We start from the raw sequence: 922746 nt of genomic DNA on the forward strand, positions 1-922746 counted from the left end.
CGGTGAGCTGGCGCTGCGCCCAGCCCCCCATGCACGGCTTGGGGTGGCGGGAGTAGTAGTCGGGCAGCACGTGCACGACCTCCATCGACCCGGCCAGCCGCGCCCGGGCGGCGGAGACGACCTCCTCGGCCCGGTCGAGCTGCGCAGCCGTCGGCAGCAGCGACGACCGGTTGCGCCACGCCCAGCCGTAGTACTGGGTGTTGGCGAGCTCCACCCGGTCGGCGCCGAGGCGCTCCACGAGGTCGACGATCGCGCCGACCCGGTCGATGTTGCCGCGGTGCAGGACCACGTTGACCGTGAGCGGCCAGCCCAGCTCGCGCACCAGCGCGCACGCCTCCAGCTTCCGCTCGAACGACCGGATCCCGGCGATCCGGTCGGAGGTGGCGGGCTCGTCGGCCTGCACGCTGACCTGTACGTGGTCCAGGCCCGCCGCGCGCAGCGCCTCGGCCCGCGGGCGGGACAGGCCCATCGCGCTGGTCACCAGGTTGGTGTACATGCCCAGCTCGGCGGCGGTGCGGACCAGCTCGGGCAGGTCCCGGCGCAGCAGCGGCTCCCCGCCGGACAGGTGGCACTGCAGCACGCCCATGGCCGCGGCCTCGCCGAACACGCGCTGCCAGTCGGCGGTGGACAGCTCGTCGTCGTAGCGGGACAGCTCGATCGGGTTCGAACAGTAGGCGCACGCCAGCGGGCAGCGGTAGGTGAGCTCGGCGAGCAGCCCGAACGGGCGCGGGTCGCTCATCCGAGCGCCACCAGGTTCCGGTCGACGAGCCGGGCCAGGTAGTGCCGCACCTGCTCCCCGACGACCAGCTCGTCGGCCTCGTCGAAGTCCGCGACCAGCGCGGCGACGATGTCGTCGACGGTGCGCTCGCCGTCGCACAGGCGCAGCACCGCGTGCCCGGTCCGGTTCAGCACGACGACGGTCTCCGGCCCGAGCAGCACCCAGCCGTCGGTCGGGCGGTCCGGGCGCATCCGCACGTGCCGGCCCAGCCGGGGCCGGGAGCCCCCGGTCACCGTGGCCGCGCGGGCGGCCCGCTCGCCGCGCCGCGGTGCCGGCACCCGCGCCGCACCGGCGGCCGTCGACCCGTCACGCGTAGGCATGGTCGATCGCATCCATGATCGCCCACAGCACGTCGCACTTGAACGACAGCGCGGCCTCGGCGGCGTCCTGCTCGGCGGGCGTGCGGCAGTGCGCGACGACGACCTCCAGCGCGTGCTCGGAGTCCCGCGGGGCCTGGACCAGGCGGTTGCGGAAGTACTGCAGCCCGTCCGGGTCGATCCAGGTGTAGTACTTCTCGAACGCCGCCAGCCGCTCGGCCATCAGGTCCGGGGCGAACAGCTCGGTCAGCGACGACGCGACCGCCTCGACCCACGGCCTCGTGCGGGCGAAGCCGACGTAGGCGTCGACGGCGAACCGCACCCCGGGCCGGACGTGCCGGTGGTCGAGGATCTCCGACCGGCTCAGCCCGCACGCCTCGCCGAGCCGCAGCCACGCCTCGATACCCCCCTGTCCGGAGTTCCCGCTGCCCGGTTCCCGGCCGTCGTGGACCCCATCATGGTCAGTGATCCGGCGGATCCACCGCCGACGGACCCCGACGTCGGGGCAGTTCGACAGGATCGCCGCGTCCTTGACCGGGATGGCCTCCTGGTAGGCGAACCGGTTCGCGACCCATCCGCGGATCTGGTCGGGGGTCAGGGTGCCGTCGTTCATGCGGACGTGGAACGGGTGCGCCGAGTGGTACTGCGTGGCGTGCGCCCGCAGGCGTCGCACCAGCGCGGTGTCCGGAGCGGTCATGTCAGACCTCCAGTTCCAGTCCGTCGAACCCGACGACGACCCCGGCGGCGGTGACCGCGGCGCGTTCGGCGGAGTCCTCCAGCAGGACGGGGTTGGTGTTGTTGACGTGCACGTAGACGATCCGGGGCACACCGAGGGCGGTGAGCACCTCCAGGCTGCCACCACGGCCGCCGATGTGCAGGTGTCCCATGTCGTGCGCGGTCTTCGCGGCCAGCCCGAGCCGCACCAGCTCGTCGTCGTGCCAGGTCGTGCCGTCGACGAGCAGCAGGTCCGCGCCGTCGATCTCGTCCTGCACCGCGGGGGTCAGCTCCTGGACACCGGGCAGGTACACGGCGTACCGGCCGGACGCGGTGTCGGTGAACCGGTACCCGACGACGCGCCCGGGCAGGCCCTCGGCGGTACCGATGCCCGCTCCGCCTGCGCTGCGCGGGGACGCGAACCGGTCGTGCTTGCCGGTCGGCGCGTCGAACGCGCGGTAGGCCAGGCCGCCGAGGTCGTGGTCGGAGCCGGGGACGACCTCGGTCCAGGTCACCGGGCAGAACCGCTCCAGGGTGCCCAGCAGCCCGGACCCCTCGCGCAGGGTCCGCTCGGTCGCCGCGGTGGCGTGGAGCGACACCCCGCGGCCCTCGCGCAGCAGCACCAGCCCGAGGGTGTGGTCGATCTCGGCGTCGGTGAGCAGCACCCCCTGCAGCGGGGTCGTCCGGTCGCCGGTGGGGTGCAGCGCGGGCGTGTCGGCGAGCTGGGTGCGGATGTCGGGGGAGGCGTTGACCAGCCACCACCGCCTGCCGTCGGGGGAGACGGCGATCGAGGACTGGGTGCGCGGCGTCGCCGGCCGTGAGCCGTCGCGCACCGCCCGGCAGCCCGGACAGCCGCAGTTCCACTGCGGGAACCCGCCACCCGCCGCCGAGCCGAGGACCCGGATCCTCATGGCACCCCCTTGTTCCACGGCGACGGCCGGGGGCGCGCCGTTCGCGCACCCCCGGCCGTCGGCCGTCTCACGCCTCGGTACGGGCGATGTACATCGTCACCTCGGGCGCGCAGCCGATCTCCTCGAACTCCGGCGCCTCCCACTCGGTGGTCGACTCCATGCGATCACCTCCCTCCTCACGACGTCCGGGTTCCCGGGAACGGCGGGTCCTACTGCTCGGGCAGCGCGAAGCAGAACAACGCGTCACCCGCGGCCGCGCCGAGCAGACCCGGCAGGAACCCCTCGACCCAGCCGCCCCACCCGGTCGGCACGGCGACGAACTGCCTGCCGTCGACCTCGAAGGTGGTCGGGCTGGAGTGGTGCCCGCTCCCGCACTGGAACGACCAGAGCTTCTCCCCGGTCGAGGCGTCGAGCGCGACGAACTCACCGGTCGGGGTGCCCTGGAAGACCAGGCCGCCCGCGGTGGTCAGCGTCGACGCGCACATCGGGTACTCGTTGTTCCAGCGCCACTTCTCCTCGCCGGTGAGCGGGTCGATGGCGGCGACGAACCCGTAGAAGTCCTCGATGTCGACGGCGACGCCGGCGCCCCAGTAGGGGATGGACTCCTTGAACTCGCGGCGGCGCCGGGTGGCGGTCGCCCCGACCTCCTGGACGGGCACGTACATCAACCCGGTCTGCGGGTTGTAGGACATGTGCGTCCATTCCTTGCCGCCCGCCGGGCCCGGCCAGAAGTGCACCGGGACGCCCTCCTCGTCGGGGTAGATCTTCGGCGTCACCGTGCCGTCCGGCGTGATCTCGCCCCAGGTGATCCGGTCGACGAACGGGAACACGCGCACGAGCTCGCCGTTGGTCCGGTCGAGCACGAAGAAGTAGCCGTTCTTGTCCGCGTGGGCGAGCAGCTTGCGCCCGTCCGGTGCGTCGAACAGGACGTTCTCCATCGTGGAGTCGTAGTCCCACAGGTCGTGCGGGGTGAACTGGTAGTGCCACCGGATCTCGCCGGTGTTGACGTCCACCGCGATCGTCGAGTCGGTGTAGAGGTTGTCGCCCGGCCGGACGCCGCCGTCGAAGTCCGGCGCGGGGTTCCCGGTGCCCTGGAACAGCAGCTCCAGCTCCGGGTCGTAGGTGGGTGTCACCCAGCAGTTCCCGCCGCCGCGCTGCCAGGCCTCGCCGTCGTCGGGCCAGGTCTCCGAGCCGGGCTCGCCCGGCTTCGGGACGGTGTAGCAGCGCCAGCGCCGCTCACCGGTGTGCGCGTCGAACGCGTCGAGGTGTCCGCGGACGCCGAACTCCCCGCCGGCGCTCCCGACGATCACCAGGTCCTTGACGATCAGCGGCGCGACGGAGCCGCTCTCCCCGGCGCGGACGTCACCGTTGACGGTGTCCCACACGACCTTCCCGGTCGTCGCGTCGAGCGCGACGATGTGCGCGTTGAGGGTGTACAGGTAGACCTTGCCGTGCCCGACGGCGAGACCGCGGTTGACGTTGCCGCAGCACAGGGACACGTCGTAGGGCGAGGCGTGCTTGTAGCGCCACAGCTCCTCGCCGGTCCTCGCGTCGATCGCCCAGGCGCGGCCGTCCGGGCCCGAGACGTACATGACGCCCTCGACGACGATCGGTGATGCCTCGAACGAGTAGGTCGACGCACCGGACTGCATGCCGACGGCCCCGGCCTGGAAGACCCAGGCGGGGGACAACCGGCGGACGGAGTCCCTGTCGATCTGGTCGAGCTCGCTGTAGCGCTGGCCGTCGTAGGTGCCGTAGTAGGTCAGCCAGTTCTGCGGCTCGGAGCGCGCGCCGCGGATGCGGTCGTAGTCCACGGTGGAGGTGGCCGGGGCCTCGCCCCGGACGTTGGTGAGCTGCACGTGCGGGATCGCTTCGCCCGCGTCGACGTAGTCGGTCATCTCGGGATCCTTCCTACGGTCGCGGCTGCGGGGGACGGTCGAGCTTGGCGTGGTCGGGTACCTCGCCCCCGATGACGATCGAGCCGGTGAGACCGCGGCCCTCGTCGTTGCCGCTCGCGGAGCCGTAGTAGTACGTTCCCGGCCCGTCGAGGTTGATCTTCGCGGTGCCCTTGGAGTGGTTCACCAGCCAGATGAACTTCGGGTCACCGTTGCTGGGCAGCACCGCGCAGTGGGTGTTCTTGTCGTCGTTGATCAGGGTCAGCTCGATGTCACCGCCGTGAGGGAGGATGAGGATCCCGGGCTCGTAGCAGATCTCGTCCTCGGGGATCCGGATCGTCGCCCGGAGGACGCCGTCGGGTCCCTCCTCGGCGTACCCGATGGTCCCGCTGCCGAGCAGCCGGCCGAGCGCCAGCCGGTTCTGCCGGCCGAGGCCCGCGGCCTCCAGCTGTTCGGCGCGTTCGTTGTCGGTGGTCGTCATTGACACTTTCCTCCCGAGCGCAATTCGTCGGCGGGTACGTGATCACTTTCACACTGCGCGGTGGTAAGCGTCAACCCCGCGCGCGCACCCGATTCCGCGCCGACGATCATGAATGCTCGGGTCGATGTGCGAAACGATCTCCCGCAACGGCCGGTGCTCGGCGCGGACGATCTTCCAGCAGGTCAGATCCGCCTGCGTGGTGTCATATCGTCGACTCGTCGGCGATTCTCCGGGGACGTCCGGAGTATTCGTCCGTGTCGTTCGAGGGGGTTTTCGGAAACGGTGGTAAATCGCGGGCGGCGGCTCCGGGAATCGCGTCGCCAGAGGTCGGTGACATCGGTGCAGTGCCCGCACCTTGGCGGGGGCGAGGTGTCCGTCCCCGTCGTGACGTGCGACGTCGCATCCCGGGCGGCGCCGCGGGCTCCGGTGTGGACACCTGCTCGCCTCGCCCGCGGAACCGTCCGCGTCCATTCCGCGCAGGTCGGGCCGCGGGCCCGGAGGAATGAAACACGTGTTTCTCGAAAGGGGGTGTCACCAGAACTTGATGCCCGCCGCCTTGAGGCGGCGGCGGTGCTGCTTCACCGCGAGCGCGATCGCGTCGGGTGTGATGAGCCCGCCCCAGACCTTCGCCGCGGTCTCGCCCTGCTCGAGCAGCGCGTCGGCCTCCTCACCGCCCAGCTCGGCGCTCTGCACGACCCGCGAGCCGAAGCCGATGTGCCAGCGCTCGTCGCGCAGGACCAGCTCGGTCCCGCGGCGCACGCCCGGCAGCGGGACGAACAGCCGGTCCAGGGCCTGGAGCATCGCGTGCTGGCCGGCCAGCAGCACCACGCCCTCGATGACCATGTGGTAGAGCCCGACCGCCCCGGTCAGCCCGGTGTGGTCGTCGGCGAGCCGGCGGGCGGTCGACGGCAGCCGGTGCTCGAACAGGTCGACGAGCTCCGAGCTCACCTCGCGTCGCAGCACGTCCAGCCGGTCGGCCGGGGTGCCGCCGGGGACCCCCAGCACCTGCGCGGCGACCAGGTCGAAGAACCGGGCGTGCCGCGCCTCGTCACGGGCCTGGGCGCGGAACGCGGCCTGCATGGTGTCGTCGAGCGCCGCGGCCTGGTACGAGCCGAGCTGCCCGGCCACCGAGGCCTCGGCGACGGCGAACCCGGCGACCAGCCCGCGCACGGTCGCCGCCTCGTCCGGCGCGAGCCGGGTCCAGGCGTCGCGGTCCGGGCCCAGGTCGAGGTCGGTCTCGTCCCACTGCAGCGACTCGGCCAGCTGGACGAAGTGGTCGTATCCGGCGATCATGACCATGGTCTCGGTGTCCTCACCCCGGGAACTGTTCTCCCGGCTCCAACGGGCGGAAGTCCGACTTGGCGGCGCCGCAGATCGGGCACATCCAGTCGTCGGGGATGTCCTCGAAGGGGGTGCCCGGCTCGACGCCGCCGTCCGGGTCGCCCTCCTCCGGGTCGTAGACGAAGCCGCACGGCTCGCAGATCCACAGGGACCGCGTGGCCCGGCCGGACATCGTCATGCTGCTCCCCACGGCGTCGTCGCCCACGCCCGCCGGCCGCCCGTGACCGGGCCCGGCGGAGGTGATCCCCGAGGCCCAGGGAGCCACAGTGTGAGCGGGGTCGCAAGCGGGCCCGGAGCCCTCCCGTGGGGACCGGCGACGGCCGCGCATCCGGTCGTGGCCGGACGCACGGCGCTCTCAGCTGCGACGACGCGGTGCCCGGAGATCAGGTCCGGCCGGCGCCGGTGATCGTCGGAATCGGTGAAACACGTGTTCGCGCTCAGGCGCCGAGCGCGTCCCGGATGAACCCGACCTGCAGGAGCAGCAGGTTCTCGGCGACGACCTCCTGCGGCGTCATGTGGGTGACCCCGGACAGCGGCAGCACCTGGTGGGCACGCCCGGCCGCGAGCAGCGCCGAGGACAGCCGCAGGGTGTGCGCGGCGACGACGTTGTCGTCGGCGAGACCGTGCACGACCATCAGCGGACGGTGCGGCCGCTCCGGGGTCGGCGGCGTCGCGGCGTCGTCGATGATCGACGAGCGGGTGTACGGCTCGCCGCCCGGCATCCCGAGGTAGCGCTCGGTGTAATGGGTGTCGTAGAGCGTCCAGTCGGTGACCGGGGCCCCGGCGATGCCGGCGTGGAAGACGTCGGGACGCCGCAGCACCGCGAGCGCGGACAGGTACCCGCCGAACGACCAGCCGCGGATCCCGACCCGGCCCAGGTCGAGGTCGGGATAGGCCGCCGCGGCGGCGTGCAACGCCGCGACCTGGTCCTCCAGCACCGGGCCCGCCAGGTCGCCGTGGATCGCGCGCTCGAACTCCGGGCCGCGCCCGGGGGAGCCACGACCGTCGGTGACCAGCACGGCGAAGCCCTGCTCGGCGAACCAACGGCTGGTCAGGTGCGCGTTGCGGGCCTGCAGCACCCGCTGGGAGTGCGGGCCGCCGTAGGGGTCGAGCAGCACCGGCAGCGGAGTGCCCGGCACGTGGCCCGACGGCAGGAACACCGCGGTGCGCAGCTCCCGCTCACCGAAGGAGTGCAGCACCGGGGCCGGGTCGAACCCGGGGTCGACGGCGTGCCCGGCGACCGGGTGCTCCGCCCCGCCGGCGGTGACGAGCACCGCGTGCGGCGCCGTCGCGAGGTCCTGGGAGACGCGGACGGTGGTGCCCCCCCCCGCCGCGGCGACGGCGTGCACCCCGGTCGTCGGCGTCACCGCGACCGGCTCGGACCCCGGGGTCACCGAGTAGACGGCCACCGAGGTCGGCTCCGTCGAGGCCCGGAACAGGACGGTCTCGCCGTCGATGCCGACGACCCCACGCACCTGCAGCTCCGGGCCGGTCAGGTACGTGTCGCCGACGACGAGCCGACGCGCCCCGCCGGAGTCCTCGGCCCGCACCAGCGCCCCGGACGCGGTGCGCGCCGGGACACCCGGAACGTTCTCCACCCACACCGGGTCGGTCTGGGAGTGCAGCGTCGTGGTCCGACCGGTCGCGGGGTCCACGGCCAGGGTGCGGACCTCCCGCTGGTCGCGCGGCTGGACCGACAGCAGCGGCCCGTGGGTGTCCCAGTCCGCTGTGGCGAGGTACTCGTAGGTCTCGTCGTCCCAGGTCACGGTGGTGCGGGTGCCGTCCAGCGCGACGACGACCAGCCCCACGCGGGCGTTCGGGGTGCCGGCGGCGGGGTAGCGGACCGTGGTCGGGACGCGGTCGGGGTGCGCCGGGTCGGCGATGTGCCAGCGGGCGACCGGGGACTCGTCCACCCGGGCGACGAGCAGCGCGTCGCCGTCGGGGGACCACCAGAACCCGCGGTGGCGGTCCATCTCCTCGGCCGCGGCGAAGTCGGGCAGACCCCAGGAGACGTCGTCGCCGTCGGGGGTGAGCAGGGCGGTCGTCGTGCCGGTCGTGAGGTCGTGCAGGTGCAGGGCGCGGTCGGCGACGAAGGCGACCCGGGCGCCGTTCGGGTCGATCCGCGGGTCCACCACGGCCTCGATCCCGCCGACGTCGAGTGGCCGCACGTCCGGCTCCCCGGTCAGGGCGACGGTGAACGGCCGCCCGGACAGCGCGAACACGGCCCGGGTGACCGCGGCGTCGGTGGTGTACCCGACGACGCCGCCCGCCTGCTCCCGGACCCGCTCGCGGCGGGCCCGCTCGGCGGCGGGCAGGTCCTCCTCGCCCGGCAGCCCGGGCACCGACGCCGGGTCCACGAGCAGCCGCTCGGCACCGGTCGCGGCGTCGACCGACCACAGGCAGGTGACCGGGTCGGTGCCGGACCGGCTGCGCAGGAACACCGCCCGCGACCCGTCCCGGGCGACGGTGAACCCGCGGGGGACCCCGAGGGTGAAGCGGCGGGTGCGGGCGTGCAGGCGGGGGAACGAGTCGGCCACGGAGCCGACGCTATCTCCCCGGCGTCACCGCGTGCGGGACGGCCGCTTCCCGGACACGCGCCCGCCCGCCTCCTCGCAGCCGCGGGCGGCGAGCCGGTCGGCACGCTCGTTCTCCGGGTGCCCCGCGTGGCCCTTCACCCAGAACCAGGTGACGTCGTGCCGGCGGACGGCGGCGTCGAGCTCGCGCCACAGGTCGTCGTTCTTGACCGGCTCGCCGGCCGCGGTCCGCCAGCCGCGGGCCTGCCAGCGCGGCAGCCACTGGGTGATGCCGTTGCGCACGTAGGTGCTGTCGGTGTGCAGGTGGACGACGCTGCGCCGGGTCAGCGCGTCCAGCGCGCGGATCGGGGCGGTGAGCTCCATCCGGTTGTTCGTCGTGCGCTCCGGCTCGCCGCCGTACAGATCACGCTCGTGGCTGCCGTACCGCAGCACCGCGCCCCACCCGCCCGGCCCCGGGTTCGGGACACAGGCACCGTCGGTGAAGATCTCGACGACAACGGGCGGGTCGGCGGCGCTCACGGTCGGTGACGGTAGCGGGCGGGTCAGTAGAGCCGGTACGCCGCCCGGGCCGCGGCGAACCCGGCGCCGGTGCGGGCGTCGCGGCACTCGACGCCGGTCCGCGAGCTGACGCAGGTGACGTCGCCCTGGGTGAGGTGGGTGCCGTAGTCGAGCACCGCCGCGCCGGACGTGACGGGTGCCCCTCCGCACTCGGTGCGGGCGCCCGCCGGTCCGCCGGTGACCAGCGCGGCGTCCGGACAGTCACCCGCCGACCAGGTGCGGGCGGTGACGTCGCAGCGGACGGCGCCGTCCCCGGCGCCGCCGGTGATCCGGCAGGAGATGTTGCCGGTCGGGGAGGTGAACGACGCCGGCGACCCGAACGCGGCCGGGTCGGCCGCGGTGGTGCCCGCGACCAGCTCCGCCGGGGCCGCCACCGGTGCGGGACCCGAGCCGGCGCCCTGCGGCGCGCCGGGGTCGCCGGTGCGCCCGGAGCCGACGTAGGCGGCGACGACCACCGCCGCGGCCAGCACGAGCGTCGCGGCCACGGCGATCGCCGCGGTCCGGTGCCCGACGGCGTCGCGCAGCCCGCCGTCGGGCAGCCGGGCCGCGGACAGCCGGTCGCGCAGGGCGTCCCACCGTCCGGCCGGGGTCCCGGACGCGGCGTGGCCGGGCGGGTACACGACCGGCACGGGCGCGGCGGCGCGCGACCCGGCCTGGACCGGCCCGCTCTGGACCGGGCCGCCCTGGACCGGCACCGCCCAGGGCGCGGTCGGGAACGGGGCGCGGCCGGGCCCCGGAACCGGACCTGTGGTCCACGGAGCCTGCGCGCCCACGGCCGGCCCGGTCCGCTGCGCCGGGACCCCGCCCACCGGCCGCTGCTCGGCCGGGACGGCGGGCCAGGGCAGCGGCGGGGTCCGCGGGCCCGGCCGGTTCCGGGCGTCGACCGGTCCGGTCAGCTCGGTGGGCTCCGGCGCGGGTTCCCGCTGCGTCCCGGTCCAGCCCCCGGCGCGCGGGGCGGGGACGGGACCGGGTGTGACCGGCCCGGTCGTGGGTGCGGCGGTACCGGGGGCCGGGAGGCCGTCGGCGGGCGCGGCGCCGGTCAGCAGCGTCGTCGGATGCCCGTTGCGGCGGCCGTCCGGGCGCGCGGGGGTGCGGTCGTCGGCGTGGGGAGCGCTCATCGGTCCGGGACGCTAAGCGGGCCGACCATCCCCGGACAGCGGCCGTTCGGGGCAGTCACGGCGGCCGGTCGCCCCGTCTCGGTGACCGTCCGTGCACCGCCACCGTGGGTCGTGCCGCTCCCGGCGGTCCTGCCGGACGCCGCCCGTCCTGTACCGGTCACCGCACGACGGCGTTGCAATGTGCAATGGTGAGCAAGGCCAACGACGGTGAGGGGGCAGCGATGACGGAGGCCCGGCCCGGGGCGGCCACGAGCGGACCCGCGGCGGTGCTGGAGTCGCTGCCGCTGTCGGGATGGCACCGACGGCTCGTCGTCCTGGTGGGGATCGGGTCGTTCTTCGACCTGTACGAGGTGTTCCTCGGTGGCGTGCTGGCCCCGATCCTGGCCCGCGAGTGGGCACTCGGCTCGGCCGGCAAGGCGGCGGTGGTGTCGTCGGGCTTCCTCGGGATGTTCGTCGGCGCGGTCCTGCTGTCGATCGCGGCCGACCGGTTCGGCAGGCGCACCGTGTTCCTGCTGAACCTGCTCACCTACTCGCTGTTCTCCGTGGCGGCGGCGTTCTCGCCGAACCTGGAGACCTTCCTCGTCCTGCGCTTCCTCGCGGGCCTCGGGCTGGGCGCCGAGCTGGTGCTCGTCGACACCTACCTGGCCGAGTTCCTGCCCCGGCGGGTACGCGGCCGCTGGACGGCGTGGGCGTACACCGTCGGCTTCCTCGGGGTGCCGGTGGCCGCGCTGCTCGGCGGCCGGCTCGTCGCGGCGCAGTCGATCGCGGGCGTCGACGGCTGGCGCTGGCTGCTCGTCGCCGGGGGCCTGGGCGCGTTCTTCGTACTGATGCTGCGCCGCGTGCTGCCCGAGTCCCCGCGCTGGCTGGTCGCCCACGGGCGGCGCGAGGAGGCCGCCGCCGTTGCGGCGGACGTGGCCCGGCGGGCCGGCGCCCCGGTCGAGGGGGAGGTGTCCACGGCCGACTCGGGGGGGCCGCGGGCCGGCTCGACCGTCGCGGTGCTGCGGATCGCCTTCAGCGGGGTCTACCGCACCCGCACGGTGATGCTCCTGATCTTCCAGGTGCTCCAGACCGTCGCCTACTACGGTTTCGGCACGCTCGCGCCGCTGGTCCTGGTGGCCAAGGGCTTCGACGTCACCGAGTCCCTCGGCTACGCCGCGCTGAGCTTCGCCGGGTACCCGCTGGGCTCGCTCGCCTCGGTCCCGCTGGTCGAACGGTTCGAGCGGAAGTGGCTGATCATCGCCTCGGCGCTGGCGATCGGAGTGCTCGGCATCGTGTTCGCGGCCGGGTCGACACCGCTGGTGATCGTCGGCTCCGGGTTCGCGCTGACCGCGGTGAGCAACGTGTTCTCCAACGCGTTCCACATCTACCAGGCCGAGATCTTCCCGACGACGATCCGCTCCACCGCGGGCGGGATCGCCTACTCGCTGTCCCGTGCGACGTCGGCGTTCCTCCCGTTCGTCGCCGTCCCGCTGCTGGCCACGGCCGGGCCGGTCGCGGTGTTCGGTGGCGCCGCGGGGCTCATCGTGCTGCTCTGTCTCGATGTCGGCCTGCTCGGTCCGCGCTCCACCGGGCTCGCGCTGGAGGAACTGGGCTGAGGGGGCATCCTGGCGGCGTGAGCCAGGCCCTGTACGAGATCACCGTCAACGCGCTGCTCGACCGCGACCGCCCGCTCACCCGCGCCGACTGGGACGCCGCCGTCGCCCGGGTGGGCGGGCACCGCGTGCCGCAGCTGCTCGCCGAGCTCACCGACGCCGGGCTGGTCGGCGCGGACCTGCTGCCCGAGGTCGTCGCCGCGGCGTGGGCGTCGGCCGACCGGCCGCTGGACCGGCTCCCGGCGGCGCGCTGGCGGGAGCTGTTCGACGACGCCGGGCTGGCCGCACCGGCCGTCACGGATGGGTCGTCGTCCCCTTGAGGATCTTGTCGACGGCGTTGCGCGGCCCGTGCAGCGCCAGCCCGACCAGGTCGAGCTCCTCGGCCCGGGCCACCGCGACCACGGCACGGTTGTCGTGGTCGTTGCCGGTGCCGAACATCGCGGAGGTGAACACCGCCACCGGCAGTCCGCGGCCGACCGCCCGGGCCCGGCAGGCCGCGAGCGTCGTCGCGTCCCCGGCGCGCACGAGCACCGGCAGACCGAGGGTCGGCAGGTAGGCGGTGCCGTCGGCGTCGGCGTAGGGCTCGCCGATCAGCTCGGGGACACCGGCGGCGACACCGGCGGCGAGGAAGGCGGTCACGTTCGCGACCTGCCAGCCGAGCAGGTCGTCACGCAGCACGACGGCGATCTTGGTGGCGGGGCGATCGGAGGAGACGGGGAGCAGGGCGGTGTCGGTCACGCCGTCGATCCTCGGGCGGCAGGACCCCTGCACTCTTGTACGTTCCGCACATGTCCGGAACCGGTTCGCGGGCGGCGGGCGAGGCCGTCACCGCCTGGCGGCCGCAGCGCGTGCCGGGCATCACGGAGGTGCTGCACGCGCGCTTCGTCCGGCACCGGTACCCGCTGCACGCGCACTCCACGTGGACGGTCCTGATCGTCGACGACGGCGCCGTGCGCTACGACCTGGACCGGCGACCGCACGGGACCGAGGAGGCCCCGATGACGCTGCTGCCGCCGCTGGTCGCGCACGACGGACGCGCGGCGGGCGGCTCCGGTTTCCGCAAGCGGGTCCTCTACCTCGACCCCGCCGCCCTCGACCCGGGGGCGTCCGGGACGGACGGGCTGGTCGGCCCCGCGGTCGACCGGCCGGGGGTGGCCGACCCCCTCCTGCGCCGCAGGCTCGACGAGCTGCACCGCGCGCTGGCGGTGCCGGGGGAGGAGCTGCACGCCGAGAGCCGCCTCGCACTCGTCGCCGAACGTCTCGCCCGGCACCTGGACCCGACCGCCGGGCCCGGCCCGGCGCCGCCGACGGACCTGGCCGGCCGGCTGCGGGACCTGCTCGACTCCCGGCTCGTCGACGGTGTGACCCTCGCCGAGGCCGGGCGCCTGTTGCACGCCCACCCCGGCCACCTGGTCCGCACCTTCTCGCGCCGCTTCGGGCTCCCGCCGCACCGCTACCTCGACGCCCGCCGCGTCGAGCGGGCGCGGTCGCTGCTGCTGGACGGGACGCCGCCGGCCGCGGCCGCCGCGGCGGTGGGGTTCCACGACCAGGCCCACCTGCACCGCCGGTTCGTGCGGCTGGTCGGTGTCACGCCCGGCCGCTACGCCCGCAGCGGCCCGGCGTGACGCCGAGGGTCACCAGCCCCGTGACCGCCACTCGGGGATGCTCGGCCGCTCCGCCCCGAGCGTCGAGTCGTCACCGTGGCCCGGGTAGAACCAGGTGTCGTCGTCGAGCCGGTCGAACACCCGCTCCTCGAGGTCACTGATCAGCTGCGCGTTGTCCTCCGCCGACCAGGTCTTGCCCGGCCCACCCGGGAACAGGCTGTCCCCGGTGAACAGGTGCGGCCGGTCCTCCCCGCGGTAGAGCAGCGCCACCGAGCCCGGCGTGTGCCCGCGCAGGTGGATGACCTCCAGCTCGATCTCACCGAAGGCGATCGTGTCGCCGTGCTCGACGAACTCGTCCATCGGGGCGGGGAGCTCCGGCGCGTCCAGCGGGTGGGCGATCAGCCGCGGCTCGAACATGCCCGCGATCGCGCCCAGCGCCTGCCAGTGGTCGGCGTGGCGGTGGGTGGTGACCAGGTGGCGCAGGTCCGGGCGCTCGTCCGCGGCGCCGATGAGGTCGGCGATGCGGGTCGGCTCGGCCGCCGCGTCGATCAGCAGCGCCTCGTTGCTCTGCTTGCACACGAGCAGGTAGGCGTTGTTGTCCATCTCGCCGACCGAGATCTTGCTGATGCTCAGCCGCTCCAGGTCGCGGCGGATGGCCGCGCCGCCCGGCTCGGTGTGACCGGTGTAGTTCTCCAGGACGTCCACGAGCGGGAGGGTAGCGGCCCGTCCCGACATCCCGCGGTGGGGAGAACCCGCCGGTCGCACGCACGGGGCCGCTGACGGATCGAACAGGCGTGCGAGTACCGTGCGCGGTGGACCGACCGGCGCGTACCGAGGTGCATCCACCGCGCCGGACCACCGCCGGGCCCCGCTCACCGGGTTCCTGTCGGGGGTCGCACCTAGCATCGACGGCGGACGAGGGGACGAACCTCACCGGCCACGGGTGCCCGGTCCGGGAATGTCCGTCAGCCCGCGGGCGTCACAACCGGGTCCGACCCGGACGGCACCGCCACCCCAGGAGGCGCGCAACGTGAGCGACCACAGCACCGACCGCCGCGACGCCGGCACCGCCCTGTCCCCGGGCGCGTCGCCGGTCCCGGAGGGGCCGAAGCTGGTCGTGCGCGGTGCGCGCGAGCACAACCTGCAGGGCATCGACATCGACCTGCCCCGCGACAGCATGATCGTCTTCACCGGGCTGTCCGGGTCCGGCAAGTCCAGCCTCGCGTTCGACACGATCTTCGCCGAGGGGCAGCGGCGCTACGTCGAGTCCCTCTCGGCGTACGCGCGCCAGTTCCTCGGGCAGATGGACAAGCCCGACGTGGACTTCATCGAGGGCCTGTCCCCGGCGGTCTCGATCGACCAGAAGTCGACCAACCGCAACCCGCGCTCGACGGTCGGCACGATCACCGAGATCCACGACTACCTGCGGCTGCTCTACGCGCGCGCCGGCATCCCGCACTGCCCGACCTGCGGCGAGCGGATCGAGAAGCAGACCCCGCAGCAGATCGTCGACCAGGTGCTGGAGATGGAGCAGGGCAGCCGCTTCCAGGTGCTCGCGCCGGTCGTGCGGACCCGTAAGGGCGAGTTCGTCGACCTGTTCGGGAACCTGCAGGCCCAGGGCTACTCCCGCGTCCTCGTCGACGGCACGGTCCACCCGCTGTCGGACCCGCCGAAGCTGAAGAAGCAGGAGAAGCACGACATCGCCGTCGTCGTCGACCGGCTCTCGGTGAAGGCGACGGCCAAGCAGCGGCTCACCGACTCGGTGGAGACCGCGCTGCGGCTGGCCGACGGCCTGGTCGTGCTGGACTTCGTGGACCTGCCCGACGACGACCCGCAGCGCGAGCGCCGCTTCTCCGAGAAGATGGCCTGCCCGAACGGGCACACCCTCGCCGTCGACGACCTCGAGCCCCGCACCTTCTCCTTCAACTCGCCCTACGGCGCCTGCCCGGCCTGCTCCGGCATCGGCATCAAGAAGGAGGTCGACCCGGAGCTGGTCGTCCCCGACCCGGACCTGTCCCTCGGCGACGGCGCCATCGCGCCCTGGTCGTCCGGACACAACGCGGACTACTTCGGCCGGCTGCTGTCCGGCCTGGCCACCGCGGTCGGGTTCCGGATGGACACCCCCTGGCGCAAGCTCCCCGCCGCCGCGCAGAAGGCGGTCCTGCACGGCAGCGACGACCAGGTCCACGTGCGCTACCGCAACCGCTACGGCCGCGAGCGCTCGTACTACGCCAACTTCGAGGGCGTGATGCCGTTCCTCGAGCGTCGCCTGGAGCAGACCGAGTCCGAGTCGCAGCGGGAGCGCTACGAGGGCTACATGCGCGACATCCCCTGCCCGGCGTGCAACGGCGCCCGGCTGCGTCCCGAGGTGCTGTCGGTGACCCTGCCGCACCGCGACCTGGGGGAGCGGTCGATCGCGCAGGTGTCGAACATGTCGGTGGCCGAGTGCTCACAGTTCCTGAACGGCATGGTGCTCGACGACCGGCAGGCGATGATCGCCGGTGCGGTGCTCAAGGAGGTGCAGGCCCGGCTGGGCTTCCTGCTCGACGTCGGGCTGGACTACCTGTCGCTGGACCGTGCCGCGGGCACGCTGTCCGGTGGCGAGGCGCAGCGGATCCGGCTGGCCACCCAGATCGGCTCCGGCCTGGTCGGGGTCCTCTACGTGCTCGACGAGCCGTCGATCGGGCTGCACCAGCGCGACAACCGGCGGCTGATCGACACGTTGACCCGGCTCAAGGAGCTGGGGAACACGCTGATCGTCGTCGAGCACGACGAGGACACCATCCGCGCCTCGGACTGGGCGGTGGACATCGGCCCCGGCGCCGGCGAGCACGGCGGCCGCGTCGTGCACTCGGGCACCATCGCCGACCTGGAGTCGCACGACACCTCGCTGACCGGCGCCTACCTGTCCGGGCGCAAGTCGATCCCGCTGCCCGAGCGCCGGGTGCTCGACCACGACCGCAGGCTGACCATCGTCGGCGCGCGGGAGCACAACCTGCGCGGCATCGACGTCGACATCCCGCTCGGTGGCCTGGTGTCGATCACCGGGGTCTCCGGGTCCGGCAAGTCGACGCTGATCAACGACATCCTCGCCACGGTGCTGGCGAACCGGCTCAACGGCGCCCGCCAGGTCCCCGGCAGGCACACCCGGATCAACGGCGTCGACGAGCTCGACAAGCTCGTCCGGGTCGACCAGTCGCCGATCGGGCGGACCCCGCGGTCCAACCCGGCGACCTACACCGGCGTGTGGGACAAGGTCCGCAAGCTGTTCGCCGCGACCACCGAGGCGAAGGTCCGCGGCTACGCCGAGGGCCGCTTCTCCTTCAACGTCAAGGGTGGCCGCTGCGAGGCGTGCACCGGCGACGGCACGATCAAGATCGAGATGAACTTCCTGCCGGACGTCTACGTGCCGTGCGAGGTCTGCAAGGGGGCCCGGTACAACCGGGAGACCCTGGAGGTCCACTACAAGGGCAAGACCGTCGCCGACGTCCTGGACATGCCGATCGAGGAGGCCGCCGAGTTCTTCGAGCCGATCACCTCGATCGCCCGCTACCTGCGGACCCTGGTCGACGTCGGCCTCGGCTACGTCCGGCTCGGGCAGCCCGCGCCGACGCTGTCCGGCGGTGAGGCCCAGCGGGTCAAGCTCGCCAGCGAGCTGCAGAAGCGCAGCAACGGCCGCACCGTCTACATCCTCGACGAGCCGACCACCGGCCTGCACTTCGAGGACATCCGCAAGCTCCTCGCCGTCATCCAGGGGCTGGCGGACAAGGGCAACACGGTGATCGTGATCGAGCACAACCTCGACGTCATCAAGACCTCGGACTGGGTCATCGACATGGGCCCGGAGGGCGGCTCGGGCGGTGGCACCGTGGTGGCGCAGGGGACACCGGAGCAGATCGCGGCGCACCCCGACAGCCACACCGGCCGGTTCCTGCGTGATCTGGTCACCCCGGACCACACCCCGGTCACACCGGCCCGGCGGCGGGCCGCGTCGTCGAAGGGCAGTGGAAGCGGCACGGGGACCGCGGCCGCGGGCCGGTCGACGACCGCACGGCGAAGTCGGGCCAAGGCGGCCAGCGCGGGCTGAGCCCCGCCCCGGGCCGGGGTCCGCGCAGGTCCCGGTCCGACCCCGCGTTCCCGGCGCACCGGCGGCCTGTTACCCTCGGGAATGCGACCACCCGGGATCGCGTTGTCACGTGTGTTCCGGGCGTCAAGTGGAGCCCCGCTCCCACCCGTGCCGTGATCGTGACGGTGTCCGGGTCCATGGTCCGGCTTCACGGCAGAATTCTGTCGCGGGCCGATCAACGGGTCTTCGCTTGTCGTCGCCGGCGCAGCAGGTAGTAGCGACACAGCGAGTCACTCAGGAGACCCCATCAGCACAGAGCCCCGCATCAACGACCGCATCCGCGTGCCCGAGGTCCGCCTCGTGGGCCCGAACGGCGAGCAGGTCGGGATCGTGCGCATCGAGGACGCCCTCAAGCTGGCCCAGGACGCCGACCTCGACCTCGTCGAGGTCGCCGGCCAGGCCCGCCCGCCGGTCTGCAAGCTCATGGACTACGGAAAGTTCAAGTACGAGAGCGCGCAGAAGGCCCGGGAGTCCCGGCGCAACCAGCAGCTCACCGTGATCAAGGAGCAGAAGCTCCGGCCGAAGATCGACAAGCACGACTACGAGACGAAGCGCGGTCACGTCATCCGCTTCCTCGAAGGCGGCAACAAGGTCAAGGTCACGATCATGTTCCGTGGTCGCGAGCAGTCGCGTCCCGAGCTGGGCTACCGCCTGCTCCAGCGCCTGGCCGAGGACATCGGTGACATGGCCGTCGTCGAGGCCGCTCCGAAACAGGACGGCCGCAACATGACGATGGTGCTGGCACCGACGAAGAAGCCGGTCTCGCGCAAGACGACGGCCGCAGCCAGCTCCGACGCCCCGGCAGACGCCGAGGCGTGAGGTCCCACTCCCGTGTCCGGCCGCCGCCGGGCACGGGAGGGACACGCAGTACCCGCACCGACCCCCGGAACCTCGGGGGCCGACATCGAACGGATACGTCATGCCGAAGAACAAGACGCACAAGGGGACCGCGAAGCGCGTCCGCATCACCGGTGGCGGCAAGCTCATGCGCCAGCAGGCCGGGCTGCGGCACCGTCTCGAGGTCAAGTCGCGCAAGGAGAAGCGTGACCTGTCGGGCACCGTCGAGCTCGCCAAGGCCGATGTGAAGCGCGTCAAGAAGCTGCTCGGTCACTGACCTTCCGCCCCTTTCACGAACCCCGGCACGCCGCACCCCCACCGCGGTAGTGCCGGAGAAGCCCCAGGAGATACCCCATGGCACGCGTGAAGCGCTCCGTGAACGCCCAGAAGAAGCGCCGCACCACGCTCGAGTCGGCCGCCGGCTACCGCGGGCAGCGCTCGCGGCTGTACCGCAAGGCCAAGGAGCAGATGCTCCACTCGATGAACTACGCCTACCGGGACCGTCGCGCGCGCAAGGGCGACTTCCGGCAGCTGTGGATCACCCGCATCAACGCCGCGGCCCGCGCGAACGACATGACCTACAACCGGTTCATCCAGGGCCTCAAGGCCGCCGGTGTCGAGGTCGACCGCAAGAACCTCGCCGAGATCGCCGTGAGCGACCCGGCCGCCTTCGCCGCGCTCGTCGCGGTGGCGAAGGAGAACCTGCCGGTCGGCACCGAGCAGGGCTCCGCGGCCTGAGGTGACCCGGGGCGACATCGAGTCGCGCAGCGCCGGTGAGCGCTCCGCGGACTCCACGCCCGGCACCGAACGCACCCCCCGCGTCGCAGCGGCACGCAAGCTGCTGCGACGCGCGGGGCGCGATCGGGCCGGGCGTTTCCTCGTCGAGGGGGCCCAGGCCGTCCGTGAGGCCCTCGACGCCGTCACGGTGCACGAGCTGTTCGTCACCGCCGTCGCCGCCGCGCGCCACCCCGAGCTGGTCGAGGCCGCGGAGCGCTCCGGCGCCCGGGTGTCCCCGGTGACCGAGAAGGCCGCCGCGGCCCTGTCGGAGACGGTCACCCCGCAGGGGCTCGTCGCCGTCTGCGACCTGCTCGACGTGCCGGTGTCCGCCGCGCTGGCCGGGGTCCCCGGCTTCGTCACCGTCTGCGACGGCATCTCCGACCCCGGCAACGTCGGCACCGTGGTCCGGGTCGCCGACGCAGCCGGCTGCGACGCGGTCCTCCTCGCCGGGGACACCGTCGACCCGCACAACGGGAAGGCCGTCCGGGCCTCCACCGGCAGCGTGTTCCACCTGCCGCTGGCCCGCGACCGGGACGCCCCCGCCGTCGTCGAGATGTGCCGGGCGGCCGGGCTGACCACACTCGTCGCCGACGGGCACGGCGAGGTCGACCTGCACGACCCCGCCGTCACCCCGACCCTCGCCGGGCCGGTCGCCTGGATCCTCGGCAGTGAGGCGCACGGCCCGTCGGCCGAGGTGCACGACGCCGCCGACCACCGGGTCCGCGTCCCGATCCACGGCCGGGCCGAGTCGCTGAACCTCGCCACCGCCGCGGCGATCTGCCTGTACGCGACGGTCGCGGCCCGTGCGGGCGTCGCCCCGCAGCTGCCCCCGGCGCGCGGCTGAAACCCGCTCGCGGCCGCCCTCTACGATCGTGGGCACCATGAGTGAGAACGACACGGCGAGCCCTCTCGACCCGGACGTACTGAAGGCCGCGGTGGAGGCCGCCCGCACGGCGTTCGACGAGGCGGGCGACCTCGACGCGCTGGCCGCGGTGAAGCCCGCGCACCTCGGGGACCGCGCCCCGATCCCGATGGCGCGCCGGTCGCTGGGACAGCTGCCCGGTCCCGAGCGCGCCGACGCCGGCAAGCGGGTCAACGCCGCCCGCGTGGAGGCCCAGGCCGCGTTCGACGCGCGCCGCGAGGTCCTGCTCGCCGAGCGCGACGCCCGGGTGCTGGCCGAGGAGACCGTCGACGTCACCCTGCCCTGGGACCGTTGCCCGCGCGGCGCGCGCCACCCCATCACCCAGCTGTCCGAGCGGATCGCCGACATCTTCGTCGGGATGGGCTGGGAGGTCGCCGAGGGCCCCGAGGTCGAGGCGTCTTGGCTGAACTTCGACGCGCTCAACTTCGGCAAGGACCACCCGGCCCGCACCATGCAGGACACCTTCTACCTGGGTGACCCCGAGCGCGGGCAGGACTCGGGCACGGTGCTGCGCACGCACACCTCGCCGGTCCAGGTCCGGTCGCTGCTGGAGCGCGAGCTGCCGGTCTACGTCGCCTGCCCGGGCCGGACCTTCCGCACCGACGAGCTCGACGCCACCCACACCCCGGTGTTCCACCAGGTCGAGGGCCTCGCCGTCGACCGCGGGCTGACCATGGCCCACCTCAAGGGGACGCTCGACGCGTTCGCCCGCGCGGTGTTCGGCCCCGAGGCCGGGACCCGCATGCGACCGTCGTACTTCCCGTTCACCGAGCCCTCGGCCGAGGTGGACCTGTGGTTCCCGCAGAAGAAGGGCGGCCCCGGCTGGGTCGAGTGGGGCGGCTGCGGCATGGTCAACCCGAACGTCCTGCGCGCCTGCGGCGTCGACACCGAGGTGTACTCCGGGTTCGCCTTCGGCATGGGCATCGAGCGGACCCTCATGTTCCGCAACGGCATCCCGGACATGCGGGACATGGTCGAGGGCGACGTCCGCTTCTCGACCGCGTTCGGCGTCTGACCCGGCCCACCCCGCTTCCACACGAGGAGTTCTGAGCAGTGCGAGTGTCCGCGTCCTGGCTCGCCCGGCACATCGACCCGGCGGCGCTGCCCGCCGGGCCCGAGGCGATCGGCGACGCCTTCGTCCGGGTCGGGCTGGAGGTCGAGGACATCCACCCGGCCCCCGCGATCACCGGGCCGGTGACCGTCGCCCGCGTGCAGGAGATCGAGGAGCTCACCGAGTTCAAGAAGCCGATCCGGTACTGCCGGGTGGGCTTCGGAACCCAGGGCGACGGCACCGAACGTCACCGGTACGTCGTCTGCGGTGCGCGCAACTTCGCCGTCGGCGACCTCGTCGTCGTCACCGAGCCGGGTGCCGTGCTCCCCGGCGACTTCGCGATCGCCCAGCGCACGACCTACGGCAAGGTCTCCGACGGCATGATCGCCTCGGCGAAGGAGCTCGGCCTCGGCGCCGACACCGGCGGCATCCTCGTGCTCCCGCCCGGCACTGCCGAGCCCGGCGACGACGCGCTGGAGGGCCTCGGGCTCACCGAGCCCGTCGTCGAGCTCGCCGTCACCCCGGACCGGGGCTACTGCTTCGCCGTCCGCGGCCTCGCCCGCGAGCTCGCGACCTCGCTCGACGCCGACTACACCGACCCGGTCACCAGGGTCGCCGTCCCGGACACCACCGGCGACGCCTGGCCGGTCCGGCTCGCCGACACCGACGCCTGCCCGCGGTTCGTCGCGCGGCGGGTCGACGGCGTCGACCCGGCCGCGCCCAGTCCGTGGTGGATGCAGCGCGCGCTGCTCTCGGCCGGGATGCGCCCGATCTCGCTGGTCGTCGACGTCACCAACTACGTGATGCTCGACCTCGGCCAGCCGCTGCACGCCTACGACGCGTCCCGGCTGAGCGGCGCCATCGAGGTCCGCCGCGCGACGACGGGGGAGAAGCTGCAGACCCTCGACGGCCAGACCCGCGCCCTGGACCCCGACGACCTGCTCATCACCGACGACTCCGGCCCGATCGGGCTCGCCGGCGTGATGGGCGGGGCGTCCACCGAGATCCCCGCGCCGGAGGACCTCGCCGACGGCGCCCGGGTCGACGTCCTGCTGGAGGCCGCGCACTTCTCGCCGCCGGTGATCGCGCGCGCCGCACGCCGGCACAAGCTGCCCAGCGAGGCGTCCAAGCGGTTCGAGCGGGTCGTGGACCCGGCGCTCCCGCCGGTCGCGGCCGAGCGTGCCGCGCAGCTGCTCGTCGAGCTCGGCGGCGGCACCCTCGCCGACGGGCGCACCGACGAAGGCGGGGTCCCCGCCGTCGCGAGCGTGCGGATGCCGCTGTCGATGCCCGACCGCGTCGCCGGGGTCGAGTACCCGCGCGGGTCCACCGTGCGGCGCCTGACCCAGGTCGGCTGCGCGATCTCCCTGGACACCGGCGCCGGCGGGGAGGGTGTCGTCGTCGCGACCCCGCCGACCTGGCGCCCGGACCTCACCATGGCCGCCGACCTGGTGGAGGAGGTGCTGCGGCTGGAGGGCTACGACGCCATCCCGTCGGTGCTGCCCGCCGCCCCGGCAGGGCGTGGCCTGACCGCCGCCCAGCAGCGCCGCCGCGCGGTGTCCCGGGCCCTCGCCGAGGCGGGCCACGTCGAGGTGCTGCCGTTCCCGTTCGTCTCCGACGCCGTCTGGGACGACCTGGGCCTGGCTGCCGACGACGAGCGCCGCCGCACCGTCGCCGTCACCAACCCGCTCGACGCCGAGCGGTCCCGGCTCGCGACGACCCTGCTCCCCGGCCTGCTCGACATGCTGGTGCGCAACCGTTCCCGCGGCGCCGAGGACCTCGCGCTGTACGCGATCGCGCAGGTCGTGCAGCCGGGGGAGACCACCCCCGCGATGCCCGACCCGGCCGTGACCGGCCGTCCCTCCGACGAGGAGTACGCCGCCCTGCGCGCCGCGCTGCCCGACCAGCCCGTGCACGTCGGGATCGTCCTCGCCGGGAACCGTGAGCCGCGCGGCTGGTGGGGCCCGGGCCGTCCGGCGTCCTGGTCCGACGCCGTCGAGGCGGCCCGGCTGACCGGCGCCGCCGCCGGGGTGGAGCTGCGGCCGCGCCGCGCCGAGCGGGCACCGTGGCACCCCGGCCGGTGCGCCGAGCTCGTCCTGGTCGACGCGGCCGGGACCGACACCGTCGTCGGGTACGCCGGTGAGCTGCACCCCAAGGTCGTCGAGGCGCTGGGGCTGCCGGCCCGCACCGCCGCGGCCGAGATCGACCTCGACGCGATCCCGCTGCGGGAGAACCTGCCGGTGCCGCGGGTGTCGGCGTTCCCGCCGGTCGCGGTGGACGTCGCGCTGGTCGCCGACGAGTCGGTCCCGGCGGCGGACCTCGCCGACGCGCTCACCGCGGGCGCGGGGGAGCTGCTGGAGTCGGTGCGGCTGTTCGACGTCTACACCGGTGACCAGGTCGGACAGGGGCGCCGTTCGCTGGCGTTCTCGCTGCGCCTGCGCGCCTCGGACCGCACGCTGACCAGCGAGGAGGCGAACGCCGCCCGCGACGCGGCGGTCGCCGAGGCCACGGCCCGGCACGGGGCCGCGCTGCGCTGAGTCCGGGCCCGCAGCGGTCCGTGCCGCGCCGGCCCCGGCCGGCTCAGCGCGGGACCGCCGCGGCCGCGGCCACCGCCGCGGCCCGCCACTGGTCCCGGGACGGGGTCCGCCCCGCAACCGCCACCGTCACGAGGTACCGGGCGGTGGGCAGCTGCAGGGTCGGCCCGGCGACGGTGTCGAGCACCGTCGCCGAGGTCCCCGCCGGCAGCCCGGTCACCGCGCTGCCGTGCCGCGCGGCGGCCACGTAGCCGGCAGGGGTGCTCCGGTTGGTCGTGTAGGCGTTCACCGACACCGTCACGCCGTCGGCGAGCGCGAAACAGGCCCGGGTGCGGGTGCCGTCGGTGCGGGTGACCACGGCGTTCGTCGCCGGCGCGACCGGTGGGCCGCCCAGCAACCCGGTCAGCGTCGCACGGTCGAGCAGGCACTCGTCGGCCACCACGTCGGAGGTCAGCGGGGCCGGTGCGGCCGGCGCGGCGGCCCGCGTGGGAGCGGCGCGCGCCGCGTCCGGTGCGGGCCGGGCCCGGCCGTCCGGGACACGGGACGCACCGTCCCCGACCGGCACCGGCGGCACCGTGCGGGCCGTGCCGTCCCCGCCGTCCCCGCCGTCCCCGCCGTCGGGGAGACCGGACGAGGGCGGAACCGGGACGGGCGGGACCGTCGTCGTCGGACGGCCGTCGGTGGTCGGGGCGGCGAGCGGCCCGTTCGACAGCGGCCCCGGCACCGTGAACGACGTCGGCGGCCGCCGCGTGGGCTCCACCGGAGCCGCCGCGGTCGAGGGCAGCGCTGGCCCCTGTCCGGTGGGCCACGGCGTCCCGGCCACGGTCGAGGCGCACCCGCCGAGCAGCCCCGCGAGCACCGCCGTGACCACCGCGGTGACCGCCGCCGTCGGGGTCGCCGACCGTCCCCGGGCAGGCGTTCCCGCGCCCGGTCCCACCCCGCGTGTCACCCGTCGCCGCACCCGCGGGAAACTAGGCGCCGGACGTGCCCGCCGGGCCCGGTTCCGCCCCGCCCGGTCGCGATCGCGAATCCCGATTGCATGGCTTTGCGTGGCCGTGCATACTCATCCACGTGGTACGCATCGCAGTGGCGGGAGCCAGTGGCTACGCCGGGGGAGAGCTCCTCCGGCTGCTGCTCGCACATCCCGAGGTGGAGATCGGCGCCCTCACGGCCGGCGGGAACGCGGGCACGCGTCTGGGCGAGCACCAGCCGCACCTGGCCCCGCTCGCGGACCGCGTCCTGGGCGAGAGCACGGCGGAGAACCTCGCCGGACACGACGCGGTGTTCCTGGCCCTGCCGCACGGCAAGTCCGCCGAGCTGGCGGCGCAGCTGGGGCCGGACACCCTCGTCGTGGACTGCGGGGCGGACCACCGCCTGACCGACCCGGCCGCCTGGGACCGGTGGTACGGCGGCGAGCACGCCGGGCACTGGCCCTACGGGCTGCCCGAGCTGCCCGGCGCCCGGGCGTCGCTGACCGGCACCAGGCGCGTCGCGGTGCCCGGCTGCTACCCGACCGGGACCAGCCTCGCGCTGGTCCCCGCGCTGGTCGCCGGCCTGGTCGCCCCCGAGGTCGTGATCACCGCGGTCACCGGCACCTCCGGTGCGGGCAAGTCGCTCAAGCCGCACCTGCTGGGCGCGGAGGTCATGGGGTCGCTGTCGGCGTACGGCGTCGGCGGTGTGCACCGGCACACCCCCGAGATCGCGCAGAACCTGTCCGCCGCGCTCGGCTCGCCCGTCTCGGTCAGCTTCACCCCGGTGCTCGCGCCGCTGCCGCGCGGCATCCTCGCCTCCTGCTCGGCCCTGCTGGCCGACCCGGCGACCGATGCGGCCGCGGTCCGGTCGGTCTACGAGAAGGCCTACGCCGACGAGCCGTTCGTGCACCTGCTGCCGGAGGGCCAGTGGCCCACCACGGCGCAGACCCTGGGCTCCAACAACGTCGCGCTGCAGGTCACCGTCGACGCCGACGCGGGCCGCCTCGTCGTCGTCTCGGCGATCGACAACCTGACCAAGGGCACCGCGGGCGGCGCCGTCCAGTGCATGAACCTGGCCCTCGGTCTGCCCGAGACCACCGGCCTGCCGACGACGGGAGTGGCGCCGTGAGCGTGACCGCAGCGAAGGGCTTCCGGGCCGCCGGGATCGCCGCCGGGATCAAGAAGTCCGGGCGGGCCGACCTGGCGCTCGTGGTGAACGACGGCCCGCGCACCGAGGCCGCCGGGGTCTTCACCCGCAACAAGGTCAAGGCCGCTCCCGTCCTGTGGTCGCAGCAGGTGCTGACCACCGGCTCGCTGCGCGCGGTGGTCCTCAACTCCGGCGGGGCGAACGCCTGCACCGGGGCCGAGGGCTTCCAGACGGCGCACGCCACCGCGGAGCAGGCCGCCGAGGTACTCGGCTGCGGTGCGATCGACGTCGCCGTGTGCTCCACCGGCCTCATCGGCGAGCAGCTCCCGCGGGAGACCCTGCTCGCCGGGGTCCGGACGGCCGCCGGGGAGCTGGCGTCGGGGCCCGAGGCCGGGTCCGCCGTCGCCGGCGCGATCATGACGACCGACACCGTCCCGAAGGAGTCCGTCGTCACCGATCCGGCCGGCTGGACCGTCGGGGGCACGACCAAGGGCGCCGGGATGATCGCCCCGTCGATGGCGACAATGCTCAGCGTGCTCACCACCGACGCGGTGCTCGACCGGGCGACGCTCGACGCCGCGCTGCGCGAGGCCGTCCGCTACAGCTTCGACCGGCTCGACGTCGACGGCTCGATGTCCACCAACGACACCGTGCTGGTGCTGGCCTCCGGCGCGTCCGGCGTCGAGGCCGACCCGGCGGTGTTCACCGCCGCGCTCACCCGCGTGTGCCGTGACCTCGCCGAGCAGATGCAGGCCGACGCCGAGGGCGTCACCAAGCGCATCACCGTGCGGGTCACCGGCGCCGCCTCCGAGGACGACGCGGTGACCGTCGCCCGCACGATCGCCCGCGACTCCCTGGTGAAGACCGCGATGTTCGGATCCGACCCCAACTGGGGCCGGGTCGCGGCCGCCGCCGGGTACGCCGACGCCGAGCTCGACCCCGAGCACCTCGACGTCACGATCAACGGCGTGCTGCTGTGCAAGGGCGCGGCCGTGGCCGGGGACCGGGCCGACTGCGACCTGTCCGGGAAGGACGTCCTGATCGAGGTCGGGCTGGGTCTGTCCGGCGGGGCCGAGGGACACACCGCGGAGATCAGGACCACCGACCTGTCACACGCCTACGTGGAGGAGAACAGTGCCTACTCCTCCTGAGCCGGTCGCCCCGGACGCGCTGCCCCAGCCGCAGATCGCGCGGTCCCCGGAGACCCCGGCCCGACTGAAGCGGGCGGGGGAGAAGGCGGGCGTGCTCGCCGAGGCGCTGCCCTGGCTGCAGCGGTTCCACGGCCGGATCGTCGTCGTCAAGTACGGCGGGAACGCCATGATCGACGAGGAGCTGAAGCAGGCCTTCGCCCGGGACATGGTGTTCCTGCGGCTCGCCGGCATCCACCCGGTCGTCGTGCACGGCGGCGGGCCACAGATCTCGGCCATGCTGAAGCGGCTCGGCATGCCCGGCGAGTTCCGCGGAGGCCTGCGCGTCACCACCCCGGAGACGATGGAGATCGTCCGGATGGTGCTGTTCGGCCAGGTCGGGCGCGAGCTCGTCGGGCTGATCAACGTCCACGGCCCGTTCGCCGTCGGGTTGTCCGGGGAGGACGCAGGACTGTTCACCGCCGAGAAGCGCACCGCGCTCGTCGGCGGCGAGCCCGTCGACATCGGCCTGGTCGGCGACGTCACGAAGGTCAACCCGGACGCGGTGCTGGACATCATCGCCGCGGGCCGCATCCCGGTCGTCGCGGGGGTCGCGCCGGACGCCGACGGCCAGGTCCACAACATCAACGCCGACAGCGCCGCCGCGGCGCTGGCCGGTGCGCTGGACGCCGCGAAGCTCGTGGTGCTCACCGACGTCGAGGGTCTCTACGCGAACTACCCCGACCCGGAGTCGATCATCACCTCGTTGACGGCGGACCAGCTGGAGCCGATGCTGCCCCGCCTGGAGAGCGGCATGGCCCCGAAGATGGAGGCCTGCCTGCGCGCCGTGCGCTCGGGCGTCGGACAGGCCCATGTGATCGACGGGCGGGTGCCGCACTCGGTCCTGCTCGAGGTGTTCACGCACGAGGGCGTCGGCACGATGGTGCTGCCGGACGCCCCCGGTGCCACGGCTGGGGGAACGACATGAACACGCACGCGCAGCGGTGGCAGGCCGCCCTGATGAACAACTACGGGATCCCGCCGCTGACCCTGGTCCGCGGCGAGGGCGCCCGGGTGTGGGACGCCGAGGGTCGCGCCTACCTGGACCTGTATGCGGGGCTCGCGGTCAACGCGCTCGGGCATGCGCACCCGGCCGTCGTCGAGGCGGTGTCCGAGCAGGTCCGCACCCTCGGCCACACCTCGAACTTCTTCATCACCGAGCCCGCGCTGCAGCTCGCCGAGCGGCTGCAGGCACTGCTCGGCCGCGACGACGCCCGCACCCTGCTCTGCAACTCCGGCACCGAGGCCAACGAGGCCGCCTTCAAGATCGCCCGCCGGACGGGCAGGCCGGAGATCATCGCCTGTGAGGGCGCGTTCCACGGCCGCACGATGGGCGCGCTCGCGCTGACCGGGCAGCCCGCCAAGCGGGCCCCGTTCGAGCCGATGCCCGCCGGGGTGAGGCACATCCCGTTCGGTGACGTCGCCGCAATCGACGCCGCGGTGACCGAGCGGACCGCCGCGGTGGTCCTGGAGCCGATCCTCGGCGAGGCCGGCGTGATCGTGCCTCCCGAGGGGTACCTGGCGCAGGCCCGGCGGATCACCGCCGAGCGCGGCGCGCTGCTCGTCCTCGACGAGGTGCAGACCGGCATCGGCCGCACCGGGTACTGGTTCGCCCACCAGGCGCACGGCGTCCTCCCGGACGTGGTCACCCTGGCCAAGGGCCTCGGTGGCGGCCTCCCGATCGGTGCCTGCATCGGGCTCGGCGCCGCCGCAGCCCTGCTCGAGCCCGGGCAGCACGGCACCACCTTCGGCGGCAACCCGGTGACCTGCGCCGCGGCGCTCGCCGTGCTCGACACGGTCGCGGCCGAGGGTCTGCTCGGCCACGTCGACCGGCTCGGCAAGGAGATCCGCAGCCGGATCGACGGTCTCGGCCACCCCCTCGTGGGCGACGTGTCCGGCGCCGGCCTGCACATCGGCATCGGCCTCACCGCGCCGGTCGCCGCGCAGGCCGCCGCGGCCGCCCGCGACGCCGGGTTCCTGATCAACAACGCCACCCCGGACCGGCTGCGGCTGGCCCCGGCCCTGACCCTGACCGACGACGAGGCCGAGGAGTTCCTGACGGCCTTCCCGGCGTTCCTCGACGCCGCCGCGGCCCAGCACGAGGGGCAGGGGAGCTGATGGTCCGCCACCTGCTGCGGGACGACGACCTGACCCCGGCCGAGCAGGCCGATGTCCTCGATCTCGCCGACCGGCTCAAGGTCGACCCCTTCGCCGAGAGCCCGCTGGCCGGCCCGCGTGCGGTGGGGGTCGTGTTCGACAAGTCCTCCACCCGCACCCGGGTGTCGTTCGAGGCCGGGATCACCCAGCTCGGTGGCACCGCGATCATCCTCGACGGCACGACCAGCCAGCTCGGGCGCGGCGAGACGATCTCCGACACCGCCCGGGTGCTGTCGCGCTACCTCGACGCGATCGTGTGGCGCACCAGCGGCCAGGAACGGATCGAGGAGATGGCCGCCGCGGCGACCGTGCCGGTGGTCAACGCGCTGACCGACACGTTCCACCCGTGCCAGATCCTGGCGGACCTGCAGACCGTGCGGGAGCGCTTCGGCCGCCTCGCCGGGCTCACCCTGACCTACCTCGGCGACGGCGCGAACAACATCGCCCACTCGCTGCTGCTCGGCGGGGCCACCGCCGGGCTGCACGTGCGGATCGCCGCGCCCGCCGGGTTCACCCCCGACGACGACGTGCTCCGCGACGCGAAGGCCCGGGCCGAGCAGACCGGCGGTTCGGTCGCACTCGTCGCGGACCCGGTGGCCGCCGTGGCGGGGGCCCAGGTCGTCGTCACCGACACCTGGACCTCGATGGGCCAGGAGGACGACGGCCTGGACCGGGTCGCGCCGTTCCGGCCGTACCAGGTCAACGCCGCCCTGCTGGAGCACGCCGCGCCGGACGCGATCGTGCTGCACTGCCTGCCGGCCCACCGCGGCGACGAGATCACCGACGAGGTCCTCGACGGCCCGGCCAGCGCCGTCTGGGACGAGGCCGAGAACCGGCTGCACGCGCAGAAGGCGCTGCTCGCCTGGCTCCTGCGGCATGGGTGAGACCGACCGCGACCGGAGGAACCCGGTCAACCGGGCCCGACGGCAGGCCGCCGTCATCGACGTGATCTGGAACCACCAGCTGAGCAGCCAGGTCGAGATCATCGGACTGCTCCACGAGCGGCACGGCATCGAGACGACCCAGGCCACGCTGTCGCGGGACCTCGACGAGCTCGGTGCGGTGAAGCTGCGCGGCGCCGACGGCGGGCAGCCGGTCTACCGCATCCCCGAGGACGGCAGCCCCGTGCGCGGCGTCGAGGGCGGCACCGGCCGGGTGGCCCGGTTGCTGGGGGAGCTGCTCGTGTCCGCCGACGCGAGTGGGAACCTGGCCGTCCTGCGTACCCCGCCGGGCGCGGCGCACTACCTCGCGAGCGCGCTCGACCGGGCCGCACTGCACGACGTCGTCGGCACCATCGCCGGGGACGACACGGTCATCGTCGTCGCCCGTGAGCCCCTCACCGGGGCGGAGCTGGCCGAGCGGCTGCAGGACCTGTCCCGGAGGGCCCACGCGGCCACCGGGGCGCACGACGAACGAGAAGGAGACCCGACATGACCGACGCGGACCCCCGACGGGGCGCGGTCGCCGGTGGCGGAGCGCTGTGGGGTGGCCGGTTCGCGTCCGGTCCGGCCGATGCGCTCGCGGCGCTGTCGAAGTCCACCCACTTCGACTGGGCACTGGCCCCCTACGACATCCGCGGCTCGAAGGCGCACGCCCGGGTCCTGCACCGCGCCGGTCTGCTGACCGACGAGGAGCTGTCGGGGATGCACAAGGCACTCGACGAGCTCGCCGCCGATGTCGCCTCCGGGGCGTTCGGCCCCGACCCGGGCGACGAGGACGTGCACACCGCACTCGAGCGCGGCCTGATCGAGCGGGCGGGTGCCGACCTGGGCGGGAAGCTGCGGGCCGGTCGCTCGCGCAACGACCAGGTCGCCACCCAGTTCCGGATGTGGCTGCGCGACGCCGTGCGGCGGGTCGGTTCCGGTGTGCTCGACGTCGTCGACGCACTCGTCGACCAGGCGCAGGCGCACCCCGACGCCCCGATGCCCGGCCGCACGCACCTGCAGCACGCGCAGCCGGTGCTGCTCGGCCACCAGCTCGCCGCGCACGCCCAGGCCCTGCTGCGCGACGTCGACCGGCTGGCCGACTGGGACCGGCGCAGCGCCTGGTCGCCGTACGGCTCCGGCGCGCTCGCCGGTTCCTCGCTCGGGCTCGACCCGGAGGCCGTCGCCGCCGAGCTCGGCTTCACCGGGTCCTCGGCCAACTCGATCGACGGGACCGCCGCGCGCGACTTCGCGGCCGAGGCCGCGTTCGTCCTCGCGATGATCGGCGTCGACCTGTCGCGGCTGTCGGAGGAGGTCATCCTCTGGGCGACGGCCGAGTTCGGCTACGTCACCCTCGACGACGCGTTCTCCACCGGCAGCTCGATCATGCCGCAGAAGAAGAACCCCGACGTGGCCGAGCTGGCACGTGGGAAGTCCGGCCGGCTGGTCGGCAACCTCGCCGGGCTCATGACCACCCTCAAGGGGCTCCCGCTGGCCTACAACCGGGATCTGCAGGAGGACAAGGAGCCGCTGTTCGACTCGGTCGCGCAGCTGGAGCTCCTGCTCCCCGCGGTCGCCGGGATGGTGGCCACCCTGACCTTCCACACCGAGCGGCTCGCCGAGCTGGCCCCGGCCGGGTTCACCCTGGCCACCGACGTCGCCGAGTGGCTCGTCCGGCAGGGCGTGCCGTTCCGGGTGGCCCACGAGGCCGCGGGCGGCTGCGTCCGCGCCGCCGAGGCCCGCGGCGTCGGACTGGAGGACCTGACCGACGCCGAGCTGGCCGCCGTGCACCCGGCACTGGACCCGAGTGTGCGCGAGGTACTGACCGTGGAAGGCTCCATCGCGTCGCGGAACGCCCGCGGTGGGACGGCCGGCGACCGGGTCGCCGAGCAGCTCACCGACCTGCGTACCGCGGTCGGAGCAGCGCGAGAGTTCACCGGAGGAACCGCATGACCGACCCTGCCGCAGCCTACGAGGAGCTCAAGGCCGCCGGCCTGAAGCTCGACCTGACGCGGGGCAAGCCGTCCGCGCAGCAGCTGGACCTGTCCCACGAGCTGCTCGGCCTGCCGGGCGCGGGACAGTTCCGCGCGGCCGACGGCACCGACATCCGCAACTACGGCGGCGGCCAGGGTCTGCCCGAGCTGCGCGAGATCTTCGCGCCGTCGCTCCAGGTCCCGGTCGGGCAGCTGGTGGCGGCCAACAACTCCAGCCTCGAGCTCATGCACGACACCCTCGTGCACGCGCTGCTGACCGCGCTGCCCGGCGCCCCGACCCGCTGGGTCGACGCCGGCCGCGTGGCGTTCATCGCCCCGGTCCCCGGTTACGACCGGCACTACGGCGTGTGCGAGCGCCTGGGGATCGACGTGGTCACCGTCGGCATGACCGCCGACGGCCCCGACATGGACGAGGTCGAGCGGCTCGTCGCCGAGGACCCGTCGATCAAGGGCATCTGGTGCGTGCCGAAGTACTCGAACCCCGACGGCGTCGTCTACTCCGACGAGGTCGTGCGCCGGTTGGCCACCATGCCGACCGCCGCCCCGGACTTCCGGATCATGTGGGACAACGCCTACGCGGTGCACCACCTGACCACCGAGGAGATCGAGATCGCCGACGTCCTCGCGCTCGCGGCCGAGGCGGGCAACCCGGACCGGCCGTTCGTCTTCGGGTCCACCTCGAAGATCACCCTCGCCGGTGCGGGCGTCGCGTTCTTCGGTGCCTCGCAGGCGAACGTCGACTGGTGGCTGAAGCTGGCGTCGAAGAAGACGATCGGCCCGGACAAGGTCAACCACCTCCGTCATGCGCTGTTCCTCAAGGACGCCGCCGGGCTGCGTGCGCACATGGCCGCGCACCGCGAGCTGATCGCCCCGAAGTTCGCCGCGGTCGATCGTCTGCTGACCGAGGCGTTCGCCGACGTCGACGGCGTGACCTGGACGAAGCCGAAGGGCGGCTACTTCGTGAGCCTGACCGTCCCGGACGGCCTCGCCTCGGAGGTCGTGCGCCTGGCCAAGGAGGCGGGCATCGTCCTGACCCCGGCCGGTGCGACGCACCCCTACGGCAAGGACCCGCAGGACGCGACCATCCGTCTCGCCCCGACCCTGCCCCCGCTCGACGAGGTCGAGAAGGCCATGGCCGGTGTCGTGACCTGCGTGCAGCTGGCGCTCGCGCGCCGCTGATGGCGGACGACGACCACACGGCGGGGCCCGGCCGGGACGACCGGCCGGGCCCCGCCGGTCTGCTGGACCGTTCGGTGCTGGCCGTCGACGTCCTGCCCGCCGCGCGACGCCTGCTCGGCTGCGTCCTCGATGCCGACACCCCCGACGGCACGGTCGCGGTGCGGCTGGTCGAGGTGGAGGCCTACCGGGGCCGCGATGACCCCGCGTCGCACTGCTACCGCGGCCGGACCCCGCGCAACGCGGTGATGTTCGGCCCGCCCGGCCACCTGTACGTCTACTTCGTCTACGGCATGCACTTCTGCGCGAACGTGTCGTGCCTGCCCGACGGCGAGCCGGGCGCTGTCCTGCTGCGCGCCGGCGAGCTGCTCACCGACCCGGGGGTGGCCCGCCAGCGCCGGCCCACCGCCCGCCGCGACGCCGACCTGGCCCGCGGACCCGCACGGCTGGCCGCGCTCCTCGGGCTGCGTCGCGAGGACGACGGGACCGACGTCACCGACCCGGCCTCCCGGGTACGGCTGCGAATGGGGCCCCCGCTCGGTCCGGAGATCGTCCGGTCCGGACCCCGGGTGGGCGTCGCCGCGGCGGTCGAGCTGCCGTGGCGGTACTGGGTCGACGGCTCGCCCGCGGTCAGCCCGTACCGGGCCGGGACGCGCCGTCGTCGCAGCGCCTGAGGAACCCGCGTGCACGCGCCGCGGCGGCCCGACCAAGATGGGCACCGTGGGTACCGACATCCTCGACGACCTGGAGTGGCGCGGCCTGATCGCGCAGAGCACCGACCGCGACGCGCTCGCGAAGGAGCTCGCCGCCGGCGACCCGGTGTCGATCTATGCCGGGTTCGACCCGACCGCGTCCAGCCTGCACGCCGGGCACCTGATCCCGATGCTGACGCTGCGCCGGTTCCAGGAGGCCGGCCACCGGCCGGTGATCCTCGCGGGCGGCGCGACCGGCATGATCGGCGATCCGCGTGACGTGGGGGAGCGGACGCTCAACGACGCCGCGACCGTGGCCGACTGGACGAACCTGATCCGCGGACAGCTGGAGCGCTTCGTCTCCTTCGACGGCGGACCGACCGGCGCCACCGCCGTCAACAACCTGGACTGGACCGGGCAGCAGACGGTCCTGGAGTTCCTGCGCGACCTCGGCAAGCACTTCCCGGTCAGCACGATGATCTCGCGGGACACGGTGAAGCGTCGCCTCGCCGGCGACGGGATGTCCTACACCGAGTTCAGCTACCTGCTGCTGCAGGCCCAGGACTACCTGCACCTCTACCGCGAGCTCGGGGTGCGGCTGCAGATCGGCGGGTCCGACCAGTGGGGCAACATCGTCGGCGGTGTCGACCTCATCCGTCGGGTGACCGGTGACCACGTCCACGCGCTGACCCTGCGGCTGGTCACCGACTCCGAGGGCCGCAAGTTCGGCAAGTCCACCGGGGGCGGCAACGTCTGGCTCGACCCGGACCGCACCTCGCCGTACGCCTGGTACCAGTACTTCGTGAACGTCGCCGACGCCGACGCGATCACCTACCTGAAGCTCTTCACCTTCCTCGACCGCGCCGAGATCGAGGCGCTGGAGACCGAGCTGGCCGAGAAGCCGCACCTGCGCGGCGCGCAACGGCGTCTCGCCGCCGAGCTGACGACGTTGGTGCACGGCGAGGAGCAGACGAGGCAGGTGACGACCGCGAGCCAGGCCCTGTTCGGCCGGGCGGAGCTCACCGACCTGGACGCGGCCACCCTCGGCGCCGCGCTCGCCGAGGTGCCGACGGCCGACGCCGGCCCGGCCGACACGATCGTCGACCTGCTCGTCGCCACCGGCCTGACCGACAGCAAGGGCGCCGCGCGTCGTGCGGTGAAGGAGGGCGGCGCGTACGTCAACAACGTCAAGATCGTCGACGAGGAGTGGGTGCCGGGTGCCGGTGACGTCCTCGACGGCGGCTGGCTGGTGGTGCGCCGGGGGAAGCGCAACCTGGCCGGTGTGCGGGTCCGAGCGGCCTGATCGGCCGTTGACCTGCAAGAACACCGGAAGGGGACCCCCCTGTTCAACGGCTCCGGAGCATCCTGTAACTTTCTCGATGTCGCCAGGACGGGACGGACGAGAGCGAGACCGGCCGACAGGCCAGGGACGCGGATCCGGACCGGAGGCGACGGCCCAGGAACTCCACTTCGGTGTAGATCCGGCCGCCCGGAGTGAGGCTTAACGCCGCTCTCCGGTACACGTAGTATAAGAGAGTTGCCTCCTCGCGGGGCCGACTCTGACGCCCCGGGGCGACGGCCATCAGGCCCGGTCCCCGAGCGCGGGTGTCTTTTGAGAACTCAACAGTGTGTCGAGCTATATTGAATCGGTTTGGCGTTTTGTGCCAGATTGTTTGTTTGGTTGCAGCATTCGATCCCGTCGGGTGTTGTGGCCAGTGTTTGTTTGTCAGGGTTTTGTTGGAGAGTTTGATCCTGGCTCAGGACGAACGCTGGCGGCGTGCTTAACACATGCAAGTCGAGCGGTAAGGCCCTTTCGGGGGTACACGAGCGGCGAACGGGTGAGTAACACGTGGGTGACCTGCCCTCCACTCTGGGATAAGCCTGGGAAACTGGGTCTAATACCGGATAGGACCACTGGCTGCATGGTTGGTGGTGGAAAGTTTTTTTCGGTGGGGGATGGGCCCGCGGCCTATCAGCTTGTTGGTGGGGTGATGGCCTACCAAGGCGGTGACGGGTAGCCGGCCTGAGAGGGCGACCGGCCACACTGGGACTGAGACACGGCCCAGACTCCTACGGGAGGCAGCAGTGGGGAATATTGCGCAATGGGCGGAAGCCTGACGCAGCGACGCCGCGTGGGGGATGACGGCCTTCGGGTTGTAAACCTCTTTCGCCAGGGACGAAGAGTGATTGACGGTACCTGGAGAAGAAGCACCGGCCAACTACGTGCCAGCAGCCGCGGTAACACGTAGGGTGCGAGCGTTGTCCGGAATTATTGGGCGTAAAGAGCTCGTAGGCGGTGTGTCGCGTCGGCCGTGAAAACTTGGGGCTTAACTCTGAGCGTGCGGTCGATACGGGCATCACTTGAGTTCGGCAGGGGAGACTGGAATTCCTGGTGTAGCGGTGAAATGCGCAGATATCAGGAGGAACACCGGTGGCGAAGGCGGGTCTCTGGGCCGATACTGACGCTGAGGAGCGAAAGCGTGGGGAGCGAACAGGATTAGATACCCTGGTAGTCCACGCCGTAAACGTTGGGCGCTAGGTGTGGGGACCATTCCACGGTTTCTGTGCCGCAGCTAACGCATTAAGCGCCCCGCCTGGGGAGTACGGCCGCAAGGCTAAAACTCAAAGGAATTGACGGGGGCCCGCACAAGCGGCGGAGCATGTGGATTAATTCGATGCAACGCGAAGAACCTTACCTGGGTTTGACATGCACCAGACATCCCTAGAGATAGGGCTTCCCTTGTGGTTGGTGTGCAGGTGGTGCATGGCTGTCGTCAGCTCGTGTCGTGAGATGTTGGGTTAAGTCCCGCAACGAGCGCAACCCTTGTTCCATGTTGCCAGCACGTTATGGTGGGGACTCATGGGAGACTGCCGGGGTCAACTCGGAGGAAGGTGGGGATGACGTCAAGTCATCATGCCCCTTATGTCCAGGGCTTCACACATGCTACAATGGCTCATACAGAGGGCTGCGAGACCGTGAGGTGGAGCGAATCCCTTAAAGTGAGTCTCAGTTCGGATCGGGGTCTGCAACTCGACCCCGTGAAGTTGGAGTCGCTAGTAATCGCAGATCAGCAACGCTGCGGTGAATACGTTCCCGGGCCTTGTACACACCGCCCGTCACGTCACGAAAGTTGGTAACACCCGAAGCTGGCGGCCCAACCCTTGTGGAGGGAGCTGTCGAAGGTGGGACTGGCGATTGGGACGAAGTCGTAACAAGGTAGCCGTACCGGAAGGTGCGGCTGGATCACCTCCTTTCTAAGGAGTCCCATCATGTGATGGGGCATCACATGGCTCTGCAGGGTTTTGCTCTGTGGGTTTCTGTGGTTCCTTCATTGAATCGCATCATCAGCTCCGTCTGTGGGTTGGGTGCGTTGGGTGGAACGCAGTTCGTTGGACCGGTTTGGCTTGGCACACTGTTGGGTCCTGAGGAGACACCTGGTGAACGGGTTGTTTTCTTTGGCCGCTCTGGTCGGGGGCTTCCTAACGCCTGCTTGTGGTGGGTGGTGGTTGTTCTTGGTTGGGTGTGGTTGTGGGTTGAGTGTTGCATAGTGGATGCGAGCATCTTGTTGTGGTCAAGTTGTTAAGAGCACATGGTGGATGCCTGGGCATCAGGAGCCGATGAAGGACGTGGGAGGCCGCGATAGGCCTCGGGGAGCTGTCAACCGAGCTGTGATCCGAGGGTGTCCGAATGGGGAAACCCAGCGCCCGTCATGGGGCGTTACCCGTACCTGAATTCATAGGGTGCGTGGAGGGAACGTGGGGAAGTGAAACATCTCAGTACCCACAGGAAGAGAAAACAATAGTGATTCCGTGAGTAGTGGCGAGCGAAAGCGGATGAGGCTAAACCGTGTCCGTGTCAAGCCGGCAGGCGTTGCGGGTGCGGGGTTGTGAGGCGTGTCGTTCATCTTCTGCCGAGGGTGGGACAGCATGAACCGGTGTTAGCGGAACGATTCTGGGATGGTCGGCCGTAGTGGGTGATAGCCCCGTACGCGAAAATGTTTGGTTCTGTTGTGGGCATTGTTCTCGAGTAGCAGCGAGCCCGTGAAATTCGCTGTGAATCTGGCGGGACCACCCGTCAAGCCTAAATACTACCTGGTGACCGATAGCGGACAAGTACCGTGAGGGAAAGGTGAAAAGTACCCCGGGAGGGGAGTGAAATAGTACCTGAAACCGTGTGCTTACAAGCCGTCAGAGCCTTGCGGGGTGATGGCGTGCCTTTTGAAGAATGAGCCTGCGAGTTATGCTTCGTGGCGAGGTTAACCTGTGTGGGGTAGCCGTAGCGAAAGCGAGTCCGAATAGGGCGGTTGAGTCGCGGGGTGTAGACCCGAAGCGGAGTGATCTACCCATGGCCAGGGTGAAGCGTCGGTAAGACGTCGTGGAGGCCCGAACCCACCAGGGTTGAAAACCTGGGGGATGAGCTGTGGGTAGGGGTGAAAGGCCAATCAAACTTCGTGATAGCTGGTTCTCCCCGAAATGCATTTAGGTGCAGCGTCGTGTGTTTCTCGCCGGAGGTAGAGCACTGGATGGCCTAGGGGGCCGACAAGCTTACCGAAGTCAGCCAAACTCCGAATGCCGGTGAGTGAGAGCGCGGCAGTGAGACTGCGGGGGATAAGCTTCGTGGTCGAGAGGGAAACAGCCCAGATCACCGGCTAAGGCCCCTAAGCGTGCGCTAAGTGGGAAAGGATGTGGGATCGCCCGGACAACCAGGAGGTTGGCTTAGAAGCAGCCACCCTTGAAAGAGTGCGTAATAGCTCACTGGTCAAGTGGTCCTGCGCCGACAATGTAGCGGGGCTCAAGCGCACCGCCGAAGCCGTGGCAATGACATCTTTGTGGTGTTGTTGGGTAGGGGAGCGTCCTGCGTCTGGTGAAGCCCGGGAGTGATTTACGGGTGGAGGGTGTGGGAGTGAGAATGCAGGCATGAGTAGCGAATGCAGAGTGAGAATCTCTGCCGCCGGATGACCAAGGGTTCCTGGGCCAGGTTGTTCCGCCCAGGGTGAGCCGGGACCTAAGGCGAGGCCGTCAGGCGTAGTCGATGGACAACGGGTTGATATTCCCGTGCTCGTGATAGTGCGTCCATGCCGAGGCTGGTGATGCTAACCATCCGAACCCACCTTCGCTCCTTCGGGAGTGTTGTTTGTGGGGGAGCGTGGGATCCGATCTGGTAGTAGGCAAGTGATGGGGTGACGCAGGAGGGTAGCTCCGCCACGCGGTGGTTGTCGTGGTGTAAGCCTGTAGCCTGATCTCCTAGGTAAATCCGGGGGGTCGTGAAGGGTGAGAGGTGATGCGTAGCCGATTGAGGCGAAGAGGGTGATCCCATGCTGTCGAGAAAAGCCTCTAGCGAGTGCTGTTGCGGCCCGTACCCCAAACCGACACAGGTGGTCAGGTAGAGAATACCGAGGCGATCGAGCGAACTGTGGTTAAGGAATTCGGCAAAATACCTCCGTAACTTCGGGAGAAGGAGGGCCGGTTGTCTTGATGCCCCGTGCGGGCTAGGGATGGCCGGTCGCAGAGACCAGGCCCAAGCGACTGTTTACTAAAAACACAGGTCCGTGCGAAGTCGCAAGACGATGTATACGGACTGACGCCTGCCCGGTGCTGGAACGTTAAGAGGACCTGTTAGTCCCCTTGTGGGGCGAAGCGGAGAATTTAAGCGCCAGTAAACGGCGGTGGTAACTATAACCATCCTAAGGTAGCGAAATTCCTTGTCGGGTAAGTTCCGACCTGCACGAATGGCGTAACGACTTGGGCGCTGTCTCGACCACAGACTCGGCGAAATTGCACTACGAGTAAAGATGCTCGTTACGCGCGGCAGGACGGAAAGACCCCGGGACCTTTACTATAGCTTGGTATTGGTGCTCGGTTCGGCTTGTGTAGGATAGGTGGGAGACTGTGAAGCTATCACGCCAGTGGTGGTGGAGTCGTTGTTGAAATACCACTCTGGTCGAATTGGGTGTCTTAACCTCGGGCCATGATCTGGTTCAGGGACAGTGCCTGGTGCGTAGTTTAACTGGGGCGGTTGCCTCCCAAAGAGTAACGGAGGCGCCCAAAGGTTCCCTCAGCCTGGTTGGCAATCAGGTGTTGAGTGTAAGTGCACAAGGGAGCTTGACTGTGAGACTGACGGGTCGAGCAGGGACGAAAGTCGGGACTAGTGATCCGGCACCACCTTGTGGAAGGGGTGTCGCTCAACGGATAAAAGGTACCCCGGGGATAACAGGCTGATCTTGCCCAAGAGTCCATATCGACGGCATGGTTTGGCACCTCGATGTCGGCTCGTCGCATCCTGGGGCTGGAGTAGGTCCCAAGGGTTGGGCTGTTCGCCCATTAAAGCGGTACGCGAGCTGGGTTTAGAACGTCGTGAGACAGTTCGGTCCCTATCCGCCGCGCGCGTTGGAGACTTGAGGAAGGCTGTCCCTAGTACGAGAGGACCGGGACGGACGAACCTCTGGTGTGCCAGTTGTCCCGCCAGGGGCACGGCTGGTTGGCTATGTTCGGGAGGGATAACCGCTGAAGGCATCTAAGCGGGAAGCCTGTTCCAAGATGAGGTCTCCCACCACCTTTGAGTGGGTAAGGCTCCCAGGAGATGACTGGGTTGATAGGCCGGAGATGGAAGCCCTGTGAGGGGTGGAGTTGACCGGTACTAATAGGCCGAGGGCTTGCCACAACGAGTTGTTCGCATCCACTGTGTGACCCTGAGCCCACAACCCTGTGCGGGTTGTGTGTTCGTAGGTCCCCCCATGTTTGTGTGGGGGTTTGTTGAATAGTGTTGTCGGTGGTCATTGCGGTAGGGGAACGCCCGGTCCCATTCCGAACCCGGTAGCTAAGCCTTCCAGCGCCGATGGTACTGCACTCGCCAGGGTGTGGGAGAGTAGGTCGCCGCCGACATTCAACCTCTGAAAGGGGAGTCCGCAACGGTGTAGAAACCGCTGTGGGCTCCCCTTTTTTCGTATGTCTGCAACCGTGTCCGCCTCGCTGCGCGGAGCGGTTCGCCCAGTGCGGTCGCTGACCGCGGAAGTGACGGTGTTCGTTTGTACCCTGACCACGTGACGGACGGGGAACGTCCCGGCAACGGCCGGGCAGGCGAGGGGCGCGGCTCGCGCAGCGGGTCGGGATGGTCGCGCGGCGATGACCAGCGGGGACGGCGCCGTGACGGCGACGACCGCCCGCGTCGCGACGACCGGGCCGGCCGCAGCAGCGGCGACCGTGTGCGGGACGACCGAGGGCGTCCGGGCGACCGTCGTACCGAGGGACGCTCCTGGTCCGACCGGGGCGGACGCGACACCGATCGGGGCGGACGTGACACCGGCCGGCGTGACGGCGGCTTCCGCGGCGACAACCGGGACCGGCCGCGGCGCGACGACGACCGTCGTCCCGCCCGCGACGACGATCGTCGGTCCGGTGGCGGCGACCGCCGTGACTCGTTCCGGGGTGGACGCGACGACCGCGCCGGTCGTCCGGGCTCCGGCCGCGACGACCGTGGTGGCCGCTCGTTCTCGGGCGGCGACGACCGTGGCAGCCGCTCGTTCCGCGGCGACCGCGGGGGACGACCCACGGGTGACCGCGACGATCGTGGTGGCCGCTCCTACCAGGGACGTGACGACCGACGGCCCGCCCGCGACCGCGACGACCGTGGCGGCCGCCCGTACCGCGACGACCGAGGTGGTCGCCCGGCCGGGGACCGTGACGACCGTGGTGGCCGCTCCTTCGGCGGGCGGGACGACCGCGGTACGCGCTCCTTCCGGGACCGCGACGACCGGGGGCCCCGTCCGCAGCGCGACGACGACCGAGGCGGCCGTTCGTTCCGCGACCGCGAGGACCGGCCCACCCGTCCGTCCCGCGACCGTGACGATCGTGCCGGCCGCTCCTTCGGCGGTCGCGACGACCGTGCCCCCCGTGGCCGTGACGACCGCGGCGGGGACCGGCGCAGCACCTTCCGCGACCGCGATGAGCGTGGCGGCCGTCCCGCAGGCGGCCGTGACGACCGTGGCCCCTACCGGGAGCGTGACGACCGCGCCCCTCGCGGTCGTGACGACCGCGGCGAGGGCCGGCGCAGCACTTTCCGCGACCGCGACGACCGCGGGCCCCGGGAGGAGCGGCCGTACCGCGCCCGCGAGGAACGACCGTCGCAGGGCCGCCAGGTCGAGGGGTCCACGGCCCTGGAGCCCCAGGACGTCGTGCAGACCGACCCGGCTCCGTCGTCGGCCCCGGCCGGTGACACCTCTGTCGTGACCCCGTCGTCGGCCGGTACACCGGTCCACGACGGTCGCGAGCCTGCCTCGCCGACCGGCGCCACCTCCGACGCCGTCACCTCCGACGCCACCGCAGCGGGTACCGGCACCCCGGGACCGGACACCTCGTCCGCAGCGGCGGACGGCGCCCCGGCCGGCCGCGACGAGCGCATCGACGACGTGGGCGGCACGGGCACCGTCGCACCCGACAGCCCCCGGACCGACAGCGACCGGGCCGACAGTGACCGGGCGACTGACACCCGCGGGACCGACTCCCGCGATGCGGGGGCCGACGCCGTCGACCGTGCCGGGACCGACCCGGTCGCAGCGGGCACGACAGGCGTCGCCGACGGGCCCCGCGCGGACCGTGCGGAGCGTCCCGCAGGGCGCGATGAGCGTCGTCCGCTCCGTGACCGTGACCGTGACGACCGTGGCCCGCGCCGGGAACGCGACGACCGCGGGCCGCGTGGCGGCCGGGACGACCGTGGACCGCGGGCCGGCCGGGACGACCGCAGGCGCGACGACCGGGGTCGGAACGACCGCGGCCGCAACGAGCGCGGCCGTGATGACCGTGGCCGCGACGACCGTCCGCGCCGGGCGATCCCGGAGTCGGCCGAGCGGACCTTCGTCGCCGAGCCGGACCTGCCGGACTCGGTGTCGGCCGCCGAGCTCGACCCGAGTGTGCGCCGGGACCTGCGCGGGCTCCAGAAGGAGACCGCCGAGGTCGTGGCGCGGCACCTCGTCGCAGCGGGTCTGCTCGTCGACGAGGACCCCGTGCAGGCCCTCGAGCACGTGCGCTACGCACGCCGCCGGGCATCGCGGATCGCCGTCGTCCGCGAGGCCGCCGGCATCGTCGCCTACCACGCGGGGGAGTGGAACGAGGCCCTCGGCGAGTTCCGCGCGGCCCGCCGGATGGGCGGCGGACCGGGACACGTGCACGTCATGGCCGACATCGAGCGCGCCCTCGGACGTCCCGAGCGAGCCCTCGACCTGGCCCGCAGCCCCGAGGCCCGCGACCTCGGCCACGAGGAGCGCATCGAGCTGCTCATCGTCGCCGCGGGGGCCCGGCGCGACCTCGGTGAGGCCGACGCCGCCGTCGTCGGGCTCCAGGTCCCCGAGCTCGACGCGGCGCGCCGCGACCCGTGGAGCGCCCGGCTGTTCTACGCCTACGCCGACAACCTGCTCGCCGCCGGCCGTGAGTCCGAGGCCGTGCAGTGGTTCGTGCACGCCCACGACGCCGACGCGCACCGGGAGACCGACGCGGCCGCGCGGATCGCCGAGCTGACCGGCGACGAGCTCGAGGGCGCCGACGACGAGCTCACCGTCGGCTGGGAGGACGTGCCCCCGGCCGCCGACGACCACCGCACCGAGACCGGCACTGACGCAGGCGGTGCCACGAGCACCGCACGCGCCGATGCCGCGTCCGCCGACAGCTCCGACAGCGCCGAGACCGAGGCCCCGGTGGTCGACGGAACCGACGAGGACGGGACCGACGAGAACGGGACCGTCGGGGCTGGGACCGTCGGGGACGGCACCCGCGAGGAGCGGACCGGCCAGGACGGGACGGACGACGTCCGCGGGGACGCCGAGGCCGACACCGTCGCCGGTCAGGTGACGGCCGGTGGGACCACGTCGGGCGCAGTGGACGGGGACGGCCCGTCCGACCCCGAGAGCCCGGCGGGCGCCGGCAGCGCGGCCCCGGAGGTCGGGACCGGACGGGACGACACCGCGCCGGACCCGACCGCACCCGTCACCGACCAGGACACGGTTCGGGACCAGGACCAGCGCCGGGACCCCGGGGCCGGCGACCGGTGACCGACGACCTGCTGTCCCGCCACGACGTCCTCCTGGCCGATCTCGACGGCACCCTGTACCGGGGCCCCGAGGTCGTCCCGGGGGCCGTCGAGGCGGTGCTCGGGGCGGCCGACCGCGGCGTGCCCACGGTCTACGTCACCAACAACGCCTCCCGCAGCCCCGCCGACGTCGCCGCGCACCTCGCCGAGCTCGGGTTCCCGGCGCGCGTCGAGGACGTCCGCACCAGCTCGCAGGCCGCGGCCGCGATGCTGGCCGAGCAGCTCCCGCCGGGCGCGCGGGTCCTGGTCGTCGGCACCTCGGCGCTGGCCGACGAGGTTCGCGCCCGCGGACTCGCCGTCGTCGACGCCGCCGACGGCGCGGACGCCGTCGTCCAGGGGCACTCGCCCGACACCGGATGGCGGATCCTGGCCGAGGCGGTCGTCGCCGTCCGGGCCGGGGCGCTGTGGATCGCCTCCAACGTCGACCCCACCCTGCCCACCGAGCGGGGTGCACTGCCGGGCAACGGCTCGATGGTGCAGGTCGTGCGGACGGCGACCGGCGCGCAGCCGCAGGTGGCGGGCAAGCCCGCCGCCCGGCTGCTCCGCGAGGGGGCCGGTGACGCGCGGGCCCCGCTCGTCATCGGGGACCGGCTCGACACCGACATCGAGGGCGCCAACGCCATGGGAGCCCCGTCGCTGATGGTCCTGACCGGGGTCAGCGGCGCCGCGGACCTGCTCGCCGCCGCCGCGGAGCTGCGCCCCACCCACATCGGGGCCGACCTCGCCGCGCTCACCCGTGCACCGGACGAGCTGGCCCCCGGTCCGCGACCCGGGTGGCACATCGCCGTCGACGGCGGCACGCTCGTGCTCTCCGGCGACGGGGACGGTCCCGAACCCGCGGTGGACGCGCTGCGTGCGCTCTGCGCGGTGGCCTGGGAGCACGGCGTCCAGGACGTCCGCCCCGACGGTGCGGCCGCCGCCGCGGCGCTGGCCGACCTCGGTCTGGCGGAGCCGCCAGGGCGGTGACGCCGCGTCCCCGCCGCTGTCGGGACCGTCGGCTACCGTGGCGTCAGAACCCCGTCCCCGGAGACCATCCATGAGCGTTCCCGCACCCGGACCCCGTCCGGGCGACCCGCGGCCCGAGCAGGACCGCCCGGTCGCGGCCCTGCGTGCCGAGGTCGACGCGGCCGTCGCGGCGCTCGACGCGCTGGACGACCGTCCGGTCGCCGAGCACCCGGCCGCGTTCGAGCGGGTGCACGCCGCGCTCGGCCGCGCGCTGAGCGCCGGCTCGGAACGGGAGTGACGATGGGACCCACCCGTTCCCGGCTCGACGCCGAGCTCGTCCGCCGCAAGCTCGCCCGCTCCCGCGGCCAGGCCGCCGAGCTGATCGCCGCCGGCCGGGTCGTCGTCAACGGCATGCCGGCGGCGAAGCCCGCCACCGTGGTGGACCGGGACGCACCCGTCCTCGTCCGCCCGGACGACGCCGGCGAGCCCGACTGGGCCTCCCGCGGCGCCAAGAAGCTGCTCGGGGCCCTCGACGCGTTCACCGGCGTCGATCCGGCCGGGCGCCGCTGCCTCGACGCCGGCGCCTCCACCGGCGGCTTCACCGACGTGCTGCTCACCCGCGGGGCGGCGGAGGTCGTCGCCGTCGACGTCGGGTACGGCCAGCTGGTGTGGCGTCTCCAGTCCGACGAGCGCGTCCACGTGCACGACCGCACCAACGTCCGGGCCCTCGAACCGGCGCAGATCGGCGGACCGGTCGACCTGACCGTCGCCGACCTGTCGTTCATCTCGCTGCGCACCGTGCTGCCGGCACTCGCCGCCTGCACCGCGCCCGGAGGCGACCTGCTGCCCATGGTGAAACCCCAGTTCGAGGTCGGGAAGGACCGGCTCGGGTCCGGCGGGGTCGTGCGCGACCCGGGTCTGCGCACCGAAGCGCTGCACGGGGTCGCGACCGCCGCCGCGGCGGCCGGGCTGCAGGTCCTCGGCGCGACCGCGAGCCCGCTGCCCGGCCCGTCGGGCAACGTCGAGTACTTCCTGCACCTGCGCCGGCCCGCCGACGGGCCGGCCGGCGTCGCCCCCGCGCAGCCCGAGCTCGCACCGATGCTGGCGGCCGCGGTCGCGGACGGCCCCGCATGAGGGACGTCCTGCTGGTCCTGCACACCGGGCGGCCCACCAACCGCAAGACCGCGCTGCACGTGATGAGCGAGCTCGGGCGGCTCGGCCTGCGCACCCGGGTGCTCGCCGACGAGTGGGCCGAGCTCGCCGCGGACCCCGACGTCCCCGCGGGCTACGAGCCCGTCCCGGTCCCCGGGAGCCCCGAGTGCGCCCGCGGTGCCGAGGCGGTCCTGGTCCTCGGCGGCGACGGCACCCTGCTGCGCGCCGCCGACCTCGCCCGCCACGCCGGCGTGCCGCTGCTGGGCGTCAACCTCGGCCACGTCGGCTTCCTCGCCGAGGCCGAGGAGGACACCCTGCCCGAGGCGCTGCAGAAGCTCGCCGACGGCGACTACGAGGTGGAGGAACGCACCACCCTCGAGGCCGTCGTCACCGCCGCCGGGCAGGTCCTCGGCCGGGCCTGGGCGCTGAACGAGGCCGTCGTCGAGAAGACCACCCGCGGCCGCATCCTCGAGGTCGTCCTCGAGGTGGACGGCCGCCCGGTGTCCTCCTTCGGCTGCGACGGGGTGCTCTGCTCGACCCCGACCGGCTCCACCGCCTACGCCTTCTCCGCGGGCGGCCCGCTGATCTGGCCGCAGGTGCAGGCACTGCTGGTGGTCCCCAGCAACGCACACGCCCTGTTCGCCCGGCCGATGGTGATCGCGCCGGAGAGCACCGTCGCCATCGAGGTGTCCGCCGACGGCCCGTCCGCCGTGCTGGACTGCGACGGTCGCCGCACCGTCGCCGTGCCGCCCGGGGCCCGGGTGGAGCTGCGCCGCGCGTCGGAGCCGGTGCGCATGGTGCGCCTGGCCGCGCAGCCCTTCGCCGACCGGCTCGTCCGCAAGTTCGACCTGCCCGTCCGGGGCTGGCGCGGGGCCCGGAACCCACCACCGGATTCGAACGCCTGATCGACCGTTCGGCGCACGGGAACATCCGTTCGGTGTCGGCTGCGTGTCGGGGCTCGAACGCTGTCGGTGTTCGAACGTATGGTCCCACGCATGTTGTCCGAGATGCGGATCCAGGGCCTCGGCGTGATCGACGACGCGACCTTGGAGCTCGACCCGGGCCTGACCGTGCTGACCGGCGAGACCGGCGCCGGGAAGACCATGGTCGTGACCGGGCTGAACCTCCTCGGCGGTGGCCGTGCGGAGTCCTCGCGGGTGTCGGCCGGGGCGAAGCGGGCCGTCGTCGAAGGCCGGTTCGCGGCTTCGCCGGGTGCCCTGGAGCTGGCCGAGGAGGTGGGCGCCGAGGCCGACGAGGACGGGTCGCTGATCGCCGCCCGCACCGTGTCGGCCGACGGGCGCTCCCGTGCCCACCTGGGCGGGCGGTCGGTGCCGAACGGGGTGCTGGGCAGGCTCGCCGAGACCCAGCTCGCCGTGCACGGGCAGAACGACCAGCTGCGGCTGCTGCGCGGCTCCGACCAGCGTGCCCTGCTCGACCGCTTCGCCGGGGATCCGGTCGCGGTCCCGCTGGCCGCCTACCGGGCGGTCCGCACCGAGTGGCTCCAGGTGGTCACCGAGCTCGCGGAGCGGCGGGACAACGCGCGCCGGCTCGCGCAGGAGGCGGACCTGCTGCGGCACGGGCTCGCCGAGATCGAGGCCGTCGACCCACAGCCCGGGGAGGACCGCGAGCTCGTCGGACAGGCCCGCCGGATGGCCGAGGCAGACGACCTGCGGGCCACCGCGGAGAGCGCACATCTCGCGCTGTCCGGGACGGACGACGGCGAGGCCCCCGGTGCCGTCGGGCTCGCCGGGCAGGCCAAGGGGCTCGTCGAGGGCAGTGGCGACCCCGCGCTCGAGGAGCTCGGGCCGCGTCTGACCGAGGCCGTCGCGGTGCTCGCCGACGTCGCGGCCGAGCTGTCCGGCTACCTCGACCGGCTCGACGCCGACCCCGAGCTGCTGTCCCGCGTCCTGACCCGGCAGGCGGAGCTCAAGGCGCTCACCCGCAAGTACGCCGCGGACACCGACGGCGTGCTCGCCTGGGCGGCCACCGCCCGCGAACGGCTGTCCGGGCTCGACACCTCCGACGAGGCGCTGGCCGAGCTGTCGGCCCGCCGTGACGCACTCGCCGGTGAGCTGGCCGGGCACGCCGCCGCGGTCACCGCGGCGCGTACCGCCGCTGCGTCCCGGCTGGCCGAGGCCACCACGGCCGAGCTCGCCGGTCTCGCCATGAAGGACGCGACGCTGCAGGTCGGTGTGCAGCCGCGGCCCGCCGCCGACACCGGGCCGGTGCTCGAGGTCGGCGGGCGGCGCTGTCAGGCCGGGTCGAGCGGTGTCGACGAGGTCGAGATCCGGCTCGTCCCGCACGCCGGCGCGGTGGCCCAGCCCCTGCACAAGGGGGCCTCCGGCGGTGAGCTGTCCCGCGTCATGCTGGCCCTGGAGGTCGCGCTCGCCGGAGCCGACCCGGTGCCGACCATGGTGTTCGACGAGGTCGATGCCGGCGTCGGCGGCCGGGCCGCGGTGGAGATCGGCCGCCGGCTCGCGCAGCTCGCCTCGCGGCACCAGGTCATCGTCGTGACGCACCTGCCGCAGGTCGCGGCGTACGCCGACCGGCACCTCGTGGTGCAGAAGGCGTCGGGGGCGGGGGTCACCCGCTCCAGCGTGCGGCGGCTCACCGACGAGGAGCGCACCGGGGAGCTGGCACGGATGCTGGCCGGAATGGACGACACCGACACCGGCCGCGCGCACGCCGAGGAGCTGCTCAGCGCCGCGACCGCGCACCGCGAGGCCGACCGCGCGGCGGCACGCCCCGCGGATCTCGCCGAGGCCCGGTCGCGGCGCGCGCAGTCCCGGCGCGGCCGGCCCCCGCGGGACGCGGAGACCGAGCTCTCCACTGCGCAGGCGGAGGGGACGGTTCCCGGTCCGCGCGGCAGCGATTCCTGCGGCACCGATTCCTGCGGCACCGACACCCGGGGAACCGGCTCGGACGGCGCGGCGACCCGTCCTGCGGCGTCGCCGCGGCGTCGCCGGGTCGCCCGGGCCGGCTGAGCGGCCGGGCGAACGATCGGGCCGAGCTGATCGGCAGGGCCGGACGGTCGAGCAGACCGACCGGGCCGGACGGCCAGGGTGAGCTGCCGGGCCGGGTCGCCAGTGTGAGCCGGCGGGCGGTGTGTGGTCGCTGTGGGTGAGCAGGCTGCTGCTCCGATTGCCGTCGACCGGCGGCGCGGGGAATGCTCCGGGCCAGTGACGTCACAGTCTCACGCGGCGTGCCTCCGTGGTCACGGGCGCCCCACCTGTCACAGTGCGCGACATGAAGCTGTCCGGCCTGCTGCACCGTTCCCGACCGGAGCTGCCGGGCCTGACCGGCCCGGCACGCGCCGACCGCCGCATCGAGTCGCTCCTCCGGCGCCTGCGGCCCGGCGACATCGCCGTGATCGACCAGGTCGACCTGGACCGGGCGACCGCGGATGCGCTCGTCGCCGCCCGGGTCGCCGCCGTCGTCAACGCCGCGCCGTCGATCTCCGGCCGGTTCCCGAACCTCGGCCCGCAGGTGCTCGTCGAGGCGGGTGTCCCGCTCGTCGACGACTGTGGTCCCGACACCCTCCGCGCCGTCAAGGACGGCATCCGGGTGCGGCTGCACGACGGCGTCCTCTACTCCGGCGAGCAGCCGCTGTGCGAGGGCCGCGAGCAGACCGAGGACACCGTCGCCGACGCCCTGGACGAGGCCAAGCAGGGCCTGACCCACCAGCTCGAGGCGTTCGCCGCGAACACCATCGAGTTCATGCGTCGGGAGCGTTCGCTGCTGCTCGACGGGCACGGCGTCCCCGAGGTCGACGTCGCCCTCGACGGACGGCCGGTGCTCGTCGTCGCCGCCGGGTTCGAGCACCTCGCCGTGCTCAAGCAGCTCAAGGCCTACATCAAGGAGTACCGACCGGTGCTCATCGGCGTCGGGGCCGGGGCGGACGCGCTGCTCAACGCGCGCCATCGCCCCGACCTCATCGTCGCCGACCCCTCCGAGGTGTCGAACCAGGCGCTGACCAGCGGTGCCGACGTCGTCGTCCCGGCCTTCCCCGACGGGCACGCCCCGGGTCTGCACCGCGTGCAGGACCTGGGCGCCAGCGCCGTCACCTTCCCGTCGATGGCCAACCCCGAGGACCTGGCGCTGCTGCTGGCCCACCACCGCGGCGCCTCGATGATCGTCACGGTCGGGCTGTCCGCGTCGATGGGGGAGTTCCTCGACCGCGGACGCTCCGGCAGCAACGCCTCCACCTTCCTGACCCGGCTCCAGGCCGGGGGCAGTGTCGTCGACGGCGCGATGATCGCGCAGATGTACCGGAGCCGGACCTCGTTCGCGCCGCTGCTGCTGCTCGTCGCGGCCGCCGTGGTCGCGGTCGTCGTCGCGGTGCTCGTGTCCGGCGGCGGTCCGGCGGTGCTGGAGTGGCTGCGCGGGGTGCTGGAGAGCGTGCGGGCCCTGGTCGCCGGATGGTTCCCGGCGTGATCTCGCGGCGCCACCACCGCATCGCCCTGGTCGCGGTGTTCGTGCTGGCCCTCGCGGCCGGGTTCGCCCTCGCCGTCGTCGGGCTGCCGCAGCGCATCGCCGACGTCGCGGCCTCGGGGGCGGACACGGGAGAGATCGCCCGGCTGAGCGCCGAACGCGACGCCCTGGCCGCGCAGCTGCACGCCAGCGACGAGTTCGCCGGCCGCGTCGGACCGGACCTGGTGCGCGGGAAGCTCACCGGGGTGCCGGTGACCGTCGTCTCGCTCGGTGCCGACCCGGCCGACACGCGCGCGGTCGCCGAGCTCGTCGTCACCGCGGGGGGCAGCGTCGCGGGGGAGGTCGTGCTCACCCCGGCCGTCACCGACCCGGCCCGCGCCGATCAGCTGCGCGACCTGTCCGCGCGGCTGCTGCCGTCGGGGGCGCAGCTCCCCACCGCCACCGACGCCGGTGCGCTCGCCGGGGGCCTGCTCGGCTCCGCGCTGCTGACACCGCCCGACGGCCCCGCACCCGCCCCGGACGCGGCCGGCACGGTCCTCGCCGGGCTCGCCGGCGGCGGCTTCGCCGAGGCCCCGCAGGGCAGCCCCGCGGCCGGGAGACTCGCCGTCGTCGTGACCGGGGCGGCGTACTCCGGGGTGGACGCCGACGCCTCGGCAGGCACCGCCGCGGCACTGGCCGCCGAGCTCGACCGTCGGGGTGCGGGAGCCGTGCTGGCCGGGCGGGACGCCGCGGAGGGCTCGGCCGTCGCCGCCGCCCGGGCGGCCGGGGCCGGGCCGGGGGGCCGGCTCGCCACCGTCGACGGCGTCGGCACCGGGGCCGGGCGGGTCGCGACCGTGCTCGCACTCGCCGAACGACAGGCAGGAGGCACCGGCCGCTACGGTTCCGGGGCCGGAACGGCGGGGCCGGTTCCCGCCGCCCCTTGACCGATCGGTAGGCTGAAGCTCCGTGCAGACTCGCGCCACCCGTCATCTCTTCGTCACCGGTGGGGTCGCGTCCTCGCTGGGTAAGGGCCTGACCGCCTCCAGTCTCGGTCAGTTGCTCACCGCGCGCGGGCTTCGCGTCACCATGCAGAAGCTCGATCCGTACCTCAACGTCGATCCCGGGACGATGAACCCGTTCCAGCACGGCGAGGTGTTCGTCACCGAGGACGGCGCCGAGACCGACCTCGACGTCGGCCACTACGAGCGGTTCCTGGACCGCGACCTCGCCGGGCGGGCCAACGTGACCACCGGCCAGGTCTACTCCGAGGTCATCGCCAAGGAGCGCCGCGGCGAGTACCTCGGCGACACCGTCCAGGTCATCCCGCACATCACCAACGAGATCAAGGACCGCGTCCTCGCGATGGCCGAGCCCGACGCCGAGGGCGTGGCCCCCGACGTGGTCATCACCGAGGTCGGCGGCACCATCGGCGACATCGAGTCGCTGCCGTTCGTCGAGGCCGCCCGGCAGGTCCGCCACGAGGTCGGCCGGGACAACTGCTTCTTCCTGCACGTGTCGCTGGTGCCGTACCTGGCGCCGTCGGGCGAGCTGAAGACCAAGCCGACCCAGCACTCCGTCGCGGCGCTGCGCAACATCGGCATCCAGCCCGACGCGGTGGTCCTGCGTGCCGACCGGGACATCCCCGAGGGCATGAAGCGCAAGATCTCGCTGATGTGCGACATCGAGCTCGACGGCGTCGCCGCGTGCCCGGACGCCCCGTCGATCTACGACATCCCGAAGGTGCTGCACGGTGAGGGCCTCGACGCCTACGTCGTGCGCCGGCTCGGGCTGCCCTTCCGCGACGTGGACTGGACCGTGTGGGGCGACCTGCTCGACCGCGTCCACCACCCGCGGGAGACCGCGACGATCGCGCTGGTCGGCAAGTACGTGGACCTGCCCGACGCCTACCTCTCGGTCACCGAGGCGCTGCGGGCCGGGGGCTTCGCCCACCATGCCAAGGTCGCCGTCCGCTGGGTGCCCTCGGACTCGTGCGAGACCCCGGCCGGCGCGGCCGAGGCGCTCGACGGCGTCGACGGGGTGCTCATCCCCGGCGGCTTCGGCATCCGCGGCATCGAGGGCAAGCTCGGCGCGATCACCCACGCCCGCACCCGGCGCATCCCCACCCTGGGCCTGTGCCTGGGCCTGCAGTGCATGGTCATCGAGACCGCGCGCACCGTCGCCGGCCTGGAGGGTGCCAGCTCGACCGAGTTCGACCCGGAGACCGCGCACCCGGTCATCTCGACGATGGCGACCCAGCGCGACGTCGTCGCGGGCGAGCGGGACATGGGCGGCACCATGCGCCTGGGCGCCTACCCGGCGGTGTTGCAGCCCGGCTCGGTCGCGGCGAAGGCCTACGGGACGCGCGAGATCTCCGAGCGGCACCGGCACCGCTTCGAGGTCAACAACGCCTACCGGCAGCAGCTCACCGAGGCGGGCCTGGTGTTCGGGACCTCCCCGGACGGCACGTTGGTGGAGTTCGTGGAGCTGCCGTCGTCGCAGCACCCGTTCTTCGTCGGGACCCAGGCGCACCCGGAGCTCAAGAGCCGCCCGACCCGGCCGCACCCGCTGTTCGCGGCGTTCGTGAAGGCGGCGCTGCGCTACCGGGCCGAGGACCGGCTGCCGGTGCACCTGCCCGGCCGGGACAACGCCGACGCCGACGACGCCGAGACGGCCGAGGGCGACGACGTCGCCGTCGGCGCGGGCGGCAACGGCGTGGCCCCGGCCGAGAGCACCCCCGTCCGCTGACCCCGACCGGACCGGGCCGCCGTCGGTGCTGCGGTCCGGTTCCAGTGGTCGGGTGCCCTGCCGTCGGGCGCGGGGCGCGGCCCGTACGGCCCGCGCGCCCGCACGGGCGGGGCCCGGCGACTACTGTCCGACGGGTGATCGAACTGCGCACCCGCCGGGCGGTGGCCCGGTGACCCGCCCCGGTGAGCACGACTTCCCGGTCCGCTCGGCCACCGACATCTACTCCGGTCGTGTCATGGCGCTGCGGTCCGACCGCGTCGTCATGCCCGGCGGCCGGGTCGCGACCCGCGAGATCCTGGAGCACCCGGGCGCGGTCGCCGTCGTCGCGGTGGACGAGTCCGGGCGGGTCCGGATGCTGCACCAGTACCGCCACGCCGTCCGGCGACGGCTGTGGGAGCTCCCCGCCGGCCTGCTCGACGTGGCGGGGGAGGACCCCGCGGTCACCGCCGACCGGGAGCTGACCGAGGAGGCCGGGCTGTCGGCGCGCGACTGGTCGGTGCTGCTCGACGTCGTGCCCTCGCCCGGGTTCTCCGACGAGTCGGTCCGCATCTTCCTGGCGCGCGACCTCGTCGAGAAGCCCCGCCCCGACCTGGGCGACGACGAGGAGGCCGACCTGGAGCTGCGCTGGATCCCGATCGCCGAGGCGCTCGGGATGGTGTTCTCCGGGGAGATCGTGAACGCGGTGTCCTGCGCCGGGCTGCTCGCGGCCCGCGCGGTCCTGGCCGGGGAGTTCGACCCGCGGCCGGTCGACGCCGAGTGGGTCGACCGGCCGTTCCGCTTCGCCCGCCGCGCCGACGAGTGACCGCCCCCGCCACGGGGTGCCGCATCCTCCGGCCGTAGCCGCGTTCAGCTGTGGAACAGCACGCTGCGGCACGCCAGGTGCAGGGCGAGGCGCTCGTCCGGGTCGGCGAGGTCGACGCCGAGCACGTGCCGTACCCGTTCGATCCGGGTCGCGACGGTGTTGCGGTGCACCCCGAGCACCGCCGCGGTCTCGGTCAGCGACGACTCCGCGTCCAGGTAGGCGGTCAGCGTCGTCAGCAGGTCCCCGGGCCTGCCCTGCAGGGGTTCCAGCATCGACCTGGCGGCGGGCAGGAACGTGTCGGTGCGGGTCCAGGCCAGCAGCAGCGCCCCCAGGCCGAGCCGGTCGACGTGGACGAACCGGCCGCTGGTCGTGCGTTCGGCCGCGAGCCGTGCCGCGTCCCCGGCCTCGCCGAGGGTCCGGGCCAGCCCGCGCGCCCCGCGGTGCACCCGTCCCACCCCGGTCGAGGTCGGCAGGGACTCCCGCAACAGCCACTGGGTCCGCCGCGCGGTCGTCGCGTGCTGCTGCAGCTCGCCGGCGACGGGCTCGTGGTCGAACGTCGTCCAGGCGTTCCACCCCGGCCCCTGTTCGACGACGACCGCCCGCAGCCGCGCCGTCTCCACCGCCCGCAGCACCTGCTCCCGGGCCGCGACGACGTCCACCGAGGACGGCACGTCGATCCGCAGGCCCGCGTGCCAGCCGTCGAGCGACCAGCCCGCGTCGAGCGCCCGGCGTCGCAGCCCGGCGGGGAGCGGGTCCCCGGCCTGCAGGATCTCGGCGAGCAGCGCCGTGCGCAGCCGCGCGTCGCGCTCCACGGTGAGCCGCTGCTCGGCGAGCCGCTGACGGACCGAGTTCGCGGCGACGGCCAGCGCCGCCCGCAGCGCCGCGGTCTCGGCGGGCACCCCCTCCGGCTCGGTGACGGCCAGGCGGCCGTCCGGCTGGCCCGGACCGAACGCCACCTCCAGCAGCGCCGACCCGGCGGCAGGCGGCGGGGGCGCGGGGCCCGCCGGATCCGCGCCCGCGACGACCGAGCCTCCCGGGTCGAGCAGCCACACCGGCCGCCGCCAGGTCCGGGCCAGGTCCGCGACGAGGTCGTCGACGCCGCCGTGCGGGACCCCGCACACCGCCGCCGTCCGACCGACGAGTGCCGCGACCACCTGGTCGGGCTCCTGCAGCAGCCGGGTCGCGGTCAGCGCGGCGGCCAGCGCGTCCGGTGTGCCGAGCACCGGCAGCCCCATCCGCCCGGCGAGCAGCCGGCTCGCCGGGTGCAACGGTGCGTCCCCGGCGAGCAGCACCGCGACGGCCCCGGCCGCGACGGCGCGGCGCAACAGCACGTCCAGGTGCCAGTCCTCGCGCGGCGCGGACACCGCGACCGTCAGCAACGCCGCCCGCACCTCACCCGGGTCGGCGTGCAGATCGGCGACGGTGACCACCCGCTCGACCGTGGCACCGTCCGGGACGGGACCGCCCAGCGAGCGCACCGCGGCCCAGTCGGGGTGGGCGAGCAGCCCGGACAGACCCAGCCCGCCGGTCACCATCCCGCCCCCGTCCTGGGTCGCGCGGCTGCCGCCCCGCCGCGGGCCGTGGGCGGCCCGAGCCCGAACGCCTGCGGACCGACGTGGACCGCGGCATCCGGGCGGGCCGCCCACCACGGCGGCGCGGGCAGCACCAGGACCAGCACGTCGTCGCCGGAGCGGACGGCGTCGGCGGCGATCGGCGCGGCCGAGCGACGGTCCAGCAGCACGATCACCTCCGGCGACGCGGCCACCGTCTCGCCGTCGGCGAGCACGAGCAGGTACTCGTTCTCCGCCTCGATCCGCAGGACACCCGTGCCCGGTGCGTCGACGGTGACCGCGGCCCGGCCGAACCGGCCGACGGGGGAGCGGCGCACGTCCACCACCCGGCCGCCGCCGAGCGGGTGTCCGCCGAGCGCGTCCGCGACGCGGGCGGGCGCCGGGGTGTCACCCAGCCCGGCGTGCGCGCGACCCAGCCCCAGCGCGCGGCCCAGCGTGCCCAGGCAGGCGTCGCCGAGCGCGGCCGAGGCCGGTGCGGGCGCCATCACCGTCCCGGCCCAGCCGCCCGCCTGGGCGACGAACGCCCGCACGGTCAGCTCGGTCGACACCGCGTCCCCGCCGTCGACGACGACGGTCTGCCCGGCCGGCTCGGCCAGCGCCATCGGCGTCACCGCGCCCCCGGCGACGACCCGGGTCAGCTGGTCGACCCGGGGCAGCGCGCGCCCCATCAGGTCGGCGTCGACCAGCGGCAGCCCCAGCTGGTGGGCCAGCGGCAGCGGCAGCACGCCGTTCAGCCCGGCCGCCTCGAACGGCATGACCGCGGCCGGGGTGACCCCGGTCCAGCGGACCAGAGCGCGCACGGCCGCGGGCAGCTCGTCGCCCGAGGGCAGCTTCTCGCCCAGCACCCGGGTGCCGCCGAGCATCCCGACCGGCACGACCGGGGCGTCGCCGAGCTCCGCCGGGGAGTGCAGCCGGACCGGGCCCGCCGCCAGCACCGACCGCAGCACGTGGGCGTACACCCTGGCGTCGCCGCCCCCGCCGGAGCCCAGCAGCAGCACCCCGGTGACGAGGGCGTCGACGTCTCCCGCGGTCACCTCCACGCCGGGGATGCTGCCAGGTCAGACCCGGTCCGCGGCGCCCGCTCCCCGCGGGACCGCGGTCTCCAGCGGCACGAACGGCACGTCCAGCCCGAAGCAGGCCGGCCCGAACACCGCGAGGGCCTCCGGCGTGCGCATCATGTCCGGCGTCGAGATCCCCACCACGACGACGCGCTGGCCGTAGCGCAGCGCCTCGGTGGTGATCGGCTCCCCGGACTCGGCCTCCAGCACGCAGATGAGGTCCGGGACGACCGCGACGGTGGTGTCGTCGACGGTGGCGACCAGGGTCTCGTTCTGGAAGACCGTGCGGAGCTCCGAGCCGCCGTCGAACGCGGTGAACCGGGCGGTGCCGCGGGCGAACCCGTCGACGGTGCGCCGCTCGACGTCGGTGACCTTGCCGGCGAACAGCACCCGCAGGTGCCGGTAGAGCGTCGGCGCGAGCGTGTCGGCGATCGCCGCGACCGGGTCCCCGAGCTGCTCGCGCGCCTCCCGGATCGCCCGGCCCAGCCGCAGCGCCAGGGTGAGGGTGTGCGGGATCGCGGTGCGGCGCACGTCGGCGCCGGACATCGGGTACTCCGCGATCAGCGCGGACCCGCCCATCCGGATGGCGGCGCCCCGCGCGAGGTGCTCCATGCGGTGGTTGTCGGTGCCGGTGTCGATGAGCACCGACTCGCCGTGGTCCCCGGCGACGACCATCGGGGACCCGGGCACGCCGTACACCCCGAAGGTCTCCATCTGCAGCTCCGGAAACGCCCGGCCCATGCCGTCGCCGTCGATCACCGGCAGCCCGGTCCGGGCCGCGACGAGCAGCGGGATCATCGAGTTGATGCCGCCGCACTCCATCGGGATGGTCGCGTCCGCGGTGCGCCCGAGGTGCTGCTCCAGGCGGCGCAGGGCGAGCACCGGCTCGTCGCCGCGCGGGATCTTCTCGATCATCACCGTGGGCGCGCCCATCATTGCCGTCGCGATGACGAACATCTCCTCCGGCAGGTCGGCCGGATCGGCCGGGTCGAGCACGGTGACCGGCCCGTGCTCGCGCATCGCCTGCTCCACCATGAGCCGCCCGATGTAGGGGTCCCCGCCGCCGCCGGTCCCGAGCAGCGCGGCGCCGCGGGCGAGGTCGGGCAGGTCGTCGGGGGTCAGGGTCCAGCTCATACCGGCGCTCCGTCCGTCACGGTGTCGTGGACCCGCACGGGGTCGGTGTTGCCTGCGACCCGTACCGGGTCGGTGTCGTAGCCGAAGTACCGCGGTCCGACGACGGCGATCGCCTCCGGGGTGTGCCAGCGGGGGTCCGCGGGGGCGGCGAGCACGCTGACCCGGTGCCCGAAGCGCAGCCCCTCGGTGGTCACCGGCTCCCCGGTCGCGGTGTCCAGCACCATGATCAGGTCCGGGGTGGTGACGACCGTCGCGCCGTCGACCTCGGCGATCAGGTGCTCGTTCTGGAAGTGCAGGACGCACCCACCGGACAGCGTCGCCGTCCCGCGGGCGAACCCGGTGGTGGTGCGCCGCTGCACGTCGACGACCTTCCCGGTGTGCACCACGCGTCCGCCGATCTCGGCGGCGGCCGCGGCGACCGGGTCGGTGAGCCCGGCCCGGGCCCCGGCGATGGCACGCCCGATGCGCACGCAGAGCCCGAGGGTGCCGCGGATCATCGTCTCCCGTGCCCGGGCCCCGGTCATCGGGTAGTTCGAGATGATCGCGGTGCAGCCCATGGTGATCGTCATGGAGCGGGCGAGGTCCTCGGCCCACTTCGCGGTGGGGCAGTCCAGGACGCCGGTGTTGCCCTGCTCGTCGGTGATCGACATCGGGGTGGCGGGGACGCCGGCGATGCCGGGCAGCACCATCTGCAGCTCGGGGAACGCCCGGCCCATGCCGTCGCCGTCGACCAGCGGCAGCCCGAGCATCGCCGCACCGGCCACCGGGATCGTGGAGTTGATGCCGCCGGCCTCGATGCACGCGACGTGGGTGGGGGTGACCCCCAGGTGCCCGGCGAGCGCGGTGACCGCGCGGCCGATCTCGTCGTAGGCGGGCAGCTTCTCCACGCTCACCGTCGGCGCCCCCATCTGCGCGACGACGAACACGGCGGCGTCGTCGGGCAGGTCGGCGGGGTCGACGAGCGGCACCGGCCCGTGCTCGCGCAGCGCCCGCTGGGCCAGCAGCCGTCCCAGGTAGGGGTCACCACCGCCGCCGGTCCCCAGCAGCGCGGCACCGCGGGCGAGCGCGGGCAGGTCCTCGACGGTCAGCACGCCGGTCACCGGGTCACCCTCCGCTCCAGACGCAGGTCGCCGACCGCCTTGGCGCGGATGCGGGTCGCGTTGCCGGGCAGGTAGGGGATGGGGACCTCGTCGAAGTCGACGAGCGCGACGGAGCCGGGGTCGGCGCCGGAGGCGACCGCACGGTCGACCGCCTCCTGCTTGGCGGCGTCGACGACGGCGTCGCGGCGTCCCGGCTCGATCGCGTACACCCGGTCGACCTCCCCACCGACCTGCGCGATCGCCGCGCCGATCGCGTTGGCGACGGCGAAGTTCTCCGGGCGGTGCACCGCGCCCAGCCCGGGGAAGGCGTCGGGCAGCAGCACCGAGCCGCCGCCGACGGCGACCACCGGCAGCGGGTCGGCGGAGATCCGCATCCGGTCCACGACGTCGGCGACGTCGGTGGCGATCCGGTCCAGCGCCGCGGTCACCAGCTCCCGGGACAGCCCGGCGACCAGGGAGCGGTCGCCGATGTCGGCCCGGCCCGCCGCGACGGCGATGTCGGTCGCGGTCAGGGTGTCGCCGCCGAACACCAGCGCCCGCTCGGTGAGCCGGTAGCCGACCGAGTCCGGGCCGACGGTGGGCCCCTCGGACCGTCCGGGCTCGCCGGTGCGGACCAGGGAGCCGCCGCCGATGCCGACGCTGAGCACGTCGGGCATCCGGAAGTTGGTGCGCACCCCGGCCACGCTGACCTCGACGGCGGCCTCCCGCGGGAAGCCGGCGGTCAGCACACCGACGTCGGAGGTGGTGCCGCCGACGTCGACGACCGCGCAGGTGCCCAGCCCGGACAGCACGGCGGCACCGCGCATCGAGTTGGTCGGACCCGAGGCGAACGTCGCCACCGGGTAGCGACGGGTGTAGCCGACGTCCATCAGTGTGCCGTCGTTCTGCGACAGGTACAGCGGCGCCGTGATGCCCTGGCCCTGCACCGCCCCGGCGAGCGCGTCGACGATGTGCGCGGCGAGCTCGCGCAGCGCGGCGTTGACGATCGTCGCGTTCTCCCGCTCCAGCAGCCCGACCCGACCGATCTCGTGGGACAGCGAGATCGGGACGTCCTGGCCCAGCTCCTCGGCGATGATCTCCGCCGCGGCCAGCTCGCACTCGCTGGTCACCGGGGAGAACACCGAGGAGATCGCGACCGAACGGACGCCGTGCGCGGCCATGTCCGCGGCGTGGCGACGCAGTTCGTCCGGGTCGAGCGGGGAGATCCGGCGGCCGTCGAACTCGTGGCCGCCGTGGGCGAGGTAGCCGCGCCCGGCGATCGCGTCGACCAGCCGCTGCGGCCAGTCGACCATCGGCGGCAGCGCCGCGGTGGCGGGCAGGCCCAGGCGCAGCGCCGCGGTGGGGGCGAGGCGGCGGGCCTCGACCAGGGCGTTGACGAAGTGCGTCGTCCCGATCATCACGGCGTCGACGTCGGTGGGGGAGAACGGGTGGTCGGCCTGCAGGCCGGTGAGCGCGCCGACGATGCCGGAGGTGACGTCGTCGGTGGTCGCGGACTTGACGGCGGCCAGTACCCGGACTCCGCCGGCCGGGGCGTCGTCGAGCAGGACGGCGTCGGTGTTGGTGCCGCCGACGTCGATGCCGATGCGCATGGAGTGCTCCTTCGGTGGTGCCGCGCCGCCCGCCCGCGGGATCGCGGACGGGCGGCGCGGAGTGCGGGTCAGGACGTGACGGCGGGGGCCGGGACCACGTCCGGCCGTTCGGTGCGGCTGACGCCGATCCCGCGGAGCAGCCCGAGCCGCCCGGCGACGACGTAGAGCACGAAGGCCGCCACGATCGAGTTCACGCTGGGCAGCCCGGCGTCGACGAGACCGCCGAGCAGGGCCGAGGCGGCCCAGATGACCAGCGTCGCCGGCACCCAGGTCGGTGAGGTGGCGGGCAGCGCACCGGTGGTCCGCGCGGCCTCCAGGTCACCGCGCCAGCGCTTCACCACGAAGTACTCGGCGACCATGATCCCGGCGATCGGCGGGAACACCACGCCCAGCACCGACAGGAACCCGGTGAACAGGTCGAGGATGCCGCCCGCGGCCAGCAGCGAGCCGACGACGCCGAGCGCGAGGGTGACCATCGGGCGGCTGACGGTGCGTCCCAGGACGCTGCCGGCGAAGTTCACCACGCCCAGCCCGGCCGAGTAGAGGTTCCAGTCGTTGATCTTGAGGGTGCCGAGGATGATGATCAGCGTGCCGACCCAGCCGACCGACGACGTGACGATGGTGATGATGTCGTCGGACCGGATGGCGTGTGCGAGCAGCACACCGGACATGCCGATCACGTACTCGCCGAGGGTGAACCCGACGACGGTCTGCTTGACCACGTCGGCGGAGGTCCGGTTGAACCGGGTCATGTCCGGGGTGATGATCGCCCCGACGATGAAGCCGCCCGCGACCAGCGTCGTGCCCTCGACCAGCGAGATCGACGGCCCCGGCGGCGGGCTCACCATGAGCGCGCCGACGTCGTGGCCGAGCAGGGCGCTGCCGATCGACCAGCCGACCAGCACCAGGAAGGCCGGCACCGTCACGTAGGCGACCCACTGCATCGAGCCGAAGCCCCACAGCACGATCATGGTGACGACCAGGCCGAACACCAGCGACCACGCCCAGACCGGCAGCACGCCGACCAGCGAGACCAGGCCCTCGGCCGAGACCCCGGACTGGACGCCGAACCAGCCGACGAGGCTCACCCCGATCGCGACACCGATCAGTGCGCTGCCGCCGTGACCGAAGCCGGTCCAGCGGGCCAGCAGCGAGGTGTTCAGGCCCTCCTTGCAGCCGATGATCCCGACGCCGATCGAGACCAGCTCCAGGATCACCGCGCCGAGGGTGAAGGCGAGGAAGGCGTCCCAGAACCCCATCCCGAACCCGAGTGTCGAGCCGAGCAGGAACTGGCTCAGGGCCGACACCTGCCCGAACCGCTGTACCGCCACGCTCCACCACGAGTACCGGGCGTGCTCCGGAACCCTGCTCAGGGCGTAGTCGTCCGTACCGACCCCACCGCTCATCTCGGTCTCCTCTCGGCTGGTCGGGAGAACGGTAGGTGCAGGTCAGGGCCGGGTCACGGGGCGATGTGCCCGGTCCGGGGCGGCCGACTGTGCAGATCGCCCTTCCCGGCCGCCGAGCGGCGGGCGTCCTAGGGTCGGTGCATGCGTTTCGGACTCTTCGTGCCCCAGGGCTGGCGCCTCGACCTCGTCGGCATCGACCCCACCGCGCAGTGGGACGTGATGCGCGGCCTCGCCGAGCACGCCGACCGCGGCGACGTCTGGGAGTCGGTCTGGGTCTACGACCACTTCCACACCGTCCCCGCGCCCACCGACGAAGCCTGCCACGAGGCGTGGAGCCTGATGGCCGCCTTCGCCGCGACGACCGAGCGGGTGCGGCTCGGCCAGATGTGCACCTGCATGGCCTACCGCAACCCCGCCTACCTGGCGAAGGTCGCCGCCACCACCGATGTCATCTCGAAGGGCCGCGTCGAGATGGGCATCGGCGCCGGCTGGTACGAGCACGAGTGGCGCGCCTACGGCTACGGCTTCCCCCGGCCCGGTGAACGGCTCGGCATGCTCGAGGAGGGCGTGCAGATCTTCACCCAGGCCTGGCGCGACGGCCGGGCCACCCTGAACGGCACGCACTACACCGTCGACGACGCCATCGTCGCGCCCCGCCCGCTCCAGGAGGGCGGCATCCCGCTCTGGATCGCCGGCGGCGGGGAGAAGGTCACCCTGCGGATCGCCGCGCAGTACGCGCAGTACACCAACTTCGACGGCACCTTCGACGGCTTCCGGCACAAGTCGGCGCTGCTCGCCGACCACTGCCGCGACCTCGGCACCGACTACGACGCCATCGTCCGCTCGGCCAACTACAACGTCGCGATCGGGCACACCGAGGACGAGGTGGAGGAGCGGCTCGCCCGGCTCGTCGCCCGGCTGGAGCCGATCGTCGGCGCGGAGAAGGCCCAGGGCGCGCTGGGTGCGTTCCGCGGGATGCCGGGCGTCGGGACCCCGGAGCAGATCGTGGAGAAGCTCTCCGCACTGGCGGCCGTCGGCATGAGCTACGGCATCTTCTACTTCCCCGAGGCCGCCTACGACCGGTCGGGCATCGAGCTGTTCGAGCGCGAGGTCGTCCCGGCCCTGCGGGACTGACCGGTGCCGACCGCGCGACGGGTGGCCGAGGACTACCTCGACCACCTGGCCGTCGAACGGGGACGGGCGCAGAACACCCTGCGCTCCTACCGGCTCGACCTGGGGCGCTACCTCGACCACCTCGACCACCTGGGACGCACGGAGCTGACCCAGGTGGCCGAGGCCGACGTCGCCGCGTTCGTCGCGGCCCTGCGCACGGGGGAGCGTCCGCTGGCCGCGTCGTCGGCGGCGCGGGCGCTGGCCGCGGTCCGCGGGCTGCACCGGTTCGCGCTGCACGAGGGGCTGACCCCGACCGACGTCGCGGCCGGGGTGACGCCGCCCGCCCTGGGCTCGCGGCTGCCGTCGGCGCTGTCGGTCGACCAGGTCGACCAGCTGCTCGCCGGCTGCGTCTCCGACGGCCCGGTCGGACTGCGCGACCGCGCCCTGCTGGAGCTGCTGTACTCCACCGGTGCCCGGATCTCCGAGGTCGTCGGCGCCGACCTCGACGACCTCGACCCGGACGCGCGGACGATCCTGCTGCACGGCAAGGGGAACAAGCAGCGGATCGTGCCGGTCGGTCGTCCCGCGCTCGCCGCGGTCGACGCCTACCGGGTCCGCGCCCGCCCCGCCCTCGCGGCACGGGGCACGGGCAGCCCGGCGCTGCTGCTCAACGCCCGCGGCAACCGGCTGTCGCGCCAGAGCGCCTGGCACGTCCTGCGGGCCGCCGCCGAGGCGTCCGGGCTGCCCGGCGACGTCGTCGCCACCGTCTCCCCGCACACGCTGCGGCACTGCTTCGCCACCCACCTGCTCTCCGGCGGCGCCGACGTCCGGGTCGTGCAGGAGCTGCTCGGGCACGCGAGCGTCGCCACGACGCAGATCTACACCCACGTCACCGTCGACACGCTGCGCGAGGTCTACGCCACCGCGCACCCCCGCGCCCGGGGGTGACCACGGACCCCGGGGCGGCGGGCCGCGGGGGAGGACGAACGACTACGTTCCGGGCCCATGCGGTACGGAACGTGGGTGACGGCGGTCGTGGCGGGACTCCTCCTGGCCGGGTGCGGTGGTGTCGCCGCCGGGCCGGAGCAGCAGCAGACGGTGAACGAGCCCGTCGACGGGCCGGTCACCCGCCTCGAGGTCGACTCCGACGCCGGGGACGTGCGCCTCGTCGCGGGGGAGAGGCCTGCGGTCGAGCAGGACCTGCGGTGGACCGGCGACGCCCGCCCGCAGGTCGAGCAGAAGGTCGAGGGCGGCGTCCTGCGGATCACCGCCCGCTGCCCGGACCAGGTCGGCGACCGCTGCCAGGCGAGGCTCGTGGTGACCGCGCCCGCCGCGTCGTCGGCGCTGGTCGACCTGCGCGCGGGCGGCATCGAGGTCCGGGGGCTGACCGGGGCGCTGGACCTGACCTCGTCGGCGGGCGGGGTCGACGCCACCGGCGTCGGACCGGGCGACGTGCGGGCGAAGTCCAGCGCCGGCTCGGTCGAGCTGACCTTCGCCGCGGCGGCCGCGGACGTGACCGCGGAGTCCAGCGCCGGCGGCGTCGAGGTCCGGGTCCCGGTCGGCCCGGCCTACGAGGTGACCGCCGAGACCTCCGCCGGGTCGACCGAGGTCGGTGTCCCCGACCAGCCCGGTGCCGACCACCGGATCACCGCGAAGAGCAGCGCGGGAGGCGTGTCGGTCCTGCCCGCGGGCTGAGGCGCGACACGCCGGGGCGCACCGTCGGCCGGACGGCGCCCGCCCGCGGGTAGGGTGACCGGAAATCCATACCGCGACGTGGCCCGACAGGGACGTCGCCGCACGTGGGGGCATCTCCTGCAGTGCGGTCTCAGGCCCTGACCGGGACCCGAGACCCGGCACGGTACCCGCGACGAGACCGGAGACCGCATGAACCCGACGCGGCCGGAGGCCCAGGGCAGGTTCGACGACCCGAGCGACGAGCCGGCGCCGGATCACGGGCGAGGCACCCAGACCACCAGCGCGCGCGCTCCCGAGCCCGCACCGCTGTCGGTGCACGGGCCGGCCCGCGTGATCGCGGTGGCGAACCAGAAGGGCGGCGTCGGGAAGACGACGTCGACCATCAACCTCGGGGCCGCGCTCGCCGAGTACGGCCGCAGGGTCCTGCTCGTCGACTTCGACCCGCAGGGCGCGCTGTCGGTGGGGCTCGGCGTGCAGCCCCACCAGCTCGAGTCCACCGTCTACAACCTGTTGATGGAGCGCGGCGTCGAGGCCGACGAGGTGCTCCAGGACACCGGTGTGGCGAACCTCGACCTGCTGCCGTCGAACATCGACCTGTCGGCGGCCGAGGTCCAGCTCGTCACCGAGGTCGGCCGGGAGCAGGCACTCGGCCGCGCCCTCAAGCGGTTCCTGCCCGACTACGACATCGTCCTCATCGACTGCCAGCCGTCGCTGGGCCTGCTCACGATCAACGCGCTCGCCTGCGCCGACGAGGTCCTCATCCCGCTGGCCTGCGAGTTCTTCTCGCTGCGCGGCGTCGCGCTGCTGATGGACACCATCGACAAGGTGACCGAGCGGCTCAACCCGGACCTGCGCCTGCTCGGCGTGCTCCCGACGATGTTCGACACCCGCACGCTGCACACCCGCGAGGTCCACGACCGCGTGGTGGAGGCGTTCGGGGAGAAGGTGTTCGACGCCGTCATCAACCGGACGATCAAGTTCCCGGAGACCACGGTCGCCGGGGAGCCGATCACGACGTGGGCGCCCACGTCGTACGCCGCGGAGGCCTACCGGATGCTCGCGCGCGAGGTCATCGCCCGGTGACGCTGCTCGCCGACGGCGCCCCCGAGGGGCTCGACGACGGGGACGTGGCGGCGCCGCGGACCCGGCGCTTCACCGTCCGGCTGTACAACTTCGAGGGCCCGTTCGACCTGCTGCTGCAGCTGATCGGCAAGTACGAGCTCGACCTCACCGAGATGGCCCTGCACAAGGTCACCGACGACTTCATCGCCCATCTCACCGATCTCGGCGACGACGCCGACCTCGACGAGATCACCGAGTTCCTGGTCGTCGCGGCGACCCTGCTCGACCTCAAGGCCGCGCGGCTCGTGCCCGGCGCCGAGGTCGACGACGAGGACGACCTCGCCCTGCTCGAGGCCCGTGACCTGCTGTTCGCCCGGCTGCTGCAGTACCGCGCCTACAAGGAGGCCGCGGCGCTGTTCGTCGAGCTGGAGAACGGCGCGATGCGCCGCTTCCCGCGCTCGGTCGCGATCGAGGACCGCTACGCCGACCTGCTGCCCGAGGTGCTGCTCGGCGTCGACGCGCAGGCCTTCGCCGAGCTCGCCGCCGCGGTGTTCCGGCCCCGCCCGCCGGACGAGGTCGGCGTCGACCACCTGCACGCGGTGCACGTGTCGGTGCCCGAGCACGCGGCGATCCTGCGGGAACGCCTCGCGCTCGTCGGCACGGCCACCTTCGCCGACCTGACCGCCGACTGCGTCGCGACGCTGGAGGTCATCGCCCGGTTCATGGCGCTGCTGGAGCTGTACCGGGAGCGCTCGGTCGCCCTGGAGCAGCCGGAGGCGTTCGCCGACCTGACGGTCACCTGGACCGCGGACCGCGACGACGACCCGGTCGCCTACGCCGCCGCGCTGGAGGACGAGGCCGCCGCCGCCGAGGAGGCGGTGCGGGCCCGCGACCGGCGCCGCAGGAAGAAGAACCGCGCCGAGCCGGACGCGGACCCGGCCGACCCGGTCGCGTCCGGCTCCGATGCCGCCGCGGACCCCGAGGCTCCCGGTCCCGAGGACCCGGATCGGGAGGACCTCGATCCGGAGGACACCGATCCGGAGGACACCGACCTCGCCGGTCACGGCTCCGACCAGGACCCGGCGGACGTGCTCCACCCCGAACCCGACGACGAGAGGACCGGAACCACCGGTGACTGAGCCGGACGACCGGCCGGGCTCCGACGACCCGGAGGACCCGTCCGAGCTGCTGCGCCTGATCGGTCGCACGGTGCCGCGCAGCCCGCACGCCAGTGCGTCGCCGCAGGTGGCTCCGGGCGCGGAGGGGCGAGCCGCCCCGGAGGCCGAGGGCCCGCCCGCCGCGGCCGACGACGGCGCGACCGCCGATGCCGAGTTCGCCCGCACCGCGGGGACCGCTGACGACGTGGATCCGTCGGCCGATGCCGGGCATGGGGCGGCCGACCCAGCCGGCACCGAACCACACACCTCGGAGAAGCCCGAGCCCTCCACCGCCACCCCCGACACGTCGGCAGACCATCGAGCGTCGCGGAACGGTGCTCGCGACGACGCATTCGTAACGCTCGCCGCCGGGCCGAGCAACGTGGCCGGACCGGGGAACGACGCCCGGCCGGACGACGCAGCAGGGCCGGAGAACGCAGCAGGGCCGGAGGGGACGGACGGCCTGAAGGCCCACGGAACCGAGGACTCCCGAGCGGAGGAACCCGGAACCCAGGACGAGCCGGAACCCGAGAACGATCAGGACCCCGAGTTCCACGAGCTCGCCGACGACACCGAGCTCGAGCACGCCCTGGAGGCGCTGCTGCTCGTCGTCGACGCCCCCGTCGACGAGGCGTCGCTGGCCACGGCGCTGCACCAGACGCCGTCGCGGATCCGGCAGACGCTGCACCGGATGTCGCTGGCCTACACCGCCGACCGGCGCGGCATCGACCTGCGACGGGCGGGGGAGGGGTGGCGGTTCTACACCCGCGACCGCTACGCCCCCTACGTCGAGAAGATGCTGATGGACGGCCAGCGCGCCCGGCTGACCCGGGCCGCGCTGGAGACCCTCGCCGTCGTCGCGTACCGCCAGCCGGTCACGCGTGCCCGGGTCTCCGCGGTCCGGGGCGTCAACTGCGACGGCGTGCTCCGCACCCTTCTCACCCGGGGGCTGGTGGAGGAGGCGGGCACCGAGGAGCACACCGGGGGGACGCTGTTCCGGACCACCGAGCTGTTCCTCGAACGGCTCGGGATATCCTCGGTGGCCGAGCTGCCCCCGCTGGCACCGCTGCTCCCCGACATCGACGCGATCGACGACCTGGACAGCTGACCCCGGTCCGGGAACGTCGACACCGGACCCGGCGCGCGCCGCCTGTCGGCGCCGCGGCCGAGCACGCCGGGTACCGTCGGTACCTGGCCGGTCCGGCGCCCTGCCGACGACCACCCGGCCCCACCGATTCCGGCCCTGACATCTCTGGACGAGGCAACAAGTCATCATGAGCAACACACACGACCCCGACGGCGTCCGGCTCCAGAAGGTGCTGGCCCGCGCGGGCGTCGCCTCCCGGCGCGCGGCGGAGGACCTCATCGCGCAGGGACGCGTGCAGGTCGACGGCGAGACCGTCCGCGAGCAGGGCCGCCGGATCGACCCGGAGACCGCGGTCGTCCACGTCGACGGCGCCCGGGTCACCCTGCGTGACGACCAGGTCTACCTGGCGCTGAACAAGCCGTACGGGCTGCACTCCACGATGTCCGACGACCTGGGCCGGCCGTGCATCGGTGACCTGCTCGCCGACCGCGTCGAGATCATGAACACCGCGCAGCGGCTGTTCCACGTCGGCCGGCTCGACGCCGAGACCGAGGGACTGCTGCTGCTCACCAACGACGGCGAGCTCGGCCACCGGCTGATGCACCCGTCCTACGAGGTGCCCAAGACCTACCTCGCCGAGATCGAGGGCAAGATCGCCCGGGACCTCGGGCGACGGCTGCGCGACGGCATCGAGCTGGAGGACGGCATCGCCCGCGTCGACGCGTTCAAGCTCGTCGACGCCGTCCCCGGCCGCGCCACGGTGCAGCTGGTCCTGCACGAGGGCCGCAAGCACATCGTGCGGCGGATGCTCGCCGAGGTCGGTCACCCGGTGCTCCGGCTGGTGCGGACCCACGTCGGGACGGTCGCGCTGGGCAACCAGCGGCCCGGCAAGCTCCGTCCCCTCGACCGTGTCGAGGTGGGTTCCCTGTACAAGGCGGTCGGTCTCTGATGGCCGTGCGGGCCCTGCGGGGCGCGACCCAGGTCGACGCCGACGACCGGCAGCAGATCCTCGACCGCTCCGCCGAGCTGGTCACCGCGGTGCTGGAGCGCAACGAGCTGGTCTCCGACGACATCATCTCGATCTGGTTCACCGCCACGCCGGACCTCACTGCCGAGTTCCCGGCGTACGCGGCACGGCTGCTCGGGCTCACCGACGTGCCGCTGATGTGCGCCACCGAGATGTCGGTGCCCGGCGCGCTGCCGCGGGTGCTGCGGCTGCTCGCCCACGTCGACACCCCGAAGCCGCGCTCGGCGATGCGTCACGTCTACCTGCACGGGGCCCGGGCGCTGCGCACCGATCTACCGCAGTAGGACACCCCGCCCCGTCGTGGCGGGGGCCGACCGGCGACAATGCCGGACGCAGCACACTCGAACACGGTGGGGGAACAAGGTGGCCTTGCGGGGCGTCGTCGCGATGGACGGTCCGTCCGGGACGGGCAAGTCGACCGTCTCCCGGCGGCTGGCGCAGGCCTGCTCTGCGGCCTATCTGGACACCGGGGCGATGTACCGCGCCGCGACCCTGGCCGCGCTGCGCGCCGGGCTGCGGGAGGGCGCGGCGGAGGACGAGATCGCCCGCGCCGCCGTCGGGGCCCGCCTGGAGTCGGGCACCGACCCGGACGCGCCGACGATCACCCTGGACGGCGAGGACGTCTCCGTCCCGATCCGCGGCCCGGAGGTGACCGGGTTCGTCTCGGCCGTCTCGGCGGTGCCGCAGGTCCGCGCCGAGATGGTCGCCCGTCAGCACGCCCTGATCCGGGCGGCCGTCGAGAGCGGGGGCGGGATGGTCGTCGAGGGCCGCGACATCGGTACCGTGGTGGTGCCGGACGCGCCGCTCAAGGTCTACCTGACGGCGTCGCCGGAGGTCCGCGCGGCGCGGCGCGGGCGGCAGGACGAGAAGGCGGGCCGCAAGGCCGACCTGCACGTCACCCTCGCCGACGTCGAACGCCGGGACCGGCTCGACTCGTCGCGGCGGGTGTCCCCGCTCTACGCGGCGGCGGACGCGCTGGTGCTCGACACCGACCACCTGTCGGCGGACGCGGTGCTGGCGAAGCTGCGCGAGCTCGTCGCCGCGCGGGGGCTGGACGGGTGAGCCGGGCGCGTGCGCTGCCGGAGCACGCTCTCGGGTGGCTGCACGACCTCGGCCGCTGGATCGGCACGTGGGTGTGGGTGCCGTTCTTCCGGGTGCGGATCCGGCACCGGGAGCGGATCCCGGCGACCGGCCCGGTGGTGCTCGTCGCGAACCACACCGCGTTCGTCGACGGACCGCTGCTGTTCGGCATGTTCGGGCGCCGCGTGGTGTTCCTGGTGAAGGCGGAGATGTTCTCCGGGATCGTGGGGACGTTGCTGCGGTGGCTGGGGCAGGTGCCGGTGCGGCGTGACGTCGTCGACCGGAGGCCGCTGACGACCCTGCTGGAGGTCCTGCGCGACGGCGGCATGGTGGCCGTCTTCCCGGAGGGGACCCGCGGCACCGGCGAGCTCGGCGGCGAGATCGGCAGGGCCCGGCAGGGCGCGGCCTGGCTGGCCCGTTCGGCATCGGCGCCGCTGCTCCCGGTGGCGGTGCGCGGCACGCACCGCCCGGCGGGTGCGCCCCGCCGCTTCCGCCCCCGGGTGGACGTGCTGGTCGGTGACCCGCTGCCGGCGCCGACGGCGCCGGGACGGGACGGCCTGGCCGCCGCGACCGCCCAGGTCACGGAGGCCCTGCGGACACTGGTCCGCGAACTGGACAACGAACACAGGCAAGTGACACGGCCCGACGCGGCCGGGGACGTGAGAGAGCAGTGAGCGAGAACAGCGAACGCGGAACGAGCCTCGGCGCGGCGTACGACGCCGGCGTCGGGATCGGTGACGCGGCCGACCGGGCCGAGATGGACCGGCTCGGGCTGGACCCGGCCGAGTTCGTCGCGGTCGACGCCGACGGTGTGGTCACCGCCGGGATCGACCCCGACGAGGTCCTGGCGACCCCGACCCTGGCCGTCGTCGGCCGTCCGAACGTCGGCAAGTCCACCCTGGTCAACCGGATGCTCGGTCGTCGCGAGGCGGTCGTGCAGGACGTGCCGGGGGTGACCCGTGACCGCGTCGTCTACGACGCGCTGTGGAACGGCCGCCGGTTCAAGCTGATGGACACCGGGGGCTGGGAGCCCGACGCGGACGGCCTGCAGGGCTTCGTCGCCCGCCAGGCCGAGACCGCGATGCGCATCGCCGACGCGGTACTGCTCGTCGTCGACGCCACGGTCGGTGCGACCGCGACCGACCAGGCCGTGGCGCGGGTCCTGCGGCGCGCCGACGTCCCGGTGATGCTGTGCGCCACCAAGGTCGACGACGACCGGCTCACCTCCGACACCGCCGACCTGTGGCGGCTCGGGCTCGGCGAGCCGCACCCGGTGTCGGGCCTGCACGGCCGCGGCTCCGGTGACCTCCTCGACGCCATCCTGGAGATCCTCCCCGAGACCCCGCGCGACGACTTCGGCGCGTCCGGGGGCGGTCCGCGCCGGGTGGCGCTGGTCGGCAAGCCGAACGTCGGCAAGTCCAGCCTGCTGAACAAGCTGGCGGGCGAGGAGCGGTCGGTCGTCCACGACGTCGCGGGCACCACCGTCGACCCGGTCGACTCCCTGGTCGAGCTCGACGGCCAGGTGTTCCGCTTCGTCGACACCGCCGGCCTGCGCAAGCGGGTCAAGATGGCCTCGGGCATGGAGTACTACGCCTCGCTGCGGACGAGCTCGGCGATCGAGTCGGCCGAGGTCGCCCTGGTGCTGATCGACGCCTCCGAGCCGATCGCCGAGCAGGACCAGCGGGTCCTGACGATGGTGGTGGAGTCCGGGCGCGCCCTGGTCATCCTGTTCAACAAGTGGGACAAGGTCGACGAGGAGCGCCGCCACCAGCTGACCCGCGAGCTGGAGCGCGACCTGATCAGCGTGCGCTGGGCGGAGCGGGTCAACGTGTCCGCGCTGACCGGCCGGTCGACCCAGCGGATCGCGCCCGCGCTGAACCGCGCGCTGGCGTCCTGGGACACCCGGGTGCCGACCGGGCGGCTCAACCAGTGGCTCAACGACCTCGTCGCCGCGACCCCGCCGCCGGTCCGCGGCGGCAAGCAGCCGAAGATCATGTTCGCGACGCAGTCGCAGACCCGCCCGCCGACGTTCGTGCTGTTCACCAGCGGGTTCCTCGAGGCGGGCTACCGGCGCTTCATCGAGCGGCGGCTGCGCGAGGAGTTCGGGTTCGGTGGCACGCCGATCCGCGTCTCGGTCCGGGTCCGCGAGAAGCGCGCCCGGAAGAAGTGATGCGGGCCCTGCGCGGCCGTCCCGGCGCGCGGACCTGGGAGCTCGGCCGGATCGACACCCCGGTCCCCGGTCCGGGGGAGCTGCTCGTGCGGGTCCGGGCGGCCGGGGTGAACCGGGCCGACCTGCTCGCGCTGGGCGGTGGCTACCCCGCCCCGCACGCCGACGACGACGGCTCCTTCACCGCAGGCATGGAGCTCGCGGGTGAGGCCGTCGCCGCCGGTCCGGGCGTCACCGGCGCCCCGGGCCGCGGGCCGGGGGACCGGGTGTTCGCGTCCGCCCCGGCCGCGTTCGCCGAGTACGTCGTCGTCGACGCCCGCCGCGCCCTGCCCGTCCCGTCCGGGCTGAGCTGGACCGAGGCCGCCGCGCTGCCGGTCGCGCTGGAGACCGCGCACGACGCGCTGGTCACCCAGGCCGGATTCGGCGCCGAGGGCGGCGCCGTCCTGGTGCTCGGGGGCAGCACCGGGGTCGGGCAGGTCGCGATCCGGCTGGCCGCGGCGCTGGGGGCCTCGCCGGTCCTCGCGACGACGACCTCGCCCGCCAAGCGATCCGCGCTCGTCGACGCGGGGGGCGATCCCGCTCGTCGGGATCGATGCGCTGGGTGATCTCGACGGGCCCGTCGACGTCGTGCTGGACCTCGTCGGCGGCGACCACCTGGCGGCCGCCCTGTCCGCCGTGCGGATCGGCGGGACGATCGTGCAGATCGGCCGGCTCGCCGGGCCGTCGGCGACGCTGGACCTGAACACCCTGTCCTTCCGCAGGCTGCGCCTGATCGGCACGACCTTCAGCGTCCGTGGCGCCGACGAGCGTGCCGCCGTCGCCACCGCGCTGACACCGGTCCTCGGCCTCGTCGGCGACGGGCGGGTGCGTGCCACCGTCGACCGCGTCGTGGCCCTCGACGACGCCCCGGACGTCGTCGCGCACCTGCGGTCCGGCAGGGCCGTCGGCAAGGTCGTGATCGAGGTGTCCGGCTCGTGACGCCACGCCCGCCCCCACCGGCGCCGCCCCGATGTGACGGTGTCGAGTTGACGGTGCAGAGGTGACGGTGCCGGAGTGACGGCCGTCGCACGGCTCCGGCGGGCGGGTGCTGCCTGCGAGCCCTCGATCCTGCTCGCTCGGCGCACCGTCACCACGGGCCCCCTGGAACGGTGACGACACGGTCACTATCGTGGCCGGACGTGAGGGAGACACCGGCCGAGGTCTTCCACGGCCGGGTCGCGGAGCTGGACCTGCTCGCCGAGGCGCTGCGCGACGCCGTCGCCGGCGGCGCCTCGGCCGTGCTCCTCGGCGGCGACGCCGGGGTCGGCAAGACCCGGCTGGTGTCGGAGTTCGGCCGGACCGCGACGAGCGGTGGCGCGGTCGTGCTGTCCGGCCGCGCGCTGGACATCGCCGACGCCCCGCCGTTCTGGCCGGTCGTGTCCGCCCTGCGCGAGCAGTCCCGCAGCCGCGGCGCGCTGGGCCGGGAGTGCGCCGCCGCGCTGTCCCGGCTGGACCGCGCCGACGGACCGGCCGGGCGGGTCGAGATGCTGGGGGAGCTGGCCGCCGTCGTCGAGCGGGCGGCCCGCCGGGCACCGGTGGTGCTCGTCGTCGACGACCTGCACCGCGCCGACCGCTCCACCCGCGACCTGTTCGCCTACCTGCTGGCGGCGCTGTCGTCGTCGCCGGTGCTGTTGGTCGGCACCTATCGCGACGACCCGGCGGGCGGTGTCCCGGTCGACCTCCTCGGGCTCACCGGGGAGCTGCGCCGGCACCGTGGGGTGCGCTTCGCCCGGGTGGAGCCGCTGCCCCGGCACGAGCTGGCCGAGCTGGTCGCGCGGTGGGCACCCGAGCGGCACGACGTCGAGGACCTGGTGTGGCGGCACTCCGGTGGGAACGTGTTCCTGGCCCGCGAGACCGTCCGCGCCGTGCTCGACGGGGACCCGCACGGCGTGCCGCAGACCGTCCGCGAGCTGGTGCGGGCCGGCGCCGCCGGGCTGTCGGCGGCGGCGACGGCGGTCGTGCGGGCCGTCGCGGCCGGGGTCGGGGAGGTCGAGCACGCGTTGCTGGCCGCCGTCGTCGACGTCGACGGGGCGGAGCTGGCCGCCGCCGTGCGGGAGGCTGCCGACGCCGGGTTCGTCGTCGTCGCCGGTGCCGACGGCTACACGCTGCGGCACGGTCTGATGACCGAGGTCGTCTCCGCGGACCTGCTCCCCGCCGAGCGGGTCGAGCTGCACGGCCGCTACGCCACCGCGCTGCACGGCGGCCACCGCGTCCCCGGGTCGGCGGCCCGTCTCGCGCACCACTGGCAGCTCGCCGGGCGCCCGGACGAGGCGCTGGAGGCGACCCTCGACGCCGCGCAGGAGGCGGAACGGCTGCGCGGCTACGCCGAGGCGCACCGGCACTGGCTGCGCGCGGCCACGTTGCCGGTCCCCGCCGCCGTCCGCGACCGCAGCCGCTACCTGGAACGGGCGGCGGCCGCCGCGGCCCTGGCGGGCGACCACGGCTCGGCCGTGGCGCTGCTGGCCGAACGGCTCGGCGAACCCGACGCGCCCAGCGGCACCGAGCAGGCGGTGCTGCGGTCCCGGCTCGGCCGCTACCTCGGTGCGGCGGGTCAGCTGACCGAGGCCGAGGGGGCCCACCGGCGCGCCGTCGCCACCCTGCCCGCCGACGACGACCCGGACGACACCGCCGTCGCCGCCCGCGCCGAGGTCCTCGCCGGGTACGCGGCCGCGCTCCTCGACCGGGCCGACTACGCCGGTGCCCGCACCGTCGCCGAGGAGGCGCTGGTCGCGGCGCGCCGGGTGGGGGAGCCGCGGGCACTGGCATCGGTGCTGGCGACGCTCGGGTTCGGTGCCGCGCACTCCCGCGACGGCACCGCCGGGCTCGACGCGCTGACCGAGGCGGTTGCCGTCGCCGAGGCCGGCGGCGACCCGGAGACGCTGGGGGAGTGCCTGGCCCGGCGCGCGGAGCTGCTGACCGGCCCGCTCAACGCCCTCGACGGCGGCGTCGCCGCGGCCCGGGCGGGCGCCGAGCGGATGGCCGGGCTGGGGCTGGGGCGGACCGCGTCGGTGTCGCTGCGGGTGGTGGCGGCGAACGGGCTGTTCCGCGCCGGAGCCTGGGACGAGGCCGAGCAGGAGGTGGCGACGGCGTGGGCGGCCGCCCCGTCCGGTGCGCAGATGTTGGAGCTGCGCCTGGCTCGCGCCCGGCTCCGGATGGGTCGTGGCGACCTCGACGGCTCCGACGTCGACCTGACCGCGGCCGAGCTCGTCGCCGGGTCGACGGGGCTGCCCAAGCAGCGGCTGCCGCTGCTGATCCTGCGCGCCGGGCTGGAGATGTGGCGGGGCAACCCGGAGCTGGCGTTCGCCCACGTCGGGAAGGGGCTCGACGTCGTCGAGTCCGGCATCGACGACGTCTTCGCGGTGGCGCCGCTGCTCTGGCACGGCGCCCGCGCGCACGCCCAGGCCGTCCTCGCCGGACGACCCCCCGACGCCAGTGGGCTGCGGCGGCTGCGCCGCCACCGCCGGGACCTCGTCGAGCGCGGGGAGCGTTCGGCCCCGGCGCTGCGCGGGGTGATCGCGAGCTACGAGGCCATGTGCTCCGCCGAGGACGCCCGGACCACCCCGGGTGCCGACCCGGACACCTGGCGGGGTGTCGCCGACCTGCTCGACGGCCTCGGCCAGCCCTACCCGGGTTCCTACGCCCGGCTGCGCAGCGCCGAGGCGCTGCTGTCGGGCCGACGCACCGAGGACGGCGCCGCGGACCTGCGCCGTGCCGCCGATCTCGCCGCGGGACTGCGGGCCGGTCCGCTGCTGACCGAGATCGCCGAGGTCGCCCACCGGGCCCGGATCGAGGTGCCCGCACTCGCCGCGGTCGGCGCGGTCGGTCATGCCCCGGTCGCCGTGGACGGCCCGCTGGCCCGGCTCACCGACCGGGAACGTGAGGTGCTGGAGGTCCTCGCCGACGGCGCCACCAACAAGCAGATCGCGGCCCGGCTGTTCATCACCCCGAAGACGGTCGGTGCCCACCTCGCCTCGGTATTCGCCAAGCTCGACGTCACCAACCGCACCAGCGCGGCGGCCGTCCTGCGTGAGCACCGCGCCGACATCTAGGTCATTCGCCCTATACCGTCGCCACGCCCGCTCGACCAAGGTGATCACCGGACCGAGCGACGCGGAGGAACCGATGACGGCCACCATCGACACGCCCTCCGACGAGGGCGCCGCCGCGGCGGGCCGGGCGCGCGTCGCGGAACTGCTCGCCACCCCACCCGAGACGATCGACGGCGTCATCGCGCACCAGGAACGCCTCCAGGAGATCCTCGAGAGCGAGTACGGCCCCGGCGACGGCGTCGCCTCGTTCAACCGGCTGTACCTGCGCATCACCCGCGGGATCCGCGACCAGCTCGACGACGACCTGTTCGCCGACCGGGACTTCCTGGTCCGGCTCGACGTGGAGTTCGCCCGCCGCTACTTCCGGGCGCTGCACGCCGAGGCGACCGGCGGGACCCCGCCGCGGTCCTGGGGGGTGCTGCTGGAGCGCCGTCGGCACGAGCGGATCTCCCCGGTGGAGTACGCGGTCGTCGGGGTGAACGCACACGTCAACTTCGACCTGGCACCCGCGGTCGTGCGGACCTGCACCGTCCTCGGGCGCAGCGCCCCCGGTCCCGCCGAGCGAGCCGACTACCGGGCCGTGAACGACGTGTTCTCCCTGCACATGGTCCGCCTGCTCGACGATTTCGACCAGACGGCCCCCGGTGAGATCTCGCTGACCGAGCAGCTGCTGGGCTGCGTCGCCGACGTGCCGGTGGTGCTGGCCCGCGACGTCGCCTGGCGGCAGGCGCTCGAGCTGTGGGAGCTCCGCTCCCGGCCGATGGAGTACGAGAACGAGGTCGCGGCGCTCGACCGCCGGACCGCGCTCCTGGGGCGTGGCCTGCTCACGCTGGGAGCCCTGACGTGACACCCGCCCGAGTGGGGGGCGGGCGGGTGTCACACCCTCGGTCGGCGGCGGCCCCGCCGCTCGACAGCGTGCTGATCATCGACGACCACGAGCTCGTCGGGTCGTCGCTGGCGCTGGCGCTGCGCGCAGAGGGTGAACCGGCGTCGTTCCGGCCCGCGCACTCCCACGTCGACGTGCACCGCGCCGTCGCGGGGGTCGAGCCCGGGTTGCTGGTCCTCGACCTGGACCTCGGTCGCGACGCCGACGGCCGCCGGATCGACACCGTCCCGCTCGTCCCGGGGCTGCGTGCCCAGGGCTGGCGGGTCCTCGTGCTCTCGGGGAGCTCCAACCCCATCCGGATCGGCGCCGCCCTGCACCACGGCGGCTTCACCTGGGTGTCGAAGACGGCCTCGATGCCGGCGCTGGTCGTCGCGATCCGCGAGGCCCGCGCCGGCCGTTCGCTGCTGCACGCCACCCATCGCGACGAACTCGTGCAGCGCTACGTCGAGTGGGACCGCCGCCAGCGGGCCGTCCGCGGACGCATCGCAACCCTGACCCGCCGCGAGCGGGAGGTCCTCGAACTGCTCGCCGCTGGCATGCGGGCGCACGCCATCGCCGAGCACTTCGTCGTGTCGCTCCCGACGGTCCGCACGCAGGTCAGGGCCGTGCTCGCGAAGCTCGACGTCGGCTCGCAGCTGGAGGCGGTCGCCCTCGTGCGCAGCGTCGACGCCACGGACGACACCCCTGGTGGGGGCCTGCCGTGGATGCGGTAAAGTTCCACGTGCCCCGCGAGGGGTGGCCGGGACGTGGCGCAGCTTGGTAGCGCACTTGACTGGGGGTCAAGGGGTCGCAGGTTCAAATCCTGTCGTCCCGACAGGCCGGAGGCCGGTATCCGAGAGCATCGGGTACCGGCCTTTACTCGTGTGACCAGCGGATTCGTGGCTTTGTCGTGGTCCCCGGATAGTCCCCGCGGCTGGTGGGCCCGAGTCCTCGGGCGGTCCCGCGAACCGCCGAGTGACTAACTGAGTGACTATGCGCGGGAGGTCGGTCCGCCATGATCGTCGCTGTTGAGGGACCCAGTGCGGCGGGGAAGTCGACGTGGTGTGCGCGGTTCGGGAAGGGCCGGGTGGTCCCGGAGTACACCCCGACGGGGCGCGAGCCCGACGGTGTGGATCGGGAAGCCCAAGCGGCCTACTGGGTCGGGGTGAACGCGGATCGATGGGCGGCGGCCAGGTCGATCGACGCGGACGGTGGTGTCGCGGTGTGTGACAGTGACCCGCTGAAGCTGCATTACAGCTGGTGTTTGGCGCGGATCGGAGCAGGCCCGATCGACCGGTGGGAGCACGAGTTGCGCGCGGTGCGCCGGGCGTTGGAGACCGGTCGGCTGGGGTTCGCCGATCTCGTGCTGGTGTCTGTTCCCGATCTGGCGACGTTGCGGTCGCGGAAGGTCGGTGACCGGACGAGGTCGCGGCGTAGCTTCGAGCTGCACGCGCGGCTACGTGAGCCGTTGCGGGAGTGGTACCGGGCCGTGGATGGACTGGAGCCGGGGCGTGTGTGGTGGGAGCTGCCGGGTTCGGGCGTGCCGATGGGCATCGAGCCCCGACGGAACCGGTCGGACCCCGCGTTGCTCGATGCCCTTGTCGACTCACTTCCCGCGATTGCGACTGCGTGAGCCGATGAGCTAGCGATCGACGACCGGGAAGATGTCGTCCATCGCGGTTGCGCCCTGCTCCAGGACGGGCCGGAGCTGCTGCCGGTACACGGCCTCGGTGATGGCCGTCCCGCTGTGCCCGACCAGCCGTGAGATGTGCTCCAGTGGCATCCCGGAGTCCGAGAGCAGCGAGACGAAGCTGTGCCGCATCTCCCGGGGTGTCCACTCGGCCGCGTTCAGGCCGGCGGCGGCTGCGACCTTGCGAAACGATCGGCGGACGTTGTGCGCGTCCATCTCTGATCCGGTTCGGGTGGCGAAGACCAGCGAGTCGGGCGCGCTGTCAGCTCCGGGTCGGTTCGCGTGGTCACGGAGCACGGTGACGCAGCGCTGCGGCATCCCGAGGCGGCGGCGGGACCTCCGCGTCTTGGTGTCCCCACCGATCCGCACCGACCTGACGACGGAGATCGATGGCGGGAGCGGGGGAGTCGCGTTCGGAGCCCCGTCGAGGTCCACGTCTCCCCAGCGCAGTGCACGCAGTTCCTCGGTCCGGGCCCCGGTGAGGAGCGAGAGGACGATGTACGCCCGCAACGGACTGGCGTCGGCGGCCTGGAGGAGCGCGGTCGCCTGTTCCAGGGTGAGGGACTTGGAGGGGCGGCCCGTGCGACCGGCCGGGGGAGTGCAGATCGAGACGACGTTGCGCTTCACTTTGTCCCGGGCCATTGCGTGGGTTACCGCGCGGTTGAGCAGCGAGTGCATGAGCCGCACTGTCCGGGTGCTGACCGTGGGTGCCTCTGCCCGCATCCACCGGTCGACGTCGTCGGCGGTCAGGTCGCGCAGTCGTCTTGCTCCGAGCTGGCTGACGGTGTGGGTCTCGGCGATCGTCCGGTAGTTCGACACCGTCGACGGTGCGCGGCCCGACAGCCCGAAGGCCAACCAGTCGTGCACTGCTTCGCGGACCGTGTAGCTCCCGGGAGCGACCGTGGTGCCGTCCTCGTGGTCGCGCAGGATCTCGCGCAGCTTGGCCTTGGCCGCGGTCTTGGTGGTCCTGCTGGCCTTGCGGGTGATCCGTTTGCCCCGGCCGTCGAACCCGAGTGTGGCGGTGGCGATCCAGCGTTGGCGGGACTCGTCCCAGTGCAGTCCGCCCTCTCCGCGGCTCCTGCGGTTGGTCATGACGCGGCCCGGTAGTCGTCGGTGTCGGCGGCTTCGCGCTCCAGGAGGGCGATGTGCTCGGCGATGGCGGACGCGGGGATGAGCCGGGTGCGCCCGACGCGGACAGACCGGAGGCGGCCACTGCGGAGCTGCTCGTAGATCACGCTGCGGCTCAGGGAGAGAACGGCCATCGCGTCGGTGACGCGGTGCAGTTCCTTGCCGGTCATGACGTCCTCCCGTGCTCGGTGCGAGGAGTGCTGCGGGTGCGGCGTTGTACCCGTCGCCGTTCGGCGATGCCGAGGGCGATCTCCCGCTCGGCGTTGTCGCGGTGCCCGATGTGCATGACCTGCCAGTCGTTGACCACCAGCACCGAGCCCGGCTCCGTGCGGGTGTCGAGGGCGGCCAAGGTCTCCCCGAGCCGGTAGGTGCGTCGATCCCCGCGGATCGCGCCGAAGATCGTGGAGTAGGCGCGGGACTTGGTGAGGAAGTGGCCGCGGAACCCGAGCATGTGTGCCCATCGGCGCAGGTTCAGCCCCTCGTACTCCTCGCGCCCACCGAGCTCCCACGTGGTTTCGATCAGCCGCCGGTGGTGCGCTGTGATGTCGAGGTGACGGACATGGGCGATGTCGCGGATGGGCCGGTCGGTGGCTTCGGACTTGCCGGGGTGCCCTTGGTGGCGTACTTGGCGACGTAGGCGGCCAGGGCTGAATCGGTGATCTCGCCGTCGTCGTTCTCCAGCAACGCCGCGGTGGTGGAGGTGATGGGGCGGACGTCGACCTGCGAGCCCCACGCGAGTGCCAGCGGGGCGCCGTCGGGCCGGTCGACGGCGAGCGAGACGCCGCGTGCAGCGTCCCGGATGGCGGCGTTGAGCCCGTCGGCGGTGAGGCCGGCGGGTGGGGTGGTCCAGGGCCCGTCGGGGCCGTCGAGGCGGACGACGGTCGGCAACGACGAGGCGTCACGGGCCGACTCGGCGGTTCCGGGTGGTGGGGAGATGGTCATCGGCGAACCTCCGTCACGGTGTGTGCGCATGGCCGAGCACTGTCGGCGACGGGCTCGGGGTGGTCCAATGCCGGTTGGCGCCGCCGTGATGCATGGCGCTCATCAGCGTGTCCGAGGCGGCCACGTCACCGGAAGGTGCGTGTGACGGCGACGGTGACCTGCGGGGCGCCGCCGAGGAGCCCCAGCTGCCGGTCCGCGAGTCGACGGCGGGCATCGACTACAGTCGCCTTCGGACTTGCTGGATCGGGGACGGGTGATGACGCGCATGGCTGCTTCGGGCTCGCGCAGCCGGGGCGTGTCACCGCAGGAGTACGACGAGCTGGCCCGTGACGCGGTCCGCCAGGTCGTCCCGAGCGCAGACCTGGAGGCCATGGCGTTCGGGTTCGGCCTCGTCCGGGTGGCCAATCGGTTCCAGCAGGACGTCGAGGCCCACATCATGCGTCCCGCCGGCCTGACCTACGCCGCGTTCCGGGTGATGTTCTGCATCCGGATCGTGGGGCCGGTGCCGCCCAAGGAGATCGCCCGGCACTCCAACGTGTCCCAGGCGACGATCTCCAGCGTGGTCAACACCCTCGAACGCCGCAAGCTGGTCACCCGCACGCCGTCCACCGACGACGGACGCGGGGTCATCGTCGGGCTCACACACATCGGCGAGACGACGGTGACGCAGCTCCTGCACGGGATCAACGAGCGGGAGAGCCGATGGCTCGCGGCGCTTCCCGCGGACGAGCGTAGCCGGCTCGTGAGGACCCTGCGGAGCCTCCTCCACCGCGAGCTCTGACACGTCCTGTCCGGGACCTTCCGTCCGGGGGCCCGAGGCCTGCGGGCGGTGTCCGGCGGAAGCGTCCTGACGTGCGGATCCGGCGTCTGAGACACAGCTGTGCGGACGGAACGACTGCCTTCTCCGGGTGACCCGCTCCGGCGGCAGCCGACCCTTGACGACGTTCCGGGTGCCGCGTAGGGTCCCGCAACAACTTAGAGATCTAAGTACTTCTCTCACTCGGCCAACGTCGACCGAAAGGGCTGTGCGATGACGACGACCCAAGGGCGTGCTATCGCGGGCCTGTCCGCCGCGGCCCGCGCCGATCTGGTTGCCCTGCTCGGTGCGGATGCGGTGCTGGACGAGGAGACCTCGGGTCGCGAGTACGGCGACCCGTTCACGTTCGCCGGGTGGCACGATCGTCGGATCTCGGCGACGGTGCTCCCCGAGACGGTCGCAGACGTCCAAGGAGTCCTCCGGCTCGCGGGCCGTCACGGATTCCCGCTGTGGGTGGTCTCCCAAGGGCGCAACAACGCGTACGGCGGCTCGGCGCCGCGAGTGCCGGGGTCGGTCCTCGTGAGCCTGCGTCGGATGAACCGGGTGCTCGAGGTCGACGAGGAGCACGCGGTGGCCCGCGTCGAGCCCGGCGTCCGCTTCTTCGACCTGTACGACCACCTGCGGGCGGGCGGGCACCGGCTCTGGTCGTCCGCCCCGGACCTCGGGTGGGGCAGCGTCGTCGGGAACGCGCTCGAGCACGGCGTCGGGTACACGGTCCACGGTGACCACGCCGCGCGGCTGTGCGGCCTCGAGGTCGTGCTTCCGGACGGCGAGGTCGTCCGGACCGGGATGGGTGCGATGGAGGGCAACGGGACCTGGAACCTGCACCCGCGCGGCTTCGGTCCCACGTTCGACGGCCTGTTCGGGCAGTCGAACCTGGGGATCGTGACGAAGGCCGGCGTGTGGATGATGCCCGAGCCGGAACACTATTTCTCCGGGAGCATTCGGGTGCCGCGCCGCGAGGACCTGCCTGCGCTCGTGGACGCCGTGCGTCCGCTGCTCCTGTCCGGAGTCGTGCAGAACCCGCCCGCCATCGGGCATCCGGCGTTCATCGCCGGGCTCGTACCGGGGGCACCCTCTCGTAGCGAGGTGCACTCGGGCCCGGGACCGATCCCCGAGGCCGCCGTCGCGGCGTTGGCCGACCGGCTGGACGTCGGTCGCTGGACAATGCGGTTCGCGCTGTACGGGACCGAACCGATCGTCGCCGCGCGACTCGACGCGGTCCGGGCAGCGGTCGCCGCCATCGACGGCGCACGGATCGACGGCACGTCGTTCGCGGGGCACGAGGTGCACGACCTCGCTCGCGACCAGAACGACCAGGTGCAGGCAGGCATCCCCAGCCTGGATCTGATGAAGGCCCTGGACTGGTACAGCGGTCCGGCGGGTGGGCATCTCGACTTCTCCGTGGTGGCCCCCCTGCGCGGCAACGAGATCACCCGCCTGCACGACCTGCTCGACGGGCTGATGGACGGCTCCGGCTTGGACTTCGACAACGCGTTGATCCTCGGCCGCAGGTACGCGATCAACGTCATGCAGCTGTACTTCCACCCCGAGGACGAGGCCACGGTCTCCCGCGTCTGGGAGCTCTACCCGCGGCTGGTCCGCGCAGCCGCAGCAGAGGGGTTCGCCCTCTACCGCGCGCACCTGGACTTCATGGATGTCGGGGCGGAGCAGTTCGACGCCCACGATCACGCCCAGCTCCGCTTCAACGAACGGCTCAAGGACGCACTGGACCCCACCGGAGTCCTGGCGCCCGGCAAGCAAGGGGTCTGGCCGGCGGCCTACCGGGCCGGCTGACCCGCGCGCTGCGCACGGACTGTGCGCACCTGCTCTGCCGCGGGTTCCTTCTTCCGCGTTCCGTCCGAACCCCTGTCTCGATGAGGAGACGCCGTGAACATTCCCATACGCGCCCGGCGATGGCCGGTGATCGCCGCCGTCGCCACGGTCGCGTTGGCGCTCGCCGCCTGCGGCGCCGGCTCGACGAACGCCCCGTCCGCCTCTGGATCGGGGGCCGCGAACACCGGACCGGCGTCTTCCTGCGGGGAGGGGACCGGGCAGCAGGCGACCGGAGAGCCCATCAAGCTCGGGGCCGTCGTCACGAACACCCCCGGGCTCAGCTTCACCGACGCCACGGGCATGGTGAAGGCCTACTTCGACTGCGTCAACGACAACGGCGGCATCCACGGCCGTCCGATCGAGTACGTAGCCAAGGAGGATGCCCTCGACCCGCAGCTCACGGCGTCGCAGGCCACGAACCTGCTCGACAGCGAGAAGGTCGTGGGGCTCGTCGGCTCGATGAGCGTGCTGGACTGCACCGTCAACGCCAAGACGTATGCGGACCGCGGTCTGCGGGTCATCAACCTGGGGAGCAGCCTCGAGTGCTTCGACACCCCCGCGATGGCCCCCGTCAACGACGGGCCGAGCTTCAGCGCGCTGTCGACGGCGAAGTACCTGCTCGACTCCGGGGCGAGGAAGCTCGTCATCTTCACGAGCAACACCCCCGGGTCGGACGCGATCAACGAGTCGATCACGCTGCTGGGCCGGCAGGCGGGTGTGCCGGTCGAGGCCTGGCTGGAGAACGTCCCCGTGAACGACGCCAACGCGCTCGCGCTGCGCGCCGTCCAGGCGGCAGGAGAAGGCGGCGGAGTCGTCGTCAACTTCAACCCCGGTGAGGCCATCAAGGTCTTCAGGGCGGCTCAGCAGCAGGGTCTGATCGACCGGGTCAAGTGGGGCTGCCCCGCCGGTTGCAACGACGCGTCGTTCGCCAAGCAGCTCGGCGGTGCCTGGGACGGCAAGGTGGGGATCGACGCCGAGATGAACACCGTCGGCTCCGGCGGGCCGGACGACCAGCTCTACCGCAGCGTCCAGGCGAAGTACGGGGCGAACACAGCGGTCGGCAACTTCGGTCAGCTCGGCTTCACCGCCGCGCGGATCGCGACCCAGGCGCTGCTGAAGATCCCGGCCGGTGGCGACTACACGGTCTCCACCGTGTCGGCGGCCTTCCAGGGCCTCACCGACTACACGTCCGACCTCTACTGCACGCAGTGGTACTTCGGCACCCAGGACTTCCACGCGGCCAACAACTCCACCCGGATCGTCGCCCCCCGGAACGATGGCTTCGAGCAGGTCCGAGGCTGCCAGGAGATCCCCGCCCTGCCGAACAACAACTTCGCCGAGATCCGCTCGTACGAGAAGACGCTCGGGATCGGCTAGGGCTGACCATGACTCAATTCCTTCCCTTCCTGGTCCTCGGAGTGTCGCTGGGCAGCGTGTTCGCGCTGTCCGGCGTGGGGATCGTCGTCCTGTACCGAGCCACCGGTGTGCTGTTCCTCGCCGGGGGTGCGGTCGGAGCGGTCGGCACCCTCTGCGCATGGAGCCTGGTCAACGGGGCCGGCGTCCCGGTGGGGGTCGCGGCGGTGGTCGCGGTCGCCATCGGCGTCGGCGTGACCCTCGCCTACGGCATCCTGGTCGGGCCCCGGCTGGCCGACCGCGAGCCCGTGGTGAAGTCGACGGCGACGCTCGGGCTCCTGCTGGCTCTGCTCGGCACGATGTCGACCGTCTGGGGAGCGGACACCTACGACCTCACCTTGCCGAGTACGGAGTGGGGCCTGCCGCTGGGACAGGCCTACGTCAACGGGACCCAGCTCATCGGCCTGGTCCTCAGCCTGCTCGCGACCGTCGGGGTGTCGTGGTTCCTGCGCCGGACGAGGACGGGGACGGCGATGCGTTCCCTCGCGGAGGACCGGCAGACCACGGCGATGCTCGGCGTCGACGTGGGCAGGCTGGAGATGCTCGCCTGGGCCGGATCCGGGTTGATCTTCGGGGTCAGCGGCCTGCTGCTGTCGAACCTGGTCGGGCTCGACATCACCGGCCTGACCTTCCTCGTGGTGTCCGGGTTGGCCGCGGCTCTGCTCGGCGGCCTCGCGTCGCTGCCCGCGACCCTCGCAGGCGGGATCGCGATCGGCGTCCTGCAGTCCCTGCTCACGCCGATCTCGGCGGTGTCGTCCTACCGGGCGCTGACGCCGTTCGTCGTGGCGGTCGTCGTCGTCCTCGTCGTGGCGGGCCGCAGGCCTTCCACGGCCCGGGTTTGAGGGAGGCTGGAATGCACAGGACGACCGAGAAGCTCTGGCGCGTCCTCGGCGTGCCGCTCGCCGTGGCGGTGGCTGCGGCCCTGGTGCTACCGCCCGTCGTCGGGACCTACTGGCTCCAGGTCTTCACCGCCGCGGTCGTGTACTCCGTCGTGGCACTGGGGCTGGGAATCCTCCAAGGCCGGGTGGGCCTCATCTCCATGGGGCAGATCGCCATCCTCGCGATCGGCGGATGGACCGCGTTGCGCCTCGAGCAGGCGTTCGGACTGCCCTTACCTCTCCTGCTCCTGGCGGTCGGGCTGGTGACGGCGGTCGTGGGGGTGCTCATCGGCCTGCCCGCGCTGCGCCTGTCCGGTCTGCACCTGGCGCTGGTGACGCTCATGCTCGCCGCCGCGCTCGCCATCGTGCTGACGAACGCCGGCTTCCCCAACGGTGGCGGCGGGCTGCTCGGGCACGACCCGTTGCTGCCCGGAAACGTGGCCCTTCCGAGACCGAGCTGGGCGACGACCGACGAGGCGTACTTCCGGCTCACCGTGCTCGTCTGCGCCCTCCTGTTCGCCCTGGCGTTGGCCCACCTGCGCGGCCGTCCGGGGCGGGCGTGGGCCGCGATCCGGCAGAGCGAGTTCGCGGCGAGGTCGGCCGGGATCAACGTGACGTTGTACAAGCTCGTGGCCTTCGCCCTGGCCTGTTTCATGACCGGGGTGGCAGGCGGTCTGCTCGCCGGGAGCAGCGGCGGGCTCAGCGTCTACCAGTTCGCCCCGCAGGAGTCGATCTCCCTGCTGGCCGTCGTGCTCATGGCAGGCATGGGATCTCCGTGGGGAGCGGTGCTCGCGGGCGTCCTCATGAAGGTGATGCCGGCCGTGACCGACCTGTTCGGGGTGAGCAGCAGCCTGCTCCTCGTGCTCTTCGGGCTCGGGCTCGTGCAGACCCTCGTCACGTCACCCGGCGGGATCGTGGGGCAGCTCGGGTCCGACCTGGGCCGGCTCGGTCGCAGGCTGCGCCCCCGCCCTGCCGGTGCCCCCGCGCCGGTCGCGCCGGGAACCCCGTTCGACACACCGCCGCCGGTCCGCAGCCCCGACGACGGGCACCCCGCCGCGGGCGCGGCACCGTCCTTCACCTCGGCCCGGCGGGAGGGGCGATGATCCTCATCGAGGACCTCACAGTCCGGTTCGGTGGCGTGGTGTCCCTGGACGGGGTCCGGGCGGAGCTGCCCGTGGGCACCGTCGGGCTGATCGGCCCCAACGGCGCTGGCAAGACCACGCTGCTCAACGTGCTCTCCGGGTTCGTCCGGCCCGCGGCCGGACGGGTCGTCGCGTTCGGCGAGGATCTCTCCGGCATGCCGGCTCACCGGAGGGCCCGCTGGGGCGTGCGCCGCACCTTCCAGACCGAGCAGGCGATCGGGGCGCTGTCGGTCGCGGAGAACGTCGCCATGGTCCACGAGCACTGCGGCAGCGGACGGCGCGACCGGCGGGCCGCGGTGGATCGGGCGCTGGAGTTCACCGGCCTCGCCGGGCAGCGCGAGCGCCCGGTCGCCGGGCTCTCGGCGGCCGACCGCCGGTGCGTCGAGCTCGCGCGCGCGGTGGTCGGACGGCCACGGATCATCCTGCTCGACGAGCCGGCGGCCGGCCTGCCCGAGGCCGAGACCGAGCGGATGCGTGACGCCATCCGGGAGATCCCCGAGCAGTTCGGGGCGTTGACCATCCTCGTCGACCACGACATGGCCCTCGTGTCGGCGTGCTGCGAACGTGCCGTCGTCCTCGACTTCGGCCGCGTCATCGCGTCGGGCCCCACTGCGGAGGTCCTCCAGGACGACCACGTCCGGCGGGCCTACCTCGGGACCGAGGAGGTCGCATGAGCCCAACCGACGAGACACCGAGTACCGGTGGTCTGAGGCTGCGAGGTCTGCGGGTCGCGCGCGGAGGGCGGGAGGTCCTCCACGGCGTCGACCTCGACGTGCCTGCGGGTGAGGTGACGGCGCTGCTCGGCGCGAACGGCGCGGGCAAGTCGAGTCTGGTCCTCGCCGTCGGTGGCCTCGTCCCCGTCACGTCGGGGGAGGTGAGCCTCGGCGACAGCCCGATCACGGGCCTGCGACCGGAGCGGATCCGGCGGCGCGGGGTGGCCGTCGTCCCCGAAGGCCGGCGGCTGCTGAGGACGCTCACTGTCGGCGAGAATCTCGAGGTCGCCACGAACAGCGTCCCCAAGAAGGCGGCCAAGGACCGCATCGAGCATGCCCTGGAGCTGTTCCCCGAGCTGCGTGAGCGGTGGACCCAGGTGACGTCCACCCTCTCGGGCGGCCAGCAGCAGATGGTGGTGCTCGCCCAGGCGCTCGCCGGGCGTCCCGAGGTCCTCGTCGTCGACGAGCTCTCGCTCGGACTCGCGCCAGTGGTGGTGCGCAGACTCGCACCCGTGTTGTCGACGGTGGCCGAGGCGGGGACGGCGGTGCTGCTCATCGAGCAGTTCGCGCACGTGGCCCTCGCGGTGTCCGCGACCGCACACGTGCTGTCCGGCGGACGCATCGTCGCGAGCGCCGCCTCGCGAACCTGGCAGAACGACCCCGAGGCCCTGAGCGCCGCCTACGCACTCGGGCCTGCGGCGGGCACCGCCCCCACGGAGAGGCAGAGCGTATGAACACCCGGACCGACGACCCGTCGACGCAGACCCGACCCGGCGGCCTCGACGTCGCCGTCGAACGCTTCGCCGCCGTCGTGGGGGAGGAGCACGTCACGACCGACCCGTCGCAGGTCGCTCAGTTCCGCGACCCGTACGCGCACCCCGCCTGGGTCGAGCACGAGCCGGCCGCGGTCGTGTCGCCTGCGAGCACCGAGGAGGTCCAGGAGGTCGTCCGGATCGCCGCCGAGACGGGCGTGCACCTGTGGCCGATCTCCCAGGGCAGGAACAACGGCTACGGCGGGCCCGCCCCGCGGCTGGGCGGCGGCGTCGTCGTCAACCTGCGCCGGATGAACCGCATCCTCCAGCTCGACGAGGAGCTCGCCTTCGCCGTCGTCCAGCCCGGCGTCCGATTCTTCGACCTCTTCGAAGAGATCCGGCGTCGGCGGCTGCCGCTGTGGCCCTCCATCCCGGACCTGGGCTGGGGCAGCATCGTCGGCAACACCCTCGACCACGGCATCGGCTTCACCCCGCTCGGCGACCACCAGGCGCGGCAGTGCGGCATGGAGGTCGTGCTGGCGGACGGCTCGGTGATGCGCACGGGCCTCGGCGCCATGACGACGGCCCGCACCGGAGCACTGCGCAAGTACAGCTACGGGCCGTCCGCGGACGGCATCTTCATGCAGTCGAACTACGGCATCGTCACCGAGATGGGCTGCTGGCTGGTCCCGCAGCCGGAGGTCTACGTCGCGGCCGACGTCGTCGTGGAACGGGACGAGGACCTGGCCGCGCTCATCGACGCGGTCCGGCCGCTGCTCCTCGACGGCACGATCCCCAACCACCCGATCGTCTACAACACGGCGCTCGTCGCGGGGGCGCTCAGCGACGTCCCCCGCAGCCACTGGCAGCAGGACCCGGGACCGCTCACCGAGGAGACGATGCTCCGGATGCGGGCCGAGACCGGGTGTGGAGCCTGGTTGATGAGGTTCGCGCTCTACGGACCGGCGGCGGTCGTCGATGCTCAGCAGGCGCTGTGCGAGCAGGCGCTGGCCCGGGTGCCGTCGGCGCGGACGAGCCTGCGGCGCATGGACGGTGCCACTGCGGTCGACGAGCTGCTGGACCGGGCTCGGTCGGACACCTCGCCCGCCGGCCCCGCGGGTGCCGTCGCGCGACTGCGCCACCAGTCGGACTCGACCCAGGCCGGCGTGCCGTCACTGGATCTGCTGGAGCACCTCAGCTGGGACGAGCGGGGTTCGGGTGGCCATCTCGACTACTCGCCGGTGGCGCCGCTCGACGGGCACTCGGGGCGGGCCCTCTGCGACTTCCTGGACGGAGCGTGCCGAGATCTCGGCGTCGACTTCGCCGTGTCGCTCATGCTCACTCCGCGAGTCATGATCGCGGTCGTGTCGCTGTGGTTCGCCCCGGCGGACGAGGTCGGCACCCGGGAGGCCTACGCGACGGTGCGTTCGCTCGTGCAGCGCGGCGCCGAGCAGGGGTACGGCGCGTACCGGACGCACCTGGAGCACATGGACGACGTCGCAGCGACGTACGACTGGAATGACCACGCAGGGCTGCGTCTCGCCGAGCGGCTCAAGGACGTGCTCGACCCGCAGGGCATCCTCGCGCCGGGCAAGCAGGGGATTTGGCCGGGGTCGATGCGTGACCCGGCCGATCGGCCGCTGCGACCGCTGGGAACGCACGTCGAGCCCGGGACGGTGAGCTGAGATGACCGGACCTCTGGCCGACAAGGTGGCACTCGTCACCGGCGCCTCCGGCGGCATCGGCCGGGCGAGCGCCGTCGCTCTCGGGGCGGCGGCGGCCACCGTCGTCGTGACCGACGTCGCGGCTCGTGCCGACGACGCGGAGAAGACCGTCACGCTCGTCCAGGAGGCGGGCGGTGGCGCCTGGTTCGAGCCGCTCGACGTCACCGACGAGGCGGCCTGGGAACGGACGGTCCGGGACGTCGTCGCCCGGGCGGGGCGGCTCGACCTGGCACACAACAACGCCGGTGTCGGCTACGCGGCCGCCCTGGTGGACACCGGCCTCGAGGACTTCCGCCGCGTCGTCGACATCAACCTCACCGGGGTCTTCCTCGGCCTGAAGCACCAGATCCCGGTCATGCTCGCCGCTGGCGGCGGGAGCATCGTCAACACCGCCTCCCTCGCCGGGCTCAAGGGCCTGGAACGCGGCAGCGCCTACTCGGCGAGCAAGCACGCGGTGGTCGGTCTGACCCGTAGCGCAGCCCTGGAGCTGGCCGACAGCGGGATCCGGGTCAACGCGGTCTGCCCCGCCGCCACGGAGACCGCGATGACGGCGGAGCTCCCGGCGGACCTGCGGGCCGCGATCGTCGCGCCGCAGCTGATGAAGCGCTTCGCCGCGCCGAGCGAGATCGGTGCGGCGGTCGCATGGCTGCTGTCCGACGAGGCGTCGTTCCTCACCGGGGTCGCCTTCCCGGTCGACGGCGGGGCGACAGCGGGATGACATCACCACGCGCCCTCGGATCTCCGGTCGCGGACCGGCCGGTCGTACCGGACGAGCTGGACGGCCTGGTCGTGCTCGTCACCGGCGGCTCCCGGGGCATCGGCGCGGCCGTGGCAGGCGCCGTGCTCGCCGGCGGAGGCAGCGTCTGCCTCACCGGGCGGGACGCGGGGACGCTCCGCGAGACGGCGGACCGGCTCGGCGGTGGCGACCGGGTGCTGACCGCGCCCGGAGACGCCGCCGACCCCGGCCATCGCGAGCATGCGGTCGACCGGCTGGTGGCCCGGTTCGGCCGGCTCGACGCGGTCGTCAACAACGCCGCGGCGGCCGGGCCCCCGACCCTCCTCGTCGACTCCCGGGCGGAGGACCTGCGGCAGGCGTTCGAGACGAACGTCGTCGCGGCGTGGGACTGGGTCCGGCTCGCGTGGGAGGCGTGGATGGGCGCGCACGGAGGCCGGGTCGTCAACATCTCCTCCGTCGCCGGGCTGCACCCCGAAGCGGGGATCGGGGCCTACGCGGTGAGCAAGGCCGCCCTCCAGCAGCTCACCCGAGCGATGGCCCTGGAGCTGGCTCCCGGCGTCCGGGTCAACGCCGTCGCCCCGGGGCTCGTCCGCACCGATGCCACCCGCCCGCTCTGGGAGGGCCGCGAGACCGAGGTCGCCGCGGCCTACCCGCTCCACCGGATCGGCAGACCGGACGACATCGCCGACGTCGTCCGGTTCCTCCTGGGTCCCGCGGCGTCCTGGATGACCGGCCAGACGCTGGCCGTGGACGGCGGGCACACCGTCCACCCGACCCCCGCCGGCAACTGGCTGCAGACCTGACCGAGCCGTCCGCGACAGGAGCTCCATGACAGACACCACGACCACCTCCGCGACCGCCGAGCAGGTGGCGGACCGCGGCGGCGCACGCCCGGACCTCACCGCGGCACGACGGGCCACTCCCGCCTCCGTGCCGGTGGGAAGGCGATCCTCGACGCTCAGGTCGCAGAAGGGGTCTCGCTGGTCTTCGGGATGCCCGGCTGGCACGTCCTGCCGATCTACGACGCGATCCTTGACGAGCCCGCGATCAGCAGCGTTCTCGTGCGGCACGAGCACCAGGCTGCGGCGATGGCGGCGGTGCACGTGCAGCTCACCGGTCGGCCCGCCGTCGTCCTCGTCACCGCGGGGCTGGGGGTGACGAACACAGTGACCGCCGTCGCGGGGGCGTGGGTCGGGCCGCTGCCGCTGGTCGTGCTGGGCGGGCGGGCGTCCACGGTCGCCGCCCACCGCGGGGCCAGCCAGGAGATTTCCACCGACGACGTCTTCGCACTGATCACCACATGGTCCGTTCGGGTCGACCGCGCCGAACCGGTGCTGGACAGCCGGGGGCCGTTCCCGGGCCGAACGCCGACTACGTGCAGGTCGACATCGAGCCCTCCGAGATCGGTCGCAGCGTCCGGGCGGACGTCGTCCTCGTCGGGGATGTGGGCACCGTGGTGGAGCAGCTGCTCGGCGAGCTGTCGTCCGGATCGGCCGCGGTGCGGCGGGACGTCCCGCGCGGCGCCGCGCGGCGGGCCCGACTCGCCGTCGACCTCGCCGAGGTCGAGGCGGACGTCGCTCAGCCGGCGCGTTCCCCGCACCGCCCCCTGCATCCGGTCCGGGGCATCAGGCCCGCGACGGAGGTGCTCGGTCCCGACACCGCCCTGGACCGTGCCGCCGCGGCGAACCGGCACGGGATCCCCGGTCGTCGACGTGGCCGTCGCCCGCGAGCGCTTGCCGCAGACGCGCGAGCAGGCCCCATGTCCATCGCCTGCAGACCTGACCCGGACCACGAGGAGAACCCATGTGCGCATCCCACCGCCCCGTCGAGAGTCCGGCCGCCGAGGGCCCTCCGGCGGTCGAACCCGGGCCTCCCGACGGGCCACCGGCGACGGCGCTCGATCACGTCGGGCTGTCCGTCCGCGACCTCGACGCGGCGCTGTCGTTCTACCGTGATGCCTTCGGGCTCGTCGAGGAGTTCCGGTTCACCGTCGACGGCGCGAGGATGACGGCCGTGGTGCTGCGCAGCGAGGACGGCTGGGCGGTGGAGTTGCTGCACCGGTCGGACTCCGTCGACCCGGTGGTCCGGTACGCCCGACCCGACGAGGCGGTCCGCAACCGCGGCTACGGCCACCTGTGCGTCAGGGTCCAGGATCTGGAGACGGTCTTCGAGCGTCTCCTGGCCGCCGGGGCCACGGTCATCGTGCCGCCCGGGCCCGCGCCGCACCCCGCTGTCCGCTACTCCTATATGGCGGACCCGGAGGGCAACCTGCTCGAACTCGTCCATTTCGGTGCCGGGGCAGACCTGGCGGCGCCGGCATGAACGGCTGGTTCGACGGGCGCGCGGGCATCGTCACCGGTGCCGCCGGTGGGATCGGCAGGGCGAGCGCCCTCGCCTTCGCCCGGCGTGGTGGTGCGGTCCTCGTGACCGACCTCGAGGCCACCGCGGAGGAGGGAGAGCACACCGTCGACCTCATCCGCGCCGAGGGCGGCACGGCGGAGTTCGTGGCGGGTGACGTGACGAGTGCCAAGGACCAGGAGAACCTCGTCGCCGAGTGTGTCCGTCGGTTCGGTCGGCTCGACTTCGCCCACAACAACGCGGGCATCGAGCACCAGGCGTCGTTGACCGACATGGAGGAGGCCGACTTCGACCGGGTCCTCGCGGTGAACCTCAAGGGTGTCTGGCTCGGGATGAAGTACCAGCTGCGGCACATGCTCGCCGCCGGGTCCGGTGCCGTCGTCAACACGTCCTCCCTGGCCGGGCTCGTCTCGCCGCCGCTGCTCGGTGCGTACGTCGCGAGCAAGCACGCGGTGGTCGGCCTGACCAAGACCGCCGCCGTCGAGTGCGCCGAGGCCGGGATCCGGGTCAACGCGGTCTGTCCCGCGTCCATCCGGACGCCGCTGATGGACGTCCTCCCCCCGGACCAGCTCGAGCTGTGGGTCGGCCGGATGGCCATCCACCGGCTCGGAGAGCCGTCCGAGGTGGCCGCGGCGGCCACCTGGCTCTGCTCGGACGAGGCCGGCTTCGTCACCGGTGTCGCGCTGCCCGTCGACGGAGGGGCGACGGCCAAGTGAAGGACGACGCCGGGCGGCCCACCCACCCCGAACGACCCACACCCTAGGAGGCCCCGTGTCCCTCGCCCTGTCCGAGCAACCCGCGCCGAAGCTCGACGTCCTGGCCGTCCCGCGAGAGGCGGACCGGCTCCTCGGGGTCGTCACCGACGAGCGTCAGCGCGCCATCCTGGAGAACTTCCGGCGGCACGCCATGCTCGAGGTGACAGGCCGCTGGCCCGAGATCCTCGTGCCCGAGCTCACCTGCTCGCACCCGGTCTACCGGGTGGCCGAGGGCACGAGGACCGAGGTCTTCGACGGGTACGACGCCGTCGCAGGCTTCTACCGCGGGATGACCGACGTCGGACTCAATCTCATCATGCCCCTCGTGGAGCGGATGGCCGTGGCCGACTGGGGGCTCGCCTTCGAGTCCGAGCTCGCCCACGTCGTCCCCGGCGCCGCGCTGCCCCTGCTCGGCGTCGTCGTCGACGGTGCCGACCCGGCTGCGACCTACGTCCTCACCGAACGGGTGGCCAACATCTGGCCGTACGACGCCGACGCGAAGCTGTTGGGGGAGAACGTGTTCATCGACGTCGCGTCGCGCAACCTCTACCTCGTGCAGCCCGGCGACATCATCACGGCCGACGACGCGCGGCAGGCACTGGAGCCGCTGCTGGACGCGGCACGCACCAGCTGACGTCGCACACATCGATCTCGAGCACAGGAGAAACGGTCATGAGTCTGTTGGATCCGGCGATCTGGTCGGAACGGGTCTTCTCGGTGGGGGGCTGGGTACCGGGCAGCGGTGGCGCGGCGGACGTCGTCGAGCCGGCGACGGGGAACGTCCTGGGGCGCCTGGGGGTGGCGACGCAGGAAGACGTGACCAAGGCGGCCGCCGCCGCGGCACAGGCGCAGCGGGACTGGGCGGCGACGTCGTACGAGGAGCGTGCTGCGGTCCTGCGGCGGGCGGGACAGCTGTGGCTGGACCACGCGGCGGACATCGAGTCGTGGATCGTCCGCGAGGCGGGCTCGATCCCGTCGAAGGCCGCGATGGAGACGCACGTCGCGAGCCAGGAGTGCTTCGAGGCGGCGGCGTTGCCGTCCTTGCCCTCGGGGTCGGTGCTGCCGAGTGCGGAGCCGCGGTGGAGCTTGGCGCGCCGGCGGCCTGCTGGGGTGGTGTCGGTGATCGCGCCGTTCAACTTCCCGTTGATCCTCTCGATCCGTTCGGTGGCACCGGCATTGGCGTTGGGGAACGCGGTGCTGCTGAAGCCGGACCCGCGGACCGCGGTGTGCGGTGGCGTGGCCCTGGTGCGGGTGTTCGAGGAGGCCGGGCTGCCGCAGGGCCTGCTGCACCTGCTGCCGGGCGACGGGTCGATCGGTGAGGCGGTGGTCACCGCCCCCGAGGTGCGCGTGATCTCCTTCACCGGCTCCACCCGGGCCGGGCGGATCGTCGGCAGGCTCGCCGGGGAGCATCTCAAGCGGGCGCACCTGGAACTCGGCGGGAACAACGCGCTCGTCGTCCTGCCCGGGGCCGATCTGGCGAAGGCGGCGTCGGCGGGGGCGTTCGGGTCGTTCCTGCATCAGGGGCAGATCTGCATGACGACCGGTCGCCATCTGGTGCACACCAGCGTCTACGACGGCTACGTCGAGGCGCTTGCCGAGAAGGCGCGGCAGCTGCCGGTGGGTGACCCGGCGACCGGCCAGGTCGCACTCGGTCCGCTGATCGATGCCGGCCAGCGTGACCGGGTGGACGGTCTCGTGCAGGACACGGTGCGGGCCGGTGGTCGGCTCGCGGCGGGCGGGACCTTCGACGGGTTGTTCTACGCGCCGACGGTGCTGGCGGACGTGACGCCGGACATGCCCGCGTACGCCCAGGAGGTCTTCGGCCCCGTGGCGCCCGTGGTCGCGTTCGACACCGTGGAGGAGGCGGTCCGGCTGGCGTCGGACAGCGAGTACGGATTGTCGTTGGGGATCCTGGGGGATGTGGGATCGGCGATGCAGGTCGCGGACGCGGTGCCGTCCGGGATCGTGCACATCAACGAGCAGACCGTCGCGGACGAGGCGAACGTACCGTTCGGGGGTGTCGCCGCGTCCGGCACCGGCTCCCGGTTCGGTGGCCCGGAGGCCAACCTGGAGGCGTTCACCGAGACGCAGTGGCTGACGGTGCGGGGCAGCATCGCCCCGTACCCGTTCTGACCGGAACCTGCAGGTGGCGGCGGTGGGACGTCGGTGAAGAACCGACAGGTGCCTCGCCGAGCAGGCGGATCGCGGTCGTCGGGACGACAGGTGCCTCGCCCGCAGGCGAGGCACCTGTCGGGTGACCGGAGCACGAGGATCCCGACGACCGCGGTACCGGTCCCGGCCGACAGCTCAGACGCTGGTACTCGTCGACCCGCCTGGCGCCGGCCGTGGCCCCCGCATGCCGGACAGAGCGGCCTTCAGTCGGCCGCTCATCGGGGACTCCGGGTGGGGCTCGCCGAACGCGGCGAGGATCGGTGCGGGCTCGACCGGGTCGGGCGCCCATCGGCTCTGCACGGTGATCAGCGTGCGCAGTGTCCGCCGCAGGGTCCGGGCCACGAGCGGCCGTGGGGCTGTGAGCCCGTGGACGGCGATCAGCTCCGGGGTGGCGATGGACAGCACGAGAGCACGACCGAACCCGTGCAAGGGGCGCGGGAACCAGCGGTCGGAGAACTGCTGCAGCAGCGCCTCTGCGGCGACGTTGCTCTCCGGAGCGGTGGAGTAGTCCTTGCGCTCGAACTCGGCCAGGAATGCGAGCATCCCGTCGAAGTCCGCCGGGACCGGGACGCCAGGGTCCGAACCGATGCGGAACAGTCCGGCGATCTGCGACCAGTGCCGGTGGGCGGCCCGCTGCTCCGTGGCGCTGAAGCCGGGTAGGCCGAGCCGCCGCATGACCCGGTGCGGCTCGGCGGCGAGGACGCAGATGGTGTACGTGTACTGGCGTACGTCCAAGATCGCCTCGGGGTACTTCCCCGCCCATGCGTCATGCTGTCGGTTGACCCGTTCGACGGACTCACGCACGCGCGGGTCGTGCGCACCCTCGCCGAGGTACCAGGTCCACACCTCGCGCATGGTGCCCTCTATCCGACGCTGCTGGTGCAGGACGACCTTGCCCTTGCCGCCGCGGACGAGTGTGCGTGCGCCGCTGCCCGGCCCGACGAGCCGCAGGAAGCCCTGACAGACCGCCATGTTGAGGATCATCGGGTTGGTCCGGTAGGCGTTGCCCAGCTGCCAGATGCGGGCGCTGTCGACGTCCGGGTCGAGCGTCTCGATCTCGGCGTCGATCCACTTGCGCGGCTTCTCCCTGGACGCTCTGCCGGCCATGTGTTCTCCTCGGGTTGCTGATCGTGCGTGGTGATCTCGTCGGACGTCGGCGCTGGATCGCCTCGTTCTCCCGGCACACTTCGAGTCCCTGGGCTCCATGTCGACCCGGGATCCGCCGTGCCCGTCTCGGTGACCACGACCGGCCCGCAGGCTCCGGTCCCGAGCGGCACCACATCAGCCACCTGGCACTCCCTCGCCGTTCGCCGTTGTCCGATCGCGGGGTCGGGCCGAGCGCGCCGACCCATCCATCGTCGATGTGTGACGGGCGGCACTCAATGGTGTGGTGCACAGTATCCCCTGACAGGTCAGTGCATACTGCACCGCCGGCGGGTAGCGTGACGCCATGCATGGCGCCGGTCTATCGGGCGACTCCGAAGAGTTGCTCCGTGCTGTCTGCAAGGAGATCTTGGCCGACCCCGCCCTCTTGCGCCCGATCCAGGACGCACTCCTCAAGGCCATCCGTCCCCGCTTCGGATCGGACCCCTCCATCGCCGACGCGATCGGTGAGGCGACCCGGGCCCACACCCACCATTGGGCCCGCTCGATGCACGAGGACCCGCGGGGGGACGTGGAGCCCTACCTGACGAGCCAGATCATCGGCATCGCGCGTGACGGCTACCGCTGGGGTGAGGAGGACACCTTCCGCATCTCTCACCACGCCGCTCAACAGGAGATGTTGTCCGTCTTGATGCGGATCGCCTTCTCTCTGTGCGATGACTCCGCCGTATTGGAACCCGCTCTCGACCGGGCGTCGCGCTCACTGTCGCTCTGGACCGACCGCACGGTCACGGCCCTGAGCAGGGTTCTGGAGCAGGAGCGCGCAGCCCTGTCCGGTGACGAGCACGTCAGACGCCTCGAGCTGGTCAATCTCATCCTGGGTGGAGCGCCGGTACCGGTGACCGGTGTCGACCAGAGTCTCGGCTACCCACTCACCGCCAGACACCTGGGGGTGATCCTCTGGGCACCACCACAGCTAGCCGATCGCGCGGCACTCGTGCAGGTGGCGAGCGAGATCGGGCGCATCATGGAGTGCCGGAGCCGGCTGCTCGTGCACGCCAGCGCATCCTCACTGTGGCTGTGGCTGACGCCCGGGAACCCGGTCTCGGTCGGGGCGCTCGACACCGCACTGGCCCCGCATCGCGACATCCGGGTGGCGATCGGATCGTCGGAGTCGGGAGTGGACGGGTTCCGTCGCACCCACGATCGCGCGGTGGAGACCCAACGGCTGGTACAGGGCACCAACGCACACCGGATCGCCTGCTACGACGACGTCGCCGCCGTCTTGTTGCTGGCCCGAGATGAAGCCCGGTTACGCGAGTTCGTCCACGCGACCCTGGGCCCGTTGACCTCAGGGCCCCAGGACCTCCGTGACACTCTGCGAACTTTCATCCATCAGCGGTACAACGCGTCCCGGACGGCAGAGCTGCTGTTCACCCACCGCAACACCATCCTCCAACGCGTTCGCCGCGCCGAAGACCGCCTGCCCGTCACCCTGGACCGGCACGGCACGAACGTCGGCATCGCCCTGGACGCCATGCACTGGCTGAACCTCCAGGACGAGTAGGAGCAGGGTCGGAGAGGGCATCGTCGGGTCAACCCTCTCGGACGGGGTCGGTGCCGTCCCAGCCCACGGAGGCCAGGTGGATGTCGGTGTAGACGCGCTCCTGGGCCTCGTTCATCTCGACGATCTCGACCATGCCGGGCAGGATGTCCGTGGTGTCGACGTAGGCGACGCGGGCGCCGGTAGGCAGCGTGTCGGTGAAGACGACCTCGGCACCGGCGCGGCGGTGCCCGGTCACGGCGGCGTCGAAGTCGTGCACGCCGATCGCGATGTGGTGGAAGCCGTGGCCGCGGCCCTGACCCTCGATGACGTCGCGGTAGACCGAGGGCCCGTCGTCGTGCTGTCGGACGAGTTCGATCATCGTGTGGCCGTTGAACGCGCGGGCGAGGGTGAGGGTGGGAGCGGTCGGCAGGTCGCGGTACCGCGCTCCGGGCGGGGTGAACGGACCGCGGACGAACCAGGGCCCGATCCCGACGCGCTCGGTCCAGGCCTTCATCGCGGTATCGATGTCGGGCACGGTGTAGGCGACCTGGATCATGCCGCCGACCGGCTGTCCGAAGTCGAACCTGGTCACGAGGCGTCCTGCTGCTGCGGGTAGGTGTTCGCGTAGTGCTCGCGGGTCTGGGCCAGGCGCACGCGGGCCACCCGCACGTCGAGCACGGCGGGCCGCCCCGCCTCGTTGGCCTTCAACGCCCGCTCGAGCGCTGCCTCGACCTCGTCCGGATCGTCGACGCGTTCGCCATGGCAACCGCAGGCCTCGGCGAGGGCGGCGAAGTCGGGTTGGTACGCGAACTCGGTGTCGATGATCCGGCCGTCGAAGACGTACTGTTGGATGTCGCGGATCGACCCCAGCGCCTCGTCGTTGAGCACCACCCACGTGACCGCCAGCCGATTGGCCGTGGCGACCGGGAGCACGGTGTTCACCATCTGGAACGAGCCGTCGCCGGTGAAGCACAGCGCCGGGCTGTCCGGGCGGGCCAGTTTCGCGACGGGTATCGCGGCCGTCACGAAGCCCATGCCGTAGAAGCTGGACGGCACGATCGTGGTCCGGGGGCCGAACACCCGGAAGTGAGGGAACGCGCCGCCGATGTGTTGGGCGAGCACGCCGACGTCGACGCCCAGGGTGGTGTCGCGGGGGAAGACCTCGCGGGCGGCGCGGATGACCCGGACCGGATGGATCGGCCGCTCCGTGGACGCGGCCATGGCCTCCGCCCCGGCGTCGAGCTCCGCGACCGCCGCTGCGATCTCCGCGATGCGGGCGTGCTCGCCCTCGGCCGGACCGAGCTCGTCGGCCAACTGCTGCAACACGGTCCGCGCGTCGCCGACCACCCCGATGCGCGCGGGGACGCTGCGGCTCAGTTCGAGCGGGTCGACGTCGACCTGGATGTAGGTCGCGTCGGGGGCCGGGACCGCGCCCGGCTGCCAGTTCGTCTCCATCTCCTCGAAGCGGGTGCCGATGCCGAGCACCACGTCGGCCTCGGCCAGCAACCGTTTGGCCAGCGGGTTGCGGTGTGCTCCCAGGCCGCCCGCGGCGAGCGGGTGGTCCTCGGGGAGGCTGCCGCGCCCGGCAAGGCTGGTCAGCACCGGCGCGGCCAGCCGCTCGGCCACCGCTCGAAGTTGCTCGGCCGCACCGGAGGCGATCACACCGCCGCCGGCGACGAGCAACGGCGAGCGGGCGTCGCGCAGGGCCTCGGCCGCGCGGCGGACGACCGCGGGGTCGGCGGCGATCCGGGCGGCCGGGCCGGCGGGGAGGTAGGGCTGGGCGGGGACCTGCTGGGACAGGACGTCCCGAGGGATGTCCACCAACACGGGTCCAGGCTTGCCGCCGCGTGCGGCGGCGACGGCCTGCCGCACCGCGGTCACCAGCAGGTCGGCTCGGTCGACCCGGACCGCGGACTTGGTCGCCGGGGTGAACATCACGTGGGTGTCGATCTCCTGGCTGGCCCCCCGGTACACGGTGGCGCTCGCGCCTCGGCCGCCGAGCACGAGCATGGGGATCGCGCCGATGTGGGCCTCGGCGACCGCGGTGAGCACGTTCGTGACTCCGGGCCCGGCGGTCACGACGACCGCGGCCAGTTCGCCGGTGAGCTGGAACCAGCCGGCCGCCATCGCCGCGGCCTGGTGCTCGTGGGTGACCAGGGTGGTGCGGATCTGCGGGGTGTCGTAGAGGGCGTCGTAGATGCCGAGGACGTGCCCGCCCGGCATCCCGAAGACCTGGGTCACCCCCTCCGCGACGAGCGTGTCGACGATCGCGCGTCCGGCGGTCACGGTGTCGGTCATCAGGGATTCCTCTCCGTCGGACGGGTCTCGTTCTGGGCGGAGCCGAGGACCGGGTCCATGCTGTTCTCGTCGGGATCGTCGCCGACGAGGATCTGCTCGGTGCGGGTACGCAGGGCGTCGGCATAGCGATCGGGGTCGCTGAGGACCCAGAACCGGTCGTGGCGCACCGCCTCGAGCATCTGCTCCGCGACGACGTCCGGGGGCAGCCGGGCGGGGTCGTCGTCGGCGATCCGGCCGCTGGCGCTGACGGCCGGTGCGTCGCCCAGGGCGGCGGGGGCGTTGCGGCGGGCGGTGCTGATGTTGGTCCGGACCAGGCCGGGACAGACGAGCGAGACGCCCACGCGGGATCCGGCGGCCCGCAGCTCGCGGTGCAGCGCCTCGGTCAACCCGACCACGGCGTGCTTGCCTGCGCTGTAGTGCGCGCTGCCGGGGCCGGTGAGCAGCCCGGCCATCGACGCGGTGTTGACGAGGTGACCGTCGTCGGCGGCGACGAGATCGGGCACGAACGCCTCGATCCCGTGGATCACGCCCCACAGATTGACCCGCAGGGACCACTCCCAGTCGCCGTGGCGCAGCTCCCAGCTGCGCCCGGAGAAGGCGACGCCGGCGTTGTTGACCACCAGCCACGGGGGTCCGAACGCCTCCCGCGCCCTGCGGGCCAAGGCCTGCACCTCCTCGATGTCACCGACATCGGTCCGCACACCGAGGACATTCGCCCCCTGGGCGGCGAGCTCGTCGGTGGCGCGGTCGAGAGCACGCGGCTCGACGTCGGCCAGCACGACCTGCATACCCTCGCGCGCTGCCTCGCGGGCCAGGGCGAAGCCGATCCCGCTGGCGGCCCCGGTGATCACGGCCGTGCGGCCGTCGAGGCTCCTCATCGGGCGTTCTCCTCCTGCGGTCGTGCGTCGTCGCGGGCCGCGGCCGCCCGCATGGCCTCGGTTTCGGTCTCCACATGGAGCAGTACGGCGGTATCGGGGACGGCCCAGAACCGCCCTTCCCGGACCGCGGTGAGCGCGGCGTCGGCGACGGCGTCGGCGTCCTGCCCCTCGCTGTTCATCCGAGCGTAGAACTCCGCCCGGGTGGCCGGGTGGCTCGGCTCCAACCCGCCCGCGGGCGGTGGACCCAGCCTGGCCGACGGCCAGGCGCGGCCGGACTCGTTCATCCGGGTGCGGGTCATGCCCGGACACAGGACCGTCACACCCACCGGCGAACCGGCCAGTTCCAGGTCGCGGCGCAACGACTGGGACAGTCCGATGACGGCGTGTTTCGCGGCGGAGTAGGGCGCCATGCCGGGCGTGCCCACCAGGCCTGCCACCGAGGACGTGTTCAGCACGTGTCCGTGCCCCTGCTCGACCAGGCGCGGCACGAACGCCCTTACCCCGTGCACGACTCCCCACAGGTCGACGTCGATCACCCATCGCCACACCGAGTCCGGGATCTCCCATGCCACTCCGCCGGGCCCCACGCCGGCGTTGTTGCAGACCAGGGCGACTGCGCCGAACCGCTCCCAGCTGCGCTCGGCGAGTGCCTCGACCGAGGCCGGATCGGTGACGTCGGTGAGTACCGTGAGCACGGTCGCGCCCGTGTCGGTGAGCTGGCGGGCCGCCTCGTCCAACCCGGCCGGGTCGACGTCGGCCAGCACGATCGGCATCCCGTCGGCCGCGCATCGGGCGGCGAGGGCGTACCCGATGCCCCCGGCTGCGCCGGTCACCACGGCGGCGCCGTCGATCCGGCTCATTTCTCCGTACCCGTGACGGCGGGGGTCCGGCTCGTGGCGGTGTCGTCGAAGGCGAGGTCGCGTCGCGCGGTCTCCCGGGTGAGCAGGAGGGCGACGACGGTGATCGCGGCGGTGGCCGCGACGTAGATCGCGACCGGGACGGCGCTGTCGTAAGCCGCGAACAGGGCCACGGCGATGATCGGGGCGAGGCTGCCACCGAAGATCGACGCGAACTGCACACCGATCGAGGCACCGCTGTAGCGCACCGACGTGCCGAACAGCTCGCTGAAGAGCGCACCTTGCGGGCCGAGCATGCCGCCGTGACAGATCAGGGCGACGGCCACAGCCAGGGTCAGCAGCACCGGAGAGCCGAGGTCGATGAGCGGAAAGACGGCGAAGACCCAGATCCCGACACCGACGGCCCCGCCGATGTAGAGCGGACGACGGCCGAACCGGTCCGACAGCGCCCCCCACGTCGGAACCGCGATCATGTGGCATACCGAGGCGGTCATCACGGCGTAGAGGGCGACCTGCCGGGACAGGCCTTGCTGGGTGGCGTAGGTCAGGATGAAGACGGTGAAGATGTAGCCGGAGGTGTTCTCGCACAGCCGCGCGCCCATCACCAGCAGCACCTCACGCCAGTAGTGGCGCAGGACCTCGAACAGCGGCGCCTTGCGCGGCGCGCCCTCCGCCTGCCGGGCGGCCTGCGCCTCCTTGAACATCGGTGACTCGTCGAGGGAGAGGCGGATCCACAGTCCGACGACCAGCAGCAGCCCCGACAGCAGGAACGGAACCCGCCAGCCCCAGCCCAGGAACGCGTCGTCGCTCAGGACCGCGCCGAGGACCACGAGGACGGCGATCGAGAGGGCCTGGCCCGCCGGGAGTCCGACGTTCGGCCACGAGCTCCAGAAGCCACGTCGTCGGGTGTCGCCGCGCTCCGACACCATCAACACCGCGCCGCCCCACTCGCCGCCGACGGCGAAGCCCTGCAGCAGCCGGCAGACGACCAGCAGGATCGGCGCGGCCACACCGATCTGCGCGTACGTGGGCAGCAGGCCGACCGCGACGGTGGCGGCGCCCATCAGCACGAGGCTCAGCACCAGCATCTTCTTGCGGCCGACGAGGTCGCCGAAATGCCCGAACACCACCGCGCCGACCGGACGCGCCACGAAGCCGACGGCGAAGGTCGACAGCGACAGCAAGGTGCCGACGACTGGGTCGAAGTCCGGGTAGAAGAGCTTGTTGAAGACCAGGGCCGCGACCGAGCCGAAGAGGAAGAAGTCGTACCACTCGATCGTCGTTCCGACCAGGCTCGCCGTGACGATCTTGACCATCCCCGGTTGCGCCCGGCCGGCCGACGAGGTCGAGGCACCGCTGCTTGAGCTCATGGGTTTCCCATCGTCGTTGAGGGGTGAAGGCGGGTACAACGTGGCGCGGTGCGAGGGACATCGGGTCCTGCTCGACCGAACCGAGCTGTTCGCCGCTCAGAGATTGTCAAATATCGATCTATCTCCGATGATGGCGAAGTGTGGACACCGACCGGGAACCGTGTCAACCCCTTGAGTGGCCGTGGATGATGTCGCGATGGCCGTCGACCCGACCACGATCTCCCGCGCCGAACACGTGCAGCTGGCCGTTGCCGCCGCCCGTGAGCAGGTCCCCGAGGTGGACGAGGAGGCCATGCGGGTGGGCCTCAACCTCGTCGGGGCCTCCAACAGCCTCATCTCCGAGGCAGAGTCCCTGATCTTCCGGGCGGAGAAGCTGAGCTGGCCCAGCTTCCGCGTACTGTTCATCGTCTGGATGTACGGTGAGATCGAGGCCCGCAGCATCGCCCGCATCGCAGGCGTGACCCGCCAGACGGTGTCCAGTGTGTTGTCCACTGTGGAGCGCTACGGCTACGTTCAGCGCGAGAAGGCCAACGGACAGGACCGTCGGCTGATCCGGGTCCGCCTCACCGAGACCGGCCGCGAGGCCGTCCGCCACGCCTTCGCCCTGCACAACGAGGTCGAGGCCCGCCTGTTCGCGCGCCTCACAGCTGACGAACAACGGCAGCTGGCCTCCCTGCTCGGCAAGCTCATCGACACTACTGACGGTGTCGACGACCGCACGAGCCCTTCCCTCTGAATCCCCTGTTGCGAGGTAAACCCATGACGTCGACGGGCACGATCGACACCACCACGACCCTCTTCCACTGGGCCGACGGTCAGAAGGTCTACGGGGAGTCGGGCCGGTTCTCCGACGTCACCAACCCCGCGACCGGTGCGGTGACCGCGTCCCTGCCGCTGGCGTCGGAGCAGGAGGCGGCCGAGGTGATCGCCGCCGCGAAGGCCGCGTTCCCCGGCTGGCGGGACACCTCCCTGGCCCGACGGACCCGGATCCTGTTCGCGTTCCGGCAGCTGCTCGACGAGCGCGCCGGGGAGCTGGCGGCGATCATCACCGCCGAGCACGGCAAGGTCCTCTCCGACGCCGCCGGGGAGGTCGCTCGGGGCCAGGAGGTCGTGGAGTTCGCCTGCGGGGCACCGCACCTGCTGAAGGGGTCGGCCACGCAGAACGCCTCGACCGGGGTGGACGTGGCCTCGATCCGGCAGCCGCTGGGCGTCGTGGGCATCGTCTCGCCGTTCAACTTCCCGGCCATGGTGCCGATGTGGTTCTTCCCGATCGCGATCGCCGCGGGCAACACCGTGGTGCTCAAGCCCTCGGAGAAGGTGCCCAGCGCGGCGCTGTGGATCGCTGAACTGTGGAAGGAGGCCGGGCTGCCCGACGGCGTGTTCAACGTCCTCAACGGCGACAAGACCGCAGTCGACGCCCTGCTGACCAGTCCGGACGTGAAGTCGATCTCGTTCGTGGGGTCGACCCCGATCGCGCGCTACGTGTACGAGACCGGCACCGCGCACGGCAAGCGGGTCCAGGCCCTGGGCGGGGCGAAGAACCACATGGTGGTCCTTCCCGACGCCGACCTCGACCTGGCCGCCGACCAGGCGATCAACGCCGGGTTCGGCTCGGCGGGTGAGCGCTGCATGGCGATCTCCGCACTGGTCGCGGTCGGCGACATCGCCGACGAGCTGGTCGCCAAGATCAAGGTCCGAGCGGTCGCCCTGCGGACCGGCGACGGGACCCGGGGCTGCGACATGGGACCGCTGGTGACCAGAGCGGCGCAGGAACGGGTGTCGGGCTACATCGACGCCGGACAGGCCGAGGGCGCGACCGTGGTGGTCGACGGGCGGGCGGGCTCCTACGACGCCGAAGGTGCGGGGTTCTTCGTCGGGCCGACCCTGTTCGACGACGTGACGCCCGACATGTCGATCTACACCGACGAGATCTTCGGCCCCGTGCTGTCGGTGGTGCGGGTCGACACCTTCGACGAGGCCGTCGAGCTGGTCAACGCGAACCCGTACGGCAACGGCACTGCGATCTTCACCCACGACGGCGGCGCGGCACGGCGGTTCCAGACCGAGATCGAGGTCGGGATGGTCGGGGTGAACGTGCCGGTGCCGGTCCCGATGGCCTACTACTCCTTCGGCGGCTGGAAGAGCTCGCTGTTCGGCGACACCCACGCCCACGGCACCGACGGCTTTCACTTCTTCACCCGCGGCAAGGTCGTCACCACCCGCTGGCTCGACCCGGCCGCGCGGGAACAGCACGCCGGCATCAACCTCGGTTTCCCCCAGAACGCCTGACCGTCGCCGAGCAGGGTGGCTCACGGCCTGCTCGTGGTGGCGACGCGCCGGTCAGCGCGCACGGGTGGCCATCCAGCGGAGATCGGAGGCGGTCGGCATCCCGGGCCGGCACAGTGCCTCGTGCAGCGCGTTCGTCGCGTCCAGGAGTAGGGCGACCATGTAGCCCCCCCCCGTGCACGGATCTCGGCGAGCGACTGGCGGAGGCGGCCAGGATCGGGAACCGCGGCGACGGGCGGGTCTTCACACGTTCGCGCGAGGTATGCGTCGCCGAACGGGTCGGGCTGGTGCGCGAGCAGCGCCAGCCCGACCCCGTCGACGTGCCTCGGCTGCCGGCTACCGATTCGTGCGGCGCGGACCAGGCGAGCGGGCCAATGCCGAGTTGAGGAACTGGCGAGTCCTGAGGAGGATCCGCTCCAGTGAACACCGCGCACAACCTCATGGCGCAGTTCAGATCCTCATCATCGCCAGTACATGACCAGGTTGGCAAACGCTCGGTTCGACCCGCGGCAGGGGTCGGCCCGCCGGTCGGGCTGGACAGTCGCAGCCGCGCGCCGGAGAGGGCGACGCGCTCCGCGAGCCCGATCAGCCCGGTCACAGCGGTCGAGGTCGGCGTCGACGCGTCAGGGAAGCTCGACGGTGATCTCGCCGTCGGCGACCCTCGACACACAGAGGCAGATGTCGCGGCCAGCGGACTTCTGCCGCGGGCTGAGGAACACATCCCGGTGGTCGATGGCTCCTGATCCCACGGCGAGAACCGGGACGACGCACAGCCCGCACTCGCCCCGCAGACAGTCGGACATCACCTCGGCGCCTGCTGCCTCCAGAGCCTGCACGGCCGTGCTCCCCGGTGACACCTCGACATCGAGGCCCAGCCGTGGGACACGGACGATGAACGGTGTGGTCGGCAGGTTGCCGCTGTTCCCGAACGTCTCGAAGCGCAGGCGGGCGGGTGGGCGGCCGCTGGTGCTCCACGCGTGCTGGACGGCGGCGAGCATGCCCGAGGGGCCACAGACGTAGAGCTCGGTGTCGGGGCTGACGCCGTCGACGAGCGCAGCAACGTCCAGCGGTCCGTCCTCGTCGTCCACCACGGTCCGCAGCCTGGCGGCATGGTCGGCCTCGAGGTCGGGGAGGAACGCCATCGACGCGCGGGACCGCCCCGCGTAGACCAGTTCGTAGTCGGCGCCCCACGCCGCCAGCGCGTGCGCCATGCTGAGCAGGGGAGTGATACCGATGCCGCCGGCGAGCAACAGGTACCGCTCCCGGCCGGGAGTAAGAGGTCGCGCGGATTGATGGATGATCATGGGCGGCGGTGTGGTCGGCTGTCCCAGCGGTGCGTGGTCCAGGCCTGCCGGATCAGGCTACGGAGTGTGATGATGGTGTCGGCGAGGTCGAAGAACGCGTCGACGACGGTTTCGCGGCGTTCGTAGCAGCGCTGCAGCCGGTTGAAGCTGTTGTGCCAGGCGTTGGTGCGCTCGATGTGCCAGCGTTGGGTGGCCTGGATCGGTGCTTTCTCGCCCTTGCGCGCGATCTCGCTGTGCAGGCCCCGTTCGGTGAGTGTGTCGCGGGTCTTACCGGAGTCATAGCCGGCGTCGAGGTGCACGGTGATGTCGTCGGGCAGCGGGCCGAGAGCGTCGAGGTGGTCGAGAGTGGGGCCCAGTAGCGGGGAGTCGTGGCGGTGTGCCCCGGCCAGGACCCGGCCCAGTGGGATGCCATGGCCCTCGACGAGCACCGATCGCTTCATGCCCTGTTTACGCCGGTCAACCGGTGACGGTCCGGCGACCTCACCGCCGCCGGGGGCCTTGGTGATGGCGCCGTCGACGGCAACGTCGTCAAGCAACAGGCCGACGATGCGGTCGTAGGCGTCCAGGGCGATCCGGCGTAGCTGGGCGAAGACCCCGAGCCGGATCCACTCGTCACGGCGATCGCGGATGGTGGTCGCCGAGCAGGTGCTGTCGGAGACGCCCTGATACGGGCAGCCGAACCGCAGCACCTGCAGGAGCTTGTCGAACACGACCCGATCCGCGATCCGGCGGCGGTGACAGCCCCACGGATGAGTGGGATCGAACTCGACCCGGGGCGGCAGCAGCGCGGCGAACTGGTCCCACAACGGCTCGGTCAACCATGATGGCAGGGCGGGCACGCGGCCTCCAGACGATCACGAAGAGTCAACAACTTCATGATCGACAGGCCCGTGCCCGCCCCTCACCATCGACACCCGGCCGCGACCCAGCTGTGATCAATCCGCGCGACCTCTAAGTTCGAAGTCCTGGACGGGCTGCGACACCGTCACCGTGTCGCCCGCCTCCAGCGTGTGCATGAACGCGGAGCCACCCCTGCTGCGCGGATCGAGACGTACCGCGATCCCGCAGCCACCGGACTGCCTGCCGTGCTCGACCACCGAGTAGGAGCGGACGAGCTGCCCCCCGTCCCTCGTCGGGACGAGCACGTCGACGTGTGAGCCGGGCGGGGCGGGGCGGCTCCGGGGAATGTCCAGCAGGATGTGCCGGACGCCATCGGCCACCGTCGTCGAGGAGGCGACGACCGCGCGCTCCCACCGCGGGGCCACACGGTGTGCCATCAGCTCGTCCCGTCGGAGCGGGCGCCCACCAGCTCCGCCTCGGCCTCAACGAGCCGGCCGATCATGCGTCGGACCCACATGCTGCCGGCGTCGATGTTGAGGTTGTAGAAGTCGTAGCCGGGGTGGGCGTCGACGGCGACCTGCTGGGCGTTGAGCATCACCTCGTCCTCCCCGAAGATCCGGTGGACCGCTGCCCGATGGGCACGGGTGAGAACGACGTCGTCGAGGGCGTGGTTGCGCATCCGGAACCAGAAGTAGTGCGCGGTCCGGTCCGTCTCCGGGGTGACGGTGTTGAGCACGTAACCGCGCACGCCCTGGTCGTAGTTCCCGTCCGGGGCGCCGGAGCCGGCCTTCGCCACCCCCACGTCGATCGTGATGGTCGACGGTGCCTGCCACCGGATGACCTGCCATCGGTCGACGGGGCCGTCGTAGTCGGGAAAGCGCAGTCGCATCTCCTCCGCCCAGGCGGGGGGAGGCGTGATCCCCAGCATCCACCGGGTGACGGTGACGCTGTCGTCGGTGTGGCTCACGGTGAACGGTGTCTCGGCGACGGCGGCGTTCCCGATGCTGGAGCCATGGATGAAGCTCTCGTGGGTGAGGTCCATGAGGTTGTCCAGGATCAGTCGGTAGTCGCACTCCATTGCGAGCAGTTCGCCGTCGCCGGCCCAGCGAGGGTCGTCCGCCCAGTGGAGGTCCGGGACCGTGCCGGGATCTGCCAGCGCCGGATCACCGAGCCAGACCCAGATGAGCCGGTCCCGCTCCACCACCGGGAACGAGGTCACGGACGCGCTGGGGTTGATCGTCTCCTGGGAGGGCATGAAGGTGCATCGACCGCGCGGGTCGTAGGCGATGCCGTGGTATCCGCAGACGAGGTCGTCACCGCGCAGGGAGCCGAGCGACAGCGGGACCAGCCGATGCCAGCAGGCGTCCGCCAGGGCGACCGGCGCGCCCGCTTCGGTGCGGTAGAGGACGACCGGGCGTCCCCCCATCGTGCGTGACAGCGGGGTCCGATCCACTTCGCGACCCATGGCCGCGGCATACCAGGCGTTCGAGGGAACACTGTCTCCTCCTTCGTCGTCGGACGAGATGACTGCGGGCCGAGGCAGGCTGGACGCAGCTGTTCGTGAGGCTCCCGATGCCTTCGACATCGGTTCCCACCACCTGCGAGGAGGATCGGCAGCGGTGAACGCGTCGACGACGGAGCCGCTGTGCGCGCGACCTCGGCGTCAGGTGGTCGTGGCCGCGTCCAGCCGGAGGTAGCCCCGCAGGATGTCGTCGGGCTTGCGTTCCCGCGTGCCGCCCGGGATGAGCCGCAGATCGGGGAACTCCGACGTGAGGAGCTCGCCGGCGACCGCGGCCTCCAGTCGGGCGAGGGGAGCGCCGATACAGAAGTGTGGGCCCACCCCGAGCGACAGATGCTGGTTGTCCGGACGGTCGAGGTCGAACTCGTCGGGCCGGGAGAACCGGCGTTCATCGTGGTTGGCCGAGGCCAGGACGATCCGGACGAGGTCCCCGGCCGGGAGTGTCCGGCCCGCGATCTCGGCATCCCCGGCGAGCCTCCTCAGGGTGGACACGATCGGTGCCTCGAGCCGCAGGGTCTCCTCCACCCACGCCGGGACCAGCCCGGAATCGGCTCGAACCCGGTCCGCGACCTCGGGGTGCGAGTCGAGTACGACCGCCATGTGGCAGAGCAGGTTGGTGGTCGTCTCGTTGCCCGCGACGAGGAAATGGAGGAGGTTGCCCCGGACCTCCTCGGGGGTCATGCCTCCGGACTCCCGGTCCCGGGAGACGAGGAGCGAGATGAAGTCGTCCTGCGGCGCCGCCCGCCGTTGGTCGATGAGCTCGTCGAGCAACGCGGCCAGCCCGGACACCTCGACGAGCATGCCGAACCGCTCGGGGTCGGACAGACGCGGTTCGAAGATGAGCGCGAGCCGATCGGCCAGCACACGGACGGTCTCGCGATCGGACACGGGGATTCCGATGTAGTCGGCGATGACCAGGCTCGGCAGCAGGTTCGCGAAGTCGTGCGCCCAGTCGAAGTCGCCCTTCTCCCGGCACATGGTGAGCAGTTCGCGGCAGATGCGTTCCACCGCGTCCCTGCCGGAACGGATCTTGCGAGGGGAGAACGTGAGGCCGGAGAGCCGACGCATCCGCGTGTGGTCGCCTCCGTCCTTCATCATCATGATCTGCGAGAAGCTCTCGATGACGTAGGCCTGCCGGTCGTCCGCCGGGTCGTGCCGACTCGTCGGGGCGTCCCAGAACGTGTTGCGGGTGAAGAGCTTCGGGCTGCGAAGACAGAGGTTCGCGTCCTCGTAGCGGGTCACCAGCCAGCTGTTCATGGGTTCGTAGAACATGACCGGCGTCCGGTCACGTACCTGCCGGTAGAGCGGGTACGGATCGTCGTGAAACTCCTCGTTGCGCTGGTCCAGCACCATCGTCATCGCTCGTCCTCCCATGGTGTTCCGCAGCAGAGGGTCGGGCAGACGTGTGGGGTCAGCGACCCGTTGGCCCGGGGTCGTCGGCCCGGCGGACGGGCAGATGCTCGGGGACGTCCCGCTCGTAGCTGGTGATCAGGTCCTCGGGATCGAAGGTCGTCCTGCTGGGCGGTGCCCGCGAAACCCACGGTGGCCACACGGCGGGTCTGGTGGGCGAGGCCGATGTCGACTCGGAAGGACACCGCGACTCCTCTCTCCGGCGCTGGAGGGTGGTCCGGACGACCCGAGGGGGCTGATCCGCCGTGCCCCTGTGTCCTGGCCGCAGCTATCTTGACTCCCATTCAAGAGAAGTGCAAGGGGTTGCGGGGGCAAGGTGCGGTCATGCGCAGCAGGTGGCGCCGGGTCTCGTCGTCGATCCCGTCGAGCTGGCAGATGCCCGCCTCGAGGCCGTGGGACCACAAAGAGTTGCTGCATGCCGTGGCTGGCCTCGGGCGGGGAGGCTCACCGAGCGTGTTGGCGGGGAGGGCCGTGGGTCTCGCGTCAGTGCCCGCTGGAGGTGGGTGACCGCGCGGCGGACCTCGATCGGTGGGGGACGGTTGTTGGGCAGCTCGACTCAGGCCGCGGTCAGGACGTGCACCACCGCCGAGCGCGGGCAGCTCGGCAGCTCGTGCAGCGTGCCCGTGAGCTCGGCGGCCTGCTGATAGCCGCGCATCTGGTCTTCCAGCAGCCCATCGCGCGCCACCGGTGCCGGACCGCGCTGGTCCGCTCGCTCGGCCGGCGGCCGCGGCGGTGGGTGATGGTCGCGCGGGTGACCTCGACGCTGCGGCGCCACCTCGACGCCCGTCCCGCTGAGAGCGGTCTGAGACCGGCTCCCTGCCGGGTCCGGATCCCGCCCCACGGGTGGCGGCGCACAGTCGCCGGAGCCGACCGCCGGAGCCGGCCACGTGGTGCCGGCTCCGGCTTACGGTCCTCCGGTCTGCTGACTCAGGAACGGATGAAGTCCAGGAGGTCTGCGTTGATCGTGGCAGCCTCGGTGGTGGGCATGCCGTGGGGGAAACCGGAGTAGGTCTTGAGGGTGCCGTGGGGCAGGAGCTCGGCCGACAGCGGGCCGGAGTCGGCGTAGGGGACGATCTGGTCGTCGTCGCCGTGCATGACCAGAGTGGGCACGGTGATCTTCTTGAGGTCGTCGGTGAAGTCGGTCTGGGAGAAGGCGACGATGCCCTCGTAGTGAGCCTTGGCGCCGCCCATCATGCCCTGCCGCCACCAGTTCTGGATGAGCGCTTCCGACGGCTCGACGCCGGGCCGGTTGAAGCCGTAGAACGGTCCGGCCGGCAGGGACCGGTAGAACTCCGAGCGGTTGGCCGCAAGCTGGGCCTGCAGGTCGTCGAACACGCTGCGGGGCAGGCCGCCCGGGTTCGCCTCGGTCTGCACCATCAGCGGCGGAACCGCCGAGATGATCGCCGCTTTCGCGACCCGGGACTCGCCGTGGCGGGCGAGGTAGCGGACGACCTCACCACCTCCGGTGGAGTGCCCGACGTGCACAGCGTCGTGCAGGTCCAGCTGTGAGGTCAGTGCGGCCAGGTCGTCGGCGTAGTGATCCATGTCGTGGCCGTCACTGACCTGGGCGGAACGGCCGTGGCCGCGCCGGTCGTGGGCGATGACCCGGTAGCCGTGCTGGAGGAAGAACAGCATCTGGGCGTCCCAGTCGTCGGCCGAGAGCGGCCAGCCGTGGCTGAAGACGATGGGCTGACCGGTGCCCCAGTCCTTGTAGAAGATCTCCGTACCGTCGTTCGTGGTGAGCGTGGGCATCGGGGTGTCTCCGTTCGTAGATGGGGGGTCTCCCCGCCGGGGTCGCCGGGGCTTCGGTCACCCCGCGTTCGACAACGCGAATATTGCAGAAGCCGTCGGCGAGCAGGGCCCGTCAGATGACTGGATTCGTGACGGTCGCCCGACGGCCTGATGCGGAGCGCCGCAACGGAAGTAGGGGCGCGGTCTCCGCGATGAGGCCGGCCCGCACGAGCTGCCTGCGCTCGGCGGCGTGCCCCGACCACCGTGCCCGCCGCCCCGCTGGACGAGGTCCACGCGGTCGGGGACGATCACCGCGATGAGCCGCCCGTCGTTCGTGCAGCGTCTGGGCCTGGCTGCGCCGATCGTGCAGGCCCCGATCGGGAGTGCCTGCACACCGGAGCTGGTGGCGGCGGTGGGCGAGGCGGGCGGCCTGGGTGTGCTGGCCGGGTCCTGGCTGTCCGCCGCGCAGCTGGTGCGGGCGATCGCACGAGTACGTGAGCTGTCGGACCGGCCGTTCGGGGTCAACCTCGTGCTGGCCCAGGCGCCCGCCGACCACGTGCGGATCTGCGTCGCCGAGGGGGTCCCCGTGCTGTCGACCTCGTGGGGAGACCCCGCGCCGGTCGCGGCGGCGCTGTGCGGCAGCGGGATGGTCCACGTGCACATGGTCGGGGCGGTCGAGGACGCCGTCCGGGCCGCCGCGGCCGGCGTCGACGCCGTCGTCGCGCAGGGGTGGGAGGCGGGCGGGCACGTCCTGGGGACGGTCTCCACGCTGGCCCTGGTGCCCGCGGTGGTCGACGCGGTGGACGTGCCGGTCCTCGCCGCCGGCGGGATCGCCGACGCCCGCGGGGTGGCCGCGGTGTCGGCCCTCGGCGCGGACGCGGCGTGGGTCGGGACGCGGTTCCTGGCGGCCCGCGAGGCGGACGTCCACCCCGAGTACCGCGCGCGGCTCGCCGCCGCGGGCCCGTCGGACACGGTGCTCGGTGAGGTGTTCACCGGTGGCTGGCCCGATGCGCCGCACCGCGCACTGCGCAACAGCAGCACCGCCCGCACCGACCTGTCGCCGGAGGTCGTCGCCGTCGACGCCGGCGGACGCCCGGTCCGGCGCTACGACGACGTGATCCCCACGGCCGGGGTCCGTGGTGAGATCGAGGCGCTCGCGCACTATGCGGGCCAGGGCGTCGGTCTCGTCCCCGGGGTCAGCCCGGCCGCGGCGATCGTGGCCGCGCTCCGGCCGGCGCCGGCGCGGCCCGACGACCGGGGCCGCGGATCATCCTGAGCAGCGGTGCCGTCATGAACGTCGTCACGACGGCGACGAGGACCAGGACGGTGAACACGGTCGGGCCGATCAGCCCGAGGTCCAGCCCGACGGTCAGCACCACGATCTCGGTGACGCCCCGCGCGTTCATCAGCACGCCGAGCGTCGCGGCGTCCCGCCGCTCGTCGCCGAGCAGGCGCGCGGTCAGGCCGACCCCACCGATCTTGCCCACGACGGCCACGACCAGCACGGCCACGAACACGAGCGCGTCGAGCGGGGTCAGCGTGTCCACGCGGGTCGAGAGCCCGACCACGACGAAGAAGACCGGGAGCAGGACGGCGGTGACGGCCGGGTCGAGCCGGGCGCGCACGTGCTCCCGCCAGAGATCGGACCTCGGCATCGCCACACCGGCGAGGAAGGCCCCGAAGATGGCGTGGATCCCCACCTGCTCGGCCGCCCACGCCGAGAGGAGGGCGACGACGACCGGGACCCACAGCGGCGGCGTCCCCCAGCGCGCCAGCAGCGGCCGGACCCCCGACAGCAGCACCAGCACGAGCACGACGGCGCCGCCGGCCGTCAGCAGGAAGGGCCCGACGCCGTCGGCCTCGGTCACCGTCGCCGCCACGGCCACGAGCACCCAGGCCACGACGTCGTTGGCGGCGGCCGCGACCAGCGCCGTGGCCCCGATCCGGGTGCCCGTCAAGCCGGTCTCCCGCAGCAGCCGGGCCAGCACGGGCAGCGCGGTCACCGAGACCGCGGCCCCGACGAACAGCACGAACGCGACCAGCGGCGAGCCCTCGCCGTATGCCGGGTACAGCCCGATGGCCAGCGCGCCGGCGAGGACCAGCGGGACGACGACGGACGCGGCGGCGACACCGCCCACCCGGACCGGTTCGAGCCGATCGCCACCCGGGGCGGTCTCCATGCCGACGAGCAGCAGGAACAGGACCAGACCGAGCTGGGCGACGACGCGCAGTGCCCCGATGACCGGCTCGGGGAACAGCTGCGCGACGACCTCCGGCAGTACGAGGCCCAGCGCGCTCGGGCCCAGCGCGATCCCGGCGAGCAGCTCGCCCACCACCCGGGGTTGGCCGATCCGTCCGACGAGCCAACCGGCGACGTTGCAGGCCAGCAGCACGATCCCGATGGCGAGCAGGGTCCGGACCGCGACCTCGCTCCCCGTCACGCGGCGGCCCCCCGGGTCAGCGGGGCCGCGGGCTGGAGCGGGTGACGAGGATGCCCAGCACGATCAGGACCCCGCCCACCAGGGTGTTCCAGCCGAACGGCTCGCCGAGCAGCACCACCCCGATGACGGTGGACCAGATGGGGGTCACGTAGGTGACGGTCGAGGCGATCGTCGCTCCGGCGGCTCGGATGACCTGCAGGTTGAGCAGGAAGGCGTAGCCCGTCCCGAGCGCTCCGAGGACGACCAGCCCGATCGAGGCGACGGGCCCCGGCAGCGTGGGAGCCGTCCCGGTGACCGCCGCGACCAGCGCCAGCTCGACGGTCGCCGCCCCGATCTGAGCGGCGGAGAGCGCGACCGCCGACTCCGTCCGGCCGGAGAAGAACCGGCGGGTGTAGGCGAACCCGGCGCCGTAGCAGGCCGTCGCGGCGAGACAGGCCAGCGTGCCGGTGAGCGTGCCGCCCGCCAGCCCCCGCCACACCGCCAGCAGGCACAGCACCCCGACGAAGCCGAGCAGCAGTCCCTGCACCCGGCGCAGCGTCATCCGCTCGCCCCGCACGAGGGCCAGCACGAAGACCAGCGTCATCAGCGGGGTGGTCGCGTTGATCACCCCGGCGAGCAGGGAGCTGACGTGTTGCTCGCCGAACGCGAAGAGCGCGAACGGCGCCGCATTGAGCAGTGCCGCCACCACCGCGGCGTGACCCCACGTCGACCGGGACCGGGGCAGCCGCTCGCGGCGCAGGGCACACACCGCCAGCAACGCCAACGCGCCGAACAGGCACCTCCACAGCGCCACCCAGATCGGCGCGACGCCGTCGTCCACGGCCAGCTTGATCAGCGCGAAGCTGGATCCCCAGATCGCGGAGAGCAGGATGAAGCCCGGCAGCCAGCGGGTCACCGCCCGGGTCCCGTCGGGTCGCTCGGTCGTCCGGTCCGTGGTGCTCATGGGTGTCTCGTCCTTCCCCGTTCGCGAGAGGTCTGGCGTGGAGTCTCGCGATCGGGTAAGCATGAGTCCAACAAGTGATGATCAGTCTGTCATGAGGATCGTTCATGTCCGTCGCTCTTCCCCAGCTGCGTGCCCTGGTCGCCGTCGTCGACACGGGCGGCTTCGGCGCGGCCGCGCATCGGCTCGGCGTCAGCCAGTCGGCCGTGTCGCACGCCATCGCCGCCCTGGAGCGGGCGGCCGGCCGCCCGGTCGTGGCGCGTGGTGTCCCGATCACCCCGACACTGCTCGGCCGCAGACTGGTGGAGCACGCCAGGATCGCGGTCGCGGAGGCGGCGGCCGCGGAGGAGCTGCTCCGGGATCCCGCCGAGAACCCGTCCGGTGCGGTCACCCTCGCCGCGCCGCCGACCGCGTGCCACGCCGTGCTCCCCGGCCTGCTCGCGGGATGGTCGGCCGAGTACCCGGAGCTGCGCATCGTGCTGCTGGAGGGCGAGGACGACGAGGTCGTCGGCTGGCTGGAGGACGGCACGGTGGACCTCGCGATCGTGGTGGACCCGGACTTCGGGACGACCGAGGCGCTGCCGGTCGCGGCCGACGGGTTCCAGGTCGTGCTGCGTACCGACCACCCCCTGGCGGGGGAGCGGTCCGTGGACGTGGCGGACCTGGCGGACGATCCGCTGCTGCTGTCCACCGGGGGGTGCGAGCGGCAGATCCGCGAGCTGTACCGGCAGGCGGGCTGCGCGTTCACCCCCACCCACCGCGTCCGCCAGCTGAGCACCCTGTTCTCCATGGTGCGGGCCGGGATCGGGGTCTCGCTCGTGCCCGGCCTCGCCGCGGGGATGGAGGGTGCGGGCCTCGTGCTGGTGCCCGTGGCCCAGCACCTGCGCCGCGAGCTCGTGCTCACCGGCCCCGCCCGCAGGCCGTGGCGTCCGGGAGTGGCGCAGATGATCGACGCCGTCCGCGCCCGGCGGGCCGCCTGAGCCCTCACAGCTGCTCGATCAGCGCCCGGACCGCGTCGCGGACCTCGTCGGGGCGTTCCTCCTGGGGGAAGTCCCCGCACCCGGGCAGCTCGACGAGCCGGGCGTGCGGCAGTAGCTCGGCGAACCGTCGGCCCGTCGACGGCGGGACCAGCCGATCGGCGGCGCCGAAGACCAGCGTCGTCGGCAGCGTCGCGCCGCGCAGCGGACCGGCCAGCACGTCGAAGTCCTCGCCGTAGCTCAGCCGCACGCCGAGGCCGAACCGCGCCATCGGCGCGCCCCGCCCGCGGAGCTGTCGGTGGTAGTGGGCCACGGCCGTGGGCTCCGGGACGAAACCGGGCCCGTGCGTCGCCGCCCACCGGGCGGCGAACGGCCCGTACGGGAACGCCCGGGCCAGCAGCGGCCCCAGCAGCGGAGCGCCGAGAGCGCGGAAGAGCCCCAGGTTCGCCGCCCCCTCACCGAGGGCTCCGGCCGCCATCACCACCATCCCCGCGAGCCGGCCGGGATGGCGGGCCGCCGCCCACGCTGTCAGCGAGCCGCCCATCTGACTGCCCACCAGCACCGGGTCCCGCAGCTCCAGCGCGTCCAGCAGCCCGACGAGCAGGTCGGCGGCGGAGTCCGCGGTCCAGTCGGTCCGACCGGGCACGGGCGAGCCCCCGCAGGCGGGCAGGTCGACGAGCACGGTCCGGTACCGCTCGGCCAGGCCGGGGGCCACGTGCCGCCAGGTCGTCGAGTCGGTGAGGAAACCGTGGACCAGGACGACCGGCCGCCCGCCGGGCGGGCCCGACTCGGTGACGTGCAGGGTGGCCCCGTCGAGCTCCACCAGCCGCCCGCCGGCCTGGTCGGCGGCCGTCACGACCGCCCGCCGAAGGCCTCGACGAGCAGGGCGTTGAACGCCTCGGGTGCCTCGACCGGAGGCAGGTGCGCGGCGGCCAGCAGCTCACGGCGCGATCCCGGCACGAGGTCGGCGAGCCGCTCGGTGAGCACCGGCGGGAACAGGATGTCCTCCCGGCCGCCGACGACGAGCGTCGGCACGCCCGTCAGCCCGGCGAGCAACGTCGTCCCGTCGTGCTCGAGTGCGCCGCCGTAGATGCTGCGCAGGCTCGCGGCGTCGTACTGGTCGAACATCGCCCGCCGCAGGGCGCGCTCGCGGCGGCGCAGGGTCTCGGCGCCCGCCTCGGAGAACAGGAAGGCCTTCAGCACCTCCCAGAACCCGCCGACGTCGTCCCGCTCGAGGAACCCGTTGAGCATTCCGAGCAGCAGCCGCGTCGGCCCGTGTGACGCGCCGAACGTGGCGACCAGCCCGAGGCCGCTGAGGCGCTCGGCGTGCTTGGCCGCGACGTGCTGCGCGACCAGCCCGCCGTGCGAGAGGCCCACCACCGTGGCGGCGGGCACGCCCAGCGCGTCCAGGACCCGGGCCAGGTCGTCCGCATGGGCGGCGTTGTCCGGGAACCCGGTGGTCGACGGGGAGTCGCCGAAGCCGCGCATGTCGTAGGTGATCACGGTGAAGTGCTCGCGCAGCGTCGGAACCTGGCGCATCCAGCTCCCGGACAAGGTGGTGAGCAGCACCAGCGGCGGTCCCGCACCCACCGTCCGGCAGCGGATGCCGCCGCCGGGCACCGCGATGGTGTCCACCGTGGACCCGTCCGCCATCCCTGCTCCTCTCGTCATCGGACGGCGACCCACGTGGCGGCCCGTCCGTGGATCTCGTCGATCGCGTGCCTGCGGGGTTTGGTCGTCTCGGTCAGGCAGCCCTCCTCCACCGTCGGCATGCGGTCGACCACGGCGTAGCTGCGGACCCGTTCCCAGCCCGGCACCGCCGCGTTGACGGCGGCGAGGAGCTCGCCGACCGGCGGCCGCGCGGGGTCCGGGTGCGGGAAGAAGAGCAGGGCGCCCAGCCGCCCGTCCGGCCGCAGCCCGACCTGGCAGAGCCCCGCGCCGGTCGCCGCCGCCACGGCCTCCTCGATCGGCCGGACGAACACCTTCTCGCCGCTGCCGAGCGCGACGAAGTCCCGGGTCCGGCCGAGCACGGTGAGCAGGCCCCGCCCGTCGAACGACCCGGCGTCGGCGGTGGGCTCGTAGCGCTCGGGGTCCCACGACCGCCGTTCGACCCGACCGTCGACGAGCCGGCCGTAGAGGAAGGGGGTGGGTGTCCGGACGAGGATCTCCCGCGTCGTGACGTCGAGCCGGACCCGGCCCCAGGGGATCGGGCGCCCGACCGTGCCCGGCTCGCGGGTCTCGGGGGTGTTGAGCCCGATCATGCCCAGCTCGGTGGTCCCGTAGACCTCGTAGAGCGGGATCCCGGCGTCGAGCAGCTCGGCCATCAGGGCGGGCGGTGTCGGCGCGCTCCCGACGAACACCGAACGCACCGAGTCCCCGAGCATCGCCGCGACCGCGGCGGCGGGTGCCGGGGTGCCGGCCGCGGCGGCCCGGGCGCGGAGGTGCTCGAGCACCCGGGGGACGGTGACGTGCAGCGTCGGGTGGTGCCGCGCGGTGTCCGCGACGAACCGCGCGGGGTCCGACAGCACGAAGTCCAGACCCGTTCGCAGGCCCCAGTAGAGCATCATCCGCTGCGGCAGGTGGGACAGCGGCAGGTAGAGCAGGAGCCGGTCCCGGTCGTCGATGCCGTAGATCTCGGCGAACCGGTCCATCGTGAACAGCAGCGGGTCGGCGTGCACCGCGAACAGCTTCGGTTCCGACAGCGTGCCACTCGTCGAGACGACGGTGAACGGTCCGGTCCGGCGGTGGGCGGGGCGGAACCCCTCGTGCGCCCCCGCGGCCACGATGTCGCCGACCGCGACCGCCCCCGCGCCGTCGCCGGACCCCGGCGGACCGAGGAACAGCACCGTCAGGCCCGCCTCCGCGAACGCCGGGACCGCCTCCCGGCGGTCGGTGAGCACCAGCGCGCACCGGCTCTCGACGGCGGCCGACACGGCCCGCGGCACGGGCGCGGTCGAGTACAGCGCGACGGACAGCGCACCGACGATCGTGCAGGCCAGGTCGGCGAGCACCCACTCGATGCCGGTGCCGCCGTGGATCGCGACACGGCTCCCCGGACCGACCCCCGCGGCGCGCAGCGTCTCGGCGAGCACTCCGGCGTCGGCTCGGCACCGGGCGAAGGTGGCCTCCTGCGGCCCGGACGGACCGTGGAAGAACAGCCGGGGGCCCGTCCGGTCCGCCATGCCGTCGACGATCTCGGCGAGGGGGCACGGCGGCTCGGGCCCGAGTACCGCCGGGGCGGTGCCCGGGTCGGAGGTGACGTCGGTGTCGGTGGTCATGGCTACGCCGTGGTCATGGCGTCGGTGAACAGCTGTCCGTAGGCGCGCAGCGTGTACGACCAGGCCGTGACCATCAGCTGGTACCGCTCCGGGGTCGTCGCGGCCCGGTCGAAGGCCTTGCGGACCAGCTCGATGTGCTCCTGGTCCTCCTCGGAGTGCACCTTGAGGAAGTTCAGCGCGGTCCGCGCGAACGGGTAGCCCGCCATCGCCTCGGTGACCTTGGGTCCGAGCGAGGCGCCGAGCCCCTCCGTCGCCGCCGCGAACCCGATGAGCGCCGCCGGGTCCTTCATCGACACCAGCCAGTGGTTCTGGCCGACCATCGTCCAGGTCCCGAGCCCGGGCAGCCCGGACAGGTAGGTGTCGGTGTCGTAGCCCAGCCTGCGCAGGTCCTGCACGCACAGCCGGTCGTGGTGGCGCTCCTCGATCGCGAGGTTGAGGAACCAGTCCTGCAGCCATCCCTCGGCGGCGCGGGAGGCGGCGGCGGAGAGGAAGTACGGGGTCTGCTGGACGAGGTGGTAGGTCTCGCGCAGGTAGGCCGCGTACACCCCCTCGGTCAGCTCGCCGCGCAGGATCAGGTCGATGAAGGGATGCTCGACGACGTCGGACCTCAGCACGTCCGAGGTCTCGGCCAGCGCCTTCTCGTAGTTGCCGGTGGTCATGTCTCAGCTCTCCAGGATTCCGATCTTGCCCATCACGTCGTCGAACCGCAGGCGGGTGCGGTCGATGTAGTCGGCCGAGACGAACCCGGCGTCGATGGCCCAGCCGATCGACTGCTTCAGCCGGCCCTCCAGGTAGCCCTCGAGGTGCTCGCGGTACCACTTGCAGTGCTCCACGGCCCGCTTCTGCGCCTCCGGGTTCTCCGCCAGCACCCGCTGGGCGACGGTGATGCCGAAGGCGACGTGGCGCCGTTCCTCGCGTTCGATCCGGTCGAACTGGTGGAAGTAGCGCGATCCGCTGCGGCCGAGCTGGTAGAGCTCCTCCATCGCGAGGACGCCCTCGGCGTAGAGGTTGAGTCCGATCAGGACCTCGACCTCGTCGTCGCTGTAGAACAGCTTCGCGAACCGCTCGCCGATGTCGTCGATGCGGTACGGCTCGTGGTCGAAGCCGTGCCACGGCTGGCCGAGGATCTCGACGCCCTCCCGGAACAGCCGGGCGTGCACGACCTCGTCCGCCGCGTGTTTGATCAGGTAGTTCTTCTCCTGCAGGCTGTTGCGACGCGGCAGCCACCGGGCACAGAGATCGATGATCTCCAGCTCGGAGTAGTAGAAGTTGACGTAGACGGTGAGGATCAGGTCCCAGGCGTCCCGCCCGTAGGTGTCGATGATCTCCTGCTTGAGGGTCGTCGACGAGTCGGATGCCGTGGTCGTGTCGAGAGTCGTCGGGTGTCCTCCTGGGCAGTGGACTGCGGGGTGGGCGGGCTGGACCCGAACACGTCCTCGACCCCGATCTCGAGGGCCTTGAGGAACCGGCTCGTGAGGTTGTACATGCCGACGGCCAGCACGATGTTGACGATCTCGGCTTCGGAGAACCGGGCCCGCAGCCGCGCCCGCAGGTCCTCGGTGACGCCGTCGGGATCGCGGGTCAGGGCGTCCGCCACCTCCAGGACGAGTGCCTCGCCGTCGTCGAAGACCTCGGCGACCGCGATCGCGTCCCCGATCGCCCCGATCTGCATCTCGCCGATGCCCGCCCGCCGGGCGGAGGCGCTCATGTGGGCGATGCAGTAGGTGCACTCCTGGGTCGTCGCGGTGCCCAACGCGGCCAGCGCCCGCAGGCGGGGACCGATCGTCGGCGAGCGGTAGACCTCGGCCCACAGCGGGACGAAGGCGGACGTCAGGTCCGGACAGTGGGCGAGGGCGCGCAGGATGTTGGGGACGAAGCCGTACTCGGCGCGGACCGCCTCGAACAGCGGGGCCAGGCCCTCGGGGAGGTCCGCGTCCGGCAGCAGCCCCACCATCGGGCCGGTCCCGGTGCCGGCCTCGGTGCCGGTGCTCACGAGACCGGCACCAGCAGGCCGTAGCTGACCGCCTCGTGGACCAGGCTCTGGGCCTGTTCGCGGGCCTGGCCGCCGTCGGCGACGAGCCGCTCGACGAGGTCGAGGCTGTTGGTCCTGCCGTCGGCGAGGTCCAGCAGCGACTCCAGAGCGGCGGTGTAGGGGACGGTCACACCCGACGGCCCCGCGATCGCCTGCGCGGCCCGCAGGTGGGCCCCGTCGACCGCGAGGTCCGAGGAGATCGTGACCTCGTCGGACCGGCGCACCGGCTGGGTGGGATCGACGCCGATGCCCGTGGACTTGCCGTCGAAGATGTTCTCGATGGTGCTGCGCAGCTGGTCGGGCACGTCGAGCTGCTCCAGGTAGCGGCTGTACCAGGACCGGTGCGCGAAGGCTCCCGCGATGAGCGAGACGAAGGCCTTCTCCGGGTCGATGTCCGGCACGTCGAACTGGCTGCGGGCGTGCCAGAAGTAGGACTCCTTGCTCCCGCCGTGGCCGCCGTAGAGGAAGTAGACCTGCGCCCGCAGCCGGGCGAACTCCTTGCGGTAGGCCTGCTCGTAGAACCCCAGGACCTCCTCCCGCGGCAGCTCGGGCTTGTCCAGCGCGGTGTTGACCGTCACCGCCGCGAGGAAGCCGCTGAGCATCGCGAGATGGACGCCGGTGGAGAACAGCGGGTCGATGAAGCAGGCGGCGTCACCGACCGCGATGTAACCGTCCCCGCTGAACCGGTCGTAGATGTAGGACCAGTCCCGCGCCACGTGGATCTCGTCGGCGCGCTCGGCGCCCGCGAGCCGGGCGGCCAGCTCGGGGGTCCGGGCGAGGCACTGGGCGTAGTAGGCCTCCATGCCCTCCTCGCGGTGGCGGGCCAGCACCCCGGAGTCGACGACCATGCCCACGCTGGTGATCCCGTCGCGGAGCGGGATGAACCACCACCAGCCGTCGTCGAAGGTGGGCAGGAAGGTGTTCCCGGCGTCGAGGCCGGGCGGGCGCTCGGCGTCCTTCCAGTACGTCCACACCGCGAGGTTCTTCAGGTACGGGTCCCACTGCTGTTCGTGCAGGCGCCTGGTCACCGTGCCGCCCTGGCCCGAGGCGTCGACGATCCAGCGGGCCCGGGCCCGGGTCACGACGCCGTCCGGGCCCCGGAAGTCCACCGTGCCGCCCTGGCCGTCCAGGGCGAAGTCGACGACCTTGTGCTGCTCGCGGACCTCCACCCCGTGCTCCGCCGCGTTGTCCAGCAGCATCTTGTCGAAGGGGCCGCGTTCCACCTGGTAGCCGTAGTCGTACGGCATGGCGAGGGCGTCCTTGAAGTACACCGTCCAGGGTTCGCGGTTCTCGCCCCAGACCCACTCCACGCCGTGCTTCTTGATGTAGCCCTCGTCCTCGAGCCGGTCCAGCACGCCGATCCGCTGCAGCAGGTCCGCGGTTCCGGACAGCAATGACTCGCCGATGTGGTAACGCGGGAAGGAAGCGGCTTCGAGAGTGAGGACGGACTTTCCGAAATCGGCCAGGAGAGTCGCCGCCATCGCACCTCCCGGGCCCCCACCAATCACAATCACGTCGTACTCGAGAAGATGTCCGTCAGCCATGGGTCAGCTCGTTTCCGGTAGGAGTGGAAGCGGTCAGGCGGCGTAGACGTCGACGACCTCGTCGTAGCCCATCAGGTAGCGGTAGAACGGGGCGTCGGACCGGAAGGACCGCGAGAAGAGCTCGCCGACCTGCAGCAGCAGCGCCACCGAGCGGTCGGGTTCGTCCAGCTCGGTGTCGACGAACTCGAGGCCGGTCTCGGTGAACCCCATCGACAGCAGCGTGCGCATCGGCGTGGTGGGGGTGTTCAGGAACAGGTCCGCCACGATGTGGCTCACCCCCTGCTGGATGCAGTGGTGCAGGCAGCCCTTGACCAGCGCGGCGAGCACTCCGAACGGCATCTCCGGGTAGCGCCGCCTGCGGAACTCCGGAAGCACCATGAGCCGCTGGACCTCGACGAGCCTGCGGTCGCCGTCGCCGCGCAGCTTCTCGATCCCGACGAACTGCTCGACCGGCAGCCGCTCGGGGGAGTCCGCCACCACCCGCATGGTGCCCACGGGCTCGCCGGCCGCCCTGGCGAGGAGATAGGTCGAGTGCGGGTGGTAGCGGTCGTCGATCAGGGCCGGTGCGTCCGCGGCCAGCCAGCCGCACTCGGTGCCGTAGACCGCCCGCCAGAGCAGGTCGACGTCGCGCAGTTCCTCCTCGGTCCGGGCGAACCCGACGCGGAACGGGGAATCAGTCGCAATGCACCGTTCCCTGAATTGCAGATCCATCGCCGGCCCCCTGTTGTAGGTGTCCTGTACGGGCCTTCACGCTAACGATCCCGAGGTGCTCCGGTCAATAATCTCAACCGTGTTATTCGCGGGCCCTGAGAAAGGATTTCTGCGACGCTATGCGATCAGTTCTTCGTCGCAGAAATCCCTTTTCGGTACGGCGCTTCCGGCGAGCAGCAGAACCGCGCGCAGGCGCTCCCAGCCGACCTCGCGGGCGGGCCGGTGCAGGCACACGTCGGGCCGACCCGACCACCGGGCCCGGGTGGCGGGCGAGCGGCGCAGCTCGGCCTGCCCGCGTGGGTCCGCGACCACGTGCACGACCGTCCGCCCGGTGCCGCCGGTGCGGCCCCTCGGGTCCAGGACCCGGCGGAGCAGATCGTGCACCGAGTCCGTCTCGACCGGTCGTGGAGGTGCGCCGCCCGCCCCCGCGGACAGGACGACGGCCTCGCCCGCCCGCCCCGAGCACCTGCCGAGCACGGTCAGCGACCGCGCCTCCAGCACGGGTACGACGGCGAGGCCGAAGGCCCCGGAACGAAGGGGACGATCCCGTGCTCGTGCCAGGTCCGGGCGACGGTGGCGCCGCTGATGCCGAGCCGGGACGCGACCCCGCGGCAGGTCCATCGTCTGCCGACCGCGGGGGGCTCCAGCAGCGTCGTGCGCACCACGGCGTCGGCGTCGACGGTCCGCGGCCGCCCGGGCCGGGACGAGTCCCGGAGTCCGGCCGGCCCCTCGGCGAGGTACCTGTTCCGCCACGTCGCCACCGTGGGTCTGCTGGTGCCCAGCCGCTCGGCGACCGCCGTCACCGAGAGACCCTCGGCGCTGAGCAGCACGATCCGGGCGCGCAGCGCCGTCGGGGACGAGCCCTCCGCCAGCCGGAGCAGCTGCGCGCGGTCCGGCGCGGTGAGGGTCAGCGCGCGGCCACCGCTCATCTCACGCCGTCCCGGCGCGCGTCTGGGCGGCGGCGAGCAGCGTCTCGGCGTCCGCGTCCCGGGCCTCGTAGGCGCCCGCGGGATCCATCGAGAGCAGGGAGCGGTCGCGCATCAGCCAGCGGCCGTCGACCATCGAGTCCACCACCGCGTGGCCGCTGCCGCCGTAGACCAGCGCGGACTCCAGGGACTGCATGCAGGCCGGCCCGCGGTGCAGGGCTGCGGTCGCGACCGTGACGAGGTCGGCCGGGGCGCCCGCGGTCAGGGTGCCCGCCCCGCCGCCGGTCCCGAGGGCGCGGTGCCCGGCGACCGTCGCCATCTCGAGCAGGGTCCGCGCGGGCAGCGCGTCCGGGACCCGGCTGACGAACGAGGCCAACCGCCCCATGGCCCGCATCTCCGCGAACATGTCGTAGCTCCCGTTGTCACAGACGTTGTCGGTGCCCAACGCGACCGTCACCCCGTGTTCGAGTGCCCGTCGAGCAGGTGGCGGGGCGGCGCCGCTGGCCATGCACACGTTCGGCGCGAGGACCAGCGCGACGTCGGTGCCGGCGAGGAGCGGGAGGTCCTCGGGCAGCACCGTGCAGCCGTGCGCCAGCAGCAACCGTCGTTCGAGCAGGCCGAGCTCGGCCATCCGGCGCAGCGCCGTCGTGCCGTGGTGCTCGAGGCACCACGCGTCCTCCTCCCCGCTGGTCGCGAAGTGCGCGTGCAGTCCGGTGTCGTGCGCGTCGGCGAGCGCCATCTCGGCGACGATCGCCTCCTCGGTGTTGTCGACGAAGAAGGCGTGCGGACCGACCCAGCCGCGGACCAGCGTTCCCGCGCCCGCGGTGGAGTCGAGGAACTCGGCACAGGCCTGCAGCTCGCGCGCGCGGGCCGCATCGTCCCCGAGCTCGACGATCCCGTAGGCCACCGCGGCACGCAGGCCGCTGCGGACGACGGTCGGCACGATCTCCTCGGCGAACAGGTACTGGTCGGCGAACGCCGTGGTGCCCGAGGCGATCATCTCGGAGCACGAGACGGCCACGGCGGCGGGCAGCGCGGTCGGCCGCAGACCGGCCTCCAGGGACCGGACGCTGGCCAACCAGCCCTGCTTGGTCAGCAGCGACCAGCCCTGTGCCACCCCCTTCATCAGCGACATCGGCGTGTGGGTGTGGGCGTTGACCAGGCCCGGCATCAGGATCCGGCCGTCCAGCCGGACGGTGTCGGCCCCGGTCGGTGGCCCCGCGGTCCCGACGGGGTCGACGCCGGTGATCGTGCCGCCGTCGAGCCGGACCACCCCGGGGCTCAGCACCCGGTCGGGCAGCAGGACGTGGTCGGCGACGAGGGTCGTCCTCCCCGCCGCCGTCGTCACGGCCGCCCCCCGGCCTCGGCGCCCGCCATCAGCCCGCCGACCCGCTCGCGGTCCACCTCGGCCCGCGGGTACGGGCCGAGCAGCCGCCCGTCGTACAGGACGGCCACCCGGTCGGAGAGGTCGAGCACCTCGTCGAGCTCCGTCGAGACGAGCAGGGTGGCCAGGCCGCGGTCGCGTTCGGCGCGCAACGCCCGGTGCACGAACTCGATGCTCCCGACGTCCAGCCCGCGGGTGGGTTGGTTCGCCACGAGGAGGGCGGGGTCCCCGGAGAGCTCGCGGCCGATCACGATCTTCTGCAGGTTGCCGCCGGACAGCGTGGCGACGGGACCGCGGGGCGGCACCCCGCGCACGTCGAAGCGGGTGACGACGTCTCGCGCGGCCCGGTCGACGGCCGTCCTGCGCAGGACCCCGTGCCGGGACAGGGGCGGCCGCCGGAAGGCCGTGGAGATCACGTTCTCGGCCAGGTCGGCTCCCCGGTTGAGCCCGGCGGTCATCCGGTCCTCGGGGATGTGCGCCACGCCGGCCCGTCGGGCCGCGCGGACCGAGGCGTCGCAGAGCCGGGTGCCGCCGACCTCGATGACGCCCTGGTCGACCGCGCGGATGCCGGTGACGGCGTGGACGAGGTCGTTCTGGCCGTTGCCGCTCACCCCGGCGACGCCGACGATCTCGCCCGACCGCACGGTCAGGTCGACCCCGCGGAGCCCGACGTCGCCGGACGCGTCGGCACGGCACCCGACACCCCGCAGTTCGAGCACGACGGTGCCCGCGTGCTCCGTCCGCCGCGCCGGGACCGGGGCGATCTCCCGGCCGATCATCATCCGGGTGACGGTGCGGCGGTCCGCCGCGGCGCGGTCCAGGGTCCCGACCAGCCTGCCGCGGCGCATCACCGCGATGCGGTCGGCCACGGCGAAGACCTCCGGCAGCTTGTGGCTGATGAACAGCACGGCGCGCCCGGTGGCGGCGAGCCGCCGGATCACCCCGGCGAGGTCGCGGGCCTCGGCGGGGGTGAGCATCGCCGTGGGCTCGTCCAGGATCACGACCCGCGCGTCGGCGGCGAGGGTCCGCAGGATCTCCACCCGCTGCTGCAGCCCGATCGGCAGACCGCCGACCTGCCGCCGGGGGTCGACCGGCATGCCGAGCTCGGCGGCCAGCCGCGCGACCTCGCGGTCGGCCGCCCGGCGGTCGACCAGGCCCCGCCTGCGCGGCTCGCGCCCGAGCAGCACGTTCTCGGCCACGGTGAACGAGGGCACCAGCGCGAAGTGCTGCTGGACCATGCCGATGCCGAGCGCGATGGCGTCCTGGGGCGTGCGGATCACCGCCTCGCGGCCCGCCACGAGCACGCGGCCGGAGTCGGGCCGATGCAGGCCGAACACCATGCTGGTGAGGGTGGTCTTCCCCGTGCCGTTCTCACCGACCAGCGCGAGCACCTCGCCGGCCCGCAGGTCGAGGGACACGTCGTCGACCGCCAGCACCCCGCTGGAGGCGAAGTACTTGGTCAGCCCCTCCACTCGCAGCAGCGGCGCGGCCGTCACGCCGCCACCCCGAGGGACCTGCACTGCGGCGTGGTCGGCGCTCCGAGGGCGTCGCACACCGCGATCGAGCCGTCGAGGATGCGCGCCTTGTAGTCCGCGACGGCGGCCCGGACCTGCGGGAGCTTCGCCGTCAGGTCGGCGGGGCCGGTGCGGGCGAACGTGGTCGAGCCGTCGTCCCAGGACAGGCCGGTCGCTCCCTGGGCGAGCCCGACCGCGGTGAACCCGGACCGGAACGTTCCGTTCTTCGCGGCCTCGATCAGCAGCTCGGTCGTGCGGTCGACCCGCTTGAGCACCGAGGTGATGACCGTGCCGGGCGCGTCGTCGTCCTGGTTGCCGTCCACCCCGATCGCGAAGGTGCCGGTCTCCTGCGCTGCCTGGATCACACCGGTGCCGGACAGGCCGGCGACACCGTAGACGATGTCGGCGCCGCGCTGGATCTGGTCGAGCGCGGCCTCCTTGCCCAGGGCCGGGTCGGAGAACCGCCCGCCGAGGTAGGAGTTGACGACGGTGCAGCCGGGGCAGGCGGCGAGCACGCCCTGTTTGTAGCCGTAGAAGAACTGGTTGAGGCCGGGGGCGTCGATGCCCAGCACCGCGCCGACCGTCCGCGTCCGGGTCAGGCTGCCTGCGACGACTCCGGCGAGGAAGCTGCCCTCGTGCACGTTGACCGTGTAGGCCGCGACGTTGGCGGGCAGCTCGTCCATGTTGACGTCGCTGGGGGCGCCGAACCGCTGGTCGGGGTTGTCGTCGGCGACCGCGCGCAGCGAGTCGGGGTCCAGCCCGAGCGCCAGGACGAGATCGGGGCGCGCGGTGACGGCGCTGCGCAGCGCGGACTCCTGCCGGGAGGTCGACTCGGCCTCGATGACCTGCCCGGTGACCCCCATCGACTGCTCCGCGGCGTCGAGCCCGCGGACGGCGGCGTCGATGTAGGAGTTGTCGCCCTGGGCTCCCGGCGTGATCAGGGAGACGGTGAAGGCGTCCGGGTCGGCCTGCTCGGACCCACCGCCACCCGACGGGGAACCGCACCCGGCGAGCAGCACCAGTGCGGCGGTGAGCGAGCCGGTCAGGGCGACGCCCCTCCTACGGTTCGCTGACGGTGTCGTGCGGGGCATCGCGTCCTCCGGTGGTGGTGGGGGTGGGAGTCGTGGGGCCCGGGCCCGGGCCCGGGTCCGTGCGGGTGCGGTTGCGGCTGCGGTGGAACAACGCCCGGATCCGGTCGCGCCGCCCGGCGTGCAGACCGACCGCCACCAGCGCCACCAGCGCGGCGACCTGGGGGAGGAACTGCACGAGGTTGGGCGGGACGGAGGTGGAGGTCTGCAGCCGGACGGACACCGCGTCGGCGAGACCGAAGAGGAAGGCCGCGGGGAGCAGCCCGCGCGCGCTGTTGAGCGCCAACAACGCGGCGGTCACGGCGATCCAGCCGCGCCCGTCGGTCATGTTGCGGGTGAACAGCCCGAGGTTGCCGACCGAGAGGAACGCCCCCGCGATCCCGCAGAGCGCGCCGGCCACGCACAGCGTCACGAGCTGAACCCGGTGGACCGGAATGCCGGCGCCCGACGCGGCGGCGGGGGACTCCCCGGTGGCGAGCAGGTGTCTGCCCGGCCGGGTCCGGAAGAGCAGGGCATAGCCGAGCACCGCCGCCCAGGACAGGTAGACCAGGCCGTTGTAGCCGGAGAGCAGCCCACCGAGGACGGGGATGTCGGCGACCACCGGGATCCGGATCGGGGGCAGTGGGCTGACATCGGGCCGCCAGCCGCCGGCGTCGCCGAGGAACGCCCTGGTCGCGAACACGGTCGCCTGCAGGGCCAGCAGGTTGAACCCGATCGCGAACACCACGAGGTCCCCGCCGACCCGGTCCAGCGCGGAGAGCGCCGCGCCGATCATCGCCCCGACGAGTGCGGCCGCGACGACCCCGACCGGACCGCTGCCGCTGCCCGCCGCCACCAGCAGCCCGGCGAAGCAGCCGGTCAGCATCGTCCCCTCGACGGCGAGGTTGAGCAGCCCGACGCGGTTGCACAGCGCCGACGCGACGGCGGCCAGCAGGATCGGAGTGCTCAGTCGCACCGCGCTGGCCACGAGGTCCACCGTGAAGAAGCCGTCCACCGGTCAGCGTCCGCTCGGGTCGGGGGCGGCGACCGGCGCCGCGTCCGCGGACGGTCGGGTCGGGGGAGCAGTCCCGTCCGTGGTGCGTCTGCGGTGTTCCTGCCAGCGCCGCAGCACCGGCGGCCGCAGCGCGACGAGGACGATCATCACCGCGAACACGGTCCCGCCGAGCTCGCTGGGGATCCCGAGCTGCACCTGGAGCCCGTTCACCGCGCCGGTGGAGATCCCGGCGAAGGCGAATGCCGCCACGAGGGCCCCCACCGGCGAGAGCCCGCCGAGGAGGGCGGCGGTGAGACCGTTGAATCCGGTGCCGTCGGCGAACCCGTCGACCACCCGGTAGTTGACACCCAGCACCTGGACCGCTCCGGCCAGCCCCGCGATCCCGCCGCTGACCAGCATGGCGCGCACCGCGGCCGGCCCGGCCGCCATCCCGGAGTGCAGGCCGAAGGCGGGTGCCTCCCCGGTCATTCGCTGCTCGTAGCCCCAGGTCGTGCGGAAGAGCAGGAACCAGACCGCGACCGTGGCCGTCACGACCACGACGACGCCGACCCCGACCTTGGAGGCGGTGTCGAACACCGGCAGCTGGGCCGAGCGCTCGATCCGCGGGGTGAAGGGCTGGGACGAGCGGTCGGCACGCATCGGGAAGCTGATGAGGTACGAGACCAGCAGGATCGCGATGTTGTTGAAGATGATCGAGCAGATCAGCTCGTTGACCCCGAACCGCACCTTCAGCAGCGCGGGGACCAGCGCCCAGAGCGCGCCCGCGAGTACGGCGGCGAGGATCGCGCCGAGCAGGTGCGTCACCCCGGGCAGCGGGAGGGCGTAGCCGACCCAGCCCGCCGCGACCCCGCCGACCGCGTACTGCCCCTCCTGGCCGATGCTGAACATCCCACTGCGCAGCACGACCACCCCCGCGAGCGCGCAGAGCCCGAGCGGCGGCAGCAGGGCGAGGGTGTTGAGGAGGTCGCAGCGGTCCGGACGACACGAGAAGCCCGCGTCGAGAACGGTGGCCGCCGCGGCCAGCGGATCGGCGCCGCCGATCCGGATCAGCAGCGCTCCGACCAGCAGGCCGAGCAGCGCGGCGCCGAGCGAGACGACCACGGCCCGGACGCGGGGATCGGACAGCGTCAGAGGGGACGAGATGGCGGCCTCCCGGAGCTCGGTCACGGCGGCCGACGATAGCGTCGTCTGTGAATCTATAACGTCGTACTGTTAGTTGTTCACGATCTCGCAATACCGAGAGCGATCGGCAAAGTCGTGTTCACAGACTTATCCCCCGATCGTGACCACCTAAGGCTGGCCTGGTCGCAGCCCGTCATCGGGGTGCCGCCGAGCAGGGCGGCGCGCCACTGTGAGGCTCGGACCAAGATGTGATCTGATGACATCGTGATGACGGTCCTGCCGCAGAGGTGCCTGCGATGAGCCGCACCGCGACCCGTCGCGCCGAGCTGTTGCGGCGCGTCCGCGCGGCGGGCGAGCTCGGCTTCACCGAGCTCGCGGAGCAGCTGGCGGTCTCCGAGATGACGGTGCGCCGCGACGCCCACGCACTCGAGAGCGACGGGCTGCTGCGGCGCGTGCACGGCGGAGTGATCGTGAACCCGGACCAGGGCGGGGTCGACCGCCTCTTCTCCGCCGGGGACCGGGACCTCCACCTCGCCCGGACTGCGATCGCGGCGGCGGGGGCCACCCTCGTCGGCGAGGGGGAGGCGGTCGCCCTGGGTGCCGGGACCGCCGTCGTCGAGCTCGCGCGGGTCCTGGTCGGACGGGACGATCTCACCGTCGTCACCTCCGGCCTGGCGGCGATGACCGTCCTCGCCGGGACGGCGGGCCCCCACGTCCTCGCGACCGGCGGGCTCGTCGAGCCCGGGCGGCTGGGGCTGGTCGGCGACCGGGCCGAGGCCGGGTACGACGGGGTGAACTGCGACATCGCGTTCCTGTCGGTGGACGGCATCGGCGGGATCGGCAGTGCGGTGCTCACCAGCAGCTCGGAGGACGAAGCCCGGGTGGCCGCCGCGGCCGTCCGGTCGGCACGCAGGCGCGTCGTCCTCGCGGACCGGACCACGCTCGGTCGGACCGAGCTGTACACGGTCGTCCCGCTGACCGCGGTGGACGTGCTGGTCACCGACGCCGAGCCGGACAGCCCCCTCCTGGAGCCGGTCCGGGCGGCGGGGGTCGAGGTCCTCGTCGCGGGCGGTGTCCCCGCGAGCCCGGGTGCGTCGTGACCGCCCCGGTGGCCGATCGGCGGGCCCGCATCCGCGTCCTGCTCGCGCGTGACGGCGAGGTCCGCTTCGACGCCCTCGCGCGCGAGTTCGGCGTCTCCGAGATGACCGTCCGCCGCGACATCGACCAGTTGGAGGCGGAGGGGGTCGCCCGGCGGGTGCGGCACGGGGCCATCGACGTCACGGGCCGGTCGTCGGAGCCCCGCTTCTCGCGCCGCGCCGGGGTCGAGACGCCCGCGAAGGCGGCCATCGCCGCGGCGGTGGCCGAGCTGCTGCCCGTCTCGGGCGGGCTGATCCTCGACTCGGGCACCACGGTGCTCGAGGTGGCCCGACGGATGTCCGGACTCCGGTCGGACCTGACCGTCATCACCCCCAGCGTGCTCGTGGCGACGCACCTGGCGGACAGCGGGGCGCGGGTCGTGCTCACCGCGGGGTCCGTGCGGCCGGAGGAGCTCTCCGTCGTCGGACCGGAGGCCGTGGCGTCCTTCGAGGGGCTGCACTGCGAGATGGCGGTCCTCGGCGTCGCCGGACTCGACATCGAGCGCGGCCTCACCGACTACAGCCTGGAGGAGGCCCGCGTGAAGGCCGCGGCGGTCCGGGCGTCGCGTCGGGTCGTCGCCGCCGTCGACCGGACGAAGCTGGGGCGGGTGTTCTTCGCCGCCGTCGCCCCGGTGAGCGCGGTGGACGTGCTGGTCACCGACGCCGAGCCGGAGCACCCGGTCCTGCGGGCGCTGCGGGACCGGGGGACGCAGATCGTGACGGTGGACGCCCGGGGGGTGCCCGGGTGAGTGGCGGCCTCCTGCTCGGGCTGGACATCGGGACGACCGCGACCAAGGGTGTGCTGCTGGACCTCGACCGGGGCGTCGTCGCGCAGTGGCGGCTGCCCGTGGAGCTGCACTCGCCGCAGATCGGGCACGCCGAGGTCGAGGCAGGGGACTGGTGGGCGAACGTGTGCCGGGTGCCCGCGGCGCTGCTGGCCTCGGCGGGAGTCGACGCCGGCGCGGTCGCGGGCGTGGCGGTGACCGGGATGGTGCCCGCCGTGATCCCCGTGGGCCGGGGCGGGGAGCCGCTGACCCGCGCGATGCTGCAGAACGACGCCCGGGCGTCGGTCGAGATCCGCGAGCTGGCGGCGGAGCTGGCCGGGATCGACCTCGTCGCGCGCACCGGATCCCCGCTGTCACAGCAGTCCGTCGCGCCGACCCTGCGCTGGCTGGCCCGGCACCGGCCGCAGGTGCGCGCGGGGACGGCCACCCTGGCCGGGTCCTACGACTGGATCGCCCGCAGGCTCGGCGCCGAGCCGCACCTCGAACGCAACTGGGCGCTGGAGAGCGGTCTGTTCGACCTCGACGGCACCCCGTGTGCGCCGGTGCTGGCGGCGGCGGACCTCGATCCGGCCCTCCTACCCCCGGTCGTCGAGCCGGGCAGGGTGGTCGGCGCGGTGTCCGCGTCCGCCGCGAGCGAGACGGGCCTGCGGGTGGGCACCCCGATCGTGGTCGGTGGGGCGGACCACGTGCTCTCGGCGGTGGCGAGCGGGCTGCGCAGCCCGGGGGACTGGACGGTCAAGCTCGGCGGCGGCGGGGACATCCTGGCCGTGGCGGACTTCCCGCTCGTCGACCGCAGGCTCTATCTCGACGCGCACCCGGTCCCGGGACTCTGGCTGCCGAACGGCTGCATGGCCACCAGCGGCAGCCTGGTCCGCTGGCTCGGCGCGCTGACCGGCACCGACGACCTGGCGGCGCTCGGCGCGGAGGCAGCGGACAGACGCCCCGGCGAGGTCCTCTGCCTGCCCTACTTCCTCGGCGAGAAGTCGCCGTGGCACGACACCGACCTGCGCGGCGCGTTCGTGGGCCTGGACCTCTCGCACGACCGCGCGAGCCTCTACCGGGCGGTGCTCGAGGCCGTGGCGTTCGGCTTCCGCCACCACGTCGAGATCCTCACCGACTGCGGCATCGCGCTGGCCGCGGCGCCCGTGGTGACCAACGGCGGCGCGGGATCGGCGCTGTGGAAGCAGATCCACGCCGACGTGCTGGACCGGCCGGTCGTGGCCCTGCGCGGGCATCCCGGCGGCGCGCTCGGCGCGGCGCAGGCCGCCGCCGTCGGGGTCGGTCTGGTATCGGGCTGGGCGGAGATGCCGCTGCACGTGCGACCGGAGGCCCCCGTCCTGCCCGACCCGACCTCGGCCGCCCGGCTGGCCGAGGCCTACCGGACCTGGCGTGCGCTCGGCGAGGTCCTCACCCCGATCTCGCACCGGCTGGCGCGGTCCTGACACCCCGAATCCGGACGACTCGGACCCGAACCCGACCTCAGGCGGCCCGGCGCCCGCGCACCGCGGCGACGAACTCCGCCGCCCGGCGCGGGTCGACGCGGTTCCAGGTGTGGCGGTCCACCTTGAGCGAGGACCCGACGATGCAGCCGTCCACGATCTCCAGCATCTCGGCGATGGACTCCGCCCGCGCCCCGGTGTTGAGCAGCACCGGCACCTCGGTCGGGACGGCGGCCCGGACCTCGCGCAGCACCCCGGTGTCGGGCGCCGCGCCCGCGCGGGGACCGGACACCAGGATCGCGTCCGGCAGACTGGACACCGCGACGCTGGCGGCGACCTCCGCGGGTCCGCGGCGCCCGATCGGCGAGGCGAACTCCGGGGTGATGTTCATCAGCACCGCCAGGTCGTCACCACCGAGCCTGCGACGCTCCCGCAGGGTCCGGGCGGCGTCGGTGGTCCACAGGCCCATGTCGGACTCCCACACACCGGTCACGACCTCGCGCATGAACGCGGCGTCGGTCGCCACGGCCGCGGCGAGCGCGGTCCGGGCGTCCCAGAGGAAGTCGACGCCGAACGGGATCGAGTCCGGCCGGCACTCGGTCACGACCCGGGCCATCAGCGCGGCCGACTCCGGGCCGGGTGCCAGCTCGTAGGGGCGGTCGTTCTCGTTGCAGAACAGCACCGCGTCGAACCCCGCCTGCACCAGCACCTCGACGTCGGCCCGCAGCGCCTCGACGACGCCGCGCAGGCCCGCCCGGGCGTCGTACAGCGGGGTGCCGGGTAGGGCCGGGACGTGGGCCATGGCGATCAGCGGCGTGTGCACACCGGAGAAGACGGTGTGGAACCTGGTCATGGGACTCCCTTCACTGCGCCGGGACCGGTTCCCGGGCGGACATGAGGACGCGGCCGCCGACCACGACGTCGGTCACGTCGCCCGCGCGTTCCTGGAAGACCATGGCCGCCGCGGGATCGGTCCGCGGCCGCCAGTGCTCGCCGGAGGTGTCCACGACGACGACGTCCGCCGCGGCGCCGACCCGGAGCACCCCGAGGTCCGGGCGCCCGATCGCGACCGCGCCCTCGCAGGTCGCCATGCGCAGCACCGTCTCCGCGTCGACCCGCCGGCCGGTGGTGCCCGCCACGCGGTCGAACATCAGGGCGTGCCGCATCTCCAGGACCATGTCGGCCGTGCCGTTCAACGAGCCGTTGTCCAGGCCGAGCCCGACCGGCAGGCCCGCCTCCCGGACCCGGCCGAGCGCGCTGGTCGACCCGCCGCCGAGCATCGTCGAGCTCGGGCAGTGCGCCGCGCCCGCGCCTGCTCGGGCGAGCCGGGCCAGCTCGGCGGGTTCGGCGTGGGTGAGGTGGGCGCCGAGCACACGGCCTGCCGGGTTCGCGCCCAGGACGCGGTCGACGGCGCCCCGGGCTCCGTCGGGGGAGGCGCTCAGATGGGTGGTGACCCACCCGCCCGAGTGCTCGGCCAGGGACGCCAGCCCGCGCAGGAGCCCGTCGGAGGCCATCTCCGGGAGCTCCGCGCACGGCCACACCGTGACGCCCTCCCCGTCGGCCTCCATGGCGTGGGCGGTGAACGCGAGGGCGGTGTCGGTGGAGGTGGTCAGGCCGTCCGGGCGGACGCGGGCATCGGCCGCGGCGATCCGGGCCAGGTCCGCCGCCCAGGCCGCGGGGAGCCGGTCACCCGTCATCGGGGCCAGGACCCAGCGGAGCCCGGATGCCCTGGCGACCTCGACGGTGGCGGCGAGGCACTCCCGGCTGCGCGCCGAGCCGGCGTCGCCCACCCCCCAGCAGTCCACGACGGTCGTGACCCCGGCGCGGAGCAGGCCCGCCGCGGTCCGCCGGGCCGCCTCGGCCGCTCGCTCGGGGCCGTGGCCGAGCACCTCGGCGTAGTGGACACCGAAGAGCCAGTCCGGGAACGCGCGCGCCCGGGCGGCCGATCCGGGCAGCAGGGCGTCCATGGAGTGCTGGTGGGCGCTCACGAAGCCCGGCCGGACGTACCCGCCCCGCGCGTCGACCCGCCGGGCCCCGGGTGCGGGGGGTGCGGCCCCCTCGGCGAGGGCGACGATCCGGTCCCCGGCGATCCCGAGCCAACCCCGCACCAGGCGGTCGCCGTCCATCGTGACCAGGACGCCGTTCTCCACGACGAGCGTCGGTGCGCTCATACCGGGGGTGCCGTCCGCAGGCCGTCGACGTGCGCGGCGATCCGGTCGGTCAGGTCGTAGAACCGGCGGCTGCGGAGCAGCGTGAGGTCGCGGTCGGGCGGCAGGTCGGTGTCCAGGACGGCGACGACCCTGCCCGGTCGCGGCGAGAGCACGACGACCCGGTCGGCGAGGAACGCCGCCTCCGTGACCGAGTGCGTGACCAGCACCGTCGTGACAGCCGCCCCCGTGACCACCGTCCGCAGCTCGGCGTTCATCCGCTGGCGGGTGATGTCGTCCAGGGCGCCGAACGGCTCGTCGAGCAGCAGGAGATCGGGCGTCGCGACCAGCGCGCGGGCGAGTGCGACACGCTGGCGCATGCCGCCGGAGAGCTGGGCGGGCCTGGCGTGGGCGAACCCCGCCAGCCCGACCCGCTCCACGAGGTCGGTGACGCGGTCGTCGTTCCGGGCGGCCCCGGCGAGCTGGAGGGGGAGCCGGATGTTCTCCGCGACCGTGCGCCACGGCAGCAGCGCCGGGTCCTGCAGGGCCACCCCGATGCGGTGGGCCCGGCGGAGGTCCCCCGGCGGCCGGCCCTCGATCCGTACCGTGCCGGAACCGGGTTCCTCCAGCCCGGCGAGGAGCGCGAGGAGCGTGGACTTCCCACAGCCGGAGGGGCCGAGCAGCGCCGTCACCGAGCCGGCGGGCAGGTCGAGGTCGACGCCGTCGAGAGCGACGAGTCCGTCGGGGTAGCGCAGCCCGACCCCGTCGAGCCGGATGCCGGACCCGCCCGGCTCCGGACCGGACCCGCCCGGCTCCGGACCGGACCCGCCCGGCTCCGGGCTCGGCTCCGTGCGTGGGGTCCGGGACCGCCGCGTCGCCGCGGGGCGCACGGCCCCGAGAAGTCGCGCCACCCGGCTCTCGACGGCGGCGATCGCCGCGTAGAGGGCGAGCGAGCAGGCGGTCACCACGACCACCGCCGACCACAGCAGGCCCAGGTCGAACGAGGTGAGCGTCAGCAGCATGAGATGGCCCAGCCCGTCGCCGGTGACCAGCCACTCCGCCAGCAGCGCTCCGGTCAGGGCGAGCGGGGCGGCCATCCGCAGCGCGGCGAACAGAGTGGGCAGGGCGTGCACGAACCGGATCCGGACCAGGACGGCCGCGGGGGACCCGCCGAAGGCGCGTCCGACGTCGACCATGGTCGCCGGGGTGCTGCGCATCGCCACGGCCGTGCCGGTCAGCACCGGGAAGAACGTGACGATCGCCGTCACGGCCGCGACGGCGACCGGGCCGCGCCCCAGCACGAGCGCGATGAGCGGGGCCATCGCCACCAGGGGCACCGAGCGCAGCGCCATCGCAGGCGGGAGGAGGACCTGCCCCACGGCCGGGAGCAGCACGAACGCCGCCGCGGCGGTGAGCGCCGCGGTCGCGCCGACGACCAGTCCCAGGAGGGCGTGCCAGAGCGTCGTGCCGGTCGCCGCGACGAGGGAGGCGCGCGTGCCCTCCGGGTCCGTGACCAGGTAACGCAGCACGTCGAGCGGCCCGCGGGCCAGGAAGGGATCCAGCCGCAGCACGAGGAGCAGGAGCTCCCACAGCACCGCCAGGACCAGGACCGAGCCCAGCCCGGCGACGACCGCGGTGAGCGGTCCCCGCCGCCCGCCGGGCAGCCCCGGCACACCGGCCTCCCGGTGCGGTGCCCACGGCACCAGGACGCGGCCCAGGAGCCCGACCGCCGCGTAGGCCGCCCCGGCGGTGGCGGCCGCGACCGCGCCCAGCGCCCAGGTTCGCTCGACGGCGAGGCTCTGCTGTGCGGCGACCAGCGCCACCCCGAGTCCGCTCTCGGCTCCCAGGTACTCGCCGATCACGGCGCCGAGCACCGCCGACGGAGCGGCGACCCGCATCCCGGCCAGCAGGTCCGGCAGCGCTGCCCGCCAGCGCACGTGGCCCAGGAGCCGGACCTCGCCCGCGCCGAACGCCCGCGCGGTGCGGACCAACGTGGGGGTGGTCGCTCGAAGGCCGCTCTCCGCCCCCACCACGGTGGGGAAGAAGACCGCCAGCGCGGCGAGCACGACCTGCGGTGTGCGGCCGCCGACGGTGGCCGCCAGCAGCGGCCCGACCGCCACCAGCGGCAGGCAGTAGGTCACCAGCGCGATCTGCAGGACCGTGCCACCCGCGCGTGGCACGACCGCGACGAGAGCCCCCGAGGCGAGGGCGAGCACGGTGCCCCATCCCCAGCCCTCGGCGGCCGCGCGCGCCGTCGGCCAGAGGTTGCGCAGGTAGAAGGCGGGCCCGTCCTCGACGACCACCCCGACCACCGCGGACGGTGGCGGCAGCACCGCGGCCCCGAGCGCTCGGGCGAGCACCTCCCAGGCCGCGACCAGCGCGAGGCCTGCGAGCAGCGGACCCGCCGCGCGCAGGGTCATGCGGCGGTCCGCAGGGCGGGATCGGCGGCGTAGACCTCGTCGAGCACGGACATGTCGAAGAGCTGGTCGGCCGCGATGGCGATCCCGCCGCGGCGCAGCGACTCGATCGACCGGTCCCGGAGCTCGTCGCTGATGGTGAACAGCCCGTTCGCCCGGGTGTCCTCGGTGAGGATCAGGGTCGCGTGGTCGTCCAGCGCCCGGCGTTGCTCCGTGCGGTCGAGGCCGAGGTCGCGGCCGTACTCGTCGACGGTCAGGGTGGTCGCGGCGTCGCGGTCCCGCAGCGCGTCCTGCCAGCCCTGGATCTCGGCGCGGACGGCGGCCGCGACCGCGGCCCGGTCCGTGGTGAGCGAGTCCCGGCGCGCCACGATGATGTCCGAGACCAGCGGGAACCCGTGGTCGGCCAGCAGCATGGTGGTGACGTCGTAGCCGCGGACCCGCAGCGAGTTCGGTTCGTTCGCGTAGAAGGAGAACCACCCGTCGACCTCCCCCGCGGCCAGCGGCTGGGGGTCGAACTGGGCGGGCACCGTGGGGACCTGAGCCGGGTCGATGCCGTTGACCTGCAAGAACGCCCGCCAGGTGGTCTCGTTGGTGGCCTGCAGGCCGATCCGGCGGCCGATCAGGTCGCGGGGTTCCCGGATGGGGGCCGAGGAGAGGCTCATGATGCAGAGCGGGTTGGTCTGGCGCACCGCGCCGAGGGCGACCAACGGGGCGCCCTGCAGGATCGCGGGCCCGGTGACGTCGCAGCCGGACAGGGTGAGCAGCGCCCGTCCCGACACCACCACGGTGTTCGGCGAGACGTTCGGCCCGCCGGGGACCAGATCGACGGCGTCGAAGCCGCCCGCCGCGAAGTGTCCGCCGCGGTCTGCCATGTACTCGCCCGCGAACTGCACGTTGCGGATCCAGCCGAGCTGGTAGACCAGCGTGCCGAAGGAGCCACCCGTCGGCGCCGGCGGTGCCGAGCACGCCGTCGCCGCGGCGAGGGTGGCCGCCGCACCGAGGAAGGAGCGCCGGGTCAGGGTGTTCATCTTCGAAACCGTAGATGTGAAGAAATCACACATCAACGCGAAGGATGTTACAAGACAACGTCTTACCGCACGGAAACACGCGATCCGGGTCCGCTGACTACCGTCTCTCACATGCGCCACCCCACCCTCCCCGCGGCGTTCGAGGCGCGGATCGGGACGCTCCCCGTCCGGCTGCCGGTCGTCGAGGTCGCCCCCGACCTCGCGGTGGCCCTGTTCATGACGATCGACCACGGTGTCGAGCTGATCGCGGGGGCCTGCCGCGAGCTCGCCGACCGGGTGCGCGGCCTCGCCCCCGACGTCGTCGCCGGTCCGGCGACGCTCGGCATCCCGGTGGCCATCGAGACCAGCCGGGCCCTGGGCCTGGACGACTACGTGATCCTGCAGAAGACCCCGAAGGCCCATCTCGGGGACGCGCTCGCGGTCGAGGCGGAGTCGATCACCACGGCCGCGCGGCAGCGGCTGCTGCTGGACCGTCGCCGGGTCGGGGCGCTCGCGGGGCGGCGCGTCCTGCTGGTGGACGACGTGGTGTCCACCGGAGGGTCGCTCGCCGCCGCACTGACCCTGCTCGACCGGGCCGGGGCGGACGTCGTCGGGGTCGGCGCGCTGCTGGGCGAGGGCACCGGCTGGCGCGCCCGGCTCGGGCCCCGTGCCGACCTGGTGCACACCCTCGGGACGATCCCGCTGTTCCGCCGGGACACCGACGGCTCCTGGTGCGAGGACCCGTCGTGACTGCCGCCCGGGCCCGCACCGAGCCCGCCCTCAACGGCCATCTGCTCGTCTCCGACGCCGACCACTTCCGGGTCGACTTCGAGATCAACCCCTACATGTCCACCCACGACCAGCCCGATCGGCTCGCGGCCCGCGCCGAACACGCCGGGATCGTCCGCGCCCACCGCGCCTCGGGCCGCCGGGTCGAGTGGCTCCCGTCGGCGCCGGACTGCCCGGACATGGTCTTCACCGCGAACGCCGGACTGGCGTGCGGCGGGCAGGTCGTGCTGGCGCGGCTGCCGGGCCCGCGCCGACCCGAGACCCCGCACCACCGGGCGTGGTTCGAGAGTCGCGGCTACGCCGTCGTCGACGCGCCGTACGACTTCAGTGGCCAGGGCGACGCGCTGCCGTGCGGACCGCTGTTGCTGGCGGGCTCGGGACATCGCACCGATGCGCGGATGCACCCCTTCCTCGCCGACCGGCTCGGGTACGAGGTCGTGAGTCTGCGGACGGTCGGCCCGCTCTGGTACGACCTGGACCTCGCGCTGGGCGTGGTCGCGCCCGACCTGCTGCTCTGGTGCCCCGAGGCCTTCGAGCCCGGCAGCCGGGCCCGGATCCGCGACCTGGGCCCGGAGCTGGTCGAGGTCGCCGAGTGCGACGCGCGCAGGTTCGCGCTCAACCTCGTCAGCGACGGGCGGACCGTCACCATGACCGATCGGGCTCCGCGGGTCGCCGCGGAGCTGCGCGACCGTGGGCTGACGGTCGTCGAGCTCCCGACCACCCAGCTCGCGAAAGGGGGCGGGGGAGTGCGCTGCACCGCACTGACGCTGCACCCCGCTCCGTAGGGGGTGTCCGGGGGATCCGGCCGGCCCGCGAGGTCCCGGGCGGCGGGCACCGGGTGTTCGGCGATCCCGACGGCGCCCGCACCACTGCTGTGAATCGACGTCCGGTTACGTACGATGACAGAGGTGTCGAACAGTAACCAGGAGCCGGCGTTCGACGAGGCCGGTCGACCTCGCCCCACCGGCGGGCACGACGCCGTCCACCACGTCTGTCCGTTGAACGAGGTGCTGGACCGGGTCAGTGGGAAGTGGGCGATCGGTGTGCTCACGCTCATCGGTGCGGAGGAGGTCGCGCGGTTCACCGAGCTCGAGCGGGGCATCCCGGGGATCAGCAGGCGGATGCTCACGTTGACGTTGCGGAATCTGGAGCGGGACGGGTTGCTGACCCGCACGGTGTACGCGACGGTGCCGCCCAGGACGGAGTATCGGTTGACCGAGGCGGCTCGGGAGCTCGCGCGGACGCTGTCGCTGCTCACCGACTGGGCCAAGCGGCACCAGACGCACGTCCAGGTGTCCCGCCTCGACTACGACGGGGCCCACTGACCTCTCACGGGTGAGTCGCCTCGAACCGCCTCAGCATGCGGTCGGCGTCGGCCCGTCGGCCGGTGAGGACCTCGAACCCGTCCGCCGCCTGCAGCACGACCATCGGCCCACCCCCCAGCACGCGGCAGCCTGCCCGCTCGGCCCCGATCAGCAGGGCGGTGCGGCGTGGCCGGTAGACGATGTCACTGACCCACAGACCTGGGTGGAGCGCAGAAGTGGGCACCGGATGTCCCTCGTGGCCGGTCATGCCGACCGGCGAGGCGTTCACGATCCCGGTGGCGTCGGTGAGCAGAGCGGGCAGGTCGTCGGGCCGACCCGTGCGTACGGTCCGGTCCCGGTGTCGTCGTCGGAGCGTCGCTGCGAGCGCCGACGCCCGGTCGTGGTCGATGTCGACCACCCAGAGGTGTGCGACGCCGATCGAGAGCAGCGCGTGGGCGACCGCCGAGCCCGCCCCACCGGCACCGACCAGCACGACGGAACGCAGGTCGTCGTCGGTCAGTCCCCCTGGCAGACAGGTACGGAGGCTCCGCGCGTACCCGGACCAGTCCGTGTTGTGACCGATCGCGTGTCCCTGGTCGAAGACGACGGTGTTGACCGCGCCGATGGCGGCCGCGTCGGGGGTGATCGCGTCGAGGAGGGGGATGATCGTCTGCTTGGCCGGGTGGGTGACGGTCACCCCCTGCCAGCCCGCGGCCCGGACCTCCCGCAGGACACCGCCCAGGACCTCGACACCGTGACCGAGTTCGTCGAGATCGAGGAGGGCGAACGCCGCCCGGATGCCGTGGGCGGCGGCCTCGGTCTCGTGCAGCAGGGGTGAGGCGGACGTCGTGATGCCGGACCCGATCAGTCCGGCCCGGTAGGTGGTGGATGGGCTCCCCAGGAGCTCGGGGTCGAGCACGGTCGTGGTCATCGCGACGGACCGGCCACGGCGGAGCGGATGCGGTCGCCCTCGCCGAGCGCGGCGACGATGCGGCCGAGACTGCCCAGCTTGTCCTCGCCGTCGGTCAGGTTGGAGGTCAGCATGAGCTCGTCCGCCCCGGTGGTCTCAGCCAGTGCGTGCAGGCGTCGTCGCACCGTCGCCGGCGAACCGACGGCCTGCTCGTCGAGCAGTCGGGCGGCGTCGTCGAGCTGGTCGGTCGTCCAGGGCAGGGCGGCCGCCACGTCGGGAGCGGGGAACGGGCTCCGAGGGCCGAGCCCGGCGACACCGAGCGCGGGTGCGAGCGCAGGGGCGACGAGCCACCGGGCGTGGGCGTCGTCCTCGCCGCAGACGGTGTGGACGGTGAGCATGGCGTGCGGGACGGAGCGGGTGGGCCCCGGACGGAAGTTGCTCCGGTAGGTCTCCAGCGCCCGGACGGCGTCGGTGGGGCCGAAGAAGTGGTGTGCGAAGGCGTACGGGAGACCCCGCTCGGCGGCGACGAGTGCGCTGGCGACGCTCGAGCCCACGAGCCAGACCTCGGCTGGGGCGCTCGCGTGCGGCAGGGCCGATCCGAGCGGGTCGGTCAGATGGCCGCCGAGCTGGTCGAGCTGCGCGTCGAGGGAGACCGTGGTGCCGCCGCCCCGCCCGACACCGAGATCGATCCTGTCGGGGTACAGGGCTGCGAGGACCCCGAACGCCTCGGCGACGGCCCGTGGCTGCCGCCCGGAGAGCAGGACGGCTCCGGAACCGATGCGCAGGGTGCGGGTCCGTGCGGCGATGGCGGCGATGAGTACCTCGGGGGTGGAGCTCGCGATGCCGGGCATGCCGTGGTGCTCGGCGACCCAGAACCGGGTGAAGCCGAGCCGGTCGGCGCGGCGGGCGAGGTCGACGGTGGTGGCGAGTGCCCGTTCCGGGGACTGACCCTCACCGACCGGGGCGAGGTCGAGCAGGGACAGAGGAATCATCGGGGGCCTCCGGAGCGGACGCCCGCCGGGCCGGGGAGGGCGCCGACGGCGACCGTGAGTTCGGAGACCTGGACGGCCTGGGCGCGGACCTCGGCGTCGGTGACACTGCGACGGCGGTCGTGCAGGCGCTGGGCCTGTTCGACGGCCTCGTCGGCCCGTCGTATCGCGGCGGCGGTGGCGGCGGTCGTGCCGTAGGTCGTGCGGGCGGCGAGGGCGATGTCGAGCAGGACGAGGTCGAGGGTGGGGGCCAGCAGCCCGTTGTAGGGGCGGGGCTCGAACCGCTTGTCCACGTGCCCCAGGGCACCGGTCCAGGGGATGTCCGCGCCGCTGACCTCGATGCGGGCGCCGTCGTGACCCGGGACGCTGATCCCCGGGTGGGAGGTGTAGGCGAGAGCGCTGATCGGTGTCGCCACGTCGGAGCGGGCGCCCTGCAGAATGGTGATCGTCGAGACGTCGGCGCCCACGGCGGGTGCGATGCGGCCGTCGAAGAGCATGGCCTCGCCGTCGTCGACGACGGTGAGCTCCGCGGCGCAGGGGTCGGACGCGCCGCAGTAGAACCACCTGCTCCGGGTGGAGACCTCACCGATGTGGTCGATCTTCTCGTCGGTGCCGATGAACTCGGCGATCCAGTACCAGACGTAGTGGCGTCCGAGCAGCTCGGCGATGGTGGGGTCGACGCGGGCGATCTCACGGACGACCCGGTGCGCGACGCGCCACGGTTGCTCCGCGCCGCCGTGGCGGGCAGGACCGAGCAGGGTGGTCAGGCCGTTGTCGGCGAGTGCGGCCACGGCGTGCCGGCGACGAGCGGCTCCGTCGGTGTCGGGCAGGTCCTCGGCGAAGGAGCGGGCGACCTCCTCCCACCAGGCGGCATCATCGGCTGTGTCGGGCACGGGTGCACTCCTCAGGGGTGGGACGGCGTCGTCACCGGCCGGTGGCGACGGGGATCGGGGACCGCATCGAGCAACGCCCTGGTGTAGGCGTCCTGCGGGTCGGACAGGACCGTGGCGGCAGGCCCGTGCTCGACGAGACGGCCGGTGCGCATGACGGCGACGTCGTGGGCGATCTCGCGCGTGACGGCGAGATCGTGGGTGATGAACAGGTAGCCGATGCCCCGGTCACGCTGCAGCCCGGAGAGCAGATCGAGGATGCGTGCCTGGACGGACACGTCGAGTGCCGAGACCGGTTCGTCGAGGACGACGAGCTCGGGGTCGAGGGCGAGGGCCCGCGCGACGGCCACCCGCTGGCGCTGACCGCCGGAGAGCTCCGCGGCCCGCCGGTGGAGGGCGTCGGCGGGGAGGTGCACGACGTCGGCGAGCTCGGCCGCACGTCGTCGACGATCGGCGGAGCTGCCGATGCGGTGCGCGTGCAACGGGTCCGCGATGATCGCCTCGACGGTCAGGCGCGGGTTCAGCGCCGTGAACGGGTTCTGCTGCACGAGCTGGACCCGGCGGCGCAGCGCGCGCAGCTCGGGCCCACGGGTGGTGGTGACGTCGAGACCGTCGAGGGTGATCCGGCCGGTGTCGGCGTCGACCAGCCGCAGCACCAGCCGTCCGACGGTCGTCTTCCCGGAACCGGACTCGCCGACCAGCGCGAGGGTGCGCCCGCGGGAGACGGTGAGGTCCAGTGCCTCGACCGCGGGTCGCTCGGCCGCCCGGCCGGTGCGGGACGGGTAGGTCTTGCCGACCCCGTCGAGCACCAGGAGCGGCGGCTCGTCGGCGTCGCGACCGACACGCTCGCTCACGCCGTCGCGCCGCGGTGCGGCGGCGGCCAGCTCGCGGGTGTAGGGGTGGCGCGGAGCGTCGAACACCTGGGCGGGATGGCCGGACTCGACGAGCTCTCCGGCCCGCATCACCAGCACCCGGTCCGCGCGCTCGGCGGCGACCGCGAGGTCGTGGGTGACGAGCAGCAGGCTGGTGCCGCTCTGCGCGGTCAGGGCCGCGAGATGGTCGAGGATCTGCTTCTGGACCGTCACGTCCAGCGCGCTGGTGGGCTCGTCGGCCACGATCAGCGCCGGGCCCCCGGCCAGCGCGGCCGCGATGAGGACCCGCTGGCGCATCCCCCCGGACAGCTCGTGCGGGTACCGGTGCGCGACCCGGTCCGGATCGAGTCCGGCACGGGCGAGCGCCTCGCGGGCGAGGGCCGCGGCTGCTCGCCCCGTGGCGAGACCGTGGATCTCCAGGACCTCGGCGACCTGCCGTCCGACCCGCATGACGGGATCGAGCGACGCGCCGGGGTCCTGGGGGACGAGGGCCACGGTGCGGCCCCGCAGCCGGCGCAGCTCACGGTCGTCCGCCGCGGCGAGGTCGGTGCCGCGAACCACGACCCGTCCGGCGGTGACCGCCGCCCCCGGGGGCAGCAGTCCGAGCGCGGCGTGGGCCAGGGTGGACTTGCCCGAGCCGGACTCGCCCACGAGCGCGACCGTCTCACCCGGGTCGACGTGGAAGGACACGCCGCGCACGGCCTCGACGGACCCGTAGCGGACCGCGAGACCCTCGACCGTCAGCACCGGGTTCATCGCGGTCTCCGTCCGACGAGCAGCGACAGCCGGTTCGCGGCCAGCACGGTGGCCACGATCGCCAGGCCGGGAAAGGTGGTGAGCCACCACGCCGTGCGGAGGGAGTCGCGACCGGCGGCGACCATGGCCCCCCACTCCGGGGCGGGGGCTGGGCGCCGTAACCGAGGAAGCCGAGCGCGGACACGGACAGGATGGCGGCGGCGAGCTCGAGGGCGGCGAGGGCGAGCAGTGGGGTGACGGCGTTGGGGAGGACGTGGCGCAGGGTGAGCCGCAGCGGCCGGTTCCCGCTGACCTGCGCGGCCTCGATGTAGGGGGAGGTCCGTACCTTGAGGACCTCCGACCGCAGGACCCGGGCGATGCCCGCGATGCTGCCGAGCGAGACGGCGAACGCGACCGCGGCGGTACCCACGCCGAGCACGGTGATCAGCGCGAGCGACAGCAGGATCCCCGGCACGGCGAACAGGACGTCCACCACCCGCATGACGACGATGTCGACGGCCCCGCCCGCCAGCCCGGCCAGCAGCCCCAGCGCGGAGCCGAACAGCACGCCCATCGCCACCGCGAGCACCGCCGTGCGCATCGTGAGCCCGGTGCCGTGCACCACGCGGGTGTAGAGGTCCCGCCCCACCGCGTCGGTGCCCAGCCAGTGCTCGGCCGAGGGAGGTTTGGACCGTTCCCGATCTTGTAGACACCGGTCGTAGACTGCCGCTGATCGCAGCGGAGGGGATCGCGTGGCGACACGCCGCCATTTCACCCAGGAGTATAAGGACCAGGCCGTCAGTCTTGTCCTCGATTCCGGCCGAACAATCGCCGAGGTAGCGAAGAGTATCGGCGTCCACGAGATGACGTTAGGCAAGTGGGTGAAGAAAGCACGCGAATCCGGGCAGGTCCCGGACACGGACCTGTCCGAACCGGAGCGGGCCGAGCTGGAACGGCTCCGCAAGGAGAACACGACCCTGCGAATGGAGCGGGACTTCGCAAAAAAAGTAGCGACCTGGTTCGCGAAAGAACAGCCGTGAAATACGCGGCGATCGCGGACTGGGCAACCGAGGGCGAGTATCCGGTCACGTTCATGTGCGCCCAGCTCGGCGTGGCCCGACAGGGCTACTACCGGTGGCTCAAGACCGGACCCAGCCAGCGGGAACGCACCGACGCCGAGCTCACCGACACGATCCGAGAGATCCACCACGACCTGCGCGGTGACCCCGGCGTGCGCCGGGTGTGGGCCGAGCTGGTCGCTCGCGGCCACCGGACCGCCCGCAAGCGGGTCTGGCGGCTCATGCGCGCCGCCGGCCTGCAAGGCCGCCACCCTCACACCTGGCGCAAGACGACCGTCGCAGGTCTACGCCCGATCGACGCCCCGGACCTGATCGGGCGTGACTTCACCGCCGAGGCTCCCGACACCCGCTGGTGCGGCGACATCACCTACATCCAGACGGTCGACGGCTGGGCCTACCTCGCCACCGTGATCGACCTGCACTCCCGCAAGGTCGTCGGCTACGCCGTGGCCGACCACCTGCGCACCAACCTGATCATCGAGGCCCTCGCCGCCGCCCTGCTCACCCGCCGCCCACCAGCCGGAGTGATCATGCACAGCGACCGCGGGACGCAATACACGAGCCGGGAGTTCACCGACTTCTGCGCCGCCAACAATGTGGCCCGATCGATGGGCCGACGCGCCACCTGCTTCGACAACGCCGTCGCCGAGTCGTTCTTCGCCAGCTACAAGAAAGAACTCATCCACACCCGGCCATGGAACGACGTCACCGAGGTCCGACAGCAGACATTCGCGTGGATCGAGAGCTACTACAACCGTCGCAGACGGCACTCCACCCTCGGATACTTGACACCCACCGAATACGAGCTAGGATTCAGGAAAATAACCGACTTGGCAGCCTAAACCGGCGTCAAAGAAATCGGGAACACTCCAGTTCCAGCTTCAGCGCCGGCACTCCGGCGAGTGGGTCCCCCGCCGCGAGCAGGTGCGGGACGAACACCGCGACCGCGACCGCGACCGCGAGCAGCCATCCGCAGGCGAGGACCAGGCCCATCGGAGGCCGGCGACGACGTCGTCCTCCGGCCGGTCGCTGCGGTGCCGTGACGGGAGGATCCTCGAGGGCGAGCGTCATGCCGCACCTCCCGGAACCGAACGGGCCGGCCGCCGGCCGGCGACCCGGATCCGGGGGTCGAGGACCGGGTAGAGCAGGTCGACCACCAACCCGGTCAGCACGAACACGATCGCGGCGAGGACGACGACGCCCTGCACCACCGCCACGTCCTGCTGCTCGACGGCCTGTGCCACGACCCGGCCCAGACCGGGCCGGGAGAACACGGTCTCCACGACCACCGCCCCCGACAGCAGCCCACCGACGATCAGCCCGGTCATGGTCACGGTCGGCAGAGCGGCGTTGCGCAGGGCGTGCCGCAGCAGGACCCGCCCGGTTCCGGCGCCGCGGGCGCGGATGGTGTGGATGTAGGGCTCGGCCAGCGTGGCGTCGAGGCTGCGGGTCAGCAGCTGGGCGATCGTGGCGCCGGTCGGGACGGCCAGCGCCACCGCCGGCAGCACCAGCGAGGCGGGGCCCTGCGCACCGAACGCGGGGAACAGCGGTATGCCGAAGGCGAACCACTGGATGAGCAGCAGCCCGAACCAGAAGGCCGGAACCGCGACCCCGAGGGGCGGTAGCACGCCGAGCAGCTGGGCGAGCCACCGCCGACCCGTCCCGACGGTCACCAGCGCCAGCACGGTCCCGCCGACGACGGCGACCGTCAGCCCGGCGGCCGTCAGCTGCAGTGTCGAGAGCAGGGCCTCGCCGACCACGTCGAGCACCGGACGGTTGCTGACGATCGAGTGCCCCCAGTCCCCGACGGCCGCGGCGCCCAGGCGGGTCGCGTACTGGACGACGAGTGGACGGTCGAACCCGTACTCGTGGCGCAGACCGTCGAGCTGGGCTGGGGTGAGGAACCCGACGCCCGTGCCCGCCATCAGGGTCACCGGGTCCCCGGGCAGCACGTAGAGCACCGCGAAGGTGATGGTGTAGGCGGCCCAGACCACCAGCAGGGCCTGCCCGAGGCGGCCCAGGACGTAGCGAGTCAAACGGAGCGCTCCCAGTTCGTGACCGTCAGGGGATCACCGGCTCCCGCGCGGGCGGGAGCCGGTGATCGCTCAGGTGGGGTCCTTCCAGGCGCCGACCAGCAGGTCGGGCCGCGAGTCCGCGCCGAGCACCACGCCGTGCACACCCCTGGTGGTGGCGACGATCCCGGTGTTCTCGTAGACCGGGACCTGGTAGTACTGCTCGGCGATCCGCTTCTGCACGTCCGCGAGCACCCCGAAGCGGACGGCCTGGTCGACGGAGGCGAGCTGGCGGGTCAGCAGGCCGTCGAGGGTCGGGTCCTTCACCTTGTAGAAGTTGGTGCCGCTCGCGGAGTACACGGTGCGCAGGATGTCCGGGTCCGACGCGCCGCCGGCGATCCACGCCGCGTCGAACGCGCCGCTCTGCCAGGCGGCCAGGAAGTCCGGCGCCGCCCCACCCGAGAGCACGAGCTCGACGCCCGCGGCGCGGAGCTGCTGCTGCAGCACCTCGACCGCGCTCTGGGTCTGGCCCGAGGTGTTCATGTAGATCAGCTTCAGGGACAGCCGGTTCCCGTCCTTCGCCCGGATGCCGTCCGGGCCGGTAACCCACCCGGCGGAGTCCAGGTCGCGCCCGGCCGCGGCCGCGTCGAACCCGAACCACGAGCTCTGGTCGGACCACCCGGGGGTCGCCGCGGACAGGATGCTGGTGCCCACTGCGAACTCGTCGGTCACCGCGGTGTCGCGGATCTGCCCGGCGTCCACGGCGTGGGCGATGCCCCGCCGCACGGCGAGGTCACCCGTCGCGGGCCGGGACACGTTGAAGTAGAGGCCGTTGACGTAGCCCGGCGTGGAGCGGCTCACCACGGTGCCCGCCCCTTCCAGCTCGCCCACCGCCGTCGGGTCGACACCGTTGATCACATCGACCGAGCCGGAGGTCAGGCTGCCCGACCGGACCGTCGACTCGGGCACGACCGTGAAGTCGATCGCGTCCAGGTGCGCTGCCCCGGTGGTGGCGAATCCGGCGGGTGCCCACGCGTAGTCGGGCCGCCGCACCAGGGTGGTGGAGACGTCCTTGGTGTAGTTCTGCAGGACGAACGGACCCGAACCGACCACGCCCTTGCCGGTCGCGCGCTCGTCGTAGGGGATCCTCGTCGTCGCCTGCGACACGATGCCGAGCATCACGCCCGCCGTGTTGGCGGGGAACGCGGCGTTCGGTGTGGAGAACCGGACCGTCACGGTGTCGGCGTCGACCGCGTCGGTGGTCCGGTAGCCGCTGAAGAAGCTTGCCGTGCCGGGACTCTTCGCCTTGTTCGCGACCAGGTCGTCGAAGGTCGCCTTGACGTCGTTCGCGGTGACCTTGCTCCCGTCGGAGAACGTGGCGTCGTCACGCAGCTCGAAGGTGAACGCCGTCGCGTCGGCGTTGCTCGACCAGCTCTTCGCCAGCCACGGTTCGAGCTTCTTGCTGTTCGGGTCGAGGTACAACAACGAGTCGAACAACTGCCGGGTGACCGTCCACGAGTCGTTGCCGGCATTGTTCCCGGACGGGTTGAACGACAGCGGATCGGTGCTCAGGGCGTAGGTGAGCCTGCCGCCATTGACCGGTTCGCCGGTCGGGGGCGTCCCGCTCGCCGACGGGCCGGTCGAGCAGGCGCTGAGCAGAACGGCGATGGCTGCCAGGGCGGCGCCCGCGCCGAGTGTGGCGCGTCGAATGGACACGGTCGGTGGTCTCCTCGTGCGGGAAAGGGTGCCGGCGGCCCAGTCGAGAACTCGGCTCGGCGGGACGAGGGGCTGGATTTGCGCCGACGCTACGTGAGCGGACGGCGACGAAACCCCTGTCCGGGCCCCTACCGACCCCTATCGACATTGTCCGGTCACATTCCCTGGTGTTCCGCGATCCGGGATTGTCGTCGTCGGGCGGCCACGGATGGGGGACGGGCCGTTATCGTGTCCTCGCGCGCCCGGGAGCACGGCCGCGACGACGGCCGACGAGAGGACCGACGCGATGTCGACCCACGCGCGATGTGCCGGCACCGGGACCACCGGCCCGAGTGCCGTCCGTCCCGGACCGTCATCGGGTACATCGGAGTTCGCGTCGGGAGTGTCGGATGCAGTTCAACGTCCTGGGGTCGATCGAACTACGCTCCGCCGGTAGAGCGCTCGCACTCGGTGGGGTCCACCAGCGGGCGACGCTGGGCTACCTGCTGCTGAACGCGAACCGCACGGTGGCGACGAGCCGCCTGGTCGATGCGCTGTGGGGCGAGGACCCGCCGCCGACGGCCCGCAAGATGCTGCAGAACGCGGTGTCGGGGCTGCGCCAGCGGATCGCCGAGGCCGCGAGTGGCGCGGTGGAGGTGGAGCTGGTCACCCGGGCGCCGGGGTACCTGCTGCGGGTGCCGGAGACCCGGGTCGACATGCTGCGGTTCCAGGCGCTGACCGAGTGGGGGCGGACCCGGCTGGCCGTGGGCGACTGGGCGGGAGCCGCGCAGGCACTGCGGGACGGGCTGGGCCTGTGGCGCGGTCCCGCGTTCGCCGACCTCGCCGAGACGGGCATGGACTGGCCGGAGCTCGCCGCCCTGGAGAAGGCCCGGCTGTCGGCCTTCGAGGACCGTGTGGAGGCCGAGCTCGCCCTCGGTCGGCACCAGGAGATCCTGCACGAGCTCGAAGCCGCCCGTGATGCCGAGCCCGCTCGTGAGCGGCTGTGCGGCCAGCTGATGCTGGCGCTCTACCGCTCGGGTCGCCAGACCGACGCCCTCGACGTGTTCCGTCGGGCCCGCAGCGCGCTGCGGACCGAGTACGGGCTGGACCCCGGTCCCGAGCTGCAGGAGCTGGAGCGGGCGATCCTGCACCACGACGAGGTGCTCACCCCGGTTGCGGCGCCCGGGGACACTCCGGCCCCGGCCGAACCGGCCACGCCTGCTGGTGCGCCCGAGACGGGTGCCGGTCCCGGGACGGTGTACGAGCGCAAGTGGGTCAGCGTGTTGCTGGTGCGGGCGGAGCCCGTGGACCGGGACGACGACCCCGAGGCGGTGGCCGAGCGCGCACGCGAACTGCGGGCGGTGCTGGAGGCGGAGGTGGGCATCTTCGGCGGGACCCTGCACAGTCGGCTGGGCACGACCTGGCAGGCGGTCTTCGGTCTGCGCCGCACCCACGAGGACGACGCCGAGCGGGCGATCCGCGCGGCCTGCTCGATCAGGCGCCGGCTCGACGGCAGCGCCGGACCCGTGGGACCTCGCGCGCGTGCCGGGTTCGCCGTCGCGACCGGCGAGGCGCTCGTGACCGCCCGGGCAGCGGGCGACGCGGAGGTTACCGGCGAGGTGGTCGACGGCTGCCTGCAGCAGCTCGCCGACCTGGGCCCGGGTGAGGTGCGGGTCTGTGCTGCAAGCCGGCTGGCCAGCCGGGGCGCGGTCGCCTACGCCCCGGACGGTCAGGTCCTCGGGGTACGACCGGAGCACGAGAACGCCACGTTCAGCGGACCGTTCGTCGGGCGCACCGCCGAGACGGCGATGCTGACACAGCTGGTCGGGGAGGTCGTCCGGGCCCGGCTGCCGCAGTCGGTGATGCTGTTCGGCGAGCCGGGCGTCGGGAAGAGCCGTGTGGTCCGCGAGTTCCGCACCCTGGTGGCGGGACGGGCACAGGTCGTCACGGGCCGGACACCGCGGTTCGGGTGGAACGCGCCGGTCACGCCACTCGCCGGCGTCGTGAAGGAATGCTGCGGTATCTCGGCCGCCGACGACGGCCCGACCGGGCTCCGCAAGCTCACCCGCGCCGTGCACGGCCTCGCCGACGACGCCCGCACGGCCGAGTGGATGGTGTCGGGCCTGCGCCCGCTCGTCGAGCTGTGCGAGAGCACCCGCGCCCCCGTCGAGGTCGAGCAGGTGGCGGCGGCCTGGATCCGCTTCATCGAGGAGTTCGCGCGGCGCAGGCCGCTGGTCGTCGTCATCGAGGACCTGCAGACCGCGGACGCGGCGCTGCTCGACCTCGTCGAGGGGCTCGACCGCAGGCTCGGCCCGGTGCCGTTGCTCGTGCTGGCCACCGCGCGACCGGAGCTGGTCCGCCGGCGCCCGGGCTGGGGTGGCGGCACCACAGCCACCACGGTCCGGACCGTGGGACCGCTGTCCGACGACGAGATCCGAGAGCTGGTCGGGCTGCTGGACCGCCGCCTGCGCGAGGAGGCAGCGCCCGGAGGGACGGGCGGGTCGCCGCTGGTCTGCGGAGCCCAGCTCGTCGACCGGGTCGGCGGCAACCCCTTGTTCGCCAGCGAGTACGTCCTGATGCTGCGGTCCGACATCGGGGGCCGGGCTCCGGTGATCCCCACGCTCACGATCCCGTCCGCGGACGGCGGGGAGCCCGGTGAGCCGGGGACCGGGCGGATCCGGATCCCGCATGCCGTCCACACCATCCTGGCGGCGCGCCTGGACACGCTCCCGCAGCGGGAGAAGTCCGTGCTGCAGGACGCCGCGGTCATCGGTACCGAGGTGTGGGTCGGGCCGCTCCGCGAGATGAGCGGCGCCGACGAGCAGGAGGTCGCCGCCGTCCTCGACCGGTTGGAGCGGCACGGCCTGCTGATGCGCAGCGGACGGCGCCCCGACACCGGAGAGCTGGTGTACGCCTTCCGGCACCCCCTGCTGCGGCACGTGGTCGTGTCCCAGCTGCGTCGCCGGGACCGCCTCGAGCGGCGGACCCGGTGGGCGACGGCTCGTGGCCGCGCGTACGCAGGGGCCGAGACTCCCGTCCCGACGCGAGGTCGGCTCTCGGGGTGAACCCGGACCACGGCGGGCGATGACGGGACAGTTCCCGCCCAGTGGGTGCCCTCGGTGACGATCGGGGCGCGGGTCAGCCGATGGTGGCGAGGGCAGCGGCGTCCTGCGACGTCCGGCGTGTCACGACCCGCAACCCGGAGTGACGTGAAGGAGTCGTGGTCGTGGTCGGACGGGATGTGGTGGACCGCCGGATCGGGGAGCTGCTGGGCGGCGAGCCGTGTGGTGGATGCGCGCTCCTGGTCGAGGGGCCGGTCGGCGTCGGACGGACCGCGGTGCTGCGGGCGATCGCCGACCGTGCCGCGCAGCGCGGCCATGCCGTGCTGTCGGCGACCGGCTCGCGCGCCGAGCGGACCGTGCCGCTCGGGTTCGCCCGGCAGCTGGCCCCCCGCCGGTCACCGGACCCGGTGACGCCCGAGGACCGGGTGCTCCGGTTCGCGTCGCTGGCCGGGGACGTCGTCGAGCAGGCGGGGGGAGCCGACTCGCGGCTGATGCTCGTGCTCGACGACCTCCAGCTCGCCGACCCCGAGTCGCTGGAGTTCGTCCTGTTCCTCCTCCGGCGGATACCCGCACGCCAGGTCGTGCTGGTCGCCGCGTTGCAGACCCCGGTCCCCGCCGCGGCGGACTCCGTGGCCTTCGTCGCGGAGCTGTCCCGGACGTTGCGGGTCGAGCGCCTGCGCGTCGACCGCTTCTCCCCGGACGAGGTGCGGGAGCACCTGGCCGCGCGCCTGGGCGCGGAGCGGGCGGCGGAGCTGGCCGGGCGCGCGGTCGCGCTGTCGGGCGGCAGTCCGCTGCTGCTCGACGCGCTGGTCGAGGACCACGTGCGAGGGGCCGCCCCGGCGTTGGAGGGGTACGCCCGGGCGGTCGCCGGCGGGGTCCATCGCGGTGGACCCGTGGTGACCGAGGTGGCAGCCGCGCTGGCCGTCCTCGGACACTTCTGCTCGGCCCCGTCCGACTCGGTCACGGAGATCGCGCGGGTCGCCCAGGTCGGCCGGGAGGCCGCGGAGGTGGCCCTGCAGACCCTCGCGCAGGCGGGGCTGCCCGCCGAGCCGCGGTTCCCGGACGCCGCGGTGCGCGACGCCGTGCTCGACCGCGTCGACCCGGCGCGCCGGGCCGACATGCACCTCGCGGCCGCGGGTGTGGCGCACGAGTCCGGCCGGCCCGCCACGGTGGTCGTCGACCACCTCCTGGCGGCGGCGGACCGGTGCCGACCGGGCGCTCCGTGGGCGGTCGACGCGCTCGTCGAGGCGGCCGACCGGGCGGTGCTCGACGACGAGCCCGAACAGGCGGCCCGGTGCCTGCAGGTGGCCCGGCACCACGGCGCGGCGGAGCGGGCGGCGTCGCTCGCGGCCCGGCTCGCCGCGGTGCTGTGGCGGGTCCGTCCGCTCGCGGCGCTGCCCCCGCTCGACGAGGCGCTGCGCCGGGGCGTCGGCGACCACGACGCCGCGGAGGCCGTGCGGCAGCTGGCGTGGCACGGCCGCATGGCGGAGGCCACCGCGCTCCTGGCGGACCTGGCGCGGCGCGCCGAACTGGACACGCCGACGCTGTCGGCGTTGGAGACGTGGGCGCGCCACCGCGCCCCCGGGGCGATCGCGGTGCCGAGGCAGCCGTGGACGGGCCGGGCCCGGGAGACCCGGGTGCGGCCGGAGACCGACCCGTGGCTGCAGTCCGCGGCCCTGCTCGCCGACGCCCTCGAGCACGGGACTCCCGGTCACGTCGTGACACACGCCGAGATCGTGCTGCGCGACGTGCGGCACGGCCGGGGGAGCACCTGGTCCGAGGAGGCGATGGTGCTCGCTCTCGAGGTGCTGGCCCGGGCCGGCCGGGCGGCCGACGCGCTGGCTCGCGGGGAGCAGCTGCTGGCCGAGGGCCAGCCGGTGACGGGGCAGGCGAGGACCGCGGCGGTGCTGGCCGCGATCGCCCTCGAGCAGGGCGACCTCGCCGCGGCCACGCGGTGGGCCGCCGACGCCCTGCGCGTCCTGCCGGTGGCCGCGTGGGGGATCGAGGTCGGGGCGCCGCTCGGCGTGCTGGTGGATGCACTCGTCGGGACCGGGCGGCTCGACGAGGCCGCCAGGTGGTTGGTGAGCACGGTTCCGGCGGCGATGGACGTGGGGCTCGCGGGGTTGCGCTACCGCCTCGGCCGGGCCCGGTTCCGGATGGCGACGGGGCACCCCGCGGCGGCCTTGGCGGACTTCACCGAGTGCGGGGCGATGCTCACCCGCTGGGGCCGTGACGTCGCCGGCGAGTCGGTCGCGTGGCGCCTCGGTACCGCGACGGCCCGGCTGCAGCTGGGGGAGGCCGCCGAGGCGCGCCGGATCGCCCACGAGCTGGTGTCGACCCGGGATCCACGGACCCGCGCGTCCGCGTTGCGGGTACTCGCCGCGGCGAGCGCGGCGGAGCGTCGGATCGGCATGCTCACCGAGGCCCTGGAGCTGTTCGAGTCGGTGGGCGACATCGTCGGGCAGGCCTTCGTCCTGTCGGACCTGAGCGAGGCCTACCGCGCGGCGGAGGAGATCCGCACCGCACGGCTGACGTCGCGGCGTGCCCTGCATCTGGCCCGGGTCGCCAGCGTCGCCCCGCTCGTGCGGGAGCTGGAGCACGTCAGCGGGGCCGACCAGAGCGACACCGACGGTCCCGGGACCGTGGCCTCCGCCCTCTCGGACTCCGAGCGGCGGGTGGCGGGTCTGGCCGTGCGGGGCTACTCGAACCGCGAGATCGGGGCGCGCCTGTTCATCACGCCCAGCACGGTCGAGCAGCATCTGACCCGGGTCTACCGCAAGCTCGGCGTGCGCCGACGTCGCGACCTCCCGCCGGACCTGTGGGCCGAGGTCAACCGGGCGAGCTGACCGGCCCGGTCCCGGCGGGGAGCGGGGAGGACGGCATGGCCCGCAGGGCCCGGGTCACCACGTCGCCCGGGACGTCCGGCACCAGCTCGGGTCCGGCGGGCCCGTCGAGCACGAACGTCAGGCCGTGCGCGACCGCCTTCTTGTCCGAGCGCATGAGGGTGACGAGTCTGTCGACGCCGACCCCGTCCGGCAGCGTGGTCGGCAGCCCGTAGTGCGCCACGACCTCCCGGTGCTCGGCGGCCCGCGCCGCGTCGATGCGGCCGAGCTCGTGTGCCAGCACCCCGGCGAACACCGTGCCGACCGCGACCGCCTCGCCGTGGCGGAGCCGGAACCCGGTCGCCACCTCCAACGCATGGCCGAGGGTGTGCCCGTAGTTGAGGACGTGACGGCGCCCCGCGTCCCGCTCGTCGCTCGCGACGACGGCGGCCTTCATCGCCACGCTCGTCGCGATCTGCTCTGCCAACGGTCGCCCGCGCAGGTCGCCGGTGCCGATGAAGTGGGCCCGGGCGATCTCGCCGAGCCCGTTGGTGTGCTCGCGGGCGGGAAGGGTGCGCAGGTAGTCGGTGTCGCACAGCACCGCGGCGGGCTGCCAGTAGGCGCCGACGAGGTTCTTGCCCTCGGGCAGGTTCACCGCGGTCTTGCCACCCACGCTCGCGTCGACCTGCGCCAGCAGCGACGTGGGCAGGTGGATCACGGGGACGCCCCGGTGGTACAGCGCGGCGGCGAGCCCGACGACGTCGGTCGTGGTGCCGCCGCCGCAGGACACCACCGCGCCGGCCCGCGTGAGCCCGGCCGCGGCGAACTCCCGGCACAGGGACTCCACCTGGCCGAGGGTCTTGTCGCGCTCCCCGTCGGTCAGCGTGACCTCGACCGCCGGCACTCCGGGCGGCGGCACGGCCCCGGCGGGCCGGGCCGAGACGACCACGACCCGGTCGGCGCCGAGCCCGGACACGATGCGGGGCAGGAGATGCCGGACCCCGGATCCGATGTGGACGTCGTAGGAGCGGGCACCGAGGTCCACCCGCACCCGGTGCGCGTCGTCGCGGCTCACCGTGCGCCCGCCTCCGGCTCTGGAGCGGGGACCAGGTCGAGCAGTGCCCGGGCGGCGAGCCGGTAGCCGGTCGCGCCGAGCCCGACGATCACCCCGGCCGCCAGCGCGGACAGGATCGACTCGTGGCGGAAGGCCTCCCGGGCCCAGACGTTGGACAGATGGACCTCGACCCATGGCCGCGGGTAGGCGGCGAGGGCGTCGCGCAGGCTCCAGCCGTGAATCATCAGGGCCCCGGGGTTCACGATCGCACCCACCGTGTCGTACCTGTCCTGCACCGCGCGGACCAGCTCACCCTCACCGTCGAGCTGTACCGACTCCACTGTCCAGCCTCGGCCGGCGACCTCGGCCGCCACGTGCTCGGCGATCTGGTCCAGCGTCGTCGTCCCGTAGATCTCCGGCTGTCTCGTCCCCAGCGTTCCCAGATTGGGCCCGTTCAACAGAAATAGCGATGGCACGGTTCTCCTTGCGGATGGTGTCGTAATGCACGAACAATTCTAGGAGAATCTTCCGGGGTTGGCGGCCGAGGCGCTGAAATAGGGGTTCCTAGGGGGCGTTAGGGGCGGTGACGTCCCGATTTACCAGGGTTACTCTCGAATGGTCCCGGCAGGTGTCGGGCAGTTTCCCGCGATGTCGCGCATTCCACCGTCAGAGAGAAGTGATGCGTCATGGCCGACCACCTGCAGCCCGCGCCGGAGCTCCCGGCGTGGCCTCAGTACTCCGATTCCGAACGGACCGGTCTGATCCGGGCACTGGAACAGGGGCAGTGGTGGCGGATCGGGGGCAGCGAGGTCGACTCCTTCGAGCAGGAGTTCGCGCAGTACCACGGATCCGAGCACGCGCTCGCCGTGACCAACGGCACCCACGCCCTCGAGCTCGCCCTCGAGGTCCTCGGCGTCGGGCCGGGCACCGAGGTGGTGGTCCCCGCGTTCACGTTCATCTCGTCGTCCCAGGCGGCCCAGCGGCTCGGCGCCACGGCGGTCCCGGTCGACGTGGACCCGCAGACCCTCAACATCGACCCGGACGCGGCCGCCGCCGCCATCACGCCGCGGACCCGGGCGATCATGCCCGTGCACATGGCAGGCCTGGTCGCCGACATCGACGCCCTGAACAAGATCGCCGCGGACAGCGGGGTGTCGATCGTGCAGGACGCGGCGCACGCCCACGGCGCCCGCTGGCGGGGGAAGCGGATCGGTGAGCTCGGTTCGGTGGCGGCGTTCAGCTTCCAGAACGGCAAGCTGATGACCGCGGGCGAGGGCGGAGCCGTCCTGTTCCCCGACGCCGGGCTGTACGAGGAGGGCTTCGTCCGGCACAGCTGCGGGCGGCCGCGGACCGATCGCGGCTACTTCCACCGCACCTCCGGGTCCAACTTCCGGCTCAACGAGTTCTCGGCGAGCGTGCTGCGGGCCCAGCTGGAGCGGCTCGACGGCCAGATCGAGACCAGGGAGCAGCGGTGGCCGCTCCTGCGCTCACTGCTCGCCGAGATCCCGGGGGTCGTGCCTCAGGCCGACGACGAGCGCGCCGACCGGAACCCGCACTACATGGCGCTGTTCCGGCTGCCGGGCATCGGCGAGGAGCGCCGCAACCTGCTCGTCGACCAGCTGGTGGCGCGCGGCCTGCCGGCCTTCGTCGCGTTCCGCGCCGTCTACCGCACCGCCGCGTTCTGGGAGACCGGCGCCCCGGACGAGAGCGTGGACGACCTCGCACGCCGCTGCCCGAACTCGGAGGAGATCACCGCCGACACCGTCTGGCTGCACCACCGGACCCTGCTCGCCCCGGAGGCCGACATCGAACGGGTCGCCGCGATCATCGCCGAGACGGTGGCGGCACTGTGAGCGCAGCCGTCCGGGTCGCCGTAGTCGGTGCCGGGTGGGCGGCGCGGTCCATCTGGTTGCCCAGGCTCGCCTCGCTCCCCGGCTACGTCGTCACCGCCCTGGTCGACGCGGATCCCCGGGCGTCGGCGGCCGCTGCGGACCTGGCCCCCGCCGCGGCCCGGTACACCGGCGCCGACCAGCTCGATCCCGCCGCGATCGACCTCGCTGTCGTGGCGGTGCCCAACCACGCCCACGCCGCCGTCGCGAGCGGTCTGCTGCGGCGCGGGATCGCCGTCTTCGTGGAGAAGCCCGTCTGCCTGGACGCTGCGCAGGCCGCCGAGCTGGCCGAGGCCGAGCGGGTGGGCGGGGCGGTGCTGCTCGCCGGCAGCGCCGCCCGCTACCGGGCCGACGTCCGCGCCCTGGTGGATGCCGCGGCCACGGTGGGCGAGCTGCGCCACGTCGACCTCTCGTGGGTCCGTGCGCGGGGTGTCCCGGACGCGGGCGGCTGGTTCACCGACCGTCGGACGGCAGGCGGCGGCGCGCTCCTCGACCTGGGATGGCACCTCCTCGACGCCGCGACCCCCGTACTGGGACGGCTGGAGGTCGAGCACGTCGCGGCCGCGGTGTCCGGCGACTTCGTCAACGATCCCACCCGGCGGGCGGGATGGCGCCCCGACACCGACACCCGCGAGCGGGCCCACGGTGACGTCGAGGACACCGTGCGCGCCTTCCTCGTCACCCGGTCCGGCGTGTCCGTGTCCCTGCGCGCGAGCTGGGCCTCGCACGAGGTGCGGGACACGACGGTGCTGACCGTCGAGGGGAGCCGGGCCGTCGTGCGGCTGCGGGCGACCTTCGGCTTCAGCCCCCATCGCGAGGGCGGATCGACCCTCACCACCACACGTGCCGGGGTGACCACCGAGCTCGACCCGGTCGACGAGCCGATCGGGAGCGAGTACGACCGCCAGCTCGTCGAGCTGCCGGCGCTGCTGCGCGACCCGAGCAGCCGCGGGGTGGCCATCGCGGAGGCCGAACGGGCCGTCGCCCTGATCGACCGGATCTACACCTCGGCCCGGGCCACCGAGCCGACCACGCTGGGAACGGGGAGCCGACCATGACGGTGCACACCGAGTCGTCGCACGTCCTCACGGTCGTCGGACCGACCACCCCCGCCGACGCCGTCGTCTTCGACCTCGACGGAGTCCTGGTGGACAGCTTCGACGTGATGCGCGAAGCGTTCGGCATCGCCTACGCCGAGGTCGTCGGACCGGGAGAGGCTCCGTTCGCCGAGTACAACCGGCATCTCGGCCGGTTCTTCCCCGACATCATGCGGATCATGGGGCTCCCCCTGGAGATGGAGGAGCCCTTCGTACGGGAGAGCTACCGCCTCGCGGACCGCGTGTCGCTGTTCCCCGGGGTCGCCGAGCTGCTGGCCGAGCTGGACGCCCGGGACGTGCCGCTCGCGGTCGCGACCGGCAAGGCGGGGGTCCGTGCCCGGTCCCTGCTCGACGGGCTGGGGGTGCTCGGCAGGTTCCGCCACGTGATCGGGTCGGACGAGATCAGCCGGCCGAAGCCCGCCCCGGACATCGTGCTCCGCGCGCTCGACCTGCTCGACGTCGCGCCGGAGCGGGCCGTGATGGTCGGTGACGCCGTCACCGACCTGCGCAGCGCACGCGGGGCGCGGGTCCGCTCGGTCGCCGCGCTCTGGGGCACGACCGAGGAAGCGGCGCTGCGGGCCGAGGGGCCGGACGTGGTCGCCACGGTCCCGACCGACGTGTTGGCGCTCGTCCGAGCCGCCTGAGCCCGACACCGCAGAGACGAGCCGCCGCGGCGGCCGGAGAGAACGAGGACCATGCGAAGCGATCTGATCCGCCCGCTGCCGGAGACCCTGCTGGCGCACGCGGCGGAGTCCGGCACCACCGTCGCTTTCCGGGACGCGCGCCGCGCGGTCACCTACGCCGAGCTCGAGGCCCGCACGGCGCGGCTCGCCGGGCACCTGGCGTCGGGCGGGGTGGGCCGCGGTGACCGGGTGGCGATCCTGCTGGGCAACGCGGTCGAGGTGATCGAGGGCTACCTCGCCGCGACCCGGGCGGCTGCAGTGGGTGTCCCGCTGAACCCGCAGGTCAGCGCGAGCGAGCTCGACCACCTGCTCGGTGACAGCGGAGCGCGGGTCGTCGTGACCGACCGGGCGCGGGCAGCCCTCGTGCGCCGCATCGCAGCGCGCGACGTCCGGGTCCTGGTGACGGGGGAGGGGCGGCTCCCCGACGGCACGGAGTCCTTCGAGGCGCTCGCCCGGACCGCGCCCGCGGTGTCCGCCCGCGACGACCTCGACCTCGACGAGCCGGCGTGGATGCTCTACACCTCCGGGACGACCGGGCTGCCGAAGGGCGTGCTCTCGACCCAGCGCAACGCCCTCTGGTCCGTCGCGTCCTGCTACGTGCCGATCCCCGGGCTCTCGGCCGAGGACCGGGTGCTCTGGCCACTGCCGCTGTTCCACAGCCTGTCCCACATCGCGGGCTTCCTCGCCGTGGTCTCGGTGGGGGCCACCTCCCGCATCCTGGACGGGTTCGCCGCCGACGAGGTCCTCGCCGCTCTGCGGGAGGACCGAACCACCTTCCTGGCCGGCGTCCCGACCGTCTACCACCACCTGGTCGCGGCGGCTCGCGACACCGGCTTCACCGCTCCGGACCTGCGCATCGGGCTCGTCGGCGGCGCCGTGACCACCGCCGCTCTGCGGGCCGACGTCGAGGAGATCTTCGGCGTGCCGCTGCTCGACGCCTACGGCAGCACCGAGACCTGCGGCTCCATCGCCATGGTCCGGCCGGACGGACCACGGGTCGACGGCTCGTGCGGGCAGCCGGTGCCCGGGCTGGAGGTCCGGCTGGTCGACACGACGACGGGTGCGGACACCGCGACCGGCGCGGAGGGCGAGGTGTGGGTGCGCGGGCCCAGCGTCGCGGTGGGGTACCACCGCCGGCCCGAGGAGACCGCAGCGGCGTTCGGCGGCGGGTGGTACCGCACCGGCGACCTGGCCACACAGGACGGAGCCGGGTTCCTGACGGTCACCGGCCGGATCAAGGAGCTGATCATCCGGGGTGGGGAGAACATCCACCCCGTCGAGGTCGAGACCGTGCTGCGGCGCGGTGCCGGTGTCCGGGACGTGGCCGTCGGCGGCCGCCCGCACCCCGTGCTGGGCGAGGTCCCCGTCGCCTACGTGGTGCCAGGGCCGGACGGTCGCGACGGCCTCGACCCGGGCGCCCTCCTCGCGGCCTGCCGCACCGAGCTGTCGCCGTTCAAGGTGCCCGAGGAGATCCGACTGATCGCCGAGATCCCGCGCACCGCGTCGGGGAAGGTGACCCGCCACCTGCTCCTCGAGCGGCCCTCCCGGCTGGTCGCGACCGGTGCGAGCCACCACGAGCACCTCCTGCGCGTCGAGGACGGGCGCCTGGTCCGCGTGCCCTCCGGCGACACCGGCCCGGCGGCCGGGATCGCCGATCCCGTGCTGGTCACGGGCGCGGACTCGGCCGTGGCCGCGGCGGTCGCCACCCACCTCGTCGGTGCGCACGGGGTGCGCGAGGTCGTGCTGCTCAGCGACTGGGGCCAGGCCGACGGCGCCGGGCCGCTCGCCGAGGAGCTGCGCCGCCAGGGCGCCCGGGTCGTCGTCGTGGCCGGCTCGCCGAATGACCCCGAGCTGGTGCGCGTCGCCGTCGGCGCCGCGGGCGGTCGGTTCGGCACCGTCGTCCAGACACACCCGACCGCCGACCCGGGACGGGTCGCGGCGGTCCTGGTGGACGTCGCGGCCTCGGCACCGGAGACGACCCTCGTGGTCCTGACCGCGCTGGCCCCCGGTGACGGCTACGGCACCGCAGGGGCCGCTCGCGCCCTGTCCGAGTGGGCGGCGGCCCGGCGTGGTGGCGGACTCCCCACCACGGTGCTCGCGGTGGGGCCGACGGCTCTCGCCCCCACCGTCCTCGACACCCTTCCCGACACGACACCCGACTCCACGACACCCGGCCTCGATGCGACCGTGCCGCTGGCGCCGGCGGAGCTGCTGTCGGCCTTCGATGCCGCCCTCGACCAACCCCCCGGCGACTCGGTGATCCTGCGGCTCGACGAGCGCGCGGCGGCGGAGGTGCCCACACTGCGCCATCTCGTCGTCGAGCAGACGGGCCCGGGTTCGGGTGAGGGCCGGGCCCGGCTCGACGGGCTCACCGCGGCCGAACGGCGCCGGACGCTGGTCGGGGCCGTGCGCTCGGCCGCGGCCGAGCTCCTCGGCGTGCGCGACCCCGCCGACCTGCGCCCCGACCGGCCGTTCCGGGAACTCGGCCTGAGCTCGCTCGCCGCGGTCCGGCTGCGGACCGTCCTGGCCGCGCACTTCGGTGTCACCCTGTCCGCGACGGCGGCCTTCGACCACCCGACCCCGGACGCACTCGCCGACCACCTCGACGAGGTGCTGCGCGGCGGTCGCACCTCCTCCGTGGCGATCCGGGAGCGGACGGCCGCGCCCGGCGAGCCCATCGCGATCGTGGCCGCGAGCTGCCGTCTGCCCGGTGGTGTGACCTCGCCCGAGGACCTCTGGCGGCTCGTCGCGGAGGAACGCGACGCGATCGGCGACTTCCCGCTCGACCGGGGCTGGGACGTCGAGGGCCTCTACGACCCCGAGCCCGGCCGCCCCGGGCGCACCTCGGTCCGACGCGGCGGGTTCCTCTACGACGTCGCCGACTTCGACGCGGACCTCTTCGGCATCTCCCCGCGCGAGGCCGCCGCGGCCGACCCCCAGCAGCGGTTGCTCCTGGAGCTGGCCTGGGAGGCCTTCGAACGCGCGGGGGTGGACCCGCGGTCGCTGCGTGGTGCCGACGTCGGCACCTTCACCGGCGTCATGCACCACGATTACGCGAGCCGCCACGACCAGGTCCCCGACGAGGTGGCGGGCTACCTCGGGATCGGGACGGCGGGCAGCGTCGCCTCGGGGCGGATCGCCTACACGCTGGGGCTGGAGGGCCCCGCGATCACGGTGGACACCGCGTGCTCGTCGTCGCTGGTCGCGTTGCACCTGGCGGTGCAGTCGCTGCGCAGCGGCGAGAGCACGCTCGCCCTGGCGGGCGGGGCGGCCGTGATGGCGACCCCGGGTGTCTTCCTGGAGTTCTCCCGGCAGCGCGCGCTCGCCCCGGACGGACGGTGCAAGGCCTTCGCCGACACCGCGGACGGGACGGGCTGGTCCGAGGGGGCCGGGCTGCTGCTGCTCGAGCGGCTGTCCGACGCGCGCAGGCTGGGCCATCCGGTGCTGGCCGTGGTGCGCGGCACCGCGGTCAACCAGGACGGCGCGTCGAACGGGCTGACCGCGCCGAGCGGCCCGTCGCAGGAGCGGGTGATCCGTGCGGCCTGGGCCGACGCCGGTCTCTCCGGGGCCGACGTCGACCTCGTGGAGGCCCACGGGACGGGGACGACGCTCGGCGACCCGATCGAGGCCCAGGCACTGCTGGCCACCTACGGCCGGGAGCGGACGGCGGACCGGCCGCTGCACCTCGGCTCGCTGAAGTCGAACATCGGGCACACCCAGGCGGCCGCGGGCGTCGCCGGGATCATCAAGGTGATCGGGGCGCTGCACGCGGGGACGCTGCCCCGCACCCTCCACGTCGACCGGCCGTCCGCACAGGTGGACTGGACGAGTGGAGCCGTCGAGCTGCTCACCGAGGCTCGGCGGTGGACCGCGGCGACCGGGCCCCGGCGCGCCGCGGTGTCGTCGTTCGGGGTCAGCGGGACGAACGCGCACGTGATCGTCGAGGAGGCGCTCGACCCTGCGGTGGTGTCCGCGCCGCGGGTGGCACCCGCCGCCGTCCCCTGGATCGTCACCGGGCGGGGCGACGCGGCTCGGGTGGCGTTCGCGTCCCGGCTGCGGGCCGCGCTGGACACCGAGGACGCGGCCGGGAAGGAGCACACGCTCGCCGACGTCGGGTGGTCGCTGGCCACCGCGCGCGCGACGCTGGACCATCGCGGGGTCGTGGTCGCCTCCACCACGGGGGAGGCGCTGGCCGGGCTCGACGAGCTCGCCTCGGGCGCGCCCGCCGCGGTGGTCACCGGGGTCGCGGACGTCGCGGGCCGGACCGTGTTCGTGTTCCCCGGGCAGGGTGCGCAGTGGGTGGGGATGGGCGCGGAGCTGGCCGAGTCCTCCCCGGTGTTCGCCGAGGCCGTCGACGAGGTCGCGGCCGCGCTGGCGCCGCTCGTCGACTGGGACCTGTGGGCGGTCCTGCGGTCCGAGCCGGGCGCACCGTCGCTGGAGCGGGTGGACGTGCTGCAGCCGGCGTCCTTCGCGGTGGGGGTCGGCCTGGCCCGGCTCTGGGGAGAGTTCGGGATCGTGCCGGACGCCGTCGTCGGGCACTCCCAGGGTGAGGTCGTCGCCGCGCACGTGGCCGGGGTGCTCGGCCTGGCCGACGCCGTGGAGGTCGTGGTCGCGCGCAGCCGTGCGATCGCCTCGGGGCCGGCGGGTCACGGGGGGATGCTCGCCGTCTCGCTCGCCGAGGACGAGGCGGTGGCCCGGGCGAGGGGCCGCGTCGAGCTCGCCGCGGTCAACGGACCCTCCGCGGTCGTGCTCGCGGGAGAGCGGACCGCCGTCGCGGACCTGGCCGCCGAGCTGGAGGCCGACGGTGTCCGGGCCCGGGTGATCCCGGTGGACTACGCGTCGCACACCGCGGCGGTCGACCCGACCCGGCCGGAGATCCTCACCGCGCTGGCCGGCATCCGGCCCGGCCGGGCCCGGATCCCGTTCTGGTCCACCGTGGAGGACGGGTGGGTCTCCGGCGAGGAGCTCGACGCCGGCTACTGGTTCCGCAACCTCCGCAGGCCGGTCCGCTTCGGTGCGGCCGTGGACGGGCTGGTGGGCGCCGGGTTCGCCGCGTTCGTCGAGGTGAGCCCGCACCCCGTGCTGACCTACCCGATCGAGGCGGGCCTGGAGCGCCTCGACGTCGCCCGCGCCGTCGTCACCGGCACCCTGCGCCGCGACGACGGCGGCCTCGGCCGGTTCCTGCGATCGGCGGCGGCGCTGTTCGTGCGGGGGCTGCCGGTCGACTGGGCGCCGGTCTTCGCGGGGACGGGTGCGGTGCGCGTCGACCTGCCCACCTACCCGTTCCAGCGGGAGCGGTTCTGGCTCGGGTCGACGGCGCCCGCCGGGGTGGCGGCGGCCGGGATCGAGGCGGCGGACCACCCGCTGCTCGACGCCGTGGTCCCCCTCGCGGGCCGCGACGCGAGCCTCGCCGTCTCGCGGCTCTCCGTCCGGGACCATCCCTGGCTCGCCGACCACGTGGTCGACGGCGCGGTCCTGCTGCCCGGCACGGCGCTGCTCGACGCGGTGGCCGCGCTCGCCGACCGGCTCGGCGCACCCGTGGTCGAGGAGCTCACGGTCTCCGCACCGATCGTCGTCCCCGCCGCGGGGGCGATCGACCTGCAGGTCGAGGTCGGCCCGGAGGAGGGTGGACGGCGCGCGGTGGCCGTGCACGTGCGGGCGCGACCGGAGGAGCCGTGGGCCGAGCACGCCACCGGCACCCTCCTGGCCGACACACCCGCGCCGCGCGCGGAGACGACCGCCTGGCCGCCGGCGGGGGAGCCGGTCGATGTCGCCGGGCTCTACGAGCGGCTGACCGTCGACTACGGGCCGGCCTTCCACGCGGTGCGCGCCGTGTGGCGCGACGACGAGCGGGTGCACGCCGAGATCACCCTGCCCGACGAGGTCGACGCCGCGGGCTACGGCCTCCACCCGGCGCTCCTCGACGCCGCCCTGCACCCGGTGCCGGTGACCGACCTGCTCGACGCCGGCCAGGGCGCGCGGCTGGCCTTCTCCTGGGCGGGCGTCCGCCGGTACGCCACGGGAGACCGGACACTGCACGTCACCCTCGTGCCCGCCGGGCCGGATGCGATCTCGCTCCGTGCGACCGACCCGTCCGGCGCCCCGGTGCTGGAGGTCGACCGGCTCGTCCTGCGGCCGGTCCCGGCGGTACGCGACGACTCGCTGTTCGAGATCGCCTGGGTGGCGGCCCCCGGCGGTGACGATCCCGGCGAGCTGCGGCTCATGGCCCCGGACGAGGACCCGGCGGGCCCGGGGACCCCGGTCCTGGTGCCGGGGACCGGCCCGGTCGGGCCGAGCGTGCCGGAACGGGCGCGTGCCGCGGGGCTCGGTGCACTGACGGCGCTGGCGAGGTGGCTGGGCGACGAGTCCGTGACCGACGTCGTGGTCGCCGTGCAGGCCGGTGACCCGGCGGGGGACGTCGTCGCCGGGCTCGTGCGCTCCGCGCAGTCCGAGCACCCCGGCCGGATCCGCCTGCTGGAGCTGGACCGGGTCGACGAGGCGGGCGTCCGGACCGGCCTCGCCGTCGACGGCGACGAACCGCGGGTCGCCGTCCGGGACGGGACCGCCCTCGTGCCGCGCCTGCGCCGGGTGCAGGTGCCGGACGCCCGTCCGGCCGGCCTCGCGGGCGGCGCGGTGCTGGTGACCGGGGCGACCGGCGGGCTGGGTCGGCTGGTCGCCCGGCACCTGGTGACCGCACACGGGGTGTCCGAGCTGGTCCTCGTGACCCGCTCCGGAGTGCCGGACGCACAGCGCGAGGAGCTGGTCCGCGCCGGTGCCTCGGTGCACGTGGTGACCGGCGACGCGGCGGACCGCGCGGTCCTCTCGGAGGCCCTGGAGCTCGTCGGGGACCGGCTCGTCGGCGTGGTGCACGCTGCGGGGGTCGTCTCCGACGGTGTCCTCGCCGCTCTCGACGCGCAGCGGTGGGACCGGGTCGTGCGCACGAAGGCGGACGCGGCCTGGCACCTGCACGAGCTGACCGCCGGTCGGGACCTGGCGGCGTTCGTCCTGTTCTCGTCGGCGGCGTCGACCTTCGGCGGGGCGGGACAGGCCAACTACGCGGCGGGCAACGCGTTCCTGGAGAGCCTCGCGGCCAGGCGCCGCGCCGCCGGGCAGCCCGCGACCGCGCTCGCCTGGGGTCTGTGGGAGCAGCAGGCGGGGATGGGCGGCCGGCTCGCCGAGGCCGATCTCGCCCGGATGGCCCGGGTCGGCACCGTGGCGCTGTCCGACGAGGAGGGTCTCGCGCTGTTCGACCGGGCCCTGGCAGGTGACGCGCCCACACTGGTGCCGATCCGGCTCGACCTGGCCGCGGTGCGCGCCTCCGGCGAGGTGCCCGCGCTCCTGCGCGAGCTGGTCCCCCGCCGGGCGACCGTGCCGAGGACGGAAGGCCTGGCCGGACGCATCGCCGGTCTCCCCGAGAAGGAGCGGGCCGCCGCCGTCCTCGACGAGGTCCGGACCCACGTCGCGGACGTCCTCGGCCACGGTGCGGCGACGGCGGTCGACGCCGCGCGCGCGTTCAAGGACCTCGGGTTCGACTCGCTCACCGGGGTGGAGCTGCGCAACCGGCTCACCGCGAGCACGGGCGTGCGGCTCCCGGCCACCGTGGTGTTCGACCATCCGACCCCGGAGGCGCTGGCCGCGCACCTGCTGACCGAGCTCGTCGGCCTGCGACGTGGCGTGCCCACCGCGCCGACGCGTCGCGTTGCGACCCCGGACGACGACGCGGTCGCGATCGTCGCCGCGGGCTGCCGGTTCCCCGGCGGCATCACCTCCCCCGACGCGCTCTGGCGGTTCGTCGAGGCCGGGGGCGACGCCATCGGTCCCTTCCCCACCGACCGCGGCTGGGACCTGGACGCGGTGTTCGCGGCCGATCCCGACCGCGCGGGCACGACGTACGTCCGAGCGGGCGGCTTCCTCGACGACGTCGCCGGGTTCGACGCCGAGTTCTTCGGCATCAACCCGCGCGAGGCACTGGCGATGGACCCGCAGCAGCGGCTGCTGCTGGAGGTGTCCTGGGAGGCCCTGGAGCGGGCGGGCATCGACCCGGCCGGGCTGCGCGGCAGCCCCACCGGCGTGTTCGTCGGCACCCACGGTCAGGACTACGGCACGGGTGACCAGCGCGGCGCGGGGGCCGACGAGGGCTACCTGGTGACCGGCAACGCGGGCAGCGTGCTGTCCGGCCGGATCGCCTACGCGCTCGGCCTGGAGGGGCCTGCTCTCACCGTCGACACGGCCTGCTCGTCGTCGCTGGTGGCGCTGCACCTGGCCACCCGCGCGCTGGCCGCGGGCGAGGTGTCGCTGGCGCTGGCGGGCGGGGTGTCGATCATGTCGACGCCCGACGGCATCGTCGGGTTCTCCCGGCAGCGCGGGCTGGCCGAGGACGGGCGCTGCAAGGCGTTCGCCGAGGGTGCCGACGGCTTCGGGATGGCCGAGGGAGTGGGGGTGCTGCTGCTCGAGCGGCTCTCCGACGCACGCAGGCTCGGCCATCCCGTGCTGGCGGTGGTGCGCGGCAGCGCGGTGAACCAGGACGGCGCGTCGAACGGGCTGACGGCCCCGAACGGACCGTCCCAGGAGCGGGTCATCCGGGCCGCCTGGGCGGACGCCGGCCTGGCCGCGGCGGACGTCGACGTCGTCGAGGCGCACGGGACCGGCACCGCGCTCGGCGACCCGATCGAGGCCCAGGCGCTGCTCGCCACCTACGGCCGGGACCGTGCGGACGCGGCACCGCTGCTGATCGGGTCGGTCAAGTCGAACATCGGCCACACCCAGGCCGCCGCCGGTGTCGCGGGCGTCATCAAGATCGTCGAGTCGCTGCGGCACGGCCGGTTGCCCGCGACCGCGCACGTCGACCGGCCGTCGTCGCACGTGGACTGGACGAGCGGAGCCGCGGAGCTGCTGACCGCGCCACGGGAGTGGGCCGCGGGGGAGCGGACGCGGCGGGCGGGGGTGTCGGCCTTCGGGGTCAGCGGCACCAACGCGCACGTGATCCTGGAGGAGCCGCCGGCCCCCGAGAAGCCCGAGGCTCCCGAGCCGGTCGAGGAGCGGCCCGCCGCGACGCCGGTGCCCTGGCTGGTGTCGGGGCGGACCGAGCAGGCGCTGGCCGCGCAGCAGGCGCGGCTCGCGGACCTCATCGAGGAGCGTCCCGACCTCGCCCCCGCGGACGTCGCGCTGTCGCTGGGCCTGCGGTCGGCGTTCCGCCACCGCGCGGTGGTCCTGGCGGCCACCCGCGAGGACGGGGTCGCCGGGCTGCGGTCGGGCGCCGAGGTCCTCACCGGGGAGGCCGACGTGACGGGCAAGCGGGTGTTCGTCTTCCCCGGCCAGGGCACGCAGTGGGTGGGTATGGGTGTGGAGCTCGCCGCGGCGTCGCCGGTGTTCGCCGCGGCACTGGACGAGGTGGCCGAGGCGCTCGCCCGGTACGTGGACTGGGACCTGTGGGCGGTGCTGCGCTCCGAGCCGGGAGCGCCGTCGCTGGACCGGGTCGACGTGGTGCAGCCGGCGTCGTTCGCCGTCGGGATCGCCCTCGCGGGGCTCTGGCGTTCGCTCGGGGTGGAGCCCGACGCCGTCGTCGGGCACTCGCAGGGCGAGGTCGCCGCCGCGTACGTGGCCGGGGCGCTCACCCTGGACGACGCCGTGCGGGTCGTGGCGCTGCGCAGCCGGGTCATCTCGCAGCGGCTCGCCGGCCGCGGCGGCATGGTCTCCGTCGGTCTCCCCGCCGCCGACGCGGCCGAGCGGCTGCGGGCCTGGCCCGAGCTCGAGACCGCCGCGGTCAACGGCCCGGGCTCCGTCGTGGTGGCAGGTCCTCCGCAGGCCCTGGACGAGGTGGTCGCGGTGCTCGACGCCGACGGCGTCCGGGTTCGCCGGATCCAGGTCGACTACGCCTCGCACACCTCGGCGGTCGAGGCGGTCGAGGCCGACCTCGCCGCGGTACTGGCCGGGCTCGCCCCCCGGGCGGGCTCGGTGCCGATCTGGTCCGGCGTGGACGGTGGCTGGGTCTCCGGCGAGGCCCTCGACGCGGCCTACTGGTACCGCAACCTGCGCAGCCCGGTCCGCTTCGGGGAGGCCGTCGCCGGGCTGGTCGAGGCAGGGCACCGGGCGTTCGTCGAGGTCAGCGCCCACCCGGTGCTCACCTTCGACGTCGCCCAGGAGCTCGACCGCCACGACCAGCCGACGGTGGTGACCGGCACCCTGCGGCGCGACGACGGCGGTCCGGCGCGGTTCCTCGCTGCCACCGCGGCGCTCGCGGTCCGCGGGATCGGCGTCGACTGGTCCCCCCTGATCGAGGGCGCCCGGCCCGTCGCACTCCCCACCTATGCGTTCCAGCACCAGAGGTTCTGGCTGGACGCGGTGCCCGGCGGTGTCGGTGACGTGCGCACCGCCGGCCTCGACCCCGTGGAGCACCCCCTGCTCGGCGCGGTCGTCGCTCTGCCAGGGGCGGGCGGTGCGGTGGCGACCGGTCGGGTCTCGCTCGCGACCCACCCGTGGCTGGCCGACCACGCGGTCACCGGCACGGTCCTCGTGCCCGGTGCCGCGATCCTGGAGCTCGTCGCGCGGGTCGCCGACGAGGCCGGCCTGGCCGCCGTCGACGAGCTGGTGGTGGAGGCCCCACTGCTGCTGCCGGAACGCGGCGCCCTGCAGCTGCGGGTGACCGTGACGGCGGACGGCGGGATCGAGCTGCACGCCCGGACCGAGGACACCGGGCCCGACGGCGAATGGACGCGCCACGCCCGCGGCCGGGCGGTCACGGAGCCGTCCCCGGCGCCGGCGGACCAGGGCACGGTGCCCACGCAGTGGCCGCCCGGCGACGCCGAGCCCGTCGAGCTGGACGAGTTCTACCCGCGGCAGGCGCAGGCAGGGCTGGACTACGGGCCGGCGTTCCGGGGCCTGCGGGCGGCGTGGCGGCGCGGCACCGAGGTGTTCGCCGAGGTCGCGCTCCCGCCGGAGCTGCGGGGCAGCTCCTTCGGGTTGCACCCGGCGCTGTTCGACGCCGCCCTCCAGTCGGCGAACCTGGGGGCCGCTCCCCAGGCCGGACCCGACGAGGTGCTGCTGCCCTTCGCATGGCACGGGTTCGCGCTGCGGCGGACCGGCGCGACCACGCTGCGGGTGTACGCCGCACCGAGCGCCGACGGCGTGCAGGTGAGTGTCGCGGACCCGACGGGCGCACCCGTGGCGTCGTTGCGGTCGCTGGTCCTGCGACCCGCGCCGCGGGCCGGCCTGACACCGCGGGCCGGGGCGCTGTACCGCACCGAGTGGGTGCCCGTCACGGCGTCCGGCGGTGGTGACACGCCGCCCGTGCTGGACCTGAGGCCGGGCGCGGTCGGGACCGTCCTGGACCGGGTGCGGGCACTCACCGAGTCCGCCCTCGCCGGTGTCCAGACCCACCTCGCCTCCGCCACGGCGAAGCCCCTGGTCGTCCTGACCGGTGGCAGCGACGACCCCGCGGCCGCGGCCGTCTGGGGACTCGTCCGGTCCGCGCAGACCGAGCACCCCGGACGGTTGGTCCTCGTCGACACCGACCAGCCGGAACCGCCCCTGACCACCCTGGTCGGGGCGGGTGAGCCCCAGCTGCGCCTCCGCGACGGGCAGCTCGCGGCGCCCAGGCTCGTCCCGGTGCCGTCCGCGCCCGCCACCCGGGGGTTCGGCGCGGGCACCGTGCTCGTCACCGGAGGCACCGGAACCCTGGGCGGCCTGGTCGCCCGGCACCTGGTCACCGACCACGGGGTGCGACGGCTGCTGCTCACGAGCCGCAGCGGGCCCGGTGCGCCCGGCGCTCGGGAGCTCCGGGCGGAGCTCGTGGCGCTGGGTGCGGAGGTGTCCGTCGTCGCCGCCGATGTCGGGGACCGGGCACAGGTCGCCGCGCTGCTCGATGCCGCGCCGGATCTGACGGGTGTGGTGCACACCGCGGGAGTGCTCGACGACGGTGTGGTCGAGAGCCTCACCCCGGCTCGGCTCGACACCGTGCTCCGTGCCAAGGCGGACGCCGCATGGCACCTGCACGAGCTGACCGAGGGTCGGGACCTCGCCGCCTTCGTGCTCTTCTCCTCCGGGGCGGGCACCTTCGGCAGCGCGGGCCAGGCGAACTACGCGGCCGCCAACGGCTTCCTCGACGGGCTCGCCCGACGGCGGGCGGCCGCCGGGCTCCCCGCCCTCTCGCTGGCGTGGGGGTTCTGGGAGCAGGCCAGCGCGCTCACCGGCGAGCTCGGCGACGCCGGGCGGGCCAGGTTGGCGCGCGGCGGCGAGGCCGGGCTGTCGAACGGGGAAGGCCTCGCCCTCCTGGACGCCGGCCTGGTCGCGGGGGAGCCCGCCCTGGTCGCCACGGCGCTGGACCTCGGCGCGGTCCGGCGGCTCCCGGACGTCCCGCCCCTGCTGCGGGGGCTCGTCCGAGCCCCACGACCGACCCGCCACGCGGCACCGGACGGCGGTGACACCCCGGTGGACCTGCGGACCCGGCTCGCGGACCTGGAGCCCGCGGCCAGGGAGCGCGCCGTGCTGGACCTCGTCCGTGGCCTGGCCGCGGACGTGCTGGGCCACGACGGGCCGGCGGCGGTGCGGCCCGGCCGGGCCTTCACCGAGATCGGCATCGACTCGCTCACGGCCGTGGAGCTGCGCAACCGGATCGCCACGGCCACCGGCGAACGCCTTCCGGCCACGGCGGCGTTCGACCACCCGAACCCGGCCGCCCTCGCCGCCGTGCTCCGGGAGCGCCTCGGGGCCGACACAGGATCCGAGGCAGGGGCCGACGCGGGGCCGGACGCGGTGCCCGCCCCGCCGCCGGACCCGGCCCTCGCCGAGCTCGACCGGCTGGAACGGGCGCTGGCAGCGGCCGACGGCGGCGTCCGGGAGCAGGTAGCCCTCCGGCTCGCCGAGCTGGCGCGCTCCTGGGCCGGGCGCACCGGGCCGGCCGTCGACACCGGCACCGACACCGACGACGAACTCTTCGCGCTCCTCGATCAGGAACTGGGACGGTAGCGATGGCGGACGACGACAAGCTGCGCGAGTACCTCAAGGCCACGCTCGGCGAGCTGCGCCGGACGCGGGCCCGGCTGCAGGAGCTGGAGGATGCGCGCTCCGAGCCGATCGCGGTCGTGTCGGGCGCCTGCCGGCTGCCCGGCGGGGTGCGCACCCCGGAGGACCTGTGGCGGCTGGTGGCCGAGGGCCGCGACGCGATCGCGCCCTTCCCGGTCGACCGTGGCTGGCCGCTGGACGCGCTGTTCGACGACGACGCCGACCGGGTCGGCACCACCTACGCCACCGAGGGCGGATTCCTCGACGACGCGGGCGGCTTCGACGCCGCGCTGTTCGGCATCTCCCCACGCGAGGCACTGGCGATCGACCCCCAGCAGCGGCAGCTGCTGGAACTGGCCTGGGAGGCCTTCGAACGGGGGCGGATCGACCCGACCTCGCTCCGCGGCGCCCCGGTCGGCGTCTACGCGGGCCTGATGTACCACGACTACGCGGCGAACCGGATCACGCTGCCGGAGGGGCTGGAGGGCTACTTCGGGATCGGCAACTCGGGCAGCGTCGCCTCGGGCCGGATCTCCTACACCCTGGGCCTGCAGGGTCCGGCGCTCACCGTGGACACGGCGTGCTCGTCGTCGCTGGTGGCGGTCCACCTCGCGGTACGGTCGCTGCGCTCGGGGGAGACCGACCTCGCGCTCGCCGGCGGCGCCGCGATCATGGGCACCCCCGAGGTGTTCGTGGACTTCGCCCGCCAGCGCGGCCTGGCCCGCGACGGGCGCTGCAAGGCGTTCGCCGACGGCGCGGACGGCACCGGCCTGGCCGAGGGCGCCGGGCTCCTGCTGCTGGAGCGCCTCTCCGACGCCCGCCGCCACGGCCACCCGGTGCTCGCGGTGATCCGCGGGACCGCGGTCAACCAGGACGGGGCCTCGGCCGGGCTCACAGCACCGAACGGCCCGTCGCAGGAGCGGGTCATCCGCGCCGCGCTGACCGACGCGGGCCTGACCACCGCCGACGTCGACCTGGTCGAGGCGCACGGCACGGGCACACCGCTCGGGGACCCGATCGAGGCCCAGGCCGTCCTCGCCACCTACGGGCAGGGCCGCAGCCCGCGGCGGCCCGTCCACCTGGGCTCGGTCAAGTCCAACCTCGGCCACACCCAGGCCGCGGCGGGGGTCGCCGGGATCCTGAAGGTGATCGGTGCGCTGCGCCACCGGACGCTGCCCAGGACCCTGCACGCCGAGGCGCCGACGTCGAAGGTCGACTGGTCCGACGGCGACGTGGCGCTGCTCACCGAGAACAGGGACTGGGCCTCGCCGGACGGGCCCCGGCGGGCGGCCGTGTCCTCGTTCGGGGTGAGCGGGACGAACGCGCACGTCGTGCTCGAGGAGGTGACGCCCGAGGAGGTGCCCCGCACGGCACCGACGGGCGCGCCGGTGCCGCTCGTGATCTCCGGGCGATCCGCTGCGGCACTGCGGGCCCAGGCGGAACGCCTGCTCGCCGTCGCCGACCGGGACCCGCGCGCCCTCGGGTTCGGCCTCGCGACCACCCGGGCCGCCCTCGACGAGCGCGCGGTCGTGGTCGCGGCGAGCGCCGAGCGGACCGCCTCGGGCCTGCGCGCGCTCGCCGGCTCCCGGCCCGCGGCGAACCTGGTGACCGGCCGCGCGGACGTCGACGGTCGCACCGTCCTGGTCTTCCCGGGTCAGGGTGCCCAGTGGTCCGGGATGGGCGCTGCGTTGCTCGACGAGTCTCCCGTGTTCGCCCACGCCTTCGACGAGGCGGCCGCGGCCCTGGCCGAGCTGGTCGACTGGGACCCGGTGGCCCAGGTGCGGGCGGTGCCCGGACCGACCCGGGTCGACGTCGTCCAACCGCTGTCCTTCGCCGTGGCCGTGGGGCTGGCCGCGCTGTGGCGGGCCCACGGCGTGGTGCCGGACGCGGTCGTCGGCCACTCCCAGGGCGAGATCGCCGCGGCGTACGTGGCGGGCGTCCTGTCCCTGTCGGACGCGGCCCGGGTCGTCGTCGCGCGCAGTCGTGCCATCGCCGCGGGTCCGGCCGGGGGTGGCGGGATGCTGGCGGTCGGACTGCTCGAGGCGCTGGCGCGGAACCGGGCCGCGGGGCGGGCCGAGATCGCCGCGGTGAACGGACCCTCGTCGGTGGTGCTCGCGGGCGAGCGGGCGGCCCTCGACGACCTGGCCACCGAACTCGACGCGGCGGGGGTGCGAGTCCGTCGCATCCCGGTCGACTACGCCTCGCACACCGCCGCGGTGGACCACACCGAGACGGAGATCCTGCGGGCTCTCGACGGGCTGCGACCGGGGCGGCCGCTCGTGCCCTTCTACTCCACGGTCGACGGGCGTTGGGTGCGGCCGGGCGAGCTCGACGGCGACTACTGGTACCGGAACCTGCGCCGGACCGTCCGGTTCGCCGAGGCGGTCGAGGCACTGGTCGCGGACGGGCACCGGGCGTTCGTCGAGGTCAGTCCGCACGCCGTGCTGACCGGCGCGATCGAGGAGGCGCTCGACGCGGCGGCCGAGCCGTCGGTGGTGACCGGCACGCTGCGCCGCGACGACGGCGGCCTCGACCGGTTCCTCGCCTCGGCCGCACAGCTCTGGATCCGTGGGGTCCCGGTGGACCTGCGGCCCGCGTTCGGTGCCGAACCCCCCGGGCCGGTCGACCTCCCCACCTACCCGTTCCGCCACGAGCGGTACTGGCTGCGCCCCGGCGACGGCCGGACCCTCCACCACCCCCTGCTCGACGCCGTGGTCTCGCTGCCCGAGACCGGTGGCGCGGTCGGATCGGGGGTCCTCTCACTGTCCCGGCACCCCTGGCTGGCCGATCATGCGGTCGAGGGCCGGGTCCTGCTCCCCGCCACCGGGCTGCTGGAGCTCGTGCTGCCCGCGGCCGAGGAGTCCGGGTCCCCGGTCGTGGAGGAGCTGCTGGTCGAGGAGCCGCTGACGCTGCCGGACCGCGGCGCGGTCGAGGTCCGGGTGACCGTGGGCGCGCTCGACGGCACGGGCAGGCGTCCGGTCGGCGTCCATGCCCGACGACAGGACGGCGCGGACGACTGGAGCCGCCACGCCCGCGGCTACCTCGGTGTCGGCGAGCACCCGCCCGGACAGGTCCTCGCGGACCCCGGGGAGCGGATCGCGCTCGACGCCTTCTACACCGACCTCGGTGACCGGGGGTACGGGTACGGCCCCGCCTTCCGCGGTCTGCGGGCGGCGTGGCGGACGACCGACGCGGACGAGATCGTCGTCGACGTCGCCCTGCCCGCGGAGGCGGTGACCGACGGTCCCCCGTTCGTCGTGCACCCTGCGCTGCTCGACGCGGCCCTGCAGGCCACCAGCCTCGTGCGGCCCGCCGAGGCCCGCCGTCGGTTGCTCCCCTTCGCCTGGGAGGGCGTGCGGGTGCACGCGACCGGGGCCACCGCCCTGCGGGTGCGCGTGCGGCGGCTCGGCCAGGACGTCTTCGCACTCGTGGCCACCGACCCGGCGGGCGGACTCGTGGCGACGGTCGAGGCGCTGACACTGCGGCCCGCCGCGGAGGCGACCCTGCGGCCCGCCGCGGAGGCGGGACCGGCCCCGGTCGACGACCTGTACCGGGTCGTGTGGCGCCCGCTCGTCCTGGCGGGCGCGTCGGCCACGGACCTGCCGCCCGTCGTCGACCTCACCGCCGCGGACCCGGGAGCACCGCCCGCCGCCGCCCGGGCCGCCGCGACGACCGTGCTCGACGCGCTGCGCGCCGTCGAGGGACCGGTGGTCGTCGTGACCGGCGCGGACCTCGACGACCCGGTCACCGGGGGCGTGTGGGGCCTGGTGCGCACCGCGCAGTCGGAGGAGCCCGGCCGCATCACGCTGGTCGCCGCCGCGGACGCCGCGGACCCCCTGTTGCCCGCCGTCGTCGCGTCGGGGGAGCCGCAGGTGCTGCTCCGCGCAGGCGAGGCCTTCGTGCCCCGGCTCGCCCGCGCGTCCGCCGGGGGCGCCGGTCGCCCGTGGGACCCCGACGGGACGGTGCTGATCACCGGCGGCACGGGCACCCTCGGAACCGCCGTGGCCCGGCACGTCGCCCGCACCCGTGGCGTCCGGCACCTCGTGCTCGTCGGCCGCACCGCGACGGAGGACCCCGCGCTGCGGGCCGAGCTGGCCGAGATCGGCACGCAGGTGCGGTTCGCCGCGGCCGACGTCGCCGACCGGGAGGCACTGGCGGCCGTGCTCGCCGCGGTCCCCGCAGGCCATCCGCTGACGGCGGTGGCCCACGCGGCGGGTGTGCTCGACGACGGCGTGCTGACCGCACTGACCCCCGAGCGGGTGGACGCGGTGTTCCGGCCCAAGGTCGACGGCGCCTGGAACCTGCACGAGCTGACCCGGGACGCCGACCTGGCGGACCTGGTGCTGTTCTCCTCGGGCGCCGGCACGTTCGGCACCCCGGGGCAGGGGAACTACGCGGCGGCCAACGGGTTCCTCGACGGGCTCGCCGCCCTGCGCCGCGCCGCGGACCTCCCCGCCGTCTCGCTGGCCTGGGGGCTGTGGTCGGAGACCAGCGGCCTCACGGCCGGGGCGGACCGCCGCCGGCTCGACCGCGCGGGGCTGCGCGGGCTCTCGACGGAGGAGGCGCTCGCGCTCTTCGACGCGGGCCTGGGCGGTGCGGACCCGGTGGTGCTGCCGACCCGGTTCGACGTCGCGGCCCTGCGCGGACAGGCAACGGAGGGGACGTTGCCCGTCCTTCTGAGAGACCTCGTCCGGGCCCCGCGCCCTACCGCCCCCACGGGCGCCGCCGGGACGCCGTCCGCACCCCCGGTGTCGCTGCGGGACCGACTCTCGGAGCGGACCGACGCCGACCGGGTGCGCGAGCTCGTCGAGCTGGTCCGCAGGCAGACCGCGGCGGTGCTCGGCCACGCCGACATCGACGCCGTGGCCGCCACCCAGGCCTTCCGTGAGGCCGGGTTCGACTCGCTCGCCGCCGTCGAACTGCGCAACCGGCTGGCCGCCGCGGCCGGGGTGGCACTGCCCGCGACGGTGGTCTTCGACCATCCGACACCCACGGCGCTCGCCCGGCGGCTACGCGACGAGCTGTGGGGCGAGCCCGCACCGGACGTGCCGGCGGCCGCGGCGCCGGGCGAGATCGACCTCATCGAGTCCATGCAGGTCGACGACCTGATCGCACGAGCGTTGGGAGGTGCCGGCCGATGACCGACGACCGGTTGGTGGCGGCTCTGCGGGCCGCCTTGGTGGAGAACGAGCGGCTGCGCAGCGGCGCGGCGACGCGCACGGAGCCCATCGCCGTCGTGGCGGCGGCCTGCCGGCTGCCCGGCGGTGTCCGTTCACCGGAGGACCTGTGGGAGCTCGTCGCCGCGGGCCGGGACGCAGTCGCGGAGTTCCCGACCGACCGCGGCTGGGACGTCGAGGCCCTCTACGACCCCGACCCCGGCGCGGCGGGCCGCTCGTACGTCCGGGAGGGCGGCTTCGTCGACGGCGCGGGGGACTTCGACGCCGGCTTCTTCGGCATCTCCCCGCGCGAGGCGCTGGCGATGGACCCGCAGCAGCGGTTGCTGCTCGAGCTGTCCTGGGAGCTCGTGGAACGGGCCGGCATCGACCCCACGTCGCTGCAGGGCAGTGACACCGGGGTCTACACCGGCGTGATGTACCACGACTACGCCTCCGGACTGCGCGAGGTGCCCGAAGGGTTGGAGGGCTTCCTCGGTACGGGCAACTCCGGGAGCGTGGTGTCCGGGCGGGTCGCCTACACCCTCGGCCTGCAGGGGCCCGCGATCACGGTGGACACGGCCTGCTCCTCCTCGCTGGTCGGCGTGCATCTCGCGGCGCAGGCGCTGCGGGCCGGCGAGTGCTCGCTCGCACTGGCCGGCGGTGTCGCCCTCCTCTTCGGACCCGCGCCGTTCGTCGAGTTCTCCCGCCAGCGCGGGCTGGCCCCGGACGGACGCTGCAAGGCCTTCGCCGACGCCGCGGACGGCACCGGCTGGGCCGAGGGGGCCGCGGTGCTCCTGCTCGAACGCCTGTCCGACGCCCACCGCAACGGCCACCCCGTACTGGGGCTCGTCCGGGGCTCCGCGGTCAACCAGGACGGCGCGTCGAACGGGCTCACCGCCCCGAACGGGCCCGCCCAGCAGCGGGTGATCACGCGGGCGCTCGCCGATGCCGGACTCGGCCCCGCCGACGTCGATGCCGTCGAGGGGCACGGGACGGGGACCACGCTGGGCGACCCGATCGAGGCCCAGGCCCTGCTGGCCACCTACGGGCGTGACCGGCCCGCCGACCGGCCCCTGCTGCTCGGCTCGCTCAAGTCCAACATCGGCCACACCCAGGCGGCCGCCGGGGTCGCGGGGATCATCAAGATCCTCGAGGCACTGCGGCACGGCGTCCTGCCGGCCACCCTGCACGTGGACCGGCCGTCGTCGCAGGTGGACTGGTCCGGCGGCGCGGTCGAGCTGCTCACCGAGGCACGGCGGTGGCGACCGGGTGGGAGCCCGCGTCGGGCCGGTGTGTCGTCCTTCGGGGTCAGCGGCACGAACGCCCACGTGATCGTGGAGGAGGCCCCGCCCGGGCCCGTGGACGACGGCCCGACGGGCCTGCCACCCGAGACCGTCCCGCTCGCGGTGTCCGGTGTCGACGGCGAGGGACTCCGGGCCCAGGCCGCCCGGCTCGCGGACGCCCTGGACGTCGGAGAGGCCGGGCTCGCCGACGTCGCGCTGTCCCTCGCCACCGACCGGGCGGTGCTGGCCCACCGCGCCGTCGTCGTCGCCGGGTCCCGCGCGGAGGCGGTCTCGGGGCTGCGTGCGTTGGCCGTGGGCGACCCGGCCCCCCGGTTGGTCACCGGGTCCGCCCGGGTGGACGGCCGGATCGCCCTGGTCCTGCCCGGCCAGGGCGCGCAGTGGGAGGGCATGGGCGCCGAGCTCCTGACCTGGCCGCGCTTCGCCGAGGTGGTCGACGAGGTGGCCACGGCGCTGCGCCCGCACGTCGACTGGGACCTGCGCGCGGTGCTGACCCGGGCACCGGGCGCTCCCGGTCTGGACCGGGTGGAGGTGGTCCAGCCGGCGTCGTTCGCGGTCGGGGTGGCGCTGGCCCGGCTCTGGGAGTCCTTCGGGCTCCGCCCGGACGCGGTCGTGGGCCACTCGCAGGGCGAGATCGCCGCCGCCACCGTGGCCGGTGCCCTGTCGCTCGCCGACGGCGCGCTCGTCGTCGCGGCGCGCAGCAGGCTGATCGGGCAGACGCTGTCCGGGCACGGGGGCATGGCTTCGCTGGCACTCACCCCCGACGAGGTCGCGGACCGGCTCCGGCACCGGGCGGGCGAGCTCGAGATCGCGGCGGTGAACAGCCCGCGGTCCGTCGTCGTCGCCGGTGATCCCGACGCGGTGCGCGAGCTGGTCGCCGAGGTCGACGCCGAGGGCGGCCGGGCCCGGCCGGTCCCCGTCGACTACGCCTCGCACACCGCCCACGTCGAGAAGATCGAGACCGAGCTGCGCGAGGCGCTGGCGAGCGTGCGCCCGCAGGCGTCGACCATCCCCTTCTACTCGACCGTCGAGGGGGCCTGGGTCGACGGCACGGCCTTCGACGCGGACTACTGGTACCGCAACCTCCGACGACCCGTCGGATTCGCCGACGCCACGTCGGCGCTGGTCGCACAGGGCTACCGGGTGTTCGTCGAGGCCGGTGCCCACCCCGTCCTGACCAGTGCGGTCCAGGAGAGCCTCGACGGGTCCGGCGCGGTCGCGGCCGTGACCGGCTCCCTGCGCCGCGACGACGGCGGACCCGCTCGCTTCCTGACCTCGCTGGCCACCCTGCACGTCCACGGGGTGCCCGTGGACTGGTCCCCGTTGTACGCGGGCACGTCCACCCGCCCGACCACCCTGCCCACCTACGCCTTCCAGCGCCGACGGTACTGGCTCGATTCGGAGAGTCCCCAGGTGACGACCACACCCCGACCGGAGACCGACACCGTGACCGACACCGACACCGACACCGACACCGACACCCTGACCGCCGGGCCGGATCTGGCCGTGCTCCCCGAGGACGAGCTCGTGGCCGCGCTGACCGAGATCGTGCGCGCCGCCGCCGCCGCGGTCCTCGGGCACCCCGGGCCCGAGGCCGTCGCGCCGGACGCGGTGTTCTTCGAGACCGGGTTCACGTCCCTGACCGCGGTGGAGGTGCGGGACCGGCTGGCGGCGCGGACGGGCCTGGAGCTGCCCTCGCTGCTGATCTTCGACCACCCCACGCCGCAGCTGCTCGCCGACCACCTCGCCCAGGAGCTCGCCGATGTTCGACGTTGACCGCTATCTCGCCGTTCTCGGGCTGCCGAGTCGCCCCGAACCGACTCGCGAGGCGCTCGCTCTGCTGCACCGTCGCCACCTGGCGACCCTGCCGTACGACAGCTCGCTCAACGCAGGTCGGGGGCTCGACCTGTGGGCCGGGATCGGCATCGACGTCGACGCGGTCTTCGACGAGATCGTCACCGGAGATCGCGGCGGTGTCTGCTACGAGCTCAACGGCCTGTTCCGGGAGCTGCTGGCCCGGCTCGGCTACGAGGTGGGAGTGCTCGCGGCCGGGATCCGGCAGGCCGACGGCTCGTTCGGCCCGGACCTCGAGCACGTCCTGTCCTTCGCACGGGTCGAGGGCGAGCTGCTGCTGGTCGACGTCGGGTTCGTCGGGCCCTCCTACCTCGAGCCACTGCGGGTGAGCGAGCAGGTCCAGCACCAGTCGGGCGCCGACTTCCGGGTCGTCCCCGACGGCGGCTACCAGGTGGTGCAGCGGCGTGGCCGCGTCGGTGACTGGCAGCCCGTCTACCGGCTGCACACCGACCCTCGCGACCTGGCCGAGTGGCAGCGGCCGGACACCGGGCTGGAGGAGTTCGCCCGCCTCCTCGCCGGTGCGGGCACGGTCGTGCGGGGCCGGGCCACCGACAACGGCCAGAAGATCCTCATCGGGCGCAGGCTGCTCGTCGTCGACGACGGGAAGGACACATTGCGCGGACTGGTGACGCAGACGGACCTGGACGAGGCCGTGGCGGACATCCTGCGGCGCCCGAGGTGAGCGGGCCGCTGCAGGCCGACGTCGTCGTGGTCGGGTTCGGCCCGGTGGGGCAGGTGGCGACCCTGCTGCTGGCGCGCCCCGGACGCCGGATCGTGGTGCTCGAGCGGTGGCCCCGGCCCTACCCGATGCCGCGCGCGGTCTCCTTCGACGGCGAGTCGGGCCGGATCCTCGCCGCCACCGGCATCGGTGACCGGCTCGCCGAGGTCACGGAGCCCTCCCGGGACTACGTCTGGCAGAACGGCGCGGGCACCGTCCTGTTCGAGGTCGACGTCTCCGACCGCGGCCGGTCGGGCCACCCGGACTCCAGCGCGGTGTACCAGCCGGGCCTGGAGTCGGCCCTGGCCGAGCGCGCCGAGTCGTCGCCAGGGGTCACCGTGCTGCGGGGCCACGAGGTGGTCGCCCTCGACCAGGACGCCGACCGGGTGCGGGTGGTGACCGCGGGGCCGGACCCGCTCGAGGTCGAGGCCTCGTGGCTCGTCGGGTGCGACGGGGCCAACAGCACCGTGCGCGCGGCCCTCGACCTCCCCGTGACCGACTTCGGCTACTTCGACGACTGGCTGACCTGCGACGTCACCGTGCACGACGGACGGGTCCTCGAGCCGAACAATCTGCAGGTCTGCGACCCCGCCCGCCCGCGCACCGCGGTGTCGGCAGGACCCGGTCACCGGCGGTGGGAGTTCATGCGGCTGCCCGACGAGGACCCGGCGGACTTCGGCACGGCCGACTCGGCGTGGCGGCTGCTGGGGCTGTTCGGGCTCGACCCGGGCAACGCCACCCTCGACCGGCACGCGGTCTACACGTTCCAGGCGCGGTTCGCGAACGACTGGCGCTCCGGGCGGGTCCTGCTCGCCGGGGACGCCGCGCACCTGATGCCGCCGTTCGCCGGGCAGGGCATGTGCTCGGGGCTGCGGGACGCGGCGAACCTCGCGTGGAAGCTCGACCTCGTCCTGCGGGGCGCGGCCGCCGACTCGCTGCTGGACAGCTACACCGTCGAACGCCGGGCGCACGTGCAACACGCCATCGGCATGTCGATGAACCTCGGCCGGGTCATCTGCCAGACCGACCCGAAGGCCGCCGCGGACCGCGACACGGCGATGGCGGCCGCGGCCGCGCGCCGGCGCGGGACACCGGCCGAACCCGCGGTCACCGCGCTGACCCGAGGCGTGCTCCGCAGGGACCCCACCGGGCTGGGCGGCGTGCTCGGCCCCCAGGGAACGGTGACGCGCGACGGCGTCACCGGGCTGTTCGACGACGTCGTCGGCACCGGGTTCGTCCTGCTGTCGACGCTGCCGGTCGAGGGGCTCCTCGATCCGGCACGGCGCGCCCGGCTCGCCGGGCTCGGTGCCCACCTGGTGCAGGTCGCTCCGGCCGGGAGCGACGCCGCGGGCGTGCTCCAGGACCTCGACGACGTGTACCTGCCGCTGTTGGCCGACGCCGGCGCGGTCGCCGCGCTGGTCCGTCCGGACTTCTACCTCTTCGGCGGGGCGAGCGACACGACCGGGGCGCGAGCCCTCGTCGACGACCTCCTCATCCACCTCGGTTCGGAAAGGCTCTCCCCGGTATGACCCCCCTGGCCCCCGTGCTGCCGACCGACCCGCTCGGTGCTGCCGCCGCGCGCATCGCCGCCGCCACCGCGCGACCCGCGCTCCAACAGCCCGACTGGCCCGACCCGGGCCGGGTCTCGGCGGTCCGTCGTGCCCTGGCGCTCATGCCGCCGCTCGTCGCCGCCGACGAGGTCGACGGTCTGCGCACCCGCCTCGCCGAGGTCGCGCGCGGCGAGGCCCTCGTCGTACACGGCGGTGACTGCGCGGAGACCTTCGACGGCAACACCCGCGAGCACCTGCTGGGCAACCTCGCGACGCTGGGCGCCGTCGCCGACGTGCTGCGCGGCGGCGCGACCACCCCGGTCGTGCGGATCGCCCGGATGGCGGGGCAGTACGCCAAGCCGCGCTCGAACTCCTCGGACGCCGACGGCCTGCCGGTCTACCGGGGGGACATCGTCAACTCGGCGACCGGGACGCGCGCCGCCCGCGCGGCCGACCCCCAGCGGATGCTGCGCGCGTACGCGGACGCGGCGAGCGTCCTGGACCGCATCCGGACGCACCCGCAGGAGGTGTTCGCCGGTCACGAGGCGCTGCTGCTGGACTACGAGTCCGCCCTGGTCCGACGCTCCACGGCCGGCCTCTACGGGGGATCGGGCCACTTCCTCTGGATCGGCGAACGCACCCGGCACGTCGACGGCGCGCACGTCGCCCTGCTCCGCCTGCTGGACAACCCGATCGGGATCAAGATCGGGCCGGGAGCGACACCCTCCGAGGTCCTGACCTACCTGGGGCTGCTCGACCCCGGCCGCCTCCCGGGGCGGCTCTCGCTGATCGTCCGGATGGGCGCCGAGCGGGTGGCGGAGGCGCTCCCGCCGATCCTGGCGGCCGTCGCGGCCACCGGACACCCGGTCGCGTGGCTGTGCGATCCGCTGCACGCCAACACCGAGACCTCCGCCTCGGGGCTGAAGACCCGCCGGCTGGACCGCGTGCTGGCCGAGGTGCGCGCCTACGCCGCGGCGCACCGGGCAGCGCGCACCCACCCCGGCGGGCTGCACCTCGAGCTCACCGGTGACGACGTCACCGAGTGCGTCGGCGGTGCCGTCGCACCCGGTGACCTCGCCGACCGCTATCGCACCGCCTGCGACCCGCGGCTCAACCGCCCGCAGGCGGTCGAGGTCGCCGCGGTCGCCGCGCACGAGTTCGGCTGAACGGCCCCGCTCACGCGCTCGTCGCCTGCTGCTGGGGGGCGGTGCGCGAGGGGCGCAGGATGGCCGCGGCCAGGCCCACTCCCACGAGGGTGACCGCTGCGGCCACCCATCCGGCGAGCCGCAGTCCCGCGACGACGGCGTCCGGGGTCGCGTCGGGTTCCAGTCCGGCGCTCGCCACGGCGACCAGGGCGGCCAGGCCGACCGCGGAGCCCAGGTACTGCGAGGTCGAGGCCAGGGCGGAGGCGACGCCCTGCTGTTCGGGTGCGACGCCGGTGGAGACGGAGACGAACAGCGGTGGGAACGCGAGCCCGGCGGAGGTGCCCCAGAGCAGCACGCCGGGCAGGGCGGCCCAGTAGGAGCCGCCGACCGACATGCCGAGGGCGAGCACCACCAGTGAGGCGGTCACGCCGGTCATGCCGATGACGAGGGTGCTGCGGATGCCGAGCCTGCCCAGCAGCAGGGGGACCAGTGTCATCGATGCGAGCAGGCTGCAGATGCTGAGTGGCAGGAAGGCGAAGCCCGCGGTCAGCGGGGAGTAGCCCAGGACCGTCTGGAGGTAGGTGGTGAACAGGTAGTACTGGGTGCCGACGGTTCCCATGAACACGAAGATCACCGCGGTGGCGGCGACGACGTTGCGGTTGCGGAACAGGCGCAGGGGCACGAGCGGGTCGCGGGTGCGGGACTCCACGAGCACGAACAGGCCCACCAGCACGAGACCGAGTACGAGCGCGCCGACGCCGCGCGGGGTGAGCCAGCCGATCTCCGGGCCCGAGACCAGGCCGAGCACGACGAGGGTGAACCCCGCGGTGGCGAGGACGGCGCCGGGCAGGTCGAACCCGCCGGAACTCGTCGTGTGGTCGCGGCTGAGCAGGGTCGGCGTCGCGGCGAGCGCGATGGCCATCAGGGGCACGTTGACGAAGAAGACCCATTCCCAGCCGAGCAGGCTGGTGAGCACCCCGCCGCCGAGGGCGCCGACCGCGGCGCCGGTCGCGCCCGCGGCTCCCCAGACCGCGAGGGCCTTGTTGCGTGCGGGGCCCTCCGCGAAGTGCGCGGTGACGAGCTTGAGGGTGGACGGGGTCAGCAGCGCCGCACCGAGCCCCTGTACCGCGCGGGCGAGCACGAGCACGGTCGGGCCGCTCGCGAGGCCCGCGACCAGCGAGGACAGTCCGAAGACCACGAGCCCGGCGACGAACATGCGCCGCGCTCCCAGCCGGTCCGCGGCCCGCCCGCCGAGCAGGAGGAAGCCGCCGAGGACGACGGTGTAGGCGCTGACGACGGTCTGCAGTGACTGTTCGGAGAAGCCGAGGTCGCGGCCGATCTCCGGCAGCGCCACGAAGACGATGTCGAAGTCGATCGCGGTCATGAACTGGGCGAACGCGAGCAAGGCCAGGGTGAGCCCCGGCCGGGGGACGGTGCGGGACGGAGCGGTGGACACGGGGGTCCCTTCGTCGAGACGGGTGTGCGTCTCGCAGCATCGGTGGGCAGCGCGACCGGCAGTAGAGGGAACATTCGGGTCGCCTGGGGAACAGCGATGTGACCGTCCTGGTCGGCGCGGGCCCGACGACGTCGCTGTGGCCCGGATCACCGAACGTGCCCGGCCGGTGACCATGGGATGAGCCCGCGATGGGCGTCGCCGCCGATGCTGACCTGCGACGGCGACCCCGAGCAGGTGAGGACGGACGATGCCCGACACACCCGTGCGGTGCGACCGGTGAGCATCCTGGCGATCGACATCGGCGGGACGAAGGTGGCCCTGCGTCGCGAGGGAGCCGGAACCCCACCGCACGAGACGGTCGTGCGGTGGTCAGAGGGGGCGAGCAGGTCCGACGATCTCGCCCTCCTGCGCGCAGCGGTGGCCACGATGGGGAGCGGATCCCGCGCCGTCGGCGTGTCCCTCCCCGCGACCGTCGCCGTGTCGGGGACCGTGACGAGCTGGCCGAACCGCCCGAGCTGGGTGGGCCTGGACTGGGCCGGGTTCGTCGCGGATCTGTTCCCCGCGACCCCCACCGCGACCGCGGACGACGGAGATCTCGCGGCGCTGGCCGAGGCCGAGCACGCCGGCCGGTCGGATGTGGTCTACCTCGGGGTGGGGACCGGTGTGGGTGGCGGGATCGTCTCCGACGGCCGGCTGCTCCCTCGGTCGGGACGCGGATCCTGCGAGGTGGGGCACATGATCGTCGCGCTCGACGGCCCACGGTGCGACTGCGGCAGACGCGGATGCCTGCAGGGGATCGCATCCGGGCCCGCGGTGCTGCGGGCCGCGGGCGCCGCGTTCGGACAGGAGACCGGCCCTGAGCAGCTGCTCGACGGATGGCGCGCCGGTGCCCCGTGGGCGGACGGGGCGGTCCGGGCGGCGGGTCGGGCGTTGGCCGCCGCGGTCATCGGGGTGGGGGAGCTGTTGCGGGTCGATCTCGCCGTGATCGGCGGAGGGTTCGCCGCCGGTGTCACGGACCTGGCAGCCGTCGTCGCGGACGAGGTGGCGGGACACGCGCGGGTGGGGCATCCCGTCCCGGAGGTCCGTGCGGCCGCGCTCGGAGGGACGTCGTCCCTCCACGGGGCGCTGTCGCTGGCCAGGTCCCTCCGGGCCGAGGCCGTGCCGTGAGCCCGGCTCCCGGGCCCGCGTTGGCGGCGGCTCGCCCCTGGCTGGTCCCCGTGCGTGACGTCGACCCCGCGGCGCCGTTGCTCCTGTGCTTCCCGCACGCGGGCGGTACCGCCGCCTACTTCCACCGCTGGTCGGTCGAGCTGGCGCCGGACGTGGCGGCCCTCCCCGTCCACTATCCGGGGCGTTTCGACCGCCGGCCCGAGGCCGCCCCCGACGACCTCATGACCCTCGCCACCGCGGTGGCCGATGTCGTCGCGCCGCTCGCCGCGTCGCGGCGCACCGTCCTGTTCGGGCACAGCATGGGCGCCGTGGTCGCCCACGAGGTGAGCCGGGTGCTGCAGGCCCGCGGTGCACCGTCCGCCGCCCTGGTGGTGTCCGGACGACGGTCACCGCGGTCGGCCTGCACCGAGCGGTTGCCGGCCGACGACGAGGCCGTGCTCGCGGACGTCCGGCGGCTCGGCGGCCGCGGAACGGCGTTGCTCGACGATCCGGACGTGCGCGCGGCCTTCCTTCCGGTCATCCGCGGTGACTACCGGCTCCTGGACCGCCACCGGTTCCGGCCGGGCCCGCCGCTGGACATCCCGGTCACAGCGGTCGTCGGGGACGCCGACCCCCGCGCGACGGCCGCCGACGCGCACGGGTGGGGCGCTCTCACGACGGGGCCCTTCCGGCTGTTCACCCGCCCCGGTGGGCACTTCTACCTCGACAGCGACACACCGTTCCTGTTCGAGATGGTCAGGAGACTGCTCGACTGACCTGCTCCCGAGCCGATCCCGGTGCCGGGTGGTGGCTCCCATGGCCGTGTCGGCCGTGTCGATGGCCGTGTCGGCCGTGTCGATGGGCCGAGTGGACGAGCGATGACCCGGCGATGGGCGGTGGATGGGCCGCGGATCGGAGCATGGGCTCGACCGTCTGCGTCACCTGCGGTCCGACCTCGGGACGACACGTCCCGGACGAAGGGAGTCCTCCATGCGCGTCGCACTCGGTGTCCTGTCGGTACTCGGCGCGATCGCCTTCCTCGCCATCGGCGGCGGCAAGATCGTCTCGACGGCGACGTTCGTGGACCAGCTGGGTCTGCCGGCGGCGCTGGTGGTGGTCATCGGACTGCTCGAGGTCGCGGGCGCGCTCGGCCTGCTGGTGGGGCTCCGCGTGCGTGCGATCGGACTCGCCGCGTCCACCGGCCTCCTGCTCCTGCTCCTGGGCGCGGTCGGCTTCCACCTGCTGCGCGGTGACCTGATCCCGGCAGGCACGTCCGCGCTCGTCCTGCTCGTGGTCGCGGGCGCACTGACGGCGCTCCACGCGCTCCTGGCGCGTCCGGTGTCCGCCGCCCGGACGACCGCGGAGCCCGCAGCCTGACCCTTCCGGGCAACGGAGCCGGCGGTACCGCAACCGCGGAGGGCGCGGGTCGTCAGGGTGTCGTGCTGGCCAGCGAGCACCGGCCCGATCCGCGGGCGGAGGCGACCGGGCTCGTCGGTCTGGCGTTGCGGGGGATGCGGGCGGAGCCGGCCGGGTCGAGGATTGACGTGGGCCGGACCCCGGTACGTAGAGTCGTCCCACGGACCTGCGGGCCCTCCACACCCGGCCGGGACCCGGCTCGACGACGCCGCCGCGCCCGGCCGTCCGTGGCACGGGTGCGCACGCCGGGAGCGATGGGGGAACGGTGAAGGTCGGGTTCGTGGGGTCCCGCAGGAGACACATCGACCTGCTCCGGGTGGCCGGGGCGTGCTGTCCGGGGTGGGTACGTCCTCGCTCCCGACCCGCTCACCGGTGCCCTCCCGGAGGTCCGCATGTCCCCGCGCCCACCGCTGTCCGTCCTCGACCTCTCACCGGTGCCCGCCGGCGGGGGCGCCGGTGACGGGCTGCGCCATTCGATCGACCTGGCCCAGGTGACCGAACGGGCCGGGTACCGCCGCTACTGGGTGGCCGAGCACCACCTCAATCCCGGTGTCGCCTCCTCGTCGACGCCGGTGCTGGTGGCGCTGATCGCCGCGGCCACCGAGCGGATCCGGGTCGGGTCCGGGGCGGTCCAGCTGCCGAACACCCCGCCGCTGTCGGTCGCCGAGCAGTTCGGGACCGTCGGCGCGGTGCATCCCGGCCGGATCGACGTCGGGCTGGGCCGGTTCGACCTGCACAAGCTGCTGACGCTGATCCGCCAGGGCCGGGCGGCCCCCGGTGACACGCCGCCGCCCGCCCCGCCCGCACGGGTCGTCGACGGGCTGCTGGTCCCGCCGCCCGCCCGGTTCGTCGGTGACCTGTCGTTGTTCGGGACCTTCGGTGAGCTCCTCGGCTTCAGCGCCGACGACCCCGCGCCGGACTACGGAGCCCAGGTGCGGGAGATCCTGTCCTACTTCGCCGGTACCGCGACCCGCGCGGACGGCCGCCCGTTGCAGGTCACCCCCGCGGCGGGGGCCGACGTGCAGGTACTGGTCCTGGGCGCGAGCGCGGGGGCGAGTGCACAGGTTGCGGGGGAGCTGGGGCTGCCGTTCGCCGCGAACTACCACACCTCACCGAGCGCGACGCTCGATGCGGTGGCGGCCTACCGGGCGGCGTTCCGGCCCGGCCGCATCGCCGAGCCGCACGTGCTGGTCTCGGCGGACGTCGTCGTGGCGGACGACGACGACCGGGCCCGCGAGCTGGCCTCGCCCTACGGCCAGTGGGTCCTCGACATCCGCAGCGGGCGCGGCGCCCACCCCTACGTGACCCCGCAGGAGGCGCGGGCCAGGGTGTGGACCGAGGAGGAACGGGCCGTGGTGCGGGACCGGGTGGACACCCAGTTCGTCGGGTCGCCGGCGACGGTGACCGAGCGCCTGGAGACCCTCGCCCGGGCCACCGGCGCGGACGAGCTCGTCGTCACGACGATCACCACCGAGTACACCGACCGGGTCCGCAGCTACGAGCTGCTCGCGAAGGCGTGGAACACGTGACGGACCGCGACGGGATCTTCCTGGCCTACAACCTGCGGACCTACGGCAACCTCCCCGACGCCTGGCTGTCGCCGAGGCTGCGGCGGTTCTCGCTGTACGACCCGGCCTACTGGGCGGAGTTCGCCCAGCTCGCCGAGGCCGGCCTGCTCGACGCCGTGTTCACCGGCGACGGCTCCCAGATCACCGACCCGACCACCGCCGTCGCGGACGGGCTGGACCGCTTCACCGCGTGGACGGCCGCGATCGAGGCCACCGAGCACGTCGGCTTCCTGCTGACCGCCTCCACCACCTACAACGACCCGTTCCGGCTGGCCGAGCGTCTGCTCTCGCTCGACGTGCTCAGCGGCGGCAGGCTGGCCTGGAACGTCGTGACCTCGCACTCCGGCGCCGCCGCGGCCAACTTCGGGCTGCCCGCCCACCCGCCGCGGGACACCCGCTACGCCCGGGCCGAGGAGTTCGTCGGGATCGTCACGGACCTGTGGTCGGGCGTGACCGTGGACCACGTGAGCGACCAGTTCACCGTGCGCGGGAGGCTCGCCGTGCCCCCGTCCCGGCAGGGGCGGCCGCCGATCGTGCGGGCCAGCACCTCCGACGCCGGGCGGTCGCTGGCGGGCCGTTTCGCCAACGGGGTGTTCGCCGCGGACCTGACCCGTGCCGGGGCCGTCGAGCACCGGGCGGCGTTCCGCGGGGACGCGGTCGGCTTCGGGCGCCCTGCCGACCACCTGAACTACCTCTCGGGGCTGCGGCTGGTGCTGGGGAGCACCCAGGCCGAGGCGGAGGCCAAGGTCGCGGACGTCTACAGCCAGTCCGAGCGGCAGACCGGCGAGCAGGTGGCGTGGCTGAGCTCGCTGATCGCGTTCGACGTGTCGACGTTGGACCCGCAGGAGCCGCTGCCGGTCGAGCTGCTGTCCGCGCAGCGGCTGGCGGAGCTGCCCGCGAGCGAGACGGTCAGCCTCGGGTTCCGGGCCTCGGTGCACGGGTTCCTGCGTGAGCACGCCGGGCTGCCGCTGGCCCAGCTGCTGGTCCGCAGCCGGTTCGTGGGTGCGGGGCACTCGACGTTCGTCGGGACGCCGGAGCAGCTCGCCGACCGGCTGGAGGACTGGTACGAGGCGGGCGCCGCGGACGGGTTCGTCCTCGCCCCCGACCTCACCCTCGAGACCCTGCAGGTGCTGGTCGACGAGCTCGTCCCCGCGCTGCAGCGCAAGGGGCTCTACAAGCGCGAGTACACCTCGGACACCTTCGCCGGGCACCTGGGGCTGCCGCCGTTCCGCGACCCCGGCGACCTGCGGTTCGACGTCGACCCGGCGCGCCGGGCGGCGGCGCGGGCCACCGTGGTGGCCCGGCGCGCCGACCCGCGGGCGGAGGACCCGTCGGCGCCGGCCCCGGACGGGGTGGCGGCGTCCCTGTCCGCGACCGTGTCCGCGGCCGGGTCGGCGCACGGCCGGTGGAGCGCGGTCGCCCTGAACGGGGAGGCGGTGCGGGACGCGGTCGCGGACCCCGACCGGCTGCCCACCGGTACCTACCTGCTGGGCCTGGACCGAGTGCTCGGACCGGAGCCGGTGACCGCCCTGGACCCGACCACGGTCGCCGCGGTCCTCGGCCTGCGGCGGCCGGACTCGACGTTCCTGCCGGTGGTCGCCGTGGAGCGCGAGCACCCGTGGAACCTCGCGCGGACGGTGGCGAGCCTGGAGCACTGGCTGCGCGGCCGGACCGGGATCGTGCTCGCGAGCCACGACCGGCTCACCGCCGCGGGCCGGGCGGGCGCCGGGGCGTGGGACCCGGGCCCGTTCGCCGACCCGACACCCGCCGGTGCCGCCACCACCGGCGAGGTGGCCGGCATCCTGCGCGCGCTGTGGGACTCGTACCCGAACTCGGCGCTGGTCGTGGACCGCGAGCGTGGCGTCTACGCGACGGGGGAGGGCATCGCCCCGATCGACCACGTCGGCGCCTACCGGGTCGCGGGTCCGGGCGCGGTGGCGTCGTCCTTCCACGGCAGGCCGGTCGTCGCGCAGGTCGTGGTCGACCCGGAGGACCTGCTGCACGCCTCCGACGCGGTCGACCTCGCCCTGGTCGAGGCCGCGCGGCTGCCGTCGTTGCTCGCCCTGCTCGACCGGCTGCCCGCGCACCTGCGGTTCCTGGTGGTCGACGGCGAGCCGCCCGCCGACGACCGCTTCGTCGGCACGGTGACTCAGGTGCCGCAGTAGGTCACGTGCGGACCGGTTCCGGGGCGGGTGAGGTCCGCCAGGCCGGGCCGCTCGACGTAGGGCTCGCGGACCGCGGCGAGCAGCCGGTGGAAGGGGTCGAGATCGCCGTGCTCGGCGGCCGCGAGCGCGGCGTCGGTGACGTGGTTGCGCGGGACGTAGAGCGGGTTGACCCGGTCCATCGCCGCCCGGCCCGCGGTGACCAGCGGCGCGCGGCGGACCGCCCAGGCGTCGAACGCCGCCCGGTCCAGGAACAGGTCCCGGGCGGTGCCCGCCGCGAGCGCGCGGAAGAACGTCGTGAAGTCGACGTGCTGGGCGTGCAGCAGCGCCATCAGGTCGGTCGCGAGCGCGGCGTCCGGCGTGGACAGCCCCAGCTTCGCCGCCATGCCCCGTGCCCAGTACCGCTCGTAGGTGCGCGGGAACTCGTCCACGAGGTCCTCGACGTCGTCGAGCGGGCGCAGGCTCTCGGCGAGGCGCGCGAGGTTCCACCGCAGGATCTCCGGCTGCGCCGCATAGGCGTAGCGGCCCGTCGTGTCGAGCGAGCTGAACACGGTGGCGGGGTCGACGGCGTCCATGAACGCACACGGCCCGTAGTCGATCGTCTCGCCGGAGATCGTGGTGTTGTCGGTGCTCATCACGCCGTGCACGAATCCGACGAGCATCCAGCGGGCCACCAGCGCGGCCTGGGCGTCGACGACCCGGCCGAACAGCTCCCGGTAGGGCCGCACGGCCCGGGCGGCGTCCGGGAAGTGGCGGGCGATCGCGTGGTCGGCGAGGGCGCGCAGCGACCCGGGCTCGCTGACGGCCGCGTACTGGAACGTCCCGACCCGCAGGTGGCTGGCGGCGACGCGGGTGAGCACCGCGCCCGGCAGCTCGCGTCCGTCCCGCTCGATCCGCTCCCCGGTCGCGACGACGGCGAGCGCGCGCGTCGTCGGGATGCCGAGTGCGTGCATCGCCTCGCCGAACAGGTACTCGCGCAGCATCGGACCGACAGCGGCCCGGCCGTCGAGCCCGCGGGAGAAGGGGGGGCCGATGCCCTTGAGGTGCAGGTCGCGGCCGTCGGGCAGCTCGCCGGCCAGGAGGGCACGCCCGTCGCCCAGCCGGGGTTTGTAGACGCCCCACTGGTGGCCGGCGTAGGCCAGCGCGCGGGTGTCCACCCCGTCGCCCACCAGCGTGGGCAGCTCGACCGGGCCGACCCCGAGATCGTCGTTGCGGACGAGCACCCGGGGGTCGGGGAACCGCACCGCGGGCCACGGCACCGACAGCGCCGGGACGTCCCGGGCATAGGTGTGCGTGAGCTGTGACCACTCGCCGGGGCGGGCCCGGATCGCGTCGCGGGTGTCCACCGCTCAGCCCACCGCACCGGGGCGGACGCGCCGCGCGAACAGCGAGGCTCCCGGACCGGGCATCCGAACCTCGCTCATGGCCACCCCTTCAGCATCACCTCCGCCGGGTGTGCCCCGCGAGGTGAGTCACGGCACATGCTTCCACGACGCAGCCTGCATCGTCCCGGCCCGTGCGCTGCTGCTGCATGCAGCGCACACCGGGACGTACGGCTCCCGGTGCAGGTCGCCCGGGGCGAGAGCGAGCCGAGCAGGACGGTGGGACACAGCACAGGCGTGGGACACGCCCGCTACGCGACGGCAGACTGGGCGTCGCCGATCTGTATGCAGATCGTCGTCCCTGTGGTGGAGGTATCGCGGTGCACGAGCTGACCTGGGCCGATCCGGTCGTCCCCGACGGCGTCCGGGCGATCGGTGCGACGGCACCGTTCTGCTACGGCCTGACCAACTACGTCGCGGCGAACCTGAGCGCGAACGTACTGCTGGCGGTCGGGGCGAGCCCGGCCATCGGTGCGCTGCCCGGGGCCCCGGTCGCCTTCGGCGCCGGGGCGTCCGCCGTCTGGATCAACACCGCGTCGCTGATGAGCAGCGGCCCGGACACCCTGCTCGACGCGGCCCGCTCCGCCGATGCCGCGGGCACCCCGTGGGTCCTCGACCCGGTCGCGTTCGGCGCCGGGGCGGGCGAGTACGACGAGATCGTGCGCTCGCTGCTCGCCCACCGGCCGACCGCGATCCGGGGCAACGCCTCGGAGCTCATCGCGCTGAACGGCGGCGCCGGCGGCCGCGGTGTGGACACCACCGCCGACTCGACCGAGGCGATACCGGTGATCGCGGAGCTCGCGTCGCGGACCGGCGCCGTCGTCGCCGTCTCCGGGCCGACCGACTACGTCACCGACGGCGACGCGACCGTCGCCGTCACCGGCGGCGATCCGCGGCTGACCCAGGTCACCGGCGCCGGCTGCGCGCTGGGCGCGCTGACGGCGGCCGCGCTGGCCGCGGTCGACGACCGGTTGACCGCGGTCGCCGTCGCGCACGCGGTGTACGCGGAGGCCGCCCGGCGGGCCCGGCCGGCGCGGGGGACCGGCTCGTTCGCCGTCGCCTTCCTCGACGAGCTGTCCCTGCTGGCGGACTGATGCACCTCGCGGCCTTCCTCAACGCCGGCCCGCAGGGCACCGCCGGATGGCGCCACCCGGACAGCACCTCGTCGTTCCTGCGGCCGGAGCACTACCTGCGCGTCGCCCGGCTGCTCGAGGACGCCCGGTTCGACCTGGCCTTCGTCCCCGACTCGCTCGCCGTCCCGCGCAGCCTGGGCGGGTCGTTCGACCCGGCGGTGCGCTACGGCACTGGGACACCCCGGCTCTCGCCGATCCCGGTCCTGGCGATGATGGGGGCGGTGACCGAGCACCTCGGGCTCGCGGCCACCGGGTCCACCGGGTGGGCCCAGCCCTATCCGGTGGCCCGCGAGTTCGCGACGCTGGACCACCTCACCGGCGGTCGCGCGGCCTGGAACGTCGTCACCAGCTTCCAGGACGCCGAGGCGCGCAACCACGGCGCCGAGGCACTGCCCGGCCGTGCCGAGCGGTATGCCCGTGCCGAGGAGTTCCTGCAGGTCGTCACCAAGCTGTGGGACGGCTGGTCCGACGACGCGGTCCTGGCCGACCGCGAGACCGGCATCTACGGCAGGCCGGAGGAGGTCCGTGCCCTCGACCACGAGGGCGAACGGTTCCGGGTGCAGGGTCCGCTCGGGGTCCCGCGCAGCCCGCAGGGTCGACCGTTGATCGTCCAGGCAGGAGCCTCGCCGGCCGGCCGGGACTTCGCCGCCCGGTGGGCCGACGTCGTGTTCTGCAGCCACGAGTCGCTGGAGTCGGCCGTCGCGTTCTACGGCGACCTGAAGAAGCGGGTCGCCGCACAGCACCGGGACCCGGACCAGGTCCGCATCCTGCCCGCCGCGACCACCGTGGTGGGCCGGACCGACTCCGACGCGCGGGCCGCGCACGAGGCGTTCGCCGACCTCGTGCATCCCGAGGCCGGACTGTCGCGGCTCGCCTACCACGTGAACGTCGACCTCACCCGGTACGACCTCGACGGTCCGCTGCCCCCGCTGTCGGAGGTCGGCGTGGAGGGGCACTACCGGGAGGTCGTCGAGTTCGCCGAGCGCGAGGGACTCTCGATCCGCGAGATCGGCCGGTGGTACGGCGCACGGACCGAGGGCGACATGGTCGGTTCCGCGGCGACGATCGCGGACACGATGGAGCAGTGGCTCGAGGCCGGTGCGGCGGACGGGTTCATGGTCCAGGCCACCCACGTCCCGGGAGCGTTCACCGAGTTCGCCGACGCCGTCGTGCCCGAGCTGCGCCGGCGCGGGCTGGTCCCGTCCGCGTACACCGGGGGCACGCTGCGCGACAACCTGGGCCTGCACCGACCGGAACGGGGGCCGGCGTGAGCGAGCTCGTCACCGCGGAGGAGCTCGTCGAGGAACGGGCCGAGGCACTCGTCCTCGACGCGACCGTCGCCCGGGACACCGGTCCCGGGGGCGCGGTCGTCTACCGGTCCGGGCGCGCGGTGTTCGAGGCGGGTCATCTGCCCGGTGCGTCGTTCGCCGACATCGTGGAGGTGTTCTCCGCACGGGGTGCCGCGCTTCCGCTCACCCGGCCGTCCACGAGCGAGCTCGGCAGGGCCGCCCGCGACCTCGGGATCGACCGGGACTCGCGGATCGTCGTCTACGACTCGCTGAGCGGGGCGTGGGCCGCGCGGATCTGGTGGTTGCTGCGCGCCGCCGGACACACCGACGTCCGGGTCCTCGACGGCGGCCGCGCCGCCTGGGTCGCGGCCGGCGGTGAACTCGAGACCGGGGCGCCCCGACCGTCGGCCCGGGGAACCTGGACGCCCGTCGCCGCCCCGGGGCGCTGGGTCGACCTCGACGGCGTCCGCGCGATGCTCGACGGCGGCCGCCCCGGCACCTTGGTGTGCGCGCTGCGGACGCCCGACTTCGCGGCCGGTCACATCCCCGGCTCGCGGCATGCCGCCTACAACGACCTGCTGGACGAGGGGGGGGCTGCTGCGTCCGGAGCGGGCCGACGCCGTCGCGGCGTCGTTGCGGGATGCGCCCGGCCCGCTCGTGCTCTACTGCGGCGGCGGCATCAACGCAGCAGGCCTGGCACTCGCGCTCGCCGGACGGGGACGTGACGACGTCGCCCTGTACGACGGGTCGCTCACCGAGTGGCGATCCGCCGGACTGCCCCTGGAGGCGTCGCCGTCCGGCTGAGAGCGTTCCCGGTCAGTCCCGGGGTCGTGCCACCAGCTGTCGGATCCGCGCGTCACGGTCCTGCGCCAGATGGGCCAGCATCCGGGCCCGCGCGGTCGGCGCGTCACCGGAACGGATCGCGGCGGTGATCGCGTCGTGCTGGGCGAGCGCGTCGGCGAAGGACCCGGCGGCGGGGTCGGTCCGCCACGGAGCGTGCATCTTGATCTGGGCCTCCAGCCGCCCGATGAGGGCGGCGAGGGTGGTGTTGTGCGCGGCGGCCCGCACCGCCTCGTGCCACGCGTTGAGGTGCCGGCGCACGACGGCCACCTCCGCGGCGTCCCGCGCACGTGCCGAGGCCTCCTCGATCCGTGCGAGGTCGAGCGGCGTGGCCCGCGCCGCGGCGGCCTCTGCTGCTCCCGCGTCGAGCAGCGCCCGGGTCTCGAAGATCTCCAGCAACTCCTCGGGGTCGCGGCGGCGCGGGAGGAAGCCGTGGTGCGTCGCGACCAGCAGTCCGTCCTGGGCGAGCAACCCGAGTGCCTCCCGCACCGGTGTGCGGGACACCCCGAACTCCGAGCTGAGCGTGCCGGGGACCAGGGCCTCGTCCGCGCCGTAACGCCCGTGCAGCAGCCGGTCTCGCAGCTCGGCGTAGACCCGGTCCCGTGCGTTCCCCCCGGTCGGTCCCTCCCGTGACCCCACTCCGGGAACGGTAGTCGGGTCGGGCTCCCGGGGACCACTGCTCGCGGGATCCGTACCCACCGCCACCGGTCACCGGCCCATCACCCCCGGACCGGCGGGCCCACTCGCACCGCACGGTGGCGCAGCGCGACGACTGCCTCCGCGATGGCCGCCGGTTGCTCCTCCTGCACGTAGTGGATGCCCCGGCCGGCGTGGGTGCTCTCCAGGTTCCGGATCGTCTCACGGGCCCACGCCACGATCGTGGGGCTGAGGAGGAAGCCCGGTTCGAACTGCAGCAGGGTCTTGGGCACGTCGCTGGTCCGCAGCCAGTCGACGAAGGAGTCGAGGAACTCCACGGTGGAGGCCGGATCGCCGTCGACGGGGAGGTTGCGCGGCCCCTGCAGCACGGGCCGCCGCGACTCCGGGGTCGGGAAGGGGCGCTGATACTCCGCGATCGTCTCGGCCGACAGCGGGTTCAGGAAGAAGCCGGGGAACAGCTCGGTGAGGAACGCGTTCCGCTCCAGTACGAACTCCTCGCCCGCTCCCCGCGTGCGGATGAGGGCTCGGACGTCCAGGAACTGGTCGGGCAGGTGGCTCGACTCGATCGGGCGCAGCACCGGCTCGGCGAGGAGCACGGCGGCGACCCGGTCCGGGTGGCGGGCGGCCCAGTGCAGCCCGTGGGCCGCGCCGTAGTCCTGCAGCACCAGGGTGACGTTTCGCAGGTCGAGGGCGTCGAACCACGCGTCCAGGTGATGCTGCTGGTCGGTCAGGGAGTACTCGAGCGCGGGCTTGCCGGAGTCGCCGAATCCGAGCAGGTCGACGGCGAGAAGCCTCCCGTGGCCTTCGAGCCTGCGGAACACGTGCCGCCAGAGGAACGAGCTGGTGGGGTTGCCGTGGATGAACACCACGGGGTCGCCGCTCCCTGACTCGACGTGGTGCAGATGGGAGTCGAGGACGGGGGTGTCGTGCGCGGTGGCGGTCTCACCGAACTCCGGGTGCGGGTCGACGTTCGCGGGATGGGACACGGAGTCTCCTGGTGTTTGGTGTCAGGTGGACGTGGGCGGGGGAACGCGCCACAGACGTGGGGAGTGCGGGCCGGTGGGCAGAAGCCTGCGCCGGCGGAGGATCGGGACCACACCGTCGACGAAGTCCTCGGCGCCTCCGGGGTTGTGCGAGAACTTGACGACGAACCCGTCGGCGGCCCCCGTCGCCAGCCATTCCTCCATGATCGTGGCGACCTGCTCGGCCGTCCCGACGTGCGAGAGGTGGCCGCGGCTGCCCGCGACCTGCCGTACCAGTGTCCGCAGCGTCGTGGCAGGGCCCAGCCGGGCAGCTATCCCGGCCAGCACCGGGGCGCGGCTGCGGATCCCGTCGAAGTTCGCGGCGGCGAACCGCTCGGGCAGCGGGCAGTCGAGCCCGCCGGGCGGGACCTCGATCCCGAAGCCGCGCAGCAGGCCTGCCACGTTGTCGTCGGTGAGGAGGTCGTCCAGGCGGTCCCGCAACGCACGGGCCTCCGACTCGGTGGAGCCCAGGGTGACCAGGAAACCGGGCAGGAGCAGTGGCGGGCGGGTGCCGAGGACCGCGGCCCGCCGGTGCAGGTCGCGGCGGAACGCCCGCCCGTCCTCGACCGTCGGGGTGGCGGCGAAGACGACGTCGGCGTGTCGGGCGGCGAAGTCCCGCCCCCGGTCGGACGCCCCGGCCTGGACGAACAACGGCCGCGGGCCGTGTCCGCCCGCATGCCACAGCTCGTGGAAGCGGGCGACGACGCCGTCGGCGAGGTCGTAGCGGCTACCGTGGGCGGGCACGTCGGCCAGCCCGAACGCGGCGGCTGCCGACGGCGCCCCGGCGGTCACGATGTTCCAGCCCGCTCGGCCGCCGCTGACGTCCTGCAGCGCGGCGAAGGTGTCCACCAGCCCCTCGGCGGTGCCGAACACCGTGGAACCGGTGGCCACCAGCCCGATGTCCGGCACGGCTGCGCCGACCGCCCCCAGCAGCGTCGTCGGCTCGAACGGCCACCGCACGTGGTCGCGCACCGCGGGATCGAAGCCCACGAAGTCCGCGAAGAACACGGCGTCGAATCCGCCGCGGGCGGCGAGCCGGGCGCGGTCGACGTAGTAGCCGGCGTCGTCGGTGCGGTCCGGCCGCGCGGTCGGCAGCCGCCACGCGGCCTCGTGGTCGCCGCTGTGGTGGAACTCGGCGAACAGGTGCAGCGCACGGCTCATACCGACACCGCCCGCGGCACGACGCCCTGCGGCCCGGCAGGCACATCGAGCGGGGAGTGCACCGACCAGTGGAGACCGTCGTGGTGCACCGGCTCGATCCTGCTCACGTCGACGTGGATGCCCGCCTGCTTGTCGTTGCGGACCGCGCCGGGCTTCCAGGACCCGAGCAACGCCTCGACCAGGCCGACGGACTCGGTCCGGCGGTCCGGGTCGTCGTCGCGCGGGAGCCACTCCGCCCGGCCCGCGCTGATCTTGTCCAGCGCCGCGAGTCTGCGTGCGATCACATACGGGTGCACCTCGGCGGTGTCGACCACGACGACGAGCCGGATCCTGGTGGTGCGCACCGCGACCGCAGCGGCGAGCACGAACGGATCGGGTCTGCGGGGCAACACGAACCGGGCGTCGTCCGCAGCCTCCCGGGCGACGGCCGCCGCGACGAGTTCATCGAAGAACCCGCTCATGGCCGGAACTCCCCGAGCTGCCGACCGCCGTCGACGACGAACTCCGAGCCGGTGGAGAACCGGGACGCCGGTGAGAGCAGGAAGACCACCAGCTCGCTGACGTCCGCGGGCCGCCCCGGCTCGCGGATCACCTGGTTCGGCAGCACCGCCGAGTCCAGACCGTCGATGAACGGGGTCACGATCCGGCCGGGGTGCACCGAGTTCACCCGGATGTGGTGCCTGCCCAGATCCAGCGCGGCGGACTTCGTGAGTCCGCGTACGGCGAACTTGCTGCTCACATAGGACGGGTGGTGCTCGATGCCGATCAGCCCGGCGATCGAGGAGATCGTCACGATGCTGCCTCCTCCCGCCCGCACCAGGCTCGGGACGACGGCTTGGATGCCGAGCAGGACGCCGTCGACGTTGACCCGGTGCACCTGGCGGAACACCTCGAGGTCGACGGTTGCGGTGTCGCCGTGGCCGAAGATCCCTGCGTTGGCGACGAATCCGGTCAGGCCGCCGACCGCCGCCTCGCCGGCTCGCACTGCGGCGGCCCAGGAGTCCGGCTCGGTGACATCGAGGTCGACGGCGACGGCCGACTCTCCCAGCTCCTTCGCGACCCGGCGGACACCGTCGCCGTCGATGTCGCCGAGCACGACCCGGCCGCCCGCGGCGACCACGAACCGGGCGTGGCTCTCGCCGAGCCCGCGCGCCGCACCGGAGATCAGCACGACCTGGCCGGCGAGCGCGTCGCTCACGGGAACAGCCCCAGGGCGGTCCGGCCGACGACGTCGCGCACGGTGTCCGGGTTCGGCGGATGGAAGGACCCGGCCCGGACGTCGCGGTACAGCCGCTCCAGCTCCCCGCCCCGCGAGATCGAGCCCGCGCCCGCGATCTCCAACGCGAGGTCGGTGGCCGCGCGGGCACCTCGGGTGGCGTTCTCCTTGGCGGCGAACAGTTTCGTCAGGGTCCGGGCGCCGTGGTCGACCCCGGCGGTGAGTTCGGTCGTGAGGTTGTCCAGCTGGCCGAGGATGCCCTCGAGCAGCAGCTCGGCCTCGGCAGCGTGGTACTGCACGAACGGCTTCCCGGCCACGGGCCCGTCGCCCAGGCTGAGCGCGGTGCGTTTCCGCGCGGTCGCGAGCGCGACGTCGACGGCGCGCCGGGCGATGCCGTAGTAGACGTTGCCCAGCAACGGCAGTACCCACGTGAAGATCCCCGCGACGGCAGGCGCCGGATCCGCTCCGAGGTCGTGCACGTCGATCACGCGCTCGGCGGGGACGAACACGTCGGTGAGCACGGTGTCGTGGCTGGCGGTGGCCCGTACACCGAGGGTGTCCCAGGTCTGCTCGGTCTGCACGCCGGCGTCGCGGGTGAGGAACGCGTGGACGATCCGCGGCCGGTCCGGGTCGCTGTCGTCGCGGGCGTGCACGCCCAGGTAGTCCCAGGCGGGCGCGAGCGAGGTGAAGATCTTGCGCCCGGTGATCCGATAGCCCCCCGGCACCGGGACCGCCACGGTGCGGGAGTCGGCGATGGCGACGTCGTTGCCCGGCTCGCCGTGCCCGGCAGCGATCACCTTTCCCGCCGCGACCTCGCGCAGCAGCCATTCCTGGGAACGGTCGCCGCCCCGGTGGAGGCTCGCGGCGTTGCCGACCCAGTACAGGTGCATCGTGGTCGCCAGGCCGGTCGACGGGGCCCAGTAGGCGAGCTCGCGCTGGGCGCGGTTGACCTCGTGGAGGGTCAGTCCGCCGCCGCCGAACTCCCGGGGGACGGGGCCGCGCAGGTGCCCGGCGGTGCGCAGCTCGTCGAGGTCCTCGGCGAAGAAGCGGTTCTCCTCGTCGTAGTCGCGGGCCCGCGCGTGGATGCGGGCGAGCAGATCGTCGTCGAGGGCGGAGCGCAGGCCCTGGCCCGTCTCGGAACCGGTGGTCATGAGGTGATCTCCGTGGGTGGGTGCACGTCGCTCGGGCGGACCCGTGCGACGCTGGTGAGATGCGGGTGGAACAGGCCAGGTGCGTGCTGGCGATCCTGCGCACGGGCTCGTTCCGGGACGCCGCCCGCGATCTCGGGATGAGCCAGTCCACGCTCAGCGAGGCGGTGCGCGCGCTGGAGCGGGAACTGGGTGTACAGCTGCTGCACCGCAGGCGGCGCGGGGTGTCCGCCACCGAAGTGGGCGCGGCGGTGCGCCCGCAGCTCGAACACATCGCGCGGGCCGCGGCAGAGGTGCAGAACACCGTCGCGGCCTTCTCCGAGGCCGAACGCGGGCGGCTGCGCGTCGGGGTGGTCACGGCGGCGGCGGGCACCGTGCTGCCCGCCGCGATCGGCGACCTGCTGGCCGGACGTCCCGACCTGGAGCTGCAGGTCTCCTCGACCGGCTCGTCCGAGATCGGGGACGCGGTCGCCGCGGGCAGGCTCGACGCCGGGCTGATCACCGTGCTGGCCGGCGCGCCGGCGCCGCCCGGGCTGACCGTGGTCCCGTTGCTGCGGTGCCCGCTGGTCGTCTGTGCCCCCCTCGGACACAGGTTCGCCGACCTGGCCGAGGTGCCCGCCGCCGAGCTGGCGACCGAACGGCTGATCGCCTACCGGCCCGGCTACCTGATGCACGATCTGCTCGGTCGGCTGGTGGAGCTGCAGACCGCGACCGTCGTCTACCGCACCGACGACACCCGCACCGCGCTGGCCATGATTGCTGCGCACGTCGGCGTCACCGTGCTGCCGGAGCTGTCGGTGCCCGACCCGCAGGGGTTGCTCCGCCGCCCGTTGGCCCAGCCGCACCCCGAGGTGCTGGTCGCCCTGGTGCACGCCCACGACGACAAGGACCCGGCCGTGGCGGCGTTCGGCGAGATCCTGCTGCGGCACGCCCGCGCATCGGCTCACGACGGCACGTCTGGCAGCACGAGCGTGCGGTCCTCGGTGTAGGCCGCGCGGAGCGCTCGCCCGCCGTCCCGCGGGCCGACGGGTGGACCGCAGCACTCACCGCGGTCTCGGCCACGCCGTCGTCCTGCACCCGATCGACCGTCGCGGATGCCGGGCTCACTGCGCCGGGCCGGTGGGCGCCGCGAACAGCTCGGCGTCCGGGAGCACACCGAGGGCGATGCTGATGCGATTGGTGGCGTTGATGATCGAGATGATCTGGACCGCCTCGTAGATGTCCTCGTCGGACAGCCCGACGGCCCGCAGCTCCTCGATCCGGGCGTCGGACACCTCACCCGGAGTGTGGGTCAACGTGATCGCGAGATCGGAGAGCAGACGTTCGCGGTCGGTCAGCTCCGTGACCTCGCGGTGGTCCAACGCGACACGGTGGGCGAGCCGGTGGTCACCGAGGACCTTGCCCAGGCCGTCCACGTGCAGCGCGTGGCAGTAGCTGCACCGGTTGGCCACCGAGACCACGGTGGCGACGATCTCCCGCTCACGCAGCGTCAACGTGCTCGGGCTGTCCGGTGAGCCGAGCAGCAGGGGGAAGAGGTAGGCGTTGAGTCGGGTGAAGCCGGGCCCGCCGAGAGCGAAGGCCTTGAGCCAGTTGGGGACGTACCCCTCCAGGGCCTCGGTCCGCTCGAAGAACTCGGCGATGGTCGGGGGCAGGTCCTCCGGGGCGGGGACCTTGAGACGGGAGATGCGGGTCTCGGGCAGGGTCTCGTGCGTGGTCATGATGTGGCGGCCTCTCGAGGGGTGGGGTGGCTCGGCTCAGGCGAAGAACTGGTCGTCCGGCGTGACCTGCAGGAAGATGCTGAAGCGGTTCGCCGCGGCGAACACGGACACGACCTGCACCGCCTCGAAGATCTGCTCGTCGTCGAGGCCCAGCTCACGGAGGCCGGCGATGTCCGCGTCCTCCACCTCGGTCGGACGCAGCGCGAGCTTGCTCGCGAACTCGGCGAGCACACGGTGCCGCGGGGAGAGCTCGCGAACCTCGCGGTAGTCGATCGCCACCCGGGTGCCCAGCCTGCGGTCGCCGAGCGCATCCCCGAGGCTGCCCGCGTGGTTGAGGCGGCAGTAGCTGCAGCCGTTCTCCGCCGAGGTGACGGTCGCGAGGATCTCGCGGTCGACGTAGGGAAGCAGACCCTGGTTCGGGTCGAGCAGGGCAAGCAGATAGTCGTTGAATCGGGCGGTGTGATCCCCGCCCAGAGCAAACGCACGGACCCAGTTCGGGGTGTAGCCGAGCGTCGCGGTCAGGGACTCGATCTGCCCGCGCAGTTTCGCGGGCAAACTCTCGATCTCGGGAACCCGCAGACGTGAAATCGTGTGCTGATCGAGCGCTTCGGTGCTCATGGAAATCCTTTCCACGGAGAGTGGGCGGCATTCATCGGCACATCACCGACACTGAAGAGGTGTGGGCATGCGCAGTGAGCGACCGTCACGAGAAGTGTCGGCCGAGATGGGGGTATCAGCAGGCAGCGGCCAGAGAAGGCGGCTCGCGCCGCAGGCCGGTCAGGCTCTGCGGGAACAGCTCGGAAAGATCAACAGACCGAGGAGGAGACGCGACAGAAATCGACGTGTGCGCGCGATGTCAGCGGCAGTCGAATCGTCACGCCGCGACGCTAACCGACGCGCAGTAGTTGGGGCAACCGTCGAGTATGTGCGGCGCGCCTCACCTCGATTCGGTGAAGCTGTTCCGGTGATCGGGCTTCCTGTTCGGTCGGAGTCACCCGAAGATCGGCAGCGGGTATCGCTCTCGGATCACGGGTACCTCGCGGGCCGGGACGGCGACGAGCCACGAGAACTTGTCGGGCGCACCGCGGGTGACAGCGTGACTGCGCGGATGGCACCTCGACGCCCCGGAGGACACGGGATGGTGGGACGGGTCGTCGTGGTCGGGGGCGCCGCGCGGCACCGCTGGCGAACTCACCGCACTCGCGGAGCGGCTGGGAGGGATGTCGGCACGTGGCCGGCTGGCCTGCCGTCCGGACGTCTGCGCCGTTCAGCGAACGGGTCTGTGGGCGGGATCGGCTTGACATCGGGTGCGGCGCGGAGGTTGGGTGAAGTCGTCCATCCAGAGCGGCCGAGAGAACCGGCTCGACGACGCCGCAGCAACCACGTCCCCACGGGCGCAGGTGCTTCCGCCGGAAGCGATGGGGGAGCCGTGCGCCAGTGGATCCGGGGTGTCTGGTCCCGGCGTCGGCACGTGGACTACTGCCGGACGGGGACCGCGCTCTGTCGGTGAGGACCGACCTCGACCCGCCCGTCCTCGGCGAGCTGGTCGTCGCCGAGGTCGCGCACCGCCCGGCCGCCGCGCGGTCCGTTCTGCTGCGGACCCCGCGGGTGCGTCCGGCTGTCTGACTCGTTCCCGTCCTGCCGATCTGTCGACAGACCGGCGGGACACGACACGTGAGGTCGCCATGACCGACACCCTCCCCGTGATCGACCTCTCCCGCTTCCGCGCCGGCCCCGGCGAGCGTGCCGCCGTGCTCGCCGAGCTGCGCTCCGCGGCGCGGGAGGTCGGCTTCTTCTACGTGACCGGACACGGAGTCCCGGACGAGGTCACCGCCGGGATCGACGCGCTGGCGCGGCGCTTCTTCGCGCTGCCCGTCGAGCAGCGGCTGGAGATCGAGAACGTGCACTCGCCGCAGTTCCGCGGTTACACCCGCACCGGTACCGAGCACACCGGCGGCACCGCGGACTGGCGCGAGCAGATCGACATCGGCCCCGAGCGGGAGCCGGTGACCCAGGGCCCGGGCGACCCGGACTGGGTCCGGCTGATCGGGCCCAACCAGTGGCCCACCGCGCTGCCGGAGCTGCGCGAGACCGTGCTGACCTGGCAGGCGGAGGCGCTGCGGGTCAGCCGCGAGGTGCTGCGCGCGCTCGCCGCCGCGCTCGGGCAGGACGAGGGCTACTTCGACGCGTGGTTCGACGAGGAGTCCTCCCTGCACGTCAAGATCGTGCGGTACCCCGGGCGCCCGGAACCGGACTCGGACCAGGGCGTGGGTGTCCACAAGGACTACGGCTACCTCGCGCTGCTGCAGCAGGACGCGGTCGGCGGACTGCAGGTCGAGGGCCCGGACGGGCGCTGGATCGACGCCACCCCGGTCCCCGGTGCGTTCGTGGTCAACATCGGCGAGATGCTGGAGATCGCCACCCAGGGCTACCTGACCGCGACCCGGCACCGGGTGGTCAGCCCGCCGGTCGGGGTGGACCGCTTCTCGGTGCCCTTCTTCCTCGGCCCGCGGCTCGACGCCGTCGTCGAGCCCCTGGAGCTGCCCGCCGAGCTGGCGGCGCAGGTCCGCGGGGTCAGCGAGGACCCGGACAACCCGCTGCACGCCCAGTTCGGGGAGAACGCGGTCGTCGGATGGCTGCGCTCGCACCCGCGGGTGGCCGAGAAGTACTGGTCGGACGTGCTGGCGAGGCGCGCGTGACGTCGTTCGCCACGAGGCAGCTGCACGCGGGGGCGGTCCCCGACCCCGCCACGGGCGCCCGGGCGGTCCCGATCTACCAGACCACCTCCTATCGCTTCACCGACAGCGCGCACGCCGCGGCCGCCTTCGCGCTCGAGGACCTGGAGAGCCACGCCTACACCCGGCTCTCCAACCCGACGACCGCGGTGGTGGAGGAGCGGCTGGCCGCCCTCGAAGGGGGCGCCGCGGCAGTGGCGGTGAGCAGCGGGCAGGCGGCGACGTCGCTGGCGCTGCTGAACCTGGCCCGCGCCGGGGACCACGTGGTCGCCGCGGCGAGCCTCTACGGCGGCACTCATACCCTGCTCTCCTCGACCTTCGCCGACCTGGGGATCTCGGTGACCTTCGTCGAGGATCCCGACGACCTCGACCAGTGGCGGTCCGCGATCACCGCGCGGACCCGGGCCCTGTTCGGCGAGAGCATCGGAAACCCGCTGGGCAACGTCCTGGACCTCGCCGGGGTCGCCGCGGTCGCCCACCAGGCCGGGCTCCCGTTCGTCGTCGACAACACGGTGCCCACCCCGTACCTGCTGCGCCCGATCGAGCACGGGGCGGATGTCATCGTGCACTCGACGACCAAGTTCCTCGCCGGACACGGGACCGCGATCGGGGGGATCGTGGTCGACTCCGGGCGGTTCGACTTCGGCCGCCATCCCGACCTCTGGCCGGGGCTCACCGCACCGGACCCCACCTACGGCGGCCTGTCCTTCCACGCGCAGTTCGGTCCGCTCGCCTACGCCCTGCGGCTGCGGACCCGGCTGCTGCGCGACCTCGGTCCCGCGCCCTCGCCGTTCAACGGGTTCCTGCTGCTGCAGGGGATCGAGACCCTCGACCTGCGACTGGCCCGGCACGTCGAGAACACCCAGGCCGTGGCCGAGTTCCTGGAGGCGCACCCGGCGGTGGAGGCCGTGCACTATCCGGGTCTGCCGTCGAGCCGCTGGTTCGAGGCCGGTCGCCGGTACCTGCCCGCGGGCGCGGGCGCCATCGTGGCGTTCGAGATCCGCGGGGGCCGCGAGGCGGGCGCCCGGTTCGTCGACGGGCTGCGGCTGTTCACCCACCTGGCGAACATCGGTGACGTCCGCAGCCTGGCCATCCACCCGGCGTCGACCACCCATGCCCAGCTCGACCCGGCGGCCCAGCTCGCGAGCGGGGTCACCCCCGGCCTGGTCCGACTGTCGGTGGGCATCGAGGGGATCGCCGACCTGCGGGCGGATCTCGAGCACGCTCTGGAAGGGCGAGAATGAGCACGACGGTCGTCTGGCACCAGGAGTCCCGGCTCGCGGGTCGGCGGGGTGAGCTGCACGTTCACCGCTGGTCGCCCGCCGAGAGCCCGCGGGCGGTGCTGCTCCTGCTGCACGGGCTCGGCGAGCACGCCGGGCAGTACGCCTCGCTCGCCGAGACCGCCGCCGGGGAGGGGATCGAGACCTGGGCCCCGGACCAGGCCGGACACGGTCACAGCGCGGGGGTCCGGGTGCTCGTCGAGTCGGTCGACTACCTGGTGGCGGATGCCGAGACCGTCCTCGCCGAGGCGCGGCGCAGCAGGCCCGGGCTGCCGGTCATGGTGGTCGGGCACTCGCTCGGCGCGGTCGTGGCGGCCCTGCTCGTCGGCGAGATCCGGGGCCGCGGACGCGCCGACCCGGCCGCGGACGTGGCCGGGCTCGTGCTCACCGGATCCGCGCTGCGCGGCGGTCCGAGCCTGCCGCCCGGGATCGACCCGTGGCTGCTGCGCAAGGACCCCGGCGAACTCGTGCGCGATCCGGACCAGGCCGCGCGGGTGCGAGCGGACCCACTGGTGTGGGCGGGCGGGCTGCGCCGCGAGACCCTGTCCGCGCTGGTCGCGGCCACCGCCCGCACCGCGCCGCTGCTCGCCGAAGGCGCGCTCGACCACCTGCCGGTGCTGCTGCTGCATAGCGAGGCGGACGACCTCGCCCCGGTCGCGGGCGCGCGTGAGGTGGCGGCCGCGCTGCCCCGCGGGCGGATCGTGACCTACCCCGAGGACCGGCACAACGTGCTGCACGAGCTCGACCGCGCGACCGTCCACGCGGAGCTGCTGCGCTTCGCGCACAACCTGATCGGAGCATCGCCCGCATGAGACTGGCCCGACTCGTCCCCGCCGCGGCTGCCGTGCTGCTGCTCGCCGCCTGTGGTGGTGGGCCCGCCGAGAGCGCGGCGCCGAGCACGGACACCACCGTCGACGTCCGACTGGTGCTGGAGCCCACCAGCCTCGACCTGACGACGGTGTCGGGCGCGGCCCTCGAGCAACTGCTGCTCGACAACGTCTACCAGGGACTGCTCACCCGCTCGCCCACGGGCGAGGTCGTCCCGCTGCTGGCGCGGGAGGTGCAGACCTCGGCGGACGGGCTCACCTACACCTTCCCGCTGAAGCCGAACCTGACCTTCGCCGACGGCTCCCCGCTCACCGCGGCGGACGTCGTGTGGTCCTACCAGCGGGTCCTCGCGCCGGACTCGAGGAACCCGAACAAGAAGGACTTCGCCGCCGTCGCCGGGGTGTCCGCCCCGGACCCGAACACCGTGGTGCTCACCCTGTCGAAGCGGGACGCCAACCTCACCTACGCGCTCACCAACCGGGCCGGCGCGGTGTACAAGACCGGCACCGACCCGGCGAGCCTGGCCGCCACCACGAACGGCAGCGGCCCCTACACCGTCGCGCAGTGGAACCGCGGCTCCACGATCACCTTGGCGCGCAACGAGAACTACTGGGGCGAGAAGGCCAAGGTCGCCTCGGTGGTGCTGCACTACATCCCCGACCCCAACGCCGCCAACAACGCGCAGCTGACCGGTGAGACGGACGTCGAGACGGCGGTCCTGCCGACCCTGGTGAGCACCTTCGCGGGCCGCGAGGGGCTGCGCGTCGCCGAGGGGATCACGTCGGACAAGTTCGTCCTCGGGTTCAACAACTCCCGCGGTCCGCTCGCGGACCAGCGAGTGCGCTCGGCGATCCGGCAGGCCATCGACAAGAAGGGGCTGCTCACCATCCTCGGCGGGGCGGGCCAGGTGATCGGCAGTGGGGTGGCGCCGACCGACCCGTGGTTCTCCGACCTCACCGCGATCGACCCGTACGACCCGGAGGCCGCCAAGCGGCTGCTGGCCGAGGCGGGCGTGGGCAGCGGGCTCACGCTGTCCCTGCAGGTCCCGAACATCTACCCGGAGACCATCGGCACGTACGTGGCCTCGCAGCTCGCGCAGGTCGGGATCACGGTGAACGTTCAGCCGGTCGAGTTCGCGACCTGGCTGGACAAGGTCTTCACGCAGGCCGACTACGACCTGAGCATCGTCGACCACGCCGAGGCCCGGGACATCGCCAACTACGCCAACCCGCAGTACTACTGGCGCTACGACAGCCCGGTGGTGCAGGACCTCGTGGCCCGCGCGGGGACCGCGGCGAGCGACCGGGAACGGGACGACCTGTACAAGCAGGCGGCCCGGCAGATCTCCGAGGACGCGGCGAGCGACTGGCTCTACAACCCGGGCGCCCGCACCGTGATCCGCGACGGGGTGGAGGGCTTCCCGACCAGCTCGACCAGCTCGCGGCTGGACCTGTCCGCCCTGTCCGCCACGGAATCGTCGTGACGTGATCGCCTTCCTCGTGCGCCGCACGGTGCTCCTGCTGCTGTCGCTGCTGGTGGCGAGCCTGCTCGTGTTCGGCCTGCTACGGCTGCTGTCCGGGGACATGGCGCAGGTGGTCGCGGGGGTGCAGGCCACGCCGGAGCAGGTAGAGCTGCTGCGCCAGGAGCTCGGGACCGACCGGCCCTGGGTGGTGCAGTACCTGGACTGGATCGGAGGCGCTGCGACCGGGGACTTCGGCCGGTCGGCGCTGTCCGGGGTGTCGGTGTCCGCCGAGCTGGGCGCGAAGCTGGCCGTCACGGCGCCGCTCGTCGCGGGCTCGATCCTGCTGTCCGTGCTGGTGGCGGTCCCGCTCGGGGTGCTCGCCGCGGTCCGGCACCGCAGCCGGGTCGGCCTCGGCATCACCGCCGTGTCCCAGCTCGGGATCGCGCTGCCCACGCTGTGGGTGGGGCTCGTGCTGGTGATCGTGTTCGCGGTGCTGCTGGGTTGGCTGCCCGCGCAGGGCTTCCCGACGGCAGGCTGGGCGCAGCCGGGTCGGGCGCTGCGCAGCCTCGTGCTGCCGTGCGTCACGCTCGCGCTGGCCGAGGGCGCGGTGCTGCTGCGGTTCGTCCGCACCGCCACGCTCGGCGTGCTGCACCAGGACTTCCTGCGCACCGCACGGGCGACCGGACTGACCCGCACCGGCGCGTTGCTGCGCCACGGCCTGCGCAACGCCGCCCTGCCCGTGGTGTCCGTCCTCGGGCTGCAGGCGGCCGCGCTCCTGGTCGGCGCCGTCGTCGTCGAGCGGGTGTTCTCGCTGCCGGGCGTCGGGTCGATGCTGCTGACCGACGTGGGAAACCGGGACCTGGTCAAGGTCCAGGGCGAGGTCCTGCTGCTCACCGGTGCCGTCCTGGTCATCGGATTCCTGGTCGACGTCGGGCACCGGCTGGTCGATCCGCGGCTGCGGGTGGCCCGGTGAACGGCCCGGTGAACAGCCCGGTGGACAGCTCGGTGATCCGGCGGGTGCTGCGCGAGCCGGGGGGTGCGATCGGCGCCGCCCTGGTCGGTCTGCTCGTGCTCTCCGCGCTGGTCTCGCTCGTGTGGACGCCCTTCGACCCCACCCTGGTCGACCCGGCTGCGGCGTGGGCCCCGCCGCTGACCGGCGGGCACCCGCTCGGGGCGGACGGCAGCGGGCGGGACCTGTTCAGCCAGCTCCTCGCCGGCGCCCGGATCACGGCGGTGGCGGCGCTCGCCGCGACGGTGGTCGCGGGCGTCGTCGGGGTGGGACTGGCCGCGGCGGTCGCGGTCGGGCGGCGCAGTGGCGACGTCGTCTCGCACCTGATCGACGTCCTCGTCGCCTTCCCCACGCTGCTGCTGGCGATGGTGCTCGCCGCGGTCTACGGCGGCTCGGTGGCCACGGCGGTGGTGGCGATCGGTATCGGCACCGGGGTGAACGTGGCCCGCGTCGGGCGCGCGGAGATGAGCTCGGCGCTCGGGACCGACTACGTCCTGGCGGCGCGGGCGAGCGGCGCCTCCACCTGGCGGATCGTGCGCACGCACGTGCTGCCGAACGTCGCCCCCGTGCTGCTCGTCCAGCTCTCCCTCACCCTGGCCCTCGCCGTGCTGGCCGAGGCCGCGCTGTCCTACCTCGGGTTCGGCACCCCGCCGCCCACCCCGTCGTGGGGCCGGATGCTGCAGGACCTGCAGCAGTACGTGACCGTCCACCCGTGGGCCGTGTTGTGGCCGGGCCTGGCGATCACCGCGGCCGTGCTCGGGTTCTCCCTGGTCGGCGACGCGCTCCGGGACGTCACCGATCCCCGGCTGCAGCGGGAGGTGGTCGTGTGACCCTGCTGGAGATCACCGACCTCACCGTGCGGTTCGGTGACCGTCCCGTGGTCGACGGGGTGTCGCTGCACCTCGGCGCGGGGGAGCGGCTGGGGCTGATCGGTGCCTCGGGGTCGGGGAAGTCGCTCACGGCGTTGGCCGCGGTCGGGCTCGCGCCCGAGGAGGCGGTGGTGAGCGGGAGCGTGCGACTCGACGGGCGGGAGATCCTCGGGCTGCCCGACGGCGAGCTGGCGCCCCTGCGGGGCGGCTCGGTCGGGGTGGTGTTCCAGGAGCCGCAGACCGCGCTGGACCCGTTGATGCGGGTGGGGAGCCAGGTCGCCGGACCCGTTCGGCGGCTCCGCGGCACACCTCGTCGGGCGGCGGCCGAGCGGGCGGTGGAGCTGCTGACCGCCGTCGGGCTACCGGACCCCGAGCACCTCGCCCGCGCCTACCCGCACCAGCTCTCCGGGGGCCAGCGCCAGCGCGTCGGGATCGCGATCGCGCTGGCGGGCGAGCCCGCGCTGCTCATCGCCGACGAGCCGACCACCGCGCTCGACGTGACCGTGCAGGCCGACATCCTCGCCCTGCTGGACCGGCTGGTCCGTGAGCGCGGCACGGCGCTGCTGTTCATCAGCCACGACCTGGCCGTGGTGGCCCAGGTCGCCGACCGGGTCGCGGTGCTGGCCGAGGGCAGGCTCCGCGAGGAGGGTCCGCTCGCCGAGGTGTTGCGCGCCCCCGCGGCCCCCGCGACCAGGGCCCTGCTCGACGCGTACCGGGCGAGTGCCTGGAACCCGCAGGAGGTGCGGCCGTGATCCTCTCCGCTCGTGCGCTGGAACGCCGCTACCCCCTGCCGCGCACCCGCGTGCTCGGGCCCCGCCGCCACCGGGAGGCCCTGCGCGGGGTGGACCTGGACGTCGGCGAGGGCGACGGCAGCACCGGGATCGTCGGGGAGTCCGGCTCCGGCAAGTCCACCCTGGTCCGGCTCCTGCTCGCGCTCGACCGCCCGGACGCGGGCACCCTCATCCACCGCGGCACGCCCGTGGTGCGGGCGGGCCGGGACTTCCGCCGGGACGTCCAGGTGGTCCTGCAGGACCCGTTCGCCTCGCTCGACCCGCGGATGCGGGTGGCCCGGATCGTCGCCGAGCCCCTCGAATGCCTCGACGTCCCGGGCGACCACCGGGCACGGGTGCGGGAGCTCCTCACCGCGGTCGGACTCGGTCCCGAGGCGGCGGACCGCTACCCGCACCAGTTCTCCGGCGGGCAGCGGCAGCGGATCGCGATCGCCCGCGCGCTCGCTCCCGGCCCGCGGGTGCTGGTCGGCGACGAGCCGCTGTCCGCGCTCGACGTCGCCGTCCGGGTACAGGTCATGGACCTGCTGCGGGGACTGGCCGCGGACCTGGGGCTCTCACTCGTGCTCGTCTCGCACGACATCGGCGCCGTGGCGCGGCTGTGCCGGCGGATCGTGGTGCTCCACGAGGGCCGGATCGTCGAGCGCGGGGACACCGCCGAGGTGCTCGCCGCCCCGCGGGACCCGTACACCCGACGGCTGCTCGCGGCCGTCCCGACCCTGCCGGAGCTGCGATGAAGCTGGGCTTCCTCACCCACGTCCACGGCCCGGGCCGGCCCGCGGCAGACGTCTACCGGGACGTCGTGGACACGGTCGTCGCCGCCGAGGAGCTGGGCTTCGACTCCGCCTGGATCGCCCAGCACCACCTGCGCGGGGACTACGGCAGGCTGCCGTCGCCGCTGCTGGTGCTCGCCGCGGCGGCCCAGCGGACCCGGCGGATCCGGCTCGGCACCGCGGTGACCGTCCTGCCCCTCGAACCCCCGCTGCGGCTCGCCGAGGACGCCGCCGTGCTCGACGCCCTGTCCGGCGGCCGCGTCGAGCTCGGGCTCGGCAGCGGTGGCGCGAACCAGGACGCGTTCGGCGCCTTCGGGGCCCGCGTCGAGGACCGGCACGCCCAGTTCGACGAACGCCTCGCCGTGCTGCGCGCGGCCCTGCGCGGCGAGCCGGTGGTCGAGGGGCTCGCCGAGGCGGGCCTGCCCGGGGGCGCGGCGAGCACCGCGGTCCTGCAGCCGCCCGCGCCGGGGCTGGCCGACCGGCTCTGGCAGTCCACGTCGGACCCGAGCCGTGCCGCCGCCGTCGCACGGGCGGGGGACGGGTTGCTGCTCGGCACGGCCACCCACGATCCCGAGACCGTCCAGCGGCCCCTCGCCGAGGCCTACCGGGCCGCGCTCACCGGGCCTGGTCGGGTGGCCGCGGTCCGCGCGGTGTTCCCGGCCGCGGACCGGGCCACCGCACGCGACGACCTCGCCCCTGCCCTCGACGTGCACCGCCAGGCGTTCGTGAGGCACGGGCTCACCGAGCTCGCGGAGTTGACGACCGACCAGTACCTGCGCCGGATCAACGTGCACCTCGGTGCCCCGGACGAGATCGTGCTCGGCCTCGCCCGCGACCCCGGCCTGGGTGATCTCGTGGACGAGCTGGTCGTCGTCGTGTCGCACGAGCGGTCCGAGGTCGCCGCGGACATCGCGCGGCTGGAGGTCGTGGCCCGTGAGATCGCGCCCGCCCTCGGCTGGAGCCCGGCCCGCGAGGCGGTGGCCTGATGCGCCTGGGCTTCCTCACCCACGTCCACGGCGACGAGCCCGCTGGCGCGCTGTTCGCCGGGGTCGTCGAGCTGTTCGTCGCCGCGGAGGAGCTCGGGTACGACACCGGCTGGGTCGCCCAGCACCACCTCCAGCCCCGCTACGGGCGGCTCCCGTCGCCGCTGGTGCTGCTCGCCGCCGTCGCCGAACGCACGCACCGGATCCGGCTCGGCACGGCCGTCAGCGTGCTGCCGCTGGAGGACCCGCTGCGCCTCGCCGAGGACGTCGCCGTGCTCGATGCGCTCTCCGGAGGCCGACTGGAGCTCGGCCTCGGCTCCGGCGGGCCCAGCGCCGCCGAGTTCGCGGCGTTCGGCGCCGTGGCCGCCGACCGGCGTGCCGACTACGACCGCGCCCTGCCCCGGCTGGTGAACGCACTGGCCGGACGCCCGCTGCCCGGCTCCGGCGGCCTCGTCCTGCAGCCGTCCAGCGACCGGGCGGGCAGGCGGCTGTGGGAGTCGTCCACCCGGGTCGACACGGTCGCGGCGGGCGCCGCCGCCGGGCGCGGGCTGCTGCTCGGCGTGGGACCGCACGACCTGGTCCAACGCGAGCTCGCCGAGACCCACCGCGCGCACTGGCGCGGCACCGGCCCCGCGCCGATCGCCGCCGTGCGCGGGATCTTCCCGGACCGCGACCGCCGGGCCGCCCGCGAGCGGCTCGCCCCGGACATCGCCCGCTACCTGCCGCACCACGTCGCCGCGGGCTGGGCCCGCGAGGACACGTCGATCGAGGAGCTGCTCGCGTTGATGAACGTGCAGTACGGCACGCCGGACGACATCGTCGAGGGCCTGGCCGCGGACGCGGTGTTCCGGCCGCACGCCACCGACCTGATCGCCGCGGTGCAGGCCGAGAGCACCTCGCTCGCCGAGGCCCGCCGCGGCCTGGAGGTGCTCGCGACCGAGATCGCGCCGCGGCTGGGGCGGGTGGCGGCGTGAGCCGGCACCTCGGCCTCGGGGCCCTCGTCCACGGCTCCGGCGGGCACATCGCGGGGTGGCGCCACCCCGACGCCCGGCCGGACGGGCAGCTGGACCTCGGGTTCCACGTCGAGCTCGCGCAGACGCTGGAGCGCGGCGGGTTCGACGCGCTGTTCGTCGCCGACGTCGTCGCGATCTGGGGCGAGCACCTCGACTCGCTGCACCGCACGGGGCGGGCCGAGCACTTCGAGCCGTTGACCCTGCTCTCGGCGTTGAGCCAGGTCACCGAGCGGATCGGGCTCGTCGCCACGGCCACCACGACCTACCACGAGCCCTTCCACCTGGCCCGCAAGTTCGCCTCGCTCGACCACCTCTCCGCGGGCCGGGCGGGCTGGAACATCGTGACCTCGGTGGTGCCCCTGGAGGCGGCGAACTTCGGCCGCGACAGCCATCTCGAGCACGGCGCCCGCTACGCCCGCGCGGCCGAGTTCGTCGACGTCGTCGAGTCGCTGTGGGCGAGCCTGGACCCGTTGCGGGACAAGGAGTCCGGCCGCTACTACGAGCCCGCGGGGCTGCGGCTCACCGAGCACGAGGGCGAGCACTTCCGGGTCCGCGGACCGCTGAACGTCTCGCGGCCGCCGCAGGGTCGCCCGGTGCTGTTCCAGGCCGGCTCCTCGGAGACCGGCAAGGACTTCGCCGCCCGCTACGGCGAGGTCGTGTTCACCGGGCAGCCCGACGCCGCCGCTGGCAAGGCGTTCGTCGACGACCTGCACGCCCGGGTCCGCCGGCACGGCCGCGACCCGGACCGGGTGCGGGTGTGGCCGCTGGTGTCCCCGCTGGTCGCGCCCACCGAGACCGAGGCCCGGGCGAAGGCGCGGGCGCTGCTCGACCTGCTGCACGACGACGTCGCCCGCCGCCTGGTGCAGGACAACATCGGCGACGTCGACCTCACCGGGTACGACGTCCACGGCCCGCTGCCCGACATCCCCGACACGAACCGCTCGAAGTCCCGGCGGGACGGCATGCTGGCCCTGGCGCGGCGGGAGAACCTCACGATCCGCGGCCTGGCCGAGCGGTTCTCCGGCGGCACCCTCGCGGGCACCCCCGAGCAGATCGCCGACCACCTCGAGGAGTGGTTCCACGCCGGGGCGGCGGACGGGTTCATGGTGTCCTTCCCCTACCTGCCCGGCCCCGCCGTCGACTTCGTCGAGCAGGTGGTGCCGGAGCTGCGCAGGCGCGGCCTGGTCCGCGACGGGTACGCGGGCACCACCCTCCGCGACCACCTGGGGCTCACGTGATCCACCTGAACGCCTTCCTGAAGCCGCCGGGGGAGTACCTGGCGGCCTGGCGCCACCCCGACTCCCCGGCCGACGGCGGGGTGAACATCGCGCACGTCCGGTCCCTGGCGCGGACCGCCGAGGCCGCCCGGTTCGACGCCGTGTTCCTCGCCGACCTGGTCGGTGTCCCGCTCGCTGACGCGGACGTGCTGAGCCGGGTCTCGGTCGTCAACGACTCCTTCGAGCCCACCACCCTGCTGGCCGCCCTGTCCGCGGTGACCACCCACATCGGACTGGTCGCGACGGCGTCGACCACCTACAACGAGCCCTACCACCTCGCCCGCACCTTCGCCTCGCTCGACCACCTCTCCGGCGGCCGTGCCGGGTGGAACCTCGTGACCTCCCTGAACGACGGCGAGGCCCGCAACTTCGGCCTCGACGCGCACGTCCCGCACGAGCAGCGTTACGCCCGCGCCGAGGAGTACGTCGACGTGGTGCGCGGGCTGTGGGACAGCTTCGACGACGACGCCTTCCTCCACGACCAGGCCTCCGGCCGCTACTTCCGGCCCGAGGCGCTGCACCGGCTCGACCACCGCGGCGCCCACCTCGCCGTGGCCGGGCCGCTGAACATCGCCCGCCCACCGCAGGGGCATCCGGTGATCGTGCAGGCCGGGGCGTCGGAGGCGGGGAAGGCACTGGCCTCGCGGGTCGCGGACGTGATCTTCACCAGCCCCGCGGACGCGGCGGCGGGCCGCGCCTTCCGCGACGAGATCCGCGAGCGCGCCGCCGCCCACGGCCGGGACCCCGACCACGTGAAGATCCTCCCGGCGCTGTCCACGATCACCGGGCGCAGCCGGGCCGAGGCCGAGGAGAAGGCGGCGCGGATGCGCGCGCTGCTGCACCCCCGGGTCGCCCTGGAGGACCTCGGCTACTGGCTCGGCGGGGTCGACCTCACCGCCTACCCGCTGGACGGGCCGTTGCCGGAGCTGCCGCCGTCCAACCAGAGCCGCAGCACCCAGGCCCGGGTCCTGGAGCGTGCCCGCGCCGACGGGCTGACCATCCGGCAGCTCGCCCAGCAGGTGGCGGACGACGACCGGACGCTCGTCGGCACCGGCACGGACATCGCCGACCACATCGAGGAGTGGGTGCGCGCGGGAGCCGCGGACGGCTTCAACGTGATCTTTCCCTACCTTCCGGGCACGCTCGACGACTTCGCCTCGCTGGTCGTCCCCGAGCTCCAGCGACGCGGCCTGCACCGCACGGAGTACCGCGGCCGGACCCTGCGCGACCACCTGGGTCTGCCCCGACCCGCCACCCACCGATCCCGGGAGAACCGATGACCCGCCCCGGCCACCACAACGCGCTCACCGACGTTCCCGGTGTGCTCGTCGGGCACCACGGGCGGGCAGAGGACGGCTGGTTGAGCGGGACCACCGTGGTCGTGCTCCCCGACGGCGGCGCGCTGGCGGCGGTCGACGTGCGCGGCGGCGGCCCGGCGACCCGGGAGACCGCGGCGCTCGCCCCCGGGTTCGGCGGCGCGCGGGCCGACGCGGTGGTCCTGACCGGGGGCAGCGCCTACGGCCTCGCCGCCGCGGACGGCGTGCAGGTCTGGCTGGAGGAACGGCGGGGCACCCCCGACGAGCCGTGGGTGCCGCTCGTGCCGACCGCGGCGCTGTTCGACCTCGGCCGCGGCGGCGAGGTCACGGCCCGCCCCGGCCCGGACTTCGGGCGGGCCGCGGCCGAGGCCGCGAGCGGCGGCCCGGTCCCGCAGGGCACGGTCGGCGCCGGAACCGGGGCGGTCACCGCGGAGATGAAGGGCGGCGTCGGCACGGCCAGTGCGGTGCTCCCGGGTGGCGCCGTGGTCGGGGCACTCGCCGTCGTCAACGCCCACGGGTCCACCGTGGACCCGTGGAACGGGCTGCCGCCCGCCGCGGCACTGGGTGCGGACGGCGAGTTCGCCCTGCGCACCCCGGACACGCTGGAACACACGGCCGCCCGTCGGGCGCTCGCCGAGCCGGGCCGGCCCGCCGCGGGACTGCAGCTGCCGAACACCGTGATCGGCGTGGTGGCCACCGACGCCCCGCTCGACCACGTCGCGCTGTGCAGGGCGGCGGAGGCGGGCCACCGGGGGATGGCCCGGGCCGTCCATCCGGTGCACGGCCCGAGCGACGGCGACACGGTCTTCGCCCTCGGCGTCGGTCCCGTGGGCCCCGCCGATCCCGCGCTGCTGGCGGCGGTGACGCACGCGGCGGAACGGACCTTCGCCCGCGCGATCGTCCACGCCGTCCTGGCCGCCACGTCCGTGACCACGCCGTTCGGTCACATCGCCTCCTACCGTGAGCTCTATCCGCAGGCCACCGCGGCACTGGCGGCGCCCTGAGTGATCGGCCGTCGGCCCCGGATCAGGCGCGCTCGGGGTGCCGGGCGAGCCCTCGCCCTCGTCGTCGCCACCGTGGCGTCGGCTCTCGACCGACGACGGGTCACCGTCGTCTCGGAGGTGTCATGACCAGCTTGTTCGCGGCCGTCGAACTCGACGGCGACGGTGCCCACCCCGCCGCCTGGCGGTGGTCGGGCCGTCCACCCGGCGCCGTCCTCACGGGCCGGGCGCTCCGCGACGCCGTCCACACCGCCGAGTCCGCCGGCGTCGCCCTCGTGACGTTCGCCGACTCACCCCTCCCGCCCAGCAGCGGGCTCGACGCCGCCGGCCGGCTCGAGGCGGGGACCCGGGCCGCGTTCGTCGCCACGACCACGCGGACGGTCGGGCTCGCGCCCACCCTGCACGTCGCCACGACGGAGCCGTTCCACCTGGCCACCCAGCTGGCCGCGCTCGACCACGCGACGCGCGGCCGAGCGGGGTGGGTCGTCGGCACCGCGAACGACGCCGCGTCGGCCGCCACGATCGGCGCGGTGCCCCTCGATCCCGACGCTCTGGCGCGGGAGACCCGGGACGTGATCGACACCGCCCGCGCCCTCTGGGACTCCTGGGAGGACGACGCGGTGATCCGCGACCGGACGAGCGGTCGCTACCTGGACCCGGACCGCGTCCACCACGTCGACGCCGTCGGGGCCCGGTTCACGGTGAAGGGGCCGTTGATCACCCCGCGGCCGCCGCAGGGTCAGATCGTGGTCCTGGCCGCCGCGGAGCTGGAGCTCGGGGCCCGGGCGGACGTGGCCCTGGTCGGGCAGCCGCACCGCGCGGACGCGCCGCTCACCGTGCTGGACCTGGAGGTCGTGCTCGACGCCGACCGCCCCGCGGCGGACCGGCTCGCGGAGCTCGACGCGGAGACCCGGTGGGAGCCGACCGGGCGGCTCCGGCACGTCGGGTCGGTCGACGCCCTGGTCGCACTGCTCCGCGAGCTCGACGGGGTGGTGGACGGCGTCCGGTTCCACCCGGCCGTCCACGCCGTGGACCTGCCGATACTGCAGTCCGAGGTGCTGCCGCTGCTGCGGCGGCCCGCGGGGGCGACCCTGCGCGAGTCCCTCGGTCTGCCCCGCCCCACCAACCGTTTCGCCGGGAGTCGTCCATGACCGGGAACCGGCCCAGGATCCACCTGGGAGTCTTCTTCACCGGCGTCGGCCCGCAGCTGGTCTGGGCGGACGACCGCGCCGCCCCGCAGATGGAGATCCAGACCTTCGTCGACCTCGCCCGGCTGCTGGAGCGCGGCCTGTTCGACGCCTTCTTCCTCGGTGAGGGTCTGCGGGTGCGGGAGAACCGGGGTCGCGTCTTCGACCTCGACGTCGCGGGCCGCCCGGACGCGATCACCCAGCTCTCCGCCCTGGCCGGCGCGACGGAACGCATCGGGCTCGTCGCCACCCAGAACACCACCTACAACGACCCGGCCGACCTCGCCCGCCGGCTGGCCAGCCTCGACCTGCTCTCCGACGGACGCGCGGGCTGGAACATCGTGACCACCGACAACGCCTGGACCGGGGAGAACTTCCGGCACGGCGGCTGGCTGCCGCACGAGCGTCGCTACGAGCGGGCCTCCCAGTTCGTGGAGGCGGCCACGGCGCTCTGGGCCGGCTGGCAGCCTGACGCGATCGCCGGCGGCAGGAGCTGGGCCCGGCCCGGTTCGATCGAGCCGATCGAACGGCACACCGACCTCGTCGAGTTCAGCGCGGTCCCGACACTGCCCGCGAGCAGGCAGGGCCGGCCGGTGTTGTTCCAGGCCGGGGACTCCGAGGGCGGCCGCGAGCTCGCGGCGCGGCACGCGGACGTCGTGTTCTCGGCCCACACCGGTTTCGACGAGGCCGCCGCGTACGCCGCCGACCTGCGGGAACGGCTCGCGCGCCACGGCCGCTCGGCCGACTCGCTGCGGATCCTGCCCGGGGCGAGCGTGGTCCTCGGCGAGACGCCCGAGGAAGCGGCCGACAAGGCCCGCTGGGTACGCGAGGAGCAGGTCACCGGGCCCCGCGCGCTGGCCTTCTTCGAGCAGTACTGGGGCACCGACCTGTCCGGCTACGATCCCGACGGCCCGTTGCCGGACATCGCCGCGAGCGACGCGGAACTCGACCCTTCGCGCGGCACGATCGCCATCGAGCGGCGCTCGGGGAAGCTCGCGCTGATCCAGTCCTGGCGAGACCGGGCGGAGGCCGAGAACCTGTCGATCCGGCAGCTGGCCCTGGCGGTCACTCCGGGCCACCCGGCGTTCGTCGGGACGCCCGGCGCCATCGCCGACGAGTGGGCCCGCTACGCCCGCGAGCGGGTGGTCGACGGCTTCAACCTGCTGCCCTACCTGGTGCCGGACGCACTCGTCGAGATCGTCGACACGCTCGTACCCGCGCTGCAGGAGCGCGGCGTCTACCGCACCGAGTACGAGGGCACCACCCTGCGCCACCACCTGGAGCTGCCATGATCCACGACTCCGTCCTCGACCTGGTCGGCGGCACCCCGCTGGTGCGGCTGGGCAGGCTGACCGCGGGGCTCGGCGCGTCCGTGCTCGTCAAGATCGAGTACCTCAACCCCGGCGGCTCGGTGAAGGACCGCGCCGCGCTGGAGATGGTGCGCGCGGCCGAGGCGTCCGGGGCGCTGCGGCCCGGCGGCACGATCGTGGAGGGCACCTCCGGCAACACCGGCACCGGGCTGGCACAGGCTGCCGCGGCGCTCGGGTACGGGCTCGTCGTGGTGCTGCCGGACACTATCGCCGACGAGAAGGTCGACGTGCTCCGCGCGTACGGCGCCGAGATCGTCCGGACGCCGGGGCGGCTGCCCCGCGAGCACCCCGAGTACGTGGCCAACCTGTCGGCTCGGATCGCGGCCGAGCGACCCGGTGGCTGGAAGGCGAACCAGTACGACAACCCGGCCAACCCGGCCGCGCACCACCGCACCACCGGACCGGAGATCTGGGCGGCCACGCAGGGTCGGGTCACCCACTTCGTCGCGGGCATCGGGACCGGGGGGACGATCACCGGCACGGGAAGGTACCTGAAGGAGGTCGGCGACGTGACGGTCGTCGGCGCCGACCCCGTGACCTCGGTCTACAACGGCGGCGACGGCAGCCCGTTCCTCGTCGAGGCGGCCGGCCACTACCTCCACCCGGATACCGAGGAGGACGTGTGGCCGGAGTCCTACGACCCCGCCGTCGTCGACCGGATCGAGGCTGTCCCGGACCGGGAGTCGGTGCTGACCACCCGACGGCTGGCCCGCGAGGAGGGGATCCTCGTGGGCGGGTCGGCGGGGCTGGCGGTCGCCGCGGCGCTGCGGGTCGCCCGCGGCCTCGGGCCGGACGACGTCGTCGTCGCGCTGCTGCCGGACTCCGGTCGCGCCTACCTGTCGAAGTACCACTCGGTGGACTGGCTGCGCCGCTCCGGCTTCCTCGACGACGACCGCCCCGACCTGCTGGCCGAGCGGGTCGCGGGCGGGCCGGTCGTCACCGTCACCCCGCGGACGACGCTGCGCGAAGCGGTCGTCCTGGCCCACGAGGTGGGCGACGGCCAGCCGGTGCTACCGGTCGTGCTCGCCGGGCGCAGCCCGCGCTTCGCGGCCTCCGCCGCGGAGATTCTCGGCGGGCTGGACACGGCTCGGCTCCGCGCCGGGCTCGTGCCGGGAGACCCGGACGCCCCGGTCGGCGTGCCCGCCGGACCACCGCCGGTCACGGTCGGCACGGGCGAGACGGTCGCCGAGGCGCTCGCCCGGACCGACGGCGCCGAGATCCTCCACGTCGTGCGCGACGGCAGGCTCGCCGGCGTGCTGTCGCGCGCCACCCTCACCGCGGGAGCGTCCGCATGAGGCCCCGCTCCTCGCCGTCCGTCCTCGGCCACTCCCGTGCCCGTGTCGGGATCGCGCGGTGGTGAGGTGTCCATGTGGCGCTCCGGAGCGCGCGCCCGTGGTCGGCCTCGGAGGACGCCGCGGGTCTCGGGTTCGCGACCTGACGTGCGTCCGTCGCCGTCGCCGAACCTAGGCTGGGCCCGTGAGCCGACGTTCTCGATCCACCGTCGCCCACCGGCGGGCCGCGGTCGGCCGCGCCGTCGACGGCGGCGAGGTGCCCGACACCGCGGCGATCGACGACGCTGCGGCACAGATGGTCGAGAAGATCTCGCCGGACACCTCTCGCCACATCGGCGCAGCGCTCCTGGAGCAGGGGGAGGAGCTGCTCCTGACCACGGCCGAGCGTGGGGCGACGGACCCGGACACCGGGCTCCGGTCGGTCCGGCTCCTGGCCGGGGTCGGCGCGTGAGCCCAGCAGACGATCAGGACCTCCCGGACCCGTCGTGGGTGCTGCGCCTGGCCCCTCGCGCACCTGGCGCACGGTCCCGGCCGGGGCCACCCGGGCTCGAGGCGCACCTGCCCGCCGCGGTGGCGGCCCTCGGGCCCGGTCCCGTCGACTGGGGGCTGGAGCTCGCGTCGTCGATGGTCGAGGCGATGCTGGCTGCGGTGCCCGAGCTCGACGTGCCCGACGTGATCCGCGAGCTGGAGCGCGGCAGCGTCGCGGTCGTGCTCGGGTGCCTGCTCGAGCTCCACGCGCGGGGGACGGTGACGGACTTCGAGGTGCCCGAGGTGCTGCTGGGCCCGGCCGAGCTGGTGAGCCGGGGCATCGGCATCGAGCACATGCTGCGCAGCGTCCACACGGCCCACGCGGTCGGCGTGCGAGCCATGATGGACGCGTGCGGGCGGCACGTCCCGGCCGAGCTGCGGTTCCAGGAGAGCCGGCGCGTGGCGGAGGTGCTGCTGGGGCTCACCGACTTCCTGCTGCAGGCCATGACGCAGGAGTTCGCCGAGGCTCAGGTGGCGTGGTCGGCGACGTCCTCGGCGGTCCGCCGCGAGCTCGTGCAGGAGATCCTCGCTCCCGACGGTTCCGGTGTCACGGCCGGTGACGCCAGGACCGTGCTGGGCTACGACCTGGAGGCCCACCACCTGGCGGTCGTGCTGTGGGCGGACGTGACGTCCGAGCTCAGCGCCACGCAGCTGGAGATCGGCGCGCGCTCGTTGCTGCGCGGGTCCGGTGCGACGGGCACCCTGGTGATCCCGGTGGGCCGTCGCCGCGTGTGGGCCTGGGGCTCGAGGGCCACTGCTGCCGGATTCGAGGTGACGGATGCCGACGTCCTCGATGGCGCGCGTTGTGCGCTCGGTGTCGTCGCTCCCGGGCACGAGGGATTCCGGGCCGGGCACCTGCAAGCGCTCGAGGCGGTCCGCGTCGCCGAGCTGGCGGTCCGGAACACGCGGGTCTTCCGGTACGTCGACCTGGAGCTGGTCTGCATGGCCACGCGCGACATGTCCGCCGCCAGAGCCATGGTCCGGCGTGAGCTGGGCGGGCTCGCGACGCTCGACGATCCGACGACGGAACTGCGCGAGACACTCGTGCGCTACCTCGCGGAGGAGCGCAGCCTCAACCGGTCCGCCGAGGCCCTGCACGTGGCGCGCAGCACGGTGGCCTACCGCGTGCGCCGGGCCGAGGAGCTCAGGGGAGACCCGATCGAGGTCCGACGTCCGCAGCTCCAGGTGGCACTGATGCTCGCCGAGGTACTCGGGCACCACGTCCTGGCGTGAGCCGAGGCGCGTGCGGGTGACCGGGAAGGATCCAACGACTCCGGTTCCCTGCTCGAGCTGCGCACAGGGGGAGACACGCCGTCAGTCGCGTCCCCGCCGGGCCTGCCGAGCCACGATCGCTGCCGGGGCGTGCCGTGCGAGCGTGGCCAGCAGCTTGTAGCGACGGCCCGGGATCGAGACCGCGCGCCCGCGATCGAGGTCGGCGAGCGCTGCCCGCACCACCGTCTCGACGGAGAGCCACATCCAGGGCTTGATGCCGCTCATGTCCATCTCGCCCCGCGCGTGGAACTCGGTCCGGACGAAGCCAGGGCACAGTGCGAGGACCCGGATCCCGTCCTCGCCGTAGTGCAGGTTGGCCCACTGCGACAGGTTGACCACGAAGGCCTTGGACGCCGAGTAGGTGCCCCGGGGGGTGAAGGCGGCGAGGCTGGCGACGTTGATGATCGCGCCGCCTCGACCCGCCATGGACTTCAGCGCGGCGTCCATCAGGACCATCGGCGCGCGGACGAGCAGGTCGAGCTGCCGCTCCTCGTCGGCGATGTCGGTCGCGCCGAACCACGCGGCGAGACCTGAGCCGGCGTTGTTGACGAGCAGGTCTACCGGCGACGAGTCGTCGGACAACCGGTCGGCGACGGCTCGGGTGCCCTCGCGGTCGGACAGGTCCGCCACGATCGTCTCGACCTGGACGCGGTGCCGCGTCGCGAGGTCGTCGGACACCGCCGCGAGCCGCTCGGCGTCGCGGGCGACGAGGACCAGGTCCTGGCCGCGGCGGGCCAGCTCGTCGGCGAAGCCGTGACCGATGCCGGCCGTAGCGCCGGTGACGAGGGAGCGAGTCATGCGCCGACCATGGCACGGATCGGGCCGTGAGGTTTCGGTCCGACCGACGCCCTCCGGTCTTGCACTCCAGACCGATGACGGCGCGACCCCCGGTCGGCAGGCTGGGAGGACCAGCTCACGAGCACCCGTCGAAGGGACTTCCGGATGGTCACCCACCTCGCTCGCTACGTCGCCGAGGACGGCGCCGCACCGGCGTGGGGCGTGGTGCACGACTCCGCGATCGCGCCCCTGCAGGGACGGTACGAGACGACCGGCGACCTCATCACCGCCGGCGAGGACGACTGGCGCGCGCGCAGCGGCGAGACCGGCACGCTGCCCGTGGCGTCGGTGCGTGTGCTGTCGCCGGTCACCACGCCCTGCCGCGTCATGTGCCAGGGCGTCAACTACCGCGAGCACGCCGTCGAGTCGGGCATGGACCCCGACGCCCTGTCCTACAACCTCTTCTTCGACAAGACCGACGCCGCGATCACCGGACCGGTCGACCCGGTCGTGCGCCCGGCCCACGTGCGACTCCTGGACTACGAGATCGAGCTGGCCCTCGTCCTGCGCCGCCGGGTCCGCGAGAACGTGGTCGTGACGCGCGACAACCTCGCCGACTACGTCTTCGGCGTCACGATCGCCAACGACCTGTCCGCCCGTGACGTGCAGCTCCCGCAGGGACAGTTCCTCAAGGGCAAGAGCTACCGCGGCTTCTGCCCCGTCGGTCCGTACCTGGCGGTGCTCGACGCCGACGAGATCGGACTCGTCGACGAGCTCGACCTCCGACTCGAGGTCGACGGTGTGCCGCGCCAGCAGGACTCCAGCGCCCACCTCCTGCACAAGCCGGCCGAGACCCTGACCGAGCTCAGCACGTTCTGCGACCTCGACCCCGGCGACCTCCTGCTCACGGGCACGCCGTCGGGCATCACCGCGAGCTCGCCGCCGGCGATCGTCCGCCGCATCGCGACGGCCCTGCTCAGCGAGCAGCAGCTCTGGCGGGCCTTCGTCGCGCGGCAGCTGAAGCGCCCCTACCTCGAGCCGGGGAGCGTCGTGACGGCCAGCATCACCCATCCCGAGGGCCTGGTCGACCTGGGGACCCAGCGCACCACCATCGTCGGTCCGCCGGCGAGCTGACGAGAGGAACACGATGGACGCCGCCGCACGGACCGACGAGAGGACCCCCGGGGACTGGGACAAGGCCCCGGACTTCGTCGCGCACTGGGTCGTCAAGACCGCGCGGCGCCAGGAGATGATCGACTGGTACGGGAAGGTCTTCGGGGCGAGGGTCGTCCACACCGACGACGACCTGACCTTCCTGACCTGGGACCACGAGCACCACCGACTGGCACTCATCGAGGTGCCCCGCGTCCTGAAGGTGCTCTTCCCCTTCGCCCACCTGCGCCGCAAGATCTACGGGATCGACCACGTGGCGCTCCAGCTGCTCTCGATCGAGAAGCTGCTCGCCCTCTACGAGCGGCTGAAGCCGCTCGGCATCGAGCCGGTGTGGGCCATCAACCACGGCCCGACGACGTCGCTGTACTACGAGGACCCCGACGGCATCCGCCTGGAGCTGCAGGTCGACAACTTCTCGACCATCGAGGAGACGGCGGCCTTCTTCGACAGCGCGGAGTTCGAGCGGAACCCCATCGGGACCAACGTCGACCCCGACTACCTGCTCGCGCGGCTGCGCCGCGGCGACGACCCGGCCGAGCTGCTGAAGCCGGGCGCCGGTACCCCTCCCGGACAGAAGCCGCGCGCGAACAAGAAGACCATCACCTGGAAGACGCTCTGACGGTGGGCGGGCACCGTATCACGGTCGTGGGTGCGGGAGCCGCCGGTTCGTCCCTGGCACTCCTGCTCGCCCGTCGCGGGATCGCGACGACCGTGCTGGAGCGGCGGACCGAGCCGCTGCAGCACCCGGCGGCGCACGTCGTCAACGCGCCGACGCTCGAGACGTGGGAGGAGGCCGACCCCGAGCTCGCCCGGGTGGTCGCCGCCCTCAGCCCGCCGCTGGAGGAGATCACGACCATCCGGTGGGCCAGCGAACTCACCGACCCGATCGCGGACCTGGACATCCGGGGCGACGACCCTCAGGACCTCGTGCGGCTGCGGACGCTGAGCCCGTACCTGCGCTCCCACGTCGGCCAGCATCAGCTCATGCCCGAGCTGTGGGCGGCGCTGGACCGCGAGCCGTTGGTCGACCTGCGCCTCGGGGCCGTCGTGGAGGACGCGCGCGCGACCTCTGCCGGCGCGATGGAGGTCCGTGTCGCAGGCGGGACGACACCGCTCGCGAGCCGATTCGTGGTGGCGGCCGACGGCGCGAACAGCGTGCTGCGCGCCCGCGCCGGCATCGAGCTCGACGGACCGGTCCTGGCGCACATGGGCAGCGCGTTCGTCCACGCGCCCGGTCTGTACGCGCCGGGGGAGACCCGACCGCTGCTGACCTGGATCTACCGCCCTGGCTTCACCGGGGTGATGATCGCGCACGCCGATGACCACTACGTGCTGATGACGATCTACCTGCACCCCGAGCAGGAGATCGCGCGGTCCCCTCGCACGTACTGGGAGCGCACCGTGCCGTCGGTCCTCGGCCGACCCGACGCGACGATCCGCTCCACCGGCACGTGGTCCATGACCTCGCAGCTGGCGACCCGGTTCCGCGAAGGCGGGCTGCTGCTCGTCGGCGACGCCGCTCACCGGTTCCCCCACACCGGCGGGTTCGGCCTGAACAGCGGGGTCCAGGACGCCGAGAACCTCGCGTGGAAGCTCGAGGCCGTCCTCGACGGGGCCGCCGACGACTCCCTGCTCGACACCTACGAGGAGGAGCGGCGTCCCGTGATCGAGCGGTTCGCCGACTACAGCGTCACCAACCACTTCCGGCTCGACGAGGTGACCACGCCGTTCGGCGTCTCCAACGCCTCGCTGCTCGTGGCGACGAAGGGCGTGGGGCGTCCGCCGCTGTCGTGGCTGCCGGGCTCGGTCGCGGCGGGCATCGTCGAACGTCTCACGCGCCTGCAGCTCGGCCGGACGGCCGGGTTGCACCCCACGTCGCGGCGCAGCGAGCGGCTGCGCGCCCACGTCCGACGCACCGTCCCGGGCCAGATCGACCACTTCGTCGCCACCGGTCTGGAGTTCGGCTACGGCTACCGGGGACGACTCGTGGCGTCGGAGCCGGGCGGCGTCCCGATCATCGGCGACGGCGTCCGTGAGTACCGGCCGACCACGTGGCCCGGGCACCGACTTCCGCACGTCCCGGTCCTGGTGGACGGCGCCGTCGTCCCCGCCCGCCGGCTCGTGCAGCAGCGCGGACTCACGCTGCTCTCGCCGACGGCGGAGCCGTGGCGGCGGCTCGTCGACGAGCACGCCGACGATGTGCCGGTCGAGCTGGTCGTGCGGTCGATCGACCTCCCGGACGGGCTCGATCCCGAGGTGGCGCAGCGCCTGGAGATCGGCCCGCAGGGTGCTGTCGTCGTCCGCCCCGACGCTCACGTGGTGTGGCGGACCGCCCGAGGACCGCACGACGCCTGGCGGGAGCTGGCCGCCTTCCTCGCCACGTCGTGGGGGCCGTTGTGGCGCCGCACCGCGCGGGCAGCCGGGGGGTGAACACCGCGTCAGACGGTGCGGGTCACCACCCAGCGGTGCGGGGAGATCGGCCGGGTGCGGGTGAACCCGTGCCGCTCGAACACGGCCATCGGTCCGGTGTGCAGGTACGAGCCCGACACCGTGCGGTCGTCCGTCTCCTCCGGGTACCCCTCCACGACCCCGCCGCCGAGGCGGTCGATCTCGGCCAGCGCACCGCCGAGCGCGGTGTCGGCGACTCCGCGCTTGCGCAGCCCCTTCCCGGTGAAGAAGCAGGTGATGCGCCAGTCGGGCAGTCGCGTCAGCTCCTTGTCGTACCGCCGCCGGCTCTTGATCTCGGGCAGCTCGGCCGGGCTGCCGAACTGGCACCAGCCCAGACACGCGTCGCCGTCGAGCACCAGCACGTTGTGAGTGGCGCCCGAGCGGACGAGCTCGCGCTTCTCGTCCCGATTCTGCTGGGGACTACGACCCTTGCCGAGCTTGACGTGGAAGCCCATGCACCAGCACCCGCCCCAGACCCCGTTGTTCGCCTCGACCAGCGCGGCGAACGAGGGCCAGGTGTCCTCGTCCAGCATCGCGACCGTGACAGCGTTCGTCATGGCGGCCACCTTGCCAGCTCCGGTCGCTCCTCTGCCGGGTCCGTGGCCGATCGACGGTGTGATCGTCGTGGCCCTGTCGTCGCACCGCGCACGACTCAGGCGTCGGGCTCGCCGAGGTGCTCGGCGAAGTGGCGCTCGATGGCCCGGTAGAGCCGCAGCTGGTTCTCCGGGTTCTCGAAGCCGTGGCCCTCGTCCTCGGCGAGCAGGTACTCGACCGGGACCCCGCGTTCGCGCAGCGAGGCGACGATGTTGTCGGACTCGGACTGCTTCACCCGGGCGTCGTTGGCGCCCTGTGCGACCAGCAGCGGCGTCCGGATCCGGTCGACCATCGTGATGGGCGAGCGGGCCAGCAGGTCCGCGTGCTGCTCGGGGTCGTCCGGGTCGCCTCCGTAGCGGTACCAGTTGTTGACCAGGCCGAACCGCGCGAACTCCGGGCCCGACCGCAGGAACTCGACGAGGTCGGAGATCCCCACGTAGTCGACCGAGGCCGCGAAGTAGTCCGGCGTGACGGTCACGGCGACCAGCGCCGAGTAGCCGCCGTAGGACCCGCCGTAGATGCCGATCCGCTCGGGGTCGGCGATGCCCTCGGCCACCGCCCAGTCGGCGGCGTCGATCAGGTCGGTGTGCATCGCCCTCGCGAGCTCGCCGATGGCCGCGGTGAGGTGCCGCCGTCCGTAGCCGGTGGAGCCGCGGAACTCGACGTGCAGCACGGCGTACCCGCGGTTGGCGAGGAACTGGGCCTGCGCGTCGTAGCCCCAGGTGTCGTGCGCCCACGGCCCGCCGTGGACCAGCACCACAAGCGGCAGCGCCTCGGGTCGCCTGCCGACCGGCAGGCTCAGGAAGCCGTGCAGCGGCAGGCCGTCGCGGGCCGGGAAGTGGACGGCTCGCATCGGTGCCAGGTCGGCCGCGTCGAGGTGCGGGTAGGGCCGGAACAGCTCCCGGCTCTCGCCCGCCTCGTGGTCGTAGAGCCAGGTCACGGCCGGTTCGCGGTCGTGGAGGAAGGTGGCGATCCAGCGGCGGCCCGCCTCGTCGGAGGACAGCGTGCCCAGCACGCCGTCGGACAGGGTGGCGAGCTGCGCGTAGACCGGGGCGAACTCCGGGTCGAGCACCTCGATGTGGCCGCGGTCGCCCACGAAGCGGGCGGCCAGCACCTCGCCGCTGCCGCGCCGGGTGAACAGGATCGGGGGCAGCCGCGGGTCGAGCGCCCCGAGGGTGTCCAGGTCGTGCCCCGCGACGGCGGCGACGACGGTCCGCTCGCCGGTCGCGTGGTCGAGCCGGATCAGCTGCAGGTCGTCACCGTCGCCGTAGGACCCCAGGAGCAGACCCCGACCGTCCGGTGTGACGTGCTGGGGGAGGACACCCACCGGGTGCTCGGCCCCGTCCGCGGTGTGGATCGGCCGCTGCCGCCCGTCCGGGTCGATCGCGAAGAACTGCCACTCGCCGTCCACCAGCCGGGAGGCGAAGACGGGCAGACCCGCCGGGTCCAGCAGCACCGTCTCCCCCGGACCCGGTTGCTCCAGGTGCAACGTGGTCTCGCCGCTCGCGACGTCGATCCGGAAGTAGTCGAAGTACAGCGGCCGCCGGTTCATCAGCACGAGGATGCTGCCGGGTACGCCCTCCAGGGGATCGACGCCGACGACCCGGGATCCCGGCGGCAACGGGGTGAGGTCGACGGCGGGCTCGTCGGGCGCGTCGAGGTCGACGCGGTAGAGGTGCCAGTCCTCGTTGCCGTCGGTGTCCTGCTCGTACAGCAGCCAGCGCGGGTCGTCGGTCCAGTGGTACTTGCCGACGCCGCGACGGGTGTCGTGGGTGACGCACACGGCGTCGGCGTGCTCCTCGTCGATCCCGCGGACCCAGACGTTGCGCCTGCCGCCCTCCGGGGCGAGGTAGGCGATCCGGGTGCCGTCGGGGGAGAGGCTCGCGCCGGAGAACTCCGGGTCGGAGAAGAACTCCTCGAGCGGGATCAGGCGGGGCTCGGTGGTGGTCACCGGGTGTGCTCCTCTCGTGGGGCGGTGTCTCCAGCAGAACCTGTGCCGTCGCGGCACGGTCAAGGACCTCAGGGAAGTCGGAAGGTCGGGGCGCCGGCCGCGGGGGTGGACGTCTGGGTGAGCCGGTAGAGTTCCATCCAGGGCGCGGGCGTCCCGGGTTGCGCGGTGTCGCGGGAGGGGTCGTCGAGCGCCAGGTCCAGCCGTCCGCCCAGCACCGTGACCCGCTGGTTCGACACCGTCGGCAGCCAGTCGTTGATCATCGGCGCGCCGGGCTGCACCGTCCCGATCTCGACGGCGAGGGCGTGCCCGGCGGGCAGCGTCCAGTCCGTCGACCGCAGCGCCAGCGTCGTCTCGCCGGGCTGGAGCAGGGAGACCTGCTGGTTGATCATGACGGCCTTGCCGTCGGGGGCGACGTCGTGCAGGCGGACCATGACGTTCCCGGTGCCCCGGGTGGTCAGTGACACCCGAGGGAAGCTGGTGAGCCGGGTGGGCCGGGCCACCGGCTCGGACCGCTGGACGTACGACGACGTCGCACCGTCGTCGGTGTACGAACCGCCCTTCAAGGGCACGGACCCGGTGCGGTCGGCCCGCGGCCAGCTCTTCTCGGCCCGCCAGGCGCCGGTGCTGTCCTCGACCAGCACGTTCGGGTAGGCGGTCGTCGGTGCGACACCCTTGAGGTACTGGTCGTAGAAGGAGAACACCTCGTCGAACCAGCCCTCGCGGCCCAGCTCCAGGCGGCCGTCGGCGGTGCGCTCGCCCCCGCGCTTGTGGTCCCACTGCCCGAGCCACGCGCGCTGTGGGCCCTGGTGGTTCGCGAGGAACTCCTGCATGCCCTCGGCGTCGGTGTTCCACTCCAGGAAGCCCTGGGTCACGAACAGCGGTGTGTCGGTGCCCTTTGCGTGCTCTGCCAGGTTCCGGATGCGCCAGGTCTCGGACTCCGGGTTCGGGTCCATGTAGGACGCCGTGTTGAGGATCGTGCACTCCGGGTGCGGCCCGGCGGGCGAGTCCCAGGCGGCGTTGGCGAGGTAGCGGGGGTCGTCGTCGGGCATCTGGGGCTGGGTGGCGAGCTGGTTGTAGATCGAGGGTACGGAGACCGTCGTGGAGCGCGGGACGCCGCCGGAGCGCATGTTGCGCTGGATGTCCCAGATGGGCTCCTGCGCGATCACGGCCTTGAGTGCCGGATGGTCCAGGTTGTTCCCGACGAGTGCGGTGATCCCGTCCATCGACTTGCCGTACATGCCCACCGAGCCCGTGGAGAAGGGCTGCGCGGCGGCCCAGTCCAGCGCCGCCCGGACGTCGGTCTGGTCGGCCTTCCCGCCGATCGCCTCGGTGCAGCCGGTGGAGCCGCCGAAGCCGCGCAGGTCCACCATCACCAAGCCGTAGCCGCGTTCGAGCAGCCTGCCCTCGGTGATCAGGTCGTCGAACCGGGCGGACGGGCCGGTGTGCGCGAAGCCCTCCACGCTCAGCTGGCCGGAGTGACCGAAGTAGGTCCCCGCGGACAGGACGAGGGGCACCTTCGCGTCCGGGGGGAGGTCCTCGGGCAGCAGGACGTCCGCGTGGAGCTCGACGCCGTCGGAGGTCGGGAAGTAGTGCTGGGTCCAGCGGGCCCCCTCGGGGACGCGGTCGTTCTCCGCGTGCGTGACGGACCGGGTGTCCGTGGCGACCGCGGCGGTGGGGGTGGGGGCGGCGCCGCACCCCGCGAGCAGCACCAGGGACAGGACACCGGCGATGAGGAGCCGCTTCACGACAGCACCACCAGACCGAGCGCGAGCGAGTGGCACACCACGTGGGCGACGACGCCGGGCCACACGGACCCGGTGCGCCGCAGCAGGACCGCGGCGATCAGGCCGACGACGACGGCGGACACGACCCCGACCGAGGCCGTGGGGAGGAAGTAGAGGACCAGCAGCGCCGCGGCGGCGGAGAACACCGCGCTGCCCAGCACGCCGACGGCCGCGCCGTGGCGCAGCAGGGCCGTGGTCACCACCCCGCGGAACAGCAGCTCCCAGGTCAGCGGCAGCACCAGGCCCAGGATCACCAGGCCCAGGACCGTCGTGTTCGGCGTGGCGGTCCCCGTCGGCAGCCCCAGGCGTTCCAGGCCGAGGGTCGCGCCGACGGTCAGCCCGAGCGCGACGACCCCCAGGCCGGCCCCCGCCAGCAGCGCGGGGCCCGAGGCCCGGCGGATCCCGACGGCGCCGAGGTCGCGGAGCCGGGTCCGGGCTGCCGCGAAGAAGCCGCTCAGCGCGGCGAGGGCGGGCAGCGCCAGCAGGATCGGGTCGTACCACGGTCCCAGCGCGGCGGCCTGCGGCTCCAGCGCGATCGGGATGCGGTAGACCGCGATCCCCATGAGCACCAGGCCCGCGACGATCTCGCCCCACCCGACGAGTCCGCGCTGGCCCCCGTCCGTTCTGCGGAGGAAGGAGTCGTCGGTGAGGGGCTTCGAGGTGGGCGTGACGAGGATCGGATGCTTCATGGCTCCAGCACAGCCCGGCCAGGCGCATCTCGGCAGTCACGAGGTGTCAGTCGAGGAAGTGACACGGCGTCACTGGTGGGGACGGCCTTCTACCGAGAGGATCCGCTGGAACTCTGCCCTTCTCGCACCCCTGCTCGATCCAGCTCCGATCCGCGGCCGCGGTGCCGCACCGGAGACGCCCACTCACCGCCAGGCCGCGGCGACCACCTCCGCCACCTGCCGCGGCTGGGACAGGAACGGGGAGTGCGAGGAGGACAGTTCCACGGTGCGCGTGGCCGACACGGAGACGCCGTCGATGTCGGAGATGATCTTCCGTTGGAGCGCGGGCCGTACCAGGCGGTCGTCCGTGCAGACGAGGTACGTGTGCGGTACGGAGCCGAACCGCTCACGGGTGACCGAGATCGGCTCGGCGGCGATCCCGACCGGCGCATCGGTGCCGAGGAGGCTGATCACCGCCTGCGCGGCCTCGTGCGGGACGTCGGCGTAGAGCGCGGCACGGAGGGCCTCGCGAGAGCTCGGGTCGCCGGTGTCGATGCGCGAGGCACCGATCGCGAACGGATCCGCCTGCAGCAGGGACGTGCCGAGCTCACCCGCGTTGAGCTCGCTCGCCACGTCGGCGCCCGCCGGTCGGCCGGTGACGGGGGCGAACGCCGCGACGTAGACCAGGTGCGACACCAGGGACGGTGCCATCTCCGCGGCCAGGGTGGCGACGACACCGCCCATGCTGTGTGCGACGACGACGCTCGGCTCGCCGGAGCCGATCCTCTGCAGCTGTGCGACGAGCTTCTCGGCGGCGCTCGTCGCGGTCACGTCCGCGACACCGGACCTCTCGGCGGCGAAGGCCGATGCGTCGAACGGGCGCGTCCACCGGGCGGTGGGAGACGCCGCCTCGAGGCCCTGGCCCTGGAGGTCCACGGCCACGGCGGGTACACCGAGCCGGGCGAGTTCCGGGATGACGAGATTCCAGCTCCAGGTGCCGTGCCAGAAGCCCGGGACCAGGACGGTGTACTTCATGTCGATCATTCTCCGGGAAGTCGGGGAGTCGGGTGCAGGGTGTCGCGTCGCCGCTCCTGCCGGCGGTTCGGTCGGTACCGGGCCGCGCCGTGGTCCGGTGTTCCGGGGCACGATGAGCAGCACCTCGTCCGACGACAGGAGAACGGTGGAACGATGGCGCAGCGGACCGTGGGCATCGTGTTGTTCGACGGCTTCGAGTTGCTCGACGTGGTCGGGCCGTTGGAGTTGCTGAGCAGACGCCCCGACGAGTTCGAGATCCTGCTGCTCGGCCCGGAGGCGGGCCCGGTGTCCAGCGGACAGGGCTCGCAGATGGTGGCCGGCCACGGCTACGAGCACGCGCCGACGCCGAGCATCGTCCTCGTCCCCGGTGGCCCCGGGACCCGGAGCCTGGTCGAGGACCAGCACTTCCTGCGGTGGCTCCGGACCTGGAGCGCCGGTGCAGACCTCGTGACGTCGGTGTGCACGGGGTCGGCGCTGCTCGCCGCGGCCGGACTGCTCGACGGATACCGGGCCACGTCGAACAAGCGTGCCTTCGCCTGGGTGTCGTCGCTGCGCGGCGAGGTCGAGTGGATGCCGCGGGCGCGCTGGGTGCAGGACGGTGCGCGCTGGACCTCCTCGGGGGTGGCCGCCGGGATGGACATGACGGCAGCCCTGATCGGCGAGCTCCTCGGGCCGGCCGAGGCCGAGCGGGTCGCCTGGGAGATCGAGCTCGAGGTCCGGCAGGACCCCACCTGGGACCCGTTCGCCGTCACCGACGACCGGGGCTGACCCGCGACGCCCCGGGCGGGTGATCCGCCGCCGAAGTCCGCTCACGAGCTCGCCGAGTCGCCCGGATGCGGTGGACGGACACCCCCGTAGACCACACGCCGCAGGAGGAACCGTTCCTGGAACACCTGCGAAGCCCGGGTGTGGTGGAGTGCGCGCCCGGTGGTGGTGAAGACGGTCATCACGGTCCCGATCTCGTGCAGGACGGTTCCCCACCGCCGCGTCCGAGGGGTGTACCGCCGTGTCCTCCGCCCGCGCACGGTGGCGAGGACGTTGTGCACCAGGAGCTGTGCTCCTCTGTTCCGCGCCGTGGTGCGCAGAGGATCGGTGGCGGCGACGTCCCCCACGGCCCAGATCCCGTCGTGACCGGGTGTCCGGAGCTCCGGGTCGACGCGCACGAATCCGGCGTCGTCCAGCATCGACGACGGCAGCCACTCGGTGTTGGGCCGGGCTCCGCCGACCGCGTACAGGACCAGGTCGGCCGGTACCGCTGCCTGTCCGGTGCGGAAGCGGAGCGGGCCCGCGGTGATGCGGTCGGTCTGTCCGGGGGTGAACTCGGCGCGATGCCCGGGATGCAGGCCGACGCCGAGGCGTCGCAATTCTCGTCGGCACTCGTCCCAGACCCGCTCGTGGTGGTGAACGAGGGGCCGCTCGCCCGGGAAGTACAGGTCCACTCGCTTCCCGGGACACGCCTGCGCGATCTGGGCGGCGCTTTCCAGCGCGGTCGGTCCGCCGCCGACGACGGCCAGTGAGGGGGCCGCGATGACGGCAGCGCGGGCGCGGTCGAAGGCGAGGTCGATCTCGGCATCGTCCTGTATCGACGGCGTCCGGCCGAGGCCGTCGCGTACACCGGTGCAGACGACGAGGATGTCGTACCCGTGACGGGCGGTGCTGCCGTCGGCGTGGCGCACCTCGACCTCCCGGGCCCGGGTGTCGAGCGCCACCAGTCGACCGTGGACCGTGCGGACGTCGTCGAGCCGGCGGAACCGGTGGAAGGCGATGCGGTGGTTCTCCTCCCACCGCGTCGGACGGGCGAGCCTGACCCCGAGGTGCCGCCCGCTGAGGTACCCGGGCTTCGGACTGATTCCGACGACGTCGAGGAGACGGCGATGTCGAGCGAGCGCGGCGATGACCTGGATCCCGGTGTCGCCCAGTCCGGCCACGACCACTCGTCGTCGACGCACGGGCGGGCGTGCCTTCCGGTGCGTCACCTCGAGCCCGCACCGGTGGTGGTCCGGGTGGTGGACCGTTCGCGGAGATCCGGCAGTGTCCACGGCCGCACCACCAGGACCAGCGCCAGCCCCGCCAGCGCGACCGACGCGAACATCGCCGTGCCCATCGCCGTCGCGTCGTTGCCGAGCAGGCCGACCACCGGCGAGGTGGCCGCGCCCAGGCCGAACTGCAGGGCTCCGAGCAGGGCCGCCGCGGTCCCGGCGCTGTCGCCGTGTCGGGCCAGTGCCAGCGCCGGGGCGTTGGGCATCGCGAACCCGCCGGCGAGCAGCATCGTCCACACCCCGGCCAGGATCGCGGGCAGGCCGCCGATGCCGGTGATGGTCACGACTAGCAGGACGAGCCCGGCGCCCGCGGCCGCCGCGATGCCACCGCTCAGCACCTGCCGGGGATCGAGACGGCGCAGGAGCACCGGGTTCAGCTGGCTACCGACGACGAGCCAGACCCCTCCGGCGCCGAACAGGAGCCCGAACGTCGTCTGGTCGATGCCGAACTGCTCCTGGAAGACGTAGGGGCCGCCGGAGATGTAGCTGAAGAGCGCGCCCATCGTGAAGCCGGCGACGAGGACCAGGCCGACGAACGTCCGGTCACGCAGGAGCGTGCCGTAGGCGCGCAGGGTCGGGCCCAGCCGCGCGGAGCGTCGGCGGGACGGTGGCAGCGTCTCGGGGAGGCCGTAGGTGACCACCGCCAGCATGACCAGGCCGTACGCCGCGAGGAACAGGAAGACCCCGCGCCACGACACCCAGGTGAGCAGCCCGGCGCCGAGGGTCGGTGCGAGCACCGGCGCCGCGCCCATGACGAGCATCAGCCGCGAGACCATGCCGACCGCCGCGCGTCCGGTGAATAGATCGCGCACGATCGCGAGCCCGACCGCCGTCCCGGCCGACGCTCCCGCGCCCTGCAGGACGCGCAGGACGGCGAGCACCTCGATCGTGGGCGCGACGGTGACCAGCGCGGACGCGACCACGTGCAGTGCCACCCCGGCGAGGAGCAGCGGGCGGCGGCCGTACGCGTCGGACAGCGGGCCGATCAGGAGCTGCCCCAGCGCGAGTCCGGCCAGGGTGCCGGTCAGCGTGAGCTGGACCGTGGCACCGGGCGCGGCCAGGTCCCGGCCGACCGCCGGGAGCGCCGGCAGGTAGGTGTCGATGGTGAGCGGCCCCAGGGCGATCAGCGCTCCCAGGACGAATGCGAGCCGGACCCGGCTCGGTGTGACGACGGCGCCGGCCATCGTTCCCCCTCGTGTGATCGCGCGACGAGCGCGGGTGGTGGGCAGGGTCGTGGAGGCCGTGCGCGACGACCTCCGCGGCGCGGCACCCCGTGACCCCGTGGACGGTACACACATATCGTAGCTATTGACAGAACTGCGACAGTGTTGTTGTAGTTAAGCCCGTCAGCGACAGCAGTGGGGAGAGAGACGGTCATGGATCTTCAGCTCAGTGGTAAGCGCGTCCTGGTCACCGGTGCGAGCAGGGGGATGGGCCTCGAGATCGTGCGGGCCTTCCTCGCCGAGGGGGCGTCGGTGACGGCGACCGCGCGTCGGACCTCGCCCGAGCTCGAGGCGACCGGTGCCGACTTCGTCGCCGCGGACCTCGCCGATGCGGCGGGCCCGGCATGCATGGTGGCCGCGGTGCTCGACCGGGACCCCCGGCTGGACGTCGTGGTGAACAACGCCGGTGGTGGGGAGATGCCCCCCGAGGGGTTCACCGACATCTTCGACGGGAGCGAGGCGGACTGGGCCCGGACCTTCGCGCTGAACTTCGACGCGGCGCTGCGCGTGACCCGGGCCGCGCTCCCCGCCCTGGAGCGGACCTCGGGTTCGGTGGTCAACATCAGTTCCGACAGTGCGCGGCGGGTCGGGGGTGAGCCCCTGCCCTACCGGGTCGCGAAGGCTGCGCTCAACGCGTTCTCGCGGGGGCTGGCCGAGAAGGCCGCGGCGTCCGGGGTGCGGGTGAACGTGGTGTCGCCCTCGGCCACGCGCACCCCGCTGGTGACCGGGGCCGGCACCTACGCGGCCCATGTCGCCGCCGAGCTGGGGATCGAGCACGAGACCCTGTTGGCAGGGATGCCGAAGCAGAACGGGATGCTCACTGCGGACCTCATCGAGCCCGCCGAGATCGCCCGGGTCGTCCTCGTGCTCGCCTCACCCGTCGTGCCGAGCGTCATCGGCGCCAACTGGGCGGTGGACGCCGGCTCGCTGAAGGCCGTGTGAGAGCCATCGTCACGCGACGCTCCCGGCCCGGGGCCGTGGGGCAGGGCGGCCCGACATGACCACGGTGTTCGTGCACGGTGTGCCCGAGACGTCCGCCATCTGGACACCCGTGCTCGCCGAGCTGGCCGAGCTCGGCCACGACGACGTCGTCCGGCTCAGTCCCCCCGGTTTCGGTGCCGAGGTCCCGTACGGGTTCGAGGCCACCGTCGACGGCTATCGCGGCTGGCTCGCCCGGCAGCTGGCCGGCTTCGACGGCCCGGTCGACCTCGTCGGCCACGACTTCGGCGGTGGACACGCGACCAACGTGGCGATGGAGCATCCGGAGCTGCTGCGCAGCTGGGTCACCGACGTCCTCGGCGTGTTCGAGCCGGACTACGTCTGGCATCCCCAGGCGCAGATCTGGCAGACACCCGGGGACGGCGAGGAGGCCATCGCCCAGCTCGTCGGCGCGCCCGTCGCCGCGCGTGCCGCCGCGCTGGTCGAGCTGGGAATCCCGGAACCCATCGCCGGTGAGGTCGCGGCGGGGCAGGACGAGCGGATGGGCGAGGCGATCCTGTCGCTCTACCGGTCCGCGGTCCAACCCGCCCTCGCCCACCGGGGCAGGAATCTCCCTGCCGCGGCACCGCACGGTCTGGCCGTGATCGCGACCCACGACCACGCGGTCGGCAGCATCGAGCAACGGCGCCGCGCGGCCACCCGGGCCGGAGCACAGACAGCCGTCCTCGACGGGCTGGGGCACTGGTGGATGCTGCAGGACCCGATCCGTGCCGCCCGGGTGCTCCACGAGTTCTGGTCGTCCCTACCGGCGTGAGGCCGGCCCGTCGACGGGCCGGCGCCGCGAGCCGGGCAGGCCCGCCGGCGTCGTACCCCATCGCGCTCCGCCGCGTGTCGCCGCCTCAGCCCCGTCCCGTCGAATCGGGCTCATCGTCACTCGAGAGGTCTGTCATGGTCGCTACCGCCCCCGCTCCCGCCGGCACACCCGGCGATGCGGTCCCCGTCTGTCCGCGACGGCGCCGCTGGTCGTGGATCGTCGTCGTCCTGACCGCGTTGGCCGTGGCCGGCTTCTTCGGAGGCCAGTACGTCGAAGGGCTTGCCGCCGTCGCGGCGCGGACGCCGGACAACGTCAGTGCCGCGTCGCACTTCGGTGCGATGCCCACGCCCATCCGTGTTCTGTTCCTCGTCCATGTCGGCACCGCCTCGCTCGCTCTCGGGATCGGAGCGCTCCAGTTCTCCTCGGCTCTACGCAGACGCAACCCACGGGTCCACCGCGTCGTCGGCCGGGTGTACCTGCTCGCGGTCGGGGCGGCCGCCCTCACGGGGCTGCCCACGTCGCTCTGGAACTCCCTGGGCATCCGAGGGATCATCGGATACGCCCTGCTGGACGTCATGTGGGGTCTGACGGCGTGGCTGGCCTACCGCGCGGCCCGCCGTCGCCGGTTCCGCGAACACCAGGCCTGGGCGATCCGCAACTTCGCCCTGACCTACGCCGCGGTCACGCTGCGCGCCGGACTCCCGGTGCTCATCGCCCTTCAGCTGCCGTTCGATCCCGGGGCCTCGTTCCCGCAGCTGTTCGACAACGCCATGCACACGATCGCGCCGTGGCTGGGGTGGCTGGTCAACCTCGTCGTCGCCGAATGGCTCGTCGCCCGGCGCGGGCTCCCGGGGGTCCGCTGGTCCACGTTCCGGCAGGATCCCGACCCCGCGTCGAGAGCCACGGGGTAACGTTCCGATCTGTATCGGAACGAATCGAGAGGTGTGCGGTGCGCGCAGTAGTGGTGGAGCGCTACGGGAATCCCGCGTCGGTCGCGGTGGTGGAGCGGCTACGTGCTGTGCGGGGCGGCCGTCGCGCCCCACGCGCCGCACTCGCGTGGGCCAAGGCCGCCACCCGGGAGCCGGACCGCGAGCGCAGCCTGCGGCTGGCGGCCCTCGGCCAGCTGGAGTGTGTCCGCGCCACGCTCGGAGTGCCGGGGTAGCGGCAACCCCGTCCCCGAAGTGGGGAGCGATTGTCGCATTTCCGCTGGCTGTGGCACCCTTGTGTTGCAGGTGGAGTGGACGTCCAGAAGCGGAGGTGTGGTGCGGTGACCGGTACCAAGGCGGTCCGTCGAACACGGAGCGACGCCGAACGCAGCACTGCCCGCATCCTGGAGGCCGCGGAGGTCGTGCTCGCCGCGGACGAGACCGCATCCCTGGAGCGCATCGCCGATCACGCACAGCTCTCCCGGGCCACCGTCCACCGGCGTTTCACCTCGCGGGCCGCGTTGCTGGACGCCCTGGCCGAGCAGCTGAGCGAACGCTACCGGCGCGGGCTCGCCGAGGCGCGGGTCGACTCGGCGCCGCCGCTGTTCGCGTTGCGCAGGGTGACCGAGATCGTCTTCGAACTCAAGCTCAGCCACCGTTTCGCCATCCGGCTGACCGCCGCCCTGACCCCGGAGGTGCTGGACGGGCTCGACCGGCTGTTCGTCCGGCTGCGCGAGTCCGGCGCCGTCACCGCGGCCGACCCCGTCTGGTGCCGGCGGGTCTACCTGGCGCTGCTCGACGAGGTGAACGCGTTGTCCGCGGACTCGCCCGGACTCCCGCCGCGCTCCGGACCGGACGAGGACCCGACCCCGGCGAGGATCGACCTTCTCATCCGCACGGTGCTGAGGGCGCTGGGTGGGGACGGGGCGGAACACTAGGCGGCCCCGTACGCGAGGCTAGGCGGTGGGGCAGACTCGTCGGATGAGCGACTCCGCGGCTGACCAGTCCGATGACGACGCCCGGAGCCGGGCCGTCGAAACCGGCGATCAGGCGGCGACGGAGGCTCTCGGTGGCGCTGGTGAGTTGGCGACACTGAGAGAGTTCCTGGGGTACATGCGGGACGGAGTGATCCGGAAGGCGTTGGATGTCCCCGACGGTGCCGGTGGGCGTGCCGGGGTTCCCTCCGGGACGAGTATCGCCTGGATCGTCACCCACCTCGCGGCGTCCGAACGGTTCTGGTTCTGCGGCGTGGCCGTCGACGACTGGGCGGAGGCGTCGACGCCCCCTCCGGGGCGTCCGATCAGCGCCACGGTCGCCGACTACCGGGATGCCATCACCGAGGCCGACACGGTTCTCGACTGCTGGGACGACCTCGACCGTGTGCTGGCGCCGCCACCAGGTGGTGAGCTCAGCGCAACAGCCCGCTGGGTCCTGCAGCACATGATCACCGAGACCGCCCGCCATGCAGGCCACGCTGACATTCTGCGCGAACAGATCGACGGCTCTGTCGGTCGATAGTTCCTCCAAGGAGTGCATCCCCGGATGACCCTTCTGCGGAGAGACTGCGTATAGCTGCTGCCCCGGGCTCCGCACGATGACGAGGGGTGTTCCGAGGAGTTGACGACGAGCAAGCCGCTCATGTCGCCAGCACATCGCAGCCGCACGTATGTCGCGGTCACGATGTGTCAGCCGACGATGTGAGACGGCGCTCAGCCGCCGCCGGGGCCCCCGGCCGCCGGGTGCGGCCGGTCCGGGGCGTCCAGCGTCACCAACTCCTGCAGCAGCCGCCGGGCGGTCGGGGTGTTGGGCACGACCGCCAGCAGCGAGGTGCTGACGGCGTCGTCGGTCGCCGCGGCCAGTGCCCGCTGGGCCCAGCGGGTGCCGGAGCGCAGGTCCGCCATCGCGTCGGTGGTGCCCCCGCTGCAGATCCAGTCCCCGAGCGCCGAGCGGTGCATGCCGTCGATGAGCGCGGCGATCGCCATCGGCTCGAACGTCCGGCTGCTGCTGGGCAGGTGCAGCCGCAGGTGCCGGCGGCTGTGCACCAGGTACCGCTCGTGCTCGAGGATCTCGCGTTCAGCGAGGCGGGGGACCACCCGGGTGAGCCGGTAGCGGCGCAGCACCAGGTCCGGATCGGACAGGAAGTCGGCGAGGGTGTACTCGGTCGCCTCGATGACGTCGCGGACCGGATCGACGCCCCGGCCCGGTGCGGCGAGGAACACCCGCGCCCGCTCCCGGCGCTCGGCGTGGTCGGCGAACGGGATCTCGTCCTTGCTCTCGAAGTGCCGGAACACGGTCCGCCGGGACACCCCGGCCGCCGCGGCGATCGCGTCCACGGTCACCTGCTCGTAGCCGTGCTCCAGGAACAGGCCGAGTGCGGTCCGCGCGATGTGCGTCGTGGTGTCGACCGGGTCCGGCTGCGAGGCGGCGGTCATCGCCGTCCGTCCCAGGCGGTCCGGCGAGCGGGCTCGACGTCGGTGACGACCCGGTCGGCACCGGCGAACTCCCGCTCGTGTCGGTGCTCCGTCCCGTAGGCGGGCCAGCCGGGATCACCGGTGCGGATGAAGGCGACCCAGGCGGCATGCATCTGCCGGGCGAGCTCACGCGGCCGCTCGTCGCCGAGCAGGCCGTGCCAGTCGGGGTGCTCGAGGGCGTCGAAGACGAACGGGAGCTCCACCGCGTGCGCCGCACCCAGGCGTCCGGCCAGGGCCGGTGAGCGCCAGCCGAACCGGTAGAGGTGGGCGCGCCCGTGCGCCTCGGCGAGGCGCAGCGCGGGGATCCGGTAGACCGCATCGGTGAGCACGGCGCAGAACCGGTCCAGGTCGCTGCCGGTGCGCGGGTAGGCCCGCAGTCCGGCACCGAGCCCGTAGCGACGGGCGATCAGCCGGGTCGCCAGCCGGGTGAGCAGGCCGTTCTCGGCGACACCGCTCAGGAACAGCCGGGCCTCCTCCAGGTTATGGCCGATCAGCAGGTCCACGGGGGCGGTGGCCCCGGCACGGGCGGCGTCGATCGGGCGCCGGGGCAGCACCTCGCCGTCGACGACGGGTTCGAACGGCATCACGTTGGCGACGACCTCGGCCCAGCCGCGGCGGAACGGCCGTCGCACGACCTCGGCGGCGAGCCGGCTCTGGGCGGCGACGACCCGCGCCGGCTCGACCTCGGCGACCGCCTCCCGGGTGGCGGGCACACCGAGCAACGCGGCGAGCCGCACGCCCACCCGGTGCGCGCTGTCCGGGGCGAGCGTGTGGTGCCCGGCCCCGGACTGCAGGATCGCCCGCCCGAACAGCCCGCGCGCGGCGGGCATCGCGAGCAGTGCGCCGATGCTCATCGCCCCGGCGGACTCGCCCATCACCGTGACGTTGTCGGGATCACCGCCGAACAGCGCGATGTGGTCGCGGACCCAGCGCAGTGCGGCGACCTGGTCCAGCAGTCCGAGGTTGGGGGTGCCCTCACCGAACCAGAGGAACCCGTCGGCGCCGAGGCGGTAGTTGATGCCGACGTAGATGATCCCGTCGCGGGAGAAGCTCCCGCCGGTGTACCCGCCGACCGCGTTGGAGCCGGTCACGAAGGCGCCGCCGTGCACGAACACCACCACCGGAGCGCCGCTCGCCCCCTCCGGCGCCCACACGTCCAGGTGGAGGTGGTCGTCCCCGGGATCGACCCGGTTCGGGATCAGCTCGCCCATCCCGCCCTGACCGCCCGCCTGCGGCGCGGTCGGTCCCGGACGCGTCGCGTCCCGGACGCCGGTCCACGACGACGGCGCCTCGGGCGGCCGGAACCGGAGCGGGCCGGTCGGCGACGCGGCGTAGGGCAACGCCCGGTAGACGACGCCGTCGCGGTGCCGCGCCCCCCGCACGGCCCCCTGGGGCAGCTCGACGACGGGTGCGGCCTCGTCCTGCTGCAGCATCGAGCCAGTGTGACACGTCGAGGTTCGTTCGTGGCACCGAGTGTCGCTCGCGCTGTCGGCCGTTCACAGGAAACGAACTCCTTGCCACGACGACGCCCGCCGTCCATGCTGGCACTCGGTGTCGCGTCATCGCCGACGCGGTGACACTGAATGTCAGGGGGATCCAGCCATGTCGACCGGCCTCGCAACGCTGCACACCGTCGCCACCCGAAAGGCCATGTACCGGCTCCTGCCGATCATGGGCCTCGCGTACTTCATGTCCTATGTGAACCGGACGAACGTCGCACTGGCCAAGACCCAGCTCGAGGCCGACGTCGGGATCAGTGCCGCGGCCTACGGGCTCGGCGCCGGGATCTTCTTCCTCAGCTACGCGCTGCTGGAGGTCCCGAGCAACATGGTCCTGCACCGGATCGGTGCCCGGGCCTGGATCACGCGGATCGCGGTGACCTGGGGGATCGTCTCGGCCTCGATGATGTTCGTGCAGGGCGAGCTGTCGTTCTACGTCCTGCGGTTCCTGCTGGGCGCCGCCGAGGCCGGTCTCTACCCGGCACTGATGTACATGGTCACGCTGTGGTTCGCCCCGCAGCACCGGGTGACGGTGGTCGGGTTGATCTACACCGCCCCCGCCCTGGCGATCATCATCGGCTCACCGGTCGGGGGAGCGCTGATGCTGCTCGACGGGGCCGCGGGCCTGTACGGCTGGCAGTGGATGTTCCTGGTCGAGGGGCTGGTGACGGTGCTGATCGGCGCCGTCGTCTGGTTCGCCCTGCCCAGCCGCCCGCAGGACGCCCGCTGGCTCAGCCGGGCCGAGGCGGACGAGCTCAGTGCCCGGGCGGGCTCCGGTGACCGGCCGTCGCCGGCCCGGCTGCGCGGCAACCTCGGGTACGCCTTCGGGCGCCCGGTGATCCTGGTGCTGTCCGGTCTCTACTTCCTCAACCAGCTCATCGGCTCCGCGGTGGGGTTCAACGTGCCGTCGCTGATCCAGGCGCTCGGGGTGGACAGCCCATTGCAGATCGGCCTGATCACCGGCGGTCTCGGGATCGGCGCGCTCGCCGGGGTGCTGTTCTTCCCGTGGCTGCACCGACGCCACGTGCACGACGACACCGGCCTGATCGTGCTGTGCGCGGTGCTGGCGACGGTCACGCTGGGCGCGTACCTGACGGTGACGGACCCGGTGTGGCAGATCGTGATGCTCTACGCGACGAACTTCTTCGTGATCGGCACGCTGCCGTTGTTCTGGTCGGTCGCGATGTCCCGGATGTCCGGACTGATGGCGGCCGTCGGCCTGGCCTTCGTGAACATGATCGGCCTGACCGGTTCCTTCGTCGGGCCGTCGGTGTTCGGAGTGCTCGAGGGGCCGGCTGGCGACTCGGCGGCGTCGTTCGTGTTCGTGCTGGGGGCCTGTGTCGCCGGCATCGCCGTGAGCGTGGTGCTGGCGGTGATGGTGCGACGGGAGCGAGTGGCCGGACCGACGGTCGCCGGGTGAGGTGTGGGCCTGCCTGCCTGCCTGCCTGCCGGACCGAGTGGGAGCACGAGGCTCTGACCACATTGCGAGTCCTGGCCACCTGTCTCGCCCACCACTCGGAAGCGCAACCGGGAGAATGAGTGAGCACGGTCTGAGGACGTCCGCGCTCACGCCGCGGGGTCCTGTAGTGGTCTAAGTGGACCCCTCACCGGCCGGGATGGGCCGGCCAGGAAGCCGTGGGCTGCAGATCAGGATGATCACAATGGCGGCGAAGGTGAACCAGTACAGCGCGTGCAGGCCGGTGAGTGGGTCGTTCGCCCCCGCCGTCGAGACGAGTACTGCGACGGTTGCGATCCCGATCCCGGCGCCCAGCTGGTTGAGGGTGTAGAGCACCGAGCTTCCCTGGGGGACCTGCTGGGGCGGGAGGATCCGGTAGAGCGATCCGATCGTCGGTGCCCCGACGAACCCGAGGCCCACGCCCACGGCGAACGCGGCGACTCCTGCAGCGATCGCGGTACCGATGCCCGGCCCTCCGCCGATCTGGGTGAGCGCCAGTGTGGCCAGCAGCGCGAGCGTGCCACCACCCTGTACCAGGCGCTTCGCGCCGAGTCGATCGCTGAGCCGGCCGGCGATCGGCATGGCCAGCGCGGCCCCGGCGCCCAGCGGCGCGACCAGCAGCCCTGCCGTGGAGGGCGAGAATCCGTGGAGGAGCTGGTAGTACAGCGGCAGCGCGAACAGAACGCTGAACGTCCCGGTCCCGACCAGCCCCTGGACGACGACGCTGGGAGAGAACCCCGTCGTCGCGAACATCCGCAGGTCGATCAGCGGCATCACCCGCCGGGCGTGCACCGCGTGCAGGACGTACCCACCCAGCAGCGCCGCTCCGAGCACGAGGGGAACGAGGACCTGCCAGGCCACGACCGTGTTGGTCTCTCCGATCTGGGTGAAGCCGAGCATCATCCCGGCCAGGCCCGGCACCAACAGGAGGACGCCGACGAGGTCGAGGCGCCCGGCCGAGCCGAGGTCGGCCGGGGCGTCCCGTTGGATCAGTCGCCACGACAGCACGGCGGCGACGGCCCCGATCGGGATGTTGATGAAGAACAGGGCCCGCCAGCCGGCGCTGTCCAGAACCAGACCGCCCAGTACCGGGCCGAGGACCGGACCGAGGGACAGAACGACACCCATCAGACCCATGACGCGCCCGGCGCGGGCGGGTCCGGCAGCGCGGGCCAGCAGGATCAGCACCAGTGGATCGACGATGCCCGCACCGACACCCTGCAGAATCCGGAAGACCAGCAGGCTGGGGAAGTTCCAGGCCAGCGCACAGGCGAGCGACGCCAGCAGGAACACGGCCAGCCCGACGAACCACATCCGGGGGGCCCCGAATCGACTCACCGCCCATGCGGTGACCGGGATCGTCACGACGAGGGCCAGGAGGTAACCGGTCGAGACCCACCCGACGGTGGCCAGGCCCGTCTGGAACTCACGACCGAGTGTCTCCACGGCGACGGCGATCATCGTGCTGTCGAGGATGGCCATGATGCCGCCCAGCAGGACAGCCACGATCAGCATCCGGAGCTTCGGGTCGAGGGCTGTGTCGGTTCGAGTCATTGCAGCGCACCTCAGAGTAGGTTTATCTGAACCTGCGAGTACAGTAGACCTGTCCAGCCAGGATAGTTGAGTCGCTCGCTGGGTATGGTCGAGGCGTGACCACAGACGAACCGGGCGTCCGGACTGCACGGCCGATGTCAGGCCGGATCGACAAGCGGAACGCGATCCTGGTCTCGGCGTTCTCCGTGTTCGCACGACTCGGGTATGCCAGCGCGTGCGTGAAGGAGATCGCGAGCGAGGCCGGCGTCGCGAAGCCGACCGTCTACAACCACATGAACGACAAGGCCACCCTGTTCCGCGAGTCGGTCGAGGCGGCGGCGGAGCGGATCGGGGCGCCGTCGGTGTCAGCCGTACGGGCGCGGCTGGATTCTTCCGTCGGGGATGTCGAGACGACGCTGCTCGGTGTCGGCGAGGATCTTTCTGCTGCGATGCGCGACTCTGAGCTGTGGGCGTTGCGGCGGCTGGCCTGTGCCGAAAGTTCGCAGTTCCCCGAGCTGCACCATGTCGTCACGGCTGCCACTGAGGCGCCGATCAGGCGTGCGCTGGGTGGCAAGATTGCGCGCTGGACGCTGCGCGGTGAGCTACGCGCTCAGGACCCGGATGTCGCCGCCGAGCAGTTCCTTGCGCTGGTCGCAGGCCCACTCGAGTTCGACTTCGCCCAGGGCACTCGGATCCCGGCCGACGACCGATCGTCGGCCGTCGTGCGGGCCGCGGTCACCACGTTCCTTCGCGCCTTCGGCCCGGCTCCCACCGACCGCGAGCCGACAGGGTCCTCCTGACTGCCGTTCATCGTGCGTGGGTGCGGTGGCTCCAGTCATGTGCTGTCCCTCCGGCCGGGGCCCCGACCGCTTGAACCGCGGCGCGCCGGTACGGACCCGGGTGGGTCGGTCTATCGCTCGTCGGCACCCGCCCGCGCCTACTCGGATGGGCGCACGTGGTGGTCGAGGATGCGCTGGAGAGTCCCCACCAGTTGGGTGCGGTGCTCCTCGGGCAGGTCGCCGAGCAGCGAGGTCTGCGCCGCGTCGACGGCCTGGGTGATCTGCCGTAGCCGTGCTCGCCCCGTGCGGGTGAGGGTGATGAGGTTCTGCCGTTTGTCGGCCGGGTCCTGCGTGCGGTCGACGTGGCCGTGGCCGGCGAGCTCGTTGAGGGTGGCGACGACGTCGCTGCGGTCGATGTGGCACCGCCTCCCGATCTCTGCCTGGCTGATCGGTCCGAACTCCTCGACGGCGGCGAGGACCGCGTACTGGTAGCGCGTCGCGCCGATGTCCGTGAGGGCTGCGCCGACAAGCCGGTGGGTCAGGGTCGCGGTCTGGGTGATGAGCCAACTCGGGGTCTGGCGCAATCTGTCCGGCTGCGACCTGCTCCCACCCTCGAAGACCTCCGCCATGCCGTCAACCTATCACGATTGTTGGCGCCACCAACGGTGTGTATTGTTGGCTCAACCAACATTGGTTCAGCCAACGAAAGGTCGACGCGGATGCAGGATCAGGCGATGTCGAGGAGGAGCGCACCGACCGCACGCTGGTGGGCGCTGGGATGGATGTCGGCCACGCAGCTGATGATGGTCGTCGACGGCACGGTCATGAACATCGCTGTGCCCTCGGCCCAGGCCGACCTCGGACTGTCCGATGTGCAGCGTCAGTGGGTCCTCACCGTCTACGTGCTCGCCTTCGGTTCGATGCTGCTCCTCGGCGGGCGCGTCTCGGACGTGATCGGCAGGCGCCGCGCCCTGCTGATCGGACTGGCGGGGTTCACCCTCGCCTCCATCGTGGGTGGCCTTGCGCTCTCGGGTGAGATGTTGATCGCCGCCCGCGCGGTGCAGGGACTGTTCGGTGCCCTCGTCACTCCCTCGGCGCTGGCTCTGCTGTCGCTGACCTTCCCCGACGGACAGGACCGGGTCAGGGCGTTCGGCGTCTTCGGGACGATCATGGGCGCAGGTTCAGGGATCGGTGTGCTCCTCGGTGGCATCCTCACCGATTCGTGGGGGTGGCGGTGGGCGCTGCTCATCAACGTTCCCGTCGCCGTCGTCGCCGGTGTCGGTCTGCTTCTCTCGCTGACTGCCGACGCCCGAGGCGAAGGACGCATCGACGTGGTCGGTGGCGTGCTCAGCATCGCCGGGCTCACAGCGCTCACTCTCGGGCTCACCACCGCCGAGACCGCTGGCTGGCGCTCGCCCTCGACGATCGGGCTACTCGCCGCAGGTGTCATCGTGCTCGCGGGTTTCGTGGTCTGGCAGGCGCGCACGAGGAGCCCGCTCATACCGCTGTCGTTGTTCACCGAACGGCTCCGAAGCGCGGCGTTCGCGGCGATGCTGGCCTGGGGCGTCGCGATCCTGCCCGCGTTCCTGTTCCTCAGCGTGTACCTGCAGCAGGTCGCCGGATTCGGTCCGCTCCTCACCGGGCTGTCGTTCCTTCCGTACACCGCCGCGATCCTCGTCACCGTGCGCCTGGTCCGGCCGGCGCTGGCGGCCGTACCTCCCGCCGTCTTCCTCTCCCTCGGCCTCGCCCTGCTCACCGCAGCGCTGCTCGTGCTGTCGCTCCTCCGCCCCGATGCGCCGTACTGGTCCCACGTCCTCCCCGTGTTCGTGCTCCTCGGGCTCGGCACCGGCTGCGTCCAGCCCGCCGCCAACAGCGCCGCCACCCATCGCGCAGGACCTGTCTCCGGCGTCGCCGGCGCGGTCGCCGGCACCGCGCAACAGGTCGGGTCCTCCATCGGACTGGCTCTGCTCGGCACCATCGCCGCGACCGGTGCGGCCGAGGCACTCACCGCGGCACCGGGCAGTAGTGCAGACACCGCGACCGTCCACGGCTACAGCACCGCGAGCCTCGTCGGCGCGGCCGTAGTGGCGGTCGCTGCGGTAGTCGTTCTCGTCCTCGCTGGTCGTGGGTCGGATTCGGAAAGCCGCGATACAACGAGCTCGTAGCAGATCACGCGTCTCGGCAGACGAGCCGTTGTCGGGTACCAGGGGAGAAACGACCAGAATGCGGCGGCCCGACGGCCCAGGAGCAGACCCCGGTAACCTCCGAACCGTCATGGACGCCGACACCGAACGAGCGGCCTCACGGCCGACCCCCACTCATCGGCTGGCCCGTGTACTGACCGAGGTGTTCGCTCCGTCGGTCGTGGTCACCATGCTCCCGCTCGCCGTCGCCTGGGCCGCCACACGGCAGGTCCTGCCGACCTTGAGCTGGGGACTGCTCGTCGCGCTGACCAGCAGCATCCTTCCCATGGTCGTGATCGTCTGGGGAGCGCGGTCCGGGCGCTGGGACGGCCACCACGTGCGCAACCGCGATGGCCGCCTGATCCCGTTCCTCGTGCTCATCGTGCTCAGTCTGCTCGGCCTCGGTCTCTTGGTCGTGCTGTCCGCTCCGTGGCCCGTGATCGCGCTCGACGTGATCATGGTGGTGATCCTCTTCGTCGCCGGCGCCATCACCACCAGGTGGAAGGTGTCCATGCACGCGGCGGTGTGTGGCGGCGCCGCCGTCGTGCTGGTCGTCACCTACGGCCCTGTCTGGTGGCTGTCGCTGCTGGTGGTTGCTGCTGTGGCCTGGTCACGGGTACGGATCAACGACCACACGGCCGCCCAGGTCGTCGTCGGTTCTGTGCTGGGCGCGGTCGTCGGCGGTGGGCTGTTCGCCCTCATCGTCTGACGGTCATCGAGCCGCCGGTCGTGAGCCACGATGCAGCGGTTTCCACGCCGCAGAAGTAGCGACGGCCCCCGGGGCCCTCCTGTCCCCCGGGGCCGGCGTCATGCCCGTAGGGCGGTTGAGCCAGACCTTGCGGCGGTCACACCAATGACGGCAAGGCTTCCGCTACACGGCCGGCACCGTCCTCTGCTCTCACGATCCGCTGCAGCTCCTCGGCTCGACGCCGGTACCGGCCGTCCCGTGTCGCGGCTGTCAGCGCATCGGCGAGACGGTCTGTGCTGAGGTGACGCAGCGGCACTGCGCCGGGCGAGACCCCGACCTCCACCAGGCGGGATGCCCAGAACGGCTGGTCGGCCAGGACGGGTAGGCCCACGGTGGGGACGCCTGCGCGCAGCCCTGCCGCTGTGGTGCCGGCGCCGCAGTGGTGCACGAGGGCCGCCATGTGCGGGAACAGCCACTCGTGGGGAACCTCGCCGATGGTCAGGATGCGGTCGTCGGCCTCTCCGCCGTCGAGGCCGGCCCATCCCGACTGCACGATGCCCCGCAGTCCTGCGCGGCGCAGGCTTTCGCGGACGACCGAGAGCGCGGCGTCGGGATCGGGAAGGGAGCGGCTCCCGAGTCCGACGTACACCGGGGGATCGCCGTCGTCGATGAAGTCCTGCAGTCGCGGGTCGGGTCGCCACCCGTCAGGTGTGGCGGGCCACCACGTCCCGGTCACCTGTGCAGACGGCGGCCAGTCGCTGAACCGCGGCAGGATGGCGCTGCTGAAGCCGTCGAACGCCGGCCATTCCTGAGCCTGCAGTCGGGACCACAGCGAGGCGGGCCGCACGTGGGGAAGGCCGAGCCGAGAGCGCAGTCTGCGGGAGGTCCGGCCGAACGACTGTGCGCCTGCGGCGAGTGCGACCCGGTCCAGAGCCCGGTTGACGGTGCGTCCCAGGCTCGGCAGGCCGAGCGCGGCGGGCGGTAGGTCTCCGGTCGGGTGGACAGGAGAGGGGAAGGCGCCGGCGGAGGGGACGCCGAGGCCCTCGCAGACGTCGTAGCCGGTGAACAGTGCGACGGTGTTGAGCAGCACGAAGTCGGTGCCGGTCCGGACCGCCGGGATGAAGTCCTCGCTGACCGAGTCGACGTAGTTCTGCAGAACGCGCACCATCCGTGCCTGGCCGAGCGGGCCGGTGCCGCCGGCGTGCCAGCGCCTTCCGCACTCACCGGTGTTCCCCGGCTCCGGGTTGCCGCGGAGCAGGCGGAACTCGAGACCAGCGCCGGTGACCATCGAACGGAACCGCTCGTTCGCAGCGATGGCAACGTGGTGACCGCCTTCTCGGAGACGCTGCCCCAATCCGGTGTACGGGGCTACGTCACCTGTCGAGCCCGGAGCAAGGACCAGAACCCGCATGCGCTCTACGGTACGTAGAAGCCGGCTGTCCGGACACAGCTCGGCCGGACGATGACGATGCCCTGGCCCACCACCCGATCAAGAGCCGTTCGGAGCGTCCTGCTGCCGGGCAAGGAGTCGTGTCGTCAGCTCCATACATCGCTTCCTGGCGGGGGAGAAGTCGTAGGGCATTTTGCTCACTGCGTCGACGACGCTCATCCGGGCGTCCCCGTCGTCCGTCGGACCGTCGTCGTGGCTCTCGAGCAGACGCTTCTCGGCCGCGTCCAGCCCGTCCGCCTCGATGGCCTCCATCAGGGCTTCGTGGTGCGCACAATGCTGGGCAGCGAGCTCCTCGACACGGGGGTCGTGGGGGTCGACGCTGTCGTCGAGGTCGGCGTCGGCGGCGTCGAGACGGTCCTCCTCGGCCCGCAGCTCCGGGTGGGTGGCCAACGCGATGAACCTGCTGGCCTGAACGGCGGCTCCCAACGGGCCGAACATCCGTTCCGTCACCAGCAGTGCGTCCAGGTCGGACGAGCGCAGCGCCCCCGTGGGCAGATGGCTGAGTCGGTCCGTCACGAGCGAGGAGAGCAGCCCCAGCGGGCTGCCCACCGCCTTCAGGCGTTGGACCGCCGCGCGCTGTCGTTTGATGTCGGCCTCCTCCTCGGCCAGCGTGTCCGCCAGTCGCCCCAGGGTCTCCTCGATGTCCTGCGATCCGTCGAAGGCGGACCGCATGGTGTGCAGGCTGATCCCGGCCTCCGCCATCTTGCGGATCCACAGCAGGCGGATCATGTCGTCGTAGCCGTAACGGCGGCGGCCGTCCGCGCCTCTTTCGGGCTCCGGCAGCAGACCGATCTGGTGGTAGTGGCGGATCGCGCGCGGGGTGGTACCGGCGAACGTGGCCGCGCCACCGATCGTGACCCGACGGGGAGACATCACTAGGTGAGGCATGGCAGAGCGAACCCCTTCTCTCGGTGTTGCCCCGAGGACATCACATACCGTTACGGCAGGTGCAAGCTCGTCGTGCGTCCCCGCTGCTCCCGCCCCGGTGCCGGGCGGGACCACCCCAAGCGGTGTCGGGAGCGACGTCACGACGGCGTCGACCCGCCGATCGGCGGAGGTCGGGGGACCGGGGGCTGACGGTGCTGCGGATCGTCCCGGTCCTGCTCGCGCTCATCGGCACGGACCTCAGCGGCCGCGAGCGCTTGCTGGCCGGTCTGCTCGGTCCCCGCGGGACCACCACCATCGTGTTCGGGCTGCTGGCGTTCAACGGCCTCCCCGACGGCGACCCGGCCTACACGATCATCACCGGCATGGTCCTGTGCGTGGTCGGCAGTGTGCTGCTGCACGGGCTCGGGGCGGGTCCAGCGATCGACCGCCTCACCGCGGCCGGGAACGGGCGCCGGCAGGCACACGTCCGACCGCCGGCAGGCACCCCGTCAGGGTGAGGGCCGCTCGCGGGTCGGGCCGAGCATCGGTTCGCCGACGGCGCGGGTGTCAGTCGGGCTCGGGGAGTCCGCGGGTGAGCGCCGTGGCGACCGCTCCCGGTTCCAGCTCCGGCGGTGGCGGGTCGGAGGTCGTCTCGCACAACGACGCGGCGACCACGAGGAGCCGGGCCACGGTCCGGAAGACAGGTGGCGTCTCCCCGGAACGGCCCGCGCTGCGCGTGAGGTAGCGGGCCGTCTGCTCGGTGATCGCGGTCTGGGCCGCATGCGCCGCGCGCCGCATGTCGGGGCGACTCAGCATCTCCCGCAGGACGATGCGCTGCAGGGGGTTCGGTGTGCCGAACTCACGGAGCACCGTGGTCCAGGCGAGCTCGACCGCCGCCGCCAGCGACACCGCGGGTTCGTCGGGCAGCAGATCCCGCAGCTCGCCCGCCGTCCGTTCCTCGACCAACGACCGCAGGAGCTCCTCCTTCGTGCGGAAGTGGTAGAAGATCAGGCCCTGCGGGACCTCGGCCGCCGCGGCCAGCGCTGACGTCGAGGTGCGGTCGAAGCCGCGCTCGGCGAACAGCGTCTCCGCGGCGGCGAGGATCCGCTCGCGTGCCGACGTGCCCTCGCCGTCAGTACTCGGTGACACCGGCGTCGGGGGCGATCTCGTGGGCCGTGATGAACCGGGACTCGTCGGAGGCCAGGAAGAGCACGGCGTCCGCGACGTCCTCCGGCTCGATCTGCTCGACGGGCAGCAGGTTGGTGAACATGCCGCCCAGGCGCGGGTAGGTCTGCATGGCCTCGCCGAGCTGTTCCAACATGCCGCCCGAGCCCATGGGCGTGTTGACCCCGGTGGGGTGGACCGTGTTCACCCGGATGTGGTGCGCGGCCAACTCGGCGGCGAACGCCTTCGCCATACCGCGGATGGCGAACTTGCTGGTGGTGTAGGGCACCATGAAGGGCTGGACCTTCAGCCCGGCCGCCGAGCTGATGATGATGATCGATCCGCCACCGGCCTCGACCAGGTGCGGGGCACCCGCCATCACGGTGTTCCAGACACCGCGGACGTTGATGCTGATCGAGTCGTCGAAGATCGTCGGGGTGACCTTGTCCCAGGCCCTGGGCACGCAGATCGCCGCGTTCGCGATGACGACGTCGAGCCGTCCGAGCTCGGTCACCGCGCCGTCGACGACGGACTTCAGGCCGTCCAGGTCCCGCACGTCCAGCTGCGCCGACACGATGCGCCGGTCCAGCTTCTCGACCTCCCGGACCGTCTCCTCCAGGTCCGCGGGCGTCGGCGAGTCGTAGGCGACGCTGGGCAGCGGACCCGCGATGTCCACGGCGATGATGTCCGCGCCCTCCTGCGCGAGCCGGACGGCATGCGCCCGACCCTGACCGCGCGCCGCGCCGGTGATCAGCGCGACCTTCCTCGCGACCCGTCCTGACATGGCGGACTCCCTTCGTCCGGCGTGCGGCCCACTTGACTGAGTGCTCACTCAGCCTACGCCCGGCGAGCCGTGCCGCACCGGCGGCGGCACGACGGTGACGAGGATCGAGAGTCCTGTAGGTGACGGATCCCGGTTCCGGGCTACCTGCTGCACGCGTCCGCGAACTCGGCGACGGGGCGGTCGTCACCGATCCCGAGGACGGCGTTCTGCACGCGGTCGATCACGGCGTCGTCCGCGACGCGACCGACGTTCTGTCGGAACTTGGCGATCACCGCGTCGGCGTCGAGCGGACGTCGGGAATGGCCGCGGTTGATCTGCTCCCGGTGCGAGACCGTCGTCCCGTCGACGGTCTCGATCGCGACGAACCCCGAGTAGGCCTCCGGAAAGGCGCTGTCGGGGTCGTCGACGACCCGGACCTTGCGGGCGGTCGCCAGGATCTCGGGGTCGGAGAGGGCGTCGTCCTCGAGTTCGGCGAGACCGAACCGGCCACGCACCAGGGCGGCGGCGACGACGAAGGGGAGGCTGAACTTGGCGTCGTAGTCGTCCCGTGGCGCCCACTTCGCCTCCGTCGGCTCGCAGACGACCTTGCGCGGAACGGGGTGGATGGCGCACGTGATCGCGGCGACGTCCTCGGGCAGGAGGGCGTGCTGTCGCCGGAGATCGAGGGCGGCGTCGATGAAGGCGTGGTTGAAGTGGCACACCGGGTAGGGCTTGACCGCGGTCGCCGGGAGCTCCCACTCCGAGCCGAGGCCGTCGGCGACGATGTCGGGCCTGACGTCGGTGCGCTGCTGCAGATGGGTGGCGAACAGCCCGAAGCGGCCTTCGAAGACGGCCGGGGGACCGGTCCAGCCGGCACGCGCGTAGAGGGCCGCGGTGATCCCGCTCGACGCCGCCCAGCCGGGGTGCAGGCGCTTGGTCCACGCGCCGTCCTGCAGGAACTCCATCAGTCCGGCGCTGAACGAGCCGGCGATCCCCTGTGCGTTCGCGAGTTGACCGGCGGTGAGGCCGTAGTTCTTCCCGGCCGCGACGGTCGCCCCGAACGCACCGGCGATCGCGGTGGGGTGGAAGCCGACGTCGTGCAGCTGGCCGTGGGCCGCTGACCCGACCCGGGCCATGATCTCCACACCCAGGACATAGGACAGGAGGAACTCGTTCGTCGTGCACCCGGCGTCGAGTGCCGAGGCGAGGGCGGCGGGCAGCACCGCCGAGGACACGTGGGCGACCGCGCGGCTGTGGGTGTCGTCGAAGTCGAGACCGTGCACCAGGATGCCGTTCAGGGTCGCCGCGTCGCGGAGGCCGAGCCGCTCGGCCCGACCCAGTACCGGCTGCTCACCCGGCCCGAACGATGTCGCCGCCCTGGCGGCGACATCGGCGAACCCGAACCCGCTCGAGGCGAAGGCGATCCCGACCGCGTCGAGGATCAGGAGGCGTGCCCGTTCGAGGACCGGTGGCGGGACGTCGGAGATGTCGGTGCGCCGGACGACGTCCGCCACGTCGATCGAGAGCGACTTCGCCGGGCTCTGAACGGTCATGTCAACCGCCTCCTCGTACTGGTGACTGTCGTACCGATCGTGCGTCTCCGGAGCCGCGGTGTGAAATGACGGGCTGTGCACCGCATCATGTCCGTGGGGCATAGTCGCTGTGTGGAGATCCGAGAACTGCACTGGTTCCTCGCACTGGCCGAGAGCGAGAACGTCACCTCGGCGGCGGAGAAGATGAACATCTCCCAGCCCACGTTGTCGCGCGCGCTGGCCCGGCTCGAACGGGGTCTCGGGGTGCGCCTGTTCGACCGGCGACAGAACCGGCTACGGCTGAACCGCTACGGCGAGGTGCTGCGCGCGCACGCCGTGCGCGCGGTGACGGAGATCGCCGCCGCCGAGCGGCGCATCGCCTCCCTGGCCGATCCCGAGGGCGGCGTCGTCGCACTGGGGTTCCTGCACTCCCTGGGGGTGTGGCTGGTTCCCCGGCTCCTCCGCGAGTACCGGGCGACCTCGCCCGCGACGACCTTCGAGCTCCGTGGGCGGGCCGCGGACACCGTGCTCGACGATCTGCGCGACCACCGCATCGACGTGGCGCTGACCGGTCCGCGCCCGGCCGACGGCGACCTGGAGTGGACGCCGCTGTTCGAGGAACGCCTCGTCCTGCTGGTTCCCGCGGGTCATCGGCTCGCCGCGCGCAGGTCGGTGCCGGTGACCGAGCTCGCCACCGAGGACCTGGTCAGCTTCCCCTCGGCCTTCGGGATCCGTCAGACCACCGAACGTCTGTGCACCCGGGCGGGGGTCACGCCGCGTGTGGTGTTCGAGGCCACGGAGCTGAGCACCGTGCAGGCACTGGTCGGCGAGGGAATGGGCGTGGCGATCGTTCCGGAGCGGAGCCGGGCGGCGGACACCCGAGAGGGAACGACGGCGGTCTCGCTCGCCGACGACGGTGCGTACCGGTCGATCGGTCTGCTGTGTCGTGCCGGGGGCGCCACCGCACCGGCCGCGCGACGGTTCGCCGCCCACGTCGCCGGCACCGACTATGCACAGCGCGCATGATTTCACAGCACATGCGTCATTTCCGGAGGGGCCGCCGCGAGGCGCACAGTGGCAGGTGACAAGCACCCGGCAGCGGAGAGGATCCCCTCCACATGAGTAACGAGTCGGCTCAGACCCTGCGCGACCTGATCGCGGGCGAGGAGATGGTCGTGGTCCCGGGCGTGTACGACGCCCTCAGCGCGACGCTCACGGAGCAGGCGGGCTTCCCGGCCGCCTACGTCAGTGGGGCGGCGGCGTCGGTGAGCCTGCTCGGACGACCCGACATCGGCCTGATGACCGCGACGGACGTCGCAGCGCACCTCGCCCGGCTCAGCGGTGCGACGTCGTTGCCGCTGATAGCCGATGCCGACACCGGTTACGGGAACGAGCTCAACGTGCGGCACACCGTCGAGACCTACATCAGGGCAGGTGCCGCGGCACTCCACGTGGAGGACCAGGTCTTCCCGAAACGGTGCGGGCATCTGTCCGGGAAGTCCGTGATCGACCGCGACGACGCCGTCTCCAAGGTCCGCGCCGCCGTCCGCGCCCGCGGCGACGACGACCTGGTCGTGATCGGGCGTACCGACGCGCTGGCCACCCACGGGATCGACGAGGCCGTCGAGCGTGGGCGCCGGTTCGCCGACGCGGGTGCCGACATGGTCTTCGTCGACGCTGTCGAGGACCTGGACCAGCTACGTCGTATCGGCTCCGCCATCGAGGTCCCCCTCGTGGTCAACGTCATGGCGAACTCCCGGACACCGGTTCTGAGCCACGCGGAGTACGCAGACCTGGGGTACCGGCTGGCCATCTATCCGATCATGGGCCTCGCGGCGGCCTCGGCGGCGGTGCAGAGCGCCCTCGCCTCGTTGCGCGACACCGGCCTCCCGCCCCTGGACGCCGCCGGGCCGGGTGAGCTCTTCGAGACCGTCGGGATCAGCGAGTGGCTCCGCTGGCCCGACGACGGACCGCGCCCACCGGCCGGTGGGCCGGCGACCGCCGCGGTGTCGGACGTCGCCGCGCCGCGCGAGCACGTGGGGGCACGGCGATGAGCGACCAGCTGTCGGTCCCGCTGGTCCAGATGCGGGGCGGGACCAGCAAGGGCCTGTACCTGCACGCCGCCGACATCCCCGCACCCGGTCCCGCCCGCGACGCGCTCCTGGCGCGGCTGATGGGGTCACCCGACGTCCTGCAGATCGACGGTCTCGGCGGCTCACGCCCGATCACCTCGAAGGTCGCGATCATCGCGCCGTCGGACGCCGCCGACGCCGACGTCGACTACACGTTCGCACAGGTCGACATCGAGACCGGCCTGGTGAGCTACAACGGCAACTGCGGCAACATCTCCTCCGGCGTCGGACCGTTCGCCGTGGACGAGAAGCTCGTCCCGGTCGAGGAGGGAACGACCGTCGTCCGTATCCGCAACACCAACACCGACAAGGTCCTCGTGGCGCACGTCCCGGTCCGCGACGGTGCCGCACGGGTGGACGGTGACTTCGCGATCCCCGGGGTACCGGGCACGGGCGCCGAGATCGTCATGGACTGGTCGGGAACGGTCGGGGCCGTCACCGGCAGGCTGCTCCCCACCGGGAACCCACTCGACACCGTCGAGCTCGAGGACGGGCGAACGGTCCGGCTGTCGATCGTCGATGCCGGGAATCCGATCGCCTGGGTCGCCGCCGCGGATCTCGGTCTCACCGGGAGCGAGGGTCTCGAACTCAATGGCCGAGCGGAACTCGTGTCCGCCATCCGGGAGATCCGGGGCAAGGTCTGCGTCCGACTCGGCCTGTGCCAGGAGTGGACCCAGGTGGACACCGAGGTCCCGGCCATCCCGATGGTCGGGGCCGTGGCACCGCCGGGGGGCTACAGCACACTCAACGGACAGGCCGTCGACCCCGACGACATGGACCTGCGGGCCCGACTGATGTTCATGAACCGTCTGCACGAGAGCATGGCCGGGACCGCGTCCATCAGCCTCGCCGCGGCGTCGCGGCTGCCGGGCACCACCGTGCACCAGGTCGCGACGGAGCGCAGGCCCGACACCGTCCTGATCGGACACCCCTCCGGCGTCATGCCGGTCCGCGTGCAGGCCGGGGCCGGGGCCGGGGCCGGGTCCGTCGAGTTCCGCATGCTGGGCATCAGTCGGACGGCCCGACGGCTGGCCAAGGGATGGGCGTACTACCCGCGTCCCACCTGAGAGCGGTACGGCCGTGTGACGACGCCGTGTCGGCAGCTCACGGCCGCCCGGACACCGGTGGCTAGAGTCGCAGGCGGAGCCGCGCGGCCGATAGGGCGGGTTTGCCGGAAACGCCCGGGCCGGACGCCACGGATCGCCGTGCTCCGTCCCTGTGCCCGTGCGAGGAGAAGCCCCCATGCCCAACCAGGACCGTGCCGTCTCGGTCTACCCCATCGCCGTGCGTGAGCTCAGCGTCTCGCGGATCGTGGACGTCACGCCCGCGCTGCGACGCGTGACCCTCACCGGGGAGCAGCTCGGGGCGTTCACCGACGACGAGGGGCGTGCCTGGCCCGCGTTCACCAGTACGGGCTTCGACGACGACGTGCGGTTGATCTTCCCCTACCCGGGGGAGACCGAGCCCGTCCTGCCGATCCTGCGCGACGGCGGCATCAAGCTGCCCGAGGGACGCCGGCCGGTCTGGCGGGTCTACACGGTCCGCCGCCACGACCCCGTCGCCGGTGAGCTCGACGTGGAGTTCGTGCGACACGGCGTCGGCATCGCGACCACCTGGGCCTACCGCGCGACGCCGGGGGACCGGGTCCACGTGGCGGGACCGGCGGCGTCGCTCGCGCTGCCGGCCACGGCCGAACGGCTGCTGGTCGCCGGGGACGACACCGCGCTGCCCGCCGTCTCGCGGCTGCTGGAGACCGCGCCGGCGGACCTGCGGGCCGACGTGTTCATCGAGGTCGCGGAGACGGCCCACCGGGTCCCGCTGCGCGAGCACCCGGGTGTCGAGGTCACCTGGCTGGTCCGGGACGGCGCCGGGCCGGGTACGTCGACGCAGCTGGCCGAGTGCCTGCGCACGGTGGCCGAGGGGCCGGGCTGGGACGCCGCGGCCACCGCCGGCTGGCTGGCGGGGGAGCAGTCCGTCGTGCGGGACCTGCGACGGCTGCTCGTCGCGGCGGGGGTGGACCGGCGCCGGATCGACTTCACCGGCTACTGGAAGCTCGGCGAGGTGGTCACCCTCGAGTCCGACCCCCGGGTGACCGACGAGGAACGCAACGCCGAGGCGTTCGAGACCTTCCACGAGCAGGCCGAGCTGCTGCCCCCACTGGCGATCCGGGTGGCCGCGAACCTCGGCCTCGGCGAGCTCGTCGCCGGCGGGATCCGCGATCCGAAGTCGCTCGCCGAACGGGCCGGTGCGGATCCGCGGGCGCTGGAGAAGCTGCTGCGGTACCTCGTGGCGATCAAGATCCTCGACCGCGACGAGCAGGGCGGGTACACGCTGACCGACACCGGCTTCTACCTGACCGAGGACCACGTGCTCGACGTGGTGCGCCGCGACGGCGTCGGTGCCCGCCGCGAGCAGGGGTTCCTGGGGCTCGAGCAGGCGGTGCGCACCGGCCGGGAGTCCTTCGCGGCGGTCACCGGTCGCGACTACCCGAGCCTGCGCGGGGACGAGGAGTTCGCCCGCAGGCTCCTGGACAACACCGCGCAGTTCGCCGACTACATCGCCGCCCCGGTGGCGGACTCCGCAGCTCTGGAGGGGATCGACCACCTGGTCGTCCACGCCGACGCCGCGGTGTCCGCCGCGGCCGCCGTCGTCGCCCGCCGCCCCGGGACGCGGGTCACGATCGTCGCTGGCCCCTCCGACGCCGACTGGACCCGGTCCGAGCTGCTGCGCACCGTCCCCGACGACGGTGCCCGCTCCCGCGTGGAGGTCGTCGTGCAGACCATCGCCGAGCCGGTCCCGGCCGCCGACGCGATCCTGTTCGGCAAGGTGCTCGGCCAGTACCCCGACCCGGAGGCCGTGCACATCCTCCGCCGCGCGGGGGAGTGCCTGGCCCCCGGCGGGCGGATCCTGCTTCTCGAGGACGTGCTCGACGAGCAGGACCTCGACGAGCACGAGGCCGAGGACGACCTGCTGGCCCTCGTCCTGCACGGCTCCGGCCGCCGGACGGCCACCGAGCTCTCGGCCGTCGTCGCCGACGCCGGACTGCGGACCGTCGCCACCGAGACCGTCGGCTGGGGCGACACGCTCCGGTCGCTCCAGCCGGTCGCACCCTGACCCTCCTCCCGCGCCCGGCGCGACCGTCCCCCGGGGGCGTCGCGCCGGGCCCGGCACCCGCCGCCGCCCGGCACGGCGCCGACTCGTGCCCGCGATCGTGGGTCACCCGCCGCCGGTCGGCCGGACACGGCCCCCTGTCGTGCCTCGGGCGCGGGCGGGGCCATGCCGGTGCTCACACCCGTTCGGACCATCAGGGGTCCGCAGACGCCGTGTGTGGAGCGTCCCTCCCGTCGGCGCGGGTCGCTGACGTGCGGAGATCCCGGCCCGTGACGGTGATCGGAATGCGTCATCCATTCGGCGGAACCCTCGCATCCACCCGCATGCTTAGCCTTGCCTAAGTTCAGGTGTGGCGAGGCAAGTAAGGGGTGGCGCGACGGTGACAGGCGACGGAGGCCGCCCGGGCCGCGTGCCGTTCGACGTCGTCGCCGCGGTCGGGGTCCTCGACCCTGCCACGTGCCCGTGTCCGCCGCCCGGCGGCGGCACCTGCCGAGTACCCGGCCGCGTCGCGCGCACCTGGACCGATCTGCTCCCCGGGAGCCCGGTCGGACGTCCCGGCGCCTGACCCGCTCCGCAACCCCCACGCCCGCGCCGGAGGTGATCCGGTGAGGAAGGTTCCGTCATGCCCGGCTCCACCGAGACCGTCCGCTACCGCACCCTGCTCAGCGGGAAGATCCACCGCGCCACCGTGACCCAGGCCGACCTGCACTACGTCGGCTCGCTGACCGTCGACGAGGACCTGATGGACGCCGCGGGCCTCGTCGAGGGCGAGAAGGTCCAGGTCCTCGACATCGACAACGGCAACCGCCTCGAGACCTACGTGATCACCGGGGAACGCGGCAGCGGCGTCATCGGCGTGAACGGCGCCGCCGCGCACCTCGTGCACCCGGGTGACCTGACGATCATCGTCGCCTACCAGCAGGTGCCCGAGCCCGCCGTCGCCGACCACGTCGCCCGGGTGGTGCACGTCGACGCCGACAACCGGGTCGTCGCGCTCGGCGTGGACCCGGCCGAGCCGGTGCCCGGTGCGCTCGCGCAGACCGCCGGTCGCTGACCGCACCTGCCGCAACGCAGGAGGCGCGGGCCGAGGGCGTCCACGGTGACCCCTGACCCGGCCCGCGTCGACGACACCGTGTCCACCAGCACCGCCGCCGTACCGGAGGACCGCATCTCATGACCACACTCGACGACCGTCGACGCGAGCTCATCGCCCGTCGCCTGGCCGAGGCCGGCCTGCAGCGCGACCGCGACGAGCCCGCCGCCGACGACGGCCGGACCGAGTTCGGCCTCACCCCCGGCCAGCGACGTGCCTGGCTACGTCAGCAGGTCCACCCGGACGGCGTGGCGGACAACCTCGGTGTGCGGCTCACCATTGAGGGCGAGGTGTCGGAGCCGGCGCTGGTGGCGGCGCTGCGTCACCTGGTGGCACGGCACCCGGTGCTGCGCTCCACCTTCCACGGCGGGACCGGGGACGAGACGGCGCCGACGCAGCGGGTGCACCCGGCGCCGGAGGAACCCGTCGTCGTCACCGACCTCACCCGGCTCGACGACGACGCCCGCGCCGCCCGCGTCGAGGAGATCGCGCGCGAGCGGGTCCGGCGGCCGTTCGACCTGGCCGTCGAGCCGCCGCTGCGCCTCGACCTGCTCCGCGAGTCCGCCTCCCGGATCACCGTCCTGCTCACGACCCATCACGTCGCCTGGGACGGACCGACGTTCGCCGTCGTCGCCCGGGACCTGGAGCGGTCCTACGCCGCCGCCCGCGCCGGGACACCGCTCGACGGGCCGCCCGCACCGGGCCCCGGCCGGTTCGCCCCCGACAGTGCGTCGGACGCCCCGGACCTCACCCCGTGGCGCGAGGCGCTGGCCGAGGAGGTGCCGGGGCCGTTCGTCCACCAGCCGCCCGCCGACCCGGGCGCGCCGGCCGAGGCGGCCCGCCGCACCGATCGCGACCTGTCCGCCGAGGCCGCCGCGGGGGCCCGCCGGCTCGCCCGCGAGCTCGGCGTGACCCCCTACACCGTGCTGCTCGCCGCGACGGCCGCCGCGCTCGCCCCGATCGGGCCCGACCCGCGGACCCGCATCGGGACCGTGGTCTCCGAGCGGGACGCCGAGCGCGCGGACGAGGTGGTGGGGAACCTCGCCGACCTCGTCGTCGTGCCCACGACGGTGCACGTCGGGGACACGGTCTCCGACCTCGTCGCCCGGGTCGCCGCCGACGCCGGGCGGGCGCGCCGACACGCCGTGCCCTACGACGCGCTGGTCGCCGCCCTCGGATCCCGCTCGGGCGGCGGTCCGGCCGACCTGGCCGACGTCACCGTCGACCTCGTCCCACGGGGCGGGACGGGGCCGCACCTGCCCGGTGCCGGCACGACGGTGACCCGCACCGACCCGGGCGCCGCCGCGCAGCCGCTCGTGCTCGAGTTCTTCGCCGACGACGACGCCCTGCGGGTCGAGGCCGTGCACACGGTCGCGCGTCTGGACGACGCGGTCGTCGCGGCGGTGCTCGACCGCATCGAGCGGGTGCTCTCCACCGCCCGCCCGGCCACGCCGATCACGACGCTCCTGGCCGGCCCGGCGGCAGCCCCCGGCACGGTGCCGACCCCGGTACCGACTTCGGTGCCCGGCGGTTCCCCCGCCGAGCTGCTGCGCCGCCGCGCGGACGCGGCGCCCGGCGCCCCCGCACTCGTCCACGACGGCGGGGACCTGGACTACGCGGGCCTGGACGCCGCGGTCGACGCGTTCGCCGACCGGCTCCGCACGGCCGGCGTCGCGGCCGAGACCCCGGTGGCGGTGCTGCTGCCCCGCTCGGCGGAGCTCATCGTCGCGTTGCTCGCCGTGCTGCGGGCCGGTGGCCTGCTCGTCCCGCTCGACCCGACCTACCCGGCGCCGCGCCTGCGCCTGGTCCTCGACGACGCCGCTCCGGCCGTCGTGGTGACCGGCGACGCCCCGCCGGTCGAGCTCCCGGACGGGGCCGTCGTCCTCGGTCCGCCGTCGCTGCACGGCGCCGCCGCTCCGGTCGCGCCGTTCCCCGAGCCCGACCCCGCAGCGGCCGCCTACCTGATCCACACCTCCGGGTCGACCGGGAGGCCGAAGGGCGTGCTCGGCACCCACGGGGCGCTGGCCCACCGCCTCGGCTGGGCCGCCGCGGAGTGGCCGGTGCGGCCGGGCGACACCCGGCTCGTGAAGAGCTCGGTGTCGTTCATCGACGGGCTCACCGAGCTCCTCGCCGCGGTCGCCGGCGGCGCTCGCGTCATACCGGCCGACGACGCCACCGCGGGGGACCCCGCGGCACTCGCCGAGCACGTCGCCGGGTCCGGCACGGCCCAGCTCACCGCGGTGCCGTCCCTGGTGGCGGCCCTGGCGGCGACCGGTGCGCCCGGCCCGGAGCTGCTGACCAGGCTGGTCTGTTCCGGTGAGCCGCTGACCGCGCAGGTCGTGGCCGCGGCCCGCCGCTGGGCCCCCGGCGCCGAGATCGTCAACTCCTACGGCTCCTCCGAGGTCGCCGGCGACGTCCTGGCCGGCCCCGTCGACCCCGCCGACGACGACGGGCGGGTCACCGCGGGACGACCCGTCCCGGCCACGACCGTCCGGCTGCTGGACCGGTTCCTCGGGCCGGTGCCCGACGGTGTCGCCGGTGAGGTCTACGTCGGCGGGATCCAGCTGGCGCGCGGCTATGCCGGGCGCCCGGGGGAGACCGCGGCACGGTTCGTCGCCGACCCCCACGGGTCCGGTGCGCGGCTGTACCGCACCGGTGACCTGGCGGTGCGGCTGCCCGACGGCCGGTTCCGGCTCCTCGGCCGGATCGACGACCAGGTCACCGTGCGCGGGGTGCGGGTCGAGCCGGGTGAGGTCGAGGCCGCGATCCGCGAGCTGCCCGGCGTCGCCGACGCCGCGGTCGTCGCACGGTCCACACCGGACGGTCCCGCGCTGGTCGGGTACCTGGTGCCCGCCGCGGACGGGGACACCGACCCGGACACGGACTCGGACACCGACGCGCTCCGGGCGCTGCTGGCGCAGCGGCTGCCGGCGGCGTTCCTGCCGTCGGTGCTCGTCGCGCTGCCCGAGCTGCCGCACACCCCCGGCGGGAAGCTCGACCGGCGGGCCCTGCCCGCACCGGTGGTCACCGCCGGGCGGGCACCCCGCGACGACCGGGAGCGCGAGCTGTGCGGCCTGTTCGCCGAGGTGCTCGGGCTCGACGACGGCGCTGTCGGCGTCGACGACGACTTCTTCGCCCGCGGCGGCCACTCGCTGTCCGCGCTGCGTCTGGTCAACCGGATCCGGGAGCGCTGCGGCGCCGACCTCGCCGTGCCCGAGGTGTTCGCCGCGCCCACGGTGGCGCGGCTGCGGGTCGTGGTGGACCGCGCGACGTCGACCGGGACCGCCGCCGCGGTCACGGCCGTGGGGGCGCCCGCGCGCCGCCCGGACGGCGCACCCACCGCGGTCGCGCCCGCGCAGCGTCAGATGTGGACGCTGTACCGGCTGGAGGGGCCGGCCGCGACCTACAACGTGCCCCGGGCCTGGACGGTCACCGGCCCGTTCGACGTCGGGGCACTGCGCGCCGCGCTGGCCGACGTCGTCGCCCGGCACGAGATCCTGCGGACCACCTACCGCGACGGCGGCACCGCCGGTGAAGCCGGGAACGACGCCGGGAACGACGCCGGGGGCGGCACCGACGTGCAGGCGGTCGTCCATCCCCCCGGTGCACTCCGGGCGCCGGTCGGCTGGTGCGACCTGGCCGGCCGCGACCCCGACGAGCTCCTGACCCGTCTGGTGCGCCACCGCTTCGACCTGGAGCGGGAGGCCCCGATCCGGGCCGACGTCGTCCGCGTCGACGACGACCGGCACCTGCTCACCGTGGTGTGCCACCACATCGCCGTCGACGAGTGGTCCTACCGCACCCTGCTCGCCGACCTGGGGACGGCCTATGCGGCGCGGGCGGCCGGGCGCGACCCGGGGTTCACCGAGCCTGAGCTGCGCTACTCCGACGTCGCGGCCTGGCAGGCGGACACCGTCGGGAGCCCGACGGAGCCCTCCCCGCTCGCCCGCGAGCAGCTCGACCTCTGGGAGCGGACGCTCGCCGGTGCCCCCGCCGAGACCACGTTGCCCGGCGACCGTCCGCGGCCGGAGCGCCCCTCGGGGCGCGGGGCGGAACTGGTCGGCGAGCTGGATCCGGACCTCGTCGCGGCGCTGGGCGCGGCCGCCGACCGGCACCGGGTCAGCATGTTCATGCTGCTGCACGCCGCGCTCGCGGTGCTGCTGGATGCCTCGGTCGACGCCGACCGCGGCCCGGGTGACGGAGCCGGGAACGCGGTGGTGATCGGCAGCCCGGTGTCCGGGCGTCGCGACGCCGGCACCGAGGACGTCGTCGGGTTCCTGCTCAGCACCCTGGCCCTGCGGGTCGACCTGGACGGCGACCCGACCCCGGCCGAGGTGCTGGAGCGGGTCCGCACCGCTGACCTGGCCGCGATGAGCCGCTCGGACGTCGCGTTCCCCCAGGTCGTCGAGCGTCTGGCACCGGAGCGGTCCGGACGCCACCCGCTGTTCCAGGTCGAGCTGGTGTACCTGCGCACCGACACCGCGGTCAGCGAGTTGGAGCTGGCCGGCGCGGACACCGCGACCCGGTGGGTCGGGACGGGGACCGCCAAGTTCGACCTGACGTTCGCCTTCTTCGAGACCGCCGCCGACGACGACCGCCGGATGCGGGTCGTCGTCGAGTACGCCCTCGACCTCTACGACCCGGCCACCGTGCAGGCGGCGCTGGACCGGCTGGTGGCCGTGCTGCGCCGCTTCGTCGACACGCCCGACGTGCCGCTGTCCGCGCTGCGCGGGTTCGGCGCCCCCGCCGTCGCCCGGCCCCCGGCCGCGGCCCTCGGCCCGGCCGCGACCCTCGGCGAGCTGCCCGCCGCGACCGCGGAACGGCACCCGACGGCGACCGCACTGGTCGCGGGCGAGGACCGGATCGACTACGCCGCGCTGGAGGAGCGGGTGGCCCGGCTCGCCGGGGCGCTCGTCGCCCGGGGGACCGGACCCGGCGACCGCGTCGCGGTGGGGCTGCCGCGCGGCGCGGACATGGTCGTGTCGGTGCTGGCCGTGCTGCGGGCCGGGGCGACCTACGTCCCGCTCGACGTCGACGCCTCCTCGGCGCGGACCACGACGATCCTCGACGACGCCCGGCCACGCCTGGTCCTCGCCGGAGCGGACTCGCCGTCCACGGTCACCGACGCGGGTGTCGAGGTGCTCCGCGTCGACACCGCCGACACGTCCGAGACCGCCGGTGCCGGGCGGCTCGACCGGCCCGTCGCGGTCGACCCGTCGACCCCGGCCTACGTCATCTACACCTCCGGCTCCACCGGCCGCCCCAAGGGCGTGGAGGTCTCCCACACGGCGGTCCTGGCCATGCTGGCCGCGACCGTCGGGCCGCAGGGGGAGATGACGGTCGGCCCGGACGACACCTGGACGCTGTTCCACTCGGTGGCGTTCGACTTCTCCGTCTTCGAGCTGTGGGGTGCGCTGGCCACCGGCGGCACCGTCGTGGTCGTCGACCCCGCGACCGCACGCTCGCCCGAGCACCTGTGGAGTCTCGTCGCCGAGCAGGAGGTGTCGGTGCTGAGCCTGACGCCGTCGGCGTTCCACCCGTTCGCCGCGGCCGAGCCCCCGGCGCGGGGCGGCGCCCGCCCGCCGGCGCGGAGCCTGCGCTACGTCGTCTTCGGCGGGGAGGCGCTCGATCCGCGCCTGCTGCGCGGCTGGTTCGACCGCCACCCGGCCGGGAGCCCGGTGCTCGCGAACCTCTACGGCATCACCGAGACCTGCGTGCACACCACCTACCGGGAGATCGGGCCGGCGGACTGCGACCGTCCGGTCAGCCCGGTCGGTGAGCCGCTCGCCGGCCTGGAGGTGCGGCTGCTGGACCACCGGCTGCGCCCGGCCCCGCCCGGCACCGTCGCCGAGATCTACGTCGCCGGTCCGCAGCTCGCGCAGGGCTACGCCGGCCTGCCAGGGCTGACCGCGACCCGCTTCGTCGCCGACCCCGACGGCCCCCCGGGCACCCGGCTGTACCGGTCCGGTGACCTGGCCCGACGGCGCCCCGACGGCGCGCTGGAGTTCACCGGCCGGGCCGACGAGCAGGTCAAGATCCGCGGCTACCGGATCGAGCTCGGCGAGGTCGAGGCCGCCCTGCGCGAGCTGCCCGGGGTCGTCACGGCGGTGGTCACCGTCCGTACCGTCGAGTCCGACGGAACCCCGCACCGCAGCCTCGCCGGCTACGTCGTCCCCGGCCCGGGGGCGCGGCCCGACCCGGTCGCGCTGCGGTCGCGGCTGGCCGAACGGCTCCCCGCGTACATGGTCCCCTCCGCGCTGGTCGTGCTCGACCGGCTGCCGCTGACGGTCAACGGCAAGCTCGACCGTGCGGCGCTGCCCGCCCCCGGCGACGTCGCGCCGGCCCCCGGCGCCCGGGCCGCCGCCGGACCGGAGGAGGCCACCGTCCTGGAGGCGTTCGCCGCCGTCCTGGGGACGGCGGCGGGCCCGGACGACGACTTCTTCGCCGTCGGCGGGGACAGCATCCTGGCCATCCGGCTGGTGAACCGGATCCGCCGGTCCGGGCTGGTGCTCGGTCCGCAGGACGTGTTCCGCGAGCGGACACCGGCCGCCCTGGCCGCGGTGGCCCGCCCGGCGGGGGACACCCGGGCGACCGACGGCGCCGCCGAGGTGCCGCCGTTCCCGATCGTGCAGCGGCTCGCCGAGCTGTCCGGGTCGCACCGCAGGCACAACCAGTCCGTGCTGGTCGAGGTCGGCCCGGGCCGGTCGGTCGCGGCGCTGCGGACCGCGGTGGCCGCACTCGTCGCCACCCACGAGGCGCTGCGGCTGCGGGTCACCGAGGGACTGCGGGAGATGCACGTGCGCCCCGCCGCCGAGGTCGCGGTGGACGGGTGCGTGCACGAGGTGGCGCTGCCCGACCCGCACGGCCCGGACGGGCGACGGGTGCTGGCCGAGGAGTCGGCCGCCGCGACCGCCCGGCTGGACCCGGAGGCCGGGTCGGTGCTGCAGGCCGTGCTGTTCACCGTCGCCGGCGACGAGCCGGACCTGCTCCTGCTGGTCGCGCACCACGTGGCCGTCGACGGGGTGTCCTGGCACATCCTGCTCGACGACCTCGACGAGGCGTGGACGGCCGCCGCCGCGGGCCGCCCGGTGCGGCTCGCCCCGCCGGTCACCTCGCTCGCCGAGTACGGCCGGCTGCTCGGCGAGCGTGCGGCCGACCGCGCGACGCTGGCCGAGTACCGGCACTGGCAGCAGGTGCTCGCCGCGGCCACCCCGGTCGTTCCCGACGCCGGCACCGGCACCGACACCCGGCGGGCGACCCGCAGCGCGACCCGGACGGCAACCCGGGTGCTCCCCGCCGACGTGACGGACCGCCTGCTGCGGTCGCACTGGGACGGCACCGAGCTGAGCCTCGCGGCGACGGTCGAGGCGTGGCACCGCTGGTCCCCGCAGGGCCGCGACGACCTCGTCGTCGACCTGGAGCGGCACGGGCGTGAGGAGCTGGCACCGGGCGTCGACCTGTCGCGGACCGTCGGCTGGTTCACCGCGCTGTTCCCGGTGCACCTGGTCCGCCGGGAGGGGGCCGCGGCCCTGTTGCAGGACGTCCGCGACCGGCTCGGTGGCCCGGCCGCGACCGGGATCGGGTTCGGGCTGCTGCGCTACCTGCACCCGCAGACCGGCCCCCGCCTGGCCGCGCTCGGCACCCCGCCGGTCCTGGTCAACTACCTCGGCCGGATGGACGGCGTGTCCGCGGTCGTGGGGCCGGACGACCCGCGGCGCGTCGCCGCGCGCACCGAGCAGGACCCCGACCTGGAGGTGCCGCACACCTGCGAGATCGAGGCGATGGTGTGCCGCGGGCCCCGTGGCCCGCAGCTGCACGTCGCACTCACCGCCCCGGGCGCCGTGCTGGACGCCGACGACCTGGACCTCCTGGCCCGGCACTGGGCCGAAGCACTGATCGACATCGTGAACGACCCCGCAGCCGCGGGCACGTCCGGAGGATCGGCATGACCCGCCCGCCCGAGACCGCACACACCCACGCCGACGCCGGCGGTGCCGAGCCGCGGGAGCTGGCGCTGCTGCCGTCGGTGGCCCGCCTGGCCGAGGAGTCGCCCGAGGGTGGGCCCGGTCGGGTCCGCGGTCTGCTGCTGCGCCACCGCGGCGCCGTCGACCCCGACCGGCTCCGTGCGGCCTGGGAGCAGGTGCGGGACCGCCACCCGTGGCTCACCGCGCGGGTCGAGGAGCTGGCGCCCTCGGTGTGGGTCCTGGAGACCGGCGGCACGCGTGCGGCTGGGCTCGCCGCGGCCCCGGCCGACGACCCGGGTGCGGCGCTCGGCGCCCTGGCGGAGGAGCTGGACCCGTTCGCCGGTGACCTCACCCGCATCGCGCTGCTGCGCGGCAGTGCAGCGGAAGGCACACAGGGCAGCGGCGACGCGGTCCTGCTCGTGGTCCACGAGGTCGCCGCGGACGACCGGGGCGTCGTGCTTCTGGCCGAGGACCTGGCCGCCGCCTACTCCGACCCGGCGGGCTCTCGACCCCCGACCGGCACCGGGCCCGACGACTGCGCCGAGGCCCTCGCGGCCCGGCCCGCACCGTCGGCCGAGGTCGTCCGCTCCTGGACCGGGATCCTCGCCCCGGGCGCCGCCCCGTCCGCCGGGGGCGCCCCCGGCCGCGCGGTCGCCACGGCCCGTCCGGGCAGTCCCGCCGCGGACGGCGCCGCCGTCGTCGACGTCGCGGTCGCCGCGCTGGCCGCCGCCCTGCGGGAGGCCGGGCACGCCGCCGACGAGCTCGTCGTCGACGTCCAGGACGGCACCCGGCCCGACCTGGGCGCCGACCTCGACCGCGCCGTCGTCCCGCTCGCCGGCACCGAGCCGGTGCGCGTGACGCCGGCCGGGGTGACCCGCGCACCGGACGGACCACACCCCGGGTTCGACCACCACCGCTTCCTCGACGCCCGCGGCGCCCGGGAGCTGGCCCCGCTGGACGGGGCCACGGTGCTGCTGCGGCGCCACCCCGAGCCCGACGCGGTCCTGCCGATCGACTGGGCCGACGCCGTGCGGGTCCACGGGGACACCGCACTCCCCGACGAGCTCGGACAGGTGGGGCTCGTCGTCGACCTGGTGGAGCACGTCGACGCCACGACCGTGGTCGTCCGCGGCGGGATCGGCGAGGACGCCGGCCGGGTGGCCGAGGCCGTCGCCGCCGCGCTCGCCGGGGCCGCGCACGAGCTGGTCGCCACCGCCGTGGCACCGGACCCGGCGGAGTTCGCCGCGCTGGCCGCGTCGGCACCCGCCCCGGTACGGGCGGTGCTGCCGCTGTCCCCACTGCAGGCCGGCATGTACGTGCAGAGCGTCATGGACGCCGAGCGCGACGTCTACTACGCGCAGAACACCTTCCGGATCGCCGACCGGATCGACCTGGACCGGATGCGGGCCGCCGCGGCCCGGCTCGGCGCTGTGCACCCCGCGGTCCGTGCCGGCTTCACCGGGGACACCGCCGCCGGGCCCGTGCAGTTCTGGTGCGCCGAGCACCCGGTGGAGGTCACCGAGGTCGACCTGCGTGCCGACGAGGACCCGGAGGCCGCGCTCGCCGCGGCCCTGGCCCGCGACGCCGAGGTCCGGTTCTCCCTCACCGACCCGCCGCTGCTGCGCCTGACCGTCGTCCGGACCCCCGACGACGACGTGCTGGTGCTGACCTACCACCTGCTGCTGTGGGACGGCTGGTCACGCTCCCGGGTCCTCGACGACCTGTTCACCCTGTACCGGGGCGGCGTGCCGCAGCGGCCGCGCCGGTCGTTCGCCGAGCACCTCGCCGCGCTCGCCGCCGCCGACCGCGACGCGGACCTCGCCGCCTGGCGCACCTACCTCGACGGGGTCGAGCCCACCCTGGTCACCGACGGTGTGCGCGGACGCGAGCTCGTCGTCCCCGAGGTGCTGCACGCCGAGCTCCCCGCCGCCCTGACCGGCCGGCTGGAGGCGGCCGCCCGTCGGGGCGGCGTCACCCTCAACGCGCTCGCGCAGACCGCGCTCGCCCTCGTCCTGGGCGCCGAGACCGGCCGGACCGACGTCGTGTTCGGCGCGACCGTCTCCGGCCGCCCGGCCGACGGCGACGGCCTGGAGGACACCGTCGGCGTCTTCCTCAACACCGTCGCGGTGCGCCTGGGCCTGGATCCCCGGCGCGACCTGCTCGACCACGCCCGCCGGCTGCAGGACGACCGGGCCGGCCTGATGCCGCACGACCACGCCGGCCTCGGCGACGTCCTCGCCGGCCGCGACGGGGACCTGTTCGACAGCCTCTACGTGCTCCAGAACTTCCTCGACGCCGACACCTTCACCGGCTTCGCCCGCGACAACGCCGTCACGGCGATGGACTACTCCGACCACACCCACTTCCCGCTCACCTGGGTGCTCACCCCCGGACCGCGGATCGTCGTCCGGCTCGAGCACCGCCCCGACCTCGTCGACACCGCGGCCGCGCAGCGACTGCTCGCCCGCTTCGTTCAGGCCCTGCGCGCGGTCACCACCGCCGGCACACCGGCCGGCGCGGTCGACCTGCAGACCCCCGTCGAGCAGGAGGCCCGCGCCGCGCGGGCCGCCGCCGGCGCGGTCGACGTGCCGGACGTGACGATCGCCGAGCTGCTCGCTGAGCGGGCGGCGGCCTGTCCGGAGCGGACGGCGCTGGTCGCGGCGGGGGAGCGGGTGAGCTTCGCCGAGCTGGACGCGCGGGTCAACGCGCTCGCCCGCGTGCTGCGGGCCCGCGGCGCCACCGCCGAGACCGTCGTCGCACTCGGGCTGCCCCGCTCGGTCGGCAACGTCGTCGCGCTGTTCGCGGTGCTGCGCGCCGGAGCCGCCTACGTGCCGCTGGAGCTCGACCACCCCGACGACCGCCTCGCCGCGATCCTCGCGGAGTCCGGGGCGCGGCTGCTGGTCACGACCACCTCGGTCGCCGAGCGGTTCGACGGCGACGTGCCGCAGGTCCGGCTCGACGAACCCGGCCTGTTCGACGGGATCGCCACCGCACCACTCACCGACGACGAGCTCGGGACCTCCGCCCCCGGCACCCCCGGCCGGCTCGACCACCCCGCCTACGTGATCTTCACGTCCGGATCGACCGGGCGCCCCAAGGGAGTCGTGACCCCCTACCGTGGGTTGACGAACATGCAGGTCAACCACCGGCGGGAGATCTTCGCCCCGACGATCGACGCCGCGGGTGGTCGGGTGCTGCGGATCGCGCACACGGTGTCGTTCGCGTTCGACATGTCCTGGGAGGAGCTGCTCTGGCTGGTGGAGGGCCACGAGGTCCACGTGTGCGACGAGGAGCTGCGTCGCGACGCGGAGCGTCTCGTGGAGTACTGCGGTGAGCATCGGGTGGACGTGGTGAACGTGACCCCGACCTATGCCCATCACCTGTTCGCGGCCGGTCTGCTCGACGGTGACCACGTGCCACCGTTGGTGCTGCTCGGTGGCGAGGCCGTGCCGGACAGTGTGTGGTCGCGGCTGCGCGACACCGAGGGCACGTGGGGCTACAACCTCTACGGCCCGACCGAGTACACGATCAACACCCTCGGCGCGGGCACCACCGACAGCCCGACGTCCACCGTCGGCACCCCCATCACCAACACCACCGCCCACATCCTCGACGGCTGGCTGCGCCCCGTGCCCGACGGCGTGGTCGGCGAGCTGTACATCGCCGGCGCCGGCCTGGCCCGCGGCTACCTCGGCCGTCCCGCCCTGACCGCCGAGCGGTTCGTGGCCGACCCGTGGACCCCGGGGGAGCGGATGTACCGGACCGGTGACCTGGTCCGGCGCCGCCCGGACGGCAACCTCGACTTCGTGGGGCGCAGCGACGACCAGCTCAAGATCCGTGGCTACCGGGTTGAGCCGGGGGAGATCGAGACCGTACTGGCCGCCGTCGACGGCGTCGACCAGGTCGCGGTCGTCGCCCGCGAGCACACCGAGGTCCCCGGACAGCGCCGCCTCGCCGCCTACCTCGTCGGCCCGGCGGCCGACCCGCGGACCGCCCGCGACGCCGCCGCCCGCGCCCTGCCCGACTACATGGTCCCGACCCTGTGGTCGGTCGTCGCCGCCCTGCCGCTGACCGTGAACGGCAAGCTCGACACCGCCGCGCTGCCCGAACCGGCACCGCTCGCCACCGCCCGCAGCCGAGGACCTGCCACCCCGACCGAGCACACCCTCTGCCGGATCGTCGCCGAGGTCCTCGGGGTGGACACGGTCGGCGCCGACGAGGACTTCTTCACCCTCGGCGGCGACAGCATCTCCGCGCTGACCACCGCGAACCGCGCCCGCAAGGCCGGGCTGCGGATCCGCCCCCGACACGTCTTCGAGGCCCGCACCGTCGCCCGCCTCGCCGAGCACCTCGGCGACGGCGCCTCCGCGGACGCGGCCGATGGCAGCGCAGATCCCGCCCCGGCAGATCCCGCCCCGGCAGATCCCGCCCCGGCGAGCGAGGCCGGGACCACCGGCGACGCCGGGCCCACCCTGGCCGAGGTCGCCGCCCGGCCCCGCCAGGACGTCGACGGCACCACCGAGGCACCCGCCTCGCCCGGCCAGGTCCGGATGTGGGCGCACGAGCAGCTCGCCGGACCGTCCGCCACCTACCTCATCCCACGCACCTGGGAGGTCGAGGGCCCGCTCGACGTCGCCGCGCTGCGCGCGGCCGTCGAGGACCTCGCGACCCGGCACGACATCCTGCGCACCACCTACCACGACGTCGACGGCCGGCTCGTCCAGCGCGTGCTGCCCGGCACCGCGCCGCGCACCGAGGTCCACGACCGCACCGGAGCAGGCGACGACCAGGTGTCGGACCTCCTCGCCGACCTCGTCCGGGCCCCGTTCGCGCTCGACGCCGAGTCGCCGCTGCGGCTGCACGTGGTGCGCACCGCCGTCGACCGGCACCTCGTCGTGCTCGTGGTGCACCACATCGCCGTCGATGACTGGTCGTTCCGCGCGCTGGTGCGTGACCTCGGCAGCGCCTACGCAGCCCGCGCCGCCGGACACGCCCCCGGGTTCGCGCCGCTGCCGGTCCGCTACGCCGACTTCACCGCGTGGCAGGCCGAACGCCTTGGCGACGCCCGCGACGCCGGTTCGCTCGCGGCGACCGAGCTCGACCACTGGGCCCGCGTCCTCGACGGCGTGCCCACCGAGTGCACCCTCCCGCTGCGGCACGGCCGCCCCGAGACGCGCACCGGGGCCGGCGCGGAGGTGCGGTTCACCCTCGACACCGAGCTCACTGCCGGCCTCCAGCGCCTCGCCGCGGCGCACCGGGTCTCGATGTTCATGCTGTTCCACGCCGCCGTCGCGACCCTGCTCGACCTGCACGGCGCCGGCCCGGACACCGTCGTCGGCGCCCCGGTCTCCGAACGCGACGACGACGCGCTCGCCGACGTCCTGGGCTTCTTCGTCAACACCGTCGCGCTGCGCCTGGACCTCACCGGCGACCCGTCGTTCACCGAGCTGCTCGGCCGGGCCCGCGACACCGCGCTCGACGCGATGGCCCACCAGACGGTGCCGTTCGACCAGGTCGTCGAGCGGGTCAACCCCGAGCGCTCCTCCGCCCGGCACCCCCTGTTCCAGGTCGAGATGGTGTACCTGCGGGTCGAGGACGACGCGGGTGACCTGGTGCTCGACGGCCTCGACGTCGAGCCCCGGTGGGTCGGGACCGGCACCGCCAAGTTCGACGCCACCCTCCAGTTCTTCGAGCGCGCCGGCGACGAGCCGGTGATCCACGGCGCCGTCGAGTACGCCACCGACCTGTTCACCGAGCAGGAGGTCGGCGCCGTCGTCGAGCGGCTCCGCGCGGTGCTGGCCACCGTCGTGGCCGACCCGGACCGGCGCCTCGCCGCGCTGCCGAGCGGGGACCGCGGAGCGCGGGCGCTGCCGGTCCCGCCCCGCGCGGGCGGCGGCACCCTCGCCTCACTGTTCGACGAGGTCGCCACCGCCCGCGGCGGCGCGACCGCCGTCGTCGCCGACGAGCGCCTGCGCTACGACGAGCTCGCCGACCGCGCCGCCCGCCTGGCCGGGCTCCTCGCCGCCCGCGGGGTCCGCCCCGGGGACCGGGTCGCGATCGCCGTCCCCCGTTCCGCCGCGATGGTCGTCGCGGTGCTCGGGGTCCTGCGCGCCGGCGCCACCTACGTGCCGCTCGACGTCACCGCCCCCGCCGAGCGCACCGCGCTGATCGTGTCCGACGCGCGGCCACGCTGCGCCGTCGTCACCGACGCCACCCGGGCCCTGCCCGGCGACGTCGACCTGGTCGTGCTGGACGACCCGGACACCACCCGGGACGCGGCGCCGCTCGCACCCGTCGCGGTGCCGCCCGCCCAGCCGGCCTACGTCATCTACACCTCCGGCTCGACCGGCCGGCCGAAGGGCGTCGAGGTGCCGCACACCGCGGTCCTCGACCTCGTCGCCGCCGCCGACCGGCACTACGACCTGTCCGCCGACGACGCCTGGTCGCTGTTCCACTCGATCGCCTTCGACGTGTCGGTGTTCGAGATGTGGGGCGCGCTCGCCCACGGCGCCCGCCTCGTCGTGCCCGACCAGGAGACCGTCCGCTCCCCGGAGGCGTTCTGGGAGCTGCTGCACACCGAACGGGTCACGGTGCTGAGCCAGACCCCCTCGGCGTTCGACCAGCTCGCCGAGGCCGAGCCCGCCGGCGCGGGCGACGCGCTGCGCTACGTCGTGTTCGCCGGGGAGGCGCTGGAGACCCGGCGACTGCGCCCCTGGTACGCGCGCCACCCCGAGGACGCGCCCCGGCTGGTCAACATGTACGGGATCACCGAGACCTGCGTGCACACCACGTTCCGCGCCCTGCGCCGCGCCGACGCCGAGGCCGGGGTCAGCCCGGTCGGCGTCCCGCTCGACGGTCTCGACGTCGAGCTGCTCGACCACCGTCTGCGCCCGGTGCCCGACGGCGTCGTCGGCGAGGTCTACGTCCGCGGCGGCCAGCTCGCCCAGGGATACCTGGCCCGGCCCGGCCTGACCGCGTCCCGGTTCGTCGCCGACGCCGGGGGCGGACGTCTCTACCGCTCCGGTGACCTGGCCCGCCGCGGCCCCGGCGGCGAGCTCGAGTTCGCCGGCCGCGCCGACGACCAGGTCAAGATCCGCGGGTTCCGGGTGGAGCCCGGCGAGGTCGAGGCCGCCCTGCTCGGCCTGCCCGGTGTCGGCCGCGCGGTCGTCCTGCCCTGGGACGGCCCCGGCGGCACCCAGCTCGTCGCCTACGTCGTCGCCCCCGCCGGCACGGCCGCCCCGCGCCCCGACGGTGCCCGGCTGCGCGAGGAGCTCGCCGGTCTGCTGCCCGGCTACATGGTCCCCGCCGTCGTCACCGTGCTCGACACCGTCCCGCTCACCCTGAACGGCAAGCTCGACCGCCGTGCGCTGCCCGCTCCGCAGCTGTCCTCGGCCGGGGGCCGCGCCCCCGCGGGACCGGCGGAGGAGGCGGTCGCCGCCGCGTTCCGCACCGTGCTGGGTGTGGAGCGGGTCGGTGCCGACGACGACTTCTTCGCCCTCGGTGGCCACTCGCTGCTCGCCCTGCGGCTGGTCCACGAGCTCGGCGGCGACGTCAGCGTCCGTGACGTGTTCGACCACTCCACGGTCGCCGGGCTCGCCGAGCTGACCGGGCGTGGTGGCCCGGCGGGCCGCCCGGCGCTGCGCCCGGCCGCCCGCACGGGCCGCGCACGGTCGCTGTCCGCCGGGCAGCGCCAGATGTGGGCCCTGCACCGGGTGTCCGGCCCGGACGCCGTGTACGACGTGCCGAACGTGCTCCGCCTACGCGGCCCGCTCGACACCGCCGCTCTCGCCGACGCCGTCGCCGACCTGGCGGTGCGGCACGAGGTGCTGCGCACCGTCTACACCGACGGCAACGGCGGCCCGGCCGGCGTCGTCGTCGACCGCGACCGGGTGCGCGCGGCCGTGCTGCACGAGCGGGTCACCCCGGAGACCCTCGACGAGCGGATCGCCGCCGCCGCGACCCACCCGTTCGACCTCACCGCGGAGCCGCCGCTGCGGGCGGTCCTGCTGGAGCTGGACCCGGCCGACCACGTCCTCGTCCTGACCCTGCACCACATCGCCACCGACGAGTGGTCGTGGCGCCCGCTGGTCCGCGACCTCGAACGCGCCTACGCCGACCGCCGCGCGGGCCGCGGCGCACCCGAGCCGGCGCCGGTGCAGTACGCCGACTTCGTCGACTGGCAGGCCGCGTGCCTGGCCGACGGCGCCGCCACCTCGGCCGCGACCCAGCTCGACCACTGGCGCCGCGTCCTGGACGGCGCCCCACCGGAGTGCACGCTGCCCGCGGACCGCCCGCGGCCGACCACACCGACCGGGGCCGGTGGCGTCGCGCGGGTCGAGATCGGCCCCGAGCTCACCCGCGCGGTGCACCGGGTCGCCCGCGAGCGCGGCGTCACCACCTTCATGGTGCTGCACGCCGCCCTGGCCGTGCTGCTGGCCCGGCACCGCTCCGGCGGCGACGGCTCGGACACCGTGGTGGGCACCCCCATCTCCACCCGGTTCGACCCGTCGCTGACCGACGCCGTCGGCTACTTCCTCAACACCCTCGCGCTGCGTCTGGACGCCCGCGGCGACCTCACCGTCGGTGAGCTGCTCGACGCGGCCAGGGCCGCGGACCTGACCGCCTACGACCACGCCGACGTCCCGTTCGCCGACGTCGTCGGCGCCGTCGGGCCGCCACGGGCACCGGGGCGGAGCCCGCTGTTCCAGGTGATGCTGGTCTGCCTGTCCGGTGAGACCGACGTCGTGCACCCTAGGTTCGACGGCGTCGAGGTGAGCACGCACCACGTCGACACCGGCACCGCGAAGTTCGACGCGTCGTTCAACTTCCACGACGCACCGGACCTGCTGACCGGGGTCGTCGAGTACGCCGCCGACCTGTTCGACGCCGACACCGTCGCCCGCGTCGCCGACCGGTTCGTGACGGTGCTGCGCGGCCTCGTCGGGGACCCGGCCACCCGGGTCGGCATGCTCGACGTGCTCGCCCCCGCCGACCGCGCGCTCGCCGCCGACCGGGCTCGCACCGCCGCGACGGAGGTGCCGGACGTGACGATCGCCGAGCTGCTCGCGGAGCGGGCGGCGGCCTGTCCGGAGCGGACGGCGCTGGTCGCGGCGGGGGAGCGGGTGAGCTTCGCCGAGCTGGACCGCCGGGTCACCGCGCTGGCTCGGGTCCTGCTGCGCCGGGGGGTGGGCCCGGAGTCGGTGGTGGCGCTGGGTCTGCCGCGGTCGGTCGGCAACGTGGTGGCGTTGTTCGGGGTGCTGCGTGCGGGTGCGGCCTATGTGCCGTTGGAGTTGGACCATCCCGACGAGCGGCTCGCGGAGATTCTTACCGCGTCGGGGGCGGCGTTGTTGGTGACCGATTCCACCGTCGCCGTGCGCTTCGACGCGGGTGTGCCGCAGGTGCGTCTGGACGAGCCGGGTCTGTTCGACGGTGTCCCGGACACTCCGTTGTCGGTCGAGGAGCTGGGTGCTTTCGCGCCCGGTACCCCGGGCCGGCTCGACCACCCCGCCTATGTGATCTTCACGTCGGGGTCGACGGGGAAGCCGAAGGGTGTGGTGACTCCGTTCCGTGGGTTGACGAACATGCAGGTCAACCACCGTCGGGAGATCTTCGCTCCGACGATCGAGGCTGCGGGTGGTCGGGTGTTGCGGATCGCGCACACGGTGTCGTTCGCGTTCGACATGTCCTGGGAGGAGCTGCTCTGGCTGGTGGAGGGCCACGAGGTGCATGTGTGCGACGAGGAGCTGCGTCGTGACGCGGAGCGGCTCGTGGAGTACTGCGGTGAGCATCGGGTGGACGTGGTGAACGTGACCCCGACCTACGCCCATCACCTGTTCGCCGCGGGCTTGTTGGACGGCCCGCACGTGCCGCCGTTGGTGCTGCTCGGTGGTGAGGCGGTGCCGGAGTCGGTGTGGTCGCGGCTGCGCGACACCGACGGGACGTGGGGCTACAACCTCTACGGCCCGACCGAGTACACGATCAACACCCTCGGCGCGGGCACCACCGACAGCGCGACCTCGACGGTCGGGCGGCCCATCACCAACACCCGCGCGGTCGTCCTCGACCCCTGGCTGCGGCCGGTGCCCGACGGTGTCGCCGGTGAGCTGTACGTCGCCGGGATCGGTCTGGCCCGCGGCTACCTGGGCCGGCCGGACCTCACCGCCGAACGGTTCGTGGCCGACCCGTGGGCCCCGGGGGAGCGGATGTACCGCACGGGTGACCTGGTGCGGCGTCGCGGCGACGGGAACCTGGACTTCCTGGGGCGCAGCGACGACCAGCTCAAGATCCGTGGCTACCGGGTGGAGCCGGGGGAGATCGAGACGGTGCTGGCCGCCGTCGACGGCGTCGGGCAGGTCGCCGTCGTCGCGCACGGCACGGCGACCGGCCCGAAGCGGCTGGCCGCCCACCTCGTCCCCGCCTCCGGGGACACCCCGCTCGACCCCGTCGCCGTGCGCGACACCGCGGCCCGGCTGCTGCCCGACTACCTCGTGCCCACGCTGTGGTCGGTCGTCGAGGCCCTGCCGCTGACGGTCAACGGCAAGCTCGACACCGCCGCGCTGCCCGAACCGGCGCCGCTCGCCACCGCCCGCAGCCGCGCCCCGCGCACCCCGGTCGAACGGACCCTCTGCCGGATCCTCGCCGAGGTCCTCGCGGTGGACACGGTCGGCGTCGACGACGACTTCTTCGGCCTCGGCGGCGACAGCCTGTCCGCGATCGGGATCGCCGACCGCGCCCGCGCCGCCGGACTGTCCCTGCGGGTCCGCGACGTGCTCGCGCACCCCACCGTGTCCGGTCTCGCCGCGGCACTCGGCGACGTCCCCGACCACACCGGGACGAATCACGTACCGGGCTCCGGACCGGACAGCGGGGCACCGGCAGCCGCCGACACCGCTCCCGCGGACACCGTGTCGGCCGACCGGATCGAGCTCACGCCGGTCATGCGCCGGCTCGAGGAGCTCGGCGGGCCGATCACCGGCTACCACCAGGCCACCCTGGTGCGGACCCCGGTCTGGTTCACCGCCGACGACCTCACCGGGCTGGCCGGGCGGCTGCTCGACACCCACCCGACCTTCCGGGCCGCCCTCGTGACCGGCGACGACGGCCGCTGGGAGCACCTCGCCGTCGCCCCGGCCGGGACCCTCGACCCCGCGTCCCACACCCGCCGGGTCGACGCGACCGGTCTCGGCGGCGACGAGCTGGCCGCAGCGGTGACCGCCGCGACCGTCGCCGCCCGCGACGAGCTCGACGCCGCTCCCGGCGGGATGCTGCGCCTGGTGTGGCTCGACCGCGGACCCCGGACGCCCGGGCGCCTCGTCGTCGCCGCGCACCACCTGGCCGTCGACGGCGTGTCCTGGCGGCTGCTCGTCGCCGACATCGCCGCCTGGGGCCCCGGCGGGACCGGCACCCCCGCGCCTCCGGAACGCACCACCTTCGCCCGGTGGTCGCGGCGGCTCGCCGAGCACGCCGCGTCCCCCGAGGCCCGGTCCGAACGCGACGGGTGGGTCCGCCGCGTCGCCGAGGCGGCACCATTGCCGCTGCGCCGCCCCCGCGCCGCGCACGACGTCGTCGCGGGGGAGCGCCGGACGAGCGTCACGCTCCCGGCCCGGCTCGGCACGGCGCTGCTCGTCGACCTGCCGCGCCGCAGCGGCGCCGGACCGGACGGCGTGCTGCTCGCCGCGCTCGGCGAGGCCCTTCAGGAGCTCCGTCCCGGCGGGCCCGTGCTGGTCGACACCGAGAGTCACGGGCGCCTCGACGACCTGGCCGACCCGGAGGCCCCCGACGGCCGGTGCGACCCCGCCCGCACCGTCGGCTGGTTCACCGTCGTCGCCCCGGTCCCGGTCGGCCCCGCCGGCCCCGACCCGGTCGACGCCGTCCGGCGGGTCGCCGGCGCCCAGCGCGAGTTCGGCGACGGCGGCGTGGGCCACGGCCTGCTCCGCTTCGTCGCCGGGAGCGGGCAGGCCCTGCCGCCGTCCGGTGCCGAGGTCGAGCTGAACTACCTCGGCCGGATCGCCGCAGGCCCCCCGCCGCGCGACGACGCCTTCTCCGCCGCACCCGAGACCGCGGCGGTCCAGGTCGGTGCGCCCGGCGACGTCCGGTCCGGGCACGCACTCGTGGTCGACGTGCTCGCCCGCGAGACCCAGGACGGGCCCGAACTGGAGGCCAGCTTCACCCACGCCCGCGGGGTACTCGACGACGACGCCGTCGACCGGGTCGCGCACCGCTGGACCGAGACCCTCGAGAGCTGGGCGCGCACCACCCGGGAGGAGATCTGATGGCCGCCGGGATTCTCCTCGACCTCAGCCCGCTGCGCGAGGACCGGACCTTCCGGAACCTGTTCGTCGGGCGCACGATCCTGCTGTTCGGGGTCGGCGTCGTCGCGGTGACCGTGCCTCTGGAGGTCTACACCCGCACCGGGTCCACACCGACCGTCGGGCTCGTGTCCGCCGTCGAGTCGGTCGCGTTCCTGCTCGGGTTCCTCGGCGGCGGGGTGCTCGCCGACCGCACCGACCGCTGGCGGCTCATCCGCAGCACCTGGGCGCTGAGCGGGATCTCGTTCGCCCTGCTCGCCGTCAACGCCGCCGTGTGGGAATCGACCGCGCTGACCGCGCTGTTCGTCGCCACGAACGGTCTGTCCGGATCGGTCTGCATCACCGCGATGCTCGCCGTGATGCCGTCCATCGTGGACCGTTCCAAGCTGCACGCGGTCGGCGCGCTCAACACCGTGTCGCTGCGGCTGGGGTCGGTGCTGGCCCCGGTCCTCGGCGGCCTCGCCTTCGCCGTCGGCTCCGCCGCCTGGAACTACGCCGCCGGCGCGGCGGCCGCCGCGCTCACCTGGGTGCTGCTCGCCGTCACCCCGCCGCCGGGCCACGGCCGGGTCACGGGAACCGCGGACACCCCGGAGGAGCACCTCGCGGACGGGACGGCCCCGGACGCCGTGGAGGGACCGCTGCGCGCGTTGCGCACCGGTGGCCGGTTCGTCCTGGGCGAGCCCGTCGTGCTCGGGGTGATGGCCGCCGGGGTGGTGGGCATGCTCGGTGGCGGCTCGATCGTGCTGGTCCCGGCGCTGGTCGCGGCCCGCTTCGACGGTCTACCGGTCGCCGTCGGCGCGATCTACGCCGCGCTCGCGCTCGGGGTCGTGGTGGGCTCGCTGGCCAGCGGCTGGGTCCGGCGCCACCCACGGCCCGGACTGCTGCTGCTCGTGCTGATGGTCGGGTGCTTCGCCCTCTACGCGCTGGCCGGCGCCGCCCCCGCGCTGTGGCTGACGCTCGTGGCGCTCGTCGCGGCCGGCGCGGTCAACGCGGTCGAGGAGGTGCTGCGCTACGCCCTGCTGCAGCTGCGCACCCCCGACGCGCTGCTCGGACGGGTCAACAGCCTGTTCTCCGCCCAGGCGATGGGCGGTGCCGCGATCGGCGCCGTCGTCGCCGGGACGGTCGGGGGGATCGTCGGCGACGCCGACGCCCTGTGGGTCTACAACGCCGTGATGACGGTGGTCGCGCTCCTGGCGGGGGTCCTGCTGCGCCCGCTGCGCCGCGCCACCCGGGAGTCGGTCGAGGAGCGAGTCGCATGATCTTCGTCGGGGACGGGGCACTGCTGTGGCGGGCCGTCCGGTACGCGCTGGACCGCGGGCACACCGTCGACGCGGTCTGCCACGGTCCGCGCAGTGCCGCTCCCGACGGGGTCCCGCCCCAGGTCGGCGTGCACGAGGTCGCCGACGGCGCCGCGCTCGACGCGCTGGCCGGTGACCTCACGGCCCGGTGTTCCGACGGGCTCCTGTGGTCGCTCGACAACCCGTTCCTGCTGCGCGAGGGCCTGCTCGGCTCGGGGCTGCGGCTGCTCAACGTGCACGGCGGGCCGCTCCCCGGTTACCGGGGGCTGCCGCTCGCGACGGTGGCGTACGCGATCCTGCACGGCGAGAAGGAGTTCGCGGCGACCCTGCACGAGATCGAGGCCGGGATCGACACCGGGCCGGTGCTCGCCGAGTCCCGGTTCCCGATCGACGACGACGCCGTCTTCGAGGACGTGATGATCGACCTCGTCGACGCCGCGCACGAGGTCTTCACCGAGCACCTCGACGCGGTGGTCGCCGGCTCCGGGCCGACCCCGTACCGGCCCGACGGGGTGCCCGGCTACTACGGCCTCGCCGAGGCCCGCGCGATCACCGGCATGCGCGACCACCCGCGGTACGACCGGGCGACCGAGCTCGGGTTCTTCGCCGACGTCTGGCCCGAGGCCGCGCAGGCCTGGGGCGCGGAGGGGACGTGACGAACGTGATGAATCCGGGACATGGCGATGCTCGTTCGCAGTCCGCTCCTGACTTAGGTTGCCCTAAACACTGAACAGGAGAGGATGGACATGCACGGAACCAGGAGGATCGTCGGCGGCGCGCTGCTCGCGATCCTGGCAGTGCTCGCGCTCACCGCCTGTGGCGGCGCCGCGGAGCAGGGCGGCGACCAGCCTCCCGCCGGTCAGGCCTCCGGGACGTTCCCGGTCACCATCACCCACGCGCTGGGCGAGGCCACGATCCCGGCGGCACCCACCCGGATCGTGGCGCTCAGCTACGAGCAGGACCTGCTGAGCCAGATCGGGATCACCACCGTCGGGCACAACGAGAACGCCGTCACCCCCGGCAGGCCCTACCCCTGGGAGGAGGGCAAGGTCGACTTCGCGGGCAGCGAGGTGGTGGTCGAGCCGTCCCAGGAGGTCAACCTCGAGAAGATCGCGGCGCTGCAGCCGGACCTCATCCTGGCGACGAACCTGAGCACGATCGACAAGTTCTACCCGCAGCTCAGCCAGATCGCGCCGACCGTCGTGTACCAGAAGGGTTGGAACAAAGACACCTGGCAGGACAACGCGGCGCTGATCGGGAAGGCCGTCGGCAAGGAGGCCGACGTCGCCCGCGTGGTCCAGGGCGTCGAGAAGAAGATCTCCGACACGGCCGCGGCCATCCCCGGCCTGCAGGGGAAGACCTACGCCACCGCCTACTACTACGAGCGTGGCACGTTCGTCGTCCCCACCGACTCCACGACCACCATGCCCCAGGTCTACGCCGCGCTCGGGCTGCGGATCGACCCGGAGATCGCCGCGAACGTGAAGAACCGGTCGCTGTCGGCCGAACAGATCGGCCTGCTCGACGTCGACTACCTGTCGCTGTCGTTCGCCAACGCCGACCTGCGCTCCCAGCTCTTCGCCGACCCGCTGTTCGCCAACCTCGACGTCGTGAAGCAGCAGCGCTACTTCGAGTCCGACGAGGCCGGTGGCGTCGCCGAGAACTACCCGACGGTCCTCAACATCCCCTGGACCATCGACCGTCAGCTCGACGTCCTCAAGAAGGTCGGCGCCGCGACGGGCTGACCGGGACCGGTCCGCAGCCGCCCGGCGTCCGACGCCGCGCGGCTGCGGACCGGCGTGCTCGCGGCCGGTACGGAGATCACCACAGCGGTGAGCACCGGGAGTCCGTGAATCAGGGAGGTGGGCTCGAACGCCGCCCATACCCAGGCGGTGGGGGCGGTGGATCCAGCCGGCCGAGCAGCTCGGTGAGCCTGCGCATGGTGTCGACGGTCTCGCGGCGCTCGGTCGGGCTCAGGCGGTCGAAGGTCTGGCGTTGACGCGCGCTCAGTCGATGCTGTTGCTCCCGGACGATGGAGCGGCCCCGGTCGGTGAGCGTGACCTCGACCCGCCGTTGGTCGCGGGTGCTGCGTCGACGGTTGACGATGCCGTTGCGTTCCAACGTCGTGAGCATCCCGGTGACGGTGGGGGAGGACACGGCGGCGCGGGCGGCGAGCTCGCCGACCGACAGTGCGCCACTGGAGTCGAGCTCCTCGACGAGGTGCAGCTGGGCCAGGGTCAGCGACGGGTCGCAGCCCCGGGCCAGGGCCGCGCGGACCTGCCGCATGCGGGCGAACAGCTCGCCGGAGGCCGTGCGGAACTCGCCGAACCCGGCGGGCTCGGGAGCATTGCCGCTCACGCGAGCGGCGAGAACGCAGCGGGCCAGGCCATGATCGAGTCGGCCTCGATGATGTGCTCCGGGCCTCCCGGTGGGGGCCAGCGGTGGGTGGCGACGAGGTCGCGGCGGACCTCGACCCGCTGGTCGAGGCTGTCGAACGGCCAGATGTGCACGATGCGGGCGGGTCCGTCGAGTGCGTACATCACCACCGTGATCGGGTCCACGAGGTGGCGGCCGGGCAGTCGCTGGCGCCAGCCGTCGATGGTGGCGGGCAGGCCACCGGGGACGAGGTGGTAGTCGCGGATCTCGTAGATCCGCCCGAACCGGCCGGGTCGGACGCGGGGCACGAACGGGAACGGGGCGAAGCCGGCCATCGAGAGGTCGGTGAGGTGGTCGCCGGCGCCGAAGGGGTGGCGGGACGCGGCGGCGCGTGCGCGCTCGGCGGCCAGCTCGGCATCGTCGTCGAAGGACCGGAGGACATAGGCCCGGCCGACCGGTCCGTGTTCGGCGTACCAGCAGCCGAGGAACTCGCCGTGGGCGTCGGGTGCGGTGACCCACGGCTCGACCCCGGCGAGCGCGGCGTCGGCGTCGGTCAGCCTGAAGTGCAGCGTCGTGTACTCGTAGCGGACCGCGCGGGACGCGGGATCGAGGTCCTCGCCCGTGATCGGAGCCGGCTCGGTCATGGGGTGGCCCTTCCGGTTGCCGCGACAGAACAGTAGGAACCTACATGTTAGGAGCCTATGCAGTCGTCCTCGACGAGGCCGGGCGGTGTCGACCCGCTGGGTCAGGGGAGCCGGAGAAGCCGGCCCACGGCGGTCCCGACGACGGCCGCCGGTACGGCGAAGACGAGTACCAGCAGCGTCCACCTCTCCCAGGAGTCCGTCTGCAGGTACTGCCAGAAGTCGCGGTGGCGCGAGGAGAACCCGATCATCCAGTGCGCTTTCAGCAGGTAGTAGGTGCTGACCGCCGCGATGCCGCAGGCGAGCACCGACATCAGGTTGGTGCTGAACCTGCGGGACACCATCGCCGAGAGCCCGAGGACCGCGGCCCATGACCACCAGGTGTCGGTCACCGCGACGATCGAGCCGAACTCGGCGAGCCGGGCGCTGGCCGACAGCGCACCCCAACCACATCCGAGCACGGCCGTCAGCACGGGGAGCACGATCATCGACGCGCCCCTGGAGTGCGCGGGACGATGCGTCGGGACGGTCGGTGCGTGTGCGGTCGTCGGCGTCACGTCCACCACCCTCGGCTCGGCGGTGTTGCGAGACCGTAAGCGACGCCGGACGGTGCTGGCTCCTAGTCTGGACGGTCCAGCGAGCCGGGGGAGGGATCGTGCGGGTACTCGTCGTCGAGGACGACCAGGACATCCGGGAGGCCATGCGGGCCGGGCTGAGTTCCGACTCCGCCGTCGTCGACGTCGCCGCGGACGGCCACGAGGCGCTCGACCTGCTGGGGCTCAACGACTACGACGTCGCGGTCCTCGACCGTGACGTGCCCGGCCCGGACGGGGATGAGATCGCCCGCCGGATCGGGCACCGCGGCCCCGGCCCGCGGATCATCATGGTGACCGCCGCAGGAGGCCTGGCGGAGAAGGAGGACGGCTTCGGCGCCGGCGCCGACGACTACCTCACCAAGCCGTTCGTCATGAGAGAGCTGCAGCTGCGCGTGCGTGCCCTGGCCCGGCGGTCGACGCGTGCCCTGCCCGTGGTGCACGAGTACGGCGGCCTGCGGGTGGACACCCACCGGCACGAGGTCCACCGCGACGGCAGACTCGTGCCGCTCACACCCAAGCAGTTCGCCGTGCTCGAGGTACTGGCGGGCGAGGCGGGCGGTGTGGTCAGCGCCGAAGACCTGCTGGCCCGCGCCTGGGACGAGAACATCGACCCGTTCACCAACTCCGTGCGCGTCACGATCTCCGCGCTGCGCAGGCGACTCGGCGAGCCGTGGATCATCGAGACCGTGCCCGGGGTCGGATACCGGCTGTGCACCGACGGCGTGGGGTGACCGGGCGGGTGCACCTGGGCATCCGTGCCAAGCTGACGCTCAGCTACGTCGGCCTGTTCCTCGGAACCACAGCGGTGCTGCTGGCGGTGGTGGCGCTGTTCATTCTGCGCTACATCCCCAACGCCGGCCTCGTCGTCTCGGTCAGTGGCGAGTGGGCCCCGGGGCGGCAGGACATCTTCGAGGCGTTCGCACCGCGGGCCGCGGTCGTCATCGTGGTGCTGTTCGGCGTGGCCCTGGGGGTCTCGTGGTTCCTGGCGGGCCGCATCCTGCGCCCGCTGCCAGGACTGACCCGGGCAGCGCAGCTGACCTCGCAGGGGTCGCTGACCCACCGCATCCGCTACGCCGGCGCCCGTGACGAGCTCGGTCGCCTCGCCGACACCTTCGACGACATGCTCGCCCAGCTGCAGCGCCACGACGACCAGCAGCGCCGCTTCGCCGCGAACGCCTCGCACGAGCTGCGGACTCCGCTGGCCGCGACGAGGGCGCTGCTCGACGTCGCCGAGGCCGACCCCGGCTCGCTCGACACCGGAGACCTGCTGGAGCGGCTCCGTCGGATCAACGAACACGCCATCGCGACCACCGAGGCGATGCTCGTGATGGCCCGCTCGCAGGAGGGGCAGCTGCCCACCGAGCGGGTGGACCTGTCGCTGGTCGCGGAGGAAGCCGTCGAGACGCTGGTCCCGGTGGCAGACCGCCGGCGGGTGACCCTCGACGCCGACGGGACCGGAGCCGCTCCCTGCTCCGGGTCGGCGCCGCTGCTGCTGCAGATGACCCAGAACCTGCTGCACAACGCGATCGTCCACAACGTCGACGGCGGCCGGGTCGTGATTCGCACGGGGATCGAGGGCGGCCACGCCTGGGTGGAGGTGGTCAACACCGGGCCCGTCGTCCCGGAGGAGGCGCTGCCGACCCTGACCGATGCGTTCCGGCGGGTCGACGACCGCGGGCGGAGCGGCCACGCGGCCGGAGCGGGACTAGGGTTGTCGGTGGTCGCGGCGATCGTCCGGGCACACCGCGGGTCCCTCGAACTGGGGGCGCGTGACGGTGGGGGCCTGCGGGTGCGGGTCGATCTGCCCGCACTGTGAGAGCCGACCGGCCTGCCGCGACGAGAGGGAGCGGCCCTTGCCCGATCCTGCAGATGGGCGGAACCACCACATGAAGGCTCCCGTACGGTCACGCCGGGGCTGGCGACGTCTGGTCGCTGCCGCGGCCGTGGCGGGCGTCGTCGCTGTCTCGGCGGCGTGCGGCCCCGGTGACGGCGCCGACTCCGGCGACGGAACGAGGTTCACGTACTGGTCGATGTGGCGGCCCACGGAGCCTCAGGGCCAGGTCCTCCAGTCCTCGATCGACCAGTTCACCAGGGACACCGGGATCACGGTCGACGTCCGGTGGCAAGGACGGCGGGTGCTGGACAATCTGGCCCCGTCGCTGCCCCAGGGGGCTGATGCAGACCTGGTGGACCAGTCCAGGACCAAGCTCCGCACCGCCCTCGCCGACACCGGCCAGTCCGCGGACCTGACCGCCGTCCTCGACCAGCCGATCCCGGGGGAGAACAAGAAGATCTCCGAGGTCATCCCCCCGAAGTACCGGCCCTTTCTCAACGGGCGGGACGGCAGGCCCTACCTGATCCCCTACGAGGTGACCGGCGAGGCCCTGTGGCTGGACGCGGCGAGGTACCCGGACATCGCTGCGAAGCCACCGGAGAACTGGGACGACTTCGTCGCCGTGCTCGCCAGGATCCAGGCGAGCGGCGTGACACCGATCGCGCTCGACACCAACAAGGCGTTCTGGCCGCTGCTGGTCCTGCAGCGAGCGCTGGGACCACAGGATCTGGTGCGGTCGGCCGGCGACCGGACGGGCGAGGCGTGGAACGCCCCGGCCGTCCTGGACGCCATCGACAGGCTCGAGCAGCTGGTGCGCAGCGGCTACTTCGGCCACGCCTACACCGACGCGCAGTTCCCGGCCGGGCAGATCAAGTGGGCCCAGGGCAGGGCCGCGTTGTTCCTGCAGGGATCCTGGCTTCCGAGCGAGGCGGAACCGTACATGGCGCCGAGCTTCAGACCCACCTCCATCCAACTTCCGGCCATCAACGGTGGCGACCCGGTCGTGAGCGTGGAACTCTTCGGTTTCGCCATCCCCCGGTCGGCCAAGAACGGTGCGGCTGCACAGAAGTTCATCGCGTACTTCATGAATCGCAGCCAGCTGGAGAAGATTTCCGAACGGGCGGACAACCTCACCCCGCGAGCCGACATCCCGGCACCGCGGCAGCTCGCGTCACTCCAGAGCGCACTTTCCGGACGCGAAGTGTATCCCTGGGGGTCGGGTCTCGACCTCGAGTACGGGCCGTGGACCCAGGAAGTCCTCGATCCCCCTGCGGCAGCGCTCATGCAGGGCGAGATCTCGGCAGTCGACTTCGTCGCTCAGATGAAGCAGAGGTCGATCGCTTTCTGGAAGAACCACGGCTGACGGCGACAATCGTTTCGGGGTCGCCCGCGGTCCGACGGTGGCGATTCTGCTTCGTGTCCTCCATGTCGCTCCACTGTCCACAGCGGTCGGTCCCCGGTGGTGCCGGTTCAGATCGCGGCGCGGCGGGAGAGCGCGGTGGCGCCGGCGCTCTCGGCGTCGGGAAGAGCACCGGTGATGATCTCCAGCCCACGGACGGCTGCCGGGCCGGCGTGGTCCCGGAGCGTGGCGGTCATGGCCCTTCTGATCTCGTCGTCGAACGGGCGGAGAGCCGAGTCGATCACGATGGCCTGTGGCTCGAGGATCGCGCAGGTGGGTGCGAGGAGACGGCCGAGAGTGGTGCCCAGCGCGCGTCGCCCGCGCCGCGACAGGGGACGGCCGTCCCGGTCGGCCTCATCGGTGGCGACGTCCTCCGAGTCACGCTGACGGGGGATCTCGGCTCGTGTCGGGCCCAGGACGCTGCCCAGGCACCCCCGCCTGCCACAGAGGCACGGCGGGCCGTCCTCCTCGACGTGCAGGTGCGCGATGGATCCGGTGAGCTCCCGCCCGCTGCGGCGGACCGTGCCGTTCATGACCACTGCGGCTCCGATGCTGTTCCGCGAGCACTTCAGGTACACGAACTCCGGGTTCCGGCGGGCCGCGCCGAACTCGAACTCCCCGAGCGCGGCCAGGCTGGCGTGGTAGGCGACGAGCGCGGGTCGGTGGGCCTCGCCGAGGACGCCGGCCCGCGTGCGGTCCGAGAGCGCCTCCTCGACCAGGGTGGTCATCGAGATCTGTCCCTCGGGGTCGGGGAAGCAGGGGACGCCGACCACCACGCGCTCGAGGACGGGGGTGAGTGGGGTGCGCACCTCCGCGAGGAGCTCGTCCAGGAGAGCGCGCGCGACGGGGAGCACACTGCCCTCCGCGAGCTGCGCCAGGCTTCTCCGCCCGCTGCCCCACTGCTTGGCGTCGGAGTCGTGGAGGGTCACCCGCACGTGGTGGCGGTGGACGATCACCGCCGCGACGAGGCGGACGGCCTCGCTGGCACGCAGCAGCATCGCCGGTCGGCCCCGTCGGTGGGTGGGTCGGGTGGGGTTCTCCTCCACCCTGCCGTCCGAGACCAGGGACGCGACCGCGGCGGTGACGGTGGTGCGGGGCAATCCCAGCAGCTCAGCGATCTGTGACCGGGTCACATTGGGGTGTTGCTGGATCGAACTGAGCACCAGTTCGCGATTGCGCATGCTCCCTCACCTACTGCTGGCTGTTGGACGGGCCGGACTCACCCCTCGGGCGGGCGGACGGGGCCGTGGGGCATCCGGGCATCGCTCGGCGCGGCTGAGCCGGGCCCGGGGCTGAGCTCAGCTCAGGCTGCACGGCGGTCGTCGTCGGCAGGTCACGGAACTGTCCTAGCCGTGTCACAGCGATGTCGCCGATGTGACAGAACTGCAGCCGGTGAAGGACCCGGCACGCCGGGTCACCGTGCTTCCCACGGTCAGAACCCGTGAGCGGCGTAGGCCGCGAACGACACGGGCACGGTCTCCACGTCCGCGCAGAGCTGTCGCCGGGTCAGCGGCCACTGGTAGAGGGCGTGCACTCGTTGCCCCGTCGCCCGCACCGCCCGTGCCAGGTTCGCGGCGGCGACGGCGTCGTCGGAGAACACCTCGCCGATCACCCATGGCCGTGCCCCGAGGCCGGCGGCACGGATGGTTCGGTGCGCGGACAGGAAACGTGCCCACTCGTCGTTGGCCGGGGTGCCGTAGAAGTGGAACTCGAGACGGTCGGGCGCGACGTCGCGGTAGATCTCGGGCAGCATGGTGAACCGTTCGGTGTCGCCGATGCACGAGAACCCGACGGTGTCGGCGGTGCCGTGGCGCTCGGTGTAGTCCTGCCACAGCTGTCGGGCGCAGCGCAGCGCCATCGGCCGGCCCGGTGGTGGTACGAGCTCGTTGGACAGGTCCAGCAGGTAGGGCAGGCCGGAGGCCCGTACGACGGCTCGGGCGTGCTCGACGATGCCGAGGTTCTCCAGGTAGAGGCCCTGCTCCCAGCGCGACCAGCTCTTCGGTGAGTTCTGCTTGCCGGGGAACAGCCCGATCTCCACCTCCTGGAAGCCTGTCGCGCGGACGGCGGCGAGCAGACCGGCGAGCGCGGCGACCGACCGGTCGCTCATCCGGCCACCGGTCGAGTCGATGAAGGTCCCCTCGTCGGGTCCGTGCTTGTGGAACACCGGAATGCGCAGCCGTCGCTGCCCCGCGGCGTGCATCTGCCGAAGCCGGTCCAGGATCCGCCGCGGGGCCCGGTGGTAGGCGCTGATCACCCCGTACGGTTCACGGCGGCAGCCCGCTGCCAGGTCGTACCAGCCGAAGTTCGATCCGCCACGGTGCTCGGCGGTCGATGTGGCCAGGTCGCCCTCTCCGCGTTCCGATGATTCCGGCAATGCTGCGGTGAATGCCGTCATTGCGGCGATCTTCAGCAGGGACCGTCGGTTCATGGTGGCTCCTCGGTCGGCTTGTCGATGATGTTCCCGTCCGATTTCGGCGATCGAGGGGAACGTGACAGTCGTCTCGATCCGCAGCGCATTGGTCGGGCGGCAAAGCGCGGGGCGCCAGGAAGCTCGTCGTGATCGACCTGGTGCTGACAGTACCCACCTGTCAACGGTCGCTACTCCGAACGGCCTGATTCCGACATTGAACCGGCCCTGCTCATTTAATCCGGGTCAGTGCTCGCGCAAGGTGGGGTCATCGGCCAGCGAGTCGCCTCGTCGGCACAGTTCCTTTGCTTCATGTCGAGAGGATGGAATGGTCAAGTCGGTTCCCCGGCCGAGCAGGTTGGCTCCCTCGACGGACCTGCCGCCACCGACGGTCCGGCCATCGCCGGTGTCGGTGGCAGCGACGTCCACCGCACGGTGGTGGATGCAGTTCCGTCGCGCGGTGTTCGCGGTCGACGCGACGGTCGTGGTCGTCGCAGCGGCCGTGTTCTGGGCATTCGGATACCGGCACGGGGTCTCGGGGTCGGGTGCGCTGGCGCATGTTCCGGTCGCGCTCGTGGCGCCGGCACTGATACTGGCGGCGGCGGCAGGTACCCAGGCCTGGGACGCCTCCGTTCTCGGCCACGGCACGACGGAGTACCACCGGGTCGGTCGCGCCGGCGCGTTGGCCGCGGTCCTGCTCGGCCTCGCCGGCCTCGCGTTCGGCTCGCTGTCGGTGCGTCCGTGGGTGTTCGGGGCGATCCCGGTCACCACGGTGCTGTTGGTGCTGGGCCGCTGGCTCGTGCGCCGACCGCTGCATGCCGCGCGCCGCTCGGGTCGGTGCAGCCGTTCGACCCTCGCGGTGGGTGACCCGCGTGCGGTCCGGGACCTCGTGCTGCGTACGCGTCGTGATCCGTACTCCGGCTGGGTCGTCACGGGAGCGTGCACGCCCTCGGGGACGGGCACGGGCGGCGAGGCCGACGTCGACGGGGTGCCCGTTCTCGGTGACATCGACGACCTCGGTGCCGTGGTGCGCAGCCGGGGGGTTCGAGGTGGTCTCGGTGAGCTCGGGTTCCGGCCTCACCGGTGCGCGGCTGCGTCGGCTCGCATGGGACCTGGAGGACGCCGGAGCCGACCTGATCGTCGACCCGGGTCTGATGGAGATCGCCGGTCCCCGGCTGCATGTCCGGCCGGTCGACGGGTTTCCGCTGCTGGCGCTGTCCCGCCCGAAGCTCGGTGGCGTACGGCAGGTGGTCAAGACGAGCATGGACGTGCTCGGTGCCCTGGCCCTGCTCGTCCTGGTCGCGCCGGTGCTCCTGCTGATCGCGGTGCTGATCCGGTCCGACGGCGGCCCGGTGTTCTTCCGGCAGCGGCGCGTCGGCCTGGGGGGCACCGAGTTCCAGATGATCAAGTTCCGGTCCATGGTCCCGGCCGCCGAGGATCGGCTGGTCGAGCTGGCCGCGTCCGACACCGGGGCCGGGCCGCTGTTCAAGATGCGGTCCGATCCACGGGTCACCCGGGTGGGACGCGTCCTGCGCCGCTACTCCCTCGACGAGCTGCCGCAGCTGTTCAACGTGCTCAGCGGCTCGATGTCGCTGGTCGGGCCACGTCCGCCGCTGCCGGCCGAGGTGGCCACCTACGGCCCCGAAGCCGCCCGCAAGTTCCTCGTCAAACCCGGCATGACCGGGCTGTGGCAGGTGAGCGGGCGCAGCGACCTGTCGTGGGAGGAGTCGGTGCGGCTGGACCTGCGCTACGTCGAGAACTGGTCGCTCACCGGGGATCTGGTGATCCTCTGGAAGACGTTGCACGCCGTGCTCGGGTCACACGGCGCCTACTGACCGTCGGCAGACGGGGAGGGACACACATCATGCTCGTCGGCTACGCCCCTGGCGTGTACGACCTGTTCCACATCGGACACCTCACGATCCTGCGGCGCGCGGCCGAGCGGTGCGACCGGTTGATCGCCGGTGTGGTCTCGGACGAGATGGCATCGGCGGCCAAGGGGAGGCTTCCCGTGACGCCGCTCGCCGAGCGCGCCGAGATCGTCGGCGCGCTGGACTGCGTGGACGCGGTCCACATCGAGGAGGTGCCGAGCAAGCTGGCCGCCTGGTGCGCGACCGGCTTCGACGTGATCTTCAAGGGAGACGACTGGCGTGGCACCCCGAAGGGCGACGCCCTCGAACGGCAGCTCGCGGTGGTCGGGGTCGAGGTCGTCTACCTGCCCTACACGGCCCACACGTCGAGCTCCCTGCTGCGTGCCGCGCTGACGGAGCTCGCCGCGGGAGGAGCGCGTCGGCTGCCCCCGCGGTCGGCGTGAACCCCGGTCCGATCGGTCGTCGGTCCGCTGTGGAGGGGTCCCCAATGCGCAGGCTGTGGTGGTCGTGATCGAGTCTTCCCCCGGGCCCGCCCGGCGAGTGGTGGTCGTCGCCTGGTTCGCCGTGGTGTGTTTCGTACCGGTGTGGCTGGGGGTGCAGATCCGGTTCCCCGTCATGCCCGCGGTGCTGGTGGGCGTGGTCCTGGTCGGCGTCCTGGCCCTCCTCCGTCCCGTTCGTCCGAGTGGGCTCGGTGTCGGTGACCTGCTGTTCACGTCGTTGCTCGTGTGCTGCGCGGTCCCGGCGGTGACCGGGCACGTCGCCCCCGACGACGTGTTCATCCTGGTCAGCCAGTGGACACTCGGCTACGTGCTGGGGCGTCTGATGCCGACGCGGGTCCCGCTCGGCACGGTGTACGGGGTGGCGACCGGGGTGTTCGTGCTCGTCGGACTCCTCGCCGTCGCCGAGTTCGTCACGGGGACCAACGTGTTCACCCAGCTGGTCCGCGACGGTCGGCTGTACGAGGAGTGGGGGACGCTGCAGGAGCGGGGCGGGTTCCTGCGGGCGGAGGGGGCCTTCGGGCACTCGCTCGCGCTGGGCGTCAGTACCGCCATCGCCGTGCCGTTCGTGCTGGGGTCGGGTCTGCGGGACCGGTGGAAGGCGGTCGCGCTGGCGGTGCTCGGTGCGGCCGTCGTGGTGACGTTCAGCCGGACCTCGATGCTGTGCTTCGTGTTCGCGACCGGGCTGGTCCTGCTCCTGGGTGGGCCGGTCGTGGGTCGGTGGTTCCGCGTCGGTGTCGTCGGTCTGGGCTGCGTCGCGGCGCTCGGGGTCGCTCCGTTCGTCGGGTCGGTGTTCACCGCCGCCGGGAGCGAGGCGACCGAGAGCGGCGAGTATCGGGGCGACCTGCTGGAGCTCGTTCCGACCATGGTCGCGTTCGGGAGCTCCCCTGCTCGTCAGGTGGTGGGCGAGGGCGCGGTGTACTACCGCGCCTACCACTCCATCGACAACGCACTGATCCTCTCCGGTCTGCGGTACGGCTGGGTCCCGGTGGTCGTGATGGTGGTGGCATGGCTCCTCGCCGTGGTGCAGGTGCTGAACCGGCGGGCCACCATGCCGGTGTTCGCGCTGGTGGCGACCGCCCCGGCTCTGGTGACCGTCGCGTTCATCACCCAGTACGAGATCTACGTGTTCTTCATCGCCGGGCTGGCCGCCACGCCCATGTGCGTCGACCAGCGGTGGCGCACGCGGGACACGAACGGCTCGCGGACGCCTCCGGCGGCCTTCACCCCTGCGGTCGTAGGCGACGGGCGGTGACCAGCCCGGCGACCGTGCCGCGCACCGCGGCGCGGAGCGGCCGCAGGGGGCGGCCGAACTGGCGGCGCCCGCCCTGGAGGAGGACGTCGTGAGCGGCCCGTACCGCGCGCCTGCGCCAGTGGCGGAGGTCGGCGTCGTCGAGCAGCTTGGCTGCGAAGAGGAGCCGGTTGCGGATGTTGTAGTAGTAGTAGAGGTCGGACTTGCCGCGGGCGTGACCGCGCCGGTCGCTCTGTGTCCCACCCTCGTCGTGGACGGCCTCGGCGTCGTCGACGACGATCAGCTCGGCGCCGGCGCGGGTGGCGCGGACGGACAGGTCGACGTCCTCCCAGTAGAGGAAGTAGTCCTCGTCGAACCCGCCGAGCTCGTCCCACAGTGCCTCGCCGACGACGAAGCACGCGCCGGAGATCCAGGGCAGGACCCGCGTGTCCGGTTCGCTCCGGAGCGGCTCGTGCGAGCCGGAGTCCAGCCGGAGGTGGGAGCCACGGCTCCAGACCGACCCGTCCGGGCGGCGCACCACCGGCGCGACGAGGCTCCACGGGGTGCGCGCGTGGCGCTCCCACAGCGTTGCGAGGTCGGCGCCTGCGATGCGCGCGTCGGGGTTCAGGATCAGGAACGTTCGTGCACCGAGCGCGCGGGCGTGCGCGACGCCCAGGTTGATCCCGGCACCGAAACCGAGGTTCGCCTGCGGAAGCACCGTGTGCCAGCCCGTCTCCTCGGCGAGCCGGCAGAGCCGGGTGCGCTCGTCCGTCGTCGTCGGGTTGTCGACGACGACCACGAGTGGGTCGAGCTCGGGTCGGCCGATCCCGCGCAGGTTGGCCAGCAGCATGTCGTGGGAGCCGTAGTTGACCACGACGACGGCGAGACGGTCCTGCATGGCTGGTTCTCCTCGTACGGACCGGTCCCGGTGTCGGGGAGCCGGTCGCGGTGTGTCGATCCGATGGAAGGGAGTGGGGGATGAGCGTGCGGCGCGCATCGCCACAGGTGGTCATCGCGGTGCTGACGTTCCGTCGACCCGATGATCTCGCTGAGGTCCTGCCCGCGTTGGTCGAGCAGGCCAGGTCGGTCCAGGCCCCCGGCATGCGCGTCGACGTGCTCGTGGTGGACAACGACCCGCAGGGTGGCGCCGAGCCGTTCGTCCGGGGTATGGCCGACGACCACACGCGGATCGGCACGTCCGTCCGCGTGCGCTACGAGAACGAGACGGTCCCCGGGATCTCCGCAGCACGCAACTGTGCGCTCGACGCCGCGCGGGACGCCCGTCTGCTCGTGTTCATCGACGACGACGAGCGCCCCGGCCCTGGCTGGCTGGCCGATCTGCTGGCGACCTACCGCAGCCACGACTGCGCCGCGGTGGTGGGGCCGGTGGTGTCGCGTTTCGTCCGCGAGCCGGACCTCTGGGTGCGGGCGGGCCGGTTCTTCGACCGTCGCCGGATGCCGACCGGCACCGCCGTCGAGGTGGCCGCCACCAACAACCTGCTGCTCGACCTCGACGTCGTCCGACGTGCCGGACTGCGCTTCGACGAGGCGTTCGGCATCTCCGGCGGGGACGACACGATGTTCACGCGACAGCTGCATGCGGCCGGAGGTCGGATGGTGTGGTGCGACGAGGCCGTGGTGACCGACGTCGTGCCCACCTCGCGGGTCACTCGTCGCTGGGTCGTGCTGCGCGCGTTGAGCAGCGGGAACAGCTGGGGCACGACCTCGGTCGCGCTGCTCCGCGGGGCCGGTGTGGGCCGGCGCCTCCGGACACGGGTGCAGCTCACCGGGGCCGGTGCCGTGCGCGTGGTGGGCGGGCTTGCGCGGGCGGCGGCCGGCACCCTCGCGGGTTCCGCCGGCCACCAGGCCCGTGGTGTCCGCACGCTCGCGCGCGGTGCGGGGATGGTCACGGGTGCGTGGGGCTGGTCCTACCTCGAGTACCGGCGCGGCTGAGGTCACGGTTCGCCACCCGGCTGCGCCGGCCGGCCGAGCGCGACCCGGTACAGCCGGCGATGAGCGTCCCCGGCGCCCTCCCAGGAGCGGGCCGAGAGGTCCGGTGCCGCACCCGGCGGCGCGGCGCGCACCGCGGCGAGCGTCGAGGTCAGGGTCTGCGGGGTGAGCGTGTCGTCGAACAGGTGCACCCAGCCGGCGCCGACCTCGGCGGCGAGCAGCCGGTTCACCGGGTTGTCGGGGACCAGGACAGGCGTTCCGACCGACAGCGCGGCAAGCGAGGCACCCGAGTTGTGCATGAAGCGGTACGGCAGGACCACCAGCTCGGCCGCCGCGAGCTCGGCCACCAGCTCGCCGTCGTCGAGGTGACGCAGGCACAGCTCGACCCGGGGGTCGGCCGCGGCGAGGGGCTGCAGGCCGGTGCCGAGCTCCACCGACGACGGGTGTCCGCAGACCCGCAGGCTCAGGTCCGCGTCCTCGGTGGCCACGAACGCCGCGACGAGGTCGTCGACGCCTTTGTAGCGACGGACCCAGCCGGCGTAGGTGATTCGTCCCGGGACGGTCGCCGGCCGTGGGAACGGGGCGAACCAGTCGCGGTAGTGACCGTGGGAGATCCGTGCGACCGGGAGGCCCGGGCGGACCGGGGTGAGCGGATTGAGCACGATCACGGCGCGGGTACGTCGTTCGGTCAGCCGCAGGAGCAGGCGCTGGGTGCGCGACAGGCCGGTGGGGAGCCCGATGTTGTGCAGCGTGCGCACGATCGGGCTGCGGGTCAGGGCCAGCCGGGCGAGGAGCAGCAGGTAGAGCGCCTGGCGGACGGCGTCCTTCGGCCGGCTCCGACCGCTGATCAGCGATTCGGGCCAGTGCGCGTGGAACAGGTCGATCCGGCGGGTGAACGCGGCGCGGTAGGAGAACGGCAGCACCTGCACGTCCGGCAGCCCGGTGAGCGCGTCGTGCAGCTGCACGATGTAGGGGTTGGTGGTCGCGCGCGGTCGCGGGAACGACATCAACACCGTGAGCGGGCGGGACGTGCTCACGGCCGCTCCAGGGCAGGGCGGTCGGCGCCGTCGCTCGGAGGCTGCTGCGTGCGCCGCCGGGTGAGGTCGCGACGGACGTAGCCGAAGTTGGGCAGCACCTGGCAGACGAACACGGCCACTGCCGAGCCGAGAACCGGCCCGGCGGCCCCGAGCGGACCGATCAACCACCACGACACTCCTAGGTTGAGCGGGACCAGCACCAGGATGGGCAGGATCTGGAAGCGCAGTCCACGCTCGTCGGTCATGTACATGCCGAGCGGGTACTTGGCAGCTTCGACCGCGACGAACAGGACGAAGGCGAGAGCGAGGGGGGTGGTGAGCGTGATCTTGTCGCTCGCGACGATCGGGGCCACCCAGGGCAGCAGGAGCGCCAGGCAGCCCGCGCCGGCGAACCCGCCTGCCGCGAACCCGGCCGCCATCGTGACCGGCGATCGGATCTGCCCGTCGGCGCGTGCGCGCGCGAACACCGGCCAGAGCGCGATGCCGGCCGCGTACACCGTCTGCAGGACGAGACCGAACAGCTGCGCGGCGAGGGTGTAGCGGGCCAGCTCGTCCCTGTCGGACAGGTGGCTCAGGAGCAGCCGGTCGGTCTGCATCGCGATCGGGAGCGCCAGCATCTGCACCAGCTGCGGGACCGCCACCCCGAACACGGGGGTGGTGTGTGCTGTGCGCAACCTGGGGACGTCCCGGACCGCGCGGCCCATCTGGGGCCGCAGCGCTCGGGCCGCCAGCCACATCCCGACGGCGGCGACCGTCGTCGAGGCGAGGTAGGACAGCAGCGCGAGGTAGGTGGCCACCCGCAGGTCGGACACGGTGAGCACGAGCAGCGACACCAGGATCAGCGGTGCTGCCATGCCGCTGACCAGGACCTGCACGTGGTTGCGGGACAGCCCGTTGAGCACCCGCTGGCCGATCCCGAGGGGAAGGGTGAGGGCGAACACGACGACGCACAGCAGCGCGGTCGTCTCGCCCCCGCTCATGAGCCCGTTGCCCAGCAGGGTCCGCCACAGCCCCAGCGCGCTCACGGTCGCACCGATCAGCATGATCACGGCCGCCGAGCAGATCAGCAGCCGTAGCGAGGCCACGAGCGTGCCGCGTACCTCGGGGTCGGTCCGCGGGTCGTCCGATCCGGCGACGCGGTTGACGATGGCGGCCGACACACCGAGGTCGGCGAACGGGACGAGTGCGGTCAGGGAGGCGATCAGGGAGAACTGGGAGTAGGCGTCGACCCCGTACTCCGTGATGATCAGGCGGGCGGTGAGAACGCTCAGCGGCGCGGCGCACAGCATGACCGCGGCCTTGGCCGCCACGTTGCGTCCGACCAACGTCCACCACGCCGGGGCGGTGGCGGGGGAGTGTGCGGTGCTCACCGAGTTCGCGGTCCCTCCGGAGCCGACGTCGGTTCGGGCTCGGGTTCCGCGGTGAGTGGCCGGTCCTCCTCGGGGGCGGCGACGGATGCGCCGGCGCTGGGCGGAGAGGGCGTGGCCGGGCCCTGGTGGGCGGGCCACTCGCTGCGGCGGCCCTTGGTCAGCACCGAGCCGAGCAGCCGCGCCGACAGGAGCCCGAGCCGGTCGGCTGCGCTCCTGACGTCGTCGGCGGTGCTGCGGCCGTGGGCGGCGACGAGGACCACTCCGTCACAGGCCGAGCCGATGACGGCGGCGTCGGCGGCCGCGAGCACCGGTGGGAGGTCGACGAGGACGTGGTCGTAGCGGTCGCGCACCGCGTCCAGCAGGTGGTGCACGACCGCCGGCGTCGTCATCGTCGCGGGACCGGTGGACGGCGCCGGGCTCGCCAGCACGTCGACCGGACCGCGCGGCGACCGGACGATCGTCTCCCCGGTGGTGGCCTCGCCGGTCGGGCCGCCGGCCCAGCCGACGCCCTCGGGCACCTGGAACAGCCGGTGCTGGGCCGGCTGCCGCAGATCGGCGTCGATCACCAGGACCCGGTTGCCGGCGACGCCGAGCGCCAGGGCGAGGTTCGCCACCGTGGTGGAGGTGCCCGCCCGGGCCCGCGCCCCGGAGAACGCCACGACCGTGGCGGCCGGGCCGGGTACGAGGCGGGCCACCACCACCGCCGCGAGCGAGCGGTGGGCCTCTGCCGCCGGTGACCACGGCCGGTCCAGGACGGCCAGCGATCTGCGAGGCGTGCCGGGATCGCGGGGCACGACGGCGAGCGTCGGTGATCCCACCAGCCGTTCGAGGTCGTCGCCGCGTCGGATCGGCCGGACCACGGACTCCCTCATCAGTACCGCGACCACTCCGGCGAGCAGACCGAGCACGACGCCGGGAAGCGCGAGGAGGAGCAGGCCGGGGCTCGAGGGCGTGGGCGGTGGGGTGGCGGTCCCCACGATGCGCACGGTGATCGGGGTACCGGCTGCACCGGCGGCCGGCTTCTCCAGTTGCGCCACGAGGTCGACGAAGGTGTCGGCTGCGGCGTTGGCGATCGCTGCGGCCTCGCCCGGATCGGTGGCGGTCACATCGAGCTGAATTGCGGTCGACTTGTTTTTATTGCGCGCGTCGAATGTGTCGATCAACTCGTCCGGGGTGTCCGGCAGTCGCAATTTGTCGATCACCGCGTCGGCGACCCGCGGCGAGGTGAGCAGATCGGCGTAGGTCGCCATGCGTTCCGTGGAGAGCTGGGCCCCCAAGAACGCGGACTGCGGCGTGGGGCCGGTGGCGACGACGTACATCGATGTCGACGCCGTGTATGCGGTCGGCAGCCATGCGTAGGCGAACAGCGAGCCGGCCAGGCCGATCGCCATGCCTGCAATGACGAGGACACGACTGTCTCGCAGCAGGATCCAGAGGTCGCGGACAGACAAGCGCGGTCCCTTCGCGTGCAGGGCGTTCCATCGGAACAGGAGCGGGTCATGTGGATCTGGTGGTCGGACGTCGGCGACGGTCAGTGTCGTAGTCATTGCTGGTCGTGAATTATCGGCCTGTCGATGCAAGAATCGTCGTCACCGCTGGACATCGACACCTGGTTTATCGCAGTATCCACCACGTTGCCACCCGGGCACCAAATTAATCCGACGCTTCCCATTTATGTCAGGTCGGCTCTGGGTGTGCTGGTCTTCCGGTCCGCATTGTCTGCACACGTGGGTCGGGTATGCGCGAAAGGTTGGTCGATGCCTGCTCGTCTCCGAATGCGGTCCACGGGGGTCCTGGTCGCACACCCGTCCGCTGAGCTGTACGGATCGGACCGCATGACGCCGGAGCCGGTGTGCGGGCTGCACGCCGCCGGTGCGGAGGTGACGGTGCTCCTGGGGGCCGAGGGCCCTCTGCGGGACATGGTCCACCAGGGGGCGTGGTGACCCCGAGCAGCCTCGTCGATCGTCGTGACGTGCCGCTGCGCCCGGTGTTGCAGCTGCTGCGTGCCGCGCAGAAGCCGCCGACCCCGGGCACCCCGGCGTGGTCGCGTTTCGTCAACCGCCCTCTGGGGCGGGTCCTCGCCGCGGTGGCGTTCAAGGCGGGGATGTCGCCCACCCAGGTCACCGCACTGAGCGCGGTGTTCTCGTTCTCCGCGATCGCCGGGCTGGTCCTCGGCCCGGCCGGCCCGGCGACGGGGATCCTGTCGGCGGCCGGCCTGATCATCGGCTACGCCCTCGACTCGGCCGACGGTCAGCTCGCGCGGCTGACCGCGACCAGCTCCCCGGCCGGGGAGTGGCTCGACCACGTGCTCGACAGCGCGAAGGTCCCGGCGGTGCATCTGGCGATCCTGGTGGCCTGGTTCCGGTCCGGTGAGGTGAGCACCGGATGGCTGGCCGTGCCCGTGGTGTTCGCGCTGGTCGCCTCGGTGCACTTCTTCGCGACGATCCTGACCGACCAGCTGCGGCGTGCCCACCCGCGGCCGGGCGAGGACGCGCCGCCTCGTCGGGCCGGCGTGGTGCGCGCGCTGGCCGTCGTCCCGACCGACTACGGGCTGCTGTGCGTCGCGGTCGCCGTCTCCGGATGGCCCGCGTTCTTCGCTCCCGCCTACCTGCTCCTGCTCGTCGGGACCTCCGGCTACGTGCTGCTCGCACTACCGAGGTGGTTCCGCGACATGACCCGGCTCTCCCGTTGACCTGGCTCCGAGAACAGGACGTACCCGTGCACATTGCCATGATCGGTACCCGCGGCGTGCCCGCCCGCTACGGCGGGTTCGAAACCGCGGTCGAGGAGATCGGAACCCGGCTCGTCCGGGCAGGACACACGGTCACGGTGTACTGCCGTGGGGAGGACCGCAGCCCGACCTACCGCGGAATGCAGCGGGTCCGTCTGCCCTCCGTGCGCCGCTCGTCGATCGAGACGCTGAGCCACACCGCGGTGTCGGTCGCCCACCTGCTCCGGCACCGGGCGGACGTGGCCCTGGTCTTCAACGCCGCGAACGCCCCGCTGCTGCCGCTGATCCGCGCGGCCCGCATTCCGGTCGCCGTGCACGTCGACGGACTGGAATGGAAGCGCGCGAAGTGGTCGGGCAACGGCGCGCGCTACTACCGCGCCGTCGAGAAGGTCGCGGTCGGCCTCGCCGACGCGCTGATCGCCGACGCGGCTGCCATCGCCGCCTACTACCGCAGGCGCCATGCCGCGGACAGTGTGGTGCTGACCTACGGCGCCCCGATCATCGAGTCCGCGGACGCGGGGCGGCTGGCCGAGCTGGGGCTGCGGCCCGGTGGGTTCCACCTCGTGGTGGCACGCATGGAGCCGGAGAACCACGTCGACGTCGTGGTCGCGGGGTACCTCGCCTCGCGCGCGAGCAAGCCACTGGTCGTGGTCGGTTCGGTTCCCTATCCGAGCAGCCACGAGCGGCACGTCCGTGACCTGGCGGGCTCCGATCCCCGGGTGCGTCTGCTCGGGTCGCTCTGGGACCAGGAGCTGCTGAACTCCCTCTACGCCGGCGCCGCGAGCTACCTGCACGGCCACAGCGTCGGCGGCACGAACCCGTCGCTGCTGCGCGCGATGGGTGCCGGTGCGCCGGTCGTGGCATGGGACATCGAGTTCAACCGCGAGGTGCTGGCCGAGACGGGCCGGTGGTTCGCCTCCCCGGACTCGCTCGCGCGTGAGGTGGAGGCCGTCGAGGCCGACCCCGTGGCGGCGGCCCGGCGTGGTGCGGACGCCCGGCGTCGGGCGCGGACCGTCTACGACTGGGACGACGTGGCCGAGGGTTACGCGCAGCTGTGCGCGGACCTGTACGCCGGGCGACGCTCCCGACGCGGTCGCCGGGCCGGCGGCGCCCCGGCGGGGGTCCGGCGATGACGACCGTGGGCCGATCGCCGGACCCCGGCCCTCAGCGCGTGATGACCACGATGTCGGGTGCGTTCGTCGAGGTGATGGACAGCTTGAGCTGGTCGACCTGGTCGGCGGGGACGAGGAACGCGTACGTGGCATCCGTCGACGCGCCGGGTTCGAGGGTGCCCGCCGGCTTGGACGGCGGGCCGCTGTTGGCGCTGGCCGCCTTGTCGGCGTACCGGGCGTTGACGTCGAGGCCGCCGTCGACGGGCTTCGGGGTCCGGTTCGTCAGCCGGATCGTCACCGCGGCGCCGGGCCCGGCGAGCTCTCCCGGCCCCTCGGCAACCAGCTGGACGGGCCGGATCGACGTCACCGTGACCTCGAGCCCGCCGAGGTTGGTGGGCGAGTCGAGCCGGGCCTGCGTGGTGGGGCCCAGCTCGGGCGGCGGGCCCCCGGGCGAGGGGACCGAGGGTGCAGAGGCATCCGAGGGTGCAGAGGCATCCGAGGGTGCCGAGGCATTCGAGGGTGCTGGGGCATCCGAGGGTGCCGAGGCGACCGATGGTGCCGGGGCGGCGGTCGGCGTCGTGCTGTCCGCCGCGCACGAGCTGAGCAGGCCGGCTGCTGCAGCGGCGACCGCAGCGGCGACGACGGAACGCGTCGGGTTGCGCATGAGGCTCCTAGGAGTCGATCGGGTAGTGGACGAGGCCGCCGACGTTAGGCCATTTCGCCTCGGACAAAAGTCCACCGCCGCGAGATTAATGGAGACCGACATCCGCGCCGCCCGGCACGGACAACACTCTGACCAGGAATGGAGCAGGGAATGAGAAAGGTAGAAATGAGACCGAGAATACGAGCACTCGCAGCTGTGACGGCAGCTGCGGTCACCGCGGTGAGTCTGGTGTTGACCGGGCAGGGTGTGGCGGCGGCGTCCGAGCCGAACCCACCGGGCCTGCCCCCGACGGTCACCCAGGACCCGCTGCCGACCGTGCAGATCGACGGGACGGTGTGGAGCCAGGTCGTCGTGGGCGACATCGTCTACGTCGGTGGCAAGTTCGAGAAGGCCCGCCCCGCGGGCGCGGCGCCGGGGACCAGCGAGACGCCACGGTCGAACCTGCTGGCCTACGACATCCGGACGGGCGTGCTGGTGGACTCCTTCGCGCCGAAGGCCGACGGTGAGGTCAATTCCGTCGCGGCGTCTCCGGACGGGAAGCGGTTGTTCGTCGGGGGCGCTTTCCAAAGCATCGACGGCAAGACCCGATCGCGCCTCGCGGCGATCGACCTCCCGACGGGCAAGCTCGTCGACAACTGGTTTCCGAAGGTGGGGACGACGGTGAACGCGGTCGTCGCCGCTGGCTCCAAGGTCTACTTCGGCGGCGATTTCAAGAAGGTCGACGACAAGCCGCACAACAAGCTCGCGGCCGTCAACGCCGCCGACGCAACCCTGGACGACGCCTGGAGCCCCCAGGTCTTCGGCGCGCGTCCGGTCGAGTCGATCACGATGAGCCCGGACCGCACGCGGGTGATCGTCGGGGGCCGCTTCAACCAGATCGGCGAGACGAAGACCAACGCCGTGGCGTCGATCGACGCCACGAACGGGCAGGTCCTGCCGTTCGCGATGGGCAAGGTCACGACGAACGGCGAAGCCCCGACGACCGACACGCCCCAGCTCGACGACGACAATGCCAGCTCCGGCATGTGGTCGGTGGCTGCCGACGACAAGTACATCTACGGCGGTGCGTGGAGCCACGCCGGCAACGAGAAGTTCGGGAACCTGGAAGGCACCTGGGCCGCCGACCCGACCACGGGCGAGGTCGTCTGGTTGAACGACTGTTTTGGTGACACCTATGGCATCGCCCCGGTCAACGGCGTGCTGTACGCGTCCAGCCACGCCCACAACTGCGCGGCTGCGGGGAAGTTCCCCGAGCAGGGCACGAACCTCCACACCCAGGCCTGGTCGATCGCGCCGAGCTCGGTGCACAACATCAAGGACATCCGGGGGAACGACTTCTCGGCCTACCGGACGTCGAACCTGATGCAGTTCGCCCCGAGGTGGACGGTCGGCAACCAGGAGCTGAAGCAGGCGGTGTACAACATCGTCGGCACCTCCGAGTACGTCTCGATGGCCGGCGAGTTCCGAGCTGTGCTGAACAAGCCCCAGCAGGGGCTCGTCCGTTTCGCCACCCACGCGAAGGCACCGAACGCCTACGGCCCGTCCAAGGAGGCCCCGGGAACCATCAAGGCCGATCGGCTCACGACCGACGGCAAGGAGTCGGTGAAGGTGACCCTGTCGAACGCGATGTTCGACCCCGATGACACCGAGCTCACCTACGACCTGGTCCGCAACGACGACACGGCGAAGCCGGTCGCCTCGGGCAAGGCGACGACCCCCGGGTTCTGGGAGAAGGACAAGGGACGGCCGGTGGAGCTGACCGACCCGTCCCCGACCGGGGCTGCGGACAAGTACGTGATCGTCGCCCGCGACGGTGGCGGCAAGACCGCGTCGACGGACCCGGTGACGGTGGCCGCGCGGCCCACGCCGCCGACCCCGCCGACCCCGCCGACCCCGCCGACCCCGCCGGTGATCGGCCCGGACGGCGCGGAGAACTTCGCGGTCGGGCGTGCGGCGTCGATGTCGTCGACCTACGGGTTCTACAAGGGCATTCCGGTCGGCGCCAACATCGCGGTGGACGGCAAGACCGCAGGCCACCTGAACTACGGCGAGGTGATCCACACCGACAGGGGAGACGGCCGGGTGCCGGCCTGGTGGCAGGTGGACCTGGGGCAGTCACGCGACATCAGCAACGTCACGGTGTGGAACCGGACCGACGGCTACACCGAGCGGCTGAAGGACTACTGGATCTTCGTGTCCGACAAGCCCTTCGACACGTCCCTCACACCGGACCAGCGGAAGGCTCAGGGCGTCACCAGCGCTCGGGTGCAGCAGCAACCCAGCCCGTCGCTGACGACCTCGATGGAGCACCAGCCGACCGTGTCGGAGATCATGCTCCATACCGGCAAGCCCGCAGGCCCCAGCCGGGGCCGGTACGTCATGGTGCAGCAGGCAGACCCCAACGAGTTCCTGAGCCTCGCTGAGGTGCAGGTCTGGGGTCCGCCGAAGCGCTGACCGACGGGCCATCAGGGCCGGTGCGACTCGGCGGCCTGCGCTGCGACGCAGGCCGCCGAGTTCTCCACCGATCCGGGTCGGGCAGCGGGTCCGAGGACTCGCCGCCCGACTCCGGGTGACGATCGCGTCGGCGATCAGCACCTCTCCGACCCCGACACCTCCGGGCACCCGCCCCACCCCGTCCCGCCCGTGGGGGACGAGGCGTCGAGGTCAGGCTCGCCGGTGTCGGGGTCACCCTGCCCGAACGTCGGGAAGTCGGCCTTGCCGAGGTCGAGGACCGCACCGGCCATGTAGCGATACCAGAGAGCGCTGGGCAGTCCGATGCCGGTCACGGGGGTGCCCTCCTGGTCCAGGAGGGGGACGTTGCGGTCACTCCCGATCCACACCACCGCGGCCTGGACCGGGGTGAAGCCGGCGAACCAGGCGTCGTTGCTCTGACCGTAGGTGCGGGATCCGACCGTGCCGGGCTGAACTGCCGCCTGTTGCCCCTGGGGCAGCTCGAACCCGCCGAGGGGCGGGACCGACATCATCGTCTCCGCCACCGCCCGAGCAGTCTCCGGGGAGAACCGGTACTCGCTGGCCCGTTCCGGTCGCTGGTAGAGCACGTTCCCGTTGACGTCCACCACTGTCGACACCAGGTGTGGCGGGTGGTAGACGCCGCCGGCGGCCAGCGTGGCGTACGCGGATGCCAGCTGCAGCGGTGTGACCTCCTTGACGCCGAGCGCGACGGATGCGTCGGGTGCGTCGATCACTGCGGTGATCCCGGCCTTGCGGGCGGCATCGACCACGGCGGGTGGACCGACCAGGTTGGCGAGTCGGCTGAACAGGCCGGTGTCCGATGTGGCGAGGGCCTGCCGCAGGTCACAGACCGTGCAGCTGGTGGCGCCCCCGGGGGACGAGCTGATCGCACGTGTGTCGACCGGAGGGTCGGAGAGCAGACCGGCGAGCACGGCGAACGGGGTGAAGGTCATGCCCGGTTGCTTCAGGACCTGGGCGTAGTCGGTACCCAGCCCCTTGTCGCCGCCGTAGTAGGCGGAGATGCCCCCGGTCGCAGGGTCGATCGCGACCGCTGCGCTGCGCAGGTCCTCGGGCTGGCCGGCCACCTGTTCGCGGACTGCCTCGACCAGCTCGCGCTGGCGGGACGGGTCGATCGTGGTCGTCACACGCAGCCCCTGCCGGGCGATGGCGGTGCCATCCACGCCGAGCGCGCTCAGCTCGGCGCGCACGGCGTCGGCGATGTGGCCGTTCTCGCCGTCGAGGCTGGACCAGCCGGTGGAGGCGGACGGTGCGACGGTCGGCGGGAACCGTGCGGCCCGCCGTTCGCCGGGTGAGATCCGGTCCTGGTCCAGAAGGCCGTCCATGACGAACTCCCACCGCCGTCGAGCGTCGTCGGGGGCACGTGCAGGGTCCCAGTTCGTCGGGGACTGGATCAGGCCGGCCAGCAGCGCGCCCTCGCTGACGGTCAGCTGGGAAGCCGGCTTGGCGAAGTACGCCTGGCTCGCGGTCTCGATCCCGTAGGCGCCGCGACCGAAGTAGATCGTGTTGAGGTAGCCGCGGAGGATCTCGTCCTTGGGCAGCTGCTGGGTGACCTTGACCGCGACGATCAGTTCCCGATACTTGCGCGTGAGGCTGAACTCGTTGCCCACCAGGACGTTCTTGACGTACTGCTGCGTGATCGTCGAGCCCCCGCCGGAGCCTCCGGTGAGCTGTTTCCCGACGGCACGGACGATGCCCGTCAGGTCGAACCCCGGGTTGGTGTAGAAGGTGCGGTCCTCCGCGGCGAGGACGGCGTCACGGACGTGCGGGGGGATGGCCTGCAGCGGAAGCCGGACGCGGTTCCCGCCCTTCGGGACCAGCCGGACCATGGGGCTGCCGTCGGCGTAGGAGATGGTGGAGATCTGCTTGAGGGTGGCCTCGTCGGGCGAGGGCACCGCGAAGATCAGCCATCCGACCGCGAACAGCACTGCCGGTGCCCCCACGACGGCGATGACCAGGGCGATCAGGATGCGACGGTGCACGCGCCGGGACCGGATACGCGACGACCGCGTGCCGGTCTCCGGGCCCTCCCCGGCACTGGGAACTGCGGGGTCGGTGCCCGGCCGACCCGCCTCCGGACCGTCCGGCGCCACCGCCGGCAGGGGCTGCGTGACGGCATCCGGCACGGGCTGTGTGACGGCATCCCGGGGGATTCGTCTCGGCCCTCGGGCCGGTGAGGGGGGAAGCACGGTCTCCTCCGGTCACGGTGAGTAGTGGCCGTGCCGAGGGTGCCGGGGTCGTTCGGTGGTCATGTCCCGACCGTGTCGCGAGCGTGTCACGGTCGCGGGCTCACCGGTGACATGGTTACGACGGTGTGCCGTCGTTCAGTACTCGCAGGCCAGCAGACGCGGTTGGGTGCCGAGCTCGTAGAGGAACACCATCGCCTCCGTGTGGTCCGGCGTCATGAGGGTGCAGGCGATCTGCTGCTCGGCAAGCCGCCCGAGGGGCGTCCCACCGTTCGCGAGGGTGACGACGACACCTTGCTCCGAACGTTCGGCGCTCACCAGGGAGACGGACGGAGGTAGCTCGGTGCTCACGCCGGTCGAGAGTTCGGCCGGCGTCGGGCCGGCGAGCAGCACGAGCAGCAGGTCGGTGTCGTCGACGGGGCCGACGAACCGAACCACCGGAGTGGGCTTCCCCCGGAACAACAGGTAGATCTCGCGGACGTTCGGGTCGACCTCGGACAGGACCTGGTCGTCGGTCATGACCTGGGCCTCGACAGGTGCCGACGCCACGGTGTTCATTCCGCCGGGGCGAACACCACATGCGCTGACCAGCAGCAGGCCGGCCAGCCCCGCGGTGACGAGTGCCCGCCTCACCTGCGCCCCTCCGGGTACCGCGGCAGGCGCAGCGTGAACACCGCGCCACCGTCCGGGCCGTTCGCGGCAGTCAGCGTGCCGCCGTGCAGGTGGGCGTTCTCGCGGGCGATGGCCAGCCCCAGACCGCTTCCCTCGGAGCGGCTCCGTGACTGGTCGGCCTTGACGAAGCGCTGGAAGACGTCCTCCATCGAGCTCTCGTCGATGCCGGGTCCCGAGTCGCTCACCTGCACGGTGACGGTGTCGGCCGTAGCACCGGCGGTGACCAGCACGGGTGGCGCTCCGTGCCGCACGGCGTTGCCGACCAGGTTGGCCACGATGACGTCCAGCCGTCGCGGATCGATGACGGCGACGACACCGTCGGGCAGGTCGGTGTCGACCACGAGACCACGCCGATCGAGGGTGGCCCGGATCGCGTCGGCGATGTCGACGGTGTCCACCCGCAGCGTGGCGGTGCCGGCGTCGAAGCGGGTCACCTCGATCAGGTCCTCGACCAGCCGGGTCAGGCTGCGGGTCTCGACGCCGATGAGCCGGACCGCCCGAGCGGCGTCCTGGGGCAGCTGGTCTGCCGTGTCGTCGAGCAGGTCGAGGACGGCGGTCATCGCGGTGAGGGGGGTGCGCAACTCGTGCGAGACGTCGCCGACGAACCGGCGTGCGTCGGTCTCCATACGACGGAGCTGGACGACATGGTCGCGGAGCGAGTCCGCCATCTCGTTGAAGGTCGCGGACACGGCGGCGAGCTCGTCACCGCCAGGTGGGACCGTCGCCCGCGCCTCGAGGTCCCCGGCACCCAGCCGAGCCGCGGTCTGCTGCAGCGCGCGCACCGGACGCACCACTCCGCGAGCGGCGAACATCGCGAGTCCGAGTGCCACGACCACTCCCGCGGCGCCGACCAGCCAGGCGTCGCGAGCGAGATTGTCCACGACCGCTTGCTCACCGGTCAGCGAGTCGAGCACGAAGACACTGATCCGGGTCGACGGATCCTCGGGCGGTCCCGTCCCATCCTGCATGGACAGCTGGACACCGGTCACGAGCCAGGTGGCGTTGTCGTGGCGGACCCGTTGTGAGACCAGGTATCCGGCAGCGGCGGCATCGCGCAGTTGGGGCGACACCAGGGTCTGGTCGAACCCGTACGAGGCCTGACCGTCTCCGCGGAGGACCAGCACCGGGTACTCGGGCCCGCTACCCATCCTGGCTCCGATGACGGACAACAGCTCTCCCTCGGACCGTACGGGGAGAGGTTTGAGCGACTCCACCTTGCGGAGGAACCTGGCCACCGCGATGTCCTGGGCCCGCTGCACGATGGCGTCTCGCGCGGTGATGTACTCGACACCGGCGACGCCGGTGGCCACCGCGAAGCCGAGCATCGCGAAGGCGACCACCAGACGCAGGCGCAGGCCACGGAGAGGCCACGCGCGAACACCGTCAGGAGCGAGCTGAGCATCGACGGTGCGGTCGGTCACGGTCCGCCGAAACGGTAGCCGAATCCGCGCACGGTCTGCACGACGGTGGGGGACGAGGGGTCGTCCTCGATCTTCGCGCGCAGCCGCTGCACGCAGGAATCGACGAGTCGGGAGTCGCCGAGGTAGCTGTGGTCCCAGACAGCCGACAGCAGCTGCTGGCGGCTCAGCACCCGGCCCGGCGCGTCCGCGAGCTCGAGCAGCAGCTTCAGCTCCGTCGGGGTGAGCGTCACCACGCGATCATGAGAGGTGACGACCAGGGCCTGCCGGTCGATCGTGAGCGAGCCCTGTCGCACGATCTCCGGCCGGCCGTCGCTCGTCACGGCTGGTCTCTCGGCCGTCCGTCGCAGAACGGCCCGGATGCGGGCGTCGAGCACACGACCGGCGACCGGCTTGACGACGTAGTCGTCGGCGCCGGCCTCCAGACCGGCCACGACGTCGATGTCGTCGTCACGAGCGGTCAGCATCACGATGGGGATCGATCCGGCGGCACGCAACCGCCGGCACACCTCGAACCCGTCGATGTCGGGCAGCATCAGGTCGAGCACCACGACGTCGTAGTCGCCCCCGGCGACCCGGGCCAGGCCCTCGGAGCCGGTCACGGCGCAGTCGACGACGTGTCCCACGTGGGTCAAAGCGATCCGCAGACCCTCGGCGACCGACGTGTCGTCCTCGATGAGCAGGGCCCGCGCCATGTCAACATCATGACGCACGAGCGGACACGCCGCTGCCGGGCCACCACCGCGGCCCGGTGTCGAGTGGTCGCTGACTCTGTTCATGGACGGTGTGCGGTCGCCGGGGCGTCGCTCAGAAGGTGGCCGCGACCTCCATGACGTAGGCGCCGTAGCCGGAGGCGCCGTAGCGTTCCCCCAGCTTGTGGCAGGCGTCGGCGTCGATGAAGCCCATGCGCAGCGCGACCTCCTCGACGCACGCGATGCGCACGCCCTGCCGGTTCTCCAGCACGCGCACGTAGTCGGCGGCCTCGAGCAGGGATTCGTGGGTGCCGGTGTCGAGCCACGCGAAGCCGCGGCCCAGGTCGACCAGCCGCGCCGACCCCTGCTGCATGTAGACCCGGTTCACGTCGGTGATCTCCAGCTCGCCGCGGGCCGACGGGTGCACCGAACGCGCGATGTCGACGACCTGCTGGTCGTAGAGGTACAGCCCGGTGATGGCTCGGTCCGAGCGCGGGGCTGCGGGCTTCTCCTCGATGGAGATCAGCCTGCCCTGCGGGTCGGCTTCGCCCACTCCGTAGCGCTGTGGGTCGCGTACCGGATACCCGAACAGCACGCAGCCGTCGCCGGAGTTCAGGCCCTCGATGCTGCGGTGGAGCATCCCGGAGAAGCCGGGTCCGTGGAAGATGTTGTCGCCCAGCACCAGCGCCGAGGCGCTGTCCCCGATGTGGTCGGCGCCGATCACGAACGCCTGTGCCAGGCCGTCGGGGGAGGGCTGCTCGGCGTAGGTGATCTCCAGGCCGAGCTCGGCGCCGGTGCCCAGGAGCCGTCGGAAGTCCGGCAGGTCGGTGGGCGTGCTGATCACCAGGATCTCCCGGACGCCGGCGAGCATCAGCGTCGAGAGCGGGTAGTAGATCATCGGCTTGTCGTAGACGGGCAGGAGCTGCTTGGACACGACCCGGGTGAGCGGATCGAGGCGGGTCCCACTGCCGCCGGCGAGGATGATTCCTTTCACCGCTGCCCCAGAGCCCCGTGCGCAGGGCGGCCGAGCTGCGCGCCGGGACCCGCGTCGGACATCACGTGCCCGTCTGCGCAGACATCGGTGGGGTGCACCACGGAGCTCCTTCGGGTCTCGCGCAGCCCGCTCGTCGTAGCTGCCGTCGGACGGCGACGCCGTCCCTGAGGTCCGTCTCGTCGCCCCACGATGCTCGCGCGAGGTCATCACCGTGTGCTCGCCGTGTCGTGATTGCGTCACAACGGCCGACGGGTCGCAGCAGGCCGGCACGGCGGACTGTGACGCCATCGCGACACGACGAGGACGAGGTGCGGACAGGGGAGGCCCACCGTGGGCGACGTCCCGGCCGACACGGGTCGGCCGACAGCCCCGATCCCCTGGAAGGTTCTCTACGTGCGGATTCTCGTTACCGGTGGTGCCGGGTTCATCGGCTCGAACTTCGTCCGGGCCGTCCTCGCCGACCGCTACGCGGCGCTCGCCGGAGCCGAGGTCGTGGTCCTCGACCTGCTCACCTACGCGGGCACCCTCGCCAACCTGACCGAGGTGCGCGACTCGCCGCGCCTGCGGGTGGTGCCGGGCGACATCCGCGACGCCGAGACCGTCGCCGCGGCGATGAGCGGCGTCGACGTGGTGGTCCACTGCGCGGCCGAGTCGCACGTGGACCGGTCGATCGAGGGAGCCTCCGAGTTCGTCTCGACCAACGTCGTCGGGACCCAGGTGCTGCTCCAGGCCGCGCTGGAGGGTCGCGTCGAGCGGTTCGTGCACGTCTCCACCGACGAGGTGTACGGGTCGGTGGAGACAGGTGCGTCGGTCGAGACCGACCCGCTCGAGCCGAACTCGCCGTACTCGGCGTCGAAGGCCGCGTCGGACCTGCTGGCTCTGGCCTACCACCGGACGCACGGGCTGCCGGTCTGCGTCACCCGCTGCTCGAACAACTACGGGCCGCACCAGTACCCGGAGAAGCTCGTTCCGCTGTTCGTCTTCACCCTCCTCGACGGTCGCCCGGTGCCGCTCTACGGGGACGGCCGCAACGTGCGCGACTGGCTCCACGTCGACGACCACTGCCGGGCCATCGCCATGGTGGCGGTCGGTGGCCGCCCCGGGGAGGTCTACAACATCGGCGGCGGGACCGAGCTCAGCAACATCGAGCTCACCCGCCGGCTGCTTGAGCTGGTGGGTGCGTCGGAGGCGATGGTGGAACGGGTCGCCGACCGCAAGGGGCACGACCGCCGCTACTGCGTCGACTGGTCGAAGATCCGCGCCGAGCTCGGGTACCGGCCGCAGGTCGAGTTCGACGACGGGCTGCGGCGCACCGTCGAGTGGTACAGGCGCAACCGCGTCTGGTGGAGGTCGATGAGCCCGGCCGCGGCCTGAGCGCGCGTCGAGAGGCGTACACGGTCCGGTGCCGAGATCGCCCGTACGGGACGCCACGGACATGTCGGTCGTCGCTATGATCGCCAGGTCTTCTGGGCGACGGGGAGAGTCATGCGGCCAGCCAGTGTGTACCCGGTCCTGTGCACGGACCGGATCGAACAGTCGAGGGACTTCTACGTCGACCGCCTGGGTTTCGAGACGACGTTCGAGGCCGACTGGTACGTCAGTCTCCGATCGCCCGGCTCCCGCCCGTTCGAGCTCGCGCTGATAGCCCACGATCACCCCACGCTGCCCAGCGCCTACCGGAGGCCGGTCCAGGGGCTCCTGGTGAACATCGAGGTCGACGACGTCGACGCCGAGTGGAAGCGAGTCGTCGTCGACGGTGGGGTGACGCCGGAGCTGGAGCTGCGGGACGAGCCGTTCGGGCAGCGGCACTTCATCGTCGCGGATCCGAACGGCGTCCTCGTCGACGTCATCACCCCCATCGAACCCTCGGCCGAGTTCGCCGCCCTCTACGCCGAGGACGCCACCACCTGAGCCACGGCCGGGCCCACCGCCGTGTCGGCGCGGAGCGCGTCGAGCAGAACGGGGACGATCGTCTCCGCAGCGGAGCTGCGGTACAGGTAGAAGTGACCGCCGTCGAACGAGAGCCTGCGGAAGTCCGAGGTCGTCTCCACCGACCACAGGAACATGCGCTCGGCGATGACGATCGGGTCGTCGGTCGCGCAGAGGGCCACGATCGGGACGTTCGTCCCGTTCGGTGGACGTCGGTAGGTCTCCAGAGCCTCCAGATCCGCCCGGATGGCCGGCAGCGAGGGACGGAGCAGCCCCCCAGGATCGGCGACTCCGTCGGGGGCGCCACCGATGCGATGGACGTGGCGGACCAGGTCGTCGTCGCTCAGCCGGTGCGAGTAGGGCGGCCGGCTGGGGAAGCACGGTGGCTGGCGCGCCGAGACGGCGACGAGCCGCGGTGGCATCCCGCGGCGTTCGAGCGCGCGGGTCAGCTCGTAGGCGAGCACGCTCCCGAAGCTGTGCCCGAGCACGACCGTCGGCAGCGGGTCGCGACCGGCGACCTCGTCCGCCAGCTGCGCCACGATGGGCCCGGTCCGGCGCAGCGGTGTCTCGGTCGAGCGTGTCCCGCGACCCGGCAGGTGGGCGGCGAGCAGCTCCACGTCGGCCGGGACGAGGCCGATCCACGACCGGAACGCCGACGGCCACCCGCCTGCGTGCGGCAGGACCACGATCCGACCGACGGGCTGCGGCCGGCTCCGGCCGGTGCGGCGGCCGAGCGCGGCGAGCCAGCCGGTCATGACACCACCGCCGGCGCGGCGAGCAGCGGATGACGGGCCTGCAGGTGATCGACGACCCGCCGCTGGTGCGGGGTGAGTCGTTGCCCGGGAAGGTTCTCCAGGGAGTGCAGGAACGGGTCGTCCGGGGCGGGCAGACCGGCCACCGCGGTTGCGACCGACAGCAGGAGGGTGGGCTGGTACCACGCGGAGTAGCCGCCCTCGTGTGCGAGGACGATGCGCCCGGAACAGAGCTCGTCGGCGAGGTCGCACAGGGCGCCCACGACAGTGTGGAAGGTGCGGCTGGTCGCCATCATCCGCCCCATCGGGTCGTGTGCGCCCGCGTCGAGTCCGGCCGCCACCAGGATCAGGTCCGGCCCGAAGGCCCTGGCGGCCGGGAGGACGAGCGACTCCACCGCCGCCACGTACCCGCCGTGTCCGGTGCCCGCGGGCAGCGGCACGTTCATGGTGGTGCCCGCGCCCGCTCCGGACCCCGTCTCGGCGGCGGTCCCCGATGCGGGCGGGAACAGTCCGTCCTGGTGCAGCGACACGTAGCAGACGTCGGGGTCCTCCCAGAACACGCGTTGCAGTCCGTTGCCGTGGTGCACGTCGATGTCGACCACCAGTACCCGGCGGGCGCCCTGCTGCTGGGCGACCCGGGTGGCCACGGCCAGGTTGTTGAACAGGCACAGCCCCATGGCCCGGTCGGGCTCGGCGTGGTGACCGGGCGGGCGTACCAGGCAGTAGGCGCGCCGGTGCCGGCCGGCGAGCACCTCCCGGACGGCCGCGGTGCAGGCACCGACGGCCAGCCGCGCGGCGGCCGCGCTGTGGTGTCCTGCCGGGGCGTACACCCCGGCGTCGCCGCCGCCCCGGGCCGAGGTCGCCTCGACGCGGTCGACGTGCTCGCGCGTGTGCACGAGCAGCAGGTCCGCATCGGGCGCGGGGGAAGGGGTGTGGCGGGTGAACCGGTCCAGGACGCCCGACAGCCGGACGAGCCCTTCGGCACGCCGGAGGTCGGGGTCGACGGCGAACTGGCGCAGCGGCTCCACCCCCGGTCCGACGGGAAGATGACCGCTGCCCGCACCGGGGTCGTGCCAGAAGCACAGCTCGTGCGAGAACCACGCCGGCGGCGGCCCGGCCGGCCCACCCGCGGTCATCTCAGACCGCCGCGCCGGCGCGGACCACCGAGAGGCCGGAGACCCGGGAGATGTGCCCGGTGTGGAACGCGCGATCCTCGGCGGTGGTCCGCTTGGTGGTCAGGACCGTGTCGAGCAGTGCCAGCACCTGCTCGACCTCCGACGTCGTCGGGTCCCGGTCGCCGATCTCGGTCTCGATCTCACGGATCCGTCCCGCCGGGACGATGACCCCCGCCTCGTACTCGGCCGAGTCGTCGTTGTGGTTGCGCGTGCAGGCCACTGCCCGCAGCACGGCACCGAAGAACGCCTTGCCGTTGATGTCACCCATGATGCTTCCCTTCGGGACGGAACGGACGGATCAGACGAGCCCGAGCCGGCGGCCGGCGCGGGTCAGGACCTCCACGGCGAGGTCGATGTCGTCATCGGTGTGGGACAGGTTCACGATGGTCCGCAGCCGCGGAAGGCTCCGCGGCACGGCCGGGTAGACGATGGGCTGGACGAACACCCCGTCGGCCTGGCACAGCCGGGCGAGGTCCTGGGCCTGGCCGTCGTCGCGGCAGAGGACCGGCACCACCGGCGACTCGCTGTGCAGGGTGTCGAAGCCCGACCGGTGCAGCGCGTCGCGGTAGCGCCCGGTGCGGCCGCGCAGCTGCTCGGCCATCCCCGGTGCGGCCGTCATCACCTCGACGGCGGCGAGCGCGGCGGCCGCGTTCGCCGGGGTGACCGCGGCGGAGAACATCCAGCCGCGGGCGTTGTTCTTCAGCGCGAACACCAGGTCCGCACTCCCGGCGACGTAGCCGCCGGCGCTGGGCACGGTCTTGGACAGTGTTCCCATCTTGACCGCAACACGGTCGGCGCCGATGCCGAAGTGCTCGGTGATGCCTCGTCCGGTCCGGCCGAGCACCCCCAGGCTGTGGGCCTCGTCCACCATCAGCGGGGCGTCGAAGCGTTCGCAGAGATCGACGATGCCCGGCAGCGGCGCGATGTCGCCGTCCATGCTGAACACGGCGTCGGTGACGACGAGCCTGCCGCCGTCGCCGGACTGGCGCAGCGCCCGCTCGAGATCGTCGAGGTCGTTGTGGGCATAGGTCAGGACCCGGGCCCCCGACAGCCGGTACCCGTCGAGGATACTGGCGTGGTTGTAGACGTCGCCGATCACCGTGTCGCCGGGCCCCACCAGTGCGCCGACCGTGGCCACGTTCGCCATGTACCCGCTGGAGTAGACGATGGCGTCCTCCGTGCCCAGGAACCGGGCGATCGCGAGCTCCAGCTCGCGGTGGAGGCCGAGGGTGCCCGCGAGCAGGCGGACACCGTGCGCACCCGTGCCGTGCCGGCGCACGGCCTCCTGCACCCGGGCCCCGATGTAGTCGTGCCCGATCAGGCCGAGGTAGCTGTAGGAGGCGAAGTTGAGGTACCAGCGGTCGTCGAAGCGGATCCAGGAGCCCGTCTCCTCCTCGACCACCGGCTCGTAGAAGTAGCGACCCTCGGCGACGACGGCCCGGTCCTCCCGGGAGAGGTCGTCGATACGGCGGTCGAGGAAGCCCCCGCCGGGGCGGTCGGTCAGCCGGCCCGGCAGTGTGCGTCCCGGCACGCTCCGAGGCCCGGTCGGGGCCCCTGCTGCGCCTCCCTCGGGGCGCGGGCCGGGCCGGTCGAGGACGTCCGATCCCACAGCGCCGGCCGCTGCTGTGTGCGGCATCGGCCGCGTCACCGCGGGCGGTGCCGGGACCGGGCGCGGTGACGGCACCACCGCGGGCGCCGGCGCGATCACCGCGGCCGGGGTCGACGGGGGTGTGGTCGACGAGAGTGTGATCGAGGGGGCGGGCGCGGGGTGCCCGGGACCGACCGGCTCCGTACGGAAACGGTCCCAGTCGGGCCGGAACGCGGGGCGCACGTCGGAGGTCGTGGATCCGGCAGGTGCGGACGTCGGGACCGAGGAGGCCCCGGCATCGGTCGTGGGCACGGACGGGGCCCCGCCGCCCGGAGTCGGGGCAGGCACGGGGAGGGACCGGAGGTGGTCCAGCAGGTCCTGCACCTTGGTCAGCTCGAAGAGGAGCGCGGGGTCCAGCTCGTAGCCGGCCTTCGCCAGGCCGGCGGTGATCTCGACGGCCATCATCGAGTCCAGCCCGAGCTCGAGCAGGTCGTCGCCCGGAGCGACCGCGGGCAGGTGCATCGTGCCGGTGAGGATCGCGCTCACGGACGTCCATGCGTCGGTGGTGTCCAGCGTGCTGGTCATCGGTTCGTCCTTCGGTCGGGCGGGTGCGGACAGGACGTACTGGCCGGGTGGGCGGGTCAGCACCTCACGCAGCAGCGCCAGACCCGCGTCCGGTTCGAGCGCCGGGATGCCGCGGGCCGCGGCCGCAGTGACCACGCCCTCGCCCATCCCGGCGTTCCACAGGCCCCAGTCGAGGCTCCACCAGTGCTCGCCGTCGTAGCGGCGGCGGGCCGCGTAGCCGTCGAGGAACGCGTTCGCGGCGGCGTACGCGCTCTGGCCCAGATTCCCCTCGACCGCGCTGATCGAGCTGAACAGCACCACCGCGCCGGGGCGGTGGTCGCGGTCGAGCATCGCATCGAGTGCCTGCACACCCGAGATCTTGGGGGCCAGGACCTCCGCGATCCGCTCAGGAGTGAGCGTCCGGACCAGGCCGTCCCTCAGCACCCCGGCCGAGTGGATCACCAGGTCGAAGCGCTCCCGACCCAGCGCCGGGTCGGGAGCGGCCACGTCCGTCGTCAGGACCTGGACCTCGCACCGCTCGCGCAGCCGGTCGATCCGCTCCCCCCGACGCCCCGACGGCGCGGTGCGGCCGACGAGGGTCAGGTGTGCGCACCCGAGCTCCGCCAGCAGCTCCGCGACGAGCAGCCCGAGTCCGCCCAGACCCCCGGTGACCAGCACGCGCCGCCCCCTCGGGTCGAACGGTGGCCCGTCGCCGGGGCCGGCGTCGCGACGGTGGGGGACGAGCAGCTCGTCGCCGTGCCGGCGGTACTCGCCGCCGTCGTGCGGGACGGAGAACGACCCCGACGGTTCGCCGCCGAGGTCCAGCAGCGTGACCGGCGTCCGGGGGTGCTCGGTCCGCACCGAACGGAACAGGCCCCACAGCGCGGTGTGCGACGGATCGGGACGCTCCCCGTGGGCGTCGCGGGTCACGACGGTCAGGGCGGGGAACGGTCGGATGCCGGACAGCGTGCGTGCCAGTGCGGCCGCCTGCAGCACCTGGGTGCACGCGTCCCCGCCGGGGGCCGGGGCGTGCACGACGAGCTCCGGCGGCTCCTCGGCCAGGTGGGACTGCAATGTCCCGTCGGTGATGACCTCGAGCCCGAGACGTCGCACCGGTCCCCTGATCCCGGGGGCGTCGCCCAGGACCAGGATCCTCGAGGTGTCCTGAGGTGTCGGCGCGGGTGCCGGAGCGGCCCGCCAGCCGGGGACCGTCGTGCAGCCGGCCGTCCCGGACGCGCGGGTCGGCATACCGGCGGCGGTGCGGCCCGGCGGGCCGACCGTCCGCAGCACGATGCGGTCGAGTTCGAGGACGACCTCACCCTGTTCGGTGCAGACCGTCGCCCGCCCCCGGCATCCGGCGGCGTCCGGGCCGCCCGGGGTCCGCTCGACGAGGGCCAGCAGTGTTCCCCGGACCGGACGACGGACGGAGATCCGCCCGATGTACCACGGCAGGCAGCGCCCGGCGGCGCCGTCGTCCAGCAGCCCCAACCCCTGGAGGAGGGCGTCGAGCACGGCCGGGTCGATCACGGCGCCGGGCTCGTCGGTCGTCGGTCGCAGTACCGCGAACATCCGGTCACCGTCGCGTCGCAGCGAACGCATCACCCGGTACCGCTCGCCGTAGACGATCCCGCTGCCCGCGCGCCAGCCGTCCAGGACCGCCAGCAGCGCTTCGGGTCCGGCGGAGGCCTCGAGCGCGGCGGTGTCGAGGTAGGTCGGCGGGGGAAGGGGTGCCCCGGCCGCGACCGCACGGGCATGCAGCCGGGACGGGGAGTCCGGGTCGTCCGCCCGGCGGGCCCGCAGGACCACCGCGCCGTCGTCAGCGACGTCGACCTCCAGAGCCGACCCGCGGTCGGTGACGACGAGCGGCTCGGCGAGGACCACGTGCTCCAGCCACCACCGCCGCGAGGGTGCGCCGGCACTGACGGCCCGCAGCATCTGGTCGATCTGTGCCGCCGCCGGGAGCACCCCGACCCCGTCGATGCGGTGGTCGGCGACCACCGGATCGTCCGCGGTGAGCGTCCGCCGGCTGGTCATGTGACGAGCTCGAATCCGTCGGCGGCGACGACCCGACCGTTGACCTGGAGGTCGATGACGTGGGTACCGGGGTAGTAGCGGCGGGTCGTGATCTCCCGGACCGGGTGGCGCTTCTCCACCACCCGGCTCTCGCCGGGCCCCAGCTCGACCGAGGCGAGCTTGAAGACCTTGGGGAGGGTGCGCCCGTTGTTGCGCACGTGGTGCACGACGTAGTCGACGGCGACGGTGTGCGCGTGCCGATCGGTGTTGCGGATCTCGGCACGCAGGGTGACCGACTCGCCGAGCCGGATGGTGGCGGGGCTGAGCACCAGCCGGTCCGCCCGGACGTGTTCGCCCCCGGTCACACCGGACAGGGCGAGTGCTCGCTGGTCGCCGTTCTTCACCAGAACCCGCAGCGCGTGCCTGCTGATCCACTCCGTCTCCGGGGTCGGGCTCTCCGCGGCCCACCGTTCGAGCACGTCCAGTACGGCGTCGGGGTGGTCGCGGGCGATGTCGTTGAGATTGTTGGCGACCGACTTCCTGACGTAGGGCGAGGGGTCCGAACGCAGTGCCTCCAGTACCTCCAGGACAAGGGTGGGGTCCTGGACGAACCGGTGCAGGGTCCGCGCCCACGGCAACCGCGGCCGGATCCCCTCGCTCGCCAGCCGGCGCACGTTGAGGCTCGGTGATCCGGCCCAGGTCCGGACCCGCTCCATCGTGATCTCGTGGTGCTGGTCGAGGTAGGGCCGGATCGCGTACTCACCGGTGTGCCGCCGGGTGATCTGTTCGATCGCGTCGAGCGAGATCTCCGGGTGACCGAGACCGTGGTCCTCCACGAACCGGGCCACCGGCATGAGGTACCAGCTGGTGTTGAACATTCCGTCGCCCTCGGCCAGCTCCTCGCCGAGGATCGACAGCAACGTCGCCAGGGCCTGCGGATAGTCCTGCGGGAGCCTGCTGCGCAGGCCGTCGGAGAGGACCCGGACGCGGTCCTTCAGCTCGAGCGGGGGGACCAGCGCCGCGACCTCGGTGACGTATCCCTCGAGGTCGAACTGCGGGTGCACCTGCGTCACCAGGTCTCCGAGCAGGCGGGCCGCTCCGCTGTCGAAGTGTCGCTTCAGGCCGTACTCCGTCATGGACGTACTCACTCTCCGGGGTCGCGGGGGAACCGGTCGTCGACGTTAGAGGGTTGTCCTATCGGTCGGCTTTCGGTCCTGACGTCCGGTGTCGTCGACCCAGTAGCGGGTCCGGGCGAACGGGAACCGGGGCAGGTCGGCGATACCCGGCCCGGGCGTCCGCGGTGTGCCCGCGAGGACGACCTCGGGGTCGGTGGTGTTGTGGTGGTCGCACAGGTGCCGGTACAGCGCGTCGGTACGGCCGCGGGCGAGGGTCGAGCGCACGAACCCCGCCTCGGGAGTGAGGTCGGCGGCGAGCCGGGCGAGCACGGGCTGCGGCCCGATCTCCCAGTAGCCCGCCGGCCGGCTCCGGTGGACCTCGGTCAGTGCCTCGTGGAAGAGCACCGGCTCGACCAGACCGTCGGCCCACGTCTGCGGGTCGGTCGCGGTCTCCGCCGTGTGCCGGGTCCCGGTCACGGTGGAGGTGAAGGCGATCTCCGGTGGCCGCAACCCGGCCGTCGCGAGCTCCGACCGCAGCGCGGGCACGGCGCCCGACATGTCCCGCGAGTGGAACGCGTGGCTGACACTCAGCGGTGTCACCGCGACCGGTTGCGCCGTCGCGGTGAGCCGGTCCCGCAGTGCCACGATGTGCTCCCGCGGGCCGGCGACCGCGGTGTTGCGCGGCCCGTTGTGCGCGGCGACCTCCAGCCCCGGGTGGTCGCGCAGGATCTCGGCGACGGTCACCCGGTCGGCGTGCACGACGGCCATCGAGCCGGGCGCCGGCTGGGCGAGCATGGCCCGCCCCCGGCAGGCGGTGACCCGCATGAGGTCGGGCAGCGCGAGGCACCCCGCGGCCCATGCGGCGGTGAGCTCGCCGACGCTGTGCCCGATCACGTGCCCGGGACGGATCCCCCAGGAGTCCAGCAGCCGGACCAACCCGACCTGGACGGCGACGATCGCGACCTGCGCGTGGTCGGTCCGGGTCAGCACCCCGGCCTCGGACCGGAACAGCAGCTCCGGCAGCGGGACCGCGAGCCAGGGCGCCAGCATCGCCGTGCAGTCGTCGACGGCGGAACGGAACACGGGCTCGTCGCGGTAGAGGTCGGCGCCCATGCCCGGGTACTGGGAGCCCTGGCCGGTGAACAGGAACACCGTCGGACCTCCTGCTCCCGTACCCGTCCGGATGACCGGTGCCGCGTCCGCGGCCCCCGTCGCGACGGCGGTGAGCCGTGCGGCGAGCTCGGCGCGCGTCGTGCCGTGGACCGCCACGCGGTGGCGCTGGCGGGCCCGCCCCGCACGCGAGGTCCAGGCGACGGCGGCGAGGTCGTCGTCGTCCGGGAGAGCGGTGACGGACCGGGCGTAGCGGTCGGCGAGGTCCCGCACGGCGTCCTCGGTGGGAGCCGACACGGTGAGGACATGGCTGCGTCCGGCCGCAACGGCGGGTCGCACCAGGGGGGAGGGCTCCTCCAGCACGACGTGGGCGTTCACCCCGCCCATCCCGAACGCCGACAGGGCCGCGCGCCGGGGACCGTCGCCCCGGTGCCAGGGCAGCGCGTCGACGGCGGGGAAGAACGGTGTGTTCTCGAACCGGATGTGGTCGTTCGGCCTGGTCAGGTGCAAGGTGGCCGGGATCGTGGCGTGCTCGAAGGCGAGGAGGACCTTGACCAGACCGGCCAGACCGGCGGCGGGCTCCAGATGGCCGATGTTCGACTTGACCGAGCCGATGGCACAGAACTGGCGGCGGTCGGTGTGCCGACGCCAGGCCCGGGTCAGCCCGTCGACCTCGATCGGATCGCCGAGCGTGGTGCCCGTGCCGTGTGCCTCCACGAGGGAGATGGAGTCCGGCGACACGTCGGCGTCCCGCAGTGCCGCGGTGATGACGTCGCGCTGGGCCGTCGGGCTCGGGGCCGAGTACCGGCTGGTGCGGCCGCCGTGGTTGACGGCTGCGCCGATGACGAGTCCGCGGACCCGGTCGCCTTCGGCGGTGGCGTCGGCCGAGCGGCGCAGCACGACGGCCGAGGCACCCTCACCGGGTACGAAACCGTCGGCACCCGCGTCGAAGGCGGCGCACCGGGCCTGCGGGGACAGGGCCCGCATCGCCGTCATCGAGGCGAAGTACTCAGGGCTGATCGCCGCATGCACCCCGGCGACCACGGCGGTGTCGATGTCCCCCGAGCGCAGGTGCGCCAGCGCGGTGTGCAGGGCGACCAGGGCAGAGGAGCACAGCGTGTTGACCACCATGCTCGGTCCGGTCCAGTCCATCAGGTGCGACAGCCGGTTCGGGATCATCGCCTCGAGGCCCAGCCCGCGGCCGTCACCGACACCGAGCCGGGCGCGTTCCTCGTGGTAGTGGTCGTGGCTGTAGGCGATCCACAGCCCGGTCCTGCTGCCCTCGGCCCGCGGGCCGATCCGACCGCCGTCCTCCAACGCTTCCCAGATCGTCTCGTAGACGATCCGGGCCTGCGGGTCGATCATCGGAGCCTCGCGCGGCGAGATCCGGAAGGGTGTCGGGTCGAACCGGTCGACCTCCGGCAGGAACGATGCGCGTGGGGCGGAGTCCGGGTGGCCGGCCCACCTGCCGGCGGGGAGTTCGTCGACGGTGTCGACGCCGTCCCGCAGCAGTTGCCACATCTGCTCGGGGGTGGAGGCACCGGGCACACGGACGGCCATGCCGACGACCGCGACGTCGCGCGACGGATCCCGGTCCGCCGGGTCGGCCGGGCGCGGGCCGGTGGGTCTCCCGGCCGGCTCGCCCGCCGGGGCCACGGTGGGTGCCGGCGTCGGTGTGGCGGCCACCGGTGCCGGGGTGGTCGGCCCCGCGGCCAGGGATCTCGACGGGGGTACGGGCGGCCGGTCCGAGCCGGGTGGGTCCGCGGGTGGCGGGCCGCCCGTCGGCTGTCGGGACGCGTCGTCGGTCCGGCCGCCGGCGCCGGGCCGCTCTGCCCGCAGCGCGCGCACCAGCTCCGGCGCGTCCTCGGCCAGGAAAGCGGCGAACCGTCCTGGTGTCGGGAACTCGAAGAACACCGTCGGGTAGAGCGACAGGCCGCGCTCGCGGGACAGACGCTCGCTGAGGTCGACCAGGCCCACCGAGTCGAACCCGGTGGACAGGAACTCCTCGTCGGTGTCGTCGTGACCGAGCCCGGCCTCGGCCAGGAACCAGTCGAGCACCACGGCGGGGGCCGGTCGCCCGTCCGCGCCGGACGATGCCACCACGCCGGTCCGCGAGGACGGACCGATCGCCGGAACCGCCGGAACCGCCGCCTCGGCGGTGACCTCCGCCGGGGTGGGGGCCCGTTCCGGCGCCGTCGGCGCGGACGTCGCCGCATCGGTCGGCGCGAAGGCGGCTGCCGGTACCCGCTTCGAGGAGATGTCACGCAGCACCATCACGACCGACCCGGCGTCGTCGGTGACGGTCTGGGTGACCCGGCAGGCCTCCTCGTTCCAGAACCCGACCCGGGTGTGGACGAACGCGGCTCGTTCCAGAGATCCGTGCACCTCCACCGCGCCGATCGACAAGGGGATGAACACCGGGGCGTCGGCCCGGCCCGCGATCGCATGGTCCAGGTCCAGTGCGGCGATCGTGACGCTGTCGAGCAGGCCGGGGAACAGCTCGACCCCGTCGTCGTTCCAGCTGCGCTGACGCGCTCCCTCGACGCGGGCGAGCGTGCCGTCGGGTACGGCCGCGACCCACGAGATGTTGCGGTAGTAGCGGCCGTGCCGATAGCCGAGCGCACGCAGTCTGCGGTAGAGCGTCGTACCGGACCTCAGTGGCCCGCAGGTCTCCAGCAGCGGGCCCAGGTCCAGACGGGCGGGCCGGGCGACGGCGGTGGTGACGTAGCGCCCGTGCGCGTACGGGCCGTCCGGTCCCCGGAGCTCGAAGGCGCCGTCGCCGGTGGTCCTGCACGTCACGACCTCCGGCTGCGCCGCCCGCAACGGGCGGTGGAACACCAGGTCGGCGAGGCCACCGAACGTCCCGCCGGCGGCCACCGCTCCGGCCCTCAGCAGGTCCAGCCACGCCATTCCCGGCAGCATCGCCTCGCCGAACACCGAGTGCTGCGCGATGGGAACCTCGCCGGGGCCGTGGACCCGCTCGAAGGCGAAGCCGTCCGCCCCGAGCGGCTGCAGTACCCGCAGCGGCCCGCCGGACTCGGCCGACCGCTGCGGCTCCCGCAGGTCCAGCACCCGCCCGTCGGCCTGGGTCATCGGGACCTCGGCCGTCCGGAACGGCCGGCCGGCGCGGTGGCGGCTCCAGTCCACGTCGTGCCCGTCGGCGTACAGGGCGGCGAGGACCGCGGCGATCCTGCCGGCGACGTCGGCCGGGCCGGTCGTGCCGTCGAGAGGACCGGGGCCCTCGACCGGGGTGCCGGCGGCGAGCAGCGCCGCGACCGCCGCGGTGGGGTCGGGGTCGTCGCCGAGTGCGTAGGCGGCGGTCACCGCACCCGGCCCCTCCCCGGGGAGCGCCGCGTCGGGTGCCCCCAGGGCGACCAGCGCGACCGGCCAGGCGATCGCGCCGCAGAGCGCGGTACGGCGGGCCCCCCCAGGCGCCGATCGGATCCCCGGTGGCGGTGACGAACCGGTCCACCAGCCGTGCGACGGCCGGGACCTGTTCGGCCAGCCAGGGCAGCCAGGTCCCGGCGTCGCCGCCCGGGACGGGTGGCGCCGGTGCCCGGTGTGGTGCCGACCCCGGCCCGGTGCGCAACAGCGTGTCCCGCAGGGCTGCCGCGAGCGCGTCGGCGCCGTCACCGGACACCGCGATCCGTGCCGCGAGGTGCGGGCGGGAGAGCCGGGTGGTGGCGCAGGCGTCGTCGAGACCGGGACCGAGCCGGGGGAGCAGCTCCAGCCACTGGGTGGCGAGCTCACGCACCCCGTACGGCGTCCGGGCGGACAGCGTGAGCACGTGGGGGCCGGTGCCGGCACGCGGCGGGACCGGCGGCGCCCCGGTGACCACGGCGTGGACGTTCGTCCCGCCGAAGCCGAACGCGCTCAGCCCGGCCCCTCGGACCGTCGCCGCGGGCCACGTCTCGGCCGCCCCGGTCAGCCGCAGCGGCCCTCCGTCGATCTGCAGGCGTGGGTTGGGCTGTTCGACGTGCAGGCCGGGGACGATCTCCTCGGCGAGCGCGCAGAGCAGGCCGGCCAGCCCGGCCAGGCCGGCAGCGGAGTGCAGATGCCCGATCCGCCTCTTGAGTGAGCCGAGCGCGACCGAACCCGGGGCCATCCCGTGCCGGGTGAACACCTCGGAGAGGGCGCGGACCTCGATCGGGTCGCCGATCGCGGTGCCCGTGCCGTGTGTCTCCACCATCTGGACCGTGTCGGGGTCGACCCGCCGGTAGACCCCGTCGAGGAGCTCGACCTGGGCCTCCAGGTTGGGCGTCGTGACACCCATGGTCGCGCCGTCGTTGTTGGCGGCGACGTGCACGATCGTCCCGAGCACACGGTCGCCGTCGCGCTGCGCCGCCGCCAGCGGTTTCAGCACCAGGGCGACCGCCCCTTCCCCGGGGACGTAACCGTCCGCGCGACGGTCGAACGTGCGGCACAGCCCGTCGGCGGACAGGGCCCCGGCCCCGTCGAGCAGTCGGTAGGTGAGCGGGTCGACGAGCAGGTCCACGCCGCCGACCACGGCCAGGTCGCAGTCACCGCTGCGCAGGCTGAGGCAGGCCGCCCACAGGGCGGTGAGCGAGGACGAGCAGGCCGTGTCGAGCACCAGCGCCGGCCCCGCCAGGTCGAGCCGGTCGGCCAGCCAGGCCGCGGCGAAGTTCTGCGACCGGCCCCACAGCGTGGCGGCGGGCGGCCCGGTGGGGGACCCGGGGCCCGGGAGGGCCGCGTCGTAGCCGTAGGCGTTCATCCTGCTGCCGACGAACACCCCGGCCCGCAGCCGCCGGCGGCCCCGATAGCCGGCCTCCTCGATGGCGCGCGCCCCGATCTCCAACATCACGCGGTGCTGGGGGTCGATGCGGACCGCGTCCTCGGCGGACAGGCCGAACGCCTCGTGGTCGAACGAGTGCGGATCCTGCAGGAAGCCCCCGCGCAGGCCCGGGCGCGGCAGCAGGCCCGGCGCCCAGCGGGCGGCCGGCACCGGCGACACCGCGACGGTGTCGCCGGCCAGGAACGTGCGCAGGTCGGTCACGTCCTCTGCTCCGGGGAGCCGGACGGCGAGGCCGATGACGGCCAGGTCATGGGTCGGGTGGTCGGACATGTCAGGCCTTCCCGTCCGTGCGAGGGGTGTCGTCGAGTTCGGTCAGCAGGGTCCGGAGGTCGGCCCCCGGTGCCGTCGCCGCGGGGGTGTGGTCCGTCGTGGTCGACGGGGAGCGCGGTGCCGTGCCGGCGACGACGTCGGCGACGTCGGCGACGCCGCGGGCCCGCAACAGCACTGAGGGGTCCAGCGGGCTGCCGGTGCGGGACTCGATCGCCGCGGCGAGCTCGGCGACCGTGATGGAGTCCAGGCCCAGTGCCTCGAGTGCGACCTCCCCGGGGTCCTCGCCCAGCACCGCCCGGAACGCTCCGGAGACCGCAGAGACCGCCCGTGCACGATCCGGCGCCGCGGAGCCGAGGCCGGCGGCCCCCTTCGGCCCGACCTCCTGGTGAGGGGAGCCGTGCGCCGCCGGGACCGGGGCACCGTCGCCGGCCCGGGTGGCGGAGCCGAGGAGCACCACCGCACCGCCGAGGTCGAACGAGGCACCGAACGCGGCCCGGCCCTCCTGCGGCGTGAGCGAGTGGCGGGCGGCGAAGGCCGGATCGGCGGCCATGCCGGTGCCCGTCTAGTCGGGCCAGGCGTGTGCGGTCACCCGCAGGGACGGGCCGTCCTCCCGTTCGGCCAGCGCGAGCTGGTAGGCGTTCGCGGCGGCGTAGTCGACCACCCCGCGACCCGCCTCCGGGAGCCAGCCCGCGATGGACGACACCAGTACGACCCAGCGTGCGGCGTGCCGGCGGGCGAGCGCGACGACCACGTCGGAACCGACGCACTTCGGGGCGAGCACCCGTTCGGCGTCCGCGGGGCTCCGGCGGGTGAGCGCCCCCACCGGGTTCACCACCCCGGAGCAGTGGACGATCCCGCGCAGGGGCCCCCACCGCTCGACGAACCGGGCCACGACGGCGTCGAGCCCGTCCGGGTCGGTCACGTCGGCGCGGTCGCAGGCCACCTCCGCACCGGGGACGGTCGGCGGCTCGACGGCCGAACGGCCGACCACCCCGATCGCCCGTGCCCCGTGGTCGGCCAGCGCCGCGACGAGCTCGCGGCCCACCGCTCCGTGACCGCCGAGGACCAGGTGGAAGCCGGACGCGTCGGCGTCGCGGGGGGTCGGTTCCGGGAGCGGCTCGTGGCTGCGCTGCAGACGATCACCGGACCGCAGCGCCCGCTCCTCCGGTTCGGCGGGTTGCCCGGTCACCAGCGAGTACAGCTCGCCGGGCAGCGCCTTGGCCGCCCGGGGATCGTCGACCCGGACGTCCACGCTGGCCGCCGACCAGCCTCGTTCCGCGGCCGCCGCGCGTACGGCGGCGCCGCGCGCGACCGACCACGGTCGCAGCTCGGGCCTCTCCTGCGACCCGACGGCCGCGGCGCCGTGCAGCACCCACAGACAGGCCGCGCCGGTCCGCAGGCCGGCGGCGACGCCGCGCAGCCGGTCCCAGAACGTGGCCGTGGTGGAATCCGGGTCGTCGAGCACGACCACGGCGTCGGCGGTGGACAGCTCGGTCGCGGGGACGCAGCCGTCGGAGACGAGTCGGGCGATCAGGGTCTCCCGCGGGACGGTTCCCCCGTCGACGAAGACGGACAGTCCGGCCGGGGGCCTGGCCGGCGGGACGCACGCCGTGCGCCACACCGGACGGGCGGCGGACGGTGCGATCACCGGGTCCTGCGGCGGCCGGCCGACCGTGTTCCAGTGGTCCTCGTCGGCGAAGGGGTAACCGGGCACCGCGGTCCGCCGTGCGGTCGGTGCCGAGAACAGCGACCAGTCCAGCCCGTCGGCACCGGTCAGTGCCGCGGCGACCAGGTCCGCCGGGTCCCGTGGCGCCACCGGTGGCGGAGCGCCCCCGCCGCACACCACCGGGGCGGTCCCGTCGGCCACTGCCAGCAGCCCGGCGCGCAGCTCGGTCGCGGACCCACCGGCGACGGCGGCGCGGTGGGAGAGCTCGGCGCGTCCGGTGTTGGCGGTGTGCACGACGTCGGCGAGGTCGGTGTCGTCTCCGGTGTCGTCGCCGGTCTCGCCGATCCGGTCGGCGTAGGAACGAGCCAGTCGGCGTACGCCCTCCTCGGTCGCCGCTGAGATCCGCAACGCGTGTTCCCGGGGCGGGACCGGCGTGCGCGGCCCGATCGGCGGCGGCTCCTCGATGACGACGTGGGCGTTGACGCCGCCCATGCCGAAGGCCGAGAGAGCGGCGCGGCGGGGGGTGCCGTTGCGGCGCCAGGGGGTGGGGGTGAGGAGGGGGTGGAAGGGCGTGCGCTCGAAGCGGATGTGCTCGTTGGGGCGGTCCAGGTTGCGGGTGGGCGGAAGGGTGTCGTGCCGGAGAGCGAGGATGATCTTGGCGAGTCCCGCGAGTCCCGCGGCCGGCTCGAGATGACCGATGTTCGTCTTGACCGACCCGATCGCACAGTACTGCCGCCGGGTGGTGTGGGGGGCCCACGCCCGGGTGAGCGCGTCGATCTCGACCGGGTCGCCGAGGGCGGTCCCGGTGCCGTGGGCCTCGAGGTAGCTGATGGTGTCGGGGGACACGCCGGCATCGCGCAGCGCCGCGGTGATCACCTCCTGCTGCCCCGACACCGCAGGCACGGTCAGACCGGACGTCCGGCCGCCGTGGTTGACCGCGGTGCCGGTGATGACGGCGTGCACCGGGTCGCCGTCGGCGAGTGCGTCGTGGAGCGGTCGGAGGACGACGGTCACGGCGCCCTCCCCGGGGACGAACCCGTCGGCGTCCTGGTCGAACGCCCGGGGGGATCCGCTGGGGGACAGCGCCCCCAGGTTGGTCATCGCCGTGTAGTGCAGCGGCGACAGTGCGAGCCGCACCCCACCGACGACGGCGTGGTCGCACTCGCCGTCGCGCAGGCTGCGCACGGCGGTGTGCAGCGCGACCAGCGACGACGAGCACAGGGTGTCCACGGTGAGGCTCGGGCCGTGCAGGTCGAAGAACCAGCTGACCCGGTTCGCCAGGAAGGCGTTGTGGTTCCCCAGGCCCGCGGCGGCGTCCAGCTCACGGTCCACGTTGAACTCGCGGTAGTGCTGGTAGCTGGCACCGACGAAGACCCCGGTCCGGCGGGGTGCGGAGGTCGGGTCGACGCCGGCCGACTCCCACGCCTGCCAGGCCGTGCGCAGCAGCCACCGTGCCTGCGGGTCGAGCAGGCGGGCCTGGCGCGGGTGAAGTCCGAACAGGTCGGCGTCGAAGCCGGCGACGCCGTCGACGAACCCGCCGACCGGCCGGTCCGGCCGGTCCCACCGATCCGCGGGCGCCGGGCGCAGGGCATCGCTCCCGTCCCGCAGCAACGGCCACAGGCTGTCGATGTCGTCGGCACCGGGCAGGACACCCGCGAGGCCGATGACGGCGATGTCGTGGCGGTCCCCCGACGGTGCGACGGGTGGCCGCCTGCGCGCGGACACCGCGGGGGCCACCGTCTCCTCCACCGCCTCGACGAGCGCGGGGTCCGCGGTCAGGGGAGCGAGGGACTGCTCGTCCGCGCGGTCCGGGTGGGTGGACCGGAGGGCGGCGTCCTCCCGGGTGGCGGACGGGCCGACCTCGAGCCCGAGCGCGTCGGCGAGGGCACGGCCGTCGCGGGCGGCGAGTACCTCGACCGCCGACACCGGGGTGCCCGCGGCAGCCCCGATCTCGGCCGCGATCTCGCCGGCGAGCAGGGAGTCCATCCCCACCGCGGACAGCGGCGTGGTCACCGTGACCGAGGGGTCGGCGAGGACCCCGCGCAGGATCTCCAGCAGACCCTCCGGAGTGAGCGACGTCCCGGGGGCGTCCGCGGGCGGTGATGCTCCGCCGGCGCCGGCCACCGGTCGGAACCGGATGCCCTCGAGGACGAGGACCGGGCCGTCGACGCCCAGCAGCCACGCATCGGCGACGTGCGTGCCGTCCTGCCACCCTCGCGAGCGCAACCGGAGCGAGAGCGCCTCGGCGGGATCACCGGTCGCGGTGACCCGGCCGATGCCCACCGGAAGGAGGGCGGTGTCGGACAGTGTGGGATCTCCCAGGGTCAGCACCGCCATGGCTTGCAGCGCCGCGTCGACGGCGGTGACCCGGTCGGTCGCCGGTACCGCCCCCGGCAGCAGATCGGCGGCGACCGCCCCCTCGCCGTGCCGGACACCGCCGATGCGGCGCAGTGCCGGCGCATACCGGGTGCCGTGGGTGTCGAACCACGCGTACAGCCCGGCGGGGTCGAGCACGCGGGGGCACGGTGTCACGTCGGGTGCAGGCACCTGCGTCGGACCGGGCTCCGGACGCAGCCGGGCGATCACCCGGCCCTGCTGGTGCAGGGTCGCGACCGCACCGTCGATGGTGTCGTCCAGGTCGTGCTCGGGCAGGGACGTCGCCGTCCCTCGGGCGGGGAACTCCACGTCACGCAGCACCGGGGCCCGGTCGAGGCCCAGGGACAGCAGCAGCGCCGCGGGCACCGTCGGCAGCCCGAAGACCTCGTGTCCCGCGATCAGCGCGGCGGCTCCGGCCGGGTCGGGGGCGGTGGACGGAGAGGGGGTCGCCGGCGTACGGAACGGGTAGGACGGCAGTGGCGCACGCCGCGCGGCGGCACCCGGGCCGAGGGGGCCGCGGGGGCCGCCGTCGACCCAGACCCGGGCGGTCTGCACGAGTCCTGCGACGGTGTCGTCCGCCCCGTCGGGGTGCACGACGGACCCCGGCCCGCACCCGAGCGCGCGGCGCAGCCCGTCGGCCAGCTCCTCGGCACCGCGGGCGACGACCGCCACCCGCAGCGCCAGGTGCCTGCGGCCCACCCCGGCCGAGGTGTGCAGTACTCCGGGGTCGAGGCCGTCGTGCACGGCGGCGAGCAGGTCGGTGAGGCGCCGGGTCAACGCCTCCGGCGTGTGCGCGGACACGTGCAGGACGCCGGCCGCGCCCGGGTCGTGAACGGTCGCGACGGGCGCCGGCCAGTCCTCGACGACGACGTGGGCATTGGTGCCGCCCATGCCGAACGCGCTGATCCCGGCCCGTCGGGGCCGGTCGCCGGCCGGCCAGGCGGTCGACGCGGTGGGGATCGCCAGCACGCCCGCGGGCAGTCGGAGCCGCTCGCCGGGCCCACGGTGTCCGGCGACGGGCGGGATCTCGCCGTGACGCAGGGACAGCAGCACCTTGACCAGGGAGGCGAGCCCGCTGGCCGGTTCGAGGTGCCCGATGTTGCCCTTCAGCGCGCCGAGCAGCACCGGTGCGGCCCGGTCCGGCCCGAACACCTCGGCCAGTGCGGCGATCTCGATCGGGTCGCCGAGCGGGGTCGCCGTTCCGTGGGTCTCCACGTGGTCCACCGACGACGGGGAGAGCCCGGCGTCGGCGAGTGCGGCCCGCAGTACGTCGGCCTGCGCAGCGCTGCGCGGGACTGAGAGGGCGCCCGCACGACCTCCGTGGTTGGTGGCGACCCCACGGATGACCCCCCAGACGTGGTCGCCGTCGCGGAGCGCGTCGGCCAGCGGCCGGAGCAGGACTGCCACCGCACCCTCGCCGGGGACGAACCCGTCGGCCGCGGCGTCGAACGGGCGCGGCAGGTCCGCGGAGAGCGCGCCGAGGCGGCTGAGACTGCGGTAGTACCACGAGGTGAGACCGACGTGGCAGGCAGCGACGACGGCGGTCGAGCACCGGCCGGCCCGCAGCGCCGACACCGCCTGCTCCAGGGCGACGAGCGAGGACGAGCACAGCGTGTCCACGGTCATCGAGGGCCCGGTCAGGTCGAGCGCGTAGGAGATCCGGTTGGCGAGCAACGCGTTCATCGAGCCCAGGGCGGTGTGCGGCCCGACCCGGTCGAGGCCGGCCGCGTCACGGTGGTGGGTGTAGGTGGCCCCGACGAACACACCGACGTCGCGCCGGTCCGCCGCTCCGCCTTCCTGCACGACCGACCAGGCGTGCTCCAGCAGCAGCTTCTGCTGCGGGTCCATCTCGGCGACCTCACGGACGGCGAGCTCGAAGAACCGCGGGTCGAGACGGTCGATGTCGCGGACGAACGCGCCGTTGCCGCAGTAGGTGCCGGTCGTGGCGGTGTCCCGGTCCTGCAGGACCTCGCCGATGTCGAAACGGTCGGCCGGGACGGGGCCGAAGGCGTCGTCGCCCCGCCGCAGCATCGCCCAGAAGTCGTCGAGGTCCTCGGCGCCGGGCAGGTCGCCGGACACCGCGACGACGGCGATCGCGCCCTCGGGCGGCTCCCGCCGTGGCTCGGGCCGTCCGGCCCGGGAGACATCGGTGGCGGTCGCGGGAGCGGGGTCCGGTGTGGGGACTCCGGATGCCGGTGCGACGCCGTGCCGGTCGCGGAGCGCGTCGACGACGCCGCGCACGTCGGGATGCTCCAGGAAGAGCGTGGGGGGCAGGGTCAGGCCCCAGCGCGCACCGAGGGCCTCGGTCAGCTCGACGCTCGTGATCGAGTCCATGCCGAACTCGGCGAACGAGGTGTCGGGGGCCAGGTCCTCGACACCCAGGCGGTCGACCAGCGCAGCGGTGACCTCGGCGGTGAGCGGGTCGGTGCCGGCGTCCGGCGGCGGTGCCGGGCTCGGATCGGCCGGGCGGGCCGACGCGGCCGGGGGCGCGTCGGGACGGACCTCCTCGGTACCGGTTGCTCGGTCGGGGTGGGCCACCACTACCTGTCGTTCGCCGGGCAGGACCGCGGCGGTCAGCGCGTCGAGTCCCTCGACCGTGCCCAGCGGCTCCACCCCCCGACGGCGGAGCTGCGCGGCGACCTCCACACCCATCCCGATCTCGCCCCACAGCCCCCAGTCGATGCTGATCCACGGTGCGCCGAGCAGGTGGGCGGCACCGTCGAGGTGGGCGTTCGCCGCGGCGTACCCGGCCTGCCCGAGGTTGCCGAACGCGCCCGACACCGACCCGAACAGCACCGCGAGGTCCAGCTCGACCCCGTCGACGGCGGCGACGAGCTCGCGCAGACCGTCGGCCTTGGGCGCGACCACCGAGCGCAGGTCCCCGGGGGAGACACCCCGCAGCAGGCCGTCGCGCAGCACCCCCGCCGCGTGCACGACTCCGCGCAGGGGCCGCCCGCCCAGTCCGGCGACGAGCTCGGCGAGGGCGCCGGGTACTGCGACGTCCACCGCGTGCGACCGGACGAGGGCACCGTGTGCGGCGATCGCGGTGGTCGCCGACGGGGCGAGCCGCGAGCCCCCCGACCGGCTCACCAGGTGGATCTCGCCGGCGCCGTCACGGGCGAACCGTTCCGCCACGGCGAGCCCGAGCCCGCCGTGCCCGCCGAGCACGAGGTAGGCGCCGTCGGCCCGGACCGGCAGGGCGGTCCCGGGCCCGGCGGGCAGCGGTTCCCAGGCGGGGCACAGTCGTGCCCCGCCCCGGATCGCGCTCTCGGCCGGGCCGATCCCCAGATCATCGGCACCCACGGTCCCGGTGCCGGCGAGATCGATCATCCGCAGCGACAGCCCGGGGTACTCGACGGCCGCGGTCCGCAGCAACCCCCAGACCGACGCGCGGCCGGGGTCGGGCCGGTCGCCCGGGGCCGCCGCGGCGGCCCGCTCGGTGAGCACGACGAGCCGCAGTCCCTTCCGGCGACGCTCGGTGAGGGACCGGACGACGTGCAATGCATCGAGAAGGTCCCGCTCCCCGTCGTCGGCGGGGTCCCCGACCGCGGTCGCCATGACGACTCCGTCCAGCCGGCCGGCAGCTGCCTCGTCCCAGAGGCGGGTGAGCCCGTCGAGGTCGGGGATCCCGTCCGCGACCTCGTCCACCCGGGAGCCGGCCGCCCGCAACGCAGCGGCGGCCTCGGCACCGGGGGACCGTGGGCCGCCGTGGTGCAGGACCACCCAGCGGCCGCCGGGTGCCGGTGCGGAACCGGGTCCGGACGGCGACCAGCGCAGAACCCTCATCGGAGCAGGAGCAGGAGCAGGAGCAGGGACCGGCGTCCTGGCCGTGACGGCCTCCGACGGTGCTGCGGCCGTCATGGGGACCCCACGCATCCGCAGCCCCACCAGCTCGGCCACGACCCGGCCGGTCCCGTCGAGGACCACGGCGTTACAGCGGCCCGTCCCGTGCTCGGCCGGCGCAGTGCGCCACGCGCGGACCGACACCTCCGGACCACGCAGGGGTGCGTGCACCACGAGCCGGTCCACCCCGACCGGGTACAGCGGGCGCAGTCCTCCCGGCGCCGTCGCCTCCTGCAGGACCACCGACGACAGCTGCAGCACCCCGTCGAGAAGCAGGGGGTGCCCGATCCACGGACGGGCGTCCGCGCTGTGCAGCACGGCTTCCGCCGCCCCCTCACCGACGACCAGTGAGGTCAGCGTGCGGTAGGAGGGTCCGTACTCCAGGCCGGCTCCCGACCAGGCCGCGTACACCAGGTGCGGGTCCCAGGCCGTACCGGCCACGGCGGGTGGTGCCGTGCCGGGCGGCGACGCGGCGGCGGCCGGGGTCGCCGCCCCGACCGGTCCGCTCGTCCCGTCCGCCAGGAGCTGCACGGACCCGGCGCCCGCACCGGAGCGGACGACCCGCACCGTCGTCGGCGCGTCCGGCGGCACCACGACCGGCCTGCGGAACGACACGCCCCGCAGCTCGGTGCCGCCCGCGGCGACCAGCGCCAGCTCGATCTGCACGGCGGCCGGGAGCAGCGCCCTGCCGTCCTTGCGATGCTCGCCGACCAGCGGGTCGGCCTCGGTGAGGGTCAGCTGGAGCAGCTGCGAGTCGGTCATGACGCCAGGCCTCCGGAACGTCCGTCGAGGAAGGGGTGGCCGGCCGCTACCGCGGCGCCGTCGCCCGGGGCGCCCACCACGGACGCGTCGGGCAGGGCGGAGTGCCGGATGCGGGCGAACGGATAGGTCGGGATCCGCACGCCGACGTGCGGCTTGCCCCGGTGGTGGGCAGCCGGGTCCAGCGTCGCGTCGGTCTCGTCGTGGTGGTCGGCCAGGGCACGGTGCAGCGGTGCCGTGCCCTCCTCCCGGCGCAGCGTGGAGCGGAACCGGGTCCGCCCGTCGCGCGGGGAGGCGATCCGGCGCAGCAGCGGGAGCAGCGCGGGTTGTGGACCGATCTCCCACCAGACGTGGTCCTGCTCGTCCGGGACACGGGCGTCGAGCTCCGCCGCCGCCGGTCCGAACAGGACCGGAGCACGGACCGCTCCCGCGTAGGAGGCCGGGTCGGTGGCGGTCCCGGGGGTGTGCAGCCGCCCGCTCGCGGTCGAGGCGAACGGGATCGACGGCGGCTGCAGCGCCAGTCCCGCGAGATGGTCGGCGAACGGGCCGACGACGCCGGCCATCGCCGCCGAGTGGAAGGCGTGCGCGACGGGCAGCGCGGTGGCCCGCACCGTGCCCGAGTCCAGGAACGCGGCCATCGCGACGGCCGGGCCCGCGACGGTCGTCGCACCGGGACCGTTGTCGGCCGCGATCTCCAGGTCCGGATGGGCCGCGATAGCCTCCCGCGCGGTGTCGACGTCACCGCGGACGACGGCCATCGCGCCGGGCCCGGGCGCGGAGGCCATCAGCCGTCCGCGCAGGGCGGTGGCCCGCATGAGGTCGGGCAGGTCCAGCACGCCCGCGGCCCAGGCGGCCGTCAGCTCACCGACGCTGTGACCGACGACCGCGTCGGGGTGGACACCCCAGCTGCGGAGCAGCGTGACCAGGGCGACCTGGGTCGCCACGATCGCGGGCTGGGCCCGGTCGGTCCCGACGAGGGGATCCTCCTCCAGGAGGGTCTCCAACGGCACGTCGAGGTGACCGCGCAGGACCGCGGCGCACTCGTCGAGCACCGCCGCGCAGATCGGTTCGGACCGGCGGAGCTCCCGGGCCATACCCGGCCACTGGGCCCCCTGGCCGGTGAAGGCGAAGGTGACCGGGGTGCGCGCGCGGCGGGCACGTGCCGGCACGGGCCCCCGACCCTCGGCGACGGAGTCCAGGGCGGCGACCATCCCGTCCCGGCCGCGGGCATGCAGCAGCAGCCGCAGCCCGTGCCCCGCCCGCCCGGTGTTGGCGGTACGAGCGACGTCGTCGACCCGGTCGGCGGGCCGGGCCCGCAGATGGCCGGCGTAGGCCGCGGCCACGGCACGCAGACCGTCCTCGGTCGGCGCCGTGACCCGCAGCAGGTGCGAACCGTCGGACCGCTCGCCCGGACGCAGGGGGGCGGTGCGCGCCGGCGGCTCCTCGATGATGACGTGGGCGTTGACCCCGCCCATCCCGAACGCGGACAGCGCTGCCCGACGGGGCCGCTCGTCCCGGTTCCAGGGCAGGGGGGCGACCACGGGGAAGAACGGGGTGTCCTCGAACCGGATGTGGTCGTTCGGCCGGGCGAGGTTGAGGGTCGCGGGGATCGTCCGGTGTTCGAGGGCGAGCAGGATCTTGACGAGCCCGGCCAGGCCAGCGGCAGGCTCGAGATGGCCGATGTTCGACTTGACCGAGCCGATCGCGCAGAACTGGCGGCGGTCGGTGTGCCGGCGCCATGCCCGGGTCAGCCCGTCGATCTCGATGGGGTCGCCCAGCCCGGTCCCGGTGCCGTGCGCCTCCACCAGCGAGATGGAGTCCGGGGACACGCCGGCGTCGCGCAGGGCGGCGTCGACGACGTCGCGCTGGGCGTTGGTGGTGGGCACCGTCAGCCCGGCGGCCCGGCCGCCGTGGTTGACCGCGGTGCCGGTGACGACGGCGTGGACGGGGTCCCCGTCGGCGAGTGCGTCGCGCAGCGGCTTGAGCACCACGGTGACCACACCCTCTCCCGGGACGAAGCCGTCGGCGCCGTCGTCGAACGCCCGTGACGACCCGGTGGGGGAGAACGACCGCAGACGCGAGCCGAGCTGGAAGTACTGCGGCGACAGGGCCATGTGGACCCCGGCGACGAGCGCGATGCCGCACTCGCCCTCACGCAGGCTGCGGACGGCGGTGTGCAGGGCGACCAGCGAGGACGAACAGAGCGTGTCGATGGTCATGCTGGGACCGTGCAGGTCCATGAACCAGCTCACGCGGTTCGCCAGCATGGCGTTGTGGTTGCCGAGCCCGGCGGCGGTCTGGACCACGTCACCCACGACCTGGTCGCGGTAGTGCTGGTAGCTGGCGCCGACGTAGACGCCGACGGTGGTGTCCGCGGTACGCCCCGACAGACCGGCGTCCTCCAGCGCCCGCCAGGCCGACTGGATCAGGTGACGCTGTTGTGGGTCCATCCAGCCCGCGTCGGCCGGTGCGACCCGGAAGAACGACGCGTCGAACCCCTCCAGGTCGTCGACGAACCCCGCACGGCGCAGGTAGACGGTGCCGGGGGTCGAGTCGGTCGCGTAGTATTCGTCGAGGTTCCAACGGTCTGCGGGTACCTCGCGTAGGCAGTCGCGGCCCTCGACGAGCACGTCCCACAGCCGGTCGACGTCCCCGGCACCCGGGAACACCCCGTCGACGCCGATGATCGCGATGTCGTGCAGGTCGCGGTCGTCGGACACCGGACCTCGCGGACCCTGCCCGGTGCTCCGGGCCGCCGGGGCGGGGGCCGGCGGCGCGGGATCCGGTGGCGCGGCGACCGGCGGGTCGACCGGCGTCGGAGGCGGTGTGCGATCCGACCCGGCGGCCCCACCGGTCCCGGCTCCGCCGTCGGCCCCGGCGTCGCCGACGGACCCGGGCGCGGACGTCACGCCGTAGACCTCGGCCAGCTCCCGCACCAGCCCGTCCAGCGTGCCGACCTCCAGCACCAGCGTCATCGGAAGGGCCACACCGAGCCGGTCCCGCAGGTCCTGGGCGACGGACACGGCCAGCATCGAGTCGAGGCCGAGGTCCTGCAGCGGCCGGTCGGGCTCGATCTCGGCGGGATCGACCTCCAACGCCCGGGCGACCCACTCCGCCACAGCGGTCCCGAGGTCCCGCGCGCCCGCGGGCACCCGGCTCCCTCCGCCGGTGTCCCGCACCGGACCGGCGGCCGGTGCCCCGTTCGTCGCGGGTGCCCGTGGCGGCACGGTCGTCCCGCCGGGACCCGGACCGTCCGCGGCCGACCCGGTCGCGTCGCTCCCGGGTGCGGTGCCCTCCGTCGCGGTGAGGCGGGTCCAGGTGACCCGCTCGGCCCGCAGGAGCACCTGCCCGTCCGCGCTGACGGTGATGTCCGCGGTGACGGTGCGGTCCTCCCCGGTGCCGCGGTCGACCCGTCGTGCGTGCACGGTGACCCGCGAGGGCAGCGGCCCGTACACGGCCAGCCGCTGCACGGAGAACGGCACGTAGAGGCCCGACGTGCCGCAGGCGGCGAGCGCGACCTGGAAGGCGCCGTCGATGAGGGTCGGTTCGAGGGCCGCGGTGCCGTCGCCGACCCGCGCGAGCTCGCCGGAGGCGACCCCGTCGCCGACGACGAGTGTGTGCAGGCAGCGGAACCGCTCGCCGTAGTGCAGTCCGTGCCGCTCCAGGTCGAGATGGAACGCGGCGACATCGGCCGGGACACCGTCGGACGGGGCCGGGACGACCGGCCGCGCCGGGACGGTGTCGAGCAGCCGGGCGTCGCACACCAGGACCCCGGCGTCGTCGCGGAACCGGACGGCCCCGTCCTCGAGCCGCCCGGTCAGACCGGTGGGAGGGCTGACCACGGCCCGGAACGTCATGTCCTGCAGCGCGAGGGGCAGCCCTCCGCGCAGGTCCACGACCTTCTGCGGGTACGCCGCGCCCGGCAGCACCCGGGACCCCAGCACCACGTGACCCTCGGCCTCGGGGAGGTCGGTCCACTCCCGTTCGCGGAGCCCACCGAACAACGATCCGACGGCACCCAGGGCCGCGCCGGGATGGGCCGGCCCCCCGCGCCGCGCCGTTGCGGTGATCGTGGCGGGGGCCGCGGCCGGACGTTCCATCCAGAGGTGGCGCTCCTCCAGGGGCACCGTCGGGATCCGCACCGTGCGTGCGGGTCCGGTGACCACGGGGTGCTCACCCGCGACGAACCGCCTCGCCGCCTCGTCGAGGTCCGTGCGGTCCACGCCGGTCACGGAGAACGTCCCCGTCGCCGCCGTGGGGTTCGTGACCCCGGTGTGGCTCGACCGACTGTCGCGGTTGCCCGTGAGGAACAGCATCAGCTTGTCCTCCGCCTGCTCCGCCGAGTCGACGACGCAGGCGAACCGGTGGTGACCGTGGCGACGGCGCAGCGCGGTGGCACACAACGCCGCGATCGCGGGACGGTGCTCGGACCGCAGGAGCATCAGGAACCGCTCGGCGAGCCGGTGCAGCGCACGTTCCGACCCGGCCGAGAGCACCAGCAGCCCGAGGACGTCGTCGTCGTGCACCGCGGTGGGGGCGGCGGCGAGCACCGCGTGTGCGTTGACCCCGCCGAACCCGAAGCTGCTGACCCCCGCCACCCGGGGACCCGTCCAGGGAACGGTCCGGTCCGGGACGAACAGCGGCGAGTTCTCGAACCGGAAACGGGCGTTCGGGGTCTCGATCCCGGGCGTCCCCGGAACCGTGCCGGCCTGCAGGGCCAGCACGGTCTTGATCAGACCCGCCAGCCCCGCGGCGGGCTCCAGGTGGCCGATGTTGCTCTTCACGGAGCCGATCGGCACCGATCCTGCGGCGGCCGGGCCGAGGGCATCGCCGAGTGCCTCGAGCTCGACCAGGTCGCCGAGGCGGGTCCCGGTGCCGTGCGCCTCGACGTAGCCCATGCCGTGCGGGCCGATCCCCGCGGCCGACAGCGCCTCCCGGACGACCTCGGTCTGGGCCGGCCCGTTCGGAGCGGTGAGGAATCCGGTGCTGGCACCGGTGTGGTTCACCGCGACGCCGCGGACCACGGCCAGGACGGCGTCGCCGTCACGGACGGCGTCGGAGTACCGCTTCAGGACGACGGCGGCGGCGCCCTCACCGCGGACGTACCCGTCGGCCTCCTCGTCGAACGCCCGGCAGCGGCCGCGCGGCGAGAGCATCCCGTTGCGCGCGAAGGACCGGGACTTGGACGGGGTGAGGATGAGATTGGCCGCCGCGACCACGGCCGCGTCGCTCTGCCGGGCGCGCAGCTGCAGCACCGCCTGGTGCAGGGCGACCAGGGACGAGGAGCATGCGGTGTCCAGGCAGAAGCTCGGGCCGGTCCAGTCGAAGACGTGGGAGACCCGGTTCGCGAGCAGCGCCATCGCCGAGCCGGTCGCCGCGTGCGGGTCGGCGTGGCCGTCAGCGGCGGCCACGAGCTCACCGAAGTCGCTGGCGATGGTCCCGACGAACACCCCGGTGCGACGTCCGAGGGACACCGGATCGTGCCCGGCCGACTCGACGGCCTCCGCGGTGACGGTGAGCAGCAGCCGCTGCAGCGGGTCGGTACGGCGGGCCTCGCGGTCCGACATCCCGAAGCGGTCCGCGTCGAACAGCTCGACGCCGGCCAGCCAGCCGGCCGTGGTCGGGTCGTCGTCGGACCACAGTGAGCCCCAGCCCCGGTGCCCGACCGGGGCCGTGCCGATCGAGACGTGACCGGCGGTCAGGGACGCCCAGAACTCGTCGGGGGTGGCCGCGCCGGGGAACCGGCAGGCCATGCCCACCACGGCGATCGGCTCGTCGGCGGCCGTCTCCCGTGGAGGTACCGCCGCGTGCCGGTCGTGCACCGGCACGGACGGCACGCCGCGCTCGCCCGTGTCCGTCGTCGGTGACGGGGTGTGGGCCGCGGTGGGCGCAGGCGTGCTCCTACCGGCGACGACGTCGGCCGTCCCCCGGGACGGCCCGGACAGGCCGAGGAGCTCGGCCAGTCGCGCCGGGGTTCCGGTCGCGAGGATGTCCGTCGGCCCGACCGCGGTCCCGAGCCGGCGGGTGAGTGCGGTGGCCGCAGTGACGACGGTGATCGAGTTGCCGCCCAGGTCGAAGAAGCCGTCGGTCGCCCCCAGCGCCCCGATGCCCAGCACCTCGCCGAGCACCTCGCCGGTCACGGCCACCGGATCGGCCGGGGCCGGTGCTGCGACGGCTCCTGCCGGTCGGGCGGTCTCGACCGGCAGGACGGGCTCGACCGCCGGCGGCGCGACCGCGGGCCGCGCGACTCCGGCGCGCAGGACGGTGTCCCGGGTGGGGACCGGCAGCCGTGCCCGGTCGATCTTGCCGTTGCCGGTGAGCGGGAACCGCTCGATCGGGACGAAGGCAGCGGGGATCATGTAACCGGGCAGCTCGCGCCGCAGCGCCGCGACCAGATCCTCGCGGTCGCAGTCGCCCCTCGTCGTGAGGTAGGCGGTCAGCGCAGGCTCGCCGGTGCCTTCGAAGGCCGTCGCCACGACGACCGCGGAGCCGACCGACGGGTGGCGTTCGAGCACCGCCTCGATCTCGCCGGGCTCGATACGGAACCCGCGGACCTTGACCTGTGCGTCCACCCGTCCGAGCCACTCCAGGCCGCCGTCGGGATGCACCGCGACCAGGTCACCGGTCCGGTAGTACCGGGCGCCGCTGCGCGGGTCTCGCACGAACACCTCGGCGGTGCGATCGGGGCGGTTCACGTAGCCGCGGGCGAGCCCGGCACCCGAGAGGTGGAGCTGCCCGGTCCCTCCTGGGGCGACCGGTGCGAGGTCGTCGTCGAGCACGTGCAGCCCGATCCCGGGCAGGGCCGCCCCGAGGCCGATCACGGCGGGATCGTCGATCCTGGCGCAGGAGACCCAGATGGTCGCCTCGGTCGGGCCGTAGAGGTTCCACAGGGCTCGTCCGCCCAGGAGCTTCTCGGCGACCGACCGGGGGAGGGCCTCGCCACCGGACAGCACCGTCAGATCCGGGTGCGGTGTCCAGTCGGCGTCGAGCAGGATGCGCCAGAGGCTGGGGGTCGCCTGGGCGACGACGACGTCGGCCAGCAGCCCCGACAACCGCGCCGGGTCCGAGGCCTCGGCGCGCGAGGCGAGCACCACACTGCCGCCGGTGGTCAGGGGCAGGAGCAGCTCCAGCAACGAGATGTCGAACGCCAGTGTCGTGTGGGCGAGGACGCGGTCACCGGGGGCGCTCCCCAGCACACCGGCGATCCCGGTCAGGAAGTTGCCCAGCGCGGCGTGCTCGATCTCCACGCCCTTGGGCTCACCGGTGGAACCACTGGTGAACAGCACGTAGGCGAGGTCACCGGGTCGCACGACGGGCGGGACGGCGAGCGCCCGCCCGTCGTCGGGTCCGATGCGCCGCACCTCGCCGAGCTCACGGCCGAGTCCTTCGCACGCCTCGTCGACGAGGACGGGGCCCGCCCCTGCCACCTCCAGGTAGCGCTGCAGCCGCTCCCGGGGGAATCCCGGGTCGAGCGGGAGGAACGCCGCGCCGCAGCGCAGCACACCGAGCAGCGCCGGCAGCAGGTCGGGCCCCCGGTCGGACAGGACCCCGACGACGTCGCCCGGGCCGACGCCCGCCTCGTACAGCGAGGCCGCGACCGCGTCGCCCCAGCGGTCCAGCTCGGTGTAGCTGAGCGTCCGTCCTCCACAGCGGACGGCGTCCGCGTTCGGGCGGCTCGCCACGACGGCGTCGAACAGGTCCAGCACCGTCGGTGCCGGTGCGGGATCCTCCTGCGGGTCCGCGGTGGGGACCGCGACGACGTGCTCGGCCGGCTCGGTGCCGGCGAGTGCCTGGCGGGCCGCCTCCTCGACCTCCTCGGCCAGCTCGAGCGCGGCGGCCCCGTCCAGCCACGTCGCGCGCACGCACAGCAGCGGGGCGGTCCCCGCCACCGACACCAGCGCGACCTCGGTGTCCGAGTCGATGGACGCGTCCTGCTCGTGCTCGCGGCGCAGCAGCGCCGCCCGGGTGAAGGAGGGCAGGTCGGAGCCGAGCGGGCGGGGAGCGAGCCCGGCGCGGATCTCCAGGTCGGCGACGTAGCCCACCCGCTCGTCGGCCTCGGCGCAGGCGCGCTCGAAGGCGTGGCGGTCCGAGTCGTCCCAGCGGACCGGGACGCGTTCCACCACCAGCTGGGAGGTGATCCGTCCCGACTCCTGCGCCGCGGCCGTCGACCAGGCCACGTCGAAGCTCCGGGAACCGGTGCGCCGGGACAGCACGCGCAACAGGGACTGCTCGACGACAGCGGTCTCCTCGGGCGCGGCGGGCACCAGGGCCAACGGCAGCCGGGTGTAGTGGGCCGTCGCGGCGGAGAAGTCGCCGGCGGCGATCGGGAGGGGACGGATCCGGTCGAGCCGGTCCCGCCACCAGGTCTCGTGCCGGCGCGCCGCATCGAGCGTCGCGGCGACGGCGGCGAGCCGCGGCGCGTCGACGGGCGGCAACGGCGCGCCCACGACCGCCCCGAGCCGTTGCGCCGCGGCGGTCCCGGACAGGCTGCTGCCGTCCGGGGCGAGGAAGTCCGAGAGGACCAGGTCGGCGTCGGTGCCGGACACGGTGATCGAGGACGGGAGAACGGCGGCGACCGCGGGAGCGGCCCGGTGCGCGTCCCGCGCGGCCGCGCGCAGCTGACGGCACAGCACCGCCCCGGCGCCGGTCAGCACAGCCGGGATGCCCAGCGGATTCGGGAAGGAGCCGAAGTCCATCGCCCGGCCCAGCCGTTCCGCCCGGTCGGCCGGGGTGCCGGGGTGGACGAGCCCGTCGTCCATCCGGGCCGAGCGCGGGTGGAACCGCCGGTCACGTCCGGCCACGTCGACCGGGGTCGGCAGCGACCGCCGTGCGAGGTCGTCGACGATCTCGCCGAACAGCGCGATTCCCGCCTCGGTGGACTCCCAGGTGAGCGACAGGCCGGTCGCGTGGGGCCGTACCGGGAACCACCGCTCGGCGAGCACCGCCCCCGCGTCGACCTGTTCCGCCATGACGTGCCAGGTCACCGCGTGCCGGACCGCGCCGTCGAAGACCGCCCAGGCCGCGACGTTGCTGCCGGCGTAGCGCGGGAGCGGACCGTCGTGGAAGTTCACCGCCGCTATCGCCGGCAGTGCGAGCACCTCGGGGGAGAGGACCTGCTGGTTGACGATGCTGAACAGGAAGTCGGCCGGCTCGGCCGACAGCGCGGCGACCAGGTCGGACGACGCCGGGCGGCAGGGGATGCCGTGTCCGGACGCCCACGCCTCGACCAACGGGTCGTCGCTGAACACACCGCGGACGGTCGCCCCGGCCGCCAGCAGCGCGTCACCACAGCGCGTGAGGACCCGCGTCCCGCCCAGGAGGTGGCAGCGGGCGCTCACGTCGCAGTCCCCGTTCCCCCGGTGGCCGGGTCGGTGGCCCGGGCGACCCAGGCGTCGATCTGGGACACGACCTCCTCGTCGAGCGAGAGCTGTCCGGGGCTCCACAGCGGGTTCGACAGCCCCCGGTGGGTGCGCTCGCACAGCTCCCAGTCCTCGTGGTTGGCCTTGTCCCACAGGGCGAAGACCGCTTCGTGGGAGAAGTCGGGACGAGCGGTCTCCGACGGGTGGAAGAGCCAGAAGTGGCGGACGGTGCAGGTCGCGGGGCTCTCCGGCCACACCCACTGCGCCATCACGTAGTCCGCGGTGAAGCCGAACAGCAGGTTCGGGAGGATCGTGATCCAGTTGATCTTCTGCAGGTCGCCCTCGGGAACCGACGGGATCGGGCGCCTCTCGCTGCGTCCGGTCGAGGACACCGAGTTGTAGCCCTCGCGGATGACCTGCCAGGCACCCACGAGGTCCCCACCGAGCATGTAGGTGCCCGCGTCGTCGAAGTCCGTGACGCGGTGCAGGTCCTTGTGCGCGGTCGGGAAGTGCAGACTCTCGTTGACGTTGTGGGCGACCAGCTTCCAGTTCGACGCGACGGGATAGTCCTTGGCCTGGACGACCTGGAGGTCGGCGAGCTCGTAGGCACGGGCGAACTCGCCGAACTCGGCGAGCGCGTCGTCGAGGTCCGGGGCGTCGTCGGAGAAGCTGACGAACACCAGACCGAAGCGGACCTCGGTGCGGATCGGGATCAGACCGTTCTCGCCCTTGTCGAAGAAGTGGTCCAGATAGGTGCCGTTGAGGCTCTTCAACGCCCCGTTCCGGTCGTAGACCCAGCAGTGGTAGAGGCAGACGATGCTCTGGCGCCGCCCGGTCGGCTCCTCGACGAGCTTGTAGCCGCGGTGCCGGCAGTAGTTGTGGAAGGCCTGGACACCCTCGTCGCCGTGGATCAGCAGGATGGAGCCGGTGCCGATGTCGAGCGTCGTGTAGCTGCCCTTGTCGCCGAGCCGCGACACGTGGTCGACGGGGAGCCAACGACGGCCGTAGATCTCCTTCATCTCCCGGCGGAACTGCTCCTCGCCGGTGTAGAACTCGTGGGAGCGGCCGGTACCGCCGGTGGCGAAGTAGTCGCGGTCGGGATCCTGCTCACCGATGCGGTCGAACATGCTGGGGACGCTGGTCATCGTGGGCTCCTCGCGGCGGGCGGGTGACGGTCAGGCCGTGGGGTCGTAGACGCGCCGCTCCTCGGGGAGGCCGGCGTCGTCGTAGAGGGCCTGGAGCCCCTCGGGGGAGAAGATCTCGTGGTCGGGGACCCCGCCGGCGATCCAGCCGAGCATCGCGGTCGTCCACCGCTCGGTGGATCCGGCGGCCTCCAGGACCGCCTGGAAGAAGGGCGGCAGCTCGTCGAGCTCGGCGACGGTCGTGGTGTAGTCGTAGAGCACCGCGGTGTCCTCGTCACGGCGCTTGCCGTACTCGGCGAGTGCCGCGGAGGGGTCGGTCTCGCCGGACGCGGACCGGGTGACCGCGTCGGCGAGCATCTCGGCCTGCAGGAACGCATCGGTGATGCCCCAGCCGGTCAGCGGGTCCTTGTGGTAGCCCGCGTCGCCCACCAGGGCCCAGCCGGGACCGGCTGCCTGACGGTAGAAGTTGTCGGGGTACCGCATCGGGACGAAGGGCTCCAGCGCCCGGCCGCGGTCACGCATCTGCTCGCCGAGCTCGGGGGCGACGTCGTCCAGCACGGCCTGGAAGTGACGGGGCACGTCCTGACGGAACTCACGCAGCAGGTCCTTGCGCCCGATCACGGCGACGAGCTGGCCACCGTTCGTGGGCCACGTCCCGGCCCACGTTCCGTGGTGCCCGGTCCGGTGGTGCATGCCCCAGTCGTCGAGACCCTCGAAGTAGGAGTAGTAGGTGAACCCCGCGGCCGGACGGACGTTGTAGGTCTCCGCACCGACGCGCTTCGCGATCGTCGAATGGGCCCCGTCCGCCCCGACGACGAGCGCTCCGCGAAACTCCTGTTCGGTACCGGAGCCCGAGCGCCCCCGGACCCCGACGACCCGCCCGTCGTCCCAGATCACGTCGGTCACCGCGAAGCCGTCGACGACCTCCGCACCGGCGCGGCGTGCCGCGTTGACGAGGATCTCGTCGAGCACCACCCGGCGCGGGCAGTAGACCGCGTCGATGCCGTCGACGGGGTCGGCGAAACCGATCATCGTCACGTCGCGGTGCGCGTAGTGCATCGACCGGGACGCGGGTGTGCCGGCCGCGACGACCTCGTCCAGCAGGTCCCATGCCTGGAGCCGGGCTAGCCCGGCCTGGTGGAGGTAGTGGGTCGAGACGGTGTCCGACGGCAGCGCGGCACGGTCGAGGACGAGCACGCGGTGGCCGCGCCGGGCCAACAGCATGGCCAGCGGGGCTCCCCCGCACCGGGCTCCCACGATGATCGCGTCGTACATGCTGGTGCTCCTCCTCGGTCGGGCGCCGGGCGAGGTGCCCGACTGTGTCCCGGTGCCCTTGGTACGCACGCCGCGCCGGGGCGACCGCTCAGAAGTGCGCGTCGGGACGAGCCGCCGGGGGAGTGCTCAGAACTGCGCGGGGGAGTGGTCGGCCGCGTCCTAGCGTCGGTGGCGCGAACCGTGGAACAGAGAGGAGCGGCCCGTGACCGCCGTGGAGAACCGTCCGTCCGACCAGACGGCACCACCTACGCTGCGCGGGCTGGTCGAGGACCTGCACCGCCGCCGCGCCGCCGTCGTGGAGGGGGAGGCCGAGGCCACCGCCCGGCAGCACGCACGGCGCAAGCTGACGGTGCGCGAGCGGCTCGACCTGCTGTTCGACGAGGGGTCGTTCGTCGAGGTGGAGCCGATGCGGCGGCACCGGGCGACCGCGTTCGGGATGGACCGCAGGCGGCCCGAGACCGACGGCGTCGTCGCGGGCTGGGGCACGGTGCACGGCCGGACGGTCTTCGCCTACGCGCACGACTTCCGGATCTTCGGGGGTTCGCTCGGTGAGGCGCACGCCGAGAAGATCCACAAGGTGATGGACCTGGCGCTGTCCGCCGGCGCCCCGCTCGTGTCGCTGAACGACGGGGCCGGCGCGCGCATCCAGGAGGGGGTGACGGCGCTCGCGGGCTACGGCGGCATCTTCCGGCGGAACGTGGCCGCCTCGGGGGTCATCCCCCAGATCAGCGTGATGCTGGGGCCGTGCGCGGGCGGTGCCGCCTACTCCCCGGCGCTGACCGACTTCGTGTTCATGGTCCGCGACGTGGCCCAGATGTTCGTGACCGGCCCCGACGTGGTGGCCGCGGTGACCGGTGAGCAGATCGGGCACGATGCCCTGGGCGGTGCCGACGTGCACGCGACGACCGGCGTCGCGACCTTCGTGCACGACGACGAGGCGACCTGCCTGCTCGACGTCCGCCACCTGATCGCCCTGCTACCCGCCCACGGCGACGAGTCACCGCCCGCGACGCGGGTGGATGACCCGCCCGAGCGGACCTGCGAACGACTCCTGGACCTGGTTCCCGCAGACCCGTCGAAGCTCTACGACATGCGGGAGGTCGTCGAGGACATCGTCGACGACGGGGAGCACATGGAACTCCACGAGCTCTGGGCACCCAACGTGCTGTGCACCCTCGCGCGGATCGGCGGGCGGGTGGTGGGCATCGTCGCGAACCAGCCGCTCGCCCAGGCCGGGGCGCTGGACATCCCGGCGTCGGAGAAGGCGGCCCGGTTCGTCCGCACCTGCGACGTCTTCAACATCCCGCTGGTCACCCTCGTCGACGTGCCCGGCTTCATGCCCGGCACCCGCCAGGAACACGGGGGGATCATCCGGCACGGCGCGAAGCTCCTCTACGCCTACTGCGCCGCGACGGTGCCCCGGATCCAGGTCATCCTCCGCAAGGCCTACGGCGGCGCCTACATCGTGATGGACTCCCGCTCCATCGGGTGCGACGTGTCCTTCGCGTGGCCGAGCAACGAGGTGGCCGTCATGGGCCCCGACGGGGCGGCCAACGTCATCTTCCGCCGTGAGATCGACCAGGCCGAGGACCCGGAGGGCGTCCGCGCCCGACGCACGGCGCAGTACCGGCAGGAGCTCGTGCACCCCTACTACGCGGCCGAGCGAGGCCTGGTCGACGACGTCATCGACCCCCGCGACACCCGGAGGCTGATCCACCGGACGCTGGACATGCTGAGCGACAAGCACGTCGGCGACGCGGCGCGGCACGGGAACCCGCCCCAGTGAGTGCGCAGGCGGCGCCGGACGTGCGGGTACTGCGCGGCGCACCCACCGACGACGAGCTGGCCGCGTTGATCGCCGTGCTCGCGGCGGCGGCCGGGACGGTCCGGCGCACGTCGTGTCGGGCGGTCCCGCGACGGTCTCGGCGCCCCCGGCGTCGAGGGCCGGGGCGACCGCCCCGCGCAGCCCGGGCGGCGGCCGGCCGGCCGCCGCTCACCCGGAGTGGCCGGTCCAGACCGCGTAGCCGTGCGGGGCGATCTGCAGTACGACGTCCCGGCTGACCCCGGGGCCGGCGGTCCCGGCGTCGACCGTGATCTCGTCGGTGGTGACGGCGACGCCCTGCGCGGCGAAGTACCGGCGGGCGTCGATCACGATGCGGACCGGCAGCCGATGGCGGTCGGGCCCCGTCTCGGTCAGCAGTCCCGTGCCGTCGGTCAGCGCGACGCGGGCGAGCTCCCAGCAGCCGTCCACCTCGTACTCCATCCGGGCCTGGACCTCCGCCGCCGGGCGGCCGTGCAACAGGTCGTACACCCGAAGCGTCAGTGTCATCGGGACGCACCGCCATCGGGCCGGTCCGATACCGCCGTTCGGCGGCTCACGAGGGCGACGCTCGGCTGAACGGACGATGCGTAACTACCGTTTCGTCCGCTGTGTGCCACTCGTTCGTGGACTTCTTCGAACAGCATCTCTACTGTCGGTAATGCTTTCACGGCGTATCGCGGCAGTGGCCATGGGGGGCGTCCGTGCGACTGCGGGTTCTCGGCGTGCTGGACGTCCAGCGCATGACGGGTCAGGCCGTGGACCCGGGAGGGCCTCGGCTGCAGATCGTCCTCGCCTGTCTGCTGCTCGACTGTCCCGCGACGGTCTCGACCGAACGGCTGATCGACGCGGTGTGGCCGGACGCTCCGCCGGCGACGGCCCGGAGCCAGATCCAGATCTGCGTCTCGCACCTCCGGCAGCGGCTGGGGACCGCCGTGGCCCGGATCGTGACCCGACGCGCCGGCTACGCCCTCGAACCCGGCGCGGCGGAGCTGGACCGGCTGGAGTTCGAGCGCGCCGTCGACCGCGCCCGCGAGCTCGTACGGGCCGGCAGATCCAGTGAGGCGGTCACCGTCCTGCGCGGTTCCCTCGCGCTGTGGCGGGGGCCCGTCGTCCTCCCGGAGATCACCAGTCCCGCCGTCCGCGACAGGGCAGTGGCCCTGGAGGAGAGCCGCGCCGTCGTGATCGAGGAGCTGGCCGCGCTGATGCTGGCGAACGGCAGGCACTCGGAGCTGGTACCGCTGCTCAGCCGCGAGATCCTCGACTACCCGCTGCGCGAGCAGATGCGCAGCCAGCTCATGCTGGCGTTGTTCGGAGCCGGCCGGCAGGCCGACGCGCTGCGGGAGTACCGGCGTGCCCGTGACGTGTCGATCGCCGAGCTCGGCATCGAACCCGCCGAGCCGCTGCGCTCGCTGGAGGCCGCGATCCTGCGCGGCGACTCCTCGTTGCTGCAGGGCCCGTCGCCGGCCGCGCCGGCCGCGTCGGCTCCCGCGATGCTCCCGGCGGGCGTCGGTGACTTCACGGGCCGCGAGGCCGCGATCCGTCGCATGCTGGGTGTGATCCGCTCGAGTACCCGGGGCCGCAGCGCCGCCGCGGTGCTCGTTCTGTCCGGGCACGGCGGGGTCGGCAAGTCGGCACTCGCGCTGCACCTGGCGCACCGCACGGCCGACAGGTTCCCCGACGGCTGCTTCTACGCCTCGATCGGCAGCGACCCGGCCGCTACGGACCGGGCGCTCGAGCGCTTCCTGCGGGCTCTGGGGACTCCGCCCCAGCTCATCCCCGAGTCGTCGGACGAACGGCACGCGGCGTTCCACGAACGCATCGCCGGCCGGTCGGTCCTGATCGTCGTCGACGACGCGACCGTGGAGTCGCAGCTGCTCCCTCTGGTCCCCCCGGGCCCGGGGAGCGCGCTGATCGTCACGAGCAGGCGGCGACTGACCGCCCTCCCGGGCGCCACCCGCTTCGAGGTCGGAGCGTTCGCCCCTGCCGAGTCGATGGCGCTGCTGGAACGCATCCTCGGGTGCGAACGCATCGGGGCCGATCCCGAGGCCGCCCGCACCCTCGCGCGGTTCTGCGGGCACCTGCCGCTCGCGGTGCGGATCGCGGCGGCCCGGCTCGCCGCCCGTCCGCACTGGACGTTGCGCGCCATGTGCTCGCGCCTGGCCGACGACTCGATACAGCTGGACGAACTCCAGCACGGGGACATGGCGGTGCGGGGGAGTCTGCTCCTGACCTACGAGTCGCTGGCCCCCGAGGCCCGCCGACTGCTGCGGCTGCTGGCGCTGCTCGACACTCCCCGCACCGGCGGGTGGGTGTGCGCGGTGCTCCTGAGCTGCGACGGACGTACGGCGGAGAGGCATCTCGACGAGCTCGTGGAGCTGCACCTGCTCGAGATCGTCGAGGTCGGCTCGGACGATCCCCTGTCCGGTCAGTTCCGGCTGCACGAGCTGGTCCGGTTGTTCGCCCGCGAACGCGCGATGGTCGAGGAGACGCCGTCCGGTCGGGTCGAGGCCATCACCCGGGTCGTGCGGGCGTTCCTGCGGCTGGTCGAGCAGACCCATGTCCACGAGTACGGCGGGGATCTGCTGCTGCGGAGCGATGGGCTGCCGGGCGACGGGCCGCGGCCGGAGGCGGACCGCCGCGCCGCCGACCGACTGCCGGTCGAGCCACTCGCCTGGTTGCGGCGTGAACGCGCCGCCCTGGTCGCCGCCGTCTCCCAGGCATCGGCGCTCGGGCTGCACACCGAGTGCTGGTCCCTGGCCGTCACCGCGGTGGTGCTGTTCGAGGCGTACGGCTTCTACGACGAGTGGCGCTCGACCCACCTCACCGCGCTCAGCGCGGTGGTCCGGGCGGGGGACCACCGCGGCGAGGCGGCCGTCCGCTACTCGCTCGGGTCCCTCGAGCTGTTCGAGCAGCGCTACGGACGGGCGCGGGTCGACCTCGACCGGGCCGCCGAGTTGTTCGCCGACCTCGCCGACGAGTACGGCCGGGCTCTCGTGGACCGCAACCTCGCCATCCTCGATCGGCTCACCGGGGACTTCGACCGGTCGTGCCAGCGGTCCCGGGCCGCCCTGGTGGTGCTGCGGTCGCACGGTGACCGGTCCGGGGCGGCACACGTGTTGGCCAACCTGGCCCAGCTCGCGATGGACACCGGCCGGGTCGACGAGGCGCTGGCGGTCATCGAGGATGCCGCACGTGCGGTGGAGGACCTGCCCAATCGCAGGCTCGCCGCGCAGATCACCCACCGGCGCGGGCTCGTCCATCTCCGCCGCGGCGAGGGCGAGACCGCGGAGGCGTTGTTCGACCGGGTGCTCACCTTCGCCCGCGCGGTCGACGACCGGTCGGCCGCGTTGCACGGGATGGTCGGACTCGGTGAGGCGCTGGAGCTGCGGGGAGACCCGGTCGCGGCGCGCCGGTCGTTCGAACAGGCCGCCGTCCTCGCCGAGAGCCTGGGCGAGAAGCGGATGCGGGCCCACGCGCTGCTCGCGATCGGTCGCCTCGACCTGGGCCTCGGCGACCGTGCGGCGGCGGCCGCTGCTGCGGTCCAGGCACTGGACGTGATCGAGGGGGCGGGCCTGACACTGCTCGAGGACCAGTGCCGCGCCGCCCTGGCCGTGGCCCGTGGTGACGCCCCGGGAGGAGCCGCGGGGCGTACGCGACCGCCGGCCTGACCTCGGGGGCGTCCTCATCAGTCCCAGACCGTGTTGCGCGGTCGCCGTGGGGAGGTGGTGGACCTGGTGGGTGTGTGCGTCATGACCGGTCGGCTCCTTCGTGGTGGTGGTGGACCGTTCCCGGCGGTCTGTGACGGTCAGCCGGCGTCGGCGCGGGCATCGAGGTAGAAGCGCAGTGCCGCCGGACGGACCCGCAGCACGCGGCCGGTCCGGAACTCGACGGCCCCCGCCTCCTCGAACCGGCGCAGGAAGTACCCGACTCGCGACCGGGTGGTGCCGACGATGTGCGCCAGCTCCTCCTGCGTGATGCGGTCGTGGATGGTCACCCCGGTCGGCCCCGCGCGGCCCAGTCGGTGGGCCAGGTCGAGCAGGGTCACACCCAGGCGGTGCTCGCTGTCATCGGTGACGAGATGGCTGATCGAGGTCTGCTGTTCGGCGAGCCGGCCCGCCAGGTGCTGGATGAGATGCCGGTGCAGTACCCGGCCGTCGAGAGCCCGGAAGAGCGCCTCGGCGGAGAACCTCAGCATGTCCACCGGGTCCATCGCCACGGCCGTCTCGGTGCGTGCGCCGTCGAGGAGTGCGAGCTCCCCGACGACCTCCCCGGCACCGTAGATGCGGAGCAGGCACATCTTCCCCGACCGGGAGTGCACGATGGTCTTCACCCGTCCGGTGAGGACGAGGTAGATCGACTCGTCGGGGTGCTGTCCGCGGTACACGGTGCTCCCCTCGGCGAACGACGTCCGGGTGTAGGACAGCTGTCCTCTCCGGACGAGATCGCCGAGCAGGTCCGGGAACTCCGTCCGACTCGACGTCCCGATGTTCCCGGGGCGGCGGGCCGGCAACGGTTCCGCCTGACCCACCACCCTGTGCGCGAGCTCCCCCACAGCGCCTCCACGGCGTATCGGACTCCTGCCCGGTTTGGGCGGTGAGTTCGGTACGTCCGACCGTAGGTGTGTGGTCTATCAGGGCCCTATCGAGCTGGATGTCCGATACGGCGGCGGCAGCGGTGATCGGGGCGGGTCGCCCGATCACCGCGCCGAGCCGGTCAGCTCCTGGTGCGCAGACCCAGCACGATCGCCACCGCCATGACGGCGGACAGCACCGCGCTGACCAGGCCGATCGTCGACAGCGACGAGGTGAACGCCTGGGTGCCCGCCGCGACCAGCTCTCCGGCCTCCGTGCCGGGGAGCCGGCCGGCGGCCTCCACGGTGCCGGCGAAGGTGTCGGCACCTCCCGCCTCTGCTCCGACAGGGGATCCCGCGAGCTGGGTGCGGTAGATGAACGTGCCGAGCGCGCCGAGCACCGCGACGCCCAGTGCCATGCCCAGCTCGGTCGCGGTCTCGGAGACGGCGGCCGCCGAGCCGGCCTTCTCCGGCGGGGAGGAGCCGACGATCAGGTCGGTGCCCAGGGCGATCAGCGGGCCGCCACCGGCGTAGGTCAGGCTGAATCCGACCACCGCCACCCACAGTCCGGTCTCCGGGCCGACCGTTGCGAGCATCAGGTGTCCGACGATGGAGATCAGGAGACCGCCGGCGACGATGTGGGCCGGCGCGAAGCGTTCGGCCAGGGCCGGAGCGGCCATCGAGGTCACGATCAGCCCGAGCGCCGCGGGCAGCAGCCAGAGGCCGGCCGCCATGGGGGACTGTCCCTGTGCCAGCTGCAGGTACTGGGTCACGTAGAGGTAGGTGCCGCCGGCGACGAACATCGCCAGCAGCATGGCCACGGCGGCGGTGCTGAAGGCCCGGCTCCGGAACAGGGTGAGGTCGATCAGCGGGGTCGTCAGGCGCCGCTGCCGGCGGGCGAAGACGACGCCGAGTGCCAGACCGGCGACGATCGCCACTGCGGCGATGCCGGCGTTGCCGCCCACCGCGAGCTCCTTGAGGCCGTAGACGACGGGCATGATCGCGCCGAGGGACAGGGCGACGCTCGCCAGATCGATCGGGTCGGCCTGTTCGGCGCGGTACTCCGGCAGCAGGAGCGGTCCGGCGACGAGCAGCAGCGCCATGACCGGCACCGCGATCAGGAAGACCGAGCCCCACCAGAAGACCTGCAGCAGCGCGCCGCCGATCACCGGACCGAGCGCGATCCCGACCGAGAACATGGTGACCCACAGCCCGATCGCCATGCCGCGCTGGCGTGGGTCGCCGAACATTGCGCTGATCAGCGACAGGGTCGAGGGCATCAGGGTCGCGCCGGCGATCCCCAGAGCGGCCCGGCTGACCAGGAGAGCCTCCGGGCTGGTCGCCAGCGCGGCCACGATCGATGCGACGCCGAAGGCGGCCGCGCCGATCAGGAGCAGCTTCCGCCGCCCGATGCGGTCGCCGAGGCTGCCCATCGTGACCAGCAGGCCCGCGATCATGAAGCCGTAGATGTCGATGATCCACAGCATCTGCTGTGCGGTGGCGCCGAGATCCAGGGTGATCGCGGGACCGGCCAGGTGCAGGACGCTGACGTCCATCGAGACGAGGAGGGTGGGAAGTGCCAGTACCGCGAGGCCGAGCCATTCGCGGGTACCGGCGCGCTGCTCGCGAGGCGCGACGGTGGTCATGACGGGACTCCTTGGTCGAAGTTGGCGTACCATCGGTACGTACAAGGGGACCGTAGCACGTTCACATACCGTCGGTACATGAAATCGGGGAGGGTCGATGACCGGAGTGCGGGTCCGGCAACGGGAGCAGACGCGCCAGGCGCTGATCCAGGAGGCGCGGACGTTGTTCGCCCAGCGTGGCTACGGCGCGGTCGGGCTGGCCGAGATCGTGGCCGCCGCCGGTGTCACCAAGGGGGCCCTCTACCACAGCTTCGACGGCAAGATCGGCCTGTTCCGCGAGGTCCTCGCGCAGGTCCAGTCGGAGGTCGCCGAGCGGGTGGCCACGTCGGTGTCCGACGACGCGGACTCCTGGGTCTCCTTCGTCGAGGGGTGCCGGGCGTTCCTGTCGGTGTCGAACGACCCCGAGCTGTCCCGGATCATGCTGATCGACGGGCCCGCGGTCCTGGGATGGGCGGAGTGGCGGCGGCTGGACGAACAGACCTCCGCGCGGCATCTGGCGGAGTCGCTGCAGCAACTCGTCGATGACGGGGTGATCGCGGCGCAGCCGGTCGAGCCGCTGACCAGGCTGTTGTCCGGTGCGATGAACGAGGCTGCCCTGTGGCTGGCCGAGGCGCGGGGGACGGTGGACAGCGAGGCAGTCTGGGCAGCGTTCCACGGCCTGCTCTGCTCGCTCCGCTGACGGCGGCCCGCCGACCGGCGGCCCTGGGTCGTCCGCTCAGGGGAGCCGGGTGAGCCCGGCGAGGATGAGGTCGATCCCGGCGAGGAGCTCGGCCCGGTCGTCGTGATCGCGCATCCGTCCCGCGACCGTGCGGGTGAACGCGTACTGCTCGCCGTCGAGCTCCTCCCACCGTACGGCCAGCCGGTCGAGGAACTCCTGGCGCCCGAGAGCGGCCTCGGGGGAGCGGGCGTTCCTTGCCTGCTGACTACCGGCGCCGATGATGTGCACCAGCAGTGCGGACGTCGCGGTGAACTGGGCGTCGGACGGCACTTCCAGTGCCTGGACCTGGCGACCGATCAGCTCGAACACGACTAGGGCCGTCGCGTCCCACGGCGGCCTCGCCAGCTGGGCGCCGACCCAGGGGTGCGCCTCGATCGCATCGAACACGCCGAGGGCCACCGCGCGGATCGCGGCTTGCGGCGAGCCGGCCGGGTCAGCGCGTCCGAGCGCGCGGGACACGACCATCTCGGTCGCGGCGACGAGCAGCTCGTCCTTGGTCGCCACGTGCCACTGGATCGCGCCGTGTCCGGTCTCCAGCTTCGCGGCGAGTGCCCGGAAGGTCAGACCGTCCTCGCCCACGGTGTCGAGCAGCTGGGCGGCCGCCTCGACGACGCGCTGCCGGGTCAGCGTTTTCCGCTCCGCGCGGCGCGACGTCCTGGGCACGACTCATATTGACACGGATGGTACGTCGTACCAATCTGGTACGACGTGCCATCCGCACACCGTCGGGAGAGCTGTCATGGCCGGATCGGTCACCATCGTCGGAGCGGGTCTCGGAGGGCTCGTCCTCGCTCGCGTCCTTCACGTCCGCGGTGTCGGTGCCACGGTCTACGAGGCGGAGAGCTCGCCGCAGGCCCGCACACAGGGCGGTCAGCTCGACCTGCACCAGTACAACGGGCAACCCGCCCTGGCGGCCGCCGGTCTGACCGCACAGTTCGAGGGGATCATCCACCGTGGCGGCGAGGCCACCCGCGTTCTGACGGCCGACGGCACCGTCCTGCTCGACGAGCCCGACGAGGGCATCGGAGGCCGTCCGGAGGTCCTGCGTGGCGACCTCCGCCGGATCCTGCTCGAGTCGCTTCCCGAGGGCACTGTCCGATGGGGGCACCGGCTCGCCGGGGTCGCTCCCGCGGGCGACGGGCGGCACACGCTGCGCTTCGACAACGGCGCCACCGTGACCACCGACGTGCTCGTCGGCGCCGACGGCGCCTGGTCGAGGATCCGGCCGCTGCTCAGTGACGCGACCCCGGAGTACGCCGGTATCTCGTTCGTCGAGACTTCGCTGCACGATGCCGACGTACGGCACCCGGACGCGGCCGCGGCGGTCGGGGACGGGGCGCTGTTCGCGCTCGCGCCGGGCCGCGGGGTGCTGGCCCACCGCGAGCCCGGAGGTGTCCTGCACGCCTACATTGCCCTGGTCGAACCGCGGGGCTGGTTCCGTGAGATCGAGGGCGCGGACGCCGCCATGACGACGGCACGCGTCGCCGCCGAGTTCGGAGGCTGGTCTCCCGCGCTCACTGCTCTGATCACCGATGGCGACACCGTTCCCGTGCTGCGCCCCATCCATGTCCTGCCCATCGGGCACCGCTGGGACCGCGTGCCCGGGGTGACCCTGCTCGGGGATGCCGCGCACGTTATGTCGCCGTTCGCCGGGGAAGGCGTCAACCTCGCCATGTTCGACGGCGCCGAACTCGGCCGAGTCATCGCCGAGCACCCCGACGACATCGAGGCCGCGTTCGCCTCCTACGAGACGGCCCTGTTCGCGCGGAGCGCGCAGTTCGCGGCCGAGTCCCACCGCAACCTCGGACTGCTCTTCGACGAGCACACTCCCGCCGGCTTGCTCGCCCTCATGTCGGGCGACGAGCTGGACCACCACTGAGTCGGTCGGTTGCACCGTCACCGACGACGCGACCACCAGGTGGTCCGACGACTCCGGGAGACACCATCGACGAGAGGGTCCGTGCCCTCCTGCTGGCGCCCCATTCCGCTCACGTGCCCACCGCCCGCGCTGACGGCAGCGCCCCGGTTACCCCGACCCGGGTCGACTGGCAGGACGGTGATGTCCTACTGAACAGCACACCCCGACAGGCCTGGGTCCGGAACCTGGTGCGTGACGCGCGGGTCACGCTCGGGGTCTCGGCGAGCGACAACCCCCACGAATGCGTGACCGACCGTCCGCGGGCATGTCGTCGATGTCACCGCCGACGGTGCCGAAGTGCATTTCGCACGGCTCTTTCAGTACCAGCGTGACCGCGCGATGCCGTCGAGCCCCGACGTCGGTGAGCCCGACCCGCAGGACCCCGACCGCAGGAGGCTCGTCAGAATCGCCGTCGAGTCGACCCGCCAACAGTGGCAGCCCGGCCCCGGCGCGGCCGAGGAGTACGACGCCTGCCTCGCCTCGATCGCGAGCCCATCAGGTGAGACCTCGGCCGAGGCGCGCGGCGACGGCCCGACGACCGTTCGCGAGATCCTGGTCGCGGGTGTGACGACGGAGGCCGCACCTCCGGCATGCTCTCGGCGCAGCCGGGTAGTCCGCTCGCCATGACCCACGATCGTCGCCGCCCCGGGTCCGGCTCCGCGCTCGATCCCTCCGGTGCGGGTGTGCGCCCCCCCCCGGCGCGGCCGGGCGGGATCCGGTGGATCACGTGATCGCGCGTCGAGCCGTCGTCCGCCGACCGCGTGGAGGAACGGGGCCGCGTGCGATGTGCGGATTCCGGTTCCTGGCAGATGTTCAGCGCGATCGTCTGTTTCCTCCGACGTCGGCCCCGCCAGGAATAGGGCCGTTGTCGGAATCGGTTCCTATAAATCGAGATGGCGGTGTGAGAACGCCGTTCGATCGGTTCCGCGAGGGCCGGGGTGCCGCGCGGACATCGCCGGAACAGGGGTGCGAGAAGGAGGGGTTTCGTGATGGGAGTTGAACGGATCAGAGTGGACTCCCCACATCCGGACGTGTACCGGATCCGGGTGTGGGGCTTCCTGGACACCACAGCGGGTGCGCGGATCCTGCGCCAGGTCGACGCCCGCCTCGCCCTGCTCGACGACGCCCGTGTGCGGGCCGGGCACATCCTGGCCGACCTGGCCGGGGTCGCGGCTGCGACCTCGCCGGGGCTGTCCGCTCTGCGCCACGCCACCTACGCGACCGCGCGCCGCGGGGTGGGTTTCCACCTCGTCGGTGCGGGGCACCTCGCGGCACGGGCCGGGGTGCGGGCCCACGCCGTGCTGGAGCGGATCGGGCAGTTCCCCGATCTGCCGGCTGCACTGGACGCGCTGGTCACGGCCCCGGACCATCGCGACGGGGGCCGGTCACCGCGCCCGAGCCGGGGCGTCGCGTCACCGAGCCCCCGGTCCCGAGGGTGAGCACCGCAGGAAAAGGAGGAAGGTGGAGAACGATGCAGGCAGTCGTGGGCGACCACATCGTCGTCGAGTCCGCCACGCTGGGGCGAACCGCCCGACTCGGTGAGGTGCTCGGCGTGCTGGGACGGAACGGGGAGCCGCCGTACCGGGTCCGGTGGGCCGATGGGGCGGAGTCGCTCTACAGCCCCGGCGCCGACGCCCGGGTGCGGCTCGTCGCGCCCGAGCCCCACCCGGAGGAAACCGTGATCGGGGAGGGCGACGTCGAGTGGGTGGAACCGGTTCGCGACGACGGTTCTCCGGTGTCGGATCCGCGTCCTTGACAACCGCCGTGGAGTGTCTTATTAGTGGAGATGTCCGAGAGATCGGACACCGCACGACAACCGACCGAGTGTGAGCGACGGTTCCTCCGAGCAGGCCGGGAATGGCAGGCCGAAGTGAGCCCGGGCGACAGATATGGTGACGTCGTCCGTGCCGTGCCCCGTTTCCCGGTGTGCGTGGAACAGGTCGGAAAGGGAGGTGAGAACCTGGTGATGCGGGCCAATCCGTTCCGTGCGCTGGACCGGTTCCTCGACCCGGACGCCAGACCGTTCGTCCCGGCGGCCCCGGGTTGGCCGACGCACGTCGCGATCGGGTCGACGATCGCGGACGACAGCTCCTGGCCCGGTCCTCGCTGACGCGGCGGTCCGCCGAGGCCGCGGCCCCCGAGCAGCCACCGAACGGCCACGGAGTCGCCACGGAACGGCCACGACGACAGGTTCGGAAGGGGATGGCAGCCACCTCGAGACTTCTGATCATCGACCGACCATCACTCGAACCGCACGGTGGAGTCGCCCACGGGTCGGGCACCGTCCCCGGTGCTCCGACCGGGGCGACTCCGCTCCTCGACCCTCGTGAGGTGATGACGATGCTGGACGCCCCGTGTGCAGCGCCCTCGGGTGTTCCGGCCCGAGCCGACACGGCCCCCGTCGTCGAGATGCCGCTCGACGGCCGTACCTCACCCGACTGCGGGGTCACCGCCCACGTCGAGACCGGGCCCGACACCGACGCCGCGTTCTTCGCCATCGTCGCCGCGTCCGGTCCGTGGCCCGAAGCCCGGCCTCGGACCGCCCGCCGTCGCACGATCCGGCGTCCTCGCACCGACACCGCCACCGCCACCGAGGACACGCCCGACCGCGCCGGACCGGGACGCGCCGGACCGGGAACGCGACCAACGCGGCACGACGCCGGGCGCCGAAGAGTGCGCCCCGACCAACGCTCGCCTCCGACCGCATGAGCAGGGGCCCCGGGCCGTCACGGCCCGGGGCCCCTGATCGTGCGCGTCGGTCCTCATCGGACCGTCGTGACTGTGCGGTACCGCACCGATACCGCGACCGATCTTCCGCGGACGAGTACCTCCTGCGTAACTTACGAGGTATGCCTAAGAGGTCGCGCGGATTGATGGATGATCATGGGCGGCGGTGTGGTCGGCTGTCCCAGCGGTGCGTGGTCCAGGCCTGCCGGATCAGGCTACGGAGTGTGATGATGGTGTCGGCGAGGTCGAAGAACGCGTCGACGACGGTTTCGCGGCGTTCGTAGCAGCGCTGCAGCCGGTTGAAGCTGTTGTGCCAGGCGTTGGTGCGCTCGATGTGCCAGCGTTGGGTGGCCTGGATCGGTGCTTTCTCGCCCTTGCGCGCGATCTCGCTGTGCAGGCCCCGTTCGGTGAGTGTGTCGCGGGTCTTACCGGAGTCATAGCCGGCGTCGAGGTGCACGGTGATGTCGTCGGGCAGCGGGCCGAGAGCGTCGAGGTGGTCGAGAGTGGGGCCCAGTAGCGGGGAGTCGTGGCGGTGTGCCCCGGCCAGGACCCGGCCCAGTGGGATGCCATGGCCCTCGACGAGCACCGATCGCTTCATGCCCTGTTTACGCCGGTCAACCGGTGACGGTCCGGCGACCTCACCGCCGCCGGGGGCCTTGGTGATGGCGCCGTCGACGGCAACGTCGTCAAGCAACAGGCCGACGATGCGGTCGTAGGCGTCCAGGGCGATCCGGCGTAGCTGGGCGAAGACCCCGAGCCGGATCCACTCGTCACGGCGATCGCGGATGGTGGTCGCCGAGCAGGTGCTGTCGGAGACGCCCTGATACGGGCAGCCGAACCGCAGCACCTGCAGGAGCTTGTCGAACACGACCCGATCCGCGATCCGGCGGCGGTGACAGCCCCACGGATGAGTGGGATCGAACTCGACCCGGGGCGGCAGCAGCGCGGCGAACTGGTCCCACAACGGCTCGGTCAACCATGATGGCAGGGCGGGCACGCGGCCTCCAGACGATCACGAAGAGTCAACAACTTCATGATCGACAGGCCCGTGCCCGCCCCTCACCATCGACACCCGGCCGCGACCCAGCTGTGATCAATCCGCGCGACCTCTAAGTTAAGTCGCCGAGGACTCCTCGGTGCCGCCGTGTGCGGCGCGCTGCTGTTCGGAACCGTCGCCTGCGGCAGTGAGTCCTCCGGTGCCCCCGACACCGCCCAGGGCTCGGTCACGGTCACCCACGCACTGGGCACCACGACCGTGCCGCCCGGTGTCTCACGGATCGTGGCGCTCGGGCCCACCGGGTTCGACGTCGCACTGGCGCTGCAGGCGCCCGTCGTCGGAGCGTCCTCCAGCGGCAGCGAGTCCGGTCTCTCCCCGTGGACGTCGCAGGCCCCGGGTGCCAAGGACGTCGAGGTGCTCCCCGTGACCGGCGAGGCCACCGAGGTGAACATCGAGCAGGTCGCCGCCCTGAAGCCGGACCTGATCTTCGCCCCTGGCTACTTCGCGCTGCAGAAGTCCTACCAGCAGCTCAGTGCGATCGCGCCGACGATCGGCTACCAGAAGGGCCCGGCCCAGGACACCTGGCAGGAGATGACGACGCAGCTCGCGACTGCGCTCGGCCGGCCGGCCGACGCCGAGCGGGTCATCGGCCAGGTGCAGACGAAGCTCGACGAGACGCGGGCCGCGCACCCGGCGCTGCAGGGTGCCACCTACACCTTCGGCTTCGTGCAGCCCGGTGCGGTGACCGCCCTGCGCGACCCGGACGACGCGATGAACTCGGTGCCCGCGGCGCTGGGGCTCTCGCTGTCGCCGCAGATCCTCGCCCTGCCGAAGGGGGAGTCGTTCGGGGTGCAGCTCTCCTCCGAGCAGATCGCCTCGCTCGACGCGGACGCCCTCGTCCTGTTCGACGGCGGTGACGCGGAGGCACTCAGGACCCTCCAGCAGAACCCGCTGTACGAGCGGCTGCCGGTGGTGCAGCGCGGCGCGGTCGTGACCTACGACTACGACGAGTTCATCGGGCTGCGCAACCCGTCCCCGCTGTCGATCCCGTGGATCGTCGACCGGATCGCCCCGCGTCTGTCGGACGCCGTGTCCAAGTAGTCCCTCGTCCTCCACTGCGGCCGGCTCCGGCATCCCCGGTGCCGGCCGCAGTCGTGTGCGGAGGGTTGATCCCCGGGGCCGGGGCCTCCGTCGAACGGGCCGAGGAGGCCCGGGACGTCACACCAGGACGCAGTAACGCCAACGCGCGACGAGATCAGTCAAACGAGTGACGCTGGCCTCCTCACGCTACTCCGACCTGGCGTTTCGGTCGGTGTGGGTGTTCTGCGTGATGTCACTCTCTAGGCGGGATGTTGATCGATGTGATGAAGTTAGGCTCGCCTTAGAGAAGTGCAGCCGACCATGTGCAAGGGACAGTGATGGCCGACCCCGCGAGGGTGCGAAGCGGTGGCGGTCGGACGACCGGCTGCCTCGCCGAGTGTCGGAGCGCGGTCGGGCGGCACCACGGCAGGCTCACCGAGGGCACCACGACGGGGAGCGCGAGCCTCGGGAGCCCGGTCGCTCTCCGTGGGACCCGCAGCCCTCGACCGTCGACCCGGGACGGCCACGACCAGCTCGAGCGGCCGGTGTCCGGCGGCACCGAGCGGTCCGGCCCGTGTCCCGCCGGTCGCGCCGCGCGCTGATCCGACCCGACCGACGACAGAGGAGACAGCCATGTCCGTCAACCCGTTCGACGACGAGACCGGGACGTTCTACGCCCTGGTCAACGACGAGGGTCAGTACTCCCTGTGGCCCGGGTTCGCCGCCGTCCCCGCGGGCTGGCAGGTCACGCACGGTCCGGCCGACCGCGCGTCCTGCCTCGCGCACGTCGAGCAGCACTGGACCGACCTGCGACCGCGCAGCCTGGCCGACCGCACCGGCTGACCCGCTCCACCCCTCACCCCCGAAACGGAAGGAACCCCCATGTCCGGCGTCGCCGATGTCGTCCCGCAGGTGTACCGCACGCTGCTCAGCGGCAAGATCCACCGCGCCACGGTCACCCAGGCCGACCTGCACTACGTCGGTTCGCTCACCGTCGACGAGGACCTCATGGACGCGGCCGGGCTGGTCGAGGGCGAGAAGGTCCAGGTCCTCGACATCGACAACGGCAACCGCCTCGAGACCTACGTCATCACCGGTGAGCGCGGTACCGGCGTGATCGGTGTCAACGGGGCCGCGGCACACCTCGTGCACCCCGGCGACCTCACGATCATCGTCGCCTACCAGCAGGTCCCGCAGTCCGCTGTCGCCGACCACGTGCCGCGGGTCGTCCACGTCGACGCCCACAACCGGATCGTCGAGCTCGACACCGACCCCGCCGCTCCGGTGCCCGGAGCCCTCGACCAGTTCGCCGGTCGCTGAGCGTCCGCAACCACCGCGCAGGAGGAACCACCCCGATGAGCCCCGTGTCCACCGACGAACTCCGTGAGCTGATCGCCGACCTGGTCGACGAGGAGCCCGCGGACGTCGGCGACGACGACGACCTGTTCGAGCTCGGCCTGCAGTCCATCGCGCTCATGCGCCTGGTCTCGCGCTGGCGCGACGAGGGGCTCGACGTGGGGTTCGGCGACCTCGCCGCCCGCCCGACCGTCGCGGCGTGGGCCGCGCTCCTGGCCCGCCGTCCCGACGCCGCCCCGGCGACGGACGGCACCGACGAGCAGCCCACCGACGCGGGCCGGCCCGCCGCGACCGACGAGTCCGCCGAGTTCGGGCTGGCCCTGCTCCAGCACGCGTACTGGGCCGGCCGCGACCCGGCCCAGCCCCTGGGCGGGGTGGCCCCGCACCTGTACCTGGAGTTCGACGGGCCCGGTCTCGACCCCGACCGGCTGGCCGCGGCCGTGCGCCGGCTCGTCGACCGGCACCCGATGCTGCGCGCCCGCATCACCGACAACGGCCGCCAGGAGATCCTGCCCGCCGACGGCCAGGGCACGCCCGTCGTGCACGACCTGCGTGCGGTGTCCGACACCGAGCGCGAGCAGCGGCTGGCCGCGACCCGGGACGCGATGTCGCACGAGATGCTCGCGATCGAGCGGGGCGAGGTCTTCCGGGTCGCGGTGAGCCTGCTGCCCGACGGAGCCCGGCTGCACGTCGACGTCGACATGGTCGCCGCGGACGCCGTCAGCTTCCGGGTGCTGCTCGCCGACCTGGCCCACTGCTACGCCCACCGCCTCGACGCGCCCGAGACCGAACCGATCGGCGTCACCTACCGGGAGTACCTGCAGGCCAGGCCGGCTGCACGCCGGGCGGTGTCCGACGCCGCCCGTGCCTACTGGGAGACCCGGGCCGCCGACCTGCCCGGGGCGCCCGAGCTGCCCGTGGTGGAACACGGCACCGGTCGGCCGCGCGCCCAGCGGCTCGCGTTCACCCTGGCCGGCGACGAGCGGGACGCGGTCTTCGCCGCGTGCCGCCGCCACGGTCTGACCGCGGCCGCCGTCATCGCCACCGCCTACGCCGAGGTGATCGGCGCGTGGAGCGCGCAGCCACGGTTCGTGGTGAACGTCCCGCTGTTCGACCGCGACCCGGTGCACCCCGAGATCGACCGGGTCGTCGGTGACTTCACCGGCTCGGTCCTGCTCGAGGTCGACCTGACCACGCCCGCGACGTTCCTGGAACGGGCACGGGCCGTCCAGCACCGGCTGCACTCCGACGCCGAGCACGCCGCCTTCTCCGGTGTGGAGGTGCTGCGCGAGCTCGGCCGCCGCGCGGGCGAGCAGGTACTCGCACCGGTGGTCTTCACCAGCGGGCTGAACCTCGGCGAGCTGTTCGACGAGCAGGCGCGGGCGCTGTTCGGCGACCCGGTGTGGATGATCTCGCAGGGGCCGCAGGTCCTGCTCGACGCGCAGATCACCGAGGTCGGCGGGCAGATCCTGGTCAACTGGGACGTCCGCGCCGACCTGCTGCCCGACGGCGTCGGCGAGGCCATGTTCGCCGCGTTCAGCCGGCTCGTGCGCGGTCTGGGCGAGGAGCGGACCTGGTCCGTGCCCGTCCCGGCGCTGCTGCCCGCCGACCAGCTCGCCGTGCGGGAGCGCGTCAACACCACCGCCGAGCTGCCGCCGGCGCGACCGCTGCACCACGACTTCTTCGCCAGCGCCGTCGCCAGCGGGGACGCCCCCGCCGTCGTCGCCGACTCCGGGGTGCTGGGCCACGCCGAGCTGGCCGACCGGGCACTGCGGGTCGCGGCCGGGCTGCGCGAGCGCGGGGTCGCGCCGGGCGAGCCGGTCGCGGTGACGCTGCCGCGCGGACCGGAGCAGGTCGTCGCGGTGCTCGGTGTGCTCGCCGCGGGCGGCACCTACGTGCCGCTGGGCGTGGAGCAGCCCCCCGCCAGGGTCGAGCGGATCCGGGCGGTGTCCGGGCACCGGTGGGCGATCACCGCCGAGCCGGGGGAGGACCGGGTGACGCTCACCGAGCTCATGGCCCACTCGCCGCTGCCCGAGGCGGCCGGCCCGGACCCGGAACAGGCCGCCTACCTGCTGTTCACCTCCGGCTCCACCGGCGAGCCCAAGGGAGTCGAGGTCCCGCACCGCGCCGCCGTCGCCACCCTCGACGACCTCGTCCGCCGCTACCGGATCGGGAGCGGCGACCGGACGCTCACGGTCTCCGCACTCGACTTCGACCTGTCGGTGTTCGACCTGTTCGCGGTGCTCGGCACCGGCGGTGCCGCCGTCGTCGTGCCCGAGGGCGCCCAGCGCGACCCCGACCACTGGGCGCGCGCGATCCGCGAGCACGGCGTCACGATCCTCAACTGCGTGCCGGCGCTGCTCGACGCGCTGCTGGCCACCGGGCACGACCTCGGCGACACCCTGCGCCAGGTCCTGCTCGGCGGCGACCGGGTGGGCACCGACCTGCCGGGCCGGCTGCGCGAGCGGGTGCCCGGCTGCGGCTTCGCCGGGCTCGGCGGCACGACCGAGACCGCGATCCACTCCACCGTCACCGAGGTCGGCGACGGCCCCGGTGCCGTCGACCCGGACTGGCGGTGCGTTCCCTACGGCACCCCGCTCGACGGGGTCGCGCTGCGCGTCGTCGACCACCTCGGCCGCGACGCACCCGACCACGTTCCCGGCGAACTGTGGATCGGCGGCGCCGGGGTGGCGCACGGCTACCGCGGCGACCCGGACCGCACCGCGGACCGCTTCCTGACGCTCGACGGGCGCCGCTGGTACCGCACCGGGGACCTCGCCCGCTACCGATCCGACGGCACCGTCGAGTTCCTCGGCCGTCGCGACGACCAGGTCAAGCTCAACGGTTTCCGGGTCGAGCTGGGGGAGGTCGAGGCCGCCACCGCCGCCGTCGACGGGGTGGCCCGCGCGGTCGCCGTCGTCGTCGGCGACGCGGTGCTCGCGGTCGCCGTGCACGGCACCGCCGACCCCGACACCGTCGCGGCCGCGCTCCCGGACGCGCTGCCGCCGCACATGGTCCCGCGGGCGGTCGTCGCGCTGGACCGGATGCCGCTGACCGCGAACGGCAAGATCGACCGCCGGGCCGTGCGGGCCGCCGTCGCCGAGCGGGTGGCCGACGGCGGCGACCGGGTCGAGCCCGACTTCGCCCTGGAACGGGTGGTGGCCCGGGTGTGGGCGCAGGTGCTCGAGCACGACGGCCCGGTGGGCGTCGAGACCCCGCTGTTCGCCCTCGGCGGGGACTCGGTCCTGGTCACGGTGATCGTCTCCCAGCTGCGGGAGCTGCTCGACACCGACGCCGTCTCCGCACGCACGGTCTTCGCCCACCCGACGGTCCGCGAGCTGTGCCGGGCCCTGCGCGCGCAGGAGCCCGAACGTCTCGACGCCGTCGCCGAGGTCGTCGACGAGATCGAGTCGCTCGCCGAGGACGAGGTCGACCGGGCGCTGGCCGACCGGTGAGCGGTCCTCCGCACGGCTGAGCCCCGCCGCCGCGCAGCGCCCGGACCGTGGCACCCGAACTGCGGCACCCGAACCGACCGCACCCGAACGACCGCACCCATCCGTCCCGCCCGGGACACCGGAGGCCACCACCATGACCAGTCTCGACGAGCGCAAGCGCGCCCTGATCGCCCGGCGCCTGGCCGAGTCCGGCCTGCGCCGCAGCGACCCCGGCGCCGCGCCGCGCCGGGCCGGTCGGACCGAGTTCCCGCTGTCGTTCGCGCAGCGACGGATGTGGCTGCACCACCAGATCGTGCCGGGCAGCACCGCGTTCAACCTGTGCATCGAGCTGACCGTCGACGGCGACCTCGACGTGGCGGCCCTGCGGGCGGCCTTCGACGCGCTGGTGGCCCGGCACGAGGTGCTGCGCACCACCTATCACGCGGGCGACGACGGCGACCCGTTCCAGCGGGTGCACGACTCGCTCGACTACCCCTGGGAGGTCCTCGACGCGCCCGGGGCCGACGCCGACGCGCGTCGTGCCCGGGTCCGCGAGCTGGCCCGCGAGCGGGCGTCGCGGCCCTACGACCTCGCCGCGGACTCCGCGCTGCGGGTGGCGGTGCTCCGGGAGGGCCCGGCACGCACGACGGTGTTGCTGCAGGTCCACCACATCGCCTGGGACGGCCTCACCTTCGCCGTGATCTCCCGCGACCTGGAGCGCGCCTACCGGCAGGCCCTGGACGGGGCGGTGACCACGACCCCACCGCAGCGCCAGGTCGCGGACTTCGCCGATGCCGAACAGCGGGCGTGGGCCGCTGCCGGGCAGGGGAGCGGCCACGACGCCGACGCCGCGTTCTGGCGGCAGCGGCTCGCCGAACCGGTCCCCGCGCTGTTCGACCGGCTGCCGGCCGAGGACCCCACGGCCGGCGTCGAGACGGGCGGACGGGTCGACCGGCGCTTCTCCCCGGCCGCCGCCCGCGCGGTCCGGGAGCTGTCCGCGCAGCTGGGCACGACGCCGTACACGGTGGTCCTCGCCTGCTACAGCGCCGTGCTGAGCCGGTTCGCCGGCACCGGCGACGTCGCCGTCGGCACCGCCGTGGTCAACCGCGAGGAGGGCGGGGTCACCGAGCTCGTCGGCAACTTCGGCAACCTGGTCGTACTGCGCTCGCAGGTGCGGTCCGACGACACCGTCCGGTCGCTCACCGGCCGGGTCGCGGGCGTCGCGGCCGACGGGTTCGCCCACCAGGGCTTCCCCTACGACCGGCTCGTCGAGCAGCTGAACCCGTCGGCGTCGGGACAGGACCGTTCGCTGTTCGAGGCCCAGCTGCTGTTCCTCACCCAGAAGCTGGACGGCCCGCAGCTGCCCGGTGCCACCACGAGCTGGCTGCGCACCGACAACGGCACCGCCCAGCACCCGCTGGCGCTGGAGGTGTTCCTCACCGACGACGGCTTCGACGTCGAGGCCACCTACGCCGCGGCGCACCTCACCGCGGACGCCGTGTCCACCCTGCTGGCCGACCTCGAGGCACTGCTCGAGGACGCCGGGGACGACCCGGACCGCCGGCTCGCCGACATCTTCACCACCCGCCCGGTGCACCGGTCGGTCACCGCCACCGACGGCGGGCCACGCTGGAACCCGGCCGACGCGCTCGGCCCGGGCGTCGCCGACCGCGCCGACGAGGTGGCCCTGGTCGCCGCGCCCGGCCCCGGGAAGGCTCCGGTGGAGGTCACCGTCGCCGAGCTCGACGACACCGCCGACCGCGTCGCCGCCGCGCTGCGTGCGCGCGGCATCGGGCCGGAGGACCGGGTCGCCGTGCTGCTGCCCCGCACCACCGGCCTGGTCGCCGCCGTGCTCGGCGTCCTGCGCGCCGGCGCGGCCCTCGTACCGGTGGATCCCGGCTACCCGGCCGCACGGATCCGGCACGTGCTCACCGACTCCGCGCCCGCCCTGGTGATCACCGACGGTGCCGCCGTCGCGACCGGTGCGGCCACGGCGAGCGTCGCGGACCTGGCGACGGGCCCGGCCCCGGACCGGCCGTTCGACCGGCCGCGCCCCGAGCAGGCCGCCCACCTCGTCTACACCTCCGGATCGACCGGCGTGCCCAAGGGCGTCCTCGGCACCCACCGCGGCCTGGCCCGGCGGCTGGACTGGGCGGGCCGGGCCTGGCCGGTCGAGCCCGGTGACGTCCGGGTCGCCAAGAGCTCGATCGCCTTCATCGACGGGGTCACTGAACTGCTCGCCGCGCTGGCCGGTGGGGCGCGGGTGCTGGTCGCCGACGACGCCACCGCGACGGAGCCGGAGGCACTGGCCCGGCTGCTGCGCACCGAGCCGGTCGCGCAGGTCACCGCCGTCCCGTCGCTGGTGTCCGTGCTCGCCGAGACCCCCGGCCCGGTCGCGGTGCGCCGCTGGATCTGCTCCGGCGAGCCGCTGACCGCCACCGCCGTCGCGGCCGCGCGCGCGTGGGCGCCCGGCTCGGTCGTCGTGAACTCCTACGGATCCTCCGAGGTCGCCGGCGACGTGCTCGCCGGAGAGGTCGACGGCGACGAGCGCGTCACGGCCGGGCGGGTGGTGCCCGGCAGCACCGTCGCGCTGCTCGACCGGTTCCTGGCCCCGGTACCCGACGGCGTCGTCGGCGAGCTGTACGTCGGCGGCGAGCAGGTGGCCCGCGGCTACGCCGGCCGGCCGGCCGAGACCGCCGCCCGGTTCGTCGCCGACCCGGCCGTGCCCGGCGCCCGCCTCTACCGCACCGGTGACCTCGCCCGGCGCCTGCCCGACGGCCGGTTCGAGCTGCTCGGCCGCGCCGACGACCAGGTCACCGTGCGCGGCGTGCGGGTCGAACCCGGCGAGGTGGAGGCCGCCCTGGTCGCACAGCCGGGTGTGCGCGCGGCCGTGGTCGTCGCCCGCACGGTCGGCGACGGACCGTCCCTGGTCGCCTACGTCGTCCCCGCCGACGACACCGCCGAGCTCGTGGGGGAGGACCTGCGCACGGCCGTCGCGCAGCGGCTGCCGTCGCAGTTCGTGCCGGCCACGGTCGTCGTGCTCCCGGAGCTGCCGCGCACCCCCGGCGGCAAGATCGACACGCGTGCGCTGCCGGTGCCCGACCGCGTCCACGGTGGCTCGCGCCCGCCCCGGGACGACCGCGAGCGCGCACTGTGCGCACTGTTCGAACAGCTCCTCGACCGCACCGGGGTCGGCGTCGACGACGACTTCTTCGTCCTCGGCGGGCACTCGCTGTCCGCGCTGCGGCTGGCCAACCGGGTGCGGGCACGGCTCGGCGCCCCGGTCACGGTCCCGGACGTCTTCGCCCGCCCGACCGTCGCCGGACTCGCCGCGCTGGTCGCGGACCACGCCCCCGCCGGTACCGACGACCGGGACCCGGCTGCCGCCGACGGCCCGGTCCGCCGCCCGGACACCGCACCCGCGGTCCTCGCCCCCGCCCAGCATCCGATGTGGACGCTGTACCGGATGCAGGGCCCCGGCGCGGCCTACAACGTCCCCCGCGAGTGGACCGTCACCGGCCCGTTCGACCCCGAGGCGTTCCGTGCCGCGCTGCACGACGTCGTCGCCCGTCACGAGGTGCTGCGCACCACCTACGGCGAGACCGCCGACGGCACGGTCACCGTGGACGTCCATCCGCCCGGTGAGCTGCCGGTGCACGTCGGGACCGGAGCCTCGGACGAGGCGGGCGCCGACGCGACGCTCGCCGCGCTCGTCGGGCACCGCTTCGACCTGGAGCGCGAGGCCCCGGTCCGCGCCGAGATCGCCCGCACCGCCGACGACCGCCACCGCATCGGGCTCGTCTGCCACCACATCGCCGTCGACGAGTGGTCCCTGCGGGTCCTGCTCGCCGACCTCGGCACCGCCTACGCCGCCCGCCGCGCCGGGCGCGCCCCCGCCCTGCCCGCACCGCCGCTGCGCTTCGGCGACGTCGCCGCCTGGCAGGCCGCGCTCGTCGGGACCCCGCAGGAGCCGACCGACCGCGCACGGCGCCAGCTGGAGTTCTGGGCCGACCGGCTGACCGGCGCGCCGCCGGTCACCACGCTCCCCCCCCCGACCGGCCCCGGCCCGCGACGCCCGGCGGGAACGGCGCCGAGGTCCGCTCCGAGTTCGGCCCCGAGCTGGCCGCGGCGCTCGGCGTCGCCGCCCAGCGGCACGGGACCAGCATGTTCATGCTGCTGCACGCCGCACTGGCCGTCCTGCTGGAGGCGCACGCCGACGCCGACCGCGACCCCGGCGACGACGCCGGGGACGCCGTCGTGGTCGGCACCCCGGTCTCGGCGCGGCGGCACGCGGGGGCCGAGGACGTCGTCGGGTTCGCGCTGACCACCCTGGCGCTGCGGCTGGACCTGCACGGTGACCCGACCCTGGCCGAGGTCCTGGACCGGGCCCGCACCGCGGACCTGGCCGCGATGGAGCACGCCGACGTCCCCTTCGACCGCGTCGTCGACCGGATCGGCCCGGAGCGGGGCGCGGCCTCGCCCCTGTTCCAGGTGGAGCTGCTCTACCTGCGTACCGACCCCGACCGCAGCGAGCTCGACCTGGACGGCGCCGTCACCACGGCCCGGCGCACCGGCACCGGCTCGGCGAAGTTCGACGCGACCTTCGCCTTCCACGAGTCCGTCACCGAGACCGGCGACCCGCGGCTGGGCGTGATCGTCGAGTACGCCACCGAGCTCTACGACGCCACGACCATCGAGGCGGTGCTCGCGCGGCTGGAGCGTCTGCTGGACCTGGTCGCCTCGGCGCCCGGCACCCGGCTCTCCCAGCTGCGGCTCGACCCGCCGGCCCCGGCACCCGCTCCGGCGCCGACCGGCACCGATCGGCTCCCCGGGACCCTCCCCGCCACCCTCGCGGCACTGTTCGCCGCGACCGTCGCGGCCCGGCCCGAGGGCCCCGCGCTGGTCGCCGGGGCGGAGCGGCTGACCTGGGGCGAGCTCGGCGACCGCGCCGGGCGGCTGGCCGCCGTGCTCGTCGCCGACGGGGTCCGCCCGGGGGACCGGGTGGCCGTCGGCGTCCCGCGCGGCGCCGACATGGTCGTCGCGGTGCTCGCCGTCGCCCTCGCCGGGGCCACCGCGGTCCCGCTGGACGTCGACTCCCCGGCCGGTCGCCTCGCGCTCATCGTCGGCGACGCCCGGCCGCACAGCCTGCTGGCCGTCGCCACGACCCCGCAGAGCGTGACCGGTCTCGGCCCGCGCGTGGTCGCAGTCGACGCGCTCCCGGCGGACGTCGCACCGCTGCCCGAGCCCGTCGCCGTCCCCGCAGCGCAGCCGGCGTACATCGTCTACACCTCCGGGTCCACCGGCCGGCCCAAGGGCGTCGAGGTCCCGCACCGTGCGGTGCTGTCGCTGCTGGCGGCGACCGTGGCACCCGGCGGCACCATGGACGTCACCGCCGACGACGTGTTCTCCCTGGTCCACTCGATCGCCTTCGACGTGTCGGTGTTCGAGCTGTGGGGCGCGGTCGCGACCGGCGCGACGGTCGTGGTCGTCGACGGCGACACCGCACGTGACCCGGAGCGCCTCTGGGCACTGATCGCGGCCGAGCGGGTCAGCGTGCTCAGCCAGACGCCCTCGGCGTTCGGCCCCCTGGCCCTCGCCGAGCCCACCGGCGGCGCGGCGGCCGAGACCCTGCGCTACGTGGTGTTCGCCGGGGAGGCACTGGAGCCGCGGCTGCTGCGGGACTGGTGCGCCCGGCACGCCCCCGGCGCCCCGGTGCTGGCCAACCTCTACGGCATCACCGAGACCACGGTGCACACCACCTACCGTGAGATCGGCCCCGCCGACCTCGACCGGCCGGTCAGCCCGGTCGGTGGCCCACTGGCCGGGCTGGAGGTACGGCTGCTGGACCGGCGGCTGCGACCGGTCCCGCAGGGCGTCGTCGGAGAGATCCACGTCGCCGGAGCCCAGCTGGCCCAGGGCTACGCCGACCGCCCCGACCTCACCGCCGTCCGGTTCGTGGCCGACCCCGACGGCCCACCCGGCACCCGGCTCTACCGGTCCGGTGACCTCGCCCGGTTCGACCGGGCCGGGGAGCTGGAGTTCGCCGGCCGCGCCGACGAACAGGTGAAGATCCGCGGGTACCGGGTCGAGCTGGGGGAGGTCGACGCCGGCCTGCTCACGCTGCCGGGGATCGCGCAGGCGGTCACCCGGGTGCACACCGGCACCGACGCCGCCGACCGGCGGCTCGTCGGCTACGTCGTGCCGACCCCCGGCACCACGGCCGACCCCGCCGCCGTGCGCACCGCCCTGGGCGCCGTCCTGCCCGGGTACATGGTCCCGGCCGCGATCGTCGTGCTGGAGCGGCTGCCGTTGACCGTCAACGGCAAGCTCGACCGCCGCGCCCTGCCGGAGCCCGACTTCGGCGGGGGCCCCGTCACCGCGGACCGCGAGCCCGCCGACGACGTCGAGCGGACCCTGTGCGCCGCGTTCGCGAAGGTCCTCGGCGCTGCCCGGGTCGGCCCGGACGACGACTTCTTCACCCTCGGCGGCGACAGCATCCTCGCCACCCGGGTCGTGCGGGCCGCGCGCGAGGCCGGACTCGACGTCCGCACCTCGCACGTGTTCGCCCACCGGACCCCGGCCGGGATGGCCCGCGTCGCGGGCACGGCACCGCAGACGGTCCGCACCGACACCCGGCTGCTGCGCGACCTGCTCGGGCTCGGCCCGGCCGACGTCGCCGCGCTCGGCGAGCGGGTCGGCGGCACCGCCACCGACGTCTGGCCGATGTCCCCGCTGCAGGAGGGCCTCTACTTCCAGTCCGTCTACGACGCCGCCGAGGGCACCGGCGGTGACACGGCCGGCAGCGGCGTCTACATCCTGCAGACCGTGTTCACCCTGAACCGCACCCTGGACCGCGAGCGGCTCCGGGACGCGCTGGCCCGGCTGGTCGCGGCCACGCCGCTGCTGCGGGTGGGGTTCACCACCGACGACCGCGGCCGCCCGGTCCAGGTCGTCCGGGACCACCTCCCCGACCTGCCGGTGCCGGAGCTGTCCGTGGCGTCCGTGGACGGTGCCCGCGAGGCCGCCGAGCAGGAGCGGGGGCGACCCATCCCGCTCGACGCGCCGCCGCTGTTTCGCCTGCTCCTCGTGCACCTGCCCGACGGCCGGGACCGGCTGGTGCTCACCAACCACTTCCAGCTGTTCGACGGCGCGTCGGCCATGCGCGTCGTCGACCGCCTGCTCACCCTGCACGACGGTGGCGAGCCCCCGGCGGCGCCCGGCTACGACACGTACCTGCGCTGGACCGCCGACCAGGACGAGAAGACCTCGCGCGAGGTGTGGGAGCGGGCCTACGCCGACCTCGCCGCCCCGACCCTGGTCGCGGGCGAGGAGCAGCGGTCCTTCACCGAACCCTCGGCCCGGATCGGGACCCGGCTCGGGGTCCCGCTGTCCGACCGGGTCCGGGCCGTCGCCGCCGGGCACGGGGTCACCGTCAACACCGTCCTGATCGCGGCGCTCGGCGTCGTGCTCGGCCATGCCACCGGCGGCGACGACGTCGTGCTCGGCACGCCGATGGCCGTCGCACCGGACGAGATCGCCGGGGTGGAGCACTCCGTCGGGCTCTTCCTCAACACCGTCCCCGTCCGGGTCCGGCTCGCCCCCACCGACACCGGCGCCGACGTGCTGCGCCGCCTCGCCGACGAGCGCGCCGACCTCGTCGCGCACGAGTACCTCGGGCTGGGGCAGATCCAGCAGGCCACCGGCCGTCCGCGGCTGTTCGACACCCTGTTCACCCTGCGCAACGCCTGGGACGCGTTCGCCGAGGCCGCGCAGCGGCACGGGATGGCCGACGTCGAGACCCTCGACGACTCCCACTTCCCGCTGTCGTTCGCGGTCAACCCGTTCGACGACATGGAGCTGACCGTCGACCACCGTCCGGAGGCGGTCGACACCGATACCGCACGGTCGCTGATGGACCGCTTCGTCGCGGTGCTCGACGCCCTCACCGCCGCGCCGGACGCCCCGCTCGCCGCGGTTGACCTCGGCGTCGCCGTGGACACCGGTGCGACCGCCACCCCGGTCCCGGACGCCACCATCGCCGAGCTGCTCGCCGAGCGGGCCGCGACCTGCCCGGAACGCACCGCCCTGGTGGCGGGGGAGTCCCGGCTGACCTTCGCCGAGCTCGACGCCCGGGTCACCCGCACCGCGCGGGTCCTGCGGGCCCGCGGTGCCGGCCCCGAGACCGTCGTGGCGCTGGGTCTGCCGCGGTCGACGGCCAACGTCGTCGCGTTGTTCGCGGTGCTGCGTGCCGGCGCGGCCTATGTGCCGTTGGAGTTGGACCATCCCGACGAGCGGCTCGCGGAGATTCTTACCGCGTCGGGGGCGGCGTTGTTGGTGACCGATTCCACCGTCGCCGCCCGTTTCGATCCGTCCGTGCCGCAGGTGTGTCTGGACGAGCCGGGTCTGTTCGACGGTGTCCCGGACACTCCGTTGTCGGTCGAGGAGCTGGGTGCTTTCGCGCCCGGTACCCCGGGCCGGCTCGACCACCCCGCCTATGTGATCTTCACGTCGGGGTCGACGGGGAAGCCGAAGGGTGTGGTGACTCCGTTCCGTGGGTTGACGAACATGCAGGTCAACCATCGCCGCGAGATTTTCGCTCCGACGATCGAGGCTGCGGGTGGTCGGGTGTTGCGGATTGCGCACACGGTGTCGTTCGCGTTCGACATGTCGTGGGAGGAGCTGCTCTGGCTGGTGGAGGGGCATGAGGTGCATGTGTGCGACGAGGAGCTGCGTCGTGATGCGGAGCGGCTCGTGGAGTACTGCGGTGAGCATCGGGTGGACGTGGTGAACGTGACCCCGACCTACGCCCATCACCTGTTCGCCGCGGGTCTGTTGGACGGCCCGCACGTGCCGCCGTTGGTGCTGCTCGGTGGTGAGGCGGTGCCGGAGTCGGTGTGGTCGCGGCTGCGCGACACCGACGGGACGTGGGGCTACAACCTGTACGGTCCGACCGAGTACACGATCAACACCCTCGGCGCGGGCACCACCGACAGCGCCACCTCCACGGTCGGCACCGCCATCACCAACACCGCGGCCCACGTCCTCGACGGCTGGCTGCGCCCCGTGCCCGACGGCGTGGTCGGCGAGCTCTACATCGCCGGAGCAGGGCTCGCCCGCGGCTACCTGGACCGTCCCGCCCTGACCGCCGAGCGGTTCGTGGCCGACCTCCGGATCCCGGGCGGCCGGATGTACCGGACCGGTGACCTGGTCCGGCGTCGCGGCGACGGGAACCTGGACTTCCTGGGGCGCAGCGACGACCAGCTCAAGATCCGCGGCTACCGGGTGGAACCGGCCGAGATCGAGACCGCGCTGGCCGCCGCCGACGGGGTCTCCCAGGCCGCCGTCGTCGCCCGCCCGCACCCGGAGGTACCCGGCCAGCGCCAGCTCGCGGCCTACCTCGTCGGCGACCCCGACCCGGCCACCGTCCGCGACGCGGTGGCCCGCGTGCTGCCCGACTACATGGTGCCCACGCTGTGGGCGGTGGTCGACGCGCTCCCGCTCACCGTCAACGGCAAGCTCGACGTCGCCGCCCTCCCCGAGCCCGCCGCCCTGCGCCGCAGCGGGGGACGCGCACCGCGCACACCACTGGAGGAGACCCTCTGCTCGATCGTCGCGGAGGTCGTCGGCGTCGACGGCGTCGGCCCCGACGACGACTTCTTCGACCTCGGCGGCGACAGCATCTCGGCGCTGGCCCTGGCGAACCGGGCCCGCAAGGCCGGCATCCGGATCCGCCCCCGCCACGTGTTCGAGGCCCGCACCGTCACCCGGCTCGCCCCCTACGGCAGCCGGACCGCCACGGCCCGCCCGGCCCTGCAGCCCGTGCACCACGACGGAGGAGAACGGGAGATCTCCGCCGGGCAGCGGCAGATGCTCGCGCTGTCGCGGGTCGGCGGACCCAGCGCGGTCTACAACGTGCCGGGCGTCCTGCGCCTGCACGGCCCGCTCGACACCGACGCGCTGCGCGCCGCCTGGCTCGACGTCCTCGGTCGGCACGAGGTGCTGCGCACGATCTACCCCGACGGCGCGACCACGGCCCGGGTGCTCGAGCCGGGCGCCGTCGGACCGGTCGTCACCACCGAGCGGATCGACGCGGCGGACCTCGACAGCCGGATCGAGACCGCGGTGCGCGCCCCGTTCGACCTCGCCCGTGAAGCACCGACCCGGGTCACCCTGTTCGAGCTGGGCCCCGACGAGCACGTCCTGGTCGCGGTGCTGCACCACATCGCCGTCGACGAGTGGTCATGGCGCCCCCTCATCGAGGACCTCCAGACCGCCTACCGGGCACGGCTGCGCTCCGGCCCGGACGCGCCGTCGTCGCTGCCCGCGCCGACCGTCCGCTACGCCGACTTCGCCGCCTGGCAGCGCGACTGCCTCGCCGACGGGTCGGACACCTCGGCCACGGCGCAGCTGGACTTCTGGCGGACCACACTGACCGGCGCCCCGGTCGAGACCACGCTGCCGGTCGACCGGCAGCGTCCCGCCGCCCCCACCGGGGCAGGCGATGCCGTACCGGTCGAGGTGGGCCCGGAGCTGACCGCCGAGCTGCACCGGCTGGCCCGCTCGCACGACGTCACCGTGTTCATGCTGCTGCACGCCGCGCTCGCCGTGCTGCTGTCCCGGCACACCGGCTCGCCCGACGTGGTCGTCGGCACCCCGATCTCGACCCGCTTCGACCCGGCGCTCGACGACGCGGTGGGCTACTTCCTCAACACCCTCGCCCTGCGGACCGACGTGGCGCCCGACCACACGGTGGCCGACCTGCTGCGCGCGGTCCGGGGCGCCGACCTCGACGCCTACGACCGGGCCGACGTGCCCTTCTCCGACGTCGTGGCCGCCGTGGCCCCGGACCGGGCGCCCGGGCGCAGCCCGCTGTTCCAGGTGATGGTGGTGTGCCTGGGCGGCGACGCGAACGCCCTGACCCCCCGCCTCGACGGCGTGGACGCGAGCGCCGACGTCGTCCGCACGGGCACGGCGAAGTTCGACGCGTCGTTCAACTTCACCGACACCCCCGACCTGCTCTCCGGCGTCGTCGAGTACTCCACCGACCTGTTCGACCGGTCCACGATGGAGCGCGCCGCCGACCGCATGGTCGCGGTACTGCGGGCCTTCGCCGACGACCCGGCACGTCCGGTCGGGTCGATCGACGTCCTCGCCCCGGCCGACCACGCCGACGCCGTCGCGCGTGCGGCGTCCGCGGTCGCCCCGGTCCCGGACGCCACCATCGCGGAGCTGCTCGCCGAGCGCGCCGCGACCTGCCCGGACCGGACCGCACTGGTCTCCGGCGACGAGCACGTCACCTTCGCCGAGTTCGACGCCCGCGTCACCCGGCTCGCCCGCGTCCTGCGCTCCCGCGGGGCCGGCCCGGAGACGGTCGTGGCGCTCGGGCTGCCGCGCTCGGTGGACAACGTGGTGGCGTTGTTCGCGGTCCTGCGGGCCGGTGCGGCGTACGTGCCGCTGGAGCTGGACCATCCCGACGAGCGGCTGGCCGAGGTGCTCGTCGCCTCGGGGGCGACGCTGCTGGTGACGGTCGCGGGTGTGGCCGCACGGTTCGACGGCGCGGTGGAGCAGGTGCGTCTGGACGAGCCGGGTCTGTTCGACGGTGTCCCGGACACGCCGCTGACCGATGAGGAGCTGGGGTCGTTCGCGCCCGGCACTCCGGGTCGGCTGGACCATCCCGCGTATGTGATCTTCACGTCGGGGTCGACGGGGAAGCCGAAGGGTGTGGTGACTCCGTTCCGTGGGTTGACGAACATGCAGGTCAACCACCGTCGGGAGATTTTCGCTCCGACGATCGAGGCTGCGGGTGGTCGGGTGTTGCGGATTGCGCACACGGTGTCGTTCGCGTTCGACATGTCGTGGGAGGAGCTGCTCTGGCTGGTGGAGGGGCATGAGGTGCATGTGTGCGACGAGGAGCTGCGTCGTGATGCGGAGCGGCTCGTGGAGTACTGCGGTGAGCATCGGGTGGACGTGGTGAACGTGACCCCGACCTACGCCCATCACCTGTTCGCCGCGGGCTTGTTGGACGGCCCGCACGTGCCGCCGTTGGTGCTGCTCGGTGGTGAGGCGGTGCCGGAGTCGGTGTGGTCGCGGCTGCGCGACACCGACGGGACGTGGGGCTACAACCTGTACGGTCCGACCGAGTACACGATCAACACTCTCGGCGCGGGCACCACCGACAGCCCGACGTCCACCGTCGGCACCCCCATCACCAACACCACCGCCTACGTCCTCGACGGCTGGCTGCGGCCGGTGCCCGACGGCGTCGTCGGTGAGCTCTACATCGCCGGGACCGGACTGGCCCGCGGCTACCTGGACCGGCCGGACTCGACGGCGGAGCGGTTCGTCGCCGACCCGTGGACCCCGGGTGGCCGGATGTACCGGACCGGTGACCTGGTGCGGCGCCGCGGCGACGGGAACCTCGACTTCCTCGGCCGCAGCGACGACCAGGTGAAGATCCGCGGCTACCGGGTGGAACCGGCGGAGGTCGAGACCGCGCTGGGCGCGGTGGAGGGGGTCGACCAGGCCGCCGTCGTCATCCGCACGACCGGGACGACGAAGCGGCTCGCGGCCTACCTGGTCGGCGACCCCGACCCGGAGACGGTCCGCGACGCGGTGGCCCGCGTGCTGCCCGACTACATGGTGCCCACCCTGTGGGCGGTGGTCGACACGCTGCCGCTGACGGTCAACGGCAAGCTCGACACCGGTGCGCTGCCCGAGCCCGAACCGATCGCGCACCGCGCCTCCCGCGCCCCCCGCACCCCGCTCGAACAGCGGCTGTGCGCGATCGTCGCCGCCGTCCTCGGACTGGACACGGTCGGCATCGACGACGACTTCTTCGGCCTCGGCGGCGACAGCCTCGGCGCCATCGACATCGCCGCCACCGCCCGGCGCGAGGGCATCGAGCTGCGCGTCCGGGACCTGCTCGTCGCCGGGACGGTCGCCGCGGTCGCGGCGGCGCTCGACGCCGGCGAGGGCGAGGGCGGTGACACAGCCGGTACCGCCGGCACGGTCGGTGCCGGGGCATCGGCCACCCCGGCCGCCGACGAGCCCGGCACCGCGCCGCTCACTCCGGTCCTGTCCTGGCTGGGATCCGTGGGCGGCCCGGTCGCCGGCCGGGCACAGGCGGTGCTGGTCACCACCCCCGCCGGGTTCGACGCCGACGACCTCACCGCGCTGGCCGACGCCCTGGTCACCCGGCACCCGGTCCTGCACTCGGCCCTGGAGACCGACGCGGACGGGCGCTGGACGGGCCTGCAGATCCTCCCGCGCCACGACGCCGACCCGGCTGCGCTGGTCCGGCGGGTTCCCGTCGACCCGGCCGCCGGGGCCGACGCACTCACCCGCGCCGTCACCGAGGCGACCGTCGCCGCCCGCGACGAGCTCGACGCGGGACCCGGCGGGATGCTGCGGCTGCTCTGGTTCGACCGCGGCACCGAGCCGGGACGGCTCGCGGTCGTGGCGCACCACCTCGCCGTGGACGGCACGTCCTGGCGGGTGCTCGCCGAGGACATCGCGACCCACGGCACCGGGACCGAACCGGCCCCGGAGGCCACCGGCTTCGCCGCGTTCGCCGCGCGGCTCCACGCCCACGGCGCCGGACCACAGGTCACCGCGGAGACCGGCTTCTGGACCGAGACCCTCTCCTCGTCGGCCCCGCTGCCGGCGCTGCGGCCCCGCGACCACCGGGACACCCACGCCGACCTCCGGCAGACCGTCGTGACCGGCCCGGACGTCGTCACCACGCTCGCCGGGAGGCACGGCGCCGGCGCCGAGGCGGTGCTGCTCGCCGTTCTCGGGGAGGCGCTCACCGTCACCGCGCCGGACGGCCCGCTGCTGGTCGACCTCGAACACCACGGCCGCGCCGAGGAACTCGGGGACGACATCGACCTCGCCCGGACGGTGGGCTGCCTCACCGTGCTCGCCCCGGTCCCGGTGCGCGGCACCCCCGGTCCGGAGGTACCCGACGCGGCCCCCGCGATCGCCAGGGCCCGCGACGCCGTCGCCGCACCGCCCGGGCGCGGCCTGGGCTGGGGCCTGCTGCGGTACCCGGCCGACGGCACGCCCCGGGTCACCGGCCCGGGAGCGGAGGTCGCGCTCAACTGGCTCGGTCGCACCACCCGGCCCGCCGGGACCGCGAGCGGCGGCTGGGAGCTCGCCCCCGAGCAGACCGCGGTACGGGTCGGACCCGCGCCCGGCGTGCGGGTCGGGCACTCGCTCGTCGTCGACGTGCTGCTGCGCGACACCATCGACGGCCCCGTCCTGGAGACGACCTTCGGCCACCCCACCGGCGTCCTCGACGCCGGCACGGTCGACCGGGTCGCGCAGCGCTGGGCCGAGGTCCTCATGACCTGGTCGGTGCGTGGCTGATGGCGTCCCTGCTGGTCGACGTCAGCCCGCTGCGCGAGGACCGGACGTTCCGCAACCTGTTCGTCGCCCGGACCATCCTGCTGTTCGGGGTCGGGATCGTCGCGGTCACCGTGCCGCTGGAGGTCTACGGCCGCACCGGCTCCACCCCGGTCGTCGGGATGGTGACCGCGATCGAGTCGGTGGCGTTCGTCGTCGGGTACCTCGGCGGTGGGGTCCTCGCCGACCGGGTCGACCGCTGGCTCCTGGTGCGCGTCACCTGGCTGATCAGCGGGACGACGTTCGCCGGGCTCGCGGTGAACGCCGCCTGGATCGGGTCGACCCCGTTGACCGCCGCACTGGTCGCCGCGAACGGGCTGTCCGGCGCCACCTGCATCACCGCGATGCTCGCCGTGACCCCGTCCATCGTGGACCGGGCCAAGCTGCACGCGGTCGGGGCGTTGAACACCGTGTCGCTGCGCCTCGGCGCGGTGGTCGCCCCGGCCGTCGGCGGCATCGTGTTCGCGGTCGCCTCCGCCGCCTGGAACTACACGGCCGGCGCACTCGCCGCCGCCGTGACGTGGGCGCTGCTCATGGTCGCGCCGCCACCGGGCCGGGGACGGACGACCGCGGCCGCCTCGGCCGGTCCGGACGGCGACGGTCCCGACGGCGACCAGCCCGGCGCGGGCGGCGGGGACGGCGCTCCGCAGGAACCGGTGGAGAGCCCGCTGGCCGCCCTGCGCTCCGGTGCCCGGTTCGCGGTCCGCGAGCCGGTGGTGTTCGGCGTGATGGTCGCCGGCCTCGTCGGGATGGTCGGCGGAGGCTCGTTCGTGCTGGTCCCGGCCTTCGTCGAGGCCCGCTTCGGCGGCTCGTCCACCGTCGTCGGCCTCATGTATTCGGCACTCGCGGCCGGGGTGGTGCTCGGCTCGCTGGGCAGCGGCTGGGTCCGGCGCAGCCCGCGTCCCGGCCGGCTCCTGCTGGCCCTGATGGTCCTCTGCTATGCCTGCTACGCGCTGGCCGGCGCCGCACCGACCGTTGCGCTGGTCCTCGCCGCCCTGGTCGCCGCCGGCGCGACGAACGCGATCGAGGAGGTGCTGCGCTACACGCTGCTGCAGCTCCGCACCCCCGACGCCCTGCTGGGCCGGGTGAACAGCCTGTTCGCCGCCCAGGCCATGACCGGCGCCGCAATCGGCGCCGTCGTCGCCGGGTTCGTCGGCGGCCTCGTCGGCGACGGCGACGCGCTCTGGTTCTACAACACCGTCACCGGTCTGGTCGCCGCCGCGACCGGACTGCTGCTCGGACCGCTGCGCCGGGTCACCCGCGCATCCATCGAGGAGGAACGATGATCTTCGTCGGCGACGGCGCCCTGCTGTGGCGCGCCGTGCGGCACGCCCGGGCCGACGGCCACCCCGTCGACCTCGTCTGCCACGGGCCCCGCACCACCCCACCGCCGGGGTTCGACCCAGGCGCCGCCCGCGAGGTCCGCAGCGGCGCCGACCTCGACGCGCTCGCCGGCGAGCTCGCCGAGCGGTGCACCGACGGCCTGCTGTGGTCGATCGACAACCCGTTCCTGTTCCGGGAGAAAGTGCTGGCCTCGGGGCTGCGGCTGCTCAACGTGCACGGAGGGCCGCTGCCGTCCTACCGCGGCCTCCCGCCGGTGACGGCTGCCTACGCCGTGCTGCACGGCGAGACCAGCTTCGCCGCGACCCTGCACGAGATCGACGCCGGCATCGACACCGGCCCGGTGCTGGCCGAGGCGCGGTTCCCGATCGACCCCGACGCGGTGCTGGAGGACGTGCTGTCCGACCTCGTCGAGGCCGCGCACCGGGCGTTCACCGAGAACCTCGGCGCGGTCGTCGACGGCACCGCCGGACCGGCCCGCCGGCCCGAGGGCGAACCCGGCTACTACGGGCTCGCCGAGGGACTCGCACTCGCCGGGATGCGGGGCCACCCCCGCTACGACCAGGCCACCGACCTGGGGATGTTCGCCGACTACTACCCCGACGCCGCGACGGCCTGGGGCCGCTGAGCCCGCCGTCCCACCTGCCCGTCGACGCCCGGCCCACCACGCCTCGGCACCCCACGACGACCCCCACCCCGGTGGCACGAGCGCCGGCCCGAAGGAGAACCGACCATGTCCACGACCACCGAGGCGGCCGGCCCGCCGCGCACCCAGCCGGCCCCCACCGAGCGGACCCGCAGCACGACCGACCGCAGCACGACCGACCGCACCGCCACCGACCGCATCGCCGGCGCCACCGCCGTCGCCCGCACGGTGCCCGACTCGGACCCCTACGTGCTCTACGAGCGCGGCGAGGACGTGTTCCTGGCCGCGGGCACCGCCGCCGAGATCGTGCTGGGTCCCGACGGCCTGACCGTCACCGCGCCCACCGGCACCCGGCACGAACCGCTCGGCGCGGACCCGCTCGGCCAGGTCTCCGCCGCCCTCGCCGAGGTCGGCGGCACCGGGTGGCAGGCGTTCGGCTGGGCGTCGTTCGAGCTGGCCCACCTCCTGCACGGCGGGGAGCTGCCCGCGGACACCGGCACCCTGCTGCACCTGCTGCTTCCCCGCCACACCGCGCACCTGCACCCCGGCGGCGTGGACGTCGACACCGCCGACGACGCCGTCGCACGGGCCTGGCGCGACGCGATCCTCGGTGCCGGGAACGCAGCACCCCGCACCGGGCCGGCGGTGACCGTCGACGAGTCCGCCCGCGCCGAGGCCTACCGCGGCTCGGTGGCCGCCGCCGTCGCCGAGATCGGTGAGGACCGCTTCCGCAAGGTCATCCTGTCCCGCACCGTCCCGGTCACCGAGCCGGTCGACCTGCCCGCCACCTACCGGCACGGCCGGGCGCACAACACCCCGGCCCGCTCGTTCCTGCTGCGCCTCGGTGGGCTGGAGGCGGCCGGGTTCAGCCCGGAGACCGTCGTCGAGGTCGCCGCGGACGGGACCTTCTCCACCCAGCCGCTGGCCGGCACCCGGGCCCGGTCCGGCGAGCCGGAACGCGACGCCGAGCTGTCCGACGAGCTGCGGCGCGACCCCAAGGAGATCTACGAGCACGCGGTGTCGGTCCAGGTCGCCCAGGACGAGGTGTGCGAGGTGAGCGACCCGGACGCCGTCGTCGTGGAGGAGTTCATGCGGGTGGTCGAGCGCGGCAGCGTGCAGCACCTCGCGTCCCGCGTCCGCGGCAGGCTCCGGCCCGGCGCCACCGCCTGGGACGCGCTGGGACGGCTGTTCCCCGCGGTCACCGCGTCCGGGCTGCCGAAGGCCCCGGCGTGCGAGGCGATCAGCCGCCACGAGGGAGCACGCGGCCTCTACAGCGGCGCGGTGCTGACCGTCGACCACACCGGTGCGCTCGACGCCGCGCTCGTGCTGCGCGCCATCTACCGCGCGCAGGGCCGGACCTGGCTCCGCGCCGGGGCCGGCATCGTCGGCGCGTCCACCCCGGAACGGGAGCTGGAGGAGACCCGGGAGAAGCTGCGCAGCGTCAGCCGGTTCCTGGTCGGAGAGGAGACGACGTGACCGTGCTCATCGACGGGGCGCTCGGCTGGCCCGACGCGGACGTGGAGCGCTACCGGCGGGAGGGCTACTGGGGCGAGGACACCCTCGGTGACCTGCTGGGACAGTGGGCCGGGCGGTACGGCGACGCCGTCGCCGTCGTCGCGGGGCCCAGCCGGCGGACCTACGCCGAGCTGGACCGGGCCGCGGACGCCCGCGCCCGCTCGCTGCGGGCACTCGGCATCGCCGAGGGCGACCGCGTCGTGGTCCACCTGCCCAACACCGCCGAGTTCCCGGTGACCCTGTTCGGGCTGCTGCGGGCCGGGGCGGTGCCGGTGCTGACCCTGCCCGCGCACCGGCAGGCCGAGATCGAGCACCTCGCCGCGCTCTCCGGGGCCGTCGCCTACGTCGGACCCGACGTCGTCGAGGGCTTCGACCACCGCGAGCTCGCACTGCAGGTGGCGAAGGCGGTCCCCTCGTTGCGGCACCTCCTCGTCGACGGCGAGCCGCTGCCGGGGACGACCGCGATCGCCGACCTGCCCGCCGGCACCGCCGAGCCGCTCCCGCGGCCCGACCCCGGACAGGTCGCGGTCCTGCTCGTCTCCGGCGGCACCACGGGCAAGCCGAAGCTGATCCCGCGCACCCACCGCGACTACGCCTACAACGCCCGGGCCAGCGCCGAGGTCTGCGCGCTGACCGCCGACGACGTCTACCTCGCCTGCCTGCCGCTGGCGCACAACTTCCCGCTGGCCTGCCCGGGCCTGCTCGGCGCCCTCGGGGTCGGGGCCACGGTCGTCCTCGCGCCGGTCCCGAGCCCCGACGTCACCCTCGGGCTGGTCGCGGCCGAGGGCGTCACGGTCACCGCGATGGTGCCGCCGCTGCTGCGGCTCTGGGCCGACCTCGCCGGCGACGGCCGCGGGTCCTGGGACCTGTCGACCCTGCGCCTGGTCCAGGTCGGTGGGGCCAAGTGCGACGCGACGCTCGCCCGCCGGGTCCGTCCCGAGCTCGGCGCCGCCGTGCAGCAGGTCTTCGGGATGGCCGAGGGGCTGCTGAACTACACCCGGCTCGACGACCCCGACGACCTCGTCGCGGTCAGCCAGGGGCGCCCGCTCAGCCCGGCCGACGAGGTCCGGGTCGTCGACCGCGACGGCACCGACGTCGCGGAGGGGACGGCGGGGGAGCTGTGGACCCGTGGCCCGTACACGCTGCGGGGCTACTACCGGGCCCGCGAGCACGACGCGACGTCGTTCACCCCGGACGGCTACTACCGCACCGGCGACCTGGTGCGCCGCCTTCCGACCGGGCACCTCGTGGTCGAGGGCCGGATCAAGGACGTTGTGAACCGCGGCGGCGAGAACGTCGCGGCCACCGAGCTGGAGGAGCACCTGCTGGCGCACCCGGACATCGCCGGCGCGGCCGTCATCGGGATCCCGGACGACGACCTGGGCGAGGCGGTGTGCGCGGTGATCGTCCCGGCGCCCGGCGCGACCCCGCCGAAGCGGCGTCACCTGCGCACCTTCCTGACCGAGCGCGGGCTGGCCCGCTTCATGTCCCCGGACCGGGTCGTCGTCCGGGACGACCTGCCGCTCACCGCCGTCGGTAAGATCGACAAGCGGGCACTGGGTGCGCTGCTCGCCGCCGAGAGCGAGGTGCGCGGATGACGGTCACGACCCTCAACGGCATCCGGCTCTCCTGGACCGACCACGGAGGCGACGGCCCGCCCGTCGTCCTGGTGATGGGCACCGGCAGCCCGGGACGGGTCTGGCAGACCCACCAGGTGCCCGCACTCCGCGAGGCCGGCCACCGCGTCGTGACCCTCGACAACCGGGGCATCCCGCCGACCGACGAGTGCGCGCACGGGTTCACCGTCGACGACATGGCCGCCGACGTGCTCGCCCTGGTCACCCACCTCGACGCGGGCCCGGCGGCGCTCGCCGGCACCTCGCTCGGCTCCCGCGTCGTGATCGAGGCGGCGCTGGCCCGGCCGGACCTGGTCACCCGGGTCGTCGCGATGGCCGCGCACGCCCGGCTCGGCCCCGTGCAGCGGGCGATCACCGCGGGCGAGATCGCACTCGCCGACGCCGGGGTCGAGCTGCCCGAGGACTACCACGCCGCGGTGTCCGCGTTGCAGTACCTGTCGCCGTCGACCGTGCGTGCCGACCGGGAGGCCCAGGACTGGCTCGACGTCCTGGCGTTCGCCGGGGCGGGGGTGTCGAAGGGGCACCGGGCCCAGCTGCAGGTGTCGATGGACCTGGGGGACCGGACCGAGGCCTACCGGGCGCTCGCCGTGCCGCTGCTGGTGCTCGCCTTCGCCGACGACGCCGCGATCCCGCGGCACCTGAGCCGCGAGGTCGCCGACGCCGTGCCCGGTGCCCGGTACGTCGAGATCGCCGACGCCGGGCACTACGGCTACCTCGAGCGGCCCGCCGAGGTGAACCGGGCGACGGTCGCGTTCCTCAGCGGCCGGTAGCGGGCGCGGCGGCCACCCGCTCCAGCGCCGGGCGCAGCCGGTCGAGGAGCCAGCCGGTGGACACCACGTTCGGTGCCTGCAGCGCGATCGCCTCGTCGAGGCCGATCGGGACGTAGGTCGTGCGGGCCAGCGCCCGCGCGACCACCGGGTTGCCCTCGAACCGCCGTCGGTCGGCCGGGGTCGGGAAGCTCATGACGACCAGGTCGGCCTCGGCCAGGCGACCCGCCTCCTCGTAGGACAGCGCGACCGTGCCGGGGGCGACCTCGTCACCGGCGGGCGGGTCGGTGGCGAAGGTCGGCGGCAGGCCCAGCCCGAGCGCGCGGGTCAGCGCGGTGGACTGGTTCGCGGGGTCGACGATGACCGGGATGACGTCGCCCCGTGCCTGTCCGACCAGCACCGACCGGCCGGCGAGACCGGGCAGCTGGGCCCGCAACGCGCCGACGGCGCCGTCGGCCCGCGCCACCAGCTCCTCGGCCCGCTCCGGTGCCCCGAGGGCCGCGCCGATCCGCCGGGCGTCGTCCTCCATCGGGGCGCCGAACAGCACGTCGCGGTAGACGACGGTCGGGGCGATCGCGCTCAGGCGCTCGTAGGCGTCGCGGTCGGTCACCAGGTAGGACGACACGGCCAGGATGACGTCCGGGCGGTACGCCGCGATCCGCTCCAGCGGCAGCGGCTCCAGCTCACTGATCGTCAGCACCCCGTCCGGGAACGGCGCGAGGTAGGGCGCCTGCGGCTGCGACTCCCCGGCGTTGCGCAGGCCACCGACGACGTCCGCCCCGAGCGCCCTGGCGACCGCGACGTCGGCCGACCCCAGCGCGACGACCCGCTGCGGACGGGCCGGGATCGTCGTCGTCCCGAAGGCGTGGTCCAGCGTCAGCGGGAACGCGGCGTCCGCTCCCTGCGGACCGGCCGCCTGCGGTGCGGCGGAGCATCCGGCGACGAGCAGCATGGCCGCGACGACGAGTGCGACGACGGTGGCGACGACCGACGGGCGGGCCGGGCCGAGCGGTGGGGTGTGCACGTTCCGACAGTCGTCCGCGGGCCGCTCCCGGTTCCGGCGAGCGGCGTTCCCCACACCCGCGGCGCCCGTCCGCGCGCGATGTCCCCCGGCGGAGCGCGGCCGCCGCGCCCGTTGCGCCCCGGCGCTCGGGTCACGCGGGTCCTCCCGTGGGCGTCCGGGTCGGCGCCGGGAAGGCGGCCGCGACGGCGCCGGGGGCGCGGCCGGGGCCGGGCGTGTCGGCGAAGGTCTGGGCGATCGCGACCCACTCCGCGGCCACCGGACCGGTCGTGGTCACGTCGGTGTCCTCGACGTGCCGGCGCTGGGTGGCGACCAGGCAGAAGCCGAGCGCGGAACCGGTGACCCGGTCCGCGGCGTCCTCCGGGCCCCAGGTCCACGAGGCGCCGGAGGGGGCGAGCAGCTCGACCCGCACGGGCACCTGCGGGACCTCGCGGCCGTTGTTGCGGAAGGTGAAGCCGAAGGTCTGCACGCCGAGGTGGGCGACGTGGCGCAGCCGGTCCGTCGGCTCCCGGAGCACCCCGAGCGCGTCGGCGACGTCCTGGCCGTGCGCCCAGGTCTCCATCAGCCGGGCGGTGACCGAGGACAGGGCACTCATGTCGGGCCCGTACCAGGGCAGCCGGGTCTTCGGCTCGATGCCGCGGAACGTGCCGACGAGGGCGTCGCGGGCCCCGGCGAACCACGCCCGGACCTCCTCCGCCCCGAGCCCGGCGTGGTCCGCGGCGACCCGGTCGGGGAAGCCGGGACCCAGCTCCCGCGGCGCGGCCGCCCGCGACCGGAAGGTCTCCGGGTCCGTCGCGGCGAGGGCGGCGGCCTCGTCGAAGTAGGCGAGATGGGTGAGCTGGTCGCGGACGCTCCAGCCCTCGGCCGGGGTCGGCGCGCCGATCCCGGCGTCGTCGAGGTCGGCGACCATCGCCCGGACGACCGCGCTCTCGGCCTCCAGGTCGTCGAGGACCGCGTCCATGGACACCATGGTCAGATGCTCTCCTGCCGGACGGGCGCGCCGTAGGTCACGTCGCTCGTGTGGGGCCGTCACCTCGCTGCCACGGCCTGCGGATCATGGTGGACCGTGTCGAGGACATCGGGAAGTACAGAGGAGGACATCGGGAAGCACGGACGACCGATTGCGTGACCGATCCCCGGGGACCGCGCCCTTCGTAACGTCACCGCCGGGTCGCCCGTCCCGCACCTCGGCACGCGACAGCGCGACGGGAGGCCCCCGCGGCGACCGATCGCCCGGCTGGTGCACCGGGCCCGCCACGGTCCCGGTGGGAGAGGGGTAGACGTGAGGATCACGATCCTGGGACGCGGCACCGTCGGCGGCGGCCTGGCCGCGCTCTGGTCGGCCGCCGGGCACACCGTCACCGGTCTGGGCCGCGACGGTGGTGACGCGACCGGGGCCGACGTGCTCGTCGTCGCCGTCCCCGGGGACCAGGTCGCCGACGCGCTGGGCCGGACGACCGGGATCGCCGGCGTCCCTGCGATCGACGCCACCAACGTCTACGGACCGCGCGACCCGGAGCACGAGTCGAACGCGCACCTCGTCCGCTCCCGGACGGGCGGGCCCGTCGCGAAGTCCTTCTGCGCGAACTTCGCGTCCGAGTACCCGCGCCTGGCGACACAGACCACGCCCCCGGGCAACCTGGTGGCGGCCGACCCCGCTATCCGTACGCTCGTCGACCGGCTCAACCGGGACGCGGGGTTCGACCCGATCCACGTCGGCGGCCTGGAGGCGGCCCGGGCGATCGAGGACGCCGGCCCGTTGCTGATCGCGATCGCCCGCAACGGGACCGGCCCGTTCTTCTACCGGATCACCCCGACCGCCGGTTAGGCGGTCACGCCCAGCGGAGCGGGTCGTCCTCCAGCGCGGAGCGGTCCCAGCGCCCGAGGTCCGCGGCCGCCTCGTAGGTCGTGCGGAGGAACTCGGCGACCGCGCGGTCCGGGTCGGGTGCGGCGCGGGCGACCTCGTAGGGCAGCAGGAACTGCTGGAAGTCCGGGCTGTAGAAGGCACCGTCGGGGCCGACCGGGGCCTCGGCGAAGCCGTCGGGCGCGGGGTACGCATACGAGTAGAAGGCGCCCTCCTCGCCGCCACCGGGCCAGAACCCGCAGCTGGACAGCTCCCGCGAGTAGCCCTCGACCATGACCCAGTCGCCGCAGTTGGGCACCCCGCCCGGGTGCGCCGGCGCCGGCCTCCCGGAGAAGCGGGTGCAGGCCATGTCCATGCTGCCCCAGAAGAAGTGCACCGGGCTGACCTTGCCGACGAAGTGCGCCCGGAACTCACCGAGCACGCGGTTCACCTGCAGCAGCTGCCGCCAGAACAGGGTGGCGGCCTCGGCGTCGTAGGAGGCGTGGGTGAGGTCCTCGGCGAACGGGATCGCCGGGTCGACCTCGTTGGGGTGCGGCCGGATCGGCGCGGAGATGCCGAGCCGGCCGAGCACGTCCAGGACGGCGCCGTAGAACTCGGCCACCGACATCGGCGCCAGGTCGAAGCCGAGCGCGCCGCCGTCGCTGCTGCGGACCTCGAGCCGGTGGCCGAGCAGGTCGAGCTCGATCTCGAAGGCCCCGGTGCCGTACGGGACGGCCGACGTCGTCAGGCCCCGCGCGCTCGGGTACAGGGTCACCTGCCACCAGTGGTTGATCAGCGGGGCGTGTGCCATCCGGATCTTGCCCACGATCTGGGTCCACATGTGCAGGGTCTCGCGGGTGGTGGTCCAGTCCGCCACGCGCAGGCTCGGCCAGCTCGTCGTCGTGCTGCTCATCGGTCTCCTCGTGGATCGGCCGGACCGGGGTCGCGTTCCCGGTCCCGGCGGTGACGCGGCCCGGGTGGTGTCCACCGGGGCCGCGGATGTGGCGCCGGCGACCGGTCAGTCGGTGACCCTGCTGGTCGCCCGGTACTCGAGGTGGGCGAGCTCGGGATGGCGCGCCAGCCAGGCAGCGACGAACGGGCAGATCGCGAGTACCCGCAGCCCGTCGGCCTGCGCCGACGCGATGCCCTCGCGGGCCAGCGCCGATCCCACCCCGCGTCCCTCGAAGGCCGGGTCGACCTCGGTGTGCACGAAGGCGACGAGCTCCGGCGTGCGTACGTACGCGGCGACGCCGGCGAGCGTCGTGCCGTCGTGGGCCTCGAACCGGTTCGCGGAGCGGTTGTCGGTGACGACGATCATGTGGGGCCTCTCTCCGTGGTCGCCCGTCGACCGGGCCGGCGGTACTCGGGGGTGGTCCGGGGCCGGGACCCCGCCCGCGCCCCGGATCATCGAGGCGAGGTGGGTCAGGCTATCGGTCACGATCGCGCTGCCGCGGTCGACGACCGGGTTCGACGCCGGTCGCGCGGAACACCGGTGACGTCGGGACCCCCGCACGTCCCGGGCGCATCGGTGGGGGCGGGTCGGATCACCCGGCGAGTGTCGGGTCCGGCCGGTCCCGGCGGATCGGTCGCCGGATCGGTCACCGGACGATCCGGACGACGCGGCTACGGTGGCCCGACGGATCCGCCGTGCCACGGGGAGCAGGCGGGACGAGGCTGCGGGGGGTCATGGAGCTGTTCGGACGGCGTGCCGAGACCGCGGCACTGGAGCGGCTGCTGGCACGCGCGGCCGACGGCGCGGGTGCGGCGCTCGTGCTGTGGGGGGAGCCGGGGATCGGCAAGACCGCACTGGTCGACCACGTCGTCGACGCCGCGTCCGGGGCCACGGTGCTGCGGACCAGGGGCACCCGGATGGAGACGGGGCTCGCCTTCGGCGCACTGCACGCGCTGCTCTGGCCGGTCCTCGACCGGCTCGACGCGCTCCCGGACCCGCAGGCCGCCGCACTGCGCGGCGCGCTCGGGGTCAGCCGGGACCCGGCCAACCGCTTCCTCATCGGCGCGGCCGTGGTGTCGCTGCTCTCCGGCCTGGCCCGAGACCGGCCGGTGCTCGTCGTCGTCGACGACGCGCAGTGGGTCGACGAGGCGACCGCGCACTGTCTGGGCTTCCTCGCGCGTCGGGTGCGGACCGAGCCGGTCGTGGTGATCCTGACCGACCACGCCGACCCGGCCCAGGGGCCCTGGGAGGGGGTGCCGGCGCTGGAGGTCGTGGGACTCGCCGACGACGACGCCCGCCGGCTGGTCGCGGCCGCCGTCCCCGACGCCGACGAGGCCCTCGTCGACGACACGGTCGCGATGGCGGCGGGCAACCCGCTCGCGCTGCAGGAGCTGCCCACCGTCGGGCGCGAGGCCGACGACGAGGCGTCCGGGGAGCCGATGCCGGTGGGGCCCCGGCTGCGGCAGGCGTTCTGCGCCCGCGCCGAGGCGCTGAAACCGGCCACCCGAGCGTTGCTGCTGCTGGCGGCCGCGGACGGGCGGGGCGACCGGCACGTCGTCGACCGGGCCGGGGCCGGGTGGGGTGTCGACGCCTCCACCTGGGACGAGGCGCTGCGCTCCGGCCTGCTGCACGCCTCGGGCACCCGCCTCCGGTTCCGCCACCCGCTGGTCCCGGCCGCCCTCTACGACGGCGCCCCCGTCACCGACCGCCGGACCGCGCACCGGGCGCTGGCCGCGGCGCTGCCGGCCGAGGACGTCGAGCACCGCGCCTGGCACCTGGCGGCCGCCGCGGACGGCCCCGACGAGGACGTCGCGGCGCTGCTGGAGCAGGCGGCCGCCAGGTGCCTGGAGCGCAGCGCCGGTCCACTGGCGGCACGCACGCTGCGGCGGGCGGCCGACCTGTCGCCGGACCCCGCGGACGCCGCACGCCGGCTGGCGGTCGCCGCCCGCGCCGCCTGGGGCGCCGGCGACGCCGAGGGAGCCCGGCGACTGCTCGACGACGCCGAGGGCCGGGGCGGGGCGGAGCCCGTCGTGCGGTACAGCGGCGGGCTGCGCGGGATCCTCGAGTTCACCACGGGTCTCCCCGAACGCGCCCACCACTACCTGGTGGGGGACATGGCCGTCGTCGCGGGGACCCGCACGGCGATGGAGCTGGGCACGGTGGCGGCCCGCGCGGCGTGGTCGGCGGGCCGCCCGGACCTGCAGCAGGCCGCGCTGCAGCGGCTGCTCGCCCTCGACCCCGGCGGCGTCCCGGAGCTGGCACCGGTCATGCCGACACTGCGGGCCTGGTGGGCCTGCTACGACGGGACCGGCCGGGCGGCCGGGTCGCTCCCGGCCCCGGACGCGGCCACCGTCGGCCTGCTCGGGACCGTGCCGTGGGAGCTGCTGCCGCCCGTGCCGCTGGTCCAGGCCTGCGGGGTCGAGGGGCCGCTGCACGACGTGCTGCGGGTGCAGGCCGCGCAGCTGCGGCGGCGGCACGAGTTCGCCGCGCTCGCGATGGTGCTCGCACAGAGCGCGGTCCTCGACGCCGCGGCGGGCCGGTGGGAGACCGCCGAGGCCGGCGCCACCGAGGGCCTGCGGCTGGCCGAGGAGGTGGGGGCGAACCACGTGGCGAGCCAGTGCCGGCTCTGTCTGGCGAACCTGGCCGCAGCCCGCGGCGACGCCCCCGGCCTGGAGGAACACACCACCCGGGCGCTGGCGGTCTCGGTCCGGCAGGAGGTGCGCGCGCTCACCGCGTCGGTGTACTGGGTGCGCGGCCGGGCGGCGCTGTTCGACGGCAGGCCCCGCGACGCACTGCACCACCTGATGCCGCTCGACGAGCCCGGCCACGAGGCCGCACACCCCACCTTCGCACTGCTCGCCGCCCCGGACACCGCCGAGGCCGCGACGCACGAGGGGCGCACGGAGACGGCCTCGGCCCGGCTGGCGGCCGTCGAGAGGTGGGCCCGGCGGACCGATGCCCACTGGGCGCGTACCGCTGCGCACCGTCTGCGCGCCCTGGTCGCCGGCGGGCCGGACACGGAGGCCGCGTACCGCGCCGCGCTCGACGGCGCGGGTGCCGTCCCGGATCCGTTCGAGCGGGCCCGTACCCGGCTGCTGTATGGCGAATGGCTCCGTCGGGTCCGCCGTCGCGCCGACGCCCGGCACGAGCTCGCCGGGGCGGCCGAGGCCTTCGGCCGCCTCGGCGCGGAGCCGCTGCGGGCGCGGGCGCTGCGGGAGCTGGGGCTGGCCGCGCAGTCCGGGGTGCGGCACGAGCCGGCCGCCGCCGGGCTCACCGCCCAGGAGCTGCGGGTCGCCCAGCTGGCCGCCGAGGGGCTCACCAACCGGGAGATCGCGGCCCGGCTGCTGATCAGCCACCGCACGGTCGGGCACCACCTGGGCAGCGTCTACCCCAAGCTCGGCGTCACCTCCCGGGCCGAGCTCGCACGGATCGACATGGCGGGCGACCTGAGGTTCCGCACCCCCGGGCACGAGTGACCCGGACCGCCGGCCCGTCGCCGGGCGGCGGAGCTCAGAAGCCGCGCGCGAGCCGGTGGTAGGCGTTGTTCCAGCGCAGCTCGTGCAGGAACGTCCGCGGCCGTGTGGTGTCGCCGATGTGCACCAGCTCGGTGCCGACGATCTCGGCGAGGTCGTCGACGGCCTCGACCCCGACGGCGGTCGACAGCACCGTGTGGTGTGGGCCGCCCGCCATCAGCCAGCACTCGGCCGAGGTCGCGAGCGAGGGCTCCGGGACCCACGTCGCCGTCGCCACCGGGAGCCTCGGCATCGGCTCGTCCGGGTCGACGACCTCGATGTCGTTGCTGACCAGGCGGAACCGCTCCCCGAGGTCGCAGATGCCGAGCACGACGCCCGGGCCGGGGTCGGCGGTGAACCGCAGCCGGACCGGGTCCTCCCGCCCGCCGATGCCCAGCGGGTGGATCTCCAGCGACGGCCGGGACCCGGTGATGCTCGGGCAGACCTCCAGCATGTGCGCCCCGAGTATGCGCTCGTGGCCGGGACGCAGGTGGTAGGTGTAGTCCTCCATGAACGACGTGCCGCCGGGCAGCCCGGTGGCGACGACCTTCACCGCGCGCAGCATGGCCGCGGTCTTCCAGTCGCCCTCGGCGCCGAAGCCGTAGCCGTCGGCCATCAGGCGCTGCACCGCGAGCCCGGGGAGCTGACGCAGACCGCCGAGGTCCTCGAAGTTCGTGGTGAACGCCTGCGCCCCGGTGGACTCCAGGAACGAGCGCAGCCCGATCTCGACCCGCGCGCCGTAGCGGAGCGCGTCGTGCCGGGCGCCGTCGGGGAGCAGCTCGGACGCGACGTCGTAGACCTCGGCGTACTCGCCGACGAGCTTGTCGACGTCGGCGTCGGAGACCTGGTCCACCACGGCGACCAGGTCGTTGACGCCGTAGGTCTGCACCGACATCCCGAAGACCCGGGTGGCCTCGACGCGGTCGCCGTCGGTCACGGCGACGTCGCGCATGGTGTCACCGAACCGGACGAGCCTCAGCGCGCGCAGCTCCGCGGCACCGGCGGCCGCACGCGTCCAGGTCCCGATGCGGTCGCGGAGCACCGGGTCGGACACGTGCCCGGCGACGGTCTTGCGGGCCAGGCCGAGCCGGGTCTGGACGTAGCCGAACTCGCGGTCGCCGTGCGCGGCCTGGTTGAGGTTCATGAAGTCCATGTCGATCTCCGACCAGGGGAGGTCGACGTCGGCCTGGGTGTGCAGGTGCAGCAGCGGCCGGGTCAGGGCCTCGAGCCCGGGGATCCACATCTTCGCCGGGGAGAAGGTGTGCATCCAGGTGATGACGCCGAGGCACCGGTCGTCGGCGTTGGCCTCCAGGCAGATCCGTCGGATCGCGTCGGCGTCGGTGAGCACGGGCTTCCACACCACCCGCACCGGGATCTCGTCGGCGGCGTCGAGCCGGGCGGCGACGGCCGCGGACTGGTCGGCGACCTGGGCGAGGGTCTCCTCGCCGTAGAGGCCCTGGCTCCCGGTCAGGAACCAGACCTCGTAGCTGTCGAGCAGCGAGCCGCTCATCAGACTTCCCTCCTTCGGGGTCGGGCGGAGCTCAGCGCTGCCCGTAGACGTTCTGGTAGCGGTCCCAGAGGCTGTCGATCTGGTCCTGGGGGATGGGCACGGTGTCGCCGAGCTGGCGGGCGAGGTGCACGGTGCGGGCGACGTCCTCGCACATCACCGCGGCCTTGACCGCGGAGCGGGCGTCGGCGCCGACGGTGAACACGCCGTGGTTCTGCATGATCACGGCGGGGGAGCGGCTGCCGGTCAGGGTCTCCACGACGCCGCGGCCGATCGACTCGTCGCCGATCAGCGAGAACGGGCCGATCGGGATGTCCCCGCCGAACTCGTCGCTCATCGCGGTGAGCACGCAGGGGATCGGCTCGGCGCGCGCCGCCCACGCGCTGGCGTAGGTGGAGTGGGTGTGCACCACCCCGCCGACCTCGGGCATGGCCCGGTAGACGTGGGCGTGCGCCGCGGTGTCCGACGACGGCGTCAGGTCGCCCTCGACCGGGGCGCCGTGCAGGTCGCACAGCACCATGTTCTGCGGGGTCAGGTCGTCGTAGGAGATCCCGCTGGGCTTGATGACCATCAGGTCGTGGCCGGGCACGCGGGCCGAGACGTTCCCCGCGGTCCAGACGACGAGCTCGTAGCGCACCAGCTCGGCGTGCAGCGCGCACACCTGCTCGCGCAGCCGCGCCACGGTGGCGGCGAGCTCGGGGGAGGCCAGGGTGTCGGTCATGCGTCGAGGTCTCCTTCTCGCTGGGCGCGGGCCTCGCGGCGGATCGCGCGCAGGCGGTGCATCACGTCGTCGCCGCCCCGGCCGAAGTGGTCGTGCAGGCGGGTGTACTCGGCGAACAGGGCGTCGTAGGACTTCGCCGACTCCTCGTCGGGCAGGTGTGCGCCCTCGCGGACGCGACCCATCGCGGCGGCCGCGGTGGGAACGTCGGGGTGGACGCCCGCGGCCACGGCCGCGTGGATCGCCGAGCCCAGGGCCGGGCCCTGCCCGGCCTCGACGACGGTGAGCGGCAGCCGGGTCACGTCGGCGTAGATCTGCATGAGCAGCGCGTTGCGGGTGAGCCCGCCGGAGACGATCAGCTCGGTCACCGGGACGCCGGAGGCCGCGAAGGTCTCCACGATCATCCGGGTGCCGAACGCGGTGGCCTCCAGCAGCGCCCGGTAGGTGTCCTCGGGCCGGGTCGCGAGGGTCTGTCCGAGGACGACGCCGGACAGCTCGTGGTCCACCAGCACCGAGCGGTTGCCCGAGTGCCAGTCCAGCGCGACGAGCCCGTGCTCACCGACCGCCTGCCCGGCGGCCAGCTCGGTCAGGTACTCGTGCAGGTCGAGCCCCCGCGCGCGGGCCGCCTCGTGGTACGCGGGCGGCACGCCGTGCTCGACGAACCACCCGAAGATGTCGCCGACGCCGCTCTGCCCGGCCTCGTAGCCCCAGAGCCCGGAGACGATGCCGCCGTCGACGACCCCGCACATGCCTGGCACCTCGCGCAGCACGTCGGAACTCATGACGTGGCAGGTGCTGGTGCCCATGATCGCGACCATCTGTCCCGGCCGGACGGCGTTCGCCGCCGCGGCGGTGACGTGCGCGTCGACGTTGCCGACGGCGACCGCGATCCCCTCGGGCAGCCCGGTCCAGCCTGCCGCCTCGGCGGTCAGCGTCCCGGCGACGGTGCCCAGCTCGCCGATCTCGTGGGCGACCTTGGTCTCGGCGAACCCGGCGAAGGCCGGGTTCAGCGCGCCGAGGAAGTCACGGCCGGGGTAGGCGCCGTCCTGCAGGATGCCCTTGTAGCCGGCCGAGCAGGCGTTGCGGACGTAGCGGCCGCACAGCTGCCAGACGATCCAGTCCGCGGCCTCGACCCAGCGCTCGGTCCGGGCGTAGACCGCGGGGGCCTCCTCCAGGATCTGCAGGCCCTTCGCGAACTCCCACTCCGAGGAGATGAACCCGCCGTAGCGGGGCAGCCAGCTCTCGTCCCGCTCGGCGGCGAGGGCGTTGATCCGGTTGGCCTGCGGCTGGGCGGCGTGGTGGCGCCAGAGCTTGGTGTAGGCGTGCGGCTCGTCGGCCAGGTCGGGCACCTCGTTGAGCGGGGTGCCGTCGCGCAGGGTCGGGACCATGGTGCAGGCGGTGAAGTCGGTGGCGATGCCGACCACCCGCACGGGGTCCACCCCGGCGGCGGCGACCGCACCGGGGACGGCGTGGCGCAGGACGTCGACGTAGTCCGACGGCACCTGCAGCGCCCAGTCCGGCGGCAGCCGGAGGTCCGGCCGCCCCGGCAGGGCGTCGGTGAGGACGGCGTGGGTGTAGGCGTGGACGGCGGAGCCCAGCTCGGCCCCGTCGGCCGCACGGACGACGACCGCCCGTCCGGACAGCGTCCCGAAGTCGACGCCCACCACGAGGGCGTCGGCGAGGTCGATCGGTGGTCGGATCATGAGCACTTCCTCGGGTCACGAACACGGCCGGCCGAGCGATCGGACGGCGAGCGAATGTTATCGCTAACAGAAGGCGAACTCAACGGTCCGGTGCGGATGCCCCGTGGACGACGGCCGGCTGTACGACACGTTCACGTCGATCATGAGGTCGCTGATCGACACGGACCGGCCGGCCGGATAACGGAGCGGTAACGGCGCCTTCCCTGCCGGCGCGTCTGTAGTTAGCGTTCACATTCCTGAGTGCGCCGGTCCGGTCGGGCGGGACCCACCCGCCGCCGTCTCGACGAGGAGATCGCCTGTGTTCACGAGGATGCGCACCGTCGCCGTCGGTGCCCTGCTGGTGCTGGGGCTGGCCGCCTGTGGTGGACAGGGAGCCGGGGGAGGTGGCGGGGCCGGGGCCGGTGCGGCACCCGGCGACCTGACGGTCGGCGTCTCGATGCCGACCCAGACCTCCGAGCGGTGGATCGCCGACGGCAACGCCGTCCGCGACCAGCTCACCGCCGCCGGCTACAAGGTCGACCTGCAGTACGGGGGCGACGACATCCCCACCCAGTCCCAGCAGATCGACCAGATGGTCACCAGCGGTGCGGACCTGCTGATCGTCGCGGCCATCGACGGGACCGCCCTGTCCGGGCAGCTGCAGGCCGCCAAGGACGCCGGCATCCCCGTGATCGCCTACGACCGGCTGATCCGGCAGAGCCCGAACGTCGACTTCTACGTCACCTTCGACAACTTCCAGGTCGGCGTCGCCCAGGCGAAGGCGCTGCTGCGCGGCATGGGCCTGCAGAACGCCGACGGGTCACCCGGTCCGAAGAAGGGCCCGGTCGTCGTCGAGCTGTTCGCGGGCTCCCTCGACGACAACAACGCCTTCTACTTCTTCGACGGCGCCATGTCGGTGCTGAAGCCGCTGATCGACAACGGCACGATCCGGGTCAAGAGCGGCCAGACGACCATCGAGCAGACCGCCACGCTGCGCTGGGGCCAGGAGACCGCCCAGAAGCGGATGGAGGACCTGCTCACCTCCACCTACAACGACGGCAGCCGGCCCGACGGCATCCTGTCGCCCTTCGACGGCATCTCCCGCGGCGTCATCACCGCCCTGCAGAACGCGGGCTTCGGCACCCCGGCCAAGCCGATGCCGACCGTCACCGGGCAGGACGCCGAGATCGCCTCGGTCAAGCTGATCGACGACGGGGTGCAGAGCTCCACGGTCTTCAAGGACACCCGCAAGCTCGCCGAGCAGGCCGTCGTCGCCGCGAAGGCGTTCCTCTCCGGCGGCACCCCGCAGGCCAACGACACCACCACCTACGACAACGGGGTGAAGGTCGTGCCGTCCTACCTGCTGCCGGTCCGGACGGTGTTCAAGGCCGACATCCGGCCCGTCCTCGTCGACTCCGGCTACTACACGGCGCAGGACGTCGCCCGCGGCCGCCAGGGCTGAGCCCCGCGACCGGCCGCACCCCACCTTCCGTGACGGAGGACGACGTGACCGACCACGACCCCGGCGGCGACCTGCCGGACACCATCCTCGAGATGCGCGCCATCACCAAGACCTTCCCGGGGGTGACCGCGCTGTCGGAGGTCTCGCTCGCCGTGCGCCGCGGCGAGATCCACGCGATCTGCGGCGAGAACGGCGCCGGCAAGTCGACGCTGATGAAGGTGCTCTCCGGGGTGCACCCGGCGGGCACCTACGACGGCGAGATCGTCCTCGACGGGAGACCGGCCCGGTTCGCCGGGATCCGCGACTCCGAGGCCGACGGCATCGTGATCATCCACCAGGAGCTCGCGCTGGTGCCGCACCTGTCGATCGCCGAGAACGTGTTCCTCGGCAACGAGCGGCGCGGCAGGCTGGGGCTGGTCGACTGGCGACGGACCCACGCCGAGGCCGCCCGCCTGCTCGCCGAGGTGGGCCTCACCGAGAACCCCGCGACGCCGGTCGGGCGGCTCGGCGTCGGCAAGCAGCAGCTCGTCGAGATCGTCAAGGCGATGACCAAGGACGTCCGGCTGCTCATCCTCGACGAGCCCACCGCCGCGCTCAACGACACCGACTCCGCGCACCTGCTGGAGCTGATCCGGCGCTTCCGCGACAACGGCATCACCTCGATCATCATCTCGCACAAGCTCGACGAGATCGTCTCGATCGCCGACCGCACGACCGTCATCCGCGACGGCCGCACCGTCGAGACCTTCACCGTCGCCGACGAGCCCGCCCCGCGGAACCGGATCATCCGCGGAATGGTCGGCCGTGACCTCACCTCCTTCTACCCGGAGCGGGCGAGCAGCCCGGGGGAGGAGCTGCTGCGGATCACCGACTGGACGGTCTGGCACCCGACCCAGGACCGCAAGGTCGTCGACGCCGCGTCGCTGTCGGTGCGGGCCGGGGAGGTCGTCGGCATCGCCGGGCTGATGGGCGCGGGCCGCACCGAGCTCGCGATGAGCGTGTTCGGGCGGTCCTGGGGCCGCGACGTCAGCGGCACCCTGCGGATCGGGGGTCGCGAGGTCCGCGCCCGCTCGGTGTCCGACGCGATCGAGGCCGGGCTCGCCTACGTCACCGAGGACCGCAAGCACCTCGGCCTCAACCTGGTCGACGACATCCGGCGCAACGTCTCCGGCGCGGGCCTGCACCGGCTCGCCCGCCACGGCTGGGTCGACGCCGACGCCGAGCTGCGCGTCGCCGAGTCCTACCGGAGGGATCTCGGCATCCGGGCGGCGAGCACGAGTGTCGGGGTCGGCACCCTGTCCGGCGGCAACCAGCAGAAGGTCGTCCTGGCCAAGTGGCTGTTCACCGAGCCGGACGTGCTGATCCTCGACGAGCCGACCCGCGGGATCGACGTCGGCGCCCGCTACGAGATCTACGTGATCATCAACCGGCTGGTGGAGGCCGGCAAGGCGGTCCTGGTCATCTCCTCCGAGCTGCCCGAGCTCCTGGGGATCTGCGACCGCGTCTACACCCTGTCGGCCGGACGGATCACCGGCGAGGTGCCGGTCGCCGAGGCCACCCAGGAGGGCCTGATGGCCCTCATGACCCAGGAGGCGGAGAGCTCCGCATGACCAGCACCCTCCCGAAGAAGGACCCCTCCTCCGACGAGCGCCCCGGCGCCGGCGCGGCGGCCCTGCACTCCGGCACGAGCGACCTGCGACGGCTGCTGGCCGGCAACGTCCGCCAGAGCGGCATCGTGATCGCGTTCGTGGCGATCGTCGCGCTGTTCGCGGTCCTCACCGGCGGCGTCTCGCTGAGCCCGGGCAACATCACCAACATCGTCCTGCAGTACTCCTACATCCTGGTCCTCGCGATCGGGATGGTGATCGTCATCGTCGGCGGGCACATCGACCTGTCGGTGGGGTCGGTGGTCGCGCTCACCGGCGCGGTCGCCGCGGTCCTCGTGATCGGTGGCGGCCTGCCCTGGTGGGTCGGTGTCGTCGCGGCCGTCGGCGTCGGCGTGCTGGTCGGCGTCTGGCACGGCTTCTGGGTCGCCTACGTCGGCATCCCCGCCTTCATCGTGACCCTCGCCGGGATGCTGCTGTTCCGCGGGCTGACCCTGCAGGTGCTGGGCAACATCTCGCTCTCGCCGTTCCCCGCGGAGTACCAGCAGATCGCGGGCGGCTTCCTCAACGGGCTCATCGGCGGCCAGGGCTACGACGCGTTCACCGTCCTGATCGCCGCGCTCGGCGTCGCCGGGTACGCGGTGCTCGCCTACCGGAGCCGGGTCGCGAAGGTCCTCGACCTGCAGCAGGTCGAGTCGTTCCCGCTGTTCGCCTGCCGGATCGCACTCGTCGGGCTGGTCGTCATGGCGTTCGCCTGGCAGCTGGCGTCCTCCCGCGGGCTGCCCGTGGTGCTGGTCGTCCTGTCGGTGCTGGTGCTCGCCTACGGCCTGCTCACCCGGCGCACCGTGTTCGGCCGCCACGTCTACGCCCTCGGCGGCAACGCCGCCGCGGCCCGGCTGTCCGGGGTGCGGGTCCGCGCCGTCACGTTCTGGATCTTCGTGAACATGGGCTTCCTGGCCGGCGTGGCCGGGGTGATCTACTCGGCCCGGTCGAACGGTGCCCAGCCCGCGGCGGGGAACATGTTCGAGCTCGACGCGATCGCCGCCGCGTTCATCGGCGGCGCCGCGGTGACCGGCGGTGTCGGCACCGTGGTCGGCGCGCTGGTCGGCGGTCTGATCATGGCCGTGATGAGCAACGGCATGCAGCTCATGGGCGTCGACCAGTCCGTGCAGTCGGTCGTGAAGGGACTCGTGCTGCTGTTCGCCGTCGCGTTCGACGTGTGGAACAAGCGCCGCGCCCGCGGCGACGCCTGAGCACGACCCGCCCGCCCGGCGTCGGGGCTGGGTGCCGCCACGGCGAACGCCCTCGGCAGGGGGACGGTCACGGACGGCTACGCTGCACGGATCGGAGGGGGTGGGCGTGGGGATCGCGATGGAGCCTGGGCCGAGGCCGGGGCGGGCACCGTCCATGTTCGACGTGGCCCGCCGTGCCGGGGTCTCCCACCAGACGGTGTCCCGGGTGCTGAACGCGCACCCCAACGTCCGGGAGAGCACCCGGGTGCGGGTCCGCACCGCGATCGAGGAGCTCGGCTACCGGCCGAACCGTGCCGCCCGCACCCTGGTGACCGGCCGTGACCGGGTGCTCGGGATCGTCGCCCCCCGGTCCACCCTGTTCGGTCCGGTCTCGCTGCTCGCCGCGTTCGAGGAGCAGGCGGTCGGTGCCGGATTCGGGGTCAGCGTCGTCCGGGTCCGCGAGATCGACGGCGGGTCGGTGCGCGAGGCCGTCCAGCGTCACCTCGACGGGCAGGTCGCCGGGATCGTCGTGATCGCGCCGGTCGCGTCGGTGGCCGAGGCGCTCGACTCCGTCCCGGGTGACGTCCCGCTCGTGACCGTCGACGGCGACCCCGAGCAGCAGCTGCCGATGGCGACGGTCGACCAGGTCGAGGGCGGTCGGATCGCCACCGAGCACCTGCTGGCCGCGGGGCACGCGACCGTCTGGCACGTCGCAGGCCCCACCGACTGGTTCGACGCGGCGGGCCGCGCGGCCGGCTGGGCCGCGGCACTGCGTGCGGCCGGGGCCGAGGTGCCCCCGGTGATGGCCGCGGACTGGAGCGCGGACGCCGGGTACCGGGCGGGGGAGCTGATGGCCCGGATGCCCGAGGTGACCGCGGTGTTCGCCGCGAACGACGCGCTGGCCACCGGCCTGCTGCACGCCTTCCACGACCGCGGCCGGCGGGTCCCGGGCGACGTCAGCGTCGTCGGGTTCGACGACGTGCCCGTCTCGGCGCACCTGATCCCGCCGCTGACGAGTCTGCGCGCGGACTTCGAGGCCGTCGCCCGGGAGGCGCTCGACCTGCTGCTGAACCACGGCGACGGTCCGGACGCGCCGCAGGCGGTGCACCGGAGGATCGCCCCGGTGCTGGTGTCCCGCGACAGCGTCGGCCCGCCGCAACGCTGACGGCCGCCGTCAGTCGGTGGTCTGCACCTTCGTCGCGAGCAGCTCCCAGCTGCGCCACCAGCTCTCCCGGCGCGGCGCCGGACCGGTGACGATCAGCTCGTCGGCGTCGGCGCGGGCGGCGAACTCCTCCAGGTACGCGGTGACGGTCTCCGGTGTCCCGACCGCGGTGTAGCGGGTCATCGACCGGATCTGCTCGCCCGAGGCGCTGTCGAGGACCGCGTCGGCCTCGGCGTCGGTCAGCGAGGCTCCCCGTCGGCCGGTGAACAGCCGCACCCGGGACCGCTGCACCTCGCGCTGGATCTGCTGCGCCTCGTCCTCGGAGTCCGCGGCGATCACGTTCACCCCGGCCAGGACGTGCGGGGCGGACAGCTGCTCCGAGGGCCGGAACTCGCGGCGGTAGAGCGCCACGGCCTGCTCCAGGGCGTCCGGCGCGAAGTGCGAGGCGAAGCCGTAGGGCAGCCCCAGTGCGGCCGCGACCTGCGCGCCGTAGAGCGAGGACCCGAGGATCGTCAGCGGGACCCCGGTGCCGCGGCCCGGGTGGGCCTCGACGCCCGGGACCAGGCTGGTCGTCCCGAGGAAGGCCTGCAGCTCCTGCACGTCCTGCGGGAAGGTCTCCGACGCGCGCGGATCCCGCCGCAGGGCCGCGACGGTCGCCTGGTCGGTGCCGGGCGCGCGGCCGAGCCCCAGCTCGATGCGGCCGGGGTGGAGCTCGGCGAGGGTGCCGAACTGCTCGGCGATCTGCAGCGGCGAGTGGTTCGGCAGCATCACCCCGCCGGAGCCGAGCGTGATGCGCTCGGTGTGCGCGGCGACGCGGGCGATGACCACGCTCGTCGCAGCCGACGCGATCGAGCCCATGTTGTGGTGCTCGGCGTACCAGATCCGCCGGAACCCCCAGTCCTCGGCGCGCTGCGCCAGCCTGGTGCTGGCCTCCAGGCCCTGGGCGACGGTCTCACCCCGGGCGACGGTGGCCAGGTCCAGGATCGACAACGGCAGCGGTAGCGGCATGACAGCACCTCACGGATCGACACGGTGACCTCTCGGTCAACGAACCGGAGGCCCATCCTCTTCCGTCCCGGGGGTTCCGGATCGGAAATGTGGCGACCCCGCGCGCGGCGGGAAGTCCTGCACCCCGAGCGCGACGCCGATCCGGCCCAGCGCCGCCCGGTCCTGCGCGTCGAGCCGGTCGAGGACGACGTCCCGGACCGCACGCAGGTGGGTCGGTGCAGCGGCGTGCACGACGTCGAACCCGGCGTCGGTGAGGGCGGCGAGGGTGTAGCGGCCGTCGTCGGGATCGGGGGAGCGGTGCATCCAGCCGCGGCCCTCCAACCGCTTCACCACGTTGGACAGCCGCGACAGCGAGCCGTTCGTCAGGAAGGCGAGCTCGCTCATCCGCAGCCTGCGTCCCGGTGCCTCGGACAGATGGCTGAGCGTCAGGTACTCGAACAGCGTGATGCCGTGCGCCTGCTGCAGCGGGGCCTCCAGCCGGCCGGGCAGCAGCATGATCAGCGAAATCACACTCGTCCACGCCGCCTTCTCCTCGCCGTCCAGCCACGTCGGCTCGTCACCACCGACCTCCGGCGTCGCCCGCTCCGTCGTCACCCGTCGCCCCCGTCCCTGGTTCCGAGCTCGTACTTTACAGGTGAAGCCATGAGTTGTAGCTTGAATTCATGAGTGAAGTCATTGACCACGCGACCCTCACGTTCCACGTCACGCCGGGCTACGGCGTCACGGCCCGCGACCGGCTCGGCTACAGCCAGGCGGTCCGGATCGGCGACCGGGTGGAGACCTCGGGCCAGGGTGGCTGGAACGACGACCTGGTCGTCGCCGAGGACCTCGAACAGGAGATCGTGCAGGCGTTCGACAACGTCGGGCGCACGCTCGCCGAGGCGGGCGCGACCTGGGCCGACGTGGTCCACGTGAACTCCTACCACAAGGTCGAGCCCGGGGCCGAGGCCATCGGCGACGAGCACAACCGGGTCATGGTCCGGGAGTTCCGCAACCGGCTCGGCGGGCGCGCGCCGGTGTGGACCCAGACCGGGGTCACCGTGCTCGGGCTCGCCACCATGCGGATCGAGATCCGGGTGACCGCCCTGGTCGGGTCGGCCGGCTGAGGCCGGCTCAGCGGGTCCGCTCGTAGTGCCGGCGCGCCTTGGCGCGGTTCCCGCAGACCGCCATTGAGCACCACCGGGCGCGGTTCGCGCGGCTGCGGTCGAGCAGGAACAGTCGGCACGCGTCGTTGGCGCAGGGGCGCAGCCGCCCGGGCAGCTGCTCCTCGACGGCGGCCCAGGCGAGTACGGCCTCGACGGCGAGCCGGGCGTGCGGGGGCGTGACGGTCCGCCAGGTCAGCCGGCCGTCGGTGAACTCCGGTGTCCGGCGCACGCCGTCGAGGAGCGGGGCCAGCGCGACACCCGGGTCGGCGTCCCCCCGTGCGACCCGGGTGAGTGCGTCCCGCGCGCGGCGCAGTGCCGCCAGCTCCTCCGGGTCGCCGTCCCCGCCGTGCCCCCGTGCCCAGCGGCGTCCCGAGGTGGGGTCGCGGAGGGCGTCGCGCTCCGTGCCGTCGACCAGGGGTCTGCTGTTGAGCAGGTCCAGTAGCAGGTCCACGTCGCCTCCTAACCGCATCGACTTCTTTGACAGGTTACATGCGAGCGTGCTTCCGTGACGGTGTCTAACCACATCGAGCACGTGAAGGAGTTAGCCATGCCGCTCGTCCACCATCGGACCGCGACCGTCGACGGACACGAGGTCTTCTACCGGGAGGCCGGTCCCGCGGACGCACCCACGATCGTCCTCCTGCACGGCTACCCGACCAGCTCGTCGATGTTCCGGCACCTGATCCCGCTGCTGGCCGGCGACCACCACGTGATCGCACCGGACCACCTCGGCTTCGGGCACTCCGCCGCCCCGCCGGCGGCCGAGTTCGACTACACCTTCGACGCGCTCGCGGACGTCACCGACGGGCTGCTCGAGCTGCTGGGGGTCGACCGCTACGCGCTCTACGTCCAGGACTACGGCGCACCGATCGGCTGGCGGCTCGCCCTCGCCCACCCGGAGCGGATCACCGCGATCGTCACCCAGAACGGCAACGGCTACGAGGACGGGTTCGTCGAGTCCTTCTGGACCGACGTCTGGGCCTACGGGGCCGCGCCCGGCCCGGAGACCGAGCCCCCCGTCCGTGCTGCCCTCGGCCTCGACGCGATCCGGTGGCAGTACCTGCACGGGGTGCCCGACCCGGGCACGGTGGACCCGGACACCTGGCACCACGACCACGCGCTCGTCTCGCGCGAGGGCAACGACGCGGTCCAGCTCGCGCTGTTCCGCGACTACCGCACCAACCGACCGTTGTACCCGCGCCTGCACGAGTTCCTGCGGACCTCGGGGGTCCCTGTGCTCGCGGTGTGGGGGCGCAACGACGAGATCTTCGGACCGGACGGGGCACGGGCGTTCGCCCGGGACGCCCGCGACGTCGAGGTGCACCTGGTGGACGGCGGCCATTTCCTGCTCGAGAGCCACCTCGACGTCGTCGCCGGGCACCTGCGGCGCTTCCTGGAGCGGGTCCCGCGGTGAGGCGTGCGCCCGACGGTGGACGCGCGGGTCGGTCCCGGCCGCGACGACGACCGCCGCTCACGCGGCAGCCAGATCGGCCTCCAGTGCCTCGGTGAGCAGCGCGACCAGCGCCTCGCGCTGCACGTCGGCCGACGAGCCGGACACGTCGTCGGCGCCGTCGAGTGCCGCCGCCGCGAGACCGGCCTTGGCGTCGATCAGGTCTGCGATCCGGGCGTCGATCGTCTGCGCGGCGAGGATCCGCCACGCGGTCACCGGTTCGGACTGACCGATCCGGTGGCTGCGGTCGATCGCCTGGGTCTGCTCGGCCGCGGTCCAGGACAGCTCCGCGAGCACGATGTTCGACGCGACCTGCAGGTTCAGCCCGACCCCCGCCGCGGTCAGCGAGCACACCGCCACCGCGACGCCCGGGTCGTTCACGAACGCGTCGATGTTGCGCTGGCGCACCGTCGGCGTCTGGTCGCCGCGGATCGAGGAGTACCGCACGCCCTGCTTGGCGAAGGTCTGCTCGGCGGCGTCCATGACGTCGACGTGCTTGGCGAAGAACACGACCTTGCCCGCGCTGCGCGCGATCTGCACCGCGTAGTCCGCCGCCAGCCCGGCCTTGGCCCGGCCGAGGCGGCGCATCATCGTGAACACGTTGTCCCCGGAGCCCGCCTCCGCCGCGTCCTTCTGCTCCCAGCCCGCGACGTCGCGGACCAGGCCGTGGTCGATGCCCTCGACGCCCGGGCCGGACCGCCGGGCCGCCAGCGCCGCGGTGTAGCGGGCCACCATCCGCCGGGCCAGCGCCTTCTCCGCCGCCCGGATCGACCGGCCGGTCGGGCCGTCGATCTCGACGGGCAGGTCGGCGATGCGCCGGGCCGGGATGTCCGCGGCGACGTCGATCTTGCGACGACGCACGATGCCCATGTCGACGACGCACTGGCGGGCGGCGCGCTCGAACAGCCCGTCGGCCGGGGTCATCCCGGTCGCGGTCAGCGCGTCGAGCAGCTCGGCGCGCGGCTTGGTCGCGTCGATCCAGCCGAGGAACTGCCAGATGGCGAGGAAGTCCTCGACGTCGTTGATCAGAGGGGTGCCGGTCAGCGCCATGAGCAGCGGTCGCGGGATGAAGGCCCGGATCTTCTCGGCGATCTCCAGGACGTGCTTGGACCGCTGCGAGGTGCGGTTCTTGATGAAGTGCGCCTCGTCGACGACCATGCCGCGGAACCCGAAGTCGCCCAGCCAGCCGATGTGCCGGTCGAGCACCTCGTAGTTGACGACGACGATGTCGGCGAAGCCGTCGACGGAGTCGCCGTTGCCCTGGATCGCGGTCGCGGACCGGCGCGGCGCCCACAGCGCGGCCTCGCGCACCCAGTTGGTCTTCACCACGTTCGGCACGACCACCAGCAGCGGGTAGGCGTTCGCCGCCTCCGCCGCGCGCAGCGCCTGCGCGGTCTTGCCCAGGCCCGGCTCGTCGGCGAGCAGGAAGGTGCGGTGCCCGTTCTCGGCGGCGGCGACGAGCTTCGCCTGGTGCGGCATCAGCTCCCGGCCACCCGGGATCGGGCGGGTCGACGGCTCGGGCAGCTCCATGCAGGCCGGGGCACCGGCCCCGGCACGCTCGAAGGAACGCAGCAGCGGGCCGAGCAGCTCCCAGCCGGTCAGCGGGGTCGGGCGCGGGCCGCTCGGCGGGGCGGCGGAGAAGTCGGGCGCCAGGAACGGGTTGGCCATCTGCCGGGCCACCACGGACCGCGGCACGACCTGCGGCTTCGCCGGGACCTGCGGGACGTCGACGGGCTCCGGTTCCGGCTCCGGCTCGTCGACCTCGATACCGGCCGAACGCAGCATCTCCCGCTTCAGCGCGCGCGCCGAGTCGGAGACGACGGCGTCGTCGGCGAGCAGTGCCAGCAGGCCGGCGTCGCGCACCGCGTCCATCGCCAGCGCCTTCGCGATCTCGTCGAGGCGCTGCAGGGTCTCGGCGCGCTTCGCGTCGTCGTGCCGGTCACGGACCCGGGCCCGTTCGTCACGCAGCAGCAGCGCCACCGTCTGGAACTTGGTGCGGGTGGCCGGGGTGACCCGGCCGCTCCGCAGAGCCGTCCGCACCTCGCGGGCGGCCCCGGTCAGCACCGACATCACGTCGTTGCCGCGCGGGCGGCGACGTCGCTGGGGGGTGCCCTGGCGAGCCCCGGTCCGGGGCCTGCCTCCTCGCGCCACGTACTGCTCCTGTCGACGTCCTGCGGCGCCGGTCCGTGGCCGCGTCCCTTGTGGGGGCCGCGGCCGGACGTGCTCGACGTGACGAAGGGCCTGATGGCCCCTCCGCACCACGAACCGGCCGGTGGGGGATCGCAGTCACGGAGGTCGGCGGTCCGGCTGCGGGAAGCGCCACAGGCCGTCGACGGTGTCCGGGACCCGCTCTCCGCCCCGGCCGTCGGAACGCCCGGGACGGGCGGCAGATCTGATCCGGGTGCCACCCTACCCCGCGCGGGCCCGGTCGGCGCGTGACACACCGGTGGCGGTCGACACCACTGCCGATACCCCTGCCGACAGCACTGCCGTCACCGGTCCGGGCCGACCGGTCCCTCGATCCGGAACAGCCGGCGGGCGTTGCCCTCGGTGAACAGGGCGCGGTCGGTGGCGTCGAACTCGTCGAGGAACGCCTCGACCTCCACCCGCGACGGGTGCTGGAAGGGGTGGTCGGTCGAGAACAGCAGCCGGTCGGGCGTCGTCACCGCGAGCGCGTGCTGCAGGTGCGCGGGGTCGAGCATGCCCGAGCAGGTGAGCACGATGTTCTCGCGCACGTACTCGGGCACCGAGCGTTCCAGCCCCGCGACCCGGGCGACGCCGTTCGCCCGGTCGGCCCAGTAGGGCAGCAGCTCCCCCCCCCAGTGGCCGAGCACGACGGTCAGACCGGGGTGCCGGTCGAAGGTACCGCGGGCGATCAGGCGCAGCACCGCGACGGCGGCCTCCACGTGCCAGCCCCACCCGAACGTCGCGAGCGCCAGGTCGGTGGTGGTGCCGAACCCGGAGTACGACGCGTCGCGCACGGCGGGCGGCGGGACCTGCGGGTGCACGAACACCGGCAGCGCACGCGCCGCGGCGACGGCGAACAGGTCGTCGAGGCGCGGGTCGTCGAGCAGGAGCTCGCCGCTGCGGCCGTAGACCATCGCCCCGACCATGCCCAGGTCGGCGGCGCGTTCCAGCTCGGCCGCGACCGCCGACGGCGCCGCGGTGGGCAGGGTCGCCATCGCCCGCAGGCGTCGCGGACGGTCGGCGACGGCCGCGGCGGCGGTGTCGTTGAGCTCGCGGCACAGCGCGACCGCGTCCGCCGGGTCCAGCGGCCCGGTCGAGGGCGGGGCGATCGAGAGCACCTGCAGGTCGACGCCCTGGGCGTCCATCGCGGCGATCCGGCCCGCGCCGAGGTCGTGCAGCTGCGCGAGGTGGTCGCCGATGTCGTTCAGCGCGGTGCTCGGGTCCCGCCGGTCCGCCGGCAGGGCGGCCAGCGCCGCGTCCAGCGCGGGGGAGGTCCAGTGCTCCTCGACGGCGATGATCGACATGGGTGCTCCCGCGGCTGTCGGAGGACCGGCCTCGCGACCACGGGGCCGACGACGATGCTGCCACCGCAGGGACGGCGGGGTCGCAGCGCCCGGTGCCGCCGGGCGGGCGGGTCGACCATCGTGATGCAGGCGCCGCCTCAGCCGCGCAGGATCCGCGGGATCGCCTGCCGCACCGCCGCGAGGTCGGTGAGGACCTCGACGGCGCCGGCCGCGGTCAGCTCGTCGACACCGGCACCGCCGGTGCGCACCGCGTAGGCCGGGTGCCCGGCGGCCGCCGCGGCGCGCACGTCCCACTCCGAGTCGCCCAGCACGAACGCGGTCGACCCGGCGACCCGGCGCACCGCGGTCCTGACCAGGTCCGGGTCGGGCTTGGTGCGGCGCGCGTCCTCCCGGGTGAGGCAGGCGTCGGCCAGCTCGCGCCCGCCGAACAGGTCGAGGTAGGCATCGACGTGCTCCGGGTCGCCGGAGCTGGCCAGCACGACCTTCATCCCGAAGCCGTCGCGCAGGTCGGCGAGCAGCTCCGCGGCCTGCGGCAACGCGACGACCTCGCCGAGCAGCGGGTCGAACTCCTCCTTCCAGGCCGCGCGGGCGTCGTCGCCGTGGGCGTCCTCGAACTCCTGCCCCGCCACGGCGGGTACCAGCTGGTCGCCGCCCATCCCGACGGCGCGGTGCAGCCGCCACAGCGGCACCGTGACGTCGAACCGGCGCAGGGCGCGGGACCAGGCGAGGGCGTGGTGGTAGTTCGTGTCGACGAGCGTGCCGTCGACGTCGATCACCGCGGTGTCCGGGGTCGTCATCCGCGCGGGGTACCCGCGCGCCGCCGGTCCAGTCCGGGTCCGCCCGGTGATCTGCGCCCTGCGGTGCCGCCGGGTGGAGCGACCGGCCTGCCGGACCGCGGCCGCCCTGTTCGGGCTGCCGACGCTGGTCGGGGCCGGGGACGCCGTCCCGCTCGCCGACGGTGCGTTCCCGGCCTGCTGGTGTCTCGGCGTGCTCTGCACGGTCGAGGACAAGGCCGCCGTGCTGGCCGAGCTGCACCGGGTGCTCCGCCCTGGCGGGTCGCTCGGGCTGCTGGTGTTCCTGGCCGACACCGAACGCCCGGCCGGGTCCCCGGAGGGCAACCGGTTCCCGTCGGCGCCGGAGCTGCGCGCCTTGCTGCACGACGCCGGGTTCGCGCTCACCGACGAGGCGGCGCTCACCGCCTTTCCCCCGTCCCCGCAGGACTGGCGGGACAGCACGGCCCGGGTGGACGCGGTCCTGGACCGCGACCACGGGCACGATCCGCGCCACGCCGCGGCCCGCGAGCAGTCCGAGCGGATCGGGCGGCTGATCGCCGACGGCACCGTCACCGGCCTGCTGCTGCACGCCGTGGCCCGCTGACCCCGGCGCCCGCCGGGCTCACGCGACCGGCATGCCCGCCCCGCCCGCGCCGACACCCGGCCGGGGCTGGGGGAGCGCCGGACCGGCGTCGCGCAGCAGGTCGGCCAGCCCGCCGCGGGCACGGCCCCGGGTGCGGGCGCTGGTCCGGACCGTCCCGGGCGCACCTGGGACGACGCGGTAGCCACCGGCCCGCAGCCGGGCGACGAGCCCGTGGTCCTCGCCACAGGCCAGCGGCGGGAACCCGCCCACCGCCGCCCACGCGTCGGCGCGCACCCCCAGGTTGGCGCCGTACACCGGGTGCTCGGGCGGCGCCGGCTCCCCGGGCGGGCGCGGCAGCCCGGGCACGTCGAGCACCACCCCACCGGCGACGGCGCCAGCCGCGGCCAGCGCCAGGTGCGCGGCCACCCAGCCGGGGGTCACGGTGCCGTCGGCGTCGGTGCCGAGCAGCCAGCTCGTGGCGGGGGTGGCGCCGTCGGCGGCGAGCAGCGTGGCCAGGGTGCGGGCGGCGACCTCGCGGACCGCGCCGATCGTGACCGGTCCGGCGACCTCGTGCGGCCGCTGCACGGGCCGGCCGCCGGGCAGCGGGGCCACCCCGGCGGTGGGTTCGAGCACCGTCACCCGCACCCGGGCCGCGGCCGGGTGCGTCGCGGCCGCGGCCCTGGCGAGCGCGGCGGTGGTGTCGGAGCAGCGGTCGGCGACCACGCACAGCGCCCGCGCGGTGAGCCCTGGCGTGTGGTCGAGGGACGTCAGCACGGAGCGGACGCACGCGGCGACGGTGGCCGCCTCGTCGTGGGCGGGGACGAGCACCCCGACGGCGGACGGTGCGCCACGGGTCCGCACGGGCCGGCTCACCGGCGCCGGACCACGTGCAGCAGGAACTGCTCGTCGGTGTGCTCGACGAGGGTGTCGAAGCGGTCGTCGGCCAGCACGCGTGCGTGCACGGCCGCGGCGTCGGCTGGTGCCTCGGCGGGCCACTGCCGCCAGTGCACCAGCACCAGGTCGCCGCCCGGCACCAGCGCACCCGCGATGCGGTCGAGCACGGCGTCGACCCGCGTGGCGGGCAGGTAGTAGAGGAACTCCGCGAGCACCACGAGGTCGACCCCGCCGGGGACGGCCCGGTCGTCGTCGACGTCGGCCCGGAGGATCTCGACGCCCGGGGTCCCGCCGACGGCCTCGGTGGTGGCGGCGACGGCCTCGTCGACGACGTCGGAGGCCACCAGCCGGTCGCAGCGGGCCGCCAGCGCGCGGGTCAGCTCGCCGAGCCCGCACGCCGGTTCGGCGGCGAGGGCGTAGTGGTCCCGGGGCAGGCAGGCCAGCAGGACGTCGCGCTTGCGCCGCTCGTAGAACGAGCCGCGCACGTCCCAGGGGTCGGCGCCGTCGCGGTAGAGCCCGGCGAACAGCTCCGGCGGCGCCCCCGAGGGTGACGGCTCCCGGAAGTGGACCTCGTGGTCGCCGTCGAAGTGCGCGAGCGTCGCCGCGGACAGCACCGCCCGGGTCCCGCCGGGCGGCACCGCGGACTGCGACGCGTGCGCGGCGATCGCGCGCCGCCGGGCGTCGCGGTCCTCGGGCGACAGGGTCAGCCGGTGGGCGCGCTCCCACGGCACGCCGGGGTCGGTCGGTGGGATCCGGGTGCGCGCCCAGATCGGGAACCCGAAGCCGTGGGCGGTCACCGGGGCGGCCCGGGGGCAGGCCCGCCCGACCGCGGCGTGGTCGGGGTGGGGGTCGCCGCGCCACGGGCTCGCCCAGGCGTCGGCGCCGGCGAGCAGCCCGGTCAGCGGCCCGACGAGCTGGTCCTCGTGCAGCGCCGAGTCGGGCAGCCCGAGCCGGTGGACCGTCGCGGGGACGCCCAGCTCGGCCAGCGCCGCGTCGAGCTCGGCGAGGCGGGTGCGGGCCAGCTCGGCCCGGTCGATCGACCCGACCTCGGGCAGGGCGGCCTCCCCGTCGCTGGCCAGGACGATCTCGACGGTGCCGCCCGCGGCGACGACGCCGCGCATGAGCCCGGCCGCGCCGAGGGTCTCGTCGTCGGGGTGGGCGCAGACCACGACCAGGCGGCCGAACGCCGACGGGTCCAGCTCGCGCCGGGCGAGGGTCACGGCCGCGTCCTCCCAGACGTGCGCGGTCTGTACGGGCTCCATCAGGTCACCGGGGCGACCAGGGCGCGCCCGAGGGCGGCGAGGTCGCGTCCGCCGTGGTGCTGGCGGAGGTAGATCTGCAGGTCCGCGAGACGTTCGGTGAGCAGCGGCGACCCGGCCAGCACGGCCACCCCGGCGATCTCCGGGGCGGCGTCGAGGACGGTGCGGCACGCCCGCTCCACCGCGGCCCGCACGGTGGCGACCGCGTCGTGGTGGGGGCTCGTGGGGTCGGCGTCGATCCGGGCGGCGGTGACGGCGAGCAGGGCGTCGGCGGCGGCGACGGCCGCGTGCACCGCCCCCAGCGCGGCGAGCCGGTGCGGGTCCGGGTCGGTGGTGCGCAGGGGTTCCGCGACGTGGTCGACGACCGCGGCGGCGGCACCCAGCCACACCGCGGCCACCCCGGCGCCGCCGTGGGCGAAGCCGGGGCGCGCGGTGTAGGCGTCCGGGCCGCCGACGACGGCCTCGGCCGGCACGGGCACGTCGTGCAGTACGACGTCGTGGGTGTCGCTGGCGGCCATCCCGGACGCCCGCCAGGCGGTCACCCGTTCCACCTGCGGGGCGCGCAGGTCCAGGTCCACGAGCCGGGTGCCGTCCTGCGCACCGGCGACGACCAGGGCCCGGTCGAGCAGGTGGGTGCCCGAGCAGAACCGCACGGTGCCCGTGAGGCGCAGCCCGTCGCGGCCGCCGTCGAGCCGGGCCCCGCCGCCGGACCGCGACGCCCAGACCCCGTAACTGGCGCCCGGGGCGGGGGAGCGGTGGAGGTCGGCGAGGATCGCGACGGCGTCGGCGTGCCCCTCGGCGAGCCGCGCGACCGGCAGGTCCCGTCGTGCGATGCGGGCCAGCCGGGCCCACCGGGTCGCGGTCGCCCCGGCGCCGGGCAGCGGGAGGTCCAGCTCACCGGCGGCCACGACGGCCGTGAGCGTCGCCCCGGGTGCGGCCGGGAACGGCTCGGTGGGGCCGGTCGGCGCGGGCACCGGGTCCAGGACGCCGGTGCCGGTGACGGCGGGTCGGTGATCGATGGTCACGGATGACCGTATGTCCGTCCCCCGCGGGTCCAAACCCGACCGGAGGGTGGTCGGGCTCAGCCGTACAGCCGCCGGTGGGCGAACCGGACCGCGCCCCGGTAGAGCGCACCGGTCGCCCCCGCCGCGGCCAGCGCGGCCCGCGCCGCGTTGGCGCCGGGCCCGCCGTGCACCGCCCCGCCGGGGTGCGCCGACGCCCCGGCCAGGAACAGGCCCGGCACCGGGGTGTCGGCGCGGCCCAGACCCGGCACCGGACGGAACACCAGCTGCTGGTGCACCGCGGAGGTGCCCGCGGTGATCGCCCCGTCGACGAGGTTGCCGTCGCGGCGCTGCAGGTCCGCGGGCCCGGCGACGGCGCGGGCCCGGACCAGCGACCCGAACCCGGGGGCGTGGTCCTCCACCACCTGCTGCATCCGGTCGGCCCAGCGCAGCACCTCGTCGCGGCCCCAGCCGAGCCCGCGCGGCACGTGGGTGTAGGCCCACGCCGACTCGGTGCCGGGCGGGGAGCGGGTCGGGTCGGCCGTGGTCATCTGCCCGAACAGCAGGAACGGGTCGCCGGGCAGCCGGCCCGCGGTGAGGTCGGCGGCGTAGCGGCGCAGGCCGTCGAGGTCGGCGCCCAGGTGCACGGTGCCGGCCGACCGGGCGCCCGGCGCGGTCCAGGGGACCGGCCCGTCGAGCGCCCAGTCGAGCTTCACCGTCGAGTGGTCCCACTGGAACCGGTCGAGGTCGGCCACGAAGCGGGCCGGCAGGTGCTCCTCGCCGACGAGGTCGCGGAAGAGGCGGGGCGCGTCGACGTCGGCGAGCACCGCCCGGCGGGCGAGGACACGCTGCCCGGCCGCGTCCACGACACCGCTGGCCCGCCCGGACGGTCCGACCAGCACGGTCCGGACCGGTCGTCCGCAGTCGAGCCGACCGCCCCGTGCCGTGAGCCGGGCGACGAGGGCGCCGGTCAGGGCACCGGCACCGCCCTCCGGGACGGGGAAGCCGACGCGCTGCCCGACCATCGCCAGCAGCCAGCCGTAGGCGGCGCCCGCCGCGGAGTCCGGCCCGAGGTCGGTGTGCAGGGCGTTGCCCGCGAGCAGCAGCGGGGCGGCCCGGCCCCCGAAGTGCTCCTGGGCCATCCGGGCGACCGGCTGTACCAGCATCCGGGCCAGCCGCAGGGCGTCGCCGGTGCCGAGCGTGCGCAGCAGCCGGGTCGCCGGGCGGACCGGTGGGAACGGGCGCAGCGCGGCCGCGAGGACGTCGTCGCCGATCCGGTCCCACTGCGCGACGAGGGCGCGCCACGCGGCGCCGTCGCCGGGGTGGTCGTCGTCGAGCGCGTCGGCGGTGTCGTCGAGGCGGCGGTGCAGCACCGCGCACCGGCCGTCGGGGGTGGGGTGGGCGAGCACGGCGGGGGCGTGGCGCCACACCAGCCCGTGCGCGCCGAGGTCGAGCTCGCGCAGCACCGGGGACGCGGCGCCGAGGGGGTGGAAGGCGCTGGCGAGGTCGCTGACGAAGCCGGGCGCGGTGATCTCGGCCGAGCGCACGGCGCCGCCCGGCGCCTGGGCGGCCTCGCAGACCAGGACGTCCCAGCCGGCGTCGGCGAGCAGGTTCGCCGCGACGAGACCGTTGTGCCCGGCCCCGACGACGACGGCGTCGACCCGTTCTGCCACCCGTTCTGCCACGCGGTCCCCCTCCCGTGCCACGGCCCGCGGGCCCGCCGTGCATCCGCGGTACCCGGGCTCACGGACGTCATGCCGGTCACGACGGGCAGCCCGCCGGTGCGCGGGTGGCCGCGCCGGCACGTCGACCGACCGGTGCCACGGACCCGGTCGAGTATGCCGACCCGGCCCGGCACCACTCCCACGGCCACGCGGTGGGCCGCGGTGGGACGGACCGCCGGATGCGGGTTGCCGGCCGGACGCCCGTGCCGGTTTCGCCGGGGTGCGCCCGGGTAGCCGGGCGCCCACACCACCGGCGACCCCGAGGAGACCCCATGCGTGCCCTGACCTGGCACGGCCGCCGCGACGTCCGGGTGGACACCGTTCCCGACCCGGTCATCGAGCAGCCGGACGACGTGGTCGTCCAGATCACCAGCTCCGGCCTGTGCGGCTCCGACCTGCACCTCTACGAGGTGCTCACCCCGTTCCTGACCCCCGGCGACATCCTCGGCCACGAGCCGATGGGTGTCGTGGCGGAGGTGGGATCGGCCGTCACCGAGCTCTCGGTCGGTGACCGCGTCGTGATCCCGTTCAACGTCAGCTGCGGGCACTGCTGGATGTGCGAGCGCGGCCTGCAGTCGCAGTGCGAGACCACCCAGAACCGCGAGCAGGGGACCGGCGCCTCCCTGTTCGGCTACACCCAGCTATACGGGCAGGTGCCCGGCGGACAGGCCGAGTACCTGCGGGTGCCGTTCGGCAACTCGCTGCCCATCCGGGTCCCCGAGGGGCCGCCGGACGACCGGTTCCTGTTCCTGTCCGACGTGCTGCCGACCGCCTACCAGGCCGTGCAGTACGCCGCGACGCCCGCCGACGGGACGCTGGTGGTGCTGGGGCTCGGGCCGATCGGCGACATGTGCACCCGGATCGCCGCGCACCTGGGGGTCCGGCGGGTGGTCGGCGTGGACGTCGTGCCGGAACGCCTGGCCCGGGTCGAGGCGCGCGGGGTGACCGCGCTGGACCTGGGCCACGGCGACGACGAGGTGCTCGGCGCGATCCGGTCGATGACCCGGGGCCGTGGCGCCGACGCCGTCATCGACGCGGTCGGCATGGAGGCGCACGGGTCCCCGGTCGCGGCCGCGGCCCAGAAGCTCGTGGCCGCGATGCCCTTCGGGCTGGGCCGCACGGTCATGGAGACGGCCGGTAGTGACCGGACCGCGGCGCTGGAGCTGGCGATCGGCGCAGTGCGCCGGGGCGGCACGATCTCACTGTCGGGCGTCTACGGCGGCAGCGCCACCCCGCTGCCGCTGCTCACCCTGTTCGACAAGCAGGTGCAGATGCGGATGGGCCAGGCCAACGTGTGGCGCTGGGTCCCGGACCTGCTGCCGCTGCTCGGCGACGACGACCCGCTCGGCGTCGACCACTTCGCCACCCACCGGGTCCCGCTGGAGGAGGCGGCCCAGGCCTACTCGATGTTCCAGGACAAGAGCGACGGCGCGGTGAAGGTGCTGTTCACCCCCTGAGCACGTCATGATCCTCGTCGTCCGGTGTCGAGCCCGTGCTCCAGCGGCAGCCCCCGGTCGGCGACGACGTCCTTCATCACCAGGGTCGAGGACAGCCGCTGCACGCCGGGCAGCGTGGTGAGGCGCTCGTCGTAGAGCCGCTGGAACGCGGGCAGGTCCCGGGTGATGATCCGCAGCAGGTAGTCCGGGTCGCCGAACAGCCGCTGCGCCGCGACGACCTGCTCGATGTCGTCGACGGCCGACTCGAACGCCTGCACCGTGTCCTGCACGGCCTCGTGCATGGTCACGAACACCAGCGCGTCGAACCCCAGGCCGAGCCGGTGCGCGTCGAGGTGGGCGCGGTAGCCCGCGATCGCCCCGGAGGACTCCAGGGCACGCAGCCTGCGGTGGCACGGCGACACCGACAGCCGCACCCGCTCGGCCAGCTCGGTGACGGTCAGGCGACCGTCGGCCTGCAGCTCGGCAAGAATCTTCCGGTCGATCGTGTCCACGGAGAAGAATCTTGCACCATGCCGGGTGCTCGGTGGGAACAACGGGAACACCTGTCGGCGCCTCGTGCCTAGCGTCGTGGCATGCCGATCGGAAGTGTGCTGGGGTTCTCCGGCCTGTCGTTGCTGCTGGTCCTGACGCCCGGCGCGGACTGGGCGTACATGATCCGCGCGGGGCTGCGCGGGCGGACCGTGCTGCCGTCGCTGGCGGGGCTGCTCGGCGGGCACCTGGCGCTCACCGGGCTGGTCGCGGCCGGGATCGCCGCGGTCGTCGCGCGCCGGCCGGAGGTCCTCACCGTGCTCACCGCCGTCGGCGCGGTCTACCTGCTGGTGCTCGGTGCGACGACACTGCTCCGACCGGCCGGTCCCGCCGTGGCGGCCGTCGACGGCGGGGGGTCCGGGCTCGGCGACCTGGTCCGTGGCGCCGGGGTCAGTGGGCTCAACCCGAAGGCGCTGCTGCTGTTCCTGGCGCTGCTGCCGCAGTTCACCGACCCGGCCGCGCCGGTCCCCGTCGGCGGTCAGATCCTCCTGCTCGGCCTCGTGCACGTCCTCGGCTGCGCGCTCGTCTACACCGGCGTGGGTGTCGGCGCCCGCGCCGTCCTGGCCGCCCGGCCCGCCGCGGCGCGCGTGGTGTCCCGGGTCGCGGGTGCCGCGATGGTGACCCTCGGCGCCGTGCTGCTGGCATCCCAGCTCGCGACGGTGTAATCATGTAAGCATCGATGCGGGAGGTGCGCGATGACAGGACGAGGACGCGGGCGGGGCGGCTGGCAGCAGGCCGACCTCCCCCCGGCCGACGACGCCGCGGCGTGGTTCTCCGGACGGCTGCCCGACGGGTGGTTCACCGGGGCGCCGGAGGTGACGGTCGACCGGGACGAGATCGTCGTGGTGGGGGAGCTGCCCCCGCTCGATGCCGACCACCCCGACACCGACGAGGGGCGGGCCGACGCCGCGGCCGCCGAGGCCGGGCGGATCTCGCGCTTCCGGGAGGAGACCCGGGACCGGCGGATCGAGATCGCCCGCCAGGCCGAGAGCCGCTACCGGCGCAAGGTCGCCTGGGGCGCGCGGATCGGCGGGACCCGCGAGCTGTTCACGACGATCTCGGTGCCGGTGATGACCCGGCTGCGCCAGCCCGAGCGGGCGGTGCTCGACACCCTCGTCGACGCCGGGGTGGCCCGGTCCCGGTCGGACGCGCTGGCCTGGTCGGTGCGCCTGGTCGGCCGGCACACCGACGAGTGGCTGGCCGAGCTGCGCGCGGCGATGGGGCGGGTGGAGGAGCTGCGCTCGCAGGGCCCGGAGTGAGACCGCGCTGAGACGGACGGCGGCAACCGCTCGACCGGACGTCGCGCGGGCCGGGGCCGTCCGTCGCAGCCGCGCCGCCGTCCGTCCCATATCCGGACCGGAGGCGTGTGAACGCGGCGTCGCCGGGAAAGATCCTGGTCATGTCGATCCTCGCGTTCGCACACCGGGCCCTGGCCCGCCGTGCGCGGCCGGGCCGGGCGTCGGACCTGTGCTACTCGTGCATGCGGCCGGTGCAGTTCTGCGCCTGCCCGCCCCGCACCGCCTGCTAGTTCCCGACCGGTCTCATCCGACCCGCAGCACGTCGCGCCGCGGGTCGAACTCCACTGCGCCCGCCGCGTGCAGCTCGCGCAGCCAGCCCGCCATCGGCCACCAACCCCACCGGGTGTGGAACAGCCGGGCGTTGCCGACGATCTCGGCGATCCGGGCCGGGTCGGTACGGGCCGGCGGATGGTGCTGGTGGTAGGCGTGCGCCCCGCCCACCCACACCAGGTCCAGCCCGCAGGACAGCGCGAAGTCGGTGTCCTCGCCGCCGTAGCCGGCATAGTCCTCGCAGAACCCGCCGCCGGTCCGCCACGCGTCGGCGGTGACGGCGAACGACAGCGACCAGAACAGCTCGCGACGCGGTTCGGCCACCAGGGTTCCGTCGGCCGGGGCCGGGCGCGCCGGGTGCGGATCGGTGTGCCGGTGCAGGTCCTGCTCCGGCAGCACCCCCGCCGGCAGGTAGGTGACTGGCCCGCACAGCAGCGCGTCCGGGCGCCGTGCCGCGGCGTGGCGGTAGCCGTCGACCAGGTCGTCACCGGGCAGGCAGTCGACGTCGAGGAACACCAGCAGCGTCGCCCCGTCGGCGAGCGCGGCGACCGCCCCGGCGTTGCGTGCCGCGGCCAGCGGCAACGGGCCCGGTGCGGGGACGGTCAGGACCCGGGTCGGAGGGCCCTCGCCGTCGGTCACGGGGTCCTCGCCCATCCCGACGACGACGTGGCCCACCGGCGGGCCCGCGGCGAGCACACGTCGCTGGCGGGCGAGGTGGTCGGTGCGGCCGCGCACCACGGTGACCACGGCGACCCGCGTCGCGGGCGCCCTCACGCGGCGATCCGGTCGAGGACCGCGGCCGCCCGTTCCGCGGCCCGACCGTCGGACCAGCGCGACCAGCCCGCCCCGCCGCGGGACAGCGCCTCGTCGAGCACCCCCGGCCAGTCGGCCGGGGCGGGCCAGCGGTCGCGGACCGTGGCGAGCCCCGCCGCCCGCAGCACCGCACCGGTGGCGGTCTGCTCGCCGTACGGGCGCTCGGCCGGGACGACGACCGCGGCCCGGCGCGCGGCGGCGATCTCGGCGACGACGTTCTGGCCGGCGTGGCCGACGACGACGTCGGCGTCGGCCAGCTCCGCCCACACCTCGCCCGTCCAGCCGGCGCAGGTGAGGTTCGGCGGGGCGCCGGCCAGCGCGCCGGTGAGGCCGCCGGCGACCCGCCAGGTCCAGTCCGGGGTGGCGGCGGCCGCGGCGGCGAGCGCGGCCGGGTCGGCGCCGCCGTCGCCGCTGCCGGTCAGGACCAGCACCCGACGCCGGCCCGGGCTCGGGCCGGCGGTGCGGTCGTCGTAGCGGGACAGGCCGCCCAGGTGCACCGTCCGGCCGGTCAGCTCCGGGCGCCACGGCCGCGGCGGGTCCGCGGGCCACGGCGCGAGGAGCACCTCGGCCAGGTCGTAGGCGGTGCGGTGCGGCCGGTCGAGCCGCTCCCCGGGCTGCGCGACGACGGCGACCGGAACCCCGTGCAGCCGCGCCAGCAGGGCGATCTCCACGGACACGTCGGCCACGAGCAGCCGGGCCGGTCCCGCGGCGAGCAGCGCCGAGACCGCGGCGGTGCGAGCACGCAGACCGTCGTGCCGGCGCGGCACCCAGTGCAGCGTCCCGCCCGCGGTCACATCGGCGGTACCGGTACTGGCGCAGGTGTCGCTGCCGCCGGTGTCGGGGGGCAGCTCGTGCCAGGCGCCGGGCCAGCCGGGCGGGGCGGGCCTGCTCCCCACCCCGACGACCGGGGTGCGGCAGTGCGCGGCGATCGCGGCGGCGCGGTGGGCGTGCCCGCTGCCGTGGTGGTGCACGTAGTAGACGATCGTGCCGCCGGTCATGCGGCGGCCAGGGCCCGGTAGATGCGCTCGTAGCCCTCGACCATCACCTCGGCCGAGCAGGTCGCCTCGGCGTGCCGGCGGGCGTCGGTGCGCGACAACAGCGACGCCGCGCGGATCGCCTCGGCCAGACCCTCGACGTCGCCGGGCTCGGCCAGCACCCCGCTGAGCGGGTCGACGATCTCGGGCAGTGCGCCCCTGGCGAACCCGGCGATCGGGGTCCCGCAGGCCAGCGCCTCGGCGACGACCAGACCGTAGGGCTCGTCCCAGCACGGCGACACGACGGCGACGGTCGCGTCCCCGACCAGGCGGGCCAGCGCGCGGTGGTCGAGATGGCCGACGTAGTCGACGCCGTCGCCGAGCAGCGGGGCGACGCAGGAGTCGAAGAACGCCCGGTCCGGGCACGGCCCGGCCAGCCGCAGCCCGGTCCCGGCCAGCCGCGCCGCGCGGATCGCCTCCACAGGGCCCTTCTCCGGCACGACCCGGCCCGACCACACCGGGACCCCGCCACCCGGCCCGTACTCCCAGGCCGCGATGTCGACGCCGTTGCGGACGACCGTCGCGCGGGCTCCGGTCGGCGCCCACGAGCGGGCGGTGTGCGCGCTGACCGCGGCGAACCGCAGCCGGCGTGGGTCGCCGAGCCGCACGGCGGACTCCATCCACGGGGTCGGCGGCGTGTGCAGCGTGGTCAGGACGGGCGCGTCGAGGGTGTCGGCCAGCGCGAGCGGCAGGTAGTGCAGCGAGTTGTTGTGCACCACGTCGAAGCGTCCGCGCTCGCGGGAGAGCGCCAGCAGCAGCTCCAGGTAGGAGTGGTGCTCGGCGAGGAACCACTCCGCCGGCATGCCGACGTCGCTGCGCGCGGCAGGCGAGATCGGCGGCAGCACCGCCATCTCCCGGACCCGCAGCCCCGGATCGGAACCGGGCGCGCCGAACACGGTCACGTCGTGACCACGACGTCGCAGCCGGGACGCGAGCCCGGCGGTGTGGGCCTCCAGCCCACCCGGGAACGGTTCACGGATCGGGTAGCGGGCCGAGGCGATGAGCGCGATCCGGGAGGTCACCGGCGGAAGGCGGACGGGGTCATGGGTCGACACGCTCCGAGGCTCGAAGGACGGAACCGTGCGAGCTGGCGGCTGAACCCGGACGTTCCACCGATCATGCGGCTCCCCGGAGCCCCCCACAACTCGACCATGGTCGCCGGGACCCGGCTACAGCCCCAGAACCTCCAGCGTGTCGGCGTGTCGGGCCAGTCCGGCGTCCACCCATCCGGGGTGCGTGGCGTACCAGGCCCGCTGCGCCGCGGCGACCTCGTCCTCGGCGACCGCCCGGCCGGAGACGCACCAGTGCGGGCGCGGCGGCACGTCCAGTCCGAGGGCGTCGACGACGTCGGCGCGTAGCGGGGCCCGGATCCCGCCCAGCAGGGTGCGTCCGGGGTCACCGACGACGCCCGGCATCCCGGCGGCGTCGAGGATCCGCCCGGCGAGCAGCGTCAGCACCTCGTTGCCGGGGTGGTTGAGGGTGTGCGCGGCCGCCGCGCCGAATCCCGCGATCGCGTCGGACACCCCGACGTCGGTGTCGCGGGCCTCCCGCCGGGCGAGCTCGGCGATCCCGCGCCGGCCCACCTCGCGCAGCGCGTCCGGCGTCGGCGGCGGACCCGCCGGGCGTCCGGCGGCGGCCGCGAGGACCCGCAGGTCGTGGTAGGGCACCCCGGGCGGGACGGCGGCCGGGTCGGACGCGTGGCGCACGATCGCCGACCACGGGTGCAGCGCGGGATGGCGGATCACCGGCCAGCGCACGACGACCGCCCCCGGCGCGAGGCCGGCGGCGATCTGGGCGGTGCCCAGGGGCAGGTCGCGGTAGTCGTCGCGGACCGGCTGGGACGCGAGCAGCCGGGTCCGGGACAGCAGCCGGCGCAGGTGCGGCAGGTCGTCGGCGGTGAGCTCGTGCACCGGCGGGATGCGGACCGGGGTGACCGGCAGGTCGGCGACGGTGGCGAGCAGCACCCGGACCGACTCGGCCTGGCAGTTGCCCCACACCAGGGCGAGCGGTCCCGGCGTCGGGGCGTCGAGGCCGTAGAGGACGCCGTAGTGGCGGCGGCGCGGATCGGTCACCCGGTCATCGTGGCCCGCGCGGTTGATCCGCGCCCGGACGGGCATCCCGGTGGATCCGAGGAGAGGAGCCGTCGCGTGCGCGTGGCATCCGTGCCCACCGCCCATCCCTACGTGGCGTCGCTGCACCACCCCGAGGTGGTCCGGCTCCCGGACCCGCCGGTCCCGGGCGCCCGTCCGGGGGTGTGGTGGCCCTCGCCCTGGCTCGACGCCGAGCACCTGCGCGCGCACGCCGGGGAGGTGGACGTGCTGCACGTCCACTTCGGCTTCGACGACCGCACCCCCGACCAGCTGCGCGCACTCGTCGCGGCGCTGGAGGAGACCGGTGTCCCGCTGGTGCTGACCGTGCACGACCTGCGCAACCCGCACCACGCCGACCCGGCGCCGCACGCCGCGGCCCTCGACGTGCTGGTGCCGGCCGCCGCCGGGCTGGTCACGCTGACCCCGGGGGCCGCCGCGCGGATCCGGGAGCGCTGGGGACGCGACGCGCTGGTGCTGGGGCACCCTGCCGTCGTCGGGCCGGACTGGCTGCGCCGCCCCCGGCCCCGCCGCGCCGACGGGTTCGTCGTGGGCCTGCACGCCAAGAGCCACCGCACCAACGCCGACCCGGTCGGGGTGGCCCGCGCGCTCGCCGCGACCGCCCCGCCCGAGGTGGCACTGCGGGTCGACGCGCACGACGACGCCCGCGGCCGCGCCGTGGCCCACGCCCTGCGCGACGAGCCCCGCCTGGAGCTGCGGGTGCACCCCCCGTTCGACGACGACGCCTTCCACGCCTACCTCCAGGAGCTCGACGTGTCGGTGCTCCCGTACCGGTGGGGGACTCATTCCGGCTGGCTGGAGGCCTGCCACGACCTCGGCACGGCCGCGCTGGTCCCCGAGGTCGGGCACTTCCACGAGCAGGCGCCCTGTTTGACCTACGCCCTCACCGAGGACGGCCCCGACCGCGCCTCGCTCGGCGCCGCCGTCGCGCTGGCCCACCGGACCCGCCCGGCCTGGCGGGCCGACCCCGACGACCGGGAGCGGCTCCGCGCCGAGGTCGCCGACGCCCACGCCCGCGAGTACCGCCGGGTCCTGGCCGGGGTGGCGCGGTGACCGTCACCGTGCGGGTCGTCGCGCCCGGCGCGTCCGGGCACGGCGTGGTCCGGCACGCCGCTGCCGTCGCCGCCGCGGTGGCTGCCGAGGGCCTCGTCCCGGTCGGCTCCGGCCAGGCCGACCTCTCCCATGCCCAGTTCACCGACGCGCTCTGGGGCGCCGATGTCGCCGCGGCCGCCGACGCCTTCGTCGAGCAGGCGCGGGTCCTGCCCCGGCCGCTGGTCGTGACCCTGCACGACCTCCCCGGCGCCGACCCCGACCCGGCCCGCGACGCCCGCCGCTGCGCCGGGTACCGGCGTGTGGTCGCCGCCGCCGACGCGGTCGTCGTGTCCGCGGGAGACGAGGCCGACAAGGCCCGCGCGCTCGGCGCGGTCGACCCGGTGACCGTGGCGCTGCCGCTGCCGGTCGTCGTGCCCGCGGAGCAGGCGCCGGGCTGGGCGGGGCTCCGCACGCTCGGCGTGCTCGGGTTCGTCTACCCCGGCAAGGGGCACGAGGCCGTCATCGACGCGGCCGCGGCGCACCCGGACCGGCCCGCGGTCGTCGCCGCGGGGGCGGTCTCCGACGGACACGACGACCTCGCCCGGTCCCTCGCCGGGCACGCCCGCTCCCGCGGGGTGGAGTGGATCCTGACCGGGCAGCTGGAACCGGCGGCGCTCGCCGCGGCTGCCGCGGCGGTCACCGTCCCGGTCGCGCCGGGCCGCACCGTCAGCGCCAGCGGTTCGCTGCTGGCGTGGCTGGCCCACGGCCGCTACCCGCTGGCGGCGGTGGGCGCCTACGCCCGCGAGGTCGCCGTCGCCGCCCCGGGCTCGGTGGCGCTCTACGACGACGAGGACCGCCGCGACGCCCTCGTCGCCGACGCCCTGACCCGGCCCACCGCCACCCGCGGCCCGGTCCCGGACTGGCCGGACGCCGGGGCCGGGCACGCCGCCCTCTACCGCGGGCTGCTCGCCCGGTGAGCGTGCCGGGCAACCGCTGGGACCTGCTGGCGCCACACACCGGGCCGCCGCCGTTGGTGGGGGTGGTGGTGTGCCACTACCGCCAGCCCGCGCAGCTGGCCCGCACCGTCGCCGCGCTGCAGGGCCAGACGCTCCCGCCGGTGTCGGTGGTCGTCGCCGACGACGGGTCGCCGGAGCCGCCGGACCCGGCCGCGCTCGCCGGACCGGTGCCGGTGCGGGTAGTGACCCAGGACGACCGCGGCTTCCGCGCCGCCGCCGCGCGCAACCGCGGTGCCGCACGGGCCGACGGCGAGATCCTGGTGTTCCTCGACGCCGACACCGTCCCCGGGCCCGGGTTCCTCGCCGCGATCACCGCACGGATCGCGGCCTGCCCGGACGTGCTCGCCGTCGGCCGTCGTCGGCACGCCGACCTGTCCGGCACCGCACCGGGCGACGATCCGGCCGCCGCACCTCAGCTGCCCGACCCGGCCTGGCTCGCCGACGGCTACCGGCGCACCCGCGACCTGCTCGACGCCTCGGGCACGGACTGGCAGCTGGTCATCAGTGCCGTGCTCGCCCTGCACCGCGGCCTGTTCGACGACCTCGGCGGCTTCGACGAGCGCTACGTCGGCTACGGCGGCGAGGACTGGGACCTGGCCTACCGGGCCTGGAACAACGGGGCACTGCTGGTCCACGAACCGGCCGCGGTGGCCTGGCACGACGGCCCTGACTGGGGTGGCCGCCCGGCGGACCACGACACGGTGGGTGGCGGCAAGGACGGTGAGCGGATCCGGATCGCCGCGCTCGTCCCCGACCCGGGCGTGCGCGGTGCACCGCTGCCCGGCGCGGTCCCCGACGTCCTCGCCACCGTCGACGCCGATGCGCGCGGGTGGGAGCTGGTGGAGATCGTCGACGCGGTGCTCAACCAGACCCACCGGGACGTGCGGGTGCGGCTGCCCGGCGGCGACCCACGGCTCGACGAGCTCTACCGCGGTGTCGCCGACCCCGGCCCGTGGAGCCCCGACCGGCTCCGCCGCGCCCGGGCCCGGCTGCACGTCCACGCGCCGCTCCCGCCCGACGTGCTGGCCCGCGCGATGGACCTGCTCACCGGCCACGACCTCGGCCGCGTCGAGATCGCCGGACCCGACCGACGGACCCTCGCCGCACTCGTCTCCACCCGGGCGGCGGGCCGGGCCCGGCGCGGGCGGGTCGACGACGCCGTCGCCCAGCACCGGGAGGGTGTCGCCACCCTGCTGCCCCGGAACGTTGCCCGGGCTGCCGCCAGGGATGCCGTTCGGGTTGCCGTAGCCCTACGGAGGCCCGACCGCCCCGCAGGGCCCTAGCCTCGCCGGCATGACCGCACCAGCTGCCTCCCCGGTCCGCGGGGCCCGCCGCGCGATGATCGTCGCGGTGGTCGCCTCGCTGCTCGTCGCCTCGCTCTGCGGGATCGTCGCCCTGCTCGGCGGCGGCTTCGGTGACCTGCAGGCGCGGATCGTCGCCACCACCCTGATCGTCGCCGCGTTCGGCACCTCGGCGCTCTGCCATCTCGCCGTCGTCACCCGTGCCGTGCGGCTCCTCGGGTTCGCCGGCCTGGCGGCGAGCGTCGTCGCCGCGGGAGCGGCCCTGTGGCTGGTCTGGAGCGGCGACGAACTCTTCGAGGACGACGGCGACGGCTCGGTGCTGAAGACCCTGCTGGTGGCGACGATCGTCGCGATCAGCCTCGCGCACGCGAACCTGCTCCTGCTGCTCGCCGAGCGACGGCGGACCGTGATCCGCACGGGCCTGGTGCTGACCCTGGCCGCGATCGCCGTCGTCGCGACGATGCTGGCGCTGCCGGTGATCACCGACGGCGCGGTCGGCGGCGGCGAGTGGTACTGGCGCTGGTTCGGTGTCGCCGGGATCGTCGACGCGCTCGGCACCATCGCACTGCCGGTGCTGGCCCTGGTCCTGCGCGGCCGAGGGGAGCACGGGCCCGCCTCCACCGGAACCACCTCCACCGGGACCGCCTCCTCTGGGACCACCTCCTCTGGGGCCACTGCCGAGGACGACGGCACCGGCACCCCGGGCGCTGCGCCGGAGGTGGCACCGGACGCGGCACCGGTCCGGATCGTGCTCGACCTGCCGGCCGACCTGGTCGCCCGGCTCGACGCCGCCGCGGACGGAGCGCCGAGGGACGCCGCGGCGCTGCGCGTCCTGCGGAACGCACTCGTCGGGGGCTGACCCGCCCGGGTCCTGGCCGTTGGCGCTGTCCGTTGCCGGATCCAGGGCGGTCGGCGGAGCCGGGGACGCGACCGGTGCGGGTCAGGCCCGGGTGTCGCCGCCACGGTCGCCGCCACGGTCGCCGTCGCGGTCGCCGCCGCGGTCGTGGCCACTGGCACGGTCGCGGTCGTCGGCCCGGTCGAGCCGTGCCCGCCGCTCCTGCTCCCGGCGGCTGTACGCGGCCTGACGGACCGCGCCGTCGTCGGCGAACCCGGAACCCAGCGCCCCGGCGACGGTCCCCATGGACGTCGACAGCCAGGCGATCATGATCCAGTCGTCCGGCCCGGACTCGCGCATGAGTTTCGAGGAGAGGTAGTCCGGCGGGATCACGAGGAACGCCGCCACCAGCGCGAGCACGAACAGCAGGGCGAACATCGCGAGCACCCCGCAGGCCACCGTGATCACCGTGGACAGGTTCGACAGCAGCATCTCCTCGCGCAGTGAGCGGTGTCGCCGCGACTCCCAGAGCCGGTTGTCGAGGATCAGCCACGCGGTCATCCCGACCAGGGCGATCAGCATGACCGTCACCTGCCGGGCGGTCCCGAGCGCCGTCGCCAGCTCCCAGATGTTGGAGTAGAAGATCCCGAACGCGGCCCCGGCCGCCGCCGCGGCGATGGCGGGGGACAGGCTCGGCACCAGCCGCCACGGACGGTTCGCGCGGACCAGCCCGGCCAGCAGCCGGACCCGGCCGCGGAGCCCGGTGAGTGCCAGCCGGACGTCGATGTCGTCCTCGACCCCGCCGCTGCCGGCGCCGGAGTCGTCCCCGTCCGCGCCTGCCTGCCCCCGGTCCTGGTCCCGGCCCCGGCGGTCGTCGTCGGACCTGGCTCCCGACCCCGGGTCGATCCGGGTCAGGGGGCCCGCATGGCCGGCGTCCGGCGCTCCTGCCTCTCCGGCGTGCGCGGGGTCGGCGGGCATCAGGTGCCCGGTCACGAGACGGACCACCGTGTCGCGGCACCGCCGGTACTGGTTGATCGCGCCCAGTGCGGGAAGCGACACCAGGCCCACCCGGTGCCCGGTCCCGCCGTCGGCCACGACCGGGTCCGCCCCGGAGCGGCGCGGCAGGTCGGTGAGCAGCACGACGGCGTCGGCACCGTCCCGCTCGCGCACCCGGTCGCCGATGTCGAGAGCGGGCAGCGCGCCGCGCTCGTCCAGCACGATCGGCTCGTCGGCGACGCGGACCTCCCAGCGGGCGTCGTCGTGCGCGCCGAGCGCGGCCGGCAGGTCGCGGACGAGCCGGTGGGCGAGCTCGGTCGGCAACCCGGGGTCGGCGACGAGGTCGAGCACGGTGGTGCGGGTCGCGTCGGTCACGGGGCGTGAGGCTAGTGCCCACAGACCGTGGCGGCACGACGTCGGAGGCGGGCCCGCCGGCGGGCCCGGTGGACCGCGAGCCCGTGGGCAGCGGGGCGGATGGCGGGTGAGGGTTCGGCCGGGTGTCGGACTGTCGGTGCGGCCGTGCGGTCGCACGTTGTGCGGCCGTGTGGCGGACCGATATGGGTGGCGGTGGCAGGAGCGTGCCGGAGCCCGGGGACGGGCCAGCCGCTCAGGAGACCCGCGCAGGAGACCAGGGACGCCTGCCGTGGGCCGGGTGCCGTGCCGTCGCGTTCCGCGGAACGTGGGCGGCGGCACCGGCGCGTCGGGTCAGGCCGCGGCCGTCGATGCCGTATCGGGAGGCAGCAGTGCGTCCAGGATGGGGCCCGGATCGAGGCGGTCGCCGTACCAGTCGGGGGTCAGGGTGTCGCGGTCGATGCGGAGACGGGCTCGGGTGTTGATCTCCAGGAGTGTCTCGGCGCTGCCGTCGAGCGGGGCTCCGGTCGGTCGGACGACGGTGCCGTCGGGGCGGTGGACGGTCCACGTCCCACCGGGCGGGCGGAGGATCACGTAGCCGTGGTCGTGCACGAGCCGGTGGTGGAAGCTGCACAGCAGCACCAGGTTGTCGATGTCGGTGGGGCCGCCGTGCAGCCAGTGCCGGACGTGGTGGGCATGCAGGTGCCGGGTGTGCGCGCAGCCGGGGAACCGGCACCCGGGCCGACCCTCGGCAGCGCCCGCGGCGCTCAGTGCGGCGATCTGGGAGGGACCGGCGAGTCGGCGGGACCGGCCCAGGTAGAGGTGGTTCGCGTGGCGGTCGGTGAGCAGGACGCGGGCGCGCGCGTCGCAGGCGAGCCGCTCGGCCGTCGGCGCGGGGATCTCGGGTCCGCCGTCGAGGCGGGCGGAGCCGGTGGTGGCGTCGACGACCACCGTGACCCGCGTCCCGGGGCGGGACACGACCGGCCCGCCCTCGTCGTCACCCTCACGCGTGACGAGGTCCAGCAGGGCGTCGGCGCGCCGCGCGGCCAGGGTGTCGACGACGGCGCCCGGGGCGTGCTCGGCGGCCTCGCGGGCCCGTTCGTGAGGGCCGACCCGCGGATCGGGCTCGGTTGACGGTGCCGCGGTCGAGGGGGCGACGGCGACGACGTGTGCCTCGATCGCAGCGACCAGGGCCGCGCCGTCGTCGGGGGTGAGGCGGGCGCGCAGGACGAGCGAGCCGTCGCTGTCGTGGTACCAGCTCACACCACGCAGGGCTGCGGTGGTCGCGGGCGGTGCGAGGCGGCGGCGCGCGGCGCGGACCACGCTCTCGACGTGGCTCGCGGTGCCGGTCAGGGCGAGGTCGAGCAGGACCTGCTCCGCGGGCGGAGGCGCGGATGCCGGCGACGGGCCGTGCGCACCGGGGACGGGTGCGCCGGTCGGGCGTCCGGGCGCGGGTGGGGTGTCGTCGGTGCCATGCACGGCCGGGTCGGTGCCGTCTGTGTGTCCGGCTGGGGACGAGGACACGAGGCCCTGGTGCGAGTCGGTCACCGGGCTGGTCCCGGGGTCGTCGCCGGCGCTGCGGGTGGTGCTGTCGTCGCCGGGTCGAGGGTCGGTGGTGGCGTCGGCGTCGAGGTGGGGCGACGCCGCTGTGGTGCAGGGGGCAGGAGTGTGCGGCATGGCGGCCGGTGTGGGAGTGGGAGTGAGGCGGGCGAGGACGGAGTCCTCGGCGCCGGCGAGGCGGGTGATCGCCCGGACCTTGGAGTAGGAGATCCGGCCGGCCGCGAACGCCTCGGTGATCCGGGGCAGCCGGGTCAGTGCGTGCGCGACGCGCAGGTGCTCGGTCGCGGTGCGCAGGCTCATCCCTGCGCGCCAGGTCAGCCAGTGGGCGCAGGACCGGACGCCGACCCCGCACCAGCCGCCGCGGTCGTCGAACTCGGCGAGCAGTCGCAGGAAGCGGCACTCGGCGGCGGCGATGTGGCCGGCGAGACCGAGGAGCTCGGACTCGAGCTCGTGCAGGTCGAGTGGCAGCGGGCCCGGGTCCGCTGCGGGGGTGATCGGCTCGCCGGACGGTTCCACGACGGCTCCTTCATCGAACGTGTGTTCGCACGAGTGTGGCTGAGGGGTCCGACAGTTCGGATTGACCCGTGGTGGGGCCGGGCCTGTGGGGTGCGTTCCGCGGAACGCGCACGGACGCCCGTCGCGACCACCGCAGGCGCCCCCGGTCAGGAGGCTCCCGGTCAGGAGGTGATCCCGGTCAGGAGGCGATCCCGGGCGGGCGCGGCCCTGGTCAGAGCTGGGCGCGCAGCCACTCCGCGGCGATCGAGGCCAGCGGCTCGAGCTCCTTGTACTCCGCGACCTCCGGCGGCAGCGTCTCCAGGACCGACGCGAGACGGCTGCGCCAGGCCGGGACCTGCGCGACCCCGTCGAGCGGCAGCAGGCGGATCCCGATCAGGAACAGCACCGCCCCGGTCAGCGGGAGCCGCACCAGGTGCTGCACCTCGGTGCGCAGGTGTATCTGTCGGCCGGGGTCGGTGAGATCGAGCCGGGTCCGGGCGGGCTGCCAGTGCGGGGCGGCGTCGAGGGACAGGTCGCGGTGGTCGTCGGGCTGCAGACCCCAGTTCAGGCGGCGGTAGGCCTCGCCGGGGTGCAGCCGCAGCAGGAAGCGTTCGGCGCGCTCGAACACGCCGCCGGGTCCGTTCCCGGGGACCGGCCCGTGCAGCTCCCGGAAGCTCATGCCGGCGTCGAACCCGATCGACCACACGGAGGCGAACGCGACGGCACCGGCGTCGAGCCACAGCGCGTCGTCGCGGGCGCCGAGCACGACCACGTCCTCCGCGACGAGCCGGGACACCCAGCGCAACGGGTGTTCGGGGAGGGTGGCGTCGTCGCCGAACACGAACTCCCGGTCGGTGCCGGTGGCCGTGTCACGGAACCGCCACCCGCCGGCCCGGCCGGGGATGCGGGTCAGGGTGCAGGTGCCGGGCTGCTCGGCGGCGAGCCGACCGAGCAGGTACAGACAGGCGTCCCAGCAGGACGCGCGGGCGTGCGGCGCGGCGACGAACCGGGCGGGCTCGCGGTCCAGGATCGACGCGCGCTCGGCGGCGACGGCGGGTCGGTCCGGGCCGTCGTGCAGGATCCGCCCGCCCCAGGAGCCCGCCTCGCTGCGGCGCTCGACCCCGGCCGGTTCGACGTTCGCGCTGATCCGGTAGGTCGGGTGCGGCAGCGGGAACGGGTAGTCGTCGACGCCGGTCACAGGTCCAGCTCCAGTGTCGCCCCGGCGGCGCGGGACACGCAGAGCGCCATCCGGTCGGCGCGCTCGTCGGCGGTCAGGACCGTGTCGCGGTGCTCGACCCCGCCGTCGACGACGGGGGTCACGCACTCCCCGCAGACCCCGCGCCGGCACATCGCGGGCGCGGTGACCCCGGCTCGGTGCACGGCGTCGAGCAGGGTCTCGTGGGCACCGACCTCGACCGTGCGGCCGCTGCGGCACAGCACAGCGCGGAACGGGGTGCCGGGCTCGGGCTCGCCGACGAACGCCTCGGCGTGGATGCGGGCGTCGACCCAGTGCGCGGCGCGGGCGGTCCGGGCGGTCGCGGCGATCAGGCCGGGCGGGCCGCAGGTGTAGACGTGGCTGCCGAACGGTGCCGTGCCCAGCAGCCGCTCCAGCGCGGCCCGGGCCTCGACGCGGCCGGTCGCCTCGACGAGCCGGTCCCCGCAGAGTGCGCGCAGCGCGTCGCGGTGCGGTGCGGGGCCGGGGCGGTGCACCGTGAGCACGGTGTACGGGTTCCCCCAGAACGCGTGCCAGCGGGCGTGGGACAGGACCGCGGTCACCCCGATCCCGCCCGCGACGAGCAGGTGGTGGCGCGCGGTGTCGACCGGCGGGAACGAGCTGCGCGGCGTCGTCGCCACGACCGCGTCACCCGGGACGAGACCGTGCGCCCACACCGAGCCGCCACGGGAGTCCGGGCGCCGCGCGACCGAGACGTGCCACCGGTCGGGTGCGGGGGACGGCGCGGTCAGCGAGTAGGAGTTCCAGCGGCCCGGCGCCCATTCGACGCCGATGTGGCCGCCGGGCGGCGCCGCGGGCAGTGACCCGGTCCCCGGCGCGGCGGCGAGCTCCAGCGAACGGACGTCGGGCGCGGCGTCGGTGACCGCGACGACCCGCAGGTGCACCCCCGGCCGGGTCACGGCGCCCGCTGCGGCGTGGGTGCGCCGAGGAACGCCCCGAGCCGGCGCGAGTGGTGCCCGGCGACGTGCAGCACGACCCGGCAGCCGGGACAGGCCACGGCGTCCCCGACGGCCGCGTGCACGACGACGTGCCGGTGGCAGTGTCCGCAGTGCACCGTCCGGTCCCGGGTGGCGTGGGCGACGTCGGTCGGGACCAGGACGAGCTCCTCGTCGAGGGCGCCACGGTGCAGCGCAGCGGCGCGCACGGCCTGCACGAGCGCCTCGGGCCCGGTGACCAGGATCCGGGTGCCGGTGACCAGCGTCGCGAGCTCCCGGTCGAGCAGCGTCGCAGCGTCCGCGCCGGCAGGGAGCCGGACCAGGCGGTCGGCGGGCCCGAGGTCGGGAGCGGGCGCGGAGCCGCAGACGACGACCAGGTGCGGTGACCCGCCGCGGTCGGCCGGACCGGCGTAACGCGGCACCGTGGTCCACTCCGGTGCGACGTGCACGGACGGGACGGCCGCGCCGGTGCGCAGCGGGCGGACGGGGTCGGGCATGACGGAGAGTGATCATACGGGCGTCGCGTGAACACCACATGGCGCCCAGCGAATGCGCAGGTCGCCATTTCTGGTGAAACTGTCGCCGAGTCGGTCACGATCTCGGCGCCGGCGCGATGAACTGCGTGAAGCGCCCGCACGTCGGAGAGGGGGACGTCATGGACGGCACGCCGTACCGCCCGCGGCACGCCCTGCGTGAGACCCCGCCCACGATCGCCGTCCCGGCGCAGCGGGGCGCCCCGCGGGCCGAGGCCGTGACCCGGCCGGACTCCGTTACCCGGCCGGACTCCGTTACCCGGCCGGACACCGAGACCCGGCCGGACACCGACGAGCAGCACAGCGCGGGTCCGTGGTGGGCGACGGTCCCGGCGCCCCGGGACGGCACCGCGCACCCCGCACCGCCCGCCCCGGCGCCCGAGCGGCCCTGGTTCACCCCGGTCCCGGTCGTCGTCGAGCCCGCGGCCGGGCCCGGCGCCGACGGGAGACTGCCCGGGTTCCCGACCGCGCTGCTGCCGCGCCGCCGTCGTCCGCTGGCGGTCGGTGCGGGCCTGGCCGGCGCGATCGCGGGGATGCTCGTCGTGTTCGCGGTGGTCGTCGGCGCCGCGGGGGCGGCGGGCCGCGGGATCGAGGACGCCGCCACGGCGACGGCCGCGGTCGGCGACTGGCGCGCCGCGGGCGGCCAGGTGCACGTCACCGCGATCACCGAGGCCCTGCGCGACATCGCCCGGGCAGGGTCGGACGGCGGGATCCCGGCCCTGGTCGAGGCCTGCCGCGGCCTGCGCGACGAGGTCGCCTCCGCCCAGGCGTACCCGGCGATCCCCGACGCCGTCGCCCAGACGTACTGGCGCGACGGGCTCGCGGCGGGCGCCGACGCCGCCCGGCACTGCATCGCGGGGGCGTCACTGGGCGACCCCGGACTGCTCGGCGACGCGGCCCGGGAGCTGAACGGGATGAGCTCGCAGCTGGGCGCGGTCGCCGACCGGCTCACGCTGCTGTCCGGCGGCTGAGCGGCGGGCACTCCGCACCCGGTGCGTCCGCGCCGCCGCGCCCCTCCATCGGCTTCGCGGGCCCCTGTGGGCGGTGCTCCACGACCGGCCCGCCGAGTCCCGTCACCTTGCCGACGTCCTCTCGGAGGCCCCTCTGTCCGCGACGCGCGGGCGTGGCGTGTCGTTGCGGCGGGCATCGGAGCCCCTGCGCCGCTAGGGTTCCCGCCGCAGGTCAACCGGGACGAACGGAGTGGGTCATGGATTCGGGGGCGCAACCGGCCGCGCGTGCCGAGGACGGTGGGGCGCGGCGGGACCCGGCGGAGGGCGGACTGCTGAACCCGTCGCCGACGGCCGGGGCCGCGAGCCGCGGCACCCTCATCGGCAACGGGCTCACCTGGGTGGCGGCGTGGAGCCTGCGGGTCGCGCTGATCTCCCTGGGGCTGGTCATCCTCGGCTACGTCACCGGCATGCTGTGGGTCGTCGTCTGGCCGGTGCTGCTCGCGATCCTGCTGGCCACCGTCCTGCGTCCGCCCGCGGCGCTGCTCATCCGGTGGCGGTTCCCACCCGCGGCCGCCTCGGCGCTGGTGCTGCTCGTCGGCATCGCCGCGGTGACCGGCCTGTTCGTGGGCATCGCGCCGTCGATCGCCGGGCAGACCCAGCAGATCACCTCCGGCGTGATCGCGGCGCTCGGCCAGATCCAGCAGTGGATCTCCGGTCCACCGCTGAACCTCGGTGAGAGCCAGATCGGCGACATCATCACCCAGGTCACCCAGCAGCTGCAGCAGAGCGCGACCTCCATCGCCGGCGGCGTCCTGACCGGGGTGTCCACCGTCGCGTCCGGACTGGTCTCGCTGGTGCTGGCCCTGGTGCTGACGTTCTTCTTCGTCAAGGACGGGCCGCGGTTCCTGCCGTGGCTGACCTCGATCACCGGGCGCAGCGCGGGCGGGCACATCGCCGAGGTGCTGCGCCGGATGTGGGACGTCCTCGGCGGGTTCATCCGCGTCCAGGCGCTGGTGAGCCTCATCGACGCCGTGTTCATCGGCATCGGCCTGGTGCTGCTGGGGATCCCGCTGGCGCTGCCGCTGGCCGTGCTGACCTTCATCGGTGGGTTCATCCCGATCGTCGGTGCGGTCGTCGCGGGCTCGCTGGCGGTCCTCATCGCGCTGGTCACGCAGGGTTTCGGCACCGCGGTCGCGGTGGTGGTGCTGGTCGTGGCGGTGCAGCAGATCGAGGGCAACGTGCTGCAGCCCTTCCTGCAGGGCCAGAGCCTCAAGCTGCACGGCGCGGTCGTGCTGCTGGCGGTGACGGCGGGCGGCTCGCTCGCCGGGATCGCCGGCGCGTTCCTCGCGGTGCCGGTCGCGGCCGTCGTCGCGGTGCTGCTGCGCTACCTCGGCGAGCAGATCGACCTGCGGGACCGCCGCTTCTCCGGCGTCGACGACATCGCCGCCGCGGGCCCGCCGGTCGCCGCCGCCCACGACGCGGCACCCGCCGACACCTCCACGGCGGGGGACCCGGACCGGGAGACGGAGGGCGCCGGGAGCGGCCCCGGGAACGGTTCCGTGCCCGCCCCGCCGGACTCCGCCCGTCAGGACGGCGGCTGACCGACCCGTCCGGGCAGCCGGTCGGTCCCCAGCAGCCGGTCCATCACCCGGAACCGGAGCACCACCCACATCACGGCGAACCAGCAGACCAGGGCCGGCAGCACGACCAGGACCACCGGCGGCGCCGCGCCGGTGAGCCCGACGTACGACGACAGCGCCGGGGTCCCGACCACGCCCGCGAACACCAGGGTCAGGCCCAGCACCAGCCAGGCCGGGCGACGGTCGTGCACCGGCGCCGTCCACGCCGCGAGGAACCGGTGCGGTGGCAGCAGGAACAGGATCAGGACGAACGACGCCAGCCCCACGAACGTCGACAGCCCGGTCTGCGCGCCGAGCGTCGCGGCCGCCTCGGCGAAGTCGGCGTCGGTGCCGTAGGTCAGCCCGGTGTAGCTCTGGAACTGGGCGATCACCTGCTCCGGGGTCCGCCCGCTGGTGAAGCCCTGCAGGATGCCCTGGTAGAGCAGCGTGTAGACGACCGTCCCCGCGCCCGCAGTCACCACCGAGGCCGGCACCACGAAGCGGGCGAGGTTGCCCAGCAGGTCCGGGTCCGGCTCGGACGGCGTCGCCCACAGCGTCAGGAACAGCGTCGGCACGCCGACGGTCAGCAGCGTCAGCCCGACCTGGGTGGGGGAGTAGGGGAACCCGAGCCCGAGCATGGTCACGGCCATGATCACCAGGCCCTGGGTGGCGACCCGGGTGAGGAACACGTACATCGACACCGCGATGCCGTCGATGATCCGGCGCCCCTCGCTGCGTGCCGGCAGCAGCGCGGCGAACGAGTCGTCGACGAGCACGATGTCGGCGACGTCGCGGGTCACCGCCGAACCGCTGCGCATCGCGACGCCGACGTGGGCCCGTTTGAGTGCCCGCGCGTCGTTGACGCCGTCGCCGAGCATCGCGACGTGCGCACCGCCCCGGCGCAGGCTCGCGACGATCCGCTCCTTCTGCTCCGGGGCGACCCGCCCGAAGACCGTGGTTCGGGCGACCAGCGCGTCGAGCGCGGCCCGGCGGTCGGCAGTGATGTCGGCAGAGTCGGCGGAGTCGGCGGAGTCGCTGGACTCGGTGGAGTCGGCGAGCTCCGCGGCCTCCGACCCGTCGACCGGCTCGCCGACGTCGAGCCCGGCCTGGGCGGCGAGCGCGGCGACGGTGCGCGGGTCGTCGCCGGACAGCACTTTCACCGCGACCCCGTCCGCGGCGAACCGCTCCAGGGCGTCGGCGACGCCGGGACGCAGCTCGTCCGACAGCGCCACCAGCGCCACCGGGACCAGGTCGGGCAGGGCGGGACGGCCGTCGTCGCCGCGCAGCCCGGCAGCCGGCCGCGCGGACCGGGCCAGCAGCAGCACCCGCAGCTCGGCGGCGGCGCGTGCCGCCACCCGGTTGGCGACGGCGTCCGGGTCGCCCAGGTGCGGGGCGAGCACGTCCGGGGCGCCGAGCACGAACGCCTCGCCGTCGGTGGTGACCTGCCCGGACCAGCGCAGCGACGAGGTGAACGGGACCTCGTCGCGCAGCTCGGACGGGGCGCCGGGCAGCGCGGCGGCGAGTGCGGCGGTGGTGGGGTTCGGGTCGGTCACCGAGGCCGCGAAGCGGGCGAGCGCGGGGCCCGGCTCGGTCCCGTCGAGCGGGTCGACACGGTCCAGGCGCAGCGCGCCGGTGGTCAGGGTGCCGGTCTTGTCGGTGCACACGACGTCGACGTGGGTGACCGCCTCCACCGCGTTGACCCGCTGGACCAGGGCGCCGCGCCCGGCGAGCCGGGCCGCACCCCGGGTGTAGGCGACGGCGATGAGGAAGAACAGGCCGTAGGGGACCAGCCCGGACAGCACCGCGGTGATCTGCACGACCCGCAGCAGCGAGAACCCCTCCAGGAACGCCTGGGCCAGGATCGCGCCGCTCATCAGCACGACCAGCACCATCGTCAGCCGTACGACGAAGTCGATGCGCCGCTGCAGCGGTGTCGCCTCGGTGGTGTCCGCGCGGGCCTGCAGCGTCAGCCGGCCGGCGTAGCTGTCGACGCCGACGGCGGTCGCGCGCTGGCGGGCGGTCCCGGTCACGCAGTGGCTGCCCGAGCGCAGCAGGTCGCCGGGATCCTTGACGACCGGGTCGGACTCGCCGGTGAGCAGCGACTCGTCGGCCTCGGCCCGCCCGGTCAGCACCGGCCCGTCGACGACGACCTGCTCGCCCGCCCGCACCACCAGCACGTCCCCGACGACGACGTCGGCGGCCGGGACCCGCTGCTCGACACCGTCGCGCACGACGGTGACCTCCGCGGCGTCGAGCAGCTGCAGCCGGTCCAGCTTCCGCTTGGCGCGCATCTCCTGCGCCGCCCCGACGACGGCGTTGACCAGGCCGAGCCCCACGCTGGTCAGGGCGTCGCCGTAGCGACCCAGCACCAGCAGGGCCAGCCCGATCGCGAACAGGATCGTGTTGTAGAAGGAGAAGACGTTGGTGCGCAGGATCCGCCCGTAGCCGCGCGTCCCGGCGCTCACCGGCGCGTTCGTCCGGCCCGCGCGGCGCGCCGCCGCGACCTGCGCCGCGGTCAGCCCGTCGTCGGGTGCCGTCTGGACGGTCTCGGCCGTCGTCACACCGTCCCCTCTCCGCCGTCGATCCCCGTGCGGCGATCGTGGCAGGCCGGGATGTGTGCCGACTGTGCGCGAGCTGAGCGCTCACCAGCGCTGCAGACCCCCGCGCTTGACGAGCTGGGCGGCGATCACGTTGCGCTGGATCTCGTTGGTGCCCTCCCCGACGATCATCAGCGGGGCGTCGCGGAAGTACCGCTCGACGTTGAACTCGGTGGAGTAGCCGTAGCCGCCGTGGATGCGCACCGCGTCGAGGGCGACCTCCATGGCGGTCTCGGAGGCGAACAGCTTCGCCATGCCGGCCTCCATGTCGCACCGCTGCCCGGACTCGTACTTCCGGGCGGCGTGCAGGATCAGGGTCCGCGCAGCGGTGATCTTCGTGGCCATGTCGGCGAGGTGGTTGCCGACCGACTGGTGCTGCCAGATCGGCTTGCCGAACGACTCCCGCTCCTGGGCGTAGGCCAGGGAGTCGGCCAGAGCGGCGTCGGCGACGCCGAGTGCGCGCGCGGCGACCTGGATCCGGCCGGTCTCCAGGCCCTTCATCATCTGGGCGAAGCCGTGTCCCGGCTCTCCGCCGAGCACCGCGTCGGCGGGGACGGCCATGTCGGTGAAGGCCAGCTCGCAGGACTCGACCCCCTTGTAGCCGAGCTTGGGCAGGTCCCGGGACACGGTCAGGCCGGGACCGTGCTCGACGAGCAGCACCGAGATGCCGCGGTGCCGCGGCTCGGCGGTCGGGTCGGTCTTGCACATCAGCGCGATCAGCCCCGAGCGCCGCGAGTTGGTGATCCAGGTCTTGGCGCCGTTCACCACCCACCCGTCGTCCGTGCGACGGGCGTGGGTCGTCATCGCCTGCAGGTCCGAGCCGCCGCCGGGCTCGGTCAGCGCCATCGTCGCGCGCAGCTCGCCGGTGGCCATCCGCGGCAGGTACCGGTCCTGCTGCTCCCGGGTGCCGAAGGCGACCAGCAGCTTCGCCACGACGGTGTGCCCGCCCATCGCGCCGGCCAGGCTCATCCAGCCGCGGGCCAGCTCGGCCGTGACCAGGGCGTAGCAGGGCATCGAGACCGGCGCCTCGCCCCACGGCTCGGGGACCGCGAGCCCGAAGATCCCGAGCTCCTTCATCTGCTCGATGAGCCCCTCGGGATAGGTGTTCGCGTGCTCCAGCTCCCGCACCACCGGGCGGACGTCCCGGTCGACGAAGTCGCGCACCGTCTCCACGACCGCCCGCTCCTCGGTGCTCAACCCCGTGTCCGACCCGGCGCTCTGCCCGTCCATGCGACCGAGCATCGGTCATCGACCGGGGACCCCGCGAGCCGGGGTGACCGGTCGTGTGCGACGGAACATCCGCGGCGGTGGGACCGTTGTAGGTTCCGAGACCCGACACAGGGAGGTTCATCCCCATGACCGAGACCGCGATCCTCGCCGGTGGCTGCTTCTGGGGCGTCCAGGAGCTGCTGCGCGCGCGTCCGGGCGTCGTCTCCACCCGGGTCGGCTACTCCGGCGATCCGAACACCCCGAACGCCACCTACCGGCGCCACGGTGACCACGCCGAGGCCGTCGAGATCGTCTTCGACCCGGAGCGGATCTCCTACCGCGAGATCCTGGAGTTCTTCTTCCAGATCCACGACCCGTCGACGAAGGACCGCCAGGGCAACGACATCGGCCGCAGCTACCGCTCCGCGATCTTCTACACCACCGAGGAGCAGCGGGCCGTCGCCCTGGACACGATCGCCGACGTCGACGCTTCCGGGCTCTGGCCGGGCCGCGCGACCACCGACGTGGAGCCGGCCGGCGACTTCTGGGAGGCCGAGCCGGAGCACCAGGACTACCTGCAGAAGTTCCCCTACGGCTACACCTGTCACTTCCCGCGCCCGAACTGGGTGCTGCCGCGGCGGACGGCCAGCACGGGCTGAGGCCCTCCGCTCCCAGCACGTACGGACCGGCCCGCGACCACGCGTCGCGGGCCGGTCCCGTGTGTGAAGGCGGCAGGGCTCAGAGGTGGCCGCGGCCCTCGGCGCGGTGCCGGCGTTCCACCGACCCGTTCACGACCTGCACCTTGTCCCCGACCTGCAGGGTCTCGAAGAACCGCCGGGCATCGCGGGTGCGGAGCTTCACGCAGCCCGCCGACTCCCGGCTGAGGTCCCCGCCGTGGAAGGCGATCCCGCCGTCGGCGAAGAACACCGACCACGGCATCCGCGCCGGACGGCCGTCCGGGCCCGGGTACTCGCCGCTGCGGTGGTCGGCCTCCTTGCGGTACACCCGGAACGAGTGCCCGACCGGGGTGGCCTTCCCCTCGCCGCCGGTGGTGACCGGGAACGGGCCGTCGGCGACCCTGCCGTCGCGGACCAGCCACGCCTGCCGCGTCTCGAGGTCCACGCAGGCGCGCACCGACGCCGAGCACGGTGTCCCCGGGGCCGCGGGTTCGGCGTGCGCCTGCTGCGCGACCCGGCTCTGCTCCGGGTCGGCGGTGGCGATCGCGGTCCCACCCAGCCCCACCCCGGCCACGAGCACGAGACCGGTCACCAGCACACGGCGACGGCGACGGAGCCGCTCGGTCCGGGACATGCCCACCTCCCACGCCACAGATCACCCACCCGGGTGACAACAGGGCAGACGCCCGTCCGGATGTCGCGGTTGCGCGGGAGCGTCCCGTGGCGGCGAGTGGCCAGCAGTGCACGGCGAACGGGTGGGCGGTGGGCCCGGCGGCGGACCGATGGCCGGTCGACCGCCCGGGTACGGGAGCGGACCGTGCGGCGTCCGGGGGCGTGATCTACGTCCCGACGGGATGTCACGGCGCGATAACGGGGGTAGGTCTCGGTGATCGCCTCCTCACCCGCGGTGGTGGGGACGCCCACTCGTGACCGACCCCAGGAGGAACGATGCGCGCAGCCGACCGTCCGGGCTCCGAGCCGGGACCTGCCGACCGGCTCCGTCGTCGGGCGTCCCGTCGCGAGGACCTGCTCGCGGTGCTGTGCGGGCTGCTCGCCGCCTGCGGGCTCGTCGTGGCGTGGCTCGCCGGTGCCGCGGCCCACGGGACGGTGCTCGAGCGCGGCGCGGTCGAGGCCCGGCAGCGCGTGCCGGTCGAGGCGACGGTCACCGCGCGGGCGAACGCGGTCGGGGACCTGCAGACCGGGCAGCAGTCGCTCACGCTGAGCTGGACCGGGCCGGACGGACTGCCGCACTCCGGGGGCAGCTCGCTGCCCGGCATCTACGACGTGGGCGACCGGGTGTCGGCCTGGGTCGGTACCGACGGCAGGCTGGCGCCGCCGCCGTCGACCCCGGCCGACGCCGTCACGGTCGCCGTCGCGGCCGGGTTCCTCACCGCCGCCGGGTGGGCCGGCGGGGTACTGGTCGTCGGGCGGCTGGCCTTCGCCTGGAACGGGCGCACGTTCGCCCGCGCCTGGGCGGAGGACTGGGCCGCCGTCGAGCCCGAGTGGTCGGGCCGCCGCACCCCCTGACCCGGGCGACGCGTCAGAACATCAGCCGCCGTACCCGTTCGGGGTGGATCACCAGCCGCACCTGGTCCTCGGCGAGGATTGCCGCGAGGTCCGCGGCCCGCGTGGGGTCGTCGAGGTCCCAGTAGCGCTGCGCCAGACGCTGCGCCAGCGCGTGCGCCCCGTCGGTCTCGACGGTCGTGCCCCCCTCGACCGCGATCCAACGCTCCCGTTCCCCGACCGGAGCGGCGACGACGAGCGAGGCCCGCGGGTCCTTCCGCCTGCGCCGGATGTGCAGCGACTCCGGTCCGGTGAACAGCTGCACCGTGCCGTCGTCGGTCGCCTCGAACCAGACCGGGCGGGGCTGCGGCGGCACCGGGCCGCCCGCCACACTGAGGAAGCCGTGCAGCGGGCGGGCGAGGAAGGCGCGGTCGTCGTCGGTCAGTGCCGTGCGGATGTCGGTGGTGGGCATGGCGTCCACGACACCAGCACGACGCGGACGACGACATGGGTGAGACACCGGATCTCCTGTCCGATCGTCTAACCTCGGTGCGGTGGACCCCTTCGGCGACCTCGTCCGCGGGTTGCGCTCGCACGGCTCGCTGTTCGGCAGCACCACCCTGACCCCGCCCTGGTCGCTGCACTTCGTCGACGGCGCACCGCTGACCCTGTGCGCGATGCTCACCGGCGCGGGGTGGATCGTCGTGCCCGGCGCCGACCCGGTGCGGCTCACCGCGGGGGAGACCGCCGTCGTACGCGGGCCCGCCGGGTTCCACGTGGTCGACGAGGTCGGCACCCCGGCCGAGCCGATCGTCTGCGGTGTGGACTGCGCGACGCCCGAGCAGGGCGGCACCCGCCACCGGCTCGGCTGGCACGACCCGGCGCCGGCACCGGACGGCGACGCGAGCACCCTGATCACCGCGGCCTCCGTGGCCGGGGGCGAGGTCGGCGCCCGGCTGCTCGACGCGCTCCCGCCGGTCCTGCGGGTCGGCGCCGGGGGCAGCGGGGACACGGTGCTCGACCACGTGGCCGCCGAGGTCGCCGTCGACGCGCCGGGGCAGCAGGTCGTGCTCGACCGGCTCCTGGACTGGCTGCTGGTCTGCACCCTGCGCGAGTGGTTCGACCGGGCCGACGGCAGCCGCCCGCGCTGGTGGGCCGCCCAGCACGACCCGGTGGTCGGGCGGGCGCTGCGGCTGCTGCACGCCGACCCCGCCGCGGCCTGGACCGTCGCCGGGCTCGCCGCCGCCACCGGGGTGTCCCGGGCGACGCTGGCCAAGCGGTTCACCGACCGGGTAGGCGAGCCGCCGCTCACCTACCTCACCGGCTGGCGGATGACCCTGGCCGCGGACCTGCTGCTCGCCGAGCCCGACGCGACGCTGGCCGGCATCGCGCGCCGGGTCGGGTACGCCGACCCGTTCGGCTTCAGCGCGGCGTTCACCCGGGTCCGCGGCGTCACCCCCAGCGCGTTCCGCCGGGGCGGGTCGCGAGGCGGGCGGCCCGGCGAGCGGGCGGATGCTCCGGACGGGGTGAGCGGCTAGCCTGCAGCGCCGTGACCACCGTCGCCGTCCTGCACCGCGCCCTCGGCCGCACCTCCGGTGTGACCGCCGTCGTCGTCTCCGTCAGCGGCCGGTCGTGACGGTCCCGCCGCACCCACCGTCGGTCCGGCTGGCGAACCTCGACCTCAACCTGCTCGTCTCGTTGCGCGAGCTGCTGCGCGAGCGCAACGTCACCCGGGCCGCCGCCCGGATCGGCATCTCCCAGCCGGCCGCCAGTGCGGCCCTGTCCCGGCTGCGCCGGCACTTCGACGACGAGCTGCTGTCCCGCCATCCCGGCGGCTACGTGCTCACCCCGCTCGCCGCCCAGCTCGTCGACCAGGTGGAGGGCGTCTGCTCGGCCGCCGAGCGGCTGTTCGGCACCGGCCACGGCTTCGACCCGTCGACGGCCCGGCGCGGGTTCACCCTGCTCGTCGCCGACTACACCGTCGCCGTCCTCGGGCCCGCGCTGTCCGCGGCGGCGGCCCGGCGCGCCCCCGGCGTCGAGCTGCGGCTGCGGCTGGTCCGCGAGTCGTTCTCCGCCGACATCGGCGAGACCATCCGGCTCATCGACGGGCTCATCGCCCCGCCCGCCGCCCGCTTCGAACGCCCCGAGCTGCGCTCCACCGCCCTGTTCGACGACCGCTGGGTCTGCGTCGTCGACGCCGCCAACCCGGTCGCTGCCGGGCCGGACCCGACCCTGGACCTCGACGAGCTCGCCGCGATGCCCTGGGTGGTCCCGTTCGCCCCGGACCGGGGCATGTCGGCGGCGGCGCCGATGACCCGCCAGCTCGCCCGCCTCGGCGTCGAGCCCGACATCCGGGTGCGGGTCGAGAGCTACCTGTCGGTGCCGTACATGGTGGTCGGCACCAACCGCGTCGCGCTGCTGCAGGAGCGACTCGCCCGCCAGGTCGCCGACGGCCTCGGACTGGTCGTGCTGCCCTGCCCCGGGGACCCCGGACCGATCCGCGAGCGCCTCTGGTGGCACACCGACCTCGACCCGGACCCGGCCCACCAGTGGTTGCGCGAGCTCCTCGTCGAGCTGTCGGCCACCCTGTAGAGCTGCGACTATTCGTCCGGTCGATGGTCCGGCAGGCGAACGTTCTATTTCCGGGACGGTGCGCGCCGTTCCTAGTGTGTGAGCCATGCCTCACCCGCTGACGCCCCTGCCGGTCCACACCGTGATCCGGGACGCCCCGCTGCAGGCCGGTGACCCGGCCGAGCACGCGGTGACCGCCGACGTCTGCGTCGTCGGCTCCGGCATCGCCGGCCTGTCCGCCGCCGTCGAGTCCGCCCGCCTCGGCCGCGACGTCGTCCTCGTCGACGCCGCCCCCGTCCTCGGCGGGCAGATGGTGAACTCGCTGATCGGGCTGTTCTGCGGGGTCTACGGCAACGGTCCGGAGTTCCGGCAGCTGACCCATGGGCTGTTCGACTCCCTGTTCCCCGAGCTCGAGGCGAGCGGCGACCTGTTCCGCCGCTCCGGCCACACCCTCACCGTCGGCTACGACGAGGTGCGCCTGGGCCGCTGGGTCGAGGACACCGTCCGTGCCCACGGCATCAGGGTCCTCACCAACGCCACCCTCACCGGCGTCGAGCGCGACGGCGACCGTGTCCTCGGCGCCCGCCTCGCCACCCGCTACGGCGCCGTCGACGTCACCGCGGCCGGATTCGTCGACGCCAGCGGCGACGCCGCGCTCGCCTGGGCCGCGGGCCTGGAGTGCCGGCTGCCCGACCGGGAGATCTACGGCAGCCAGCAGCTCGTCGTCGAGCATCTCGACGCCAGTGCCGCCCCCGAGCCGGCCGAGCTCGCCGAGCGGGTCGCGGCCAAGGCGGGCGACTACGGCCTGCTCCGCCGCGACGGCCTGGCTTTCTACTTCCCGGGGCGCGACACGGCCGTGCTCAACATGACCCACATCGAGGCGCCGCTGGACCCGTTCGCCGCCGCCGAGGCCCAGCTGGAGGGGAAGGCGCAGGCCGACCGGGTCGTCGAGTTCCTGCGCGCGGAGTTCCCCGAGGTGTTCGGCAAGGCCGCGGTGCGCTCCTACGGGCTGCCCGGCCGTCGCCAGACCCGCTGGATCGCCGCCGTCCACCAGCTGACCGTCGAGGAGGTGCGCGCCGGGGTCCGCTTCGACGACGCCGTGGCCCGCACCGCGTGGCCGATCGAGCTGCACGACAGCCCCGACGGCTACGTCTGGGAGACCTTCGACGCCGACCACCTGCACTACGTGCCGCTGCGCTCGATGCTGCCGCCCGGCGCGTCCAACCTGGTCGCCGCGGGCCGCTGCATCGACGGCGACGCCGCCGCCCTGTCCAGCGTGCGCGTCATGGGCCCGTGCGCGGCGATGGGCCACGCCGCCGCACACGCCCTCGACCTCGCCGGACCGGCGGGCAGCCTGCACGACGTGCCCGCCGGTGCCCTCACCGACCGGATCCGGGAGAACGTCGACGGCTGACCCGGCCCCCGCCGCCACCACCACGAGGAGACAGGCAACGATGCCCGGAGGCGCTCCGTGATACTCACCGACGACGACCGCAGGATGCTCGACGGGGCCGAGGGTCCCGCCGTCGCCGCCGCGATGGACCTGCTCACCCGCTACGCCGAGGCGCTGGACGCGGAGCGGCTCTGCTCGGTCCGCAACGTGGCCGGGACCGCCACCCAGCCCTCGCCGCTCAAGGCCCGGCTGGTCGCCGAGGGCGGCTGGGACCGCGCCTTCTCCGTCATCAACCTCGACAGCGACACCACGCACGAGATCCCGCCGATGGCGGTGCCCACCTGCCAGCTCCAGCAGGGCTTCGGCGCCGACGCGGCCGCCGTCGCGCCCTACCCCGCGGAGTTCGTGGAGCTGCAGGCCGACGCCGAGACCTTCTACGGCCGTCGCGGCGTCTCCATCCTCGCCACCTGCACGCCGTACCAGGTCGGCAACCTCCCGGTCCGCGGCGAGCACTGCGCCTGGATGGAGTCCTCCGCGGTCGTCTACGCCAACTCCGTGCTCGGCGCCCGCACCAACTGCGAGGGCACCGCGTCCACCGGCGCGGCGAGCCTCACCGGACGCGTCCCGTGCTGGGGCAATCACCACGACACCCACCGCCGCGGCACCCACCTGGTCCGGGTCGACACCCCGGTCGGCGGGTTCCTCGACTGGGGGCTGCTCGGCTACTTCACCGGCGAGGTCGTGCAGGAGGCCCGCCCGGTCGTCACCGGCGACCTCGCCCTGCCCGACCTCACCGACCTCAAGCACTTCGGCGCCGCGGCCGCCTCCTCCGGCGGGGTCGAGATGTACCACGTCCCCGGGGTCACCCCGGAGGCCCCGACCGTCGAGGCCGCCTTCGGCGGCAGCGTCCCGGTCGACGCCGTCGTCTACGGCGCCGCCGAGCGGGCCGCCACCTACGCCCGGCTCAACGACCAGGGCACCAGCGCGTCCGTCGACTTCGTCCTGCTCGGCTGCCCGCACGCCTCGCTCGACCAGATCCGTGACGTCGCCCGGCTCCTCGACGGCCGCCGCCTGCACCACGGCACCTCGCTGTGGATCATGGCGCCGCGGGCGCTGGCCGCGGTCGCCGAGCGCAGCGGCTACACCGCCGTCATCGAGGCGGCCGGCGGACGTGTGCTCACCGACTCGTGCCCGGCCATGTCCCGCCTCGCCCCGCCGGGCACGCGGGTGTTCGCCACCGACTCCGCCAAGCAGGCCCACTACCTGCCCGCGATCCTCGGGATCGAGGCGTGGTTCGGCACCACCGAGGACTGCGTGCACGCCGCGGTCACCGGTCGCTGGTCGGGTGAGCTGCGATGACCGCGACCGTCGGCACCGTCCTGCGCGGCCGGACCGTGGTCCCCGGTGTGGTCACCGGAGAGGCGTTGGTCTCGCCGGAGACGATCTCGGGGTGGGGCGGCATCGACCCGGCCAGCGGGACGATCGTCGAGGCCCGGCACCCGCTGCAGGGTGTCTGCTTCACCGGGCGGATCCTGGTCTTCCCCGGCGCCAAGGGCTCCTCGGGCTGGTCGGCGTTCTTCCAGAGCACCCGGCTGCTCGGCACCGCCCCACTCGGGATGATCTTCACGGTCACCACGACGAAAGCCGCGCTCGGCGCCGTCGTCACCCGCGTCCCCGCACTGGCCGACCTCGACGTCGACCCGGTGCGGGTCCTGCGCACCGGTGACCGCATCCGGCTCGACGCCACCGCGGGCACCGTCGAGCTCCTCGCGCGGGCGGACGGGCACCGGGCGGGGGAGGGGACATGAGGCTCGCCGTGCTCCCCGCCGACGAGCTCGCCCCCGGGGAGCACCGCGTGGTGCGGGTGGGCACCCGCTCGATCGGCGTCTTCCGGGTCGGCGACGACTACTACGCCCTCGCCGACCACTGCCCGCACCAGGGCGGCCCGCTGTGCCGCGGCTCCGTCGCCGGGGCCCCGGTGGCGACCGGCCCGGCCGACGTGCGGCTCGACGACGACCACGTGCTCGTCGCCTGCCCCTGGCACGGCTGGGAGTACGACGTGCGCACCGGCCGCTCCTACCAGCCCGGCGACGCCCCCGCCCGCAGCCTCCCGGCGTCGGTCGAGCCGGGCCCGCCGGGGATGACACCCGGCCCGTACACCGCCGAGACCTTCGAGGTCACCGTCGAGGACCGCTGGGTGGTCGTCGACACCGGCCGTCGCCCCGCCACCGAGGAGACGTCATGACCACCACCGACTCCGCCACGGCCACCACCCGGGCCCCGGCCCGGCGCCGCGCCCGGACCCCGATCGTCGACGCCGACATCCACCCGGTCGTCACCGCCGACCGGCTCGCGGCCGCGCTGCCCGAGCCCTGGCGGCGCCGCCTGCACCGGTTCGGGCTGCGCGGCGCGCCGCCGCCCGCGGTCTACCCCCGGGTCCGGCACGGCGGCATGCGCCGCGACGCCCACCCCGACGCGGCCGGCGGCCCCGCCCGGCCGCCCGGCAGCGACCTCGATCTGATGCGCAGCCAGCTGCTCGACCCCTACGACGTCGTCGCCGGGGTGCTGATCCCGATGCAGGGGCACACCGCGGGCGCCGAGGAGCCCGCGTTCGCCGCGGCGCTGTGCCGGGCGTTCAACGACGTGCTCGTCACCGACTGGCTCGACCCCGAGCCGCGGCTGCGGGCCAGCATCTGCATCCCGCACGAGTCGCCGGCCGAGGCCGTCGCCGAGATCGAGCGCCGCGCCGACGACCCGCGGTTCGTGCAGGTCCTGTTCCCCAGCGGCACGTTCCTGCCCTGGTCGGACCCCAAGTACCGGCCGATCTACGCCGCGGCCGCCGCGCACGGCCTGCCGGTCGCGATCCACCTCGGCGGCACCGAGGGCCACCGCGGCGACGGCTGGCCGTCGTTCTACCTGGAGCAGCACGCCTGGTACGGCAACGCGGTCGCGGTCGCGCTGACCGGGCTGGTCGCCGGCGGAGTCCTCGACGCGGTGCCGGACCTGCAGTTCGTGCTCGTCGAGGGCGGGGTGTCCTGGCTGCCGTCGCTGCTCTGGGGCCTCGACGACGCCTGGGAGCTGTGCCGCGACGACGTGCCGTGGCTGACCCGTCCCCCGTCGGAGATCGTGCGCGAGCGGGTGTGGTTCACCACCCAGCCGATCGACGAGCCGCCGGTGCCCGCGCACCTGGCGACGACCTGGGAGCAGACCGGGATGACCGACCGGATCCTGTTCTCCTCCGACTACCCGCACTGGGACTTCGACGACCCGATCACCGCGCTGCGGGTGCTGCCCGCGGCGCTGCGCCGGCCGTTGGCGGCCGCCAACGCCGCCCGCCTCTACGGCCTTACCCTGCCCGGGAGCGAGGAATGAGCGCCGAGCCGGCCGAGGAGTTCTTCGACGCCGACACCCACGTCGCACCGGCCTCGTTCGCCGACCTCTCGCCGCTGCTGAGCCCCTACTGGCGCGACTACGCCCTGGGGGCCGCGCTGCGCGTGGACCCCGTCCAGGCCGGTGCCTACCCGCCCGCGATGGTCGAGGGCCCCGCCCCGCACGACGTGGCGACCCTGCGCGCCGCCGTCCTCGACCCACCGGTCCCCGGTGGCGGACGGGTCACCACGGCGGTCCTGACCTGCACCACCGCGTTCGACGTCAGTCGCAACCACGCGTTCGAGGCCGCCCTGTGCCGGGCGGTGAACATCTGGGTCGCGCAGCGGTTCCTCGACCACGAGCCCCGCGCCCGCGGGTCGGTCGCCGTGCCGCTCGGTGACCCGGCGGCGGCCGTCGCCGAGATCGAGCACTGGGCGGACGACCCGCGCTTCGTGCAGGTGCTGCTCCCGGTGCGCGGCCACGACCTGCGCTGGGGTCACCCGGTGTTCCGGCCGGTCCTCGCCGCGGCCGCCGCGGCCGGGCTGGTCGTCACCCTGCACGCCTGGGGCCGGGTCGGCAGCGCCCCGACCACGACCGGGTTCACCCACACCTACCTGCAGGACTACCTGTCCCACGGGCAGGTCGCGCAGTCCCAGCTGGTGTCGCTGGTCGCCGAGGGCGCCCTCGGGGCGCTGCCCGGACTGCGGGTGACCGTCGCCGAGTGCGGGTCGTCCTGGCTGCCGCCGCTGCTGTGGCGGCTGGACAAGGAGTGGCGCGGCATCCGCCGCGAGGTGCCGTGGGTGGACCGGATGCCGTCGCAGTACGTCCGCGAGCAGGTCCGGTTCACCACCGCGCCGGTCCATCTGCCACGCGACCCCGGCGAGCTGCGCGACGCCCTGGACGTCCTCGGCGCCGCCGAGATCCTGCTCCACGCCGGTGACCACCCGCACCGCCACGGCGACGGGGCGGCCCGGCTGCTCGCCGCCCTCGACCCGGCCGCCCGGGTCGCGGTCCGCCACGGCAACGCCACCGCGTGGTACCGCGGCAGTGACACCGCGTGGTACCGCGGCGCCGATACCGCGTGGTACCGCGGCCCGGACACCGCCGCCACACCGTCGCCGTCCTTCGCGTCGACCCACCACGTACCGGAGGTCCCCCGATGACCCGCACGACGACCCGGCTCGCCGCGGTCCTGCTCGCCGCCTGCCTCGTCCTCGCCGGATGCGGGTCGGGCGGCGGCGGCGAGGACGGCCGCGACCGGATCACCTTCCTCAACATCCTGCCGATGGAGTCGCTCGGCTACGCCGCCGAGATGGTCGCCGACACCAAGGGCTTCTTCGCCGCCCACGGTCTCGACGTGACCTTCGAGGCCACGCAGGGCTCCGCGCCGGCCATCCAGACCCTGCTCGCCGGGTCCGCGGAGATCTCCCGGATCGGCGACATCGAGACGATGGTCGCCGCGGGGGAGCGCGGCGCACCGCTGGTCGCGATCGGCGGGGTGGTGCACGACGGTCCGCTGCGGCTCGTCTCCTCGCAGCGCGCGCCGGTCACCGACGCCGCACAGCTGCGCGGCAAGCTGGTGGGGACACCGTCGGAGGGCGGCACCAGCTCCATCACCCTGGACCTGGTCGCCGGTTCGGCCGGGATCGCCCCCGACGAGCTGCGTCGCCAGGTCGTCGGGCTCAGCCCGGGCGTGTTCGACCTGGTGGACACCGGCCGCGTCGACGCGTTCATCGTCTCGCTCGACACCGCGATGCTGCTGCAGGCGACCCGGCCCGAGGCCGTGGTCTACGACCCCAACGACGCGATCTCCGCCGGGTCGCAGATCTACGCCACCTCGAAGGCCACCGCGGCCGACCCGGCCGAGCAGGACAAGCTGCGCCGCTACCTGGCCGCGATCGCCGACGCCACCGCCTTCATCGCCGCCGACGAGGCAGCTGGCTTCACCGAGACGATGCAGCTCATCGGCTCGAAGTACCAGGTCTCGACGCTGGACCGGCCCGAGGTCGCCCGCGCCGCGCTCGCCGCCTACGTCGACGGCTACGCGGCGGGCCGGGGCCCGACCGGTATCGAACCGCAGCGCTGGCAGGCCACCTACGACGAGGTCTCCTCGGTCGGTCAGGTCCCCGCCGGCCAGGACCCGGCGCAGTGGCTCGACGCCGGTCTCAACGGCGCCCAGGGCGCCCCATGAGCACCCCGACGACACGACGGTCCCCGGCGACGGAGCAGGAGACGGACATGACCCAGCAGACGGCGACCCAGCAGCAGACGGCGGCCCGGCGGACGACCACCCGGTCCGCGACGCCTGCGGCCCCGACCGGTGGCGCGGTCGGCCTGCGGGTGTCGGGTGTGGACAAGGTCTATCCGACCCGTCGGGGGGAGGTGCACGCGCTGTCGGGGATCGACCTGGACGTCGCCCGCGGCGAGTTCGTCTCGCTGGTCGGGCGCTCGGGCTGCGGCAAGACGACGTTGCTGCGGATCCTGTCCGGTCTGCTCGCCCCGTCCGCGGGGCTGGTCGAGGCCGGTGGCCGGCCCGCCTGGGCCGCCGGCCGTCGCGACGACGCGGTCTTCGCCGAGTTCGGGCTGGTGTTCCAGGAGGCGAACCTGTTCCCGTGGTTCACGATCACCGACAACGTCGCGCTGCCGCTCAAGCTGCGTGGGGTGCCGCGCGCCGAGCGGCGGGCCCGGGCCGCGGAGCTGTGCGCCACCGTCGGCCTCGGCGGGTTCGAGGACTCCTACCCGCGCGAGCTGTCCGGCGGGATGCGCCAGCGGGCGGCGATCGCCCGCGCGCTGGCCTGTGATCCGTCGGTACTGCTGATGGACGAGCCGTTCGGTGCGCTGGACGCCCTGACCCGCGACCGGATGAACCTGGAGCTGCAGCAGATCCACGCCGTCTCCGGCGCCACCGTCGTGTTCGTGACCCACTCGATCCCCGAAGCCGTGTTCCTGGCCGACCGCGTCGTGCTGCTGACCCCGCGCCCGGGACGGATCCGGTCGGTCACCGCGATCGACCTGCCCCGCCCGCGGTCCGCGGCGACCGAGACGACACCGGAGTTCGGCGCGCTGGTCGCCGGGCTGCGCACCGAGCTGGACCGGGAGGACTGAACCGATGACCACGACCGAACGTCCCGCCGCGGCGACCGAACCCACCACCCCCGTGACCGACCCGGGCGGCCCGGAGAAGGAGTCGCCGTGGTTGCGGCGCCTGCCGTGGATCTCCGGACCGGTGCTCCTGCTGCTGCTCGTGGGGGTCTGGCAGTTCACCGTCTCGGTGGTCGGGGTCTCGGAGTTCATCCTGCCGGCGCCGGCCGCCGTCGTCGGGGCGCTGAGGGAGCTGCTGGCCGACCCGGAGATCTGGGGCCACATCGGCGTGACGCTGCTGGAGGTCCTCGTCGGGTTCGGCGCCGCGCTCGTCGCGGGCGTCTGCGTCGGCGCGGTGCTCGGGCGCATCGAGTGGCTGCGCCGCGCGGTGCAGCCCGCCCTGGTCGCGCTGCAGGTCGTGCCCAAGGTGGCGTTCGTGCCGATCTTCGTGATCTGGTTCGGCTTCGGCCCCACCTCGAAGATCATCATGGCCGGGCTGCTCGCGTTCTTCCCGATCATGCTCAACGTGATGCTGGGGGTGCGCTCGGTCGAGCGCGGGCACCGCGACGTCATGACCGGGCTGGGCGCCTCGCGCTGGGCGACGTTCCGGAACCTGGAGCTGCCCGCGACCCTGCCGTACGTGTTCGCCGGCGCCGAGGTCGCGATCGTGTTCTCGGTGATCGGCGCGATCGTCGGTGAGTACCTCGGCGGCAGCGCCGGGCTCGGCTACCTCGTGGTGTCGAGCCTCAACGCCCTCGACGCGCCACGGCTGTTCGCGGTGATCGTGCTGCTCGCGGTGCTGGGGTCGCTGCTCTACATGATGGTGACGACCGCGAAGCGCCTGGTCATCCCGTGGCACGAGTCGGTGAACACCGGGGTCTGACCGGCCGCGGCGGCACGGCGACCCGAGCACGGCGGCCTTCAGCACGGCCACCTACAGCACGGCGGCGCCGCCGGGGTCACGCCCCGGCGGCGTCGCGGGCCCAGTCGGTCAGCACCGGCACGACGACGGCGAGTGCCTGCGGCTCGCGTGCCCACCCGATGTGCGGGCGCGCCCCGGGGACGTCGAGGTGGTGGCGGCTCCGGGTCGCCGCGCCGAACATGGTCAGCAGCGCGTCGACCGAGGCGGGCGGGGCGAACCCGTCGCGTTCGAACCCGATCCCGAGGACCGGCAGGTGCACCGCGGCGATCGACGGCGTGTGGTCGACCCTCGGCGTGCCGAACTCGAGCCGCCCGGTGCGGGCCCACCGGCCCCAGTCGCACATCTGCCCGCGGGCCTCCCGCCCGGCGAAGCCGATCCGGTCGCCGGGGAAGTGCCCGATCAGCGTCGACGCGGCCACGACGGCCTGGGTGCGCAGCAGGTGCGCGAGCCCCCAGACCCGCCAGTCGACGCTGCCCGACGCGACCAGGGCGACACCGTCGATGCGGTCGGGGTGCCGTGCGGCATGGGCGGCGGCGAGGTGCCCGCCGAGGCTGTGCCCGACGACGAACACCGGCGCGCCCGGCCGCGCGGTGCGCACCTCCTCGACGGCGGCGGCGAGGTCACCGACGAGGTCCTCGTAGCCGAAGTCGTTGCGGCGTCCCGGCGGGGGAGCAGGGCGGGCCTGGTGCCCGCGCAGCTCGGTGACCGCGGCGGCGACACCGGCGTCGGTCAGCGCGGTCATCAGCGGGGCGTAGAACGACGCCCGCAGCCCCATCGCGGGCACGACCAGCAGCACGGGCGCACCGGGGTCGAGCACCGGGTGCAGGGTCAGCTCCAGCGGGGCCGGGGCCGGACGGTCCAGGACGATGGTGACGGGCACGCCGGTGATCCTCTCCCGGCCGCCCGCGGGGTCAGGCCGGGACCCCCGCCAGCGCGCGCAGGCCGGCGTCGAACACGGCCATGACCTCGTCCACCAGCTGGGGCAGCGTCGGCGAGCGCGGGTCCACGCCGTGGTCGCCCAGCCAGTGCTGCACCGCGACGCGCAGCCCGGTCACCGCGGCGGCCGCGGCCAGGGTCGGGTAGAGGTCGCGGGCCGGGTCGGACCCGGTCCGGGTGACGACGGCCTCGGCCAGCGCCCGCTCCTGGGCGGCGAACACGGCCAGCTGGTGCGCGCCGATCGTCGGGTGCCCCCGCAGCGCCTGCACCCGGTCGAGGTAGCCGGGGTCGGTGACCACGGCGCGCAGTGCGTGCCGCAGCGACTCGGTGACCGGCTCGTCGTCGGGGCGGGCGGTGAACGCGGTCAGCAGGGTGTCCGCCGCCGACTCGTTGGCCGCCACGACCGCCTCCTCCTTGGAGGTGAAGTAGTTGAAGAAGGTGCGGGGCGCGACGTCGGCGGCGTCGGCGATCTGCTCGACGGTCACCGCGTCCAGCCCGCGGGCGCTGCACAGCCGCAGCGCGGCACCGGCGAGCGCGGCGCGGGTGGCGGCCTTCTTGCGCTCGCGACGCCCGGGGGCGGCCTGCTCAGCCACGGTCGGCTCCGGTCCGCTCGCGCTCGGGCGCCTCGATGACCGAGACGAGCTCGTGGCGGCCCGGTTGCCCGCCGGTCCGTGCCGTGCCGTCGGCCGTGCCGTCGGTGGGGCCGTCGACGGGTGTGCCGGTCGGCAGGTCGACGTCGAGGCGGAGCCCGTCCGAACCGACGGTGACCCGGCGCGCGGCGGGGCGGCCCTCCCAGCGGTACACGGTGGACACGATCCCGGTGGCGACGCAGATGCGGTAGTGCCCGTCGGCGTCGGCGCGGGTCCGGCCGAGCTCGTCGCCGGTGGGGTCGAGGACGGTCAGCACGGCACCGCCCGCCGGGGCTCCGTCGGCCCGCACGAACCCGTGCAGCACCGGACCGGACGGACCCGACGGACCGGTCGGCGGGACCGGGGTGACGGTGGCCCCGGCGGCGGGGTCGGCCGGCTTCTCGATGTCGAGGGTGTCGCGCAGCGGCACCTCGCGCAGGGCCAGGATCGCCAGCAGTGCCAGTGCGGCGAGCGGCGCCGCCACCAGGAAGATCATCGAGGTGGCGTGCCCGTAGGCCTCCATGACGATCGAGCGCACCGGCTCGGGCAGGTCGCCCAGGTGCGGAACCTGGCCGCCGCCGACCGCCGCCCCGCCGTCGACGCCGGCCTCGGCCAGCCCGGCCGCGGTCCGGGAGCCGACCACGGAGGCGAGCAGCGCGCCCAGCCCGGCGACACCGGCCGAACCGCCCAGCGAGCGGAAGAAGGTCACCGTGGAGCTCGCGGCGCCCATGTTCCGCAGCGCGACGGTGTTCTGCACGGCGAGCACGAGGTTCTGCTGGGTGCTGCCGACGCCGATGCCGACCAGCGCCATCGCGACCGCGACCAGCCAGTACGGCGCGGTCGAGGAGATCACCGCGGCGCCGAGCGACAGGCCCGCGGTCAGCGAGACCGCACCGCCGACGAGGTAGCGCTTCCAGACACCGGTGCGGCTGATGAGCTGGCCCGCGATGTTCGACGCGCCGAACATGCCGACGATCATCGGCAGCGTGAGCAGCCCGGCCTCGGTGGCCGTGGCACCCCGGGCGAGCTGGAAGTACTGCGACAGGAAGATCGTGGAGCCGAACATCGCGACGCCGACGAACAGGCTCGCGACGGTGGCGAGCACGACGGTGCGGTCGCGGAACAGGAACGGCGGCACGACCGGGTCCTTCGCCCGTCGCTCGACGACGATCGCGGCCACCAGCAGCACCAGGCCGGCGCCGATCAGGCCGAACGAGGTGGGCGAGGCCCACGCGAACTGCTTGCCGGCCAACGAGGTCCACAGCAGCAGCGCCGACACCGCGGCGGCGATGAGGGTGGCACCCAGGTAGTCGATGCTGACGCGCTCGCCGTCGGCACGGACGGGGGTGGGCACGTTCAGGGTGCGCTGCAGCACGAGCAGCGAGAGCGCGGCCAGCGGGACGCCGACGAAGAAGCACCAGCGCCAGCCCAGCGGCGAGTCGACGATGATGCCGCCGAGCAGCGGCCCGCCGACGACGGCGATCGACATGATCCCGGAGAGGTAGCCCATGTAGCGGCCGCGCTCGCGCGGGGTGATGATCGCCGCGATCACGACCTGGGTCAGGGCCTGCAGACCGCCCATGCCGAGGCCCTGCAGGACCCGGAAGCCGATGAGCTGTCCGGTGGAGACCGCCAGCCCGCAGAGCAGCGAGCCGACCAGGAAGATCCCGATCGCGGCCTGGACCAGCAGCTTCTTGGAGTAGAGGTCGGCGAGCTTGCCCCAGATCGGGGTCGAGGCCGTCATCGCCAGCAGTGACGCCGAGACCACCCACGTGTACTCGGCCTGCGTCCCGCCGAGGTCGCCCAGGATCCGGGGCAGCGCGTTCGACACGATCGTGCTGGACAGCACGCCGACGAACAGCGCCATCAGGAGGCCGGTCAGGGGGAGCAGTACGTCGCGGCGGTGGGCCGCGGCCTCCTCGGGGGTGCGCGCGGGGCGGGTAGTTGACGTCACGCAACGATTCTGACGCAAAGATGCAGACTGTGCAAGTTTGCCGATCGTGCGTCGGCGCACACTCTGCACCGATGCGGCCCGGCCGGCCCGAGCCGCCCGTGCCGCCGCGTGAGCTCCGCGCCGGGAGCCCGCGCGCCGGGGGCGGACCCGGGCGGCGACGGGCTCAGGCGGTGGCGGGCTCGTCCGGCCGGACGGCCAGCTTGGCCAGGCGCTTCTCGGTCGGCCAGCGGACGTTCCACGCCCAGCCCAGCTTCTCGAACAGCCGGATCGTGCCGGCCGAGATGTCGATCTCGCCGCGGCCGACACCGTGCCGGGCCGAGGTGGGATCGGCGTGGTGCAGGTTGTGCCAGGACTCGCCCATGCTGGGGATGGCGAGCAGCCAGACGTTGGTGGAACGGTCCCGTGCCTTGTACGGCCGCTCGCCGACGAGGTGGCAGATCGAGTTGGTCGACCACGCGACGTGGTGCGAGACCGCGACCCGGACCAGCCCGGCCCAGAAGAACGCGGTGAACGCTCCCCACCAGGACCAGGTCACCAGGCCGCCGACGACGCCGGGCCCGAACACGGACAGGATCGTCAGGACCGTGAAGCCGCGGTGCACCCGGTCGATGTCGGGATCGGCGAGCAGGTCCGGGGCGAAGCGGCGCTGGTCGGTCAGCGACCGGTCGAAGATCCAGCCCATGTGGGCGTGCCAGAAGCCGCGGACCAGTGCGGCGGGGGAGGTGCCGTAGCGCCACGGCGAGTGCGGGTCGCCCTCGGCGTCGGCGTAGGCGTGGTGACGACGGTGGTCGGCCACCCAGTGCCGGACCGGCCCCTGCACGGCGAGGCTGCCGGCGACGGCGAGCGCGATCCGCAGGGGCCGGTTCGCGGTGAACGAGCCGTGGGTGAAGTAGCGGTGGAAACCGACGGTCACCCCCAGCATCGACACGACGTACAGGCCGAGCGCGAGGCCGGCGTCGAGCCAGGTCAGCCCCCAGCCCCAGGCGAGCGGGACGGCGGCGACGAGCGCGACCGCCGGGACGATCGCGAACGCGTAGACGAACAGGTGCGGTACGGGATGGCGGAGCCGGTCGGAGAAGTCCGAGCGCGGCGCGGGCCGGGTGTCGGTCACGCCCACGATGGTTCCGGCTCGCACCAGAACGGACAGTGGGGACAACCCCCCTCACGTAACCTGAGTGAGGACTTCTCAGGTCTGGCCGGGGGGCCGGCGCGGGACACCATCGGAGCTCGACGAAGGGACCTCGCCGTGGCGGACCTCCTCGGCCGACCCGGGAACCGGCGGGCCCGGCTGCGTGCCCTGCTCGACGCCGGCACCCCGGTGCTCGCCCCCGGCGCGTACGACGCGCTGTCCGCGCGGCTGGTCGAGCAGGCCGGGTTCGACGTCGTCTACATGACCGGGTTCGGGACGACGGCCGGGCTGCTCGGCCGCCCCGACGTCGGGCTGCTCGGAGGCGCGGAGATGGCCGCGCACGCGGGCAGGCTGGCCGACGCCGTCGACCTCCCGCTGATCGCCGACGCGGACACCGGCTACGGCAACCCGCTCAACGTCATCCGGACCGTCCGCGACTACGAACGGGCCGGGGTCGCCGCGCTGCACCTGGAGGACCAGGTCATGCCCAAGCGGTGCGGGCCGAGGGCGGCCGCACCCCGCCGCTGTCGCGCGACCGGCTCGCCGAGCTCGGATTCGCCCTGGTCCTGTTCCCGGTGGGCACCCTGCTCGCGGCGACGGCCGGGATGCGGGAGCTGCTCGAGCGGCTGCGTGCCGAGGGCACACCGGTGTCGCTGATCGACCGGCTCGGCGGTCTCGACGCGTTCGCCGAGCTCGCCGGGCTCGGGGAGGTCCGCGAGCTCGAGCAGCGCTACCGCGCCGACGGCGGCTGACCGGTTCCCCGGCCGCCGCCCGCCGCACACATTCCGCCGCGGAGAGGTTGGCACTACACGGTCACGAGTGGCGGGGCGATATGTCGTCCACCACACTTGGTGCAGATGACCTTGCCGACCTGCGGACGTCGACCGGAACGGGGCGCGCCGGCAGGGTCCCGGAATCGCCCCAGGCGGTGGATCGTGCAGCAGAACACTCCCCGGCTCCGCATCTGCGAACGATGCTGGTCGTCGGTCGCGGACGGCTCGGTCTGTCGGATCTTCCGGCACTCCGACCCCACCGCGCCGCTGGAGAAGCCCGCCTTCTCCTACCGTCACCTCGACGGTGACCCGGCGTGCAGCGGGGCGCAGCAGCCCGAGCTGGAGACGAGGTGGGTCGCATGAGCGCGCTCCCCGTGCCGGGACGCACGCTGCGCCCGGTCCCCGCGCCGGTCGCGCGCGCCCGGACCGTGCCGCCCGGCCGGCCCGCACCGCATGTCCGAACCGCGCCGCCCGCCCGGACCGTGCTCCCGCCGGCCGACCCGCTTCCGGTGTCGTCGGCCGACCTGGAACGGCTGCGCGAGAACCTCCGACGCGTGCTGGCCGGTCTGCGCTGGCCCGCCCATCGCTGGCAGATCCTCGCCGAGGCCGAGGCGTGGGGGGTGAGCGGCCTGGTCCGCGAGCAGCTCGTCCCGCTGCCGGACGGGCGGTACCCGTCGTTCGAGGCCGTGGTCGAGCTGCTCACGGCCGCGGCGCACGACCGGCTGCGCCCGGCGCCGGTCCGGCCCGCGGTCGGCGCCGACCGGCTGCACCCCCTGGAGTCGGCCAGGGAGTCGGCCCTGGGGTCGGCCGGTGTCCCGCGACACCTGCGGCGCGCCGTGGGCGGGCCCGCACCCGGCACCGGGCACCGCCCGGCCTGAGTCCCGACGGGCGGTGCGATCGCCCCGCCCGTGCGGCCCGTGTCGGCCGGGGTCGGCGGTCCCGAATCCGCCGGCCCCGGCCGGGGCGACCACCCGTCCGCTCCCCAGCGACGGGTGGTGGGTCCTCGGGCTGCGTGGCCCGCGACGGGGCTGAGGCTGCCGGTGCCGACCGGCCGGCCACGCGAGGTGATGTATATCACGTGGGGTGGCCCGGTTGGTCCGCTTTCCCCGAACCGGGCGACGGTATCGATCCAGCCGGCGGTGCGCGTGTAGCCCGTGGATCACCGGGAAGGTCGCTGGTGCCGGTCCCACGGTGGGCCCGGCACGAGCGAGGAGGCGGACGTGGCGGGGCAGACGGCGATCGGGCTGGCGGTCGAGACGGCGGGGCCGGGGGTGCGGCTGGTCCGGGTGTCCGGGTGGCTGGACCGTCCGGGCGTGGAGGCACTGGCCCGGATGCTCGACGCCCAGACCCGGTGCGGCCGGATCCCGGGCCATCTCGTCGTCGACCTCGCCGGGGTCAACGCCTTCGACGGGCCCGCCACCGAGCTGCTCGGTGCGGTCGTCGCCCGCTCGCGTGCCGACGGCGTGCGGCTGCACCTGGCCGGGTGCGGCGGCCGGGCGGAGCTGTTGCCGCTGCGTGCCCGCCAGGTCCTGCAGCGGTGCAGCGCCTTCCCCTCCGCCGAGGTCGCCGTCCGGACACTGACCGCGGCCCGCCCCGGCGCCGCTGGCGAGGGCGGGACCGTGCCCGGACCGCGCCGGGCCGGCGACGACCGCACGGGGGACCGCAGGGACCGCACGGACGACCGGCCGGTCTCCTCCGCCACCTGACCGCGACCGGCCCGGGGTCGGGCCGGGGCCCTCAGCCCGCCGCGTCGTGGGCGCGGCGCACGGCGGCCGCGCCGTCGTCGTCGAGCTCGCCCCAGCAACGCAGCCGGGACAGCCCGCCGTCGGGGAACACGTCCAGGCGCAGGTGGGTGGCCGCGGTGGCGCCGGGCAGCAGGAACCGGTGCCGGGTGTCGGGCTGCACCCGCTCGCGGTCCCGCAGCACCGTCCACGACCCGCCGGTGCGCTCGTCGCGGGTGCTGATCGAGACCCAGCCCGGCGCGTTCCCGACGAACCAGGTCGTGTCGACCTCCACGTGCCGCGGCACCCCGCCCGCGGCGAGGGCGAACTCGACCCAGTCGTTGCCGCCGTCGCGGCGCCGGGCGTTCTCCCAGCCCTCGCCCATGTGCCGCGCCTTCCCGGGCAGCAGCAGGTTGCCGGGGGAGGAGTAGAACTCGTCGGAGCAGCCCGTGACGTGCCCGCCGTTCTCCGCCGCGAGCAGGTCCACGGTGCCCTCCAGGAACCGCGGGTCGGGCAGCACCCGGCCGAGCACCCGGAACCGGGCGATCCCGCCGTCGGGGTGCATGATCAGGCGCAGGTGGGTGGCCCGGCGGGTGTCGGTCACCGGGTAGACGTTCGCCGTGTGCCCCGCGCAGGCCGAGCGCGGCACGATCTCGTGCCAGGGCGCCTTCTCCAGCTCGTCGGGCGAGGGGTGGCCGTCGACGGCGGTCGCCTCCACCGCGATCTCCGGCGGGTAGTTGCCCTTGAACCAGGACGTGTCGACGACGACGTGGTCCACCACGCCCGGCGCGCCCAGGCGGACCAGCGCCCAGTCGTGGCCGGGCTCGCGGCGACGGCGGGTCTCCCAGCCGTCGTAGACCTTGCCCTTGAGGCCGAACTCGTCGGGGTCGAAGCGGGGCGGCGCGGCGGTGATGAGGTTCTCGCGCTGGGCGAAGAACTCGTCGTTCGCGGCGACGACGGAGCCGCCGAGCGCGCGGGAGGCCAGGTCGATGAGCGAGGGGTCGGTCACGGTCTGCTCCTGATCATCGGACGGGTGGGGGACGGGTGGTCGGCGGCGATCCGGGCGCCGAGCAGGCGCAGGAGCTCGGCGGCACGGTCGACGGCGTCGTGCTGGTCGCGCGCGGTGTCGGTCAGGGCGTAGGCCCCGGCGAACCCCGCGGTCCGCAGCGCGGCCGCGTCCAGCGTGACCTGCCCGGCGACGGCGACGACCGGGACCCCGGCTGCCCGGGCGGCCGCGGCGACCCCGGCCGGGGCCTTGCCGTGCAGGGTCTGGGTGTCCAGCCTGCCCTCCCCGGTGACGACGAGACCGGCGCCGGCCAGCTCGTCGTCGAAGCCGGTCAGCTCCAGGACGGTACCGACGCCGGGGACGACCCGCGCACCGCAGACCGCGGTCAGCGCGAGCCCGGCGCCCCCTGCGGCACCCGCCCCCGGCGCGGCGGCCAGGGTGGCCGGGTCCCCGCCGGTGGCGGCGTCGAGCACGCGCACCCAGCGGGCCAGCGCGGCGTCGAGCGCAGCGACCCCGCCGGCGTCGGCGCCCTTCTGCGGACCGTAGACGGCCGCGGCGCCGTGCGGGCCGAGCAGCGGGTTGTCGACGTCGGCGGCGAGCCGGACCCGGACGGCCGGGTCCCGCAGCCGCGGGTGCAGCCCGGACAGGTCGAGCCGGTCGGCCCGGGCCAGCGCCGCGCCACCCCGCCCGACCTCGGCGCCGTCGGCGTCGAGCACGCGGGCGCCGAGCCCGCGCAGCAGCCCGGCGCCGCCGTCGGTGGTGGCGCTGCCCCCGAGCCCGACGACGACGTCGGTGCACCCGGCGTCGAGCACCGCGGCCAGCACGGTCCCCAGCCCCTCGGTGCCCGCGCCGCCCGGGTCGCGCACCCCGCCGGGCAGGACCGCGAGCCCGGCCGTCGACGCCAGCTCCACCAGCGCGGACGCCCCGGCCCGGGCCCAGACGGCCGTCAGCGGAGCCCCGGTGGGTCCGGTCGCGACGGTCGCGACCGGCTCCCAGCCGGCGGCCAGTGCCGCGGCGACCGTGCCCTCCCCGCCGTCGGCGACCGGGCAGCGACGCACCGGGCGGCCCGGGTCGGCGTCGGTGATCCCGGCCGCCAGCGCGTCGGCGACGGCGGCGGCGTCCAGCGAGCCCTTGAACTTGTCCGGAGCCAGCAGGATCGCGCTCACCTGAGGTGGGCCAGCGCGGTCGGGGCGTCGGCGGGGGTCTGCGCGAGGTCCTCGAACTCGGTGACGGCGTCGATCTCGGTGCCCATCGCGATGTTCGTGACCCGCTCCAGCACCACCTCGACGACGACCGGCACCTTGTGCTCACGGGCCAGCTGCGACGCCCGGCGCAGGGTCGTGGCGAGCTCGTCGGGGTCGGTGACCCGCAGCCCCACACAGCCCAGACCCTCCGCGACGCGGACGTGGTCGACGCCGTAGCCCTTCGGCAGACCGGTGAGCTCCTCGTCGGCGTGCATGTTGTCGAAGGCCAGCGAGACCTCGAAGTCCATGTCGAACGCGCGCTGTGCCTGCCGGATCAGCCCCAGGTAGGAGTTGTTGACCACGACGTGCACGTAGGGCAGCCCGAACTGGGCGCCGACGGCGAGCTCCTCCAGCATGAACTGGAAGTCGTAGTCGCCCGAGAGCGCGACGACCGGGGTCGACGGGTCGGCGACGACGGCGCCCAGCGCCGCCGGGATGGTCCAGCCCAGCGGTCCGGCCTGGCCGCAGTTGACCCAGTGCCGGGGCCGGTAGACGTGCAGGAACTGACCGGCCGCGATCTGGGACAGCCCGATCGTCGTCACGTAGCGGGTCTCCGGGCCGAACACCCGGTTCATCTCCTGGTAGACCCGCTGCGGCTTGATCGGCACGTGCGGGAAGTCGGTGCGCCGCAGCAGCGTCGCCTTCCGCTCGCGGCAGGACTCGGCCCAGGCGCTGCGGTCCGGCAGGGTCCCCGCGTCGCGACGGCGGCGGGCCTCGGTCAGGAGGGCGCGCAGCGCGGCCCCGGCGTCGGAGACCACGCCGTAGTCGGGGGCGAAGACCCGCCCGATCTGCGTCGGCTCGATGTCGACGTGCACGAACCGGCGCCCGCGCCGGTAGGTGTCGAGCCCGCCGGTGTGCCGGTTGGCCCACCGGTTCCCGATCCCGACGACGACGTCGGAGTCCAGGAACGTGGCGTTGCCGTAGCGGTGCGCGGTCTGCAGGCCGACCATCCCGGCGGCGAGCGGGTGGTCGTCGGGGATCGTGCCCCAGCCCATCAGGGTCGGGACCACCGGCACGCCGAGGATCTCGGCCAGCTCGACGAGCTCGGCCGAGGCGTCGGCGTTGACGATCCCGCCGCCCGCGACGATCAGCGGCCGCTCGCCCTCGGCGAGCAGATCCAGCACCCGCGACGCCTGCGGGCCGGTCATCGCCGGACGGTGCACCGGCAACGGGGCGTAGGTGTCGGGGTCGAAGTCGATGACGGTCTGCTGCACGTCGATCGGCAGGTCGATCAGCACCGGCCCCGGCCGGCCGGACCGCATGAGGTGGAATGCCTGCGCGAACGCGCCCGGCACCTGCGCGGCCTCGCGCACGGTCATCGCCATCTTGGTGACCGGTGCGGCGATGGCCGCGATGTCGACGGCCTGGAAGTCCTCCTTGTGCAGCCGCGCGACCGGCGCCTGTCCGGTGATCGCCAGGATCGGGATCGAGTCCGCCGACGCCGAGTACAGCCCGGTGACCATGTCGGTGCCCGCCGGGCCGGACGTGCCGATGCAGACGCCGATGTTGCCCGGACCGGACCGGGTGAAGCCCTCGGCCATGTGCGAGGCGCCCTCGACGTGGCGGGCCAGGACGTGGCCGATCGTGCCGCGGGCGCGCATCGCCGCGTAGAAGGGGTTGATCGCCGCGCCCGGGACGCCGAACGCCTGCGTGGCGCCCTCGGCCTCCAGGATGCGGACGGCGGCCTCGGCCGCGGTCATCCGGGTCATGACAGGTCCCCGTTCAGGCGGCGGACGGTGCGGTGCAGGGCGGAGTGGTCGAGCCCGCCGTCGCCGGCGGCACGGGTCGCGGCGACGAGCTGGGCGACGAGCGCGGCCACCGGGGCGACCACACCGGCCTCCCGGGCGGAGTCGGCGACGATGCCCATGTCCTTGTGGTGCAGGTCGATCCGGAAGCCGGGGGCGTAGTCCCCGGCGAGCATCGTCGGCGCCTTCTGGTCGAGGACCTTCGACCCGGCGAGGCCCCCGCCGAGCACCTCGACGGCCGCGTCGAGGTCGGCGCCGTGCGCCTGCAGGAACACCAGGGCCTCGGCGAGCAGGGCGATGTTCCCGGCGACGATCAGCTGGTTGGCGGCCTTGACCGTCTGCCCGGCCCCGGACGGGCCGACGTGCACGACGGTCTTCCCGAGGACGTCGAGCAGCGGTCGGGCCGCGGCCACGTCCGCCCCGTCGCCGCCGACCATGACCGACAGTGCGGCGTTCTCGGCGCCCGCCTGGCCGCCGGAGACCGGGGCGTCGAGCATCCGCAGGCCGCGCTCGGCGGCACGGGCGGCCAGGTCCCGGGCGACGTCGGGCCGGATCGTCGAGAAGTCGACGACCAGGGTGCCGGGCTCGGCGGTGTCGAACACCCCGCCGTCGCGGGTGCAGACGTCGACGACGTCGGGGGAGTCGGGCAGCATCAGCGCCACGACCTCGGCCTTGGCCACCGCGTCGGCGACCGTCGCCGCGGCGCGGCCGCCGTCCGCGGCGAGCGCCTCGGCCTTGCCCGGGCTGCGGTTGTGGCCGACGACGTCGTGCCCGGCGCGCACGAGGTGGCGGGCCATCGGGCCACCCATGATGCCGAGCCCGATGAACGCGACGGTGCGGGTGTCGGTGCTGCTCATGCGGACGCTCCCTGTCCGACCAGCCAGCCGAACGGGTCGGCGGTGACGGGCTTGTACTCGAGGCCGACCGGCCCGTCGTAGCCGGCGGCGACGACCCGGGCGAGCAGGTCGGTGATCGGCAGGTCCCCGGTGCCGGGCTCGCCGCGGCCGGGGGAGTCGGCGATCTGGACGTGGCCGATCCGGTCGGCGTGTCGGTCGATCGCGGCCGCGGGGTCGTCGCCGTTCACGGCCAGGTGGTAGACGTCGAGCAGCAGCCGCAGGTGCGGCGACCCGACCCGGTCGAGCACGGCGACGGCGTCGTCGGCGGTCCGCAGCGGGTAGGCGTCGACGCCGCTGACCGGCTCGAGCAGCGCGACCGCGCCGATCCGGGCGGCCGCGTCGGCGGCGAGCGCGAGGTTGCCCCGCGCCGTCTCGTCCTGGACGCGCGGGTCCAGGTCGTCGCGACGGTTGCCGTAGAGGGCGTTGAAGCCCAGCGTGCCGAGCCGCTCGCCGATGCCGACGGCGACGGCGACGTTGTCGGCGAACTCCCCCGTGCGGGCGGGGTCGGACAGGATGCCGCGCTCCCCGGCGGGCATGTCGCCCGCGGAGAAGTTGAGCCCGGTGAGGGTGACGCCGGCGTCGGCGACGGCGGTGACGAAGGCGTCGACCTCGCGGTCGCCGGGCACGGAGGCGGCGAAGGGCCACCAGAACTCGACGGCGTCGAAGCCGGCCGCCGCGGCGGCCGCGGGACGCTGCAGCAGCGGCAGGTCACCGAGGACGATGGAGCAGTTGACGGTGTAGCGCACGAAGGGGCCTCCTCGTTGAGGACGGGCGGTGCGGTTCTCAGGCGGGCTCGGGCAGTCCCTTGTAGGCACGCCAGCCGCCGTGGGTGGTGATGTCGGTGAGCTCGTCGCGCTGGCGCTCCAGCACGCCGGGGCGCAGCCCGACGGCGAGGACGTCGCGTCCGTCGTCGAGCTCGATCACGGTGAGCTCGAGCTCCGGCGGCTCGTCGGGCAGGAAGTCGGTGCGGATCGCCCGGAGCGGGACGTCGTAGATCTCCCCGGCCAGCGGTACGCCGCCGGCGGGGTCCTCCAGCAGGGCCGGGAACTCGTCGCGCACCGAGTACATGCGGTAGTGCGGAGCGGTCCGGACCTGGCCGAGGAACGGGTGGGCGGACACGTTGTGGTGGAGCCGGCCGCCGCGCATCGCGTCACCGGAACAGAAGAGGGCAGTCACCGGAGCCTCCGATCCTTCCGCAATGCGGAATAGTGATTCCGTTGTGCGGCATGAATCGGACCACGGCATCCGGGGGGTGTCAAGCATCGCTGTCGTCGGTGACCCCTTGACGCTTGCGTGACAGGCGCCATAGCGTGATTCCGCACCGCAAGAGATCCGTTTCACATCGCGGAAACCAGCGCGTCACATCCGACGCGCCACGACGTGGGAACCGAGGTGGCCCCGATGACGGGACCCGGAACGAGCGACCGGTCCGCAGCAGCCCCGACCGACGACCAGGTGACCGCCGTGCCCGTCGCGCCGGGCGGCGCGGACGCACCGAGCCCACGGCTCTACAACCGCGACCTCGCGCCGACCACCGTCGAGGGGCGGTCGTGGAAGGCCTACAACATCTTCACCCTGTGGGCCGTCGACGTGCACAGCCTGGGCAACTACGGCTTCGCCCTCGGCCTGTTCGCCCTCGGTCTCGGCGCCTGGCAGATCCTGGTCTCGCTCGGCATCGGTGCGCTGGTGCTGTTCGTGCTGCTCACCGTCGCCGGGTACATGGGCTACCGGACCGGCCTGCCGTTCCCGGTCATGAGCCGGATCTCCTTCGGCGTCCGTGGCGCGCAGCTCCCGGCCCTGGTCCGGGGTGCGGTCGCGATCGCGTGGTTCGGCATCCAGACCTACCTGGCCACCCAGGTGCTCGTCGTGATGGTCCTGGCCGTGGCGCCGTCGGCCGGTGGGCTGGAGCAGGTGTCGTTCCTCGGTCTGTCGGTGCTGGGCTGGATCTGCTTCCTCGTGCTGTGGGTCGTGCAGGTGGCGATCCTGCTGCGCGGCATGGACGGCATCCGCCGCTACGAGGCGGTGGCCGGGCCGATCGTGCTGGTGACCCTCGCCGTGCTCTCCGGATGGGTGCTGTGGCAGACCGGCGGGGAGATCGCCTGGTCGGTGCCCGACCCACTGACCGGCGGCGCGATGTGGGTGCAGATCCTGGCCGGTGCGTCGTTGTGGACGGCGATCTACGGCACCTTCGTCCTCAACTTCTGCGACTTCACCCGCGGCGCGGTGTCCACCGGCGCGGTCCGGCGCGGCAGCTTCTGGGGGATCCTGCCGAACACCCTGTTCTTCGGCGTCGTCGTCGTGGTGCTCGCGGGCGGGCAGCTGCGGATCGGCGGGCAGGTCATCTCCAGCCCGGCCGACGTCGTCAACACCATCCCCAACACCCCGCTGCTGCTGCTCGCCTCGGCGGCGCTGCTGATCCTGACGATCGCGGTCAACCTGATGGCGAACTTCGTGGCCCCCTGCTACGCCCTGTCCAACCTGTTCCCGAAGGTCCTCGACTTCCGCCGGGCCGGGGTCGTCAGCGCGCTGATCGGGCTCGTCATCCTGCCCTGGAACCTCTACGACTCCCCGCTGGTGATCACCTACTTCCTGGGTGTGCTCGGCGCGCTGCTCGGGCCGCTGTTCGGGATCGTGATGGCCGACTACTGGCTGGTGCGGCGCGGCCGGATCGACGTCCCCGCGCTGTACTCCGAGGCGAGCGGGGCGGCCTACCACTACCGGGGCGGGGTCAACCGGCGGGCGGTCGCGGTGTTCGTGCCGTCCGCGCTGGTCGCCGTCGCCGTCGGGTTCGTGCCCGCGCTGGAGCCGGTCGCCCCGTTCAGCTGGTTCCTCGGCGCCGGGCTCGCCGCGCTGCTGACCGTGCTCGTCGCCCCGCGCGGACGGACCTACCGCGCGGTGTCCGGGGAGCCCCTGGCCGTCGCACCCACCGGGGGGCACTAGTGCGCATCGTCGTCGTCAACGTCAACACCACGGCCTCGGTCACCGAGGCCATCGCCGCCTCGGCGCGTTCGGTCGCCGCGCCCGGCACCGAGATCGTCGGGCTCACGCCGCGGTTCGGCGCCGAGTCGGTCGAGGGCAACCTGGAGAGCTACCTGGCCGCGGTCGGGGTCGCCGACGCCGTCGCGCGGTACGCCGCGGCCGGCGAGTCGTTCGACGCGGTGATCCAGGCCGGCTACGGCGAGCACGGCCGGGAGGGTCTGCAGGAGATGCTCGACGTGCCCGTCGTCGACATCACCGAGGCCGCCGCGACCACCGCGATGTACCTCGGCCACCGCTACTCGGTGGTGACCACGCTGGACCGCACCGTGCCGCTGATCTCCGACCGGCTGCTGCTGGCCGGGCTGGAGCGGCGCTGCGCCTCGGTGCGCGCCTCCGGGCTGGCGGTGCTGGAGCTGGAGCAGGACCCGGACCGGGCGGTCGCCGCGATCGTCGAGCAGGCCCGGCTGGCCGTCGAGCACGACCACGCCGAGGTGATCTGCCTGGGCTGCGGCGGCATGGCGGGCCTGGAGGAGAAGGTGCGCGCGGAGACCGGGGTGCCCGTCGTCGACGGGGTGCAGGCCGCGGTGACCGTCGCCGAGTCGCTGGTGCGTCTGCGCCTGAGCACCTCGAAAGCCCGCACCTACGCGGCCCCCCGAACCAAGAAGATCACCGGATTCCCCCTGGAGATGCCATGACCAGCTACGACCTGGTGGTCCGCGGGCAGCGGATCATGACCACGGCGGGCGAGCAGCCCCGCGAGATCGGTGTGACCGGCGGGCGGATCGTCGCCATCGAGCCGCTCGGCAACGGCCTCGACGGTGCCCGGGTGATCGACCTCGTCGAGGACGAGGTGCTGCTCCCCGGCCTCGTCGACACCCACGTCCACGTCAACGAGCCCGGCCGCACGGAGTGGGAGGGTTTCGCCTCGGCGACCCGGGCCGCCGCGGCGGGCGGGGTCACCACGATCGTCGACATGCCGCTCAACTCGATCCCGCCGACCGTCGACGTCGCCGCACTCGAGGTGAAGCGCAAGGTCGCCGAGCACCAGGCGTTCGTCGACGTCGGGTTCTGGGGCGGGGCGGTGCCGGGCAACCTGGGCGACCTGCGCGGCCTGCACGACGAGGGCGTCTTCGGCTTCAAATGCTTCCTGCTGCACTCCGGGGTCGACGAGTTCCCGCCGCTCGACGCGGACGAGATGGAGCGCGACATGGCCGAGCTGGCCACGTTCGACGCCGTCATGATCGTGCACGCCGAGGACTCCCGGGCCATCGAGAAGGCCCCCACCCCGCACGGCGCGAAGTACGACACCTTCCTGCGCTCGCGCCCGCGCGGCGCGGAGAACCTGGCGATCGCCGAGGTCATCGAGCGGGCCCGCTGGACCGGGGCGCGTGCGCACGTCCTGCACGTGTCGTCCTCCGACGCGCTGCCGATGATCGCGACCGCGCGCCGCGACGGCGTCCGGATCACCGCCGAGACCTGCCCGCACTACCTGACGCTGTTCGCCGAGGAGATCCCCGACGGCGCCACCACCCACAAGTGCTGCCCGCCGATCCGCGAGGCGTCCAACCGGGAGCTGCTCTGGGAGGGGCTGCTCGACGGGACGATCGACTGCATCGTGAGCGACCACTCGCCGAGCACCGCCGAGCTGAAGCTGCTCGACTCCGGGGACTTCGGGCTCGCCTGGGGCGGGGTGTCGTCGCTGCAGCTGGGGCTGTCGCTGGTGTGGAGCGAGGCCCGCCGGCGCGGCATCGGGTTGGCGCAGGTCGTGCAGTGGATGGCCTCGAAGCCGGCCGACCTGGTCGGGCTGCGCTCCAAGGGCCGGATCGCGCTGGGGTACGACGCCGACCTCGTCGTCTTCGCACCCGACGCCGCGTACGTGGTGGACCCGGAGCGGCTGCACCACAAGAACAAGGTCAGCGCCTACGCCGGCCGGTCGCTGTCCGGCGTGGTCCGGCGCACCGTCCTGGGCGGCCGCGACGTCGACGTGGCCGGCGAGCCGCACGGGCGGCTGTTGCGCCGTGGCTCGGTGGAGCGGGTGACCGGTGCCCCCGGCGCCCCGGAGACCCCCGGCGCCCCGGAGGCCTCCGAGGTCCCGGCCGCACCGCCCGAGCAGGGCTAGACTTCCGTCATGCGGAAGAACGATCCCGACAGTCGCGTCGGTGCCGCCGCGGACGTCGCCGCGGCCGCACCGGCCCGCTCGGGGAGCGTGCAGTCCGTGGAGCGGGCCGTGGACCTGCTGGAGGCGATGGCCGACGCGGGCGGGACGGTCAGCTTGTCCCACCTCGCGGCCACCTCCGGGCTCCCGTTGCCGACCATCCACCGGTTGGTCAGGACCCTGGCCGGGCGCGGCTACGTCCGCCAGCAGTCCTCGCGCGAGTACGCCCTCGGCCCCCGCCTGGTGCGCCTCGGCGACACCGCGGGACGCCTGGTGGGCATGTGGGCCCGGCCCCGGCTCGCCGCGCTGGTCGACGACCTGGGGGAGAGCGCGAACCTGGCGCTGTTGGAGGGCAACCAGGTCGTCTACGTGGCCCAGGAGCCCGGCCGGCACTCGATGCGGATGTTCACCGAGGTCGGACGACGGGTGTCGCCGCACTGCACCGCCGTCGGGAAGGCGCTGCTGTCCCGGATGCCGGTCGAGCGGGCGCGGGAGATCCTGCGGCACACCGAGTTCGTGCGGCACACCGACAACACGATCACCTCGCCCGAGGAGTACTTCGCCGAGCTCGACAAGGTCCGCGCCGCCGGGTACGCCGTCGACGAGGGCGAGCAGGAGCTCGGGGTGCGGTGCGTGGCCGTCGCGCTCGACGGGCCGCTGCCCGCCGCGGTGTCCATCTCCGGGCCCACGACCCGGATGACCGACGCGCTGCTCGACTCCGCGGTGCCGAAGCTGCAGGCCGTCGCCGACGCGCTGGTGGCCGAGCTGGCCCGGCAGGACGCGGCCGGGGTCTGACCCACCCGGTGCCGAGGCCCAGGCGCCGCACATCCCGGGCGCCCGCCCGGCATGCTGCGCCGAGCAGGCATGGCCGCGACCGGGCGCGCCTGCCCGGCCTGCTCCGGCCGCCCCGGCATGATCGCGACCGGGCGCGACGGCTCGGCCTGCCCCGGGCGCCCCGGCATGATCGCGACGAGCGAGGGATTCCGTGCCACATCCGGCACCGGACCCCTCGCCCGTCGCGATCACCAGGTGTCCCGCCCCGGGGCTCGCCGTTCGCACCCGCGAACCGGGGCCGCCGTTCGCCTCCGGGAGCCGGGCCGGTCCACCACCCTGCCCCGATGGCTGATCCGACCAATCCGACCGATCTGGAACGGCTGCTGGTCCGGCAGGGCGGCCTGGTCACCCGGACCCAGGCGATCGCCCACGGCGTCCCGGCCCGGACCGTGGCCCGGCGGGTGTCCTCCGGTGCCTGGCGGGCGCGGCACCCCGGGGTCTACCTGGTCGCCGGTCACCGGGTCACCGACGAGACCCGGGTCCGGGCGGCGTGGCTCTGGGGCGGCGCCCGCTGCGTCGTGACCGGGCCCGCGGCCGCGTACTGGCTGGGGCTGCGCCCCGGTGCCCCGGCCGAGGTGCTGCTCGCCGTCCCGCCGACGGTGCAGCGGGCCCGGCGGCCGGGGGTGCGTCTGCGTCGCCGCAGCCTGGACCCGGCCGACCGGGTCGTCCACCGGGGCATCGTCGTGACCGCGACGCCGCTGACCGTGCTGGAGGCGGCCGCGGCGCTCGGTGGCACCGACGGGCCCGCGTTCCTGGACCGGGCGCTGCAACGGTGGGTGTCCCACGACGAGCTGTACGCGGCGTACTGCCGGGTGGCCGGCACCCCGGGCATCGCGGCCGCCGTGCGGCTGCTCGTCGCGGCGGGGGACCGGGCGGACTCGGCCCTGGAACGTCGGCTGCTGCGGCTGCTGCGCGAGGCCCGGCTCCCCGGGCTCGTGCGGGCGATGCCGTTCGGGCCCTGGACGGTCGACCTCGCGTTCCCCGCGGCGCGGGTGGCGGTCGAGGTCGACGGCTGGGCCTGGCACAGCGACCCGGAGCGGTTCCGCACCGACCGGCGCAAGCAGAACGCCCTGGTCGCGGCCGGGTGGACGGTGCTGCGGTTCACCTGGTCGGACGTGCACGACCGGCCGGGCGAGACGGTGGGGCGGATCCGGCGGGCCGTCGGTGATCGCGCCGCCTGAGGGGTCCGGTGCCGGATCCGGCACCGGACCCCTCGGAGGAGACGATCACTCGTCGCGGACCTGGGTCCCCGGCTTGGCGGTGACCGGCTCGTAGGAGTCCGGGCCCAGCACCTCACCGGAGGACAGGATCCGGATCTCCCCGGTCTGCACGAGCACCGGCGGCCCCGCGGCGACGATCGACGGTGCCGACGGCCGCCCGGGGGCGAGCACGTTGAAGAACAGGTTGAGCAGCACCGCGACGATCGCCGCCGAGCTGATGCCGGAGTGGAAGATCGTCGCGAACCACTCCGGGAAGTTCGCCCAGAAGTCCGGCGACACCACCGGGATCAGGCCGAACGCCACCGCCGCCGCGACGATCACCATGTTGTTGGTGTTGCGGTACTCGACCGAGGCGAGCGTCCGGATGCCGCTGGCGGCGACCGTGCCGAACAGCACGATCCCGGCCCCGCCGAGCACCGGCTGCGGGATCGCCGAGAACACCGCCGACGCCATCGGCGAGAGCCCCAGCACCAGCAGGAGCAGCCCGCCCGCGGCGACGGCGAACCGGCTCCGGATCCCGGTCAGCGCGACCAGGCCGACGTTCTGGGCGAACGCTGTCGCGGGGAAGGAGTTGAACACCGGCGCGAGCGCCGAGGCCGCCATGTCCGCGCGCAGGCCGTCCCCGACCCGGCGGGAGTCCACCTCGGCCCCGACGACCTCGCCGACCGCGAGGATGTCCGCGGTCGTCTCCACCATGACCACCAGGATGACGATGACCATCGACACGATCGCGCCGATCTCGAACAGCGGCCCGCCGAACGCGAACGGCGTCGGGATGGCGGCCACGCTCGCCTCGCCCACCTTCGCGAAGCTGCTCAGCCCCAGCACCAGGGCGACGACGGTGCCCACCAGCAGGCCGAGCAGCACCGAGAGCCGGGAGACGACCCGGATCTTGCTGGCGACGATCACGACCAGGAAGGTGAACGCGGCCAGCGCGATGTTCGGCAGCGAGGCGAACGCGGGGTTGGGCACCGTCGCGCCGGCGACCGTGACCGTCTCCCGGCCGGTGATCCACCCGGTCGCCACCGGCATCAGCGACAGCCCGATGACGGTGATGATCGACCCGGTGACCACCGGCGGGAACAGCCGTACCACCTTCGCGAAGAACGGCGAGATGAGCAGCCCGACCAGCGCGGCCACGATCACCGCGCCGAAGACGACGCGCAGGCCGTCGGTGCCGTCGTCGCCGACGATCGCGATCATCGTCGACACCGAGGCGAAGGAGGTGCCCTGAACCAGCGGCAGCTGGGAGCCGAAGAACGGCAGCCCGAGCGTCTGCAGGAGCGTTGCGAGCCCGCTCACGAACAGCCCGCTGGCCACCAGGACGGCGCTCTGCGCGGGGTCGAGCTCGGCCGCGCCGCCGATGATGATCGGGACGGCGATGACGCCGCCGAACATCGCGAGAACGTGCTGTACGCCGTAGCCCACCGTGGGTCCGAGGCCGAGCCGGTCGTCCTCGGGGCGGGGGGCTGTCGTGGCGGTCGTGCGTCGGCCGGTCGTCGCCGGCGCGTCCGCGTCGTCGGTGCTCATGGGCGTCCCCTCGGTGCGGAGGTGGTGGGATGGGTCAGACCGACGACGGGACGTCGGTCCACGCCTCCGGCGCCGGGGTCACGCCGTCGCGGACGACGGTGCCCTCGATCAGGCCGTAGGGGCGGTCCGCGGCGTAGAACACCTCGTTCGGGTTCTTGAGGCCGAACGGGGAGAGGTCGGACAGGAAGTGGTGCTTGTTGGGCATCGCGAACCGGATCTCGGCGACGCCGTCGCACGCCTCGATGCCGGCGCGGCCCATCTCGTAGAGCGACTGCTGCAGTGCGAGCGAGTGGGTGGTGGCGAACGCGGACAGCATCGCCGCGCCGATCGTGTCGTAGGCGGCGTTGTAGTCGATCCCGGCGGCGACGGCCTCGGGCAGGTAGCGCCAGCGCGCGGTGACCGAGGTGGCCAGGATCCGGTCGTCGGTCTCGACCAGGGTCGTGTAGCGGTCCCGGGGGAAGCCGTGGAACTCGCTGCCGGTGGACTTCAGCACGGTGAGGTCCTTCAGCCCCGCGGTGACGTGGGTGGCCCCACCGACCTTCTGCACGGTGGCGAGCCGGGTGGCGCGGCCCTTGCGGACGAAGGAGTGGTCGTGCCCCGCGCCGTCGACGACGATCCGCTCCCACTCGTAGAGCTCGGCCTGCCACAGCCCGCCGGTGATCCACTCGAACTCGCCGGTGAAGTGGTCCCCGAGCAGCATGAGGAACTCCTCGGGGGAGGTGATCCCGTGCTCGGCGGCGAAGGCGTAGACGACGTTCTTCTGGGTGTCGGTGGCGACGACCTTCGAGTTGTCCCCGGTCAGGTAGCTGCTCTCCAGGGCCGCGCCGCGCAGCTGGCTGGTGACGTTGAGATCGGTGATCTCGTGCCGGGCGGTGTCGCGCACGACCCGCACCACGCGGACCTCCGCCTTGCCGTACTTGTTGTCGCCGAGGTGGACCGAGACGGACATGTCAGCTCCCGAGGTAGGTGGAGTAGGAGTAGGGCGACAGCAGCAGCGGGACGTGGTGGTGGCGGTCGGTGCGCTCCGGCCGGAACGCGATCGACACCTCCGGGAAGAACGGGCTCGGCGTCGTGAACGTGATCCGGTGCAGCACCCCCGCGGTGAGCGCGGCGGAGTCCGGGGCGCGCCAGCGCCCGTCGTCGTCGGTGGTGCCCGAGGCCAGCACGGTCCCGTCGGCGCCGGTCAGGGTCACCGGGACACCGGTGGCCGGGCGGCCCGCCGCGGCGTCGAGGACATGGGTGGAGAAGCTGCTCATGCCAGCACCTGCCGCATCCGCAGCGCGGTGATCTCGGCCAGCTGCCCAGCGGCCTCGGCGCGCTCGGTGGCCGGGTCGTTGCCCAGCCTGCGCTCCAGCTCGGCCAGGATCTGGTCCGCGTCGCGGCCCGCGGCGCGGATCAGGAAGACGTGGCCGAACCGCTGCTCGTAGGCGGCGTTGCCCGCGGCGAGCCGGGCCGCGGTGTCCGCCCCGGAGTCCACGCCGGACTGCTCGGAGCGGGAGAAGGCGGCACCGTCGGCGTGCGCGCCACCGGGGCGCTCGCCGATCCGGGGGTGCCCGGCGAGGGCGGCGTCGATCTGCGCGGCGTCGAGGGCGAGCACCGCCTTCTCCGCCGCGGCGACGGCGTCGTCGACGCGGGCGTAGGGCCGGCCGGCGAGGAACCGGTCGGCCCAGGCGGACGAGGTGACGCAGGCCCGCAGGACGGGGCGCAGCTCGTCCGGCGGCGCGGTGTTGAGATGATCGAGGGACAGTGCGTCCGACATGGGCCCTGCTTCCGTGCGGTTCCGCACATTTCATGATGCGGAATCGTGATTCCGAACGATGTCAGTGTTGGTGTCGGGAAGACGCGGTGTCAAGGCTCACCGTGCGGTGTCCGGACACGGTGGAGGTCCCGATGTGCCGGTCCCGGCACCGGGTGTCGTCGGATCCCGGTGGGGCGCAGGGGGCTCCGGGCCTCCACGGTGGCCCGTGTCGGCGGCGTGGCGCACCCGCCCCGCCCCGAACGTCACGCAGTCGTCACCGCCGGTGATCTCTCGTCACGTGATGTCCGGAACATCCGGTTCATCGGTCTGCGCCGTCACACAGTCGTCACATCCGGGCAACCGTGCGCGACGGGTGCGCGACGGAGCATTCGTCCCCGGCGGCCCCCGACCCGGCTGCCGAAGGAGCGGAGATGACCCAGGAGATGAGCTCGCCGGCGACGACCGACGGCGCGCCGACCGCCGTCGGCGCGGCGCGCGAGACGCTCGAGGACTACACGCTGCGGTTCGCGCCGCGCAGCTACCGGCGTTGGTCGCCCGGGGTGGTCGGGGTGACCGCGCTCGGCGGGATCGCCTACCTCGCCGACTTCGCGATCGGGGCCAACATCGGCATCGCCTACGGCACGACGAACGCGTTGTGGGGGATCCTCGTCTTCGCCCTGGTGGTGATCGCGACCGGCACGCCGGTGGCCTACTACGCCGCGCGCTACAACCTCGACCTCGACCTCATCACCCGCGGCAGCGGCTTCGGCTACTACGGCTCGATCCTCACCAACGTCATCTTCGCGACGTTCACCTTCATCTTCTTCGCCCTCGAGGGCTCGATCATGGCCCAGGGCCTCGAGCTCGGACTGGGCATCCCGGTCTGGCTCGGCTACGCGCTGTCCACCGTGGTGATCTTCCCGCTGGTCGTCTACGGGATGTCGCTGCTGTCGAAGCTGCAGCTGTGGACGACCCCGTTGTGGCTGGTCCTGATGGTGCTGCCCTTCGGCTACCTGCTGTTCGCCCACCCCGACTCGGTGTCGACCTTCCTGGCCTACCAGGGCGAGGACGGGATGGGCGCGCCGAGTCTCGGTTCGGTCATGCTCGCCGCCGGGGTCTGCCTGTCGCTGATCGCCCAGATCGCCGAGCAGATCGACTACCTGCGGTTCATGCCGCCGAAGACCCCGGAGAACGCGCGCCGCTGGTGGACCGCGACGCTGCTCGCCGGGCCGGGCTGGGTGCTGTTCGGCGCGGCGAAGCAGGTCGTCGGGCTGTTCCTGGCGGTCTACTTCATCGCCAACGTCGCCGGCGGTGCCGAGGTCGCGAACGAGCCCGTGCAGCAGTTCCTGCTCATCTACCAGGACCTCATGCCGGGCTGGCTGGCCATCACCCTGGCCGTCGTGCTGGTCGTCATCAGCCAGATCAAGATCAACGTCACGAACGCCTACTCGGGCTCGCTGGCGTGGACGAACTCCTTCACCCGCATCACCGGGCACTACCCGGGTCGGCTGGTGTTCCTCGGGGTCAACCTGCTGATCGCGCTGGTGCTGATGGAGGCGAACATGTTCGACTTCCTCAACACCATCCTGGGCTTCTACGCCAACATGGGCATCGCCTGGATCGTGGTCGTCGCGACCGACATCGTCGTCAACAAGTACCTGCTGAAGATCTCGCCGAAGGTCCCGGAGTTCCGCCGCGGCATGCTCTACGCGGTGAACCCGGTCGGCTTCGGGTCGGTCGTCGTGGCGGGCGGGCTGTCCATCGCGACGTTCTTCGGCGCGCTCGGCAGCGCGGTCCAGCCGTTCTCGCCGGTGGTGGCGATCGTCCTCGGGTTCGTCCTGCCGCCGGTGCTCGCGGTGGCGACCCGAGGCCGCTACTACCTGCGACGCACCGACGACGGCATCGACGAGCCGATGTTCGACGAGCACGGCAACCCCTCCGCCGCCGTCCTCAACTGTCGCTCGTGCGGACAGGACCTGGAGCGCCCGGACATGACGGCGAGCGCGGCGGGTGGGCACGTCTGCTCGCTGTGCCTGGCGACCGACCGGACGAAGGAGCACGTGCTGCCCGCGCAGCCCTGAGGTCCGCGGCCGGGAGCGGTCACACCGGCGCGGGGACCGGACCCGCGGCGGCCACGGCGGCCGCGAGCCGGCGGCCCGCGGTGACGGCGTCGTGCCCGACGGCGGTCGCGAGCACGCCGCGCACCGCCAGCGGGGACAGGCTCCAGCCCGGCCCGGTGGCCGCGGCCACCGGGCCCGGAGCGTCGACGAGCACCTCGGTGCCCAGCACCCGGTGCCCGCCGAGATGGGCGGGGGAGCCGTCGAGCAGCGGGTCGCCGATCTCCTGGCTCTGCACCAGCAGCGGCCGGCCGTCCTGGGTGATCCGCACGGTGCCGCGGTAGCGGCCGGGCCGCTCGCCGGTGCGGCCGCCGACCAGGATGTCGCGGGCGTGCAGCGACGCGGTCGCGGCCAGCTCCACGTCCAGGACGGTCTCGTGGTGGGCGCGGGCGGTGACCACCGTCGGCTCGGGCAGGTGGGTCAGCGAGCCGCCCTCGCCGACGGTGCAGCGCAGCACCGTCCGGCTCGGTCGGCCGGGTCCACCGCCCGGCAGCGCGACGGCGGCGGCGACGCCGCACAGCGTCAGGTGCGCCCCCGGCCCGACGGTGACGACGAGCTCGACGTCGTCACCGGCCAGCGGGGTCGACGCCGATCCGACCAGGTGCACCACCGCACCGTCGGCCCCGGCCCCGGCGGCGCCCCGGCGGGGGATCAGCGCGAGCGGGGACTGCGCCCGCAGGCGCCGGACGACGGTCCGGCCGTCGTGCTCGGCGACGACCAGCTCGGCGCGTGCCCGCACCTCAGACCGTGGCGCGGACGGCGGCGACCTGCTCGCACACCCACGCCCCGACCTCGGTCGCGCCCGGGTCCTCCACCAGCGACTGCGCGATCACCGGCAGCTCCCCGCGGATCCGCGCGGCGTCGCCGGTCATGACCCCGAGGTCGGCGCCCACCAGCGGCGCCAGGTCGGTCTTGTTGATCACCAGCAGGTCGGCGGTGGTGACGCCCGGGCCGCCCTTGCGCGGCACCTTGTCCCCACCGGCGACGTCGACGACGAAGATCTGCCGGTCCACCAGCCCGCGGGAGAACACCGCGGTCAGGTTGTCTCCGCCGGACTCGACCAGCACGAGCTCGAGCCCGCCGTCGACGTCGGCGAAACGCTCCTCCAGCAGCTCGACGGCGTCGAGGTTGGCGGTGATGTCGTCGCGGATGGCGGTGTGCGGGCAGCAGCCGGTCTGCACGGCCTCGACCCGCTCCGGCGCGAGGACGGCGTTGCGGCGCAGGAAGTCGGCGTCCTCGGTGGTGTAGATGTCGTTGGTGACCACGGCGAGACGGACCCGCCCGGCGAGGCTGCGGGCCAGCGCGGCGACCAGCGCGGTCTTGCCGGAGCCGACCGGGCCGCCGATGCCGATGCGCACCGCGCGACCGCCGGCGGGGGCCGGGGCGTGGTGGTCGTGGTCGGTGACCGTCGGGTCGAAGCTGATCACGTGGCCGTGACCGTGGCCGGTCGTTGCGGACTCAGGAGGCAAAGAGACGCACCCTCTCGCGGTGGTGGTGGACGTGGGACTCGGCCATGAGGTCGAGCAGCGGCGCGCCGGGCGCCGGGAGATCGGCGGGGTCGCCCCCGGCCAGGGCCGCGGCCTCGGCGGCCAGGGCCTCCAGCTCGTCGCCGAGGGCGACGACGGCGGTGTTGACGGCGAACGGGTCCAGCCCGAGCAGCCGCACCGCCGCCGACGCGGGCCCGGACACGGCGAGGTAGCCGACACAGCGGGCCGCCGCGGCCGGCGGCTCCCCGGCCGCGCCGACGACGACCCCGACGAGCAGCGGGTGGTGCGGCCGCCGGTGGACCGCGACCAGGGCGTCGAGGGCGGCCGACGGCCACGCCGAGCGGACCGCGCGCAGCGACGCCCGGCCCTGGGACCGGGACGCCTCCCGCTGGGCCGCCGAGGGGGTCCGCGCGTCGAGTGCGGCGTCGAGCTCCGCCCACCCGGCGCCAGTCCCCGCAGCGAGGTCGGCGGCGGCCGCGGCGGCGCAGGCGGCGACCCGGCCCGCGGTGCGCAGCCGCCCCCGGAGGAAGGCGTGCAGCGACGCGACGTCGGTGACCAGGCCGCGGTCGGCGGCCTCCTCCAGACCTCCGGAGTGCACGTGCCCGCCGCCGGGGAACCGGGCGTCGGACAGGACGAGCGAGGCCAGCATCAGAACAGGAAGTACCGCTGCGCCATCGGCAGCTCGGCGACCGGGGCGGGCTCGACGACGTCGCCGTCGATCGTCACGGTGAACGAGTCCGGGTCGACCCGTACGTCCGGGGTCGCGTCGTTGAGCAGCATCCCGGTCTTGCGCACCGAGCGCGTGTCGGCCACCGGCACCGCGGGGGTCGCCAGACCGAGCCGGTCGGGGACGCCCTCGTCGAGGGCCGAGGGGGCCATGAACGTCAGCGAGCCCAGCGCCGCGGGGGTGTGGGCGTAGCCGAACATCGGCCGGCCGTACACCGGGCCCGGGGTCGGGATGGAGGCGTTCGCGTCGCCCATCTGCGCCCACACGGCGAACCCGCCCTTCAGCACGACCTCGGGGCGCACCCCGAAGAACTTCGGCTCCCACAGCACCAGGTCGGCGAGCTTGCCGACCTCGACCGACCCGATGTGCTCGGCGGCGCCGTGCGCCAGCGCCGGGTTGATCGTGTACTTCGCGACGTAGCGCCGGGCACGCAGGTTGTCGGCGCGCTCGGAGTCGCCGGGCAGCGGGCCGCGGGCGGCCTTCATGACGTGCGCGGTCTGCCAGGTCCGGATGACGACCTCGCCGATGCGGCCCATCGCCTGGGAGTCCGAGCTCATCATCGAGATCGCGCCCAGGTCGTGCAGCACGTCCTCGGCGGCGATGGTCGTCGGGCGGATCCGGGACTCGGCGAACGCCAGGTCCTCGGGCACCGACGGGTTGAGGTGGTGGCACACCATGAGCATGTCGAGGTGCTCGTCGAGGGTGTTGACGGTGTGCGGCCGGGTCGGGTTCGTCGACGACGGCAGGACGTGCCCCGTGCCGACGACCTCGATGATGTCCGGGGCGTGCCCGCCGCCCGCACCTTCGGTGTGGAAGGCGTTGATCGAGCGGCCGTCGATCGCGGCCAGCGTGGACTGCAGGAACCCGGCCTCGTTGAGGGTGTCGGTGTGGATCGCGGCCTGCACGCCGGTCTCCTCGCACACCCGCAGGCAGGCGTCGATCGCCGACGGGGTGGTGCCCCAGTCCTCGTGCAGCTTGAACCCGCCCGCTCCGGCCCGCAGCTGCTCGTGCAGTGCCTCGTGCGACGTGGTGTTGCCCTTGCCCATCAGGAGCAGGTTCACCGGCTGGTGGTCCATGGCCGCCAGCATCCGGCCGATGTTCCAGGGGCCGGGGGTGACGGTGGTGGCCTTCGAGCCGTCCACGGGCCCGGTGCCGCCACCGAACAGCGTCGTGACGCCGGAGGCGAGCGCGGTCTCGACCAGCTGCGGGCAGATGAAGTGGACGTGCGCGTCGACCGCGCCGGCGGTGAGGATGCGGCCGTTGCCGGCCAGCACCTCGGTGCCGGGCCCGATGACCAGGGCGGGGTCGACGCCGTCCATGGTGTCGGGGTTGCCGGCCTTGCCGATGGCGACGATCCGGCCGTCCTTCACGCCGACGTCGGCCTTCACCACACCCCAGTGGTCCAGCACGACGGCACCGGTGATCACGAGGTCCGGGCAGTCCGCGGCGAGGACGGCGGCCTGGCCCATCGACTCCCGGATCACCTTGCCACCGCCGAACAGCACCTCGTCGCCGGACGCCGGGCCGCGGGAGCGGTCCTCGGTGACCTCGATCAGCAGGTTCGTGTCCGCGAGCCGGATCCGGTCGCCGACGGTCGGGCCGTACAGGTCGGCGTAGCGCGCTCGGTCGATGCTCACTGCTCGTAGCTCCGCTCGTCGAGGGCGCCGGCCCGTTCGGGGCGCAGACCGGGGACCCGGCGTGCCCCGGCGATCGGCACCAGTGTCACCTCGCGCTCCACCCCGGGCTCGAACCGCACCGAGGTCCCGGCGGGGACGTCGAGCCGGTGCCCCCAGGCGGCGTCGCGGTCGAAGGACAGGCCGGGGTTCGCGGCGGCGAAGTGGTAGTGCGAGCCGACCTGCACCGGGCGGTCCGCGGCGTTGACCACGGTCAGGGTCAGCCGGGGGCGGCCGGGGTGCAGCTCGACCGGCTCCTCGCCGACGAGGATCTCGCCGGGGGTCACGCGATCGGCCCGTGCACGGTGACGAGCTTCGTGCCGTCCGGGAAGGTGGCCTCCACCTGTACCGAGTCGAGCATCTCCGGGACGCCGTCGAGGACGTCGTCGCGGGTCAGGACCTCCCGGCCGCTGCTCATCAGCTCGCTGACGGTGCGGCCGTCGCGGGCGCCCTCCAGGACGTGCTCGGTGATCAGGGCGACCGACTCCGGGTAGTTCATCCGCAGACCCCGCTCGCGGCGCCTGCGGGCGACGTCGGCGGCGACGTGGACGAGGAGCTTGTCGCGCTCGCTCGGGCTGAGGTGCATGCCCCGCATTGTGTCCGGTTCCGGGTTTCGACGGGATGACCGGGAGGTTCCGAACGGTGTCCCGCCGGGGTCCCGATGTCCGGGTCGACTGTCGGAACCTACGAAAGCCCCGCGGCGAGCGGCCCGGGGTTCGTCGGGGACGGCGGTGCCGGGGGTCCCGGCCCGGGCGCATGGTGATGCAGGTCGCAATCCGGCCCCTCTGCGCGCCCTGCCCCGTCATCCCCCTCCGGCTCTCATCGAGGTCACCGATGCGCCTGCGCCGATCCACCAGCGCCACCGCCGATCCCGCCCGTCCCGTCCACCCGGTCGACCGGGTGCCGCCCGCCGGACGGCTCGCCGTCTACGGCATGCAGCACGTGCTGGCGTTCTACGCCGGTGCCGTCGTCGTGCCGATCCTGCTCGCCAACGCCATCGGCCTCGACGAGCGCCAGCTCATCCATCTGATCAACGCCGACCTGTTCACCTGCGGCATCGCCTCGATCCTGCAGTCGGTCGGGATCGGCCGGATCGGGGTGCGGCTGCCGCTGCTGCAGGGCGTCACGTTCACCGCGGTCTCCCCGATGATCGCGATCGGGCTCGCCGCGGGGGGCGGGACGCAGGGGCTGACCACCATCTACGGCGCGGTGATCGTCGCCGGGCTGGTGACCTTCTTCGCCGCGCCCTACTTCGCGCGGCTGCTGCGCTTCTTCCCACCGGTCGTCACCGGCACGGTGATCACCGTGATCGGGCTGGCGCTGCTGCCGGTCGCCGCGACCGACGCCGTCGGCGGCTCGAACGCCCCCGACCCCGGCAACCCGCTCTACCTCGGGCTCGCCCTCGGGACGCTGGCGGTGATCGTGCTGATCCAGCGGCTGTTCCGCGGGTTCCTCGCGACGGTCGCCGTGCTGGCCGGGCTCGTGCTCGGCACGCTCGCCGCGGTGCCGTTCGGTCTGGTCGACCTGTCCGCGGTGGGGGAGTCGGACTGGGTCGGGGTCACCACGCCGTTCCACTTCGGCTGGCCGCAGTTCTCGATCGCCGCGATCCTGTCGATGATCGTCGTCATGATGATCACCGCGGTCGAGACGACCGGTGACGTGATCGCCACCGGCGAGATCGTGGACAAGAAGGTCGGGTCGGACGACGTCGCCCGCGCCCTGCGCGCCGACGGCGCCGCCACCACCCTGGGCGGTGTCCTCAACTCCTTCCCCTACACCTGCTTCGCCGAGAACGTCGGCCTCGTCCGTCTCACCCGGGTCTCCAGCCGCTGGGTGGTGGCCGCCGCGGGCGGTTTCATGATCCTCATCGGGTTGGTGCCGAAGGCCGGGGCGCTGGTCGCGGCCGTGCCGCACCCGGTGCTGGGCGGTGCGGCGCTGGCGATGTTCGCGACCGTCGCCGTCGTCGGGATCCAGACGCTGTCGCGGGTCGACTTCCGCGACCACCGCAACGTCGTCGTGGTCGGGTCCGGGCTCGGGGTCGCGCTGTTCGTGACCGTGCAGCCGGACGTGGCGCAGGCCCTGCCGGAGTGGGCGGGCATCGTGCTCGGCTCCGGGATCACCGCGGGCAGCGTGGTCGCGATCGGGCTCAACCTGCTCTTCTTCCACACCGGGCGCCGCCGCGACATCGCACCCGCGACGCCCGGCGGGGACACGGTGACCTTCGACCGGCTCGCCTCCGCCGACGCCGGCGAGTTCTCCGCGGTGCTCGGGCGGCTGTTCGAGGGCCCGACCGCGGTGCCCGCCCGGGTGCACGCCCGCGGCCCCTTCGCCGACGCCACCGCGCTGCGCGCCGCGGTGCAGGACGAGCTGTTCGCCGCGCCGCCCGAGGAGCAGCGGGCGCTGATGGGCCACTACCCCGACCTCGGGGGGCTCGCCGGCGCGGGCGGCTCCGGCGCCCCGGCCCCCCGCCGCCGCCCCGACGGCGTCGGCCCGGTCGGTGGCCCCGTCGGTGGCACCGCCGCGGCGGCGCTGCGTGACCGGGCCGGGCTGGCCCTGCTCGGCAACGACGACCGCGCCGAGCTCTGCGCCGTGGCGGCGGCCTACCGGGAGCGCTTCGGGTTCCCGCTGATCGTCTGCCTGCGCGACGCGGGGGACACCCGCACCTTGCTCGCCACCGCGCGGCGGAGGCTGGAGCACCCGCCCGCGCAGGAGCACGCGACGGCCCTGGTGGAGATAGCCAAGGTCGCGGGGCGCCGGTTCGACGACCTGGTGTCCGGCTGACCCGGTGACGGGCGCAGGGCCCGGCGGCCGGCGCGGGAGGTCCGCGCCGGCCGCTGCGGGTGTCCGGCGCCGGTACGGTGGGCGGCGTGGACCTCGGGATCGGACGGCGCGCGCGGGCGGGGGCGGCCCTGCTGGTCGCGTCGCTGCTCCTGCTCGTGCCGGTCCTGCTGCCCGCCGAGGTCGAGACCGGGCTCGTCGGCGCCGTGGTCGCGCTCGCCGTCCTCGTGTGGGCCGGGCACCGCGAGCTCGGCGCGATCCACCTCGTCGCCACTGCCGCGACCACCCCGGTCCGTGAGGCCCGCCGGGTCCGGCACCGGGCCGGGATCGTCCGCCAGACCGATCCCGACGCGGCGGGCCGTCCCCGGCCGCGCGCTCCGGGACCGCTCCACCCGGAGCAGGTTCCCGGCGTCGTCGCGGCCGCCTGACGCGCCGCGCCGCGCGCCGGTGCGGTGTGCGCACCGGCCCGTCGTCGTCCCTGCTCCGGGACCCGTCCTGCCCCTCGGACGTCCCCGGAGTGAGAAGTGCTCGACTTCCTGTACTACCCCGTGTCCTTCGTCATGCGCCTGTGGCACGAGCTGTTCGGCGCCCTGTTCGGACCGGCCACCGGCCTGTCCTGGGCGCTGTCGGTGGTGTTCCTCGTGCTCACCGTCCGGGCGCTGCTGGTGCGCTCGGCCTGGACCCGGATGCGCGCCGCCCGGATCGGTCGCGCACTGGCCCCGCAGGTCGCCCGGCTCCGCGAACGCCACCGCGGCGACGCCCGGGCACTGGCCGAGGCGACCGCCGCGCTGCACCGCACGCACGGCTCGTCGCCGGTCGCCGGGCTCGGGGTGGTGTTCCTGCAGATCCCGGTGTTCGTCGCGCTGCTGCACGTGCTGCGCTCGTTCAACCGGCCCGGCCTGACCTTCGAACAGAACGCCGCACTCGCCAACTACGCCTTCCCGCCCGACCAGGTCGCCTCGTTCCTGCAGGCCCGGCTGTTCGGGGCGCCGCTGTCGGCGTGGCTGCGGATGCCCGCCGAGCAGCTCGCCGCGTTCGGCGGGACCCCCGTCGACGGGGCGGCGGTCGCCGCCGTCGTGGTGGTGCTGGCCGTGCTCGCCGCGGTCTGCACCCACCTCAGCATGCGCTACGCCCGGGTCGACCCGGGTGCCGTGCCGCAGGGCGCCACCCGGATCCTCGCGGCCCTGCCCTGGATCGCGCCGGTCGGTGTCCTCGCCGGTGGGCTGCTCTACCCGGCGCCGGTCGCGCTGCTGCTCTACTGGATGACCGGCAGCGTCGCGACCCTGGTCCAGCAGCTCGTGCTCACCCGGCTGCTCGACCGCAGGCCACCGGTCGTCGTCGCCCCGCCGGCGCCGGAACGCAGCCGGGCGCCACGGCCGGGCGCCAAGCCGGTGCGCCGCCGCGCCGCCGGCGCCCGCCGCCGGGCCGCCGTCAGCGCGAGCGCAGCGCCAGGTAGAGGTCGACGCGGTCGGTGAACGAGGACGGGTCCCGCCCGGTCAGCTCCGCCACCCGGCCGATCCGGTACCGGACGGTGTTGACGTGCAGGTGCAGCCGGGCCGCGGTCCGGTTCCACGACCCGGACTCGTCGAGGAACACCTCCAGGGTCTCCACCAGCCCGGTGCCCGACCGCGCGTCGTGGTCGAGCACCGGGCCGAGGACCTGGGCGGCGAAGCCGCGCCGGACGTCGTCGGGGACCCCGGCCAGCAGCGCCACGTGCGAGGTGATCTCCCCGGCCCGCACCGAGGTCACCGGGCCGACCCGGGACGCCGCCAGTCCGGCGGCGTGCCCGGCCTCGGCGAGCGCACCCGACAGCGCCTCCGCCGTCGACGGCCGCGACACCCCGGCCGACAGCCGTCCGCCCGCCAGGCCGGGGCCGAGCCGGTGCACCGCGCCCAGCACCACCTCGACCGGGTCCGGGGTGTCCGCACGCCCGGGCACCGCGACGACGGCGACCGCGTCGCCACCCAGCACCCCGACCGCGGCCGGGCCGGTGCCGACCAGCGCGTCGAGGAGCACGGTGTGCGCGGTGTCGGCCGGGTCCGCGACGCCCGAGGCCCGCAGCACGACCACGGCGAGGGTCCCGTCCGGCTCCACCCCGGCCTGGCGCAGCCGTACCCGGGTCTCCGGCCGGTCGCCGGTGTCGGCGGCGATCCGGGCCAGCGCGTCGTCGGCGATCGGGCGGGCCACCGCCGCGCCCTCGCGGCGCCGGGACCGGTCCAGCGCGGCGATGGCGGCCAGCTCCCCGACGGCGTCGACGGCCTCGGTGCCCGCCTGTGCGGTGCCCGGCGGCAGCTGCGCGGCGACCAGCCAGCCGGTGGCCCGTGCCGTTCCCGGTGCCGCGGGGACCACCAGGTGCGCGGCACCGTCCCGACCGGCCGGGACGGTCACCGGCAGCCGGCCCGCGGTGAGGAACCCGGCGACGACGGCGTCGCGCTCGGCGTCGGGCAGGGCCGGCCCGGCCAGCAGGCCGCCCGCGGCGGTGAGCACCCGGCAGACCAGCCCGGTGCCCGCCGAGACCGACCCGGCCAGCTCGGCCAGCTCCGCGCCGCCGGCGAACGCGGCGAGCAGCCGCCGGTGCCGGCCCAGGGTGTGGGCGAGCCGGTCCCCGCGGGCCGCGGACAGCGCCCCGATCACCACCTCGGTGACCGCGCCGAACGACACGTCCACCGGGACCGCGATGAGGACGAGGTCGTGGCGGCGGCAGGCGTCGACGACGTCGGCCGGGATGTCGCCGAACACGGCCTCGCCGGCCACCAGCGCCGCCGCGCCGGACCGGGCGACGGCCGCGACGAACCGCTCCGAGTCCGCCGGCGTGCGCCGCCACACCAGCCCGGACACCACCAGCTCGCCGCCGCCCAGGTAACGCGACGGGTCGGGCAGGTCGGTCGGGTACACCCAGCGCACGGACCGGTCCAGATCGGCCGCCGAGCCGTGCAGGACCCGCAGCCGCAGCTCCGGTCGCGCGACCAGCTCCGAGAGCAGCATGGGAGGAACCTACAACTCGGTGCACCCGGCGGGACCCCGATTCGTCACAGTGGTGCCTTCTCCTGGTGACCGTCACACGGTGCACTGGGGTCCATGCAGCAGCCGAACGCCGGGCGGACCGCCAGCCGGGTCGCCAGCCGGATCGCCATCGAGGGTGCCCACGTCGTCACCGTCACCGGGGAGGAGATCCCCGGCGGGCACGTGGTCGTCGAGGGGGAACGGATCGCCGCCGTCGGGCCCGGCCCCGCCCCGGCGGGGTCCTACGACCGCAGGGTGGACGCCCGCGGCTGCCTGCTCACCCCGGGGCTGGTCAACACCCACCACCACCTCTACCAGTGGGTGACCCGCGGACTCGCCGTCGACCACACGCTGTTCGAGTGGCTGACCACGCTCTACCCGGTGTGGGCCGGCATCGACGAGCACGCCGTGCACACCGGCGCCACCGGGGCGCTGTCGGCGCTCGCGTTGTCGGGATGCACGACCACCACCGACCACCACTACGTCTTCCCCCGGGAGGGCGGCGACGTGCTCGGCGCCGAGATCCGGGCCGCCCAGCAGGTGGGCCTGCGGTTCCACCCGACCCGCGGGTCGATGGACCTGGGGCGCAGCGCGGGCGGGCTGCCGCCGGACCACGTCGTCTCCGACCGCGACGAGATCCTCGCCGCCTCCGCCGACGCCGTCGCCCGCTGGCACGACCCGTCACCGGGGTCGATGCTGCGGATCGCGCTGGCCCCCTGCTCGCCGTTCTCGGTGACACCGGAGCTGATGAGGGAGTCCGCGACGCTGGCCCGCGAGCTCGGCGTGCGGCTGCACACCCACCTCGCCGAGACCGACGACGAGGAGGCGTACTGCCGGGAGCGCTTCGGCGCCACGCCCACCGAGTACGTCGCCGACCTGGGCTGGACCGGGCCCGACGTGTGGTTCGCCCACACCGTGCACCTCGACGACGAGGCGGTGAAGACCATCGGCGCCACCGGCACCGGCGTCGCGCACTGCCCCACCTCCAACGGCCGGCTCGGTGCCGGCATCGCGCGGGTCCGTGACCTCGTCGACGCCGGCGCCCGGGTCGGGATCGGCGTCGACGGCGCCGCCTCCAACGAGGGCACCCACCTGCTGGAGGACGTCAAGCACGCCGTCCTGTTCGCCCGCGCCGCGGGCGGCCCCCGCGCCCTGTCGGTGCGCGAGGCCCTGGAGCTCGGCACGCTCGGCGGCGCCCGGGTGCTCGGTCGCGAGGACGAGATCGGGTCGATCGAGACCGGGAAGCTCGCCGACCTCGCGCTGTGGCGCCTCGACGGGTTCCGGCACCGCGACGTCGCCGACCCGGTGGCCGCCCTGGTCCTGGGCACCCCGCCGCCGCTGGAGCTGCTGCTGGTGCACGGTCGCCCGGTCGTGGAGAAGGACACGGTCCTCACCGTCGACACCGACGCCGTCGCCGCCGAGTGCGCCGCGGTGCACCGCGACCTCGTCTCGCGGGCCGGGTGAGCGGATGGACCTGCACACCGTCACCGGGTTCCGGCGCGCCCGCGAGCGCGCCGACCTGGCGCTGGCGCCGGGGGAGCGGATCCTCGCCGGCGGGACCTGGCTGTTCTCCGAGCCGCAGCCCGGCGTCACCGGCCTGGTCGACCTGACCACGATGGGCTGGGAGCCCCTGGAACCGCTGCCCGACGGCGGCCTGTCGGTGGCGGCGACCTGCCCGATCGCCGACCTCGCCGGGTACGGGGAGCGCACCGGGGCCCCGCTGTTCGCCCAGTGCGCGCACGCCCTGCTGGCGTCGTGGAAGATCTGGCACACCGCGACCGTCGGCGGGAACGTGTGCCGTGCCTACGCCGCCGCCGGGATGGTCGCGCTCGCCGCGACGCTCGACGGCGTCGCCGTCGTCTGGACCCCCGACGGCGCCGAGCACCGGGTCCCGGTCGCGACGCTCGTCACCGGGAACGGCACCACCGCGCTGCGCCCCGGCGAGGTCCTGCGCGCGGTCGAGCTGCCCGGTGCCGCACTGCGCGCCCGCACCGCCTTCCGCAAGATCGCACTCGCCGAGCTCGGCCGCTCCGGCGCCGTGCTCACCGGGCGGGTCGACACCGCGCGCGACGGCGGCGCGGCCACGTTCGTGATCACCGCCGCGACCGAGGCACCCACCGTCCTGCGCTACCCGGCCGGGGTGCCCGACCCGGACCGGCTGCGCGCCGACGTCGACGCCGTCGACGGCTGGTACACCGACCCGCTCGGTCCCGCGGACTGGCGCCACGGGGTCAGTGCGGTGCTGCTGGAGCAGATCCGGGAGGAGCTGTCGTGAAGCTGCACATCAACGACACCGAGCTGGAGGCCGAGCCCGCCCCGGGGCAGTGCACCCGCACGTTCCTGCGCGAGCACGGGCACCTGGAGGTGCGCAAGGGCTGCGACGCCGGGGACTGCGGCGCTTGCACAGTCCTGCTCGACGACCGGCCCGTGCACTCCTGCCTGATCCCCGCCCAGCGTCTCGACGGCGCGCGGGTCACCACCGTCGCCGGGCTGGCCGGGCCGGACGGGGAGCTGCACCCGGTGCAGCAGGCGTTCGTGGAGAAGTTCGGCTACCAGTGCGGGTTCTGCACGGCCGGGCAGATCGTCACCGCGTCTGCCCTGACCGCCGAGGACCTCGACGACCTGCCGCGGCGGATGAAGGGCAACCTGTGCCGCTGCACCGGCTACCGCAGCATCCGGGAGGCGATCGAGACCGGCGTCCGTCGTCGGTGCGCCGCCGACGGTCCCCGCGCCGCGGAGGGCACGGTCGGCTGCTCGGCCCGGCCCCCGGCGGCCGAGCGCATCGTCACCGGCGCCGAGCCGTTCACCTTCGACGTCGACCTCACCGGTGCCCTGCACCTGCGGATCCTCGGCTCCCCGCACGCCTACGCCCGGATCCGGTCGATCGACACCACCGCGGCCGCGGCCGCACCGGGCGTCGCGCTGGTGCTGACCCACCACGACGTGCCGGACCTGCGGTACTCCACCGCCCGGCACGAGCACCGCACCGACGACCCCGACGACACCCGGATGCTCGACGACGTCGTCCGGCACGTCGGGCAGCGGGTCGCGGCCGTCGTCGCCGAGACCCCGGCACAGGCCGAGGCCGCCTGCGCCCTGATCGCCGTCGACTACGAGGTGCTGCCCGCCGTGCTGGACCCGGAGGCGGCCCGGCGGCCCGGCGCGCCGCTGGTGCACCCGGACCGGACCCCGGCCGACCGCGTCGACGAGGCGTCCCGCAACGTCGTGCTCGCCCTGCACGGCGGACACGGCGGCGACGTCGACGCCGCGCTCGCCGGGTCCGCGCACACCGTCACCGGCACCTGGCGCACCAGCCGCGTCTCCCACGCCCAGCTCGAGTGCCACGGGGCCATCGGCTCCCTCGACGACGACGGCCGCCTCGTCGTCCGCGCGGGGACCCAGGTCCCGTTCCTCACCCGCGCCGAGCTCGCCCGCGTGCTCGACCTGGACCCCGACCGGGTCCGGGTGCACACCGCGCGGGTCGGCGGCGGGTTCGGCGGCAAGCAGGAGATGTTCGCCGAGGACCTCGTCGGGCTCGCGGTGCTGCGGACCGGGCGCACCGTCGTCCACGAGTTCACCCGGACCGAGGAGTTCACCCGCACCGCGCTGCGCCACCCGATGCGGGTCGCGGTCACGCTCGGCGCCGACGACGACGGCCGGCTCACCGCGATGAAGCTCGACGTCCTGTCCGACACCGGCGCCTACGGCAACCACTCCCGCGGGGTGCTGTTCCACGCCGTCGCCGAGTCGGTCAGCGTCTACAACTGCCCCGTCAAGCACCTCGACGCCGAGGTCGTCTACACGAACAACGTCCCCAGCGGCGCGTTCCGCGGCTACGGCCTGGGCCAGGTGATGTTCGCCGTCGAGTCCGCGATGGACGAGCTGGCGATCGTCGCCGGCCTCGACCCGTTCGACCTGCGGCGGCGCAACATGGTCCGCGCCGGGGACCCGCTGCACGTCGCCCACCACGGCGACCCCGAGCACGACCTGCACTGGACCAGCTACGGCATGGACCAGTGTCTCGACCTCGTGCAGGACGCACTGGCCGACGGTAGCGGCGACCCCGTGCCGGACGGTCCGACGTGGCGCGTCGGCGAGGGCACGGCACTGGGCATGATGACGACGATGGCCCCGTTCGGCCACGCCGCCACCACCACGGTGACCCTGTTGCCCGGTGGGCGCTACCGGCTCGGTGCCGGCACCGTCGAGTTCGGCAACGGCACCACGACGACCCATCGCCAGGTCGTCGCGACCGTGCTCGGCACGACCGCGGACCGGGTCGACGCCCACCACGGGGACACGGACGCCTGCGGCTACGACACCGGGGCGTTCGCCTCGGCGGGCACCACCGTGGCGGGCAAGGCCCTGCACGCCGCGGCCACCGCGCTGCGGGCCCACATCCTCGCGGTGACCGGCGGCGGAGAGCTGCACGCCGACGGCGTCACGACCCCCGACGGCGAGTGGTCCCTCGACGAGGTGCTGGCCGCCGCGTCGGCGCCGGGGGGACTGTCGGCGACGGGGGAGGAACCCGGCACCGCGCGGGCGATCACCGCGAACTGCCACGGCGTGCGGGTCGCGGTGGACACCGCCACCGGCGAGGTCCGGGTGCTGCGCTCGGTGCAGGCCGTCGACGCCGGCACCGTCCTGAACCCCGAGCAGCTGCGTGGGCAGGTGGAGGGCGGTGCCGCGATGGGGCTGGGCAGCGCCCTCTACGAGGAGGTGTACGTCGGGGAGTCCGGGGAGATCCTCAACCCGGTGTTCCGCACGTACCGGGTGCCGCAGATGGCCGACGTCCCGGTCACCGAGGTGCGCTACGCCCGGACCCACGACGCGCTGGGCACCTACGGCGCGAAGTCGATGAGCGAGGCGCCCTACAACCCGGTGGCGCCCGCGGTCGCGAACGCGATCCGCCGGGCGCTGGGGGTGCGGCCGTACCACCAGCCGTTCAGCCGCGACCGGGTGTGGCGGCTCGCGGCCGGTGGCACGGCGCCGTGAGCTGCGTGGTCAGCCGCGGCGGCGGGCGTGCTCCAGCAGCGCGGTCGCGGTGCGCCTGCCCAGCTCGTTCGCGGCCAGGGGGCTGTCCCCGGTGATGACGTTGCGGTCGGTGGTGCAGCGGCCGGTCATGTCGTCGTTGACCACGCGGACGCCCTCGTCCTGGAGTGCCTTGCCGAGCAGCCACGGCATCTCGCCGGGCAGGTAGCCGATGTCGATGTTGGCGCCGGCGTCGAGCGCGTCGGGGAACACGCACATCTCGTAGCCCTCGAAGACCGACCGCCCGCGGCCGATGCGGGTGGAGAGGAACGCCGCGGGCCCGTGGCACAGCGACACCACGAGCCGGTCGGTGCGCATGGCCCACTCCAGGGTGTCGCGGACGTCGGTGGAGAACGGCAGCCCGGACAGCGCACCGTGCCCGCCCGGGACGAACACCGCCAGGTAGTCCGAGTCCTCGCCCAGCTCGCGGTCGACGACCTCGGCCAGCGACTTCGGGGCCCGCCACTGCGCGAGCAGCTTCTCGCGGGCGCTGCCGACCGCCTCGTCCTCGCCGGGGTAGGCCCACCACTCGAACTTCGCCGGGTTGCCGGTGAGCGTCGCGATCTCGACGCCGAACCCGGCCTCCAGCACGTGGTGCAGGGGGAGCAGGGTCTCCACCGGGTGGTTGCCGGTGGAGAAGAAGGTGCCGTTGCCCATGCGCAGGTAGCGTTCGTCGGTGGCCAGGACGAGCACCTTCCAGCGGCCGCCGGACCAGGCGTGCCGCTCGGTGGCGAGACCGTCGAAGTCCGTCCTCGGCGCGGTGTAGGCGTCCAGCGAGTACGGCGACGGGAAGTACGCATCGTGCTCCGCCGGGTCCGCGGTCGGATCCTTGCTGAGCGTGCTGTCGGACATCGGGGTGCCTCCGGGTCGTTCGTGCGGTGCCCGAGCGGCCTACCCCCGCCCGGTGCCCGCGAACCGCGCCGCCGGACCCCGCCGTGGGAAGGACGGTTCGTGCGGTGAACGGTGGCGGGCGTCGTCGTCCGGGTCAGAAGTCGTGGCTCGCCTCCGGCGGTGCCCCGGTGATCCGCTGCAGGTGCACCCGGCGGGCGAGCCGGATCACCGGTCGGATCATCAGCTCGATCGAGCCGAGGAGGAACAGCCATGTCCCCGCGTAGCTGGTGGCCTCGGAGAAGAACAGCACGCTGCCGATCACGAACCACAGCGCCACCAGGATGTCGTTGACGATGCTGAGCACCTCGTAGCGCTTCCGGACGACGAGCTCCTCGTGCCCGATGGTGAACGTCAGCGGTCGGTCGTGCGGGGTCGGTCCCATGCCGTGGTGGGTACCCCCTCGACCGGCCGTCCGCACGCCGGGAAGGGTGAGCACGTGCACACGACGCCCCAACGCCGGATCGGCACCGGCGACGCCGTCGTCCTCGGGATCGGGTCCATGCTGGGCGCCGGGGTGTTCGCGGTCTTCGGGCCCGCCGCGGCCGTCGCCGGGACGGCCCTGCTGCCCGCGCTCGCCGTGGCCGGCGCGGTCGCGGTCGCCAACGCGATGTCCTCGGCGTGGCTCGCCGCCCGCCACCCCGAGTCCGGTGGGGCCTACGTCTACGGCCGCCGCCGGCTGGGGGAGACGTGGGGGTTCCTCGCCGGGTGGGCGTTCGTCACCGGCAAGACCGCGTCGTGCGCCGCGATGGCCCTCACCCTGGGCTCCTACGCCTGGCCGGACCACGCCCGCGCGGTCGCGGCGGCGGCGGTGGTCGCGATGGTCGCGGTGAACCTGCGTGGCGTCACCCGCACCGCGCTCGCCACCCGGGTCCTGGTCGGGTGCACCCTCGCGGTGCTGACGGCGGTGGTCGTCGCCGCGTTCTCCCGCCCCGCCGTCGCCGCGCCGCTGCAGGGCTGGACCGACGCCGGTCCGCTCGCGGTGCTGCAGGCCGCCGGGCTGCTGTTCTTCGCCTTCGCCGGGTACGCCCGGATCGCGACGCTCGGCGAGGAGGTCCGCGACCCCGCACGCACCATCCCGCGGGCGATCCCGCTCGCGCTCGGCCTGGTGCTGGTGGTCTACGCGGTGGTCGCCGTCGCCGCGCTGCGGGCCGCCGGGCCGGACGCGCTCGCGGCGTCCGCGGCGCCGCTGGCCACCGCGGCCGGGGACGGGACGGCACCCCTGGTGCGCATCGGGGGCGCCGTCGCGTCGGCCGGGGTGCTGCTCGCGCTGGTCGCCGGGGTGGGGCGCACCGTGCTGGCCATGGCCCGGGACCGGGAGCTGCCGGGCGCACTCGCCGCGGTCCACCCGCGGTTCGCGGTGCCGCACCGCGCCGAGCTCGCCGTCGGCGCGGTCGTGCTGCTGCTGGTGGTCACGGCCGCTCCGGTCACCGCGATCGGCCTGTCCGGGTTCGCGGTGCTGCTGTACTACGCCGTCGCCAACGCCGCGGCGCTCACCCTGCACCGCGACCGGCCATGGCGCCGCGCCCTGTCGGGGTTCGGGCTGCTCGGCTGCGTGGTGCTCGCGACGCTGCTGCCGCGGGTGTCGGTGCTGGCGGGGGCCGTGGTCCTGGCGGCCGGGACGGCGGTGCGGGCGCTCGTACGGGCCGGGCGGGTCCGCCGTGGCGGCACCTGCACCGGCGACGACCGGACGGATCCCGTCGGGCGGTGAGCCGCGGCCGCCCCGCCCGCGGTGGCCCCGGGCCCGCTCGGTCCGCCGCGACCGTTCCCCCCCCCCCGCCCGCCCCGGCCCGCGCCCCGGCAGGGCCCGGACGGAGGCTGCTCCGGTCGTGGGCGGCCGGGCTCAGCAGCGGCGGTCCCCGTCGGCCCCGTCGCGCAGGACGGCGAGGATGCGGGCCAGCTCGGCGCGGTCGTCGTCGGACAGCCGTGCGAACAACGCCTCGGCCCCGTCGGCCCGTGCGGCCCGCACGTCGCGCGCGGTCGCCGCGCCCGCGTCCGTGACCCGCACCAGCACCGCCCGCCGGTCCGCCGGGTCAGTCGCCCGTTCGACGAGCCCGAGTCCGGCCAGCGCGTCGACGACCTCGGTCGCCGACCGCGGCGTGATCCGCAGGTGCCCGGCCAGCGTGCCCGGGCGCATCTCGCCGTGCCGGACCAGCGTGCCCAGCGCCCGCGCCTGCGACGGCGTCAGACCCCAGGCCGCCAGCCGCTCGGCCGAGGCGTGGCGCAGTGAGCGCGCGACCGACCAGAACGCGTCGACGAGGTCGCCGCGCGACTGGCTGGGTGGTTCCCGGTCCGGCACGGGAACAGACTAGCGCAGGACGCTGTTGCTGCCTCATAGTGAGGTAACCACAGTAATCGGCCCGGAGGAGACCCCTTGGACACCCGACCCCCGAACCGGCCCGGACGGCCGGACACCCGCACCGCCACCCCCGAGGAACGGGAGCAGGCGCGCGCGGTCTCGCTGCGCCGCATCGGCGCACTGTTCGCCCCGCACCGGGGCCCGCTCACGGTCGTCGTCGTGACGATCGTGGCGTCCTCGATCGTGGGAATGGCCTCGCCGTTCCTGCTCCGCGAGGTCATCGACGTCGCCCTGCCCGAGCGCGACGTCACCCTGCTCGCCTGGCTGGCCGCGGGCATGGTCGCGGTCGCCGCGGTCACCGCCGCCCTCGGCGTCGCCCAGACCTGGATCTCCACCCGCATCGGGCAGGAGGTCATGCACGGGCTGCGCACCGGCGTCTTCGCCCACCTGCAGCGCCAGAGCCTGGCGTTCTTCACCCGCACCCGCACCGGGGAGGTGCAGTCGCGGATCACCAACGACATCGGCGGCATGCAGTCGGTGGTCACCAGCACCGCCACCTCGGTCGCGTCGAACCTGACCACCACCGTCGCCACCCTGGTCGCGATGACCGCGTTGTCCTGGCAGCTCACACTGGTGTCCCTGGTCGTGCTGCCCCCGGCGATCCTGCTGACCCGGCGGGTCGCCCGCACCCGCCGCGCGATCACCGCGGCCCAGCAGCGCGAGCTCGCCGACCTGAGCGTCGCGGTCGAGGAGAACCTGTCCGTCGACGGGATCGCCCTGTCCAAGACCCTGGGCAGCGGCCCGGAGCTGAGCCGCCGGTTCGCCGAGTCCTCGTCCCGGCTGATCGGGCTGGAGCTGCGCTCCCAGCTCGCCGGACGCTGGACGATGGCCGTCACCCAGGTCGTGTTCGCCGCCGTCCCGGCCGCCATCTACCTCGCCGCCGGGCTGCCGTTCGCCGCCGGGACGATGAGCATCGGCACCCTCGTGGCGTTCACCGCGCTGCAGGGCGGGCTGTTCCGCCCGGTCATGGGCATGCTGAGCGTCGGCGTGCAGATCGTCGCCTCGCTGGCGCTGTTCGAGCGGATCTTCTCCTACCTCGACCTGACCACCGACGTGCCCGAGCCCGAGCATCCCGTCGCTGTCGACCACGACCGCGTCCGCGGGCACGTGCGGATCGAGGACGTCACCTTCGTCTACCCGGGCAGCGACGCCGCCGCCGTCGCCGGCATCGACCTCGACGTCCCCGCGGGCACCACGCTGGCCCTGGTCGGGGAGACCGGGTCGGGCAAGACCACCCTGGCCGGGCTCGTGTCCCGGCTGCACGACCCGACCGCGGGCCGGGTGACCATCGACGGGATCGACCTGCGCGACATGGCCGCGGCCGACCTGACCCGGATCGTCGGCGTCGTCGGGCAGGACACCTACCTGTTGCACGCCACCGTGCGGGAGAACCTGCGCCACGCCCGCCCGGACGCCACCGACGCCGAGATCGAGGCCGCCGCCCGCGCCGCGCAGGTCCACGACCTGATCGTCTCGCTGCCCGAGGGCTACGACACCGTCGTCGGCTCACGCGGGCACCGGTTCTCCGGCGGGGAGAAGCAGCGGATCGCGATCGCCCGCACGCTGCTGCGCGACCCGAAGGTGCTGGTCCTCGACGAGGCCACCAGTGCGCTGGACACCCGTACCGAGCGGGCGGTGCAGGCCGCGTTCGACGCGCTGGCCCACGGCCGCACGACGATCACCATCGCGCACCGGCTCACGACCGTGCGCGACGCCGACCGGATCGCCGTCGTCGACCACGGCCGGATCGTCGAGTCCGGCAGCCACGACGAGCTGCTCGCCGACGCGGGCCGCTACGCCGCGCTCGCCGCGGTGTGAGGGACGGCGCCGGCCCTACGCCGGCCTACGCCACGCCCGGCGCCGTCACGACCTCGATGAGCCGGGGGCCGTCGTCGGCGAAGGCCTCCTTCAGCGCCGCCGCGGCGGAGGCGGCGTCCCGCACCGACACCGCGGGCACGCCGTAGCCCTCGGAGATCCGCACGAAGTCGATCCCGGGGACGTCCAGGCCCGGTGTCTCGCCGGTGCCCAGCAGCTCGGCGAAGCCGCGCAACGCACCGTAGGTCCCGTTGCGCAGGATCACGACGACCACCGGCACCCGGTACTGCGCCGCCGTCCAGAGCGCGGTGATGCCGTAGTTGGCGGACCCGTCGCCGACGAGTGCGACCACCCGGCGCGCGTCGCCGTGGGCCAGCTGCGCGCCGACCGCGGCGGGCAGCCCGAACCCGAGACCACCGGACGCGGGGAACAGGTAGCTGCCCGGCTCGGTCAGGTCGGCCTGGGTGACGAAGTCGTCGATCGTCGAGGTGGACTCGCACACGTGCACGGTCCCGGCCGGTGCCGCGTCCCGGACCAGCGCGAACAGCTGCTGCGGCGGGACGTGGTCCGCGGCGCCCTGCGGGGCGGGCGGTGCCGGCCGGGGCGGCAGCGGCACCCGCCCCGAGGCGGGCACCCGCCCGGCGAGCGCGGCCAGCGCCGGACCGACCGGGCCGACCCAGGCCTCGCCCATCGGGGCCCGCGCGGCCTCGGCCGGATCCGCGGTCAGGTGCAGCAGCCGGGAGCCCGCCGGCAGCAGGTCACCGGGGACCCACTGGTGGTAGCGGAACACCGGCGCACCCGCGACGAGCACGACGTCGTGCCCGGCCAGCCGGTCGGACACGTCGCGCACCGACGCCGGGAGGATCCCGCGGAACGCCGGGTGCCGGGTCGGGAACGGACAGCGCGACGCCGACGGCGCGATCCACACCGGGCAGGCGAGCCGCTCGGCCAGGGCGACGGCGTGGCCGTTCGCCCGGTCCGCGTCGACCTGCGGACCCAGCACCAGGACCGGGTTCGCCGCCCCGGCCAGTGCCCCGGCCAGCTCGGCGACCGCCCGTTCACCCAGCTCGGCGGCGGTGGTCGTGCGTCGCGACGGCAGGTGCGCGGCGTCCGGGCCGGCCTCGCGGGACCAGTCGTCGTAGGGGATCGAGAGGTAGACCGGGCCTCGTGGGGCCAGCAGCGCGGTGTGCACCGCCTGGGACAGCGCCCGCGGGACGTCCTGGGCCGACGCGGGTTCGGCGGAGTACTTGACCAGCGGACGCGGCAGGGCGGTGGCGTCCACGTTGGTCAGCATGACCTCCTGGCCGACGGTCGACCGCACCTGCTGGCCCGCGGTGAGCACGAGCGGGGAGTGGGAGTAGACGGCGTTGGTGAGCGCGCCCATCGCGTTGCCCGACCCGGACGCCGCGTGCAGGTTGACCAGGGCCGGGCCGCCGGAGGCCAGGGCGTAGCCGTCGGCCATGCCCAGCACCGCGCCCTCGTGCAGACCCAGCACGTAGCGCACCCCGTCGGGCATCGCCGCCAGGAAGGGCAGCTCGTTGGAGCCGGGGTTGCCGAACACGGTGTCGATGCCGTGGGCGGTCAGCACCTGCCAGCCGGCTTCACCGACGGTCGTCATGGGGCTCCTCGGGTCGCGGACCCCCACCGTAGGTCGCCTCAGCGGCGCGCGGCGACCCGCTCGTCGTGGGCACTGCGCCGCAGGTGGGCGACGACCAGCGGCCGGACGGCCAGCGCGGCGGCGGCCAGGACCAGGGTGACGGAGGTGGGGGCCAGCGACACCGAGACGATCGTGGCGACGGCCAGCAGGACCATCAGCACCCCGGCGAGCACGACCGCGCGCACCTCGGTCGTCCGCGACTGCGGAGCGGCTCGGAACATGGCGTCCACCTCCTGGTCGGCGCCCGTGCCACCGACTCGCACAGTACGCCCCGAACCCTGGAGTTCGGTCCGGCTAACTCTACGCCTCGGCACGCCTGAACAACAGCGTCGGGTCGCCACGGGATCGGTGATCACCTATCGTGCACGCAGCGTCACACCCGCCGGGGGACCGAGGGGACGCCATGACGGGGGTGATGTGTGACCGCACCGGTACGGGTCCCGCACCGACACGTGCTGACCGTGCCGGTCAGCGACGAGCAGCTCGCCGAGGACGTCGCCGCGTTCCTGGCCGAGGGGCTCGCGGCGGGGGAGCGGGTCGTCTACCTCGACGACGACACCGCAGGTCTGGTCCTCTCCCGCCTGACCGACGACGGCGTCGACGTCACCGGCCCGCTGCGGTCCGGGCAGTTCCGGCTCGTCCCGGGCGAGGTCACCCGCGCCGCCCTGCGCGGCCCGCTCGAGGAGCTGACCGGGCTGGTGGCGCACCACCTCACCTCCGCCCTGGACGACGGCTGGGCGGGGCTGCGGGTCAGCGGCCAGACCGACCACGGCCTGCGCCGGCCCGGCGGGCAGGTGCTCGACGAGTACGACCGCAGGCTCGACGACGCCGTCCGCGACCAGCCGCTGCGCGTGCTGTGCGTCTACGACCACCTGCGCTACCCCGACGAGCTCATCGCGACGATGCGCGCCCGGCACCCCGCCGAGCTGACCGCCACCCCGCTCCACGACGACAGCCTGCTGCGCGTCACCGAGACCGGGCCGGCCCGGATCCGGCTGGCCGGCGAGGTCGACCACGCCAACCGCCCCCAGGTCCGCCGCGTGCTGGCCGGACTGATCGACCAGGTCGTGCGCGGCGACGTCGGGGAGGGCACGCTGACCGCGGACCTGTCCGCGCTGCGGTTCGTCGACGTCGCCGGTGCGGTCAGCCTCGTGCACGCCGCCGACGAGCTCCCGGCCAGTGTGCGGCTGCGGCTGGTGAACCTCCGCCCGGGTGTGGCCCGGCTGCTCGAACGCTGCGGTGCGGGGTTCGCCCCGCAGCTGGAGATGAGCATCCGCGAGCGGCACGCCCTGCGCCCCGCCGAGGCGCTGGACCTCGCGGCGGGTGCGGCCCAGCGAGCGGACCGGTCCACGCCCGGCGCCGACACGGCGGCCGCGATCTGACCGACCGGCCCCTGGGCCCCGGTGGCCTCAGCGCGTGTCGAGTGCGTGGAAGGACTCCACGAGCCGACCGGGCGGGAACCCGGCCCGCTTCGCCAGCGACTCGGACCACTGCCCGATCATGTCCTCCAGGTCGTTCATGTGGGCGGTCTGGCTCTCGTGCGCGCGCAGCGCCGCGATCTTCACGTCGATGGTGTCGGTGATGTCGACGTGCCGCGCCCCCTCCGGGTCGTCGGCCGGGGCCGGGCCCATGATCCACACCTCGCCGACCGTGTGCGCCTCGTACCCGGCCTCGGCCAGCTCGGGGAAGGCGTAGGGGTTGCGCGCGTCGGGGTAGACCGCGCACAGGGCGGCCTCGCCGGTCGCGGTGTGGTCGGGGTGGCTGCCGTACATGCTGCGCAGGTCGCGCACCGGCTGCGGCACGAGGACCCGGTCCGGGCGGACCTGCCGGATCACCCGCGCCAGGTCGCGGCGCAGCTCCAGGGTGACGGTCAGCCGCCCGTCGGGGTGGCCGAGGAACACCAGGTCGGAGACGCCCACCACGGCGGCCGCGGCGGTCTGCTCGGCCCGGCGGATGCCCGCGATGTCGCTGCGCGGCACGGCCGGGTCGAACCCGCCCGCGTCGCCGTCGGTCACCAGGCAGTAGGTCACCGCGACGCCGGCCGCGGTCCACACCGCGACGGTGCCGCTGCAGGAGAAGTCGATGTCGTCGGGGTGCGCGGCGATCACCAGCACGCGCTCCACCCCCGTGTGCGCGCGGTCGTCGGCCGCCGTGCGCTCGTCCTCGGTCGCAGTCACCCGGTCATCCTGGGTCACGCGCCCGGGGCGGTCACCGGCAGGACCCTCCACGGGCGCCGTCCGATTCCGGGATGAACGGCGGCCGCGTGCGTGCCAGGCTGCCGGAGTGATCACCACCCCGATCGGGCCCGAGCTGCTGCACGGCGTCCTCGACGCCGTCGACGGCGAGCGTGGCCTGCTCCCGCAGCGGCTCCCCGCCCCCGCCCGCGCCCGCAACGGCGACCCGCAGCTGGCCGGGGCGCAGAGCCAGCCGTCCGGGGTCCGTGTCGTGTTCCGCACCGCCGCGCGGACGGTCGAGCTGGAGACCCTGCGCACCCGGATCGGGCTCGTCGGAGCCCCGCTGCGGCCCGACGGCGCCTACGACCTGCTCGTCGACGGCCGGCCGATGGGCAGTGCCACGACCTCCGGCGGGAAGCTCCTCATGACCGACCCGGCGACCGGACAGGTCACGGTCACCGACGGCGCACCCGGCCCGGTGCGGTTCACCCTGCCCGGCCACGACGCGATCGTCGAGATCTGGCTGCCGCACAACGAGATCACCGAGGTCGTCGCGCTGCGCACCGACGCGCCGGTCGCCGTCGTCCCGCCCGGTGGGCGCCCGGTGTGGCTGCACCACGGGAGCTCGATCAGCCAGGGCAGCAACGCCGCGGGGCCCAGCACCACCTGGCCGGCGCTCGCCGCTCGCGCCGCCGGTGTCGAGCTGGTCAACCTGGGGTTCTCCGGCAGCGCGATGCTGGACCCGTTCGTCGCCCGCGCTCTGCGCGACGCCCCGGCCGCGATGATCAGCGTCAAGATCGGGATCAACATCGTCAACGCCGACCTCATGCGCCGGCGTGCGTTCGCACCGGCCGTGCACGGGTTCCTCGACACGATCCGCGACGGCCACCCGGACACCCCGCTGCTGGTGGTGTCGCCGGTGCTGTGCCCGATCCACGAGCACACCCCGGGCCCGGGGGCGCCGGAGGTCGTCGACGGGCGGCTGCTGTTCCGCGCGACCGGCGACCCGGCCGGGGTCGCGGCGGGGCAGCTGACGCTGTCGGTGATCCGCGAGGAGCTGGCCCGGATCGTGGCCGACCGCACCCCGGAGGACCCGGCACTGGCCCTCCTCGACGGCCGGGAGCTCTACGGCGAGGACGACGCGGCCGAGCTGCCGCTGCCCGACCGGCTGCACCCGTGTCCGGAGGCGCACGTGCGGATGGGGGAGCGGTTCGCCCGGCTGGCGTTCGGTGCGGGGGGTGCGTTCCACGCGGCGGCGCGTTCCACACCGCGAACCGCGGGCCCGCCTGACCGGTGACCGGCCGGGGGCCCGCGGGAACGGGCTCAGTTGCCGTCCTGGTCCAACTGCCCCTCGATGCGGCCCTCGAAGTCCTGCTGGCACTGCGCGATCGCGGACTGGTCGTTGCCGGCCTGCTGCACACAGCTGACGTACTCGCTACCGCCGACCTGGTTGAACACGCTCACGCCGAACGCGACGACGGCGATCGCGATGACGATGCCGACGACGCCGAGGACGAGCCCGGCGATCGCGACACCGCGGTTGGTGGCGGCGCCCTTGGACGCCCGGCTGATCCCGAGGATGCCCAGCGCGACCGCGACGACACCGAACAGGGCACCGATCAGGAAGAACCCGAGCAGCACGGCCAGGATGCCGAGCACCAGCGCGGCGATCCCGACGCCGTTGCGCGGTGGGGTCGCCGGCGCCCCGCCCTGCGGCCACCCCGGGGGCCCGGCGGCCGGGCGGTCCGGGTAGGCGGCCTGGTCGTGGCCCTGTGCGCCGTAGGGCTGCTGGCCGTACTGCTGGTCACCGTACTGCTGCTGGCCGTAGGGCTGTTGCCCGTACGGCTGCTGGCCGTACTGCTGCTGACTCTGCTGCTGCCCGCCGTAGGGCTGGGCGCCGGGGTGCTCGCCGTGGGGCTGGGCGCCGGGGTGCTCGCCGTGGGGCTGCCCGTCGTAGGGCTGGTTCTGCCGGGTCGGCTGGTCCAGGTTGTTCGGGTCCTGCGGGTCCCCGGGCTGACCCGGGTACGGGGGTGGGCTGCTCACGCTCGTCCTCTCCTCACCGACGCACCGGGTGGTCCCCGATGCCGGCGGTGTCGTCCGGCGGAGTCGCCGTGACCGTCCTCGCCGTCGTGTCCGGTTCGATGATCCCCAGGTGCCCGTGTCCGGTCCAGGCAAAACACCCAGGGGAGCGGCGCGGGAACCCCGGTCGTGATGGGATCGGTGCCCGTGAGCGGCATCGACGAGATCGAGGAGTGGGCCCGGGCGCAGCGCCGGGTCGTCGACCTGGTGCGGGACCTGCCACCCGAGCGCACGGAGCTGACCGTCCCGGCCTGCCCGGACTGGACGGTGCGCGACCTGTTCTCGCACATGGTCGGTCTGGGTGCCGACGTGGTGCGCGGCGACGAGCCCGACGACCACAACGAGGAGTGGACGAGCCGGCAGGTGCGGGAACGGCGCGACCACGACGTGACCGCACTCGTCGCGGAGTGGGAGTCGCTGACCGGCCCGCTGCGCGACTGGATGGCGGCGAACACCACCCGCCCGCTCGGCGACGTGATCATCCACGAGCAGGACCTGCGCGGTGCGCTGCGCGAGCCCGGCGGACAGCACACCCCCGGCCTCTACGCGGTCATGGACCGGTTCCTGGACCGGTTCGCCGCCGCGCTCGGCGACCGGGCACCGATCGCGCTGATCGGCGACGGCCGCCGCTGGGTGTCCGCAGGCGACGAGGCGGGGGCCGCGGTCGTCGTGCGGGCCCCGGACTTCGAGCTGGCCAGGGCCCTGATGACCCGCCGGTCGGCGGCGCAGCTGCGGGCCTGGACCGAGCGCGGTGACGTCGAGCCCTACCTGGACGCGTTCGCCCTGCTCGGGCCGTTGCCCGACACCGACCTCACCGAGTCCTGACCGCGGTCGTCACCGAAGGGGCCGGCACCGGTCAGCACCGTCGACGTGACACGGTCCTGACAGTGGGTCCAGACTGGGCCGGTGAGCGTGCACCCCACCCACCCCGTCCCCGCCCTCGACGACGCGCTGACCGCGCGCGCCGTCGACCGTGTGCGCCGCTGGACCGCGCGCACCGGCACCTCCCCGTCCACCGGCGCCGGCCGCGGTACCGACCCGACGCAGCGGCTGGCCGCGTTGATGCACGACCCCGCAGGCGTCGACTTCACCCTGCGCTTCGTCGACCGCGTCGCCCGTCCCGCCGACGACCGGGTTGCGGCCCGCGAGCTGGCCCGGCTCGCCGGGGCGGGCGCCGCACTGCCGGCGTTCGTCGCCGGTACCGACCGGCTGCTGCTGCGGGCCGGCGGCCGGCTGGCGACGGCGCTGCCGCACGTCGTCGTGCCCGCGGCGCGGTCGCGGCTGCGCAGCCTGGTCGGGCACCTGATCGTCGACGCCGGCGGGCGGGGCCTGGACCGGCGGCTCGCCGCGGCCCGCCGCGACGGACACCGGCTGAACCTCAACCTGCTCGGCGAGGCGGTCCTCGGCCGCGACGAGGCCGACCGTCGCCTCGCCCGCACGATCGCGCTGGTGCGCCGGCCTGGCGTGGACCACGTCTCGGTGAAGGCGTCCTCGGTCGTCGCGCAGCTCGTGCCGTGGGACCTCGGGGGCAGCCGGGACCTGCTCGTGGACCGGCTGCTGCCGCTCTACCGGGCCGCCCGCGAGCACGGCGTGTTCGTGAACCTCGACATGGAGGAGTACAAGGACCTCCATCTGACCATCGCGCTGTTCACGACGCTGCTGGCACGCCCGGAGTTCCACGACCTGCCCGCCGGCATCGTCCTGCAGGCCTACCTGCCCGACTCCGTCGCCGCGCTCGACGAGCTCGGGGAGTTCGCCACCCGCCGCGCCGCCGCGGGCGGAGCCCCGATCAAGGTGCGTCTGGTGAAGGGCGCGAACCTGGCCATAGAACGGGTCGACGCCGAGCTGCACGACTGGCCGCAGGCCCCCTACGCCACCAAGGCCGAGGTCGACGCCAACTACGTCCGGCTCCTCGACCGCGGCATCGGCGGCCCGCACGCCGACGGGATGCGCCTGGGCATCGCGTCGCACCACCTCCACCACGTCGCGCTCGCGCTGGAACTGGCCGAGGCCCGCGGTGTCCGGCCCCAGCTGGACCTGGAGATGCTGCAGGGCATGGCCCCCGCGTTCGCCGACGCCGTCGCGGGTGACCTGCCGGAGTCCGGGCCGGGCTCGCAGCTGGTGCTCTACACCCCCGTCGTGCACCGCGGTGACTTCGACACCGCGGTGTCCTACCTGGTCCGGCGGCTGGAGGAGAACGCCTCGCCGGAGGGATACCTGTACACACTTTTCGCCCCCGACTCCGGCGGCCCAGCGAGCTACCAGGAGCGGTTCCTCGCCTCGGTGCGCGACCGCGACGCCGTCGCCGCCACCCCGCGCCGCACCCAGGACCGCACCGTGTCCGCGCCGGTCGGTACCGACGGCCCGCTGCCGGGGGACCCCGTGCCGCGCGGGTTCCGCGCCGAGCCCGACACCGACCCGTCGCTTCCCGCGAACCGCGAGTGGGCCCGCCGCGCCGCGACGACCGTCGTCGCGCGCTCGGAGGTCCCGGTCGTCACCGACCCGGCCGCGGTCGACGCCGCGGTCGAGCGCGCCCGCACCTGCGGCTGGCGCGAGGTCCCCGCCGCGGAGCGGGCCGCGACGCTGCGCCGCGCCGCCCGCGCACTGGCCGCAGCCCGCGGGACGCTGCTGTCGGTGATGCTGCACGAGGCGGGCAAGACCGTCGCCGAGGCCGATCCCGAGATCTCCGAGGCCGTCGACTTCGCCGCCTACTACGCCGAGCGCGCTGCCGAGCTCGACGGCGCCGCGTTCACCCCGGACCGGGTCGTCGCGGTGACCCCGCCCTGGAACTTCCCGGTCGCGATCCCGCTCGGTGGCTGCCTGGCCGCGCTCGCCGCCGGCGCCCCGGTGCTGCTCAAGCCCGCCCCGCAGGTCCGCGCGTGCGCCGAGGCAGGGGTGGCCGCGCTGCACCGCGGCGGGATCCCGCGCGACGCGCTGGCGCTGCTGCCCACCGACGAGGCCGACGCCGGACGCCGGCTCGTCACCCACCCCGCGATCGACCGGGTCGTGCTGACCGGCTCCTCGGAGACCGCCGCGCTGTTCCGGTCCTGGCGGCCGGACCTGAACCTCCTCGCGGAGACCAGCGGCAAGAACGCGCTGGTCATCACCCCCGCCGCCGACCCGGACCTCGCCGTCGCCGACCTCGTGCGCTCGGCGTTCGGCCACGCCGGGCAGAAGTGCTCCGCGGCGTCGCTGGCCATCCTGGTCGGTCCGGCCGCGACCGGCTCGGCCGTCGGGAGGCGGCTGCGCCGTCAGCTCGTCGACGCCGTCAGCACCCTGCGCGTCGGCCCCGGCACCGACCTCGCGACGACCATGGGCCCGCTGATCGAGGCGCCCTCGGCGAAGCTGCACCGCGCGCTCACCACGCTGGAGCCGGGGGAGCGGTGGCTGGTGCGCCCACGCCGGGTCTCCGAGACGGTGTGGACGCCGGGCGTGCGGGCCTGGGTCTCGCCGGGCAGCTGGTTCCACCGCACCGAGTGCTTCGGCCCGGTGCTCGGCCTGATGGCCGCCCGCGACCTCGACGAGGCGATCGCCTGGCAGAACGACACCGGCTTCGGTCTCACCGGCGGCATCCACTCCCTCGACGACGACGAGATCGCGCACTGGCTCGACCGCGTCGAGGTCGGCAACGCCTACGTCAACCGGCACATCACCGGCGCGATCGTGCAGCGCCAGTCCTTCGGCGGCTGGAAGGGCTCGGTGCTGGGCCCGGGCGCCAAGCCCGGCGGACCGAACTACGTCGCCCAGTTCGGCACCTGGCACGACGGCGACCTCCCCGCACCGGGCCCGACCTCCGGCCCGGCCGCCGACCGCGTGCTGGCCGCCGCGGCCGACCTGGACCCGGCCGCCCGCGACCGTCTCGCCCGCGCCGCCGCCGCCGACGCCCGCGCGTGGGACACCGAGTTCGGGGTCGAGCACGACCCGACCGGGCTGGCCGCGGAGTCCAACGTGTTCCGCTACCGGCCCGCCCCGTCGGCGACGCTGTGGTGCGGCACCGGCACCGCCCGCGCCGACGTCCTGCGGGTGCTGCTCGCCGCGGCCACGGCGGGGGTGCCGGTACGGCTGCACGGGCCGGGGATCCCGCCGGGCGAGGTCCCCGGCGGGGTGCACGGCGGCGACGGCCTCGTCCCCGTCGCGGGCGAGCGGATCCGGGCCCTGGGCACCGTGCCCGAGGGTCTGCGGGCGGCCGCCGCCGAGGTGGGCGCCTCCGTCGTGGACACCCCGGTGGTGCTCGACGGCCGCCGGGAGATGCTCACCGTGCTGCGCGAGCAGGCGGTCAGTCGCACCCGGCACCGGTTCGGCCACCTCGAACGGTGAACGATGGCGGACGCGACGCCGCCGTGGTTACGGTGCGTCCATGGTGGTGCGTGCTCGTGATGTCATGACCGAACGCGTCGTCACGATCTGGGCGGACGCACCGCTGGCGCGGGCGCAGGAGCGGATGGCCGAGTCCCGGTTCTCCGCCCTGCCCGTCGTCGACCGCCGGTTCTCCCTGGTCGGGGTGATCTCGCTGGTGGACGTGCTGCGGCACCGCGACGACCCGCACGCCGTCGTCGGCGACGCGATGACCGAGCAGGTCGTGTCGGTGCTCCCGACGACGAACGTCTCGATCGTCGCGCACCGGATGCGCGTCTACGGCGAGCTGCGGCTCGTCCCGGTCGTCGACAAGGGAGTCCTGGTCGGCGTGATCACCCGCAGCGACCTGCTGCGGCACCGGCACTCCGGGGGACGGCTGCGGCGCACCGCCCGCCGGATCGGCGGTGTCCTCCCGGTCGCACCGCTGCCCGAGGCGATGGCCCCGCGCGGGGCCGGCCGACGTCGTCGCTGCGGGTCTCGGACGTGATGACCGACGGCGGGCTGGTCGCGATCCCGCCGGAGCTGGCCCTCGACGAGACCGCCGAGGTCCTGCTGTCCTACCGGTTCACCGCCGTCCCGGTCGTCGACGACCGGGACCACCTGCTCGGCATCGTCTCCGAGGCCGACCTCATGCACGGCTCCCTGGACGGGGGCCGGCGGCTGCGGGCCCGCACCGTGTCGGAGGTGATGACCCGCGACGTCGAGACGGTGCAGCCGGACGACCCGCTCACCGACGCCGAGGACCTGCTGTCCCGGCGCGGGTTCCGGGTCGTCCCGGTCGTCGACGCCGACGACGTGCTGGTCGGGGTGCTCAGCCGCAGCGACCTGCTCTGACCCGCGGTCAGGCCCCCGCCACCGGGGCGGTGGGCGCGGCCGGTGTGGCCGGTGCGCGGACGGCGTCGCACTCCTGGGCTGCCTTGGTGACCAGCGCCGAGAACGCCACCGGGTCCGCCAGCGACTGCGCCGGCAGCGCCCCGAAGTCCAGGTACTTCTGCAGACAGGCCAGCTGCGCGGCCTGGTCGGCCGGGGTCAGCGGCGGCTCGGTGGGCGGGGCGGGCTGCGCCGACGCGGTCCCGGCGGTCACGGCGGCCAGTGCGAGTGCGGCGGCGACGGCGCCTGCCGCGGTGGTGGCGGCACGCAGGGCGGTCCTCACGATGTGCTCGCTTCCTGCGCCGGGAACCGGCGCGGTCGGGGTCCTACCGCCCTCCGCGTGGCGTCCCGGCCCGGCCGGTGTCCGCGGTGCGACGATCGTGCGGCCCCGCGGCCACCCGGCGCGCCCCGACGAGGGCGGATCGACCCGGAGGTGTGACCCCCGGTCGGGGTGGGCGTGGGATCGTGGCGGGGTGCCCCACGACCACACCCCCGCCCGCGAGCTGCTGTGCACGTGGTCCCGCCGGATGGTCCGCGACGGCCTGGTCGTCGGCACCTCGGGGAACCTGTCGCTGCGCACCGGCGACCTGATCGCGGTCACCCCGTCCGGAGTGGACTACGAGACGATGACCGCGGCGGACGTCGTGCTCGTCGACGGGGCGGGCACGGTCGTCGCGGGCACCCGGGAGCCGACCAGCGAGCTGGGGCTGCACGTGGCCGCGCAGGCCCGGCCGGGGACGGGCGCCGTCGTCCACACCCACTCCCCGGCGGCGGTCGCCCTGTCGACGCTGTCCGACCACGTCCCGGCCGTGCACTACCAGCTCGCGATGTTCGGCGAGGGCGTGCGGGTGTCGGAGTACGCGCCGTTCGGTAGCCGCGAGCTGGTCGACAACGCACTCGCCGCGCTGGGGGAGTCCACCGCCGTCGTCCTCGGCAACCACGGCACGCTCGTGCTCGGCGAGACCCTCGGTGCCGCCTACGACGGCGCCCGCCAGCTGGAGTGGCTCTGCGACGTCTGGCTGCGCGCCCGCGCCGTCGGCGAGCCGCGGCTGCTGCCCGACGCCGAGATCAGCGCGGTGCGCCGGCGGTTCGCCGCCCAGCGGGCGAGGGTGCGGGCGACGACCCCGGCCCCCACGCCCGCTCCTCGGTGACGATCGCGGTCACCAGGTCGAACGGCGTCACGTCGAACGCCGGGTTGTAGACCGGGGTCCCGGGCAGGGTGAGCAGGGTGCCGCCGTGCTCGCGGACCTCGTCGGCTCCCCGCTGCTCGACGACGATGTCCGCGCCGGTCGGGGTGTGCGGGTCGATCGTCTCCTCCGGCGCGACCACCAGGAACGGGACCCCGGACCGGGCCGCGGCGCAGGCCAGCATGTAGGTCCCGATCTTGTTCGCGACGTCGCCGTTGGCCGCGATCCGGTCGGCCCCGACGAACACCGCGTCGACCAGTCCCGAGGCGATCGCCGCGGGGCCCGCCGAGTCGACGCACAGCCGGTGCGGCGCCCCGGCCGCGGCGAGCTCCCACACGGTCAGCCGCGCGCCCTGCAGCAGCGGGCGCGTCTCGCACGCCAGCACCTCGGCCAGCGCGCCGCGCTCGTGGAGCCGCAGGATCGCCCCCAGCGCGGTGCCGCCGTCGCCGGTGGCCAGCGGGCCGGTGTTGCACACGGTCAGCGCCCGCAGTGGGCGGTCCGGGCACAGCTCCTGCGCCAGGTCCGCGGCCCGGTCGGTCGCCGCGGCGTTGACCCGGGCGGCCTCCGCAGCCACGGCCCGTGCCCGTGCCAGCACCGCGGCCGGTCCGCCGTCGAGCGCCTCCAGGGCGCTCGCGACCCCCAGTCCCAGCGGGACGGCGGTGGGCCGGGCGACCGCGATCCGCTCGGCCGCGGCCCGTACCGCGGCGACGGCGACCGGCGTCGCGGTGCCGTGCAGGTGCGCGGCCAGCGCGACCCCGTAGGCGCCGGTGATGCCCAGGCTCGGGGCGCCGCGCACGGCCAGCGACCGGATCGCCTCGATCAGCTCGTCGACGGTGCGCAGGTACAGGTGCCGGGTCGCGGCGGGCAGCGCGCGCTGGTCCAGCAGGACCACCGTCGGGCCGCCCTCGTCGTCGCCGGCCCAGTCCACGATCCGCATCCGCCCGCACCCCCCGGGCATCCGCCCTCGGGTGCCCGGCAGAACCTATCGCGGTGCCGGAGACGGCCGGGGCCGACTGCGGCCCCGGTCACGGCGGGCACTCACCGTCCGGGCGGGGCCACCCGGTAGACCGCACCGGCGTCGTCGTCGGTCACGTAGACCGCTCCGTCCGGCCCGGCGACGGCCGCGACCGGCCGGCCCCAGCGCGCTCCCGACGGGTCCTGGAACCCGCCGACCAGGGTCTGCTGCGCGCCCAGGGCACCGTCCCGCCACGGGAAGAACGACACCTCCGGTGCCCGCGGCGGGTCCGCGTTCCAGGAGCCGTGCACCCCGGCCAGCGCTCCGGCCGCGTACGGCGCGGGCAGTACGCCCTCGGTGAAGGACAGCCCCAGCGGAGCCGAGTGCGCCGGGAACGACTGCTCCATCGGGGCCAGCGCCGCACAGTCCATCGCGCGCCCGCCGGGGTTGAGCTCGGCGTCGGCGACCAGTGCGACGTCGGTGAAGTCCTGCGCGGACCCCGCGACACCCGGGTCGGTGTCCGGATCCGGGTTGCAGAACGGCCAGCCCAGCTCGCGGCCCGGGGTGAGCCGGGCCAGCGGCTCGGCCGGGTGGTCGGTCACGTAGGCGTCGACGACCTTCCCGAAGGACGAGCCGGTGTCGTCGCCGTAGGGCCGGTCGTAGGGGTAGGGCACGTTGTCGCGGCCGTTCACCGCGGTCCAGACCGAGCCGTCGGGGGCGGTGGCCAGCCCGGTGCCGTTGCGGACGCCGGTCGCGAACGGCGCGGCGGGCCCGCCGGTGGGCGGCATCCGCAGGATCGACGCGCGCGGGGGAGTGGCGTCGCGGTCGGCGACCGAGATGTTGCCGGTCGAGCCGACCGAGACGTAGACCGCGCCGTCCGGGCCGACGGTGACCGACTTCAGCTCGTGGCCGTAGGCGCCGCGCAGGTCGGGGGAGTTGGCGTCGGGCAGGCCGGGGACGACGACCCGCCGCCCGGTCGCCGCGCCGCCGGCCCAGGTGAAGGCGGACACCTGGTTCGACTCGGCGACATAGAGGGTCGTGCCGTCCGGGGAGAACGCCAGCCCGTGCGGCTGGGTGAGCCCGGTCAGCAGCGGCCGCTGCGCACCGGTGCGCGACAGCGCCAGCACCCGGCCGTCGTCGGGCACCGAGACGAGCAGCTCACCGTCGGGGCTCCACACGGCCAGCCGGGCGTTCGGGACGCGGGCGAACACCGACATCGTCCAGCCGGCCGGGACGAGTGCGTCGCGGGGTTCGTCGAACGGGGCGGTCGCGGCCCCGGGCGGCACCGACACCGGGACCGGCACCAGGCCCGCACCCGCCGCGGCGACCGGGGCCTCGGCGCCGGACAACGCGTTGGTCACCGGGTTGGGGCCGGTGTCGCAGGCGGCGAGCAGGGGCAGCGTGACCAGGGCGGCCAGCCAGGGGGCGATCCGCATGAACCCGACGCTACGGCCGGAACGGGTCCGTCGCGCGGCGGGGCGCGCGGCCGCCGGACGAGCCCGGACCCGGCCGACCGGGCCCGGGCCCGACCGGCCCGGGCCCGGGCTACCGGGTGCCGGCGCGGGTGTCGCCGGGGATGCCGGCCTGCTGTCCCGCCCGGGCGAGGTGGTCCAGGGCCAGCGTCGCGAACGCGGCGGGCACCTCGATCTGGGGCATGTGCCCCACCCGGCCGAACACGTGCGTCGTGACCTGCGGGAGCCGGCTCGCCGCCCGCAGCTGGGCCGCGGGCAGGATCAGGTCCCGCTCGCCCCACACGACCAGCGTCGGCTTCGGCGCGCGGGCGAACGCGTCGAGCAGCGCCCGCCGCCAGCCCGGGCGGACGCCGCGGACGGTGCCCAGCTCGGCCGCGACCTCGGCGAAGGTCTGCGCGAACTCCGGCCGCCGCGCGATCTCCACGGCGCGGGCGACCCGCTCGTCGGTGACCAGGGAGCCGTCGACGAACAGGGACCGCTCCGAGCGTCGGGCGGCCGCGGCGTCGAGGTGGCCCAGCAGGAACCGGCCGAGCAGCGGCACCCCGATGACCCGCAGCGCGGGCGTCACCTCGGCCCCGAACCCGGCCGGGTCGGCCAGCACCAGCGAGACGACGCGCTCCGGGTGCCGGGTGGAGATCAGCAGCGCGACGGCGCCGCCGAGCGAGTTGCCCATGACGTGCGCCGGCCGGGTCTCGCCGAGCGCGTCGAGGGTGGCGAGCGCGGTGTCGGCGAGCTTCTCCAGCGTCGCCGGGCCGGGCACCCGGTCGGAGTGACCGAACCCGGCCAGGTCGACCGCGACCACCCGGTACCGGGACAGGAACTCGTGCTGCGGGTCCCAGTCCTCGATGCTCCGGCCGATCCCGTGCAGCAGCAGGACCGGCTCACCGGCCGGGTCACCGGACTCGCGGACCCGGATCCGGGTGCCCCCGACGTCGACGAAGCGGGGCTGCGGGACGGTCATCGCGCCCCCGCCGATCGCGCCGACTTCGCCGACTTCGCCGCCTTCGCGTTCCCCGAGGCACCGACGATCTTCGCGAAGATCCGGATGCTGTTCGCCGGGGCGAGCCGGGCCAGCAGGTCCGGGACCTTGGCGCTGATCCCGATGAGCAGCCGCGGGCGGCGCTTCTCGATGGCGTCGACGATCAGCTCGGCGGCCTTCTCGGCGGGGAAGGTCAGCAGCTTCTCGAAGTCCTTCTTCCCCCGCTCGGCCTCCTCGGCCGGGATGTTCACCCCGACCCGGGCGCTCGCGGCGATCCCGGTCCGGATGCCGCCCGGGTGCACCGTGGTGACGCTCGCGCCGACCTGGGCGAGCTCGGCGCGCAGCGCCTCGGAGAAGCCGCGGATCGCGAACTTCGACGACGAGTACGCCGACTGCCCCGGCGGGGCGATCAGCCCGAACAGGCTGGACACGTTGACCACGTGCGCGCCGGGGCGCGCGGTCAGCGCGGGCAGCAGGGCGTGGGTCAGCCGCACCGGGGCGCGGAAGTTGACATCCATGACCCAGTCGAACTCGTCGAGGGTCAGCCGGGCGAAGTCCCCGCCGAGCGCGACGCCGGCGTTGTTCACCAGCAGCCTGATCTCCGGGTGACCGGCCAGGATCCGGGCCGCCAGCGCGTCGACGGCCTCGCGGTCGGCCAGGTCGACGGTCTCGGTGGTCACCGACAGGCCGGGGTGCTTCGCGCGGATCGCGGCGGCGACGGTGTCGAGCCGGTCGCCGTCGCGGTCGACGAGCACGAGGTCGCTGCCGCGTTCGCCCAGGAGCTTCGCGACGTGCTCGCCCATGCCACCGGCGGCGCCGGTCACGACGGCGGTGCCCTCGGCGAAACGGAACGGTGAGCGGGCCATCAGGAAGCCACCTCCTGCTGTGCGGCAGCCGGGGCGGCGGTGCCGGATCCGGTGCCGGTCGTGGCGTCGGCGGCGATGCCGGCCGCGGTCGGGGTGGGGACGCGGGCCTCGCGGGCGCCCAGCGCCGAGGCGGGGGTGAGGATCATGTCCCGCTTGAGGTCGGCCCGGCCGAGCCCGACGGCGTCGAGGAAGAAGTTCTGGTGCAGCCGCCACGGGTCCTTGCGGCCCTGGCGGGGGAACAGGTGCTCGGAGCGCTTCACGTAGTTCGACTCGATGTCGAGCAGCGGGCGGTCCGGCGAGACGGTCGGGGCCGGGGTGGCGATCGCGATCCGCTCGCGGTCCATCAGCGCCAGCAGCTTCGGCACGTAGCGGGCGACGAGGTCGGCGCGCAGCGTCCAGGACGCGTTGATGTAGCCGATGCAGAACGCCAGGTTCGGGATGCCCGAGAGCATCAGGCCGCGGTAGGTGACGGTCTTGCCGATGTCCACCTGCTCGCCGTCGACGTGGATCGTGATGCCGCCCAGCGGGCTCAGCGACAGCCCGGTCGCCGACACGATCACGTCGGCCTCCAGCTCCTCGCCGGAGCGCAGCCGGATGCCGTTGGCGGTGATCCGGTCGATGTGGTCGGTGACGACCGAGGCGTCCCCACGGTTGATCGACTTGTAGAAGTCGCCCTCCGGGATGACGCACAGGCGCTGGTCCCACGGGTCGTAGCTCGGGGTGAAGTGCTGGTCGACGTAGGCCTCGTCCTTGAGGAACTTCAGGGCGAGCCCGCGCAGGACCTTCTTCACCCGCTCCGGGCGGCGCCGGGCGAGCTGGTAGAACGCCTGGGTCAGCGTCACGTACTGCAGGCGCAGGATGGCGTGCGCGAGCTTCGCGGGCAGGAAGCGGCGGAGCTGGTCGGCGACCGGGTCCTTGCTGGGCAGCACCGTCAGGTACGACGGCGAGCGCTGCAGCATGGTGACGTGCCCGGCCCGGGCGGCCAGCGACGGGATCAGGGTGACGGCGGTGGCGCCGGAGCCGATGACGACGACCTTCTTGCCGGTGTAGTCCAGGTCCTCCGGCCAGAACTGCGGGTGCACCCAGGTGCCGGCGAAGTCCTCCCGGCCCGGGAACTCGGGCTGGAAGCCCCGGTCGTAGTCGTAGTAGCCCGAGCACATGAACAGGAACGAGCACGTGTAGCGCTTCGGGCCGTCGGCGGTGGTGGTCTCGACGGTCCACCGCGCGGTGGTGGAGTCCCAGGAGGCGTCGACGACCTTCGTGCCGAACCGGATCCGCTCGGTCACGCCGTACTCGCGGGCGGTCTCGGTGATGTAGCGGCGGATGTCGGCGCCGTCGGCGATCGACTTCGGCTCGCGCCACGGCCGGAACGGGTAGGCCAGGGTGAACATGTCCGAGTCCGAGCGGATGCCCGGGTAGCGGAACAGGTCCCAGGTGCCGCCGATGTTCTCGCGGCCCTCCAGGATCACGTAGTCCTTGCCGGGCAGCTCCTGGTGCAGCCGGGCCGCCGCACCGATACCGGAGAGCCCGGCCCCCACGATGATCACGTCGCGGTGCTCGACGGCGGTGCCGTCCGGAGCGGGTGTCGTACCGGCCTGGGTCATGTGGTCCTCCTCATCGGGCGCGTCCGCGCTGACTACCTCTGTCGACCGGGGTCCAGTGTGCCCCAAACCTACCCGGAGTAACTTGACCTGGCGCGACAACAACTTACCCTCGGGCGACATGGGAACCGGATCACTCACCCGGGCGAGGGCGTTGCGCGGGTTCGTCGCGCTGGTCGGGGAGCTGGGCGGCGACGGCGCCGAGCTCTTCGCCCGGTTCCGGATCCCGATCGACGCCGTCGAGGGCAACGACCCGGACGCACTGGTCCCGACCCGCTCGGTCGCCAGGGTGCTGGAGACCGCCGCCGCCGAGCTGGGCTGCGGCGACCTCGGGCTGCGCCTCGCGCAGCGGCAGGGCCCGGAGATCCTCGGCCCGCTGGCCGTCGCCGTCGAGGCGTCCCCGACGCTGGGGGCCGCCCTGGACTGCGCCTCGCGCTACCTCTACGTGCACAGCCCGGTGCTGACCGTCGGCGCGGTGCCCGACCCGGAGGGCGTGCCGGGGGTGACCGGCGTGGCGTACGGCAGCACCGAGCCGCTCCCGCCGCAGGTCGCCGACCTCGGCACGGGGGTGCTGCACCGGATCGTGAGCCTGCTGGCCGGCGGGCCCTACGGCCTGCGCTCGGTGCACCTGCCGCACGAGGCACCGCCTGCCCCGGAGCGGTTCCGCGAGTTCTTCGGGGCCGAGGTCCGCTTCGACCGGCCGGCCGCGGTCCTGCGGGTGCCCGGCGACCTGCTGCGAAGGCCGGTGGCCGGCGGGGACGAGACCGTCCGGGCCATCGCGATCGAGTACCTGGAGACCCATTTCGCGCGCCCAGGCCGCACCGTCACCGACCGGGTGCGAGCCGCGGTCGACCGGTCGCTGGGCACCGGGCCGGTGCGCATCGGCTCGGTGGCCCGGCTGCTGCGGGTGCACCCACGGACCCTGCAACGCCACCTCGCGGCCGAGGGCACGACCTTCGAGACCGTCGTCGACGAGGCGCGTCGGGACACCGCCGAGCGGCTCATCCTGCGGACCGACCTGCCGTTCACCCAGGTCGCGGCCATGGTGGGGCTGGCCGAGCAGTCCGCGCTGTCGCGGGCGGCGCGGCGCTGGTTCGGCGAGTCGCCCCGCGCACTGCGCCGGGCCGGCCCGGGCGGGCTGCCGGCGCCCCCGGTGCCGGCCGCCCACGGGTGACCATCATCCGCGGGGGTGGCAGGGTGCTCACCACGGTCGCCCGACGATGGGCCCGACGAAGGGGGTACGCGTGTCCGACGCGGTGCTGCTCACCCGGCTCGACGGCCCGGTGCTCACCCTCACCCTGAACCGCCCGCACCGGCGCAACGCGATCGACCGGGCGCTGTGGGACGCCCTCGGCGAGGCGCTGCACCGGGCCACCGTCGACGAGGCGGTCCGCGCGGTCGTCGTCACCGGCGCCGGTGGTGCCTTCTGCGGCGGCGCCGACCTCGACCCGGCTGCCCGCGGGGCGGACGCCGAGCACCCGACCCGGCTGATGCGGCGGATCAACGACGTCGCGCTGGCGCTGCACGAGCTGCCGGTGCCGTCCGTCGCGGTCGTCGACGGTGTCGCCGTCGGTGCCGGGTGGAACCTCGCGCTGGGCTGCGACCTCGTCGTCGCCACCCCCGCGGCGCGGTTCTCCCAGATCTTCGCCCGCCGCGGCCTGTCGGTGGACTTCGGCGGGACCTGGCTGCTGCCCCGGCTGGTGGGGATGCAGCAGGCCAAGCGGCTCGCGCTGCTCGCCGAGACGATCGGCGCCGAGGAGGCGCACGCGCTCGGCCTGGTGACCTGGGTCGTCGACGGCGACGAGCTGCCCGCGTTCGTCGCCGACATCGCCGGCCGGCTCGCGGACGGACCGCCGGTCGCGCTGGCCAGGGACAAAGCGATGCTGCCCGCCGCGACCCGGTCGTCGTTCGCCGAGGCACTCGACGCCGAGGCCACCTCGCAGGCGATCAACTTCGTCACCGACGCCCCCGAGGGGATCGCCGCGTTCGTCGAGCGCCGCGACGCCGGGTTCGACGGGCGGTGGCGGTTCGAGCGGACCTAACGCGCCCGCAGCGCGTAGCGGCGCTCGGCGTAGTCGAGGTCGTCGCGCCACAGCTTCGTGGCGGCCGCGGCCATCGCCGGGCGGATCGCCGGGGCGAGCCGGGTCGCCACCGCGAAACCGGGCCGGTCCGACCCGGCGACGACGGCCTCGATCACCGCGGTGCGCGGCCGCCCGTCGGGGCCGGGGCCGAGCGGGGTCGCGTGGGTCTCGACGACCGACCCGACACCCTCGCCCTCCACGATCCGCATGACCACGGTGCGCGGCTCCGGGCACACGAACTCCGCCCGCACCGGCACACCGAGCCCCGGCCCGACCTTGAAGGTGACGCTCACGAGGAACCGGTCGTCGTCGGGGGCGACGTCGGTGACGGCGGGCGCGGAGTCCACCGTCAGCCGCTGGAACGAGTACGGGTGGAACCAGGCGCCGTGCCACGGGTCGAGCCGGTTGGCGACGATGTCCTCCGGCTCGCACACCCCGGTCAGCGTGGTGACGGCGTCGAGCACCGCGCCGGCCGGTCGGGCCGGGACGACGGGGGCGTCGGTCGGCTCCTCGCCGCCGAGGTCGTCGAGCCGCACCCAGACCAGGACCCCGTCGTCGTGGACGGGCAGCACCGCCCAGCCCGGGCCGGACCGTGCGCCCAGGCGCAGCCCGTGCCAGCGGCACACCAGCTCGCCGCAGTCGACGGCGGCCAGCGCCATCGGCGCACCGAGGTGCGGGCAGGCGCCGGGACCCACCCGGACCGTGCCGTCCTCCTCCCGCCACGCGACGAGCTCGGTCCCGCCGACCCGGACGCCGTGCGGCCGGTCGCGGCGGATCTCGCGGCTCGCGGCGACGACGAACCAGTTCCCCGACGGACGTGCCTGCGCCCGCTCCAGCGCGGCCGAGATCAGCTTCGGGTCCGCGCCGGCGTAGGTCGGCTTCTGCGCCGCCCACCGCTGCGACGGCAGCGGCTGCAGCGGCCAGTGGGACGGCCAGTTCTCGGTGAGCCGGGAGAGCAGGGTCATGGCGTGGTGTCCTTCGGAGGTCAGGTGCGCATCGCGTACTCGGCGGCGCGCCGCAGCGGGCCGAGGCGGCCGCTGGTGGGGACGGTCTCGAGGGGGTGGCCGGCCAGACCCCAGCCGGCGAGCAGCCGGTTCGCCGCCTGCCAGCCTGTGCTCGCCGCCCGCTCCATGAGCGCGACGGGCAGGTCGATCCGGATGCCGTCGCCGGCCAGCACCAGGCCGTCGACGGGGGTGGCGACCGTGGGCCGCCGCGCGAAGTCGCCGATGCCGAGCATCGGGCAGTCCGCCCGCCACTGCACCAGCTCGCCGACCACCCCGGCACCCGCGGTCTCGGGGTAGAGCTCGTGCAGCCGGGCGACCGTGCGACGGCGCAGCTCGGCGGTCCAGGCGTCCTCGCCCGTGCCCGGCGGCGGCGCCGCGGAGTAGGCGTGGAGCTCCACGACGGACCCGCCGTGGTGGGCCGCCCAGCCCGCGGCGTCGCGCTCGTAGCGGTCCAGCACGGAGATGTTGTCGAGCGGGTCGAGCCCGCCGGTGCCGAGGAACGGCGGGCGGGCGGCGTCGACGGGCCGGTCGAGCCACAGCCGTTGCACGAGGAACGGCGGGGCGCTGCCCAGCGCGGCGACGTCGGCGCGCCAGCGGGCGAGCGCGTCCGGCCCGTCGACGGCCGAGACGGGGTCGCCCAGACTGGGGGAGGCGGCGACGATGTCGCGCAACCCGCGCACGTCCGGGGCCAGCACGACCGCGTCCGCCTCGCTGCTGCCGCCGGTGCCGCCGCCGTCGTGATGATTCACGTGGAACCGTCCACTGCCGACACCGTCCGCCGGGGAGCGTCCTGCCGGGGATCGTTCGACCGAGGAGACCGTGACCCCGGTCCGGAACGTGACGCCGCGGGTGGTCAGGTAGTGGCGCAGCGGTTCCCACAGCGCGGTGTCGAAGCCCGCGTCGGGCACGTCGAACATCAGGCCCTCGGAGGAGCCGAGGAAGTAGATGTGGAACATCGTCGCGAGCTCGGCGGCCGACATGGTCGAGGGCGGTGCGAAGAAGCTGCGGGAGAACACCTCGAACGCCAGGTGCCGGGCCGCGGGCGGGAAGTTGATCGACTCGACGAAGCTCTGCGCGTCGACGTGGTCGATCGCCTCGTAGATGCCGGGCACGCTGACCGCGGCCAGCGGCGCGGCGGCGCGGGCGTCGAGGCGCAGCAGGTCCGACGGGCGGAAGGTGGGGCTGCGCAGGGCGAACAGCACCGCGTTCCACGGCGGGGTGCGCGGCAGTCCGCGGAAGGTGTCCCGGCGCCCGTCGGCGTCGACGAGCGGGTAGTCCTCCAGGGGCACCAGCCGCTCCAGCCCGGGGTCGCCCCGGCGCAGCAGCGCGCGCAGGTTGTAGTACTGGCGGAAGAACGCGTGGAAGCCGCGGCTCATCGACACCGGGGTGCCGTCGGGCAGCGGCTCCGACCAGCCGCCGACCCGCCCGCCCAGGTAGGGCTCGCGCTCCAGCAGCTCGACGACGACCCCGCGCTCGGCGAGCCCGGTCGCCGCGGCCAGCCCGGCGATCCCGCCGCCGACGACGACCACCCGCGGTCGCCGCCCCAGCTGCCCGGCGTCGCCGAGGCCGCCGGCGGGCTCGTGGCGGACCCGGCGCGGGTCGGTCGGGCGGGCGGTCACGACCGCGTCCCGAGCACGGTGTGCACGACGCCGTTCTGCCAGCCGGTCATGGTCTCGGAGTGCACGGCGTCGAACCCGGCGCCGCGGACCCGGTCGCGCAGGCGGCCGATGCCGTCGAAGGTGTTCACGCTGCGCCACAGATGCCGGTACAGCGCGGTCTCACCGGTGGTCATCCGGCCGAGCGGCACGATGATCCCCCAGCAGACCGCGTGCCAGGACAGCCGGGCGCGGGGCGAGTCGGCCACCGAGTACTCGTGCAGCGCGAGCACCCCACCGGGGCGCAGCAGGTCGTGGAAGCGGCGCAGCTGGGCGTCCGGGTCGTCCAGGTTGCGCAGCAGGTAGGCGGCGAGGATCCCGTCGAACGGGCCCTCGACCCCGTTCTCGGCGAGGGCCTCGGCGGTGGAGTGCACGAACCGCACCGACGCCGGCCACGGCTTGGTGCGGGCGCGCTCCAGCATCCCGGCCGAGGCGTCGACGGCGACGATCTCGGCGCGCGGGGCGACCCCGAGCAGTGCCGCGGTGGAGGCCCCGGTGCCGCAGCCCGCGTCGAGCAGCCGCAGTCCGGCGCCGTCCCGGGGCAGCCGCATCCGGGCCGCGGAGGCGCGCAGGTGGTCGTGGTAGCCGGGGTTCATCCCGACCAGCCGGTCGTAGTCGGCTGCGCCGTCGTCGAAGTGCGACGGCACCTGCTCGCGCGGCAGACCCGCACGGCCGACGGTTCCGGGGCGGGCGGGGCGGGACGGGGAACGGTCGGCCATGTCCGCGAGCCTAGGACCGCCCACGGCGCCCGGCGCGTCGGGTCGCATCCTGGTGCACCGCAGCCGTTCGCGGGGCGGGCCCGGTCAGGAGACCCGGTCGGCGCAGCGCACGGCCATCCCCCGCAGCACCGCGGCGACGTCGTCGCCGAGCAGCCCGCCGTCGACCGCACCGTCCACCAGCCGCAGCGCGCCCTGCACCCGGGTGGCGATGAGCTCCTCGATGCGGCGGCGGGCGCCGGTGGACTCGATCGCGACCCGCGCCGCGGCGACGTCGTCCGGACCGTCGGTCTCGTCGGAGCCGTGCAGCAACGCGTCGAGTGTGTCCCGGGTGGCCGGCCCGGCGACCTCGCGGGCCAGCACGACCAGGCTGGTGGCCTTGCGCTCGGCCAGGTCGTCGCCCGCGGTCTTGCCGGTGGCGTCGGTGCCGAACACGCCCAGCACGTCGTCGCGCATCTGGAAGGCCTCGCCGACCATCGTCCCGTAGTCGCCGAGGGCGGTGAGCAGCTCCGGCCCGGCGCCCGCCATCGCGGCACCGAGCTCCAGCGGGCGGCGCACGGTGTAGTTGCCGGACTTGCGACGCAGCACGTCCATCACCTCGTCGAGGGTGGGGACGCGGCGGGCCTCGTTGAGCAGGTCGGCGAACTGGCCGACGGCCAGCTCGGAGCGCATCTCGTCGTAGCGTGGCCAGCCGCGGTCCAGCGCGGCGCGCGGCAGCCCGCTCTCGCGCATCGCCTGCTCGGCCCAGACCAGGCACAGGTCGCCCAGCAGGACCGCGCCGGACTCGCCGAACCGCTCCGCGGAGCCGGACATGCCCTGGCCGCGATGCCAGGAAGCGAGCTGGACGTGCACCGTCGGCCGGCCGCGACGCAGCTGCGAGCGGTCCATGACGTCGTCCTGCAGCAGCGCGAACGCGTGCAGCAGCTCCAGCCCGGACACCGCGGCCAGCGCGGCGGGGGAGTCCGGGGCGGCGGCCCGCCAGCCCAGGTAGCCGAACATCGAGCGCAGGTACTTGCCGCGACCGACGAAGTCGCTCAGCACCCCGGTCACGACGTCCGCCCCGCGCATCGAGTGGACGTGCTCGGCGCAGCGACGGCGCACCGTCTCCGCGACCTGCTCACGGACCCGGTCGCGGATCTCCTCCGCCCAGCCCGGATGGGTGGGGACGAGCTCGGGGCGCCCGGGCTGTCTGGTCTGCACGGAGGTGGTCTTCACAGAGCCGGTCTGCACGGACGTGGTCGTCACCGACGTGCTCTTCACGGACGTCACGCGGCCTCCCGTCGGGTCGCCTGGGGTGGTGGGCGGCCGGACGTCGGCGTCCGGACCCGGTCGGGAGCCGAGGGCGCCGCCGGGCCGGGTCCTGTCGAGGGTATGGGGGGTACCGTCATCGCGCGCGCCGAACCGGACGGACCACCCCGGTAGTGTTCGGACGGACGCGTCCGCATGGTTCGGGTGACCCCCGTCACCGACCCGGGCCGGTCAGCCGGCGCGGAGGAACGACCACGCGGCCAGCCACACCGATCCGGCGACCAGCGCCATCGCCCCGGGCACGTGCACGACCAGGCCCGGGATGCTCCCGAACCACGCCTGGACGAAGGTGAACGCGAAGACCGCGACGGCGAGCACGGACGGCCACCACGACCCGGCCGTGACGACCCGCAGCCACACCGCGGCCGCCGCGGCGAGCCCGGTGACGACGTGCAGCACGATCGCCCCGGCGCCGTGCGGACCGACGTCGCCGCCGGTGAACAGGCCGGCGGCTGTCACGAACTGCCAGGCCAGGACCACGACCGAGGCGGTGGCGAGCACCCGCAGGGCCAGGACGGGCGTGGAGCGGACGGCGTCGGGTGCGGCGTGGCGGTGTGGGACGGTCATTCTTCCAGTCTGCCGAACCGGCCGCAGGTGTACGAACCGGGCGTTCACGCCATCGCAGGTGCGAGTGCCCGCACGCCCACGACGGCCGACCACGCCGGGAGGAAGTGCCGCGCCGGGTCGAGCGCCCGGACGCCGGTGACCGGCACGAAGTGGTGGTCCACGAACGCGCGCAGCGCCGCGGAGTGGCCGCACGGGCCCGGCACGTACGCCACGTCGTCACGCCAGCCGCACTCGCAGGCCGCGCGGTAGGCGACGGCCGGTGCGCGACGCGCGTCGGCCCAGATCCCCGTCGCGCGACCGTCGGCGGTGTCCGCGCTGACGAAACCCTCGTGGTCGTCCGACCCGGGGATCTCCACCGGTCCGATGTAGAGCACGTCGGTGATCCTCCCCGGGAGCCGGACGTGCGCAACGCCGGGGGGCCGGGAGGGCGCCCCGGTTCGCCCGGCGGTCGCCGACCGGTCCCGCGTGGCAGGCTGGACCGGTGACGGACGACGCTCGGGGCGAGGCGGTGCTGGGCGCGGCGACCGACGCGGCCCGCCGGGAGTTCGGTGACGACCTGGTGGCGGCCTACACCCTCGGCAGCCTCGCGCACGGAGGGTTCGCCCCCGCGGTCAGCGACGTCGACCTGGCCCTGGTGCTGTCGGAGACCGGCGGCGGCACGGCGTCGCGGGTGCACGACGTCGTCGCCGCGGCGCGGGACGCCGCCGCGGGCACCGACGGGCTGGCCGAGCGGCTCTCGGTGTTCTGGGCCGACCCGCACACCGTCCGCCACGGCCCCGGTGACCGGCCGGCCCGGCTGCCCGCCGTCGACCGGCTCGACCTGCTCGACTCCGGGGTGCTGCGCCACGGCACCGACGTGCGTGACGGCGCCGTGCGACCCACCCACGACGAGCTGGTCCGCGGCTCGGCCGGGTTCCTCGTCGAGCGGGTCGACGACGCCTGGCTCGCCGGGATCGCCGACCCGGCGGCACTGCTGTCCCGCGGGCCGCGGGCGGTCACCAAGACGGTGCTGTTCCCCGTCCGGTTCCTGCACACCCTCACGACCGGGGAGATCGGCCGCAACGACGCCGCCGTCGCGTCCTACGACGGCGAGCACGGCGCTCTGGTGACCGCGGCCCTGCGGTGGCGCGGCGGGACGCTCGGCGACCGGGTCGCCGCCTGGTCGCTGCTGACCGACCACCTGGCGGGGCTCTACCGGGAGTGCGTCGACGCCCACCTCGCGGCGCTGCCCGATGCCGACCCCGTCGTCGCCGGGCTGCGGGCCCTGCGCGACGCCGTGGCGCTTGTCGGTGCTCCACGGGCCGTGCCGAGGGGCCGGCTCGGTGCTTCGCCGGCCGTGCCGAGGGGCCGGCTCAGTGCTTCGCCGGCCGTGCCGAGGAGCCGGCTCAGTGCTTCGCCGGCTTCCGCCCCACGAACGCCCCGATCCCCGTGACCGCACGCCCCACGACCAGGGTGTTGATCTCCTTGGTGCCCTCGTAGGAGTAGAGGGCCTCGGCGTCGTTGAAGAAGCGGCCGACCTTGTTCTCCAGCAGGATGCCGTTGCCGCCGAACACCTCCCGGGCCCGCGCGACGGCGTCGCGCAGCATGATCGTCGCCTGCCGCTTGGCCAGGGCCGCCTGCTCGTCGCGGAAGGTGCCGTCGTCCTGCATCTGCGCGACCTTGACCGCCATCCCGAGCGAGGCCACGACGTCGCCCAGGATCGACACGAGATGGTCCTGCACCAGCTGGAACGACGCGATCGGCTGCCCGAACTGGACGCGCTCGACGGCGTAGTCGCGGGCCAGCTCGTACACCCCGGCCATCGCGCCGACCGCGTTCCAGGCGACCCCGCCGCGGGTCACCCGCAGCACCCGGTTGGTGTCGCGGAAGGACTCCGCGCCCGGCAGCCGGTTCGCCTCGGGCACCCGCACACCGTCGAAGGTGAGGTCGGCGTTCTGCACCGAGCGCAGTGCGAGCTTGCCCTCCATCTTCGTCGCGGTGAAGCCGGGCATGTCCTTCTCGACGACGAAGCCCTTCACCGGGCCGCCGGTGGGGTCGTCGGTCACGTCGCGCGCCCACACGACCACCAGGTCGGCGAAGGTGCCGTTGCCGATCCAGCGCTTCGCGCCGTCGATCACCCACACCGCGTCGGCGCCGTCCCCCTCGCGCCGCGCGGTGGTCTCCAGCCCGCCCGCGACGTCGGAACCGCCGTGCGGCTCGGACAGCGCGAACGCCCCGATCAGCTCCATCCGCCGCATGGCGGGGAGCCAGCGCTGCTTCTGCTCCTCCGAGCCGCACAGGTCGATCGAGGTGAGCGCGAGCCCGGCGTGCACGCCGAAGAAGGTCGCCATCGAGGGGTCGACGCGGGACAGCTCCATCGACACGAACGACGTGAGCAGCCGCGAGTACGCGGGCCGGTCCGGCCACTCCCGGGCCAGGCCGACGACGTCGAGCTCGGCGAAGCCGGGGATGAGCTCGTACGGGAACTCGGCGCGGTCCCAGTAGTCGTCGGCGATCGGGGCGATCCGGGTCTCGGCGAACTCGCGGACCCGGGCGAGGATCTCCCGCTCCTGCGGGCCGAGCAGGTCGACGTAGCCGAAGAGGTCGGCGGGCAGAGGTGCGGTCATGACTGCTCCAGAATGTCGTCGCGGGCGGCGAGCACGGCGGTCTCGGCGCGGTCGCGTCCGGTGGTCAGTGCCTCGCGGCTGGGGCCGTAGGCGTCCTCGGTGGCGCTGCTGATCGCCTCGACGGTGTCGGCGTCGAGTGCGGGGTTCCCCAGGTCGGCCCAGCGGCGCGCCATGCCCGGGCCGAGGTGCTCGAGCAGGTGGCGCAGGCCGCCGTCACCGCCGCCGAGGTGGAAGGACAGGAACGGCCCGCCGGTCGCCCAGCGCGGGCCGAGCGCCCCGGTGACGACGCGGTCGAGCTCGGCGGGGGAGACCACGCCGTCGCGGACCAGGGACACGGCCTCGCGGAACAGCGCCGACTGGAGCCGGTTCCCGACGAAGCCGTACACCTCCTTGTGGATCTCGACCGGGTCCTTGCCGACGCCGCGCAGGAACACCGCGGCCCGCTCGACGGCGTCCCGCCCGGTCCGCCGCCCGGCGACGAGCTCGACGAGCGGCAGCACGTGCGGCGGGTTGAACGGGTGCGCCACCAGCAGCCGCGCGGCGGCGTCGTCGGGCAGCTCGGCGGCGATGTCGCTGGGCAGGATCCCGGAGGTGGAGCTGAGCAGCAGCGCCCCGGCAGGGGCGTGCGCCGCCACCGTCGCCCAGATCTCCCGCTTGACCGCCAGGTCCTCCGGGCCCTGCTCCTGGACGACGTCGGCGCCCGCGACGGCGACGGCGAGGTCGGGCTCGCACACGACCCGGTCGAGCAGGTCCGGCGAGCCGAAGCGCGCCACCCCGGTCTCGACGACGTCGGCCAGGTCCGGCCGCGGGTCGGTGACGACGACGTCGTGCCCGGCCGCGGCCAGCAGCACCGTCCAGGAGACGCCGATCGTGCCGGCGCCGATCTCGGTGATCCTCATGTCAGCGCTCCAGGTAGTCGTGCACGGTCTCGACCGGCGCCAGGGTGAGGTCGGTGAGCACGTGCGATGCGGAGACGACCTCGCGCACCGGCAGGTCCGCCAGCGGTGCGAGGACGTGGTGGAACAGCTGCAGCCGCGCCGGGCCGGTGAAGGCGCGCTTCACGGTCAGGTCGGTGATCCGGGTGCGGACCAGGCGGGCGTCGACCGGGCCGGAGCGGCCGGGGACGAGCTTGACCATGAACGTCGGGACGCCGATCTGCGCGGCGGCCTCGGCCGGGTCGAGCGGGGCGTGCTGGTAGGCCATCGTGGCGACGGCGACCGGCAGCGACCCCTTGTGCAGGGTCCCGACCAGCGCGCCGTCCTCCACGGCCAGCCTCGGGGTGCCGAACGCCTTGGGATAGGCGCTCTGCTCGCGCCCGGCGAAGGTGGCCGGCGAGTTGTCCAGCCACATCCCGTGCAGGTACTCGCCCTGCTCGCCGTCGAAGGAACAGGCCAGCGCCTGACCGGACTCGGTGTAGGGGCCGAACCCGTCGACGTCGCCCATGTGCATGACCTCGAACCGGACCAGCGGGTCACCGGCCACCAGCGGCTCGGGCAGGGCGTGGCGGAACGCGTCGGGGTCGGTGCGGTAGACGACGTTGAGGTACTCGCGGTCGGTGAACCGGTGTGCCCCGGGCGGGAACGCCGGCGCGGTGAGCGGGGTGGTCCCGGCGGCGAGGACGTCGGCGGCCCTCATCGGACCAACACCCCCTCGGCGACGAGCGCGTCGATCTCGTCCTCGGTGCGCCCCAGCTCGCGCAGCACCGCGGCGCCGTCGGCACCGAGCGCGGGGGCGGGGGTGCGCATCCCGGCCGGGGTGGCCGAGAGCCGGACCGGGAAGCCGATCGAGCGGTAGCGGCCCTCGGTGGGGTGCTCGGCCTCGGTCAGCAGGCCGCCGGAGGTGACGTACGGGTCGGTCTCGGCGTCGTCGACGGCGAGCACCGGCGCGAACGGGATCGAGTGCTCGGCGCAGAGCGCCGCCCACTCGTCGGTGGTGCGCTGCGGGGCGAGCTCGCCGATCAGTGCGTACAGCTCGGGCTGGTGCGCCGCCATCGCCGGCGAGGTGGCGAACCGCTCGTCGGCGGCCAGGTCCTCACGGCCGGCCGCGGCGAAGAAGTCCGCGATGTTGCGCGGGGTGTAGGGCAGGATGCACGCCCAGCCGTCCTTCGTCGCGACGGCCTCGTGCCCGGCCGCCATCGACCGGTTGAACCCGGTCGGGCCCTCCGCGGGCACGAAGGTGTGCCCGGACAGGTGCTCCACCAGGTTGAACGCGAGCAGCGTGTCGGTCATCGGGACCTCGACCAGCTGCCCCTCACCGGTGGCCCGCTGGTGGATCACCGCGGCCAGCGTGGAGTAGGCGATGGTCAGCGCGCACACCTTGTCCGCGAGGATCGTCGGCGCGTACGACGGGGTGCCGGTCGCCCGCCGCATCAGGTCCACCACCCCCGAGGACGCCTGCACGATCTCGTCGTAGGCGGCCCGGTCGGCCAGCTCGGAGTCGCTGCGGAAGCCCTGCGCCCGCACCTGAACCAGACGCGGGAAGCGTTCGGCGACCCGCCCGGGATCGAGCCCGAGCCGCTCCAGCGCACCGGGGCGCATGTTCGTGACGAGCACGTCGGCGGTGTCGAGCAGATCGTCGAGCACGGCCCGCCCGGCGTCGGTCTTGAGGTCGAGGGCGACCGAGCGCTTGTTGCGGTTCACGTTCAGCGCGAGCGCACCCATGCCGGGGTGGCGCTGGGGCAGCGTCCGGCGGGTCATGTCCCCGGCCGGCGGCTCGATCTTGATCACCTCCGCGCCCAGGTCACCCAGGATCTGGCAGGCGTAGGGGCCCATGACCACCGAGGCCAGGTCGATCACCCGCAGCCCGTCCAGTGCGCCACCCATGTCGTGCTCCCTCCGGTCGGTCCGCGATCACGTTCTCCATGAGCATGGCTAACTTCTCTCGCTCCTGCGAGCTACCCTTACCCATATGCGTAAGCACCACCGGACGGTGGACCGGGTCGCGGGTCTGCTCGAAGCCGCCGCGCGCCGCCCCGACGGCAGCACCCTCTCCGCGCTGGCCCGGCGCGTCGGTGCCCCGGTGTCCTCGGTGCAGAAGCTCGTCGACGGTCTCGTCGCCACCGGCTACCTCGACGAACGCGACCGTCGCTACACCCTGGGGCCCGCGCCGTGGATGCTCGCGGCGAGAGCGGGAGAACCACCCGTCCCGGCGATCCCGCACGAGGCACTCGACCAGCTGGCCCGGCACACCGGCCTGCCCGTGCTCCTCGCCGCCCGGATCGGCGACGACGCCGTCTACCTCGACTGGGCCGGCGCCGACGAGAGCTTCGACGTGGCGTTGTCCGCCCGGGTCCGCGCGCCGCTGCCCGACACCGCTGCCGGCCGGGTCCTGCTCGCCCACCTCGCCCCGGCCGAGCGCAAGCGGGTGGCGCTGGCCGCGCACGACGGCGACCCCGGCGCCGCCGCCGCGCTGCTCGACACCTGTGCACGGATCCGCACCGACGGGTTCGAACGCGGGGCGAGCGGCGCCCTGTTGCCCGGGGCGGTCGCCGTCGCGGTCGCACTCCGCCACGACGGCCGGGTCACGGGGGCGCTCTCGGCCGCCGACCGCGGGTTGGGACCGCTGCCCCGCGGGGTCGCCGACGCTCTCGCCGACGCCGCCGACGCGTGGTCGACCTGAGCCGCCGCGCGACGTTTGCCGACCGGTGTGCCGGGAAGGCGGCGGTCGATGCGTACCGACTGGATCCGAGCCCTGAACGACAGCGACGGCCCCTTCGCGACCGTCGTGCTCGACGCCACGCACGACACCGCCGACGCGACCGAGCAGTACCGCCTGCGCTGGCGCGACCTGCGTGAGCGCCTCGCCGACTCCGGCGCCGATTCCTCGGCGCTCGCCGTCCTCGACGAGGCCGTGACCGCCGCCGACGCCCCCGACGGCACGGCCGGGCGGGTACTGGTCGCCGACGCGACGCGGGTGCTGCTCGACCGGCACACCGAGGTCCCGCCCGAGCGCGGGACCGCGACCTGGGGTGCGGTCCCGGACCTGCTGGGCGTGCTCGGCGCGGTGGGGGAGGACGTGGCGACCGTCGTCGTCGCGCTCGACCGGACCGGCGGTCGGATCCGCGGCGTCGACGGCACCGTCGAGGAGGTGTCGACCGACTCCGGCGGCCCGGTCCACAAGGCGAACGTCGCAGGCCCCGGCGAGGGCTCCGCGGACGCCCGGGTCGAGGAGACCTGGAAGCGCAACGCCCGGGCCGTCGCCGAGCGGGTCGACAAGGTCGTCCGCGGCGGCAACGCGGACCTGCTCGTCGTCGCCGGGGACGCGGAGTCCCGGGCCCGCCTGCGCGACGAGCTCCCGCCGGCCTCGGCCGGGATCATGGCCGAGATCGAGAACACCGGCGGCACGGCGCCCGAGCAGGTCGACGACACCGTCCGCGCCGCGGCCGACGAGGTCCGCGAGGCCCGCCGCGGCGAGGCCGTCGCCGGCTTCGCGACCGCCTCCGGCCGCGACGACGGGCTCGCCGTCACCGGGCTCGGCGACGTCGTCGGGGCCACCCGTGCGCACGCCGTCGAGACGCTGCTGGTCGACCCGTCCGCGGTGCCCGGGACCGAGCTGGTCGCCGGGACCGACCCGGCGGCAGTGGGGGAGAAGGCCGACGAGCTCGTCGGTGACACCCCGGTGCTGTCCGGCCCGGCCGCGAACGTGCTCGTCCGGGCGGCCGCCGCGACCGATGCTGCCGTCGTGCTGGTCCACCCGGACGACGAGGTCTCGCTCACCGACGGTGTCGGCGCCGTCCTGCGCTTCCCGGTCGGTCCCGCCGCCTGAGCCCGCGACCGTCGTGCTCCGTCCCGGGCCGTACCGGCCGGGACGGGGCATGATCGGTTCCATGAGCGACCAGCGGATCGAGACCTCCCGCATCGTCGACGCGAGCCCGGCCGAGATCTTCGCCGTGCTCCGTGACCCGCGTGGGCACGTGGCCATCGACAGCTCCGGCATGCTGATGTCGGCCGAGGGCGAACCGGTCTCGGCGGCCGGGGACACCTTCGTCGTGCACATGGACCGCGAGTCGCTCGGCGACCGTCCGATGGGGCGCTACGACGTCACCGTGCACATCGCGAGCTACGTGCCGGACCGCGAGATCTCCTGGACCATCGTCGGCGTCATGCGCCCGCCGGTCGGCCACGTGTACGGCTACCGGCTGGAGCCGGTCGACCAGGCCGATGGCGGCGGCACCCGGGTCGTCTCGTGGTGCGACTGGTCCGACATCCACCCGCAGTACCGCGACTCCGACCTGTTCCCGGTGATCTCCGCGGCGTCGCTCAGGGCGACCCTGGGCATCCTCGCCCGGACCGTGCAGACGTTCCCGGCACCGGTGGTCGCCGTACCACCGTCGTAGCGGTCCGCCGTCACCCCGCTGTCACCCCGTTGTCGTAGCGCGGTGCCGACGACCGGGCCACGGTGCGCGCCGGCACTGGGCGGTGCGGGTGAACCGGACCTGTTTGCGATTGAACCGCGCACGGCCGGGGAATCCTGGGGCCACGAACGCACGACACGAACTCCTGCACGGACCGGGCGCTGGGGAGCCTTCCGGTCCGTGGGCCCCGGGTCCGGGGTGCGACCGCTTCGGGGGTGGTCGCACCCCGGACCCGTTCCTCGTCGCGGCCACCCCGGCGGGCCGTCGCGGCACGCCGGATCCCGCGGGCTCGGATGTACTCCCGACGCCGAACGCATACCCTGTGGGAATGACCGAGCCCGGAACCGTGGCGCCGCTGGCGCTCGACGAGCAGCTCTGTTTCGCGCTCCACTCGGCGTCCCGCGCGATGACCGGGTGCTACCGCCCGATCCTCGACGCCATCGGGCTGACCTACAGCCAGTACGCGGTCCTGCTCGTGCTGTGGGTCGAGGAGACGGTGCCCCAGCGGGAACTCGGGGAGCGCATGTTCCTCGACAGCGGCACGTTGTCGCCGATGCTGACCCGGCTGGAGGGCCGCGGGCTGGTCACCCGCGCCCGTCGCCCGGACGACGAGCGCACCGTGCAGGTGTCGCTCACCGAGAAGGGCAAGGCGCTGCGGGACCAGGCCGCCGCCGCACAGGACGAGGTCATCAAGGCCACCGGCATGTCGACGGACGAGCTGTTCCGCCTCCGGGACGACCTGCAGCGGCTCGCCTCCCGCCTCCGGGCGTCGGAGGCCGGGGCCGCCTCGGCCTGACCGGGGCCGCACCACGCGTCCGCGCCGCGGCGCGGATCGTTGCACGGGTATATGCTTGCCGACAGGCAATCATATGGAGTGTGCATGAGCGGCCTCGACCCCGACGAGCTGGCGCGGCTGCGCACGGACCTGGCCCGGATCGCCCGGGGCCTGGACCGGGCCACCCGCGGCTCCGACCTCACCCGCAGCGCCCTGTCGGTGCTCGGCACCGTCGCCGTCCGCGGCCCGATCGGGATGGGGGAGCTCGCCACCGTCGAGGGCGTCAACCCCACGATGCTGTCGCGTCTGGCCGGCAAGCTGGAAGCCGCGGGGCTGCTCGTCCGCGACACCGACCCCGACGACGGCCGCGCCGTGCGCGTCGCGGTCACCGAGGCGGGCGCGGCCGAGCACCGCCGACGCCGCGAGGAACGCACCCGTCTGCTCGGCACACACGTCGACGCCCTGACCCCCGACCACGCCGCACGGCTGCGGGCCGCGCTGCCCGCGCTCGACGCGCTCGCCGCGGCCCTGCGGGACGCACGGTGACCGCCGGCCCGGACCAGGCACCCCGGCGGGCGCTCGCCCGGACCTTCGCGTCGCTGTCCGGCCACAACTACCGGCTCTGGGTCGGCGGTCAGTCGATCTCCCTGGTCGGCACCTGGATGCAGTCGATCGCCCAGTCCTGGCTGGTCTACGAGCTGACCGGGTCCGCGGCCGTGCTCGGTACCGTCGTCGCCGTCCAGACCGTGCCCACGCTGCTCCTCGGGCCCTACGCCGGGGTGTGGGTGGACCGGCTCGACCGGCGACGGCTGATGATCGGCCTGCAGACGATGATGGGCCTGCAGGCCGCCGCGCTCGCCGTGCTCACCCTCACCGGCACCGTCGCGCTCTGGCACGTCTACGTGCTGGCCGCGGTGCTCGGGCTGAACAAGGCCGTCGAGAACCCGGCCCGGCAGACCTTCGTGCACGAGCTCGTCGGCCCCGACGACCTCCGCAACGCCGTCACCCTCAACTCGGTCCTGGTCAACGCCGCGCGCGCGGTCGGTCCCGCGGTCGCCGGGCTGGTCATCGTCGCGGGCGGGACCGGGATCTGCTTCGCGGTCAACGCGGTCAGCTTCGTCGCCGTCGTGACCTCGCTGCTGCGCCTGGACACCTCCGCGCTCGTGCCCACCGCGCCGGCGCCGCGGGCGCCCGGGCAGCTGCGCGAGGGACTCGCGCACGTGCGGGACAACCCCGAGCTGCGGGTCCCGCTGGTGATGATGGCGTTGATCGGCTGCCTGGCCTACGAGTTCCCGGTGGTGTTGCCGGTGGTGGCCTCGCAGACCTTCGGCGGCGACGCGAGCACCTACGGCTGGCTGACCGGCGCGATGGGTGTCGGCGCGGTCGTCGGGGGGCTCGTCGTCGCCGGGAACGGGCGCACCGGGGTGCCGATGCTGGTGCGCACCGCGCTGCTGTTCGGCCTGGTCATGGGGCTCGCCGCGATTGCGCCGTCGCTGTGGGTCGCGCTGGTCGCGATGGGGCTGGTCGGGATGGCCAGCGTCGCGTTCATGGCGGGCGGCAACTCGACGCTGCAGCTGGCCTCGGCCCCGCACATGCGGGGGCGGGTGATGGCGCTGTGGTCGGTGGCCTTCCTCGGCTCCACCCCGATCGGCGGCCCGATCGCCGGCTGGGTCAGCGAGCAGTGGGGTGGTCGCGGCGGGCTCGCGCTGGGGGCGGTGGCCTGCCTGGTCGCGGCCGCGATCGGCCTCCCCACGCCGCGCCGCGCCGCCCGGGCGGAGGCCGCGTCGTGAGCGCGCCCGGCCGGCCGGCGGTGCTCACGGCCGTCGCCGCCGGCGGGGTGGTGGGCGCCGAGGTGCGCTGGCTGCTCGGGCTCGTCGGCCCGCCGGCACCGTGGACGACGCTGATCATCAACGTCACCGGCTGCCTGCTCATGGGGATGCTGATGGTGCTGGTCACCGGGCGGTTCTCCGCCCACCCGCTGGTCCGACCGGCCCTCGGGGTCGGGGTGCTCGGCGGGTACACGACGTTCTCCACCTACGCCGTCGACGTCGCCGCGCCGGCGTTCGGGTCACCGGGGTCGCTCGCGCTGATGGTCGGCACCCCGGTGCTCGCCGTCGCCGCGACGGCGCTCGGCGCGAGCCTGACCCGCGCGCTCGCCGGGGGCGGAGCCCCATGACGGCGCTGCTCGTCGCCCTCGGTGCGGCCGTCGGGGCGCCACTGCGCTACCTGGTCGACACCGCGGTGAAGGCGCGGACGCCGTCGGCGTTCCCGTGGGGCACCTGGGTGATCAACGTGGTGGGGTCGTTCGTGCTGGGTGCGGTGGTGGCGCTGACCCCGTCGGCCGGGGCGGGGTTCGCCGCGCTGCTCGGCACCGGGTTCTGCGGGGCGTTCACCACCTACAGCACCTTCGGCTGGGAGACGCTGTCGCTGCTCGAACGGGGTCGTACCGCGCTCGCCGTGGGCTACGCGGCGGCCAGTGCCGTCGTCGGTGTCGCGGCGGCGCTGGCCGGGCACGCGCTGCTCACCGCCGTGGCCGGCTGAGCGCGCCGGGAGACGGCGGCCGGGTCAGCGGATGCGGCCGCCGGTGGCGATGCGCAGCAGGTCACGGGCGGTGCCGCGGGGGGAGGTGCCCTCCCGCCAGACGGCACGGAACTCCCGGGTCAGGTCGAGGCCGCGGACGTCGACGACGACCAGGGACCCGGCCGCGACGTCGGCGGCGACCACCGCACGCCCCAGCACCGCGGGGCCCGCGCCGGCGCGGACGGCGGCACGCAGGGCGGCGTCCGCGGCGTACTCGCGACGCGGCGCAGCGAGCTCACCGGCACCGGCGGCGTCGAGCGCGGCCTCCAGCGCGGGCCGGGCTCCGGCACCGGGCGGCCGGGTGAGCAGCGGGGTACCCGCCAGCTCCGTGGCGTCGACACCGTCGACCGCGGACCACGGGTGCCCGGGGGCGACGACGAGCACCAGCGGGTCCGACGCCACCGTCGCCGCGTGCAGGTCCTCCAGGGGGCCGGGCGTGGACACCACACCGACGGCCGCGTCACCGGACCGGACCGCCGCGGCGGGGTCCGCGGTGTCACGCAGCACGACCCGCCCGCCCGGGCCGTCGCGCAGCTCGACCAGCCAGCCCTGCAGCAGACACTCCGCGACCACCGGGTTCGCCGCCAGGACGACCGCGTCCTCCCCGGCCGGCTCGTCGCGCAGGGCCGCGACCGCGACGTCCAGGTCGGCCGCGGCGGCCAGCAGCGGGCCCGCCCACTCCACGAGCAGGACGCCGCGGGTGGTGAGGCTGCTCGACCGGCGCCCCCGCCGGCCGCGTTCGAGCACCGGCCCGCCGGCCTGCTGTTCGGCGGCCCGGATCCGCGCCGACGCGGCCTGCACCGTCAGCCCGAGCCCCTCGGCCGCTGTGGCCATGCTCCCGGAGCAGGCGATGTCGCGGAGCAGGGCGAGAGCGGTCAGGTCGGGGACGCGTGCGGGTGCGGTGGCCATCGGAGCCAGCCTAGGTGGCGGGCGGGGTCACACTCCCAGCAGCCCGCGCAGATAGGCCGCCTGACCGGCGTGCTGGAGGTCGTCGCCGACCACACTGACCAGGCGTTCGCCGAGGGTCACGTTCTCCCCCCAGGTGGGCGGCAGGACGCGCGACAGGTCCTCGTCGGCGAGGCCCGCGAGGTGCCCGACGGTGCGTTCGTGCACCGCCGCGCCGTAGCCGGTCAGCAGGTCGGCGGTCGTCCGCACGGCGTCGACCTGCGCCGAGGTGTGCCCGAACCCGGTGTCGGCGGGGTCGAGGTCGAGGCCGAACCGCTCGGCCCAGCCCTCGCCGGTCCAGACCTGCTCGGCGTCGAAGGCCTCGGCGACGTGGTCGTCCTGCACCCGCAGCAGGTGCCACACCAGCCAGCCGATCGGGTTGCCGGGGCCGTCCGCACCCTCCGGGCGGCGGGCGAGGTCGGCCTCGGACAGGCCGTCGACCACCTCGCGCACGAGCTCGTCGATCCGGCCGACGTGGTCGGTCAGCAGTTCCGCGGTCGTCGTCATGCGGCAGGCGTTCCCGTATGCAGGCCTCCGCATGCGGGTTCGTGCGGGTTACGGTGGGCCGTGGTGACCGAGAACGTGAGGACCCACAGCGCGCACTGGGGCGTGTTCCACGCCCGCTGGGACGGCAGCAGGCTGCGGGTCCGCCCGCACCCCGGCGACCCGGACCCGTCGCCGGTGCTGGACAACGTCCCCGCGGCCGTCGGGCACGCCGCCCGGGTCGCCGCACCGGCGGTGCGCCGCGGCTGGTGGGACCGGGGCCCCGGTCGTGACCCCGGCCGCGGGCGCGACGGCTATCGCACGGTGTCCTGGGACGCCGTGCTCGACCGGCTCGCCGAGGAGACCCACCGGGTCCGTTCCACCCACGGCGACGAGGCCGTCTACGGCGGCTCCTACGGCTGGGCGTCGGCCGGGCGGTTCCACCACGCGCAGAGCCAGCTGCACCGGTTCCTGGCGCTGACCGGGGGCTACACCCGCTCGGTCAACACCTACTCCGGCGGTGCCGCCGAGGTGGTCCTGCCGCACGTGCTGGGCACCTTCGACGCGGTGACCCGCTACGCGGTGACCTGGGACCAGGTCGCGGCGCACACCGACACCGTCGTCGCGTTCGGCGGGATGGCGCTGAAGAACTCCGCGATCGCCGCGGGCGGGGTCAGCCGGCACGTCGAGCGCGGGGCGATGCGCGCCGCGCGTGAACGGGGCGCGGTGTTCGTGCTGGTCAGCCCGCTGCGCCCGGACCTGCCCGAGGCCCTCGACGCCACCTGGCTGCCGATCCGGCCAGGCACCGACGTCGCCCTGATGCTGGCGCTCATGCACACGATCGTCGAGGCGGGGCGGGCCGACACCGACTTCCTCGCCTCGCACTGCGACGGCTGGGACCGGCTGCGCGAGTACCTGTTCGCCGCCCCGGCGCGCGACGCGGGGTGGGCCGAGGACATCACCGGCATCCCGGCCGCGACGATCCGGGAGCTGGCCTGGCGGATGGCGCACGGCCGCACCCTGGTCACCGTCGCGCAGTCGCTGCAGCGTGCCGAGCACGGCGAGCAGCCGGTGTGGGGCGGGACGGCCCTCGCCGCGGTGCTCGGCCAGATCGGCCTGTCCGGCGGCGGCTTCAACTACGGCCTCGGGTCGCTCGGGCACTACGGGCGCCCGCGCAACGCGGTGCCGGTGCCCACGTTCTCCCGGGCGCCGAACCCGGTGACCTCGTTCATCCCGGTCGCACGGGTCGCGGACATGCTGCTGCACCCGGGGGAGACCTACTCATACCGGGGCGTCGACGACACCTACCCGCACGTGCGGATGGCGTGGTGGGCCGGGGGCAACCCGTTCCACCACCACCAGGACCTGCGTCGGCTGCGGCGCGCGGTCGCCGAGCTCGACACGTTCGTCGTGCACGACCCGATGTGGACGGCGACGGCGCGGCACGCCGACGTCGTGCTGCCGTCGACGACGACCCTGGAACGAGACGACATCGGCGCCACCAGCTCCGACCCGCTCGTCGTCGCGATGAAGCAGCTCGTGCCCCGGCACGGCGAGGCCCGCGACGACTACGACGTGCTCGCCGACCTGGCCGCGCGGCTCGGGCACGGCGAGGCCTTCACCGAGGGCCGGACGTCGCACGAGTGGCTGGTCCACATGTACGACCGCACCCGCAAGGGCCTGGCCGACCGGGGACTCGACGCGCCGTCGTTCGAGGAGTTCTGGGAGCGCGGCGAGCTGGAGCTGCCCCGGCGTCCCGACGACGGCGGGATGCTCGGCCGCTTCCGCGCCGACCCCGCCCGGCACCCGTTGCCGACGGCGTCCGGCCGCGTCCAGCTCGGGTCCGGCCCGATCGCCGCGCTCGGGCTGCCCGACCACCCCGGCCACCCCGCGTGGATCGAGCCGACCGAGGTCCCCGACGACCGGCACCCGTTCTGGCTGGTCTCCAACCAGCCGGCGACCCGGCTGCACTCCCAGCTCGACTTCGGCGCCCACTCGGCCGGGGCGAAACGCTCCGGGCGCGAGGTCGTGCGCATCCACCCCGACGACGCCGCCCGGCTCGGGATCGGCGACGGCGACGTCGTCCGCATCCACAACGACCGCGGTGCCTGCCTGGCCGCGGCGCGGGTCACCGACGACATCCGGCCCGGCGTGCTGCAGCTGCCGACCGGGGCGTGGTGGGACCCGCGCCCCGACCCGGACCGTCCCGAGTTCGGCGACGACGGCCTCTGCGTGCACGGCAACCCGAACGCCGTGACCCGCGACCGCGGGACGTCGAGCTTCGCGCAGGGCTGCAGCGGTCAGCTGTGCGCGGTCGCCGTCGAGCGGTACCGGTACGACGCCCCGGAGGTCACCGCGCACGTCCCGCCGGTCATGCGGTGACCGGGCCCGCCAGGTCCTTCTCGATCTCCTCGAGGCTGCGGCCCTTGGTCTCCGGTAGGAGCCTCGTCGCGTACAGGTAGGCGGCGGCCGTCGTCACCGCGAAGAACAGGAAGTTCCAGCCCGCCCCGAACGCCTCGAGCAGCGACGGGAACAGCAGCGCGACGGTCATGTTGAACAGCCAGTTGAACGTCACGCAGAACGCGACCGCGCCGGCGCGGACCCGCAGCGGGAACAGCTCAGGCAGCAGCACCCACTGCACCGGGCCCCAGGAGATCGAGAACGAGGCGATGTAGACGACGATCCCGGCCAGCGTCAGGCCGAGCAGCAGCGGTCCCTGCTCCAGGCCGACCAGGTTCGTGACCGCCAGGACGATCATCGCCAGGCACATGCCGACCGCGCCCCACCGCAGCAGCGGGCGTCGCCCGGCGCGGTCGATCAGCCACATCCCGGGCAGCGTCATCAGCATGTTCACCGCGCCGATGGCGACGTTGGCGCCGATCGCGTCGGTCGCCCCGTACCCGACGTCGGTGAGCAGGGTCGGCGCGTAGTAGATGATCGTGTTGATGCCGACGAAGTTCTGGAAGAACACCAGGAGCATCCCGATCAGGGTCAGCCGCCGCAGCCGCGGGGAGAACAGCGTGCCGATCGCGACCTTCTCGGTGTGCTCGCGCTCGACGCGCACGCTCTCCCGGATCTCCGACAGCTCGGCCTCGGCCGCCTCCGGGGTGCCGCGCAGCCGCTCCAGGACGGCCCGGGCCGTGGTGACACCGTCCTCGTCACTGCCGGGTCCGTGTGCGACCAGCCAGCGGGGGCTCTCCGGCTGGGTGTAGATGCCGATCGCGAGGACGACCGCGGGGATCACGCCGAGCCCGATCATCCAGCGCCAGTCCCGGGCGTCGGCGAAGGCGTAGTCGACCACGTAGGCGAGGAAGATCCCGACGGTCACCAGCAGCTGCATGAGCGAGGTGAGCCGCCCGCGGATCCGGGCCGGGGCCAGCTCGGACAGGTACATCGGCACGACCACCGACACGATCCCGACGCCGACGCCCATCACGAACCGGAACCCGACGAGCATCGCGACGTTCACCCCGAGGGCCGCGCCGAGCGTGCCGACGACGAACACGATGCCGCCGAGCAGGATCAGTGGCCGCCGGCCGAGGGTGTCGGCGAGCTTGCCGGAGACACCCGCCCCGAGCATCGCGCCGACGAGCAGCCCGGACACCACGGTGCCCTGCTCCAGTGAGGACAGCGGGATGTCGTCGGGGATGAACAGGATCGCCCCGGAGATGACGCCCGTGTCGTACCCCCACAGGATCCCGCCGAGTGCCCCGAAGAACCAGATCGCCCACTGCGACGGCCGCTTCGCCGTCCCTGCCCCCGAACTCATCCGCCGATCCTCCGGCGGGGTGTTGCGGGCCGCAACAGGAGGGTCAGGTGGCGTGCCGGGAGGCGTCCAGCCTGCGGCGTCCGTCGTCGGTCGCGGCGTCGACCTCCCGGACCCCCAGCGCCTTCGCCAGCCCCGATGCCGGCATGTCCCCGTAGACGGTCTCGAACTCCCCGGCGACGAAGGTCTCGTGCCAGATGCCGACGGCCCCGGGGTAGCGGCGGGCCCGCCGGTTGAACGCGGCCCAGGCCGGCCGGTGCGTCGCCGTGGTGTCGCTCGCGTAGGCGTAGAGGGACTCGCGGTCGCGCCAGTACTGGACGAGCAGCGGACCGCCGGGGCCGATCCCCGAGCGGGTCCCGAGCAGCCCGTGGGCGGGCTCCCGTTCCAGCTCGCGCAGCATCCCGGCCATCGCGGTCACGACCGGGAGTCAGGCCCGGACCTTCCAGGGCCGGTTGAAGCGCATCCCGATCAGGAACACGACGACCTGGTCCTCGGTCGGCTGGTTGGTCGTGCGGGTGTAGGGCGCCATCGGTCCACTCCCTCGTGCGGCGGGCTATGGATACTGACACTATCCGATAGCGGGGTCATCCGTCGCGGTCGAGCCAGGCCCGGACCTCGGCGGAGTCGGCCCCGAGTGGCGGGGGAGAGCGGCGGTAGGACGGCGGGGTGGCCGACCAGCCGACCGGGTTGCGGACGGTCGGGATCGCGGCGGCGTCGTCGGCCCGGACGACCGGGTCGAGCCCGAGCTCCTCGGCGAGGGCGACACCGCCGTCGACGGTGTTGATCGGGCCGCAGGGCACGCCGGCGGCGGTGATCGCGTCGTACCACTCCTGGGCGGTGCGGGTGGCGAGGCGGGCGCGCAGCCGCTGCTCGATCTCTTCGCGGTGGCCGATCCGGTCGGACATGGTCGCGAAGCGCGGGTCCTGCGCCATGGCCGGGTCGCCGAGGACGGTCGCGAGCTTGCGGAACTGGCCGTCGTTGCCGGCGATGACGATGAGGTCGCCGTCCGCGGTGGGCATCGGCTGGTAGGGGAACACGCTGGGGTGGGCGTTGCCCATCCGGCGGCCGACCGCGCCGGCGGCGACGTAGGCCTCGCTCTGGTTGACCAGGGTGGACATCGCGACCGACAGCAGGTTGGTCTCCAGCAGCTGGCCCTGCCCGGTCCGCTCGCGGTGCCGCAGCGCCGCGCTGACCGCGAGTGCCGCGTGCAGCCCGGTCAGGACGTCGAAGACCGCGACCCCCGCGCGGAACGGGGGACCGTCGGCGTCGCCGGTCAGGCTCATCAGCCCGGACACCGCCTGGACCAGCAGGTCGTAGCCGGCCAGGTGGGCGCCGCCGTGGGCCCCGAACCCGGTGATCGAGCAGTACACGACCCCGGGGTTGTCGCGGGCGACGCTGTCGTGGTCCAGCCCGAACCGCGCCGCACCGCCCGGCCGGAAGTTCTCGACGACGACGTCGGCCCGCCGCGCCAGCTCCCGTGCCGCCGCGAGGTCGCCCGGGTCGGTCAGGTCGAGCACGACCGACCGCTTGTTCCGGTTGATGGACAGGTAGTAGGTGGAGATCTCGCCCTGCTCGGGGTCGCTGACCACCGGGGGCTTCCAGGTGCGTGTGTCGTCGCCGCCCGGGCCCTCGACCTTGATCACCGTCGCGCCGAGGTCGGCCAGCATCATCGTGGCGTAGGGCCCGGCGAGCACGCGGGAGAAGTCGGCCACCAGCACGCCGTCCAGTGGTCCGCCGGTGGGGTCGTCGCCGAACGGGGAGTGGTCCACGTCCCGGCACGCTAGCCGCGACGACGCCCGGCCGCTCACGGTGGGTCGGGCGCCTACGGTGGGTCGGGCCCGAGGCGTTCGATGGCCAGGGATCATCCCAGGGAGAGCTGGATGTCCCCGTTCCGGACGGCGGCGTCGGTGAACGTCACCTCACCGCGATGGCCGACCTCCACGGTGTAGAAGTCCGAAGCCGGTACGTCGTCGACGACGAAGGAGAAGGTGCAGCCGTAGCTGCTGCCCGTCCCGCTGTCGAGCGCACCGACGCCGGCGATCCTGCCGGCGGAGTCCCGGACGGTCACCGCCGTCCCGGCGACGATGTCGTCGTAGCCGCTCGACAGGCGGCAGGAACCGTAGGACGAGCTCGAGTAGAGCGAACTCGTGCCGTTCACGACCGTCATGGCTCCGGTGATGCTCCGGGTCGAGGCGTCCGCCAGGGCGAGCAGCAGCCCCGTCGCGAGGGCCAGGACGACCGCGACCGCGGCGGCCGCCAGGAGACGGCGGGAGGTCCGGGACCCGAGCTGGACATGGCCCGGCGTCGCGGCAGCGGCCCAGGGAGCCCGTGGCAGCGGGACCGGGGTCTGGGTGACCTGGGACTGGGCGTGCTGCCACTCCCGGAAGCGGGCCCACTCGTGGCGGTCCTGCTCCGACATGGACTCCCACTGCTGCACGTTCATGGTCTCCCGATCTCCGCTGTCCGGCCGTTCCCGACTGGTCCGTTCGGACGGCATGTCGACGGTCGCGTCCGGCGCGTTGCACGGAGTCCCCAGTTCTGATGAGGCGGCCCTGATGAGGCGGCGCCTACCCGACGTCCCCGTCGACGTAGAACCACCGCCCGTCCTCCCGGACGAACCGGCTGCGCTCGGCCAGCACCCCGTCCGTCCGGTGGGCCCGGAACTCGACGGTCCCCTCGGTCTCGAACATCGTCCCGCCCGAACGCGCGACGATCTCCAGCCCCGTCCACACCGACCCCGGCTCCAGCCGCAGCCGCCGCGGTCGCGTCGACGGGTGCCACGACGCCAGCAGGTACGCGCGGTCGCCCCGCACGAAGGCGGTGTAGCGGCTGCGCATCAGGGCCTCCGCCGTGGCGGCGGGGCGCCCGGCGAGCACGGGGGCGCAGCAGGTGTCCTCGGGGCGGCCGGTACCGCAGGGGCAGAGCACGGTCGTCGAGCATGCTCCACCCCGCATGTGAGGTGCCCGACCGACCCGACGGGACAGTTGACCACCTCGACGGACGTGTGGTCGTCTCATCCGTCGCCGTGCCGTGTACCGCAGGAGGAATGCCGACGTGACGGACTTCTACGACGTCCTGCACTCCCGCCGTGACGTCCGTACCGGCTTCCGGCCCGATCCGGTCGACGACGACGTCCTCACCCGCGTCCTGGCGGCCGCGCACGCCGCTCCGAGCGTCGGGTTCTCCCAGCCCTGGGACTTCGTGCTGGTCCGCGACGCGGCCGTCCGCGAGCGCGTGCACGCCCTGGTCTCCGCCCAGCGCGACCGCTACGCCGCGTCGCTGCCCGCCGCCCGCGCCGAGGCGCTGCGCGCGATCCGGGTGGAGGCGATCCGGGAGACCCCGCTGAACGTCGTCGTGACCGCCGACGCCACCCGCGGCGGTCGCCACACCCTCGGCCGGCACGAACGGCCCGAGATGGGCCCCTACTCCGCCGCGCTCGCGGTGCAGAACCTGTGGCTGGCCGCCCGGGCCGAGGGCCTCGGCGTCGGCTGGGTGTCGTTCTTCGGTGACGAGGGGCTCACCGAGCTCGGCGCGCTGCTCGGGCTGCCCGCACACGTCGAGGTCGTCGCCTACCTGTGCGTCGGCCACGTGGACGCCTTCCCCGACCGGCCCGAGCTGGAGCAGCACGGCTGGGCCCGGCGCCGCCCGCTGGACTGGGCGGTGCACCAGGACACCTGGGGTGCCCGCGGGCTGCCCGGCGCCGCACCCACCGCGCTGCTGGAGTCCACCGTGGAGGCCGTCGCACCGGTCGACGACGCCGCCCGGGCCGCGGCCCGCGACCGGCTCGACCGCATGACCAAGCCGCGTGGCGCGCTCGGCCGGGTGGAGGACGTCGCCGTCGCGCTGGCCGGAATCGCCGGCGCCGAGGTGCCGCCGGTGCCGTCCCCGGCCGCGGTCGCGATCTTCGCCGGCGACCACGGCGTCCACGCCCAGGGTGTCACCCCGTGGCCGCAGGAGGTCACCGCGCAGATGGTCGCGAACTTCACCGCGGGCGGTGCCGTGGTGAACGCGTTCGCCCGTCAGCTCGGGGCGGAGGTGCTCGTCGTCGACGTCGGGGTGGCCGCCGAGCTGGATGCCGTCCCGGGGCTGCTCCCGCGCAAGGTCGCGTCCGGCACCGCGGACATGACCGCCGGGCCCGCGATGACCCGCGAGCAGGCCCGCGCGGCACTGGAGCACGGCATCGAGGTCGCCCGAGACCTGGTCGCCGCCGGGAACCGCTGCCTGCTCACCGGGGACATGGGCATCGCCAACACCACCGCCGCGGCCGCGCTGGTGTGTGCCTTCACCGGGGCCGACCCGGCCGTCGCGACCGGGCGCGGCACCGGCGTCGACGACGAGACCCTGGCCCGCAAGACCGACGTCGTACGTCGTGCCCTGGAGCGGCACCGGCCCGATCCGGCCGACCCGCTCGGGGTGCTGGCCGCCGTCGGCGGGCTGGAGCACGCGGGACTGGCCGGGTTCGTCCTGGGCGCCGCCGCGCTGCGCACCCCCGTGGTGCTCGACGGCATCATCGCCGGCTCCGCCGCGCTCGTCGCCGCCGCGTTCGCCCCGGAGGTCACCGGCTACTGCCTGGGCGGGCACCGCTCCGCCGAGCCGGGCGGTGCGCTCGCCCTGGACCATCTCGGCCTGGCGCCGCTGCTGGAGCTCGACATGCGCCTCGGCGAGGGCACCGGCGCGCTGCTCGCGCTGCCGGTGCTGCAGGGCGCGGCGCGGGCGATGGCCGACGTCGCCACCTTCGACGCCGCCGGGGTCACGGACAAGACCGGTGGGTGACCCGCTCACCGTCGTCGGGGTCGGTGCCGACGGGTGGGCCGGGCTGCCGGAGACCCACCGCGACGCCCTGCGCGACGCCGAGATGCTGCTCGGCGGGCCCCGCCAGCTAGACCTGCTGCCCGCCGACGTCGCCGGGGAGCGGCGGGCGTGGCCGTCGCCGCTGGTCCCGGCGCTGCCCGGGATCCTCGACGAGCTGTCCGGCCGCCGCGTCGCGGTGCTCGCCTCCGGCGACCCGATGTTCTTCGGGATCGGCGCCACGCTCGCCCGCGTCGCCGGGCCGGACCGGCTGCGAGTGCTGACCCACCCGTCGTCGGTGGCGCTGGCGTGCGCCCGCCTGGGCTGGGGCTCGGAGCACGTCGCGGTGCTCAGCGTCGTCGGCCGCCCGCTCGACGCGCTGCGCCGGGCGCTGGCCCCGGGCGCCCGCCTGGTCGTGCTCTCGGCCGGAGCCGGGTCGCCCACCGAGATCGCCGGGCTGCTCGCCGGCGCCGGGTGGGGTGGGTCGCGGATGACGGTCCTGGAACGGCTCGGCGCGCCCGACGAGCGCCGGGTGTCCGCCACCGCCGCGGCCTGGCGGGGCGAGGCGGACGCGTTGAACGTCGTCGCCCTCGAGTGCGTGCCCGACGCCGGGCTGGTCCCGCCGGGGGAGACGCCCGGCCTCCCCGACGACGCCTACGACCACGACGGACAGCTCACCAAGCGCGAGGTCCGCGCCGTCACCCTCGCCCACCTCGCGCCCCGCGCGGGGGAGCTGCTGTGGGACGTCGGCGCCGGGTCCGGCTCGATCGGCATCGAGTGGATGCGGGCGCACCCGCGGTGCCGCGCGATCGCCGTCGAGAGCCGTCCCGAGCGCGCCGACCGGGTCGCCGCCAACGCCGCGGCCCTCGGCGTCCCCGGCCTGCGGGTGGTGACCGGCCCCGCGCCGGACGTGCTGGCCGGGCTGGAACGCCCCGACGTCGTGTTCGTCGGCGGCGGGCTGACCCGCGATGGCGTCCTCGACGCCTGCCTGGCCGCGCTGGGCCCGGGCGGTCGCCTGGTCGCCAACGCGGTCACGGTGCAGACCGAGGCGGCCCTGGCCGCCGCCCACGCCGCGCACGGCGGGGACCTCGTGCGGGTGCAGGTCGCCCGCGCCGTCCCCGTCGGCGGCTTCCACGGATGGCGCCCCGCCATGCCTGTGACCCTGTGGAGCTGGAGGAACCCCTCGTGAGGACCGAACCGTGACGGTGCACTTCATCGGGGCCGGACCCGGTGCCGTCGACCTGCTGACCCTGCGGGCCCGCGACCTGATCGCGGCCTCCCCGGTCTGCCTCTACGCGGGCAGCCTGGTGCCGCCGCAGATGCTGGAGATCTGCCCGCCCGGGGCCCGCACCGTCGACACGGCGCTGATGACGCTCGACGAGATCCTGGACGAGATGGTGCGCGCGCACCGGCACGGGCTCGACGTCGCCCGGCTCGCCTCCGGTGACCCGTCGGTGTTCTCCGCGATGGCCGAGCAGATGCGCCGGCTGGAGGCGGCCGGCGTGCCCTACGACGTGTGCCCCGGCGTCCCCGCCTACGCGGCGGCGGCCGCGGCGCTGGGCCGCGAGCTCACCGTCCCCACGGTCGCCCAGACGGTCACCCTCACCCGGATCGCGGCGCGCGCGACCCCGATGCCGGAGAACGAGGGTCTCGACAAGCTGGGCAACGCCGGCGGCACCGTCGTGCTGCACCTGGCCGTGCACCGCATCGCCGAGGTCGTCGACGCGCTCGCCCCGTCCTACGGCGGCGACTGCCCGGCCGCGGTGGTGGCGCACGCGTCGCGCGCACACGAGATCGTGCTGCGGGGGACCCTGGAGCAGATGCCCAAGGCCGTCGACGAGGCAGGCATCCAGCGCACCGCCGTGATCATCGTCGGCGAGGCGCTCGCGGCCCGGCACTTCCCGGACTCGCACCTCTACAGCGCGGACCGCTGCCGGAGCTGACGACGCGGCGACCGCTCGTCGTCCGTTCGCCGCCCGACGGTGGCATCCGGGCGCGCGACGATCATCGATCGAACGCGCACGTGGCCCACTGGACGCACCCGATCGGAGGGTCGGCGTCGGGCGGTGGGAGGAAGCAGCCGTGCAGATCAGGACCGTCGTCACCGGGATCGCGGCCGCGGTCGGCATCGTGCTGGCGAGCGTCGTCGCCGCCCCCACGGCGGGCGCGGCACCCGCCCCGCCGACCGGGTGCCCGCAGATCGAGACGATCGCCGTACGCGGCAGCACCGAGGCCCAGGGCGGCGGCAGCATCGCGGGCCCGCAGGCGTCGTCGATCCAGTCACGGTCCGCGCAGACCGTCCGGACCCACGACCTGGTCTACCCGGCCTCGCTCGGCAACTACGCGAGCAGCGTGCGCCAGGGGGTGTCCGCGCTGCGCAGCAGGCTGGCGGCGACCTCCGCACAGTGTCCGTCCACCCGGTTCGTCCTGATCGGCTACTCGCAGGGCGCCCAGGTCATCGGGGACACCCTGGCCGCGGGCGGCGTACCCGGCGCCGACCGCATCCCGGCCGTGCTGCTCTTCGGCGACCCGACGTTCAACGGCCGCGAGAGCTACAACACCGGCAGCTACTCCGCGGCCCGCAACGGCGTGTTCGCCCGCTCGCGCGGCGCGCTGTCGGCCTACGCGTCCTCGATCCGCTCCTACTGCAACGCCACAGACAACTTCTGCCAGCGCGGGGCGACCGGCGCGGGGCACTACCGCTACGCGAGCGACCGGACCGCCGCCACGACGTTCGCCGTGCAGCGGATCGGCGGCTGAGCCCGGCTCAGTAGTCCTCGTGCCAGGCCCGGCCGTCGCGCTCGATCAGCGCGGTGGCCGAGGCCGGGCCGTGGCTGCCCGCGCTGTAGGGGCGCGGCCGCTGGTCGGTCGCCTCCCAGGTCCGCAGGATCGGCTCGGCCCACCGCCACGCGGCCTCGATCTCGTCGCGGCGCATGAACAGGGTCGGGTTGCCGCGCAGCACGTCCATGAGCAGCCGCTCGTAGGCGTCGGGCAGCCGGTCGCCGAAGGTGCGGGCGAAGCTCAGGTCCAGCGGCGCCGGGATCGGGCGGATCCCGCCGGGGCCGGGCTGCTTGGCCGTCATGTGCAGCCGCACCCCCTCGTCGGGCTGCAGCCGCAGGACGAGCCGGTTGGCCGGGATCTCCTCGCCGAACGCGGGGAAGATCGAGTGCCGGACCGGCTTGAACTGCACCACGATCTCCGACGCGTGGGTCGCGAGCCGCTTGCCGGTGCGCAGGTAGAACGGCACCCCGGCCCAGCGCCAGTTGGCGACCTCGGCGCGCAGCGCCACGAAGGTCTCGGTGGAGGAGCGCTCCCGCTCCCGCGGGGTCCCGGCGCGGGACTCGGCCAGCTCGGTGGCGTAGCCGGGCACCGCGGTGCCGTCGACGAGCCCCTCGACGTACTGCCCGCGCACGGTGTCGCGCACCACGTCCGGACCGTCGAGCGGCCGCAGCGACTGCAGGACCTTCAGCTTCTCGTCGCGCACGCCCTCGCCGTCGATCTTGGCAGGCGGCTCCATCGCGACCAGGCACAGCAGCTGCAGCAGGTGGTTCTGCACCATGTCGCGCAGCGCGCCGGAACCGTCGTAGTAGTCCGCGCGGTTCCCGACGCCGATCGACTCGGCGACGGTGATCTGCACGTGGTCGATCTGCGAGGCGTTCCAGAGCGGCTCGAACAGGGAGTTGCCGAAGCGCAGGACCAGCAGGTTCTGCACCGTCTCCTTACCGAGGTAGTGGTCGATCCGGTAGATCTGCTCCTCGGAGAACACCGAGCCGACCTCGTCGTTGATCGCCTGCGCCGACGCCAGGTCGGTGCCCAGCGGCTTCTCCAGCACGACGCGGGTGTGCTCGTCGACGATGCCGGCGGCCGCGCTGCCGACGCAGATCCGGCCGAACAGCTGCGGGGCGGAGGCGAGGTAGAGCACCCGGGTGCGGCCCGGCGAGGGCGCCCCGATCAGGTCCGACAGCAGCGACCAGTCGTCGTCGGCGACGTCGAGGGTCACGTGGTGCAGTCGGTCCAGGAAGCGGCGGTGCTGCGCGTCGTCGGCGCAGGCGTCGGGGCCGGCCCAGCGCGGGGCGGTGCGCCGCAGCTCGGAGTCGACCTTGTCGCGGTAGCCGGGGTCGTCGAGCCCGGAGCGGGACACGGCGACGATGCGGGTGTCGTCGGCGAGCTGGCCGTCGCGGTCGCGGAGGTAGAGCGCGGGCAGCAGCTTGCGCATCGCGAGATCGCCGGTGCCGCCGAACACGACGACGTCGGCGGGGGCCATGACGGGAAGGGGGTGCGGCACGAGCCGTCTCCTCGGTAAGCGAACGGGTGCGGGTCGAGCGGTGCCAGGGCCCGCATGACGGGCACTTCCGTACTGTACCGATTCCGTTCCGCCCGCGAAAGGCGGAAGGGGTGTGCGGTCAGGCCAGCCGGCCGGCCCCGTCCGACGGCGTTCCGGTGAACACGACCGGCTCGGTCCAGCCGCGCTGTGCGTAGGCCTCGCGCACCGACGCCGCGACCGCGGCCGCGGCGTCGGCCTCGACCAGCGCGATCACGCAGCCGCCGAAACCGCCGCCGGTCATCCGGGCGCCGGTCGCGCCGCCGGCGCGGGCCGCCTCCACCGCCACGTCGACGTGCGGGACGGTGATCTCGAAGTCGTCGCGCATCGAGGCGTGCGAGGCATCGAGCAGCGGCCCGATCGCCCGCGGGTCCGCGCCGCCGGTGAGCAGGCGCACGGTCTCGACGACCCGGTCGTTCTCGGTCACGATGTGCCGGGCCCGGCGGCGGATCCGCTCGTCGGCGATGCGGGACAGGTCGTCCGGGCCCGCGTCGCGCAGGGCCGCGACGCCGAGCGCCGCGGCCGCGGCCTCGCAGTCGGCACGCCGGGCGCCGTACTCGCCCGAGGCGTGTGCGTGCGGCGCACGGGTGTCGACGACCAGCAGCTCCAGGCCGTGCGCCGGCAGGTCGAAGGGTACGAGCTCGACGGTGTCGTCGCGGGTGTCGAGGAACACCAGCCGACCTGCGCGGCCGTGCATCGAGGCCATCTGGTCCATCCCGCCGGTGGGGGCGCCGACGAACTCGTTCTCCGCGCACCGCGCGATCCGGGCCAGCGTCGTGGGGTCGACGTCGATCCCGGCGAGTCCGGCGAGCGCGACGCCGACCGCGCACTCCACCGCGGCCGACGACGACAGCCCGGCCCCGACCGGCACGTCGGAGTCCAGCTCCAGCTCGACCTCGCCCACCGGGTACCCGGCCTCGCGGAACGCCCAGCAGGTCCCGGCCACGTAGGCGGCCCACCCCGGGACCTGGCCCGGCACCACCGATGCCGCGGAGAACTCCACCGCTCCGCCGGGCTCCTGCACCGACCGGACGCGGCTGCGGCCACCGGTCGCGGGCGCGGCGGCGACGACGGCCCGGTGCGGCAGCGCGAAGGGCAGCACGAAGCCGTCGTTGTAGTCGGTGTGCTCGCCGATCAGGTTGACCCGCCCGGGGGCGAACCAGACCCCGGTCGGGGCGGCCCCGTGACGGGTGGTGAAGGCGTCGGAGACGATGGACATGGCAGCTCCGGTCGTACTGGTGCGTGATCGCTGGCGGGCTCGGTGGCGGACTTTGTGGCGGACCCTGTGGCGGACTCGGTGGCCGGTCCGGGGCGCGGGCACGGTAGCCGACCCCCGCGCCGCGGGGCCGGGGAGCCGGGGCACGATGACCTCCGTGCCCGACGTGTCCGATCGCCTCGAGTCCGTCCTGAACGACCCGGTGACCTCCACCCTGCGCGGGCGGCTCGGCGCCTTCGGCGCGACCCGCGGTGGCGCGGTGCGCTTCGACCCGGAGGTGTCGCCGTTCGGGGCGCTCCCGCTCGACCGGGACGGCCACGGCAGCGCCGGTGACTGGGCCGACCTCGCGGCGCTGTGCGGGCCGGGCGGGGAGGTGGTCGTCGTGCGCTCCGCCGACGGGCCACCCCGGGTCCCGGCGGACTGGGAGCTGCTCCGTGCGATCCCCGGGGTGCAGATGGACGGCTCCGCGGTGCCGGGCGCGGCCGCCGACGACGTCGTCGAGCTGGGCCCGGCGGACCGGCCGGAGATGGCGGATCTCACCGCGCGCACCCGACCGGGGCCGTGGCTTGCGCGCACCGCCGAGCTGGGCCGCTACCTCGGCGTCCGCCACGACGGCCGGCTGGTCGCGATGGCGGGGGAGCGGATGCGCCTCGGCGGCGAGGGTGCCGCCGGGGCGACCGAGATCAGCGCGGTCTGCACCGACCCGCAGTACCGGGGCCGCGGTCTGGCCCGCCGCCTGGTCGACGCCGTCGCAGCCGGGATCGTCGCCCGCGGCGAGCGCCCCGTGCTGCACACGGCCGCCGACAACCACGGCGCGATCCGGCTCTACGAAGCGATGGGGTTCACGCTGGCCCGCGCGATGCGGTTCGACCTGCTGCGCGTGCCGCACCGCTGAGCGGCTCAGGCCGACAGGGCGGCGTCGACGGAGCCGGGGGAGAGCACCTCGTCGAGCACCAGGATCGCGCAGCCCATCACGCCGGAGCGCCCGCTGAGCAGGCCCGGCTCGATGCGCAGGTTCTGGGTGGCCGCGGCCATCGAGCGCCGGTAGATCGCCTCCCGCACGCCCGCGACGAGCGGGTCGAACGCCCCGACCAGGTCCCCGCCGATCGCGACCAGCGCGGGGTTGACCAGGTTCACCGCTGCGGCGAGGACCTCGCCGAGCCGGCGCCCGGCGATGCGCACCAGCCGCACCGCGTCCGGGTCGCCCTGCTTGACCAGCGCGACGACGTCGGCGATCGCGGTGACCGGCTGCCCGCACTCGGCGAGGTCGCGCACCAGGGCGCGGCCCGAGGCCAGCACCTCCAGGCAGTCGATGTTCCCGCAGCCGCAGCCGATGCCCGGCCCGTCGTGGACCGGGGTGTGCCCGATCTCGCCCGCCGCGCCCCAGGCGCCGCGCTGCAGCACCCCGCCGCAGACGAGCCCGGCACCGACCCCGGACCCGATCTTGACCATCAACAGGTCGTCGACGTCGGGATGCGCGTCGTGCTCGGCCAGGGCCATGACGTTCACGTCGTTGTCGACCAGCACCGGGGCCGGGAAGCGCGCGGTGAGCAGCGGCGGCAGCGCGATCCGCTCCCAGCCGGGCAGCGCGGGGACACCCACCGACCAGCCCCGCTCGCCGTCCACGGTGCCCGGGATCGACAACCCGATGCCGCGGATCGTCGCGTCGTCCACACCGGCGGTGAGCAGCAGCTTCTCCAGCCGGATGACCGCCTCGGAGAGCAGGTGCTCCGGACCGGCGGAGGCGGGGATGTCCACGACCTCCTCGGCGAGCACGGTGCCGGACAGGTCGCACACGGCAGCCTTGGACCGGCTGACCCCGACCGACAGCGCCAGCACGGTGCCGCCGGCGGCGTTGAACTCCAGGCGCGCGGCGGGGCGCCCGCCGGTCGCGGCGGCGCCGACCACCTCGGTGACCAGGCCGTCGGCGAGCAGCCGGTCGACGCGTGCGGCGACCGCGGTCCGGGACAGGCCGGTCTCGCGACCGATCTCGGTCCGGGTCCCGGCCACGCCGTCCCGGACCAGCCGGAAGATCTCGCCCGCCGTGGCGGGCGCGCTGGTCGGGGTGCGTCCTCGCATTCGTCCAGTGAACCACAGGGCTTCCACCTGGTGAAACGCTGATGCAGTCGCACTAACGTCTTGTGAGTACATAAGTCAGTCGATAGAGTGCTTATCGAACGGTTCGCCAGGCCCCCCACCCTCTGGAGATCGACGTACCGTGACCGCTTCCGTCCCGCTGCACCCCGTCGTCGACGCCGTCACCCGGCGGGTCGTCGCCCGCTCGGCCACCACCCGATCCGCCTACCTCGAGCGCATCCGTGCGGCCGCCGCCGCGGGGCCCGCAGCCGGTCCCGGCCGCGTCGACCTCGGATGCGCCAACCTCGCCCACGCCGTCGCCGCGTGCGGCCCGGACAAGCTGACGCTCACCGCGTCGCCCGCCCGCAACATCGGCATCGTCACCGCCTACAACGACATGCTCTCGGCGCACCAGCCGTTCGAGACCTACCCGGCGCGGATCAAGGCCGCGGCCCGCGCGGCGGGCGGGGTCGCCCAGGTCGCCGGTGGGGTCCCCGCCATGTGCGACGGGATCACCCAGGGCCGCGCGGGCATGGAGCTGTCGCTGTTCTCCCGCGACGTCATCGCGATGTCCACCGCGATCGCGCTGAGCCACGACATGTTCGACGCCGCCGTCCTGCTCGGGGTCTGCGACAAGATCGTCCCCGGCCTGGTGATGGGGGCGCTGTCCTTCGGCCACCTGCCGGTGCTGCTCGCCCCGGCCGGCCCGATGACCTCCGGCCTGCCGAACAAGGACAAGGCCCGCGTCCGACAGGCGTTCGCCGCGGGCGAGGCCGACCGCGCCGAGCTGCTCCGGGCCGAGTCGGCCAGCTACCACGGCCCCGGGACCTGCACCTTCTTCGGCACCGCGAACTCCAACCAGCTCCTGATGGAGGTCATGGGCCTGCACCTGCCGGGGTCGTCGTTCGTCAACCCCGGCACCGCGCTGCGCGACGCCCTGACCGACGAGGTCGCCCGCCGCGCACTCGCCGCCGCGGGGGACTCGGACCGGGCGATGGGCGCGGTCGTCGACGAGAAGGCCGTGGTCAACGGGATCGTCGCGCTGCTGGCCACCGGTGGCTCCACCAACCACACGATGCACCTGGTCGCGATGGCCGCCGCCGCGGGCGTGCAGATCACCTGGGACGACTTCTCGGACCTGTCCGCGGTCGTGCCGCTGCTGGCCCGGATCTACCCCAACGGCTCGGCGGACGTGAACCACTTCCACGCCGCGGGCGGCACGGCTCTGCTGGTCCGCGAGCTGCTCGACCACGGTCTGGCCCACGACGACGTCCGCACCGTCGACGGCCCCGGCCTGCGCCGCTACACCCGCGAACCCTTCCTGGACGGGGACACCGGGGCGCTGGTGTGGCGCGAGGGCACCACCGAGAGCCTGGACAAGTCGGTGCTCCGCTCGGTCGCCGACCCGTTCTCCCCGGACGGCGGGCTGCGCGTGCTGCACGGCAACCTCGGCCGGTCGGTGGTCAAGACCTCCGCCGTCGAGCCCGACCACCGCGTCGTCGAGGCACCGGCCGTGGTCTTCGACGACCAGGACGACCTGCTGGCCGCGTTCGCCGCGGGCGAGCTCGACGGGCGCGACCTGGTCGCCGTCGTCCGGTACCAGGGCCCGCGTGCCAACGGCATGCCCGAGCTGCACAAGCTGACCCCCGCGCTGGGGCTGCTGCAGGACCGCGGCCACCAGGTCGCGATCGTCACCGACGGCCGCATGTCCGGCGCCTCGGGCAAGGTCCCGGCCGCACTGCACGTCACCCCGGAGGCCGCACAGGGCGGACCGCTGCGCAGCGTCCGCGACGGCGACCTGGTACGTCTGGACACCCTGAACGGCACGCTGTCCCTGCTGGTCGACGCCGACGAGTTCGACGCCCGCGAGCCCGCCCGACCCACCCGCCCCTCCGGTCCGACGACCGGCACCGGTCGCGAGCTGTTCGGCGCGTTCCGGGCCGCCGTCGGACCCGCCGACGCCGGCGCGACCGTCGCCCTGCCCTACTGAGCCGCCCTGCCCCACCGAGAGGACCCCGCCCGTGAGCGAGAAGCTGCTGGAGCTGGCCCCCGTCGTCCCCGTCGTCGTGCTGCACGACGCGGCGACGGCCGTCCCGCTCGCCCGCGCCCTGGTCGACGGCGGGCTGCCGGTCATCGAGGTGACCCTGCGGACCCCGGCCGCGCTCGAGGGCGTCCGCCGGATCGCGGCCGAGGTGCCCGACGCCGTCGTCGGCACCGGGACCGTCCGCACCCCCGACGACGTGCGCGCCTCGGTCGAGGCGGGCGCCCGCTTCCTGGTCAGCCCCGGCGCGACGCCGCGGCTGCTCGACGCGATGGAGGACTCCGGACTGGACTTCCTCCCCGGCACCGCGACCATCTCGGAGATGATGGCCGTCGCCGAGCGCGGACACACCGCGTGCAAGTTCTTCCCGGCCGAGGCGGCGGGCGGGCGCCCGTTCCTGAAGGCCGTCGCCGGGCCGCTGCCGGACCTGCGGTTCTGCCCGACCGGCGGGATCACCGTCGACTCCGCGCCGGACTACCTCGCGTTGCCCACCGTCTCCTGCGTCGGGGGGTCCTGGCTGACCCCGGCCGACGCCGTCGCCGCGGGGGACTTCGACCGGATCCGCGGGCTCGCCGCGGCCGCCGCGGCGCTCGGCTGACGGTTCGGCGAACGCAGCACGGCCCGGGCCGCCAGCACGGCCAGCAGCACGTAGCCGAGGACCAGGGCCGCTCCGGCGATGTCGCTCACCGCGCCATGGTGGCGCCGCTGCGGCACGGGCGGGTGGGATCCGGACGCGATCCTGACGCCCGGGGACGGCACGAGGGGGCCGCGCCGGGGCGTCGGGCCGCCGGTGGTGTGCGCCTCGAACGGGCTGACGCCGACGCCGGCGGCCGTTAGGATCCCGTACCGGTGTGCCGGGAAGTCTGGTCGGCGAGCGCTGTCCGCTGCCCGCCCGACCTCCCCGGAGCCCCGTGAACACCGGTCCCGTGCCCACCACCCCCACCCGCCGACGCCTGTTCCCCCGCGGGTCCTGGCCGCGCGCCCGCCGGGTCGCCGACGTGCTGCGCACCGAGACCGTCGGCGGTGTCCTGCTCGTGAGCGCGGCGGCGGCGGCGCTGCTGTTCGCCAACTCGCCCTGGCGCGACGCCTACACCGCGCTGGCCGGGTTCACCGTCGGCCCCGCCGCGCTGCACCTGGACCTGTCGCTCGCGACCTGGGCCGCCGACGGGCTGCTGGCGGTCTTCTTCTTCGTCGTCGGGCTGGAGCTCAAGCGCGAGTTCCTGGCCGGGGACCTGCGTGACCCGCGCACGGCGCTGCTCCCGGTCGCCGCGGCCGTCGGCGGCATGGCGGTGCCCGCCCTGATCTACGTCGCGATCAACCTCGCGAACCCCGACGCCCTGGTCGGTTGGGCCATCCCGACCGCCACCGACATCGCCTTCGCCCTCGCGGTGCTCGCCGTGATCGGGACCCACCTGCCGACCGCGTTGCGGACCTTCCTGCTGACCCTCGCCGTCGTCGACGACCTGCTGGCCATCACCGTGATCGCCGTGTTCTACACCGACCGGCTGTCGGTGGCCGCGCTGCTCGGCGCGCTCGTCCCGCTCGCGCTGTTCACCCTCGCGGTGCAGCGCGGGGTCCGGTCCTGGTGGGTGCTGCTACCGCTCGCCGCCCTGACCTGGGTGCTCGTCCACGCATCGGGGGTGCACGCCACCGTCGCCGGGGTGCTGCTCGGCTTCGTGGTGCCGGTCCTCGGTCGGCGCCGGGTGCACGGGGTGTCGCTGTCGGAGCACTTCGAGCACCGGTGGCGCCCGCTGTCGGCCGGGTTCGCGGTACCGGTGTTCGCCTTCTTCGCCGCCGGGGTCACCGTCGTCGGCGGCAACGGCAACGGCAACGGCGACGGCGGGGGCGGGGGCGGGGGCATCGGTGCCGCCCTGGCCGACACCGTCACCCTCGGTGTCGTCGCGGGGCTGGTGGTCGGCAAGACCGTGGGCGTGCTCGGCGCGACGTGGCTGGTGCAGCGGTGCACCCGGGCCGAGCTGTCCGACGACCTGTCCTGGTGGGACCTGCTCGGCCTCGCGCAGCTCGCCGGGATCGGGTTCACCGTGTCGCTGCTCGTGGGTGAGCTGGCCTTCGGCACCGGCACCCCGCAGGACGACCACGTGAAGATCGGTGTGCTCGGCGGCTCGCTGCTCGCGGCGCTGCTCGCGACCGTGGTGCTGCGCACCCGCAACGCCCACTACCGGCGGATCCGGGACGTCGAGTCCCAGCAGGAGGACCGGACCCGCCCGGACGGCTGAGGGCCGCTCAGCGGTGGTCGGCGCGGGCCGCCGCGTGCTGCACCGCCGCCGGGGACAGACCGCGACGCCCGTGGTCCCAGTCCCCGGTGTCCGGGCGCGCGCAGGGCAGGGCGTGCACGAAGCTGCGCACGGGCCCGCCGTCGGGCGCCGTCCCGCCGTGGGTGCGCATCCGCAGCGGCTCGGCCGTCGGGTCGATCGGGTTGAGGCAGCGATCGCAGAGCGCGTCCCGGATCACGCCGCCCACCGACCGGCCGGGACCACGGTGCCCGCGGGGACGCACGCCTCGACGTGCACGACGGCCTCGCGCCAGGTCACCTCGCCCGCCGCGTCGGCCGACTCGATGTGGGACAACCGGTAGACGCGCTCGGTCGCGGTGTCGACGGGGGCGAAGCAGCGTTCGCAGAGCTGGATCATCGGGCTCGACCTCGCGGCTCTCTCTCGGGATCGGACGGCCAGGATCCACCCACCGGCCATCATCCGGACACCGGAACGTGACCGGCGCCGCTGTGTGGTGCGCCCCACCTGACCTGCGGCGCCGTCATCGATGACCGGGCGGGCGGTGTCGCGGCGGGGATAGGCGAGGGCCCCGTCCTAGACTCGGCGGTTCCCCCGTACCCGACCGCTCCGGGAGTTCCTCCGTGCGCTTCGTGCACGCCGCCGACCTGCACCTCGACAGCCCGCTGCGCGGCCTGTCGCGGCTCGGGGACTCCGAGCTCGCCGCGACGCTGCGCGCGGCGACCCGGCGGGCCTGCGAGAACCTCGTCGACGCGGTCGTCGACTCCCGGGCCGAGGCGCTGGTGCTGGCCGGCGACGTCTACGACGGCGACTGGAAGGACTACGCGACCGGCGCGTTCTTCGTCCGGCAGCTGTCGCGGCTGCACGACGAGGGCATCCCGGTGTTCCTCATCAGCGGCAACCACGACGCCGAGTCCGAGATCACCCGGTCGCTGCGGCTCCCGCCGACCACCCGCCGGCTCTCGGTGGACGCCCCCGAGACCGTCGTCGACGACGACCTCGGCCTCGCCGTGCACGGCCAGGGCTTCGCCCGCCGCGCGGTCCTGGAGAACCTCGTGCCCGCCTACCCCGACCGGATCCCCGGCCTGGTCAACGTCGGCATGCTGCACACCTCGGTGCAGGGCGACGACCGGCACGACACCTACGCCCCCTGCCGCCCCGAGGACCTGTCCGGCTGCGGCTACGAGTACTTCGCCCTCGGCCACGTGCACGAGCAGCGCGCGGTCTGCGAGGGCCCGCACCCGGCCTGGTTCTCCGGGAACCTGCAGGGCCGCCACCCGCAGGAGCGCGGTGCGAAGGGCGCCCTGCTCGTCGACGCGGCCCCCGGCGCAGCGGCGACGGTCACCCCGCTCGTCCTCGACGTCGCCCGCTGGGAGCTCGTCGAGGTCGACATCACCGGCCTGGGCGGCGCCGACGACGTCTACGACGCCGTCGAGGTCGCGCTGCGCGAGCGCTGCGTGGTGGCCGCGCCGCGGACCGTCGTCGCCCAGGTCACGCTGTACGGCGCGGGCCAGGCCGCCGCGGACCTCACCTCCGCGGACGGGGTCCGCACCGAGCTGGAGCTGCTCGCCGAGCGCTGCGGAGCGGTCCTGGAGAAGGTCCGCAACCGCACCCGGCCGCCCGCCGGAGCGCTCGCCGTCGACCCGGAGCTGACGGCGGCGGTGTCCGCGGCCGCGGCCGGCCTGGCCGCCGAGCCGGACCGCATCCGCGAGCTCGCCGCCCCGCTGGAACGCGAGGTCGGCCGCCGGCTGCGCGAGGAGGGCCTGCTGGACCTGCGCGACGACGAGCGACTCGCCGCGCTCGCCCGCCAGGCCGAGCAGCAGCTGCTGGCCCGGATGGCCGGGTCGTGAGCCCGACCGCCCGGCTGCGCACCCTGGTCCTGGAGCGCTACGGCGCCTACGAGGGCCGTGAGCTGACCCTCGGCGAGGGGCTGACGATCGTGTCCGGCCCCAACGAGGCGGGCAAGACCACCCTGCTCGACGCCCTGTCCGACCTGCTGTGGGGGATGCCCCGCCCGGTGCGCCACGCCTACGCCGTCGGCCCGTCGCGGCTGGCCGTCTCGGCCCGGGTCACCGGCGCCGACGGGGAGACCGTGCTGCGCCGCACCACCCGCGGCCTGCACGACGACACCGGCGCCGTCGCCGACCCGCCCTGGGGCGAGTCCGGTGCCGACGCCCGGCGCCGCTGGCGGGAGGGCTTCGGGCTCGGCCACGAGGACCTGCGCGAGGGCGGCCGGGCCCTGTGCGCGGGTGAGGGGGACCTCGCCGAGCTGGTGTTCACCGCGCGCAGCGGCCGCGACGCCCGAGCCCTGATCGCCGCACTGGACACCGAGGCCGACGCCCTGTTCAAGGAGCACCGGGGCAACCGGTCGGTCGAGGTGCGGGCGGCGTTCGCCCGGTTCACCGCGACCGAGAAGGCCGTGGAGGAGCGGGTCTCGCGGGCCGGTGAGGTCACGGCGCTGGCCGAGGAGATCGCCCGGCTGGAGCGCCGCGCCGCGGAGCTGACCCGCACCCGTCGCGGGGCGGCGGTGGCGGCGGAGAAGGCCCGGCAGGCCGTCCGCGCCCAGGAGCCGGCCCGGGAGCTGGCCGCGCTGCGGGCCGAGCGCGCCGCGCTGTGTGCGACCGGCGCCGCCCTGGATGCGGCCTCCCTGGAGGAGTACACCCGCGCCACCGCCGCGCTGGCCGACGCCGAGACCGCCCGCGACGAGCACCGCGCCACCGCCGCCGCGCTGCGGGCCCGGCGCGCCGAGCTCGACCTCGACGAGGACCTGCTCGCCGACGCCACCCGGGTCCGCGAGCTGGAGTCCGCCGCCCAGGCCCGGCGCGCCGACGCCGAGCGGGCGGCCCGGCTGCGCGCCGAGGCCGCCGAGGCCCACCGTCGCGCCGAGACCGCGCTGGCCGGACTGGTCGCCGAGGACGGGCGCAGCCCCGCCGACCGGCTCGCCGCCGTCCACCTGCCGGCCGACCGTGCCCGTGATCTCGACGAGCACGCCCGACGCCTCACCGAGGCGATCGCCGAGCAGACCAGGGCGGAGCGGCTGCACGCCGACGCGCTCGCCGAGGTCCGCGAGGTGGCCGACGTCCCGGGCGGTCTCGACGCCGACCGGGTCGGCCGGGTCGCCGAGGTCCGGCGCGCGATCGAGGCCGAGGGCTCGGCCGCCGCGCTGTGCCGGGCCGCCGTCGCCGAGCGCGACGCCGCCCGTGGCCGCCGTGCCGAGGCGCTCGTCGCGGCCGGGTACCGCGGCACCCCCGACGGCCCCACGGTGGACGGCCCCGCGGTGGACGGCCCCGCGGTGGACGGCCCCGCGGTGGACGGCACAGGGGTGGTCGGTCCCGGCGTGCTGGCCCCGCCGCGCCGTGAGGTCCGGGAGCTGCGGGCCGCACTGCGCGCCGCGGAGTCCGACCAGCGGGGGGCCGAGCGGGCCGCCGCGGACGCCGCGGACCGCGCGCACCGGGCAAGGGCCGCCCGCGACGGGGTGGCCGCCGACGGCCGCCCGGTCGGCGCGGACGCGCTCGCCGCCGCCCGGGCCGCCCGCGACGCCGCGCTGGACGAGCTGCTCGCCGCCGGGCCGGACGGCGCCGCCGCGGCCGCGGGCAGGCTCTCGGCCGCCCTCGCCGGGGCCGACCGGGTCGCCGACGACATGATCGCCTCCGCGGACCGGGTCGCCGAGCTGGCGCACCGCGACGCCGAGCTCGACACCGCCGACGCCGAGGCCGCCCGCACCGCGGCCGCCGCCACCGCGGCCGCGGAGCGCACCGCCGCCGCGGCCGCGGCCTGGGCGACGCTGTGGCGGGCGCACGGCGTCGCCGTCCCGGACCCGGACGACGCCGACGCCGTCGTCGCCGCGCTGACCGAGGCCGCCCGCGCCGAGGACGACGCCGCCCGCGCCGACGAGCGTCTCGCCCGGCTGCGCGACCAGGCCGAGGTGCAGGAGCGGGCGCTGGCTTCCGCGCTCGCCGCGGCCGGGCGCCCGCGCGACGGCGCCCCGCTGGACGTGCTGCTCGTCGCCGCCGCGGACCTCGCCACCGAGGCCGAGCACGCCCGCGACCGGCGGGTGCTGCTGGCCCGGCTGCGCAGCGAGGCCGAACGCGCCGGGGGAGCGGCCGATGCCGCCCGGCACGAGCGCGAGCTGGCCGCCCAGCGCTGGCGGTTCGCGCTGCGCGGCGCCGGACTGCCCACCGATCTGGAGCCCGCGGGCTGGGACACCCGCCGCGACACCGTCGCCGACGCCCGGACCGCGGGGGCACTCGCCCGCCAGGACGACGAGGAGGCCCGCCGCCTGGAGCGCGCCGTCGCCGTACACGGGCGGGCGGTCGTCGCGCTGGTGGAGCGGCACCTGGAGCCCGCGCCGACCGGTACCGATGCCGTGGACCGGCTCGGTGAGCTCGCCGACCGGGTCCGCGAGGTCACCAAGGCCGCGGTCTCGGCGGGCCACCTCGACGACGGCATCGCCGCCGCCGAGGACGACGCCACCCGCGCCGCCCGCAGCGCGGCCGCGGCCACCGCGGTGCTGGACCGGCTCGCCGTCGAGCTGGCGCTGACCGAGGCCCCGGAGCCGGGTGGGCTGGAGGCCGCGGCGCAGCGCGGCGCGCACGTCGCCGTGCTCGACACCCGCATCGCCGAGCAGGAGCGGCTGCTGGCCGCCGCGGCGCCCGACCTCGACGCGGACGAGCTGGTCACCGCCGCCCCGGACACCGAGCCCGGTGCGCTGACCGAGGCGCTCGACCGGGCGCAGGCCCACGAGCGCGAGCTCGGGGCCGAGCAGGACGAGGTCCGTGAGCAGCTGGGCGGGCTGCGGGCCCGGCGCCGCGAGCTGGAGGAGGCCGAGGGCGCCGCCGAGCTGCACGCCCGCGCCCAGTCCGAGCTGGCGGGCGTCGCCGACGCCGCGGAGCGCTACCTGGTGCTGCACCTGCAGCGCGAGATCCTGCGCCGCGAGCTGGAGGCCTACGAACGCAGCCACGCCTCCCCGCTGCTGGTCCGCGCCGGGGTGGTGCTCGAACGCCTCACCGGCGGCCGGTTCGTCGCGCTGCGGCCCCCGGCCGAGGCGGGCGGCACCGGACGCAGCCTGGTCGCGGTGCGGGCCGACGGCGAGGAGCTCGCGCCGACCCGGCTCTCGGAGGGCACCGCCGACCAGGTGCACCTCGCGCTGCGCCTGGCCGGGATCGAGCAGCTGCAGGCCGACCGGGTCGCCGCCGGGCTGCCGACGGTGCCGGTCGTGTTCGACGACGTCCTCATGACCTTCGACGACGAGCGCGGCGCCGCCGCCGTCGCCGTGCTGGGGGAGCTGGCCGCCACCGCGCAGGTGCTGCTGTTCACCCACCACGAGCACGTCGTCGGCCTCGCCCGGGACGCGGGTGTCGCGTTCACCGTGGCCGAGCTGGGGCCGCCCGCCCTGGTCGAGGTCGGCGGCGACCCCGACACCGCCCGCGCGACCCCGCTGGCCGGCTGAGCGGAGCGATCACGGAGACTCACCGACGTGGACGCGTGCGGTGAACGGTTCGTGATCGTGAGCGGCGACTCCCGGGCCGAGGTCGACGAGGTCGGGGCGGCGCTGGCCGGGTTCCCCCAGGGCGGCCGGGTCCGGACCGAGCCGCACCCGCCCACGGCACGCCCGCCGAAGGGCTCCGGGGCGGTGCTCGCGCCCTGGCCGAACCGGGTCCGCGGCGGTGTCTGGACCCACCGCGGGACCCGTCACCGGCTCGCGCTGACCGAGCCCGACGCCGGCAACGCCATCCACGGCCTGCTGCGGCACGTGCCGTGGACACCGGTGGAGCGGGCGGGCGACCGGATCACCCTGACCGCCGTCGCGCCGGTGCAGCCCGGCTGGCCGCAGCCGGTACGGCTCACGGTGACCTACGCCGTCGGCCGCGACGGGCTCACCGTCACCACCGAGGTGGAGAACCTCGGGGACGCGACCGTCCCGTTCGGCCTGGGGTTCCACCCGTACCTGCGGGTCGGTGACGTCCCGACCGACGAGCTGGAGCTCACCCTGTCCGCGCGGACCGAGCTGCCGCTGCGCGAGCAGCTGCCCGACGGCCCGCCGGCGCCGCTGCCCGCCCCGATCTCCCGCACCAAGCTCGCCGGCCTCGTCCTGGACGGCGCGTTCGGCGGCTGCACGCCCGGCGACGGCCCGGACGGCGGAGCCGACGGCCGGGTCCGGCACCGCGTCGGGGCCCGCGACGGCGGGGGCACCGAGCTGTGGGCCGACGCGGCGTTCGGCTGGGTGCAGGTCTTCACCCCGTCGGACTTCCCGCGCCAGGGCCCGGACGGGGTCGTCACGCCGTCGCGGGCGATCGCGGTCGAGCCGATGACCTGCCCGCCGGACGCGCTGAACTCGGGCACCGACCTGATCGAGCTGGTCCCTGGCGAGACGCAGGTGCTGCGCTGGGGCGTCCACGCCACCGGGTGACCGCGGCACGTGACTCGTGTCACGGCGCAACGGGGAATGCGGGCGAAGTCGTTGAACGCTCTACGTTTCGTGACTGCTGAGACCGCTTCCCCGGTGCTCCTGCCCCGTCTCGACGAGGCCGGCCGCGCCGCGCTGTTCACCGAGGCCCGCACCGCCAACACCTTCACCGACGAGCCCGTCAGCGACGAGACGCTCCGTGCGGTGTGGGACCTGGCGCAGTGGCCGCCGACCGCGGCCAACACCCAGCCGCTGCGCGTGACGTTCGTCCGCAGCGACGAGGGCAAGGCCCGTCTGGTGCCGCTGCTCGCCGAGGGCAACCGGGCCAAGTCCCAGGCCGCCCCGGTCGTCGCGATCCTGGCCGCAGACCTGGACTTCCACGAGCACTCGGACACCACGTTCCCGGTCAAGCCCGGCTTCCGCGAGGGCCTGGAGTCCCAGGGTCGCGAGGGCCGCGAGCCGATGGCCCGGTTCAACGCGTCGCTGCAGATCGGCTACCTCCTGCTCGCGGCCCGCGCCCACGGTCTCGCGACCGGCCCGATGGCCGGCTTCGACGCCGACGCCGTCACCGAGGAGTTCTTCCCCGGCGGCCGGCACCGCGCGTTGCTGGTGGTCAACCTGGGCCACCCCGGCCCGGACGCCTGGCACCCGCGGCTGCCGCGCCTCGAGGCCGAGCAGGTCCTCGACTTCGCCTGAGCGGGCGCGCCCGCACTGCCGTCACCGTGCGGCCGTCATCGAGGGTGTGTGCTGCAGCAGGGTGCGGGTGTAGTCGTGCTGCGGGTCGGTGAGGACCTCGTCCACCGTGCCCTGCTCGACGATGCGGCCCTGCTGCAGCACCGCGATCCGGTCCGCGACCTCCCGGGCGAGGGCGATGTTGTGCGTCACGAACAGCATCGCGGTGCCCAGCTCGCGGCGGACCGTCGCCAGCAGCTCGACGATCGAGGCCTGCACCGAGACGTCCAGCGCGGAGGTGACCTCGTCGCACACCAGCACGTCCGGGGCGGTGACCAGGGCGCGGGCGATCGCCGCGCGCTGACGCTCACCGCCGGACAGCCCGCCCGGGTAGCGGTGGGCGAAGGACTCGTCGAGCCGCACCTGGCGCAGCATGTGCAGCACCCGGTCCCGGCGGGCGTCGGCGTCGAGGTCGGTGAGGTGCCGCAGCGGCACCTCCAGTGAGCTCGCGACGGTGCGCCGCGGGTTCAGCGACGCGAACGGGCTCTGGAACACGTACTGCACGCTGCGCAGCTGGGCGTAGCTGCGCGGGGTGGCGAGCGCCTCGCCGTGCAGGCTCAGCTCGCCCGCGTCGAGCGGCAGCAGCCCGGACAGGCCACGGGCCAGCGTCGTCTTCCCCGACCCGGACTCGCCCAGCAGCATCAGGCACTCCCCGGCGGCCAGCTCCAGGTCGACGCCGTCGAGCACGGGGCGGTCGCCGTAGCGCTTCCCGGCACCGCGCACCCGCAGCACCGGCTCACCGGCCGGTGCCGGCTCCCGCCCGGTCTGCCGGTGCAGGTCCGGCACCGCCGCGATCAGCGCCCGGGTGTAGGGGTGCTCCGGCGCGGTGAGCACCGCGCGCACGGTTCCGGTCTCGACGACCTCGCCGGCCTGCATGACCGCGACCCGGTCGGCCAGCCCGGCGACGACGGCGAGGTCGTGGGTGATGTAGAGCGCGGCGGTCCCGGAACGGGTCACCAGCTCCCGCACGGTGTCGAGCACCAGGTCCTGGGTGGTGACGTCCAGCCCGGTCGTCGGCTCGTCGAGCACCACCACGTCGGGCCGGTGCACGAACGCCGCCGCGATCCCGACCCGCTGCTGCTGTCCGCCGGAGAGCTGGTGCGGGTAGCGGTCGGCGAAGGCGTCGTCGCCGGGCAGCCCGACGTCGGTCAGCACCTCCCGCACCCGGGCGGCCACGTCACCCTCCCAGCCGTGTGCGGTGAGGACCTCCGCGACCTGCGGCCCGATGCGCAGCACCGGGTTCAGCGACAGCGCCGGGTCCTGCGGCACGTAGGAGACCAGCCGGCCCCGGACCCCGCGCAGCGTCGCCGCGGGCAGCGTGAGCAGGTCGTCGTGGGACTCGGTGTGCCCGGCGAAGCGCATCGTCCCGCCGGTGTGGGTCAGCCCGGCGCGGAAGTGGCCGAGCGCGGCCAGCGCCGCGGTGGTCTTGCCCGACCCGGACTCGCCGACCAGGGCCAGGATCTCGCCCGGTGCGACGGCCCAGTCCACGCCGTGCAGCACCTCGCGGCCGTGGGTCGTCGCGACCCGCAGCCCCGTGCACTCGATCGTCGGTGTCCGGCTCATGCCCCGCCCCCCGTCGTGTCCGCGGACTCCTTCGCCAGCGCATCGGTGATCATGTTCGTGCCGACGGTGAGGACCGCGATCGCGAGCACCGGCAGCAGCACCCCCCACGGCGTGACGATCAGCGCGATCCGGTTCTCGTTGATCTGCAGCCCCCAGTCCGACGCCGGCGGCTGCACCCCCAGTCCCAGGAACGACAGCGACGCCACGTAGCCGATCGAGTAGGTCAGCCGCAGGCCGAGCTCGACCATCAGCGGGCCGGTGATGTTGGGCAGGACCTCGGTGGCGAGGATCCGTCGCCGGGGCATCCCGTACATCCGGGCGGCCTGCACGTAGTCCTGCCCGGCGACCGAGAGCGTCGCCTGCCGGGCGACGCGCGCGACCCGCGGGACGTGGGTGATGCCGATGACCAGCACCAGCAGCCAGCCCGACGAGCCGAGCACGGCGACCGCGAGCAGTGCCAGCACCAGCTGCGGGAACGACAGCAGCACGTCGCCGCCCCGCATGATCAGCGTGTCCAGCCGGCTGCCGGTGGTGCCGGAGTAGCCGGCGAGCATGCCCAGCGCCGTCCCGCCGACGACGCCGATCGCGGTCGCGGCCAGCGCGTAGAGCAGCACCGGTCCGCCGCCGGCGAGGAACCGGGTGAACACGTCGCGGCCCAGGTCGTCGGTGCCGGCGATGCCCTCGGCGCGGAACGGCCGCCCGGCGAAGTCGTCGACGCCGTAGCCGGTCAGCAGCGGCCCGACGAGCGGGCCGAGCAGCGCGACCGCGACGACCAGGACGGTGAGGACGGCTCCGATCCGCGCTTGCCGGCGGCGGAAGGTGCGGCGCAGCAGGCCGGACGGCGCGGAGGGCGCGGACGGGGTGGACGGGGTGGACGGGGCGGTCATGCGGGACCTCCGGTCGAGGAGTGCCGGATCCGCGGGTCGGCCAGGATCCCGGCGACGTCCGCGGCGAGGTTCACCACGACGTAGAACGCCGCGATGACGAGGGTGATCGCCTGCACGACCTGCACGTCCCGGTTGGCGACGGCGTCGATCAGCGCCTGCCCGATCCCGGGGTAGCGGAACAGGAACTCGACGACGACCACGCCCCCGGCCAGCCAGGCCAGCTGCAGGGCGATCACCTGGGCGACCGGGCCGATCGTGTGCGGCACGGCGTGCCGGAACAGCACGGTGCGCTCGGGCAGCCCCTTGAGCCGGGCCATCTCGACGTAGCCGGCGTCGAGGGTCTCCGACAGCGTCGCGCGGGTCATCCGCACCACGTAGGGGATCACCACCAGTGCCAGCGTCACGACCGGCAGCACCAGCTGCTCGGGTCGCGCCCACACCGGCTCGCCCGGCCGGGCGATCGTCACCGACGGCAGGATCCGCAGCACCGAGGTCGCGAACAGCACGACCAGCAGCACGCCGATGACGAACTCCGGCAGCGCGGCCAGCACCAGCGAGGCCCCGGACACCGCGGAGTCGGTCCGGGTGCCGCGCCGGACCGCGGCCCGCGCGCCCAGCGCGAGCGCGACCGGGGTGGAGACGAGCGCGGTCAGCACCAGCAGCAGCGCCGAGGCCTCGATCCGGTCTCCGAGCAGCTCCGACACCGGGCCGCCGGTGGCGGCGGAGAAGCCGAGGTCGCCGGTCAGGACACCGCCCAGCCAGGTGAGGTAGCGCTCGGGCGCGGGCCGGTCGAGGCCCAGCTGCGCGGTCAGCGCCGCCACCCGTTCCGGGGTGGCCTGCTGGCCGAGGATGGCCCGGGCGGGGTCGCCGGGCAGCAGCAGCGTCGCGGCGAAGATCAGCACCGACACGACGAGCAGGATCAGCACCGACAGCGCGAGGCGCCGCAGGATCATGCGGACGAGCGGGCTCATGCGTCCACCCACGCCTTCCGGAACTCGTAGCCGGACAGGGACAGCCCGGTGCGGTTCGGGACGAGCCCGCCGACGTAGGCCTGGTGGGCGTCCACCCGGTCCGGGAAGCCCCAGATCAGGTAGCCGCCGCGGTCGAACTCGATCCGCTGCGCCGCGCGCACCAGCTGGGCCCGCCGCCCGGCGTCCAGCTCGGACCGGGCCCGGCGGACCAGGCCCTGGTACTGCGCGTCGGTCCAGTGCGTCTCGTTGAACGGTGCGTCGGGCATCGAGGACTGCGAGGCCTGCGGCAGGTAGTTGCGGGTGTTCCAGAAGCTCTGCGCGAACTCCCACTGCAGGTACTGGTCGGAGAAGAACGTGGAGGTGTCGACCCGGCGCAGCCCGACGTCGATCCCGGCGCCGCGGGCCTGGGTGGCGAACACCTGCGCGGCCTCGACGGTGCCGGCCTGGATCGGGGAGGTCACCAGCTCCACCGCGAGGTTCGGCTTCCCGGCCGCGGCGAGCAGGTCGCGGGCCCGGGCGAGGTCCTGCTCGCGGGACGGGTCGAGGTAGTCCGGGTCGAAGCGGGCGTAGAGGTCGACGCCGGCGGCGCCCTGCCCGGACAGCACCTGGTTGACCAGCTCGCCGCGGCCGGTGACCAGACGCAGCGCCTGGCGGACCCGGACGTCGTCGAACGGGGCGACGTCGACGCGCATGGTGAACGGCAGCCACGACCCGGTCTCCGAGGTCAGCAGCCGCACCGAGTCGTAGGAGCCGACCACCTCGGTCAGCGACAGCGGGACCTGGTCGATCGCATCGACCTGCCCGGAGAGCAGGGCGTTGATCCGGGCGTCGTCCTCGGAGAAGTTGATCAGCTCGAGGCGGTCGACGTAGGGCTGGTCCGGGCGCCAGTAGCCGTCGTGGCGGACGAAGGCGCTCTGCTGGCCGGGGGTGAACGAGGCGAACCGGAACGCCCCGGTGCCGACCGGCCTGTCCAGCGAGAAGTCGGCCGGGACGATCCCGCACGAGTACTCGGCCAGGTACTGGTCGAAGATCGGGGACGGCTCGGACAGCACGAACCGCACCGACCGGTCGGAGGCGACGACGACGTCGTCGAGGATCCCGAACTGCGACGCCCCGGACTTCGGGTCGGACGGGTCGGTGATCCGCGCGAAGGTGGCGACGACGTCGTCCGGGGTGACCGGACGGCCGTCGTGGAAGGTGATGCCGGCGCGGATGACCGCGGTCCAGGCCCGTGCCCCGGGCTCCGCCGTCACCGACTCGGCGACCGCGGGCTGCAGGGTGTAGGCGTCGTCCCAGTGCAGCAGCGGCTCGTAGAGGCTGAGCGTGCGGGCGATGTCGGGGTTCGTGGCGGGGCTGTGCGGGTCCAGGGTGTCCGACGATCCGCCGCCGGTCACCCCCACCCGCAGGACGCCGCCGCGGCGCGGGGGACCGGCGTCGCGGGCCGCGGCGGGGCCGCCGCAGCCGGCGAGCACGGCCGCCGCGGCGAGTCCCGCCGCGCCGCCCAGCAGGCGTCGCCGGGACAGCGACGTCAGGGTCGGGCTGGTCATCGAGCTGTCTCCTCGGGGAGGGCCCCGCAGGTGCGGGGCCGCGGTCGCGGGTCAGGTCGGGGGCCGGGTCACCTCCTGCACCGCACGTCCGGCGTGCTCGGGTACGGGGTCGCCGGTGACCAGCGCGTCGAGGTCGGCGGCGACGCCGTCCGGGAACGGCGCGGTGCCGCCCGGGCCGACGTGCAGACACATCAGCTCCTCGGTGGCACAGAGCCGGCCCGCGGTGCGCAGCTCGTGCCAGAGCCGCAGCCGTTTCGCGTCGCGGCCGAGCACCCGGGTCGTGACCTCCAGCTCCGCGTCCGCGCCGATCTCGCGCAGGTACCGCACGTGCGCCTCGACGGTGTAGAGCGAGCAGCCGGTCGTGTCCCGGTAGCCGGCGTCCATCCCGGTGTGTTCCATCAGCGCCGTCGTCGCGTCGCCGAACACCAGCACGTAGTAGGGCTCGGACAGGTGGCCGTTGTAGTCGATCCACTCGGGGCGGACGACGTCGCGGTGCGCCGGCAGCGCGCTCACCGGGCGGTCTCCCCGGCGGTCTGCCCGGTGGTCTGCCCGGTGGTCTGCACAGTGGTCTGCACAGTGGTCTGCACAGTGGTCTGCACAGTGGTCTGCCGGGCCGCGGCCACGGCCCGGCGGACCGCGATCACCGCCCGGTCGCGCTCGGCCACCAGCTCGGCCATCGGTCGCCCACCCGCGGAGACCTCGGCGCCGGCGACCATGTCGTCGCGCAGCTCCCGGGTGAGCTCCGGGGCCTCCAGGCGTGTCCACGGCGCCTTCAGCGACGGTCCGAAGTGGTCCAGCATGTGCGCCATCCCGCCCCGGCCCCCGGCCAGGTGGAAGGTCAGGCAGGGCCCGTGCACCGGCCAGCGCAGCCCCGGGCCGTCGGTGATCGAGCGGTCGATCTCCTCGGGGGTGGCCTCGCCCGCGGCGACCATGTGCAGCGCCTCGCGCCAGATCGCCTCCTGCAGGCGGTTCGCGATGAAGCCGGGCAGCTCCCGTTCCATCTCGATCACCGACTTGCCGATGTGCCGGTAGAAGTCCGCGGCCCGCGACGCCGCCCAGGCCGCGGTCCGCTCCCCGCCGACGACCTCGACCAGCGGGATCAGGTAGGGCGGGTTGAACGGGTGCCCGACGACGAGCCGGTCCGGGTGCGCCGCGGTCGTCGCCATGTCGGTCATCGGGAACCCCGAGGTCGACGACGCCACCACCACGTCCGGACCGGCCGCCACCGCGGCGTCGGCCAGCTCGGCCAGCAGGGAGCGCTTGAGCGTCAGGTCCTCCGGGGCGCTCTCCTGCACGAAGTCCGCGCCCGCGACGGCCTCGGCCGCGGTCGGGAACATCGTCAGCGCGTCCCGGTCGGCGCCCTCGGCCAGCCCCAGCTCAGTGAGCGCCGGCCAGGCGGCGTCGACCACGCGGCGCAGCGTCTCCTCGGCGTCCGGGGCGGGGTCCCAGGCCCGGACCCGCAGCCCGCGGGCCAGGAAGTACGCCGCCCAGCCCGCGCCGATCACTCCGGCGCCGATGCAGGCGACGGTCCGGATCGCGGAGACGGGCCGGAGGTCGGGCTCGGACTCGGTGACGGACACGGACTCTGTCTCGGGCTCAGACACCGGCGCGCTCCTTCAGGCCGAGGATCGCGCGGGCGCGGTCCGGCGTCGCGACGCTCGCGCCGAGGTTCTGCACGATCTCCACCGCGCGCTCGGTCAGCTGCTCGTTGGTCGCCTTCACCCCGCGGGAGAGGTAGAGGTTGTCCTCCAGCCCGACGCGGGCGTGCCCGCCGGCCAGCACCGACTGCGCCACCCACGGCAGCTGGTCGCGCCCGATCGCGAACGACGCGAAGTTGGCGCCCTCGGGCAGCAGGTTCACCTCCGCCGCCAGCACACCCGGGTCGGCCGGGGCGCCGTAGGGGATGCCCATGCACAGCTGGAACAGCGCCGGGGCGTCGATCAGACCCTCCTCGACCAGGACGGTGGCGAACCACAGCTGTCCGGTGTCGAAGATCTCCAGCTCGGGCTTCACCCCGAGCTCCTGCACCCGCCTGGCCCCGGTGCGCAGCATGTCCGGGGTGGAGACGTAGAGCTGGTTGCCCTCCCCGAAGTTCAGCGAGCCGCAGTCCAGCGTGCAGATGTCGGGCAGCAGCTCCTCGACGTGCGGGAGCCGCTCCAGGGCGTTGACGAGGTCCGTGCCGTCGATCGGCTTGAGCGGGTCGTCGGCGTCGATCACCAGGTCGCCGCCCATGCCGGCGGTCAGGTTCAGCACGACGTCGACGCCGGAGTCCCGGATGCGGGTCACGGTCTCGCGGTAGAGCTCCACCGCCCGCGACGGGCTCCCGGTCTCCGGGTCGCGCACGTGGATGTGCACCACGGCGGCCCCGGCCCGGGCCGCGGCGATCGCGTCCGCGGCGATCGCGGCCGGGGTGACGGGCACGTGCGGGCTGCGGCCCACCGTGTCGCCGGCCCCGGTCACCGCGCAGGTGATGATGACGTCACGGTTCATCCGATCTCCGTTCGTTCCGTGCCTGCCGGCGCCGCGAGCACGGCCCGGTCGATGAAGTCGTGCAGCAGGGCGCGCATCCGGTCGGTCCCGGCCCGTGGGGTCATCGCCAGCACCTGGATGCCGAGCCCGTCGATCAGCGCGGTGAGCTGGTCGGCCAGGGCCTCGGTGCGGCCGGACACGAACCCCCCGGCCGCGGCGCCCTCGGCGATCGTCATGGCGATGCTGCGGTACCAGCGGTCGTAGGCGTCCCAGTACAGCGCGCGCCGGGCCGGGTCGATCGCCGACTCCGCCCACACCTGGATCCAGATCGACCACTCGCGGCGCAGCAGGGCGCCGTCGGGGAGCTGCAGGTCGATCAGCCGCAGCAGCCGCTCGTGCGGGTGGGCGATCGTGTCGAGCTCGGCGACCTGGCGGTCGAAGGCGAGGCGCACGTTGTGCCGCAGCGCGGAGTCGAGCAGCTCCGAGCGGGTGGGGAAGTGGTAGTGGATCGCCGCCGGGCTGGTCCCCGCCGCCCGCGCGACGTCGGCGGTGCGGACCCGGTGGTAACCGTGGTCGGCGATCAGCTCCCAGGCCGCGTCGAGGATCCGGCCACGGGTGCCGTGGGCCCCGCCGGGCTCGCGTCCGGTGTCGGGCTCGGCCGCCGCGGCGGCGGCCCCGGTGGGGACCGCGGTCCTGGCCCGGGCGCCGTCGCGGCCGTGCAGCAGCCGCGCGACCGTCTCGCCGGTGACCTCGGCGATGCGGACGAGCTCGTCGGCGGCGAAGCGGCGACGTCCGGCGAGGGACTTCGACAGCTTGGTCTCCTCCAGCCCGATCGCGGCCGCGAACCGGCGCTGGGTCCAGCCGTCGCGCTCGAGCAGGGCGCGCACCCGTCCGGCGACCGCGTCCTCGGCGGTCCGGGTGGTACGGGGGTCGGTCACCGGGCGACCGTAGGCCCTGACTTGCGATATGCGCAAGTACTGATCTCTGATCGTCGCAGCGTACGACGTTGTTTCGTAGGCGTTACCGGTTGCAGGACCAGTTCGCGGGGCTTCTCGCGGAAGCGCTTGCGCGGCACGGTGCGAGCGGTAGGGTCGGCGTCTCACCCGACGGCGCCGTGGGGCGCGGGGGACGTGGCAAGGGGGACCATGCGTTCGCTGGACGAGACCGGGATCTGGGCCGACGGGATCGAGGGCGTGGAGGTCCCCGGCTACGACCGGGCCGCCGTGGGGCGCGGGATCGTCCACATCGGCGTCGGTGGGTTCCACCGCGCGCACCTCGCGATGTACGTCGACGCGTTGCTCGCCTCCGGCGGGGCGCCGGAGTGGGGGATCTGCGGGGTCGGCGTGCTCACCGCCGACGACCGGATGCGTGACGTGCTGGCCGCCCAGGACGGGCTGTACACGCTCGTGCTGAAGGAGGCCGACGGGACGCTGACGCCCCGGGTGGTCGGGTCGCTGGTCGACTACCTCTACGCCCCCGACGACCCCGACGCCGTCATCGAGCGGATCGCCCACCCCGACACCCGGATCGTCTCGCTGACGATCACCGAGGGCGGCTACGCGATCGACCAGAAGACCGGCGAGTTCGACCCGGACTTCCCCGGCATTCGCGCCGACCTGGACGCGATGGCCGCCGGCTCCGCCCCGACCGGGGCGTTCGGGCTGGTCGTCGAGGCGCTGGCGCGTCGCCGGGAGCGCGGCACCGGCCCGCTCACGGTCATGAGCTGCGACAACATGCAGGGCAACGGCGACGTCGCCCGCCGGGTGTTCACCGGTGTCGCCCAGCTCCGCGACGCCGGGCTGGGCGCCTGGGTCGCGGAGTCGGTCACCTTCCCGAACTCGATGGTCGACCGGATCACCCCGGCCACCGCCGACACCGACCGCGAGGCCCTCGCCGAGCGCTTCGAGCTGCGCGACGGCTGGCCGGTCGTGTGCGAGCCGTTCACCCAGTGGGTGCTCGAGGACCACTTCGCCGCGGGCCGCCCGGAGTTCGAGCGGGTCGGGGTCCAGCTCGTCGACGACGTCGTCCCCTACGAGTTCATGAAGCTGCGCCTGCTCAACGCCACCCACCAGGCGCTCGGCTACCTCGGCTACCTCGCCGGGCACCGCTACGTGCACGAGGTCGCCCAGGACCCGACGTTCGCGGCGTTCCTGCGGTCCTACATGGACGACGAGGCCACCCCGACGCTGCGCCCGGTGCCCGGCATCGACCTCGACGCCTACAAGGACACCCTGCTGGAACGCTTCGCGAACCCGGGTGTCGCCGACACGCTGATGCGGATCAACTACGGCAGCTCCGACCGGATCTCGATCTTCCTGTTGCCGGTGGTGCGCGAGCAGCTGGCCGCGGGCGGGCCGGTCGCGCGGGCGGCGGCCGTCGTCGCCGGGTGGTGCCGCTACGCCGAGGGCACCGACGAGCAGGGCCGCGAGATCCCCCAGCAGGACCGTCTCGCCGAGGAGATGACCGCGCTGGCCCGCGCCGAACGGGACACCCCGGGGTCGTTCCTGTCCCACCGCGGGGTGTTCGGCGACCTCGGCTCCGACGAGCGGTTCGCGGGCGCGTTCCGGGCCGCGCTGGAGTCGCTGTGGTCACGCGGCGCGGCGTCCACCGTCGCGGACCTGGCCTGAGTCGAGCCGATGAGCTCGGGGCCGGGCCGCGGTCCTACCCCCGACACCTCCGTACCGGACCCCGGGAGACCACAGTGGGCACCATCGACGTGCACGAGTTCATCAGCCTCGACGGGGTCGTGTCCGACCCGTCGTGGACGGCCGAGTACGGCTTCCCCGACGCGATGGGGGAGGCGATCGGCCGGCTGACCGACGCGGCGATCCTGCTCGGCCGCACCACCTACGAGATGTTCCACCCGGCCTGGTCGGCCCGCGGCCACGACGTCGAGTCCGGCGGGGCGTTCTTCAACGGCGCGCCCAAGCACGTCGTCACCTCGACCCTGGCCGACCCGCTGGAGTGGGAGAACGCCCGGGTGCTCGGCCCGTACGACCCGGTGCGGATCCAGCAGCTCAAGGACGCGACCGGCGGCGGCATCTACGTCTCCGGCAGCGTCACCCTGGTCCGTGCGTTGCTCGCCGACGGCCTGGTCGACACGCTCAACCTGTTCGTCTACCCGGTGTCGCTCGGGGCCGGGCTGCGGCTGTTCGCCGAGGGCGTCCGGGCGCCGTTGCGGCTGCGCGAGTCGGAGGCCTACGAGAACGGCGTGGTCCGGCTGACCTACGGGCCGCCGGCGGCCTGAGCCGGGGGCGCGTTCAGTCCGGCAGCGCCGCGAAGGACTCCCGGGCGGCCGCCAGCACGTCGCCGTAGACCTGGCGGGCCGCCGGGCCCTCCGGGGCGGCCAGCCAGCCGGCGACGGCGACCTGCATGATCGCCATCGCGGCGGCCGCGGCGAGCCGGTGGGCCGTGGTGGGGGTGTCGGTGCCGTCGCGCTCGGCGAGCGCGTCGGCGACGGTCTGCTCCACGGTCCGTCCGACGTGGGCGATCCGTGGGCGCAGCTCGGGGTGGGTGCGCAGCAGCTCCATCTGGCCGTGCCAGGTCGGGCTGGTCGTCAGCGCCTCGGCGACCTCGGCGAGCACCGCCGTCGCGGCCCCGAGCGGGGACGACTCGGGCCGGGCGCGGACCTCGGTGGCGAGCTCGGCGAGGGAGGCGGCGTCCCAGTCGAACAGCACCGCGTCCTTCGACGGGAAGTGGTTGAAGAACGTGCGCGGCGCGACGTCGACGTCGGCGCAGATCTCCTCCACGGTGAACGCGTCCGGGCCCTGGGTGCGGGCGCGTTCCAGTGCCGCGGCGCGCAGCGCCTGGCGGGTCCGCACCTTCTTGCGCTCCCGCAGCCCGTGGCAGCGTGCCTCCTGGTCGGTCAGCATGTCGCCGATCATGCCCGTCCCGCCTCTCCCGCTGGTCCCGGCGCGCGGCTCGCACCCTCGACCCGAGCGGGGAGTGCAGTCGTGCAGTCACTGCAGTGTGCTCGCAGGATCGTGAGCACCGCAAACTACTGCACGACGCAATCCGGCACCGGACGAGGGTCAGCCGTGCGCCAGCAGCGCTGCCCCGATGATCCCGGCCTCGTTGAGCAGCCCGGCCGGGACGAGCTTCGTGCGGGTCCGCACGTAGGGCGACCACTTCTCGAACTTCTTGCTGACCCCGCCGCCGACGACGATCAGGTCCGGCCACAGCAGGTTCTCGACGTGGGTGAAGTAGCGCTGCAGCCGCCCGCCCCACTGCTCCCAGTCCAGGTCCTCGCGCTCGCGGGCGGAGTCGGCGGCGCGCGACTCGGCGTCGAACCCGTCGAGTTCCAGGTGCCCGAGTTCGGTGTTGGGCACCAGCTTCCCGTGGTTGACCAGCGCCGACCCGATGCCGGTCCCGAGGGTCACGACGAGCACCAGCCCGTGGTGGTGGTCGGCGGCCGCGCCGAACTCGGCCTCGGCGACGCCCGCGGCGTCGGCGTCGTTGACCAGCACCGCGTGCCGGCCGGTGACCCGGCGCAGCACCGCGGCCGCGTCGCAGTCGACCCAGGCCCGGTCCACGTTGGCGGCGGTGCGGGTCACCCCGTGCGTGACGACCGCCGGGAACGTGCAGCCGAAGGAGTGACGCCAGTCGAACTCGTCGAGGATCTGCGTGACGGTCTCCGCGACCGCCTCCGGTGTCGACGGCTGCGGCGTCGGGATCCGCACCCGCTCCGCGGCCAGCCGGCCCTTGTGCAGGTCCACCGGGGCGCCCTTGATGCCGGAGCCGCCGATGTCGATGCCGAACCCGAGTGCGTGCTTGCTGCTCACGCGCCCGATCCTGCCAGGGCCGCCGAGACGACGCCGCGCGCCTCGTCCTGGATGCGTGCCAGGTGCTCCGGCCCGCGGAAGCTCTCGGCGTAGACCTTGTAGACGTCCTCGGTGCCCGAGGGACGGGCGGCGAACCAGCCGGTGTCGGTGAGGACCTTCAGCCCGCCGATCGCGGCGTCGTTGCCCGGGGCGCGGGTGAGCTTCGCGGTGATCGCGTCCCCGGCGAGCTCGGTGACGGCGCCGGCGTCCAGCTTCGACAGCGCCGCCTTGTCCTCCCGCGAGCAGGCGACGTCGGTGCGGGCGTAGGCGGGGGCGCCGAACCGCTCGGTCAGCCGGGCGTAGTGCTCGCTGGGGGTCGAGCCGGTGACCGCGGTGATCTCCGAGGCGAGCAGGGCGAGCAGCAGGCCGTCCTTGTCGGTGCTCCAGGGCGAGCCGTCCCGGCGCAGGAACGACGCGCCCGCGCTCTCCTCGCCGCCGAAGCCGATCTCGCCCGAGCGCAGGCCGGGCACGAACCACTTGAACCCGACGGGCACCTCGACCAGCGTCCGGCCGAGGTCACCGGCGACCCGGTCGATCATCGACGAGCTGACCGCGGTCTTGCCGATCCCGGCGGCGGCGGGCCAGCCGGGGCGGTGGGCGAACAGGTAGCCGATGGCCACGGCGAGGTAGTGGTTGGGGTTCATCAGGCCGCCGTCGGCGGTGACGATGCCGTGCCGGTCGGCGTCGGCGTCGTTGCCGGTGGCGATGGTGAAGGGAGCCGGATCGGATTCCATCCGGGCCCGCAGCGACGCCATCGCGTACGGCGAGCTGCAGTCCATCCGGATCTTCCCGTCCCAGTCCAGGGCCATGAACCCGAACGTCGGGTCGACGGCCGGGTTGACCACGGTGAGGTCCAGGCCCCAGCGCTGCGCGATCGCGCCCCAGTAGTCGACCGAGGCGCCGCCGAGCGGGTCGGCGCCGATGGTGACCCCGGCGTCGCGGATCGCGGCCATGTCGAGGACCTGGTCGAGCTGGTCGACGTAGGTGCCGAGGTAGTCGTAGCGGTGCGCGGCCGCGGCGTCGAACCGGGCGGCGCGGCGCACCTCCTTCAGGCCGTTCTCCAGCAGCTGGTTGGCCCGGTCGGCGATCCAGGTCGTCGCCTCGGTGCCCGCGGGGCCGCCGTCGGGCGGGTTGTACTTGAAGCCGCCGTCGGCGGGCGGGTTGTGCGAGGGCGTGACGACGACGCCGTCGGCCAGGTGCCGGCCGTCGCGCCCGGCATTGGTGACCAGGATCGCGTGCGAGATCGCGGGGGTCGGGGTCAGCCCGTCCCGGGAGTCGACGACGACGTCGACGTCGTTGGCCGCGAACACCTCGGCCGCGGTGCGCCAGGCGGGCTCGGACAGCGCGTGGCTGTCGTGGCCGAGGAACAGCGGGCCGTCGGTGCCCTGGGCGGCCCGGTACTCGACGATCGCCTGGCTGGTGGCGGCGATGTGGTCGTCGTTGAAGGTCGCGGTGAACGCCGACCCGCGGTGCCCGGACGTGCCGAACGCGACCCGCTGCACGTCGACCGACGGGTCGGGGTGGGTCGTGGCGTACGCGGCCAGCAGCGCGTCGACGTCGACGAGGTCCTCGGGGCGGGCCGGGGTCCCGGCGCGCTCGTGCACGGTCATGCGGCGATCCTTCCCTCTCGTCGCGGCGCACGCCACCGCCTACCGTTGCGCGGTGTGCGGATCGCGTCGCTGCTCCCGGCCGGCACCGAGATCGCCGGGCGGCTCGGCCTGGCCGCCGACCTGGTCGGCGTCACCTTCGAGTGCGACGACCCGGCGGGGGTGCGGGGCCGGGTGCCGGTGGTCGTGGACACCGCGCTGCCGACCGCCGCGTCGCCGGGGGAGATCGACGCCGTCGTCCGCGAGCGGGCCGCGGCCGGGCTGCCGCTGTACGAGGTGGACCGCGCCCGCCTCGCCGCCGCCGACCCGGAGCTGATCCTCACCCAGGACCTGTGCGCGGTGTGCGCGCTACCCGGCTCGACCGTCGCGCAGGTGCAGGCCGAGCTGGGTACCCGGGCCCGGGTGCTGTCGCTGGACCCGCACCGGCTGGCCGACGTGCTCGACGTGGTGACCGCGGTCGGCACCGCGGCCGGGGTGCCGGACCGGGCCGCCGAGCTGGTCGCGGGCCTGTCGGCGCGCCTGGACGCGGTGGCCGCCGCGGTGCGGGGCCGCCCGGCACCGCGGGTGCTGGTGCTGGAGTGGACCGACCCGCCGTTCCTGCCGGGGCACTGGGTGCCCGACCTGGTCACCGCGGCGGGCGGTGTCCCGGTGGCCGCCGCCCCGGGTGGGCGCAGCACCGCGGTCGACCGGGCCGACCTGCCTCCGTGCGACGCCGTGCTTGTCGCGCCCTGCGGCTTCGGGCTCGACGACGCGCTCGCCCAGGCCCGCGCGGCGCTGCCGTGGCTGCCCGCGGGGGTCCCGGTGCACGCGATCGACTCGGCGTCCTACGTCGTGCGGGCCGGTCCGCGCCTGGTCGACGGGGTGGAGGCGGTCGCGGCCCTGCTGCACCCCGGCGCGGTCCCGGCGCCGCCGCCGGGACGGGTCGCGCGGGTCCGCTGAGCGGCCCTCACTCCCTGGTGCCCGGGCCCAGGCGCCGCCCGACCATCCGCGCGGTCCACGGTGCGACGAGCAGCATCAGGATCACCCGCAGCACCTGCACCGCGACCACCGAGGTGACGTCCACTCCGGACGAGATCGCCGTCGCCAGCACCGCGTAGATCCCGCCCGGGGTGGTCGCGAGGTATCCCTCCAGCGGGGTCATGCCGGTGAGGGAGGACAGCAGCAGCCCCAGCAGGGCGCACAGCGCGACGACGCCCAGGATCAGGACGGTCGCCAGCGGCAGCACCCGCGCGACGGTGCCGAGCGCGGCCCGGGTGAAGCGCAGCCCGGCCTGCCAGCCGATGACGGCGTAGGCGACGTCGACGATCGGGAGCGGCACCGACGCGTCGAGGGAGAACCCGGCCAGGCTGATCACCAGCGCCACCACCATCGGCCCGAGCAGCGCCCCGGCGGGGACCCGCGCGACCTTCCCCAGCGGGACGCCGACGCCCACGCACACCGCGGTCGCCGCGAGCCCGACCCACCACGGCGCGCCGGGGCCCGTGCCCGCGGCGGCCGGGGCACCGGGCGAGGCGCCGTAGACGAACGCGGCGACCACCGGCATCGTCGCGGTGACCAGACCGACCCGCAGGTACTGGATGACGGCGACGGTGCGCTCGTCGCCGCCGAGCTCGCGGCTGATCGCGACCAGCCCGGACGCGCCGCCCGCGGTCTGCGCGAGCATCCCGGTGAGCGGGGTGACCCCGCGCTGCAGCCCCATCAGCAGCCCGGACCCCATGCTGAGCAGCAGCGTCGCGAGGCTGATCAGCAGGACCGGCAGCCACTCCGCGGCCACCGCCGCCAGGGTGTCCGGCCGGGCGAGCAGGCCGATGACGACACCGATCACCGCCTGGGCGGCCGACGTCGCCGGGCGGGCGACCCGGGTGGGGCCGAGCCCGGACAGCGCGAGCACGGTCGCGACCAGCAGCCCGGCGAACAGGGCGGGGGAGGGCACGTCGACCGTGGCGAGCCCGGCGGTCACCAGCACGGTGAGGGCGGCGAGCAACGGCCAGCGCCACCATCCGGACAGCGACGGGCGGGAGCTCACCGTGGGATCACGACCCGAGCCTAAATGGTACGGACGTACTGAGTCGCGGTGAGTCCGGACACGATCGTTGTCGTGAGCGAACGATCACCGCTTCCGTCGGAGCGGCCGCCGGGGTAGGACGGACGGGCACGAGGAGGTGCGCCGATGGGAGACACCCCGAGGAACGACACCGGAGCGGCGATGACGGGACTCGGCCCGGTGATCGCGGCGCTGACCGCACCCGGCGGGGAGTTCGAGCTGGTCGACGCCGAGGTGCGGGGCGTCGCGATGCGGGTCTACCGGCGTGGCCCGCACACCCTGGCCGAGCTGTGGGCGGCGACGGCGGCCTGGCCGGAGCGCACCTTCACCGTGTACCAGGGCGAGCGGCGCACCTACGGCGAGCACCGGAGCCTGGTCGCCGACCTGGCCGGCGTGCTCACCGGGCGGTTCGGGCTGCGCCCCGGTGACCGGGTCGCGATCGCGATGCGCAACCTGCCGGAGTGGCCGGTGGTCTTCTTCGCCGCGCAGGTCGCGGGACTGGTCGTCGTGCCGCTGAACGCCTGGTGGAGCGCGCCCGAGCTGGCCTGGGCGGCGGCCGACTCCGGTGCCCGGGTGGTCGTGGCCGACCCGGAGCGGTGCGCCGCCCTGTGCGGCAGCGGCACCGACGGCAGCGCTCGCGGCGTCGGGGTACCCGTCGTGCGGGTCCGCGGTGGCGGGGCGCCCGCGCCCGGCCCGGTGGTCGAGTGGGAGGACCTCGGGCTGCGCACCGACGGTCCCGGTGACCCGGGCGGCCACAGCCCGCCCGGCCCCGACGACGACGCGACGATCCTCTACACCTCCGGCACCACCGGCCGCCCGAAGGGCGCGGTCGGCACCCACCGCAACCACGTGACGAACCTGCTCAACGTCGCACTGACCGCCCGGGCGACCGCGCTCGACGCCGGGACGGAACCGCCGCCGGGGCAGCAGGGGACGCTGCTCATGTACCCGATGTTCCACATCGCCGGGATCAACGGCCTCGTCGGCGCCGTGCTCGGCGGGGCGAAGCTCGCGACCCTGCACCGCTGGGACCCGGCCGCGGCGCGGGCGGTCGTCCGGGCCGAGCGGCTGACCCGCTCCAACGGTGTCCCGTCGACGACGGCGGAGCTGCTCGACGGCGCTGACCCCGCCGACCTGGCCTCGCTGCGGACGGTCGGCATGGGCGGGGCGCCCGTGCCGCCGGAGCTCGTCGCCCGGATCGGACGCGACCTCGGTGCCGGCGCGGCGAACGGCTACGGCCTGACCGAGACGACCTCGGCGATCTGCGCGAACACCGGGCCCGAGTACCGGGCCCGCCCCGACTCGGTCGGCCGGCCCGCGCCGGGGGCCGAGCTGCGGGTCGCGGGCCCGGCCGGGGAGGCGCTGGGCGACGGCGAGGTCGGCGAGCTGTGGTTCCGCGGCCCGAACGTGGTCCGCGGCTACTGGAACCGGCCCGACGCCGATGCCGAGGCGTTCGTCGACGGCTGGTTCCGCACCGGCGACCTGGGGCACGTGACCGACGGCTGGGTGTACGTCGTGGACCGGTGCAAGGACGTCGTGCTGCGCGGCGGGGAGAACGTGTACTCCGCGCAGGTGGAGGCGGCGATCCACACCGTCGACGGGGTGCTGGAGGTGGCGGTGCTCGGGGTGCCGCACCCGCGCCTGGGGGAGGAGGTCGCCGCGCTGGTCCGGGCCCGCCCCGGGGCGGCCCGCGACGACGACGCCGTCCGCGCCGCCGTCGCCGCGCGGGTGGGCGAGTTCGCCGCGCCTGCGCACGTGCGGTGGACCGACGAGCCGCTGCCCAGGACCGCGACGGGCAAGATCCGCAAGCGCGAGCTGCGGGCGGGCTTCACCGCTCCGAGGTGAGGGTCCTGCGGGCCGCGGACGCGGCGTCCAGCCAGGGCCGCGGGTCCGGGGCGCCGGCCGGCGGGACCAGGACGACGGTGTCCAGCCCGGCCGCGGCGTGGGTCGCGACGATCGACTCGACCGCCCGCCGCCGCTCCGGGAGTGCGGGATCCTCCGGCAGCGCGACGTAGCCGATGCGCCGGAAGCCGTCCGCGGCGCCGCCCGGCCCGCACGACCCGAGCGAGGACCGGACCTCCTCGGGGGTCAGACCCGAGTCGAGCAGGACCCCGTCGGCGAGGTCCCCGGCCAGTCGCAGGGTGCGCGGCCCGCGCCCGCCGACCAGGACCGGCGCCGCGGTCGCCGGCGGGTGGTCCAGCCGGACCCGGTCCAGCCGGACGTAGCGCCCGGAGCGGGTGACCTCGCGCCCGGCGAGCAGGTCCCGCACCGCGGTCGTGTGCTCGGCGAGCAGGGTCAGCGGCGAGGTGACCCGGTTGCCGACCTGGCCCATCCAGTCGAGCACGCCGTGCCCGAGGACCGGCAGGTACCGGCCGGGGAACAGCCGGGCGAGCGAGGCGATCTCCATGGCGACGACCGCCGGGTTCCGCAGCGGCACCGGGAACAGCCCGACGCCGACGGTCAGGGCCTCGGTGCGGGCCAGCGCGACGGCGGCGGTGGCGGTCCCGCCGTGCAGGAAGCAGTCCTCCCACAGCCACAGCTGGTCCAGCCCCGCGGCCTCGACGTCACGGGCTGCGCCCGGCAGCTCCTCGGGGGGCAGCTCGGGCCGGAAGACGATGCCGATGTCCGTATGACCGTCCATGGGACGCTCAGGCCGGGTCGATGCGGAACACCGGGCAGATGCCGGTCAGGGCACCGAGGGCCTCGGGCGTCGGCTCGGTGACGATCCCGTTCTCCATCATGATCGCGACGCCGTCCGGGGTGACCTCCGGCCACGCATCGAGGACGGTGCGCGCCTGCTCCGGCGGCACCTCCACCAGCACGACGGGCTCCGGCTCGGCGTCGTGCCCGGTGCTCAGCGTGGCGTGCCCGCCCGCGGCCCGGACGTTGACGATCCAGTCCGCGCCCGGGAACCCGCCGACGACGAACCGCTCCCCACCGGTCGCGTACACCGTCAGCGGGGTGTGCCGAGGCCGGCCGCTGCGCCGGCCGGGGACGGTCAGGACGGGCAGCTCGAACGGCAGATCGCCGCGGTCGCGCCGGGCGAGCAGGTCGTCGTTGTGGTCCTTGATCTGCTGGGGGGCACGGATGTGACGGCGGGGATCGTCGGACACGGGAGCTCCTCGTTGTCGGATCCGGGCCAGGATGCCACGGGTCCGCGGACGGGTCGCGGGACTGCTCGCTGCCGTGCCCGGTGGCGGCCGGGCAGGGACGGGTCCTCCTCAGTCCGACCGCAGCCCGTCCAGGATCTCCTCGGCGCGGGCCAGGTCCTCCCCGGCCCGGTCGGCCCGGGCCGCCGCGTCCCGGGCGGCGCGCTCGGCCTCGTCCCGGGCGCGGTCGGCGTCCTCGGCCTCGTCCCGGGCGCGGGCCAGCTCGGCGGTCAGCTCCGCCACGCGGCGGTGCGCGTCGTCGCGGCGTCCCGCGGCCTGCGCGGCGCGGTCCCGGGTGTCCTCGCGTTCCCGGTCGGTGTCGTGGGCGGCCAGCCGGGCGGTCTCGACGGCCTTCTCGGCCTCGGCGAGGGCCCGCGCGTGCCGCTGCGCCGCGCGCCGCTGCTGCTCCTCGGCGGCCCGGCGCTCGGCCTCCCGGCGCCGCGCGTCGCGCCGGCGCCGGGACAGCTCCCCGTCGCCGTCCGGTCGGGATGCGGTGTCCGGGGGAGCCCCGGTGCCGGGTGCAGGCTCGGCGTCGCGGTCCGTCGAGGTGGGCGGTGACGAGGTGCGCGGTGGCGAGGTGGGCGGTGGCGGGGTGCGCGGCGGCGAGGTCCGCGGCGCAGGTGGCCCGGAGTCCGGCTCCGCGAGCGGGCCGAAGCCGCTGTGTCGCTCGTAGCGCTCCAGCCGTCCCGACCGCACGCGGTCGGCCAGCTCCGGGTCGGCCAGCGCCGACTCCAGGACCCACCGCACGTCGCGTTCCAGGCCGGGGTCCACCCGGGCCCCCGCGGCGCGGCCGAGGGCCGCGGCCCGCCGGGCCAGCGCACCGACCAGCCGGGTGCGCTGCGCCGACACCTCCCGCAGGGCCGCGCCGTCGAGCGAGCGCTGGGCGTCGGCGAGCACCGGGGCCAGCGCCAGGAGCCCCTCGACCTCGTCGCGGGCGTCGTCGACCAGCAGGTTCGCCAGCCACGCGGCCCGGGTCGGCCGCCGGGCGGCGGCGATCGCCCGGGCGGAGTCGGTGTCGGCCTCGGCGCGGGCCCGGGCGACGGCGGCGGCGCGCGCGGCCACGAAGTCCTCCGGCGGGACCCGGTAGAGCAGGTCCAGCTCCGCGTTCGCGTCCACGCCGGCGGGCCTCAGCTCAGGTTCGCGTGCGTCCCGACCAGGACGGCACGGCCGACGGTGTGGCTGAACAGGGTGAAGGCGAGGAACGTGGGCGTCGCGGTGGTGGGCACGTCCAGCGTGGGCACGTCGACGGCGTGCACCACGAAGAAGTACCGGTGCGGGCCGTGCCCGGGCGGCGGGGCGGCGCCCAGGTAGCGGGCCAGGCTCGCGTCGTTGCGCAGCTGGACCGCGCCCTCGGGGAGGCCGGAGCCGGTGTCGTCACCGGCGCCGGACGGCAGCGATGTCACCGACGCCGGCAGGTTGAACACCGCCCAGTGCCAGAACCCGGCGACGGTCGGGGCGTCCGGGTCGTAGCAGGTCACGGCGTAGGACCGGGTCCCCTCCGGCGCGCCGGACCAGGACAGCTGCGGCGAGACGTCCTCGCCGCCCGCGCCGAAGATCCCCGACAGCTGGGGGGTGGCGAGCGCGGTGCCGTCGGTCAGGTCGGTGCTGGTCAGGGTGAACGACGGGACCGGGGGCAGCTCGTCGTAGGGGTTGCGGGGCACGGGATGGACCTCCTCGGGTCGGTGGTGGGTGTCTCGCCGTGATCCTGGCACGGCGCGTCGGCTGCCGTCCGGCGGCGAGGAGGGCAGGGTGTCGGTCCGTGGAGATGCTGCTCGTGCTCGTCGGGATGATGGTGGCCGCGGTCGTCCTGGTCGGGGTGGGGGACCGGCTGCGGCTGCCCTGGCCCGCGCTGATCGTGGTGCTCGGCGTGGTCGTCGCGCTGCTGCCCGGCCTGCCCGACGCGTTCGTCATCGACCCCGAGCTGATCCTGCCGCTGTTCCTGCCGCCACTGCTGTTCGCCACCGCGCAGCGCACGTCGTGGGCGGTGTTCCGGGCCCGGTGGCGGTCCATCGCGCTGCTCGCCGTCGCGCTGGTGCTGGTCACCGCGACGGTCGTGGCGGGCACGGTGTGGCTGCTGGTCCCGGGGATCGCGGTGACCGCGGCGATCGCGCTGGGCGCGATGGTGGCCCCGCCGGACCCGGTGGCGGTCGAGGCGGTCGCCGGGCAGGTCCCGATCCCGCGCCGGGTGGTGGCCGTGCTGCAGAGCGAGGGGCTGTTCAACGACGCGACGGCCCTGGTCGTGTTCCAGGCCGCGGTGCTCGCCACCGTCTCCGGCGGCGAGCTGAGCCCGCTGGGGCTGGGGCTTCGGTTCGTCCTCGGCGCGGCCGGGGCGGTGCTCATCGGTCTCGGGGTCGCCTGGCTGGCCCGGCGGGTGCTCGGCCGGGTCACCGACGCCACCGGACGCAGCGCGCTCACCCTGGTCCTGCCCTTCGCCACCTACCTGGCGGCCGAGGAGCTCGGCGCGTCCGGGGTCATCGCGGTCGTCGTGCTGGCGTTGCAGCTGCGGGCCGGGGCGGACGCCGACGAGGCGGCCGAGCGGCTCACCCAGTCCTCGCTGTGGAACGTCGTCGAGCTGCTGGTGACCGGGCTCGCGTTCGGCCTGATCGGGCTCGACCTGCGCCAGGTCGTGCTCGCCGCGGGCGACGAGCTGCCGACGATGCTCGCGCACGCGGCGGTCGTGTGCGTGGTCGTCGTCGCGGTGCGGGTGCTCTGGATGGTCGTCGCCTGGCGGGTGCTGGCCCGCGACGGCGACGGGGCCGCCGCGGCCGGCGCCGCCCCGCTCACCGGACGCGAGGCCGTGCTCCTGTCCTGGTGCGGCATGCGGGGCCTCGCGACGCTCGCCCTCGCGCTGTCGCTGCCGCTGCAGACCGCGTCCGGGGCGCCGTTCCCCGCCCGCGACGAGCTCGTCCTCATCGCGGTGTCGGTGCTGTTCGTGACGCTGCTCGTGCCCGGCTTCACCCTGGGCATGCTGGTCCGCGCCCTCGACATCGACGACGAGGCCGACGCCGAGGACCGCGCCGAACGCGAGATCGTGCTGCGGGCCCGCCGGGCCGCCGTCGCCACCCTGGAGTTCGAACGCACGGTCCGCGGCCTGCCCGAGGAGGTCGGCACCGCCATGCGGGAGCGCGTCGAACGGCTGGAGCGGGTGCTGTCGGGGGAGACGCCGTCGGAGGAGGAACGGTCCCGGATCGCGGCGGTGAAGAAGGCCCGCCGGGCGTTCGCCGAGGCGCAGGCCTCAGCGCTGGCGGCCGCCCGGACCGAGGTGCTGGCCGCGCGGCGCGAGCCCGGTGTCGACCCGCACGCCGTCGACCGGGTGCTGCGCCGCCTCGACCTGCGCACGGTGCTGCTCGACTGAGGACCGGAGGTGTCCGCGTCCGCGGGCACGATCGAGCCATGACGTGCCCGTTCACCGCCCGTACCCGCTCGCTGTCCGAACCGGACCCCGCGCCGGCCGGAGGTCCGGTCGTGCGCACGACGCTCCCCGGCGGGCCCGCCGTGTGGGTGGTCACCGAGGAGGCGCTCGCCCGCCGGGTGCTCACCGACCCGCGGTTCGCCAAGGACCCCGCGCTCGCCCCGCCCGGCGTCACCGACCTCGAACCCCCGGCCGTCGAGCGGCTGTCGCTCACCACCGCCGACGGCGCCGGGCACGCCCGGCTGCGCCGCGCGCACGCTCCGCTGCTGTCGGCCCGCGCGCTCGCTCCGTACGCCGGACGGATCCGGTCCATCGCCGCGGGCCTGCTCGACGGCCTCGGCCCCGGCGAGGTCGACCTCACCGAGGACGTCACCATCCGGTACCCGCTTGCCGTCGTGCTCGAGGTCGTCGGTGCCCCGCCGGGGCTCCTCGACGACGCCGTCGACGCCTGTCGCGCGATGTGGAGCCCCGACCCGGCCGTGGCGGGCGCCGCCTTCGGACGGCTGCAGGCGATCGGCACGGCCGCGGTCACCGACGGGACCGGCGACGGCGTCGCGGCCGGCCTGCGTGCGGCCCTGCCCGACCTCGACGACGCCCAGGTCGGCTACCTCGTGTTCGGCCTGGTGTTCGGCGGTCAGCTCACCACCGACGCCGCGCTCGGCTACGTCGTCGCCCACGCCCTGGACTCCGGGCTCGCCGGCCGCACCGCCGACGAGCTCGACGCGCTGGTCACCGAGGTGCTGCGGGTCCACCCGCCCGCCCCCTACTCGCTGTGGCGCTTCGCCCGCACCGCCGTCGACCTCGCCGGGCGGGCGCTGCCTGCCGGGGCTCCGGTGCTCGTCGACATCCGGGGGATCGACGCCCGCCCGACCCAGGGACATCCGCTGACGTTCGGGCACGGCCCGCACTTCTGCGCCGGTGCGCACCTGGCCCGGCTGGAGCTGCGCACGATGCTGGAGGTGCTGCGCGACGACTTCCCCGACGCCCGGCCCACCGTTCCGGCCACCGGCCTCGTCGAAGTGCACCCCGGCGGGTCCGGCGGACCGCGGCTCGCCGGTCTACGGGTGCACCTGCGTCCCGCTCGGTGATCTTCCCCGCAGTCACCGAGCTGCCGCCACATGATGAACTGTGCAGGTGTGGGAACGACGGTCGGTGCGCTCCGCGACGGTGACGGTGGCCCTGGCCGCGCTGCTGGCGGTCGCGCTCCTGGGCTCGCTCGCCTTCGGCGCCGAGGTCCTCCCCGTCGCGAGGGTCGTCGACGCGGTGCTGCAGGACCGTCCCGGCCCGGTCTCGACGATCGTGTGGGACCTGCGGATGCCGCGCTCGCTGCTCGCCGCGATCGTCGGTGCGGGCCTCGCACTCGCCGGCACCGGGGTGCAGACCCTGGTGCGCAACCCGCTCGCCGACCCCTACCTGCTCGGGGTGTCCTCCGGCGCGAGCGTCGGCGCCACGGCCGTCATCACCACCGGGGTGCTGGGTGCGCTCGGCACCTGGGCGCTGTTCACCGGGGCGCTGCTCGGCGCCCTCGCGGCCGGGGCGCTGGTCGGGGCGATCGCCGTCGCCCAGGGCGGGATCACCCCGATCCGGCTGATCCTCACCGGCACCGTGCTCGGCTCGGCGTTCTCGGCGACGGCGAGCTTCCTCGTGTTCCGCACCGGCGACCCGGCGGCCGCCCAGTCCGTGCTGTTCTGGCTGCTGGGGAGCCTGTCCGGGGCGCAGTGGGACCGGGTCGCGGTGCCCGCGGTGACCGTCGGGCTGGTGCTCGTCCTGTTCCTGGCCTCCAGCGGCTGGCTCGACGCACTGAACGCCGGACCCGACACCGCGGCGGCGCTCGGCGTGCCGGTCACCGCCGCACGGGCGGCGCTGTTCGCGGTCTGCGCGACCGCGGTCGGGGTGCTGGTCGCGGTCTCGGGCGCGGTGGGCTTCGTCGGGCTGGTCGTGCCGCACCTGGCCCGGCTGCTGGTCGGCTCCCGGCACCGGGTGCTGGTCCCGGTGGCGGCGCTGGCCGGGGCGCTGTTCCTGGTCGTCGTCGACGTCGCCGCCCGGATCGCGGTGCGGCCCACCGAGATGCCGCTGAGCGTGGTCACCGGGCTGATCGGCGCCCCGGTGTTCCTGGTCCTGATGGGGCGCCGCCGCTACCGGACCGCCGGGAGCACGGCATGAGCCTGCGCGCCGAGACCCTGTCCTGCGTGCTCGGCGGGCGCACCGTGCTGGCCGGGGTCGACCTCGCGGTCGAGCCCGGGGAGGTGCTCGGCGTCGTCGGGCCCAACGGCAGCGGCAAGTCCACCCTGCTGCGCGCCCTCGCCGGGATCCGCCGACCCGCCGCGGGCCGCGTGCTGCTCGACGGCACCCCGCTGACCGCGCTGCGGGCCCGGCAGCGGGCCCGGCGGATCGCCTTCGTCGGCCAGGAGGAGGACCTCCCCGCGGACCTGTGCGTCGGGGAGGTCGTCGCGCTCGGCCTGGTCCCGCACCGGCCGCCGTGGTCGGGTGGCGACGCGGCCGAGCGGGCCGCGGTCACCGCCGCGCTGGCCGCGGTCCAGCTCGACGGCCTGGCCGACCGGCCGGTCGACCGGCTCTCCGGCGGGGAACGGCGCCGGGTGCTGCTCGCCCGCGGGCTCGCCCAGGACGCCGGGGTCCTGCTGCTCGACGAGCCCACCAACCACCTCGACGTCCGGCACGCGCTGGGCCTGCTGGAGCTGGTGCGCTCACTCGGCCGGACCGTCGTGGTGAGCCTGCACGACCTCGACCTCGCGGACCGCTGGTGCGACCGCCTCGTCGTGCTGCACGACGGCCGGGCCCTCCCGGCCGTGCCCGACCTCGACCCCGACACCGTCTCACGGGTCTTCGGGGTCGCCGCCGCCCGCGTCACGCACCCGGTGACCGGGCGGTCCCGCCTCCTGCTCGACCTACCCGGGGAGACTCCGTGACGCTCCTGCCCACCCGTCCACTGCGGCTGTCCGCCGTCCTCGCCGCGGGGGCGGTCGCCCTCGCAGCCTGCTCGGCCCCGGCCCCGGCTCCGCCCGCCGCCGATGCCCCGGCCGGCACGGTCACCGTGACGAACTGCGGGGCGCCGGCGTCGTTCCCGTCCCCGGCGCAGCGCATGTTCGTCAACGACGGCAACATGATCTCGATGGTCCTGGCGCTCGGTGCCCAGGACCGGGTCGCCGCGGTGTCGAGCATGCAGCGCGACGCCGAGACGCTGCGCCGCCACTACGGCGCCGCCGTCGACGGCCTGGCCCAGGCGGCACCGCAGTACCCGACCCTGGAGACGGTCCTGGCCCGCGACCCCGACGTGATGGTCGCCGGCTGGAACTACGGCTACAGCGAGGAGAAGAACCTCACCCCGGCCCGGCTGCGCGAGCAGGGCATCGCCCCCTACGTGCTGACCGAGTCCTGCCGTCAGGCCGACGGGCAGCGTGCCCGCGGCATCGTCGACCCCTGGACGGCGCTGCGCGACGACCTGCACAACCTCGGCACGATCACCGGGCACACCGCCGACGCCGACCGCGTCGTCGCCGACCTCGACGACCGGCTCGCCGCGCTGGGGAGGGCACCGAAGGCCGCGACCCCGCCGACGGTGTTCCTGTTCGACAGCGGCACCGAGTCGCCGTACTCCAGCGGCCGCTTCGGCGCCCCGCAGGCGATCATGGAAGCGGCCGGGGCGCGCAACGCGCTGTCCGACGTCGACGACACCTGGACCCAGGTCTCGTGGGAGCGGGTCGCGACGGCGCAGCCCGCCGCGTTCCTGTTCGTCGACTACCCGCCGCAGACCTTCGCCGAGAAGGTCGCGGTGCTCAAGAGCCGCCCCGACACCCGCGACCTGCCCGCGGTCCGGGAGAACCGGTTCCTGAACCTGCCCTACGCCCTGTGGACCTCGGGCCCGCTCAACGTCGACGCCGCCGAGCAGGTGCGGGCGGCGCTGGAGCGCTGGAACCTGGTGCCCGCCTCCGGCCTGACCCCGGAGTCGGACGACGTGCCCCGCAGCTGAGTGCGCAGGTCCCGGGGGCGCCGCGCGGCGCCCCCGGGACCTCCGATCCGATCCGATCCGATCCGGGCCGGTCGGTCAGGTGATCGTCATGCCGCCGTCGACGGCCCAGGTCTGACCGGTGACGTAGCCACCGGCCGCCGAGGCGAGGAACAGCACGGCCGCCGTCAGCTCCTCCGGGTCGCCCTTGCGGCCCACCGGGATCCGCTCGGACATCCGCTCCAGGTAGCCGTCCGGGTACTGCTCGGTCATCTCCGAGGCGAAGAAGCCGGGCGCGACCGCGTTGACCCGGATCCCGCGCCGCCCGGTCCACTGCTGGGCCAGGTCGCGGGTCAGGCCGACGATCGCCGCCTTGGACGCGGAGTAGGCCGCCTGCGGCAGCGACGCCGTGGTCAGGCCCAGGATCGAGGAGATGTTGACGATGCTCGACCCCGGCGCCATGTGCGCCGCGCAGGCCTGCGCCATCCAGTAGGAGCCGTTGAGGTTCACGTCGATGACCGAGGTGAACTGGTCGGGGGTCTCCTTCAGGGCCGGGACGGCGGTGCCGATCCCGGCGTTGTTCACCAGCACGTCGAGCCGACCGAACCCGTCGACGGCGGCCTGCGCCAGCGCCCGGCAGTCCTCGGGCTTCGCCACGTCGGTGGCGACGGCGACCGCGCGCCTGCCCGTCGCCTCGACCAGTGCCACCGTGTCGGCCAGCTTGTCGACCCGTCGCGCGCCCAGCACGAGGTCCGCGCCCGCCTCGGCGAGGCCCTTCGCGAAGGCCACACCGAGGCCGGACGACGCACCGGTGACGACGGCGACCCGGCCGTCCAGTCGGAACCGCTCCATCACAGTCACGCAGGGACCCTAACCCGGATCAGCCGCGGAGCTTCTCGGCGAGCTGGGGGACGAGCCGCTCCAGGGCGAACGGGGCCGAGAGCACGCTGTTGTAGGTCATCGCGCCCCGGGTGTCGGCGTCGGGCACGACCATGTCGCCGCGGGCGACGACCGGCACCTGGCGCAGGACCGGGTCGGAGTCGACCTGCTGCTTCGTGGTGCCCTCGTCGGCCAGCATCACCAGCACGTCGCCGTCGAGCAGGCCGGCCTGCTCGGAGGAGACCTCGACGTAGAAGCTCTTCCGGTCGTCGCGCTCGGCGATCGCCGGCGGCTGTGCGAAGCCGAGGCCGGTCATGAACTGCCCGCGTGCGTCGGCGGCGGTGAAGGCGCCGTACTTGCCGTCGAAGGGCAGCACCGTGGCGCCGACCTTGCCACGGAACTCCGGGTGCGCGGCGACGGCGTCGGAGAACGCGGCGTCGGCGGTGCGGATCAGCTCCTCGCCGCGCGCGGTCTCACCCAGCGCGGTGGCGACGGCGCGCATCTGGTCGGTGCGGCTCACCCCGAACGCGATCGTGCCGGCGGGCCGTGCGACGACCGGCGCGATCGCGGTCAGCTGGTCGTAGGCGGCCTGGTCGATGCTCGAGGACAGCGCGATGATGACGTCCGGGCGCAGCGCGGCGATGCGCTCCAGGTTCGGCTCGGTCTCGGTGAGGAGCTGCGGTGCCTCACCCCGCACCAGGCCGCGAGCCCACGGCCCGAGCCCTCCGGTCTCCTCGTAGAAGGCGTAGCCGGCCAGCGCGACCGGGGTGACGCCGAGGGCGAGGACGGGGTCGGCGTCGGTGACGCCGAGGGCCACCACGCGCTGCGGGCGGGCGGGGATCTCCGCGGTGCCGAAGGCGTTGTCGATGCGGACGGGGAACGCGCCGTCGGAGCCGGCCGGCGCGGCGGCCGGGCCCGGATCGGAGGCGCAGGCGGTGAGCAGGCCCGCGAGGGCCAGCAGGATGATCAGTCGTCGGAGCACGCCGGGACAATAGCCGAGGCTTACCTAACCCGTAATGTCCGGAAGGTCTCGCGGCTGCGCGTTCGCACCGGTCGACGCGGCGCGGACCGGTGCGAACGCGCCGGGTCAGTCGCGCGGGCGGCGCTTGCGGGCCACGACGGCCCGGTACAGCAGCGGGTCACGGCTGGTCGCGAGCCGGTGCCGGTAGACGGTCGCGCCGAGCTCCTCGAGCTCGCCGGAGGCCAGCAGCGACGAGATGAGGCCGGCGAACCCGGAGGTGTCGCCGTCGGTCAGGAAGTCGTCCCGCAGGGTGATCGCGACGAAGCCGTCGTCGGCGACCATGTCGAACGCGGTGCGGAACGCAGCGGGTGGGATGTCACCGAAGCCGAGCGCGGCGACGCAGGTCAGGGCGTCGAAGCCGCCCGAGGAGATGTTCTCGACGGTCTCGTCGTCGAGGGCGGTGAGGTCGACGACGTGGTAGTCGTCGTAGACCCCGGGGCGGTCGCGTTCGGCGGCGTCGCGGGCCTCGGGCAGGATGTCGATCCCCACGACCTTCCCGACGCCGCGGGCGCGCAGCTCCTCGCCGACGATGCCGTTGCCGGCGCCGACGTCGAGGACGCGCAGCCCGGACGGGTCGACACCGACGGCGTCGAGCTGCTCGGCCAGCGCGCCCGCGACCACGGCCGGGGACTGGCACTGCAGGATGTCGTAGAACAGCTTCTCGTAGAGGCCGGGGATCTTGAACAGCTCGTCGTAGTCGTGGAAGCGGTACTCGGTCCACCCGTGTCCGAGGTCGATGACGCAGTACTCCGCGTCCTGCTCGAACGAGGTCGTGGGCTCCGGCAGAGCAAGCCGGTAGGTCGGTTCGGAACGCTCGACGGCCATGAAAATCCTTCCTGGTCGGGAACGGACACCTCGACGCTAGTGCACCCGAGGCATCCGATCGGGGGTGAGCGACGTCGCACGGACCGCGATGTGACGCGGCGGTAGGGGGTGACACGATCGGCAGCGGGAGACACCCGGAGATCACCGTCGATCAGCGAGGAGAGACATGACCCAGCAGCAGAGGACCGCGATCGTCACCGGTGGGGCGCGCGGCATCGGGGCCGCCACCGCGATCCGGCTCGCCGCCGACGGACACAAGGTCGCGGTGCTGGACCTGGAGGAGTCGGCCGCGAAGGCGACCGTCGAGGCCATCGAGTCCGCGGGCGGGACCGCGGCCGCGTTCGGTGCGAACGTCGCCGACGAGCAGGCCGTCGCCGCCGCCGTCGACGCGGTCACCGAGCGCCTCGGCGCACCCACCGTGCTGATCAACAACGCCGGCATCACCAAGGACAACCTGCTGTTCAAGATGACCGTCGACGACTGGGACGCGGTCATGGGTGTGCACCTGCGCGGGGCCTTCCTGATGACCCGTGCGGTGCAGAAGCACATGGTCGACGCCGCCTGGGGCCGGGTCGTGAACCTGTCGTCGACCTCCGCGCTGGGCAACCGCGGGCAGGCGAACTACTCCGCGGCGAAGGCCGGCATGCAGGGCTTCACCAAGACCCTGGCGATCGAGCTCGGCAAGTTCGGCGTCACCGCGAACTGCATCGCCCCCGGCTTCATCGCCTCGGAGATGACCAAGGCGACCGCCGAGCGGATCGGCGTGGACTGGGAGGACTTCAAGGCCGCCCGGGCCAAGGAGATCCCGGTGCAGCGCCCCGGCGCGCCCGAGGACATCGCTCAGACCGTGTCGTTCTTCGTCGACGAGCGCTCGTCGTTCGTGAGCGGCCAGGTCATCTACGTGGCCGGTGGCCCGAAGGCCTGACCCGCCCCACGACGAACGGGCCGGCACCGCTGCTGCGGTGCCGGCCCGTCGTGGCCGTCGCGGAGCTGTCAGGACCTGGTGGTCATCGGCACGATCGCCCAGCCGGGGATGTCCTCCTGGCCGGACACCGGCACCGCGTCGGCGGAGAAGTTGACCAGCAGCATCGAGCCGTCGGCCGCGCGGAAACCGCCCAGCGAGGAGCCGTCGGTGGCCCGGCCCAGCTCTACGGTGCCCTCCCGGAGCCGGGGCACCAGCCAGCGCCACGCCTCGGTCAGCGGGGTCGCCTGGCCGCCGTTCTCCTCGGTGGCCGGGGTCCACAGCGAGGAGTACTCGAGCGAGCTGCTGCCCTCGGGACCCCACAGCAGCGCGCCCTGGGTGCCGGAGCGGGCCATCGCCTGCAGGGCGGCGATCGTCGAGACCGCGCTGGCGGGGGAGTCGAAGCCGGCCTGGGCGTCGGCGGGGACGTTCGCGTAGAACTCGGCCCACCAGATGGGCAGCTGCGTCCGCTCCTGGATCCAGCGGTCGATCACCGAGAACTTCTCCGCGCCGACGTCGACCGGGGAGATCGCGTCCTGCTGTCCGCGGTTGGTGGTCGAGCCGTCGACGACGATGAAGTCCGCGCCGACGTTGTTCTTCAGCCAGTAGTCCAGGACGTCGAGCGGGCGCTGGTCGAGCGCCCCCCAGGGGCCGCGGATGTTCGAGGCGTCGTGCGAGTCCACCGGGACGCTGCTCATGACGACGTAGGGGCCGCCGACCTGCACGTCGGGCCGGACGGACTTCACGGCCTGGTAGACCTGGTTGTAGAAGTTCGTGTAGCCCTCGTAGTCCCAGCGGTTCTCGGCCTGGTTGTAGAAGCCCTTCAGCTCGTTCCACACCAGGACGCGGTCGACCTGCGGGTACCGCTGCACGGCCTCGCGGGCGAGGTTGGCGAAGTCGGCGAAGTGCTCGGGCAGCGGGGCCTTCTCGAGCCGGTCCCAGCGGGTGTCGCCGCTGTCGCGCGGTGCGCCCTTCATCCAGTCCGGGGAGCAGCACAGCGTCAGCATCGCCTTGCCGCCGGTCTCCTCGGTGAGCTGCATCCGGCGGTCCAGCGAGCCCCAGTCGAACTCACCGGGCCGCGGCTCGGGGTTGAGCGTGCCGAAGCCCATGATGTGGTGGTTCTGGTACTCCTGGCCGAGGCTCGACAGGATGTCGACCCCGCGCTGGCGGGCCTGCGCCGGCTCGGTGTCGTCGAGGCTGTCCTGGGTGTGGGTCACCCCGATCTCCATCGGTCCCGGCTGCTTGTCCCACCGCCAGCTGCCCAGGTCGACGGCCTTCGCGGAGGCCTCCAGGGCCGACGACGGCGCGGTGCCGCCGGCGGTGTCGTCACCGCCGACCCCCGAGGTGCAGGCGGCGAGGGCGAGGACCCCCGAGAGCACCAGGGCCAGGGCCGGGGCCCGGCGCAGGCCGGACCGGAACCGGGGGGTCCGGGACGCGGACCTCGGTCCTGACGTCGTCGGGGAGGGACGGCGTGACGCTCGCACGGGGTGGTGACCTCACGTTCTGACCGGACGCGGCGCCGGGCGGATGCCGTGGCGCGCGCGGGCTCGTACTGACTCCTGCACTCCTGCGCGGGACGGTCTCCCGGCGAGGTGCTCCCAGCGTGTCAGGGGCCTCCTGTGACCTGACTGAGAGAACCCCGGGCACGCCCGGAGCCGGCGCGAGCCCGCTATCGGACGTTCGGAGCAGGGTAGGGCCGCGGTTCGCGAGGGCTGCACGCAGCCCCGTCACGCAGGTGGACCTTCTTGTCGCGCAGCGTGTACACGCGGTCGGCCCGCGGCAGCACCGCCGGGTCGTGGGTGATGAGCAGCACCGCGCGCCCCGCCGCGGCGGCGAGCAGGTCGTCGAGGACGGCGTCGCGGGTGTCCGGGTCGAGGTGGGCGGTGGGCTCGTCGAGCACCAGCACCGCCGGGTCGACGAGCAGCGCGCGGGCCAGCGCGAGCCGCCGGCGCATCCCACCGGACAGCCGGGCACCGTGTGCGCCGACCTCGTCGTCGAGCGCCAGGCCGGTGAGCCCGACCCGGCGCAGGACGTCGTGCAGGACGGCGTCGTCGGCGTCGGGGGCGGCCAGGCGCAGGTTCTCCCGGACCGTCGAGTCGAACACGTGCGGGTCGGCCGGCACCCCGGAGACCACCGCGCGGACCTCCTCGGGTGCCCGCACCGCCAGGTCGTGCCCGTCGAGCCGGACGGTGCCCGCGCGCGGGTCGAGGAACCGGAACAGCACCGCGGCCAGCGTCGACTTGCCCGACCCGCTGGGGCCGACCAGCGCCACGACCTCCCCGCGCCCGACGTCGAGGTCCACCCCCTGCAGGACGGTGCGGCCGCGGCCGTCCGGTCCCGGTCCCGGCCAGGCCGCGGTGAGACCGCGGATCGCCAGGTCGCCGCGACGGGGCAGCGGTGTGGCGCCCGGTTCGCGGTGTGCGACGGCGGGCGCGGCGTCGAGCACCGGCACCAGCCGGGCCATCCCGGCGCGTACCGCGGCGAGCCGGGCCGCGGCGGCGGGCAGCGGCGCGACGATCTCGAACGCGGCCAGCGCGGTCAGCACCAGCACGGCCAGCGGGACCGCGCCGAGGGCACCGGCGTCGACGGCGGCGACGCCCAGCAGCAGCGTCCCGGCCAGGGTGAGCCCGGCGACCAGGGCGCCGGAGCCCGCGCCGAGGCCGAGCAGCGCGGCGTCGCGGCGGGCGGTGCGGGTCAGCTCGGCGTCGGCCCGGGCGACCGCGTCGACGGCGTGGCCGGTCGCTCCGTGGGCCAGCAGCTCGGGGCCGCCGTCGAGCAGGTCGACCAGGGCGGTCGCCAGCCGGTCCCGCGCGACGCCGGCGCGCTCGGCGGGCTGCCGCGACAGCGCCGCGGCGAGGGCGGGCACCGCGACCCCGGCGAGCAGCAGCCCGCCCGCGAGCAGCGCGCCGCCGGGGAGGTAGAGCGCGGTGGCGAGCAGCACCGCACCGGACCCGGCGACCGCGGCCGCGACGACCGGCAGCATCCCGCGCACGACCAGGTCCTGCACGGAGTCGGTGTCGCCGACCAGCCGGGCGACGAGCTCGCCGGACCGGAACCGGTGGACCGGCTCGGTGGCGGCGAGCCGGGCGTAGACGCGGCCGCGCATGTCCGACAGCGCGCGCAGGGCGGCGTCGTGCCCGACCAGCCGCTCGGCGTAGCGAGCCACCCCGCGTCCGACGCCGAGGGCACGGGTGAGCACGACGGCGACCGACAGCGCCGTCACCGACGGGTGCTGGGCGGCGGTGGCGAGCAGCCAGGCGGCCAGCGACAGCAGCCCGGCACCGCAGGCGGTGGCGAGCGCGCCGAGCAGCGCGCCACCGACGACGCCGCGCAGCCGGGGCGCCAGCACGCTGCGGGCCAGCGACCAGGGGCTCATCGGGGACCCCCGGCCGGGGTGATCGTGGCGGGGGCGATCGTGACCGTGCGGTCGGTGTGCTCGGCCCAGCCCGCGTCGTGGGCGACGACGACCGCGGTGCGCCCGCGCAGCAGCTCGGTGGCCGCGGTGCGGACCGCGGCGGCGGAGTCGGGGTCGAGGTGCGCGGTCGGCTCGTCGAGCAGGACCAGCGGCGCGTCGCGCAGGAACGCCCTGGCCAGCGCGACCCGCTGGCGCTCGCCGGAGGACAGCTGCGTGCCGCCCTCACCGAGCACGGTGTCCCAGCCCCGGGGCAGCCGGGCGACGACGGTGTCGAGTCCGGCCCGGCGTGCGGCCGCGCGGACGGCGTCGTCGGTGACGTTGTCCCGTCCGGCGCCGAGCCGGACGTTGGCGGCGACGGTGTCGGCGAACAGGTGCGGCTGCTGCGGGACCCAGGCCACCCCGCGCCGCCAGGCGTCGAGGTCCAGCTCCGCGAGCTCGGCGGCGGTTCCGTCCCGGCCGTGCACGATCACGGTGCCGCCGGTCGGGGCGACGGTGCCGAGCAGCACCCCGAGCAGGGTGGACTTCCCGGCCCCGGACGGGCCGCGCAGCAGCACCGTCTCACCGGGGGCGAGGCCCAGCGACAGCCCGGCGACGGCGTCGGTGTCCGCACCGGGGTAGCGCACCCGCAGCCCGTCGACGGTCAGGCCGCGCCCGGCCGGGTCGGCGGCCGGCACCGGAGCGGTCCCGCCGGTGGCGCCGCCGACGGGGCGGTCGAGCTCGGCGAACACCTGCCGGGCGGCGGCGACCCCCTCCATGCTGGCGTGGAACCGGGCACCGACCTCGCGCAGCGGCAGGTACGCCTCCGGGGCCAGGACCAGCACGAACAGCGCGGTGGCGTAGTCGAGGTTCCCGTAGAGCAGCCGCAGCCCGACCTCGACCGCGACCAGGGCGACGGCCAGCGTCGCGAGGACCTCCAGCACGAACGCGGACAGGAACGCGACCCGCAGGGTGCCGGTCATGGCGTGCCGGTGCTCGTCCGTGGTCTCCCGGACCTTGCCCGCGACGACCTGCGCACGGCGGAACAGCGCGAGCGTCGGCAGCCCCTGCACGACGTCGAGGAAGTGCCCGCCCAGGCGCGACAGCAGCCGCCACTGGCGGTCGGTCCTGGCCCGGGTGTGCATCCCGACCAGGACCATGAACAGCGGGATCAGCGGCAGCGTCACCCCGATGACGACCGCGGAGATCCAGTCGGCGTCCGCGACGACGATCAGCACCGCGACCGGGACCAGGACGGCGAGCACCAGCTGGGGCAGGTAGCGGGCGAAGTAGTCGTCGAGGGCGTCGAGCCCGCGGGTCGCCAGGGTGACGATCTCGCCGGAGGACCGCCGCGGGTCCGGCGCGGCGAGCGCGAGCCGGCGCACGAGCGCCGTCCGCAGCTGGGACTTGGCGCGGGCGGCACAGCGCAGCGCGGCGGACTCCGCGCCGTAGGTCAGCAGCGCCCGCGCCACCGCGACGACGGCGACGCCCCCGACCAGCCGGGCCAGGGTGTCGAGCCCGGCGCCCGGACCGATGGGCGTGCCGTCGGTGGCGAACGACGGCGTCGCCCCGGCCACCACCCGCGACACGAGCCAGGCCTGGGCCAGGATCAGCCCGGTCGCGGCGACCCCGCAGCCCGCGGCGACGGCCAGGTGCACCCGGACCGCGCTCGCGGTGCGCAGCAGCCGCGGGTCGACGGGCGGGCCGCCCGCGGGCGGCGCCCCGGCGGTGCCCGGCGGGGCCGGCGGAGCCGACGGGGTGGACGGGTGCGACATGGTCGTCATCGTGGCGCCGGTACCGCGGTGCCACGAGGGCCGGCGGGCCCCTCCGGTGCGACCCGCGCCCCGCCGAGGCGCTTGCGGAACACCCAGTAGCTCCAGGACTGGTAGGCGAGGACCAGCGGCAGGAACACGGCCGCGACCCAGCTCATGACCGTGAGCGTGTAGGGCGCGGACGCGGCGTTCGCGACGGTCAGGGTGTGGGCGGGGTCGGTGGTCGAGGGCAGCAGCGACGGGTACAGCTGCCCGAACAGCACGACCGACAGCCCGCCGATCGACAGCGCGGTGGCGGTGAACGCCCACCCCTCGCGGCCGAGCAGCAGCGCCACCCCGGCCGCGGCGAGGGCCAGCCCGCTGACCCAGGCGACCGTGCCGGTCCAGGACGGCTCACGCAGCGCGAGCGTCGCGGCCAGGAAGGCGACGGTGACCAGCAGGACCGGAACCACCGCCCGCAGGGCGAACCGGCGTGCCCGGTACCGCACCGGCCCGTCGGTCTTGAGCGCCAGGAACACCGCGCCGTGCAGGAGGAACAGCGCAGTGGTGACGACGCCGCCGAGCAGGGCGTAGCCGTTCAGCAGGTCCGCGAGCGAGGCCGTGACCACGGTGTTCTGCCCGCTGCCCGGGGCACTGAGCTCGGTCGGCAGGCCGCGGACCAGGTTGGCGAGCACCAGGCCCCACACGAAGGCCGGGACCAGCGACCCGAGACCGATCATGAGGTCCCAGCGGGCCTTCCAGGACGCGTCGGAGCGCTTGTGCCGGTACTCCAGCCCGACCCCGCGCACGATCAGGCCCAGCAGGACGAGCAGCACCGGCAGGTAGAGGCCCGACAGCGTCGCGGCGTACCAGGCGGGGAAGGCGGCGAACATCGCGCCGACGGCGGCGATCAGCCACACCTCGTTGCCGTCCCACACCGGGCCGATCGCGCCGAGCGCCGCCTCGCGGTCGGCCTCCTCGTCGCGGCCCAGGACGCGGACCAGCATCCCGACGCCGAAGTCGAACCCCTCGAGCACCAGGTAGCCGGTCCACAGCACGGCCACGGCCAGGAACCAGATCGTGGGCAGGTCCATCGTCGTCCCTCCGTAGGTCAGTAGCTGAACGCCGCGGGGCGGCGCTCGTCGTCGGTGCCGACGGCGGCGCCGTCGTCGGGACGGCCGTCGGAGCCGTCGGAGCCGTCGGGGCCGTCGGGATCGTCGGTGTAGGGCAGTGCGGCGCCGGGACCGGCCTGCACATAGCGGAACAGCAGCCGCACCTCGACGACGGCGAGCACCCCGTAGAGCACGGTGAACGTGGCCAGGGAGAACGCGACCTGGCCCAGGCTCACCCCGGGGGAGACGCTCTGGGCGGTGAGCAGCTCGCCGTGCACCGTCCAGGGCTGGCGGCCCATCTCGGTCAGCACCCAGCCGGCGATGTTCCCGGCCAGCGCGGCGGGCAGCGCGGCGATCACGCCCCGGTAGGCCCACCGCTGGAGCCGCCCGGCCGGAGCCGGTGCGCCGTCGCGGGTGAAGCCGGGCAGCCGTCCGCCGCGGGTGAGCCAGAGCCCGGCCGTCGCGACCGCGACCCCGGCCAGGCCGAGGCCCATCATGAGCCGGAACGCCCAGTAGAGGACGGCGATGTTGGGCCGGTAGTCCCCGGGGCCGTAGAGCGCCTCGTACTGTGCCTGCACGTTCTCGATGCCCTGCACCGGGCCCCACGGGCTCCCGGTGGCCAGGAAGCTCAGGACGCCGGGGATCTGCACGTTGATGTGGTTGCGGCTGCCCTGGACGTCGCCGACGGCGAACAGTGAGAACCCGGCCGACTCCTCGGTCTGCCACAGCGCCTCGGCCGAGGCGAGCTTCATCGGCTCGTAGGTGGCGGCCAGCTTGGCCTGGTGGTCACCGGAGGCGATGACCAGCACCCCGGCGACGAGGGTGACGAGGAACCCGGTGCGCAGGGTCTTGCGGAACAGCGTGTGCTCGCTCGGGTGCGGCGTCGCGTCACCGGGACGGCGCCAGCGCTCGCGCATCAGCTTCCAGGCGCTGACCGCGGCGACGAACAGGCCCGCGATCAGGAACGCCGCGGCGACGACGTGGGCGTAGGTCGACCAGGCCTGCGGGTTGGTCAGCACGGCGCCGATGTCGGTGAGCCGGGCCCGGCCGGTGGCGCGGTCGACCTCGTAGCCGACCGGGTTCCGCATCCAGGCGTTCGCCGCGAGGATGAAGTACGCCGACAGGTTCGACCCGATCGCGGCGGCCCAGATGCAGGCCAGGTGCACGCCCCGGCGCAGCCGGTCCCACCCGAAGATCCACAGCCCGATGAAGGTGGACTCGAGGAAGAACGCGATCAGCGCCTCCATCGCCAGCGGCGCGCCGAACACGTCGCCGACGAAGGTGGAGTAGGCGCTCCAGTTCATCCCGAACTGGAACTCCTGCACGATCCCGGTGACCACGCCCATCGCGAAGTTGATCAGGAACAGCTTCCCGAAGAACTTCGTCGCCCGCAGGTACTCCTCCCGGCCCGTGCGGAACCAGGCGGTCTGCAGCGACGCGACGATCACCGAGAGCCCGATGGTCAGCGGCACGAACAGGAAGTGGTAGATCGTGGTGATCCCGAACTGCCAGCGAGCCAGGTCGAGCGCGTCCATCGGGACCTCCCGAGCGAAGTTTTACGTCCAGTAGTAGTTCTACCGGAAGTAGAAGATCAGCGGGGACCCGGGCCCGGTGGCGCTGGACACGCGGGCCGCCGCGGGTGCGCTCGCCCCCGGGTCCGGGGGGCTCGGTCCGGTCCTGTCCGGCCCGGTCAGGCGACGGCGAGGGTGCGCCGCAGGAAGTCCACCTGCGCGGCCACGGACCGCTCGAACATCTCGCCGAGATAGATGTCGAAGTGCCCGCACGGCAGCTCCAGCACCTCCGAGCCCGCCCCGGCCCGGGCGGCGACCGCACGCACCGACGCCGGCGGCGCGATCGAGTCCCGCGCCGCGACGACGACGAGGATCGGCGCCCGCAGCCGCCGCGCCGCCGTCACCGGGCGGTTGAGCGGGATCCGCAGCGCGCCCCGGGCCCGCATGGTGTTGCGGAACCCGGGTCCGGCGATCGAGGAGTAGCCGCTCTCGGCGTCGTGCGAGGTGATCGCCGCGGTCGACCCGGGCGGCCCGAACACCGCGATCCGGTGCGGCGGGCGCCCGAGCAGCCCGGCGGCGGCGTCGCGCAGGCCGTGCCCGGTGAGGCGGGCCAGCTGCCCGGGCCCGGCGTAGCGCAGGATCTCCAGCAGCGCGGCGGCCCCGTCCATCGCGGCGCCCTGGGAGATCACCGCGGCGACCTGGCCGTCGCGGGCGGCGACCGGGACCACGTGCCCGCCGGAGTACGAGCTGCCCCACAGCACGATCCGCTCCGGGTCGACGCCGGGCAGCGTGCGGGCGTACGCGATCGCGGCGTGGTAGTCGGCGCGGTGGCGGCCGTGGTGGACGTCCTGGTCGAGCCGCGGGTCGCCGGTGCCGTCGGAGGCGCCGAACCCGCGGTAGTCGAACACCAGCACCGCGCAGCCCGCGGCGGCGAAACGCTGCGCGAAGGGCAGCAGCCCGGAGTCGCGGGTGGCACCGAACCCGTGCGCCATGACGACGCAGGGCCGGCCGCGGTCGTTCGTGAGCGCGTCGCCGGACGCCGTGAGGAGCCAGGCCGCGCAGCGCAGCCCGCCGCTCGGGAACGACGTCTCGGCGGGGGTGACGGTCATCGTCTGCTCCTGCGGTGCACGGGCGGATCGAGTCGGTCCGGGCCGCTCGCGGCAGCACGCGGAGTCTCGGGGCCGGGTCATCGTGCCGCACCCCGGTGCCCGGCCGCTCGGTCAGGCCCCGGTCGGGCCGAACTGCTCGATCCGGATCGCGTGGTCGGGGACGCCGGCGGCGGCGAGCAGGTCGGCCGCGGCGGCGGAGAAGGCCGGCGAGCCGCACACGAACGCGGTCTCCCCGCCGCGGACCAGCGGGGCGAGGTCGGCGAGGGTGAGCCGGCCCGCCGGGCGGGTCGCGCCGGGCGGGGCGGTCCGGGTGAACACCGCGGTGACCGGCGGACCGGTGAGCTCCTCGCCGTAGAACAGATCGTCGGGGGTGCGGACCGAGACCAGCATCCGCACCAGGTCGGGACGGCCGACGGCGCGGGCGTGACGCAGCATCGCGGCCAGCGGAACCTGCCCGGACCCGCCGCCGACCAGCAGCGCGGGGGAGACGCCGTCCCAGGCGAACCAGCCCCCGACCGGGCCGCGGACCTCCAGCACGTCCCCGACGACGGCGACGTCGTGCAGGAACCCCGACACCTCGCCGTCGTCGAGACGTTCGACGGTCAGGGCGATCTCCGGCCGCCCGTCGGGCGCGGAGGCGACCGAGTACGAGCGCTGCGCGGTGTAGCCGTCCTCGGCGGTCAGGCGCAGCACGTAGTACTGGCCCGGCAGGTGGGTGGCCGGTTCCTCCAGGCCCAGCCGGAAGGTCTTCACCCCCGGGGCCTCGTCGTGCACCGACAGCACGGTCGCGGCCTGCCAGCGCAGGGTGCGGCGTGGGGTGGTGTCCACCGTCAGTCCCCCTGGAACCGCTGCTCGGACCACGGGTCGCCGCGGTCGTGGTAGCCGTTGCGCTCCCAGAAGCCCGGCTCGTCCTCGGCGAGCAGGCGCAGCCCGGCGACCCACTTCGCGCTCTTCCAGAAGTAGAGGTGCGGCACCAGCAACCGTGCCGGGCCGCCGTGCTCGCGGGTCAGCGGCGCGCCCTGTGCCTCGAACGCCAGCCACGCCCGGCCGCCGGTCAGGTCCGACAGCGGCATGTTCGTGGTGTAGCCCGAGTGCGAGTGCGCGACGGCGAACCGCGCCTCCGGCAGCGGTCCCGCCGCCTCCAGCAGCGTGTCGACCGCGACCCCGCTCCAGCGCATCCCGAACTTCGACCAGGTCGTGACGCAGTGGATGTCGCCGTCCCACCGCTCGCGGGGCAGGGCGCGGATCTCGTCCCAGGTCCACTCGACCGGGCGCTGCACGAGACCGTCGATGCGGAAGGTCCAGCGGGCGGTGTCCAGCACGGGGGCGCGTTCGGCGGTCAGCACCGGCCACTGGTCGCCGGCGTCGTACTGGCCGGGCGGCAGCCGTCGGTCACGCGGTCTGCGCCCGACGAATCCTCGGGTCACGCGGGGCATGCCGACCACAATGCACCCCCGCCCCCGGTTGTTCCCGCCCCGGCCCGTCACACCGGCACCCGGCCGCCAGGGGCTACCGGTGGGGACTACCGGCGGGGAACGGCCGCGTGCACGCCGCGAGGCCCCCGGACGGCCCCGTTGCGCCAGTCGGGTGCATCACAGGCCGTGCGCGCCTCGCCACAGCGCATGCCCCTGGCGGCACCGGCTCACTAGACTCCGCTGCACTTCGGTGGCGTCGACGACGGCGCCATCCGGCGGGCAACGAGGCCGCCCCGCGGGCCGGTGAGGAGAACAGAGCGGATGACGGACAGTGACCGCAGCGCGGTCGGCCGCGCAGCCGGTCCGGAGGGCTCTTCCGTGGATGCTCCGGTGGAGCCGGAGGAGCTGGTCCTCGCGGGCGCCTTCGACCCGGTCACCCGCGACCAGTGGCTCGCCGCCGTGGACGCGGTGGTGCGCAAGTCGGGCCGGCTCGGCGAGGACGCCGAGCTCGGGGCCGGGGTCGAGACCCTGACCCGCACCTCACCCGACGGGATCCGGGTCGCGCCGCTCTACGCCGAGGAGGACACCACCGACCTGCCGCCCACCGGCGTGCCGGGGTCGTGGCCGTTCACCCGCGGCGCCCGCACCGACGGGCACGTCCCCGACGGCTGGGACATCCGCCAGCGCCACGCGGGCACCGACCCGGCCGCCGTCCGGGAGGCCGTGCTGGCGGACCTGGAGTGCGGCGTCACCTCGGTGTGGCTGCGGGTGGGCGAGGGCGGCGTCGCCGTCGCCGACCTGGCGCGCGCCCTCGACGGCGTGCACCTGGACCTGGCCGGGGTCGCCCTCGACGCCGGGACCGAGCAGGTCGCCGCCGCGCACGCCTACCTGGACCTGGCCGCCCGCAACGGCGTCGAGGACGCCGAGCTGCTCGGCTCGCTGGGCGTCGACCCGATCGGGCTGCGCGCCCGCGCGGGCTCCGGCCCGGACGTCGAGTCCGTCGTCGAGGTCGCCCGTCGCGTGCACGGCACCTTCGACAAGGTCACCGCGATCACCGTCGACGCGACCGTGGTCCGCGAGGCCGGCGGCTCCGACGCCCAGGAGCTGGGCTGGTCCCTGGCCGCGGGGGTCGCCTACCTGCGTGCCCTGGACGCCGCGGGGATCGGGGTGGCCGACGCGGCCCGGCTGATCGAGTTCCGCTACGCCGCCACTCCCGAGCAGTTCCCGACGATCGCGACCCTGCGGGCGGGCCGGCGGCTGTGGGCCCGGGTGCTGGAGGCCTCCGGCGTCACCGACGTGCCGCAGACCCAGCACGCCACCGTCCCCGACGCGCTGTTCACCCGGCGCGACCCGTGGGTGAACATGCTGCGCGGCACCGTCGCCGGGTTCGCCGCGGGCGTCGGCGGGGCCGACGCGGTCACCGTGCCGCCGTTCGACGCCGCCCTCGGCGTCGCCGAGCCGTTCTCCCGCCGCATCGCCCGCAACACCCAGAACCTGCTGGTCGAGGAGTCGCACCTGGCGCGGGTCATCGACCCGGCGGGCGGGTCCTGGTACGTCGAGCACCTCACCGAGGACCTCGCGCGGGTGGCCTGGGAGTTCTTCGTCGAGATCGAGGCCGCGGGTGGCGCGGTCGCCGCGCTCGACTCCGGCCTGGTCGCGGAGAAGGTGGGCGAGGTCCGCGCCCGCCGCGAGGCCGACGTCGCGAAGCGGAAGGCCCCGCTCACCGGCGTCTCGGAGTTCCCCGACCTGAACGAGAAGCCGGTGCGACGCACCCCGCTGCCGCCGGCCGTCGAGCGCGGGGGGCTGCCGCTCTACCGCCCCGCCGAGGCCTACGAGGCCCACCGGGACCGCTCCGACGCGCTGCTGGCCGAGACGGGCTCGCGTCCCACCGCCTTCCTGGCGACCCTCGGCCCGCTGGCGGTCTACACCGCCCGCGCCGGGTTCACCCGCAACCTGCTGGCCGCGGGCGGTGTCGACACCGTCGACGCCGGCCCGACCGAGACCGCAGCCGACGTCGTCGAGGCGTTCGGGAAGAGCGGCTCGCCGGTCGCGGTGCTCTGCTCCTCGGACACGCTCTACGACGAGCGGGCCGCCGAGGCCGCCGCCGCGCTGCGCGAGGCCGGGGCCACCCACATCCTGCTCGCGGGGAAGCCGAAGGAGCCGGTGCCCGGCGTCGACGGCCACCTGTTCGCCGGCTGCGACGCCCTCGCCGTCCTGGACGACGTGTACACCCACCTGGAGGGCTCGAAGTGAGCATTCCCGACTTCACCACCGTGCCGCTCCTGGGCGACACAGCGCCCGCCACGGCGTGGAACGGCTCCGCCCCGACGTGGGAAGCACCGGAGGGGATCGGCGTCAAGCCGCTCTACACCGCCGACGACCTCGCCGGCGTCGACTTCCTGCACACCTACCCGGGCATCACCCCGTACCTGCGCGGGCCGTACCCGACGATGTACACCAACCAGCCGTGGACGGTGCGCCAGTACGCCGGATTCTCCACCGCCGCGGAGTCCAACGCGTTCTACCGGCGCAACCTCGCGGCCGGGCAGAAGGGCCTGTCGATCGCGTTCGACCTGGCCACCCACCGCGGGTACGACTCCGACCACCCCCGCGTGGCGGGCGACGTCGGCATGGCCGGTGTCGCGATCGACTCGATCCTCGACATGCGCCAGCTCTTCGACGGCATCCCGCTGGACAAGATGTCGGTGTCGATGACGATGAACGGCGCCGTCCTCCCGGTGCTGGCGCTCTACATCGTCGCCGCCGAGGAACAGGGCGTGAGCCCCGAGAAGCTGACCGGAACCATTCAGAACGACATTCTGAAGGAGTTCATGGTCCGCAACACCTACATCTACCCGCCGCAGCCGTCTATGCAGATCATCTCCGACATCTTCGGCTTCACCAGCCGGAAGATGCCGAAGTTCAACTCGATCTCCATCTCCGGGTACCACATCCAGGAGGCGGGTGCGACCAACGACCTGGAGCTCGCCTACACCCTGGCCGACGGCGTGGAGTACCTGCGGGCCGGTGTCGACGCCGGGCTGGACATCGACAAGTTCGCCCCGCGACTGAGCTTCTTCTGGGCGATCGGCATGAACTTCTTCATGGAGGTCGCCAAGATGCGGGCCGCCCGCCTGCTCTGGTCGAAGCTCGTGAACCGGTTCGAGCCGCAGAACGCCAAGTCGCTGTCGCTGCGGACGCACTCCCAGACCTCCGGCTGGTCGCTGACCGCGCAGGACGTCTACAACAACGTCGTCCGCACCTGCGTCGAGGCGATGGCCGCGACCCAGGGCCACACCCAGTCGCTGCACACCAACGCCCTCGACGAGGCCCTCGCGCTGCCGACGGACTTCTCCGCGCGGATCGCCCGCAACACCCAGCTGCTGCTGCAGCAGGAGTCGGGCACCACGAACGTCGTCGACCCGTGGGGCGGCTCGTACTACGTCGAGAAGCTCACCTACGACCTCGCCAAGCGGGCGTGGGCGCACATCGACGAGGTCGAGAAGGCCGGCGGCATGGCCCAGGCCATCGACGCCGGCATCCCGAAGATGCGTGTCGAGGAGGCCGCGGCCCGCACCCAGGCCCGCATCGACTCCGGCCGCCAGCCGGTGATCGGCGTCAACAAGTACGTCGTCGAGGCCGACGAGCAGATCGACGTGCTCAAGGTCGACAACAAGAACGTGCGACGCGAGCAGCTCGAGAAGCTGCAGCGGCTGCGCGCCGAGCGCGACGACCGCGCCGTCGACGAAGCGCTGCGGGCGCTGACCGGCGCCGCGGAGAAGATCGCCGAGGGCTCGTCGCGCTCCGACGACGAGAACCTGCTCCAGCTGGCCGTGAACGCGGCCCGCGACCAGGCCACGGTCGGGGAGATCTCCGACGCACTCGAGAAGGTCTTCGGGCGCCACGCCGGTCAGATCCGCATCATCTCCGGTGTGTACTCCGCCGAGGCCGGGCAGAACCCGGCGATCGACCGCGCCCGCGAGCTCGTCTCCGAGTTCGCCCGCCACGAGGGCCGCCAGCCCCGCATCCTGGTCGCGAAGATGGGCCAGGACGGCCACGACCGCGGCCAGAAGGTCATCTCCACCGCGTTCGCCGACATCGGCTTCGACGTCGACGTCGGGCCGCTGTTCCAGACCCCGGCCGAGGTCGCGAAGCAGGCCGCCGAGTCCGACGTGCACGTGATCGGCGCCAGCTCGCTGGCCGCAGGACACCTCACGCTGGTCCCGGAGCTGCGCCGAGAGCTCGCCGAGCTGGGGCGCGACGACATCATGGTCGTCGTCGGCGGGGTCATCCCGCCCGCGGACGTGCCGGAGCTGCTGGAGATGGGCGCCGCCGCGGTGTTCCCGCCCGGCACGGTCATCGCCGAGGCGGCCGTCGACCTGCTCGGCAAGCTGTCCGCCGCGCTCGGTCACGACGACCCGGACACGTCCGCACCGGCCGGCAGCGTCTACGCCGACTGAGCCCGCCGGCACGGTGTCGCCGTCACGGTGTCCCCGGGCTCGTGCCTCCGTCACCGTGCCGCTGTCACCGTGCCGCCGTCCTTGCGCCCGGTGTGCCCACCCGCGCACCGGGCGCGGTGCCGACCCGCAAGGAGAGTCCCGCCGATGGCCCCTCGCGTCCCCGACCCCGCGGAGCTCGCCCGCGGGGTCCTGGCCGGCGACCGCACCCTGCTCGCCCGGGCGATCACCCTGGTCGAGTCCAGCAGGCCCGACCACCAGCGGGCCGCCCAGGAGCTGCTCCTGGAGCTCACCCCGAAGGCCGGGCACGCGGTGCGGGTCGGCATCTCCGGGGTGCCCGGTGTTGGGAAGTCGACGTTCATCGAGGCGATGGGGTCGAAGCTCACCGCGCAGGGCCACCGGGTGGCGGTGCTCGCCGTCGACCCGTCGTCCACCCGGACCCGCGGCTCCATCCTGGGGGACAAGACCCGGATGCCGCGCCTGGCCGTCGACCCGGACGCGTTCGTGCGGCCCTCGCCCTCGGCGGGCACGCTCGGCGGGGTCGCCCGCCGCACCCGGGAGACGATGGTGGTCATGGAGGCCGCCGGGTTCGACGTCGTGCTCGTCGAGACCGTCGGGGTCGGCCAGTCCGAGACCGCCGTCGCCGGGATGGTCGACACCTTCCTGTTCCTCACCATCGCCCGCACCGGCGACGCGCTGCAGGGGATCAAGAAGGGCATCCTGGAGCTCGCCGACGTCGTCGCGGTGAACAAGGCCGACGGCCCGCACGAGCGCGACGCCCGCGCCGCGGCCCGTGAGCTCGCCGGCGCGCTGCACATGATGACCCCCACCTCGGCGCACTGGCGCACCCCGGTGCTGTCCTGCTCGGCGCAGACCGGCAAGGGGCTGGACGCGGTGTGGGAGAAGGTCACCGCGCACCGCGAGGCCCTCGAGTCCGCCGGTGAGCTCGCGACCCGGCGCGCCGACCAGCAGGTCGAGTGGATGTGGCAGATGGTGCGCGACCGGCTGATGGACCGGGTGCTGCACGACCCGGCGACGGCCGAGCGGCTCCCGAAGCTCACTGCCGAGGTCCGCGAGGGCGGGCTCACCCCCACCCTCGCCGCCCAGCAGATCCTCGACGTCCTGGGCTGAACCACCCGTTTCGGTCCCTGCCCGCACCGGGGCGGGTCACTAGCGTCGGCGACCGTGAACGAGCGGATCATCCCCGGGATGCTGGCGATCGGGCTCGGGTCGGCGCTGGTGCTGGCCGTGCTCGTCCCCGTCGTCGCGGTGACCTACCGTCGCCGCGGCCGGTTCGGGCCCGGGGAGCTGGCCGTGCTCGTCGCCGTCCCGGTGTACGGCCTGGCGATCCTCGGCTACACCCTGCTCCCGCTGCCCCAGGTCGACGCGGCGTTCTGCGCCGGGCGCACCGCGGCGGACTCGCTGCAGACCCGGCCGTTCGCCTTCGTCGGCGACATCGCCCGGATCGCCGCCCGCCAGGACGCGACCGGCGCGCGGGCCTGGCTCGCGAACGCCGCCGTCCAGCAGGTCGTGCTCAACGTGGTGCTGTTCGCGCCGCTGGGCTGGCTGCTGCGCGGGGTGTTCCGCCGCTCGCTGCCGGTCACCGTCGCCGCCGGGTTCGCGGTCTCGCTGCTCGTCGAGGCCACCCAGTACACCGGCAACTGGTTCCTGTTCCCGTGCGCCTACCGGCTCGCCGACGTCGACGACCTCATCGCCAACACCGCGGGCGCCCTGCTCGGCGGGCTCGCCGCGATGCTGCTGCGGCCCCGCTCGTGGGACGAGACGGGCGACCCGGACCTCCCGGCGCCGGTCACCGGCGGGCGACGCCTGCTCGGCGCCGTGTGCGACCTGATGGCGGTGTGGGCGACCGGGGCGCTGTTCGGGGCGCTGCTGCTCGGTGGGGTCACCGTCGTCGCCGGGCTGCGGGCGCCGTTCCCGGACTGGTACGACACCGCCAACGCCGTCGTCGGCTTCTGGGTGCCGTTGCTGGCGTTCCTGGTCGTGCCGCTGTTCGGCCGGGGCGGGACGGTCGGCCAGCGTGCGGTGCGGCTGCGCCCGGCGCTGCCCGACGGCAGGGTCCCCGGCCGCGGACGCCGCCTCGCCCGGGCACTGCTCGGCACCGGCGGTTTCCTGCTGCTGTCCGGTCCGTCCGGGGGGCTCGGCCTGCTCGGGCTGGTATGGGGGCTCGTCGGCCTGGTCGGGCTCTGGCGCAGCACCGGCCACCGCGGGGTGGCCGGACGCCTCACCGGGCTCGCGATGGTCGACGCCAGGGAGCCCACCCGCACCACCCCGGACGACCGTCGCGTGGTGCGGGACGGGTCCGCGGGCTGACCGCTCAGGACCGGGCGTCGGCCAGCTTCTCCGCCAGCGCCGCCCGCAGGATCGCCTGCTCCGCGGCGAGCATCGTGAACGTGCACCCCAGCGCCCGGAAGCGCCGCACGTGCGCGGGGGAGTCGCAGTAGATGCCCACCGGCACCCCGGCCCGCGCACACACCGCGGTGATCCCGGAGACCAGCTCGGCGTGGCGGTCGGACCCCGGGCCGCCGTCGTCCTGGGCGGCGACCGGGAGCCCGTGCGCCAGCGCCAGGTCCGACGGCCCGACGAACACCGCCGCCACCCCGTCGACGGCCACGATGTCGGCCAGGTTCGCCACCGCCGCGACCGTCTCCACCATCACCACCGTGCGGGGCGGGGCGAACACGTCGCGGCCCTGCCACGACGGGCGGACCGGGCCGAAGCTGCGCACCCCGTCCGGCGGGTAGCGGCACGCCGCGACCGCCGCCGCGGCCTGCTCGCCGGTGTCGACGAGCGGGACGATCACGCCGTCGGCGCCCCGGTCCAGGGCCCGCCCGATGCCCTCCGCGCCGTGACCGGGGACCCGTACCAGCGCCGGCGTCCCGGTCGCGGACAGGGCCTGCAGCATGCCGAGAACGGTGTCGTCGCCGATCAGGCCGTGCTGGGTGTCGACGCAGACCAGGTCGAACCCGACGGAGCCGGCGATCTCGGCGACGGCGGAGGAGGGCAGCTGCAGCCAGCCACCGACCGCGTCGTCGGTGAACAGGGGATCAGTCGTCATGCGACGACCGTGCCGCCCGACCCGTCCGACGCGCCAGTCGAGATCGTCGTCTCGTTGTGCGCCGGACCCCCGTCGGCTGGGATGGTCAGGTGAGCCTCACCTTCCCCGGCCGAACCGTGCGCCGAGCCGTGCCCCGTGCCGTGCGCCCCGTCCTGCCCCGTGCGGTGGCCGCCGCGGTGTGCCTGTTCCTGCTCGCCGGCTGCGGCGCCGGGGCGACCCGGACACCCGCGCCGGCGGGCACGGACGGTGCGGCCCCCACCGCGCTGCCCGCCGGGCAGGGCTCGCCCGAGCCCGACGGCGTCTTCCCGCGCACCGTCACCCACGAGACGGGCACCACGACGATCCCGGCCGAGCCCCGGCGGGTCGTGGTCATCTCCACCGGGCAGCTCGACGGGCTGCTGTCCCTCGGCGTCGTGCCCGTCGGGTCCACCCGGGCCGAGGCGGCCACGATGGTCCCGGAGTACCTCACCACGGCGTTCCCGCAGCACCGGGCCGCGCTGGCGGCGATGGCCGACCTGGGCCTGCGCACCGACCCGGCGATCGAGGCGGTCGCCGCGGCGCGCCCGGACCTGATCGTGGCCAACGTGGCCGGGGCGCAGGAGGTCGCCTCCCGGCTGTCCGCGATCGCGCCGACCGTGATGACCCGGGGCAACGGCGTGAACTGGAAGACCGACCTGCTGCTGATCGGGCACGCGCTGGGCCGGGCCGGCGCCGCGCAGGCCCTCGTCGACGACCTCGCCGGGCGGGCCCGTGCCGTCGGCGAGCAGGCCGGGCCGGTCGAGGTGTCGCTGCTGCGCATCCAGCCCACCCGGGTCCGGGTCTTCGGCGTCGGTTCGTTCCCCGGCTCGCTGCTCGCCGACGCCGGGATCACCCGGCCGCCGAGCCAGCGCTTCGCCGCGACCTCGGAGGACCTGTCCGCCGAGGAGCTCGGCCGCGCCGACGCCGGATGGATCTTCTACGGCGTCCAGGGCGCCGCACCGGACGCACGGCCGCCGGCCCTGCTGACCGAGGGGATCGGGGCCTCGCTCGGTGCCGTGCGGGACCGGCGCACCACCGCCGTCGACGACGACACCTGGTTCCTCAACGCGGGCCCGCAGGCCGCGCGCGTGGTGCTCGACGACCTGGCCGCCGCACTCGGGACGGGGTGAGCCCGGCCGGCCGCCGACGGCGGGGTGCGATCATCACCCCATGTCGTCGCCGTCCGCGCAGCCGGTGTCCCTGCCCGCCCGGCCGGTGGTCGGGGTCCTGCACCCCGGCGCGATGGGCGCCGCACTCGGCTCGGCCCTCAAGGCCCGGGCCGGCGCGGTGATCTGGGCCGACGCCGGCCGCTCGCACGCCACCGCCAAGCGCGCCGAGCTGGCCGACCTGCAGGCGGTGCCGACGGTCGCCGACCTCGCCGCCCGGGCCGACGTGATCGTGTCGATCTGCCCGCCGCACGCCGCGCGCGAGGTGGCGGGCCTGGTGGGCTCCGGGCTGACCGGGCGCACCGACCGGCCGCTCTACGTCGAGGCCAACGCCGTGTCCCCGGACACCGTCCGCGGTGTCGCGACGCTCCTCGGCGACCGTGCGACCGTCTGCGACGGCGCCGTCATCGGACCGCCGGCGTGGACGGCGGGCACCACGACGCTGTGGCTGTCCGGGCCGGGGGCCGACGCCGCCGCCACCCTGTTCGAGCCCGGCCCGTTCGACGCCCGGGTGCTCGGGACCGCCGGGACCGACCTGGGCACCGCGAGCGGGCTCAAGGCCTGCTTCGCGCTGCAGAGCAAGGCCGCACCGATGCTGTGGGTGGCGCTGGAGGAGGCCGCGGCGGCGTTCGGCGTCACCGACGCCCTGCACGCCGAGCTGGACCGGGCCGGGGTCGACCACGCCGCCGCGCTGGCCCACGCCCGCGAGCGCATGGCGGGCAGGGCGTGGCGCTGGGCGGGGGAGATGGACGAGGCGGCCGACGCGTTCGCCGCCGTCGGGCTGCCCGACGGCTTCTCCCGCGCCGCCGCGGAGCTCTACCGGCGCGCGGCGGGGGCCGGGCAGGACGGCTGAGCCGGGCCCGGCACCGCCTCGGCGGCACCGGACCCGGCCGATCTCACGCCGCGACGCTGCCGTGCGGGTCGATCACGAACTTGCGGGCCACGCCGCCGTCGAACTCCTGGTAGCCGCGCGGGGCGTCGTCCAGCGAGATCGTGGTCGCGTTGACCGCCTTCGCGATCTGCGCCCGGTCGGACAGGATCGCCTGCATCAGCTGCCGGTTGTACTTCTTCACCGGGCACTGACCGGTGGTGAGGCTGTGCGACTTCGCCCAGCCCAGCCCGATCCGCACGCCCAGGGTGCCCTCCTTGGCCTTGTCGTCGGCGGCACCGGGGTCGCCGGTGACGTAGAGCCCCGGGATGCCGAGCGCGCCGCCGACCCGGGTCACCTCCATGACCGAGTTCAGCACGGTCGCGGGCGCCTCCCCGGCGTCGCGGCCGTGTCCGCGGGCCTCGAAGCCGACGGCGTCGACGGCGGCGTCGACCTCGGGCTCGCCGAGCAGCTGCTCGAGCTGCTCGGCCAGGGTGCCGTCGGCGGACAGGTCGACGGTCTCGCAGCCGAAGCTGCGGGCCTGGGCGAGCCGCTCGGGGATCATGTCCCCGACGACGACCGCGGCCGCCCCCAGCAGCTGTGCGGCGTGCGCCGCGGCCAGCCCGACCGGCCCGGCGCCGGCCACGTAGACCGTCGACCCGGTGGTCACTCCCGCGGTCACCGCGCCGTGGTAGCCGGTCGGGAAGATGTCCGAGAGCATCGTCAGGTCCAGGATCTTCTCCAGCGCCTGGTCGCGGTCGGGGAAGCGCAGCAGGTTGAAGTCGGCGAAGGGCACCATCACGTACTCGGCCTGGCCGCCGATCCAGCCGCCCATGTCGACGTAGCCGTAGGCGGCGCCGGGACGGGCCGGGTTGACGTTCAGGCAGACAGCGGTCTTGCCCTCGTTGCACATCCGGCACCGCCCGCAGGCGATGTTGAACGGCACCGAGCAGATGTCGCCGACCTTCGCGAACAGCACGTCGTCGCCGACCTCGACGATCTCGCCGGTGATCTCGTGGCCGAGGGACTGCCCGACCGGTGCGGTCGTGCGGCCGCGGACCATGTGCTGGTCGGAGCCGCAGATGTTGGTGGTGACGATCTTCAGGATCGCCGCGTGCGGGGCCTTGCGCGCGATGCCGAGGCCGTCGACGACGTCGGACGGCAGCTCCAGCTTCGGGTAGTCGATCGACTCGACGGCGACCTGGCCGGGCCCCTTGTACACGACGACGCGGTTGTCGGGCATGACGTGCTCCTCGTTGCGCGGGGGTGCGGGCCGCGATCACGGCCGCACGGTGGCTCCGTGGACCGAGGGATCCCCTGCGCCCCATCGGGGCCGGCCACGTCGCTGGTCCCGACCCTCCCAGCTCGTGGCGGGGTGCGCACCTGACGATGGGTGCAGGTCCGAAGGGGGTAGCGCCGCCCGGCGCCGGACGACGGCGCGGGTGATACTGCGCGGATGGCCGTTGACGATCTTCTCGAGCCGCCGGTCCCGGTGCTCCCCGCGCCGTACCACACCCCCGAGCGCGAGGCGCTGCAGAAGCAGGCCCGCGAGTTCGCCGCGAGCCGGGTGCTGCCCGTCGCCGACGAGCTGGACCCGCGCAAGGGCGAGATCCCCCGCGACCTGCTCGACGAGATGGGCGAGCTGGGCTACTTCGGCATCACCGTCGACCGCGAGCACGGCGGTCTCGGCCTCGGTGCGTTCGAGTACTGCATGGTGGCCGAGGAGCTGGCCAGGGCCTGGATGAGCGTCGGGTCGATCATCGCCCGCGCGCAGGGCGCCGGGACCGCCGTCGCCGACCCGCGGCGCCGCGCGGAGCTGCTGCGCCGGTCGGCTCGCGGACAGTGGATCGGCGCGATCGCGCTGTCCGAGCCCGACGCCGGGTCCGACCTGGCCGCGGTGGAGACCCGCGCGGTCCGCGACGGCGACGAGTTCGTGATCACCGGGCACAAGCGCTGGACCGGCAACGCCAAGGCCGCCGACTTCATCCAGGTGCTGGTGCGCACCGACGACCCGGCGCCGGGGGAGAAGCGCTCCGCGGGCCTCGCGACCGTCGTCGTGGAGAAGGAGCGCGACACCTTCCCCGCCGGGATCACCGGCCGGCCCATCGACAAGATCGGCTACCACGGCTTCGTCACCTGGGACCTGGAGTTCGACGGTGTGCGGGTGCCGGTCGGCAACCAGCTCGGCGCCGGCGGCGAGGGCTTCGCCGACGCCCAGGCCTGGCTCAACATCGCCCGGGTGCACACCGCGGCGCGCGCGGTCGGGCTGGCCAGGGCCGCCGTCGAGGACTGCGTGCGCTACCTCCAGCGCCGCCACCAGTTCGAGCACCCGATCGGCGACTTCCAGGCCGTCCGGTTCACCCTCGCCACGATGGCCGCCCGGGTCGAGCAGGCCCGCGCCTTCTACCAGAACGTGGCGCACCGGCTCGACCTCGGCGAGCCCTGCGAGCGGGAGGCGGCGATGGTCAAGTTGCTGGCCACCGAGATGGCCGCCGAGGTCACCGCGGACGGCGTCCAGCTGCACGGCGGCAACGGCTACACCACCGAGCACCAGGTGGAACGGCACTGGCGTGACGCCCGGCTGACGACGATCTTCGAGGGCACGAGCGAGATCCAACGCAAGATCATCTCCGACCGGCTGCTCCCGCGCAGCCCGCTCGGCTGACGGCGACGCCGGGGGCGTCAGCGGAAGGCGGCCCGCACCGCGCCGAGGGCGTCGGACTCGTCGAGCCCGAGGCGGCGGGCGAGCTCGGCCAGCTCGGTGGCCTTGCGCTCCAGCTCGGCGCGCCCACCGGTGGCCCGCTCGGTGAGCACGGCCCCGCGGCCGCGCCGCAGGTCGACCAGGCCCTCGTCGCGCAGCTGCTGGTAGCCGCGCAGCACGGTGTGCAGGTTGATCCCGAGCGCGCCCGCGACCTCACGGGCAGGCGGCAGCCGGTCCCCGGCGGCGGCCCGCCCGTCGGCGACCGCCCGGCGGACCGAGGCCGCGACCTGGTCCCCGAGCGGCACCGGCGACGACGGGTCGACCCGGATCAGCACGACGGTGCGGCGCCGGCCGCGCCCTGCCCGGCGCGCCGGTCCAGCTCGGCGTTGACCAGTCCGGCCGCGGTGGCGGCGTCGGGCACGGTGACGACGAACCTGCGGTCGTCGGTGAGGTCGAGCACCAGCGCCTCCCCGGCCCGCCGGGCGCGGTAGCCGAGCACCGACGGCGTCCGGCGCAGGACGCCGTACTCGTTCCAGCGGAAGTGCTCCGGGTCGAGCTGCTCCGACCGCGCGCCGCGGACCTCGGCCAGCGGTGCCTCGGCCAGCGGGCGGCCGAGCAGGGCCTGGCGGACGTGCACCCCGGCGTCGTCGACCCGGACCCGGGCGACGGCGGTCAGCGCGGTCGTGACGACGGCAGCGGCGATCAGCACGACGACGAGCGGGGCCGCCCCGCCCGCGAGCAGCAGCGCCACCCCGGCCAGGACCAGCACGCCCGCGAGGACCAGGGTCGGACGGGAGAGCACGGAGCGCGCCCACAGGTAGCGCTCACCTGGCGCGAGCGGGGTGCGCACCGCGCCGGCCGGGGCGCCCCCGGTCGCCGACGGGTGCGGGGCGTCCGGACCGGCGAGCACGTGCCCCAGTCCGTAGGCGACCACGGCCCCGGCGAGCACGGCGACGGTCCAGGCCCAACCGGGGACCTGCGGGGCCAGCCGGGAGGCCGGCACCCACCACACGATGACGGCGAACGCCCAGGACGTGCCGACGGCGCGACGCTCGACATCGGGCCGCCCGGAACGCAGCCGCAGCAGCGGCAGCCCCAGCGCGAGCAGCCCGATGACGACCACCGGGACGGCGAACCGGCCGTCCGGCCGGGTCGCCACCAGGGCGGCGAGCCCGGCCAGGGTCAGTGCCACCGCGGGGGCGGCGGCCAGCAGCCGGCGCCGGCTCGTACGGCCGGCGGGTGTGGGGGATGTGGTCATGACGTCCTCCGTCCTCGAACGAACTGAACTTGTTCGCAATGTACTAGAACAATGCTGCCAGCGCATCCCTCGGGGGATACGGGTGTGCCGGGCAGGCGCGCCGGTGGTGGTCGGCACGCGTCGGCACCGCTCACTGGATCGGGTGAACCGCCGTGCGTGTGACCTGCACGGATGGGGTCGCGTCACACGGACGTGACACGGGCGATACGGTGCGGTAGCCGTCCCGCGCCACCCTGTGGCTCCCGGTCGCGCATCGTGACGACGAGCGCAGCGTGGGGCGGAACGGACGACCGCGGCGCCCCCGGGCCGTCGGGGTCGCGACGCGCGGAGGGTGGATGGCACGGTCGGAGATCGGACGCACCGGGGCCCGGTTCGGGACGCCCCCGTCCCGGCACGCCCCCGACCCGGAGTACCCGCACGGCAGACCACCGGAGCCGACCCCGGAGTCGGACTCGGGGTCGGGGCCGACCGTCGTCGGGGAGGAGCCCGAGCCGGAGAGCCTGGTCGGGGTGACCGGGGCCCGGTTCGGCGGGCACTCGGCGAAGCGGACCCGGCTGAGCCGCCGCGAGCGCGCGGCCCGGCGGGCCGCTGCCCGGGCCGGGGCGGAGGGCGCGGGAGCGCCGTCGGCCGACGGCGCACCCGGCAACGCGGCCGCCACACCTGGCGGCATCGCCCCGGAGAACCCCGACGCCGTCGGTGCGGGCCTCGCCGACACCGCCCCGCTGCCGATGGTCGCGGGCCGGCCGGACGGCCCCGCCACCGCGGGTCCGGGCCACCCGTCGGGTGCTGCCGCCGGCACGGACGGCGGGGCTGCCGGCGGCTCGGACAGCGGCGCGGCCGGCGGCACGGGCGGCGGTGCGGCCGGCGCGTCGCCGCAGGTCCCGGCGTTCGCCCCGGTCCGGCCCTACGTCATGACCGGTGGCCGTACCCGGGTCCGCGCCGAGCTGCGGCTGGAGACGCTGGTCTCGGTGCGGCCCGCCCCCGGCCCCGCCCCGCGGGCCGAGTCGGTCGAGCGCGCCACGGTGCTGCGGCTCTGCGCCCGGCCCCGGTCGGTGTCGGAGGTCGCGGCGCTGGCCGCGGTGCCGCTGGGTGTGGCCCGCGTGCTCATCGACGACCTCGCCTCCGAGGGGCGACTGGTGGTGCACGGCGTGTCCTCGGCGGAGGACGGGCCGAGCGTCGCGTTGATGGACCGGGTCCTGGCGGGGCTGCGCAGGCTGTAGGTCGCCGGGCACGACAGCGCTGCCCCCGGTCCGCGGGCGCCCTGCGAGGACCGCCCGCCGGGGCCAGGATGGGGACATGACCGATCCCCGTCCCGTCCGCATCGGGCTGCAGCTGCAGCCCCAGCACGCCGACTACGCCGACATCCGCCGCACCGTCGCCGCCGCGGAGGAGGCCGGCGTCGACATCGTCTTCAACTGGGACCACTTCTTCCCGCTCTACGGCGAGCCCGACGGCAAGCACTTCGAGTGCTGGACCATGCTCGGCGCCTGGGCCGAGGCGACCTCCCGGGTGGAGATCGGCGCCCTGGTGACCTGCAACAGCTACCGCAACCCCGAGCTGCTCGCCGACATGGCTCGCACCGTCGACCACATCTCCGGCGGCCGGCTCATCCTGGGCATCGGGTCCGGCTGGTTCCAGCGCGACTACGACGAGTATGGCTACGAGTTCGGCACGGCGGGCGGCCGGCTGAACGACCTGGCCGCCGCCCTGCCCCGGATCCGCGACCGGTGGTCGAAGCTCAACCCGGCCCCCACCCGCGACATCCCGATCCTCATCGGTGGCGGCGGCGAGAAGAAGACACTGCGCTACACCGCCGAGCACGCCGGCATCTGGCACGGCTTCGGCGACGTCGACACCCTCGTCCGCAAGTCCGCCGTGCTCGACGGACACTGCCGCGACATCGGCCGCGACCCGGCCGAGATCGAGCGCTCGGTGGGTGTCGAGGGCTCCCCGCAGGACTCCGCAGCCGCCCTGTACGACGCCGGCGCTCGGCTGTTCACCGTCGGCGAGGACGGCCAGGGCGGCTACGACCTGGCCCGGCTGAAGGACTGGATCGCCTGGCGCGACGAGCGCAACGCCGCCTGACGGGCTGTTCAGAGCTCGCGCAGGAACGGGTCCCGGATCAGGTCCGGGACCCGTTCGGCGGCGACCGCCGGTGCGTAGTACCAGCCCTGGGCGTTGGCGCAGCCGTACTCGCGCAGCCGCGCCGCCTGCTCCCGGGTCTCCACCGCCTCGGCGGTGACCTCCAGGTCCAGCGCCGAGGCCAGCGAGATCAGCGTGCGCAGGATGACGTCGTCGCGCTCGGCGGTCCCGGCGAGGAAGTGCCCGGCCAGCTTGAGCCGGTGCACCGGCAGGTGCCGCAGGTAGGCGAGGTTCGAGTAGCCGGTCCCGAAGTCGTCGATGGCGATCTTCACCCCGAGCCGGTCGAGCTCGCGCAGCGTCGCCAGCGGCCGGCCGGGCGACCCCATCAGGTCGGACTCGGTCAGCTCGACCTGCAGCAGCTCGGGTGGCCAGTCGTGGCGCTCCAGGGTGGCCGCGACGTCGGCGACCAGGTCGGACTCGGTCACCTGCCGGGCGGCGACGTTCACGCTGATGGTCAGCGGCCTGCCCGGGTACGCGTCGGACCAGATCCGGCCCTGCCGGCAGGCCTCGTCGAGGACACGACGGCCCAGCGGCACGACCAGCCCGGTCTCCTCGGCGAGCGGGATGAACCGGTCCGGGCCCAGCAGCTGCCCGTCGGGCCGCTGCCAGCGCACCAGCGCCTCCACCCCGATCGTCTGCTCGTCGGCGAGGCGGACCAGCGGCTGGTAGACGACCACGAAGTCGTCGCGGCGCAGCGCCTCGGGCATCTGCGAGGACAGCTCGAGGCGGGCGACGTCGTCACGGTGCCGGTCGCGGTCGTAGAGCACGTAGCGCCCGCGGCCGGCGCGCTTGGCCGAGTACAGGGTGGTGTCGGCGGCGGCGATCAGCTCGTCGGCGTCCAGCTCGCCGTCGTGGCGCACCACCCCGACGCTGGCCGAGATCACGATGTCGCGGCCGTCGACGCGGACCGGCCTGCGCACGGTCCCCAGAGCGCGGGTCGCGACCTCCTCCAGCTCGGCCCGGTCTGCGGTGCACGGCACCAGCACGACGAACTCGTCCCCGCCCATCCGCGCGACGAGGTGGCCCGCGGGCTCCAGCGTGTCCCGCAGCCGGTCGGCCAGCACCTGCAGCAGCCGGTCCCCGGCCTGGTGGCCCAGGGTGTCGTTGACGACCTTGAACCCGTCGAGGTCCAGGTAGCAGACCCCGGGGCGGGCGCCGGAGGAGCCCGCGTCGATCGCGGCGCGCAGCCGCTCGAAGAACAGCGACCGGTTCGGCAGCCCGGTCAGCGGGTCGTGCGACGCCTGGTGGGCCAGGCTCTCCCGCATCCGGAGCTGGTCGGTCACGTCCGTCACCACCGCGACGAACAGCCGCTCGTCACCGCCGACCGGTCCGAGCAGGGTGACGACGGCGTCGATCCACACGTCGCTGTCGTCGGCCCGCCGGACCGAGCGGACCACCCGGAGCCGGTCCAGCGAGCCGTCGAGCAGCCGCGGCCGCTCCGCCCACACCTCCGGCGCGGACTCCGGGGGCACGAAGTCGGTGACCCGCATCGTCAGCAGCTGCGCGGGGGTGTAGCCGAGCATGACCGCGGCGGTCTCGTTGACCTCGACGAGCCTGCCGTCCGGGTCGAAGATCACGATCCCGACGGCCGCGGAGTCGACGACGGTCCGCAGCCGCAGGTCCGAGCGGCGGCGGGCCTCCTCGGCGACGCGGCGGGCCTCCAGCGCGGCGCGGGTGACCTGCTCGTGCTCGGCGAGGACCAGGCGGCGGGTGGCTTCGGTGAACCCGCGGGCGAACGACGCGAGCACCGCCGCGATCCGGCGGACCCGGGCGGCGGTGTCGGCGGCCGGTTCGAGGTGTGCCCCGAGCAGCTCCATCCCGACCTCCAGGCAGCCCGGCTGGTGGATCCGGGCCCGCACCAGGTCCCCGCCGGCGGTGGCCGGGAGGTCCGGGTCGTACCGCTCGGCCAGTGCGGCGGCCCGCAGCTGCCCGGTCACCCGGTCGACGACCGGGCGCAGCTCGGTGACCGGCAGCACCGAGCGGCGGGCCAGCTCCTCGGTCCACGGGGCGGCGAGGTCGGCGGGGTCGGGGAGGGCTGCGCCGACGAGCGCCCGTCCGTGGTCGGCGCGTGCAGCGGCGACGTCGGCCTGCTGCATCCACCGCCCCCGTTCGCTCCGGTGGGAGGGACTTCCCTCATGATCGGGATGATCGGTGAACACCGTAACCGATCCGACCCGCCCGGTGGGGCCGACCGGGTTACGTCGGTGCCGGACAACCGGCCGGTCGGGTCAGACCGAGGACCCGTCGGTCACGTCCGTCACCCACACGACCGCCTCGCCCGCCTCGTCGGAGGCGGCGAGGTCCACCTCGGCGACGATCGCCCAGTCCCGGTCGCCGGCCGGGTCGTCGAGCACCTGGCGCACCAGCCAGCGGTCGGCCTCCTCGGTGAGGTCGAACAGTTCGGGCCCGCGTGCGTCGGGCCCGAAGCCGATCCGGTCGTGGATCGCGAAGTAGGGGGCCAGCGCGTCCCGCCAGCGGTCGGCGGTCCAGCCGGCGTCGGCGTCGAGGTCGCCCAGCTCGGCGTAACGGCCCATCGCCGCGAGCTCCACCCGGCGGAACAGCGCGTTGCGCACCATGACCCGGAACGCGCGGGTGTTGCCGGTGACCCCGGTCGGTGTGGCGACGGCGACCTCGGCCCCCGGCGGCAGCACCTCCCCGTCGGCCCCCGCACCGGCGGCGAGCTTCTCCCACTCGTCGAGCAGCGAGGAGTCGGTCTGGCGGACCAGCTCGCCCAGCCACTCCACGAGGTCGGTGAGCTCCTCGGTGCGGGCGTGCTCGGGCACGGTCTGGCGCAGCGCCCGGTAGGCGTCGGCCAGGTAGCGCAGCACCAGGCCCTCGGAACGGGCGAGCTGGTAGTGCGAGACATACTCGGTGAACGTCATCGCCCGCTCGCTCATGTCCCGGACCACCGACTTCGGCGACAGGACGGCGTCGGCGACCCACGGCGCGCCGCGGCGGTAGGTCTCCAGCGCGGCGTGCAGCATCTCCTCCAGCGGCTTGGGGTGGGTCACCTCCTCCAGCCGGGCCATCCGCTCCTCGTACTCGATGCCGTCGGCCTTCATCGCCGCGATCGCCTCACCGCGGGCCTTGTTCTGCTGGGCGGCGAGGATCTGGCGGGGGTCGTCGAGGGTCGACTCGATCACCGAGAGCACGTCGAGGGCGTAGGTCGGCGACTCCCGGTCGAGCAGCTCGAACACCGCCAGCGCGAACGGCGACAGCGGCTGGTTGAGCGCGAAGTCCAGCTGCAGCTCGTCGACCACCCGGGCGCGCGGCCGGGCCGCGCCCTCCACGGTGTACTGCTCGACGACGCCGGAGGTGCGCAGCGCCCGGTAGATCGCGATCGCCCGCAGCATGTGCTTGAGCTGCCGCTTGCGGGGCTCGTGGTTGTCGGTGAGCAGGTGCTCCATCGCCGCGTAGGTGTCCCCGCCGCGTGAGACGACGTTGAGCAGCATCGCGTGGGTGACCTCGAAGTGGCTGGTCAGCGGCTCGGGGCGAGCCTGCTGCAGCTTCTCGAACGAGGTCTGCGACCAGCCCACGAACCCCTCGGGGGGCTGCTTGCGCTGAACCTTCCGGCGCTTCTTCGGGTCGTCGCCCGCCTTGGCCAGTGCCTTGGCGTTCTCGATGTCGTGCTCGGGGGCCTGTGCGACGACGGTGCCGACGGTGTCGTACCCGGCGCGCCCTGCCCGGCCGGCGATCTGGTGGAACTCGCGGGCCTTGAGCGGGCGCACCCGGCGCCCGTCGTACTTGGACAGCGCGGTGAACAGCACCGTGCGGATGGGCACGTTGATGCCGACGCCGAGGGTGTCGGTGCCGCAGATGACCTTGAGCAGCCCGGCCTGGGCCAGGGTCTCCACCAGCCGCCGGTAGCGGGGGAGCATCCCGGCGTGGTGCACGCCGATCCCGTGGCGCACCAGCCGGGACAGGGTGCGGCCGAAGCCGGAGGTGAACCGGAACGCCCCGATCGTCTCGGCGATCGCGGCCTTGTCCTCCTTGGAGGTGACGTTCACGCTCATCAGGGCCTGGGCCCGCTCGACGGCGGCCTGCTGGGTGAAGTGCACGACGTAGACCGGGGCCTCACGGGTCGAGAGCAGCTCGGTGATCGTCTCGTGCAGCGGCTCGACGACGTAGCGGAAGTGCAGCGGCACCGGCCGCTCCACCGAGGTGATCTCGGCGGTCTCCCGGCCGGTGCGCCGGGTCAGGTCCTCGGCGAAGAACGACGTCTCGCCCAGCGTGGCGCTCATCAGCAGGAACTGCGCCTGCGGCAGCTCGACGATCGGCACCTGCCAGGCCCAGCCGCGTGACGGGTCGGCGTAGAAGTGGAACTCGTCCATGATCACCGTGCCGACGTCGGTCCCGGGGCCCTCGCGGAGCGCGAGGTTGGCCAGGATCTCCGCGGTGCAGCAGATGATCGGCGCCTTCTCGTTCACCGCGGCGTCGCCGGTGAGCATGCCGACCTTGTCCGCGCCGAAGACCTCGCACAGCGCGAAGAACTTCTCGCTGACCAGCGCCTTGATCGGCGCGGTGTAGAAGCTGCGCTCCCCGCGGGCCAGCGCGGCGGCGTGCGCACCGATCGCGACCAGCGACTTCCCCGAGCCCGTCGGCGTCGAGAGGATCACGTTGGCGCCGGTGACCAGCTCCAGCAGCGCCTCCTCCTGCGCCGGGTACAGCGACAGGCCGCGCTCGTCGAACGCCCACTCGGCGAAGGTGTCCACCAGCGCGGCGGGGTCCGGGGGGGTCGCGGGGTCGGAGGAGCGCGGCAGCCGGTCGGTGAGCGTCATGATGGGACCGATCGTCGCAGACACTCCCGACACCGGGCGCCGCAGCGCCGAGGTGGCGCCCGCACTCGCCCGTGCGGGGGATAGCGTGGATGCCGTGGTGGGGGGCGGTGCGACGCACGGCGCCGGGCAGTCGGGCGCCGGCGCGGGACCTGGCGCGCCCATGCCCGACCTCGTCCCGCCGATGCTGCCCGCCGCCGGGGAGCTGACCGACGCGGTCGACCCGGACCGCTGGGCGGTCGAGTTCGCCTGGGAGGGCCACCGCTGCGTGGCCTACGCCCGGCCCGGCCGCGTGCGGCTGCTGTCGTCCACCGCGCGCAGCGTGACCGGGTCCTTCCCCGAGCTGGCTGTGCTCGGCGACCAGGCCCCGCCAGGGGGCCTCGTGCTCGACGGCACCGTCGTCGCCCTCGACGAGGCGGGCCGTCCGTCGCGCGGGCCGCTGCTGCGCCGCACCGCGACGGTGTCCCCGGACGCGGCCCTGCGGACCGAGGTGCCCATCGGCTACGTCGTCACCGACCTGCTGTTCTGCGACGGCCGCCGCACCCTGGAGCTGCCCTACCGGCGGCGCCGCGCGGAGCTGGAGGCACTCGGCCTGGCCGGGCCGAAGATCCTGGTCCCGCCCTCGTTCGGGCTCGACGAGGCCGACCTGGTGGTGCGGACCGCGGAGCGCTACGGCCTCGACGGACTGCACCTCAAGCGGCTCGACCTGCCCTACCAGCCCGGGCGGCGCACCCGGAACTGGCTGCGGGTGCCGCTGCGCCGGCATCGGCAGGTGCTCGTCGCCGGCTGGGTGCCGGCCGGGGGCCCCGGCGGGGGCCGGGAGCGGATCGGCGCGGTGCTGCTGGCGCTGCCCGAACCCGACGGGCTCCGCTACGTGGGCCGCGTCGGGATCGGCGCCGCCGACGTCGACGCCCGGACCGTCGTGGGCTTCCCCGCCACCGGGACCCCGCCGCTCGGGGTGCCGGAGGGCATCGGCGACGCCCGCTGGTTGGCCCCTGGCCTGGTCGCGGCGGTCGAGCACCGGGGCCGGACGGCCGCCGGGCGGCTCGCCCTGCCGTCCTGGCGCGGGCTGGTGCCGCCCGCCGAGCACGACGACGACCTGGGTGCCGCCATCGAGGCGGCCCGGCGGGCGACGTCGGCGTCCCGGCCGACCGTCGCGCTGCGCCGGCCGGGGGCGTCGCCGGCCGGGACCGGTCCGGGTCCGGGTCCGCGTCCGGAGACGGTGGTGCTGCCGCGGGCCGCCGGCGGGGGCACCCGGCCCGCGGCCACCGACGACGACGCGCGCCCCGCCACCCGCACCCCGGGCCCGGCCTCCGGCCGAGCCGGGCCGGACCACGACCCGGCCGCGCGGACCACCCGGGATTCCGCCGCCGAGCCGGCCGCCCGCGACGCGCCCCCCGACGAGGCCCGTCCGCCGCGGCCGGGCGCCCACCGCGCCCCGGCCCCGACGAGACCGTCCGCATCCGGGTGCGCGACGCGGTCCCGCCGCTGCCCGGGGCCCCGGCGGCGCCGACGGCCGTCCCGACCGCAGCCCCGGACGGCCCCTGGCACGGGCCACTGTCGCGCCGGCTGGAGCAGCACTTCGTCTACAACACCCTCAACACCATCGCGTCGCTGGTGCGCACCGACCCGCCGCGGGCCCGGGAGCTGCTGCTCGGCTTCGCCGACCTGTCGCGGGCCGCGGACCGGGCGGGGGAGGCGTCGATCCGGCTCGACGAGGAGCTCGCCGCCGTCCGGGCCTACCTGCAGATCGAACGGACCCGGTTCGGGGCCCGCCTGTCCACCGAGCTCGACGACCCGTCCGGGGCCGGGGTCGACCCGTCGTCCGCGGTGCCGCCGCTGTCGCTGCTCGCCGCGGTCCGCCGCGGGGTGCAGGAGGAGATCGAGCCGCACAGCGCGGGCGGCGCGGTCCACGTGCGGCTGGACCCGGACGCCTCCGACGGCCCGGCGGCCCGGGTGGAGGTCCATCCGGCGGTCCCGGCGGACACCTCCGCCGGCGCCCCGTTCGTCCTGTTGGTCCTGCCGCTGGGCGTGCCCGTGGTGTGACACCCGTCGGCGGGGGAGTGGCGTGCACCGCCCGGGGCGACGGAGCTTCATCGATCCGGATAGCGTGCGCGCCATGCTGGGGCTGCCCGAGGGCACACGCGCGTGCCTGTTCGACCTGGACGGCGTACTCACCGACACCGCGAGCGTCCACGCTGCGGCGTGGAAACAGATGTTCGACGAGTACCTCCGTGCCCGTGACGGTGACGGGTACACCCCGTTCGACGTCACCACCGACTACGGTCCGTACGTGGACGGGAAGCCCCGTCTCGAGGGGACCCGCAGCTTCCTCGCCTCGCGCGGGATCGAGCTGCCCGAGGGGACGCCGGACGACCCCCCGGACGCCGAGACCCTGTGGGGCCTGTCGACCCGCAAGAACGACCTCGTGCAGGAGCGCATCCGCACCGACGGCGTCGACGTCTACCCGGGGTCGCGTCGCTACCTGGAGGCGGTGAAGGACGCCGGCCTCACCACCGCGGTGGTGTCCTCCAGTGCCAACGCCGAGCAGATCCTGCGGGTCACCGGCCTGGAGACCTTCATCGACCACCGCGTCGACGGGGTCACCGCCCGCGAGCGCGGCCTGCCCGGCAAGCCCGCACCCGACACCTTCCTCGCCGCCGCGGCCGACCTCGGGGTCGACCGGTCCGCCGCGGTCGTGTTCGAGGACGCGCTGGCCGGCGTGCAGGCCGGCCGCGCGGGGGACTTCGGCGCCGTCGTCGGCGTCGACCGTCTCGACCAGGCGGCCGCGCTGCGTGAGCACGGCGCGGACGTCGTCGTCACCGATCTCGCCGACCTGCTGGAGCGTTCGTGAAGCCCGACCACCTGCCCACCTTCACCGTCGAGCCGTGGGTGGTCCGCGAACCGCGCCTCGACCTGGACGCGATGGGCCAGACCGAGTCGGTCTTCGCACTGTCCAACGGCCACATCGGGCTGCGCGGCAACCTCGACGAGGGTGAGCCGCACGTCCTGCCCGGCACCTACCTGAACTCCTTCTACGAGGTGCGCCCGCTGCCGTACGCCGAGGGTGGCTACGGCTACCCCGAGTCCGGGCAGACGATCATCAACACGACCAACGGCAAGCTGATCCGGCTGCTGGTTGACGACGAGCCGTTCGACCTGCGCTACGGCACCCTGCACCGGCACGAGCGGGTGCTGGACATGCAGGCCGGGACGCTGAACCGCGAGGTCGAGTGGGAGTCCCCGGCCGGGCGCCGGGTCCGGGTCCGCTCCACCCGCATGGTGTCGCTGACCCAGCGTGCGGTCGCCGCGATCTCCTACGAGGTCGAGCTGGTGAGCAACGGCAACGAGGGCAGCGGCGCCGCCGGTGACGCGGCGCTGCTGGTGCTGCAGTCCGAGCTCGTCGCGAACGAGCAGCTGCCCGGCCGCGACGCCGACGACCCACGCCTGGACACCGCGCTGGACAACGTGCTGGAGCCCGAGCAGTCCCGCGCCGGCGACGCCGGGGCCACCCTGGTGCACCGCACCCGCAAGTCGGGGCTGCGCTGCGGCGCGGCGATGGAGCACGAGGTCTTCGGCCCGGACGGGGTCCAGGTGTCCACCGACGCCAACGAGGACCTCGCCCGCACCACCGTCATCGCCCGGGTGCAGCCCGGCCAGTCGCTGCGCGTGGTCAAGTACCTCGCCTACGGCTGGTCCTCGCGGCGCAGCCTGCCGGCGGTCTACGACCAGGTGCGCGCCGCCATCGCCGCCGCCCGCTACACCGGCTGGGACGGCCTGGTCGCCGAGCAGCGCGACTACCTCGACGACTTCTGGGCCACCGCCGACGTCGAGATCGACGGCGACGCCGAACTGCAGCAGGCCGTGCGGCTCGCGACCTTCCACATCCTGCAGGCGGGCGCCCGCGCCGAGCGCCGCTGCATCCCGGCCAAGGGGCTGACCGCCGACGGCTACGACGGCCACACCTTCTGGGACACCGAGACGTTCTGCCTGCAGGTGCTGTCCTTCGTCGCCCCGGAGGCGGCGGCGGACGCGCTGCGCTGGCGCAAGTCGATCCTGCCGCTGGCCTTCGAGCGCGCCGAGACCCTCGGCCTCAAGGGCGCGGCGTTCCCGTGGCGCACCATCCGCGGCCACGAGTGCTCCGGCTACTGGCCCGCGGGCACCGCGGCCTTCCACATCAACGCCGACATCGCCGACGCGGTCAAACGGCACGTGCACGCCACCGGCGACACCGCGTTCGAGCTGGAGGTCGGGCTGGAGCTGCTGGTCGCGACGGCGCGGCTGTGGCGCTCGCTGGGCAGCCACGACTCGGCGGGCAACTTCCGCATCGACGGTGTCACCGGCCCCGACGAGTACTCCTCGATCGCGGACAACAACGTCTACACCAACCTGATGGCACAGCAGAACCTGCGCTACGCCGCGGAGGTCGCCGCGAAGCACCCGCGGTCGGCGTCGCGGCTCGGGGTGGACTCGGAGGAGATCGCGTCCTGGCGCGACGCCGCGAGCGCCATGTTCATCCCGTTCGACTCCCGGCTCGGCGTGCACCCGCAGTCCGAGGGCTTCACCGACCACCAGCGGTGGAACTTCGAGGAGACCCCGGCCGACCGGTACCCGCTGCTGCTGAACTACCCCTACTTCGACCTCTACCGCAAGCAGGTCATCAAGCAGGCCGACCTCGTGCTGGCGATGCAGATCTTCCCGGAGGCGTTCACCGAGGAGCAGAAGCGCCGCAACTTCGCCTACTACGAGGCGATCACCGTGCGGGACTCGTCGCTGTCGGCGTGCACCCAGTCGGTGATGGCCGCCCGCACCGGGCACCTGGAGCTGGCCCACCAGTACCTCGCCGAGGCCGCGCTGGTCGACCTGCAGGACCTCGCGGGCAACACCGACCACGGCATGCACATCGCGTCGATGGCCGGTACCTGGACCGCGGTCGTGCTGGGCTTCGGCGGGATGCGCTGCGAGGCCGACGGGCTGTCGTTCGCGCCGGTGCTCCCGACGTCGCTGTCGCGGATCTCGTTCGGCCTGAAGTGGCAGGGGCGCCGGATCCGGGTCTCGATCACCCCCGAGGAGACCGAGTACCGCCTCACCGACGGCGCCCCGATGCGGCTGCGCCACCACGGCGACCCGATCGCGCTCGACGGCGAGGCCCCGGCCACCGCGCCGACCCCCACCCCGGAGTGGGTGGAGCCGGTGGAGCAGCCCTACGGGCGGGCCCCGCGGGTCCGCGGCTGACCGCGCCCGGCGCTCCGCCGTCCGGCCGCTCCGCCGGACGGTGGGTCGCCGGACGGTGGGGCAGCCGGACGGTGGCCGGACGACCCCGGCCCGTCACGTACCGGTCGGTCGTGCACCGCTGGTAGCCTGGTCAGTCGCTCCGTCGGCGACAGGCTCGCCCTGCCACCGCGCGGACGTGTCGTGTACGTCCCCCCGGTGGAGGATCCCCGCGCCGTGCCCGAACCCACTTCCGCTGCCGGTTCCCCGGCTGCCGCGGCCGACCCCGCCGCGCCGGTCGACCCGGAGCTGGCACACGAACAGTCCTACGTGGCCATGCTCTACGAGCAGCTCGAGGACCGCCGCCGCGACACCGCGCGCCGGCTGGCCGACACGCTGCGCGAGGAGACCGTCGGCACCCCGCAGGCCATCACCCAGCGCGACGCCGCCGCGGAGATGCTCACCGACCGGCTCGCCGGGCTGCGTGCCGCCGAGCACGGGCTGGCCTTCGGCCGGCTCGACGCCGACGACGGCGAGATCCGCTACGTCGGCCGCATCGGCCTGCTCGACGAGGACAACGAGTACGAGCCGCTGCTGATGGACTGGCGGGCGCCCGCCGCCCGGCCGTTCTACACCGCCACCGCCGCGAACCCCGAGGGGATGCGCCGGCGCCGGCACCTGCGGACACGGCTCCGGCAGGTGGTGGCGATCGACGACGAGCCGCTCAACCTGGCCGAGATGACCGAGGAGGAGCGGGCCCGCTCCGGGTCGGGGCTCACCAGCGAGGCCGCGCTGCTGGCCGCGGTGTCGCAGGCCCGTACCGGGCGGATGGGCGACATCGTCGCGACCATCCAGGGCGAGCAGGACCGCATCATCCGGTCGAAGCCGTCCGGCGTGCTGGTCGTGCAGGGCGGGCCCGGCACCGGGAAGACGGCGGTCGCGCTGCACCGCGCGGCGTACCTGCTCTACACCCACCGGGACCGGCTCGCCCGCCGCGGCGTGCTCGTCGTCGGGCCGAACCCGACGTTCCTGCGCTACATCGGGCAGGTCCTGCCCTCGCTGGGGGAGACCAGCGTCGTGCTCGGCACCGTCGCGCAGCTGTTCCCCGGCCTGGACGCGCGCCGCACCGAGTCCCCGGCGACGGCGGAGCTGAAGGGCCGTGCCGAGATGGCACCGGTGATCGCGGCCGCCGTGCGCGACCGGCAGCAGCTGCCGCGCAGCCCGGTCGAGCTCGTCGTGGAGCAGCAGCGGGTGGTGTTCGACCGCGACACCGTCGCCCAGGCCCGTACCCGGGCCCGGCGTTCCCGCAAGCCGCACAACGAGGCCCGCCGCATCTTCCGCAAGGAGCTGCTCCGGCTGCTCGCCCAGCAGGTCGCCCGCCGTGTCGGCGGCGGCGAGTCCGGTCTGCTGGACCGGCGCGACGTCGACGACATCCGCGACGAGCTCGCCGAGTCCGCCGAGGTGGCGGCGCAGCTGGAGGAGCTCTGGCCGACGCTGTCGCCCGAGCAGCTGCTGACCGACCTGTTCGCCGACCGCCGCCGGCTCAACTCGGTGGCCCGCCGGATCCCGGCGCCCGAGCGGGCGCTGCTGGAGCGCCCGGCGCCCGGCCCCGACGTGCCCCCGGACCTGCGCTGGACCCCGGCCGACGTCGCCCTGCTCGACGAGGCGGCCGAGCTGCTCGGCGACGACGGCGCGGCCCAGGCCGCGGCCGAGGCCGCCGCGCTGCGCGAGGAGGTCGAGTACGCCCAGGGCGTGCTCGACGTGCTCGACCTGGAGGAGGACCTCGACCCCGAGCTGCTGCGCGCCACCGACATCATCGACGCCGACCGGCTCGCCGAGCGCATGCAGGTTTCCCGCTACGACTCCACCGCCGAGCGGGCGGCCGCGGACCGTGAGTGGACCTACGGCCACATCATCGTCGACGAGGCGCAGGAGCTCTCGGCGATGGCCTGGCGGATGGTCATGCGCCGCGCCCCCGCCCGGTCGATGACCCTGGTCGGGGACATCGCCCAGACCGGTGACCGCGGCGGTGCGGGCTCCTGGGACGAGGTGCTGTCACCGTTCGTGGCACGGCGGTGGCGGCTGGAGCAGCTGACGGTGAACTACCGGACGCCCTCGGAGATCGCCGACGTCGCCGACGACGTCCTCGCCGAGATCGACGCCTCGCTGCAGCCGCCGTCGTCGGTGCGCTCGACCGGGGTCCCGCCATGGGCGGTGGCGCTGCCCGCCGGGGCCGACGGGGACCGGGTCCTGGTCGAGCGGGTGCGCGCCGAGCGCGACGCGGTCGGGGACGGGCACACCGCCGTCCTCACGCCGCAGGGCCGCCTGGACCGGGTCCGCGCCGTCCTCGACGCCGCCGGGCTCACCACCCCGGAGCCCGCCGAGGGGGAGTCCGAGCTGGACGCGCCGGTCGTGGTGCTCCCGGTCGCGGCGTCGAAGGGGCTGGAGTTCGACGCCGTCGTCGTGGTGGAGCCGCAGGAGATGCTCGACGAGTCCCCGCGCGGGCTCAACGACCTCTACGTCGCGATCACCCGAGCCACCCAGCGGCTCGGGGTGCTGCACAGCGGGGAGCTGCCGCCGGTGCTCAAGCGGATTGGCCGGCCCTAGCGCACCCAGCGGTCGAACCAGGACAGCAGCGCCGCGCGCTGCAGCTCGGTGCCCGGGGTGACGGTGCCGAGCCCGTCCCCGGCGCCGTGCTCGAGGCCGGGGAGCTGCAGGTAGCGGGTGGGGATGCCGAGATCGGCGATCGCGGCGGTGAAGCGCGCCACCGGCGCCGCCGGGACGAGGTGGTCCGCCGAGCCCTGCACTACCAGCGTCGGCGGCGAGTCGGGCCGGGCATGGGTGATCGAGTCGGTGAACGCGTAGCGCTGCGGGAACTGCTCCGGCGACCCGCCGACGTAGGCCGCGCCGACCTGGCGCCCGATCGCGGTGAACGGCTCGGTGGCGGTCAGGTCGACCGCCGGGTACATCCCGGCGACCGCCCGCACCAGGGGCAGCGCGGCGCGGTCACCGCAGGTCGGGGCCAGGGTCCCGGCGCGGTCGAGGTATGCGGCGTTGACCGCGAGGTTTCCGCCCGCCGACTCGCCGAAGATCCCGACCCGCGAGGTGTCCAGCCCGAGCCCCGGGCCTGCGGTGCCGACCCAGGTGAGCGCGCAGCCGACGTCGCCGACCTGGGTGTCCCAGTTGTGCACCTCCTCGGTCGCGAGCCGGTAGTCGACGTCGACGACGGCGTACCCGTTGTCGGCGAGGAACCGGTTGTACGACGACGGCCCGCGCGAGCCCTGCACGAAGCCGCCGCCGTGCACCCGCACCAGCACCGGCGCGGGACCCCCGCCGGGCCGGGGCAGGTAGAGGTCCGCGAGCAGCGGGGTCCCGCCCGGAGCACCGAACTCGACGGTGCGGTCCGGCCCGGGCGCGGCGACCGGCACCGGGGAGACCGGGGAGAACAGGTGCAGCCCGCCGCCGTCGCGGGCGACGCTCACCACGAGCGCCGTGTAGGTGCCCGCGGCCACCAGCGTGGCGGCCACGGTGAGGCCGATCAACACCGAGCCGGCCCGGCGACGCCGCGACAGCGCCCGCATCCCGGTGGCGGCCGCCACGCCGACCAGGGCGAGGACGACGTTCCACACGCCGAGGCCGTCGCGCAGCGTCCCGTGCACGATCAGCACCCCCTGCGACGTCGCGTCCTGCAGCAGCGGCCCCCACCAGCCGATCGGGGCCAGCGCGAGTGCCTGGGCGAGGACGACCCAGAGCAGCACGAGGACGGCCAGCAGGCCGAGCAGGGTGGCGAGCAGCACAGCCCCCGCGCGTCGGGGACCCGATCGTGTGACCGGCCCCGCCGTCGTCCGCCCCGTGTCCGTGTCCTGTCCCACTGCGGGCCCCCCGTCGTCCGTCGCACCGCCGGATGTCGTTGTGCAACAGAGTAGGCGCTCCGCTCGGCGGGCTGCTCAGGCGCGGGCGCGGTAGAGGTCCCGCAGCAGCGCGATCTCGGCCCCGTGGTGCAGGACCTCGCGGTGGATGTGCAGCACCAGCGTCGCGAGCGGCGCGTCGGAGTAGGGCCCCTCGGCCGGTCCGCACGGCCGGGCCAGGCCGTCGGAGCCGAGCGCGGCGACCCCGGCGGTCCACCGGGCGTACTCGGTGTCCAGGGCGTCCAGGGCCGCGGCCGCGGTGCCGGGGTAGTCGTAGGAGTCGAAGTCGACCGCCGGGCCGCCGAAGTGGGAGTGCGACCGCAACGCGAACACCCCCACGACCACGTGCGCGATCCGCCAGGCGATCGTCGTGACCGGGGGCGGCTCCGGCGCCGGGAAGGCGAAGTCGATCACCCAGTCGCCCGGTCCGGCCCCCGGCGGGGTCACCGACTCCCCGCGGCGGCGCACGCCCCAGCAGCCGGGTACCGGCTCCCAGTGGTACTCGTCGTCGGTGAGCCCGGCCAGCCGCGGGCGCAGTGCGGTCTCCCAGTGGAACGTCAGCTGAGCGAGCAGCTCGGAGCTCCAGTCGACACCCGTCGTCGTCCCCATCTCCGTCATGACCCCACAGCCTGGCCCCGATCGCGGACACCCGCTGCCCGCGTCCACACCCCCTGTTCGGTAGGCACACCCGTCGTGGCGGGTGTGGACATCCGACAGGGGGTGTGGATCCGGCTCAGCCGGCGAGGCGGACCGGGCGGAAGGCGCGGCTGCGGGCCCGGGTGGCGGCGGCGACCAGGGCGCGGGCCAGGCGCAGGTCCTCGGCGTCGCGCTCGGGATGGGACTGGACACCGACCACCCAGGGCGCGTCCGGGCCGCTGGGGCCGCTGGGGCCGGCCGGGTCGCTCCACTCCAGCGCCTCGACGACGTCCCCGGCGCGGGCGGACACCCGCAGCCCGGGGGCGACCCGGTCCACCCCCTGGTGGTGGTGACAGCGCACCGTCACCGTGCCCGGACCCAGGATCTCCGCGGCCCGGGTCCCCGGTTCGGTCAGCACCGGCACCGGCGCGTACACCCCCGGACCGGCCGAGTGCGCCCCGGCGACCTCCGCGCCGACCACGTCGGGCAGGTGCTGGTGCAGCGTCCCGCCGAGCGCCACGTTGAGCAGCTGCAGCCCGCGGCACACCCCCAGCACCGGGATCCCGCGGCCGAGCGCCCGGTGCAGCGCCGCCACGTCGGCGGCGTCGCGCCCGGTGCGCGGCGTGTCGGTGTGCGCGCCGGCCACCTGCCCGTAGCGGGCCGGGTCGACGTCCTGGCCGCCGGTGAGGAGCAGCCCGTCGAGGGCGTCCACGGCCTCCTCGGCGCCGTTCACCGGCGCGAGCAGCACCGGGACCCCGCCCGCGGCCAGCACCATGTCGACGTAGGTGCGGGGGACCAGCACGACGTCGTCGTCGCGCATGATCCAGTAGTCGGCCCGCTCGCTGTAGCAGCTGATGCCGATCAGCGGGCGCGTCACGAGCCGGCCCCGTGCAGCACGTCGATCACCTGGTCGCCGTAGCGGGCGAGCTTGCCCTCGCCGATCCCGGAGATCGTGCCGAGCGCGGCCCGGTCGGCGGGGGACCGTGTCGCGATCTCGCGCAGCGTCGCGTCGTGGAAGATCACGTAGGCCGGGACGCCCTGCTCCTTCGCCGTCGCCGCGCGCCAGGCCCGCAGCCGCTCGAACACCGGCGCGACCTCGGCCGGCATCTCCACGGCCGGCTTCGACCCGCCGCCCCGCGACCGCGACGGCCGCGCGGTGCGCTCCGGCTCGGTGCGCAGCATGACCTTCTGCTCACCGCGCATCGCGGCCGGGGACTCGTCGGTGAACCGCAGGGTGGAGTAGTTCCCGCCGACGGTCAGCAGCCCCCGCGCGACCAGCTGGCGCAGCACGTTGCGCCAGGCGACGTCGCTCAGCTCGGTCCCGATCCCGAACACCGACAGCTCGTCGTGGCGGTGCTGGTCGACCTTCGGGGTGTGCTTGCCCAGCAGGATGTCGACGACCTGCCCGGCGCCGAACTCCTGGTTGCGCTCCTTCTTCAGCCGCCACACCGTCGACAGCACCTTCTGCGCCGCGACCGTGCCGTCCCACGAGGACACCGGTGTCAGGCAGGTGTCGCAGTTCCCGCACCGCTCCGACGCCGGCTTCTGCCCGAAGTAGCGCAGCAGCTGGGCCCGGCGGCACTCGGTGGTCTCGCACAGCGCGAGCATCGCGTCGAGGTGCTGGGCGAGGCGCCGCTTGTGCGCGGCGTCGCCCTCGCCGTCGTCGATCATCTTCCGCTGCTGGACGACGTCGGCGAGCCCGTAGGCCAGCCACGCCGTGGACGGCTCGCCGTCGCGCCCGGCGCGGCCGGTCTCCTGGTAGTAGCCCTCCACGGACTTGGGCAGGTCCAGGTGCGCGACGAACCGCACGTCGGGCTTGTCGATGCCCATCCCGAACGCGATCGTCGCGCACATGACCAGGCCGTCCTCGCGCAGGAACCGGGACTGGTTCTCCCGGCGCACCGACGCGTCGAGCCCCGCGTGGTAGGGCAGCGCCCGGATTCCCTGCGCGGTGAGGAACTCCGCGGTCTCCTCGACCTTGCGCCGCGAGAGGCAGTAGACGATGCCCGCGTCCCCGGCGTGCTCGGCGCGCAGCAGCTCCAGCAGCTGGCGGCGCGGCTCGTTCTTCGCGACGATCCGGTACTGGATGTTGGGCCGGTCGAAGCTCGCCACGAAGTGGCGCGCATCGGTCAGCTCCAGGCGCTGGCCGATCTCGGTGCGGGTCGCGTCGGTCGCGGTCGCGGTCAGCGCGATCCGCGGGACGTCCGGCCACCGCTTCGGCAGCTCGGAGAGCAGCAGGTAGTCCGGCCGGAAGTCGTGCCCCCACTGCGCGACGCAGTGCGCCTCGTCGATCGCGAACAGCGCGATGCGACCGCGCTCCAGCAGCCGGACGGTGGACTCGACCCGCAGCCGCTCGGGGGCGAGGTAGAGCAGGTCCAGCTCCCCGGCGAGGAACTCCTGCTCGGTGAGGCGGCGCTCGTCGGCGTCCTGGGTGGAGTTCAGGAACCCGGCCCGCACCCCCAGCGCGCGCAGCGCGTCGACCTGGTCCTGCATCAGCGCGATGAGCGGGGAGACGACCACACCGGTCCCGGGCCGGGCCAGCGCCGGGACCTGGTAGCACAGCGACTTGCCGCCACCGGTCGGCATGAGCACCAGCGCGTCGCCGCCGCCGACGACCTGCTCCACGATCGCCTGCTGCTCGCCGCGGAACGCGTCGTAGCCGAAGACCCGGCGCAGGATCTCGTGCGGGTCGCTGCTGTGCACCCGCTCGGGGACGGGCAGTTCACGGGCCGGTGCGGGTGCGGCGGCCCAGGCGTCCTCCGGTGGGGGCTCGTACCCGTACTCCTCCTCGGGCTCGGGCGGGAGCGGGATCTCGTCCGGGGCGGAGGCGTCGAACACGTCGTCGATCGTACGAGCCCCGCCCGCCGCGCCCCGCCCGGCACTCACGTCGCGGCACCGGGCACCGCGTCCGACGCGTGGTCCCGGTCACCGCCCGTGTGTCGCGGGCGCCGCGGTGCTGCGCCGGACGCTCCCGGGGTGTAGCAAGACCTGCAGGACCAACGGCGCCCCGCAGACCGGACGCCGGGCGATCACGTGAGAAGGACGGACCCGTGGATCTGAAGATCGGGTACAAGGCGTCGGCCGAGCAGTTCGGCCCCCGCGACCTCGTCGAGTACGCGGTGCTCGCCGAGGAGCTGGGGCTCGACAGCGTCTGGGCGTCGGACCACTTCCTGCCCTGGCGGCACGAGGGCGGCCACGCCCCGGCCGCGCTGCCCTGGATGGCGGCGGTGGGGGAGCGCACGAAGCGGGTGCAGATCGGCACCTCGGTGCTGACCCCCACGTTCCGCTACAACCCCGCGGTGCTCGCCCAGGAGTTCGCGACGATGGCGCTGCTCACCGGCAACCGGGTCGCGCTCGGCGTCGGCACCGGTGAGGCGCTCAACGAGATCGCCGTCTCCGGGCGGGAGTGGCCGGAGTTCAAGGAGCGCTTCGCCCGGCTGCGCGAGGCCGTGAAGATGATGCGCGCGCTGTGGACCGAGGAGTCGGTCAGTACCGAGGGCGAGTACTACACCTTCGTCGACGCGATGATCTACGACCGGCCCGAGCAGCCGGTGCCGATCTACGTCGCCGCGGGCGGTCCGATGGTGGCGCGGTTCGCCGGCCGCTTCGGCGACGGGTTCATCTGCACCTCGGGCAAGGGCATGGAGCTCTACACCGACAAGCTGATCCCGGCCGTCGAGGAGGGCGCGGAGAAGGCCGACCGCGACGCCTCGGGCATCGACCGCATGATCGAGATCAAGATCAGCTACGACCGCGACCCCGACGCCGCCCGGGAGAACACCCGGTTCTGGGCGCCGCTGTCGCTCACCCCGGAGCAGAAGAACTCCGTCGACTCCTCCCGGGAGATGGAGCGCCTCGCCGACGAGCTGCCGATCGAGCAGGTCGTGAAGCGCTGGATCGTCGCCTCCGACCCGGACGAGGCCGTCGCGCAGATCAAGCCCTACCTCGACGCGGGCCTGAACCACCTCGTCGTCCACGGCCCGGGGCACGACCAGCGCCGGTTCCTGGAGCAGTTCACGACCGACGTCGCGCCGAAGCTGCGGGCGCTCGGGTGAGCGCCGCGACGAGCGCCCCGGCGCTGACCCGCGAGGGGCGCGTGCTGCGCTGCCGCATCTCCACCGGCCGCCACGGCACCCTCGACGGCCCCGCGGTGGCCGAGGTCGCCGAGGCGCTGCTGGCGCTCGACCCGGCCGAGACCGGTGCGGTCCTGGTGCACGGCGACGGCGAGAACTTCTGCACCGGGGGTGACGTGCGCGCCTTCGCCGGCGCCGAGGACCGCTACGCCTACGTGCACTCCCTCGCCGACACCTTCCACTCGATGCTGCGCCCGCTGGCGGCGAGCCCGGTGCCGACGGTCGCCGCGGTCGGCGGCTGGGCGGCCGGCGCGGGCATGAGCATCGCGCTGGCGTGCGACCTCGCCGTCGGCGGGACCTCGACCCGGATGCGCCCGGCCTACCCGGGCATCGGGTTCTCCCCGGACGGCGGGATGACCTGGACACTGCCGCGGCTGATCGGCGCCGCGCGGGCGCGCCGGGTCCTGCTCACCGACGAGGTCCTGGACGCGGAGACGCTGGCCGAGCTGGGACTGCTCGCCTCGGTCGTCGACGACGACCGGGTCGCCGAGGAGGCCGCCGCGGTCGCGCACCGGCTCGCCCAGGGCCCGACGGCCGCGCTGGGCCGCATCCGCGGGCTCCTGGCCGACGGATGGGACCGGGGCCTCGCCGAACAGCTGGCGGCCGAGGCGGACTCCATCGCGACCTGCGCCGCGGGCCCGGAGGGTGCCGAGGGGCTCGCCGCATTCGGCGAGAAGCGTCGCCCGCAGTTCCACTGAGCCCGTTCTGCCGGCGACCTCGTCCGGGCAGACCTCGTCCACGACGCACCTTGTCCACGACGCACCTCGTCCAAGGACGGACCCGGACACGACGGAGGGGGCGCGACCGACCGGTCGCGCCCCCTCCGTGTCTGTCCTTGCGTGTGTCCTGGCGTGTCGCGGTGCGGTCGCTCAGCGCGCGCTGGCCGGGCTCCCCGCGACGACCCGGCGCGACCGCTGCGGGCCGCGGGAGATGCCGGGCATGCCCACGGTGAGGCGCTGCGTCGGGCGGTGCAGACCCGGGCCGAGCGGCCAGCCCGCGTCGAGCGGGGCGAGCAGGCGGTCCAGCTCGGAGTCCGGGGTGGCGCCGACGCTGTTGCGCAACAGCCGCTGGAACTCCTCGTACTCGGCGAGGGCGTCGGCGACGTGCCCGCCGGCGAGCAGAGCCTCGACCAGCGCGCGACGCGACCGCTCGCGGCTCGGGGCGGTGGCGACGGCCCGGCGCGCGACGGCGACGGCGTCGTCGTGCCGGTCGGCGGCGGTGAGCGTGCCGGCCAGACCCTCCAGGGCGGACAGGCGCAGCTGGCGGAACCGCTCGCGCTCCACGGCGATCCACGGCGCGGTCCACGACGGGAGGATGTCGGACTCCAGCAGCGTGGTCTCCGGGGCGCCGATCTCGCGCACCGTGCGCAGCATGCTGGGCGCGGACAGCCCGCGGATCAGCAGCACGGCCTCGGTGAGGTCGACGACCACGTCGTCGGCGAGCTGCAGCCGCCCGAGGTGGTCGGCGTCGAGCAGCCCCGGTACGTCGACGCCGGCGACGGCCTCGTCCAGCAGCCGGGCCGCGGGGACCGGGCCGACCCCGGGCCACAGGGTCGCCGCGAGCGCCGCCGTCGGCTGTGGACGCCGGTGCACGGCGAGGTAGGCGACCAGGCGACGGGAGTCGACCGGCAGCGGGACGGCGCGGTCGTCCGCGCGCAGCCCGAACGAGCCCAGCACTCGCACGTGCGGGGCGGAGGTGGGAGTGATCTGCTCACTGGATCGACAGTGATCGTCGTCGGACATGGCCGTTTCCCCGGATCGGTCGTGGCGTTCGGCCCGCGGTCGGCTCCGCACAGAGCCGGGGCGCGCCGGGCGGGAGGCCTCGGATCGCGGAGCGGGCACGACGGAACCGCACCGACACGGACGGCGGGCGGCGTCTCCGTGTGGTGTCGTCGCTTGCGAGGATAGCCCAGCAGTGCCCACGGTGTGAGATCCGGGTGGGGGCGGATCGTGAGATCTGCCTCAGGCCCGGGAGAGCAGCCGGACGTGGGTGCCGTCCGGCGCCCGCCACACGTGCAGGCTGTCGCAGAGCTGCCGGGCGATCCAGGTCCCGCGCCCCCGCGCCTGCGACGGGTGCGGCGGCGCGAGCCCGATCAGCGGCAGTGCGATCACCCCGCTGTCCTGGACCTCGCACACCAGCTCGCCGTCGCGTGCCCAGACCGACAGCTCCGCCTGCGGGGACCCGTGCTCGACGGCGTTGGTGGCGATCTCGTTGACCGCCTGCACCATGTCCTCGCCGCGGGTGGTGTCGAACCGGCAGGCCCGGGCGGCCTCGGTCACGGCGTCGCGCACCCGGGACAGCTCGAAGGTGTTGTAGGACAGCGTGACGTCCGGCGGCCCGAGCAGGTGCGGCGGCGCGATCGGCAGGGCCGCGACCGCCTCGGCGGGCGGGCGGTACCGCGGGTTCGCGGCGAGCCCGGACGCGTGCAGCCGCAGCGGGTGGTTGACCTCGGCGGACTCGCCGACCGCGCCGTGCAGCGGCAGCCGTGGGTAGGCGCACACCTGCAGCACCGGCAGCCCCGCCAGGGAGATGTTGAGCGCGGCCTCCAGCTCGACTCAGAACCCGCCGTCGACCCCGTCGAGGTCCGGGTCGTGCGCGGAGACCACCAGCACCGGGCGGCCCGACGAGGTCAGCGCACGCAGCTCCCGGGCCCGCCAGGCGGCGACGGTCTGTCCGGACTCCCGGGCCGAGCTGGTCAGCGACGTCAGCCTGCCGAGCTCGACCTCGTCGCCGAGCTCGTCGTGCAGCGCCTGCTCCAGCGGCGCCGGCAGGTCGAGCGCGACCCGGGCACCGGTGTCCCGCGCCGCGGCCCGGGCCGCCGGGACGACGGCGGCGAGCAGCTCCACCGGGTCGTCGGCGTGCACCAGGGCGTGCCGGAAGCCGGGCGGGCGGGGAGCGGCGTTGACCTTCACCGGTCCCGTCCTCCCGGATGCACGACCTCGGGGGCCGGCGGACGGTCGTCGAACACGAGCTGGGGGGAGAACGCGGCACCGCAGCGTTCGAGCACCCGCAGCACCCGCGGCCGGACCCGGTGCAGCACCAGGCGGTGGGTGGCCGGGAAGCCCTCGGCGGCGTGCACCAGCGCGACCGCGGTGGCGACGTCGATGAACCGCACCGAGGCCATGTCCAGGCCGATGTCGGGGGAGGCGTCGGCGGAGCGCAGTGTGGAGTCCAGCGCCGAGTGCAGCAGCGAGGTGATCTTCGAGCGGTTGCTGTGGTCGACCTCGCCGGCCAGCCGTGCGTGACCGGTGCCGAGCCGGACGATCCGGAGCAGGCCGTCGTCGTAGGCGGTGGAGCACGGGACGTGGTCGCGGTGCAGGGCACGCATGATGTCGACCTGCTCGGCGGGGAAGTGGTCGTCGTAGGTGCACAGCGCGGTCAGCCCGCCCGCGCTCTCGCGGACCAGCCGGGCCAGCAGGCCGTCGTACTCGGGCAGGGTGCCGGCGGCGCCCGCGTCGAGCACGGAGTGCATCTGCCCGGTCATCCGGGTGCCGTTCCAGCCGAGCTCACGGGAGCGGACGATCTCGTCGGCCATCCCGGCGTACACGTCGGCGAGCGGGGTGCGGAAGGTCTGCCGGGTCCGCTCGGCGGGCAGGATCTCCAGCTGGCCGCGGCGCAGCGGGTCGTCGACCTCGACGCCGTCCTCGGCGAGACGGCGGAGCAGGACGTCGGCGGCACCGTCGTCGTCGAAGTAGAGGATGCGCTCGCCCCGGTCGAGACCGTGCCCGACGTAGGCGGCGGCGAGCTCCCCGAGGTGCTCGGTGCTGTCCGGGACCGCGCACACGTGATCCCCGGACGTCAGCGCGTCCGCCAGCTTGATCACGTCTCACCTGCCGCGCGCGCCCCGCCGCCGCTCCTCGCGGCGCCGGGCACACCCCGTCACGAACTCCTGGACGGATCAACCGTACGGAGGCCCTCGGCGGAGGCCCGAGACCTCGGAGCGTGCGAGGCGCCGAACCGACGGTGACGCGCGACGAGCGGAACGTCACCGGCGGGCGACGGTGGTGCGCAGACCCGGTCCGACCAGGACGTACGGCCGTTCGGCGCTGTCCGGTGCCCGCCGGACGGCGGTGGCTCCCGGCGTCCGGGGGTTCACCGTCCGTGGCGGCGCGGTGGTGGCGTGGCGGGGTCAGGCGGCCGGGTTGACCGCGACCGAGGTGGTCGCGCTGCCCTGGATGGTCTGCAGGACGACGCAGTACCGCTCGGTCAGCTTCACCAGGGTCGCGACCTTGTCCTGCGCCGCGGGCGCGTCGCCGTCGCGGATGTCGACGTCGAACGACAGCCGGATGTCCCGGAACCCGACCGGGGCGTCCTTCGCGACGCCGAGGGTGCCGCGGAAGTCGAGGTCGCCCTCGGCCCGCACGGCGCCGTGCACCTCGAGCTCCAGCGCGGTCGCCACCGCGCGCAGGGTCACCCCGGCACAGGCCACCAGGGCCTCCAGCAGCATGTCGCCCGAGCACAGCTGGGTGCCGTCGCCGCCGGTGGCCGGGTGCAGGCCCGCCTCGGCCATCGCCTGGCCGGTGGAGACCTTGCACGCCACACCGGAGCCGAGCTCGCCGTCGGCCTTGAGGGTGATGACCGCCGACTCCGGGTCGTCGCGGTACTGCTGCTTGAGCGGGGCCTGGATGTCACGCAGGGAGACGTTCGTGTCGGTCATGTCCCCATCCTCACCCCGACGGGGCGCCCCGCACACCCCGACCCGACGACTAGGGTGCCCGGTGTGGGCAGGGAGAGCGACACCGGACGGGCGGCCGCGGTGCGCCGCAGCGCCCGCGAGGCCGCCGACTCGGTCCGCGAGGCCCGCGACACCGTCCGGGACACGGTGCGCGACACGGTCCGGGACTCGGTGCACGACACCGTGGGCCCGCCCACCGACGACGACCGGCTCTGGACCGTCCCGAACGCGCTCAGCATGCTGCGCCTGGCCGGGGTGCCGCTGTTCCTGTGGCTGATGCTCGGCCCGGAGGCCGACGGCTGGGCCGTCGCGGTGCTGGCGATCGGCGGGTTCACCGACTGGCTCGACGGCAAGCTCGCCCGTGTCCTGGACCAGTTCAGCCGGTTCGGCGCCATGCTCGACCCGGCCGTGGACCGCCTCTACATCCTGGCCGCGCTCGTCGGGCTGGCCGCGCGCGACATCGTCCCGTGGTGGGCGGTGGTCGCCCTGGTCGCCCGCGACGTCGTCCTCGCAGGCTGCGTGTTCGTGCTGCGCCACCGCGGCTACGGCCCCTTCGAGGTCGTCTATCTCGGCAAGGCCGCCACCTTCGTGCTGCTCTACGCCTTCCCGCTGCTCCTGCTCGGCGACGGCCCGACACCCGCCGAGGCCGTGGTCGGTGTCGTCGCGAACGCCTTCGCCATCTGGGGCGTGGCACTCTACCTGTGGTCGGGGCTGCTCTACCTGGCCCAGTTCCGGCTGGCGCTGCGCCGCCCGGCGCCGGGCGTCCCGGCCCCGGCGACCCGGTTCGATCACGACCGCGCCGGGGGATAGGCTCCCCGGCGTGAGCTCGGAGATTCCGTCGGACCTGTCCTACACCGAGGCCCACGAGTGGGTGCGCCGCAGCGGGGACGGGGTGGTCCGGGTCGGGATCACCGACCACGCCCAGTCGCAGCTCGGGGACGTCGTGTTCGTGCAGCTGCCGACCGTCGGTGACACCCTCGCCGCGGGCGACGCCATGGGCGAGGTCGAGTCGACCAAGTCGGTGTCGGACATCTACGCCCCGGTCGGCGGCGAGGTCGTCGCCGTGAACGACGGGCTGGACGCCGCCCCGGAGCTGGTGAACTCCGCCCCCTACGGCGACGGGTGGATCGTCGAGATCCGGCTGGCCGAGGGGGCCTCGCCCGACGGCCTGCTCGACGCCGACGCCTACCGCCAGCTGGCCGACGGCGACTGAGCCGGCCGCCCGCCGCACCACGCGGCGCGGCACGCGGACCTCCGTATCGCCCCGGCCGCTCCGACCGGTAGGTTCACATCCCCTGGACGTGTCGTCCGGAAGGGGCCGGGACACCCGGCCCCGAACAGACCTGACCGCCCGGACGCCGTCCGGGTACCGCATCCGCGAGGAGGAGTCCCCGAGGTGACCACGAACGACCCGCGCGACGTGCCACCGGAGCGCGCACCGGAGACCACGTCGGTCTTCCGGGCGGACTTCCTCGCCGACGTCGAGCAGCCGGCCGCCGAGCTCGCCGTCTCGGGTGTCGACGGGCTTCCCGCCGGGTCGGCGCTGCTCGTCGTCCGGCGCGGTCCGAACGCCGGCTCGCGCTTCCTGCTGGACGTGCCGACCACCAGCGCCGGCCGGCACCCCGACAGCGACATCTTCCTCGACGACGTCACCGTCTCCCGGCGGCACGCGGAGTTCCGCCGCGACGCCGGTGAGTTCGTCGTGGTCGACGTCGGCAGCCTCAACGGCACCTACGTCAACCGTGAGCCGGTCGACACGGCCGTGCTGGCCAACGGCGACGAGGTGCAGATCGGCAAGTTCCGCCTGGTGTTCCTGACCGGGCCCCGCGAGCCCGGCGCCCAGGGCTGACCCGGGTCCGTGCGGTGGCGCCGTCCGCGCCGTCTCTGCCGCCGTCTCTGACAGCGGCGCCGTGGGTGCCGTGCACGGAACCCCGCGTGTGACCGGCCCGTCGCGGCCGGGGGTGCTCCGGTGCCCTCTGGTGCGGCGGGCCTTCGGCGTGGACGGGGACCGGCGGGTGTCGAGCCGACACGCCGTGCGCGACGGGCGTGTGACGATCGTCGAACGGACCCTGTCACTCCCCGTCCGGAGGCGCGCGTCCGGGCGGACCGCCGTGTAGCGTCATCAGGTGTCGGTGGCAGTGCGGTGGCAACGACGACGGTGACGACACCACGGTGACGACACGGAGTCGTCGGGTCCACCGCGCGGGTCAGGGCGAGCAAGGCGATCAGGGCGGCCGGGGTGGCGTGTCCACCCGGGTGGTCCGACAGGCCCGACAGGGCCGGGGAGGCGGGCTGATGAGCGAGATGCGCGTCGTGGGCGTCCGGGTCGAACTTCCGGCGAACCAGCCGATCCTGCTGCTGCGGGAGACGAACGGCGACCGATACCTCCCGATCTGGATCGGATCGGTGGAGGCAACGGCGATCGCCCTTGAGCAGCAGGGGGTCAAGCCCGCGCGGCCCCTGACCCACGATCTGCTCAAGGACGTCATCGGAGCACTCGGGCGGCGGCTCGAGCAGGTGCGGGTGACCGACCTGCAGGAGGGCACCTTCTACGCGGAGCTGATCTTCGACGGCGGTGTCACGGTGTCCGCGCGGCCGAGCGACTCGATCGCGCTGGCGCTCCGGATCGGTGTGCCTGTGCACGCCGACGAGAGCGTCCTCGCCGAGGCGGGACTGGTCATCCCCGACGAGCAGGAGGACGAGGTCGAGAAGTTCCGCGAGTTCCTCGACTCCGTCTCGCCGGAGGACTTCCGCGGGGCCCAGCCGGGCTGATCCGTGCGGGTCACCACCGCCGTCACCCGGCAGTGGGAACGCACGGACCGTGGTCCGACCGTTCACCGACGTCACCGACCGTTCGGCGTCCGTACGCCCCGTGTGCCCGGCGACCCGGCCGGGTGTCCGGTACGCCCAGGTCGGCGAGCCGCGTTGACCACCCCGGCCGCTGGGCCTACCGTCATCTCGACTGATGACATCCGTGGAACTCACCCACTACCCAGAGTCACATGGTAGAGGACGGTCCACGGTCCCGAACGAGGGAGACCGCGCGGTGCAGACGCCACCACCCGAGGGGCCGGGTCAGGGAGAGCTGTTCCCGGACCCGCTCGTCGGTGCGGGGCTCGACGGGGTGACCGACCGCCTGGTCGGCTTCCGCGGCCCGACCGCGTGTCAGGTCGTCGGCATCACCTACCGACAGCTGGACTACTGGGCCCGCACCGGGCTCGTCGTGCCGTCCATCCGCGGTGCCGCCGGGTCGGGCAGCCAGCGGCTGTACTCCTTCAAGGACGTCCTCGTCCTCAAGATCGTGAAGCGGCTGCTCGACGCCGGTGTCTCGCTGCAGAACATCCGGATCGCCGTCGAGCACCTGCGTCGGCGCGGGATCCGTGACCTCGCCGGCATCACCCTGTTCTCCGACGGCACCACCGTCTACGAGTGCACCTCCCCGGAGGAGGTGGTCGACCTGCTGCAGGGCGGGCAGGGCGTGTTCGGCATCGCCGTCTCCGGCGCGATGCGTGAGATCTCCGGCGTGATCAAGGACTTCCCGGCCGAGCGGGCCGACGGCGGCACCGTCGACGAGGCCCCCGAGGACGAGCTGGCGCGGCGCCGCGCGCGCCGCGCCATCTCCTGAGGCCATTTCCTGAGGCGGATCCGCTCACGCCACCGAGCGGAACGGGTCGTGCTCGGCGAGCAGCTTCTCCACCCGCGCCTGGTCGACCCGGTTGACCACGGTCAGGGACTCCTGCCGGTCCCGGACGCATTTCGCCAGGGTGAACGCCGAGGTGATCGCGTACAGCACGGCGATCGCGAGGAACGCCTTCACCCAGCCGTCGACGGGCAGGTAGACGGTCCCGACGACGACGGCGGCGAGGGACACGCCGAAGGACAGCATCGCCTGCATGTGGAACGCGGCGGTGGTGGCCGGGGTGGTGTTCGGAGCGCTGGTGTTCGACATGACGTGAGTGTGACGAGCCGGCGCAGGCGGCGACGCCGCAGAACTACGCAGGTAGGCTGACCCGGTAGTCGTCGACGCCGCGCGGGAGAGCCCCGGGGAACGAGCCCGGGCGCCGAAGGAGCAACCCCTTCCCGGAATCTCTCAGGCACACGGACCGCGCGGTCGAGACGCCTCTGGAAAGCGACGGGTCACCCGCGCACGCGGGGAGCCGTCCGCCGACGGGGAAAGCCGGAAGCCTCCGGTGAATCTCTCAGGCGCCCGGTCTCCGGGTACGGACAGAGGGGGAGGGCGAGTTGCCCTGCCCCGAATCCGCCCGACGACCTCCGGAGGCGCCGTGAGCCCGACGTCCGAGCACCGTCCCACCCTCTCCGAGCTGGAGCGGGGGCTCCCGTTCGCCGAGCGCCACATCGGGCCCCGCCCCGGCGACCTGGCCCGGATGCTGGAGGTGCTGGGCGTCGACTCGCTCGACGCGCTCGCCGCCCGCGCGCTGCCCGACACCATCCGCGACGCCGAGCCGGTCGGGGCCTCGCTGCCCGCGCCGGTCGGCGAGGCCGAGATGCTGGCCGAGCTCCGCGCCATGGCCGGGCGCAACACCATGACCGTCCCGATGATCGGCTACGGCTACCACGGGACCCGCACCCCGTCGGTGATCCGGCGGAACGTGCTGGAGAACCCGGCCTGGTACACCGCGTACACGCCGTACCAGCCCGAGATCAGCCAGGGCAGGCTCGAGGCGCTGCTGGCCTTCCAGACCATGGTGTCCGACCTGACCGGGCTGCCGGTCGCCGGCGCGTCGCTGCTCGACGAGGCCACCGCCGCCGCCGAGGCGATGACCCTGCTGCGCCGGGCCAACCGCTCGACCAGCCCGCGGTTCCTCGTCGACGCGGACACGCTGCCGCAGACCGTGGACGTGCTGCGCACCCGCGCGGAGCCGCTCGGCATCGAGCTGGTCGTCGCCGACCTCGCCGACGGCGTGCTGCCCGAGGGCGAGTTCTTCGGTGTCCTGCTGTCCTACCCGGGCGCCTCGGGGCGGGTCGCCGACCCGTCGGGACTCATCGAGGCCGCGCACGGCCGCGGGGCGCTCGTCGCCGTCGCGGCGGACCTGCTGGCCCTGACCCTGCTCACCCCGCCCGGGGAGCTCGGCGCCGACGCCGCGATCGGCTCCACCCAGCGCTTCGGGGTGCCGCTCGGCTTCGGCGGCCCGCACGCCGGCTACCTGTCGGTGGGGCAGCGCCACGCCCGGCAGCTGCCCGGCCGGCTCGTCGGCGTCTCCCGCGACGCCGACGGCCACTACGCCCTGCGCCTGGCGCTGCAGACCCGTGAGCAGCACATCCGCCGGGAGAAGGCCACCTCGAACATCTGCACGGCACAGGTCCTGCTCGCGGTCATGGCCGCCTGCTACGGCGTCCACCACGGCCCGGACGGGCTGCGCGACATCGCCACCCGCACCCACCGGATGGCCGCGGTCCTCGCCGCCGGCCTGCGCTCGGGCGGGGTGGAGATCGTCCACGACGCGTTCTTCGACTCGGTGCTCGCCCGGGTCCCCGGCCGCGCCGACGCCGTGGTCACTGCCGCGCACGAGGCCGGGATCGCGCTGCGCCGGGCCTCGGACGACGAGGTCGGCGTCGCCACCTCGGAGATCACCACCGTGGCGCACCTGCGCGCGGTGTGGTCGGCGTTCGGCCTCGCCGGGGTGGACGCCGACGCCCTCGACCGCGAGACCGCCGACGCGCTGCCCGCCGGCCTGCGCCGCACCGGTGAGTACCTCACGCACCCGACGTTCCACGACCACCGGTCCGAGACCGCGCTGATGCGCTGGCTGCGCCGCCTCGCCGACGCCGACCTCGCGCTGGACCGCACGATGATCCCGCTGGGCTCGTGCACCATGAAGCTCAACGCCGCCGCCGAGATGGAGGCGGTGACCTGGCCCCAGTTCGCCGACCTGCACCCGCTCGCGCCCGAGTCCGACACGGTCGGCACCCGGGAGATGATCGAGCAGCTGGAGACCTGGCTGGCCGACCTCACCGGCTACGCCGCGGTGTCGCTGCAGCCCAATGCGGGCAGCCAGGGCGAGCTCGCCGGGCTGCTGGCCATCGCCGCCTACCACCGCAGCCGCGGGGCGGCCGACCGCGACGTCTGCCTGATCCCCGCCTCGGCGCACGGCACGAACGCCGCCTCGGCGGTCATGGCCGGGATGCGGGTGGTCGTCGTCGGGACCGCGCCGGGCGGTGACGTCGACCTCGACGACCTGCACGCGAAGATCGCCGAGCACGGTGACCGGCTCGCCGCGCTGATGATCACCTACCCGTCGACGCACGGTGTCTACGAGGCCGGGGTCCGGGACGTCTGCGCCGCGGTGCACGAGGCGGGCGGCCAGGTCTACGTCGACGGCGCCAACCTGAACGCACTGGTCGGGGTGGCCCGCCCGGGAGCCTTCGGCGGCGACGTCAGCCACCTCAACCTGCACAAGACCTTCTGCATCCCGCACGGCGGCGGGGGGCCCGGTGTCGGCCCGGTCGCGGTGGCCGAGCACCTGGTGCCGTTCCTGCCCGGTCGCACCCCCGTGTCCGACGGCGGAGTCGGCGCGGTCTCGGCCGCCCGGTACGGCTCGCCCGGCGTCCTGCCGATCTCCTGGGCCTACCTGCGGATGATGGGCACCGACGGGATGCGCCGCGCCACGCTCACCGCGGTGGCCGCCGCCAACTACGTCGCCACCCGGCTGCGGGAGCACTTCCCGGTGCTCTACTCGGGCGCCGACGGCGCGGTCGCCCACGAGTGCATCCTCGACCTGCGGACCCTGACCAAGGAGACCGGGGTGACCGTCGACGACGTCGCGAAGCGGCTGATCGACCACGGCATCCACGCCCCGACCATGTCCTTCCCGGTGGCCGGGACGCTGATGGTCGAGCCGACCGAGTCCGAGGACCTGGCCGAGATCGAGCGGTTCGTCGCGGCGATGGTGTCGATCCGCGGCGAGATCGACCGGGTCGCCGCGGGGGAGTGGCCCGCCGAGGACAACCCGCTGCGCAACGCCCCGCACACCGCGGCCTGCCTGGCCGACGACAAGTGGGACCACCCGTACCCGCGGGAGCTGGCCGCGTACCCGACCGGGGTCACCCCGGGGGTGCACGACCGGAAGGTGTGGCCGCCGGTACGCCGGATCGACGGCGCCCACGGCGACCGCAACCTGGTCTGCTCCTGCCCGCCGCCGGAGGCCTTCGCCTGAGTCCTGCCCACCCGTCGGGAGGGTGTCCGGACAGGTCGGGGATCATGGAGGGGTGTCACACCGACCGAGTGAGCGCCTCCGGGTCCCCGCCCCCGTCCTGCGGACGCGGGTCCGGTCGAAGCGGGCCGCGACCGACCAGCCCAACGTCACCGGCGACGGTGCGTCGCCGCTGACCGCCCGGTTCTGGGTGCTGCTCGTCGTGACCGGGATCGCCGCCGGGCTGTCCGGGATCGCGCTGATGGCACTGCTGCACGCGGTGTCGGAGTGGGCGTGGGGATCCGGGGCGGCAGAAGGGCTCGGCGCGGCGGTCGAGCGGGCCGACGCCTGGGGGCGGATCTGGCCGCTGCTGCTGGCCGGGCTCGTCGCCGGTGTCGGTGGGTACCTGCTGCGTCGGTTCGTCCCCGGCCGCACCGACGTCGACGACGCGATCTGGACCGGTGACGCCCGGCTCGGGGTGCGCCGCAGCTCGGGCACCGCGGTGCTGTCGGAGGTCGTCGTCGGGCTGGGCGCCTCGCTCGGCCGGGAGGCCGCGCCCAAGCTGATGGGCGGGGTGTGGGGCGCGGTCCTGGCCGGCTGGGGTGGCCTGTCGGTCGAGCAGCGACGTCTGCTGGTCGCCTGCGGTGCGGGCGCCGGGCTGGCGTGCGTCTACGACGTGCCGCTGGGCGGGGCGCTGTTCGTCGCCGAGGTGCTCGTCGGCACGGTGCGTCTGCCGGTGGTGCTGCCCGCACTGGCCTGCACCGCGACCGCCAGCGTCGTCGCCTGGCTCTACCTGCCCGCCGGGCCGGTCTACCCCGGCCTGCCGGACCCGGTGACGACGCCGTCGCTGCTGGTGTGGGCGGTGCCCGCGGGCGTGCTGATCGGGGTCCTCGCGACCGGCTGGGTCCGGCTGATCGGGTTCGTGTCGCACCACGGGCCCCGGCGGACGTGGTGGCGGATCGCCGCCCCGGTCGTCGCGTTCGGGCTGCTCGGCGTGGCCGGGCTGGTGTTCCCGCAGCTCTACGGCAACGGCGCGGACCTGGCCGAGCAGGCCTTCCTGGGTGGCGGGGCGCTGCTGCTGTTCGCGATGCTGGCCGTGCTGAAGCCGCTGGTGACGGCGATGTGCCTGGGCAGCGGTGCGTCCGGTGGGCTGTTCACCCCGACCCTGTGCACCGGCGCGTTGCTCGGGGCCGCGCTCGGCGGGGTCTGGTCGGCGCTGTGGCCGGGCACCCCCGTCGGCACGTTCGCCCTGGTCGGGGCGGCCGCGATGATCGGGGCCGGGATGCAGGCGCCGCTGGCCGGGCTGGTGCTGGTGCTGGAGCTGACCGGCACCGGGTTCGCGATCGCCGTCCCGCTGGTCGTCGCGACGCTGGTGGCCACCGCGGTGGCCCGGTGGCTCGACGGCTACTCGATCTACTCGGCGCGCCTGGCCGCGCAGCCCACGGCCGAGCAGAGCACCTGATCAGGCCCGGAACCCGGCCCCGCCCCCGACCGTGCCCGGGGCGCGGTGCGGGAGCCGGTGGGCGAACCCGGTGAGCAGGCCGAGGCTCAGCACCGCGAGCACGCCGTAGGCGACGAACCCGCCGATGCTGTCCCAGGTGGTGTGCAGGGCGACGGCCAGGACGAACACCAGCAGCGCCCGTCCGGTGCGCCGCCGGGCCGCGTACCACAGCGCGGCCGCGGTGAGCCCGGTCCAGGCCATGTGGGCGGCCGGGCTGAGCACGCCGCGCAGGAGCAGGACGTCGTCGACGGCGCCCAGGTCGCCGCCCGAGCGGACCAGCACGACGAAGCCGTAGCCCATCGTCTCCAGCGCGGCGAAGCCGGCACCGGAGGCGACGCCGACCAGCAGCCCGTCCGCGGGGTGCCCGCGGCGGGCGGTCAGCAGCAGCACCACCAGCGGCGCGACGAGCTTGGCCGACTCCTCGATCAGCGCGACGCCCAGCATCGGCAGCGTGCCCAGCGACCGCAGCGCGTCGAACTCCAGCAGCCCCGCCGCGACGACGCCGACGACTCCGCCGAGGAACGCGACCAGCGCGATCGGGCCCGCGCCGATCGAGTAGTCCAGCCGCCGCCCGAGCACGAAGGCCACGAACGCGGCCGGGGCGACCGCGGCGCCGAGCAGGATCAGCGACGGCACTAGGTTGGGGTTCTGCGTGACGAGCAGGACCCGGCGGACCGCCTCGAACAGCGCGACCCCGACGGCCAGGACGAGCAACCAACCCCAGCGACGCACCTGCGACTCCCCTCCGCGACCGACGCCGGGACGGTAGCGGCGCCGCTCAGGCCCGGGCGAGCCGGGACCGGCGATGGGCCGCCATCCGCACCGGGGCGTCGGCCCAGCCGTGCCCGTCGTGGCCGCCGGTGCGCTGCACCAGGGCCAGGAACAGGCGGCCGCCGAGCAGCTCGGTGCACACCTGCAGGTAGTCGCCGGCGGCGTCGCGGTCGTGCAGGACGCCGAGCTCCCGGTAGACCGCGACGGTCGCCGCGGGCAGGTCGAGGCGGGCGGCAAGGTCGTCGTGGTAGTTCGCCGGGACCGGGAGCAGCGGTACCCCGGCCGCCCGCGCGGCGGCCGCGGTGGCGAGCACGTCGTCGCAGGCCAGGGCCACGTACTGCGGGTCGGCGACGGCCGGGCTCCACCCGCCGCGGCGCAGCACCGACACGGTCAGGGCGAGCCGGACGCTGCGGTCCGGGTCGGCCAGCGCGCGGCTGCGGACCAGCCCGAACGGGGCCGCGTACTCGCCGTCGCCGACGGTGTCGAGGCCGAGCACGGCGCGGTGGAACAGGACCGCCTCGTCGAACGCGTCGTAGGGCTGGGTGAGCCCGATGTGGTCGATGCCGGTGATCCCGGTGCCGGGGGAGCGGGGCTCGTCGACGGCGACGAAGTCGTGCGGCCAGGCCCGTCCGGCGTCGCCGTCGGTGCGGCACAGGAACACCGCGGTGCCGTCGGGGGCGGTGATCCCGGCGAGCTCGGCCTCCCCGGGCCCGGTGACCCGGGGGACGGGGGCGGCGCACAGCCGGGCCGCGCGGCGGGCGGCGGCAGCGGGGTCGGCGGACTCGACGGCGATCGCGGCGACCGCGCCGGTGCCGTCGCCCGCCGCGTTCACCAGCAGCCGGGCGTCGCCCTGTTCGAAGCGTTCGACCTGCTTGGTGCGGTGCACCCCGGTGCGGCTGAACCCCAGGGCGCGCAGCACCCGCCCGAGCTCCGGGCCCGCGGTGAGCTCGACGAACGCCGTCCCGCGCAGGGCCGGCGCCGCGGTGCCCACGGGATCGGTCCCGGCGCCGGCCCGTGCGGTGGCCTCGGCGAGCGCGATCAGCGAGCGGCGGGCGTCGACGGCGGTGCGGACCGGGTCGGACTGGCGGAAGACGTCGTTGAACACCTCCAGCGACAGCGGTCCGCTGTACCCGGCCCTCAGCACGGGGGCGAGGAACGCGGGCAGGTCGAACCCGCCCTGGCCGGGGAACAGCCGGTGGTGACGGCTCCAGGACAACACGTCCATCGACAGCTCACGGGCGTCGGCGAGCTGGAGGAAGAACAGCTTGTCGCCGGGGACGTCGGCGATCGGAGCGGGGTCCGAGCCGCGGGCGAGGATGTGGAAGGAGTCCAGGCACAGGCCGAGCGCGGGGTGGTCCGCGGCGCGCACGGCGTCCCAGGAGGCGTCCCAGGTGTCGACGTGCCGGCCCCAGGCGAGCGCCTCGTAGGCGACGCGCAGCCCGCGCTCGTGGGCCCGGTCGGCGAGGGTGTGCAGCTGGGTGGCGAGCAGGTCGGCGTCGGTGGCGGGGTCGACGGCGTCGGGGGACACCGAGGAGCACACCAGCACGGTGTCGGCGCCGAGACCGGCCATGACCTCGAAGGTCGCGTCCGCGCGGCGCAGGTTCGCGGCGAACCGGGCGGGATCGGTGGAGTCGATGTCGCGCAGCGGCTGGTACAGGTCCACCGACAGGCCCAGGTCGCGGCAGCGGGCACCGATCCCGGCGGGGGACTCGGGGTCGGCGAGCAGGTCCGGCGCGAAGATCTCGACCCCGTCGAACCCGGCGGTCGCGGCGGCGGCGAGCTTGTCCTCCAGCGTGCCGGACAGGCAGACCGTGGCCAGCGACAGGCGCGCGGGCCCGTGCGGGGGGCGGGGCTCAGGCGACACGGGCCGCCGCCTGCTCGGCGGTGACGAGCTCGGCCAGGTGGGCGAGCATCCGCGCCGGATCCGGTGTGGCGCCGGTGAACAGCCGGAACGCCTCCGCCGCCTGGTGCACGGCCATCGCGCCGCCGTCGACGGTGTGGCAGCCCGCGGCGCGGGCGGCGGCGAGCAGTGCGGTGTCCAGCGGCCGGTAGACGATCTCGGCGACCCACGGACGGGTGGCGAGCAGCGCGGGGTCGAGGGGGAGGCCGGGGTGCTCGGCCATCCCCGTCGGGGTGGCGTGCACGAGGCCGTCGGCCCCCGGGAGCAGCGCGGACAGTGCGGGCAGCGGGTGTCCGGTGGCGTGCGCGCCGGGGGACAGGTGCGGGGTCACCGACGCGGCGAGTGCGGCGGCGCGGGCACCGTCGACGTCGACGATCTGCAGGACGCCGACGCCCTCGCGGGCCATGGCGTAGGCGGCCGCGGCACCGGCACCCCCGGCGCCCAGCAGCACGACGCGCCCGGTCGCGGCGCCGGGCAGCCCGGCCCGCCAGCCGTCGCGGAAGCCGGTCCAGTCGGTGTTGTGCCCGGTCAGCGCCCCGTCCGCACCGATGACGACGGTGTTGACCGCGCCGATCGCGGCGGCGTCCGGGGCGAGGACGTCGAGGTGGCCGATCACCCGCTGCTTGCAGGGGTGGGTGACGTTGACCCCGGCGTAGCCCTGCGCGCGGGCCAGGGCGAGCAGGTCGCCGACGGCGTCGGGGTCGCGCCCGAGGACGTCGAGGTCGAAACGCGTGTAGGTCAGGTCCAGGCCGTGCGCGGCGCCCTCGCGCTCGTGCAGGGCGGGGGACAGCGACGGACCGATGCCGGCGCCGATCAACCCCGTCCGCACCCGTGTGCCGGTTGCGGTGGCGTCGGTCTCGCGCCGGGTCTCGTTGCTGCTCCGCACGGATCCCTCCTCGGATCTATGTACCGTACGGTTAGTTATACGGGACGGTGGGTCCGTCGGCCAGGGGGAACGGCCGACGATCCGTAGAGTCCGGGGCGCCACCGGGATCCCGGTGGCGCGGACCGGTGGAGGGGGGCCGCAGTGGCGGCGGTACCGGAGGAGGGCGTCCGGCAGCGCGACGCCGAGCGCACCCGCACCGAGATCCTGGACGAGGCGACCGCGGAGTTCGCCGACCGGGGCCTCGCCGGGGCGCGGGTCGACGAGATCGCCGCGCGCACCCGGACCACCAAGCGGATGCTCTACTACTACTTCGGCTCGAAGCAGGGTCTCTACCTGGCCGTTCTCGAACGCGCGTACACCGGGATCCGGGCGCTGGAGCAGCAGCTGTCGGTGTCGGACCTCAACCCGGCACGGGCGGTGCGGGCGGTCGCGGAGCTCACCTTCGACCACCACGAGGCGCACCCGGACTTCATCCGGCTGGTCGCGATCGAGAACATCCACCACGCCGAGCACCTGCGCTCCTCCCCGCTGCGCGCGGGGCTCGCCGGGCCCGCGCTCGGCGTGCTCGATTCCATCCTCGCCCGCGGCCGGGAGGCCGGGTTGTTCCGCGACGACGTCGACGCCTTCGACGTCCACGTGCTGATCAGCTCGTTCTGCGTGTTCCGGGTGGCCAACCGGCACACCGTCTCGGCCATCTTCGACCGTGACCTGCTGGACCCGCAGCGGCGCGGGCACTACCGCCGCATGGTCGGTGACCTGGTCGTGGAGTACCTGACCGCCCGTGTGGGGCAGGACTGACGGCGGAGCCGACGGCAGGGGCCCGTGGCAGGCGCCCGGCAGGACCGACCGCAGGGTCGACGGAGAACCCCTGGCGGGGTGACCGCGCCGGCGTCCATCCGGCTCTTGACACGCCTCGCGCCGCAACTCACTATTCGGTACCTAACCAGACGGTACATAGACGAGCGGCTCGCCGCCCGGGCCGTCGACCGCGTCATCAAGTGCCTGCAACGTCGCACACGCCGGGAGCCACCGTGAGCCAGCAACCGTCCGCCGCCGCGCCGAGCGCGCCGGAGGCGCAGCCGAAACGGGCCGCCCTGGCCGCGTGGGTCGGCAGCGCCCTGGAGTACTACGACTTCTTCATCTACGGCACCGCTGCGGCGCTGGTGTTCAACAAGGTGTTCTTCCCCGACTCGAGCCCGGTGGCCGGCACGCTGCTGTCGCTGGCGACCTTCGGTTTCGGCTACGTCGCCCGCCCGCTCGGCGCGGTGCTGTTCGGACACATCGGGGACCGGTTCGGCCGCAAGAAGGTCCTGGTCTCGACGCTGATGATGATGGGCGTCGCGACGCTGGCGATCGGCTTCCTGCCGACCTACGGCCAGGTCGGCGTGCTCGCGCCGGTGCTGCTGGTGACCTGCCGGCTGCTGCAGGGCCTGTCCGCGGGCGGAGAGCAGGCCAGCGCCAACTCGATGACGCTGGAGCACTCGCCCCAGCACCGGCGTGCGTTCTTCACCAGCTTCACCCTGTCCGGCACCCAGGGCGGGCAGATCATCGCGACCGCGGTGTTCCTGCCGATCGCGCTGCTCCCGGAGGAGGCGCTGCTGTCCTGGGGCTGGCGGGTGCCGTTCTGGGCGAGCGTGCTGGTGATGGTCGCCGGTGTGCTGATCCGGCGCACCCTGCACGAGACCCCGGTCTTCGCGACGGAGGTGGCCGACACCGAGGGGTCCCCGCGGGCCGCGGAGCAGCTCCCGATCGCCGCGCTGTTCCGTGACCACTGGCCGAACCTGCTGCGCGTCAGCCTCGCCGCGACCGTCGCCTCGGTCAGCACCCTGATGACGGTCTTCGCGCTGTCCTTCGCGGTGAACACCGTGGGCCTGGAGCGCTCGACGATGCTGTGGGTCGTCGTCAGCGCGAACGTCGTGGCCCTGGCCGCGATCCCGCTGTTCGCCACGCTGTCCGACCGGGTCGGACGCCGCCCGGTGTTCGTCGCGGGCGCACTGGGCAGCGCGGTCCTGCTCGCCGTCTACCTGTGGGCGGTGTCCACCGGCGAGTACCTGTTCGTGTTCGGCGCGGGCATCCTGCTCTCCGGGGTGGTCTACAGCGCGGCCAACGGTGTCTGGCCCTCGTTCTACGGGGAGATGTTCCCGGCCAAGGTCCGCCTGACCGGCATGGCCGTCGGCACCCAGATCGGCTTCGCGTTCGGCGGTTTCGCCCCGACCATCGCCGCCGCGCTGGCCGAGAACAGCGTCACCGGCTGGCTGCCGGTCGCCGTCTTCGGCGCCGTGATCTGCCTGGTCGCGGCGGCGTCGGCCTGGTCGGCCCGGGAGACCGCGCACCAGACCCTCGACGAGATCGAGGCCGGGTTCGGGACCCGCGACCGGGCCCCGGCCCACGTCTGACCGACCGCACCGCAGCGGGGCCCGTGGCGTCACGCCACGGGCCCCGCCGGCGTCCCGGCCGCGGCCGCGAGCAACCCGACGACGTCGCCGGGGTCGGCGGCCCGGTCGGTGCGCCACACCGCGTCGGTGCCCAGCCGCACCTGCGCCCCGGTCACCGGCAGCACGTGCACGGGCTCCCCGACGAACGCCTTGTGCGTCGCCCCCGACCCCAGTCCGACCAGCGTGAACGCCTCCCCGGAGGCGACGACGTGGGTCAGGTCGCCGGGGTTGTGGGTGTCGAGCTCGATCCGCCGGTGCACCCCGTGGCGGGCCAGCAGCTCCCCGGTGGCCCGGTAGACCGACGGGGCGGCGTCGTAGCGGATGGACACGTACGGCAGGTCCGCCAGCTCCTCCAGGGCGACCTCGGTCCGGTCGTCGAAACCCCGCCCGTGCCCGACGGCGACGGCGGCCGGCCGGGTCTCCACCCGTCGTGCACTCAGCCCGGGGTCGTCGACGGCGCCGTGCACGAACGCCAGGTCCAGCTCGCGCCGGGCGACCGCGCGGGCCAGCTCCGCGGAGGTGCCGGGGCGGATCCGCACCGCCAGCTCCGGACGCGCGGCCCGCAGACGCTCCAGGAAGCCGTCGCGGACCGCCGCCGTCACGTCCGGGGCCATCCCCACCACGACGACCGGATGCCCGTCGGCGGCGGCGAGCGCGCCGGGCAGCGCCTCGACCCGGGCGACGATGTCCCGGGCCCGCGGCAGCAGTGCCCGCCCGGCCGCGGTCAGCGCCATCCCGCGCGCGGACCGGGTGAACAGCGGCGCGCCGAGCTCCCGCTCCAGGTCGCGGACCCGTCGCGACAACGGCGACGCGGCCAGGTGCAGCCGGGCCGCCGCCCGCGTCAGGTTCAGCTCGTCGGCGACGGCGAGGAAGTAGCGCAGATGGAACAGCTCCACGGGGCATGACCCTAGAGGTCACGCCCAGGTGCGGTCATCGGTCCTGGTCGCGGCCCTGACCGGCGGCCTACCGTGACCGGCATGGCCTCCCGTCCCGTGCGTATCGCGAACGTGTCCGGCTACCTCGGCGACCGGTACACCGCCGTCGACGAGGCGATGGCCGGGGACCCGGTCGACGTCCTGATGGGCGACTACCTCGCCGAGATCACCCTCGCCGCGCTCGCCGCCGCGGCCGGGCGCGGCGGCCCCGGCTACGTCGCCTACGCCCTCGACCAGCTCACCCCGCACCTGCCCGAGATCGCCCGCCGCGGGATCCGGGTCGTCACCAACGCGGGCGGCTTCGACCCGGCCGGGATGGCGCAGGAGCTGCGCGACCGGATCGCGGCGGCCGGGCTGTCGCTGCGGGTCGCCCACGTCGCCGGGGACGGGGTGTTCGATCGGCTCGCCGACTTCCACGCCGACGGCCACGGGCTCGAGCATCTCGACACCGGGGCCCCGCTCAAGGACTGGGGGTTCGCCCCGATCACCGCGAACGCCTACCTCGGCGGGTTCGGGATCGCCGCCGCGCTGGCCGCCGGCGCGGACGTCGTCGTGACCGGGCGGGTCACCGACGCCTCGCTGACCGCGGGGCCGGCGGCCTGGTGGCACGGCTGGGGCCCCGACGACGTCGACGCCCTGGCCGGGGCGGTGACCGCCGGGCACGTCATCGAGTGCGGCGCGCACGCCACCGGCGGCAACTTCTCCGGCTTCCGCTCGGTGCCCGGCATGCTGCGCCCCGGGTTCCCGATCGCCGAGGTCGCCGCCGACGGCTCCTCGGTGATCACCAAGCACGCCCGCGACGGCGGCACGGTCACCGTCGACACCGTCACCGCGCAGCTGCTCTACGAGATCCAGGGCCCGCGCTACCTGAACCCCGACGTCACCGTGCACCTGGACACCGTGCGGCTGAGCCAGCAGGGACCGGACCGGGTCGCGATCGGTCCGGTCACCGGGTCCCCGCCGCCGCCGACGGCGAAGGTCGCGGTGTTCGCCCCCATCGGCTACGAGATCTCCACGATGCTGTTCTGCACCGCTCCCGACGTCGAGGGCAAGGTGGAGCTGCTGCGCAACCAGCTGCGCGCGGCGCTGGAGGGCCACGTCGACACCCTGGAGGTCACCCCGCTCGGCGTCGCGGCGGTCGACCCGCCGACCCAGTGGGCGGCGACCGTCCCGATCCGGGTGATCGCGACCGCCCGCGAGAAGGAGCCGCTGGTCCGGTTCTCCCCGGCCGTCGGGTCGCTGTACCTGCAGGGCTTCCCCGGGTTCCACCACGACGGGCACGCGCCGCGGGCGTCGCAGCCGTGGCCGCGGATCGAGTACTGGCCGGCGCTGCTGGAGTCCGCGCTGCTCGACCACCACGCCGTCCTCGACGACGGCAGCCGGGTCGAGGTCCCCCGCGCCTCGCGGACGGCGACCCCCGACGAGACCGCACAGCCGGTGCACCCGGAGCCGGACCTGCCCGCGCCGACCGGCCCGCCCGTCGAGCTGGGCGAGTACACCTGGGCGCGGGCCGGGGACAAGGGCGGCAACGCCAACGTGGGCGTCTGGTGCCGCGACCCCGCGCACTGGGACTGGCTGCGTGCCACGCTGACCACCGAGCGGGCGGCCGCGCTGCTCCCCGAGGCCGGGGGCCGCATCGTCCGCCACGAGTTCCCGCACCTGCGCGCGGTGCACCTGGTGCTCGTCGGGCTGCTCGGCTCGGGCGGCTCGGCCAACCTGCGCGTGGACCAGATCGGCAAGTCCGTGGGCGAGTACCTGCGGGCCAAACACGTGGGAGGACCCACCGCATGACCACCCCCGCCGCTGCCACTGCCGGTGACGCCACTGCCGGTGACGCCACTGCCGGTGACGCCACTGCCGGTGACGCCACTGCCGGTGACGCCACTGCCGGTGACGCCACGGCCGGTGACGCCACGGCCGAGCGCATCCTCGCGAACGTCGCGTCCCCCGCGACCGACGACGCCTTCGACCCCGGCGCCGCGCTCGACGGGCTGCTGGGCTGCGTCGGGATGAGCGGCGCCGACGCCGGGGGGCGGGTCGCGTTCGTCGGTGCCGACCCGGTCGTGCCCAGCGCGCTGCGCCTCGGGGGCGGTGCGGCCGTCGCGCTCGCCGCGAAGTCGGTCGGGATGGCCGCGGTGCACCGCGACCGCGGCGGCGACGGCCAGGACGTCACCGTCGACGTCCGGCGCGCCCCGCACCGGCTCTGCCCGTTCTACGACCGCCGCTGGGAGCTGGTGAACGGGTACCCGGCCGCCAGCCCGGCGATCACCTCGCAGGCGCTGGGGTTCTCGTTCCACCGCACCCGCGACGACCGCTGGGTGATGCCGCTCAACCCCTACCCCGCGCTGCGGGCCCGGGCCGAGACCTTCCTCGGGGCCCCGGAGAGCGGCGTCGCCGACGCGATCGCCCGGTGGGACGCCGCCGAGCTGGAGGAGGCCGCGAGCGATGTCGGCATCGTCATGCCGATGGCCCGTACCCCCGGCGAGTGGCTCGCGACCGAGCAGCACGCGGCGCTGGCCGGCACCCCGCCGATCACCCTGCGCCGCATCGGCGACGCCCCGCCCGAGCCGTTCCCGCAGCGCCGCCGCGCCGACCTCCCGCTGGACGGGCTGCGCGCGCTCGGGATGGGCCACGTCATCGCGGGTGCCGGGACCGGGCGGGCGCTGGCCCTGCACGGCGCGGACGTGCTGAACATCTGGCGCCCCACGGAGTTCGAGCACGACAGCACCTACGTCACCGCGAACGTCGGCGTCCGGTCCGCCACGGTGGACCCGCACACCGCCGACGGCGCCGCGCTGCTGCGCGGGCTGCTCGCCGACGCCGACGTGTTCTACGCCAACCGCCGCCCCGGCTACCTGGCCCGGCTCGGGTTGTCCGCAGAGGAGGCCGCCGCGGTGCGGCCGGGCATCGTGCACGCGACGAACACCCTGCACGGGCCGGTCGGGCCGTGGGCGCACCGCGTCGGGTTCGACCAGTCCGCGGGCACCCTGGTCGGGATGATGACCCTGGAGGGCGGCTCGGCCACCGACCCGACGGTGACGCCCCGGCTCTCGCCGATCCTGGTCGTCAACGACTACATCGTGTCCTGGCTGACCGCCGCCGGGATCGCCGCGGCCCTGCGCCGCCGCGCGGTGGAGGGCGGGTCCTGGGCGGTGGAGGTGTCGCTGGCCCGGGCCGCGCTCTGGATGCTGGAGCTCGGGGTGCTCGACCTCGGCTACGCCCGCGAGGTCGCGGGCACCGGGGAGCGGCACGCCTACCCCGCCCCGGAGACGTTCACCGCGCAGACCCCGCTCGGGCACTACCAGGGGGTGACCGACCAGGTCACGATGAGCGCGACGCCGGGGGAGTACCGCACGGTGCTCGTCCCGCGCGGCTCCGGGCGTCCGGAGTGGCTGCCCCGCTGAGGCCGGGGGCCGCCGCCCCGTCGACCCGCCGCTCGACGGCCATGATCGTCAGGACGAGCGCGGCACCCGCCGCGGCCGGCAGCAGCATCCACCACCAGCCCGGGTCGGGTGCCAGCACTCCGCGGGCGTCGTCCTGCCAGGGCCACAGCGCCCGCAGCGCCCCCAGCAGCACGCCGGTCATGATCACCATGAGGGTGCGGCGGTGGTGCTCCAGCAGCCAGGTCAGCACCGACACGAAGCTCACGAGCCCGACCACGGCGCCGAGCCCGAACACCGCGACGTAGGCCAGGTCCAGGTCGCGCACCGCACGCAGGGTCGGCTCGTAGAGCCCGAACACCAGCAGCAGGAACGAGCCGGAGAACCCCGGCAGCACCAGCGCGCACACCGCGACCGCCGCGGCCAGCCCGACCAGGAGCATCGGCGGGCGGCCGTCGCCGACGACCGGGGGGAGCCCACTGACGGCGAACGTCGCCGCGAACGCGACGACGACCAGCGCCCACTCCCGCAGCCCGCGCAGCCGCCCGGTGATCCGCAGGGGGACCACCACCGACGCGGCGACCATCCCCAGGAACACCGCCCGGGCGCCGACGGGGTGGTCCTCGATCAGCCCCGGGAGGACCTGCGACGCCGCCAGGACCGCCAGCGCCATGCCCAGCGCCACGGGCACCAGCAGGCCCCGGTCCAGCCGTCGCAGCTCCTCGCGGGGCGTCACGTCACCGCCCGCCGCGCCCGGCAGCAACGCCCGGGCCGCGCCGACGAGGTGCGCGCCCTGGGCGATCAGGCGTTCGTAGATCCCGACGACCAGCGCCATGGTCCCGCCGCTGACCCCCGGGATGGTCTCGACCACGCCGATCGCGGCCCCACGGGCCAGATGAACAACGGACATACGCGACAACACGGGCCAGGACGGTACCGACCGGGCGACGAACGGCGACAGACGGGTGAACTCTCGTTCGCATCACCAAGGATCGGGGCAACCGGTTGCGTGCCGATACGTCCGAGGAGACGTACGCACCATGACGATCGGGGGACTGACATGGACGGGTACGTCCTGCACCGCACCGCCCGCTGGGCCGTGACCATCGCCGCCTGCGGAGCGGTGCTCGCCGGCTGCGGGGGCGGCGGCGACTGGCCGACCGCCGCCGGCTCCGGCGGCACCGCCACGCCGCCGAGCACCGCCGCACCGACCACGAGCACCCCGGTGTCCGACGCCGGGAACACCGGGGGCGGCGCCGGTGCCGGCGGCGCGCACACCGGAACCGGGGGGACCGAGGCGGGCGGCGACGAGCGCTGCCACACCTCCGAGCTGGCCGGCTCGGTCGCGGCCGACCCGGGCGGCGGTGCCGCGGGCTCGTCGTACGTGACGCTGACGCTGCGCAACCAGAGCGGCCGCACCTGCTACCTGCGCGGCTTCCCCGGCGTGTCCTACGTCGGCGGCGACGACGGCCACCAGATCGGCCCGGCCGCCGCGATGCAGGGCGGGCACGGCGACCCGGTCCGGCTCGCCCCGGGCGGGAGCGCCGGTGCGACACTGCGGGTGGTGAACGTGCGCAACTTCGACGAGGCCGCCTGCCGCCCGACGGCGGTGCGCGGACTGCGCGTCTACCCGCCCGGCGAGACCGACTCGCTGTTCGTCCCGATGGAGGGCACCGGCTGCGCCGCCACCCCGCCCGGGGACCAGCTGGTGATCCAGGCGTTCACCGCTCGCTGATCCGCGTCCGGGCCCGGTCCGCCGCGGACCGGGCCCCGCGGGGCCACTGGCGGTCGCCACGACGTGGAGGAGACGACCCCGCATGACCCCGCACGAGCGCTCGGCCACGCCCCGACGTCGCGGCGACGTCGCGGCTCTCGGCCCCCGGCTCCACGACCTCGACGGAGCGTCCTACCGCTCCTACAAGGACCTCACCGGCGTCTGGACGGGGGAGCACGGCTACGACCTCGAGATCCGGACGGTGCAGGCCGACCCGTTCGCGCCGCCGTCGCGGCTGCGGGTGACCGTGCCCGCCCGGACCGCCGGGCTGCCGCCCGGCCTGTACGACGGGCCCGTGCGGGCGCGTGCCCTCGCCGGGTTCCTGGCCCGCGCACTGCGCCGGGCCCTGGAGCGCAGCACCGTGCGGATCGATGCGGGTGGCCAGGAGGTGCTCGACCGCAGCGCGGTCCGCATCCGGCCCGACGGGACGGTCGTCGCCGAGGTGTCGGTGCCGCTGCCCGGCCGGGGTCGGCGGATCGACGGCCGGGCAGCGGCCGCGGAGGTCACGGTCGCGCTGCCGCGCGCGGTGCTGGGGGCGTTGCGCTGGGAGACCGCTGACACCGACGCCGCCGAGGAGTTCGTGGAGACCGTCGTCGACGCCGGTGCCCTGCGCGACGCGCTGGCCGGTCGCGGCCTGGTCGGGTTCGTCGCCGACGGCGCGGTGCTGCCGCGCGCCTCCGGCGTCGACGACCGGCCGCTGGTGGGCGGGGTGCCATTCGTCTCCCCGCCGGAGCTGCGCGTGAACCTGGAGGTCCCGCACCGCGGCACGGTGACCGGCATGGGCGTCCCCGAGGGCGTCACGCTGATCGTCGGCGGCGGCTACCACGGCAAGTCCACGCTGCTGCGTGCGCTGGAGAACGGCGTGTACGACCACGTCCCCGGCGACGGTCGCGAGCTCGTCGTCGCCCGCGCCGACGCGGTGTCGGTGCGCGCCGAGGACGAGCGCTCGGTGCAGCGCGTCGACGTGTCGGCCTTCGTCACCGGCCTGCCGTCCGGGAACCCCACCGACGACTTCTCCACGGAGTCGGCGTCCGGCTCGACCTCGCAGGCCGCCGCCACGGTGGAGGCGCTGGAGGCCGGCGCCGGCGTGCTGCTGATCGACGAGGACACCGCAGCCACCAACGCCATGATCCGCGACGACCGGATGCGCGCGCTGATCCCGGCCGAGCCGCTGGTCCCGTTCGCCGAGCGGGTCCGGCCGCTGCACCGCGGGCACGGGGTGTCCACCGTGCTCGTCATGGGCGGCTCGGGGGAGTACCTCGACCGCGCCGACACCGTGATCCTGCTGCAGGACTACGTCGCCTCCGAGGTCACCGGCCGGGCCCGGGAGATCGCCGGACGGGCCGACGAGGCGACCGACACCGCGTTCCCGGCGTTCGCCCGCCGCGAGTTCGACCCCCGCAGTGTGGACGCCTCGGTACGTGGGCGTCGCAGGATCACCGCCCGCGGCCGCGGGCGGCTCACCTTCGGCGCCGACGACATCGACCTGTCCGCGGTGGCCCAGCTCGCCGACCCCGGCCAGACCACCGGCGTCGGGTACGCCCTGGCCGCCCTCGACCTGCGTGGGGTCACCCTCGCCGCGGCATTGGAGCGGCTGGAGGAGGCCGTGCGCCACGGCGGGACCGACGCGATCACCCGGGGCGCCCCGGTGGACGTCGCGGTGCCGCGACGGCACGAGGTCGCGGCCGCGCTGAACCGGTTGCGACCCGCACGTGTGACGCACCTCCACAGAAACGGTCAGGGCTGACTGTTAGAGTGCCTCCGAGCACGTGCACCGACGCACCGTCACCGGAGGACCCCATGACCGAGACCGCCCAGCGGGACCTGAACGGCCGCACCATCGTCATGTCCGGCGGCAGCCGCGGCATCGGCCTCGCGATCCTGCTCGCCGCCGCCCGCCGCGGCGCGAACGCCGTCATCCTGGCCAAGACCGACCAGCCCGACCCGCGCCTGCCCGGGACCGTGCACACCGCGGTCGCCGAGATCGAGCAGGCCGGGGGCAAGGCCGTCGCCGTCGTCGGGGACGTGCGGGTCGAGGCGGACGTGGAACGCGCCGTCGCCACCGCCGCCGAGACCTTCGGCGGCGTCGACATCGTCGTCAACAACGCCAGCGCGCTGAACATCAGCGGCACCGCCGACGTGACGCCCAAGCGCTACGACCTCATGCAGTCGATCAACTCGCGCGGCACCTACCTGCTGACCCGGACCGCGCTGGACCACCTCAAGGCCTCCGACGACGCGCAGGTCCTCACCCTGTCCCCGCCGATCAACCTCGACCCGAAGTGGCTCGGCGCGTTCCCGCCCTACATGCTCTCCAAGTACGGCATGTCGCTGCTGACCCTGGGCTGGGCGCACGAGTTCGCCGGCGACGGCATCCGGGCCAACTGCCTGTGGCCGCGCACCACCATCGCGACCGCGGCCGTGACGAACCTGCTGGGCGGCGACCAGGTCGCCGGGCGTGTCCGCACCCCCGAGATCATGGCCGACGCGGCCCTGGCGATCCTGACCGATCCGGCGCGCCCCACCGGGCACACCTTCATCGACGACGAGGTGCTCGCCGCGCACGGCGTCACCGACCTCACCCCCTACGGCGACTCCGAGCACAACGACATCGACTTCTTCCTCGAGGGCACCGACCCGGCCGACCTGCCGGTGTGAGCCCTGCCGGTGTGAGTCCCGCACGGCTCCCATCGGTGACCGGTTGACCCCATCGGGTGACATCGGGAACCGCCGGGAGTCCGCGGGCGACCTCTCCCGACGGCGCGGGCACACCGCCCGCGACACCCGGACCGACGACGAGGAGCACCCGAGTGCGACACATCGCCACCTTCTGCGGCAGCTGCAACTGCGGATGCCCCGAGCTGTTCGTCGACGACGCGGCCGTCCCGGAGAAGCGGATCGTGATCACCGACGACTTCGGCCAGCGCGTGCAGATGAGCGTCGACCAGTTCGCCGACCTCGTCGCCTCGGCGCGCAACGGCGTGCTGGACGAGCTCGTCGCGGGCTGAGCCGCTACGCGGTCGCGGGGCCGCCGGGCACCGTCCCGGCGGCCCCGTCGTCCGTGTGCGGGCCGCCGAGGGGGCCCTCGGCGGGGTGGCCGGCCGGGTGGTCGGGTGTCCCGGCGAGCCGGCCCGCGAGGTCGGCCAGCGCGTCGCGCAGCGGCGCGGCGCGCTCGCTGAACCCGGCCTGGGCGCGGGCGTACTCGGCGCGTCCGGCGGGTGTCTCGATCCGCACCGGGTCGAACCCGTGGCCGGACAGGTCGTAGGGGGAGGCGCGCATGTCCAGCTCGCGGACGTCCGCGGCGAGGGCGAAGCAGTCGGCGACAATCTCCGACGGCACCGCCGGGGCGAGCTTGTAGGCCCACTTGTAGAGGTCCATCGTCGCGTGCAGACAGCCCGGCTGCTCCATCTCGACCTGCCGCTCGCGGGTGGGCACGAGCTCATTGCGCGGGGCCGCGGCGTCGGTGAAGAACCGGTAGGCGTCGTAGTGGGTGCAGCTGATCCGCGCCGACTCGACGACGGCGTCGGTGCCCGCCCGCCCGAGACGCAGCGGCACCGTGTCCCGGTGCCGGACGTCGTCGGTGCGGTAGACCATCGCCCACTCGTGCAGGCCGAAGCAGCCCAGCCGGGGCGGCCGGGACCGGGTCGCGACCAGCAGCCGGTGCACGAACGCCGCGGTCGTCCGCAGCCGCTGCGGGGCCGCCGCGGGGTCGAACAGGACCGTGCCGTCGGGCCGGGTGACGTGGCCGGGGCGGTCGGCGAGTTCCGCGGCGTCGGCGAGCGCGACGCCGGGGCCCGGGTCCCAGCGCTCCAGCTGGGCGGGGCGGTGGGAGTAGTAGGTGAACAGGAAGTCCCACACCGGGTGCGGCTCGCCGCGCCGTCGCCGCTCCCGGTGCGGACCGGTCCAGGCCGCGACCCGCTCGCGGTGGGCCGCCGCCCGTGCCCGCCAGGTCGCGCCGTCGAGGACGGGCACGGTGGCGGTCGGGGCGCAGACGCTCGGGGTCGGCCCGGACGCGGTCGACACAGGCGGGGTAGGCCGGGCTGAGGTCGGCACGGACGGGGGCGGCACGGTGTCCGACGGTACGACGCGCGCGGGTCAGGCCGGGGTGCCGGGGGCGTGGGTGGCGTCGCGGACGCTGCCCACGAACGCCTCGGTGAGGTCCTCCATGGTGACCACGCCGACGGTGGTGTCGTGCTCGTCGACGGCGCGGGCCAGGTGTGCCCGGGCGGCCCGCAGCGTGGCGAGCGCCTCGTCGAGGCGGGCCGAGGCCGGGACCGACGGCAGGCTGCGGACGCGCTGCGGTGGGATCGTCGCGGACTCGGCGTCGGCGAGATCCAGCACGTCCTTGACGTGCAGGTACCCGGTCAGCCTGCCCTGTGCGCCGCGGATCGGGAACCGTGAGTACCCGGTCCGCTCGACGGCCTCGGTGAGCGCGGAGACCGTCGTCGTCCCGCCGGGGCCGGCGTCGAGGCACACCAGGTCCTCCAGTGCGACGACGACGTCGGAGACGGTCGCCTCCGCCGAGGACAGGGTCCGCTCGATCCGCGAGCTCTCCGAGTCGTCGAGCAGGCCCTCACGGCGCGAGTCGCCGAGCATCTCGGCGAGCTCGCCGGTGGTGAACGCGGTCTCCAGCTCGTCGCGCGGGGTCACCCCGACCAGGCGCAGGGTGGCGTTGGCCATCGCGTTGAACAGGTCGATGAACGGGCGGGTGACCCGGGTCCACACCAGGAACGGGGGGACCAGCAGGATCGCCGCGCGCTCCGGTCCCGCGATCGAGATGTTCTTCGGCACCATCTCGCCGAGCATCATGTGCGCGACGACGACGATCATCAGCGACACCGCGAACGCGACCGGGTAGGCGAACGACTCCGGCACCCCGACCGCCTCGAGCGGTCCGTCGATGAGGTGCGCCACGGCCGGCTCGCCGAGCCGGCCGAGCAGCAGCGACGCGATGGTGATGCCCAGCTGGGAGGCCGCGAGCATCCGGGACAGGTCGTGCGAGGCGTCGAGGACCCGCTGCGCCCCGGCGGAGCCGGCGTCGGCCATGGCCTCCAGGCGGTCCTTGCGGCCGGAGATCAGCGCGAACTCCGCGGCGACGAAGAAGGCGTTCACCCCGAGCAGGGCGACGGCGGCGAGCAGTGCGAGCAGGTCGTTCACGCCGGCACCGTCCCGTGCCCGGCGGTGCGGTCGGCGCTGCGCTGCACACGGATCTCGGCGACCCGGTTGCGGTCGCGGCGCAGGACCTCCAGCGTCCACCCGTCGACCTCGACGGTGTCGCCGACGTCGGGGATCCGGCCCAGCCGGGCCACGACCAGCCCGGCGAGGGTCTCGTAGCCCCCGTGCGGCATGCGGAACCCGGTCACCTCGTCCACCTCGTCGTCGCGCATCAGGCCGGACAGCGCCCAGACCCCGTCGCCGAGGCGGCGCACCCGGTTCTGCTCGCCGCGGTCGTGCTCGTCGCGGACGTCGCCGAGGATCTCCTCCACCAGGTCCTCCATGGTCACCAGACCGGCGGTGCCGCCGTACTCGTCGACGACGACGGCGGTCTGCAGTCCCGCCGCCCGCAGCCGGGTCATGAGTTCGTCGCCGTCCAGCGACGACGGCACCGTCTCGACCGGCCGGGCCAGGTCCCGCACGGCGGTGCCGGCGCGGCGGGCCGGCGGCACCGAGAACGCCTGCTTGACGTGCACCAGGCCCAGCGGGACGTCCGGGTCGCCGTCCACGACCGGGAACCGGGAGAACCCGGAGCGGCGGGCCAGCGCGACCAGGTCGGTGACGGTGTCGGTGGCGTCGATGGTCTCCACCCGCACCCGCGGGGTCATCAGATCCTCGGCGACGCGGTCGGTGAAGCGCAGCGAGCGCTCCAGCAGCACCGCGGTGCCCGGGTCGATGCTGCCGCTCTCGGCGCTGGCCCGCACCAGCGAGCTCAGCTCACCGGGTGAGCGGGCCGAGCGCAGCTCCTCGGCCGGTTCGATGCCGAGCCGGCGCACGATGGCGTTGGCCGCACTGTTCAGACCGGTGATGAGCCAGCGGAACGCCGAGGCGAACCCGGCCTGCAGCCACACCACCGAGCGCGCCACCTCCATCGGGTGGGCGATCGCGAGGTTCTTCGGGACCAGCTCGCCGAACACCATCGACAGCACCGTCGCCAGGACCAGCGACAGCACGGTCGCGGTGCCCGAGGCGATCCCGGCCGGCAGACCGACGGCCTCCAGGACCGGCCGGATCAGCTCGGCGACGGCGGGCTCGGCGATGTAACCGGTGGCCAGGGTGGTGGCGGTGATCCCGAGCTGGCAGCCCGACAGCTGGAACGACAGCCCGGCGTGCGCCCGCTGCACCGCGCGGGTGCGGCGGTCGTCCCGGCGGGCGACGGCGGCGTCGATGCGGCTGCGTTCGAGCGCGGTGAGCGAGAACTCCGAGGCGACGGACACGGCGGTTCCCAGGGTGAGCGCGGCGACCGCGAGCAGCCCGAGGACGGAGAGCAGGACGGACACGGAGCTCATGGCCTCCATCGGGGAGAAACGGTGCACGACGATACGGCGGCCGCGCCGGGACCGCGCGCCGGGAGCTGCGAGTCGGGCAGCTGCGAGTGACGTCACGGCGTCCCGACGGTGATCCCGGCCGTGACCGGGGTCTAGGTTGGTCAGCCATGACCACGGCGACGTCGCCCTCCGCACCGTCCCCCGCGCCACCGGGCTCCCCGGACGGCGGTCGGGTGCCGGTGAGCGGGGCCCCGACCGCAGCGCACCGGTGAGCGCACCGCAGCCGACGCCCCCGTCGGAGCGCGCGTCCCCCGCGGCCGCGACGCACCCGCAGTACGGCGGCCGGCGCAGCTCGGGCCTGGCCCGGGGGAGCGCCTCACCGTTCGTCGACTTCGACCGCCGCTCCTGGTCGCAGCTCGCGTCGTCGACGACGGTGCCGCTGTCGGCCCAGGAGCTCGACCAGCTGCGCAGCTACGGCGACTTCGTCGACCTCGACGAGGTCCGCGAGGTCTACCTGCCGCTGTCGCGGCTGCTGAACCTGCACGTCGAGGAGGGCGGTCGGCTCTACCGGGCCTACCGGCGCTTCCTCGGCTCGGGCGGGGCCCGGACCCCGTTCGTGATCGGGATCGCGGGCTCGGTCGCGGTCGGGAAGTCGACCACCGCGCGGCTGCTGCGCCTGCTGCTCGCCCGCTCCCCGGAGCACCCCGACGTGCAGCTGGTCACCACCGACGGGTTCCTCTACCCCAACGCCGAGCTGCAGGCCCGCGGGCTGATGGAGCGCAAGGGCTTCCCGGAGTCCTACGACCGCCGCAAGCTGCTGCGGTTCGTCTCCGAGATCAAGGGCGGCCGCCCCGAGGTCACCGCCCCGGTCTACTCGCACCTGGTCTACGACATCGTCCCCGACGAGCAGCTCGTCGTCCGCAGCCCCGACATCCTCATCGTCGAGGGGCTCAACGTGCTCCAGCCCGCGGTCGCGGGCGCGCTGACCGTGTCGGACTTCATCGACTTCTCCGTCTACGTCGACGCCGCCACCGCCGACGTGCGCCGCTGGTACGTGGAGCGTTTCCTGCGGCTGCGCCAGACCGCGTTCCGGGACCCGCAGTCGTTCTTCCGCCGCTACGCCGAGCTCGACCACGACGCGGCCGTGGCACGGGCCGAGCACATCTGGGCGACGATCAACCAGCCCAACCTGGAACAGAACGTGCTGCCCACCCGCTCGCGGGCCAGCGCGGTGCTGACCAAGGGCCCGAACCACGACGTCACGCGGGTGCGGCTGCGCAAGCTCTGACCAGGGCCGTGGTGAGGGCCTCGGCCGCCTCGTCGACCCGGGCCGCGGAGCAGGTCTCGTCGGTGACGTGGGCCAGCTCGGGGTCGCCGGGCCCGTACACCAGCACCGCCGGGTCCCCGAGCGCGGGGACCAGCACCGACGCGTCGGTGAAGTAGGACGCGAACGCCGCCGGTCCGTCGTGGCCGAGCGCGGTGGCGGCCGCCCTGGCCCGCGGGTCGGCCGGATCGGTGCCGACGGCGGGCAGGTCCAGGCGCACCTCGACGTGCGGGACGCCGCGGTGGGGTGTCCCGGTGAGCGCGGCGCGGGCGACCGTGGCCACCTCGTCGCGGGCCGCGGCGGCGTCGAGGCCGGGCACCAGACGCAGGTCGACCTCCAGCTCGGCGCGGTCGGGCACCAGGTTGGGCTGCAGTCCGGCGTGCAGCGTCCCGGGGTTGGCGGTGGCGGCGCCGTGCGTCGCGCTGACGGGCCAGGTGTGGTCGTGCAGCGCAGCGGCCACCCGCCCGAGCGCGACGAGTGCGTTGTCGCCCAGCTCCGGGCGCGACCCGTGGGCGCTCACCCCGTGCTGCACCAGCCGCAGCCACAGCACGCCCTTGTGGCCGTGCAGCACCCGGTTCGCGGTCGGCTCGGCCACCACCAGCAGTGGCGACGGCTCCAGGCCGGTGAGCAGCCGGGCGCCGTCGCCGCCGGTCTCCTCGCCGAAGGTGAACACCAGCTGCAGCGGGGTCGCCGGGGTGCTGCGCAGTGCCGCGACGACGAGCGCGGCCACCCCGGCCTTCATGTCGGTGCTGCCGCGCCCGCGCAGCCGCCCGTCGACGACGTCACCGGCATGCGGGTCGAACGACCAGCCGGCCGGGTCGGCGGGGACGGTGTCGAGGTGCCCGGTGAGGGTGACGGGTGGGCGGCCGTCGCCGCGGCGGGCCACCAGGTTCGCCCGTGCCGGGTCGGCCGGGTCGGGCTCGGTCCGTACGGTGAATCCGCCGTCGTCGAGCAGGCCCGCGAGGGCGTCGGCGGCCGCGCGCTCGCCGCCGCCCCGGGTGTCGAGGGCGATCAGCGAGCCGGCGAGCGCGACGGGGTCGGGGATCTCCATCCCCGCGACCTTGCCACGACCTTGCCACGGCCCTGCCGCGACGCCGCGGCCGCCGAGGGCCGATGCCATTGCTCAGCACTTCTTTGGCAGAATGGGGCGATGAGTGAGGGATCGGGCGGCGAGTCCGGTGGCACCGTGGTGACCGGCCGTTTCGAGACGAGCGACGACGAGGTGGCCTCCCGGCTGCGACTGGCGGTGGGACGGCTGAACCGCCGGATCCGCATCGACGGCTCCGAGTCGCTGCCGCCGTTGCAGCTGTCGACCCTGGTCACCGTCGAGCAGCACGGCCCGCTGCGCCTGTCGGAGCTGGCCCGCCGTGAGGGTGTGACCGCACCGACGATGTCGCGGGTGCTCTCCGCGCTGGACGAGCAGGGCATGGTCGAGCGTGCCGCGGACCCGGGAGACGCCCGCGGCGTGCTCGTCTCGGTCTCCGCCGACGGGCTGGCCCGGCTGCGCGAGATCCGCAGCCAGCGCACCGCCCTGGTCGCGCGCCGGCTCGACCGGCTCGACGCCGCTCAGCGCGCCGCGCTGGAGGCCGCGCTGCCCGCGCTGGAGGCCCTGCTTGTCGCCGACGACTGACCGGCCCGCACCCTGGTGCGACGACCGACCGGGACTGCCCCGGTGGGCCGACCGACCGGCACCGCCCCGGTGGAGCCGCCCGTGGTGACGGCCGCCCCGGCCGGGCTCAGGTCTCGGCGCCGTCGACGGTGACCACGACCCGGGAGCCGTCGTCGCGGCTGCCGCCCGCGACGGCGCGCAGCCCCGCGACCCGGGAGGACTCGGGCAGCGGGTCGGGGTAGTGCCAGAACACGTCGGCCAGCCGGGTCCCGCCGGGCAGGTCGGCGTGCTCGTAGTGCGCCTCGCCCTTGTAGGGGCAGCGCGTCCGGAGGTCGCTCGGCGAGGTCGGGACGGCGAGGTCGGCGGCGGGGAGGTACCAGCGGTTCGGCAGCCCGGTCTCCGACAGCACCCACGGGCGTCGCGAGCGGGCCAGGACCGTCTCCACCCCGTCGGTCGCGACGTGGGTGACGACGACCTCGCGGTGGGTCGGACGGACGTCGACCCGGGTGTAGGGATCGGTGAGGTGCGCGAAGACCTGCTCGTCCTCGTCGTACCAGGCGTCGGCGGCGTTCCAGTACAGCGCGGCGAGCCCGCGCAGCCAGGGCGCGGCCGCGACGGGCTCCGGGTAGTGCCAGACCGCGTTCTCCGCGGTGCGGTCGCCGACGACCAGCGAGCGGTAGGACGCGTCGCCCTTGAACGGGCAGTGCGTGGTGTGGTCGGTCGCGACCAGCACGTCCTGGTCGAGATCGGCCTCGGGGACGTAGAGCACGGGCAGCAGGTTCGACTCGTGCAGCAGGAACCCGCCACGGGTGTCGAGCACGGTGCGCCCGGCGAACTCCGCCCGCACCCGCCTCGGGAACGGGTGCATCAGCAGCTTGTGCGGCGGGCCCTCGATCGCGTAGTTCACCGTCGTCGGCGCGGAGGACGACAGCGGGCCGTCGGTGCGGGTCAGTCCCATGTGGCCTCACCTCGTGGGTGGTCGTGCGGGTCGGTACCCACACAACCACCCACGGGGCGAACCCGCCACGGGGCTACAGCGAGAGCTGCACGTCGTAGTCGCCGATCCAGGTGTTGAGGTCGATGATCCGCTCCAGCTGCATCCGGCGGCCCATCGAGTTGGCCTCGTGCCCGCCGCCGGCGTCGAGCCGTCGCCGGACGGCCGCGCGGTCCACCAGCGGCGCGACGGGGGCGTCGTCGCCGCGGGAGAGGATCTCGGCGACCTGCTCGCGCAGCGACTTCTCGTAGCCGTCGTCCTGGGTGGAGGGGTACGGGCTCTTGACCCGCTGCACCACAGACTCCGGCAGCAGGTCGGAGGTGGCGTGCCGCAGCAGCGACTTCTCGCGGCCGTCGAAGGTCTTGTGCGCCCACGGGGTGCCGAAGACGTACTCGACGAGGCGGTGGTCGCAGAACGGCACCCGCACCTCGAGCCCGACCGCCATGCTCATCCGGTCCTTGCGGTCGAGCAGCACCGGCAGCCAGCGGGTCAGGTACAGGTAGCAGATCTCGCGCATCCGCCGCTCGTGCGGGTCGTCGGCGGCCGGGCCGGTCAGCTCGGGCACCTCGGACAGTGCCGTCCGGTACTGCTCCTCGACGTAGCCGGGCACGTCGAGCTTGGCCCACAGCGCGCCGTCGAACAGACCGGGGTCGGCGGGGTCGTGGTTCATCATCCGCCCGGCGAGCCACGGGAAGGTGTCCGCGGCGACGGTCTCCGGGTCGTGGAAGTCGCGGTACCCGCCGAAGACCTCGTCGGCGGACTCCCCGGACAGCGCGACCGTCGACTCCTTGCGGATCGCGGAGAAGAGCAGGTAGAGCGAGGAGTCCATGTCGCCGATGCCGGCCGGCAGGTCGCGGGCGTGCACCGTGGCCCGGCGCACGGCGGGGTCCATCATGTCCTCGGTGCGCAGCACGATGTCGCGGTGGGATGTGCCGACGTACTCGGCGACCTCGTGCACGTAGGGGGTGTCCGGGGTACTGCGGGCGTCGTCGGCGACGAAGTTGTCGGCGTAGCCCACGAAGTCCACCGCGAACGACCGGACGGTGCCCTCGACGTGCTTCGCGGCCAGCGCGGTGAGCGCCGAGGAGTCCAGACCGCCCGACAGCAGGGTGCAGAGCGGCACGTCGGCGTAGAGCTGGCGCTGCGCGGTGTCCTCCAGCAGCTCGCGGACGTGGTGCACGGTGGTGTCGACGTCGTCGGTGTGCCCGGTGTCGGTGAGCTGCCAGTAGCGCTCCTCGCGGATCCCGCCGTCGCGGGAGACCCGGACGACGCAGCCGGGCGGGACCTCGCGCATGCCGCGGAACACCGCGTTGGACATGTCGGAGACGAACGCCAGCGCTCGGCGCAGCCCCTCGGCGTCGACCACCCGCTCGGCCTCGGGGTTGGCCAGGATCGCCTTGGGCTCGGAGCCGAACAGCACCCCGTGCGGGGTGGGGTAGTAGTAGAGCGGCTTGATGCCCAGCCGGTCGCGCACCAGCACCAGCTCGCTCGTGCCGGAGTCCCACAGGGCGTAGGCGAACATGCCGTTGAGCCGCCGGGCGACCTCACGCGGGTCCTTCGCGCCCCACTCGCGGTGCGCCCGCAGCACGACCTCGGTGTCGCTGGAGGTACGGAACCGGTGCCCCGCCGCGGCGAGCTGCTCGCGCAGCTCACGGAAGTTGTAGGTCTCCCCGGAGTAGACCATGTGCAGGGCGGGTGCCCCGCCCTCGTCGAGGGTCATCGGCTGGCGGCCGCCCTCGATGTCGATGACCGCGAGCCTGCGGTGGCACAGCGCCGCGGGGCCCTGGGCCCACACCCCCTGCTGGTCCGGTCCGCGGCAGGACATCGTGTCGTTCATCGCCGCGAGGGTGCGGGCGTGCTCGTCCGCCCCCAGGTCGTGTCGGTAGTCGATCCAGCCGCAGATTCCGCACACGGTTGAGCGCCTCCTCGATCTCGTGCCCGGACCACGTCGTCCGGTGGATCGATTGCAACGCTAATGATTGCGGAACGCAACACGGAGGAAACACACGGTGCGGGCTCTGTCCGGTGCTGGGTGGTTCGTCCCACGGTTTCGGCGACGCGCGTCGCCGATCACACCCGTTCGGAGCAGCACCGTTGCGTGAAGGCGCACGAACCTTTCGATCCGCTTACGTGATTGCGATCGTCAATGTTGCGGCCCGCAACGTGTGTAGCATGCGAAACATGACCGAACGTCCGATTGGCCCGATTGACGACGACGCCACCGTGGCGACCGGCGGCGTCGCCACGGCGACGCAGGACCCGCTGCACTCGCTGGAGAAGCAGATCACGCTGCTGGTCCGCCGCACCATGGAGTCGGTGTGGTCCCACGGGTACGGCACGAACGACGCCGTGGACCGCTACACCTACCCGGTGCTCATGCTCCTCGACGATGAGGGCCCCCTCTCGCTGACCGCGCTCACCGGCAAGCTGGGGGTCTCCAAGCCCACCGCCAGCCGTCAGGTGTCCCGGCTGTCGCGGGCCGGCCTGGTCGACGTCTCCCCGCACGAGCGCGACCCCCGCTCGGTCAGCGTCACCCTCACCCCGGCCGGACTTGCGGCCCGCGAGCAGGTCCGCGAGGCCCGCCTGGCCCCGCTGCGCGAGGTCATCGCGCACTGGCCGACCCACGACCGCGACTCCCTCGCCGAGCTGCTCGACCGGTTCAACACCGACCTGGACCTCTTCGTGCGCTGACCCGCTCCACCCGCCCCGGACGCACCCGGGCACCCGCTGCTCCGCCGGGCCCCGCCCGGGTGATGCGATAGTGGGCAGTCCGGGTGGCCGCACCCGGAGCGACTTCGGGGGTGAGGACGGGCGTGGACGCGCTGGTGGCGCTCGTCGCCGGAGTGCTGGACGGCATCCGCGGGCTCGGCGTGCCGGACGTGTGCCCGGGGGACTGGGCCTGGTCGGTCACCGCGCTCGGCGTGCTCACCGGGCTGCTGCCCACCGCGGGCGCGGTGCTGGTCGCGCTGCTGCGTCGCGGGATCGGCTCCGGCTCCTCCTCGGGCTACGGCTCGGCCGAGTCCGTGCTGCTGGCCGGGATCGGGGTGCTGGCGGCGGGTCTGCTCCCGCTGGCCGTGTTCGTCGGAGCGGGCGGGGTGTTCAGCCGCGCGACCGCGGGCGTGCCGGCCGTGCCCGGCCTGAGCCAGTCGGCGACGTCGTCGATCCGGGTCGAGACCTGCAGTGTCGTCGGGACGCAGAGCAGCTACCTGGGCCGGGGCACCGTGGCCGGGTCCATCGGCGGTGACGTCGTCACCTCGGTCACCTCCGTCGCCCTGCTCGGTGTCGTGCCGCTGCTCGCGACGGTCCTGGTCGCGGTCCAGGCACGCACCGCACTGCGTCGCGGGCCGCGCTGGCCCGCCAAGTTCTTCTGGCTCCCGCTGTTCTCGCTGATCGTGCTGACCGGCGGGGTCCCGGCGGGCACCGCCGAGCACCTGTGGGTCGGCGTCCTCGCCGCCAGCCTGGTCGGGGTGCTGGTCGTCCCGCTGTTCCCGGTGCCGTCGCGGGCGAGGATCGAGCGGATCCGCGCCGGGCGCGACGTGCCGGCCCGACGTGCCGAGCCGTCCGCGGCGGGCCGCATCGGAACCGGGTCGTCCCGGGCCGGCCGTGCCGGGGGCGACGGGCTCGCCGCGCAGTCCGGCGCCGCCGCGACGCCCAGCGTCGCCGAGCGCCTCGCCCAGCGCTTCTCCGCCCGCGAGAACCCGGGCAGCCCCGGGACCGGCGGCGCCCGCGTGCCGTCGTCGGTCGAGCAGTCCGCCCCCTACGTCGGGTTCGCCGCCGCCCCCCGTCCGCCGGCCGGCTACGGCGCACCGCCCCCCGTGGCCTACGCGCCCGGCCCGGCCGGACGCCCGCCCGCCGGACCGCCGCCGTTCACCGGACCGGCCGCCCACCCGGCGGCGGGACCGCTGCGCGGCCCGGTGTCGGGAGCGGCCCGTGGCCCCGTCTCCGGCGCGGGACGGCCCCCGGCGGGTCCGCCGCGCCGGCCCACGCTCGTCGCGCCGGTGCCGGGCGGGCCGCCCCGTGCGCCCCGGTTCCGGCTGCTGCGCCGCCTCGGTGCCGGTGGCTTCGGCGGGGTCTGGCTGGCCCACGACGCGAAGCTCGGCCACACCGTCGCGGTCAAGTCCGCGCATGCCGCTGACCCCGAGACCGAGGAGCGCATCCGCCGCGAGGCCGCCGCGCTCGGGGCGCTGCGCCACCCCTGCTGCGTGCAGATCCACGACCTGCTGCACGCCTCCTCCGACCCGGGCCTGCAGGGCATGGACGGCCTGGTCATCGTCATGCAGTACGTCGACGGGATGTCCCTGGGCCAGCTCGTCGGCGAGCAGGGCCCGGTCGACGACATCTCCGCAGCCCGCATCTGGACCGGCATCGCCGGGGCGCTGCACACCGCGCACCGCGCCGGGGTGCTGCACCGCGACATCAAGCCGGGCAACATCGTCGTCGACCCGCAGGGGCACCCGCACCTGATCGACTTCGGGATCGCGCGCAAGCAGGGTGACTCCACGCTGACCCAGACCGGCTACGTCCTGGGCACCCCGGACTACCTGGCGCCGGAGGCCGCGGCCGGCAAGCCCGCCTCGCCCGCCTCCGACGCCTGGCAGCTCGCCGCGGCGGTGTCGTTCGCGCTGAGCGGGCACCCGCCGCGCGGGGAGTCCGCCGACGCCGTCGCCGGGCTGCGGGCGGCCGCCGCCGGGGCCAAGCTCACCCACCTGCCGACCCGCACGGCGCACCTGACGCTGCTCAAGCAGGCGATGCGCACCGAGCCGCACCGGCGCCCGGACCTGCCCACGGTGCAGGCCAAGCTCGACGGCTGGCTGCGTCGCCACGGGCACCGCACCGACGGCCCGGTCACCGCGATGCTGGAGTACCGCCGCGGCTGACCGCCGTCCGCTCGGGCCGCGCCGGGCCGCTCAGAGCCAGGCCTGGACGAACAGCCGCACCGCCAGGCCGAGTCCGGCGACCGCGATCGCGATCCGCACGAACCGGGCGGGCAGCCTGCGGGCGACGACCGGGCCGAGCCGCCCGCCGACGAGCAGGCCCAGCGCCAGCGGGGGCACCGCCGCCCACGCGACGTCGCCGAACACCGCGAAACCGACCGCGGCGACCGTATTCGCGGCCCAGGTCAGCACGTTCTTCAGCGCGTTGGCCCGCAGCAGGGTCGCGCCCGGCAGCGAGAGCGTGAGCGCCAGCATCATCACCCCGGCCGCGGCGCCGAAGTACCCGGCGTAGACGGCGACCCCGAAGACCGCCAGCGCGACGCCCGGCCCGGGCGGACGGGGCTCGCCGGCCGCGGGCGGGCGCAGGAGGAGCAGGGCCGCGGCCGCGACGAGGAACGGCACGATCCGCTCGAAGCCGCCGGCGGGGGTGAGCAGCAGCAGCCCGGCCCCGGCCGCGCCGCCGAGCACCGCCGGGCCGAGCCAGCGCCGCAGCTGCGGCCCGGCGCCCCGCAGCTCCGGGCGGGACCCGGCGACCGCTCCGGCCCCCTGGAACAGCATGCAGACGGTGTTGGTGACGTTCGCCGTCGTCGGCGGCAGCCCGACGGCGAGCAGCGCGGGGTAGGAGAACAGCGAGGCGAGCCCGGCGACCGAGCCGATGAGGCCGGCCGCGACGCCGGCACCGAGGAGTGTGACCAGCTGCCACGGGGTCATGGGGTCACCGGCGGAGCATCTCGTTGTGGATGCACAGGACCCTACCCGCCGCCCCGTGAGGGGCACGATCACGCCACAATGGCGCCGATCGGCGCAGCGACCTGCGTCGGAACGGAGGATGGACGTGGGCCCGCGCGAGGCCGGGGTGGGTGTCGCCCTGCTGCTCCTGCTCGCGGGCTGCGGCGCCGCCGGGCCCGTCCTCGACCCGGCCACCTCGTCACCCGCCGCCCCGGCCATCCCGGCCCCCGCAACTCCCGCCCCGGCCACCCCGGTCCCGGCGAGCACCGTGGCCGACCCGGCCGACGACGGCCCGGCCGGGCCGTGCACCGGTGACACCCTCGACGTGTCCGCCACCGCGCCCCGCACCGACGGCCCGGCCGAGGTCTCCTACCTGGTGTTCCGCAACACCGGCGACGGCGCGTGCGTGCTCGACGGCTACCCGGGGGTGGCGTTCGTGGCGGGCAACGAAGGGACCCGGGTCGGACCACGGGCCGCGATCGACGGGCCCCGGGCGCGGGTACGGCTGGCTCCGGGCGCCGCCGCGACGGCGGCGCTGCGGGTGCGGGCGACCGCCTCGTACCCGGAGGCCGACTGCGTCCCGGAGCAGGCGCGCGGGCTGCGGGTCACCCCGCCCGGCGGCAGTGGTGGGAGGTTCGTGCCGCGCCCCGGCCCGGTGTGCTCCGCCGACCCGGCGCCGCCGCAGGCCACGGTGGGGTCGGTCGAGGCCCGGTAGGCCGCGGCCCGGTCGGTGGGAGCGCTGTCCCCGGGGCGTGCCCCGGCAGCTCGGCGACTCAGGCGGTGTCGGCGACGTGCAGGGCGAACCACAGCTCGGCCCGGACGCCGGGGGAGTCGAGATCGCGCCCCAGCAGTGCCGCGGCCCGGGTGATGCGGGCCCGCAGGGTGTGGCGGTGCACCCCGAGCCGGGACGCGGCCGGGTCCCACTGCCCGTGCTGGGCCAGCCACTCCCGCAGTGACGCGACCAGGTCGCCGCGCCGCTCGGCGTCGTGCCGGACCAGCGGGGCCAGCACCGCGTCCGCGAAGGCGCCCGCGTCCTCGGGGCGCACCAGCGCGGCGAGCCCGCTGCCGGCGAGGTCGGCGAAGCGCAGCACCGTCCGGTCGCGGCGTTCGGCGGCGTCGAGCGCCCGACCCGCCTCGCGCAGCGCCCGGCCCAGGTCACCGACCGGTGCCGGGGTGGACACCCCGGCCCGGACCCCGCGCACCCGCCCGGCGACGTCGAGCACCGCGGGCACCGACCCCGCGCCGACGACCGCCGCCACCTGTCCGTCGAGCTCGGCGTGGAAGGCGACCCCGGGATCGCGTTCCAGGGCGTCGAGCAGCACGTCCGGCGGCGCACCGGTGGCCCGCCCGCCCAGCGCGACGGCGACCAGGTCCCCCGCGGGCAGCGGACCCCAGGTCTCGGCGAGCACGTCCTCGGCCCCGCGGCCGGGCAGCGTGGCCAGCGCGCGGAGCACCGCGGTCCGCACCCGGCGCTCGGCCCGCCCCGCCGCGGCGCTCCGGGCGTGGGCCAGGGTCAGCACCGACACCGCCGACCCGATGAGCTGCCGGTCGACCGGGGTGAAACGCCGGTCCCGCCCGACGACGAGCACCGCGGGCCCGATCAGCCGTACCGGCTGGAGCACGACCTGCCCGTCCCCGGCGGCGACGGTCACGCTGGACGGCCCGGGGTGCTCGCGCACCCGGTCGATCTCCGACCGCAGCAGCACCGCCCGCCCGGCCGCACCGGCGGGCGCGGACCGGCGGACCCGGCCGTCGGCCTCGGAGATCAGCGCCCAGGCGTCGAGGCGTTCGGTGAGCCGGTCCAGCACCCGGGCGGTGCCGGTGTCCGGGTCGTCCTCGCCCAGGGCGGCCGAGGTGAGCGCCCGCTGCGCCTCGTCGGTGCGGACCACCTCGGCGTAGCGGTCGGCGGCGCGCGCCTCGGCGACGGCCTTGGTCAGCGCCAGGAACGGGGTGCGCTCGGGGACCTCCAGCAGCGCCAGCCCGGCCCGCTCGCACGCCTCGCGCAGCGCGGGGAGCAGGTCGTCGTGCCCCAGCCCGCAGCCGAACCCGAGCCCGGCGAGCCCGTGCGCGACGAGCCGTGCCACGTAGCCGGCCGGGTCGGGGGCGGGTCCGAGGCCGGTGGTCAGCAGCAGCTCGTCGCCGTCGAGGTAGGGCGTCGGATCGGACAGTTCGCTCGAATGCACCCATGTGAGCGCCCGATCCTGATCCGCGGACGGACACACGAGACGCAGTCCGAGAGTGCGGCTCGCGCACAGCGTGCGCAGCGTCAGCGCCATCGAAACCCCTGCCGGAACGGTGTGTCGCGGACCTGGAACTGGACGGTTCGGACACTACCGCGTGCGGGTGTTCCCGATCACGATGTCCCGCACGGACCGCAGTCGTCGTCGGAAGGAGCGCTGTGACCGCCACGCAGGAGACGGGTACCGCTGCGGCACCGTGGGTGGGGGCCCGCATGCAGCGCAAGGAGGACCAGGCGCTGCTCACCGGCCGGGCCACCTGGACCGACGACATCGCGCCACCCGGGACCCTGCACATGGTCGTCGTGCGCAGCCCGCTGCCGCACGCCCGGATCGTCGCGATCGACACCGCCGCCGCGGCCGCCGTCCCCGGGGTCCGCGCGGTGCTCACCGCCGCCGACGTCGACGACGAGTTCCTCGCCGGCATCCCGTGCGGCTGGCCGGTCACCGAGGACATCCGTATCCCGGACCACCGCCCGCTCGCCCGCGACGAGGTCAACCACGTCGGCGACGGCGTCGCGGTCGTGCTCGCCACCAGCGCCGCGGCCGCCCGCGACGGAGCGGACCTCGTCGACGTCGAGTACGCCGAGCTGCCCGCCGTGGTCGACATGGCCGAGGCCCTCGCCGACGGCGCCCCCGTCGTCCACGAGGAGATGGGCACCAACCACTGCTACACCTGGCCGCTGGCCACCGGCGACGTCGACGCCGCGTTCGCCGACGCCGAGGTCGTCGTGTCCGGCCGCTACCTGCAGCAGCGCGTGATCCCCTCGCCGATGGAGCCGCGCGCGGTGGTCTGCGTGCCGGACCAGGTCGGCGCCGGGTTCACCGTCTACACCGCCACCCAGGTACCGCACTTCGTCCGCGACATCCTCGCCGCGGTCACCGGCATCCCCGACACCCGCATCCGGGTCGTCGCCCCGGACGTCGGCGGCGGCTTCGGCGCCAAGCTCAACGTCTACGCCGAGGAGTTCCTCGCCCTCGTGCTCGCCCGCCGGCTGCGCGCCCCGGTGAAGTGGACCGAGACCCGCTCGGAGCACCACCAGGCCACCACGCACGGCCGCGGCCAGATCCAGGACGTCTCGGTCGCCGCCACCCGCGACGGCAAGATCCTCGGGATGAAGGTCGAGCTGCTCGCCGACATGGGCGCCTACCTGCAGCTGCTCACCCCGGGCATCGCCGTGTTCGGCGCGTTCACCTTCTGCGGCCTCTACGACTTCGGGCACTACTCCTTCACCGCGAAGGGCGTGTTCACCAACCTCACCCCGACCGACGCCTACCGCGGTGCCGGCCGCTCCGAGGCCGCCTACGGCCACGAGCGGATCATGGACGACCTCGCCCGCGAGCTCGGCATGGACGCCGCCGAGGTGCGGCTGCGCAACCTGCACCCGAAGTTCCTCGAGCCGCGCACCGTCCCCTCCGGCGTGCAGTACGACTCCGGGGACTACGAGACCTGCATGCGCCGGGCGATGGAGCTGGTCGGCTACGACGCCCTGCGCGCCGAGCAGGCCCGCCGCCGCGAGTCCGGCGACCCGGTGCAGATCGGGATCGGCTTCGGCAACTTCACCGAGTCCGGCGGGCTGTCGCCGTCGAAGGTCGCGGCCGGGGTCCGGCTGCAGTCCGGCGGCTGGGAGCAGGCGACGGTCCGCATGACGACCAGCGGCAAGGTCGAGGTCGTCACCGGCACCTCCCCGCACGGCCAGGGCCACGAGACGGCCTGGTCCCAGATCGTCGCCGACCGCCTCGGCGTGCACCCCGACGACGTCGAGGTCCTGCACGGCGACACCCTCGTCGCCCCGTTCGGCCGCGACACCTACGGCTCGCGCAGCCTCGCCGTCGGCGGCACCGCGGTGCACCTGGCCGCCGGCAAGGTCCTGGACAAGGCGATGCAGATCGCCGCGCACCTGCTGGAGGCCGACGAGGCCGACCTCGAGTTCACCGGGGGCCGGTTCTCGGTCGCGGGCACGGCCGGGCCGTCGGTGACCATCCAGGAGGTCGCGGGCGCCGCGTCGCTGGCCAACGACCTGCCCGAGGGCATGGAGCCGAACCTGACCGCGGACTCGGCCTTCGACCCGCCGAACTTCACCTGGCCGTTCGGGACCCACGTCTGCGTCACCGAGGTCGACACCGAGACCGGGTTCACCCGGATCCGCCGCTACGTCGCCGTCGACGACTGCGGGGTCGTGGTGAACCCCACGATCGTCGAGGGTCAGCTGCACGGCGGCATCGCCCAGGGCATCGGGCAGGCCCTCTACGAGCACGCCACCTTCGACGACGCCGGCAACCCGACGGCGGCCAACCTGGCGTCCTACGCCGTGCCCGCCGCGACCGACCTGCCGCACGTGGAGCTGGAGCAGCTGGTCACCCCGTCGCCGACGAACCCGATGGGGGTCAAGGGGATCGGCGAGTCCGGCGCGATCGGGTCCTCGCCCGCCGTGGTGAACGCGGTGATCGACGCCGTCGCCCACCTCGGGGTGACCCACGTGGACATGCCCGCGACACCGCAGGCCGTCTGGCGGGCGATCACGCAGGCCTCCGGTCACACTGCCTGAGACCAGGGGAGGGAGACCGGCACATGGTGGACATCAACTGCGACATGGGCGAGTCGTACTCGATCTACCACTGCGGCGACGACGAGGGCCTGATGCCCTGGGTGACCGTCGCCAACGTGGCCTGCGGCTTCCACGCCTCCGACCCGCGGGTCATGACCCGCACCGTCGCGCTGGCCAAGCGGCACGGGGTGAAGGTCGGGGCGCACCCGTCGCTGCCCGACCGGGAGGGCTTCGGCCGCCGTGAGATGAGGCTCGACCGCGAGGAGCTGACCGCGGGCGTCGTGTACCAGATCGGTGCGCTGGCGGGTTTCCTGCGTGCCCACGACATGGAGCTCAACCACGTCAAGGTGCACGGCTCGCTCTACGGCATGTCGGCCCGCGACCCGGAGGTGGCCGCCGCGATCGCCGACGCCGCCGACGTCTTCGGCGCCCCGCTCGTCGGCATGGTCGGCACCGCGCACGAGCAGGTGTGGGGCGACCGGCCGGCCGGCTTCGTCGCCGAGTACTACGCCGACCTCGACTACCGCGACGACGGCTCGCTGATCATCACCCGGGAGCACGAGGCGTTCGACCCGGTGCGTTCCGCGGAACGCGCCCTGCGCGCGGTCACCGAGGGGAAGGCGACCTCGGAGAACGGCAAGGAGCTCACCGTGCGCGCGGACTCGGTCTGCGTGCACTCCGACACCCCGAACGCCGTCGAGCTCGCCCGTGCCGTGCACGACGCGTTGAAACCCCACCTGAGCAGCTGAGTAGGAGTACCCGCAGTGCCCCGACACGAGGTCGTCTCCCCGATCCCCGGCGTGTTCTACCGCCGCCCCGACCCCGGCAGCCCGCCGTTCGCCGAGGACGGCGCCGCCGTCACCGACGACCAGGCGATCGGCCTGGTCGAGGTCATGAAGTCCTTCCACCAGATCCCGGCGGGCGCCACCGGCACCGTCGTCGAGTTCCTGGTCGGCGACGAGGACGAGGTGGACGCCGGCCAGCCCGTGGCGGTGGTGGAGACCGCATGAGGCTGCTCGTCGCGAACCGCGGCGAGATCGCCGTCCGGATCATCCGGGCAGCCCGGGACCTGGGCATCGGCACCGTCGCCGTGCACTCCAAGGCCGACGCCGACGCCCTGCACGTGCGCCTGGCCGACACCGCCGTCGCGATCGGGCCCTCGCCCGCGTCGAAGTCCTACCTGGTGGCCGACGCGATCCTCGCCGCGGCGAAGGAGACCGGCGCGGACGCGGTCCACCCCGGCTACGGGTTCCTGTCCGAGCGGGCGTCGTTCGCCGCCGCCGTCGCCGGTGCGGGCCTGACCTTCGTCGGCCCGGACGCGGCGACGATCGAGCGGATGGGTGACAAGGTCGCCGCCCGGGAGGTCGCCCGCGCCGCAGGGGTCCCGACCGTGCCCGGCACCCCCGGCGGGGTCGACGACGCCGACGCCGCGGTCGCCGCCGCCGAGGAGGTCGGCTACCCGGTGATGCTCAAGGCCGCCGCCGGCGGCGGGGGCCGGGGCATCCGGGTCGTCGCCGACGCCGACCCGCTGCGCACCGCCTTCGGGCAGGCCTCGACCGAGGCGGAGAAGGCGTTCGGCGACGGCACCATGTACCTGGAGCGGTTCGTCGAGCGCGCCCGGCACGTCGAGGTGCAGGTCCTCGGCGACGGCCGGGACGCCGTCCACCTGTTCGAGCGGGAGTGCTCGCTGCAGCGCCGCAGGCAGAAGGTCGTCGAGGAGGCCGTGTCGCCCGGCATCACCGAGGCGACCCGGGACGCCATGACAGCCGCGGCGGTCGCCCTGTGCCGCGAGGTCGGCTACACCTCGGCCGGCACCGTGGAGTTCCTCGTCGACGACCGCACGGGCGAGTTCTTCTTCATCGAGATGAACACCCGCATCCAGGTCGAGCACCCCACCACCGAGCTCGTCACCGGCATCGACCTGGTCGCCGAGCAGCTGCGCGTCGCCACGGGGGAGCCGCTGCGGTTCACCCAGGACGCCGTCGAACGGCGCGGGCACGCCATCGAGTTCCGGGTCTGCGCGGAGGACCCGGAGCGGGACTTCCTGCCCCAACCCGGCGGCGTCGGGCGGGTCACGCTGCCGTCCGGGCCGTGGGTGCGCTGCGACACCTGGCTGGAGCCCGACGGGACCGTCCCGCCGTACTACGACTCGCTGCTGGCGAAGGTCGTCGTGTGGGGAGCCGACCGGACCGAGGCGCTGGCCCGGTCCCGGCGCGCGCTCGACGAGTTCTCCGTCGCCGGGATCCCGACCACCGCCGGGCTGCTCCGCACCCTGGCGGGTGAGCCGTGGGTCGCCGCCGCCGACTTCCACACCGGGACCCTCGAACAGTGGCTGGCCGAAGGGAAGGGGACCTCATGAGCGCCCGCTACAGCTGGGGCGGTGACGAGTTCGTGTTCGTCGAGCTGGCCGAGGACATGAGTCTGCAGGCCAACTTCAAGGCCGTCGCCATCACGAACCTGCTCCGCGAGGAGCGACCGGAGGGGATCCTGGAGATCTGTCCGGCGAACGCCTCCTACCAGGTGCGCTACGACCCCGACGTGCTCGACCCGCACGCGCTGCTCGCCCAGCTGAAGGAGCTGGAGGCCCGGGTCGGCGACGCGCTCGGGGTGACCCTGGACTGCCGGGTCGTGGAGATCCCGGTGCTCTACCAGGATCCGTGGACGACCGAGACGCTGCTGCGGTTCCGGGACCGTCACCAGGACCCGGAGGCCACCGACATCGAGTACGCGGCCCGGATCAACGGCTACTCGGGTGTGGAGGAGTTCATCGCCGCGCACTCGGGCTCGCCGTGGTTCACCTCGATGGTCGGGTTCGTGGCGGGGTTGCCGTTCAAGTACCAGATGGTGCCCCGTGAGCGGCAGATCATCGTGCCGAAGTACCTGCGTCCGCGGACCGACACCCCGAAGCAGACGGTCGGTTACGGCGGCTGTTTCTCCTGCATCTACTCGGTGCGAGGGGCCGGTGGGTACCAGATGTTCGGGATCACCCCGGCCCCGATCTACGACCCGACCCAGACCAAGCCGGACTTCGCCGAGCACATGGTCTTCATGCGGCCCGGGGACATGGTCAAGTTCCGAGGGATCGACCGCGACGAGTACGACCAGCTGGAGGCGCAGGCCCAGGCGGGGGAGTACCGGATCACCGCCCGCCCGGTCGCGTTCGACCTGCAGCCCTTCCTCGACGACCCCGACGGCTACAACAAGCGCCTGCTGGAGGTGCTCGCGTGACACGCATCGAGGTCCGCAAGCCCGGTCTGTCGACCACCGTGCAGGACGGTGGCCGCTCCGGCTACTACCACCTGGGCATCCCGCCGTCGGGCGCGCTGGACCAGTACTCGCTGACCTGCGCCAACGCCCTCGTCGGGAACCCGGACGGCGCCGCCGCCCTGGAGATCGTCTACATGGGCCCGGAGCTGGCGTTCACCGGGCCGGCGACGGTCGCGGTGGCCGGCGCGACGATCGCCCCGAAGGTCAACGGCGAAGCCCGTCCGGTGTGGGAGTCCTTCGACGTCGCCGAGGGCGACGTGCTGGCCTTCGATTACCTCAAGGCCGGCGCACGCGCCTACCTGGCGGTGTCCGGCGGGATCGACGTGCCCGAGAAGCTCGGCAGCCGCGCCACCTACGCCCTCGGCGCCCTGGGTGGGCTCGACGGCCGGCCGCTGGCCGAGGGTGACGTCCTGCCCGTCGGGACCGGTACCGGCCGCGCGGGGCTCGTGGTGCCCGAGGACCTGCGGCCGTCGCTCGCCAAGGACGTCGAGGTCCGGGTCGTGATGGGGCTCTACGACCACCGGCTGACCGACCGCGGCCGCGCCACCTTCCTCGACACCACCTGGACGCTGACCCCGGTCGCGGACCGGATCGGGTTCCGCTACACCGGCGGCGAGCTGGAGACCGTCGACCGGGAGCCACCGTTCGGGGCGGGCCAGGACCCGTCGAACATCGTCGACTCGCCGTACCCGATCGGATCCATCCAGGTCCCGGGCGGGGTCGAGCCGATCGTGCTGCACCGCGACGCGGTGTCCGGCGGCGGCTACATGATGGTGGCGACGGTGATCTCCGGTGACCTCGACGTCGTCGCCCAGTCGGCGCCGCGCACCCGCACCCGGTTCGTCGCGGTCGATCTGGAGACGGCGCTGTCGCTGCGGGCCGAGCGGAAGGACCGGGTCGGGCGGATGCACAGCGCACTGGAGCGCTGACACGTCGACTGCTCACCCGTTCGGGCTGGCCCTGCGACTCCGTCTGGTCCAGACTCGACGCTCGGTGACGCGGGGCGGTACCGGACGTGGGAGAGGACCGAGCGATGAGCGGCAGGCACCGGAGGACGGCGGGCGCCGGGCTGGTCAGGCGAGTCCTGGCCGTGACGGTCTCCGCGGTCGGCGCGGTCGCTCTCGCCGCGGCGGTCGTCGTCACCGTGACGTCGACCGAGCAGCCGGTCGCGGGTCAGGCGGAGCAGACCGATCCCGGCCCGGCCGCGCCGCTCGCCGCCGGTCCCGCGATGGCCGACGGGGGCGCACCGGCACGGATGGCCGACCCGGCTCCACTCGCGCAGGCACCGGCACGGGCGGCCGCCGACGCCGCGGCCGCCGCACACCCTGCCGCCGCACAACCCGCCGCCGTGCCCGGGGCGTCCCCGCAGCCGGGGTGGTCCGGGGAGCAGGGCTGGTCCGGGGGGCCCGGACCGTCGACCACGTCCGCCGGTGGGGCCGGTCCGACCTGGTCCGGCGGGGGCGGTGCACAGCGCGCCGTCGAGCCGCGCTCCACGACCGGTGGCACAGCCGGTCCCGGCCCGGCGGCCCCAGGCGGCGCGACCGGCGGCGCGACCGGTGGCGCGGCCGGTGACCGCACCGCGCCCGGTCCGCTCGCCGTCGAGCCCGGCGCGGGGACCACGCCGAACCCCGGCCGGGACGTCCCGCCGGCCGGCACGACGCCCTCCGACGTCACCTCCCCGCTCGACGACACCACACGTCCCGGCGACACCAGACCCGGCGACACCAGACCGGACGACCCGGCTCCGGTCGACGACACCGCTCCGGTCGACGACACCGCTCCGGTCGACGACACCGCACCCGGCGACCTCTCCGGACGGGGCCGCGACACCGGGTTCTCCGCCCCGACCGTGCCGACACCCCCGCAGCCGCAGACCGTCACGCCCACCCCGCGCGGTGACGATCCGGGCGGCGACGACCTGAACGGCGACGACCCGGCCGGCGGCGGTTCCTCCGGCGGCTCCCCGGGCGCGGTCACGCCGGCCGACCCGGGCGCCGGCGCCGCGGACGGGGCACTGCTCCGGCTGCGCCTGCGGATCTCCGAGACCCCGCCCGTCGACGTCCGGGTGCCCGGCCCCGCCCTGTCGCTGCTCGGCGGCTGAGTCCGACCGGTCCGTCCGGGTGGCGCGAAGACCACCCCACCGGGATGCCACGCGCCCGCGACGCACCCGTTCGGTGCATGGCCGTTCCTCCGTCCGCCGGTCACCATCACCCCATGCGCACGGCGAGCGGCTCCACCCCGTGACCGGCCGGCACCGGCACCCCGGCTCGGCTGACCCGACGGGCCCGGCCGCGGTCGGGCCCGCGGCGTGGCCGCACGCCGCGGCCCGCTCCCGGGGCGCGACGACTCCCACCCACCCGCGCGAGGTGCCACGACCGGTCGAGGACCGGGACCGGCCGGCGCGGGGCCGCCGTCGGCTCCGCGTCACCCTGGCCGGGGTCGTCCCGGTGGTGCTGGTCGCCGCGGTCACCGTCGCCGGACTCCTCGGTACCGGGGTGCTCGGCGGGGTCGCCCCCGCGGACCAGCGGGTCGACGACCACGTCCCGGTGCCGACCTTCGCCGCCGGCCCGACCGCCGACGACGCCTCGTCGCTCCCGATGCCGTCGCGCTGGTACGGCTCCGGCACCGGGGTCACGTCCACCACGGAGCCCTCCAGGGTGCCCACCGGGACGCCCACCACGGTGCCGGTCGCGGCCCGCGAGACGCGCGCGGCCGCCGTCGCCGACGGGGCGGTACGGGCGGCGACGGCCCGCATCGCCGAGGAGCGGCGGCTCGCCGACGAGCGCCGGGCCGCGGAGATCGCCGCGCAGGAGCGCCACGCTGCCGAGGTCGCCGCGCAGGAGCGCCGGGACGAGGAGCGGCGTGCGGAGGAGCAGCGGGCCCGGGAGCAGGCCGACGCACGCCGCCGCGCTGCCGTGCCGCCGACCGAGGCCCCCACGACCCCGCCCGCCCCGAGCACCGCCCCGGCCCCGCCGAGCAGCACCGGGCCCGACGAGCCCGGGGGCGCGGCCCCCGCGCCGACCGCTACCTCGGCCCCGGCACCGACCGGGGGTGCCCCGCGCACCGAGGCGTCGTGAGCCGTGTCGTCCGGTTCGTGACTGTGCCCCGCTGACACCCGGCCCCGCTGGCACCCGACGGGGCGAGGGAGGTTTGAGCCCCTCCGGCTCCGGCTACCGACAGGGCAGGAGGCGATCACGATGAGCGGACGGCATCGACGTCCACGCACCACGCCCGGCCGCCTGGCCCTGTTCGGCACGGTCCCGCTGGTCGGCGGCGCCGGCCTGGCCGCCGCCCTCGCCGGCGCCGACGGCACGGACCCGGCCCGGAACGTCACCCCCACTCCCACCGCCGCCACCGCCGCCGTCACGAACGGCGCGAACGGCGGAGCCACCGATGCGGCCGAGCCGGTCGCGGTCCCCGGACGCGGCGAGATCGTGCTGGACGCCGTCGGCGGTGCCCGCGACGCCGCCACCCGCGCGGCCGACGCACAGACCTCGGCCCGGGTCAGCACCGTGGCCGCCGAGCTCCGTGACCAGGCACGGGCCCGGGCCGAGGCGGCCCGCGCCGCCGGGGACGCCGAGCTGGCCGCCTACCACCGTGACGAGGCGGCCCGCCAGGACCGGCTCGCGGACTCGTCGCGTCCCGTGCTCCTCGACGACCACACCGCCGACTACACCGCCGACGGCGTCGGCAGCTCACCGCTCTGCCGTGCAGCGGACGTCGTCCGGCTCGGCGCGCTCACCGCCGCCGGGCCGGAGTGCGACGACGACCCGTGGATCGCCGGGCAGATCGACGACGCGATGCGCCGCGGCGGCGTCGACCGTTCCGTCGGCTGACCCGGATCTACGCCTCGAGCACCGTCAGCCCCAGTGCCGCGCAGATCGCGCTCGCCTGGGTGGGGGAGACGATCGCCCCGCGCAGCTCGCGGGGGGTGTCCGGGGTGACCTCGCCGAGGTCGCAGCCCCGTAGGTCGGCACCGTCGAGGCGGGTCGAACGCAGCACCGTGCCGCGCAGCCGGCACCGCTCGAACCGGACGTCGCGCAGGTCGGCGCCCGACAGGTCGGCCTCGGAGAGGTCGCAGTCGGCGACCCGCAGCCCGCGCATCGCGACGTCGCGCACGTCCGCCAGCTGGAGCGAGCAGTCGTCCAGCACGAACGAGGCCGTCAGCCCCCGCAGACCGCGCAGGACCGTGCCGATCATCCGGCAGCCGGTGAACCGGGTGTCGCCGAGGGTCGCCCCGGCCAGCCGGGCCCCGGACAGGTCCACCCCGCTCAGCACGGCGTCGGTCAGGTCGGCCTCGCGCAGGTCGGCGCCCGCCAACGAGGTGCCGGAGATCCGTGCCCGGTCCAGCCGCACACCGCGCAGGTCGGCGCCCGCGAGCGAGCCGCCCCGCAGGACCAGCCCGGCGAGGTCGGTCTCGCGCAGGTCGGCCTCGTCCAGGCGCGGCGCGTCCACCTCGCCACCGGCACGAGCCGCCGCGACGAGCTCGGTCTCCGTCGTCACCGCCACCACGGCGACAGCCTGGCAGGTCAGCGTGCGGTGGGGGCGTCCGGGCCCACCGGAAGGCACTGCACCGGGCGCGGGTGCTCCGGATCCAGTGCGTTGAACACGTGCTGGAGAGCGACCGGGTCGAACGCGACGGCGCCGTGCTCGGCGAGGTCGGTCGGGCACCCGTCCTGCAGGACGATGTTGTGTGCCCCGTCCATCAGGCCCGAGGTGTAGGGGACGACCAGCTCGTCGTAGCGGGTGAGGATCATGGTGTAGTCGACGCCGTCGGCGCGCGGCCCGCCGTCGGAGTTCATCCGCTCTAGGAAGTCCGAGCCGCGCAGGAACTGCCGGCAGGACACGCACAGCGGGTCCAGGACGAGGCCGACGGCCGGGCCGAGGCCCAGCTGCTGGCCGGTGCGGTTGAGGAAGTCCAGGCCTGCGACGGTCGTGCCGTCCCACAGCGGGGTCATGCCGACGTAGCGCTCGACCTTGTCGGCACCGCCGAGGAACCGGACGTAGTAGTTCGGCATCAGCGAGCCCTCGGAGTGCCCGACGATGTCGACCTTCGCCGCTCCGGTGGCGCTGCGGACCCGGTCGACGAACGCGGCGAGCTCGGCGGCGCTGTCCTCCATCGGCGCCAGGCCTCCGACCTGGGTCAGCGGCGGCGGTGCGAGGGGGTTGCGGCCATAGGTCAGCGAGAACACGCAGTAGCCGCGCTCCGCCAACCGGGGGGCCATGTAGCTCCAGTTGTTGCCCTGGTTGGCCAGTAGGCCGTGCGCGAGCACGACCGGGTTCGGGTGCGCCGCCGACGGCCGGCAGTTCCAGTCGTTCGACCCGGGCGGGGGCGGGTCGAGCAGGTCGGTCAGCGAGGCGACCGATGCGGGCTGTGGCGCCGCCTGGGCCGGGGGCACCAGCGCGAGGCCGACCGTGCAGACCGCCACCGCGATCGAGACGACCGCCGCCCACCGGCGCCGATCGATGCCCTGTCCAGTCACGAGCCGCCTCCTCGGGTGCCGTCGTCACCGGATCAACGACCACGCCGAGGGGAGGTTGCTGACCGTCACCCGACAGGGCCGTCCGGGGGAGGCGCGGCTACTCCGTCCGATCCGGGTCGGCACGCCCGTCCGGCTCTGTGGCCGTGTCCTGCCGGGGCACCTGGTCCTGGCGGGGTCGTCCGCCGCGGCGCATGTTGCCGTTGGTGGTCCGCCGGGTCGGATCCACCAGGCGCTTCCACTTCGCCTGGGCCGCCTGGCGGCTCGACAGCTGGGCCTGCACGGCGTCGGCGACCTCCTTCCACGTCATGCCCCCGGCCCGCAGGGTGCGGATCAGGTCGCGCTCGTAGTAGTCGGCCAGCCGGCGCATCTCCTGCACCAGGGCGTACCAGGCGGCGGCCCCGTCGTGGGTGAGGACGCCGTCGGCGGCGCGCTCCTTCATCCCGTCCAGCTGCTGGGTGATCGACTCCCGGCGTTTCGCGATCGACGGATCGGCCCGTTCCAGCCAGCGCTGCGCTTCCTCGTACCTCATGAAGTCAATGGTTCATTGACGCGTACCTGAGGTCAACCGTTGGGCGACCCCGGCGTGTCGCCGGGGAACCGACGGCCACGGCAACACGGCCGCCCCGTCGGATCGGGGCCGGCCGTCGTGGTGGTGGAGGGAACCGCGGTCACGCCCGGCCGCACGGTCGGCGGGTTGCCGGGACACGGTCCGGGCCGGACGACAGGGGAGGGGGCGGGTACGACCGGCGCCGGCACGGCGAGGCCACACCCGGGGTCACCAGACCCGGGTCCCCGGCGGGCGCCGCCGGGGACGCTCTGTATCGCCCTGAGGTGCCCCGTACGGCTCCGTGCACGGCGTCGGGCGGGGGAGTCGCCCCGCCGAAGGACACGGGCGGAGCGCCCGAGCCGGCCGGGGTGGTCGCGACCTAGCGCGTGGACGGGGCGATCACGGGACGAGCACGAGCTTGCCGCCGGTACGGCGGGACAGGCTGAGCGAGGCTGCGTCCTGGACACGGTCGAAGGTGTAGGTGCCGGCGACCGGCACGGCCAGGACGCCCTCGCCCGCGAGCCGGGCGATCCCGTCCATCCGGTCGTAGCGCATCGCTGTGCTGGTCCGGACGCCGAGCTCGGATGCGGCGGCGAAGTCCGACACGGTGAGGACGCGATCGGCGACCCCGGTCAGCTCGATCAGGGCCGGCAGCGAGCCGCCTGCCGGGCTGGGCCGGTCGGCGCGGTCTATCCGCCCCCCGGTCGGCGTGGCGTCCAGCGCGCGGTCCACCGGCCCCCGGGCCAGCCGGCGGACGCGCGCGACCATTCCCTCCCCGTAGGGCGTGACCCGGGCACCGACCTGTTCCAGGGCGGCAGTCCGGGTCGGCCCGGCCGTGGCGATCACTCGCAGACCCCGGTGCCGTGCGAGGCGCACGGCCGTCTCGCCCACGGTGGTGCCCGCGCCGTGGACGAGCAGCAGCTCGCCCGGCCGGGCACCGAGGTCGTCGAGCGCACGCCACGCGGTCTCGGCGGCCACCGGCAGCGCGGCGGCCTGCTCGGCGGTGACCCCCTCGGGAACGGGTGCCCAGGCCGGCATGAGCGCGTACTCGGCGGCGCCGGCCGTCGGACCGTCGAAGCAGGCCGGGCCGAACACACGGTCTCCGATGCGGACGTCGTGGACTCCCGGGCCGAGCGCGTCGACGGTGCCCGCCACCTCCAGGCCGAGGCCACGGGGCAGAACGGGGAGGACGTCGGCGAGCAGACCGTCCGCCAGGTGCCAGTCGGCCGGTGTCAGCCCGCAGGCCTGCACGGAGATCCGAATCTGACCGGGGCCCGGCTCGGGCCGGGCGACCTCCGCGAGCACGATCACGTCCGGGGAGCCGAACCTGTGGAACTGCAGAGCTCGCATGACGGCCCTCTCAGTGATGACAGCACCTGTTGTCACCAACGGTAGCAGGCGACGACAGTGTCTGTCGTCGTATCCTGGCGGGTATGCCGCGCTGGGAATCCGACGCACAGGGCCGGCTCGAACGCGCGGCTCTGGACCTGTTTGAGACCCACGGGTTCGACCGCACCTCGGTCGCGCAGATCGCGGACGCGGCAGGCCTCAAGGAGCGCTCGTTCTACCGCTACTTCCCCGACAAGCGGGAGGTCCTCTTCGCCGGCGGGGAGATCGAGGCGCACCTCGTCGAGCAGGTGGAGGCGGCCGACCCCGGTCTGGCGCCGATCGACGTGCTCCTGTGCGCACTGGGGAGCGCCGAGGGGCTCCTCCGCCCGCGCGGGTACCTCCGGCGCCGCGGGAGGGTGATCGCGGCCAACCCGGCGCTGGCCGAGCGCGATCTGATCAAGCTCGCCGACATCGCCGAGGCACTGGCCCCGGCTCTCGAACGCCGGGGTGTCGACCCCGGCACGGCGCGCTTCCTCGTCGATGTGGTCCTGGCGATCCACCGGCGAGCCGTTTCCCGCTGGCTGGCCGAGGAGAACGCCACACTCGCCGAGCTCATGGCCGAGGCCACCGCCGAGCTGCGTGCGGCGATGGCGGCACCGCCGCGGACGTCCCCCGGGCCGGCCGAGGACGGCGGTCCCGGATCGTCGTAGCACCTCCGCCGCGGAGGAGCCGGCGCGATCCTCGACCACAGCCGGAGCCGGTCACCGCCCGCTCGGTGGCGGGATCTCGGCCTCTGCCTCTCTATGTCAATGTACCGTTGACACCATCTGATTGTCATCCACACAACGACCACAGACCTGGCAGGAAGACGCCCAGGACAGGGAGCCGGTACTCAGGCCAGGAGAGACCGAGCCCGTGATGGGGCCGGGTGGGCCCGAGCCGGTCGGCGGGGGAGCGGGGGCCGGCCCGCCGGCACCGGAGGCCCGTAGCGGCGCGCCCGGTGGCCGAGTGCCGCCGTGGGGTGCCGGACGGTCCAGGAGCTGTTCAGGACGCCCTGAACGGCGCTGTACGGGCCCCGGGCCGCCGCCGGGTCGTAGGAGCACTGTCGTTGCCGCAGCCCCCGCGGCGCTCTCTCATCCCTCGCTGCCGGCGGGATGCGCCGTGCGACAGACCGGTACGCCACAACGTCCGCCGGGCGCGAGGGGGAGCCGACCCGTCCAGACGTCGGTTGTCGTCCCGTGACGTGACCGAGTCCCGGTTGTCGGCTACGGCTCGGTCCACCGAACCAGGACTCCTCCTCTGTAGTCAATGGTTCATTGACGCGTTCTCGTCGTCAGCGAAACGACGACACAGAACCGGCCTCGACCACCGAGCCGGCCGCTCGCCGGGGGAGCAGCGATCAGGTCAGGGAGAGGCTGAACCCGTCGTGGGTCCGGGTGAACCCGAGCCGCTCGTAGAACCGGTGGGCGTCGGTGCGGGACCGGTCGGAGGTGAGCTGGACGAGCACCGCGCCACGACGGCGGGCCTCGTCGACGGCGTACCGGACCATGGTCGCCCCGAGGCCGTCGCCGCGCCGGGACGCGGCCACCCGGACGGCCTCGATCCGGGCCCGCATCGCACCCCGGCGGGCCAGCCCCGGGAGCAGCGTGAGCTGCAGGGTCCCGACCACCGTGTCCTCGTCGTCGGCGACCAGGAGCAGGTGCCGGGGGTCGCCGTCGACCTCGGCGAACGCGGCGAGGTAGGGAGCCAGGTCGTCCGGGGTCTCCCGGGTGGCGCCGAGCGGGTCGTCGGCCAGCAGCGCGACGACGGCGGGGACGTCACGGGCCGTGGCCCGGCGCAGGACGGGTGTGGGCACGGTGGGACCTCTCGACACGGAACGACACAGGACGACACGGCACGGAACGACGGGGGAGCGGCCTGCGGGGATCGGGCTGCCCGGAGAGTGTCCCGGAGTGATGTCGTGCGGCCGGACTGGGCGTCCGCCGGGGGAGCGGTCACCATGGCCGGCATGTCCACCGACACCCACGACCGGGCCGACGGCACCACCCCCGCCGCCGCGTCCGCTCCCGCACCGGCCGGCGGCGACCCCGTCACGGTTTCGTTCACCCGTCGCGCCGACCCCGGGCACGCCGCGGAGATGACGGCCTGGATCCGCGCCGGCCTGCTCATGGCCGAAGGGTTCCCCGGCTTCCTCGGCGGCGGCTGGGTCCGCAGCCGCGACGGCTCCGACGAGTGGCACATGCTGGCCCGCTTCGATTCCCCGGAGTCACTCGGGCGATGGGAGGCCAGCCCGGAGCGTCGCTGGTGGCTCGGTTCCGCCCAGGGCCTGGCCGAGATGACCCGGGCCGAGCGCCGCACCGGCATCGAGGGCTGGTTCGACCAGCCCGCCGCGGTGGAGACCGCGGGCCCGCCCCAGATCACCCCGCCGCGCTGGAAGCAGGCGACGACGATCTGGCTCGTCTTCTTCCCGATGAACCTGCTCGCCACGGTGACGCTCGGCGCGCTGCTCGCGGACTGGCCCGTCGTGCCGCGGCTGGCGGTGACGACGATCGTCCTGACCCCGATCATGGTGTACGTGATGCTGCCCTGGATCACGCGGGTGCTGGGGTGGTGGCTGCAGGGCCGTCGGTTCCGCGACCGGCACCACGTCCCGGTGGGCTGATCACCCCTGGGGGCTCCCCGGATCACGCGGAGCGAGGCCGCTACCGTCGTTCGGTGCTCACCTCCGAAGCGACGGTCGCCGCGCCGGCTCCGGTCGACACGCTCCGCGACCGTCGACGCCTGCGCTGGGCGGGCCGGCTCGGCCTCCTGGCGTTCGTGCTCGCCGTCGCGGTGCCCTTCCTGCCCGTGGTGCAGCACACGACCACGATCGTCTGGCCGTCGGCCGCCACCGGCACCGCCGACGTCAACTCGCCGCTGGTCGCGCTGCGCCCGGAGACGATGTCGGTGGTCGTCCCCGCCGACACGATCCGCAGCCTCGACGACCGCACCGACGGCACCGCCACGGTGCTGTCCACCGTCCCGCCGGAGTCGCCGGAGGGCGCACGCTCCGGGATGGTCCTGACCGTCGCCGACGGCCAGCTCGCGCTGGTCGACCGCGGCCAGCAGCTCGCCACGGCGCCGCTGCGGGCCGGCCCGTCGGAGGTCCGGATCACCTCCGAGGGCACGTCGACGACGATCGACCTGGGTGCCGGGGCGCAGACGTTCGAGGGGGACCTGCGGCCGCAGGTCGTGGGGATCTACTCCGACCTGGACACCGAGCTCGACCCGACCTCGGGCACCGCGGTCCGGATCACCCCGGACACCCGCTTCGACACCAGCCCCTCGGTGTGGAAGACCGCCGCCACCGCGGTCGCCGCGGTGGCGTTGCTGGGCTCGCTGCTCGCGCTGGCCGGGGTCGACCGGCACCTGGGGCGCAGCCCGCACCGGGCGGGCCGCGACGCCATCGGCGGTCTCGCCGGCCGGTGGCCGCCGCGGCTGCGTCGCTGGTGGTCCCGCGCCCGGCCGCGACCGATCGACCTGATCGTCACCGTCGTGCTGGTCGGGTGGGCCGCGATCGGGGGCCAGACCTCCGACGACGGGTTCACCCTCGGCATCGTGCGCGACGTCCCGACCTCGGGCTACGTCGGCAACTACTACCGCTGGTACGACGCCGCGGAGGCGCCGTTCGGCTGGTTCTACGACCTCTACGCGCTGTGGGTGCGGGTCTCGGACTCGCTGCTCTGGTTGCGGCTGCCCTCGGTGCTGATGGGGATCATGGCCTGGTGGCTGGTCTCCCGCGGCCTGCTGCCGCGCCTGGGCCGTCAGGCCCGCCGCTCCCGCGCCGCCACCTGGGCCGCGGGGATGGTGTTCCTGGCGTTCTGGATGGCCTACAACTCCGGGCTGCGTCCCGAGCCGGTCGTCGTCGTGTGCTCGCTGCTGGCGCTGGTCTGCGTGGAGCGGGCGCTGGCGCTGCAGCGGCTGCTCCCGATCGCGCTCGGCCTGTTCGCGGCCTCGATGGCGGTCGGGGCGAATCCGGCAGGGCTGATCGCGATCGCGCCGTTCATCGCCGGTGTGCGCCCGCTGTGGCACCTGCTCGCGGCCCGGATCCGGACCGTCGGCGCGGTACCGGTGCTGGCGCCGCTGCTGGCCTCGGGCACCGCCATCCTGATGATCGCCTGGGCCGACCAGAGCTGGGCAGCGGTGATCGACTCCACCCGGCTGCGGTCCGACATCGGGCCGGACTGGCCCTGGTACACCGAGATCGCCCAGCGCTACGCGCCGTTGTTCGAGGGGCTCGCGGACGGCTCCATCGCCCGCCGGTTCCCGATCCTGCTGGTCATCCTGTGTCTGCTGGCCTGCGTGGTCGTGCTGATCCGGCGCGACCGCATCCCGGGCGCCGCGCTCGGGCCCGCCCAGCGCCTCATCGGCAGCACCGTGATCGCGCTGCTGATCTTCGCGTTGACCCCGACGAAGTGGACCCACCACTTCGGCGACCTCGTCGGCCTGGGCTCCGGCATGGTGGCGCTGGCCGCGATCGCCACCGGCTCGGACGTCCTGCGCTCGCTGCGCAACCGGCTCGCGTTCCTGTCCGCGGTGTTCCTGGTGGCGGCGCTGTCCGCGGCCGGGCCGAACCTGTGGTGGTACACCAACAACTGGGGCGTGCCGTGGGCCGGTGAGCAGGTCACGGTCGCCGGCTACGAGCTCTCCACGATCCTGCTGCTCGTCGCGCTCCTGCTGGCCGCGGGCGCCGGGGTCGAGCACCTGCGCGGCATTCGCGAGCAGCGCCACCCCGACCAGCTCGCCGGCGTCGAACGGACGCTGGGCCGGATCCCGCTGGTGGGCCGCTGGGTCCGGGCCCGGGACTGGCGCCGCGACGCGTCCTCGGCGCTGCGAGCGACCCGGCGGCTGCGGCTCACCTCCGCGCCGCTGGCGGTGCTGTGCGGGCTGCTCGTCACGTTCAACGTGTGGTCGATGGTCTCGGCGATCCAGGACCGCTCCGGCACCTGGACGATGGGCGCCGACGCGCTGTCGCACCCGTTCGGCGGGTCCTGCGGGCTCGCCAGCCAGGTGTTCGCCGAGCGCCGGCCCGTCGACGGTGTGCTGACCCCCGCCCCGGAACCGACCGGGATGGCCGCACCGGCCCGCCCCGGGCTGCTGCCGACCGTCGCCCCGCCGCCCCCGCCGGGGGAGCCGACCGCGACCCCGGCGCCGCTGCCGCCGGGTGTCGTCCCGGCGAACAGCCCCGACGCCCAGCTGCTCGACCCGAACAGCGGGGGCAGCGGCTTCGTCCGCAACGGCATCCCGCCGACCGGCGGCGGGACGGGGGCGTCCGGGTTCGAGTACGTGCTGTCCGGCGGCCTGGGCAGCGACGCGGCGCCGGCGTACGGCAGCTACCTGCCCCACGGCGACCGCAACACCGGCACCCTGCGCACCCCCTGGGTGCTGCTCACCGCCGAACAGCGCGCCGGCAGCACGCCGTTGGTCGTGACCGCGGCCGGGCGCCTGGGCAACGGGAACCGGCTGACCATCCAGTACGCGACGCGGCTGTCCGACGGGCGGGTCCGCGTGGTCGAGCAGACCACCCTCGACGACGGGCGGGTGGAGGAGATGCCGTGGCGCGAGCTGCGGTTCGACCTGCCCGAGACCGCCCGCGCGGCGACCGAGGTCCGGATGGTCGTGCAGGACAACTCGCTCGGGGCGGACGGGTGGCTGGCGGTCGCACCGCTGCGCGCGCCGCAGCTGGCGCCGCTGCCGCAGGTCGTGGGCAACCAGCCGATGTTCCTGGAGTACCCGGTGTCGCTGGCCAGCCCCTGCCTGCGCCCGTTCCGGACCTCCGGCGGGATCGCCGAGGTCCCGGCCTACCGGTTGCAGGCCGACGGCAGCCAGATGCGCGGCGACGGCGAGGGCTGGTCGTCCCCGCAGGCCGGCGGCCCGCTGGGCTGGATCACCGTGATCGGCAAGCAGACGGAGCTTCCCACCTACCTCGAGGGTGACCCCGGCCGGGACTGGGGGAAGGTGCAGGCAATCCAGCCGTACCGGCCGAACGCGGTCGCGCCGACCCTGGAACGTCGCGACGTCGACCGCTCCGGGCTCTACAGCTCCGGTCCGCTGCCGGCGCCGCCGCCGGGCATCCCGTCGCCGAGCCGGTGACGGGGCCCCGGGCCGTCGGGGGCCCGGGGGAGCGGGATCAGCCGCTGAACTCGACCGCGGGTGGCGCGGAGGGCTTCCTGCGCTTCGCGGGCGCCTCGGCCCGGGTCTCGGCCTCGGGGGTCGCCTCCGGGACGGCCTCGGCAGCGGGCGCCGGCGTGGCGGTGCTCGCCGCGCCGCCGTCCTGGGCCCGCCGGTGGGCCTCGACGACCTCGGACGGGATGCGGCCCCGCTCGGACAGCGTCCAGCCGTTCTCCCGGGCCCAGGCGCGCACCGCGCGGTTGTGCTCGCGGGTTGCGGTGTCCGAGCCGCTCGCACCGCTGCGTCGGGCGGACTGCGCGGGCACTCCCGCATTGCGTCCGGTGCGCGGGGACCCCGCGGCGCGCGCGACCCCGAGGAACGGGGCGAGCGCCTCCCGCAGCGCCGCGGCGTTGTCCGCGGTCAGGTCGATCTCGAACCGGCGACCGTCGAGCCCGAAATCGACGGTCTCGGCGGCGTCGCCGCCGGTGATGTCGTCGACCAGCCGGATCGTCTCGACCTTCGCCACTGCAGTTCCTCCCGGTTCGCCGTCCCGGATTCACCCGGGGTCGCCGGAAGCATAACGACGAGGCTTCAGGAACCGTGGGCGCCCGGTCGGGCGGAACGCCGGACCTCGCGTGACCGGATCACGCTCGGCCTGGTCGGGCGCACGTCGCGGAGCCTCCCGATCAGGACGGCGAGGGCGATCAGGACAATGACCAGCACTACTGCGACGACTGCGCTCACGATGTTCTCCTCGCCGGTCGGTACGCGGCCGCCCGCCGCCGGTGAAAGTGCGATGCACCGACGATAGGAGCGTGCCGAATGGGTCGGCGCGGTATTTGAGCAATTCTTGAGCAGGGTCGGCCGGGGAAGGACAGGGACGGTACACATGGAGATCGACACCGACGACCTGTCCGGGGCGGAGGTCCAGGGGTTCCTCGCCGGGCACGTCGCCGACATGCACGCCCAGGGGCTGCCGGAGAGCACACAAGCCCTGGACCTCGACGGGCTCCGCGGGCCCGGGGTGACCCTGTGGGTCGCCCGCGACGACGACGGCTCCCTGCTCGGCTGCGGCGCGCTGAGCACGTTGGCAGCCGGGGCGGTGCCCGAGCACCCGGCCGCGGAGATCAAGTCCATGCGGACGGCCGAGCACGCCCGCGGTCGCGGTGTGGGCGCCGCGGTGCTGACCCGGCTGCTCGACGCGGCGCGTGAACGCGGACACCGGGCGGTGTACCTGGAGACGGGCTCGGGGGAGTACTGGACCCCGGCCCGGCGGCTCTACGAGCGTTCCGGCTTCGTCCGCTGCCCGCCGTTCGCCGACTACCCGGTCGATCCGTTGAGCGCGCACTACCGGCGCGAGGTGTGATCGGGCCGTCATGTGATCCCGCTCTCGCCCGGCTGCGAGATGTGATCTAGAATGCTCTACGAGTCGTAGAACACGGCGCCGACGCCGGACCGTTCGAGGGTCCTCCCACCCGGGCGTCGGGCCCCACCGCGCCGCCTCAGCGCCGGAGGTCCGTCCCGGGGCGCGGGGACGGGAATGAGGGCCACGGGAATGACGGTCGAAGCGCGTCTGGTCAACGCCGACCTGCGCCGCAAGCGTTCGGTGGATCTGGCACAGCTGATCCACGAACGACACGGGGGACCGGTCACCGCGCTGCGCGCGGGACTGCTGGCCTACCCCTACCCGCAGCCGGTGCCCGACTGGCACCGCGTGCGGACCGTCGTCCCGGCGATGCGGGGGGCTGGCGAGCTGACGCTGGTGGCCTCGACCGCGCCGGACACGAGCTCCCCGGCGACCGGTGTGGGGATCTGGGAGCTCGCCGTCACCGGGTCGGAGCCGCTGGCGCGCGGCGAGGCCGAAGGCTGGGCACGGGCCGTGTTCGGGTACCGCTGCGCTCCGCTGGTGTACCGACGCCGGACGGGCGGGTTGTTCCACCGCCCGACCGGCGTCGAGTTCGTCGTCTTCCACGGGGTGCACGGTCCGATGCACCCCTCCGACGTCGAGGAGTACGGCGCGAACGCCTGTGCGTGAGTCTCAGAGCCGGAAGGAGCGCAGCCAGACGGTCTGCGCGGCCCGGCGGAGCGCCGACAGCACGTCCTCGGGCAGGACCTGGTCGGTGTCGGTCAGCACGTAGCCGAGGTCGCCGCCGGTGGACAACGCCTGCCCGACGACGTTGACGCCGGCGTCGGCCAGCAGCCGGTTGATGTCGGCGAGCACGCCAGGGGTGCTCGTGTGCAGGTAGGCGGTCCGGAACACCCCGGGCGGGTTCGGGGCGCTGACATTGGGCAGGTTGACCGACAGGGGAGTGGCGCCCAGCTGCACGAAGTCGAGCAGCTTGCGCGAGACGAACGCCCCGATGCCCTCCTGCGCCTCCTGGGTGGATCCGCCGATGTGCGGGGTCAGGATCACGTTGTCCAGGCCGCGCAGCGGCGAGTCGAACTGGTCACCCTGGGCCTTGGGCTCGACCGGGAACACGTCGACGGCGGCTCCGGCGATGTGCCCGGACAGGATGTTCTCCCGCAGCGCCAGCTCGTCGATGACCATGCCGCGCGAGGCGTTGATGAACATCGAGCGGGGCTTCATCCGGGCGAACTGCTCGGCGCCGAACAGACCTGCGTTGCCGGGGCGGCCGTCGACGTGGATGGAGACGACGTCGGACTCGGCCAGCAGGGCGTCCAGGCTCGGCATCCGCCGGGCGTTGCCGTGGGCGAGCCGGTCGGCGGTGTCGTAGAACACGACCTGCAGGCCGATGGCCTCGGCCATGTTGGACAGCTGGGTGCCGATGTTGCCGTACCCGACGATGCCCAGGGTGCGGCCGCGGATCTCGTGGGCGCCCTTGGCCGACTTGTCCCAGACGCCCTCGTGCATCCGCTGGGTCTTCTCGGTCAACCGTCGCGCCAGGACGACGATCTCGCCGATGACCAGCTCGACGACGCTGCGCGTGTTGGAGTACGGCGCGTTGAACACCGCGATGCCGCGCTCGGCGGCCGCGGTGAGGTCGACCTGGTTGGTGCCGATGCAGAAGCAGCCGACGGCGAGCAGATCCTTCGCGGCGTCGAGCACCTCGGCGGTGATCGTGGTGTTGGAGCGGATGCCGAGCAGCTGCACACCGTCGAGCGCCTCGCGCAGTTCGTCGCCGCTGAGCGACCCGGGTCGGGTCTCGACCTCGAAGCCGTCGCGTCGGAACGCCTCGGCGGCGCCGGGGTGGATGTTTTCCAGCAGCAGGACCTTCACGTGTCCAACCTAGGACGCCGGGTGGGGCGCGGGGGTATCGGGGCCGGGGGAGCGGGGGGGCGAGATGCCGGGATGCCCGGACGTTCGAGGCGTCCTTGCAGACGAGGGGCCCGCCGAGCCGCTCGAACGTCAGCATCCATCGGCGGTGCTCGCGGTCGACGACGCGGGATGGCAGGCCCTCGGAGGTCATGCGGGGCAGGCGTGCCCCCGCCAGCTCGTGGCGGCGGCGACCCCGACGCCCTTGGCGCGGGTGCCCCACGAGGTGGAGCGCAGTGTGGCCAGCGACCAGAGCCGCAGGGGGAGCAGCGCGAGGACGTGGATCATCCCGTAGAGCGGGGCCATGAGGAACACCCCGGTCTGCACCCACCAGGGGCGGCCGGCGCGCCGCACCGAGAACATGTGCACCGAGCGGGCGTACCCGGCGAGGACGACCCACACGAGGTAGTCGATCCAGTGGGCCTCACCGGTCATCGCCGGGAGGATGAACAGCGCGAGCACCAGGCCCGCGGTGAACCCCACCCAGGACACGGTCTCCAGCAGCGTCAGCCACCACGCGGCCCGCTTCGGGCGCAGGTTCGTCAGCGCGAACAGGCTCTCGCGGAAGAAGCTGCGGCCCCACCGGACCTGCTGCCGGATGAGGTGGCCGCCCTTCTCGGGGACGGCGGTGCGGGCGACGGCGCGGTGCGCGATGACGACCCGGCCGTGCAGCAGGGACAAGTTGGTGAGGTGCCGATCGTCGCCGTAGGAGCAGGTCTCGCCGAGGAACTGCTGCCCGAGGAACTCGTCGGTGCGCTGCTTCACGATGTCGGCCCGCCAGAACGCCAGGCTGCCGCACACGCACAGCACCGACCCGAGGCGGGAGTAGGCGGCCCGCTCGTACAGGAAGGCGTTGACGTACCGCAGGTCCAGGAGCTGCGGGAGCAGGCCCTTGTCCTGGTTGAGGGCGACCACGGTGCCGGTGACCGCGGCGGTGCGCGGGTCGGAGAACGGGGCCAGTCCCTCGCGGATCGCGGACGGCTCCAGCACGGTGTCGGAGTCCACGCACACGAACACGTCGACGTCGTCGACGAGCTCGCGGAACGCACGGCCCATCGCCTCGCGCTTCCCCGCGTTCTCCTGGTAGATCACCTTCGCCCACGGGCGGGTCGACGCCCACTCGACGGCGTAGTCGTAGGCGGACCGGTCGGGGGAGCCGTCGTCGATGATCCGGACGTAGGTCGGCTGGTGGGTCTGGGCCTCGATCGATGCGAGCGACCGCGCGACGATGGCGGGGTCCTCGTTGTAGATCGGGACGACCACGCAGACCCGGGTGGTGTCGGGCGCCGGCGTCCAGCGTGGCGGGCGCAGCAGCGACAGCACCAGCTTGCCGCCGAGCAGCACACCGACGGCGGCGCCGTAGTAGGACCACGACGGGACACCGCGCCACCAGAGCCACGCGGCGGCGGCCGCGAGGATGACGAGGAACAGGGTCAGCACGAGCCCGCGGCGTGGGGCGACGACGACCTCGTCGGGCTGCACGGGCGCCTTCGGGCGACGCGACGTGAGCTGGATCGTGGGGAGGTCGAGCCGCGCAGTCGGCGGGTCGAGTTCCGCAACACGCTGCTCGGGGAGAACGTGCGGGATGACCTCGGCGCAGGTCACCCCGGTCTCGGGAGCATGGGGGATGAGGCGCTCGGTCGGGTCGTGCAGGATCACGGAATGTGGTGCCTTTCCAGGGGCGCGGGGCCACGCATCACCTGGTGGAGGCGTGACCGGAGGGCCTGGGGCCGCCCTCACTGTCACGTATGTCGCCCGTACGGGTGAGAAGATTGCTTCGTCCGATGTAACTCATCAGAACTGACTAGATACGGTGCGTGCTCGAGAAGGAGGGCGCCCCACGCACAACGCTCGGCTGGAAACTCCAGCCGAGCGTCTGCGTCAACTGCTGTCCGCCTGACCCGCCAGCGGTGTTGCAGCGACCTCTTGAATCCGCCTTCCCGGGCGGGGGCCGCTTCGTTCTACTCGCCGCCCATCGCTTTCCGGGCGTCGGGCGTCTGCTGCTGCGCGTCGTCCTCGACCTTCTCCACGGCCTCGGCCAGCTCCTCGCGAAGGCGGTCGACCCTCGCCTGGAGACCCGCCACCCGCGCCTGTCGCCGCCTGCGAATGATCAACTCGCCGATCGACAGCACGGCAACGACGCCGACCACTGCCGCGGCGACGATCCACCACTCCGAGAGCATCACGCGCCCGCCTTCCCGGTCCCATGGCACGCCGGGCACCGGCTGGACACCAGGGCGGCCGTGCCGACGCCACCCACGAACGCCTGCCTGAACTGGGCGCGCTCGCCGGTGCCATGGCAGTCCTAGCAGATCGGGCGACGGGGCGCCGGGGTGGATCCGCAGCCCCTCCTCGCAGCACTCGAACTGTCATAACGTGCATTATCGGCTCAGCACTAAGATGTCCCGGTGACTGCCGCCATCCATCATCTCGAACTCTGGACCCGAGACCTCGCCGGGACGGCGCCGTCGTTCCACTGGCTCCTCACCGGGCTCGGCTGGACCCTGCGTGGCGACGACTGGGACCACGGACGGATCTGGACCCATCCGTCGGGCGTGTACGTCGTCCTGGAGCAGTCGCCCGCCGTCCACGGCGTGCACGACCGCATGCGGCCGGGCCTGAACCATCTGGCCCTGACCGTGCCCGGTCGTGCCCGGCTCGACGCGCTGCGGGCGGACTGCGCAGCGCACGGGTGGTCCGAGCTGTTCGGCGAGACCTACCCGCACGCCGGCGGCCCGGACCACACCGCGCTGTTCCTGGAGAACGCCGAGGGCTTCGAGGTGGAGCTCGTCGCGCCCTGAGCGGACGGTGTCAGTTCCCGCGGCCGGTGACGTCCTGCAGCTCGTCGATCCGCTTCGACGCCTCGGCCTTGGTGAGCCCGTCGAGGTCGTCCGGGGCGTCCTGCCCGGCCTGCTGCAGCAGCGTCTCCAGGTACGACCGCTGCGGGCCGGTCATCGGCTCGTCGCCGGTCGTCCAGTCGGCGGGGTCCTTCTCGGCCGCACCGGGGTCGACGGCGTCGGTGCTGTGGTCGTTGGTCATGGGTCGAACATATCTTCGACCGCCACTCCCCGCACGTCGAGCCGTCCCGCCGTCACCGGAACTGTCATAACAAGAACCCGGCCGGTGTCGGTGCCGGTCACTACGCTGCCGTCGTGCCCCTGGACGAGTACCGCCGCCGGCGCGACCCGCGGCGCACGCCGGAGCCGGTGCCCGAGCACGACGCCGGCCCGCCGGGCGCCGTGGGCAACCGGTTCGTCGTCCAGGAGCACCACGCGACGGCGCTGCACTGGGACCTGCGGCTCGAACGTGACGGTGTCCTGGCGTCGTGGGCGGTGCCCAAGGGGCTGCCGGAGGACTCCGAGACCGTCCGGATGGCGGTGCGCACCGAGGACCACCCCCTGGAGTACCTGGAGTTCTCCGGGGAGATCCCGCGCGGCGAGTACGGCGGCGGCAGGATGGCGATCTGGGACCACGGTCGCTACGACACCGAGAAGTGGGACGACCGCGAGATCGCGTTCGTCCTGCACGGCGAGCGGGTCCGCGGCCGGTTCGTGCTGCTGCACCGGAGTTCCGGCGGCCGGAAGGACGGCTGGCTGCTGCGTCGCACCCGGGACCAGCCCGACGGCATGGGCGCCGGCGGCGACCCGCTCCCCCACGACGTCGTCCTGGCCGTCCCCCGGTCCGCCGACCGCCTGCCCACCGGGGACGATTGGACGGTCCGCCCGGTCTTCGGTGGCCGGCGGGTGCTGGTGCGGTCCGACGGCGGCCGGCTCACCCTGCGCCCGGTGGACGCCGAGGGCCGCCCCGGGGAGGCGTTCGACCCGCCGGGCGCGCTGCGGGGCCTGGGGCCCGCGCTGGGCGCCGGTGGGCACCTGCTCGACGCCGAGCTGACCGACCGGGGCGAGCTGTGGGTCGCCGACGTGCTGCACACCGGTGGCCGCGACGTCCGGGCCCTGCCGGTCGAGCAGCGGAGGGCACTGCTGGAGGAGCTGCCGCTGGACGGGCCGCACCGGCGCGCGGTGCCGTCGTACCCGAACGCGGGTGCCCGGCTGCTCGACGCGGTGCGGGACCAGGGGCTGCCCGGGGTGGTCGCCGTCCGGGCCGGTTCCGGGTACCCCGAGGGCGCGGGCGACGACTGGCGGGAGGTCCTGGTGGACGGCGCGAGCCGGAAGGCGGCCCGGCGCGGGTCTGCACAGCGCGGGTCTGCACAGCGCGCGGGGTACGGGCGGGCGGCGCTGTCCAACCCGGACAAGGTGCTCTACCCCGCCACCGGCACGACCAAGGCCGACGTGCTGGGGCACTACCTGGCCGTCGCCGAGGTGATGGTGCCGCACATCGAGGCCCGGCCGGCAACGCTGAAGCGCTGGCCGGACGGGGTGGAGGGGCAGTCGTTCTTCGAGAAGAACGTGGCCCGGCACGCCCCGGACTGGCTGCGCACCGCCCGCGTGGGGACGCCCGGCGGCCGGTCGGAGTCCGCCGACTTCGCGGTGCTCTCCGACGCCGAGGGGCTGGCCTGGGCGGCGAACCTCGCGGCGCTGGAACTGCACGTGCCGCAGTGGCGGCTCGGCCCGCGCGACGGGCGTCGGCCGCCGGACCGGGTGGTGTTCGACCTGGACCCGGGCGAGGGCACGACGATCGTGGACTGCGCCCGGGTGGCGCTGTGGCTGCGGGACCTGCTCGACGATCACGGTCTGCCGGTGTACCCGTCGACGTCGGGCGGGAAGGGGATGCAGCTCTACCTGCCGGTGCGGGTCACCGACCCGGAACGGACCAGCGGGTTCGCCCGTGAGGTGGCCGAGCGGCTGGCGCTGGAGCACCGGCGGGAGGTGATCGCAGTGATGACCCGCGCGCGTCGCCGCGGGAAGATCTTCGTCGACTGGAGCCAGAACGCCACCGCCAAGACCACGATCGCCTCCTACTCGCTGCGCGGGCGCGAGCGCCCCACGGTGGCGACCCCGCTCACCTGGGCCGAGGTCGAGGGCTGTCGCGAGCCCGCCGACCTGGTGTTCACCCTCGACGACCTCCCCGCACGGCTGGACACCCACGGGGACCTGATGCGTCCCCTGATCGACACCCAGGGTTTCGTGCTCCCCCGTGGTGGGGTGATCGGGCAGGTGCCAGGCTGACCGCCGTGCACCACCCGTACCTCGACGGTCCGCACCCGCGCGCCTACGCCCACCGCGGTTGGCACGTCGGGGAGCTCGCAGGTTGCGAGAACACCGTCGCCGCGTTCACCGCCGCCGCCGACCACGGTCTGCGCTACGTCGAGATGGACGTGCACGCCAGTGCCGACGGGGTGCCGTTCGTGCACCACGACCCGACGCTGGACCGCACCACCGACGGCACCGGCCGGATCGACGCGCGCCCCGCAGCGGAGCTCGACACCGTGCGGGTCACCGGGGCACAGCGCACCGAGCCGCTGCCCCGGCTGGCCGGGGTGCTCGCCGCGCTGCCCGGGGTGCGGGTGACGATCGAGCTGAAGTCGGCCGAGGTCGTCGCGCCGACGCTGGCGGTGCTCGACGCCGCCGACGCCTGGGACCGGGTGTGCCTGGGCTCGTTCTCCGCCCGGTGGCTCAACGTCGCCCGGACGCTGGCCGGGGCGCGGCTGTGCACGTCGATGGGGCAGGCCGAGGTGGTCGCGCTGCGGGCCCGCGCGTGGGGTGTCCCCGGCCGGCTGCTGCCGTCGCCGGCGGGGGTGTTCGCGCAGGTGCCACCGGCGTTCGGGCCGATCCCGGTGGCCTCGGACCGGCGGTTCGTCGAGGCGGCGCACCGGGCCGGGCACGAGGTGCACGTGTGGACGGTGGACGAGCCCGATGAGATGCGACGGCTGCTGGCCCTCGGGGTGGACGGGCTGCTGTCCGACCGGCCGGACCGGCTGCTCGACGTCGTCGGGAGCTGACCGGGGTGGGCGTCTGCGTAGATGATCGGAGGCCGGGTCCCGCGGGCGTCGATACGCTCGCGCCGTGACCGCCTCGACCGTCCCGACCGCAGAGCCGGCCCCGCCCCGCCGATCCCGGGTGTGGGCCTGGGGGCTGTGGGACTGGGGTTCGTCGGGGTTCCAGCACATCGCGCTGACCTTCGTGTTCTCGGTGTACCTGACCGACGCGGTCGGGGCGGACCTGCCCGGCACGGTCAGCGCGAACAGCTGGCTGGCCTGGTCGACGGCCGCGGCCGGGGTGCTGATCGCACTGATGGCGCCGGTGATCGGGCAGAGCGCGGACCGGACGGGCCGGCGGGTGCGCGCGACCGGGTTGTGGACGGCACTGGTCGTGCTCTGCATGGCCGGGATGTTCGCCGTCCGCGACGACTGGTCCTACCTGTGGCTGGGTCTGCTGCTGCTGGCCCTGGCGTCGATCTTCGTCGAGCTGGCGTACGTGTCCTACTACGCGCTGATGGCGCAGGTGTCGACGCCGGCGACGGTCGGGCGGGTGTCGGGATTCGGCTGGTCGCTGGGCTACATCGGCGGGATCGTGCTGCTGCTCGCGGTGTACGTGTTCCTGCTGTCCGGCGACGGCGGGCTGCTCGGTGTCCCCACCACCGACGGCCTCGACGTGCGGATCGCGGTGCTGGTGGCGGCGGTGTGGTTCGCGGTGTTCGCCGCGCCGATGTTCCTCCTGCTGCCCGAGACACCGCCGGCGACGCCGGACGCGCCGAAGCTGGGCGTCGTCGGCTCGTACCGCAGGCTCGTGGCCGACCTGCGCGAGCTGTACCGGACGAGCCCGCACACCGTGTACTTCCTCGGGGCGAGCGCGCTGTACCGGGACGGCCTCAACGCGGTGTTCGCCTTCGGCGGGGTCCTCGCCGTCACCGTGTACGGCCTGGAGCCGGGACAGGTGCTGATCTTCGGCGTGGCGATCAACGTGGTCGCGGCGCTGGGCTGCGTGGTGGGCGGCCGGCTGGGGCCCAAGGCCGTGGTCGTGGGGTCGCTGGCCGGCAGCGTCGCGGTGGGCGTGGTCCTGCTGTTCGTGTCCGGTCCGACCATGTTCTGGATCTTCGGGCTGGTGCTGGGGCTGTTCGTGGGGCCGGCGCAGGCGTCGTCGCGGTCGTACCTGCTGCGGGTCAGCCCGGCGCGGCAGGAGGGCCAGCTGTTCGGCCTGTACGCGACGACCGGGCGCGCGGTGTCGTTCCTGGCGCCGGCGCTGATCGGGGTGTTCACCTACGCGTTCGGCTCCGACCGGGCCGGGACGGTCGGGATCGTGCTGGTCCTGGCGGCGGGACTGGTCGCGCTGCTGCCGGTGCGCTCCCCCGACCGTGCACCGGTCCGGTCCGCCGTGTGAACACTCGTCGACGTCGACGTGAGCACCATCACACATGGCTGACACGTCACATCAGAGTGTGTAGATGGCGGCGATAGGGAACACTGGTCAATCGGGCGCAGAGCGGGTTACCGCGAGGTAACTCGAGCGGTCCGTTCTGCCCTGCCGCCGGAATATCCTAGCTCTACGCACGTTACACCCGGTGGCGGAGACGTAACCGTCGAGGTGCTCCCTCGACATCGCGCTACAGGAGGGTGACGCATGGCCGACCGCGTTCTGCGTGGCAGCCGGCTCGGGGCTGTCAGCTACGAGACGGACCGCAACCACGACCTGGCGCCGCGGCAGATGGTCCGTTATGTGTCCGAGTCCGGCTACGAGTTCCAGGTGCCGTTCGCGAACGACGCCGAGGCTCCCGCGACGTGGGAGTCCCCGCAGGGCGGCGTCGGTCGTCGGGTGGACGGGACCGAGCCGGAGCAGAAGAAGCAGAAGCCGCCGCGTACGCACTGGGACATGCTGCTCGAGCGCCGGTCGATCGCCGAGCTCGAGGAGCTGCTCGACGAGCGCCTGGAGCTGCTGCGCGAGCGGCGCGCCGAGATCGCCTGATCCCGGCCGCGCCACAGGCACATACCGGACCACCGCCCGGTGACCGCGGTGATCATGGAGCCCGGACCCCTCAGGGGGTCCGGGCTCCATGGCGTCCGGGCATGATGACCGGCGATGAACGACACGCAGACCGGGACCCACCGCACCGCACGCCCCAGCCGGGCGGTCCGGGACCTCGCCGACGACCACGTCCGGCGCCTCACCGAGCTCGACCCGATCCTCGCCGGTGAGCTCGGCGGTACCGCGCGGCAGGACGAGCTGCCCGACCTGTCCCCCGACGGCACCGCCGCGCTCGTCGCCGTCTGCCGGGAGACCCTGGACCGGCTGGACGCCACCACGGGCGCACGGGAGCCGGCCGACCCCGACGAGCGTCGCTGCGCGCGGCTGCTGGGCGAGCGTCTCGGCGCCCAGCTCGACCACCTGACCTCCGGGGAGCCCCTGCGCGCGGTGCAGGAGCTCTTCGGCCCGCTGGCGACCCTGCGGACCGCGTTCACCCTCATGCCCGTCGACGGCGACGAGGACTGGGCCACCGTCGCCGCGCGGATGACCCGGGTCCCCGAGGCACTCGCCGGGTACCGGGCGTCGCTGGCGGAGGGATGCCGTCGCGGGCTGTTCGCCGCGCCGCGCCAGGTCGTGCGGGTGACCGAGCAGATCGACGCCTGGAACCGCGACGCGGGCGGCCGCGGCTGGTTCGCCGCGTTCGCCGCGGAGGCCTCCGTCGGTGACGCCGTGCGCGCCGACCTGGACCGCGGCGCCCAGGAGGCGACGACCGCGCTGGGCGAGCTGCGGGACTGGCTGGCCGCGGAGTACCTGCCCGCCGCCGCGGGGACCCCGGACGGCGTGGGCCCCGACCGGTACCGGATCGCGAACCGGTTCTGGAACGGCGCCGACATCGACACCACCGAGGCCTACGAGTGGGGCTGGTCGGAGTTCCACCGGATCCGCGCGGAGATGGCCGTCGAGGCCGCGCGGATCGTGCCCGGCGGCAGCGTGCGCGAGGCGATGGAGCTCCTGGAGACCGACGGGGGCACGACCGGGGTCGTCGTCGGTGGGGAGGCCGCCCGGGCGCACCTGCAGAAGATCATGGACGAGACGATCGCGGAGCTCGACGGCGTCCACTTCGACCTGTCCGGCCGGCTGCGGGAGGTCGAGTCACGGCTGGCGCCCGCGGGGAGTGCGACGGCGCCGTACTACACACCGCCGGCGCTGGACTTCTCCCGTCCGGGCCGCACCTGGCTGCCCCGGAGCGAGGACGACCGCTACCCGCTGTGGGACCTGATCAGCACCTGGTACCACGAGGGCGTCCCGGGTCACCACCTGCAGCTGGCGTCGTGGGCGGTGCGCAGCCGGGAGCTGTCGACGTTCCAGACGTCGCTGGTGGGCGCGGTGAGCGCGGACGTGGAGGGCTGGGCGCTCTACGCCGAGCTGCTGATGGACGAGCTGGGCCACCACACCGACCCGGGCTCGCGGCTGGGCTACCTCAACGCGCAGATGCTGCGCGCGGTGCGCGTGGTGATCGACCTGGGGATGCACCTGTCGCTGCCGATCCCCGACGACTCCCCGGTCGGGCCCGGTCTGCGGTGGACCCCGGAGCTGGGACGGGAGTTCTTCGGCCGGCACGTCGGCGGCGGGGACGCGATGGCCGACTCGGAGCTGCTGCGCTACCTCGGCGGTCCGGCCCAGGCGATCGGCTACAAGCTCGGTGAGCGGGCCTGGCTGACCGGGCGGGAGCGGGCGCGGGCCGCGCACGCCGCGCGCGGCGAGGAGTTCGACCTGGCCGCGTGGCACGCCGCCGCGCTCGCGCAGGGCACTCTGGGTCTCGACGACCTGGTGCCGGAGCTGGCGGCGCTGCCGGCAGCGCGCGCCTGACGGCGCACCGGGGCGCCGCGCGCGGCTCAGCCGTGTGTGGCGCCCTCGGTGACCGGGCCCGCGGGGTGCTGGGGGATGTCGCGGCCGAGCCGGTGCGACAGCCCCCAGCAGGTGACCCGCCACAGCGCCTCGGCGACGATGCCGCCGCTCATCTTGGAGGCGCCGCGCTCACGCTCGGTGAAGGTGATCGGGACCTCGCGGACCCGGAATCCGGCCTGCAGCGCCCGCCAGGCCATGTCGACCTGGAAGCAGTAGCCCTGCGAGGCGACCGAGTCCAGCTGCAGCTGCTCGAGCACCGTGCGCCGGTAGACCCGGTAGCCGCCGGTGATGTCCCGCAGCGGGACACCGAGCGCGAGGCGGGAGTAGAGGTTGCCGCCGCGGGAGAGGACCTCGCGGTGCCAGGGCCAGTTCACGACGCGCCCGCCGGGCACGTAACGGGAACCCAGGACGACGTCGGCGTCGGCCAGCGCCGCGAGCAGCGCGGGGAGGTCCTCGGGGGCGTGCGAGCCGTCGGCGTCCATCTCGACGACCACCTGGTGCTCGCCGGTCAGCGCGTGCCGGAAGCCGTCGAGGTAGGCGGCGCCGAGGCCGTCCTTGCCGGAGCGGTGCAGGACGCTGATCCGCTCGTCGGCGGCGGCGAGGGAGTCGGCGAGCTCGCCGGTGCCGTCGGGGCTGGCGTCGTCGACGACGAGGACGTCGGCGTCGGGCAGCGTGGCGTGCAGCCGCGCGACGGCGGGACCGAGGTTCTCCCGCTCGTCGTAGGTGGGAACCACGACCAGGACCGGGCCCGGCGGTTCGACCATGCTCGTCCTCTCCCCCGCCCGATCGGTGTCGACCGGACGACCCTACCCGTACGGACCGCACCTGTTCGGTCACCGCTCGTCGTGCTGTGGCCGAGCGCGGTCGTGCGGACAGCGTAGTGGAGCGGTGCGATCGCCCGACGCGGTGGCTTCTGCCACGGAACCGGACAGGGGATCGCACCCGGGCCCGGACGCGGTCGGTGCCGGGGCAGGGACGGGGGCGGCGGTCAGCGGGTCCCGGCGAGCAGGTGGGCGTTGCCGAGCGCCTCCAGGACCCCGCCGCCGACCCGGCCGCCGGTGTTCTCCCCGGGGAGGAACCACTCGTAGCCGTAGGTGGCGGCGAAGCTCTCCTCGTCGACCGAGCCGGGCGCGATCTGGCTGGCGTGGGCGAGCATCGCGGCCCGCTTGACGGCGAGCTCGGCAGGCCCGCCCCCGACGGCGACGGCGATCTCCGCGGTGACCCGGCCGTAGCCGACGCCCGCGGCGTGCGCGGCGCCGTGGACGAGGTGCCGGTCGCGCGCGGCCAGCGCCAGGTGCTCGCGGTCGACGGTCATCCGGTAGCCGTGGGCACCGGTGAGCGAGCAGGCGATGGCGCCCGCGGCGTGTGCGGCGCGGTGGTCGGGGTGGCCGTAGATGCCGGCGTCGTCGTCGTGCAGGACGGTGCCGGCGCCCTCGGCGTCGACGATCTCGGCGACGGCGCGGCCGAGCGCGACCGGGTCGGCACCGGCGAGTGCCTGCGGGTGGCGCAGGCCCTCGCCACCGGGCAGGCCGGAGTCGCGGTGCCCGAGCAGCACCAGCCGGTGCACGCCGAGCAGCGCTGCGGCGTCGGCGAGCTCGCGGCGGCGGCGTTCGGGAACGGTCTCGCCGGGCTCCAGCGGGAGCCGGGAGCCGCCGAGGTCACCGCCGGTGGCCATGACGAGCACGACGCGGGCGCCGGCGTCGGAGAGGCGGCGCAGGGTCAGGCCGGTGAAGATCGACTCGTCGTCGGGGTGGGCGTGGAGGGCCAGGACGGTCTGGCCGGAGAGGGTGTGCACCTGGTGATCGCTTCGCGTGCGGGGCCGGGGTGGCCGGTACGGACGTCGGTCCGGAGCGGGTCGGTACCCGGGCGGCGGGAGCGGTCCACGGACGGTGAGCCGGGACGGCGGTGTCAGCCGCGCGGGGACGGACCCCGACGACAGCGACACGCGGCGGCACGCACGGGGCGCGCGGCGGCGGTGGCGGTCGTCGGGTCGATCACGCGGGAGATGATGGCAGGGCCGCCGTCGCGGGTCCACACCGGGTCCCGCGACGGCGCTCACAGCGCTCGGTCAGAGCTCGGTCAGCCCTCGATCGGCGCTGGTCAGACCGTGCTCTTCGGCATGATCAGCCAGAGCGCGAGGTAGATGACGAACTGCGGGCCGGGCAGCAGGCAGGACAACACGAACAGGAACCGCACGGTGTTGCGGCCCAACCCGAAGCGGTCGGCCAGCCCGGCGCACACCCCGGCGATCACATTCCCGTTGCGGGGACGGACGAGGCGCTGGGACACGGGCATGTTCACGGGTGCTCCTTGGTGGTGCGGATCGGACCTCCCCCACCTTGGCACCACCGGGCCCCGGCGCGCTCGGGGAACACCCCGACGGTGACCCCGAACGCACCCGGAGACCCTGCAGAGGCGGCGCTACAGGACGGCGCTACAGGACGACGAGGTCGCGGGCGGTGGTGTTGAGCCGCTCCACGCCGTCGGCGGTGACGACGACGATGTCCTCGATCCGGGCGCCCCACCTGCCGGCCTGGTAGATGCCGGGCTCGACGGAGAAGGTCATGCCCTCGGCGAGGACGAGGTCGTTGCCGTCGACGATGTAGGGCTCCTCGTGCACGTCGAGCCCGATGCCGTGCCCGGTGCGGTGGATGAAGTGCTCACCGTGCCCGGCGGCGGCGATGTGCTCGCGGGCGGCGCGGTCGATGTCGGCCGCGGTGGCGCCGGGCCGGACCGCGGCGACGGCGCGCTCCTGGGCCTCCTGCAGCACCGCGTAGGTCTCCTTGACCTCCGCGCCGGGCTCGCCGCCGACGGCGTAGGTGCGGGTGCAGTCGGAGTTGTAGCCGCCGGGGAGCGGACCACCGATGTCGATGACGACGACGTCGCCGGGCTCGATCACGCGGTCGGAGACGTCGTGGTGCGGGCTGGCGCCGTTGGGTCCGGATCCGACGATGACGAACGCGGCCTCGGTGTGGCCCTCGGCGACGATCGCGGCGGAGATGTCCGCGCCGACCTCGGCCTCGGTGCGGCCGGGGCGCAGGAACTCGCCCATCCGCCGGTGCACCCGGTCGATGGCGGCGCCGGCCTCGCGCAGGCGATCGATCTCGGCCGGGTCCTTGCGCATGCGCAGCTCGCGCAGCACGGTGCCGCCGAGGTACTGCGGGACGTCGGGGAAGGCGTGACGCAGGCCGAGGACGTGGCGGGCGGGCATGTCGTCGTCGACCGACATCCGGGTGGGACCGCCGGCGAGGTCACTGACCAGCAGGTACGGGTCCTCCCCGTCGGTCCAGGTGACCAGGTCGATGCCGAGGGCCTCCAGCGGCACATCCGCGAACCCCGGCGCCTCCAACGACGGGACGACGAGCGCGGGCGGCGCCCGGTGCCCGGCGGCCGGGACGATCAGACAGGTGAGGCGCTCGTGCGAGGACCCGTCGAACCCGGTCAGGTAGCGCAGGTCGGTTCCCGGGGTCAGGAACAGCACGTCGGAGCCCTGCTCGGCGGCGTGCTCGCCGGCACGGCGCAGCCGGTCGGCGAACAGCTCGGTGGGGACGGCATCGGTCATGACCGTGAGCGTAGGCGGGCACGGGGGGTACACGACCGCCACCCGGAGCACCGCGGCGTGGACCGGGCGGCGGCCGGAGCGCGGCCGGACGCGCTGCGTGACCGGACGCCCGCGGAGCCGGTCGGCGGGTCAGTCGGTGTCGAGGGCGGTCGGGTGCGCGGTGACGGTCCCGGCGAGCTCGACGAGCTTGACGTTCAGGTCCTGGGAGGTGCGGCGGAGCACGTCGAAGGCCTCGTCGGCGGTGAGTCCGCGGCGCGCCATCAGGATGCCCTTGGCCTGGCCGATCACGTCGCGCGAGACGATGGCCTGGCGCAGCTGGGTCTCCTGGAGCGCGGAGCTGGACACGGCGACGCAGGTGGCCAGGGCCAGCGACGCGTGCGTGGCGAGCAGCATGAGGCGGTCGCGGTCCTCGGGGGTGAACGCGTGCCGCTCGGTGGCGTAGACGTTGAGCGCGCCGGGCAGCCGCGGCGGCTCGGCGTTGGGGATGAGCGAGACCGCCAGCACCGAGTGGTAGCCGTGCCCGACGGCGGCACGGGCGAAGTCGGTCCAGCGGGTCTCGGTGGTGAGGTCGTCGGCGGAGGCCAGCGCGGGGCCGTCCGCGCGGGCGGCCTCGACACAGGGTCCGAGGCCACTGGCGTACTGGGCCTCGTCGATCGACGAGGCGGCGGGGTCGGTCTCGACGGGGGTGTGGAAGCGGCCGTCCTCGTCGCGGAGGGTGACGCTGACCATGTCCGCGCCGGGCACGACCCGGCGGACCGCCGCGACGATCCGGGCGAGGACGTCGGCGACCGAGCCGGAGGCGAGCAGGGCGGTGGTGAGGGCGGTGAACTCGCGGGCGAGCGGACCGGTCTCGGCGAGGGCGGCCTCGGCGGGCCCGCCGCGCTGCTCGGCGGCCACGAAGAGGGCGCGCTCGGCGCTCCAGTCCTCGTCTCCCGCGGCGGCCGCCGCAGGTCCGCTGCTCGTAGTGGTTCCGCTGTTCTCCACGACCACATTCTGCACGGTCCGGCCGGGTCCGGCGCCCACCCGGGTACGGCGACGGTGCCAGACTCTCGGCATGAGTGAGCGCCCGCTGATGCTGCTGGACTCCGCGAGCATGTACTTCCGTGCCTACTTCGGCGTCCCGGAGAGCGTCACCGCCCCGGACGGGACGCCGGTGAACGCGGTCCGCGGGTTCACCGACATGATCGCGCGGCTGGTCACCGAGCACCGCCCGGCGCGGCTGGTTGCCTGCCTGGACCTGGACTGGCGGCCGGCGTTCCGGGTGGCGGCGCTGCCGTCGTACAAGGCGCACCGGGTGGAGGCGGGCCGGGCCGGGGACGAGGTCCCGGCCGGGGTGGCCGAGGAGGTGCCGGACACGCTCGCCCCGCAGGTGCCGCTGATCATGGAGGTCCTGGCGGCGGCCGGGATCGCGACCGGCGGGGCCGCGGGCTGCGAGGCCGACGACGTGATCGGGACCCTGGCCCACCGCGAGGCCGTCGACCCGGTGCTGGGGGTGTCCGGGGACCGGGACCTCATGCAGATCGTGCGCGACGCCCCGCCGGTGCGGCTGCTCTACATCGGCCGCGGGCTGAACAAGGCCGAGAACCTGGGCCCGGACGACGTCGCGGCGAAGTTCGGGGTGCCCCCGGAGCGGGCCGGTGCCGCCTACGCGGAGATGGCGATGCTGCGCGGGGACCCCTCCGACGGGCTGCCCGGCGTGCCCGGGGTCGGCGCGAAGACCGCGGCGACGCTGGTGGGCCGGTTCGGCTCGTGGGCGGAGCTGCTGGCCGCCGTCGGCGACGGCGACCCCCGGATCGGCGCCGGGCCGCGGGCGAAGCTGGCCGCGGCGCGGGACTACCTCGACGTCGTCGAGCCGGTGGTGCGGGTGCGGACCGACGCCGAGGTGGACCTCAGCCGCGACGACGTGCTCCCGGTGGCGTTCGCCGACCCGGACCGGCTCGACGAGCTGGCGGCGCGGTGGGGTCTGGAGTCCTCGGTGGGGCGGCTGCGCAAGGCCCTCGACGCGGCGGCGTCGTCGTGACCCGCCACGACCAGCACGACCATGACCACGACCACTGCCTGCCGGTCCCGCCGTCGTCGGCGTACGACGAGGCGGTGGCCCGGGAGACCGCGGTGCGCGCGGCTGCGGCCGAGCCGATCACCTCTCCGTACGACGGCGCCCCGGCCGCGGTGCGCGAGGCGGCGGCGTCCGCGGTCGACGGGCTGCGGGACGAGCTGCTGGCGCTGTCGCACGACCTGCACGCCCACCCCGAGACCGCGTTCTCCGAGCACCGCTCCGTCGCCGCGGTGGCCGCGCTGCTGGCCGGGCACGGGATCGACGCGGCCGTCGGCGTGCACGGGCTGGACACGGCGCTGCGGGCGACCCTCGGCTCCGGGGAGGGCCCGACGGTCGCGGTGCTCGCCGAGTACGACGCGCTGCCCGGCATCGGGCACGCCTGCGGGCACAACGTGATCTGCGAGGCGGCGGTGGGGGCGTTCCTGGCGCTCGCGCGGGTGCTCGCGGCGCACCCGGTGGGCGGCACCGTGGTGCTGCTCGGCACACCGGCCGAGGAGGGCGGCGGCGGGAAGGAGACGATGGCCCGCGACGGCGCCTTCGACGGCGTCGACGCCGCGGTGATGCTGCATCCGTTCGCCCACGACATCGCCGACCACCCGTTCCTGGGGCGCCGGCAGCTCGAGGTGACCTACCACGGGGTGGCCGCGCACGCCTCGGCCCAGCCGCACCGCGGCCGCAACGCCCTCGACGCGGTCGTCATGGGGTACCAGGGGATCGCGATGCTGCGCCAGCACATCCCCGACGGGGACCGGGTGCACGGTGTCGTCGTCGACGGCGGGCAGGCACCCAACGTCGTCCCGGAGCGGGCGGCGGCGCGCTACTACCTGCGCTCGCAGCACCCGGAGACGCTGCGGGACCTGACCGCCCGGGTGGAGGCGATCGTGGTCGCGGCGGCGGCGATGACCGGCTGCGGTCACACCCTGGACTGGGACCCCCGCCCGCCGTACCTGCCGATCCGGCACAACCGGACCCTCGCCGCGCGCTGGGCGGTGGCCCAGGCCGGGCGGGGGCGCACGGTGTACCCGCGCGGGGTGGTGCCGGAGTCCGAGACCGGGTCGACCGACCTGGGCAACGTCTCGCTGCGGGTGCCCTCGATCCACCCGATGATCGCGATCGCCGAGCCGGGCACCGCACTGCACACCACCGGGTTCGCCGAGGCCGCGGCGGGCGCGGCCGGGGACCGTGCGGTCCTCGACGGAGCCGCCGGGCTGGCGACGGTGGTGGCCGACCTGCTGCACGACGCGGCGCTGCGCGAGGCGGTCGCGGCGGAGTTCGCCGAGGCGGGCGGCCCGGTGGACGTGCCCGCGTTCTTCGAGTGAGCCGTTCTCCCCGGGTGGGGCTCAGTCGTCGGTGCTGCCGGGACGGCGGTCGCGGGGCGCCGCGCGGGTGTGGATCTTCTCGCCCTGCGGGCCGAACAGGCTGAGCAGCTCGACGGCGCGGTCGCGGTCGGCCGAGCCGAACCAGTGCGGGACGTGGGTGTCGAACTCGGCGGCCTCCCCCGGGCCGAGCACGACGTCGTGCCCGCCGAGGACCAGGCGCAGCCTGCCGTCGAGGACGTAGAGCCACTCGTAGCCCTCGTGCACCCGCGGGTCGGGCTCGTCGCCGCGGAACGGGATGACCATCTTGAACGCCTGCAGCCCACCGGGCCGCTCGGTCAGCGGCACGACGGTCATCCCGTTGGCCCGGCGCGGCCGCAGCCGGACCCTCGGGTCGCCGACCGGTGGGGCGGCGACGAGCTCGTCGAGCGGCACCTGGTGGGCGGCCGCGATCGGCAGCAGCAGCTCCAGGGTCGGGCGGCGCCCGCCGGACTCGAGCCGTGACAGCGTGCTCACCGAGATGCCGGTGGCCTCCGATAGGTCGGCCAGGGTCATGCCCTGCGCGGTGCGCAGCCCGGCCAGCCGGGGGCCGACGCCGGCCAGGGTGTCCGCGATCGCCTCGTCCACCCGGGCAGTTTGCCACTTCGGCAACGAGCTTTGCCAGCTCCGCGTCGTGGCGCGCACGCTGGTGCCATGACGCCCTCCCCCACGGACCCGTTCGGTGCCGCCTCCGAGCGCCGGGTCGCCGCGCTCGTCGGCGGCGACCCGCACGGGCTCACCGCCGGCACCGCTGCACCCCGCACACCCACTCCCTCTTCTGCACCCACCCGAGGAGCCACCGTGACCGAGGACCGCTGGTCCGCGGCGTTCTGGGACACCCACTACGCCACCCGCCCGCAGCTGTGGAGCGGCGACGCCAACGCCGCCCTCGTCGCCGAGGCCGCGGACCTGCCGCCCGGGCGGGCCCTCGACGTCGGCTGCGGGGAGGGCGGCGACGCGGTCTGGCTCGCCGCGCGGGGATGGCGGGTGGATGCCGTCGACGTCTCCCCCGTCGCGCTGGAGCGGGCCCGGGCCGCCGTGGCACGGGCCGGGGTCACCGACGCGGTCACCCTCACCGCGACCGACCTGCGCTCCGACCCGCCCGCCGCGGGCGTCTACGACCTGGTCACCGCCCAGTTCCTGCACCTGCCCCCGGACGTGCGCCGCCCGCTGTACGCCGTGCTCGCCGACGCCGTCGCGCCCGGCGGGACCCTGCTGCTGGTGCTGCACCACCCGCGCGACCTGGCCGCGGGGATCCCGCGCCCGCCCGAGCCGGAGATGTTCCCCGACGAGCACGAGCTCGCCGGGGCTCTCGACCCGGACCGGTGGGAGGTGCTGGTCGCCGACGCCCGTCCGCGGCCGGTGACGCTGCCCGACGGGAGCACGGTGACCGGGCACGACGCGGTCGTGCGCGCCCGCCGCCGGGCCTGAGCGCCCCGTCCGTCCCGCCCCGTTCGTCCGCCCCGGCCGCCGGGCCGGTGGCGCCGGATCGGGACGGATCGGGTCGCCGGCGGGGGCAGGAGCTGCCGGATCCGGGTCGCCCGCCGCGCTCAGAAGAACGTGCCACACCACGGGGCCGGGCCGGGCACCGCGAACAGCGCGTCCGCGCGGACCGCCGCTCCGGGGGTGCGCTCGCTCCAGCGCCCCGCCGCCACCAGCGACGACGGCGACCGGTCGCCGAGGAACGCCGCCGACAGCGCGTCGACGGTGCACTCCAGGTCCGGATCGGCGGCCGCGGCGGGCTCGGCGGCGCCGCCGGCGAGGCGCCAGGTGCCGGTGTCGCCGAGGAACGCGTCGTGCACCCGCAGCACGACCGGGTCGCCCGGCCCCCAGGTGCGGGCACTCAGCGCCGCGCCCGGGTCGAGCAGGCGCAGCCACAGGTCGTCGCCGCGCCCGGTGACCCGGTGGGCCCGGGAGTCGGTCAGCATCAGGTCGAGGTCCTCGTCGAGGGGGCGTACCCAGCCGATCACCGCACCGGCCAGGTCGAGACCGGTCAGGAACCGCCACAGCCCGGCCGTCGCGGCGGGCCCGGCGGCCCAGAGCTGCTGCAGGCGGACCTCGTCCGTGGCGCCGGTGGCCAGGTCGCCCTCGGAGACGCCCCACACCACGAACCCGTCGTCGACGCCGTCGGTGCCGGTGTGCACCGCCACGCCCTTGTACTCCCCGGCGGACGGGCCAGCGGGGCGCAGCACCCGCCGCCACCAGCGCGCGGAGCGGGTCATCCCGCCCGGGCGGTGCGCGGCGAGGCGTTCCTGCAGGTCGGGCAGCAGCGCGGTCGCCTCGTCGGGGTCGAGCATCCGCACCGCGCCCCCGGCCGGGGCCTCCGGGCGCCACGTGGCGCCCGTCGTGACCCGGACGTGGTCGCCGCGGGAGGCGACGCCGTAGCCGTAGCGGCCGTAGATGGTGGCCTCCGACGCGCGGAGCACGGCGGCGACGTCGCCGCGGTCGCGGGCCGCTCTCAGCTGGGCGCGCATGAGGGCGGTCAGCCGCCCGGCGCGGGTCCTGTCGGGTCGCACCCCCACGCCGCTGACCGCGGCCGCGGGGATCCGGGTCCCGCCGGGCAGGGTCAGCCGGGTCGGGAAGGAGTACGCGGAGCCGACGATCGCGCCGGAGGGGTCGGTGACGCCGAGCCAGTGCTCTTCGGCGGCCTGGCCGTGGGCCTCCCACGCGTCGTCGGTGATCGGTCCGTGGTGCAGGGTGCCCAGGAACAGGTCGAACGCACGCCGCCGGTCGGCGGGGTCGGTCAGGGTGCGGACCGTGTGCGGGGCGACCGTCGGCGGGGCGGGGTGCGGGGCGAACGGGGCATCGGTGCTCACATCCGACGAGCCTCGCGCCCGCGCGCCCCGCGCGCCAGCCGATTAGCCGGCCGTCACCGCGGCCCGGTCAGACCCGCCCGACCTGGTAGTCGCCCTGGTCGCTGGTCACGACCACGGGGACCTCGACCTGTTCGCCGTCGACGACGGCCTGGCAGGTGAACCGGGTGCCGGCCGACACCTCGACGTCCTCCGGGCAGGCGATCGCACCGACCTGCAGGCCGTAGTCCCGGGTGAGGACCTGGGTGACCCCGGCCTGCAGCGCGGTGCGGTCGAGCCGGTCGCTGCCGAGCACGCCCGCCCAGAACAGCGCACCGACGACGAGCGCGGCCACCACCACGGCGCCGATCCCGGCCAGGATCCACACCCGGGTCCTCGACGGGGAGCGGACCGCGTCCCGCGACACCCAGGGCTCGTCCTCGCCGGGGCCGGGGTTCTGCCACCCGCCCGCACCGGCCCCGCCGTCGGCGGGGACCGCCGCGGTGGACTGCGCGTCGGCCCAGGGCGACCCGGGCGAGGACGCCGGCACGGCGTCGGTGGGGGCTCCGGCCCCGGCGGCCCGGCGACGGGCGCGGCGCCCGGTCGGGACGGCCCACCCGCCGTCGGTGCCGGTATCGGTGCCGGTGCCCGCCTCGTCGCCCCACAGCGGCTCGGCGCGGGTCCGGTCCCCGGTGTCGCCGCCGGGGGCCGATCCGGCGTGGGCGGCCCAGCCGCCGGTGTCGCCGCTGTGACGCCCGCCGGCGGGCGGGACGGCGTCCCAGCCGCCGGTGCCCTGCACGGGCGCGCCGCCGGCGTCGTGGGTGGCGTCCCGGCGGGCCGTGGCCGGGTCCCAGCCCGCGTCGGTGCTGCCGTGGGTGGCCCAGCCGTCACGGTCGTCGCGCTCGGGGGACCAGGCTCCGGTGGTCTCGGGGTCCGCGCCCCACCCGCCGGGCGGTGGCGTGCCCCAGGCGGGGATCTCCCCGGTCCGCTCCGCGGCATCCTCGGGATGCCGGTCCGGTCCCTGCGGGTTGTTCATCGCCTACTCGTCCGCCCGTCTCTCTCGTCGTTCCTGCTGCCTGTGGCCGTGCTCGTGGCCGCTGTTCGTGGCCGTCCGTTCGTGCCGTGCGCTGGTGCCGTGTGCCGGTGACCGCTACTGCATACCGGCCGCGACCACACCGCGCCGGACGGCACCGGAGGCCCGGTGGGCCGCCTTCCCGACCGGGCTCGACCGCCCGGCGACCCCGGCGATCTGGTCGAGCAGGTCGAGGACCTGCCGGGTCCAGCGTACGAAGTCACCCGCGGACAGCTCGTGCCCGTTCCGCTCGGCGGCCTCCAGGACCTGCGCCAGGGACTCCCCGCGGGCCCACCGGTGCATCGGCCAGGCGAAGGCCAGGTCGGGTGCCCGGGTGCGTTCGGCCTTGTGCCGGCGCTGGTCGGCGTCGAGCTCCTCCCACAGCCGCACGGTGCGCTCCAGCGCCTCGGACACCGGGCCGGGGGGCAGCCGCGGCATCGGGGCGTCGTCCCGACGGGACTCGTAGACCAGCGCCGAGACGACCGCCGCCAGCTCCTCGGGTTCCAGGCCGTCCCACGCGCCGTGCCGCAGGCACTCGGCGGCCAGCAGGTCCGACTCGCCCCACAGCCGGGCCAGGATCCGGCCGTGCGGGGTGATCTCCTCCTCGCCGGGCTCGGTCTCCCCGGCCGGGACGAGGTAGCCGCGCTCGGCGAGCAGCGCCCGGATCCGGTCGAACGCCCGGGCCAGCGAGTGCGTCGTGGCCCGCACCTTCTGCCGCAGCGACTCGGTCTCCCGCTCCAGGCGGGCGTGCCGCTCGGCCCAGCGGGCGTGCGCCTCCCGGTCGTCGCAGCCGTGGCAGGGGTGCGCCCGCAGGGCCCGACGCAGCGTGGACAGCTCCGGGTCGTCCTGCACCCCGGGCCGGCGACGACGCCCGACGGCGCGCCCCTCCCCCAGCCGGGAGGCGCGCAACGAGGCGGCCAGGTCCCGGCGGACCTGCGGGGAGCGGTGCTCCACCCGCTTGGGCAGCTTGATCCGGCCCAGCACCTCCACCACGTCCGGGAAGTCCGCGGCCGACAGCCGCCCCGCCCACCGGTCCTCGGTGCACACCAGCGGCCGGACCTCGGGGTCACGGCCCGCGGCCGACACCGCCCCGATCCCCGGGTCGAGCACCACGGCGATCCCGGCGCGCCTGCCCGAGGGCACCGCGATCACGTCGCCGGGGCGCAGCTCGCGCAGCGACTCCGTGGCCTCGTCCCGGGCGGCGACGGTGTTCTGGCGACGCAGCGACTTCTCCCGGTCGGAGATGCGCCGCCGCAGGTCGGCGTACTCGGCGAAGTCGCCGAGGTGGCAGGTCATCGCCTCCCGGTAGCCCTCCAGGGCCTCGTTGTTGCGGTCGATCCGCCGGGCCAGCCCGACCACCGACCGGTCGGCCTGGAACTGCCCGAAGGAGCGTTCCAGCAGCTCGCGGGCGGCGTCGGTGCCGAGGCGCCCGACCAGGTTGACCGACATGTTGTAGACGGGCCGGAACGAGCTGCGCAGCGGGTAGGTGCGGGTGGAGGCCAGCCCGCCGACCTGCTCCGGGTCCATGCCGGGGGTCCAGAGCACGACGGCGTGGCCCTCGACGTCGATCCCGCGCCGCCCGGCGCGCCCGGTGAGCTGGGTGTACTCGCCGGGGGTGAGGTCGACGTGGGCCTCGCCGTTGTACTTGACCAGCCGCTCCAGCACGACGGTGCGGGCGGGCATGTTGATGCCCAGCGCCAGGGTCTCGGTGGCGAACACGCAGCGCACCAGGCCGGCGACGAACAGCTCCTCGACGGTCTCCTTGAACGCCGGCAGCAGCCCCGCGTGGTGGGCGGCGACGCCGCGTTCCAGCGCCTCGCGCCACTCCCAGTACCCGAGCACACCCAGGTCGGCCTGCGGCAGGTCACCGGTGTGCTTCTCGACGATCCGGCGGATCTCGTCGACCTCCTCGGGCACGGTCAGGCGCACCCCGGCCCGCACGCACTGCCCGACGGCGGCGTCGCAGCCGGCCCGGGAGAAGACGAACGTGATCGCGGGCAGCAGCCCCTCGCGGTCGAGCCGGTCGATCACCTGCACCCGCGACGGCGGCCGGAACCCCCCGCGCGACGGCCCGCCCCCGCGCGGCCCCCTCCCGACGACGGCCGTGGAGTCGGTCTTCCCGCCCCGGGTGCGTCCGCGCTGCGGGCCGCCCCGCCCGCGCGGACCGCGATCGCCCGCCCGGTCCGCGGCGCGGGAGGTCGTGAAGTCCCGCCGCGCCATCTCGCGGGTGTAGCGGACCAGCTCCGGGTCGACGACGACCTCCCCGGGCCCGCCGGGGGTGCGCCGCTCGCCGAACATGTCGAACAGCCGGTTGCCGACCATCATGTGCTGCCACAGCGGCACCGGGCGGTGCTCGTCGACCACGACGCGGGTGTCGCCCCGGACCTCGACCAGCCAGTCGCCGAACTCCTCGGCGTTGCTGACCGTGGCCGAGAGACCCACCACCGCGACGTGCTCGGGCAGCTGGAGGATGACCTCCTCCCAGACCGCGCCGCGGAACCGGTCGGCCAGGTAGTGGATCTCGTCCATCACCACGTAGCCGAGGTGGTCCAGCCGCCGGTTCGCCGCCTTGTCCGAGTCGGCGTAGATCATGTTGCGGAGCACCTCGGTGGTCATCACGACCACCTGGGCGTCGCCGTTCACCGCGGTGTCGCCGGTGAGCAGGCCGACCGCGTCCGCGCCGTAGCGGGCGACCAGGTCGGCGTACTTCTGGTTCGACAGCGCCTTGATCGGCGTGGTGTAGAAGCACTTGCGGCCCTCGGACAGGGCCAGGTGCACGGCGAACTCGCCCGCGACGGTCTTCCCGGCGCCGGTGGGCGCACACAGCAGGACACCGTGGCCGTCCTCCAGTGCCTCGCACGCCTCGCGCTGGAACGGGTCCAGGTCGAAGGGCATCAGACCGGTGAACTCGGCCAGCCGCGGGTAGGCGGCGCGGGCCTTCGCCGCCGCGTACGCGGCGGCCGGGTCGGCGGAACCATTCACCGCCCCAGGCTGTCACACGGCACCGACACCCTGCTCCGTCACAGGGTGAGCCGGGCCACGTGTGACCGCCGGCCTACTCCGGCCGGGCGAACTCCGCCTCGACGATGTCCGGGTTGATCTCGGTGCCGTGGTGCTCGCCACGGCAGATGGCGGCCATCAGGCCGTCCTTCTCGATGTCGAACACGTGCAGCGGCAGGCCGTGGTCGCGGGCCAGGATGAACGCGGTCTGGTCCATCACGGCCAGCCGGCGCGACAGCACCTCGTCGTAGGGCAGGCGCTCGTAGCGGCGGGCGTCGGGGTTGGTGCGCGGGTCGGTGTCGTAGACGCCGTCGGTGCCGTGCTTGGCCACCAGCAGCGCGTCCGCGCCGATCTCCAGGGCGCGCTGCACGCTCGGGTAGTCGGTGGTGATGAACGGCTGCCCGTTGCCGCCGGAGAAGATCAGGATCGCGTCCTTCTCCAGGTGCCGCTTGGCGCGCAGCCGCAGGAACGGCTCGGCGACGGCGTTGATCGGGATCGCGGTCATGACGCGGACGTTCTCCTCGCCGCCGGCGGACAGCTTGCCGCGCAGCAGGAGGCCGTTGATCACGGTGCCGAGCATGCCGATGTTGTCGGCCTCGACGCGGTCGATCCCCCAGGTCTCGGACCGGTTGCCGCGGAACACGTTCCCGCCGCCGACGACGACCGCGACCTGCACCCCGAGCGCGCGCATCTGCCGGATCTGGTCGGCGAGGTGGGCGAGGGCCTGCGCGGAGAACCCGAAGCCGTCGGCACCGGCCATCGCCTGTCCGCTGAGCTTGATGACCACCCGGTTGTACTTCATCTGTCCCGACCCGCTCCTCAGTGCCGCCCGACCCGATCCGGGGAGCCAGCCTACGGAGCCGTGCCGGACCGGGCCGCGGGGGGATCTGCGGCGCCGCCCGGTCAGGTGATGTCGTCGTAGCGGGGCGGCTCGGGTGCGGTCCCGTTCGCCCCGGCACCGGGGCGGCCGTTCGCCGCGCCCGTGGCGCCACCGGTCGGGGGAACGACGTGCGTCGGGGTGGCGGACACCGGGGCGGACACCGGGGCGGGCGGCTCGATCCGGGACGGCCCCTCGATCGGCGACGGCGTGGTGTCCAGCGGCGACGGCTCGTCCGGGTCCAGGGAGTCCCAGCCCTCGGCGGCCCGCCGGCGGGCCCGGCGGCGGTCGGTGATCCGGCAGACCTGGATGGCCGCCTCGAACAGCAGGGTCAGCGCGAACGCCAACGCCAGCATCGAGATGGGGTCCTGGCCGGGCGTGGCGATCGCGGCGAAGCAGAACAGCCCGAAGATCAGCCCGCGCCGGGAGCGGCGCAACAGGTCGTAGGACACGACCCCGGCCGCGTTGAGCGCGACGACCAGCAGCGGGATCAGGAAGCTGACCCCGAAGATGACGATCAGGTTGACGACCAGGGAGAAGTACGACGTGCCGGTCAGTGCCGTCGTCTGGATCTCGCTACCGATGGTGAGCAGGAAGCCGAGCGCCTGCGGGATGATCAGGTAGGCCAGCACCGCGCCGGCGACGAACAGCACCGCGGCGACCGAGACGAAGCTCAGCGCGTAGCGGCGCTCCTTCTTCAGCAGACCAGGGGTGATGAACCCCCACAGCTGGTAGAGCCAGATCGGGCAGGCCAGGATCATCCCGGCCGTGGCCCCGACCTTCAGGCGCAGCATGAACTGGTCGAACGGGGTGGTGCCGAGCAGGGTGCAGACGTTCGGGTCCGCCGTCAGCGACGCGCGCGCCGAGGGCGGCAGGGAGCAGTAGGGCTCCTTGAGCAGCTCCCCCAGGCTGGGGAAGCCGAAGAACGAGACCTCGAACCAGATGTAGCCGAACACCGTCGTCACCACGATCGCGGCGAGCGAGATGCCGAGCCGGTTGCGCAGCTCGTAGAGGTGCTCGATCAGGGTCATGGTCCCGTCGGGGTTGAGCCTGCGCTTCCGACGGAACGGTGCCTTCACGGGAGGAGGTGCCTCAGGCGGCCGGGCCGGCGGGCCGGTCGGTGGCCTGCGCCGGTGCCTGCGGTTGCTGCGGGGCCTGCTGCTGCGGGGCCGGTGTGGTCTGCTGCGGCGCCGGGGCGGCCGCGGGCAGCTCCTGGGCGGGCTTGGGCTCCTCGCCCTGACGGGTGCGGGCGTCGTCGTCCTTGAGGCCCTTCATCTCGCCCTTGAACACGCGGGCGGACTGGCCGACCGAACGCGCCATCTCGGGCAGCTTCTTCGCGCCGAACAGCAGGAGCAGAACGGCGATGATGATCAGCCACTCGTAGCCACCGGGCATGGGTCCACCTCGCGTCGATCGGGCCGGGTCAGGACCGAGTGTAGACACGGGCGAATCGGTCGCCCGGTCCCCCCGTCGTCGGACGTGGCCACGGTCACCCGGTGTTCATCCCGTCGTCGTCATCCTGTCGCATTCACGCGTCGGTGACGGGCGGTGTGACCTAGGGTGACGCGTCGGCGGTCCGCAGGGCCTCGCGGGCCCGGTCGCGCACCGCCGTGGCCAGCTCGGGCGGTTCGAGGATGCGGGCCGCGCCGCCGAGGCCGAGTACGAGACGGACCAGCCAGTCGTCGTCGGCGAAGCGGAGCAGCACCCGCAGCCGGTCGTCGCCGCCCGCCGGTGCGGGCACCGGGTCCGGCGCGCCGGGCGGCGGGTCGCCCTCGACCAGCTCGCCGGCGGCGGTGCGCACCTCGTCGACCGGGTAGTACTCGGCGACCCAGTGGGCGTCCGGTTCGAGCTCCAGGACCGCGTACCGGTGCTCGGCACGCGGGCTGAACAGCCCGTGCGAGACGTCGACGGGCCGTGCCTCGGGGTGTGCGCGGGCCGGTTCGTCGAGCTCCTCGGCCTGCTCGACCCGGTCCAGGCGGAACATCCGCACGTCCTCGGCCCGGCGGCACCACGCCTCCAGGTAGCCGCGCCCGCCGCTGACGACCAGCCGCATCGGGTCGACGTCGCGGCGGGACACCGCGTCGCGGCCCGCGGTGAAGTAGACGATGCGCAGCGCGCGCCCGCGGTCCAGGGCCCGGCGCACGACGGCGGTGGTGTCGCGCTCGCCGATCCCGGACTCGACGGTGACCAGGCCGCCCGGACCGGCCGCCTCCCCCACCGCGGCCTCGACCTTGGCGATGGCCCGCCCGACGGCGTCGGAGTCGACCACCCCGGCGGTCTGGTGCAGCATGCGCAGCGCCACGAGCAACGCGGTCGCCTCGGTCGTGGTCAGGCGCAGCGGCCGGGTCAGCCCGGCGTCGAAGACGACGTCGACGGTGTCCCCGGCGAAGGACAGGTCGACCAGGTCACCCGGCCCGTAGCCGGGCAGGCCGCACATCCACAGCAGCTCCAGGTCCTTGCGCAGCTGCCGCTCGTCGACGCCGAAGTCCGCGGCGGCCTCGGCGACCGGCACCCCTGGGTGCGCGCGCAGGTAGGGCACCAGCGACAACAGCCGGGGCAGGCGCTGGGCGACGCCCTGACGGCTCACGTGCGGGCCCCCCCCGGGCTCCGGCGCCGAGCGCGGCCTCCCACAGCTCGCGGACCGCGCGGGCCAGCTCCGGCGGGTCCAGGACGGCGACGTCCGGGCCGTGCCCGGCCAGCCAGCGCGCGACGGTGCCCCGGTCACGCAGGTCCAGCTCGATCTCCACGCCCGGACGGCCCGCGTGCTCGCGCGGCCCGCGCTCGCGGCCGGTGCGGCGCAGCCCGGCCGCGCGTCCCGCCGCGACCCAGACCCGCGCGGTCCCCGACACCGGCTGCGGGCCCGCCGAGGCGCGCACCAGGGCCCGCAGGTCGACGCCGTCGGGCACGGTGACCGCGCCCTCCGGTCCGACCGCGCGGACCGGGCCCTCGACGCGGGAGAGCCGGAAGCAGCGCACGTCGTCGCGGTCCCGGTCGTGGCCCACCAGGTACCAGCGGCCCCGGAACGACACCACGCCCCAGGGCTCGACGGTGCGCCGCACCAGCTCCCCGGCGGGGCCGCCGCGACGGTGGTCGAAGGTGACGACGCGGCCGGTGCGCACCGCGCCCAGCAGCGGCGCGAGCGCCGGCTCGCCCGCGGCGGCACCGGGGCGGATCGCCGCGGCCGGGGTCTCGGCGACCTCGACGCCGGCGGCGCGCAGCTTCACCAGCGCGCCGTGCGCGGCCCCGGCCAGCTCCGGGGAGTCCCAGAGGTTCCCGGCCAGCGCGACGACGGTCGCCTCGTCCGGGTCGAGGTGGATCTCGCCGAGCTCGTAGTCGGCCCGGGCGATCCGGTAGCCCTCGACCGTGTCGAACACCGAGTTGTGGCCGGTCTCCAGGGGCACGCCCAGCTCCCGCAGCTCGGCCTTGTCCCGCTCGAACATCCGGAAGAACGCCTCGTCGCCGGCGCCGTCGGCGTAGCCGGGGACGATGGACCGGATCCGTTCCGCGGACAGGTACTGGCGCGTCGACATCAGGCAGAGCACCAGGTTGACCAGTCGCTCGGCGCGGGCGGAGGACACGACGGGCATCGTAGCCAGGCCGGACGGGGCGGATCGGGCGCCCCGGGCCGCGGGCACCCGGGACCGCGCCGGGTACCGGTCACCGCTGACCGGTGTCTCATCCTGCGACAGGGTCGTTGACGACGGCCCGCGCACGGCAAAGGCTCGACCCCGGGTGCGGCGCCGCGGCCGTACCGGCACGTGGAGGTGGCGCATGTCCGGCGAGCAGGAGACCTACAACCCGTGGACCGTGGTGAACCTGGTGTTCCACCACCTGGCCGACCAGGGCCTGCGCCCGGTGCTCGGGGAGACCGGGGACCCGGCCGCGGCCGCGACCGGGCTGCTGCGGTCCCTGGGGATCGCCCCGGCACCGGAGAAGGCGGGTCCGGCCGACCCGGAGGTCCAGGACGAGCTGGCCGAGCTGCGGCGCCGGATCATGCCCGGGATCGAGTGACCGCGCGCCGGTGATCTAGTTTGCGCTCCGCACGGACGGACCGGTCCGCGGGGAGGGGCGCCGATGGAGCAGCAGACCGAGCGCGCGATCGTGCAGCGGCAGCTCGAGGAGCTGCACGCGGCGATCGGGGGCCCCGGTGGGGTGCCCGACGGGCGGGTCGTCGCCTACTACCCGCCGGCGATGGCCGAGCGGGCGCACCTGTTCGGGCTGGCCGCCACCGACATCGAGGGCACCCAGTGGGAGGTCGGCGACGCCAGGGTCCGCTTCCCGCTGCACTCCATCTCGAAGGTGTTCACCTACGGCCTGGCGCTGGAGGACAACGGCCGCGAGGAGGTCCTGCTGCGGGTCGGGGTCGAGCCGTCCGGGGACCCGTTCAACTCGATCAGCTTCGACGAGGTCAACCACCGCCCGTTCAACCCGATGATCAACGCGGGGGCGCTGGTCGCGGTGAACCTGGTGCACGGCGCGACCCGGGAGGAGAAGGTCGAGCGGCTGCTGACCCGGCTGCGGATCTACGCGGGCAACCCCGACCTGGCCGTCGACGAGGACGTCCTCGCCGAGCAGCTGGTCTCCAACGACCGCAACGTCGCCCTGTCCTGCCTCATGCGCAGCCTGGGGATGCTGCACGGCAACATCGAGGACAACCTCTACGTCTACCTGGCGGCCTGCTCGGTCACGGTCACCGCGAGCGAGCTGTCGACGATGGCGGCGACCCTGGCCCGGGGCGGGGCGAACCCGTTCACCGGGGTGCCCGCGCTGCCCCGCACCTACACCCGGGACGTGCTGAGCGTGATGAGCATGTGCGGCATGTACGACGCCGCCGGACAGTGGGCCTACGAGGTCGGCATCCCGGCCAAGTCCAGCGTGTCCGGGGCGATCCTGGCGGCGATCCCGGACGCGATCGGGGTCGGCGTCTACTCCCCCGGGCTGGACCGGCACGGCAACTCGGTCCGCGGGGTGGCGGTGTGCCGGGAGCTGTCCGACCGGTTCGGGCTGCACGTGTTCGCCGACCCGTCGGAGTCGCGGCTGGGCCGGATCGTGCGCCCGGGCCGGCGCGAGGAGACCACCGAGATGTACCCCTCCGGCGACGGCTGGCTGCCCGACGGGATCGGCGAGGCGCCCTGACCGGGGCGCGGGCCGTCGCCCCGGCGGACGGAAACCGGGTGCCGCGGGTCCGGGCCGCGGTCATGCTGCGGGGGTGTCCAGCTACCGCCGTCCGGTCGTCGTGACCGGGCCGTTCCGCGACGCCGACGGCTCGGTGATCCCCTACGGCCACCGGTGGGACTCCGACGGCCCGCCCGAGGACAGCTACTCGGTGGTGACCCACCCGGAGCGGTTCCGGCCGCTGCACGCCGTCGCCGACGCGCTGGTCGCGGACCTGGCGGAACGGTTCGACGTCGAGCTGTCCGAGCTGCCCGAGGACCCGGCGACCACCGGGGACGCCGCGGAGCTTCTGCCCGACACCGTCCTGCGGACGACGTCGCTGCGTCCGCGCGATCCGGCGGCCGCCACGCTGACCGTTACGTGGACGGCGCTTCCCGGGCTCGGCCTCGCCGCCGGGGCCTGGTGGCGGTCGTCGCTGCCCGTGTGCGGCTGCGACGCCTGCGACGACGACGTGGAGCGGCTCGCCGACGAACTGGAGCGGACCGTGGGGGCGATCACGGCGGGCGCCTTCCGGGAGTGGCGGGTCCGCCGGGCCGACCGCATGTGGCACGGCCACGCCCTCGGCCCCTACGCGGGCGGGTCGTCCTCCGGCGAGTCGTGGGCCGCGACGGAGGACGAGGAGGACCTCGGCCCGGCAGGCCCGAACGACCGTCGCTGGGCCCCCTGGCCCACCCGGCGCGACGGCTGAGCCCGCGGCCGGGCCCGTCGCCGTCGGTACGGTGCGCCCGGACACCCCCGACGAAAGGGACACCGATGGTCGCCCAGGCCGAGCGTGAACTGGTCCAGCAGCAGTTCGAGGAGCTCCGCAGCACCTGCACCGCGGGGAGCGGCATCCTGCTGCCCGGCGAGGAGGTCGTCAGCTACTACCCGCCGGAGATGGAGGCCCGGGCCGAGGAGTTCGGCCTGGCCGGCACGAACGTCGACGGCACGCAGTGGCAGGTCGGCGACTGCGAGGTCCGCTTCCCACTGCACTCGATCTCGAAGGTCTTCACCTACGGGCTCGCGCTGGAGGACAACGGCCTGGCCGAGACGCTGCGCCGGATCGGCGTGGAGCCCTCCGGGGACCCGTTCAACTCCATCACCTTCGACCACGTGCACCACCGCCCGTTCAACCCGATGATCAACGCCGGGGCGCTGGTCGCGGCGAACATGGTGCAGGGGGCGACGAAGGAGGAGCGGGCCGGGCGGCTGCTGGAGCGCAACCGGGTCTACACCGGCAACCCGTCGCTGGAGATCGACCAGGACGTCCTCGACGAGCAGCTGGTCTCCAACGACCGCAACCTCGGGCTCAGCTACCTCATGCGGAGCCTGGGGATGCTGCACGGCGACATCGACGACACCCTCTACGTCTACCTCGCCGCCTGCTCGATCACGGTCACCGCGCCGGAGCTGTCGGTGATGGGCGCGACACTCGCGCACGGCGGGGTCAACCCGCTGACCGGTGAGCGGGCGCTGTCCCGCGAGCACCTGCGCACGGTGATCAGCGTGATGAGCATGTGCGGCATGTACGACGCCGCGGGCGAGTGGGCGCACGACGTCGGCATCCCGGCCAAGAGCGGGGTGTCCGGCGGGATCATGGGTGTGCTGCCGCGCTGGTTCGGGCTCGGCGTGTACTCCCCCGGCCTGGACCGGCACGGCAACTCGGTGCGCGGGGTCGCGGTCTGCCGGGAGCTGTCGTCGCGGTTCGGGCTGCACGTGTTCGCCGACCCGCAGGAGTCGCGCTTCGGCCGGATCGCCCAGCCGGACTGAGCCGTGGCCCCGGGGTGGGTGCACCCCCACCCCGGGGGCGGCGGTCAGAGCGAGGCGATCAGGCGGTCCACCCGCTCGTCGACGGCGCGGAACGGGTCCTTGCACAGCACGGTGCGCTGGGCCTGGTCGTTCAGCTTCAGGTGCACCCAGTCGACGGTGAAGTCCCGCCCGGCGGCCTGGGCCGCGGCGATGAAGTCACCGCGCAGCTTCGCCCGGGTCGACTGCGGCGGGGTGTCCTTCGCGGCCTCGATCTCGCCGTCGTCGGTGACCCGGTCGACCAGCGCCTTGCGCTGCAGCATGTCGAACAGGCCGCGGCCCCGGCGGACGTCGTGGTAGGCCAGGTCGAGCTGGGCGACCCGGGCGCTGGACAGGTCCAGGTCGTGCTTGGCCCGGTAGCGCTCCACCAGCCGGTGCTTGATCGCCCAGTCGATCTCGCGGTCGATCTTCGACAGGTCCTGGGACTCGATGGCGTCCAGCGTGCGTCCCCACAGCTCGACGACGCGCGCCATCGCCGGGTCCGGGTGCCCGGTCGCCTCCAGGTACTCGACGGCGCGGGCGTGGTACTCGCGCTGGATGTCCAGCGCCGAGGCCTCCCGGCCACCGGCCATCCGCACCGGGCGACGCCCGGTGAGGTCGTGGCTGATCTCGCGGATCGCGCGGATCGGGTTGTCCAGGGTGAAGTCCCGGAACTGGACGCCGGCCTCGATCATCTCCAGCACCAGGGTGGCCGACCCGACCTTGAGCAGGGTCGTCACCTCGGACATGTTCGAGTCCCCGACGATCACGTGCAGCCGCCGGTAGCGCTCGGCGTCGGCGTGCGGCTCGTCGCGGGTGTTGATGATCGGCCGGGACCGGGTCGTCGCGGAGGAGACGCCCTCCCAGATGTGCTCGGCGCGCTGGGACAGGCAGTAGACCGCGCCGCGCGGGGTCTGCAGGACCTTCCCGGCACCGCAGATGAGCTGGCGGGTGACCAGGAACGGCAGGAGCACGTCGGCGATCCGGGAGAACTCGCCCTGCCGCGCGACGAGGTAGTTCTCGTGGCAGCCGTAGGAGTTGCCCGCGGAGTCGGTGTTGTTCTTGAACAGGTAGATGTCGCCGCCGATGCCCTCGTCGACCAGCCGTCGTTCGGCGTCGACGAGGAGGTCCTCGAGGATCCGTTCACCGGCCTTGTCGTGGGACACCAGCTGGGTCAGGGAGTCGCATTCCGCCGTGGCGTACTCGGGGTGCGACCCGACGTCGAGGTAGAGACGGGCACCGTTGCGGAGGAAGACGTTGGAGGAGCGGCCCCACGACACCACCCGACGGAAGAGGTAGCGCGCCACCTCGTCCGGGGACAGCCGGCGCTGCCCGTGGAAGGTGCACGTGACACCGAACTCCGTCTCGACCCCGAAGATCCGACGCTGCATGCCGTTCAGGGTAGGCGCCCGACCCCCTCTACTGTCACGACTGTGAGTGGATGGTTCGAACGCGTCGCCCGCAGGTCCCGTCGACTGGACCGCGGGGCGGACTCGGTGTCCCGGGCCGACCGGGCGGTCACCGAGTTCATCTCGAGCCGTCCACCGAGCCGGGTGGACACCTCGCTGCGGCGGCTGACCCGCACCGCCGACCACAGCGTGCTGTGGTTCGCGATCGCCGCGGTGCTGTCGGTGCGCCGGGGAGCCGGGCGCAAGGCGGCGATGCGCGGGATCGCGTCCATCGCGCTGACCAGCTTCACCGCGAACGCGCTGCTCAAGCCGTTGTTGCCGCGCCGGCGCCCGGCCGCGGCCGAGCTGCCGGCCTACCGGACGGTGGCCGACCCGCCGTCGTCGTCGTCGTTCCCGTCGGGGCACGCCGCCTCGGCCGCGGCGTTCGCGACGGCGGTGGTGATGGAGAACCGCCGGGCCGCACCGGTCGTGGTGCCGCTGGCGGCGCTGGTGGGCTGGTCACGGGTGCACGTGGGGGTGCACTGGACCTCCGACGTGCTCGTCGGCGCGGCGATCGGCACCGGCGTGGCGAAGCTGACGAACCGCTGGTGGCCGGTGCGCCCCAGCGACGAGGCCCGTGCCCGCCCGATCGACACCGTGCCGGCGCTGCCGCAGGGCGAGGGCCTGGTCATCGTGTCGAACCCGTTCTCCGGGCCGCCCGACACCGACGTGTCCGAGGAGGTCCGGGAGCGGCTGCCCGCCGCGCACCACCTGGTGGTCGGCGACGGGGTGAAGGTCGAGGACATGCTGGAGGACGCGCTGGCCGAGCGCGGGCAGTGGGTGCGCGCCGTGGGTGTCGCGGGCGGCGACGGCACCGTCGCCACCGCCGCCGCGGTCGCCGACCGGCACGGCCTGCCGCTGGTCGTCGTGCCGGGCGGGACGCTGAACCACTTCGCGCGCGACGTCGGCGTCTACGACACCCAGGAGGCCGTCGACGCCACCCAGGCCGGGGAGGCCGTCGCGGTCGATCTGGCGCTGGTCGAGGCCCACCCGGGCCGGCTCGACGACCCCGAGGACATCTCGGTCACCCGCACCCGCTACTTCATCAACACCGCCTCGATCGGCTCCTACCCGGAGCTGGTGCGGCTGCGGGAGCAGTGGCAGCCGCGCTACGGCAAGTGGCCGGCGTTCGCCGCGGCCCTGATCACCGTGCTGCAGCGCTCGGAGAAGATCAGCGTGAAGATCGAGGGCCGCTGGTACAAGGTGTGGTTCCTGTTCGTCGGGAACGGGCCGTACTACCCGCGCGGCGCGGTCCCGGCGTGGCGGCCGACGCTGGACTCGGGCCTGCTCGACGTGCGCTGGCTGCGGGCCGACGTGCGGTTCTCCCGGCTGCGGGTGGTGATCGCGCTGATCCTGGGCGCCCTGGGGCACAGCCGGGTCTACCACCAGCGGGAGGTGCCCAGCCTCGACGTCGAGCTGCTGGAGCCGAGCATGCTGGCCACCGACGGCGAGGTCGTCGAGGAGGCCGGGCGCTACACCTTCCGGCTCGCCGAGAAGCCGATCCCGGTCTACCGCCGCGACGAGGAGCGCTGGACCGGGCGGGACCGGCCGTTCCAGGGGTGAGACCCGTGCTGCTGCGCTCGGTCCGCCCGCTGCGGCCCGGCTGCGACGGCCTGGGCGGTCCGGTCGACGTGCTCCTGGACGGGGGCCGGGTGCGCGCCGTGGGCGCCGGGCTCGACCCGGGCGGCGCCGAGGTCGTCGAGTGCGACGGGCGGGCGCTGCTGCCGGGGTTGTGGGACCACCACGTGCACATGGCCCAGTGGGCGCTGGCCCGCCGCAGGCTGGACGTGTCCGGCGCCCGCTCGGCCGCCGACGCCGCGGCGCTCGTCGCGCGGCGGCTGGCGACCGCGCCACCGGCCGCCGGTGAGGTGCTGGTCGGGTTCGGGTTCCGCGACGCGCTGTGGCCCGACGAGGCGCACCGCGCGCTGCTCGACCCGGTCACCGGTGACACCCCCGTCGTGCTCGTGTCCGGGGACCTGCACCAGGGCTGGCTCAACGGCGCCGCGCTGGCCCGCTTCGGGCACGACGGGCACCCGACCGGCCGGATCCGGGAGTCGGAGTTCTTCGCCGTCGTCTCCCCCGCGCTGCAGGACGCGCCGACCGAGGCCCTCGACGGGTTCGTCGCCGACGCCGTCACCGCGGCCTCGGCACGCGGGGTGGTCGGCGTCGTCGACTTCGAGGCGCCGTGGTCGCTGCCGGACTGGCGACGCCGGATCGCCGGCGGCACGACCGGTTTGCGGGTCGAGGCGTCGGTGTGGCCCGACCGTCTCGACGACGCCCTGGCCACCGGGCTGCGCACCGGCGACGTCGTCGAGGGCACCGACGGCCTGCTCACCGCCGGCCCGCTGAAGGTGATCACCGACGGGTCGCTCAACACCCGCACCGCCTACTGCTACGACCCCTACCCCGCGCCGCCGGAGAACCCCCTGGAGCACCCGTGCGGGCTGCTGCTGGTGCCGCCGGACGAGCTGCGCCCGCTGCTGGCCCGTGCGCACGCGGGTGGGCTCACCGCGGCCCTGCACGCCATCGGTGACCACGCCAACACCCTGGTCCTCGACGCGTTCGCCGCGACCGGGGCCCGCGGGCGGGTCGAGCACGCCCAGCTGCTGACCGGCGACGACGTCCCCCGCTTCGCCGGTCTCGGCCTGGTCGCGAGCGTGCAGCCCGAGCACGCCCTCGACGACCGCGACGTCGCCGACCGGCTCTGGGCGGGCCGCACCGACCGGGCGTTCGCGTTCGCGTCGCTGCACCGCGCCGGAGCCCGCCTCGCCCTCGGCTCCGACGCCCCGGTCGCGCCGCTGGACCCGTGGATCGCGCTCGCCGCCGCCGTGCACCGCACCGCCGACGACCGGGACCGCTGGCACCCCGAGCAGGAGATCGACCGGGCGACCGCGCTCGACGCGTCGTTCGGGGTGGTCGACGGCGCGACCGCGGCGGTCGCCGTCGGCGCCCGGGCCGACCTCGTGCTCACCGAGGCCGACCCCACCTCCTGCGAACCGGCCGTGCTGCGCGCCATGCCGGTGGCCGGGACGCTGGTCGGCGGGCGCTGGACCCACCGCTCGGGGGTCTGAGGGTGCACCGCCGGGTCACCGGGCCGACCGGGCCGGGTGTGCTGGAGGAGATCGCGCTGCCGTCCGGGCCGTTGACGGTGCTGCGCCCAGCCGACCCGGACGTCGTGGCGTTCGAGCCGGTGCCGGGGCCCGGTGGCAGCGAGGAGCTGCACCCGCCCCACTGGGCGCGGCTCTGGCCCGCGGGCCGGGCGCTGGCGCACGCGGTCGACGAGGCCGGTCCGGGGTGGCTCGCCGGGCGTCGGGTGCTGGAGCTGGGGTGCGGGCTGGGACTGCCGTCGCTGGCCGCGGCCCGCGCCGGGGCCGGAACGGTGCTCGCCACCGACCGGTCGGCCGCCGCCGTCGCCTGGGTCGCGGCGTCGGCCCGCCGGTGCGGGCTGGCGGTGGGCACCGCGGCGGTCCCGTTCGACCGGGCGGGCGACGGCGGCGCGCGCTGCGACCTGGTGCTGGCCGCCGACGTGCTCTACGGCGTGGCCGCCGCCGACGCGCTCGCCGCGCTGCTGCCGCGGGTGACCGCCCCCGACGGGCAGGTGTGGCTGGCCGACCCGGGTCGCCCCGAGACGCCGCGCTGGCTCGCCGCCGCCCGGGAGGTCTGGACGGTCACGACCCGGCCGCTGCCCGACGGGGTGGACCTGCACGTCCTGCGCCGTCCCTGACCGTGCGGCGGGGTGTGCCGGGCGCTGCGGATGCCGTCGCCCCGACCGGCTGCGATCATGAGCGGTGCGCCGCGCAACGACCTCCGGAAGGGGTTCCGCCATCCTCCGACTGCCTCGGGCCGCCGCCTTCGCCGGCCTGGCCGTGACGTTCGCCGTGGTCATGCTCGGGGCGACGATGCCGACCCCGATGTATGCGCTCTACCAGCACGAGCTCGGGTTCTCCGCCACCGTCCAGACAGTGATCTTCGCCGTCTACGCGGTCGGGGTGCTCGCCGCGCTGCTGGTCACCGGACGGTGGTCGGACCAGCTGGGACGGCGGCCGATGCTGCTGGCGGGGGTGGCGCTGTCGCTGGCGTCGAGCCTGGTGTTCCTGGTGGCGGGCCCGGTGTGGGTGCTGCTGGTCGGACGGCTGCTGTCCGGCTTCTCCGCCGGCATCTTCGCCGGGGCGGCGACCGCCGCGGTCATCGAGGCCGCGCCGGAGTCCTGGCGGGAACGCGGGGCCGCGGTCGCGACCGTCGCGAACATCGGCGGGCTCGGGCTGGGCGCGGCGCTCGCCGGGGTGGCCGTGGAGTACCTGCCGGCGCCGCTGCACCTGTCCTTCGCGGTGCACGCCGTCGCCGTCGCGCTGTGCGGGCTGCTCGTGCTGGGCGCACCGGAGACCGTGACCGACCTGCCCGCGCGCCCGGTGTTGCGGCCCCAGCGCCCCGAGGTGCCGCCCGCGGTGCGCGCGGTGTTCGGGGTCGCCGCGACGGCCGGGGTCGCCGGGTTCGCGGTGCTGGGCCTGTTCACCGCGCTGTCCCCGCGGATCGTGTCCGAGCTGATCGGGAACCCGAGCCACGCCGTCGCCGGGGCGATGTCGCTGCTGCTGCTGGGCGCCTCGGTGCTCGCCCAGCTCGCGGTCCGCACCGCGCCGACCGGGCGGATCCTGCACCTGGGCTGTGTGCTGTTGGCGGCCGGGGCGGCGCTCGTCGCGGTGTCGGTGGCGCGGGGCTCGATGGTCGAGCTGGTCGTCGGCGCGGTGGTCGCGGGCGTCGGTCAGGGGATGACGTTCTCCAAGGGCCTGGCCGCGGTGAACGCGCGGGTGGCGGCCCACCAGCGGGCGGGGACGACGTCGTCGTACTTCGTGGTGCTCTACGTCGCGATCTCGCTGCCGGTGGTCGGGCTGGGGGCGGCGAGCCAGGCGTGGGGGCTGCGGACCGCGGGCATCGTGTTCTGCGTGGCGGTCGCGGTGCTCGCGCTGCTGGCGCTGGCGGCGCTGCTGGTGCTCGACCGTCGTGACGCGCGGAGCCCGGGGTGAGCCGTCACCGGTAGCCCGTCGTGTCGGCGGGCAGACCCGCGTCCTGCACCTCGGTGACGTAGCGCCAGGCGTCGGGGCGGGCCCCGTCGACGTCGTCGACGCCGTAGACCCGGCCGAGCTCCCCCGAGGAGGTGGAGCGGCCGTTCCACCGGTGCCGGTCGGGGTCGGCGGCCAGCGCGGCGATCCCACGGCCGACGAACCGCGGTGTCTCCGAGATCGCGAAGTGCGGCTGGGCCGCGCACGCGTCGCGCCAGGTGTCGGCGGTGACCCCGTAGTGTTCCAGCATGATCTCCGAGCGCAGCCAGCCCGGGGTGACCGCGACGGCCGTTCCGCCGTGCCCGCGCAGCTCGTGCGCCCAGGACCGGGCCAGCCGGATCGGTGCGATCTTGGCCAGGTCGTAGAAGACGTTGAGCCGGTAGTTCTCGGCGTTGTAGGCGTCGGTGCCGTCGGTGATCTCGACGACGAGCCCACCCGGGGTCCGGGAGAGCAGCCGCAGCGCGTGGTGGGCGGTGACGAGGTGGGTGTCGATCGCCAGGCGCAGGGTGCGCAGCCCGTTGTCCAGGTCGTGCTCCCAGACCGGGGTGTCCCACTCGACCATCATCTCGCCGCCCCAGATGTCGTTGACCAGCACGTCGAGCCGGCCGTGGTCGCGCTCGACGCGCGCCACCAGCGTGGCGACCCTCGCGGGGTCGAGGTGGTCGGTCGGCACCGCGATGCCGGTCCCGCCCGCGGCGGTGACCAGGTCGGCGGTGTCCTCGATCGTCTCCGGGCGGTCGTACTCGGACCGACGGTCGCGGGTGGTGCGCCCGGTGCAGTAGACGACCGCGCCCGCGGCGCCCAGCTCGACGGCGATGCCGCGGCCCGCGCCGCGGGTCGCGCCGGCCACCAGGGCAATGCGTCCGGTGAGGTCCATGGTCCTCCTTATATAAACGAGTGTTCGTTCATATAAGCTGGTGTCATGCCCCGGCGCAAGCAGGTCCCCGACGCGGACGTCCTCGACCTCGCCCTCGGCGTCCTGCACACCGGCGGCGCCCAGGCGCTGACGTTCGCGGCGCTCGCGCAGGTCAGCGGTCTGGCCCCGGCCACCCTGGTGCAGCGCTTCGGCGGGAAGGCCGAGCTCCTGCACCGGGTGCTGATGCACGCCTGGGACCAGCTGGAGCGCCGGACCGCCGAGCTCGGCGAGGCCGCCGCGCCCGGGCCGGAGGGAGCCGTGGCCTTCCTGGTCGGGCTCTCCGCGCAGTACGGGGGCATCGACAGCTACGCCGACGCGCTGCTCGTGCTGCGCGAGGACCTGCTGGACCCCGAGTCCCGGCGCCGCGGCCGCGAGTGGCGGGAGACGCTCGGCCGGATCCTGGACACCTGTCTGGAGGGCCCGCCGGGCGCGGGCGCGGTGCTGGCGACCTACTGGCAGGGCACGTTGCTGTGGTGGAGCTTCGACCCGGCCCTCCCGGTGACCGAGTACGTGCGGCGCGAACTGACCGCGTTCGTCACGACCGTGCTGCGCCCGGCCTGACCGGCACAGGAGCGCGCCGTGGGACCGGCCGGCTTGTCACCGGCTCCCCGCACCCCGGGGAAGCCAGGGCGCGTCAGAGACCGTCGAGCTCGTCGCCGGTCACCAGCGGGAACCACGACGGCAGCGGCTCCGTCCCGCCGGCCACGGCCACCGGGCGTCCCAGCTCCCCCGCCGTGCGGGCGCGGACGGTGCGGCCCCGACCCCCCTCGTGCAGCCGCACCGCCGGCAGCGGCCGGGCCCGGGCGGCGGCGAGCTCGCCGGGGGTGTTGACGTTGGTCAGCGACGCCAGGTCCGGGTCGAGGCGGGCCAGCACCGGGTCGCTGCGCAGGGTCTGCTCGCCGATCCGGCGGACCGAGACCCGCTCGAACAGCGACGGCGGGCGCCCCCGCCCGGCCGCGGTCAGCCCGTCGATCACCGGGGCGAGCGTGGTGGCGTAGGCGGCGGCGAGCGGCTGGTGGTGCCCGAACGCCTCGGGCAGCGCGACGTCGTGGTCCCCGCGCAGGTCCAGCACCCGGGCGACGAACGCGGGATGCAGCAGCGGCAGGTCGACCGACGCGACGAACGCCACCTGCGCCCGGCCCGAGACGGCGGCGAGCCCGGCCCCGATCGCGGGCAGCGGGCCGAGGCCCGGCACCGGGTCGTCGACGACCTCGGTGCCCGGCGGGAGCTCCGGCAGGTCCTGCCCGGCGGCGCGGACCACGACCAGCGGCCCGTCCACCGCCCGGCCCAGGACGGCGACGGTGCGGGTCAGCAGCGCCGCCCCGTGCCAGTCCAGCGACGCCTTCGCCGTCCCCATCCGCGACGAGGCACCGCCCGCCGGCACGATCCCCGCCCCCGGCCGCCGACCCCCGTACCCGCGCACGCCGCCGATCCTCCTCCTACCCTGGGGGTCGACAGCGGGAGGGGATCGGAATGGGACGGCTCACCGTGCGGCGCCCGGTGCTGCACCTGAACGCGGACGGCAGCACCCGCTCGCGGCCGGACACCCTCGTCGCCGAGGAGCCGCTGGAGCTGCGCGTCGGGGGGAAGGCGCTGACGGTCACGATGCGCACCCCCGGCCACGACGTGGAGCTCGCGCACGGCTTCCTGCTGACCGAGGGTGTGATCGGCTCCGGGCTGGACCTGGCCGGGGCCCGCTACTGCAACTCCGTCGACGAGCACGGCCGCAACACCTACAACGTGCTCGACGTCGACCTGGCCGAGGGCGTCGCCCCGCCGGACGTGTCGGTGGAGCGCAACTTCTACACGACCTCGTCGTGCGGGGTGTGCGGGAAGGCGTCGCTGGACGCGGTGAAGCTCAAGACCCGGCACTCCCCGGCCGCGGACCCGCTGCGGATCGGCCGGGAGCTGCTGCTGGAGCTGCCCGACCGGCTGCGCGAGCACCAGAAGGTGTTCGGCTCCACCGGTGGGCTGCACGCCGCCGCCCTGTTCGACGCCGACGGCGATCTGCTCGCCGCCCGCGAGGACGTGGGCCGGCACAACGCGGTGGACAAGGTGCTGGGCCGGATGGTGATGGACGGCCGGGTGCCCGCGGCGGGCACCGTGCTGATGGTGTCCGGGCGGGCGTCGTTCGAGCTCGTGCAGAAGGCCGTGATGGCCGGGGTGCCGATGCTCGCGGCCGTGTCGGCGCCGTCGTCGCTGGCGGTGGAGCTGGCCGAGGAGTCGGGGATGACCCTGGTCGGGTTCCTGCGCGGCGACACCGGCAACGTCTACACCGGGGCCGAGCGCATCGACCTGTGAGTGCCGCCGCGCCCGGCGGTGGTCAGACGCGCGGGGTGAGCGTGGCCCAGGCCCGCTCGTGCCGGTCCACCACCCGGCGCAGCCGCCCCGCGGTCCCGGCCGGGCCGACCAGTGCGGCGACGGTGGCGACGACCAGCGCGCAGCCCGCGGCCTGCCAGCCGGTCAGGGTCTCCCCGAGCACCAGCATGCCGAGCACGACCGACAACACCGGGTGCACCAGCAGCAGCGCACCCGCGGTGCCCGGCGCCAGCCCGGCCGAGCCGCGCCCGATCAGCACCCAGGACACGACCTGCCCGGTCAGGGCCAGCACGATCAGCCAGGCCCATGTCGTCGCGGGCAGTGCCACCGCGATCCCGCCCCCGGCGACGCCGACGAGCCCGCAGGTCAGTCCGGCCCCGACGGTCGCCAGCGCGACCGGGGTCACCAGGTGGCGCGCACGGCGCCGCGACACCGAGCGGTTCAGGTGCAGGAAGCCGGCGTAGGCGATCCCGGCGAGGGTGCCGAGCACCGCGCCACGCACCGGTTCCGGCCCCCCGACGCCGGCGCCGAGCACCCCGCCGGCCAGCGCGATGCCACCCAGCAGCAGCGGCGCGGCGTACACCAGCCTGCGCGGCACCCGCTCGCCCGCGACGACCCAGGCGATCAGCGGCAGCGCCAGCACCTGGATGTTGAGCACGACGTTCGCGATCCCGGCGCCCGCGTCGAGCACCGCGTGGGTCCAGAGCAGGAAGTCCGCACCCAGGAACACCCCGGACAGCAGCGAGGTGCCGACCGTCGCGAGCGGGAGCCCGCCCACCCGCCGGTACTCGGCCAGTGCCCACGGACCCAGCACGACCAGGGCGAGCACGCACCGCCAGAACGACGCCGTCGCCGGGTCGGTACCCGCCATCGCGACGAGGATGCCGGTCCAGGCCAGGACGGAGGCGCCGGCGAGCAGGAGCAGGGCGGAGTGCGGGTCGGGGGCGGTGCGTGCGTTCACGTGATCCACGATCCCTCTCCGCACCGCGAAGATCCAATGATTGTTCCTACCCGATACCGCTAAGCTCTGCTGTGTGATCTCCTGGGACCGGCTGCGCGTGTTCGACGCCGTCGCCGAGCACGGCTCGGTCGGCGCCGCCGCGGCCGCACTGCACATCACCGGGCCGGCGGTGACCCAGCAGCTGCGCAAGCTCGAACGCGAGACCGGCACCCGGCTCGTCGAACCGGACGGGCGCGGCATCCGGCTCACCGCCGCCGGACACGTGCTGGCCGGGCACGCGGCCGCCGCGGCGGCGACCGTCGCCGGTGCCGAGCGCGACCTCGCCGCCCTGCACGACGACGCCGCCGGACCGCTGCGGATCGGCTCGGTCGCGAGCGCGCTGCGCACGCTTCTGCCCGAGGTCATCGACGGGCTGGCCGCCGCGCACCCGCGGCTGGTCCCCACCGTCGACGACGGCGAGGTCGTCGACCTGCTGCCCGCCCTGCAGTCCCGCGACCTGGACGCGGTGCTCATGGAGAGCTGGACGCAGGCCCCGGCCCGGCTGCCCGCCGGGATCCGGGTGACCGCGCTGGCCACCGAGCCCGCGATGCTCGCCGTCCCCGCCGACGACCCGCTCACCGGGCCCGATCCGGTGCCGCTGCGCACCCTGGCCGGTCGGGTGTGGACCTCCGGCCCGGTCGGCACCGAGCCCTACGCGGCCCTGCTGCAGCTGCTGCGCGGTGTCGGGTTCGAGCCGGACATCCGCTACCGGGTGGGCGACTTCGCCACCCAGCTGGCGCTGGTCCGCGCGCGGCTCGCGATCGCGCTGGTCCCGGGCATGGCGGTGGCGGGGTCGGCCGTCCCCGGCGGCACAGGCCCGGTCCCGGTCACCGCCGACGACGGCGTCCGGCTGCTCCCCTGCCGGCCCGCGGCGGGCCGCTCCCTGGTGCTGGCCACCCGCGGGTCCGACGCCGACCTGCCCGCGCTGCGCGCCCTGGTCGACGGCCTGCGCGCCGCCGCGGCCCGCATCATCCCCGCCTGACCGCCCCGGCCCGCAGCCACACCCCCTGGCCGCCAGCCACACCCGTCGCACTGGGTGTGACTGCCCGGGAGCGGGTGCGGATCCGCTCAGGCGAGCATGTCGCGGACCATCGGGATCACGCGGGTTCCGTACAGCTCGACGGCACGGAGGCGTGCCGAGATCGGCTGCGGGCCGACGGTGTAGATCAGGTCGAAGCGCTGGGCGCCCAGCGAGCGCACCGAGTCGGCGATGCGGCGGGCCACCGTCTCCGGGGACCCGACGTGCAGCGCCCCGTCGGCGACCTCGGCCTCGAACCGGGCGCGGTCCAGCGGGGGCCAGCCGCGCTGGGCGCCGATCCGGTCCATCTGCGCCTTGTAGGGGGCGAAGAAGATCTCCTTCGCCTCGGCGTCGGTGTCGGCGACGAACCCCGGCGAGTGCATGCCCACCGGCTTCGCCGCGTGCCCGAACTGCTCGACGGCGCGGTGGTAGAGGTCGACGTAGGGCGCGAACCGCCCGGCGGGGCCGCCGATGATGGCCAGCATCAGGCCGAGGTCGTGGCGGGCGGTGCGCACCACCGACTCCGGCGAGCCGCCGACGCCGACCCACACGGGCAGCCGGCGGCCGGTCGTCGGGAAGACCTCGATGCCGTCGATCGCGGCGCGGGTCCCACCCGGCCAGTTCACCGGCTTCTCGTCGAGGAGCTGCACGAACAGCTCGAGCTTCTCCTCGAACAGCCGCTCGTAGTCGTTCATGGAGTAGCCGAACAGCGGGAAGGACTCGGTGAACGATCCGCGGCCGACGATCACCTCGGCGCGGCCGTCGGACAGCGCGTCGAGCGTGGCGAAGCGCTGGTACACCCGCACCGGGTCGTCCGAGCTGAGGACGGTGACGCCGGAGGACAGCCGGATCCGGGAGGTCCGGGTCGCGATGCCGGCGAGCACCGTCTCCGGGGTGGAGATCGCGTACTCGGGGCGGTGGTGCTCCCCCAGCGCGACGACGTCGACGCCCACCCCGTCGGCCAGCACCACCTCGTCGACGACCTGACGGATGGCCTGCGGGTGCGACAGCAGCGTGCCGTCGTCGCCCACCGGGACGTCGCCGAAGGTGTCCATGCCGAAGATGATCTCGCTCATCCGGTCCCCCAGTTGGTTGATGGCTCAATCATGCCACGGGTTCCACGGGCCGGAGGCACCGCACGGCGGGGTGGTGGTGCTGGTCGACCACCCCGGACAGGACTAGCGCTCCCGCGCCCCCAGGCGACGCAGCAGGTTCGCTCCGAACCGGTCCCCGGTCACGTCCATCGTCGCCTTCATCGTGCGGGTCACCACCGGCGCCGCGAGCCGCGACAGCGGCATGTCGACGTCGACGGTCAGCGAGATCTCCAGATGTGTCGCGGGCGTGCCGTCCGGTTCCGGCTCGGCGTCGCTCAACGCGTAGTAGCCCTCCGCGCCCGCCCACTCGGTGGCCCCGGCGGGCGGTGCGTGGGTGAACTCGATCCGCTTGCCCTCGACGAAGGTCATCCGCTCGGTGAACACCGGCTTGATGCCCACCCCGAGCACCGCGATCCGCACCATGTGCCAGCGCCACAGCTCGTAGCCGTCGACGGCCGCGTCCCGCGCGGGGTCGGCCTCGATCCGGTTGAGCAGCGGCGTCAACGTCGGCAGCACGGCGGGGTCGGTCAGGACGCGCCAGACGTCGTCACGCGAGGCCGTCACGACGGCCTCGGACGCGGTGGTCGCGGAGAAGCGGGTCAGGACGCCCCGTCCCCACCCAGCGCCCCACCGGCGGCCGGGGTGTCGTCCCCGCCCGCCACGTCGGGCTCCGGCTCCTCGGTGCCGCGGTTCGCGGCCGGCAGCAGGTCCGCCAGCGCCGCCCCCTCGAGACGACGGAAGGTCCGCCGCGGACGGGTCCGGTCGAGCACCGCGACCTCGAGCGCCTCGGCGCCCAGGACCCGCGGCTGCGCGTTCGCACCGTTGCCGGCCGACGCCGGGTCCGCCCCGGGCACCTGCAGCCCGCCGAGCGCGACCTCGATCGCCGCGCCCAGCTCCAGGCCGTGCGCGTAGGTCTCGGACAGCTTCTGCGAGATCGGCTCGGTCTGCCCGCCCATGACGACGAACCGCGGCTCGTCGGTGATCGAGCCGTCGTAGGTGATCCGGTACAGCTGGTCCCCGGAGGCCTCGACGCCGACCTCGGCGACGCACAGCTCCACCTCGAACGGCTTCTGCTGCTCGACGAACGCCGTGCCCAGCGCCTGGGCGTAGGCGTTGGCCAGCATCCGGCCGGTCACGTCGCGCCGGTCGTAGGTGAACCCGCGGAAGTCGGCCATCCGGATCCCGCCGGTGCGCAGGTTCTCGAACTCGTTGTACCGGCCGACCGCGGCGAAGCCGATCTTGTCGTAGATCTCGGAGACCTTGTGCAGGGCCGTCGACCGGTTCTCCGCGACGAACAGCACGCCACCGGCGTAGGTCAGCACGACCACGCTGCGGCCGCGCGAGATGCCCTTGCGGGCCAGCTCGGAACGGTCGCGCAGCAGCTGGTCGACGGAGGAGTAGAACGGCATCGTCATGGGGAGGCGCTCCAGGCTCGTGCTTCGTGCAGGGAGGGGGTCAGCGGGACGGGCCGCCCGGGCGCTCCCGGCGCCCGGCGATCACCTGGTCGACGACGGCGGCGATCTCGGCCTCGTCGCGGCGCACGGCGCCCTCGGCGGTGATGCCGACGACCACCGGGTAGATGCGCCGCACCGTGTCCGGCCCGCCGGTGGCGGTGTCGTCGTCCGCGGCGTCGTAGAGCGCCTCGACCGCGGTGCGCACCGCGCCGTCGAGGTCCGCGGCCGGGTCGTGCAGCTTCTTCAGCGAGGACTTGGCGAACACCGAGCCCGATCCCACGGCGTGGAAACCGAGGTTCTCGTCGTACCGGCCGCCGGTGGGGTCGAAGGTGACGATCCGGCCGGCCTGGGCCGGGTCGGCGGCGTCGGTGTCGTAGCCCGCGAACAGCGGGACGACGACGAAGCCCTGCATCGCCGCGCCCAGGTTCTGGCGGACCATCCCGGCGAGCTTGTTGGCCTTGCCGTCCAGCGAGAGCGGGACGCCCTCGAGCTTCTCGTAGTGCTCGAGGTCCACCGAGAACAGCCGGACCATCTCCAGCGCGATCCCCGCGGAGCCGGCGATGCCGACCGCGGAGTGGGTGTCGGTGACGAACACCTTCTCGATGTCGCGCTGGGCGATCACGTTGCCCGCGGTCGCGCGCCGGTCACCGGCGATCACGACGCCGCCGGAGAACAGCAGCGCGACGATCGTGGTGCCGTGCGGGACGCCCAGGGCGTCGGCGGAGGTGCCGGGACCGGCTGTCCGGTCCAGGCCCGCGCCGGGGAGCAGGTGCGGGGCCGCGCCGCCGACGAAGTCGGAGAACGACTGCGACCCGGTCAGGAAGGTGCCGAGCTGACCCGTGTGGTGCCCGGGCACCAGCCCGGAGGTGACCGACGGCCGGAACTCCATCTCTCGGACGTGCCTTTCGTTCGAACTGCGTGCGCCGGGGGTCCCGCTCCCCCATCTCGGCGGGGGTCGGCGGCCCTTCCGGCACGGCCGGGCCCGCAGGTGCGGACCCGGCCGGGACGGTACTGCTGGTGCCGGGGTGCGGCACGGTGAATGGCCCCGTGGAGCTCACTCACCGCCCTTCTGCACGTAGGACCGCACGAAGTCCTCCGCGTTCTCCTCCAGCACGTCGTCGATCTCGTCGAGGATGGTGTCGACGTCCTCACCGAGCTTCTCGCGGCGCTCCTGGCCGGATCCGGACGCGTTCTCGCCGGACTCGTCGTCTCCGTCGCCGCCACCCTGGCGCTTGGTCTGCTCCTGGGACATGACGCTCCTCCTTGCAGATCTCCTCGCAGAGAATTGCCTGCCTGCTCACCCTACCTACCGGGGGCGACAAAATCGCCTGTTGCGCAGCGGCGTGTGATCCGCTTCCCGGCGGGACGGCTCAGGAGGCGGTGAGCTTGTCGACCAGCTCCTCGGCCGTCGACACCGCCTCGAACAGCTCCCCCACGTGCTTGCGGGTTCCGCGCAGCGGCTCCAGCGTCGGGATCCGGACCAGGGACTCGCGCCCCAGGTCGAAGATCACCGAGTCCCACGACGCGGCGGCGACCTCGACCGGGAACCGGCCCATGCAGGTGCCGCGGAAGTAGGCCCGGGTGTCCTCGGGCGGCTCGGTCATCGCCGCGGCGACCTGCTCCTCGGTGACCAGCCGGCGCATCGACCCCCGGGTGACCAGCCGGTTGTAGAGGCCCTTCGCCAACCGGACGTCGGAGTACTGCAGGTCGACCATCCCGAGCCGGCCCGACGCCCAGGTCAGGCCGTCGCGCTCGCGGTAGGCCTCGAGCAGCTTGAGCTTGGCCGTCCAGTCGAGCCGGTCGGCGGTCAGCATCGGGTCGCGCTCCAGGTCGACCAGCACCGACTCCCACTCCTCGACGACCTCGCGGGTGTCGGGGTCCCACTCCTCGCGGCGCGGGGAGACCGTCTGCTCCAGGTGCTCGACCGCGCGGGCCAGGTACTCCTGCTGGATCTGCACCGCGGTGAGGTGACGGCCGTCGGCCAGCGGGACGGTCCGCTGCAGCGTCGGGTCGTGGCTGATCCGCGAGACCGACTTCACCGGCTCGGCCAGGCGCAGGTCCTCGAACGAGCGCCCCTTCTCGATCATGTCGAGGACCAGGGCGGTGGTGCCGACCTTGAGCAGCGTCGCGACCTCGGACAGGTTCGCGTCGCCGATGATGACGTGCAGACGGCGGTACTTGTCGGCGTCGGCGTGCGGCTCGTCGCGGGTGTTGATGATGCCGCGCTTGAGCGTGGTCTCCAGGCCGACCTCGACCTCGACGTAGTCCGAGCGCTGGGCGATCTGGTAGCCGGCCTCGTCGCCCTGCTGGCCCAGGCCGACCCGGCCGGCGCCGCAGACGACCTGGCGGGTCACGAAGAACGGGGTCAGCCCGGTGACGATCGACGGGAACGTCGTCGAGCGGGCCATCAGGTAGTTCTCGTGGGAGCCGTAGCTGGCGCCCTTGCCGTCGACGTTGTTCTTGTACAGCTGCATCCGCGGCGCGCCCGGCACGGTGGCCGCGCGGTTCGCCGCCTCCAGCATGATCCGCTCGCCGGCCTTGTCCCAGGTCACGACGTCGCGCGGGGACAGGACCTCGGGTGTGGAGTACTCCGGGTGGGCGTGGTCGACGTAGAACCGCGCACCGTTGGTGAGGATGACGTTCGCCGCACCGAGGTCGTCGAGGTCGGTGTCGAGCTGCGGCGCCAGCGACGGCGCCGACAGGTCGAACCCGCGGGCGTCGCGCAGCGGCGACTCGACCTCGTAGTCCCAGCGCGCCCGACGGTTGCGGGGCACGTCCGCCGCGGCGGCGTAGGCGAGCACCACCTGCGTCGAGGTGACGACGGGGTTCGCGGTGGGGTCACCCGGCACGGCGATGCCGTACTCCACCTCGGTGCCCATGATCCGGCGGGCCGTCACGACCGGCCCCCTGCGCGAGAGTGCATTGCACGAGACTAACCGTCCGCGCCCCGGTCCGGGGTGCACCGCGGCCCGGCGGGATCATCGTGGCGTGACCGATCCCGCACGTGAGCGCCTGACCGTCTTCGACGCCGAGGGCAGGCCCACCGGCGTCGCCGAGCGCGGCGAGGTCTACGCGCGCTCGCTGTGGCATGCGACGACCGCGGTCCTGCTCCGCTCCGCCGACGGCACGCGGGCCTACGTGCACCGGCGCACCGACACCAAGCTGGTCATGGCCGGGATGTGGGACTGCCTGGCCGGCGGGGTCCTCGACGAGGGCGAGACGCCCGACGCCGGCGCCGCCCGCGAGCTGGGCGAGGAGCTCGGCGTCACCGGTGTGCCGCTGGAGAAGCTCGCCGTGGTCCCCTTCGACGCCGCCGCGCTGGGCGTCGACACCGGGCCCGGCACCGGCCCGGACGGGCTGCGGGCCCACGTGCACGTCTACCGCGCCTTCTCCGACGGCCCGGTGACCCACCAGCCCTCGGAGGTGGCCGAGGGCGGCTGGTGGACCCTCGACGAGCTGGTGGCCCGGATCGGCACCCCGGACCGGCCCTGGGTCCCCGACGGCCTCTACGTCACCCGCCTCCTCCTGGCAGATCTCGTCCGTTAAAGTCCTCGGGCCAGCGCGTTTACCAATGGGTAACATATGTCACCCACACCGGTACCTGAATCGGTCCATGCCGAGCGGGTCGCGCGACGCCACCCCGGGAAGGGCCCAGCGTGAGGCCTCCCCGACGGACCACCACACCCACCACGCGACAGTTCCAGGAGCCACCATGGTCAGCATCTCGGTCTCGGCCCGATCCCTCGCCGCCGCCAGGCTGATCGATCCCGATGTCAACACCGCCGCCGTGCAGGCCGCGGTGGAGGCGGCACTGGCCGCCGAGCGGCACGAGCAGCGCGTCGCCGCGAGCTCGACCACGCGTCGCGAGCACACGGCCCGGCGCGAGCCGGACGCCCGCAGGTCCTGACCCCCGGTACGCCGACGGGCCCGCACCCCGGGGTGGGGATGCGGGCCCGTCGCGGCCGTCGTCAGAAGTTGATCATGTGGCCGGCCAGGCCGTGGATCGCCTCCTGCAGGCACTCCGACAGGGTCGGGTGCGCGTGCACGTTGCGCGCCATCTCGTGGACGGTCAGGTCCCACTTCTGAGCCAGGGTCAGCTCGGGCAGCAGCTCGGTCGCCTCGGCGCCGATGATGTGCCCGCCGAGCAGCTCGCCGTAGGTGTCGTCGGCGATCAGCTTCACGAAGCCTGCGGGCTCGGCCAGGCCGTGCGCCTTGCCGTTCGCGGTGAACGGGAAGGTCGCGGTGTTGACCTTCCAGCCCTTCTCGTCGGCCAGCTGCCGGGCCTCGGCCTCGGTGTAGCCGAACGACGCGACCTGCGGGTTGCAGAAGGTCGCGCGCGGCATCATCTTGTAGTTCAGCTCCTGGGTCTCGGCGCCCGCCAGGGTCTCGGCGGCGACGATGCCCTGCGCCTCGGCGACGTGGGCGAGCATGAGCTTCGCGGTGACGTCACCGATCGCGTAGACGTGCTCCACGCTGGTGCGCATGTAGTCGTCGATCTCGATCGCGCCGCGCTCGGTGAGGTTCACGCCGAGCTTGTCCAGGCCGTAGCCGTCGACCCGGGGCGCGAAGCCGATGGCCTGCACGACCTTGTCCGCGCGCAGCTCCTCGCTGCCCTTGGACGAGGAGACCGAGACGGTGACGCCCTTGCCGTCGTCGGTGATGGACTCGACCTTGGTGGAGGTCCGCACCGTGACGCCGAGCTTCTTGTAGGCCTTGGCCAGCTCCTTGGACACGTCCGCGTCCTCGAGCGGGAGCAACCGGTCCAGGTACTCCACGATGGTGACGTCGACGCCGTAGTTGGCCAGCACGAACGCGAACTCGACGCCGATCGCACCGGCGCCGGCGATGATCACGCTCTCCGGCAGCTCACGGGTGAGGATCTGCTCCTCGTAGGTGACGACGCGCTCGGACAACTCGGTGCCCGGCAGCAGCTTGACCGTGGAGCCCGCCGCGATGATCACGTCGTCGTAGGTGACGGTCTCGTTGCCGCCCTTCGACAGCTCGACCTCGATCTCGCCCGGCTTGGTGAACCGACCGAACCCGTCGAACTCGGTGATCTTGTTCTTCTTCATCAGGAAGTGCACGCCCTTGACGCGCCCGTCCGCGACCGAACGGCTGCGGTCGAAGGCGGCGCCGAAGTCGAGCGACACCTCACCGGACAGGCCGAAGGTCTTCTGCTCCTTGGTGACGATGTGGGCGATCTCGGCGTTGCGCAGCAGCGCCTTGGACGGGATGCAGCCCACGTTGAGACAGACACCGCCCCAGTACTTCTCCTCGATCACCGCCACACTGCGGCCGAGCTGGGCGGCACGGATGGCCGCCACGTATCCACCGGGTCCGGCTCCGAGTACGACGACGTCGAAATGAGGCATGTGCCCAGCCTAGGACGCCTGAGCCGGGCTCGGGCCGTCCGGTCCCGAGTCCCGGGTCACCGGCCACTCCCCGCCACCGGACAGGTGGGCGACGACGGCCTCGCAGGCCTCGCGCAGCCCGGCCTGCTGAGCAGGGGTCAGGCCGTCGAACACCGCCTCGCGGACGCTCTCGACGTGGTCCGGTGCGGCGCCGGCCAGGACCTCGAAGCCGCGGTCGGTCAGATGGGCCAGCTGGCCACGCCGGTCGGTGGGGCACGACCGCCGTTCGATCCAGCCCGCCTCCTCCATCCGGGCCACCGCGTGCGACACCCGGCTGCGTGAGGACAGCGCGGAGTCCGCGAGGACGCTCATCCGCAGGGTCCGCTCCGGCGCCTCGGACAGCCGGACCAGGATCTCGTAGTAGGCCTGGGGCATCCCGGCCCCGGACTGCAGCCGTCGCTCGACCTTCTCCGAGACCAGCCGCTGCGCGGCCAGGAAGGCGCGCCAGGTGCGCTGCTCCTCGTCGTCGAGCCAGCGTGTGTGACCCACAGCACCCTCCGAAACATCTTGACGTGCGATCCGTTAGTTCTAGTATCGCTCTCAACAAGTGAGAGTTCAACTAGTTCTCCGGGAGAGATCATGACCACCGCCACCGCCATCCCCGGCTACGTCGTCGGCACCTGGGACATCGACGCTGCGCACTCCGACGTCTCCTTCTCCGTCCGTCACATGATGGTCAGCAAGGTCCGGGGCCGCTTCACCGGCGTGACCGGCGAGCTCGTCACCGCCGAGCGCCTCCAGGACTCCAGTGTGACCGCGACCGTGGACGCCACCTCGATCACGACCGGCCAGGAGCAGCGCGACGGCCACATCCGCTCCGCCGACTTCTTCGACGTGGAGAAGTACCCGGAGTGGACCTTCCGCTCCACCGGCCTCGTCGCGAAGGGCGGCGACGACTACGTCCTCGCCGGCGACCTGACCATCAAGGGCGTCACCCGCCCCGTCGAGTTCGCCCTCGATGTCAACGGCTTCGGCCCGGACGCCTACGGCGGCACCCGCGCCGGCTTCACCGCGACCACCACCATCAAGCGCTCGGAGTTCGGCGTCGACATCGAGATGCCGATGGACGGCGGCGGCGTCGTGGTCGGCGACAAGGTCAGCGTCGAGCTGGAGATCGAGGCGGTCCTGCGCGCCTCCTGATCTCCGCACACGCGGCCACGGCCCCGGACCGGCGACGCCGGTACCGGGGCCGTGCCGCGTCCGTAGGCTGGCGCGGTGCGCAGCTACGCCGAGACGCCCCCGACCGGACCGCTGCGCGCCGTCGTCGAGGTGGCCTGGCAGGCGCGCTCGGGTGCCGAGCCGCACACCCAGCGAGTGCTGCCCGACGGCTGCATGGACCTGCTCCTGTCCGGTGGTGACCTCGTCGTCGCCGGACCGGACACCACCGCGCACCTCGCCACCTCGCCGGCGGGCGGGGTGACCACCGGCCTGCGGTTCCGTCCCGGCGCCCTCCCGGAGCTGCTGGGCGTCCCGGCGGACGCGCTGCGCGACCGCCGCGTCCCCCTCTCCGAGGTGCTCGACCCCGGACGGCGCAGGCTGCTCCGACCCGCCGCCCCCGGGACCGGCGACCCCGGCGACACGGGCAGCGGCGACGTCGTGTGGCTCACCCGGCTGGCACTCGCCCTGCGTATCGCCGCCGCGGACCGTCCGACGCCCGCTCCGCTGCCGCACGCCGCGCTGCGCGCCCTGGCCGGGGGTGTGCCCGCCGCCGAGCTGGCCGACCGGCTCGGCGTCACCGGCCGCACGCTGCACCGGCGCTGCGTCGCCACCCTCGGCTACGGACCGGCCGTCGCGCGGCGGGTGCTGCGCTTCCGGGCCGCGGCCGCCCTGCTCTACGACGGCGTCGCCCCGGCCGAGGTCGCCGCCCGCACCGGCTACGCCGACCAGCCCCACCTGTCCCGCGAGGTCCGCGCCCTGGCCGGGGTGTCGCCGGGCTCACTGCGGGCCGTCCCCGCCGCCGACGCCGCCGACATCCGCTAGCTCCCGTCGCCCGCGCCGGACGCCCCGTCCGGTGGCGCCCACCGGGCGTGCGCCGGCAGCGACGGACGCCGCACGGAGCCGGTGAGCAGCCCGGCGAAGGCGGCGGCGGCCGGGACCGGCTGCCGTCCCCGCGGCAGGACCAGCGCGATCCGCCGTCGTACGACCGGGTCGGTCAGCGGGACCGCGGTCAGCCCGGCGAAACCGGTGAGCGGCACGACCAGCCCCGGGACCGCCGTCGCACCGAGGCCGGCGGCGACGAGACCCGCCACCGCGGCGATGTTGCGGGCCGCCAGGCCACGGCCGGGCCGGCATCCAGACTCGTCCAGGGCGCGGTCCACGTGCTGGCGGATGCTCGTGGAGGAGTCGAAGTCGACGAACTCGACGCCGTCGAGCTCGGCCCAGCGCAGCGTGCTGCGCCCGGCGAGCGGATGGGTGGGAGGCACCAGAGCGCAGAACCTGTCGGCGGCCACCGGGGTGACCACGAGGTCGTCGGGGACACGGCCGTGCACCACGGTGACGGCGAGGTCGGCACGCCCCGAGCGCACCCGTGCGGTCACCTCGTCGGCCAGGGCGTCGGAGATCTCCGGGCGCACACCCGGCCGCTCCCGCCGGAACGCCGACACCACCCCGGGGAGCAGGATCGCGGCCAGCGAGGGCAGCGTCGCGATCCGCACGGTGCCCGCCCGCCCGTCCAGGACGTGTTCGACGTGGCGCAGCTCGGTCGCGACACCGTCCAGCGCCCGGCGAGCGGCCGCCACGACGGTCTCCCCCACCGGCGTCGGCTCCAGCCGCCGGGTGGTCCGCTCGAACAGCCGCGCCCCGAGGAGCCGCTCCACGTCGGCCACCGTGCGGCTCAACGACGGCTGCGCGGTCCGCAGCACGGCCGAGGCCGCGGTGAACCCACCCGCCTCGTGTACCGCGACGACGGCCCTGAGCTGCTGCAACGTCAGATCCATGTGCCCACCGCATCAGTCCATCCGGATTCGGTCTTTGACGATCATAGGTCCGCGCGCGCACCGTTCCCCCGGGCCGACGCCGGTCCGCCCCGCCGACGAGGAGGTCGACGATGCTCGCCGCGATCGGATTCCTGACCATCGCCGTGTTCCTGGCGGCCGTGCTGTCCGGGCGGGTGTCGGTGCTCCTGGCGCTGACCGTCGTGCCCGCGGCCGCCGCCGTCGTCGCCGGGCTGGGCGGCGGGCTGGGCGAGTACGTCGCGACCGGCCTGGAGACCGTCGCGCCCGTCGCCATCATGATCACCTTCGCGATCCTGTACTTCAGCCTGATGCTCGACACCGGGCTGTTCGACCCGGCGATCCGCCGGGTGGTCCGGTGGGCGGGCGGGGACCCGCTGAAGATCTGCGTCGGTACGGCCGCGCTGACGGTACTCGTCGCCCTCGACGGCGACGGCGCCTCCACCTTCCTGATCATGGTGAGCGCCATGCTGCCGCTCTACGACCGGCTCGGCATGCGGCGGATCGTCCTGGCGGCGTTGGTGTGCCTCGGCGCCGGGGTGATGAACATGATCCCCTGGGGTGGCCCGACGGCGCGGGCGATGGCCGCCCTCGACCTCACCGCCTCCGACGTGTTCGTGCCGCTGCTGCCCGCCATGACCGCCGGCATCGTCTGGGTGCTGTTCGCGGCCTGGGTCATCGGCCGCCGCGAGCGGGCCCGGCTCGGCGTCGTCGAGCTGCCCGAGCCCGCCGACGCGCCCGGGGCCGCCGGAGCGCCCGCCGTGTGGTCGCGGGCCGACCGGGTCAGGTTCGTGGTCAACGTCGTGCTGACCCTGGCCCTGGTGGTGGTCCTGCTCCTGCAGCTGGCCGACCTGCCGGTGGTGTTCCTCTGCGCCTTCGTCGTCGCGCTGCTGGTCAACCGGCCCACCTGGGACGGCCAGCGCGCGCTGTTCGAGAAGCACGGTCACAACGTCGTGCTGGTGACCGCGATGATCTTCGCGGCGGGTGTGTTCACCGGTGTCCTCGGCGGCACCGGGATGATCACCGCGATGGCGCAGTCGCTGGTCGGGCTCGTCCCCGACGGCGCGGGCGGAGCGCTGCCGGTGGCGGTGGCGCTGACCTCGATGCCGCTCAGCCTGGTGTTCACCCCGGACGCCTACTACTTCGGTGTCCTGCCGGTGCTGGCGGAGACCTCGGCGGCGCTGGGCGGCGACCCCGCGGAGGTCGCCCGGGCCGCGATCCTGGGCCAGATGACCACCGGGTTCCCGCTCAGCCCGCTCACCGCCTCCACCTTCATCCTGCTGGGGCTCACCGCCGTCGAGCTGGGCCGCCACCAGCGGTTCGTGTTCGGGTGGGCGTTCGGCACCACCGCCGTCATGACCGTCGTCGCGCTGCTCACCGGCGCCCTGAGCCTCTGAGGAGACCCGATGACCCGGACGACCACCCGGATCGGCAGCGGTGCCGGCTTCGCCGGCGACCGGATCGAGCCTGCCGTCGACCTGGTCCGCCGCGGCGGGCTGGACGACCTCGTCCTGGAGTGCCTGGCCGAGCGCACCATCGCGCTCGGCCACCTCCGGCGTCTCGCCGACCCGGCGACCGGGTACGACCCACGGCTCGGACAGCGGCTGACGGCGCTGTTGCCGGACCTGCTGGTGGGTGGGGTCCGGCTGCTCACCAACATGGGCGCGGCGAACCCTCCCGCGGCCGGTCGCATCGTCCGCGAGCACCTCGACGGTCTCGGGTCGGTGGCCCCGGTGGCCGTCGTGACCGGCGACGACGTGCTCGACGTGGTCGACCCGGCGGCACCCGCGGCCGAGGACGGTGTCCCGCTGGGCGAGCACGGGGAGCTGGTGTCGGCCAACGCCTATCTCGGCGCCGACGCGATCGCGCCCGCGCTGGACACCGGGGCCGCGGTGGTCGTCACCGGGCGGGTGGCGGACCCGTCGCTGTTCCTCGCGCCGCTGGCGCACCGGCTCGGCTGGGACCTCGACCGCCCGGACCGGGCCGCCGCGGGCACCCTGGTGGGCCACCTGCTGGAGTGCGCCGGTCAGCTGACCGGCGGGTACGCCGCCGACCCCGGGCACCTCGACGTCCCCCGGCTGGCCGAGCTCGGGTTCCCGTTCGCCGACGTCGCCGCGGACGGGAGTGCCCGCTACGGCAAGCTCGACGGCACCGGCGGCCGCCTCGACCGGCACACGGTGCGCGAGCAGCTGCTCTACGAGGTGACCGACCCGACCGGGTACCGCACCCCCGACGTCGTCCTGGACCTGCGTGGCGTCTCCGTGGACCACGACGGCCCGGACCGGGTCCGCGTCTCCGGCGCCACCGGCCGCGCCCGCCCGGACGAGCTGAAGGTCAGCGTCGGCTACCGGGCCGGGCACCGCGTCGAGGCCGGGATCTCCTACGTGGGCCCGAACGCCGCCGCCCGGGCCCGGCTGGCCGCCGACGTGGTCGCCGAGCGGGTCCGCGGGCTCGCCGTCGCTCCCCGGATCGAGGTCCGCGGCGGCGACACCGACGCCCGGCTGCGGGTCGCGGCGCTGCACCGCGACCCGGGCCTGCTCGACGTCCTCGCCCACGAGGTCGAGGCGCTCTACACCAACGGCCCGGCGGGCGGGGGCGGCGTGCGCACCCGGCTCGACGAGGTCGTCGGAGTGCTGTCCACCCTCGTCCCCCGTGCGGCCGTCGTCCCGCGGGTCACCGTCCTGGGGGCCGGCCGTGCTGCTGCATGAGATCGCGCACTGTCGCGCGGGCGACAAGGGGACGGTGGCGACGCTGACGGTGGTCCCGCACGACGACGCGACCTACCCGCTGCTCGTCGCCGTGCTCACCCCGCAGCTGGTCCGGACGGGCCTGAGCCGCTGGGTCGGCGGCGAGGTCACCCGCTACGAGCTGCCCCGGGTGAGCTGTCTGCAGTTCGTCTGCACCGGGATCCACGGCGGCGGGGTCACCGTGTCGACCCAGCTCGACACGCACGGCAAGTCGCTCTCGTCGCGGCTGCTCGCACTGGAGCTCCCCCTGCCGCCCGGCTCACGGTGACCTGCTCGCCCGGGTCGGTCAGGCCCAGGCGAACAGGTCCAGCGACGACCCGTCGGGGTCGGCGACGGTCGCGTAACGCTGGCCCCACGGGGCGTCGAACGGGTCCAGCACCGAGGTGTGCCCGGCCGCCGTGACCCGGCCCCAGGCCTCGTCGACGGCCGCGGCGCTGGGCACCCGGAACGCCAGCGTGACCCGGCCGTTGCCGACCGGCGCGGCGCCCGGGTGGAAGCCTTCCACCGCCGACTGCAGGTCCAGGGCCAGCCGCAGGCCGCCGCGCAGGGTGGTCTCCACGTGCGTCTCGGTGTCGGAGCCCTCGGGGAACTCCAGCCCCAGCAAGCGGTAGAAGGCGAGCGAACGGGTCATGTCGGTGACCACGATGCCGATCATGTCGAGCTCGGCGCCGATCGAGGTGTCCATGCCCACGACGCTAGGCCGCGGGCGGCCCGGCGTCGTGAACGGATCGGACAGGGGTCAGCGCTTGCCGCGGAAGCGCCGCAGCATGTCCTGCGCCTTCTGCCGGTTGCGCGGATCACTCGCCATCCGCTTGGCCTGGTCGGTGTAGCGACGTCCCTGCGGGCTCTTCAGGAATGCGGTGATCCGCCCGATGATGCCGGCCATGTGTGGTCCTCCGTGGTGCGGGCCGCGACACGGACGTGCACGGCTCCCTGCACAGGATGCCCGTTTCGTCCGGCCCTCACTCCTCCGGGGCACCGCCGCCGGACGCACGACGGGCCCCGCCGCGGGATGCGGCGGGGCCCGTGCGAGCAGAGCGTGCCTACAGGTACTGGCCGGTGTTCGACGCGGTGTCGATCGCGCGGCCGGTGGCGTCGTTCTTGCCGGTGACCAGGGTGCGGATGTAGACGATCCGCTCCCCCTTCTTGCCCGAGATCCGCGCCCAGTCGTCGGGGTTGGTCGTGTTCGGGAGGTCCTCGTTCTCGGCGAACTCGTCGACGATCGCGTCCAGCAGGTGCTGGACCCGCAGGCCCGGCTGGCCGGACTCGAGCACCGCCTTGATCGCGGACTTCTTCCCGCGGTCGACGATGTTCTGGATCATCGCGCCGGAGTTGAAGTCCTTGAAGTAGAGCGTCTCCTTGTCACCGTTGGCGTAGGTGACCTCCAGGAACCGGTTCTCCTCGGACTCGTCGTACATCCGCTCGACGATCCGCTGGATCATCGCGGAGGTGCAGGCGCTCCGGTCCCCGCCGAACTCGGCCAGGTCGTCCTCGTGGATCGGCAGGGTGTCGGTGATGTACTTCGAGAAGATGTCGATCGCGCCCTCGGCGTCCGGACGCTCGATCTTGATCTTCACGTCGAGCCGGCCCGGGCGCAGGATGGCCGGGTCGATCATGTCCTCGCGGTTCGAGGCGCCGATGACGATGACGTTCTCCAGGCCCTCGACGCCGTCGATCTCGGCGAGGAGCTGGGGGACGATCGTCGTCTCCACGTCGGAGGACACACCCGACCCACGGGTCCGGAAGATCGAGTCCATCTCGTCGAAGAACACGATCACCGGGGTGCCGGCGCTCGCCTTCTCCCGCGCGCGCTGGAAGATCAAACGGATGTGCCGCTCGGTCTCACCGACGAACTTGTTGAGCAGCTCGGGGCCCTTGATGTTGAGGAAGAACGCGCGGCCCTCGTCCGGGTCGTCGCCCCGCTGCTTGGCGATCTTCTTCGCCAGCGAGTTCGCGACGGCCTTCGCGATGAGCGTCTTCCCGCAGCCGGGCGGCCCGTAGAGCAGCACGCCCTTGGGCGGACGCAGCTCGTACTGGGTGAAGAGCTCGGTGTGCAGGAACGGCAGCTCGACCGCGTCCTGGATCTGCTCGATCTGCCGGGTCAGGCCACCGATGTCGGAGTAGGCGATGTCCGGGACCTCCTCCAGCACGAGGTCCTCGACCTCGGCCTTGGCGACCCGTTCGTAGGCGTAGCCCGCCCGCGAGTCGACCATGACCGAGTCACCGGACTTGAGCGGGCTGGTGCCCTCCTCCTGCCCGAGCTCGAACAGCGGCGCCGCCAGCCAGACGACGCGCTCCTCGTCGGAGTGGCCGACGACCAGACCGCGACCGGCCGACCCGTCCTCCCCCGGACGGGAGATGATCTCCCGCAGCGAGTAGAGGTCACCGACCTGCTCGAAGCCCATGGCCTCGACCACGGTGAGTGCTTCGTTGAGCCGGACGGACTGGCCGCTGCGCAGCGTCTCGCCCTCGACCGCCGGGGACACGGGAACCCGCATCCGGCGGCCGGAGGTGAAGACGTCGACCGTGTCGTCGTCGTACCGGCCGAGGAAGACCCCGTAGCCGGACGGCGGCTGCGCGAGCCGGTCGACCTCCTCGCGGAGCGCGACCAGCTGGCCGCGGGCCTCCTTGAGGGTCTCGGTCAGCTTCTCGTTCCGAGCGTTGAGCGCGGACAGCCGGCTCGTGGTCTCGGCGAGACGTTGTTCCAGCACTCGGGCGTGCCGGGGCGTCTCGGTCAGCCGTTGACGCAGTGTGGAGATCTCGTGCTCGAGGTGACGGATGTGCTCGGCGGCCTCAGCGGGGCTGAGGTCGCGGTCAGACTGGAAACCCTGGTTGCCGGGACCGTCGTCGTAGGGGTGGTTCACGGCAGCCTCCCTCCGTGTTCCGTCTCACCACGGTACCCGTGACGGGTGACCGCGACGGTGCGTCGAACCGGTGATCCGGGCCTCAGCCGGTCGGCACCATGTGGTCACTCTGCGGCTTCGCGGGCGTCACCGCCACGTCCACACGGAGGGTAGTTCGTAACGTTCTCGTTCCGCGTTCGGGCGCGTCGCGGTCACCATCCGACCGAAACCGGACACAACGCCCAGGTCAGCGGCCGGTCGGCCGCCGCTGCTGCCGGGGCGGTGTGACGCCGTCGGCGAGCCGCCGGGTGGTCAGCAGGAAGGCCGTGTGGGCGATCATCCGGTGCTCCGGACGGACGGCGAGACCGACCACGTGCCAGGGGCGGACCATCGCCTCCCACGACTCGGGCTCGGTCCAGCACTGCATCTCGCGCAGCGCCTCGGTGAGCACGGACAGCTGGGTGGTGGTCGCGACGTAGCCGACGAGGATCCCGCCCGGGACCAGGCAGTCGCGGACGGTGTCGAGCACGTCCCACGGGGAAAGCATGTCCAGCACGACCCGGTCGACCTCGCCGCGGTGGTCCCGGACGTCGCCGACGGTCAGCTCCCAGTGCGGGGGCCGCTGCCCGAAGAAGGTCTCGACGTTGGTGACCGCGTGCGGGGCGTGGTCCTCGCGGACCTCGTAGGAGATCACCTTCCCGGTCGGCCCGACGGCCTGCAGCAGCGAGCAGGTCAGCGCGCCGGACCCCGCGCCGGCCTCCAGCACCCGGGCGCCAGGGAACACGTCGCCCCACATCAGGATCTGTGCCGAGTCCTTCGGGTAGATCACCTGGGCGCCGCGGGGCATCGACAGCACGTAGTCGGCCAGGCGGGGGCGCAGGGTCAGGTACGGCGTGTTGGCCGCCGAGTGCACGAGCCCGCCCTCGGGCGAGCCGATGATGTCGTCGTGGTCGATCTGGCCGCGGTGGGTGTGGTACGACCCGCCCGCCTGCAGGACGACGGTGTAGTGGCGCCCCTTGGGGTCGGTGAGCTGCACCCGGTCGCCCTCGCGGAACGGCCCGCCGCGGCGCGGGGGGACCCAGGTGGCCGGCTCGTCGGCGGGCTCGTCGGTGGCCGGCCCGGCGGCGGGCTCGGCGTCGACGGGCCGGGGGGCGACGAGCTCCGCGTCGACGGATTCCTCGGTGTGGGACTCGGTGTGAGGGGAGTCGAGGGGCGCGGACTCGGTCGGCGCGTCGGGCGTCGGGGCGTCGTGCACGGACGACGACGCTATCCGCGCGCACCCCCGGCCCCGACGCCGGGGCACAGGGCAGCACCGGGCAGCCCGGAACCGTCGGGGGTCGCGGCTAGCCTGCCGCCATGACCGCAGCCCCCTCCGACGAGTCCGGCCCCTTCCCGGACGAGGCGGGCCCCGAGGTCGTCACCCCGGCCGTCCGCCCGATCGTCGCGGCGCCACCGCGCCCGCCCGCGCTGTCGCCGTCGCGGGCGGCGGACTTCCGCCGCTGCCCGCTGCTCTACCGGTTCCGCGCGGTCGACCGGCTGCCGGAGCCGCCGTCGCGGGCGCAGGTCCGCGGCACCCTGGTGCACGCCGTGCTGGAGCAGCTGTTCGCCCGGGAGCCGGCCGACCGGACCCCACGCGCGGCCCGGGAGCTGCTCGGCCCCTGCTGGGACGACCTCGCCGCGGCCGATCCCGCCGTGACGGCGCTGTTCACCGGCCCGGAGGACCCGCAGCTCGCGCTCTGGCTGGACTCGGCCTCGGCACTGCTGGACCGCTACTTCGCGCTGGAGGACCCGGCCGGCGTCACCGCGACGGCGGTGGAGGCCCGCATCGAGGCGACCCTCGACGGGGCGGACGGCGCGGACGGCGCGGCCCCGGTACCGCTGCGCGGCATCCTGGACCGGCTCGACGACGGCCCCGACGGCCTGCGGGTCGTCGACTACAAGACCGGCGCGACGCCCGGGGAGGGCTACGAGTCCGGCGTGCTGTTCCAGCTCAAGTTCTACGCGCTGGCGGTCCTGCTGACCCACGGCCGCGTCCCCGACGAGCTGCGCCTGCTCTACCTGGCCGACGGCACCGCCCTGACCTACCGGCCCGACGCCGAGGAGCTCACCCGGTTCGGACGCCTGCTCGACGCGGTGTGGACCGCCATCCGGCTCGCCGCCCCCACCGGGGACTTCCGGCCCCGCCCCGGCCCGGCCCGCCGCACCTGCGACCACCAGGCCCGCTGCCCCGCCTGGGGCGGCACTCCCCCGCCGTACCCCGGCTGGCCGGGCGGCGGGGCATGATCGACGGGTGAGCGCACCGCCCCCGATCCCGCCCGGCCCGTTCTACCTGCCCCGCGGCGAGCACTCCGCCGACGGCGTCACCCACGCCGCGTTCGAGGCGACCCCGTCGACCACCGGCCCCTGGTTCGCCGACGCCCAGCACATGGGACCGCCCTCGGGGCTGCTCGTCCGTGCGCTCGAACGGCTGCCCGCGTCCCGGCCCGGCGGCGCCGGGGACGACTGGCGGATCGCCCGCGTCACCGTCGAGGTGCTCGGGGCGGTGCCCGCCGGGCCTGTCACGGTGACCGCGGGCGTCGAGCGGCCCGGGCGGACGATCGAGCTGCTGTCGGCGACGATGCGCGCCGGCGACCGCGACGTGCTCCGGGCGCGGGCCTGGCGGCTCGCCGCCTCCGACACCGCCGCCGTCGCGGTCGGGCAGACAGCGCCGCTGCCCGGCCGGGACACCGCCGTCGTGCGGACCGAGCGGCCGGACGGCTGGCTGCCCGGGTTCCTCGACGCGGTCGAGTGGGCCTGGCTCGACGGCGGCCGCCTCGGCACCGAGGGCCCGGGACGGGGCTGGATCCGGATGCGGGTCCCGCTCGTCGAGGGCGAGGAGCCGAGCCCGGCACAGCGGCTGATGGTCGCCGCGGACTGCGCGAACGGGCTCGCCGCACCGCTGGACGCGGCCCGCTGGCTGTTCGTCAACACCGACCTGACGGTGCACCTGCACCGGGCCCCGACCGGCGAGTGGATCGGCGTGGACGCCGCGACCGTCGTCGGGCCGGACGGGCTGGGCACCTGCTCGGCCACCCTGTTCGACGACGACGGGCACACCGGTCGGAGCGCCCAGGCGCTGACCGTCCGGGCCCGCTAGCGGCCCGCCGGAGATCCCGGCAACACGACGGCGGCCCGCCCACCGGAGTCACCGGGGGCGGGCCGCCGCGGGGGGAACGGACGTCGGACGGGGACGTGCTCAGTGGCCGTGGCCGTTGACCGTCATCGCGCGGCAGGACCGGATCTCCGAGGTGAGGATCGCGGTGGCGCCGATGTCGGCGAGCTTGTCCATCACGCGGTTGGTGTCCTTGGTGCGCACCATCGTGCGGACCGCGACCCAGCCCTTCTTCGACAGCGGCGAGACCGTCGGCGCCTGCAGGCCCGGCGCGACCTTCTCCACCGCCTCGAGCAGCCCTTCCGGGCAGTCGAAGTCCATCATCAGGTACTCGCGGGCCACGACGACGCCCTGCAGCCGGTCGGCGAAGACCTTCTTCAGACGGGTGGTCTCGGCGTCCTCGGCGCGGTCGTGCCGCTTCTCCCGCTCGATGAGCGTGGCCTGCGAGGTGGCGATGGCCTCGCCGATGATCTGCAGACCGTGCTGGCGCAGCGTGCGGCCGGAGGACACGACGTCGGCGATCGCGTCGGCCAGACCGAGCTGGATGGAGATCTCCACCGCGCCGTCGAGCTTCACTATCTCGGCGCCGATCCGCTTGCCCGACAGGTAGGAGCGGACCAGGCGGGGGTAGGACGTCGCGATCTTGCGGCCGTCGAGGTCCTCGATCTTCCAGTCGGCGTCGGCCGGGGCGGCGAAGTGGAACCGCGACCTGCCGAAGCCGAGCGGGATGATCTCCTGGGTCTGGCTGCCCGACTCCTCCATGAGGTCGAAGCCGGTGACGCCCAGGTGCAGGTCACCCTTGCCGACGTAGGTCGCGATGTCCTTGGGCCGCAGGTAGAAGAACTCGATCTCGTTCTCCTCGTCGACCACGCTGAGGTCGCGCGAGTCGGTCCGCTGGCGGTACCCGGCCTCGCGCATCATCGTCGCGGCGGGCTCGGCCAGGGTGCCCTTGTTCGGCAGTGCCACGCGGAACATTTCCGCTCTCCTGACGGTCGTCATCGGTGGTGGTGGTGTCGGTGGGCCGGGTCGGCCTACAGATGCTTGTACACGTCCTCGATGGTGAGCCCCCGCTGAAGCATGATCACCTGCAGCCGGTACAGCAGCTGCGAGATCTCCTCCGCCAGCTCGTCGTCACCCCGGTACTCGGCGGCGATCCAGACCTCACCGGCCTCCTCGAGCACCTTCTTGCCCTGGGCGTGCACCCCGGCGTCGAGCGCGGCGACGGTCCCCGAGCCGGCCGGCCGGTCCCGGGCCTTGGCCGCCAGCTCGGCGAACAAGTCGTCGAAAGTCTTCACGGGTACCAGTGTGAACGGTGACCTGTGCCGCATGCCGGGCGCATCCGGGGCGGTAAGCCGTGTGGGCAACGGACCGCGCCGGGTGGTTCACCCGGAGTGAGCAACCCCCGGGTGCGGTGCCGTTCATCGCCGCGAACGGCCCGCTCACGCCGGTGCCTGCGCCGTTCAGCGGGCCCGGACCTCCGCGAGGACCGCCCCGAGCTCGGCCGGGCCGACCCCGGCGAGGGTCTCGCGCAGCACCCGGCGCGGTCCGGCCGGCACGTCGAGCTCGCAGGGCACCACCAGCACCGCGCAGCCGGCCCGCTCCGCCGAGAGCACACCCGTCGGCGAGTCCTCCACCGCGACGCAGTCGCCGGGGTCGACCCCGATCAGCTCGGCGCCGCGCCGGTAGGGCTCGGGCTGCGGCTTGGGCTCGCGCACCTCGTCGCCGGGCACGACGGCGACGAAGTGCTCCCGGCCCAGCGTCTCCAGCGCCCGCTCCGCCAGCACCCGGATGGTGTTGGTGACGAGCACGGCCGGGATGTCCGCCTCGCGCAGCGCGGTGAGCAGCTCCCGGGCGCCCGGCCGCCACGGCACACCGTGGGTGAACAGCTCCCCGGCGCGGTCGTAGAGCCACTCGCCGGTCTCGCGGTACTCGTCGGCGGGCACGGTGTCCGGGTCGCGTCCGGCCTCCCGGAAGCAGATCCGCAGCGACGAGTCCAGCGAACCGCCGACGGACTCCAGCCGGGCCCCGAGGCTCAGCTCGGGGGCGCCGAGGTGCTTCATGAGGTCGTTGAGCGCGACCTCCCACACCTTCTCCGAGTCGATCAGGGTGCCGTCCATGTCCAGCAGCACGCCCGCGGGCCGGATCGTCGTCGGCTCAGGCATCGGGGGTGTAGCCCAGGTTCGGGCGCAGCCACTTCTCGACGACGGCGACGTCCACGCCGAGCCGGCCGGCGTAGTCGGCGACCTGGTCGGGCCCGATCCGGCCGACGGTGAAGTACCGCGACTCCGGGTGGGCGAACATCATGCCGCTGACCGCGGCCGCCGGGGTCATGGCGAAGGACTCGGTGAGCCCCACGCCGGTCTCCTCCGCGCCCAGCAGGTCGAACAGCGGCCGCTTGAGCGTGTGGTCCGGGCAGGCCGGGTAGCCGAACGCGGGCCGGATGCCCCGGAACCGCTCGGCGTGCAGGTCCTCGACGGCCTGGTTCGCGTCGGGCTCGAACCACTCGCGACGGGCCTGCCGGTGGGCGTACTCGGCGAAGGCCTCCGCGAGCCGGTCGGCCAGCGCCTTCACCATGATGGCCTTGTAGTCGTCGAGCGCGGCCTCGAACTCGGCCGCCATGTCCTCGGCGCCGTGGATGGACACCGCGAACGCGCCGAGGTGGTCCCCCTCGGGCGCCACGTAGTCCACGAGGCTCCGGTTGGCCCGCCCCTGTGGCTTGACGGTCTGCTGGCGCAGCATCGGCAGCCGCACGTCGCCGCCGTCGGGCGAGATCACGATGTCCTCGCCCTCGGCGTGGGCCGGCCAGAAGCCGTAGACGCCGCGGGCGGTGAACCGGTCCTCGGCGATGATCTGGTCGAGCATCGCGTTGGCGTCGTCGTAGAGCTCCTTCGCGACCGGGGAGTTCAGGATCTGCGGGAACTTGCCCTTCAGCTCCCAGGCCAGGAACAGGAACTGCCAGTCGATCAGCTCACGGAGCTCGGCGATCGTCGGCTCGCAGGGCCGGACCCCGGTGAACTCCGGGACGGGCAGCTCGCCGAAGTCGACGACCTCGCGGTTGGCGACGGCGTCGGCGAAGGGCAGCAGGGGCTTGGCCTGCCGTCCCTCGTGCTGCTCGCGCAGCCGCTGCTGGTCGTCGTCGTTGCGCGCGGACAGGGCCTCGGCGCGGTCGTCGTCGAGCAGGTCGGACACGACCCCGACGACCCGGGAGGCGTCCAGGACGTGCAGCACGGTGCCCTGGTACTGCGGGGCGATCTTCACCGCGGTGTGCTGGCGGGAGGTGGTGGCGCCGCCGATGAGCAGCGGCAGCTTCAGGCCGCGCCGCTCCATCTCGGTGGCAACGTTGACCATCTCGTCGAGCGAGGGGGTGATCAGGCCGGACAGCCCGACGACGTCGGCACCCTCGGCGACGGCGGTGTCGAGGATGGTCTGGGCGGGCACCATCACACCGAGGTCGATGACCTCGTAGCTGTTGCAGCCCAGCACGACGCCGACGATGTTCTTGCCGATGTCGTGCACGTCGCCCTTGACCGTGGCCATGACGACCTTGCCGTTGCCACGGGTGTCGATCTCACCGCGGGCCTTGGCCTCCTCCTTCTCCTTCTCCATGAAGGGCTCGAGGTAGGCGACGGCGCGCTTCATCACGCGGGCGGACTTCACGACCTGAGGCAGGAACATCTTGCCGTCGCCGAACAGGTCGCCGACGACCTTCATGCCGTCCATCAGCGGGCCCTCGATGACGTCGAGCGGCCGGGCGGCCTGCGCCCTGGCCTCCTCGGTGTCGGCCTCGACGAAGTCGACGATGCCGTGCACGAGGGCGTGCTCCAGGCGGGCGCGGACGTCGTTCTCCCGCCAGGTCAGATCGACCTTGCGCTGGGTGCCCTCGCCCTTGAACCGGTCGGCGTTCTCCACGAGCCGGTCGGTGGCGTCGGGCCGACGGTTGAACAGGACGTCCTCGACCATCTCGAGCAGGTCGGCGGGGATGTCCTGGTAGACCGCGAGCTGGCCGGCGTTGACGATGCCCATGTCCAGGCCGGCCTTGATGGCGTGGAACAGGAAGGCCGAGTCCATGGCCTCGCGGACGACGTTGTTGCCGCGGAAGGCGAAGGACAGGTTCGAGACACCACCGGAGATGTGGGCGCCGGGGCAGCGCTCCTTGATCCGGGGGCAGGCCTCGATGAAGGCCTTCGCGTAGTCGTTGTGCTCCTCCATGCCGGTGGCGACGGCAAGGATGTTCGGGTCGAAGATGATGTCGTGCGGGTCGAGCCCGGCCTTCTCGACGAGCAGGTCGTAGGCGCGTCCGCAGATCTCGACCTTGCGGTCGGCGGTGTCGGCCTGGCCGTCCTCGTCGAAGGCCATGACGACGACGCCCGCGCCGTAGGCCTTGACCTTGCGGGCCTGCTCCAGGAAGGGCTCCTCGCCCTCCTTGAGGCTGATCGAGTTGACGACGCCCTTGCCCTGCACGCACTGCAGGCCGGCCTCGATCACCGACCACCGCGAGCTGTCGATCATGATCGGCAGCCGGGCGACCTCGGGCTCGGTGGCCAGCAGGTTGAGGAAGGTGCGCATCTCGTCGGCGGACTCGAGCAGGTCGGCGTCCATGTTGACGTCGAGCATGTTCGCGCCGCCGCGGACCATGTCCAGCGCGACGTCCAGCGCGCCGTTGTAGTCCTTCGACTCGATGAGCCTGCGGAACCGCTTGGACCCGGTGACGTTGGTGCGCTCACCGATCATCACGAAGCCGGTGTCGGGGCCGATCTCGAAGCGCTCCAGACCGGAGAAGCGGGTGCGCTGCGGCGGCTCGGCCGGGACCCGCGGCGGCAGCCCCTTGACCCGGTCGGCGATGTGCCGGATGTGCTCCGGGCCGGTGCCGCAGCAGCCGCCGACGATGTTGACCAGCCCGGACTCGGCGAACTCCTTGAGGTAGTCCGCGGTCTGCTCGGGGGTCTCGTCGTAGCCGCCGAAGGCGTTCGGCAGGCCCGCGTTGGGGTAGGTGGCGACGAACGCGTCGCTGATCTCGGCGAGCGCGACGGCGTGCGGGCGCATCTCGTCGGCGCCCAGCGCGCAGTTCAGCCCGACGACGAGCGGCGCGGCGTGGCGCACCGAGGTCCAGAACGCGTCGACGGTCTGCCCGGACAGCGTGCGCCCGGAGCGGTCGACGATGGTCACCGAGATCCACACCGGCAGGTGCGGGGCGACGTCGTGCGCGGCCTGCAGCGCGGCCTTCGAGTTCAGCGTGTCGAAGATGGTCTCGATCAGCAGGATGTCGACGCCGCCGGAGTCGAGCGCGGCGATCTGCTGGGCGTAGGAGTCGTAGACCTGCTCGTAGGACACCGCGCGGTAGGCGGGGTCCTCGACCTTCGGCGACAGCGACAGCGTGACGTTCAGCGGACCGATCGAGCCGGCCACCCACTTCGGCTCGCCGGTGGCCTTCTCGGCCTCGTCGGCGGCCTCGCGGGCCAGTCGCGCCGCGGCCACGTTCATCTGGTCGACCTTCGACTCCAGGCCGTAGTCCGCCTGGCCGATCGTGGTCGCGGTGAAGGTGTTGGTCGTCGTCAGGTCGGCGCCCGCGTCGAAGTAGTTGCGGTGCGCCTGGAGGATCAGGTCCGGACGGGTGAGGTTGAGCAGGTCCGGGTCGCCGTTGGTGTCCTTGGGGTGGCCCTTCAGCCAGTCCGCGGAGTAGTCCTCCGGGGTCAGGCCGAGGCCCTGGATGACGGTGCCCCAGGCGCCGTCGATCACCGCGATGCGACGGCCGAGGAGCTCCGTCAGCTGCTCGGTACGCTGCGCAGCCCGCCGGACCCGTTCGGGGTCGACCGGGCGGAGGGTGCTGTCGTGCGCCGAGGTGCCCACCGAGTGATCCGCTCCCGTCGTAGATGACACGATCCCCCAGGGTACCTGCTGGAGGGGTAGCGACCAGGCCCCGCGCCCGCGGGGTCGTAGGCTGGGGAGATGACCGACCGAGAGCCGAGCATCACGGGTGGCGACAGCACTCCGCACCTGGTCGATCCGGTCCTCATCGCCGCGTTCGAGGGATGGAACGACGCCGGTGAGGCCGCGAGCACCGCGCTGGAGCACCTCGAGCTCAGCTGGGACGCGAAGCCTCTGACCTCGATCGATCCAGAGGAGTACTACGACTTCCAGGTCACGCGTCCGCACGTCAAGCTCGCCGACGGTGTCACCCGACGGATCGAGTGGCAGACCACCCGGCTGTCCTGGGCGACGCTGCCGGGCACCGACCGCCATGTCGTCCTGGTCAACGGGATCGAGCCGAACCTGCGCTGGAAGACGTTCTGCGCCGAGCTCGTGGGTCACGCGGAGCGTCTCGGCGTGACGAAGGTCATCACCTTGGGGGCCCTGCTCACCGAGGTCCCGCACACCCGGCCGACGCCGGTGAACGGCACATCCTGGGACGCGGAGTCGCAGAAGGCGATGGGCACCGAGCCGTCGAACTACGAGGGCCCGACCGGGATCGTCGCGGTCTTCCAGCAGGCCTGCGTGCAGGCCGGCATCCCGGCCGTCTCCTACTGGGCCGAGGTGCCGCACTACGTCTCGCAGGCCCAGGTCCCCAAGGCCGCGGTCGCGCTGCTGCACCGGATCGAGGAGTCCCTCGACGTCGAGGTGCCGCTCGGGGTGCTGCCGGAGAAGGCCGAGGAGTGGGAGCGGACCGTCTCGGAGATGGCCGACGCCGACGACGAGGTCCGCGAGTACGTCCGCCAGCTGGAGGAGCAGGCCTCGGAGTCCGACGACGAGGAGGCCCGCACCGAGCTGCGCGAGACCTCCGGGGACTCGATCGCGGCGGACTTCGAGCGCTACCTGCGCCGCCGCGGCCCCAACTCCTGACCCGCCCGGTGGTCACCGCCCTGCGCCGGGGGGCGCTGTTCGCCGGGGCGTTCCTCGGCCCGTTCGGCGGCGGGATGACCGCGGCGATGCTGCCCGAGCTGGGTACCGAGTTCGGCGTCCCGACGGCGACCGCGTCGGTCTCGATCACCGCGTACCTGCTGCCGTTCGCCGGGGTCATGCTCGTCTCGGGCACCCTCGGCGACCGGTGGGGGCGGGGGCGCACCGTCGTCGCCGGGTACGCGCTCTACGTCGTCGCCTCGCTGGTCTGCGTGCTGGCGGTGTCCTGGCCGCTGTTCCTGGCGGGGCGGGCACTGCAGGGCGTCGCGAACGCCTTCACCACTCCCCTGCTGCTGGCGGCGCTGGCCGCCGCGGTGGAGCCGGACCGCCTCGGCCGGGTGCTGGGCTGGTTCGGGTCGCTGCAGGCGGCCGGACAGACCTCGGCGCCGCTGGTCGGCGGGCTGGCCGCGGAGGTGGACTGGCGGTGGGCGTTCTGGGGCGCCGCGGGAGTGGCCCTGGTGCTGGCGGTGATCGGCATCCCCGGCGGCGGGGCGCCGTCCGACGGCGACCCCCGGCCACGGCTGCGGGCGGCCTGGACCGGCCCGGTGCTGCGGCTCGGGCTGGTCGCCGGGATCGGCTGGGGCTGCCTGGCCGGGCTGAACTTCCTGCTCGCGCTGCGGCTGGAGGAGGTCTTCGGGCTCGGCTCGGGGCCGCGCGGGCTGGTGCTGACCGCGCTGGGGGTCGCCGGGATCCTGACCGCGCGGGTGATCGGCGGGGCGGTGGACCGGTTCGGGGCGCGGCGCTGCGTACTGGCCGGGTCGGTCGTCGGCGGCGTGCTCGTCGCGGCGATCGGGCTGGTCCCGTGGCTCGGGGTGGTCGTCGCGCTGTGGGCGGTCGGCGGGGTGTGCAGCCAGCTCGTCCTGGTCGGGGTGAACGCGCTGGTCCTCGGTCCGGCCGGGGGCGGCGGGGGCGGGGCGGTGTCGGTGGTGCAGGCGGTCCGTTTCGCCGGGACGGCGGCGTCGCCGGTGGCGCTGACGCCGGTGTACCACGCGGACCCGCTGGTGGCGTTCCTCGCGCCGGCGGCGCTGCTCGCGGCGGGCGCGCCGGCCGTCCTCGCGGTCGACCGGGCGCGCCGCGTCTGAGGCCCGCCCGACGGCGTGCGCCCGCAGGTCGTCGAGGTAGACCCGTTCCGGGGTGCGGGCGTGGGTGGCCTCCGGCACCACCGGCGGCGCCGCACCTGCGCTCAGTGCGGCGCGGGCCGCGCGGTCCTCATCTGCTCTACAGCCGATCTACAGCTGCACCCCGAGAAGCGCGTCCAGCGCGGTGCGCACCTGCTGCGGGGCCGCGGTGTCGGTGCCGCGGCGGGTCAGCGCCTCCTCGGCCCAGGCGTCGACGGCGGCGAGCGCACCAGGGGTGTCGAGGTCGTCGGCGAGATGGGTTCGCACCTTGGCGACCAGCTCGGTCGCGTCCGGCCCGGCGTCGAGCCCCACGGCCTCGCGCCAGCGGGCCACCCGCCGGTCGCCGGTCGCGTGTACCTCGTCGGTCCAGGCCCGGTCGGTGCGGTAGTGCCCGTCGAGCAGGGCGACCCGGATGACGTTCGGGTCGACGCGGGCGTTGCGCAGCTTCGAGACGAAGACCAGGTTGCCCTTGGACTTCGACATCTTCTCGCCGTCGAGGCCGATCATGCCGGTGTGCACGTAGTGCCGGGCGAACGGGTGCTCACCGGTGAGCGACTCGGCGTGCAGGGCACCGCACTCGTGGTGCGGGAAGATCAGGTCCGAGCCGCCGCCGTTGAGGTCGATCTGCGGGCCGAGCCGGTTCAGCGAGATCGCGGCGCACTCCACGTGCCAGCCGGGACGACCGCGACCGAGACCCGAGTCCCAGGCCGGCTCACCGGGGCGCGCGGTGCGCCACAGCAGCGGGTCGAGCCGGTTGCGCTTGCCCGGCCGGTCCGGATCGCCGCCGCGCTCGGCCGAGAAGGCCAGCATGGTGTCGAGGTCGTAGTTCGACTCGTAGCCGAAGTGCCCGGTGGCGGACACGTCGTGGTAGACGTCGGGGTACTCCGGGTCGTCGATCCGGTAGGCCGCGCCGGAGGCGACGAGCTTCTCGACCAGCTCGGCGATCTCGGGGATCGCCTCGACCGCGCCGACGAACTCCCGCGGCGGCAGCACCCGTAGGGCCTTCATGTCCTCGCGGAACAGTGCGGTCTCGCGCAGGCCCAGCACGATCCAGTCGTCCTGGTCGCGCTCGGCGCGCTCCAGCAGCGGCTCGTCGATGTCGGTGACGTTCTGGACGTAGTGCACGTCGTGTCCGAGGTCGCGCCAGTAGCGGTTGACCAGGTCGAACGTCAGGTAGGTGGCGGCGTGGCCGAGGTGGGTCGCGTCGTAGGGGGTGATCCCGCAGACGTACATCGTCGCGACCGGGCCGGGCGCCGTGGGCCGGACCCGGCCGGTGGCGGTGTCGTGCAGGCGCAGCGGCGGGCCGCTGCCCTCCAGTGCCGGGACGTCGGTCGGGGCCCAGGTCTCCATGCGGTCAAACCTACCTAGCTCTCGGAAGCGGTCACGCATGCGAACGCGCGGTGCCCGTCGCAGATTCCGGCGAGGCCCTGGCGCCGGTCACCACCACCGGTGGTCGAGCTTGGACTCGATGTCGCGGACGTGGCGGCGGGCACAGGCCGGGCAGAGCCGCCCGTCCCGGCCGCGTTCGTCGCGGTCGGTCACCCAGCCCGCGACGGCGGCGACCCCGGCGTCGTCGGGGCCGGGGGCGCCGCAGAGGCGGCAGGCGGACGGCGTCACGCCTGCGATGCTGCCTCGGCGGCCCGCTCGGTGTCGAGGGCCGCGCGACGCCGGCCGACCCGCTCGGCGATCACCGCGCAGGCCATCAGCTGGATCTGGTGGAACAGCATGAGCGGCAGGACGACCAGTGCCCCGGCGGGGCCACCGAACAGCACGCCGGCGATCGGCAGTCCGCTGGCCAGCGACTTCTTCGACCCGCAGAACACGATCGCGATGCGGTCGGCGTCGTCGAACCCGAGCGCGCGGGACCCGTACGCGGTCGCGGCGAGCACCAGGGCGAGCAGCACCAGGCAGATCCCGAGCAGCACGAGCAGCGAGACCGGGGTGAGCCGTCCCCAGATCCCCGCCACGACGCCCTCGCTGAACGCGGCGTAGACGACCAGCAGGATCGATCCGCGGTCGACCAGCGCCAGCCGCGTCCGGTGCCGGGCGACGAACCGGCCGATCAGCGGCCGTGCGGCCTGCCCGGCGAGGAAGGGCACCAGCAGGCGCAGCGCGATGTCGCCGAAGCTCGACGCGTCGAAGCCGCCGCTGGTCGCCAGCAGCAGTGCGGCCAGCACCGGGGTGAGGACCACGCCGAGCACGTTCGACACCGACGCCGCGACGATCGCGGCGGGCACGTTGCCGCGGGCGACGCCGGTGAAGGCGATGGAGGACTGCACGGTCGAGGGCAGGCAGCACAGGAACACGACCCCGGCGGCGAGCGGCGCGGGCAGCAGCCACTCCGGCAGCAGCAGCACCGACAGCCCGAGCAGCGGGAACAGGACGAACGTGGCCGCCAGGACGGTGCCGTGCAGCCGCCAGTTCCGCAGCCCGCCCAGTGCCTCGGCGGCAGAGAGGCGGGCGCCGTAGAGGAAGAACAGCAGCGCGATCGCCGCGGTGACGGCGACGTCGACCACCCCGACCGCCGCGCCGCGCGCGGGGACCAGCGACGCGACACCGACCGTCACGAGGAGCAGCACGAGGAAGGGGTCGGGACGGACACGCATGGTTCCATCCTGCAAGCCGGGTCCCGATCGGGAAACCGGCTGATCACCATGACTGTGTCCGCGAACTACGATGACCGGGTGCTCGACCCCGTACAGCTGCGGTCCTTTGCCGCCGTCGCGCGCGCCCGCAGCTTCACCCGGGCCGCCGCGCGCCTCGGCGTCGGCCAGTCCACCGTGAGCCAGCACGTGCGACGCCTGGAGGCGACGGTCGGACGCGCGCTGCTCGAACGCGACACCCACTCGGTGTCGCTCACCGTCGACGGCGAGGCGATGCTGGAGTTCGCCGCCACCATCCTCGACGCGGGTGACCGGGCGATGGCGCACTTCCGGGCCTCGCGGGTGCACGGCCGGGTGCGGTTCGGGGTGTCGGAGGACCTGGTCCTGACCCGGCTGCCCGCGGTGCTTGCGGACTTCCGCCGTCGCCATCCCGAGGTCGACCTGGAGCTGACCGTGGGCCTCGCCGGCGATCTCGAACGCCGCCTCGCCGCCGGGGAGCTGGACCTCATGTTCGCCAAGCGCCTGCCCGGCCCCGACGACGGCCGGCTGGTCGTGCGCCGCGACCGGTTCGTCTGGGTGGGGGCGCCCGGGCTGCCGCTGGGCCCCGGCGACCCGGTGCCGGTCGTCGCCTATCCCCCGCCGAGCCTCTCGCGCACCGCCGCCGTCGGGGCCCTGGAGGCCGCGGGGCGGCCGTGGCGGATGGCCTGTACCAGCGGCAGCCTGTCCGGGCTGCGGGCCGCCGCGCTCGCCGGGCTGGGGGTGCTCGCGCACGCCGCGACGCTGGTCCCCGACGGGCTGGAGGTCGTGCCTGAACACGCCGGGCTGCCCGATCTGGGTCCGGTCGACGTGGTGCTGGCGCACGGACGACGCCGCAGCGGCCCGGCCGAGGCGCTGGTCCGCAGCATCCGCTCGGCCGACCTCCGTCCGGAGTCCTGGACTCCCCCGATCGGCGGCTAGGGTCCCGGACCGTGTGCCGCCCGCCGATCGTCCTGCTGCTCCTGCTGCTGGTCACCGGGTGCGCCGCACCCGCGCCGGGGTCCCCGACGCTGGAGCGGGTCGCGTCGTCGCAGGTGCTGCGGGTCTGCTCGACCGGTGACTACCGGCCGCTGACCGCGCTGGCCGCGGACGGCACCTGGTCCGGGATCGACGTCGACATGGCCCGCGACCTCGCCGCCGAGCTCGGCGCCCGGGCCGAGCCGGTGCGCACGACCTGGGCGACCCTGCTCGACGACGTCGTCGCCGGGCGCTGCGACATCGCCGTCGGCGGCATCTCGGTCACCCCCGACCGCGCGGCGCGGGCGGTGTTCACCGAGCCCTACCTGCGCGACGGCAAGACGCCCATCGTGCGCTGCCCCGACGTCGCCCGCTACGGCACGGTCGCCGACATCGACCGGCCCGGCGTGCGGGTCGTGGTGAACCCGGGCGGGACCAACGAGCGCTTCGCCCGGGAGACCTTCACCCGCGCGACGATCGTCGACCACCCGGACAACTCCACGATCTTCGACGAGATCGTGGCCGGCCGCGCCGACCTGATGGTCACCGACGCGATCGAGACCCGCTGGCAGGCCGCCCGGCACCCCGGGGTGCTCTGCGCGGTGCACCCCGACGCCCCGTTCACCGACTCGGAGAAGGCCTACCTGATGCCGCCCGGTGATCCGGTGTTCGCCGCCCGCGTCAACGACTGGCTGCGCACCGCCCGCACCGACGGCACCTGGGACCGCCTCGCCCGCCCCTGGCTCGGCTGACCCCACACCCGCTGTCGGACCCCTGTGCGACGGTGCGGGCATGCGCATCGTCGTGACGACACCGACCGGCACCGTCGGCTCCCGGGTCCTGCGCCTGCTCGTGCAGGCCGGGGTCCGGCCGGTGGCCCTGCTCCGCGACCCGGCACGACTGCCACCCGACCTGGCCGGTCTGGTCGAGCCGGTGGTCGCGGACCAGACCGACGCCGACGCCGTCGTCGGCGCCACCCTGGACGCGGACCGGCTGTACTGGGTGAACCCGCCGGGCCGACCCGGCACCGACCCGCTCGCCCACCACGCGGCCTGCGCGGCCGCCGTCGCGGAGGCGGTGCGACGCAACGGGATCAGCGCGACGGTGTTCCAGAGCAGCGGCGGGGCGGAGCTGCGTCGCGGGGTGGGGGACATCGACGGCCTCGCCGCGACCGAGCAGGCCCTCGACGCGACCGGTGCGCCGGTGCTGCACCTGCGGTGCGGCTACTTCATGTCGAACCTGCTGCACGCGGCCGACGAGCTCGCCGGCGGGACCCTGTCGACGCCGTGGCCGCCGGACCGTCCGCTGCCGTGGGTGGCGCCCGGTGACATCGCCGCCGTCGCCGCGGTGCGGCTGCTCGGTCCGGTGTGGTCGGGGCGGCTGGTCCAGGCGGTGCACGGGCCGGCGGACCTGACGTTCGACGACGCCGCGGCGGTGCTCACCGAGGTCCTCGGCCACCCGGTCCGTGCGGTGCCCCTCGGGAGCCGGGAGTTCCGGGAGATCCTGGCCGGGGCCGGGATGACCCCGGCCGAGGTCGACGCGGTCGCCGGGATGGCGGAGGGGCTCGCCGCCCCCGGGTACGTGCCCGAGCAGCGCCGCGACGCGGTCTCGACGACCCCGACGACCCTGCGGAGCTGGGCCGCCGAACACCTGCGCGCACCGGAACCCACCTGACCGCAGCGGGCCGCCGACGCTGCTGCGGCTCAGCCGGTGCGGCGGCGCAGGTAGTCCGAGACCACCTCGGCACCGAGACCGTCGAGGTCGGGCTGCACCACCCGTCCCCCGGCCCGGCGGGCGAGCCGGTTCACGAACGACAGCAGCCCCGGGTCGTCGCCGAGCACGAAGAAGGTGAACGCCGCGTCCATCCCGATCAGCTTGTCCAGCCCGTCCACGGTCGCCCGCAGGGTGTACGGGCTGGGCGGGTAGTCGAAGAACGCCTCGCCGTCGGGCTCCAGGTGCGCGGTCGGCTCGCCGTCGGTCACCACCAGGACCACCGGCGTCGCGTCGGGCTGGCGGGCCAGCCGTTCGCGGGCCAGGAGCAGGGCGTGGTGCAGGTTGGTGCCCTGCATGTACACGCCCTCCAGCCCGATCAGCTCGCCCAGCTCGACGGTCTGCGCGTGCCGGCCGAACGTGATCAGCGAGAGGTCGTCGCCGCGGAAGCGGGTGGAGATGAGCTGGTGCAGGGCCAGGGCGGTGCGCTTCATCGGCACCCACCGGCCCTCGGCGACCATCGACCACGACGTGTCGACCAGCAGCGTGACGGCGGCCCGGGTGCGCTGCTCGGTCTCGACGATCTCGACGTCGGACACGTCGAGTGCCCGGCCGTCGCCACCGGCGCGGCGCAGCTGGGCGTTGAGCAGGGTCCGGGGCACCGACCAGGCCTGGGTGTCCCCGAAGGCCCACGGCCGGGTCGCCCCGGTCGCGTCGCCCGCCGCCCCGGCACGCCGGGTGTCGCGCTGCCCCGACCGCCCGGAGATCCGGTCGGCGACGTCGCGCAGCACCGACTGCCCGAGCGTGCGCAGCGCCTTCGGCGAGAGCAGCAGCGAGCCGTCGGGTGCGCGCCGGAACAGGTCCTGGCGCTGCAGCTCGCGTTCCAGCTCGGCCAGGGTGCGGGCGTCGGCGGCGGCCTCCGGGCCGAGCATCTCGGTGAGCGCGTCGAGGTCGATGTCCTCCATCCGCGCACCGGGGTAGCTCTGCGCCAGCTGTTCGGCCAGCGCGTCGAGCTGCCCCAGCTCCTCCAGGGCGCGGGTCGCCTCGCCCATGCCCATCGGGTTCTCGCCGCGGAAGTTCCCCTTCCCCGACCAGTCCTCGCCCGGACGCAGGCCCTGCAGCTGCGTGTCCAGCCGGGCCAGCGACTGCGCCAGCCGCGGGTCGCCGAACGCCTGCTGGGCCAGTTCGGCCAGCTCGGCCCGCTGCTCGGCCGACATCGAGTTCATCATCCGCTGGGCCGCGGCGGCCCGGGCGGCGAGCGCGTCGACCAGCTCCTCGGTGTTCTGCGGGTTCTCCGGGAAGTGCTCGCCGTGCTCGCGCATGAACTCGGCGAACCGTTCGGTGGTGTCCTCGCCGCGGGCGTGGCGGTCGAGCAGGTCGTTGAGGTCGTCGAGCATGGCGTTGATCCGCTCGACGTCGGAGGGGGTGGCGTTCTGCATCGCCTGCTTCATGCCCTCGAAGCGCTGGTCGAGCATCTCCCGGCCGAGCAGGTCGCGGATCTCCTGGTAGGCCTCGCGGGCGTCGGAGGAGCGCCAGTCGTACTCACCCAGCTCGCGCACCGCGCCGCCGGTGTCGGTGGGCAGGGCGTCGAGCTGCATCTCGCGGAACCGCGCGTCGTCGGAGTCCTCGCTGCCCAGCGACTCGCGCTCGGCGTCCAGCGCCCGGGCCAGGAGTTCGCGGACCTCCTGCAGCGTCCCGTCGATCCGGTTGTCGCGCTGCAGGTCGCGGCGCCGCTCCCACACCCGGCGGGTGAGGTCGTCGAGGCCGCGTCGCCCGTCGAGACCGCGGCGGAGCAGCTCCTGCAGCGCCTGGCGCGGCGAGGAGCCCTCCATGACGTCGCGACCGATCTGGTCCATCGCCGCGCGGATGTCGTACGGCGGCGCCAGCGGGTCGGGCCCGCCGGCGTAGGGGCCGTAGGCGTAACGGCGACGACGACGCCTGGGATCAGCCATACGACACCGTGTCTCCGTCGTCGCTCTCGTCCTTGGCCAGTTTGCGGGTCAGGAACAGGTACTCCAGCGTCAGCTCCGCCGCCGAGGCCATCGGCCCCGGGTCCTCGGTGCCCGAGGCGCCCAGCTTGGCCGCGATCTCGGTGAGCGCGTCGACCTGCGGCAGCGCGGCGACGACGTCCTTCGCCGGGATCCGCTCGCCGGTCCGGACCGGGCTGGTCGAGACCGCGTCGGCGAGCTCGTCGAGGTCGACGCCGCGGAGCGCGAACCGGGCGGTGTCGGCGGTGGCGCGGCGCAGCAGGTGCTCCAGCACCTCGTCCTCGCGCCCCTCCTCCCCCGACGCGAACTCGATCTTGCCGCGGAGCACCGCGGGGACGGATTCCAGGTCGACCGGGCGGGCGTACGGGGTCTCCTCCCCGGTCAGCGCGGCACGGCGCAGCGCCGCCGCGGCGACCGTCTCGGCGGCGGCCACGGCGAACCGGGCCGACACCCCCGAGCCCTGGTCGACCGCGGAGGAGTCGCGCAGGTGCCGGGTGAACCGGGCGACGACCTCGAGCAGGTGTCGCGGCACCTCGGCGACGAGGTCGGCCTCCTGCGCGACGAGCTCGACCTCGGGCGCCAGCTCCAGCGGGTAGTGGGTGCGGACCTCGGCGCCGAACCGGTCCTTGAGCGGGGTGATGATCCGCCCGCGGTTGGTGTAGTCCTCGGGGTTCGCACTCGCGACGAGCAGCACGTCCAGCGGCAGCCGCAGCGTGTAGCCGCGGACCTGGATGTCGCGCTCCTCCATCACGTTGAGCAGCGCGACCTGGATCCGTTCGGCCAGGTCGGGCAGCTCGTTGATGGCGACGATCCCGCGGTGCGACCGCGGGACGAGCCCGAAGTGGATCGTCTCGGGGTCGCCCAGCGAGCGGCCCTCGGCGACCTTGACCGGGTCGACGTCGCCGATCAGGTCGGCGACCGAGGTGTCGGGCGTGGCGAGCTTCTCGGTGTAGCGGTGGTCGCGGTGCACCCACGCGACGGGCAGGTCGTCGCCGAGCTCGGCGGCGCGCCGGATCGAGGCGGGGACGATCGGCTCGTAGGGGTGCTCGCCGATCTCGGAGCCCTCGATGACCGGGGCCCACTCGTCGAGCAGCCCGGCCAGCGAGCGCAGCAGCCGGGTCTTGCCCTGGCCCCGCTCACCGAGCAGCACCAGGTCGTGGCCGGCGATCAGGGCCCGCTCCAGCTGCGGGACGACGGTGTCGTCGAAGCCGACGATGCCGGGCCAGGGGTCGCGGCCCTCGCGCAGGGCCGCCAGGAGGTTGTCGCGGATCTCGTGCTTCACAGGGCGCTGTACGTGACCGGACGCACGCAGTGAGCCGACGGTACGGGGAAGGTCAGGTGTGACGGGCACGCTCTCCACGCTACGCCCGCTCCCGGGGTGCAGCGCGTCGTCGCGGAACGATGTTCCGCGGGACCGGACTGGAATCTGTCTGGCTGTACAGATAGTTTGTCGGTATGGCCGATGCCCGCCCCGACGGACGACGACGACGCGGCGCCGACACCCGTCGCGCGCTGGTGCGGGCCGCCGTCGACGTCGTCGTCGCCCACGGCTTCGACCGGCTCACGCTGCGCCAGGTCGCGGACCGTGCGGGCGCCTCCGCCGCGGCGGCGACCTATCACTTCGGCACCGTCGACGCGCTGCTGGAGGCGGTCGTGGTCGAGCTGGAGCGCGACGCCGTCGCACGGCTGAGCGAGCTCACGCGCCGGGCCCGCTCCGGCGAGCTGACCCTGCTCGACGCCTGCACCGCCTACCTGGCCGACCTGCTCGGCCCCCGCCGCCCGGTGTTCCTGACCATGCTGGAGCTGCGCGTCCGCGTCGCCCGGGGACACGGCGGCGCCACCGGCCCGCACGGCACGGAACCCGATCCGGTACCCGACCCGGAGCCCGACGCGGCCCTGATCGACCTCATCCAGGACCACGTCGGGAACCGGGAGCGGGCCCGCGAGCTGTTCGCCGGGGTCTTCGGGCTGTCCGCGCTCGCCGTGTTCGCCCCCGCACCGCCGACGGAGCACGAGCTGCGGGCCCGGATGGCGCGGCTGCTCGCCGGAGCCGGGCTCCCCACCGACGACGACCGCGACGAGACCCGCCACGGGCCCCGGCCCGAGACCCGCCGCCGGACCCGACGGCCGCGGCCCGAGACCCAGGAGGACCGGTTCCCGTGACCGCCACCCGATCCCCCGGCGCGCCCGACCGCGGCGCCGTCGCCGCCCGCTTCGGCCCCGCCCGCGCCGACCTCGCGCTGCGCGCCAGGACCACCGGCGACCCGCTCGCCGACGCCGTCGTCGCCGAGATCCGCGCCGCGGGCCGCGACGGCGGCCGGGCGCTCACCGCCCAGCTGCAGCGCGGCATCCGCGAGGGACTCGCCTCGCTGACCGACCCCTCCCCCGCCGTCGCGGCCCTGCTCGGCTCCGCCGAGTCGGTGCCCGCGGGCACCGACCCCGCGATCCTCGACACCGGGGTCCGACCGATGTTCACCGCGCCGCCCGCGGTGCACACCCTGTCGCTGTCGGCGGGGGCACTGCTGCGCACCTACGGCTCGCCGTCGATCGCGGTGCTGCTCGGCACCACCGGACGGCTGGTGGAGTCCGCCGAGCGCCGCCTCACCGAGACCGGCGCCTGGCTGCTCGCCGCCACGCTGCCCGGCGGCATGCGGCCCGGCAGCCCCGGCTACGTCGGCACCCTGCAGGTCCGCGTGCTGCACGCCCACATGCGCGTGCTCGCCCGCGACCGCGGCCTCGACGAGGCCGTGCACGGCACCCCGGTCAACCAGCTCGACCTGGTCCGCACCTGGCTGGACTTCACGCTCGTCTCGATGCGGGCCGAGGCGACGATCGGGTTCGGGCTCACCCCCGCCGAGATCACCGAGGTCTACGCCTGCTGGCAGCTGCTGGCCCATCAGCTCGGCATCGACCCCGAGCTGGTCCGCGACGTCACCTCGCACGCCGCGGCCGAGGAGCTCGACGCGCTGGTCAGCGCCGTCACCGGACCGCCAGCCCCCGAGTCACGCGCCCTGGCCGGGGCGCTGATCGGGGCCGTCGCCGTGCTGCTCGTCGAGCCGCTGCGCCTGCCCGTGCCCCACGGCCGGCGCCTGTTGCGGGCACTGGCCCGGCGCTTCCACGGCGCCGCGGTGACCACCGGGCTGGGTCTGCGGCGCAGCCCCGGGTGGGAGCTGGCCGTCGCGGCCCTCGGCCGGATGGTCGCGCTGCAGCGCCGGTGGGTCCGGCGCAGCCCGGCGTCGCTGGAGGCCGTGCGGGTCCGCAACATCGCCGCGACCCGGGCGCTGCTCGCCGACGACGGCCCCACCCTGTTCGAGGCCTACGGCGCCTGAGGTCGGTCCGGGCCGTCCCACCAGCGCGACGACAGCCCGGCGGCCTCGACGGCCCCGGCCAGCGCGGCGCGCCGCCGGTCCGGCCCGACCAGGACGATGCCTCCGCCGTGGCCGAGTGCGGCGGCGACCCGGTCCGCGGGCTGCAGGTGCAGACCCGGGCCGAGGTCCGGCGACCCGAGCTGCGGGTAGGTGTCGGCGACGGCGAGCAGCGGCCCGGCCGGGCCGTCCCGGCGCCCCCACAGTGCGACGACGTGCGCGACCGACCAGTCCGGCCCCGGGCGGGCCCCGGCGTCGAGGTCGGCGACGGCGGTCGCGGCGGCGCCCAGCTCACCGGTCGCGAGCGACGCGAGCACCCCGACCGGGCCGTCGCCGGTGACCGCACCGAGCAGCCCCACGAGCCGGTCGCCGGTCCAGTCCCCGGCCGCCGGGACCGCCGCGAGCGACTCGCCGGAGAACTCCTCGACCGCGCGTCCGAGGCCGGCCACCGGGGTGCCGGAGGGCTCGTCGTCCGCGGCGACCGGCAGTCCCTGCAGGTAGTCGGCGTCCGCGGGTGCCCCGGGCGGCCGCGACGCCACGTCGTCGCCGGGCCGCACCCGGGTGCCCGCCGCGTGGGCGAACGCCGCCACCGTCGGTGCGGGCAGCGGCGAGAGCGCGGCGACGAGCAGCCGGGCGACGAACGGCCCGGCCAGCTGGTCGGGCTGGGGCAGCGACGCCGCGTGCACCCGCACCAGCGCCTCCGCCCCGGGGAACGCCCGGACCGGGCCGCTCACGGGGCCACCAGCAGCCACACCGGGATCGCCACCAGCGCGACCGCGACCAGCCGGACCAGCCCGTGCACGACACGCGGCAGCGGGGCCGGCGGCGCGGTGATCCGGTCGATCCGGGCCTCCAGCGCATCGGTGAACGAGGACAGCGCCGCCGCCGGCGCGGACCCGCCGACGGCCTTGAGGGCGGTCGCCAGCTCGGTCGGGTCGCAGAGCTTGCGGGCGACGTCGTCGGCCCGCATCTCGATCAGCCGGGCCACCGCGAGCTGGGCGTGCACCATGCCGCGCACGAACGGTGCCGTCGCACCCCACGCGATGAAGGGCAGCACGACCAGGTCGTGGCGTTCGCGCAGGTGTGCCCGCTCGTGCGCGAGCACCGCGACGACCCCGGCGGTGTCGAGCGCGTCCAGCACCCCCGCCGACACCACCAGCCGGGAGCTGCGCCCGGGCAGGCAGTAGGCGACCGGTACGGGATGGTCGAGCACGCGGGTACCGGAGGCGTAGGGCCAGGGCGAGGCGAGCACGTCGAGCAGGTCGCGGTGGCGGCGACGGGCCCGCAGCGTCCGCACGGTGGTGATCACCAGCACCGACAGCAGCCGCAGCAGCACCCCGACCGCGATGAGCAGCGCCCCGACGTGCAACGGGTCCATCCGTTCCGGCCACTCCCCGGCCGACAGCGACGACGCCAGCGCGGCGGCCGCCGAGGGCAGGCTCTCCCCCATCGGGGAGAGCCCGTAGGCCAGCCCGGCACCGAACAGCGAAATGCCGCCGCCCAGCCCGACGGCCTGCCACAGCAGCAGCGCGCCGACCGGGTCGCGGCCGGGCCAGCGCGCCCGGGCCAGGGCACGGCTGACCGGCTCGGCGAGCAGTACGCCGAGCAGCCCGAGTCCGAGCGCGGTCAGCTCCATCGCGTCACATCGTCGCGGAGGGCGCGCCGCGGCGCCGCATCACCCCCGCGACCGGACAGGATCCTCGACCGTCCGGCGCTCAGCCGAGCAGGTCACGCAGGCGCGACCGCTCCTCCTCCGACATCGAACCGAGGAATCGCGCGAGGGCGGCGCCGCGGTCGGACGCGTCGTCGAGCGCGTCGGTCATCAGCTCGGCCACGTGGTCCTCCCGGCTGGCCACCGGGCGGTAGTGGTGGGCGCGGCCGTCGCGGATGCGCCGGACCAGCTGCTTGCGCTCGAGCCGACCGAGGACGGTGAGCACGGTCGTCGTGGCCAGGTCGCGGTCGGCGAGCTGATCCTGCACCTCACGGGCCGTCATGTCCCGGTCCGACTCCCAGAGGACGTTCATGACCGCCCGCTCCAACTCGCCCAGACTCGTCACGTAGGTCATCCTACGCGAACCTTTCTACTGCGCGTAGAACCCCCGCGGGAGATGGCTCACACCCGGGTGTGTCGTCAGTGGATCTGCACCTGGTCGCCGACCTGCAGGTTCTCGAACCACTGGCGCGCATCGGACTCGCCGAGCTTGACGCACCCGGCCGACGGGGTCGAGAGGTCGCCCTGGTGGAAGGCGATCCCGCCCTGGGCGAAGAACACCGACCACGGCATCTGGGTCAGCCGCTCCCGGCTGGTCCACTGCTCGGCCTTCCACTGCACCGCGAAGGTGCCGGTCGGCGTGGGGGCCTCCGGGTCGCCCGGGCGCATCGCGACCGGCCCGGCGACGACCTGGCCCGCCTCGATCAGCCAGGTGGAGCGGCTCGCGAGGTCCACACAGGCGCGCGCCGAGGAGGTGCACGGCGTCCCGGCGACGAGCGAGCCGGTCGCGACCTGCCGGTCGGTGGGGTCGGGCTGCTCCGACGGCTCGGCGAGCGCAGGGCCCACCACGAGCCCGGCGAGGGCACCGCTCAGTGCGACACCCGCCACGAGGAGCCCGACGATCCGGCTCCGTCCCCGTGCCCGCATCCGTCCGCTCCTCCGTCGGGTCCGGCGGGCTCGACCCGCCCGGACCGACCGGATGCACAGCGCGACCGGTCGTCCTCGAACCGTAGTTGATCACGATCTTGGACTGAACGGGTGCATCGCATACCCCCGATCGGCGGTACGCGAGGCGCGCCGGACGGTCGGTGGCGGCGGTCAGCGGCCCCGGAACACCGGGACGCGCTTCTCGGTGCGGGCGGCGCGGCCCTCGGCGATGTCCTCGGCGGCCCAGCAGCCGCGGAAGTCCGCGGCGAGCCCGTCGACGACGGCCGGGTCGGTGTGCCCGCCACGGCCGAACGCGTTCACCGCACGCTTGTTGTAGGCCAGCGTGAGCGGGGCCATGGTCGCGACGTCACGGGCCAGGGCGAGTGCGGCGTCGCGGTCGCCGAGGGTGTCGGCGAGGCCGCGGGCGTGCGCGGTGGCGGCGTCGACCGTGGCGCAGGCCAGCAGCAGACTGCGGGCCGTGCCGCCGCCGGCGATCTGCACCAGCCGCTCGATCGTCCACGGGTCCACGGCCAGCCCGAGCCGCGCGGTCGGCAGCCCGAACACCGCCTCCGGGGCGGCGACCCGCAGGTCGCAGGCCAGCGCCAGCTGCAGCCCGCCGCCGATCGCGGGCCCGGTCACCGCGGCGACGGTCGGCATCGGAAGGTCGGCGACCGCGTGCAGGCCGGTGTAGAGCGCGTCGAGGAACTGGTCGGTGTAGACCTCGCCGAAGTCGGCGCCGGAGCAGAACGCCGACCCGTTCCCGGCGACGACGACCGCCCGCGCGCCGGCCGCGCGGACCTCGGCGGCGGCGTCGACCAGCTGCCGGCAGGTCGCGATGTCCAGGGCGTTGCGGCGCTCGGGGCGGTTCAGCTCGATCAGACCGACGTCGTCGTGGGTGCTCACGGAGATCACGGGCCGGACCCTAACCCGCGGTCGACCCCCCGGACCCGTCCGCGTGACCGGCGCCGCGCCCGGCGGGCGCGGGCTCGCTCCAGCTCTGTCCGCACAGCTCCCGGGCCAGCCCGACCGCGAGCTGGTCGATCCGGCGCAGCATCCGCGCCGCGGCCAGCCGCCGCGTCCGCTCGGTCCCGGGGCCGACCACCGCCCGCGACGCGGCGTCGGCCTCGGCGGCGTCGAGCAGCTCCTCCGCGGAGCCGACGCCGTAGTCGGCGGGGCTCGCGCCGGGCGGGTGCTCGCGCCGGTCGGCGGGGCCCCAGCCGTCGTCGAGGATGCGGCGCAGGCCGTCGAGGTCCGCGCGGACCCGCTCGGCCGCGGGCTCCAGCGTCGCGGCCCAGCCGGGCGCCGACGCCGTCGCGGCCTGGGCGGCGAGCTGGCGGGTGTAGTGGTCGATGGCCCCGACGACGCGGACGGTGTGGTGCACCCCGCGGCGCAGCGGCCTGCGGGCGACGGGGTGCTCCAGCGGCACCGCACGGGTCCGCACGGTGGCCACCGCGGCGTCGACGGCGCGGGCCCGCTCCAGCGGGTCACCGGCTCCGGGGCGGCCCAGTGCCGCGTCGACCGAGGTGCGCAGGGAGACGTCGACCGCGGTGAGGGCGTCGTCGAGGGCCTCGGCGAAGGCCGTGCGCGAGCGGGTGGGCAGGATCAGGTAGGCGGCGAGCATGCCCAGCGCGCCACCGACGACGGTCTCCTCCACCCGCAGGACCAGGGTCTGCACGCTGAACTGGCCGATCACGCCGTAGAGCAGGGCCAGCACCGCGGTGATCCAGAACGCCATCATCGCCTGCGAGATCCGCACCAGGTACAGGGCGAGGAACACGCAGACGAACAGCAGCGCGAGGCTGGCGACGACGTTGCCGCCCACCAGCAGCGCCAGCAGCATCCCGGCCACGACGCCGCCCGCGGTGCCCACCGCGCGGGCCCAGCCGCGGCTCAGGACGTCGCCGCGGCTGGCGGTGCCGGCGAACACCACGAACGCGGCGATCACCGCCCAGTACCAGCGGGCCGGTGAGATGAGCTCGCCGACCACGATCGCGAGGCTGGTGGCGACGCCGACCTGCACCGCCTGGCGGGTGTGCAGCGCGAGCCCCTCGAACCGGTCCCGACCCGCCGGGGTGTCGCCACCGGTCTCACCGGAGGAAACGGTCTCACCGGAGGGAGCAGGGGCACCTGAGGGAACGGTGTCGCCGGGCGGGGCCGGGTCGCCGGAGGGGACCGGGTCGCCGCCCGCGGTCGCCCGGTCGGTGTCGTGGTGCTCGGCGATCCGCAGCCGGGCCTGCTCGACGGTGGTCTGCATCGCGTCGGCGAGCCGGACGACGGCGAACCCGATGCGCTGCTCACGAGCGGCGGGCCCGACCCCGGACGGCCGGTCCACGATCTCGGCGACGGCCGACCGGGCGCCGTCGTAGAGGCGGGCGGCGATCGCGCCGGGTGTCCCGACGGCGGTGGCCGCGGCGAGGGCCCGCAGTCCCTCGGCCAGCGCGGCGCGGTCGTCGTCGGGGATCGGGTCGTGGTGCTCGACCGACCGGCGGACCGACATCGCGACCCGTTCGGCGGCCAGCTCGGAGTCGATGATCCACTGCCGCAGGCCGGCGGCGGGTCCCGCGGTGGCGGCGGTGTCGTTCCCAGCGTCGGTCGCGGTGTCGGTCGGGGTGTCGGTCCCGGCGGCGGTGTCGGTGTCGGTGTTCGTGTCGGGGTCGGGGTCGGTGTCGTCGAGCCGGTCGGTCACCAGCAGCGCGGTCTCGTTGAGCCGGGCCTGGGCGCGCACCAGCGGGTCGAGGTCGGGCTCGCCCTCGGTGGTCTCCACCGCCTCGACGGCGGTGAGCAGCAGCGCGTGCAGCCGCGCCTCGAACGCCCGGAACAGCGCGTCCAGCACGGCCTCGGAGCGGCGGGTGAACACCAGGCAGCGCAGCAGGAAGGTGCTGCCGATGCCGATCACCACGCCGGCCAGCAGGTACGGCAGCTCGGCGGGGCCGGCGTGCAGGAACTGCACGAAGAAGAACGGCATGAACGCCGCCATGCCCAGCGCGACCCCGCGCGGCCCGTACCGCCGGACCGCGACGGCGACGACCATGACCAGGACGAACACGACGTCGGCCGCGACCCGGTTCGTCGACAGCAGCGCGGACACCGTCGCCGACGCCGCGGCGGGCAGCACCATCAGGGCGGTGGTGACCCGCCGCCGTCGCAGGTCGTTCTCGTTCACCGCCAGGTTGCTGACCATCGCCAGCACCACGGAGAACAGCACGATCGTGACCGGCTGCCCGGTCAGCGCGCGCAGCACGCTCGCCAGCACCGCGGCGAGCAGCATCGCCGCCGTCGCGACCGAGGCCAGGTGCAGCCGGGTGTGGCCGGGGTCGACCGCGGCCGCCCACGTCCGCAGCTCGCCCCACCGGGCCGGCACCGGCATGCGCCGTCCGCGCTCGACCGTCCGCGTCACGGTGCGAGTCTGACACGCACCGCGACCGCCGCTCCGGGGGTCAGCCCGCGGTGCGGGCCTGCGGCGGCAGCGACGCGGTCGGCACCGGGTTCGTCGCCCCCGGGACCGGCTGCGAGGCGGGCCGGGCGACCCGGATGCCGAGCACGTCGCCCGCGGCCGCGGCCATCGCGCACATGCCCTGCGCGTTGGGGTGCACCGGCGCGGCCGGGGAGGTCGGGAGCAGGCCCTCGACCCACTTCACGCCGGGCAGCGTGCAGGCGTCGTGGCCGATGGTCGGGGTGTAGGTGTCGACGTAGTCCACCCCGGCGTCGCGGGCGGCGCCGGCCAGCATCGCGTTGAGCTTCTTCTCGGTCTCGCGCAGGTAGGCGGTGTCGCCCGCGCTGAACGGCATGACCGGGTAGCAGCCGGGACCGGTGTCCGGGAGGATCGACGGGTACCCGACGACGGCGACCCGCGCGGCGGGCGACCGCTCGCGGATCTGCTCGAGCACGTCGGAGACCTTCGACTCGGTGCCGTCGATCCGCTCGGCGAGCTGGTCGGTGCCGCCCGCGGTGAAGAAGTCCTTGCAGGCCGCGCCGAACAGGTTCGCCGAGGAGCGGCGCACGCACTCGCCGATGATACCGGAGAACCCGATGTCGTTGCCGCCGATGGTCAGCGTGACCAGCGACTCGGACCCGTCGAGAGCGTCGAGCTGCGGCGGGTTCGGGCCGGCCTTCACCTCCTGCAGGGCCGTCATGTCCTCGGTCGTCGCACCGCTGCAGGACACATCGGTGAACCGGCCGATGCCGGCGGAGCGGGCGAGCACCGAGGGGTAGTTCTGGTTCGAGCGCTGGCAGCCCGACGGCGTGCCCTGCTGCACCGGGACCAGCGGGCCCGCGGCGTAGGAGTCGCCGAGGGCGACGAAGCGCCCGACCGGGGCGGAGTCGAGGTTGCGCGCGGACAGCGTGGTCTCGGCGAACGTGGTCGGCGCCTCCGCCTGCGCGGGCGCGAGGGCGCTCATCCCGGCCGAGCTCAGCAGGGTCATAGTCGCCACGGCGAGCCACCGGGACGGGCGGGGACGGCGCACGGGTTCTCGGACCTCCGGTCGGACGTCGCCGGCGTGGGCACGCCGGTCCTGACCGACCAACGATCATCGTCGCGGACCGGTTACGCCCCGTTCGGCGCACGTGACGGGCCGGGACCGCCCGGCCCGTCACGCACCGTGGACGGGGCTCGCTCAGTCGGTGAGCCTGCGCAGCGACAGCGGCGCGACCAGGCGGTGCCGCAGCGCGGTCGCGTCCCACAGCTGCGGCTGCAACGGCATCGACGCGAGCCGCTCGGCGGCCACCGCGCCGGGGTCGGCCATCGGCTCGCGGACGCCGGCGAGGAACGCCCACTCGTGCTCCTCGCACCCGATGTAGACCCCGCGACCGCCGGTCTCGCCGAACACCGCGGCGAAGCGCTGCCAGGCCGAGCGCAGCGTCGCGTCCCGCCACACGGCCGGGCTGCCCGCCTGGAACACCAGGACCCCGCCGGGGGTGAGCCGCTGTGCGCAGGCCCGGACGAACTCCTCCTCGTAGAGCCGGTTGATCTGGGCGTCGGGCTCGTCGGGGCGCTCGTCGGGCAGGTCGACGATCACCAGGTCCCAGTGCTCGCGCGCGTCCAGGACGAACTGCCGCCCGTCGCCGTAGGTGAGGTGCACCGGGCCCTCGCCGCGCTCGGCCGCGGCCAGGGACTCGGGGGTGTAGCCGTAGGGCAGGTGCTCGGCGCAGATCCGGACGGCCTCGGCGTCGATGTCGACGTGGTCGACCCGGCTCGCGCCGGCCGCGACCGCCATCTCCGACGCGACGCCCTCCGAGGAGCCGATGATCAGCACCCGGTCCAGCTCGCGGGCGAGCAGGGCACCCGGCCACACCAGCGCTTCGTGGTAGGTGAGCTGGGTGTGCTCGGTGGACTGGCGCTCGTCGTCGCAGAAGAGGGTGACGCCGTGCGCGGTGTCGGCGACGACGACGTGCTGGAACCCGGTGTCCGCGACGTGGTGGACCCGGCCGAGGTCCCAGCGCCGGGTCAGGCCGGGCGAGAGGGGTTCGGTGACCGTGCGCGGGGCGCCGCCGCGGTCGACGACCTGCAGCGCGGTGTCGGTCGCGCCGACGCGGTCGGCGAGGCGGCGCACGGCGTCGACCGGGTCGGCGCTCTCGCCGCAGGTGAACACGTCGACGTGCATGCCGCCGTGCTCGGGCCAGGTGTGGATCGAGGCGTGCGACTCGGCCAGGACCGCGACGACGGTCGCCCCCTGCGGTTCGAGCCGTTCGACGACCACCTGGCGGACCTGGGCTCCGGCCTCGGTCAGCGCGGCGGTGAGGTCGCTGCGCAGGCGGGCGCAGTCGTCGAGGATCTCGGGGGCGATGCCGCCGAGCTCGGCCAGGACGTGCCTGCCGACCGGCGACGAGGTGCTGGGCAGTGCGGGCGCGCCCGTCCCCAGCCCGGTGCCCGGATGCAGTTCTCCGGCCGCGGTGGCGGGCACGGACATGGTGGGCGAGGTGGAAGATGACACGTCCGGACACGTTAACCGCGATGTGGGAACGCCGCCCCCTCCTCGCCGACGACCACGTTCAGCGGTCCGAAGCCGTTGAACCCGATCGAGGCGTAGCTGGAGGTGTAGGCGCCGGTCCCGAGCAGGTCGACGACGTCGCCCGCGGCCAGGTCCAGCGGCAGCGCGACCGGGGTCCGGCGGTAGACGACGTCGTCGCCGTCACAGGTGGGGCCCGCGACCACGACCGGTCCGCACGGGCCGGAGCGGCCGGGCACGCGCAGCGGGTAGGCGATCGCCTCGCCCTCGGTCTCGGCCAGGCCCTGGTAGCGGCCGACGTCGAGGTACACCCAGCGACGGTGGTCGACCCCCGGGCGGCGGGACACCCGCAGCACCCGGGCGCGCAGCACCCCGGCCGGGGCGACCAGCGCGCGGCCCGGTTCGAGCAGCAGCGTCGCGTCGTCCACGTGCCCGGCGGCGACGGCCGTGGCCACCGCGCTGCGCACGGCCGCGGCGTAGTCCTGCGCGGGGGCGACGGCGGTGCGGTAGGCCACCGGCCAGCCGCCACCCAGGTCCAGCTCGGGGCGGCGCAGCCCGGCCCGCCCGGCGACCCGCAGCGCGAGCGCGACGGCCCCGGCGTAGGTGGCGGGGCGGGTCTGCTGGGAGCCCGCGTGGAAGGTGACCCCGGCCGCGACCAGGCCGCGGTCCGCGACCCGGTCCAGCAGCGCGACGGCGGCGTCGGGCGGGGCGCCGAACTTGCCGTGGAACGGCGTCGCCGAGCCGGTGTCGTCGACCGAGAGGCGGACCTGCACCCGGGCGCCGGGGACCTCGGCGGCGAGGGCGTCGACGTCCTCGGCGCTGTCGGTGACGAACCGGGTGACGCCGTCGCGGGCGGCCCGGGCGGCGGCACCGGGGCCGCGCACCGGGTTGCCGTGCTGCAGGGTCGCCGGGTCCGCCCCGGCGGCCAGGCACAGGTCGATCTCGGCCTGGGAGGCGACGTCGAACCCGGCCCCGGCCGCGACGAGGGTGCGCAGCACCGCGGGTTCCGGGCAGGCCTTGACGGCGTAGAGGATGCGGGCGTCGCCGAACGCCGCGGTCAGCGCGCGGTACCGCTCCCCGACGACGACGGGGTCCAGCGCCAGGTACGGCGTCGGACGGTCGGTGGCGAGCAGCCGCTCCAGGCCGGGGCTCAGGGTGTCGGGCACACCGCGATCGTCTCCCGGGCCGGGCCGCGCCCCACCGCCGGGGCACGACCTGCGGGGCCACGACCCGCCGGGGCCCGGACCGGCCCGACCGGACCGCTCCGGGCGCCGGGCCCCTGATCTAGGTTCGACCCATGACCGCACCGAAGCCGCAGCGCCGCGCCCGGAAGATCGCCATGACCCCGGAGGAGGTCACCGCGTTCCTCGATGCCGAGCGCACCTGCCGGGTCGCCACCAACGGCGTGAACGGCCCGCACGCCACCCCGCTCTGGTACGTGTGGGACGGCGAGGCGCTCTGGCTGACCTCGCTGTCGCGCTCGCAGCGCTGGACCGACCTGCAGCGCGACCCGCGGATCGCCGTCGTCGTCGACGCCGGCCACGACTACTCCGAGCTGCGCGGGGTCGAGCTGCGTGGCTCGGTCGAGGTCGTCGGCGAGGTCCCGCGCACCGGGGAGCCGCACCCCGAGCTGGAGCGGGTCGAGCAGGCGATGGCCGACCGCTACTTCGGCGGGCAGGTCGTGATCGACGGCCGGCACGCCTGGCTGCGGCTGCGCCCGGAGAAGATCACCAGCTGGGACTTCCGGAAGATGTGATCGCCGGGGGTGAGGGGATCGGTGCCGGATGTGGCACCGATCCCCTCACCCGTGACGATCACCGGGTTCCGGCCGGGTCAGGGCCGCCCGGTCACCAGCGGCCAGAGGCCGTCGGCGCCCGCGGCCAGGGCGGCCGCACCGACCCGGTCGTTCCAGTACGCCTCGGTGCCGTCCTCGTCCCGCCAGGCCCACAGCCGGGTCGTGACCAGCCGCAACGCGTGCTCACGGGTGAACCCGATCGCGCCGTGCACCTGGTGGGCGATCCGGGCGACGGCCGTGGCCGCCTCCGAGCAGCGGGCCTTCGCCGCGGCGACGGCGAACGCGGTCTCCGCGGCGGCGAACCCCGCGCGCTGCGCGGTCGAGGTCGCCGCGGCGGAGGCGGCCGAGGCGGCGGCGACCTCCGACCCGGCCTCGGCGAGCATCTGCTGCACCGCCTGGAAGCGGCCGATGGGGCGGCCGAACTGGGTGCGCTCCCCGGCGTAGGCGACCGAGGCGGCCAGCGCGCCGCGGGCCGCGCCGGCGAGCAGCAGCGATCGTGCCAGCGCCGCCCGCAGGGTCAGCTCCGTGGCCGCGTCGGCCGGGGCGGTGCCGGTGGCCGTCGGGGTGACCGCGTCGAGGGTCAGTCCGTCGCGGGGCTCCTCGGCGAGGTTGACGCCCTCGGTGACCCGCGCCGCGGCCGCCTCGAGCACGAGCACCCGGTCGCCGTCGAGCACGACGACCGCGGCGAGCGAGCGCCCCCACGGCACCCGGGTCAGCTCCGCCGACACGGTGCCGCTGCCAGTGACGCCGCCGGTGCCGCCGTCGGTGCCACCACCAATGCCGCCGTGAGTGCCGCCGCCGGTGAGCGCGCCCCCGGCGGCCCCGGCAGGGCGGTCCCCGCCGGTCGCGTCGGTGACGACCGCGGCCAGCGGCCCGTCGGGCACGGCGAGTCCGGCGGCGCGGGCCAGCCACCCGGCGAGCAGGTCGGTCTCGGCCAGCGGCAGCCGGGCCGCCGCCGCTCCGGCGACCTCCAGCAGCACGGCGGCGTCGTCGAGGGTGCCGCCGGTCTCCGGGTCGGTCAGCGAGGTCAGCCCGGCCCCGGCGCACGCCTTCCAGGCGGCCGTGTCCAGGCCGGTGCCCTCGCGGTCGTCGGACCCGGCGGCCAGGATCGACGCGGCCAGGTCGGCGAGGTCGGTGTTGCGGGCCATCAGCGCAGTCCCATCCCCCGCGCGACGATGCCGCGCAGGACCTCGTTGGTACCGCCGCGCAGGGTGAACCCGGGCGCGTGCAGCACGGCGTCGGCGAGCAGCCGAGCGAACCCGGACTCCGCGCCGGGGTCCGGTGGGATGTCGACCAGCAGCCGGGCGGCGTCGACGATCTCGTTCTCGAAGCGGGTGCCGAGGTCCTTGACCAGGGCTGCGGCCAGCTCGGGCGCCTCACCCGACTCCAGGGCCCCGGCGACGGCCAGCGACATGGCCCGCAGCGTCCACAGCCGCGACACCAGCGACCCGACCCGGCGCCGGGTGCCGGTGTCGACACCGCCCGACGCCGCGGTCAGCTCTCCGACCAGCGACGACAGCAGCGGGTAGGTCGACAGGAACCGCTCTGGTCCGGACCGCTCGAACGCCAGCTCGCCGGTGACCTGGGCCCAGCCGTTGCCGATCTCGCCGAAGACCCGCGAGTCGGGGATGAACACGTCGTCGAAGCGGACCTCGTTGAAGTGGTGTGCCCCGGTGAGCAGCGGGATCGGGCGGATCTCCACCCCGGGCGAGTCCAGCTCGACCAGGAACTGGGACAGCCCCGCGTGCCGGTGGGCGTCGTCGCGCGGCTCGGTGCGCACCAGCGCGAAGAACGCGGGCGCGTGGTGGGCCCCGGAGGTCCAGACCTTGGTGCCCGACAGCCGCCACCCGCCGTCGACGCGGGTCGCCCGGGTCCGCACCGACGCCAGGTCGGAGCCGGAGTCCGGTTCGGACATGCCGATGCCGAAGTACACCTCGCCGCGGGCGATGCCGGGCAGGAACGCGCGACGCTGCTCCTCGGTGCCGTGGCGCAGCAGCGACGGCCCGATCTGGCGGTCGGCGATCCAGTGCGCGGCCACCGGGGCGCCCGCGGCGAGCAGCTCCTCGGTGACGACGTAGCGCTCCAGCGCGGTGCGGCCGTGCCCGCCGTACTCGGTGGGGATGGTCATACCGAGCCAGCCGCGCTCCCCCAGCCGCCGCGAGAACGACTCGTCCCAGCCGGAGAGCCACACGTCCGCGCGCGGGGTCCAGCGATCGGCGTCGCGCTCTTCGTCGAGGAAGGACCGGACCTCGGCCCGCAGGTCCGCCAGCCCGGCGGGGAGCTCGACCGGGTCGGGCACGAGCTCGGGCAGCGTCGCTGCCGCTGTCGATGTCACTGCCACGGGCCTCATCATGACCCAGCCCCGCCGACGCCGCCGGTGTCTATGGGCCGACTCACCGGGGTACGTTCCGGGCATGACCACCAATGCTGACGAGCGCAGGGTGCTGGATGCCGTCCCCACCGGCCTGTTCATCGGCGGCCAGTGGCGGCAGGCGGAGAACGGTGCGACCGCGAAGGTCGAGGATCCGTCCACCGGAGAGGTCCTGACCGAGGTCGCCGACGCCTCCCCCGCCGACGGCATGGACGCCCTCGCCGCCGCGCACGCCGCGCAGCCCACGATCGCCGCGATGGCACCGCGGGAGCGCAGCGAGATCCTGCGCCGCGCCTACGACCTGCTCCACGAGCGGATCGACGACCTGGCCCTGCTCATGACCCTGGAGATGGGCAAGCCCTTCGCCGAGGCCAAGGGCGAGGTCACCTACGCCTCGGAGTTCCTCCGCTGGTTCTCCGAGGAGGCCGTGCGGATCGACGGCGGCTACCAGGTCGCCCCGAACGGCCAGACCCGCTTCCTCACCATCCGCCAGCCCGTCGGGGTCTGCGTGTTCGTCACCCCGTGGAACTTCCCGCTGGCCATGGGCACCCGCAAGATCGCTCCGGCGGTCGCCGCCGGCTGCGCCTCGGTGATCAAGCCCGCACCGCAGACACCGCTGACGATGTTCGCGTTCGCGCAGGTGCTGGCCGACGCGGGCCTGCCCGACGGCGCCCTGAACGTCATCAACGCCACCGACGCCGGCGCGGTGATCGAGCCGATCCTGCGCGACGGCCGCGCCCGGAAGATGTCGTTCACCGGGTCCACCCCGGTCGGGAAGCTGCTGCTGTCCCAGGCCTCGGACAAGGTGCTGCGCTCGTCGCTGGAGCTGGGTGGCAACGCCTCGTTCATCGTGCTCGACGACGCCGACGTCGACGCCGCCGTCGAGGGCGCCATGATCGCCAAGATGCGGAACATGGGCGAGGCCTGCACCGCGGCGAACCGGTTCTACGTCCAGCGCGGCGTCGCCGAGGCGTTCACCGCCAAGCTCGCCGAGCGGATGGGTGCGCTCAAGGTCGGCCGGGGCACCGAGGAGGGCGTGAACGTCGGCCCGCTGATCGACGCCAAGGGCCGGGACAAGGTCACCGACCTGGTCGCCGACGCCGTCGCCGCGGGCGCCTCGGTCGCGCTCGGCGGGAAGGCCCAGGACGGGCCGGGCTACTTCTACCCGCCGACCGTGCTCACCGACGTGCCGGTCGACTCCCGGCTCAACCACGAGGAGATCTTCGGCCCGGTCGCGCCGATCACCGTCGTCGACACCGCCGACGAGGCGCTGGCCGCGGCCAACGCGACCGAGTTCGGCCTGGTCAACTACGTGTACACGCGCGACCTGAACCGGGCGCTGCACATCGCCGAGAACCTCGAGAGCGGCATGATCGGGCTCAACACCGGCCTGGTGTCGAACCCGGCCGCCCCGTTCGGCGGAGTGAAGGAGTCCGGGCTGGGCCGCGAGGGCGGCGCCATCGGCATCGACGAGTTCCTCGAGACCAAGTACGTGGCCATCGGCTACAGCGGCTGACCACGGGCACGGACGAGGGCCCCGGCGCCGTACGGCGCCGGGGCCCTCGTGGTTCGCGGACCGGTCAGTTGGCCGGGGCCGCGGGTGCAGCAGGTGCCGCAGGTGCCGGGGCCTGCGGCTGGATCGGGACCGCCGCATCCTGCCCGGGCACCGGCTCGGCGGGCTGGGTCACGTCGGCCCGACCGCCCGAGACGAGCTCGACCAGCTCGACACCGCCGTTGAGGGTCAGCATCACGATCAACAGCGCCACCGAGGCGACGGCGGCCGCGGTGAGTCCGCGTTGCGCGGACCCGCTGGTGACCAACCGGCCACGGCTGGTCTCCACCACCCAGGCGCGGGCGGCGAACACCGCCAGCATCAGGCCGAAGGCGATCCAGGTCAGGACGAATCCGTTCACGGGTTCGGCACCTCCCCGCCGGCCGCCGGGGCCGGGGCCGTCGCCGGTGCCGGGACAGCCGGCGCCGGGGGCGGGTCGTTGCGCACCAGGATCGCGTCGAAGCCGCTCTCGTAGGTCGCGCGGTACTGGCCCGACGCGATCAGCTGGTTGCGGATCTCGAGCGTCCAGCCCGGCTGGCGGTCGTTCAGGACGACGCCCTGCTTCTCGATCGCCGGGTAGAACAGCAGTGTCTGCGGCTGGACCTGGTCGATGCAGCGGAACGGGTCCGCGGCGAGCACCGCGCAGCCCTGACCGCCCGAGGCCATGTTGTTGTGCTCGCCGACGCCCTCCAGGGCGTACGGCCCGACCGTCGACAACGGCTGCACCGTCGCCCCGGGCGGCGCCTCGTCGTAGGCCTTGCGGGTCATCTGGACGTCCTCGGTCGTGACGTCGGTGTAGGCCTCGTTGCCGCCGCGGATGAAGATCAGCAAGCCGAAGACCACCACCATGCCCACCGCGAGCAACCGTTCGCGTTTGCGGTCGACCCGGGCGAAGGCCCGCAGCGCGTCGACGGCCAGGATCGACAGGATCGGCAGGCCGTAGAGCAGCACGCGCAGGAGCAGCTCGCCGCCGTAGCTCTGCACGACCGCCATGCCCATCGGGATGATGGCCAGCAGGATCGGCACGAGGTCGCGACGGCGGCGCCAGTAGACCCAGGCACCGGCGAACCCGATGATGTAGGTCAGGCCGGTCATGACGACCCGGAGCCCCTTGCCCACCAGCTGGCCCGTGTCGCCCTGGAACCGGTCGGCGACGCCGGCCTGCAGCGCACTGCCCTCGTCGCCACTGCCGATGATCATGCTGATCTGGTTCATCCAGAAGTCGCGGGCGCCGATCAGCACGAACACCGCCACCGCGGCGATCGCGACGATCACCAGCCCGCGGCCGCGGAACCGGCCCACGATCGCCAGCACGGCCAGCTGGCCGATGATGGCGAACGGGGTCAGCTGGTGGGCCGGGGCCACCGCGATCACACACAGCGCCGCGCAGAAGTAGATCAGCAGCAGCTGCCGGGCGGGCAGCGTCGGTGTGTTCGGCGGGGTCAACGCCGACACCAGCCAGCGCCGCCACCGTGGCAGCGGTGGTGCCCCACGGTGCGCCCGTGGCCAGCCCGGGGCACCTGCGTTGTCGACGCGACGGGTGGCCAGCGGGCCGAGCGCGAAGGTCAGCACCGTCAGCAGCAGCACGATCGCGGTCGCCTGCGGCGAGAAGTAGTCCTGCTCGATCCAGTTCAGGCCGATGAACAGCCAGGCCGCCACCCACGGTGCGCGGGTGCCCCCGAGCATCGAGCGGGCGAGCGCGTAGACACCGATCGCCCACACCGCGGTGACGGCGGGCGGGTACCAGCGCAGGACCGTGTCGAGCTGGTCGGCGCCCGCGGCGTCGCGGATCCACGCCCACTGGGCGAAGAACGCCGGCCAGTAGAACCGGGCGTCCACACCGGTGGGCGGGACGCCGTTGTTGCTGGCCACGGCGTCGACGAAGCCGGAGATCAGCCACGCGGTGGTGAACCGCGCCTGGGGCTGCACGACCGAGGGCAGACCGGTGGAGCAGAGCAGCAGCACACCCGTCGCGGCGCCCAGCATCGGGATCCGCGGCCGGCGCGACCACAGCTCGACCAGGCAGGCCCCGATCGCGAGCAACAGGGCCACCCACGCGAACGGGCTCAGCGCCGGGGCCAGGCCCCAGCCGCCCAGGTCGGACAGGTCGGTCGTCGCCGCGGCGACGGGCAGCAGCAGCACCGCGAGCACGGCCAGGACCGGGGCGCCCCAGACCCACAGCGGGGACAGCGGCTCGGCGGTCTCCGGCGCGGGCGGCGGAGGCGGTGGCGGACCGTCACCGGGCGGGCGCGGGACCGGGCCGCGGACGGCCATGGTCGGCGAGTCCGGACCCGGCGGCGTGACGAACTGGGTCCGCTCGCTCGCGCTCTCCTCCGCGACGCGGGTCCGCGCGACGGCGGGCTCCTCGCCGCGGTGGCCGCGGGTGGACGGGTCGGGGCCGCCCGGCCGGCGGGTCTCCGACGTCACGACTTCACCTCCGGTGTGCTCCGGCGGTTCCACGCCGGGACGAATCTGAGTGCCAGCGCGCAGAGGACCTGCGCGCCGACGTAGCCGAGGACGACCGGCAGCATGGTCATGCTGACCGACGCGGTCCCGGGCTCGGGCAGCGGGACCAGACCGGCGAAGGCCACGACCAGGCCGGTGTTGAGCAGCTGGATCTTCGCGTAGCCCATGCCGTCGCCGTCGGCCTGGCGGCGGGCGAGCTCGAACACGACGATCAGCCGGAAGAACAGCCCGCCCATGAGCACGGCCAGCGCCGGGGCGCCGGGCGCGTAGCCCTCCCCGAGCAGCGACAGCACCGGGTAGCCCAGTGCCGCGCCGAGCCCGAGCGCCGGGACGAACAGCAGGAGCATCCGGCGCCGGGCGACGCGGGCGAACTCCTCGGCGCGGTGCGGCTCCCGGGCGGTCTGCACGGTCAACGAGTTGGTGAAGAACGTCGCGGCCAGGTCGATGACGGTCACCGCCTGCCAGCAGATGAAGAAGACCGCGCCGATCTCGTTGCCCATCCGGAAGTTCGCGAACAACGGGACCTGGTTGTAGAGCAGCGCGTTGCCGCACTGCGCCAGCGCGGTCGGCGCGAGGAACGCGATCATCTCCGGGCGCGACGGGAGCGTGCCCGGCCCGCCGGCGCGGGCGAAGCGCCGCACCATGAACCAGAGCAGGACGGTGCCCGCCGCGATCCACAGCACGACCGGGATCGCCCAGGACAGCACCAGCGCCTCGGACGCGAGCGTGCTGCCCAGCGCCAGCAGCAGCACGATCCGGGTCACGGCGAAGGTGCCGTTGCGCCACACCGCCACCCACGGCCGCCCGATGGCGACCATGACGAAGTCGTGGACGACGAACACGCACCAGCCGGCACAGGTCAGGACCAGGACGACCAGTCCCCAGCCGAACGATCCGCCGCCGGCGGCCTCCGCGACCCGGGGCACGAGCGTGCCGTAGATCAGGCCGATCAGCCCGGACAGCGGCATGATCAGCAGCAGCGAGCCGAAGGTCAGCCGGACCGACTTGCGGCCGGCCCCGGGGAGCCAGCGCAGCAGCGCGAGCCCCAGGTTGAGCTGGGCGACGCCGCCGATCAGCTGGAAGGCCGACACGAACTCCGAGGCCCGGCCCACCTCGGACTGCGGCATGATCCGGGTCGCGATCAGCACGCCGAGCAGCCCGGCGACCGAGCCGAAGCCCGAGCACAGGGTCAGGGCGATGCCGTCACCGATGCCGCCGTTGCGGTCCGGGACCTGCTCGCCGTCGCCGCCTCCGCCGCCCGGTCCGGGTGGTGGGGTGGGCGGCGGGGTAGGCGGGTTCTCACCGGGCCCGCGCAGCCCGACCAGCGGGGGCAGGAACTCGGTGTGCTGCTCGGCGTTGCGGCGCGAGTGCGCCCGGGCGTGCGCCGTGGACAGACGCTGGGTCGGGGCTTCCGGGTCGACGCCCCTCGCGTGCGGTCCGGGGACGGGGCCGGGACCGGGCGTCCCCGCGGCGGGGCGGGGACGCGCCGGCCCGACCGGCCTCACCGGAAGGTCCCGCTCACTGGGCCACCACGGCGTGGCGCAGCAGGAACGGGACCGACAGGAGCGTGACGACGAACAGGGCGACGCTCGGGTACCAGAGCCCCAGGCTGACCATGAGCTGGCCGCCGATCAGGGTGACGGCGGTGCCGACCCCGAGGGTCAGCAGCCAGACGTGCGCGGCGGGCGCGCGGCGCAGGAATCCCGCGGCGGCCCAGCCGGGGCCGAGCAGCAGGAAGCCGATGGTGACCAGCAGCCGGAACTCGCCCAACGCGCCACCGGTGACCCCGGCGACGTTCAGTCCGCAGGCGACGATGCCGGCGAGGACGAGCAGGATCGCGACGTACCGCCGCGCGGTCCTCGCGCGGGTCAGCTCTGCTGCGGACTGCACGCTCACCGCGGCTCACTCCTCTTCACTGGTGGTTCTCCCGGCACGGCGTCCCCCGTGGGACGGGTGCCGGTGGGGCGTGGACCGGATCGATCCGGTCCCGGGGCGTTCAGGACGCCTCTTCCCCCCATGCGTACCGCACACCGGTCCGCTCGGGACGGGCGGACCCGTCCCGCTCGGCGCCGACGGGGCGCTGCTCGCGGGCGACCGGCGACGGGGCCGGCTGCGCCGGAGCGGGCTGGGCGGTGCCGGGCTGCGGCTGCGGGGCCGGTCGCGACGGCTGCTGCCGGCGCTGCGGGGCCGGGGCGTCGGCACGCGGTCGCGGGGCCGGGCGTCGCTGGTGGGCCGGCGGGACCATCCGGTCCGGCGTCGTGGGCGGCACCGGGCCCGTGGGCGGGGTGGTGGGCGCCGCCGGGTGTCCGGCGGGCGGGGCGACCGCGGCGGGGCCGGGGACGGCGGGCCGGTCCTCGCGACCGGCGCGACGCCGCTCGGCGGCGAGGGTCCGCAGGACGCGGGTGCCGTCGGCGAAGGTGCGCAGGTTCGTCTCGCCGAACATCCGCTCCTTCTCCACCGAGGGGACCTCGGTGATCGTCAGACCGGCGGCGGCGACGCGGCAGTTCAGGACCGTCTCGATCTCGAAGCCGTCGCCCCAGTACATCCCGCCGTCCGGGTGCGGGGGCATGTCGACCGCGGGCAGGTCCAGCAGCGGCAGGATGTCGGCCCAGAAGGCGTTGTAGCCGTAGCAGAGGTCGCTGTAGCGGGTGCCGAACAGCGTGTTGGCGATCAGGTTCAGCCCGGCGTTGCCACCCTTGCGGAGCAGCGTGATGTCGTCGCTGCCGCCGCCCTTGGTGAACCGGCTGCCCTTCGCGAAGTCGGCGCCGTCGACGAGCGCGGCCACGAAGCGCGGGATCTCCTGTGGGTCGGCGGAGCCGTCCGCGTCGAACATGACGATCGCGTCCCCGGTGGCCGCGGCGAACCCGCAGGCCATCGCGTTGCCCTTGCCCTTGCGGGTCTGGCGGACGATCCGGACGCCGGGCAGGACACGGCGTGCGGTCTCGACGGTGCCGTCCCGGGAGTCGCCGTCGACGACGATGACCTCGTGCACGGCGGGACGCACGGCCGCGACGGCCGGCAGCACCACCTCGAGGTTCCGTGCCTCGTTGCGGGTCGGCACGATCACCGACACCCTCGGTTGGCTCGGACGACGTAGTCCGTGGTCAGGGCGCTTGTTCACCGGTCTCTCCCCCGAATCGATCGGTCCTGGCGCGCGGTTGGCGAGCAGTGCGTGTCCGGTCGTGACGACGATCCCGATCCGACCGGATCCCTTACCCCACAACGGGGGACATCCGAGATATCTCCGGTGCCGTCGGTCGCGTTACGTGAGCCGCACCGCATCGGGTGTCGCCCGGACGGTGCAAGGCCCCCGGACTCCGTCGCCGCGGCGTGGACCGACCACGCGAACACGACGACGGATACTACGGATGCGCTCCGGACCACCGCGGCGCGGGACCGCCTCGCGGGGCCCCGGCCGACGAGCGGTGACCGTCGGGCGGCGAGCGGCGGGATACCCGGCCCATGATCACGGTGCGTATCCGTTCCGTCCCGATGGTCCCGTTCGGACGTCGCACGTCCGCGCCGCCGTCCGGCACGTCGACCGGGGCGGGTAGCGTGGGTCGCCGCCTGCTCGTCCGATCCGTTCCACCCCTGCGAGGTACCCGATGAGGCCCGGCGGCTTTGTGCCCAGCGTGTCCGTCTGCATCCCGGTCCACAACGGCGAGGCCTATCTCGCCGAGACCATCCGCAGCGTGCTGGAGCAGACCTGGCGGGACTTCGAGCTCGTCGTGCTGGAGAACGGCAGCACCGACGCGAGCTGGGAGATCGCCACCTCCTTCCGCGACCCGCGGATCCGGGTCGAGCGCAACCGGCAGGTCCTGCCGCAGGGCGACAACTGGAACCGCGCCGTCGAGCTGTGCCGTGCGCCGCTGGTGAAGCTGGTGTGCGCCGACGACCTGCTGCACCCGCGCTGCCTGGAGCTGCAGGTGCCGCCGATGCGCGACGACCCCTCGCTGTCGGTGGTGGCCTCGCGCCGGCACATGATCGACGAGCAGAGCCGGGTCATCGTCCCGCGCCGCGGCCTCGGCGGCGGCCTGGTCGGGCTGCACTCGGGCAGCGAGGTCGCGCGGCGGGTCATCCGCAACGGGGCGAACCCGATCGGCGAGCCGGGCAACGTGCTGTTCCGTCACGAGCAGTTCGTCACCGCGGGCGGGTGGCGCCCGGAGCGGCGCTTCATCATGGATCTCGACCTCTGGATGCGTCTGCTCCAGTACGGCGACTTCCTCGGAGTCCCCGAGACCCTGGCCGCCTTCCGGATCGCCCGCGGCTCGGTCTCCTCGGAGTTCGAGCAGCAGATCTCCGAGGAGCAGCAGCTGCTGTTCGACGAGCTGGGCGACTCCGGGGTGTTCGACGTCCGCCCGATCGACGTGCGGATCGGCCGGCTCGCCCTGCCGCTGGGCCGGGCCCGGCGCAAGGCACTGTTCAAGGTGTCGCGGATCGCCGCCCGCAAGGACGACAAGCTCATCGCCGAGCGCGACGAGGCCGCGGCCGCCGAGGCCCGCTGACCGCGCTGGGTGCAGGCCGCGGCCGCGGCCGCCGCCCCGACGGCATCCCGGACTCCCCGATCGGCGGGGCCGATACCGGACATCGGGGACATGCAGTCGCCTATCTGCTGCCAGGTCTTTGCGGCAGCACTGCCGTCGCGTTGAATTCCCTCACCCGGCCCGGTGGCGGCCGGACCGACCGGTGAGGGGGCGCGATGCGGACGCATGCGGTCGCCATGCACATGAGCGACGGGCTGGTGAACGGCCCGACGGCGCTGCTGTTCGCCGTCGTCGCGGTGATCGCGCTGACGGTTGCCGTCCTGCGCGCCCGCGCGGACCTCGACGACCGCACCGCGCCGATGGCCGGGCTGGTCACGGCCTTCGTCTTCGCCGTCCAGATGATCAACTTCCCGATCCTGCCCGGCGCGAGCGGGCACCTGCTGGGCGGGGCGCTCGTCGCGATCCTGGTGGGCCCCTGGGTGGGCATCATCGCGATCTCGATCGTGCTCGTCGTGCAGGCGCTGCTGTTCGCCGACGGCGGCATCACCGCCCTCGGGCTCAACATCACGAACATGGCCGTGATCGGGGTGGTCGTCGGCTGGCTGGTGGCGCGGGCGCTGCGTCGGTTCGCGGTGCGGTCGCGGGCCGGGCTGGTGGTCGTCGCGTTCGTCGCCGCCCTGCTGAACACGGTCGTCGCCGCGATGGGCTTCGTCCTGGAGTACGCGATCGGCGGCGCGGGTGGGGCCACCCTCGGCACCGTCTTCGCGCTGATGGGCGGGCTGCACGTGCTGATCGGCATCGGCGAGGGCGTGATCACCGCGGCCACCGTCGGCGCGGTGGCCGCCGTCCGGCCGGACCTGGTGTACCTGCTGCGCGGCACCGCGACCCCGCTCGCCCGTCGCCCGACCTCCGAGGAGGGTGTGCGATGACCGCCCCCGCCCACCGCCGTCCGCTGCTGTTCTTCGCCGGGTTCCTGATCGTGTCCCTCGTCGTGGCCGGGCTGGTCTCCTCCCTCGCCTCCCCCGACCCCGACGGCCTCGACACCGTCGCCCGGCATGGCTGCACCGCCGTCGCGACCCCGGACGGCGGGGAGCGGCTGGAGGGCACCTGCATCGCGACCCACGAGAGCGACCACGCCATGGCGTCGAGCCCGCTCGCCGGGTACTCGGTCGTGGGCGGCGAGGGCACCACCGGCGTCGCCGGGGTGGCCGGGGTGCTGGTGACGGTCGTCGTCGCGGGCGGGGTGTTCCTGCTGCTGCGCCGACGGGGCGGCTGATGGGCGCCGGCCACTCCCACCCGCTCCACCTGCACCACGACTCCCCCGTCCACCGGCTCCCACCCGAGGTCAAGATCGTCTCGGCGCTGCTGGTGACGGTGTGCGTGGTCGCGACCCCGCGGGAGGCGTTCGCGGTGTTCGGCGGGTTCGCCGTCCTGCTCGCCGGGGTCTGGGCGCTGGCGGGCATCCGGCCGGGCTGGATCCTGCGGCGCTCGGTCATCGAGCTGCCCTTCGTGGTCCTCGCGGTGCTGCTGCCGTTCACCGGCCCGGCGCCGACGCTGGACTGGCTCGGTCTCACGCTGTCCCAGCCGGGGCTGCTCGGGGCGTGGAACATCCTGGTCAAGGGCACCCTGGGCGTGCTGACCTCGCTGACCCTCGCCGCAACGACGCCGATGCGCGACCTGCTCGTCGGCCTGGCGCGCCTCCGCGCCCCGGCGATCGTCACCACGATCGCCACCCTGATGCTGCGCTACGCCGACGTGATCGCCGGCGAGGCCCGGCGGATGCGGTTGTCCCGGATCTCCCGTGGCCACGACCCGCGGTTCCTGTGGCAGGCCGGGGCGACCGCCCGTGGGATCGGCTCGCTGTTCGTGCGGTCCTACGAGCGCGGCGAGCGGGTGCACCTGGCGATGCTGTCGCGCGGCTGGACCGGCACCATGCCGCCGTCGGGCGACGCCCCGACCACCCCGCGGCAGTGGCTGGCCGGGCTGACCGTGGCCGGGGTCGCGGTGCTGCTGGCCGGGTCCGGCTGGGTGGCCGCATGAGCCCGCCGTCGCTGCGGCTGACCGACGTGGCCTTCGCCTACCCCGACGGCCACCAGGCGCTGTTCGGTGTCGACCTGACGATCGCCCCCGGCGAGCGGGTCGCGCTGCTCGGCCCCAACGGCGCCGGGAAGACCACCCTGGTGCTGCACCTCAACGGGATCCTCGGCGGCAGCGCGGACGGCCGGGTGGACCGCCGGGCGGGCTCGGTCGAGGTCGGCGGGCTCCGGGTGGAGAAGCGGAACCTGCGCGAGATCCGGCGCCGGGTCGGGATCGTCTTCCAGGACCCCGACGACCAGCTGTTCATGCCCACCGTCGCCGAGGACGTGGCGTTCGGCCCGGCGAACTTCGGGCTGCGCGGGCCGGCGCTGCGCGAGCGGGTCGACGAGGCACTGGCCGCCGTGGGGATGGCCGACGCCGGCGACCGTTCCCCGCTGCACCTGTCCGGCGGGCAGCGCCGCCGGGTGGCGCTGGCCACGGTGCTGGCGTGCGACCCGGAGATCCTCGTGCTCGACGAGCCGTCGTCGAACCTCGACCCGGTGGCCCGCCGCGAGCTGGCCGAGGTGCTGCTGGGGCTGGACCGGACCATGCTCATGGTCACCCACGACCTGCCGTACGCGCTGCAGCTGTGCCCGCGCAGCGTCGTGCTCGACGGGGGGACCGTCGTCGCCGACGGGCCGACCCGGGACCTGCTGGCCGACGCCGAGCTCCTCGCCCGGCACCGGCTGGAGCTGCCCTACGGCTTCGTCCTCGCCTAGTACGGCGACGGGTTGCGCGCCCCCAGAGGCTGGTCGGCCGACGTACTCGGTCAGGTCTGCAGCGCCGCCAGGCCGAACGCAGTGCTGTCAGCGAGCAAGCTCCTGTCGCGGTCGGAACGCGTCTGACATCTGAAGGTCTTGCCCGTCAGATAGAGTAGGGACGTGTCAGAATCCGTGGATCACCCACTGACTTCAGACGTGACCATGAACCGGGACGGGCGGGTGTTGATCCCGAAGCAGGTCCGCCAGGAGCTGGGGCTCGACCCGGGCTCGACGCTGGTGCTCTCGGTGGAGGACGGCCGGGTGATCTTGGAGAGCCGGGATCAGCTGATGGCGCGCATCCGCCGCGACGTCGCCGCCGCCTGGCAGGGCGCCCCCACCCGATCCGTGGCCGCCGAGTTGCTCGCCGACCGACGCGCCGAGGCCGATGCCGAGGACGCCCGTTGACCCCCGTGCCCGCCGACACCGCGGCGTCACCGGGCACGTCGGCGGTGCTGGATGCCTCCGCGGTGCTGGCCTGGTTGCGCGACGAGCCCGGGGCGGAGCTGGTCGAGCCCTATCTCACCGCAGCCGGCGGAGCTGCCCGGATCGGAGCTGTGCTCAGCGCAGTGAATCTGTCCGAGGTCCACCAGAAGCTCGCCCAACACGGCGTCGACGCCGACCGGACCATCCGCCAGCTCCGCACCCTGGGCGTGCACGTGGAGCCCTTCGGCGCCACCGACGCGACCACGGCGGCAACGCTGTGGCCGGTCACCCGCGCCGCGGGCCTTTCTCTGGGTGACCGGGCATGTCTCGCCCTGGCCGCGCGGCTCGAACTGCCCGCGGTCACCGCGGACACCGCCTGGACCACCCTCGACGTCGGCGTCACGGTCGTGCCCATCCGGTAGAACCGCCCCGACCCCACCCCGAGGTGGGTGCGAGCGCCGGGTGTTGGTCCGACACGACACCGCCCCACCCGGCGAACCGGGCGGGGCGGTGTCGTGCGGTGCGGTGTGGTGCGGCGGGGTGGGTCAGCCGCGCTGCTCCTGGCCGTTCGGGTGGCCCTGCGCCGCATCCGGCAGGCCGATGCCGGGCGCCTCACGGGAGGACTCCAGCTGGGCCGGGGTCGCAGAGCCGCCGGTGCCGACCTCGGTGCCGGGGACCGGCGGGACGTCCGAGCCCACCGGCGGGACCTCCTGCTGGGCCGCCGCGGTGGCCGCCGCGACCTGCTTGGCGATCTCCGGGTCGGAGGAGGTGTCGAACCAGTCCTCGACGCCGTCGTCCTCGGCGGGCTTGGAGACGGTGCCGTCGTCCGGGCTGGGCTCGTAGCGGAAGACGCCGTCCTCGCCGGGCGCACCCAGCATCCGGGTGAAGCCCTCCAGTGCCTTCCCGAAGTCGGACGGGACGACCCACAGCTTGCTGGCCTCGCCCTCGGCCATCTGCGGCAGCGTCTGCAGGTACTCGTAGGCGAGCAGCTCCGGGGTGGGCTTGCCGGCCTTGATCGCGGCGAACTTCTTCTCGATCGCCTTCGCCTCACCCTGCGCCTCGAGGTACAGGGCGGCCCGGCGGCCCTGCGCCCGCAGGATCTCCGACTGCCGCTCGGCCTCGGCGGCGAGGATGGCGGCCTGCTTGGCGCCCTCCGCGGTGAGGATCTGGGACTGCTTGTTGCCCTCGGCGCTGCGGATGGCCGACTCCCGCTGGCCCTCGGCGGTGAGGATCATCGCCCGCTTCTCGCGGTCGGCCTTCATCTGCTGTTCCATCGAGTTCTGGATCGAGGGCGGCGGGTCGATCGCCTTGATCTCGACCCGGGCGACCCGGATGCCCCAGCGCTCGGTGGCCTCGTCCAGCTCGCCGCGCAGCGCGGTGTTGATCCGGTCCCGCGAGGTCAGCGTCTGCTCCAGCGTCATGCCACCGACCACGTTGCGCAGCGTCGTGGTGGTGATCTGCTCGACACCGGCGATGTAGTTGGCGATCTCGTAGACCGCCGCCTTGGCGTCGTTGACCTTGAAGTACACGACGGTGTCGATGTTGACGGTCAGGTTGTCCTGCGTGATGACCGGCTGCGGCGGGAACGACACGACCTGCTCGCGCAGGTCGACCCGCTCGCGGGTGCGGTCGACGAACGGCACCAGGATCGCCGGGCCGCCCTCGCGGATGCTGTGGTAGCGACCCAGCCGTTCGATGATGTACGCCCACTCCTGCGGGACGATCACGACCGACTTCACGACGATCGTCACGACCAGCACGAGCAGGATGATGCCGATGATGAGCTCGGCCATGTGCACTCCCCTCCTGCGCGCCGGAGAACCGGCGCCGGTGTCGCCCCGGCGTCCCCGGGGCGTCGTGCCGTCCTACCGCGGTGGCAGCTCAGGACGGCGGTAGTTCCCCCCGACCGGTGACGAGCACCGCCGCCCCGGTCACCTGCAGGATCGTGACGGTGCTGCCGGCCTCGAGGACCTCCACCCCGTCCATCGACCGCGCCGACCACAGCTCGCGTCCGATCCGGACCTGCCCCCGCTCGCCGTCGACGCGCTGCACGACCTCGGCGGCGGCGCCGACGAACCGGTCCTGGTGGCGTTCGAGGGTGCCCAGGTGCGCGTCCAGCCTGCGTTTCGCCGCCGGCCGCACGGCCAGCAGCAGCAGGACCGCAACGGCCCCACCCAGCCCGGCGGCCGGGAGGAGCGTCAGCCCGAGGGCGGCCCCGGCCGCCGCGGCGAGTGCCCCACCGCCGAGCATGACGAGGAACAGCTCCCCGGACACGAGCTCGCTGCCGATCAGCACGAGACCGACGAGCAGCCAGATCAGTGCCGGTTCCATGGCTCCCAGCGTGCCAGAATGTCCGATTCACCGTCGGCGTTTCGTCGGGATGCTCCGCACTGCTTGGCCCGATCGTTACCGGTCGGTGCCGGAGTTCGACCCCGGTGTCGGGGTCAGGCCCCCTCGGCGGTGACGAAGTCGATGAGCCGCTCGACCGCGCCGATCATCGGGGTCTCCAGGTCGCGGTAGCTGCGGACCGCGCCGAGCACCCGCCGGGCACCGTCGGCGGGCTCGCCCCACCGCAGCGCCGCGCAGACCCAGGTCTTCCAGTCGGTGCCGCGCGGGATCACCGGCCACTCGCGGATCCCGACGACCGAGGGCTTCACCGCCTGCCACACGTCGACGTAGGGGTGACCGGTCACCAGCACGTGGTGCTGGGCGGCGGGGGTGGCGCGGTAGGCCTCGCGGGCCTGCCGGGTCTCCTTGGTGCCCTCGACGAGGTGGTCGACGAGGATGCCCAGGCGTCGGTGCGGTCCGGGGTCGAAGTCCCGGACGGCCGCGGCCAGGTCGTCGACGCCGTGCAGCGGCTCGACGACGACACCCTCGACGCGCAGGTCGTGGCCCCACACCTGTTCGACGAGCGCGGCGTCGTGCAGTCCCTCGACCCAGATCCGGGCGGCGCGCGCGGTGCGGGCCTTCAGGTTCGCGACGTGCACCGACCCGGAGGCGGACAGCGTGCGACCCGCGGGGGCGGCCTGCGGCCGGACCAGCGTCGCGGGACGACCCTCGTGGAGGAACCCGGCGGGGCGCAGCGGGAAGATCCGCCGACCGCCGAAGCGGTCCTCCAGCGTCACCTCCGAGCCGGTGACGGTCACGACGGCACCGCAGAACCCACTGGCCGGGTCCTCGACGACCAGGCCCGGTTCGGCGGGGACCTCGGTCACCCGGCTCTCCCGCGGGGCACGGGTGCCCGCGGTGTCGAAGATGCCCCGGTAGTCGTGGGTCCGGCTCATGGTGAGCCAGTATCGGTCGACGTCGGTCGGTGACCGGTGCACGACACGCCCACACTCCGGTGGTCACGCTCAGCGTGAATCTCGTAGCGCTGCGTCACCCACGTGCCGGGTGTGCGACGCGGGATGGGCCGTTAGCCTGACCGCCGTGTCCTGTGCCTCCACGACCTTCGCCGTGTGGGCCTCGGCCTGGCTGGCCGGGTCCGCCGCACCCGACGACGTCCTCGACGCGCTCGCGCCGTGGTCGGAGGCGCACGACGTGCTCGCCGCCGACGACGTCACCGCCGCCACGACCGGCCTGCCCGGCCCCGGGGCGGCTCCGACGTCGACGGCGATGCTGCTCGCCGCCGTCCGCAGGGCCGCTCCGCGCGGACAGGCCCGTCTGGTGCTGCCCGCTCCCGGGGACGTGCGTGGCCTGCCCGGCCTTGGCCCGTTCTCCGACGCCGCGATCACCGCGGGCGAGGGCGTGCTGTTCCCCGACGCCGGGTTCGGCGTCGTACCGTCGCCGATCGCGGACGGGGTGGTCCGCTGGACCGTGCACTCGGTCACCGACGCCGGCCCGGTCCCCGAGTACGTCGCGCTGAACGAGGCCGAGCGGGAGCTGCGCGGCCAGGTGCGGGCCGCCGCCGCGGCGTTGACCGACCTGGGTGTGGCCCGGCACCGGCCGGGCGTGCGCGAGGAGATCGCGGCCTGGCTGCGCCGGCGCCCGCAGGCGCTGTGGCCCGGTGGGATGCCCCCGCAGGCGTTGCGGGTCCTGCAGCAGGCCGACGAGGTCGACGCGATCCTGTCCGCAGCGTCCGGCGACGAGCCCGGCGGCGCGCTGTCGGCGTCGGCGGCGATCGCCCGGTCCGACGCGCTGCGCCCGATCGCCACCGCGGTCCGGGTCGCGCGCCGCGCCGCCGTCGCCGAGGCCGTCCGGGTCCTGGTGTCGGTCCCCCGCTGATGCCCGGCTGATCTCCCGCTGATCCCAGCTGATCTCACGGCGCCGGGTGCTGCCGGAGCAGGGACTCCAGCAGCGCCCGCGCCGCCGGGCCGCCGGGCCCGCCCCAGCGCCACACCAGGTGCAGCCGCGTCCGGATCTGCGGGGTGATCGGCACCGCCACCGGCGGCCGCGCCAGTGCCACGACCCCGGCCGCGCCGAGCGCGGGTTCCGGGACGACCGCCACGCCCGCGCCGCGGGCGGCCAGACGCAGCAGCAGGGTCATCGCCCCGGACTCGAACCCGACCCGCGCGGTGAGCGACCGGGCCGCCAGCGCCGCGTCCAGCGCGGCGCGCAGACCGTGCCCGCGGGGCAGGCAGATCAGCGGCCGGGCCGCGAGCTCCTCGCACGTGATCGCGGCCCGGCCGGCGAACGGGTCGTCCGCCGCGACCGCGGCGACCAGCGGGGACTCGACCAGCACCCGTCCGTCGAGGCCGTCGGGCGGGGCGTGCGGGAACCCCAGCACGGCGACGTCGAGCCGCCCGGCCCGCAGCTCGTCGACCAGCTCGTCGGTGGTCCCCTCCCGCAGGGTCACCTCCAGCTGCGGATGGGCGACGGCGAAGTCCCCGACGGGGTCGGCGAGCACGGTGTCCGGCAGCGACGTGGCCATGCCGACCGCGACCCGCCCGCGCAGCAGACCGTGCAACGCGGCGACGGCGTCGCGGGCGTCCTCCACGGCGGCGAGCGCGGCGCGGGCGTGCGGCAGGACCGCCCGTCCGGCCTCGGTGAGCGTGACCGCGCGCGGGCCGCGCTCGAACAGCGGCGCACCGAGCTCCCGTTCCAGCTGCCGCAGCTGCGCGCTCACCCCGGGCTGCGCGACGTGCAGCGCCGCGGCGGCCGCGGTGACGGTCCCGGAGTCGACGACCGCGACCAGGTAGCGCAGGTGACGCAGTTCCATAACCAGGGATGCTAGCCAGCAGACGATCCATCTCTTCGACTTCTGCCGTGGTCGGTCCCAGGCTCGATGCCATGACCAGCACACCCAGCTTCCAGACCGGGATCACCCACCGGCCCTCGGCGGTCGTGACCGCCACCGGGGCGGACGACGTCGTCGCCGCGCTGACGCGGGCCGACCACGACGGCCTCGCCGTCACCGTGCACGCCACCGGGCACGGCCTGCGCCGCCCGTGCGACGGCGGCCTGCTGATCGACACCGCGGCGCTGGCGGAGATGACGGTCGACCCGCGCACCCGCACCGTCCGCGCGGGGGTGGGCGCGACCTGGGGCGACGTCGTCGCCGCGGCGGCGCCGCACGGACTCCGCCCGCCGCACGGCAGCGCACCGTCGGTCGGCGTCGCCGGGTACCTGTTCGGTGGCGGGCTCGGCCTCGCCGTCCGCGCCGACGGCTGGGCCGCCGACCACGTCCGCGCCGTCGAGATCGCCCGCGCCGGGGGCACCGTCACGGTGACCGCGGAGTCCGACCCGGCGTACTTCGCCCGGCTGCGCGGCACCGGCCCCGACGACGGCGACGTCGTCACCGCGGTCGTCGTCGGGCTGCTCGGCTCCGACGGTCTGGTCGGCGGCGGCCTGGTCCGCGTCCTCGGCGCCGCGGACGCCCCCGGCGACCCGGCCGCGCTGCACGCCTGGGCGGACTGGACCGCGACCCTGCCCGACGACGTCACCTCCGGGGTGTCCGTGGTCCCCTACCCCGACCTGCCCGTCCTCCCCCCGCACCTGCGCGGACGTCGCGTCCTGCGGGTCGGGGTCGTCGGCACCGGCGGTACCGGCCGCACCGACGCGCTGCTCGCGCCGCTGCGCGCCGCCGTCGCCTGGGACGACGACACCGTCGCCCCGCTGGACCCGCGCGCGTCGTCGCGGGTGTATGCCGAGCCCGAGGTCCCGCACGCCTACCTCGGCGACGACGTGCTGGTCGACGGTCTCGACCCTGACGGCCTCGACCGGGTCGTCTCCCGCACCGGGCCGATGGTCGTGACCGGGATCCGGCACCTGGGCGGCACCGCCGGGCGGGCCGCGGCCGTCGCCGACACCGTCCGCGGCCGCGACGCCGCCTACTGCGTGAACGTCCTCGCCCCGTTCGGCGACGACGTCCCTGCCGCGTGTGCCTGGTCCGGGGTCGACCACCTCCTCGACGGGTTCTCGCCCCGCGCGACCGCCGAGGTGACGCACCCGTCGTTCCGGTACGGGCCGCCCCGCCCGGGCACCGCCTGAGTCCGTGCCGGACCGGCCGGGGGCGGCCGTGTGCGAGGTCAGCCGTGCGCGAGCAGCTTGACCACGATGACCAGTGCGCCCAGCCCGACCAGGGCGACGACCAGCAGCACCCGTCGCCACCACGACAGCGGGGTCCGCCGGGCCGCGAGCACCGCGAACAGGGCCAGCACCAGCACCGTCACCCCGGTCGCGAGTTCCAGCGCGGTGGTGAGCTCCAGCAGCCCGACCGCGGCGGCGACGAGCAGCACGACGGGCGCGGCGGAGGCCTGCAGGATCTGCCCCGAGCTGCGCAGCGCGGCGACGAGCTCGTGGCCGCGGGGGCCGTGACCGTGCACGGTGAGGTGGGCGACGACGTCGGAGAGCAGGCTCGCCGCCCACAGGGCGCCCGCGGCCACGACGACGTCCACGATCGCGGACCCGGCCGAGGATCCCTCGCCGCCGTGGCCGAGCAGGACCAGCAGGGTCGAGAGGCAGGACAGGGTGCCGTAGAGCCGCTCCCGCAGCACCGTCACCACGACCGGGGCGGGGACCTCACCGTCGCGGCGACGGCGGGAGGGAACACGGGAGGTCATGACGCCGAGCGTGCCAGGCCGCGTCGACGACGGGTCACCACGGCCACGTGCAGCCCCGGCGGCGCCACCGGCCCCGGGCGCGGTGCCGCCCGCGACGGAGCCTGCCCAGCATCCATCTCATGTGGACCCCGTGACCGTGGTCGGCATCGACGGTGACACCTCCTACCCCGAGAAGAACTTACAGTCACGCGTGACCGTCGGAAGGTCCGGACGGCGTAATCGCGGCCTGCCCCCACCGACGGATGAGCACTGCCATCACACGCTGCACGCCGGCGCCGGCCTGACGATCGCCCCCGCGAGCACGCCCGCGCCACACCGACCGACGCCGACGTCGGCTCCTTCGACGACGGCGACGGCTCGGCCCACCTCGCCCACCAGGTCGGCCGGGAGCTCGCCCGGGAGACCCTCCTCCTCGGCCGGACCGGCAACACCTAGCCGCGGGCACGCAGGGCGTCGTTGACCTGCTCGGCCATCGGCGCGCTGGACGCCGGGTTCTGACCCGTGACCAGGTTGCCGTCGACGACGGTGAACGCCTCGTAGGCAGGCCCGCTCTCGTGGGCGGCACCGCGCTCGCGCAGCCGGCTCGCCAGCAGCCACGGAGCGCCCTCCGCAGTGCCGAAGATCTGCTCCTCCTCGTCGGTGAAGGCGGCCATCCGGCGCCCGGCGAACAGCCAGCCGCCGTCCGGGCCGGTCGCGCTCAGCAGACCCGCGGGGCCGTGGCACACCGCGCCGACGATCCGGCCGTCGGCATCGGCCCGCGCCAGCAGAGCACCCAGGTCGGCGTCCTCGTGCAGGTCGACGACCGGTCCGTGGCCGCCGGGGAGCACGATCGCGTCGTACCGCTCCGGGTCGACCTCGGCCAGCACCAGCGGCGCCCCGAACTCCCGCAGGGCGGTCTCCGCGACCTCGACGTAACGCGCGCAGTCGGGGCCGGCGACCTCGGGGTCGGCGCTGTGCTGGTCCAGGGGCTGCAGAACGCCGCCCGGGGAGGCGAACTCGACGGTGTGCCCGGCGCCGACGAACGTCTCGTACGGCGCCGCCAGCTCCTCGGCCCAGTAGCCCGTCGGGTAGGAGGTGCCGTCCGTGCGCTCCCAGGTGTCGGCGGCGGACATGACGATCAGGATCCGGCCCATGGTGGTTCTCCCTCGATGGTCGACCGTGGTGCGCTCCCGGCGATCGGAGCGTGTCCCCAGCCTTGTGGCGGCATGGGTGCCGCGGGGGCCTATACCGGGCCCTGCCCGACCGCGGACTCCGCTGACCAGGACCCACAGGGCCAGGTGGGACGGACCGGGTGGGGCGATACTGGCCGGCATGGCCGGGAACAACCGCGAGCTCGCCGACTTCCTGCGCCGCGCCCGCGGTCAGTGCGACCCGGCGCGGGCGGGCCTGCCCGCCGACGGGCGCGTCCGCCGCGTGCCGGGGCTGCGCCGGGAGGAGGTGGCGCTGCTCGCCGGAGTCTCCTCGGACTACTACGCCCGGCTGGAGCAGGGACGCCGGATCGTCCCCTCGCCGTCGGTGGTCGATGCCATCGGCCGGGCCCTGGAGCTGGACGCCGCGGGACGGGCCCACCTGAGCGACCTGATCGGGCTCGGCCCGGCCTCGCCGCGGCCCCGGGCCCGGGCGGTGCAGCGGGTACGGCCCGGGCTGCGACAGCTGCTCGACGCCCTCGACGAGCCGGCGCTGCTGCTGGGCCGCCGGATGGACGTGCTGGCCGCGAACCGGATGGCCGCGGCGCTGTTCGTCGACTTCGACCGGTTCCCCGCCCCCGAACGCAACTACGCCCGCTGGATCATGCTCGACGCCGACGCGCGGTCGCTGTTCGAGGACTGGGCGGTACAGGCCCGCGCCGCGGTCGAGACCCTGCGGCTGGAGGCAGGCCGCGACCCCGGGGACCGGGCGACCGTCGAGCTCGTGGCCGAGCTGCGCCGGGAGAGCCCCGATGTCGACCGATGGTGGGGGGAGCACCGCGTCTACCAGCGGACCTACGGGACCAAGCGGCTGCGTCACCCGGTCGTCGGGCACCTGAGCGTGGAGTACGAGACCCTCACCCCGCCCGGTGATCCGGACACCACGTTGTTCCTCTACTCGACCGCGGCCGGGTCACCGTCGCGCGAGGCGATGGACGTCCTGGCCAGCTGGGCCCTGTCCGACCGGACGACCGGTGACCGGGCGGCTCAGGACTGCTCCTGACGCCGGACGCTCGCGATCTCGACCTTCACGTCGCGTCGACGCGCGAGCCGCACCTCCCGACGCCGATCCAGCCCGGTGCGTCAGTCCTTCAGGGCTGCGGCCAGGGCGGCGAGGTCGTCGGGGTGCATCCGGGCCACAGGAGCGGGTTCCACGGTCGCGCTCCGCAGCCGTTCGAGCTCGGCGGCGTGGCCGTCGCGCTCGGCGCGGACGCGTTCGATCCGGTCGGAGAGCTCCCGGATCTCCGCACGCGCCGCGTCGTGCTCCGCACGCAGCCCGTCGGCGACGGCGCGGGCCTCGGCCAGCGCGTCCTGCTGCCCGGCGAGACGGCTGCGCTGCTCGGCGACGGTCTCGGCCAGCCCGGCCCGCTCGCCGGCCACCGAGGCGAGCTCGGCGCGCAGCGCCGCCAGCTCCCCGGCCACACGGTCGCGGTCGCGGGCGAGGTCGTCGGCGCGGGCGAGCGCGGTGTCGCGTTCGTGCTCCGCGGTCCGGGCCGCGAGCACCGCGGTCTCCCGGCCCCGGCCGGCGGACGCGGCGGCCTCCCGCTCCGCACGGGCGTCGGCGACAGCGGCGTCGCGCGCGACGACGGCGGCGTCCCGGGCGGCGACGGCGTCGGCGGCCTGCTGGCGCGCGGCACCGAGGGCCTCGGTCGCCGCGAGGGCGGTGGCGGTGGCCTCCTCGGCCCGGGCCACCGCCTCGGCCCGCTCCTGCCGGGCGTCGGCGGCGGCCCGGGCCGCGTCACGGGCCCGGCGCTCGGCCGCCTCCCGGGCGGTCTCGGCCTGCTGACGGGCCGCGTCGGACTCGGTGGCGGCGGCGCGGGCGGCCTCGGTGGCGGCCAGGGCGTCGCGCTCGATCTCGTCGAGCCGGTCCAACACGGCGGTCAGTGCCCCGGACAGCTCGGCCACCGGTCCGGCGAGCGCACCGACGTGCTCGCGGAGCCGGTCCGCGTCGAGCGCGAACGCCCCGGTCCCGGTGTCGAGGCCGAGGGCCCCGAGGGCCTCCCGCTCGGCGCGGGCCATCTGCGCGCAGGTCCGACCCTGCTCCCACCGGGTGTCCCGGCAGAACGACCGCGGACGGCCGCCCTGCGGCCCGGGCGGGGGCAGCTCCGCCCGGCATCGGCTGTATCCGCACCGCACCACCGTGTCCGCCATGCACCCCACGCTACCAGTTCATGTTTCTCAAACTCGAAACCAGTTCATGGTTCGTTATCATTAACCGAGATAACACTGGATAATGCGGGGAATCCCGTATGGCTTGACAGGGACCGCCGGGAGCGCGGGCGGCCCGGCGGGGTCAGGGGGCCGGGTCGAGGGTGAGCAGACCGGTGTCGGTGTCGAAGTCGAACAGCTCGCCGTAGCGGCCCCAGTCGATCGCGGTGTCGATCTGGCGGCGGGCGTCCTCGGCGGAGAACCCCCGCTGCAGCAGGTCCAGGAAGAACCCGACCCGCAGCGATCCGTCCGCAGCGGCGGACAGCGCCCGGTGCACGGTGCGCACCAGCGGGGCCCGGGTCACCGCCTGCGCGGCGAAGATCCGCTTGCTCTCCTGGATGTCGGCGGTGGTGAACGCCCGCCCGGTGCCGGTCAGGTGCAGGTCCGCCCCGGACACCTCCAGCAGGTCGAGCATCGCGGCCGCGTCGACCAGCGGCAGCAGGTCGTCGACCTCGAAGCTCAGTCCGGCGGCGAGCTCGGGCAGGTCCGCCCGGCCGCCACCGGAGTGCACCAGCTCCACCAGGCCCGCCAGCCCGCCCACCGAGGCGGCGGGCAGCGGCCGCGCGGTCGGGGTCACCTCGCCGGTGCCGGCGCCGACGACGTCGGACTCGCGACCGGTCAACAGGTCGTAGAGCCGGTCGACCAGCGCGGTGAACGCCGGCGTCGCGCGGTCCCGCGGCCGCGGCAGGTCGACCGCGACCTCCGCCCGTATGCGCCCCGGGTTGGCCTCCAGGACGACGACCCGGTCGGCCAGCAGCACCGCCTCCTCGATGTTGTGCGTGACGATGCAGACCGACCGGGTCGGGAAGCGCCGTCCGGTCCACAGGCTCATCAGCTCGGTGCGCAGGTTCTCCGCGGTGAGCACGTCCAGGGCGGAGAACGGCTCGTCCATCAGCAGCAGGTCCGGTTCCAGCACCAGCGCCCGGGCGAACCCGACCCGCTGGCGCATACCGCCCGACAGCTCCCGCGGGTAGGCGGACTCGAAGCCGTCGAGTCCGATCAGGTCGATCGCGGCCAGGGCTCGCTCGCGGCGCTCGGCGGCCGGGACGCCCCGGGCGGCGAGCCCCAGCTCGACGTTGTCCTGCACGGTCAGCCACGGCATCAGTGCGAAGGACTGGAACACCATCGCGACACCGGGGTTGGCGCCGTCGAGCTCGCGGCCCCGGTACCGCACCGTGCCCGACGTCGGCGCGATCAGCCCGGCGATGGTGCGCAGCAGGGTCGACTTGCCCGAACCCGACCGGCCGAGCAACGCGACGATCTCTCCCTCGCGCAGCTCCAGGGCGATGTCCTGCAGGACCCGCAGCTCCTCCCCCGTGCTGCCGGGGAAGCTCGTGCTGACCCCGTCGAGGGTGATCAGGGCGTCGGAACGGGTGGCGGTCGTGGACGACACGGGATGCCTCCTGGTGATCGGTGGGGCAGCGGGTCAGAGGGCGAAGCGGCGCTCGGCCAGGGCCTGCAGGGGTCGCCAGAACAGGCGGTTGACCCCGACGACGTACAGGCTCATGACGACGACGCCGATCAGGATCCGGGGCCCGTCGCCGGCGGCGGTGGCCTGCGCGATGTACGCGCCGAGCCCGGTGGCGGTGAGCGTGACCGGTCCGTAGGTCACGACCTCGGCGACGATCGAGGCGTTCCAGGCGCCACCCGCGGCGGTGATCCCGCCGGTGACCTAGCCGGGGAACACCGCGGGCAGCGCCAGCCAGCGCCACCACAGCGAGCGCGGCAGCCCGAGGTCGGCCGCGGCCTCGCGCAGGTCGTGCGGGATCGCCGACGCCGCGGCGATCACGTTGAACAGGATGTACCACTGCGCACCCAGGCTCATCAGCACGATCCCGCCCCAGTCCAGGCTCACCCCGGTCGCCAGGAGCACCCCGGTGACCAGTGGGAACAGGAAGTTCGCCGGGAACGAGGCCAGTACCTGCACCACCGGCTGCGCGAGCCGGGACACCCGTGGGTTCATGCCGATCCACACCCCGACCGGCACCCACACCACCGTCGCTACGACGACGAGCAGCACCACCCGGCCGAACGTGACCAGCCCCAGCAGCAGGGCGTGCCCGACCTCGCCGAACCCGACCGTCGCCGCGACGTAACCGGCCATCCGGACCAGGGCGTAGGCGAGCACGGCCGCCCCCGCCGCCCCCAGCACGACGTCACCGGCCCGCCGGCGCACGGCCGACACCCGCAGCGGGTGCTCGGCGCGGCCGAACACCGCCATGGCCCGGTCGAGCGGCCCGACCAGCCGCCCCGCGACCCGGCCGACCGCCCGCGGGACGCGGGAGCGGCGGAGCAGGTCCAGCACCACGCTGCGGGGTGCCTCGGCGGGCGCGGAGTCGCCGATCCGGAACCGCTCCGCCCAGGCCGTGAGCGGCCGCCAGAACAGCACGTTCACCCCGACGACCATGACCACCATGACGACGACGGCGAGCAGCACCCGGCCCGGGTCGGCGTCGGCCGTCGCGGTGGCCACGTAGGCACCGATACCGGGCAGCACGTAGGAGTGCCCGTCCACGGTCAGTGCCTCCGAGGCGACCAGGAAGAACCAGCCGCCGCCGAAGCTCATCATGCCGTTCCAGACCAGCGGGATCATCCCGCCGGGCACGTCGACCCGCCAGAACCGCTGCCACTTCGACAGCCGCAGCAGCCGCGCCGCCTCGTCCAGCTCACGGGGCTGGGACACCAGCGACCGGTGGAAGGCGAACGCCATGTTCCAGGCCTGCGAGGTGAAGATCGCGAAGATCGACGCGCACTCCAGGCCCAGCTCCGAGCCGGGGAACAGGGCGAGGAAGCCGGTGACCGTGATCGACAGGAACCCCAGGATCGGCACCGACTGCAGGATGTCGAGCGCCGGCAGGAGCACCGCCTCCGCGCGCGGCAGCCGGGCCGCGGCGGTGGCGTAGACGAAGGTGAACAGCACCGACAGCACGAGCGCGGCGAACATCCGCAGCAGCGAGCGGGCGGCGTAGTAGGGCAGCTCGGCCGGGTCGGTCGAGAGGCGCGACGGCGCGGTGGCCGGGTCGAACGGGACGTCGATCCCGTGCGAGACCCGCACCAGTGCGTACAGCAGGGCGGCGGCCCCGGCCAGCACGGCGACGTCGACGAGGCCCTGCCGCGGCCGGGCCAGTGCCTCCCGGGAGGGGAACACGCGCAGCACCACGACGGTCTCCTTTCTCCGCCTGCGGGCGGGGTCAGCGTGCGGCGCCGGTGTCCCGGGCCGGGGTCCGCACGTCCCACCGGACGCTGGTGACCGAGGGCTCCAGCGACAGCCGGCTGACCGCCGACTCCATCTGGGTGTCGTCACGGTGGTCGGCGGCCAGGTCGGCCCGGACCTCGACGTAGCCGTCGGTGTCGGTGTTGGCCGAGCGGACCGAGGCGAGCCGGAAGTCGGTGCGCCCGAGTGCCTGGACCAGCAGCGCCCGGACGTGGGCCTCGGCGTCGTCGCGGGTGACGGCGTGGAAGCTGTAGACGGTCGGGGTCTCGTCGCCGGACTCCGGGCGGCGGTCGATGGCCCGCCCCAGCGGGCGCAGCGCCAGGTTCACCAGCACCACGACGCCGGTCCCCGCGGCGGCGACCGGGTAGAGCCCGGCCCCGGACAGCGCTCCGACGGCGGCGGAGCACCACAGGGTCGCCGCGGTGTTGAGCCCGCGGACGGTCATCCCGTCGCGCAGGATCACCCCGGCGCCGAGGAACCCGATGCCGGACACGATCTGGGCCGCCACCCGGGTGGGATCGGCACTGCCGGTGTCGGACAGCCCACCGAAGCCGTGTGCGGACAGCAGGACGAACAGGGTCGCGCCGACGGCGACCAGGGCGTTGGTGCGCAGGCCGGCCATCCGCGCCCGGTACTGGCGCTCGAAGCCGATCACCGTGCCCAGGCCGACACCGGCCCCCAGGCGCAGCAGCATCTCGACGGTCGTCATCACGTACTCGCTCTCGTTGCGCAGGAGAGGTCCGCCGGCCGCGGCCGGGCACACGTCGATGCCGGTCGGCGCAGCACGCGACGACCGGCCGTGTGGGGGCGGCGGTGACGGACGGAGAGGTGGGAGACGCGCGGCAGGGGACGCCGCGCGGACGAAGCGGCCGTTGTGGACGGCGGACGCGGGCACGTGGCCCGGAGCTCAGCCCGGGAGTTCCCGGTGCAGCGGCCGGCAGTCCGTGCGGCCGCACCTACTGTGCTCGTCGTCGGACATCCGGCTCACCTCCCTCGTGGACAGTCGGGGACCAGTGAACCGTACCGAGCTGCAACGTTCAAACGGTTGTGAGAATGTTTGACGCTCGTCACCCCGTCGCGGAAGGAGACCGTTGACCCCCGATCCCCCGTCGCAGGACCTGTTGCACGACACCGCCTCCGCCTTCGGCATGCTCTCGGCCACCGTCCGGCTGCACATCATGTGGCTGCTGGCCGACGGCGAGCGCGACGTCGGCGCCCTCGCCGAGGAGCTCGGCCAGTCCGTCGCGACGGTCAGCCACCACCTGGGCAAGCTCAAGGCGGCCGGGTGGGTCCGCGTCCGCCGCCAGGGCCGCCACCGCGTCTACCTGGCCGACGACGACGGCGTGATCGACATCGTGCGCCGCGCCGTCGCGCACCAGCAGACCCTGCGCCACGCCCCGGCCGGTCGCCGGTCACGCGGCGCCTGAGTGTCGGTCCCCTGCCCTACGGTCGCCGGCGTGCCCACCGAACCGGTCCCGCGCCCCGCCGACCTGGACGCCGTCCGCGCGTCCTACGACCGCGTCGCCGACAACTACGTCGCGATGGTCGTCGACACCGGGATCGGGGACGTCCGCGCCCATCCCTGGCTGCGCGCCGCGATGGACGTGTTCGCCGACGCCGTCGCCGGCCGCGGGCCGGTCCTCGACGTCGGCTGCGGGCCGGGGCAGGTCACCGCCTACCTGGTGGAGCGCGGGGTGGACGCCTCGGGTGTGGACCTGTCCCCCGCGATGGTCGCCCACGCCCGTCGCCTGCACCCGCACTGCTCGTTCGCGGTCGGTTCGGCCACCGAGCTCGACGTGCCCGACGACTCGCTCGCCGGCGTGCTCGGGTGGTGGTCGCTGTTCAACCTGCCCCGTGACGTCCTGCCGCACGTCCTGGCCTCCTTCGCCCGGGCGCTGGCCCCGGGCGGACGACTGATCCTGGCCACCCACGCCGGCGATGGCGACCTCGTCCGCACCGAGGGCTACGGCGGCGTCCCGGTCACCTGGACCACGCACCTGTGGCGGCCCGAGCGGCTCCGCGCGCTCGTCGAGGACACCGGGCTGCGCACCGAGGCCGAGCTCCGCTTCCCCGCCGAGGGGGCGAGCGGGTCGGGCGTGGTGCTCGTGGCCGCGGCGCCGCAACCGGCAGGATGACCCCGTGACCGCCCCCGTGCCCGACCGCACCACGGTCCCCGGTGCCGAGCTGCTCGCACCGCAGGTCGACCTGCCGCTGACGCCGGAGGAGGCCGCCTACGTCGCGGCCGCCCGCTCTCCGAACACCCGCCGCGGCTACGCCTCGGACTGGCGCGAGTTCAGCGGCTGGTGCGCCCGGAACGGCCACGCGCCACTGCCCGCCGCCCCCGAGGCGCTGTCCGGCTACATCACCGAGCTCGCCGGGGCCGGGGCCAAGGTCGGGACCATCAGCCGTCGACTGTCCTCGATCCGCTTCGTCCACGTCATGCGCGACCTGCCCGACCCCACCGACGCCCGCCGCGTCACCGCCGTGTGGGAGGGCATCCGCCGTACCCACGGCGCGCCGCCGGTCCGGGCCCGCGCCCTCATGCCGCCCGATCTCGACGACGTCGTCGCCGCGTGCGGGTCCGGGACCGACCTCGCCGGCCTGCGCGACCGGGCCCTGCTGCTGGTCGGGTTCTTCTCCGCGCTGCGCCGCTCCGAGCTGGCCGGACTCACCGTCGCCGACGTCGCCGAGCACCCCCGCGGCCGCGTCCTGTCGATCCCCCGGTCCAAGACCAACCCGTACGGCACCGAGCCCGAGCTCGTGGTCCTCCCGCACGCGCACCGGGCCGCGCGCTGCCCGGTCACCGCGCTGCGGACCTGGCTCGAGGCCGCCGGGATCACCGAGGGCCCGGTGCTGCGCAAGGTCACCCGTGGCAACCGGGTCACCGACCGCCCGCTGCACCCGGAGTCGGTCAACGAGATCGTCCAGCGTGCGGTCGCCCGCGCCGGCATCGGCCCCGGCCCCTGGTCGGCGCACTCCCTGCGCGCGGGCCACGTCACCTACGCCCACCAGCGCGGCGCCTCCGACCGGGCCATCGCCCACCAGACCCGGCACCGCTCCCTGGCCACCGTGGGCACCTACATCCGTGTCGACAACGCCTGGGAGGACAACTCGGCCGCCCTGCTGGCAGGGTTGTAGCGGTGCCTCTCCACCCACCGATCGAGCCCTACGACACGGGCGTCCTCACCACCGACGACGGCCAGGCCCTGTACTGGGAGACCTGTGGGAACCCCGACGGACGCCCGGTGCTGTACCTGCACGGCGGCCCCGGCTCGGGCTGCTCGGCCGGGGCACGCCGGTACTTCGACCCCGAGCGGTACCGGATCGTGCTGTTCGACCAGCGCGGCTGCGGCCGCAGCAGGCCGCTCGCGTCCGACCCCGACGTCGACCTGGAACGCACCCCGACCACCCGGCTGCTGCTCGACGACATCGAGCGGCTCCGCGAGCTGCTGGCGATCCCCTCCTGGGTCGTGAAGGGCGGTTCCTGGGGCAGCACCCTCGCGTTGGCCTACGCCCAGGCCCACCCGCAGCGGGTCGAGGCGCTACTGCTCGCCGCCGTCGCGACGACGACCGAGCGGGAGGTCCGCTGGATCACCGAGGACATGCGCCGCATCTTCCCCGCCGCCTGGGACCGCTTCGCCGAGGCCGTGCCCGCCCCGCTGCGCGGCACCCGCCTCGTCGACGCCTACGCGACCCTGCTCGCCGACCCCGACCCGGCCGTCCGCGAGCACGCAGCCCGCGAGTGGTGCCGCTGGGAGGACGTCCACGTCTCCCTCGTCCCGGGGTACCGGCCGAGCAGCCGCTACGAGGACCCGGCGTTCCGGCTCGTGTTCGCCCGGCTGGTCACGCACTACTGGCGGCACGCCGCGTTCCTCCCCGACGGCGCCCTGCTCGACGGGGCGACCCGGCTCGCCGGCATCCCCGGGAGCATGGTCCACGGCCGCTACGACGTCAGCGGGCCCCCGGACATCCCCTGGGACCTGCACCGGCGCTGGCCCGGCAGCGAGCTGCGGATCATCGACGACGCCGGGCACGGTGGTGCCGGAGCGTTCACCGACGCCGTCGTCGACGCCCTCGACCGGGCCGCCGACCTGCCCCGCTGACCCGGACCGACCACACCGCACATCGCACGGGAGATCCCGCAGCCCGGGCTCCCCGGCCGGCGCCGACTCCCCCGGCTCTTGGCGGTGTGGTTGTCGTCGTTTCGTCGACGATCTGTTGGCGTCAATGAATCATTGTCATCGGAGGTCAGGACACGATCCGACGGTCGGCGAGGAGACCGCGCGATGCGCTCCGGCACGGCGGGATGCGGCGCGGCGGGATGCGGCGCGGCGGGATGCGGCGTGGGCGCGGCGGCATCACCGAGGGCCCGACAGGAGCACCGCCTCCGCACGCGGCAGCCGGGCCGCACCATGCCGACGACTTGTTCCCGCAGCTCGGCGATGCCGGGAACACCATCCGTGCAGGTCCCCCTGCGTGGGGCCGCCACGCTCCCGGCGACGGGCCCCGCGCCGGACCCCGCGGAGTCCGGCCACCCCTCCCCCGTCTCCACGTCCGGCAGGTGTCGCCGTTCGATTGACCACGCGCGGGCGTCAATGATTCCTTGACAAGGTGGGCGGGACGCCGTGGCCGCCGGGACGGCGGACCTGGTGTGACGCCGGGCCTTGACCTGAACCTCGATCGAGGTCGCAGGCTCTCGCGAGAACCCCGTCAGAGGAGCATCCGATGGACCTCACCCCGCCCGTCTCCTGGTTCGAGCAGGCCTACCGCGACGGCGATCCGCCCTGGGTCATCGACGAGCCGCAGCCGGCCGTCGTCGCGCTGGCCCGCGACGGCGCCGTCACCGGGACCGTCCTCGACCCCGGGTGCGGCACCGGCGAGCACACGATCCTGCTGGCTGGGCTCGGGTACGACGTGCTCGGCGCCGACGCCGCCCCGACCGCGGTGCACCGGGCACGCGAGCGCGCCGCGGCCGCGGGGGTGGACGCGCGGTTCGTCGTCGCCGACGCACTCGCCCCGGACGGCCTCGGCCCGTTCGACACGGTGGTCGACAGTGCCCTGTTCCACCTGTTCGACCCCGCTGACCAGGCCCGCTACGCCCGCGCGCTGGCCGGGATCGTGCGCCCCGGCGGCGTCGTGCACGTGCTCGCCCTGGCCCGGACCGGCGCCGCCGCCGAGTTCGGCCCGGTGATCGACGCGGCCGACGTCCGCACCGCGTTCACCGGTCCGGACTGGTCGGTGGAGACCGTCACACCGGCGTCGTACCGGGGAGTCGTGACCGCCGCCCTGGCGCAGGCCTACGGTGAGCCGGCCGGGACCAGGGTCGAGGTCCCCGCCCACCTCGCCCGGGTACGGCGCCGCTGATCAGCCCGACCGGGCGGGCCGCCGCTGCGGCACACAGCAGTCGACCGCACAGGGTGCCCCGTTGCGGGTGCACCCCGCCGACGGGCCGCTGCCCAGCCGCCGGGCGGGCGCGTCGTCGGTGTGCTCCCGCACGAGCTCGACCACCATGTCGGCGAACCGCGGGTCGGGCCCGGCGGTGGCGGCCCGGGCGAACCCCATGCCGTGCTCGGCGGCACGCTCGGCGGCCTCGTTGTCGAGGTCCCACACGACCTCGACGTGGTCGGACACGAACCCGACCGGCGCGACGACGACCGCGGGCACACCCTTGGCGTGCAGGTCGTCGATGTGGTCGACGATGTCGGGCTCCAGCCACGGCACCTGCGGCGGACCGGAGCGGGACTGCCAGACGACGTCGAACTCGTCGACGCCCAGCTCGGCGGCGACCAGCGCGGCGGCCTCGGCGACCTGCCGGGAGTAGCGGTGCCCGCCGTCGGCCGGGGTCCCGGCCGCCGCGTCGGCGGAGGTGGGGATGGAGTGCGCCGTGAACACCAGCCGCGCCGCCTCGCGCCGGTCCTCGGGCAGCTGCGCCCACGCCGTCCGCACGGCGTCGGCGTTGGCGCGCACGAAGTCCGGGTGGTCGTAGAAGTGGCGCAGCTTGACCAGCTCGGGCGCCGCCTCGCCGACGGCGTCGCGGGCCCGGGCGATGTCCTCGTGGTACTGGCGGCAGGCGGAGTAGCCGCCGTAGGCGCTGGTCGCGAACACCAGTGCCCGCTCGACGCCGGCCTCGGCCATCTCGCGCACGGTGTCCTCGGCGAAGGGCCGCCAGTTGCGGTTGCCGAAGTACACCGGCAGCTCGGTGCGCGCGGCGATCGACGCGATCAGCTCGCGGTTGCGGGCGTTGATCGGCGAGACCCCGCCGAAGTGCTGATAGTGCTCCTCGACGGCGTCGAGGCGCTCCGGCGGGACCCCGCGGCCCCGGGTCACGTTCTCCAGGAACGGGCGGACCTCGTCGGGGGCCTCGGGGCCGCCGAAGCTGAGCACCAGGATGGCATCGGGGTCGGGGCAGGACTGTTCGGGCACGACCCGATTATCGACGCCTTCCCGCGGGCGCGCTCCCCGGCCTCACACGCCGACGGCGTGCACCCCGCCGTCGGCCATGATCATCGATCCGGTGGTGGTCGGCATCCAGTCCGACAGTGCGGCGCACACGGTCTTCGCGACCGGCACCGGGTCGTTCATGTCCCAGCCGAGCGGGGCACGCTTGTCCCACACGTCCTCGAACGCGGCGAAGCCCGGGATCGACTTGGCGGCCATCGTCTTCACCGGGCCGGCGGCGACCAGGTTGACCCGGATGCCGTCGCGGCCCAGGTCGCGGGCCAGGTAGCGGGTGACCGACTCCAGCGCCGACTTCGCGACGCCCATCCAGTCGTAGGCGGGCCAGGCCTGACGGTTGTCGAAGTCCATGCCGACGATCGAGCTGCCCGGACCGAGCAGCGGCTTGCACGCCATCGCCAGCGACTTCAGCGAGAACGCCGACACCTGGATCGTGGTGGCGACGTCCTCCCACTGCGCGTTCAGGAACGCACCCTCCCCCAGCGCACCCGCCGGGGCGAACCCGATCGAGTGCAGCACGCCGTCGAGGCGGGGCTCCTCGCCCAGGTGCGGGGTGATCCGCTCGACGAGCGAGTCCAGCTGCTCCTGGTTCGACACGTCCAGCTCGACGACCGGGGCGGGCTTCGGCAGCCGCATCGCGATCCGCTCGACCAGCCGCATCCGGCCGAAGCCGGTGAGCACGACCTCGGCGCCCTGCTCCTGGGCGATCTTGGCGGAGTGGAAGGCCAGCGAGGCATCGGTGATCACACCGGTGATCAGCAGCCGCTTGCCGTCGAGCAGTCCCATGACGTCCTTTCGAGAGTTCTGCGGGGGCCCGGACCCGGGGCCCGGTGTCGGTGTTCGCGCGTGAGCGCCGATCAGTGCCCCATGCTCAGTGCCCCATGCCCAGGCCGCCGTCGACCGGGACGACCGCCCCGGTGACGTAGCCGGCGCCGGGCGAGGCGAGGAAGGCGACGACCGAGGCGATCTCGCCGGCGTCGGCGTAGCGGGAGAGCGGGATGGTCCCGAGGATCTCCTCGCGCCGCTTCTCGGGCAGCGCGCGGGTCATGTCGGTGTCGACGAAGCCGGGGGCGACGACGTTCGCGGTGATGCCGCGGCTGCCGAGCTCGCGGGCGACCGAGCGCGCGAGGCCGACGAGCCCGGACTTGGAGGCGGCGTAGTTGACCTGCCCGGCCGACCCGGAGAGGCCCACGACCGACGACACGAAGATCATGCGGCCCTTCTTGGCCTTCAGCATCCCGCGCGAGGCCCGCTTCGCGACCCGGTAGGCGGCGGTGAGGTTGGCGTCGACGACCCGGGTGAAGGACTCCTCGGACATCCGCATGAGCAGGCCGTCGTCGGTGATGCCGGCGTTGGACACCAGCACCTCGACCGGTCCGTGGGCGGCCTCGACCTCGGTGAACGCGGCGTCGACGGACTCGGCGTCGGTGACGTCGCAGTGCACCGGCAAGAGCCCGTCGGGGATGTCGTCCTTCCCCGAGCGGTAGGTCACCGCCACCTGGTCGCCCTCGGCCGCGAACGCCTGCGCGATCGCCAGGCCGATGCCGCGGTTTCCTCCGGTCACGAGCACGCTGCGTCCCACGGGGGGTGAACCTAACGCACTACCGGTCGGTACCCGCGAGCGGAGATCACCCTCACGGCAGCCGCCTGCCGAGCAGGATGCCCGCACCGAGCCCGCCGATCAGCAGCACGAACCCGCCGATCATCCACGGTCTGCTCGCGTCGACCTCGCGCTCCTCGTAGCCGAGCTCCTCGGACAGGTCGGAGTAGACCGCGCGCAGCTCGGACTCGGTGGCGGCGGTGAAGAACCGGCCACCGGCGAGCTGCGCGATGCGCTCCATCGAGGCGTCGTCGACGGGGACGGGGGTGCGTCCGCCGTCGAGCTCGATCGTGCCGTAGCTGGTGCCGAAGGAGATCGTGGACACCGGGATGCCGCGGTTGCGCGCCTCGGCGGCCGCGGTGAACGAGCCGCGCGGCTCGTTCTCCCCGTCCGGACCCGGCACGGTCTGGGTGCCGTCGGAGAGAAGCACGATCCGCGCCGGAGGCGGCACCCCCTCCGCGTCCGGGCCGCCCTGCAGCGACCGGGAGAACGTGTCGATGGACTGCATCGCCGTGAAGATCGCCTCGCCGGTCGCGGTGGACTCGGCGAGCTGCAGGTTGTCGACGCCGTTCTTGACCGCGCTGCGGTCGGTCGTCGGCGAGACGAGCACCGCCGCGGTCCCGGCGAACGACACCAGCCCGAGGTTGACGCCGGGGGTCAGCTGGTCGGCGAACTGCTTGGCCGCGGCCTGCGCGGCGGCGAGCCGGGTCGGCGCGACGTCGGTGGCCTTCATCGACAGCGACACGTCGATCACCAGCATCACCGTGGCCCGGTTCCGCGGCACCTTCGCCATCGCCTGTGGCCCGGCGAGCGCCACGGTGAGCACCGCCAGCGCCGCGATCAACGCGATCGCGGGAAGGTGCCGCCGCCGGCCCGGCCGCTTCGGGGCGACCGACTCCAGCAGCTCCAGGTTGGTGAACCGTACGACGTCGCGACGGCGCCGGCGCAGCAGCCACACGTAGGCGACCGCCAGCGCGGCGACGACGAGCAGCCCGAGCAGCCACCAGGGGGCGGTGAACGTCACGCGGGCCTCCGCGGGGCCGCAGTTCCGTCGGGCGGGAACGCTGCGCCGTTGCGCGGGGCCGCTGCGCCGTTGCCCGAGAACGCGGCGCCGCTGCGTGGGGCCGCTGTGCCGTTGCGCGGAGACGCGGTGTGCTTGCGGGCGACGGCGAACCGCACGATGTCGGCCACCCAGTCGGTGTCGGTGCGCAGGGTCAGGTGCCCGGCCCCGCAGCGACGCAGCGCCGCGGCCACCCGGTCGCGGTGCTCGGAGGCGGCGGCGGCGAACTCGCGGCGCAGCAGCGGTGTGGTGTCGACCTCGCGCTGACGCCCGGTCTCGGGGTCGGCCAGCACGACGGTCCCGACGTCGGGCAGCTCCAGCTCCCGCGGGTCGACGACCTCGATGGCGAGGAGCTCGTGGCGCGCCGAGAGCGCCCGCAGCGACCGCTCCCAGGTGGGCTCGCCGAGGAAGTCCGAGACCACCACGACCAGCCCGCGCCGGCGCGGGGGGCGGCGCAGCTCGTCGAGTGCGCCCGACAGGTCACCGCGGGTGCCCTCGGGCGCCGACGGCATCGTCGCGACCCGGCGGACCAGGCCACGGGCGTGCGCCAGGCCACCGCGGGCGGGCAGCCGCAGCGTCGACTCCCCGTTCGCGACGACGGCGCCGAGCCGGTTGCCGCCCCCGGTCGTCAGCTGGGCGACCGCGGTCAGCCCGGCCAGCGCCAGGTGCCGCTTGTCGGTGCGGGCGGTGCCGTAGTCGATGCTGCGCGACAGGTCCACCACCGCCCAGGTCTCCAGCTCGCGGTCGGCGACGGTCTCGCGCACGTGCGGGGCGGTCGTGCGGGCGGTGACCGACCAGTCCATCCGGCGGACGTCGTCACCGGGCTGGTACGGGCGCGCGTCACCGGGCTCGGTGCCGGGGCCGGGCAGCAGCCCGATGTGGTTGCCCTGGAGCAGGCCGTCCAGCCGGCGCCGGACGGTGAGCTCCAGGGTCCGCAGGGAGGCCTCGAGCCGGACGAGGTCGGCGGACCCCGCCGTCACGCCGGACCCTGGCCGGCACCCGGTGCGGGCGGCCACGCCGACGGCGCACCCTCGGGCGCTCCCCCGGGCCGGGCGCTGACCTGCGGCAACGGCACGGTCTGCAGGACCCGGGTGACGATGTGGTCGACCGGCACCTGGTCGGCGATCGCGTCGTAGGACAGCACGAGGCGGTGCCGCAGCACGTCCGGGGCGACCTCCAGCACGTCTTGCGGCAGAACGTAGTCGCGGCCACGCACCAGGGCCAGCGCGCGGGCGGCGGACACGATGCCCAGCGACGCACGCGGCGAGGCCCCGTAGGCGATCCAGGACGCGACGTCGGACAGGCCGTGCTCGGACGGCAGCCGGGTCGCGACGACCAGCCGCACGACGTAGTCGACCAGGGCGTGGTGCACGAACACGTCCGCCGCGGTGCGCTGCAGCCGGACCAGCTCGTCGGGGGTGAGGACCTGGGAGGCCACCGGTGGGGTGGACCCCATCCGGTAGATGATCTCCCGTTCCTCCTCGACCCCCGGGTACTCGATGATCAGCTTGAACAGGAAGCGGTCGCGTTGGGCCTCGGGCAGCGGGTAGACGCCCTCGTTCTCGATCGGGTTCTGGGTGGCGAGCACGAGGAACGGGTCGGGCATCGGGTGGTCGCGACCGGCGAGGGAGAGCTTGCGCTCGGCCATCACCTCGAGCATCGCCGACTGCACCTTCGCCGGGGCGCGGTTGATCTCGTCGGCCAGCACGAAGTTCGCGACGACCGGGCCGAGCTCGACGTCGAACTCCTCCCTGCCCTGCCGGTAGATCCGGGTGCCGAGGATGTCGGCGGGCACCAGGTCGGGGGTGAACTGCAGCCGGGAGAAGCTCCCCCCGACGACCCGGGCGAAGGTCTCCACCGCGAGGGTCTTCGCGACGCCGGGGACGCCCTCCAGCAGCAGGTGCCCCTTCGCGAGCAGACCCACCAGCATCCGCTCGACGAGCCGGTCCTGGCCGACGATCACCCGCTTCACCTCGAGTACCGCACGCTCGAGCCGCTCGGCGTCGCGGGCGGGGGTGATCGGGTCCGGGCCGGTCGAGGCAGTCGTGCTCACGGTGCCATCCCACCGTGTCGGCCGTGTGGATCCGGTGAGGCGTGCCGCTCCCCGCCCGCCAGCGGGCCGACCGCAGGGTCCTGCGCGGTGAACCGGAGCGTCATCGCCAGGTAGTCGCGCAGCGGCACGGTCCGCGGTGCCGCCCGGTGCCGGGTCCAGACCGCGTTCGCCCGGGCCGGGGTCAGGTCGTGGGCGTGCGCGACGACGGCCCGCGCCTCGCCCGGACCGATCTCGCGACCGGCCAGCGCGGCGAGGGCCGCGGCCAGCTCGGCGGCGCGGTCGTCGTCCACGGCCCCAGCAGAGCAGACACCCCCGACAGTTCCGGGCCGCTCACTCCACCAGCAGGAACACGATGGCCGCGACCCCGATCACGACGATCGCGCTCCGCAGCACCGCGGGCGACAGCCTGCGCCCGACCTTCGCGCCGAGCAGCCCGCCGACGATCGAGCTGACCGCGATGATCCCGACGACCCTCCAGTCGACCGGCGCGACGACGGCGTAGATGGCCCCCGCGACGATGTTCACGACCGAGGCGAGGGTGTTCTTGAAGGCGTTGAGCCGCTGCAGCGGGTCCGCGAGGAGCAGCCCCATGACCCCGACCAGCATGATCCCCTGTGCGGCGGTGAAGTAGCCGCCGTAGACGCCCACCAGGAACACCAGCAGGTAGAGCACCGGTGAGCCGGACCGGTCGGGACGCGGCCGGTCCCGCAGCCGGCGGGCCAGCAGCGGTTGCACGGCGACCAGCAGCACCGAGGTGCCGACCAGGACCGGCACGATCGTCTCGAACGCGTCCGGCGGCAGCGACAGCAGCAGCGCCGCGCCGACGACCGCCCCGAGGAACGACGCGACGGCGTACTTCGCGAGCCGGCGACCGTGCCCGGCCCACTCCCTGCGGTAGCCGACGGCGCCGGTGATCGACCCCGTGATCAGGCCGATGGCGTTCGACGTCGTCGCCGTCACCGGCGGGAAGCCGAGCGCCACCAGCACCGGGAAGGTCACCAGCGTCCCGGACCCGACGACGGTGTTGATCAACCCCGCCCAGACTCCGGCCAGCGCGATGACCCCGACCTCCCACCACTGCATCGGGCCACCCTACGAACCGCACGGCGGACGACCCGCCGCCCGTGTCTGCGTAGGGCTTACGCACAGTGCGTAGGTGTCTCTACGACGTGCGTGGCATGATCCACGCCGTGACCGTCGACGACCCCCGCTGGGCCGCTCCCCCGGCCCCGGCGCGACGGACGCTGGACCGCGGGTCCGTCGTCGCCACGGCGCTGCGCCTCGCCGACACCGACGGCCTGGCCGCGGTGTCGATGCCGCGGCTGGCCCGGGAGCTGGGGTCGGCGCCGATGTCGCTGTACCGGCACGTGCCCGGCAAGGACGCGCTGGTCGACCTCGTCCTGGACGCCGCGCTGGGCGAGCCGCCGGACCTGGCGGGCTGCGGGCTTCGGCTGGGGTGCGAGATCTGGGCGTCCGCCCTGCGCGAGGTGCTCGACGAGCACCCGTGGGCCGTCGGGCTGCTCGCCGGTCCCCGCGCCACCGGCCCGGCCGAGTGCGCGTGGGCGGAGGCGCTGCTCGCGCACGTCGTCGGGGCGGGGCATCCGCTGCACGCGGCCGTGGAGGTGCTGCACCTGCTGCACGGCTACGTGCGGGGGGCGGCGGCCCTGGCCGGGGACCGCCTGCCCACCCTCGACGACGTCCGTCGCTCCGGCCGGTCCGAGCAGCTGCCGGTGCTGTCCCGGCTGCTCGGCGGCGCGGTGGTGCGCGGACCCGGTGGCGGCGAGCCGCTGTTCGAGTCCGGGCTGCGTCGCACCCTCGACGTCGTCGAGGCCGGGCTCCGGCCCTGATCAGCCGGCCGTACCGAGCTCGAGGCGCGGCCAGTCGGCCAGGTCGCGCAGCAGCTGCCGGTCGTGGGTGGCGACGACGACGGCCGCCGAGGTGTCCCGCACCATCGCGGTGAGCTCGTCCACCAGCCGCGCCGACAAGTGGTTGGTCGGCTCGTCGAGCAGCAGCGTCGTCGGGCGCGCCGCGAGGGTCACGGCCAGGTCGAGCCGTCGTCGCTGCCCCTCCGACAGCCGTCCGACCGGCGTCCGCAACGCCGCCGCGTCGAGCAGGCCGTGAGCACCGCCGCCGGCCTGCTCCAGCACGGCGCGCGCGGGCCACCGCGGGTCGAGCACCGCGGTCTCCTGCCCCAGCCGGACGACCCGGGCGCCGCCCGCGGTGCGCACCGCCCCGGTGTCCGGGTCGAGTGCTCCCGCCAGCACGGCGAGCAGTGTCGACTTCCCGGCCCCGTTCGGCCCGGTCACGAGCAGCCGGTCGCCCCCGTCGAGGACCAGGTCGACCGGGCCGGCGAGGCGGTCCCGCACGCCGATCCCTTGCGCGCGCAACTGCGGCGCGCCCGGTCGCACGTCGAGGTCGGGCCTACGCAGCGACGACGGCGGCACCGGCACGTCGACCCGGTGCGCGTCGAGCTCGGCGCGGCGGCGCTGCAGTGCCTGCACCACGCCGGGAGCCCGCGACTGGCGGGCGTGCTTGCCGGTCCCCTTGTCCGGGCGCCAGCCGGTCGAGAGCCGGTCCCGGGCGGTGGCGACGGCCTCGACGAGGCGGCGGTGCTCGGCCTGCTGCTCGGCGTACGCGGCCTCCCATGCACTGCGGGCCCGGTCGCGGGCGGTCACCCAGCCGTCGTAGCCGCCCGCGGTGAGCCGGGGCGCGCCGTCACGGGTCGGGTCGAGGTCGCAGAACTCCTCGGCGACCTCGCGCAGCAGGGCCCGGTCGTGACTGACCACGGCAAGTCCGCCCGGGTACGCACGCAGGGTGCGGGTCAGGAAGTCCAGACCGCCCGCGTCGAGGTGGTTGGTGGGCTCGTCGAGGAGCAGGACGTCGTGGCGGGCGCCGAGCAGGCACGCCAGCCGCACCCGGTGGCGCTGCCCCACCGACAGGGTCTCCAGCGGCCGGTCGCGGTCGGTGCAGGCGCCGAGTGCGTCCAGCGCGACGTCGATGCGGCGTTCGGCGTCCCAGGCGTCGAGCCGGGTCGCGGTGTCCAGGGCGGCGGCGAACCGGTCGTCGGCGCCGGGCGCACCGTCGGTGAGCGCCCCGGTCGCCGCGTCGAGCTCGCGCAGCGCCGTCCGCGGGGCGGCGAGCGACTCCGCGGTGAGCGTGCCGACGGTCTCGCCGTCACGGGCGGGCACCTCCTGGCGGACCAGGGCGACGGTCCCGGCGCGGTGCACGGTGCCGGAGTCCGGGACGATCACGCCGGCGAGGACGTGCAGGAGCGTGGACTTGCCCCGGCCGTTCTCCCCGACCACGGCGAGGCGTGACCGGGCGGAGACGGTGAGGGTCACGCCGGCGAGGACGCGGTGCGATCCGCGGGTGACGACGACGTCCTCGGCGCGCACGTGGGCGGACGCGCCGGCGTCGAGGGTGGGGAGGAGGGACGAGGGTTCGGGGGTGGTGTGCACGAGAGGCTCCGCGGCATCCGAGATCGGAGCCGGGCAGCACGGAGTGCGCCGCCCGGCGGGGACCGGGACGGCGGACGCGGTGGTTGCTTCGCGGGACGAAGAGGTGGGCGCCGCCGTCAGCGGGCGGTGCGGACCTTCTGCGACCAGATTCCTCGTGCCATGGTTCGAGCCTACCCGTCGGCAGGTGGGTGCGTCGTCCGGCTTCGGGCGCGCTCACCCGTCCCGGTCACCCACCGCCCCGGCGGCCCGAACAGCGCTCAGATCCCCCGCCGACGCGCCCGCAGCAGGACGACGACCATGACGACCAGCCCCAGCGCCCCGGCCACCGGGAGCGGGAACCCGGTGCGGAACGACCACCACGGGTGCACGATGTCAAACCCGGCCCGCAGGGCCCACACGACCGCGAGCACCACGCCGGCGGCGGTGACACCGAGCAGCACGGCCAGGGTGGTCTCCACCGCCTGGGCCTCGCTGCGTTCCCGGTGCCGCTCCACGACACCACCCTGCCCGATCCGCGCGATGCCCAGAAGGGTTCGACGGGATCAGAAGGGCACGAGGGCGGCACCATGGTCGGCGCCGTGGTCGGCCCCGGAGGGCAACGGATCGGTGAAGGCCCGGTAGTCGAACGGCTGCGTCGTCGCCCGACGGCCGCACGGTGCCACCCAGGTCAGGCTGCCGTCGCGCCCGGCGAGCACCTGCCAGCCGGGAGCGTCCTTCAACGCGTGGTCGGCCCGGCACAGCCCGAACAGGTTCTCCGCACTCGTCGGCCCGTTCCCGGCCGCCCAGGGCCGGTGGTGGTCGAGGTCGCGGACCCGGCGGCTGCACGCGGGACCGCGACAGGTGCCGTCTCGTGCCCGGACGTGGTCGGCCATCGCGACCGGCGGGCGGTAGCGCGTCCGTCCGACGTCGAGCAGCATGCCCGACAGCGGGTCGGTCACCAACCGCTGCCACACACTGCCTGCGGCGAAGGCCCGGGCGAGGTCCGCGGGGATCGGACCGTGCCCGACCAGCTCGGCCGGCGCCGCGCCTCCCATCAGCGTGCTGAGCGGGACCACGACCTGGATCAGCGGACGACGACCCACCACCTCCCCCGGGTCCGGCTTCGCCGCGAGCACCTGCGCGACCGCGGCGAGCAGGGTGCCGTCCTCGGCACCCTCAGCGGCCGCACCGAGCGCGTCCCGGACCGTACCGACGTCGGTGAGCGTCAGCGTGCCCTGCAGCAGCTGGTGGGCGAGGTCGACGCGCTTCTGGTCCAGGGTCCGGTCGTCGCACGGGTCGTCGAGGGAACGCGCGAGCCGGTCGACGCACTGCCACGACGCCTCGACCTGCGCGGCGGTGCCGCCCAGCCACAGCGACCCCATGCCGTCGTCCCCCGGGGAGACCGACATCCGCCGCTCCGAACGGGCCCGTTCGTGACGCTCGCGGGCGCCGTCCGGGCCGATCCGGGCGATGTGGCGGCGCAGCCGCTCCCGGAGCAACCGCCGGTGCGCTGCGGGGCGCCCGGGAGGACGGCGGCCTGCACCCGTCGGGCACGCTCGTCGTCGAGGACGAGGGTCGACGACGAGATCGCCTCGGCCGCAGCCTGGTCGATCCGCCCCGACTCCCACTCCGCCAGGGTCTCCGGCAGCACCCTGGCGAACCGCTGCGCCTGACCGATCAGCGACCGGGCGTGGTCGCGCGGGACCCGCAGCACGATCGCCACCTGGTCCGGCAACCATCGCGCGACGGGCTGCGACGCACGCGGGTCCGCTCCGGGCGGTGCGGCACTCGTCCTGGTCGGGTGCCGCTCCGCGACCTCCGCGACCGAGCGCATCCGCAGGGCGGTCGAGCGGCGCACCCAGTGCTCGGCGCCCTCGAGGACGTCGAGCACCTGCAGGTCGGTGAGCCGGTCGGGCAGCGCCCCGGCGACCAGGCAGCGCAATGCGGCCCACGCCACGTCGTCGATCCCGCCGGACGGGTCGGGCGGCTGCTCGGGCCCGCACATCTCGCCGCACAGATCGGCCGCGAGACCGTGCGGACACCGGGTCGCCTCCTCCACCGCCTCACGGCGGCGTCGGTGCTCGATCCAGGCCGGGTCGTCACCGGGGTCGACGGACGTCCAGGCCATCACGGTCTCGATCATACGTTCGATTATATCCCCCTGAGATGCTGTCTTCCAGGTCGTTCGGCGCTCGGGCACGGCCGTCCGACGCACCCGTCCGGCGGGCGGGCTCGTCGACCCACCCCCGCCCGCCGATCCCAGCGAGCCCCTACGCCGACACCCTCTGCACCGCCACCCGCGAGCAGCGCGCCCTCACACCGCCACCGGCACCCGACCCCGGGCCGGCGCGGACGCCACCAGCACCCCGCCGACCACCACCGCCCCGGCGACCAGCTCGATCACCGACGGCCGCTCCCCCAGCAGCACCATCGCCAGGCTCATCCCGACCACCGGCACGAGCAGCGAGTGCGGCGCGACGAGCCCGGCCGGGTAGCGGCGCATCAACCCGGTCCAGATCCCGGCGGCCAGCACGGTCGCGACCAGCGACAGGTACACGAGCGCGGCCAGCCCCGCGACGCCGTCGGGGGTCACCATCGCGACGACGTCGCCCCACGCGCCCGGCCCCTCCACCACGGCCGAGGCGGCCAGCAGCGGCACCGGCGGCACGACGGTCATCCACAGCGTCAGGTGCAGCGGGTTCACCGCCTCGCCCTCGCGCTGGGCCAGGCGGCTGCACAGGTTCCCGGCCGCCCAGCCGAGTGCGCCGAGCAGGGTCAACACCACGGGCAGCAACGCCGCGGACTGTGCCCGGGCCACCGCGATGCACCCCAGACCGACGACGGCGACGCCGATCCCGGCCCACTGCCGCGGCGTCACCCGCTCGCGCAGCAACAGCGCGCCCAGCACCAGCGTGAACGGCCCCGACGCCTGCAGCACCAGCGACGCGAGCCCGGTCGGCATCCCGGCGTACATACCCAGGAACAGGAAGAGGAACTGCACCGTGCCGAACCCGAGCCCGTAGCCGACGAGCCAGCGCAGCGGCACCCGCGGCCGCGGTACGAGCAGCACCGTCGGCACCGCGAGCACGAGCATCCGCAGCCCGGCGAGGAACAGCGGCTGGAAGTGTTCCAGGCCGACGTGGATGGCGATGAAGTTGGCGCCCCACAACACGGCGACGACGACGGCGAGCAGACGGTCCCGAACGGTCACGGGTCCACGCTGCCGCCCCCTGACCGTACAGACCAGCGATGAGAAGTGAAACGATGTTGTAGCGTTCCTTCATGGACGTGCGTCGGCTCCGGATCCTGCGCGAGCTCGCCGACCGCGGCTCGGTCACCGCCGTCGCCGCGGCACTGAACTTCACCCCGTCCGCGGTGTCCCAGCAGCTCAAGACCTTGTCGCGGGAGGCTGGCCTGGAGCTGACCGCGCCGGACGGCCGTGGTCTGCGGCTCACCGCGGCCGGGCGGGCCGTCGTCGACGGGGCGCAGGAGGTGCTCGACGCGCTGGGCCGGCTGGAGGAGACCGCCGCGGGACTGCGCGAGCAGCCGCTGGGGACGGTGCGGGTGGTGTTCTTCCCGTCCGCGGCCCGGCTGCTCCTGCCCGGTCTGCTGCACCGGGCGTCGGCCCATCCCGGGCTCGCGCTGTCCTGCCGGGACCTCGACCTGCGTCCGGAGGAGGTGCCGGCCGCGGCGGCCGACGCCGACGTCGTCGTCACCCACCACGACGAACGGCTCGACCCGTTCGGCACCGGCCGGCTCACCGTGCACCCGCTCCTGCGCGAGCCCCTCGACGTCGCGCTCCCCCCGGACCACCCGCTGGCCCACCGTGCCGAGGTGCACCTGCCCGAGCTCGTCGACGCCGACTGGATCTCGGTCGCCGTCGGCTGGCCGGTCGACGACGTGCTGAGTTCGCTGTCCCTGGTGACCGGCACCGTGCCGCGGGTGGTGCAGCGGATCAACGACTTCTCGGTCACCGAGGAGCTCGTCGCGCACGGGCACGGCGTCGCGCTGCTGCCCCGCTACTCCACCGACCACCGCGACGGCGCCCGGCTCGCGCTGCGCCCGCTCGCGGGGGTGCGGGCCGCCCGCCTGGTGCGCGCCGTGACCCGCGGTGCGGTGACCCGGCCCGCGGTACGGCTGGTGCTCGACGAGCTCGCCGCGGAGGCCGCGGCGGTCAGAGCAGCCGGGTGACCTTGTTCAGTCCGGCGTAGCGGACCGGGGTGACCCGCACGGTCGCACCCGAGTACGGAGCCTCCAGCATCTTGCCGTCGCCGAGGTAGATGGCGATGTGGTGGGTGCGACCGCCCTCGGCCCAGGACAGCATGTCCCCGCGCCGCATGTCCGAGATCGGCACCAGCCGCCCGGCGTTGGCCTGGTTCCCGCTGTAGCGGGGCAGGTAGATGCCGACCCCGGCGAAGGCGAACTGCATCAGCCCCGAGCAGTCGAAGCCGACCTTGCGGAAGTCGCCGTGGGCGTCGGCGACGCCGCCGTCGCGGATGCCGCGGGTCGGTCCGCGCGTGTTGCCGCCACCCCAGGCGTAGATGGTGCCGAGCTGGGCCATCGCCCGGTCGATCACGGTCTCGATCGCCGCCGTCCCGGTGCGCCGCGGCGCGGGACCCGCCGACGGCGCGGACTCCTGCGCAACCCGCGACGCCGCCTCCTCCCTGGCCCGCCGGTCGGCCTCGGCCTGGAGCCGGGCCTGTTCGGCCCGCCACGCCTCGTAGCGCTGGCGCTGGGCGCGCAGCCCGGCGTCGGCGTTCTCGGCGGCGTCGAGCCGGGACTGCACGTCGGTGCGTTCGGCGTGCACCGCGTCGAGCCGGGTCTGCTGGGCGTCGGCGGCCGCGACGGCCTCGTCGACGGCGGCGTCGGCCGCCGCGGACGCCTGCTCGGCGTCGGCGCGACGCCGGTCGGCCTCCTCCTGCGCCGCGCGGGCGAGGGAGTCGGCGTTGGCCTGGGCGATGCGGGCCTGCTGGAGCTGCTCCAGGACGGCAGCCTGGTCCTCGCTCAGCGCGTCGGTGAGCCGGGCCCGGTCCATCAGGTCCTGCGGGTCGGTCGCCCGGGAGAGCAGGCCGAGCGGGCCCAGGTCGAGGCCGTGGGTGTAGACGTCGCCGACGAACGCGTCGATCCGGGTCCGGGCGTCGTCGACGGCGCGACCCGCAGCCTCGGTCGCGGCGCGGGCGTCGGCGGCCCGGGCCGCGGCGGTCTCGGCCTCGCGACCGGCGGCGTCGGCGGTGTCCCGGGCGGCGAGTGCCTCCTCGTTGCGCCCCGCGACCTCCATCTGCAGCTGCTCGGCCTGTGCGTCGAGCTCGGCGAGGCGGGCGGTGAGCCTGCCGACCTCGGCCGCCCGGTCCTGCACCGACTGGCGGCTGCGCTCCAGCTCGTCGTCGCCGGGGTTGGGCGGCGGCGGGGGCGGAGGCTGCGCCGGGAGCACCGCAGCAATGGGCACGGCGGCGGTGGGCACGACGGTCGCGGCCGCACCCACCCCGGGCGAGGCCAGTGCAACCGCCACGAGCACGGCCACCACGACGAGGGTCGCCGACGGCTGGCGCGTCACGGGGAGGTCCTTCCGGGGAGCGGGGCGGGATCGACAGGGGAGCTCGACCGGCAACACTGCCACTCGCGTCACCCGAATCCCGTGCGACACACCGGACTCGTCCATCACACGAGCGACCCCACGCCCCCGACGGCTCCGCGACTCCGGCCACACCCGGCTCGCCAGGCTTATAGGACAGGCGTACTGTTTACCTCACGAGGGTCCGCGCTGCTGCCGACACGGCGGTGCGCGAGACTCCGACACGACGCAGGTGAGCCCCTCCTCCCCCGCGAGGCGGGGCGGGCTCACCGCACCGGACATAGCGACCGCCCACCACCACGGGAGGACCACCAAGTGGCCAGCACCGACAGCTTCGGCGCCCGAGGACAGCTCGACGTCGGGGGCACCGGTTACGAGATCTTCCGGCTCTCCGCGGTGGAGGGCTCGAAGCGCCTGCCGTTCAGCCTGAAGGTCCTGCTCGAGAACCTGCTCCGCACCGAGGACGGTGCGAACGTCACGGCGGACCACATCAACGCCCTGGCGAACTGGGACCCGCAGGCCGACCCGGACACCGAGATCCAGTTCACCCCCGCCCGGGTGATCATGCAGGACTTCACCGGCGTGCCCTGCGTCGTCGACCTGGCGACCATGCGCGAGGCCGTGACCGAGATGGGCGGCGACCCGTCCAAGGTCAACCCGCTCGCACCGGCCGAGCTGGTCATCGACCACTCGGTGATGATCGACTTCTTCGGCACCGCCGACGCGTTCGAGCGCAACATCGAGTTCGAGTACGGCCGCAACAAGGAGCGCTACCAGTTCCTGCGGTGGGGCCAGGGCGCCTTCGACGAGTTCAAGGTCGTCCCGCCCGGCACCGGCATCGTGCACCAGGTCAACATCGAGAACCTGGCGCGCGTGGTCATGCCGCGCAACGGACAGGCCTACCCCGACACCCTGGTCGGCACCGACTCCCACACCACGATGGTCAACGGCCTGGGCGTGCTGGGCTGGGGCGTCGGCGGCATCGAGGCCGAGGCCGCGATGCTCGGCCAGCCGGTCTCGATGCTCATCCCCCAGGTGCTCGGCTTCAAGCTGACCGGCGAGATCCCGACCGGCGTGACCGCCACCGACGTGGTGCTGACGATCACCGAGATGCTGCGCCGCCAGGGCGTCGTCGGCAAGTTCGTCGAGTTCTACGGCGCCGGCGTCGGCGCGGTGCCGCTGGCCAACCGCGCCACCATCGGCAACATGAGCCCGGAGTTCGGCTCGACCGCGGCGATCTTCCCGATCGACGAGGAGACCGTCCGCTACCTGAAGCTGACCGGCCGGTCCGCCGAGCAGATCGCGCTGGTCGAGGCCTACGCCAAGGAGCAGGGCCTCTGGCACGACCCGGACCACGAGCCGGTCTACTCCCAGACCCTGGAGCTCGACCTGTCGACGGTCGTCCCGTCGATCGCCGGCCCGAAGCGCCCGCAGGACCGCATCGAGCTGACCGACGCCAAGCCGGCGTTCCGCAAGACCGTGCACGACTACACCGACGACGGCGTGGCCCCGAGCCCGCTCGCCGGCGTCGACGAGTCGTCGAACGAGTCCTTCCCGGCCAGCGACGCCCCCGCGCTCTCCTTCGCCGACGACGACGCCGCGCCGATCATCATGTCGGCGGCCGACGGCTGCGAGGGCCGCCCGTCCAAGCCGGTCACGGTGAAGTCCGAGACGCGTGGCGAGTTCGTGCTCGACCACGGCGCCGTCGTGATCGCCTCGATCACCTCGTGCACCAACACCTCGAACCCGAGCGTCATGCTCGGTGCCGCGCTGCTGGCGCGCAACGCCGTCGAGAAGGGCCTGACCACCAAGCCGTGGGTCAAGACCTCGATGGCCCCGGGCAGCCAGGTCGTGACCGACTACTACGAGAAGGCCGGCCTCTGGCCCTACCTCGACAAGCTCGGCTACAACCTGGTCGGCTACGGCTGCACCACCTGCATCGGCAACTCCGGCCCGCTGCCGGAGGAGATCTCGGCCGCGGTCAACGACAACGACCTCACCGTCGTCTCGGTGCTCTCAGGCAACCGGAACTTCGAGGGCCGGATCAACCCCGACGTCAAGATGAACTACCTGGCGTCCCCGCCGCTGGTCATCGCCTACGCGCTGGCCGGGACGATGGACTTCGACTTCGAGACCCAGCCCCTGGGGCAGGACTCCGAGGGCAACGACGTCTTCCTCCGCGACATCTGGCCCTCGACCGAGGACATCAACGACGTCGTGGACTCCTCGATCACCTCGGAGATGTTCACCAAGAGCTACTCCGACGTGTTCCGCGGCGACGACCGCTGGCGCGCGCTGCCCACCCCCGAGGGCAAGGTCTTCGAGTGGGACCAGAAGTCCACCTACGTCCGCAAGCCCCCGTACTTCGAGGGCATGAAGGGCGAGCCGGACCCGGTCACCGACATCTCCGGCGCCCGCGTGCTCGCGCTGCTCGGCGACTCGGTCACCACCGACCACATCTCGCCGGCCGGTGCGATCAAGCCGGGTACCCCGGCCGCGGAGTACCTGGACTCCCACGGCGTCGAGAAGAAGGACTACAACTCCTTCGGCTCGCGGCGCGGCAACCACGAGGTGATGATCCGCGGCACGTTCGCGAACATCCGGCTGCGCAACCAGCTGCTCGACGACGTCTCGGGCGGCTACACCCGCGACTTCACCCAGGACGGCGGACCGCAGGCGTTCATCTACGACGCCGCGCAGAACTACGCCGCGGCCGGCACCCCGCTGGTCATCCTCGGCGGCAAGGAGTACGGCTCCGGCTCGTCGCGTGACTGGGCGGCCAAGGGCACCGCGCTGCTGGGCGTGCGCGCCGTCATCGTCGAGTCCTTCGAGCGGATCCACCGCTCGAACCTGATCGGCATGGGCGTGATCCCGCTGCAGTTCCCCGAGGGCGAGTCGGCGAAGAGCCTCGGGCTCGACGGCACCGAGACCTTCGACATCGCGGGCGTCACCGAGCTGAACGACGGGAAGACCCCGAAGTCGGTGCACGTGACCGCGACCAAGGGGTCCGGCGAGACCGTCGAGTTCGACGCGAAGGTCCGCATCGACACCCCCGGTGAGGCGGACTACTACCGCAACGGCGGCATCCTGCAGTACGTCCTGCGAGGCATGCTGAAGAGCTGACGCGCGCAGCACCCACCACCACACGGAGCCCGTCCCCTCGCCGAGGGGGCGGGCTCCGTCGGTGCTGCCGGACGGGACTGCGGGCCGGGGCTGCGGGCTGGGACTGCACTCCCGGCGCGTGCCTACGGACGGGCCCCCAGGTCGTGGGAGATGCGCCGGGCGGCGTCGGCGGCGGCGCGGCCGTGGTCGTCGAAGACGTCCTCGGTCATCCGCACCGTCGGACCGGACACCGACAGCGCCCCGACCGGTTGCCCGTCGGGACCGAGGAGGGGGGCGCCGACCGCGGCGATGCCGTCGGAGAGCCCCTCGGGGTTGACCGACCATCCGCGCTCGCGGACCTCCGCGATCCGGGCCCGCAGCCGGTCGGGGTCGACGACGGTGCGCCGGGTGGACGCCTCCAGCGGACCGGCGAGGTAGTCCTCGACCTCCGCCGGGGTGCACGCGGCGAGGTAGGCCTGCCCGGTGGCCGAGGCGTGCAGCGGGATGCGGTGACCCAGCGGCAGGAACGCGCGCAGCCGGTGCGCGGTGTCCAGCCGTTCGAGCAGGACCAGCTCGCGACCGTCCGGGGCCGCCAGGTGCACGGTCTCCCCCGTCGTGAGCTGCAGCTCGTGCAGGACCGGGAGCGCCACCGCGCGCAGGCCACCGGCGTCGCGGGCCTGGTTGCCGACCGCGAACGCCCGGTAGGTGAGCCGCCAGCGGGCGGTGTCGTCGCTGACGCACCAGCCGACCTCGGCGAGGGTGTGCAGGATCCGCTGCACGGTGGACTTCGGCAGCGCGACGGTGCGGGCGAGGTCGGACAGCCCGACGGGCTGACGCTCCCCCACCGCCTCCAGGACGCGGACCGCGGAGACGACGCTGGTGGTCGGAGCCATGAGCGGTGTTGACCTCCCCCGTTCGGGCGACCTAGTGTCCGCCCCAGACGGTCCACTCTACGAACCACTGTGCCACCTGATGGACCGATACGACAAGCGCGTACCAACGGGGGTAGGCATGGCGGTGCAGACGGTGCAGGTCGTCACGCTGGTGGTGTTCGCGGCGGTCTTCGTGATCGCCGAGGTCCGCCGGTCCCACATCGGGATCGTCATGTTCGCGGCCGCCGCGGGCATGGGCGTGCTCGTCGCGGGCCTGCCGCTCGACGACGTCGTCGCGGGCTTCCCCGTCGACATCCTCGTCCTGCTGGTCGGGGTGACGTTCTTCTTCGGGATCGCGAAGGCCAACGGCACCATCGGCCGGCTCGTCGACCGGGCCCTGGTCGTGGTCGGTGACCGGACCGGGGCGCTGCCGCTGACGTTCTTCGTGCTCACCGGCGTGGTGTCGGCGATGGGCTCGCCCCTGGGCGGTCTGGTCATGGCACCGATCGGGATGACCGTGGCCCACCGGCGCGGGATCGACCCGATGCTGATGGCGCTGGCCATCGGGACCGGGCTGTCGGCGGGCGGGTTCGCACCGACGTCGCTGTTCGGGATCGTCACCTGGGGCACGGCGTCGGCGGCGGGCATCGCGCTCGCCCCGCTGACCCTGTTCGCGGTCGCGATCGTCGCGAACCTGGTGCTGCTGGCCGCGTCCTACCTGATGTTCTCCGCCCGCAGCCGGGTCCCGGTCGCCGCCGGCGGCGGGCCCCAGGAGCCCGGAGACACCGAGCCGCCGGCGCGCGAGCCGTTCACCGCGACGCACCGGATCACCGTCGTCGCGATGCTCGGCCTGGTCGCGGCGATCGTCGTGCTGGCGCTGCTCGACGCCGAGCCCGACGTCGGAGTGCTCGCCTTCGTCTTCGGCGCGGTGCTGACCCTGATCGACCCGGACAGCGGTCGCGGTGCCCTGAAGGAGATCGACTGGTCCACCGTGCTGCTGGTCGGCGGCATCATCACCTACGTGGGCGTGCTCCAGGAGATCGGCTCGGTCGACCTGCTGGGCGACCTCGCCGCGAGCCTCACCGTCCCGCTGCTCGCAGCGCTGGTGATCTGCGCGGTGTGCGGGCTGGTGTCGGCGTTCGCCTCGACCACCGGCATCCTCGCCGCGCTGGTGCCGCTGGCGATCCCGCTCGTGCAGCAGGGCGGGCTCCCGGGCTGGGCGCTGATCTGCGCGCTCGGGGTCTGCTCGTCCATCGTGGACGTGTCGCCCTTCTCGACGGTGGGTGCGACGCTGGTCGCCACCACCGTCGACGAGCAGGAACGCCCCCGCATGACTGCACTGCTGACCCGCTGGGGCCTGTCGATGGTCGTGATCGGCCCGTTGGCCTTGGTCGGCGCCCTCGTACTGCCGGCCATGGCCGCGTGAGAAGGAGATCCTCGTGTTCCTCACCTCCCTGACCGAGCCGCGGGACCTGGAGCGGGCCGTCACCGTCGGCGACGACGTGCTCTCCCGCTCCGAGCTCGTCGACCGGGGCGGACGCGTCGCCGCCGGGATCCCCGACGACGGCCCGGTCGCGGTGCACGCCACCGCCTCGATCGACACCGTCGTCGCGATCACCGGCGCGATCATGGCCGGGGTGCCGGTCGTGCCGGTCCCCCCGGACTCGGGGCCGGCCGAGCGTGGGCACATCCTGACCGACTCCGGCGCCACCGCCTGGGCGGGACCGCGGCCCGACGGCGTCGACCTGCCGGTCGTCGTCCCCGGCGCACGACCGCTCACCCCGCGCGCGGTCGACCCGGCCGCCACCGCGATGCTGCTCTACACCTCCGGCACCACCGGCCGCCCCAAGGGCGCGCAGCTGTCCGGGGCCGCGATCGCCGCCGGGCTGGACGCCCTGTTCGAGGTGTGGGACTGGACCCCCGAGGACACCGTCGCCCACGGTCTGCCCCTGTTCCACGTGCACGGCCTCATCCTCGGGGTGCTCGGTTCGCTGCGCCTCGGGTCGCGGGTGGTGCACACGGTCAAGCCGCAGCCCGCCCGCTACGCCGCGGTCGACGCCTCGATGTACTTCGGCGTCCCCACGGTCTGGAACCGGATCGTCGACGAGCCCGACGCCGCCCGTGCCCTGGGCCGGGCCCGGCTCCTCGTCTCGGGCAGCGCCCCGCTGCCCGCCTCGCTGTTCGACCGGATCGCCGGCCTGACCGGGCAGGCGCCGGTCGAGCGCTACGGCATGACCGAGACCATGATCACCCTGTCCGCGCACGCCTCCGGGGAGCGTCGCGCCGGATGGGTCGGCCTCCCCGTCCCTGGCGCCCAGACCCGGCTGCTGCCCGCCTCCGACGACGCCCCCGCCACCGTCCCCGACGACGGCGAGACCGTCGGCCGGCTCGAGGTCCGCGGCCCCATGCTGTTCGACGGCTACCTGAACCGCCCCGACGCGAACGACGAGTGCTGGGCCGGCGAGGGCTGGTTCCGCACCGGGGACCTCGCCGTCCGCGACCCGGGCGGGTTCCACCGCATCGTCGGCCGCGAGTCCACCGACCTGATCAAGTCGGGCGGCTACCGGATCGGCTCCGGGGAGATCGAGGCCGTGCTGCTCGACCACCCGGGCGTCGCCGAGGTGGCCGTGGTCGGCGCCCCCGACCCCGACCTCGGCCAGAAGATCGTCGCCTACGTCGTCGGCGACTCGCGTGACGGGCAGGCGCTGATCGACCACGTCGCCGGGCAGCTGTCCTGGCACAAGCGTCCCCGCGAGGTCGTGTTCGTCGACGCCCTGCCCCGCAACGCGATGGGCAAGGTCCAGAAGAAGCTGCTCGGCGCCTGACCCGGGTCCCCGGATCGGGCGCGTCCGCGGGCGCTCCCGGCCGGCCGGGCCTAGGTTGCTGACCATGCCCGGTGCGCACTCACCCTCGGAGGACCGCGGCGACGACCGCGGGGTCTCGGTCAACCCCGTCTTCGCGGCCGAGCCGGTGGACATCCCCCGGTTCCGGATGCCCGACTCGGGCCTGCACCCCGAGATCGCCTACCAGGTCGTGCACGACGAGCTGATGCTCGACGGGAACGCCCGGCTGAACCTGGCCACGTTCGTCACGACGTGGGCGGAGCCCCAGGCCGAGCGGCTGATGGCCGAGTCCTTCGACAAGAACATGATCGACAAGGACGAGTACCCGCGGACCGCGGACCTGGAGCAGCGGTGCGTGCGGATGCTCGCCGACCTGTGGCACGCCCCCGACCCGGGACGGGCCGTCGGCTGCTCGACGACGGGCTCGTCGGAGGCGTGCATGCTCGGGGGGCTGGCGCTCAAGCGGCGCTGGCAGCACCGGCGCAGGGCGGCAGGCCTCCCGACGGACCGGCCGAACATCGTGATGGGCGTGAACGTCCAGATCTGCTGGGACAAGTTCGCGAACTACTGGGACGTGGAGCCGCGGCTGGTCCCGATGGAGGGCGACCGGCTGCACCTGGGGGCCGACGAGGCCGTCGCGCTGTGCGACGAGAACACCATCGGCGTCGTCGCGATCCTGGGGTCCACCTTCGACGGCAGCTACGAGCCCGTCGCCGAGATCTGCGCCGCGCTCGACGACCTGCAGTCCCGCACCGGGCTGGACGTCCCGGTGCACGTCGACGGCGCGTCGGGAGCGATGATCGCGCCGTTCTGCGACCCCGACCTGGAGTGGGACTTCCGGCTGCCCCGGGTGGCGTCGATCAACACCTCCGGCCACAAGTACGGCCTGGTGCATCCGGGCGTCGGGTGGGCGGTGTGGCGCGACACCGACGCGCTGCCCGAGGACCTGGTGTTCCGGGTGAACTACCTGGGCGGGGACATGCCGACGTTCGCCCTGAACTTCTCCCGCCCCGGCGGGCAGGTCATCGCCCAGTACTACAACTTCCTGCGGCTCGGCCGCGAGGGCTACGCGCGGGTCCAGAGCACCTGCCGGGAGATCGCCACCGGGCTGGCCGGGCGGATCGCCGACACGGGCGCGTTCCGGCTGCTCACCGACGGCTCGCAGCTGCCCGTGTTCGCGTTCACCGTCGCCGACGGCGAACCGTTCTCGGTGTTCGACGTGTCGGCGGGTCTGCGCGAGACGGGATGGCTGGTCCCGGCGTACACGTTCCCGCAGAACCGGGAGGACCTGGCGGCGCTGCGGATCGTGGTGCGCAACGGGTTCAGCCACGACCTGGCCGCGCTGCTGCTCGACGACCTGGCGCGGCTGCTGGAGCGGCTGCGCCGCCAGGCCGGTCCCGTCCGCGGGAGCGAGGCCGCGGGCTTCGCCCACGGGACGTGAGCCGGTCCCGGCGGGACACCCGCACCGCGTACCTGCTGCTGGCGCCCAGCCTGCTGGGTGTGGTGCTGTTCCTGCTGGTCCCGGTGCTGATCGTGGTGGGGCTGGCGCTGTTCCGGTGGGACCTGGTCGGGCCGCGGACGTTCGTCGGGCTGGACAACGTCGTCGCCGTCGCCACCGACGGCCGGTTCACCCGGTCCCTGCTGGTGACGGCGTTCTTCGTGCTCATCGTCATCCCGGTGCAGACCGCCCTCGGTCTGGCGGCGGCGCTGCTGCTGGACCGCGGTCTGCCGGGGACCACGGTGTTCCGGGTGATCTTCGTGCTGCCGTGGATCTGCGCGCCGCTGGCGCTGGGCGTGGTGTGGCGGTGGATCCTGTCCCCCACCGACGGCGCGCTCAACGCGCTGCTGGGGATCCGCGTCGAGTGGCTGGCCGACCCTGCGCTGGCGCTGCCGTCGGTCGCGGCGGTGACCGCCTGGACCCAGGTCGGCTACGTCGCCCTGTTCTTCCTGGCCGGGCTGCGCGCCATCCCGGACACGATCGTCGAGGCGGCCCGGCTCGACGGGGCATCGGCGTGGCAGCTGCTGTGGCGGATCCGGCTGCCGCTGCTGCGGCCGACGCTGTTCTTCGTGCTGGTCACCGGCGTGATCTCCAGCTTCCAGGTGTTCGACTCGGTGTACGCGCTCACGCCGAACGGCGGCCCGCAGGGTGTCACCGACGTCGTCGCGGGGCGGATCTACTACGAGGCGTTCGAGAACCGCGCGGTCGGGCAGGCCGCGGTGATGGCGGTGGTGTTGTTCGTGATCCTGGTGGTGGTGACCGTGGCCCAGCAGCGGTGGTTCAGCCGTCGCACGACCTACGAGCTCGACACGTGAGGCGCGGCAGACTCGTCGACGCGGCCGTGCTGGTCGCGCTGCTGGTGGGCGCGGTGGTGACGCTGGCGCCGTTCGTGCTGAGCGTGATGACCGCGCTGAAGACGACCCGGCAGTTCGCGGCGACGCCGGTGCTGGCACCGCCGGCCCCGCCGACGGTCGAGAACATCGTGACCCTGTTCGGCCGCGACTACGACTTCGTGACCCCGATCGCGGTGACCGCGCAGGTGGTGGTCGTGGTCCTGGTGGGGCAGCTGCTGTTCTCGGTGCTCGCGGCGTACGCGTTCGCCCGCCTGGAGTTCCCGGGTCGCGACGCGTTGTTCTGGGTGTACCTGGGGACGCTGATGGTGCCGCAGGCGGTGACGGTGATCCCGCTGTACCTGATGATGACCGAGGTGGGGCTGCGGAACACCTTCTGGGCGCTGGTGCTGCCCTACGTCCTCGGGTCGCCGTTCGCGATCTTCCTGCTGCGCGAGCACTTCCGGACCATCCCGCAGGACCTGATCGACGCCGCCCGGCTCGACGGTGCCGGGACGGTCGGGATCCTGCGGCACGTCGTCGTGCCGGTGAGCCGGCCGATCCTCACGACGCTGGCGGTGATCACCGTGGTGACGCACTGGAACAACTTCCTGTGGCCGCTGGTCATCACCTCCGGCCGGACCTGGCAGGTGATGACGGTGGCGACCGCCGGGCTGCAGACCCAGTACAACGGGAACTGGCCGATCGTGATGGCGGCGACGACGGTCGCGATCGTCCCGCTGATCGCGCTGTTCCTGGTGTTCCAGCGCAGCGTCGTCCGCTCGATCACGATCACGGGGTTCCGGTGAGGCGCCGCCTGGGCGCCGCGCTGGTGCTGGTCGCGGCGCTGGTGCTGACGGCCTGCTCCCCCGCGTCGCGGTTCGACGACGATGCCGACGGCGTCACCACGGTGACGCTGCGGTTGTGGGACACCCAGGTCGCGGCGGCCTACCGGCGCTCGTTCGACGCGTTCACCGCGGCCAACCCCGACATCCGGGTCGAGCTGGTGCAGGTCCCGTTCAAGGACTACTTCACCTCGCTGCCCCTCGACGTGGCCTCGGGTACCGCGACCGACATCTACTGGGTCAACTCGTCCAACTTCGGGGCGCTCGCCGACGCCGGAAGGCTGATCGACGTCGGGTCGGCGCTGGCCGACCAGCGCGCCGGCTGGGTGCCGGCCGCCGCGGACCAGTACACCCGCGGCGGCACTCTGTGGGGTGTCCCGGTGGTGACCGACGGCCGGATCGCGCTGTTCTACAACAAGGACCTGGTCCGCGCGGCCGGGGTCGACCCGACGACGCTGCGGTGGGATCCGACCGACCCGGCCCGCGACACCCTGCTCCCGGCCGCGCGGAGGCTGACCGCCGACGCCACCGGACGGACCGCGGACCAGCCCGGGTTCGACCCGCGCACGGTGCGCCGGTACGGCTTCAACGCGGCCCGGGACCTGCAGGCGATCTACGTGAACTTCCTCGCCTCCGCGGGCGGCCGGTTGCAGGCCCCCGACGAGACCTTCGACTTCGCCACGCCCGCGGGTGAGCAGGCGTTCGGCTACCTGGTGAACATGATCAACACCGAGCGGGTGGCGCCGTCCGCGGCCGACACGAACCAGAACCCGGACTTCAGCCGCGACCAGTTCTTGCGGGGCCGGATCGCACTGTTCCAGAGCGGCACCTACAACCTCGCCAACATCGCCGAGGGCGCGACCTTCGACTGGGGGATCGCGCCGATGGTCGAGGGCCCGCGCGGCCGGGTCAGCGTGGTGTCGAGCATCGTGGCCGCCGGCAACGCCGACAGCCCGCGGCGTCCGGAGATCCTGCGGGTGCTGCGCTGGCTGGGATCGCCGGAGGGTGCCGCCCCGGTCGGCGACAGCGGCGCCGGGCTGCCCGCGGTGACCGCGGCCCAGCGGGGCTGGTTCGACTACTGGGCGCGCCGCGGCGTCGACACCCGGGAGTTCGTCGCGGACGGCCCGACGACCCCGGCACCGTCGGGGCCGAAGGTGGGCGCGGCGACGACGGCGATGGAGCCCACGCTCGACGACCTGTTCGCCGGGCGGCTGCCCGTCGCCGCGGGGCTGCGGCGGGCGCAGGACATCGGCAACGCCGCGCTGCGCTGATAGCGTGTCCGGTGCGCCCCCGATGGGCCCAGCCGGAAGGAGTTCTCGCCAGTCCCGCACGGGCCCGCGGGCGCAGCTCCTTCACCCAGGTCGTTCGCGTGGTCCCCACTGTCGTCGGGAGACCCGTATGACCTGCACGTTCAACCACATGATCGTCGCCGCCCGGGACCGGGTGGCCTCCGCCGAGTTCTACCGGCACGTCCTGGAGGCGGCGCAGGCGCCGTCCTGGGGGCCGTTCACCAACGTCGCCCTCGACGGCGGCGTCCTCGTCCAGTTCGCCGACCTGCCCACCGACGTCTACCCGCAGATCCAGCCCCAGCACTACGCGTTCCTCGTCGACGACGCGCTGTTCGACCGCGCGTACGCCCGGCTCGTCGAGGCGGGCGCCGAGCACTGGGCCGACCCGCAGCGCACCCGCCCCGGCGAGATCAACCACGGGCACGGCGGGCGCGGGGTGTACTTCCTCGACCCGGCCGGTCACTTCCTCGAGATGATCACCCAACCGTATGTGTGACGTCGCCGCGGCCCGGCGCTGGCTCGACGCCGCCCGGCCCGATCCCGGCCGTGCCCCGGACTGGATGGTGCCGTTGCTGCGCGGGCTGGAGCACGCCGGGCCGCGGGACATCAGCAGGAACGACCTGCCCGCCGACCACGTCGGACCCCGGCAGTCGGCCGTGCTGGTGCTGCTCGGGCAGGGCCCCGACGGCCCGGAGGTCGTGCTCCAGCGGCGGGCCCGACGGCTGCGCCACCACTCCGGCGAGATCTCCTTCCCCGGGGGCCGTGCGGACCCGGGCGACACCGATCCCGCGGCCACCGCGCTGCGGGAGGCGACCGAGGAGACCGGGCTGGAGCCGTCCGGTGTGGACGTCGTCGCGACGCTGCCGCGGCTGATCCTGCTGACCGGGTTCCACGTGACCGCGGTACTGGGGCACTGGCGGACGCCGACCCGGCTGCACGCGGTCGACCCGGCCGAGACCGAGGCGGTGCTGCAGGTGCCGTTGGTGGTGCTCGCCGACCCGGCGCACCGGTTCCGGCTCCGGGCCGGGGGCGGGGCCTGGCGGGGCCCCGGTTTCCGGGTGGGCGAGGACGTGGTGTGGGGGTTCACCGCCGAGGTGCTCGACGCGGTGCTGCGCCTGGGCGGGTGGGAGCGGCCGTGGCCGCCCGGCCCGGAGCTGGACTGGGAGTCGTTGTGAGCACCAGCAGCGGCGCGGCCAGCAGGGCCAGTGCCGCGGCCGTCCATATCGGACCGATCGGCCCGGCCGCCGCGAATGCCGCGCCACCCAGCAGCGGGCCGAGGGTCGCTCCGGCGTTCAGCGACGCGGTGGCGACGGCGCCGCCGAGGGTCGGTGCCTCGCGGGCGGCCGTCAGCGCCCGGGCGACGAGCGTCGACGCGACCGCGAAACCCAGCGCGCCCAGCAGCCCGACCAGGGCGAGCACCGCCACCGGGTGCGTGGCACCGAGCGCGAGCGCGGTCCAGGCCACCGGCAGCGCGCTACCCGCGCCGAGCAGCAGCGGGCGGGCGCGGGTGTCGGCGAACCTGCCCGCGATGCCCACCCCTGTGGCGGCGCCGGACCCGAACAGCAGCAGCCCGACGGGCACCGCCGGTGGGCCGCCCGCCTCGGCCAGCAGCGGCGCCAGGTAGGTGTACGCGGCGAACGTCGAGCCGTTCACCAGGGCACCGAGCGCCAGCGCCCCGACGACCGCGCCCCGGCGCAGGACCGTCAGCTCGGCGCGCAGGCCGGGCGCCGGTGCCCGCCCGCCGTCGCCGGTGGGGACGCCGGCGACGACCCCGGCCAGCGCGACGGCGGCCACCGCCGCGACCACCCAGAACGTCGCACGCCAGCCGAACGCCTGTCCCACCAGTGCGCCGGCCGGGACACCGGCGACGAGGGCGACGGTCGTGCCGGACAGCAGGGTCGCGGTCGCGCGGGCCGTACGCTCCGGCGGCGCCGCCGCGACCGCGACCGACAGGGCGACGGCGAGGAACCCGGCGGTGCACAGCGCGGCGAGCACCCGGGTGACCAGCAGGATCCCCAGGCCGGGGGTCAGCGCCCCGGCGACGTGCGCGGCGACGAAGGCGGCCAGGAACCCGCACAGTGCGAGCCGCGGCGGCAGCCGGCGTGCGGCCAGCGCTGTGAGCGGGGCGCCGAGGACCATCCCCACGGCGAACGCCGAGGTCAGGGACCCGGCGGCGAGCGGGGTGACGCCGAGGTCGGCGGCGATGTCCGGGACGAGCCCGGCGAGCATGAACTCCGTGGTGGCCAGCGCGGTGACGGCGCAGGCGAGGACGACGAGCAGCACGGTGGAACTCCGTGGGTGACGGGGTCGGGAACGGACATCGGTCCGGCCGCGTCACCGGGTGCGGGCAGGGGAGGTCGCCGCCACCGGTGGGACCGGTGGCTACCGCGTGTTCGACTCCGGACTGCCCACGGCCGTCACCGTAGCCGTCGCGCTCCCCCGGCGCCCGCCGTTTCCCCGTCCCCGGCGGTTCACCAGCTGATGCGGTCGAAGAGCTCCCGCAGCCGCGCCGCCCGCGCCGGGCGTCCGTGACCCACCCACGCGATCCGCCCCAGCAGGTGCTCGCGGAACACCGGGTGCCCGGCCCGGTTCTGCGCGTCGGGGCCGGTGCGGGCGGCGTTGTGCAGGATCGCGCGCAACTCGTCGTGGTCGCGGCGCGAGGCGGCCGGGGCGTCGCCGTTGACGACCAGGCCCACGACGCGCTGCCGATGGTGCGCGGGCATGATCCGGGTCTTGTCCGGGCGGACGCGGAAGCCCTCCTCCGCGGCGATCGCCGCCACCCGCCGCGTCAGACCGTGCACCGGCAGCGCGGCGTCGCCGGAGAACACCAGGTCGTCGGCGTAGCGGCCGTAGGCGGCGCCGACCGCGGTCGCCAGGCCGCTCAGCCGCCGGTCCAGTCCGTAGGTGAGCAGGTTGGCCACCGTCGGCGACGACGGCGCGCCCTGGGGCAGGTGCGGTGCGGCGAGGCGGTCGAGCATCCGTCGTCGCGCGGCGGGATCGCCGCGGTGCGGGCAGGCGCGCAGCACCCCGGGCGGGGTGGCGGTCACGAGCAGGCCGGCGATGGTGGCGGCGACGGCGGGCGGGTAGCCCGCGACCCGCAGCAGTCCGGCGACCCGGCCGCCGGTCACGTGGGAGTAGAAGCCCTCAAGGTCCAGGCGCAGCACCATCGGCCGGGCCCGGTGCTCCGCGGCGAGGGTGTGCGGGCTCCGCCCCCGGACGTGGCCGTGCGCGGCCGGGTGCACCGGGATCCGGTCGAGCACCCTCCGCCGGATCCGGCGCTGCAGCTCGGCGAGCCGCGGGGCGGGTGCCTCGATCAGCCGGGGTGTCCCGGAGCGCGACGGTGTCCAGTGCCGCCGGTAGTGGGTCAGCGGCCCCTCGGGGGCGTGCCGCAGCCAGCCGCCGGGGTCGGCGAACCAGGCGAGCTCGCCGTCGTCGAGGTGCAGGGCGGTGGCCAGGGCGGACAGATCCGCCCAGCGGGGCACCGGCAGGCGCCACACCGGGTCGGGCTGCTCGACCCGGCGATGTCGGCGCGGCCCCGCCAGCAGCGCGACGACCTCGGCCTCGACACCGGCCGAGGAATCGCGCGGGGCTCGGCGCCGCCGGGCGACGAGCGCGCCCACGACGCCCGCCAGCTCCTCGGGTCCCGACCAGCCACCGAGCCCGGCGAGCCGCTCGGTCAGCGGGTCCGTGCCCCACGGCCCGGCGCAGGCGGCCGCGGCGACCGCCGCCGGGTGCGGTGCCATCAGCGGCCCCGCACTCTCGAGCGGTCCCGCACCGCGGGATCGGACGGTACGGCGGGGCCGCAACGCTGGGTGATGCGGCGGCGGGGGTCGACCGGTGTTCTCCGTCCGCCGCGCGCCGCGGGCAGCGCTGTCGTGCCGTCCGCGCGCGGGACGCCGTGCTGCATCGTGCCGGTGCACCCCGGGGTTGCCCCGGAGTCGCGGGCCCCGGCCGGAACCGGGGCGGCCGCCTGCTCGTCCGTCCGCCGCCGCATCGGCGACGACGCTACCGGGTGCGGCACGCCGCGGCAGCTCACGCGCGGCCGACACCGGCTCTGCCCGGGGAGAACGACCACGCCCACGGTGGAGGCGATAGGTACCCGTTCTACGCTCGGCTCCCCAGGGAGGAGAGCACGATGACCGCATCCGCTCACCGCGAGATCGACCTGCCGTTCGACGTCCTCGACGGCTTCACCCACCACATGGTCGACGTCGACGGGGTGACGCTGCACGCCGTCGACGGTGGCGTCCCGGAGGCACCCGCGGTGGTGCTCCTGGCCGGCGTGCCGCAGACCTGGTGGGCCTGGCACCGGGTCATGCCCGCCCTCGCCGCGACCCACCGGGTCGTGGCCCTGGACCTTCCCGGGCAGGGGCACTCCGACCGGCCCGCCGACGGCTACGACACCCTCAGCGTGGCGCGCCTCGTGCGGCGGGCCGTCGAGCTCCTCGGGGTCGGCGAGCACTGGCTCGTCGCCCACGACGTCGGGGCATGGGTCGCCACCACCTACGCCCTCGACACCCCGGCCGCGTCCGGCGGACCCGAGCTGCTCGGTCTGGCACTGCTCGACGCCGGGATCCCCGGCGTCAGCCTGCCCACCAGCGTGGCCCTCGACCCCGCGAGCGCCTACAAGCTCGCGCACTTCGCCTTCCACCTCGTGCCCGATCTCCCCGAGACGCTCATCAGCGGGCACGAGCGGGAGTACGTGGCCTGGTTCCTGACCCACAAGGCCGCGGCGCCCGACGTGTTCTCCGATGCCGAGATCGACCGGTACGCACGCCTGTTCGCCGCGGCGGACGGGGTGCGGGCGATCCTCGCCTACTACCGGTCCGTGCCGGAGTCGGCGAGTCGCAACCGCGAGCTCGCGGCCGCCCGGAAGATCGATGTGCCGGTGTCGGCGATCTCCAGCGACCAGGGCTCGATCCCCGACATGGCGGCGGCCGTCCGACCCCTCGTCGGCGACGCGGTCGACGTCCTCGACGTCCGGGTGGTCGGTGCCGGCCACTTCATCCCGGAGGAGGCTCCCGACCAGGTCGTCCGGGCGATCGAGGAGCTCGTCGCCCGCAGCCGGCCCTGACCCGCTCCGCAGCGGGCGGCGGCCCCGCTGCCGGGTTCCGGTTCCGGGTTCCGGGGGCGGAGACCCCCGGTCATCGGTCGGTCCTCGCCCTCGGGACCCGCCCCGCAGGCGGCCGGCGCAAGTGCCTGATCCGCCTTGACACCGGCGCACCACCCGGGTTGTGTCGGCTCCGCAGGCTCGCACGGGGCGACCGGCAGAGGTGGGGTCGGCGAGACGACAGCACCGTCCGGCCGCGGGTGCGGGTGGTAGCGCCCAGCACGAGGGAGGACCGCATGTTCGTCGCCGTCCGGCGCCGCCACGTGGACTTCGTGCGGACCTCGGGGGCGTGCTGTCGGGGCTGACCACAGCCCGTCTCCCGACCGCACGACCGAAGGATCCTCATGCCCGCCACATCCCGCGGTGCCCTGGTGCCCACCACCGGTACCGACCGGCCGACGCGGCCCGCCCCCACGCCGACGGGTGCCGTCCCCCCGGCGTCCGGCGCCGGTGCCTCCTCCCGCATCCGGCCCCACGGGATCCGGAGGTCGCGGTGAGCGCCCGTCCACCCCGCATGCTCCGCACGGTGACCGGAGCGGGCGGCGTCGCGGAGACCTACGACCTCGCCCTGGACCCCGAGCGGTCCACCCTGGACACCGCGGTACGGGTCGCCGAGCTCGCCGAGGCCGCCCGGATCGACGCCCTGTTCACCGCGGACCTGCTCCGCTTCGGCGCCCAGGGCGCGATCGGGTCGCAGGAGCCGCTCGTGTTCGTGTCCGCGCTGAGCCAGGTGACCTCGCGCATCGGGCTCATCGCGACGGTCTCCACGACGTTCCACCACCCGTACAACCTGGCCCGACTGTTCGGCACGCTCGACCACGTGTCGAACGGGCGGGCGGCCTGGAACCTGGTCACGTCGTCGCTCGGCGAGGAGAATTTCGGACCCGGTGGGCTGCCCGACCCCGAGGACCGGTACGCCCGCGCCGCCGAGACCCTCGAGGTCGTCAACGCGCTGTGGGACAGCTGGGACGCCGACGCGCTCACCCGGGGGCCGGACGGGCGGGCGGTGCTGCACCCCGAGCGGGTGCACCCGATCGACCACGCCGGCCGGTTCTTCGACGTGGCGGGCCCGCTCAACATCCCCCCGCTGCCGCAGGGGCGCCCGGTACAGATGCAGGCCGGGCAGTCCGAGGCGGGCCGGGCGCTCGGCGCGCGCTACGCCGAGGTGGTCTTCACCTCGCTGCCCACCCTGGACATCGCCCTGGACTTCACCCGCGCGATCCGTGCCGAGGCCGGCAGGCTCGGGCGGCCCGGCGGGCTCCCCCTGATCTTCAGCTCCTTCCACGCCACCTACGGCGCCACCGAGGAGGAGGCCCTGCGGACGGTGCGCGACCGGCGGGAGGCGATCGACTTCGACCGCGGCCGCGCGCAGGTGGCCGACATGCTCGGGGGGATCGAGCCCACCGCGCTGGCCGAGCTGCCGCTCGACGTGCCGATCCCGGAGTCCCTGCTGCCCGACATCCGGTCGGTGCACCGTCGCCGCGGGCGGGTCGACATCTTCGCCCGCTACGTCCGGGAGGGATACACCCTGCGCGAGCTGGTGATCGCGGCACAGGACACCGGGCACTGGGCCGCGGCGGGCACCCCCGAACAGCTCGCCGACGCCGTCGAGGAGCGGTTCCGGGCCGGCGTCCTCGACGTCATCTCGCTGCAGGGGCTGGCCGACCCCCGGCAGCACGAGTTCGTCGTGGACGGCCTGCTCCACGAGCTGCGCCGCCGCGGGATCGTCGCCGACGACTACACCGGCACGACCCTGCGCGAGAACCTCGGTCTGCCCCTTCCCGGCCCACGGGCACTCCCGCGGATCGCTCCGACGGGATGAGACCGGACGCGTGCCGGGTACGCCGGGCGTGCCCGGCGACGCGGGGCACGCACAACCTCCGGGAGCCCCTCGGGCACGGTCACACCCGACGCGCGGCGACGGCCCGTATCGTCACCCGCCGTGAGTGCCGTGTCGTCCGGCCAGCCGTCCGAGCAGCCGTCCGGCCAGCCGTCGGGACAGTCGCCCGGCCGGCCGTCCCGGGCCACCCCGGTCGTCGCCGGCGCCGCCGCCGTGCTGCTGGTCGCCCAGCAGGTGCCGGGTCTGGTCTTCCGGCACGGGACAGCGGTGCCAGTACTGCCGGTCGGGCTGTGGCGAGCCTGGCTGCCACTGATCCTCGCGGGTCTGGCGCTGCTCTCGGTCTCGGCGCTGTGGGCGCGCCGGCACCCGGGGGCGACGGCCACCGCGGGCCGCGTCGCCGGGCTGCTGCTCGCGCTGGGTCCGGCGACGCTGCTCGCCTACCGCGGGCGTCTGGTGGACCCGCTGGCCGTCTACACCCTGGGGCTCGACCCGTCGGAGCGGGCGTGGCCGGTGGTCGACCTCGTCCTGGGCACCCTGCTGGCGCTGACGCTGGTCGTCTGCCTGCTCAGGACCGGTGCAGCGGGTCGATCCACGGCACGTGCTCGGGCGGCTCGACCCCGGTGATGCCGAGGTTCACCACGACCGGCTCCTGACCGGAGCGGGTCAGCACGCACTCCAGCGGCTCGTCGTCGAGGGCGTTGATCTCCTGGTGCGGCACCCACGACGGCACGAAGATGAACCCGCCCGGCCCGGCCTCGGCGGTGAACTCCAGGTGCTCGCCCCACTTCATGCGGGCCCGGCCGCGCACGACGTAGATGACGCTCTCCAGCTCCCCGTGGTGGTGCGCCGCGGTGCGGGCGCCGGGGTGGATGGTCACCGTGCCCGCCCACAACCGCTGCGCGCCGACCCGGTCCCCGGTGACGGCGGCGGCGCGGTGCATGCCGGGGGTCTGCGGGGTGTTGTCGTCGAGCATGTCGCCGGGGATGACCCGGACGCCGTCGTGGCGCCAGTCGGTGCTCATGCACCCGACCCTAGCCGCGGCCGGCCCGGAACCGGAACGACCGCGCACCCAGCTCGGTCTCCGGCCGTGCGAGCCCGGCCGCGCCGAGCCGCCGCGGCAGTGTCGCCGGGTCGACCGCGGTCAGGGTGTCCCCGATGTGGACCGCCCGGAACCGCAGCGACATCCGGGAGTCGATCCCGGCGAACGTCCCACCGGGACGCAGCACCCGTGCGGCCTCGGCGAAGAGCCGGTCCTGCTCCCCCGGTGTCGGGACGTGGTGGAGCATCGTGAAGCAGACGACGGCGTCGAAGCTCCCGTCCGGGAACGGCAGGGCGGCGCCGTCGCCGTGCCGGACGTCGACCCCGAGCTCGTCCCCGAGGTCGTCACGCAGGTCGGCCGCCAGCACGGGGTCGACCTCCAGCGCGGTCAGTGCCCCGGATCGCGGCGCGAGCCAGCGGGTGGTGACGCCGTAGCCGGGGCCGATCTCCAGGACCTCACCGGTGAGGTCGACGTCGCGGGTGGCCCAGGGCAGCGTCGTCCCGTGCATCCGGTCGGACCAGGAGTCGGAGCGGCAGATCCGCCGGTGCAGCACGTTCATCGCCATGGCCGCGACGCTAGGCGCGGGTAGCGGTGGCCGGGAGCCGCTAGGCTGCCGGATCGTGTCGCGTTCCGGCCTGCCCGCGCACGTCCCCGACGTGCCGGGCGCCGCGGTGCTGGTCTCCCGCATCCCGCTCGAGCGCGGGCACGCGTTCGCCGAGCACACCCACCCGGCCCATCAGCTCGCCTGGGCGGCCGCCGGGGTCCTGCGGGTCACCGTCGCCGACACCAGCTGGGTCCTCGGCCCCGGACGGGCGCTGTGGCTGCCGGCCGGGGTCCCGCACGTCACGGCCGCCACCGAGACGGCGGCGATGCGCGGGATCTACCTGTGGCCCGGCCGCTGCCCGATCGACTGGCCCGCGCCGTGCGTGCTCGCGGTCGAACCGCTGGTGGCGGCCCTGCTGGAACACCTGGCCGGGCCGGGGCCCGCGACGCCCGAGCGGTCCCGCGCCGAGGCGGTGCTGTTCGACCGGCTCCGCCCGGCCCGCGACGCCGGCGGCCCCGGCGCGGCGGTCCGGCTCGTCCTGCCCACCGACCCGCGAGCCCGCCGGGTCGCCCTGGCCCTGCTCGACGATCCCGCCGACGACCGCGACACCGCCGCGTGGGGCCGGGCCGTGGGAGCGGGTGAACGCACCCTGTCCCGGCTGTTCCGCGCCGAGACCGGGGTGGGCCCCGGCCGGTGGCGGACGCTGCTGCGGATGCGCGTCGCACTGGAGCAGCTGGCCGCGGGCCGCCCGGTCGGCGTGGTTGCCCGGCACGTCGGCTACGCGACGCCCTCGGCGTTCGTCGCGGCGTTCCGCCGGGAGACCGGGACCACGCCGTCGGCGGTGCTGCGCCCGGCCGGCGCAGCACCGCCCGGGCTCAGGCGGCGGTGAACAGGGTCAGCGCGAACCGCGCGTCGGGGTCGACCCAGCGGCGCGTCGTCGCGAACCCGGCCGCGGCGGCGAACGCGTCGACCGTCGCCGGGGTGAACTTCGCCGAGATCTCGGTGGCGAGCTCCTCCCCCGCGACGAACGCGACGTCGAGGTCGAGGTCGGCGATCCGGACCCGCATGTCGCGGGTGGCGCGCAACCGCATCTCGATCCACGAGTTCTCCGCGTCCCACACCGCGACGTGGTCGAACGCGTCGACGTCGAAGGTCGCGCCGAGCTCGCGGTTGAGCACGCGCAGCACGTTGCGGTTGAACTCCGCGGTGACCCCGGCCGCGTCGTCGTAGGCGGGGACCATCACGGCCGGGTCGGTGGCCAGGCCGGTGCCGAGCAGCAGCTGCTCACCGGGCCGCAGCACCGAGCGGACGTGTCGCAGGAAGTCGTGGCGCGGGCCGGGCATGAGGTTGCCGATGGTGCCGCCGAGGAAGGCGATCATCCGCTTCCCGCCCGGCTCGGCACCGGGCAGCCGGTCCAGGTCACGGGTGAAGTCGCCGACCACGCCGTGCAACTCCAGCTCTGGGTAGTCCCGGTGGAGCTCGTCGATGGCGCCGCGCAGGGCGGACTCGCTGACGTCCTGCGGGACGTAGCGGCGCAGCGTCCCGGCACGGGCGAACGCGTCGAGCAGCAGCCGGGTCTTGGTCGAGGACCCCGACCCCAGCTCGACGACGGTGTCGGCGCCCGAGGAGCGGGCGATGTCGTCCACGGAGTCGGCGAGCAGGGCCCGCTCGGTGCGGAAGGGGTAGTACTCGGGCAGCTCGGTGATCCGCTCGAACAGCTCGGATCCCCGGGCGTCGTAGAACCACTTCGGCGGCAGTTCCTTCGGCGACGCGGCGAGCCCGCGCGTCACGTCGGACCGCAGCGCGGTGTCGGCATCGGATTCGGTGAGGTGGACGTCCAGCTGAATGGCGCCGGGAGTGCTCACGGAGCTCCTAGGTCATGACTCTCGTGGTGGCCCGGTCGGGCCACCACCAGGTGCCGGTCGGGCACCCGGGTCCAGTCGGGGAACGCATGGGTCGGTTCGGAGGCGACGGTCACGCAGCCCGGTCCGACCCGGACGGCGAGTGCGTGCCGCCAGGCCGTCGCCCAGATCGTCGTGCCGTCGGTCAGCAGCAGGTTCAGCCGCGAGCCGGGCGCGGTCCGTTCGGTGTCGGCGCAGACCCTGGCCAGCAGGTCGGCCGGGTCGGCGCCGTCGGCGAGACCCCGCCGGACCACCGCCCAGAGCAGTGCCGCGTCGGTGGGGGCGTCGAGGGTCATCAGGTCGGTGACGGGCAGTGCCGCCGCGGCGTCCGCGAGGGACTCTGGCCAGCCGCGGACGACGCCGTTGTGGCTGAACAGCCACCGCCCGTCGGTGAAGGGGGCGGCGGCCGTCGCGGTGACCGGCATACCGACCGTCGCCGAGCGGACGGCGGCGAGCACCGCACCCGACGTCGTCGTCCCGGCCAGCGCGGCGTAGGACGTGTCGGACCACAGCGGCGACGCCGAGCGGACCCGCACCGGCGTCGTGCTCCCGGGCGGGTACCAGCCGGTGCCGTGGCCGTCGGCGTTGATCGTGCCGCCACCGCGCATGTCGGCCGGGGCGTAGGACTGCGCGAGCAGCCCGTGCTCCGGTTCCAGGACCAGCGACGCCAGTGTGGCCGGTTCCCCCAGGTACGCGAGGTGCCTACACACCGGCGTCGCGGACCAGCCGGAACCCGGCGAAGATCTGTCGGCGGATCGGGTGGTCCCAGTTGCGGAACGTCGCCCGGATCGCCGCCGGATCGGTGCCGAACGACCCGCCGCGCAGGACGGCGTAGTCCCCGCCGAAGAAGACCTCCGAGTACTCGGGGTACGGGAACACGGTGAACCCCGGGTAGGGGTGCCAGCCGGAGTCGCACCACTCCCAGACGTCGCCGACCATCTGCTGCACCCCGAGCGCGGACGCCCCCGCCGGGTAGGCCCCGATCGGGGCCGGCTGCAGGTGCCGCTGACCGAGGTTGGCGTGCTCGGCGCGCGGCTCGTCGTCGCCCCAGGGGAAGCGCCGCGAGCGGCCGGTCGCCGGGTCGAAGCGGGCGGCCTTCTCCCACTCCGCCTCGGTGGGCAGCCGCTTGCCGACCCAGCGGGCGTAGGCCTGGGCCTCGTGGAAGGACACGTGCACGACGGGCTCGTCGTCGGGCACCCGCTCGATGATCCCGAACCGGCGCCGCCACCAGGTGCCGTCGGCGTCGCGGGACCAGAACCGCGGCGCGGCCAACCCTTCCTCCGTGCGGTGCGCCCAGCCGGCGTCGGTCCACAGCCGCGGGTCGTCGTAGCCACCCGCGTCGACGAACGCCGCGAACGCGCCGTTGGTGACCGGGTGCACGTCGATCCGGAACGCGGGCAGGTCGACGACGTGCGCGGGCCGCTCGTTGTCCAGCGCCCACGGCTCGGCCGAGGTGCCCATCTCGAACGGGCCCGCCGGGACGAGGACCTCCGCCGCCGGGTCCACCGCACCGGCCGGGCGGGGCGGCGGGGCGGCGTCGAGCACCGGCGCCCCGGAGCGCAGCTGGTGGGTGGCGAGCATGGTCTCGTCGTGCTGCTGCTCGTGCTGCACGATCATCCCGAACGCGAAGCCCTCCGCCTCCAACCGGCGACCGCGCAGCGGGCTGCGGTGCAGCGCGTCGAGCGCCTTGTCCCGGACCTCGGCGACGTAGCCGCGGGCCTCGGCCGGGGTGAGCAGCGGCAGCGTGACCCGCGAGGAACGGGAGTGCTGGAACGCGTCGTAGAGGCCGTCGATCTCCGGGCGCAGCGGCTCGCGGCCGCCCACGTCACGGACGAGCCACAGCTCCTCCATCGACCCGATGTGCGCGAGGTCCCAGACCAGCGGTGACATCAGCGGCGAGTGCTGGGCCTGCAGCTCGCCGTCGTCGAGATCGGTCAGCGCGGTGCTGCGGCCCCGCGAGCGCTCCAGCAGCGCCGCGACCCGGGTGCGCATGGTCTCCGGGCGCTCCCCGGGCGTCGCGGGCCCGGTCAGGGGTCCGGTGGGAACGGTGGGGTCGGCGGTCATGCCACGTCCTCCTCGGCGGCTCGGGTGGTCGGACTGGCGGTGTCACCGGGTCTGGCGGGGCCTCGACCGGCCTGGGGCAGGTACAGCCCCGGCGGGAACGGGGCGGTGGTCGGCCCCGCGCCGTGCTCGGCCGGGTCGGCCTCGTCGGCGGGGCAGCGCCCGCGCAGCACACGCTGCTCGGTGACCTCCCGCAGCCGGTCCAGCAGCGGTGCGGGGGCGGTGGTCAGCGGGTGGTCCGCAGCGGCGAGCACGTCGCAGGCCAGCGGGAACAGCGCGGCCGCCGCGGCGGCGAGCCCGGGGTGGTCCAGCCCGTCGCGGGCGGCGGCGACCCACTCGTCGCGGACCGGCTCGCACAGCTCCCGCACCCGGTCGACGACGGTGTCGGTGGTCAGCGCGAGCAGGACCGCGGCGGGCAGCGCCCAGTCCGCGCCGGCCTGGCCGTCGACGTAGCGCACCTCGATGTAGCCCTGCGGACGGACCGGCGGGAACAGGGTCGAGACGTGGTAGTCGAGGTCGGCCAGTGTCGGCGGCCGGTCGAGGACCCCGCCACGGACGCGGCCGGACACCCAGTCGGCGAAGGTGACCCCGGGTGGCACCGACCAGGTCCCGGTGCCGCGCACGCACAGCAGCGGGGTGGTGACCACCCGGCGCGCCCACGCCGCGGCCGGGTCGGTACCGGACGCCGCGATGGACGGCGGCGCGGTCCGCGAGGGGTCCAGGCTCAGCCAGCACGCCTGGCGGGAGGACTTCCAGCCGGTGCGGCGGCCGTGCTGCACCGGCGAGTTCGCGAACGCCGCGAGCAGCACCGGGCCGAGCTCGTGCAGGACCGCCCAGCGGTCGGCGATCCCGGCGGCCGGGCCGGCGTCCACGCTGACCTGCACCGCGGCCGTGGAGCACATGCCGCTGCGGCCGTGCGGGCCGACGCCGTCGAACACGCACTCCATGGCCGCGTAGCGCGGCAGGTCCAGCAGCCGCCGGGCGGGCCGGACCGGGTCGGCGGCGCGGTCGTGCGGGCGCAGGCCGTACTCGGCGAGCAGTCCGTGGAGGTGGGCGGAGTCGGCGGTGAGGGCGCCGAGGAGGGCCTCGAGCGAGCCGGAGGGAGCGCTGGAGATCTCGATCTGGCCGCCCGGCTCGACGGTCACGGTGCCGCCCGCGGGGAGCGGGGCCGCGTGCGAGGCGGGGTCCAGGGAGGCCGGGCAGTGCGGGCCGAGCGCGGCACGCACGGCGCCGAGGTCGACCGGGTCGGCCGGGTGACCGGGTCGGTGGAGCATCCATTCGATCTCGACACCGGCCAGGGTCGGGGGGCCGTGTTTGAAGCAGACCGACGCCACGTAGGCCTCGGCCTCCCCCACGCTGCGGAGCACACCGTCGGTGCTCTGGTGGTCCAGGGTCACCAGGTCGACGCTACCCCCGACGTGTGACACCCGCACGCGATGCAACCGTGATCCCGCGCGATCGCGGGTGACCGGCGGCACGACCGTCCCCCCATGCAGGACAAGCGTACGGAATACTGGGGCCATGCCCCGTGTCAGCACCGACCAGCTCGCCGCGCGCCGGCAGCAGATCCTCTCCGGTGCCCGGACCTGCTTCGCCGATCACGGCTACGAGGGCGCCACCGTGCGGCGGCTCGAGGAGTACACCGGGCTGTCCCGTGGCGCGATCTTCCACTACTTCCGGGACAAGGAGGCGCTGTTCCTGGCCCTGGCCGAGCAGGACGCCACCCGGATGGCCGACGTCGTCGCCGAGCAGGGCCTGGTGCAGGTCATGCGCGACCTGCTGCGCGACGGATCGGACCGCAGCTGGCTGGGCACCCGCCTGGAGGTTTCGCGACGGCTGCGCACCGAGCCGGAGTTCCGGGCCCGCTGGCAGCAGCACTCCGGTGCGCTGACGGCCGCGACCCGGGCGCGGCTGGAACGCCAGGCCGCGGCCGGCGCCCTGCGCGACGACGTGCCGGTCCCGGTGCTCGCCCAGTACCTGGAGCTGGTGCTGGAGGGGCTCGTGTCGCACCTGGCGATGGGCCTGCCCGCCGACGACCTCGGCCCGGTGCTCGACCTCGTGGAGAACGCCGTCCGCGCGCCGTTGATGCGCTGACCGCCCGCGGCCAGCATGATCGGCGCCATGCCGTTCCCCTTCCACCCCGCGGGCGACGACCCCGTGCCGGCCGCCGTCCGCGGGTTCGCCCGGGCCCACGCCGACCTCGTCGTCCTGCACGAGGACCCGATCCACCTGGTCGCCCGCGATCGGGCACCCGGCAGGCGGGTCGGGCTGGTCTCCGGTGGGGGGTCCGGCCACGAGCCGCTGCACGCCGGGTTCCTCGGCCGCGGGATGCTCGACGCCGTCGCCCCCGGCCCGGTGTTCACCTCCCCGCACAACAAGGCCGTGCTGCACGCCTCCCGGGCTGCCGCCGGCCCGGACGGGGTCCTGCACGTCGTGAAGAACTACACGGGCGACCGGATCAACTTCGGCATCGCCGCGGAGCGGCTGCGGATGGAGGGCGTCGACGTCGCCCGGGTCCTCGTCGACGACGACCTGGCAACCGACGGGCTCGACACCGCGACCGGGCGGCGCGGGACCGGGGCGACCGTCGTCGTCGAGAAGATCCTCGGGGCCGCCGCGGACACCGGCGCCGGGCTCACCGAGCTCGCGACGCTGGGCGCGGACGTCGCCGCCGCCTCGCGCAGCCTCGCCGTCGCCTCCCGCGCGCAGACCTCGGCCCGCACCGGGGAGCCCGCGTTCGCCCTCGACGGGCAGCTCGACTACGGCGTCGGCATCCACGGCGAGCGGGCACGGCGTTCGGTCGACCGGCCGCCCACCGAGGAGCTCGTCGACCGGATGCTCGACGAGATCGTCGCCGGCCTGCCCGCGGGCCCCGACCAGGTCGTCCTGGTCGTGAACGGCATGGGGGGCACGGCGCTGCTGGAGCTGTACGTGCTCGCCGAGCTGGCCGCCGTCGCGCTGGAGGCACGCGGGCTGGAGCGGGTGGGTCTGCTCGTCGGCACCTTCGTGCCCGCCCTGGACATGGCCGGCTTCTCCCTGACCCTGACCCGGATGCGCCCGGAGTGGACGGACCTGTGGTCCGCCCCCGCCCGGACGGCCGCCTTCCCCCGGACGGAGACCTCATGACGGGCCAGCGGATCGACCAGGACGCCGTGCTGGCCCGGTTCGCCCGGGCCGTCGAGGACGGCCACGGCGCGCTCACCGACCTCGACCAGCACTCGGGCGACGGCGACTACGGCGACAACCTGCGTGCCGGGGTCCGGCTGGCCGTCGCGCTCGCGGAGCGCGGTCCGCAGCGCGGTTTCGGCGCGCTCGGCGAGGTCTTCCTCGACGAGGTCGGCGGCACCAGCGGCCCGCTGCTGGGCCTGCTGTTCTCCGAGATCGCCCGCGCGCTGTCCTACGGCTCGGCCGACGCGGCCGCGTTCGCCGCGGGCGCCCGGGCCGGGCTGACCGCGATCCAGCGGGTCGGCGAGGCCGAGGTGGGCGACCGGACGATGGTCGACGCGCTCGCCCCCGCCGTGACCGCGCTGGACCGTGCGGGGTTCGCCGCGGCGGCGGCCGCGGCCCTCGACGGCGCCGAACGGACCGCGGAGCTCGCGGCCCGGCACGGCCGCGCGTCCTACGTCGGGGAGCGCGCGAAGGGCGCACCGGACCCCGGCGCGGTCGGCGTCGCGCTGCTGTTCGCCGCGGTCGCCGCGGTCGCCGAGCCCGACGCCGAGGTGGCGGACCCGCTGGCCGGGCGGACCTGAGTCCCGTCCCCGCGGGCCGTTCAGCTCGCGGTCGCGGCCGGGAGGAACTGGGTGCGGTAGAGGGTGGCGTAGCGGCCGTCGGCGGCCAGCAGCTCGTCGTGGGTGCCGGACTCGACGACCCGACCGCCCTCCAGCACCGCGATCCGGTCCGCCGCCCGCACGGTGGACAGCCGGTGCGCGATGACGATCGCGGTCCGCCCGACCAGCGCCTCGGCCAGTGCCTCCTGCACCGCGGCCTCGGACTCGGAGTCGAGGTGGGCGGTGGCCTCGTCGAGGATCACCACCCGCGGGCGGGCCAGCAGCAGCCGGGCGATGGTCAGGCGCTGGCGCTCGCCGCCGGAGAGCCGGTAGCCGCGCTCCCCCACCACCGTGTCGAGGCCGTCGGGCAGCGTGTCGAGCAGGTCGCCGAGCCGGGCGCGCCGCAACGCGTCGACCATCTCGTCGTCGGTGGCGGCGGGTGCGGCGTAGCGCAGGTTCCCGGCGATGGTGTCGTGGAACAGGTGCCCGTCCTGGGTGACCATGCCGACGGCACCGCGCAGCGTGGCGAACGACAGGTCCCGCACGTCCACCCCGGACAGCTCCACCGAGCCGGAGTCGACGTCGTAGAGCCGGGGGACCAGCGAGGCCAGCGTCGACTTCCCGGCCCCGGACGACCCGACCAGGGCCAGCAGGCCACCACCGTGGACCTGCAGGTCGACGCCGTGCAGCACCTCGGCATTGACCCGCTGGTCGAGCACCGCGACCTCCTCCAGCGAGGCCAGGGAGACGTCCGTGGCGCTGGGGTAGGTGAACCGGACCCCGCGCAGGGCCACGTCGACGGGGCCGTCGGGCAGCGGGGCCGGATCGGGCCGCTCGGTCAGCATCGGGCGCAGGTCCAGCACCTCGAAGACCCGCTCGAAGGCGACCAACGCGGTCATGACGTCGACGCGGGCGTTGGCCAGCGCCGTCATCGGGGTGTAGAGCCTGCTCAGCAGCAGCCCGAGCGCGACGACCGTGCCCGCCGGAATCGACCCGGTCACCGCGAGGTAGCCGCCGAGACCGTAGATCATGGCCTGGGCCAGCGCGGACACCAGCTGGAGCGCGGTGACGAACAGCCGCGACACCATCGCCGACCGGACACCGATGTCGCGCACCCGCGACACCTGGCCGCGGAAGACGGCGGCCTCGGAGTCGGGGTCGCCGAACAGCTTCACCAGCGTGGCGCCGGGTGCGGAGAACCGCTCGGTCATCTGGTTGCCCATGGTGGCGTTGAGCTCGGCGGCCTCGCGGCGCAGCTCGGCGAGCCAGGTCCCCATCCGCCGGGCCGGGAGCACGAACACCGGCAGCAGCAGCATCGCCAGGACGGTGACCTGCCAGGCCAGCCCGATCATGACCGCGACGGCCAGCACGAGCTGGATGCTGTTGGACAGCACGGTGGACAGGGTGCCGGTGATGGCGGTCTGGGCGCCGATCACGTCGTTGTTGAGCCTGCTGACCAGCGCCCCGGTCCGGGTGCGGGAGAAGAACGCCAGCGGCATCGACTGGACGTGGCGGAACACCGCCACCCGCAGGTCCTCGATCAGGCCCTCACCGAGCCGCGCGGAGAACCAGCGTCCGGTGAGCCCGACCACCGCCTCCAGGACGGCCATCCCGGCGATCGCCCCGGCGATCACCATCACGACGCGGGCGGCGTCGGGCAGGTCGTTCGCCGCGACGATCGTGTTGACCACGCGGCCGGCCAGCACCGGCGTGGCGACCCCGATCACCGCGGTGACGGTGGTCAGGGCCAGGTAGGACAACAGCCAGCGGCGGTAGGGCCGGACGAAGCCCCAGATCCGGGGCCAGGTGCCCCGCGCGATGGAGCCACGGCGGATGGACGTCGAGTCCGCCCCCCGGATGACCCCGCGCATCAGGGTGAGCGGGCGATCCAACGGTGTTCCCCTTCGCCGGTGGTGGACGGCGAGGGTTCACGTTACGGCGCGCACGGCGGGCGGGCGCGGCGATCACGCGCCCGGCGGCCCGGGGCCCGGGCACACGACCGACCCCGGACACACGACGACGCCGCCCCGGGCCCGTTCCTCGACCCGGTCGGCGGCGCCGACGAGAGAGCTACTTCTTCTTGGTGCGGGTGGCGCCGCCGCGCCCGCGCAGCGTCACACCCGTCTCGGACAGGACCCGGTGGACGAATCCGTACGACCGCCCGGTCTGCTCGGCCAGCGAACGGATGCTGGCGCCCTTCTCGTACTTCTTCTTCAGGTCGGCGGCGAGTTTGCCCCGCTGCGTCCCGGTGATCCGGGCGCCCTTCTTCAGCTCGGCCATCGGCCCTCCTCATCCCCTCCGCGGATGCCCCCGCGGATCGCCGCATCAGCCGCGACGATCAGGTCATGATGATCCAGTTGACGATTTATGACCAGATCGCGGAAAACGCGATCGGCGAACGGTTACCCCGAACGGCTCAGCACCGCGAGCACCGTTCGACGGCGCCGTCCGTCGGGTGGCGCAACGAACCACCCGTCGGGACCGGCCGAGGAGGTCGCCGCGGCCGCCCGCGACACGTGCCGGACACGTCCGATGATCGTGGTGGTCCGGTCGGGTGATCACCGCGGCGTGCGGTGACCGGTCAGGCGAGCTGGACCAGTTCCAGGTAGTCGGCCGACCAGTGGTCCTCGGTGCCGTCGGGCAGCACGATCACCCGGTCCGGCTCCAGCGCCTCGACCGCGCCCGGGTCGTGGGTGACGAGCACGACGGCCCCCTCGAAGCGGCGCAGCGCGTCGAGCACCTGCTCGCGGCTGGCCGGATCCAGGTTGTTGGTCGGCTCGTCGAGCAGCAGCACGTTCGCCGCCGAGGACACCAGCCCGGCCAGGGCGAGCCGGGTCCGCTCACCGCCGGACAGCGTCCCGGCGGGCTGCTCGAGCTGCTCCCCGGAGAACATGAACGACCCGAGCAGGGTCCGCAGCTGCTGCTCGGGGGCGTCCGGGCTGGCGTGGCGGATGTTGTCCCAGACCGAGGCGTCCATGTCGAGTGTGTCGTGCTCCTGGGCGAAGTAGCCCCGGCGCAGCCCGTGGCCGGGGACGACACCGCCCGAGTCGGACTCCTCGGTGCCGGCCAGGATCCGCAGCAGCGTCGTCTTCCCGGCGCCGTTGAAGCCCAGCACCACGACCTTCGACCCGCGGTCCACCGCGAGATCCACCCCGGTGAAGACCTCCAGCGACCCGTAGGCCTTGGACAGGTTCTCCGCGGTGAGCGGGGTCCGCCCGCAGGGCGCCGGGGTCGGGAACCGGATGTGCGCGACGCGGTCGGCCTGACGCTCGTCGTCCAGGCCGGCGAGCAGTGCGTCGGCGCGGCGGGCCATGTTCTTCGCCGCGACGGCCTTGGTGGCCTTCGCACCCATCTTCGCGGCCTGCACGTGCAGTGCGGACGCCTTCTTCTCGGCGTTGGCCCGCTCGCGGCGACGACGCTTCTCGTCGGTGGCGCGCGCCTCCAGGTACCGCTTCCAGTCCATGTTGTACTGGTCCGCCTCGCCGCGGGTGGCGTCGAGGAACCACACCTTGTTCACGACCGCGGCCAGCAGCTCGGTGTCGTGGCTGATCACGACGAGCCCGCCCTCGTGCGACTGCAGGAACCCGCGCAGCCAGGTGATCGAGTCGGCGTCGAGGTGGTTGGTGGGCTCGTCGAGCAGCAGCGTGGTCGCCGACTGCGACCCGCCGTCGGAGGCCGCGAACAGGATCCGGGCAAGCTCCACGCGCCGACGCTGACCGCCCGACAGCGTCCGCATCGGCTGGGCGAGCACCCGCTCGGGCAGTCCCAGGTGGGTGCAGATCCGCGCGGCCTCGGACTCCGCGGCGTAGCCGCCGAGGGCGGAGAACCGCTCCTCGAGCCGGCCGTACTCGCGGATCGCCTTGTCGTTCGCGGCCGGGTCGGCCAGCTCGGCCATCGCCGTCTGCGCCTTCTCCATCTTCGCGAGCAGCACGTCCAGGCCGCGGGCCGAGAGCACCCGGTCCTTCGCCGTCACCGACAGGTCGCCCTCGCGCGGGTCCTGCGGCAGGTAGCCGACCGGGGAGTTCGCGGTCCGCTGCCCTGAGTACGGCTCGCCCTCACCGGCCAGCACCCGCATCGAGGTGGTCTTGCCCGCGCCGTTGCGCCCGACCAGACCGATCCGGTCGCCGGGCTGCACGCGCAGGGTCGCACCGGAGAGCAGGATGCGGGACCCGGCACGCAGTTCGAGGTCGGTCGTGGTGATCACGTGAAAGAGCTCCAGACGGAGGACGAGGAGTGACGCTGAGAGGACCGGATGCGGGCACACCTGTGCCCGGGAGCCGGTCTACTCGATCAGGATCACGCGGCCAGCCTACCGGCCGGGTCCACGGTGTTTCCCACGTAGGGTCGTTCCCCATGACCGATCTCACCTCCCTGGCCGGTCGGGCGGCACTGGTCACCGGCGCCTCACGGGGCATCGGCCACGGCGTCGCGGCCGCGCTGCTGGCGCGCGGCGCGTCGGTGACGATCACCGGGCGGCACGCCCCCGAGCTCGACGCGGCGGCGGCCGGTCTCGCGGCAGCCGCGGGTGTCGACGCCGGCCGGGTGCTGGCCGTCGCCGGCAACGCCGGGGACGCGGCGCACCGGGCCGCCGCGGCGGAGGCCACGGTGGCGGCGTTCGGCTCGCTGGACGTGCTGGTCAACAACGCCGGGATCAACCCCCAGCACGGGCCGCTGGTCGAGGCCGACCTCGATGCCGTCCGCAAGATCCTCGACGTCAACGTCGTCGCCGCGCTCGGGTTCGTCCAGCAGGCGCACCGGGTCTGGATGGGCGCGCACGGCGGCGCGGTCGTCAACGTCGCCTCGGTCGCGGCGCTGCGCGCCACCGGCGTCATCGGCGCCTACGGGGCGTCGAAGGCGGCGCTGCTCACCCTGACCGAGGAGCTGGCGGGCCAGCTCGGCCCCGACATCCGGGTCAACGCCGTCGCCCCCGCCGTGGTGCGGACGCGGTTCGCCGAGGCGCTCTACGCCCGGGACGAGGCGTCGGTCGTGGCGGGTTACCCGCTGGGGCGCATCGGGGAGCCGGCGGACGTCGCCGAGGCGGTCGCGTTCCTCGTCTCCGACGCCGCGTCCTGGGTCACCGGCGCCACCCTGCGGATCGACGGCGGCAGCCTGTCCGCCGGGCGGCACCGGCAGGACCCGCGGTGACCGGGACGGCCGGCGGGGCCGCGGCGCCGCAGCCCTCGGGCACGACAGCGCAGCCCTCGGGTGCCTCCGGGCCGACGGTGGCCGACGTGCTGGTGCTCGGCGGCGGGCCGGCCGGGCGTGCACTCGCCGCGGCGTGCGCGGAGGCCGGGCTGCGCACCGTGCTCGCCGATCCCGCCCCGGAGCGGGCGTGGACGGCGACCTACTGCGCGTGGCCCGAGGAGCTGCCGCCGCACCTGCCGGCCACGACGGTCGCGGCCCGGCCGGCGGCGGTGGCCGTGCTGCCCGGCGGCGGCAGGCGCGCGCTGGGCCCGTACGCGGTGCTGGACACCGCCGGGCTGCGCGCCCACCTCGACGCCCGGCTCGCCGGGGTCACGGTGCTGCCCGGCCGCGCCGCCGCCGACGACGTCCGGCCCGACGGCCACCGGTACCGGGTGCGGCTGCACGTCCCGGGCGACCGGGGCGGTGACGGCGGGAGCAGCGGCACCGACGCCGACGGCACCAGCGGCGACGGCAGCGGCAGCAGCAGCAGCAGCAGCGGCAGCGGAGGCGGAGGCAGCGACACAGCACCGGGGGACGACGCGACGCAGGTCGTCGACGCGGCACTGGTCGTCGACGCGACGGGGGCGCCGTCGCGGCTGCGCCCCGGCCCGGCGGGCGGGACCGAGCAGACCGCCTGGGGGGTCGTCGTCGACGAGCGGGCGGCCGCACCGGTGGTGCGGCCCGGCGAGGCCGTCTTCATGGACTGGCGCTCCCCCGGCCCGCACCGGCCCGGGTGGACGGACTGGCCGACGTTCCTCTACGCCGTCCCCTACGGCGACGGCACCGTCCTGCTGGAGGAGACCTCCCTCGCGCGACGGCCGGGGCTGCCGCTGCCCGAGCTGCGCGACCGGCTCGCGGCCCGGCTCGCGGGGGCCGGCGTCACCGTGCCCGACGGCGCCCCCGTCGAGCGGGTGCGCTTCCCGGTCGACACCCCGCGCGGTCCGCGGCACCCCGTCGGGTTCGGGGCGGCGACCCCGCTGGTGCACCCGGCCACCGGGTTCAGCGTCGCCCCCGCGCTCGGGCTGGCCCCCCGGCTGGCCGCGGAGCTGGCCCGGCACCTGCCGCACGATCCCGCCGCCGCGACGACGGCGGCCCGGCGGCTGCTCTGGCCCCGGTCGGCCCGCGCGGTGCACCGGCTGCGCCGGCACGGGCTGCGCACCGTGCTGGAGATGCCGCCGCACCTCGTGCCGGACTTCTTCGACGCGTTCTTCGCCGGGCGCAGCGGACGCGCGTTCCTCACCGGCCGCGACGACCTGACCGGCACCCTCGCCGGAATGGCCGGGGTGTTCCGGGCCGCTCCGCCGGCCGTGCGTACGCGCATGCTGCGATCAGCTGCAGCATTCCACCCGAACGGGCGATGACGGGAGGGACTCGGGACAAGTTGATCGGATACAACGTAGTAACGTCGTCGCACGCGGTGACGCCGGCCGCATGCCCGGCGACGCGCGACCGTTCCCCCGGGAGGCACCTGTGTCCGCATACCAGACCATCGTCGTCGGCACCGACGGCTCGGCGACGTCGTTCCTGGCCGTCGAGCGCGCCGCCGGGGTGGCCGCCGACAGCGGCGCGAAGCTGGTCATCGTCTCCGCCTACACCCCGGCCAGCCGCGAGGACACCTCGGTCGCGGAGGACGCGCTGAAGGACGAGGCCTTCCTCGTCACCGGCTGGACCCCCGCCGAGGAGGCGCTGCGCGAGGCCGCCGACCGGGCCGCCGCCGTCGGCGCGAAGGACGTCTCGACCTTCGCCGAGGACGGCGCCCCGGTGGACGTGCTCCGCAAGGCCGTCAAGGAGCACCGCGCCGACCTCCTCGTGGTCGGCAACCGCGGTCTGAACACGTTCTCCGGGCGGCTGCTCGGCTCGGTGCCCGCCGACGCGACCCGCCGTGCCGGCGTGGACGTGCTCGTCGTGCACACCACGTGATCGCGTGAGGTCCGAGCCCGGGTCGTCCCGCCCCCTGCCCGATCCCGCCTCGATCGACTGGAGCGAGGTCGACGACGGGGCGCTGGACGAGCTCATCCTGGGCGTGCCCCGCGAGTTCACCCGCGACGAGCTGGTGGAGGCCGCGGGGCTCGACCCGGAGGAGTCGGGGCGGCTCTGGCGGGCGCTGGGGTTCACCGACTCCGAGCCGGGTGACCGCGTCTACACCCGGGCCGACCTCGAGGCCGCCCGGATGGTCACCCGGCTGAGCCGGGAGTGGCTGCCCGAGACGGTCGCCCGCGAGGCCGTCGCCCGGGCGCTCGCGCAGTCGATGTCCCGGCTCGCCGAGTGGCAGATCGGGATGCTCGCCCAGGTCGCCGCCGCGCACCTCGGGGAGCTGACCCCGCGCGACGCGGCGCGGCTCGCCGCCGAGGTGATCCCCGACCTGGAGGCGCTGCAGTCCTACGTGTGGCGGCGCCACCTCGCGGCGACGGCGTCGCGCTGGGTCGCCGGGGTGCAGCGCCGCGACGTCGCCGACATCGTCGCCGACACCTGGCCGCTGTCGGTCGGGTTCGCCGACATGGTCGGGTTCACCCGCACCACCCGCCGTCGCAGCATGGACGAGCTCAGCGAGATGATCGAACGTTTCGGGGCCGTGACCAACGAGGTCATCGCGAACGGCCGGGGCCGGGTGATCAAGACCGTCGGCGACGAGGTGCTCTTCGTGACCGAGCACCCCGCCGACGCGGCGGCCATCGCGCTCGGCCTGCGGGACCGGGTCCGGACCGAGCCGTCGCTGCCCCTGCTGCGGATCGGGCTCGCGCACGGCATGGTGCTCGCCCGCTACGGCGACGTCTACGGCGAGGTCGTCAACGTCGCGGCCCGGCTCACCTCCGAGGCGCGCCCGGACACGGTGCTCGTCGACAAGGAGATGTACGACGCGCTGCGCGACGACCCGCGCTTCGACCTGCGGCGGATCGCGACCCTGCACACGCGCGGCTACTCCCACCTGCGGGCCTGGGCGCTGCGCGGGGCCCGCGAACGCTGACCGTGTCGACCCGGTCGACCCGGTCGATTCAGTTGACCTGAACCCGGGTCGAGGTGACAGCCTCGATCACCATGACGAGCACGACGGGCAGCACGACGAGCACGGTGACCACCTCGGTCGCCGCCTACCTCGACCTCATCGGGGTCGACCGGGCGACACCGGACCGGGCGCTGCTCGACCGGCTCGTGACCGCGCACGTCGCGACCATCCCGTTCGAGAACCTCGACCCGTTCACCGGGGTCGAACCGCCGACCACCGCCGACGGTGTCGCGGCCAAGCTGGTGCACGGGCGGCGCGGCGGCTGGTGCTTCGAGCACAACCGGCTGCTGCACGACGCCCTGGCCGACCTCGGTCTGCGGGTGACCCCGCTGGTCGGGCGGGTCCGGCTGGGCCTGGCCGCCGAGGACCCGCCGACCGAGCGCACCCACCGGCTGACCCTCGTCGACACCGTGGAGGGCCGCTTCACCGTCGACGCCGGGTTCGGCTCGACGGTGCCGACCACCGCGCTGCGGCTCGTCGCCGGGCTGGAGCAGCCGACCCCGCAGGCTACCTACCGCTACGCCCGCGGCGACCACGGCAGCTGGGTCCTGCAGCGGCGCGGCGGCGACGGTGGCTGGGCCGACCAGTACACCTTCGACCTGGCCCCCGCACCGGACATCGACTTCGCGATGGGCTCCTGGTACCTGACCCACCACCCGGGGTCGCACTTCCGGACCGGGCTCGTCGCCGCGCGCACCACCCCGGAACGCCGGACCACCCTGGACGGGACCCGGCTCACCGTGCGCACCGCCGACCGCGCCGCGCAGCGGCACGACCTCGCCTCCCCCGCCCGGGTCCGGGACGCGCTGGAGACGCACTTCGGCATCGACACCGGCGGCGTCGCCGGGCTCGAGGGCCGGCTGCGGGAGGTCTACTTCCCGTGAGACGACGACGGGCCGGACCCCCGGATGTCGGGGATCCGGCCCGTCGGGTCGGTACGGGTCCTCAGACCCGGAAGCCGAGGGCGCGCAGCTGCTCGCGGCCGTCCTCGGTGATCTTCTCCGGGCCCCACGGCGGCATCCAGACCCAGTTGATCCGGACGTCGTCGACGAGGCCGCCGTCGGGACCGGCGGTGAGCGCGGAGCGGGTCTGCTCCTCGATCACGTCGGTCAGCGGGCAGGCCGCCGAGGTCAGCGTCATGTCGATGACTGCGGTACCGCCGTCCCGGTCGATGCCGTAGACGAGGCCGAGGTCGACGACGTTGATGCCCAGCTCGGGGTCGACGACGTCCTTCATCGCCTCCTCCAGGGCCTCCAGGGTCGCGCCGTCACCGGCGTCGGCCCGGGCGGGCGGCTCGGGCATGCCCGCCGCCCCGCGCACCACGTCCTCGGAGGTGCTCTGTTCGGTGGTCTCGCTCATGCCGGACTCCCCTCGGAGTTCTCGATGCTGGCGTCGGTGCGGCTCACCGCGTCCTTGAATGCCATCCAGCCCAGGAGAGCACACTTGACCCGCGCCGGGTACTTGGCGACGCCGGCGAAGGCCACGCCGTCGCCGATGACGTCCTCGTCGGGCTCGACCTTGCCGCGTCCCTGGGCCATCTCCTGGAACGAGGCCATGATCTTCCACGCCTCGCCGACCGACTTCCCGGCGACCAGGTCGTGCAGCACCGACACCGAGGCCTGGCTGATCGAGCAGCCCAGCGTCTCGTAGGAGACGTCGGTGACCACGGCACCCTCGGGACCGTCGTCGACCTTGACCCGCAGCGTGACCTCGTCCCCGCAGGTGGGGTTCACGTGGTGGGTCTCGGCGTCGTAGGGCTCGCGCAGCCCGGACCCGTGCGGGTCGCGGTAGTGGTCCAGGATGATCTCCTGGTACATCTGCTGCAGCTGCACGTCACACCGTCCCGAAGAACGTCTGGGCGGCGCGCACCCCGTCGGCCAGCGCGGTGACCTCGTCGAGCGTGTTGTACACCGCGAACGACGCGCGGGCGCTGGCCACGATGCCGAAACGCCGGTGCAGCGGCCACGCGCAGTGGTGACCCACGCGGATGGCGACGCCGGCGTCGTCGAGCACCTGGGACAGGTCGTGGGCGTGGATGCCGTCCACGACGAACGACACCGCTCCCCCGCGCTCGCCGGGCGTGGCCGGACCGACGATGCGCAGCCCGTCGATCGCCGACAGCTGCTCGAGGGCGGCCGCGGTCAGCGACGCCTCGTGCGCGGCGACGGCGTCCATCCCGATCGCCTCGAGGTAGTCGACCGCGGCGCCGAGGCCGACGGCCTGCGACGTCATCGGCACCCCGGCCTCGAACCGCTGCGGGGGCGGGGCGTAGGTCGCGCCCTCCATCCGGACGGTCTCGATCATCGAGCCACCCGTGAGGAACGGCGGGAGCGCCTCCAGCAGCTCCCGGCGGCCGTAGAGGACGCCGACCCCGGACGGCCCGAGCATCTTGTGCCCGGAGAAGACCGCGAAGTCCACCCCGAGCCGGTGCAGGTCGACCGGCATGTGCGGCACCGACTGGCAGGCGTCGAGCACGGTGAGTGCCCCGACCGCGGCGGCGCGGGCCACCAGCTGTGCGACCGGCGCGACGGCACCGGTCACGTTCGACTGGTGGGTGAAGGCCACGACCCGCGTCCGGTCGGTCAGCTCGAGCGAGTCGAGGTCGATCCGGCCGTCGTCGGTGACCGAGTACCAGCGCAGGGTCGCGCCGGTCCGCCGGCACAGCTCCTGCCACGGGATGAGGTTCGCGTGGTGCTCCAGCTCGGTCACCACGATCTCGTCACCGGGGCCGAGCGCGAACCGCTCGGAGGCGGCGTCGAGCCCGGTCCGGACCGAGGCGTTGCCGAGGCCGTAGGCGACCAGGTTGACGCCCTCGGTCGCGTTCTTGACGAACACGACCTCGTCGTCGTTCGCACCGACGAACGCCGCGATGCGTGCCCGGGCGGACTCGTAGGCGTCGGTGGCCTCCTCGGCGAGCTGGTGCGCGCCCCGGTGGACAGCAGCGTTGTGCCGCTCCAGGAACGTGCGCTCGGCGTCGAGCACCTGGCGCGGCCGCTGGGAGGTCGCGCCGGAGTCGAGGTAGACCAGCGGCTTCTCCTCGCGCACGGTGCGCGCGAGGATCGGGAAGTCCGCCCGGATCCGGGCCACGGCGTCGGCGTCCAGGCCGGCCGTGGTCCCGGTTCCGTGGGTGAGGGTCATGTCAGACCGCTGCCTTGTCGGCCTGGGTGAACCGGACGTAGCCGTTCTTCTCGAGCTCGTCGGCCAGCTCCGGGCCGCCGGACTCGACGACGCGGCCGCCGGCGAACACGTGCACGCGGTCCGGCTTGATGTGGTTCAGGATCCGCGTGTAGTGCGTGATCAGCAGGACGCCGGTCTCGCCGCCGGAGCGGTACCGGTTCACGCCCTCGGACACGACGCGCAGGGCGTCGACGTCGAGGCCGGAGTCGGTCTCGTCGAGCACGGCGAACTTCGGCTTCAGCAGCTCGAGCTGGAGCACCTCGTGGCGCTTCTTCTCACCGCCGGAGAAGCCCTCGTTGACCGAGCGGTCGGCGAACTCCGGGGAGATGTCGAGGCCGGCCATGGCCTCCTTGACCTCCTTGACCCAGGTCCGCAGCTTCGGCGCCTCGCCGCGGGTGGCGGTGGCCGCCGAGCGCAGGAAGTTCGCCATCGACACGCCCGGGACCTCGACGGGGTACTGCATCGCCAGGAACAGCCCGGCGCGCGCCCGCTCGTCGACCGACATCTCCAGGACGTTCTCGCCGTCGAGGAGCACCTCGCCGCCGGTGACGGTGTACTTCGGGTGCCCGGCGATGGCGTAGGCCAGCGTGGACTTGCCGGAGCCGTTCGGCCCCATGATCGCGTGCGTCTCGCCCGCGCGGACGGTGAGGTTCACGCCGCGCAGGATCTCCTTGGGACCGTCCTCGGCCGTCTCGACCGAGGCGTGCAGGTCCTTGATCTCCAGAGTGGACATCTGTGGTGGTCGCTCCGTATTCGGGAAGGGTGTGGGATCAGACGCCGGTCAGGGCGAGCTCGGCCTCGACGGCCGCTTCCAGTCGCTCCTTGAGCTCCGGCAGCGTGATCTTGTTGAGGACCTCGCCGAAGAACCCGCGGACGACGAGGCGGCGGGCCTGGTCCTCGGGGATGCCGCGGCTGCGCAGGTAGAACAGCTGCTCGTCGTCGAACCGGCCGGTCGCGCTGGCGTGGCCGGCGCTCACGATCTCGCCGGTCTCGATCTCCAGGTTGGGCACGGAGTCGGCGCGGCAGTGCTCGGTGAGCACCAGGTTCCGGTTGAACTCGAAGGTCTCGGTGTTCTCCGCGGCGGCCCGGATCAGCACGTCGCCGATCCACACCACGTGCGAGGAGTCCTTCGTGAGGCTCTGCAGCGCGTTCTTGTAGAGCACGTTGGACTTGCAGTTCGGCACCGCATGGTCCACCAGCAGCCGCTGCTCCAGGTGCTGGCCGGCGTCGGTGAACCCGAGCCCGAGGAGCTCCGCGTCGCCGCCGGGGCCGGCGTAGCGCACGGTCGAGGAGACCCGGACCAGGTCGCCGCCGAGCTGCACGGTCGTCCCGCGCAGCGTGGCGTCGCGGCCGACCGAGTAGTGCTCGGCGCCCACGTGCACGGCGTCGTCGGCCCACTCCTCGGTGACGACCAGGGTCAGGTGCGAGCCGTCGGCGAGCACGACCTCGGTGTTGTCGGCCAGCACGCCCGAGCCCCGGTGCACGACGACGACCGTCGCCTGCGTGTGCGGGGTGGTGCGGATGTGCAGGTGGCCGGCCGCGGAGACTCCCTCGCCGGGGCCCTCCACGGTGATCGTGACCGGCTCCACCTTCTCGCCGTCCAGGGTCACCACGGTGGCCTCGGCGAAGCCGGACCACGCGGCGGCGGCGACCCGGTCGAAGGGCGTGCCGCCCTCACCGAGACGGGCGTCGTCGCGGCCGACGGTCTCCACCGTGACCCCCGCGGCCTCGGTGACCGTGACCACGGGCGAGCCCTGCAGGTCGGCCGACCCGTCGTGCAGGCCCTTGAGGCGCCGCAGCGGGGTGAACCGCCAGTTCTCCTCGCGGCCCCCGGGGACCTCGAACGCCTCCACGTCGAAGGACTGGAAGCGCTCACCGGCCGAGGCGATCGGGACCTCGCCCTGCCCCTCCTTGGCGCCCTCCAGCTCGGGCGCGAGGCCGGCAACGTCACTCGTCGTCATCCGACGGAACCCTCCATCTGCAGCTCGATCAGCCGGTTCAGCTCCAGCGCGTACTCCATCGGCAGCTCGCGCGCGATGGGCTCGACGAACCCGCGCACGACCATGGCCATGGCCTCGTCCTCGGTCAGACCGCGGCTCATCAGGTAGAAGAGCTGGTCGTCGGAGACCTTGGAGACGGTGGCCTCGTGCCCCATCGACACGTCGTCGTTGCGGATGTCGACGTAGGGGTAGGTGTCGGAGCGGGAGATCGTGTCGACCAGCAGCGCGTCGCACTTCACCGTGGACCGGGAGTTGCGTGCGCGCGGGTTGACCTGGATCAGGCCGCGGTAGGACGTACGGCCGCCGCCACGCGCCACCGACTTCGACACGATCGTCGAGGAGGTGTTGGGCGCGAGGTGGACCATCTTGGCGCCGGCGTCCTGGTGCTGGCCCTCGCCCGCGAACGCGATCGAGAGGACCTCGCCCTTGGCGTGCTCGCCCATCAGCCACACGGCCGGGTACTTCATGGTCACCTTGGAGCCGAGGTTGCCGTCGACCCACTCCATGGTCGCGCCCTCCTCGGCCTTGGCGCGCTTGGTGACCAGGTTGTAGACGTTGTTCGACCAGTTCTGGATCGTGGTGTAGCGGCAGCGGCCGCCCTTCTTGACCACGATCTCGACGACGGCCGAGTGCAGCGAGTCGGTCTTGTAGATCGGCGCGGTACAGCCCTCGACGTAGTGCACGTAGGCACCCTCGTCGACGATGATCAGCGTCCGCTCGAACTGGCCCATGTTCTCGGTGTTGATCCGGAAGTAGGCCTGCAGCGGGATGTCGACGTGCACACCCGGCGGGACGTAGATGAACGAGCCGCCGGACCAGACCGCGGAGTTCAGGGCGGAGAACTTGTTGTCACCGGACGGGATGACCGAGCCGAAGTACTCCCGGAACAGCTCCGGGTGCTCCTTCAGCGCGGTGTCGGTGTCCAGGAAGATGACGCCCTGCTGCTCGAGGTCCTCGCGGATCGAGTGGTAGACGACCTCGGACTCGTACTGCGCGGCGACACCGGAGACCAGGCGGGCCTTCTCGGCCTCGGGGATCCCCAGCTTGTCGTAGGTGTTCTTGATGTCCTCGGGCAGGTCCTCCCAGGTGGCGGCCTGCTTCTCCGAGGAGCGCACGAAGTACTTGATGTTGTCGAAGTCGATCCCGGACAGGTCGGAGCCCCAGCGCGGCATCGGCTTCTTGCCGAAGATGTCGAGCGCCTTCTGCCGGAACTCCAGCATCCACTCGGGCTCGTTCTTCAGGCGGGAGATGTCGGCGACGACCTCGGAGGACAGGCCACGCTTCGCGATGGAGCCCGCCTCGTCGGAGTCGGCCCAGCCGAAGTCGTACCGGCCGAGCGCCGCGATCGTCTCCTCCTGCGTGAGCTCGGTGCGCACATCAGGAGTGGTCGTCATAAGGACTGCCTCCCTTTCGGGGACCGTGGTGGTGGGAGCTGCGCGGTACCCGCGGCTCCCCTGTCCCGTACCCGCGCGAGGAGTTCGGGATCCTCGAGCGGCACGTGTGTGGTGCACGCGGCGTCGCCGCGGGCGATCGTGGCCAACCGCTGCACGTGCGTGCCCAGCAGATCGGCGAAGGCACGCGTCTCGGCCTCGCAGAGCTCCGGGAACTCGGTGGCCACGTGGGCGACCGGGCAGTGGTGCTGGCACAGCTGCACCCCGAACCCGCCGCGCCGGGTCTGTGCGGCGTAGCCGCGGGCGCTGAGCACCCGGGCGAGCGCCTCGACCCGCTCCGCGGGCTCCGCCGGAGCGGTCACCGCGTCGAGGTCGGACCCGAGCAGCTCGCGCACCCGGTGCCGGGCGAAGGCGTCGACCGCCTCCTCCCCCGCCGTGTCGGCGAGGAAGCGCAGAGCCTGGGTGGCCAGGTCGTCGTACCCGTGCCCGAACCGGACCCGGCCCGTGTCGGTGAGCAGGTACTCCCGGGCCGGACGACCCCGGCCCCGCGGCCGGGCGGACCGGGCCGGGGCCCGGGCCTCCGCCTCGCCGTCGACGATCAGCGCGTCGAGGTGCCGGCGCACGGCGGCCTCGGTGAGCTCCAGCTCGGCCGCCACGACGGCGGCCGTGACCGGACCCTGCTCCATGAGCACCCGCGCCACGAGGGCACGGGTACCCGTCCCGGATCCGGCGGGCACCACGGCGTCGCCCGCGACGCCGTGCCCGCAGGCAGGGTCGTCGAGGCGCCGCGGCGCTGTCCGGTCCGTTTTCACAACACCAGTGTTGCGTATATCGGTCGGCACGGCAAAACAGGCCCCCCGCCGCGGTGACCGGGCTCACTCCACCCGCAGGTGAGGGCCGGTACCGGACCCCCCGCGGCGGCACCACTAGCCTCTTCTCCCATGGTGACGCCCGAGGTCGCCCCGCCCGGGCGCGACGACCCCCCGACGCGTGCGGCGCCGTCCGATCCCCCCGCCGCACCGCCGTCGACCGGCCACCGGGCCCGGCGCGGCCTGCGCGAGCAGGCCCGGATCGCGCGGATCCTCGGCCTGATCGGCGCGCTCCTGATGGGGATCAGCGCACTGGGTTCCGGGGCGTTCCCGGTGCCGAACCCGCTGAACGGGCTGCGCGTGATCGGGCTGCCCGCGCGCAACGTCACCCTGGCCATCGCCGTCACCTACGCGGGCCTGCTGATGGTGGTCACCGCCTGGCTGTGGATCGCCCGGATGCTCACCACCCGCGGGGCGCGGCACCCCGCGCCCGAGCGTCGCGAGCTCGGCCGCACCGCGATCCTGTGGGGGGTGCCGCTGGCCCTGGCGCCGCCGATGTTCTCCAAGGACATCTACAGCTACCTCGCCCAGAGCGCGACGCTCGCCCGCGGGATCGACCCGTACTCGATCGGCCCGGCGCAGGCGCTCGGCATCGACGACCCGCTGGTCCGCGGCATCCCCACGGTCTGGCGCGACACCCCGGCGCCCTACGGCCCGCTGTTCCTCGGCCTGGGGCGCGGGATCACCGCGCTGTCCGGGGACAACGTCGTCCTCGGGATCCTCGAACACCGGCTGCTGGCGCTCGCCGGGGTCGCCCTGCTGGTGTGGGTGCTGCCGCGGCTCGCGTCGCGCTTCGACCTCGATGCCGGGCTGGTCCTGTGGCTCGGCGCGGCGAACCCGCTGGTGCTGTTCCACATGGTCAGCGGCATCCACAACGAGTCGATCATGCTGCCGCTGATGCTGCTCGGGCTCTGGGTGATGCTCGGCCGCGACGACACCGTGCAGCCCTGGTGGCGGATCACCGCCGGCGCCGCGCTGATCGTCGCCGCCGCCTCGGTGAAGCTCCCCGCGCTGCTCGCACTGGGGTTCGTCGGCGTGTACCTGGTCCGCAGGCGCGGCGGCAGGCTCGTCGACTGGGCCGTGACGACCGCGTGGCTGTCCGCGATCGCCGCCGCGGTGCTGACCTTCTTCAGCCTCGCCACCGGGCTGGGCTTCAACTGGGTGCGCGGGCTGTCGGCGCCCAGCGCGCTCATCTCCCCCATGTCGATCAGCACCAACCTCGGCCTGCTCGCCGGCCAGGTCGGCAGGCTCGCCGGGCTCGGTGACCACCTCGACACCACGATGGGCCTGATGCGCAGCCTGTTCGTGCTGCCGATCGTGGTCATCGTGGTCGCCCTGCTGCTGGGCTGCCTGCGCGGCACGGTCGACCCGGTCACCGGCACCGGTCTCGGGCTCGGCGCGGTCGTGCTGCTCGGCCCGGTCGTGCACCCGTGGTACCTGTTCTGGGCCCTGCTGCCGCTGGTCGTCACCCGGGCCATGCCGTTCTACCGCCGCGGCCTGCTGCTCCTGTCGGTGGTGCTGGCCCTGGTCGTGCCGCCCACCGGCGCCGACTTCTTCTTCCGCGGATTCCAGCTGCCGCTGGCGATCACCGCGGGCGCGGTCATGTACGCCCTCGCGCTGTACGTGGTCGCGCGGCTGATCCGCGCCCCCGGCGACGCGGCCGCCGACGGCCCCGGCGGCCCCGACGACGCCGACGACGCCGACGACGCCGACGACGCCGACGGCGCAGCCACCCCGGGCGACGCCCCCGCCGGGACCCGCGCGGCCTCGGACACGGAGCCCGCCCGGTGAGCGCCGCCCTGGAGATCCGCGGCCTCGTCGTGCGCTACGGCACCACGACCGCCGTCGACGGGATCGACCTCGACCTGGCCCGCGGCGAGGTCCTCGCCCTGCTCGGCCCGAACGGCGCCGGCAAGTCCTCGACCGTCGAGGTGTGCACCGGCTTCCGGGCGCCCTCGGCCGGGCGGGTGCGGGTACTCGGCCACGACCCGGCCGACGAGACCGTCCGCCCCCGCGTGGGCGTCATGCCGCAGGGCGGCGGCGCGTACCCGGCCGTGCGGACCGGGGAGATGCTGCACCTGGTCGCCGACTGCGCCGCGCACCCGCTCGACGTGGACATGCTCCTCGACGTGCTCGGGCTTCGACCGCGGGCGGGCACGCCGTACAAGCGGCTCTCCGGCGGGGAGCAGCAGCGCCTGGCGCTGGCCTGCGCCGTCGTCGGGCGCCCGGAGCTGGTGTTCCTCGACGAGCCGACCGCCGGTCTCGACCCGCAGGCCCGCCACCTGGTGTGGGACCTGGTGCGGGCGCTGCGCCGCGACGGCGTCGGGGTGCTGCTCACCACCCACCTGATGGACGAGGCCGAACAGCTCGCCGACGACGTCGTGATCATCGACCACGGCCGGGTCGTGGCGCACGGCTCGCCGGCGCAGCTGACCGCGGGCGACCAGACCGAGCTGCGCTTCCGGGCCCGGCCGGGGATGGACGTCGACGGTCTCGACGCCCGGCTGCCCGCCGGCTACGCCAGCTGCGAGACCTCCCCCGGCCGCTACCGGGTCCGCGGCCGGATCGACCCGGCCGCGCTCGCCGCCATCACCTCGTGGTGTGCCGACCAGGGCGTGCTCGCCGACGACGTCCAGGTCGTGCGCCGCAGCCTGGAGGACGTCTTCCTCGACCTCACCGGACGGGAGCTGCGCTCGTGAGGACCCCGCCGACGGCCCCGCCGTTCCCCGACGGCATGTTCACCCCCGCGCCCGGCCGCGGACGTGCGCTGACGATGCTGCGGGCCCAGGGCGGCCTGGAGACCCGGCTCGCACTGCGCAACGCCGAACAGGTGCTGCTGACCCTGCTTATCCCGGCGGCCCTGCTGGCCGGGCTCACGCTCGTCCCGGCGGTGCCCGCCCCGGAGCCGCGGGTGGCGTGGCTGTTCGCCGCCATGCTGGCGCTGGCCGTGATGAGCTCGGCATTCACCAGCCAGGCCATCGCGCTCGGCTTCGACCGCCGCTACGGCGCGCTGCGCAGGCTCGCCGCTACGGCGCTGCCCCGCTGGCTGCTGGTGTGCGGGCGGCTGACCGCGGTCGCCGCCGTCGTCGTGATCCAGGTGGTGCTGCTCGGCGTACTCGCCGCACTGCTGGGCTGGTCCCCGGCCGGGGCCCGGCTCGACGGCGCCGCGCTGGCCGTGCTGCTCGGCGCTGCCGCGTTCGGGGCGCTGGGCATCCTGCTGGGCGGGACGCTGCGGGCGGAGATCGTGCTCGCCGTCGCCAACCTGGTGTGGTTCGCGCTGCTGCTGGCGGGCGGGATCGTGGTGCCGGTCGCGGACCTGCCGGGACCGCTGGCGGCGATCGCCCCGTGGCTCCCGTCCGGGGCGCTGGCCGAGGCGCTGCGGTCGGCGCTCGGCGCGGGCGAGTTCCCGTCGGCCGGGCCCCTGCTGGTGCTCACCGGGTGGGCCGTCGTCGCCGGGGTGGCGGCGTCGCGGCTGGTGCGCTGGACCTGAGACCCATCTTCTACGATGCGTAGTGTGCTGTCGTCGCGCGTGCCCTCCACCCCGCCGGTGCTGATGCGCCGGCTCACGATCGCGAACCTCGTCGCCCAGATCGGGATCGGGGTGACCGGATCGGTCGTGCGGGTCACCGGCTCGGGGCTCGGCTGCTCGACCTGGCCGCAGTGCGAGCCGGGCAGCATGATCCCGGTCGACCACGCCGAGATCGCGCCGCTGCACATGTGGATCGAGTTCTCCAACCGGCTGCTCGGGATCCTGGTCGTGCTGTTCGCCGGCGCCGCGCTGCTCGGGGCCCTGTTCACCCGGCCCCGCAGGCGCCGCCTCACCGCGCTCGCGCTGGCCATGCCGCTCGGCGTCGTCGCGCAGGCCGTCATCGGCGGCATCACGGTGCTCCTCGGTCTGGCCTGGTGGACGGTGATGCTGCACTTCCTCGCCTCGATGGTGCTGGTCTGGTTCTCGGTGCTGTTCGTCGGCGCGGCGACCGAGGCCGACGGCCCGGCGACCCGCACCGTGCCCGCCGCCGGGCGCGGGCTGGTGCTGTTCTCCACCGCGGTGCTCGCGGTGCTGCTCGTCGCCGGGACGCTGGTCACCGCGGCGGGTCCGCACGGCGGCGACCCGGAGACCCCGCGCCTGGACGTGCCGATCCCCGCGCTCGCGCAGCTGCACGTCGACACCCTGTTCCTCTACCTCGGGACCCTGGTCGGGCTCGGGTTCCTGCTGCGCGCGGTGTCCGCCCCGCAGGCGCTGCAGCGCCGCTTCCGGGTGCTCGTCGTGGTCGTCCTCGCCCAGGGCGCGCTCGGCGGGGTCCAGTACGCCCTCGGGGTCCCGGAGCTGCTGGTGTCACTGCACGTGCTCGGCGCCGGGCTGACCGCCGCCGCGGCCGCCTGGGTGTGGGCCGGGACCGCGACCCGGCCGGCCGCCGTCGACCCCCGCGCCACCCCGACCGGTGACCCGGCGGACACCGCCCCGGAACCCGCCGCCGCGTCGGCCTGAGCCGGCACGGGTCCGTCCGGACGACGTGCTGCGCGACCCGCTGCCGACCGACGGTCTCGTCGCGCGCACCGGGCTCGCGGCGGGCCGTCTCCCGGATGCCGCGCCGCGACGCGTGCGGGCATGATCGGGACCGGCAGCAGCGGCGAGCGACGAGGAGGACACATGCGTGCGGTACGGGTGCGGGAGCCCGGCGGGTCCGAGGTGCTGGAGGTCGTCGACACCGACGCCCCGGTCCCGGGTCCGGGCGAGGTGCTGGTGGAGGTCGCCGCGGCCGGCGTGAACTTCATCGACACCTACCAGCGCGAGGGCATCTACCCGATGCCGACGCCCTACGTCGCGGGGCTGGAGGGCGCGGGCCGGGTCACCGCGCTGGGCCCGGACGTCGACGGCGTCGCGGTCGGGGACCGGATCGCCTGGGCCAACACCCTGGGCAGCTACGCCGAGCAGGTCGCCGTGCCGTGGGCGAAGGCCGTCCCGGTGCCCGACGGCGTCGCCGACGACGTCGCGGTCGGCGCGGCGCTGCAGGGCATGACCGCGCACTTCCTGGTCACCGACTGCTTCCCGCTGCGCGGCGGGGAGACGATCCTGCTGCACGCCGCGGCCGGGGGCGTCGGGCTGCTGCTCACCCAGCTGGCCGTCGCCAAGGGCGCCCGGGTGATCGCCACGACGTCGACGCCGGAGAAGGCCGAGCTGGCCCGCGGGGCCGGCGCCGACGAGGTGATCGACTACACCGCGGTCGACGACCTGGCCGCCGCCGTCCGCGACCTCACCGGCGGCGAGGGCGTGCACGCGGCGTTCGACTCGGTCGGGCGCAGCACGTTCGACGCGAGCCTGGCCTCGGTGCGCCGTCGCGGCACGCTGGTGCTCTACGGCGCCGCGTCCGGCCCGGTCGAGCCGTTCGACCCGCAGCGGCTCAACGCGGCGGGGTCGCTGTACCTGACCCGCCCGAAGCTGTTCGACTACATCGCCACCACCGACGAGCTGCGCGCTCGCGCGGCGGCCGTGTACGGCGAGGTCGCCGCGGGCCGCCTCGACGTACGGATCGGACACCGCTACGGCCTGGCGGACGCCCGCACCGCCCACGACGACCTGCAGGGCCGCCGCACCACCGGCAAGGTGCTGCTCGTCCCCTGACGAGGCGCCACGGGGGTCGGTCCGCCGCGCGGCGTGCGGTAGAACCGACGGCGTGACCGACACCCCGTTCCACGACCTCGACGCCTACGTCGCGCTCCCCCGCCTCGGCGGGCTCACCCTGTCCCCCGACGGGCAGCGCCTGGTCACCGGCGTCGCCGAGCTCGACGCCGACGGCACCCGCTACCGGACCGCCCTGTGGGAGATCGACCCCGCGGGGGACGCCCCGGCGCGGCGGCTGACCCGGGGCGCGGCCGGCGAGTCCGGGCCGGTCTTCACCCCCGACGGCGACCTGCTGTTCCGGTCCGCCCGCCCCGACCCCGATGCCACCGGGGAGACCGAGCCGCCGACCTCGCTGTGGCGCCTCCCGGCGGCCGGGGGCGAGGCCGAGCCCGCCGGGGCGCGGCCCGGCGGGATCTCCGCGGTCGCTGTCGCCGCCGACGCGGGGACGGTCGTCGTGTCCTCCCCCACGCTGCCCGGTGCCACCACGACCGAGGAGGACGAGCAGCGCCGCAGCGCGCGCACCGAGGGCAAGGTCACCGCGATGCTGCACACCGGCTACCCGGTGCGGCACTGGGACCACGACCTCGGCCCGGCCGAGGAACGGCTGCTCCTGGCCACCCCCGGGGAGACGGACCCGTGGCGGGACCTCACCCCGGCGCCGGGCCGTGCGCTGGACGAGACCGCGTTCGACGTGTCCCCCGACGGCGGCTCGGTGGTGACCGGTTGGTACCGCGCGCACGGCCACGGCACCTGGCGGCCGGGTCTGGTCGTGGTCGACACCGCGACCGGGGAGCACCGCGGCCTCACCGACGACGACGGGCACGAGTACGCCGCGCCCCGGATCAGCCCGGACGGGCGGACCGTCGTCGCGCTGCGCGAACGCGTCTCCACCCCGGAGGTCGCGCCGCGGATCGAGCTGGTCCTGGTCCCGCTCGCCGGTGGCGCACCGCGCCCGGTGGCACCGGGCTGGGACCGGTGGCCCACCGCGGCGCGGTGGACCCGGGACGGGTCCGCGCTGGTGGTCACCGCCGACGAGAACGGCCGCGGCCCGCTGTTCCGGATCGAGCTGGGCGCGACCGGGGAGGACGACGCCGTCACCCGGCTGACCGGCGACCACGGCACCTACTCCGACCCGTGCCCGTCGCCGGACGGGCGGTGGGTCTACGCACTGCGCCACGCCTACGACGCGCCGCCCGCCCCGGTCCGGATCCCCGCCGACGGCCACGACGCCGTCCCGGAGCACCTGCCCGCACCCGCCGCGGCGCCCGCACTGCCCGGTTCGCTCACCGAACTGGAGACCACCGCCGCCGACGGCACCCGGGTCCGCGCCTGGCTGGTCCTGCCCGAAGGCGCCGACGCCGAGCACCCGGTACCGCTGCTGCTGTGGATCCACGGCGGCCCGCTGGCCAGCTGGAACGCCTGGTCGTGGCGGTGGAACCCGTGGCTGATGGCCGCACGCGGCTGGGCCGTGCTGCTCCCCGACCCGGCCCTGTCGACCGGCTACGGCCAGGACTTCGTCCAGCGCGGCTGGGGTGCCTGGGGCGGCGCGCCGTTCACCGACCTGATGGCCGCCACCGACGCCGCGACCGCCCGGCCCGACATCGACGACACCCGCACCGCGGCGATGGGCGGCTCCTTCGGCGGCTACATGGCCAACTGGGTCGCCGGGCACACCGACCGGTTCGCCGCGATCGTCACCCACGCCAGCCTGTGGGCGCTCGACCAGTTCGGGCCGACGACCGACCACGCCGAGTACTGGCTGACCGAGATGACCCCGGCGATGGCCCAGGCCAACAGCCCGCACCGGCACGCCGACGCGATCGCCACCCCGATGCTGGTGATCCACGGCGACCGCGACTACCGGGTGCCGATCGGCGAGGGGCTGCGGCTGTGGTGGGACCTGGTGTCCCGGCAGGCCGACCCGGAGGCCAACCCGCACCGGTTCCTGTATTTCCCCGACGAGAACCACTGGGTCCTCGCCCCGAACCACGCGAAGGTCTGGTACCGCACGGTGTGGGCGTTCCTGGACCACCACGTGCTGGGCACCGAGTGGGAGACCCCGGACCTGTTGCGCTGACCGGCCACCGCCCCGGCGGCTGCCGGTCCGGGCTCAGAACAGGACCGGCAGCCCCAGCGCGGCGTCGACGGCGATCGCCGCGAACAGCACGCACAGGTAGATGTTCGACAGGTGGAACAGCGGCATCGGGGAGATCTCGCCGCCCTCTTTCACCTGGTGGTGCAGCCGGTGCGCCCGGAACACGAAGTAGGCCCCGCCGAGCAGCGCCACCGCGAGGTACACCCACGACGTCACCGGCAGCAGGAGCAGGCTCCAGGCCACCATCACCCAGCTGTAGACCACGATCCGCACCGACACCGCGGGCGCGGGCGCGACGACCGGGAGCATCGGCACCCCGGCGGCGGCGTAGTCCTCGCGGTAGCGCATCGCCAGTGCCCAGAAGTGCGGCGGCGTCCAGAAGAAGATCACACCGAACATGACCAGCGCGGGCCACTCGACGGTGCCGGTCACCGCGGCCCAGCCGATCACCACCGGCATGCAGCCCGCGGCACCGCCCCACACGATGTTCTGCGAGGTCCGCCGCTTGAGCAGCATCGTGTAGACGAGCACGTAGAACGCGATCGCGGCCAGCGACAGCACGGCGGCGAGCCAGTTCGTGGTCAGGCCGAGCCACACCGAGCTCAGCGCGGCCAGGACGAGGCCGAACACCAGCGCGTTGCGGGTGGGGACCTGTCCCCGTGCCAGCGGACGGCGGGCGGTGCGCGCCATCTTCTGGTCGATGTCGGCGTCGACGACGCAGTTCAGCGCGTGCGCCGCGGCGGCGGCCATCGCGCCGCCGACCAGGGTGGCCGCGATCAGCAGCAGCGACGGCACGCCGCGCTGGGCCAGGAACATGGCGGGCACGGTGACGACGAGCAGCTGCTCGATGATCCGCGTCTTGGTGAGGCCCAGATAGGCCGCCACCGTGGCGCGGACACGGGCGAGGCGCCCGGTCGGTGCCGCCGGGACCACCACGGTCGTGGCGGGGGGCGTCGCCGCCGGCGCGGCGTCCGGTCCGGCCGGGACGTGCTCGGCCGGCACTCCGGCCTCGTCGGCCCGGCTCCGCCCTGACGCGGGTGCGCTCACCTGTTCGTACCTCGCTCGGTTCGACGTAGTGATCCCGTGCCGCGCCGCCCGAGGGGCCGCACCGGCTCGGTGCCGTGGACACCGGGTGGGTAGCCGCGGTGGCGACCTCCCTAGTTCTACAGCGCGTCGATGCTAACCGGTGGCATGCGTCGCGGGCCCGCCGGGTACACCGACCTCGGCGCCCCGGTCCGCCGAACGCCACGAGGCGCAAAGCCGCTGGCCGCGGGCGTGAGCAGTAGGGTGTTCCGGGTCGGGGCGGCGAGGATGCCGCCAGGTGGTCCGGGTCACCACGACACCCGCCGACGTCGCCGCCACCGCAGTGGCCGCGACCACCGGGCGGACCTCCGGATCCACCACCGGCAGACCGACGATCGTCGACGCGAGTACAGGAGCCATCGCCTTGTCCGAGACCGCTACGTCCCCCCACGCCGGGGACAGCGCCGTCGCCGCGCTCACCCGCGCGCACGTCCCCGACGACTGGACCGACCTCGACCGCAGGGCCGTGGACACCATCCGTGTACTGGCCGCGGACGCGGTCCAGAAGTGCGGCAGCGGACACCCCGGCACCGCGATGAGCCTGGCCCCGCTGGCGTACACGCTGTTCCAGCGCGTCATGCGCCACGACCCGGCCGACCCGGACTGGATGGGCCGCGACCGGTTCGTGCTCTCCGCGGGCCACTCCAGCCTCACCCTCTACATCCAGCTCTACCTGGCCGGATACGGCCTGGAGCGCGAGGACCTCGAGAGCCTCCGCACGTGGGGCTCGCTCACCCCGGGCCACCCGGAGTGGGGCCACACCCGCGGCGTCGAGATGACCACCGGCCCGCTGGGCCAGGGGCTGTCCTCGGCCGTCGGGATGGCGATCGCCGCCCGTCGCGAGCGCGGTCTGTTCGACCCGGACGCCCCCGAGGGGTCCTCGCCGTTCGACCACCAGATCTACGTGATCGCCTCCGACGGCGACATCGAGGAGGGCGTCACCTCCGAGGCGTCGTCGCTGGCCGGCCGCCAGGAGCTCGGCAACCTCACGGTGATCTACGACGCGAACGAGATCTCCATCGAGGACGACACCAACATCGCGTTCAACGAGGACACCGCGAAGCGGTACGAGGCCTACGGCTGGCACGTGCAGGTCGTCGAGGGCGGCGAGAACGTCACCGGCATCCTCGCCGCGCTCGAGGCCGCGAAGGCCGAGACCGGCCGTCCGTCGATCATCGTGCTCAAGACCGTGATCGGCTACCCGTCGCCGAACAAGATGAACACCGGTGCCGCGCACGGCTCGGCGCTCGGTGACGACGAGGTCCGCGAGGTCAAGAAGGTCCTCGGGTTCGACCCGGACCAGGACTTCGAGGTCGACGCCGACGTCCTCGCCCACACCCGGGCCGTCGGCGAGCGCTCCCGCGCCGCGCACGACACCTGGCAGGGCACCTTCGACGAGTGGGCGCAGCGCGAGCCGCAGCGCAAGCAGCTGCTCGACCGGCTGCTCGCGAAGGAGCTCCCCGAGGGCTGGGCGGACGCGCTGCCGCACTTCGACACCGACGAGAAGGGCCTGGCGACCCGCAAGGCCTCCGGCACCGTGCTCGGCGCGCTGGCCGAGGTGTTGCCGGAGCTGTGGGGCGGCTCGGCCGACCTCGCGGAGTCGAACAACACCACGATGAAGGGCGTCGACTCGTTCGGCCCGAAGTCGGCCTCGACCGGCATGTGGACGACCTCCCCGTACGGCCGCACGCTGCACTTCGGTGTCCGCGAGCACGCGATGGGCGCGGTCCTCAACGGCATCGCCCTGCACGGCCCGACCCGCGCCTACGGCGGCACCTTCCTGGTGTTCTCCGACTACATGCGCCCGGCGGTCCGCCTCGCCGCCCTGATGAAGACCAACCCGATCTACGTGTGGACGCACGACTCGATCGGTCTGGGCGAGGACGGCCCGACCCACCAGCCGATCGAGCACCTGGCCGCGCTGCGCGCGATCCCGGGCCTGTCGGTGGTCCGCCCCGGTGACGCCAACGAGACCGTCTACGCCTGGAAGGCGGCGCTGGAGCGCCCGTCGGACGGGCCGATCGGGTTCGCGCTGACCCGCCAGAACGTGCCGACCCTGCCGGGCACCTCCGCCGAGGGTGTCGCGCGCGGCGGCTACGTGCTGTCCGACGCCTCGACCGGCGTCCCGCAGGTCGTGATCGTCGCCACCGGCTCCGAGCTGCACCTCGCGGTCGAGGCGCGGAAGAAGCTGGAGGCCGACGGCGTCGGTACCCGTGTGGTGTCCATGCCGTGCGTCGAGTGGTTCGACGCCCAGGACGAGGCCTACCGCGAGTCGGTCCTGCCGTCCGCGGTGCGGGCCAGGGTCTCGGTCGAGGCCGGGATCGCGATGCCGTGGCGCGCCGTCGTCGGCGACGCTGGGCGATCGGTGTCCATCGAGCACTTCGGCGCCAGCGCCGATGCCGCCACCCTGTTCGAGAAGTTCGGCTTCACCGCCGACACCGTCGCCGACGCCGCGCGGGAGACCCTCGCCGCGACGACGGCGTGAAGGGAGCGAACGTGAGCAACGACCGACTGGCCGCACTCTCCGCGGCCGGAGTCTCCATCTGGCTCGACGACCTGTCCCGCGAACGGCTGACCTCGGGCAACCTGGCCGAGCTCATCGAGGACAAGCACGTCGTCGGGGTCACCACCAACCCGACGATCTTCGCGGGCGCGCTGTCCGACGGCGCCGCCTACGACGCGCAGGTCCGCGAGCTCGCCGCCCGGGGCGCCGACGTCGACACCGCGATCCGCGAGATCACCGTCGCCGACGTGCAGCAGGCCTGCGACGTGTTCTCCGGCGTCTTCGAGCGCACCGGCGGCGTCGACGGCCGGGTCTCCCTGGAGGTGGACCCGCGGCTGGCGCACGACACCGAGGGCACCGCCGCCCAGGCGAGCGAGCTGTCCAAGGCCGTCGACCGGCCGAACCTGCTGGTGAAGATCCCGGCGACCGAGGAGGGCCTGCCGGCCATCACCCGGGCGACCGCCGAGGGCATCAGCGTGAACGTGACGCTGATCTTCTCCGTCGAGCGCTACAAGCTCGTGATGGACGCCTACCTGACCGGCCTGGAGCAGGCCCTGGAGAACGGCCAGGACCTGTCCCGGATCCACTCGGTCGGCTCGTTCTTCGTGTCCCGTGTGGACTCCGAGATCGACAAGCGGCTCGAGGCGATCGGCGGCGAGCAGGCGCTCGGTCTGCGCGGGAAGGCGGCCGTCGCGAACTCGCGGCTGGCCTACGCCGCCTACCGCGACGCGTTCTCCGGCGCCCGCTGGGACGCCCTCGCCGCGAAGGGTGCGCACGCCCAGCGCCCGCTGTGGGCCTCGACCGGGGTGAAGAACCCCGACTACCCGGACACGCTGTACGTGTCCGAGCTGGTCGTGGACAACACCGTCAACACGATGCCGGAGAAGACCCTGCTGGCCTTCGCCGACCACGGCGAGGTGAACGGGGACAAGGTCACCGACACCGCCGGGGCGTCCCAGCAGGTCTTCACCGACCTGGAGGGCCAGGGCATCGACCTCGACGACGTGTTCCTCACCCTGGAGAACGAGGGCGTCGAGAAGTTCGAGAAGTCCTGGACCGAGCTGCAGGACACCGTCCGCGGCCAGCTCGACTCCGCGAAGTAGTTGGACGAGGTCACTCCCGGTGGCGACGGGGCCGACCTCGGCTCCGCCGCCACCGGCGGCCCGGCCGTACCCGCACCCTCCCCGGTGCGGGTGCGGCTCGCCGGTGAGCCGTTCGCCGGGGCGGCCCGGCGGATCGCCGCCGAGCTGGCCGGCGACACCGTCGCCTCCCGGCTCGCCGACGGCGACCCCAGCGTCTGGGGGCCCCGCGCGGCGGGTGCCCCGCCCCGCACCGGCTGGGCCGGGCTCGCCACCCGCAGCCGGCCACTCGTCGGCCAGGTCGCCGCGCTGCGCGAGCGGTTCGCCGTCGCCGGTGCGCACCGGGTGCTGCTCGTCGGCACGCCCGACGCGGTCGCCGCGGCCCGGGTGGTCGCCGGGACCGCCCCGGACGGGACCCGGCTGACCGCGCTGGACTCCGCGGACCCCGTGCAGGTCGCGGAGGCGCTGTCCGGGGAGCTCGCCGAGACCGTCCTCGTCGTCGCCGACGCGGCGGGCACCGACCCGGTGGTCGCGGCCGTCACCCGGGTGGTCGCCGCCGCGATCGCCGAGGAGGTCGGCGCACAGGCACTCGCCGCGCGCACCGTGCACCTGACCGAGCCCGGCTCGCCGCTGGACGTCCCCGCCGACCCCGGTCCGGTCGTGGTCACCCTCGACGCCGACGTGCCCGGCCGTTTCGGCGTACTGGGACCGCTCGGGCTGGTCCCCGCGGGGCTCGCCGGAGCGGACGTGCCCGCCGTCCTGGGCGACGCCGTCGCCGCCGAGCGCGCACTGGCCGCCGACGACCCGGACAACCCGGCGCTGCTGCTGGCCGGTGCGCTCGTCGCGGGCCGCGGCTCGCTGCTCGCCCTGCGCGACGTCGAGCGCTCCCCCGCCCTGACCGGCTGGCTGGCCCCGCTGCTCACCGCCGCCGGGCTCACCGTCGTGCCGGTGCCGCCCGACGAGCCGGTCGGCGCGGGCCCCGGCCCCCGCGAGCCCACCGCTCCCGCGGGCGTCGTGGACGTGCACGCCGACGGCACCGGGCCGCGGCCAGGGCCGGGCCACGGCGCGGTGCGGCTCGACGCCGGACCGGGGGCCGCGGTCGTGCTGTGGCAGGCCGCCGCGGCGCTGGCCGGGCGGGTGCTCGACACCGACCCGTTCGCGCCCGCCCCACCCGCGCCCGCCGACGGCACCGACCCCGCGCCGTCGTTCGTCGACGGCGGGATCGCGGTGCACGCCGGGGACTGGCTGCCGGCCGGCACCCGCACCGTCGCCGGTGCGCTCGACGCGCTGGCCGCCGTCGCCGACGGGGCCCCGGCGGTCGTCTCGGCCTGGCTGGACCCGGAGTCCGACGCCTCGGTCTCGGTGCTGCGCGGGCCACTGGTGGCCCGGCTCGGGCTACCCGTCGCGTTCGGCTGGGCCCCGGCCTGCCGCAGCGGCGACACCGGTGCACCGGACGTCGCGGTGCACTGTCACCTGACCGGGGACGGACCCGGCGGTGATCTTCCGGGATCCGTCGGCGCGGGCGCCTCGCCGCCCGGCCCGGGACTGGATAGCCTGCACGCGGCACAGGCCCGGGCGGTCATCGACGACCAGCGACGCCGGGGACGTCCGGTGCTGCGGCTGCACCTGACCGACCGGCTCGCCGGGCTGGTCACCCTGGCCAGGGCCGTCACATCGACAGAGCCGTGACCCGGTGTCCCGATCACGAGAACACCAGTACTAGGAGGGGCGATGCCCACCGCGAACGGCGGACGGACCAACCCGCTGCGCGACCCCCGTGACAAGCGGCTCCCCCGGATCGCCGGCCCCTGCGGACTGGTGATCTTCGGAGTGACGGGGGACCTGTCACGCAAGAAGCTCATGCCCGCGATCTACGACCTCGCCAACCGGGGGCTGCTGCCGCCGGGCTTCGCCCTGACCGGTTTCGCCCGGCGCGACTGGGACAACGAGGACTTCGGCCAGGTCGTCTACGAGGCCGTGCGCGAGCACGCCCGCACCCCGTTCCGGCAGGAGGTGTGGGACCACCTCGCCGAGGGGCTGCGGTTCGTCCAGGGCTCCTTCGACGACGACGCCGCCTTCGACGAGCTGGAGCGCACCGTGCGCGAGCTCGACGAGAAGCGCGGCACCGGCGGCAACCACGCGTTCTACCTGTCGATCCCGCCGGGCGCGTTCCCGGTGGTCTGCAAGCAGCTCGCCCGCTCCGGACTGTCCGCCCAGGAGGACCCGGACGTCTGGCGGCGGGTCGTCATCGAGAAGCCGTTCGGCCACGACCTGACCTCGGCCATCGAGCTCAACGCCATCGTCAACGACGTCTTCCCCGAGGACTCGGTGTTCCGCATCGACCACTACCTCGGCAAGGAGACCGTCCAGAACGTGCTGGCGCTGCGGTTCGCCAACCAGCTGTTCGAGCCGATCTGGAACGCCAACTACGTCGACCACGTCCAGATCACCATGGCCGAGGACATCGGCCTGGGCGGTCGCGCCGGCTACTACGACGGCATCGGCGCGGCCCGCGACGTCATCCAGAACCACCTGCTGCAGCTGCTCGCGTTCACCGCGATGGAGGAGCCGACGTCGTTCTCCTCCGACGAGCTGCGCGCGGAGAAGATCAAGGTCCTCAAGGCGGTCAAGCTCGCGCACCCGCTCGACGCCACCACCGCCCGCGGCCAGTACGAGGGCGGCTGGCAGGGCGGCGAGCAGGTGCCGGGGCTGAAGGAGGAGGAGGGCTTCAACCCGGAGTCCACCACGGAGACCTTCGCCGCGATCACCTGCGAGGTCGAGAACCGCCGCTGGGCCGGGGTGCCGTTCTACCTGCGCACCGGCAAGCGCCTGGGCCGGCGCGTCACCGAGATCGCGGTGGTGTTCAAGCGTGCGCCGCACCTGCCGTTCGACGCGACGATGACCGAGGAGCTGGGGCAGAACGCCCTGGTCATCCGGGTGCAGCCGGACGAGGGCGTCACCATGCGGTTCGGGTCGAAGGTGCCGGGCAGCCAGATGGAGGTCCGCGACGTCACGATGGACTTCGGCTACGGCAACGCGTTCACCGAGGCGTCCCCGGAGGCCTACGAGCGCCTCATCCTCGACGTGCTGCTCGGCGAGCCGTCGCTGTTCCCGGTGAACGAGGAGGTCGAGCGGTCGTGGGAGATCCTGGACCCGGTGCTGGAGCACTGGGCCGCCGACGAGCGCGGCCCGGACTCCTACCCCGCGGGGTCCTGGGGTCCGACCTCGGCCGAGGAGATGCTCGCCCGCACCGGACGCCACTGGAGGCGGCCGTGAGCGGACCGACGGCAGTCGCGGAGAAGACGGAGACCCCATCGTGATCATCGATCTCCCGTCGAGCACCACCTCGGCGGTCAACCGCAAGCTCGTCGAGCTCCGCGAGTCCGGCGGCGTGTTCGCGCTGGGCCGGGTGCTGACCCTGGTCGTGCTGACCGAGGACGGCCCGGAGCTGGAGCGGGCCGTGGACGCCGCGAACACGGCCAGCCGCGAGCACCCCTGCCGGGTGATCGTGCTGGCCCGCGGGCAGCGCCGGGCCTCGCCGCGGCTCGACGCCCAGATCCGGGTCGGCGGCGACGCCGGCGCCAGCGAGGTCATCGTGCTCCGCGGCTACGGCCCCCTGGCCGACGCGGACGCCGGCGCCGGGATGGTCATGCCGCTGCTGCTGCCCGACGCGCCGGTCGTCGCGTGGTGGCCGAACGAGGCACCGGCCTCGCCGTCGGAGGACGCGGTGGGCCGCCTCGCGCAGCGCCGCATCACCGACGCGCTCTCGGCGAAGAACCCGGTGAAGGCCTTCGAGGCACGCCGCAAGGACTACGCCCCGGGCGACACCGACCTGACCTGGACCCGCCTCACCCAGTGGCGGGCCCAGCTGGCCGCGGCGCTGGACGTGCCGCCGTTCGAGGGCATCACGTCGGCGGTCGTCGCCGGGGAGGCGGTGTCGCCGTCCACCGAGCTGATCGCGGGCTGGCTCGCCGCGTGCCTGGGCGTGAAGGTGAAGCGTTCGCCGTCGGAGAAGGACAACGGGCTCGCCCTGGTCCGGCTGACGCGCCCCTCCGGTGACGTCGAGCTGGCCCGCCCGGACGGCAAGACCGCCCGGCTGAGCCAGCCCGGGCAGCCGGAGCGCCTCATCGCGCTGGCGCGCCGGCAGGTGTCGGACTGCCTCGCCGAGGAGCTGCGCAGGCTCGACCCGGACGAGGTGTACGCCGAGGCCCTCGCCGGGGTGTCGAAGGTGACCCGCGGCCGCACCCCGCTGAAGGTGCGCGCGTGAGCGCCACGTCGCAGGTCCGGGTCGCGGTGCACCCGGACAAGGACACCCTCGCCGCGGCGACCGCGGCCCGGCTGGTCACCGCGCTGGTGGATCTGCAGGCCGCGGGCACCGTGCCACGGCTGGTGCTCACCGGCGGCGGGGTCGGGATCGCGCTGTTGCGCGACGTCGCCGCCTCCCCGGCGCGCGACGCCGTCGACTGGGACCGGGTGGAGCTGTTCTGGGGCGACGAGCGCTTCGTCCCCGCCGACGACCCCGAGCGCAACGACCGCCAGGCCCGCGAGGCGCTGCTCGACGCGCTCCCGCTGGACCCGGCCCGGGTGCACCCGATGCCCGCGGCCCCGCCCGGCGGCGGCACCCGCGAGGACGCGCTGGCCGCCGCGGCCGACTACGCGCGGCTGCTCGACGACCTGGCGGGCCCCGACGACGACGGCATCCCGGCGTTCGACGTGACCCTGGTCGGGATGGGCGAGGAGGGCCACACCCTGTCGGTGTTCCCCGACTCCCCCGCCGTGCACGAGCAGGCGGCGACGGTCGTCGCGGTGTTCGACTGCCCGAAGCCGCCGCCGACCCGGATCTCGCTGACCCTGGCCGCGGCGCGCCGCTCCCGCGAGGTGTGGGTGGTCGCCGCCGGGTCGGGCAAGGCACCGGCCGTCGCGGGTGCGCTCACCGGCACACCGGAGACCGAGCTGCCGGTCGGCGGGGCCCGCGGCACCGTCACGACCCGCTGGCTGCTCGACACCGAGGCGGCCGCGGAGCTGCCCGACGGGTTCGTCGCCCGGGTGTCCTGACCACCGCCCGGGCGCGGATGTGAGATGCCGCGCCCGGGCGGGGTGCCGCAGGTGGACCTGCGGTTAGGGTCCCCGTCATGCGTATCGGCACCCCGCTCGGCCCGGACCCCACCCGCGTGCTGCTGCTCGGCTCGGGTGAGCTGGGCAAGGAGGTCGCGATCGCGTTCCAGCGCCTGGGTGTGGAGGTCGTCGCCGTCGACCGCTACCCGCACGCACCCGCGCACCAGGTGGCGCACCGCTGGCACGCGATCGACATGACCGACCCGGTGACGCTGGCGACGCTCATCGAGCAGGAGGCGCCCGATCTCGTCATCCCCGAGATCGAGGCCATCGCCACCGGTGCGCTGCTGGAGATCGAGGCGGCCGGGACGACCGTGGTGCCGACGGCACGGGCCGCGAAGCTGACCATGGACCGCGAGGGCATCCGGCGCCTCGCCGCCGAGGAGCTGGGGCTGCCCACCTCCCCCTACGTCTTCGCCGACACTCTCGACGAGGTCCGCGACGCCGTCGCCACGGTCGGGCTGCCGTGCGTGCTCAAGCCGGTGATGTCGTCGTCGGGCAAGGGGCAGTCGGTCCTGAAGAGCGCCGACGACGCCGAGGCCGCCTGGGAGCAGGCCCGCACCGGCGCCCGGGTGTCGAACCCGCGGGTGATCGTCGAGGGCTTCGTCGAGTTCGACTACGAAATCACCCAGCTCACCGTCCGGCACGCCGGCGGCACCGCGTTCTGCGAGCCGATCGGGCACCGCCAGGAGTCCGGCGACTACGTCGAGTCCTGGCAGCCCCAGCCCATGTCCGACGCCGCGCTGGCCGCCGCCCGCGACGTCTCCGCCCGGATCACCGAGGCACTCGGTGGGTGGGGGCTGTTCGGGGTGGAGCTGTTCGTCCGGGAGGGCCGCGACGGGAGCGGGGACACCGTGCTGTTCTCCGAGGTCAGCCCGCGCCCGCACGACACCGGCCTGGTCACCCTGGCGACCCAGCGGCTCTCGGAGTTCGAGCTGCACGCCCGCGCCGTGCTGGGCCTGCCGGTGGACACCGCACTGCGCTCCCCGGGTGCGTCGGCGGTGGTCTACGGCGGCAAGGACATGGACGCCCCCGCCTACGAGGGCGTCGCCGAGGCGCTCGCGGTCGAGGGGGCGGACCTGCGGCTGTTCGGCAAGCCCACCGCGACCGAGCGGCGCCGGATGGGCGTCGCGGTCGCCCACGCCGACGACGTCGACACCGCCCGGGAGCGCGCGACCCGCGCCGCCGGTCACGTCCGGCCGGTGCCGCGGGGCTGACGGCGGGTCCCCGCCGTCGCCCTGGGGAGGGGCCACCGCGGGTAGCCTGGCGGGGTGGCTCGGACCGGAGTCGTCGTGGCCGGCGCCGGGGCGCGCGGGGCCTACGAGGCGGGTGCGCTGACCGAGCTCCTTCCGCGGATGGCAAGGACGTGGTCGGCGCCGTCGGTGCTGGTCGGCACGAGCGCGGGTGCGCTGAACGTGGCCGCGCTCGCCGGGCTGGCCGATGTCGCCCCGGACGCCGCGGCCGCCGAGCTCGTCGCCCGCTGGTCCTCGGTGCGCACCGACGAGGTGGTGGCGCTGCCGTCGTCGGCGGTGGAGGCGACCGCGGCCTACCTCGGTGACCTCGCCGGGGTCCCGTCGTGGCTGCGCAGGCTGCTGCTGGTGCCGGACCGAGTGACCCGGCTCCTGGACGCCGACCGGCTGCGCCCGGTGGTGGACCGGGTCGTCGACTGGGACCGGCTGCACGACGCCGTCGCCCGCGGCCGGGTCGACGCCGTCGGCGTGGCGTGCACCGCGGCCGGGACCGGCGGGACCACGGTGTTCGTCGAACGTGGGCCGGACGTGGCGCTGCCGCCATACGACCCGGGGCGCGACATCCGCTACGTCGACGCCCGGCTGGGCCCCGACCACCTGCTCGCCTCGGCCGCGGTGCCGGTGCTGTTCGCCCCGCGCCGCATCGAGGGGGAGGCGGCCGGCTGGTACCTCGACGGCGGGGTCCGGCTCAACACCCCGCTGAAGCCCGCGCTGCGCCTGGGCGCCGACCGGGTCGGGGTCGTCGCGACGACACCCGACGTGCCGTTCGGCGCGTCCGCCGCAGCGCTGTCCCCCCGCCGACCGGGTGCCCGACGTGTACGCGGTCGCCGCGCTGGCGCTGCGCATCGTGCTGGGCGCCGGGGTGACCGAGGACCTGCGGACCCTGCGCGCGGTCAACGCGCTGGTCGAGCGCGGCGAGGACCGGCGGCACCGCCGGATCGCGACCTGGTTCGCCGGGCCGCCCGCCGACCGGGCCACCGAGCTGGCGGAGCTGGCCGACGCGGTGCGCCGCCGCGAGTACGGCGGGCTGCGCGCGCTGCGGAACCCGTCGCTGGCCGTGCTGGAACGGCTGGTCGGCGGCGCGGTGCCGGACGCCGACACCACCCACGGCGCGGAGCTGCTCAGCTTCCTGTTCTTCGACCCGGCGTTCGCCGCCGCGGCGGCGGAGCTGGGTGCGGCGCACGCGGCGGGCACCGCACCCGCGGGCGGGGTCGCGCGTCGCCGGACGGCCCGCCCGGCGACGCGCTGACCGGCTCAGACGGCGTCGCTGCCGCGTTCGCCCGTGCGGACCCGCACGATGGTCTCGACCGGCTGCACCCAGATCTTCCCGTCGCCGATCTTGCCCGTGCGCGCCGCCTCGGCGACGGCGTCGACGACCTTGTCGACGAGGTCGTCGTCGACGACGGTCTCGATGCGCACCTTGGGCACGTAGTCCACCGAGTACTCCGCGCCGCGGTAGATCTCGGTGTGCCCCTTCTGCCTGCCGTGCCCGCGGACCTCCCCGACGGTCAGCCCGAGCACGCCGAGGCGTTCGAGCGTGGCGCGGACGTCCTCCAGCGCGAACGGCTTGACGATGGCGGTCACGAGCTTCATCGGGTCTCCCCCACGGGTTCGCGGGTGGCCGGCGTCGCGGGGCGCGAGGCCCCGGCGAGCGCGCGGGTGCCCAGCGACGAGAAGTCGTAGGCGGTCTCGGCGTGCTCGGTCTCGTCGATGCCGGTGGCCTCGTTCTCCTCGTCGATGCGGAACCCGATGGTCACCTTGATCAGGTAACCGAGGACCAGCGCGACGACGAAGGAGTACAGCAGCACGGCGCCCGCGGCGAGTGCCTGACGGCCCAGCTGGACCAATCCACCGCCGTAGAACAGGCCGTTGTCGCCGGCGGCGGCGGAGTTGACGCTGTTGTCGCCGAAGAAGCCGATGAGCAGGGTGCCCACGATGCCGCCGACGAGGTGGACGCCGACGACGTCGAGGGAGTCGTCGAGGCCGAACCGGAACTTCAGCCCGACGGCCAGCGCGCACACCGCACCGGCAATGAGCCCGATGGCCAGCGCCCCGACCGGCCGCACGAACCCGCAGGCCGGGGTGATCGCGACCAGCCCGGCGACGGCCCCCGAGGCCGCACCGAGGGTGGTGGGACGCCCGTCGCGGAACTGCTCCACGAGCAGCCACCCGATCAGCGCGGTGGCGGTGGCGAGCATGGTGTTGGTGAACGCCGTCGCGGCGAGGTCACCGGCGGCGAGCGCGGAACCGGCGTTGAAGCCGAACCACCCGAACCACAGCAGCGCCATGCCCAGCAGCACGAAGGGCAGGTTGTGCGGGCGCATCGGCTCGCGCGGCCAGCCGCGCCGCTTGCCGAGCACGATCGCCAGCGCGAGCGCCGCGGCACCGGCGTTGATGTGCACCGCGGTGCCGCCGGCGAAGTCCTCGGCCTTGAGGGTGTTGGCGATCCAGCCGCCGACGTTGTCCGGGCCGGTGAACCCGTCGAAGGCGAACACCCAGTGCGCGACCGGGAAGTACACGATGGTCACCCAGAGCACGACGAAGGCGGTCCAGCCCCAGAACTTCGTGCGGTCCGCGACGGCGCCGGAGATCAGGGCCGGGGTGATGACCGCGAACATGAGCTGGAACATCACGAACGCCAGCGCGGGCAGAGCGTCGGGCCCCGGCCACGGGGCCGAGTCGCTGCCGACGCCGACCATCGCGCCGACGGTGTTCGCCAGCCCGGCGAACTCGCCGCCGCCGAGGAGGCCGCCGCCCACGTCGTTGCCGAAGGCCCAGCTGTAGCCGTACAGCGCCCACAGGACGCTGACCACGGCCAGACAGATGGTGCTCATCATCAGCATGTTGAGCACGGACTTGCTGCGGGTCATCCCGCCGTAGAAGAACGCCAGTCCCGGCGTCATCAACATCACCAGCGCGGCGCTGACCAGCACCCACGCGGTGTCTCCCGCATTCACGCCCACGCGTCCTCCGTCGTCGCAGTTCCCCGACCCCGGCAGGGATCGTTCGCCCGCGGTGTTTCGTGGAGCAACCATGCGTGGTTTCCGATGGGTGTCGGGTCCGGGCACCCGGCGCGGGGCACGCAGACGCCGCCCATGCGACACACGGCACCGACGGCACGGACCGGACCGGGGGCAGGACCGGACCGATGAGTTCCGGCGCGGGGTGCGGTCTCCCCCTTACGGCGGCGGCCCCGGCCCGGGGCCGCACCATCGAGGGAGACCGTCATGACCGCCATCCGCACCGAGTCCGCGTCCACCACCGCCCGTCCCCGCCGGCCGCGCGCCGTCACCGTGGGCCTGTGGGTGCTGCAGGTGCTGCTCGCCGGGATCTTCGTCATGGCCGCCGTGCCGAAGATCGGAGCCGATCCGGTCGCGGTCGCCGGCTTCGACCTGCTGGGGCTGGGGACGGCCGGGATGGTCGTCGTCGGGTGGCTGGAGCTGGCGGGCGCGGTGGCGCTGCTCGTCCCGCGGCTGTGCGGGCTCGCCGCGGCCTGCCAGGTGGTGCTGATGGTGGGGGCCACCGCGGTCACCGTGGTGCTGATGCCCGCGATGGTCGCCTTCCCGGCGCTGACCCTGGTGGCGGTGTGCGTGGTCGCGTGGGCCCGCCGCCACGACACCGCGGCCCTGGTCGGTGGCCTGCGCCGCTGACCGCCCGCACGGTGACGGCCCGGCACTCCCGCCACGGGGGTGCCGGGCCGTCGTCACGTGCCCGGGGGCTCAGCCCATCTCGTCGAGCCGGCCGTGGGTGTAGTCGTCGTAGGCGGCGAGGTCGAGGAAGCCGTGGCCGCAGTAGTTGAAGAGGATCACCTTCTCCTCCCCGGTCTCCTTCGCGGCGAGCGCCTCGTCGACGGTGGCGGCGATGGCGTGCCCGCACTCCGGCGCCGGGATCTTGCCCTCGGCGCGCGCGAACTGGATGGCGGCCTCGAACACCTTGCCCTGCGGGTAGGCGACGGCCTCCATCCGCTCGTCCTTGACCAGCGACGACACCAGCGGCGAGTCACCGTGGTAGCGCAGACCGCCGGCGTGGATCGACGGCGGCACGAAGTCGTGGCCCAGGGTGTACATCGGCATGAGCGGGGTGAGACCCGCGGTGTCGCCGAAGTCGTAGTCGTAGCGGCCCTGGGTCAGCGTCGGGCAGGACAGCGGCTCGACGGCGAGCAGCCGCACGCCGGGGTCCGGCACGAACGGGAAGGAGATGCCGCCCAGGTTGGACCCGCCGCCGCAGGGCGCGATGACGACGTCGGGCAGCCGCTCCCCCGCCAGCGCCAGCTGTTCCTTGGCCTCCAGACCGATCACGGTCTGGTGGAGCAGCACGTGGTTGAGCACCGAGCCGAGTGCGTAGTGGGTGTCGGAGCGGCCGACGCAGTCGCGGACCGCGTCGGAGATGGCCGAGCCCAGTGAGCCGGGCTGGTCGGGCTCGTCGACCGGGGACGGCACGACCTCCCCGCCCCAGGTCTCGATCGCGATCCGCCGGTAGGGCTTCTGCCCGTAGGACGCTCGCACCATGTAGACCTTCAGGTCCAGGTCGAACTGGGCGGACGCGAACGCCAGCGCGGTCCCCCACTGGCCGGCGCCGGTCTCGGTGGTGAGCCGGGTGGTGCCCTCCCGGGCGTTGTAGAACGCCTGGGCCACCGCCGTGTTCGTCTTGTGGCTGCCCGAGGGCGAGATCGACTCGTCCTTGAAGTAGATGCGCGCCGGGGTGCCCAGCGCCTTCTCCAGGCGGGTCGCGCGGACCAGCGGCGTGGGCCGCCAGAGCCTCAGGATGTCGAGGACCTCACCGGGGACGTCGATCCACGGCTCCGCGCTGGCCTCCTGCTCGATCAGGGCGGCCGGGAACAGCGGAGCCAGGTCGTCCGGGACCACCGGCTCTCGGGTCCCGGGGTGCAGGGGCGGCTGCGGCGGCGTCGGCAGGTGCGGCACGACGTTGAACCACGCCGAGGGGATCCGGTCCGGGGGCAGCGTCCAGCGGCTCATGACCACCGAATCTAACCGGAACGTGTGCCCGGTCACGACCCGGGCGGGCCGCGGGTTCGGGGTCAGAGCTCCCGGGACGCCCGCAGCCGGCCGAGGGCCTCCTCGAGGATGGCCTCCCCGTCGGCGTCGCTGCGCCGCTCCTTCACGTACGCCAGGTGCGTCTTGTACGGCTCGGTGCGGGGCGCGGCGGGCGGGTTCTCCGCGTCGCGCCCGCCCGGCAGCCCGCAGCGCGGGCAGTCCCAGGTCTCGGGGACCTCGGCCTCCGCGGCGAACCAGGTGTTGTTGACGTGCCCGTTCGCGCAGTAGAAGGGGATGCGCTCGCGCGGGGCGGTCTCGCCCCGCTCGTTCTCGCCCATCGGGCCCGCACCGACCCGGGTACCGCGGATCGCGTTGCCGCCTGCCATGCCCCGCTCCCTCTCGTCCGTCCGACCGTCAGCCGGTGGCCAGCAGCAGGCCGTTGCCGACCACCGCGATGAGCCAGATGAGGCCGACGAAGACCGTGTAGCGAGCGATGTTGCGGTCCGCCGCCGCCGAGCCGGACAGGCTCGACTGCACGCCGCCACCGAAGAGGCTGGTCAGACCACCACCCTTGCTGCGCTGCAGCAGGACCATCGCGATCAGCAGGAGGCTGGTCACGATCAGGATGATCTGGAGGGTCAGGATCACGTGCGCTTCCCCATCAGTGGTCGCTCGCCGGAGTGGCCGAGAATACTCCAGCGGCCCCGGCCCCCTCACGAGGGGACCGGGGCCGCGGTGGTCGTGCCGGTGCTAGTGGTTGCCGGTCACGGGAGCGGGCCGCCCGCGGCGATCGCCGAGAGCTTCGCGAACTCCTCGGCGTCCAGGCTGGCCCCGCCGACGAGGGCGCCGTCGACATCGGGCCGGGCCACGATCTCGCCCACGTTCGACGACTTCACCGAGCCGCCGTAGAGGATGCGGACGCCGCCGGCCACCTCGTCGGAGTACAGCTCGGCCAGCGTCGCGCGCAGCGAGGCGCAGACCTCCTGCGCGTCGGCCGGACCCGCCACCTTGCCGGTGCCGATCGCCCAGACCGGCTCGTAGGCGAGCACGATCCCGGCGGCCTGCTCCGCGGTGACGCCCTTCAGCGCCGCGCGCAGCTGCTCGGTGCAGTGCTGCACGTGGGTGCCGGCCTCGCGGACGTCCAGGCCCTCGCCGACGCACAGGATCGGGGTGAGCCCGTGCTTGAGCGCGGCGTGCACCTTGGCGTTGACGACGGCG

Annotated in this window: 785 protein-coding genes, 1 tRNA gene, 3 rRNA genes, 11 pseudogenes and 2 riboswitches (2 of these 802 running past the window's edge); of the genes and pseudogenes, 411 read left to right on the forward strand and 389 right to left on the reverse strand. The window is 74.3% G+C overall.

Annotated elements, in window-relative coordinates:
* The 12 genes from pqqE to Ae717Ps2_RS09980 form a co-directional block, all read right to left on the reverse strand.
* On the reverse strand, positions 1-739 hold the 5' portion of the coding sequence (gene pqqE, locus Ae717Ps2_RS09925; RefSeq protein ID WP_075305830.1) for a pyrroloquinoline quinone biosynthesis protein PqqE. It extends 344 nt beyond the left edge of the window; the window shows 739 of its 1083 coding nt (coding positions 1-739); its start codon is at positions 737-739; the stop codon falls past the left edge of the window.
* Positions 736-1098 (reverse strand): pyrroloquinoline quinone biosynthesis peptide chaperone PqqD, encoded by a 363-nt coding sequence (pqqD, locus tag Ae717Ps2_RS09930; RefSeq protein ID WP_083696027.1) that lies wholly within the window; start codon positions 1096-1098, stop codon positions 736-738. Before pqqD ends, pqqE begins: the two co-directional genes overlap by 4 nt.
* The gene (gene pqqC / locus Ae717Ps2_RS09935; RefSeq protein WP_075305834.1) at positions 1085-1792 is read right to left on the reverse strand and encodes a pyrroloquinoline-quinone synthase PqqC; all 708 of its coding nucleotides are present in this window, start codon (positions 1790-1792) and stop codon (positions 1085-1087) included. The genes pqqD and pqqC overlap by 14 nt, the downstream gene beginning before the upstream one ends.
* A 1-nt stretch (position 1793) precedes the next feature.
* On the reverse strand, positions 1794-2720 hold the full coding sequence (gene pqqB, locus Ae717Ps2_RS09940; RefSeq protein WP_075305836.1) for a pyrroloquinoline quinone biosynthesis protein PqqB: 927 nt from the start codon (positions 2718-2720) through the stop codon (positions 1794-1796).
* 67 nt (positions 2721-2787) lie between these two features.
* Entirely contained in the window at positions 2788-2880 is a 93-nt protein-coding gene (gene pqqA, locus Ae717Ps2_RS09945) for a pyrroloquinoline quinone precursor peptide PqqA (protein ID WP_060712366.1), read from the reverse strand.
* 49 nt (positions 2881-2929) lie between these two features.
* Positions 2930-4618, reverse strand: a complete 1689-nt coding sequence (locus Ae717Ps2_RS09950) for a PQQ-dependent dehydrogenase, methanol/ethanol family (protein WP_075305838.1) — start codon at positions 4616-4618, stop codon at positions 2930-2932.
* Positions 4619-4631: 13 nt separating this feature from the next.
* Positions 4632-5096 (reverse strand): MSMEG_3727 family PQQ-associated protein, encoded by a 465-nt coding sequence (locus tag Ae717Ps2_RS09955; protein WP_075305840.1) that lies wholly within the window; start codon positions 5094-5096, stop codon positions 4632-4634.
* A gap of 531 nt (positions 5097-5627) precedes the next feature.
* On the reverse strand, positions 5628-6395 hold the full coding sequence (locus Ae717Ps2_RS37295) for a ribonucleotide reductase (protein ID WP_075333260.1): 768 nt from the start codon (positions 6393-6395) through the stop codon (positions 5628-5630).
* A 13-nt stretch (positions 6396-6408) separates the two neighbouring features.
* Complete coding sequence (locus tag Ae717Ps2_RS09965) at positions 6409-6615, reverse strand: rubredoxin (protein ID WP_075311660.1); 207 nt, start codon at positions 6613-6615, stop codon at positions 6409-6411.
* A 259-nt stretch (positions 6616-6874) separates the two neighbouring features.
* Positions 6875-8974, reverse strand: a complete 2100-nt coding sequence (locus Ae717Ps2_RS09970; RefSeq protein ID WP_075333261.1) for a DPP IV N-terminal domain-containing protein — start codon at positions 8972-8974, stop codon at positions 6875-6877.
* 24 nt (positions 8975-8998) lie between these two features.
* The gene (gene rnhA, locus Ae717Ps2_RS09975) at positions 8999-9490 is read right to left on the reverse strand and encodes a ribonuclease HI (protein ID WP_020626765.1); all 492 of its coding nucleotides are present in this window, start codon (positions 9488-9490) and stop codon (positions 8999-9001) included.
* Positions 9491-9513: 23 nt separating this feature from the next.
* On the reverse strand, positions 9514-10647 hold the full coding sequence (locus Ae717Ps2_RS09980) for a hypothetical protein (protein ID WP_075305846.1): 1134 nt from the start codon (positions 10645-10647) through the stop codon (positions 9514-9516).
* A 221-nt stretch (positions 10648-10868) separates the two neighbouring features.
* Between Ae717Ps2_RS09980 and Ae717Ps2_RS09985 the strand changes: the two genes are divergently transcribed.
* On the forward strand, positions 10869-12242 hold the full coding sequence (locus Ae717Ps2_RS09985; protein WP_075334221.1) for an MFS transporter: 1374 nt from the start codon (positions 10869-10871) through the stop codon (positions 12240-12242).
* A 17-nt stretch (positions 12243-12259) separates the two neighbouring features.
* Positions 12260-12559, forward strand: a complete 300-nt coding sequence (locus Ae717Ps2_RS09990) for a hypothetical protein (RefSeq protein ID WP_075305847.1) — start codon at positions 12260-12262, stop codon at positions 12557-12559.
* Here Ae717Ps2_RS09990 and Ae717Ps2_RS09995 read toward each other — a convergent pair.
* Positions 12534-12977 carry a DUF2000 domain-containing protein gene (locus Ae717Ps2_RS09995; protein ID WP_083702314.1) on the reverse strand — a complete coding sequence of 148 codons (444 nt, stop codon included), beginning with the start codon at positions 12975-12977 and terminating at the stop codon, positions 12534-12536. The genes Ae717Ps2_RS09990 and Ae717Ps2_RS09995 overlap by 26 nt on opposite strands.
* Positions 12978-13027: 50 nt before the next feature.
* Between Ae717Ps2_RS09995 and Ae717Ps2_RS10000 the strand changes: the two genes are divergently transcribed.
* Complete coding sequence (locus Ae717Ps2_RS10000; RefSeq protein WP_075305849.1) at positions 13028-13864, forward strand: AraC family transcriptional regulator; 837 nt, start codon at positions 13028-13030, stop codon at positions 13862-13864.
* A 9-nt stretch (positions 13865-13873) separates the two neighbouring features.
* Here the strand turns inward: Ae717Ps2_RS10000 and Ae717Ps2_RS10005 are convergent, their stop codons facing one another.
* The gene (locus Ae717Ps2_RS10005; RefSeq protein WP_060712357.1) at positions 13874-14548 is read right to left on the reverse strand and encodes an MBL fold metallo-hydrolase; all 675 of its coding nucleotides are present in this window, start codon (positions 14546-14548) and stop codon (positions 13874-13876) included.
* Positions 14549-14915: 367 nt separating this feature from the next.
* Between Ae717Ps2_RS10005 and uvrA the strand changes: the two genes are divergently transcribed.
* From uvrA to pheT, 7 genes are all read left to right on the forward strand, one after another.
* The gene (gene uvrA / locus Ae717Ps2_RS10010; RefSeq protein WP_075311666.1) at positions 14916-17930 is read left to right on the forward strand and encodes an excinuclease ABC subunit UvrA; all 3015 of its coding nucleotides are present in this window, start codon (positions 14916-14918) and stop codon (positions 17928-17930) included.
* A gap of 321 nt (positions 17931-18251) precedes the next feature.
* The gene (infC, locus tag Ae717Ps2_RS10015; protein ID WP_020623394.1) at positions 18252-18788 is read left to right on the forward strand and encodes a translation initiation factor IF-3; all 537 of its coding nucleotides are present in this window, start codon (positions 18252-18254) and stop codon (positions 18786-18788) included.
* A gap of 100 nt (positions 18789-18888) precedes the next feature.
* Positions 18889-19083, forward strand: coding sequence for a 50S ribosomal protein L35 (rpmI, locus tag Ae717Ps2_RS10020; RefSeq protein ID WP_020623393.1), 195 nt, complete (start codon positions 18889-18891; stop codon positions 19081-19083).
* 77 nt (positions 19084-19160) lie between these two features.
* Positions 19161-19544, forward strand: a complete 384-nt coding sequence (gene rplT / locus Ae717Ps2_RS10025; protein ID WP_020623392.1) for a 50S ribosomal protein L20 — start codon at positions 19161-19163, stop codon at positions 19542-19544.
* A 1-nt stretch (position 19545) separates the two neighbouring features.
* Complete coding sequence (locus Ae717Ps2_RS10030) at positions 19546-20427, forward strand: RNA methyltransferase (protein ID WP_337819500.1); 882 nt, start codon at positions 19546-19548, stop codon at positions 20425-20427.
* Between the two features lie 37 nt (positions 20428-20464).
* Positions 20465-21520 carry a phenylalanine--tRNA ligase subunit alpha gene (pheS, locus tag Ae717Ps2_RS10035; RefSeq protein WP_075305853.1) on the forward strand — a complete coding sequence of 352 codons (1056 nt, stop codon included), beginning with the start codon at positions 20465-20467 and terminating at the stop codon, positions 21518-21520.
* A gap of 38 nt (positions 21521-21558) precedes the next feature.
* Positions 21559-24090: a phenylalanine--tRNA ligase subunit beta gene (gene pheT / locus Ae717Ps2_RS10040; RefSeq protein WP_075305855.1), complete on the forward strand. Its 2532-nt coding sequence runs from the start codon at positions 21559-21561 to the stop codon at positions 24088-24090.
* A gap of 43 nt (positions 24091-24133) precedes the next feature.
* Here the strand turns inward: pheT and Ae717Ps2_RS10045 are convergent, their stop codons facing one another.
* Positions 24134-24958 carry a hypothetical protein gene (locus tag Ae717Ps2_RS10045; protein WP_075333262.1) on the reverse strand — a complete coding sequence of 275 codons (825 nt, stop codon included), beginning with the start codon at positions 24956-24958 and terminating at the stop codon, positions 24134-24136.
* 194 nt (positions 24959-25152) lie between these two features.
* Here Ae717Ps2_RS10045 and argC point away from each other — a divergent pair, with 194 nt between their 5' ends.
* The 23 genes from argC to Ae717Ps2_RS10160 all read left to right on the forward strand — a co-directional run bounded on the left by argC (position 25153) and on the right by Ae717Ps2_RS10160 (position 54466).
* Positions 25153-26187, forward strand: coding sequence for an N-acetyl-gamma-glutamyl-phosphate reductase (argC, locus tag Ae717Ps2_RS10050; RefSeq protein ID WP_170917146.1), 1035 nt, complete (start codon positions 25153-25155; stop codon positions 26185-26187).
* Complete coding sequence (gene argJ, locus Ae717Ps2_RS10055) at positions 26184-27356, forward strand: bifunctional glutamate N-acetyltransferase/amino-acid acetyltransferase ArgJ (RefSeq protein WP_020623713.1); 1173 nt, start codon at positions 26184-26186, stop codon at positions 27354-27356. The genes argC and argJ overlap by 4 nt, the downstream gene beginning before the upstream one ends.
* 34 nt (positions 27357-27390) lie before the next feature.
* Positions 27391-28320, forward strand: a complete 930-nt coding sequence (gene argB / locus Ae717Ps2_RS10060; protein WP_075311670.1) for an acetylglutamate kinase — start codon at positions 27391-27393, stop codon at positions 28318-28320.
* On the forward strand, positions 28317-29510 hold the full coding sequence (locus tag Ae717Ps2_RS10065; RefSeq protein WP_075305859.1) for an acetylornithine transaminase: 1194 nt from the start codon (positions 28317-28319) through the stop codon (positions 29508-29510). Before argB ends, Ae717Ps2_RS10065 begins: the two co-directional genes overlap by 4 nt.
* Positions 29510-30433, forward strand: a complete 924-nt coding sequence (gene argF / locus Ae717Ps2_RS10070; RefSeq protein WP_075333263.1) for an ornithine carbamoyltransferase — start codon at positions 29510-29512, stop codon at positions 30431-30433. The genes Ae717Ps2_RS10065 and argF overlap by 1 nt, the downstream gene beginning before the upstream one ends.
* Positions 30426-30983 carry an arginine repressor gene (locus Ae717Ps2_RS10075; protein ID WP_020623717.1) on the forward strand — a complete coding sequence of 186 codons (558 nt, stop codon included), beginning with the start codon at positions 30426-30428 and terminating at the stop codon, positions 30981-30983. The genes argF and Ae717Ps2_RS10075 overlap by 8 nt, the downstream gene beginning before the upstream one ends.
* Positions 30980-32425 carry an argininosuccinate lyase gene (gene argH, locus Ae717Ps2_RS10080; protein WP_020623718.1) on the forward strand — a complete coding sequence of 482 codons (1446 nt, stop codon included), beginning with the start codon at positions 30980-30982 and terminating at the stop codon, positions 32423-32425. Before Ae717Ps2_RS10075 ends, argH begins: the two co-directional genes overlap by 4 nt.
* Positions 32422-33645 carry an aminotransferase class I/II-fold pyridoxal phosphate-dependent enzyme gene (locus tag Ae717Ps2_RS10085; RefSeq protein ID WP_075305860.1) on the forward strand — a complete coding sequence of 408 codons (1224 nt, stop codon included), beginning with the start codon at positions 32422-32424 and terminating at the stop codon, positions 33643-33645. Before argH ends, Ae717Ps2_RS10085 begins: the two co-directional genes overlap by 4 nt.
* Positions 33645-34316, forward strand: a complete 672-nt coding sequence (locus Ae717Ps2_RS10090; protein ID WP_083702315.1) for a DNA-3-methyladenine glycosylase — start codon at positions 33645-33647, stop codon at positions 34314-34316. The genes Ae717Ps2_RS10085 and Ae717Ps2_RS10090 overlap by 1 nt, the downstream gene beginning before the upstream one ends.
* A gap of 46 nt (positions 34317-34362) precedes the next feature.
* Positions 34363-35637, forward strand: coding sequence for a tyrosine--tRNA ligase (gene tyrS, locus Ae717Ps2_RS10095; protein ID WP_170918276.1), 1275 nt, complete (start codon positions 34363-34365; stop codon positions 35635-35637).
* A gap of 431 nt (positions 35638-36068) precedes the next feature.
* A 16S ribosomal RNA gene (locus tag Ae717Ps2_RS10100) occupies positions 36069-37589 on the forward strand.
* Between the two features lie 315 nt (positions 37590-37904).
* Positions 37905-40995, forward strand: a 23S ribosomal RNA gene (locus tag Ae717Ps2_RS10105).
* A 104-nt stretch (positions 40996-41099) separates the two neighbouring features.
* Positions 41100-41216, forward strand: a 5S ribosomal RNA gene (rrf, locus tag Ae717Ps2_RS10110).
* The 16S, 23S and 5S rRNA genes sit together here, the layout of an rRNA operon.
* A 158-nt stretch (positions 41217-41374) precedes the next feature.
* Positions 41375-44374 carry a hypothetical protein gene (locus Ae717Ps2_RS38160; protein WP_075305863.1) on the forward strand — a complete coding sequence of 1000 codons (3000 nt, stop codon included), beginning with the start codon at positions 41375-41377 and terminating at the stop codon, positions 44372-44374.
* The gene (locus tag Ae717Ps2_RS10120) at positions 44371-45378 is read left to right on the forward strand and encodes an HAD-IIA family hydrolase (protein ID WP_020622955.1); all 1008 of its coding nucleotides are present in this window, start codon (positions 44371-44373) and stop codon (positions 45376-45378) included. The genes Ae717Ps2_RS38160 and Ae717Ps2_RS10120 overlap by 4 nt, the downstream gene beginning before the upstream one ends.
* Positions 45379-45448: 70 nt before the next feature.
* Positions 45449-45655 (forward strand): hypothetical protein, encoded by a 207-nt coding sequence (locus Ae717Ps2_RS10125; RefSeq protein ID WP_020622954.1) that lies wholly within the window; start codon positions 45449-45451, stop codon positions 45653-45655.
* A gap of 2 nt (positions 45656-45657) precedes the next feature.
* On the forward strand, positions 45658-46491 hold the full coding sequence (locus Ae717Ps2_RS10130) for a TlyA family RNA methyltransferase (protein WP_020622953.1): 834 nt from the start codon (positions 45658-45660) through the stop codon (positions 46489-46491).
* Positions 46488-47414 carry an NAD kinase gene (locus Ae717Ps2_RS10135; RefSeq protein ID WP_075305866.1) on the forward strand — a complete coding sequence of 309 codons (927 nt, stop codon included), beginning with the start codon at positions 46488-46490 and terminating at the stop codon, positions 47412-47414. The genes Ae717Ps2_RS10130 and Ae717Ps2_RS10135 overlap by 4 nt, the downstream gene beginning before the upstream one ends.
* Before the next feature lie 90 nt (positions 47415-47504).
* Positions 47505-49493, forward strand: a complete 1989-nt coding sequence (gene recN, locus Ae717Ps2_RS10140) for a DNA repair protein RecN (RefSeq protein WP_083696021.1) — start codon at positions 47505-47507, stop codon at positions 49491-49493.
* A 262-nt stretch (positions 49494-49755) separates the two neighbouring features.
* A complete protein-coding gene (gene steA / locus Ae717Ps2_RS10145) occupies positions 49756-50943 on the forward strand; it encodes a putative cytokinetic ring protein SteA (RefSeq protein ID WP_075305867.1) in 1188 nt (395 codons plus the stop codon).
* A complete protein-coding gene (locus Ae717Ps2_RS10150; RefSeq protein ID WP_075305869.1) occupies positions 50940-51863 on the forward strand; it encodes a copper transporter in 924 nt (307 codons plus the stop codon). Before steA ends, Ae717Ps2_RS10150 begins: the two co-directional genes overlap by 4 nt.
* A 22-nt stretch (positions 51864-51885) precedes the next feature.
* Entirely contained in the window at positions 51886-53664 is a 1779-nt protein-coding gene (locus Ae717Ps2_RS10155) for a CTP synthase (RefSeq protein ID WP_075305871.1), read from the forward strand.
* Positions 53665-53833: 169 nt separating this feature from the next.
* Positions 53834-54466, forward strand: a complete 633-nt coding sequence (locus Ae717Ps2_RS10160; RefSeq protein ID WP_020623249.1) for an NUDIX hydrolase — start codon at positions 53834-53836, stop codon at positions 54464-54466.
* A 44-nt stretch (positions 54467-54510) separates the two neighbouring features.
* On the opposite strand, the gene Ae717Ps2_RS10165 is transcribed toward Ae717Ps2_RS10160, so the two are convergent.
* From Ae717Ps2_RS10165 to Ae717Ps2_RS10190, 6 genes are all read right to left on the reverse strand, one after another.
* Positions 54511-56001: a CdaR family transcriptional regulator gene (locus Ae717Ps2_RS10165; protein WP_083702316.1), complete on the reverse strand. Its 1491-nt coding sequence runs from the start codon at positions 55999-56001 to the stop codon at positions 54511-54513.
* Positions 55995-57077 carry a DUF917 domain-containing protein gene (locus tag Ae717Ps2_RS10170; protein WP_075305873.1) on the reverse strand — a complete coding sequence of 361 codons (1083 nt, stop codon included), beginning with the start codon at positions 57075-57077 and terminating at the stop codon, positions 55995-55997. The genes Ae717Ps2_RS10165 and Ae717Ps2_RS10170 overlap by 7 nt, the downstream gene beginning before the upstream one ends.
* Before the next feature lie 18 nt (positions 57078-57095).
* A complete protein-coding gene (locus Ae717Ps2_RS10175) occupies positions 57096-58229 on the reverse strand; it encodes a DUF917 domain-containing protein (protein WP_075305875.1) in 1134 nt (377 codons plus the stop codon).
* Positions 58226-59329: a DUF917 domain-containing protein gene (locus tag Ae717Ps2_RS10180; RefSeq protein WP_075333264.1), complete on the reverse strand. Its 1104-nt coding sequence runs from the start codon at positions 59327-59329 to the stop codon at positions 58226-58228. Before Ae717Ps2_RS10180 ends, Ae717Ps2_RS10175 begins: the two co-directional genes overlap by 4 nt.
* Positions 59326-60918, reverse strand: coding sequence for a hydantoinase/oxoprolinase family protein (locus Ae717Ps2_RS10185; protein WP_075305879.1), 1593 nt, complete (start codon positions 60916-60918; stop codon positions 59326-59328). The genes Ae717Ps2_RS10180 and Ae717Ps2_RS10185 overlap by 4 nt, the downstream gene beginning before the upstream one ends.
* 68 nt (positions 60919-60986) lie before the next feature.
* A complete protein-coding gene (locus Ae717Ps2_RS10190; RefSeq protein ID WP_075305881.1) occupies positions 60987-62324 on the reverse strand; it encodes a cytosine permease in 1338 nt (445 codons plus the stop codon).
* A gap of 141 nt (positions 62325-62465) precedes the next feature.
* Between Ae717Ps2_RS10190 and Ae717Ps2_RS10195 the strand changes: the two genes are divergently transcribed.
* From Ae717Ps2_RS10195 to Ae717Ps2_RS10275, 18 genes and pseudogenes are all read left to right on the forward strand, one after another.
* Entirely contained in the window at positions 62466-63458 is a 993-nt protein-coding gene (locus tag Ae717Ps2_RS10195) for an LLM class F420-dependent oxidoreductase (protein WP_075305883.1), read from the forward strand.
* Between the two features lie 3 nt (positions 63459-63461).
* A complete protein-coding gene (locus Ae717Ps2_RS10200) occupies positions 63462-64385 on the forward strand; it encodes a site-specific tyrosine recombinase XerD (protein ID WP_083696015.1) in 924 nt (307 codons plus the stop codon).
* A 57-nt stretch (positions 64386-64442) separates the two neighbouring features.
* Positions 64443-65132: a DUF4097 family beta strand repeat-containing protein gene (locus tag Ae717Ps2_RS10205; RefSeq protein WP_075305885.1), complete on the forward strand. Its 690-nt coding sequence runs from the start codon at positions 64443-64445 to the stop codon at positions 65130-65132.
* A 189-nt stretch (positions 65133-65321) separates the two neighbouring features.
* On the forward strand, positions 65322-66215 hold the full coding sequence (locus Ae717Ps2_RS10210) for a ParA family protein (protein ID WP_075333265.1): 894 nt from the start codon (positions 65322-65324) through the stop codon (positions 66213-66215).
* Between the two features lie 2 nt (positions 66216-66217).
* A pseudogene (locus tag Ae717Ps2_RS38925) lies at positions 66218-67060 on the forward strand (ScpA family protein); the annotation flags it as partial.
* A 673-nt stretch (positions 67061-67733) separates the two neighbouring features.
* Positions 67734-68459: an SMC-Scp complex subunit ScpB gene (scpB, locus tag Ae717Ps2_RS38930; RefSeq protein ID WP_349289847.1), complete on the forward strand. Its 726-nt coding sequence runs from the start codon at positions 67734-67736 to the stop codon at positions 68457-68459.
* 166 nt (positions 68460-68625) lie between these two features.
* Positions 68626-69387, forward strand: a complete 762-nt coding sequence (locus tag Ae717Ps2_RS10225) for a pseudouridine synthase (protein WP_020622137.1) — start codon at positions 68626-68628, stop codon at positions 69385-69387.
* On the forward strand, positions 69387-69749 hold the full coding sequence (gene aroH / locus Ae717Ps2_RS10230; protein ID WP_020622138.1) for a chorismate mutase: 363 nt from the start codon (positions 69387-69389) through the stop codon (positions 69747-69749). The genes Ae717Ps2_RS10225 and aroH overlap by 1 nt, the downstream gene beginning before the upstream one ends.
* A 103-nt stretch (positions 69750-69852) precedes the next feature.
* Positions 69853-70527 carry a (d)CMP kinase gene (gene cmk / locus Ae717Ps2_RS10235; RefSeq protein WP_020622139.1) on the forward strand — a complete coding sequence of 225 codons (675 nt, stop codon included), beginning with the start codon at positions 69853-69855 and terminating at the stop codon, positions 70525-70527.
* On the forward strand, positions 70524-71219 hold the full coding sequence (locus Ae717Ps2_RS10240) for a 1-acyl-sn-glycerol-3-phosphate acyltransferase (RefSeq protein ID WP_075305891.1): 696 nt from the start codon (positions 70524-70526) through the stop codon (positions 71217-71219). The genes cmk and Ae717Ps2_RS10240 overlap by 4 nt, the downstream gene beginning before the upstream one ends.
* 83 nt (positions 71220-71302) lie before the next feature.
* Positions 71303-72715, forward strand: coding sequence for a ribosome biogenesis GTPase Der (gene der, locus Ae717Ps2_RS10245; protein WP_075334226.1), 1413 nt, complete (start codon positions 71303-71305; stop codon positions 72713-72715).
* Entirely contained in the window at positions 72715-73317 is a 603-nt protein-coding gene (locus Ae717Ps2_RS35110; RefSeq protein WP_083702319.1) for an alcohol dehydrogenase catalytic domain-containing protein, read from the forward strand. The genes der and Ae717Ps2_RS35110 overlap by 1 nt, the downstream gene beginning before the upstream one ends.
* 22 nt (positions 73318-73339) lie before the next feature.
* Positions 73340-73690 carry a zinc-binding dehydrogenase gene (locus tag Ae717Ps2_RS35115; RefSeq protein ID WP_158071482.1) on the forward strand — a complete coding sequence of 117 codons (351 nt, stop codon included), beginning with the start codon at positions 73340-73342 and terminating at the stop codon, positions 73688-73690.
* A gap of 200 nt (positions 73691-73890) precedes the next feature.
* Complete coding sequence (locus tag Ae717Ps2_RS10255; protein WP_075333266.1) at positions 73891-76800, forward strand: LuxR family transcriptional regulator; 2910 nt, start codon at positions 73891-73893, stop codon at positions 76798-76800.
* 73 nt (positions 76801-76873) lie between these two features.
* A complete protein-coding gene (locus Ae717Ps2_RS10260) occupies positions 76874-77647 on the forward strand; it encodes a DUF5995 family protein (protein WP_139318699.1) in 774 nt (257 codons plus the stop codon).
* 26 nt (positions 77648-77673) lie between these two features.
* A complete protein-coding gene (locus Ae717Ps2_RS10265) occupies positions 77674-78399 on the forward strand; it encodes a response regulator transcription factor (protein WP_075305898.1) in 726 nt (241 codons plus the stop codon).
* A 27-nt stretch (positions 78400-78426) separates the two neighbouring features.
* Positions 78427-78500: transfer RNA gene (locus Ae717Ps2_RS10270), tRNA-Pro, on the forward strand.
* 180 nt (positions 78501-78680) lie between these two features.
* Positions 78681-79298, forward strand: a complete 618-nt coding sequence (locus tag Ae717Ps2_RS10275) for a hypothetical protein (RefSeq protein ID WP_075305900.1) — start codon at positions 78681-78683, stop codon at positions 79296-79298.
* Between the two features lie 9 nt (positions 79299-79307).
* On the opposite strand, the gene xerC is transcribed toward Ae717Ps2_RS10275, so the two are convergent.
* The 4 genes from xerC to Ae717Ps2_RS38940 are packed head-to-tail and all read right to left on the reverse strand — an operon-like array spanning position 79308 to position 81425.
* Complete coding sequence (gene xerC, locus Ae717Ps2_RS10280; RefSeq protein WP_075333267.1) at positions 79308-80447, reverse strand: tyrosine recombinase XerC; 1140 nt, start codon at positions 80445-80447, stop codon at positions 79308-79310.
* Entirely contained in the window at positions 80444-80653 is a 210-nt protein-coding gene (locus Ae717Ps2_RS10285; protein WP_075305902.1) for a helix-turn-helix domain-containing protein, read from the reverse strand. The genes xerC and Ae717Ps2_RS10285 overlap by 4 nt, the downstream gene beginning before the upstream one ends.
* Positions 80650-81060, reverse strand: a complete 411-nt coding sequence (locus Ae717Ps2_RS38935) for a replication initiator (RefSeq protein WP_369804872.1) — start codon at positions 81058-81060, stop codon at positions 80650-80652. Before Ae717Ps2_RS38935 ends, Ae717Ps2_RS10285 begins: the two co-directional genes overlap by 4 nt.
* On the reverse strand, positions 81003-81425 hold the full coding sequence (locus Ae717Ps2_RS38940) for a replication initiator (protein WP_233147516.1): 423 nt from the start codon (positions 81423-81425) through the stop codon (positions 81003-81005). The genes Ae717Ps2_RS38935 and Ae717Ps2_RS38940 overlap by 58 nt, the downstream gene beginning before the upstream one ends.
* A 265-nt stretch (positions 81426-81690) precedes the next feature.
* On the opposite strand from Ae717Ps2_RS38940, the gene Ae717Ps2_RS10295 reads away from it, so the two are divergent.
* From Ae717Ps2_RS10295 to Ae717Ps2_RS10365, 15 genes and pseudogenes are all read left to right on the forward strand, one after another.
* Positions 81691-82206, forward strand: coding sequence for a MarR family winged helix-turn-helix transcriptional regulator (locus tag Ae717Ps2_RS10295; RefSeq protein WP_139319234.1), 516 nt, complete (start codon positions 81691-81693; stop codon positions 82204-82206).
* 249 nt (positions 82207-82455) lie between these two features.
* Positions 82456-84039 (forward strand): FAD-binding oxidoreductase, encoded by a 1584-nt coding sequence (locus tag Ae717Ps2_RS10300; RefSeq protein ID WP_075333268.1) that lies wholly within the window; start codon positions 82456-82458, stop codon positions 84037-84039.
* 93 nt (positions 84040-84132) lie between these two features.
* Positions 84133-85455 carry an ABC transporter substrate-binding protein gene (locus tag Ae717Ps2_RS10305; protein WP_083696004.1) on the forward strand — a complete coding sequence of 441 codons (1323 nt, stop codon included), beginning with the start codon at positions 84133-84135 and terminating at the stop codon, positions 85453-85455.
* An 8-nt stretch (positions 85456-85463) separates the two neighbouring features.
* Positions 85464-86333, forward strand: a complete 870-nt coding sequence (locus tag Ae717Ps2_RS10310; RefSeq protein WP_075305908.1) for a branched-chain amino acid ABC transporter permease — start codon at positions 85464-85466, stop codon at positions 86331-86333.
* A gap of 11 nt (positions 86334-86344) precedes the next feature.
* Positions 86345-87472 (forward strand): branched-chain amino acid ABC transporter permease, encoded by a 1128-nt coding sequence (locus tag Ae717Ps2_RS10315; protein WP_075333269.1) that lies wholly within the window; start codon positions 86345-86347, stop codon positions 87470-87472.
* A complete protein-coding gene (locus Ae717Ps2_RS10320; RefSeq protein WP_075305912.1) occupies positions 87469-88185 on the forward strand; it encodes an ABC transporter ATP-binding protein in 717 nt (238 codons plus the stop codon). The genes Ae717Ps2_RS10315 and Ae717Ps2_RS10320 overlap by 4 nt, the downstream gene beginning before the upstream one ends.
* A complete protein-coding gene (locus tag Ae717Ps2_RS10325; RefSeq protein WP_075305914.1) occupies positions 88182-88958 on the forward strand; it encodes an ABC transporter ATP-binding protein in 777 nt (258 codons plus the stop codon). The genes Ae717Ps2_RS10320 and Ae717Ps2_RS10325 overlap by 4 nt, the downstream gene beginning before the upstream one ends.
* Complete coding sequence (locus Ae717Ps2_RS10330) at positions 88955-90661, forward strand: FAD-binding oxidoreductase (RefSeq protein ID WP_075305916.1); 1707 nt, start codon at positions 88955-88957, stop codon at positions 90659-90661. Before Ae717Ps2_RS10325 ends, Ae717Ps2_RS10330 begins: the two co-directional genes overlap by 4 nt.
* 1 nt (position 90662) lies before the next feature.
* Positions 90663-91418 carry an SDR family NAD(P)-dependent oxidoreductase gene (locus Ae717Ps2_RS10335; protein ID WP_075305917.1) on the forward strand — a complete coding sequence of 252 codons (756 nt, stop codon included), beginning with the start codon at positions 90663-90665 and terminating at the stop codon, positions 91416-91418.
* A complete protein-coding gene (locus tag Ae717Ps2_RS10340; RefSeq protein ID WP_083696002.1) occupies positions 91415-92239 on the forward strand; it encodes an SDR family oxidoreductase in 825 nt (274 codons plus the stop codon). Before Ae717Ps2_RS10335 ends, Ae717Ps2_RS10340 begins: the two co-directional genes overlap by 4 nt.
* Positions 92240-92428: 189 nt before the next feature.
* A pseudogene (locus Ae717Ps2_RS40290) lies at positions 92429-92644 on the forward strand (thiamine pyrophosphate-binding protein); the annotation flags it as partial.
* 595 nt (positions 92645-93239) lie between these two features.
* Positions 93240-93758 carry a VOC family protein gene (locus tag Ae717Ps2_RS10350; protein WP_083702322.1) on the forward strand — a complete coding sequence of 173 codons (519 nt, stop codon included), beginning with the start codon at positions 93240-93242 and terminating at the stop codon, positions 93756-93758.
* Positions 93755-94510: a glucose 1-dehydrogenase gene (locus Ae717Ps2_RS10355; RefSeq protein ID WP_075305921.1), complete on the forward strand. Its 756-nt coding sequence runs from the start codon at positions 93755-93757 to the stop codon at positions 94508-94510. The genes Ae717Ps2_RS10350 and Ae717Ps2_RS10355 overlap by 4 nt, the downstream gene beginning before the upstream one ends.
* Positions 94511-94565: 55 nt before the next feature.
* Positions 94566-95183, forward strand: coding sequence for a hypothetical protein (locus Ae717Ps2_RS10360; protein WP_083695998.1), 618 nt, complete (start codon positions 94566-94568; stop codon positions 95181-95183).
* Between the two features lie 38 nt (positions 95184-95221).
* The gene (locus tag Ae717Ps2_RS10365; protein ID WP_075333270.1) at positions 95222-96682 is read left to right on the forward strand and encodes a benzaldehyde dehydrogenase; all 1461 of its coding nucleotides are present in this window, start codon (positions 95222-95224) and stop codon (positions 96680-96682) included.
* Between the two features lie 174 nt (positions 96683-96856).
* Here Ae717Ps2_RS10365 and Ae717Ps2_RS10370 read toward each other — a convergent pair whose 3' ends face one another.
* Positions 96857-97828, reverse strand: coding sequence for an oxygenase MpaB family protein (locus Ae717Ps2_RS10370; protein WP_075305925.1), 972 nt, complete (start codon positions 97826-97828; stop codon positions 96857-96859).
* Between the two features lie 406 nt (positions 97829-98234).
* Here Ae717Ps2_RS10370 and Ae717Ps2_RS10375 point away from each other — a divergent pair, with 406 nt between their 5' ends.
* Positions 98235-99392 (forward strand): CdaR family transcriptional regulator, encoded by a 1158-nt coding sequence (locus Ae717Ps2_RS10375; RefSeq protein WP_233147517.1) that lies wholly within the window; start codon positions 98235-98237, stop codon positions 99390-99392.
* A 28-nt stretch (positions 99393-99420) separates the two neighbouring features.
* On the opposite strand, the gene Ae717Ps2_RS10380 is transcribed toward Ae717Ps2_RS10375, so the two are convergent.
* From Ae717Ps2_RS10380 to Ae717Ps2_RS10400, 5 genes are read right to left on the reverse strand one after another with little or no spacing between them, the layout of a single operon-like run.
* The gene (locus tag Ae717Ps2_RS10380; RefSeq protein WP_083702323.1) at positions 99421-99963 is read right to left on the reverse strand and encodes a VOC family protein; all 543 of its coding nucleotides are present in this window, start codon (positions 99961-99963) and stop codon (positions 99421-99423) included.
* Positions 99960-101669 (reverse strand): thiamine pyrophosphate-binding protein, encoded by a 1710-nt coding sequence (locus Ae717Ps2_RS10385; protein WP_075333271.1) that lies wholly within the window; start codon positions 101667-101669, stop codon positions 99960-99962. The genes Ae717Ps2_RS10380 and Ae717Ps2_RS10385 overlap by 4 nt, the downstream gene beginning before the upstream one ends.
* Complete coding sequence (locus tag Ae717Ps2_RS10390; protein WP_075305931.1) at positions 101669-102547, reverse strand: SDR family NAD(P)-dependent oxidoreductase; 879 nt, start codon at positions 102545-102547, stop codon at positions 101669-101671. The genes Ae717Ps2_RS10385 and Ae717Ps2_RS10390 overlap by 1 nt, the downstream gene beginning before the upstream one ends.
* Positions 102544-103407 (reverse strand): SDR family NAD(P)-dependent oxidoreductase, encoded by an 864-nt coding sequence (locus Ae717Ps2_RS10395; protein WP_075305933.1) that lies wholly within the window; start codon positions 103405-103407, stop codon positions 102544-102546. Before Ae717Ps2_RS10395 ends, Ae717Ps2_RS10390 begins: the two co-directional genes overlap by 4 nt.
* The gene (locus Ae717Ps2_RS10400) at positions 103404-104774 is read right to left on the reverse strand and encodes an MFS transporter (RefSeq protein ID WP_075305935.1); all 1371 of its coding nucleotides are present in this window, start codon (positions 104772-104774) and stop codon (positions 103404-103406) included. Before Ae717Ps2_RS10400 ends, Ae717Ps2_RS10395 begins: the two co-directional genes overlap by 4 nt.
* 196 nt (positions 104775-104970) lie before the next feature.
* Between Ae717Ps2_RS10400 and Ae717Ps2_RS10405 the strand changes: the two genes are divergently transcribed.
* Together Ae717Ps2_RS10405 and Ae717Ps2_RS10410 are read left to right on the forward strand one after the other, a co-directional pair.
* The gene (locus Ae717Ps2_RS10405) at positions 104971-105510 is read left to right on the forward strand and encodes a MarR family winged helix-turn-helix transcriptional regulator (protein WP_075311689.1); all 540 of its coding nucleotides are present in this window, start codon (positions 104971-104973) and stop codon (positions 105508-105510) included.
* Positions 105511-105533: 23 nt separating this feature from the next.
* Complete coding sequence (locus Ae717Ps2_RS10410) at positions 105534-107063, forward strand: CoA-acylating methylmalonate-semialdehyde dehydrogenase (RefSeq protein WP_075305937.1); 1530 nt, start codon at positions 105534-105536, stop codon at positions 107061-107063.
* Between the two features lie 620 nt (positions 107064-107683).
* Here Ae717Ps2_RS10410 and Ae717Ps2_RS10415 read toward each other — a convergent pair.
* The 6 genes from Ae717Ps2_RS10415 to Ae717Ps2_RS10440 form a co-directional block, all read right to left on the reverse strand.
* Positions 107684-108364 carry a PDR/VanB family oxidoreductase gene (locus Ae717Ps2_RS10415; protein ID WP_075333272.1) on the reverse strand — a complete coding sequence of 227 codons (681 nt, stop codon included), beginning with the start codon at positions 108362-108364 and terminating at the stop codon, positions 107684-107686.
* Complete coding sequence (locus tag Ae717Ps2_RS10420; RefSeq protein ID WP_075329730.1) at positions 108361-109203, reverse strand: IS5 family transposase; 843 nt, start codon at positions 109201-109203, stop codon at positions 108361-108363. Before Ae717Ps2_RS10420 ends, Ae717Ps2_RS10415 begins: the two co-directional genes overlap by 4 nt.
* Before the next feature lie 96 nt (positions 109204-109299).
* Entirely contained in the window at positions 109300-109641 is a 342-nt protein-coding gene (locus Ae717Ps2_RS10425; protein ID WP_083702324.1) for an FAD-binding oxidoreductase, read from the reverse strand.
* The gene (locus Ae717Ps2_RS10430; protein WP_083695991.1) at positions 109641-110789 is read right to left on the reverse strand and encodes an aromatic ring-hydroxylating dioxygenase subunit alpha; all 1149 of its coding nucleotides are present in this window, start codon (positions 110787-110789) and stop codon (positions 109641-109643) included. The genes Ae717Ps2_RS10425 and Ae717Ps2_RS10430 overlap by 1 nt, the downstream gene beginning before the upstream one ends.
* Before the next feature lie 78 nt (positions 110790-110867).
* On the reverse strand, positions 110868-112082 hold the full coding sequence (locus Ae717Ps2_RS10435; RefSeq protein WP_075305943.1) for a cytochrome P450: 1215 nt from the start codon (positions 112080-112082) through the stop codon (positions 110868-110870).
* 978 nt (positions 112083-113060) lie between these two features.
* Positions 113061-113885 carry an alpha/beta fold hydrolase gene (locus tag Ae717Ps2_RS10440; RefSeq protein WP_075305945.1) on the reverse strand — a complete coding sequence of 275 codons (825 nt, stop codon included), beginning with the start codon at positions 113883-113885 and terminating at the stop codon, positions 113061-113063.
* A 295-nt stretch (positions 113886-114180) separates the two neighbouring features.
* Between Ae717Ps2_RS10440 and Ae717Ps2_RS10445 the strand changes: the two genes are divergently transcribed.
* On the forward strand, positions 114181-115140 hold the full coding sequence (locus tag Ae717Ps2_RS10445; RefSeq protein ID WP_075305947.1) for a nitronate monooxygenase family protein: 960 nt from the start codon (positions 114181-114183) through the stop codon (positions 115138-115140).
* Here Ae717Ps2_RS10445 and Ae717Ps2_RS10450 read toward each other — a convergent pair.
* Together Ae717Ps2_RS10450 and Ae717Ps2_RS10455 are read right to left on the reverse strand one after the other, a co-directional pair.
* Entirely contained in the window at positions 115061-116305 is a 1245-nt protein-coding gene (locus tag Ae717Ps2_RS10450) for a cation:proton antiporter (RefSeq protein ID WP_075333274.1), read from the reverse strand. The two genes, Ae717Ps2_RS10445 and Ae717Ps2_RS10450, sit on opposite strands and share 80 nt — an antisense overlap.
* A gap of 16 nt (positions 116306-116321) precedes the next feature.
* Positions 116322-117248, reverse strand: a complete 927-nt coding sequence (locus Ae717Ps2_RS10455) for a DMT family transporter (protein ID WP_075333275.1) — start codon at positions 117246-117248, stop codon at positions 116322-116324.
* A gap of 104 nt (positions 117249-117352) precedes the next feature.
* Between Ae717Ps2_RS10455 and Ae717Ps2_RS10460 the strand changes: the two genes are divergently transcribed.
* Positions 117353-118225 (forward strand): LysR family transcriptional regulator, encoded by an 873-nt coding sequence (locus Ae717Ps2_RS10460; protein WP_075333276.1) that lies wholly within the window; start codon positions 117353-117355, stop codon positions 118223-118225.
* A 4-nt stretch (positions 118226-118229) separates the two neighbouring features.
* Here Ae717Ps2_RS10460 and Ae717Ps2_RS10465 read toward each other — a convergent pair whose 3' ends face one another.
* From Ae717Ps2_RS10465 to Ae717Ps2_RS10535, 15 genes are all read right to left on the reverse strand, one after another.
* Positions 118230-119078: an alpha/beta fold hydrolase gene (locus tag Ae717Ps2_RS10465; RefSeq protein ID WP_075305953.1), complete on the reverse strand. Its 849-nt coding sequence runs from the start codon at positions 119076-119078 to the stop codon at positions 118230-118232.
* On the reverse strand, positions 119075-119875 hold the full coding sequence (locus tag Ae717Ps2_RS10470; RefSeq protein WP_075305955.1) for an alpha/beta fold hydrolase: 801 nt from the start codon (positions 119873-119875) through the stop codon (positions 119075-119077). The genes Ae717Ps2_RS10465 and Ae717Ps2_RS10470 overlap by 4 nt, the downstream gene beginning before the upstream one ends.
* 14 nt (positions 119876-119889) lie before the next feature.
* On the reverse strand, positions 119890-121500 hold the full coding sequence (locus tag Ae717Ps2_RS10475; protein ID WP_075305957.1) for an AMP-binding protein: 1611 nt from the start codon (positions 121498-121500) through the stop codon (positions 119890-119892).
* 2 nt (positions 121501-121502) lie between these two features.
* Positions 121503-122159 (reverse strand): iron-containing redox enzyme family protein, encoded by a 657-nt coding sequence (locus Ae717Ps2_RS10480; RefSeq protein WP_075305959.1) that lies wholly within the window; start codon positions 122157-122159, stop codon positions 121503-121505.
* A gap of 3 nt (positions 122160-122162) precedes the next feature.
* Positions 122163-122660, reverse strand: a complete 498-nt coding sequence (locus Ae717Ps2_RS10485; RefSeq protein WP_198932162.1) for a hypothetical protein — start codon at positions 122658-122660, stop codon at positions 122163-122165.
* Positions 122661-122788: 128 nt separating this feature from the next.
* Positions 122789-123493: a carboxymuconolactone decarboxylase family protein gene (locus tag Ae717Ps2_RS10490; RefSeq protein ID WP_075333277.1), complete on the reverse strand. Its 705-nt coding sequence runs from the start codon at positions 123491-123493 to the stop codon at positions 122789-122791.
* Positions 123490-125076: an NAD(P)/FAD-dependent oxidoreductase gene (locus tag Ae717Ps2_RS10495; RefSeq protein WP_075333278.1), complete on the reverse strand. Its 1587-nt coding sequence runs from the start codon at positions 125074-125076 to the stop codon at positions 123490-123492. The genes Ae717Ps2_RS10490 and Ae717Ps2_RS10495 overlap by 4 nt, the downstream gene beginning before the upstream one ends.
* A 33-nt stretch (positions 125077-125109) precedes the next feature.
* A complete protein-coding gene (locus Ae717Ps2_RS10500) occupies positions 125110-125787 on the reverse strand; it encodes a GNAT family N-acyltransferase (protein WP_075305965.1) in 678 nt (225 codons plus the stop codon).
* A gap of 117 nt (positions 125788-125904) precedes the next feature.
* Positions 125905-126288 (reverse strand): hypothetical protein, encoded by a 384-nt coding sequence (locus Ae717Ps2_RS10505; protein ID WP_075305966.1) that lies wholly within the window; start codon positions 126286-126288, stop codon positions 125905-125907.
* A complete protein-coding gene (locus Ae717Ps2_RS10510; RefSeq protein ID WP_075305967.1) occupies positions 126267-126716 on the reverse strand; it encodes a helix-turn-helix domain-containing protein in 450 nt (149 codons plus the stop codon). The genes Ae717Ps2_RS10505 and Ae717Ps2_RS10510 overlap by 22 nt, the downstream gene beginning before the upstream one ends.
* Before the next feature lies 1 nt (position 126717).
* Positions 126718-128061 (reverse strand): amidohydrolase family protein, encoded by a 1344-nt coding sequence (locus tag Ae717Ps2_RS10515; RefSeq protein ID WP_075333279.1) that lies wholly within the window; start codon positions 128059-128061, stop codon positions 126718-126720.
* On the reverse strand, positions 128058-129593 hold the full coding sequence (locus tag Ae717Ps2_RS10520) for an ABC transporter ATP-binding protein (protein WP_075334230.1): 1536 nt from the start codon (positions 129591-129593) through the stop codon (positions 128058-128060). Before Ae717Ps2_RS10520 ends, Ae717Ps2_RS10515 begins: the two co-directional genes overlap by 4 nt.
* Positions 129590-130702: a BMP family ABC transporter substrate-binding protein gene (locus Ae717Ps2_RS10525; protein WP_075305973.1), complete on the reverse strand. Its 1113-nt coding sequence runs from the start codon at positions 130700-130702 to the stop codon at positions 129590-129592. Before Ae717Ps2_RS10525 ends, Ae717Ps2_RS10520 begins: the two co-directional genes overlap by 4 nt.
* Positions 130671-131693, reverse strand: a complete 1023-nt coding sequence (locus Ae717Ps2_RS10530; RefSeq protein WP_075333280.1) for an ABC transporter permease — start codon at positions 131691-131693, stop codon at positions 130671-130673. Before Ae717Ps2_RS10530 ends, Ae717Ps2_RS10525 begins: the two co-directional genes overlap by 32 nt.
* Before the next feature lie 3 nt (positions 131694-131696).
* Positions 131697-132860 carry an ABC transporter permease gene (locus Ae717Ps2_RS10535; RefSeq protein WP_075305977.1) on the reverse strand — a complete coding sequence of 388 codons (1164 nt, stop codon included), beginning with the start codon at positions 132858-132860 and terminating at the stop codon, positions 131697-131699.
* Positions 132861-133111: 251 nt separating this feature from the next.
* Between Ae717Ps2_RS10535 and Ae717Ps2_RS10540 the strand changes: the two genes are divergently transcribed.
* From Ae717Ps2_RS10540 to Ae717Ps2_RS40040, 3 genes are read left to right on the forward strand one after another with little or no spacing between them, the layout of a single operon-like run.
* Positions 133112-133915, forward strand: a complete 804-nt coding sequence (locus Ae717Ps2_RS10540; protein WP_075333281.1) for a DeoR/GlpR family DNA-binding transcription regulator — start codon at positions 133112-133114, stop codon at positions 133913-133915.
* Positions 133912-134700 carry a DeoR/GlpR family DNA-binding transcription regulator gene (locus Ae717Ps2_RS10545; RefSeq protein WP_075305982.1) on the forward strand — a complete coding sequence of 263 codons (789 nt, stop codon included), beginning with the start codon at positions 133912-133914 and terminating at the stop codon, positions 134698-134700. The genes Ae717Ps2_RS10540 and Ae717Ps2_RS10545 overlap by 4 nt, the downstream gene beginning before the upstream one ends.
* Positions 134697-136178 (forward strand): FGGY-family carbohydrate kinase, encoded by a 1482-nt coding sequence (locus Ae717Ps2_RS40040; RefSeq protein WP_212611714.1) that lies wholly within the window; start codon positions 134697-134699, stop codon positions 136176-136178. Before Ae717Ps2_RS10545 ends, Ae717Ps2_RS40040 begins: the two co-directional genes overlap by 4 nt.
* Before the next feature lie 37 nt (positions 136179-136215).
* Here the strand turns inward: Ae717Ps2_RS40040 and Ae717Ps2_RS10555 are convergent, their stop codons facing one another.
* From Ae717Ps2_RS10555 to Ae717Ps2_RS10570, 4 genes are read right to left on the reverse strand one after another with little or no spacing between them, the layout of a single operon-like run.
* Positions 136216-137028 carry a BtpA/SgcQ family protein gene (locus tag Ae717Ps2_RS10555; RefSeq protein ID WP_075305984.1) on the reverse strand — a complete coding sequence of 271 codons (813 nt, stop codon included), beginning with the start codon at positions 137026-137028 and terminating at the stop codon, positions 136216-136218.
* A gap of 10 nt (positions 137029-137038) precedes the next feature.
* Entirely contained in the window at positions 137039-138346 is a 1308-nt protein-coding gene (locus tag Ae717Ps2_RS10560) for an amidohydrolase family protein (protein ID WP_075333282.1), read from the reverse strand.
* A complete protein-coding gene (locus Ae717Ps2_RS10565) occupies positions 138343-140742 on the reverse strand; it encodes an ATP-binding cassette domain-containing protein (RefSeq protein ID WP_075333283.1) in 2400 nt (799 codons plus the stop codon). Before Ae717Ps2_RS10565 ends, Ae717Ps2_RS10560 begins: the two co-directional genes overlap by 4 nt.
* Complete coding sequence (locus tag Ae717Ps2_RS10570; RefSeq protein ID WP_075305988.1) at positions 140739-141767, reverse strand: ABC transporter substrate-binding protein; 1029 nt, start codon at positions 141765-141767, stop codon at positions 140739-140741. The genes Ae717Ps2_RS10565 and Ae717Ps2_RS10570 overlap by 4 nt, the downstream gene beginning before the upstream one ends.
* Before the next feature lie 111 nt (positions 141768-141878).
* Between Ae717Ps2_RS10570 and Ae717Ps2_RS10575 the strand changes: the two genes are divergently transcribed.
* From Ae717Ps2_RS10575 to Ae717Ps2_RS10585, 3 genes are all read left to right on the forward strand, one after another.
* Positions 141879-142496 (forward strand): phosphoribosyltransferase family protein, encoded by a 618-nt coding sequence (locus Ae717Ps2_RS10575; RefSeq protein ID WP_075305990.1) that lies wholly within the window; start codon positions 141879-141881, stop codon positions 142494-142496.
* Positions 142493-143320, forward strand: coding sequence for a dimethylarginine dimethylaminohydrolase family protein (locus tag Ae717Ps2_RS10580; RefSeq protein ID WP_075305992.1), 828 nt, complete (start codon positions 142493-142495; stop codon positions 143318-143320). The genes Ae717Ps2_RS10575 and Ae717Ps2_RS10580 overlap by 4 nt, the downstream gene beginning before the upstream one ends.
* A gap of 213 nt (positions 143321-143533) precedes the next feature.
* Complete coding sequence (locus Ae717Ps2_RS10585; RefSeq protein WP_075311693.1) at positions 143534-143860, forward strand: helix-turn-helix domain-containing protein; 327 nt, start codon at positions 143534-143536, stop codon at positions 143858-143860.
* Positions 143861-143864: 4 nt separating this feature from the next.
* On the opposite strand, the gene Ae717Ps2_RS10590 is transcribed toward Ae717Ps2_RS10585, so the two are convergent.
* From Ae717Ps2_RS10590 to Ae717Ps2_RS10610, 5 genes are read right to left on the reverse strand one after another with little or no spacing between them, the layout of a single operon-like run.
* Positions 143865-144770 carry a shikimate dehydrogenase gene (locus tag Ae717Ps2_RS10590; RefSeq protein WP_075305994.1) on the reverse strand — a complete coding sequence of 302 codons (906 nt, stop codon included), beginning with the start codon at positions 144768-144770 and terminating at the stop codon, positions 143865-143867.
* Positions 144767-145741, reverse strand: coding sequence for an MsnO8 family LLM class oxidoreductase (locus Ae717Ps2_RS10595; protein ID WP_075305996.1), 975 nt, complete (start codon positions 145739-145741; stop codon positions 144767-144769). The genes Ae717Ps2_RS10590 and Ae717Ps2_RS10595 overlap by 4 nt, the downstream gene beginning before the upstream one ends.
* A complete protein-coding gene (locus Ae717Ps2_RS10600) occupies positions 145738-146631 on the reverse strand; it encodes a hypothetical protein (protein ID WP_075305998.1) in 894 nt (297 codons plus the stop codon). Before Ae717Ps2_RS10600 ends, Ae717Ps2_RS10595 begins: the two co-directional genes overlap by 4 nt.
* An 11-nt stretch (positions 146632-146642) precedes the next feature.
* A complete protein-coding gene (locus Ae717Ps2_RS10605) occupies positions 146643-148256 on the reverse strand; it encodes an ABC transporter ATP-binding protein (RefSeq protein ID WP_075333284.1) in 1614 nt (537 codons plus the stop codon).
* Positions 148165-148884: an ABC transporter permease gene (locus Ae717Ps2_RS10610; RefSeq protein ID WP_198932163.1), complete on the reverse strand. Its 720-nt coding sequence runs from the start codon at positions 148882-148884 to the stop codon at positions 148165-148167. The genes Ae717Ps2_RS10605 and Ae717Ps2_RS10610 overlap by 92 nt, the downstream gene beginning before the upstream one ends.
* A 103-nt stretch (positions 148885-148987) precedes the next feature.
* Between Ae717Ps2_RS10610 and Ae717Ps2_RS38170 the strand changes: the two genes are divergently transcribed.
* Both Ae717Ps2_RS38170 and Ae717Ps2_RS10620 read left to right on the forward strand, forming a co-directional pair.
* Complete coding sequence (locus Ae717Ps2_RS38170; protein WP_075333031.1) at positions 148988-149275, forward strand: transposase; 288 nt, start codon at positions 148988-148990, stop codon at positions 149273-149275.
* Positions 149272-150156: an IS3 family transposase gene (locus Ae717Ps2_RS10620; RefSeq protein ID WP_075333032.1), complete on the forward strand. Its 885-nt coding sequence runs from the start codon at positions 149272-149274 to the stop codon at positions 150154-150156. Before Ae717Ps2_RS38170 ends, Ae717Ps2_RS10620 begins: the two co-directional genes overlap by 4 nt.
* A gap of 7 nt (positions 150157-150163) precedes the next feature.
* Here the strand turns inward: Ae717Ps2_RS10620 and Ae717Ps2_RS36055 are convergent, their stop codons facing one another.
* From Ae717Ps2_RS36055 to Ae717Ps2_RS10630, 3 genes are all read right to left on the reverse strand, one after another.
* Positions 150164-150385, reverse strand: a complete 222-nt coding sequence (locus Ae717Ps2_RS36055; protein ID WP_143510362.1) for a hypothetical protein — start codon at positions 150383-150385, stop codon at positions 150164-150166.
* Positions 150382-151350, reverse strand: coding sequence for an ABC transporter permease (locus Ae717Ps2_RS10625; RefSeq protein ID WP_075306004.1), 969 nt, complete (start codon positions 151348-151350; stop codon positions 150382-150384). The genes Ae717Ps2_RS36055 and Ae717Ps2_RS10625 overlap by 4 nt, the downstream gene beginning before the upstream one ends.
* Before the next feature lie 69 nt (positions 151351-151419).
* The gene (locus tag Ae717Ps2_RS10630; protein WP_075306006.1) at positions 151420-153042 is read right to left on the reverse strand and encodes an ABC transporter substrate-binding protein; all 1623 of its coding nucleotides are present in this window, start codon (positions 153040-153042) and stop codon (positions 151420-151422) included.
* Positions 153043-153431: 389 nt separating this feature from the next.
* On the opposite strand from Ae717Ps2_RS10630, the gene Ae717Ps2_RS10635 reads away from it, so the two are divergent.
* Both Ae717Ps2_RS10635 and Ae717Ps2_RS10640 read left to right on the forward strand, forming a co-directional pair.
* Positions 153432-156086 (forward strand): BTAD domain-containing putative transcriptional regulator, encoded by a 2655-nt coding sequence (locus tag Ae717Ps2_RS10635; protein WP_075333285.1) that lies wholly within the window; start codon positions 153432-153434, stop codon positions 156084-156086.
* A gap of 161 nt (positions 156087-156247) precedes the next feature.
* Positions 156248-158929, forward strand: a complete 2682-nt coding sequence (locus tag Ae717Ps2_RS10640) for a LuxR C-terminal-related transcriptional regulator (RefSeq protein ID WP_158071483.1) — start codon at positions 156248-156250, stop codon at positions 158927-158929.
* On the opposite strand, the gene Ae717Ps2_RS10645 is transcribed toward Ae717Ps2_RS10640, so the two are convergent.
* Together Ae717Ps2_RS10645 and Ae717Ps2_RS10650 are read right to left on the reverse strand one after the other, a co-directional pair.
* Positions 158913-159980, reverse strand: coding sequence for a 3-dehydroquinate synthase (locus Ae717Ps2_RS10645; RefSeq protein ID WP_075333287.1), 1068 nt, complete (start codon positions 159978-159980; stop codon positions 158913-158915). The two genes, Ae717Ps2_RS10640 and Ae717Ps2_RS10645, sit on opposite strands and share 17 nt — an antisense overlap.
* Complete coding sequence (locus Ae717Ps2_RS10650) at positions 159977-160435, reverse strand: type II 3-dehydroquinate dehydratase (RefSeq protein WP_075333288.1); 459 nt, start codon at positions 160433-160435, stop codon at positions 159977-159979. Before Ae717Ps2_RS10650 ends, Ae717Ps2_RS10645 begins: the two co-directional genes overlap by 4 nt.
* Positions 160436-160645: 210 nt before the next feature.
* Here Ae717Ps2_RS10650 and Ae717Ps2_RS10655 point away from each other — a divergent pair, with 210 nt between their 5' ends.
* From Ae717Ps2_RS10655 to Ae717Ps2_RS10745, 10 genes and pseudogenes are all read left to right on the forward strand, one after another.
* On the forward strand, positions 160646-161812 hold the full coding sequence (locus Ae717Ps2_RS10655; RefSeq protein WP_075333289.1) for a DegT/DnrJ/EryC1/StrS family aminotransferase: 1167 nt from the start codon (positions 160646-160648) through the stop codon (positions 161810-161812).
* Complete coding sequence (locus Ae717Ps2_RS10660) at positions 161809-162906, forward strand: Gfo/Idh/MocA family protein (protein ID WP_075333290.1); 1098 nt, start codon at positions 161809-161811, stop codon at positions 162904-162906. Before Ae717Ps2_RS10655 ends, Ae717Ps2_RS10660 begins: the two co-directional genes overlap by 4 nt.
* A complete protein-coding gene (locus Ae717Ps2_RS10665; protein WP_075333291.1) occupies positions 162903-163589 on the forward strand; it encodes an HAD-IA family hydrolase in 687 nt (228 codons plus the stop codon). The genes Ae717Ps2_RS10660 and Ae717Ps2_RS10665 overlap by 4 nt, the downstream gene beginning before the upstream one ends.
* Positions 163590-163640: 51 nt before the next feature.
* Positions 163641-176591, forward strand: coding sequence for a type I polyketide synthase (locus Ae717Ps2_RS36060; protein ID WP_143510364.1), 12951 nt, complete (start codon positions 163641-163643; stop codon positions 176589-176591).
* A gap of 20 nt (positions 176592-176611) precedes the next feature.
* Positions 176612-181054, forward strand: a pseudogene (locus Ae717Ps2_RS10725) (SDR family NAD(P)-dependent oxidoreductase); the annotation flags it as partial.
* Positions 181055-181501: 447 nt separating this feature from the next.
* Positions 181502-181768 (forward strand): annotated as a pseudogene (locus Ae717Ps2_RS40295) (acyl carrier protein); the annotation flags it as partial.
* Between the two features lie 14 nt (positions 181769-181782).
* Positions 181783-184860 (forward strand): type I polyketide synthase, encoded by a 3078-nt coding sequence (locus tag Ae717Ps2_RS10730; RefSeq protein WP_369804873.1) that lies wholly within the window; start codon positions 181783-181785, stop codon positions 184858-184860.
* Positions 184847-185620, forward strand: coding sequence for an arylamine N-acetyltransferase (locus Ae717Ps2_RS10735; RefSeq protein WP_075333294.1), 774 nt, complete (start codon positions 184847-184849; stop codon positions 185618-185620). The genes Ae717Ps2_RS10730 and Ae717Ps2_RS10735 overlap by 14 nt, the downstream gene beginning before the upstream one ends.
* Entirely contained in the window at positions 185617-187185 is a 1569-nt protein-coding gene (locus Ae717Ps2_RS10740; RefSeq protein WP_083702326.1) for a bifunctional 3-(3-hydroxy-phenyl)propionate/3-hydroxycinnamic acid hydroxylase, read from the forward strand. Before Ae717Ps2_RS10735 ends, Ae717Ps2_RS10740 begins: the two co-directional genes overlap by 4 nt.
* Entirely contained in the window at positions 187182-188372 is a 1191-nt protein-coding gene (locus Ae717Ps2_RS10745; protein WP_075333295.1) for a 3-deoxy-7-phosphoheptulonate synthase, read from the forward strand. Before Ae717Ps2_RS10740 ends, Ae717Ps2_RS10745 begins: the two co-directional genes overlap by 4 nt.
* 10 nt (positions 188373-188382) lie before the next feature.
* On the opposite strand, the gene Ae717Ps2_RS10750 is transcribed toward Ae717Ps2_RS10745, so the two are convergent.
* The gene (locus Ae717Ps2_RS10750) at positions 188383-189807 is read right to left on the reverse strand and encodes an MFS transporter (protein ID WP_075333296.1); all 1425 of its coding nucleotides are present in this window, start codon (positions 189805-189807) and stop codon (positions 188383-188385) included.
* Between the two features lie 276 nt (positions 189808-190083).
* On the opposite strand from Ae717Ps2_RS10750, the gene Ae717Ps2_RS10755 reads away from it, so the two are divergent.
* The 6 genes from Ae717Ps2_RS10755 (at position 190084) to Ae717Ps2_RS10775 (ending at position 196102) form a co-directional block, all read left to right on the forward strand.
* Entirely contained in the window at positions 190084-190974 is an 891-nt protein-coding gene (locus tag Ae717Ps2_RS10755; RefSeq protein ID WP_226365448.1) for an ROK family protein, read from the forward strand.
* Between the two features lie 50 nt (positions 190975-191024).
* Positions 191025-191729, forward strand: coding sequence for a thioesterase II family protein (locus tag Ae717Ps2_RS10760; RefSeq protein WP_233147520.1), 705 nt, complete (start codon positions 191025-191027; stop codon positions 191727-191729).
* Positions 191730-191943: 214 nt separating this feature from the next.
* Entirely contained in the window at positions 191944-192330 is a 387-nt protein-coding gene (locus Ae717Ps2_RS10765; protein ID WP_075333298.1) for a DoxX family protein, read from the forward strand.
* Between the two features lie 319 nt (positions 192331-192649).
* A complete protein-coding gene (locus tag Ae717Ps2_RS40300; RefSeq protein WP_369804832.1) occupies positions 192650-192829 on the forward strand; it encodes a putative leader peptide in 180 nt (59 codons plus the stop codon).
* On the forward strand, positions 192762-193898 hold the full coding sequence (locus Ae717Ps2_RS10770; protein ID WP_075333299.1) for an LLM class flavin-dependent oxidoreductase: 1137 nt from the start codon (positions 192762-192764) through the stop codon (positions 193896-193898). Before Ae717Ps2_RS40300 ends, Ae717Ps2_RS10770 begins: the two co-directional genes overlap by 68 nt.
* Positions 193895-196102 carry an LLM class flavin-dependent oxidoreductase gene (locus Ae717Ps2_RS10775; protein WP_158071484.1) on the forward strand — a complete coding sequence of 736 codons (2208 nt, stop codon included), beginning with the start codon at positions 193895-193897 and terminating at the stop codon, positions 196100-196102. Before Ae717Ps2_RS10770 ends, Ae717Ps2_RS10775 begins: the two co-directional genes overlap by 4 nt.
* Here Ae717Ps2_RS10775 and Ae717Ps2_RS10780 read toward each other — a convergent pair.
* The gene (locus tag Ae717Ps2_RS10780; protein WP_233147521.1) at positions 196087-197445 is read right to left on the reverse strand and encodes a YdiU family protein; all 1359 of its coding nucleotides are present in this window, start codon (positions 197443-197445) and stop codon (positions 196087-196089) included. The genes Ae717Ps2_RS10775 and Ae717Ps2_RS10780 overlap by 16 nt on opposite strands.
* A 356-nt stretch (positions 197446-197801) precedes the next feature.
* Here Ae717Ps2_RS10780 and Ae717Ps2_RS10785 point away from each other — a divergent pair, with 356 nt between their 5' ends.
* The 4 genes from Ae717Ps2_RS10785 to Ae717Ps2_RS40305 are packed head-to-tail and all read left to right on the forward strand — an operon-like array spanning position 197802 to position 200707.
* Entirely contained in the window at positions 197802-198575 is a 774-nt protein-coding gene (locus tag Ae717Ps2_RS10785; RefSeq protein ID WP_075333301.1) for a hydroxyethylthiazole kinase, read from the forward strand.
* Positions 198575-199885, forward strand: a complete 1311-nt coding sequence (locus tag Ae717Ps2_RS10790) for an LLM class flavin-dependent oxidoreductase (RefSeq protein WP_075333302.1) — start codon at positions 198575-198577, stop codon at positions 199883-199885. The genes Ae717Ps2_RS10785 and Ae717Ps2_RS10790 overlap by 1 nt, the downstream gene beginning before the upstream one ends.
* Entirely contained in the window at positions 199882-200628 is a 747-nt protein-coding gene (locus Ae717Ps2_RS10795; protein ID WP_083702331.1) for a sulfurtransferase, read from the forward strand. Before Ae717Ps2_RS10790 ends, Ae717Ps2_RS10795 begins: the two co-directional genes overlap by 4 nt.
* Entirely contained in the window at positions 200561-200707 is a 147-nt protein-coding gene (locus tag Ae717Ps2_RS40305) for a hypothetical protein (RefSeq protein WP_369804833.1), read from the forward strand. Before Ae717Ps2_RS10795 ends, Ae717Ps2_RS40305 begins: the two co-directional genes overlap by 68 nt.
* A 12-nt stretch (positions 200708-200719) precedes the next feature.
* On the opposite strand, the gene Ae717Ps2_RS10800 is transcribed toward Ae717Ps2_RS40305, so the two are convergent.
* The 6 genes from Ae717Ps2_RS10800 to Ae717Ps2_RS36070 all read right to left on the reverse strand — a co-directional run bounded on the left by Ae717Ps2_RS10800 (position 200720) and on the right by Ae717Ps2_RS36070 (position 205950).
* Positions 200720-201382, reverse strand: coding sequence for a GntR family transcriptional regulator (locus tag Ae717Ps2_RS10800; protein WP_075333303.1), 663 nt, complete (start codon positions 201380-201382; stop codon positions 200720-200722).
* A gap of 80 nt (positions 201383-201462) precedes the next feature.
* A complete protein-coding gene (locus tag Ae717Ps2_RS10805) occupies positions 201463-202386 on the reverse strand; it encodes a haloalkane dehalogenase (RefSeq protein ID WP_075333304.1) in 924 nt (307 codons plus the stop codon).
* Positions 202387-202407: 21 nt separating this feature from the next.
* Positions 202408-203583: an LLM class flavin-dependent oxidoreductase gene (locus Ae717Ps2_RS10810; protein ID WP_075333305.1), complete on the reverse strand. Its 1176-nt coding sequence runs from the start codon at positions 203581-203583 to the stop codon at positions 202408-202410.
* Positions 203580-204044: an LLM class flavin-dependent oxidoreductase gene (locus Ae717Ps2_RS10815; RefSeq protein ID WP_075333306.1), complete on the reverse strand. Its 465-nt coding sequence runs from the start codon at positions 204042-204044 to the stop codon at positions 203580-203582. The genes Ae717Ps2_RS10810 and Ae717Ps2_RS10815 overlap by 4 nt, the downstream gene beginning before the upstream one ends.
* The gene (locus Ae717Ps2_RS38175; RefSeq protein ID WP_075333307.1) at positions 204041-204781 is read right to left on the reverse strand and encodes an SDR family oxidoreductase; all 741 of its coding nucleotides are present in this window, start codon (positions 204779-204781) and stop codon (positions 204041-204043) included. Before Ae717Ps2_RS38175 ends, Ae717Ps2_RS10815 begins: the two co-directional genes overlap by 4 nt.
* Positions 204778-205950: an acyl-CoA dehydrogenase family protein gene (locus Ae717Ps2_RS36070; RefSeq protein WP_075333308.1), complete on the reverse strand. Its 1173-nt coding sequence runs from the start codon at positions 205948-205950 to the stop codon at positions 204778-204780. The genes Ae717Ps2_RS38175 and Ae717Ps2_RS36070 overlap by 4 nt, the downstream gene beginning before the upstream one ends.
* Positions 205951-206009: 59 nt before the next feature.
* On the opposite strand from Ae717Ps2_RS36070, the gene Ae717Ps2_RS10830 reads away from it, so the two are divergent.
* Positions 206010-206936, forward strand: a complete 927-nt coding sequence (locus Ae717Ps2_RS10830) for a LysR family transcriptional regulator (RefSeq protein WP_075333309.1) — start codon at positions 206010-206012, stop codon at positions 206934-206936.
* A 114-nt stretch (positions 206937-207050) separates the two neighbouring features.
* Here the strand turns inward: Ae717Ps2_RS10830 and Ae717Ps2_RS10835 are convergent, their stop codons facing one another.
* The 3 genes from Ae717Ps2_RS10835 to Ae717Ps2_RS40310 form a co-directional block, all read right to left on the reverse strand.
* Complete coding sequence (locus Ae717Ps2_RS10835; protein ID WP_075333310.1) at positions 207051-207665, reverse strand: peroxidase-related enzyme; 615 nt, start codon at positions 207663-207665, stop codon at positions 207051-207053.
* 36 nt (positions 207666-207701) lie between these two features.
* The gene (locus tag Ae717Ps2_RS10840) at positions 207702-208283 is read right to left on the reverse strand and encodes a peroxidase-related enzyme (RefSeq protein WP_075333311.1); all 582 of its coding nucleotides are present in this window, start codon (positions 208281-208283) and stop codon (positions 207702-207704) included.
* Positions 208284-208471: 188 nt separating this feature from the next.
* Positions 208472-208543, reverse strand: coding sequence for a putative leader peptide (locus tag Ae717Ps2_RS40310; protein WP_369804874.1), 72 nt, complete (start codon positions 208541-208543; stop codon positions 208472-208474).
* A gap of 454 nt (positions 208544-208997) precedes the next feature.
* Positions 208998-209090, forward strand: a riboswitch (SAM riboswitch).
* 260 nt (positions 209091-209350) lie between these two features.
* Here Ae717Ps2_RS40310 and Ae717Ps2_RS10845 point away from each other — a divergent pair.
* The 18 genes from Ae717Ps2_RS10845 (at position 209351) to Ae717Ps2_RS10930 (ending at position 228609) form a co-directional block, all read left to right on the forward strand.
* Positions 209351-210364, forward strand: a complete 1014-nt coding sequence (locus tag Ae717Ps2_RS10845; RefSeq protein ID WP_075306716.1) for an isopenicillin N synthase family oxygenase — start codon at positions 209351-209353, stop codon at positions 210362-210364.
* Positions 210361-211644 carry an O-acetylhomoserine aminocarboxypropyltransferase/cysteine synthase family protein gene (locus Ae717Ps2_RS10850; RefSeq protein ID WP_075306715.1) on the forward strand — a complete coding sequence of 428 codons (1284 nt, stop codon included), beginning with the start codon at positions 210361-210363 and terminating at the stop codon, positions 211642-211644. Before Ae717Ps2_RS10845 ends, Ae717Ps2_RS10850 begins: the two co-directional genes overlap by 4 nt.
* The gene (locus Ae717Ps2_RS10855) at positions 211641-212492 is read left to right on the forward strand and encodes an alpha/beta fold hydrolase (RefSeq protein WP_075306714.1); all 852 of its coding nucleotides are present in this window, start codon (positions 211641-211643) and stop codon (positions 212490-212492) included. Before Ae717Ps2_RS10850 ends, Ae717Ps2_RS10855 begins: the two co-directional genes overlap by 4 nt.
* Positions 212489-213991: an ABC transporter substrate-binding protein gene (locus Ae717Ps2_RS10860; RefSeq protein WP_075306713.1), complete on the forward strand. Its 1503-nt coding sequence runs from the start codon at positions 212489-212491 to the stop codon at positions 213989-213991. The genes Ae717Ps2_RS10855 and Ae717Ps2_RS10860 overlap by 4 nt, the downstream gene beginning before the upstream one ends.
* A 1-nt stretch (position 213992) precedes the next feature.
* Positions 213993-214943, forward strand: coding sequence for an ABC transporter permease (locus Ae717Ps2_RS10865; protein WP_075306712.1), 951 nt, complete (start codon positions 213993-213995; stop codon positions 214941-214943).
* Complete coding sequence (locus tag Ae717Ps2_RS10870) at positions 214940-215809, forward strand: ABC transporter permease (protein ID WP_349289834.1); 870 nt, start codon at positions 214940-214942, stop codon at positions 215807-215809. Before Ae717Ps2_RS10865 ends, Ae717Ps2_RS10870 begins: the two co-directional genes overlap by 4 nt.
* Positions 215806-216600, forward strand: coding sequence for an ABC transporter ATP-binding protein (locus tag Ae717Ps2_RS10875; RefSeq protein WP_075306711.1), 795 nt, complete (start codon positions 215806-215808; stop codon positions 216598-216600). Before Ae717Ps2_RS10870 ends, Ae717Ps2_RS10875 begins: the two co-directional genes overlap by 4 nt.
* Complete coding sequence (locus Ae717Ps2_RS10880) at positions 216597-217373, forward strand: ABC transporter ATP-binding protein (RefSeq protein ID WP_075306710.1); 777 nt, start codon at positions 216597-216599, stop codon at positions 217371-217373. Before Ae717Ps2_RS10875 ends, Ae717Ps2_RS10880 begins: the two co-directional genes overlap by 4 nt.
* Positions 217370-218395 carry an LLM class flavin-dependent oxidoreductase gene (locus Ae717Ps2_RS10885; RefSeq protein WP_075306709.1) on the forward strand — a complete coding sequence of 342 codons (1026 nt, stop codon included), beginning with the start codon at positions 217370-217372 and terminating at the stop codon, positions 218393-218395. The genes Ae717Ps2_RS10880 and Ae717Ps2_RS10885 overlap by 4 nt, the downstream gene beginning before the upstream one ends.
* Positions 218395-219366, forward strand: coding sequence for an LLM class flavin-dependent oxidoreductase (locus Ae717Ps2_RS10890; protein ID WP_075306708.1), 972 nt, complete (start codon positions 218395-218397; stop codon positions 219364-219366). The genes Ae717Ps2_RS10885 and Ae717Ps2_RS10890 overlap by 1 nt, the downstream gene beginning before the upstream one ends.
* A complete protein-coding gene (locus tag Ae717Ps2_RS10895; protein ID WP_075306707.1) occupies positions 219363-220643 on the forward strand; it encodes an LLM class flavin-dependent oxidoreductase in 1281 nt (426 codons plus the stop codon). The genes Ae717Ps2_RS10890 and Ae717Ps2_RS10895 overlap by 4 nt, the downstream gene beginning before the upstream one ends.
* The gene (locus Ae717Ps2_RS10900; RefSeq protein WP_075306706.1) at positions 220640-221962 is read left to right on the forward strand and encodes an LLM class flavin-dependent oxidoreductase; all 1323 of its coding nucleotides are present in this window, start codon (positions 220640-220642) and stop codon (positions 221960-221962) included. Before Ae717Ps2_RS10895 ends, Ae717Ps2_RS10900 begins: the two co-directional genes overlap by 4 nt.
* Entirely contained in the window at positions 221959-223002 is a 1044-nt protein-coding gene (locus Ae717Ps2_RS10905) for a P1 family peptidase (RefSeq protein WP_075333312.1), read from the forward strand. Before Ae717Ps2_RS10900 ends, Ae717Ps2_RS10905 begins: the two co-directional genes overlap by 4 nt.
* 122 nt (positions 223003-223124) lie before the next feature.
* Positions 223125-224150 carry an LLM class flavin-dependent oxidoreductase gene (locus Ae717Ps2_RS10910; RefSeq protein ID WP_075333313.1) on the forward strand — a complete coding sequence of 342 codons (1026 nt, stop codon included), beginning with the start codon at positions 223125-223127 and terminating at the stop codon, positions 224148-224150.
* On the forward strand, positions 224147-225478 hold the full coding sequence (locus tag Ae717Ps2_RS10915) for an NtaA/DmoA family FMN-dependent monooxygenase (RefSeq protein ID WP_075306703.1): 1332 nt from the start codon (positions 224147-224149) through the stop codon (positions 225476-225478). The genes Ae717Ps2_RS10910 and Ae717Ps2_RS10915 overlap by 4 nt, the downstream gene beginning before the upstream one ends.
* Positions 225475-226851, forward strand: coding sequence for a PLP-dependent cysteine synthase family protein (locus Ae717Ps2_RS10920; protein ID WP_075306702.1), 1377 nt, complete (start codon positions 225475-225477; stop codon positions 226849-226851). Before Ae717Ps2_RS10915 ends, Ae717Ps2_RS10920 begins: the two co-directional genes overlap by 4 nt.
* Positions 226852-227032: 181 nt before the next feature.
* Positions 227033-227299 carry a hypothetical protein gene (locus Ae717Ps2_RS37300; protein ID WP_075306701.1) on the forward strand — a complete coding sequence of 89 codons (267 nt, stop codon included), beginning with the start codon at positions 227033-227035 and terminating at the stop codon, positions 227297-227299.
* The gene (locus Ae717Ps2_RS10930) at positions 227296-228609 is read left to right on the forward strand and encodes a CdaR family transcriptional regulator (RefSeq protein WP_075306700.1); all 1314 of its coding nucleotides are present in this window, start codon (positions 227296-227298) and stop codon (positions 228607-228609) included. The genes Ae717Ps2_RS37300 and Ae717Ps2_RS10930 overlap by 4 nt, the downstream gene beginning before the upstream one ends.
* Before the next feature lie 81 nt (positions 228610-228690).
* Here Ae717Ps2_RS10930 and Ae717Ps2_RS10935 read toward each other — a convergent pair whose 3' ends face one another.
* Entirely contained in the window at positions 228691-229446 is a 756-nt protein-coding gene (locus tag Ae717Ps2_RS10935) for an SDR family oxidoreductase (RefSeq protein ID WP_075333314.1), read from the reverse strand.
* A 144-nt stretch (positions 229447-229590) separates the two neighbouring features.
* Between Ae717Ps2_RS10935 and Ae717Ps2_RS10940 the strand changes: the two genes are divergently transcribed.
* The 3 genes from Ae717Ps2_RS10940 to Ae717Ps2_RS10950 are packed head-to-tail and all read left to right on the forward strand — an operon-like array spanning position 229591 to position 233028.
* Positions 229591-230559 (forward strand): fumarylacetoacetate hydrolase family protein, encoded by a 969-nt coding sequence (locus Ae717Ps2_RS10940; RefSeq protein WP_075306698.1) that lies wholly within the window; start codon positions 229591-229593, stop codon positions 230557-230559.
* A 13-nt stretch (positions 230560-230572) separates the two neighbouring features.
* A complete protein-coding gene (locus Ae717Ps2_RS10945) occupies positions 230573-231217 on the forward strand; it encodes a VOC family protein (RefSeq protein ID WP_075306697.1) in 645 nt (214 codons plus the stop codon).
* A 2-nt stretch (positions 231218-231219) separates the two neighbouring features.
* A complete protein-coding gene (locus Ae717Ps2_RS10950; protein WP_075306696.1) occupies positions 231220-233028 on the forward strand; it encodes an FAD-dependent monooxygenase in 1809 nt (602 codons plus the stop codon).
* Positions 233029-233036: 8 nt separating this feature from the next.
* Here the strand turns inward: Ae717Ps2_RS10950 and Ae717Ps2_RS10955 are convergent, their stop codons facing one another.
* The 5 genes from Ae717Ps2_RS10955 to Ae717Ps2_RS10975 form a co-directional block, all read right to left on the reverse strand.
* Positions 233037-233603, reverse strand: coding sequence for a GNAT family N-acetyltransferase (locus Ae717Ps2_RS10955; RefSeq protein WP_075333315.1), 567 nt, complete (start codon positions 233601-233603; stop codon positions 233037-233039).
* A 95-nt stretch (positions 233604-233698) separates the two neighbouring features.
* Positions 233699-235591 (reverse strand): alpha/beta fold hydrolase, encoded by a 1893-nt coding sequence (locus Ae717Ps2_RS10960; protein ID WP_075333316.1) that lies wholly within the window; start codon positions 235589-235591, stop codon positions 233699-233701.
* Between the two features lie 68 nt (positions 235592-235659).
* Positions 235660-237336 carry a CocE/NonD family hydrolase gene (locus tag Ae717Ps2_RS10965; protein ID WP_075333317.1) on the reverse strand — a complete coding sequence of 559 codons (1677 nt, stop codon included), beginning with the start codon at positions 237334-237336 and terminating at the stop codon, positions 235660-235662.
* Positions 237333-238064 carry a CPBP family intramembrane glutamic endopeptidase gene (locus Ae717Ps2_RS10970; RefSeq protein WP_075333318.1) on the reverse strand — a complete coding sequence of 244 codons (732 nt, stop codon included), beginning with the start codon at positions 238062-238064 and terminating at the stop codon, positions 237333-237335. Before Ae717Ps2_RS10970 ends, Ae717Ps2_RS10965 begins: the two co-directional genes overlap by 4 nt.
* 183 nt (positions 238065-238247) lie before the next feature.
* Positions 238248-239078 (reverse strand): alpha/beta fold hydrolase, encoded by an 831-nt coding sequence (locus Ae717Ps2_RS10975; RefSeq protein ID WP_075334235.1) that lies wholly within the window; start codon positions 239076-239078, stop codon positions 238248-238250.
* A 153-nt stretch (positions 239079-239231) separates the two neighbouring features.
* Here Ae717Ps2_RS10975 and Ae717Ps2_RS10980 point away from each other — a divergent pair, with 153 nt between their 5' ends.
* Positions 239232-239846, forward strand: a complete 615-nt coding sequence (locus tag Ae717Ps2_RS10980) for a DJ-1/PfpI family protein (protein WP_020626138.1) — start codon at positions 239232-239234, stop codon at positions 239844-239846.
* Positions 239847-239887: 41 nt separating this feature from the next.
* Here the strand turns inward: Ae717Ps2_RS10980 and Ae717Ps2_RS10985 are convergent, their stop codons facing one another.
* Together Ae717Ps2_RS10985 and Ae717Ps2_RS10990 are read right to left on the reverse strand one after the other, a co-directional pair.
* On the reverse strand, positions 239888-241006 hold the full coding sequence (locus tag Ae717Ps2_RS10985) for an FAD-dependent oxidoreductase (protein ID WP_198932164.1): 1119 nt from the start codon (positions 241004-241006) through the stop codon (positions 239888-239890).
* Positions 241007-241050: 44 nt separating this feature from the next.
* Positions 241051-242301, reverse strand: coding sequence for a multidrug effflux MFS transporter (locus Ae717Ps2_RS10990; RefSeq protein WP_075306691.1), 1251 nt, complete (start codon positions 242299-242301; stop codon positions 241051-241053).
* A gap of 192 nt (positions 242302-242493) precedes the next feature.
* Between Ae717Ps2_RS10990 and Ae717Ps2_RS10995 the strand changes: the two genes are divergently transcribed.
* The 6 genes from Ae717Ps2_RS10995 (at position 242494) to Ae717Ps2_RS11020 (ending at position 246537) form a co-directional block, all read left to right on the forward strand.
* Positions 242494-243282: an SDR family NAD(P)-dependent oxidoreductase gene (locus Ae717Ps2_RS10995; RefSeq protein WP_075333319.1), complete on the forward strand. Its 789-nt coding sequence runs from the start codon at positions 242494-242496 to the stop codon at positions 243280-243282.
* 55 nt (positions 243283-243337) lie between these two features.
* Positions 243338-244093, forward strand: coding sequence for an alpha/beta fold hydrolase (locus Ae717Ps2_RS11000; RefSeq protein WP_075306689.1), 756 nt, complete (start codon positions 243338-243340; stop codon positions 244091-244093).
* 134 nt (positions 244094-244227) lie between these two features.
* Positions 244228-245004 carry a DUF2306 domain-containing protein gene (locus tag Ae717Ps2_RS11005; protein WP_075306688.1) on the forward strand — a complete coding sequence of 259 codons (777 nt, stop codon included), beginning with the start codon at positions 244228-244230 and terminating at the stop codon, positions 245002-245004.
* A 38-nt stretch (positions 245005-245042) separates the two neighbouring features.
* Positions 245043-245255 carry a hypothetical protein gene (locus Ae717Ps2_RS11010; protein ID WP_139318737.1) on the forward strand — a complete coding sequence of 71 codons (213 nt, stop codon included), beginning with the start codon at positions 245043-245045 and terminating at the stop codon, positions 245253-245255.
* Positions 245256-245360: 105 nt separating this feature from the next.
* Positions 245361-245957, forward strand: coding sequence for a TetR/AcrR family transcriptional regulator (locus Ae717Ps2_RS11015; RefSeq protein ID WP_075306686.1), 597 nt, complete (start codon positions 245361-245363; stop codon positions 245955-245957).
* 43 nt (positions 245958-246000) lie between these two features.
* On the forward strand, positions 246001-246537 hold the full coding sequence (locus tag Ae717Ps2_RS11020; protein ID WP_083702333.1) for a DinB family protein: 537 nt from the start codon (positions 246001-246003) through the stop codon (positions 246535-246537).
* A 191-nt stretch (positions 246538-246728) separates the two neighbouring features.
* Here the strand turns inward: Ae717Ps2_RS11020 and Ae717Ps2_RS11025 are convergent, their stop codons facing one another.
* Positions 246729-247451: a TetR/AcrR family transcriptional regulator gene (locus Ae717Ps2_RS11025; RefSeq protein WP_075333320.1), complete on the reverse strand. Its 723-nt coding sequence runs from the start codon at positions 247449-247451 to the stop codon at positions 246729-246731.
* Positions 247448-248923, reverse strand: coding sequence for a carboxylesterase/lipase family protein (locus tag Ae717Ps2_RS11030; RefSeq protein WP_075306684.1), 1476 nt, complete (start codon positions 248921-248923; stop codon positions 247448-247450). Before Ae717Ps2_RS11030 ends, Ae717Ps2_RS11025 begins: the two co-directional genes overlap by 4 nt.
* A 169-nt stretch (positions 248924-249092) precedes the next feature.
* Here Ae717Ps2_RS11030 and Ae717Ps2_RS11035 point away from each other — a divergent pair, with 169 nt between their 5' ends.
* On the forward strand, positions 249093-250409 hold the full coding sequence (locus Ae717Ps2_RS11035) for an MFS transporter (RefSeq protein WP_075333321.1): 1317 nt from the start codon (positions 249093-249095) through the stop codon (positions 250407-250409).
* A gap of 171 nt (positions 250410-250580) precedes the next feature.
* On the opposite strand, the gene Ae717Ps2_RS11040 is transcribed toward Ae717Ps2_RS11035, so the two are convergent.
* Entirely contained in the window at positions 250581-251999 is a 1419-nt protein-coding gene (locus tag Ae717Ps2_RS11040; RefSeq protein ID WP_075333322.1) for a DHA2 family efflux MFS transporter permease subunit, read from the reverse strand.
* 95 nt (positions 252000-252094) lie between these two features.
* On the opposite strand from Ae717Ps2_RS11040, the gene Ae717Ps2_RS11045 reads away from it, so the two are divergent.
* Positions 252095-252778 carry a TetR/AcrR family transcriptional regulator gene (locus Ae717Ps2_RS11045; protein WP_233147522.1) on the forward strand — a complete coding sequence of 228 codons (684 nt, stop codon included), beginning with the start codon at positions 252095-252097 and terminating at the stop codon, positions 252776-252778.
* Between the two features lie 137 nt (positions 252779-252915).
* Here Ae717Ps2_RS11045 and Ae717Ps2_RS11050 read toward each other — a convergent pair whose 3' ends face one another.
* Positions 252916-253386, reverse strand: coding sequence for a MarR family winged helix-turn-helix transcriptional regulator (locus Ae717Ps2_RS11050; RefSeq protein WP_020626152.1), 471 nt, complete (start codon positions 253384-253386; stop codon positions 252916-252918).
* A 90-nt stretch (positions 253387-253476) separates the two neighbouring features.
* On the opposite strand from Ae717Ps2_RS11050, the gene Ae717Ps2_RS11055 reads away from it, so the two are divergent.
* Together Ae717Ps2_RS11055 and Ae717Ps2_RS11060 are read left to right on the forward strand one after the other, a co-directional pair.
* The gene (locus Ae717Ps2_RS11055) at positions 253477-254922 is read left to right on the forward strand and encodes an MFS transporter (protein ID WP_075306682.1); all 1446 of its coding nucleotides are present in this window, start codon (positions 253477-253479) and stop codon (positions 254920-254922) included.
* 109 nt (positions 254923-255031) lie between these two features.
* Positions 255032-255649 carry a hypothetical protein gene (locus Ae717Ps2_RS11060; protein ID WP_075306681.1) on the forward strand — a complete coding sequence of 206 codons (618 nt, stop codon included), beginning with the start codon at positions 255032-255034 and terminating at the stop codon, positions 255647-255649.
* Positions 255650-255785: 136 nt separating this feature from the next.
* Here the strand turns inward: Ae717Ps2_RS11060 and Ae717Ps2_RS11065 are convergent, their stop codons facing one another.
* Positions 255786-257039, reverse strand: a complete 1254-nt coding sequence (locus Ae717Ps2_RS11065; RefSeq protein WP_075333324.1) for a glycosyltransferase — start codon at positions 257037-257039, stop codon at positions 255786-255788.
* Positions 257040-257117: 78 nt separating this feature from the next.
* On the reverse strand, positions 257118-257951 hold the full coding sequence (locus Ae717Ps2_RS11070) for a MerR family transcriptional regulator (protein WP_233147523.1): 834 nt from the start codon (positions 257949-257951) through the stop codon (positions 257118-257120).
* A gap of 206 nt (positions 257952-258157) precedes the next feature.
* Here Ae717Ps2_RS11070 and Ae717Ps2_RS11075 point away from each other — a divergent pair, with 206 nt between their 5' ends.
* Positions 258158-258463 (forward strand): hypothetical protein, encoded by a 306-nt coding sequence (locus Ae717Ps2_RS11075; RefSeq protein WP_175581803.1) that lies wholly within the window; start codon positions 258158-258160, stop codon positions 258461-258463.
* 49 nt (positions 258464-258512) lie between these two features.
* Here the strand turns inward: Ae717Ps2_RS11075 and Ae717Ps2_RS11080 are convergent, their stop codons facing one another.
* The 3 genes from Ae717Ps2_RS11080 to Ae717Ps2_RS11090 all read right to left on the reverse strand — a co-directional run bounded on the left by Ae717Ps2_RS11080 (position 258513) and on the right by Ae717Ps2_RS11090 (position 261425).
* Positions 258513-259094: a TetR/AcrR family transcriptional regulator gene (locus Ae717Ps2_RS11080; protein WP_075306678.1), complete on the reverse strand. Its 582-nt coding sequence runs from the start codon at positions 259092-259094 to the stop codon at positions 258513-258515.
* On the reverse strand, positions 259078-259893 hold the full coding sequence (locus Ae717Ps2_RS11085; protein ID WP_075306677.1) for a mycofactocin-coupled SDR family oxidoreductase: 816 nt from the start codon (positions 259891-259893) through the stop codon (positions 259078-259080). The genes Ae717Ps2_RS11080 and Ae717Ps2_RS11085 overlap by 17 nt, the downstream gene beginning before the upstream one ends.
* 140 nt (positions 259894-260033) lie before the next feature.
* On the reverse strand, positions 260034-261425 hold the full coding sequence (locus Ae717Ps2_RS11090) for an MmgE/PrpD family protein (protein WP_075306676.1): 1392 nt from the start codon (positions 261423-261425) through the stop codon (positions 260034-260036).
* Between the two features lie 111 nt (positions 261426-261536).
* Between Ae717Ps2_RS11090 and Ae717Ps2_RS11095 the strand changes: the two genes are divergently transcribed.
* From Ae717Ps2_RS11095 to Ae717Ps2_RS11145, 10 genes are all read left to right on the forward strand, one after another.
* A complete protein-coding gene (locus Ae717Ps2_RS11095) occupies positions 261537-262430 on the forward strand; it encodes a LysR family transcriptional regulator (RefSeq protein WP_075333325.1) in 894 nt (297 codons plus the stop codon).
* Positions 262431-262522: 92 nt separating this feature from the next.
* The gene (locus tag Ae717Ps2_RS11100) at positions 262523-263458 is read left to right on the forward strand and encodes an oxaloacetate decarboxylase (protein ID WP_075306674.1); all 936 of its coding nucleotides are present in this window, start codon (positions 262523-262525) and stop codon (positions 263456-263458) included.
* Positions 263455-264603 carry a 2-methylaconitate cis-trans isomerase PrpF family protein gene (locus tag Ae717Ps2_RS11105; protein WP_075334237.1) on the forward strand — a complete coding sequence of 383 codons (1149 nt, stop codon included), beginning with the start codon at positions 263455-263457 and terminating at the stop codon, positions 264601-264603. Before Ae717Ps2_RS11100 ends, Ae717Ps2_RS11105 begins: the two co-directional genes overlap by 4 nt.
* Before the next feature lie 175 nt (positions 264604-264778).
* A complete protein-coding gene (locus Ae717Ps2_RS11110) occupies positions 264779-266650 on the forward strand; it encodes an SIP domain-containing protein (protein ID WP_075306673.1) in 1872 nt (623 codons plus the stop codon).
* A 619-nt stretch (positions 266651-267269) separates the two neighbouring features.
* A complete protein-coding gene (gene panD / locus Ae717Ps2_RS11115) occupies positions 267270-267701 on the forward strand; it encodes an aspartate 1-decarboxylase (protein WP_020628196.1) in 432 nt (143 codons plus the stop codon).
* A 119-nt stretch (positions 267702-267820) separates the two neighbouring features.
* Entirely contained in the window at positions 267821-275689 is a 7869-nt protein-coding gene (locus tag Ae717Ps2_RS11125) for a non-ribosomal peptide synthetase (RefSeq protein WP_075333326.1), read from the forward strand.
* Positions 275686-287976: a non-ribosomal peptide synthetase gene (locus tag Ae717Ps2_RS11130; RefSeq protein WP_075333327.1), complete on the forward strand. Its 12291-nt coding sequence runs from the start codon at positions 275686-275688 to the stop codon at positions 287974-287976. Before Ae717Ps2_RS11125 ends, Ae717Ps2_RS11130 begins: the two co-directional genes overlap by 4 nt.
* The gene (gene entS / locus Ae717Ps2_RS11135; RefSeq protein WP_075306669.1) at positions 287976-289271 is read left to right on the forward strand and encodes an enterobactin transporter EntS; all 1296 of its coding nucleotides are present in this window, start codon (positions 287976-287978) and stop codon (positions 289269-289271) included. The genes Ae717Ps2_RS11130 and entS overlap by 1 nt, the downstream gene beginning before the upstream one ends.
* Positions 289268-289966, forward strand: coding sequence for a formyltransferase family protein (locus tag Ae717Ps2_RS11140; protein WP_075306668.1), 699 nt, complete (start codon positions 289268-289270; stop codon positions 289964-289966). Before entS ends, Ae717Ps2_RS11140 begins: the two co-directional genes overlap by 4 nt.
* Before the next feature lie 90 nt (positions 289967-290056).
* Positions 290057-291055 carry an ABC transporter substrate-binding protein gene (locus Ae717Ps2_RS11145; RefSeq protein WP_043282725.1) on the forward strand — a complete coding sequence of 333 codons (999 nt, stop codon included), beginning with the start codon at positions 290057-290059 and terminating at the stop codon, positions 291053-291055.
* A gap of 109 nt (positions 291056-291164) precedes the next feature.
* Here the strand turns inward: Ae717Ps2_RS11145 and Ae717Ps2_RS11150 are convergent, their stop codons facing one another.
* The 3 genes from Ae717Ps2_RS11150 to Ae717Ps2_RS11160 form a co-directional block, all read right to left on the reverse strand.
* Complete coding sequence (locus tag Ae717Ps2_RS11150; protein WP_075306667.1) at positions 291165-291668, reverse strand: MarR family winged helix-turn-helix transcriptional regulator; 504 nt, start codon at positions 291666-291668, stop codon at positions 291165-291167.
* Positions 291665-292330 (reverse strand): NIPSNAP family protein, encoded by a 666-nt coding sequence (locus Ae717Ps2_RS11155; protein ID WP_083695865.1) that lies wholly within the window; start codon positions 292328-292330, stop codon positions 291665-291667. The genes Ae717Ps2_RS11150 and Ae717Ps2_RS11155 overlap by 4 nt, the downstream gene beginning before the upstream one ends.
* A gap of 101 nt (positions 292331-292431) precedes the next feature.
* Positions 292432-292815 (reverse strand): hypothetical protein, encoded by a 384-nt coding sequence (locus Ae717Ps2_RS11160; protein ID WP_075329785.1) that lies wholly within the window; start codon positions 292813-292815, stop codon positions 292432-292434.
* A gap of 167 nt (positions 292816-292982) precedes the next feature.
* On the opposite strand from Ae717Ps2_RS11160, the gene Ae717Ps2_RS11165 reads away from it, so the two are divergent.
* The 3 genes from Ae717Ps2_RS11165 to Ae717Ps2_RS11175 all read left to right on the forward strand — a co-directional run bounded on the left by Ae717Ps2_RS11165 (position 292983) and on the right by Ae717Ps2_RS11175 (position 296120).
* Positions 292983-293654: a response regulator transcription factor gene (locus tag Ae717Ps2_RS11165; protein WP_075306665.1), complete on the forward strand. Its 672-nt coding sequence runs from the start codon at positions 292983-292985 to the stop codon at positions 293652-293654.
* Positions 293633-294739, forward strand: a complete 1107-nt coding sequence (locus tag Ae717Ps2_RS11170) for a HAMP domain-containing sensor histidine kinase (protein WP_063718856.1) — start codon at positions 293633-293635, stop codon at positions 294737-294739. The genes Ae717Ps2_RS11165 and Ae717Ps2_RS11170 overlap by 22 nt, the downstream gene beginning before the upstream one ends.
* A 127-nt stretch (positions 294740-294866) precedes the next feature.
* Positions 294867-296120, forward strand: a complete 1254-nt coding sequence (locus tag Ae717Ps2_RS11175) for an ABC transporter substrate-binding protein (RefSeq protein WP_075306664.1) — start codon at positions 294867-294869, stop codon at positions 296118-296120.
* A gap of 107 nt (positions 296121-296227) precedes the next feature.
* Here Ae717Ps2_RS11175 and Ae717Ps2_RS11180 read toward each other — a convergent pair whose 3' ends face one another.
* Positions 296228-297337 (reverse strand): ROK family transcriptional regulator, encoded by a 1110-nt coding sequence (locus tag Ae717Ps2_RS11180; RefSeq protein WP_075306663.1) that lies wholly within the window; start codon positions 297335-297337, stop codon positions 296228-296230.
* Between the two features lie 251 nt (positions 297338-297588).
* Complete coding sequence (locus Ae717Ps2_RS11185; protein WP_143510366.1) at positions 297589-298584, reverse strand: hypothetical protein; 996 nt, start codon at positions 298582-298584, stop codon at positions 297589-297591.
* Between the two features lie 421 nt (positions 298585-299005).
* Here Ae717Ps2_RS11185 and Ae717Ps2_RS40315 point away from each other — a divergent pair.
* From Ae717Ps2_RS40315 to Ae717Ps2_RS11200, 4 genes and pseudogenes are all read left to right on the forward strand, one after another.
* Positions 299006-299551, forward strand: a pseudogene (locus Ae717Ps2_RS40315) (sugar transferase); the annotation flags it as partial.
* Positions 299552-299621: 70 nt separating this feature from the next.
* The gene (locus Ae717Ps2_RS38180) at positions 299622-300398 is read left to right on the forward strand and encodes an exopolysaccharide biosynthesis polyprenyl glycosylphosphotransferase (RefSeq protein WP_198932165.1); all 777 of its coding nucleotides are present in this window, start codon (positions 299622-299624) and stop codon (positions 300396-300398) included.
* A 29-nt stretch (positions 300399-300427) separates the two neighbouring features.
* Positions 300428-300877, forward strand: a complete 450-nt coding sequence (locus Ae717Ps2_RS11195) for an adenylyltransferase/cytidyltransferase family protein (protein ID WP_075333329.1) — start codon at positions 300428-300430, stop codon at positions 300875-300877.
* A gap of 64 nt (positions 300878-300941) precedes the next feature.
* Positions 300942-302186, forward strand: coding sequence for a hypothetical protein (locus Ae717Ps2_RS11200; RefSeq protein ID WP_143510368.1), 1245 nt, complete (start codon positions 300942-300944; stop codon positions 302184-302186).
* On the opposite strand, the gene Ae717Ps2_RS11205 is transcribed toward Ae717Ps2_RS11200, so the two are convergent.
* Positions 302155-303060: a glycosyltransferase family 2 protein gene (locus Ae717Ps2_RS11205; protein WP_075333331.1), complete on the reverse strand. Its 906-nt coding sequence runs from the start codon at positions 303058-303060 to the stop codon at positions 302155-302157. The two genes, Ae717Ps2_RS11200 and Ae717Ps2_RS11205, sit on opposite strands and share 32 nt — an antisense overlap.
* Before the next feature lie 80 nt (positions 303061-303140).
* On the opposite strand from Ae717Ps2_RS11205, the gene Ae717Ps2_RS11210 reads away from it, so the two are divergent.
* Complete coding sequence (locus Ae717Ps2_RS11210) at positions 303141-304115, forward strand: glycosyltransferase family 2 protein (protein WP_075333332.1); 975 nt, start codon at positions 303141-303143, stop codon at positions 304113-304115.
* A gap of 2 nt (positions 304116-304117) precedes the next feature.
* Here the strand turns inward: Ae717Ps2_RS11210 and Ae717Ps2_RS11215 are convergent, their stop codons facing one another.
* From Ae717Ps2_RS11215 to Ae717Ps2_RS11225, 3 genes are read right to left on the reverse strand one after another with little or no spacing between them, the layout of a single operon-like run.
* Complete coding sequence (locus Ae717Ps2_RS11215; protein ID WP_198932166.1) at positions 304118-305149, reverse strand: glycosyltransferase; 1032 nt, start codon at positions 305147-305149, stop codon at positions 304118-304120.
* Positions 305146-306519, reverse strand: coding sequence for an oligosaccharide flippase family protein (locus Ae717Ps2_RS11220; protein ID WP_198932167.1), 1374 nt, complete (start codon positions 306517-306519; stop codon positions 305146-305148). The genes Ae717Ps2_RS11215 and Ae717Ps2_RS11220 overlap by 4 nt, the downstream gene beginning before the upstream one ends.
* Entirely contained in the window at positions 306516-307970 is a 1455-nt protein-coding gene (locus Ae717Ps2_RS11225; RefSeq protein ID WP_075333333.1) for a polysaccharide biosynthesis tyrosine autokinase, read from the reverse strand. Before Ae717Ps2_RS11225 ends, Ae717Ps2_RS11220 begins: the two co-directional genes overlap by 4 nt.
* Before the next feature lie 488 nt (positions 307971-308458).
* Here Ae717Ps2_RS11225 and Ae717Ps2_RS11230 point away from each other — a divergent pair, with 488 nt between their 5' ends.
* Both Ae717Ps2_RS11230 and Ae717Ps2_RS11235 read left to right on the forward strand, forming a co-directional pair.
* Positions 308459-309211 carry a CDP-alcohol phosphatidyltransferase family protein gene (locus Ae717Ps2_RS11230; RefSeq protein ID WP_233147524.1) on the forward strand — a complete coding sequence of 251 codons (753 nt, stop codon included), beginning with the start codon at positions 308459-308461 and terminating at the stop codon, positions 309209-309211.
* Between the two features lie 26 nt (positions 309212-309237).
* A complete protein-coding gene (locus Ae717Ps2_RS11235; RefSeq protein WP_075333334.1) occupies positions 309238-310383 on the forward strand; it encodes a DUF1972 domain-containing protein in 1146 nt (381 codons plus the stop codon).
* 31 nt (positions 310384-310414) lie between these two features.
* On the opposite strand, the gene Ae717Ps2_RS11240 is transcribed toward Ae717Ps2_RS11235, so the two are convergent.
* Positions 310415-310729, reverse strand: a complete 315-nt coding sequence (locus Ae717Ps2_RS11240) for a hypothetical protein (RefSeq protein ID WP_075333335.1) — start codon at positions 310727-310729, stop codon at positions 310415-310417.
* Positions 310730-311245: 516 nt separating this feature from the next.
* Here Ae717Ps2_RS11240 and Ae717Ps2_RS11250 point away from each other — a divergent pair.
* Positions 311246-313480 (forward strand): hypothetical protein, encoded by a 2235-nt coding sequence (locus tag Ae717Ps2_RS11250; RefSeq protein WP_143510370.1) that lies wholly within the window; start codon positions 311246-311248, stop codon positions 313478-313480.
* A 134-nt stretch (positions 313481-313614) separates the two neighbouring features.
* Here the strand turns inward: Ae717Ps2_RS11250 and Ae717Ps2_RS11255 are convergent, their stop codons facing one another.
* From Ae717Ps2_RS11255 to rfbA, 5 genes are all read right to left on the reverse strand, one after another.
* Positions 313615-315498: a transglycosylase domain-containing protein gene (locus Ae717Ps2_RS11255; RefSeq protein ID WP_143510372.1), complete on the reverse strand. Its 1884-nt coding sequence runs from the start codon at positions 315496-315498 to the stop codon at positions 313615-313617.
* A 342-nt stretch (positions 315499-315840) separates the two neighbouring features.
* Complete coding sequence (locus tag Ae717Ps2_RS11260; protein WP_020621700.1) at positions 315841-316335, reverse strand: hypothetical protein; 495 nt, start codon at positions 316333-316335, stop codon at positions 315841-315843.
* The gene (locus Ae717Ps2_RS11265) at positions 316332-317714 is read right to left on the reverse strand and encodes a HAMP domain-containing sensor histidine kinase (protein ID WP_233147525.1); all 1383 of its coding nucleotides are present in this window, start codon (positions 317712-317714) and stop codon (positions 316332-316334) included. The genes Ae717Ps2_RS11260 and Ae717Ps2_RS11265 overlap by 4 nt, the downstream gene beginning before the upstream one ends.
* A gap of 77 nt (positions 317715-317791) precedes the next feature.
* Positions 317792-318487, reverse strand: a complete 696-nt coding sequence (locus Ae717Ps2_RS11270; RefSeq protein ID WP_020621698.1) for a response regulator transcription factor — start codon at positions 318485-318487, stop codon at positions 317792-317794.
* Positions 318488-318599: 112 nt separating this feature from the next.
* Positions 318600-319478, reverse strand: a complete 879-nt coding sequence (gene rfbA / locus Ae717Ps2_RS11275) for a glucose-1-phosphate thymidylyltransferase RfbA (RefSeq protein WP_075333340.1) — start codon at positions 319476-319478, stop codon at positions 318600-318602.
* A gap of 393 nt (positions 319479-319871) precedes the next feature.
* Between rfbA and rfbB the strand changes: the two genes are divergently transcribed.
* Complete coding sequence (rfbB, locus tag Ae717Ps2_RS11280; protein WP_075334242.1) at positions 319872-320852, forward strand: dTDP-glucose 4,6-dehydratase; 981 nt, start codon at positions 319872-319874, stop codon at positions 320850-320852.
* A 111-nt stretch (positions 320853-320963) separates the two neighbouring features.
* Positions 320964-321389 (forward strand): VOC family protein, encoded by a 426-nt coding sequence (locus Ae717Ps2_RS11285; RefSeq protein ID WP_075333341.1) that lies wholly within the window; start codon positions 320964-320966, stop codon positions 321387-321389.
* On the opposite strand, the gene Ae717Ps2_RS11290 is transcribed toward Ae717Ps2_RS11285, so the two are convergent.
* The 12 genes and pseudogenes from Ae717Ps2_RS11290 to Ae717Ps2_RS11355 form a co-directional block, all read right to left on the reverse strand.
* Positions 321365-322162 carry a thioesterase II family protein gene (locus Ae717Ps2_RS11290; RefSeq protein ID WP_075333342.1) on the reverse strand — a complete coding sequence of 266 codons (798 nt, stop codon included), beginning with the start codon at positions 322160-322162 and terminating at the stop codon, positions 321365-321367. The genes Ae717Ps2_RS11285 and Ae717Ps2_RS11290 overlap by 25 nt on opposite strands.
* Positions 322159-323295 carry a class II histone deacetylase gene (locus Ae717Ps2_RS11295; protein ID WP_075333343.1) on the reverse strand — a complete coding sequence of 379 codons (1137 nt, stop codon included), beginning with the start codon at positions 323293-323295 and terminating at the stop codon, positions 322159-322161. The genes Ae717Ps2_RS11290 and Ae717Ps2_RS11295 overlap by 4 nt, the downstream gene beginning before the upstream one ends.
* A 1-nt stretch (position 323296) precedes the next feature.
* Positions 323297-323602: a hypothetical protein gene (locus tag Ae717Ps2_RS11300; RefSeq protein WP_075333344.1), complete on the reverse strand. Its 306-nt coding sequence runs from the start codon at positions 323600-323602 to the stop codon at positions 323297-323299.
* 30 nt (positions 323603-323632) lie between these two features.
* Complete coding sequence (locus Ae717Ps2_RS11305; protein WP_075333345.1) at positions 323633-327520, reverse strand: aminotransferase class I/II-fold pyridoxal phosphate-dependent enzyme; 3888 nt, start codon at positions 327518-327520, stop codon at positions 323633-323635.
* Positions 327517-328635, reverse strand: coding sequence for a DNA alkylation repair protein (locus Ae717Ps2_RS11310; RefSeq protein ID WP_075333346.1), 1119 nt, complete (start codon positions 328633-328635; stop codon positions 327517-327519). Before Ae717Ps2_RS11310 ends, Ae717Ps2_RS11305 begins: the two co-directional genes overlap by 4 nt.
* A gap of 45 nt (positions 328636-328680) precedes the next feature.
* Positions 328681-333048: a type I polyketide synthase gene (locus tag Ae717Ps2_RS11315; RefSeq protein ID WP_075333347.1), complete on the reverse strand. Its 4368-nt coding sequence runs from the start codon at positions 333046-333048 to the stop codon at positions 328681-328683.
* A 466-nt stretch (positions 333049-333514) separates the two neighbouring features.
* Positions 333515-334807 (reverse strand): annotated as a pseudogene (locus Ae717Ps2_RS40320) (polyketide synthase); the annotation flags it as partial.
* 1 nt (position 334808) lies between these two features.
* Positions 334809-335357 (reverse strand): acyl carrier protein, encoded by a 549-nt coding sequence (locus Ae717Ps2_RS11335; protein WP_075333348.1) that lies wholly within the window; start codon positions 335355-335357, stop codon positions 334809-334811.
* Between the two features lie 12 nt (positions 335358-335369).
* Positions 335370-343454, reverse strand: coding sequence for an SDR family NAD(P)-dependent oxidoreductase (locus tag Ae717Ps2_RS11340; RefSeq protein WP_075333349.1), 8085 nt, complete (start codon positions 343452-343454; stop codon positions 335370-335372).
* Positions 343451-352789, reverse strand: coding sequence for a type I polyketide synthase (locus Ae717Ps2_RS11345; RefSeq protein WP_075333350.1), 9339 nt, complete (start codon positions 352787-352789; stop codon positions 343451-343453). The genes Ae717Ps2_RS11340 and Ae717Ps2_RS11345 overlap by 4 nt, the downstream gene beginning before the upstream one ends.
* The gene (locus Ae717Ps2_RS11350) at positions 352786-353955 is read right to left on the reverse strand and encodes an SRPBCC family protein (protein ID WP_139318734.1); all 1170 of its coding nucleotides are present in this window, start codon (positions 353953-353955) and stop codon (positions 352786-352788) included. The genes Ae717Ps2_RS11345 and Ae717Ps2_RS11350 overlap by 4 nt, the downstream gene beginning before the upstream one ends.
* Before the next feature lie 30 nt (positions 353956-353985).
* Complete coding sequence (locus Ae717Ps2_RS11355; protein WP_075306656.1) at positions 353986-355227, reverse strand: NAD(P)/FAD-dependent oxidoreductase; 1242 nt, start codon at positions 355225-355227, stop codon at positions 353986-353988.
* Between the two features lie 202 nt (positions 355228-355429).
* Here Ae717Ps2_RS11355 and Ae717Ps2_RS11360 point away from each other — a divergent pair, with 202 nt between their 5' ends.
* Positions 355430-357013 carry an acyl-CoA carboxylase subunit beta gene (locus Ae717Ps2_RS11360; RefSeq protein ID WP_075333351.1) on the forward strand — a complete coding sequence of 528 codons (1584 nt, stop codon included), beginning with the start codon at positions 355430-355432 and terminating at the stop codon, positions 357011-357013.
* Positions 357014-357033: 20 nt separating this feature from the next.
* Positions 357034-357288, forward strand: coding sequence for an acyl-CoA carboxylase epsilon subunit (locus tag Ae717Ps2_RS11365; protein WP_255407968.1), 255 nt, complete (start codon positions 357034-357036; stop codon positions 357286-357288).
* On the opposite strand, the gene Ae717Ps2_RS11370 is transcribed toward Ae717Ps2_RS11365, so the two are convergent.
* On the reverse strand, positions 357221-357556 hold the full coding sequence (locus Ae717Ps2_RS11370; RefSeq protein WP_139318733.1) for a hydroxyisourate hydrolase: 336 nt from the start codon (positions 357554-357556) through the stop codon (positions 357221-357223). The genes Ae717Ps2_RS11365 and Ae717Ps2_RS11370 overlap by 68 nt on opposite strands.
* 194 nt (positions 357557-357750) lie before the next feature.
* Between Ae717Ps2_RS11370 and Ae717Ps2_RS11375 the strand changes: the two genes are divergently transcribed.
* The gene (locus Ae717Ps2_RS11375) at positions 357751-360717 is read left to right on the forward strand and encodes a BTAD domain-containing putative transcriptional regulator (protein WP_143510376.1); all 2967 of its coding nucleotides are present in this window, start codon (positions 357751-357753) and stop codon (positions 360715-360717) included.
* Between the two features lie 137 nt (positions 360718-360854).
* Here Ae717Ps2_RS11375 and Ae717Ps2_RS11380 read toward each other — a convergent pair whose 3' ends face one another.
* Together Ae717Ps2_RS11380 and Ae717Ps2_RS11385 are read right to left on the reverse strand one after the other, a co-directional pair.
* Positions 360855-361559, reverse strand: a complete 705-nt coding sequence (locus Ae717Ps2_RS11380; RefSeq protein ID WP_139318730.1) for a Crp/Fnr family transcriptional regulator — start codon at positions 361557-361559, stop codon at positions 360855-360857.
* 203 nt (positions 361560-361762) lie between these two features.
* The gene (locus tag Ae717Ps2_RS11385) at positions 361763-363265 is read right to left on the reverse strand and encodes an MFS transporter (RefSeq protein WP_075333354.1); all 1503 of its coding nucleotides are present in this window, start codon (positions 363263-363265) and stop codon (positions 361763-361765) included.
* Positions 363266-363362: 97 nt separating this feature from the next.
* Between Ae717Ps2_RS11385 and Ae717Ps2_RS11390 the strand changes: the two genes are divergently transcribed.
* The gene (locus Ae717Ps2_RS11390; RefSeq protein WP_075306650.1) at positions 363363-363944 is read left to right on the forward strand and encodes a TetR/AcrR family transcriptional regulator; all 582 of its coding nucleotides are present in this window, start codon (positions 363363-363365) and stop codon (positions 363942-363944) included.
* Positions 363945-363980: 36 nt separating this feature from the next.
* On the opposite strand, the gene Ae717Ps2_RS11395 is transcribed toward Ae717Ps2_RS11390, so the two are convergent.
* On the reverse strand, positions 363981-364646 hold the full coding sequence (locus tag Ae717Ps2_RS11395; RefSeq protein ID WP_075333355.1) for a TetR/AcrR family transcriptional regulator: 666 nt from the start codon (positions 364644-364646) through the stop codon (positions 363981-363983).
* A 76-nt stretch (positions 364647-364722) separates the two neighbouring features.
* Between Ae717Ps2_RS11395 and Ae717Ps2_RS11400 the strand changes: the two genes are divergently transcribed.
* The 4 genes from Ae717Ps2_RS11400 to Ae717Ps2_RS37305 all read left to right on the forward strand — a co-directional run bounded on the left by Ae717Ps2_RS11400 (position 364723) and on the right by Ae717Ps2_RS37305 (position 368011).
* A complete protein-coding gene (locus tag Ae717Ps2_RS11400; RefSeq protein ID WP_075306648.1) occupies positions 364723-365862 on the forward strand; it encodes an NAD(P)/FAD-dependent oxidoreductase in 1140 nt (379 codons plus the stop codon).
* Between the two features lie 1049 nt (positions 365863-366911).
* Positions 366912-367340: a hypothetical protein gene (locus tag Ae717Ps2_RS11410; RefSeq protein WP_139318728.1), complete on the forward strand. Its 429-nt coding sequence runs from the start codon at positions 366912-366914 to the stop codon at positions 367338-367340.
* A 32-nt stretch (positions 367341-367372) separates the two neighbouring features.
* Entirely contained in the window at positions 367373-367657 is a 285-nt protein-coding gene (locus tag Ae717Ps2_RS40325; RefSeq protein ID WP_075306645.1) for a DUF1918 domain-containing protein, read from the forward strand.
* Between the two features lie 210 nt (positions 367658-367867).
* Entirely contained in the window at positions 367868-368011 is a 144-nt protein-coding gene (locus Ae717Ps2_RS37305) for a hypothetical protein (protein ID WP_158071485.1), read from the forward strand.
* A 771-nt stretch (positions 368012-368782) separates the two neighbouring features.
* Here the strand turns inward: Ae717Ps2_RS37305 and Ae717Ps2_RS11430 are convergent.
* Complete coding sequence (locus Ae717Ps2_RS11430; RefSeq protein WP_075329730.1) at positions 368783-369625, reverse strand: IS5 family transposase; 843 nt, start codon at positions 369623-369625, stop codon at positions 368783-368785.
* A gap of 147 nt (positions 369626-369772) precedes the next feature.
* Here Ae717Ps2_RS11430 and Ae717Ps2_RS11435 point away from each other — a divergent pair, with 147 nt between their 5' ends.
* The 11 genes and pseudogenes from Ae717Ps2_RS11435 (at position 369773) to Ae717Ps2_RS11505 (ending at position 395807) form a co-directional block, all read left to right on the forward strand.
* Positions 369773-370726: an iron-siderophore ABC transporter substrate-binding protein gene (locus Ae717Ps2_RS11435; protein ID WP_075306642.1), complete on the forward strand. Its 954-nt coding sequence runs from the start codon at positions 369773-369775 to the stop codon at positions 370724-370726.
* 612 nt (positions 370727-371338) lie between these two features.
* Positions 371339-371548: an MbtH family protein gene (locus tag Ae717Ps2_RS11445; protein WP_075306641.1), complete on the forward strand. Its 210-nt coding sequence runs from the start codon at positions 371339-371341 to the stop codon at positions 371546-371548.
* Between the two features lie 69 nt (positions 371549-371617).
* Positions 371618-372025, forward strand: coding sequence for an aspartate 1-decarboxylase (gene panD / locus Ae717Ps2_RS11450; RefSeq protein ID WP_043282205.1), 408 nt, complete (start codon positions 371618-371620; stop codon positions 372023-372025).
* 35 nt (positions 372026-372060) lie between these two features.
* Positions 372061-375516 carry a non-ribosomal peptide synthetase gene (locus tag Ae717Ps2_RS11455; RefSeq protein WP_075333357.1) on the forward strand — a complete coding sequence of 1152 codons (3456 nt, stop codon included), beginning with the start codon at positions 372061-372063 and terminating at the stop codon, positions 375514-375516.
* A gap of 133 nt (positions 375517-375649) precedes the next feature.
* Positions 375650-379522 (forward strand): annotated as a pseudogene (locus Ae717Ps2_RS39855) (amino acid adenylation domain-containing protein); the annotation flags it as partial.
* On the forward strand, positions 379498-389862 hold the full coding sequence (locus tag Ae717Ps2_RS38960; RefSeq protein WP_255407969.1) for a non-ribosomal peptide synthetase: 10365 nt from the start codon (positions 379498-379500) through the stop codon (positions 389860-389862). The pseudogene Ae717Ps2_RS39855 and the gene Ae717Ps2_RS38960, both read left to right, overlap by 25 nt.
* On the forward strand, positions 389862-391184 hold the full coding sequence (locus Ae717Ps2_RS11485; protein ID WP_075333359.1) for an MFS transporter: 1323 nt from the start codon (positions 389862-389864) through the stop codon (positions 391182-391184). Before Ae717Ps2_RS38960 ends, Ae717Ps2_RS11485 begins: the two co-directional genes overlap by 1 nt.
* Complete coding sequence (locus Ae717Ps2_RS11490; protein WP_075306636.1) at positions 391181-391867, forward strand: formyltransferase family protein; 687 nt, start codon at positions 391181-391183, stop codon at positions 391865-391867. Before Ae717Ps2_RS11485 ends, Ae717Ps2_RS11490 begins: the two co-directional genes overlap by 4 nt.
* Before the next feature lie 105 nt (positions 391868-391972).
* On the forward strand, positions 391973-393361 hold the full coding sequence (locus Ae717Ps2_RS11495; protein WP_083695876.1) for a salicylate synthase: 1389 nt from the start codon (positions 391973-391975) through the stop codon (positions 393359-393361).
* The gene (locus Ae717Ps2_RS11500) at positions 393358-394998 is read left to right on the forward strand and encodes a (2,3-dihydroxybenzoyl)adenylate synthase (RefSeq protein WP_075306635.1); all 1641 of its coding nucleotides are present in this window, start codon (positions 393358-393360) and stop codon (positions 394996-394998) included. Before Ae717Ps2_RS11495 ends, Ae717Ps2_RS11500 begins: the two co-directional genes overlap by 4 nt.
* Positions 394995-395807 (forward strand): alpha/beta fold hydrolase, encoded by an 813-nt coding sequence (locus Ae717Ps2_RS11505; protein ID WP_075333360.1) that lies wholly within the window; start codon positions 394995-394997, stop codon positions 395805-395807. Before Ae717Ps2_RS11500 ends, Ae717Ps2_RS11505 begins: the two co-directional genes overlap by 4 nt.
* On the opposite strand, the gene Ae717Ps2_RS11510 is transcribed toward Ae717Ps2_RS11505, so the two are convergent.
* Positions 395794-396828: an ABC transporter substrate-binding protein gene (locus tag Ae717Ps2_RS11510; RefSeq protein WP_139318727.1), complete on the reverse strand. Its 1035-nt coding sequence runs from the start codon at positions 396826-396828 to the stop codon at positions 395794-395796. The two genes, Ae717Ps2_RS11505 and Ae717Ps2_RS11510, sit on opposite strands and share 14 nt — an antisense overlap.
* A 130-nt stretch (positions 396829-396958) precedes the next feature.
* Positions 396959-397795: a TIGR03084 family metal-binding protein gene (locus tag Ae717Ps2_RS11515; RefSeq protein WP_075306632.1), complete on the reverse strand. Its 837-nt coding sequence runs from the start codon at positions 397793-397795 to the stop codon at positions 396959-396961.
* 312 nt (positions 397796-398107) lie between these two features.
* Here Ae717Ps2_RS11515 and Ae717Ps2_RS11520 point away from each other — a divergent pair, with 312 nt between their 5' ends.
* Positions 398108-398653: an NADPH-dependent F420 reductase gene (locus Ae717Ps2_RS11520; RefSeq protein WP_020625921.1), complete on the forward strand. Its 546-nt coding sequence runs from the start codon at positions 398108-398110 to the stop codon at positions 398651-398653.
* Between the two features lie 4 nt (positions 398654-398657).
* Here Ae717Ps2_RS11520 and Ae717Ps2_RS11525 read toward each other — a convergent pair whose 3' ends face one another.
* Together Ae717Ps2_RS11525 and Ae717Ps2_RS11530 are read right to left on the reverse strand one after the other, a co-directional pair.
* The gene (locus Ae717Ps2_RS11525; RefSeq protein WP_075306631.1) at positions 398658-399581 is read right to left on the reverse strand and encodes a DUF5996 family protein; all 924 of its coding nucleotides are present in this window, start codon (positions 399579-399581) and stop codon (positions 398658-398660) included.
* 105 nt (positions 399582-399686) lie between these two features.
* Complete coding sequence (locus Ae717Ps2_RS11530) at positions 399687-399986, reverse strand: GNAT family N-acetyltransferase (RefSeq protein WP_020625919.1); 300 nt, start codon at positions 399984-399986, stop codon at positions 399687-399689.
* 368 nt (positions 399987-400354) lie between these two features.
* Between Ae717Ps2_RS11530 and Ae717Ps2_RS11540 the strand changes: the two genes are divergently transcribed.
* Entirely contained in the window at positions 400355-403096 is a 2742-nt protein-coding gene (locus Ae717Ps2_RS11540; protein WP_075306630.1) for an AAA family ATPase, read from the forward strand.
* A 34-nt stretch (positions 403097-403130) separates the two neighbouring features.
* On the opposite strand, the gene araA is transcribed toward Ae717Ps2_RS11540, so the two are convergent.
* From araA to araB, 3 genes are read right to left on the reverse strand one after another with little or no spacing between them, the layout of a single operon-like run.
* Positions 403131-404642: an L-arabinose isomerase gene (gene araA, locus Ae717Ps2_RS11545; protein WP_075306629.1), complete on the reverse strand. Its 1512-nt coding sequence runs from the start codon at positions 404640-404642 to the stop codon at positions 403131-403133.
* Positions 404643-404673: 31 nt separating this feature from the next.
* Positions 404674-405360, reverse strand: a complete 687-nt coding sequence (locus tag Ae717Ps2_RS11550; RefSeq protein WP_075306628.1) for an L-ribulose-5-phosphate 4-epimerase — start codon at positions 405358-405360, stop codon at positions 404674-404676.
* A complete protein-coding gene (gene araB / locus Ae717Ps2_RS11555; RefSeq protein WP_075333361.1) occupies positions 405357-407060 on the reverse strand; it encodes a ribulokinase in 1704 nt (567 codons plus the stop codon). The genes Ae717Ps2_RS11550 and araB overlap by 4 nt, the downstream gene beginning before the upstream one ends.
* Positions 407061-407370: 310 nt before the next feature.
* Here araB and chvE point away from each other — a divergent pair, with 310 nt between their 5' ends.
* The 4 genes from chvE (at position 407371) to Ae717Ps2_RS11575 (ending at position 412502) form a co-directional block, all read left to right on the forward strand.
* Positions 407371-408501, forward strand: a complete 1131-nt coding sequence (gene chvE, locus Ae717Ps2_RS11560; RefSeq protein WP_075306627.1) for a multiple monosaccharide ABC transporter substrate-binding protein — start codon at positions 407371-407373, stop codon at positions 408499-408501.
* 92 nt (positions 408502-408593) lie between these two features.
* Positions 408594-410111, forward strand: a complete 1518-nt coding sequence (locus Ae717Ps2_RS11565) for a sugar ABC transporter ATP-binding protein (RefSeq protein ID WP_170917149.1) — start codon at positions 408594-408596, stop codon at positions 410109-410111.
* Positions 410108-411358, forward strand: coding sequence for a multiple monosaccharide ABC transporter permease (mmsB, locus tag Ae717Ps2_RS11570; RefSeq protein ID WP_075306626.1), 1251 nt, complete (start codon positions 410108-410110; stop codon positions 411356-411358). Before Ae717Ps2_RS11565 ends, mmsB begins: the two co-directional genes overlap by 4 nt.
* A 154-nt stretch (positions 411359-411512) precedes the next feature.
* Positions 411513-412502, forward strand: coding sequence for a LacI family DNA-binding transcriptional regulator (locus Ae717Ps2_RS11575; RefSeq protein ID WP_139318726.1), 990 nt, complete (start codon positions 411513-411515; stop codon positions 412500-412502).
* Between the two features lie 9 nt (positions 412503-412511).
* Here Ae717Ps2_RS11575 and Ae717Ps2_RS11580 read toward each other — a convergent pair whose 3' ends face one another.
* Together Ae717Ps2_RS11580 and Ae717Ps2_RS11585 are read right to left on the reverse strand one after the other, a co-directional pair.
* Positions 412512-413507 (reverse strand): LLM class flavin-dependent oxidoreductase, encoded by a 996-nt coding sequence (locus Ae717Ps2_RS11580; RefSeq protein ID WP_075333362.1) that lies wholly within the window; start codon positions 413505-413507, stop codon positions 412512-412514.
* Between the two features lie 36 nt (positions 413508-413543).
* Positions 413544-414101, reverse strand: coding sequence for a MarR family winged helix-turn-helix transcriptional regulator (locus Ae717Ps2_RS11585; protein ID WP_233147526.1), 558 nt, complete (start codon positions 414099-414101; stop codon positions 413544-413546).
* A gap of 68 nt (positions 414102-414169) precedes the next feature.
* On the opposite strand from Ae717Ps2_RS11585, the gene Ae717Ps2_RS11590 reads away from it, so the two are divergent.
* Complete coding sequence (locus tag Ae717Ps2_RS11590) at positions 414170-414613, forward strand: Rid family hydrolase (protein WP_075333363.1); 444 nt, start codon at positions 414170-414172, stop codon at positions 414611-414613.
* 7 nt (positions 414614-414620) lie between these two features.
* On the opposite strand, the gene Ae717Ps2_RS11595 is transcribed toward Ae717Ps2_RS11590, so the two are convergent.
* Positions 414621-415103 (reverse strand): CGNR zinc finger domain-containing protein, encoded by a 483-nt coding sequence (locus Ae717Ps2_RS11595; RefSeq protein ID WP_075306623.1) that lies wholly within the window; start codon positions 415101-415103, stop codon positions 414621-414623.
* Positions 415104-415199: 96 nt separating this feature from the next.
* Between Ae717Ps2_RS11595 and Ae717Ps2_RS11600 the strand changes: the two genes are divergently transcribed.
* Entirely contained in the window at positions 415200-416066 is an 867-nt protein-coding gene (locus Ae717Ps2_RS11600) for an alpha/beta fold hydrolase (protein ID WP_075333364.1), read from the forward strand.
* 57 nt (positions 416067-416123) lie between these two features.
* Here Ae717Ps2_RS11600 and Ae717Ps2_RS11605 read toward each other — a convergent pair whose 3' ends face one another.
* The 3 genes from Ae717Ps2_RS11605 to Ae717Ps2_RS11615 all read right to left on the reverse strand — a co-directional run bounded on the left by Ae717Ps2_RS11605 (position 416124) and on the right by Ae717Ps2_RS11615 (position 420390).
* Entirely contained in the window at positions 416124-418253 is a 2130-nt protein-coding gene (locus Ae717Ps2_RS11605) for a DEAD/DEAH box helicase (RefSeq protein WP_075306621.1), read from the reverse strand.
* A gap of 341 nt (positions 418254-418594) precedes the next feature.
* A complete protein-coding gene (locus Ae717Ps2_RS11610) occupies positions 418595-419593 on the reverse strand; it encodes an amidohydrolase family protein (protein WP_075333365.1) in 999 nt (332 codons plus the stop codon).
* A 137-nt stretch (positions 419594-419730) separates the two neighbouring features.
* Positions 419731-420390, reverse strand: a complete 660-nt coding sequence (locus Ae717Ps2_RS11615) for an HAD family hydrolase (protein WP_075306619.1) — start codon at positions 420388-420390, stop codon at positions 419731-419733.
* A gap of 73 nt (positions 420391-420463) precedes the next feature.
* Between Ae717Ps2_RS11615 and Ae717Ps2_RS11620 the strand changes: the two genes are divergently transcribed.
* Entirely contained in the window at positions 420464-420970 is a 507-nt protein-coding gene (locus Ae717Ps2_RS11620; protein ID WP_158071486.1) for a class I SAM-dependent methyltransferase, read from the forward strand.
* An 18-nt stretch (positions 420971-420988) separates the two neighbouring features.
* Here the strand turns inward: Ae717Ps2_RS11620 and Ae717Ps2_RS11625 are convergent, their stop codons facing one another.
* Genes Ae717Ps2_RS11625 through Ae717Ps2_RS11640 form a run of 4 tightly spaced genes read right to left on the reverse strand, consistent with a single transcriptional unit; the run spans position 420989 to position 425788 of the window.
* Entirely contained in the window at positions 420989-421822 is an 834-nt protein-coding gene (locus Ae717Ps2_RS11625) for a glycosyltransferase family 2 protein (RefSeq protein WP_198932169.1), read from the reverse strand.
* Complete coding sequence (locus Ae717Ps2_RS11630) at positions 421819-423105, reverse strand: bifunctional PIG-L family deacetylase/class I SAM-dependent methyltransferase (RefSeq protein WP_083695879.1); 1287 nt, start codon at positions 423103-423105, stop codon at positions 421819-421821. The genes Ae717Ps2_RS11625 and Ae717Ps2_RS11630 overlap by 4 nt, the downstream gene beginning before the upstream one ends.
* On the reverse strand, positions 423105-424127 hold the full coding sequence (locus Ae717Ps2_RS11635; RefSeq protein ID WP_083702338.1) for an acyl-CoA dehydrogenase family protein: 1023 nt from the start codon (positions 424125-424127) through the stop codon (positions 423105-423107). Before Ae717Ps2_RS11635 ends, Ae717Ps2_RS11630 begins: the two co-directional genes overlap by 1 nt.
* A gap of 56 nt (positions 424128-424183) precedes the next feature.
* Positions 424184-425788 (reverse strand): NAD(P)/FAD-dependent oxidoreductase, encoded by a 1605-nt coding sequence (locus Ae717Ps2_RS11640; RefSeq protein WP_233147527.1) that lies wholly within the window; start codon positions 425786-425788, stop codon positions 424184-424186.
* A gap of 311 nt (positions 425789-426099) precedes the next feature.
* Between Ae717Ps2_RS11640 and Ae717Ps2_RS11645 the strand changes: the two genes are divergently transcribed.
* Positions 426100-427284, forward strand: coding sequence for an alcohol dehydrogenase catalytic domain-containing protein (locus Ae717Ps2_RS11645; protein ID WP_075333366.1), 1185 nt, complete (start codon positions 426100-426102; stop codon positions 427282-427284).
* A 5-nt stretch (positions 427285-427289) separates the two neighbouring features.
* On the opposite strand, the gene Ae717Ps2_RS11650 is transcribed toward Ae717Ps2_RS11645, so the two are convergent.
* On the reverse strand, positions 427290-427775 hold the full coding sequence (locus Ae717Ps2_RS11650; protein WP_075306615.1) for an Lrp/AsnC family transcriptional regulator: 486 nt from the start codon (positions 427773-427775) through the stop codon (positions 427290-427292).
* Between the two features lie 81 nt (positions 427776-427856).
* Here Ae717Ps2_RS11650 and Ae717Ps2_RS11655 point away from each other — a divergent pair, with 81 nt between their 5' ends.
* The 3 genes from Ae717Ps2_RS11655 to Ae717Ps2_RS37310 all read left to right on the forward strand — a co-directional run bounded on the left by Ae717Ps2_RS11655 (position 427857) and on the right by Ae717Ps2_RS37310 (position 429340).
* Positions 427857-428477 (forward strand): LysE family translocator, encoded by a 621-nt coding sequence (locus tag Ae717Ps2_RS11655; protein ID WP_043276884.1) that lies wholly within the window; start codon positions 427857-427859, stop codon positions 428475-428477.
* A 30-nt stretch (positions 428478-428507) separates the two neighbouring features.
* Positions 428508-429071, forward strand: a complete 564-nt coding sequence (locus tag Ae717Ps2_RS11660) for a hypothetical protein (protein ID WP_075306614.1) — start codon at positions 428508-428510, stop codon at positions 429069-429071.
* A gap of 107 nt (positions 429072-429178) precedes the next feature.
* On the forward strand, positions 429179-429340 hold the full coding sequence (locus Ae717Ps2_RS37310; RefSeq protein ID WP_158071487.1) for a hypothetical protein: 162 nt from the start codon (positions 429179-429181) through the stop codon (positions 429338-429340).
* Positions 429341-429353: 13 nt separating this feature from the next.
* Here Ae717Ps2_RS37310 and Ae717Ps2_RS11665 read toward each other — a convergent pair whose 3' ends face one another.
* The 4 genes from Ae717Ps2_RS11665 to Ae717Ps2_RS11680 form a co-directional block, all read right to left on the reverse strand.
* The gene (locus Ae717Ps2_RS11665) at positions 429354-430154 is read right to left on the reverse strand and encodes a glycosyltransferase family 2 protein (RefSeq protein WP_075306613.1); all 801 of its coding nucleotides are present in this window, start codon (positions 430152-430154) and stop codon (positions 429354-429356) included.
* Complete coding sequence (locus Ae717Ps2_RS11670; RefSeq protein ID WP_075333367.1) at positions 430151-431191, reverse strand: glycosyltransferase; 1041 nt, start codon at positions 431189-431191, stop codon at positions 430151-430153. The genes Ae717Ps2_RS11665 and Ae717Ps2_RS11670 overlap by 4 nt, the downstream gene beginning before the upstream one ends.
* A complete protein-coding gene (locus tag Ae717Ps2_RS11675; RefSeq protein ID WP_075306612.1) occupies positions 431188-432282 on the reverse strand; it encodes a glycosyltransferase in 1095 nt (364 codons plus the stop codon). Before Ae717Ps2_RS11675 ends, Ae717Ps2_RS11670 begins: the two co-directional genes overlap by 4 nt.
* 114 nt (positions 432283-432396) lie before the next feature.
* Positions 432397-433299, reverse strand: coding sequence for a WcbI family polysaccharide biosynthesis putative acetyltransferase (locus Ae717Ps2_RS11680; RefSeq protein WP_139318725.1), 903 nt, complete (start codon positions 433297-433299; stop codon positions 432397-432399).
* Positions 433300-433374: 75 nt separating this feature from the next.
* Between Ae717Ps2_RS11680 and Ae717Ps2_RS11685 the strand changes: the two genes are divergently transcribed.
* Genes Ae717Ps2_RS11685 through Ae717Ps2_RS11705 form a run of 4 tightly spaced genes read left to right on the forward strand, consistent with a single transcriptional unit; the run spans position 433375 to position 437543 of the window.
* Complete coding sequence (locus Ae717Ps2_RS11685) at positions 433375-434388, forward strand: glycosyltransferase (protein WP_075334245.1); 1014 nt, start codon at positions 433375-433377, stop codon at positions 434386-434388.
* Positions 434385-435344 (forward strand): hypothetical protein, encoded by a 960-nt coding sequence (locus Ae717Ps2_RS37315; protein WP_075333369.1) that lies wholly within the window; start codon positions 434385-434387, stop codon positions 435342-435344. Before Ae717Ps2_RS11685 ends, Ae717Ps2_RS37315 begins: the two co-directional genes overlap by 4 nt.
* Positions 435341-436666 (forward strand): glycosyltransferase family 2 protein, encoded by a 1326-nt coding sequence (locus tag Ae717Ps2_RS35150; RefSeq protein WP_158071488.1) that lies wholly within the window; start codon positions 435341-435343, stop codon positions 436664-436666. The genes Ae717Ps2_RS37315 and Ae717Ps2_RS35150 overlap by 4 nt, the downstream gene beginning before the upstream one ends.
* 10 nt (positions 436667-436676) lie before the next feature.
* Positions 436677-437543 (forward strand): hypothetical protein, encoded by an 867-nt coding sequence (locus tag Ae717Ps2_RS11705; RefSeq protein ID WP_139318723.1) that lies wholly within the window; start codon positions 436677-436679, stop codon positions 437541-437543.
* Positions 437544-437624: 81 nt separating this feature from the next.
* Here Ae717Ps2_RS11705 and Ae717Ps2_RS11710 read toward each other — a convergent pair whose 3' ends face one another.
* The 5 genes from Ae717Ps2_RS11710 to Ae717Ps2_RS38970 all read right to left on the reverse strand — a co-directional run bounded on the left by Ae717Ps2_RS11710 (position 437625) and on the right by Ae717Ps2_RS38970 (position 443587).
* On the reverse strand, positions 437625-438890 hold the full coding sequence (locus Ae717Ps2_RS11710) for a hypothetical protein (protein ID WP_175581801.1): 1266 nt from the start codon (positions 438888-438890) through the stop codon (positions 437625-437627).
* Positions 438891-439220: 330 nt separating this feature from the next.
* Positions 439221-440942 (reverse strand): DUF222 domain-containing protein, encoded by a 1722-nt coding sequence (locus tag Ae717Ps2_RS11715; RefSeq protein WP_075333370.1) that lies wholly within the window; start codon positions 440940-440942, stop codon positions 439221-439223.
* Between the two features lie 211 nt (positions 440943-441153).
* Positions 441154-442119, reverse strand: a complete 966-nt coding sequence (locus tag Ae717Ps2_RS11720) for a heme-dependent oxidative N-demethylase subunit alpha family protein (RefSeq protein WP_075329792.1) — start codon at positions 442117-442119, stop codon at positions 441154-441156.
* Entirely contained in the window at positions 442116-443054 is a 939-nt protein-coding gene (locus tag Ae717Ps2_RS38965) for a PDR/VanB family oxidoreductase (RefSeq protein ID WP_075306606.1), read from the reverse strand. Before Ae717Ps2_RS38965 ends, Ae717Ps2_RS11720 begins: the two co-directional genes overlap by 4 nt.
* On the reverse strand, positions 443051-443587 hold the full coding sequence (locus Ae717Ps2_RS38970; RefSeq protein WP_075306605.1) for a dimethylamine monooxygenase subunit DmmA family protein: 537 nt from the start codon (positions 443585-443587) through the stop codon (positions 443051-443053). The genes Ae717Ps2_RS38965 and Ae717Ps2_RS38970 overlap by 4 nt, the downstream gene beginning before the upstream one ends.
* 158 nt (positions 443588-443745) lie before the next feature.
* On the opposite strand from Ae717Ps2_RS38970, the gene Ae717Ps2_RS37320 reads away from it, so the two are divergent.
* Complete coding sequence (locus tag Ae717Ps2_RS37320) at positions 443746-444594, forward strand: hypothetical protein (RefSeq protein WP_158071489.1); 849 nt, start codon at positions 443746-443748, stop codon at positions 444592-444594.
* Between the two features lie 236 nt (positions 444595-444830).
* Positions 444831-446174: an AI-2E family transporter gene (locus Ae717Ps2_RS11740; RefSeq protein WP_075306603.1), complete on the forward strand. Its 1344-nt coding sequence runs from the start codon at positions 444831-444833 to the stop codon at positions 446172-446174.
* Here Ae717Ps2_RS11740 and Ae717Ps2_RS11745 read toward each other — a convergent pair.
* Positions 446159-448753, reverse strand: a complete 2595-nt coding sequence (locus Ae717Ps2_RS11745; RefSeq protein ID WP_075333371.1) for an HAD-IC family P-type ATPase — start codon at positions 448751-448753, stop codon at positions 446159-446161. The genes Ae717Ps2_RS11740 and Ae717Ps2_RS11745 overlap by 16 nt on opposite strands.
* A gap of 81 nt (positions 448754-448834) precedes the next feature.
* Positions 448835-450019, reverse strand: a complete 1185-nt coding sequence (locus Ae717Ps2_RS11750; RefSeq protein ID WP_075334247.1) for an acyl-CoA dehydrogenase family protein — start codon at positions 450017-450019, stop codon at positions 448835-448837.
* Positions 450020-450144: 125 nt separating this feature from the next.
* On the opposite strand from Ae717Ps2_RS11750, the gene msrA reads away from it, so the two are divergent.
* Positions 450145-450657, forward strand: coding sequence for a peptide-methionine (S)-S-oxide reductase MsrA (msrA, locus tag Ae717Ps2_RS11755; RefSeq protein WP_020624599.1), 513 nt, complete (start codon positions 450145-450147; stop codon positions 450655-450657).
* A 79-nt stretch (positions 450658-450736) separates the two neighbouring features.
* Here the strand turns inward: msrA and Ae717Ps2_RS11760 are convergent, their stop codons facing one another.
* Positions 450737-451309: a L,D-transpeptidase gene (locus Ae717Ps2_RS11760; RefSeq protein WP_075306601.1), complete on the reverse strand. Its 573-nt coding sequence runs from the start codon at positions 451307-451309 to the stop codon at positions 450737-450739.
* 314 nt (positions 451310-451623) lie between these two features.
* On the opposite strand from Ae717Ps2_RS11760, the gene Ae717Ps2_RS11765 reads away from it, so the two are divergent.
* On the forward strand, positions 451624-452202 hold the full coding sequence (locus Ae717Ps2_RS11765) for a hypothetical protein (protein WP_075333372.1): 579 nt from the start codon (positions 451624-451626) through the stop codon (positions 452200-452202).
* Positions 452203-452215: 13 nt separating this feature from the next.
* Here the strand turns inward: Ae717Ps2_RS11765 and Ae717Ps2_RS11770 are convergent, their stop codons facing one another.
* Entirely contained in the window at positions 452216-452650 is a 435-nt protein-coding gene (locus Ae717Ps2_RS11770; protein WP_075311844.1) for a pyridoxamine 5'-phosphate oxidase family protein, read from the reverse strand.
* 82 nt (positions 452651-452732) lie between these two features.
* Between Ae717Ps2_RS11770 and Ae717Ps2_RS11775 the strand changes: the two genes are divergently transcribed.
* The 11 genes from Ae717Ps2_RS11775 (at position 452733) to Ae717Ps2_RS11825 (ending at position 463475) form a co-directional block, all read left to right on the forward strand.
* Complete coding sequence (locus Ae717Ps2_RS11775; RefSeq protein ID WP_075306600.1) at positions 452733-453716, forward strand: AraC family transcriptional regulator; 984 nt, start codon at positions 452733-452735, stop codon at positions 453714-453716.
* Between the two features lie 94 nt (positions 453717-453810).
* Positions 453811-454770 (forward strand): LysR family transcriptional regulator, encoded by a 960-nt coding sequence (locus Ae717Ps2_RS11780; RefSeq protein ID WP_020624605.1) that lies wholly within the window; start codon positions 453811-453813, stop codon positions 454768-454770.
* 85 nt (positions 454771-454855) lie between these two features.
* A complete protein-coding gene (locus Ae717Ps2_RS11785) occupies positions 454856-456163 on the forward strand; it encodes an FAD-dependent oxidoreductase (protein ID WP_075333373.1) in 1308 nt (435 codons plus the stop codon).
* 57 nt (positions 456164-456220) lie between these two features.
* On the forward strand, positions 456221-457501 hold the full coding sequence (locus Ae717Ps2_RS11790; protein WP_075306598.1) for an aconitase X catalytic domain-containing protein: 1281 nt from the start codon (positions 456221-456223) through the stop codon (positions 457499-457501).
* Positions 457498-457950: an aconitase X swivel domain-containing protein gene (locus Ae717Ps2_RS11795; protein ID WP_020626400.1), complete on the forward strand. Its 453-nt coding sequence runs from the start codon at positions 457498-457500 to the stop codon at positions 457948-457950. The genes Ae717Ps2_RS11790 and Ae717Ps2_RS11795 overlap by 4 nt, the downstream gene beginning before the upstream one ends.
* Positions 457947-458387 carry a Rieske (2Fe-2S) protein gene (locus Ae717Ps2_RS11800; RefSeq protein WP_075306597.1) on the forward strand — a complete coding sequence of 147 codons (441 nt, stop codon included), beginning with the start codon at positions 457947-457949 and terminating at the stop codon, positions 458385-458387. The genes Ae717Ps2_RS11795 and Ae717Ps2_RS11800 overlap by 4 nt, the downstream gene beginning before the upstream one ends.
* Positions 458384-459514: an amidohydrolase family protein gene (locus Ae717Ps2_RS11805; protein WP_075333374.1), complete on the forward strand. Its 1131-nt coding sequence runs from the start codon at positions 458384-458386 to the stop codon at positions 459512-459514. Before Ae717Ps2_RS11800 ends, Ae717Ps2_RS11805 begins: the two co-directional genes overlap by 4 nt.
* Entirely contained in the window at positions 459511-460674 is a 1164-nt protein-coding gene (locus Ae717Ps2_RS11810; RefSeq protein ID WP_075333375.1) for an amidohydrolase family protein, read from the forward strand. The genes Ae717Ps2_RS11805 and Ae717Ps2_RS11810 overlap by 4 nt, the downstream gene beginning before the upstream one ends.
* On the forward strand, positions 460671-461702 hold the full coding sequence (locus Ae717Ps2_RS11815) for an ABC transporter substrate-binding protein (RefSeq protein WP_075306594.1): 1032 nt from the start codon (positions 460671-460673) through the stop codon (positions 461700-461702). The genes Ae717Ps2_RS11810 and Ae717Ps2_RS11815 overlap by 4 nt, the downstream gene beginning before the upstream one ends.
* Before the next feature lie 47 nt (positions 461703-461749).
* Positions 461750-462616, forward strand: a complete 867-nt coding sequence (locus Ae717Ps2_RS11820) for an ABC transporter ATP-binding protein (protein ID WP_075306593.1) — start codon at positions 461750-461752, stop codon at positions 462614-462616.
* Between the two features lie 4 nt (positions 462617-462620).
* On the forward strand, positions 462621-463475 hold the full coding sequence (locus tag Ae717Ps2_RS11825; protein ID WP_083695883.1) for an ABC transporter permease: 855 nt from the start codon (positions 462621-462623) through the stop codon (positions 463473-463475).
* A 76-nt stretch (positions 463476-463551) separates the two neighbouring features.
* Here the strand turns inward: Ae717Ps2_RS11825 and Ae717Ps2_RS11830 are convergent, their stop codons facing one another.
* The 4 genes from Ae717Ps2_RS11830 to Ae717Ps2_RS11845 all read right to left on the reverse strand — a co-directional run bounded on the left by Ae717Ps2_RS11830 (position 463552) and on the right by Ae717Ps2_RS11845 (position 468144).
* Positions 463552-464394, reverse strand: coding sequence for an alpha/beta fold hydrolase (locus tag Ae717Ps2_RS11830; protein ID WP_075306592.1), 843 nt, complete (start codon positions 464392-464394; stop codon positions 463552-463554).
* 31 nt (positions 464395-464425) lie between these two features.
* The gene (locus Ae717Ps2_RS11835; RefSeq protein WP_075333376.1) at positions 464426-465043 is read right to left on the reverse strand and encodes a TetR/AcrR family transcriptional regulator; all 618 of its coding nucleotides are present in this window, start codon (positions 465041-465043) and stop codon (positions 464426-464428) included.
* Entirely contained in the window at positions 465036-467033 is a 1998-nt protein-coding gene (locus Ae717Ps2_RS11840) for an MFS transporter (protein ID WP_233147528.1), read from the reverse strand. Before Ae717Ps2_RS11840 ends, Ae717Ps2_RS11835 begins: the two co-directional genes overlap by 8 nt.
* Before the next feature lie 163 nt (positions 467034-467196).
* A complete protein-coding gene (locus Ae717Ps2_RS11845) occupies positions 467197-468144 on the reverse strand; it encodes an acyl-CoA desaturase (RefSeq protein ID WP_043281069.1) in 948 nt (315 codons plus the stop codon).
* A 135-nt stretch (positions 468145-468279) separates the two neighbouring features.
* On the opposite strand from Ae717Ps2_RS11845, the gene Ae717Ps2_RS11850 reads away from it, so the two are divergent.
* The 4 genes from Ae717Ps2_RS11850 (at position 468280) to Ae717Ps2_RS11865 (ending at position 470641) form a co-directional block, all read left to right on the forward strand.
* Complete coding sequence (locus tag Ae717Ps2_RS11850) at positions 468280-468819, forward strand: oxaloacetate decarboxylase (protein WP_233147529.1); 540 nt, start codon at positions 468280-468282, stop codon at positions 468817-468819.
* 278 nt (positions 468820-469097) lie between these two features.
* Positions 469098-469298: a hypothetical protein gene (locus Ae717Ps2_RS11855; protein ID WP_075306589.1), complete on the forward strand. Its 201-nt coding sequence runs from the start codon at positions 469098-469100 to the stop codon at positions 469296-469298.
* A complete protein-coding gene (locus tag Ae717Ps2_RS11860; protein ID WP_075306588.1) occupies positions 469295-469813 on the forward strand; it encodes a hypothetical protein in 519 nt (172 codons plus the stop codon). The genes Ae717Ps2_RS11855 and Ae717Ps2_RS11860 overlap by 4 nt, the downstream gene beginning before the upstream one ends.
* Positions 469814-470155: 342 nt before the next feature.
* Positions 470156-470641: an STAS domain-containing protein gene (locus Ae717Ps2_RS11865; protein ID WP_075306587.1), complete on the forward strand. Its 486-nt coding sequence runs from the start codon at positions 470156-470158 to the stop codon at positions 470639-470641.
* Between the two features lie 31 nt (positions 470642-470672).
* On the opposite strand, the gene alc is transcribed toward Ae717Ps2_RS11865, so the two are convergent.
* Genes alc through Ae717Ps2_RS11895 form a run of 6 tightly spaced genes read right to left on the reverse strand, consistent with a single transcriptional unit; the run spans position 470673 to position 476723 of the window.
* Positions 470673-471665: an allantoicase gene (alc, locus tag Ae717Ps2_RS11870; protein ID WP_075306586.1), complete on the reverse strand. Its 993-nt coding sequence runs from the start codon at positions 471663-471665 to the stop codon at positions 470673-470675.
* On the reverse strand, positions 471662-472828 hold the full coding sequence (locus Ae717Ps2_RS11875) for a glycerate kinase (RefSeq protein ID WP_075333377.1): 1167 nt from the start codon (positions 472826-472828) through the stop codon (positions 471662-471664). The genes alc and Ae717Ps2_RS11875 overlap by 4 nt, the downstream gene beginning before the upstream one ends.
* Positions 472825-474615, reverse strand: coding sequence for a glyoxylate carboligase (gene gcl, locus Ae717Ps2_RS11880; protein WP_075306584.1), 1791 nt, complete (start codon positions 474613-474615; stop codon positions 472825-472827). The genes Ae717Ps2_RS11875 and gcl overlap by 4 nt, the downstream gene beginning before the upstream one ends.
* Positions 474612-475508: an NAD(P)-dependent oxidoreductase gene (locus tag Ae717Ps2_RS11885; RefSeq protein WP_075333378.1), complete on the reverse strand. Its 897-nt coding sequence runs from the start codon at positions 475506-475508 to the stop codon at positions 474612-474614. The genes gcl and Ae717Ps2_RS11885 overlap by 4 nt, the downstream gene beginning before the upstream one ends.
* Positions 475505-476293: a hydroxypyruvate isomerase family protein gene (locus tag Ae717Ps2_RS11890; RefSeq protein WP_075306582.1), complete on the reverse strand. Its 789-nt coding sequence runs from the start codon at positions 476291-476293 to the stop codon at positions 475505-475507. The genes Ae717Ps2_RS11885 and Ae717Ps2_RS11890 overlap by 4 nt, the downstream gene beginning before the upstream one ends.
* 37 nt (positions 476294-476330) lie before the next feature.
* A complete protein-coding gene (locus Ae717Ps2_RS11895; RefSeq protein ID WP_020623886.1) occupies positions 476331-476723 on the reverse strand; it encodes an amidase in 393 nt (130 codons plus the stop codon).
* A gap of 225 nt (positions 476724-476948) precedes the next feature.
* On the opposite strand from Ae717Ps2_RS11895, the gene Ae717Ps2_RS11900 reads away from it, so the two are divergent.
* The 5 genes from Ae717Ps2_RS11900 to Ae717Ps2_RS11920 all read left to right on the forward strand — a co-directional run bounded on the left by Ae717Ps2_RS11900 (position 476949) and on the right by Ae717Ps2_RS11920 (position 482696).
* On the forward strand, positions 476949-478487 hold the full coding sequence (locus Ae717Ps2_RS11900; RefSeq protein ID WP_075311840.1) for an NCS1 family nucleobase:cation symporter-1: 1539 nt from the start codon (positions 476949-476951) through the stop codon (positions 478485-478487).
* The gene (locus Ae717Ps2_RS11905) at positions 478487-479221 is read left to right on the forward strand and encodes an aspartate/glutamate racemase family protein (protein WP_075306580.1); all 735 of its coding nucleotides are present in this window, start codon (positions 478487-478489) and stop codon (positions 479219-479221) included. Before Ae717Ps2_RS11900 ends, Ae717Ps2_RS11905 begins: the two co-directional genes overlap by 1 nt.
* Positions 479218-480645, forward strand: a complete 1428-nt coding sequence (gene allB / locus Ae717Ps2_RS11910; RefSeq protein WP_233147530.1) for an allantoinase AllB — start codon at positions 479218-479220, stop codon at positions 480643-480645. The genes Ae717Ps2_RS11905 and allB overlap by 4 nt, the downstream gene beginning before the upstream one ends.
* 9 nt (positions 480646-480654) lie before the next feature.
* On the forward strand, positions 480655-481476 hold the full coding sequence (locus Ae717Ps2_RS11915; RefSeq protein ID WP_075306579.1) for an IclR family transcriptional regulator: 822 nt from the start codon (positions 480655-480657) through the stop codon (positions 481474-481476).
* 323 nt (positions 481477-481799) lie between these two features.
* Positions 481800-482696: a type IV toxin-antitoxin system AbiEi family antitoxin domain-containing protein gene (locus tag Ae717Ps2_RS11920; protein WP_075306578.1), complete on the forward strand. Its 897-nt coding sequence runs from the start codon at positions 481800-481802 to the stop codon at positions 482694-482696.
* A gap of 45 nt (positions 482697-482741) precedes the next feature.
* On the opposite strand, the gene Ae717Ps2_RS11925 is transcribed toward Ae717Ps2_RS11920, so the two are convergent.
* Genes Ae717Ps2_RS11925 through uraD form a run of 4 tightly spaced genes read right to left on the reverse strand, consistent with a single transcriptional unit; the run spans position 482742 to position 486024 of the window.
* Complete coding sequence (locus tag Ae717Ps2_RS11925; protein WP_075333379.1) at positions 482742-484265, reverse strand: nucleobase:cation symporter-2 family protein; 1524 nt, start codon at positions 484263-484265, stop codon at positions 482742-482744.
* 34 nt (positions 484266-484299) lie between these two features.
* On the reverse strand, positions 484300-485214 hold the full coding sequence (gene pucL / locus Ae717Ps2_RS11930; RefSeq protein ID WP_020623895.1) for a factor-independent urate hydroxylase: 915 nt from the start codon (positions 485212-485214) through the stop codon (positions 484300-484302).
* Position 485215: 1 nt separating this feature from the next.
* A complete protein-coding gene (locus Ae717Ps2_RS11935; RefSeq protein ID WP_020623896.1) occupies positions 485216-485521 on the reverse strand; it encodes a hydroxyisourate hydrolase in 306 nt (101 codons plus the stop codon).
* Positions 485518-486024: a 2-oxo-4-hydroxy-4-carboxy-5-ureidoimidazoline decarboxylase gene (gene uraD, locus Ae717Ps2_RS11940; RefSeq protein ID WP_075306576.1), complete on the reverse strand. Its 507-nt coding sequence runs from the start codon at positions 486022-486024 to the stop codon at positions 485518-485520. The genes Ae717Ps2_RS11935 and uraD overlap by 4 nt, the downstream gene beginning before the upstream one ends.
* Before the next feature lie 410 nt (positions 486025-486434).
* On the opposite strand from uraD, the gene Ae717Ps2_RS11945 reads away from it, so the two are divergent.
* Positions 486435-488084: a cytosine permease gene (locus tag Ae717Ps2_RS11945; protein WP_139318722.1), complete on the forward strand. Its 1650-nt coding sequence runs from the start codon at positions 486435-486437 to the stop codon at positions 488082-488084.
* A 19-nt stretch (positions 488085-488103) separates the two neighbouring features.
* Here the strand turns inward: Ae717Ps2_RS11945 and Ae717Ps2_RS11950 are convergent, their stop codons facing one another.
* Genes Ae717Ps2_RS11950 through Ae717Ps2_RS11975 form a run of 6 tightly spaced genes read right to left on the reverse strand, consistent with a single transcriptional unit; the run spans position 488104 to position 492593 of the window.
* Entirely contained in the window at positions 488104-488859 is a 756-nt protein-coding gene (locus Ae717Ps2_RS11950) for an urease accessory protein UreD (RefSeq protein ID WP_075306575.1), read from the reverse strand.
* Position 488860: 1 nt separating this feature from the next.
* Positions 488861-489589 carry an urease accessory protein UreG gene (gene ureG, locus Ae717Ps2_RS11955; protein WP_075306574.1) on the reverse strand — a complete coding sequence of 243 codons (729 nt, stop codon included), beginning with the start codon at positions 489587-489589 and terminating at the stop codon, positions 488861-488863.
* Positions 489579-490259 (reverse strand): urease accessory protein UreF, encoded by a 681-nt coding sequence (locus tag Ae717Ps2_RS11960; RefSeq protein ID WP_075334248.1) that lies wholly within the window; start codon positions 490257-490259, stop codon positions 489579-489581. Before Ae717Ps2_RS11960 ends, ureG begins: the two co-directional genes overlap by 11 nt.
* The gene (locus Ae717Ps2_RS11965) at positions 490256-491971 is read right to left on the reverse strand and encodes an urease subunit alpha (protein ID WP_075306573.1); all 1716 of its coding nucleotides are present in this window, start codon (positions 491969-491971) and stop codon (positions 490256-490258) included. The genes Ae717Ps2_RS11960 and Ae717Ps2_RS11965 overlap by 4 nt, the downstream gene beginning before the upstream one ends.
* Positions 491968-492294, reverse strand: a complete 327-nt coding sequence (locus tag Ae717Ps2_RS11970; protein ID WP_075333380.1) for an urease subunit beta — start codon at positions 492292-492294, stop codon at positions 491968-491970. The genes Ae717Ps2_RS11965 and Ae717Ps2_RS11970 overlap by 4 nt, the downstream gene beginning before the upstream one ends.
* Entirely contained in the window at positions 492291-492593 is a 303-nt protein-coding gene (locus Ae717Ps2_RS11975) for an urease subunit gamma (protein WP_020622559.1), read from the reverse strand. The genes Ae717Ps2_RS11970 and Ae717Ps2_RS11975 overlap by 4 nt, the downstream gene beginning before the upstream one ends.
* A gap of 248 nt (positions 492594-492841) precedes the next feature.
* Between Ae717Ps2_RS11975 and Ae717Ps2_RS11980 the strand changes: the two genes are divergently transcribed.
* The 3 genes from Ae717Ps2_RS11980 to yidC all read left to right on the forward strand — a co-directional run bounded on the left by Ae717Ps2_RS11980 (position 492842) and on the right by yidC (position 496260).
* Positions 492842-494788 carry a solute carrier family 23 protein gene (locus Ae717Ps2_RS11980; RefSeq protein ID WP_075306571.1) on the forward strand — a complete coding sequence of 649 codons (1947 nt, stop codon included), beginning with the start codon at positions 492842-492844 and terminating at the stop codon, positions 494786-494788.
* An 86-nt stretch (positions 494789-494874) separates the two neighbouring features.
* Positions 494875-495213: a DUF6412 domain-containing protein gene (locus Ae717Ps2_RS11985; protein WP_198932171.1), complete on the forward strand. Its 339-nt coding sequence runs from the start codon at positions 494875-494877 to the stop codon at positions 495211-495213.
* Between the two features lie 96 nt (positions 495214-495309).
* Positions 495310-496260 (forward strand): membrane protein insertase YidC, encoded by a 951-nt coding sequence (yidC, locus tag Ae717Ps2_RS11990; protein ID WP_075333381.1) that lies wholly within the window; start codon positions 495310-495312, stop codon positions 496258-496260.
* On the opposite strand, the gene Ae717Ps2_RS40045 is transcribed toward yidC, so the two are convergent.
* Positions 496217-497770, reverse strand: coding sequence for a PucR family transcriptional regulator ligand-binding domain-containing protein (locus Ae717Ps2_RS40045; RefSeq protein ID WP_075306569.1), 1554 nt, complete (start codon positions 497768-497770; stop codon positions 496217-496219). The two genes, yidC and Ae717Ps2_RS40045, sit on opposite strands and share 44 nt — an antisense overlap.
* A gap of 93 nt (positions 497771-497863) precedes the next feature.
* Here Ae717Ps2_RS40045 and Ae717Ps2_RS12000 point away from each other — a divergent pair, with 93 nt between their 5' ends.
* From Ae717Ps2_RS12000 to Ae717Ps2_RS12010, 3 genes are read left to right on the forward strand one after another with little or no spacing between them, the layout of a single operon-like run.
* The gene (locus Ae717Ps2_RS12000) at positions 497864-499252 is read left to right on the forward strand and encodes an 8-oxoguanine deaminase (protein ID WP_020625463.1); all 1389 of its coding nucleotides are present in this window, start codon (positions 497864-497866) and stop codon (positions 499250-499252) included.
* A gap of 4 nt (positions 499253-499256) precedes the next feature.
* On the forward strand, positions 499257-500063 hold the full coding sequence (locus Ae717Ps2_RS12005; RefSeq protein WP_075333382.1) for an FAD binding domain-containing protein: 807 nt from the start codon (positions 499257-499259) through the stop codon (positions 500061-500063).
* Positions 500060-502783 (forward strand): molybdopterin-dependent oxidoreductase, encoded by a 2724-nt coding sequence (locus tag Ae717Ps2_RS12010; RefSeq protein WP_075306566.1) that lies wholly within the window; start codon positions 500060-500062, stop codon positions 502781-502783. Before Ae717Ps2_RS12005 ends, Ae717Ps2_RS12010 begins: the two co-directional genes overlap by 4 nt.
* Positions 502784-502792: 9 nt before the next feature.
* Here Ae717Ps2_RS12010 and hchA read toward each other — a convergent pair whose 3' ends face one another.
* Positions 502793-503671, reverse strand: coding sequence for a glyoxalase III HchA (hchA, locus tag Ae717Ps2_RS12015; protein ID WP_075306565.1), 879 nt, complete (start codon positions 503669-503671; stop codon positions 502793-502795).
* Positions 503672-503804: 133 nt separating this feature from the next.
* Entirely contained in the window at positions 503805-504092 is a 288-nt protein-coding gene (locus Ae717Ps2_RS12020; RefSeq protein ID WP_075306564.1) for a YrhK family protein, read from the reverse strand.
* A gap of 54 nt (positions 504093-504146) precedes the next feature.
* Here Ae717Ps2_RS12020 and Ae717Ps2_RS12025 point away from each other — a divergent pair, with 54 nt between their 5' ends.
* Positions 504147-505418, forward strand: a complete 1272-nt coding sequence (locus Ae717Ps2_RS12025) for an APC family permease (protein ID WP_075334250.1) — start codon at positions 504147-504149, stop codon at positions 505416-505418.
* Positions 505419-505550: 132 nt separating this feature from the next.
* Here Ae717Ps2_RS12025 and Ae717Ps2_RS39860 read toward each other — a convergent pair whose 3' ends face one another.
* Entirely contained in the window at positions 505551-506006 is a 456-nt protein-coding gene (locus tag Ae717Ps2_RS39860; protein ID WP_020623805.1) for a MarR family winged helix-turn-helix transcriptional regulator, read from the reverse strand.
* A gap of 75 nt (positions 506007-506081) precedes the next feature.
* On the opposite strand from Ae717Ps2_RS39860, the gene Ae717Ps2_RS12035 reads away from it, so the two are divergent.
* Positions 506082-507884, forward strand: a complete 1803-nt coding sequence (locus tag Ae717Ps2_RS12035) for an ABC transporter ATP-binding protein (protein ID WP_020623806.1) — start codon at positions 506082-506084, stop codon at positions 507882-507884.
* Positions 507885-507909: 25 nt separating this feature from the next.
* Here Ae717Ps2_RS12035 and mdlC read toward each other — a convergent pair whose 3' ends face one another.
* On the reverse strand, positions 507910-509499 hold the full coding sequence (gene mdlC, locus Ae717Ps2_RS12040; protein ID WP_075306563.1) for a benzoylformate decarboxylase: 1590 nt from the start codon (positions 509497-509499) through the stop codon (positions 507910-507912).
* A gap of 38 nt (positions 509500-509537) precedes the next feature.
* A complete protein-coding gene (locus Ae717Ps2_RS12045) occupies positions 509538-509759 on the reverse strand; it encodes a hypothetical protein (protein WP_139318721.1) in 222 nt (73 codons plus the stop codon).
* Between the two features lie 198 nt (positions 509760-509957).
* Between Ae717Ps2_RS12045 and Ae717Ps2_RS12050 the strand changes: the two genes are divergently transcribed.
* On the forward strand, positions 509958-510920 hold the full coding sequence (locus Ae717Ps2_RS12050; protein WP_075306562.1) for an MEDS domain-containing protein: 963 nt from the start codon (positions 509958-509960) through the stop codon (positions 510918-510920).
* A gap of 27 nt (positions 510921-510947) precedes the next feature.
* On the opposite strand, the gene Ae717Ps2_RS12055 is transcribed toward Ae717Ps2_RS12050, so the two are convergent.
* Positions 510948-511715 (reverse strand): PIG-L deacetylase family protein, encoded by a 768-nt coding sequence (locus tag Ae717Ps2_RS12055; RefSeq protein WP_075306561.1) that lies wholly within the window; start codon positions 511713-511715, stop codon positions 510948-510950.
* 106 nt (positions 511716-511821) lie between these two features.
* On the opposite strand from Ae717Ps2_RS12055, the gene Ae717Ps2_RS12060 reads away from it, so the two are divergent.
* Positions 511822-513009: an SGNH/GDSL hydrolase family protein gene (locus Ae717Ps2_RS12060; protein ID WP_075306560.1), complete on the forward strand. Its 1188-nt coding sequence runs from the start codon at positions 511822-511824 to the stop codon at positions 513007-513009.
* Between the two features lie 26 nt (positions 513010-513035).
* Here the strand turns inward: Ae717Ps2_RS12060 and Ae717Ps2_RS35155 are convergent, their stop codons facing one another.
* Positions 513036-513755, reverse strand: a complete 720-nt coding sequence (locus tag Ae717Ps2_RS35155; RefSeq protein WP_083702340.1) for a DUF4190 domain-containing protein — start codon at positions 513753-513755, stop codon at positions 513036-513038.
* Positions 513756-513938: 183 nt separating this feature from the next.
* On the opposite strand from Ae717Ps2_RS35155, the gene Ae717Ps2_RS12070 reads away from it, so the two are divergent.
* From Ae717Ps2_RS12070 to Ae717Ps2_RS37325, 4 genes are all read left to right on the forward strand, one after another.
* On the forward strand, positions 513939-514616 hold the full coding sequence (locus Ae717Ps2_RS12070) for a maleylpyruvate isomerase family mycothiol-dependent enzyme (RefSeq protein WP_233147531.1): 678 nt from the start codon (positions 513939-513941) through the stop codon (positions 514614-514616).
* Between the two features lie 81 nt (positions 514617-514697).
* Entirely contained in the window at positions 514698-518108 is a 3411-nt protein-coding gene (locus Ae717Ps2_RS12075) for a bifunctional proline dehydrogenase/L-glutamate gamma-semialdehyde dehydrogenase (protein WP_075333383.1), read from the forward strand.
* A gap of 40 nt (positions 518109-518148) precedes the next feature.
* Complete coding sequence (locus tag Ae717Ps2_RS12080) at positions 518149-518634, forward strand: HPP family protein (RefSeq protein WP_083702341.1); 486 nt, start codon at positions 518149-518151, stop codon at positions 518632-518634.
* The gene (locus tag Ae717Ps2_RS37325; protein WP_075333385.1) at positions 518634-518981 is read left to right on the forward strand and encodes a CBS domain-containing protein; all 348 of its coding nucleotides are present in this window, start codon (positions 518634-518636) and stop codon (positions 518979-518981) included. Before Ae717Ps2_RS12080 ends, Ae717Ps2_RS37325 begins: the two co-directional genes overlap by 1 nt.
* A gap of 7 nt (positions 518982-518988) precedes the next feature.
* Here the strand turns inward: Ae717Ps2_RS37325 and Ae717Ps2_RS12090 are convergent, their stop codons facing one another.
* Complete coding sequence (locus Ae717Ps2_RS12090; RefSeq protein WP_075306557.1) at positions 518989-519300, reverse strand: hypothetical protein; 312 nt, start codon at positions 519298-519300, stop codon at positions 518989-518991.
* 190 nt (positions 519301-519490) lie between these two features.
* Between Ae717Ps2_RS12090 and Ae717Ps2_RS12095 the strand changes: the two genes are divergently transcribed.
* The gene (locus Ae717Ps2_RS12095) at positions 519491-520168 is read left to right on the forward strand and encodes a class II aldolase/adducin family protein (protein ID WP_075306556.1); all 678 of its coding nucleotides are present in this window, start codon (positions 519491-519493) and stop codon (positions 520166-520168) included.
* Here the strand turns inward: Ae717Ps2_RS12095 and mtnA are convergent.
* The 5 genes from mtnA to Ae717Ps2_RS12120 all read right to left on the reverse strand — a co-directional run bounded on the left by mtnA (position 520086) and on the right by Ae717Ps2_RS12120 (position 526080).
* Positions 520086-521141: an S-methyl-5-thioribose-1-phosphate isomerase gene (gene mtnA, locus Ae717Ps2_RS12100; RefSeq protein ID WP_083695889.1), complete on the reverse strand. Its 1056-nt coding sequence runs from the start codon at positions 521139-521141 to the stop codon at positions 520086-520088. The two genes, Ae717Ps2_RS12095 and mtnA, sit on opposite strands and share 83 nt — an antisense overlap.
* A gap of 101 nt (positions 521142-521242) precedes the next feature.
* On the reverse strand, positions 521243-522595 hold the full coding sequence (locus Ae717Ps2_RS12105; RefSeq protein WP_075333386.1) for a sorbosone dehydrogenase family protein: 1353 nt from the start codon (positions 522593-522595) through the stop codon (positions 521243-521245).
* A gap of 109 nt (positions 522596-522704) precedes the next feature.
* A complete protein-coding gene (locus tag Ae717Ps2_RS12110; RefSeq protein WP_075333387.1) occupies positions 522705-523592 on the reverse strand; it encodes an alpha/beta fold hydrolase in 888 nt (295 codons plus the stop codon).
* Positions 523589-524476 carry an SDR family oxidoreductase gene (locus Ae717Ps2_RS12115; RefSeq protein ID WP_075306553.1) on the reverse strand — a complete coding sequence of 296 codons (888 nt, stop codon included), beginning with the start codon at positions 524474-524476 and terminating at the stop codon, positions 523589-523591. The genes Ae717Ps2_RS12110 and Ae717Ps2_RS12115 overlap by 4 nt, the downstream gene beginning before the upstream one ends.
* On the reverse strand, positions 524476-526080 hold the full coding sequence (locus Ae717Ps2_RS12120) for an NAD(P)/FAD-dependent oxidoreductase (protein WP_075306552.1): 1605 nt from the start codon (positions 526078-526080) through the stop codon (positions 524476-524478). The genes Ae717Ps2_RS12115 and Ae717Ps2_RS12120 overlap by 1 nt, the downstream gene beginning before the upstream one ends.
* 118 nt (positions 526081-526198) lie before the next feature.
* Between Ae717Ps2_RS12120 and Ae717Ps2_RS12125 the strand changes: the two genes are divergently transcribed.
* Positions 526199-527251, forward strand: a complete 1053-nt coding sequence (locus Ae717Ps2_RS12125; RefSeq protein WP_075306551.1) for an AraC family transcriptional regulator ligand-binding domain-containing protein — start codon at positions 526199-526201, stop codon at positions 527249-527251.
* Between the two features lie 46 nt (positions 527252-527297).
* Positions 527298-528119: an enoyl-CoA hydratase/isomerase family protein gene (locus Ae717Ps2_RS12130; protein ID WP_075333388.1), complete on the forward strand. Its 822-nt coding sequence runs from the start codon at positions 527298-527300 to the stop codon at positions 528117-528119.
* Here Ae717Ps2_RS12130 and Ae717Ps2_RS12135 read toward each other — a convergent pair.
* The 6 genes from Ae717Ps2_RS12135 to Ae717Ps2_RS12160 form a co-directional block, all read right to left on the reverse strand.
* Positions 528116-529123: a DUF5914 domain-containing protein gene (locus Ae717Ps2_RS12135; RefSeq protein ID WP_020622461.1), complete on the reverse strand. Its 1008-nt coding sequence runs from the start codon at positions 529121-529123 to the stop codon at positions 528116-528118. The genes Ae717Ps2_RS12130 and Ae717Ps2_RS12135 overlap by 4 nt on opposite strands.
* Positions 529124-529143: 20 nt before the next feature.
* Positions 529144-530781 (reverse strand): FAD-dependent oxidoreductase, encoded by a 1638-nt coding sequence (locus tag Ae717Ps2_RS12140; RefSeq protein WP_075333389.1) that lies wholly within the window; start codon positions 530779-530781, stop codon positions 529144-529146.
* The gene (locus tag Ae717Ps2_RS12145) at positions 530778-531536 is read right to left on the reverse strand and encodes a class I SAM-dependent methyltransferase (RefSeq protein WP_083702343.1); all 759 of its coding nucleotides are present in this window, start codon (positions 531534-531536) and stop codon (positions 530778-530780) included. Before Ae717Ps2_RS12145 ends, Ae717Ps2_RS12140 begins: the two co-directional genes overlap by 4 nt.
* An 84-nt stretch (positions 531537-531620) precedes the next feature.
* The gene (locus Ae717Ps2_RS12150; protein WP_233147532.1) at positions 531621-532802 is read right to left on the reverse strand and encodes a polyprenyl synthetase family protein; all 1182 of its coding nucleotides are present in this window, start codon (positions 532800-532802) and stop codon (positions 531621-531623) included.
* 210 nt (positions 532803-533012) lie between these two features.
* A complete protein-coding gene (locus tag Ae717Ps2_RS12155; RefSeq protein ID WP_075306548.1) occupies positions 533013-533408 on the reverse strand; it encodes a hypothetical protein in 396 nt (131 codons plus the stop codon).
* A gap of 44 nt (positions 533409-533452) precedes the next feature.
* Positions 533453-533782, reverse strand: coding sequence for a hypothetical protein (locus Ae717Ps2_RS12160; RefSeq protein ID WP_020626529.1), 330 nt, complete (start codon positions 533780-533782; stop codon positions 533453-533455).
* Between the two features lie 107 nt (positions 533783-533889).
* On the opposite strand from Ae717Ps2_RS12160, the gene Ae717Ps2_RS12165 reads away from it, so the two are divergent.
* Positions 533890-534840, forward strand: coding sequence for a hypothetical protein (locus tag Ae717Ps2_RS12165; RefSeq protein WP_075333390.1), 951 nt, complete (start codon positions 533890-533892; stop codon positions 534838-534840).
* Here Ae717Ps2_RS12165 and Ae717Ps2_RS12170 read toward each other — a convergent pair.
* From Ae717Ps2_RS12170 to Ae717Ps2_RS12185, 4 genes are read right to left on the reverse strand one after another with little or no spacing between them, the layout of a single operon-like run.
* Positions 534794-536014 carry an acyl-CoA dehydrogenase family protein gene (locus tag Ae717Ps2_RS12170; protein WP_075306546.1) on the reverse strand — a complete coding sequence of 407 codons (1221 nt, stop codon included), beginning with the start codon at positions 536012-536014 and terminating at the stop codon, positions 534794-534796. The two genes, Ae717Ps2_RS12165 and Ae717Ps2_RS12170, sit on opposite strands and share 47 nt — an antisense overlap.
* Positions 536011-536913 (reverse strand): 3-hydroxyacyl-CoA dehydrogenase NAD-binding domain-containing protein, encoded by a 903-nt coding sequence (locus tag Ae717Ps2_RS12175; RefSeq protein ID WP_075306545.1) that lies wholly within the window; start codon positions 536911-536913, stop codon positions 536011-536013. Before Ae717Ps2_RS12175 ends, Ae717Ps2_RS12170 begins: the two co-directional genes overlap by 4 nt.
* 1 nt (position 536914) lies before the next feature.
* Entirely contained in the window at positions 536915-537649 is a 735-nt protein-coding gene (locus tag Ae717Ps2_RS12180; protein ID WP_075306544.1) for an acetoacetate decarboxylase, read from the reverse strand.
* Entirely contained in the window at positions 537646-538836 is a 1191-nt protein-coding gene (locus Ae717Ps2_RS12185) for a CaiB/BaiF CoA-transferase family protein (RefSeq protein ID WP_075333391.1), read from the reverse strand. Before Ae717Ps2_RS12185 ends, Ae717Ps2_RS12180 begins: the two co-directional genes overlap by 4 nt.
* An 85-nt stretch (positions 538837-538921) precedes the next feature.
* Between Ae717Ps2_RS12185 and Ae717Ps2_RS38230 the strand changes: the two genes are divergently transcribed.
* The 8 genes from Ae717Ps2_RS38230 (at position 538922) to crcB (ending at position 544683) form a co-directional block, all read left to right on the forward strand.
* Positions 538922-539632, forward strand: a complete 711-nt coding sequence (locus Ae717Ps2_RS38230; protein WP_083695894.1) for an IclR family transcriptional regulator — start codon at positions 538922-538924, stop codon at positions 539630-539632.
* A gap of 48 nt (positions 539633-539680) precedes the next feature.
* The gene (locus Ae717Ps2_RS12195; protein ID WP_075333392.1) at positions 539681-540778 is read left to right on the forward strand and encodes a hypothetical protein; all 1098 of its coding nucleotides are present in this window, start codon (positions 539681-539683) and stop codon (positions 540776-540778) included.
* 61 nt (positions 540779-540839) lie between these two features.
* On the forward strand, positions 540840-541349 hold the full coding sequence (locus tag Ae717Ps2_RS12200; protein WP_020626521.1) for an SRPBCC family protein: 510 nt from the start codon (positions 540840-540842) through the stop codon (positions 541347-541349).
* Positions 541350-541695: 346 nt separating this feature from the next.
* Positions 541696-542163: a MarR family winged helix-turn-helix transcriptional regulator gene (locus tag Ae717Ps2_RS12205; protein ID WP_075306540.1), complete on the forward strand. Its 468-nt coding sequence runs from the start codon at positions 541696-541698 to the stop codon at positions 542161-542163.
* 84 nt (positions 542164-542247) lie between these two features.
* Complete coding sequence (locus Ae717Ps2_RS12210) at positions 542248-542688, forward strand: MarR family winged helix-turn-helix transcriptional regulator (RefSeq protein WP_020626519.1); 441 nt, start codon at positions 542248-542250, stop codon at positions 542686-542688.
* The gene (locus Ae717Ps2_RS12215; protein WP_075333393.1) at positions 542685-543932 is read left to right on the forward strand and encodes an MFS transporter; all 1248 of its coding nucleotides are present in this window, start codon (positions 542685-542687) and stop codon (positions 543930-543932) included. Before Ae717Ps2_RS12210 ends, Ae717Ps2_RS12215 begins: the two co-directional genes overlap by 4 nt.
* Positions 543929-544318 carry a CrcB family protein gene (locus Ae717Ps2_RS12220; RefSeq protein ID WP_233147533.1) on the forward strand — a complete coding sequence of 130 codons (390 nt, stop codon included), beginning with the start codon at positions 543929-543931 and terminating at the stop codon, positions 544316-544318. Before Ae717Ps2_RS12215 ends, Ae717Ps2_RS12220 begins: the two co-directional genes overlap by 4 nt.
* On the forward strand, positions 544315-544683 hold the full coding sequence (crcB, locus tag Ae717Ps2_RS12225; RefSeq protein ID WP_075306538.1) for a fluoride efflux transporter CrcB: 369 nt from the start codon (positions 544315-544317) through the stop codon (positions 544681-544683). Before Ae717Ps2_RS12220 ends, crcB begins: the two co-directional genes overlap by 4 nt.
* 24 nt (positions 544684-544707) lie before the next feature.
* Here the strand turns inward: crcB and Ae717Ps2_RS12230 are convergent, their stop codons facing one another.
* Positions 544708-545631 carry a LysR family transcriptional regulator gene (locus Ae717Ps2_RS12230; protein WP_075306537.1) on the reverse strand — a complete coding sequence of 308 codons (924 nt, stop codon included), beginning with the start codon at positions 545629-545631 and terminating at the stop codon, positions 544708-544710.
* A gap of 27 nt (positions 545632-545658) precedes the next feature.
* Positions 545659-546174, reverse strand: coding sequence for a DUF664 domain-containing protein (locus Ae717Ps2_RS12235; RefSeq protein WP_075306536.1), 516 nt, complete (start codon positions 546172-546174; stop codon positions 545659-545661).
* Between the two features lie 63 nt (positions 546175-546237).
* On the opposite strand from Ae717Ps2_RS12235, the gene Ae717Ps2_RS12240 reads away from it, so the two are divergent.
* Positions 546238-548532 carry a molybdopterin-dependent oxidoreductase gene (locus Ae717Ps2_RS12240; RefSeq protein WP_233147534.1) on the forward strand — a complete coding sequence of 765 codons (2295 nt, stop codon included), beginning with the start codon at positions 546238-546240 and terminating at the stop codon, positions 548530-548532.
* On the opposite strand, the gene Ae717Ps2_RS12245 is transcribed toward Ae717Ps2_RS12240, so the two are convergent.
* From Ae717Ps2_RS12245 to Ae717Ps2_RS36095, 6 genes are all read right to left on the reverse strand, one after another.
* Positions 548522-549919, reverse strand: coding sequence for a sugar porter family MFS transporter (locus Ae717Ps2_RS12245; RefSeq protein WP_075306534.1), 1398 nt, complete (start codon positions 549917-549919; stop codon positions 548522-548524). The two genes, Ae717Ps2_RS12240 and Ae717Ps2_RS12245, sit on opposite strands and share 11 nt — an antisense overlap.
* A 43-nt stretch (positions 549920-549962) precedes the next feature.
* Positions 549963-550334 carry a monooxygenase family protein gene (locus Ae717Ps2_RS12250; protein WP_198932172.1) on the reverse strand — a complete coding sequence of 124 codons (372 nt, stop codon included), beginning with the start codon at positions 550332-550334 and terminating at the stop codon, positions 549963-549965.
* Between the two features lie 9 nt (positions 550335-550343).
* On the reverse strand, positions 550344-550445 hold the full coding sequence (locus Ae717Ps2_RS38990) for a DUF4188 domain-containing protein (protein WP_233147535.1): 102 nt from the start codon (positions 550443-550445) through the stop codon (positions 550344-550346).
* A 55-nt stretch (positions 550446-550500) separates the two neighbouring features.
* Entirely contained in the window at positions 550501-551685 is a 1185-nt protein-coding gene (locus Ae717Ps2_RS12255) for a CaiB/BaiF CoA-transferase family protein (protein ID WP_075333395.1), read from the reverse strand.
* Between the two features lie 92 nt (positions 551686-551777).
* Positions 551778-552359, reverse strand: a complete 582-nt coding sequence (locus Ae717Ps2_RS12260) for a hypothetical protein (RefSeq protein WP_075333396.1) — start codon at positions 552357-552359, stop codon at positions 551778-551780.
* Positions 552360-552483: 124 nt separating this feature from the next.
* The gene (locus tag Ae717Ps2_RS36095) at positions 552484-552870 is read right to left on the reverse strand and encodes a YchJ family metal-binding protein (protein WP_075306530.1); all 387 of its coding nucleotides are present in this window, start codon (positions 552868-552870) and stop codon (positions 552484-552486) included.
* A 100-nt stretch (positions 552871-552970) separates the two neighbouring features.
* Here Ae717Ps2_RS36095 and cobT point away from each other — a divergent pair, with 100 nt between their 5' ends.
* The 4 genes from cobT (at position 552971) to Ae717Ps2_RS12285 (ending at position 557464) form a co-directional block, all read left to right on the forward strand.
* Entirely contained in the window at positions 552971-554689 is a 1719-nt protein-coding gene (gene cobT, locus Ae717Ps2_RS40330) for a nicotinate-nucleotide--dimethylbenzimidazole phosphoribosyltransferase (RefSeq protein WP_198932173.1), read from the forward strand.
* The gene (cbiE, locus tag Ae717Ps2_RS12275; RefSeq protein ID WP_075306528.1) at positions 554682-555893 is read left to right on the forward strand and encodes a precorrin-6y C5,15-methyltransferase (decarboxylating) subunit CbiE; all 1212 of its coding nucleotides are present in this window, start codon (positions 554682-554684) and stop codon (positions 555891-555893) included. Before cobT ends, cbiE begins: the two co-directional genes overlap by 8 nt.
* A 10-nt stretch (positions 555894-555903) precedes the next feature.
* Positions 555904-556647, forward strand: coding sequence for a precorrin-4 C(11)-methyltransferase (cobM, locus tag Ae717Ps2_RS12280; RefSeq protein WP_075306527.1), 744 nt, complete (start codon positions 555904-555906; stop codon positions 556645-556647).
* A gap of 139 nt (positions 556648-556786) precedes the next feature.
* Positions 556787-557464 (forward strand): cutinase family protein, encoded by a 678-nt coding sequence (locus tag Ae717Ps2_RS12285; protein WP_020627323.1) that lies wholly within the window; start codon positions 556787-556789, stop codon positions 557462-557464.
* A gap of 7 nt (positions 557465-557471) precedes the next feature.
* Here Ae717Ps2_RS12285 and zwf (Ae717Ps2_RS12290) read toward each other — a convergent pair whose 3' ends face one another.
* Both zwf (Ae717Ps2_RS12290) and galK read right to left on the reverse strand, forming a co-directional pair.
* Positions 557472-558989 carry a glucose-6-phosphate dehydrogenase gene (zwf, locus tag Ae717Ps2_RS12290; protein WP_198932174.1) on the reverse strand — a complete coding sequence of 506 codons (1518 nt, stop codon included), beginning with the start codon at positions 558987-558989 and terminating at the stop codon, positions 557472-557474.
* A 118-nt stretch (positions 558990-559107) separates the two neighbouring features.
* Positions 559108-560244, reverse strand: coding sequence for a galactokinase (gene galK / locus Ae717Ps2_RS12295; RefSeq protein WP_075333397.1), 1137 nt, complete (start codon positions 560242-560244; stop codon positions 559108-559110).
* 154 nt (positions 560245-560398) lie between these two features.
* Between galK and Ae717Ps2_RS12300 the strand changes: the two genes are divergently transcribed.
* Positions 560399-561136: a GNAT family N-acetyltransferase gene (locus Ae717Ps2_RS12300; protein WP_337819505.1), complete on the forward strand. Its 738-nt coding sequence runs from the start codon at positions 560399-560401 to the stop codon at positions 561134-561136.
* 5 nt (positions 561137-561141) lie between these two features.
* Here Ae717Ps2_RS12300 and Ae717Ps2_RS12305 read toward each other — a convergent pair whose 3' ends face one another.
* Positions 561142-562320 carry an ROK family transcriptional regulator gene (locus tag Ae717Ps2_RS12305; RefSeq protein WP_075306521.1) on the reverse strand — a complete coding sequence of 393 codons (1179 nt, stop codon included), beginning with the start codon at positions 562318-562320 and terminating at the stop codon, positions 561142-561144.
* Between the two features lie 139 nt (positions 562321-562459).
* Here Ae717Ps2_RS12305 and edd point away from each other — a divergent pair, with 139 nt between their 5' ends.
* The 3 genes from edd to nhaA all read left to right on the forward strand — a co-directional run bounded on the left by edd (position 562460) and on the right by nhaA (position 566595).
* Positions 562460-564307, forward strand: a complete 1848-nt coding sequence (edd, locus tag Ae717Ps2_RS12310; RefSeq protein WP_075306519.1) for a phosphogluconate dehydratase — start codon at positions 562460-562462, stop codon at positions 564305-564307.
* Between the two features lie 31 nt (positions 564308-564338).
* Positions 564339-564956, forward strand: a complete 618-nt coding sequence (eda, locus tag Ae717Ps2_RS12315) for a bifunctional 4-hydroxy-2-oxoglutarate aldolase/2-dehydro-3-deoxy-phosphogluconate aldolase (RefSeq protein ID WP_020627317.1) — start codon at positions 564339-564341, stop codon at positions 564954-564956.
* A 313-nt stretch (positions 564957-565269) separates the two neighbouring features.
* On the forward strand, positions 565270-566595 hold the full coding sequence (gene nhaA, locus Ae717Ps2_RS12320) for a Na+/H+ antiporter NhaA (RefSeq protein WP_369804834.1): 1326 nt from the start codon (positions 565270-565272) through the stop codon (positions 566593-566595).
* A gap of 7 nt (positions 566596-566602) precedes the next feature.
* Here the strand turns inward: nhaA and Ae717Ps2_RS12325 are convergent, their stop codons facing one another.
* Together Ae717Ps2_RS12325 and Ae717Ps2_RS12330 are read right to left on the reverse strand one after the other, a co-directional pair.
* A complete protein-coding gene (locus tag Ae717Ps2_RS12325; protein WP_139318720.1) occupies positions 566603-566830 on the reverse strand; it encodes a hypothetical protein in 228 nt (75 codons plus the stop codon).
* Positions 566827-567009, reverse strand: a complete 183-nt coding sequence (locus tag Ae717Ps2_RS12330) for a hypothetical protein (RefSeq protein ID WP_020627314.1) — start codon at positions 567007-567009, stop codon at positions 566827-566829. Before Ae717Ps2_RS12330 ends, Ae717Ps2_RS12325 begins: the two co-directional genes overlap by 4 nt.
* Before the next feature lie 224 nt (positions 567010-567233).
* Between Ae717Ps2_RS12330 and Ae717Ps2_RS12335 the strand changes: the two genes are divergently transcribed.
* From Ae717Ps2_RS12335 to Ae717Ps2_RS12350, 4 genes are all read left to right on the forward strand, one after another.
* Entirely contained in the window at positions 567234-568460 is a 1227-nt protein-coding gene (locus tag Ae717Ps2_RS12335) for a DNA repair exonuclease (protein ID WP_075333398.1), read from the forward strand.
* The gene (locus Ae717Ps2_RS12340) at positions 568457-572059 is read left to right on the forward strand and encodes an AAA family ATPase (RefSeq protein ID WP_075333399.1); all 3603 of its coding nucleotides are present in this window, start codon (positions 568457-568459) and stop codon (positions 572057-572059) included. Before Ae717Ps2_RS12335 ends, Ae717Ps2_RS12340 begins: the two co-directional genes overlap by 4 nt.
* Positions 572060-572116: 57 nt before the next feature.
* Positions 572117-573019, forward strand: coding sequence for an aldose 1-epimerase family protein (locus tag Ae717Ps2_RS12345; RefSeq protein WP_233147536.1), 903 nt, complete (start codon positions 572117-572119; stop codon positions 573017-573019).
* Between the two features lie 93 nt (positions 573020-573112).
* The gene (locus tag Ae717Ps2_RS12350; protein WP_020622741.1) at positions 573113-573712 is read left to right on the forward strand and encodes a malonic semialdehyde reductase; all 600 of its coding nucleotides are present in this window, start codon (positions 573113-573115) and stop codon (positions 573710-573712) included.
* 21 nt (positions 573713-573733) lie between these two features.
* Here Ae717Ps2_RS12350 and Ae717Ps2_RS12355 read toward each other — a convergent pair whose 3' ends face one another.
* The 8 genes from Ae717Ps2_RS12355 to Ae717Ps2_RS12390 all read right to left on the reverse strand — a co-directional run bounded on the left by Ae717Ps2_RS12355 (position 573734) and on the right by Ae717Ps2_RS12390 (position 582123).
* Complete coding sequence (locus tag Ae717Ps2_RS12355) at positions 573734-575311, reverse strand: ABC transporter ATP-binding protein (RefSeq protein WP_075306508.1); 1578 nt, start codon at positions 575309-575311, stop codon at positions 573734-573736.
* Entirely contained in the window at positions 575308-576198 is an 891-nt protein-coding gene (locus Ae717Ps2_RS12360) for an ABC transporter permease (RefSeq protein ID WP_075333401.1), read from the reverse strand. Before Ae717Ps2_RS12360 ends, Ae717Ps2_RS12355 begins: the two co-directional genes overlap by 4 nt.
* Positions 576195-577169, reverse strand: a complete 975-nt coding sequence (locus Ae717Ps2_RS12365) for an ABC transporter permease (protein ID WP_075333402.1) — start codon at positions 577167-577169, stop codon at positions 576195-576197. The genes Ae717Ps2_RS12360 and Ae717Ps2_RS12365 overlap by 4 nt, the downstream gene beginning before the upstream one ends.
* Positions 577166-578716 carry an ABC transporter substrate-binding protein gene (locus Ae717Ps2_RS12370; protein ID WP_075306504.1) on the reverse strand — a complete coding sequence of 517 codons (1551 nt, stop codon included), beginning with the start codon at positions 578714-578716 and terminating at the stop codon, positions 577166-577168. The genes Ae717Ps2_RS12365 and Ae717Ps2_RS12370 overlap by 4 nt, the downstream gene beginning before the upstream one ends.
* A gap of 51 nt (positions 578717-578767) precedes the next feature.
* A complete protein-coding gene (locus Ae717Ps2_RS12375) occupies positions 578768-579229 on the reverse strand; it encodes a thioesterase family protein (protein ID WP_020622745.1) in 462 nt (153 codons plus the stop codon).
* Positions 579226-580251: a 3-hydroxyacyl-CoA dehydrogenase NAD-binding domain-containing protein gene (locus tag Ae717Ps2_RS12380; protein WP_304442462.1), complete on the reverse strand. Its 1026-nt coding sequence runs from the start codon at positions 580249-580251 to the stop codon at positions 579226-579228. Before Ae717Ps2_RS12380 ends, Ae717Ps2_RS12375 begins: the two co-directional genes overlap by 4 nt.
* A 61-nt stretch (positions 580252-580312) precedes the next feature.
* Entirely contained in the window at positions 580313-581206 is an 894-nt protein-coding gene (locus Ae717Ps2_RS12385) for a 3-keto-5-aminohexanoate cleavage protein (protein ID WP_020626421.1), read from the reverse strand.
* Positions 581203-582123 (reverse strand): TetR/AcrR family transcriptional regulator, encoded by a 921-nt coding sequence (locus tag Ae717Ps2_RS12390; RefSeq protein WP_075333404.1) that lies wholly within the window; start codon positions 582121-582123, stop codon positions 581203-581205. The genes Ae717Ps2_RS12385 and Ae717Ps2_RS12390 overlap by 4 nt, the downstream gene beginning before the upstream one ends.
* A 207-nt stretch (positions 582124-582330) precedes the next feature.
* On the opposite strand from Ae717Ps2_RS12390, the gene Ae717Ps2_RS12395 reads away from it, so the two are divergent.
* Positions 582331-583812, forward strand: coding sequence for a mannitol dehydrogenase family protein (locus Ae717Ps2_RS12395; protein WP_075333405.1), 1482 nt, complete (start codon positions 582331-582333; stop codon positions 583810-583812).
* A 74-nt stretch (positions 583813-583886) separates the two neighbouring features.
* Positions 583887-584432, forward strand: a complete 546-nt coding sequence (locus Ae717Ps2_RS12400; protein ID WP_075306496.1) for a dihydrofolate reductase family protein — start codon at positions 583887-583889, stop codon at positions 584430-584432.
* 13 nt (positions 584433-584445) lie between these two features.
* Here Ae717Ps2_RS12400 and Ae717Ps2_RS12405 read toward each other — a convergent pair whose 3' ends face one another.
* The 3 genes from Ae717Ps2_RS12405 to pgm form a co-directional block, all read right to left on the reverse strand.
* On the reverse strand, positions 584446-585057 hold the full coding sequence (locus Ae717Ps2_RS12405; RefSeq protein ID WP_158071490.1) for a TetR/AcrR family transcriptional regulator: 612 nt from the start codon (positions 585055-585057) through the stop codon (positions 584446-584448).
* Between the two features lie 159 nt (positions 585058-585216).
* Positions 585217-585966 (reverse strand): polyphosphate--glucose phosphotransferase, encoded by a 750-nt coding sequence (gene ppgK, locus Ae717Ps2_RS12410; protein WP_075306493.1) that lies wholly within the window; start codon positions 585964-585966, stop codon positions 585217-585219.
* Entirely contained in the window at positions 585963-587615 is a 1653-nt protein-coding gene (pgm, locus tag Ae717Ps2_RS12415; protein ID WP_075333406.1) for a phosphoglucomutase (alpha-D-glucose-1,6-bisphosphate-dependent), read from the reverse strand. The genes ppgK and pgm overlap by 4 nt, the downstream gene beginning before the upstream one ends.
* Positions 587616-587669: 54 nt before the next feature.
* Between pgm and Ae717Ps2_RS36100 the strand changes: the two genes are divergently transcribed.
* A complete protein-coding gene (locus Ae717Ps2_RS36100) occupies positions 587670-588551 on the forward strand; it encodes an ABC transporter substrate-binding protein (RefSeq protein ID WP_075334252.1) in 882 nt (293 codons plus the stop codon).
* Between the two features lie 7 nt (positions 588552-588558).
* Here the strand turns inward: Ae717Ps2_RS36100 and Ae717Ps2_RS12425 are convergent, their stop codons facing one another.
* Positions 588559-589638, reverse strand: coding sequence for an AbrB family transcriptional regulator (locus Ae717Ps2_RS12425; protein WP_075306487.1), 1080 nt, complete (start codon positions 589636-589638; stop codon positions 588559-588561).
* Positions 589639-589782: 144 nt separating this feature from the next.
* Here Ae717Ps2_RS12425 and Ae717Ps2_RS12430 point away from each other — a divergent pair, with 144 nt between their 5' ends.
* Complete coding sequence (locus Ae717Ps2_RS12430; protein ID WP_075333407.1) at positions 589783-591501, forward strand: class I adenylate-forming enzyme family protein; 1719 nt, start codon at positions 589783-589785, stop codon at positions 591499-591501.
* Here Ae717Ps2_RS12430 and Ae717Ps2_RS12435 read toward each other — a convergent pair.
* The 4 genes from Ae717Ps2_RS12435 to Ae717Ps2_RS12450 all read right to left on the reverse strand — a co-directional run bounded on the left by Ae717Ps2_RS12435 (position 591485) and on the right by Ae717Ps2_RS12450 (position 594466).
* A complete protein-coding gene (locus tag Ae717Ps2_RS12435; RefSeq protein ID WP_075333408.1) occupies positions 591485-592297 on the reverse strand; it encodes an LLM class flavin-dependent oxidoreductase in 813 nt (270 codons plus the stop codon). The two genes, Ae717Ps2_RS12430 and Ae717Ps2_RS12435, sit on opposite strands and share 17 nt — an antisense overlap.
* Positions 592298-592304: 7 nt before the next feature.
* A complete protein-coding gene (locus tag Ae717Ps2_RS12440; protein ID WP_083702346.1) occupies positions 592305-592769 on the reverse strand; it encodes a nitroreductase/quinone reductase family protein in 465 nt (154 codons plus the stop codon).
* A gap of 108 nt (positions 592770-592877) precedes the next feature.
* Positions 592878-593921, reverse strand: coding sequence for a hypothetical protein (locus tag Ae717Ps2_RS12445; protein WP_075306481.1), 1044 nt, complete (start codon positions 593919-593921; stop codon positions 592878-592880).
* Between the two features lie 11 nt (positions 593922-593932).
* Positions 593933-594466 carry a YbhB/YbcL family Raf kinase inhibitor-like protein gene (locus Ae717Ps2_RS12450; protein ID WP_075306480.1) on the reverse strand — a complete coding sequence of 178 codons (534 nt, stop codon included), beginning with the start codon at positions 594464-594466 and terminating at the stop codon, positions 593933-593935.
* Between the two features lie 104 nt (positions 594467-594570).
* On the opposite strand from Ae717Ps2_RS12450, the gene Ae717Ps2_RS12455 reads away from it, so the two are divergent.
* From Ae717Ps2_RS12455 to Ae717Ps2_RS12475, 5 genes are all read left to right on the forward strand, one after another.
* The gene (locus Ae717Ps2_RS12455; RefSeq protein ID WP_233147762.1) at positions 594571-596160 is read left to right on the forward strand and encodes a Na+/H+ antiporter; all 1590 of its coding nucleotides are present in this window, start codon (positions 594571-594573) and stop codon (positions 596158-596160) included.
* A gap of 38 nt (positions 596161-596198) precedes the next feature.
* Positions 596199-597305, forward strand: coding sequence for a cytochrome P450 (locus tag Ae717Ps2_RS12460; RefSeq protein ID WP_075306476.1), 1107 nt, complete (start codon positions 596199-596201; stop codon positions 597303-597305).
* A gap of 64 nt (positions 597306-597369) precedes the next feature.
* The gene (locus tag Ae717Ps2_RS12465) at positions 597370-598380 is read left to right on the forward strand and encodes an iron ABC transporter permease (RefSeq protein ID WP_075306474.1); all 1011 of its coding nucleotides are present in this window, start codon (positions 597370-597372) and stop codon (positions 598378-598380) included.
* A complete protein-coding gene (locus Ae717Ps2_RS12470; RefSeq protein ID WP_075306472.1) occupies positions 598377-599144 on the forward strand; it encodes an ABC transporter ATP-binding protein in 768 nt (255 codons plus the stop codon). Before Ae717Ps2_RS12465 ends, Ae717Ps2_RS12470 begins: the two co-directional genes overlap by 4 nt.
* Complete coding sequence (locus Ae717Ps2_RS12475) at positions 599141-600205, forward strand: ABC transporter substrate-binding protein (protein WP_233147537.1); 1065 nt, start codon at positions 599141-599143, stop codon at positions 600203-600205. The genes Ae717Ps2_RS12470 and Ae717Ps2_RS12475 overlap by 4 nt, the downstream gene beginning before the upstream one ends.
* A gap of 75 nt (positions 600206-600280) precedes the next feature.
* Here Ae717Ps2_RS12475 and Ae717Ps2_RS12480 read toward each other — a convergent pair whose 3' ends face one another.
* From Ae717Ps2_RS12480 to Ae717Ps2_RS12490, 3 genes are all read right to left on the reverse strand, one after another.
* Positions 600281-601042 (reverse strand): SDR family NAD(P)-dependent oxidoreductase, encoded by a 762-nt coding sequence (locus Ae717Ps2_RS12480; protein ID WP_075306470.1) that lies wholly within the window; start codon positions 601040-601042, stop codon positions 600281-600283.
* 19 nt (positions 601043-601061) lie between these two features.
* Entirely contained in the window at positions 601062-601880 is an 819-nt protein-coding gene (locus Ae717Ps2_RS12485) for an iron-siderophore ABC transporter substrate-binding protein (protein ID WP_369804835.1), read from the reverse strand.
* A 267-nt stretch (positions 601881-602147) separates the two neighbouring features.
* Complete coding sequence (locus Ae717Ps2_RS12490) at positions 602148-602906, reverse strand: class I SAM-dependent methyltransferase (RefSeq protein ID WP_020623146.1); 759 nt, start codon at positions 602904-602906, stop codon at positions 602148-602150.
* Between the two features lie 166 nt (positions 602907-603072).
* On the opposite strand from Ae717Ps2_RS12490, the gene fabG (Ae717Ps2_RS12495) reads away from it, so the two are divergent.
* Positions 603073-603831, forward strand: a complete 759-nt coding sequence (gene fabG / locus Ae717Ps2_RS12495; protein WP_020623147.1) for a 3-oxoacyl-ACP reductase FabG — start codon at positions 603073-603075, stop codon at positions 603829-603831.
* A 68-nt stretch (positions 603832-603899) separates the two neighbouring features.
* On the opposite strand, the gene Ae717Ps2_RS12500 is transcribed toward fabG (Ae717Ps2_RS12495), so the two are convergent.
* The 8 genes from Ae717Ps2_RS12500 to Ae717Ps2_RS12535 form a co-directional block, all read right to left on the reverse strand.
* Complete coding sequence (locus tag Ae717Ps2_RS12500; protein WP_020623148.1) at positions 603900-605246, reverse strand: hypothetical protein; 1347 nt, start codon at positions 605244-605246, stop codon at positions 603900-603902.
* A 290-nt stretch (positions 605247-605536) separates the two neighbouring features.
* Positions 605537-607243 (reverse strand): thiol reductant ABC exporter subunit CydC, encoded by a 1707-nt coding sequence (cydC, locus tag Ae717Ps2_RS12505; RefSeq protein WP_075306462.1) that lies wholly within the window; start codon positions 607241-607243, stop codon positions 605537-605539.
* Complete coding sequence (gene cydD / locus Ae717Ps2_RS12510) at positions 607240-609033, reverse strand: thiol reductant ABC exporter subunit CydD (protein ID WP_083695903.1); 1794 nt, start codon at positions 609031-609033, stop codon at positions 607240-607242. The genes cydC and cydD overlap by 4 nt, the downstream gene beginning before the upstream one ends.
* A 5-nt stretch (positions 609034-609038) precedes the next feature.
* The gene (gene cydB / locus Ae717Ps2_RS12515) at positions 609039-610103 is read right to left on the reverse strand and encodes a cytochrome d ubiquinol oxidase subunit II (RefSeq protein WP_075306460.1); all 1065 of its coding nucleotides are present in this window, start codon (positions 610101-610103) and stop codon (positions 609039-609041) included.
* Between the two features lie 17 nt (positions 610104-610120).
* Entirely contained in the window at positions 610121-611656 is a 1536-nt protein-coding gene (locus Ae717Ps2_RS12520; RefSeq protein ID WP_075333410.1) for a cytochrome ubiquinol oxidase subunit I, read from the reverse strand.
* A gap of 155 nt (positions 611657-611811) precedes the next feature.
* Complete coding sequence (locus Ae717Ps2_RS12525; RefSeq protein WP_075306456.1) at positions 611812-612741, reverse strand: alpha/beta hydrolase; 930 nt, start codon at positions 612739-612741, stop codon at positions 611812-611814.
* Positions 612742-612852: 111 nt separating this feature from the next.
* Positions 612853-613569, reverse strand: coding sequence for an FAD-binding oxidoreductase (locus Ae717Ps2_RS12530; RefSeq protein WP_020623838.1), 717 nt, complete (start codon positions 613567-613569; stop codon positions 612853-612855).
* A 2-nt stretch (positions 613570-613571) separates the two neighbouring features.
* Positions 613572-614177: a sulfite oxidase-like oxidoreductase gene (locus Ae717Ps2_RS12535; protein WP_075306454.1), complete on the reverse strand. Its 606-nt coding sequence runs from the start codon at positions 614175-614177 to the stop codon at positions 613572-613574.
* 300 nt (positions 614178-614477) lie between these two features.
* On the opposite strand from Ae717Ps2_RS12535, the gene Ae717Ps2_RS12540 reads away from it, so the two are divergent.
* The 4 genes from Ae717Ps2_RS12540 (at position 614478) to Ae717Ps2_RS12555 (ending at position 620944) form a co-directional block, all read left to right on the forward strand.
* On the forward strand, positions 614478-616409 hold the full coding sequence (locus Ae717Ps2_RS12540) for a methylmalonyl-CoA mutase subunit beta (RefSeq protein ID WP_083702347.1): 1932 nt from the start codon (positions 614478-614480) through the stop codon (positions 616407-616409).
* A 20-nt stretch (positions 616410-616429) separates the two neighbouring features.
* Positions 616430-618616, forward strand: a complete 2187-nt coding sequence (gene scpA / locus Ae717Ps2_RS12545; protein ID WP_233147763.1) for a methylmalonyl-CoA mutase — start codon at positions 616430-616432, stop codon at positions 618614-618616.
* A 144-nt stretch (positions 618617-618760) separates the two neighbouring features.
* The gene (gene meaB / locus Ae717Ps2_RS12550) at positions 618761-619744 is read left to right on the forward strand and encodes a methylmalonyl Co-A mutase-associated GTPase MeaB (RefSeq protein WP_075306448.1); all 984 of its coding nucleotides are present in this window, start codon (positions 618761-618763) and stop codon (positions 619742-619744) included.
* Between the two features lie 54 nt (positions 619745-619798).
* Positions 619799-620944 (forward strand): VanZ family protein, encoded by a 1146-nt coding sequence (locus tag Ae717Ps2_RS12555; protein WP_083695906.1) that lies wholly within the window; start codon positions 619799-619801, stop codon positions 620942-620944.
* Positions 620945-620948: 4 nt separating this feature from the next.
* Here the strand turns inward: Ae717Ps2_RS12555 and Ae717Ps2_RS12560 are convergent, their stop codons facing one another.
* Positions 620949-621689, reverse strand: coding sequence for an HpcH/HpaI aldolase/citrate lyase family protein (locus Ae717Ps2_RS12560; RefSeq protein WP_075306446.1), 741 nt, complete (start codon positions 621687-621689; stop codon positions 620949-620951).
* A gap of 89 nt (positions 621690-621778) precedes the next feature.
* On the opposite strand from Ae717Ps2_RS12560, the gene Ae717Ps2_RS12565 reads away from it, so the two are divergent.
* Together Ae717Ps2_RS12565 and Ae717Ps2_RS12570 are read left to right on the forward strand one after the other, a co-directional pair.
* Positions 621779-622837 carry an iron-siderophore ABC transporter substrate-binding protein gene (locus Ae717Ps2_RS12565; protein WP_198932175.1) on the forward strand — a complete coding sequence of 353 codons (1059 nt, stop codon included), beginning with the start codon at positions 621779-621781 and terminating at the stop codon, positions 622835-622837.
* A gap of 40 nt (positions 622838-622877) precedes the next feature.
* Positions 622878-623726, forward strand: a complete 849-nt coding sequence (locus tag Ae717Ps2_RS12570; protein WP_075306442.1) for an NAD(P)-dependent oxidoreductase — start codon at positions 622878-622880, stop codon at positions 623724-623726.
* A gap of 43 nt (positions 623727-623769) precedes the next feature.
* Here the strand turns inward: Ae717Ps2_RS12570 and fdhA are convergent, their stop codons facing one another.
* A complete protein-coding gene (gene fdhA / locus Ae717Ps2_RS12575; protein WP_075333412.1) occupies positions 623770-624984 on the reverse strand; it encodes a formaldehyde dehydrogenase, glutathione-independent in 1215 nt (404 codons plus the stop codon).
* Between the two features lie 213 nt (positions 624985-625197).
* Between fdhA and Ae717Ps2_RS12580 the strand changes: the two genes are divergently transcribed.
* On the forward strand, positions 625198-626406 hold the full coding sequence (locus tag Ae717Ps2_RS12580; RefSeq protein ID WP_075333413.1) for an acyl-CoA dehydrogenase family protein: 1209 nt from the start codon (positions 625198-625200) through the stop codon (positions 626404-626406).
* Positions 626407-626423: 17 nt separating this feature from the next.
* Here Ae717Ps2_RS12580 and Ae717Ps2_RS12585 read toward each other — a convergent pair whose 3' ends face one another.
* Positions 626424-626777, reverse strand: coding sequence for a GntR family transcriptional regulator (locus tag Ae717Ps2_RS12585; RefSeq protein WP_060711800.1), 354 nt, complete (start codon positions 626775-626777; stop codon positions 626424-626426).
* Positions 626771-627700, reverse strand: coding sequence for a hypothetical protein (locus Ae717Ps2_RS12590; protein ID WP_075306435.1), 930 nt, complete (start codon positions 627698-627700; stop codon positions 626771-626773). Before Ae717Ps2_RS12590 ends, Ae717Ps2_RS12585 begins: the two co-directional genes overlap by 7 nt.
* A gap of 335 nt (positions 627701-628035) precedes the next feature.
* Here Ae717Ps2_RS12590 and Ae717Ps2_RS12595 point away from each other — a divergent pair, with 335 nt between their 5' ends.
* Together Ae717Ps2_RS12595 and Ae717Ps2_RS12600 are read left to right on the forward strand one after the other, a co-directional pair.
* Positions 628036-628920 (forward strand): DUF742 domain-containing protein, encoded by an 885-nt coding sequence (locus Ae717Ps2_RS12595; protein WP_075333414.1) that lies wholly within the window; start codon positions 628036-628038, stop codon positions 628918-628920.
* A 76-nt stretch (positions 628921-628996) separates the two neighbouring features.
* The gene (locus Ae717Ps2_RS12600; protein WP_075306431.1) at positions 628997-629785 is read left to right on the forward strand and encodes an LLM class F420-dependent oxidoreductase; all 789 of its coding nucleotides are present in this window, start codon (positions 628997-628999) and stop codon (positions 629783-629785) included.
* A gap of 8 nt (positions 629786-629793) precedes the next feature.
* Here Ae717Ps2_RS12600 and Ae717Ps2_RS12605 read toward each other — a convergent pair whose 3' ends face one another.
* On the reverse strand, positions 629794-631938 hold the full coding sequence (locus Ae717Ps2_RS12605) for a bifunctional diguanylate cyclase/phosphodiesterase (RefSeq protein WP_075306429.1): 2145 nt from the start codon (positions 631936-631938) through the stop codon (positions 629794-629796).
* A 132-nt stretch (positions 631939-632070) separates the two neighbouring features.
* Complete coding sequence (locus Ae717Ps2_RS12610) at positions 632071-634620, reverse strand: RNA helicase (RefSeq protein ID WP_075333415.1); 2550 nt, start codon at positions 634618-634620, stop codon at positions 632071-632073.
* A 181-nt stretch (positions 634621-634801) separates the two neighbouring features.
* On the opposite strand from Ae717Ps2_RS12610, the pseudogene Ae717Ps2_RS40335 reads away from it, so the two are divergent.
* From Ae717Ps2_RS40335 to Ae717Ps2_RS12635, 5 genes and pseudogenes are all read left to right on the forward strand, one after another.
* Positions 634802-635629, forward strand: a pseudogene (locus Ae717Ps2_RS40335) (DNA ligase); the annotation flags it as partial.
* A 455-nt stretch (positions 635630-636084) separates the two neighbouring features.
* Positions 636085-636663 (forward strand): histidine kinase, encoded by a 579-nt coding sequence (locus Ae717Ps2_RS39010; RefSeq protein ID WP_233147539.1) that lies wholly within the window; start codon positions 636085-636087, stop codon positions 636661-636663.
* Between the two features lie 73 nt (positions 636664-636736).
* Positions 636737-637471 (forward strand): beta-phosphoglucomutase family hydrolase, encoded by a 735-nt coding sequence (locus Ae717Ps2_RS39015; RefSeq protein ID WP_043277242.1) that lies wholly within the window; start codon positions 636737-636739, stop codon positions 637469-637471.
* Positions 637468-639852 (forward strand): glycoside hydrolase family 65 protein, encoded by a 2385-nt coding sequence (locus Ae717Ps2_RS12630; RefSeq protein ID WP_075306423.1) that lies wholly within the window; start codon positions 637468-637470, stop codon positions 639850-639852. Before Ae717Ps2_RS39015 ends, Ae717Ps2_RS12630 begins: the two co-directional genes overlap by 4 nt.
* 312 nt (positions 639853-640164) lie before the next feature.
* Positions 640165-642435: an ATP-binding domain-containing protein gene (locus Ae717Ps2_RS12635; RefSeq protein WP_198932300.1), complete on the forward strand. Its 2271-nt coding sequence runs from the start codon at positions 640165-640167 to the stop codon at positions 642433-642435.
* Here Ae717Ps2_RS12635 and Ae717Ps2_RS12640 read toward each other — a convergent pair.
* From Ae717Ps2_RS12640 to recQ, 4 genes are all read right to left on the reverse strand, one after another.
* Entirely contained in the window at positions 642432-643625 is a 1194-nt protein-coding gene (locus tag Ae717Ps2_RS12640) for an alpha/beta hydrolase (RefSeq protein WP_075333416.1), read from the reverse strand. The two genes, Ae717Ps2_RS12635 and Ae717Ps2_RS12640, sit on opposite strands and share 4 nt — an antisense overlap.
* A 150-nt stretch (positions 643626-643775) precedes the next feature.
* A complete protein-coding gene (locus tag Ae717Ps2_RS12645) occupies positions 643776-644354 on the reverse strand; it encodes a DinB family protein (protein WP_083702350.1) in 579 nt (192 codons plus the stop codon).
* Between the two features lie 115 nt (positions 644355-644469).
* On the reverse strand, positions 644470-645249 hold the full coding sequence (locus tag Ae717Ps2_RS12650; protein ID WP_075333418.1) for a gamma-glutamyl-gamma-aminobutyrate hydrolase family protein: 780 nt from the start codon (positions 645247-645249) through the stop codon (positions 644470-644472).
* On the reverse strand, positions 645246-647093 hold the full coding sequence (recQ, locus tag Ae717Ps2_RS12655) for a DNA helicase RecQ (protein ID WP_043280186.1): 1848 nt from the start codon (positions 647091-647093) through the stop codon (positions 645246-645248). Before recQ ends, Ae717Ps2_RS12650 begins: the two co-directional genes overlap by 4 nt.
* A 329-nt stretch (positions 647094-647422) precedes the next feature.
* Here recQ and fgd point away from each other — a divergent pair, with 329 nt between their 5' ends.
* Positions 647423-648427, forward strand: a complete 1005-nt coding sequence (fgd, locus tag Ae717Ps2_RS12660; RefSeq protein ID WP_075306417.1) for a glucose-6-phosphate dehydrogenase (coenzyme-F420) — start codon at positions 647423-647425, stop codon at positions 648425-648427.
* The gene (locus tag Ae717Ps2_RS12665; protein ID WP_170917071.1) at positions 648424-649203 is read left to right on the forward strand and encodes an enoyl-CoA hydratase/isomerase family protein; all 780 of its coding nucleotides are present in this window, start codon (positions 648424-648426) and stop codon (positions 649201-649203) included. The genes fgd and Ae717Ps2_RS12665 overlap by 4 nt, the downstream gene beginning before the upstream one ends.
* A gap of 171 nt (positions 649204-649374) precedes the next feature.
* Here Ae717Ps2_RS12665 and Ae717Ps2_RS12670 read toward each other — a convergent pair whose 3' ends face one another.
* The 5 genes from Ae717Ps2_RS12670 to Ae717Ps2_RS12690 all read right to left on the reverse strand — a co-directional run bounded on the left by Ae717Ps2_RS12670 (position 649375) and on the right by Ae717Ps2_RS12690 (position 653162).
* The gene (locus Ae717Ps2_RS12670) at positions 649375-650247 is read right to left on the reverse strand and encodes a BTAD domain-containing putative transcriptional regulator (protein ID WP_083702351.1); all 873 of its coding nucleotides are present in this window, start codon (positions 650245-650247) and stop codon (positions 649375-649377) included.
* Between the two features lie 219 nt (positions 650248-650466).
* Positions 650467-651015: an ATP-binding protein gene (locus Ae717Ps2_RS12675; RefSeq protein WP_075333420.1), complete on the reverse strand. Its 549-nt coding sequence runs from the start codon at positions 651013-651015 to the stop codon at positions 650467-650469.
* 45 nt (positions 651016-651060) lie between these two features.
* On the reverse strand, positions 651061-651417 hold the full coding sequence (locus Ae717Ps2_RS12680; protein ID WP_075306412.1) for a hypothetical protein: 357 nt from the start codon (positions 651415-651417) through the stop codon (positions 651061-651063).
* Positions 651414-652328, reverse strand: a complete 915-nt coding sequence (locus Ae717Ps2_RS12685; protein ID WP_075333421.1) for an MEDS domain-containing protein — start codon at positions 652326-652328, stop codon at positions 651414-651416. Before Ae717Ps2_RS12685 ends, Ae717Ps2_RS12680 begins: the two co-directional genes overlap by 4 nt.
* A 306-nt stretch (positions 652329-652634) precedes the next feature.
* Positions 652635-653162, reverse strand: a complete 528-nt coding sequence (locus Ae717Ps2_RS12690) for an OsmC family protein (RefSeq protein ID WP_020623540.1) — start codon at positions 653160-653162, stop codon at positions 652635-652637.
* A 189-nt stretch (positions 653163-653351) separates the two neighbouring features.
* Between Ae717Ps2_RS12690 and Ae717Ps2_RS12695 the strand changes: the two genes are divergently transcribed.
* The 5 genes from Ae717Ps2_RS12695 (at position 653352) to Ae717Ps2_RS12720 (ending at position 656805) form a co-directional block, all read left to right on the forward strand.
* On the forward strand, positions 653352-653990 hold the full coding sequence (locus Ae717Ps2_RS12695) for a CDP-alcohol phosphatidyltransferase family protein (RefSeq protein ID WP_051050132.1): 639 nt from the start codon (positions 653352-653354) through the stop codon (positions 653988-653990).
* Positions 653991-654000: 10 nt separating this feature from the next.
* The gene (gene gcvH, locus Ae717Ps2_RS12700) at positions 654001-654393 is read left to right on the forward strand and encodes a glycine cleavage system protein GcvH (RefSeq protein ID WP_075333422.1); all 393 of its coding nucleotides are present in this window, start codon (positions 654001-654003) and stop codon (positions 654391-654393) included.
* 183 nt (positions 654394-654576) lie between these two features.
* Entirely contained in the window at positions 654577-655029 is a 453-nt protein-coding gene (gene garA / locus Ae717Ps2_RS12705; protein WP_075333423.1) for a glycogen accumulation regulator GarA, read from the forward strand.
* A gap of 446 nt (positions 655030-655475) precedes the next feature.
* Positions 655476-655952 (forward strand): bifunctional nuclease family protein, encoded by a 477-nt coding sequence (locus Ae717Ps2_RS12715; RefSeq protein ID WP_020623535.1) that lies wholly within the window; start codon positions 655476-655478, stop codon positions 655950-655952.
* A gap of 274 nt (positions 655953-656226) precedes the next feature.
* The gene (locus tag Ae717Ps2_RS12720; protein ID WP_060711889.1) at positions 656227-656805 is read left to right on the forward strand and encodes a MerR family transcriptional regulator; all 579 of its coding nucleotides are present in this window, start codon (positions 656227-656229) and stop codon (positions 656803-656805) included.
* A 24-nt stretch (positions 656806-656829) separates the two neighbouring features.
* Here the strand turns inward: Ae717Ps2_RS12720 and Ae717Ps2_RS12725 are convergent, their stop codons facing one another.
* Positions 656830-657129 (reverse strand): YiaA/YiaB family inner membrane protein, encoded by a 300-nt coding sequence (locus Ae717Ps2_RS12725; RefSeq protein ID WP_075333424.1) that lies wholly within the window; start codon positions 657127-657129, stop codon positions 656830-656832.
* A 72-nt stretch (positions 657130-657201) separates the two neighbouring features.
* Positions 657202-657296, forward strand: a riboswitch (glycine riboswitch).
* Between the two features lie 167 nt (positions 657297-657463).
* On the opposite strand from Ae717Ps2_RS12725, the gene gcvP reads away from it, so the two are divergent.
* Together gcvP and Ae717Ps2_RS12735 are read left to right on the forward strand one after the other, a co-directional pair.
* Complete coding sequence (gene gcvP, locus Ae717Ps2_RS12730) at positions 657464-660355, forward strand: aminomethyl-transferring glycine dehydrogenase (RefSeq protein ID WP_075333425.1); 2892 nt, start codon at positions 657464-657466, stop codon at positions 660353-660355.
* Positions 660356-660407: 52 nt separating this feature from the next.
* Positions 660408-661793 carry a chloride channel protein gene (locus Ae717Ps2_RS12735; protein ID WP_075333426.1) on the forward strand — a complete coding sequence of 462 codons (1386 nt, stop codon included), beginning with the start codon at positions 660408-660410 and terminating at the stop codon, positions 661791-661793.
* Here the strand turns inward: Ae717Ps2_RS12735 and Ae717Ps2_RS12740 are convergent, their stop codons facing one another.
* From Ae717Ps2_RS12740 to Ae717Ps2_RS12750, 3 genes are read right to left on the reverse strand one after another with little or no spacing between them, the layout of a single operon-like run.
* Positions 661794-662564, reverse strand: coding sequence for a PrsW family glutamic-type intramembrane protease (locus tag Ae717Ps2_RS12740; RefSeq protein WP_143510383.1), 771 nt, complete (start codon positions 662562-662564; stop codon positions 661794-661796).
* 46 nt (positions 662565-662610) lie between these two features.
* Positions 662611-664467 carry a sugar phosphate isomerase/epimerase and 4-hydroxyphenylpyruvate domain-containing protein gene (locus tag Ae717Ps2_RS12745; RefSeq protein WP_075333427.1) on the reverse strand — a complete coding sequence of 619 codons (1857 nt, stop codon included), beginning with the start codon at positions 664465-664467 and terminating at the stop codon, positions 662611-662613.
* Positions 664457-665389, reverse strand: coding sequence for a shikimate dehydrogenase (locus Ae717Ps2_RS12750; protein ID WP_083695915.1), 933 nt, complete (start codon positions 665387-665389; stop codon positions 664457-664459). The genes Ae717Ps2_RS12745 and Ae717Ps2_RS12750 overlap by 11 nt, the downstream gene beginning before the upstream one ends.
* Positions 665390-665530: 141 nt before the next feature.
* On the opposite strand from Ae717Ps2_RS12750, the gene Ae717Ps2_RS12755 reads away from it, so the two are divergent.
* A complete protein-coding gene (locus tag Ae717Ps2_RS12755; protein ID WP_020624247.1) occupies positions 665531-666187 on the forward strand; it encodes a TetR/AcrR family transcriptional regulator in 657 nt (218 codons plus the stop codon).
* 233 nt (positions 666188-666420) lie between these two features.
* A complete protein-coding gene (locus Ae717Ps2_RS12760; RefSeq protein ID WP_075333428.1) occupies positions 666421-667785 on the forward strand; it encodes an MFS transporter in 1365 nt (454 codons plus the stop codon).
* A 29-nt stretch (positions 667786-667814) separates the two neighbouring features.
* On the opposite strand, the gene Ae717Ps2_RS12765 is transcribed toward Ae717Ps2_RS12760, so the two are convergent.
* Entirely contained in the window at positions 667815-668720 is a 906-nt protein-coding gene (locus tag Ae717Ps2_RS12765) for a LysR family transcriptional regulator (RefSeq protein ID WP_075306400.1), read from the reverse strand.
* An 81-nt stretch (positions 668721-668801) separates the two neighbouring features.
* On the opposite strand from Ae717Ps2_RS12765, the gene Ae717Ps2_RS12770 reads away from it, so the two are divergent.
* Together Ae717Ps2_RS12770 and Ae717Ps2_RS12775 are read left to right on the forward strand one after the other, a co-directional pair.
* Positions 668802-670550: an acyclic terpene utilization AtuA family protein gene (locus Ae717Ps2_RS12770; protein WP_075311800.1), complete on the forward strand. Its 1749-nt coding sequence runs from the start codon at positions 668802-668804 to the stop codon at positions 670548-670550.
* The gene (locus Ae717Ps2_RS12775; protein WP_083702353.1) at positions 670547-672163 is read left to right on the forward strand and encodes a CoA transferase; all 1617 of its coding nucleotides are present in this window, start codon (positions 670547-670549) and stop codon (positions 672161-672163) included. The genes Ae717Ps2_RS12770 and Ae717Ps2_RS12775 overlap by 4 nt, the downstream gene beginning before the upstream one ends.
* Here Ae717Ps2_RS12775 and Ae717Ps2_RS12780 read toward each other — a convergent pair.
* Positions 672081-673049, reverse strand: a complete 969-nt coding sequence (locus Ae717Ps2_RS12780; RefSeq protein ID WP_075306398.1) for a DUF368 domain-containing protein — start codon at positions 673047-673049, stop codon at positions 672081-672083. The two genes, Ae717Ps2_RS12775 and Ae717Ps2_RS12780, sit on opposite strands and share 83 nt — an antisense overlap.
* A gap of 150 nt (positions 673050-673199) precedes the next feature.
* On the opposite strand from Ae717Ps2_RS12780, the gene Ae717Ps2_RS12785 reads away from it, so the two are divergent.
* The 4 genes from Ae717Ps2_RS12785 to Ae717Ps2_RS12800 all read left to right on the forward strand — a co-directional run bounded on the left by Ae717Ps2_RS12785 (position 673200) and on the right by Ae717Ps2_RS12800 (position 676921).
* Positions 673200-673874 carry a DUF4232 domain-containing protein gene (locus Ae717Ps2_RS12785; RefSeq protein ID WP_075306396.1) on the forward strand — a complete coding sequence of 225 codons (675 nt, stop codon included), beginning with the start codon at positions 673200-673202 and terminating at the stop codon, positions 673872-673874.
* An 82-nt stretch (positions 673875-673956) separates the two neighbouring features.
* Positions 673957-675660, forward strand: coding sequence for an ABC-ATPase domain-containing protein (locus tag Ae717Ps2_RS12790; RefSeq protein WP_075306394.1), 1704 nt, complete (start codon positions 673957-673959; stop codon positions 675658-675660).
* 53 nt (positions 675661-675713) lie between these two features.
* A complete protein-coding gene (locus Ae717Ps2_RS12795; protein ID WP_075333429.1) occupies positions 675714-676571 on the forward strand; it encodes an NAD(P)-dependent oxidoreductase in 858 nt (285 codons plus the stop codon).
* Between the two features lie 152 nt (positions 676572-676723).
* Positions 676724-676921 (forward strand): hypothetical protein, encoded by a 198-nt coding sequence (locus Ae717Ps2_RS12800; RefSeq protein WP_075306392.1) that lies wholly within the window; start codon positions 676724-676726, stop codon positions 676919-676921.
* 4 nt (positions 676922-676925) lie between these two features.
* On the opposite strand, the gene Ae717Ps2_RS12805 is transcribed toward Ae717Ps2_RS12800, so the two are convergent.
* The 3 genes from Ae717Ps2_RS12805 to Ae717Ps2_RS12815 form a co-directional block, all read right to left on the reverse strand.
* The gene (locus Ae717Ps2_RS12805; protein ID WP_369804836.1) at positions 676926-677936 is read right to left on the reverse strand and encodes a 3-methyladenine DNA glycosylase; all 1011 of its coding nucleotides are present in this window, start codon (positions 677934-677936) and stop codon (positions 676926-676928) included.
* 72 nt (positions 677937-678008) lie between these two features.
* The gene (locus Ae717Ps2_RS12810) at positions 678009-679070 is read right to left on the reverse strand and encodes a hemolysin family protein (RefSeq protein ID WP_075306390.1); all 1062 of its coding nucleotides are present in this window, start codon (positions 679068-679070) and stop codon (positions 678009-678011) included.
* Positions 679067-680416, reverse strand: coding sequence for a hemolysin family protein (locus tag Ae717Ps2_RS12815; RefSeq protein WP_075334256.1), 1350 nt, complete (start codon positions 680414-680416; stop codon positions 679067-679069). The genes Ae717Ps2_RS12810 and Ae717Ps2_RS12815 overlap by 4 nt, the downstream gene beginning before the upstream one ends.
* A 337-nt stretch (positions 680417-680753) precedes the next feature.
* On the opposite strand from Ae717Ps2_RS12815, the gene coaA reads away from it, so the two are divergent.
* Positions 680754-681683, forward strand: a complete 930-nt coding sequence (gene coaA / locus Ae717Ps2_RS12820; protein ID WP_075311794.1) for a type I pantothenate kinase — start codon at positions 680754-680756, stop codon at positions 681681-681683.
* Here the strand turns inward: coaA and Ae717Ps2_RS12825 are convergent.
* A complete protein-coding gene (locus Ae717Ps2_RS12825; protein ID WP_075306388.1) occupies positions 681655-682770 on the reverse strand; it encodes a M20/M25/M40 family metallo-hydrolase in 1116 nt (371 codons plus the stop codon). The genes coaA and Ae717Ps2_RS12825 overlap by 29 nt on opposite strands.
* 99 nt (positions 682771-682869) lie before the next feature.
* On the opposite strand from Ae717Ps2_RS12825, the gene Ae717Ps2_RS12830 reads away from it, so the two are divergent.
* Positions 682870-683349 carry a MarR family winged helix-turn-helix transcriptional regulator gene (locus Ae717Ps2_RS12830; RefSeq protein ID WP_063718673.1) on the forward strand — a complete coding sequence of 160 codons (480 nt, stop codon included), beginning with the start codon at positions 682870-682872 and terminating at the stop codon, positions 683347-683349.
* Between the two features lie 106 nt (positions 683350-683455).
* Here the strand turns inward: Ae717Ps2_RS12830 and Ae717Ps2_RS12835 are convergent, their stop codons facing one another.
* Complete coding sequence (locus Ae717Ps2_RS12835; protein ID WP_075333430.1) at positions 683456-684286, reverse strand: DUF427 domain-containing protein; 831 nt, start codon at positions 684284-684286, stop codon at positions 683456-683458.
* Between the two features lie 73 nt (positions 684287-684359).
* Positions 684360-686234 carry an asparagine synthase (glutamine-hydrolyzing) gene (asnB, locus tag Ae717Ps2_RS12840; protein WP_075306385.1) on the reverse strand — a complete coding sequence of 625 codons (1875 nt, stop codon included), beginning with the start codon at positions 686232-686234 and terminating at the stop codon, positions 684360-684362.
* 269 nt (positions 686235-686503) lie between these two features.
* Here asnB and Ae717Ps2_RS12845 point away from each other — a divergent pair, with 269 nt between their 5' ends.
* Together Ae717Ps2_RS12845 and Ae717Ps2_RS12850 are read left to right on the forward strand one after the other, a co-directional pair.
* Complete coding sequence (locus tag Ae717Ps2_RS12845; protein ID WP_075333431.1) at positions 686504-687013, forward strand: MarR family winged helix-turn-helix transcriptional regulator; 510 nt, start codon at positions 686504-686506, stop codon at positions 687011-687013.
* Positions 687014-687135: 122 nt separating this feature from the next.
* Positions 687136-689199 carry a serine/threonine-protein kinase gene (locus Ae717Ps2_RS12850; protein WP_075333432.1) on the forward strand — a complete coding sequence of 688 codons (2064 nt, stop codon included), beginning with the start codon at positions 687136-687138 and terminating at the stop codon, positions 689197-689199.
* Positions 689200-689229: 30 nt separating this feature from the next.
* Here the strand turns inward: Ae717Ps2_RS12850 and Ae717Ps2_RS12855 are convergent, their stop codons facing one another.
* Positions 689230-689967 carry a sulfite exporter TauE/SafE family protein gene (locus Ae717Ps2_RS12855; protein ID WP_075306381.1) on the reverse strand — a complete coding sequence of 246 codons (738 nt, stop codon included), beginning with the start codon at positions 689965-689967 and terminating at the stop codon, positions 689230-689232.
* A gap of 124 nt (positions 689968-690091) precedes the next feature.
* Between Ae717Ps2_RS12855 and Ae717Ps2_RS12860 the strand changes: the two genes are divergently transcribed.
* Positions 690092-690700 carry a DUF4232 domain-containing protein gene (locus Ae717Ps2_RS12860; RefSeq protein WP_175581800.1) on the forward strand — a complete coding sequence of 203 codons (609 nt, stop codon included), beginning with the start codon at positions 690092-690094 and terminating at the stop codon, positions 690698-690700.
* A 58-nt stretch (positions 690701-690758) separates the two neighbouring features.
* Here Ae717Ps2_RS12860 and Ae717Ps2_RS12865 read toward each other — a convergent pair whose 3' ends face one another.
* Positions 690759-692261, reverse strand: coding sequence for a PucR family transcriptional regulator (locus tag Ae717Ps2_RS12865; RefSeq protein WP_075306379.1), 1503 nt, complete (start codon positions 692259-692261; stop codon positions 690759-690761).
* Between the two features lie 122 nt (positions 692262-692383).
* On the opposite strand from Ae717Ps2_RS12865, the gene Ae717Ps2_RS12870 reads away from it, so the two are divergent.
* The 9 genes from Ae717Ps2_RS12870 to Ae717Ps2_RS12910 all read left to right on the forward strand — a co-directional run bounded on the left by Ae717Ps2_RS12870 (position 692384) and on the right by Ae717Ps2_RS12910 (position 701874).
* Positions 692384-694771 carry a xanthine dehydrogenase family protein molybdopterin-binding subunit gene (locus tag Ae717Ps2_RS12870; RefSeq protein WP_075333433.1) on the forward strand — a complete coding sequence of 796 codons (2388 nt, stop codon included), beginning with the start codon at positions 692384-692386 and terminating at the stop codon, positions 694769-694771.
* 23 nt (positions 694772-694794) lie between these two features.
* Complete coding sequence (gene pxpA, locus Ae717Ps2_RS12875) at positions 694795-695520, forward strand: 5-oxoprolinase subunit PxpA (RefSeq protein WP_075306375.1); 726 nt, start codon at positions 694795-694797, stop codon at positions 695518-695520.
* Positions 695521-695535: 15 nt separating this feature from the next.
* On the forward strand, positions 695536-695781 hold the full coding sequence (locus Ae717Ps2_RS12880) for an acetyl-CoA carboxylase (RefSeq protein ID WP_020625095.1): 246 nt from the start codon (positions 695536-695538) through the stop codon (positions 695779-695781).
* On the forward strand, positions 695778-697130 hold the full coding sequence (locus Ae717Ps2_RS12885) for an acetyl-CoA carboxylase biotin carboxylase subunit (RefSeq protein ID WP_075306373.1): 1353 nt from the start codon (positions 695778-695780) through the stop codon (positions 697128-697130). The genes Ae717Ps2_RS12880 and Ae717Ps2_RS12885 overlap by 4 nt, the downstream gene beginning before the upstream one ends.
* Positions 697127-697999 (forward strand): allophanate hydrolase subunit 1, encoded by an 873-nt coding sequence (locus Ae717Ps2_RS12890; RefSeq protein ID WP_075306372.1) that lies wholly within the window; start codon positions 697127-697129, stop codon positions 697997-697999. The genes Ae717Ps2_RS12885 and Ae717Ps2_RS12890 overlap by 4 nt, the downstream gene beginning before the upstream one ends.
* The gene (locus tag Ae717Ps2_RS12895) at positions 697996-698967 is read left to right on the forward strand and encodes a biotin-dependent carboxyltransferase family protein (RefSeq protein ID WP_075306370.1); all 972 of its coding nucleotides are present in this window, start codon (positions 697996-697998) and stop codon (positions 698965-698967) included. Before Ae717Ps2_RS12890 ends, Ae717Ps2_RS12895 begins: the two co-directional genes overlap by 4 nt.
* A gap of 104 nt (positions 698968-699071) precedes the next feature.
* A complete protein-coding gene (locus Ae717Ps2_RS12900; protein WP_143510384.1) occupies positions 699072-700139 on the forward strand; it encodes a hypothetical protein in 1068 nt (355 codons plus the stop codon).
* A gap of 139 nt (positions 700140-700278) precedes the next feature.
* Entirely contained in the window at positions 700279-701115 is an 837-nt protein-coding gene (locus Ae717Ps2_RS12905) for a hypothetical protein (protein ID WP_075306366.1), read from the forward strand.
* Between the two features lie 120 nt (positions 701116-701235).
* Positions 701236-701874: a hypothetical protein gene (locus tag Ae717Ps2_RS12910; RefSeq protein WP_075306365.1), complete on the forward strand. Its 639-nt coding sequence runs from the start codon at positions 701236-701238 to the stop codon at positions 701872-701874.
* A 7-nt stretch (positions 701875-701881) separates the two neighbouring features.
* Here Ae717Ps2_RS12910 and Ae717Ps2_RS12915 read toward each other — a convergent pair whose 3' ends face one another.
* The 4 genes from Ae717Ps2_RS12915 to Ae717Ps2_RS12930 form a co-directional block, all read right to left on the reverse strand.
* The gene (locus tag Ae717Ps2_RS12915) at positions 701882-702541 is read right to left on the reverse strand and encodes a pentapeptide repeat-containing protein (protein WP_158071493.1); all 660 of its coding nucleotides are present in this window, start codon (positions 702539-702541) and stop codon (positions 701882-701884) included.
* A 26-nt stretch (positions 702542-702567) separates the two neighbouring features.
* Positions 702568-703521, reverse strand: a complete 954-nt coding sequence (locus Ae717Ps2_RS12920; RefSeq protein ID WP_233147541.1) for a triacylglycerol lipase — start codon at positions 703519-703521, stop codon at positions 702568-702570.
* A gap of 97 nt (positions 703522-703618) precedes the next feature.
* Entirely contained in the window at positions 703619-704050 is a 432-nt protein-coding gene (locus Ae717Ps2_RS12925) for a hypothetical protein (protein WP_020627410.1), read from the reverse strand.
* Positions 704051-704467: 417 nt separating this feature from the next.
* Positions 704468-705418, reverse strand: coding sequence for an NADP-dependent oxidoreductase (locus Ae717Ps2_RS12930; RefSeq protein WP_075306363.1), 951 nt, complete (start codon positions 705416-705418; stop codon positions 704468-704470).
* Between the two features lie 83 nt (positions 705419-705501).
* Between Ae717Ps2_RS12930 and Ae717Ps2_RS12935 the strand changes: the two genes are divergently transcribed.
* Positions 705502-706107 (forward strand): TetR family transcriptional regulator, encoded by a 606-nt coding sequence (locus Ae717Ps2_RS12935; protein ID WP_075306361.1) that lies wholly within the window; start codon positions 705502-705504, stop codon positions 706105-706107.
* Between the two features lie 689 nt (positions 706108-706796).
* On the opposite strand, the gene Ae717Ps2_RS12940 is transcribed toward Ae717Ps2_RS12935, so the two are convergent.
* Entirely contained in the window at positions 706797-707252 is a 456-nt protein-coding gene (locus Ae717Ps2_RS12940) for a GNAT family N-acetyltransferase (protein ID WP_075306359.1), read from the reverse strand.
* A gap of 153 nt (positions 707253-707405) precedes the next feature.
* Between Ae717Ps2_RS12940 and Ae717Ps2_RS12945 the strand changes: the two genes are divergently transcribed.
* Positions 707406-708059 (forward strand): antibiotic biosynthesis monooxygenase, encoded by a 654-nt coding sequence (locus Ae717Ps2_RS12945; RefSeq protein WP_075311789.1) that lies wholly within the window; start codon positions 707406-707408, stop codon positions 708057-708059.
* Positions 708060-708112: 53 nt separating this feature from the next.
* Positions 708113-711529: an arabinosyltransferase domain-containing protein gene (locus Ae717Ps2_RS12950; RefSeq protein WP_075333435.1), complete on the forward strand. Its 3417-nt coding sequence runs from the start codon at positions 708113-708115 to the stop codon at positions 711527-711529.
* A gap of 37 nt (positions 711530-711566) precedes the next feature.
* Here Ae717Ps2_RS12950 and Ae717Ps2_RS12955 read toward each other — a convergent pair whose 3' ends face one another.
* Positions 711567-712073: an Lsr2 family protein gene (locus Ae717Ps2_RS12955; RefSeq protein ID WP_075333436.1), complete on the reverse strand. Its 507-nt coding sequence runs from the start codon at positions 712071-712073 to the stop codon at positions 711567-711569.
* Between the two features lie 65 nt (positions 712074-712138).
* Positions 712139-712291: a hypothetical protein gene (locus Ae717Ps2_RS37330; protein WP_158071494.1), complete on the reverse strand. Its 153-nt coding sequence runs from the start codon at positions 712289-712291 to the stop codon at positions 712139-712141.
* Between the two features lie 145 nt (positions 712292-712436).
* Between Ae717Ps2_RS37330 and Ae717Ps2_RS12960 the strand changes: the two genes are divergently transcribed.
* Positions 712437-712913: a GNAT family N-acetyltransferase gene (locus Ae717Ps2_RS12960; RefSeq protein WP_075306353.1), complete on the forward strand. Its 477-nt coding sequence runs from the start codon at positions 712437-712439 to the stop codon at positions 712911-712913.
* A gap of 189 nt (positions 712914-713102) precedes the next feature.
* Positions 713103-713582, forward strand: coding sequence for a hypothetical protein (locus Ae717Ps2_RS12965; RefSeq protein WP_075306352.1), 480 nt, complete (start codon positions 713103-713105; stop codon positions 713580-713582).
* Positions 713583-713585: 3 nt separating this feature from the next.
* Here Ae717Ps2_RS12965 and serA read toward each other — a convergent pair whose 3' ends face one another.
* The 3 genes from serA to Ae717Ps2_RS12980 all read right to left on the reverse strand — a co-directional run bounded on the left by serA (position 713586) and on the right by Ae717Ps2_RS12980 (position 717007).
* Entirely contained in the window at positions 713586-714785 is a 1200-nt protein-coding gene (serA, locus tag Ae717Ps2_RS12970; RefSeq protein WP_075306350.1) for a phosphoglycerate dehydrogenase, read from the reverse strand.
* Between the two features lie 186 nt (positions 714786-714971).
* The gene (locus Ae717Ps2_RS12975) at positions 714972-716480 is read right to left on the reverse strand and encodes a glycosyltransferase (RefSeq protein ID WP_075333437.1); all 1509 of its coding nucleotides are present in this window, start codon (positions 716478-716480) and stop codon (positions 714972-714974) included.
* A gap of 302 nt (positions 716481-716782) precedes the next feature.
* The gene (locus Ae717Ps2_RS12980) at positions 716783-717007 is read right to left on the reverse strand and encodes a hypothetical protein (protein WP_075306346.1); all 225 of its coding nucleotides are present in this window, start codon (positions 717005-717007) and stop codon (positions 716783-716785) included.
* 222 nt (positions 717008-717229) lie between these two features.
* Between Ae717Ps2_RS12980 and Ae717Ps2_RS12985 the strand changes: the two genes are divergently transcribed.
* Positions 717230-717622: a VOC family protein gene (locus tag Ae717Ps2_RS12985; protein WP_075306344.1), complete on the forward strand. Its 393-nt coding sequence runs from the start codon at positions 717230-717232 to the stop codon at positions 717620-717622.
* Between the two features lie 10 nt (positions 717623-717632).
* On the opposite strand, the gene Ae717Ps2_RS12990 is transcribed toward Ae717Ps2_RS12985, so the two are convergent.
* A complete protein-coding gene (locus tag Ae717Ps2_RS12990) occupies positions 717633-717860 on the reverse strand; it encodes a DUF3072 domain-containing protein (RefSeq protein ID WP_075306343.1) in 228 nt (75 codons plus the stop codon).
* A 113-nt stretch (positions 717861-717973) separates the two neighbouring features.
* Between Ae717Ps2_RS12990 and ligD the strand changes: the two genes are divergently transcribed.
* The 5 genes from ligD to Ae717Ps2_RS13020 all read left to right on the forward strand — a co-directional run bounded on the left by ligD (position 717974) and on the right by Ae717Ps2_RS13020 (position 724549).
* A complete protein-coding gene (gene ligD, locus Ae717Ps2_RS40340; RefSeq protein ID WP_198932176.1) occupies positions 717974-719947 on the forward strand; it encodes a non-homologous end-joining DNA ligase in 1974 nt (657 codons plus the stop codon).
* A 5-nt stretch (positions 719948-719952) separates the two neighbouring features.
* Positions 719953-720720 carry a glycerophosphodiester phosphodiesterase family protein gene (locus Ae717Ps2_RS13005; RefSeq protein ID WP_075306341.1) on the forward strand — a complete coding sequence of 256 codons (768 nt, stop codon included), beginning with the start codon at positions 719953-719955 and terminating at the stop codon, positions 720718-720720.
* 64 nt (positions 720721-720784) lie between these two features.
* A complete protein-coding gene (locus Ae717Ps2_RS13010; RefSeq protein ID WP_075333438.1) occupies positions 720785-722098 on the forward strand; it encodes an MFS transporter in 1314 nt (437 codons plus the stop codon).
* Between the two features lie 240 nt (positions 722099-722338).
* The gene (locus tag Ae717Ps2_RS13015) at positions 722339-722680 is read left to right on the forward strand and encodes an RNA polymerase-binding protein RbpA (protein ID WP_020627709.1); all 342 of its coding nucleotides are present in this window, start codon (positions 722339-722341) and stop codon (positions 722678-722680) included.
* Positions 722681-722794: 114 nt separating this feature from the next.
* Positions 722795-724549 carry a DUF885 domain-containing protein gene (locus Ae717Ps2_RS13020; protein ID WP_075306338.1) on the forward strand — a complete coding sequence of 585 codons (1755 nt, stop codon included), beginning with the start codon at positions 722795-722797 and terminating at the stop codon, positions 724547-724549.
* A gap of 26 nt (positions 724550-724575) precedes the next feature.
* Here the strand turns inward: Ae717Ps2_RS13020 and Ae717Ps2_RS13025 are convergent, their stop codons facing one another.
* The 5 genes from Ae717Ps2_RS13025 to Ae717Ps2_RS13045 form a co-directional block, all read right to left on the reverse strand.
* Positions 724576-725352 carry a polyprenol monophosphomannose synthase gene (locus Ae717Ps2_RS13025; RefSeq protein WP_075333439.1) on the reverse strand — a complete coding sequence of 259 codons (777 nt, stop codon included), beginning with the start codon at positions 725350-725352 and terminating at the stop codon, positions 724576-724578.
* Between the two features lie 224 nt (positions 725353-725576).
* Complete coding sequence (locus tag Ae717Ps2_RS13030) at positions 725577-726383, reverse strand: PIG-L deacetylase family protein (RefSeq protein ID WP_075306334.1); 807 nt, start codon at positions 726381-726383, stop codon at positions 725577-725579.
* Between the two features lie 305 nt (positions 726384-726688).
* On the reverse strand, positions 726689-726883 hold the full coding sequence (locus tag Ae717Ps2_RS13035; protein ID WP_075311787.1) for a PspC domain-containing protein: 195 nt from the start codon (positions 726881-726883) through the stop codon (positions 726689-726691).
* Between the two features lie 139 nt (positions 726884-727022).
* Positions 727023-728150: a Xaa-Pro peptidase family protein gene (locus Ae717Ps2_RS13040; RefSeq protein ID WP_020622649.1), complete on the reverse strand. Its 1128-nt coding sequence runs from the start codon at positions 728148-728150 to the stop codon at positions 727023-727025.
* 129 nt (positions 728151-728279) lie between these two features.
* Positions 728280-729134: a GAF and ANTAR domain-containing protein gene (locus Ae717Ps2_RS13045; protein ID WP_075311786.1), complete on the reverse strand. Its 855-nt coding sequence runs from the start codon at positions 729132-729134 to the stop codon at positions 728280-728282.
* 70 nt (positions 729135-729204) lie between these two features.
* Between Ae717Ps2_RS13045 and Ae717Ps2_RS13050 the strand changes: the two genes are divergently transcribed.
* Together Ae717Ps2_RS13050 and Ae717Ps2_RS13055 are read left to right on the forward strand one after the other, a co-directional pair.
* Complete coding sequence (locus tag Ae717Ps2_RS13050; protein ID WP_075306332.1) at positions 729205-730170, forward strand: 5'-3' exonuclease; 966 nt, start codon at positions 729205-729207, stop codon at positions 730168-730170.
* On the forward strand, positions 730167-731525 hold the full coding sequence (locus Ae717Ps2_RS13055) for a M20 family metallopeptidase (RefSeq protein ID WP_198932177.1): 1359 nt from the start codon (positions 730167-730169) through the stop codon (positions 731523-731525). The genes Ae717Ps2_RS13050 and Ae717Ps2_RS13055 overlap by 4 nt, the downstream gene beginning before the upstream one ends.
* Positions 731526-731546: 21 nt before the next feature.
* Here the strand turns inward: Ae717Ps2_RS13055 and Ae717Ps2_RS13060 are convergent, their stop codons facing one another.
* Positions 731547-732149 (reverse strand): helix-turn-helix domain-containing protein, encoded by a 603-nt coding sequence (locus Ae717Ps2_RS13060; protein ID WP_233147542.1) that lies wholly within the window; start codon positions 732147-732149, stop codon positions 731547-731549.
* A 66-nt stretch (positions 732150-732215) separates the two neighbouring features.
* On the opposite strand from Ae717Ps2_RS13060, the gene Ae717Ps2_RS13065 reads away from it, so the two are divergent.
* A complete protein-coding gene (locus tag Ae717Ps2_RS13065) occupies positions 732216-732992 on the forward strand; it encodes a cyclopropane-fatty-acyl-phospholipid synthase family protein (protein WP_083702356.1) in 777 nt (258 codons plus the stop codon).
* A 119-nt stretch (positions 732993-733111) separates the two neighbouring features.
* On the opposite strand, the gene Ae717Ps2_RS13070 is transcribed toward Ae717Ps2_RS13065, so the two are convergent.
* From Ae717Ps2_RS13070 to Ae717Ps2_RS13105, 8 genes and pseudogenes are all read right to left on the reverse strand, one after another.
* Positions 733112-734377: a GNAT family N-acetyltransferase gene (locus tag Ae717Ps2_RS13070; RefSeq protein WP_075333440.1), complete on the reverse strand. Its 1266-nt coding sequence runs from the start codon at positions 734375-734377 to the stop codon at positions 733112-733114.
* A 67-nt stretch (positions 734378-734444) separates the two neighbouring features.
* Positions 734445-735389 (reverse strand): DUF4333 domain-containing protein, encoded by a 945-nt coding sequence (locus tag Ae717Ps2_RS13075; RefSeq protein WP_075333441.1) that lies wholly within the window; start codon positions 735387-735389, stop codon positions 734445-734447.
* Positions 735390-735503: 114 nt separating this feature from the next.
* Positions 735504-738407, reverse strand: a complete 2904-nt coding sequence (locus Ae717Ps2_RS13080) for an RNA helicase (RefSeq protein WP_075333442.1) — start codon at positions 738405-738407, stop codon at positions 735504-735506.
* A 73-nt stretch (positions 738408-738480) separates the two neighbouring features.
* Complete coding sequence (pyrH, locus tag Ae717Ps2_RS13085; protein ID WP_020625403.1) at positions 738481-739227, reverse strand: UMP kinase; 747 nt, start codon at positions 739225-739227, stop codon at positions 738481-738483.
* Positions 739228-739328: 101 nt separating this feature from the next.
* On the reverse strand, positions 739329-740333 hold the full coding sequence (gene tatC / locus Ae717Ps2_RS13090) for a twin-arginine translocase subunit TatC (RefSeq protein ID WP_139320263.1): 1005 nt from the start codon (positions 740331-740333) through the stop codon (positions 739329-739331).
* A gap of 61 nt (positions 740334-740394) precedes the next feature.
* A complete protein-coding gene (gene tatA / locus Ae717Ps2_RS13095) occupies positions 740395-740697 on the reverse strand; it encodes a Sec-independent protein translocase subunit TatA (protein ID WP_075306322.1) in 303 nt (100 codons plus the stop codon).
* Positions 740698-740857: 160 nt separating this feature from the next.
* Positions 740858-741889, reverse strand: coding sequence for a YafY family protein (locus Ae717Ps2_RS13100; RefSeq protein WP_075333443.1), 1032 nt, complete (start codon positions 741887-741889; stop codon positions 740858-740860).
* Between the two features lie 19 nt (positions 741890-741908).
* Positions 741909-742880 (reverse strand): annotated as a pseudogene (locus Ae717Ps2_RS13105) (helix-turn-helix transcriptional regulator); the annotation flags it as partial.
* A 193-nt stretch (positions 742881-743073) separates the two neighbouring features.
* Here Ae717Ps2_RS13105 and Ae717Ps2_RS13110 point away from each other — a divergent pair.
* From Ae717Ps2_RS13110 to glsA (Ae717Ps2_RS13125), 4 genes are all read left to right on the forward strand, one after another.
* A complete protein-coding gene (locus Ae717Ps2_RS13110) occupies positions 743074-743313 on the forward strand; it encodes a hypothetical protein (protein ID WP_075306321.1) in 240 nt (79 codons plus the stop codon).
* Between the two features lie 63 nt (positions 743314-743376).
* Positions 743377-744438, forward strand: a complete 1062-nt coding sequence (gene glsA, locus Ae717Ps2_RS13115) for a glutaminase A (RefSeq protein ID WP_075333444.1) — start codon at positions 743377-743379, stop codon at positions 744436-744438.
* Positions 744439-744511: 73 nt separating this feature from the next.
* Positions 744512-745165 carry a DUF6226 family protein gene (locus Ae717Ps2_RS13120; RefSeq protein ID WP_075306317.1) on the forward strand — a complete coding sequence of 218 codons (654 nt, stop codon included), beginning with the start codon at positions 744512-744514 and terminating at the stop codon, positions 745163-745165.
* 65 nt (positions 745166-745230) lie between these two features.
* Positions 745231-746226 (forward strand): glutaminase A, encoded by a 996-nt coding sequence (gene glsA, locus Ae717Ps2_RS13125; protein WP_075306315.1) that lies wholly within the window; start codon positions 745231-745233, stop codon positions 746224-746226.
* Positions 746227-746270: 44 nt separating this feature from the next.
* Here the strand turns inward: glsA (Ae717Ps2_RS13125) and pafA are convergent, their stop codons facing one another.
* The gene (pafA, locus tag Ae717Ps2_RS13130) at positions 746271-747632 is read right to left on the reverse strand and encodes a Pup--protein ligase (RefSeq protein ID WP_075306313.1); all 1362 of its coding nucleotides are present in this window, start codon (positions 747630-747632) and stop codon (positions 746271-746273) included.
* Between the two features lie 42 nt (positions 747633-747674).
* Here pafA and Ae717Ps2_RS13135 point away from each other — a divergent pair, with 42 nt between their 5' ends.
* From Ae717Ps2_RS13135 to Ae717Ps2_RS13150, 4 genes are all read left to right on the forward strand, one after another.
* The gene (locus Ae717Ps2_RS13135) at positions 747675-749252 is read left to right on the forward strand and encodes a phosphatase PAP2 family protein (RefSeq protein WP_226358165.1); all 1578 of its coding nucleotides are present in this window, start codon (positions 747675-747677) and stop codon (positions 749250-749252) included.
* A gap of 5 nt (positions 749253-749257) precedes the next feature.
* On the forward strand, positions 749258-750760 hold the full coding sequence (locus Ae717Ps2_RS13140; protein ID WP_337819504.1) for an amidohydrolase: 1503 nt from the start codon (positions 749258-749260) through the stop codon (positions 750758-750760).
* Positions 750761-750762: 2 nt separating this feature from the next.
* The gene (locus tag Ae717Ps2_RS13145) at positions 750763-751413 is read left to right on the forward strand and encodes a methyltransferase (RefSeq protein WP_075306311.1); all 651 of its coding nucleotides are present in this window, start codon (positions 750763-750765) and stop codon (positions 751411-751413) included.
* A 64-nt stretch (positions 751414-751477) separates the two neighbouring features.
* A complete protein-coding gene (locus Ae717Ps2_RS13150) occupies positions 751478-752710 on the forward strand; it encodes an MFS transporter (RefSeq protein ID WP_337819503.1) in 1233 nt (410 codons plus the stop codon).
* Between the two features lie 4 nt (positions 752711-752714).
* Here Ae717Ps2_RS13150 and Ae717Ps2_RS13155 read toward each other — a convergent pair whose 3' ends face one another.
* Positions 752715-753623, reverse strand: coding sequence for an SDR family oxidoreductase (locus Ae717Ps2_RS13155; RefSeq protein WP_075333445.1), 909 nt, complete (start codon positions 753621-753623; stop codon positions 752715-752717).
* A gap of 45 nt (positions 753624-753668) precedes the next feature.
* Here Ae717Ps2_RS13155 and Ae717Ps2_RS13160 point away from each other — a divergent pair, with 45 nt between their 5' ends.
* Positions 753669-754223, forward strand: coding sequence for a TetR/AcrR family transcriptional regulator (locus tag Ae717Ps2_RS13160; protein ID WP_075333446.1), 555 nt, complete (start codon positions 753669-753671; stop codon positions 754221-754223).
* Between the two features lie 73 nt (positions 754224-754296).
* Here Ae717Ps2_RS13160 and Ae717Ps2_RS13165 read toward each other — a convergent pair whose 3' ends face one another.
* Positions 754297-755085 (reverse strand): molybdenum cofactor guanylyltransferase, encoded by a 789-nt coding sequence (locus Ae717Ps2_RS13165; protein WP_198932178.1) that lies wholly within the window; start codon positions 755083-755085, stop codon positions 754297-754299.
* Positions 755086-755135: 50 nt separating this feature from the next.
* Here Ae717Ps2_RS13165 and fdhD point away from each other — a divergent pair, with 50 nt between their 5' ends.
* Positions 755136-755963, forward strand: a complete 828-nt coding sequence (gene fdhD / locus Ae717Ps2_RS13170; RefSeq protein ID WP_075306304.1) for a formate dehydrogenase accessory sulfurtransferase FdhD — start codon at positions 755136-755138, stop codon at positions 755961-755963.
* A 22-nt stretch (positions 755964-755985) separates the two neighbouring features.
* Here fdhD and Ae717Ps2_RS13175 read toward each other — a convergent pair whose 3' ends face one another.
* Entirely contained in the window at positions 755986-756942 is a 957-nt protein-coding gene (locus Ae717Ps2_RS13175; protein ID WP_075306303.1) for a DMT family transporter, read from the reverse strand.
* Positions 756943-757015: 73 nt separating this feature from the next.
* On the opposite strand from Ae717Ps2_RS13175, the gene Ae717Ps2_RS13180 reads away from it, so the two are divergent.
* Positions 757016-757963, forward strand: coding sequence for a LysR family transcriptional regulator (locus tag Ae717Ps2_RS13180; protein ID WP_020626592.1), 948 nt, complete (start codon positions 757016-757018; stop codon positions 757961-757963).
* Between the two features lie 86 nt (positions 757964-758049).
* On the opposite strand, the gene Ae717Ps2_RS13185 is transcribed toward Ae717Ps2_RS13180, so the two are convergent.
* From Ae717Ps2_RS13185 to dop, 6 genes are all read right to left on the reverse strand, one after another.
* Positions 758050-759075, reverse strand: coding sequence for an LLM class flavin-dependent oxidoreductase (locus Ae717Ps2_RS13185; protein ID WP_075306301.1), 1026 nt, complete (start codon positions 759073-759075; stop codon positions 758050-758052).
* 102 nt (positions 759076-759177) lie between these two features.
* On the reverse strand, positions 759178-759657 hold the full coding sequence (locus tag Ae717Ps2_RS13190; protein WP_075306299.1) for a hypothetical protein: 480 nt from the start codon (positions 759655-759657) through the stop codon (positions 759178-759180).
* 35 nt (positions 759658-759692) lie between these two features.
* Entirely contained in the window at positions 759693-760508 is an 816-nt protein-coding gene (prcA, locus tag Ae717Ps2_RS13195) for a proteasome subunit alpha (RefSeq protein WP_075306297.1), read from the reverse strand.
* Positions 760509-760548: 40 nt separating this feature from the next.
* Positions 760549-761436 (reverse strand): proteasome subunit beta, encoded by an 888-nt coding sequence (gene prcB / locus Ae717Ps2_RS13200; RefSeq protein WP_020626588.1) that lies wholly within the window; start codon positions 761434-761436, stop codon positions 760549-760551.
* Positions 761437-761601: 165 nt separating this feature from the next.
* Positions 761602-761799, reverse strand: a complete 198-nt coding sequence (locus tag Ae717Ps2_RS13205; protein ID WP_020626587.1) for a ubiquitin-like protein Pup — start codon at positions 761797-761799, stop codon at positions 761602-761604.
* Positions 761800-761917: 118 nt separating this feature from the next.
* Positions 761918-763426 (reverse strand): depupylase/deamidase Dop, encoded by a 1509-nt coding sequence (gene dop / locus Ae717Ps2_RS13210; RefSeq protein ID WP_075311775.1) that lies wholly within the window; start codon positions 763424-763426, stop codon positions 761918-761920.
* Positions 763427-763535: 109 nt separating this feature from the next.
* Here dop and Ae717Ps2_RS13215 point away from each other — a divergent pair, with 109 nt between their 5' ends.
* Positions 763536-764093, forward strand: a complete 558-nt coding sequence (locus Ae717Ps2_RS13215) for an NUDIX domain-containing protein (protein ID WP_075306295.1) — start codon at positions 763536-763538, stop codon at positions 764091-764093.
* 166 nt (positions 764094-764259) lie between these two features.
* Positions 764260-764454 carry a hypothetical protein gene (locus Ae717Ps2_RS13220; RefSeq protein WP_020626584.1) on the forward strand — a complete coding sequence of 65 codons (195 nt, stop codon included), beginning with the start codon at positions 764260-764262 and terminating at the stop codon, positions 764452-764454.
* A 61-nt stretch (positions 764455-764515) separates the two neighbouring features.
* Here the strand turns inward: Ae717Ps2_RS13220 and lpdA are convergent, their stop codons facing one another.
* A complete protein-coding gene (gene lpdA, locus Ae717Ps2_RS13225; RefSeq protein WP_075306293.1) occupies positions 764516-765919 on the reverse strand; it encodes a dihydrolipoyl dehydrogenase in 1404 nt (467 codons plus the stop codon).
* Between the two features lie 9 nt (positions 765920-765928).
* Positions 765929-766447, reverse strand: a complete 519-nt coding sequence (locus tag Ae717Ps2_RS13230) for a MarR family winged helix-turn-helix transcriptional regulator (RefSeq protein WP_020626582.1) — start codon at positions 766445-766447, stop codon at positions 765929-765931.
* Between the two features lie 90 nt (positions 766448-766537).
* Here Ae717Ps2_RS13230 and Ae717Ps2_RS13235 point away from each other — a divergent pair, with 90 nt between their 5' ends.
* Together Ae717Ps2_RS13235 and Ae717Ps2_RS13240 are read left to right on the forward strand one after the other, a co-directional pair.
* Positions 766538-767098 carry a YceI family protein gene (locus Ae717Ps2_RS13235; RefSeq protein ID WP_075333447.1) on the forward strand — a complete coding sequence of 187 codons (561 nt, stop codon included), beginning with the start codon at positions 766538-766540 and terminating at the stop codon, positions 767096-767098.
* Positions 767099-767173: 75 nt separating this feature from the next.
* On the forward strand, positions 767174-767938 hold the full coding sequence (locus tag Ae717Ps2_RS13240) for a helix-turn-helix domain-containing protein (RefSeq protein WP_198932179.1): 765 nt from the start codon (positions 767174-767176) through the stop codon (positions 767936-767938).
* Here Ae717Ps2_RS13240 and Ae717Ps2_RS13245 read toward each other — a convergent pair.
* Positions 767935-768894 (reverse strand): LysR family transcriptional regulator, encoded by a 960-nt coding sequence (locus Ae717Ps2_RS13245; protein WP_075333448.1) that lies wholly within the window; start codon positions 768892-768894, stop codon positions 767935-767937. The two genes, Ae717Ps2_RS13240 and Ae717Ps2_RS13245, sit on opposite strands and share 4 nt — an antisense overlap.
* 110 nt (positions 768895-769004) lie before the next feature.
* On the opposite strand from Ae717Ps2_RS13245, the gene Ae717Ps2_RS13250 reads away from it, so the two are divergent.
* The 3 genes from Ae717Ps2_RS13250 to Ae717Ps2_RS13260 are packed head-to-tail and all read left to right on the forward strand — an operon-like array spanning position 769005 to position 771924.
* The gene (locus Ae717Ps2_RS13250) at positions 769005-770306 is read left to right on the forward strand and encodes a CitMHS family transporter (protein ID WP_075306289.1); all 1302 of its coding nucleotides are present in this window, start codon (positions 769005-769007) and stop codon (positions 770304-770306) included.
* 9 nt (positions 770307-770315) lie between these two features.
* Positions 770316-771617 carry an acyclic terpene utilization AtuA family protein gene (locus Ae717Ps2_RS13255; protein ID WP_075306287.1) on the forward strand — a complete coding sequence of 434 codons (1302 nt, stop codon included), beginning with the start codon at positions 770316-770318 and terminating at the stop codon, positions 771615-771617.
* Positions 771604-771924: a hypothetical protein gene (locus Ae717Ps2_RS13260; protein WP_043279251.1), complete on the forward strand. Its 321-nt coding sequence runs from the start codon at positions 771604-771606 to the stop codon at positions 771922-771924. Before Ae717Ps2_RS13255 ends, Ae717Ps2_RS13260 begins: the two co-directional genes overlap by 14 nt.
* 18 nt (positions 771925-771942) lie before the next feature.
* Here Ae717Ps2_RS13260 and Ae717Ps2_RS13265 read toward each other — a convergent pair whose 3' ends face one another.
* The 4 genes from Ae717Ps2_RS13265 to Ae717Ps2_RS13275 all read right to left on the reverse strand — a co-directional run bounded on the left by Ae717Ps2_RS13265 (position 771943) and on the right by Ae717Ps2_RS13275 (position 775754).
* On the reverse strand, positions 771943-772341 hold the full coding sequence (locus tag Ae717Ps2_RS13265) for a VOC family protein (protein WP_075306285.1): 399 nt from the start codon (positions 772339-772341) through the stop codon (positions 771943-771945).
* 54 nt (positions 772342-772395) lie between these two features.
* Entirely contained in the window at positions 772396-772542 is a 147-nt protein-coding gene (locus Ae717Ps2_RS38240; RefSeq protein ID WP_020624749.1) for a hypothetical protein, read from the reverse strand.
* 157 nt (positions 772543-772699) lie between these two features.
* Positions 772700-774520 carry a proteasome ATPase gene (arc, locus tag Ae717Ps2_RS13270; protein ID WP_075306283.1) on the reverse strand — a complete coding sequence of 607 codons (1821 nt, stop codon included), beginning with the start codon at positions 774518-774520 and terminating at the stop codon, positions 772700-772702.
* 226 nt (positions 774521-774746) lie between these two features.
* Positions 774747-775754, reverse strand: a complete 1008-nt coding sequence (locus tag Ae717Ps2_RS13275) for a tRNA (adenine-N1)-methyltransferase (protein WP_083702358.1) — start codon at positions 775752-775754, stop codon at positions 774747-774749.
* A 101-nt stretch (positions 775755-775855) separates the two neighbouring features.
* Here Ae717Ps2_RS13275 and Ae717Ps2_RS13280 point away from each other — a divergent pair, with 101 nt between their 5' ends.
* A complete protein-coding gene (locus tag Ae717Ps2_RS13280; RefSeq protein WP_083702359.1) occupies positions 775856-776782 on the forward strand; it encodes a PD-(D/E)XK nuclease family protein in 927 nt (308 codons plus the stop codon).
* A gap of 7 nt (positions 776783-776789) precedes the next feature.
* Complete coding sequence (locus Ae717Ps2_RS13285) at positions 776790-777635, forward strand: thioesterase family protein (RefSeq protein WP_083702360.1); 846 nt, start codon at positions 776790-776792, stop codon at positions 777633-777635.
* Positions 777636-777734: 99 nt separating this feature from the next.
* Here the strand turns inward: Ae717Ps2_RS13285 and hisG are convergent, their stop codons facing one another.
* The 4 genes from hisG to metH form a co-directional block, all read right to left on the reverse strand.
* Complete coding sequence (gene hisG, locus Ae717Ps2_RS13290; protein WP_075333449.1) at positions 777735-778625, reverse strand: ATP phosphoribosyltransferase; 891 nt, start codon at positions 778623-778625, stop codon at positions 777735-777737.
* Positions 778626-778681: 56 nt separating this feature from the next.
* Positions 778682-778945: a phosphoribosyl-ATP diphosphatase gene (locus Ae717Ps2_RS13295; protein WP_075333450.1), complete on the reverse strand. Its 264-nt coding sequence runs from the start codon at positions 778943-778945 to the stop codon at positions 778682-778684.
* Between the two features lie 165 nt (positions 778946-779110).
* Entirely contained in the window at positions 779111-779812 is a 702-nt protein-coding gene (locus tag Ae717Ps2_RS13300) for an HAD family phosphatase (RefSeq protein WP_075333451.1), read from the reverse strand.
* Entirely contained in the window at positions 779805-783497 is a 3693-nt protein-coding gene (gene metH, locus Ae717Ps2_RS13305) for a methionine synthase (RefSeq protein ID WP_075333452.1), read from the reverse strand. Before metH ends, Ae717Ps2_RS13300 begins: the two co-directional genes overlap by 8 nt.
* Before the next feature lie 99 nt (positions 783498-783596).
* On the opposite strand from metH, the gene Ae717Ps2_RS13310 reads away from it, so the two are divergent.
* Both Ae717Ps2_RS13310 and Ae717Ps2_RS13315 read left to right on the forward strand, forming a co-directional pair.
* Positions 783597-784487: a PAC2 family protein gene (locus Ae717Ps2_RS13310; protein ID WP_020625551.1), complete on the forward strand. Its 891-nt coding sequence runs from the start codon at positions 783597-783599 to the stop codon at positions 784485-784487.
* Positions 784488-784495: 8 nt separating this feature from the next.
* A complete protein-coding gene (locus Ae717Ps2_RS13315) occupies positions 784496-785626 on the forward strand; it encodes an MFS transporter (protein WP_233147544.1) in 1131 nt (376 codons plus the stop codon).
* A 147-nt stretch (positions 785627-785773) separates the two neighbouring features.
* Here the strand turns inward: Ae717Ps2_RS13315 and mshC are convergent, their stop codons facing one another.
* From mshC to Ae717Ps2_RS13330, 3 genes are all read right to left on the reverse strand, one after another.
* Positions 785774-787012 (reverse strand): cysteine--1-D-myo-inosityl 2-amino-2-deoxy-alpha-D-glucopyranoside ligase, encoded by a 1239-nt coding sequence (mshC, locus tag Ae717Ps2_RS13320; RefSeq protein ID WP_075306272.1) that lies wholly within the window; start codon positions 787010-787012, stop codon positions 785774-785776.
* A gap of 87 nt (positions 787013-787099) precedes the next feature.
* Positions 787100-787279, reverse strand: a complete 180-nt coding sequence (locus Ae717Ps2_RS13325; RefSeq protein WP_020626491.1) for a hypothetical protein — start codon at positions 787277-787279, stop codon at positions 787100-787102.
* Positions 787276-788268 carry a bile acid:sodium symporter family protein gene (locus Ae717Ps2_RS13330; RefSeq protein ID WP_075306268.1) on the reverse strand — a complete coding sequence of 331 codons (993 nt, stop codon included), beginning with the start codon at positions 788266-788268 and terminating at the stop codon, positions 787276-787278. The genes Ae717Ps2_RS13325 and Ae717Ps2_RS13330 overlap by 4 nt, the downstream gene beginning before the upstream one ends.
* A gap of 78 nt (positions 788269-788346) precedes the next feature.
* Here Ae717Ps2_RS13330 and Ae717Ps2_RS13335 point away from each other — a divergent pair, with 78 nt between their 5' ends.
* The 3 genes from Ae717Ps2_RS13335 to Ae717Ps2_RS13345 are packed head-to-tail and all read left to right on the forward strand — an operon-like array spanning position 788347 to position 790932.
* Positions 788347-789222, forward strand: a complete 876-nt coding sequence (locus tag Ae717Ps2_RS13335) for a LysR family transcriptional regulator (RefSeq protein WP_075311763.1) — start codon at positions 788347-788349, stop codon at positions 789220-789222.
* Between the two features lie 11 nt (positions 789223-789233).
* Positions 789234-790010, forward strand: coding sequence for a transporter substrate-binding domain-containing protein (locus tag Ae717Ps2_RS13340; RefSeq protein WP_075306266.1), 777 nt, complete (start codon positions 789234-789236; stop codon positions 790008-790010).
* 40 nt (positions 790011-790050) lie between these two features.
* Positions 790051-790932: an NAD(P)H-binding protein gene (locus tag Ae717Ps2_RS13345; RefSeq protein WP_075333453.1), complete on the forward strand. Its 882-nt coding sequence runs from the start codon at positions 790051-790053 to the stop codon at positions 790930-790932.
* Between the two features lie 29 nt (positions 790933-790961).
* Here the strand turns inward: Ae717Ps2_RS13345 and Ae717Ps2_RS13350 are convergent, their stop codons facing one another.
* Entirely contained in the window at positions 790962-792920 is a 1959-nt protein-coding gene (locus Ae717Ps2_RS13350) for a VWA domain-containing protein (RefSeq protein ID WP_075333454.1), read from the reverse strand.
* Positions 792913-794307 carry a sigma 54-interacting transcriptional regulator gene (locus Ae717Ps2_RS13355; protein ID WP_075311761.1) on the reverse strand — a complete coding sequence of 465 codons (1395 nt, stop codon included), beginning with the start codon at positions 794305-794307 and terminating at the stop codon, positions 792913-792915. Before Ae717Ps2_RS13355 ends, Ae717Ps2_RS13350 begins: the two co-directional genes overlap by 8 nt.
* Positions 794308-794411: 104 nt before the next feature.
* On the opposite strand from Ae717Ps2_RS13355, the gene Ae717Ps2_RS13360 reads away from it, so the two are divergent.
* Complete coding sequence (locus tag Ae717Ps2_RS13360) at positions 794412-795119, forward strand: TetR family transcriptional regulator (protein ID WP_075333455.1); 708 nt, start codon at positions 794412-794414, stop codon at positions 795117-795119.
* Positions 795116-796285 (forward strand): oxygenase MpaB family protein, encoded by a 1170-nt coding sequence (locus tag Ae717Ps2_RS40050; protein WP_075306259.1) that lies wholly within the window; start codon positions 795116-795118, stop codon positions 796283-796285. Before Ae717Ps2_RS13360 ends, Ae717Ps2_RS40050 begins: the two co-directional genes overlap by 4 nt.
* On the opposite strand, the gene Ae717Ps2_RS13370 is transcribed toward Ae717Ps2_RS40050, so the two are convergent.
* The 9 genes from Ae717Ps2_RS13370 to Ae717Ps2_RS13410 all read right to left on the reverse strand — a co-directional run bounded on the left by Ae717Ps2_RS13370 (position 796273) and on the right by Ae717Ps2_RS13410 (position 806070).
* Complete coding sequence (locus Ae717Ps2_RS13370) at positions 796273-797055, reverse strand: hypothetical protein (RefSeq protein ID WP_075306257.1); 783 nt, start codon at positions 797053-797055, stop codon at positions 796273-796275. The genes Ae717Ps2_RS40050 and Ae717Ps2_RS13370 overlap by 13 nt on opposite strands.
* Positions 797052-797957: a M56 family metallopeptidase gene (locus Ae717Ps2_RS13375; RefSeq protein ID WP_075306255.1), complete on the reverse strand. Its 906-nt coding sequence runs from the start codon at positions 797955-797957 to the stop codon at positions 797052-797054. The genes Ae717Ps2_RS13370 and Ae717Ps2_RS13375 overlap by 4 nt, the downstream gene beginning before the upstream one ends.
* Before the next feature lie 79 nt (positions 797958-798036).
* Positions 798037-798378: a BlaI/MecI/CopY family transcriptional regulator gene (locus tag Ae717Ps2_RS13380; protein ID WP_139318712.1), complete on the reverse strand. Its 342-nt coding sequence runs from the start codon at positions 798376-798378 to the stop codon at positions 798037-798039.
* Between the two features lie 74 nt (positions 798379-798452).
* Positions 798453-798959, reverse strand: coding sequence for a L,D-transpeptidase (locus Ae717Ps2_RS13385; RefSeq protein ID WP_075333456.1), 507 nt, complete (start codon positions 798957-798959; stop codon positions 798453-798455).
* Between the two features lie 171 nt (positions 798960-799130).
* Complete coding sequence (locus tag Ae717Ps2_RS13390) at positions 799131-799871, reverse strand: enoyl-CoA hydratase (protein ID WP_075306252.1); 741 nt, start codon at positions 799869-799871, stop codon at positions 799131-799133.
* A gap of 10 nt (positions 799872-799881) precedes the next feature.
* Positions 799882-802356: an FUSC family protein gene (locus tag Ae717Ps2_RS13395; protein WP_139320206.1), complete on the reverse strand. Its 2475-nt coding sequence runs from the start codon at positions 802354-802356 to the stop codon at positions 799882-799884.
* Between the two features lie 40 nt (positions 802357-802396).
* Positions 802397-803380 (reverse strand): SGNH/GDSL hydrolase family protein, encoded by a 984-nt coding sequence (locus tag Ae717Ps2_RS13400; protein ID WP_083702361.1) that lies wholly within the window; start codon positions 803378-803380, stop codon positions 802397-802399.
* 192 nt (positions 803381-803572) lie between these two features.
* Positions 803573-804889: an adenosylmethionine decarboxylase gene (speD, locus tag Ae717Ps2_RS13405; RefSeq protein WP_233147545.1), complete on the reverse strand. Its 1317-nt coding sequence runs from the start codon at positions 804887-804889 to the stop codon at positions 803573-803575.
* An 11-nt stretch (positions 804890-804900) separates the two neighbouring features.
* Positions 804901-806070 (reverse strand): type III PLP-dependent enzyme, encoded by a 1170-nt coding sequence (locus tag Ae717Ps2_RS13410; RefSeq protein ID WP_233147546.1) that lies wholly within the window; start codon positions 806068-806070, stop codon positions 804901-804903.
* A 131-nt stretch (positions 806071-806201) separates the two neighbouring features.
* Between Ae717Ps2_RS13410 and Ae717Ps2_RS13415 the strand changes: the two genes are divergently transcribed.
* Complete coding sequence (locus Ae717Ps2_RS13415; protein ID WP_020623247.1) at positions 806202-806660, forward strand: pyridoxamine 5'-phosphate oxidase family protein; 459 nt, start codon at positions 806202-806204, stop codon at positions 806658-806660.
* Positions 806661-806737: 77 nt separating this feature from the next.
* Here Ae717Ps2_RS13415 and Ae717Ps2_RS13420 read toward each other — a convergent pair whose 3' ends face one another.
* Both Ae717Ps2_RS13420 and Ae717Ps2_RS13425 read right to left on the reverse strand, forming a co-directional pair.
* Positions 806738-807847: an acyl-CoA dehydrogenase family protein gene (locus tag Ae717Ps2_RS13420; protein WP_075333458.1), complete on the reverse strand. Its 1110-nt coding sequence runs from the start codon at positions 807845-807847 to the stop codon at positions 806738-806740.
* Positions 807847-809049, reverse strand: coding sequence for an acyl-CoA dehydrogenase family protein (locus Ae717Ps2_RS13425; protein WP_075334264.1), 1203 nt, complete (start codon positions 809047-809049; stop codon positions 807847-807849). Before Ae717Ps2_RS13425 ends, Ae717Ps2_RS13420 begins: the two co-directional genes overlap by 1 nt.
* A gap of 64 nt (positions 809050-809113) precedes the next feature.
* On the opposite strand from Ae717Ps2_RS13425, the gene Ae717Ps2_RS13430 reads away from it, so the two are divergent.
* Positions 809114-810586, forward strand: coding sequence for an NAD-dependent succinate-semialdehyde dehydrogenase (locus Ae717Ps2_RS13430; RefSeq protein ID WP_075333459.1), 1473 nt, complete (start codon positions 809114-809116; stop codon positions 810584-810586).
* A 64-nt stretch (positions 810587-810650) separates the two neighbouring features.
* Here Ae717Ps2_RS13430 and Ae717Ps2_RS13435 read toward each other — a convergent pair whose 3' ends face one another.
* The 5 genes from Ae717Ps2_RS13435 to Ae717Ps2_RS35170 form a co-directional block, all read right to left on the reverse strand.
* A complete protein-coding gene (locus Ae717Ps2_RS13435) occupies positions 810651-810983 on the reverse strand; it encodes a hypothetical protein (protein WP_020623378.1) in 333 nt (110 codons plus the stop codon).
* Positions 810980-813049: a hypothetical protein gene (locus Ae717Ps2_RS13440; RefSeq protein ID WP_075306245.1), complete on the reverse strand. Its 2070-nt coding sequence runs from the start codon at positions 813047-813049 to the stop codon at positions 810980-810982. Before Ae717Ps2_RS13440 ends, Ae717Ps2_RS13435 begins: the two co-directional genes overlap by 4 nt.
* Complete coding sequence (locus Ae717Ps2_RS13445) at positions 813046-814593, reverse strand: lipopolysaccharide biosynthesis protein (RefSeq protein WP_075333460.1); 1548 nt, start codon at positions 814591-814593, stop codon at positions 813046-813048. The genes Ae717Ps2_RS13440 and Ae717Ps2_RS13445 overlap by 4 nt, the downstream gene beginning before the upstream one ends.
* A 13-nt stretch (positions 814594-814606) precedes the next feature.
* Positions 814607-814984, reverse strand: a complete 378-nt coding sequence (locus tag Ae717Ps2_RS13450) for a hypothetical protein (protein WP_020623972.1) — start codon at positions 814982-814984, stop codon at positions 814607-814609.
* 100 nt (positions 814985-815084) lie between these two features.
* Positions 815085-816155 (reverse strand): glycosyltransferase family 2 protein, encoded by a 1071-nt coding sequence (locus tag Ae717Ps2_RS35170; RefSeq protein ID WP_233147547.1) that lies wholly within the window; start codon positions 816153-816155, stop codon positions 815085-815087.
* A gap of 556 nt (positions 816156-816711) precedes the next feature.
* Between Ae717Ps2_RS35170 and Ae717Ps2_RS13460 the strand changes: the two genes are divergently transcribed.
* From Ae717Ps2_RS13460 to Ae717Ps2_RS13490, 7 genes are all read left to right on the forward strand, one after another.
* Positions 816712-817593 (forward strand): glycosyltransferase, encoded by an 882-nt coding sequence (locus Ae717Ps2_RS13460; RefSeq protein ID WP_063718593.1) that lies wholly within the window; start codon positions 816712-816714, stop codon positions 817591-817593.
* Positions 817594-817787: 194 nt separating this feature from the next.
* A complete protein-coding gene (locus Ae717Ps2_RS13465; RefSeq protein ID WP_170918281.1) occupies positions 817788-818501 on the forward strand; it encodes an energy-coupling factor ABC transporter permease in 714 nt (237 codons plus the stop codon).
* A complete protein-coding gene (locus Ae717Ps2_RS13470; protein ID WP_075333461.1) occupies positions 818498-818848 on the forward strand; it encodes a PDGLE domain-containing protein in 351 nt (116 codons plus the stop codon). Before Ae717Ps2_RS13465 ends, Ae717Ps2_RS13470 begins: the two co-directional genes overlap by 4 nt.
* Positions 818848-819612 carry a cobalt ECF transporter T component CbiQ gene (cbiQ, locus tag Ae717Ps2_RS13475; RefSeq protein WP_075306237.1) on the forward strand — a complete coding sequence of 255 codons (765 nt, stop codon included), beginning with the start codon at positions 818848-818850 and terminating at the stop codon, positions 819610-819612. The genes Ae717Ps2_RS13470 and cbiQ overlap by 1 nt, the downstream gene beginning before the upstream one ends.
* The gene (locus Ae717Ps2_RS13480) at positions 819609-820367 is read left to right on the forward strand and encodes an energy-coupling factor ABC transporter ATP-binding protein (protein ID WP_075306236.1); all 759 of its coding nucleotides are present in this window, start codon (positions 819609-819611) and stop codon (positions 820365-820367) included. The genes cbiQ and Ae717Ps2_RS13480 overlap by 4 nt, the downstream gene beginning before the upstream one ends.
* Before the next feature lie 204 nt (positions 820368-820571).
* A complete protein-coding gene (locus Ae717Ps2_RS13485; RefSeq protein WP_075311751.1) occupies positions 820572-820814 on the forward strand; it encodes an AbrB/MazE/SpoVT family DNA-binding domain-containing protein in 243 nt (80 codons plus the stop codon).
* Between the two features lie 5 nt (positions 820815-820819).
* The gene (locus Ae717Ps2_RS13490) at positions 820820-821254 is read left to right on the forward strand and encodes a type II toxin-antitoxin system VapC family toxin (RefSeq protein WP_075306234.1); all 435 of its coding nucleotides are present in this window, start codon (positions 820820-820822) and stop codon (positions 821252-821254) included.
* 123 nt (positions 821255-821377) lie between these two features.
* On the opposite strand, the gene Ae717Ps2_RS13495 is transcribed toward Ae717Ps2_RS13490, so the two are convergent.
* The 3 genes from Ae717Ps2_RS13495 to Ae717Ps2_RS13505 form a co-directional block, all read right to left on the reverse strand.
* Positions 821378-822625, reverse strand: coding sequence for an SPFH domain-containing protein (locus Ae717Ps2_RS13495; RefSeq protein WP_075306233.1), 1248 nt, complete (start codon positions 822623-822625; stop codon positions 821378-821380).
* A gap of 88 nt (positions 822626-822713) precedes the next feature.
* Positions 822714-823163, reverse strand: a complete 450-nt coding sequence (locus Ae717Ps2_RS13500; protein ID WP_075306231.1) for an NfeD family protein — start codon at positions 823161-823163, stop codon at positions 822714-822716.
* Between the two features lie 113 nt (positions 823164-823276).
* Positions 823277-824116: a DUF3097 domain-containing protein gene (locus Ae717Ps2_RS13505; protein ID WP_075334265.1), complete on the reverse strand. Its 840-nt coding sequence runs from the start codon at positions 824114-824116 to the stop codon at positions 823277-823279.
* Positions 824117-824261: 145 nt separating this feature from the next.
* Between Ae717Ps2_RS13505 and Ae717Ps2_RS13510 the strand changes: the two genes are divergently transcribed.
* Positions 824262-825056 (forward strand): hypothetical protein, encoded by a 795-nt coding sequence (locus Ae717Ps2_RS13510; RefSeq protein WP_075333462.1) that lies wholly within the window; start codon positions 824262-824264, stop codon positions 825054-825056.
* Between the two features lie 34 nt (positions 825057-825090).
* Here the strand turns inward: Ae717Ps2_RS13510 and Ae717Ps2_RS13515 are convergent, their stop codons facing one another.
* Positions 825091-825990 (reverse strand): LysR family transcriptional regulator, encoded by a 900-nt coding sequence (locus Ae717Ps2_RS13515; protein ID WP_075306227.1) that lies wholly within the window; start codon positions 825988-825990, stop codon positions 825091-825093.
* A 71-nt stretch (positions 825991-826061) separates the two neighbouring features.
* Between Ae717Ps2_RS13515 and Ae717Ps2_RS13520 the strand changes: the two genes are divergently transcribed.
* Positions 826062-827261 (forward strand): FAD-binding oxidoreductase, encoded by a 1200-nt coding sequence (locus tag Ae717Ps2_RS13520; RefSeq protein WP_075333463.1) that lies wholly within the window; start codon positions 826062-826064, stop codon positions 827259-827261.
* Between the two features lie 38 nt (positions 827262-827299).
* Here Ae717Ps2_RS13520 and Ae717Ps2_RS13525 read toward each other — a convergent pair whose 3' ends face one another.
* Positions 827300-827833, reverse strand: coding sequence for a hypothetical protein (locus Ae717Ps2_RS13525; protein ID WP_075306223.1), 534 nt, complete (start codon positions 827831-827833; stop codon positions 827300-827302).
* A 256-nt stretch (positions 827834-828089) separates the two neighbouring features.
* Between Ae717Ps2_RS13525 and Ae717Ps2_RS39035 the strand changes: the two are divergent.
* A pseudogene (locus Ae717Ps2_RS39035) lies at positions 828090-828253 on the forward strand (1,4-dihydroxy-2-naphthoyl-CoA synthase); the annotation flags it as partial.
* 11 nt (positions 828254-828264) lie between these two features.
* On the opposite strand, the gene Ae717Ps2_RS13530 reads toward Ae717Ps2_RS39035, so the two are convergent.
* Positions 828265-828966 carry a type 1 glutamine amidotransferase domain-containing protein gene (locus tag Ae717Ps2_RS13530; RefSeq protein WP_075306221.1) on the reverse strand — a complete coding sequence of 234 codons (702 nt, stop codon included), beginning with the start codon at positions 828964-828966 and terminating at the stop codon, positions 828265-828267.
* Positions 828967-829144: 178 nt separating this feature from the next.
* On the opposite strand from Ae717Ps2_RS13530, the gene Ae717Ps2_RS13535 reads away from it, so the two are divergent.
* Complete coding sequence (locus Ae717Ps2_RS13535; protein WP_075333464.1) at positions 829145-830023, forward strand: helix-turn-helix transcriptional regulator; 879 nt, start codon at positions 829145-829147, stop codon at positions 830021-830023.
* An 80-nt stretch (positions 830024-830103) separates the two neighbouring features.
* Here the strand turns inward: Ae717Ps2_RS13535 and Ae717Ps2_RS13540 are convergent, their stop codons facing one another.
* From Ae717Ps2_RS13540 to Ae717Ps2_RS13555, 5 genes are all read right to left on the reverse strand, one after another.
* Positions 830104-831171: a response regulator receiver protein gene (locus tag Ae717Ps2_RS13540; RefSeq protein WP_233147548.1), complete on the reverse strand. Its 1068-nt coding sequence runs from the start codon at positions 831169-831171 to the stop codon at positions 830104-830106.
* A 142-nt stretch (positions 831172-831313) separates the two neighbouring features.
* Positions 831314-832621 carry a nitrate/sulfonate/bicarbonate ABC transporter ATP-binding protein gene (locus Ae717Ps2_RS13545; RefSeq protein ID WP_083695951.1) on the reverse strand — a complete coding sequence of 436 codons (1308 nt, stop codon included), beginning with the start codon at positions 832619-832621 and terminating at the stop codon, positions 831314-831316.
* Between the two features lie 33 nt (positions 832622-832654).
* Entirely contained in the window at positions 832655-832840 is a 186-nt protein-coding gene (locus Ae717Ps2_RS39040; protein ID WP_233147549.1) for a hypothetical protein, read from the reverse strand.
* A 60-nt stretch (positions 832841-832900) separates the two neighbouring features.
* The gene (locus tag Ae717Ps2_RS13550; RefSeq protein ID WP_233147550.1) at positions 832901-834388 is read right to left on the reverse strand and encodes an ABC transporter permease subunit; all 1488 of its coding nucleotides are present in this window, start codon (positions 834386-834388) and stop codon (positions 832901-832903) included.
* 31 nt (positions 834389-834419) lie between these two features.
* Positions 834420-835151 (reverse strand): MgtC/SapB family protein, encoded by a 732-nt coding sequence (locus Ae717Ps2_RS13555; protein WP_043281833.1) that lies wholly within the window; start codon positions 835149-835151, stop codon positions 834420-834422.
* 382 nt (positions 835152-835533) lie between these two features.
* Between Ae717Ps2_RS13555 and Ae717Ps2_RS13560 the strand changes: the two genes are divergently transcribed.
* The 5 genes from Ae717Ps2_RS13560 to Ae717Ps2_RS13580 all read left to right on the forward strand — a co-directional run bounded on the left by Ae717Ps2_RS13560 (position 835534) and on the right by Ae717Ps2_RS13580 (position 839806).
* Positions 835534-835869 (forward strand): helix-turn-helix transcriptional regulator, encoded by a 336-nt coding sequence (locus Ae717Ps2_RS13560; protein ID WP_075306213.1) that lies wholly within the window; start codon positions 835534-835536, stop codon positions 835867-835869.
* Positions 835870-835899: 30 nt separating this feature from the next.
* Positions 835900-836577 (forward strand): trans-aconitate 2-methyltransferase, encoded by a 678-nt coding sequence (locus Ae717Ps2_RS13565; RefSeq protein WP_075306212.1) that lies wholly within the window; start codon positions 835900-835902, stop codon positions 836575-836577.
* Between the two features lie 4 nt (positions 836578-836581).
* Complete coding sequence (locus tag Ae717Ps2_RS13570) at positions 836582-837580, forward strand: site-specific integrase (RefSeq protein ID WP_083695952.1); 999 nt, start codon at positions 836582-836584, stop codon at positions 837578-837580.
* A gap of 2 nt (positions 837581-837582) precedes the next feature.
* Positions 837583-838545: a prolyl aminopeptidase gene (pip, locus tag Ae717Ps2_RS13575; RefSeq protein ID WP_075306211.1), complete on the forward strand. Its 963-nt coding sequence runs from the start codon at positions 837583-837585 to the stop codon at positions 838543-838545.
* Positions 838546-839167: 622 nt separating this feature from the next.
* Positions 839168-839806, forward strand: a complete 639-nt coding sequence (locus Ae717Ps2_RS13580; RefSeq protein ID WP_075306209.1) for a class I SAM-dependent methyltransferase — start codon at positions 839168-839170, stop codon at positions 839804-839806.
* On the opposite strand, the gene Ae717Ps2_RS13585 is transcribed toward Ae717Ps2_RS13580, so the two are convergent.
* From Ae717Ps2_RS13585 to Ae717Ps2_RS13620, 8 genes are all read right to left on the reverse strand, one after another.
* Positions 839807-840865 carry a ferrochelatase gene (locus Ae717Ps2_RS13585; RefSeq protein WP_075306208.1) on the reverse strand — a complete coding sequence of 353 codons (1059 nt, stop codon included), beginning with the start codon at positions 840863-840865 and terminating at the stop codon, positions 839807-839809. It abuts the gene before it with no gap.
* Positions 840866-840907: 42 nt separating this feature from the next.
* Positions 840908-841684 (reverse strand): enoyl-ACP reductase FabI, encoded by a 777-nt coding sequence (fabI, locus tag Ae717Ps2_RS13590; RefSeq protein WP_020627584.1) that lies wholly within the window; start codon positions 841682-841684, stop codon positions 840908-840910.
* Between the two features lie 85 nt (positions 841685-841769).
* Positions 841770-842480 carry a 3-oxoacyl-ACP reductase FabG gene (gene fabG, locus Ae717Ps2_RS13595; RefSeq protein WP_020627585.1) on the reverse strand — a complete coding sequence of 237 codons (711 nt, stop codon included), beginning with the start codon at positions 842478-842480 and terminating at the stop codon, positions 841770-841772.
* A gap of 52 nt (positions 842481-842532) precedes the next feature.
* Positions 842533-843522, reverse strand: a complete 990-nt coding sequence (locus tag Ae717Ps2_RS13600; protein WP_075333466.1) for a VWA domain-containing protein — start codon at positions 843520-843522, stop codon at positions 842533-842535.
* On the reverse strand, positions 843519-844538 hold the full coding sequence (locus Ae717Ps2_RS13605) for a DUF58 domain-containing protein (RefSeq protein WP_233147551.1): 1020 nt from the start codon (positions 844536-844538) through the stop codon (positions 843519-843521). The genes Ae717Ps2_RS13600 and Ae717Ps2_RS13605 overlap by 4 nt, the downstream gene beginning before the upstream one ends.
* A complete protein-coding gene (locus Ae717Ps2_RS13610; RefSeq protein WP_075306204.1) occupies positions 844535-845611 on the reverse strand; it encodes a MoxR family ATPase in 1077 nt (358 codons plus the stop codon). The genes Ae717Ps2_RS13605 and Ae717Ps2_RS13610 overlap by 4 nt, the downstream gene beginning before the upstream one ends.
* Positions 845608-845901 (reverse strand): hypothetical protein, encoded by a 294-nt coding sequence (locus tag Ae717Ps2_RS13615; RefSeq protein ID WP_075306202.1) that lies wholly within the window; start codon positions 845899-845901, stop codon positions 845608-845610. Before Ae717Ps2_RS13615 ends, Ae717Ps2_RS13610 begins: the two co-directional genes overlap by 4 nt.
* Before the next feature lie 40 nt (positions 845902-845941).
* Positions 845942-846694, reverse strand: coding sequence for a sulfite exporter TauE/SafE family protein (locus Ae717Ps2_RS13620; protein WP_075306200.1), 753 nt, complete (start codon positions 846692-846694; stop codon positions 845942-845944).
* A gap of 95 nt (positions 846695-846789) precedes the next feature.
* Here Ae717Ps2_RS13620 and Ae717Ps2_RS13625 point away from each other — a divergent pair, with 95 nt between their 5' ends.
* Positions 846790-847458: a TetR/AcrR family transcriptional regulator gene (locus Ae717Ps2_RS13625; protein ID WP_020627770.1), complete on the forward strand. Its 669-nt coding sequence runs from the start codon at positions 846790-846792 to the stop codon at positions 847456-847458.
* Here Ae717Ps2_RS13625 and Ae717Ps2_RS13630 read toward each other — a convergent pair whose 3' ends face one another.
* From Ae717Ps2_RS13630 to Ae717Ps2_RS13645, 4 genes are all read right to left on the reverse strand, one after another.
* Positions 847459-849069, reverse strand: a complete 1611-nt coding sequence (locus Ae717Ps2_RS13630; protein ID WP_075333467.1) for an ABC-F family ATP-binding cassette domain-containing protein — start codon at positions 849067-849069, stop codon at positions 847459-847461.
* 257 nt (positions 849070-849326) lie between these two features.
* Positions 849327-849563, reverse strand: coding sequence for a hypothetical protein (locus tag Ae717Ps2_RS13635; RefSeq protein WP_075306197.1), 237 nt, complete (start codon positions 849561-849563; stop codon positions 849327-849329).
* A gap of 48 nt (positions 849564-849611) precedes the next feature.
* On the reverse strand, positions 849612-850547 hold the full coding sequence (locus Ae717Ps2_RS37335; protein WP_139318711.1) for an HNH endonuclease signature motif containing protein: 936 nt from the start codon (positions 850545-850547) through the stop codon (positions 849612-849614).
* A gap of 815 nt (positions 850548-851362) precedes the next feature.
* Positions 851363-852259, reverse strand: a complete 897-nt coding sequence (locus Ae717Ps2_RS13645) for an EamA family transporter (protein ID WP_075306193.1) — start codon at positions 852257-852259, stop codon at positions 851363-851365.
* A gap of 71 nt (positions 852260-852330) precedes the next feature.
* Between Ae717Ps2_RS13645 and Ae717Ps2_RS13650 the strand changes: the two genes are divergently transcribed.
* Positions 852331-853239: a LysR family transcriptional regulator gene (locus Ae717Ps2_RS13650; protein WP_075333468.1), complete on the forward strand. Its 909-nt coding sequence runs from the start codon at positions 852331-852333 to the stop codon at positions 853237-853239.
* On the opposite strand, the gene Ae717Ps2_RS13655 is transcribed toward Ae717Ps2_RS13650, so the two are convergent.
* On the reverse strand, positions 853223-854602 hold the full coding sequence (locus tag Ae717Ps2_RS13655; protein ID WP_083695956.1) for an NlpC/P60 family protein: 1380 nt from the start codon (positions 854600-854602) through the stop codon (positions 853223-853225). The genes Ae717Ps2_RS13650 and Ae717Ps2_RS13655 overlap by 17 nt on opposite strands.
* Before the next feature lie 333 nt (positions 854603-854935).
* Here Ae717Ps2_RS13655 and Ae717Ps2_RS13660 point away from each other — a divergent pair, with 333 nt between their 5' ends.
* Positions 854936-857743, forward strand: coding sequence for an aconitate hydratase (locus Ae717Ps2_RS13660; RefSeq protein ID WP_075333469.1), 2808 nt, complete (start codon positions 854936-854938; stop codon positions 857741-857743).
* 122 nt (positions 857744-857865) lie between these two features.
* Here the strand turns inward: Ae717Ps2_RS13660 and Ae717Ps2_RS13665 are convergent, their stop codons facing one another.
* Entirely contained in the window at positions 857866-858615 is a 750-nt protein-coding gene (locus tag Ae717Ps2_RS13665) for an IclR family transcriptional regulator (protein ID WP_075306188.1), read from the reverse strand.
* Positions 858616-858733: 118 nt separating this feature from the next.
* Between Ae717Ps2_RS13665 and Ae717Ps2_RS13670 the strand changes: the two genes are divergently transcribed.
* The 8 genes from Ae717Ps2_RS13670 (at position 858734) to Ae717Ps2_RS13705 (ending at position 867074) form a co-directional block, all read left to right on the forward strand.
* Positions 858734-860020, forward strand: coding sequence for an SLC13 family permease (locus tag Ae717Ps2_RS13670; RefSeq protein ID WP_075306186.1), 1287 nt, complete (start codon positions 858734-858736; stop codon positions 860018-860020).
* A 13-nt stretch (positions 860021-860033) separates the two neighbouring features.
* Positions 860034-861419 carry an acyl-CoA synthetase gene (locus tag Ae717Ps2_RS13675; protein ID WP_198932181.1) on the forward strand — a complete coding sequence of 462 codons (1386 nt, stop codon included), beginning with the start codon at positions 860034-860036 and terminating at the stop codon, positions 861417-861419.
* 64 nt (positions 861420-861483) lie between these two features.
* Positions 861484-862878: a glutamate decarboxylase gene (locus tag Ae717Ps2_RS13680; RefSeq protein WP_020623779.1), complete on the forward strand. Its 1395-nt coding sequence runs from the start codon at positions 861484-861486 to the stop codon at positions 862876-862878.
* Positions 862875-863750, forward strand: a complete 876-nt coding sequence (locus tag Ae717Ps2_RS13685) for a carbohydrate ABC transporter permease (RefSeq protein WP_075306181.1) — start codon at positions 862875-862877, stop codon at positions 863748-863750. Before Ae717Ps2_RS13680 ends, Ae717Ps2_RS13685 begins: the two co-directional genes overlap by 4 nt.
* Positions 863747-864574, forward strand: coding sequence for a carbohydrate ABC transporter permease (locus Ae717Ps2_RS13690; RefSeq protein ID WP_020623777.1), 828 nt, complete (start codon positions 863747-863749; stop codon positions 864572-864574). Before Ae717Ps2_RS13685 ends, Ae717Ps2_RS13690 begins: the two co-directional genes overlap by 4 nt.
* Entirely contained in the window at positions 864571-865881 is a 1311-nt protein-coding gene (locus Ae717Ps2_RS13695) for a sugar ABC transporter substrate-binding protein (RefSeq protein ID WP_075333470.1), read from the forward strand. The genes Ae717Ps2_RS13690 and Ae717Ps2_RS13695 overlap by 4 nt, the downstream gene beginning before the upstream one ends.
* 127 nt (positions 865882-866008) lie before the next feature.
* Positions 866009-866395: a VOC family protein gene (locus Ae717Ps2_RS13700; protein ID WP_075306177.1), complete on the forward strand. Its 387-nt coding sequence runs from the start codon at positions 866009-866011 to the stop codon at positions 866393-866395.
* Entirely contained in the window at positions 866388-867074 is a 687-nt protein-coding gene (locus Ae717Ps2_RS13705; protein ID WP_075306175.1) for a CoA pyrophosphatase, read from the forward strand. Before Ae717Ps2_RS13700 ends, Ae717Ps2_RS13705 begins: the two co-directional genes overlap by 8 nt.
* Here the strand turns inward: Ae717Ps2_RS13705 and Ae717Ps2_RS13710 are convergent.
* Both Ae717Ps2_RS13710 and Ae717Ps2_RS13715 read right to left on the reverse strand, forming a co-directional pair.
* The gene (locus tag Ae717Ps2_RS13710; RefSeq protein WP_075306173.1) at positions 866983-868182 is read right to left on the reverse strand and encodes an MFS transporter; all 1200 of its coding nucleotides are present in this window, start codon (positions 868180-868182) and stop codon (positions 866983-866985) included. The genes Ae717Ps2_RS13705 and Ae717Ps2_RS13710 overlap by 92 nt on opposite strands.
* Positions 868183-868370: 188 nt before the next feature.
* Entirely contained in the window at positions 868371-869642 is a 1272-nt protein-coding gene (locus Ae717Ps2_RS13715; RefSeq protein WP_083695958.1) for a reverse transcriptase family protein, read from the reverse strand.
* 392 nt (positions 869643-870034) lie between these two features.
* Between Ae717Ps2_RS13715 and Ae717Ps2_RS13720 the strand changes: the two genes are divergently transcribed.
* The 3 genes from Ae717Ps2_RS13720 (at position 870035) to Ae717Ps2_RS13730 (ending at position 873473) form a co-directional block, all read left to right on the forward strand.
* Positions 870035-870973, forward strand: coding sequence for an alpha/beta fold hydrolase (locus Ae717Ps2_RS13720; protein WP_020625566.1), 939 nt, complete (start codon positions 870035-870037; stop codon positions 870971-870973).
* 562 nt (positions 870974-871535) lie between these two features.
* Positions 871536-872831 (forward strand): NtaA/DmoA family FMN-dependent monooxygenase, encoded by a 1296-nt coding sequence (locus Ae717Ps2_RS13725; protein WP_233147552.1) that lies wholly within the window; start codon positions 871536-871538, stop codon positions 872829-872831.
* 120 nt (positions 872832-872951) lie between these two features.
* Positions 872952-873473 carry a hypothetical protein gene (locus Ae717Ps2_RS13730; protein ID WP_143510386.1) on the forward strand — a complete coding sequence of 174 codons (522 nt, stop codon included), beginning with the start codon at positions 872952-872954 and terminating at the stop codon, positions 873471-873473.
* Here the strand turns inward: Ae717Ps2_RS13730 and Ae717Ps2_RS13735 are convergent.
* Positions 873415-873870: a cupin domain-containing protein gene (locus Ae717Ps2_RS13735; RefSeq protein WP_075333472.1), complete on the reverse strand. Its 456-nt coding sequence runs from the start codon at positions 873868-873870 to the stop codon at positions 873415-873417. The genes Ae717Ps2_RS13730 and Ae717Ps2_RS13735 overlap by 59 nt on opposite strands.
* Positions 873871-873880: 10 nt before the next feature.
* Complete coding sequence (locus Ae717Ps2_RS40055) at positions 873881-874453, reverse strand: class I SAM-dependent methyltransferase (protein WP_075306165.1); 573 nt, start codon at positions 874451-874453, stop codon at positions 873881-873883.
* Between the two features lie 55 nt (positions 874454-874508).
* On the opposite strand from Ae717Ps2_RS40055, the gene Ae717Ps2_RS13745 reads away from it, so the two are divergent.
* Positions 874509-875321 (forward strand): helix-turn-helix domain-containing protein, encoded by an 813-nt coding sequence (locus Ae717Ps2_RS13745; protein WP_075306163.1) that lies wholly within the window; start codon positions 874509-874511, stop codon positions 875319-875321.
* On the opposite strand, the gene egtD is transcribed toward Ae717Ps2_RS13745, so the two are convergent.
* From egtD to egtA, 4 genes are all read right to left on the reverse strand, one after another.
* Positions 875308-876297: an L-histidine N(alpha)-methyltransferase gene (gene egtD, locus Ae717Ps2_RS13750; RefSeq protein ID WP_083702366.1), complete on the reverse strand. Its 990-nt coding sequence runs from the start codon at positions 876295-876297 to the stop codon at positions 875308-875310. The genes Ae717Ps2_RS13745 and egtD overlap by 14 nt on opposite strands.
* Positions 876294-877043, reverse strand: coding sequence for an ergothioneine biosynthesis protein EgtC (egtC, locus tag Ae717Ps2_RS13755; RefSeq protein WP_075306161.1), 750 nt, complete (start codon positions 877041-877043; stop codon positions 876294-876296). The genes egtD and egtC overlap by 4 nt, the downstream gene beginning before the upstream one ends.
* Positions 877036-878325, reverse strand: coding sequence for an ergothioneine biosynthesis protein EgtB (gene egtB, locus Ae717Ps2_RS13760; protein WP_369804875.1), 1290 nt, complete (start codon positions 878323-878325; stop codon positions 877036-877038). Before egtB ends, egtC begins: the two co-directional genes overlap by 8 nt.
* Before the next feature lie 68 nt (positions 878326-878393).
* Entirely contained in the window at positions 878394-879791 is a 1398-nt protein-coding gene (gene egtA, locus Ae717Ps2_RS13765) for an ergothioneine biosynthesis glutamate--cysteine ligase EgtA (RefSeq protein ID WP_233147553.1), read from the reverse strand.
* 124 nt (positions 879792-879915) lie between these two features.
* On the opposite strand from egtA, the gene Ae717Ps2_RS13770 reads away from it, so the two are divergent.
* The 3 genes from Ae717Ps2_RS13770 to Ae717Ps2_RS13780 are packed head-to-tail and all read left to right on the forward strand — an operon-like array spanning position 879916 to position 882143.
* Positions 879916-880488, forward strand: a complete 573-nt coding sequence (locus Ae717Ps2_RS13770) for a TetR/AcrR family transcriptional regulator (protein ID WP_020625434.1) — start codon at positions 879916-879918, stop codon at positions 880486-880488.
* A 27-nt stretch (positions 880489-880515) separates the two neighbouring features.
* A complete protein-coding gene (locus Ae717Ps2_RS13775; RefSeq protein WP_075311735.1) occupies positions 880516-881520 on the forward strand; it encodes a dihydroxyacetone kinase subunit DhaK in 1005 nt (334 codons plus the stop codon).
* Entirely contained in the window at positions 881517-882143 is a 627-nt protein-coding gene (locus Ae717Ps2_RS13780) for a DAK2 domain-containing protein (protein WP_075311737.1), read from the forward strand. The genes Ae717Ps2_RS13775 and Ae717Ps2_RS13780 overlap by 4 nt, the downstream gene beginning before the upstream one ends.
* Positions 882144-882163: 20 nt before the next feature.
* Here Ae717Ps2_RS13780 and Ae717Ps2_RS13785 read toward each other — a convergent pair whose 3' ends face one another.
* The 3 genes from Ae717Ps2_RS13785 to Ae717Ps2_RS13795 form a co-directional block, all read right to left on the reverse strand.
* Complete coding sequence (locus Ae717Ps2_RS13785) at positions 882164-884032, reverse strand: ABC transporter ATP-binding protein (protein ID WP_233147766.1); 1869 nt, start codon at positions 884030-884032, stop codon at positions 882164-882166.
* A gap of 199 nt (positions 884033-884231) precedes the next feature.
* Complete coding sequence (locus Ae717Ps2_RS13790) at positions 884232-884441, reverse strand: helix-turn-helix domain-containing protein (RefSeq protein WP_010240451.1); 210 nt, start codon at positions 884439-884441, stop codon at positions 884232-884234.
* Positions 884442-884742: 301 nt separating this feature from the next.
* On the reverse strand, positions 884743-886365 hold the full coding sequence (locus Ae717Ps2_RS13795) for an ABC-F family ATP-binding cassette domain-containing protein (RefSeq protein WP_020625428.1): 1623 nt from the start codon (positions 886363-886365) through the stop codon (positions 884743-884745).
* 149 nt (positions 886366-886514) lie between these two features.
* Between Ae717Ps2_RS13795 and Ae717Ps2_RS13800 the strand changes: the two genes are divergently transcribed.
* The 5 genes from Ae717Ps2_RS13800 to Ae717Ps2_RS13820 all read left to right on the forward strand — a co-directional run bounded on the left by Ae717Ps2_RS13800 (position 886515) and on the right by Ae717Ps2_RS13820 (position 891233).
* Complete coding sequence (locus tag Ae717Ps2_RS13800; protein WP_075306153.1) at positions 886515-887306, forward strand: SDR family oxidoreductase; 792 nt, start codon at positions 886515-886517, stop codon at positions 887304-887306.
* Positions 887303-888706 carry a lycopene cyclase family protein gene (locus Ae717Ps2_RS39050; RefSeq protein ID WP_075333474.1) on the forward strand — a complete coding sequence of 468 codons (1404 nt, stop codon included), beginning with the start codon at positions 887303-887305 and terminating at the stop codon, positions 888704-888706. The genes Ae717Ps2_RS13800 and Ae717Ps2_RS39050 overlap by 4 nt, the downstream gene beginning before the upstream one ends.
* Before the next feature lie 109 nt (positions 888707-888815).
* Entirely contained in the window at positions 888816-889265 is a 450-nt protein-coding gene (locus Ae717Ps2_RS13810; RefSeq protein WP_075334267.1) for a universal stress protein, read from the forward strand.
* Between the two features lie 4 nt (positions 889266-889269).
* Complete coding sequence (locus Ae717Ps2_RS13815; protein WP_198932182.1) at positions 889270-890310, forward strand: adenylate/guanylate cyclase domain-containing protein; 1041 nt, start codon at positions 889270-889272, stop codon at positions 890308-890310.
* 71 nt (positions 890311-890381) lie between these two features.
* A complete protein-coding gene (locus Ae717Ps2_RS13820; RefSeq protein ID WP_075306149.1) occupies positions 890382-891233 on the forward strand; it encodes an arylamine N-acetyltransferase in 852 nt (283 codons plus the stop codon).
* Positions 891234-891294: 61 nt separating this feature from the next.
* Here Ae717Ps2_RS13820 and Ae717Ps2_RS13825 read toward each other — a convergent pair whose 3' ends face one another.
* From Ae717Ps2_RS13825 to Ae717Ps2_RS13855, 7 genes are read right to left on the reverse strand one after another with little or no spacing between them, the layout of a single operon-like run.
* A complete protein-coding gene (locus tag Ae717Ps2_RS13825) occupies positions 891295-891708 on the reverse strand; it encodes a metal-sulfur cluster assembly factor (protein ID WP_020624271.1) in 414 nt (137 codons plus the stop codon).
* Entirely contained in the window at positions 891705-892181 is a 477-nt protein-coding gene (gene sufU, locus Ae717Ps2_RS13830) for a Fe-S cluster assembly sulfur transfer protein SufU (protein ID WP_020624272.1), read from the reverse strand. The genes Ae717Ps2_RS13825 and sufU overlap by 4 nt, the downstream gene beginning before the upstream one ends.
* A 1-nt stretch (position 892182) precedes the next feature.
* Positions 892183-893487: a cysteine desulfurase gene (locus Ae717Ps2_RS13835; protein ID WP_075306145.1), complete on the reverse strand. Its 1305-nt coding sequence runs from the start codon at positions 893485-893487 to the stop codon at positions 892183-892185.
* A 1-nt stretch (position 893488) separates the two neighbouring features.
* Entirely contained in the window at positions 893489-894259 is a 771-nt protein-coding gene (sufC, locus tag Ae717Ps2_RS13840; protein ID WP_020624274.1) for a Fe-S cluster assembly ATPase SufC, read from the reverse strand.
* A 37-nt stretch (positions 894260-894296) separates the two neighbouring features.
* Positions 894297-895487 carry a Fe-S cluster assembly protein SufD gene (gene sufD / locus Ae717Ps2_RS13845; RefSeq protein ID WP_075333475.1) on the reverse strand — a complete coding sequence of 397 codons (1191 nt, stop codon included), beginning with the start codon at positions 895485-895487 and terminating at the stop codon, positions 894297-894299.
* Positions 895484-896920 (reverse strand): Fe-S cluster assembly protein SufB, encoded by a 1437-nt coding sequence (gene sufB / locus Ae717Ps2_RS13850; protein WP_075306139.1) that lies wholly within the window; start codon positions 896918-896920, stop codon positions 895484-895486. Before sufB ends, sufD begins: the two co-directional genes overlap by 4 nt.
* Positions 896917-897729 carry a helix-turn-helix transcriptional regulator gene (locus Ae717Ps2_RS13855; protein WP_369804837.1) on the reverse strand — a complete coding sequence of 271 codons (813 nt, stop codon included), beginning with the start codon at positions 897727-897729 and terminating at the stop codon, positions 896917-896919. The genes sufB and Ae717Ps2_RS13855 overlap by 4 nt, the downstream gene beginning before the upstream one ends.
* Before the next feature lie 129 nt (positions 897730-897858).
* On the opposite strand from Ae717Ps2_RS13855, the gene mptB reads away from it, so the two are divergent.
* From mptB to Ae717Ps2_RS13885, 6 genes are all read left to right on the forward strand, one after another.
* Positions 897859-899577: a polyprenol phosphomannose-dependent alpha 1,6 mannosyltransferase MptB gene (gene mptB, locus Ae717Ps2_RS13860; protein ID WP_083702367.1), complete on the forward strand. Its 1719-nt coding sequence runs from the start codon at positions 897859-897861 to the stop codon at positions 899575-899577.
* On the forward strand, positions 899574-900485 hold the full coding sequence (locus Ae717Ps2_RS13865) for an ABC transporter ATP-binding protein (protein WP_075333476.1): 912 nt from the start codon (positions 899574-899576) through the stop codon (positions 900483-900485). The genes mptB and Ae717Ps2_RS13865 overlap by 4 nt, the downstream gene beginning before the upstream one ends.
* Before the next feature lie 35 nt (positions 900486-900520).
* Positions 900521-901276, forward strand: coding sequence for an ABC transporter permease (locus Ae717Ps2_RS13870; RefSeq protein ID WP_051050365.1), 756 nt, complete (start codon positions 900521-900523; stop codon positions 901274-901276).
* A gap of 15 nt (positions 901277-901291) precedes the next feature.
* Positions 901292-902275, forward strand: a complete 984-nt coding sequence (locus tag Ae717Ps2_RS13875) for a heme A synthase (RefSeq protein ID WP_369804838.1) — start codon at positions 901292-901294, stop codon at positions 902273-902275.
* A 162-nt stretch (positions 902276-902437) separates the two neighbouring features.
* Positions 902438-903409 carry a quinone oxidoreductase gene (locus tag Ae717Ps2_RS13880; protein WP_075306131.1) on the forward strand — a complete coding sequence of 324 codons (972 nt, stop codon included), beginning with the start codon at positions 902438-902440 and terminating at the stop codon, positions 903407-903409.
* 52 nt (positions 903410-903461) lie between these two features.
* Positions 903462-905486, forward strand: a complete 2025-nt coding sequence (locus tag Ae717Ps2_RS13885; protein ID WP_075306129.1) for a prolyl oligopeptidase family serine peptidase — start codon at positions 903462-903464, stop codon at positions 905484-905486.
* Between the two features lie 33 nt (positions 905487-905519).
* Here Ae717Ps2_RS13885 and Ae717Ps2_RS13890 read toward each other — a convergent pair whose 3' ends face one another.
* A complete protein-coding gene (locus Ae717Ps2_RS13890) occupies positions 905520-906440 on the reverse strand; it encodes a heme o synthase (RefSeq protein ID WP_233147767.1) in 921 nt (306 codons plus the stop codon).
* A gap of 511 nt (positions 906441-906951) precedes the next feature.
* Between Ae717Ps2_RS13890 and tkt the strand changes: the two genes are divergently transcribed.
* From tkt to Ae717Ps2_RS38255, 9 genes and pseudogenes are all read left to right on the forward strand, one after another.
* Positions 906952-909072, forward strand: coding sequence for a transketolase (tkt, locus tag Ae717Ps2_RS13895; RefSeq protein WP_075311729.1), 2121 nt, complete (start codon positions 906952-906954; stop codon positions 909070-909072).
* An 11-nt stretch (positions 909073-909083) separates the two neighbouring features.
* A complete protein-coding gene (tal, locus tag Ae717Ps2_RS13900) occupies positions 909084-910193 on the forward strand; it encodes a transaldolase (protein ID WP_043280211.1) in 1110 nt (369 codons plus the stop codon).
* The gene (locus Ae717Ps2_RS36105; protein ID WP_075306127.1) at positions 910194-911858 is read left to right on the forward strand and encodes a hypothetical protein; all 1665 of its coding nucleotides are present in this window, start codon (positions 910194-910196) and stop codon (positions 911856-911858) included.
* Between the two features lie 42 nt (positions 911859-911900).
* Positions 911901-913445: a glucose-6-phosphate dehydrogenase gene (zwf, locus tag Ae717Ps2_RS13910; RefSeq protein WP_020626160.1), complete on the forward strand. Its 1545-nt coding sequence runs from the start codon at positions 911901-911903 to the stop codon at positions 913443-913445.
* Positions 913446-913485: 40 nt separating this feature from the next.
* Entirely contained in the window at positions 913486-914436 is a 951-nt protein-coding gene (gene opcA / locus Ae717Ps2_RS13915; protein WP_075306125.1) for a glucose-6-phosphate dehydrogenase assembly protein OpcA, read from the forward strand.
* Positions 914433-915224 (forward strand): 6-phosphogluconolactonase, encoded by a 792-nt coding sequence (gene pgl / locus Ae717Ps2_RS13920; RefSeq protein ID WP_075306123.1) that lies wholly within the window; start codon positions 914433-914435, stop codon positions 915222-915224. The genes opcA and pgl overlap by 4 nt, the downstream gene beginning before the upstream one ends.
* A gap of 77 nt (positions 915225-915301) precedes the next feature.
* The gene (purT, locus tag Ae717Ps2_RS13925; RefSeq protein WP_075306121.1) at positions 915302-916501 is read left to right on the forward strand and encodes a formate-dependent phosphoribosylglycinamide formyltransferase; all 1200 of its coding nucleotides are present in this window, start codon (positions 915302-915304) and stop codon (positions 916499-916501) included.
* A 75-nt stretch (positions 916502-916576) separates the two neighbouring features.
* Positions 916577-917188 (forward strand): annotated as a pseudogene (locus Ae717Ps2_RS40345) (patatin-like phospholipase family protein); the annotation flags it as partial.
* 151 nt (positions 917189-917339) lie between these two features.
* The gene (locus Ae717Ps2_RS38255; protein WP_233147555.1) at positions 917340-917783 is read left to right on the forward strand and encodes a hypothetical protein; all 444 of its coding nucleotides are present in this window, start codon (positions 917340-917342) and stop codon (positions 917781-917783) included.
* A gap of 5 nt (positions 917784-917788) precedes the next feature.
* Here Ae717Ps2_RS38255 and Ae717Ps2_RS13935 read toward each other — a convergent pair whose 3' ends face one another.
* Positions 917789-918127, reverse strand: coding sequence for a P-II family nitrogen regulator (locus tag Ae717Ps2_RS13935; RefSeq protein ID WP_075306119.1), 339 nt, complete (start codon positions 918125-918127; stop codon positions 917789-917791).
* Positions 918124-919443, reverse strand: a complete 1320-nt coding sequence (locus Ae717Ps2_RS13940; protein WP_051050460.1) for an ammonium transporter — start codon at positions 919441-919443, stop codon at positions 918124-918126. The genes Ae717Ps2_RS13935 and Ae717Ps2_RS13940 overlap by 4 nt, the downstream gene beginning before the upstream one ends.
* A gap of 318 nt (positions 919444-919761) precedes the next feature.
* On the opposite strand from Ae717Ps2_RS13940, the gene Ae717Ps2_RS13945 reads away from it, so the two are divergent.
* Positions 919762-920184 (forward strand): DoxX family protein, encoded by a 423-nt coding sequence (locus Ae717Ps2_RS13945; protein ID WP_075306117.1) that lies wholly within the window; start codon positions 919762-919764, stop codon positions 920182-920184.
* Positions 920185-920253: 69 nt separating this feature from the next.
* Here the strand turns inward: Ae717Ps2_RS13945 and Ae717Ps2_RS13950 are convergent, their stop codons facing one another.
* From Ae717Ps2_RS13950 to tpiA, 4 genes are all read right to left on the reverse strand, one after another.
* The gene (locus tag Ae717Ps2_RS13950; RefSeq protein WP_075306115.1) at positions 920254-921510 is read right to left on the reverse strand and encodes a TrpB-like pyridoxal phosphate-dependent enzyme; all 1257 of its coding nucleotides are present in this window, start codon (positions 921508-921510) and stop codon (positions 920254-920256) included.
* A gap of 62 nt (positions 921511-921572) precedes the next feature.
* Complete coding sequence (locus tag Ae717Ps2_RS13955) at positions 921573-921914, reverse strand: RNA polymerase-binding protein RbpA (RefSeq protein WP_020627702.1); 342 nt, start codon at positions 921912-921914, stop codon at positions 921573-921575.
* 28 nt (positions 921915-921942) lie between these two features.
* Positions 921943-922176, reverse strand: a complete 234-nt coding sequence (gene secG / locus Ae717Ps2_RS13960; protein WP_020627703.1) for a preprotein translocase subunit SecG — start codon at positions 922174-922176, stop codon at positions 921943-921945.
* 116 nt (positions 922177-922292) lie between these two features.
* On the reverse strand, positions 922293-922746 hold the 3' portion of the coding sequence (gene tpiA, locus Ae717Ps2_RS13965; RefSeq protein ID WP_075333477.1) for a triose-phosphate isomerase. 335 nt of this gene lie beyond the right edge of the window; only the last 454 of its 789 coding nucleotides appear in the window; its start codon lies beyond the right edge, outside the window; its stop codon occupies positions 922293-922295.

The organism is Pseudonocardia sp. Ae717_Ps2 (assembly GCF_001932475.1).
GTDB lineage: Bacteria > Actinomycetota > Actinomycetes > Mycobacteriales > Pseudonocardiaceae > Pseudonocardia.

Bases quoted from the DNA above. Each gene is read 5' to 3' on its own strand.
- Ae717Ps2_RS13940 (WP_051050460.1), bottom strand. From the start codon at position 919,443: ATGTTGATGACGCCGGGACTGGCGTTCTTCTACGGCGGGATGACCCGC.
- Ae717Ps2_RS10920 (WP_075306702.1), top strand. From the start codon at position 225,475: ATGATCCACGACTCCGTCCTCGACCTGGTCGGCGGCACCCCGCTGGTG.
- Ae717Ps2_RS12110 (WP_075333387.1), bottom strand. From the start codon at position 523,592: ATGACCGTCCCGCAGCCCCGCTTCGTCGACGTCGGGGGCACCCGGATC.
- Ae717Ps2_RS10935 (WP_075333314.1), bottom strand. From the start codon at position 229,446: ATGACTCGCTCCCTCGTCACCGGCGCTACGGCCGGCATCGGTCACGGC.
- uraD (WP_075306576.1), bottom strand. From the start codon at position 486,024: ATGTCGGACGCACTGTCCCTCGATCATCTCAACACCGCGCCGCCGGAC.
- cmk (WP_020622139.1), top strand. From the start codon at position 69,853: ATGGACGGTCCGTCCGGGACGGGCAAGTCGACCGTCTCCCGGCGGCTG.
- Ae717Ps2_RS12235 (WP_075306536.1), bottom strand. From the start codon at position 546,174: ATGACGACGACCGCGGAACTGCTGACCGACCACGTCGGCCGGATCGAC.
- pafA (WP_075306313.1), bottom strand. From the start codon at position 747,632: ATGCAGCGTCGGATCTTCGGGGTCGAGACGGAGTTCGGTGTCACGTGC.
- Ae717Ps2_RS12180 (WP_075306544.1), bottom strand. From the start codon at position 537,649: ATGAGGGCCGCCGACGTCCTCGCCGCCGGGACCACCCCGCTCACCGCG.
- steA (WP_075305867.1), top strand. From the start codon at position 49,756: ATGAAGCTGTCCGGCCTGCTGCACCGTTCCCGACCGGAGCTGCCGGGC.
- Ae717Ps2_RS40045 (WP_075306569.1), bottom strand. From the start codon at position 497,770: ATGCTGCTCTCGGAGCTGGTCGCGCGACCGGAGCTGCGGCTGCGGGTC.
- Ae717Ps2_RS12775 (WP_083702353.1), top strand. From the start codon at position 670,547: ATGACCACCCCCGCCGCTGCCACTGCCGGTGACGCCACTGCCGGTGAC.
- Ae717Ps2_RS12635 (WP_198932300.1), top strand. From the start codon at position 640,165: ATGCTCTACGAGCAGCTCGAGGACCGCCGCCGCGACACCGCGCGCCGG.
- Ae717Ps2_RS13155 (WP_075333445.1), bottom strand. From the start codon at position 753,623: ATGGACCTCACCGGACGCATTGCCCTGGTGGCCGGCGCGACCCGCGGC.
- Ae717Ps2_RS11805 (WP_075333374.1), top strand. From the start codon at position 458,384: ATGACCACCACCGACTCCGCCACGGCCACCACCCGGGCCCCGGCCCGG.
- Ae717Ps2_RS12595 (WP_075333414.1), top strand. From the start codon at position 628,036: ATGGCACGGTCGGAGATCGGACGCACCGGGGCCCGGTTCGGGACGCCC.
- Ae717Ps2_RS13525 (WP_075306223.1), bottom strand. From the start codon at position 827,833: ATGACCTCCCGTGTTCCCTCCCGCCGTCGCCGCGACGGTGAGGTCCCC.
- gcl (WP_075306584.1), bottom strand. From the start codon at position 474,615: ATGACCCGGATGACCGCGGCCGAGGCCGCCGTCCGCATCCTGGAGGCC.
- Ae717Ps2_RS13870 (WP_051050365.1), top strand. From the start codon at position 900,521: ATGTTCACCCCCGCGCCCGGCCGCGGACGTGCGCTGACGATGCTGCGG.
- Ae717Ps2_RS10390 (WP_075305931.1), bottom strand. From the start codon at position 102,547: ATGAGGAGCCTCGACGGCCGCACGGCCGTGATCACCGGGGCCGCCAGC.
- Ae717Ps2_RS11975 (WP_020622559.1), bottom strand. From the start codon at position 492,593: ATGCACCTCAGCCCGAGCGAGCGCGACAAGCTCCTCGTCCACGTCGCC.
- pgm (WP_075333406.1), bottom strand. From the start codon at position 587,615: ATGACCGTGCACGAGCGCGCCGGGACCCCGGCCCGCCCCGAGGACCTC.
- Ae717Ps2_RS11180 (WP_075306663.1), bottom strand. From the start codon at position 297,337: ATGCGCAATCGCGAACTGGTGCTCAGTTCGATCCAGCAACACCCCAAT.
- Ae717Ps2_RS13385 (WP_075333456.1), bottom strand. From the start codon at position 798,959: ATGCGGGCACGGGGACGGAGCCGGATCGTCGGGCTCCTCGTGGCGGGT.
- Ae717Ps2_RS11935 (WP_020623896.1), bottom strand. From the start codon at position 485,521: ATGAGCAGCTTCTCCACCCATGTCCTCGACGCCGCGGCGGGCCGCCCG.
- Ae717Ps2_RS10185 (WP_075305879.1), bottom strand. From the start codon at position 60,918: ATGCGCATCGGCATCGACGTCGGCGGCACCAACACCGACGCCGTCCTG.
- Ae717Ps2_RS38990 (WP_233147535.1), bottom strand. From the start codon at position 550,445: ATGGCGCCCTACACCCGCACGACCAACCAGCCGACCGAGGACCAGGTC.
- Ae717Ps2_RS12815 (WP_075334256.1), bottom strand. From the start codon at position 680,416: ATGAGCTCCGTGTCCGTCCTGCTCTCCGTCCTCGGGCTGCTCGCGGTC.
- pucL (WP_020623895.1), bottom strand. From the start codon at position 485,214: ATGTCCGTCTCGGTCCACCTCGGCGACAACAAGTACGGCAAGGCGGAG.
- Ae717Ps2_RS13680 (WP_020623779.1), top strand. From the start codon at position 861,484: ATGCCCGGTGCGCACTCACCCTCGGAGGACCGCGGCGACGACCGCGGG.
- Ae717Ps2_RS10470 (WP_075305955.1), bottom strand. From the start codon at position 119,875: ATGGCGGACGGGTCCACGGTGGACACCATCGCGGTGCCCGGCGGCGGC.
- Ae717Ps2_RS11945 (WP_139318722.1), top strand. From the start codon at position 486,435: ATGACCCAGGAGATGAGCTCGCCGGCGACGACCGACGGCGCGCCGACC.
- Ae717Ps2_RS10845 (WP_075306716.1), top strand. From the start codon at position 209,351: ATGACCGACACCCTCCCCGTGATCGACCTCTCCCGCTTCCGCGCCGGC.
- Ae717Ps2_RS13555 (WP_043281833.1), bottom strand. From the start codon at position 835,151: ATGACGACCGTCGAGATGCTGCTGCGCCTGGGGGCCGGTGTCGGCCTG.
- Ae717Ps2_RS12770 (WP_075311800.1), top strand. From the start codon at position 668,802: ATGGCCTCCCGTCCCGTGCGTATCGCGAACGTGTCCGGCTACCTCGGC.
- Ae717Ps2_RS13050 (WP_075306332.1), top strand. From the start codon at position 729,205: ATGAGTGAGCGCCCGCTGATGCTGCTGGACTCCGCGAGCATGTACTTC.
- Ae717Ps2_RS10955 (WP_075333315.1), bottom strand. From the start codon at position 233,603: ATGACGAACGCTGTCACGGTCGCGATGCTGGACGAGGACACCTGGCCC.
- Ae717Ps2_RS13580 (WP_075306209.1), top strand. From the start codon at position 839,168: ATGGACCTCACCCCGCCCGTCTCCTGGTTCGAGCAGGCCTACCGCGAC.
- fabG (WP_020623147.1), top strand. From the start codon at position 603,073: ATGACCCAGCAGCAGAGGACCGCGATCGTCACCGGTGGGGCGCGCGGC.
- Ae717Ps2_RS10175 (WP_075305875.1), bottom strand. From the start codon at position 58,229: ATGAGCTGGACCCTGACCCCCGACGACCTGCCCGACCTCGCCCGCGGC.
- Ae717Ps2_RS13280 (WP_083702359.1), top strand. From the start codon at position 775,856: ATGACCGCAGCCCCCTCCGACGAGTCCGGCCCCTTCCCGGACGAGGCG.
- Ae717Ps2_RS13400 (WP_083702361.1), bottom strand. From the start codon at position 803,380: ATGACCCTGCTGAGCTCGGCCGGGATGAGCGCCCTCGCGCCCGCGCAG.
- Ae717Ps2_RS10910 (WP_075333313.1), top strand. From the start codon at position 223,125: ATGACCAGCTTGTTCGCGGCCGTCGAACTCGACGGCGACGGTGCCCAC.
- Ae717Ps2_RS12855 (WP_075306381.1), bottom strand. From the start codon at position 689,967: ATGACCCCGTGGCAGCTGGTCACACTCCTCGGTGCCGGCGTCGCGGCC.
- Ae717Ps2_RS11020 (WP_083702333.1), top strand. From the start codon at position 246,001: ATGAGCGACTCCGCGGCTGACCAGTCCGATGACGACGCCCGGAGCCGG.
- Ae717Ps2_RS11005 (WP_075306688.1), top strand. From the start codon at position 244,228: ATGGTCGCTACCGCCCCCGCTCCCGCCGGCACACCCGGCGATGCGGTC.
- rplT (WP_020623392.1), top strand. From the start codon at position 19,161: ATGGCACGCGTGAAGCGCTCCGTGAACGCCCAGAAGAAGCGCCGCACC.
- Ae717Ps2_RS11800 (WP_075306597.1), top strand. From the start codon at position 457,947: ATGAGGCTCGCCGTGCTCCCCGCCGACGAGCTCGCCCCCGGGGAGCAC.
- Ae717Ps2_RS10495 (WP_075333278.1), bottom strand. From the start codon at position 125,076: ATGGCTGACGGACATCTTCTCGAGTACGACGTGATTGTGATTGGTGGG.
- Ae717Ps2_RS10165 (WP_083702316.1), bottom strand. From the start codon at position 56,001: ATGGTGACCGGCGGGCTGGGTCTGTCCGGGCTGCTCGCCCACCCCGAC.
- zwf (WP_020626160.1), top strand. From the start codon at position 911,901: ATGCCCACCGCGAACGGCGGACGGACCAACCCGCTGCGCGACCCCCGT.
- Ae717Ps2_RS12900 (WP_143510384.1), top strand. From the start codon at position 699,072: ATGAGCGGCAGGCACCGGAGGACGGCGGGCGCCGGGCTGGTCAGGCGA.
- Ae717Ps2_RS11540 (WP_075306630.1), top strand. From the start codon at position 400,355: ATGGAGCTGTTCGGACGGCGTGCCGAGACCGCGGCACTGGAGCGGCTG.
- Ae717Ps2_RS13780 (WP_075311737.1), top strand. From the start codon at position 881,517: ATGACGGGCCAGCGGATCGACCAGGACGCCGTGCTGGCCCGGTTCGCC.
- Ae717Ps2_RS11610 (WP_075333365.1), bottom strand. From the start codon at position 419,593: ATGTCGATCATCGCCGTCGAGGAGCACTGGACCTCCCCCGCGCTGGAC.
- Ae717Ps2_RS12185 (WP_075333391.1), bottom strand. From the start codon at position 538,836: ATGGGTGGCGCACTGGACGGGCTGCGGGTGATCGACCTGGCCTCGGTG.
- Ae717Ps2_RS10970 (WP_075333318.1), bottom strand. From the start codon at position 238,064: ATGAAGCATCCGATCCTCGTCACGCCCACCTCGAAGCCCCTCACCGAC.
- Ae717Ps2_RS12460 (WP_075306476.1), top strand. From the start codon at position 596,199: ATGACGTGCCCGTTCACCGCCCGTACCCGCTCGCTGTCCGAACCGGAC.
- Ae717Ps2_RS11600 (WP_075333364.1), top strand. From the start codon at position 415,200: ATGCCGCTCGTCCACCATCGGACCGCGACCGTCGACGGACACGAGGTC.
- Ae717Ps2_RS11795 (WP_020626400.1), top strand. From the start codon at position 457,498: ATGACCGCGACCGTCGGCACCGTCCTGCGCGGCCGGACCGTGGTCCCC.
- Ae717Ps2_RS12405 (WP_158071490.1), bottom strand. From the start codon at position 585,057: ATGCTGACCGACCAGGAGGCACGCTGCCACGGGCTGCGGGAGCGCAAG.
- Ae717Ps2_RS10085 (WP_075305860.1), top strand. From the start codon at position 32,422: ATGACCGACCCTGCCGCAGCCTACGAGGAGCTCAAGGCCGCCGGCCTG.
- Ae717Ps2_RS13480 (WP_075306236.1), top strand. From the start codon at position 819,609: ATGAGCCCGCCGTCGCTGCGGCTGACCGACGTGGCCTTCGCCTACCCC.
- Ae717Ps2_RS12830 (WP_063718673.1), top strand. From the start codon at position 682,870: ATGAGTGAGGGATCGGGCGGCGAGTCCGGTGGCACCGTGGTGACCGGC.
- Ae717Ps2_RS13535 (WP_075333464.1), top strand. From the start codon at position 829,145: ATGGCCGGGAACAACCGCGAGCTCGCCGACTTCCTGCGCCGCGCCCGC.
- Ae717Ps2_RS13875 (WP_369804838.1), top strand. From the start codon at position 901,292: ATGCGTAGTGTGCTGTCGTCGCGCGTGCCCTCCACCCCGCCGGTGCTG.
- Ae717Ps2_RS10790 (WP_075333302.1), top strand. From the start codon at position 198,575: ATGCACCTCGCGGCCTTCCTCAACGCCGGCCCGCAGGGCACCGCCGGA.
- Ae717Ps2_RS12000 (WP_020625463.1), top strand. From the start codon at position 497,864: ATGCAGCAGCCGAACGCCGGGCGGACCGCCAGCCGGGTCGCCAGCCGG.
- Ae717Ps2_RS12210 (WP_020626519.1), top strand. From the start codon at position 542,248: ATGAGCGGCCTCGACCCCGACGAGCTGGCGCGGCTGCGCACGGACCTG.
- Ae717Ps2_RS11925 (WP_075333379.1), bottom strand. From the start codon at position 484,265: ATGAGCACCGACGACGCGGACGCGCCGGCGACGACCGGCCGACGCACG.
- Ae717Ps2_RS10975 (WP_075334235.1), bottom strand. From the start codon at position 239,078: ATGAAGTACACCGTCCTGGTCCCGGGCTTCTGGCACGGCACCTGGAGC.
- Ae717Ps2_RS10130 (WP_020622953.1), top strand. From the start codon at position 45,658: ATGGGACCCACCCGTTCCCGGCTCGACGCCGAGCTCGTCCGCCGCAAG.
- Ae717Ps2_RS12430 (WP_075333407.1), top strand. From the start codon at position 589,783: ATGGGAGACACCCCGAGGAACGACACCGGAGCGGCGATGACGGGACTC.
- Ae717Ps2_RS10410 (WP_075305937.1), top strand. From the start codon at position 105,534: ATGACGTCGACGGGCACGATCGACACCACCACGACCCTCTTCCACTGG.
- dop (WP_075311775.1), bottom strand. From the start codon at position 763,426: ATGGGCACCGAGGTGGAGTACGGCATCGCCGTGCCGGGTGACCCCACC.
- Ae717Ps2_RS12540 (WP_083702347.1), top strand. From the start codon at position 614,478: ATGACGGACAGTGACCGCAGCGCGGTCGGCCGCGCAGCCGGTCCGGAG.
- cbiQ (WP_075306237.1), top strand. From the start codon at position 818,848: ATGGGCGCCGGCCACTCCCACCCGCTCCACCTGCACCACGACTCCCCC.
- Ae717Ps2_RS11505 (WP_075333360.1), top strand. From the start codon at position 394,995: ATGACGGTCACGACCCTCAACGGCATCCGGCTCTCCTGGACCGACCAC.
- Ae717Ps2_RS13015 (WP_020627709.1), top strand. From the start codon at position 722,339: ATGGCCGACCGCGTTCTGCGTGGCAGCCGGCTCGGGGCTGTCAGCTAC.
- Ae717Ps2_RS13025 (WP_075333439.1), bottom strand. From the start codon at position 725,352: ATGGTCGAACCGCCGGGCCCGGTCCTGGTCGTGGTTCCCACCTACGAC.
- Ae717Ps2_RS13705 (WP_075306175.1), top strand. From the start codon at position 866,388: ATGTGTGACGTCGCCGCGGCCCGGCGCTGGCTCGACGCCGCCCGGCCC.
- Ae717Ps2_RS12395 (WP_075333405.1), top strand. From the start codon at position 582,331: ATGCGTTCGCTGGACGAGACCGGGATCTGGGCCGACGGGATCGAGGGC.
- Ae717Ps2_RS13265 (WP_075306285.1), bottom strand. From the start codon at position 772,341: ATGGACACCTCGATCGGCGCCGAGCTCGACATGATCGGCATCGTGGTC.
- Ae717Ps2_RS11090 (WP_075306676.1), bottom strand. From the start codon at position 261,425: ATGACCGTTCAGAGCCCGGCGAAGTCGCTCTCGATCGACGTGGCGGAC.
- Ae717Ps2_RS13720 (WP_020625566.1), top strand. From the start codon at position 870,035: ATGACCGCATCCGCTCACCGCGAGATCGACCTGCCGTTCGACGTCCTC.
- egtB (WP_369804875.1), bottom strand. From the start codon at position 878,325: ATGCGCACCCGGGTCGCGGCGCTGCTGGAGCGCTCGCGGGGCCGCAGC.
- Ae717Ps2_RS11035 (WP_075333321.1), top strand. From the start codon at position 249,093: ATGTCGACCGGCCTCGCAACGCTGCACACCGTCGCCACCCGAAAGGCC.
- Ae717Ps2_RS12560 (WP_075306446.1), bottom strand. From the start codon at position 621,689: ATGACGACTGATCCCCTGTTCACCGACGACGCGGTCGGTGGCTGGCTG.
- mdlC (WP_075306563.1), bottom strand. From the start codon at position 509,499: ATGACGACCGTCGGTGAAGCCGGCTGGCAGGTGCTGACCGCCCACGGC.
- Ae717Ps2_RS11495 (WP_083695876.1), top strand. From the start codon at position 391,973: ATGTCCACGACCACCGAGGCGGCCGGCCCGCCGCGCACCCAGCCGGCC.
- pqqB (WP_075305836.1), bottom strand. From the start codon at position 2,720: ATGAGGATCCGGGTCCTCGGCTCGGCGGCGGGTGGCGGGTTCCCGCAG.
- Ae717Ps2_RS10090 (WP_083702315.1), top strand. From the start codon at position 33,645: ATGGCGGACGACGACCACACGGCGGGGCCCGGCCGGGACGACCGGCCG.
- prcA (WP_075306297.1), bottom strand. From the start codon at position 760,508: ATGACGATGCCGTTCTACTCCTCCGTCGACCAGCTGCTGCGCGACCGT.
- Ae717Ps2_RS13715 (WP_083695958.1), bottom strand. From the start codon at position 869,642: ATGGCACCGCACCCGGCGGCGGTCGCCGCGGCCGCCTGCGCCGGGCCG.
- argH (WP_020623718.1), top strand. From the start codon at position 30,980: ATGACCGACGCGGACCCCCGACGGGGCGCGGTCGCCGGTGGCGGAGCG.
- Ae717Ps2_RS10990 (WP_075306691.1), bottom strand. From the start codon at position 242,301: ATGGCCGGCGCCGTCGTCACACCGAGCCGGGTCCGGCTCGCATTCGTC.
- Ae717Ps2_RS13245 (WP_075333448.1), bottom strand. From the start codon at position 768,894: ATGGATCTGACGTTGCAGCAGCTCAGGGCCGTCGTCGCGGTACACGAG.
- Ae717Ps2_RS13955 (WP_020627702.1), bottom strand. From the start codon at position 921,914: ATGGCAGGCGGCAACGCGATCCGCGGTACCCGGGTCGGTGCGGGCCCG.
- Ae717Ps2_RS10575 (WP_075305990.1), top strand. From the start codon at position 141,879: ATGCGCCACCCCACCCTCCCCGCGGCGTTCGAGGCGCGGATCGGGACG.
- Ae717Ps2_RS37320 (WP_158071489.1), top strand. From the start codon at position 443,746: ATGGACGGCACGCCGTACCGCCCGCGGCACGCCCTGCGTGAGACCCCG.
- Ae717Ps2_RS12200 (WP_020626521.1), top strand. From the start codon at position 540,840: ATGAGCGACCAGCGGATCGAGACCTCCCGCATCGTCGACGCGAGCCCG.
- Ae717Ps2_RS11140 (WP_075306668.1), top strand. From the start codon at position 289,268: ATGATCTTCGTCGGGGACGGGGCACTGCTGTGGCGGGCCGTCCGGTAC.
- fabI (WP_020627584.1), bottom strand. From the start codon at position 841,684: ATGGGACTGCTCGACGGCAAGCGGCTGCTGATCACCGGTGTGATCACC.
- Ae717Ps2_RS09985 (WP_075334221.1), top strand. From the start codon at position 10,869: ATGACGGAGGCCCGGCCCGGGGCGGCCACGAGCGGACCCGCGGCGGTG.
- Ae717Ps2_RS13020 (WP_075306338.1), top strand. From the start codon at position 722,795: ATGAACGACACGCAGACCGGGACCCACCGCACCGCACGCCCCAGCCGG.
- Ae717Ps2_RS36070 (WP_075333308.1), bottom strand. From the start codon at position 205,950: ATGACCACCGGTTCCGAGACGGGCCAGGGCCTGCGCTCCGCCCTCGAC.
- Ae717Ps2_RS12205 (WP_075306540.1), top strand. From the start codon at position 541,696: ATGACCGAGCCCGGAACCGTGGCGCCGCTGGCGCTCGACGAGCAGCTC.
- mmsB (WP_075306626.1), top strand. From the start codon at position 410,108: ATGACCAGCACCCTCCCGAAGAAGGACCCCTCCTCCGACGAGCGCCCC.
- Ae717Ps2_RS12365 (WP_075333402.1), bottom strand. From the start codon at position 577,169: ATGAGCCCGCTCGTCCGCATGATCCTGCGGCGCCTCGCGCTGTCGGTG.
- Ae717Ps2_RS11530 (WP_020625919.1), bottom strand. From the start codon at position 399,986: ATGATCGTCGTCACCGACAACCGCTCCGCGAACCGGTTCGAGGCCCAC.
- Ae717Ps2_RS13425 (WP_075334264.1), bottom strand. From the start codon at position 809,049: ATGAGGCCCGTGGCAGTGACATCGACAGCGGCAGCGACGCTGCCCGAG.
- Ae717Ps2_RS12725 (WP_075333424.1), bottom strand. From the start codon at position 657,129: ATGTCGAACACCAGCGCTCCGAACACCACCCCGGCCACCACCGCCGCG.
- Ae717Ps2_RS13820 (WP_075306149.1), top strand. From the start codon at position 890,382: ATGACGAGCACGACGGGCAGCACGACGAGCACGGTGACCACCTCGGTC.
- Ae717Ps2_RS13160 (WP_075333446.1), top strand. From the start codon at position 753,669: ATGCCCCGGCGCAAGCAGGTCCCCGACGCGGACGTCCTCGACCTCGCC.
- Ae717Ps2_RS12960 (WP_075306353.1), top strand. From the start codon at position 712,437: ATGGAGATCGACACCGACGACCTGTCCGGGGCGGAGGTCCAGGGGTTC.
- Ae717Ps2_RS10980 (WP_020626138.1), top strand. From the start codon at position 239,232: ATGGCGCAGCGGACCGTGGGCATCGTGTTGTTCGACGGCTTCGAGTTG.
- Ae717Ps2_RS13785 (WP_233147766.1), bottom strand. From the start codon at position 884,032: ATGCGCGGGGTCATCCGGGGGGCGGACTCGACGTCCATCCGCCGTGGC.
- Ae717Ps2_RS12925 (WP_020627410.1), bottom strand. From the start codon at position 704,050: ATGAGGTACGAGGAAGCGCAGCGCTGGCTGGAACGGGCCGATCCGTCG.
- pqqD (WP_083696027.1), bottom strand. From the start codon at position 1,098: ATGCCTACGCGTGACGGGTCGACGGCCGCCGGTGCGGCGCGGGTGCCG.
- Ae717Ps2_RS12690 (WP_020623540.1), bottom strand. From the start codon at position 653,162: ATGACCGACACGAACGTCTCCCTGCGTGACATCCAGGCCCCGCTCAAG.
- Ae717Ps2_RS12610 (WP_075333415.1), bottom strand. From the start codon at position 634,620: ATGACGCTCACCGACCGGCTGCCGCGCTCCTCCGACCCCGCGACCCCC.
- Ae717Ps2_RS10325 (WP_075305914.1), top strand. From the start codon at position 88,182: ATGAGCCCAACCGACGAGACACCGAGTACCGGTGGTCTGAGGCTGCGA.
- glsA (WP_075306315.1), top strand. From the start codon at position 745,231: ATGGTCGCCCAGGCCGAGCGTGAACTGGTCCAGCAGCAGTTCGAGGAG.
- Ae717Ps2_RS13825 (WP_020624271.1), bottom strand. From the start codon at position 891,708: ATGAGCGAGACCACCGAACAGAGCACCTCCGAGGACGTGGTGCGCGGG.
- prcB (WP_020626588.1), bottom strand. From the start codon at position 761,436: ATGGAGTTCCGGCCGTCGGTCACCTCCGGGCTGGTGCCCGGGCACCAC.
- Ae717Ps2_RS10770 (WP_075333299.1), top strand. From the start codon at position 192,762: ATGTCCCCGCGCCCACCGCTGTCCGTCCTCGACCTCTCACCGGTGCCC.
- tatC (WP_139320263.1), bottom strand. From the start codon at position 740,333: ATGACCCTGATCGAGCACCTCTACGAGCTGCGCAACCGGCTCGGCATC.
- Ae717Ps2_RS11445 (WP_075306641.1), top strand. From the start codon at position 371,339: ATGTCCGTCAACCCGTTCGACGACGAGACCGGGACGTTCTACGCCCTG.
- Ae717Ps2_RS10810 (WP_075333305.1), bottom strand. From the start codon at position 203,583: ATGAGCCGTGCGCTGCACCTGTTCGCCGAGTTCCACCACAGCGGCGAC.
- Ae717Ps2_RS12080 (WP_083702341.1), top strand. From the start codon at position 518,149: ATGGTGGTGCGTGCTCGTGATGTCATGACCGAACGCGTCGTCACGATC.
- Ae717Ps2_RS11785 (WP_075333373.1), top strand. From the start codon at position 454,856: ATGCCTCACCCGCTGACGCCCCTGCCGGTCCACACCGTGATCCGGGAC.
- Ae717Ps2_RS11920 (WP_075306578.1), top strand. From the start codon at position 481,800: ATGGCTGATCCGACCAATCCGACCGATCTGGAACGGCTGCTGGTCCGG.
- Ae717Ps2_RS13350 (WP_075333454.1), bottom strand. From the start codon at position 792,920: ATGGCTGATCCCAGGCGTCGTCGTCGCCGTTACGCCTACGGCCCCTAC.
- Ae717Ps2_RS11355 (WP_075306656.1), bottom strand. From the start codon at position 355,227: ATGTACGACGCGATCATCGTGGGAGCCCGGTGCGGGGGAGCCCCGCTG.
- Ae717Ps2_RS10565 (WP_075333283.1), bottom strand. From the start codon at position 140,742: ATGACCCTGCGCGCGGCGGGTCCGCTGCTCGCAGGCCTCGCGCTGGTC.
- Ae717Ps2_RS11655 (WP_043276884.1), top strand. From the start codon at position 427,857: ATGCCGATCGGAAGTGTGCTGGGGTTCTCCGGCCTGTCGTTGCTGCTG.
- galK (WP_075333397.1), bottom strand. From the start codon at position 560,244: ATGTCCATCGTCTCCGACGCCTTCACCACCCGTCACGGGGCCGCCCCG.
- Ae717Ps2_RS10945 (WP_075306697.1), top strand. From the start codon at position 230,573: ATGGACGCCGCCGCACGGACCGACGAGAGGACCCCCGGGGACTGGGAC.
- Ae717Ps2_RS12330 (WP_020627314.1), bottom strand. From the start codon at position 567,009: ATGATCCAGCTCTGCGAACGCTGCTTCGCCCCCGTCGACACCGCGACC.
- Ae717Ps2_RS10300 (WP_075333268.1), top strand. From the start codon at position 82,456: ATGACGACGACCCAAGGGCGTGCTATCGCGGGCCTGTCCGCCGCGGCC.
- Ae717Ps2_RS11160 (WP_075329785.1), bottom strand. From the start codon at position 292,815: ATGATCGTGCTCCCCGTGCTGACGGCCGTGCTCGGATGTGGTTGGGGT.
- cydB (WP_075306460.1), bottom strand. From the start codon at position 610,103: ATGGACCTGCCCACGATCTGGTTCCTGGCCGTGGCCGTGCTGTGGACC.
- Ae717Ps2_RS10445 (WP_075305947.1), top strand. From the start codon at position 114,181: ATGAGCCGCCCGTCGTTCGTGCAGCGTCTGGGCCTGGCTGCGCCGATC.
- Ae717Ps2_RS10455 (WP_075333275.1), bottom strand. From the start codon at position 117,248: ATGAGCACCACGGACCGGACGACCGAGCGACCCGACGGGACCCGGGCG.
- Ae717Ps2_RS13775 (WP_075311735.1), top strand. From the start codon at position 880,516: ATGCCGTTCCCCTTCCACCCCGCGGGCGACGACCCCGTGCCGGCCGCC.
- Ae717Ps2_RS11195 (WP_075333329.1), top strand. From the start codon at position 300,428: ATGCTCGTCGGCTACGCCCCTGGCGTGTACGACCTGTTCCACATCGGA.
- Ae717Ps2_RS13075 (WP_075333441.1), bottom strand. From the start codon at position 735,389: ATGAACAACCCGCAGGGACCGGACCGGCATCCCGAGGATGCCGCGGAG.
- Ae717Ps2_RS11630 (WP_083695879.1), bottom strand. From the start codon at position 423,105: ATGGAGCCCGTACAGACCGCGCACGTCTGGGAGGACGCGGCCGTGACC.
- Ae717Ps2_RS12885 (WP_075306373.1), top strand. From the start codon at position 695,778: ATGAGGCTGCTCGTCGCGAACCGCGGCGAGATCGCCGTCCGGATCATC.
- Ae717Ps2_RS40325 (WP_075306645.1), top strand. From the start codon at position 367,373: ATGCAGGCAGTCGTGGGCGACCACATCGTCGTCGAGTCCGCCACGCTG.
- Ae717Ps2_RS12355 (WP_075306508.1), bottom strand. From the start codon at position 575,311: ATGAGCCGGACACCGACGATCGAGTGCACGGGGCTGCGGGTCGCGACG.
- Ae717Ps2_RS11765 (WP_075333372.1), top strand. From the start codon at position 451,624: ATGCGCGCAGCCGACCGTCCGGGCTCCGAGCCGGGACCTGCCGACCGG.
- Ae717Ps2_RS11770 (WP_075311844.1), bottom strand. From the start codon at position 452,650: ATGCCCACCACCGACATCCGCACGGCACTGACCGACGACGACCGCGCC.
- Ae717Ps2_RS10915 (WP_075306703.1), top strand. From the start codon at position 224,147: ATGACCGGGAACCGGCCCAGGATCCACCTGGGAGTCTTCTTCACCGGC.
- pyrH (WP_020625403.1), bottom strand. From the start codon at position 739,227: ATGAAGTACAACCGGGTGGTCATCAAGCTCAGCGGACAGGCGATGGCC.
- Ae717Ps2_RS13470 (WP_075333461.1), top strand. From the start codon at position 818,498: ATGACCGCCCCCGCCCACCGCCGTCCGCTGCTGTTCTTCGCCGGGTTC.
- araA (WP_075306629.1), bottom strand. From the start codon at position 404,642: ATGAGCGGCTCGCTGCTCGACAGCTACGAGGTCTGGTTCCTGACCGGG.
- Ae717Ps2_RS10665 (WP_075333291.1), top strand. From the start codon at position 162,903: ATGACGGTGCACACCGAGTCGTCGCACGTCCTCACGGTCGTCGGACCG.
- Ae717Ps2_RS10560 (WP_075333282.1), bottom strand. From the start codon at position 138,346: ATGAGCGCACCGACGCTCGTCGTGGAGAACGGCGTCCTGGTCACGATG.
- Ae717Ps2_RS11155 (WP_083695865.1), bottom strand. From the start codon at position 292,330: ATGACCGAGCCGGCTCCGATCACGGGCGAGGACCTCGATCCCGCGTCC.
- Ae717Ps2_RS11740 (WP_075306603.1), top strand. From the start codon at position 444,831: ATGGATTCGGGGGCGCAACCGGCCGCGCGTGCCGAGGACGGTGGGGCG.
- Ae717Ps2_RS11300 (WP_075333344.1), bottom strand. From the start codon at position 323,602: ATGGGTGACATCAACGGCAAGGCGTTCTTCGGTGCCGTGCTGCGGGCA.
- Ae717Ps2_RS10320 (WP_075305912.1), top strand. From the start codon at position 87,469: ATGATCCTCATCGAGGACCTCACAGTCCGGTTCGGTGGCGTGGTGTCC.
- Ae717Ps2_RS10210 (WP_075333265.1), top strand. From the start codon at position 65,322: ATGAACCCGACGCGGCCGGAGGCCCAGGGCAGGTTCGACGACCCGAGC.
- Ae717Ps2_RS10370 (WP_075305925.1), bottom strand. From the start codon at position 97,828: ATGGCCGGCAGAGCGTCCAGGGAGAAGCCGCGCAAGTGGATCGACGCC.
- Ae717Ps2_RS13360 (WP_075333455.1), top strand. From the start codon at position 794,412: ATGGCCGATGCCCGCCCCGACGGACGACGACGACGCGGCGCCGACACC.
- Ae717Ps2_RS12570 (WP_075306442.1), top strand. From the start codon at position 622,878: ATGTCGTCGCCGTCCGCGCAGCCGGTGTCCCTGCCCGCCCGGCCGGTG.
- Ae717Ps2_RS11980 (WP_075306571.1), top strand. From the start codon at position 492,842: ATGCGCCTGCGCCGATCCACCAGCGCCACCGCCGATCCCGCCCGTCCC.
- Ae717Ps2_RS10295 (WP_139319234.1), top strand. From the start codon at position 81,691: ATGGCTGCTTCGGGCTCGCGCAGCCGGGGCGTGTCACCGCAGGAGTAC.
- Ae717Ps2_RS11660 (WP_075306614.1), top strand. From the start codon at position 428,508: ATGACAGGACGAGGACGCGGGCGGGGCGGCTGGCAGCAGGCCGACCTC.
- Ae717Ps2_RS13530 (WP_075306221.1), bottom strand. From the start codon at position 828,966: ATGGGCCGGATCCTGATCGTCATGTCCGCCGCCGACACCTGGGAGCGC.
- Ae717Ps2_RS12965 (WP_075306352.1), top strand. From the start codon at position 713,103: ATGACGGTCGAAGCGCGTCTGGTCAACGCCGACCTGCGCCGCAAGCGT.
- Ae717Ps2_RS12580 (WP_075333413.1), top strand. From the start codon at position 625,198: ATGGCCGTTGACGATCTTCTCGAGCCGCCGGTCCCGGTGCTCCCCGCG.
- Ae717Ps2_RS10655 (WP_075333289.1), top strand. From the start codon at position 160,646: ATGGCCGACCACCTGCAGCCCGCGCCGGAGCTCCCGGCGTGGCCTCAG.
- Ae717Ps2_RS11485 (WP_075333359.1), top strand. From the start codon at position 389,862: ATGGCGTCCCTGCTGGTCGACGTCAGCCCGCTGCGCGAGGACCGGACG.
- msrA (WP_020624599.1), top strand. From the start codon at position 450,145: ATGACCGAGACCGCGATCCTCGCCGGTGGCTGCTTCTGGGGCGTCCAG.
- Ae717Ps2_RS10940 (WP_075306698.1), top strand. From the start codon at position 229,591: ATGGTCACCCACCTCGCTCGCTACGTCGCCGAGGACGGCGCCGCACCG.
- Ae717Ps2_RS12115 (WP_075306553.1), bottom strand. From the start codon at position 524,476: ATGGCCCGCTCACCGTTCCGTTTCGCCGAGGGCACCGCCGTCGTGACC.
- Ae717Ps2_RS12305 (WP_075306521.1), bottom strand. From the start codon at position 562,320: ATGCGAGGACGCACCCCGACCAGCGCGCCCGCCACGGCGGGCGAGATC.
- recN (WP_083696021.1), top strand. From the start codon at position 47,505: ATGTTGTCCGAGATGCGGATCCAGGGCCTCGGCGTGATCGACGACGCG.
- Ae717Ps2_RS12865 (WP_075306379.1), bottom strand. From the start codon at position 692,261: ATGGCGCTGACGCTGCGCACGCTGTGCGCGAGCCGCACTCTCGGACTG.
- argF (WP_075333263.1), top strand. From the start codon at position 29,510: ATGGTCCGCCACCTGCTGCGGGACGACGACCTGACCCCGGCCGAGCAG.
- araB (WP_075333361.1), bottom strand. From the start codon at position 407,060: ATGATCCGACCACCGATCGACCTCGCCGACGCCCTCGTGGTGGGCGTC.
- Ae717Ps2_RS13420 (WP_075333458.1), bottom strand. From the start codon at position 807,847: ATGGCCCGCAACACCGACCTCGCCGACCTGGCCGCGTCGATCCTGGCC.
- Ae717Ps2_RS10350 (WP_083702322.1), top strand. From the start codon at position 93,240: ATGTGCGCATCCCACCGCCCCGTCGAGAGTCCGGCCGCCGAGGGCCCT.
- Ae717Ps2_RS12105 (WP_075333386.1), bottom strand. From the start codon at position 522,595: ATGCGGATCGCCCCCTGGCTGGCCGCCCTGGTCACGCTGCCCCTGCTC.
- Ae717Ps2_RS12195 (WP_075333392.1), top strand. From the start codon at position 539,681: ATGCGTACCGACTGGATCCGAGCCCTGAACGACAGCGACGGCCCCTTC.
- Ae717Ps2_RS11335 (WP_075333348.1), bottom strand. From the start codon at position 335,357: ATGGCCGCCGATCCGGCCTTCGCCGCCCGCCACTCGCTCACGCCGCAG.
- cydD (WP_083695903.1), bottom strand. From the start codon at position 609,033: ATGTCGCACCCGTCCACCCCGTCGGCTCCGCCGGCCCCGCCGGGCACC.
- Ae717Ps2_RS10475 (WP_075305957.1), bottom strand. From the start codon at position 121,500: ATGACCACCGACACCGACGTCACCTCCGACCCGGGCACCGCCCCGGCG.
- Ae717Ps2_RS10885 (WP_075306709.1), top strand. From the start codon at position 217,370: ATGAAGCTGGGCTTCCTCACCCACGTCCACGGCCCGGGCCGGCCCGCG.
- Ae717Ps2_RS36055 (WP_143510362.1), bottom strand. From the start codon at position 150,385: ATGACGCTCGCCCTCGAGGATCCTCCCGTCACGGCACCGCAGCGACCG.
- Ae717Ps2_RS12455 (WP_233147762.1), top strand. From the start codon at position 594,571: ATGCTGCTCGTGCTCGTCGGGATGATGGTGGCCGCGGTCGTCCTGGTC.
- Ae717Ps2_RS38230 (WP_083695894.1), top strand. From the start codon at position 538,922: ATGCGTAAGCACCACCGGACGGTGGACCGGGTCGCGGGTCTGCTCGAA.
- fdhA (WP_075333412.1), bottom strand. From the start codon at position 624,984: ATGCCCGACAACCGCGTCGTCGTGTACAAGGGGCCCGGCCAGGTCGCC.
- hisG (WP_075333449.1), bottom strand. From the start codon at position 778,625: ATGTTCCGCGTGGCACTGCCGAACAAGGGCACCCTGGCCGAGCCCGCC.
- Ae717Ps2_RS13035 (WP_075311787.1), bottom strand. From the start codon at position 726,883: ATGCCCGTGTCCCAGCGCCTCGTCCGTCCCCGCAACGGGAATGTGATC.
- Ae717Ps2_RS11085 (WP_075306677.1), bottom strand. From the start codon at position 259,893: ATGTCAGGACGGGTCGCGAGGAAGGTCGCGCTGATCACCGGCGCGGCG.
- Ae717Ps2_RS37305 (WP_158071485.1), top strand. From the start codon at position 367,868: ATGCGGGCCAATCCGTTCCGTGCGCTGGACCGGTTCCTCGACCCGGAC.
- Ae717Ps2_RS11350 (WP_139318734.1), bottom strand. From the start codon at position 353,955: ATGACCAGCGTCCCCAGCATGTTCGACCGCATCGGTGAGCAGGATCCC.
- glsA (WP_075333444.1), top strand. From the start codon at position 743,377: ATGGAGCAGCAGACCGAGCGCGCGATCGTGCAGCGGCAGCTCGAGGAG.
- purT (WP_075306121.1), top strand. From the start codon at position 915,302: ATGCGTATCGGCACCCCGCTCGGCCCGGACCCCACCCGCGTGCTGCTG.
- Ae717Ps2_RS13735 (WP_075333472.1), bottom strand. From the start codon at position 873,870: ATGAGCACCGACTGGCGCCACGACGGCGTCCGGGTCATCCCCGGCGAC.
- Ae717Ps2_RS10430 (WP_083695991.1), bottom strand. From the start codon at position 110,789: ATGTCGAAGGCATCGGGAGCCTCACGAACAGCTGCGTCCAGCCTGCCT.
- Ae717Ps2_RS13255 (WP_075306287.1), top strand. From the start codon at position 770,316: ATGACCCGGACGACCACCCGGATCGGCAGCGGTGCCGGCTTCGCCGGC.
- rpmI (WP_020623393.1), top strand. From the start codon at position 18,889: ATGCCGAAGAACAAGACGCACAAGGGGACCGCGAAGCGCGTCCGCATC.
- Ae717Ps2_RS11550 (WP_075306628.1), bottom strand. From the start codon at position 405,360: ATGACCGACACCCTGGCCTCCCCCGAGCTCGCCGCCACCGTGGCGCGG.
- Ae717Ps2_RS38240 (WP_020624749.1), bottom strand. From the start codon at position 772,542: ATGGCCGGCATCATCGGGCGGATCACCGCATTCCTGAAGAGCCCGCAG.
- Ae717Ps2_RS11145 (WP_043282725.1), top strand. From the start codon at position 290,057: ATGCACGGAACCAGGAGGATCGTCGGCGGCGCGCTGCTCGCGATCCTG.
- xerC (WP_075333267.1), bottom strand. From the start codon at position 80,447: ATGACCAACCGCAGGAGCCGCGGAGAGGGCGGACTGCACTGGGACGAG.
- Ae717Ps2_RS11590 (WP_075333363.1), top strand. From the start codon at position 414,170: ATGAGTGAAGTCATTGACCACGCGACCCTCACGTTCCACGTCACGCCG.
- Ae717Ps2_RS37295 (WP_075333260.1), bottom strand. From the start codon at position 6,395: ATGGTCATGATCGCCGGATACGACCACTTCGTCCAGCTGGCCGAGTCG.
- Ae717Ps2_RS11185 (WP_143510366.1), bottom strand. From the start codon at position 298,584: ATGAACCGACGGTCCCTGCTGAAGATCGCCGCAATGACGGCATTCACC.
- Ae717Ps2_RS10425 (WP_083702324.1), bottom strand. From the start codon at position 109,641: ATGGCACACCGTGTGGCCCCGCGGTGGGAGCGCGCGGTCGTCGCCTCC.
- Ae717Ps2_RS11065 (WP_075333324.1), bottom strand. From the start codon at position 257,039: ATGCGGGTTCTGGTCCTTGCTCCGGGCTCGACAGGTGACGTAGCCCCG.
- Ae717Ps2_RS11210 (WP_075333332.1), top strand. From the start codon at position 303,141: ATGAGCGTGCGGCGCGCATCGCCACAGGTGGTCATCGCGGTGCTGACG.
- Ae717Ps2_RS10385 (WP_075333271.1), bottom strand. From the start codon at position 101,669: ATGACCGACACCGTGACCGCCGGACGCGCGATCGTCGACACGCTCGTC.
- entS (WP_075306669.1), top strand. From the start codon at position 287,976: ATGGCCGCCGGGATTCTCCTCGACCTCAGCCCGCTGCGCGAGGACCGG.
- Ae717Ps2_RS13310 (WP_020625551.1), top strand. From the start codon at position 783,597: ATGACCGACCGAGAGCCGAGCATCACGGGTGGCGACAGCACTCCGCAC.
- Ae717Ps2_RS10855 (WP_075306714.1), top strand. From the start codon at position 211,641: ATGAGCACGACGGTCGTCTGGCACCAGGAGTCCCGGCTCGCGGGTCGG.
- Ae717Ps2_RS10340 (WP_083696002.1), top strand. From the start codon at position 91,415: ATGACATCACCACGCGCCCTCGGATCTCCGGTCGCGGACCGGCCGGTC.
- Ae717Ps2_RS11305 (WP_075333345.1), bottom strand. From the start codon at position 327,520: ATGACCAGCCGGCGGACGCTCACCGCGGACGATCCGGTGGTCGCCGAC.
- Ae717Ps2_RS10995 (WP_075333319.1), top strand. From the start codon at position 242,494: ATGGATCTTCAGCTCAGTGGTAAGCGCGTCCTGGTCACCGGTGCGAGC.
- Ae717Ps2_RS12245 (WP_075306534.1), bottom strand. From the start codon at position 549,919: ATGAGTTCGGGGGCAGGGACGGCGAAGCGGCCGTCGCAGTGGGCGATC.
- Ae717Ps2_RS10890 (WP_075306708.1), top strand. From the start codon at position 218,395: ATGCGCCTGGGCTTCCTCACCCACGTCCACGGCGACGAGCCCGCTGGC.
- Ae717Ps2_RS12130 (WP_075333388.1), top strand. From the start codon at position 527,298: ATGGGCCCGACGAAGGGGGTACGCGTGTCCGACGCGGTGCTGCTCACC.
- Ae717Ps2_RS11670 (WP_075333367.1), bottom strand. From the start codon at position 431,191: ATGACCGGCGGCACGATCGTCTACTACGTGCACCACCACGGCAGCGGG.
- Ae717Ps2_RS10500 (WP_075305965.1), bottom strand. From the start codon at position 125,787: ATGGATCTGCAATTCAGGGAACGGTGCATTGCGACTGATTCCCCGTTC.
- Ae717Ps2_RS11400 (WP_075306648.1), top strand. From the start codon at position 364,723: ATGGCCGGATCGGTCACCATCGTCGGAGCGGGTCTCGGAGGGCTCGTC.
- Ae717Ps2_RS13650 (WP_075333468.1), top strand. From the start codon at position 852,331: ATGGACGTGCGTCGGCTCCGGATCCTGCGCGAGCTCGCCGACCGCGGC.
- Ae717Ps2_RS11000 (WP_075306689.1), top strand. From the start codon at position 243,338: ATGACCACGGTGTTCGTGCACGGTGTGCCCGAGACGTCCGCCATCTGG.
- Ae717Ps2_RS11125 (WP_075333326.1), top strand. From the start codon at position 267,821: ATGACCACACTCGACGACCGTCGACGCGAGCTCATCGCCCGTCGCCTG.
- chvE (WP_075306627.1), top strand. From the start codon at position 407,371: ATGCGCACCGTCGCCGTCGGTGCCCTGCTGGTGCTGGGGCTGGCCGCC.
- Ae717Ps2_RS12795 (WP_075333429.1), top strand. From the start codon at position 675,714: ATGACCGAGACCGCCCAGCGGGACCTGAACGGCCGCACCATCGTCATG.
- Ae717Ps2_RS13465 (WP_170918281.1), top strand. From the start codon at position 817,788: ATGCGGACGCATGCGGTCGCCATGCACATGAGCGACGGGCTGGTGAAC.
- Ae717Ps2_RS10330 (WP_075305916.1), top strand. From the start codon at position 88,955: ATGAACACCCGGACCGACGACCCGTCGACGCAGACCCGACCCGGCGGC.
- der (WP_075334226.1), top strand. From the start codon at position 71,303: ATGGACCGGCTCGGGCTGGACCCGGCCGAGTTCGTCGCGGTCGACGCC.
- mptB (WP_083702367.1), top strand. From the start codon at position 897,859: ATGGTGACGCCCGAGGTCGCCCCGCCCGGGCGCGACGACCCCCCGACG.
- Ae717Ps2_RS37325 (WP_075333385.1), top strand. From the start codon at position 518,634: ATGACCGACGGCGGGCTGGTCGCGATCCCGCCGGAGCTGGCCCTCGAC.
- Ae717Ps2_RS12935 (WP_075306361.1), top strand. From the start codon at position 705,502: ATGCCGCGCTGGGAATCCGACGCACAGGGCCGGCTCGAACGCGCGGCT.
- Ae717Ps2_RS13515 (WP_075306227.1), bottom strand. From the start codon at position 825,990: ATGGAACTGCGTCACCTGCGCTACCTGGTCGCGGTCGTCGACTCCGGG.
- Ae717Ps2_RS10595 (WP_075305996.1), bottom strand. From the start codon at position 145,741: ATGATTCCTCTGTCCCTGCTCGACCTCGCCCCGGTCGGTGAGGGTCAG.
- Ae717Ps2_RS13185 (WP_075306301.1), bottom strand. From the start codon at position 759,075: ATGAGCGAGATCATCTTCGGCATGGACACCTTCGGCGACGTCCCGGTG.
- Ae717Ps2_RS11025 (WP_075333320.1), bottom strand. From the start codon at position 247,451: ATGACCGCCGCCTCGCAGCCGGACCCGGTCGACACCACGACGCACATC.
- Ae717Ps2_RS40055 (WP_075306165.1), bottom strand. From the start codon at position 874,453: ATGGCGATGAACGTGCTGCACCGGCGGATCTGCCGCTCCGACTCCTGG.
- Ae717Ps2_RS36060 (WP_143510364.1), top strand. From the start codon at position 163,641: ATGCGAAGCGATCTGATCCGCCCGCTGCCGGAGACCCTGCTGGCGCAC.
- Ae717Ps2_RS11390 (WP_075306650.1), top strand. From the start codon at position 363,363: ATGACCGGAGTGCGGGTCCGGCAACGGGAGCAGACGCGCCAGGCGCTG.
- Ae717Ps2_RS10460 (WP_075333276.1), top strand. From the start codon at position 117,353: ATGTCCGTCGCTCTTCCCCAGCTGCGTGCCCTGGTCGCCGTCGTCGAC.
- Ae717Ps2_RS10815 (WP_075333306.1), bottom strand. From the start codon at position 204,044: ATGAGCGGGTTCTTCGATGAACTCGTCGCGGCGGCCGTCGCCCGGGAG.
- Ae717Ps2_RS11385 (WP_075333354.1), bottom strand. From the start codon at position 363,265: ATGACCACCGTCGCGCCTCGCGAGCAGCGCGCCGGTACCCGCGAATGG.
- Ae717Ps2_RS11030 (WP_075306684.1), bottom strand. From the start codon at position 248,923: ATGCTGCAGCAGGACGAGGCCGCACCCGTCGTCGAGCTGCCCCAGGGG.
- Ae717Ps2_RS12145 (WP_083702343.1), bottom strand. From the start codon at position 531,536: ATGGCCGACCGTTCCCCGTCCCGCCCCGCCCGCCCCGGAACCGTCGGC.
- Ae717Ps2_RS11055 (WP_075306682.1), top strand. From the start codon at position 253,477: ATGCAGGATCAGGCGATGTCGAGGAGGAGCGCACCGACCGCACGCTGG.
- Ae717Ps2_RS12945 (WP_075311789.1), top strand. From the start codon at position 707,406: ATGTCCACCGACACCCACGACCGGGCCGACGGCACCACCCCCGCCGCC.
- Ae717Ps2_RS13485 (WP_075311751.1), top strand. From the start codon at position 820,572: ATGAACCGGGACGGGCGGGTGTTGATCCCGAAGCAGGTCCGCCAGGAG.
- Ae717Ps2_RS10260 (WP_139318699.1), top strand. From the start codon at position 76,874: ATGACGGCCACCATCGACACGCCCTCCGACGAGGGCGCCGCCGCGGCG.
- fdhD (WP_075306304.1), top strand. From the start codon at position 755,136: ATGGGACGGCTCACCGTGCGGCGCCCGGTGCTGCACCTGAACGCGGAC.
- meaB (WP_075306448.1), top strand. From the start codon at position 618,761: ATGGCCCCTCGCGTCCCCGACCCCGCGGAGCTCGCCCGCGGGGTCCTG.
- Ae717Ps2_RS12835 (WP_075333430.1), bottom strand. From the start codon at position 684,286: ATGGGACTGACCCGCACCGACGGCCCGCTGTCGTCCTCCGCGCCGACG.
- Ae717Ps2_RS11645 (WP_075333366.1), top strand. From the start codon at position 426,100: ATGCGTGCCCTGACCTGGCACGGCCGCCGCGACGTCCGGGTGGACACC.
- Ae717Ps2_RS10395 (WP_075305933.1), bottom strand. From the start codon at position 103,407: ATGAGCCGGATCGACGGCGCCGCCGTGGTGACCGGCGCAGCCGGGGGC.
- Ae717Ps2_RS10605 (WP_075333284.1), bottom strand. From the start codon at position 148,256: ATGAACCCGGTGCTGACGGTCGAGGGTCTCGCGGTCCGCTACGGGTCC.
- Ae717Ps2_RS10830 (WP_075333309.1), top strand. From the start codon at position 206,010: ATGCGGGTGGAACAGGCCAGGTGCGTGCTGGCGATCCTGCGCACGGGC.
- Ae717Ps2_RS13375 (WP_075306255.1), bottom strand. From the start codon at position 797,957: ATGGAGCTGACCGCGCTCGGACTCGGGCTGCTCGGCGTACTGCTCGCC.
- Ae717Ps2_RS12020 (WP_075306564.1), bottom strand. From the start codon at position 504,092: ATGGGACCGACCCCGCACGACCGACCGCTGACGTTCACCATCGGGCAC.
- Ae717Ps2_RS10435 (WP_075305943.1), bottom strand. From the start codon at position 112,082: ATGACGATGGTGCTGGACCAGCGCAACGAGGAGTTTCACGACGATCCG.
- Ae717Ps2_RS38940 (WP_233147516.1), bottom strand. From the start codon at position 81,425: ATGACCATCTCCCCACCACCCGGAACCGCCGAGTCGGCCCGTGACGCC.
- pheS (WP_075305853.1), top strand. From the start codon at position 20,465: ATGAGTGAGAACGACACGGCGAGCCCTCTCGACCCGGACGTACTGAAG.
- Ae717Ps2_RS12845 (WP_075333431.1), top strand. From the start codon at position 686,504: ATGACCGAACGTCCGATTGGCCCGATTGACGACGACGCCACCGTGGCG.
- Ae717Ps2_RS11205 (WP_075333331.1), bottom strand. From the start codon at position 303,060: ATGCAGGACCGTCTCGCCGTCGTCGTGGTCAACTACGGCTCCCACGAC.
- tatA (WP_075306322.1), bottom strand. From the start codon at position 740,697: ATGCCCGGTGGCTACGAGTGGCTGATCATCATCGCCGTTCTGCTCCTG.
- Ae717Ps2_RS10480 (WP_075305959.1), bottom strand. From the start codon at position 122,159: ATGACCACCGGCAACTACGAGAAGGCGCTGGCCGAGACCTCGGACGTG.
- Ae717Ps2_RS11860 (WP_075306588.1), top strand. From the start codon at position 469,295: ATGAGCGCGCTCCCCGTGCCGGGACGCACGCTGCGCCCGGTCCCCGCG.
- Ae717Ps2_RS13250 (WP_075306289.1), top strand. From the start codon at position 769,005: ATGCTCGCCGCGATCGGATTCCTGACCATCGCCGTGTTCCTGGCGGCC.
- Ae717Ps2_RS13945 (WP_075306117.1), top strand. From the start codon at position 919,762: ATGACCGCCATCCGCACCGAGTCCGCGTCCACCACCGCCCGTCCCCGC.
- Ae717Ps2_RS10555 (WP_075305984.1), bottom strand. From the start codon at position 137,028: ATGACCAGGTTCCACACCGTCTTCTCCGGTGTGCACACGCCGCTGATC.
- Ae717Ps2_RS13700 (WP_075306177.1), top strand. From the start codon at position 866,009: ATGACCTGCACGTTCAACCACATGATCGTCGCCGCCCGGGACCGGGTG.
- Ae717Ps2_RS09965 (WP_075311660.1), bottom strand. From the start codon at position 6,615: ATGACGATGTCCGGCCGGGCCACGCGGTCCCTGTGGATCTGCGAGCCG.
- Ae717Ps2_RS39015 (WP_043277242.1), top strand. From the start codon at position 636,737: ATGCTGGGGCTGCCCGAGGGCACACGCGCGTGCCTGTTCGACCTGGAC.
- Ae717Ps2_RS13415 (WP_020623247.1), top strand. From the start codon at position 806,202: ATGACCGCACCGAAGCCGCAGCGCCGCGCCCGGAAGATCGCCATGACC.
- Ae717Ps2_RS12490 (WP_020623146.1), bottom strand. From the start codon at position 602,906: ATGGCCGTCGAGCGTTCCGAACCGACCTACCGGCTTGCTCTGCCGGAG.
- Ae717Ps2_RS13235 (WP_075333447.1), top strand. From the start codon at position 766,538: ATGACCACCGCCACCGCCATCCCCGGCTACGTCGTCGGCACCTGGGAC.
- Ae717Ps2_RS10525 (WP_075305973.1), bottom strand. From the start codon at position 130,702: ATGCCCCGCACGACACCGTCAGCGAACCGTAGGAGGGGCGTCGCCCTG.
- Ae717Ps2_RS10405 (WP_075311689.1), top strand. From the start codon at position 104,971: ATGGCCGTCGACCCGACCACGATCTCCCGCGCCGAACACGTGCAGCTG.
- Ae717Ps2_RS11575 (WP_139318726.1), top strand. From the start codon at position 411,513: ATGTTCGACGTGGCCCGCCGTGCCGGGGTCTCCCACCAGACGGTGTCC.
- Ae717Ps2_RS13835 (WP_075306145.1), bottom strand. From the start codon at position 893,487: ATGACCCTCACCCACGGAACCGGGACCACGGCCGGCCTGGACGCCGAC.
- Ae717Ps2_RS11915 (WP_075306579.1), top strand. From the start codon at position 480,655: ATGCGGAAGAACGATCCCGACAGTCGCGTCGGTGCCGCCGCGGACGTC.
- Ae717Ps2_RS11760 (WP_075306601.1), bottom strand. From the start codon at position 451,309: ATGTCCCGGACCGAGCGGCTCCGTCGCCGTCGCCGTGTGCTGGTGACC.
- Ae717Ps2_RS11705 (WP_139318723.1), top strand. From the start codon at position 436,677: ATGACCGCACCAGCTGCCTCCCCGGTCCGCGGGGCCCGCCGCGCGATG.
- Ae717Ps2_RS11815 (WP_075306594.1), top strand. From the start codon at position 460,671: ATGACCCGCACGACGACCCGGCTCGCCGCGGTCCTGCTCGCCGCCTGC.
- Ae717Ps2_RS09980 (WP_075305846.1), bottom strand. From the start codon at position 10,647: ATGAGCGCTCCCCACGCCGACGACCGCACCCCCGCGCGCCCGGACGGC.
- Ae717Ps2_RS13345 (WP_075333453.1), top strand. From the start codon at position 790,051: ATGCGCATCGTCGTGACGACACCGACCGGCACCGTCGGCTCCCGGGTC.
- Ae717Ps2_RS11110 (WP_075306673.1), top strand. From the start codon at position 264,779: ATGCCCAACCAGGACCGTGCCGTCTCGGTCTACCCCATCGCCGTGCGT.
- Ae717Ps2_RS12715 (WP_020623535.1), top strand. From the start codon at position 655,476: ATGAGCGAGATGCGCGTCGTGGGCGTCCGGGTCGAACTTCCGGCGAAC.
- hchA (WP_075306565.1), bottom strand. From the start codon at position 503,671: ATGTCCGACAGCACGCTCAGCAAGGATCCGACCGCGGACCCGGCGGAG.
- Ae717Ps2_RS10745 (WP_075333295.1), top strand. From the start codon at position 187,182: ATGACCCCCCTGGCCCCCGTGCTGCCGACCGACCCGCTCGGTGCTGCC.
- Ae717Ps2_RS12385 (WP_020626421.1), bottom strand. From the start codon at position 581,206: ATGAACCGTGACGTCATCATCACCTGCGCGGTGACCGGGGCCGGCGAC.
- Ae717Ps2_RS10510 (WP_075305967.1), bottom strand. From the start codon at position 126,716: ATGAGCGGTGGCCGCGCGCTGACCCTCACCGCGCCGGACCGCGCGCAG.
- Ae717Ps2_RS12155 (WP_075306548.1), bottom strand. From the start codon at position 533,408: ATGACCGTCCCACACCGCCACGCCGCACCCGACGCCGTCCGCTCCACG.
- sufB (WP_075306139.1), bottom strand. From the start codon at position 896,920: ATGACGACCACTCCTGATGTGCGCACCGAGCTCACGCAGGAGGAGACG.
- Ae717Ps2_RS12370 (WP_075306504.1), bottom strand. From the start codon at position 578,716: ATGACCAGCCCGACCCTGACGTCGCTGTCCCGGCGACGCCTGCTGGGC.
- Ae717Ps2_RS10540 (WP_075333281.1), top strand. From the start codon at position 133,112: ATGAGCCGCACCGCGACCCGTCGCGCCGAGCTGTTGCGGCGCGTCCGC.
- Ae717Ps2_RS13880 (WP_075306131.1), top strand. From the start codon at position 902,438: ATGCGTGCGGTACGGGTGCGGGAGCCCGGCGGGTCCGAGGTGCTGGAG.
- Ae717Ps2_RS13505 (WP_075334265.1), bottom strand. From the start codon at position 824,116: ATGAGCCGGACCCACGACTACCGGGGCATCTTCGACACCGCGGGCACC.
- Ae717Ps2_RS10735 (WP_075333294.1), top strand. From the start codon at position 184,847: ATGTTCGACGTTGACCGCTATCTCGCCGTTCTCGGGCTGCCGAGTCGC.
- Ae717Ps2_RS11565 (WP_170917149.1), top strand. From the start codon at position 408,594: ATGCGCGCCATCACCAAGACCTTCCCGGGGGTGACCGCGCTGTCGGAG.
- Ae717Ps2_RS11525 (WP_075306631.1), bottom strand. From the start codon at position 399,581: ATGAGCAGCACGACGACGAGCTGGCCGAGCCTGCGCGTGGCGGACTGG.
- Ae717Ps2_RS10135 (WP_075305866.1), top strand. From the start codon at position 46,488: ATGAGGGACGTCCTGCTGGTCCTGCACACCGGGCGGCCCACCAACCGC.
- Ae717Ps2_RS11820 (WP_075306593.1), top strand. From the start codon at position 461,750: ATGACCCAGCAGACGGCGACCCAGCAGCAGACGGCGGCCCGGCGGACG.
- Ae717Ps2_RS13790 (WP_010240451.1), bottom strand. From the start codon at position 884,441: ATGGCCGAGCTGAAGAAGGGCGCCCGGATCACCGGGACGCAGCGGGGC.
- Ae717Ps2_RS13620 (WP_075306200.1), bottom strand. From the start codon at position 846,694: ATGCAGTGGTGGGAGGTCGGGGTCATCGCGCTGGCCGGAGTCTGGGCG.
- Ae717Ps2_RS12790 (WP_075306394.1), top strand. From the start codon at position 673,957: ATGACCCCGCACGAGCGCTCGGCCACGCCCCGACGTCGCGGCGACGTC.
- Ae717Ps2_RS11290 (WP_075333342.1), bottom strand. From the start codon at position 322,162: ATGACCGGCTGGCTCGCCGCGCTCGGCCGCCGCACCGGCCGGAGCCGG.
- Ae717Ps2_RS38970 (WP_075306605.1), bottom strand. From the start codon at position 443,587: ATGCCCGACCCCGTCCGCCCGCTGCGCACCGGCGCGGCCGTCCCGTCC.
- lpdA (WP_075306293.1), bottom strand. From the start codon at position 765,919: ATGCCTCATTTCGACGTCGTCGTACTCGGAGCCGGACCCGGTGGATAC.
- Ae717Ps2_RS11295 (WP_075333343.1), bottom strand. From the start codon at position 323,295: ATGACCGCGGGTGGGCCGGCCGGGCCGCCGCCGGCGTGGTTCTCGCAC.
- mtnA (WP_083695889.1), bottom strand. From the start codon at position 521,141: ATGCGGATCGTGGACTGGGCCGGCGACGACGAGGGCGGCCCGACGGTG.
- Ae717Ps2_RS10355 (WP_075305921.1), top strand. From the start codon at position 93,755: ATGAACGGCTGGTTCGACGGGCGCGCGGGCATCGTCACCGGTGCCGCC.
- Ae717Ps2_RS12170 (WP_075306546.1), bottom strand. From the start codon at position 536,014: ATGACCGCACCTCTGCCCGCCGACCTCTTCGGCTACGTCGACCTGCTC.
- Ae717Ps2_RS10335 (WP_075305917.1), top strand. From the start codon at position 90,663: ATGACCGGACCTCTGGCCGACAAGGTGGCACTCGTCACCGGCGCCTCC.
- sufC (WP_020624274.1), bottom strand. From the start codon at position 894,259: ATGTCCACTCTGGAGATCAAGGACCTGCACGCCTCGGTCGAGACGGCC.
- Ae717Ps2_RS12605 (WP_075306429.1), bottom strand. From the start codon at position 631,938: ATGCAGCAGGCCGACGTCGCCGCTGCACGCGCCGACCACGGACGGGCG.
- Ae717Ps2_RS12525 (WP_075306456.1), bottom strand. From the start codon at position 612,741: ATGACCGTCACCCCCGCCGAGACGTCGTTCCCGAGCGGCGGGCTGCGC.
- Ae717Ps2_RS12175 (WP_075306545.1), bottom strand. From the start codon at position 536,913: ATGAGGATCACCGAGATCGGCGCCGGCACGATCGGCGTCTCCTGGACG.
- Ae717Ps2_RS12435 (WP_075333408.1), bottom strand. From the start codon at position 592,297: ATGGACGGTCATACGGACATCGGCATCGTCTTCCGGCCCGAGCTGCCC.
- Ae717Ps2_RS10285 (WP_075305902.1), bottom strand. From the start codon at position 80,653: ATGACCGGCAAGGAACTGCACCGCGTCACCGACGCGATGGCCGTTCTC.
- mshC (WP_075306272.1), bottom strand. From the start codon at position 787,012: ATGGAGACCTGGGCCCCGACCGACGTCCCGGCACTGGAGGGCAGCGGC.
- Ae717Ps2_RS11060 (WP_075306681.1), top strand. From the start codon at position 255,032: ATGGACGCCGACACCGAACGAGCGGCCTCACGGCCGACCCCCACTCAT.
- Ae717Ps2_RS13665 (WP_075306188.1), bottom strand. From the start codon at position 858,615: ATGGCTCCGACCACCAGCGTCGTCTCCGCGGTCCGCGTCCTGGAGGCG.
- allB (WP_233147530.1), top strand. From the start codon at position 479,218: ATGACCAGCTACGACCTGGTGGTCCGCGGGCAGCGGATCATGACCACG.
- Ae717Ps2_RS10205 (WP_075305885.1), top strand. From the start codon at position 64,443: ATGCGGTACGGAACGTGGGTGACGGCGGTCGTGGCGGGACTCCTCCTG.
- Ae717Ps2_RS13800 (WP_075306153.1), top strand. From the start codon at position 886,515: ATGACCGATCTCACCTCCCTGGCCGGTCGGGCGGCACTGGTCACCGGC.
- Ae717Ps2_RS12670 (WP_083702351.1), bottom strand. From the start codon at position 650,247: ATGTCCGACGACGATCACTGTCGATCCAGTGAGCAGATCACTCCCACC.
- Ae717Ps2_RS13330 (WP_075306268.1), bottom strand. From the start codon at position 788,268: ATGCGTGTCCGTCCCGACCCCTTCCTCGTGCTGCTCCTCGTGACGGTC.
- Ae717Ps2_RS11285 (WP_075333341.1), top strand. From the start codon at position 320,964: ATGCGGCCAGCCAGTGTGTACCCGGTCCTGTGCACGGACCGGATCGAA.
- Ae717Ps2_RS12930 (WP_075306363.1), bottom strand. From the start codon at position 705,418: ATGCGAGCTCTGCAGTTCCACAGGTTCGGCTCCCCGGACGTGATCGTG.
- Ae717Ps2_RS11070 (WP_233147523.1), bottom strand. From the start codon at position 257,951: ATGTCTCCCCGTCGGGTCACGATCGGTGGCGCGGCCACGTTCGCCGGT.
- pqqA (WP_060712366.1), bottom strand. From the start codon at position 2,880: ATGGAGTCGACCACCGAGTGGGAGGCGCCGGAGTTCGAGGAGATCGGC.
- Ae717Ps2_RS12600 (WP_075306431.1), top strand. From the start codon at position 628,997: ATGACCGATCCCCGTCCCGTCCGCATCGGGCTGCAGCTGCAGCCCCAG.
- Ae717Ps2_RS11810 (WP_075333375.1), top strand. From the start codon at position 459,511: ATGAGCGCCGAGCCGGCCGAGGAGTTCTTCGACGCCGACACCCACGTC.
- Ae717Ps2_RS13500 (WP_075306231.1), bottom strand. From the start codon at position 823,163: ATGGAACCGGCACTGATCTGGCTGCTCGTCGGTCTCGTGCTGATCGGC.
- Ae717Ps2_RS13430 (WP_075333459.1), top strand. From the start codon at position 809,114: ATGACCACCAATGCTGACGAGCGCAGGGTGCTGGATGCCGTCCCCACC.
- Ae717Ps2_RS11040 (WP_075333322.1), bottom strand. From the start codon at position 251,999: ATGACTCGAACCGACACAGCCCTCGACCCGAAGCTCCGGATGCTGATC.
- Ae717Ps2_RS12005 (WP_075333382.1), top strand. From the start codon at position 499,257: ATGGACCTGCACACCGTCACCGGGTTCCGGCGCGCCCGCGAGCGCGCC.
- Ae717Ps2_RS10195 (WP_075305883.1), top strand. From the start codon at position 62,466: ATGCGTTTCGGACTCTTCGTGCCCCAGGGCTGGCGCCTCGACCTCGTC.
- Ae717Ps2_RS11270 (WP_020621698.1), bottom strand. From the start codon at position 318,487: ATGGCGCGGGCCCTGCTCATCGAGGACGACACGTCGGTCGCCGAGGGT.
- Ae717Ps2_RS12045 (WP_139318721.1), bottom strand. From the start codon at position 509,759: ATGTTCCGAGCCGCTCCGCAGTCGCGGACGACCGAGGTGCGCGCGGTC.
- Ae717Ps2_RS10840 (WP_075333311.1), bottom strand. From the start codon at position 208,283: ATGAGCACCGAAGCGCTCGATCAGCACACGATTTCACGTCTGCGGGTT.
- Ae717Ps2_RS10905 (WP_075333312.1), top strand. From the start codon at position 221,959: ATGACCCGCCCCGGCCACCACAACGCGCTCACCGACGTTCCCGGTGTG.
- Ae717Ps2_RS10440 (WP_075305945.1), bottom strand. From the start codon at position 113,885: ATGCCCACGCTCACCACGAACGACGGTACGGAGATCTTCTACAAGGAC.
- Ae717Ps2_RS12785 (WP_075306396.1), top strand. From the start codon at position 673,200: ATGGACGGGTACGTCCTGCACCGCACCGCCCGCTGGGCCGTGACCATC.
- Ae717Ps2_RS12990 (WP_075306343.1), bottom strand. From the start codon at position 717,860: ATGACCAACGACCACAGCACCGACGCCGTCGACCCCGGTGCGGCCGAG.
- Ae717Ps2_RS12590 (WP_075306435.1), bottom strand. From the start codon at position 627,700: ATGACCACATCCCCCACACCCGCCGGCCGTACGAGCCGGCGCCGGCTG.
- Ae717Ps2_RS10075 (WP_020623717.1), top strand. From the start codon at position 30,426: ATGGGTGAGACCGACCGCGACCGGAGGAACCCGGTCAACCGGGCCCGA.
- Ae717Ps2_RS12230 (WP_075306537.1), bottom strand. From the start codon at position 545,631: ATGGCCACCGCACCCGCACGCGTCCCCGACCTGACCGCTCTCGCCCTG.
- Ae717Ps2_RS12360 (WP_075333401.1), bottom strand. From the start codon at position 576,198: ATGACCGCCCCGTCCACCCCGTCCACCCCGTCCGCGCCCTCCGCGCCG.
- Ae717Ps2_RS13540 (WP_233147548.1), bottom strand. From the start codon at position 831,171: ATGGCGGACACGGTGGTGCGGTGCGGATACAGCCGATGCCGGGCGGAG.
- Ae717Ps2_RS10765 (WP_075333298.1), top strand. From the start codon at position 191,944: ATGCGCGTCGCACTCGGTGTCCTGTCGGTACTCGGCGCGATCGCCTTC.
- Ae717Ps2_RS12825 (WP_075306388.1), bottom strand. From the start codon at position 682,770: ATGGAGATCCCCGACCCCGTCGCGCTCGCCGGCTCGCTGATCGCCCTC.
- Ae717Ps2_RS12135 (WP_020622461.1), bottom strand. From the start codon at position 529,123: ATGACCCTGCTCTCCCGGCTCACCGAGAACTGGCCGTCCCACTGGCCG.
- Ae717Ps2_RS10275 (WP_075305900.1), top strand. From the start codon at position 78,681: ATGATCGTCGCTGTTGAGGGACCCAGTGCGGCGGGGAAGTCGACGTGG.
- Ae717Ps2_RS10000 (WP_075305849.1), top strand. From the start codon at position 13,028: ATGTCCGGAACCGGTTCGCGGGCGGCGGGCGAGGCCGTCACCGCCTGG.
- Ae717Ps2_RS09955 (WP_075305840.1), bottom strand. From the start codon at position 5,096: ATGACGACCACCGACAACGAACGCGCCGAACAGCTGGAGGCCGCGGGC.
- Ae717Ps2_RS09950 (WP_075305838.1), bottom strand. From the start codon at position 4,618: ATGACCGACTACGTCGACGCGGGCGAAGCGATCCCGCACGTGCAGCTC.
- Ae717Ps2_RS11490 (WP_075306636.1), top strand. From the start codon at position 391,181: ATGATCTTCGTCGGCGACGGCGCCCTGCTGTGGCGCGCCGTGCGGCAC.
- Ae717Ps2_RS35110 (WP_083702319.1), top strand. From the start codon at position 72,715: ATGCGGGCCCTGCGCGGCCGTCCCGGCGCGCGGACCTGGGAGCTCGGC.
- Ae717Ps2_RS13300 (WP_075333451.1), bottom strand. From the start codon at position 779,812: ATGCCTGAGCCGACGACGATCCGGCCCGCGGGCGTGCTGCTGGACATG.
- Ae717Ps2_RS11750 (WP_075334247.1), bottom strand. From the start codon at position 450,019: ATGGACGGGCAGAGCGCCGGGTCGGACACGGGGTTGAGCACCGAGGAG.
- Ae717Ps2_RS10860 (WP_075306713.1), top strand. From the start codon at position 212,489: ATGAGACTGGCCCGACTCGTCCCCGCCGCGGCTGCCGTGCTGCTGCTC.
- Ae717Ps2_RS12125 (WP_075306551.1), top strand. From the start codon at position 526,199: ATGGGAACCGGATCACTCACCCGGGCGAGGGCGTTGCGCGGGTTCGTC.
- Ae717Ps2_RS13205 (WP_020626587.1), bottom strand. From the start codon at position 761,799: ATGTCCCAGGAGCAGACCAAGCGCCAGGGTGGCGGCGACGGAGACGAC.
- Ae717Ps2_RS12780 (WP_075306398.1), bottom strand. From the start codon at position 673,049: ATGTCCGTTGTTCATCTGGCCCGTGGGGCCGCGATCGGCGTGGTCGAG.
- Ae717Ps2_RS13110 (WP_075306321.1), top strand. From the start codon at position 743,074: ATGTCCGGCGAGCAGGAGACCTACAACCCGTGGACCGTGGTGAACCTG.
- Ae717Ps2_RS12260 (WP_075333396.1), bottom strand. From the start codon at position 552,359: ATGAACGTGCAGCAGTGGGAGTCCATGTCGGAGCAGGACCGCCACGAG.
- Ae717Ps2_RS10225 (WP_020622137.1), top strand. From the start codon at position 68,626: ATGAGCAACACACACGACCCCGACGGCGTCCGGCTCCAGAAGGTGCTG.
- Ae717Ps2_RS10400 (WP_075305935.1), bottom strand. From the start codon at position 104,774: ATGAGCTCAAGCAGCGGTGCCTCGACCTCGTCGGCCGGCCGGGCGCAA.
- Ae717Ps2_RS11105 (WP_075334237.1), top strand. From the start codon at position 263,455: ATGAGCGACCAGCTGTCGGTCCCGCTGGTCCAGATGCGGGGCGGGACC.
- Ae717Ps2_RS10190 (WP_075305881.1), bottom strand. From the start codon at position 62,324: ATGAGCGGTGGGGTCGGTACGGACGACTACGCCCTGAGCAGGGTTCCG.
- Ae717Ps2_RS11900 (WP_075311840.1), top strand. From the start codon at position 476,949: ATGACGGGACCCGGAACGAGCGACCGGTCCGCAGCAGCCCCGACCGAC.
- Ae717Ps2_RS13065 (WP_083702356.1), top strand. From the start codon at position 732,216: ATGACGCCCTCCCCCACGGACCCGTTCGGTGCCGCCTCCGAGCGCCGG.
- Ae717Ps2_RS13670 (WP_075306186.1), top strand. From the start codon at position 858,734: ATGGCGGTGCAGACGGTGCAGGTCGTCACGCTGGTGGTGTTCGCGGCG.
- Ae717Ps2_RS11050 (WP_020626152.1), bottom strand. From the start codon at position 253,386: ATGGCGGAGGTCTTCGAGGGTGGGAGCAGGTCGCAGCCGGACAGATTG.
- Ae717Ps2_RS10590 (WP_075305994.1), bottom strand. From the start codon at position 144,770: ATGACCACGACCGTGCTCGACCCCGAGCTCCTGGGGAGCCCATCCACC.
- Ae717Ps2_RS10365 (WP_075333270.1), top strand. From the start codon at position 95,222: ATGAGTCTGTTGGATCCGGCGATCTGGTCGGAACGGGTCTTCTCGGTG.
- Ae717Ps2_RS11100 (WP_075306674.1), top strand. From the start codon at position 262,523: ATGAGTAACGAGTCGGCTCAGACCCTGCGCGACCTGATCGCGGGCGAG.
- Ae717Ps2_RS12645 (WP_083702350.1), bottom strand. From the start codon at position 644,354: ATGACGGAGATGGGGACGACGACGGGTGTCGACTGGAGCTCCGAGCTG.
- Ae717Ps2_RS11885 (WP_075333378.1), bottom strand. From the start codon at position 475,508: ATGAGCAGCACCGACACCCGCACCGTCGCGTTCATCGGGCTCGGCATC.
- Ae717Ps2_RS13220 (WP_020626584.1), top strand. From the start codon at position 764,260: ATGGTCAGCATCTCGGTCTCGGCCCGATCCCTCGCCGCCGCCAGGCTG.
- Ae717Ps2_RS10835 (WP_075333310.1), bottom strand. From the start codon at position 207,665: ATGACCACGCACGAGACCCTGCCCGAGACCCGCATCTCCCGTCTCAAG.
- cydC (WP_075306462.1), bottom strand. From the start codon at position 607,243: ATGAGCCCCTGGTCGCTGGCCCGCAGCGTGCTGGCGCCCCGGCTGCGC.
- Ae717Ps2_RS12520 (WP_075333410.1), bottom strand. From the start codon at position 611,656: ATGGACGCGCTCGACCTGGCTCGCTGGCAGTTCGGGATCACCACGATC.
- Ae717Ps2_RS12890 (WP_075306372.1), top strand. From the start codon at position 697,127: ATGAGCGCCCGCTACAGCTGGGGCGGTGACGAGTTCGTGTTCGTCGAG.
- Ae717Ps2_RS13935 (WP_075306119.1), bottom strand. From the start codon at position 918,127: ATGAAGCTCGTGACCGCCATCGTCAAGCCGTTCGCGCTGGAGGACGTC.
- Ae717Ps2_RS12910 (WP_075306365.1), top strand. From the start codon at position 701,236: ATGAGCGGACGGCATCGACGTCCACGCACCACGCCCGGCCGCCTGGCC.
- pxpA (WP_075306375.1), top strand. From the start codon at position 694,795: ATGGTGGACATCAACTGCGACATGGGCGAGTCGTACTCGATCTACCAC.
- Ae717Ps2_RS12535 (WP_075306454.1), bottom strand. From the start codon at position 614,177: ATGCCCCGCGTGACCCGAGGATTCGTCGGGCGCAGACCGCGTGACCGA.
- Ae717Ps2_RS13770 (WP_020625434.1), top strand. From the start codon at position 879,916: ATGCCCCGTGTCAGCACCGACCAGCTCGCCGCGCGCCGGCAGCAGATC.
- panD (WP_020628196.1), top strand. From the start codon at position 267,270: ATGCCCGGCTCCACCGAGACCGTCCGCTACCGCACCCTGCTCAGCGGG.
- Ae717Ps2_RS13625 (WP_020627770.1), top strand. From the start codon at position 846,790: ATGATCCACGCCGTGACCGTCGACGACCCCCGCTGGGCCGCTCCCCCG.
- Ae717Ps2_RS11825 (WP_083695883.1), top strand. From the start codon at position 462,621: ATGACCACGACCGAACGTCCCGCCGCGGCGACCGAACCCACCACCCCC.
- Ae717Ps2_RS11615 (WP_075306619.1), bottom strand. From the start codon at position 420,390: ATGACGACCCCGGACACCGCGGTGATCGACGTCGACGGCACGCTCGTC.
- Ae717Ps2_RS36095 (WP_075306530.1), bottom strand. From the start codon at position 552,870: ATGCGGGGTGGAGCATGCTCGACGACCGTGCTCTGCCCCTGCGGTACC.
- Ae717Ps2_RS10570 (WP_075305988.1), bottom strand. From the start codon at position 141,767: ATGAACACCCTGACCCGGCGCTCCTTCCTCGGTGCGGCGGCCACCCTC.
- sufD (WP_075333475.1), bottom strand. From the start codon at position 895,487: ATGACGACGAGTGACGTTGCCGGCCTCGCGCCCGAGCTGGAGGGCGCC.
- Ae717Ps2_RS13495 (WP_075306233.1), bottom strand. From the start codon at position 822,625: ATGGCCGAGCTCATCATCGGCATCATCCTGCTCGTGCTGGTCGTGACG.
- Ae717Ps2_RS12120 (WP_075306552.1), bottom strand. From the start codon at position 526,080: ATGACCCAGGCCGGTACGACACCCGCTCCGGACGGCACCGCCGTCGAG.
- Ae717Ps2_RS13520 (WP_075333463.1), top strand. From the start codon at position 826,062: ATGACCAGCACACCCAGCTTCCAGACCGGGATCACCCACCGGCCCTCG.
- Ae717Ps2_RS10315 (WP_075333269.1), top strand. From the start codon at position 86,345: ATGCACAGGACGACCGAGAAGCTCTGGCGCGTCCTCGGCGTGCCGCTC.
- Ae717Ps2_RS12470 (WP_075306472.1), top strand. From the start codon at position 598,377: ATGAGCCTGCGCGCCGAGACCCTGTCCTGCGTGCTCGGCGGGCGCACC.
- Ae717Ps2_RS10310 (WP_075305908.1), top strand. From the start codon at position 85,464: ATGACTCAATTCCTTCCCTTCCTGGTCCTCGGAGTGTCGCTGGGCAGC.
- Ae717Ps2_RS13950 (WP_075306115.1), bottom strand. From the start codon at position 921,510: ATGAGCCGCTGGACGCTGCCCCCGGACCGGATCCCCTCGGCGTGGTTC.
- Ae717Ps2_RS10635 (WP_075333285.1), top strand. From the start codon at position 153,432: ATGCAGTTCAACGTCCTGGGGTCGATCGAACTACGCTCCGCCGGTAGA.
- crcB (WP_075306538.1), top strand. From the start codon at position 544,315: ATGACGGCGCTGCTCGTCGCCCTCGGTGCGGCCGTCGGGGCGCCACTG.
- pqqC (WP_075305834.1), bottom strand. From the start codon at position 1,792: ATGACCGCTCCGGACACCGCGCTGGTGCGACGCCTGCGGGCGCACGCC.
- Ae717Ps2_RS11130 (WP_075333327.1), top strand. From the start codon at position 275,686: ATGACCCGCCCGCCCGAGACCGCACACACCCACGCCGACGCCGGCGGT.
- Ae717Ps2_RS11370 (WP_139318733.1), bottom strand. From the start codon at position 357,556: ATGACACTGACGCTTCGGGTGTACGACCTGTTGCACGGCCGCCCGGCG.
- Ae717Ps2_RS13040 (WP_020622649.1), bottom strand. From the start codon at position 728,150: ATGACCGATGCCGTCCCCACCGAGCTGTTCGCCGACCGGCTGCGCCGT.
- Ae717Ps2_RS11340 (WP_075333349.1), bottom strand. From the start codon at position 343,454: ATGACCGACTCGCAGCTGCTCCAGCTGACCCTCACCGAGGCCGACCCG.
- Ae717Ps2_RS11580 (WP_075333362.1), bottom strand. From the start codon at position 413,507: ATGCCGCTACCGCTGCCGTTGTCGATCCTGGACCTGGCCACCGTCGCC.
- Ae717Ps2_RS10065 (WP_075305859.1), top strand. From the start codon at position 28,317: ATGAACACGCACGCGCAGCGGTGGCAGGCCGCCCTGATGAACAACTAC.
- Ae717Ps2_RS11515 (WP_075306632.1), bottom strand. From the start codon at position 397,795: ATGGTGTCCATGGACGCGGTCCTCGACGACCTGGAGGCCGAGAGCGCG.
- Ae717Ps2_RS11455 (WP_075333357.1), top strand. From the start codon at position 372,061: ATGAGCCCCGTGTCCACCGACGAACTCCGTGAGCTGATCGCCGACCTG.
- Ae717Ps2_RS10415 (WP_075333272.1), bottom strand. From the start codon at position 108,364: ATGATCATCCATCAATCCGCGCGACCTCTTACTCCCGGCCGGGAGCGG.
- Ae717Ps2_RS10125 (WP_020622954.1), top strand. From the start codon at position 45,449: ATGAGCGTTCCCGCACCCGGACCCCGTCCGGGCGACCCGCGGCCCGAG.
- Ae717Ps2_RS11310 (WP_075333346.1), bottom strand. From the start codon at position 328,635: ATGACGGAGTACGGCCTGAAGCGACACTTCGACAGCGGAGCGGCCCGC.
- aroH (WP_020622138.1), top strand. From the start codon at position 69,387: ATGGCCGTGCGGGCCCTGCGGGGCGCGACCCAGGTCGACGCCGACGAC.